Origin of the sequence: Cupriavidus pauculus (genome assembly GCF_003854935.1) — a bacterium.
Taxonomy (GTDB): Bacteria; Pseudomonadota; Gammaproteobacteria; order Burkholderiales; family Burkholderiaceae; genus Cupriavidus; species Cupriavidus pauculus_C.
In genome coordinates this window covers 1,753,682-2,676,427 of record NZ_CP033969.1, presented here as the reverse complement: position 1 = coordinate 2,676,427, position 922,746 = coordinate 1,753,682, and the positions used below count along the sequence as shown (strand labels likewise).

772 protein-coding genes, 19 tRNA genes, 1 other RNA gene and 11 pseudogenes (1 of these 803 running past the window's edge) are annotated in these 922,746 nt (G+C 67.2%); 319 read left to right on the top strand and 484 right to left on the bottom strand.

What is annotated here, in order from left to right:
• Nucleotides 1–473, bottom strand: partial view of a LysR family transcriptional regulator BsrA gene (gene bsrA / locus EHF44_RS13810; RefSeq protein ID WP_043355370.1) — the 5' portion only. It extends 442 nt beyond the left edge of the window; the window shows 473 of its 915 coding nt (coding positions 1–473); its start codon is at nt 471–473; its stop codon lies off the left edge, out of view.
• 165 nt (nt 474–638) lie between these two features.
• Here bsrA and EHF44_RS13805 point away from each other — a divergent pair, with 165 nt between their 5' ends.
• The 3 genes and pseudogenes from EHF44_RS13805 (at nt 639) to EHF44_RS13795 (ending at nt 3,498) form a co-directional block, all read left to right on the top strand.
• Nucleotides 639–1,784 (top strand): sterol desaturase/SRPBCC family protein, encoded by a 1,146-nt coding sequence (locus tag EHF44_RS13805; RefSeq protein WP_043355372.1) that lies wholly within the window; start codon nt 639–641, stop codon nt 1,782–1,784.
• Between the two features lie 42 nt (nt 1,785–1,826).
• A pseudogene (locus EHF44_RS13800) lies at nt 1,827–1,949 on the top strand (hypothetical protein); the annotation flags it as partial.
• A gap of 322 nt (nt 1,950–2,271) precedes the next feature.
• Nucleotides 2,272–3,498 carry a hypothetical protein gene (locus EHF44_RS13795; protein WP_043355374.1) on the top strand — a complete coding sequence of 409 codons (1,227 nt, stop codon included), beginning with the start codon at nt 2,272–2,274 and terminating at the stop codon, nt 3,496–3,498.
• A gap of 15 nt (nt 3,499–3,513) precedes the next feature.
• Here the strand turns inward: EHF44_RS13795 and EHF44_RS13790 are convergent.
• Nucleotides 3,514–3,732: pseudogene (locus EHF44_RS13790) on the bottom strand (transposase domain-containing protein); the annotation flags it as partial.
• Between the two features lie 127 nt (nt 3,733–3,859).
• Here EHF44_RS13790 and EHF44_RS13785 point away from each other — a divergent pair.
• A complete protein-coding gene (locus tag EHF44_RS13785) occupies nt 3,860–5,413 on the top strand; it encodes an SAVED domain-containing protein (RefSeq protein ID WP_253699843.1) in 1,554 nt (517 codons plus the stop codon).
• 2,238 nt (nt 5,414–7,651) lie between these two features.
• Here the strand turns inward: EHF44_RS13785 and EHF44_RS13775 are convergent.
• Nucleotides 7,652–8,659, bottom strand: a complete 1,008-nt coding sequence (locus EHF44_RS13775) for an ATP-binding protein (protein ID WP_124684262.1) — start codon at nt 8,657–8,659, stop codon at nt 7,652–7,654.
• Nucleotides 8,660–8,683: 24 nt separating this feature from the next.
• A complete protein-coding gene (locus EHF44_RS13770; protein ID WP_124684261.1) occupies nt 8,684–10,705 on the bottom strand; it encodes a hypothetical protein in 2,022 nt (673 codons plus the stop codon).
• A 1,335-nt stretch (nt 10,706–12,040) separates the two neighbouring features.
• Here EHF44_RS13770 and EHF44_RS13765 point away from each other — a divergent pair.
• Nucleotides 12,041–13,363, top strand: coding sequence for an MFS transporter (locus tag EHF44_RS13765; protein ID WP_124684260.1), 1,323 nt, complete (start codon nt 12,041–12,043; stop codon nt 13,361–13,363).
• A gap of 57 nt (nt 13,364–13,420) precedes the next feature.
• Here EHF44_RS13765 and phaZ read toward each other — a convergent pair whose 3' ends face one another.
• From phaZ to EHF44_RS13740, 5 genes are all read right to left on the bottom strand, one after another.
• Nucleotides 13,421–14,254: a poly(3-hydroxyalkanoate) depolymerase gene (phaZ, locus tag EHF44_RS13760; protein ID WP_124684259.1), complete on the bottom strand. Its 834-nt coding sequence runs from the start codon at nt 14,252–14,254 to the stop codon at nt 13,421–13,423.
• 72 nt (nt 14,255–14,326) lie between these two features.
• Nucleotides 14,327–14,752: a phasin family protein gene (locus tag EHF44_RS13755; RefSeq protein WP_124684258.1), complete on the bottom strand. Its 426-nt coding sequence runs from the start codon at nt 14,750–14,752 to the stop codon at nt 14,327–14,329.
• A 64-nt stretch (nt 14,753–14,816) separates the two neighbouring features.
• The gene (locus EHF44_RS13750; protein ID WP_124685107.1) at nt 14,817–16,448 is read right to left on the bottom strand and encodes an alpha/beta fold hydrolase; all 1,632 of its coding nucleotides are present in this window, start codon (nt 16,446–16,448) and stop codon (nt 14,817–14,819) included.
• A gap of 40 nt (nt 16,449–16,488) precedes the next feature.
• Complete coding sequence (locus EHF44_RS13745; RefSeq protein ID WP_124684257.1) at nt 16,489–18,282, bottom strand: acyl-CoA dehydrogenase; 1,794 nt, start codon at nt 18,280–18,282, stop codon at nt 16,489–16,491.
• Between the two features lie 232 nt (nt 18,283–18,514).
• Complete coding sequence (locus EHF44_RS13740; RefSeq protein WP_253699841.1) at nt 18,515–19,513, bottom strand: AraC family transcriptional regulator; 999 nt, start codon at nt 19,511–19,513, stop codon at nt 18,515–18,517.
• Nucleotides 19,514–19,781: 268 nt separating this feature from the next.
• Here EHF44_RS13740 and EHF44_RS13735 point away from each other — a divergent pair, with 268 nt between their 5' ends.
• The 9 genes from EHF44_RS13735 (at nt 19,782) to EHF44_RS13695 (ending at nt 30,058) form a co-directional block, all read left to right on the top strand.
• On the top strand, nt 19,782–21,521 hold the full coding sequence (locus tag EHF44_RS13735) for an IlvD/Edd family dehydratase (RefSeq protein WP_124684256.1): 1,740 nt from the start codon (nt 19,782–19,784) through the stop codon (nt 21,519–21,521).
• Between the two features lie 67 nt (nt 21,522–21,588).
• Nucleotides 21,589–22,704, top strand: coding sequence for an ABC transporter ATP-binding protein (locus tag EHF44_RS13730; protein ID WP_124684255.1), 1,116 nt, complete (start codon nt 21,589–21,591; stop codon nt 22,702–22,704).
• Nucleotides 22,705–22,723: 19 nt separating this feature from the next.
• Nucleotides 22,724–24,043 (top strand): ABC transporter substrate-binding protein, encoded by a 1,320-nt coding sequence (locus EHF44_RS13725; RefSeq protein ID WP_124684254.1) that lies wholly within the window; start codon nt 22,724–22,726, stop codon nt 24,041–24,043.
• Between the two features lie 118 nt (nt 24,044–24,161).
• Entirely contained in the window at nt 24,162–25,013 is an 852-nt protein-coding gene (locus EHF44_RS13720; protein ID WP_409559000.1) for a carbohydrate ABC transporter permease, read from the top strand.
• Nucleotides 25,010–25,882, top strand: a complete 873-nt coding sequence (locus EHF44_RS13715) for a carbohydrate ABC transporter permease (RefSeq protein WP_124684253.1) — start codon at nt 25,010–25,012, stop codon at nt 25,880–25,882. The genes EHF44_RS13720 and EHF44_RS13715 overlap by 4 nt, the downstream gene beginning before the upstream one ends.
• Before the next feature lie 101 nt (nt 25,883–25,983).
• On the top strand, nt 25,984–26,919 hold the full coding sequence (locus EHF44_RS13710) for a LysR family transcriptional regulator (RefSeq protein WP_253699839.1): 936 nt from the start codon (nt 25,984–25,986) through the stop codon (nt 26,917–26,919).
• A 67-nt stretch (nt 26,920–26,986) separates the two neighbouring features.
• A complete protein-coding gene (locus EHF44_RS13705; protein WP_124684252.1) occupies nt 26,987–27,967 on the top strand; it encodes a Bug family tripartite tricarboxylate transporter substrate binding protein in 981 nt (326 codons plus the stop codon).
• A gap of 37 nt (nt 27,968–28,004) precedes the next feature.
• On the top strand, nt 28,005–29,261 hold the full coding sequence (locus tag EHF44_RS13700) for a CaiB/BaiF CoA transferase family protein (protein WP_124684251.1): 1,257 nt from the start codon (nt 28,005–28,007) through the stop codon (nt 29,259–29,261).
• Entirely contained in the window at nt 29,258–30,058 is an 801-nt protein-coding gene (locus EHF44_RS13695) for an enoyl-CoA hydratase/isomerase family protein (protein ID WP_124684250.1), read from the top strand. The genes EHF44_RS13700 and EHF44_RS13695 overlap by 4 nt, the downstream gene beginning before the upstream one ends.
• An 890-nt stretch (nt 30,059–30,948) precedes the next feature.
• Here the strand turns inward: EHF44_RS13695 and EHF44_RS13690 are convergent.
• Both EHF44_RS13690 and EHF44_RS13685 read right to left on the bottom strand, forming a co-directional pair.
• Complete coding sequence (locus EHF44_RS13690; protein WP_124684249.1) at nt 30,949–31,407, bottom strand: (2Fe-2S)-binding protein; 459 nt, start codon at nt 31,405–31,407, stop codon at nt 30,949–30,951.
• Nucleotides 31,389–33,809 (bottom strand): xanthine dehydrogenase family protein molybdopterin-binding subunit, encoded by a 2,421-nt coding sequence (locus tag EHF44_RS13685; protein WP_124684248.1) that lies wholly within the window; start codon nt 33,807–33,809, stop codon nt 31,389–31,391. Before EHF44_RS13685 ends, EHF44_RS13690 begins: the two co-directional genes overlap by 19 nt.
• Nucleotides 33,810–33,897: 88 nt before the next feature.
• Here EHF44_RS13685 and EHF44_RS13680 point away from each other — a divergent pair, with 88 nt between their 5' ends.
• Both EHF44_RS13680 and EHF44_RS13675 read left to right on the top strand, forming a co-directional pair.
• Entirely contained in the window at nt 33,898–35,868 is a 1,971-nt protein-coding gene (locus tag EHF44_RS13680) for a preprotein translocase subunit YajC (protein ID WP_124684247.1), read from the top strand.
• Nucleotides 35,865–37,463 (top strand): GMC oxidoreductase, encoded by a 1,599-nt coding sequence (locus tag EHF44_RS13675; protein ID WP_124684246.1) that lies wholly within the window; start codon nt 35,865–35,867, stop codon nt 37,461–37,463. Before EHF44_RS13680 ends, EHF44_RS13675 begins: the two co-directional genes overlap by 4 nt.
• Nucleotides 37,464–37,472: 9 nt before the next feature.
• Here EHF44_RS13675 and EHF44_RS13670 read toward each other — a convergent pair whose 3' ends face one another.
• From EHF44_RS13670 to EHF44_RS13655, 4 genes are all read right to left on the bottom strand, one after another.
• The gene (locus tag EHF44_RS13670) at nt 37,473–38,435 is read right to left on the bottom strand and encodes a Bug family tripartite tricarboxylate transporter substrate binding protein (protein ID WP_437340333.1); all 963 of its coding nucleotides are present in this window, start codon (nt 38,433–38,435) and stop codon (nt 37,473–37,475) included.
• Between the two features lie 78 nt (nt 38,436–38,513).
• Nucleotides 38,514–40,961 (bottom strand): CaiB/BaiF CoA-transferase family protein, encoded by a 2,448-nt coding sequence (locus EHF44_RS13665; protein ID WP_124684244.1) that lies wholly within the window; start codon nt 40,959–40,961, stop codon nt 38,514–38,516.
• Nucleotides 40,962–40,971: 10 nt separating this feature from the next.
• The gene (locus EHF44_RS13660; protein WP_124684243.1) at nt 40,972–44,280 is read right to left on the bottom strand and encodes an acetyl-CoA carboxylase family protein; all 3,309 of its coding nucleotides are present in this window, start codon (nt 44,278–44,280) and stop codon (nt 40,972–40,974) included.
• A 39-nt stretch (nt 44,281–44,319) separates the two neighbouring features.
• On the bottom strand, nt 44,320–45,870 hold the full coding sequence (locus tag EHF44_RS13655) for an acyl-CoA carboxylase subunit beta (RefSeq protein ID WP_124684242.1): 1,551 nt from the start codon (nt 45,868–45,870) through the stop codon (nt 44,320–44,322).
• A 174-nt stretch (nt 45,871–46,044) separates the two neighbouring features.
• On the opposite strand from EHF44_RS13655, the gene EHF44_RS13650 reads away from it, so the two are divergent.
• Nucleotides 46,045–47,754 (top strand): sigma-54 interaction domain-containing protein, encoded by a 1,710-nt coding sequence (locus EHF44_RS13650; protein ID WP_437340281.1) that lies wholly within the window; start codon nt 46,045–46,047, stop codon nt 47,752–47,754.
• A 4-nt stretch (nt 47,755–47,758) separates the two neighbouring features.
• Here EHF44_RS13650 and EHF44_RS13645 read toward each other — a convergent pair whose 3' ends face one another.
• Nucleotides 47,759–48,991 (bottom strand): MFS transporter, encoded by a 1,233-nt coding sequence (locus EHF44_RS13645; RefSeq protein WP_124684240.1) that lies wholly within the window; start codon nt 48,989–48,991, stop codon nt 47,759–47,761.
• A gap of 693 nt (nt 48,992–49,684) precedes the next feature.
• On the opposite strand from EHF44_RS13645, the gene EHF44_RS13640 reads away from it, so the two are divergent.
• The 9 genes from EHF44_RS13640 (at nt 49,685) to EHF44_RS13605 (ending at nt 62,912) form a co-directional block, all read left to right on the top strand.
• Entirely contained in the window at nt 49,685–51,025 is a 1,341-nt protein-coding gene (locus EHF44_RS13640) for an HlyD family secretion protein (RefSeq protein WP_124684239.1), read from the top strand.
• 126 nt (nt 51,026–51,151) lie between these two features.
• Nucleotides 51,152–52,381 carry a hypothetical protein gene (locus EHF44_RS13635; RefSeq protein WP_437340332.1) on the top strand — a complete coding sequence of 410 codons (1,230 nt, stop codon included), beginning with the start codon at nt 51,152–51,154 and terminating at the stop codon, nt 52,379–52,381.
• Nucleotides 52,382–52,383: 2 nt separating this feature from the next.
• Nucleotides 52,384–54,372 carry a glycosyltransferase gene (locus tag EHF44_RS13630; protein WP_124684238.1) on the top strand — a complete coding sequence of 663 codons (1,989 nt, stop codon included), beginning with the start codon at nt 52,384–52,386 and terminating at the stop codon, nt 54,370–54,372.
• Between the two features lie 23 nt (nt 54,373–54,395).
• Complete coding sequence (locus EHF44_RS13625) at nt 54,396–55,889, top strand: efflux transporter outer membrane subunit (protein ID WP_124684237.1); 1,494 nt, start codon at nt 54,396–54,398, stop codon at nt 55,887–55,889.
• Nucleotides 55,890–56,175: 286 nt separating this feature from the next.
• Nucleotides 56,176–58,545 (top strand): DNA polymerase II, encoded by a 2,370-nt coding sequence (locus EHF44_RS13620; RefSeq protein WP_124684236.1) that lies wholly within the window; start codon nt 56,176–56,178, stop codon nt 58,543–58,545.
• Between the two features lie 122 nt (nt 58,546–58,667).
• The gene (locus tag EHF44_RS13615; protein WP_172966058.1) at nt 58,668–60,353 is read left to right on the top strand and encodes an MBL fold metallo-hydrolase; all 1,686 of its coding nucleotides are present in this window, start codon (nt 58,668–58,670) and stop codon (nt 60,351–60,353) included.
• A 169-nt stretch (nt 60,354–60,522) separates the two neighbouring features.
• Nucleotides 60,523–60,969 (top strand): hypothetical protein, encoded by a 447-nt coding sequence (locus tag EHF44_RS13610; RefSeq protein ID WP_124684235.1) that lies wholly within the window; start codon nt 60,523–60,525, stop codon nt 60,967–60,969.
• A 194-nt stretch (nt 60,970–61,163) separates the two neighbouring features.
• Nucleotides 61,164–61,313 carry a hypothetical protein gene (locus EHF44_RS28345; protein WP_172966057.1) on the top strand — a complete coding sequence of 50 codons (150 nt, stop codon included), beginning with the start codon at nt 61,164–61,166 and terminating at the stop codon, nt 61,311–61,313.
• Between the two features lie 252 nt (nt 61,314–61,565).
• A complete protein-coding gene (locus EHF44_RS13605; RefSeq protein WP_253699835.1) occupies nt 61,566–62,912 on the top strand; it encodes an AI-2E family transporter in 1,347 nt (448 codons plus the stop codon).
• Nucleotides 62,913–62,931: 19 nt separating this feature from the next.
• Here the strand turns inward: EHF44_RS13605 and EHF44_RS13600 are convergent, their stop codons facing one another.
• Entirely contained in the window at nt 62,932–63,462 is a 531-nt protein-coding gene (locus EHF44_RS13600; protein WP_124684234.1) for a riboflavin biosynthesis protein RibA, read from the bottom strand.
• 303 nt (nt 63,463–63,765) lie between these two features.
• Here EHF44_RS13600 and EHF44_RS13595 point away from each other — a divergent pair, with 303 nt between their 5' ends.
• The 6 genes from EHF44_RS13595 (at nt 63,766) to EHF44_RS13570 (ending at nt 70,707) form a co-directional block, all read left to right on the top strand.
• Nucleotides 63,766–64,539 carry an IclR family transcriptional regulator gene (locus EHF44_RS13595; RefSeq protein ID WP_124684233.1) on the top strand — a complete coding sequence of 258 codons (774 nt, stop codon included), beginning with the start codon at nt 63,766–63,768 and terminating at the stop codon, nt 64,537–64,539.
• Between the two features lie 3 nt (nt 64,540–64,542).
• Nucleotides 64,543–65,601 (top strand): cyclase family protein, encoded by a 1,059-nt coding sequence (locus EHF44_RS13590; RefSeq protein ID WP_124684232.1) that lies wholly within the window; start codon nt 64,543–64,545, stop codon nt 65,599–65,601.
• A gap of 218 nt (nt 65,602–65,819) precedes the next feature.
• Nucleotides 65,820–67,040, top strand: coding sequence for an ABC transporter substrate-binding protein (locus tag EHF44_RS13585; protein ID WP_124684231.1), 1,221 nt, complete (start codon nt 65,820–65,822; stop codon nt 67,038–67,040).
• Nucleotides 67,037–68,182 carry a thiolase family protein gene (locus EHF44_RS13580; RefSeq protein WP_124684230.1) on the top strand — a complete coding sequence of 382 codons (1,146 nt, stop codon included), beginning with the start codon at nt 67,037–67,039 and terminating at the stop codon, nt 68,180–68,182. The genes EHF44_RS13585 and EHF44_RS13580 overlap by 4 nt, the downstream gene beginning before the upstream one ends.
• Nucleotides 68,179–68,532: a Zn-ribbon domain-containing OB-fold protein gene (locus EHF44_RS13575; RefSeq protein WP_124684229.1), complete on the top strand. Its 354-nt coding sequence runs from the start codon at nt 68,179–68,181 to the stop codon at nt 68,530–68,532. Before EHF44_RS13580 ends, EHF44_RS13575 begins: the two co-directional genes overlap by 4 nt.
• Nucleotides 68,533–68,571: 39 nt before the next feature.
• Nucleotides 68,572–70,707 carry an acetate--CoA ligase family protein gene (locus EHF44_RS13570; RefSeq protein WP_124684228.1) on the top strand — a complete coding sequence of 712 codons (2,136 nt, stop codon included), beginning with the start codon at nt 68,572–68,574 and terminating at the stop codon, nt 70,705–70,707.
• Nucleotides 70,708–71,460: 753 nt separating this feature from the next.
• Here the strand turns inward: EHF44_RS13570 and hglS are convergent.
• Entirely contained in the window at nt 71,461–72,813 is a 1,353-nt protein-coding gene (gene hglS / locus EHF44_RS13565; RefSeq protein WP_124684227.1) for a 2-oxoadipate dioxygenase/decarboxylase HglS, read from the bottom strand.
• Between the two features lie 103 nt (nt 72,814–72,916).
• On the bottom strand, nt 72,917–73,810 hold the full coding sequence (locus tag EHF44_RS13560; RefSeq protein WP_124684226.1) for a LysR substrate-binding domain-containing protein: 894 nt from the start codon (nt 73,808–73,810) through the stop codon (nt 72,917–72,919).
• A gap of 145 nt (nt 73,811–73,955) precedes the next feature.
• Here EHF44_RS13560 and EHF44_RS13555 point away from each other — a divergent pair, with 145 nt between their 5' ends.
• Nucleotides 73,956–74,273 carry a hypothetical protein gene (locus EHF44_RS13555; RefSeq protein ID WP_124684225.1) on the top strand — a complete coding sequence of 106 codons (318 nt, stop codon included), beginning with the start codon at nt 73,956–73,958 and terminating at the stop codon, nt 74,271–74,273.
• Nucleotides 74,274–74,715: 442 nt separating this feature from the next.
• On the opposite strand, the gene EHF44_RS13550 is transcribed toward EHF44_RS13555, so the two are convergent.
• Nucleotides 74,716–76,392 (bottom strand): thiamine pyrophosphate-binding protein, encoded by a 1,677-nt coding sequence (locus EHF44_RS13550; RefSeq protein ID WP_124684224.1) that lies wholly within the window; start codon nt 76,390–76,392, stop codon nt 74,716–74,718.
• Between the two features lie 275 nt (nt 76,393–76,667).
• On the opposite strand from EHF44_RS13550, the gene EHF44_RS13545 reads away from it, so the two are divergent.
• Genes EHF44_RS13545 through EHF44_RS13525 form a run of 5 tightly spaced genes read left to right on the top strand, consistent with a single transcriptional unit; the run spans nt 76,668 to nt 81,445 of the window.
• Nucleotides 76,668–77,663 (top strand): Bug family tripartite tricarboxylate transporter substrate binding protein, encoded by a 996-nt coding sequence (locus tag EHF44_RS13545; protein WP_124684223.1) that lies wholly within the window; start codon nt 76,668–76,670, stop codon nt 77,661–77,663.
• 2 nt (nt 77,664–77,665) lie between these two features.
• The gene (locus tag EHF44_RS13540) at nt 77,666–78,760 is read left to right on the top strand and encodes a malate/lactate/ureidoglycolate dehydrogenase (RefSeq protein WP_124684222.1); all 1,095 of its coding nucleotides are present in this window, start codon (nt 77,666–77,668) and stop codon (nt 78,758–78,760) included.
• A gap of 15 nt (nt 78,761–78,775) precedes the next feature.
• Nucleotides 78,776–79,567 carry a 2-dehydro-3-deoxyglucarate aldolase gene (gene garL / locus EHF44_RS13535; RefSeq protein ID WP_124684221.1) on the top strand — a complete coding sequence of 264 codons (792 nt, stop codon included), beginning with the start codon at nt 78,776–78,778 and terminating at the stop codon, nt 79,565–79,567.
• A 26-nt stretch (nt 79,568–79,593) separates the two neighbouring features.
• A complete protein-coding gene (locus tag EHF44_RS13530) occupies nt 79,594–80,487 on the top strand; it encodes a 2-hydroxy-3-oxopropionate reductase (protein ID WP_124684220.1) in 894 nt (297 codons plus the stop codon).
• Nucleotides 80,488–80,506: 19 nt separating this feature from the next.
• Nucleotides 80,507–81,445: a LysR family transcriptional regulator gene (locus EHF44_RS13525; RefSeq protein ID WP_124685100.1), complete on the top strand. Its 939-nt coding sequence runs from the start codon at nt 80,507–80,509 to the stop codon at nt 81,443–81,445.
• Nucleotides 81,446–81,622: 177 nt separating this feature from the next.
• On the opposite strand, the gene EHF44_RS13520 is transcribed toward EHF44_RS13525, so the two are convergent.
• Nucleotides 81,623–81,961 (bottom strand): hypothetical protein, encoded by a 339-nt coding sequence (locus EHF44_RS13520; protein WP_124684219.1) that lies wholly within the window; start codon nt 81,959–81,961, stop codon nt 81,623–81,625.
• Nucleotides 81,962–82,207: 246 nt separating this feature from the next.
• Here EHF44_RS13520 and EHF44_RS13515 point away from each other — a divergent pair, with 246 nt between their 5' ends.
• Together EHF44_RS13515 and EHF44_RS13510 are read left to right on the top strand one after the other, a co-directional pair.
• Entirely contained in the window at nt 82,208–82,720 is a 513-nt protein-coding gene (locus EHF44_RS13515; RefSeq protein WP_124684218.1) for a GFA family protein, read from the top strand.
• Between the two features lie 102 nt (nt 82,721–82,822).
• The gene (locus tag EHF44_RS13510; protein WP_124684217.1) at nt 82,823–84,151 is read left to right on the top strand and encodes a PQQ-dependent sugar dehydrogenase; all 1,329 of its coding nucleotides are present in this window, start codon (nt 82,823–82,825) and stop codon (nt 84,149–84,151) included.
• A gap of 265 nt (nt 84,152–84,416) precedes the next feature.
• Here the strand turns inward: EHF44_RS13510 and EHF44_RS13505 are convergent, their stop codons facing one another.
• Entirely contained in the window at nt 84,417–84,851 is a 435-nt protein-coding gene (locus EHF44_RS13505; protein WP_124684216.1) for a MarR family winged helix-turn-helix transcriptional regulator, read from the bottom strand.
• Nucleotides 84,852–84,996: 145 nt separating this feature from the next.
• Here EHF44_RS13505 and EHF44_RS13500 point away from each other — a divergent pair, with 145 nt between their 5' ends.
• On the top strand, nt 84,997–85,242 hold the full coding sequence (locus EHF44_RS13500) for an FmdB family zinc ribbon protein (RefSeq protein WP_124684215.1): 246 nt from the start codon (nt 84,997–84,999) through the stop codon (nt 85,240–85,242).
• Between the two features lie 155 nt (nt 85,243–85,397).
• Nucleotides 85,398–86,693, top strand: coding sequence for an Nramp family divalent metal transporter (locus tag EHF44_RS13495; RefSeq protein ID WP_124684214.1), 1,296 nt, complete (start codon nt 85,398–85,400; stop codon nt 86,691–86,693).
• A gap of 21 nt (nt 86,694–86,714) precedes the next feature.
• Here the strand turns inward: EHF44_RS13495 and EHF44_RS13490 are convergent, their stop codons facing one another.
• The 6 genes from EHF44_RS13490 to EHF44_RS13465 form a co-directional block, all read right to left on the bottom strand.
• Entirely contained in the window at nt 86,715–88,328 is a 1,614-nt protein-coding gene (locus EHF44_RS13490) for an EAL domain-containing protein (protein WP_124684213.1), read from the bottom strand.
• Between the two features lie 125 nt (nt 88,329–88,453).
• Nucleotides 88,454–89,290 carry a tetratricopeptide repeat protein gene (locus EHF44_RS13485; RefSeq protein ID WP_124684212.1) on the bottom strand — a complete coding sequence of 279 codons (837 nt, stop codon included), beginning with the start codon at nt 89,288–89,290 and terminating at the stop codon, nt 88,454–88,456.
• Between the two features lie 3 nt (nt 89,291–89,293).
• The gene (locus tag EHF44_RS13480; protein WP_124684211.1) at nt 89,294–90,220 is read right to left on the bottom strand and encodes a Ku protein; all 927 of its coding nucleotides are present in this window, start codon (nt 90,218–90,220) and stop codon (nt 89,294–89,296) included.
• A gap of 104 nt (nt 90,221–90,324) precedes the next feature.
• The gene (locus EHF44_RS13475) at nt 90,325–91,284 is read right to left on the bottom strand and encodes an AraC family transcriptional regulator (RefSeq protein ID WP_124684210.1); all 960 of its coding nucleotides are present in this window, start codon (nt 91,282–91,284) and stop codon (nt 90,325–90,327) included.
• A gap of 129 nt (nt 91,285–91,413) precedes the next feature.
• Nucleotides 91,414–92,592 carry a BamA/TamA family outer membrane protein gene (locus tag EHF44_RS13470; protein ID WP_124684209.1) on the bottom strand — a complete coding sequence of 393 codons (1,179 nt, stop codon included), beginning with the start codon at nt 92,590–92,592 and terminating at the stop codon, nt 91,414–91,416.
• Complete coding sequence (locus EHF44_RS13465) at nt 92,589–93,386, bottom strand: hypothetical protein (RefSeq protein WP_124684208.1); 798 nt, start codon at nt 93,384–93,386, stop codon at nt 92,589–92,591. The genes EHF44_RS13470 and EHF44_RS13465 overlap by 4 nt, the downstream gene beginning before the upstream one ends.
• A 434-nt stretch (nt 93,387–93,820) precedes the next feature.
• On the opposite strand from EHF44_RS13465, the gene EHF44_RS13460 reads away from it, so the two are divergent.
• A complete protein-coding gene (locus EHF44_RS13460) occupies nt 93,821–94,261 on the top strand; it encodes a MarR family winged helix-turn-helix transcriptional regulator (RefSeq protein WP_124685099.1) in 441 nt (146 codons plus the stop codon).
• An 80-nt stretch (nt 94,262–94,341) separates the two neighbouring features.
• Here the strand turns inward: EHF44_RS13460 and EHF44_RS13455 are convergent, their stop codons facing one another.
• From EHF44_RS13455 to EHF44_RS13420, 8 genes are all read right to left on the bottom strand, one after another.
• Entirely contained in the window at nt 94,342–96,180 is a 1,839-nt protein-coding gene (locus tag EHF44_RS13455; RefSeq protein WP_124684207.1) for an NAD(P)/FAD-dependent oxidoreductase, read from the bottom strand.
• 4 nt (nt 96,181–96,184) lie between these two features.
• Entirely contained in the window at nt 96,185–97,489 is a 1,305-nt protein-coding gene (locus tag EHF44_RS13450; protein ID WP_124684206.1) for a c-type cytochrome, read from the bottom strand.
• A complete protein-coding gene (locus tag EHF44_RS13445) occupies nt 97,489–98,976 on the bottom strand; it encodes a glycine betaine ABC transporter substrate-binding protein (RefSeq protein ID WP_172966114.1) in 1,488 nt (495 codons plus the stop codon). Before EHF44_RS13445 ends, EHF44_RS13450 begins: the two co-directional genes overlap by 1 nt.
• Nucleotides 98,977–99,425: 449 nt before the next feature.
• Nucleotides 99,426–99,782: a cupin domain-containing protein gene (locus tag EHF44_RS13440; RefSeq protein ID WP_124684204.1), complete on the bottom strand. Its 357-nt coding sequence runs from the start codon at nt 99,780–99,782 to the stop codon at nt 99,426–99,428.
• 22 nt (nt 99,783–99,804) lie between these two features.
• Nucleotides 99,805–102,867: a DNA translocase FtsK gene (locus tag EHF44_RS13435; RefSeq protein WP_124684203.1), complete on the bottom strand. Its 3,063-nt coding sequence runs from the start codon at nt 102,865–102,867 to the stop codon at nt 99,805–99,807.
• Between the two features lie 99 nt (nt 102,868–102,966).
• Entirely contained in the window at nt 102,967–103,584 is a 618-nt protein-coding gene (locus EHF44_RS13430) for a DUF4136 domain-containing protein (RefSeq protein ID WP_124684202.1), read from the bottom strand.
• A gap of 10 nt (nt 103,585–103,594) precedes the next feature.
• The gene (locus tag EHF44_RS13425) at nt 103,595–104,008 is read right to left on the bottom strand and encodes a DoxX family protein (protein WP_124684201.1); all 414 of its coding nucleotides are present in this window, start codon (nt 104,006–104,008) and stop codon (nt 103,595–103,597) included.
• Between the two features lie 112 nt (nt 104,009–104,120).
• Complete coding sequence (locus EHF44_RS13420) at nt 104,121–105,119, bottom strand: LysR substrate-binding domain-containing protein (RefSeq protein WP_124684200.1); 999 nt, start codon at nt 105,117–105,119, stop codon at nt 104,121–104,123.
• A gap of 114 nt (nt 105,120–105,233) precedes the next feature.
• Between EHF44_RS13420 and EHF44_RS13415 the strand changes: the two genes are divergently transcribed.
• A complete protein-coding gene (locus tag EHF44_RS13415; protein WP_124684199.1) occupies nt 105,234–105,854 on the top strand; it encodes an FMN-dependent NADH-azoreductase in 621 nt (206 codons plus the stop codon).
• A gap of 179 nt (nt 105,855–106,033) precedes the next feature.
• Complete coding sequence (egtB, locus tag EHF44_RS13410) at nt 106,034–107,329, top strand: ergothioneine biosynthesis protein EgtB (protein ID WP_124684198.1); 1,296 nt, start codon at nt 106,034–106,036, stop codon at nt 107,327–107,329.
• 245 nt (nt 107,330–107,574) lie between these two features.
• On the opposite strand, the gene prpR is transcribed toward egtB, so the two are convergent.
• On the bottom strand, nt 107,575–109,470 hold the full coding sequence (gene prpR, locus EHF44_RS13405; RefSeq protein WP_253700090.1) for a propionate catabolism operon regulatory protein PrpR: 1,896 nt from the start codon (nt 109,468–109,470) through the stop codon (nt 107,575–107,577).
• Between the two features lie 370 nt (nt 109,471–109,840).
• Here prpR and prpB point away from each other — a divergent pair, with 370 nt between their 5' ends.
• From prpB to EHF44_RS13375, 6 genes are all read left to right on the top strand, one after another.
• Entirely contained in the window at nt 109,841–110,749 is a 909-nt protein-coding gene (gene prpB / locus EHF44_RS13400) for a methylisocitrate lyase (RefSeq protein ID WP_124684196.1), read from the top strand.
• Between the two features lie 97 nt (nt 110,750–110,846).
• The gene (gene prpC / locus EHF44_RS13395) at nt 110,847–112,004 is read left to right on the top strand and encodes a bifunctional 2-methylcitrate synthase/citrate synthase (protein WP_124684195.1); all 1,158 of its coding nucleotides are present in this window, start codon (nt 110,847–110,849) and stop codon (nt 112,002–112,004) included.
• 87 nt (nt 112,005–112,091) lie between these two features.
• Nucleotides 112,092–114,689: a Fe/S-dependent 2-methylisocitrate dehydratase AcnD gene (gene acnD, locus EHF44_RS13390; protein WP_124684194.1), complete on the top strand. Its 2,598-nt coding sequence runs from the start codon at nt 112,092–112,094 to the stop codon at nt 114,687–114,689.
• Nucleotides 114,690–114,722: 33 nt separating this feature from the next.
• Nucleotides 114,723–115,916 carry a 2-methylaconitate cis-trans isomerase PrpF gene (gene prpF, locus EHF44_RS13385; RefSeq protein WP_124684193.1) on the top strand — a complete coding sequence of 398 codons (1,194 nt, stop codon included), beginning with the start codon at nt 114,723–114,725 and terminating at the stop codon, nt 115,914–115,916.
• 272 nt (nt 115,917–116,188) lie between these two features.
• Entirely contained in the window at nt 116,189–117,316 is a 1,128-nt protein-coding gene (locus tag EHF44_RS13380; RefSeq protein ID WP_124684192.1) for an asparaginase, read from the top strand.
• 120 nt (nt 117,317–117,436) lie between these two features.
• Nucleotides 117,437–117,673, top strand: a complete 237-nt coding sequence (locus EHF44_RS13375; RefSeq protein ID WP_124684191.1) for a DUF1289 domain-containing protein — start codon at nt 117,437–117,439, stop codon at nt 117,671–117,673.
• Between the two features lie 33 nt (nt 117,674–117,706).
• Here EHF44_RS13375 and EHF44_RS13370 read toward each other — a convergent pair whose 3' ends face one another.
• From EHF44_RS13370 to EHF44_RS13355, 4 genes are all read right to left on the bottom strand, one after another.
• On the bottom strand, nt 117,707–118,417 hold the full coding sequence (locus EHF44_RS13370; protein WP_124684190.1) for an MOSC domain-containing protein: 711 nt from the start codon (nt 118,415–118,417) through the stop codon (nt 117,707–117,709).
• Nucleotides 118,414–119,133: a glutamine amidotransferase gene (locus tag EHF44_RS13365; RefSeq protein WP_124684189.1), complete on the bottom strand. Its 720-nt coding sequence runs from the start codon at nt 119,131–119,133 to the stop codon at nt 118,414–118,416. The genes EHF44_RS13370 and EHF44_RS13365 overlap by 4 nt, the downstream gene beginning before the upstream one ends.
• Nucleotides 119,134–119,203: 70 nt before the next feature.
• Nucleotides 119,204–121,669, bottom strand: coding sequence for a penicillin acylase family protein (locus EHF44_RS13360; RefSeq protein ID WP_124684188.1), 2,466 nt, complete (start codon nt 121,667–121,669; stop codon nt 119,204–119,206).
• Nucleotides 121,670–121,781: 112 nt separating this feature from the next.
• A complete protein-coding gene (locus EHF44_RS13355; protein ID WP_124684187.1) occupies nt 121,782–123,212 on the bottom strand; it encodes an aldehyde dehydrogenase family protein in 1,431 nt (476 codons plus the stop codon).
• 199 nt (nt 123,213–123,411) lie between these two features.
• On the opposite strand from EHF44_RS13355, the gene EHF44_RS13350 reads away from it, so the two are divergent.
• Nucleotides 123,412–124,071, top strand: coding sequence for a hypothetical protein (locus EHF44_RS13350; RefSeq protein ID WP_124684186.1), 660 nt, complete (start codon nt 123,412–123,414; stop codon nt 124,069–124,071).
• Between the two features lie 147 nt (nt 124,072–124,218).
• On the opposite strand, the gene creD is transcribed toward EHF44_RS13350, so the two are convergent.
• From creD to EHF44_RS13300, 10 genes are all read right to left on the bottom strand, one after another.
• Nucleotides 124,219–125,643, bottom strand: a complete 1,425-nt coding sequence (gene creD, locus EHF44_RS13345) for a cell envelope integrity protein CreD (RefSeq protein ID WP_124684185.1) — start codon at nt 125,641–125,643, stop codon at nt 124,219–124,221.
• A gap of 88 nt (nt 125,644–125,731) precedes the next feature.
• On the bottom strand, nt 125,732–127,174 hold the full coding sequence (creC, locus tag EHF44_RS13340) for a two-component system sensor histidine kinase CreC (RefSeq protein WP_124684184.1): 1,443 nt from the start codon (nt 127,172–127,174) through the stop codon (nt 125,732–125,734).
• A 6-nt stretch (nt 127,175–127,180) separates the two neighbouring features.
• Nucleotides 127,181–127,882: a two-component system response regulator CreB gene (gene creB / locus EHF44_RS13335; protein WP_124684183.1), complete on the bottom strand. Its 702-nt coding sequence runs from the start codon at nt 127,880–127,882 to the stop codon at nt 127,181–127,183.
• 413 nt (nt 127,883–128,295) lie between these two features.
• Entirely contained in the window at nt 128,296–129,918 is a 1,623-nt protein-coding gene (locus EHF44_RS13330; protein WP_124684182.1) for an ABC-F family ATPase, read from the bottom strand.
• Nucleotides 129,919–130,079: 161 nt separating this feature from the next.
• Nucleotides 130,080–131,003: a muramoyltetrapeptide carboxypeptidase gene (ldcA, locus tag EHF44_RS13325; RefSeq protein WP_124684181.1), complete on the bottom strand. Its 924-nt coding sequence runs from the start codon at nt 131,001–131,003 to the stop codon at nt 130,080–130,082.
• A 57-nt stretch (nt 131,004–131,060) separates the two neighbouring features.
• Complete coding sequence (gene tadA / locus EHF44_RS13320; RefSeq protein ID WP_124684180.1) at nt 131,061–131,612, bottom strand: tRNA adenosine(34) deaminase TadA; 552 nt, start codon at nt 131,610–131,612, stop codon at nt 131,061–131,063.
• 6 nt (nt 131,613–131,618) lie between these two features.
• Entirely contained in the window at nt 131,619–132,095 is a 477-nt protein-coding gene (locus EHF44_RS13315; RefSeq protein WP_124684179.1) for a 6-pyruvoyl trahydropterin synthase family protein, read from the bottom strand.
• A 3-nt stretch (nt 132,096–132,098) separates the two neighbouring features.
• Nucleotides 132,099–132,734: a 7-carboxy-7-deazaguanine synthase gene (gene queE / locus EHF44_RS13310; RefSeq protein WP_124684178.1), complete on the bottom strand. Its 636-nt coding sequence runs from the start codon at nt 132,732–132,734 to the stop codon at nt 132,099–132,101.
• A 147-nt stretch (nt 132,735–132,881) separates the two neighbouring features.
• A complete protein-coding gene (locus tag EHF44_RS13305) occupies nt 132,882–133,391 on the bottom strand; it encodes a DUF1993 domain-containing protein (protein ID WP_124684177.1) in 510 nt (169 codons plus the stop codon).
• 114 nt (nt 133,392–133,505) lie between these two features.
• Nucleotides 133,506–134,549, bottom strand: coding sequence for an endonuclease/exonuclease/phosphatase family protein (locus EHF44_RS13300; RefSeq protein ID WP_124684176.1), 1,044 nt, complete (start codon nt 134,547–134,549; stop codon nt 133,506–133,508).
• A 209-nt stretch (nt 134,550–134,758) separates the two neighbouring features.
• On the opposite strand from EHF44_RS13300, the gene EHF44_RS13295 reads away from it, so the two are divergent.
• A complete protein-coding gene (locus EHF44_RS13295) occupies nt 134,759–136,282 on the top strand; it encodes an MFS transporter (protein ID WP_124684175.1) in 1,524 nt (507 codons plus the stop codon).
• Between the two features lie 165 nt (nt 136,283–136,447).
• On the top strand, nt 136,448–137,623 hold the full coding sequence (locus EHF44_RS13290; RefSeq protein WP_124684174.1) for a GGDEF domain-containing protein: 1,176 nt from the start codon (nt 136,448–136,450) through the stop codon (nt 137,621–137,623).
• An 85-nt stretch (nt 137,624–137,708) separates the two neighbouring features.
• Here the strand turns inward: EHF44_RS13290 and guaA are convergent, their stop codons facing one another.
• From guaA to guaB, 3 genes are all read right to left on the bottom strand, one after another.
• Nucleotides 137,709–139,328, bottom strand: a complete 1,620-nt coding sequence (gene guaA / locus EHF44_RS13285; protein ID WP_124684173.1) for a glutamine-hydrolyzing GMP synthase — start codon at nt 139,326–139,328, stop codon at nt 137,709–137,711.
• On the bottom strand, nt 139,303–139,980 hold the full coding sequence (locus EHF44_RS13280) for a hypothetical protein (RefSeq protein ID WP_124684172.1): 678 nt from the start codon (nt 139,978–139,980) through the stop codon (nt 139,303–139,305). The genes guaA and EHF44_RS13280 overlap by 26 nt, the downstream gene beginning before the upstream one ends.
• 81 nt (nt 139,981–140,061) lie before the next feature.
• Nucleotides 140,062–141,525 (bottom strand): IMP dehydrogenase, encoded by a 1,464-nt coding sequence (guaB, locus tag EHF44_RS13275; protein ID WP_124684171.1) that lies wholly within the window; start codon nt 141,523–141,525, stop codon nt 140,062–140,064.
• A gap of 113 nt (nt 141,526–141,638) precedes the next feature.
• Between guaB and EHF44_RS13270 the strand changes: the two genes are divergently transcribed.
• Nucleotides 141,639–142,601: a DMT family transporter gene (locus tag EHF44_RS13270; RefSeq protein ID WP_124684170.1), complete on the top strand. Its 963-nt coding sequence runs from the start codon at nt 141,639–141,641 to the stop codon at nt 142,599–142,601.
• Between the two features lie 106 nt (nt 142,602–142,707).
• Entirely contained in the window at nt 142,708–143,256 is a 549-nt protein-coding gene (locus tag EHF44_RS13265) for a DUF4124 domain-containing protein (RefSeq protein WP_124684169.1), read from the top strand.
• A 45-nt stretch (nt 143,257–143,301) separates the two neighbouring features.
• Here the strand turns inward: EHF44_RS13265 and EHF44_RS13260 are convergent, their stop codons facing one another.
• Both EHF44_RS13260 and EHF44_RS13255 read right to left on the bottom strand, forming a co-directional pair.
• Complete coding sequence (locus tag EHF44_RS13260) at nt 143,302–143,661, bottom strand: RnfH family protein (RefSeq protein WP_124684168.1); 360 nt, start codon at nt 143,659–143,661, stop codon at nt 143,302–143,304.
• The gene (locus EHF44_RS13255) at nt 143,645–144,085 is read right to left on the bottom strand and encodes a type II toxin-antitoxin system RatA family toxin (RefSeq protein WP_124684167.1); all 441 of its coding nucleotides are present in this window, start codon (nt 144,083–144,085) and stop codon (nt 143,645–143,647) included. Before EHF44_RS13255 ends, EHF44_RS13260 begins: the two co-directional genes overlap by 17 nt.
• Nucleotides 144,086–144,269: 184 nt before the next feature.
• On the opposite strand from EHF44_RS13255, the gene smpB reads away from it, so the two are divergent.
• Nucleotides 144,270–144,722 carry an SsrA-binding protein SmpB gene (gene smpB / locus EHF44_RS13250; protein ID WP_124684166.1) on the top strand — a complete coding sequence of 151 codons (453 nt, stop codon included), beginning with the start codon at nt 144,270–144,272 and terminating at the stop codon, nt 144,720–144,722.
• 53 nt (nt 144,723–144,775) lie between these two features.
• On the opposite strand, the gene EHF44_RS13245 is transcribed toward smpB, so the two are convergent.
• The 3 genes from EHF44_RS13245 to ppsA form a co-directional block, all read right to left on the bottom strand.
• Nucleotides 144,776–145,714, bottom strand: a complete 939-nt coding sequence (locus tag EHF44_RS13245; RefSeq protein ID WP_124684165.1) for an SPFH domain-containing protein — start codon at nt 145,712–145,714, stop codon at nt 144,776–144,778.
• 52 nt (nt 145,715–145,766) lie between these two features.
• The gene (locus tag EHF44_RS13240; RefSeq protein ID WP_124684164.1) at nt 145,767–146,192 is read right to left on the bottom strand and encodes an NfeD family protein; all 426 of its coding nucleotides are present in this window, start codon (nt 146,190–146,192) and stop codon (nt 145,767–145,769) included.
• Nucleotides 146,193–146,344: 152 nt separating this feature from the next.
• Nucleotides 146,345–148,729: a phosphoenolpyruvate synthase gene (gene ppsA / locus EHF44_RS13235; RefSeq protein WP_124684163.1), complete on the bottom strand. Its 2,385-nt coding sequence runs from the start codon at nt 148,727–148,729 to the stop codon at nt 146,345–146,347.
• Between the two features lie 258 nt (nt 148,730–148,987).
• On the opposite strand from ppsA, the gene ppsR reads away from it, so the two are divergent.
• Nucleotides 148,988–149,905, top strand: a complete 918-nt coding sequence (gene ppsR / locus EHF44_RS13230) for a posphoenolpyruvate synthetase regulatory kinase/phosphorylase PpsR (protein WP_124684162.1) — start codon at nt 148,988–148,990, stop codon at nt 149,903–149,905.
• Here ppsR and EHF44_RS13225 read toward each other — a convergent pair.
• From EHF44_RS13225 to rpsB, 16 genes are all read right to left on the bottom strand, one after another.
• The gene (locus EHF44_RS13225; protein ID WP_124684161.1) at nt 149,899–150,684 is read right to left on the bottom strand and encodes a TrmH family RNA methyltransferase; all 786 of its coding nucleotides are present in this window, start codon (nt 150,682–150,684) and stop codon (nt 149,899–149,901) included. The two genes, ppsR and EHF44_RS13225, sit on opposite strands and share 7 nt — an antisense overlap.
• Before the next feature lie 44 nt (nt 150,685–150,728).
• On the bottom strand, nt 150,729–151,412 hold the full coding sequence (rnhB, locus tag EHF44_RS13220; RefSeq protein WP_124684160.1) for a ribonuclease HII: 684 nt from the start codon (nt 151,410–151,412) through the stop codon (nt 150,729–150,731).
• The gene (gene lpxB / locus EHF44_RS13215; RefSeq protein ID WP_124684159.1) at nt 151,412–152,620 is read right to left on the bottom strand and encodes a lipid-A-disaccharide synthase; all 1,209 of its coding nucleotides are present in this window, start codon (nt 152,618–152,620) and stop codon (nt 151,412–151,414) included. Before lpxB ends, rnhB begins: the two co-directional genes overlap by 1 nt.
• 12 nt (nt 152,621–152,632) lie before the next feature.
• The gene (gene lpxA, locus EHF44_RS13210; protein WP_124684158.1) at nt 152,633–153,436 is read right to left on the bottom strand and encodes an acyl-ACP--UDP-N-acetylglucosamine O-acyltransferase; all 804 of its coding nucleotides are present in this window, start codon (nt 153,434–153,436) and stop codon (nt 152,633–152,635) included.
• 42 nt (nt 153,437–153,478) lie between these two features.
• Nucleotides 153,479–153,931, bottom strand: coding sequence for a 3-hydroxyacyl-ACP dehydratase FabZ (gene fabZ, locus EHF44_RS13205; protein ID WP_019447440.1), 453 nt, complete (start codon nt 153,929–153,931; stop codon nt 153,479–153,481).
• Entirely contained in the window at nt 153,928–155,037 is a 1,110-nt protein-coding gene (gene lpxD, locus EHF44_RS13200) for a UDP-3-O-(3-hydroxymyristoyl)glucosamine N-acyltransferase (protein ID WP_124684157.1), read from the bottom strand. Before lpxD ends, fabZ begins: the two co-directional genes overlap by 4 nt.
• Nucleotides 155,038–155,086: 49 nt before the next feature.
• The gene (locus EHF44_RS13195; protein ID WP_124684156.1) at nt 155,087–155,617 is read right to left on the bottom strand and encodes an OmpH family outer membrane protein; all 531 of its coding nucleotides are present in this window, start codon (nt 155,615–155,617) and stop codon (nt 155,087–155,089) included.
• A 22-nt stretch (nt 155,618–155,639) separates the two neighbouring features.
• Entirely contained in the window at nt 155,640–157,949 is a 2,310-nt protein-coding gene (gene bamA, locus EHF44_RS13190; RefSeq protein WP_124684155.1) for an outer membrane protein assembly factor BamA, read from the bottom strand.
• Between the two features lie 160 nt (nt 157,950–158,109).
• Nucleotides 158,110–159,507: an RIP metalloprotease RseP gene (gene rseP / locus EHF44_RS13185; protein ID WP_124684154.1), complete on the bottom strand. Its 1,398-nt coding sequence runs from the start codon at nt 159,505–159,507 to the stop codon at nt 158,110–158,112.
• Between the two features lie 43 nt (nt 159,508–159,550).
• Nucleotides 159,551–160,729 carry a 1-deoxy-D-xylulose-5-phosphate reductoisomerase gene (gene ispC / locus EHF44_RS13180; RefSeq protein ID WP_124684153.1) on the bottom strand — a complete coding sequence of 393 codons (1,179 nt, stop codon included), beginning with the start codon at nt 160,727–160,729 and terminating at the stop codon, nt 159,551–159,553.
• A gap of 21 nt (nt 160,730–160,750) precedes the next feature.
• Entirely contained in the window at nt 160,751–161,572 is an 822-nt protein-coding gene (locus tag EHF44_RS13175; RefSeq protein ID WP_124684152.1) for a phosphatidate cytidylyltransferase, read from the bottom strand.
• Between the two features lie 36 nt (nt 161,573–161,608).
• Nucleotides 161,609–162,379, bottom strand: coding sequence for an isoprenyl transferase (locus EHF44_RS13170; RefSeq protein ID WP_124684151.1), 771 nt, complete (start codon nt 162,377–162,379; stop codon nt 161,609–161,611).
• Nucleotides 162,380–162,430: 51 nt separating this feature from the next.
• Nucleotides 162,431–162,991, bottom strand: coding sequence for a ribosome recycling factor (frr, locus tag EHF44_RS13165; protein ID WP_124684150.1), 561 nt, complete (start codon nt 162,989–162,991; stop codon nt 162,431–162,433).
• A gap of 108 nt (nt 162,992–163,099) precedes the next feature.
• Nucleotides 163,100–163,810 (bottom strand): UMP kinase, encoded by a 711-nt coding sequence (gene pyrH, locus EHF44_RS13160; protein ID WP_124684149.1) that lies wholly within the window; start codon nt 163,808–163,810, stop codon nt 163,100–163,102.
• Between the two features lie 306 nt (nt 163,811–164,116).
• Nucleotides 164,117–164,995, bottom strand: a complete 879-nt coding sequence (tsf, locus tag EHF44_RS13155; protein WP_124684148.1) for a translation elongation factor Ts — start codon at nt 164,993–164,995, stop codon at nt 164,117–164,119.
• Between the two features lie 167 nt (nt 164,996–165,162).
• The gene (rpsB, locus tag EHF44_RS13150; RefSeq protein ID WP_124684147.1) at nt 165,163–165,906 is read right to left on the bottom strand and encodes a 30S ribosomal protein S2; all 744 of its coding nucleotides are present in this window, start codon (nt 165,904–165,906) and stop codon (nt 165,163–165,165) included.
• Nucleotides 165,907–166,243: 337 nt separating this feature from the next.
• Between rpsB and map the strand changes: the two genes are divergently transcribed.
• The 3 genes from map to EHF44_RS29010 all read left to right on the top strand — a co-directional run bounded on the left by map (nt 166,244) and on the right by EHF44_RS29010 (nt 171,536).
• On the top strand, nt 166,244–167,062 hold the full coding sequence (map, locus tag EHF44_RS13145; RefSeq protein WP_124684146.1) for a type I methionyl aminopeptidase: 819 nt from the start codon (nt 166,244–166,246) through the stop codon (nt 167,060–167,062).
• Between the two features lie 79 nt (nt 167,063–167,141).
• Complete coding sequence (locus EHF44_RS13140; RefSeq protein ID WP_124684145.1) at nt 167,142–169,715, top strand: [protein-PII] uridylyltransferase; 2,574 nt, start codon at nt 167,142–167,144, stop codon at nt 169,713–169,715.
• A gap of 36 nt (nt 169,716–169,751) precedes the next feature.
• On the top strand, nt 169,752–171,536 hold the full coding sequence (locus EHF44_RS29010; protein ID WP_124684144.1) for a pseudouridine synthase: 1,785 nt from the start codon (nt 169,752–169,754) through the stop codon (nt 171,534–171,536).
• 208 nt (nt 171,537–171,744) lie between these two features.
• Here EHF44_RS29010 and def read toward each other — a convergent pair whose 3' ends face one another.
• The 4 genes from def to smc are packed head-to-tail and all read right to left on the bottom strand — an operon-like array spanning nt 171,745 to nt 179,320.
• The gene (gene def / locus EHF44_RS13130; protein WP_124684143.1) at nt 171,745–172,278 is read right to left on the bottom strand and encodes a peptide deformylase; all 534 of its coding nucleotides are present in this window, start codon (nt 172,276–172,278) and stop codon (nt 171,745–171,747) included.
• Complete coding sequence (gene ligA, locus EHF44_RS13125; protein ID WP_124684142.1) at nt 172,275–174,416, bottom strand: NAD-dependent DNA ligase LigA; 2,142 nt, start codon at nt 174,414–174,416, stop codon at nt 172,275–172,277. The genes def and ligA overlap by 4 nt, the downstream gene beginning before the upstream one ends.
• Nucleotides 174,417–174,429: 13 nt before the next feature.
• Nucleotides 174,430–175,803, bottom strand: a complete 1,374-nt coding sequence (locus tag EHF44_RS13120; protein ID WP_124684141.1) for a cell division protein ZipA C-terminal FtsZ-binding domain-containing protein — start codon at nt 175,801–175,803, stop codon at nt 174,430–174,432.
• Nucleotide 175,804: 1 nt separating this feature from the next.
• Nucleotides 175,805–179,320, bottom strand: coding sequence for a chromosome segregation protein SMC (smc, locus tag EHF44_RS13115; protein WP_124684140.1), 3,516 nt, complete (start codon nt 179,318–179,320; stop codon nt 175,805–175,807).
• Between the two features lie 395 nt (nt 179,321–179,715).
• On the opposite strand from smc, the gene EHF44_RS13110 reads away from it, so the two are divergent.
• The 7 genes from EHF44_RS13110 to prmB all read left to right on the top strand — a co-directional run bounded on the left by EHF44_RS13110 (nt 179,716) and on the right by prmB (nt 185,716).
• Nucleotides 179,716–180,555 carry a ferritin-like domain-containing protein gene (locus tag EHF44_RS13110; RefSeq protein ID WP_124684139.1) on the top strand — a complete coding sequence of 280 codons (840 nt, stop codon included), beginning with the start codon at nt 179,716–179,718 and terminating at the stop codon, nt 180,553–180,555.
• Between the two features lie 111 nt (nt 180,556–180,666).
• On the top strand, nt 180,667–181,866 hold the full coding sequence (gene dapC, locus EHF44_RS13105; protein WP_124684138.1) for a succinyldiaminopimelate transaminase: 1,200 nt from the start codon (nt 180,667–180,669) through the stop codon (nt 181,864–181,866).
• Between the two features lie 106 nt (nt 181,867–181,972).
• Nucleotides 181,973–182,797 (top strand): 2,3,4,5-tetrahydropyridine-2,6-dicarboxylate N-succinyltransferase, encoded by an 825-nt coding sequence (dapD, locus tag EHF44_RS13100; RefSeq protein ID WP_124684137.1) that lies wholly within the window; start codon nt 181,973–181,975, stop codon nt 182,795–182,797.
• A gap of 73 nt (nt 182,798–182,870) precedes the next feature.
• Nucleotides 182,871–183,230 (top strand): hypothetical protein, encoded by a 360-nt coding sequence (locus tag EHF44_RS13095; protein WP_253699832.1) that lies wholly within the window; start codon nt 182,871–182,873, stop codon nt 183,228–183,230.
• A gap of 54 nt (nt 183,231–183,284) precedes the next feature.
• Nucleotides 183,285–183,632, top strand: a complete 348-nt coding sequence (locus EHF44_RS13090; RefSeq protein WP_124684135.1) for an arsenate reductase — start codon at nt 183,285–183,287, stop codon at nt 183,630–183,632.
• A gap of 22 nt (nt 183,633–183,654) precedes the next feature.
• A complete protein-coding gene (gene dapE / locus EHF44_RS13085) occupies nt 183,655–184,806 on the top strand; it encodes a succinyl-diaminopimelate desuccinylase (RefSeq protein WP_124684134.1) in 1,152 nt (383 codons plus the stop codon).
• A gap of 16 nt (nt 184,807–184,822) precedes the next feature.
• A complete protein-coding gene (prmB, locus tag EHF44_RS13080; protein ID WP_124684133.1) occupies nt 184,823–185,716 on the top strand; it encodes a 50S ribosomal protein L3 N(5)-glutamine methyltransferase in 894 nt (297 codons plus the stop codon).
• A gap of 57 nt (nt 185,717–185,773) precedes the next feature.
• Here prmB and EHF44_RS28675 read toward each other — a convergent pair whose 3' ends face one another.
• Complete coding sequence (locus EHF44_RS28675) at nt 185,774–186,355, bottom strand: RcnB family protein (RefSeq protein WP_253699830.1); 582 nt, start codon at nt 186,353–186,355, stop codon at nt 185,774–185,776.
• Nucleotides 186,356–186,707: 352 nt separating this feature from the next.
• On the opposite strand from EHF44_RS28675, the gene EHF44_RS13070 reads away from it, so the two are divergent.
• From EHF44_RS13070 to EHF44_RS13015, 12 genes are all read left to right on the top strand, one after another.
• The gene (locus EHF44_RS13070) at nt 186,708–187,433 is read left to right on the top strand and encodes a FadR/GntR family transcriptional regulator (protein WP_124684132.1); all 726 of its coding nucleotides are present in this window, start codon (nt 186,708–186,710) and stop codon (nt 187,431–187,433) included.
• Nucleotides 187,433–188,458, top strand: a complete 1,026-nt coding sequence (locus EHF44_RS13065; protein WP_124684131.1) for an L-idonate 5-dehydrogenase — start codon at nt 187,433–187,435, stop codon at nt 188,456–188,458. The genes EHF44_RS13070 and EHF44_RS13065 overlap by 1 nt, the downstream gene beginning before the upstream one ends.
• 74 nt (nt 188,459–188,532) lie before the next feature.
• Complete coding sequence (locus tag EHF44_RS13060) at nt 188,533–189,528, top strand: sialic acid TRAP transporter substrate-binding protein SiaP (RefSeq protein WP_124685097.1); 996 nt, start codon at nt 188,533–188,535, stop codon at nt 189,526–189,528.
• A 207-nt stretch (nt 189,529–189,735) separates the two neighbouring features.
• Nucleotides 189,736–190,359 (top strand): TRAP transporter small permease, encoded by a 624-nt coding sequence (locus EHF44_RS13055; protein ID WP_124684130.1) that lies wholly within the window; start codon nt 189,736–189,738, stop codon nt 190,357–190,359.
• Between the two features lie 10 nt (nt 190,360–190,369).
• Entirely contained in the window at nt 190,370–191,773 is a 1,404-nt protein-coding gene (locus EHF44_RS13050) for a TRAP transporter large permease (RefSeq protein WP_124684129.1), read from the top strand.
• 64 nt (nt 191,774–191,837) lie between these two features.
• The gene (locus tag EHF44_RS13045; RefSeq protein WP_124684128.1) at nt 191,838–192,593 is read left to right on the top strand and encodes an SDR family oxidoreductase; all 756 of its coding nucleotides are present in this window, start codon (nt 191,838–191,840) and stop codon (nt 192,591–192,593) included.
• Between the two features lie 17 nt (nt 192,594–192,610).
• Complete coding sequence (locus EHF44_RS13040) at nt 192,611–194,149, top strand: UxaA family hydrolase (protein WP_124684127.1); 1,539 nt, start codon at nt 192,611–192,613, stop codon at nt 194,147–194,149.
• A gap of 28 nt (nt 194,150–194,177) precedes the next feature.
• A complete protein-coding gene (manD, locus tag EHF44_RS13035) occupies nt 194,178–195,389 on the top strand; it encodes a D-mannonate dehydratase ManD (RefSeq protein ID WP_124684126.1) in 1,212 nt (403 codons plus the stop codon).
• A gap of 65 nt (nt 195,390–195,454) precedes the next feature.
• Nucleotides 195,455–196,990, top strand: coding sequence for a mannitol dehydrogenase family protein (locus EHF44_RS13030; RefSeq protein WP_124684125.1), 1,536 nt, complete (start codon nt 195,455–195,457; stop codon nt 196,988–196,990).
• A gap of 151 nt (nt 196,991–197,141) precedes the next feature.
• Complete coding sequence (locus tag EHF44_RS13025) at nt 197,142–198,446, top strand: MFS transporter (RefSeq protein WP_124684124.1); 1,305 nt, start codon at nt 197,142–197,144, stop codon at nt 198,444–198,446.
• 13 nt (nt 198,447–198,459) lie between these two features.
• A complete protein-coding gene (locus EHF44_RS13020; RefSeq protein WP_124684123.1) occupies nt 198,460–199,689 on the top strand; it encodes a metal-dependent hydrolase family protein in 1,230 nt (409 codons plus the stop codon).
• Nucleotides 199,690–199,948: 259 nt separating this feature from the next.
• Complete coding sequence (locus tag EHF44_RS13015) at nt 199,949–200,845, top strand: LysR substrate-binding domain-containing protein (RefSeq protein ID WP_124684122.1); 897 nt, start codon at nt 199,949–199,951, stop codon at nt 200,843–200,845.
• A gap of 21 nt (nt 200,846–200,866) precedes the next feature.
• On the opposite strand, the gene EHF44_RS13010 is transcribed toward EHF44_RS13015, so the two are convergent.
• From EHF44_RS13010 to EHF44_RS12970, 9 genes are all read right to left on the bottom strand, one after another.
• Nucleotides 200,867–201,613, bottom strand: coding sequence for a hypothetical protein (locus tag EHF44_RS13010; protein WP_124684121.1), 747 nt, complete (start codon nt 201,611–201,613; stop codon nt 200,867–200,869).
• A gap of 226 nt (nt 201,614–201,839) precedes the next feature.
• Nucleotides 201,840–202,667, bottom strand: a complete 828-nt coding sequence (locus EHF44_RS13005; RefSeq protein WP_124684120.1) for a M55 family metallopeptidase — start codon at nt 202,665–202,667, stop codon at nt 201,840–201,842.
• Nucleotides 202,664–203,695 carry a DmpA family aminopeptidase gene (locus EHF44_RS13000; protein ID WP_124684119.1) on the bottom strand — a complete coding sequence of 344 codons (1,032 nt, stop codon included), beginning with the start codon at nt 203,693–203,695 and terminating at the stop codon, nt 202,664–202,666. The genes EHF44_RS13005 and EHF44_RS13000 overlap by 4 nt, the downstream gene beginning before the upstream one ends.
• Nucleotides 203,696–203,699: 4 nt before the next feature.
• Nucleotides 203,700–204,602: a glutathione ABC transporter permease GsiD gene (gene gsiD / locus EHF44_RS12995; protein ID WP_124684118.1), complete on the bottom strand. Its 903-nt coding sequence runs from the start codon at nt 204,600–204,602 to the stop codon at nt 203,700–203,702.
• 10 nt (nt 204,603–204,612) lie between these two features.
• Nucleotides 204,613–205,533: a glutathione ABC transporter permease GsiC gene (gsiC, locus tag EHF44_RS12990; protein WP_124684117.1), complete on the bottom strand. Its 921-nt coding sequence runs from the start codon at nt 205,531–205,533 to the stop codon at nt 204,613–204,615.
• Nucleotides 205,534–205,828: 295 nt separating this feature from the next.
• Complete coding sequence (gene gsiB, locus EHF44_RS12985; RefSeq protein WP_124684116.1) at nt 205,829–207,379, bottom strand: glutathione ABC transporter substrate-binding protein GsiB; 1,551 nt, start codon at nt 207,377–207,379, stop codon at nt 205,829–205,831.
• Nucleotides 207,380–207,460: 81 nt separating this feature from the next.
• The gene (locus EHF44_RS12980) at nt 207,461–209,353 is read right to left on the bottom strand and encodes a dipeptide ABC transporter ATP-binding protein (RefSeq protein ID WP_124684115.1); all 1,893 of its coding nucleotides are present in this window, start codon (nt 209,351–209,353) and stop codon (nt 207,461–207,463) included.
• 1 nt (nt 209,354) lies between these two features.
• Nucleotides 209,355–210,323, bottom strand: coding sequence for an isoaspartyl peptidase/L-asparaginase family protein (locus EHF44_RS12975; RefSeq protein WP_124684114.1), 969 nt, complete (start codon nt 210,321–210,323; stop codon nt 209,355–209,357).
• 26 nt (nt 210,324–210,349) lie between these two features.
• Nucleotides 210,350–211,252 carry a MurR/RpiR family transcriptional regulator gene (locus EHF44_RS12970; protein WP_124684113.1) on the bottom strand — a complete coding sequence of 301 codons (903 nt, stop codon included), beginning with the start codon at nt 211,250–211,252 and terminating at the stop codon, nt 210,350–210,352.
• Nucleotides 211,253–211,540: 288 nt separating this feature from the next.
• Between EHF44_RS12970 and EHF44_RS12965 the strand changes: the two genes are divergently transcribed.
• Nucleotides 211,541–213,466 (top strand): ATP-binding cassette domain-containing protein, encoded by a 1,926-nt coding sequence (locus EHF44_RS12965; RefSeq protein ID WP_124684112.1) that lies wholly within the window; start codon nt 211,541–211,543, stop codon nt 213,464–213,466.
• Between the two features lie 142 nt (nt 213,467–213,608).
• Here the strand turns inward: EHF44_RS12965 and EHF44_RS12960 are convergent, their stop codons facing one another.
• The 3 genes from EHF44_RS12960 to alr all read right to left on the bottom strand — a co-directional run bounded on the left by EHF44_RS12960 (nt 213,609) and on the right by alr (nt 216,747).
• The gene (locus EHF44_RS12960) at nt 213,609–214,094 is read right to left on the bottom strand and encodes a disulfide bond formation protein B (RefSeq protein WP_124684111.1); all 486 of its coding nucleotides are present in this window, start codon (nt 214,092–214,094) and stop codon (nt 213,609–213,611) included.
• Between the two features lie 123 nt (nt 214,095–214,217).
• Nucleotides 214,218–215,585: a DNA repair protein RadA gene (radA, locus tag EHF44_RS12955; protein ID WP_124684110.1), complete on the bottom strand. Its 1,368-nt coding sequence runs from the start codon at nt 215,583–215,585 to the stop codon at nt 214,218–214,220.
• Between the two features lie 40 nt (nt 215,586–215,625).
• The gene (alr, locus tag EHF44_RS12950; protein WP_124684109.1) at nt 215,626–216,747 is read right to left on the bottom strand and encodes an alanine racemase; all 1,122 of its coding nucleotides are present in this window, start codon (nt 216,745–216,747) and stop codon (nt 215,626–215,628) included.
• A 471-nt stretch (nt 216,748–217,218) separates the two neighbouring features.
• On the opposite strand from alr, the gene lplT reads away from it, so the two are divergent.
• Nucleotides 217,219–218,538, top strand: coding sequence for a lysophospholipid transporter LplT (lplT, locus tag EHF44_RS12945; protein WP_124684108.1), 1,320 nt, complete (start codon nt 217,219–217,221; stop codon nt 218,536–218,538).
• 17 nt (nt 218,539–218,555) lie between these two features.
• Here lplT and EHF44_RS12940 read toward each other — a convergent pair whose 3' ends face one another.
• The 4 genes from EHF44_RS12940 to tsaB are packed head-to-tail and all read right to left on the bottom strand — an operon-like array spanning nt 218,556 to nt 221,833.
• A complete protein-coding gene (locus EHF44_RS12940; RefSeq protein WP_124684107.1) occupies nt 218,556–219,647 on the bottom strand; it encodes a DUF1853 family protein in 1,092 nt (363 codons plus the stop codon).
• The gene (locus tag EHF44_RS12935; protein WP_124684106.1) at nt 219,622–220,536 is read right to left on the bottom strand and encodes a uracil-DNA glycosylase; all 915 of its coding nucleotides are present in this window, start codon (nt 220,534–220,536) and stop codon (nt 219,622–219,624) included. Before EHF44_RS12935 ends, EHF44_RS12940 begins: the two co-directional genes overlap by 26 nt.
• Nucleotides 220,533–221,078: a ribosomal protein S18-alanine N-acetyltransferase gene (gene rimI / locus EHF44_RS12930; RefSeq protein WP_124684105.1), complete on the bottom strand. Its 546-nt coding sequence runs from the start codon at nt 221,076–221,078 to the stop codon at nt 220,533–220,535. The genes EHF44_RS12935 and rimI overlap by 4 nt, the downstream gene beginning before the upstream one ends.
• On the bottom strand, nt 221,075–221,833 hold the full coding sequence (gene tsaB, locus EHF44_RS12925; protein WP_124684104.1) for a tRNA (adenosine(37)-N6)-threonylcarbamoyltransferase complex dimerization subunit type 1 TsaB: 759 nt from the start codon (nt 221,831–221,833) through the stop codon (nt 221,075–221,077). The genes rimI and tsaB overlap by 4 nt, the downstream gene beginning before the upstream one ends.
• A 167-nt stretch (nt 221,834–222,000) precedes the next feature.
• Here tsaB and EHF44_RS12920 point away from each other — a divergent pair, with 167 nt between their 5' ends.
• Nucleotides 222,001–222,270, top strand: coding sequence for an acyl-CoA-binding protein (locus tag EHF44_RS12920; RefSeq protein ID WP_124684103.1), 270 nt, complete (start codon nt 222,001–222,003; stop codon nt 222,268–222,270).
• A gap of 135 nt (nt 222,271–222,405) precedes the next feature.
• Entirely contained in the window at nt 222,406–222,798 is a 393-nt protein-coding gene (locus EHF44_RS12915; RefSeq protein ID WP_124684102.1) for a hypothetical protein, read from the top strand.
• A 16-nt stretch (nt 222,799–222,814) separates the two neighbouring features.
• Here the strand turns inward: EHF44_RS12915 and EHF44_RS12910 are convergent, their stop codons facing one another.
• The 4 genes from EHF44_RS12910 to EHF44_RS12895 all read right to left on the bottom strand — a co-directional run bounded on the left by EHF44_RS12910 (nt 222,815) and on the right by EHF44_RS12895 (nt 227,298).
• Nucleotides 222,815–224,338, bottom strand: a complete 1,524-nt coding sequence (locus tag EHF44_RS12910) for a DHA2 family efflux MFS transporter permease subunit (protein WP_124684101.1) — start codon at nt 224,336–224,338, stop codon at nt 222,815–222,817.
• On the bottom strand, nt 224,335–224,805 hold the full coding sequence (locus EHF44_RS12905; protein WP_124684100.1) for an SRPBCC family protein: 471 nt from the start codon (nt 224,803–224,805) through the stop codon (nt 224,335–224,337). The genes EHF44_RS12910 and EHF44_RS12905 overlap by 4 nt, the downstream gene beginning before the upstream one ends.
• Nucleotides 224,806–224,967: 162 nt before the next feature.
• Nucleotides 224,968–226,551, bottom strand: coding sequence for a malate synthase A (gene aceB, locus EHF44_RS12900; RefSeq protein ID WP_124684099.1), 1,584 nt, complete (start codon nt 226,549–226,551; stop codon nt 224,968–224,970).
• Nucleotides 226,552–226,596: 45 nt separating this feature from the next.
• Nucleotides 226,597–227,298, bottom strand: coding sequence for a haloacid dehalogenase type II (locus EHF44_RS12895; protein ID WP_124684098.1), 702 nt, complete (start codon nt 227,296–227,298; stop codon nt 226,597–226,599).
• A 95-nt stretch (nt 227,299–227,393) separates the two neighbouring features.
• On the opposite strand from EHF44_RS12895, the gene EHF44_RS12890 reads away from it, so the two are divergent.
• Together EHF44_RS12890 and EHF44_RS12885 are read left to right on the top strand one after the other, a co-directional pair.
• The gene (locus EHF44_RS12890; protein WP_437340280.1) at nt 227,394–228,422 is read left to right on the top strand and encodes a LysR substrate-binding domain-containing protein; all 1,029 of its coding nucleotides are present in this window, start codon (nt 227,394–227,396) and stop codon (nt 228,420–228,422) included.
• 141 nt (nt 228,423–228,563) lie between these two features.
• On the top strand, nt 228,564–228,998 hold the full coding sequence (locus EHF44_RS12885) for a universal stress protein (RefSeq protein ID WP_124684096.1): 435 nt from the start codon (nt 228,564–228,566) through the stop codon (nt 228,996–228,998).
• A 138-nt stretch (nt 228,999–229,136) separates the two neighbouring features.
• Here the strand turns inward: EHF44_RS12885 and aceA are convergent, their stop codons facing one another.
• The 25 genes and pseudogenes from aceA to ltrA all read right to left on the bottom strand — a co-directional run bounded on the left by aceA (nt 229,137) and on the right by ltrA (nt 258,017).
• A complete protein-coding gene (gene aceA, locus EHF44_RS12880; RefSeq protein ID WP_124684095.1) occupies nt 229,137–230,432 on the bottom strand; it encodes an isocitrate lyase in 1,296 nt (431 codons plus the stop codon).
• A gap of 257 nt (nt 230,433–230,689) precedes the next feature.
• Nucleotides 230,690–231,529 (bottom strand): LytR/AlgR family response regulator transcription factor, encoded by an 840-nt coding sequence (locus EHF44_RS12875; RefSeq protein ID WP_124684094.1) that lies wholly within the window; start codon nt 231,527–231,529, stop codon nt 230,690–230,692.
• A gap of 7 nt (nt 231,530–231,536) precedes the next feature.
• On the bottom strand, nt 231,537–232,694 hold the full coding sequence (locus EHF44_RS12870; protein WP_124684093.1) for a sensor histidine kinase: 1,158 nt from the start codon (nt 232,692–232,694) through the stop codon (nt 231,537–231,539).
• A 235-nt stretch (nt 232,695–232,929) separates the two neighbouring features.
• Nucleotides 232,930–233,877, bottom strand: coding sequence for a CysB family HTH-type transcriptional regulator (locus EHF44_RS12865; RefSeq protein WP_124684092.1), 948 nt, complete (start codon nt 233,875–233,877; stop codon nt 232,930–232,932).
• Nucleotides 233,874–234,971: a sulfate/molybdate ABC transporter ATP-binding protein gene (locus EHF44_RS12860; protein ID WP_124684091.1), complete on the bottom strand. Its 1,098-nt coding sequence runs from the start codon at nt 234,969–234,971 to the stop codon at nt 233,874–233,876. Before EHF44_RS12860 ends, EHF44_RS12865 begins: the two co-directional genes overlap by 4 nt.
• A complete protein-coding gene (gene cysW / locus EHF44_RS12855; RefSeq protein ID WP_124684090.1) occupies nt 234,968–235,855 on the bottom strand; it encodes a sulfate ABC transporter permease subunit CysW in 888 nt (295 codons plus the stop codon). Before cysW ends, EHF44_RS12860 begins: the two co-directional genes overlap by 4 nt.
• Before the next feature lies 1 nt (nt 235,856).
• Nucleotides 235,857–236,792 (bottom strand): sulfate ABC transporter permease subunit CysT, encoded by a 936-nt coding sequence (gene cysT / locus EHF44_RS12850; protein WP_124684089.1) that lies wholly within the window; start codon nt 236,790–236,792, stop codon nt 235,857–235,859.
• 107 nt (nt 236,793–236,899) lie between these two features.
• Nucleotides 236,900–237,565, bottom strand: coding sequence for an RBBP9/YdeN family alpha/beta hydrolase (locus tag EHF44_RS12845; protein ID WP_124684088.1), 666 nt, complete (start codon nt 237,563–237,565; stop codon nt 236,900–236,902).
• A gap of 49 nt (nt 237,566–237,614) precedes the next feature.
• Nucleotides 237,615–238,430, bottom strand: coding sequence for an EAL domain-containing protein (locus EHF44_RS12840; RefSeq protein ID WP_124684087.1), 816 nt, complete (start codon nt 238,428–238,430; stop codon nt 237,615–237,617).
• A 39-nt stretch (nt 238,431–238,469) separates the two neighbouring features.
• Entirely contained in the window at nt 238,470–239,372 is a 903-nt protein-coding gene (locus EHF44_RS12835; protein ID WP_124684086.1) for an ATP-binding cassette domain-containing protein, read from the bottom strand.
• A gap of 9 nt (nt 239,373–239,381) precedes the next feature.
• A complete protein-coding gene (gene ssuC, locus EHF44_RS12830; RefSeq protein WP_124684085.1) occupies nt 239,382–240,173 on the bottom strand; it encodes an aliphatic sulfonate ABC transporter permease SsuC in 792 nt (263 codons plus the stop codon).
• A 13-nt stretch (nt 240,174–240,186) separates the two neighbouring features.
• A complete protein-coding gene (ssuD, locus tag EHF44_RS12825; RefSeq protein WP_124684084.1) occupies nt 240,187–241,350 on the bottom strand; it encodes an FMNH2-dependent alkanesulfonate monooxygenase in 1,164 nt (387 codons plus the stop codon).
• Between the two features lie 29 nt (nt 241,351–241,379).
• Nucleotides 241,380–242,420, bottom strand: coding sequence for a sulfonate ABC transporter substrate-binding protein (locus EHF44_RS12820; protein ID WP_124684083.1), 1,041 nt, complete (start codon nt 242,418–242,420; stop codon nt 241,380–241,382).
• A gap of 235 nt (nt 242,421–242,655) precedes the next feature.
• A complete protein-coding gene (locus EHF44_RS12815) occupies nt 242,656–243,663 on the bottom strand; it encodes a sulfate ABC transporter substrate-binding protein (protein WP_124684082.1) in 1,008 nt (335 codons plus the stop codon).
• 354 nt (nt 243,664–244,017) lie between these two features.
• A pseudogene (locus EHF44_RS28670) lies at nt 244,018–244,146 on the bottom strand (OsmC family protein); the annotation flags it as partial.
• Nucleotides 244,147–244,231: 85 nt separating this feature from the next.
• Nucleotides 244,232–246,820: an ATP-dependent chaperone ClpB gene (gene clpB / locus EHF44_RS12805; RefSeq protein ID WP_124684081.1), complete on the bottom strand. Its 2,589-nt coding sequence runs from the start codon at nt 246,818–246,820 to the stop codon at nt 244,232–244,234.
• A 195-nt stretch (nt 246,821–247,015) separates the two neighbouring features.
• Entirely contained in the window at nt 247,016–249,100 is a 2,085-nt protein-coding gene (locus tag EHF44_RS12800; RefSeq protein ID WP_301337482.1) for a D-(-)-3-hydroxybutyrate oligomer hydrolase, read from the bottom strand.
• A 382-nt stretch (nt 249,101–249,482) separates the two neighbouring features.
• Nucleotides 249,483–249,863 carry a fluoride efflux transporter CrcB gene (crcB, locus tag EHF44_RS12795; RefSeq protein WP_124684079.1) on the bottom strand — a complete coding sequence of 127 codons (381 nt, stop codon included), beginning with the start codon at nt 249,861–249,863 and terminating at the stop codon, nt 249,483–249,485.
• Nucleotides 249,863–250,387 (bottom strand): molybdopterin synthase catalytic subunit MoaE, encoded by a 525-nt coding sequence (moaE, locus tag EHF44_RS12790; protein ID WP_124684078.1) that lies wholly within the window; start codon nt 250,385–250,387, stop codon nt 249,863–249,865. Before moaE ends, crcB begins: the two co-directional genes overlap by 1 nt.
• Nucleotide 250,388: 1 nt before the next feature.
• Complete coding sequence (moaD, locus tag EHF44_RS12785) at nt 250,389–250,646, bottom strand: molybdopterin converting factor subunit 1 (protein ID WP_124684077.1); 258 nt, start codon at nt 250,644–250,646, stop codon at nt 250,389–250,391.
• Nucleotides 250,647–250,656: 10 nt separating this feature from the next.
• Nucleotides 250,657–251,892, bottom strand: a complete 1,236-nt coding sequence (locus EHF44_RS12780) for a molybdopterin molybdotransferase MoeA (protein ID WP_124684076.1) — start codon at nt 251,890–251,892, stop codon at nt 250,657–250,659.
• 149 nt (nt 251,893–252,041) lie between these two features.
• Nucleotides 252,042–253,487, bottom strand: a complete 1,446-nt coding sequence (gene thrC, locus EHF44_RS12775; protein ID WP_124684075.1) for a threonine synthase — start codon at nt 253,485–253,487, stop codon at nt 252,042–252,044.
• Nucleotides 253,488–253,497: 10 nt separating this feature from the next.
• A complete protein-coding gene (locus EHF44_RS12770) occupies nt 253,498–254,808 on the bottom strand; it encodes a homoserine dehydrogenase (RefSeq protein WP_124684074.1) in 1,311 nt (436 codons plus the stop codon).
• A 52-nt stretch (nt 254,809–254,860) separates the two neighbouring features.
• Nucleotides 254,861–256,090 carry a pyridoxal phosphate-dependent aminotransferase gene (locus EHF44_RS12765; protein WP_124684073.1) on the bottom strand — a complete coding sequence of 410 codons (1,230 nt, stop codon included), beginning with the start codon at nt 256,088–256,090 and terminating at the stop codon, nt 254,861–254,863.
• 202 nt (nt 256,091–256,292) lie between these two features.
• Complete coding sequence (ltrA, locus tag EHF44_RS12760; RefSeq protein WP_124684072.1) at nt 256,293–258,017, bottom strand: group II intron reverse transcriptase/maturase; 1,725 nt, start codon at nt 258,015–258,017, stop codon at nt 256,293–256,295.
• Between the two features lie 1,359 nt (nt 258,018–259,376).
• On the opposite strand from ltrA, the gene EHF44_RS12755 reads away from it, so the two are divergent.
• The 5 genes from EHF44_RS12755 (at nt 259,377) to EHF44_RS12735 (ending at nt 263,890) form a co-directional block, all read left to right on the top strand.
• Entirely contained in the window at nt 259,377–259,763 is a 387-nt protein-coding gene (locus EHF44_RS12755) for an Mth938-like domain-containing protein (RefSeq protein ID WP_124684071.1), read from the top strand.
• Between the two features lie 158 nt (nt 259,764–259,921).
• Complete coding sequence (locus EHF44_RS12750; protein WP_124684070.1) at nt 259,922–260,383, top strand: peroxiredoxin; 462 nt, start codon at nt 259,922–259,924, stop codon at nt 260,381–260,383.
• Nucleotides 260,384–260,751: 368 nt separating this feature from the next.
• The gene (locus tag EHF44_RS12745) at nt 260,752–262,446 is read left to right on the top strand and encodes a PhoH family protein (RefSeq protein ID WP_124684069.1); all 1,695 of its coding nucleotides are present in this window, start codon (nt 260,752–260,754) and stop codon (nt 262,444–262,446) included.
• Nucleotides 262,447–262,629: 183 nt separating this feature from the next.
• Complete coding sequence (locus EHF44_RS12740) at nt 262,630–263,112, top strand: hypothetical protein (protein WP_253699828.1); 483 nt, start codon at nt 262,630–262,632, stop codon at nt 263,110–263,112.
• Between the two features lie 112 nt (nt 263,113–263,224).
• Nucleotides 263,225–263,890, top strand: a complete 666-nt coding sequence (locus EHF44_RS12735) for a C40 family peptidase (protein WP_124684068.1) — start codon at nt 263,225–263,227, stop codon at nt 263,888–263,890.
• Nucleotides 263,891–263,908: 18 nt separating this feature from the next.
• Here the strand turns inward: EHF44_RS12735 and EHF44_RS12730 are convergent, their stop codons facing one another.
• The 9 genes from EHF44_RS12730 to EHF44_RS12690 form a co-directional block, all read right to left on the bottom strand.
• Nucleotides 263,909–265,723 carry an Ig-like domain-containing protein gene (locus EHF44_RS12730; RefSeq protein WP_172966055.1) on the bottom strand — a complete coding sequence of 605 codons (1,815 nt, stop codon included), beginning with the start codon at nt 265,721–265,723 and terminating at the stop codon, nt 263,909–263,911.
• Between the two features lie 300 nt (nt 265,724–266,023).
• The gene (locus EHF44_RS12725; RefSeq protein WP_124684066.1) at nt 266,024–267,034 is read right to left on the bottom strand and encodes an inorganic phosphate transporter; all 1,011 of its coding nucleotides are present in this window, start codon (nt 267,032–267,034) and stop codon (nt 266,024–266,026) included.
• 13 nt (nt 267,035–267,047) lie between these two features.
• Nucleotides 267,048–267,674, bottom strand: a complete 627-nt coding sequence (locus EHF44_RS12720; protein ID WP_029051063.1) for a DUF47 domain-containing protein — start codon at nt 267,672–267,674, stop codon at nt 267,048–267,050.
• Nucleotides 267,675–267,826: 152 nt separating this feature from the next.
• Nucleotides 267,827–269,218 (bottom strand): replicative DNA helicase, encoded by a 1,392-nt coding sequence (locus EHF44_RS12715; RefSeq protein WP_124684065.1) that lies wholly within the window; start codon nt 269,216–269,218, stop codon nt 267,827–267,829.
• 130 nt (nt 269,219–269,348) lie between these two features.
• Nucleotides 269,349–269,801 carry a 50S ribosomal protein L9 gene (gene rplI, locus EHF44_RS12710; RefSeq protein WP_124684064.1) on the bottom strand — a complete coding sequence of 151 codons (453 nt, stop codon included), beginning with the start codon at nt 269,799–269,801 and terminating at the stop codon, nt 269,349–269,351.
• Between the two features lie 30 nt (nt 269,802–269,831).
• The gene (rpsR, locus tag EHF44_RS12705) at nt 269,832–270,110 is read right to left on the bottom strand and encodes a 30S ribosomal protein S18 (RefSeq protein ID WP_006575387.1); all 279 of its coding nucleotides are present in this window, start codon (nt 270,108–270,110) and stop codon (nt 269,832–269,834) included.
• A 3-nt stretch (nt 270,111–270,113) separates the two neighbouring features.
• Entirely contained in the window at nt 270,114–270,413 is a 300-nt protein-coding gene (gene priB / locus EHF44_RS12700; protein WP_124684063.1) for a primosomal replication protein N, read from the bottom strand.
• 20 nt (nt 270,414–270,433) lie between these two features.
• Nucleotides 270,434–270,808, bottom strand: coding sequence for a 30S ribosomal protein S6 (gene rpsF / locus EHF44_RS12695; protein ID WP_124684062.1), 375 nt, complete (start codon nt 270,806–270,808; stop codon nt 270,434–270,436).
• A 114-nt stretch (nt 270,809–270,922) separates the two neighbouring features.
• Entirely contained in the window at nt 270,923–271,936 is a 1,014-nt protein-coding gene (locus EHF44_RS12690; protein WP_124684061.1) for an asparaginase, read from the bottom strand.
• A gap of 221 nt (nt 271,937–272,157) precedes the next feature.
• Here EHF44_RS12690 and lexA point away from each other — a divergent pair, with 221 nt between their 5' ends.
• Both lexA and EHF44_RS28340 read left to right on the top strand, forming a co-directional pair.
• A complete protein-coding gene (gene lexA / locus EHF44_RS12685; RefSeq protein ID WP_124684060.1) occupies nt 272,158–272,814 on the top strand; it encodes a transcriptional repressor LexA in 657 nt (218 codons plus the stop codon).
• Between the two features lie 157 nt (nt 272,815–272,971).
• Complete coding sequence (locus EHF44_RS28340) at nt 272,972–273,145, top strand: hypothetical protein (protein ID WP_172966054.1); 174 nt, start codon at nt 272,972–272,974, stop codon at nt 273,143–273,145.
• Between the two features lie 109 nt (nt 273,146–273,254).
• On the opposite strand, the gene EHF44_RS12680 is transcribed toward EHF44_RS28340, so the two are convergent.
• From EHF44_RS12680 to EHF44_RS12645, 8 genes are all read right to left on the bottom strand, one after another.
• Nucleotides 273,255–273,680 carry a cupin domain-containing protein gene (locus tag EHF44_RS12680; protein ID WP_124684059.1) on the bottom strand — a complete coding sequence of 142 codons (426 nt, stop codon included), beginning with the start codon at nt 273,678–273,680 and terminating at the stop codon, nt 273,255–273,257.
• Between the two features lie 79 nt (nt 273,681–273,759).
• A complete protein-coding gene (locus EHF44_RS12675) occupies nt 273,760–274,533 on the bottom strand; it encodes an AraC family transcriptional regulator (protein ID WP_172966053.1) in 774 nt (257 codons plus the stop codon).
• Between the two features lie 179 nt (nt 274,534–274,712).
• Nucleotides 274,713–274,788: transfer RNA gene (locus EHF44_RS12670), tRNA-His, on the bottom strand.
• Nucleotides 274,789–274,909: 121 nt separating this feature from the next.
• On the bottom strand, nt 274,910–275,170 hold the full coding sequence (locus EHF44_RS12665; RefSeq protein ID WP_124684057.1) for a hypothetical protein: 261 nt from the start codon (nt 275,168–275,170) through the stop codon (nt 274,910–274,912).
• Nucleotides 275,171–275,915: 745 nt separating this feature from the next.
• Nucleotides 275,916–276,920 carry a tRNA dihydrouridine(20/20a) synthase DusA gene (gene dusA / locus EHF44_RS12660; RefSeq protein WP_124684056.1) on the bottom strand — a complete coding sequence of 335 codons (1,005 nt, stop codon included), beginning with the start codon at nt 276,918–276,920 and terminating at the stop codon, nt 275,916–275,918.
• 429 nt (nt 276,921–277,349) lie between these two features.
• Nucleotides 277,350–277,910: an NADPH-dependent FMN reductase gene (locus tag EHF44_RS12655; RefSeq protein WP_124684055.1), complete on the bottom strand. Its 561-nt coding sequence runs from the start codon at nt 277,908–277,910 to the stop codon at nt 277,350–277,352.
• Nucleotides 277,911–278,044: 134 nt separating this feature from the next.
• Entirely contained in the window at nt 278,045–279,127 is a 1,083-nt protein-coding gene (locus EHF44_RS12650) for an enoyl-CoA hydratase/isomerase family protein (protein WP_124684054.1), read from the bottom strand.
• Nucleotides 279,128–279,251: 124 nt separating this feature from the next.
• Nucleotides 279,252–280,820 carry a methyl-accepting chemotaxis protein gene (locus tag EHF44_RS12645; RefSeq protein ID WP_124684053.1) on the bottom strand — a complete coding sequence of 523 codons (1,569 nt, stop codon included), beginning with the start codon at nt 280,818–280,820 and terminating at the stop codon, nt 279,252–279,254.
• Between the two features lie 211 nt (nt 280,821–281,031).
• Between EHF44_RS12645 and EHF44_RS12640 the strand changes: the two genes are divergently transcribed.
• Nucleotides 281,032–281,940, top strand: a complete 909-nt coding sequence (locus EHF44_RS12640; protein WP_124684052.1) for a sterol desaturase family protein — start codon at nt 281,032–281,034, stop codon at nt 281,938–281,940.
• 52 nt (nt 281,941–281,992) lie between these two features.
• Here the strand turns inward: EHF44_RS12640 and typA are convergent, their stop codons facing one another.
• Complete coding sequence (gene typA, locus EHF44_RS12635; protein WP_124684051.1) at nt 281,993–283,813, bottom strand: translational GTPase TypA; 1,821 nt, start codon at nt 283,811–283,813, stop codon at nt 281,993–281,995.
• Nucleotides 283,814–284,007: 194 nt separating this feature from the next.
• Between typA and EHF44_RS12630 the strand changes: the two genes are divergently transcribed.
• The 4 genes from EHF44_RS12630 to EHF44_RS12615 all read left to right on the top strand — a co-directional run bounded on the left by EHF44_RS12630 (nt 284,008) and on the right by EHF44_RS12615 (nt 289,081).
• Entirely contained in the window at nt 284,008–284,523 is a 516-nt protein-coding gene (locus EHF44_RS12630) for a MarR family winged helix-turn-helix transcriptional regulator (protein ID WP_124684050.1), read from the top strand.
• A 90-nt stretch (nt 284,524–284,613) separates the two neighbouring features.
• Nucleotides 284,614–286,143, top strand: a complete 1,530-nt coding sequence (locus tag EHF44_RS12625) for an efflux transporter outer membrane subunit (protein ID WP_124684049.1) — start codon at nt 284,614–284,616, stop codon at nt 286,141–286,143.
• 62 nt (nt 286,144–286,205) lie between these two features.
• Nucleotides 286,206–287,447: an HlyD family secretion protein gene (locus EHF44_RS12620; protein ID WP_124684048.1), complete on the top strand. Its 1,242-nt coding sequence runs from the start codon at nt 286,206–286,208 to the stop codon at nt 287,445–287,447.
• Between the two features lie 26 nt (nt 287,448–287,473).
• Nucleotides 287,474–289,081 carry a DHA2 family efflux MFS transporter permease subunit gene (locus tag EHF44_RS12615; RefSeq protein WP_124684047.1) on the top strand — a complete coding sequence of 536 codons (1,608 nt, stop codon included), beginning with the start codon at nt 287,474–287,476 and terminating at the stop codon, nt 289,079–289,081.
• Nucleotides 289,082–289,274: 193 nt separating this feature from the next.
• On the opposite strand, the gene truB is transcribed toward EHF44_RS12615, so the two are convergent.
• The 8 genes from truB to EHF44_RS12575 form a co-directional block, all read right to left on the bottom strand.
• The gene (gene truB, locus EHF44_RS12610; protein ID WP_124684046.1) at nt 289,275–290,213 is read right to left on the bottom strand and encodes a tRNA pseudouridine(55) synthase TruB; all 939 of its coding nucleotides are present in this window, start codon (nt 290,211–290,213) and stop codon (nt 289,275–289,277) included.
• Between the two features lie 61 nt (nt 290,214–290,274).
• Nucleotides 290,275–290,646, bottom strand: a complete 372-nt coding sequence (gene rbfA / locus EHF44_RS12605; RefSeq protein ID WP_124684045.1) for a 30S ribosome-binding factor RbfA — start codon at nt 290,644–290,646, stop codon at nt 290,275–290,277.
• A gap of 63 nt (nt 290,647–290,709) precedes the next feature.
• Nucleotides 290,710–293,652: a translation initiation factor IF-2 gene (gene infB / locus EHF44_RS12600; RefSeq protein WP_124684044.1), complete on the bottom strand. Its 2,943-nt coding sequence runs from the start codon at nt 293,650–293,652 to the stop codon at nt 290,710–290,712.
• 86 nt (nt 293,653–293,738) lie between these two features.
• Nucleotides 293,739–295,214 (bottom strand): transcription termination factor NusA, encoded by a 1,476-nt coding sequence (gene nusA / locus EHF44_RS12595; protein WP_124684043.1) that lies wholly within the window; start codon nt 295,212–295,214, stop codon nt 293,739–293,741.
• Complete coding sequence (gene rimP, locus EHF44_RS12590) at nt 295,211–295,699, bottom strand: ribosome maturation factor RimP (RefSeq protein ID WP_124684042.1); 489 nt, start codon at nt 295,697–295,699, stop codon at nt 295,211–295,213. Before rimP ends, nusA begins: the two co-directional genes overlap by 4 nt.
• Nucleotides 295,700–296,027: 328 nt before the next feature.
• On the bottom strand, nt 296,028–297,923 hold the full coding sequence (gene rluB, locus EHF44_RS12585) for a 23S rRNA pseudouridine(2605) synthase RluB (RefSeq protein WP_124684041.1): 1,896 nt from the start codon (nt 297,921–297,923) through the stop codon (nt 296,028–296,030).
• A 28-nt stretch (nt 297,924–297,951) separates the two neighbouring features.
• Nucleotides 297,952–298,845, bottom strand: coding sequence for an SMC-Scp complex subunit ScpB (gene scpB, locus EHF44_RS12580; protein ID WP_124684040.1), 894 nt, complete (start codon nt 298,843–298,845; stop codon nt 297,952–297,954).
• A gap of 546 nt (nt 298,846–299,391) precedes the next feature.
• Nucleotides 299,392–300,159, bottom strand: a complete 768-nt coding sequence (locus tag EHF44_RS12575) for a sulfite exporter TauE/SafE family protein (protein ID WP_437340279.1) — start codon at nt 300,157–300,159, stop codon at nt 299,392–299,394.
• An 83-nt stretch (nt 300,160–300,242) separates the two neighbouring features.
• Between EHF44_RS12575 and fnr the strand changes: the two genes are divergently transcribed.
• Nucleotides 300,243–300,968, top strand: a complete 726-nt coding sequence (gene fnr / locus EHF44_RS12570; RefSeq protein WP_124684038.1) for a fumarate/nitrate reduction transcriptional regulator Fnr — start codon at nt 300,243–300,245, stop codon at nt 300,966–300,968.
• Nucleotides 300,969–301,052: 84 nt separating this feature from the next.
• On the opposite strand, the gene EHF44_RS12565 is transcribed toward fnr, so the two are convergent.
• The 18 genes from EHF44_RS12565 to ugpB form a co-directional block, all read right to left on the bottom strand.
• Nucleotides 301,053–301,298 (bottom strand): hypothetical protein, encoded by a 246-nt coding sequence (locus tag EHF44_RS12565; protein WP_124684037.1) that lies wholly within the window; start codon nt 301,296–301,298, stop codon nt 301,053–301,055.
• A complete protein-coding gene (locus EHF44_RS12560; protein ID WP_124684036.1) occupies nt 301,295–301,504 on the bottom strand; it encodes a hypothetical protein in 210 nt (69 codons plus the stop codon). The genes EHF44_RS12565 and EHF44_RS12560 overlap by 4 nt, the downstream gene beginning before the upstream one ends.
• A 45-nt stretch (nt 301,505–301,549) precedes the next feature.
• Nucleotides 301,550–303,040 (bottom strand): cytochrome c oxidase accessory protein CcoG, encoded by a 1,491-nt coding sequence (ccoG, locus tag EHF44_RS12555; RefSeq protein WP_124684035.1) that lies wholly within the window; start codon nt 303,038–303,040, stop codon nt 301,550–301,552.
• A gap of 59 nt (nt 303,041–303,099) precedes the next feature.
• Nucleotides 303,100–304,017: a cytochrome-c oxidase, cbb3-type subunit III gene (gene ccoP / locus EHF44_RS12550; RefSeq protein ID WP_124684034.1), complete on the bottom strand. Its 918-nt coding sequence runs from the start codon at nt 304,015–304,017 to the stop codon at nt 303,100–303,102.
• A gap of 5 nt (nt 304,018–304,022) precedes the next feature.
• The gene (locus EHF44_RS12545) at nt 304,023–304,181 is read right to left on the bottom strand and encodes a cbb3-type cytochrome oxidase subunit 3 (protein ID WP_124684033.1); all 159 of its coding nucleotides are present in this window, start codon (nt 304,179–304,181) and stop codon (nt 304,023–304,025) included.
• 4 nt (nt 304,182–304,185) lie between these two features.
• The gene (gene ccoO / locus EHF44_RS12540) at nt 304,186–304,881 is read right to left on the bottom strand and encodes a cytochrome-c oxidase, cbb3-type subunit II (protein ID WP_124684032.1); all 696 of its coding nucleotides are present in this window, start codon (nt 304,879–304,881) and stop codon (nt 304,186–304,188) included.
• Between the two features lie 19 nt (nt 304,882–304,900).
• Complete coding sequence (gene ccoN / locus EHF44_RS12535; RefSeq protein ID WP_124684031.1) at nt 304,901–306,349, bottom strand: cytochrome-c oxidase, cbb3-type subunit I; 1,449 nt, start codon at nt 306,347–306,349, stop codon at nt 304,901–304,903.
• A gap of 160 nt (nt 306,350–306,509) precedes the next feature.
• Nucleotides 306,510–306,677: a cbb3-type cytochrome oxidase assembly protein CcoS gene (gene ccoS / locus EHF44_RS12530; RefSeq protein ID WP_124684030.1), complete on the bottom strand. Its 168-nt coding sequence runs from the start codon at nt 306,675–306,677 to the stop codon at nt 306,510–306,512.
• Nucleotides 306,678–309,236, bottom strand: a complete 2,559-nt coding sequence (locus tag EHF44_RS12525; protein WP_124684029.1) for a heavy metal translocating P-type ATPase — start codon at nt 309,234–309,236, stop codon at nt 306,678–306,680.
• A 150-nt stretch (nt 309,237–309,386) separates the two neighbouring features.
• The gene (zapE, locus tag EHF44_RS12520; RefSeq protein ID WP_124684028.1) at nt 309,387–310,484 is read right to left on the bottom strand and encodes a cell division protein ZapE; all 1,098 of its coding nucleotides are present in this window, start codon (nt 310,482–310,484) and stop codon (nt 309,387–309,389) included.
• Between the two features lie 96 nt (nt 310,485–310,580).
• Nucleotides 310,581–312,005, bottom strand: a complete 1,425-nt coding sequence (gene lpdA, locus EHF44_RS12515; RefSeq protein ID WP_124684027.1) for a dihydrolipoyl dehydrogenase — start codon at nt 312,003–312,005, stop codon at nt 310,581–310,583.
• 147 nt (nt 312,006–312,152) lie between these two features.
• Nucleotides 312,153–313,433 carry a 2-oxoglutarate dehydrogenase complex dihydrolipoyllysine-residue succinyltransferase gene (odhB, locus tag EHF44_RS12510; RefSeq protein WP_124684026.1) on the bottom strand — a complete coding sequence of 427 codons (1,281 nt, stop codon included), beginning with the start codon at nt 313,431–313,433 and terminating at the stop codon, nt 312,153–312,155.
• Nucleotides 313,434–313,529: 96 nt separating this feature from the next.
• Nucleotides 313,530–316,382 (bottom strand): 2-oxoglutarate dehydrogenase E1 component, encoded by a 2,853-nt coding sequence (locus EHF44_RS12505; protein WP_124684025.1) that lies wholly within the window; start codon nt 316,380–316,382, stop codon nt 313,530–313,532.
• 296 nt (nt 316,383–316,678) lie between these two features.
• On the bottom strand, nt 316,679–317,428 hold the full coding sequence (ugpQ, locus tag EHF44_RS12500; RefSeq protein WP_124684024.1) for a glycerophosphodiester phosphodiesterase: 750 nt from the start codon (nt 317,426–317,428) through the stop codon (nt 316,679–316,681).
• Nucleotides 317,425–318,531, bottom strand: a complete 1,107-nt coding sequence (locus tag EHF44_RS12495) for a sn-glycerol-3-phosphate import ATP-binding protein UgpC (protein ID WP_124684023.1) — start codon at nt 318,529–318,531, stop codon at nt 317,425–317,427. The genes ugpQ and EHF44_RS12495 overlap by 4 nt, the downstream gene beginning before the upstream one ends.
• Before the next feature lie 9 nt (nt 318,532–318,540).
• On the bottom strand, nt 318,541–319,389 hold the full coding sequence (gene ugpE, locus EHF44_RS12490) for a sn-glycerol-3-phosphate ABC transporter permease UgpE (RefSeq protein ID WP_124684022.1): 849 nt from the start codon (nt 319,387–319,389) through the stop codon (nt 318,541–318,543).
• Between the two features lie 14 nt (nt 319,390–319,403).
• Nucleotides 319,404–320,285: a sn-glycerol-3-phosphate ABC transporter permease UgpA gene (ugpA, locus tag EHF44_RS12485; RefSeq protein ID WP_124684021.1), complete on the bottom strand. Its 882-nt coding sequence runs from the start codon at nt 320,283–320,285 to the stop codon at nt 319,404–319,406.
• A gap of 102 nt (nt 320,286–320,387) precedes the next feature.
• Nucleotides 320,388–321,698, bottom strand: a complete 1,311-nt coding sequence (ugpB, locus tag EHF44_RS12480) for a sn-glycerol-3-phosphate ABC transporter substrate-binding protein UgpB (RefSeq protein ID WP_124684020.1) — start codon at nt 321,696–321,698, stop codon at nt 320,388–320,390.
• A gap of 205 nt (nt 321,699–321,903) precedes the next feature.
• Between ugpB and EHF44_RS12475 the strand changes: the two genes are divergently transcribed.
• A complete protein-coding gene (locus EHF44_RS12475; RefSeq protein ID WP_124684019.1) occupies nt 321,904–322,719 on the top strand; it encodes an HAD-IIB family hydrolase in 816 nt (271 codons plus the stop codon).
• Between the two features lie 68 nt (nt 322,720–322,787).
• On the opposite strand, the gene ntrC is transcribed toward EHF44_RS12475, so the two are convergent.
• From ntrC to EHF44_RS12455, 4 genes are all read right to left on the bottom strand, one after another.
• Nucleotides 322,788–324,356: a nitrogen regulation protein NR(I) gene (ntrC, locus tag EHF44_RS12470; RefSeq protein ID WP_124685095.1), complete on the bottom strand. Its 1,569-nt coding sequence runs from the start codon at nt 324,354–324,356 to the stop codon at nt 322,788–322,790.
• An 88-nt stretch (nt 324,357–324,444) separates the two neighbouring features.
• On the bottom strand, nt 324,445–325,599 hold the full coding sequence (glnL, locus tag EHF44_RS12465; protein ID WP_124684018.1) for a nitrogen regulation protein NR(II): 1,155 nt from the start codon (nt 325,597–325,599) through the stop codon (nt 324,445–324,447).
• A gap of 5 nt (nt 325,600–325,604) precedes the next feature.
• Nucleotides 325,605–326,177, bottom strand: coding sequence for a DUF4124 domain-containing protein (locus EHF44_RS12460; RefSeq protein ID WP_124684017.1), 573 nt, complete (start codon nt 326,175–326,177; stop codon nt 325,605–325,607).
• Between the two features lie 136 nt (nt 326,178–326,313).
• Nucleotides 326,314–327,729: a 3-hydroxylaminophenol mutase gene (locus EHF44_RS12455; protein WP_124684016.1), complete on the bottom strand. Its 1,416-nt coding sequence runs from the start codon at nt 327,727–327,729 to the stop codon at nt 326,314–326,316.
• A 508-nt stretch (nt 327,730–328,237) separates the two neighbouring features.
• Here EHF44_RS12455 and EHF44_RS12450 point away from each other — a divergent pair.
• Complete coding sequence (locus EHF44_RS12450; protein WP_124684015.1) at nt 328,238–328,702, top strand: rhodanese-like domain-containing protein; 465 nt, start codon at nt 328,238–328,240, stop codon at nt 328,700–328,702.
• Nucleotides 328,703–328,739: 37 nt separating this feature from the next.
• On the opposite strand, the gene EHF44_RS12445 is transcribed toward EHF44_RS12450, so the two are convergent.
• The 6 genes from EHF44_RS12445 to hrpA all read right to left on the bottom strand — a co-directional run bounded on the left by EHF44_RS12445 (nt 328,740) and on the right by hrpA (nt 337,692).
• Nucleotides 328,740–329,540 (bottom strand): competence/damage-inducible protein A, encoded by an 801-nt coding sequence (locus tag EHF44_RS12445; RefSeq protein WP_124684014.1) that lies wholly within the window; start codon nt 329,538–329,540, stop codon nt 328,740–328,742.
• Between the two features lie 26 nt (nt 329,541–329,566).
• The gene (locus tag EHF44_RS12440) at nt 329,567–330,442 is read right to left on the bottom strand and encodes an EI24 domain-containing protein (RefSeq protein ID WP_124684013.1); all 876 of its coding nucleotides are present in this window, start codon (nt 330,440–330,442) and stop codon (nt 329,567–329,569) included.
• A gap of 63 nt (nt 330,443–330,505) precedes the next feature.
• Entirely contained in the window at nt 330,506–331,501 is a 996-nt protein-coding gene (locus EHF44_RS12435; RefSeq protein WP_124685094.1) for a sterol desaturase family protein, read from the bottom strand.
• Nucleotides 331,501–332,313 (bottom strand): polysaccharide deacetylase family protein, encoded by an 813-nt coding sequence (locus tag EHF44_RS12430; protein WP_124684012.1) that lies wholly within the window; start codon nt 332,311–332,313, stop codon nt 331,501–331,503. Before EHF44_RS12430 ends, EHF44_RS12435 begins: the two co-directional genes overlap by 1 nt.
• 7 nt (nt 332,314–332,320) lie before the next feature.
• The gene (locus EHF44_RS12425) at nt 332,321–333,301 is read right to left on the bottom strand and encodes a beta-propeller fold lactonase family protein (protein WP_124684011.1); all 981 of its coding nucleotides are present in this window, start codon (nt 333,299–333,301) and stop codon (nt 332,321–332,323) included.
• Nucleotides 333,302–333,597: 296 nt separating this feature from the next.
• On the bottom strand, nt 333,598–337,692 hold the full coding sequence (gene hrpA, locus EHF44_RS12420; protein ID WP_124684010.1) for an ATP-dependent RNA helicase HrpA: 4,095 nt from the start codon (nt 337,690–337,692) through the stop codon (nt 333,598–333,600).
• A 23-nt stretch (nt 337,693–337,715) separates the two neighbouring features.
• On the opposite strand from hrpA, the gene argA reads away from it, so the two are divergent.
• The 4 genes from argA (at nt 337,716) to EHF44_RS12400 (ending at nt 343,345) form a co-directional block, all read left to right on the top strand.
• Nucleotides 337,716–339,188: an amino-acid N-acetyltransferase gene (argA, locus tag EHF44_RS12415; protein ID WP_124684009.1), complete on the top strand. Its 1,473-nt coding sequence runs from the start codon at nt 337,716–337,718 to the stop codon at nt 339,186–339,188.
• 102 nt (nt 339,189–339,290) lie between these two features.
• Nucleotides 339,291–339,566: an oxidative damage protection protein gene (locus EHF44_RS12410; protein WP_124684008.1), complete on the top strand. Its 276-nt coding sequence runs from the start codon at nt 339,291–339,293 to the stop codon at nt 339,564–339,566.
• 178 nt (nt 339,567–339,744) lie between these two features.
• A complete protein-coding gene (locus tag EHF44_RS12405; protein ID WP_124684007.1) occupies nt 339,745–342,315 on the top strand; it encodes a hypothetical protein in 2,571 nt (856 codons plus the stop codon).
• 187 nt (nt 342,316–342,502) lie between these two features.
• Nucleotides 342,503–343,345, top strand: coding sequence for a class I SAM-dependent methyltransferase (locus tag EHF44_RS12400; RefSeq protein ID WP_253699823.1), 843 nt, complete (start codon nt 342,503–342,505; stop codon nt 343,343–343,345).
• A gap of 39 nt (nt 343,346–343,384) precedes the next feature.
• Here EHF44_RS12400 and EHF44_RS12395 read toward each other — a convergent pair whose 3' ends face one another.
• The gene (locus EHF44_RS12395) at nt 343,385–344,323 is read right to left on the bottom strand and encodes a helix-turn-helix transcriptional regulator (protein WP_172966052.1); all 939 of its coding nucleotides are present in this window, start codon (nt 344,321–344,323) and stop codon (nt 343,385–343,387) included.
• A 255-nt stretch (nt 344,324–344,578) separates the two neighbouring features.
• Between EHF44_RS12395 and EHF44_RS12390 the strand changes: the two genes are divergently transcribed.
• From EHF44_RS12390 to EHF44_RS12355, 9 genes are read left to right on the top strand one after another with little or no spacing between them, the layout of a single operon-like run.
• Entirely contained in the window at nt 344,579–346,576 is a 1,998-nt protein-coding gene (locus EHF44_RS12390; RefSeq protein ID WP_124684005.1) for a TonB-dependent receptor, read from the top strand.
• Nucleotides 346,573–348,330, top strand: coding sequence for an ABC transporter ATP-binding protein (locus EHF44_RS12385; RefSeq protein WP_253699821.1), 1,758 nt, complete (start codon nt 346,573–346,575; stop codon nt 348,328–348,330). The genes EHF44_RS12390 and EHF44_RS12385 overlap by 4 nt, the downstream gene beginning before the upstream one ends.
• Nucleotides 348,327–350,117 (top strand): ABC transporter ATP-binding protein, encoded by a 1,791-nt coding sequence (locus EHF44_RS12380; protein ID WP_124684004.1) that lies wholly within the window; start codon nt 348,327–348,329, stop codon nt 350,115–350,117. Before EHF44_RS12385 ends, EHF44_RS12380 begins: the two co-directional genes overlap by 4 nt.
• 23 nt (nt 350,118–350,140) lie before the next feature.
• The gene (locus EHF44_RS12375) at nt 350,141–356,428 is read left to right on the top strand and encodes a non-ribosomal peptide synthetase (protein WP_172966051.1); all 6,288 of its coding nucleotides are present in this window, start codon (nt 350,141–350,143) and stop codon (nt 356,426–356,428) included.
• Nucleotides 356,425–357,705, top strand: coding sequence for an MFS transporter (locus EHF44_RS28335; protein WP_172966050.1), 1,281 nt, complete (start codon nt 356,425–356,427; stop codon nt 357,703–357,705). Before EHF44_RS12375 ends, EHF44_RS28335 begins: the two co-directional genes overlap by 4 nt.
• Nucleotides 357,702–367,079, top strand: a complete 9,378-nt coding sequence (locus EHF44_RS12370; protein ID WP_172966049.1) for a type I polyketide synthase — start codon at nt 357,702–357,704, stop codon at nt 367,077–367,079. Before EHF44_RS28335 ends, EHF44_RS12370 begins: the two co-directional genes overlap by 4 nt.
• Nucleotides 367,076–368,200, top strand: a complete 1,125-nt coding sequence (locus tag EHF44_RS12365) for a Gfo/Idh/MocA family oxidoreductase (RefSeq protein ID WP_124684002.1) — start codon at nt 367,076–367,078, stop codon at nt 368,198–368,200. The genes EHF44_RS12370 and EHF44_RS12365 overlap by 4 nt, the downstream gene beginning before the upstream one ends.
• Nucleotides 368,197–368,967, top strand: a complete 771-nt coding sequence (locus EHF44_RS12360; RefSeq protein ID WP_124684001.1) for a thioesterase II family protein — start codon at nt 368,197–368,199, stop codon at nt 368,965–368,967. Before EHF44_RS12365 ends, EHF44_RS12360 begins: the two co-directional genes overlap by 4 nt.
• Before the next feature lie 7 nt (nt 368,968–368,974).
• Nucleotides 368,975–371,944, top strand: a complete 2,970-nt coding sequence (locus EHF44_RS12355) for a salicylate synthase (RefSeq protein WP_124684000.1) — start codon at nt 368,975–368,977, stop codon at nt 371,942–371,944.
• On the opposite strand, the gene EHF44_RS12350 is transcribed toward EHF44_RS12355, so the two are convergent.
• On the bottom strand, nt 371,920–372,666 hold the full coding sequence (locus tag EHF44_RS12350; protein ID WP_124683999.1) for a 4'-phosphopantetheinyl transferase family protein: 747 nt from the start codon (nt 372,664–372,666) through the stop codon (nt 371,920–371,922). The two genes, EHF44_RS12355 and EHF44_RS12350, sit on opposite strands and share 25 nt — an antisense overlap.
• Before the next feature lie 270 nt (nt 372,667–372,936).
• On the opposite strand from EHF44_RS12350, the gene EHF44_RS12345 reads away from it, so the two are divergent.
• Genes EHF44_RS12345 through EHF44_RS12310 form a run of 8 tightly spaced genes read left to right on the top strand, consistent with a single transcriptional unit; the run spans nt 372,937 to nt 384,399 of the window.
• Entirely contained in the window at nt 372,937–374,244 is a 1,308-nt protein-coding gene (locus EHF44_RS12345) for an MFS transporter (RefSeq protein WP_124683998.1), read from the top strand.
• A 39-nt stretch (nt 374,245–374,283) separates the two neighbouring features.
• On the top strand, nt 374,284–375,669 hold the full coding sequence (locus EHF44_RS12340; RefSeq protein WP_124683997.1) for a NarK family nitrate/nitrite MFS transporter: 1,386 nt from the start codon (nt 374,284–374,286) through the stop codon (nt 375,667–375,669).
• A 43-nt stretch (nt 375,670–375,712) separates the two neighbouring features.
• Nucleotides 375,713–379,474: a nitrate reductase subunit alpha gene (locus tag EHF44_RS12335; RefSeq protein WP_124683996.1), complete on the top strand. Its 3,762-nt coding sequence runs from the start codon at nt 375,713–375,715 to the stop codon at nt 379,472–379,474.
• On the top strand, nt 379,471–381,024 hold the full coding sequence (gene narH, locus EHF44_RS12330; RefSeq protein ID WP_124683995.1) for a nitrate reductase subunit beta: 1,554 nt from the start codon (nt 379,471–379,473) through the stop codon (nt 381,022–381,024). The genes EHF44_RS12335 and narH overlap by 4 nt, the downstream gene beginning before the upstream one ends.
• Before the next feature lie 19 nt (nt 381,025–381,043).
• Nucleotides 381,044–381,712: a nitrate reductase molybdenum cofactor assembly chaperone gene (gene narJ, locus EHF44_RS12325; RefSeq protein ID WP_124683994.1), complete on the top strand. Its 669-nt coding sequence runs from the start codon at nt 381,044–381,046 to the stop codon at nt 381,710–381,712.
• An 18-nt stretch (nt 381,713–381,730) separates the two neighbouring features.
• The gene (narI, locus tag EHF44_RS12320; RefSeq protein WP_124683993.1) at nt 381,731–382,414 is read left to right on the top strand and encodes a respiratory nitrate reductase subunit gamma; all 684 of its coding nucleotides are present in this window, start codon (nt 381,731–381,733) and stop codon (nt 382,412–382,414) included.
• A 9-nt stretch (nt 382,415–382,423) separates the two neighbouring features.
• Nucleotides 382,424–383,221, top strand: a complete 798-nt coding sequence (locus EHF44_RS12315) for a carbonic anhydrase (RefSeq protein WP_124683992.1) — start codon at nt 382,424–382,426, stop codon at nt 383,219–383,221.
• Nucleotides 383,218–384,399, top strand: coding sequence for an NAD(P)H-dependent flavin oxidoreductase (locus tag EHF44_RS12310; protein ID WP_124683991.1), 1,182 nt, complete (start codon nt 383,218–383,220; stop codon nt 384,397–384,399). The genes EHF44_RS12315 and EHF44_RS12310 overlap by 4 nt, the downstream gene beginning before the upstream one ends.
• Nucleotides 384,400–384,994: 595 nt before the next feature.
• On the opposite strand, the gene EHF44_RS12305 is transcribed toward EHF44_RS12310, so the two are convergent.
• Nucleotides 384,995–386,278: a hypothetical protein gene (locus EHF44_RS12305; RefSeq protein ID WP_124683990.1), complete on the bottom strand. Its 1,284-nt coding sequence runs from the start codon at nt 386,276–386,278 to the stop codon at nt 384,995–384,997.
• Between the two features lie 306 nt (nt 386,279–386,584).
• Here EHF44_RS12305 and EHF44_RS12300 point away from each other — a divergent pair, with 306 nt between their 5' ends.
• Together EHF44_RS12300 and EHF44_RS12295 are read left to right on the top strand one after the other, a co-directional pair.
• Nucleotides 386,585–388,588, top strand: a complete 2,004-nt coding sequence (locus tag EHF44_RS12300; protein WP_253699819.1) for a type IV pili methyl-accepting chemotaxis transducer N-terminal domain-containing protein — start codon at nt 386,585–386,587, stop codon at nt 388,586–388,588.
• The gene (locus EHF44_RS12295) at nt 388,585–389,238 is read left to right on the top strand and encodes a response regulator (protein ID WP_124683988.1); all 654 of its coding nucleotides are present in this window, start codon (nt 388,585–388,587) and stop codon (nt 389,236–389,238) included. Before EHF44_RS12300 ends, EHF44_RS12295 begins: the two co-directional genes overlap by 4 nt.
• Before the next feature lie 18 nt (nt 389,239–389,256).
• On the opposite strand, the gene rpiA is transcribed toward EHF44_RS12295, so the two are convergent.
• On the bottom strand, nt 389,257–389,943 hold the full coding sequence (gene rpiA, locus EHF44_RS12290) for a ribose-5-phosphate isomerase RpiA (RefSeq protein ID WP_124683987.1): 687 nt from the start codon (nt 389,941–389,943) through the stop codon (nt 389,257–389,259).
• A gap of 180 nt (nt 389,944–390,123) precedes the next feature.
• On the opposite strand from rpiA, the gene tal reads away from it, so the two are divergent.
• On the top strand, nt 390,124–391,080 hold the full coding sequence (gene tal, locus EHF44_RS12285; protein WP_124683986.1) for a transaldolase: 957 nt from the start codon (nt 390,124–390,126) through the stop codon (nt 391,078–391,080).
• A 54-nt stretch (nt 391,081–391,134) separates the two neighbouring features.
• Here the strand turns inward: tal and EHF44_RS12280 are convergent, their stop codons facing one another.
• Genes EHF44_RS12280 through rnr form a run of 3 tightly spaced genes read right to left on the bottom strand, consistent with a single transcriptional unit; the run spans nt 391,135 to nt 395,283 of the window.
• Entirely contained in the window at nt 391,135–391,875 is a 741-nt protein-coding gene (locus EHF44_RS12280; protein ID WP_124683985.1) for an SIR2 family NAD-dependent protein deacylase, read from the bottom strand.
• Nucleotides 391,876–391,878: 3 nt separating this feature from the next.
• Nucleotides 391,879–392,616, bottom strand: a complete 738-nt coding sequence (rlmB, locus tag EHF44_RS12275) for a 23S rRNA (guanosine(2251)-2'-O)-methyltransferase RlmB (protein ID WP_124683984.1) — start codon at nt 392,614–392,616, stop codon at nt 391,879–391,881.
• Nucleotides 392,617–392,661: 45 nt separating this feature from the next.
• Nucleotides 392,662–395,283, bottom strand: coding sequence for a ribonuclease R (rnr, locus tag EHF44_RS12270; RefSeq protein ID WP_124683983.1), 2,622 nt, complete (start codon nt 395,281–395,283; stop codon nt 392,662–392,664).
• 69 nt (nt 395,284–395,352) lie between these two features.
• On the opposite strand from rnr, the gene EHF44_RS12265 reads away from it, so the two are divergent.
• The 3 genes from EHF44_RS12265 to EHF44_RS12255 all read left to right on the top strand — a co-directional run bounded on the left by EHF44_RS12265 (nt 395,353) and on the right by EHF44_RS12255 (nt 396,972).
• Nucleotides 395,353–395,439 (top strand) — tRNA-Leu (locus EHF44_RS12265).
• Between the two features lie 422 nt (nt 395,440–395,861).
• On the top strand, nt 395,862–396,296 hold the full coding sequence (locus EHF44_RS12260; RefSeq protein WP_124683982.1) for an Rrf2 family transcriptional regulator: 435 nt from the start codon (nt 395,862–395,864) through the stop codon (nt 396,294–396,296).
• Between the two features lie 64 nt (nt 396,297–396,360).
• Nucleotides 396,361–396,972, top strand: a complete 612-nt coding sequence (locus EHF44_RS12255) for an NAD(P)-dependent oxidoreductase (RefSeq protein ID WP_124683981.1) — start codon at nt 396,361–396,363, stop codon at nt 396,970–396,972.
• Nucleotides 396,973–397,026: 54 nt separating this feature from the next.
• Here the strand turns inward: EHF44_RS12255 and EHF44_RS12250 are convergent, their stop codons facing one another.
• The 16 genes from EHF44_RS12250 to ndk all read right to left on the bottom strand — a co-directional run bounded on the left by EHF44_RS12250 (nt 397,027) and on the right by ndk (nt 414,668).
• The gene (locus EHF44_RS12250; RefSeq protein ID WP_124683980.1) at nt 397,027–397,596 is read right to left on the bottom strand and encodes a phosphoribosyltransferase; all 570 of its coding nucleotides are present in this window, start codon (nt 397,594–397,596) and stop codon (nt 397,027–397,029) included.
• 133 nt (nt 397,597–397,729) lie between these two features.
• A complete protein-coding gene (locus tag EHF44_RS12245) occupies nt 397,730–399,073 on the bottom strand; it encodes an adenylosuccinate synthase (protein WP_124683979.1) in 1,344 nt (447 codons plus the stop codon).
• A gap of 187 nt (nt 399,074–399,260) precedes the next feature.
• Nucleotides 399,261–400,412, bottom strand: coding sequence for an ATP phosphoribosyltransferase regulatory subunit (locus EHF44_RS12240; RefSeq protein ID WP_124683978.1), 1,152 nt, complete (start codon nt 400,410–400,412; stop codon nt 399,261–399,263).
• Between the two features lie 140 nt (nt 400,413–400,552).
• Nucleotides 400,553–401,455, bottom strand: a complete 903-nt coding sequence (gene hflC, locus EHF44_RS12235) for a protease modulator HflC (RefSeq protein WP_124683977.1) — start codon at nt 401,453–401,455, stop codon at nt 400,553–400,555.
• A 10-nt stretch (nt 401,456–401,465) separates the two neighbouring features.
• The gene (hflK, locus tag EHF44_RS12230) at nt 401,466–402,803 is read right to left on the bottom strand and encodes an FtsH protease activity modulator HflK (protein WP_124683976.1); all 1,338 of its coding nucleotides are present in this window, start codon (nt 402,801–402,803) and stop codon (nt 401,466–401,468) included.
• Between the two features lie 107 nt (nt 402,804–402,910).
• Entirely contained in the window at nt 402,911–404,179 is a 1,269-nt protein-coding gene (gene hflX / locus EHF44_RS12225; protein WP_124683975.1) for a GTPase HflX, read from the bottom strand.
• Between the two features lie 271 nt (nt 404,180–404,450).
• Entirely contained in the window at nt 404,451–404,690 is a 240-nt protein-coding gene (gene hfq / locus EHF44_RS12220; protein WP_066733804.1) for an RNA chaperone Hfq, read from the bottom strand.
• Nucleotides 404,691–404,899: 209 nt separating this feature from the next.
• Complete coding sequence (der, locus tag EHF44_RS12215) at nt 404,900–406,243, bottom strand: ribosome biogenesis GTPase Der (protein WP_124683974.1); 1,344 nt, start codon at nt 406,241–406,243, stop codon at nt 404,900–404,902.
• 270 nt (nt 406,244–406,513) lie between these two features.
• Nucleotides 406,514–407,665, bottom strand: a complete 1,152-nt coding sequence (gene bamB, locus EHF44_RS12210; RefSeq protein WP_124683973.1) for an outer membrane protein assembly factor BamB — start codon at nt 407,663–407,665, stop codon at nt 406,514–406,516.
• 41 nt (nt 407,666–407,706) lie between these two features.
• On the bottom strand, nt 407,707–408,336 hold the full coding sequence (locus tag EHF44_RS12205) for a YfgM family protein (protein WP_124683972.1): 630 nt from the start codon (nt 408,334–408,336) through the stop codon (nt 407,707–407,709).
• A 103-nt stretch (nt 408,337–408,439) separates the two neighbouring features.
• Nucleotides 408,440–409,795 (bottom strand): histidine--tRNA ligase, encoded by a 1,356-nt coding sequence (gene hisS / locus EHF44_RS12200; protein ID WP_124683971.1) that lies wholly within the window; start codon nt 409,793–409,795, stop codon nt 408,440–408,442.
• Between the two features lie 41 nt (nt 409,796–409,836).
• Nucleotides 409,837–411,132 carry a flavodoxin-dependent (E)-4-hydroxy-3-methylbut-2-enyl-diphosphate synthase gene (ispG, locus tag EHF44_RS12195; protein WP_124683970.1) on the bottom strand — a complete coding sequence of 432 codons (1,296 nt, stop codon included), beginning with the start codon at nt 411,130–411,132 and terminating at the stop codon, nt 409,837–409,839.
• A 48-nt stretch (nt 411,133–411,180) separates the two neighbouring features.
• On the bottom strand, nt 411,181–412,272 hold the full coding sequence (locus tag EHF44_RS12190) for a RodZ domain-containing protein (RefSeq protein WP_124683969.1): 1,092 nt from the start codon (nt 412,270–412,272) through the stop codon (nt 411,181–411,183).
• Nucleotides 412,265–413,044 carry a type IV pilus biogenesis/stability protein PilW gene (pilW, locus tag EHF44_RS12185; RefSeq protein WP_124683968.1) on the bottom strand — a complete coding sequence of 260 codons (780 nt, stop codon included), beginning with the start codon at nt 413,042–413,044 and terminating at the stop codon, nt 412,265–412,267. The genes EHF44_RS12190 and pilW overlap by 8 nt, the downstream gene beginning before the upstream one ends.
• Complete coding sequence (gene rlmN, locus EHF44_RS12180) at nt 413,041–414,192, bottom strand: 23S rRNA (adenine(2503)-C(2))-methyltransferase RlmN (RefSeq protein ID WP_124683967.1); 1,152 nt, start codon at nt 414,190–414,192, stop codon at nt 413,041–413,043. Before rlmN ends, pilW begins: the two co-directional genes overlap by 4 nt.
• Nucleotides 414,193–414,242: 50 nt before the next feature.
• On the bottom strand, nt 414,243–414,668 hold the full coding sequence (ndk, locus tag EHF44_RS12175; RefSeq protein WP_124683966.1) for a nucleoside-diphosphate kinase: 426 nt from the start codon (nt 414,666–414,668) through the stop codon (nt 414,243–414,245).
• A 339-nt stretch (nt 414,669–415,007) separates the two neighbouring features.
• Between ndk and EHF44_RS12170 the strand changes: the two genes are divergently transcribed.
• Nucleotides 415,008–415,712 (top strand): Bax inhibitor-1/YccA family protein, encoded by a 705-nt coding sequence (locus EHF44_RS12170; RefSeq protein ID WP_124685090.1) that lies wholly within the window; start codon nt 415,008–415,010, stop codon nt 415,710–415,712.
• Between the two features lie 71 nt (nt 415,713–415,783).
• Here the strand turns inward: EHF44_RS12170 and rlmD are convergent, their stop codons facing one another.
• Nucleotides 415,784–417,088, bottom strand: coding sequence for a 23S rRNA (uracil(1939)-C(5))-methyltransferase RlmD (gene rlmD / locus EHF44_RS12165; RefSeq protein ID WP_437340331.1), 1,305 nt, complete (start codon nt 417,086–417,088; stop codon nt 415,784–415,786).
• 207 nt (nt 417,089–417,295) lie between these two features.
• On the opposite strand from rlmD, the gene EHF44_RS12160 reads away from it, so the two are divergent.
• Nucleotides 417,296–418,150 carry an endonuclease/exonuclease/phosphatase family protein gene (locus EHF44_RS12160; protein ID WP_124683965.1) on the top strand — a complete coding sequence of 285 codons (855 nt, stop codon included), beginning with the start codon at nt 417,296–417,298 and terminating at the stop codon, nt 418,148–418,150.
• Nucleotides 418,151–418,185: 35 nt separating this feature from the next.
• Here the strand turns inward: EHF44_RS12160 and EHF44_RS12155 are convergent, their stop codons facing one another.
• From EHF44_RS12155 to surE, 5 genes are all read right to left on the bottom strand, one after another.
• Nucleotides 418,186–419,022 carry a 3'-5' exonuclease gene (locus tag EHF44_RS12155; protein WP_124683964.1) on the bottom strand — a complete coding sequence of 279 codons (837 nt, stop codon included), beginning with the start codon at nt 419,020–419,022 and terminating at the stop codon, nt 418,186–418,188.
• Nucleotides 419,019–420,179 (bottom strand): RNA polymerase sigma factor RpoS, encoded by a 1,161-nt coding sequence (rpoS, locus tag EHF44_RS12150; RefSeq protein ID WP_124683963.1) that lies wholly within the window; start codon nt 420,177–420,179, stop codon nt 419,019–419,021. The genes EHF44_RS12155 and rpoS overlap by 4 nt, the downstream gene beginning before the upstream one ends.
• A 6-nt stretch (nt 420,180–420,185) precedes the next feature.
• Nucleotides 420,186–421,070: a peptidoglycan DD-metalloendopeptidase family protein gene (locus tag EHF44_RS12145; protein ID WP_124683962.1), complete on the bottom strand. Its 885-nt coding sequence runs from the start codon at nt 421,068–421,070 to the stop codon at nt 420,186–420,188.
• An 8-nt stretch (nt 421,071–421,078) separates the two neighbouring features.
• Complete coding sequence (locus EHF44_RS12140; protein WP_124683961.1) at nt 421,079–421,984, bottom strand: protein-L-isoaspartate(D-aspartate) O-methyltransferase; 906 nt, start codon at nt 421,982–421,984, stop codon at nt 421,079–421,081.
• A 106-nt stretch (nt 421,985–422,090) separates the two neighbouring features.
• A complete protein-coding gene (gene surE, locus EHF44_RS12135; protein WP_124683960.1) occupies nt 422,091–422,843 on the bottom strand; it encodes a 5'/3'-nucleotidase SurE in 753 nt (250 codons plus the stop codon).
• Nucleotides 422,844–423,084: 241 nt separating this feature from the next.
• Here surE and EHF44_RS12130 point away from each other — a divergent pair, with 241 nt between their 5' ends.
• On the top strand, nt 423,085–424,059 hold the full coding sequence (locus EHF44_RS12130; RefSeq protein ID WP_124683959.1) for an NADPH:quinone oxidoreductase family protein: 975 nt from the start codon (nt 423,085–423,087) through the stop codon (nt 424,057–424,059).
• A gap of 92 nt (nt 424,060–424,151) precedes the next feature.
• Here the strand turns inward: EHF44_RS12130 and EHF44_RS12125 are convergent, their stop codons facing one another.
• The 6 genes from EHF44_RS12125 to EHF44_RS12100 form a co-directional block, all read right to left on the bottom strand.
• Nucleotides 424,152–424,943, bottom strand: a complete 792-nt coding sequence (locus EHF44_RS12125; RefSeq protein WP_124683958.1) for an ABC transporter permease — start codon at nt 424,941–424,943, stop codon at nt 424,152–424,154.
• Nucleotides 424,944–424,970: 27 nt separating this feature from the next.
• On the bottom strand, nt 424,971–425,783 hold the full coding sequence (locus EHF44_RS12120; RefSeq protein WP_124683957.1) for an ABC transporter ATP-binding protein: 813 nt from the start codon (nt 425,781–425,783) through the stop codon (nt 424,971–424,973).
• 83 nt (nt 425,784–425,866) lie between these two features.
• Nucleotides 425,867–426,910 carry an ABC transporter substrate-binding protein gene (locus tag EHF44_RS12115; protein ID WP_124683956.1) on the bottom strand — a complete coding sequence of 348 codons (1,044 nt, stop codon included), beginning with the start codon at nt 426,908–426,910 and terminating at the stop codon, nt 425,867–425,869.
• A 193-nt stretch (nt 426,911–427,103) separates the two neighbouring features.
• Nucleotides 427,104–428,078: a Bug family tripartite tricarboxylate transporter substrate binding protein gene (locus EHF44_RS12110; protein ID WP_124683955.1), complete on the bottom strand. Its 975-nt coding sequence runs from the start codon at nt 428,076–428,078 to the stop codon at nt 427,104–427,106.
• A 57-nt stretch (nt 428,079–428,135) separates the two neighbouring features.
• The gene (locus EHF44_RS12105; protein WP_124683954.1) at nt 428,136–429,116 is read right to left on the bottom strand and encodes a hydroxymethylglutaryl-CoA lyase; all 981 of its coding nucleotides are present in this window, start codon (nt 429,114–429,116) and stop codon (nt 428,136–428,138) included.
• On the bottom strand, nt 429,113–430,309 hold the full coding sequence (locus tag EHF44_RS12100; protein WP_124683953.1) for a CaiB/BaiF CoA transferase family protein: 1,197 nt from the start codon (nt 430,307–430,309) through the stop codon (nt 429,113–429,115). Before EHF44_RS12100 ends, EHF44_RS12105 begins: the two co-directional genes overlap by 4 nt.
• Nucleotides 430,310–430,548: 239 nt before the next feature.
• On the opposite strand from EHF44_RS12100, the gene EHF44_RS12095 reads away from it, so the two are divergent.
• The 3 genes from EHF44_RS12095 (at nt 430,549) to EHF44_RS12085 (ending at nt 434,043) form a co-directional block, all read left to right on the top strand.
• Nucleotides 430,549–431,307: a substrate-binding periplasmic protein gene (locus EHF44_RS12095; protein WP_172966047.1), complete on the top strand. Its 759-nt coding sequence runs from the start codon at nt 430,549–430,551 to the stop codon at nt 431,305–431,307.
• A 34-nt stretch (nt 431,308–431,341) separates the two neighbouring features.
• Nucleotides 431,342–432,676 (top strand): GGDEF domain-containing protein, encoded by a 1,335-nt coding sequence (locus tag EHF44_RS12090; protein ID WP_124683951.1) that lies wholly within the window; start codon nt 431,342–431,344, stop codon nt 432,674–432,676.
• Nucleotides 432,677–432,912: 236 nt separating this feature from the next.
• Entirely contained in the window at nt 432,913–434,043 is a 1,131-nt protein-coding gene (locus EHF44_RS12085) for an IS481 family transposase (RefSeq protein WP_124683950.1), read from the top strand.
• A gap of 367 nt (nt 434,044–434,410) precedes the next feature.
• Here the strand turns inward: EHF44_RS12085 and EHF44_RS12080 are convergent, their stop codons facing one another.
• From EHF44_RS12080 to EHF44_RS12050, 6 genes are all read right to left on the bottom strand, one after another.
• Nucleotides 434,411–435,316 (bottom strand): LysR family transcriptional regulator, encoded by a 906-nt coding sequence (locus EHF44_RS12080; protein ID WP_124683949.1) that lies wholly within the window; start codon nt 435,314–435,316, stop codon nt 434,411–434,413.
• A gap of 2 nt (nt 435,317–435,318) precedes the next feature.
• On the bottom strand, nt 435,319–435,933 hold the full coding sequence (recR, locus tag EHF44_RS12075) for a recombination mediator RecR (RefSeq protein ID WP_124683948.1): 615 nt from the start codon (nt 435,931–435,933) through the stop codon (nt 435,319–435,321).
• A 49-nt stretch (nt 435,934–435,982) separates the two neighbouring features.
• A complete protein-coding gene (locus EHF44_RS12070) occupies nt 435,983–436,309 on the bottom strand; it encodes a YbaB/EbfC family nucleoid-associated protein (RefSeq protein ID WP_124683947.1) in 327 nt (108 codons plus the stop codon).
• Between the two features lie 81 nt (nt 436,310–436,390).
• Nucleotides 436,391–438,856, bottom strand: a complete 2,466-nt coding sequence (locus tag EHF44_RS12065) for a DNA polymerase III subunit gamma/tau (RefSeq protein WP_124683946.1) — start codon at nt 438,854–438,856, stop codon at nt 436,391–436,393.
• Nucleotides 438,857–438,989: 133 nt separating this feature from the next.
• Complete coding sequence (locus EHF44_RS12060) at nt 438,990–440,666, bottom strand: L-lactate permease (RefSeq protein ID WP_124683945.1); 1,677 nt, start codon at nt 440,664–440,666, stop codon at nt 438,990–438,992.
• A 990-nt stretch (nt 440,667–441,656) separates the two neighbouring features.
• The gene (locus EHF44_RS12050) at nt 441,657–444,149 is read right to left on the bottom strand and encodes an adenosylcobalamin-dependent ribonucleoside-diphosphate reductase (protein WP_124683944.1); all 2,493 of its coding nucleotides are present in this window, start codon (nt 444,147–444,149) and stop codon (nt 441,657–441,659) included.
• A gap of 179 nt (nt 444,150–444,328) precedes the next feature.
• Here EHF44_RS12050 and ffs point away from each other — a divergent pair.
• Nucleotides 444,329–444,427, top strand: an RNA gene (gene ffs, locus EHF44_RS12045) — signal recognition particle sRNA small type.
• 108 nt (nt 444,428–444,535) lie between these two features.
• Here the strand turns inward: ffs and EHF44_RS12040 are convergent.
• The 3 genes from EHF44_RS12040 to EHF44_RS12030 all read right to left on the bottom strand — a co-directional run bounded on the left by EHF44_RS12040 (nt 444,536) and on the right by EHF44_RS12030 (nt 451,391).
• Nucleotides 444,536–448,156: a UvrD-helicase domain-containing protein gene (locus tag EHF44_RS12040; protein ID WP_124683943.1), complete on the bottom strand. Its 3,621-nt coding sequence runs from the start codon at nt 448,154–448,156 to the stop codon at nt 444,536–444,538.
• Nucleotides 448,153–451,062 (bottom strand): PD-(D/E)XK nuclease family protein, encoded by a 2,910-nt coding sequence (locus EHF44_RS12035; RefSeq protein WP_124683942.1) that lies wholly within the window; start codon nt 451,060–451,062, stop codon nt 448,153–448,155. The genes EHF44_RS12040 and EHF44_RS12035 overlap by 4 nt, the downstream gene beginning before the upstream one ends.
• Before the next feature lie 65 nt (nt 451,063–451,127).
• Nucleotides 451,128–451,391: a hypothetical protein gene (locus EHF44_RS12030; RefSeq protein WP_124683941.1), complete on the bottom strand. Its 264-nt coding sequence runs from the start codon at nt 451,389–451,391 to the stop codon at nt 451,128–451,130.
• A gap of 465 nt (nt 451,392–451,856) precedes the next feature.
• On the opposite strand from EHF44_RS12030, the gene trxA reads away from it, so the two are divergent.
• From trxA to EHF44_RS12000, 6 genes are all read left to right on the top strand, one after another.
• Entirely contained in the window at nt 451,857–452,183 is a 327-nt protein-coding gene (trxA, locus tag EHF44_RS12025) for a thioredoxin TrxA (protein WP_124683940.1), read from the top strand.
• Nucleotides 452,184–452,364: 181 nt separating this feature from the next.
• Complete coding sequence (rho, locus tag EHF44_RS12020; RefSeq protein ID WP_061959700.1) at nt 452,365–453,627, top strand: transcription termination factor Rho; 1,263 nt, start codon at nt 452,365–452,367, stop codon at nt 453,625–453,627.
• A 75-nt stretch (nt 453,628–453,702) separates the two neighbouring features.
• Nucleotides 453,703–454,545, top strand: coding sequence for a M90 family metallopeptidase (locus tag EHF44_RS12015; protein ID WP_124683939.1), 843 nt, complete (start codon nt 453,703–453,705; stop codon nt 454,543–454,545).
• 175 nt (nt 454,546–454,720) lie between these two features.
• Nucleotides 454,721–454,978, top strand: a complete 258-nt coding sequence (locus EHF44_RS12010; protein WP_061959698.1) for a type B 50S ribosomal protein L31 — start codon at nt 454,721–454,723, stop codon at nt 454,976–454,978.
• A gap of 155 nt (nt 454,979–455,133) precedes the next feature.
• The gene (locus EHF44_RS12005; RefSeq protein ID WP_124683938.1) at nt 455,134–456,918 is read left to right on the top strand and encodes an ArnT family glycosyltransferase; all 1,785 of its coding nucleotides are present in this window, start codon (nt 455,134–455,136) and stop codon (nt 456,916–456,918) included.
• 89 nt (nt 456,919–457,007) lie between these two features.
• Nucleotides 457,008–458,360 (top strand): MATE family efflux transporter, encoded by a 1,353-nt coding sequence (locus tag EHF44_RS12000; RefSeq protein WP_124683937.1) that lies wholly within the window; start codon nt 457,008–457,010, stop codon nt 458,358–458,360.
• Between the two features lie 227 nt (nt 458,361–458,587).
• On the opposite strand, the gene EHF44_RS11995 is transcribed toward EHF44_RS12000, so the two are convergent.
• From EHF44_RS11995 to gltX, 7 genes are all read right to left on the bottom strand, one after another.
• Nucleotides 458,588–458,664, bottom strand: a tRNA-Asp gene (locus EHF44_RS11995).
• Between the two features lie 63 nt (nt 458,665–458,727).
• A tRNA-Glu gene (locus tag EHF44_RS11990) sits at nt 458,728–458,803 on the bottom strand.
• A gap of 108 nt (nt 458,804–458,911) precedes the next feature.
• Nucleotides 458,912–458,987: transfer RNA gene (locus EHF44_RS11985), tRNA-Ala, on the bottom strand.
• 169 nt (nt 458,988–459,156) lie between these two features.
• A tRNA-Asp gene (locus tag EHF44_RS11980) sits at nt 459,157–459,233 on the bottom strand.
• Nucleotides 459,234–459,299: 66 nt separating this feature from the next.
• Nucleotides 459,300–459,375: transfer RNA gene (locus EHF44_RS11975), tRNA-Glu, on the bottom strand.
• An 8-nt stretch (nt 459,376–459,383) separates the two neighbouring features.
• Nucleotides 459,384–459,459 (bottom strand) — tRNA-Ala (locus EHF44_RS11970).
• Nucleotides 459,460–459,665: 206 nt separating this feature from the next.
• Nucleotides 459,666–461,063, bottom strand: coding sequence for a glutamate--tRNA ligase (gene gltX, locus EHF44_RS11965; RefSeq protein WP_124683936.1), 1,398 nt, complete (start codon nt 461,061–461,063; stop codon nt 459,666–459,668).
• A 208-nt stretch (nt 461,064–461,271) separates the two neighbouring features.
• Between gltX and EHF44_RS11960 the strand changes: the two genes are divergently transcribed.
• On the top strand, nt 461,272–462,198 hold the full coding sequence (locus EHF44_RS11960) for a patatin-like phospholipase family protein (protein ID WP_124683935.1): 927 nt from the start codon (nt 461,272–461,274) through the stop codon (nt 462,196–462,198).
• Between the two features lie 157 nt (nt 462,199–462,355).
• Here EHF44_RS11960 and EHF44_RS11955 read toward each other — a convergent pair whose 3' ends face one another.
• The 5 genes from EHF44_RS11955 to EHF44_RS11935 all read right to left on the bottom strand — a co-directional run bounded on the left by EHF44_RS11955 (nt 462,356) and on the right by EHF44_RS11935 (nt 469,145).
• The gene (locus EHF44_RS11955; protein WP_124683934.1) at nt 462,356–463,033 is read right to left on the bottom strand and encodes a C40 family peptidase; all 678 of its coding nucleotides are present in this window, start codon (nt 463,031–463,033) and stop codon (nt 462,356–462,358) included.
• A gap of 347 nt (nt 463,034–463,380) precedes the next feature.
• The gene (locus EHF44_RS11950; RefSeq protein ID WP_437340329.1) at nt 463,381–464,970 is read right to left on the bottom strand and encodes an ABC transporter ATP-binding protein; all 1,590 of its coding nucleotides are present in this window, start codon (nt 464,968–464,970) and stop codon (nt 463,381–463,383) included.
• A gap of 77 nt (nt 464,971–465,047) precedes the next feature.
• The gene (locus EHF44_RS11945; protein WP_124683932.1) at nt 465,048–466,181 is read right to left on the bottom strand and encodes an ABC transporter permease; all 1,134 of its coding nucleotides are present in this window, start codon (nt 466,179–466,181) and stop codon (nt 465,048–465,050) included.
• Nucleotides 466,178–467,227 carry a microcin C ABC transporter permease YejB gene (locus EHF44_RS11940; protein ID WP_124683931.1) on the bottom strand — a complete coding sequence of 350 codons (1,050 nt, stop codon included), beginning with the start codon at nt 467,225–467,227 and terminating at the stop codon, nt 466,178–466,180. Before EHF44_RS11940 ends, EHF44_RS11945 begins: the two co-directional genes overlap by 4 nt.
• Nucleotides 467,228–467,258: 31 nt before the next feature.
• Complete coding sequence (locus EHF44_RS11935) at nt 467,259–469,145, bottom strand: extracellular solute-binding protein (RefSeq protein ID WP_124683930.1); 1,887 nt, start codon at nt 469,143–469,145, stop codon at nt 467,259–467,261.
• 214 nt (nt 469,146–469,359) lie between these two features.
• Here EHF44_RS11935 and fabI point away from each other — a divergent pair, with 214 nt between their 5' ends.
• Entirely contained in the window at nt 469,360–470,142 is a 783-nt protein-coding gene (gene fabI, locus EHF44_RS11930) for an enoyl-ACP reductase FabI (protein ID WP_124683929.1), read from the top strand.
• Nucleotides 470,143–470,190: 48 nt separating this feature from the next.
• Here the strand turns inward: fabI and EHF44_RS11925 are convergent, their stop codons facing one another.
• Entirely contained in the window at nt 470,191–471,087 is an 897-nt protein-coding gene (locus EHF44_RS11925) for a LysR family transcriptional regulator (protein ID WP_124683928.1), read from the bottom strand.
• Between the two features lie 101 nt (nt 471,088–471,188).
• Here EHF44_RS11925 and EHF44_RS11920 point away from each other — a divergent pair, with 101 nt between their 5' ends.
• Together EHF44_RS11920 and EHF44_RS11915 are read left to right on the top strand one after the other, a co-directional pair.
• Nucleotides 471,189–473,162, top strand: a complete 1,974-nt coding sequence (locus EHF44_RS11920; protein ID WP_124683927.1) for an alkyl/aryl-sulfatase — start codon at nt 471,189–471,191, stop codon at nt 473,160–473,162.
• Between the two features lie 27 nt (nt 473,163–473,189).
• The gene (locus EHF44_RS11915) at nt 473,190–474,836 is read left to right on the top strand and encodes a GMC family oxidoreductase (protein ID WP_124683926.1); all 1,647 of its coding nucleotides are present in this window, start codon (nt 473,190–473,192) and stop codon (nt 474,834–474,836) included.
• Between the two features lie 70 nt (nt 474,837–474,906).
• On the opposite strand, the gene EHF44_RS11910 is transcribed toward EHF44_RS11915, so the two are convergent.
• From EHF44_RS11910 to EHF44_RS11900, 3 genes are all read right to left on the bottom strand, one after another.
• A tRNA-Arg gene (locus tag EHF44_RS11910) sits at nt 474,907–474,983 on the bottom strand.
• Nucleotides 474,984–475,076: 93 nt separating this feature from the next.
• Complete coding sequence (locus EHF44_RS11905) at nt 475,077–475,730, bottom strand: class I SAM-dependent methyltransferase (RefSeq protein WP_124683925.1); 654 nt, start codon at nt 475,728–475,730, stop codon at nt 475,077–475,079.
• 123 nt (nt 475,731–475,853) lie between these two features.
• The gene (locus EHF44_RS11900) at nt 475,854–477,128 is read right to left on the bottom strand and encodes a GGDEF domain-containing protein (protein WP_124683924.1); all 1,275 of its coding nucleotides are present in this window, start codon (nt 477,126–477,128) and stop codon (nt 475,854–475,856) included.
• Between the two features lie 422 nt (nt 477,129–477,550).
• Between EHF44_RS11900 and EHF44_RS11895 the strand changes: the two genes are divergently transcribed.
• From EHF44_RS11895 to EHF44_RS11880, 4 genes are all read left to right on the top strand, one after another.
• Nucleotides 477,551–477,627, top strand: a tRNA-Pro gene (locus tag EHF44_RS11895).
• A gap of 539 nt (nt 477,628–478,166) precedes the next feature.
• Nucleotides 478,167–478,388, top strand: coding sequence for a translation initiation factor IF-1 (gene infA / locus EHF44_RS11890; protein WP_008641674.1), 222 nt, complete (start codon nt 478,167–478,169; stop codon nt 478,386–478,388).
• A 186-nt stretch (nt 478,389–478,574) separates the two neighbouring features.
• On the top strand, nt 478,575–479,051 hold the full coding sequence (locus EHF44_RS11885; RefSeq protein WP_124683923.1) for a SixA phosphatase family protein: 477 nt from the start codon (nt 478,575–478,577) through the stop codon (nt 479,049–479,051).
• Between the two features lie 228 nt (nt 479,052–479,279).
• Nucleotides 479,280–480,131, top strand: a complete 852-nt coding sequence (locus tag EHF44_RS11880; RefSeq protein ID WP_124683922.1) for a GNAT family N-acetyltransferase — start codon at nt 479,280–479,282, stop codon at nt 480,129–480,131.
• Nucleotides 480,132–480,242: 111 nt separating this feature from the next.
• On the opposite strand, the gene ppx is transcribed toward EHF44_RS11880, so the two are convergent.
• On the bottom strand, nt 480,243–481,775 hold the full coding sequence (ppx, locus tag EHF44_RS11875) for an exopolyphosphatase (protein ID WP_124683921.1): 1,533 nt from the start codon (nt 481,773–481,775) through the stop codon (nt 480,243–480,245).
• A 110-nt stretch (nt 481,776–481,885) separates the two neighbouring features.
• Here ppx and ppk1 point away from each other — a divergent pair, with 110 nt between their 5' ends.
• Nucleotides 481,886–484,006 (top strand): polyphosphate kinase 1, encoded by a 2,121-nt coding sequence (gene ppk1, locus EHF44_RS11870; protein WP_124683920.1) that lies wholly within the window; start codon nt 481,886–481,888, stop codon nt 484,004–484,006.
• Nucleotides 484,007–484,092: 86 nt separating this feature from the next.
• Here ppk1 and phoR read toward each other — a convergent pair whose 3' ends face one another.
• The 11 genes from phoR to EHF44_RS11815 all read right to left on the bottom strand — a co-directional run bounded on the left by phoR (nt 484,093) and on the right by EHF44_RS11815 (nt 496,387).
• The gene (phoR, locus tag EHF44_RS11865) at nt 484,093–485,415 is read right to left on the bottom strand and encodes a phosphate regulon sensor histidine kinase PhoR (protein WP_124683919.1); all 1,323 of its coding nucleotides are present in this window, start codon (nt 485,413–485,415) and stop codon (nt 484,093–484,095) included.
• Between the two features lie 140 nt (nt 485,416–485,555).
• Nucleotides 485,556–486,263, bottom strand: a complete 708-nt coding sequence (gene phoB, locus EHF44_RS11860; protein WP_124683918.1) for a phosphate regulon transcriptional regulator PhoB — start codon at nt 486,261–486,263, stop codon at nt 485,556–485,558.
• A 35-nt stretch (nt 486,264–486,298) separates the two neighbouring features.
• On the bottom strand, nt 486,299–487,003 hold the full coding sequence (gene phoU / locus EHF44_RS11855; RefSeq protein WP_124683917.1) for a phosphate signaling complex protein PhoU: 705 nt from the start codon (nt 487,001–487,003) through the stop codon (nt 486,299–486,301).
• 57 nt (nt 487,004–487,060) lie between these two features.
• Nucleotides 487,061–487,849: a phosphate ABC transporter ATP-binding protein PstB gene (gene pstB, locus EHF44_RS11850; RefSeq protein WP_061959259.1), complete on the bottom strand. Its 789-nt coding sequence runs from the start codon at nt 487,847–487,849 to the stop codon at nt 487,061–487,063.
• Between the two features lie 43 nt (nt 487,850–487,892).
• Nucleotides 487,893–488,795, bottom strand: coding sequence for a phosphate ABC transporter permease PstA (pstA, locus tag EHF44_RS11845; RefSeq protein WP_124683916.1), 903 nt, complete (start codon nt 488,793–488,795; stop codon nt 487,893–487,895).
• On the bottom strand, nt 488,792–489,757 hold the full coding sequence (gene pstC / locus EHF44_RS11840) for a phosphate ABC transporter permease PstC (protein WP_124683915.1): 966 nt from the start codon (nt 489,755–489,757) through the stop codon (nt 488,792–488,794). Before pstC ends, pstA begins: the two co-directional genes overlap by 4 nt.
• A gap of 130 nt (nt 489,758–489,887) precedes the next feature.
• Nucleotides 489,888–490,919 carry a phosphate ABC transporter substrate-binding protein PstS gene (gene pstS / locus EHF44_RS11835; RefSeq protein ID WP_124683914.1) on the bottom strand — a complete coding sequence of 344 codons (1,032 nt, stop codon included), beginning with the start codon at nt 490,917–490,919 and terminating at the stop codon, nt 489,888–489,890.
• 349 nt (nt 490,920–491,268) lie between these two features.
• Nucleotides 491,269–492,615, bottom strand: a complete 1,347-nt coding sequence (gene glmM / locus EHF44_RS11830) for a phosphoglucosamine mutase (protein ID WP_124683913.1) — start codon at nt 492,613–492,615, stop codon at nt 491,269–491,271.
• 4 nt (nt 492,616–492,619) lie between these two features.
• A complete protein-coding gene (gene folP, locus EHF44_RS11825; RefSeq protein WP_124683912.1) occupies nt 492,620–493,489 on the bottom strand; it encodes a dihydropteroate synthase in 870 nt (289 codons plus the stop codon).
• A gap of 126 nt (nt 493,490–493,615) precedes the next feature.
• On the bottom strand, nt 493,616–495,517 hold the full coding sequence (gene ftsH / locus EHF44_RS11820) for an ATP-dependent zinc metalloprotease FtsH (protein ID WP_124683911.1): 1,902 nt from the start codon (nt 495,515–495,517) through the stop codon (nt 493,616–493,618).
• Between the two features lie 198 nt (nt 495,518–495,715).
• A complete protein-coding gene (locus EHF44_RS11815) occupies nt 495,716–496,387 on the bottom strand; it encodes an RlmE family RNA methyltransferase (RefSeq protein ID WP_124683910.1) in 672 nt (223 codons plus the stop codon).
• A 125-nt stretch (nt 496,388–496,512) separates the two neighbouring features.
• Here EHF44_RS11815 and EHF44_RS11810 point away from each other — a divergent pair, with 125 nt between their 5' ends.
• Nucleotides 496,513–497,016, top strand: coding sequence for a YhbY family RNA-binding protein (locus EHF44_RS11810; protein ID WP_124683909.1), 504 nt, complete (start codon nt 496,513–496,515; stop codon nt 497,014–497,016).
• 92 nt (nt 497,017–497,108) lie between these two features.
• On the opposite strand, the gene EHF44_RS11805 is transcribed toward EHF44_RS11810, so the two are convergent.
• The 15 genes from EHF44_RS11805 to gloB form a co-directional block, all read right to left on the bottom strand.
• The gene (locus tag EHF44_RS11805; protein WP_124683908.1) at nt 497,109–497,612 is read right to left on the bottom strand and encodes a DUF4149 domain-containing protein; all 504 of its coding nucleotides are present in this window, start codon (nt 497,610–497,612) and stop codon (nt 497,109–497,111) included.
• A 15-nt stretch (nt 497,613–497,627) separates the two neighbouring features.
• Nucleotides 497,628–498,104 carry a transcription elongation factor GreA gene (greA, locus tag EHF44_RS11800; protein WP_092594162.1) on the bottom strand — a complete coding sequence of 159 codons (477 nt, stop codon included), beginning with the start codon at nt 498,102–498,104 and terminating at the stop codon, nt 497,628–497,630.
• A gap of 240 nt (nt 498,105–498,344) precedes the next feature.
• Nucleotides 498,345–501,593 (bottom strand): carbamoyl-phosphate synthase large subunit, encoded by a 3,249-nt coding sequence (gene carB / locus EHF44_RS11795; protein ID WP_124683907.1) that lies wholly within the window; start codon nt 501,591–501,593, stop codon nt 498,345–498,347.
• Nucleotides 501,594–501,661: 68 nt separating this feature from the next.
• A complete protein-coding gene (gene leuE, locus EHF44_RS11790; protein ID WP_124683906.1) occupies nt 501,662–502,336 on the bottom strand; it encodes a leucine efflux protein LeuE in 675 nt (224 codons plus the stop codon).
• A 43-nt stretch (nt 502,337–502,379) separates the two neighbouring features.
• Nucleotides 502,380–503,528, bottom strand: a complete 1,149-nt coding sequence (carA, locus tag EHF44_RS11785; RefSeq protein WP_124683905.1) for a glutamine-hydrolyzing carbamoyl-phosphate synthase small subunit — start codon at nt 503,526–503,528, stop codon at nt 502,380–502,382.
• A 305-nt stretch (nt 503,529–503,833) separates the two neighbouring features.
• Entirely contained in the window at nt 503,834–504,247 is a 414-nt protein-coding gene (locus EHF44_RS11780; RefSeq protein WP_124683904.1) for a RidA family protein, read from the bottom strand.
• A gap of 12 nt (nt 504,248–504,259) precedes the next feature.
• A complete protein-coding gene (locus tag EHF44_RS11775) occupies nt 504,260–504,721 on the bottom strand; it encodes an acyl-CoA thioesterase (RefSeq protein WP_124683903.1) in 462 nt (153 codons plus the stop codon).
• Nucleotides 504,718–506,409, bottom strand: coding sequence for an AMP-binding protein (locus EHF44_RS11770; protein WP_124683902.1), 1,692 nt, complete (start codon nt 506,407–506,409; stop codon nt 504,718–504,720). The genes EHF44_RS11775 and EHF44_RS11770 overlap by 4 nt, the downstream gene beginning before the upstream one ends.
• Before the next feature lie 20 nt (nt 506,410–506,429).
• Nucleotides 506,430–507,605 (bottom strand): acyl-CoA dehydrogenase family protein, encoded by a 1,176-nt coding sequence (locus tag EHF44_RS11765; protein WP_124683901.1) that lies wholly within the window; start codon nt 507,603–507,605, stop codon nt 506,430–506,432.
• Nucleotides 507,606–507,615: 10 nt separating this feature from the next.
• Nucleotides 507,616–508,467: an enoyl-CoA hydratase family protein gene (locus tag EHF44_RS11760; protein ID WP_124683900.1), complete on the bottom strand. Its 852-nt coding sequence runs from the start codon at nt 508,465–508,467 to the stop codon at nt 507,616–507,618.
• A 54-nt stretch (nt 508,468–508,521) separates the two neighbouring features.
• Nucleotides 508,522–509,316 carry an SDR family NAD(P)-dependent oxidoreductase gene (locus EHF44_RS11755; protein WP_124683899.1) on the bottom strand — a complete coding sequence of 265 codons (795 nt, stop codon included), beginning with the start codon at nt 509,314–509,316 and terminating at the stop codon, nt 508,522–508,524.
• A 2-nt stretch (nt 509,317–509,318) separates the two neighbouring features.
• Nucleotides 509,319–511,694, bottom strand: coding sequence for a bifunctional salicylyl-CoA 5-hydroxylase/oxidoreductase (locus tag EHF44_RS11750; protein ID WP_124683898.1), 2,376 nt, complete (start codon nt 511,692–511,694; stop codon nt 509,319–509,321).
• Between the two features lie 200 nt (nt 511,695–511,894).
• Complete coding sequence (locus EHF44_RS11745; protein ID WP_124683897.1) at nt 511,895–513,784, bottom strand: propionate--CoA ligase; 1,890 nt, start codon at nt 513,782–513,784, stop codon at nt 511,895–511,897.
• A gap of 187 nt (nt 513,785–513,971) precedes the next feature.
• Nucleotides 513,972–515,675: a transglycosylase SLT domain-containing protein gene (locus EHF44_RS11740; protein ID WP_124683896.1), complete on the bottom strand. Its 1,704-nt coding sequence runs from the start codon at nt 515,673–515,675 to the stop codon at nt 513,972–513,974.
• A 177-nt stretch (nt 515,676–515,852) separates the two neighbouring features.
• Complete coding sequence (gene gloB, locus EHF44_RS11735; protein ID WP_124683895.1) at nt 515,853–516,653, bottom strand: hydroxyacylglutathione hydrolase; 801 nt, start codon at nt 516,651–516,653, stop codon at nt 515,853–515,855.
• A gap of 10 nt (nt 516,654–516,663) precedes the next feature.
• Between gloB and EHF44_RS11730 the strand changes: the two genes are divergently transcribed.
• The 4 genes from EHF44_RS11730 (at nt 516,664) to EHF44_RS11715 (ending at nt 518,922) form a co-directional block, all read left to right on the top strand.
• Nucleotides 516,664–517,464, top strand: coding sequence for a class I SAM-dependent methyltransferase (locus tag EHF44_RS11730; RefSeq protein WP_124683894.1), 801 nt, complete (start codon nt 516,664–516,666; stop codon nt 517,462–517,464).
• Nucleotides 517,465–517,489: 25 nt separating this feature from the next.
• Nucleotides 517,490–517,927, top strand: a complete 438-nt coding sequence (gene rnhA / locus EHF44_RS11725; protein WP_124683893.1) for a ribonuclease HI — start codon at nt 517,490–517,492, stop codon at nt 517,925–517,927.
• A gap of 55 nt (nt 517,928–517,982) precedes the next feature.
• Nucleotides 517,983–518,720: a DNA polymerase III subunit epsilon gene (dnaQ, locus tag EHF44_RS11720; protein WP_124683892.1), complete on the top strand. Its 738-nt coding sequence runs from the start codon at nt 517,983–517,985 to the stop codon at nt 518,718–518,720.
• Between the two features lie 127 nt (nt 518,721–518,847).
• A tRNA-Val gene (locus EHF44_RS11715) sits at nt 518,848–518,922 on the top strand.
• A 68-nt stretch (nt 518,923–518,990) separates the two neighbouring features.
• Here EHF44_RS11715 and EHF44_RS11710 read toward each other — a convergent pair.
• Nucleotides 518,991–519,785 carry an aminoglycoside adenylyltransferase family protein gene (locus EHF44_RS11710; protein ID WP_216643978.1) on the bottom strand — a complete coding sequence of 265 codons (795 nt, stop codon included), beginning with the start codon at nt 519,783–519,785 and terminating at the stop codon, nt 518,991–518,993.
• Between the two features lie 260 nt (nt 519,786–520,045).
• On the opposite strand from EHF44_RS11710, the gene EHF44_RS11705 reads away from it, so the two are divergent.
• The 6 genes from EHF44_RS11705 (at nt 520,046) to EHF44_RS11675 (ending at nt 525,139) form a co-directional block, all read left to right on the top strand.
• A complete protein-coding gene (locus tag EHF44_RS11705) occupies nt 520,046–522,421 on the top strand; it encodes an ATP-binding protein (protein ID WP_124683891.1) in 2,376 nt (791 codons plus the stop codon).
• A gap of 54 nt (nt 522,422–522,475) precedes the next feature.
• Nucleotides 522,476–523,192 carry a methyl-accepting chemotaxis protein gene (locus EHF44_RS11700; RefSeq protein WP_124683890.1) on the top strand — a complete coding sequence of 239 codons (717 nt, stop codon included), beginning with the start codon at nt 522,476–522,478 and terminating at the stop codon, nt 523,190–523,192.
• Entirely contained in the window at nt 523,189–523,728 is a 540-nt protein-coding gene (locus EHF44_RS11695) for a hypothetical protein (RefSeq protein ID WP_253699814.1), read from the top strand. The genes EHF44_RS11700 and EHF44_RS11695 overlap by 4 nt, the downstream gene beginning before the upstream one ends.
• A 20-nt stretch (nt 523,729–523,748) precedes the next feature.
• Nucleotides 523,749–524,114, top strand: a complete 366-nt coding sequence (locus tag EHF44_RS11690) for a response regulator (protein WP_124683889.1) — start codon at nt 523,749–523,751, stop codon at nt 524,112–524,114.
• Between the two features lie 333 nt (nt 524,115–524,447).
• Nucleotides 524,448–524,669 (top strand): hypothetical protein, encoded by a 222-nt coding sequence (locus EHF44_RS11680; RefSeq protein ID WP_124683888.1) that lies wholly within the window; start codon nt 524,448–524,450, stop codon nt 524,667–524,669.
• A 5-nt stretch (nt 524,670–524,674) separates the two neighbouring features.
• Entirely contained in the window at nt 524,675–525,139 is a 465-nt protein-coding gene (locus EHF44_RS11675) for an MEKHLA domain-containing protein (protein WP_437340277.1), read from the top strand.
• 25 nt (nt 525,140–525,164) lie between these two features.
• Here the strand turns inward: EHF44_RS11675 and EHF44_RS11670 are convergent, their stop codons facing one another.
• The 3 genes from EHF44_RS11670 to EHF44_RS11660 all read right to left on the bottom strand — a co-directional run bounded on the left by EHF44_RS11670 (nt 525,165) and on the right by EHF44_RS11660 (nt 528,681).
• Complete coding sequence (locus EHF44_RS11670; RefSeq protein ID WP_124683887.1) at nt 525,165–526,766, bottom strand: rhodanese-related sulfurtransferase; 1,602 nt, start codon at nt 526,764–526,766, stop codon at nt 525,165–525,167.
• A gap of 5 nt (nt 526,767–526,771) precedes the next feature.
• Nucleotides 526,772–527,383, bottom strand: a complete 612-nt coding sequence (locus tag EHF44_RS11665; protein WP_124683886.1) for a cysteine dioxygenase — start codon at nt 527,381–527,383, stop codon at nt 526,772–526,774.
• Between the two features lie 89 nt (nt 527,384–527,472).
• Complete coding sequence (locus EHF44_RS11660) at nt 527,473–528,681, bottom strand: acyl-CoA dehydrogenase family protein (RefSeq protein WP_124683885.1); 1,209 nt, start codon at nt 528,679–528,681, stop codon at nt 527,473–527,475.
• 194 nt (nt 528,682–528,875) lie between these two features.
• Between EHF44_RS11660 and EHF44_RS11655 the strand changes: the two are divergent.
• The 6 genes and pseudogenes from EHF44_RS11655 to EHF44_RS11630 form a co-directional block, all read left to right on the top strand.
• Nucleotides 528,876–529,745 (top strand): annotated as a pseudogene (locus tag EHF44_RS11655) (LLM class flavin-dependent oxidoreductase); the annotation flags it as partial.
• 67 nt (nt 529,746–529,812) lie between these two features.
• Nucleotides 529,813–530,583 (top strand): annotated as a pseudogene (locus EHF44_RS11650) (ABC transporter substrate-binding protein); the annotation flags it as partial.
• A 15-nt stretch (nt 530,584–530,598) separates the two neighbouring features.
• Complete coding sequence (locus EHF44_RS11645; protein WP_124683884.1) at nt 530,599–531,627, top strand: ABC transporter permease; 1,029 nt, start codon at nt 530,599–530,601, stop codon at nt 531,625–531,627.
• Complete coding sequence (locus tag EHF44_RS11640) at nt 531,621–532,418, top strand: ABC transporter ATP-binding protein (protein WP_124683883.1); 798 nt, start codon at nt 531,621–531,623, stop codon at nt 532,416–532,418. The genes EHF44_RS11645 and EHF44_RS11640 overlap by 7 nt, the downstream gene beginning before the upstream one ends.
• Before the next feature lie 3 nt (nt 532,419–532,421).
• A complete protein-coding gene (locus tag EHF44_RS11635; protein WP_124683882.1) occupies nt 532,422–533,618 on the top strand; it encodes a c-type cytochrome in 1,197 nt (398 codons plus the stop codon).
• A gap of 152 nt (nt 533,619–533,770) precedes the next feature.
• Nucleotides 533,771–534,448 (top strand): hypothetical protein, encoded by a 678-nt coding sequence (locus tag EHF44_RS11630; protein ID WP_124683881.1) that lies wholly within the window; start codon nt 533,771–533,773, stop codon nt 534,446–534,448.
• Here EHF44_RS11630 and waaC read toward each other — a convergent pair.
• Nucleotides 534,421–535,437 (bottom strand): lipopolysaccharide heptosyltransferase I, encoded by a 1,017-nt coding sequence (gene waaC, locus EHF44_RS11625; RefSeq protein ID WP_124683880.1) that lies wholly within the window; start codon nt 535,435–535,437, stop codon nt 534,421–534,423. The two genes, EHF44_RS11630 and waaC, sit on opposite strands and share 28 nt — an antisense overlap.
• Before the next feature lie 148 nt (nt 535,438–535,585).
• Nucleotides 535,586–536,197 (bottom strand): cysteine hydrolase family protein, encoded by a 612-nt coding sequence (locus EHF44_RS11620; protein WP_124683879.1) that lies wholly within the window; start codon nt 536,195–536,197, stop codon nt 535,586–535,588.
• Nucleotides 536,198–536,301: 104 nt separating this feature from the next.
• Here EHF44_RS11620 and EHF44_RS11615 point away from each other — a divergent pair, with 104 nt between their 5' ends.
• A complete protein-coding gene (locus tag EHF44_RS11615; RefSeq protein ID WP_124683878.1) occupies nt 536,302–537,162 on the top strand; it encodes a LysR family transcriptional regulator in 861 nt (286 codons plus the stop codon).
• Nucleotides 537,163–537,399: 237 nt separating this feature from the next.
• Nucleotides 537,400–539,388: a diguanylate cyclase domain-containing protein gene (locus tag EHF44_RS11610; protein WP_253699812.1), complete on the top strand. Its 1,989-nt coding sequence runs from the start codon at nt 537,400–537,402 to the stop codon at nt 539,386–539,388.
• Between the two features lie 102 nt (nt 539,389–539,490).
• On the opposite strand, the gene EHF44_RS11605 is transcribed toward EHF44_RS11610, so the two are convergent.
• The 6 genes from EHF44_RS11605 to EHF44_RS11580 form a co-directional block, all read right to left on the bottom strand.
• Nucleotides 539,491–541,221, bottom strand: coding sequence for an ABC transporter substrate-binding protein (locus tag EHF44_RS11605; protein ID WP_124685084.1), 1,731 nt, complete (start codon nt 541,219–541,221; stop codon nt 539,491–539,493).
• A 122-nt stretch (nt 541,222–541,343) separates the two neighbouring features.
• Nucleotides 541,344–541,652 carry a DUF2160 domain-containing protein gene (locus tag EHF44_RS11600; RefSeq protein ID WP_124683877.1) on the bottom strand — a complete coding sequence of 103 codons (309 nt, stop codon included), beginning with the start codon at nt 541,650–541,652 and terminating at the stop codon, nt 541,344–541,346.
• Nucleotides 541,653–541,662: 10 nt separating this feature from the next.
• On the bottom strand, nt 541,663–542,493 hold the full coding sequence (locus tag EHF44_RS11595; RefSeq protein WP_124683876.1) for a carbohydrate ABC transporter permease: 831 nt from the start codon (nt 542,491–542,493) through the stop codon (nt 541,663–541,665).
• Nucleotides 542,486–543,370, bottom strand: coding sequence for a carbohydrate ABC transporter permease (locus tag EHF44_RS11590; protein ID WP_124683875.1), 885 nt, complete (start codon nt 543,368–543,370; stop codon nt 542,486–542,488). The genes EHF44_RS11595 and EHF44_RS11590 overlap by 8 nt, the downstream gene beginning before the upstream one ends.
• Entirely contained in the window at nt 543,367–544,467 is a 1,101-nt protein-coding gene (locus tag EHF44_RS11585) for an ABC transporter ATP-binding protein (protein ID WP_124683874.1), read from the bottom strand. The genes EHF44_RS11590 and EHF44_RS11585 overlap by 4 nt, the downstream gene beginning before the upstream one ends.
• 1 nt (nt 544,468) lies before the next feature.
• The gene (locus EHF44_RS11580) at nt 544,469–545,587 is read right to left on the bottom strand and encodes an ABC transporter ATP-binding protein (RefSeq protein WP_124683873.1); all 1,119 of its coding nucleotides are present in this window, start codon (nt 545,585–545,587) and stop codon (nt 544,469–544,471) included.
• A 158-nt stretch (nt 545,588–545,745) separates the two neighbouring features.
• Between EHF44_RS11580 and EHF44_RS11575 the strand changes: the two genes are divergently transcribed.
• Nucleotides 545,746–546,516 (top strand): DeoR/GlpR family DNA-binding transcription regulator, encoded by a 771-nt coding sequence (locus tag EHF44_RS11575; protein ID WP_172966046.1) that lies wholly within the window; start codon nt 545,746–545,748, stop codon nt 546,514–546,516.
• Nucleotides 546,517–546,574: 58 nt separating this feature from the next.
• Here the strand turns inward: EHF44_RS11575 and purU are convergent, their stop codons facing one another.
• Entirely contained in the window at nt 546,575–547,441 is an 867-nt protein-coding gene (gene purU / locus EHF44_RS11570) for a formyltetrahydrofolate deformylase (RefSeq protein WP_124683871.1), read from the bottom strand.
• Nucleotides 547,442–547,488: 47 nt separating this feature from the next.
• Nucleotides 547,489–548,307, bottom strand: coding sequence for an NUDIX hydrolase (locus tag EHF44_RS11565; protein ID WP_124683870.1), 819 nt, complete (start codon nt 548,305–548,307; stop codon nt 547,489–547,491).
• 33 nt (nt 548,308–548,340) lie between these two features.
• On the opposite strand from EHF44_RS11565, the gene glpK reads away from it, so the two are divergent.
• From glpK to EHF44_RS11550, 3 genes are all read left to right on the top strand, one after another.
• Entirely contained in the window at nt 548,341–549,876 is a 1,536-nt protein-coding gene (glpK, locus tag EHF44_RS11560; protein WP_253699810.1) for a glycerol kinase GlpK, read from the top strand.
• 21 nt (nt 549,877–549,897) lie between these two features.
• The gene (locus EHF44_RS11555; protein ID WP_124683868.1) at nt 549,898–551,502 is read left to right on the top strand and encodes a glycerol-3-phosphate dehydrogenase/oxidase; all 1,605 of its coding nucleotides are present in this window, start codon (nt 549,898–549,900) and stop codon (nt 551,500–551,502) included.
• A gap of 73 nt (nt 551,503–551,575) precedes the next feature.
• A complete protein-coding gene (locus EHF44_RS11550) occupies nt 551,576–551,959 on the top strand; it encodes a hypothetical protein (protein ID WP_124683867.1) in 384 nt (127 codons plus the stop codon).
• A gap of 80 nt (nt 551,960–552,039) precedes the next feature.
• Here the strand turns inward: EHF44_RS11550 and EHF44_RS11545 are convergent, their stop codons facing one another.
• The gene (locus tag EHF44_RS11545; protein WP_124683866.1) at nt 552,040–552,261 is read right to left on the bottom strand and encodes a hypothetical protein; all 222 of its coding nucleotides are present in this window, start codon (nt 552,259–552,261) and stop codon (nt 552,040–552,042) included.
• A gap of 110 nt (nt 552,262–552,371) precedes the next feature.
• Nucleotides 552,372–552,806 carry a YXWGXW repeat-containing protein gene (locus tag EHF44_RS11540; protein ID WP_124683865.1) on the bottom strand — a complete coding sequence of 145 codons (435 nt, stop codon included), beginning with the start codon at nt 552,804–552,806 and terminating at the stop codon, nt 552,372–552,374.
• A 232-nt stretch (nt 552,807–553,038) separates the two neighbouring features.
• On the opposite strand from EHF44_RS11540, the gene EHF44_RS11535 reads away from it, so the two are divergent.
• The 3 genes from EHF44_RS11535 to EHF44_RS11525 all read left to right on the top strand — a co-directional run bounded on the left by EHF44_RS11535 (nt 553,039) and on the right by EHF44_RS11525 (nt 557,130).
• A complete protein-coding gene (locus tag EHF44_RS11535) occupies nt 553,039–553,644 on the top strand; it encodes a YfiR family protein (RefSeq protein WP_409558975.1) in 606 nt (201 codons plus the stop codon).
• Complete coding sequence (locus EHF44_RS11530) at nt 553,641–554,912, top strand: diguanylate cyclase (protein ID WP_124683864.1); 1,272 nt, start codon at nt 553,641–553,643, stop codon at nt 554,910–554,912. Before EHF44_RS11535 ends, EHF44_RS11530 begins: the two co-directional genes overlap by 4 nt.
• Before the next feature lie 286 nt (nt 554,913–555,198).
• Nucleotides 555,199–557,130 (top strand): putative bifunctional diguanylate cyclase/phosphodiesterase, encoded by a 1,932-nt coding sequence (locus EHF44_RS11525; RefSeq protein WP_124683863.1) that lies wholly within the window; start codon nt 555,199–555,201, stop codon nt 557,128–557,130.
• A 25-nt stretch (nt 557,131–557,155) separates the two neighbouring features.
• Here the strand turns inward: EHF44_RS11525 and EHF44_RS11520 are convergent, their stop codons facing one another.
• The gene (locus EHF44_RS11520; protein ID WP_124683862.1) at nt 557,156–557,431 is read right to left on the bottom strand and encodes a hypothetical protein; all 276 of its coding nucleotides are present in this window, start codon (nt 557,429–557,431) and stop codon (nt 557,156–557,158) included.
• A gap of 68 nt (nt 557,432–557,499) precedes the next feature.
• A complete protein-coding gene (locus tag EHF44_RS11515) occupies nt 557,500–558,348 on the bottom strand; it encodes a D-amino acid aminotransferase (protein ID WP_124683861.1) in 849 nt (282 codons plus the stop codon).
• A gap of 324 nt (nt 558,349–558,672) precedes the next feature.
• Here EHF44_RS11515 and bcsB point away from each other — a divergent pair, with 324 nt between their 5' ends.
• The 13 genes from bcsB to EHF44_RS11450 all read left to right on the top strand — a co-directional run bounded on the left by bcsB (nt 558,673) and on the right by EHF44_RS11450 (nt 576,183).
• The gene (bcsB, locus tag EHF44_RS11510; RefSeq protein WP_253699808.1) at nt 558,673–560,934 is read left to right on the top strand and encodes a cellulose biosynthesis cyclic di-GMP-binding regulatory protein BcsB; all 2,262 of its coding nucleotides are present in this window, start codon (nt 558,673–558,675) and stop codon (nt 560,932–560,934) included.
• 1 nt (nt 560,935) lies between these two features.
• On the top strand, nt 560,936–562,123 hold the full coding sequence (gene bcsZ / locus EHF44_RS11505) for a cellulose synthase complex periplasmic endoglucanase BcsZ (protein WP_124683860.1): 1,188 nt from the start codon (nt 560,936–560,938) through the stop codon (nt 562,121–562,123).
• Nucleotides 562,105–565,899: a cellulose synthase subunit BcsC-related outer membrane protein gene (locus tag EHF44_RS11500; protein WP_124683859.1), complete on the top strand. Its 3,795-nt coding sequence runs from the start codon at nt 562,105–562,107 to the stop codon at nt 565,897–565,899. The genes bcsZ and EHF44_RS11500 overlap by 19 nt, the downstream gene beginning before the upstream one ends.
• Before the next feature lie 21 nt (nt 565,900–565,920).
• Complete coding sequence (gene bcsE / locus EHF44_RS11495; protein ID WP_124683858.1) at nt 565,921–567,714, top strand: cellulose biosynthesis protein BcsE; 1,794 nt, start codon at nt 565,921–565,923, stop codon at nt 567,712–567,714.
• Between the two features lie 2 nt (nt 567,715–567,716).
• Entirely contained in the window at nt 567,717–567,917 is a 201-nt protein-coding gene (locus EHF44_RS11490; protein WP_124683857.1) for a hypothetical protein, read from the top strand.
• Complete coding sequence (gene bcsQ / locus EHF44_RS11485; RefSeq protein WP_124683856.1) at nt 567,914–568,690, top strand: cellulose biosynthesis protein BcsQ; 777 nt, start codon at nt 567,914–567,916, stop codon at nt 568,688–568,690. The genes EHF44_RS11490 and bcsQ overlap by 4 nt, the downstream gene beginning before the upstream one ends.
• Nucleotides 568,687–571,272, top strand: coding sequence for a UDP-forming cellulose synthase catalytic subunit (bcsA, locus tag EHF44_RS11480; RefSeq protein ID WP_124683855.1), 2,586 nt, complete (start codon nt 568,687–568,689; stop codon nt 571,270–571,272). Before bcsQ ends, bcsA begins: the two co-directional genes overlap by 4 nt.
• 21 nt (nt 571,273–571,293) lie before the next feature.
• Complete coding sequence (gene bcsG, locus EHF44_RS11475; RefSeq protein WP_124683854.1) at nt 571,294–572,850, top strand: cellulose biosynthesis protein BcsG; 1,557 nt, start codon at nt 571,294–571,296, stop codon at nt 572,848–572,850.
• Nucleotides 572,851–572,860: 10 nt separating this feature from the next.
• Nucleotides 572,861–573,061: a BcsR/BcsP family cellulose biosynthesis protein gene (gene bcsR, locus EHF44_RS11470; RefSeq protein WP_124683853.1), complete on the top strand. Its 201-nt coding sequence runs from the start codon at nt 572,861–572,863 to the stop codon at nt 573,059–573,061.
• Between the two features lie 95 nt (nt 573,062–573,156).
• Nucleotides 573,157–574,416, top strand: coding sequence for a SpoIIE family protein phosphatase (locus EHF44_RS11465; RefSeq protein WP_124683852.1), 1,260 nt, complete (start codon nt 573,157–573,159; stop codon nt 574,414–574,416).
• A 30-nt stretch (nt 574,417–574,446) separates the two neighbouring features.
• The gene (locus EHF44_RS11460; RefSeq protein ID WP_124683851.1) at nt 574,447–575,019 is read left to right on the top strand and encodes a SiaB family protein kinase; all 573 of its coding nucleotides are present in this window, start codon (nt 574,447–574,449) and stop codon (nt 575,017–575,019) included.
• 25 nt (nt 575,020–575,044) lie between these two features.
• Nucleotides 575,045–575,434 (top strand): DUF1987 domain-containing protein, encoded by a 390-nt coding sequence (locus tag EHF44_RS11455; RefSeq protein WP_124683850.1) that lies wholly within the window; start codon nt 575,045–575,047, stop codon nt 575,432–575,434.
• 32 nt (nt 575,435–575,466) lie between these two features.
• Nucleotides 575,467–576,183 carry a GGDEF domain-containing protein gene (locus EHF44_RS11450; protein WP_124685081.1) on the top strand — a complete coding sequence of 239 codons (717 nt, stop codon included), beginning with the start codon at nt 575,467–575,469 and terminating at the stop codon, nt 576,181–576,183.
• Nucleotides 576,184–576,218: 35 nt separating this feature from the next.
• Here the strand turns inward: EHF44_RS11450 and EHF44_RS28860 are convergent, their stop codons facing one another.
• Nucleotides 576,219–576,353 (bottom strand): hypothetical protein, encoded by a 135-nt coding sequence (locus tag EHF44_RS28860; protein WP_301337465.1) that lies wholly within the window; start codon nt 576,351–576,353, stop codon nt 576,219–576,221.
• A gap of 208 nt (nt 576,354–576,561) precedes the next feature.
• On the opposite strand from EHF44_RS28860, the gene EHF44_RS11445 reads away from it, so the two are divergent.
• The 6 genes and pseudogenes from EHF44_RS11445 to EHF44_RS28330 all read left to right on the top strand — a co-directional run bounded on the left by EHF44_RS11445 (nt 576,562) and on the right by EHF44_RS28330 (nt 580,436).
• Entirely contained in the window at nt 576,562–577,029 is a 468-nt protein-coding gene (locus EHF44_RS11445; RefSeq protein ID WP_124683849.1) for a hypothetical protein, read from the top strand.
• 426 nt (nt 577,030–577,455) lie between these two features.
• Nucleotides 577,456–578,220, top strand: coding sequence for a hypothetical protein (locus tag EHF44_RS11440; protein ID WP_124683848.1), 765 nt, complete (start codon nt 577,456–577,458; stop codon nt 578,218–578,220).
• A 256-nt stretch (nt 578,221–578,476) separates the two neighbouring features.
• Nucleotides 578,477–578,567: transfer RNA gene (locus EHF44_RS11435), tRNA-Ser, on the top strand.
• A 203-nt stretch (nt 578,568–578,770) separates the two neighbouring features.
• Nucleotides 578,771–578,929, top strand: a pseudogene (locus EHF44_RS11430) (MFS transporter); the annotation flags it as partial.
• Between the two features lie 121 nt (nt 578,930–579,050).
• Nucleotides 579,051–580,244: a DUF4382 domain-containing protein gene (locus tag EHF44_RS11425; RefSeq protein ID WP_124683847.1), complete on the top strand. Its 1,194-nt coding sequence runs from the start codon at nt 579,051–579,053 to the stop codon at nt 580,242–580,244.
• Between the two features lie 36 nt (nt 580,245–580,280).
• Nucleotides 580,281–580,436: a hypothetical protein gene (locus tag EHF44_RS28330; RefSeq protein WP_172966044.1), complete on the top strand. Its 156-nt coding sequence runs from the start codon at nt 580,281–580,283 to the stop codon at nt 580,434–580,436.
• A 143-nt stretch (nt 580,437–580,579) separates the two neighbouring features.
• Here EHF44_RS28330 and EHF44_RS11420 read toward each other — a convergent pair whose 3' ends face one another.
• Both EHF44_RS11420 and acs read right to left on the bottom strand, forming a co-directional pair.
• Nucleotides 580,580–582,631, bottom strand: a complete 2,052-nt coding sequence (locus tag EHF44_RS11420; protein WP_124683846.1) for a sodium:solute symporter family protein — start codon at nt 582,629–582,631, stop codon at nt 580,580–580,582.
• Between the two features lie 108 nt (nt 582,632–582,739).
• Entirely contained in the window at nt 582,740–584,722 is a 1,983-nt protein-coding gene (gene acs, locus EHF44_RS11415; RefSeq protein WP_124683845.1) for an acetate--CoA ligase, read from the bottom strand.
• A gap of 305 nt (nt 584,723–585,027) precedes the next feature.
• On the opposite strand from acs, the gene EHF44_RS11410 reads away from it, so the two are divergent.
• From EHF44_RS11410 to murI, 3 genes are all read left to right on the top strand, one after another.
• Nucleotides 585,028–585,591: a TIGR00645 family protein gene (locus EHF44_RS11410; RefSeq protein WP_124683844.1), complete on the top strand. Its 564-nt coding sequence runs from the start codon at nt 585,028–585,030 to the stop codon at nt 585,589–585,591.
• Nucleotides 585,592–585,745: 154 nt separating this feature from the next.
• Nucleotides 585,746–587,269, top strand: coding sequence for a fumarate hydratase (locus EHF44_RS11405; protein ID WP_124683843.1), 1,524 nt, complete (start codon nt 585,746–585,748; stop codon nt 587,267–587,269).
• Between the two features lie 73 nt (nt 587,270–587,342).
• Entirely contained in the window at nt 587,343–588,158 is an 816-nt protein-coding gene (murI, locus tag EHF44_RS11400; RefSeq protein WP_124683842.1) for a glutamate racemase, read from the top strand.
• A 35-nt stretch (nt 588,159–588,193) separates the two neighbouring features.
• On the opposite strand, the gene EHF44_RS11395 is transcribed toward murI, so the two are convergent.
• Nucleotides 588,194–590,509: an AAA family ATPase gene (locus EHF44_RS11395; RefSeq protein ID WP_124683841.1), complete on the bottom strand. Its 2,316-nt coding sequence runs from the start codon at nt 590,507–590,509 to the stop codon at nt 588,194–588,196.
• A gap of 458 nt (nt 590,510–590,967) precedes the next feature.
• Here EHF44_RS11395 and EHF44_RS11390 point away from each other — a divergent pair, with 458 nt between their 5' ends.
• The 4 genes from EHF44_RS11390 (at nt 590,968) to EHF44_RS11375 (ending at nt 593,444) form a co-directional block, all read left to right on the top strand.
• Nucleotides 590,968–591,624 carry an energy transducer TonB gene (locus EHF44_RS11390; RefSeq protein WP_124683840.1) on the top strand — a complete coding sequence of 219 codons (657 nt, stop codon included), beginning with the start codon at nt 590,968–590,970 and terminating at the stop codon, nt 591,622–591,624.
• Between the two features lie 50 nt (nt 591,625–591,674).
• Entirely contained in the window at nt 591,675–592,406 is a 732-nt protein-coding gene (locus tag EHF44_RS11385) for a MotA/TolQ/ExbB proton channel family protein (protein ID WP_124683839.1), read from the top strand.
• Between the two features lie 32 nt (nt 592,407–592,438).
• Entirely contained in the window at nt 592,439–592,852 is a 414-nt protein-coding gene (locus EHF44_RS11380; protein ID WP_124683838.1) for an ExbD/TolR family protein, read from the top strand.
• Nucleotides 592,853–593,096: 244 nt separating this feature from the next.
• Nucleotides 593,097–593,444 (top strand): hemin uptake protein HemP, encoded by a 348-nt coding sequence (locus tag EHF44_RS11375; protein WP_124683837.1) that lies wholly within the window; start codon nt 593,097–593,099, stop codon nt 593,442–593,444.
• A gap of 227 nt (nt 593,445–593,671) precedes the next feature.
• On the opposite strand, the gene EHF44_RS11370 is transcribed toward EHF44_RS11375, so the two are convergent.
• The 3 genes from EHF44_RS11370 to EHF44_RS11360 all read right to left on the bottom strand — a co-directional run bounded on the left by EHF44_RS11370 (nt 593,672) and on the right by EHF44_RS11360 (nt 595,143).
• Nucleotides 593,672–594,079 carry a heme-binding protein gene (locus tag EHF44_RS11370; RefSeq protein WP_124683836.1) on the bottom strand — a complete coding sequence of 136 codons (408 nt, stop codon included), beginning with the start codon at nt 594,077–594,079 and terminating at the stop codon, nt 593,672–593,674.
• A 182-nt stretch (nt 594,080–594,261) separates the two neighbouring features.
• Nucleotides 594,262–594,492: a hypothetical protein gene (locus EHF44_RS11365; protein WP_124683835.1), complete on the bottom strand. Its 231-nt coding sequence runs from the start codon at nt 594,490–594,492 to the stop codon at nt 594,262–594,264.
• Between the two features lie 285 nt (nt 594,493–594,777).
• The gene (locus EHF44_RS11360; protein WP_124683834.1) at nt 594,778–595,143 is read right to left on the bottom strand and encodes a hypothetical protein; all 366 of its coding nucleotides are present in this window, start codon (nt 595,141–595,143) and stop codon (nt 594,778–594,780) included.
• A gap of 180 nt (nt 595,144–595,323) precedes the next feature.
• Here EHF44_RS11360 and EHF44_RS11355 point away from each other — a divergent pair.
• Nucleotides 595,324–595,410 (top strand) — tRNA-Leu (locus tag EHF44_RS11355).
• Nucleotides 595,411–595,443: 33 nt separating this feature from the next.
• Here EHF44_RS11355 and EHF44_RS11350 read toward each other — a convergent pair.
• Nucleotides 595,444–596,535, bottom strand: a complete 1,092-nt coding sequence (locus EHF44_RS11350) for a YeiH family protein (protein WP_124683833.1) — start codon at nt 596,533–596,535, stop codon at nt 595,444–595,446.
• A 103-nt stretch (nt 596,536–596,638) separates the two neighbouring features.
• Between EHF44_RS11350 and EHF44_RS11345 the strand changes: the two genes are divergently transcribed.
• Complete coding sequence (locus EHF44_RS11345) at nt 596,639–597,556, top strand: LysR family transcriptional regulator (protein ID WP_124683832.1); 918 nt, start codon at nt 596,639–596,641, stop codon at nt 597,554–597,556.
• On the opposite strand, the gene ybaL is transcribed toward EHF44_RS11345, so the two are convergent.
• The 6 genes from ybaL to uvrC form a co-directional block, all read right to left on the bottom strand.
• Nucleotides 597,544–598,779 carry a YbaL family putative K(+) efflux transporter gene (ybaL, locus tag EHF44_RS11340; RefSeq protein WP_124683831.1) on the bottom strand — a complete coding sequence of 412 codons (1,236 nt, stop codon included), beginning with the start codon at nt 598,777–598,779 and terminating at the stop codon, nt 597,544–597,546. The genes EHF44_RS11345 and ybaL overlap by 13 nt on opposite strands.
• Before the next feature lie 392 nt (nt 598,780–599,171).
• Nucleotides 599,172–599,245: transfer RNA gene (locus tag EHF44_RS11335), tRNA-Cys, on the bottom strand.
• Between the two features lie 133 nt (nt 599,246–599,378).
• A tRNA-Gly gene (locus tag EHF44_RS11330) sits at nt 599,379–599,454 on the bottom strand.
• An 83-nt stretch (nt 599,455–599,537) separates the two neighbouring features.
• Nucleotides 599,538–599,613: transfer RNA gene (locus EHF44_RS11325), tRNA-Gly, on the bottom strand.
• A 180-nt stretch (nt 599,614–599,793) separates the two neighbouring features.
• Entirely contained in the window at nt 599,794–600,393 is a 600-nt protein-coding gene (gene pgsA / locus EHF44_RS11320; RefSeq protein ID WP_124683830.1) for a CDP-diacylglycerol--glycerol-3-phosphate 3-phosphatidyltransferase, read from the bottom strand.
• A gap of 145 nt (nt 600,394–600,538) precedes the next feature.
• Nucleotides 600,539–602,659: an excinuclease ABC subunit UvrC gene (uvrC, locus tag EHF44_RS11315; RefSeq protein WP_124683829.1), complete on the bottom strand. Its 2,121-nt coding sequence runs from the start codon at nt 602,657–602,659 to the stop codon at nt 600,539–600,541.
• Nucleotides 602,660–602,792: 133 nt separating this feature from the next.
• On the opposite strand from uvrC, the gene earP reads away from it, so the two are divergent.
• Entirely contained in the window at nt 602,793–603,944 is a 1,152-nt protein-coding gene (gene earP, locus EHF44_RS11310; RefSeq protein ID WP_124683828.1) for an elongation factor P maturation arginine rhamnosyltransferase EarP, read from the top strand.
• A gap of 131 nt (nt 603,945–604,075) precedes the next feature.
• The gene (efp, locus tag EHF44_RS11305; RefSeq protein ID WP_124683827.1) at nt 604,076–604,636 is read left to right on the top strand and encodes an elongation factor P; all 561 of its coding nucleotides are present in this window, start codon (nt 604,076–604,078) and stop codon (nt 604,634–604,636) included.
• A gap of 95 nt (nt 604,637–604,731) precedes the next feature.
• Here efp and nagZ read toward each other — a convergent pair whose 3' ends face one another.
• The 21 genes from nagZ to EHF44_RS11200 all read right to left on the bottom strand — a co-directional run bounded on the left by nagZ (nt 604,732) and on the right by EHF44_RS11200 (nt 624,300).
• Nucleotides 604,732–605,781, bottom strand: coding sequence for a beta-N-acetylhexosaminidase (gene nagZ, locus EHF44_RS11300; RefSeq protein ID WP_124683826.1), 1,050 nt, complete (start codon nt 605,779–605,781; stop codon nt 604,732–604,734).
• A gap of 6 nt (nt 605,782–605,787) precedes the next feature.
• Nucleotides 605,788–606,216 (bottom strand): holo-ACP synthase, encoded by a 429-nt coding sequence (gene acpS / locus EHF44_RS11295; protein ID WP_124683825.1) that lies wholly within the window; start codon nt 606,214–606,216, stop codon nt 605,788–605,790.
• Entirely contained in the window at nt 606,213–606,995 is a 783-nt protein-coding gene (pdxJ, locus tag EHF44_RS11290) for a pyridoxine 5'-phosphate synthase (RefSeq protein WP_124683824.1), read from the bottom strand. Before pdxJ ends, acpS begins: the two co-directional genes overlap by 4 nt.
• A 25-nt stretch (nt 606,996–607,020) precedes the next feature.
• The gene (recO, locus tag EHF44_RS11285) at nt 607,021–607,905 is read right to left on the bottom strand and encodes a DNA repair protein RecO (protein ID WP_124683823.1); all 885 of its coding nucleotides are present in this window, start codon (nt 607,903–607,905) and stop codon (nt 607,021–607,023) included.
• Nucleotides 607,906–607,910: 5 nt separating this feature from the next.
• Nucleotides 607,911–608,849: a GTPase Era gene (gene era / locus EHF44_RS11280; protein WP_124683822.1), complete on the bottom strand. Its 939-nt coding sequence runs from the start codon at nt 608,847–608,849 to the stop codon at nt 607,911–607,913.
• Entirely contained in the window at nt 608,846–609,616 is a 771-nt protein-coding gene (gene rnc, locus EHF44_RS11275) for a ribonuclease III (protein ID WP_124683821.1), read from the bottom strand. The genes era and rnc overlap by 4 nt, the downstream gene beginning before the upstream one ends.
• Before the next feature lie 4 nt (nt 609,617–609,620).
• Nucleotides 609,621–609,932, bottom strand: coding sequence for a DUF4845 domain-containing protein (locus EHF44_RS11270; RefSeq protein ID WP_253699806.1), 312 nt, complete (start codon nt 609,930–609,932; stop codon nt 609,621–609,623).
• 132 nt (nt 609,933–610,064) lie between these two features.
• On the bottom strand, nt 610,065–610,964 hold the full coding sequence (gene lepB / locus EHF44_RS11265) for a signal peptidase I (RefSeq protein ID WP_124683819.1): 900 nt from the start codon (nt 610,962–610,964) through the stop codon (nt 610,065–610,067).
• 63 nt (nt 610,965–611,027) lie between these two features.
• A complete protein-coding gene (gene lepA / locus EHF44_RS11260; RefSeq protein WP_124683818.1) occupies nt 611,028–612,821 on the bottom strand; it encodes a translation elongation factor 4 in 1,794 nt (597 codons plus the stop codon).
• 271 nt (nt 612,822–613,092) lie between these two features.
• Nucleotides 613,093–614,583 (bottom strand): DegQ family serine endoprotease, encoded by a 1,491-nt coding sequence (locus EHF44_RS11255; RefSeq protein ID WP_124683817.1) that lies wholly within the window; start codon nt 614,581–614,583, stop codon nt 613,093–613,095.
• 130 nt (nt 614,584–614,713) lie between these two features.
• Nucleotides 614,714–615,793 (bottom strand): MucB/RseB C-terminal domain-containing protein, encoded by a 1,080-nt coding sequence (locus EHF44_RS11250; RefSeq protein WP_124683816.1) that lies wholly within the window; start codon nt 615,791–615,793, stop codon nt 614,714–614,716.
• An 8-nt stretch (nt 615,794–615,801) separates the two neighbouring features.
• The gene (locus EHF44_RS11245; protein WP_124685080.1) at nt 615,802–616,458 is read right to left on the bottom strand and encodes a sigma-E factor negative regulatory protein; all 657 of its coding nucleotides are present in this window, start codon (nt 616,456–616,458) and stop codon (nt 615,802–615,804) included.
• A gap of 106 nt (nt 616,459–616,564) precedes the next feature.
• A complete protein-coding gene (gene rpoE / locus EHF44_RS11240; RefSeq protein WP_092594264.1) occupies nt 616,565–617,164 on the bottom strand; it encodes an RNA polymerase sigma factor RpoE in 600 nt (199 codons plus the stop codon).
• 253 nt (nt 617,165–617,417) lie between these two features.
• Nucleotides 617,418–618,650 (bottom strand): beta-ketoacyl-ACP synthase II, encoded by a 1,233-nt coding sequence (gene fabF / locus EHF44_RS11235; RefSeq protein WP_124683815.1) that lies wholly within the window; start codon nt 618,648–618,650, stop codon nt 617,418–617,420.
• 203 nt (nt 618,651–618,853) lie between these two features.
• The gene (acpP, locus tag EHF44_RS11230; protein WP_008644813.1) at nt 618,854–619,093 is read right to left on the bottom strand and encodes an acyl carrier protein; all 240 of its coding nucleotides are present in this window, start codon (nt 619,091–619,093) and stop codon (nt 618,854–618,856) included.
• A 169-nt stretch (nt 619,094–619,262) separates the two neighbouring features.
• Entirely contained in the window at nt 619,263–620,012 is a 750-nt protein-coding gene (gene fabG, locus EHF44_RS11225; RefSeq protein WP_124683814.1) for a 3-oxoacyl-ACP reductase FabG, read from the bottom strand.
• Between the two features lie 20 nt (nt 620,013–620,032).
• Entirely contained in the window at nt 620,033–620,968 is a 936-nt protein-coding gene (fabD, locus tag EHF44_RS11220) for an ACP S-malonyltransferase (protein ID WP_124683813.1), read from the bottom strand.
• Nucleotides 620,969–621,040: 72 nt separating this feature from the next.
• Complete coding sequence (locus EHF44_RS11215; RefSeq protein ID WP_124683812.1) at nt 621,041–622,021, bottom strand: beta-ketoacyl-ACP synthase III; 981 nt, start codon at nt 622,019–622,021, stop codon at nt 621,041–621,043.
• 87 nt (nt 622,022–622,108) lie between these two features.
• Entirely contained in the window at nt 622,109–623,188 is a 1,080-nt protein-coding gene (plsX, locus tag EHF44_RS11210) for a phosphate acyltransferase PlsX (protein WP_124683811.1), read from the bottom strand.
• Between the two features lie 192 nt (nt 623,189–623,380).
• Complete coding sequence (gene rpmF / locus EHF44_RS11205; RefSeq protein WP_008644820.1) at nt 623,381–623,560, bottom strand: 50S ribosomal protein L32; 180 nt, start codon at nt 623,558–623,560, stop codon at nt 623,381–623,383.
• 122 nt (nt 623,561–623,682) lie between these two features.
• Nucleotides 623,683–624,300, bottom strand: coding sequence for a YceD family protein (locus tag EHF44_RS11200; protein ID WP_124683810.1), 618 nt, complete (start codon nt 624,298–624,300; stop codon nt 623,683–623,685).
• Between the two features lie 177 nt (nt 624,301–624,477).
• On the opposite strand from EHF44_RS11200, the gene EHF44_RS11195 reads away from it, so the two are divergent.
• Nucleotides 624,478–625,077 (top strand): Maf-like protein, encoded by a 600-nt coding sequence (locus EHF44_RS11195; RefSeq protein ID WP_124683809.1) that lies wholly within the window; start codon nt 624,478–624,480, stop codon nt 625,075–625,077.
• Between the two features lie 2 nt (nt 625,078–625,079).
• Nucleotides 625,080–625,811, top strand: a complete 732-nt coding sequence (locus tag EHF44_RS11190; protein WP_124683808.1) for an SAM-dependent methyltransferase — start codon at nt 625,080–625,082, stop codon at nt 625,809–625,811.
• Nucleotides 625,812–625,858: 47 nt separating this feature from the next.
• Here EHF44_RS11190 and EHF44_RS11185 read toward each other — a convergent pair whose 3' ends face one another.
• The 4 genes from EHF44_RS11185 to EHF44_RS11170 all read right to left on the bottom strand — a co-directional run bounded on the left by EHF44_RS11185 (nt 625,859) and on the right by EHF44_RS11170 (nt 629,175).
• Entirely contained in the window at nt 625,859–627,016 is a 1,158-nt protein-coding gene (locus EHF44_RS11185; RefSeq protein ID WP_124683807.1) for a S49 family peptidase, read from the bottom strand.
• A gap of 39 nt (nt 627,017–627,055) precedes the next feature.
• Nucleotides 627,056–627,460, bottom strand: a complete 405-nt coding sequence (locus tag EHF44_RS11180) for a Rieske (2Fe-2S) protein (protein ID WP_124683806.1) — start codon at nt 627,458–627,460, stop codon at nt 627,056–627,058.
• A complete protein-coding gene (locus EHF44_RS11175) occupies nt 627,453–628,112 on the bottom strand; it encodes an HAD-IA family hydrolase (protein WP_124683805.1) in 660 nt (219 codons plus the stop codon). Before EHF44_RS11175 ends, EHF44_RS11180 begins: the two co-directional genes overlap by 8 nt.
• A gap of 61 nt (nt 628,113–628,173) precedes the next feature.
• Entirely contained in the window at nt 628,174–629,175 is a 1,002-nt protein-coding gene (locus EHF44_RS11170; protein ID WP_124683804.1) for an RluA family pseudouridine synthase, read from the bottom strand.
• A gap of 1,000 nt (nt 629,176–630,175) precedes the next feature.
• On the opposite strand from EHF44_RS11170, the gene EHF44_RS11165 reads away from it, so the two are divergent.
• The 5 genes from EHF44_RS11165 (at nt 630,176) to EHF44_RS11145 (ending at nt 637,133) form a co-directional block, all read left to right on the top strand.
• The gene (locus EHF44_RS11165) at nt 630,176–633,322 is read left to right on the top strand and encodes an Rne/Rng family ribonuclease (protein WP_124683803.1); all 3,147 of its coding nucleotides are present in this window, start codon (nt 630,176–630,178) and stop codon (nt 633,320–633,322) included.
• Nucleotides 633,323–633,552: 230 nt separating this feature from the next.
• Complete coding sequence (gene moaA / locus EHF44_RS11160) at nt 633,553–634,677, top strand: GTP 3',8-cyclase MoaA (protein ID WP_124683802.1); 1,125 nt, start codon at nt 633,553–633,555, stop codon at nt 634,675–634,677.
• The gene (gene mobA / locus EHF44_RS11155) at nt 634,677–635,276 is read left to right on the top strand and encodes a molybdenum cofactor guanylyltransferase MobA (protein ID WP_124683801.1); all 600 of its coding nucleotides are present in this window, start codon (nt 634,677–634,679) and stop codon (nt 635,274–635,276) included. Before moaA ends, mobA begins: the two co-directional genes overlap by 1 nt.
• Nucleotides 635,277–635,300: 24 nt before the next feature.
• Nucleotides 635,301–636,587, top strand: a complete 1,287-nt coding sequence (gene moeA, locus EHF44_RS11150; protein WP_124683800.1) for a molybdopterin molybdotransferase MoeA — start codon at nt 635,301–635,303, stop codon at nt 636,585–636,587.
• Nucleotides 636,588–636,851: 264 nt separating this feature from the next.
• Complete coding sequence (locus EHF44_RS11145) at nt 636,852–637,133, top strand: hypothetical protein (RefSeq protein ID WP_124685079.1); 282 nt, start codon at nt 636,852–636,854, stop codon at nt 637,131–637,133.
• An 84-nt stretch (nt 637,134–637,217) separates the two neighbouring features.
• Here EHF44_RS11145 and rmuC read toward each other — a convergent pair whose 3' ends face one another.
• From rmuC to EHF44_RS11115, 6 genes are all read right to left on the bottom strand, one after another.
• Nucleotides 637,218–638,579, bottom strand: a complete 1,362-nt coding sequence (rmuC, locus tag EHF44_RS11140; protein WP_124683799.1) for a DNA recombination protein RmuC — start codon at nt 638,577–638,579, stop codon at nt 637,218–637,220.
• Between the two features lie 23 nt (nt 638,580–638,602).
• Nucleotides 638,603–639,598, bottom strand: coding sequence for a 2-hydroxyacid dehydrogenase (locus EHF44_RS11135; protein ID WP_124683798.1), 996 nt, complete (start codon nt 639,596–639,598; stop codon nt 638,603–638,605).
• Between the two features lie 5 nt (nt 639,599–639,603).
• Nucleotides 639,604–641,034: a sodium:proton antiporter gene (locus EHF44_RS11130; protein WP_124683797.1), complete on the bottom strand. Its 1,431-nt coding sequence runs from the start codon at nt 641,032–641,034 to the stop codon at nt 639,604–639,606.
• A gap of 200 nt (nt 641,035–641,234) precedes the next feature.
• Nucleotides 641,235–641,921, bottom strand: coding sequence for a LutC/YkgG family protein (locus tag EHF44_RS11125; RefSeq protein ID WP_124683796.1), 687 nt, complete (start codon nt 641,919–641,921; stop codon nt 641,235–641,237).
• Between the two features lie 51 nt (nt 641,922–641,972).
• Nucleotides 641,973–643,148: a nicotinate phosphoribosyltransferase gene (pncB, locus tag EHF44_RS11120; protein WP_124683795.1), complete on the bottom strand. Its 1,176-nt coding sequence runs from the start codon at nt 643,146–643,148 to the stop codon at nt 641,973–641,975.
• Between the two features lie 102 nt (nt 643,149–643,250).
• Nucleotides 643,251–643,799 (bottom strand): hypothetical protein, encoded by a 549-nt coding sequence (locus EHF44_RS11115; protein WP_124683794.1) that lies wholly within the window; start codon nt 643,797–643,799, stop codon nt 643,251–643,253.
• A 426-nt stretch (nt 643,800–644,225) separates the two neighbouring features.
• Here EHF44_RS11115 and fdxA point away from each other — a divergent pair, with 426 nt between their 5' ends.
• The 8 genes from fdxA to EHF44_RS11075 all read left to right on the top strand — a co-directional run bounded on the left by fdxA (nt 644,226) and on the right by EHF44_RS11075 (nt 650,247).
• The gene (fdxA, locus tag EHF44_RS11110) at nt 644,226–644,549 is read left to right on the top strand and encodes a ferredoxin FdxA (RefSeq protein ID WP_061957871.1); all 324 of its coding nucleotides are present in this window, start codon (nt 644,226–644,228) and stop codon (nt 644,547–644,549) included.
• Between the two features lie 141 nt (nt 644,550–644,690).
• Nucleotides 644,691–645,794 carry an NAD(P)/FAD-dependent oxidoreductase gene (locus EHF44_RS11105; RefSeq protein WP_124683793.1) on the top strand — a complete coding sequence of 368 codons (1,104 nt, stop codon included), beginning with the start codon at nt 644,691–644,693 and terminating at the stop codon, nt 645,792–645,794.
• 241 nt (nt 645,795–646,035) lie between these two features.
• Nucleotides 646,036–646,111 (top strand) — tRNA-Asn (locus EHF44_RS11100).
• A 144-nt stretch (nt 646,112–646,255) separates the two neighbouring features.
• Nucleotides 646,256–647,095: an AraC family transcriptional regulator gene (locus EHF44_RS11095; RefSeq protein ID WP_124683792.1), complete on the top strand. Its 840-nt coding sequence runs from the start codon at nt 646,256–646,258 to the stop codon at nt 647,093–647,095.
• Nucleotides 647,096–647,119: 24 nt separating this feature from the next.
• On the top strand, nt 647,120–647,740 hold the full coding sequence (locus EHF44_RS11090; protein WP_124683791.1) for a LysE family translocator: 621 nt from the start codon (nt 647,120–647,122) through the stop codon (nt 647,738–647,740).
• Nucleotides 647,741–648,090: 350 nt separating this feature from the next.
• Nucleotides 648,091–648,303 (top strand): 30S ribosomal protein S21, encoded by a 213-nt coding sequence (gene rpsU / locus EHF44_RS11085; RefSeq protein WP_008648415.1) that lies wholly within the window; start codon nt 648,091–648,093, stop codon nt 648,301–648,303.
• Nucleotides 648,304–648,489: 186 nt separating this feature from the next.
• A complete protein-coding gene (gene nodI, locus EHF44_RS11080; RefSeq protein ID WP_423193511.1) occupies nt 648,490–649,383 on the top strand; it encodes a nodulation factor ABC transporter ATP-binding protein NodI in 894 nt (297 codons plus the stop codon).
• A gap of 9 nt (nt 649,384–649,392) precedes the next feature.
• Nucleotides 649,393–650,247, top strand: a complete 855-nt coding sequence (locus tag EHF44_RS11075) for an ABC transporter permease (protein ID WP_124683789.1) — start codon at nt 649,393–649,395, stop codon at nt 650,245–650,247.
• A 220-nt stretch (nt 650,248–650,467) separates the two neighbouring features.
• Here EHF44_RS11075 and EHF44_RS11070 read toward each other — a convergent pair whose 3' ends face one another.
• The 29 genes from EHF44_RS11070 to EHF44_RS10930 all read right to left on the bottom strand — a co-directional run bounded on the left by EHF44_RS11070 (nt 650,468) and on the right by EHF44_RS10930 (nt 682,111).
• A complete protein-coding gene (locus EHF44_RS11070; protein WP_124683788.1) occupies nt 650,468–651,676 on the bottom strand; it encodes an O-succinylhomoserine sulfhydrylase in 1,209 nt (402 codons plus the stop codon).
• A 29-nt stretch (nt 651,677–651,705) separates the two neighbouring features.
• Nucleotides 651,706–653,232, bottom strand: coding sequence for an amidophosphoribosyltransferase (gene purF / locus EHF44_RS11065; protein ID WP_124683787.1), 1,527 nt, complete (start codon nt 653,230–653,232; stop codon nt 651,706–651,708).
• 138 nt (nt 653,233–653,370) lie between these two features.
• Nucleotides 653,371–653,868: a CvpA family protein gene (locus EHF44_RS11060; protein ID WP_124683786.1), complete on the bottom strand. Its 498-nt coding sequence runs from the start codon at nt 653,866–653,868 to the stop codon at nt 653,371–653,373.
• Nucleotides 653,869–653,972: 104 nt separating this feature from the next.
• Complete coding sequence (locus EHF44_RS11055; RefSeq protein ID WP_124683785.1) at nt 653,973–654,701, bottom strand: SPOR domain-containing protein; 729 nt, start codon at nt 654,699–654,701, stop codon at nt 653,973–653,975.
• A 60-nt stretch (nt 654,702–654,761) separates the two neighbouring features.
• Entirely contained in the window at nt 654,762–656,072 is a 1,311-nt protein-coding gene (gene folC / locus EHF44_RS11050) for a bifunctional tetrahydrofolate synthase/dihydrofolate synthase (RefSeq protein WP_124683784.1), read from the bottom strand.
• A gap of 89 nt (nt 656,073–656,161) precedes the next feature.
• Nucleotides 656,162–657,034, bottom strand: a complete 873-nt coding sequence (gene accD, locus EHF44_RS11045; RefSeq protein ID WP_124683783.1) for an acetyl-CoA carboxylase, carboxyltransferase subunit beta — start codon at nt 657,032–657,034, stop codon at nt 656,162–656,164.
• Nucleotides 657,035–657,227: 193 nt separating this feature from the next.
• The gene (gene trpA / locus EHF44_RS11040) at nt 657,228–658,025 is read right to left on the bottom strand and encodes a tryptophan synthase subunit alpha (RefSeq protein WP_124683782.1); all 798 of its coding nucleotides are present in this window, start codon (nt 658,023–658,025) and stop codon (nt 657,228–657,230) included.
• Nucleotides 658,026–658,045: 20 nt separating this feature from the next.
• Nucleotides 658,046–658,972: a DNA-methyltransferase gene (locus tag EHF44_RS11035; RefSeq protein WP_124683781.1), complete on the bottom strand. Its 927-nt coding sequence runs from the start codon at nt 658,970–658,972 to the stop codon at nt 658,046–658,048.
• Complete coding sequence (gene trpB / locus EHF44_RS11030) at nt 658,972–660,165, bottom strand: tryptophan synthase subunit beta (protein WP_124683780.1); 1,194 nt, start codon at nt 660,163–660,165, stop codon at nt 658,972–658,974. The genes EHF44_RS11035 and trpB overlap by 1 nt, the downstream gene beginning before the upstream one ends.
• A 98-nt stretch (nt 660,166–660,263) precedes the next feature.
• On the bottom strand, nt 660,264–660,977 hold the full coding sequence (locus tag EHF44_RS11025) for a phosphoribosylanthranilate isomerase (protein ID WP_409558960.1): 714 nt from the start codon (nt 660,975–660,977) through the stop codon (nt 660,264–660,266).
• A complete protein-coding gene (gene truA / locus EHF44_RS11020; protein ID WP_124683779.1) occupies nt 660,964–661,785 on the bottom strand; it encodes a tRNA pseudouridine(38-40) synthase TruA in 822 nt (273 codons plus the stop codon). Before truA ends, EHF44_RS11025 begins: the two co-directional genes overlap by 14 nt.
• Before the next feature lie 144 nt (nt 661,786–661,929).
• On the bottom strand, nt 661,930–664,764 hold the full coding sequence (locus tag EHF44_RS11015; protein WP_124683778.1) for a FimV/HubP family polar landmark protein: 2,835 nt from the start codon (nt 664,762–664,764) through the stop codon (nt 661,930–661,932).
• Between the two features lie 303 nt (nt 664,765–665,067).
• Complete coding sequence (gene asd, locus EHF44_RS11010) at nt 665,068–666,204, bottom strand: aspartate-semialdehyde dehydrogenase (RefSeq protein ID WP_124683777.1); 1,137 nt, start codon at nt 666,202–666,204, stop codon at nt 665,068–665,070.
• A gap of 417 nt (nt 666,205–666,621) precedes the next feature.
• On the bottom strand, nt 666,622–667,689 hold the full coding sequence (gene leuB, locus EHF44_RS11005; protein ID WP_124683776.1) for a 3-isopropylmalate dehydrogenase: 1,068 nt from the start codon (nt 667,687–667,689) through the stop codon (nt 666,622–666,624).
• Between the two features lie 25 nt (nt 667,690–667,714).
• Nucleotides 667,715–668,365, bottom strand: a complete 651-nt coding sequence (leuD, locus tag EHF44_RS11000) for a 3-isopropylmalate dehydratase small subunit (protein WP_124683775.1) — start codon at nt 668,363–668,365, stop codon at nt 667,715–667,717.
• 10 nt (nt 668,366–668,375) lie between these two features.
• Nucleotides 668,376–668,507 carry an entericidin A/B family lipoprotein gene (locus EHF44_RS10995; protein ID WP_066733342.1) on the bottom strand — a complete coding sequence of 44 codons (132 nt, stop codon included), beginning with the start codon at nt 668,505–668,507 and terminating at the stop codon, nt 668,376–668,378.
• 49 nt (nt 668,508–668,556) lie between these two features.
• Nucleotides 668,557–669,966: a 3-isopropylmalate dehydratase large subunit gene (gene leuC / locus EHF44_RS10990; RefSeq protein WP_124683774.1), complete on the bottom strand. Its 1,410-nt coding sequence runs from the start codon at nt 669,964–669,966 to the stop codon at nt 668,557–668,559.
• Between the two features lie 349 nt (nt 669,967–670,315).
• Entirely contained in the window at nt 670,316–671,017 is a 702-nt protein-coding gene (locus tag EHF44_RS10985) for an ABC transporter ATP-binding protein (RefSeq protein WP_124683773.1), read from the bottom strand.
• On the bottom strand, nt 671,017–671,784 hold the full coding sequence (gene livG, locus EHF44_RS10980) for a high-affinity branched-chain amino acid ABC transporter ATP-binding protein LivG (RefSeq protein WP_124683772.1): 768 nt from the start codon (nt 671,782–671,784) through the stop codon (nt 671,017–671,019). The genes EHF44_RS10985 and livG overlap by 1 nt, the downstream gene beginning before the upstream one ends.
• The gene (locus EHF44_RS10975; RefSeq protein ID WP_124683771.1) at nt 671,781–673,055 is read right to left on the bottom strand and encodes a high-affinity branched-chain amino acid ABC transporter permease LivM; all 1,275 of its coding nucleotides are present in this window, start codon (nt 673,053–673,055) and stop codon (nt 671,781–671,783) included. The genes livG and EHF44_RS10975 overlap by 4 nt, the downstream gene beginning before the upstream one ends.
• A gap of 14 nt (nt 673,056–673,069) precedes the next feature.
• On the bottom strand, nt 673,070–673,996 hold the full coding sequence (gene livH / locus EHF44_RS10970; RefSeq protein WP_124683770.1) for a high-affinity branched-chain amino acid ABC transporter permease LivH: 927 nt from the start codon (nt 673,994–673,996) through the stop codon (nt 673,070–673,072).
• Nucleotides 673,997–674,134: 138 nt separating this feature from the next.
• Entirely contained in the window at nt 674,135–675,262 is a 1,128-nt protein-coding gene (locus EHF44_RS10965) for a branched-chain amino acid ABC transporter substrate-binding protein (RefSeq protein WP_124683769.1), read from the bottom strand.
• 576 nt (nt 675,263–675,838) lie between these two features.
• The gene (gltA, locus tag EHF44_RS10960; RefSeq protein ID WP_124683768.1) at nt 675,839–677,140 is read right to left on the bottom strand and encodes a citrate synthase; all 1,302 of its coding nucleotides are present in this window, start codon (nt 677,138–677,140) and stop codon (nt 675,839–675,841) included.
• A 42-nt stretch (nt 677,141–677,182) separates the two neighbouring features.
• Nucleotides 677,183–677,464 carry a succinate dehydrogenase assembly factor 2 gene (locus EHF44_RS10955; RefSeq protein ID WP_124683767.1) on the bottom strand — a complete coding sequence of 94 codons (282 nt, stop codon included), beginning with the start codon at nt 677,462–677,464 and terminating at the stop codon, nt 677,183–677,185.
• Between the two features lie 131 nt (nt 677,465–677,595).
• A complete protein-coding gene (locus EHF44_RS10950; protein WP_019449065.1) occupies nt 677,596–678,297 on the bottom strand; it encodes a succinate dehydrogenase iron-sulfur subunit in 702 nt (233 codons plus the stop codon).
• A 30-nt stretch (nt 678,298–678,327) separates the two neighbouring features.
• Complete coding sequence (sdhA, locus tag EHF44_RS10945) at nt 678,328–680,106, bottom strand: succinate dehydrogenase flavoprotein subunit (protein WP_124683766.1); 1,779 nt, start codon at nt 680,104–680,106, stop codon at nt 678,328–678,330.
• Nucleotides 680,107–680,109: 3 nt separating this feature from the next.
• Nucleotides 680,110–680,475, bottom strand: coding sequence for a succinate dehydrogenase, hydrophobic membrane anchor protein (sdhD, locus tag EHF44_RS10940; protein ID WP_124683765.1), 366 nt, complete (start codon nt 680,473–680,475; stop codon nt 680,110–680,112).
• A 12-nt stretch (nt 680,476–680,487) separates the two neighbouring features.
• A complete protein-coding gene (gene sdhC / locus EHF44_RS10935; RefSeq protein WP_124683764.1) occupies nt 680,488–680,898 on the bottom strand; it encodes a succinate dehydrogenase, cytochrome b556 subunit in 411 nt (136 codons plus the stop codon).
• A 373-nt stretch (nt 680,899–681,271) separates the two neighbouring features.
• Nucleotides 681,272–682,111 (bottom strand): GntR family transcriptional regulator, encoded by an 840-nt coding sequence (locus tag EHF44_RS10930; protein WP_124683763.1) that lies wholly within the window; start codon nt 682,109–682,111, stop codon nt 681,272–681,274.
• 414 nt (nt 682,112–682,525) lie between these two features.
• On the opposite strand from EHF44_RS10930, the gene EHF44_RS10925 reads away from it, so the two are divergent.
• From EHF44_RS10925 to EHF44_RS10905, 6 genes are all read left to right on the top strand, one after another.
• A complete protein-coding gene (locus tag EHF44_RS10925; RefSeq protein ID WP_124683762.1) occupies nt 682,526–683,509 on the top strand; it encodes a malate dehydrogenase in 984 nt (327 codons plus the stop codon).
• A 126-nt stretch (nt 683,510–683,635) separates the two neighbouring features.
• On the top strand, nt 683,636–684,616 hold the full coding sequence (locus tag EHF44_RS10920; RefSeq protein ID WP_124683761.1) for an HpcH/HpaI aldolase/citrate lyase family protein: 981 nt from the start codon (nt 683,636–683,638) through the stop codon (nt 684,614–684,616).
• 267 nt (nt 684,617–684,883) lie between these two features.
• A complete protein-coding gene (locus EHF44_RS10915; protein WP_124683760.1) occupies nt 684,884–685,438 on the top strand; it encodes a hypothetical protein in 555 nt (184 codons plus the stop codon).
• Nucleotides 685,439–685,644: 206 nt separating this feature from the next.
• On the top strand, nt 685,645–688,350 hold the full coding sequence (acnA, locus tag EHF44_RS10910; RefSeq protein WP_124683759.1) for an aconitate hydratase AcnA: 2,706 nt from the start codon (nt 685,645–685,647) through the stop codon (nt 688,348–688,350).
• Between the two features lie 181 nt (nt 688,351–688,531).
• Entirely contained in the window at nt 688,532–688,666 is a 135-nt protein-coding gene (locus EHF44_RS28855) for a hypothetical protein (protein WP_301337463.1), read from the top strand.
• Between the two features lie 102 nt (nt 688,667–688,768).
• The gene (locus EHF44_RS10905) at nt 688,769–689,971 is read left to right on the top strand and encodes a DUF2863 family protein (protein ID WP_124683758.1); all 1,203 of its coding nucleotides are present in this window, start codon (nt 688,769–688,771) and stop codon (nt 689,969–689,971) included.
• 49 nt (nt 689,972–690,020) lie between these two features.
• On the opposite strand, the gene trmB is transcribed toward EHF44_RS10905, so the two are convergent.
• Nucleotides 690,021–690,692: a tRNA (guanine(46)-N(7))-methyltransferase TrmB gene (trmB, locus tag EHF44_RS10900; protein ID WP_172966043.1), complete on the bottom strand. Its 672-nt coding sequence runs from the start codon at nt 690,690–690,692 to the stop codon at nt 690,021–690,023.
• Between the two features lie 109 nt (nt 690,693–690,801).
• Here trmB and EHF44_RS10895 point away from each other — a divergent pair, with 109 nt between their 5' ends.
• Nucleotides 690,802–692,388, top strand: a complete 1,587-nt coding sequence (locus EHF44_RS10895; RefSeq protein WP_124683757.1) for an ABC transporter substrate-binding protein — start codon at nt 690,802–690,804, stop codon at nt 692,386–692,388.
• 195 nt (nt 692,389–692,583) lie between these two features.
• Here EHF44_RS10895 and EHF44_RS10890 read toward each other — a convergent pair whose 3' ends face one another.
• The gene (locus EHF44_RS10890; protein ID WP_172966042.1) at nt 692,584–693,465 is read right to left on the bottom strand and encodes a spermidine synthase; all 882 of its coding nucleotides are present in this window, start codon (nt 693,463–693,465) and stop codon (nt 692,584–692,586) included.
• A 29-nt stretch (nt 693,466–693,494) separates the two neighbouring features.
• Entirely contained in the window at nt 693,495–694,262 is a 768-nt protein-coding gene (locus tag EHF44_RS10885; protein ID WP_124683755.1) for a tetratricopeptide repeat protein, read from the bottom strand.
• Nucleotides 694,263–694,420: 158 nt separating this feature from the next.
• Here EHF44_RS10885 and EHF44_RS10880 point away from each other — a divergent pair, with 158 nt between their 5' ends.
• Nucleotides 694,421–694,924 (top strand): hypothetical protein, encoded by a 504-nt coding sequence (locus EHF44_RS10880; protein ID WP_124683754.1) that lies wholly within the window; start codon nt 694,421–694,423, stop codon nt 694,922–694,924.
• A 54-nt stretch (nt 694,925–694,978) separates the two neighbouring features.
• Here EHF44_RS10880 and EHF44_RS10875 read toward each other — a convergent pair whose 3' ends face one another.
• The 3 genes from EHF44_RS10875 to EHF44_RS10865 all read right to left on the bottom strand — a co-directional run bounded on the left by EHF44_RS10875 (nt 694,979) and on the right by EHF44_RS10865 (nt 699,164).
• Nucleotides 694,979–695,473, bottom strand: coding sequence for a DNA-deoxyinosine glycosylase (locus EHF44_RS10875; protein WP_124683753.1), 495 nt, complete (start codon nt 695,471–695,473; stop codon nt 694,979–694,981).
• A 137-nt stretch (nt 695,474–695,610) separates the two neighbouring features.
• Entirely contained in the window at nt 695,611–697,512 is a 1,902-nt protein-coding gene (gene htpG / locus EHF44_RS10870) for a molecular chaperone HtpG (protein ID WP_124683752.1), read from the bottom strand.
• A gap of 128 nt (nt 697,513–697,640) precedes the next feature.
• The gene (locus EHF44_RS10865) at nt 697,641–699,164 is read right to left on the bottom strand and encodes a PLP-dependent aminotransferase family protein (RefSeq protein WP_124683751.1); all 1,524 of its coding nucleotides are present in this window, start codon (nt 699,162–699,164) and stop codon (nt 697,641–697,643) included.
• Between the two features lie 84 nt (nt 699,165–699,248).
• Between EHF44_RS10865 and EHF44_RS10860 the strand changes: the two genes are divergently transcribed.
• The 7 genes from EHF44_RS10860 to EHF44_RS10830 all read left to right on the top strand — a co-directional run bounded on the left by EHF44_RS10860 (nt 699,249) and on the right by EHF44_RS10830 (nt 704,706).
• Nucleotides 699,249–699,926 (top strand): VOC family protein, encoded by a 678-nt coding sequence (locus tag EHF44_RS10860; RefSeq protein ID WP_124683750.1) that lies wholly within the window; start codon nt 699,249–699,251, stop codon nt 699,924–699,926.
• A gap of 28 nt (nt 699,927–699,954) precedes the next feature.
• Entirely contained in the window at nt 699,955–700,671 is a 717-nt protein-coding gene (locus tag EHF44_RS10855) for an alanyl-tRNA editing protein (protein ID WP_124683749.1), read from the top strand.
• 5 nt (nt 700,672–700,676) lie between these two features.
• Nucleotides 700,677–701,309 (top strand): LysE family translocator, encoded by a 633-nt coding sequence (locus EHF44_RS10850; protein ID WP_124683748.1) that lies wholly within the window; start codon nt 700,677–700,679, stop codon nt 701,307–701,309.
• A 15-nt stretch (nt 701,310–701,324) separates the two neighbouring features.
• Nucleotides 701,325–702,293, top strand: a complete 969-nt coding sequence (locus EHF44_RS10845) for a DMT family transporter (RefSeq protein ID WP_124683747.1) — start codon at nt 701,325–701,327, stop codon at nt 702,291–702,293.
• Between the two features lie 13 nt (nt 702,294–702,306).
• On the top strand, nt 702,307–702,759 hold the full coding sequence (locus EHF44_RS10840) for a RidA family protein (protein WP_124683746.1): 453 nt from the start codon (nt 702,307–702,309) through the stop codon (nt 702,757–702,759).
• 76 nt (nt 702,760–702,835) lie between these two features.
• A complete protein-coding gene (locus tag EHF44_RS10835; RefSeq protein WP_124683745.1) occupies nt 702,836–704,023 on the top strand; it encodes a PLP-dependent aminotransferase family protein in 1,188 nt (395 codons plus the stop codon).
• 38 nt (nt 704,024–704,061) lie between these two features.
• The gene (locus tag EHF44_RS10830; RefSeq protein WP_124685076.1) at nt 704,062–704,706 is read left to right on the top strand and encodes a glutathione S-transferase family protein; all 645 of its coding nucleotides are present in this window, start codon (nt 704,062–704,064) and stop codon (nt 704,704–704,706) included.
• Between the two features lie 166 nt (nt 704,707–704,872).
• On the opposite strand, the gene EHF44_RS10825 is transcribed toward EHF44_RS10830, so the two are convergent.
• The 5 genes from EHF44_RS10825 to EHF44_RS10805 form a co-directional block, all read right to left on the bottom strand.
• The gene (locus EHF44_RS10825; protein WP_124685074.1) at nt 704,873–705,403 is read right to left on the bottom strand and encodes a chromate transporter; all 531 of its coding nucleotides are present in this window, start codon (nt 705,401–705,403) and stop codon (nt 704,873–704,875) included.
• The gene (locus tag EHF44_RS10820; RefSeq protein WP_124685075.1) at nt 705,403–705,981 is read right to left on the bottom strand and encodes a chromate transporter; all 579 of its coding nucleotides are present in this window, start codon (nt 705,979–705,981) and stop codon (nt 705,403–705,405) included. Before EHF44_RS10820 ends, EHF44_RS10825 begins: the two co-directional genes overlap by 1 nt.
• Nucleotides 705,982–706,186: 205 nt before the next feature.
• Nucleotides 706,187–708,517: a DNA topoisomerase IV subunit A gene (parC, locus tag EHF44_RS10815; RefSeq protein WP_124683744.1), complete on the bottom strand. Its 2,331-nt coding sequence runs from the start codon at nt 708,515–708,517 to the stop codon at nt 706,187–706,189.
• A gap of 131 nt (nt 708,518–708,648) precedes the next feature.
• Nucleotides 708,649–709,458 carry a lytic transglycosylase domain-containing protein gene (locus EHF44_RS10810; RefSeq protein ID WP_124683743.1) on the bottom strand — a complete coding sequence of 270 codons (810 nt, stop codon included), beginning with the start codon at nt 709,456–709,458 and terminating at the stop codon, nt 708,649–708,651.
• A gap of 25 nt (nt 709,459–709,483) precedes the next feature.
• A complete protein-coding gene (locus EHF44_RS10805; RefSeq protein ID WP_124683742.1) occupies nt 709,484–711,478 on the bottom strand; it encodes a DNA topoisomerase IV subunit B in 1,995 nt (664 codons plus the stop codon).
• 236 nt (nt 711,479–711,714) lie between these two features.
• Here EHF44_RS10805 and EHF44_RS10800 point away from each other — a divergent pair, with 236 nt between their 5' ends.
• Nucleotides 711,715–712,926, top strand: coding sequence for an MFS transporter (locus tag EHF44_RS10800; protein WP_124683741.1), 1,212 nt, complete (start codon nt 711,715–711,717; stop codon nt 712,924–712,926).
• Between the two features lies 1 nt (nt 712,927).
• Nucleotides 712,928–713,053, top strand: coding sequence for a hypothetical protein (locus tag EHF44_RS28850; protein ID WP_258096258.1), 126 nt, complete (start codon nt 712,928–712,930; stop codon nt 713,051–713,053).
• Nucleotides 713,054–713,074: 21 nt separating this feature from the next.
• On the opposite strand, the gene abc-f is transcribed toward EHF44_RS28850, so the two are convergent.
• A complete protein-coding gene (abc-f, locus tag EHF44_RS10795; protein ID WP_124683740.1) occupies nt 713,075–714,991 on the bottom strand; it encodes a ribosomal protection-like ABC-F family protein in 1,917 nt (638 codons plus the stop codon).
• A gap of 477 nt (nt 714,992–715,468) precedes the next feature.
• Between abc-f and EHF44_RS10790 the strand changes: the two genes are divergently transcribed.
• Entirely contained in the window at nt 715,469–716,404 is a 936-nt protein-coding gene (locus tag EHF44_RS10790) for an amino acid ABC transporter substrate-binding protein (RefSeq protein ID WP_124683739.1), read from the top strand.
• Between the two features lie 163 nt (nt 716,405–716,567).
• Nucleotides 716,568–716,897, top strand: a complete 330-nt coding sequence (locus EHF44_RS10785; protein ID WP_124683738.1) for a DMT family transporter — start codon at nt 716,568–716,570, stop codon at nt 716,895–716,897.
• A gap of 11 nt (nt 716,898–716,908) precedes the next feature.
• Here EHF44_RS10785 and EHF44_RS10780 read toward each other — a convergent pair whose 3' ends face one another.
• Nucleotides 716,909–717,190 (bottom strand): hypothetical protein, encoded by a 282-nt coding sequence (locus EHF44_RS10780; RefSeq protein WP_253699803.1) that lies wholly within the window; start codon nt 717,188–717,190, stop codon nt 716,909–716,911.
• 205 nt (nt 717,191–717,395) lie between these two features.
• Between EHF44_RS10780 and EHF44_RS10775 the strand changes: the two genes are divergently transcribed.
• On the top strand, nt 717,396–718,193 hold the full coding sequence (locus EHF44_RS10775; RefSeq protein ID WP_124683737.1) for a hypothetical protein: 798 nt from the start codon (nt 717,396–717,398) through the stop codon (nt 718,191–718,193).
• Here the strand turns inward: EHF44_RS10775 and EHF44_RS10770 are convergent.
• The 3 genes from EHF44_RS10770 to EHF44_RS10760 all read right to left on the bottom strand — a co-directional run bounded on the left by EHF44_RS10770 (nt 718,173) and on the right by EHF44_RS10760 (nt 722,173).
• On the bottom strand, nt 718,173–719,471 hold the full coding sequence (locus tag EHF44_RS10770) for an EpsG family protein (protein ID WP_124683736.1): 1,299 nt from the start codon (nt 719,469–719,471) through the stop codon (nt 718,173–718,175). The two genes, EHF44_RS10775 and EHF44_RS10770, sit on opposite strands and share 21 nt — an antisense overlap.
• Nucleotides 719,472–719,628: 157 nt before the next feature.
• Nucleotides 719,629–720,684 carry a hypothetical protein gene (locus EHF44_RS10765; RefSeq protein WP_124683735.1) on the bottom strand — a complete coding sequence of 352 codons (1,056 nt, stop codon included), beginning with the start codon at nt 720,682–720,684 and terminating at the stop codon, nt 719,629–719,631.
• A gap of 1 nt (nt 720,685) precedes the next feature.
• On the bottom strand, nt 720,686–722,173 hold the full coding sequence (locus tag EHF44_RS10760; protein ID WP_124683734.1) for an MBOAT family O-acyltransferase: 1,488 nt from the start codon (nt 722,171–722,173) through the stop codon (nt 720,686–720,688).
• A gap of 594 nt (nt 722,174–722,767) precedes the next feature.
• Between EHF44_RS10760 and EHF44_RS10750 the strand changes: the two genes are divergently transcribed.
• On the top strand, nt 722,768–723,286 hold the full coding sequence (locus EHF44_RS10750; RefSeq protein WP_124683733.1) for a hypothetical protein: 519 nt from the start codon (nt 722,768–722,770) through the stop codon (nt 723,284–723,286).
• 60 nt (nt 723,287–723,346) lie between these two features.
• On the opposite strand, the gene EHF44_RS10745 is transcribed toward EHF44_RS10750, so the two are convergent.
• The 13 genes from EHF44_RS10745 to EHF44_RS10675 all read right to left on the bottom strand — a co-directional run bounded on the left by EHF44_RS10745 (nt 723,347) and on the right by EHF44_RS10675 (nt 739,023).
• Nucleotides 723,347–723,661 carry a PAAR domain-containing protein gene (locus tag EHF44_RS10745; RefSeq protein ID WP_253699801.1) on the bottom strand — a complete coding sequence of 105 codons (315 nt, stop codon included), beginning with the start codon at nt 723,659–723,661 and terminating at the stop codon, nt 723,347–723,349.
• 48 nt (nt 723,662–723,709) lie between these two features.
• Complete coding sequence (locus EHF44_RS10740; protein WP_253699799.1) at nt 723,710–724,381, bottom strand: T6SS immunity protein Tli4 family protein; 672 nt, start codon at nt 724,379–724,381, stop codon at nt 723,710–723,712.
• A 339-nt stretch (nt 724,382–724,720) separates the two neighbouring features.
• Nucleotides 724,721–725,767, bottom strand: a complete 1,047-nt coding sequence (locus tag EHF44_RS10735) for a T6SS immunity protein Tli4 family protein (RefSeq protein WP_253699797.1) — start codon at nt 725,765–725,767, stop codon at nt 724,721–724,723.
• Complete coding sequence (locus EHF44_RS10730) at nt 725,733–726,641, bottom strand: T6SS immunity protein Tli4 family protein (protein ID WP_124683732.1); 909 nt, start codon at nt 726,639–726,641, stop codon at nt 725,733–725,735. The genes EHF44_RS10735 and EHF44_RS10730 overlap by 35 nt, the downstream gene beginning before the upstream one ends.
• A gap of 104 nt (nt 726,642–726,745) precedes the next feature.
• Nucleotides 726,746–727,603 carry a T6SS immunity protein Tli4 family protein gene (locus tag EHF44_RS28325; RefSeq protein ID WP_253699795.1) on the bottom strand — a complete coding sequence of 286 codons (858 nt, stop codon included), beginning with the start codon at nt 727,601–727,603 and terminating at the stop codon, nt 726,746–726,748.
• A 122-nt stretch (nt 727,604–727,725) separates the two neighbouring features.
• Nucleotides 727,726–728,772: a T6SS immunity protein Tli4 family protein gene (locus EHF44_RS10720; RefSeq protein ID WP_253699793.1), complete on the bottom strand. Its 1,047-nt coding sequence runs from the start codon at nt 728,770–728,772 to the stop codon at nt 727,726–727,728.
• Nucleotides 728,738–729,604, bottom strand: a complete 867-nt coding sequence (locus EHF44_RS28320) for a T6SS immunity protein Tli4 family protein (RefSeq protein WP_253700077.1) — start codon at nt 729,602–729,604, stop codon at nt 728,738–728,740. The genes EHF44_RS10720 and EHF44_RS28320 overlap by 35 nt, the downstream gene beginning before the upstream one ends.
• Nucleotides 729,605–731,444: 1,840 nt before the next feature.
• Nucleotides 731,445–733,925: a type VI secretion system Vgr family protein gene (locus EHF44_RS10705; protein ID WP_124683731.1), complete on the bottom strand. Its 2,481-nt coding sequence runs from the start codon at nt 733,923–733,925 to the stop codon at nt 731,445–731,447.
• 466 nt (nt 733,926–734,391) lie between these two features.
• Complete coding sequence (locus tag EHF44_RS10700; RefSeq protein WP_124683730.1) at nt 734,392–735,333, bottom strand: hypothetical protein; 942 nt, start codon at nt 735,331–735,333, stop codon at nt 734,392–734,394.
• A 919-nt stretch (nt 735,334–736,252) separates the two neighbouring features.
• Nucleotides 736,253–737,113: a ParB/Srx family N-terminal domain-containing protein gene (locus EHF44_RS10695; RefSeq protein ID WP_124683729.1), complete on the bottom strand. Its 861-nt coding sequence runs from the start codon at nt 737,111–737,113 to the stop codon at nt 736,253–736,255.
• Nucleotides 737,097–737,444: a hypothetical protein gene (locus EHF44_RS10690; RefSeq protein ID WP_124683728.1), complete on the bottom strand. Its 348-nt coding sequence runs from the start codon at nt 737,442–737,444 to the stop codon at nt 737,097–737,099. Before EHF44_RS10690 ends, EHF44_RS10695 begins: the two co-directional genes overlap by 17 nt.
• A gap of 384 nt (nt 737,445–737,828) precedes the next feature.
• Nucleotides 737,829–738,092, bottom strand: coding sequence for a hypothetical protein (locus EHF44_RS10680; protein ID WP_124683726.1), 264 nt, complete (start codon nt 738,090–738,092; stop codon nt 737,829–737,831).
• Nucleotides 738,093–738,438: 346 nt separating this feature from the next.
• Entirely contained in the window at nt 738,439–739,023 is a 585-nt protein-coding gene (locus tag EHF44_RS10675) for a recombinase family protein (protein WP_124683725.1), read from the bottom strand.
• A gap of 528 nt (nt 739,024–739,551) precedes the next feature.
• Between EHF44_RS10675 and EHF44_RS10670 the strand changes: the two genes are divergently transcribed.
• Nucleotides 739,552–740,151 carry a hypothetical protein gene (locus tag EHF44_RS10670; RefSeq protein WP_124683724.1) on the top strand — a complete coding sequence of 200 codons (600 nt, stop codon included), beginning with the start codon at nt 739,552–739,554 and terminating at the stop codon, nt 740,149–740,151.
• A gap of 136 nt (nt 740,152–740,287) precedes the next feature.
• On the opposite strand, the gene EHF44_RS10665 is transcribed toward EHF44_RS10670, so the two are convergent.
• Nucleotides 740,288–741,646 (bottom strand): phage integrase, encoded by a 1,359-nt coding sequence (locus tag EHF44_RS10665; RefSeq protein ID WP_124683723.1) that lies wholly within the window; start codon nt 741,644–741,646, stop codon nt 740,288–740,290.
• A gap of 796 nt (nt 741,647–742,442) precedes the next feature.
• Between EHF44_RS10665 and EHF44_RS10660 the strand changes: the two genes are divergently transcribed.
• The 3 genes from EHF44_RS10660 to EHF44_RS10650 all read left to right on the top strand — a co-directional run bounded on the left by EHF44_RS10660 (nt 742,443) and on the right by EHF44_RS10650 (nt 743,760).
• Complete coding sequence (locus EHF44_RS10660) at nt 742,443–742,661, top strand: DUF2188 domain-containing protein (RefSeq protein WP_124683722.1); 219 nt, start codon at nt 742,443–742,445, stop codon at nt 742,659–742,661.
• Between the two features lie 50 nt (nt 742,662–742,711).
• Nucleotides 742,712–743,296: an ATP-dependent DNA ligase gene (locus EHF44_RS10655; RefSeq protein WP_253699790.1), complete on the top strand. Its 585-nt coding sequence runs from the start codon at nt 742,712–742,714 to the stop codon at nt 743,294–743,296.
• Nucleotides 743,297–743,421: 125 nt separating this feature from the next.
• A complete protein-coding gene (locus EHF44_RS10650) occupies nt 743,422–743,760 on the top strand; it encodes a helix-turn-helix domain-containing protein (RefSeq protein WP_124683720.1) in 339 nt (112 codons plus the stop codon).
• Between the two features lie 771 nt (nt 743,761–744,531).
• Here EHF44_RS10650 and EHF44_RS10645 read toward each other — a convergent pair.
• From EHF44_RS10645 to EHF44_RS10595, 11 genes are all read right to left on the bottom strand, one after another.
• Entirely contained in the window at nt 744,532–744,933 is a 402-nt protein-coding gene (locus tag EHF44_RS10645; RefSeq protein WP_124683719.1) for a hypothetical protein, read from the bottom strand.
• A complete protein-coding gene (locus EHF44_RS10640) occupies nt 744,930–745,118 on the bottom strand; it encodes a hypothetical protein (RefSeq protein WP_124683718.1) in 189 nt (62 codons plus the stop codon). The genes EHF44_RS10645 and EHF44_RS10640 overlap by 4 nt, the downstream gene beginning before the upstream one ends.
• Nucleotides 745,115–745,546 carry a hypothetical protein gene (locus EHF44_RS10635; RefSeq protein ID WP_124683717.1) on the bottom strand — a complete coding sequence of 144 codons (432 nt, stop codon included), beginning with the start codon at nt 745,544–745,546 and terminating at the stop codon, nt 745,115–745,117. Before EHF44_RS10635 ends, EHF44_RS10640 begins: the two co-directional genes overlap by 4 nt.
• Nucleotides 745,530–745,901, bottom strand: a complete 372-nt coding sequence (locus EHF44_RS10630; protein ID WP_148094321.1) for a hypothetical protein — start codon at nt 745,899–745,901, stop codon at nt 745,530–745,532. The genes EHF44_RS10635 and EHF44_RS10630 overlap by 17 nt, the downstream gene beginning before the upstream one ends.
• Nucleotides 745,898–746,431, bottom strand: coding sequence for a glycoside hydrolase family 19 protein (locus EHF44_RS10625; RefSeq protein ID WP_124683715.1), 534 nt, complete (start codon nt 746,429–746,431; stop codon nt 745,898–745,900). The genes EHF44_RS10630 and EHF44_RS10625 overlap by 4 nt, the downstream gene beginning before the upstream one ends.
• Before the next feature lie 62 nt (nt 746,432–746,493).
• Nucleotides 746,494–747,558: an acyltransferase family protein gene (locus EHF44_RS10620; protein ID WP_172966040.1), complete on the bottom strand. Its 1,065-nt coding sequence runs from the start codon at nt 747,556–747,558 to the stop codon at nt 746,494–746,496.
• Nucleotides 747,559–747,936: 378 nt separating this feature from the next.
• Nucleotides 747,937–748,929 (bottom strand): hypothetical protein, encoded by a 993-nt coding sequence (locus EHF44_RS10615; protein ID WP_124683713.1) that lies wholly within the window; start codon nt 748,927–748,929, stop codon nt 747,937–747,939.
• Between the two features lie 8 nt (nt 748,930–748,937).
• The gene (locus EHF44_RS10610; RefSeq protein WP_124683712.1) at nt 748,938–749,600 is read right to left on the bottom strand and encodes a DUF2612 domain-containing protein; all 663 of its coding nucleotides are present in this window, start codon (nt 749,598–749,600) and stop codon (nt 748,938–748,940) included.
• 1 nt (nt 749,601) lies between these two features.
• A complete protein-coding gene (locus EHF44_RS10605; protein ID WP_124683711.1) occupies nt 749,602–750,783 on the bottom strand; it encodes a baseplate J/gp47 family protein in 1,182 nt (393 codons plus the stop codon).
• Nucleotides 750,783–751,136, bottom strand: coding sequence for a hypothetical protein (locus EHF44_RS10600; RefSeq protein WP_124683710.1), 354 nt, complete (start codon nt 751,134–751,136; stop codon nt 750,783–750,785). The genes EHF44_RS10605 and EHF44_RS10600 overlap by 1 nt, the downstream gene beginning before the upstream one ends.
• Nucleotides 751,137–751,144: 8 nt before the next feature.
• Entirely contained in the window at nt 751,145–751,900 is a 756-nt protein-coding gene (locus tag EHF44_RS10595) for a Gp138 family membrane-puncturing spike protein (protein ID WP_124683709.1), read from the bottom strand.
• Nucleotides 751,901–751,910: 10 nt separating this feature from the next.
• Between EHF44_RS10595 and EHF44_RS10590 the strand changes: the two genes are divergently transcribed.
• Nucleotides 751,911–752,276 carry a hypothetical protein gene (locus EHF44_RS10590; RefSeq protein WP_124683708.1) on the top strand — a complete coding sequence of 122 codons (366 nt, stop codon included), beginning with the start codon at nt 751,911–751,913 and terminating at the stop codon, nt 752,274–752,276.
• Here the strand turns inward: EHF44_RS10590 and EHF44_RS10585 are convergent.
• From EHF44_RS10585 to EHF44_RS10490, 21 genes are all read right to left on the bottom strand, one after another.
• On the bottom strand, nt 752,273–753,241 hold the full coding sequence (locus EHF44_RS10585; protein WP_124683707.1) for a phage protein: 969 nt from the start codon (nt 753,239–753,241) through the stop codon (nt 752,273–752,275). The genes EHF44_RS10590 and EHF44_RS10585 overlap by 4 nt on opposite strands.
• Nucleotides 753,241–753,555 carry a phage baseplate plug family protein gene (locus EHF44_RS10580; protein WP_124683706.1) on the bottom strand — a complete coding sequence of 105 codons (315 nt, stop codon included), beginning with the start codon at nt 753,553–753,555 and terminating at the stop codon, nt 753,241–753,243. The genes EHF44_RS10585 and EHF44_RS10580 overlap by 1 nt, the downstream gene beginning before the upstream one ends.
• Nucleotides 753,555–754,133, bottom strand: coding sequence for a phage baseplate protein (locus tag EHF44_RS10575; RefSeq protein WP_124683705.1), 579 nt, complete (start codon nt 754,131–754,133; stop codon nt 753,555–753,557). Before EHF44_RS10575 ends, EHF44_RS10580 begins: the two co-directional genes overlap by 1 nt.
• Nucleotides 754,130–755,839 carry a phage tail tip lysozyme gene (locus tag EHF44_RS28315; RefSeq protein WP_172966039.1) on the bottom strand — a complete coding sequence of 570 codons (1,710 nt, stop codon included), beginning with the start codon at nt 755,837–755,839 and terminating at the stop codon, nt 754,130–754,132. Before EHF44_RS28315 ends, EHF44_RS10575 begins: the two co-directional genes overlap by 4 nt.
• Nucleotides 755,814–755,987, bottom strand: a complete 174-nt coding sequence (locus tag EHF44_RS28310; RefSeq protein WP_172966038.1) for a DUF6889 family protein — start codon at nt 755,985–755,987, stop codon at nt 755,814–755,816. Before EHF44_RS28310 ends, EHF44_RS28315 begins: the two co-directional genes overlap by 26 nt.
• 29 nt (nt 755,988–756,016) lie before the next feature.
• Nucleotides 756,017–756,490, bottom strand: a complete 474-nt coding sequence (locus tag EHF44_RS10565; protein ID WP_124683704.1) for a phage tail assembly chaperone — start codon at nt 756,488–756,490, stop codon at nt 756,017–756,019.
• A 2-nt stretch (nt 756,491–756,492) separates the two neighbouring features.
• Nucleotides 756,493–756,939, bottom strand: a complete 447-nt coding sequence (locus tag EHF44_RS10560; protein ID WP_124683703.1) for a phage protein — start codon at nt 756,937–756,939, stop codon at nt 756,493–756,495.
• Nucleotides 756,940–756,954: 15 nt separating this feature from the next.
• Nucleotides 756,955–758,430: a DUF3383 domain-containing protein gene (locus tag EHF44_RS10555; protein WP_124683702.1), complete on the bottom strand. Its 1,476-nt coding sequence runs from the start codon at nt 758,428–758,430 to the stop codon at nt 756,955–756,957.
• A gap of 10 nt (nt 758,431–758,440) precedes the next feature.
• On the bottom strand, nt 758,441–759,031 hold the full coding sequence (locus EHF44_RS10550) for a phage neck terminator protein (protein WP_124683701.1): 591 nt from the start codon (nt 759,029–759,031) through the stop codon (nt 758,441–758,443).
• 3 nt (nt 759,032–759,034) lie between these two features.
• Nucleotides 759,035–759,406, bottom strand: a complete 372-nt coding sequence (locus EHF44_RS10545) for a hypothetical protein (RefSeq protein WP_124683700.1) — start codon at nt 759,404–759,406, stop codon at nt 759,035–759,037.
• Between the two features lie 3 nt (nt 759,407–759,409).
• A complete protein-coding gene (locus tag EHF44_RS10540) occupies nt 759,410–759,946 on the bottom strand; it encodes a hypothetical protein (protein WP_124683699.1) in 537 nt (178 codons plus the stop codon).
• Between the two features lie 28 nt (nt 759,947–759,974).
• The gene (locus EHF44_RS10535) at nt 759,975–760,358 is read right to left on the bottom strand and encodes a DUF4054 domain-containing protein (RefSeq protein WP_124683698.1); all 384 of its coding nucleotides are present in this window, start codon (nt 760,356–760,358) and stop codon (nt 759,975–759,977) included.
• A 40-nt stretch (nt 760,359–760,398) separates the two neighbouring features.
• Nucleotides 760,399–760,827: a hypothetical protein gene (locus EHF44_RS10530; RefSeq protein ID WP_124683697.1), complete on the bottom strand. Its 429-nt coding sequence runs from the start codon at nt 760,825–760,827 to the stop codon at nt 760,399–760,401.
• Between the two features lie 12 nt (nt 760,828–760,839).
• The gene (locus tag EHF44_RS10525) at nt 760,840–761,877 is read right to left on the bottom strand and encodes a DUF2184 domain-containing protein (protein ID WP_216643953.1); all 1,038 of its coding nucleotides are present in this window, start codon (nt 761,875–761,877) and stop codon (nt 760,840–760,842) included.
• A gap of 13 nt (nt 761,878–761,890) precedes the next feature.
• A complete protein-coding gene (locus tag EHF44_RS10520) occupies nt 761,891–762,385 on the bottom strand; it encodes a structural cement protein Gp24 (RefSeq protein WP_124683696.1) in 495 nt (164 codons plus the stop codon).
• Nucleotides 762,386–762,398: 13 nt separating this feature from the next.
• Nucleotides 762,399–763,712, bottom strand: coding sequence for a DUF2213 domain-containing protein (locus EHF44_RS10515; RefSeq protein WP_124683695.1), 1,314 nt, complete (start codon nt 763,710–763,712; stop codon nt 762,399–762,401).
• 110 nt (nt 763,713–763,822) lie between these two features.
• Entirely contained in the window at nt 763,823–764,455 is a 633-nt protein-coding gene (locus EHF44_RS10510) for a phage head morphogenesis protein (protein ID WP_253700075.1), read from the bottom strand.
• Nucleotides 764,406–765,974: a DUF1073 domain-containing protein gene (locus EHF44_RS10505; protein ID WP_124683693.1), complete on the bottom strand. Its 1,569-nt coding sequence runs from the start codon at nt 765,972–765,974 to the stop codon at nt 764,406–764,408. The genes EHF44_RS10510 and EHF44_RS10505 overlap by 50 nt, the downstream gene beginning before the upstream one ends.
• Nucleotides 765,971–767,521 carry a phage terminase large subunit gene (gene terL / locus EHF44_RS10500; RefSeq protein WP_124683692.1) on the bottom strand — a complete coding sequence of 517 codons (1,551 nt, stop codon included), beginning with the start codon at nt 767,519–767,521 and terminating at the stop codon, nt 765,971–765,973. The genes EHF44_RS10505 and terL overlap by 4 nt, the downstream gene beginning before the upstream one ends.
• Nucleotides 767,472–767,882: a hypothetical protein gene (locus EHF44_RS10495; RefSeq protein ID WP_124683691.1), complete on the bottom strand. Its 411-nt coding sequence runs from the start codon at nt 767,880–767,882 to the stop codon at nt 767,472–767,474. Before EHF44_RS10495 ends, terL begins: the two co-directional genes overlap by 50 nt.
• Before the next feature lie 5 nt (nt 767,883–767,887).
• Nucleotides 767,888–769,270: a DNA methyltransferase gene (locus tag EHF44_RS10490; protein ID WP_124683690.1), complete on the bottom strand. Its 1,383-nt coding sequence runs from the start codon at nt 769,268–769,270 to the stop codon at nt 767,888–767,890.
• 198 nt (nt 769,271–769,468) lie between these two features.
• Here EHF44_RS10490 and EHF44_RS10485 point away from each other — a divergent pair, with 198 nt between their 5' ends.
• Nucleotides 769,469–769,639, top strand: coding sequence for a type II toxin-antitoxin system HicA family toxin (locus tag EHF44_RS10485; RefSeq protein WP_124683689.1), 171 nt, complete (start codon nt 769,469–769,471; stop codon nt 769,637–769,639).
• Between the two features lie 61 nt (nt 769,640–769,700).
• Nucleotides 769,701–770,117 (top strand): type II toxin-antitoxin system HicB family antitoxin, encoded by a 417-nt coding sequence (locus EHF44_RS10480; protein WP_124683688.1) that lies wholly within the window; start codon nt 769,701–769,703, stop codon nt 770,115–770,117.
• A gap of 116 nt (nt 770,118–770,233) precedes the next feature.
• On the opposite strand, the gene EHF44_RS10475 is transcribed toward EHF44_RS10480, so the two are convergent.
• The 3 genes from EHF44_RS10475 to EHF44_RS10465 are packed head-to-tail and all read right to left on the bottom strand — an operon-like array spanning nt 770,234 to nt 771,682.
• A complete protein-coding gene (locus EHF44_RS10475) occupies nt 770,234–770,857 on the bottom strand; it encodes a DNA-binding protein (protein WP_437340274.1) in 624 nt (207 codons plus the stop codon).
• Between the two features lie 10 nt (nt 770,858–770,867).
• A complete protein-coding gene (locus tag EHF44_RS10470) occupies nt 770,868–771,338 on the bottom strand; it encodes a RusA family crossover junction endodeoxyribonuclease (protein WP_124683687.1) in 471 nt (156 codons plus the stop codon).
• A complete protein-coding gene (locus EHF44_RS10465; RefSeq protein WP_124683686.1) occupies nt 771,335–771,682 on the bottom strand; it encodes a hypothetical protein in 348 nt (115 codons plus the stop codon). The genes EHF44_RS10470 and EHF44_RS10465 overlap by 4 nt, the downstream gene beginning before the upstream one ends.
• Before the next feature lie 26 nt (nt 771,683–771,708).
• Between EHF44_RS10465 and EHF44_RS28305 the strand changes: the two genes are divergently transcribed.
• The 8 genes and pseudogenes from EHF44_RS28305 (at nt 771,709) to EHF44_RS10435 (ending at nt 777,432) form a co-directional block, all read left to right on the top strand.
• On the top strand, nt 771,709–771,870 hold the full coding sequence (locus EHF44_RS28305; RefSeq protein ID WP_172966037.1) for a hypothetical protein: 162 nt from the start codon (nt 771,709–771,711) through the stop codon (nt 771,868–771,870).
• A 237-nt stretch (nt 771,871–772,107) separates the two neighbouring features.
• Nucleotides 772,108–772,242, top strand: coding sequence for a hypothetical protein (locus EHF44_RS28845; RefSeq protein ID WP_301337462.1), 135 nt, complete (start codon nt 772,108–772,110; stop codon nt 772,240–772,242).
• A complete protein-coding gene (locus tag EHF44_RS10460) occupies nt 772,239–773,033 on the top strand; it encodes a PD-(D/E)XK nuclease family protein (protein WP_124683685.1) in 795 nt (264 codons plus the stop codon). The genes EHF44_RS28845 and EHF44_RS10460 overlap by 4 nt, the downstream gene beginning before the upstream one ends.
• A gap of 30 nt (nt 773,034–773,063) precedes the next feature.
• Nucleotides 773,064–774,236, top strand: coding sequence for a hypothetical protein (locus EHF44_RS10455; protein WP_124683684.1), 1,173 nt, complete (start codon nt 773,064–773,066; stop codon nt 774,234–774,236).
• 107 nt (nt 774,237–774,343) lie between these two features.
• A complete protein-coding gene (locus EHF44_RS10450) occupies nt 774,344–775,024 on the top strand; it encodes a DNA translocase FtsK (RefSeq protein ID WP_172966036.1) in 681 nt (226 codons plus the stop codon).
• Nucleotides 775,021–775,158: pseudogene (locus EHF44_RS28660) on the top strand (AAA family ATPase); the annotation flags it as partial. The gene EHF44_RS10450 and the pseudogene EHF44_RS28660, both read left to right, overlap by 4 nt.
• Nucleotides 775,159–775,786: 628 nt before the next feature.
• Nucleotides 775,787–776,575: pseudogene (locus EHF44_RS10440) on the top strand (DNA cytosine methyltransferase); the annotation flags it as partial.
• Nucleotides 776,572–777,432 (top strand): DNA adenine methylase, encoded by an 861-nt coding sequence (locus EHF44_RS10435; protein WP_124683681.1) that lies wholly within the window; start codon nt 776,572–776,574, stop codon nt 777,430–777,432. The pseudogene EHF44_RS10440 and the gene EHF44_RS10435, both read left to right, overlap by 4 nt.
• Nucleotides 777,433–777,437: 5 nt before the next feature.
• Here the strand turns inward: EHF44_RS10435 and EHF44_RS10430 are convergent, their stop codons facing one another.
• A complete protein-coding gene (locus tag EHF44_RS10430; protein WP_124683680.1) occupies nt 777,438–777,692 on the bottom strand; it encodes a hypothetical protein in 255 nt (84 codons plus the stop codon).
• Between the two features lie 44 nt (nt 777,693–777,736).
• On the opposite strand from EHF44_RS10430, the gene EHF44_RS10425 reads away from it, so the two are divergent.
• On the top strand, nt 777,737–778,168 hold the full coding sequence (locus EHF44_RS10425) for an ASCH domain-containing protein (RefSeq protein WP_124683679.1): 432 nt from the start codon (nt 777,737–777,739) through the stop codon (nt 778,166–778,168).
• Nucleotides 778,169–778,205: 37 nt separating this feature from the next.
• Here EHF44_RS10425 and EHF44_RS10420 read toward each other — a convergent pair whose 3' ends face one another.
• The 4 genes from EHF44_RS10420 to EHF44_RS10405 all read right to left on the bottom strand — a co-directional run bounded on the left by EHF44_RS10420 (nt 778,206) and on the right by EHF44_RS10405 (nt 781,425).
• The gene (locus EHF44_RS10420; protein ID WP_124683678.1) at nt 778,206–779,243 is read right to left on the bottom strand and encodes a hypothetical protein; all 1,038 of its coding nucleotides are present in this window, start codon (nt 779,241–779,243) and stop codon (nt 778,206–778,208) included.
• 17 nt (nt 779,244–779,260) lie between these two features.
• Nucleotides 779,261–780,472: a tyrosine-type recombinase/integrase gene (locus tag EHF44_RS10415; protein ID WP_124683677.1), complete on the bottom strand. Its 1,212-nt coding sequence runs from the start codon at nt 780,470–780,472 to the stop codon at nt 779,261–779,263.
• A gap of 167 nt (nt 780,473–780,639) precedes the next feature.
• Nucleotides 780,640–780,714: transfer RNA gene (locus tag EHF44_RS10410), tRNA-Arg, on the bottom strand.
• Between the two features lie 243 nt (nt 780,715–780,957).
• Nucleotides 780,958–781,425: a lecithin retinol acyltransferase family protein gene (locus EHF44_RS10405; protein WP_124683676.1), complete on the bottom strand. Its 468-nt coding sequence runs from the start codon at nt 781,423–781,425 to the stop codon at nt 780,958–780,960.
• Between the two features lie 414 nt (nt 781,426–781,839).
• Here EHF44_RS10405 and EHF44_RS10400 point away from each other — a divergent pair, with 414 nt between their 5' ends.
• A complete protein-coding gene (locus EHF44_RS10400; RefSeq protein WP_124683675.1) occupies nt 781,840–782,130 on the top strand; it encodes a hypothetical protein in 291 nt (96 codons plus the stop codon).
• A 104-nt stretch (nt 782,131–782,234) separates the two neighbouring features.
• Nucleotides 782,235–783,011, top strand: a complete 777-nt coding sequence (locus EHF44_RS10395) for a PP2C family protein-serine/threonine phosphatase (protein ID WP_124683674.1) — start codon at nt 782,235–782,237, stop codon at nt 783,009–783,011.
• A gap of 64 nt (nt 783,012–783,075) precedes the next feature.
• Here EHF44_RS10395 and EHF44_RS10390 read toward each other — a convergent pair whose 3' ends face one another.
• The 9 genes from EHF44_RS10390 to EHF44_RS10350 all read right to left on the bottom strand — a co-directional run bounded on the left by EHF44_RS10390 (nt 783,076) and on the right by EHF44_RS10350 (nt 795,872).
• Complete coding sequence (locus EHF44_RS10390) at nt 783,076–784,398, bottom strand: sigma-54 interaction domain-containing protein (protein WP_124683673.1); 1,323 nt, start codon at nt 784,396–784,398, stop codon at nt 783,076–783,078.
• On the bottom strand, nt 784,395–787,496 hold the full coding sequence (locus tag EHF44_RS10385) for a peptidase domain-containing ABC transporter (protein WP_253699787.1): 3,102 nt from the start codon (nt 787,494–787,496) through the stop codon (nt 784,395–784,397). Before EHF44_RS10385 ends, EHF44_RS10390 begins: the two co-directional genes overlap by 4 nt.
• Nucleotides 787,477–788,229 carry a peptidylprolyl isomerase gene (locus EHF44_RS10380; RefSeq protein ID WP_124683672.1) on the bottom strand — a complete coding sequence of 251 codons (753 nt, stop codon included), beginning with the start codon at nt 788,227–788,229 and terminating at the stop codon, nt 787,477–787,479. The genes EHF44_RS10385 and EHF44_RS10380 overlap by 20 nt, the downstream gene beginning before the upstream one ends.
• 23 nt (nt 788,230–788,252) lie before the next feature.
• Nucleotides 788,253–789,635, bottom strand: a complete 1,383-nt coding sequence (locus EHF44_RS10375; RefSeq protein WP_124683671.1) for an HlyD family efflux transporter periplasmic adaptor subunit — start codon at nt 789,633–789,635, stop codon at nt 788,253–788,255.
• Nucleotides 789,632–792,229: an FHA domain-containing protein gene (locus tag EHF44_RS10370; RefSeq protein ID WP_124683670.1), complete on the bottom strand. Its 2,598-nt coding sequence runs from the start codon at nt 792,227–792,229 to the stop codon at nt 789,632–789,634. Before EHF44_RS10370 ends, EHF44_RS10375 begins: the two co-directional genes overlap by 4 nt.
• Nucleotides 792,230–792,439: 210 nt before the next feature.
• On the bottom strand, nt 792,440–793,945 hold the full coding sequence (locus EHF44_RS10365; protein WP_253699785.1) for an efflux transporter outer membrane subunit: 1,506 nt from the start codon (nt 793,943–793,945) through the stop codon (nt 792,440–792,442).
• Between the two features lie 235 nt (nt 793,946–794,180).
• Entirely contained in the window at nt 794,181–794,444 is a 264-nt protein-coding gene (locus EHF44_RS10360) for a hypothetical protein (protein WP_124683668.1), read from the bottom strand.
• 465 nt (nt 794,445–794,909) lie between these two features.
• Nucleotides 794,910–795,416, bottom strand: coding sequence for a DUF4399 domain-containing protein (locus tag EHF44_RS10355; protein ID WP_253699783.1), 507 nt, complete (start codon nt 795,414–795,416; stop codon nt 794,910–794,912).
• 27 nt (nt 795,417–795,443) lie between these two features.
• Nucleotides 795,444–795,872 (bottom strand): DUF4399 domain-containing protein, encoded by a 429-nt coding sequence (locus tag EHF44_RS10350; protein ID WP_124683667.1) that lies wholly within the window; start codon nt 795,870–795,872, stop codon nt 795,444–795,446.
• Nucleotides 795,873–796,095: 223 nt separating this feature from the next.
• Between EHF44_RS10350 and EHF44_RS10345 the strand changes: the two genes are divergently transcribed.
• Nucleotides 796,096–797,346 carry a formylglycine-generating enzyme family protein gene (locus tag EHF44_RS10345; RefSeq protein ID WP_124683666.1) on the top strand — a complete coding sequence of 417 codons (1,251 nt, stop codon included), beginning with the start codon at nt 796,096–796,098 and terminating at the stop codon, nt 797,344–797,346.
• 12 nt (nt 797,347–797,358) lie between these two features.
• Here the strand turns inward: EHF44_RS10345 and EHF44_RS10340 are convergent, their stop codons facing one another.
• The gene (locus EHF44_RS10340; RefSeq protein WP_124683665.1) at nt 797,359–799,488 is read right to left on the bottom strand and encodes a serine/threonine protein kinase; all 2,130 of its coding nucleotides are present in this window, start codon (nt 799,486–799,488) and stop codon (nt 797,359–797,361) included.
• 405 nt (nt 799,489–799,893) lie between these two features.
• On the opposite strand from EHF44_RS10340, the gene EHF44_RS10335 reads away from it, so the two are divergent.
• The 5 genes from EHF44_RS10335 to EHF44_RS10310 all read left to right on the top strand — a co-directional run bounded on the left by EHF44_RS10335 (nt 799,894) and on the right by EHF44_RS10310 (nt 803,967).
• Complete coding sequence (locus EHF44_RS10335) at nt 799,894–800,169, top strand: hypothetical protein (protein ID WP_124683664.1); 276 nt, start codon at nt 799,894–799,896, stop codon at nt 800,167–800,169.
• Nucleotides 800,170–800,238: 69 nt separating this feature from the next.
• Nucleotides 800,239–800,505, top strand: a complete 267-nt coding sequence (locus EHF44_RS10330) for a hypothetical protein (RefSeq protein WP_124683663.1) — start codon at nt 800,239–800,241, stop codon at nt 800,503–800,505.
• 82 nt (nt 800,506–800,587) lie between these two features.
• Nucleotides 800,588–800,854 (top strand): hypothetical protein, encoded by a 267-nt coding sequence (locus EHF44_RS10325; RefSeq protein WP_124683662.1) that lies wholly within the window; start codon nt 800,588–800,590, stop codon nt 800,852–800,854.
• Nucleotides 800,855–801,002: 148 nt separating this feature from the next.
• The gene (locus tag EHF44_RS10320) at nt 801,003–801,218 is read left to right on the top strand and encodes a hypothetical protein (protein WP_124683661.1); all 216 of its coding nucleotides are present in this window, start codon (nt 801,003–801,005) and stop codon (nt 801,216–801,218) included.
• An 850-nt stretch (nt 801,219–802,068) separates the two neighbouring features.
• Nucleotides 802,069–803,967: a DEAD/DEAH box helicase gene (locus EHF44_RS10310; protein WP_124683660.1), complete on the top strand. Its 1,899-nt coding sequence runs from the start codon at nt 802,069–802,071 to the stop codon at nt 803,965–803,967.
• Nucleotides 803,968–804,031: 64 nt separating this feature from the next.
• Here the strand turns inward: EHF44_RS10310 and EHF44_RS10305 are convergent, their stop codons facing one another.
• Nucleotides 804,032–805,288 (bottom strand): SUMF1/EgtB/PvdO family nonheme iron enzyme, encoded by a 1,257-nt coding sequence (locus EHF44_RS10305; protein WP_124683659.1) that lies wholly within the window; start codon nt 805,286–805,288, stop codon nt 804,032–804,034.
• 141 nt (nt 805,289–805,429) lie between these two features.
• Nucleotides 805,430–806,533: an L-histidine N(alpha)-methyltransferase gene (gene egtD / locus EHF44_RS10300; RefSeq protein ID WP_124683658.1), complete on the bottom strand. Its 1,104-nt coding sequence runs from the start codon at nt 806,531–806,533 to the stop codon at nt 805,430–805,432.
• A 582-nt stretch (nt 806,534–807,115) separates the two neighbouring features.
• On the opposite strand from egtD, the gene EHF44_RS10295 reads away from it, so the two are divergent.
• The 6 genes and pseudogenes from EHF44_RS10295 to EHF44_RS10270 all read left to right on the top strand — a co-directional run bounded on the left by EHF44_RS10295 (nt 807,116) and on the right by EHF44_RS10270 (nt 814,730).
• Nucleotides 807,116–807,832: a TerC family protein gene (locus EHF44_RS10295; protein WP_124683657.1), complete on the top strand. Its 717-nt coding sequence runs from the start codon at nt 807,116–807,118 to the stop codon at nt 807,830–807,832.
• A 110-nt stretch (nt 807,833–807,942) separates the two neighbouring features.
• Nucleotides 807,943–808,221: pseudogene (gene thyA / locus EHF44_RS10290) on the top strand (thymidylate synthase); the annotation flags it as partial.
• A 107-nt stretch (nt 808,222–808,328) separates the two neighbouring features.
• Nucleotides 808,329–809,471, top strand: coding sequence for a tyrosine-type recombinase/integrase (locus tag EHF44_RS10285; protein WP_124683656.1), 1,143 nt, complete (start codon nt 808,329–808,331; stop codon nt 809,469–809,471).
• A complete protein-coding gene (locus EHF44_RS10280; protein WP_124683655.1) occupies nt 809,461–811,323 on the top strand; it encodes a hypothetical protein in 1,863 nt (620 codons plus the stop codon). Before EHF44_RS10285 ends, EHF44_RS10280 begins: the two co-directional genes overlap by 11 nt.
• A complete protein-coding gene (locus tag EHF44_RS10275; protein WP_124683654.1) occupies nt 811,320–813,194 on the top strand; it encodes a hypothetical protein in 1,875 nt (624 codons plus the stop codon). The genes EHF44_RS10280 and EHF44_RS10275 overlap by 4 nt, the downstream gene beginning before the upstream one ends.
• Nucleotides 813,195–813,749: 555 nt before the next feature.
• Nucleotides 813,750–814,730, top strand: a complete 981-nt coding sequence (locus tag EHF44_RS10270; RefSeq protein ID WP_124683653.1) for a thymidylate synthase — start codon at nt 813,750–813,752, stop codon at nt 814,728–814,730.
• A 122-nt stretch (nt 814,731–814,852) separates the two neighbouring features.
• On the opposite strand, the gene EHF44_RS10265 is transcribed toward EHF44_RS10270, so the two are convergent.
• On the bottom strand, nt 814,853–815,491 hold the full coding sequence (locus EHF44_RS10265) for an HAD domain-containing protein (protein ID WP_124683652.1): 639 nt from the start codon (nt 815,489–815,491) through the stop codon (nt 814,853–814,855).
• Nucleotides 815,492–816,122: 631 nt separating this feature from the next.
• Between EHF44_RS10265 and EHF44_RS10255 the strand changes: the two genes are divergently transcribed.
• From EHF44_RS10255 to EHF44_RS10225, 4 genes are all read left to right on the top strand, one after another.
• Nucleotides 816,123–816,347 carry a hypothetical protein gene (locus EHF44_RS10255; protein ID WP_124683650.1) on the top strand — a complete coding sequence of 75 codons (225 nt, stop codon included), beginning with the start codon at nt 816,123–816,125 and terminating at the stop codon, nt 816,345–816,347.
• 1,990 nt (nt 816,348–818,337) lie between these two features.
• Complete coding sequence (locus EHF44_RS10240; RefSeq protein WP_124683648.1) at nt 818,338–820,179, top strand: type I restriction-modification system subunit M; 1,842 nt, start codon at nt 818,338–818,340, stop codon at nt 820,177–820,179.
• On the top strand, nt 820,176–821,516 hold the full coding sequence (locus tag EHF44_RS10235) for a restriction endonuclease subunit S (RefSeq protein WP_216643951.1): 1,341 nt from the start codon (nt 820,176–820,178) through the stop codon (nt 821,514–821,516). The genes EHF44_RS10240 and EHF44_RS10235 overlap by 4 nt, the downstream gene beginning before the upstream one ends.
• A 180-nt stretch (nt 821,517–821,696) precedes the next feature.
• The gene (locus EHF44_RS10225; RefSeq protein ID WP_124683647.1) at nt 821,697–824,813 is read left to right on the top strand and encodes a type I restriction endonuclease subunit R; all 3,117 of its coding nucleotides are present in this window, start codon (nt 821,697–821,699) and stop codon (nt 824,811–824,813) included.
• A gap of 276 nt (nt 824,814–825,089) precedes the next feature.
• On the opposite strand, the gene EHF44_RS10220 is transcribed toward EHF44_RS10225, so the two are convergent.
• The 4 genes from EHF44_RS10220 to EHF44_RS10205 form a co-directional block, all read right to left on the bottom strand.
• On the bottom strand, nt 825,090–825,515 hold the full coding sequence (locus tag EHF44_RS10220; RefSeq protein WP_124683646.1) for an NUDIX domain-containing protein: 426 nt from the start codon (nt 825,513–825,515) through the stop codon (nt 825,090–825,092).
• 58 nt (nt 825,516–825,573) lie between these two features.
• A complete protein-coding gene (locus EHF44_RS10215; protein ID WP_124683645.1) occupies nt 825,574–825,885 on the bottom strand; it encodes a hypothetical protein in 312 nt (103 codons plus the stop codon).
• The gene (locus tag EHF44_RS10210) at nt 825,882–826,157 is read right to left on the bottom strand and encodes a hypothetical protein (protein ID WP_124683644.1); all 276 of its coding nucleotides are present in this window, start codon (nt 826,155–826,157) and stop codon (nt 825,882–825,884) included. Before EHF44_RS10210 ends, EHF44_RS10215 begins: the two co-directional genes overlap by 4 nt.
• Before the next feature lie 69 nt (nt 826,158–826,226).
• Nucleotides 826,227–826,541 carry an H-NS histone family protein gene (locus EHF44_RS10205; protein WP_124683643.1) on the bottom strand — a complete coding sequence of 105 codons (315 nt, stop codon included), beginning with the start codon at nt 826,539–826,541 and terminating at the stop codon, nt 826,227–826,229.
• 254 nt (nt 826,542–826,795) lie between these two features.
• Here EHF44_RS10205 and EHF44_RS10200 point away from each other — a divergent pair, with 254 nt between their 5' ends.
• Nucleotides 826,796–827,998 carry a HEPN-associated N-terminal domain-containing protein gene (locus EHF44_RS10200; RefSeq protein WP_124683642.1) on the top strand — a complete coding sequence of 401 codons (1,203 nt, stop codon included), beginning with the start codon at nt 826,796–826,798 and terminating at the stop codon, nt 827,996–827,998.
• A 74-nt stretch (nt 827,999–828,072) separates the two neighbouring features.
• Here the strand turns inward: EHF44_RS10200 and EHF44_RS10195 are convergent, their stop codons facing one another.
• The 3 genes from EHF44_RS10195 to EHF44_RS10185 form a co-directional block, all read right to left on the bottom strand.
• A complete protein-coding gene (locus EHF44_RS10195) occupies nt 828,073–829,656 on the bottom strand; it encodes a hypothetical protein (protein ID WP_124683641.1) in 1,584 nt (527 codons plus the stop codon).
• A 109-nt stretch (nt 829,657–829,765) separates the two neighbouring features.
• Complete coding sequence (locus tag EHF44_RS10190; RefSeq protein ID WP_124683640.1) at nt 829,766–832,333, bottom strand: DEAD/DEAH box helicase; 2,568 nt, start codon at nt 832,331–832,333, stop codon at nt 829,766–829,768.
• A complete protein-coding gene (locus tag EHF44_RS10185; RefSeq protein WP_124683639.1) occupies nt 832,326–833,300 on the bottom strand; it encodes a HamA C-terminal domain-containing protein in 975 nt (324 codons plus the stop codon). Before EHF44_RS10185 ends, EHF44_RS10190 begins: the two co-directional genes overlap by 8 nt.
• 404 nt (nt 833,301–833,704) lie before the next feature.
• Between EHF44_RS10185 and EHF44_RS10180 the strand changes: the two genes are divergently transcribed.
• The 3 genes from EHF44_RS10180 to EHF44_RS10170 all read left to right on the top strand — a co-directional run bounded on the left by EHF44_RS10180 (nt 833,705) and on the right by EHF44_RS10170 (nt 837,176).
• Nucleotides 833,705–834,799, top strand: coding sequence for a hypothetical protein (locus EHF44_RS10180; protein ID WP_124683638.1), 1,095 nt, complete (start codon nt 833,705–833,707; stop codon nt 834,797–834,799).
• The gene (locus tag EHF44_RS10175; protein ID WP_124683637.1) at nt 834,780–835,535 is read left to right on the top strand and encodes a hypothetical protein; all 756 of its coding nucleotides are present in this window, start codon (nt 834,780–834,782) and stop codon (nt 835,533–835,535) included. The genes EHF44_RS10180 and EHF44_RS10175 overlap by 20 nt, the downstream gene beginning before the upstream one ends.
• 513 nt (nt 835,536–836,048) lie before the next feature.
• Nucleotides 836,049–837,176, top strand: a complete 1,128-nt coding sequence (locus EHF44_RS10170; RefSeq protein WP_124683636.1) for a hypothetical protein — start codon at nt 836,049–836,051, stop codon at nt 837,174–837,176.
• 108 nt (nt 837,177–837,284) lie between these two features.
• On the opposite strand, the gene EHF44_RS10165 is transcribed toward EHF44_RS10170, so the two are convergent.
• From EHF44_RS10165 to EHF44_RS10150, 4 genes are read right to left on the bottom strand one after another with little or no spacing between them, the layout of a single operon-like run.
• Complete coding sequence (locus EHF44_RS10165) at nt 837,285–837,620, bottom strand: helix-turn-helix domain-containing protein (RefSeq protein WP_124685062.1); 336 nt, start codon at nt 837,618–837,620, stop codon at nt 837,285–837,287.
• A 23-nt stretch (nt 837,621–837,643) separates the two neighbouring features.
• A complete protein-coding gene (locus EHF44_RS10160) occupies nt 837,644–838,150 on the bottom strand; it encodes a dual specificity protein phosphatase family protein (RefSeq protein WP_124683635.1) in 507 nt (168 codons plus the stop codon).
• A gap of 16 nt (nt 838,151–838,166) precedes the next feature.
• Entirely contained in the window at nt 838,167–838,772 is a 606-nt protein-coding gene (locus tag EHF44_RS10155) for a transposase (protein WP_124683634.1), read from the bottom strand.
• 11 nt (nt 838,773–838,783) lie between these two features.
• On the bottom strand, nt 838,784–839,122 hold the full coding sequence (locus EHF44_RS10150; RefSeq protein WP_124683633.1) for a hypothetical protein: 339 nt from the start codon (nt 839,120–839,122) through the stop codon (nt 838,784–838,786).
• Nucleotides 839,123–839,493: 371 nt separating this feature from the next.
• Here EHF44_RS10150 and EHF44_RS28300 point away from each other — a divergent pair, with 371 nt between their 5' ends.
• The 3 genes and pseudogenes from EHF44_RS28300 (at nt 839,494) to EHF44_RS10135 (ending at nt 841,101) form a co-directional block, all read left to right on the top strand.
• Entirely contained in the window at nt 839,494–839,814 is a 321-nt protein-coding gene (locus EHF44_RS28300; protein WP_172966035.1) for a helix-turn-helix domain-containing protein, read from the top strand.
• Nucleotides 839,815–840,073: 259 nt separating this feature from the next.
• A pseudogene (locus EHF44_RS10140) lies at nt 840,074–840,604 on the top strand (thymidylate synthase); the annotation flags it as partial.
• Nucleotides 840,601–841,101 (top strand): dihydrofolate reductase, encoded by a 501-nt coding sequence (locus tag EHF44_RS10135; RefSeq protein ID WP_124683631.1) that lies wholly within the window; start codon nt 840,601–840,603, stop codon nt 841,099–841,101. The pseudogene EHF44_RS10140 and the gene EHF44_RS10135, both read left to right, overlap by 4 nt.
• 60 nt (nt 841,102–841,161) lie before the next feature.
• Here EHF44_RS10135 and pmbA read toward each other — a convergent pair whose 3' ends face one another.
• Nucleotides 841,162–842,529, bottom strand: coding sequence for a metalloprotease PmbA (gene pmbA / locus EHF44_RS10130; protein WP_124683630.1), 1,368 nt, complete (start codon nt 842,527–842,529; stop codon nt 841,162–841,164).
• A 48-nt stretch (nt 842,530–842,577) separates the two neighbouring features.
• On the opposite strand from pmbA, the gene yjgA reads away from it, so the two are divergent.
• A complete protein-coding gene (yjgA, locus tag EHF44_RS10125; RefSeq protein ID WP_124683629.1) occupies nt 842,578–843,204 on the top strand; it encodes a ribosome biogenesis factor YjgA in 627 nt (208 codons plus the stop codon).
• Complete coding sequence (gene mog / locus EHF44_RS10120; RefSeq protein WP_124683628.1) at nt 843,201–843,848, top strand: molybdopterin adenylyltransferase; 648 nt, start codon at nt 843,201–843,203, stop codon at nt 843,846–843,848. Before yjgA ends, mog begins: the two co-directional genes overlap by 4 nt.
• A 31-nt stretch (nt 843,849–843,879) precedes the next feature.
• Here the strand turns inward: mog and EHF44_RS10115 are convergent, their stop codons facing one another.
• Together EHF44_RS10115 and orn are read right to left on the bottom strand one after the other, a co-directional pair.
• Entirely contained in the window at nt 843,880–844,761 is an 882-nt protein-coding gene (locus EHF44_RS10115; RefSeq protein WP_124683627.1) for an AEC family transporter, read from the bottom strand.
• A 78-nt stretch (nt 844,762–844,839) separates the two neighbouring features.
• Entirely contained in the window at nt 844,840–845,466 is a 627-nt protein-coding gene (gene orn / locus EHF44_RS10110) for an oligoribonuclease (RefSeq protein WP_124683626.1), read from the bottom strand.
• A 162-nt stretch (nt 845,467–845,628) separates the two neighbouring features.
• Between orn and EHF44_RS10105 the strand changes: the two genes are divergently transcribed.
• Genes EHF44_RS10105 through EHF44_RS10095 form a run of 3 tightly spaced genes read left to right on the top strand, consistent with a single transcriptional unit; the run spans nt 845,629 to nt 848,192 of the window.
• On the top strand, nt 845,629–846,879 hold the full coding sequence (locus EHF44_RS10105) for a M48 family metallopeptidase (protein ID WP_124683625.1): 1,251 nt from the start codon (nt 845,629–845,631) through the stop codon (nt 846,877–846,879).
• On the top strand, nt 846,876–847,853 hold the full coding sequence (gene rsgA, locus EHF44_RS10100; protein ID WP_124683624.1) for a ribosome small subunit-dependent GTPase A: 978 nt from the start codon (nt 846,876–846,878) through the stop codon (nt 847,851–847,853). The genes EHF44_RS10105 and rsgA overlap by 4 nt, the downstream gene beginning before the upstream one ends.
• 33 nt (nt 847,854–847,886) lie before the next feature.
• A complete protein-coding gene (locus EHF44_RS10095) occupies nt 847,887–848,192 on the top strand; it encodes a putative signal transducing protein (RefSeq protein ID WP_124683623.1) in 306 nt (101 codons plus the stop codon).
• Nucleotides 848,193–848,233: 41 nt separating this feature from the next.
• Here the strand turns inward: EHF44_RS10095 and EHF44_RS10090 are convergent, their stop codons facing one another.
• Complete coding sequence (locus EHF44_RS10090) at nt 848,234–849,211, bottom strand: CobD/CbiB family protein (RefSeq protein WP_124683622.1); 978 nt, start codon at nt 849,209–849,211, stop codon at nt 848,234–848,236.
• A gap of 186 nt (nt 849,212–849,397) precedes the next feature.
• Nucleotides 849,398–850,099 carry a pirin family protein gene (locus tag EHF44_RS10085; protein ID WP_124683621.1) on the bottom strand — a complete coding sequence of 234 codons (702 nt, stop codon included), beginning with the start codon at nt 850,097–850,099 and terminating at the stop codon, nt 849,398–849,400.
• A 145-nt stretch (nt 850,100–850,244) separates the two neighbouring features.
• On the opposite strand from EHF44_RS10085, the gene EHF44_RS10080 reads away from it, so the two are divergent.
• Together EHF44_RS10080 and gluQRS are read left to right on the top strand one after the other, a co-directional pair.
• Entirely contained in the window at nt 850,245–851,177 is a 933-nt protein-coding gene (locus EHF44_RS10080) for a LysR family transcriptional regulator (RefSeq protein WP_124683620.1), read from the top strand.
• A gap of 12 nt (nt 851,178–851,189) precedes the next feature.
• Nucleotides 851,190–852,071, top strand: coding sequence for a tRNA glutamyl-Q(34) synthetase GluQRS (gene gluQRS / locus EHF44_RS10075; protein WP_124683619.1), 882 nt, complete (start codon nt 851,190–851,192; stop codon nt 852,069–852,071).
• A 36-nt stretch (nt 852,072–852,107) separates the two neighbouring features.
• On the opposite strand, the gene EHF44_RS10070 is transcribed toward gluQRS, so the two are convergent.
• Nucleotides 852,108–853,625 (bottom strand): DEAD/DEAH box helicase, encoded by a 1,518-nt coding sequence (locus EHF44_RS10070; RefSeq protein WP_124683618.1) that lies wholly within the window; start codon nt 853,623–853,625, stop codon nt 852,108–852,110.
• A gap of 280 nt (nt 853,626–853,905) precedes the next feature.
• Here EHF44_RS10070 and EHF44_RS10065 point away from each other — a divergent pair, with 280 nt between their 5' ends.
• Entirely contained in the window at nt 853,906–855,501 is a 1,596-nt protein-coding gene (locus EHF44_RS10065; RefSeq protein WP_124683617.1) for an alkaline phosphatase D family protein, read from the top strand.
• Between the two features lie 46 nt (nt 855,502–855,547).
• Here EHF44_RS10065 and EHF44_RS10060 read toward each other — a convergent pair whose 3' ends face one another.
• Together EHF44_RS10060 and EHF44_RS10055 are read right to left on the bottom strand one after the other, a co-directional pair.
• Nucleotides 855,548–856,546: a tripartite tricarboxylate transporter substrate binding protein gene (locus tag EHF44_RS10060; RefSeq protein ID WP_423192244.1), complete on the bottom strand. Its 999-nt coding sequence runs from the start codon at nt 856,544–856,546 to the stop codon at nt 855,548–855,550.
• A 64-nt stretch (nt 856,547–856,610) separates the two neighbouring features.
• Entirely contained in the window at nt 856,611–858,254 is a 1,644-nt protein-coding gene (locus tag EHF44_RS10055; protein WP_124683615.1) for an acyl CoA:acetate/3-ketoacid CoA transferase, read from the bottom strand.
• A gap of 141 nt (nt 858,255–858,395) precedes the next feature.
• Between EHF44_RS10055 and EHF44_RS10050 the strand changes: the two genes are divergently transcribed.
• Complete coding sequence (locus EHF44_RS10050; RefSeq protein ID WP_124683614.1) at nt 858,396–859,214, top strand: IclR family transcriptional regulator domain-containing protein; 819 nt, start codon at nt 858,396–858,398, stop codon at nt 859,212–859,214.
• A 395-nt stretch (nt 859,215–859,609) separates the two neighbouring features.
• Here the strand turns inward: EHF44_RS10050 and EHF44_RS10045 are convergent, their stop codons facing one another.
• The gene (locus tag EHF44_RS10045; RefSeq protein ID WP_124683613.1) at nt 859,610–860,218 is read right to left on the bottom strand and encodes a glutathione S-transferase family protein; all 609 of its coding nucleotides are present in this window, start codon (nt 860,216–860,218) and stop codon (nt 859,610–859,612) included.
• Nucleotides 860,219–860,439: 221 nt separating this feature from the next.
• On the opposite strand from EHF44_RS10045, the gene EHF44_RS10040 reads away from it, so the two are divergent.
• From EHF44_RS10040 to EHF44_RS10025, 4 genes are all read left to right on the top strand, one after another.
• The gene (locus EHF44_RS10040) at nt 860,440–861,423 is read left to right on the top strand and encodes a 2-keto-3-deoxygluconate permease (RefSeq protein WP_124683612.1); all 984 of its coding nucleotides are present in this window, start codon (nt 860,440–860,442) and stop codon (nt 861,421–861,423) included.
• Nucleotides 861,420–862,643 (top strand): four-carbon acid sugar kinase family protein, encoded by a 1,224-nt coding sequence (locus tag EHF44_RS10035; protein ID WP_124683611.1) that lies wholly within the window; start codon nt 861,420–861,422, stop codon nt 862,641–862,643. The genes EHF44_RS10040 and EHF44_RS10035 overlap by 4 nt, the downstream gene beginning before the upstream one ends.
• Nucleotides 862,644–862,670: 27 nt before the next feature.
• A complete protein-coding gene (gene pdxA, locus EHF44_RS10030) occupies nt 862,671–863,672 on the top strand; it encodes a 4-hydroxythreonine-4-phosphate dehydrogenase PdxA (RefSeq protein ID WP_124683610.1) in 1,002 nt (333 codons plus the stop codon).
• Nucleotides 863,673–863,763: 91 nt separating this feature from the next.
• Nucleotides 863,764–864,540, top strand: a complete 777-nt coding sequence (locus EHF44_RS10025) for a DeoR/GlpR family DNA-binding transcription regulator (RefSeq protein ID WP_124683609.1) — start codon at nt 863,764–863,766, stop codon at nt 864,538–864,540.
• Here the strand turns inward: EHF44_RS10025 and EHF44_RS10020 are convergent.
• Nucleotides 864,537–865,580: an FAD:protein FMN transferase gene (locus EHF44_RS10020; RefSeq protein WP_124683608.1), complete on the bottom strand. Its 1,044-nt coding sequence runs from the start codon at nt 865,578–865,580 to the stop codon at nt 864,537–864,539. The genes EHF44_RS10025 and EHF44_RS10020 overlap by 4 nt on opposite strands.
• Before the next feature lie 190 nt (nt 865,581–865,770).
• On the opposite strand from EHF44_RS10020, the gene nosZ reads away from it, so the two are divergent.
• The 6 genes and pseudogenes from nosZ to EHF44_RS09990 all read left to right on the top strand — a co-directional run bounded on the left by nosZ (nt 865,771) and on the right by EHF44_RS09990 (nt 873,374).
• Nucleotides 865,771–867,693, top strand: coding sequence for a TAT-dependent nitrous-oxide reductase (gene nosZ, locus EHF44_RS10015; RefSeq protein ID WP_124683607.1), 1,923 nt, complete (start codon nt 865,771–865,773; stop codon nt 867,691–867,693).
• A pseudogene (locus EHF44_RS10010) lies at nt 867,693–869,840 on the top strand (4Fe-4S binding protein); the annotation flags it as partial. The gene nosZ and the pseudogene EHF44_RS10010, both read left to right, overlap by 1 nt.
• A 50-nt stretch (nt 869,841–869,890) precedes the next feature.
• Nucleotides 869,891–871,120, top strand: a complete 1,230-nt coding sequence (locus tag EHF44_RS10005; RefSeq protein ID WP_409558977.1) for a nitrous oxide reductase family maturation protein NosD — start codon at nt 869,891–869,893, stop codon at nt 871,118–871,120.
• Nucleotides 871,107–872,030, top strand: a complete 924-nt coding sequence (locus tag EHF44_RS10000; protein WP_253700019.1) for an ABC transporter ATP-binding protein — start codon at nt 871,107–871,109, stop codon at nt 872,028–872,030. The genes EHF44_RS10005 and EHF44_RS10000 overlap by 14 nt, the downstream gene beginning before the upstream one ends.
• The gene (locus tag EHF44_RS09995; protein ID WP_172966034.1) at nt 872,017–872,841 is read left to right on the top strand and encodes an ABC transporter permease; all 825 of its coding nucleotides are present in this window, start codon (nt 872,017–872,019) and stop codon (nt 872,839–872,841) included. The genes EHF44_RS10000 and EHF44_RS09995 overlap by 14 nt, the downstream gene beginning before the upstream one ends.
• Nucleotides 872,838–873,374 carry a nitrous oxide reductase accessory protein NosL gene (locus tag EHF44_RS09990; RefSeq protein ID WP_124683604.1) on the top strand — a complete coding sequence of 179 codons (537 nt, stop codon included), beginning with the start codon at nt 872,838–872,840 and terminating at the stop codon, nt 873,372–873,374. Before EHF44_RS09995 ends, EHF44_RS09990 begins: the two co-directional genes overlap by 4 nt.
• Before the next feature lie 101 nt (nt 873,375–873,475).
• Here the strand turns inward: EHF44_RS09990 and EHF44_RS09985 are convergent.
• Both EHF44_RS09985 and rpoD read right to left on the bottom strand, forming a co-directional pair.
• Nucleotides 873,476–873,554 (bottom strand) — tRNA-Ile (locus EHF44_RS09985).
• Nucleotides 873,555–873,570: 16 nt separating this feature from the next.
• The gene (rpoD, locus tag EHF44_RS09980; RefSeq protein ID WP_172966033.1) at nt 873,571–875,853 is read right to left on the bottom strand and encodes an RNA polymerase sigma factor RpoD; all 2,283 of its coding nucleotides are present in this window, start codon (nt 875,851–875,853) and stop codon (nt 873,571–873,573) included.
• Here rpoD and EHF44_RS29005 point away from each other — a divergent pair.
• Nucleotides 875,843–876,202, top strand: a complete 360-nt coding sequence (locus tag EHF44_RS29005) for a hypothetical protein (RefSeq protein ID WP_409558964.1) — start codon at nt 875,843–875,845, stop codon at nt 876,200–876,202. The two genes, rpoD and EHF44_RS29005, sit on opposite strands and share 11 nt — an antisense overlap.
• Before the next feature lie 161 nt (nt 876,203–876,363).
• Here the strand turns inward: EHF44_RS29005 and dnaG are convergent, their stop codons facing one another.
• The 3 genes from dnaG to EHF44_RS09965 all read right to left on the bottom strand — a co-directional run bounded on the left by dnaG (nt 876,364) and on the right by EHF44_RS09965 (nt 880,332).
• A complete protein-coding gene (gene dnaG, locus EHF44_RS09975) occupies nt 876,364–878,208 on the bottom strand; it encodes a DNA primase (RefSeq protein ID WP_124683602.1) in 1,845 nt (614 codons plus the stop codon).
• 218 nt (nt 878,209–878,426) lie between these two features.
• Complete coding sequence (locus tag EHF44_RS09970) at nt 878,427–878,876, bottom strand: GatB/YqeY domain-containing protein (RefSeq protein ID WP_124683601.1); 450 nt, start codon at nt 878,874–878,876, stop codon at nt 878,427–878,429.
• A 220-nt stretch (nt 878,877–879,096) separates the two neighbouring features.
• Nucleotides 879,097–880,332 (bottom strand): NAD(P)/FAD-dependent oxidoreductase, encoded by a 1,236-nt coding sequence (locus EHF44_RS09965; protein ID WP_124683600.1) that lies wholly within the window; start codon nt 880,330–880,332, stop codon nt 879,097–879,099.
• A gap of 146 nt (nt 880,333–880,478) precedes the next feature.
• Here EHF44_RS09965 and tsaD point away from each other — a divergent pair, with 146 nt between their 5' ends.
• Complete coding sequence (tsaD, locus tag EHF44_RS09960; protein ID WP_124683599.1) at nt 880,479–881,528, top strand: tRNA (adenosine(37)-N6)-threonylcarbamoyltransferase complex transferase subunit TsaD; 1,050 nt, start codon at nt 880,479–880,481, stop codon at nt 881,526–881,528.
• 97 nt (nt 881,529–881,625) lie between these two features.
• Nucleotides 881,626–883,656 (top strand): alkaline phosphatase D family protein, encoded by a 2,031-nt coding sequence (locus tag EHF44_RS09955; protein WP_124683598.1) that lies wholly within the window; start codon nt 881,626–881,628, stop codon nt 883,654–883,656.
• A gap of 75 nt (nt 883,657–883,731) precedes the next feature.
• Here the strand turns inward: EHF44_RS09955 and folE2 are convergent, their stop codons facing one another.
• The 4 genes from folE2 to EHF44_RS09935 form a co-directional block, all read right to left on the bottom strand.
• Entirely contained in the window at nt 883,732–884,535 is an 804-nt protein-coding gene (gene folE2, locus EHF44_RS09950) for a GTP cyclohydrolase FolE2 (RefSeq protein WP_124683597.1), read from the bottom strand.
• Nucleotides 884,536–884,864: 329 nt separating this feature from the next.
• The gene (dxs, locus tag EHF44_RS09945) at nt 884,865–886,781 is read right to left on the bottom strand and encodes a 1-deoxy-D-xylulose-5-phosphate synthase (RefSeq protein WP_124683596.1); all 1,917 of its coding nucleotides are present in this window, start codon (nt 886,779–886,781) and stop codon (nt 884,865–884,867) included.
• A 44-nt stretch (nt 886,782–886,825) separates the two neighbouring features.
• The gene (locus EHF44_RS09940; protein WP_124683595.1) at nt 886,826–887,710 is read right to left on the bottom strand and encodes a polyprenyl synthetase family protein; all 885 of its coding nucleotides are present in this window, start codon (nt 887,708–887,710) and stop codon (nt 886,826–886,828) included.
• On the bottom strand, nt 887,707–888,006 hold the full coding sequence (locus EHF44_RS09935; protein WP_124683594.1) for an exodeoxyribonuclease VII small subunit: 300 nt from the start codon (nt 888,004–888,006) through the stop codon (nt 887,707–887,709). The genes EHF44_RS09940 and EHF44_RS09935 overlap by 4 nt, the downstream gene beginning before the upstream one ends.
• 422 nt (nt 888,007–888,428) lie before the next feature.
• Between EHF44_RS09935 and EHF44_RS09930 the strand changes: the two genes are divergently transcribed.
• The 3 genes from EHF44_RS09930 (at nt 888,429) to EHF44_RS09920 (ending at nt 891,596) form a co-directional block, all read left to right on the top strand.
• A complete protein-coding gene (locus EHF44_RS09930) occupies nt 888,429–889,535 on the top strand; it encodes an aromatic ring-hydroxylating oxygenase subunit alpha (protein WP_124683593.1) in 1,107 nt (368 codons plus the stop codon).
• A 195-nt stretch (nt 889,536–889,730) separates the two neighbouring features.
• Nucleotides 889,731–890,651: a DMT family transporter gene (locus EHF44_RS09925; RefSeq protein ID WP_124683592.1), complete on the top strand. Its 921-nt coding sequence runs from the start codon at nt 889,731–889,733 to the stop codon at nt 890,649–890,651.
• An 84-nt stretch (nt 890,652–890,735) separates the two neighbouring features.
• A complete protein-coding gene (locus EHF44_RS09920) occupies nt 890,736–891,596 on the top strand; it encodes a sulfurtransferase (RefSeq protein ID WP_124683591.1) in 861 nt (286 codons plus the stop codon).
• Nucleotides 891,597–891,623: 27 nt separating this feature from the next.
• Here EHF44_RS09920 and EHF44_RS09915 read toward each other — a convergent pair whose 3' ends face one another.
• The 4 genes from EHF44_RS09915 to polA form a co-directional block, all read right to left on the bottom strand.
• Nucleotides 891,624–892,484: a ZIP family metal transporter gene (locus tag EHF44_RS09915; RefSeq protein WP_124683590.1), complete on the bottom strand. Its 861-nt coding sequence runs from the start codon at nt 892,482–892,484 to the stop codon at nt 891,624–891,626.
• Between the two features lie 138 nt (nt 892,485–892,622).
• Nucleotides 892,623–893,498 carry a dienelactone hydrolase family protein gene (locus EHF44_RS09910; protein WP_124683589.1) on the bottom strand — a complete coding sequence of 292 codons (876 nt, stop codon included), beginning with the start codon at nt 893,496–893,498 and terminating at the stop codon, nt 892,623–892,625.
• A gap of 105 nt (nt 893,499–893,603) precedes the next feature.
• Nucleotides 893,604–895,010, bottom strand: a complete 1,407-nt coding sequence (locus tag EHF44_RS09905; RefSeq protein ID WP_124683588.1) for an NAD(P)/FAD-dependent oxidoreductase — start codon at nt 895,008–895,010, stop codon at nt 893,604–893,606.
• Between the two features lie 281 nt (nt 895,011–895,291).
• Complete coding sequence (gene polA / locus EHF44_RS09900) at nt 895,292–898,102, bottom strand: DNA polymerase I (RefSeq protein ID WP_124683587.1); 2,811 nt, start codon at nt 898,100–898,102, stop codon at nt 895,292–895,294.
• A 4-nt stretch (nt 898,103–898,106) separates the two neighbouring features.
• On the opposite strand from polA, the gene EHF44_RS09895 reads away from it, so the two are divergent.
• The 4 genes from EHF44_RS09895 (at nt 898,107) to EHF44_RS09880 (ending at nt 901,621) form a co-directional block, all read left to right on the top strand.
• Nucleotides 898,107–899,054 carry a TIGR00730 family Rossman fold protein gene (locus EHF44_RS09895; RefSeq protein WP_172966032.1) on the top strand — a complete coding sequence of 316 codons (948 nt, stop codon included), beginning with the start codon at nt 898,107–898,109 and terminating at the stop codon, nt 899,052–899,054.
• A 184-nt stretch (nt 899,055–899,238) separates the two neighbouring features.
• Nucleotides 899,239–899,652 (top strand): DUF2782 domain-containing protein, encoded by a 414-nt coding sequence (locus EHF44_RS09890; protein ID WP_124683586.1) that lies wholly within the window; start codon nt 899,239–899,241, stop codon nt 899,650–899,652.
• 172 nt (nt 899,653–899,824) lie between these two features.
• Complete coding sequence (locus tag EHF44_RS09885) at nt 899,825–900,808, top strand: homoserine kinase (protein WP_124683585.1); 984 nt, start codon at nt 899,825–899,827, stop codon at nt 900,806–900,808.
• Nucleotides 900,809–900,814: 6 nt separating this feature from the next.
• Complete coding sequence (locus EHF44_RS09880) at nt 900,815–901,621, top strand: BPSS1780 family membrane protein (protein WP_124683584.1); 807 nt, start codon at nt 900,815–900,817, stop codon at nt 901,619–901,621.
• Nucleotides 901,622–901,671: 50 nt separating this feature from the next.
• Here the strand turns inward: EHF44_RS09880 and EHF44_RS09875 are convergent, their stop codons facing one another.
• On the bottom strand, nt 901,672–904,026 hold the full coding sequence (locus tag EHF44_RS09875) for a UvrD-helicase domain-containing protein (protein ID WP_124683583.1): 2,355 nt from the start codon (nt 904,024–904,026) through the stop codon (nt 901,672–901,674).
• Nucleotides 904,027–904,236: 210 nt separating this feature from the next.
• Here EHF44_RS09875 and EHF44_RS09870 point away from each other — a divergent pair, with 210 nt between their 5' ends.
• Both EHF44_RS09870 and galU read left to right on the top strand, forming a co-directional pair.
• Nucleotides 904,237–907,104 carry a valine--tRNA ligase gene (locus EHF44_RS09870; RefSeq protein WP_124683582.1) on the top strand — a complete coding sequence of 956 codons (2,868 nt, stop codon included), beginning with the start codon at nt 904,237–904,239 and terminating at the stop codon, nt 907,102–907,104.
• A 106-nt stretch (nt 907,105–907,210) separates the two neighbouring features.
• Complete coding sequence (gene galU / locus EHF44_RS09865; RefSeq protein WP_124683581.1) at nt 907,211–908,086, top strand: UTP--glucose-1-phosphate uridylyltransferase GalU; 876 nt, start codon at nt 907,211–907,213, stop codon at nt 908,084–908,086.
• Between the two features lie 81 nt (nt 908,087–908,167).
• Here galU and EHF44_RS09860 read toward each other — a convergent pair whose 3' ends face one another.
• The 6 genes from EHF44_RS09860 to EHF44_RS09835 all read right to left on the bottom strand — a co-directional run bounded on the left by EHF44_RS09860 (nt 908,168) and on the right by EHF44_RS09835 (nt 912,447).
• On the bottom strand, nt 908,168–908,395 hold the full coding sequence (locus tag EHF44_RS09860) for a sulfurtransferase TusA family protein (protein ID WP_092134760.1): 228 nt from the start codon (nt 908,393–908,395) through the stop codon (nt 908,168–908,170).
• A 12-nt stretch (nt 908,396–908,407) separates the two neighbouring features.
• Entirely contained in the window at nt 908,408–909,004 is a 597-nt protein-coding gene (locus EHF44_RS09855) for an NUDIX domain-containing protein (protein ID WP_124683580.1), read from the bottom strand.
• A 22-nt stretch (nt 909,005–909,026) separates the two neighbouring features.
• Entirely contained in the window at nt 909,027–910,055 is a 1,029-nt protein-coding gene (locus EHF44_RS09850; RefSeq protein WP_124685059.1) for a threonine aldolase family protein, read from the bottom strand.
• A gap of 55 nt (nt 910,056–910,110) precedes the next feature.
• Nucleotides 910,111–910,299 carry a 4-oxalocrotonate tautomerase gene (locus tag EHF44_RS09845; RefSeq protein ID WP_124683579.1) on the bottom strand — a complete coding sequence of 63 codons (189 nt, stop codon included), beginning with the start codon at nt 910,297–910,299 and terminating at the stop codon, nt 910,111–910,113.
• Nucleotides 910,300–910,356: 57 nt separating this feature from the next.
• Nucleotides 910,357–911,130 carry a class II aldolase/adducin family protein gene (locus tag EHF44_RS09840; protein ID WP_124683578.1) on the bottom strand — a complete coding sequence of 258 codons (774 nt, stop codon included), beginning with the start codon at nt 911,128–911,130 and terminating at the stop codon, nt 910,357–910,359.
• Between the two features lie 87 nt (nt 911,131–911,217).
• Complete coding sequence (locus EHF44_RS09835; RefSeq protein ID WP_124683577.1) at nt 911,218–912,447, bottom strand: YbfB/YjiJ family MFS transporter; 1,230 nt, start codon at nt 912,445–912,447, stop codon at nt 911,218–911,220.
• Nucleotides 912,448–912,660: 213 nt separating this feature from the next.
• Between EHF44_RS09835 and EHF44_RS09830 the strand changes: the two genes are divergently transcribed.
• Nucleotides 912,661–914,088, top strand: a complete 1,428-nt coding sequence (locus EHF44_RS09830; RefSeq protein ID WP_124683576.1) for an NfeD family protein — start codon at nt 912,661–912,663, stop codon at nt 914,086–914,088.
• 18 nt (nt 914,089–914,106) lie between these two features.
• Nucleotides 914,107–914,859: a slipin family protein gene (locus EHF44_RS09825; RefSeq protein ID WP_124683575.1), complete on the top strand. Its 753-nt coding sequence runs from the start codon at nt 914,107–914,109 to the stop codon at nt 914,857–914,859.
• 72 nt (nt 914,860–914,931) lie between these two features.
• Here the strand turns inward: EHF44_RS09825 and alaS are convergent, their stop codons facing one another.
• Entirely contained in the window at nt 914,932–917,556 is a 2,625-nt protein-coding gene (gene alaS / locus EHF44_RS09820; protein ID WP_124683574.1) for an alanine--tRNA ligase, read from the bottom strand.
• A 239-nt stretch (nt 917,557–917,795) separates the two neighbouring features.
• Here alaS and EHF44_RS09815 point away from each other — a divergent pair, with 239 nt between their 5' ends.
• From EHF44_RS09815 to EHF44_RS09805, 3 genes are all read left to right on the top strand, one after another.
• The gene (locus EHF44_RS09815; RefSeq protein ID WP_124683573.1) at nt 917,796–919,016 is read left to right on the top strand and encodes a CaiB/BaiF CoA transferase family protein; all 1,221 of its coding nucleotides are present in this window, start codon (nt 917,796–917,798) and stop codon (nt 919,014–919,016) included.
• Nucleotides 919,017–919,117: 101 nt separating this feature from the next.
• On the top strand, nt 919,118–919,573 hold the full coding sequence (locus EHF44_RS09810) for a DUF2214 family protein (protein WP_124683572.1): 456 nt from the start codon (nt 919,118–919,120) through the stop codon (nt 919,571–919,573).
• Between the two features lie 82 nt (nt 919,574–919,655).
• Complete coding sequence (locus EHF44_RS09805; protein WP_124683571.1) at nt 919,656–920,660, top strand: Bug family tripartite tricarboxylate transporter substrate binding protein; 1,005 nt, start codon at nt 919,656–919,658, stop codon at nt 920,658–920,660.
• Here the strand turns inward: EHF44_RS09805 and EHF44_RS09800 are convergent.
• A complete protein-coding gene (locus EHF44_RS09800; RefSeq protein ID WP_124683570.1) occupies nt 920,632–922,437 on the bottom strand; it encodes a potassium/proton antiporter in 1,806 nt (601 codons plus the stop codon). The genes EHF44_RS09805 and EHF44_RS09800 overlap by 29 nt on opposite strands.
• Between the last annotated feature and the right edge of the window lie 309 nt (nt 922,438–922,746).

Sequence of the window (922,746 nt, the reverse complement as noted above, 5' to 3'; positions counted from 1 at the left end):
TCGAAGTACAGGTAATCAATCGCCAAGTCCAGATCTCCGCTGGCCAGTCGCTGCGGGATCAGGGCACCTTCGTCCGACAGTACCTGCAGCTTCACCTGCGGCGCCAGCGCCATCAGCCGGGTCATCAGGCTCGGTAACAGCCGTAGCTGCCCATAGTCATTCATCGACAGTCGGAAGGTTCGCTCCGTGTCCGGCTGAAAACTCTCTTGAACGGCAAGCCCTGCCTGCAGCAAGCGCAGGGCTTGCCGTACCGGCACGTGCAGCGTCATCGCCCCGGCAGTGGGCTCGAGTCCCTTAGCGGTACGGCGGAAAAGAGGTTGCCCCAGTTGCTCGCGCAGACGACTGAGCGCATTGCTCACCGCCGGCTGGCTCTTGTGCAGTCGCTCGGCCGCGCGTGACAGGTTGCGCTCCTGCATCAGCATGTCGAACACGAAGAGGAGATTGAGATCAATCTGCTGCAAATTCTGATTCATCAATAATTCTCATCATCAATATCCATTGGAATGAAAATGATCGCACCAATAGACTACAACACCAAGCGACCTACTGGCGCCAGACGTCAGAAAGGTCCGCGGGGGCTTGGCGGAACTGGCCACGTATCGCGAGCCCGACAGCGCAACAGTCTTTGAGAGCCGATCATGTCTTTTGATACCCAAACCTTCCGGAAGAAATACCGGGCGAACATTTCGCCTTACTACAACCCCTGGCTGCATGCTGGCTTCGTTCTTGTTTTCGGCGTGACCTTGATCCTCTTCTTGCTGAACAAGTTGGACCACGTCAGCGCGGTGGAGTGGCTAACTGTGCCGGCCACCTTAATTTTCTACAGCAGTGGCGAGTACCGCACCCATAAGGGTCTCGGGCACAACAAGAAGCGATTCGCGAAGGCGTTCTACCAGCGCCACACGGGCGACCATCATAGTTTTTTCGCAGATGACCAGATGCGCTACGAGTTCGCCAAGGACTGGCGGGTGATTCTGTTCCCGGCATGGCTGATCGTTGTCTACAGCATTGGCGCGCTGCTCGCTTGGTCGATCATCGGCCTGGTCAATGCGAACGTCGCTGCGCTGTTTGCCGCCACGCTACTGGGCGGCTATCTCAGCTACGAGATCTTTCATGCCTGCGAGCACCTCCCGCCGCAGAATCCGATCTGTCGCCTGCCGTGGATTCGCCACATGCGGCGGTTGCATGAGTTGCATCACCGCCGTGACCTGATGCAGACCAAGAACTTCGCCGTAGTGTTTCCACTGTGGGACTGGATCTATGGAACCCTTCATTGGGAGCCCGAAGAAGCAAGCGAGAGCCTGGTCCCCACCGTCAAGATGCAGCATTCCATTGATATCGCCCGGACGCCAAGCCAGGTACTGGCCTACGTGAGTACTCCGCTTCGTTGGCACGAGTGGCATCCTTACCACGTAGCGATCACCGGGCAGGGAGGGTCGCTGCCGGTTGGGAGCCACTTTGCGTACGTCGGCGGCCGTGCAGGCAAGTTGCAGTGGGAAGTCGTGGAAAGTCTTCCGGATCGGCTCTGGCGAACCCGGGCCCGTGGCAACCGGGGTCTTGAGATGTTCGTCACGTATGAGTGCATCGGCACAGCCACTGGCACGCGCTTCGTGCGGACGCTGGAGTATCGGTTTTCCAGTGTGGTGGCCCGCATGGCTGATCGGCTGGTTTTGCGTAAGCGAATTGAGCGCGACTCTGTTGCCTTGCTTCACAAGCTGCGCAGCGTCTCCGAGAGTGTTCTTCCCGCGGCAGAAACGGATTGTGCTTCCAAACAGGCGACATGAAGGGCATGGGGGCATGCAGGCTCCACCGCGCGTGTCAGGCTGCAATGGAGCAATGGCCAGACGGAGGGTCATGTCAACAGGCTCAAGCTCCTCAAGCGCCAAATGTATGGCCGCGCCAATATCGAGCTTCTGCGGCTGCGGGTTGTTACGTCCCGCGCAATCTGAGGTTTGGGGAGGGCCGTTTATCCCGCGAACGGCTGGGGCGATTTTCTGAACATCTCCGCAATCAGCGCGAGACGCAACGGACATAAGGAAGGCCAGTACTGCTCTGATATCGTGCGATGTTTTCCAGGCGCCACACGACAACCAGAACAGACTGGCCTATGCATCGCATTGTATTTGCGTTTCTCACGCTCGAACAACATCTTCTCGCTATCCGTTGGAGAGCGTGCAAAGGTTGGGGAGGACACCAAGAAAGTGCCGCTTAGGCACCGCGCCGGTTGTATGTGAACTAGGCTGATCGGTATCGCAACGGTGGGAGCAAGCCATGCGGTTGATCATCGAAGCCAGGTTGGCGGACGAGGGCAGCGATATTGGCCATGCCGGTGAGGGCGTTTTGGCAGTGATCGAGCGCCGTGACGGTAGTCTTGCGGATCTGGGCCTGACCCTCGCGGAGGGCCGCTCGCTGTTGGCCAAGGTTCAGACCGAGCTGGTTTCGAAACAAGTCGCGGGATGGCTTTCGGGCCAGACTCATTGCAGGAGTTGCGGGGCGGCTTTGAGCCACAAGGACCAGCGCTCGACGGTGGTGCGCACGGTGTATGGCAAGGTGATGGTGAACAGTCCGAGGCTGTGGTCGTGTGCTTGCCAACGGACTGTGCCGACGCCACGATCCGTGATCCATCCCTTGTCTAAAGCGCTGACTAATCGCGCCACGCCAGAGCTGGAATACCTCCAGGCGAAGTGGGCAAGCCATCTGCCATATCGGCAGGCCACGGCGATGCTGAAGGAAATACTGCCTCTGGACAAGGGCATTTCGTTCAGCGGCACTCGAAATCGGATTCGTGCTATCGGAAAGCAACTCGACGCTGACATCGAGCGTGATATTGCGAAGCTGCCCCCTTTCGACGGAGGCGTCCAGGTTCGCGAATCCAGCCATGTCGCGACCGTGAGCGTTGACTCGGCGTGGTTGCGGCATTGCGACTCGGTGAGGGGCCTTGGCCGACATGTCAACCTCATCGCTGGACGAGCGACGTTCACCGACAGGCCGCCAAAGTTCTATGCCTATGTGCACCGGGAAGTTACCTCGGCAGTAGCGCGGCTGGATCAATTTCTCACTCGAAACGGTGTGGCGACCGACGAGCGCGTTACCGTGATCAGCGACGACGCCGGTGAATTTGAGAAGACCATCCGGGGCAGTCAGCTCGCACGCGGCAGGATTCTCGATTGGTTCCACATCGCTATGAAGTTCAAAGCGGCGCAGCGTTCCGTGTTCGGCAGTAAGGTTATCGATTCACTGGAACGAGAGTCGATAGAGACCGAAATCACGCACGCCAAGTGGCTCGCGTGGCATGGCAAGGGCCGCAAAGCGTTGGAGCGCATCAAGGCATTGGACGCGCAGCTCCTGACCAGAGCGGGGTATGAATTCAGTACGCTGTGGTGGAATCTAGATAAGGTCTGCGGGTACCTGCGGAGCAACGCGTCTACGTTGGTCAACTATGGCGCCCGGCATCGAAAGGGCTTGCCCATCGTAAGCGCCAGTTTCGGCACACCTTGAGTGCGACGAGCGTATTCAGGCAGGATGCGGCGGGGCGGCTTTCGGCGGGGCGAAGCTGAACGGCAACAGGTCGCTGATGTCGGCGTCTGGCGTTCGCTGTGGCAACTCTGTGAGCACGTGGAGCAGATAGGCATATGGCTCGACGTCACAGGCCCGGCACGTCAGCATCAGGCTATAGATCATGGCGCTTGCCTTGGCGCCGGCCACGGTGTCTGCGAAGAGCCATGCCTTTCGATTATGGAAGCCCTTCCATAATCGAAATTATCGTAAGTTCGCAATTATGGAAGCTTCGCGGGAGCTATATCGAACGAACACGCGTCGATCCATGCCGCGGCCCTGCATTTGCTGGGCTACGGCATCGATGCGGATGCATGTCCCGCCGCGCGTCAGCTATCGACTGCCGATAACTAAAGCGCCTGTGCGTCGGGACGGCGACAACTTCCAGGCCCGGATTTTCTGGCGCAAGGCCGTTTGCCTGCTTGACCCTAACAGCCCCGTCATTCGCGTGGGTTTCGAATCCGGTCCCAAAGGCTTCGACGACGTATGGGTGGAATATGACCCCAGCCGTGCACCAAATGACCCAGAAGGAAAACCAATCCTGCGGGAGTACACGCAATGCAAGTGGCACGTTTCGGTAAGCGACTTCGGACATAGCGACCTCATAGATCCCGAGTGGATCAACGCCAATCGTTTTTCCTTTCTTCAGCGGGCCCGAAATGCTCAGCACGCCCACGCGAAAGACGGGATCGGGGTCCGATTCAAATTGCTAACCAACTGGCGGATCGCGCAGACCGACCCGCTCCGACCCCTTATCCATCAGCGTCACAAAGCCATTCGCCTGGAGCAGTTGTTTGGCACGAAGACCGATGCGTCGGCGACAGGCCGGATCCGGAAACTGTGGCGGGAACATCTGGGCATCGACGATGCCGAATTGCGTCTACTGGCCCGCACGCTTTCGCTCGACACCGACTCCACATCGCTGGATGACCTCCGCGAACTGTTGGACATGCACTTCGAGAACCGGGGACTGCTTCGCATACCGCTGAACGAGAGTAGCTTCCGGTATGACGACATCGTCTTCCAATGGCTCGCCCAGGGTCGCCTCGAGTTCACGCGGGACACCTTTCGGGACGCCTGCCAGCGCGAGAATCTGTTTGCGAAAAGGAACTCTCCAAGGACACTAGTGGGTGTCAAGTCGTTCGAGCACGCGTTCGACCGACTAGAGGAACGATGCAGCACCGTCCTGGACTTGATACCGTATTTCAACGATCGGGCCATTCGCGACCAGCAAGATTGGACCGGCAACCTGTACCCCGCGCTCAAGCGCTTTCTCATTGACGCGGCGCGCGAACCGCAACCGTTACTCCTGGCGCTAGACGCCCACTTGACGCTGGCGTTTGCCGCTGGGTCCGTCGTCAACATCAAGTCTGGACGGCACGTGGAAATCGAGCAGCGTACGATCGACCGGCAAAGCTGGAGCGCGACGGACACTTTCACCAATCCAGACTGGCCGACGTGGAACTTTGAAGTGGAAGACTTGACGTCAGAGTCAGGAGAGATGGCCGTGGCTGTTGCGCTCACCCACGATATTCCCGACGCGGTGCGCGGCTATATTGCCACCGCCTTGCCTGGCGTCAGCAAGCTATTAGTCGCGAAACCGTCGTGCGGATCGGGAGCGCAGTCGGTCGCAAGCGGCAGGCACGCTTTCGAACTCGCCGAAGCCTTGGTTCAGCGCATCAATATGGAGCGGAAGGACGTGAAACCTCCAATGCATATTTTTATTGCGGCGCCCAACGCCTTTACGTTCTTCCTGGGCCAGCGTCAGCCGGGTATGGGACGAACAACCTTGTATGAGTATGACTTCGAGGGCGCGTTTGGCGGCGGCTATCAAGCCTCCCTGACGCTCCCGACCTAGCACGCGCGTCAGGCATTGCCGAATGACTGGGCCGATGTGGCTTTGGTGTGGGACATATCTGGCGAAAGTGATGGCAAAAAGCTACCGAACGGTGAGCCACGTCGATGGCTGGACTGGCCTCCCGCAATACGAGATTCGCGACAACAAGGTCTACCGGGCGGTGTCCCATGTTAGCGGTTGAACTGGCCTGCCTCAGTATGAGATCCGTGGCGATAAGGTGTACCGTACCGTGTCGCATGCAGACAGCTGGAGCGCAGTTCCTCAATATGAAATCCGAGGCAACAAGTTGTATCGCACGTGCTCCCATGCACAGGGTTGGACCGGCTCTGCACAATACGAATTACGCTAGCGCAACCAGCGCGTACGCGGAGTGGCTCACGTCGCATGTACCGTCAGCTTTCTTAGAATCACTCGTATTGGAGCGTGCGGCGGCGTTCCAGCCATTGAAAGCGCCGATCAATGTCCAACGTTGGGTCAGTTGCCGAGAGTTGATCGGGCACTCGGCCTACTGGTCGGTATGCCCTGGAGAAGCTGGCCCGCACAGAATCCATAACAGTTCGAGGCAAGACATCGCTGCCGATCGGGTGACATTCGCTACCTCCGGAACTAGTTTTCGTTCCAGCCTGCCTCCAACGAAAACAAAGTGATGGCGGATACCCGCCAAGGAAGCTCGAAACGCTGCAGCGGCACTGACGCAAAGCCCGGCGAGTTCATGAGAAACGGCCGGACGTCTAAACTGTGCTTCCTTCGGCCACACAGCCTCAAATATCGGCCCGTTGAAGGTCCGACCACGCCCTCTCGGGATCATAAGGGGCGTGCTGGCTTTCCCGCTTTCAAGGTGCTTTCGCTGCTGGCGAGTTGGCGCATGACTCCGACCACCACCGTGCGATGCCCGATTTCAGATTTCTTACGCAGAAATGCGGGGAAGATTCGGCAAAGGCCGAAACGGAGCCAAAGGCATTCCCACGGGCATCCGGAATACTACGACTCCCCGCTCGACAGTCTCCGAGTATTGATGGGCCATGACGACACCTTGTACCAGTTCGATCAGACGATCCCATTTCACAAATCCGGAGGTCGCTGCTTCTCGAATCGCACGATGCATTGTCGCATACGCCAATAGAATTCCTGCTCGGGTCGATGCTCTCGAGTTCTCGTCCCTGGAGAGAAACCATCCCAAATCTCTACTTGGCGACACCTGTTCTACTGCTGAATCAAGCGCGATAACACTATTGGCAGGTTGTTCCACAAAATAGCGTAGCAGCAGGTAGGCCTGTACTCGTGCATCCCCTGTGCTGACTTGTATTCCGTCGCCCTTCCTGAAGACGACAAATTGCTTCAGCGGAACCCTCCCGGAGCTCGCAATACCCGCAGCATAAGAACGCAGAAGCCGCAAAGTGCAGCAATAGACAACGCGTATAAGCTCGTCTTCGCGCCGTCTAATAGTAAACAAAGGCACGAATGACATATTTCCCGCCAAATGTCGTTGCCAGAACAGGGCTACGCCGTTGCATGATGGCCGTTCCAATATCTCCGGAGGCTTTGCCAGCGCACATGCAATCGCAAAGGCACATTCCGCATCCGCGGCCCATATTTCGACGTTGGAGTAGGCGATCCAACTGTCACCGCGAGCGGAGACATCCTCTACCCACTCATTCAACGTAGAGAATGCTTGTCGATATATTTTTACGTGGGTTCGATGTTCGTGGAGGTAGCTTTCGACAAAAACTCCTGGACTAAGGGGCGCCCCCGATAATGCACAGTGACATACCGGACAATGAAGCGCCTCTCTGAAGTTTTCCAAAATACCTATATCGGAGAGAAGGCTACTACACTTCATGCAACGATCATGTATATCAACATTGTGAATCGGGCATCGCGCTAACTTGCTACACTGAAACCAGATCGAGTGATATCCGGACTCCAAACAAACGGGACAAAATCTAAGGCGACTAGTAAAAATGGCGCCCAACAAATTTGAAACCTCCCCAGCCACCAGCGAACGCTCCTCTGGAAACCTAGTACTATTGAAGTTAACTCGCTCTATGACATGGCGGATTCGTTTCAGCTTGCCGAAAAAAGTCTGCGTGCGCGTGGGAAAATTCGGAGCATCGAGTAACCTCATTGCGGCTTGCATGCCAACTGCATTCAGCCAACACAACCGATGAAAATACCCGAATGAAGACTCATTTGGTATCGAATCTAATCCACCACCGCACCAGTGAGCGTCTTTCATGCCTAAGCTTGAGAGCAGTCTGGTCTATCCGTGGCATCCGGTTTTTCATCCCAGGCCGATTTAGCTGCAAACTTAGCGGCACTCTGCCAATCTTCCTTTGGAAACTCGAAGTTTGGGCAATCTTTATCCATACCCTTAAACGCTAAAAACCCAAGAGCATCGAAAATACGCCTCGAAAGCAATTTTCCATTTTGACTTGGTTCTGATATTTTATCGTCTCTTATAAGATGTACCTCCTTCATTGCCTGCCAAAATAAACTGGCTTGATTAGCTAGGCGAAAGCCAGAGGCATATCCGAGTGGAAAACAAAATTCTGTCCATGTTGGTCCAAAATCCGTCGGCCATCTTTTCACGTCGATCACCTCAAGCAGATCTTGCAGCTCTTCCAATCCATATCCGCTGAGTCTCAGCCGATGCCTAAAATACCGATCCAGGCAGCCTATTTGCTGCTCACTGGATAAGGTTCTGAATAATTCACGAATTTTTGGAGACTCGCCACAACAAATCACGACGAAATCAATCCTCACCTCTTCTAATTCATTATGCAGATCTTTGATAAAACCGAAATCTATAGGACGAAGGGCCTGCGCTTCGTCAACCAGCATCACAATTAGCTTCCAATTAGTCTCCAGTGCAGAAGCCACAATGTCATTAATCAATCTCCGACTTAATTCGTATGAATTTCCATCAAGAGCAGCATGATTAACCGTATAAAGCAAATCCCTCACAAATCCACCATGAGAAAATATTTCCCTATTTAAGCCTCTATAAGAGAGTACGTGAATTTCGCTGAGATCTCTTGGTAACCGCTCACGAAGGACATTCATCATGATGGTTTTTCCCTCGCCAGCGATCTCTTCTATGAAAAAACTTTGCCTGAGAAACAATAAAGTTCTGGCGTTGTCATAAAAATTCGATATCGGGAGTGTCCATAATGGTGATTCCGCTCTGCTCTTCTTGGATATAATCGGGTGCTGCAGCATTAATGCTCGAAGATGACCCTCATCCATTTCTTTCTCCACGATCGCACGCAATCATTTCTTATTCCCCGAATCCAGCTTGAATATTCCGCGCGGATTTATATTTGGAAGCAGATCGTTATCACTCCCAACATTATTATTGTGGTTATCTTCTTCGGCCGGCTTTAGGGATGCTGATTTCGAACCAGTAAAGCTATCCCGAGCTACTTTCGCTATCGCAAGCGCAGTTTTTTTTCCGATATTTTCGCCGCTATTTTCGCTCGTTACAAACTCATAATCTACTTTTCCGGATCTAGCATAAATATCGGGGCTCCGGCCTCGGGGCCGTCCCTTTGCTTTTGCGCCTACCAGTTCTCTGACCCGCAATGCACATCGCCAGTTTTCCCATTTTTCCTCACCGTATAGCTTGCCCAAATTCTCGCCAGTTTCCGCGTCACTTGCCCATGCCTCTCTCGCATCGAGACGATTGATGTAGACAAACACTTTTCTTCCTATCATAGAAAAATCAGAAGCGATACGAGGATTTGTATATCGGCAGTATGCCGTATTAATGTACGGCCTACGCGTATGGACGCCCCATTCTCCCCTAACCTCCACCTTTCGTCGGTGCATAAGGAGTCGATCATTTGAATTGATAGATCTTGGTAGAGGCTGTGGAACCCATAGAAGCTCATGCTTATCTACGAATCTTTGCAGAACATTAATTACAGTTGCACCATTAAGTCGATCACCGGTTGAGATAGTATTATGTTCACGGACAACGGCATTCAACATATCGACCACAAAATCAAGGTCGATTCCGTCATTTAAACCGAGCTGTTCGACATCGGGGGGCCGGCGAACATCGTCGGGGCCCGACGCGTATGTGGCCTTCAGGCGATGCTCTCCGCGTTCTTTTGAAACCCCAATGATCCTTTCGACTAACGACCTTCCCCACCAGGCACGTGGGGGGCCGAACTCAATGGCACAACCAAATACATCAATAACGTTATTTACAAAATCATTTGCAATATTGCACCAACCGTTATCCACCCTAAGCAAACTGAATGCTTGCCCTGCCAACTGCGGTATCAACGAGCATATCAAGGTGGGGCCGCGTGCAACAAAATCCATATTGGTGCTACGTACCTCAATGCGAACGTCACCAGAATTCCGTGCGTCTAACACGACAGGCACACTGCTCAACATCGTCTGCAACGCACAATCGGCGCTCGGGTTAACTTCCAGAGAGATATGTGCGCCCAAAATTGCGCTTGTTTTTACCTCGACCAGCAACCCTAGATACCAACGAGATATAGGTATCAAATGCCCTGTACCGTTGGGATCAATCACCCTAACATGAGTGGGAATATCAATAACTGTGTAATCAAGCTCTACGACTGCAAACGGGAGAAGTGGCGATATGAGAGCATTAGGACCCATACCATGTCCTAGATTGTTAGTCGCCTCAGCACCCATTCTGGCTTTTACCGCACGCTCTGATCTTTCATTCTTCAAAGAATGAAGGAAGCGCAAAAGGGATCGTCTACCCTTGTCTTCCGTCAGGAAGGGCCATTCATTCTCTCCAACCCCTTTTGTCCGTAATTCAGAAAGAAACTCGCCATGTATTTCAATATAAGGCTGCGGCCCTAACTGCGGCGAACGGCTATTTTTTGACTTCTTTTGTTTATCCGGCTGCAGAAAGAATTTTTGTATTAAATCTTTCTTGACATCAGGAAACTTTTCGAATAACTGCGCCAGCGCGCCAGCGTAACCACTAGAGCGTTGATCGGCCAATGGATGCTTCGCAATAATGGGTTTCGTTCTGAAGTAAGGCTTAATGCGAAAACTCGGAAGCAACGCATAAAATCCTACAATACACCCCTCCCCTGCTGATGCCACGCATCGTCGGAGCAAGCGCCTCACTTCGTTTGGCGAGAATTTTGTCTGTTCTTGAATCTCACCGTAGGGAATATCGGCAGCATATAACTCAACGGCAAGCTTTCGATTCAGAAACGTTCGACGAGTCGCATCGTCAAGAACGGTGATATCGGGATGGGGCCAGTCGACAAGCTCACCGTGATATTGTTGAATCAACGATCTCCGCGCGCCCCCGCCCATTATTCAACCCGTTCTAGAAGGGAACGTCGGTGAAATGCGCTAGTACGAAGTTCGGTTTTAAGTTTCCCGTTTGCCAAGTAGCGCGCCACACTAGCAAGTAAGTGTGCGGGATCACAATCTTCTAGTGCGAGAACCTCCTGGAGCGTGAAGCTACTTCTGGCGCTAATTAATCCTGGGAGGGCCCTGGGATTCGGGTCTATAGCTCCTCTAACGCGTGTTCGATAGGAACATAGCAACATCCAATTATGGGGCAGCCATTGCGCCATTCGGATTTCGCCTTCGGTCTTGGTTATCCTATTCTTGTGTCGCGTGGGTTCCCCGTTCCTAGAGTGATTGAAGTGCCAACACTCCGTCTTGCCAGACTGATATAAAACATCAACTGTTTGTTTGTATTTTTTTTCAGATTTTTCTTTTGGTGGCCTGGATGGAAGATACGACAGTATTTCAGGATTTCCTTCGGCTAGCAATAAATGCGAAAATGCAACCACGCCGAAAATGCCAAAGCGACGATCATTTTTTGGGGAATCAAAAAAATAGACCGACGCGTGGCCGCGATTTGGATTTCTAACAAATTCAGCCGGGCTCAATCTGTGCTGGTCTGCGGCGTGATACATGATGAGTCACAACGGCGAGTCTTGGAGAATATATGGTAGAAAATTTTGTGAGTAGATAACGGTATCAGTAACCCTATGAAACTGGTTGCATAGTGCGCATAATTTTAATATTTTTTATTATCAGAAAATCGCAAAATTCGCATTTAAACCCAAGGACTTTCCCCAAAAAAATACTTTCGGTTGCGGGGACAATGTGTGGAGTGGAGCGGAATGAACTCCATGAACTGCAGGCGATTACTAGGAGCTCTGAGACAAGAGCGCAGAACCAAGGCTTTCGCCGTTTGCCTGCAAGCTCAAGGGAGGTAGGGGCGGGTAGGCGGCGCTCACACGCCAGCGGAGACATAGGCAGCATGACAACGGCTGCGGTCGCTCCCGAAAAAGACACACAATTACATCTTCGGCGTAGAACCGATAGAATATTTCATCCCCAAAAAAGACGAAAATATGTGTTGAATGCAGCGACAAAGTCTACGTAAGTAGATAATTCTTATCAGATTTTACCCCATCACTTTTCTCGTCGTCTGACTTTCCCGCACTGTCCCCGAAAGAACAATGCATGTCCCGCTGGATCAAACGGCCGAGCGTGGATTCCCGATACTTGTGTGCCGTCGCGGCCGGCGTTGGCGCGCGCCGGGAAACGAACCTTTTCGCCCTGGCGTGCCAGCCGGGCGCGCAAAGTGTTCCCTCTGAGGTGTGCATGCTCGAACCACGCTCCGCTTTGTCTCCCTTGGCCGCCGTGCCGCCGCAACCCGCCCGCATTCCGTATTACTCCTGGGTCGTCTTTGCGCTGGGCTTTGGCCTGCTGCTTTCCGACTACATGTCGCGGCAGGTGCTCAACGCCGTTTTTCCGCTGCTGAAGCAGGAATGGGCGCTGACCGATACCGAACTCGGCGCGCTGGGCGGCATCGTCGCCCTGATGGTCGGCCTGCTGACCGTGCCGCTGTCCCTGCTGGCCGATCGCTGGGGCCGCGTCAAGAGTCTTACGCTGATGGCCGGCCTGTGGAGCCTGGCGACGCTGGGATGCGCCGTCGCCAACAATTTTGGCGAAATGTTTATCGCCCGCCTGTGCGTGGGCGTGGGCGAAGCGGCTTACGGCAGCGTGGGCATTGCGATGGCGCTGTCGGTGTTTCCGCGCCGCCTGCGGTCCAGCCTCAGCGCGGCGTTCATTGCCGGCGGCCCGTTCGGGTCGGTGCTGGGCATGGCGCTGGGCGGTACGCTGTCGGCCCATTTCGGCTGGCGCTGGGCCTTTGCCGCCATGGCGATCTTCGGCCTGGCGCTGGTGCTGGTGTTCCGCGTCGTCGTCACGGAGCCGCGCCTTGCCGTGCAGCGGCGCCATATCGGCGAAGACAAGGGCGACGCCGCCGCGCCCCGGCGCCTGGCGTTGCGGCCGCTGGTCGCCGCCCTCTTCTCGGCGCCTTCCATCCTCTGTACCTATGTCGGCAGCGCGCTGCAGTTGCTGGTGACGGGCGCCCTGCTCTCCTGGATGCCGAGTTTCCTGTCGCGCGGCTACGGCATGGCGACGGACCGCGCCGGGCTGGCCGCGGCCGGCTTTGTGCTGGCCGCCGGCGCCGGCATGGTGGCGTGCGGCGCGCTGACCGACTGGGTGGCCCGTCACGCGCCGTCGCGCAAGTGGTGGATGGCCATCGCCTACAGCAGCGTCAGTTGCGTGCTGCTGGTCATCGCCTTTCATCTGCCGATGGGCACCGCCCAGCTCGCGCTGATTTTCGCCGGGATGTTGCTGGTCGGTGGCACCGCCGGCCCGGCCAGCGCGGTGGTGGCCAACCTGACCCATCCGTCGATCCATGCCACGGCCTTTGCCACGCTGACGCTGGCCAACAATCTGCTGGGGCTGGCGCCGGGGCCGTTCGTGACCGGGCTGATTGCCGATCGCATCGGCCTGGCGGGGGCGCTGCAGATCGTGCCGCTGGCGGGGCTGGGCGCGACGCTGTGCTTTGTAATCGGGCGCCGGTTCTACGCGGCCGACCTGCTACGCATGGAACGCCAGCGGAACGCCGGCTGAGACCGGAAAAAGGAAGAGAAAACGCTGGCCTCTCCCGCACGCAGGAAAGGCCAGCGGTCAGGCGCGCAGGAAGCGCAGCACCATCGGTGCCGCTTCGGCAGCGCGCGTCAGCAGGAACAGGTGTCCATCCTCGAAGACATGCAGCGCCGCATCGCGAATGCGGGACGCCAGGATTCTGGCGTTGACCACGGGCACGATGGGGTCGTCGCTACCGTGCAGCACCAGCGTGGGCTGCACCAGCGATCCCAGCCACAGCAGGCTGCTCCATCCCCAGGTCGCCAGTAGCTGATAGACGTAGCCACGGCCGCGCGGCGGCTGCATGTGGTGGCCGTGTTCATCCAGCAACGATGGATCCGTGCGGAAGGCGCCGCCGTAGATGTCGGCGCCCACACGCCGCAGATAGTCGGGATCGGTGTAGCGGCGCGCGCCGATCATCTTCGAAAGTACCGACAGCCGGCCCGGCACCATCAGCACCCCCGGCGACGTCGCCGCCAGCACCAGCCGGCGGCAGCGCGCGGGATACAGGTGCGCGAACTCCTGCGCCAGCGCCCCGCCCCACGACACGCCCAGCACGTCCACCTGGCCGGCATAGCCCAGGCGGGCCAGCAGCTTGTCGGCCATCACGCACAGGTTGGACAGCCGGTACGGCAGCAGCGGCGCGGGCGAGCCGCCGGCGCCGGGCACATCGAAAATGATCACTTCCACGCCGTCCAGCGCGTCGACAAACGGCGCCAGCAGCTCAAGGTTGGCGCCGATGCCATTGAAGATCAACAGCGGCGGCCCGGCATCGTGGCCGGGCCGAACGCCTGCGCGCAGCATCTGTCCATCGAGGTCTACCGTCTGGATTTGCATCCTGTGGCCAGCATCGACGCTGGCACCTGAAACTGTCATCAAGTCCTCCTGGAAATACTGCCTGGGCCAACGGGCGATGCGGCACGGCCGCCCAGGGCCGTGCCGGCGCGCTTACTGCCGCGGACGCAGCACGCTCTTCACTTCCTCGACGTTCTCGGCCAGCCGCTTGCCGACCACGGCGAAGCTGTCGGCCTGCGCCTTGTACACGGTGTCGCTCATGCCGCGCAGCCCGGCCACGGCCTTGTTCAGGCTCAGCGGCAGCAGTTCGGTCACGCGCACGGGCGCCGCCTTGGCGTCGTCGCCCTGCCTTGCCGACCCCAGCGATTGCAGGTCGGCCGCCGTGCCGCACAGGTACTCGGCCTGCAGCCGGACCAGCGATTGCAGGCCCGACAGCAGCGTCAGGTTCACGCTGGCCAGCGCCTCCACGTCCTTGCGGCGCGATTCCAGGATGGCGGCCGGGTTCAGCCGGTTGTGCTTGACGAAGTCGAACAGCCGCTTGTGCGGCGCGGACGTGCTGGCGGTGTTGCTGGTTTCCATCGTGGAATCTCCTCTGAGGTGGATGGCGTTGAAGAAACGAAGAAAGCGGGTGTCCCGGCGGCCGTCAGGCTTCCAGCACGTAGCGGCCCGGCGCGTCGCCACAGGGCGCGTGGCGGGCGCTGCCGGCCGACGTGGGAGCCTTGCGCTTGCGCCCGGAGCGTTGCCGGAGCCAGGCGCTCCAGTGGCCCCACCAGGAGCCGTCGTGCGCGTCGGCGCCGGCCAGCCAGGTTTCCGGATCGGCCGACGCCGCGCCGTTCACGAAGAATTTCACCCTGGCATTGCCGGGCGGGTTGACCAGGCTCTGGATATGGCCGCTGGAACAGAGCACGAACTCGGTGTCGCCACCCAGCGCCTGCGCGGAGCGGAACACGCCCTGCCACGGCGTGATGTGATCGGTCGCGCCGGCCAGCACGTACGTGTCGCACGTGACGCGGGACAGGTCGATGGGCTGCCCCAGCACGGTCAGGCCGCCCGGCGTGGCGAGCAGGTTGTCGGACAGCATGTCGAGCATCTGGCAATGCAGGCCGGCCGGCAGCCGCGTCGTGTCGTTGTTCCAGTACAGCACGTCGAACGCGGGCGGCGCCTTGCCGAGCAGGTAGTTGTTGACCCAGTAGTTCCACACCAGGTCATTGGGCCGCATCCACGCGAACATGCGGCCCAGTTCCTCGCCATCGAGCACGCCCCGGGCCTGGCTCTGCCGCCGCGCCGTGCTCACGGCCTCCGGCGTGGCGAACAGGCCCAGCTGCGATTGCTCGTCCAGGCCGAACACCGCCACCATCAGCGTGGCGGCGTGCACGAGGTCCTGCCCGCTGCTGGCGCAATAGCCCATCAGCGCGGCCATCGTCATGGCACCGGCGCACGCGCCGTGCAGGTTCACGTCCTTGCAGCCGGTGATGTCGCGGATGGCGTGGATCGCCTCGACCAGCGCGCCCACATAGGTGTCCAGGTTCCAGTCCCGCTCGGCCGCCGTCGGGTTGCGCCAGCTCACGGCAAACACCTGCAACTCCTGCGCCAGCAGGTATTCCACGATGCTCTTGCCCGGCGCCAGGTCGAAGACGTAGAACTTGTTCACCTGGGGCGGCACGATCAGGTGCGGCCGGGCGTGTACCCTGGCCGTCACCGGCGTGTACTGGATCAGCTCCAGCACCGGGTTGCGGAACACCACGGTGCCCGGCGTGCGGGCCAGGTCCTGGCCCACGCGGAAGGCGGTCTTGTCGACCTGGGACGGCATGCCCTGGTTGGTCAGCGCGTCCGTCACCAGATTGGCCATGCCGGCCAGCAGGCTCAGCCCGCACGAATCGAACGTCTCGCGCAGCGCGGCGGGATTGCCCAGCAGCACGTTGCTGGGCGCCAGTGCGTCGAACAGCAGCGACGTGAAGTACTGCGCGCGCTCCTTGCCGCGTGCGTCCATCACGGACCGGCTGACCAGGCCCGCGGCGGCGTTGCGCCAGGCCAGGTAGCCCTGCAGCGGCATGCGGAACAGCGGGTTGTCGTGCCACTCGGGGTCGGCAAAGCGGCGGTCGCGCGCCGGCGGGGCGTCGGCCGTGCCGTCCAGCACGCGCCACAGGTCATGGGCCAGTTGGGTCTGCTGGTCGAGCAGCAGCGCCGGGTCCTGCGCGCACTGGGCGCCAATCTGCTGCGCCGTGCCGACCAGATCCTCCGGACGCAGTCCCACAAAGGCGTCGAGCGTCGCCATGCTGTAACCGTCGATTGCCACGGCTGTCTCCTATGGATGTTCAGAACTGCGCGTCGCTGATGGCGAGGTAGCCGTCGGTGCCGGCGGCGCAGGTGATGGCCGCCTCCAGCCCCGGTGCGCGCACCAGGATGTGGTTGGCGAAGAACGCAGCCGTGGCCACCTTGGCGCCGTAGAAATCGGGGTCTTCGTCGCGGCGGTCCGTGGCCACGACCAGCGCGCGCGCCATCTGCCAGCCCGTCAGCACGATGCCGGCCAGCTTCAGGTAGGCGACGCTGACGCCGAACACCGCATTGGGGTCGGTACGCGCGGTGGCGACGATGAAATCGACGGCGTTGCCCAGCGCCGTGTGGGCCGCGCTCAGCCGGCCATACATCGCGCGGCAGGCCGGGTCGGCGCCCCGCTCGGCCAGCGCGGCCAGCGTATCGTCGATCTGGGCCAGCAGCGCGCGGGCGGCCGCGCCGCCATCGCGCACGGTCTTTCGGCCGACGAGGTCATTGGCCTGGATGGCCGTGGTGCCTTCGTAAATCGGCAGAATCCGGGCATCGCGGTAATGCTGCGCGGCGCCGGTTTCCTCGATGAAACCCATGCCGCCGTGCACCTGCACGCCCAGGCTGGTCACTTCGACCGACATCTCGGTGCTCCAGCCCTTGATGATCGGCACCAGGTACTCGTAGGCCGCCGCATATGACGCCCGCGTCTGCGCATCGGCGGCGCCGTGCGCGATATCGGCGTACCCCGCCGCCACCAGCGCCAGCGCCCGGGCGCCTTCGGTCAACGCGCGCATCTCGGTCAGCATGCGGCGCACGTCGGGATGGCGGATGATCGGCACCGCCTCTTGGGCCGATCCGTCCACCGGCCGGCTCTGCACGCGGTCCTTTGCATAGGCCACCGCCTGCTGGTACGCCCGGTCGGAAATGGCGATGCCCTGCACGCCCACACCAAACCGCGCGGCGTTCATCATCACGAACATGTACTCCAGCCCACGGTGCAGCTCGCCGATCAGGTAGCCCGTGGCGCCGCCGTTGTCGCCAAACTGCAGCACGGCCGTGGGGCTGGCCTTGATGCCCAGCTTGTGCTCGATCGACACGCATTCCACGTCGTTGCGCGCGCCCAGCGAGCCGTCGTCGTTGACCAGGAACTTCGGCACCAGGAACAGTGAGATACCCTTCACGCCCTCGGGCGCGTCGGGCGTGCGGGCCAGCACCAGATGGACGATGTTCTCGGCCATGTCGTGCTCGCCGTAGGTGATGAAGATCTTGGTGCCCGACACCTTGTAGCTGCCATCGGCCTGCGGCACGGCGCGCGATCGCACCAGCGACAGGTCCGAGCCGGCCTGCGGCTCGGTCAGGTTCATCGTGCCGGTCCACTCGCCGGCAATCAGGCGCGGCAGGTAGCGCTGCTTCAGGGTGTCGGAGCCGGCCGTCAGCAGCGCCTCGATGGCGCCATCGGTCAGCAGCGGGCACAGCCCGAACGACATGTTCGCCGCGTTCATCATTTCGATGCACGGCGTGGCCACCAGCTTCGGCAGGCCCTGCCCCCCGAACTCGGTCGGATGGACGATGCCTTGCCAGCCGCCTTCGCCAAACTGCCGGAAGGCGTCGCGAAAGCCGGCCGTCGTGCGCACCTGGCCGTCTTCCCAGCGACTGGGCGCCCGGTCGCCGGCCGCGTTCAGCGGCGCCAGCACCTGGCCGTGGAACCGCGCGGCCTCTTCGAGCACGGCTTCCACCGTCTCCGGCGTGGCGTCCCCGAAACCGGGCAGCGTGGCGATATCTGTCAGTCCGGCCAGTTCCTGGATGACAAACATCATGTCCTTGGTGGGTGCGGTATAGCTCATCTCGTGCCTCGTTTCCTGAGATGCAGCGCCCGCCGGCCCACTGGCCCGCTGCGCTGCGACATTGACGAAAGCATCGTAAGGTCGCGCCGCGCGGATTCGATTACCCGAATCGGCCCATTCACTGACAAATCGTGCCGCATTGCGCCATGCGCGCCAGCAGCCGGCCGTCAGGCGGCTGGCGTGGCAGGATCGGCAAGTCGATGGCCAGGAATGGCAGTGCGGGCGGCGCCGCTCAGAGCGGCCGGCGGTAGGCGTTGGGCGTGCTGCCCGTCCAGTGGCGGAATGCGCGGTGGAAGGCGGTGGGATTGTCGAAGCCGACGTCGTAGGCGATCTCGGCGATGGAGTCCTCGGACCGCGTCAGCCTCTGGATGGCGATGTCGCGCCGCACTTCGTCCTTGATGGCCTGGAACGTCGTGCCTTCGGCCGCCAGGCGACGGCACAGCGTGCGCACCGAGTGGTGCAGCGCCTGCGCCACGGCGTCGATCGTCGGCGACGCGGGCAGGCAGTCGGCCAGGTGCTGGCGCACGCGGTGGCAGGTCAGTTGCTCGGCAAAGGCAACGAAGATCCAGTCCTCGGGCGCCCGCGCCAGGAAGGTTTCCAGGTCCGGCTTGCGCTGGCGGATGGGCAGGTCCAGGTACGCGGCATCGAAGCTGATCCGCGTGCGGGGGCGGTCGAAATGAACCGGGCCGGGAAACAGGTACAGGTGGTCGCTGCTCTGCGGCGGCAGCGGAAACGAGAACTCGGCGCCATGCAGCAGGATGCGTTGCCGGATCAGCCACGACGCCATGCCGTGCACCAGCTTCAGCATCAGCTCGCAGCCCAGCACGCTTACGCCGGGGCCGTCGGGATTGGCGACGAGTTCCACGTGCCCGGCGCCCGCCTCGCGCCGCAGCGTCAGGCGGAACTCGTCCAGGATCAGGTGGAAGAACTGGCCGAACCGGTGCAGCGCCACTTCCAGCCGGGGCGCGTCGAGCAGGCTCAGGCCCAGGAACTTGAGCACCCCGTTGCGCAGCGGCCGGCTGAAGATGCCCGGCATCTCGTCATCGAGCTCCATCGCCAGCAGCCGGTAGAGCGTGGCGAACTGCTCCTGCGTCACCCGGGCGCCCGGCTCGCGCAGCAGCGCGTGGGCGATGCCCGAGCGCTCGGCCAGCCGCGCAATCGCAGCCGGGTCCGCGCCGGACAGGAAGCCGTTGACGACGGAGATGGGAACGGTAGCGGAGAGGCCAGTCAAGCGGGAAAGCCGGCGCGCGCCGGTCAGGAACGGTGACGACGCATTCTTGCACAGCGCCGGCATGGCGGGTTGTGGCGGCCGCACATGGTCAGCCACGCGCGGCCCCGCTACCCTCGGGAAAGCCCCATACCGCATATTGGTAATACCACTTTACCTGTCCGATACCCTGTCCTAGACTCCGTTGAACTCGACGTGCGCGCGGCCTGGCAGACGGTGGCGCGCATCCGGATCTGCACCCCCTACAAGAAGCAGAACGCAGGAGACCCGAGTGAAGGACGACGACAATCCGTCCGGTGCGCCCAAGCGGCGCAGCCAGGCATGGTTCGGCCGCCTTGACCGCGATGGCTTCATCTATCGGTCGTGGCTCAAGAACCGCGGCATTCCGCACGACCAGTTCGATGGCCGGCCGGTCATCGGCATCTGCAACACCTATTCCGAGCTCACCCCCTGTAATTCGCACTTCCGGACGCTGGCCGACCAGGTCAAGACCGGCGTGTGGGAAGCCGGCGGCTTTCCGCTCGAATTCCCGGTGATGTCGCTGGGCGAGACCATGCTGCGCCCCACGGCCATGCTGTTCCGCAATCTGGCCAGCATGGACGTCGAGGAATCGATTCGCGGCAACCCCATCGACGGCGTGGTGCTGCTGATGGGCTGCGACAAGACCACGCCGGCGCTGATGATGGGCGCGGCGTCGGTGGACCTGCCCACCATCGGCATCTCGGGCGGCCCGATGCTCAGCGGCAAGTTTCGCGGCCAGGAGCTGGGCTCCGGCACCGACGTCTGGAAGATGTCCGAGGAAGTGCGCGCCGGGCATATGTCGCAGGAGGATTTCTTCGAGGCCGAAGGCTGCATGCACCGGTCTCACGGCCACTGCATGACGATGGGCACGGCGTCCACCATGGCGTGCATGGTCGAATCGCTGGGCATGGCGCTGCCCGGCAACGCCGCCATCCCGGCCGTGGACGGGCGCCGCAACATCCTGGCCCGCGCGTCGGGCCGGCGCATCGTCCAGATGGTCAAGGACAACCTGGTCATGTCGAAGATCCTGACGCGCCAGGCGTTCGAGAACGCGATCAAGGTCAACGCCGCGATTGGCGGGTCCACCAACGCGGTGATCCACCTGCTGGCCATCGCCGGGCGCATCGGCGTGGAACTGAACCTGGACGACTGGGACGCGCTGGGCCATGCCCTGCCCTGTCTGGTCGATCTCCAGCCATCGGGCCGGCATCTGATGGAGGATTTCTATTACGCGGGCGGCCTGCCCGCCGTGATCCGCGAGCTGGGCCCTGTGCTGCACCGCGACGCGCCCACCGTCAACGGCCGGACGCTCTGGGACAACTGCAAGGACGCCCCGAACTGGAACCGCGAGGTCATCCACGCGTTCGACGACCCGTTCAAGCCCCACGCCGGCATTGCCGTGCTGCGCGGCAACCTGTGTCCCGATGGCGCCGTGATCAAGCCGTCGGCCGCCACGCCGGCGCTGCTGCGCCACACGGGCCGCGCGGTGGTATTCGAGGACAGCGAGCACATGCACGCCCGCATCGAGGACGAATCGCTCGACGTGGACGAAACCTGCGTGCTGGTGCTGAAGAACTGCGGCCCGCGCGGCTATCCGGGCATGGCCGAGGCCGGCAACATGCCGCTGCCGCCCAAGATCCTGCGCAAGGGCATCACCGACATGGTCCGCATCTCCGACGCCCGCATGAGCGGCACGGCCTACGGCACCGTGGTGCTGCACGTGGCGCCCGAGGCCGCCGCCGGCGGCCCGCTGGCGCTGGTGCGCGATGGCGACATGGTCGAGCTGGACGTGGAGGCGCGCCGGCTGCACCTGCACGTCGACGATGCCGAACTGGCCCGCCGCCGCGCCGCCTGGCAGCCGCCCGAGCCGCCGATGGAACGCGGCTGGACGCGGCTTTACTTCGATCACGTCCAGCAGGCCAACCGTGGCGCCGACCTGGACTTCCTGGTCGGCAAGAGCGGCCCCTTCGTGCCGAAGGACAATCACTGAACGACGCAGCACCCCAGGGCTCCACCGCCATGCAGCGCGGTGCCGCACCACACAGGAGACGTGACGCATGGCATCGGTACAGATCCGCGATGTGCAGAAATCCTTCGGCGGCACGCAGGTGATACGCGGCGTCAGCATCGACATTGCCGACGGCGAGTTCACGGTGCTGGTGGGGCCGTCCGGCTGCGGCAAATCCACGCTGCTGCGGATGCTGGCCGGGCTGGAGGAGATCAGCGGCGGCGAGATCGCCATTGGCGACCGCGTGGTGAACCGGCTGCCGCCCAAGGAGCGCGACATCGCGATGGTGTTCCAGAACTACGCGCTCTACCCGCATATGTCGGTCTACGACAACATGGCGTTCTCGCTCAAGCTGGCCGGCGTGCCCAGGGAGACGATCCGGGCCAAGGTCGACAAGGCGTCCGGCATCCTGGGCCTGGGCCAGCTGCTGGACCGCTATCCGCGCCAGCTCTCGGGCGGCCAGCGCCAGCGCGTGGCCATGGGCCGGGCCATCGTGCGCGACCCGCAGGTGTTCCTGTTCGACGAGCCGCTGTCCAACCTGGACGCCAAGCTGCGCGTGCAGATGCGCGCCGAGATCAAGGAGCTGCACCAGCGGCTGCGCACCACGTCGGTCTACGTCACGCACGACCAGATCGAGGCGATGACGATGGCCGACCAGATCGTGGTGATGCGCGATGGCCGCGTGGAGCAGCGCGGCCGCCCGCTGGACCTCTACGACCACCCCGACAACCTGTTCGTGGCCGGCTTCATCGGTTCGCCGGCGATGAATTTCGTGCCCGGCGTACTGCGGCGCCAGAACGGCGCGGCCCGGGTGCAGTTTCCCGATGGCACGCTGCTGCCCGCACCGGCCGGCCTGGGCGACGGCGCCGGGGCCGACGGCCAGCGCGTGATCTATGGCGTGCGGCCCGAGCATCTGGCCTGTGGCGCGCCGGGCCAGGGGTTTCCGACCACGGTGACGGTGGTGGAGCCCACCGGCGCCAATACCGAGGTGTATTCGCGCTTTGGCGAGACCGATTTCATCTCGGTATTCCGCGAGCGCCATGATTTCGCGGCCGGCCAGCCGCTGCACCTGGTGCCCGATCCGCATCACACCCACCTGTTCGACGCCGAATCGGGACAGGCCCTGCCCCGCCAGCCCGCGCGGCAACCACAACCTGTGGCATGACCACGGAGGAGACCCAGCCATGAGCCATTCCGGAAACTTCACCCGACGCGATTTCCTGGTATCGACGGCAGCCGTGGCCGCCACCACCGCGCTCGGCACGCCGGCCCACGCCGCCACCCAGCTCCAGTACAAGCCCGAGGCCGGCGCCAAGCTGCGCGTGCTGCGCTGGAAGCGCTTTGTGCAGGGCGACGAGGACCTCTGGACCGCCAACGCCAAGAAATTCCAGGACCTGACCGGCGTGGAGGTGCGCATCGACAACGAAGGCTGGGAAGACGTGCGGCCCAAGGCGGCCGTGGCGGCCAGCGTGGGCACCGGGCCGGACATCGTGCTGGGCTGGTTCGACGACCCGCAGCAGTACCCCGACAAGCTCGTCGACGTGACCGACGTGGCCACCTACCTGGGCAACAAGCACGGCGGCTGGTACGACGTCTGCAAGAAATACGGCATGCACGGCGGCAAGTGGATCGCGCTGCCGCTGGGCGTGGTGGGCAACGCGCTGGTCTACCGCGAAAGCCACGTCAAGGCGGCCGGCTTCGACGCCATCCCCAAGGACACGGCCGGCTTTCTGAAGCTGTGCCAGGCGCTCAAGGCCAAAGGCACGCCGCCGGGCTTCGCGCTGGGCAAGGCCGTGGGCGACGGCAACAACTGGGCGCACTGGCTGCTGTGGTCGCACGGCGGCATGCTGGTCGACACCAAGGGCAAGGTGGTGGTCAATTCGCCGGAAACCTGGGCCGCGCTGGAATACGCCAAGCAGCTCTACGCCACCTTCGTGCCGGGCACGCTGTCGTGGCAGGACCCGTCCAACAACAAGGCGTTCCTGGACGGGCAGGTCAGCCTGACCGCCAACGGCATCTCGGTCTACTACGCGGCCAAGAACTCGAAGGAGCCGAAGCTGCAGGAGATGGCCAAGGACATCCAGCACGCCCACTTTCCCATCGGCAAGAGCGGCAAGCCCACCGAGCTGATGCAGATTACCCAGATGATGATCTTCAAGTACTGCAAGTACCCGAACGCGGCCAAGGCGTTCCTGCAGTTCATGATGGAGCCCGAGCAGTACAACCCTTGGATGGAGGCCGCCATCGGCTACGTCAGCCAGCCGCTCAAGGCGTACGAGTCGAACCCGATCTGGACGGCCGACCCCAAGCACACCGTCTACCGCGACGCCGCGTCGCTGATGCTCGACAACGGCCACGCCGGCCCGCTGGGCACCGCGTCGGCCGCCGCCATGGCCGACTACATCGTGCTCGACATGGTGGCCGAGGCCGCCAGCGGCGCCAAGACGCCGAAGGAAGCCGCCGCCCGCGCCGCCCAGCGCGCCGAACGCTACTACAAGGGCTGACGCGATGCCGGACACCGCTGCGACGCCGCCCGCCTCGCGGCGGCCCCCTGCCGAGCCGGCCCGGCGCCCGCTGCTGGGCCGGCTGTCCGACAACCGCCACGCGCTGGGGCTGCTGTTCATGCTGCCCACCGCGCTGCTGCTGGTGGTCTTCCTGACCTACCCGCTCGGGCTGGGCGTCTGGCTGGGCTTCACCGATGCCAAGATCGGCCGGCCCGGCGCCTGGATCGGGCTCGATAACTTCACCTACCTGGCGGGCGATTCGGTCACCCAGCTCGCGCTCTTCAACACCATCTTCTACACGCTGGTGGCCAGCGTGCTGAAGTTCGCGCTCGGGCTCTGGCTGGCGCTGCTGCTGAACCGCAACCTGCCGTTCAAGTCGTTCTTCCGCGCCGTGGTGCTGCTGCCGTGGATCGTGCCGACGGCCCTGTCCGCGCTGGCGTTCTGGTGGATCTACGACGCGCAGTTCTCGGTCATCAGCTGGACGCTGGTCAAGCTGGGCCTGATCGACCGCTACATCGACTTCCTGGGCGACCCATGGCTGGCGCGCCTGTCGACGATTGCCGCCAACGTCTGGCGCGGCATCCCGTTCGTGGCCATCTCGCTGCTGGCCGGGCTGCAGACCATCCCGCCGTCGCTGTACGAGGCGGCGTCCATCGACGGCGTCACGCCGTGGCAGCAGTTCCGCTACGTCACGCTGCCGCTGCTGACGCCGATCATCGCCGTGGTGATGACGTTCTCGGTGCTGTTCACGTTCACGGACTTCCAGCTCATCTACGTGCTCACGCGCGGCGGCCCGCTCAACGCCACGCACCTGATGGCCACGCTGTCGTTCCAGCGCGCCATCCCCGGCGGCTCGCTGGGCGAAGGCGCGGCGCTGGCGACGATGATGGTGCCGTTCCTGCTGGCGGCCATCCTGTTCTCGTACTTCGGGCTCCAGCGGCGTGCCTGGCAACAGGGAGGCGACAAATGAAGGCGGCCGAGAACGAATCGCAAGGCATGGAGTACCTGCAGTCGGTGCCCCGGCGCTGGGTGACGCTCTACATCCCCATCGGCATCTTCCTGTTCGTGCTGCTGTTTCCGTTCTACTGGATGGGCATCACGGCGTTCAAGCCCGACGGCGAACTGCTGATGCAGACCGCCAACCCGTTCGTGGTGATGGCGCCGACGCTGGCGCATTTCAAGAAACTGCTATTCAACACGCCCTATCCGGCGTGGCTGCTGAACACGGTCATCGTGTCGACGGTATCGACGTTCGCGTCGCTGGCGGCCAGCGTGCTGGCGGCCTACGCCATCGAGCGGCTGCGCTTTCAGGGCGCGCGGCAGACCGGGCTGGCCATCTTCCTGGCCTACCTGATCCCGCCGTCGATCCTGTTCATCCCGCTGGCGTCCATCGTGTTCCAGCTTGGCCTGTTCGACACGCGCTGGGCGCTGATCCTGACCTACCCCACCTTCCTGATCCCGTTCTGCACATGGCTGCTGATGGGCTATTTCCGCTCCATCCCGTACGAACTGGAGGAATGCGCGCTGATCGACGGCGCCACGCGCTGGGAGATCCTGGTCAAGATCATCCTGCCGCTGGCGGTGCCGGGGCTGATCTCGGCCGGCATCTTCGCGTTCACGCTGTCGTGGAACGAGTTCATCTACGCGCTGACCTTCATCTCGTCGTCCGAGGTCAAGACCGTGCCGGTGGGCATCGTCACCGAACTGGTGGAAGGCGATGTCTACCACTGGGGCGCGCTGATGGCCGGCGCGCTGCTGGGATCGCTGCCGGTGGCGGTGGTCTACTCGTTCTTCGTCGAGTACTACGTGTCGGGCATGACCGGGGCGGTCAAGGAATAGAAGTGGCGCATTAGGCTCCTGGCGGCCGGGAGAAGCCCAATAGACACCGGCCGCCGCCGGCAGGCACAATCGCCGGGCCCTCCGCTCCGCTTCCGCCCCTCGTGACCCTGCCGCCGCTGCGCCCTGCCCGCCTGCATTTCGACCTGACCACCGTCCAGCTTTTCATCGCCGTGGCCGAACTCGGCAGCATCACGCGGGGCGCCGAGCGGCTGCACCTGGCCGCGGCGGCGGCGTCGCGGCGCGTGCTGGAGCTGGAAGCCCAGCTTGGCGTGGCCCTGTTCGAGCGGCTGCCGCACGGCATGGCGCTGACCGAGGCCGGCCGCGCGCTGCTGGCCCACGCGCGTGGCATCACGCACACCGTGCAGCGCATGCAGGACGACGCCGCGTCGTTCGTCGGCGGCGACCTGGGCGTGGTGCGCGTGGCGGCGCCCAAGTCCGCCGTCATCCAGTTCCTGCCGTTCGATATCCAGCGCTGCGCCACGGTCTGCCCCGGCGTGCGCGTGGACCTGCAGGAAATGAACAGCCAGGAAGTCCAGCAGGCGCTGCGGCGCGGCACCGTCGACATCGGCATCTACGAAGGCAGCCTGGGCATGGTGGACCTGCCCACGGCGCCCTACCGCAGCGACCGGCTCGAACTGGTCGTCGCGCGCGGCCACCCGCTGGCGCGGCGGCGCAAGGTGACGCTGGCCGATATCCTGGACTGCGACCTGATCACGCTGGGCGAAAGCTCGGCCATTTCGATCACGCTCGACCGGCTGGCCGAGGAAGCCGGCCGCGTGCCGCGCATGCGCATGCGCGTGGGCGGCTTCGACAGCATCGCCGCGCTGGTGGCCCAGAGCCTGGGCGTGGGCGTGATGCCGCAGGCCATCGCGGCGGAAATCGCCGCCGGCAGCCGCTTCGTGCGGCTGGCCATCGCCGAGCCCTGGGCCGGGCGCCAGTTCGTGATCTGCCACCGGCCGGCCGATGCGCTGTCGTCGGCCGCCATCGGCGTGCTGGCGGTGCTTGCGCAAAATGCGAAACCTGAAATCCCCAAATAGCGATAGCCCGCGCTGGCCGCTTTCCGCATCATCGGCACCATAACGATGCCTATGACGGAGACACTTCATGCAGCGCAGACAGTTCCTTCTCGGGGCGGCGGCCGGCCTGGCCGTGCCCAGCCTGGCGCTACCCACCCTGGCCCGCGCCGCCGACATGCCCGGCCCGGTGCGCATTGTCGTGGGTTTTGCCCCCGGTGGCGGCACCGACGTGCTGGCGCGCGTAATCGGCCAGAAGCTCGGCATGATGTGGAACACCAGCGTGGTGGTGGAGAACAAGCCCGGCGCCACCGGCGCGATTGCCGCGGCCTACGTGGCCAAGCAGCCCGCCGACGGCACCACGCTGCTGATGGCGCACGTCAACAGCCACGCCATCGGTCCCGCGCTGCTTGACGTCAAGTACGACCCGGTAGCCGATTTCTCGCCGATCTCGATGGTCGGCGTGACGCCCAACATGCTGACCTGCCGCCCCGAGCAGAAGGTGCGCAGCGTAGCCGACATCGTCGCGCTGTGCCGCAAGAAGCCGGGCCAGATCTCGTTCGGCTCGTCGGGCATCGGCTCCGCGCAGCATCTGGCGCTGGAACTCTTTCGCCTGCAGGCCAAGCTCGATGTCGTGCACGTGCCGTACAAGGGCTCCGGCCCGCTGATCGCCGACCTTCTAGGCGGCCAGATCGACTACGCATTCGACACGATGACCGCTGCCACGCCGTTCATCGCCCAGGGCAAGGTCATCGCCATCGCCCAGACGCGCCTGAAGCGCGCCGCCAGCCATCCCAACGTGCCGACGCTGGCCGAATCGGGCTTTCCCGGCCTGGACGCCGCCTCGTGGTACGGGCTGGTCGGCCCCAAGGGCATGCCGCCCGCGCTGGTCCAGCGCATGAACCAGGACGTCAACAAGGCGCTGGCCATGCCGGACGTGGCCGAGAAACTGCGCAGCTTCGGCGCCGAAGACTCGGGCGGCTCCAGCCAGCAGTTCGGCGCCTTCATCGCGGCCGAAGCCAGCAAGTGGGGCAAGGTCGTGAAACAGGCCGGCGTCAAGGCCGAAGCCTGACGCACGCCGCCCAACCTTCTTTCCCGGACGCTTCCCGATGACGCCTTTCGATACTTCCTCCGCTACCGCATCCGCCAACGCCAGCCAGGACGGCGACCGCCCGCTGCCGCTGGCCGGCGTGCGCGTGCTCGACGTCTGCCAGGTGATGGCCGGCCCGTACGCCTGCATGCTGCTGGCCGACCTGGGCGCCGACGTGATCAAGGTGGAGCCGCCCGACGGCGGCGACCAGACGCGCGGCGCCATGGGCTTCAAGATGAAGGGCCCGGACAGCATGGGGTTCCTGAACATGAACCGCAACAAGCGCAGCGTGACGCTGGACCTCAAGAGCGAGGCCGGCCGCCAGGTGCTCTACCGGCTGGCCGAATCGGCCGACATCCTGGTCGAAAACTACCGGCCCGGCGTGATGAAGCGGCTGGGCATCGACTACGACACGCTCGCCAGCATCAACCCGCGGCTGGTCTACGTCAGCATCTCCGGCTTCGGCCAGACCGGCCCGTGGGCCAAGCGCCCCGGCTTCGACCTGATGGCGCAGGCCATGTCCGGCGTGATGAGCGTGACCGGCTACCCGGGCGACGCCCCGGTCAAGTGCGGCGTGCCCGTGGCCGATATCGGCTGCGCGCTGTTCGCCACCTACGGCATGCTGGCCGCCTACATCGGCGCGAAGGAAACCGGCAAGGGCCAGTACGTCGATGCGTCGCTGTTCGACTCGGCGCTGGCGTTCTCGGTCTGGGACAGCGCCGAATACTGGGGCACGGGCCGCGAGCCCGAGCCGCTGGGCACGGCCAACCGCATGAGCGCGCCCTACCAGGCCATGCAGGCGTCGGACGGCCATTTCGTGATGGGGGCGACCAACCAGAAGCTGTGGCAGCTGCTGTGCAACACGCTGGACCGGCAGGACCTGCTGGCCGACGAACGCTTTGCCACGGTGGCGCTGCGGCTGGCCAACCGCCCGGCGCTGATCGCCGAACTGGAGCAGACGTTCGGCCAGAAGCCGAGCGACTACTGGATCGAGACGCTGCTGGAAGTCGGCATCCCGGCCGGCCCGATCCTGACCTACCCGCAGGCGTTCGACAGCGAGCACGGCCGGCACCGCCAGATGCGCATCGAGATCGACCATCCGATCGAGGGCAAGGTGCCGAACATCGGCTTCGCCGTGAAGATGGGCGGCACGCCGCAGCAGGTGCGCCGGCATCCGCCGCTGCTGGGCCAGCATACCGACGAGGTGCTGGCCGAGCTGGGCATCGGCCACGACGAGAAGGAGGCGCTGGCGGCAGCCGGCGCGTTCGGGGCATGAGCGCGACCCCGCCGCCGGACAGCGGCCAGGTCACGCTGGCCGTCCAGGGACAGGTCGCCACGCTGACGTTCGACCGCCCGGCCGCCCGCAACGCCATGACGTGGGCGATGTACGAACAGCTAGGCAAGCACTGCCGCGATCTGGCAGGCCCGGGCGGCGCCGGCATCCGCGTGGTGGTGATGCGCGGCGCCGGCGGCGAGGCGTTCGTGGCGGGCACCGACATCGCCCAGTTCCGCGCGTTCACCACCGGCGACGACGGCATCCACTACGAGGAACAGATCGACGCCGGCATCGGCCTGGTCGAAGCGCTGCCGATGCCCACCGTGGCCGTGGTCGACGGCTGGTGCGTGGGCGGCGGCCTGGCCATCGCCACCGCATGCGACTTCCGGCTGGCCACGCCCAACGCGCGCTTCGGCGTGCCCATCGCGCGCACGCTAGGCAACACGCTGTCGGCGCTGAACCTGGCCAAACTGCGCGCCGCATGGGGCCTGCAGCCCGTGCGCCGCATGCTGCTGCTGGCCCAGATCCTGGACGCCGACGCCGCGCTGGCCTGCGGCTTCCTGGAAGCGGTCCACCCAGCGGCCGCAATCGACGCAGAAACCGCCGCGCTGTGCGAGCGCCTGGCCAAACTGGCACCGGTCACGCAACAGGTGGTCAAGGAAGCCCTGCGCCGCCAGACCGTGACCGCCATCGCCGACACCGACGACCTGGTCCGCCGCTGCTACGGCAGCGAAGACTTCAGGGAGGGGGTGACGGCGTTTGTGGAAAAGCGGGCGCCGGTGTGGGGTGGGAAGTAGCGACTGTACTGGTCAACCGGGATTGCCCTCGCGGTTTTGCTCCCCTCTTCCGCCCTGCCGGAGAGGGGCCGGGGGTGAGGGTATGGCGATGCAAATTGCCACCATCGCAACTTGACGCGCCGGCCCTCTCCCCTAACCCCTCTCCCGCAAGCGGGAGAGGGGAATCAGTACGCGAGGGCTGATGGTTTTGCGCCACTCTCCCGCACGCGGAGAGGGAAACCAGTACGCAACGGCTAACGGTTTTCTCCCCTCTCCCGCCCTGCGGGAGAGGGGCCGGGGGAGAGGGCATGGCGGTGCAAATTGCCACCATCGCAAATGGACACGCCGGACCTCACCCCTAACCCCTCTCCCGCAAGCGGGAGAGGGGAATCAAAAACCAGTATGCAAGGCCCGACGGTTTTCTCCCCTCTCCCGCCCTGCGGGAGAGGGGCCGGGGGTGAGGGCATGGCGGTGCAAATTGCCACTATCGCAACTTGACGCGCCGGCCCTCTCCCCTAACCCCTCTCCCGCAAGCGGGAGAGGGGAATCAATACGCGAGGGCTGATGGTTTTGCGCCACTCTCCCGCGCGCGGAGAGGGAAACCAGTACGCAAGGCCCGACGGTTTGCTCCCCTCTCCCGCTCTGCGGGAGAGGGGCCGGGGGTGAGGGCATGGCGGTGAAAATTGCCACTATCGCAACTTGACGCGCCGGCCCTCACCCCTAACCCCTCTCCCGCAAGCGGGAGAGGGGAATCAAAAACCAGTATGCAAGGCCCGACGGTTTTCTCCCCTCTCCCGCCCTGCGGGAGAGGGGCCGGGGGTGAGGGCATGGCGGTGCAAATTGCCACCATCGCAACTTGACACGCCGGCCCTAACGCCTCTCCCGCAATCGGAAAAGGGAAACCAGAATACCTACCCCCGCAAAGCCCCCGCCGCCTGCTTGATCGCCTTGCGGATTCGTGGATACGTGCCGCAGCGGCACACGATGTCCTTCATTGCCGCGTCGATTTCCTTGTCCGTTGGCGCGCGGCGGCGGGCCAGCAGCGCTGCGGCCGCGATCAGCTGGGCGCTCTGGCAGTAGCCGCACTGCACGACGTCGCAGTCGGTCCACGCCTGCCGCAGCGCGTCGGCCACGGGGCCGCGCAGGCCCTCGATGGTCGTCACGGACGCGCCCTGTAGCTGCCTGACCGGCTCGCGGCACGACGGCCTTGCCTCCTTGCCGACGAACACCGTGCACGCGCCGCAGACGCCGATGCCGCAGCCGAACTTCGTGCCGGTCAGGCCCAGTTCGCAGCGCAGCACCCACAGCAGCGGCGTTTCCGGGGCGGACCGCACGTCGACGGTCGTGCCGTTCACAGTGACTTGCACCACTTGCACCATCGGTCGCCCTCCCACAGTTCCTCGCCGGCCGGCAGCGCCGGTGGCGGCCGCAGCGGCAGCGTGTAGACGCGCTGGCCGGTCAGCGCCGCCACGGCGTTGGCCACGGCGGGCGCAATCGGCGGCGTGCCGGCCTCGCCCACGCCGTACGGCACCTTGGCCGGGCTGGCCATCACGTGCGTGACGATGTCCGGGCAGGTCTCCATGTCGATCAGCGGCACCTCGCTGAAGTAGTGCTGCTGCACCTGCCCGTCGCGGATCGTGACCGCCTGCTGCATGGCCGCCGACAGCCCGAACACGATGCCGCTTTCCATCTGCTGCACCACCAGGTCCGGATTGACGGCCACGCCACAGTCCACCACGCAGAACACGCGCGTCACGCGCCAGCCGTGCACCGGGTCGCTGCGCACCTCGGCCACCTGCCCCACGATGCTGCCGAACGATTCATGCAGCGCCATGCCGCGCGCCAGGCGCTGGCCGCCCTGCTTCCACACCACGGGCCGCTTCCAGCCCGACAGCTCGGCCAGCCGCCGCAGCACCGCCACATGGCGATGGTGGGCCGGCGACTTGAGCAGGCTGATGCGGAACTGGATCGGGTCCTTGCCGGCGGCTGCCGCCATCTCGTCCAGGAACGATTCGACGAAGAACGCCTGGTGCGAATGGCCGACCGAGCGCCAGTAGCCCACCGGAATCGGCAGCGCCACGCGCCGGTGGCTGACCTCGACGTTGGCGCATTCGTAGGGCTGGTCGAATGCGCCCTCGGCCATCGTGGCGTCGGGCAGCACGCGGGCGATGGCGTGCGGCAGGCCGTACGTGCGCGCCAGCGCCTGCCCGGACACCGACTGGCTGGCCGACGCCGCGCGCCAGGCCACCAGGTTGCCCTTGTCGTCCAGCACGCCGCTGAAGCGCGACACGCAGGCCGGGCGGTAGAAGTCGTGCGCCATGTCCTGCGGGCGCGACCAGATCGTCTGCACGGCCTTGCCCGGCGCGCGCGCCGCGATCACGGCGGCCTGCGCCGCGTAGTCCACCTCCAGCCGCCGCCCGAATCCGCCGCCCAGGAACCGCTCGTGGATCACGACGTCGTCGGCGTCCAGGTCCAGCGCGCCGGCCACGGCGGCCCGCGCGGCCTGCGGCACCTGCGTGGATACCCAGACCGTGGCGCGCCCGTCGCGCACGAGTGCGGTGCAGTTGATCGGCTCCAGCGCGCCGTGCGCCAGGTAGGGCACCTCGTACTGCATGTGCAGCACCTTGCCGCCCTTCTCCGCGGTCTGGCGGATCACGGCGTCGGCGTCGCCGGCGCGGTAGTACTTGCGCGCGCCGCCTTCGTCCAGCGCCGCCACCAGCGTCTCGCGCACCCGGGCGCTGTTCCACTGCGCGGCCGGGCCGTGGTCCCACTGGTCGGGCGCCACGCGCAGGTCGCACAGCGCGCGCATGGCGATGAACGGGTTGTCGGCAATCACGGCCACGCCGCCGGTGCCGCCGTTGTAGCCATCCACGGGAAAGCAGTCGTGCACGCCGGCCGGCCGCGCAAACTTCACCTCGCGGCCCTTGTACTTGCCGCCCAGCGTCGGGCACATCAGCACGCTCGCGTAGCGCAGGTCGAGCGGCCCGGTTGCGCCGACGTCGCGCGCCAGTTCGGCGGGCACCACGTCGATGCCGAAGCGCAGGCTGCCGTCGAGCTTTGGCGCGGTCTCGATGCGCCGGATGCGCTGGCCGATCAGCGTGAACGACGCGGCGTCCTTGAGCCGGGGATGTTCGAGATGGGCAAGATCGCGGGCCGCCGTGACCAGCGCGCCAAAGGTTGCCGAGCGCTCGGAGGCCATGTGCCGCACGGTGCCGGCCTGCGCCACGCACTCGCGGGCCGGCACGGACCACTGGCGCGCGGCGGCGGTGCAGAGCATCTCGCGCGCCGACGCACCGGCCTCGCGCATCGGCAGCCACAGGTCGCGGATGCTGGTGGAACCGCCCGTGACCATCGACCCGAAATACCGCGACACCCGGCGCGACAGGTCGCGCGCCAGTTCCGCATGCAGCCGCTTGTCGTCGTGCCGGTACGGCAGGCCGGCGCCCAGGTTCTCGCGGTTGACGTAGAGCGTGTCCAGCGGCGACTGCACCACGCGCACCTGGCGCCAGTCGGCGCCCAGTTCGTCGGCCAGCAGCATCGCGGCGGCGGTGTGGATGCCCTGCCCCATCTCGGCCTTGCACATGACGATGGTCACGGCGTTGTCGGTGCCGATGGCAACCCAGCCGTTCAGCGGCACGGCCGGCTCCGGCACGCGCGGCGGCCGGCGTGCATCAAGCCGGTCGTCGGGGCGCAGCACCAGCCAGCCCACCACGAGCGCGCCAGCGCCCACCGCGCCGGCGCCGCCCACAAGGAACGCTCTGCGACTCAGCATGATGATCTGCAAATCGATCTTGCGATCACCTATATTAGGTGATGCGATCGATAACTGCGAGGCGCCTGCCACCCGGGGGAGGTCGACGATGCTTGCGAACGAGGAAGCGGGCCCCGCGGCGCCATCGGCCGCCCCCGCCACCGCCGCGCCGCCAGCCACCACGCGCCGCGTGGAGCTGTACACGCATGAGCCGATGGTCAACTGGCTCAGCCCCCTGCAACTGCTCAGGACGGCCGTGCGCGTCACCGTGGCGCGCACCATCGGCGCGTTTGCCGATGCCCGCGCGGTCCAGGCCGCGCTGAACCCCGTCGCCACCAACCCGCCGATTCCCGTCACCGCCAACGCGCCGGACGGCGCCGTGTGGGTCGACTACCTGGCCGATACCGGCGACGGCTGGCACTCCACCTATTCGATGGCGCTCTGCGCGAGCCACCCGGCGCGGCTGGCGGCCGATGGCGTCACGCTGCCGCGCGCGCAAGTGCTGCTGCTGGGCGGCGACCAGGTCTACCCCACGCCCGCGCACGGCGGCTATCGCACACGCTTTCTGGACCCATTCCGCGCCGCCTGCCCTGCCCCGCTGCCGCCCGACGCCGCCGGCAACAGCGAGGCCGCGATTGCCGTCCCCGGCGCGCCGCTGATGGTTGCCACGCCCGGCAACCACGACTGGTACGACGGCCTGCGCGGCTTTGCGCAACTGTTCTGCACGGGCGCGCCGGTGGGCGGCTGGCAGACCCGCCAGCGCACCAGCTACTACGTCCTGCAACTGCCGCATGGCTGGTGGATCTGGGGGCTGGACCTGCAGCTCGAATCCGAGATCGACCGCCAGCAGTTCGACTACTTCAAGGCCATGCACGACCGGCTGGCACCGGGCGACCGCGTGGTGCTGTGCACGCCCGAGCCGAGCTGGATCGACGAGATGGAGCGGCTGTCGCGCACCCGGCGCCGCGCGTTTCCGTCGACCGAGACACGCACGCCGCGCTTTCGCAGCCTGAGCCGCATCGAGCGGCTGCTGGGCGACCATCTGGTCGCGGTACTGGCCGGCGACAAGCACCACTACGCACGCTACACGCCGGAGGCCGGCACCACGGGGCCGGAGCGCGTCACGTGCGGGGGCGGGGGCGCGTTCCTGCACGGCACGCACCAGTTGCCGGCGTCGCCGGAGCCGGTGGCGATCGGCCGCACACGGCAGCGCTACGTGCTGGCCGGCGCCGCCTATCCGGACCGCGACACGTCGCGGACCCTGCGCAACCGCGCGTGGCAGCTACCCGTGCGCAACGTCGGCCTGTGCACGCTGTTCGCGGCCATCTGCTTCCTGTTCAACTGGATTGTCCAGAGCGCCAGCCGCGCCACCGCGCCGCCGGGCCAGAGCCTGATGCAGACGCTGGCGGCGCTGCCCATCGCCCCGGCCAGCCTGGGCGATGCGTGGCGCGCGCTGTGGATGACGCTGGCGAACAGCCCGGCGTCGGTGGCATTCGCCGTGGCCGTGATGGCGTTCTTCGCGGCGCTGTCGACGCGCGGCACGCGCAGCGCGGTGTCGCTGGCCGGGCTGGTGGGCGCGCTGCACGGCCTGCTGCACGTGGCGCTGGCGGCCGGGCTGTTCTGGGCGCTGGCCCGGCTCAACCTGCACGTGTGGGGCCTGCATGCCGACGACGGCTGGATGCTGCCGCTGCTGCTGGCGCAGACGCTCTTCGCCGGTGGCGTGCTCGGCGGCCTGCTGTTCGGCGTCTGGATGGTCATCGCCAACCAGCTCTGGGGCCTGCACGCCGAGGAAGTGTTCTCGTCGCAGTCGATTGCCGACTACAAGAGCTTACTGCGCATGCGCTTCGACGCCGACACGCTGACCATCCATCCGCTCAAGCTGGAAAAGGTGTGCCGCCACTGGAAGCTCGGGCCGGGCCTGGAGCGGCTGAACCGCATGGGCCGCACGTGGCGCGTGGCCGCGACGCCAGCCGCCAGCGGGCCGCGCTTCGTGCCCGATGCGGGCGAGCCGTGGCCGCCGGACGCGCTGGCGCGCACCGAGCCGCCCATCGTGATCCGCCGCACCGGAGCCGCGCCATGAGCGGGCCGCATCCGTACGACACGGTGATCGTCGGCAGCGGCTTTGGCGGCGCCGTGGCGGCCTGCCGGCTGGCGCAGGCGGGCCAGCGCGTGCTGGTGCTGGAACGCGGGCGGCGCTGGACGCCGGAGACCTTTCCGCGCGGCGACAACGACCCGTGGCTCTGGAACCAGAAGCAGCCGCAGCGCTTCAGCGGCTGGGCCGACGTGCGGACGTTTTCCGATATCTGGGTGATTGCCGGCGCGGGCGTGGGCGGTGGCTCGCTGATCTATGCCAACGTGTCGGTCGAGGCGCCGCCGCGCACGTTTGCCTGGGGCTGGCCCGACGATATCGGCCACGCCACGCTGCAGCCCTGGTACGACATGGTCGGCGAGATGCTGGCCGTCGCGCCCGTGCCCGACGCGCAACTGAGCCCGCGCGCGCGGCTGGTGGAAGAAGCCGCGCACGCCTGCGGCTGGGGCGACCGCTTTCGCAAGCTGCCGCTGGCCGTGAGCTTCCGCGACGACTGGCACCCCGACCTGCCCGGCGCGCGGGAAGACCACCAGTCGCGCCCGTTCCAGAACGCGCACGGCCGCTGGCAAGGCACCTGCGTCCACTGCGGCAACTGCGACGTCGGCTGCCAGGTGCTGGCCAAGAACACGCTCGACCTCAACTACCTGGCCGTGGCCGAGGACCATGGCGCGGAAATCCGCCCGCTGCATCTGGTGCAGCGGCTGGAACCGCTGGCCGATGGCTGGCGCGTGCGCTTCGACCAGATCGACCCGGTGGCGCAATCCCGCACCCCCGGCGAGGTCACGGCCGCGCGCGTGATCGTGGCCGCCGGCTCCATCGGCAGCACCGAGCTGCTGCTGCGCTGCCGCGACACGCATCGCACGCTGCCCCGGCTGTCGGCGCGGCTCGGTTACGGCTGGGCCCACAACGGCGATTTCGTGACCCCGGCGTTCTATCCGGGCCGCATGGTGTCGCCGTCGCATGGCGTGACAATCTCGGCCGTGATCGACCTGCTCGACGGCAGCGCGCCGAACGGGCAGGCGCTCTTTGTTGAAGACGGCGGCATCCCGAACATCGCGCGCAACTACATCCGGCGCCAGATGCGCCGCACGCGGCGCGGCCGGCTGCGCGCGCTGTGGCGCGAGATTGGCGGGCTGGTCGACGACGGCGACCCGCTGGAGACGATGATGCCGTGGTTCGGCCAGGGCGTGGACCCCGGCGACGGCCAGCTACGGCTCTGCCGCAAGTGGTACGCGCCGTGGCGGCAGACGCTGGAGATGAGCTGGCGGCACGAGCCGTCGGAGGCCGTGATCGAGTCGATGATCGCGGCGCACCGGCTGCTGTCGGCCGCCACGGGCGGCAATCCGTGGGTGCCGCCCACGTGGCGCCTGCTCCGCAACCTCGTCACGCCGCACCCGCTGGGCGGCTGCAACATGGGGCGCAGCGCCGAAGACGGCGTGGTCGATTCCCACGGGCGCGTCTTCGGCTACACCGGGCTCTACGTGATGGACGGCGCCATCGTGCCGCGCGCGCTGGGGCTCAACCCGTCGCGCACGATTGCCGCGCTGGCCGAGCGCAACGTGGCGCTGCTGCTGCGCGAGGCGTAGGGCGGCGCGTCAGTCCAGCGTGATGGCCTCGCGCTGGATCACGGCGGCCCATTCCGCCTCTTCCTTCTCGATGCGCCTGGCGTACTCGTCGGGCCCGATCATGACCACGTCGCCCTGCTGGCTCAGCGCCGAGCGGGCCTTGTCGTCGTCCAGCAGGCCGCGCATCACCGCGTTGAGCTTTTGCACCACCGGCTGCGGCGTGCCGGCCGGGGCCAGCAGCCCAATCCAGAACGTGGCGTTGAACGGCTTCAGGCCCGCTTCCTCGACGGTCGGCACGTCCGGCAACTGGGTCATGCGCTTGGTGGCGCTCACCGCAATCGGCTTGAGCTTGCCGGCCTTGATCTGCGGCAGCGCGGTCCAGGTGTCGAACGTGGTGTCCAGCTCGCCGCTGATGACGGCAAGCTGGGCCGCCGCCGACGACTTGTACGGCACGTGCGTGGTCGACACCCTGGCGCGGTTGTTCAGCATCGCAAAGCTCAGGTGCGCGATATTGCCGGGCCCGGCCGAGCCGTAGCTGATCTTGCCTGGGTGCTGGCCGGCGTAGCGCACGAGGTCCGGCACCGACGCCACCGCGTGCTTCTGCGACCATTCCGGGTTGGTCACGAGGATGAACGGCGCCTCCAGGATCAGCGTCACCGGGGCAAAGTCCCGGGTCTTGTAGGTGCTCTTCTTGTACAGGTTCGGGTTGATCGTGATGCTGCTGGAATTGGTCACCATCAGCGTGTAGCCGTCCGGCGCGGCGCGCGCCACCTCGCCCACGCCGATCAGCCCGTTGGCGCCGGCCTTGTTCTCGACCACCACGGGCTGCCCCAGCGCCTTGGTCAGGCGGTCCGACACCACGCGGGCCGCCGTGTCCGTAAACGATCCCGCCGGGAACGGCACGATCAGCCGGATCGGCTTGGTCGGCCAGTTCGTGCCCTGCGCGGCCACCGGGCCGGTCATTGCGCCGGTCATCGCGCCGGCCAGCAGCATCGCGGCGCCGGCTTGCAGTACTTGTCGCTTGTTCATGTTGTCTCCTGTCTGTTTGTCGTGGTGTCTGGCGGTGCGTCGCTACGCGGGAATCTTCGCGCCCTTGGGCCGGGCGTCCTGGCCGGTGATGCCGCGCCGCGCCAGGTCCGCCAGCCGTTCAGGCGGCAGCCCCAGCACGCGCGCCAGTACCGCGTCGGTGTGCTGGCCCAGCGTCGGCGAGACGCTGCGGGTGGGCACCGGCCCGGGCCCGGTGCGGAACCACGCCGTGCTGGCGATGTAGCGGCCCACGTGCGCGCGCTCCACCTGCTGCCAGAAGCCGCGCGCCCGCAGGTGCGGGTCGTCCAGCACCTGCCACATCGGCCGCACCACGCCCGCCGCGATGCCGGCCCGCTGGAGCTGCTGCATGGCCGCGTCGGCATCGCGCGTGCGGGACCACTGGCCGATGGCGTCGTCAATGCGGTCGTGCGCGGCGCGGCGGCCGGCGCCGTCGGCCAGCGTCGGGTCCATCGCCAGATCGTTGCGGCCGATGGCCTGGCACAGCGCCGGCCACTGGCCGTCGGTGGCGGTCAGCGCGATCCACGCGTCGTCGCCCGCGCAGCGGTAGATGCCGTGCGGCACGTTGAGCGGATGGCGGTTGCCCTGCCGGGGCGATACGGAGCCGGCCACCGACTGTTCGATCAGGTACGGCGCCGTCATCGGCAGCATCGCCTCCACCTGCGACAGGTTCACGTGCCGCCCCCGCCCCGTGGCCCGCTGCGCGAACAGCGCCAGCAGGATGGCCGCGCCGCCGTTGAGCCCGCCAACCGGGTCGCCATAGGCGTACGACGTCATGGCCGGGCCGCCGTCCGGGTGGCCCGTGTACAGCGGCAGCCCGCTGGCCTGTTCCAGCGTGCCGCCGTACGCGCGGGTGTTGCTCCAGGCGTTGCCAAGCCCGAACGCCGGCATCGACAGCATCACCAGCCGGGGATTGCGCGCGCGCAGCGCCGCGTAGTCGAGCCCGAGCTTGGGCAGCACCTCGGCCGAGTAGTTTTCGATCACGGCATCGGCCTGTGCCACCAGGTCCAGCAGCAGCGCCTTGCCGTCGGGCTGCGTCAGGTCCAGCGTGATGCCGAGCTTGTTGCGGTTCATCAGGTTGAAATTGGTGTTCTTCTCGTAGACGCGGTCGCGGTAGAACGCCTCGTTGAAGATGGCGCCGCGCCACCAGTCCGGGTAGCCGGTGCTTTCCACCTTGATGATTTCCGCGCCGAAGTCGGCCAGCGTGCGGGCAGCCAGCGGGCCGGCCCACCCCATCGTCAGGTCGACGATGCGCAGGCCCCGCAGCGGCATCGCGTCGTCAACGGCGGGTGGCGGCCGATGGCGCGGCACGTGGTCCAGCCCGGCGCGGCGGTACAGTCCGTCGTGGGCGCCCAGCGCGGGCGCCGGGCCACCGGGCAGCGGGCCGGCGTCGCCCAGCGGAAACGGCACCACCGGGCCCTCGAAGGTGACGCCGTCCAGCGTCACCGGCACGAACGCGCCGCGCTCGCGGTGCACGGCTTGATCCAGCAGCGTGCGCATGTCGGGCACCACCACGGCCGGATGCTTGAGGTCGGCCAGCCGCTGGAACCACTGGGCCGCCGTGCGCGTGCGGAACGCGGGCACCAGGATCGCGTCGATCGCATCGGCCCGCGCCATGCGCTCGGGCCCGCTGGCATAGGCCGGGTCGTCGGCCAGGTCCTCGCGGCCGATGGCCGTGCACAGCGCCTGCCATTGCGGCAGCGTGTGCGTGAAGATGCCGATCCACCCGTCGGCGGTCTCGTAGATGCCGCCCGGATGGGTGCCGCAGAACCGGTTCACACCCAGCCGGCGCAGCGGATGGCGCTTGTCCTGCACCATTCCCGCTTCCATCTCCACCACGCTGAACACGCACTCGTGCACGCTCAGCACGTAGCGGCGCCCCGCCGTGCCGATCAGCCCGGCCACAGCCGCCGAGAACGCGCTCAGCCCCACGGCGATGGCCGTCTGCAGGTCGTGCGGCATATGCGGCGGGCCTTCCACCGGCCCGCTGCCGTGCACCGCGCCGGCCAGCGCGCGGCAGATGGCCTCGGACCCGGCAAAGCCGCTGTATGGGCCGTCCTCGCCGAACCACGTCAGCACCACCTGCACCGGCATGTGCCCGGCCGATGGTTCGAGGATGGCGGGCACGTCCGGGCCGGCGTCCAGCGCGCGGGCGTCGAGCACGACGTCGCAGGTGCCTGCCAGCGCGGCCAGCCACGCATCGTCGCCGGCGTGCCCCGGGCGGGCCATCACGCTGCGCTTGTTCGTATTGAGCCAGGCGAACAGTGCGCTCTCTGGCTGCGAATGGCCGGGCACGTCCACCAGCGGCGGCATCTGGCGCCAGGCATCGCCAGCGGGTGGCTCGGCCTTGACCACCTCGGCACCAAAATCGGCGAACAGCTTGCCCGCGTAGGCCACGGCCGGGCCGCTGCCGATTTCCAGCACGCGCAGGCCGGCCAGCGCCAGTTGCGACGGATCGGGTTGGGGTCGGGTCATGATGGCCCCCTTACCAGGCGTCGACAAAGCCACGGCGGGCACGGCTGCCCCGCAGTTCGGCCGAGGCGATGCCCTGGGCGATCCAGCGCCGTGTCTCGGCCGGGTCGATCACGGCGTCGATCTCGACAGCCGCCGCGGTGTTGATCGCATGGCCGCGCTCGTACGATTGCGCCACCAGCCGGTCGAACAGCGCCTTGCGCTCGGGGCCGTCCGGCACCGCCTCCAGCTCCTTCTTGAAGCCCAGGCGCACGGCGCCTTCCAGCCCCATCGGCCCGAACTCGCCGGTGGGCCACGAGATCGTGAAGCTGGCCGAGCGGAAGCCGCCGCCGGCCATGGCCATCGCGCCCAGCCCGTAGCCCTTGCGCAGCGTCACCGCCAGCAGCGCCACGCGCAGCTTGGCGGCCGTCAGGAACATGCGCGACACGTGCCGCACCTGCGCCCGCGCCTCCACCTCGGGGCCGACCATGAACCCCGGCGTGTCGATCAGCGAGACGATCGGCAGGCCGTGCGCGTCGCAAAGCTGCATGAAGCGCGACGCCTTGTCGGCCGCGTCGGCGTCGATGGCCCCGCCCAGGTGGTACGGGTTGTTGGCCATGATGCCCACCGGCCGCCCCTCCACGCGCGCCAGCGCCGTGTGGATGCCCGAGCCAAAGCCGCCGCGCAGCATCAGCACCGTGCCCACGTCGGCAATGCCTTCGATGGCCTTGCGCGTGTCATAGACGCGCAGCCGGTTCTCGGGCACCACGTGGCGCAGGTCCAGCGGGCTCGGCGCGCTCCAGTCCGCCACACGGCCCTGGAACATCGACAGGTAGTGCCGTGCGGCGCGCGTGGCCTCGGCCTCGTTGTCGACCAGGATGTCGATCACGCCGTTGGCAAACTGCACCGGCGCCGGGCCCACGTCCTCGGGCCGGTACACGCCCAGCCCGCCGCCTTCGATCATCGCCGGGCCGGCCATGCCGATATTGGCGGACCTGTCGGCGATGATCACATCGCAGCAGCCCACGAACGCCGCGTTGCCCGCGAAGCAGCGGCCGGAGACCACGCCCACCACCGGCACCTGCCCGCTCAGTTCCGCGAACGCGGCAAACGACGGCTGGTAGAGGCCGGACACCGACGGGATATCGACGTCGCCCGGCCGCCCGCCGCCGCCTTCGCCAAACAGCACCAGCGGCAGTTCGTCGCGCAGCGCCACCTCCACGATGCGGTCGGTCTTGACGTGGTTGCGCTTGCCCTGCGTGCCGGCCATGACCGTGGCGTCGTACGCCATCACGGCGCTGCGGGCGCGGTCCGCGCCGACCAGCGCGCCGTTGATGTTGCCGATGCCGGTAATCAGCCCGTCGGCCGGGGCGTTGGCGATCAGGTCGTCCTTGCTGCGGCGCGACGCCTGCGCGGCCAGCGCCAGCCCGCCGTACTCGACAAAGGTGTCCGCGTCGCACAGGTCGGCGATGTTCTCGCGCGCCGTGCGCTGGCCGCGCGACCGGCGCCGCGCCACCGCGTCGGGCCGCGCCGCGTCGTAGAGAAACGCGTGGCGGTCCAGCACGCGCTGCAGGTCGGGGCGGATCGCGTGCGGGTCGTGGGCCTGGGCGGCGTCATCGGCGCCGCCGGCTGCCTCGCCCGGCTCCAGCACGATCAGCACCTGGTTCTCGGCGGCCAGCGCGTTCTTGTCCAGCCGCAGGTCCACCACGCGGCCGCCGCATTCGGCGACGATCGTGTGCTCCATCTTCATCGCGTCGAGCACGGCCACGGTCTGGCCGGGCCGTACCGTGTCGTTGAGCCGGACCGACAGCTCGACCACGCGGCCCGTCAGCGGCGCGCGCACGGCCACCAGCCCTTCGCCGATCTGTTCCTCGGGCTCGCTGGCGCGCGGCGTGGCCGGGCGGTGGGTGCCGCCCAGCAGCGCGTCCTGCGCCCGGCCGGCCTCAGCGATGCCGTCAGCGGCCTGCGTCAGTTCGGGCAGGATGGCCTCGAAATGGCGGGTGTGGATGTCCTGCCGCAGGAAGTCGTCGCGCTGGACCAGCGCGCGCAGCAGGTGCAGGTTGGTCGGCACGCCGACGATGCGGAATTCGGCCAGGCTGCGCTGCAGGCGCCGCACCACGGCCTCGAACGTGGGCGCCGCGCTGCTGACGATCAGCTTGGCCAGGAGCGTGTCGAAGTTTGGCGACGGCTCGTAGCCGGTGTAGGCGTGGGTATCGACGCGGACATCGGGCCCGGACGGCGCGTCAAAGCGCTCCAGCCGGCCATGCGCGGGGCGCGCCATGCCCTGCGCGTCGGTCATCTCGGCGTTCACGCGCACCTGCACCGCGTAGCCGCGCGGCTGCGGCGGCGCGGCGGGGTCCAGCCCCAGGTCGGCCAGCGTGCGGCCGGCGGCCACGCCAAGCTGCACGGCCACCAGATCCACGCCGGTCACCTGCTCGGTGATCGTGTGCTCCACCTGCAGGCGCGGATTGGCTTCGATGAACACGACATCGCGCTGCTCGCCCGCGTCGGTTTCCTCCACCAGGAACTCGAACGTCCCCAGGCTGCGGTAGTTCACGCGCCGCGCCAGCCGCAGCGCCGACTTGACGATCTGCTCGCGCAGCGCGGGCTTGAGCACCGGGCTCGGCGCGATTTCCACCAGCTTCTGGAAGCGGCGCTGCAGCGTGCAGTCGCGCTCGCCCAGCGCCACGACCGCGCTGCCGTCGCCGACGATCTGCACTTCGATATGGCGCGCCCGCGCCACCAGCCGCTCGGCGTACAGCGCGTCGATGCCGAACGCGGACGCCGCCTCGGAGCGGCAGCGCGCGTAGGCTTCGGCCAGGTCCTCGCGGCGGCGCACCACGCGCATGCCGCGCCCGCCCCCGCCGCCCACGGCCTTGATGACCACGCCGGCGCCGTCCTGCGCGTCGAAGAAGCGGCCGATGTCTTCCAGCGACGCGCCGCCGGGCGTCGACGGCATGACCGGCACGTCGCACTGCACGGCCAGTTCCAGCGCGCGGCCCTTGTCGCCGAACAGCGCCAGATGGGCCACGTCGGGCCCGACAAAGCGGATGCCGGCGTCCTGGCACGCCTGCGCAAAGTCCGCCCGCTCGCTCAGGAAGCCGTAGCCGGGGTGCACGGCGTCGCAGCCCGTGGCGCGCGCCGCGGCGACGATGCCGGCGATGTCGATGTAGGCGGCCGGCCCGCTGCCGTCGAGCGCCACGGCCTCGTCGGCCAGCACGCGGTGCAGCGCGCTGGCGTCGTCCTGCGCGTACACGGCCACGGTGGCGATATCGAGGTCGCGCGCGGCGCGCAGCACGCGCAGCGCGATTTCGCCCCGGTTGGCGATCAGCAGCTTCTTCAAGGTGGTCTCCTGTGGTTCTTGTTGATACGGCGCCCCGGCTCAGGGCCGGATGCCAAAACGGCTGACGCCCGGCTCGCGCAGCGGCGCGGCCAGGTTGGCAAATTCGCAGAGCAGCGCGCGGGTATCGCGCGGGTCGATGATGTCCTCGATGACGAACGCCTCGGCGCTGCGGAACGGCGAGGTCAGGCTGCGCACGCGCTGTTCGATCTCGGCACGCTTCTGCACGGGGTCGTCGGCGCCCTCGATCTCGGCCTTGTAGGCCACCTCCAGCCCGCCCTCGATCGGCAGCGCGCCCCAGTTGGCCGACGGCCACGCATAACGGAAGTTGAAGCGGCCCATGTGCTGGTGGCCGGCTGCCGACACGCCATAGGCGCGCCGCAGGATCACCGAGCACCACGGCACCGTGGCCTGGTAGACCGCCGCCAGCGCGCGCACGCCGTGGCGCATGATGCCGGCCTGCTCGGCCTCGCGGCCGACCTGCAGGCCCATCGTGTCGACCAGATGCACGACCGGCAGGTGGAAGGTCTGCGCCAGGTCGACAAAGCGCGTGAATTTCTCGGCGGCGTCGCGGTCCCAGCTGCCGCCGTCGACGGCCGGGTCGCTCGCGATCACGGCCACGGGCCAGCCGTCGAGCCGCGCCAGCCCGGTGACGACGGCGCGGCCCCACTGCGCGCCGGTCTCGAAGAACGAATCGGCATCGACCACGGTTTCGACGATGGGCCGGATGGCATAGTCGCCGCCCGGCTGGCGCGGGATGGCGCCGAGCAGCCAGTCGTCGCGGCGCGCGGTGTCGGCGGCCGGCTCGGCACGCGGCGGCAGCGCGTGGACCGACGCCGGCAGGTACGACAGAAAGCGCCGGGCCCGCGCGAAGGCCTCGTGCTCGGTGGGCACCTCGTCGTCGACCACGCCGTTGCGCGTGTGGATCTGGCTGCCGCCCAGCTCGTTCTTGCTCAGCGTCTGGCCGACGCGGGCCTCTACCGACGGCGGCCCTTCGTTGAACAGTTGCGAGGTCTCGCGCACCATCACCGAGTAATGGCTCGACGCCACGCGCGCGGCGCCCATGCCGGCCACCGACCCCAGCGCCAGCGACACCACGGGCACCGTCGCCATGTTCTCCACCACGTGCTGCCAGACCTTCATGGTCGGAATCAGCGTGTGGCCCTTGATCTCGATATTGCGCACGGACCCGCCGCCGCCCGTGCCGTCGACCAGCCGGATCATCGGCAGGCGCAGGTCGTGGGCCATTTTCTCGGCATGGACGAGCTTGTCGCCCACCGCGCCGTCGTTGGCGCCGCCGCGCACCGTGAAGTCGTCGCCGACCAGCACCACGGGCCGGCCGTCGACCCGCGCGCGGCCCATCACGAGGTTGGACGGCACCAGGTCGACCAGCCGGCCGTTGCCGTCGTACCGGCCGCTGCCGCTCAGGCCGCCCACCTCGCGGAACGAGCCGGCGTCGGCCAGCGCGTCCACGCGTTCGCGCACCGTGAGCTTGCCGGCCTGCCGGTGCCGCGCCACCTTGTCCTCGCCGCCCATGCGCGCCGCCAGGCGGCGCCGATAGGCCAGTTCATCGACTTCGGGTTGCCAACTCACGCTGTCTCCGCTCGGATGTTTCCGAAGACAGTCGCACGACCCATGCCAGCCATCGGGCGCATTTGGCGGCCCGCCCGGGCCGTTGATTTCATTGTGTATTTCCGGACGCGCCGCTACGATGTCCCCCACGACGACATAACAGTGTCCGCACGACGGACACGACTGGAGACACCGGTGTCCTTGGAGACGACACAGCCACTTGGCGCGCTGATCTGCACGATCGACGGCGCGCGGGTGGCCGCCATCGGCCTGTGCGCCGATCCGGCCCTGGCCGATGCCGCGCAGGCGGCGCTGGCCACGGCCACCGACGCGGGCGATGGCCGCCGGCTGTTCCCGCTGGCCGCGGGTGACGCCCGGTACGTGGGCGTGGCGCTGGAAGACGCGCGGCACCGCTTGATCCTGATCCACGCGGCCGACACGCACGCCACGCTGTTCGACTTCCTCGGCACCGTGCCCTTTGCGGGCGCCATCCTCGACTACTTCCTCAACGATCCGTACCAGGCCATCACCGTGGTCGACCGCGCCGGGCGGGTGCGCTTTATCAGCCCCGTCCACGAGAAATTTCTTGGCATCGAGCGCGGCGCCGGGACGGGCCGGCCGGCGGCCGACGTGATACCGAATTCGCGGCTGCCGCAGGTGGCGGCGACCGGCAAGGCCGAGATCGGCCAGCTCCAGCAACTGAACGGCGCCACGCGCGTGGTCAACCGGATACCGATCCGCGCGCGCGGCGAGGTGGTGGGCGCCATCGGGCAGGTGATGTTCAAGGGGCCCGAGGAACTGGTGCGGCTGCACAAGGAATTGTCCGAGCTGCGCTCGGAGGTGGCGCGCTACCAGCGCGAGTTCGAAGGGCTGCGCGAGCGGCAGTCCACGCTGGGGCTGATTGGCGAAAGCGCGCCGATGCAGCGGCTGCGACGCGAAATCCAGACCGTGGCCCCGCTGGACGTGCCGGTGCTGATCCTGGGCGAAAGCGGCACAGGCAAGGAACTGGTGGCGCGGGCCATCCACAACGCCGGGCAGGAAACGGCCGGCGCCCGGCCGCTGGTGAGCCTGAACCTGGCCGCGCTGCCCGCGACGTTGATCGAATCGGAACTGTTCGGCCATGCGCCGGGCGCGTTTACGGGCAGCAAGCGGCAGGGTCAGGCTGGCAAGCTCGAACTGGCGGCCGGCGGCACCGTGTTCCTGGACGAGGTGGCCGATATCCCGATGGAGATGCAGGTCAAGCTGCTGCGCGTGCTGGAGGACCACATGGTCGAGCGGCTGGGCAGCGGGCGGCCCCGGCGCGTGGATTTCCGGCTGGTGTCGGCGACCAACCGCGACATCCCGGCGCTGATCGACGCGGGCCGCTTTCGGCTGGACCTCTACTACCGGCTTAGTGGCGTGGTGCTGCGCATTCCGGCGCTGCGGCAGCGGCGCGAGGACATTCCGGCCCTGCTCCAGCACTTCGTGGAGGCGTTCTGCGCGCGCAATGGCATGCCGGCGCCGCGCATCGACCACGACGTGCCGCGCTATCTGGCCGGCCAGCCGTGGCCCGGCAATGTCCGCCAGCTACGCCAGCGGGTGGAAGAGGCGCTGGTGTTCTGCGACGGCCGGCTGCTGCGCGTGGCCGATTTCGCACGCGGCGACGCGGCGCGCGGGCTGTCGATCGTGCCGTTGTCGCCCGAGCCCGATGCCGGCGCCACCGAGGCGCTGCCCGACGCTCCCCTGCCCGTCTCGCCCATCGCCCATGACCCGGCCGGCGCGCTGCGCGACGTGGCGCACGCGGCCGTGCTCGACGCGATTGCCCGCCACGGCGGCAACAAGAAACGGGCCGCCGCGCAGCTCGGCATCTCGCGTTCGCACCTGTACAAGATTCTGGAGCGCGGCGGCGGGGATTCGTCGCGCTAGGCGGCTACTCGGCGGCCGGCACCCAGCGCGGCGTCTGGGTCCGGCCGATGTAGGCAAACGCGATCTGGATCAGCCCCATGGTCAGCCCCAGCGCGGCGCCGACCTTCCAGGCCAGCGTGTAGTTGTGCATCAGGTCGTAGAGCCAGCCGCCGCCGAACGCGCCGATGAAGCTGCCGATCTGGTGGCTGAAGAACGCCACGCCGGCAATCATCGCCTGCCAGCGCAGGCCGAACGTCTGGGCGATCCAGCCCTGCACCAGCGGCGAGACGCCGAGCCACAGGAAGCCCATCACCGCGGAAAAGACCATCGTGCTTTCGGGCGTCGGCAGCGTGTGGAAGAACCAGACGAAGCCGATCGACCGGCAGATGTAGATGCCGCCGAGCAGCAGCAGCTTGTTGACGCGCCCGCCGGCCCAGCCGAAGAACAGGCTGCCCAGCACGTTGAAGCCGCCGATCAGGCCGAGCGCCTTGGCTGACAGCATCGGGTCCATGCCGCAGACGTCCAGGTAGGCCGGCAGGTGCGTGGTCAGGAAGACCAGCTGCATGCCGCAGATGGTGTACGCCAGCGCCATGACCACGAACGGCGGGTGCCGCAGCGCCGCCATCAGCGCCTGGCGCCCGCTCTGGCCGGCCTGCGCGGGCCCGGGCGCCACGCGCACCGTGTCGACCCGGCCGCCATGCCACGCGGCCGGCACCATGATCAGCGCCAGCACCACGAACGACACCAGCCCGATGCGCCAGCCCCAGCTACCGGTGATGGCCTGCCCCAGCGGCGCCGCGATCATCGCGCCGAGCGAGCCCGACGCCGACACGCAACCCAGCACGAGGCTGCGCACCTGGGCGTTGACCGCGCTGGACGCGGCGGCCATCGCCATCGCCGTGCCGGTGCTGGCCATCGCCATGCCGATCAGCACGCCGCCGCCCAGGATGACGGCCCACAGCCCCTGCGACGTGGCCAGCAGCACCAGCCCGACCAGGTACAGCAGCGATCCGCCGACCATCAGCGGCCGGAAGCCGGTGCGCACGGCCAGCGCGCCGGCAAAGGGCTGCAGCAGCCCCCAGGTCAGGTTCTGCACCGCCACGGCAATCGTGAAGTCGCCCACCGAGATGCCGATGTCGCGCGTCAGCGGCGGCACGAAGATCCCCAGGCTCTGCCGCAATCCCATGGCCAGCGACAGCATGACGGATGCGCCGATCAGGATCGGCAGTACGGGACGCAGCGCGGCGAGACGAGACATACGGGGGCTCTGGTGACGCGGCCCGGGGGCGGCCGCCAATCGCCATTTTCGTTGAATCGTCAAGGAATTCAAATGCTCGGGAATACCGATGACGGCCTGCCCTGCGGAAAGGGACGACTGGGGCGCCCGGCCTTCTGCCCGCCGATGTCAGGGCCGGTTCGCGTCGGTTCACGTCAGAAACCGCGTTCGTTGCGATAAGTTTTCTTATCGCAACGACGCCAATGCCGCACCAAAGCCGATGCCATCGAATCGGCCCACCCCCGTAACCGCATGCCCCACCCCTGTCAACGGTTCATGCGCGTTAAGTGGAGCGATATACAGTCCTTACATCTTTTTACAGCACGCGAATAGCAAACTGACTAACTTTGAATCGCTCCAGCGCTGCATTGCATCAATCCTGTGATGATGTGCTGAGAGTGTCCATGGCGCGTCGCGCCTCGCAATACCTGCACGCCCATGCCGTCCGGCATGCGGGCAGTTCAACGGACCGGCGACACGGTCCTCACGCCTGTTCCGGCGGCGTTGCCACGGCCCGGAGCAAACGGCGCATAACAATTGGTTGGGGGACGAGAACGCAAGACCCGATCCTCACGAACGTAACGTTCGCGCGGCGGGGAGCGTTCGTCTGCGAAATTTTTCACCGCGACCGACGTTGGCGTGTCGCGGGTGGCCACCTTTTACCCGGGAGCTCGCATGGACAACAATTCCGACCACAAGCCGACCGTGCCAACGCGGCGGCCGCCGCCACCGCCGGGCCGGCCCGCATCGCCGCCGCCGCGCGACGCCGTGGCCCAGCCCAGCCGCGCGCTGGGCCTGCGGCCGGTCTGGCAGGCCATTCCGCGCCTGGCCAGCTACGGCATGGTGGGCTTCATCATCTGGATCATCCTGTCCGTGATGTTCCCGTACGTGTTCGTGCGGTCGTCCGAGCGGGCCGTCGTCAACAGCCCCGTGAGCCTGATCACCACGCCCGTGGAAGGCATCGTCACCAAGCAGCTGGTGCCGGTGGGCACCACCTTCAAGCCCGGCGAATCGCTGATGACACTGCAGAACCCGAACATGGATCGGGCGCTGCTGCTGGAGCTGACCGGCAAGAAGCTCGACAACGAAAAGCGCCTGGAAGCCGCCAGGACCAAGCTGGAAGTGAACGAGGCGCGGCTGGCAGCCACCAGCGGCGACGTGCGGCGCTACACCTCGGCGGCCCAGCAGCAGAACGATTCGCGCGTGCGCGGCATCGAGGCGCGGCTCAATGTGGCGCAGCAGCAGATCGACGCCCAGCAAAATGTAGTCAATCGTAACGTGCAGATGCAGCAGGCCGGCGCCGTCAGCCAGGCGTTTACCGATGCATCGCGCAACCAGCTTGCCGTGCTGGCCGGTCAGCGCGACGCCGTCGAGGCCGAGCTGAACAGCGCCCGCAACAGCAGCGCGGCCACGCGCAACAAGGTGTTCGCGTCCAGCAACGACAGCGCCGTGGGCGCGCTGGCGCAGCGCTCGGACGAACTGAAGGCCGAGATCACCGGGCTGCAGGCCGAGATCAAGCAACTGGAAGCCTACGGCGCCGAGGTCGACAAGCTCGTCGACACCGAGCAGCAGCGGCTGGACCGCGTGTCGAACCTGGACATCAAGGCCTATGCCGGCGGCATCGTCGAGGACGTGCTGGCCCCGCCCGGCACGCGCGTGGCGGCCGGCGCCACGCTGATGCGCGCCACCAACTGCGCGCAGCCGGCCGTGGTGGCGGTCTTTCCGCGCAGCCTGAGCAAGGATCTGCTGCCCGGCGCGCCGGTCACGGTGCTGGTCGATGGCGTGGGCACCCCGCAGCCGGGCAAGGTGGCGGAAATCCTGCCGCGCGCGCCCGATGGCGACCAGGCACGGTATTTCGTGCCCTTCCCGCCCATCGAGAAGAACGAGCTTTACCTGATTGCCAAGCTCAACAAGCCGCTGCCCGACCTGCCCGGCGCCGGCAAGACCGACCGCTGCGCGCTCGGCCACTGGGCCAAGGTCAGCCTTGACCGCCCGTGGTTCCGCCGGCTGATCTGATCGACACCGATCGCCAGCCATGTCCCCCACGCCCGCAGGAGGAACCCTACCGTGCAGCGTTATCTCGCAGGATCGCGACACCCGGCCGCGCGCAAGCGGCTGCTCGAAAGCATCGTGACGATCGCGCTGGCCGCGCCGCTGGGCGTGGCCGCCGCGCCCCAGACCCCCGACGCGCCGCGCGACGCGTTGCGCGACGCCGGCTGCCAGACGCTGGCCGCCCGCGTGGCCGCTATCCCCGGCAGCGGCCCCGTGATGCTGGCCAGCTATGAACCGGCACCGGGCGGCGAACCGCTGCCGGGCCCGCTCAAGGAGTCGGCCTTCGTCTATGACAACGCGCTGGCCGGCATCGCGCTGCTGGCCTGTGGCCGGCCGGACGCCGCGCGGCGCATTGCCGATGCCGTGGTGGCCGGCGTCACGCGCGACCGCCACTACCACGATGGCCGGCTGCGCAACGCCTATCGCGCCGGCGCCATGCCGGACGGCCCCGTGCCGATGCCGGGCTGGTGGGACGCCAAGGCCAACCGCTGGTTCGAGGATCGCTACCAGGTTGGCACGGCCACCGGCAACGTGGCCTGGGCCGCGCTGCTGCTGCTGGCCACCTACGAGGCCACGCGGGCGCCGCGCTACCTGGACACGGCCCGCACGATGATGGGCTGGGTCGACAAGGTGACCTACGACAGCGCCGCGCCGGCCGCCTTCGTCGGCGGATTCTTCGGCCACGAGCCGTCGCCGCAGCGCCAGGGCTGGAAATCGACCGAGCACAACGTCGACACCTACGCGGTGTTCCGCTGGCTGTCGCGGCTCGACAGCGACCCGCGCTGGCGCACCGGCGCCGACCGCTCGCGCCAGTTCGTTGAGGCGATGTGGCAGCCCGGCGAGGGCCGCTTCGCCATCGGCACGCGCGACGACGGCCGCACGCTGAATGCAGGCCCGTCGGCGCTCGACGCCTCGCTGTGGCCGCTGATCGCGATACCCGACGCGGCGCCCGGCTGGCAGCGCGCGCTGACCTGGGCCCGCACGCGCCACGGCGTCAAGGGCGGCTACGGCTTCAACGCCAACCCGGACGGCATCTGGACCGAAGGCACCGGCCAGGCCGCGCTGGTGCTGCGCGCCAGCGGCCGCGACGCCGAGGCCGCCCCGCTCTGGCCGCTGCTGGCCGCCCAGCGGGCGCCGTCGGGCATGTTGTTCGCCACCCCCGACACGCGCGTGCGCACCGGGCTGCAGATCGGCCCCGACTCGAAGACCGACGACTTCTACTACTTCCACCTGCCCCACCTGGGCGCCACGGCCTGGGCCGTGCTGGCGGCGGCCGGATGGAACCCCTTTCAGCCCGGCGGAAGCCCGCCCAAGGAGTGACGATGCTGGCCGCGAGCTTTGCGAGTTTTCTGGATGGCAGCATGCTGGTCCAGGTCAATGCCGGCGCGCTGCTGATCGCCGTGCTATGCCTGCGCGGCGACCGCCGCCGCGCCGCCGACCGCTGGCTGTTCGGCCTGGCGGCCGGCATCCTGCTTGGCGTCTACTACATCTGGCGCATCACCGAGACACTGCCCGAATGGCGGCTGGAATTCCCCAGCCTGTGGGCCCACGCGTTCCTGGGCTTCGAGACGCTGACCATCCTCTACACGCTGATCTCCATCGTCACGCTCACGCGCACGACCGACCACCGCGCCCAGGCCGATGCCGGCGAGGCCCGGCTGCGCGGCGACCGCGACGCGCCGGCCGTCGACATCTTCATCGCCACCTACAACGAGGGGCTGGACGTGCTGGAGAAGACGATCGTCGCGGCCAAGGCCATCGACTATCCCAACTTCCGCGTCTGGGTGCTCGACGACACCCGGCGCGACTGGCTCAAGGCGTTCTGCCAGCAGGCCGGCGTGCACTACGTGACGCGGCCCGACAACACCCACGCCAAGGCCGGCAACCTGAACAACGGCCTGCAGCACAGTGCCGGGATCGACGGCGGCGCGCCGTTCATCATGGTGCTGGACGCCGACTTTGCGCCGCACCGCAACATCCTGCTGCGCATCGTCGGCCTGTTCGACGACCCGCGCGTGGGCGTGGTGCAGACGCCGCAGTTCTACTACAACGCCGACCCCATCCAGTACAACCTGCGCTCCACCGACTGCTGGGTGGACGAGCAGCGCGCGTTCTTCGACGTGATGCAGCCGGCCAAGGACGCCTGGGACACCGCGTTCTGCATCGGCACGTCGTTCGTGGTGCGGCGCGAGGCGCTGGGCCATATCGGCGGGTTTCCCACCGGCACGGTGACCGAGGACATCCACCTGACCTACAAGTTGATGCCGTACGGCTACGTCACGCGCTGGCTCAACGAGCGGCTCAGCGTGGGCCTGTCGGCCGAGGGGCTGCCCGAGTACATCAGCCAGCGCAGCCGCTGGGGCCTGGGCACGATCCAGGTGGCGCTGACCGCCGACGGCCCGCTGCGCGGCCGGGGCTACACGTTCCGCCAGCGGCTGCACTACGTGCACGGGCTGCTGCACTGGCTCAGCCGCCCGTTCACGCTGATGCTGCTGACCGGGCCGCTGCTCTACTGGTTCTTCAACGTCCCCACGCTCTATGGCGATCCGCTGCAATTCCTGGCCTATGGCGTGCCGGCGCTGCTGCTGTACTGGGCGTACAGCATCTGGATCACGGGCTCGCGCGCGATGCCGATCTTCACCGAGGTCACGCAGATCGTGGCGGCGATGGCCGTGACGGCCACGCTGGCCAGCGCCATGTTCAAGCCGTTCGGGCGGCCGTTCAAGGTCACCAACAAGGGGCTGGACCGCTCGAAGCTGACCGTCCACGGCAAGTTCGCGGCGTTCTACGGGGCGCTGTTCGTGCTGTCGGCGGTGGGCCTGGGGCGCGCCATCGCCGCCGACGGCAACGCGCCGGGCACCGTGTTCAACATCGCCTGGACCGTGGTGTCGATGGTGCTGTACCTGGCGTCGCTGCTGGTCTGCTTCGAGCTGCCGCGCCCGCGCAAGGAAGAGCGCTTTCCGTTCCGCGCGGCGGCACGGCTGCAGTTCTACGGCGACGACGGCATCTCGCGCGAGGTCGATGGCGTGACGCGCGACCTGTCCTGCAACGGCGTCGCGCTGGAATCGCACAGCGGCACGCGCGTGGCGCCGGGCGCCATGGGCGCGTTCTGGCTGGCGCCGCTGGGCTGGGTGCCGTGCCGCGTGGCGCGCACCGACGGCCAGTTGATCGGCATCGCGCTGCTGCCCGACATGAGCGCGCGGCACCGGCTGATCCGGCTGCTGTTCAGCGAGCCGCCGCACAACATCGCGCGCCGGGGCCTGCCGGGCACGGCCATCGTGCAGCTTCTGCGGCGCGCCTTTACCGGTTGATCCACGCTATGACGATGACAACAATGCGCCTCTCCTCCAAGACTCCGCCAGTACCGCGATGGCTCGCGGTGCTGCTGCCGCTGGCGCTCACCGCCTGCACGCTGGAACCCTCCTACCAGCGGCCCGACTCGCCGGTGGCCAACGCCTGGCCCACGGGCGCCGCCTACCAGACCACGCCGGGCACCGCGCAGGCGCCCGTACCGGCCGTCAGCCTGGGCTGGCAGGACTTCTTTACCGACGCGCGGCTGCGGCGGCTGATCGAGCTGGGCCTGGCCAACAACCGCGACCTGCGCGTGGCCACGCTGTCCATCGACGAGGCCCGTGCGTACTACCGCATCCGGCGCGCGGCACAGTTCCCGGCCGTCGACGGCAACCTGGGCTTCAGCAGCACGCGCGTCACCGGCGACCTGCGCGCGCCGGGCCAGGACGCCGTGATCAACGCCTGGGGCGCCGGCGTGGGCTTTTCCGCGTTCGAGCTCGACGTGTTTGGCCGCATCCGCAGCCTCAAGCACGAGGCGCTGGAGCAGTACCTGGCCATCGAGGAAGTGCGGCGCAGCACGCAGATCAGCCTGGTGGGCGAGATTGCCACGGCCTACCTGACGTGGCAGGCCGACCAGCAACTGCTGAAGCTGTCGCAGGACACGCTCAAGATCCAGGAAGACGCCGCCGAGATGGTGCGCAAGAGCAAGCAGGCCGGCGGCATGGCCGAGATCGACCAGCATCGCACGCAGACGCAGGTGGAAACGGCCCGCGTGGACGTGGAGCAGTTCACGCGCCAGGTGGCGCAGGACGAGAACGCGCTGTCGCTGCTGATCGGCGGCCCGATCCCTGCCGACCTGCCGGCGCCGCAGCCATTCGACGACAGGTCGTTCGTGGCCGAGCTGCCGTCCGGGCTGCCGTCCGACCTGCTGGCGCAGCGCCCGGACATCATGGCCGCCGAGCACCGGCTCAAGGCCGCCAACGCCAACATCGGCGCGGCGCGCGCGGCGTTTTTCCCGCGCATCTCGCTGACCGCCGGCGTCGGGCTGGCCAGCACCACGCTGGCCGGACTCTTCACCGGCGGCGCGGCCTGGGCCTTTGCGCCGCAGGTGACGCTGCCGATCTTTAACGCCGGGGCGAACCAGGCCAACCTGGATGCGTCGAAGGTCCGCAAGGACATCAACGTCGCGCTGTACGAGCGCACGATCCAGGGCGCCTTCCGCGAAGTCTCCGACGGGCTGGCCGCCCGCGGCACATACGACCGCCAGACCGCCGCCCAGCAGTCGCTGCAGAAATCGGTCGCCGAGACCCGCCGGCTGGCCGAGATGCGCTTCAAGAACGGCGTGGATGACTACTTCCCGGTCTTCGACGCCCAGCGCCAGCAGTACGAGGCTGAAAAGAAGCTGGTGACGATCCAGCTCGCCCGCCTGAACAGCCGCGCGCAGCTATACAAGGCGCTGGGCGGCGGATGGTCGCAGCAGTCGGCGCCGGCGCAGCCGGTGGCCGGCAAGCCGGCGGGGATGGTGGCGCGGCAGTAGCGCGGCGGCGGCAGCCTGCGCTGCCATGTTGGCGTGTCTTCTGCCTGTTTTTTTTGCTCCCCTCTCCCGCCTGCGGGAGAGGGGCTGGGGGTGAGGGCCAGCCGCTCAAGATGCGACGGTAGCAGCTTGCACCGCCATGCCCTCTCCCCCGACCCCTCTCCCGCGCGCGGGAGAGGGGAGAAAACCATTGGGGGGAATACCGCCCGCGACCCCACACCACCACCACCCCACCGCCGCCCCCCGCCTCCGCTAAAATCCCCGCCACAAACACCCCAAGGCTTGCAGCGTGGCACTTCAGCAGGGTTTCATCCTGACCCGACATTGGCGCGATACCCCGGCTGGTACCGAAGTCGAGTTCTGGCTGGCGACCGACGACGGGCCGCGCCGGCTGCGCCTGCCGCCGCAGCCGTCCACGGCGTTCATCCCCGAGGCCCAGCGGGCCGCGGCCGAGGCGCTGTTGCAGGGCCAGCGCGATGTGACGCTGCGGCCGCTGCAGTTGCAGGATTTCCAGCGCCGGCCCGTGCTGGGCCTCTACTGCCCGCAGCACCGCCAGCTCATCCAGATCGACAAGGCGCTGCGCGACGCGGGCGTGGACGTCTACGAGGCCGATGTCCGGCCGCCCGAGCGCTACCTGATGGAGCGCTTCATCACCGCGCCGGTCTGGTTCGATGGCGACCCTGGCGCCGACGGCATCCTGCGCAACGCCCAGCTCAAGCCCGCCGCCGACTACCGCCCCGCGCTGCGCCTGGTGTCGCTGGACATCGAGACCAACGCGTTCGGCGACCTCTACTCGATTGCGCTCGAAGGCTGCGGCCAGCGGCAGGTCTACATGCTCGGCCCCGCGCCGCAGCAGGCGCCGGCCGACCTCGACTTCGCGCTGGAGTACCGCCCCACGCGGCAGGCGCTGCTCGAAGCGCTGAACGACTGGCTGGCGCGCCACGACCCGGATGCCATCATCGGCTGGAACCTCGTCCAGTTCGACCTGCGCGTGCTGCGCGAGCACGCCCGGCAGTTCCAGATGCCGCTGCGGCTGGGCCGGGGCGGCGCCGAGATGGAATGGCGCGAGCACAACCGCCAGCAGCACTATTTCGCCGGGGCGGCCGGGCGGCTCGTGATCGACGGCATCGAGGCGCTGCGCTCGGCCACGTGGAGCTTTCCGTCGTTCAGCCTCGAATCGGTGGCGCAGGCGCTGCTGGGCGAAGGCAAGGCGATCGACAACCCGTACGACCGCATGGACGAGATCGACCGGATGTTCGCCCAGGACAAGCCCGCGCTGGCCCGCTACAACCTGCGCGACTGCGAACTGGTCACGCGCATCTTCGAGAAGACCGAGCTGCTGCGATTCCTGCTGGAACGCGCCACCGTCACCGGGCTGCCGGCGGACCGCAGCGGCGGCTCGGTGGCCGCGTTCACGCACCTGTACATGCCGCTGATGCACCGCCAGGGCTACGTGGCGCCGAACCTTGGCGACAAGGCGCCCGAGGCCAGCCCGGGCGGCTTCGTGATGGATTCGCGGCCCGGGCTCTACGAATCGGTGCTGGTGCTGGACTACAAGAGCCTGTACCCGTCGATCATCCGCACGTTCCTGATCGACCCGATCGGGCTCGTGGAGGGCCTGGCGCACCCCGACGATGCCGACTCGGTGCCCGGCTTCCGGGGCGCCCGGTTCTCGCGCACGCGGCACTGCCTGCCGGCCATCGTGTCGCGCGTCTGGCAGGGCCGCGAGGCCGCCAAGCGCGACGGCAACAAGCCGCTGTCGCAGGCGCTCAAGATCATCATGAACGCGTTCTACGGCGTGCTCGGGTCCAGCGGCTGCCGGTTCTTCGACCCGCGGCTGGCGTCGTCGATCACCATGCGCGGGCACGAGATCATGCGCCAGACGCGCCAGCTGATCGAGGCACGCGGCTACGAGGTGATCTATGGCGATACCGATTCCACGTTCGTCTGGCTGCGCCGCGCGCGGACCGAGGACGACGCGGGCCAGATCGGCCGCAGCCTCGTGGCCTACGTCAACGACTGGTGGCGCGACCACCTGTGGCAGACCTACGGCCTGGAAAGCGCGCTGGAACTCCAGTTCGAGACCCACTTCCGCCGCTTCCTGATGCCGACCATCCGCGGCACCGACCTGGGCAGCAAGAAGCGCTACGCCGGCCAGGTGATGCGCCCCGACGGCCGCCTGGAGATGGTCTACAAGGGGCTGGAAACAGTACGCACGGACTGGTCGCCGCTGGCGCAGCAGTTCCAGCAGACGCTCTACGCCCGGATCTTCAACCGCGAGCCGTACCAGGAATACGTGCGCGACACGGTGCGCCGCACGCTGGCCGGCGAGCTGGACGACCTGCTGGTCTACCGCAAGCGGCTGCGCCGCCAGCTCGACGACTACCAGCGCAACGTGCCGCCGCACGTGCGCGCCGCCCGCATCGCCGATGCCTACAACGAGCGCCACGGCCGCCCGCGCCAGTACCAGAACGGCGGCTGGATCAGCTACCTGATGACGATGGCCGGCCCGGAGCCGCTGGAAACGCGCTCGGCGCCCATCGACTATGACCACTACGTCACGCGCCAGCTCCAGCCCATCGCCGACGCGATCCTGCCGTTCCTGGACGACGATTTCCAGACGCTGCTGACCGGCCAGATGGCGCTGTTTCCGTCCTGAACCGCCGGCGGGCGGGCGGCACGCAGGGTTTTCGCTGCGGTGCGACAACGGCGCAACCCGCTAGAATGGCCTGCCGGCGTCGCCTGACGCCGCCGCAAGAGCATCCGAAGAGACTCCCGTTCATGTCCGCCGTCGCCCCGAATCCTGCTGTTCCCTCCCCGTCCAAGGCCATGCGCTACGCCGCCAGCATGCTTGTGCTGCGCGACGGCCCGCAGGGCATGGAAATCCTGATGATGCGCCGCCCCCAGCGCGACGACGACCGCAGCGCGGGCGCGTTCGTGTTCCCGGGCGGCGTGCTCGACCCGCAGGACGCCGCGCTGCATCGGCTCTGCGCCGGGCTGGACGACACAGGCGCCAGTGCCCGGCTGGGCGTGGCGGCCAACGGGCTCGACTACTTCCTGTGCGCGGTGCGCGAGGCGTTCGAGGAAGCCGGCCTGCTCTACGCCTACGACGCCACCGGCCAGATCGTGCGGCTCGACGACCTGGACGCCGGCGTGCGCCAGCAGTTGCGCGAGGCGGCCGCCTATGGCGGCAAGGGTCTGGCACACGTCTGCGAGATGCTGGGCCTGCGGCTGGCCGTCGACCAGCTGGCCTACTGCGCCTACTGGCTGACGCCGCCGGGGCTGCCCAAGCGCTTCGACACGCGCTTCTTCATGGCCGTGGTGCCGCCGGGCCAGACCGCGATCCACGATGGCGTGGAGGCCGTGGAGCACCGCTGGATGCGCCCGGCCGACGTGATCGATCCCGTCAACAACCTCACGCTCGTCAACGCCACGCGGCGCATCCTGCAATCGATCGCCCATTTCGAGACGGCGCAGGCGTGCGTCGATTTCGCCAGGCAGCAGCGCAGCATCGCGCTGGTGATGCCGCGGCTGGCGCATGGGCCCAAGGGCCAGCGGCCGGTGATGCCCGACGAGCCGTGCTATGCCGAGATTGCCCGCATCGACCCGGACGGCGCCGCCCATGGCCGCTACGTGCTGGAGCCGGGGCTGCCGGTGCGGCTGTCCGAGCGCGTCTGGCGCGTGACGGCCAACAACGGCAACGTGATGACCGGGCCCGGCACCAACACCTACTTCGTGGCCGGCGCCGACAACTGCTGGGCCGTGATTGATCCGGGCCCGGAAGACGCGGCCCACTTCGACGCGGTCATGGCCGCCGCGCCGGGCCCCGTGAAATGGATCCTGGTCACGCATACCCATCTGGACCACTCGCCGGGCACGGTGCGGCTGCGCGCGGCCACGTCGGCGCCAGTCTGGGGCCGCACCACCGACGTCAAGGACCGCCAGGACCAGACCTTCCGGCCAGACCACATGCCCGTGCACGGCGACCGCATCGCGCTGGGCCCCGACACCACGCTGCGCGTGATCCACACGCCCGGCCATGCGTCGAACCACCTGTGCTTCCTGCTGGAAGAGGAAAAGACGCTGTTCACGGGCGACCACGTGATGCAGGGCTCGACCGTGGTCATCAACCCGCCCGACGGCGACATGGGCGCCTATCTGGCGTCGCTGCGCATGCTGCTGGACGAGGACCTCGAATGGATCGCCCCGGGGCACGGCTTTCTGATGCCGCGCCCGCACGACGCCATCCGCCTGCTGATCCGCCACCGCCTGCAACGCGAGGCCAAGGTGCTGAACGCTCTGCGCACGCTGTCACCGGCCGACGCCCCCACGCTGGTCACCAGCGTCTACGATGACGTGCCGGCCAGCAAGCACCCCATCGCGCTGCGGTCGATGCTGGCGCACCTGCGCAAGCTGGAAGCCGAGGGCGTGGCCAGCGAGGTGGATGGGGTGTGGGGGTTGCGGTAGGCGGGAGGGTTGTCAGGCGCCTGCCCTTTCCTCCGGTTGGGTACACGCCCGAAAGCTGACAGGCGGCCGTCCGCCGGGCCGTGAAATATCTGGATACCTTGACGCACTGGCGGCACTTGGGCCGGCTGCCTACAGTGACTTGCATCGCTGACTGCCCGAGAGCCTTGCCATGCCCAGACTCCTTGCTCCCCTGCTGCTGACACTGGCCACGTCGATGGCCGCCGGCGCCGCCCAGGCCGTCACCAAGTGCGAAGGCGCCGGTGACACGCTCTATACGTCCGGGGCCTGCCCGGCCGGCTACCGCAATGTCACGCCGTCGATGCGCGGCAACGTGACCACGGTGGCCAAGTCCGCCAAGGTCCGCAGCGACGAGCAGGCATACCTGAAGAACCGCGCCCAGATGGCCACGCAGATCGAGAACTGGGACGCCCGCGAGCAGGATCAGGACTGGCGCGCGCAGACCGCGTTCTGGAACCAGTGCCGGGCGCTGGAGTTCCAGGTGCGCGCGGCGGAGCGGGCCATGCATCAGACCGAGTACTGGAGCCACGCCGACCGCTATCGCGACGCCGTGCACGCGCTGCGCGCGGAGCAGTACGGCATGGGCTGCTATTTCTGACAGCGTGCGCGTCGGGGCATCGTAGTTCCTGCCGATATTAGCCACGCTTAGATCGCCATACAGAAAATTTCAGGCGAAATCGGGTCGGAATCACGTCTGCAGTCACATACAATCCGTTCCCATCCGGCCCGCCACGTCGCTTCGTCCAGGACCTTCGTGGCAACTGCGGTCGCAACCCACTCCTGTGAAGAAACATGCTGACTCTCACTGCGATCGTTGCGTATATGCTGGCCTGCATCGTTGCACTGGCTTTCGGTGTTCGCTGGATGATCAAGAACGATCCGCTGCTCAAACAGCCCCAGTTTCTGGATACGTCCTCAGGCCCTGACGACACGTCACGCTGACGCACCAGCGGCCATCGGCACGCCAACCGGCCGATCGCCCTGCCCCCTACGGAACGCCGGTCCACCCGACCGGCGTTTTGCTTTTTGTGGATGACCTTTTTTCGGCTCGCCGGCCCCCGCCCCCGCCCCCCCGCCCGGTAACGCGGCCGTCACGTGCATCCGTCCTACAGCCCGACCCGTTGCACGCCGACATTCCATCCCGCTGGCCGCCACTATGCTCTGAGCAGGCACCCATAACAGAGCCAGCGAGCCATGTCGACCGTCCCGCCCACCCCCGCCCTGCGGTCCCCGTCCGCGCCGGACCCGGCTGCGCGCGCGGCCGACCCAGCCCCGCCCACCCAGACGGGTGACGCGGCGGCGCGCGCCGGCATGTCGGACACGTCCGATACTGCCCAGGCCGCCAGCGAGCCGTCCGACCCGATTGCCGATCCGATTGAGGATGACCGCGCCGACGCCGGCAGCCCAGCCCTGGCCGCCGCTGCCGCCGCCCCGGTCACGATTCCCGATTTCACCCCGCCACCCTGGACGCGCTCCGTGCGCAGCGGCAGCCTGGCGCTGATTGTGCTGGCCACGCTGGCATCGCTCTACGCGCTGCACGTCGCCCGCGCGTTCGTGGTGCCCGTGGTGCTGGCCATCGTCATGGCCTACCTGCTCGACCCGATGGTGGCCTTGCTGCAGCGCCAGCGCGTGCCACGCGCCGTGGGCGCCACCGTCGTGCTGCTGGGGCTGCTGGGCATGGTGCTGTGCGGCGCCTACTTGCTGGAGGGCCAGGTGTCGTCGATCGTCGACCGGCTGCCCGAGATCGCCAGCAAGCTGTCGCGGTCGGTCGGGGCGCTGATGAGCGGCGACGATTCAGTGCTGCAGAAGGTGCGCCGGGCCGCCACCATCCTGGGCGGCACCGGGCAGCCACCGGCGCCGCGCGGCGCGCCCATCGTCGTGGAACGCGGCGGCGACGGCATCAACAACATGATCTGGGCCGGCTGGATGGGCGCCTTCGCGCTGATCGCGCAGGTCGTGGTGGTGCTGTTCCTGACGTGGTTCCTGCTGCTGGCCGGCGACATGTTCAAGCGCAAGTTCATCAAGATGGCCGGCAAGACCATCAGCCAGAAGAAAATCAGCGTGCATATGCTGGACGAGATCAACCGGCAGATCCAGCGCTACATGCTGATGCTGCTGGTCACCAATGCGTCGCTGGGCATCTGCACGTACATCCTGCTGCGCTACCTGTCGATCGACAACGCCGGCACCTGGGCGCTGGTGGCCAGCGTGCTGCACCTGGTGCCCTACTTCGGCTCGCTGGTGGTGGCCGTGTGCCTGGGCGTGGCCGGCTTCATGCAGTTCGGCACGCTGGCGGTGGCGGGCGCGGCGGCCGGCGGGTCGCTGGTCATCGCCACGCTGATCGGCAACGGCATGACCACGTGGATGACCGGCCGCATGGCCCGCATGAACGCCGTGGCCGTGTTCGTGTCGCTGCTGCTGTTCACGTGGCTGTGGGGCACCTGGGGCATGCTGCTGGCGATTCCGCTGGCGGTCATCGCCAAGGTCGTTGCGGACCACGTCGACGGCCTGGAGGTGCTGGCCGAGTTCCTTGGCGAATAAGCAGCCCGTCTCAGACGGCTCAGACCGTCCGCATCACCTCGGCATGGGTGCCGCGTAGCGTGCGCATGGCGTCGTCGCACTGCTGCGGCGACTCGGGATTGACCAGCACGGCCCAGCGGCCCCCGCGCACCGCCTCGCGCACGGGCGTGATCACCGCCTGGTGATCGGGCCGCGCCGTTACCAGCCCGCCGCCCATCATCCCCAGCATCGCGCCGATGAACGCGCCGACCAGACCGGCCGGCACCGGGTTCTGCGTCACCCACGCCACGTCCTGCAGGTACAGCACGGCCATCACCAGCAGCCCCAGGATCATCCCGCACGCCCCGAGCGTCAGGTGCGAGCGGACGGCCGTGCGCGCGATGCCGGCCTCGTCGGGCTCCAGCTTGCGGCCGAAGTGGGCCTCGTGCGGGTGGATCAACTTGACCTGCCCGGCGCTGAGCCGGGCACTGGTGCAGACCAGGTCGACGGCCTGCGCGGCATCCGCCTCGGTGTCGTAAAGCGCGGCGATGCGCGTGTTGGCGGCCTCGCCGGAAATCATGTTGCCTGTCATGTCTGGGCTCCTTGTCGTGTCGCCCTCCCGGTACGGGCATCCTTGCGCCGTTCTGATGCGATCTTCGGCGATCTGCGCGGATGCCTCCGATCCCATGCTAGCCATCGGCCGGGCCGCACCGCGTCGGCATCCGGCCGCGCGGCGCTGTAGGAAGACGCCGCATCGGCCAGCCGGCGCGGTTTCATCGGGCAAAACTTTGATGCGCCGCAGAATGACGGCGGGCCGTCCGTCTCCTATAAACCAACGGTTGCCGCATGCACCACGATTTCATTACACAAAACCCCGCCCGGAGGAGACGCATACGTGACCGTGCCCAGCACCTCGCTGCAGAAGGCGTGCCGCCTGCTGCGTGCGCTGTCCGACACCCGCAATGCCCGGCTGACCGACCTGGCCGCCGCCGCCAACGTGGACAAGGCGTCGGCGCTGCGGCTGCTGGAAACACTGGTGGCCGAGGGCATGGTCGAGCGCGATCCCGCTACCAAGGCGTTCTCGCCGGGGCGCGAGTGGCTGACGCTGCAGGCTGCGGCGCAGCAGCGGCTGGACATGCGCCCGCTGGTGCGCCCGGCGTTGATCCGGCTGGCGAACACGTTCGAGGACACCGCGATCCTGTCCGTGCCCAGCGGCTGGGAATCGGTCTGCCTGGAACTGCGGCTCGGCACCTTTCCGATCCGCGCCAACTATCTCGACGTCGGCAGCCGCCGCCCGCTGGGCGTGGGCGCCGGCAGCCTGGCGCTGCTGGCCGCGCTGCCTGACGACGAGGTCGACACGGTGCTCGACTGCATCGCCCCGTCGCTGAAACGCTATCCCCAGATCGACGCCGATGTGCTGCGCCGCCACGTGGCCACCACGCGCGCGCGCGGCTACGCGGTGCTGCTGGACGTGGTGGTGGAGCGCATGGGCGGCATCGGCATCGCCCTGCCCGGCCCGGACGGCTACCCGCTGGGCGCCATCAGCATCGCCGCGCTCAACGAGCGCATCGCCGACCGCGAGGCGGCGCTGGCCCGCGCGCTGCGGCGCGAGGCCGACACCATCGCCGCGCTGTGGCGGCACCCCATCCCACGACAACAGGAGGCATGAAGCATGCGCTGGAAGCAACGGCCGGAAGGCTCGAACTGGGGCGACTTTGGTCCCGACGATCAACTGGGCCGCGTCAACCTGATCGGCCCCGAACAGGTGGTCAGGGGCGCGCGCGAGATCCAGGCCGGGCTCAGCTTCTGCCTGTCGATGCCGCTGGACTACCCCGGCGGCAACAAACTCAACCCGCGCCGGCATCCGCCCCAGTTGCGGCCAACGTTCCGCGACGACATCCCGTACCTGAACTTCCCGCTGGCCAAGGTCAACCCGGCCGCCACCGACGTCATCAGCGACGACCAGGTGCTGTTGTGCCTGCAGTACTCCACGCAGTGGGATTCGCTGGCCCACGTGGGCGCGCTGTTCGATGCCGATGGCGACGGCCGGCCCGAGCGCGTCTACTACAACGGCTTCCGGGCCAACGACGACATCGTCGGGCCAGTGGACTACGCCGAGGACGACGACTTCGCGGCCCACGACTGCGGCCACGGCCACGCCAGCCACGCCGACGCGCTCGGCATCGAGAACTTCGCCGTCAAGGGCATGCAGGGCCGCGGCGTGCTGGTGGACCTGGCCGACGCTTTCGGCACCGATTTCCGCAACGTCGGCTACGACGACCTGATGCACGCCATGGAAGCCCGCCGCGTGGAGGTGGAGCGCGGCGACATGCTGCTGCTGCGCACCGGCTTTGCCGAGGTGGTGCTGTCGATGCAGCGCGACCCCGACGAGACCGTGCTGCACCATAGCTGCTGCGCACTGAACGGCCGCGACGACCGGCTGCTGAACTGGATCACCGATTCCGGCATCGCCGCACTGATCGCCGACAACTACGCGGTCGAGCGCTACCCGGCCCTGCCGCCTCCCGACGACGCCCGGACGCACCCGCTGCTGCCGCTGCACCACCACTGCCTGTTCAAGCTCGGCCTGCCGCTGGGCGAACTCTGGTACCTGCGCGACCTGGCCGACTGGCTGCGCGCCCACGGCCGCACCCGCTTCATGCTGACCGCGCCACCGCTGAGACTGCCGGGCGCCGTGGGATCACCGACCACGCCGGTGGCAACGGTGTAGACGTTTCAGACCGCCACGGTTTCAGCTCCCCTCTCCCGCGCGGCGGGAGATGGGTTGGGGAGAGGGCAAGGCGGCCCAAACCGCGACATCGGCATCCTGAAATGCCGAGCCGCTCCCCCGGCCCCTCTCCCGCCGTTCGGCAGAGGGAAGCAAACCGAAAGGCAATCCAGGCGCATCACAACACCGCACCACCCAAACCAAAACCCCCGGAGGAGACCATGCACCTCAATCGCCTGCTTACCGCCGCCGCGCTGGCCCTGGCCGCCGTGGCTGCGCACGCCCAGCCCAAGCCGGGCATTTCCGACGATGTGGTCAAGATCGGCCTGCTGCTCGACATGAGCGGGCTGTACGCGGACGTGACCGGCCGGGGCAGTGCCGCCGCCGCGCAGATGGCGATCGACGACTTTGGCGGCAAGGTGCTTGGCAAGAAGGTGGAGCTTGTGGTGGTCGACCACCAGAACAAGGCCGACATCGCCGCCAACAAGGCGCGCGAATGGTTCGATACCGACAAGGTCGACGCCATCCTGGACGTGGCCGCGTCCGCGCCGGCGCTGGCCGTGCTCGACGTCGCCAAGCAGAAGAACAAGGTGGTGGTGTTCTCCGGACCCGGCAGCGAGCGGATCACGAACGACCTCTGCACGCCGGTCTCCGTCCACTACGCCTACGACACCTACGCGCTGGCCAATACCACGGCCCGGGCGATGGTCCAGCGCGGCGGCAAGACGTGGTTCTTCCTGACCGCCGACTACGCGTTCGGCCACACGCTCCAGCAATCGGCCACCACGGTGGTCACCGAGGCCGGCGGGCAGGCGCTGGGCGCGGCCCGGCATCCGATCAATACCAGCGACTTCGCCTCGTACCTGCTCCAGGCACAGGCCAGCAAGGCCCAGGTGGTGGGGCTGGCCAACGCGGGCGGCGACACGGTCAATGCCATCAAGGCCGCCTCCGAGTTCGGCCTGACGCGCAACGGTACCCAGAAGATGGCCGGGCTGTTGCTCTACATCAACGACATCCACGCCATCGGCCTGAAGACGGCGCAGGGGCTGGTGCTGACCGAGGCGTTCTACTGGGACATGAACGACGCCACGCGGACGTGGTCGCGCAAGTACTTCGACAAGGTCAAGAAGATGCCGAACATGAGCCAGGCCGGCGTCTATTCGTCGGTCACGCACTACCTGAAATCCGTGCAGGCGGCCGGCACCGACGAGACGGCGCCCGTGATGAAGCAGATGAAGTCGCTGCCGATCAACGACTTCTTTGCCAAGAACGCGCGGATCCGCGAGGACGGCCGGATGATCCACGACATGTACCTGTTCGAGGTCAAGAAGCCCGAGGAATCCAAGTACCCGTGGGACTACTACAAGCTGCTGGCCACCGTGCCCGGCGACCAGGCGTTCATGCCGCCGGCCAAGTCCCAGTGCCCGCTTTTGAAGAAATGACGATGGCCGAGACGTATGTGCGCGGCGTCGGCAACACGCGCTTCGGCCGGCTGCCCGGCAGTACGCCGCTGACGCTGATGGCGCAGGCTGCCGATGCCGCGCTGGCGCACGCCGGCTTGCCGCGCGACCAGATCGACGGCGTGCTCTGCGGCTACGCCACCACGCTGCCGCACCTGATGCTGGCCGACCGCTTCTGCGAGTTCGCGTCGCTGCGGCCGGCCTACGCGCATGGCATGGCCGGCGGCGGCGCCACGGGCGGGCTGATGGCGATGCTGGCGCATGACCTGGTACGCAGCGGGCGATGCCGCAACGTGCTGGTCGTCGCCGGTGAGAATCGTCTTAGCGGCCAGAGCCGCGACCAGTCGGTGCAGACGCTGGCGCAGGTCGGCGAGCCCGAGATCGAGGTGCCGAACGGCGCCTCGGTGCCGGCCTACTACGCGCTGCTGGCATCGCGCTACCTGTTCGAGACCGGCCTGGACGCCGACGCGCTGTCCGACTTTGCCGTGCTGATGCGCGAGCACGCGGCCGGGCATCCCGACGCCCACCTGCGCGAGCCGCTGACGCTGGACGCCGCGCGTCAGGCGCGGCCCATCGCGTCGCCGCTGCGGCTGTCCGACTGCTGCCCGATCTCGGACGGCGCGGTGGCCATCGTCGTGTCGCCCGAACCGGGCCCCGGCCGCCCGGTGCGGATTGCCGGCGCCGGGCAGGCGCATCGCCACCAGCACCTGTGCGCCATCGACGACGTGATGACCACCGGCGCCGCCGACGCCGCCGGGCGGGCGTTGGCCGAGGCCGGCTGCACCGTAGCCGATATCGACACGCTCGCCATCTACGACTCGTTCACGATCACGCTGGTCATGCTGCTGGAAGAGATCGGCATCGCGCCACGCGGACAGGCGGTCGCGCGGCTGCGCGCGGGCGATTTCCGCGCCGATGGGCCGCTGCCGCTGAACACCCACGGCGGGCTGCTGGCGTTCGGCCATTCCGGCGTGGCCGGCGGGCTGATGCACCTGGCCGAGGCCGCGCGGCAACTGGCCGGCACGGCCGGCGCGCGGCAGGTGCCGCCGCACCGGCGCGCCCTGTTCCATGCCGACGGCGGCGTGCTGTCGTCCCATGTCAGCCTGATCCTGGAGGCCTCATGACATCGCCATTTTCCGAAGGCGTGGCCGCCGGCGTGGTCCGCTACCAGCACTGCAACGCCTGCGGCGCCTGGCAGCCCCTGCAACGCCATGCCTGCCGCCAGTGCGGCAGCCGCGCGCTGGTCTGGCGCGACAGCGGCGGGCTGGCGACGGTGCACGCCGTTACCGAGGTATTCCGCGGGCCGACCGAAGCCTTCCAGGCACTGGCGCCGTACACGCTGGTCATCGCCACGCTCGACGAAGGCCCGCGCGTGATGGGCCACGCCGCGCCGGGCACCGCCATCGGCGACCGTGTGCGCGCCAGCCGCTTCGACGTCGACGGCCAGCCGCTGCTGCGCTTCGTCCCCGCCTGACCGGCCCGCCTCACCCAGAACAACACCGAGACCACACCGATGTCCGACACCCTCTCCGCCCTGCTCGCCCCGCGTTCCGTTGCCATCGTCGGCGCGTCCGACAACATCCACAAGATCGGCGGCCGGCCTATCCACTATATGAAAGCGATGGGCTACGCCGGCACGATCTACCCGGTCAACCCGCAGCGCGAGACGCTGCAGGGGCTACGCGCCTATCCGTCGCTCGACGCGCTGCCCCAGGCGCCCGAGCTGGCCGTGATCGTGGTGGGCGGCGATGCGGCGGTGCAGGCCGTGGCCGACTGCGCGCGGCTGGGCGTGGGTGCGGCCATCGTCATTGCCTCCGGGTTCGGCGAGGCCGGCGAGAACGGCCGGCGCCAGCAGGACGACATGGTGCGCATCGCGCGCGGCGCCGGGCTACGCATCGTCGGGCCGAACAGCCAGGGGCTGGCGAACTTCGGCAATGGCGCCATCGCCAGTTTCTCGACCATGTTCATCGAAATTCCGCCAAAGGACGGGCCGGTCGCGGTGGTCAGCCAGAGCGGCGGCACGGCGGCGCTGGTGTACGGGCTGCTGCGGCACCAGGGCATCGGCGTGCGCCATGTGCACGCCACGGGCAACCAGGCCGACGTGACCGTCAGCGAACTGGCGCTGGCCGTGGCGCATGACCCCGACATCCGGCTGCTGCTGCTTTATCTGGAAACGCTGACCGACCCGGCCGTGCTGGCCGAGGCCGCCGCCGTGGCGCGGGCGCGCGGCGTGCCGGTGGTGGCGGTGAAATCGGGCCGCTCGCAGGCCGGCGCGCGCGCCGCGGCGTCGCACACGGGCGCCATGGCCAACGAGGACCGCGCGGTCGACGCCTTCCTGGCCCGCCACGGCATCTGGCGCGTCGACGACGCCCACGCGCTGGCCCGCTGCGCGCCGCTCTACCTGCGCGGCTGGCAGCCCGAGGGCCGCCGGCTCGTCGTCGTGAGCAACTCGGGCGCGAGCTGCGTGATGGCCACCGACAGCGCCGACGCGCTCGGCATCGGCATGGCGCCGCTGGCCCCGCCCACCCAATCCGCGCTGGCCGGCAAGCTGCCCGGCTTCGCCGCGACGGCCAACCCGGTCGACGTCACGGCCGCGCTGCTGACCAACAGCGGCCTGTTCGGCGACGTGCTGCCCATCGTCGGCGCCGATCCGGCTGCCGATTTCGTGCTGCTCGATATCCCGGTGGCCGGCATGGGCTACGACGTGCCGCGCTTTGCCCGCGACGCCGCGCAGTTTGCCGACACGGCGGGCAAGCCGATCGCCGTCGCCGCCTGGCAGGAATCGGTGGCCGGCGTGTTCCGCGCGGCCGGCGTGCCAACGTTCTTCCACGCCGCCGACGCGCTGGCCGCCTTCCACCAGCTCACCGCCCACCAGCAGTTGCTGCGCGATATCGCTGGCGAAACGGCCATGCCGACATCGGCACCGGCAGCCACGGTGCCGGCCCGGACGCTCAGCGAGGCCGCCAGCCTGGCCCGGCTGGCCAAGGCCGGCGTGCCCGTGGTCGAACACTACCTGTGCCAGACCGCCGAAGAGGCCGTGGCCGCCTGGCAACGGATCGGCGCCCCGGTCGCGGTCAAGGCCAGCTCGCCAGCCGTGCCACACAAGAGCGAACACGGGCTGGTCGCGCTGAACTGCAACAGCCGCGACGCCATCGTCGCCGCCTTTACCCAGCAGACCCAGACGCTCGACACGCTGCACGCGCCCTGCGAAGGCGTGATCGTCGCCCGCATGACGCGCGGCCAGCGCGAGTGCATGGTCGGCGCGCACTGGGACCCCACCTTCGGCGCCGTCCTGCTGATCGGCGACGGCGGCAAGTACGTCGAAACCCTGCGCGACACGGCCGTGCTGCTGGCCCCCGCCAGCCCCGCCACCATCGAACGCGCCGTCCGCCGCCTGCGCATCGCCCCCATCCTCGACGGCGTGCGCGGCGATCCCCCGCTGGACATCGCCGCCCTCTGCACCCTGGCCACGCAGGTCGGCCAACTAGTGTACGCGGCACAAGGCGGCATCCGGTCGGTCGACCTGAATCCGGTCATGCTGGGGGTGTCGGGGGCGGTGGTGGTGGATGGGTTGATGGAGGTGGCGGAGACCGACTTTCTCGGCGAATGCCACGGCGTTGGTTTGCGCCCCTCTCCCACAACGTGGTGAGAGGGGAGCAAAAAAACGCAGCCGGCGAATGTCATGCCGCCGGTTTTCTCCCCTCTCCCACAACGTGGGAGAGGGGCTGGGGGAGAGGGTGTTGAGGTGCTGCTTGCCGACAGGTCGCAATTTGAACCGCCGGCCCTCTCCCCCAACCCCTCTCCCGCGTGCGGGAGAGGGGAGCAAAAAAACGCCGCCGGCGAATGTCATGCCACTGGTTTTCTCCCCTCTCCCACAACGTGGGAGAGCGGCTGGGGGAGAGGGCGTTGAGGTGCTGCTTGCCGACAGGTCGCGATTTTGACCGCTGGCCCTCACCCCCGGCCCCTCTCCCGCGTGCGGGAGAGGGGAGCAAAAAACGCCGCCGGCGAATGTCATGCCACTGTTTTTCTCCCCTCTCCCACAACGTGGGAGAGGGGCTGGGGGAGAGGGTGTTGAGGTGCTGCTTGCCGACAGGTCGCAGTTTGAACCGCCGGCCCTCTCCCCCGGCCCCTCTCCCGCGTGCGGGAGAGGGGAGCAAAAAAACGCCGCCGGCGAATGTCATGCCGCCGGTTTTCTCCCCTCTCCCACAACGTGGGAGAGGGGAGCAAAAAACGCCGCCGGCGAATGTCATGCTACTGGTTTTCTCCCCTCTCCCACAACGTGGGAGAGGGGCTGGGGGAGAGGGTGTTGAGGTGCTGCTTGCCGATCTGTCGCGATTTTGACCGCTGGCCCTCTCCCCCAACCCCTCTCCCGCGTGCGGGAGAGGGGAGCAAGAACCAGGGCTCAACCTACCCCCAGCGCCTTCAGTGCGGCTTTCAGCGATGCGTCTTGCTCGGCCGCGTACAGGGCCAGTTCGTCGCTGACGGCGGCGCCCAGGGCGGCTTCGAAGGCGACGCGGTTGGGCGAGGCTTCCAGCGCGTCGCGGTTTTCGTCGCCGAGGTTCGACTGGAAGATGCCGGCGGCGCTGACGGGCAGGAAATCCTCGTACGTGATGGGTTCGGCCACGAGCGCGCCGGCCGCGATCAGGGCTTCGACGTCGGCGCCGTCGGCCGCGGTGTTGCCCACCTTGTAGCGGTAGTACGCCAGCCCTTCGCGCCGCATCTGGTCATGGTCGTCCGGGAACGCGCGGAACACCGACTCCAGCGTCTGGCGGTAGGCCGCCGCGTTGGACCCGTCGCCGGCCGGCGTGATGATCTGGCGCACCTCGTTCAGCAGCGCGTCGTAGCGCTGGCGGCCCTTGGGCGTCAGCGCCACGCCGCGTTGCTCGATCTCGCCAAAGCGCGCGGTATGGGTGCCGGCCTCGCCGCCATCGCGGAAGGTCACCGGCTCGCTCAGCGCCAGGAAGCTGGTCTGGCGCAGCAGGATCGGGCACTGGCGCGTGGGCGGGCCTTCCACCACGGCCTTGGGCTGGATGCCGCGCTCGGGCATCAGTGCCTGTACCACGTCGATGTCGAGCGTGCGCGGTGTCAGGTGGTTGATGTGCGGCCCCGGAAAGCACACGATGTCCGCGATCAGCGGATGGGTCTTGCGCAGCTTCCAGTACAGCTCGGCGTCCACGGTGGCGCGGCCGTGCCAGCGGAACGTCTCCAGCGCCTCGGCGACGAACTGCGCCGCGTCGGCGTCATCGAGCCCGCCCTGCTGCTCGGCGCGCTCGATCAGCGCCAGGCAGCCCGGCGTGAAGATCGACCGCGTGGCCAGCACGCCGGCCGCGGCGTCGCGCAGCGCGGCGTCCTGGATCAGGTCCAGCCGCAGCAGCGACGTGAACACGCGGAACGGGTTCTCGGCCAGGCCGGCCACGTCCTTGGGCCGGAACGCGGTGGAATGGACCGGCACGCCGGCCACGGACAGGTCGTAGTAGCCCACCGGGAACATGCCCATCACGGCGAACAGGCGGCGGATGGTGGCCAGTTCGGCGGGCGTGCCCACGCGGATGGCGCCGTGCCGCTCCACCTCGATCCGGGCCTCCTGCCCAGCGGCGCCGGCGGCGGCCGCGCCAATGCCGGCCAGCACGTCGGCGTTGACATCGGACACCAGCGTCATCAGCGTGCCGTATTGCGGCACCTCGGCGCGGTACATATCGGACATGGCGCGCGAGAACTGGGCGCGGATCTGGCTCGGGGACGTGAAAGCGGACATCGTCAGGCTATGGCTGTGGGGCGGATCGGAAAGCCGCCAAGTCTGGGCGGCGCCGCATGCCGCGACAAGCGATATTTGTGACGGACTTATTGCACTTTGCGCATCAAGTTGATGCCGCGCACTGGCGGCGCAGCCAGTCGGCAAAGCGCTCGGCCCTGTCGTTGCCCGCCCGCCATGTCACGAAGTACGCGCCCGACGGCCGCGCCGGGGCCTCGTCGGCAAAGGGCAGCGCCACGAGCTGGCCGGCGTCGATTTCCGCGCGCACCATCATCTCGGGCAGCACGGCCACGCCCAGGCCGCTGGCCGCCGCGCGGGTAATCATCGAGAACAGGTCGTAGCGCGGGCCCAGCCGGGCCTGGCGCCGGATGGCCTCGTCGGCGCCGCCAAACCAGTCGGGCCACGCTTCGGGCCGGCTTTGCAGATGCAGGCGCGGCAGCTTGAGCAGGTCTTCGCGGCGGCGCACCGGCTGCCCGGCCAGCAGCTGCGGGCTGCACACCGCGATCGAGCGCCCCTCGTCGAGCAGCCGGGCCGAGGCGTGGCCCTCCCATGGCCGTTCGCCGAAGTAGATGGCGGCATCGAACACGGAATCGGCAAAGTGGAACGGCTCGGGCCGGGCGTGGACGTTGACGACGATGCGCGGGTGGTCGTCGCGGAAACCGGCCAGGCGCGGGATCAGCCATTGCGTGGCGAAGGTGGGCACCACGGCCAGTTCCAGCACTTCCATGCCGCCGGCGCGCGAGGCCAGGTCGCGCGTGGCGCGTTCGATGGCCTTCAGTTCGGCGCGGATCTCGCGCACGTAGCGGTCGCCGTCGGCGGTCAGCACCACGCGCTGCTTGACCCGTTCGAAAAACCGCACGCCCAGGCGCGCTTCCAGCGCCTGAACTTGGCGCGAGATCGCGCTCTCGGTCACGTTCAGTTCGGCGGCGGCGCGCGTGAAGCTGCCGAGGCGGGCAGCGCTTTCGAGCATCTGGAGCGCGATCAGGCTGGGCAGGCGCATGGTCAGGCGGTATTCGGGCGGGGACGCGGGGGGTTGCCATTGTGGCACCGACGTCCCACCCACGGCCTTGAAATTTCCGATTCACTGTATATATTTACAGGTACTGTATGCATGAACAGTATCGGAACCTTCGGAGCCCTGGGAAATGGAAAACTTGATCCGTGTACAGAACGAATATGACCGTCAGGTGTTGATCTGGCTGCGCAGCCGCATTGGCGACGCCGCCCTGCTGACGGCCGCCCGCCGCGCCACCACGGATGGGAAAAAGCCTTACCTGTCAACGCTTTGCCGCATGCTGAACATCCGGCCGCCGTCGCGGCGCAGCTTTGCGGAAGAGGCGCGGAAGACGCATCGGGCGGTGGGCGAGCGGTATCTGGCGCAGATCCGGCAGATCCTGGCTGTGCCTGCGCGGCAGCGGGATGCCGGCCATGGAGAGGAGCGGCCGCAGGGGTCGCTGTTCTAGGCCGGTGTGCTAGGCAGTTTCCGGCGTTTAGTGGGAATTATTGGTTTTGAATAATTTGGGGTAAAAGTCGGTGGGGTGCTGGATGAGGCGCTTCGTGGCTTGGGGTATGGCGGGGTAAATGGGGATTTGTCTCGATTTGAACCGCTGGCCCTCACCCCCAACCCCTCTCCCGCAGGCGGGAGAGGGGAGACCACCATCGCTGAAATTCGGCTGCGAGCTCGACATCCCGATGTCTTGCTCCCCTCTCCCGCAATGCGGGAGAGGGGCTGGGGGTGAGGGCGTTGAGGCTCTGCTTGCCGACCAACATCGCGATTTGAGCCGCTGGCCCTCACCCCCAACCCCTCTCCCGCGGGCGGGAGAGGGGAGCAACCCCGGCGGTGAATTTCACGCTTCGGGCGATGGGCGATGGGCGATGGGCGATGTACTACCCCGCCCTCCTCCCTTACTTCGGCAGTTCCGTTACCCGCATGGCCGGTGTGATTTGCAGCGGGTCGGTCACCAGTTCCAGCACGGCCGGCTTGCCGGCCTGGGTGGCGCGGGCGAAGGCGGCGGCGAAGTCTTCGGTGCGTTCGACGCGTTCGGCCCAGGCGCCGCAGGCGCGGGCCATTTCCACGAAATCGGGGTTGACGATGGCCGTGCCGCTCTGGCGGCCGGGGTAGCGGCGTTCCTGGTGCATCCGGATCGTGCCGTACATGCGGTTGTTCACCACGATCGTGATCAGGTTGGCGCCGTGGGCGGCGGCGGTGGCGATTTCCTGCGGGTACATCAGGAAGCAGCCGTCGCCGGCAAAGCAGACCACGGTCTTTTCCGGAAACCGCAGCTTGGCGGCGATGGCGGCCGGCAGGCCGTAGCCCATCGCGCCGCAGGTGGGCGCCAGTTCCGTGCGCGGGCGCTTGTACGCGTAGAACCGGTGCAGCCAGACCGTGTAGTTGCCGGCGCCGTTCGACAGCATCGCGTCATCCGGCAGCACATCGTTCAGATGGGCCATGGCGGCGGCCATGTCGACGCCGGTCAGTTCCGCGTGCGGCTTGGGCGGCGTGACGAATGCCTGGTGGTCGGCGCGGGCGCCGGCGGTCCAGTCCTTCCAGGGGACGGTGGGCGGCGCGGGCAGCGACGCCAGCATTGCGGCGCCGGGCGCCACGCCGGCGTGGATCGGCAGCGCCGCCTGGTAGACCCGGCCCAGTTCGGTGCTGTCGGCGTGGATATGCACCAGCTTCTGCGCCGGCAGCGGCGGCGTGAGCAGCGTATAGGCGTCGGTGGCGATATCGCCCAGCCGGGTGCCGAATGCCACGATCAGGTCGGCCGTCCGCACGCGCTCGGCCAGCTTCGGGCTGACGCCCAGGCTCAGGTGGCCGACATAGTGCGGATCGCGGTTGTCGATCACGTCCTGGCGGCGGAACGCGCAGGCCACCGGCAAGTCCCACGCCGTCACGAACGCGGCGAAATCGCGTACGGCCTGGTCGGTCCAGTTGGCGCCGCCGGCAATCACGAGCGGGCGCCGGGCCGTCTGCAGCGCCTCCGCCAGCGCCCGGGCATCCTCGGCGCGCGGCGCGGCGGCCACGCTGCGGTATGGCGCGGCGTCGACCACCTCGACCATGCCGTCCAGCACGTCCTCGGGCAACGCCAGCACCACCGGGCCGGGGCGGCCCGACGTGGCCACCTGGAACGCGCGCGCCACCATCTCCGGAATCCGCGCCGGGTCGTCGATCTCGGCGGCCCACTTGGCCATCGATCCGAACACGGCGGCGTAGTCCACCTCCTGGAACGCCTCGCGGCCCTTGTGCTCGCGGGCAATCTGGCCGACGAACAGGATCATCGGCGTGGAGTCCTGCTGGGCGATATGGACGCCGATGCTGCCGTGCGTGGCGCCCGGGCCGCGCGTGACGAAGCAGATGCCGGGCCGGCCGGTCAGCTTGCCGTCGGCCTCGGCCATGTTGGCCGCGGCGCCCTCGTGCTTGCAGACCACGAGGTCGATGGCGGGCTGGTCGTGCAGCGCGTCCAGCACGTCCAGAAAGCTTTCGCCGGGCACGCAGAAGATGCGCTCGGTGCCGTGCAGGCGGAGCTGGTCGACGAGTACGCGGCCGCCGGTGCGGGCCGCTTGGGCAGGGGTGGAAGTCATGGCGAAGTCGGGGTCGGCGGGTGGGCAGTCGGCACGCTGGCAACTGAATGTCTGCGATTGTTCCGTTTGACGCGCGGCGCCGCGGGGCCTATCGTGCATTTCTGTTATGCAGATTCTGCAAGTCGGCCCGGCGGCCGACCGTGTAGATTTGCTGGCGGGCGCACGACAAGACGCCCCGGGCCGTCCGGCACGGTTTCTCCCCGGAAACCGCCTGGCAGCACCGCAAGCACACTGGAATGCCGTACCCCGACGTTCGCGCAAACAGGAGACACAGCATGCGTTTTTCCACCCGATTCATGCGGCCCGTGCTGGCCGTGCTTTGTACCGGCTGCATGGCCGCCGCCCAGCAGGCCGGCGCGCAGGCCGCCGATCCCTACCCCAGCAAGCCGATTACGTACGTCGTGCCGTTCGCCGCCGGCGGCACCACCGACCTGCTGGGCCGGCTGATCGGCCAGAAGCTGTCGGCGGCGCTGGGCCAGTCGGTGGTCGTGGAAAACCGCGCCGGCGCCGGCGGCAACATCGGCTCGGACTACGTGGCCAAGGCCGCGCCGGACGGCTACACGCTGCTGGGCGGCACCATCAGCTCGCACGCGATCAACGTGAGCCTGTATCCGAAGATGCCGTACGACCCCATCCGCAACTTCCAGCCCATCACGCTGATCGGCACGCTGCCGAACGTGCTGGTGGTCAACAGCAGCAGCCCGTGGAAGAGCGTGCAGGACGTGATTGCCGCCGCCAAGGCCAAGCCGGGCGCGGTCAATTTCGGCTCGTCGGGCAACGGCACGTCGCAGCATCTGGCGGCGGAACTGTTCGCCAACATGGCCGGGCTGCGCATGACCCACGTGCCGTACAAGGGCAGCAGCCAGGCGGTGCAGGCGCTGCTGGGCAACCAGGTGGACCTGGTGTTCGAGAACAGCCTGGCGGCCATCCCGATGATCCAGTCCGGCAAGTTCCGCGCGCTGGCCACCACCGGCCCCAAGCGCGCCGGCGAGCTGCCCGACGTGCCGACCATGGACGAAGCCGGGCTCAAGGGCTACGAGATCGTGTCGTGGCAGGCGATCTTCGCGCCGGCTGGCACGCCCAGGCCTGTTGTCGACAAGCTGTCGACCGAGATCGGCAAGATCATCCGCCAGCCGGACGTGCGGGCCAAGCTGGCGTCGATGGGCGTGGAGCCGTCCGGCGCCGGCCCCGCCGAACTCGGCAGTTTCCAGAAAAGCGAAGTCGCCAAATGGGCCAACCTGATCAAGGTGGCCAACATCCACCTGGAGTAAGCATGAGCGATCACCGCATTCCCACCGCCGGACTGCACCAGTGGGTTGTCGACCTGTGGCTGGCCGCCGGGTCCGACGCCCGCGAGGCCGCGCTGACCGCCGATCACCTGGTCGGCGCCAACCTGGCCGGCCACGATTCGCACGGCGTGGGCATGATCCCGAAGTACGTGATGTCGTGGCAGGCCGACCAGCTTCAGCTCAACCAGCAGGTCAGCGTGGTGCACGAATCGGGCGGCATCCTGAGCCTGGACGGCAACCGCGGCATGGGCCAGGCCGTGACCGAGCAGGCGATGCGGCTGGGCATCGCCCGCGCGCAGGAACACGGCGTGTGCGTGCTGGGGCTGCGCCGCTCGCACCATCTGGGGCGCGTGGGCCACTGGGCCGAGCAGGCCACGGCCGCCGGCATGATCTCGATCCACTTCGTCAACGTGCTGTCCAAGCCCATCGTGGCGCCGCACGGCGGCTACGACGCGCGCTTTGGCACCAACCCGTTCACGATCGGCGTGCCGGTGGCCGGGCAGCCGCCGCTGGTGCTGGACTTTGCCACCAGCGCCATCGCGCTGGGCAAGGTGCGCGTGGCCAACAACAAGAGCGTGCCCGTGCCGCCCGGCTGCCTGATGGACCCGCACGGCCATCCCACCGACGACCCGGCCGTGATGTTCCCGCACCCGGGCACGCCGCAGGGCGCGCTGCGCACGTTCGGCGAGCACAAGGGCTACGTGCTGGCCGTGATGTGCGAGCTGCTGGGCGCGGCCGTGACCGGCGGGCACACGATCCGCCCGGCGACGCTCACGCACGAGCACGCGGTCTGGAACAACATGCTGGCGATCATCTTCGACCCCGCGCGGCTGGGCAGCAGCACGACGTTCGGCCACGAGGTGGAAGCGTTCGTCGAATGGATGAAGGCGTCACGGCTGCAGCCCGGCAACGACGCCATCCGCCTGCCCGGCGACCCCGAGCGCGCGTGGCGCCGTGCCCGCGCCGAAGCCATTCCCGTGGACAGCAGCACGCTGGCCCAGCTTGACGATGCGGCCGCGCGCGTGCTGCAGGCGCGTGGCAAGTCGCCCGGCCCGCTGTCCGCGCTGGCCGCAGACTGAACAGGAGACCCCCGCATGACCACCACCCCTCACCTGCCGCAGATCCACCCGCTGCCCAACCGCTTCCGGGCCGACGTGCTGGCGCGCAAGCGGCTGATCGGCCTGTGGAGTTCGCTGGGCCAGCCCGTGACCAGCGAGATCGTCGGGCTGGCCGGCTTCGACTGGCTGCTGCTCGATGGCGAGCATTCGCCCAACGACGTGCTGACGTTCGCGCCGCAGCTGATGGCGCTCAAGGACAGCACCAGCGCGCCGGTCGTGCGCCCGCCGTGGAACGACCCGGTCATGATCAAGCGGCTGCTCGACATCGGCTTCTACAACTTCCTGATCCCGTTCGTGGAATCGGCCGACGAGGCGCGCCGCGCGGTGCGGGCCACGCGCTATCCGCCCGATGGCATCCGCGGCGTGTCGGGCGTGCAGCGGCAGAACCGCTTCGGCACCCTGCCCGACTTCTTCCAGACCATCAACGACAACATCTGCGTGCTGGTGCAGGTGGAAAGCCGAAAGGGCGTGGACAATATCGACGAGATCTGCGCGGAGCCGGGCGTCGACGGCATCTTCATCGGCCCGAACGACCTGGCGGCGGCCTACGGCCACCTGGGCAACCCGAACCACCCGGACGTGCAGGCGGCCGTGCAGCAGATCTACGACGCGGCCAACCGCGCCGGCAAGGCCATCGGCACGCTGGCCCCGGCGGAGGCCGACGCGCGGCGCTACCTGGACATGGGCGCGCATTTCGTTGCCGTGGGCCTGGACCACGTGCTGCTGCGCGATGCGGCACGCGCGCTGCGCGAACGCTTTGCGTCCTGAAACTTCATTTCGATACGGATAGGAACATGAGCAAGCTCGGATTCATCGGACTGGGCGTCATGGGCAAGCCCATGGCGGAACATTTGCAGGCCGGCGGCCACACCGTGCACGCGCACACGCGCAGCGGCGTGCCGCAGGACCTGCTGGACAAGGGCGTGCAGGCGTGCGCCAGCGCCACCGAGGTGGCCCGGCAGGCCGACGTGATCTTCCTGATGCTGCCCGATACGCCCGACGTGGCGCGCGTGCTGTTCGGCGAGGGCGGCGTGGCCGAGGGGCTGAGCGCCGGCAAGATCGTGGTGGACATGAGCTCGATCTCGCCCATCGAGACGCGCGCGTTTGCGAAGAAGATCGAGGCGCTGGGCTGCGATTACGTCGACGCGCCGGTCTCGGGCGGCGAGGTGGGCGCCAAGGCCGCCACGCTGTCTATCATGGCCGGCGGCAAGCAGGACGTCTTCGACAAGGTGCTGCCGCTGCTGCAACGGATGGGCAAGAACATCACGCTGGTGGGCAACGTCGGGGACGGCCAGGTGGCCAAGGTGGCCAACCAGGTGATTGTGGCGCTGACCATCGAGGCCGTCAGCGAGGCGCTGGTGCTGGCCGCCAAGGCTGGTGCCGACCCGGCGCGCGTGCGGCAGGCGCTGATGGGCGGCTTTGCCAGCTCCAAGATTCTGGAGGTCCATGGCGAGCGGATGATCCAGCGCACGTTCAACCCGGGCTTCCGCATCGAACTGCACCAGAAGGACCTGAACCTGGCGCTGTCGACGGCCAAGGAACTGGGGCTGGGGCTGCCGAACACGGCCTCGACGCAGCAACTGTTCAACGTCTGCGTGGCGCAGGGCGGCGCGGGCTGGGACCATTCCGGGCTGGTCAAGGCCATCGAGCATTTGTCGTCGTTCGCCATCGGCGACAAGGCGGGCTGAGAGCGGCATGACATCGCCCATGGGCCCGGCGCTCAATTCCGACGACCTGGCGTGCTTTGTCTGCGTGGCCAACACGCAGAGCATCTCGCGCGCGGCGCTGGAACTGGGCGCGGACCAGTCGACCGTGAGCCGCCAGATCGCGCGGCTGGAGACGGCGCTGGACACGCGCCTGTTTCATCGCAGCGGACGCGGCGTGGTGCTGACCGAAGCCGGCTCCACGCTGCTGGGCTACGCGCGGCAGGTGGCCGCCACGCTGACCGAGGCACGCGCGGCCGTGCGGGCGTCGACCGCGCAGGGCCCGTCGCAACTGGTCATCGCCGCGCAGCCGACCATCGCCAACACGGCGTTCGCGGCCATCGGCACCGCGCTCAAGCAGCGGTTTCCGGCAACCAGGCTGCGGTTCGTGGAGGGGCTGGCCAATCCGGTGCTTGCGTGGCTGGCGGCCGGCGAGATCGACGTCGCCCTGCTCTACCTGCCCGAGCAGCAGGGCGCGCTGAAGGTGGATGTGCTGCTGGAAGAAGACCTGACGCTGGTCGCGCCGACGTCATGGAGCCATCTGGGCCCAACGTTCCCGGCGCGGCGCCTGGGCGAGGTGCCGCTGATCCTGCCCAGCACGGCCAACGGCCTGCGCGTGCTGGCCGAATCGCTGGCCACGCGCGTCGGCACCACGCTGAACATGGCGATGGAGTGCGATGCGTCCAACACGGTGGCGATGCGGCTCGTGGAAGACGGTTGCGGCGCCACGCTGCTGCCGTTTGCCGCCGTGGCCGACCGCGTGGCACAGGGCCGCCTGCACTCCGCGCGGATCATCGATCCGGTGGTGACGCGGCAGGTCGCCATGACCACGGCCCGCAATCGCCCGGTGGTGCCCGAGCTGTGGGACATCATGCAGACGGTGCGGCAGTCCGTGCGGAATATCGTGATGTCGGGGGCGTGGCCGGGAGCGCGGCTGGTGTAGGGGAAAGGCTGTGGGGGGGGGAGGAGACGCTGCTGGGTTGCTCCCCTCTCCCGCCTGCGGGAGAGGGGCTGGGGGTGAGGGCCGGCGGTTCAAGCCGAGACAAGTCGCTGATTGCACCGCAACGCCCTCACCCCCGACCCCTCTCCCGCGATGCGGGAGAGGGGAGCCAACCGCGCCTTACTGCTTCGTCGTCCCGCTCTGCAGTTCGGCCTTGGCGGCCTCGTCGGCGGCCTTCTTGGCGTCCTTGCGTTCGGCCTTGGCGGCGCCGACTTCCTGCTTGTATTCGCCCTTGGCGGCCGACTTCTCGGCCTTGTACTGGTCATTGGCGGCCTTGCGGGCCTCGCGGCGCTCCACCAGCGGGTCCTTCGGCGGCTGGAGCTGGACGGTGCCCGGGGGCACCGCGGTGGTGGTGCCGGCCGGAGCGGTCGTGGTCTGGGCAAAGGCCGAGGCGGAGATCATGCCGGCTGCCAGGGCGCCAATCAGCGAAGCGGTGCGGATGGTTCGTTGCTTAGACATGTGAGACCTCTCAGGTGGTTGTTATCGAAAAAACGCGGCCCGTGTTGCCTGCCGCGTGCCCAGTTTAGAAGCGGTGCCGTGGTCCGCGTGCCGCATTCACACAACTCCTTACAAAAACTCGCCTGCGCTGACAGACATCGACTGACAACACCACAGTTTTTGTCGAATTTTGCGAATTTCGTGCCTTGCTCCCTGCTGGCATGTCGCCCAAACTGAACCGCATCGACCACGCCGTCAGGAGTCGCCATGCATCTCGAAGGTTCATGCCAGTGCGGTGCCGTGCAGTTCAGCCTGGAGTCCGATTCGCCCTACCCCTACATGCGTTGCCACTGCTCGATCTGCCGCAAGACCGGCGGCAGCGGCGGCTTTGGCATCAACCTGGGCGGCGATGCCCACTCGCTGCGCGTGAGCGGCCAGGAACATGTGGCGCACTTTCACGCCGTGATCCGCGAGCCGGGCAAGCGGCCGAAGCGATCGAAGGGATACCGGCACTTCTGCAGGCAGTGCGGCAGCCCGCTCTGGATGTGGGACCCGCGCTGGCCCGATCTGGTCCACCCCTACGCCGGCGCCATCGACACGCCGCTGCCCCGGCCGCCCGATGTGGTCGAGGCCGGGCTGGACTACGTGGCGCCGTGGGTTGAGGTGCCGCGCGGCAAGGGCCATCGCCATGTGGGCACGTGGCCGGAGGAATCGCTGCGCGAATGGCATGCGCGGCACGGGCTGCTGTCGTCCGTGGGCGCTGCAGAATCCGACGGCTAATCGGACGGTTTCCGACAGGCCCTGGCCGCCGCGCTGACATACTTCGCGCCCGCGCGATCCTATGCTCCAGGCAGCAACGACGCCGCAACCCAGGAGCCTGCGATGCGCGAATATTTGATCTACCCGATGGCCTCGCTATTCGCGATCGCGGCGGTGACGCTGCTGGTCGGATGTGGCGAATCGGCCAAGCTGCCCGACGCCGCCGGCTACGGCCCGGCCCCCAAGCTGCCGGCGCCGCACAAGACCATGGTGCCCACCGTCCACGTGGCCCCGGCCAAGGGCTGGGACAACGGCAAGGCGCCCACGGCCGCGCAGGGCATGCGCGTGGCCGCGTTTGCCGACCAGCTCGAACATCCGCGCTGGCTCTACGTGCTGCCCAACGGCGACGTGCTGGTGGCCGAGACCGACGCCCCGCCCAAGCCCGACGACGGCAAGGGCATCAAGGGCTGGGTCATGAAGATGCTGATGAAGCGGGCCGGCTCGAACACGCCCAGCGCCAACCGCATCACGCTGCTGCGCGACACCGACGGCGATGGCGTGGCCGACCAGCGGTCGGTCTTCCTGCAGAACCTGAACTCGCCGTTCGGCATGGCGCTGGTCGGCGAGGATTTCTATGTCGCCAACACCGACGCCGTGGTGCGCTTCCGCTATACGGCCGGGCAGACCAGCATCACCGAGCCGGGCCAGAAGGTGGTGGACCTGCCGGCCGGCCCGCTGAACCACCACTGGACCAAGAACATCATCGCCAGCCCCGACGGCAGCAAGCTGTACGTGACGGTAGGGTCCAACAGCAACGTCGCCGAGAACGGCATCGACAAGGAAGCGGGCCGCGCGGCCATCTGGGAAGTCGACCGGCAGAGCGGCCAGCATCGTATTTTCGCCAGCGGGCTGCGCAATCCGAACGGCATGGCCTGGGAGCCGACCACCAAGGCGCTCTGGACGTCGGTCAACGAGCGCGACGAGATTGGCAGCGACCTCGTGCCCGACTACATCACGTCGGTCCGTGACGGCGGGTTCTACGGCTGGCCGTACAGCTACTACGGCCAGCACGTCGACGAACGCGTCAAGCCGCCCGCGCCGGACATGGTGGCCAAGGCCATCATCCCGGACTACGCCGTCGGTGCCCACACGGCCGCGCTGGGCCTGACCGGGGCCACCGGCAACAGCCTGCCTGCACAGTTCCAGAACGGCATGTTCGTCAGCCAGCATGGCTCATGGAACCGCAAACCGCGCGCCGGCTACAAGGTGATCTTCGTCCAGTTCGACCAGGGCAAGCCGGTCGGCGCCCCGCTGGACGTGCTCGGCGGCTTCCTCGACAACGAAGGCAACGCCCAGGGCCGCCCCGTCGGCGTAGCCATCGACAAGCGCGGCGGGCTGCTGGTGGCGGATGACGTGGGGAACCGGGTGTGGCGGGTGAGCGGGGGGAGTTGAGCACCGTCTTTGCTCACATCTTCGCGATATCGAGCCTGAATCTTGCGCTTGTTGTCTCCCCTCTCCCACAGCGTGGGAGAGGGGCCGGGGGAGAGGGTGTTGAGGCGCTGCTTGCCGACAGGTTGCAACTTGAACCGCCGGCCCTCTCCCCCAACCCCTCTCCCGCGCGCGGGAGAGGGGAGCAAAACCACAGGCGTGGAAGCGCAAACCGTGGAAGCGCAAACCGCTCGCGGGAGAGGGGAGCAAGCCAACGGCAATTTCGCCCCTACCCCTTCAGCAAATTCCCCCGCGCGCGCTGCAGGAACTCCAGGAACTGCTCGATCTCCGTCTCGGAGAATCCGCCCAGCGCCTGCGCCGTGACCACGTCGCCCACGTCCCTTGCGGCGTCCAGGGCCAGGTCGGCTTTCTCCGTCAGGCGGACCATGCGTTCGCGGCGGTCGTCGGGGTTCGGGCGGCGGGCGATCCAGCCGCCCTCTTCCATGCGGTCCAGCAGGCGGCCGGCGGAAATCGGCGCCACTTCCATCAGGTCCGCCAGCGCGGCCTGGTTCATCTCGCCGTGGAACGACAGGTAGGCCATGGCGCGATACTGGGCCCGCGTCAGGTCCAGCGACGCGCGCGACAGGTCGTCGAAGCGCTTGCCCGACAGCCGGCCCACGTCCGCTACCAGAAAGCCGAAGCGCTTTTCAAGGTTCTTTTCCATGCGCGCGATTATAGGGAGTTGCGCGATTCGGTTTGCTGACGAAAACCCTGATCCTTTCGACATTGCCCGGCGCGCGTGGCGCGTGCGCACGCGCCATGGGATTGCGCTAAGCTGGGCGCCAACCTGGCCCTGTTCCGGAGCGGCGATGCCGACCTACGACTACCGATGCGGTACCTGCGGAGATTTCTCCGAATTGCGGCCGATGGCCCGCCGCGACGAGCCGGCCGTCTGCCCCGGCTGCGGCGGCGTGGCGGCGCGGGCGCTGGTAGCGGCGCCGGGGCTGGCCGGTGGCTCGGCCGACGCCGGCGCGGCCAGCCACGGCGCGGCGTGCGCGTGCTGCGGGCCGGTCAAGCTCGCAGGACGCGCGGGCGGCGGCGGATGGAGCCGCTAGTCTTACCGATCCACCGGCGCCAGCCGGCGCATCCCCGGCTTTGGCAATCTCCTTGTTAGCCAAAGCCAATTGGGAATAATTCTCAACAACCCCCTAGAATGCAGTATCGGGGTCGTGCGATCCCTCGCCCTCCTCTGGATCACCTGGACGCCACCATGCCCCCGCCCACCGATTCCGCCGCCCTGCCCGCCGCGCCACCCGCGCGGCGGTCGCGTGTTGCCTTCCTGGGGGCGGGCGCGCTGGTGGCCGTCGGCTACATGGACCCCGGCAACTGGGCCACGGCCATCGCCGGGGGCGCCAAGTACGGGTACAGCCTGCTGACCGTCGTCGCGCTGTCCAGTCTCGTGGCGATGCTGCTGCAATGGATTGCCGCGCGCGTCGGCGTGGTTACCGGGCGCGACCTGGCGCAACTGTGCCGCGAACGGTTTCCGCGCCGCGTGACGCTGGGGCTCTGGGTGGCCAGCGAGATCGCGATCATCGCCTGCGACGTGGCCGAGGTGGTCGGCAGCGCCGTGGCGCTCCAGCTGCTGTTCCACGTCAAGCTCTGGGTCGGCGTGCTGATTGCCGCCGTCGTCACCATCGTCATGCTGGCGGTGCAGCGCTACGGCCAGCGCACCATGGAGGCCATGGTGGCCGGGCTGATCCTGATGGTGGCCCTGTGCTTCGTCGCCCAACTGGCCATGGCGCAGCCCGAATGGGCCGCCGTGCTGGGCGGCATGGCGCCGTCGGCCGATCTGGTGCGCGACGCCGGCATGCTCTGGCTGGCCGCCGGCATCGTCGGCGCCACAGTCATGCCGCACAACCTCTATCTGCATTCGTCGCTGGTGCGCCGCTTCACGCCGCCGCCCGGCACCCGCACCGCGCGCCGCCGCACGTTCGTCGAAGTGCTCGGCGGCATGAACCTCGACACCTTCGGATCGCTCGGTTTCGCGTTCCTGATCAACGCCGCGCTGCTGATCCTGGCCGCTTCGGTGTTCCACGCCAACGGCCTGACCGACGTGGAAGACCTGGCCGACGCGCACCGCCTGCTGGCTCCGCTGCTGCATTCGGACCTGGCCAGCCTGCTGTTCGCCGTGGCGCTGCTGGCCTGCGGGCTCAATTCCACGCTGACTGGCACGCTGGCCGGGCAGGCCGTGATGGAAGGCTTCCTGGACCTGAAGATGTCGCGCATGCGCCGCGCGCTGCTGACGCGGGCCGTGGCCATCGTGCCGGCGCTGGCGGCGGTGTGGGTGTTCGGCGAGCACGGCTCGGCCAGCCTGCTCGTGGCCAGCCAGGTGGTGCTGAGCCTGACGCTGCCGCTGGCCGTGGTGCCGCTGATCCTGTTCGGCGCCGACCGCCGCCTGATGGGCGCCTGGCGCGTGCGCGGCGTACCGCTGGTGCTGGCCGCCGCGTCGGCGCTGCTGATCATCCTGCTCAATGGCGCGCTGCTGTGGCAGACGGCCATGGCCTGAGCCCGGCGCCGTACCTTCCGCCTACACCGCCGCGGGCGCCTCGGCCGCTTCGGCACCGGACTGTTCGTTGACCCAGATGCCACGCCGCGCCAGGATGCTGGCCGGCGGCGCCGGGCGCTGGTACAGGTAGCCCTGCGCCCAGTCCACGCCGGCCTCGGCAATCAGTGCGTGCTGGGCCTCGGTCTCAATCCCCTCCGCAATCACCACCAGATGGAAATGGTGCGCCATGCTGACGATGCTGCGCAGCAACGCGCGGGCGTTGGCGTCCACGTCCTGCGTGAATTGGCGGTCGATCTTCAGATAGTCGAACGGCAGGCTGCGGATCAGGTCGAGGTTGCTGTTGCGCGTGCCGAAGTCGTCCACGGCCAGCCGGATGCCCGATTCGTGCAGCCGGTCGAATGCCTCGCGCGTGGCGCCGCTGTCGCCCAGCAGGTGGCGCTCGGTAATCTCCAGCACCAGCCCGGAGCCGTCCGGCATGGCGCGCTGCAGCGCGTCCAGGTCGTGCAGGAAGGTGCGGCGGCGCAGGTTCAGCGGCGCGGCGTTGACGGCCATGTGCAGCGGCGCCAGCGGGCCGTAGCGGTTCATGTCTTCCACCACGCGGCGCAGCACGAAATGCGTGATGTCGTCGATCAGTGGCGTGGACTCGATGGTCTCGATGTACGACCCCGGCGGAATGCTGCCCCAGCGCGGATGCTGCCAGCGCAGCAGCGCCTCGGCGCCGATCCAGCGCCGGGAACCCACCTCGACGATGGGCTGGTACGCCACATGGAAATCCCCGCGCCGCAGCGACTGGCGCACCGCCTGCATCAGCAGCCGGCGCGGCGCGGCCACCAGCAGGAACAGCGCCACCGCCAGCAGCCCGCCCAGCAGGCCAATGGCGCCGTACAGCAGATCGTACTTGCGGCGCACCGTGGTCACGTAGTCGGCCGACGCGGCCACGTGCACCTGCATCGGCCACGCCGTGGAGCGCGACGTCACGCCGCCGCCGGCCACCTTGACCGGCGCCGCCAGAAATGTCCCATCGTGATAGATCGACGCCTGCCCCACGCTGAGCACGACTTCCGACGCCCCGAAGGCCAGGCCGTGCGACAGCGTATCGGTCACGTAGCGCCCGTCGATCAGCAGGAAGGTGCCGCTGCCGGGCTGCCCCGGCTGCTGCAGGAACATTGCCAGCGCCGGCGCGTACGTGCGGAACGGGGTGCCCTGCACCAGCATCAGCCGCTGGGGCGTGCCGGTATCGAGGTCGCGGAAGTAGTAGTCCAGCGGCACGCTGACCGCGCCGCGCGTGGACGAGCAATAGATCACCCCGCGTTCGGCGATGCCGACCGCGCGGATGTACGGGATGAAGCTCTGCGCGGTGCCCAGCGGCTGCTCGATCTGGCCGCACGGCTGGCCCGCCAGCTTGGCGGCGTGCTGGCGGCCCTGCGTGCCGGCGGTCTCGACCATGCGGTCCAGCGCCGCCACGATCTCGGTGCCGATGCCCACCTCGCGCTGCGTGACAATGCGGTCCACCTGCCGCCTGCCCAGCGCCACGGCCACCGCGACGAAGCACAGGCACGTGAAGATCCACACCAGCAGCGTCATCGGCGACACATGCCAGCCGCCAAAACGCTCGCTCCAGAAATTCGAAGCCAAAAGTCCCCTCGTCGTTGTCGATGCCCGTTTCCGCAGATTGTGGGGCGGATGGACGTATGAATACTGTCGGTGGCACGCCTACACGGAAGTGGAGACCGCGGCAAAGTGTCGGTGACGGCACCGGCCTACAACACGGGTTCGAGCTTGCGATACTGGTTGTAGTGCCGGATGGCACGATGCGGGTCGCCGAGCGCTTCGTGCAGCCGCGCGGCGTTGTAGTGGGCATCGGCAAAGTCGGGCGCCAGCGCGATGCAGGCGTGGTAGCTCTGCAACGCCTCGCGCATCGAACCGGCATCCTCCAGTGCCACGCCCAGGTTGAAATGAATTAACGGCTGGCGAGGCAGATAACTAAGGGCTTGGCGGTACTGCGCGATGGCCTCGGCCAGCCGCCCCTGGTCGCACAGCAGGCAGCCGAGATTGAGCCACGCATCGAGGAAATCGGGCGCCTGGGCCACGGCCGTGCGGTACGCGGCTTCGGCTTCACCCAGCGACACGGGCTCCAGCGCGACGCCGCGATCGAACCACGCGACCGGATCGTCGGGGTGGCTGGCAGCGATGGGGTCGGGCGCGGGCCGGCGGCGCAGGTCCACCACCTCGGCGGCGTCGTGGCCGGGCGCGTCATCGAAATCGAGCACGAACTGGCCCGAATCGACATGCCAGCGCCCGCGCCGGTCCTGCACGGCCACGTCGCCGCCCACGGCCGTCACGCGCAGGCCGGTGGGCGGGCGGCCCTCGCCCAGGCCCTGCAGGCGGCGCAGGGACCGCGTGACGTGGCGCGTGGGGATGCCTGCCTCGCGCAGCGACTGCGCGGTGCGCAGCAGCACCACGTCCTGGAAGCTGAAACGGTACTCGCGCCGCGCGCCGCGCCGGGGCGCGATCACGCCGGCGGCGATCAGCGCGGTGATGACGGTGCGCGAGATGCCCAGCAACGCCTGGACATCCCGCATCGAATACGCTTGCATGGGCTACTTGCGCGCCGCCCGCTTGGGGGTCTCGGCGGGGGCTGCGGCCGCGCGGCGGGCGGTCTTGCGGGCCGGGGCCTCGGCCGGCGCCGCAGCCTTGGCGGCGGCCTTGCCGGTGGATTTGGCCGGCGCCTGCGCGGCCGGCTGGCGCTTGTTGGCGCCGATGCTCTTGCGCAGCGCTTCCATCAGGTCGATCACCTCGCCGCCGGACGGCGCGGGCGTCTCGGCCGCCACGGTGATTTTCTTGCCGGCGATCTTCTTGTCGATCTGCTCCAGGATGCGCGCCTTTTCCTCGTCCACATAGGCGCTGGCATCGTAGCCATCCACGGCGTTCTGCTCGATCAACTGCTGCGCAAGCTTGAGTTCGGCCGGCGCCACTTCGGTCCGCTCGACGTGCAGGTCGGCCATGTCGCGGACCTCGTCGGCGTACAGCAGTTGCTGCAGGATCAACCCGTCATTGCCCACGCGGATCTGCACCATGTACTGCTTGCCCTTCCACGCCCACTTGGCCAGCGCGCAGGTGCCGGTCTCGCGCATGGCCTCGGCCAGCAGGTTGTAGGGCTTGGCGCCGCGCTTGTCGGGGCCCAGGTAGTACGCCTTGTCGTAGTAGATCGGGTCGATGGCGCCCACGGGCATGAACGACACGATGTCGATGGTCTGCTCGGCGGCATCTTCCAGCGCCTTGAGTTCATCGGGCGTGAAGGTCACATAGCGGTCTTTCTCGAATTCGTAGCCCTTGACCATGTCGGCGCGCTCGACCACCACGTCTTCCTTGAGGCAGATGTACTGCTGGCGCAGCCGCGAGCCGCAGCCCTTGTGCAGCAGGTTGAAGCCGACGGCGGCCTTGCTCTCGGTGGCCGAATAGACCTTCACCGGGATGGAAACCAGCCCGAAGCTGATGGATAGCGAGGCAATGGAACGTGCGGCCATGGCGACATCTCCCGGGCAAAGGAACGGGGCAAACGTCCACCCAGTGTAGTCCGCGCGACGCGCGGCGCCAGTCGGCCCGGCCGATGTCTCGCGTCAGAGACGTCCTACGCGGCCTGGGCCGGGGCGTCGCCGTCGGCCGCCGCGCTGCGCAGCGCGCGCTGCTGGCGGCGGTAGGCACCGGGGCCGACGCCGAAATGCTGCGCAAACACGCGCCCGAACGCGGCCTGCGAGGCGTAGCCGCACTGCTCGGCCACGGCCGCCGCCGACAGGCCGTCCTTGCGCAGCAGCCGGGCGGCGCGCTCCATGCGCAGCGTGGTCACCAGTTCGAGCGGCGTAATGCCGACTTGCGCGAAGCGGCGGGCCAGCGTGGCGCGCGACACGTTGCAGACCTCCGCCAGGCTGTCCACCGTCCACGGCTGCTCGGGATGCCGCACCACGGCGTCCACGGCCCGGGCCAGCCGCGCGTCGGCCATCAGCGCCAGCACGCCGCGCGAGACCGCGCCGCGGGCGATCAGCGTGCGCAGCAGCACCGTGAACAACGCGGTGGACAGGTCCGCGATGATCGCCGCGCTGCCCGGCCCCGGCGCGTCCGCTTCCACATGCATCATGCCGATCAGCCCTCGCAGCCAGCCCAGGCCAGCCTCGCCGCCGCGCGCGGTCTGCACGCACAGCATCTCCGGCAGCGTGCGCAGCAGCACGTCGGCCGCGCTGCCGAGCACAAAGGTGCCGCAGAGGATGTCCAGCGGCGCGGCGGCGCCGGGCACGGTCACCTCGGTCACCACGCCGTTGAAATGGCGCGATTCGGCCGGGCGCGACTTGCCGCCATGCAGGCCCGACAGCGTATGGGCCGCGCCGTGCGGGAACAGCAGCACGTCGCCGGCGGCCACGCGCAGCGTCTCGGCGCCCATCGCCACGTCGGCCTGGCCGTCCAGGATGGCGTGGTACGGCACATGCCCCGGCGCGGCCTGCGCATTGTGGGCCGACCACGCGCCGGCCACGCGGCAATGCAGGTCCACCGTGCCGGACGGCGCCAGCAGGCGCACCAGTTCGCTAAGGCTATCCATGGGGTTTCGGGAACGTGAGACGAATCGGCAAGAAGTTGCGCGGATTCTAATCCAGACGGATCGGTGCCGTATGTACTGCGACACCACGCTGGACTTCCCGGCCGTGGCCTGACGCCGGGCCGGCGGCACCTATTTCCAGGCGCTGCCGACCTGGATGTAGAACGCGTTCTGGTCGCGGCTGTGGGCCACGTCGACGCCCATCGACAGGCCCAGCTTGCGCGCGATCATGTACCGGAAGCCGCCGCCGACGCTGACGACCGTGCTGGCATCGGCAAAGTCGTGCCAGCGGCCGTACGCCTTGCCGGTGCCGGTGAACGCCAGCACCGACCAGCGCGGCGTGACGTCCCAGCGCAGCTCCACCTCGGCGGCCAGCGCGTTGCGGTCCTGGTAGCGGCCCTTTTGCACGCCGCGCAGGTCGACGTACGGCTGGGCGTAGAACGGCACCTCGCCGGTTGAGAACTTCGTGTCCGCGCGCAGCCCCAGGATCCACGCGCGCGCCAGCGGCAGCCACGTGAAGCCGCGCGCGTTGTACATGTTGAAGCTTTGCGTGCTGCCCAGCCCGCCGCGCGCGAACTGCGCCTCGATCTCGGCGTAGCTGCCCTTGTTCGGAAAGAAGATGTTGTCGCGCGAGTCGTAGTCGATGACCAGCCCGCCCTTGCCGATGCGCTGGTCCTTTTCCAGCGGCCCCAGCTCGCCGGTGCTGGCGCCGAACTTGAACGTCGCCGACGTATCGGCATAGACGTAGCGCGGGCCGACGTACCAGTGCGAATCGCCCAGGCGGAACAGCAGTTGCTGGACCAGCGCAAAGCCGTCCAGCGCGTAGGCGCGCGGCTGGTTCTGCAGCCCAAAGTATTCGAGGTTGGCGTTGACCTTGCCGACCGCGCCCAGGTAGCGGATCCGGTCGCCGCCCCAGGTGTGGAAGTGCGCGGCGCCGGCGGCCCAGGTGCCGTTTTCGGTATAGGCGCCGCCGATGGCCGTGATGTTGGGCGGCGCCGGCCCCTTGCCCGATTCGCGGGCATGCTGGGCGGCCTCGGCCATCGATTCCGAGAAGAATGCCAGCCCCAGGCCCAGGCCATAGCCGACCGCCGGCTCGGTGATGATGGCCGGCACCGGCAAGGCGCCCTTGTGATGGAGCAGGAAATCGCTCAGGTCGAGCATGCCGTCTTCCGGATCGAAGAACGACAGCTTGGGGGCCGACGCCGGCACCGGGGCGGTCGATTCGGCCGTCTCCGGCACGGCCAGGGCCGGCCCTGCCGACAGCGCCAGCGTCGTGGCCAGTGCGAGCGGAACGGCCCGGCGCGGTTTCATTTTCCGAACGTCATGTTGAGGCCGGCGAAGACCGTCCACTGCGGCAGGCCCGACCCCTCGTGCAGCACGGTGTACTGCGGTTCGACGAACAGGTTGAACACGGTGTTGCCCTCCTTCCAAGCCTTGCCCGCGCCCAGGCCGACCGGCACGTAGTAGGTGCCGCGCTGGAGGTCGAAGGTCCAGATGCCCGTCGACCGCAGGTACCAGCCGTTGGGCAGGTTGAAGATCGCAAACGGCTGCGCGGTCAGCGATTGCACGTCGGGCCGGCTGCTCTGCCCCGCGAACGAATGCTGCCACTGCACCAGCATGCCCAGCAGCCGCGCGGGCGTGGGATCGACCACCACGGCGGCCAGCCCGGCCTGCCATTTGCCGGTACCCAGGCTGGGGTCGGTGGCGGTGGGAATCGTCAGCAGCGGGCCGACGCCGATCTGCGTGCCCTGGCTGCGCAGCAGGAAGATGTCGAACAGGTTGATGTCGCCCAGCCCGGTCTCGTACGAGCCGTCGGCCTGGGGCCGCGTGCTGATGGGCACGGTGCCGCGCAGGATCTGCGGCACGCCCACCAGGCGGCCCGGCGCGATGGGCACGGTCGGCCGCAGCAGGAAGTCGTTGGTGTGGGCGCCGCTGTCGTACAGGCGCGGCGTGTAGTAGTTGTGCAGGTTGAAGGCGGGCGCCAGGTTGAGCGGGTTGTTGCTCTTGTTGGCCAGCTCGGCGCTGGACTGGCCCTGGGCGGCGGGACAGTAGGCGGCCAGCGCCAGGCATCCCCCGGCGATCTTCAGTGCAAATCGCGCACGCATTGTTCGGACTCCAAGACAAAGGCGGATGCCGCCGGGTGGCAATGCAAATCTTCGGGCCAATGTACCGGACGCTCCGCGCGGTGGCGCGCCGCGTCGTCATGAACTTTCTCGTGGTGCGCGTTAAGAAGTTTTGCCGGCGGACCGGCCTCGCGGGCGCCGTATCACACATTGACATAATGTCGAGTCATTCGATAACCCGTACGGGGGATTATTCGAAAATCCACCCATTTGAGTCAATGGTAATGAAGCGATACAGTTTTCGCGTATTCCACTTCATCTAAATCAAAAGACAATAAAATTGAATTCCCCTTCGGCAATGGATTTGCCAGACTATCGTCCGACGAATGTTTTGGAGAGTCTGCATTCGATCAGGGTGTGGGCCGGATAACCCGCCGGCCCACTTTTTGACAGGCGTCATGCAAAAGGAAACCACGGTGAAGCACTACACACCAGACAATTTCCAGCTCACCCAGAGCATCGGCTTTCATCTGAACAAGGCACGCAACAGCCTGCTCGTGGAAATGGATTCGGCGCTGCGTCCGCTCGACATCAACGGCCAACAGATGGGAATTCTCCTATCACTGACGCGCGGCATGGCCAGTACGCCATTCGAAATCAGCAAACTGCTCGGCATCGACAGCGGGCTGATGACACGGATGCTGGACAAGCTTGAGGAAAAGGGTCTGCTGGAACGCAGCCGCAGTATCGACGACCGGCGCGTCGTGAATCTCACGCTCACCCCGAAAGGTCGGACCATCGCGTCGGAAATCCCCACTATTGCACCGGAGGTGCTCAATCACCGGCTACAGGGATTTACCGTTGAGGAATTCGAGGAGTTCCACCGGCTGCTGCAGAAGTTCGTGACTGGCAATTGAGGCATTTATCGCGCACACGCATCAGAAGTGACAAAACAGACGACGACGGCAAAATCGCACGACGGGATTCTGACCGGGTTTCAGCTTCCCTCCGGCAAGGCCAGCACCGCGCGCTGGGCCTGCTCGATCGCGGCGGTTACCGACGGGCTGCCGGCCACGTCGGCACCCGCGATACGGACGTTGCCCACGCCCTGCCCGGCCTGCGCCAGCGCCGCCTGAAGCCCGGCATCGTCGGGCGCCAGCGTCGACGGCATGTAGCTGTAGCCGTGCGCCCAGCGATTGACGGTCAGGCCGCGGATATCGCGGGCGGACTGGAAGCCGCCGGGGCCCAGCATGCGGTCCAGTTGCTGCCGGATATCCCGCTCCAGCACATCGAAAGGCGTGCCCAGCAGCAGGGCGCGGCCCGCGCGGAAGCGGTCGCGCGCGGGCATCCCGCTGTCCGGCACCGTCGGCACATAGGCCATGTGCAGCACCACGGGGTCGTCGCGCTGACCTGACGGGGATTCCAGCCAGATGTCCGAATACGCCATGGTCGGCGCGTGGATGCGCCACGCCTTCAGCGCGTCGAACGCCCGCCAGTTGTCGAGTGCCACCTTGGTGTAGATCAAAGGTGCCTTGACCGCCGCGCGCAAAGCCGTGCGGGCCGCCACCGGCAGGGTGGGCAGGATGAACGGCACCATCATGCCGTAGCCGGCCACGACCACGTGCTGGGCCTCCACGCGCTGCAGGTTGCCCTGCCAGCCATAGGTGACGCGCGTGATGCGCACGTCGGGCTCGATGGCGATGGCCGTGCTATTGAGCCGGATTCGCACCGGCTTGCCTTCCACATCGAGCTTGCCGTAGTCGAACCGGGCGTCCTGCAGCGGCGCGCCGGCGCCACCCGGCATGGCCCCCGGCACAAGCCGGGCCACCAGCGCGCGGGCCAGCGTGGCGTTGCCATCGGCAAACCACAGCCGCGACGCGGCCGACTGGCCTAGACGGGCGTCGAGCACCGGGGCTGGCATGCCCGCGCCCGCCGGCAGTCCGATGGCGATGGCCTGGGCGACGCTGATGCCGTCGGCATCGAGCGCGTAGGCGTCCTGGCTGCGGGCGCGCAGGAAGCGCAACCCGGCCAGCCCCAGCCCGGCCTTGTCGCGCAGGAACGCGGCGTAGCGCGTGGTCGACAGATAGCCGCGGCGCGCTTCGGCCGGCATCCCCGCCAGATAGTCGACCTGCCCCTGCGCCAGCCGCAGCAGCGCCTGCCGGTCCGCGGCCGGCAACGGCGCCCGCGCCAGGAAATCTCCCAATCCGTCCAGCGATGGCGGCCCGCCCCGCAGCCGGGCGTCGATCAGCGTGCCGAACGGGTCGGCCGCCAGCCACTGGTCGCGCCCGAAGTGCTCGGCATCGAAAAACACCGCCCGCCCCAGCCCGCGCCGCGCGTAGTCGTCGCCCGGTACCGCCCGGGCCAGTGCGCCGGGTGCGATGCCCAGCCCGGCCAGCAGCGCCTGCACGGCCGCGTTGTCGCTGGCTGACGGCGGCATCCCCGCGCTGCCGCCGTACGTGACGAGCCGCCGGCCACGGACCGTGAACTCGTTGCGCTTGGCATGGCCGCCGAAATCGTCGTGATTGTCGAGGATCAGGATGCGCCGGCCGGCCCCGAAACGCCGCTGGTAGAACCATGCCGCCGCCAGCCCGCTGATCCCGCCGCCCACCACCACCAGGTCATACGCCTCTTTCGCCAGCACGCCCGGATAGGACGCCCCCTCGCGCGCCAGGCTGTGGGCCAGCGTGAAGGTGCCGGCATGGTTGCCGCGCAGCCCGGTCAGCGCCGGCGGATACGGCCCGGCAGGCGCGTTCGCGGCCAGCAGCCGGGCCGGCGCCATGCCGGCCGCAATCGTCAGGGCCGTGCCGTTGAGGAAGTCTCTGCGGGTGATGGTCATGGGATCACGGGGTCTCGGGCGCGCGCAGGCCCAGCGCGCGGCGCCGGGCGGCCACCGCTTCCTCGGTGACCGGCGCGGCCTGGTTGCCCCAGCTACGCCGAATAAACGTCAGCAGGTTGGCCAGCTCCTGGTCTTCCATCGTCCAGCCGTAACCGGGCATGTGGTAGTCGGTGGGCGCGGTCTGCACGCGGGCCGTCACGGCGCCTTCGAGCAGCAGGTTGACCAGCGAGGCGGGATTGGGGTCGACCACGGTCGGATTGCCGGCCAGCGGCGGAAACACCCGCGCAAAGCCCTTGCCGCTGGCCTGGTGGCACGGCATGCAGTAGGTGGCGTACTGGCGGGCGCCGGGTGTGTCGAAGCGGCCCTGTTCGAGCCGCGCGGCCGCGGCGGGGTCGTAGCGATACGGCTGCGTCTCGCCGCGCGCGGGCGGGATCGACTTCAGATACGTCGCGACGGCATCCAGATCCGCCGCGTTCATGAACTGTGTGGACGTGGCGATCACCGTCGACATCGGCCCGAACGAGGTGGCGTGCGCGTTGCGGCCCGTGTGCAGGTATTCGACGACATCGGCCTTCGACCACGCGCCCAGGCCGGTCAGCATGTCGCCGGTCAGGTTGGTGGCCGACCAGCCCTCGACCATGGCGCCCGACAGGAACTGCCGACTGCCCGCGTCGCGGCCCTTCTCGCCATACAGCGCACCGCGCGGCGTGTGGCACGCGCCGCAATGGGCCACGGCCTGCACCAGGTAGGCGCCGCGCCGCCAGGTCTCGCCCTGCCCCGCGTCGGCCCGGACCGGATCGTCACGCAGATGCAGCCAGTTCCACGGCACCAGCAGCCAGCGCATGTTGTAGGGCCAGCGCAGCGACGTATCGCGGTTGGCCTGGCGTACCGGCTGCACCTCGCTGCGCAGCCACGTGTAGAGCGCCGCCACGTCATCGCGCGTCATGCGGGCGTAGGACGGGTACGGCATCGCCGGATAGAGCCGCTTGCCGTCGCGCGCCTGGCCGTGGCGGACGGCGCGGTCGAAGTCGTCGAGCGTGTAGCGGCCCAGGCCGGTCTCCGGGTCGGGCGTGATGTTGGTCGAGTAGATCGTGCCGGCGTCGGTCTGCAGCGCCAATCCGCCAGCCATCGGCGCGCCGCCGGGCGCCGTGTGGCAGGCCACGCAGTTGGCGATGCGGGCCAGATAGCGGCCTTGCGCGACCTGGGCGACCTGGGCGGCGGGGTCGGCCGGCGCGGCGTGCGCGGCCAGCGGCATGGCCAGCATCGCCAGCAGCCCGCGCATCATCGTCAGTATCGTGTCCCGCCTCATCAGACTGCACGCCTCCGGCGCGTCCACCATTCCACGCCGCCGAACGCACCCTGCAACAGCATGGCCAGCAGCGCGGCCGGGATGGCGCCCGCCAGCAGCAGCGTCGAATCGTTGAGCGCCAGCCCGGTGACGATGCGCTCGCCATAGCCGCCCGCGCCAACAAACGCGGCAATCGTCGCCGTGCCCACGCTGATCGTCGCCGCCGTCTTGACCCCGGCCAGCACCACCGGCATTGCCAGCGGCACCTCGACGTAGCGCAGCACCTGCAACGGCCGGAAACCGAGCGCGCGCGCCGCGTCGCGCATGCCGGGCGGTATCTCCTGCAGGCCGGTGCAGGCATTGCGGACGATCGGCAGCAGCGCGTAGAGGAACAGCGCGATCAGCGCCGGCCAGACGCCGATGCGCCCCAGCAGCGGGATCAGCATCGCCAGCAGCGCCAGCGACGGCACGGTCTGCAACACCCCCACCAGCACCAGCAGCGCCTGCCCCAGCCGCCGCCGGCGCGCCGCGACGATGCCAAGCGGCACTCCGACCAGCGTGGCCGCCCCCACCGCGCCGCCTACCAGCGCCAGATGCCGCACGGTCAGGCGCCAGGTATCGGCACCGGTCAGCACCGCCAGCAGACCCTGCGGGCGCGCGGCCGCAGCCGGGCCGGCGTGGCCTGCCAGAAAGCGCCGCGCCACGGCCGCGAACGATTCGCCATCGATCTCGGCCGCCGCGTTCATGTCGATCATGTCCGCCACCGAGATGCGGCCGTGGAGCTGCCGCACGGCCTGCCACGCGGTCGGGAAGCGTCGGGCAACGTCGAGCCGGTAGACGATCACGGCGTCGTAGCGCGGAAAGACGTGCAGGTTGTCGGCCAGCACGCGCAGGTGGAACTTGCGGATCTTGGCGTCGGTGGCGTAGATGTCGGTTGCATCGATCTGACCGTTGGCGACGGCCTCGTAGGCAATGCCGTGGTCGATGCCGACGGGCTTCTGCGGCAGCCCGTAGCGCTGCACGAGCGCCGGCCAGCCATCGGCACGGCCCAGGAATTCGTGCGACAGGCCCACGCGCAGCCCCGGCTGGCTGGCCAGATCCGCCAGCGTGCGCAGCGCGCCCGCCCGGGCGTCGGCCACGGCAATGGCATAGGTGTTGTCGAACCCCAGCGGAATCGCCGCGCCCAGCCCCATCGGCGCCAGCGCGGCGTTGATCTGCTCAAGCGTGGCCGCGGCGCCCGGCAGCTTCAGGATCTCGCTGGCGAGCGTGCCGGTGTAATCGGGATAGGCATCGATCGACCCGGCCTTGAGCGCCTCGAACACGATGGCCGTGTTGCCCAGCCCCGGCACATGGCGCACGTCCGCATGCGGCGCCGCCGTCTGCGCGAGGATTTCGCCCAGGATGTATGACTCCGTAAAGCGCTTGGACCCGATGCGCAACGTATCCGCACGGGCCACGCCGGCGAGCAGGCCCGCCAGGGCAATCCAGACAACGAGCAGCCGGGGGATGTGGGGCAAGCCGGAGTCTCCGGGTGAGTTCTGCCGACATCATAAAGCCATACGAGGGCCATACAAGGGTCGGAGCAGCCAGGATCGCCCGTGGGCCGATGGTTTGGTCGGGGGAGAGGGCTCAGCGGTTCAAACAGCGACCCGTCGGCAAGCAGAGCCTCAACGCCCTCTCCCCTGCCCCTCTCCCAAAGGGAGAGGGGAAAAGCAAATGCGGGGCTACGTTCGTGACCGCCCGACGGTTTGCTCCCCTCTCCCAAAGGGAGAGGGGAAAAGCAAATGCGGGACTACGTTTGTGACCGCCCGATGGTTTGCTCCCCTCTCCCGCAACGCGGGAGAGGGGCCGGGGGAGAGGGCCTGGCGGTTCAAACAGCGACCCGTCGGCAAGCAGAGCCTCAACGCCCTCTTCCCGGCCACTCTCCCAAAGGGAGAGGGGAAAAGCAAATGCGGGGCTACGTTGACCGCCCGATTGCCGGCGCCACGTGCACGGCCAGCCAGATTGTCGGCTGGGCGGCGTCGGTCCAGGCTACGCGGTGGCGGCAGTGGGCGGGCAGATGGAGCCAGTCGCCGGCGCCCAGGGTGTGGGTGGGGCCGTCTTCGATCTCGACGGCGGCGGTGCCGCTGATGAGCAGCACCCATTCGTCGTCGGCGTCGTCGTACCAGAAGCCGGGCGGGCTGGCCTGGCCGTTCGAGACGATCCGCTCGATGCGGACCTGGCCTGTGCCGGCCCAGCGCAGCAGTTCGGTGAAGACCTCGCCGTCGGCGTGGACCGGGACGTCGCCTAGCAGGTTGCCCTGGGTTGCGTGCATGGCGGGTGGTCTCCCGGGTGCGTCAGTCGGCGGGCCCGCCGGGCGCGATGACCTCGCGCGTCCCGTTGCGGCCCATGGGCGAGACCAGCCCCGCCACTTCCATCTGCTCGATCAGCCGCGCCGCGCGGTTGTAGCCGATGCGCAGTTGCCGCTGGACGGCGGATATCGACGCCCGGCGCGACGTCAGCACGAACTGGGCGGCCTCGTCGTACAGCGGATCGGCCTCGCCATCGCTGCCGCCTTCGCCGAACAGGTCGGCCGCGCCCTCGGGTGCGTCGCCGGCCAGGATGGCTTCCTCGTAGTCGGGCTCGCCAAACTGCTTCCAGTGCTCCACCACGCGGTGCACTTCCTCGTCGGCCACGAACGCGCCGTGCACGCGTTGCGGGTAGCCGGTGCCCGGCGGCAGGAACAGCATGTCGCCCTGCCCCAGCAGACTCTCGGCGCCCATCTGGTCCAGGATGGTCCGCGAATCGATCTTCGATGACACCTGGAACGCCACGCGCGTCGGGATATTGGCCTTGATCAGGCCCGTGATGACGTCCACCGACGGCCGCTGCGTGGCCAGGATCAGGTGGATGCCGGCCGCCCGCGCCTTCTGCGCCAGCCGCGCGATCAGTTCCTCGATCTTCTTGCCGGCCACCATCATCAGGTCGGCCAGTTCGTCGATGACCACCACGATCAGCGGCAGCGTCGACAGCGGCTCGGGCGCGTCGGGCGTCAGCGAGAACGGGTTCGGCACCTTCTGCTCCGCCGCCTCGGCCGCGCGGATCTTCTGGTTGTAGCCGGCCAGGTTGCGCACGCCCAGCGCCGACATCAGCCGGTAGCGCTTTTCCATCTCGCCGACGCACCAGTTCAGCGCGTGGGCGGCCTGCTTCATGTCGGTGACTACCGGCGCCAGCAGGTGCGGAATGCCCTCGTAGACCGACAGCTCCAGCATCTTCGGGTCGATCATGATCAGGCGCACGTCCTCGGGCGTGGCCTTGTACAGCATCGACAGGATCATCGCGTTGACCGCGACGGACTTGCCCGAGCCCGTGGTGCCGGCCACCAGCAGGTGCGGCGCGCGGGCCAGATCGGTGACCACCGGGTTGCCGGTGATGTCCTTGCCCATCGCCAGCACCAGCTTGGACGCATGGTGATCGAACGCGCTGCCGCTGACGATCTCGGACAGCCGGATCATCTGCCGCCTGGCGTTCGGCAGTTCCAGGCCCATGCAGGTCTTGCCGGGAATCGTCTCAACCACGCGGATCGACGTCACGCCCAGCGCGCGCGCCAGGTCCTTCACCAGTCCCACCACCTGCGCGCCGCGCACGCCGACGGCCGGATCGACCTCGAAGCGCGTGATCACCGGCCCGGCGCTGGCGCCCACCACGGACACCGGCACCTTGAACTCGGCCAGCCGCTGGGCGATCAGGTCGCCGGTCTGTTGCAGCCGTTCCTCGGAAATCTGATCGGCGTTGCCGCCGACATCCTCGGGCGCCGGTTCGAGCAGGTCGGTGCCCGGCAGGCGGTAGTCGACCGGCGGGCGCGGCGCTGGCGGCGGCGGCACGACGGCCGGGGCCACGGCTGCCGGCGGCGTGGCCGGGGTCAGCGGGACGGTGCGGCCGACCACGGCCGGCAGCACGATGCGCGGCTTGGGCGTGGGCTGGACGAAGGCGTTGGCGTCCTCGACCGGGGACGAGTCCTCGGCGACGGGCGGCGGGGCGTCGACGGCCTGGGCGACGTCCGGCTCGGGCGCGCTGGCTTCGACCGTCTCGGCGTCGGAAATCGACGCAGCCACGGCGGCGTCGATGGCTGCCGACGTCGATGGGGATGGCGGGGAGGCGGTGAGGACTTCGGCCGGCGATTCCGATTCGATAGCCGCCTCGACCGCCTCTTCGGCACCCAGTTCGATGGCAGCAGGCTCGACCACCGATGGTGCCAATGCGGCTTCGGTCAAAGCCGGTGTTTCCACCGGCTGCCCGGCCAACTGGCGCAGTTCGGCCAGCAGCGCGAGCGCTTCTTCGCGGATCGATTCCAGCGTGACGGGGGCGTCGTCCGCTGCCGTGACCGGCGCGACATTGGCGACCGGCGCCGGCTGTTCGGCCTGCACCACTACCGGCGGCGATACGGGCGGGGCGTCGACCACGGCGACATCGGCATCGACTTGCACCGCTGCCACGGCCGGCTTGGCCATCGCCTCGGGCAGCGTCGTGACGGCCGAGCGCAGGCCGAGCTGGGGATTGCGGAACGGGCTGCTGACCACGGTGGCCTGCGGCGGCGACGCGGGACGGGCTGCCGCGGGCGCAGCCGGACGGGGCGACGGCTTCTGCGGCGCGGGGACAGGACGCGATTCGGGGCGCGATTCATGACGCGACGCCGGCCGCGCCGGCGCAACACCCGCCGGCTCGCGGTTCACGGCGCCCGGGGCCTCGGCGTGATGGAGCCAGATCTCGCCCGGCTGGGGCGGCGACTGGCGCGTGCGCGGCGGCGGCTGCCATGCGGGCTGGCGGCGCGCGGACACGGCCTCGATGCCCTTGTGGCGCGGCGACTGCCATGCGGGCGTCGATTGGGACGGCAGCGATGTCGTCTCCCAGCGCTGGCCCGCGTCGCGGGCGGCTGGCTGCGACGGCGCGCCATCGTGGCGGAAATCGGGACGGCTGTCGGCACGGGCATCCGCGCGCAGATCGGCACGCAGGTCAGCACGGGAATCGGCACGCGACTCGTGCCGGGTGGCGGCGGGCGCCTCGTCGGCGTCGGTGCGGGGCCGGCGCAGCAGGAACAGGCTGCGCCACGTCTCGCCGAACACCATCGGCGCGGCCAGGCCCAGCACGGCCAGCATCATCAGCAGCGCGCCGGTCCATCCGAGCATGCCGCTCGCGGTGCCGGCCAGCGCATGGCCCACGGCACCGCCGGCCGTGTCACCTTCGCCGCCGGTCAGGGCTTCCAGCGTGGCACTGGCACCCAGCACCAGCACCGTACCCATCCAAACACGCAGCGAACCGCGGCCGAACAGCCGGCGATCACCGGCGAGCACGCGGCCCACCGTTCGCCAGACCAGCGGCAACAGCCAGAAGGTGGACAATCCGAACCAGCCCAGACCCATTTTAGATATGACACATTCAAAACCACGGGCAGCGATTGTAGCGGGTCTGGCTGCGCGCCACGGACGCGTGGCGTAAAAACTTACGCTTTTGCCGCGGGTTTATTGACTCGGCGTGCCAATGCCCGCGCGGAACGGGTACCTGGCGAAGATCTGGCCGACAACCTGCTCGATCACGAGCTGGCTGGTCTGGCGCTCCGGCTGGCTCGCGTCGCCCTGCGCCACGCCTTCCCAGACCAGCTGGTTGCGCCGGGCGTCGACCAGGTCGATGTTCAGCGTGCCCTCGGTGTAGGTATAGGTGTCGCTGTAGAAGCCGTAGCCGGGCCACGGCGCGTAGAGCCCGCCCCGGTAGGCGTAGTAGCCCATGTAGCCGGGCGGCGGCATCGGCGCCGGGCTGGTGGCGATCTTCTGCTGGAACTGCATGTTGAAGTTGACCAGCAGGTCAGGCTGGCGCGGCACGTACTGGTAGCCGCGCGCGGTCATCTCGCGCTCCACGGCGTCTTTCAGATACTGGGTGGTCAGGCTTTCGTAGCCCTGCCGGTCCGTGCCGGGACGCGGCACGAACGCAAAGGTGCGGTACTGCGAGAAATCGGTGGCGCGGTTGTAGTCGGTGCGGATGTCGGGGCCGGTCGCGCAGCCGGCGAGCATCGCGGCCGCCAGCGCGGCCAGCATCGCCGCACCGGACGGCGCCGCGGTGCGGTGACGGATCAGGCTTGCCATGGCAGGCTCCCTAGTTCCACTTGCCGTCGATGCCGCCAACGCTCAGGCGCCCCGCGCCCAGGAAGGCCACGGCCAGCGCGGCGCCCAGGTACATCCCCTGCAGCTCCAGCGCCCAGCCACCCGTGGGGGCCATGTCGCCGAACTGCTTGGCGTGCACCAGCACCAGCGCGAACACCATGTTGATGGCGACGATCAGCGCGGCGGGCCGCGTCCACAGGCCGATGATCAGCAGGATCGGCGCCAGCACCTCGCCGATGTAGACGCCGTAGGCCACGAATGACGGCAGGCCGGCCTGCGTCACGGTCTGGATGACAAAGCCGGGGCCCGCCATCAGCTTGGCAATGCCATGCAGCAGGATCAGCACGCCCAGCACGATACGAAGAATGGCCTTGCCCAGGTCCTGCGTTCCTTGCGTGCGACTCATCGCGTTGGCTCCTTGCGGTTGGTTGCAGGCGCTATGTGACCTGCACAACTACCTTAGATCGTGCCGGCGTGAAGGTAAAGGCGCAGCGTGGCGCGCGCGCCGCGCCGGGCGGTCAGTCGGCGTCCGGCGTGGGGGCGGCATGCCCGTCGGCCGGCACTTCGGTGGGCGGCGCGACATGCATCGGCACCCCCGTCATCGACATCATCCCAACCTTGCGGCCGTGCTCGGGCAGCACTTCAGCCAGGAAATCCAGCAAGCGGCGCAGCGCCGGCGTGACGCCCTGGCGGGACGGGAACACCGCGTGCAGCACGCCCATCGGCAGGTCCCACTGCGGCAGCACCACTTCCAGCGCGCCGCTTTCGATCTCGTCGCGGCAATACATGCGCGGCAGCATGGCCAGGCCAACGCCGGCGATGGCCGCCTCGCGCAGGATGGCGAATTCGTCCGAGACCAGCCGGGGGTCGTAGCCGATGTGGACCGGATCGCCGGCCTTGTCGAACAGCGTCCAGACGTGGCGGCCCTCGTGCGGCTTCTGGCCCACGCCGGGCATGCCTTCCAGCGCCTGCGGCGTGCGCGGGCGGCCGATGCTGTCCAGCAGCGCCGGGCTGGCCACCAGCTTCAGGTCGCTCTTGCCAAACGTGCGCACGGCCAGGCTGGAATCGTCGAGCACGTTGCGCACGCGTAGGGCCAGGTCGTAGCCCTCGGCGATGACGTCCACGCGCCGGTTGGTCGCTTCCACTTCCAGCTGGATGCCGGGGTTGGCCCGCATGAAATGGCCGATGTTGGGCGCCAGCAGGATCTGGACGATGGCCACCGGGCAACTGATGCGCAGCAGCCCGCCCGGCTGCTCGCGCGACTGTTCGATCACTTCGCGGGCGGCCTCGGCGGCCTGGAGCATTTCGCGGCAGCGCGCGTAGTACGCCTCGCCCAGTGGCGTGACGCGCACCTGGCGCGTAGTCCGGCGCAGCAGCAGCACGCCCAGGTCGCGCTCCAGTTGGGCGATCCGGCGCGACAGGCGCGACTTTGGCACCCCGGTGGCCCGGCTGGCGGCCGAGAAGCTGCCGTGCTGCACCACCTGGGCAAACAGCGACAAATCGTTAAGGTCCTGCATGGTCGGGGCTCCGTTGCATCGGTAGAACAATCATTTGCATTCTGCATCACTACCGGCATCAATGGCGAGTCTATATCTTTCAGCCATCCCAACCGAACTTAGTGGAGCCAGACAATGAACATCCTGCAGATCGATTCGAGCGTGCTGGGCGACAACTCCGTCTCGCGCAACCTCACCGCCAGCATCGTGGCCGACCTCGTGGCCCAGAACCCGGCCGCCAAGGTCACCGTGCGCGACCTGGACCGTGAAGCGCCGGCCCACCTGGGCAACCAGCTACTGCCCGTGCTGGGTGGCCCGAAGGACGGCCTGACCGCCGCACAGCAGACCGAACTGGACGTGACCGAAGCCTATCTGGCCGAATTCCTGGCCGCCGACGTGCTCGTGATCGGCGTGCCGCAATACAACTTCGGCATCCCGAGCCAGCTCAAGGCGTGGATCGATCGCATCGCCCAGGCCGGCCGCACGTTCCGCTACACCGAGAACGGTCCGGAAGGGCTGGCCAAGGGCAAGAAGGCCGTCATCGTGTCGTCGCGGGGTGGTGTGCGCCAGGACGGCGCCGCGCTGGACCTGCATGAAGTGACGGTTGACGTGGTGCTGCGCTTCCTGGGCATCACCGACATCTCGTTCGTCCGCGCCCACGGCCTGGCGATGGGCCCGGAAGCCCGCGAGGCCGGCCTGACGACGGCCAAGACCGAGATCGCGGCCCTGAACGACGCCCTGCGCGCCGCCGCCTGATCGGTCTTCCTCCCGCTGCCTCAGACAGGCACCCCATCCCTGGGGTGCCTGTTTTTCTTGCAGGGCCGGATTGTAGGCATTGACCTACGTCGATCGCGGAAACCTGCCCGCTCGCTCCCCGGCGCAGATGGGTCTATGATGGTTCGACCGTCCGCCAGCCAACCCCACCGGGAGCCTGCATGACCGCCGTTTCAGCCCTGCTGCCTGCCACCGCCAGTCATCCGCCGCACGAACCCGCCCTGCTCAGCCAGTATCGCCATGTCCGTGCCGCGTCCGAGGCGCTGGTGGCGGACCTGTCGGACGCCGACGCAACCGTGCAGTCGATGGACGACGCCAGCCCGGCCAAATGGCACCTGGCCCATACCACGTGGTTCTTCGAGGAATTCGTGCTGGCCCCCCGCGTGCCGGACTACGAGCCGGTGGATCCCCAGTACCGCTACCTGTTCAACTCCTATTACGAAGCGGTTGGCGCGCGGCATCCGCGGCCCAGGCGCGGCCTGCTGACCCGCCCGACGCTGGACGAAGTGCTGGCCTACCGCGAGGCCGTGGACGACGCGATGCTGTCGCTGCTGATGAGCGCCCAGACCGACGACGAAGCCGCGCTGATCACGCTGGGCCTGCATCACGAACAGCAGCACCAGGAACTGCTGCTGACCGACATCCTGCACCTGTTTGCCCAGAATCCGCTGCGCCCGGCGTTTGCCCCGGCGCTGACGGTGCCCGTGGTGGCCGACCCGCGCCCGGCGCCGGACTGGATCACGCTGCCCGGCGGCATCGTCACGATTGGCCATGACGGCGACGGCTTTGCGTTCGACTGCGAAGGGCCGCGCCACCAGGTCCTGCTGCAACCGTACACGCTGTGCTCGCACCCTGTGAGCAACCGCCAGTGGTTCGAGTTCATCGAGGACGGCGGCTACCAGACCGCGGGCCTGTGGCTGTCCGACGGCTGGCGCTGGGTGTGCGACCACCGCATCGAGGCGCCGCTCTATTGGGAGGACCGCGACGGCACGTGGTGGCACATGACGCTGCGCGGCATGCAGCCGGTGGACCCGGAAAGCCCAGTCACGCATGTGAGCTTCTTCGAGGCCGACGCCTTCGCGCGCTGGGCCGAACGCCGGCTGCCGACCGAGGCCGAGTGGGAACACGCGGCGCGCAACCTGCCGGCCACCGGCAATTTCGTCGAAGGCCGCTCGCTGCGGCCGCTGCCGGATCGCCAGAACACGTCCGGCGTGCTGCGCCAGATGTTCGGCGACGTCTGGGAATGGACAGCCAGCGCCTACCTGCCCTATCCCGGTTTCCGCCCCAGCGCGGGCGCCGTCGGCGAGTACAACGGCAAGTTCATGAGCAGCCAGATGGTGCTGCGCGGCGGGTCGTGCGTCACGCCGGAATCGCATATCCGGGCCACGTATCGGAACTTCTTCTATCCGCACCAGCGGTGGCAGTTCACCGGGGTGCGGCTGGCGGATGATGTGTAAAGGGTTGAGCCAAGGCAGGGGCCGCCCTGCCAGCCAGATTTGGGATGGCCGCTTCCGGTGACGGGAGTGGCCATTTTCGATGGCGGGGGTTGAATATGGCGGTTAATTGCTGAATTGAGGTCGAGGCTTCGTTGGGTAGTTGATGGGATTTGGGGCGGCTGGCCCTCTCCCATGGCCCCTCCCACGCAGGCGGGATAGGGGAACTCACAAGCGCCATTCCGGGGCAAACCTGATGCAAACCCGCCCTACCCCTCCCGCAGGCGGCGCCACAGGGTCGTGGCGCTGATGCCCAGCTTGGCGCAGGCGGCGGCGCGGTTGCCGCCGCATTCGTCCAGTACCCGACGGATGTGTTCGGTCTGGCTGGTGCGGGCGACGTTGGCCAGCGACGGCGCGTCGGCCGGCACGGCGTGTTCCAGGGCCGGCATCGCCGAGAACAGCTCGGGCACGGCCGCCTGGAGTTCGCGTTGCAGCGCGGCGGGGGCCAGTTCGGCGCCGGCGACCAGCACGGCGATGCGTTCGGTCACGTTTTCGAGTTCGCGGATATTGCCCGGCCAGGTGTAGCGCGACAGCCTGTCGCGCACGGCGTCGGGCAGCGGCTGCGGCGTGTCGATGCCCAGCCGTTCCTGCGCGCGGCGGTACAGCAGCGCGGCCAGCGCGGGCAGGTCGCCGGCGCGGTCGCGCAGCGGCGGCATTTCGATGCGCAGGATATTGAGCCGGTAGTACAGGTCTTGCCGGAAGGTGCCCTCGCGCACCAGCGCGGCCAGGTCGCGGTGCGTGGCGGCGATGACCCTCACATTGACCGGCACCGCCTCCAGCCCGCCAATCGGCAGCACCTGCTTTTCCTGCAGCACGCGCAGCAGCCGGGTCTGCAGCGCCGGCGGCATGTCGCCCACCTCGTCCAGGAACAGCGTGCCGTTGTGCGCCGATTCGAACAGGCCGGCCTTGCCGCCGCGCCGGGCGCCCGTGAACGCGCCTTCCTCGTAGCCGAACAGTTCCGATTCCAGCAGCGTCTCGGGAAAGGCCGCGCAGTTGACCGCGACAAACGGAAACGCGCGGCGCGGGCTGGCGTCGTGCATGCCTTGCGCCAGTACCTCCTTGCCGGTGCCGCTCTCGCCGCTGACCAGCACCGTCGAATCGACCACCGCGTAGCGTCGCGCCAGCGCGCGCAGGTCGCTCATCGCCGGGGAATCGCCGGCCAGGTCTTCCAGGCTGTAGCGCACGCCGGCCGCACGGGCCCGGGTGCGCGAGCGCAGGTTGCGGTCGGCGCGATGGATGGCGTTGGCGTCCTGGATCGTCAGCACGGCGCCCGACGTGCCGGCCTCGCCGACGATCGGGATACGGTTGACCACCACCATGCGGTCGCCCAGCCGGTGGATGGCCTCCAGCTCGCGCGCGCCGCTCTGCATCACGCCATCGAGCGACAGCCCCGGCGCCAGCGTGGCCAGCTTGCGTCCCACCGCCACGCCGGCCGGCGTACCCAGGAAGCGCTCCATCGCCGGGTTGAACGCCTGCACCCGCCCTTCCGCGTCCACGGCGGCCACGCCTTCGTTCAGGTGGGCCAGGATCGCGTTGACGTAGTCGCGCCGGGTAGCCTCGATGCGACGCAGCCGGGCGGCCTCGATGGCATCCTCCAGCGCCAGCCGCACCGCATTGCCCGAGTACAGGAACACGCCGACCAGCCCGTACTTGTCGGCCAGGTCGGTGACCATGCCCGGCCCCACCACCACGCGGATGCCCTCTTCCTTCAGCGCCCGCACGCGCGCCGTGGCGTCGTCCTCGGTCAGGTAGGTGTAGCGCGGGATGTCCAGCCCGAAGGCGCCGACGAACTCGTCCACTTCGGCATAGGTCGACGCATGGGTCACCAGCGCCACCTTCGGCGAGATGCGCCGCGCCGTGGCCAGCGCGCTCATGACATCGAAACCGGTCACCTTGACCAGCACCACCGGGATATCCACATGCTGGCGCAGGTACGCCCCGTTCGAGCCGCCGGCCACGACCACGTCGACGCGCCCGTCGCGGGCCTCGCGGTTGATGGCGCTGGCCGCCGCCTCGAAGGCGCGGCCGACGATGCGGAATTCCGCGCGGGCGGCGTAGGCCGGAATCAGGTCGGCAAACGCGCGCGACAGGCGGCTGATGCCCATCGCCCAGATGCGCGGCCGGGCGCCGGCGGCGGCTGGCTGGGAGGCGTGATGCGGGATGGGTGCGGGGAGCGAGGACATGGCGGCAACGGCGGAGGGCGACGGAATGCCTGCATTGTGCGCGGACGTCCGATGCATTTCAACTTTGAAATCCATGAAATGCAACGATGGGGACACCGGGCGAAGCATCCGCCGCTTATCTCCCGGCAGTACCCGCCGAAAACATCACCTAAGCCCCTGACCCGTAAGGGTTTTCGCGTACCGGCATGACGCCGCCGCCATCGCGGGCACGGTGCCCGCCCTGCTGGCACACCCCTTGCGCCTATAGCCGGCCCTGCCCCGAGCAGGAACGATCCAGACAAGAGACCACGCCATGACTTTTTCCGCCAACGAACTCGCCCGCTCCGCGGGTGCCCGCTTCCGCCAGGCCCTGGCCGACGAAAGCCCGCTGCAGATTCCGGGCACGATCCACGCCAACCACGCGCTGCTGGCCAAGCGGGCCGGCTATCGCGCGATCTACCTGTCCGGCGGCGGCGTGGCCGCGGGCTCGCTGGGGCTGCCCGACCTGGGCATCTCCAACCTTGACGACGTGCTGACCGACATCCGCCGCATCACCGATGTCTGCGACACGCCACTACTGGTCGACGTCGACACCGGCTTTGGCGCCTCGGCGTTCAACGTCGCCCGCACCACGCGCTCGCTGATCAAGTTCGGCGCCGCCGCCATGCACATCGAGGACCAGGTGGGCGCCAAGCGCTGCGGCCACCGCCCGAACAAGGAAATCGTCGGCAAGCAGGAGATGGTCGACCGCATCAAGGCCGCCGTCGACGCCCGCACCGACCAGAACTTCGTCATCATGGCCCGCACCGACGCGCTGGCCGTGGAGGGCCTGGACGCCGCCATCGAGCGCGCCATGGCCTGCGCCGAAGCCGGCGCCGACGCCATCTTCCCCGAGGCCATGACCGATCTCGACATGTACGCCAGGTTCGTCGATGCCGTGAAGGTGCCCGTGCTGGCCAACCTGACCGAATTCGGCGCCACGCCGTACTTCACGCTGGACGACCTGCGCGGCGTGGGCGTGGCAATGGCGCTGTACCCGCTGTCGGCGTTCCGGGCCGCCAACAAGGCCGCCGAGAACGTGTTTGCCGCCATCCGCCGCGACGGCACCCAGAAGAACGTGGTGGATACGATGCAGACCCGTGCCGAACTGTACGAGCGGATCGACTACCATGCCTACGAGCAGAAGCTCGACGCGCTGTTCGCCCAGGGCAAGGGCAAGTAACGCCGCCCGGCCGCCCATCGAGAACCGATCCAGAACAAGCTGATAGCGAGACGCCACTCCCATGGCCCAACGCGAAACACCCCCCAAGGAGACCCAGATGTCCGAAGCCCAACCGCTGGCCACGCCGAAACCCAAGAAATCCGTTGCCCTGTCGGGCGTTGCCGCCGGCAACACCGCGCTGTGCACCGTCGGCCGTAGCGGCAACGATCTCCACTATCGCGGCTACGACATCCTCGACATCGCCGACACCTGCGAGTTCGAGGAAATCGCCCACCTGCTCGTGCACGGCAAGCTGCCGAACAAGGCCGAACTGGCCGCCTACAAGACCAAGCTCAAGGCGCTGCGCGGCCTGCCCGCCAACGTCAAGGCCGCGCTGGAATGGGTGCCGGCCAGCGCGCACCCGATGGACGTGATGCGCACGGGCGTGTCGGTGCTGGGCACCGTGCTCCCGGAAAAGGACGACCACAACACCCCGGGCGCGCGCGACATCGCCGACCGCCTGATGGCCAGCCTGGGCTCGATGCTGCTGTACTGGTACCACTACAGCCACAACGGCCGCCGCATCGAGGTGGAAACCGACGACGACTCGATTGCCGCCCACTTCCTGCACCTGCTGCACGGCGAGGCGCCGTCCAAGCTCTGGGAACGCGCGATGCAGACGTCGCTGATCCTGTACGCGGAGCACGAGTTCAATGCGTCGACGTTTGCCTGCCGCGTCGTGGCCGGCACCGGGTCCGACATGTACTCGGCCATCTGCGGCGGCATCGGCGCGCTGCGCGGCCCGAAGCACGGCGGCGCCAACGAGGTGGCGTTCGAGATCCAGAAGCGCTATGACACCCCGGACGAGGCCGAGGCCGACATCCGCCGCCGCGTGGAGAACAAGGAAGTCGTGATCGGCTTCGGCCACCCGGTCTACACCATCAGCGACCCGCGCAACGTGGTGATCAAGGAAGTGGCGCGCAAGCTGTCGAAGGACGCCGGCTCGATGAAGATGTTCGACATCGCCGAGCGCCTGGAAACGGTCATGGCCGACGCCAAGAAGATGTTCCCGAACCTCGACTGGTTCAGCGCCGTGAGCTACCACATGATGGGCGTGCCGACGGCCATGTTCACGCCGCTGTTCGTCATCGCCCGCACGTCGGGCTGGGCCGCGCACGTGATCGAGCAGCGGATCGACAACAAGATCATCCGCCCGACGGCCAACTACACCGGCCCGGAGAACCTGAAGTTCGTGCCGCTCGACAAGCGCGCCTGAACGTCCGCCACACCATTAGAGATGTGCCGCTGCGCCGCCCGTGCCTCCGGGCGGGCGGCCAGCCGGCCCGCCAGTCCTCACGCCGCCATGAATACCGCCTACCGCAAGCCGCTGCCCGGCACCCGGCTCGACTACTTCGATGCCCGCGCAGCCGTCAATGACATTTCCCCGGGCGCCTGGGACAAGCTGCCGTACACCTCGCGCGTGCTCGCCGAGAACCTTGTGCGCCGCTGCGACCCGGCCACGCTGACCGATTCGCTCAAGCAGCTCGTCGAGCGCCGCCGCGACCTGGACTTCCCGTGGTTCCCGGCCCGCGTGGTCTGCCACGACATCCTGGGCCAGACCGCGCTGGTGGACCTGGCCGGCCTGCGCGACGCCATTGCCGACCAGGGCGGCGACCCCGCCAAGGTCAACCCGGTGGTGCCGGTGCAGCTGATCGTCGACCACTCGCTGGCCGTGGAATGCGGCGGCTTCGACCCCGACGCGTTCGCCAAGAACCGCGCCATCGAGGACCGCCGCAACGAGGACCGCTTCGACTTCATCAACTGGACCAAGAAGGCGTTCCGCAACGTCGACGTGATCCCGCCGGGCAACGGCATCATGCACCAGATCAACCTGGAGAAGATGTCGCCGGTGATCCATGCCGCGGACGGCGTGGCCTACCCGGACACCTGCGTCGGCACCGACAGCCACACGCCCCACGTGGACGCGCTGGGCGTGATCGCCATCGGCGTGGGCGGCCTGGAGGCCGAGAACGTGATGCTGGGCCGCGCGTCGTGGATGCGGCTGCCCGACATCGTCGGCGTGGAACTGACCGGGCGCCGCCAGCCCGGCATCACCGCCACCGACATCGTGCTGGCGCTGACCGAATTCCTGCGCAAGGAAAAGGTCGTCGGCGCCTACCTGGAATTCCGCGGCGAAGGGGCGGCCAGCCTGACGCTGGGCGACCGCGCCACCATCTCGAACATGGCGCCCGAGTACGGCGCCACGGCCGCGATGTTCTTCATCGACGGCCAGACCACCGAATACCTGCGCCTGACCGGCCGCGACGAGGCCCAGGTGCAGCTTGTGGAAACCTACGCCCGCACCGCCGGGCTGTGGGCCGACGCGCTGGCCGACGCCGAGTACGAGCGCGTGCTGCACTTCGACCTGTCCACCGTGGTCCGCAACATGGCCGGCCCGTCGAATCCGCACAAGCGGCTGCCGACGTCCGACCTGGCCGCGCGCGGCATTGCCGGCCAGTGGGAAGACACGCCGGGCCAGATGCCCGACGGCGCCGTGATCATCGCCGCCATCACGAGCTGCACGAACACCAGCAACCCGCGCAACGTGATTGCCGCCGCGCTGCTGGCCCGCAACGCCAACCAGCGCGGGCTCGCGCGCAAGCCGTGGGTCAAGTCGTCGCTGGCGCCGGGGTCCAAGGCCGTGGAGCTGTACCTGCAGGAAGCCAACCTGCTGCCCGACCTGGAAAAGCTAGGCTTCGGCATCGTCGCGTTTGCCTGCACCACCTGCAACGGCATGTCCGGCGCGCTGGACCCGAAGATCCAGCAGGAAATCATCGACCGGGACCTGTACGCCACGGCCGTGCTGTCCGGCAACCGCAACTTCGACGGCCGCATCCACCCGTATGCCAAGCAGGCGTTCCTGGCGTCGCCGCCGCTGGTGGTGGCCTACGCCATCGCCGGGACGATCCGCTTCGACATCGAGCAGGACGCGCTGGGCACCGACGCCAGCGGCCAGCCGGTCTACCTGCGCGACATCTGGCCCAGCGACGACGAGATCGACGCCATCGTGCGCCAGAGCGTCAAGCCCGAGCACTTCCGCAAGGTCTACGAGCCGATGTTCGCCGTGCGTGCCGAGAACGACACCGCGATCGATCCGCTCTACGACTGGCGCCCGCAGAGCACCTACATCCGCCGCCCGCCGTACTGGGAAGGCGCGCTGGCCGGCGAGCGCACGCTGCGCGGCATGCGCGCGCTGGCCGTGCTGGGCGACAACATCACGACCGACCACCTGTCGCCGTCGAACGCCATCCTGCCGAACAGCGCGGCTGGCGAGTACCTGGCGAAGATGGGCCTGCCCGAGGAAGACTTCAACTCGTACGCCACGCACCGCGGCGACCACCTGACCGCCCAGCGCGCCACGTTCGCCAACCCGACGCTGGTCAACGAGATGGCCGTGGTGGACGGCGCCGTGAAGAAGGGTTCGCTGGCGCGCATCGAGCCCGAGGGCAAGGTCGTGCGGATGTGGGAAGCCATCGAGACGTACATGGACCGCAAGCAGCCGCTGATCGTGATTGCCGGGGCCGACTACGGCCAGGGCTCGTCGCGCGACTGGGCCGCCAAGGGCGTGCGGCTGGCCGGCGTGGAAGCCATCGTGGCCGAGGGCTTCGAGCGCATCCACCGCACCAACCTGATCGGCATGGGCGTGCTGCCCGTGGAATTCTTCCCGGGCACCAACCGGCTGACGCTGGGCATCGACGGCACCGAGACGTTCGACGTGGTGGGCGACCGCCAGCCGCGCGCCGAGCTGACGCTGCTGATCCACCGCCGCAACGGCGAGACCGTGCGGGTGCCGGTGCGCTGCCGGCTGGACAGCGACGAGGAAGTGTCGATCTACGAGGCCGGCGGCGTGCTGCAACGGTTTGCGCAGGACTTCCTGGAATCGTCGCGGGCAGCCGCCTGACGATCCCCGGCGCAGACTTTCAAGGAAACCACGATGGCTCACGTTCCCCAAATCAAGATCCCGGCGACGTACCTGCGCGGCGGCACGAGCAAGGGCGTCTTCTTCCGGCTGCAGGACCTGCCCGAGGCCGCCCAGCAGCCGGGCCCGGCGCGCGACCGCCTGCTGCTGCGCGTGATTGGCAGCCCGGACCCGTACGGCAAGCAGATCGACGGCATGGGCGCTGCCACGTCGAGCACCAGCAAGACGGTGATCATCGCCCGCAGCACGCGGCCGGACCATGACGTGGACTACCTGTTCGGCCAGGTGTCGATCGACCAGCCGTTCGTCGACTGGAGCGGCAACTGCGGCAACCTGTCGGCGGCGGTGGGCCCGTTCGCGGTCAGCAACGGCTTTATCGAGGCCGCCCGGATTCCGCAGAACGGCACCGTCACGGTCCGCATCTGGCAGGCCAACATCGGCAAGACGATCGTCGCCCACGTGCCGGTCACCAACGGCGCGGTGCAGGAAACCGGCGACTTCGAGCTGGATGGCGTGACCTTTCCGGCCGCCGAGGTGCAACTGGAGTTCATGGACCCGGCCGCCGAGGAAGGCGACGACGGCGGCGGCGCGATGTTCCCGACCGGCAACCTCGTCGACGACCTGGAAGTGCCCGGCGTGGGCACGCTCAAGGCGACGATGATCAACGCCGGCATCCCGACGATCTTCGTCGAGGCGGCGGCCATCGGCTACACCGGCACCGAGCTGCAGGACGCCATCAACGGCGACCCGAAGGCGCTGGCGATGTTCGAGACGATCCGCGCGCACGGCGCAAAGCGCATGGGCCTGATCCAGGACCTGGACGAAGCCCGCACGCGCCAGCACACGCCGAAGGTGGCGTTCGTCGCCGGCCCGGCCACGTACACGGCATCGAGCGGCAAGACCGTGCGCGCCGAGGACGTGGACCTGCTGGTGCGCGCGCTGTCGATGGGCAAGCTGCACCACGCGATGATGGGCACGGCGGCGGTGGCCATCGGCACGGCGGCAGCCATCCCCGGCACGCTGGTCAACCTGGCCGCCGGCGGCGGCGCACGCGAGGCCGTGCGCTTCGGCCATCCGTCGGGCACGCTGCGCGTGGGCGCCCAGGCCGAACAGGCCAACGGCCAGTGGACCGTGCGCAAGGCCATCATGAGCCGCAGCGCGCGCGTGCTGATGGAAGGCTGGGTCCGCGTGCCAGGCGACAGTTTCTGACCCGTCGCACAACGCGGCCGTTGTCGTCACCGGGCGGCATTCTCCCAGCGTGGAGAATGCCGCTTTGTCTTATCTGGCATACGTTTGCGGGCGATGGCCGGGCGCTGTGCAGATTCTGTTGTGGTTGTCGACGCAACGGGGATGGGTGGTTATAGTGCTCGGTCCGTGGTGCCTGACACGCCTACCTGGCACCACGGTCTCATGAACCAACCATACGCGGCGGCCCCGCGCTTTCCACGAGAAACCAGCAGCCCGCCGCCAAGAGGAGAATCATGCAACGTACTGCCACCCTGAAACCCATCGCCGCGCTGCTGCTGTCCGCCACCCTGCTGACCGGCACGGCCTGTGCGCAACTGGCCCCGGCGCCCGGCACCCCCGGCGCGGCCCCGGCCGGTACGACCGCCGAGGCCCGCAAGGCCAACATCGTCATCATCGGCACGGGCGGCACCATTGCCGGGGCCGGTGCCTCGGCCACCAACACGGCGGCCTACCAGTCGGCCGTGGTGCCGGTCGACAAGATCATTGCCTCGGTGCCGGAAGTCTCGAAGGTCGCCAACGTCAAGGGCGAGCAGATCTTCCAGATCGGGTCCGAGAGCTTCAACAACGAGCGGCTGCTGAAGCTGGGCAAGCGCGTGTCCGAACTGCTCAAGCAGCCCGACGTGGACGGCATCGTGATCACGCACGGCACCGACACGATCGAGGAAACCGCCTACTTCCTGAACCTGACGCTCAAGAGCGACAAGCCCGTGGTGGTGGTGGGTTCCATGCGTCCGGGTACGGCGCTGGGCGCCGACGGCGCGCTGAATCTCTATGACGCGGTGCTGGTGGCGTCCAGCCCGGCGTCCAGGGGCAAGGGCACGCTGGTCGTGCTCAACGACGAGGTCCACACGGGCCGCGACGTGACCAAGAGCAACACGTTCAAGACCGAGACGTTCCGCTCGCCGTTCGGCCCGCTGGGCTACGTGGTGGAGGGCCGCACGCTGTACTACCGCACGCTGGCGCGGCCGCACACGGTGCAGACCGAGTTCGACATCGACAAGATCGACCGCCTGCCCGAAGTGGCCGTGCTCTACGCCTACGGCAACGTGAACCCGGCCATGGTCGACGCGGCCGTCAAGAGCGGCGCCAAGGCCATCGTCTATGCGGCCACCGGCAACGGCAGCGTGGGCGACTACATGGTGGAGCCGCTGAAGGCGGCGCAGGCCAAGGGCGTGCAGGTCGTGCGCGCGTCGCGCACGGGCAGCGGCATCGTCGTGCGCAACGCCGAGCAGCCTGACGACAAGTACAACTGGATCGTCACCGACGACCAGTTGCCGCAGAAGGCGCGCATCCTGATGGCGCTGGCGCTGACCAAGACCAACGATCCGAAGCAGCTTCAGCAGATCTTCTGGAAGTACTGATGCACCCGAGGCGCCGGGCCCGCTCCGGCGCCTTGCCGCTGGATGTCATCGGCAGGCGGGTGGCGGGGCGCCCCCGCAGCGGGCGTTTATAATGCGCGCTCAGTTTCCCGCCCGCCTTCCATGTCCGACCGCCCCGCCGACCCCACCGCTTCCACGCCCGACGACACCCGCCTGAGCGACCGCCCAGACAGCCCGTGCATCGGCATCTGTTCGACGCTGTTCGACGAGGTTTGCCAGGGTTGCGGCCGGACGGCCGCCGAGGTCAGCAACTGGGTGTTCTACAGCGAGGCAGAAAAGCAGGCGATCTGGGAGCGCATCACGCGCGAAGGCACGGCGTGGCGGTTTCGCCAGGACTAAGCAGCGCCTTCGCCGCCCCCTTCCCCGGCCCATTCAACCGCCCGCCAGCCGCTTCTCCATGTCCTCGACCGCGTGGCTGGCCACGCGCTGCCGGGCCAGCTTGCGCCAGCTTTCGGCCAGGCATGGCAGTTCGGCCATTTCGGCGAGCGCCGATAGATTGAGCCGGTCGACATAGAGCACGTGCAGCAGCCGCTGCAGGCTCCATTGCGGATACGGGCGCGCCACCAGCACCAGCCGGTCGCCGGCGGCCACCTCGCCTTCCTCGATCACGCGGTAATACCAGCCGGTGCGTCCGCTGCCCTGCACCGCGCGCGACATGCCGGCAAACCCGAAACGGTGATTCAGTTTCCAGCACGGCTGGCGTGCCTGGGACACCTCCACCAGCGCCGTGCCCAGATGGTAGCGGTCGCCCACGCAGACATCGGCCTCGGTCAGCCCCGTGGTACTCAGGTTTTCGCCAAACGCGCCCGCGTGGTCGAGCACGGCCGTGTTGCCGCCCTGCCCGGCCAGTTCGCCGCGCCAGCCCGCGTAGTGGTCGCGCGGATAGTGGTGCAGCGCCTTCTCGGGGCCGCCGTGGTGCTTCGGATCGCCCTGCTCGTCGATGGCCAGCCCGACCGGCGTGATGCGCACCGGCCCGTCCACAGGCGTCTTGCCGATGCCGCTCGGCACGCCTTTCGGGCCAAACGGCTGCACGCGGCCCGCCAGCAGCACGTCGATCCTGACGTCCACAGCCGCGCCGCTCACAGCCCCGCCTCCTCCATCCAGCGCGCGAACATCAGTTCGCCGGCGCTGGCCACGGTGGCGCCGATCTCGGCCGTGCGGCGGCGGATCGTGCGCGGGTCCACGCCGGCCTTGGCCAGCTCGACCGTATGGCCGATCAGCCAGGTCTCGATATCGCCCGGCTTGACCTCGGGGTGGAATTGCAGCGCCAGCACGTGCTTGCCGATGGCATACGCCTGGTTTGGCGTCGCGGCGGTCGATGCCAGCCGCTCGGCGCCCTCGGGCAGGTCGAACGTGTCGCCGTGCCAGTGCAGCACCTCCCAGTCGGCGTTGGCCAGCAGCGCCAGCGGCGAGCGGCGGCCGGCCTCGGTCGGCGAAATCGGCGCCCAGCCAATCTCGCGCGTGCCCGGATAGACGCGCGCGCCGCACGCCGCGGCAATCAACTGCGCGCCCAGGCAGGCGCCGATGATCGGCAGTTCGTCCTGCAGCCGCTGGCGGATCACGCTGATCTCCGCTTCGAGCCACGGGTACGCTTCGGTCTCGTAGACGCCGATGGGGCCGCCCAGCACGACCAGCAGGTCGGCCGGATCGGTCTGCACCAGCGTCAGGTCGTCCACGCCGGCCTGGAACAGGCGAATGTCATGGCCGCGGTCGCGCGCCACGTCGGCAATCACGCCTGCATGTTCGAATGCAACGTGCTGGATGACATCGGTCCTCAACTGGCGCCTGGTTTCGCTCATTGCGTAACGCTCCTGCTAGAAATGGTGGGCATCGGATAGGGGACGCAGGGCGATACGATACCGCACCGCATCAATGCCTGTCGCGTGCCGGTTGCAGCACCAGCGTCTCGAAGCTGTCGCCGCCGGGGTTGCGCCGCTGCGCGCCGATCTGGATGAACTGGACGGCGGCCCACTTGTCGGTCCAGTCTCGGTAGTGCGGCGACAGCGCGTTGCCGGACTGCCCGGTCGACGACATGAAGCGCGACGCGGACAGGTCGGCCAGGTCGTAGATCGCGCGCAGGCTGGCCGCGTGGGTGTTCTCGAACGGCGCCTTCTCGTCGCGCAGGCTGTGGCGGCCCACGTCGACCGTATAGGTATCGCCGCCGGTCGGCACGCGGACGTTGAACAGCCCGGCCAGATACGGCACCTTGCCGAACGGCTTGTGCTCCGAGCGCGCCGTGTGGGCCTTGCCCCAGCGCCATTTGTCCGGGTCCGAACCGTAGCGGGTATCGAGGTCGGCCAGCGCGCGCTGCCAGGCCAGACCGATCGTGTCGGCGCAGGTCTCGCGGGCGGTGGTGCGCGAGTTGTCGCACCAGAAGGCGCCCTGCCCGGCCGGGTCGCGCATGGCGTTGAGCATCGGCAACTGGACGTTGCGCTGGTCCCAGAGCCGGACGAACTGCGCGTCGCCCACCTTGTCCGCGAACAGCAGCCGCGACAGCTCGCGCAGCCACGCCGTCACCACCAGCGGCTCGGCGCGGTCGGCCGCCATGGTGCCGTCCCACTGGCGCAGCCCGTCGAACAGCGCGCGCTCGCGGGCCGGGCGCGATGCATCGCTGGCCACTGGGGCGGCCAGCAGCAGCGGCAAGGCGTCGCGCACGGCCAGCGACACCACGTCTTTCTGGATCGCGGCGAAGGTGTCCGGCGTATGGCGCGGCGTGGCGTCCAGCAGCGCCTGGATGCGCTGCGCCCGGTACGGCACGCTCCATTCGCTGGTCAGGAAAAACGGGTACTGGTCGTCGACGATCTTCTGGTTGGCGGTCACGATCATGCCCGACGGCGGGTTGAACCGCTGCGGCAACTGCTCGAACGGGATAAAGCCCTGCCAGTCGTAGCGCGCGTCCCAGCCCGGCGCCGGCGCCAGGCCCATCAGGTCGTTGTCGGCCCGGCGCACCGGCACGCGGCCCGGCGCGATGAAGCCGATGTTGCCATCGACATCGGCGTAGACCATGTTCTGCTGCGGGGCGTGGAAGTCGCGCAGCGCGGCCACGAAGCTCTTCCAGTCCTTTGCCAGCCCCATGTTCAGGCTGGCCTGGAACGTCTTGTCGTCGGGCCGCAGCGCCGTCCACTGGAACGCCACCACGTACTGGGCGCCCAGCGGCTTGGCCGCCGCGCCAATCGGCTCGGCCACGTCGGACATCACCGGCCCGTGGCGCGTGGCACGCACGCGCAGCGTCACGTCGGGCTCGCCTTTCACGTGGATGGTCTCGGTATAGGTCTCGAACGGCGCCCAGCCGTCGGGGGTCTGGTAGCGGGCCGGATTCGACGGGTCGATCCGCTCGATGAACAAATCCTGCACGTCGGGTGCCGTATTGGTGAAGCCCCAGGCAATGCGCTGGTTGTGGCCCAGCACCACCAGCGGCGCGCCGGGCAGCGTGGCGCCGGTCAGGTCCAGCCCCGGCGCCTGCAGGTGCGCGAAATACCACAGCGCGGGCGCCTGCAGCCCCAGGTGGGGGTCGTTGGCCAGCAGCGGCTTGCCGCTGCGGGTGTGCGCGCCCGACACCACCCAGTTGTTCGAGCCCATCCCTTCGATATGGCTGGACGGCGCGCGGTCGGCCACCTGGGCCATGGCCGTGGCCACCGGGGCGAGCTGGCGGTAGAAGCTGGCGTAATCCATCGTGCGCAGCGGCTTGTCGCCGGGGTACGGCGCCAGGATCTCGGCGATGCGCGAGGTCGGGAGCTGCTGGGCCAGGCCCATCCGCAGCACTTCCTGCGTCCAGTTGCCGCCCAGGTCCCAGGCCATCATCGTCTGCCAGCCGACGGTATCGGCCGGCTCCCAGCGTTCCGGGCGGATGCCGAGCATCAGGAATTCGGGCGGCAGCGCCGACTTGCGGGTGTCGATAAAGGCGTTGACGCCGTCGGCATAGGCCTGCAGCACCGCGCGGACCTCCGGCGACGTGCGGGCGACGATGGCCTCGGCGTTGCGGCGCACCCCCAGCGTACGCAGGAAGCGGTCGTTGTCGACAGCCTTGGGGCCCAGGATCTCGGCCAGCCGCCCGGCCACGATGCGCTTGTTCATCTGCATCTGCCAGAGCCGGTCCTGCGCGTGGACGTAGCCCAGCGCGTAGTAGGCGTCCAGCGGATGGCTGGCCTGGATGTGCGGCACGGCGTTGCGGTCACGCACCACCACCACCCGCTCGCGCAGCCCGGATAGCTGCTGCGTGCCGGCCGTATCGGGCTGCGACGCCTGGCGGTACCAGACATAGGCGCCAATCGCCGCCGTCAGCGTCAGCACCATCGCACCCAGGATGACCCAGCCCAGCCGTTTGAACCAGCGCATCGACACGCTCCCCCCAAGGAAAGACGCAAGCATGGCAGATTTCCGCGCAGACAAGAATGCCCGGACGGGCCGGGCATCGGTACTACGGGGTGCGGGCAGCGGCCGGAGCCGCTCAGGCCGGCTTCTTGAGCTGCAGCGACTTGTATTCGAGGAATTCCTCCAGCCCGAACTTGCCGCCCTCGCGGCCGTTGCCGGACTGCTTGAATCCCCCGAACGGGGCATTCATGTTGAACGGGCCGCCGTTGATGTCCACCTGGCCCGTGCGGATGCGCCGCGCCACGCGGATCGCGCGCGCCTCGTCGCCAGACCAGACGCCGCCGCCCAGCCCGTAGATGCTGTCATTGGCGATGCGGATCGCGTCTTCCTCGGTGTCGTAGCAGATTACCGACAGCACTGGGCCGAAGATTTCCTCCTGCGCCACGGTGGCCCGGGGATCGACGTTGCCCAGCACGGTGGGCTTGACGAAAAAGCCGCGCTCGAAGCCTTCCGGGGTCTCCGGGCCACCAGCGACCAGTTCGGCGCCCTCTTCCAGCCCGCGCCGGATGTAGCCGGTCACGCGCTGCTTCTGGACGTCCGAGATCAGCGGGCCCAGGCGCGTGGTGTCCGACATCGGATCGCCCACGGTAAAGCCTTCCACGATCTTGGCGGCAATCGCCTTGACCTCGTCGTAGCGGCTGCGCGGCACCAGCATGCGGGTGTGCGCCGAGCAGGTCTGGCCGGAATTGAGAAAGCAGGCGCTCAGCGTGCCCTTGACGGCCGCCGGCAGGTCCGCGTCGTCCAGGATCACGGAAGCCGACTTGCCGCCCAGTTCCAGCGCCACGCGCTTGACCGACTGCGCGGCCAGCTCCGACACGCGCTTGCCGGCCCGCGTGGAGCCCGTGAACGACACCATGTCGACCTCCGGATGGCTGGCCAGCACCTCGCCCACCACCGGGCCGTAGCCGGTCACCAGGTTGAACACGCCCGGCGGCAGGCCGGCGGCCTCGATCACCTCGGCCAGCACAAAGGCATTGAGCGGCGCCACTTCCGACGGCTTGAGCACCACGGTGCAACCGGCGGCCAGCGCCGGTGCCACCTTCAGCGTGATCTGGTTCAGCGGGTAGTTCCACGGCGTGATGGCCGCCACCACGCCCACCGGCTCGCGCACGACCAGCGAGTTGCCCACCTGTTCCTCGAACGTGAAGCTGTCGAGCAGCGCGGCGGCCTGGCCCCAGTTGTAGACCGGCCCGCCCACCTGGATGGCGCGCGCCAGCTTGATCGGCATGCCCACCTCGCCGGCGATCAGTTGCGCCAGTTCCTCGGTGCGGTCCTTGAGTCCCTCGGCGATCTTGCGGATGTACTGCACGCGGTCGGCGGGCGGCGTCGCGGCCCAGCCGTCGAACGCCGCGCGGGCGGCGGAAATGGCGTCCTCGGCGTCACGGGCATGTCCCTCGGGGATCTTGCCCATGACGGCCTCGGTGGCCGAGTGGATGACGTCGATACTGCCCGTACCGTGGGGCGCCACCCATTTGCCGTTGATGAAAAGTTTGTCTCGTTGTTGCATGGCCACAGCCCTCAAGAGGTGAATCGGCGGAGTGCAAATTTTGTTACTTTTATGGTGCACCACATTGTAGGCCGGTTTGCGGATTCGCTTTTCGTCCATCCGCCGCCGGCCCGGATAACAAGATGGCGATAATCGGCCGCGCAACAGCTCACCCGAGGGCCTCGCCGCGGGCGGCCGATCGATAACAAAGGAGCGAGACATGGTCGACCCGGTCTATCACAAGACGGAAGCAGGTCAGGAGGAAATCCGCACCCGCGCGCGCAAGCTGGACCACAAGCTGCGCGCGCTGCTGCTGATCGTGAACGGAGAACGCGCCAGATCGGCGCTGTTGGCGCAAGTCGCCGGCATGGGCGTGGCCGAGGAGGCGTTCGATACGCTGCTGGCGCTGGGCCTGATCGCGCCGGCCGCCGAGCCAGTGCGGGCAGCACCAGCGGCCGCCCGGTCCGGCCGCCCCGCCGCGCCGGCCCGCCCGGCCGACACCAACCTGTTCGCGGCCTATTCGGGCTACAACTCGGCCGGCGGCAAGGGCATCGACGACCGCGTCGACGATCGCGACGTGCTGGCCGACACCACCATCGCCCCGGCACTGACCCCGGCGCGCGCCCCGGCCACCGTCGGCGCCGACGGCTACCAGCGGCTCTACCACTTCTACACCGACGTGATCGGCAACCACCTGGGGCTGCGCGGCTACGTACTGCAGGTCAAGGTGGAAAAAGCCGCCACCGTCGTCGAACTGGCCGCCCTGCGCGACACGCTGGGCGCCGCCTTGCAGAAAGCCAAGGGCGACATCACCGCCCACGCCATCATCGACCAGCTCGACGATTTGCTGGCCGAAATGGGCGTGGCACCAGCGCGGTAGGGGCGCGGGTGCAGCTCCCCTCTCCCGCCTGCGGGAGAGGGGTTGGGGGAGAGGGCCAGCGGTTCAAATCGCGACCAGTCGGCAAGCAGAACCTCAACGCCCTCTCCCCCGGCCCCTCTCCCGCGATGCGGGAGAGGGGAGCAAACACTAGTCCGCCGCGGTCTGCTTGCTGACCTCGTCGGCAGGCTGCATCCCCGCTGCCACAGCGCCCTGCCCGCCCCCCACCGCATACCAGTCCACCTTCCGCGTGACCGCCATGATGATGGCCAGCGTCACGAACAGCAGCGCGGTGCCCAGGACCAGCGCATTGTCCTCGGACACGAGCAGCCCGTAGAGCGCGCCATACAGCGCCGTCAGCAGCGCGGCAAAGCCCAGGCCGCGTTGCCAGCTTCGCAGCACGAACGACAGGTAGAAGCCCAGCAGGCCGATGCAGGCTGCGCTGGCCGTCAGGTAGGCCAGCACGAATGCCACGTGCTCGGACAGGCTGACCAGCAGCAGGAAGAAGATCGCCAGCGCCAGGCCGGCCAGCAGGTACTGGATCGGGTGGATGCGCAGCGACTTGACCAGTTCGAACAGGTAGAGCCCGGCAAACGTCAGCACCACGAACAGCAGGCCGTACTTGACCGCCCGCTCGGCCTGCACGTAGATGTTGACCGGCTCCATCAGCGTGACGGACGCGGCCTGCAGGTCGTGCACGCCCTGCTGGGTGGCCAGTTGCTCGCGCACGCGGGTGTTGAACGACGTGATCGACCATTCGGCGCGGAAGCCGTCGGCCGTGACCGTGCGCTGGCGCGGCAGGAAGTCGCCGTCGAAGCTCGGGTGTGGCCACGGGGACTGCATGCTGAACTGGTTCAGGCCGGCCACCGGCGTGACGGCCATCGCGCGGGCGCCCAGCACCGCCAGCTTCATCGAGAACGGCACCACGCGCGCCTCGGCAGGCTTGCCGGCCGCGCCGGACACGTCGACGCGCCCGTGCAGCCCCTGCGGCAGGCTCGGCAGCCGCGTGCCCTGCGAAAGCTGCACCGCCGTGCCGTCCAGCGCGATGACCGGCTCCGAGACCAGCCCGCGCATGTCGGCCACGCCCACCACCACGTACGGCTGGCCAATCTCGAAGCGGACGTGGTGGGTCGATTCCGGCAGCTCGGGCCGCGCCTTGGGATCGGGCAGCTCGATCGTGCCGGACAGCTCGCTGGCCGTTTCGTAGACGATGGTCTTGTGGATGCCCCGGTAGCGCTCGCTCGGCGTGATGGCGGTCTGCACCCGCAGCGACTTCGGGAACACCAGCAACTGGCGCATTTCCTCGCGGTACGGGGCCAGCGGCGCCGGCACCGCGTTCTGCGTCAGCGGGCGGTCCGCCGGCGGCGGCACGGCGATGATTTCCTTGTAGGGCACGACGATGACCGGCCCGGTCAGCGTCTGCGGGCCGGCGTAGCTCTGCCAGATGCTGCGCTCGGCCTGGTCGCGGTATACGCCGCGTTCGTGGACGATGCCGAGCACCATCTGGAGCGCGATCCAGAGCAGTACGACGACCGCGCCAATCGTGACGATGCGAAAAATCAGAGGCTTGTTCATGGTGTCCTGTGACAGTCGGGTTGACGTGCCGCAAGACTAGCGAGCCGCTGTGGGCGCGATGTGGGGGCGATGTGGGCCCGGTGTGAAGTCAGGCCGCCAGCGGCACGGTCAGCCGTGCCCGGGTGCCGCCGCCGTCGCGATTGGCCACCTCGATGGTGCCGCGATGGAGCTGGGCCACCTCGCGCACCAGGCAGAGCCCGAGCCCGGTGCTGCGGTTGCGCCCGCCGGGCCGGGGCAGCGAATAGAACCGCTCGAACAGCCGCCCCTGGGCGAAGTCCGGGATGCCGGGGCCGCGGTCGTCGATTGTCACGGCCACCGCGTCCTGCGCGGGCAGCGGGCCCAGCGCGATGTCGATGGTGGTACCCGCCGGCGCAAAGTCGAGCGCGTTCTCCAGCAGGTTGACGATGGCCTGGCGCAGCAGGAACGGGTCGCCGGTCGTGGCCGGGCCCGGGCCGGCCGGCGCCTGCCAGTGCAGCCGGACATCGCGCTGGCGTGCGCGTGGTTCCAGCGCGGCCACGATCTGGCCGATCTCGGGCGCCAGCGGCACGCGCGCCGCGTGCTCCAGCCGCTGGCGCTGCTCCACTTCGGCCAGCGTCAGCAGCTTGCGGATCAGCTCGTCCAGCCGCTGCGCCTGGCTGCGGATATTGCCGACAAAGCGCGCGCGGTCGGCCGGCGGCATGTCTTCCTGCAACAACTCCGCCGCACCGCCGATGGCCGCCAGCGGGCTTTTCATCTCGTGGGTCAGCGTGTGGATGTAGTGCTCGACGTACTGCTTGTCTTCCAGCCGCAGCCGCATGGTTTCCACGGCGCGGCCCAGCTCGGCCAGTTCGCTGGCGCCGCGCAGCGGCATTTCGGCGCGTTCGCCGGCCGCCACGGACCGCGCGTAGCGCTGCAGCTTGCGCAGGCCGATGACCAGCCACAGCGTGCAGACCACGCCGATCACCGCCGCGCCGCCAATCAGCAGCAGCCCGTAGGTCAGGATCTTGCCCTGGCTGCGCGCGATGAACGGCGCCACCGACCGGTTCGGCTTGGCCACGGTCAGCACGCCGATGATGCGCGCGCCGTCGCGGATTGGCGCGGCCACGTACATGACCGTGCTGGCCTCGTCGTCGGGATCGGTGCGGGTGCTGCGGGCGCCGTATTTGCCCTGCAGCGTCAGGTAGACGTCGTTCCAGCGCGAATAGTCGGCGCCCAGCGCCTGGCCCGTGGAATCGAAGCGGACGATGCCGCGGTCGTCGGTGATGTAGATGCGGTAGCCAATGGCGTCCTTGTGCATGCCCCAGACGCTGGCGTCGACCGGGCTTTCCTGCAGCCGCGCCAGCTTGCGGGCGAAATTGCCATCGGCGAGCTGGCCATTGCGCAGGTCGTCGGCGGCCAGCACGGCCAGCACGTTGGCGGTGTCGACCAGCGTGTCTTCCATCGCCTGGCGCACGCCGGGCTTTACCTCCTGCACGAACACGCGCAGCGTCAGGAACGCGGCCAGCCCGACCACGAGGAAAAAGCCGAAGAAGATGCGCAGGCCGATGTGCATGGCCGCCTAGGCGTCGAGCGAGTAGCCCATGCCGCGATGGGTGCGGATCGGGTCGGCCGACGGGTCCACCTCGCGCAGCTTGGCGCGCAGCGTCTTGACATGGGTATCGACGGTGCGGTCGACCGTGTCGAGCGCGTCGTGCCAGACCAGGTCCATCAGCTGGGCGCGCGCATAGATACGGCCCGGATGGGCCACCAGCAGCGCGAGCAGCCGGTATTCGTAGCGCGTCAGGTCCAGCCAGCGGCCGCGCCAGGCCAGCCGGGCACCGGCTTCGTCATGGTGGAAACCTTCGGACGGCAACGGCTGGGACGGGGCGGCGGGCTGGGCCGGCGCCGGCCGGGCGCGCCGCAGGATCACGCGCACCCGGGCGGCCAGTTCGCGCGGCGAGAACGGCTTGACCACGTAGTCGTCGGCGCCGATCTCCAGCCCGACGATGCGGTCGATTTCCTCGTGCCGGGCGGTCAGGAAGATCACCGGCACGTCGGAAAACGTGCGCAGCGTGCGGCAGACCTCGAAACCGCTGATGTCGGGCAGCCCGACGTCCAGGATCACCAGGTCCGGCGCGTCGGTGCCGGCACGCAGCCGCGCCAGCGCGTCGCTGCCCAGCAGGCAATGGGTGGCCTGCATGCCGTCGGTGCGCAGGGCATAGACGATCGTGTCGGCAATCGCGGATTCGTCTTCGACGACGAGGATGGCTGGCGGTTTCATCGCCGCGTATTATCCGCCATCGCGCGCCGGTTCGGGCACGCGCAGCAACTGGCGCACGCGCCGCAGGAAAGCTTCGATATCGGGAATGCGGCGGCGTCTCATGGCTGGGCTCCGATGGGTGGGAGGCCAGTCTGGGCGCTGTGTGTGAAGGGAGGGTGTGGCGGGGGTGAAGGCTGGGGTGCCGGCCTGCACTGCCGGCTGTTTGGCTCCCCTCTCCCGCAGCGCGGGATAGGGTTGGGGGAGAGGGCGTTGCGGCGCTACTTGCCGACATGTGGCAATTTGAACCGCCGGCCCTCTCCCCCTGCCCCTCTCCCGCAGCGCGGGAGAGGGGAGACAACCAGCGGGATATCGAGCTTGAATCTTGCGCTTGTCGTCTCCCCTCTCCCGCTCGCGGAGACAACCCGAAGCGGGAATTACGCCTCGATGCCTTGCGAGGCCAGGTACTCGTCGTACGTGCCCAGGTAGTCGGTGATCGTGCCGTCGGTGCGCACTTCGATCACGCGCGTGGCCAGGCCGTTGATCAGTTCGCGGTCGTGGGAGACGAAGATCAGCGTGCCCGGGAACTTGTCCAGCGCGATCTGGAGCGACTCGATGGACTCCATGTCCATGTGGTTGGTCGGCTCGTCCATGGCCAGCACGTTGTGGCGGCCCAGCATCAGCTTGCCCCAGATCATGCGGCCCTTTTCGCCGCCGGACAGCACCTTGACGTTCTTCTTGATGTCGTCGGCCGAGAACAGCAGGCGGCCCAGCGTGCCGCGCAGCGACTGGTCGTCGTCGCCGGCCTGGGTCCACTGGCTCATCCAGTCCATCACGGTGGCGTCGTTCGGGAATTCCTCGTACGTGTCCTGCGGCATGTAGCCCACGTTCGCGTTCTCGGCCCACTTGACCGTGCCGCGGTCCACTTCCACGCCGCGCTGCACGCCGGTCTGCACGATGTTGCTCAGCAGGCTGCGCAGCAGCGTGGTCTTGCCGGCGCCGTTCTCGCCGACGATTGCCACGCGCTCGCCCGCCTGCACGGCCATCGACAGGTTGTCGATGATCTTGCGCTCGTAGGTCTTGGTGATGCCCTCGACTTCCACGGCCAGGTTGTGCAGCTTCTTCTCGAACTCGAAGCGGATGAAGGGGTTCTGGCGCGACGACGGCTTGATGTCCTCGACCTTGATCTTCTCGATCTGCTTGGCGCGCGACGTGGCCTGGCGGGCCTTGGACTTGTTGGCCGAGAAGCGGCGCACGAAGTCCTGCAGCTCGGTGATGCGCTCCTTGGCGCGCGCGTTGGCGGCCATCTGGCGCTCGCGGGCCTGCATCGACGCCTGCATGTAGTCGTCGTAGTTGCCCGGGTAGACCTTCAGCGTGCCGTAGTCCATGTCGGCCATGTGCGTGCACACGGAGTTCAGGAAGTGGCGGTCGTGGGAAATGATGATCATGGTGGAGTTGCGCTCGTTGAGCACGTCTTCCAGCCAGCGGATCGTGTTGATGTCCAGGTTGTTGGTCGGTTCGTCCAGCAGCAGGACGTCCGGGTTCGAGAACAGCGCCTGCGCCAGCAGCACGCGCAGCTTCCAGCCCGGCGCGATGTCGCTCATCGGGCCCTGGTGCTGGTCGGTCGGGATGCCCACGCCCAGCAGCAGCTCGCCGGCGCGCGCCTCGGCCGTGTAGCCGTCGTACTCGGCGTAGCGGGCCTCCAGCTCGGCGGCCTTCATGTAGTCCTCGTCGGTGGCTTCGGGGTTCGCGTAGATGGCGTCGCGCTCGCTGGCGGCGGCCCACATCTCCACGTGACCCATCATCACCACGTCGAGCACGCGGTTGTCTTCATAGGCGAACTGGTCCTGGCGCAGCTTGCCCAGGCGGATGCCCGGCTCCAGCATCACGGTGCCGGCCGACGGCTCCAGGTCGCCGCCCAGGATCTTCATGAACGTGGACTTGCCGCAGCCGTTCGCGCCGATCAGGCCGTAGCGGTTGCCCTCGCCGAACTTGACCGAGATGTTCTCGAACAACGGCTTGGGGCCGAACTGCATGGTGATGTTTGCGGTAGAAAGCACGTCTGGACCTTGTCTGGAATGTGGGGGTGCCCCGATGGGCCCCGCCCCGCTGGCGGCCGGATTGTGGACGGCACGCACCCGATTGGCGTGCCCGGCGCAGCGAAATGAGGAAATAACCCGCGATTTTACCACTCGCGGCAGGCGCCGTCAGCCGTGCCGGCCTACAGCGTGGGATAGCCCGACAGCGCCAGGGTGAAGCCTTCGGCACTGGCTTCGAGCCGGGCCTGCCCGCCCACCGGCAGCGTCAGCTTGCGCGGGCAGTGGCCGAACGGCAGGCCGGTCAGCACCGGCACGCGCAGCCGGGCGCGCAGGTAGTCGAACACGGCGTCCATGTCGTAGCCGTTGTCGTAGTCGGTGGTGCGGTAGTTCGAGAAATCGCCCAGCACGATGGCCTGCTGGCGGTCCAGCACGCCGGCCTGCAGCAGTTGCAGCAGCATCCGCTCCACGCGGTACGGCGGCTCGTTGATGTCTTCCAGGAACAGGATGCCGCCGTCCACCGTGGGCAGGTACGGCGTGCCCAGCAGGCTGCAGAGCATGGCCAGGTTGCCGCCCCAGAGCGTGCCTTCGATGGTCCCGGTGCCGGGCGCGGCCTGGGGCGCGGGCACCTCGATCCGGTACGCGGGCTGGCGCAGGATGGCGTCGAAGTGCTGCCACATGTACGGGTCTACCAGTTCCGGGCCGAAATCGGCCAGCAGCATCGGCCCCGCGAACGTCACGCCGCCCGTGGCGGCCAGGTAGGCAAGCTGGAACGCCGTGAAATCGCTATGGCCGACGATGGGCGTGCCGCTGGCGCGCGCCTGGTCGGCAATCCGCGCAAAGTCGATCTGGCCCAGCAGCCGCGCCAGCCCGTAGCCGCCGCGCACCGCCAGCGTCAGTTCCGGCGCGGCGCCGGTGCCGATGGCGTGCAGGTCGGCCAGCCGCTCGGCGTCGGTGCCGCCAAAGCGCAGGTGGCGCCGGGCGAGGATGTCCGGATTGGCGACGCGGTAGCCGTGCCCGGCCAGCCAGGCGCAGCCGCGCTCGGCCACGGTCATGTCGTGCGGGTAGCCGGAAGCGGCAATCAGGCGGACGTCGATGGGGTGGGTCATGCTGGGCAGGGGTCGATGCGGCGATCGGTGCACGGGATCGGAAGCACCGATTCTCGCCTAATCGGCCGCCGGTGGCGAGGGCGGCACGCCCTGCCCGTCCCGTGCGGCCTGTTGTGCGGCTTTCTGCGCGCGGCGGCGGGCGCCGAAGAAATCGCGCAGCAACTGGCCGCATTCGTCGGCCATCACGCCACGCGCGAGCGTGGTCTGGTGGTTCAGCGTAGCCTGCGCGAACAGGTCGACAACGCTGCCGGCGGCGCCGGTCTTGGGATCGGTCGCGCCGAACACGACGTGCTTCAACCGGGCGTGCAGGATGGCGCCGCTGCACATCGCGCATGGCTCAAGCGTCACATACAACTCGCATTCGGGCATGCGATAGTTGCCCAGCACCTTGGCGGCGGCGCGCAGGGCCTGCATTTCGGCGTGCGCGGACGGGTCGACGGAGCGGATCGGCAGATTGTGGCCGCGCGCGATGATGGCGTCGTTCCAGACCACCACGGCGCCCACCGGCACTTCGCCGGCGGCCTCGGCCAGGCGCGCCTCTTCCAGCGCGGCCGCCATGTAGAAGCGGTCGCGCGCGGCGGCGTCTTCGAACTGCGGCGCGCCGGACATGGCCGGTCAGTCCTGCGCCGGCAGCGACAGCGGCGCGCTCACCTCGGCCCAGCAGTTCGGCGTTTCGAACAGCACCAGCCGGGTGAGCTGCAGGTGATGGCCGAAGCAGTCCTTGAACACCGGCGCCAGGATGTCGAACGCGGCCTGGGCCAGGTTTTCGACGGTCGGGATGCTGTCGATGACCACGGTCTTGTGGTTGTCCATCGACTGGAGGAAGTTCAGCAGCGCGGTATCGCCGCGGTAGATCAGGAACGCATGGTCCCACTTCGACACCAGGTGCTCGTTGGCCAGCGCCTTGATGTCGCCGAAGTCCAGGATCATGCCGTCGTCGGACGCGCCTTCCTGGCGCAGCACCTCGCCGGCCAGCGTCAGGTCCAGCCGGTAGCGGTGGCCGTGGATGTTGCGGCACTGGCCGCCGTGGCTCGGGATACGGTGGCCGGCGTCGAATTCAAGGCGGCGCGTGATCGAAACTTGTTTGCTCATGTGTCAGCGAATGCCCAGCAGCTTGTGGGTCTGGAGCGACAGGCGCCAGCGCGGATGGCGCTGGCAGAAATCCACCGCCGCAGCCGTATTCTGACGGGCCAGTGGGCCGTCCATGGCCTGCACCAGGAAATAGCGGAAATCCAGTTGCTCGTATGCGGCGAAGTCCTGGCCGGCCTGCGGCATCACCACCTTCAGTTCGTCGCCCTTGGTGACCACCAGTTCCGAGCCCATCTTCGGGCTGACGCAGACCCAGTCGATACCCTCGGGCACCGGAATCGTGCCATTGGTCTCGATGGCGATCTCGAAGCCGTGCGCGTGCAGCGCGTCGATCAGCGGCGCATCGAGCTGCAGCAGCGGCTCGCCGCCCGTGCAGACCACCAGCGGCTGGCCGCCCGCGCCCTGCGGCCATTCCGACGCCACCACGGCCGCCAGTTCCTCGGCGGTGCGGTACTTGCCGCCGCGCGTGCCGTCGGTGCCGACGAAGTCGGTGTCGCAGAACTGGCACACCGCGCGGGCGCGATCTTCCTCGCGGCCGGTCCAGAGGTTGCACCCCGAGAACCGGCAGAACACCGCCGCACGGCCGGCGTTGGCGCCTTCGCCTTGCAGCGTATAGAAGATTTCCTTGACGGTGTAAGTCATGCGATGGGAACGGTAATGGGGCGCGGGGGCCTTTCTGCTTAAAAACTAGGCAATCGCCGGCAGGCGAGCAACCGGCGATTGTATCAAGAACCTAGGGTTTTTGCTAAGTGGCCGATGCCGCCACACCGCTCCCGTCGCCCTGCCGGATCAGCGCGGGGCGCCCAGGTAGTCCATCTTGCCGATCTGCACGCCCTTGTGGCGCAGGATGTCGTAGGCCGTGGTCACGTGGAAGTAGAAGTTCGGCAGCGCAAACCCGAGCAGGTAGCTCTTGCCGTCGAACGTCACCGGGCCGTTGCGCAGCTTCAGCTCCACCACGCGCGTCTCGCTGCCTTCCAGCTGTTCGGGGCGGATGGTCTTCAGGAAGCCGATGGTCTTGGCAATCCGCGCCTGCAGGTCCGGGAACGTGGTCTCATCGTCGGGGTACGACGGGATCTCGATGCCGGCCAGCCGCGCCGCGCAGCCCTTGGCCGAATCGCTGGCCCGCTGGATCTGGGCCGGCAGCGCGTCCATGTCCGCCACCAGGCGGGTCTGGATCAGCTCGGCGGCGTCCATGCCCTGCGCCTTGGCGTGGGCGGCGCCCTTGTCCAGGATCGCGGACAGGTTCGTCAGGGCCCGGATGAACACCGGGATCGAAACGTCGTACATCGAGAGGGCCATGGGGGCTCCTTGGTCGTGGGATGGGGACGATGCCTGCGCGGTGTCCGACGGTGGTTGGCCCCGCCTGCCGGCGCCGCAGGCGCAAGCATAGACCGGAACCGCGCCCCGTGCTGGCTAGCGCGCCAGGCCCTCCAGCCAGGCGTCGGCGTCGTCGATGCCGAACTCGATCCACATCGGCAGGTGGTCGCTCATGCGGTAGGTCCGCCAGTCCTTGAAGCTGCGGCCCGGGCGCGACTGGCGCTCGGCGGCGTAGGCGTCGGCATCGGCCAGCCGGTACACGTGCTCGAACACGTCGAACACGCCCGCGCGGCCGGTGGGCGCCATGCTCGACAGCTGCCGGAAATAGGCGATCTGGTCGTAGTGGCGGTCCTTGCCCACGTTCGATCCTGGCACCGATTGCAGCTCCGGCGGCACGATGAAGCCCGCCTTGGTGATGGCCTGCATCGTCACGTCGCGGCGATTGAAGATGTTGAAGTCGCCGAGCAGGATCAGGTTGCCCGGATCGGGCTTGGCGCCGGGCGCCGGCTGCGGCGCGGCGGACAGCTTGCCGGCTGCCTGGGCGACGGTCTGGCTGAACGCCGTGATCTCGGCCAGCCGGCGCGCGTCGTCGGGCCGGCTGGTGCCGTAATAGATGTGGACGGTGGCCAGCGTGAGGTAGGCCCATCCCGCCTGGAACCCGGCCAGGTACGGCGAGCGCGCCAGCTGCACCGGGGCCGGCGCGGACCGGCCCGGCGGGGGCAGCACCAGTTCGGCCGCCAGCCCCGTGAAGCGCACCTTGCGGCGGTCGTAGAGATAGGCCATGCGCTCGGCGTTGCCGGAGGCGCCCAGCGTGACGTCCGTCACCAGATGGCCCCACCACGGGCCGAGCATCCGCTGCAGGCGCTGCAGCGGGTACAGGCCGTCGCGCACCTCCTGGACCGCGATCAGGTCGAAGCGGCTCAGCACTTCGGCGATGTACAGGTACGCCTCGTCAGACCGGTAGCCGTACTTGCCTGAATCGAACTCGCGGATGTTCCACGTCGCCAGCAGCAGCGTGTCGGTAGCGGTGCGGGCGGGAATTTCCTGCGCCAGCGCCTGCCGCAGGCGGGTCAGACCGCCGATGGCGCGCGCGCGCACGGCGGTGTCTGTGATCTGTTCGAGGCAATCGTAATGGGTCATGGGAGAGCGTGTCCGCTTGTAAAAAAGCGCCCATCGTGGCCACGCCCGCGCCGGTCTGCCATGGCCTGCGTCAAGACTCCGCGCCGCCGGCCCCCTTTTCCAGCAGACGACGATGCCGCACCGCACCCCGTGATCCGCGTCAAGACTGTCACTTATCCCCGGAAATACGATGGACCGAGCATCGCACCCATCACAACCAGAGGACAGTCATGAACCACGTCACGGGTAATACCGCGGGCGGTCGCGGCATCGACACACCGCCCAGGCCAGCGCAAGCGCAACCGCCACACTTCGCCGGCAACGACCGGGTGCTGTTTGGCATCGTCCTGGGGGTGCTGACGTTCTGGCTGTTCGCCCAGACCACGCTCAACATCGCGCCCGACATGGGCGAGGAGCTGGGCCTGGCGCCCACGACGATGAACATCGCCGTGGCCATCACGGCACTGTTCTCGGGCATCTTCATCGTGTTCATGGGCGGCATTGCCGACCGCATCGGCCGCTACCGGATCCTGCAACTCGGCTTCTGCCTGAGCATCGCGGGATCGCTGCTGGTGGCGCTGGCCCCGGCCGGCACGCTGGCCGCACCCGCGCTGCTGGCCGGCCGCGCGCTGCAGGGGCTGTCGGCGGCGTGCATCATGCCGTCGAGCCTGGCGCTGATCAAGACGTACTGGCAAGGCGCGGCACGCCAGCGCGCGATCAGCATCTGGTCGATCGGCTCCTGGGGCGGATCGGGGCTGTGCTCGATCTTCGGCGGAGTGGTTTCGGCCCAGTTCGGCTGGCGCGCCATCTTCTTCATCTCGGTGGCGGCGGCCGTGGCCGGGCTGATGATGATCCGCGGCACGCCCGAGACGCGCGCCGAGAGCCGGCGCGACGCCGGGATCGACCGGCTGGGCATCCTGACCTTCATGGTGGCGATGATCGCGCTGCAGGTGGTGGTCACGCAGGGCGCCCGGTTTGGCTGGTCCAGCCTCAACACGCTGCTGCTGGCGGCGCTGGCGGTGGTGTTCGGCGCGGTCTTCCTGCGCCACGAGCGCCGCACGGCCGACCCGTTCATCGACTTCCGTCTGTTCCGCAGCCGCATCTACACCGGCGCCACGATCTCCAACTTCATGCTCAACGGCGTGGCCGGCACGCTGATCGTGGTCATGCAGCTCGTGCAACTGGGCGGCAGCCTGACCGCCCGGCAGGCCGGCATGCTGACGATCGGGTTCGCGGTGACCATCATCGCGTTCATCCGCGTGGGCGAGAAGCTGCTGCAGCGGTTTGGCGCGCGCAAGCCGATGCTGTGGGGCTGCGTGCTGACCGGGGCGTCGGTGATCTGCCTGGGGATGACGCACCTGACGCTTGAGGACTACAAGATCGCCGCGATGATCGGTTTTGCGCTGCAGGGCATCGGGCTGGCGTTCTACGCGACGCCGTCGACCGATGCGGCGCTGTCCGCCCTGCCCGAGCAGCAGGCGGGCGCCGGGGCCGGCATCTACAAGATGGCGTCGTCGCTGGGCGGCGCGTTTGGCGTGGCGATCTCGGCTGCCATCTTCACGGCGGTGCGCGTTCACCCCGAGGGGGCGTCGGTGCTGAGCGGCCTGATCGACTTCCAGGGCTCGCAGGAACAGGTGGCCGTACGGGCCGCCGCGATCCTGGCGCTGCTGTTCAACCTGTCGATGGTCGTGGTGGCTGCCATCTCGATCATGCTGACGATTCCGCGCGCCCCGGCGCGCCTGCCCCGCCCGTGACCGTGTAATGCCGGCGGCACGTCGGCCCGCAAGGGCCGGCCGCGCGGCGTTTTCCCGCAACAGGCAAGCCACGGAGAACTTCGGAACCATCCACGGACAGCCGTAATTCCAACGTAGAATTCCGGGTGCCGGCGCAACGCGCTGGCGCAATGTCTTTACATCTGGATGTACGTCGATCTCCTCACCCTTTATCTTCTGGCGATAGGCACCCTGCTGGCCAGCGCGGGCATGATGTTCTGGGAGCATCGCGCCAATCCCCGCCACAGCCGGGCGCTGCGCGTGCTCGCCGCCGGGTTTGCGACGATCGCCATCGGCTGCGCCGGCGTGCTGTTCCGCCGCACCCTGCCCGGTGCGCTCGGTTCGGCACTTTGCAATCTCGTCATCCTGTCCGGTTACCTGCTGGTCCTCAACGGCATTGCCGCCTTGAGCGGGCGGCGCTATCGCGTCAGCGCGGTGGTGGTGCTCGTCGGCATGGCGGGCATATGGGTCGTATCCGGCGCCCGGTGGATGGATCTGGTCTGGAACCACATCAGCGCCTTCCCCATCGCCGCCGTCAGCGCGATGACCGCGCGCGAGATGCTGCGCTGCGACGCCATGAAGCCGTTCTTCGCGCGGCATATCGTCGTGGCCGTGACCGGCATCCACGCCGTGCTGTACCTGGGTCGCGCCTTCCTGCTGCCGTGGCTGGTGTCGGCCTACGGGCCGGCACTGCAGGCCGCCGCCAGCAAGGTGACGATGTACGAAGGCGTGCTGTATTCGGTGATCCTGCCGATGACCATCCTGAAAATGATCCGCGAGGAAAATCACGGCCAGCTGCTGCAGGAATCGCTGACCGACTACCTGACGCGCCTGGGCAACCGCCGCTGGTTCTTCGAGCAGGGCCACCGCATTCTCGGCGGCGCCGGCGCCCGGGGGCCCGTGGCCGTGCTGGCCTTCGACCTCGACCAGTTCAAGGCGATCAACGACCGCTACGGCCATCACGCGGGCGACGAGGTGCTGAAGTCGTTCGCGGCCATCGCGCGCGAGGTGGTGGGCGCGGACACGCTGCTGGCGCGCATCGGCGGGGAGGAATTCGCCGCCCTGCTGTCGGGCGACGACGCGCGCCGCGCGCAGGCGCTGGGCGAGGCCGTGGCGAAACGGTTCGCCGAGAACGTCTCGGCCCCGACCGGCAATGTCGGCATCCCGGCCACGGTCAGCATCGGGCTGGCGCAGTTCGATGGCCCGGCGCCAACCCTGGGCGACGCGCTGGCGCAGGCGGACCGGGCGCTCTACCGCGCCAAGGCGCTGGGTGGCAACCGGCTGGAAGTGGCGCCGCGCGAGGCACATCCGGCGGCTGTCTGAGGGAAGACGGACGGGGCGACGCGGACGCGGCGCCACCGCCCGGTTCAGGCGCGGATGGCCGCGCCCGGAGGGGTCATCGGGGAGATCACTCCCATTCGATCGTCGCCGGCGGCTTGCCCGAGACGTCGTAGACCACGCGGTTCAGGCCGCGCACTTCATTGATGATGCGGTTCGAGCAGCGGCCCAGCAGCGCGTACGGCAGGTGCGCCCAGTGAGCGGTCATGAAGTCCGTGGTCTGCACCGCGCGCAGCGCCACCACGTAGTCGTACGTGCGGCCATCGCCCATCACGCCGACCGACTTGACCGGCAGGAATACCGCGAACGCCTGGCTGGTCAGGTCGTACCAGCTCTTGCCGACGTGGTGCGGCTCGCACAGGCCCGCGGCGGCGTCCTGCTCGGTGGCCACGGTCTTGCGCAGTTCCTCGATGAAGATGGCGTCCGCACGACGCAGCAGGTCGGCGTAGTCGCGCTTGACCTCGCCCAGGATCCGCACGCCCAGGCCCGGGCCCGGGAACGGGTGGCGATAGACCATCTCGGGCGGCAGGCCCAGTGCCACGCCCAGTTCGCGCACTTCGTCCTTGAACAGGTCGCGCAGCGGCTCCAGCAGCTTCAGGCCCAGCGTCTCCGGCAGGCCGCCCACGTTGTGGTGGCTCTTGATCGTGGTCGCCTTCTTGGTCTTGGTGCCGCCCGATTCCACCACGTCCGGGTAGATCGTGCCCTGCGCCAGCCACTTGGCATTGCTGAGCTTTCGGGCCTCGGCCTGGAACACTTCGACGAACTCGCGGCCGATGATCTTGCGCTTCTGCTCGGGGTCGGTCACGCCGGCCAGGTGGCCCAGGAACTGCTCGGACGCGTCGATGTGGACGACCTTCGCGTGCAGGCGGCCCGCGAACATCTCCATCACCATCTTGCCTTCGTCCTGGCGCAGCAGGCCGTGGTCGACAAACACGCAGGTGAGCTGGTCGCCGATGGCGCGGTGGATCAGCGCGGCCGCCACCGACGAATCGACGCCGCCGGACAGGCCCAGAATCACCTCCTCGTCGCCCACCTGCTCGCGGATCTTCTGCACTGCTTCGGCGATGTGGTCGCGCATCACCCAGTCCGCGCGCGTGCCGCAGATCTGCAGGACAAAGCGCTCCAGCATCTCGCGGCCCTTGGCCGTGTGCGTGACTTCGGGGTGGAACTGCACGCCGTAGTAGCCGCGCGCCTCGTCGGCCATGCCAGCGATCGGGCAGCTCGGCGTGGACGCCATCAGCTTGAAGCCGTCCGGCAGCGCGGTGACCTTGTCGCCGTGGCTCATCCAGACCTTGAGCATGCCGTGGCCTTCCGGCGTGGCGAAGTCCTCGATGTCCTTGAGCAGGTTCGTGTGGCCGTGGGCGCGCACCTCGGCGTAGCCGAATTCGCGCGAATCGCTCCACTCCACCTTGCCGCCCAGTTGCACGGCCATGGTCTGCATGCCGTAGCAGATGCCCAGCACGGGCACGCCCAGGTCCCACACGGCCTGCGGCGCGCGCAACTGGTGGTCCTCGTAGGTGCTGGCGTGGCTGCCGGACAGGATGATGCCCTTCGGCGCGAAGTCGCGGACGAACTCGTCGGTGACGTCGTTCGGATGGATCTCGCAGTAGACGTGCGCTTCGCGCACGCGGCGGGCGATGAGCTGCGTGACTTGCGAACCGAAATCAAGAATGAGGATTTTGTCGTGCATGATGGGCATTGGGCAGTGCGTCCGGATCGGGTTCGGGCATCACCTCGGTGCCCGGGCCATAGCCCGGGGGCGGCGTGATGACCGGCTCGCGCCGGTATTCGGGGGATGCGGGGGACTTCGTGGCCGGGTGTACCGGGCGGCCGACGCCGCTGTCGGCAACGTCGGTCACGTCGCTTACGTCAGTTACGGGATTCGGATAGTAGACACCGGTCTCGCGCCCGGCGCGGTCAGCCTTTGCCTGGTCAGCTAGCGCGCGTTCGCGCAGCCGCACCTTCTTGGCCGACGGCAACTGGACAATCGCGAAGAACATCAGCATGGCCGCCAGCGTCAGCAGCCAGACCTTGCCGGCCGGCTGCACGGGCATGTCCAGGAACAGCGTCCAGGCGGCGACCAGCAAGGCGCTGGCCAGGTTGACGAGGCCGGCGACGCGCGCCACGGGCACCGTCATCTGCCCATTGAACGTGGCGGAGAACAGCAGCCAGGACATGCCGAGCGTGACCACGCCCAGCAACTGGCCGAACAGGGCCGGCTCGGGCACCGGCAGCTGCAGCGCGGCGTACAGCGTGGTGAACGGCGACATCACGAGCAGCAGGCCAAGCAGCAGATCGAGCAAGGCATCGAAGAACAGCACGGCTCGCAGCAAAACCTTCATGGGCGCTCCTTGTTACGACGCGGCCGCGCCGCCCCGTCACGAAACGGAACCGGCGCGGCCGTGGTACCGACCATGTCGCAATCAGTCGATATGGTAGTTCGGGGCTTCCTTGGTGATCTGCACGTCGTGGACATGCGATTCGCGCATGCCCGCAGCGGTGATCTGGACGAACTCGGCGGTCTCGTGCCATTGCGGGATCGAGCTCGCGCCGCAGTAGCCCATCGACGCGCGGATGCCACCGGTCAACTGGTGGATGATCGCCTGCACCGGGCCCTTGTAAGCCACGCGGCCCTCGATGCCTTCCGGCACGAGCTTGTCGACGTTGGCGGTGTTGTCTTCCTGGAAGTAGCGGTCGGCCGCGCCATCTTTCATCGCTCCGACCGAACCCATGCCGCGGTAGCTCTTGAACGAGCGGCCCTGGAACAGGAACACCTCGCCGGGCGCTTCCTCGGTGCCCGAGAACATGCCGCCCATCATCACGGTGTGCGCGCCGGCCGCCAGGGCCTTGGCCACGTCGCCCGAGTAGCGGATGCCGCCATCGGCGATCAGCGGCACGCCGGTGCCGTTCAGCGCCTCGGCCACGTTCGACACGGCGGTGATCTGCGGCACGCCCACGCCGGCCACGATCCGCGTGGTGCAGATCGAACCGGGGCCGATGCCCACCTTGACGCCGTCGGCGCCGTGCTCGACCAGCGCCAGCGCGGCCGCGCCGGTGGCGATGTTGCCGCCGATCACGTCCACCTGCGGGAAGTTCTGCTTGACCCAGCGCACGCGGTCCAGCACGCCCTGGCTGTGGCCGTGCGCCGTGTCGACGACGATCACGTCCACGCCGGCCTTGACCAGCAGTTCCACGCGCTCGTCATTATCCGGACCCACACCGACCGCGGCGCCTACGCGCAGTTGGCCGTGGGCGTCCTTGCTGGCCAGCGGGTTGTCCACGGCCTTCTGGATGTCCTTGACGGTGATCAGGCCGCGCAGCTCGAACGCGCTGTTGACCACCAGCACACGCTCCAGGCGATGGCGGTTCATCAGGCGCTTGGCTTCGTCCAGCGGCGCGCCTTCGGCCACGGTCACCAGCTTGTCGCGCGGAGTCATCTTGGCGCGCACCGGTGCGTCGAGTTCTTCCTCGAAACGCAGGTCGCGGTTGGTGATGATGCCGACTACGGTCTTGCCTTCCAGCACCGGAAAACCCGAAATGCCATGCTGCTGCGACAGCGCGATCACATCGCGGACCTTCATGTCCGGCGAAATGGTGATCGGATCACGCAGCACGCCCGACTCGTAGCGCTTCACGCGCGCCACTTCGCGGGCCTGGTCGGCAGGCTTCAGGTTCTTGTGGACGATACCGATACCGCCGGCCTGTGCCATGGCGATGGCTAGGCGGGCTTCCGTCACCGTGTCCATGGCGGCGGACAGCAGCGGGATATTCAGGTCGATCGAACGGGTCAGCTTGGTGCGGAGGGAAACATCCCGGGGCAGGACGGCCGAATAGGCCGGGACGAGCAGCACGTCATCGAATGTGAGTGCTTTCTGGACAAGACGCATAGCGAATCCTCTAGGCGCAAAAGCAGATTATACAGGAATGCAGGATTTGCTGATGCCTTCTCGCATCCGGTTTGCTATTCTCGGCCTCCTTTTCGGGCAAGGCTCTGGAGACCATGGGAATCGGCGTGTTGTGCGGCCTGCTGGCGGGCGCGTTCTGGGGCATGGTCTTCATCGCACCCAAGCTGCTGCCGGCGTTTTCGCCGTGGGAACTGGCGCTCGGGCGCTACCTGGCGTACGGGCTGGTGGCGCTGGTCGCGTCGGTGCCGCTGATGCGGCGGATCGCGCGCAAGCTCACGCGCGGCGATTGCGTGGCGCTGCTGCGCCAGGCGTTCACGGGCAACCTGCTCTACTACGTGTTCCTGGCGTTCGGCGTGCAACTGGCCGGCGTGGGGCCGACGTCGCTGATCATCGGCATCCTGCCGATCTCGGTCACGCTGATGGGGCGCCGCGACCACGGCGCCGTGCCGCTGGCCCGGCTGGCGCTGCCACTGCTGGTGGTGGCGGCCGGCATCGCGTGCATCAACGTCGACCTGTTCGGCGGCGGCGGTGCCGCGCATGGCGCCGCCGCGGCGGACGGCGCGGTGCGCACGGTCTGGCAGAAGATCGTCGGCGTGCTCTGCGCGGCCGGCGCGCTGGTGAGCTGGACGCTCTACGCGGTGGACAACGCGCGCTACCTGCAGCGCCATCCGCACTTCAGCGGCAACGAGTGGTCGGCTCTGTACGGGCTGTCGACCGGACTGGTATCGCTGGTGCTGGCGGGGGCCGGCTGGCTGGCGGTCGGCGACGCGCTGTCGGCGCCCGGCAGCGGCCGCGACTGGCAATGGTTCTGGACGGTCAACGCGGCCGTGGCGCTCGGCGCGTCGCTTATTGGCAACAACCTCTGGAACATTTCCAGCCGCCGGCTGCCGCTGACGCTGTCGGGCCAGATGATCGTTTTCGAGACGCTGTTCGCGCTGGCATATGGCTTTGTGTTCGACCACCGCTGGCCCCGGCCGCTCGAAATCGCCGCAATTGTGTTGCTGATGGCCGGCGTGGCATGGTCCGTCCGCTTGCACGCGGCGGACAAGTCTCAGTAGACTAGCGGGCAATGCCGCAGGGGTCACTCCGAAAGTCAACCCCACTGGCGTCTGATGCTGGATGTCCCTGCGCTCCGACCTGCCCGACTCTGCCCACGCCATCGCCATGAAACGATCGTCCGCGCCGTACCTGCTGCTGGCCGCCAGCCTGGCCCTTCCCGGCACCGCCTTCTCGCAATGGCAATGGAAGGACGCCAACGGGCGCACGGTCTACAGCGATGTCGCCCCGCCGCCTTCTGTGCCGGAGCGCGCCATCCTGGCCGCGCCGGGGCGCGCGGTGGGCACCTATCGGCCGGTGGAAGCCGAGCCGGCCCGGGTTGCCGATGCCAAGGGCGAGGCCAAGGCCGGCGGGCCGCGCATGCAGACGGTGAGCGCCAAGGCCAAGACCGACAAGCCCACCGACGCCGACGAGGCGTTCCGCGAGCGGCGCGATGCACGGCTGAAGGCCGATGTGGAGGCCGCCACGAAGGAGCGGGAGCAACTGGCCCGCGACGAGCGGTGCCAGCAGATGCGCAACTACGCCACGGGCCTGAGCGCCGGCGTGCGCGTGTCGCGGTCGGGCGCCGATGGCGCGCCGGTGCGGCTCAATGACGACGAACGCGCCGCCGAACTGGCCCGGACCAACGATTCGATCAACCAGCACTGCACGAGCTGATCCGCTGAGCGGCTGAGCCGCTCATCCGATGGCCGGGCGGGGCCGTCAGGCGCCCTGCCCGCCGCCGCCGCGCAGCCATTTCTGGCCCTCGCGCTCGCCGGAGGCCCGGGTCTTCTGCACGCGCTTGCGGCGCGCCGTCTTCGGGTCGGCAGTCAGGGCGCGGTACACCTCCACCCGGTCGCCCTCCCGCACCACCGTATCGAGCGTCTTGAGCTTGCCGTAGATACCCACGCGCAGCGTGGTCGGATCGACCTCGCGGTGCGCCTCGGTCAGTCCGCTGGCCTGGATGGCGCCCAGCAGCGTGGTGCCGGCCGGTACGTCCAGCGACTTCAGGAACACGGCGTCGGGCCGCGCGTAGCAGACGGCCACATGCACCGTGCCGGGCGCGTCAGGGCTTGCTGGCATAGACCACCTCGGCCCGTTTCACGAAGGCATCGACGAACGTGTTGGCAATCACGCTGAACGCCGGGCCGATGATCTTTTCCAGCAGCACGCTGGAAAACTCATAGTGCAGGTGGAATTCGATCTTGCAGGCATCGGCGCGCAGCGGGGTGAACCGCCAGGACCCGTTGAAGGTCTTGAACGGTCCGTCCGCGAACGTCATATCGATGCGTGTGGGGCGTTCCTGGGTGTTGCGGGTGCGGAAATACTGCTTGATGCCGCTGAAATGGATATGGATCTTGGCATCGAGCAGGGTTTCGGTCTGCTCGAAGACCTCCACGCCGCCGCACCATGGCAGGAACTTGGGATAGTCCTCCACGCGCGTGACCAGGTCGTACATCTGTTCGGCCGAAAAACCGAGCAGTACGGATTTATGGACGTCTGCCATGTAGTCGGGTTGCGGTGGCCCCGGGGCTGGGCCGGGCCGGAGCGGTTTGCTAAAATCGTGATTTTAGCCGACAGCCGCCAACCCGGCACGCTGCCGCACCCCGGCGCCGCCACTTGCCGCGCCGCAGCGCAACCGCCGCCCTGCCCGGCGGCGCCTAACCTTACGCTAGGAAACCACCTCCCGCATGACGATCGCTGACAACAAGAAGGCCTTTTTCGACTACTTCATCGAAGAGCGCTACGAGGCCGGGATCGTGCTGGAAGGCTGGGAGGTCAAGGCCATCCGGGCCAACCGCGTGCAGATCAAGGAAGGCTACGTGGTGGTGCGCGACGCCGAGATGTTCCTGATCGGCGCCCATATCAGCCCGCTGCAGAGCGCGTCCACCCACGTCAAGCCAGACCCCGTGCGCACGCGCAAGCTGCTGCTCAAGGCCGACGAGATCAAGAAGCTGATTGGCAAGGTCGAACAGCGCGGCTACACGCTGGTGCCGCTGAACCTGCATTACACGCGCGGCCGCGTCAAATGCGAGATCGGCCTGGCCAAGGGCAAGAAGCAGTTCGACAAGCGCGAGACCGAGAAGAATCGCGACTGGCAGCGCGAAAAAGCCCGCCTGATGAAAAGCGACGGCAAGGAATGACAAAACGGAGGCTTCGGCCTCCGTTTTTCTTGGGCACTCCCGCAAGGCCGCGCTCAGAGCACGCGGTCCACCTTCTGACCCTTCACGATCTGCAGCGCGGTGGCGATCATCGAACTCATGTCGCCCAGGTTGCCCGGCACGATCAGCGTGTTGCCCTGCTTGGCCAGGTTGGCAAACGCCGCCACGTATTCCTCGGCCACCTTGAGGTTGACCGCTTCCGCCCCGCCCTCGCCGCGAATCGCATGGCCGATCTTCTCGATTGCCTGCGCGTTCGCGTCGGCCACGGCCAGGATGGCGGCCGCCTCGCCCTGGGCGGTGTTGATGGCCGCCTGCTTCTCGCCCTCGGACTTCTGGATGGCGGCCTCCCGGGCGCCCGACGCCAGGTTGATCTGCTCCTGCCGCTTGCCTTCGGACGCCGCGATCAGCGCCCGCTTCTCGCGCTCGGCCGTGATCTGCGCCTGCATCGCGTGCAGGATTTCCTTCGGCGGCGTCAGGTCCTTGATCTCGTAGCGCAGCACCTTGACGCCCCAGTTGGCCGCGGCCTCGTCCAGCGCGTTGACCACGCTATGGTTGATGTACTCGCGCTCCTCGAACGTCTTGTCCAGCTCCAGCTTGCCGATCACCGACCGCAGCGTGGTCTGCGACAACTGCGTGATGGCCACCACGAAATTGCTCGACCCGTACGACGCCTTCATCGGATCGGTCACCTGGAAGTACAGCACGCCGTCCACCTGAAGCTGCGTGTTGTCCTTGGTGATACAGACCTGGCTCGGCACGTCGAGCGGGATTTCCTTGAGCACGTGCTTGTAGGCCACGCGGTCGATGAACGGCACGACGATCGACAGGCCGGGCGTCAGCGTGGCGTGGTAGCGGCCCAGCCGTTCGAGCACCCAGGCGTGCTGCTGCGGCACGATCTTGATGGCCTTCGCGATCAGAACGATCGCGGCGATGAGCAGGATCAGCGGAAACAAACCGAGCTGATAGGCGAGCATGTACGACTCCCGTCAAAGGTCATGGAAAAGCAAAGGGAAAACGTGGGCCGGGCTAACGCGGCGACACGATCAGCGTGGCGCCCCGGACCTCGACGATTCGGTAGCGGCCGGGCGCGGGTTCGTTGCCCGGCGCCAGCTCGACCGTCCAGTCCGCGCCCCGGTACGGCACGCGGGCGCGCCGCGAGGCATCCCAGGCAGGCACTTCCAGCTCCTGCCCGATATCGAGGATCACGTCGGGGTCGGTCGCGGCGTCCTTGCGGCGCAGCCTGCCGTAGCGCGTGCGCCGGAGCGCTGCGATGGCGACGATCGCCACCAGCGCGGCCGTCACGGTCTGCATGGGCACTTCCGCGCCAAACAGGGCGGCCAGGCCGCCGGCCACCACGCCACAGGCCACCATCAGCAGGTAGAACGTGCCGGTGGCCATCTCGGCAATCACCAGCACCACGGCCGCGGCAAACCAAAAAAAGTACGACGTCATCCCGATCCCCAAAAACAAAACCCCCGCCAAACGCCTGAGGCGCCTGCGGGGGCAGTTGGAACACCTGGCCGCAGGGCCGGTGTCACACGGCGCGCCAGCCATTGAGGCCGGGCACCGCTTGTATGGACGTCGCTATTGTGACGCGAAATGCCTTAGGAAGCCAGTTGTTGCCAGGTTTCCACGACAGAATCAGGATTCAGCGAGATCGACTTGATGCCTTCCTTCGCCAGCCATGCCGCGAAATCCGGATGATCCGAAGGACCCTGGCCGCAGATGCCGACGTACTTGTCCAGGCGCAGCGCCGTGGAGATGGCACGCTGCAGCATGAAGCGCACGGCCGGGTCGCGCTCGTCGAAGTCCTTGGCCAGCAGTTCCATGCCCGAGTCGCGGTCCAGGCCCAGCGTGAGCTGCGTCAGGTCGTTCGAGCCGATCGAGAAACCGTCGAAGAACTGCAGGAATTCCTCGGCCAGGATGGCGTTGGAAGGCACTTCGCACATCATGATGATGCGCAGGCCGTTCTCGCCGCGCTTCAGGCCGTGCTTGGCCAGCAGTTCGATCACACGCTCGGCCTGGCCCAGCGTGCGCACGAACGGCACCATGATCTCGACGTTGGTCAGGCCCATTTCGTCGCGCACGCGCTTCATGGCCTTGCATTCCATCTCGAACGCCTCGGCAAAGTCGTCGGCGATGTAGCGCGACGCGCCGCGGAAGCCCAGCATCGGGTTTTCCTCGTCCGGCTCGTAGCGCGAACCGCCGATCAGCTTCTTGTACTCGTTCGACTTGAAGTCCGACAGGCGCACGATCACGGGCTTCGGGTAGAACGCCGCGCCGATCGTGGCGATGCCCTCGGCCAGCTTGTCGACGTAGAACGCGCGCGGGCTGGCGTGGCCACGGGCCACCGATTCCACGGCCTTCTTCAGGTCGGAGTCGACCTGCGGGTAGTCCAGGATCGCCTTCGGGTGGACGCCGATGTTGTTGTTGATGATGAATTCCAGGCGGGCCAGGCCGACGCCGTGGTTCGGGATCTGCGCGAAGTCGAACGCGAGCTGCGGGTTGCCCACGTTCATCATGATCTTGGTCTCGATCTCGGGCATCTCGCCGCGCGTGACCTCGGTGACTTCCGTCTCCAGCAGGCCGTCGTAGATGCGGCCTTCGTCGCCCTCGGCGCACGACACCGTCACCAGCGTGCCGTCCTTCAGCACGTCGGTGGCGTCGCCGCAGCCGACCACGGCCGGCACGCCCAGTTCACGCGCGATGATCGCCGCGTGGCAGGTACGGCCGCCACGGTTGGTGACGATGGCCGCGGCGCGCTTCATCACCGGTTCCCAGTTCGGGTCGGTCATGTCGGCCACCAGCACGTCGCCCGGCTGCACGCGTTCCATTTCCGACGGATCGTTGATCACGCGGACCGGGCCCGTGCCGATCTTCTGGCCAATGGCGCGGCCGCTGGTCAGCACGGCCGAGGTGCCCTTGAGCTTGAAGCGCTGCTCGGCCTTGCCGGCCGACTGGCTCTTCACGGTCTCCGGGCGAGCCTGGAGGATGTAGATCTTGCCGTCCTTGCCGTCCTTGCCCCACTCGATGTCCATCGGGCGGCCATAGTGCTTCTCGATGATCATCGCGTAGCGCGCCAGCTCGCTGACATCCTCGTCGGTGATCGAGTAGCGGTTGCGCAGCTCGGGCGGAACGTCCACGGTCTTGACGCGGCCGGCTTCGCCCGGCTTCGTGAATTCCATCTTGATCAGCTTCGAGCCGATCGAACGGCGGATGACCGGGTACTTGCCGGCTTCCAGCGTCGGCTTGAAGACGTAGAACTCGTCCGGGTTCACGGCGCCCTGCACCACCGTCTCGCCCAGGCCGTAGCTCGACGTGATGAAGACCACGTCCGGGAAGCCCGATTCCGTATCAATCGTGAACATCACGCCCGACGCGGCCAGGTCCGAACGGACCATGCGCTGCACGCCGGCCGACAGCGCCACCACGTCGTGCGCAAAGCCCTTGTGCACGCGGTACGAGATCGCGCGGTCGTTGTAGAGCGACGCGAAGACGTGCTTGATCTTGTCGAGGATATCGTCGATGCCGCTGACGTTGAGGTACGACTCCTGCTGGCCGGCGAACGAGGCGTCGGGCAGGTCTTCGGCCGTGGCCGACGAGCGCACCGCGAACGATGCCTCGGCGCCTTCGCGGGCGGAGACACGGGCGTAGTGGTCGCGGATTTCGGCTTCCAGGCGGGGCTGGAACGGGGCGGTGGCCACCCAGTTGCGGATCTCGGCGCCGGCTTCGGCCAGGGCCTTGACGTCGTCGACGTTGAGCGTCTTCAGGCGCTCGGAGATCCGGGCGGTCAGGTTGTTGTGTTCGAGGAAGTCGCGGAACGCGAGGGCCGTGGTGGCAAAGCCGCCCGGCACGCGCACGCCGGCGCCGGCCAGTTGCGAGATCATCTCGCCAAGCGACGAATTCTTGCCGCCGACGGTCTCCACGTCCTGCATGCGCAGTTCTTCGAACGGCAGCACGTAGGCGCCGTTATCTACCTGGTTGGTCATAAAAGCCTCAAAACAAAGTAAGAAATCTTTTGCACCGACCGGCATCTTCTTGGTGTTCTGGCCCCGGCGGATCGCTTGGCTGAGCAATTCCGACTGCGATTCGGCATTTGCCGATGCTGCACCGCACATTGTCGACAATCCGACCCCGAATCGTTGTCTGGCCGGCGTTGGCGGAATTGCTTAGCCAAAAGATCGCCGCTATTCTACCGTGCCGCACCGCACTTTCGCTCAGCGGCTGCTCCATTTTATCGTTCAGATATGTCCCTGCCCGACGCGCCAGACGCCTCGCAACCGGCGCCGGCCACGCCTTCCCAGCCTGCTCCGTCACCCGCCGCCAACCCGGTGGCCGCGGATCGCCCCGCCGTCCGCACGGTCTTTATCGTCTCGGACGGCACCGGCATCACGGCCGAGACGTTCAGCCATTCGATTCTGGCCCAGTTCGAGATGCGCTTCCGCAAGGTGCGGATGCCGTTCGTCGATACGCCGGACAAGGCGCACGTGGCCGTCAGCAAGATCAACGAAGCGTTCTACAACGAGGGCGTGCCGCCCATCGTGTTCACCACGCTGGTCAATCCGGAGTCGAACAAGGCGATTCGCCGCGCCAAGGCGATGATTCTGGATATGTTTCAGACTTTCATCGAGCCGCTGGAGAAAGAACTTGGCCTGAAATCGACGCATGCGATTGGCCGCTTCCACCAGAACGCCGACACCGAAGCGTACAAGAACCGGATCGAGGCGATCAATTTCTCGCTGGCCCATGATGACGGTCAGTCACATAAGAACCTGGAAGAAGCCGATGTGATCCTGGTGGGCGTGTCGCGCAGCGGCAAGACTCCGACCAGCCTCTATCTGGCCATGCAGTACGGGCTCAAGGCGGCCAACTATCCGCTGATTCCGGACGATTTCGAGCGGGGCCGGCTGCCCACGGCGCTCTATGCGTTCAAGCAGAAGATTTTCGGGTTGTCGATCGACCCGCAGCGGCTGACCGAGATCCGCAACGAGCGGCGGCCGGGCAGCAAGTATGCCGCCATCGAGAACTGCCGCTACGAGGTCAACGAAGCCGAGGCGATGATGCGCCGCGAGGGCATCAAGTGGCTGTCGTCGACCCACAAGTCGATCGAGGAGATCGCGACGACGATCCTTCAGGAAATCAAGGTCGACCGGGACAACTACTGACCCGACCGCCGCTGCCGCACCGCCTCGAACATGCAGACGGCGGTGGCGGCGGCCACGTTCAGCGACTCCAGGCCGCCCGGCTGCGGGATGCCGACCGTGCGCGCCACGCGCGCCATCCATTCGGGCCCGACGCCCGCCCCTTCGTTCCCCACCACCCAGCCCACCGGCTGCCGCAGATCGGTATCGAACACGGCCGCATCGGCGTGCGAGGACGTGGCCAGCAGCGGCACCGCCAGGCGCGGCGCCAGCATGTCCATCGTGCAGTGTTCGACGATGTTCAGGTGGAAGTTCGCGCCCATGCCCGCCCGCAGCGTCTTGACCGACCACGCGAACGCGCAGCCCGTGGTCAGGAACGCATGCGGAATGCCGGCCGCTGCCGCGCTGCGCAGGATCGAGCCGACGTTGCCGGCGTCCTGCACGCCGTCCAGGATCACGCAGTCGGTGTCGATCGTGGCCGGCAGGTGGCCGCAAGGGGTGTCGATGACGAACAGCAGGTCCACGCCATTGGCCACGTTGCTGATCTGGCTGAACAGCGCGTCCGCCAGCACGACCACGCGCTCGGACTCCACCTGGTCGCGCAGCGCCAGGACTTCGGGATGGTCGTAATGGCGCTCGCCCACCACGCACGACGCGGGCTGGCCCAGCGCGGCAAGATAGGCTTGCGCCAGGTGCACGCCATCGAGCACGGACTGGCCCGCCTTGCGGCGCTGATGGGTCGAGCCCGTCAGGGCCTTCAAATGCTTGAACAGCGCGTTGTCGCGCGAAGTGACGTGCTTCAAGGCGTGGTCATCGTAGGAGACGTCTTAGGAACGTCGAAAAAAGCTTAGAAAGGCGGCGCTTCCGGCGCCAGGCCGCTCAGCCGCTCCAGCGCCACGCGCACGGGCGCGAACGACCGGCGGTGATGCGGCGTCGGGCCGTGGCGCTCCAGCGCGGCGAAATGCTGCGGCGTGGGATAGCCGAAATGCGAATCGAAGCCGTACTCCGGGTATTCCGCGTGCAGTTCCACGAGGTTGCGGTCGCGCGCGACCTTGGCCAGGATCGACGCCGCCGAGATGGCGCGCACCTTGGCATCGCCCTTGACGATGGCTTCCACCGGATACGACACCTGCGGACAACGGTTGCCGTCGACCTGCACGAGGTCCGGTATCACGCCACTGGCCGCCAGCCCCTGCACGGCACGCTGCATCGCCAGCATCGAGGCGTGGAGGATGTTGATCTGGTCGATTTCCTCGACCGTGGCAAAGGCGATGTGCCAGCCCAGCGCCCGCTCGCAGATGCGGTCGAACAGCACCTCGCGCTTGTCCGCCGACAGGATCTTCGAATCGGCCAGGCCGCGAATCTGCCGTTCCGGGTTCAGCACGACGGCCGCCGCGTACACGGGGCCGGCCAGCGGACCGCGTCCGGCCTCGTCCACGCCGCAGAGGTAGCGGACGACGGCGACGGTCTGGGTCAGTTCGAGCCCGAGCTGGCCGGCGTCGGCGGCCTGGGCGGCCTTGGCGCGCGGCATCAGGCAACTCCCCGGCTGTGCATCAGGTCCGCCACCACGCCCGACGCCAGCCGGGCCGTGTCGCGCTTCAACGTCTCGTGCATGGTCGTGAAGTGTTCGCGCAGGAAGGCGATATTGCCTTCGTCGTTCAGTTGCAGCAGCGTTTCGCGCGCCAGCGCCTCGGGCGTGGCATCGTCCTGCAGCAACTCGGGCACGACAAAGCGCCCTGACAGAATATTAGGCAGCCCCACGTACGGCAGGTAGCCCTGCCGCTTCATGATCTGCGCGGTCAGCCAGGGCACCTTGTACGAAATCACCATCGGCTTCTTGTACAGCGCCGCCTCCAGCGTGGCCGTGCCGCTGGCCAGCAGCACGACGTCGGCCGACTCCATCGCCAGATGCGATTGACCGTCCACAATCGTCAGGTCGATCTCGGGATGCTGGGCGTGCAACGCCTCGACGATGGCATGCAGCGCCGCGTTGGCGGCCGGCAGCACGAAGGCCAGGTTGCCGTCCATGCGCTGCATGCGCGCCATGGCCTCGAAGAACGTGGCGCCGAGATTGCGCACCTCGGACTGCCGGCTCCCCGGCAGCACCGCGACGATCCGCTTGCCGTCGGGCAGCCCCAGCGCCCGGCGGGCGCCAGCCACGTCGGGCACCATCGGAATCACGTCGGCCAGCGGGTGGCCAACGTACGTGGCGGGAATGCCCGCCTTGGCGTAGATCTCGGGCTCGAACGGAAACAGGCAGAGGATGTGGTCGACGGCGCGGGCAATCGTGCGGATCCGGCCGCCGCGCCACGCCCAGATCGACGGGCTGACAAAGTGCACGACCGGAATCCCGGCGCGCCGCAGCGGCACCTCCAGCCCGAAATTGAAATCGGGCGCATCCACGCCGATGAAACAGAGCGGCGGATGCGCCAGCAGTCGGTCGCGGATGGCGCGGCGCGTCGCCAGGATTTCCCGCAGCGAGCCGAGCACCTCGACATAGCCGTTGACCGACAGCGTCTCCATCGGCCAGTGCGAGACGAATCCCTGGGCCATCATGCGACGGCCGCCGATGCCGGCGTAGTCCACCAAATCGCCCAGCCGCGCGTGCAGGCCCTCCAGCAACAAAGACGCCAGCAAATCGCCCGATGCCTCGCCGGCAACCATGGCGATCGTGCCGCGCTTGTTCACGTGGGCCGGCGCTTCGGCGGGAAGCGCGGCCTGCATGGCTGCCTCGACCATCTGCGGCCGGCTTTAGCGCACGATGCCGCGCTGAGTGGCGGCAAGAAAATCGACGAACGACTGCAGCGGCGCCGCGGTCGTGGCGTCCGACTGGCCCAGCAGCGCGGCAATCTCGCGCTGGGCGTCATCGAAGCTCAGGTCCGACTTGTACAGCAGCTTGTACGCCTGGCGCAGCGCGGCGATCTGGCCCGCGTCAAAGCCACGGCGGCGCAGCCCTTCCACGTTGATGCCGTGCGGCGTGGCCTTGTTGCCGCTCTTGTCGCTGGCCGCGATCACGAACGGCGGCACGTCCTGCACCAGCGCCGACGCGCCGCCCAGCATGGCATGCGCGCCGATGCGCACGAACTGGTGCACGCCGCTCATGCCGCCCAGGATCGCCCAGTCACCGACCTCGACGTGGCCGGCGATCTGCGCGTTGCTGGAGAACACCGTGTGGTTGCCCACCTGGCAGTCGTGCGCGATGTGCACGTACGCCATGATCCAGTTGTCGTTGCCCAGGCTCGTCACGCCGCGGTCCTGCACCGTGCCGGTGTGGATCGTCGTGAATTCGCGAATCGTGTTGCGGTCGCCAATCTCCAGCCGGGTGGGCTCGTTGGCGTACTTCATGTCCTGCGGCACGCCACCCACGGAGGCATAGGGGCCGATACGGTTACCCGCGCCGATCGTGGTGTAACCCTCAACGGTCGTGTGCGAGCCGATCCGCGTGCCGCTGCCGATCCGGACGTTCGGGCCGACGATCGAGAACGGGCCGACTTCCACGTCGGCGGCAAGCTCGGCCTTCGGATCGACCAGTGCGGTGGGATGGATTTGCGTCATTCGTCCTGTCCTGTGCGTTCAGTTCTGCTCAGTATCGGAAGCTCAGCCTTCGGCCTGCTTGACCGTGCACATCAGCTCGGCCTCGCAAGCCACCTCGCCGTCCACGGTGGCGCTGGCCTTGAACTTCCAGATACCGCGGATGTAGCGTTCCACGGTCACATTCAGGTGCAACTGGTCACCGGGGTACACCACGCGCTTGAAGCGGGCGCCGTCGATGCCGACGAAGTAGTACAGCGCGCCTTCCTTGCGCTCCATGTCGGCGCCAAAGGTCAGCAGGCCGGCCGACTGCGCCAGCGCCTCCAGGATCATGACACCCGGCATCACCGGTTGTTCCGGGAAATGGCCCATGAAGTACGGCTCGTTGATCGTCACGTTCTTCAGGGTCTTGATCCGCTTCTGCGGCTCGAACTCCAGCACGCGGTCGACCAGCAGGATCGGGTACCGATGCGGCAGCAGCTTCAGGATCTTGCGGATGTCGATATCGGAGGCTGTCATGATGATTTCTCTTCGTCTTGTTTGTTGCCATGGGACCCGCTGGCGTCGCCGCGCAGCCGGCGCTCGAGCTGCACGACGCGCTCGCGCAGCTTCGACAGCCCGCGCACGATTGCCGCATTGCGCTCCCACTCGCCATGCGACGTGAACGGGAACACGCTGGTGAAATGGCCACCGGGTTTTGTAATCGATTTGGTAATCGACGTGCCGCCGGACACCGTGGTCCGGTCGGCAATCGTCAGATGCCCTGAAAAGTTCGCCGCGCCGCCGATCACGCAGAACCGTCCGATCCTGGTGCTGCCCGACACGGCCGCCGTGCCGGCGATCACGGTATGAGCGCCCACGTGCACGTTGTGGGCGATCTGTACCTGGTTGTCGATCTTGCAGCCTTCCTCGATCACGGTATCGGCCATCGCCCCGCGATCCACGCACGTATTGGCGCCGATTTCCACGTCGTCGCCCAGCACCGCGCGTCCCACCTGCGGGATCTTGACGTACGCCACGCCGGCCGGCCCGATGTCGGGCGCAAAGCCAAAGCCGTCGGCGCCAATCACCGCCCCGCTGTGCAGGATGTTGCGCGCACCCACCACGCAACGATGATAGACAGAAACGTTCGCGTAAATGAGCGTATCTTCGCCAATCTCCGCGCCTGCGCCGATAAAGGCATTTGCCAGCACGCGCACCCGCTCGCCCAGCCGCGCACCGGCCTCGATCACGACGTTCGGGCCGATGTAGCACGAAGCCGGGACCGTGGCATCGGGCGACACCGTCGCACGTGCGTCGATGCCGACACGCGGATCGGCATTGGCGGCGCGGTCGAAGCGCTGCGCCACGCGGGCAAAGCAGACGTAAGGATTGCGCGCGACCAGCCAGTTGCGGCCATCGGCCTGCCCGTCGGCGCGGATGCGCTCCAGGTCGGCCTGCGACACGATTATCGCGCCGGCCTTCGACGCCACGGCCTGGGCCAGGTAGAGCGGATTGGAGAGAAACGACAGGTCGCCGGGGCCAGCCTGATCTAGCGGCGCCAGGCCGCCCACGGGCAGGTCGGGATCACCCACAACCTGCGCGCCGTTCTCGGTGGCGAGCTGACCCAGTGTGGGTGTCTGCATGGCGGTACTTCCTTGAAAAAAGCGTAGACGGTCGTCAGACGGCCGCCGCTTACTTGCCCGAACCGGCGTTCAGCGCCTTCATCACGTCGTCGGTGATGTCGATACGCGGATTGACGTAGACCGCTTCCTGCACGATCAGGTCGTACTTGCGCTGCTCGGCCAGCTGGCGGATCACGCGGTTGGCGCGCTCCAGCACCTGGGCCAGTTCCTCGTTGCGGCGCTGGTTCAGGTCTTCGCGGAACTCACGCTGCTTGCGCTGGAATTCGCGGTCCAGGTCGGCCACCTCGCGCTGGCGGCGCTGGCGGTCGGCGTCGGCCAGCACGGCCGTGTCCTTGTCGAGCTTGTCGGCCATGCCCTTGATCTTCTGGGCCATGTCCTGCAGTTCGCGGTCGCGCTTGGAGAACTCCTGCTCGAGCTTGACCTGGGCGGCCTTGGCGGGCTGCGAGTCGCGCAGGATACGTTCCGAATTCACCGCGGCGATGCGCGCCTCCTGAGCCATCGCCGGGGCTGCCGCGCAAAGGGCCGCCGCGGCCAGCGCGGCCGCGCTCAGGGATTTGATCAGTGGGGTGTGGCGTTTCATAAAACAGAATCCTTCGTGGGGATCAGAATGCAGTACCGATCTGGAACTGGAATCGCTGCACGCGATCGGTATCGTCCTTCTTCAGCGGGAAGCCCATGCTGACCTTCAGCGGGCCGATCGGCGACAGCCACGACATACCGAAACCGGTCGAATACTTGAGGTCGCTGAACGTGATCGGCGCGCCTTCCTGGTACACGTTACCGAAGTCGAAGAACGTGAACAGGCGCAGCGTGCGGTCGACGCCCGAGCCCGGCAGCGGGAACACGAATTCCACGTTACCGATCAGCTTCGAGGCACCACCCACCGGGTTGCCGTTCTGGTCCTTCGGCCCGAGCGTGCTGGTCTGGTAGCCACGGACCGAGCCGATACCACCGGCGTAGAAGTACTTGAACACCGGGAACGGCGTGTCGCCGTAGCCGTGACCGTACGCCACCTCGCCGTTGAAGGCCAGCGTAAACGCCTTGGACAGCGGGTAGAAGTACTGCTGCTGGAAGCTGGCGCGGTAGTACTGGGTGTCGCCGCCCGGCACGCCCACTTCCAGGTTGGCCTGGGTGTACGGGCCCTTGGTCGGGATCAGCGCGCTGTCGCGGCGGTCCCGCGCCCAGCCGATCGTGAACGGGAAGTTGTTGATCGGGTCGCCGCTGTTCTTGCCGATCTTCTGCAGCCAGGCCGTGTACTGGCTGGGCGTGTTGACCGACGTGTGAACCTGCGTGCGCTCGTAGCCGATGCCGAAGAAGACGGTATCGTTTTCCGAGAACGGCACGCCGAACTTGAAGCCACCGCCGGCCGAGACGATCTTGTAGTCCTGGTCACCGGTGTAGTACAGCGGGCGCGACGTGCGGTAGTAGATGTCGGTCGAGCGGCTGATGCCGTCCACCGTGAAGTATGGGTCGTACTGCGTCAGCGCGATCGTCCGGAACGACTTGGCCGTGTTCACGTCGAGGCCCAGGCTGGTACCGGAGCCGAACACGTTGTCCTGGCGCAGGCCGGCCTGCAGCACGAGCTTGTCGGTCGACGAGAAACCCAGGCCCAGGCTGATCTGGCCGGTCGGCTTCTCGGTCACGTTGACGTTCACGTCCACCTGGTCGGGCGCGCCGGCCACGTCCTCGGTCGTGATGTTGGTGTCGGTGAAGTAGCCGGTACGGTTGATACGGGCCTGCGACTGCTGGAGCTTCTCGCTGTCGAACCACGAGCTTTCCATCTGGCGCATTTCGCGGCGCACCACTTCGTCGCGCGTCTTGCTGTTGCCCACCACGTTCACGCGGCGCACATAGACGCGGCGGCCCGGGTCGACCATCAGGGTCAGAGCTACTTCGCGCTTTTCCTTGTCGATCTGCGGCTGCGGGTTGATCGTCGTGAATGCGTAGCCGTAGGTACCGAGCAGGTCGGTGATGGCCTTGGTGCTGGCCGTCAGCTTCTCGGACGAGAAGATGTCGCCCTTCTTGAGCTGCAGCAGCTTCTGCATCTCGTCCTGCTTGCCCAGCAGCTCGCCGGCCAGGCGCACGTCGGACACCTTGAACTGCTCGCCCTCGTTGATGTTGAGGGTCAGGTAGATATCCTTCTTGTCCGGCGTGATCGACACCTGCGTCGACTCGATCTGGAACTCCAGGTAACCGCGATTCAGGTAATACGAGCGCAGCGCTTCCAGGTCCGCCGTCAGCTTCTGCTTCGAGTACAGGTCGTTCTTGGTGTACCAGGACAGCCAGTTCGGCGTGGAAAGCTGCATTTCGTCGCGCAGCGTGCTTTCCTTGAACGCCTTGTTGCCGACGATATTGATCTGGCGGATCTTGGCGACCGGGCCTTCTTCCACGTTGAACACCACGGACACGCGGTTGCGGTCCACCGGCGTCACGGTGGTCTGGACCTCGGCGGCATAGTAGCCGCGCGCCACGTACTGGCGCTTGAGTTCCTGCTCGGCCTTGTCGATCAGCGCCTTGTCGTAGTAGCGCGCCTCGGCCACGCCCACGGCCCGCAGGGAGCGGCGCAGCGTGTCCTTGTCGAATTCCTTGATGCCGACGAACTCGAGCTGCGAGATGGCCGGACGTTCCTCGACCTGCACGACCAGCACGCCGTCCTCGGCGCGGATCTGCACGTCCTTGAAAAAGCCGGTATTGTAGAGCGCACGGATGGCATCGGCGCCCTTGTCGTCGGTGAAGGTTTCGCCGACGCGCACGGGGAGGTAGCCGAAGACCGTGCCCGGCTCCACGCGCTGCAGGCCCTCCACGCGGATATCCCTGACCACAAACGGATCGGCGGCCCAGCCCACCGGGCTCCAGGCCGCAATAATGGCACTCGTCAGCAAGCTCAGCGAGATGCGCTTATTTCTGATCAAAGTCGATCCCCTCTTCCTCATCGATTTCATGCAGGGTGTTGGCTCCAACGCCGATTGCAGCTACGCCTGACAATACCGGCACGACCGTTCCCGCCCGACGGGGGAAATCCCCTCAGGATGCGACCGCCCCCGGCGGACAGACGTTTCCGGCTGCGCGAAACTAGCCGCGCGCAAGAAACAGTCGGCTGACGTCATTGAACAAAGCGAGTGAGGTCAGGAGCAAGATGCACGCGATGCCGACCTTCTGCAGCATCGCTTGCCAGTGGTCTGGTACAGGCCTGCCAGTCAAAAATTCCACGCAATAATACAGCAAATGCCCCCCATCCAGCACCGGAATGGGTAACAAATTCAGTACACCGAGGCTCACGCTGACCAGCGCCAGGAAGCTCACGAACGGCTGCCAGCCCATGTTGGCGGCGCGTCCGGCGTAGTCCGCCACGGTCAGCGGACCGCTCAGGTTCTGCAGCGACGCCTGCCCCACCAGCATTTTCCCAAGCAGCTTCAGCGACAGCGTGCTGGTGTCCCAGACCTGGTCCGCCGCCCGGGCCAGCGCCTGGGCGAACGGGTAGCGCACGACCTCGGTCTGGACCGCCTGGTTCAGCGCGGCGCCCAGCTTGCCGACCGTGGCCGCCGGCGTGCCGTCCGCGTCGGACTTGCCGCCGGCCGCGGCGTCCAGCTTCACGGCCACGTCCAGCCGCTGTCCGCCGCGTTCGATGCCGAGCGTAACGTCTTGCCCCGGCCGTGCACGCACGCCCCGGATCAGCTCCCCGGCCTGCGTCAGCGGCTGGCCCTGCCAGGCCAGTACCTTGTCACCGGCGCGTAGCCCAGCCCGCTGGGCGGCCGAATCGGCGACGATCTCGGTGATGGTGACGGGGCCGCCCTTGAGCGCCAGCCCCAGCGTGGCCAGCGGATCCTGTTCCGGATTGCCGCCCGTATCGGGCAGCCGGCCCAGCGTGACGTCGCGTTCGGCGCCGTCGGCGCCCCGCACCCGCAGCACCGCGCGGGCATCGCCAAAACCCTGGGCGAACACGGCCATGCGCAGGTCGTTCCAGGAACGGACCGGCTCGGTCTGGCCGTTCGCCGCAAGCGACAGCACGCGGTCGCCGTCCCGCACCCCGGCCTCGGCCGCCACCGTGCCGGCCGCGGGCGTCGTCAGCACCGGCACCGGCTCGCGCATGCCGCCGGCAAACAGCACCAGATACAGCGCGATGGCCAGCGCAAAGTTGGCCAGCGGACCGGCCGCGACGATCACGAACCGCTTGCCGACCGGCTGCCGGTTGAACGCGCGCGGCAGTTCGGCGGCATCGATGGGCGGATCGGTCTCCGGATCACGCTCCCGCTCGTCCAGCATCTTGACGTAGCCGCCGAGCGGAATGGCCGCGAGCGTCCATTCGGTCCGGTCCCGGCCCTTGCTGACCCAGCGCGCCAGCGGGCGGCCAAAGCCGATGGAGAACCGCAGCACCTTGACCCCGCAGGCGCGGGCGGCCAGGTAGTGGCCCATCTCGTGCACGAAGATCAGGACGCAGAGGGCGACGATAAACGCGATCACGGTTTGCATGGCAAATCCCCCTTTCCAGATCCGGGCCGGGCCGCGACGGTGGTCAACGGCTGGCCAATGATTTCAGCAGCGCCTGGGCGGCGTCCCGTGCGGCGGCGTCGGCCGCCAGCACGCCTTCCAGCGATCCGGCGTCGCCGTCGGCGGGCTGCTCCAGCACCCCGGCCACCAGCCGGGCGATGTCCGTGAACCGGATACTACCGGCCAGGAACGCCTCCACGGCGACCTCGTTGGCCGCGTTCAGCACGGCCGGCGCCACGCCGCCCGCACGCAATGCATCGAAGGCTAGCCCGAGGCACGGGAAGCGCTCAAGGTCCGGAGTCTCAAAATGCAGTCCGCCGGCCACGGTCAGGTCCAGCGGCGTGACGCCCGAGTCGATCCGCTCCGGATAGGCCATGCCGTAGGCGATCGGCGTGCGCATGTCCGGATTGCCGAGCTGGGCCAGCACCGATCCGTCGGCATAGGCCACCATCGAATGGACGATGCTCTGCGGGTGAATCAGCACCTCGATCTTGTCCGCCGGCGCGCCAAAGAGCCAGTGAGCCTCGATGACTTCGAGCCCCTTGTTCATCATGGTGGCTGAATCCACCGAGATCTTGCGGCCCATGACCCACTTGGGGTGGGCGCATGCCTGGTCGGGCGTGATGTCGTGCAGCGTGGACGGATCGCGCGTACGGAACGGCCCGCCCGAGGCCGTCAGCAGCACCTTCGATACCCCGGCGCCATAGCGCGGGTCGCTGGTCGGCAGGCACTGGAAGATCGCGTTGTGTTCGCTGTCGATCGGCAGCAGCGTGGCGCCGTGATGCTGCACCGCATCCATGAAGATGCCGCCGGACATGACCAGCGATTCCTTGTTGGCCAGCAGCACGCGCTTGCCCGCCCGGGCGGCGGCCAGCGACGAACGCAGGCCGGCCGCGCCGACGATGGCGGCCATCACGGCATCGGTGCCTGCGTCCGAGGCGATCGACTCCAGCGCTTCCGGGCCGTGGCTGACCTCGGTAGGCACGCCGGCCGCGCGCAGCCTGGCTTCCAGCTCGCCCGCGGCCTCGGCGGACCCCACCACCGCCCGCGCGGGCCGGAATTCGGCACAGGCGGCGGCCAGCTTGTCCACTTGCCGATGAGCGCTGAGCGCGTGCACGGTATAGCGGTCCGGATGGCGGCGCACCACGTCGAGTGTGCTTTCGCCGATGGAACCCGTGGCGCCCAGAATCGTAATGCGTTGCATATGACGGAGGAATTCAGTTGATCAGACCCAGGCCAGCAGCAGCGCCGCCAGCGGCAGCACCGGGATCAGCGCGTCGATGCGGTCGAGCACGCCGCCGTGGCCGGGCAGCAGCCGGCTGCTGTCCTTGATGCCGACCTGCCGCTTGAGCAGGGATTCGAAGAGGTCGCCCACCACGCTGGCCGCCACGAGCAGCGTCGTCAGCACGGCCAGCAGGCCGAGGCCGCCCTTGTCCGCCACCAGCGAATACCAGGTCGGGGCAAACGCATGGGTGGCCGCCAGGCCCAGCGCGACGATCATCGCCAGCAGCCAGCCGCCGATGGCGCCTTCCCAGGACTTGCCGGGGCTGATGGTCGGCGCCAGCTTGCGCCGGCCGATGGCCTTGCCGACAAAATAGGCGCCCACGTCGGCCGCCCAGACCAGCACGGCGGCGCTCAGCAGCACGCCCACGCCGGCGGCACGCAGCACCATCACCGCGTGGCCGAAGGCCGGCAGCATGATCAGCCCCAGCACGGCGCCCAGCGCCGTGAAACCCGGCGTGGCCTTGCGCACGCCCCGGGCCAGCAGCACCACTGCCACGCCCCACGCCACTAGCGACGCTTCAAGCAGCCAGTCGATCGCGTAGCCCGACGGCGCCAGGTGCCACGCCAGCAACGCCAGCAGGCAGGCCGCGGCGTAGACATAGGTCCAAGGCCGGCGCAGGCCGATCAGGCGGGCAAATTCCCATCCGCCCAGCAGGACGATGACCGCCACCAGCACCGCCAGCGCCGTGGGCGGCGCCAGGAACAGGATCGGCAGGATCAACAGCAACAGGCATACGGCGGTGATAACGCGGGTCAGAAGCATGCGGCTGCGGTTCCCGTGGAGGTTGGATGGCCGCGCTCAGGCCGTTCCCGACAGGCCCGGCGCCACCACTTGGGCGCTGGTCCGGCCAAAGCGGCGCTCGCGCTGGCGGTAGGAAGCAAAGGCCTTGTCGAGTTCGGCGGCGTCGAAATCGGGCCAGAACGTATCGGTGAAATACAGCTCGGTGTAGGCAAGCTGCCAGAGCAGGAAATTGCTGATGCGCTGCTCGCCGCCGGTGCGGATGAACAGGTCCGGCTCGGGCGCATAGGCCATGGCCAGGTGCGGCGCCAGCATCGATTCGTCGACCGATTCGCTGTCCAGCATCGGCGAACGGGCCAGCATCTTGCGCATGGCCTGCAGCAGGTCCCAGCGCCCGCCGTAGTTGGCAGCGATGGTCACGGTCAGGCCGGTGTTGGCGGCCGTGCGGGCCTCCGCGTCCTTGATCATCTGCTGGATGCGGGGGCTGAAGCGCACCAGGTCGCCCACCACGCGTAGCCGGATGTTGTTGGCGTGCATCCGCACCACCTCGCGGCGCAGCGCGGTCATGAACAGGCGCATCAGGAACGACACTTCGTCGGCCGGGCGCCGCCAGTTCTCGGAACTGAACGCGAACAGCGTCAGGTACTGCACGCCGCGCGCGGCGCACGCCTGGACGATGTCGCGCACCGTATCCAGGCCCCGGGTGTGGCCTGCCACGCGCGGCAGATGACGCTGCGTCGCCCAGCGGCCGTTGCCATCCATGATGATGGCAACGTGTCGTGGCACATAGGTGGTATCGGGAACGCCGAGCGTCGAACTGATATGCTGCATGGATTGGCCGACAGTGGGAGCTACCCCGGCGGACGTGCCGCCGGGACGGCCTTACACCGTCATGATCTCCTTCTCTTTCTCGGCGACCAGCTTGTCGATTTCGCCGACGTACTTGTCGGTCAGCTTCTGGACGTCGTCGGCGCCGCGGCGCTCGTCGTCTTCCGAGATGGTCTTGTCCTTGACGAGCTTCTTGAACTGCTCGTTGGCGTCGCGGCGCAGGTTGCGCACGGCCACCTTGGCACCCTCGGCCTCGCTCTTGACCACCTTGATCAGCTCCTTGCGGCGCTCTTCGGTCAGCGGGGGCATCGGCACGCGGATGACATCACCCATCGTGGCCGGATTCAGGCCCAGGTCGGCGTCGCGGATCGCCTTTTCCACGGCCTGCACCATCTTCTTTTCCCACGGCTGCACGGTAATCGTGCGGGCGTCGCCCAGGCCGACGTTGGCCACCTGGCTGATCGGCACCAGCGAGCCGTAGTAATCCACCTGGACGTGATCGAGCAGGCCGGTATGCGCACGGCCGGTACGGATTTTCGCCAGATCGGCCCTGAAGGCTTCGATCGACTTCTGCATTTTCTGCTCGGCGCTCTTCTTGGTGTCGGCGACGGTCATGTTTACCTCCGGGAAACTGCCAGACAGGACCCCGCACGGCGGGATCGAAAATGAAACATTCTACTCTCAGGCCGGACCGAATCCGCATTCTGATGCGGTCCGCGCCGATTAAACGTGCACTAGCGTACCTTCGTCCTCACCCAGGATCACGCGCTTCAGGGCACCCGGCTTCACGATCGAGAACACCTTGATCGGCAGCTTCTGGTCGCGGCACAGCGCAAAGGCGGTGGCGTCCATGACCTGGAGGTTGCGGGAAATGGCTTCGTCGAACGAAATGGTGGCGTAGCGGGTGGCGCTCGGGTCCTTCTTGGGGTCGGCCGTGTAGACGCCGTCCACCTTGGTGGCCTTCAGCACGATCTCGGCGCCGATTTCCGACCCGCGCAGCGCGGCGGCCGTGTCGGTCGTGAAGAACGGGTTGCCGGTGCCGGCGGCAAAGATCACCACCTTGCCCTCTTCAAGCTGGCGGATGGCGCGGGGGCGGATGTAGGGCTCGACCACCTGGTCCATGCGCAGGGCCGACTGCACGCGGCCCTCGATGTTGGCGTGGCGCATGGCGTCCTGCAGGGCCAATGCGTTCATCATGGTGGCCAGCATGCCCATGTAGTCGGCCGTGGCACGGTCCATGCCGGCCGCGCCGCCGGCCACGCCGCGGAAGATGTTGCCGCCGCCGATGACCACGGCCACCTGGACGCCCAGCTTCACGATTTCGGCAATGTCGTTGACCATGCCTTCGATGGTCGCCCGGTTGATGCCGAAGGCATCGTCGCCCATCAGGGCCTCACCGGACAGTTTCAGAAGGACGCGCTTGTAGGCTGGCATGTTCACCCTCGGGCAGGTTCTAGATCGCTCGTTTGAACGGATGGATGGACGCGGGCGGCACAACGCAACTGCGCACCGGCCGCGCATGAATATGGACTGCTAGACAGCTCGAAAGCCGGTTTTCGCCGTCATCTGCGTGCAACGCGCCGCTAAAAAACGCGTAGATCGCCGGTGACTGCGAAAACTGACTGGTACCGGCGCCGTGGCGCCCGCACTTGTGCAGAGGGGCACCTTTCGGCGCCCCTCGGCATTATACGGTGGCAGGCCGGGCATCCCGCGAGGGAAACCCGCCCCGCCACCCGGACATCAGGCCTTCTGGGCGGCGGCCACCTGGGCAGCCACTTCAGCGGCAAAGTCGTCCTGCTTCTTCTCGATGCCTTCGCCCACCACGAACAGCGTAAAGCCCTTCACGGTCGTGTTGGCGGCCTTCAGCATCTGCTCGACGGTCTGCTTGTCGTTCTTCACGAACGGCTGGTTCAGCAGCGACACTTCCTTCAGGTACTTCTGGACCGAACCTTCCACCATCTTGGCGGCGATCTCGGCCGGCTTACCCGACTCGGCAGCCTTCTGCTCGGCGATGCTGCGCTCCTTGGCGATCAGCTCGGCGGGCACCTGTTCCGACGACAGCGACACCGGCTTCATGGCGGCCACGTGCATGGCCACGTCCTTGGCGGCCACTTCGTCGCCGTCGAACTCGACCATCACGCCGATGCGGGTGCCGTGCAGGTACGAAGCCAGCTTGCCGCCGTTGGCGTAGCGCACGAAGCGGCGGATCGTCATGTTCTCGCCGATCTTGCCGATCAGGGCGGCGCGCACGGCGTCGACCGTCGAGCCGTCCAGTTCCAGGGCCGACAGGGCTGCCACGTCGGCCGGGGCCTGCTTGGCCACCAGCTCGGCAACCTTGGCGCCGAAGCCCAGGAAGTCGTCGTTCTTCGACACGAAGTCGGTTTCGCAGTTCAGTTCGACCAGCGCGCCGGTCGTGCCGTCGATAAACGTCGACACGATGCCCTCGGCGGTCACGCGCGACGCGGCCTTGCTGGCCTTGTTGCCCAGCTTCACGCGCAGCAGCTCTTCAGCCTTGTCCAGATCGCCGTCGGCCTCCGTCAGGGCCTTCTTGCATTCCATCATCGGCGCGTCGGTCTTTGCGCGCAGTTCTGCAACCATGCTTGCGGTAATTGCCGCCATTTGTCACTCCTTGATTTGGTTGGCTTCATCCGGGGCAGATGCTATCCGCGGCGGATGACAACTGAATCTGTTTGCAAAAAGGGGGCGCCAGAAGTGCCCCCTTTCTTGGTTGCCGCAGGGCGGGCGCCGGCGGCCGGTGTGTCCCGGCCTCAGGCGCCAGCGGGCAATCAGCCTTCCTGGACTTCGACGAATTCGTCGTCGCCGCGAGCGGCTTCCACCACTTCCTGGACCGCATTGGCGCGGCCTTCCAGGATGGCGTCGGCCACGCCGCGCACGTACAGGGCCACGGCCTTGCTCGAGTCGTCGTTACCCGGGATCACGTAGTCGATGCCTTCCGGCGTGTGGTTCGTGTCGACCACGCCGATCACGGGGATGCCCAGCTTGTTGGCTTCGGTCACGGCGATCTTGTGGTAGCCGACGTCCACCACGAAGATGGCGTCAGGCACGCCGCCCATGTCCTTGATGCCGCCGATGGACTTTTCCAGCTTTTCCATCTCGCGCTCGAACATCAGCGCTTCCTTCTTGCTCATGGTTTCCAGCGCGCCGGCTTCCTTGGCGGCTTCCATGTCCTTCAGGCGCTTGATCGAGATCTTGACGGTCTTGAAGTTGGTCAGCATGCCGCCGAGCCAGCGGGCATCGACGTAGGGCATGCCGGCGCGGCCGGCTTCCTCGGCCAGGATCTCGCGCGACTGACGCTTGGTACCCACGAAAAGCACGGTGCCGCGGTTTGCTGCCAGTTGACGCACGTACTTCAGCGCGTCCTGGAACATCGGCAGGGTCTTTTCGAGGTTGATGATGTGGATCTTGTTGCGATGACCGAAGATGAAGGGGGCCATCTTCGGGTTCCAGAAGCGGGTCTGGTGGCCAAAGTGGCAACCGGCTTCCAGCATTTCGCGCATGGTCACGGACATGTGAGGGACTCCAAAAGGGTTTAGTCTGAAGTCCGCCCCGACATTCCTGAAAAGGAACACCCCGGATGGGCGGACCAGCGATTTACAAACAGTTCGATTTACCGACCCCCGCAGCCCGGTTCCGGACCAACGGCAAGTCAGCCCGCGATTGTAACAACAAAGCGGCCGGTCGCTCAAGCCCTTATTGCGATGCACAAGGACGGCCCCGCCGCGGATCGGCGGCCCAGGGCCGCCCCGCAAATCCCTGCTTTCTCGTCACGAAGGTGAGATAATCCCGCTTTGCGAACAGTTTCAGGCGCAGTCAGTGGCTGGGCCATCACATTTCAGGCGAAGCAGCATGAGCATCCATATCAATACCGCCGAAGACATCGCCCACATGCGCGTGGCTTGCCGCCTTGCCTCCGAAGTCCTCGACTACATCACCCCGTTCGTCAAGGCCGGCGTGACGACCGGCGAACTCGACCGCCTTTGCCACACCTACATGCGTGACGTGCAAGGCACCGTGCCGGCCCCGCTGAACTACGCGCCGCCGGGCTACCCGCCCTTCCCCGGCGCCATCTGCACGTCGGTCAACGACGTGATCTGCCACGGCATTCCCGGCGACCGCGTGCTCAAGAGCGGCGACGTGGTCAACCTCGACATCACGGTCATCACCAAGGACGGCTACTACGGCGATACCAGCCGCATGTTCGTGGTGGGCGAGGCATCGATCCTGGCCAAGCGCCTGGCGCAGGTGACCTATGAATGCATGTGGAAGGGTATCCAGCAGGTGCGCAACGGCGCCCGGCTTGGCGATATCGGCCACGCCATCCAGCAGCACGCGGAAGGCGCCGGCTACAGCGTGGTGCGCGAGTACTGCGGCCACGGCATCGGCAAGGTATTCCACTCGGACCCGCAGATCCTCCATTACGGCCGCCCGAACACCGGCATGGAGATCAAGACCGGCATGATCTTCACCGTGGAGCCGATGATCAACGCCGGCAAGCGCGACATCCGCACGATGCCCGACCAGTGGACGGTCAAGACGCGCGACCGCAGCCTGTCGGCCCAGTGGGAGCACACGGTGCTGGTGACGGAGACCGGCTACGAGGTGCTGACGCTGTCCGAAGGCTCGCCCGTGCCGCCGGCCTTCATCACCGACACCGTAGCGGCCTGATCCCGCACCGATAGCCAGGGCGCCCACCAAGGCGCCCTTTCTTCTTCCAGCCGTGCCCGCGCCCACCTTCGAACCGCCCATGGACACCACGCCGGAACTGCTGCTCTGCCAGCGCATACGCGACGCGCTCAAGGCCGCCAAGCAGGCCCTGTTTGCCGAATTCGACGCCAGCAACCAGGTGATGCCGCTGGTCACCCGGCTGCGCCGCGCCGTCGATGCCGCGCTGATCGACGCCTGGACGGGGCTGGAACTGCCCGATTCGGCCGCGCTGGTGGCCGTCGGCGGCTACGGCCGCGGCGAGCTGTTCCCGCATTCCGATGTCGACGTGCTGCTGTTGCTGCGCGACGAGCCCGATGCCGACACGGCCAGCCGCCTGGAGCGCTTCATCGGCCTGTGCTGGGACCTGGGCCTTGAGATCGGCTCGTCGGTGCGCACCGTGGACGATTGCATCCGCGAATCCGCCGCCGACATCACCATCCGTACGTCGCTGCTGGAAGCCCGGCTGCTGACCGGCAGCAGGCCGCTGTTCGGCGAGCTGCAGCAGCGCTACCAGGCCGACATGGACGCGGCCGACTTCTTCCAGGCCAAGCTGCTGGAACTGCGCCAGCGCCACGCCAAGTACCAGGACACGCCGTACGCGCTGGAGCCAAACTGCAAGGAAAGCCCCGGCGGCCTGCGCGACCTGCAGGTGATCCTGTGGATGACCAAGGCGGCCGGCCTGGGCGATAGCTGGAAGCAACTGTTCGAGCGCGGCCTGCTGACCGAGCGCGAGTCGCAGGAACTGGCCCGCAACGAACGGCTGCTGCGCACCATCCGCGCCCGGCTGCATTTGCTGGCCGGCCGCCGCCAGGACGTGCTGGTCTTCGACATGCAGACCGCGCTGGCCGAATCGTTCGGCTACCGCCAGACCACGCACAAGCGCGCCAGCGAGCAGCTCATGCGCCGCTATTACTGGGCGGCCAAGGCGGTCACGCAGCTCAACAGCGTGCTGCTGCTGAACATCGAGGCCATGCTCTTTCCGAGCGAGTCGATGGTCACGCGCGAGATCAACGAACGGTTCGTCGAGCGCCAGGGCATGCTGGAGATCACCAGCGACGACCTCTACGAGCGCGAGCCGCACGCCATCCTGGAAACGTTCCTGCTCTACGAGCGCACCCCGGGCGTGAAGGGCCTGTCGCCCCGCACGCTGCGCGGCCTGTACAACGCGCGTACGGTGATGGACGCAAGCTGGCGCAACGATCCGGTCAACCGCAAGCTGTTCCTGGCCATCGTGCAGGAGCCGCAGGGCATCACCCACGCGCTGCGGCTGATGAACCAGACCAGCGTGCTGGGCCGCTACCTGATCAATTTCCGGCGCATCGTCGGCCAGATGCAGCACGACCTGTTCCACGTCTACACCGTGGACCAGCACATCCTGATGGTCGTGCGCAACATGCGCCGCTTCGCCATCGTCGAGCACACCCACGAATTCCCGTTCTGCAGCCAGCTGATGGCCGGGTTCGACCGTCCGTGGGTGCTCTGGGTGGCGGCGCTGTTCCACGACATCGCCAAGGGCCGCGGCGGCGACCATTCGAAGCTCGGCACCGTCGATGCGCGGCGCTTCTGCAGGCAGCACGGCATCTCCCGCGAGGACACCGACCTGATCGCCTGGCTTGTCGAGCACCACCTGACGATGAGCCACGTTGCCCAGAAGCAGGACCTGACGGACCCGGACGTGGTGAAGGCGTTTGCCGACGTGGTCGGCAACGAGCGCTACCTGACCGCGCTCTACCTGCTGACCGTGGCCGACATCCGCGGCACCAGCCCGAAGGTGTGGAACGCCTGGAAGGGCAAGCTGCTGGAAGACCTGTACCGCATCACGCTGCGCGTGCTGGGCGGCGCCCGGCTGGACCAGCACTCGCTGTGGGCCCAGAAGCGCGACGACACCATCGCCCAGCTGCGCCTGAAGGCGTTCGACCCCGAGCTGGCCAAGCCGTTGTGGGACAAGCTCGACATGTCGTTCTTCATGCGGCACGATGCGCGCGACATCGCGTGGGTCACGCGGCACCTGTTCAACCAGGTCAACAGCGCCAACCCGGTGGTCAAGGCCCGCGTGTCGCCCGCCGGCGAGGGGCTGCAGGTGGTGGTCTACATCAAGGACCAGCCGGACCTGTTCGCGCGCATCTGCGGCTATTTCGAGCGCAAGGCGTTCTCGATCCAGGATGCCAAGATCGAGACCACGCGCGACGGCTACGCGCTGGACACGTTCCAGATCACCGACCCCGGCCTGGCCGGCGACTACCGCGACATCCTGGCGCTGGTCGAGCATGAACTGGCCGAGCGCGTGCGCCTGGAGTGCCCGCTGCCCGAGCCGACGCAGGGCCGGCTGTCGCGCCAGTCGCGCAGCTTCCCGATCAAGCCGCGCGTGGACCTGCGCCCCGACGAGCGCGGCCAGTACTACCTGCTGTCGGTGTCGGCCAACGACCGCACCGGCCTGCTGTACGCCATTGCCCGCGTGCTGGCCAAATACCGCGTGTCCGTCCATTCGGCGCGCATCAACACCCTCGGCGAACGCGTGGAAGACGTGTTCCTGGTCGATGGCTCGCGCCTGACCGCCGACAACCGATTGCAGATTCAAGTGGAACAGGATTTGCTCGACGCGCTGGCCATCTGATCCCCCGATGGCCGGCGCGCGAGCGCTTGGAAAGATATGACAGACAGCAATACCTCCGGCCGCAAGACACTGGGCGTCAAGGCCTCCACCTCGGGCGCGCCCCGCAAGGCCACCCGCCCGGTGCGCGTGTCGGACCTGAACCGCAAGCGCGTGCAGGACGTGGTCTCCGGCATCAAGCAGGCCAAGGAACGCGCGGCCGACAAGGACAAGCGCAAGCCCGCGCCGGCCGACACGGCACCGCGCCAGGATCGCCAGGCCCGCCCGGCGCGTCCCCGCCCGGCCGACGGCGAGCGGGCCCCGCGCCGCTTCGAAGGCGAGCGCGACGAGCGCCCGCGTCGATTTGAAGGCGAGCGGACCGAGCGCCCCCGTCGTTTCGAAGGCGAGCGCACCGAGCGTCCACGACGCTTCGAAGGCGAGCGCACCGAGCGCCCCCGCCGTTTTGAAGGCGAGCGCACCGAGCGTCCGCGCCGCTTCGAAGGCGAGCGCACCGAGCAGCCCCGCCGCTTCGAAGGCGAACGCACCGAGCGCCCCCGCCGCTTTGAGGGCGAGCGCACCGAGCGCCCCCGCCGCTTTGAGGGCGAGCGCACCGAGCGTCCCCGTCGTTTCGAAGGCGAGCGCACCGAGCGTCCGCGCCGCTTCGAAGGCGAGCGTACCGATCAACCCCGCCGCTTCGAAGGCGAGCGCACCGAGCGCCCCCGCCGTTTCGAAGGCGAGCGTACCGATCAACCCCGCCGCTTCGAAGGCGAGCGCACCGAGCGTCCACGCCGCTTTGAAGGCGAACGCACCGAGCAGCCCCGCCGCTTCGAAGGCGAGCGCACCGACCGTCCCCGCCGCTTCGAAGGCGAGCGCGACGAGCGCCCGCGTCGCTTTGGCGATGACGCGCGGGCCGAGCGGCCGCGACGGGATGATGCCGCGCCGCGCCGTGGCACTGCGCCGGCGCGTCGTTTCAGCGATTCCGCCGACCGCGCCCGTCCGGCGCGCCCCGAGCGCGGCGAGCGGACCGACCGGGCCGAGCGCCCCGCCCCGCAGCCGGCTGCCGAGCCGCGCGAGGACGGGCTGGTGCGGCTGTCCAAGCGCATGTCCGAACTGGGCCTGTGCTCGCGCCGCGAGGCCGACGAGTGGATCCCGCTCGGCTGGGTGCTGGTGGACGGCGAGCCGATCACCGAACTGGGCACCCGCGTGCGCCCCGACGCCGAGATCGAGATCCGGCAGGAAGCCCGCTCCGAGCAGGGCGAGCGCGTGACCGTGCTGCTGAACAAGCCGGTCGGCTACGTGTCCGGCCAGGCCGAGGACGGCTACGAGCCCGCCGCGGTGCTGTTCGCGCCCGAGAACCAGTGGGAAGAGGACCCCACGCGCAAGCGCTTTGCGCCCTGGCAGCGCAAGAACCTGGCCCCGGCCGGCCGGCTCGACATCGATTCCACGGGCCTGCTGGTGCTGACGCAGGACGGCCGCGTGGCGCGCGCGCTGATCGGCGACGACTCCACCGTCGAGAAGGAATACCTGGTGCGCGTGGTCTGGGAATCGCCGCAGGGGCCGGTGGAACGCAATATCAGCGCGGTCTTCCCGGAAGACCTGCTGGAGCGGCTGCGCTTCGGCCTGTCGCTCGACGGCGTGGCGCTGAAGCCGGCCAAGGTGAGCTGGCAGAACGAGGAGCAGCTACGCTTCGTGCTGCGCGAAGGCCGCAAGCGCCAGATCCGCCGCATGTGCGAACAGGTGGGGCTCAAGGTGGTGGGCCTGAAGCGCGTCCGCATGGGCCGCATCGCCCTGGGCGACCTGCCGCCGGGCAAGTGGCGCTTCCTGGGGCAGTTCGAGAAGTTCTGAGTTGGGGGCTTGCGGGGACGAGTCGGCAAGCAGAAGCTCGGCGCCCTCTCCCCCGGCCCCTCTCCCGCGCGCGGGAGAGGGGAGCAAACCAAGGGCCAGTTCAAGCTCGATCTCCCGTCTGTGGTCTCCCCTCTCCCGCCTGCGGGAGAGGGGCCGGGGGAGAGGGCCAGCGCCGCAAGCCGCGACGATCCAGCCATCCCCCCCAACCTCAATCGTCGTAATTCGCCGGCAGTTCCGGAAACAGGATCTCCGTGAACCCGAACCGCGTGAAATCCTTGATGCGCATCGGGTACAGCACGCCGATCAGGTGGTCGCATTCGTGCTGGACCACACGGGCGTGGAAGCCTTCGGCCACGCGCTCGATCGGGTTGCCGAGCATGTCGAAGCCCGAGTACCTGAGCCGCAGGTGGCGTGGCACCACGCCGCGCAGCCCCGGCACCGACAGGCAGCCTTCCCAGCCCTCCTCCATCTCGTCGGACAGCGGCTCCAGCACCGGGTTGATCAGCACGGTCTTGGGCACGGTGGGCGCGTCCGGGTAGCGCGGATTCCGGTCGAAGCCGAAGATCACCACCTGCAGGTCGACGCCGATCTGCGGCGCGGCCAGGCCGGCGCCGTTGGCGTGTTCCATCGTGTCGAACATGTCGTCGATCAGCAGCCGCAGCTCTGGCGTGTTGAACTGCGTCACGGGCCGCGCCTGCTGCAGCAGCCGGGGATCGCCCATCTTCAGGATTTCGCGGATCATTGTGGCTCTCCTTCGCCGGCGTCGGCCAGCAGCTTCAGCATCCCGTCCTCGTCCAGCACGGGCACGCCCAGGGCCTGGGCCTTCTCCAGCTTGCTGCCCGCCTCGGCGCCGGCCACCACGTAGTCGGTCTTCTTCGACACGGAGCCCGCCACCTTGGCGCCGGCGGCCTCCAGCTTTTCCTTGGCGTCCTCGCGCGACAGCGTCGGCAGCGTGCCGGTCAGCACGATGGTCTTGCCGGCCAGCGGCAGCGGCGCGCGGGCCGTGGGCTCCGATTCCGGCCAGTGTACGCCCGCCGCGCGAAGCTGTTCGATCACCTCGACGTTGTGCGATTCGGCCAGAAAGCCCGCGATCGACTGGGCCACGACCGGCCCCACGTCGTTGACTTCCAGCAGCGCGGCCTCGTCGGCCGCCAGCAGGTTGTCGAGCTTGCCGAAGTGCTTGGCCAGGTCCTTGGCCGTGGCCTCGCCGACATGGCGGATGCCCAGCGCGAAGATGAACCGGTTCAGCGTGGTGGACCGCGACTTGTCGATGGCAGCCACGAGGTTCGTCGCCGACTTGTCGGCCATGCGGTCCAGCGCAGCCAGCTTGGCCACGCCGAGCTTGTAGAGGTCGGCCGGCGTGCGGACGACGCCCATGTCCACCAGCTGCTCGACGATCTTGTCGCCCAGCCCGTCGATGTCCATTGCGCGCCGCTGCGCGAAGTGGATCAGCGCCTGCTTGCGCTGCGCCGCGCAGATCAGCCCGCCCGTGCAGCGCGCCACGGCCTCGCCTTCCAGCTTCTCGACGTGCGACCCGCACACCGGGCACGCGGTAGGCATCACGAACGCGCGGGCGTCGGCCGGGCGGCGTTCCAGCACCACGGCCACCACCTCGGGGATGACGTCGCCGGCACGCCGCACGATCACCGTATCGCCCACGTGCACGTCCTTGCGGCGGATCTCGTCCTCGTTGTGCAGCGTGGCGTTGGTCACCGTCACGCCGCCCACGAACACGGGCGCCAGCCGCGCCACCGGGGTGATCGCGCCGGTGCGGCCGACCTGCACCTCGATGTCCTCGACCGTCGTGGTCATCTCCTGGGCCGGGAACTTGTGCGCCAGCGCAAAGCGCGGCGCGCGGGAGACAAAGCCCAGTTGCTCCTGCTCGGGAATCGCATTGACCTTGTACACCACGCCGTCGATGTCGTACGGCAACTGGTCGCGCCGGGCGCCGATGTCACGATGGAACGACAGCAGCCCCTGGGCGCCCTTCACCACCCGGCGCTCGTCGCAGACGGGCAGGCCCAGCGCGGCAAACCCGTCCAGCATCACCGCGTGCGTGGGCGGGCGCTCGGCGCCCTCCAGCTCGCCCAGCCCGTAGGCAAAGAACGACAGCGGCCGCCTGGCCGTGATGCGCGGGTCCAGCTGGCGCAGGCTGCCGGCGGCGGCGTTGCGCGGGTTGACGAAGGTCTTCTCGCCGGCCTCGGCCTGGCGCGCGTTGAGCTTGTCGAAATCGGCGCGGTACATGAACACCTCGCCGCGCACTTCCAGCACGGCCGGTGCCTTGCCGCGCAGCTTCAGCGGGATGGCCTTGATCGTCCGCACGTTGGCGGTCACGTCCTCGCCGGTCTCGCCGTCGCCGCGCGTGGCGGCCTGCACGAGCCGGCCGTCCTCGTAACGCAGCGACATCGCCAGGCCGTCGAACTTCAGTTCGCAGCTATATTCCACGCCGTTGTCGTCCGCCTCGGCGGCGCTGAACAGGTCGTCGGCCGGCGCGGCCACGGCGGTCCGGCCCAGCCCCTGCGCGCAGCGGCGGTCGAAGTTGACCACGTCCTCGTCCTCGAACCCGTTGTTCAGCGACAGCATCGGCACGCGGTGGCGCACCGTGTCGAACGCGGCCAGCGGCGCCCCGCCCACGCGCTGGGTGGGCGAGTCGTCGGTCAGCAGGTCGGGATGCTCGGTTTCCAGCGCCTGCAGCTCGCTGAACAGCGCGTCGTAGTCGGCGTCGGGGATGGTCGGCGCATCGAGCACGTAGTACTGGTAGCTATGCCGATCGAGTTCGGCGCGCAGCCATTGCACGCGCTCGGCGGGAGAGGCGTCGGCCGGCAATGCGCCGGCGGGCGCGGGGGCCGGAGCCCGCGCGCCTTCGTTCTTGGCGGTCATAGGGGGCTTGTCGTCAGACGCTGAACAGCCGCTGGGCCACCGGCGATCCGGCCGGCATGCCGCGCGCTTCCAGCTTTTCGTAGAGTTTTTCGAGCTGGGTGAAGATGGCCACGAACGACGCCTCGCTGAGCGGGCGCATGTTGTCGTCCACCAGTTGCGCGCCCATCCGCTGGGCCAGGCTGTAGCCGTACTCGCAGACCGTCTTGAACGGCTTGATGGCCTGCGCGGCCTGCGGCACGTCCAGCAGCAGCGTGATCTGGCGGCCCGCGTTCAGCGTCAGGTCGTCGCGCAGGAAGTTCGTGTCGCCGAACTGCAGCGTGAACAGCGGCTTCTGCACGCCGTCGGCGCCAGGTTCATAGCGGATGAAGCGCGTGCCGTCGCGGGACAGCACCAGGCCGTCCTGCGTGGCCACGGTCTGCACGTAGGCGGCCGACCACGGCGCGCCATCGGAAATCACGTTCACGCCAAGCTGCACGTCCGCGCTGGCGGCAAACCCGTCCAGTTCGCGCGCGTTGGCCACGGTTTCTGTCATGTCGGGCAGTTCGGCCGACGCGTCCAGCGCCTCCGCCAGCGCCTCCACGGCGTTGACGAATTCCGAGAACTCCAGCGCGTTGAGCGGGCCGCTGCGGTTGGCAAGCTGCACCGCCACCTGCAGGTCTTCGTACTGGTGGCCGGCGGTCACCGGCTCCCAGGCGTTCGATTCCACGCGCAGGCCCTCGATGTGGACCTGCTTGGTGCCGGCGCGGCGCAGCCGGCCGGTCAGCGGCAGGATGCGGTCGCCCGACGCCTTGCGCTCCAGGTGCATCGGCACGATGCAGTCGATCAGCGGGTCGATCGTCGCCGGCGCGGGCTGGCCGTCCAGCGGGGCGGGTTCGACGGCCGGGCGAGGCTTCGCCTCGGCGGCTTTCACGGGTTCGGCGGATTGGGGCGGAGGGGCCCGATGGGCCGGCGCCAGTGCTTCGGCCTCCGCCTGGGCGTCGGCCGGCGCCGCGTGGGCGCCAGCGTGGGCAGCCGGGGCTGCGGCGACGGCCACTTCGTCGGTCACGATCTCGTCGGCATCGGCCGTGCTTGCCGCGGCATGCGCGGCGGCCGAGGCCGTCGCCACGGCTGCGGCGTCGGCGTCCGTGTCATGGCGCAGGCCCTTGCCGGCCTCGCCCAGCGTCGGCTCGCGGCGCGAGACGTGCTCGGGCGGCGGGGCCTCGCGCAGTTTGGCTTCCGTTTCCGGCTGGATGGTCTTGCCCACCACCGGCTCGCGCATCGGCGGCAGGTCGTCCTCGGGCATCAGCGGCCGCACGCGGCGCGCCTTGTGGATCTGCCAGCGGTTATAGGCCACCAGCAACAGGAGCAATACAACACCCGCGATGATCAGTGCGTTCTGCAGTTCCATCTTAAGCGGCCTCCGCCATCGATACGGCTGCATCCATGTCCACCGCCACGATCCGCGAGACCCCCTGCTCCTGCATCGTCACGCCAATCAACTGGTGGGCCATCTCCATCGCAATCTTGTTGTGGGAAATAAAAACGAACTGTGTCTTGTCCGACATACGCGCCACCATGTTGGCGTAGCGCTCCGTGTTGGCGTCGTCCAGCGGGGCGTCCACCTCGTCCAGCAGGCAGAACGGCGCCGGGTTGAGCTGGAACATCGCAAACACCAGCGCGATGGCCGTCAGCGCCTTCTCGCCACCCGAGAGCAGGTGGATCGTCGAGTTCTTCTTGCCGGGCGGCTGGGCCATCACCTGCACGCCGGCGTCGAGGATTTCCTCGCCGGTCATGATCAGCCGCGCCTGGCCGCCGCCGAACAGCGACGGGAACAGCTCGCCGAAGTGGTGGTTGACCTGGTCGAACGTGCCTTGCAGCAGCGCGCGGGTTTCCTGGTCGATCTTGGCGATGGCGTCTTCCAGCGTGTTGATCGCGTCGGTCAGGTCGGCCGACTGGGCATCGAGGAACGTCTTGCGCTCGCGCGCGGCGGCCAGTTCGTCCAGCGCCGCCATGTTGACGGGGCCCAGCGCGTTGATCGCGTTGTTCAGGCGCGTCACCTCGCCCTGCAGGTACGACGGCTTCAGGTCGCCGGTCAGCTTCTGGGCCAGCGCGGCCTCGTCCACCTCGGCCGTGGCCAGTTGCTCGGTGAACTGCTCCTGGTTCAGGCGCGCGGCCTGCTCCTTGAGCTGGTATTCGGTGATGCGCTCGCGCAGCGGCTGCAGGCTGCGCTCGGCGGCCAGCCGCTGTTCGTCGAACTGGCGTAGCTGGGCCGACAGCGCGTCCAACTCGATGCGCGCGGCGGCCAGCTTCTGTTCCTTCTCGGCGCGCACTTCCAGCGCTTCCTGCAGGCCGGTGTTGGCGGTCTGCTCGTTGATCGTTTCCAGCTCGGCGCGGGCGTTTTCCAGCGATTCGGCCACGCGCTCGCTCTGGTCGGCGGCCATCTGGATGTTGCGGCGCAGCTCGTCGATGCGGCCGGACAGGTTGCGCTCGGCGAACACGGCCTCCTGGGCGGCGCGTTCGAGGTCGCGCAACTGCTGGCGCGCGTTCGTGAGCCGGGTATCCAGCGCGTCGAAGGCCATCTGCTGGTCCTCGTGCGACGCCTGCAGCTCGGCTAGCTGCGTATCGTGCTGTTCGAAGCTCGCCTCGGATTCGGCGCGGATCGCGCGCTGTTCGTCGATCTGGGCGTCGATCTCGGCCAGTTCCTCGCGGATCTGGTTGCTGCGGGCCGAGAAGCGCTCCATGGCCTGCGACAGCTTGAGCACGTCCATCTGCAGCGCGTGCACGCGGCGCGTGGCCTGCTCGGCGCGGGCGCGGGCCTCGATCAGCGTGGTGCTGGCGTGCGTGTAGGCCGTCTCGGCGCGCACGGCCTGCGACTTGGCCTCGTCGGCCAGCAGCAGTTGCGCGCGCGACTGCTTCTGCAGGTTCTCGATTTCCTGCTCGCGGGCCAGCATGCCGGCCTGCTCGGAATCGGCGGCGTAGATCTGGATGCCGTTGCGGCCCACCTGATGGCCGTCGGCCACCACGAACTGGGCGCCTTCGGGCAGCGTGTGGCGGGCGGCCAGCGCCTGCGGCAGGTCGGTGGCCGTGTAGACATCGGCCAGCCATTCCTGCATCACGGCGCGGATGCCCGGCTCGGTGATCTGCACCAGCGACATCAGCGGCCGCAGCCCGGCCGGGGCCTCGACGGGCCGCGCGGCGGCCGGCGGCGTGTAGAACGCCAGCTTGGCGGGCGGGGCATCGGACAGGAAGCCCTTGATCCCGTCCAGGTCGGACACTTCCAGCGCCGCGAGCTTCTCGCGCAGCACCGATTCCAGCGCGTTTTCCCAGCCCGGCTCGATATGGACCTTCTTCCACAAGCGCGGCAGCTCGGCCAGCCCGTGGCGCTCCAGCCACGGCTGGACCTTGCCGTCGGCCTGCACGCTTTCCTGCAACTGGCGCAGGGCCGCCAGGCGGGCGTCGAGCGAGGCGATGGCCGCGGCCTCGCTGGTCACGCGCTCCTGCGCGGCGCGGCGCTCGGCATCCAGGCGCGGCAGCGCTTCCTCGGCCTCGGTCAGCGCGGCCTGCGCTTCCTCCTGCATGGCTTCCTGCTCGGCCAGGTCCATCCGGAGTTCTTCCAGACGCACCTCGTCGGGCCGGTCCAGCCCCTGTTCCTCGCCCTTCAGGCGTTCCTTGCGCTGCTCAAGCTGCTGCAGCATCTGGTTGGCGTTGCGCTGGTGCGCCGCTTCGAGCTTCAGCGCCTGCTCGGCCTGCATGATGCCGCTGCGTTGGTCGTTGAGCTTCTGCTGGGCATCACGCCATTGCGCTTCCAGCGTCGGCAGTTCCTCGCTCTTCTGGGCCACGGTGTCCTGGGCTTCGAGCGTGCGGGCCTCGGCCAGCGCCAGGTCTTCCTCGGCCTGCGCGATGTCGTCGTTGGCCTGGTCGGCCTTGCCCTGCCACTGCTCGCGCTGGGCGGTCAGGGCGGCGATCTGCGCCTGCAGCCGGTTGCGCGATTCCACCACGTAGCGGATCTCGGCTTCGAGCTTGCTGACTTCGGCATTGGCTTCGTAGAGCGCGCCCTGGGCGGCGTGCATGCCGTCCGACGCCGCGTAGTGGGCCGCGCGCATCGTCTCCAGCTCGGCCTCGACGTGGCGCAACTGGGCGGTCTGGGCTTCCAGGTCGATCTGCGCCTGCTCGATGGCCCGGGCGTGCCGCTCCTGCTCGGCCTGCGCCTCGCGCTTGCGCAGCAGCCACAGCAGGTGCTGCTTTTCCTCGCCTTCGGACTGCAACTGGCGGAAGCGCTGCGCCACCTCGGCCTGGCCTTCCAGCTTTTCCAGGTTGTTGCCCAGTTCGCGCAGGATGTCTTCCACGCGGGTCAGGTTCTCGCGGGTGTCCGACAGCCGGTTCTCGGTCTCGCGGCGGCGTTCCTTGTACTTCGACACGCCGGCCGCTTCTTCCAGAAAGATCCGCATGTCGTCGGGCTTGGCCTCGATGATCCGCGAGATCATGCCCTGCCCGATGATCGCGTAGGCGCGCGGGCCCAGGCCGGTGCCCAGGAAGATGTCCTGGATGTCCTTGCGGCGCACCGGCTGGTTGTTGATGTAGTAGGACGAGGTGCCATCGCGCGTCAGCACGCGCTTGACCGCCACTTCGGCGTACTGGCTCCATTGCCCGGCGGCGCGGCCCTCGGCGTTGTCGAAGACCAGTTCCACGCTGGCCCGGCCGGCCTGCTTGCGCGCCGTGGAGCCGTTGAAGATCACGTCCTGCATGGATTCGCCGCGCAGCTCCGACGCACGTGACTCACCCAGCACCCAGCGCACCGCGTCGATGATGTTGGACTTGCCGCAGCCGTTGGGACCTACGATGCCGACCAGTTGGCCCGGCACTTGAAAATTGGTGGGATCGACGAAGGACTTGAAGCCCGCCAGCTTGATCGAGGACAGTCGCACGGTTGTCGTGTGGTTTGGGCGATACGAATTGGGAAATGCCGGGCCCATGCCGGAGAACACGGCATGGCGTGACGCCCGCGCCGCAAACTGCCCCCGAGGCCCGATAGATTGGCGCTAATCATACCATCGCCAATCCATGGGTCGGCCGCTTTATCGCCCGTGGCAGCCGGCGCGCGGCGACGTTCCGCCCGCGCCGAAAAGCCATAACTTTCCAAGGGTTGCGCGCGATTCTGCAAGCGTTTTCCACACCGGCTCGTTGTTTCATGAAAACGTCACACCGCCGGGCCGGACTGAAACTAATCAGGGTTAGTGCTAGTCTTTGCAATGGTTGGCGTGACGCCGGAGACCCCTCTGGCAAGCGCTGTCCCCGCCGCACCGCCGCAGGAGGATCGAGCATGACTGCAACACCGCCGGCCGAGGCGCCGGCCGACCTGCCCTGGTCGATTGCCGACATCGACTACGCTGCCATCGACGTCGCACGCGTCCGCGACAACCGCACCCTGTTCTACCTGCTCGTCGGGGCCTCGTTCGTCGAGAGCGGGTCCGACACCTACGCCGGCAACCTGGCCAGCTACTACGCCGCCGTGCCCGAGGCCGCCGAATGGCTGTCGCGCCACTGGGAGGCCGAGGAACTGCAGCACGGCCTGGCCCTGCGCCGCTACGTCGAGCACGTCTGGCCCGAGTTCGACTGGGAACTGGGCTACCGCCGGTTCTTCGAGGAGTACAGCGCCACCTGTTCGATCGACAACTTCGAGCCGACCCTGGCGCTGGAAATGGCGGCCCGCTGCGTGGTGGAGACCGGCACGGCGTCCTACTACCGGGCGCTGGAGCAGGCCAGCGACGAGCCGGTGCTGCGCGACCTCTCCCGGCGCATCGCCAGCGACGAGGTGCGTCACTACAAGCATTTCTTCCGCTATTTCAACGAGTTGAGCGACCGCGAGCGGCTTGGGCGCGGCAAGGTGCTGTCGGCGCTGGCGCGCCGGCTGCTCGAAATCAAGAACGAGGATACCGAGATCGCGCTGCGCAACGTGCTGCGTGTGGAACAGGGCCGCGAGGACGTGCCCGAGCGCGAAGTCCGGGCGCTGAACTCGCGCTGCAGCGCCGTGGTGCGGCGCCATCTGCCGATCGAGATGACGGTCAAGATGCTGTTGCGGCCGCTGCACCTGCACGCGCGGCTGGAGAGCCTGGTCAGGCGGCCGATCGTCGCCATGGTGTCGCGCGTGATGCTGTACTGAGGCCGCGCCACAGGCCCGCGGCGCCGGCGCCGCACGGCCGGCACGGCGCCTGTGGCGGCGCGCGGCATTCCTTTATAATGCTGCGTTTCAACCGCCGCCCCGCCTGCCACCGTGAATCCGCGCCTCGACCTGCTCCAGACCTATCCTTTCGAGAAACTGCGCGGGCTGGTGGCCGATGTGAAACCGGCCGACAAGCCGGCCATCAGCTTCGGCATCGGCGAACCCAAGCATCCCACGCCGCAGTTCATCAAGGACGCGATGACCGCGTCGCTGTCCGGGCTGGCCGTCTACCCGGCCACCGCCGGCACCAGCGAACTGCGCGAGACCATCGCCGGCTGGCTGGAACGCCGCTACGGGCTGCCGAAGGTTGATGCCGCCACCGAGGTGCTGCCGGTCAGCGGATCCCGCGAGGCGCTGTTCGCGTTCGCGCAGACCGTCATCGACGCCAGCCAGCCCGACCCGCTGGTGCTGTGCCCGAACCCGTTCTACCAGATCTACGAAGGCGCCGCCCTGCTGGCCGGCGCCCGGCCGGTCTTCGCCAACAGCGATCCGGCCCGCAACTTCGCGCCCGCGTTCGACCAGATCGGCGCCGACGTCTGGCCCCGCGTGCAGCTGCTCTACGTCTGCTCGCCGGGCAACCCCACGGGCGCCGTGCTGTCGCTGGACGACTGGAAGCAGTTGTTCGATCTGTCCGACCGCTACGGCTTCGTGATCGCGTCGGACGAGTGCTATTCCGAGATCTATTTCGACGAGGCCACGCCGCCGCTGGGCGCGCTGGAAGCCGCCCACAGGCTGGGCCGGGGCTTCGAGCGGCTGGTGATGTTCTCCAGCCTGTCCAAGCGGTCCAACGTGCCGGGCCTGCGCTCGGGCTTCGTGGCCGGCGACGCGGCCATCCTGCGCAAGTTCCTGCTGTACCGCACCTACCACGGCGCGGCGCTGAACCCGGCCGTGCAGGCCGCCAGCGTGGCCGCGTGGCGTGACGAGTCGCACGTGCGCGACAACCGCGCCGCCTACGTGCGCAAGTTCGCCGAGGTCACGCCGCTGCTGGCCGAGGTGCTGGACGTGGCCCTGCCCGACGCGGCGTTCTACCTCTGGGCCGATGTCTCGCGCACGGGCCTGACCGATACCGAATTCGCGGTGCGCCTGCTGGCCGAACAGAACGTGGCCGTGTTGCCCGGCAGCTACCTGGCGCGCGATGCCCACGGCGTGAACCCCGGCCGCAACCGCGTGCGCATGGCCCTGGTGGCCACGCCCGACGAATGCCTGGAGGGCGCGCGCCGGATCGTCGAATTCTGCAAGTCGCTGGGCTGACGCGCCGCGCACGCTTTTTCCTGCTTCACCGATCGAATGCCCTGGCGCCGGGGCGCAAAGCTTCCGGCGCCTTCCCCTGAACACAATCACTACCGAGAACACCATCATGACGCAAGCTCTGCAAGCCCTGATCGACCAGGCCTGGGAAGACCGCACCAGCCTGAGCCCGAAGTCCGCGCCGAACGATATCCGCGAAGCCGTGGCCAACGTGATTTCGCAGCTCGACAACGGCTCGCTGCGCGTGGCCGAGAAGCAAGGCAAGGAATGGATCGTCAACCAGTGGGTCAAGAAGGCCGTGCTGCTGTCGTTCCGCCTGGAAGACAACGCGCCGATGAGCGCCGGCGGCTTTGCCCAGTTCTACGACAAGGTGCCCACCAAGTTCGCCAACTGGAGCCAGGAAGACTTTGCCCGCGCCGGCTTCCGCGTGGTGCCGCCGGCCGTGGCCCGCCGTGGCTCGTACATTGCCAAGAACGCCGTGCTGATGCCGTCGTACACGAACATCGGCGCCTACGTGGACGAAGGCACGATGGTCGACACCTGGGCCACCGTGGGCTCGTGCGCGCAGATCGGCAAGAACGTTCACCTGTCGGGCGGCGTGGGCATCGGCGGCGTGCTGGAGCCGCTGCAGGCCAACCCGGTCATCATCGAGGACAACTGCTTCATCGGTGCCCGTTCGGAAGTGGTGGAAGGCGTGATCGTGGAAGAGAACTCGGTCATCTCGATGGGCGTGTACCTGGGCCAGTCGACCAAGATCTACGACCGCGAGACCGGCGAGATCCACTACGGCCGCGTGCCGGCCGGGTCGGTCGTGGTGGCCGGCAACCTGCCGTCGAAGGACGGCAAGTACAGCCTGTACTGCGCCGTGATCGTCAAGAAGGTGGACGCGCAGACCCGCGCCAAGACCAGCCTGAACGACCTGCTGCGCGACTGATCCGTCGCGCCTGCCGCCGGGCCCGCCCCGGCGGCCGGACACCCCGCCGATGCCATCCCTCCGCAAGCGACTCATGGCCCTCGACCCCGCTACCGTCAGTACCGTGCTCTCCCTGCTGCCCACCATCCTCGAACAGGCCAACAAGACCATCGAGAAGCTCAAGAAAGGCAAGCGCAAGGACGATGCCGCGCCCGCCGACAGCGCCGAGCCGCGCGACCCGGCCGCGCGCATCGCGGAACTGGAGGCCGCGGCCGTGCAGCAGGCCGAGGCGGTCAAGATGCTGGCCGAGCAGCACGCCATCACGATCGAGGCGCTGCGCAAGGAGGCTGGCCGGCTGGACCGCCGGCTGCGCCTGATGACCGCCGTGGCCATGGCCGGCGTGGCATTCGGCCTGGGCGGGCTGGTCATCGCGATCAACCTGCTGTTCCGCTGACCGCGCCAGCCCATCCCGCGGCTTTTCCCGCTACCCCACTCCGCACCCGGCACCATGACCGTCCTGCTCTACGGCATTCCCAACTGCGACACCGTCAAGAAAGCCCGCACGTGGCTGGACACGAACGGCGTCGCCTACACGTTCCACGATTTCAAGAAACAGGGCGTCGACGCCGCCATGCTCAACGCCTGGCTCAAGCACGTGCCGCTGGCCGTGCTGCTGAACAAGAAAGGCACCACCTACCGCGCGCTGTCCGATGCGGACAAGGCCCGCGCGGAGAGCGAAGCTGGCGCCGTGGCCCTGATGCAGGCCAGCCCGTCGCTGATCAAGCGCCCGGTCCTCGACCGCGATGGCCAGGTCAGCGTCGGTTTTTCCGCCGACACCTACGCCTCGCTGTTCTGACGTTTTCCGCTCCACCTGCCCCATGAATCCGACCCTTGCCCTGACCGAAGACCTGATGCGCCGCCGCTCGGTCACCCCTGCCGACGAAGGCTGCCAGGCCGTGCTCGAAGCACGCCTGCGCGCGCTTGGCTTTACCTGCGAGAACATCGTCAGCGGCCCTGACACCTTCCGCGTGACCAACCTCTGGGCGGTGCGGCGCGGCACGCAGGGCACGGCGGGCAAGCTGCTGGCCTTTGCCGGCCATACCGACGTGGTGCCCACCGGCCCACTGGAGCAGTGGTCGTCGGACCCGTTCGAGCCCACCCACCGCGACGGCAAGCTCTACGGGCGCGGCGCGGCCGACATGAAGACGTCGATCGCCGGCTTCGTGGTGGCCTGCGAGGAATTCGTCGCCGCCCATCCGGACCACGCCGGCTCCATCGCGTTCCTGATCACGAGCGACGAGGAAGGCCCGGCGCACGACGGCACGGTCAAGGTCGTGGAGGCCCTGGCCGCGCGCGGCGAGCGGCTGGACTACTGCGTGGTCGGCGAGCCGACCTCGGTCGACACGCTGGGCGACATGGTCAAGAACGGCCGCCGCGGGTCGCTGTCGGGCAAGCTGACGGTCAAGGGCGTGCAGGGCCATATCGCCTACCCGCACCTGGCGCGCAACCCGATCCACCTGGCCGCGCCGGCGCTGACCGCGCTGGTGGCCCAGACGTGGGACGCCGGCAACGAGTACTTCCCGCCGACAACCTGGCAGATGTCGAACATCCACGCCGGCACCGGCGCCACGAACGTGATTCCGGGCCATGTGACGATCGATTTCAACTTCCGCTTCTCGACGGCCAGCACGCCGGACGGCCTGAAGCAGCGCGTCCACGCGATCCTGGACCAGCACGGGCTCAACTACACGCTGGACTGGACGCTCGGCGGCGAGCCGTTCCTGACGCCGCGCGGCGAGCTGTCGGAGGCGCTGTCGGCCGCCATCGCCGCCGAGACGGGCGTGACCACCGAGCTGTCGACCACCGGCGGCACGTCCGACGGCCGCTTCATCGCCCGGATCTGCCCGCAGGTCATCGAATTCGGCCCACCGAACGCCAGCATCCACAAGATCGACGAACACGTGGAAGTGCGCTTCATCGAACCGCTCAAGAATGTCTACCGTGGCGTGCTCGAACGCCTGATCGCCTGATTTCCGGGGTCCGCACATGGCCAATACCTCCCCTCTCCAGACCGTCCGCGACCTGCTGCGCCTGGCCGTCTCCCGCTTCACGGCCGCCCGGCTGTCGTTCGGGCACGGCAGCGCCAACGCCTACGACGAAGCCGCCTACCTGGTGCTGCACACGTTGAACCTGCCGCTGGACACGCTGGAGCCGTTCCTGGACGCCCGCCTGCTGCCCGAGGAAGTGGACGCGGTGCTCAAGGTCATCGACCGCCGCGTGACCGAGCGCGTGCCCGCCGCGTACATCACGCACGAGGCGTTCATGCACGGCCTGCGCTTCTACGTGGATTCGCGCGTGATCGTGCCGCGCAGCTTCATCGGCGAACTGCTGCAGGACGGCCTGGAGCCGTGGCTGGGCGATACGGCGCAGATCGGCCCGGTGCTGGAGCTCTGCACCGGCTCGGGCTGCCTGCCGATCATCGCGGCCCACGTCTGGCCCGCCGCCCGCATCGACGCGGTGGACATCTCGCCCGACGCGCTGGCCGTGGCCCGCCGCAACGTGGCCGACTACAAGATGGAAGACCGCATCGCGCTGTACGAGGGCGACCTCTACGCGCCGCTGCCGTCGGGGGCCACCTACGACGTGATCCTGACCAACCCGCCCTACGTCAACGAACAGTCGATGCGCGAACTGCCGGCCGAGTACCTGGCCGAGCCGCGCCTGGCGCTGGCCGGCGGCGACGATGGCATGGACATCGTGCGCCGGATCGTCGCGGGCGCCCGCAAGCGCCTGAACCAGGGCGGCGTGCTGGTCGTCGAAATCGGCAACGAACGCGCCAACGTGGAAGCGGCGTTCCCGGACCTGGACATCGTCTGGCTGTCGGTCAGCGCCGGCGACGACCAGGTGTTCCTGGTGACTTATGATGCACTGCCGGACTGACCAGTAAAAAACGCGCCGGATCTCCGGCGCGTTTTGTCTTGCCCATCCACCGGGGGATCAGCTTCCTCCCGGCCCCACCGAGTAGATCGTCCCGTTGGACGATACCTGGTAGTAGTCGGCGCCGACGCCGACCCAGTGGTGGCCCTTGCGCGGGGCCGGCAGGTTGTAGTCCTTGTACTTATCGATCACGTACTGGCGGTCACGGAATTCGGCGGGCAGCTTGTCCCCCTTGCTCCACTTCTTGGGCGCGTACGGCGACTGGGCGCCCATCGGCTGCGAGCCCATGGAAGGGCTGGACGACATTGCGCCCGACGGGCGGCTGCCTGGCTGGGACATGCCCTGGCCCTGCCCCTGCATGCCCTGACCCTGCCCCTGCATGCCCTGGCCTTGGGACATGCCCTGTCCCTGTGACATACCTTGCCCCTGCGACATCCCGCTCGGCTGGCGGCCGCCCGTGGCGGGTGGCATCGGCGTGGCGGTAGGCGGCATGGCGCCAGCCTGGCCGGGAGAGGGCATCGGCCGGGGACCGGCGGGTTGCGTCTGACCGGGCACCTGTTGCTGTTGCTGGGCCTGTGCGAACGGCACGGCGAGCATGCCGGCGGCGACCAGGACGGCGGGTATTAACGTCTTCGTTTTCATCGTGATCTCCTCACAGATGGAACACGTCAGACTGCCCGCGAACCGGACAGTCCCAACCAAGCTTAGTAGCAAATGCGGGGCCCGCATAAGCACGGCAGCCGCCGCACGCGCGTTTCATCGAAAATTCCTCAACGTTTTCAACGACATAGCGACCGCCGCCCGGTAGCGGCCGGCATGGACAATCCTGCCGCCGAATGGCCCGGCCGGTAGTTTTGGGCGGCACGGCCTGCGTAAATTGAAGTGACGGCCATGCTGCGGCGCGCCACAACTTTTCCTTGAAGGGGGGCCCGAAGTCTCCTAGAAATTGGTCTGACCGCTTGACCATTTGTCCGCTGCTCTGCCGGGAATCCCCATGCCGCTTCAGCAGATCGAACCGCGTCGCCTTTACCGCCAGATTGCCGACCAGTTGCGCCGGCTGATCGAGTCGGGCGAGTTTCCCGTCGGTTCGCGGCTGCCGCCCGAGCGCGATCTGGCGGTGCAGCTTGGCGTGTCGCGCCCGTCGGTGCGCGAGGCGCTGATTGCGCTGGAAGTGGAAGGACTGGTCGAGGTGCGGATGGGATCGGGCATCTATGCCTGCGCCGCCGACGCGGGCCGGCCGGCCGGCGTGGTGGCCGCCCCGCCGCTGGACGTGATTCGCGCCCGGCAGATCATCGAGGGCGAACTGGCGGCCGGCGCCGCGCGCCACTGCACCCCGCCGCTGCTGGACGCGCTGGCCGAATCGGTCGCGCTGATGGAGGAAGAAGCCGGCGGCGGCAACATTCCCGTGCGCGGCGACCGGATGTTCCACCTGCGCATTGCCGAGGTGGCCGAGAACGCCGTGCTGCTGCGGCTGGTGGCCGAGCTGTTCGACGAGCGCCACAACCCGCTGTTCGCGCAGTTCGGCAACCACTTCGAGAACGCGGAGAGCTGGGCCGCCGCCATTGCCGAGCACCGCGCCGTGATCGACGCCATCGCGCTGGGCGCCCCCGACCAGGCCCGCAGCGCGATGTGCGAGCACCTGGAGCGGTCGCACAGCCGCTTCTACGCGGCGTGGCCGGGCCACGCCAAGGACGCGAGACTGTCGACGGAGGAGTCGTGATGTCCCTGACCTGCCATATCCACGCCAGCGAGGACCTGCGCTTCTCCGACGTCGAACCGGCCGCGCCGGGCCCGCACGAGGTGCTGGTGCGGCTGGGCGCCGCCGGCATCTGCGGGTCGGACCTGCACTACTACTTCCACGGCAAGGTCGGCGCGTTCGTGATCCGCGAGCCGCTGACGCCGGGCCACGAGGCGTCCGGCATCGTCGAGGCCGTGGGCAGCGCCGTCACGCGCCTGGCGCCGGGCATGAAGGTGGCGATCAACCCGTCGCACGCGTGCGGCCAGTGCGACTACTGCCGCGCCGGCCGCGACAACCTCTGCCGCCAGATGCGATTCCTGGGCAGCGCCAGCGTGTATCCGCACGTGCAGGGCATGTTCCGGCAGCACTTTCTGATGCACGAGGCACAACTGACGCCGGTGACCGCCGATATCTCGCTGGGCGAGCTCGCGTTTGCCGAGCCGCTGTCGGTGGCGCTGCACGGCGTGCACCGCGCGGGCGACCTGCTGGGCAAGACCGTGCTGGTCACGGGCGGCGGCACCATCGGCAGCCTGGCCGTGATGGCGGCCCGGCTGGCCGGCGCGGCAAAGATCGTCGTCTGCGACATCGCGCGGCGGCCGCTGGACGTGGCGCTGTCCGTGGGTGCCGACGAGGCGATCCTGACCACCGAGGCGCCAGCCAGCGCGTGGCAGGACATTGCCGATGTCAGCCTGGAAGCGGCCGGCAGCCCGGCGGCGCTGGACACCTGCCTGGCCGCCACGCGGCGCGGCGGGCGCATCGTCCAGGTCGGCACGCTGCCGGCCGAGGGGCTGCACTTCCCCGCCAACAACATCATGGCGCGCGAACTCGACTACGTGGGCGCGTTCCGCTTCGGCCGCGAGTTCGACTGGGCCGTGCAATACCTGACCAGCCGGCGGCTCGACGTGCGCCCGCTGCTGTCCGCGCAGCTACCGCTGGCGCAGGCGGCAGAGGCGTTCCGGCTGGCCGCGGACAAGTCGCGCAGTACCAAGGTTCAGTTGACCGGGTGACGTTCCGCCCCCTCGCCGCCGACCGGCCATCCGATAAAGGCCGGCGGCATCTTCACGGATAGGAGACATTCATGATGCATCGCCGCCGTCTGTTGTCGTCCATGCTCGGTGCCGGCCTGCTGCTGGCCGCCGCCCTGACCACCCCCGCCCAGGCCCAGCAGGCCGCGCCGACCAAGCTCAAGTGGGCCCACGTCTACGAGACGTCCGAGCCATTCCACAAGTGGTCCGTGTGGGCAGCCGAAGAGATCAGGAAGCGCAGCAACGGCAAGTACCAGATCGACGTCTTCCCGGCGTCGCAGCTTGGCAAGGAGAACGACATCAACCAGGGCCTGGCGATGGGCACCGTGGACATGATCATCTCGGGCTCCAGCTTCGCGGCCAAGTCGTTCCCGCGCATCGGCGTGACCTACTACCCGTACATCTTCCGCAATCCCGACCACCTGCTGGCCTACACCCGGAGCGACATCTACAAGGAACTGACGGCCGGCTACGAGCAGAAGACGGGCAACCACATCGTGGCCACCACGTACTACGGCACGCGGCAGTCCACGTCGAACAAGCCGTTCTCGCACTGCGCCGAGATGAAGGGCCTGAAGATGCGCGTGCCCGACGTGCCGGCCTACCTGGCCATGCCGCGCGCGTGCGGCGTGAACACGTCGCCCATCGCGTTCGCCGAGGTCTACCTGGCGCTGCAGAACGGCACCGTCGAGGCGCAGGAAAACCCGCTGACGACGATCGAGGCGAAGAAGTTCTACGAGGTGCAGAAGTACATCGTGCTGACGGGCCATATCGTCGACCACCTGAACACGATCATCTCCGGCGCGCTCTGGAAGAAGCTGTCCGAGCCCGAGCGCAAGATGTTTGCCGAGGTGGCGCAGGAAGCCGCCGCCAAGGCCACGGCCGACGTGGTGGCGCGCGAGAAGGAGCTGGTGGCCGTGTTCAAGCAGAAAGGCATCACGGTGACCGAGGTCAGCATTCCGGAATACCGCGACGCGGTGCTCAAGAACGTCAGCGTGGAATCCCAGGGCTACCGCAAAGCCGACTGGGAGAAGATCCAGGCGGTGAAGTAGCGCGCTATCCGGCTCCCGCCCTGGCGGGAGAGGGTTGTGAGGGTCGGTGGTTCCACGTCGGACCCGTCGCAACTTGCACCTCGACGCCCTCTCCCCCGGCCCCTCTCCCGCGCGCGGGAGAGGGGAGAAAGACAAGGCGCCCCCGCTCCCACAGCCGGGAAACGGAGCCCCAGCACCGCACCCCCACCAACGGAACGGAGACATCCAATGGAAATGCGTTCCCAGGCCCTGCCGCCGGACCGGGATGCCCCGAGTCCGCCCGCGGGCGCCCCGCACATGACCTCGGTCGAGGAAATCGTCCAGAGCTTCGAGGAGGCCGACGCGCAGCCGGTGGACCTGTCCGGCTACGCCACCGAGGACTGGTTCACGGTGGGCCTGTTCTGGGTCATGACGATCCTGGTCTTCCTGCAGTTCTTCACGCGCTACGTCATGAACGACTCGCTGGCGTGGACGGAGGAGCTTGCCACCTACTGCCTGATCGGCGTGGTCTTCATCGGCGCGTCGATGTGCGTGCGCAAGAGCCGCCACATCCAGGTGGACCTGATCTACCGCTACCTGCCGCACGGCCCGGCGCGCGTGCTGTCGACGCTGGTCGACGTGCTGCGCACCGCGTTCCTGGGCTACGCGTGCTGGCTGGTCTGGAAGTTCATCGGCATCGTCGGCGACGAGCCCATGACCACCATCGAATGGAACAAGGGCCACGTGTACTGGATTGCGCTGGCGGGTTTCGTGCTGATGTTCGGGCGGTCGCTGCAGGTGACCGTGCAGAACTGGCGGCGCGGCTATTCGATCCTGGAGCGCCCGGCGGCGTTCGAGGCGCCGGACAACTGAGGAGCGCAGCATGTGGATCCTGATTGCATCGTTCCTGCTGCTGATGCTGGTGGGCATGCCCGTGGCCGTGTCGATGGCGCTGGCGTCGCTGTTCTACATCTGGGCCAGCGGCACCGTGCCCGACGTGATCCTGGCGCAGCGGATGATCGCCGGCGTCGAGAGCTTTCCGCTGCTGGCCGTGCCGTTCTTCATCCTGGCCGGCAACCTGATGAACGTGGCCGGCATCACCGGCCGCATCTACAACTTCGCCGTGGCGCTGGTGGGCTGGATGCGCGGCGGGCTGGGCCACGTCAACATCATCGGCTCGGTGATCTTCTCGGGCATGAGCGGCACGGCCATTGCCGACGCGGCCGGGCTGGGCACCATCGAGATCAAGGCGATGAAGGACCACGGCTACGAGACCGAGTTCGCCGTGGGCGTGACCGCCGCGTCGGCCACGCTGGGGCCCATCATCCCGCCCTCGCTGCCGTTCGTGATCTACGGGATGATGGCCAACGTGTCGATCGGCTCGCTGTTCCTGGCCGGCATCGTGCCGGGGCTGGTGCTGACGCTGTTCATGATGGCCACCGTGGCGTGGATCGCGCACCGGCGCGGCTGGGGCGGCGACACCGCGTTCTCGTGGAAGCTGCTGGGCGCGGCCACCGTGGAGATCGTGGTGGTGCTGGCGTTCCCGATGGCGATCTGGCTGGCCGTGTCGGCCGGCATGTCGACCAACATGGCCGCGATGATCGCGCTGGTGGTGCTGCTGGCGCTGGACTGGTACTTCGACTTCTCGGCCGTGATGGCGCTGATGGCGCCCGTGATCCTGATCGGCGGCATGACGCTGGGCTGGTTCACGCCCACCGAGGCCGCCGTGGCCGCCGTGATCTGGGCGCTGTTCCTGGGCCTGGTGCGCTACCGGTCGATGACGCTGCGGGCGCTGGCCAAGGCCACGCTCGACACGATCGAGACCACCGCGTCGGTGCTGTTCATCGTCACGGCGGCGTCGATCTTCGCCTGGCTGCTGACCACCAGCCAGGCCGCCCAGGCGCTGGCCGACGCCATCCTGTCCTTCACCCAGAACAAGTGGGTGTTCCTGCTGCTGGCCAACGTGCTGATCCTGATCGTCGGCTGCTTCATCGACACCACGGCCGCCATCACGATCCTGGTGCCGATCCTGCTGCCCATCGTGCTCAAGCTTGGCATCGACCCCATCCACTTCGGCCTGATCATGACGCTGAACCTGATGATCGGCCTGCTGCACCCGCCGCTGGGCATGGTGCTGTTCGTGCTGGCGCGCGTGGCCAGGCTGTCGGTGGAGCGCACCACGGTGGCCATCCTGCCGTGGCTGGCGCCGCTGTTCCTGACGCTGATCGCCATCACGTACGTGCCGCAGATCGTGATGTGGCTGCCCAACCTCGTCGGCGGCAAGTGACGGCACGCGCCGCCCCCGCCTTTGTTCGTTTGTCCGATAACGACCCGCACCCAAGGAGCCATCCATGTCGCAACGACTCGCCGGCAAGATCGCGCTGGTCACCGCCGCCGGCCAGGGCATTGGCCGCGCCACGGCCGAGGCGTTCCTGCGCGAAGGCGCGCAGGTGCACGCCGCCGACATCAACCCCGAGACGCTGGCGGCGCTGGCCGCGCTGCCGGGCTGCCAGGCCCGCCGGCTGGACGTGACCGATGGCGCCGCCGTCGAGGCCGCCGCGCGCGAGATCGGCCGCATCGACGTGCTGTTCAACGGCGCCGGCTTTGTCCATCACGGCTCGATCCTGGACTGCGACGACGCCGCCTTCGACTTCTCGATGAACCTGAACGTGCGCGCGATGTACCGGATGATGCGGGCGTTCCTGCCGGCGATGCTCGACGCGGGCGGCGGGTCGATCATCAACATGGCGTCGGTGGCCAGCAGCATCAAGGGCGCGCCGAACCGGTTCGTCTACGGTGCCTCCAAGGCGGCCGTGATCGGCATGACCAAGGCCGTGGCGGCCGATTTCATCACGCGCGGCATCCGCTGCAACGCCATCTGCCCCGGCACCGTGGAATCGCCGTCGCTGCGCCAGCGCATCAGCCAGCAGGCCGCCGCCGGCGGCAAGACGCTGGCCCAGGTGGAGGCCGACTTCATCGCGCGCCAGCCGATGGGCCGCATCGGCACCGCCGCCGAGGTCGCGGCGCTGGCCGTCTACCTGGCGTCCGACGAATCGGCGTTCACCACCGGCACCGCGCAGGTCATCGACGGCGGCTGGTCCAACTGACCCCGACGGAGCGCCGCATGTCCGCACCGGCAGTCATCCGCATCCATCCCGCCGACGACATCGTCATCGCCTGCCGCCAACTGCTGCCCGGCACGGTGCTGCGCGACGAAGGCGTGACCGTGGCGAGCCTCGTCCCCCCGGGCCACAAGGTGGCCGTGCGCGCCATTGCCGAGGGCGCGCCCGTGCGGCGCTACAACCAGGTGATCGGCTTTGCTCGGCAGGCCATCGCGCCGGGCCAGCACGTGCACACCCACAACCTGGCGATGGGCGATGTCTCGCGCGACCCGGCGTCCGGCAGCGACGTGCGCGACACCCCGCTGGCCACCGAGGCGCTGACCTTCGACGGCATCGTGCGGGCCGACGGCCGCGTGGCCACGCGCAACTACATCGGCATCCTGACGTCGGTGAACTGCTCGGCCACCGTGGCGCGGGCCATCGCCGACCATTTCCGGCGCGACATCCACCCCGAGGCGCTGGCACCCTACCCCAACGTCGATGGCGTGGTGGCGCTGACCCATGGCGCCGGCTGCGCCACCGACAGCGAGGGCGAGAACCTGCGCGTGCTGCGCCGCACGCTGGCCGGCTACGCGCGCCATCCGAACTTTGCGGCGGTGCTGGTGGTGGGCCTGGGCTGCGAGACGAATCAGATCGACGGGCTGCTGGCCGAGCCCGGCCTGGCGGCGCTGGCCGACGGCGCGCGGCTGCACAGCTTCAACATCCAGGACACGGGCGGCACCGCCCGCACCGTGGCGCGTGGCGTGGACGTGGTGCGCGGGCTGCTGGCCGATGCCAACCGCGTGGCGCGCCAGCCGGTGCCGGCCAGCCACATCGTCGTGGGGCTGCAGTGCGGCGGGTCGGATGGCTACTCGGGCATCACGGCCAACCCGGCGCTGGGCGCCGCCGTCGATCTGCTGGTGGCGCAGGGCGGCACCGCCATCCTGTCCGAGACGCCCGAGATCTACGGCGCCGAGCACCTGCTGACGCGGCGCGCCGTGTCGCCGGCCGTGGCCGAGCGCCTGCTGGCCCGCATCCGCTGGTGGGAAGCCTATACGGCCCGCCACGCGGGCAACATGGACAACAACCCGTCGGCCGGCAACAAGGCCGGCGGGCTGACCACGATCCTGGAAAAGTCGCTCGGCGCCGTGGCCAAGAGCGGCACCACCAACCTCGTGGAGGTCTACGAATTCGCGCAGCCCGTGCAGGCGCGCGGGCTGGTCTTCATGGACACGCCCGGCTACGACCCGGTCTCGGCCACGGGCCAGGTGGCCGGCGGCGCCAACCTGATCTGCTTCACGACCGGGCGCGGGTCGGCCTACGGCTGCGCGCCGGCGCCGTCGCTGAAGCTGTCGACCAATACCGCGCTGTGGCAGCGGCAGGCCGAGGACATCGACATCAACTGCGGCGACATCCTGGACGGCGACGCGACGATTGCCGACAAGGGCGCCGCCATCTTCCGGCTGATGCTGGACACCGCGTCGGGCCGCCAGACGCGCAGCGAGCAGCACGGCTACGGCCAGAACGAGTTCGTGCCGTGGGCGCTGGGCGCCGTGATGTGACAACCCGCTGGACTTCCGGAGACCCTGCATGAAGATCACCAACGCGCGCGTCATCGTCTGCTGCCCGGGGCGCAACTTCGTCACGCTCAAGATCGAGACCGACGAAGGGCTGACCGGCATCGGCGACGCCACGCTCAACGGCCGCGAACTGGCCGTCGTCAGCTACCTGGAGGACCACGTCATCCCGTGCCTGATCGGCCGCGACCCGCACCAGACCGAGGACATCTGGCAGTACCTGTACCGCGGCGCCTACTGGCGGCGCGGCCCGGTGACCATGAGCGCCATCGCCGCCGTGGACACCGCGCTCTGGGACATCAAGGCCAAGGCCGCCAACCTGCCGCTGTACCAGTTGCTGGGCGGCAAGAGCCGCACCGGCGTGATGGTCTACGGCCATGCCAACGGCAGCGACATCGGCCACACGGTGGAAGAAGTGCTGCGCTACAAGGAGATGGGCTACAAGGCCATCCGCGCGCAGTCGGGCGTGCCGGGGCTCAACAAGGTCTATGGCGTGTCCGGCGACCGGCTGTTCTACGAGCCGGCCGACGCGAGCCTGCCGTCCGAGCACGACTGGAGCACCGAGCGCTACCTCGATCACACGCCGAAGCTGTTCGACAAGGTGCGCGACGCCGTGGGCCCGGACATCCACCTGCTGCACGACGTGCACCACCGGCTGACGCCGATCGAGGCGGGCCGGCTGGGCAAGTCGCTGGAGCCGTTCCGGCTGTTCTGGATCGAGGACGCCACGCCGGCCGAAGACCAGCGCGCGTTCCGGCTGATCCGCCAGCACACGGTCACGCCGCTGGCAGTGGGCGAGGTCTTCAACAGCATCTGGGACTGCCGCACGCTGATCGAGGAACAGTTGATCGACTATATTCGTGCGACGGTGGTGCACGCCGGCGGCATCACGCATTTGCGCCGGATTGCCGACTTTGCGGCGATGTACCAGGTGCGCACCGGCTGCCACGGCGCCACGGACCTGTCGCCGGCCTGCATGGGCGCGGCGCTGCACTTCGACATCTGGGTGCCCAACTTCGGCATCCAGGAGTACATGCGCCACACCGAGGAGACCGACGCCGTGTTCCCGCACGCGTACACGTTTGCGGACGGCATGATGTACCCCGGCGATGCGCCGGGCCATGGCGTCGACATCGACGAGGCGCTGGCGGCCCGCTACCCGTACCAGCGCGCGTATCTGCCCGTGAACCGGCTGGCCCACGACGGCACGCTGTGGCACTGGTAGCGCGGGGCACCGGCGCAGGCGGGCAGGCGGACAAACGGGCAGGCCGACAAACAACGGAGACCGTGATGAGCGATATCGAACAGTTGCCGCGCCTGCACCCGGGCCGGCTCGCGGCCCTGCCGGCCGCCGTGCGCCGCCCCGGCTATCCGCGTGACCGGCTGCGCGCCGGCATCGTCCACCTGGGCATCGGCGCATTCCATCGCGGCCACCAGGCCGAGATCACCGAGGCAGCCATCGAGGCGGCCGGCGAGGACGGTCTGCGCTGGGGTATCGTGGGCGTGTCGCTGCGCCGGCCCGACACGCGCGACGCGCTCAAGCCGCAGGACGGCCTGTATACGCTGGCGCTGCGCAGCGCCACGGCGCAGACGCTGCAGGTGGTGGGCGCCGTGCTGGACGTGCTGGTGGCCGAGGAAGACCCCGAGGTCGTGCTGGACCGTATCGCTCACCGCGACACCCACATCGTCAGCCTGACCGTCACCGAGAAAGGCTACTGCCACGACCCGGCCACCGGCGAGCTGAACCGCCAGGACCGCGGCATCGTCGAGGACCTGTCCGGCGCCACCCATCCGGTCACTGCCATCGGCTACCTGGCGCGCGGGCTGGCGCGGCGGATGGAACGCGGGCTGGGGCCCGTGACGCTGCTGTCGTGCGACAACCTGGCCGCCAACGGCGACACGCTGCGCCGCGTGCTGCTGGCCTTCTGCGCGCAGGTGGACCCGGCGCTGCACGACTGGGTGGCCGCGCGCTGCACGTTCCCGAACACGATGGTGGATCGCATCGTGCCGCGCACCACCCCCGACGACGTCGCGCAGGTGTCCGGCGCGCTGGGCCTGTACGACGCCTGGCCCGTGGTCGGCGAGCCGTTCTTCCAGTGGGTGATCGAGGACCGCTTTGCGGCCGGCCGTCCGCAGTGGGAAGCAGGCGGCGCGCAGTTCGTGGCCGAGGCGCGGCCGTTCGAGGTGCTCAAGCACCGGCTGGTCAACGGCAGCCAGTCGATGATGGCCTACATGGGCGTGCTGGCCGGCTGGCCCACCACCGACCGCGTGATCGCCCAGCCGGCCGTGCACACGTTCATCGCCGACACCATGGCGCGCGAGACCCAGCCCACGCTGCCGCCGCTGCCCGGGCTCGACGTGGACGCCTACCGCGCCAGCCTGCTGCCACGCTTTACCAACCCGGCGCTGGGTCATCGCACGCGCCAGATCGCCATGGATGGCTCGCAGAAGATTCCGCAGCGGCTGCTGGCGCCGATCCGCGACCGCCTGGCCGCCGGCCAGCCGTTTCCGCGCCTGGCGCTGGGCGTGGCCGCGTGGCTGCACTTCCTGCGCGGCTACGACGAAGCCGGTAACGCCTTCCCGATCGAAGACCCGCTGGCCCCGGCGCTGGCCGACGCGATGGCCCGCGCCGCGCGCGAGACCGAAAAACTGTTCGATCCCCGCACACGCGAACAGGCGCGCGTGCGGATCATCGCCGGTTTTGCGCCGGTGTTTGGCGACCTTGCGCAGTCGCCGGTCTTCGTCGACACCGTGGCCGCGCAGCTGGAAATGCTGTGCGCGTACGGCGTGACGGGCGCGCTGGGGCGCATCAACGGCGCGGCCTAGTTCCAGCGGCGGCGCGGGCCAGCCATGCGCTGGCGTCATGCGACCATGCGCAGATATCGTTTCTCGCGCCCGGCACGGCACCCCTACCATCGGCCAGAGCCTGAAACAAGAACAGGCTTCCCAGCGTTCTGCCAAACAGGGAGAGAGAGACATGCAAGCCAGCGCCCCCGCCTATGCGGAGACGGTGCCCCCCATCGGGGCCAGTCAACGCCGCCGCGCCATCATCGCCACGGTGATCGGCAACGGCCTCGAATGGTTCGACTTCACGGTGTACAGCTTCTTTGCCGTGATCATCGCCAAACTTTTCTTCCCCACCGGGAACGACCTGTCATCGCTGCTGCTGGCCGTGGCCACGTTCGGCGTGGGCTTCTTCATGCGCCCCGTGGGCGGCATCATCCTGGGCGTCTACGCCGACCGCGTGGGCCGCAAGGCCGCGCTGTCGCTGACCATCCTGCTGATGGCGGCCGGCACCACGCTGATCGGCATCGCGCCCACGTATGACCAGATCGGCCTGTTCGCGCCGCTGCTGATCGTGGTGGCCCGGCTGATGCAGGGCTTCTCCGCCGGCGGCGAGATGGGCGGCGCCACCGCCTTCCTGACCGAATACGCCCCGGAGACGCAGCGCGCCTACTATTCGAGCTGGATCCAGGCCAGCATCGGCGTGGCCGTGCTGCTGGGTGCCGCCGTGGGCACGTTCGTCACCTCGACGCTGAGCCCCGAGGCGCTCAATAGCTGGGGCTGGCGCCTGCCGTTCCTGATCGGCATGATCATCGGCCCGGTGGGGTTCTACATCCGCAACAACCTCGACGAGACGCCGACGTTCCAGGCCACCACCGACAAGACCGATTCGCCGCTGACCGAGGTGCTGCGCGACTACCCGCGCCAGACCGCCGCCAGCTTCTCGATGGTGATCCTGTGGACGGTCTGCACCTACGTGCTGCTGTTCTACATGCCGACCTACGCCGTGAAGGTGCTCAAGGTGCCGCAGTCCACCGGCTTCGTGGCCGGCATGGCCGGCGGCCTGGCGATCATGGTGTTCGCACCCATCGTGGGCATGATGGCCGACCGCATCGGCCGCCGCGGGCTGCTGTCGGGCGCCGCCGCGCTGATCTTCGTGCTGGCATGGCCGATGTTCGCGTACATCAACCACGCGCCGGGCCTGGCGTCGCTGCTGGTGTTCCAGATCGTGTTCGGCGTGCTGATTGCGGCCTACACGGGCCCCATCCTGGCCGCGTTTGCCGAGCTGTTCCCGGCCAAGGTGCTGTCCACCGGCCTGTCCGTGGCCTACAACCTGGCCGTGACGATCTTTGGCGGCTTTGCCTCGTTCTTCATCACGTGGCTGATCGCCAGCACCGGCAGCACCATGGCGCCGGCCATCTACGTGATGATCGCGGCCGCCATCAGCTTCTGCGGCACGCGCCTGGTGCGCGAGCCGGCCTACCTGCAATCGAAGTAACCGCGAAGTCCAGATGACCCAGATCCTGCTCCAGGGCGGCAACGTCCTAGACCCCGTGCGCGGCGCGCTGCTGCCGCGCCATGACGTGCTGATCGACGGCGACCGCATCGTCGACGTCAGCGCCACGCCGATCCACGCGCCGCAGGCCCGCACCATCGACGCGACCGGCAAGACCGTGATGCCGGGCCTGATCGACCTGCACGTGCACGTGCTGGCGTCGCTGGCCAACCTTGGCCTGAACGCGGTGCAGCCGAACGTGCTGGTGGCCTTCCGCGCCATGCCGATCATGCGCGGCATGCTGGAGCGCGGCTTCACCACCGTGCGTGACGCCGGCGGCGCCGACTGGGGCCTGTCCCAGGCCGTGGCCACGGGGCTGATTCCCGGGCCGCGCATCTTCCCGTCGGGCAAGGCGCTGTCCCAGACCGGCGGCCACGGCGACTTCCGGCCCCGTTCAGACACGCTGGAGCCGTGCTCGTGCGCGTTCCGCGCCGGCGCCATCGCCCGCGTGGTGGACGGCGTGGACGCCGTGCGGCTGGCCGTGCGCGAGGAGATCCAGAAAGGCGCCACGCAGATCAAGATCATGGCGTCTGGCGGCGTGGCGTCGCCGACCGACCCGATCGGCCACACCCAGTACAGCGAGGACGAGATCCGCGCCATCGTGGCCGAGGCCGAGGCCGCGCAGACCTACGTGATGGCCCACGCCTACACGGGCCGCGCCATCGCCCGCGCCGTGCGCTGCGGCGTGCGGACCATCGAGCACGGCAACCTCGTCGATGCAGAAGCCGCACGCGTGATGCGCGAGCACGGCGCCTACGTGGTGCCCACGCTGATCACCTACGACGCGCTGGCCCGCGACGGCGCCCGCCTGGGCCTGCCGGCCGACTCGGTAGCCAAGATCGAGACCGTGCGCCAGGCCGGCCGCGACTCGCTGGCCATCTACGCCGAGGCCGGCGTGCCGATGGGCTTCGGCTCCGACCTGCTGGGCGAGATGCACCAGTACCAGTCCGAGGAATTCCTGATCCGCGCCGAACTGCTGGGCAACGCCGAAGCGCTGCGCTCCGCCACCTCGATCGCCGCCGAGATCCTGCAGCGCGAAGGCGAACTGGGCGTGATCCAGGCCGGCGCCATGGCCGACGTGCTGCTCGTCGACGGCAACCCGCTGACCGACATCGGCGTACTGGCCGGCCCCGACGCCCGCATCACGATGGTGATGCAGGCGGGGAAGGTTTACGGGGAGCGGTAAGCCGGTAGCGGCTTCTTCCCGCAACACCGCCGGTTTTGCTCCCCTCTCCCGCGAAGTGGGAGAGGGGCTGGGGGAGAGGGCAATGCGGTTCCGATGCGGCTTGTCCCGGTTTGGACCGCTGGCCCTCTCCCCCGACCCCTCTCCCGCGAGCGGGAGAGGGGAGCAAACCACGCCAGGCCGCGGCCCGCACCATCACCCCCCCTCTGGCACACCCCTTGCGTCTATCATGGCACTACCGCTGCCACTGCCTGACGCCCCCATGCGCATCACCCCCCTGCCCCCGTTGCCCTGTCTTGTCGCGTTCGAATCGGCGATGCGGCACGGCAGTTTCACCAAGGCCGCGGCCGAGCTGCATCTGACGCAGAGCGCCATCAGCCGGCAGGTGGCGCAGCTCGAACGATTCCTCGGCAAGAAGCTGTTTATCCGCGAGCCGCGCGCGTTGCGGCTGACCGTGAGCGGGCAGCAGTACGCCGAGCAGGTGCAGCGGCTGCTGGTGCGCTGCGCCGAAGCCACCGAGGACGTGATGAAGCGCAAGGGCCAGGTCGAGCTGACCGTGGCCTGTTCGTCGGGCGTGGCCGTGCTGTGGCTGACGCCGCGCCTGGCCGCGTTCCGCGCGCGGCATCCGGACTTCCACGTGCGGCTGCTGGTCAACGACAGCCTGGCGTCGCTGTCGGGTACCGATTTCGACGTCGGCATCTACTACCTGCGCGAGGGCGCGCCCAGCGGCATCGCCGCGCAGCGGCTCTATGACGAGGAAGTGTTCCCGGTCTGCGCGCCGTCGTACCTCAATGGCCGCACGCTGTCGGTGGCCGACCTGCCGCGCGAGTCGCTGCTGGTGCTGGAAGACGCCCAGCGCATCTGGATGTCGTGGCCGGCCTGGTTCGCGCGCAACGGCCTGCGCGAGACCCGTTTCGAGCGCGAGCTGGTGGCCAATACCTATCCGGTGCTGGTGCAGATGGCCATCGAGGGCCAGGGCATCGTGCTGGGATGGCGCTACATGATCGACCGCTGCCTGGCGGCCGGCCTGCTGGTGCGCGCGTGCGACGCCAGCGCGTCGCTGGGCGGCGGCTACTACGTGGCGTGGCCGCGCGACCGCGCCGAGCCGGCGGCCGCGCGGGCGTTCCGGCAGTGGCTGATCGAGGAAAGCGGCACGTAGGACGGCGCGAGCGCCGGCGCCTCAGAACAGTTCGCCGGCGCCATCGGCCGGCCAGGCCGAGCGGAACGCGTGGGGATGCATGACGATGCCGGCCGCCTCGATCTGCGCGGCGGACAGCACCAGGTGCCGCGCCAGCCAGTCGTGCAGGCTGCGCAGGAAGCGGATACGGTCCTCGCGGCTGGCGGCGGCAATCAGCCATTCCAGCTTCACGTGGGCCGTGTAGACATCGAGCAGGTTCAGCGCCTTGAGCTTGGGCGGCGTGGCCGGGCTGCGCTCGATTGCCAGCACGCGCTGCACCTGCGCCGGCGCCAGCGGCCGGCCGGCCACGATCTGCTGGTACAGGTCTTCCAGCGCCGGAAACCGCACCGTCGGCTGCACGCGCGGCACGCCCGCCACCTTCTCCATGCGCAGCACGACGTAGCGCGTGGCGGCGTTGCGGCGCTCCAGCGCCAGTTCGGCGGGCGTCGGCTTGCGGCGCGGCTGGCTGGCGAACGCGGCGTCGATGGCGGCATCGACCCGCTTGACCGCGTCGCGCTCGGTGTAGTCGGGCACCGTGTCCAGCTCGCCCGGCACGGCCAGCACGGCCCGGGCACATGCGTCGCCGAACGGATACTCGTGGCCGTCAGGCCCGCGCAGGATCCACGCCTGCCCTTCCGGAAAGCCGTGATGACGCCCGCCGCGGGCACTGCGCGCATGGCAGCGCGTAGCCGTCGGATCGACAAAATCCTTGCGAACAGGCATCCAGCGCCCGGGCGGCGGTACGGTCATGAGCGATACCAGTGGGAAAACGGACGCCATTGTCCCACTGATCGGCTGGCGGCCTGCAAGTTGCCGCTGTCGGGACTCCCCTCTCCCGCGCGCGGGAGAGGGGTTGGGGGTGAGGGTGTCGAGGCTCTGCTTGCCGACGTGTGGCAGTTTGCACCGCCTGCCCTCTACCCCGGCCCCTCTCCCGCCGGGCGGGAGAGGGGAGCAAACCACCAGAACGCTGGGCGGGCTACTTCAGCATGAACGACATCGCCGAGCAGCAGTTCAGCATGCGGACGGCGGCCTGGACGGTGGGTGCGGTGAAGGTGAGCGTGACGCCGTCGACGCGCTCGAACGTTGGCCACTGGCAGAACAGGTCGGCGTGGGCCGTGGTCTGCGTCTGGAGGCGGCAGGTGACCGGGCCGGACAACTCGAAGCAGCGCGCCTCGGGCCGCGAGATGGCCTGCCGGGTGACCGCTTCGGCCGCGTGGGCGATGGCGTCGCGGGCGGCCTGGGGCGACAGCGACGTGCCGCTGCCCTGCCCGCCGGCCGTCTTGGTCTGCACGTAGCGCACCCACGGCATCAGCGGGCGGGTTTCGGCGACGAAGACGTCGTCGCCGCTGGCCATCAGCACGGGCACGTCGAACTCGCCGGCCAGCGCGGCGTAGATGCCGGCCTCGCCCAGTTCCAGCCCGTTGAACCAGACCCGCGCAAACGCGCCGCTGTTGATCGTATGCGCCAGTACGCCACGGCTCTGGGCCCGGCCGTGGTAGCCGATCATGAACAGGCCGTCGCAGTCCTGCTCCACGCCGGCCACCATGCTCAGGTAGCGCGGCTTGCCCAGCACCAGCTGGGCGCGCGGGTCGATCTGGTCCGGCAGCAGGTTGCGGAAGCCGCCGTGCGAGTCGTTGACCAGCACCTCGGTGGCGCCGCCGGCAAAGGCGCCCTGCACGGCCGCGTTGGCCTCGCCGGTCATCCACGCGCGGGCGCGTTCGTATTCGCCGTTGCCGGCGCGCGTCTGCTCGACGTGGAACACACCGGCCACGCCTTCGATATCGACGGAAATCAGGATCTTCATGCGGTAAAGCCTTGCAGCAGGTCTGGCAGCAGCTCGCGCAGCGCGCGGCGGGTATGGCCGTCACGGCCGTGGACGGTCTCGGCGTGCCACAGCGCGTGCACGATGGCCTGTTCGACGCTGTCGGCGGCCGCCCGGAACAACGGGTCGAGCGCCGATTCGTGGACCATCGGCACGGCCGGCATTGGCGCGCTGGCCAGGTGCGGGACGGTGTAGGCCGTGGAGAATGCCAGCGCGATGTCGCCCGAGCCGTGCCCGTAGACCGACCCGGTACGCGCCAGCCCGGTGCCCGCGCGCATCGACAGCCGGCGCAACTGGCGCGCGTCCAGCGGCGCGTCGGTGGCGACGATCAGGATGATCGAGCCCTTCTCGGGCTCGGGCGGCTGTTTCAGCCGGGCGTCGAGCGCGGCGCCAAGCGCACGGCCGGCCAGGATCAGCGAATCGGGCGTGCCGAAGTTCGACAGCACCAGCGCGCCGACCGTATACCCGCCAGCCACGCGCGACGCCGTGCCGATGCCGCCCTTGGCACCGAACGACGACATGCCGCGCCCGGCCCCCACCGCGCCCTGCGGCACGTCCGGGCCGGCCGCCGCCAGCGCCGCGTCGTAGTGGGCGCCCTGCACCGCCATCGCCTGGATGTCGTTCAGGTAGCCGTCGTTGCACTCGAACACCAGCGGATTGACGGTCGGCCAGCCGCGGCCGATCTCGGGGTTGTCGGCAATCGCGGCGCGGATCTGGGCCTGCGCCAGCGCGCCCACCGCGAACGTGTTGCCCAGCGCGATGGGCGTCTCGATCACGCCGAGTTCGTCCACCTGCACCAGCCCGATGCTCTTGCCGAAGCCGTTGAACACGGTGGCGGCGGCCGGCACCTTGTCCACGTAGACGTTGCCCGGATGCGGCCGGACCACGGTCACGCCGGTCTGGCAGGCGCCGTCGGCCAGCGTGCAGTGGCCGACGGTCACGCCGGCCACGTCGGTGATGGCGTTGCGCGGGCCCGCCGGCAGCCTGCCGACGATGGGAGCGTTGGCCATGCGATCAGCGGCGGTCGATCTTCGGGTCCAGCGCGTCGCGCAGGCCGTCGCCGAGCAGGTTGAACGCCAGCACGGTCAGGAAGATCGCCAGGCTCGGGAAGATTGCCACGTGCGGCGCGGTGACCATGTCGGCGCGCGCCTGGCTCAGCATCGCGCCCCACTCGGGCGTGGGCGGCTGGGCGCCCAGGCCGATGAACGACAGGCCGGCGGCGGTGATGATCGACGTGCCGATCCGCATCGAGAAATAGACCACGATCGACGATACCGTGCCCGGAAGGATGTGCCGCATCAGGATGGTCCAGTCCGACGCGCCAATGCTGCGCGCGGCCTCCACGTAGGTCAGGCGCTTGAGCATCAGCGTGTTGCCGCGCACCAGCCGGGCAAACGCGGGCACGCTGAACACGGCCACGGCGCAGACCACGTTGAACATGCCGTTGCCCAGGATTGCCACGATGGCGATGGCCAGCAGGATGCCCGGAAACGCGAACAGCACGTCGCAGATGCGCGTGACGATGCGGTCCCACCAGCCCTCGTAGTAGCCGGCCAGCAGGCCCAGCAGCGTGCCGATGATGGCGCCGATGATCACGGAGAACACGCCGGCGGCCAGCGAGATGCGCGTGCCGGCCAGGATGCGGCTGAAGATGTCGCGGCCCAGCGAATCGACCCCCATCCAGTGGGCGGCCGACGGACCCGCGTTCAGCGCGTCGTAGTCGAAAAAGTTCTCGGGGTCGTACGGCACGATGTGCGGCGACAGGATGGCGATCACCACCAGCAGCAGCACGAACACGCCGGCGGCCAGCGCCAGGTGCTGCTTGCGGAACTTGCGCCAGAACTCGGTCCAGGGCGTGCGGACGGCCTCGGGCGCGGCGGCCTGGGCGGCGGGGGCGGACGTGGAAAGCTCGGTCATGTCGGCCTCCTTACTTGTAGCGGATGGTGGGGTTGATCACGGTGTACAGCAAGTCCACCACCAGGTTGATCAGGATGAATTCGAGCGAGAACAGCAGCACCTCGGCCTGGATGACCGGGTAGTCGCGCATCTCCACGGCGTCCACCAGCAGCCGGCCCAGGCCGGGCCAGTTGAAGACCATCTCCACCAGGATCGACCCGCCCAGCAGGAAGCCGAACTGCAGGCCCATCATGGTGACCACGGGAATCATCGCGTTGCGCAGCGTGTGCTTGATGACCACCACGGTCTCGCGCACGCCCTTGGCACGGGCGGTACGCACGAAATCCTCCTGCAGCACCTCGATGAACGACGCCCGCGTGAAGCGCGCCATCACGGCGGCCACGGCGGCGCCCAGCGTCAGCGAGGGCAGGATGTAGTGTTTCCAGCTATCGGCGCCAATCGACGGCAGCCAGCCGAGCTGCACCGAGAAGATCTCCATCAGCAGCATGCCGAGCGCGAAGGCCGGGAACGAGATGCCCGAGACGGCCAGCGTCATGCCCAGGCGGTCCGGCCAGCGGTTGCGCCAGACGGCCGAGCTGATGCCGATGGCCATGCCGAAGACCACGGCCCAGACCATGGACGTCAGCGTCAGGTACAGCGTGGGCAGGAAGCGCTCGCCGATCTCGTCGGCCACCGGACGCTTGGTGCGCAGCGACGTGCCGAACTCCCCGCGCAGCGCGTTCGTGAAAAAGCGCACGAACTGCTCGTGCATCGGCTTGTCGAGCCCCAGGTCCTTGCGCACCAGCTCGACGGTCGCCTGATCGGCTTCCGGGCCCGCGGCCAGCCGCGCCGGATCGCCGGGCAGCAGGTGGACGAACAGAAACACCAACACTGCCACGATCAGCATTGTCGGTATGACGCCCAGAAATCGTTTGAGGAAGTAATTCAGCATCCTGACACCAGAAAACCAGAAATTGAGACCGAAGGCCGCCCGCCCTTTCACCCCGCCTACACGGGCAGGCGGCTTACGGCTTACCGCTTTATGAACAGCTTGTTATGCGTACTGCGTACCGCGACTGCTACCACTTCGTTTCAAGGCCACTGCCTTTGCTGCGCCCCTCCCCCGCCAGCGGGGGAAGGGTTGGGGGTGAGGGCCGGCGGCGCCAGCCGCGACAAGTCGCAAGCCGCACCGCCCGCCCGTCCCCCGGCCCCGCTTCCGCCAAGCGGCAGAGGGGAAAACCAACTGCTTACTGCTTGATGTCGATCTCGTCGAAGTTGAACGAGCCGTCGGGCATCACGTAGGCGCCGGTCAGGCGCTTGGCGCGGGCGTACAGGACCTTTTCGGTCACCAGGAAGGCCCACGGGGCGTCCTTCCAGATGCGTTCCTGGGCGTCCTTGTACAGGCGGGCCTTCTCGGCGCGGTCGGTGGTGCGCAGGGCGCCGGCGATGTCGGCGTCGACCTGGTCGTTCTTGTAGTACGCCGTGTTCAGAAGCTTCGGCGGCATCGATTCCGATGCCAGCAGCGGACGCAGCGCCCAGTCCGACTCACCGGTCGACGACGACCAGCCCACGTAGTACATGCGCACGCCGGCTTCCTCGGGCTTCTGCACCGATTCCACGCGCTCCACGCGCTGGCCGGCTTCCAGGGCCTGCACCTGGGCCTTGATGCCCACCTGCTGCAGTTGCTGCTGCACGAACTGGATGAGCTTCTGGGCCGTCGTGTGGTTGTAGGCCGACCACAGCGTGGTCTCGAAGCCGTTCGGGTAGCCGGCTTCCTTCAGCAGCTCGCGCGCCTTGGCCGGGTTGTACGGCCACGGGCCCAGCTTCTCGGCGTAGTCCACGCCGGGCGGCACCACGCCCTCGGCCGGCACGGCATGGCCGGCAAACGCCACCTTGACCAGCGCTTCCTTGTTGATCGCGTAGTTGATGGCCTGGCGCACCTTCGGGTCGTTGAACGGCTTGACCATCGTGTTCAGCGACAGGTAGCGCTGGATGATCGACGGCGCGTCCACCAGGTCCACCTTCGGGCTGGCCTTCAGCACGGCGGCCTGCTCGAACGGGATGCTGAACGCGAAGTCAGCCTCGCCGGTCTGCATCACGGCCGAGCGGGTGTTGTTGTCCACCACCGGCTTCCAGGTGATCGTGTCGATCTTCGGGTAGCCGGTCTTCCAGTAGCCGGCAAACTTCTTGCCCTTCAGGTAATCGGTCTGCTTCCACTCGACGAATTCGAAGGGGCCCGTGCCCACCGGGTGGAAGGCGATTTCCTTGCCGTACTTCTTGAGCGCCGTGGGGCTGATCATCACGGCCGACGGGTGGGCCAGCACGTTGATGAACGGCGAGAACTGTTCCTTGAGCGTGACGCGGGCGGTGTACGGGTCCACCACCTCGGTCTTGGCCACGCGGTTGAACAGCGTGTAGCGCTTGAGCTTGTTGGCCGGATCGGTCACGCGGTCCAGGTTGGCCTTGACGGCGGTGGCATCGAACGTGGTGCCGTCGTGGAACTTGATGTTCTTCTTGAGCTTGAACGTGTAGACCAGGCCGTCCTTGCTGACGTCGTAGCTCTCGGCCAGCACGTTCACCAGCTTCATGTCCTTGTCGAAGCCGAACAGGCCCTGGTAGAACGACTTGGTGGCGGCCTGCGACAGCGTGTCGTTGGCGTCATACGGGTCCAGCGTGGTGAACGTGGAATACACGGCCATCACCGCATCCTTGGCGGCAAACGCCGGCGCGGCGGCCAGCAGGCCCATGGCGCCAACCGTGGCGGCACCGGCCATCAGCCGGAACGTGTTCTTGGACATCTCTTCTCCTCTTTCGGGATAGCGAAAACGCAAAAGCAACTACGGGACTACAGGACTTTGGGACTACGGGTTCCGGGCCGGTCAGTACGCGCCGCCCACCGCGTGGCGGGCCACGAAGTGGCCTTGCGCGCCGCTGCCGGCAACAGCCACCAGCGGCTGCACCACCGGCTCGTCGCCGACCGCGCGGATCGGGCTCGGAATTTCGTCGTTCAGCGGCTCGCGCTTCAGATGGCGGCGGGCCGGGTCGGCAATCGGCACCGCCGACATCAGCTTCTTCGTGTACGGGTGCTGCGGGTTCTCGAAAATGGCGCGGCGCGGGCCGATCTCGACGATCTGGCCCAGGTACATCACCGCCACGCGGTGGCTCACGCGCTCCACCACGGCCATATCGTGCGAGATGAACAGGAAGGCCACGCCCAGCTCGCGCTGCAGGTCCAGCATCAGGTTGACGATCTGGGCCTGGATCGACACGTCCAGCGCGGACACCGACTCGTCGGCCACCACCACCTTCGGGTTCAGCGCCAGCGCCCGCGCAATGCAGATGCGCTGCCGCTGGCCGCCCGAGAACTCGTGCGGGTAGCGCGACGCATGCGCGGCCGTCAAACCCACCTTCTCCAGCAGCCACGCCACGCGGGCCTCGGCTTCCTTGCCGCTGGCCACCTTGTGCACCAGCAGCGGCTCCATGATCGAATAGCCCACCGGCACGCGCGGGTCCAGCGACGCAAACGGGTCCTGGAAGATGAACTGGATATTCCGGCGCAGCGCCTGCAGCGCCGGGCCCTGCATCTTGCTGATGTTCTGGCCGGCGAACTCGATGGTGCCGCTCTGCGCGTCCACCAGCCGCAGCAGCGAGCGGCCCGTGGTGGACTTGCCGCAGCCCGATTCGCCCACCAGCGCCAGCGTCTCGCCCGGGTACAGGTCGAAGCTGACCTGCTCCACGGCGTGCACGCGGCGCGTGACCTTGCCGAACAGCCCGCCCGGCACATCGAAGCGCGTCACCAGGTCGCGCACGCGCAGGATCGGCGCGGCGCCGGCCGGCACGGTGTCCTGAGGCAGTTCCGCCACGGCGGCCGCGCCGTCGGTCATCTGCACCAGCGGGAAGCGCGCGGGCAGGTCCGTGCCCGCCATGGCGCCCAGCTTGGGCACCGCCGACAGCAGCGCGCGCGTATACGGGTGCGCCGGGGCGTGGAACACGTCGTCCGACGTGCCCTCTTCCACCTTCTCGCCGCGGTACATCACCAGCACGCGGTCGGCCACCTCGGCCACCACGCCCATGTCGTGCGTGATGAAGACCACGCCCATGTCCATCTCGGCCTGCAGATTGCGGATGAGCTGCAGGATTTCGGCCTGGATCGTCACGTCCAGCGCCGTGGTCGGCTCGTCGGCAATCAGCAGCGCCGGCTTGCACGACAGCGCCATGGCGATCATCACGCGCTGGCGCATGCCGCCCGAGAGCTGGTGCGGATAGCGGTCCAGCACGCGGCGCGCCTCGGGAATGCGAACCAGTTCCAGCATGCGCAGCGCCTCGGCGCGCGCGGCCGCGTTGCTCTTGCCCTGGTGCAGGCGGATCGACTCGGCAATCTGCTCGCCTACCGGGAACACCGGGTTCAGCGACGTCATCGGCTCCTGGAAGATCATCGCCACGTCGGCGCCGCGCACGGTACGCAACGTGGACTCGGGCGCCCGGGCCAGGTCCAGCACCTCGCCGGCCCGCCGGCGCAGCAGCATGCTGCCCTGGGCGATCTTGCCGCCGCCGTGCTCGACCAGCCGCATCAGCGCCAGCGACGTCACGGACTTGCCCGATCCCGATTCACCCACCACGGCCAGCGTCTCGCCCCGGTCGACGTGGAACGACAGATTGCGCACGGCCTCCACGGTCCGCTCGGACGTGGCAAAGCGCACGGTCAGGTTGTCGACGGCCACCACGCGCTCGGGCGGCAGCACAATGCCTTGCTTGGAAACAGTATTCGCCATATCAGCCGTAGATCCAGACGTTGACCGGCTCGCCCACGCGGGCCACGCCGCGGTACATGCCTTCGGTGTTGAACGGCAGCGTCACGTTGCCGGCGCGGTCCACCGCGATCAGGCCGCCGCGCCCGTGGATGGCCGGCAGCTTTTCCATGACCACGCGCCGCGCCGATTCCTCCAGCGACAGCCCGGCGTAGCGCATCTGCGCCGAGACGTCGAACGCCGCGGCGGTGCGGATGAACATCTCGCCGGTGCCCGTGGCGGACACGGCCGCCATGTCGTCGGCGTAGCAGCCGGCGCCCAGCAGCGGCGTATCGCCCACCCGGCCCACCTGCTTGTTCGTGACGCCGCCCGTGGACGTGGCCGCGGCCAGGTTGCCCTGCGCATCGCAGGCCACCGCGCCCACCGTGCCGAACTTCTTGTCGGCGTCCAGCGGATCAGCCTGGGCCGCCCTGGCCGCCAGCGCGGCGGCGTCGTGGTCCAGCAGCGCCATGCCGGCCGTGCCGCGCGCGCGCTGCCACTGGTCGTAGCGGGCCTGTGTGAAGAAGTATTCCGGTGCCACCAGTTCCAGGCCTTGCGCTTCGGCAAATGCCTCGGCACCTTCGCCCGCGAACAACACGTGTTCGCTCCGCTCCAGCACGGCGCGCGCGGCCAGCACCGGGTTGCGCAGCCGCTTGACGCAGGCCACGGCGCCGGCGGCCAGCGTGCGGCCGTCCATGACCGAGGCGTCCAGTTCGTAGGTGCCGGCGTGCGTCAGCACGGCGCCACGGCCGGCGTTGAACAGCGGGCACTCTTCGAGCAGGCGCACCGCTTCGGTGACGGCATCGAGGGCGCTGCCGCCGTCGGCCAGCACGCGCTGGCCGCCCAGCAGCACCTGTTCCAGCGCGGCGGTGTAGTCGCGTTCGCGCTGGGCGTCCATGGCCGCACGGGTAATCGTGCCGGCGCCGCCGTGGATGGCGATAACAGCTTGAGGCATAGGTCCTTCTACTTCCCTTCTTTGCTTCAGTCGGAGGATTTCGGTGCGGCGCGGTCGTCGCGCGCACCGGGCGCGCCATACAGCCACGGCAGCAGGAATTCGGTCATTTCGGCGGCGGCCTTGACGGCCCGCACCGAGCGGTACGACACGGCCCCGCACAGCGCCTCGATCAGCGCCAGCACGGTGGCCTCGGAATTGGCCGACAGCCGGTTGCCAGCGTTGGCGTAGAGCGCGATGTCGGCCAGCGGCGCCAGCGGCGACGTGGGGCCGTCGGTCAGCGCCAGCAGCCGGCCGCCGTGCATCTTCACGCGCTGGGCCAGCTTGATCGAGTCGGTGACGTAGCGCGGAAACGCGATGCAGACCACCAGGTCGCGCGGCGTGAGCTTGAACAGTTGCCGCGCCGCGTGCGACGCGCCGCCCACCGTCGATACCGACGTCACCATGCGGCAGTGCATCTCCAGCCCGTGCTGCATCAGCCCGGCCAGGTAGCCGCTGGCGCCAAAGCCCATCACGTAGACGCGCTCGGCCTGCAGGATCGCGTCGACGGCGCGCTCGATGGACTCGGGGTCCAGGTTGCGCCGCGTCGATTCGAGGTTGCGGGCGCCGTCTTCCAGCGAGGCTGCGAACACGTCGGCCACGGTTGACGGCCGCGCCAGTTCGTCGCGCAGGCGCTCCACCGGCGCCAGCGTAGCCTCGAAGCCGCGCACCAGCTCGGCCCGGAACTGCGGATAGCCGTCGAAGCCCAGCGCCTTGGCAAAGCGGTTGGCGGTGGCCACGGACACCTCCACGGCCGCCGCGAACTCGTCGATCCGCATCGTGGCCGCGCGAAACAGGTTGTCCAGCACATAGTTCGCCATGCGCTGGTGCGCGGGCGTCAGTGTGGGCAGCGCGCGGGCGATGCGTTCGGAAATCGTCTGGCCGTTGGACATGGCAGGAGCGTGGCGGTGGGAAATGGGCAGGCGGCGCACCATTTCGGCGCCGATTGCGGGTCACGCGGGCAATCGGCAATGAAAAGGCACTTTCGCAGTGCAGCAACCAATGTAAATAAATTTACACGCAAATGCTGTGCCCGCGCGACCGAAAGTGACGGTCTAGGGGAAATCCCTCAATACATGGGGGCGGACATGCAAGCTCGCTGAAAGCCGCCGCGCGCGGCACGGGCCGGGCGGCCCGCCACGGCGCTACAATGCCGGCCTGCCGAAACCACGGTGAGTCTTGTGATACGAATCGACCAGCTTGTCCTCCAGCGCGGCACCAAGGTGCTGTTCGACCACACCAGCGTGACGCTCAACCCGGGCGAGCGCGTGGGCCTTGTCGGCGCCAACGGGAGCGGCAAGTCCACGCTGTTTTCCATGCTGCGCGGCGAACTGCATGCCGATGGCGGCGATGTGATCGTTCCTGCCCAGTGGCGCATCGCGCACGTGGCGCAGGAAACCCCGGCCGTGGACCGCACGGCCGTGGACTATGTCGTCGACGGCGACACGCGGCTGCGCGCCATCGAATCGCGCATTGCCGGCGCGCAGGCCAGCGGCGACGGATCGGCCGAGGCCGAGGCGCACGCCGCCTACGCCGATGCCGACGGCTACACGGCCGCCGCCCGCGCCGAGGCGCTGCTGCTGGGGCTGGGCTTCACGCTGCCGCAGGTGTCGCAGCCGGTGGCGTCGTTCTCGGGCGGCTGGCGCATGCGGCTGAACCTGGCCCAGGCGCTGATGTGCCCGTCCGACCTGCTGCTGCTCGACGAACCGACCAACCACCTGGACCTCGACGCCATCGTCTGGCTGGAAGACTGGCTGGCGCGCTACCCGGGCACGCTGGTCATGATCTCGCACGACCGCGAGTTCCTGGACGCGATCTGCACGGTCACGGTCCACATCGAGAATCAGCAGCTCAAGCGCTACGGCGGCAACTACACCCAGTTCGAGACCATGCGGCTGCAGCAGATGGCCCAGCAGCAGGCCGCCTACACGCGCCAGCAGAAGGAAATCGCGCATCTGGAATCGTTCATCACGCGCTTCAAGGCCAAGGCCACCAAGGCGCGGCAGGCGCAAAGCCGGGTCAAGGCGCTGGAAAAGATGGAGCGGCTGGCGCCCGTGCACGTGGCGGCCGGCTTCGCGTTCGAATTCCGCGAGCCCGATTCGGCGCCCAATCCGATGATGGTGCTGGACAACGTGGACTGCGGCTACGCCGAGGCCGACCCGCCCGTCACCATCCTGCACCGGCTCATGCTGTCGATCCAGAACGGCCAGCGCATCGGCCTGCTGGGCGCCAACGGCCAGGGCAAGTCGACGCTGGTCAAGACGCTGGCCGGCACGCAGCCGCCGCTGAACGGCACGCTGCGGCTGGGCAAGGGGCTGGTCATCGGCTACTTTGCGCAGCACCAGCTCGAAACGCTGCGCGACCACGATTCGCCGCTGCAGCACCTGGCGCGGCTGGCCCCGGACGTGCGCGAGCAGGAACTGCGCGACTTCCTGGGCAGCTTCAACTTCCGGGGCGACATGGCCACGTCGCCCATCGAACCGTTCTCGGGCGGCGAAAAGGCCCGGCTGGCGCTGTCGCTGATCGTCTGGCAGAAGCCGAACCTGCTGCTGCTGGACGAGCCGACCAACCACCTGGACCTGGACACCCGCGAGGCGCTGACCATGGCGCTGGCCCAGTTCGAAGGCACGCTGATCCTGGTCTCGCACGACCGCCACCTGCTGCGCGCCACGTCGGACCAGTTCATGCTGGTGGCCGACGGCACGATCCAGCCGTTCGACGGCGACCTGGACGACTACCGCGACTGGCTGCTGCAGCAGGCCGCCGCCAAGCGCAACGCCGCCGTGGCCAGCCACGCGGCCGACGCCGGCGCGCCCGCCGTCAACCGCCGCGACCAGCGCCGCGCCGAAGCCGACGAACGCCAGCGGCTGTCCGCGCTGCGCAAGCCGCTGACCAAGGAACTGGAAAAGGTGGAAAAGCGCATGTCGACGCTGCAGGCCGACAAGACCGCCATCGACGCCTTCATGGCCGAATCCTCAAGCTACGAGGACGCCAACAAGGCCAGGCTGATGGAAATGCTCAAGCGCCAGGCCGACGTCACCGGCGAACTGGACCAACTGGAGGAACGCTGGCTGGCACTGCAGGAACAGATCGACCAGATTGCTTGATGGGTGCTTGAGATTGCTTGAGGGCGGCGGGGGGGTGTTGCTCCCCTCTCCCGCCGTGCGGGAGAGGGGTTGGGGGAGAGGGCGTTGAGGTTCAAATTGCGACTTGTCGCCGGTGGAACCGCCTGCCCTCACCCCCAGCTCCCTACCGAAAATTCTTTTCCCGCCGGATCAGGCCCACTGCCAGCGTCAGCGTCAGGATGACCAGCCAGATCAGCGACCAGGCCGGGATCGACAGGCCGAACAGCGGCGGCAGCGGCGCGGTGCAGAGGCCGTCGGAATAGAACAACTGCGGCAGCAGCTTGGCCGTGGGCAGCGCGTTGACCCAGTTCTCCAGCGGGTCGATGCCGCACGACGACTTCGGGTTCAGCAGCAGCGACACGTGGTAGCCGGCCACCGCAATCCCGGCCACGCCCGACAGCATGCCCAGCCCCTGCCACAGCGTGCGCGTGTTCTGCGCGATGGCCGCCAGCAGCGAGAACACGCCGATGCCGACGAACGCGAACCGCTGCATGATGCAGAGCGGACACGGCTGGTAGCCTTCCACGAACTGCATGTACAGCGCGGCGCCCAGCAGGGCGAACGAGACGATGGCGATCAGCAGGAAATAGGGTCGGGAATTGGCTTGCATGGGAACGGATGCGTCGAATGCCAGGAACGGCGTCGACGCGAATTATTACCGATTTTGATGACCCACAGCCGGCCCGCCGCGTAATTGGGCGGCCGGGCCGCTGTGGTCGATTGACGCACCCGGTCAGTCCAGTTGCCGCACGCGGTCGATGGCTTGCTCCAGGCGGTCCACGGCAATCACTTCCAGCCCGTCGATGGCCTGCTTGGGTGCGTTGGCCTTCGGAATCACGGCCGTCGTGAAACCGAGCTTGGCCGCCTCGCGCAGCCGCTCCTGCCCGCGCGGGCTGGGCCGGATCTCGCCGGCCAGCCCCACCTCGCCGAACACCACCAGCCCGCGCGGCAGCGGCTTGTTGCGCATCGACGAATGGATCGACAGCAGCACGGCCAGGTCGGCCGCCGGTTCGCTGATCTTGACCCCGCCCACCGCGTTCAGAAACACGTCCTGGTCGAAGCACGCGATGCCCGCGTGCCGGTGCAGCACCGCCAGCAGCATCGCCAGCCGGTTCTGCTCCAGCCCCACGGCCAGCCGGCGCGGGTTCGGCACGTTGGCCGTATCCACCAGCGCCTGCACCTCCACCAGCAGCGGCCGCGTGCCCTCCTGCGTCACCAGCACGCACGAGCCGGCCACCTGCTCGGCATGCTGCGACAGAAACAACGCCGACGGATTGCTGATGCCGCGCAGCCCGCGCTCGGTCATCGCAAAAACGCCAAGCTCGTTGACCGCGCCAAAGCGGTTCTTGAACGCACGGATCAGCCGGTGCGACGAATGGGTGTCGCCCTCGAAGTACAGCACCGTATCGACGATATGTTCGAGCACGCGCGGCCCGGCCAGGCTGCCTTCCTTGGTCACGTGGCCGACGAGGATGATGGTCGTGCCGCTGCTCTTGGCAATGCGCGTCAGTTGCGCCGCGCATTCGCGCACCTGGGCCACCGAGCCCGGCGCCGACGTCAGCGCGTCCGAGTACAGCGTCTGGATCGAGTCGATCACGGCCACCTCGGGCTTGTCGGCCTCCAGCGCGGCCTGGATCTTCTCCAGCTGGATCTCGGCCAGCAGGCCCAGCGAGGCCGCCTCCACGCCCAGCCGGTGGGCGCGCAACGCGATCTGGGCGCCCGATTCCTCGCCGCTCACGTACAGCACGCGCCGGCTGGCCGACAGGTTGGCCAGCGTCTGCAACAGCAGCGTGGACTTGCCGATGCCGGGGTCGCCGCCAATCAGCACCACCCCGCCGGACACCAGCCCGCCGCCCAGCACGCGATCGAACTCGTCGATGCCGGTGGTGAAGCGCGGCACGTCGGCCGCTTCGATATCGCTCAGCTTGCGGACCACGGCCGACGCCGCCAGCGGCTGGAAGCGCCGCGCGGCCGACGAGCCCGAGTCGGCCACGGTTTCGACAAGTGTGTTCCAGGCGTTGCATTGCGGGCACTGGCCCGCCCAGCGCGGCGCGGTGCCGCCGCATTCGGTACAGGTGTAGACGGTCTTGGTCTTGGCCATCGGCGAGAAAGTGGAGGTCGGGGTCGGACGGCGGCCGGGCTCAGGCGCCGTGGACGGCGGCGCTGTCGGCGGTGGTCAGCGTGGCAACGGTCGTCGGCACGCGCGGCGCCAGCGCGCACATCAGCTCGTAGCCCACCGTGCCGCTGGCCGCGGCCACGTCGTCGATCGGCAACCCATGGCCCCAGAGCGTGACCGGCGTGCCGACGCGGGCCTTCGGGCACGGGGTCAGGTCCACGCAGAGCATGTCCATCGACACGCGGCCCACCAGTTCGGTACGCACGCCGTCCACCAGCACCGGCGCGCGCCGCTCGCCCCAGCCCGCCGCGTGGCGCGGGTAGCCGTCGGCATAGCCGCAGGCCACCACGCCAATCCGCATCGGGCGGTCAGCCGTGTACATCGACCCGTAGCCGACCGTATCGCCGGGCTGCAGGTCCTGCACGCCGATCAGTTCGCTATGCAGCGACATGGCCGGCTGGAGGCCGGTCTCGGCGATGTCGGCCGACAGCCCGGTGGGCGAGCCGCCGTACAGGATCACGCCCGGCCGCACCCAGTTGCGGTGCGCGGACGGGTGCCAGAGCACGGCCGCCGAGTTCGACAGGCTGGCCTCGCCCGGCAGGTTGGCCGTGGCGGTCTCGAATGCCTGGATCTGGTGCGCGATGCCGCGCGGGCTGTCGGCATCGGAAAAATGCGTCATGTGGACGATGCTCCCCACGCACGACAGCGTGCGCGCCCGCTCCCAGGCCGCCCGGTACTGCGCCGGGCGGAAGCCCAGCCGGTTCATCCCGGTATTGAGCTTGAGCTGGATCGGCAGCGGACCCTTGGGCCGGGCCAGCTCCAGCATGCGGAGTTGTTCCTCGCAATGAATGGCCGTGGTGAGGCGATATTGTTCGATCAGGGGAACATCCTGCGGCTGGAAGAATCCCTCCAGGAGCAGTATCGGCCCCTGCCAGCCCAGTTCGCGCAGCAGCACGGCCTCGTCAAGGTCCAGCAGCCCGAAGCCGTCGGTGGCTTTCAGGCCGGCAAACGCCCGGCGGATGCCGTGGCCGTAGGCGTTGGCCTTGACCACGGCCCAGACGCGGGCGTCCGGCGCGTGGCGGCGGACCACCTCAAGGTTGTTGGCCAGCGCGGGCTGGTGGATGACGGCGTGAATGGGTCTTGGCATGGGAATGACAACTTGGGTGGACTGCCGCACGCTGGTGCGCGGTCCGGGTTCGGGTAGACCCGGTCGGCAGCCCGCTGGATTCGGGCGTTGAGGTGGCACACACTGTGCATCGGAAGGCATCTGGCATGGCTGGCCGGTGCGGACGCTGGGGCCCACCTCGCGCAGGCGGTATTTGACCACATTCACGAGCCGGGTCCGGGAATCCATCCGGGCATGTACTGTCCAATGCGCGTCCGCCGGTGTGCTGAAATGTCGCGGATTCGTGATATAAAGCCGGACGCTCCGGCCATGTTTTAAAAGAGAAGCAATATGTCAATGACGGTAAGGCAAGCCGCAAGGCGCGCGAAGGTAGCGTCGCCGCCCCACTTTGACAAGGCAGGCGCGACAGGTTCCCTGCAAGCCACCGCGCTGCCCGCCGGTGCACTTTTGCCCGTCCAAACGGATGCCCGCGATGGAGACAAAGTCCAAGGTATGAAGAAGGGTTTCTACACGATCATGGCCGCGCAGTTTTTCTCGTCGCTGGCCGACAATGCCCTGCTCATCGCGGCCATTGCCCTTCTGACCGAGTTGCATTCCCCGCAGTGGATGACGCCGCTGCTCAAGCTGTTCTTCGTGCTGTCCTACGTGGTGCTGGCCGCCTTCGTGGGCGCCTTTGCCGACTCGATGCCCAAGGGCAAGGTGATGCTGATCACCAACGCGATCAAGATCGTCGGCTGCGCCATCATGATGTTCGGGCTGCACCCGCTGCTGGCCTACGGCGTGGTCGGGTTCGGCGCGGCGGCCTATTCGCCGGCCAAGTACGGCATCCTGACCGAGCTGCTGCCACCCGAAAAGCTGGTCATGGCCAACGGCTGGATCGAGGGCCTGACGGTCGGGTCGATCATCCTGGGCACCGTGGTGGGCGGCGCGCTGATATCGGTGCACCTGTCGACCATCCTGCTGCGGCTGGACCTGCCCTACGTCGACACCGGCATCAACACCCCGGCCGAGGCGGCCATGGTGGTGATCATGCTGTTCTACTTCGTCGCCGCCGTCTTCAACCTGTTCATCCCGGACACGGGCGCGCGCTATCCCCAGCAGGAAAAGAACCCGGTCAAGCTGATTGCCGAATTCGGCGACTGCTTCATCGCGCTGTGGCGCGACAAGCTCGGCCAGATCTCGCTGGCCGTGACCACGCTGTTCTGGGGCGTGGGCGCCACGCTGCAGTTCATCGTGCTCAAGTGGGCCGAGAAGTCGCTGGGGCTGAACCTGTCGCAGGGCGCGCTGCTCCAGGCCGTGGTGGCCGTGGGCGTGGCCGTGGGCGCCATCATGGCCGCCGCGCGCATCCCGCTGCGCCGCTCGCTGTCGGTGCTGCCGTTCGGCGTGGCCATGGGCGCCACCGTGGTGCTGATGGCGTTCTACACCAAGGACACCATGCCGGACGTGACGCTGGACGTGTTCGGCATGGCCATGCCGCTGTACATGGCCATCGCGTACGTGTTCCTGATGATCGTGGGCGCCATGTCGGGCTACTTCGTGGTGCCGATGAACGCGCTGCTGCAGCACCGGGGCCACGTGCTGCTGTCGGCCGGCCACTCCATCGCGGTGCAGAATTTCAACGAGAACGTGTCGGTGCTGCTGATGCTGTGCCTGTACGCGCTGCTGATCAAGCTGAACGTGCCGATCGGCTTCGTGATCGTCGCGCTGGGCCTGTTCATCGTGGCGACGATGGCGCTGGTCATGCGGCTGCACAAGCACAATGTCCGGGTGTACAACTCGCTGGCGATGATCGGCGAGGACAAGCACCACTAGGCCCGCCAGCCCTCCTCTTACGGCGCGGCGGCCCGCTGCGCCGCCCTGGCCTCCCACCCGTCCGGCACCACGAACCCGCGCGACCGCTCGCGCCAGGTGCCGGGCGCGCCCTCCGCTTCCACCAGTTCGCAGACCATGACCGGCGCCTCGCGGCGCCAGGCGTGGACGGCATCCGAGAACCGCTCGGCCAGCCCGTCGCGCAGCGCCTCGGCCGATTCGGTGCCGGCGGCCGGCACGCGGGCGCCCGACAGCCAGTCGGTGCGCGACAGCCGGCACCACCGCACGTCCTGCCGCGCCGGCTCGGTTGCCCAGCCATGCCAGCTATCGAGCGTGCGCCACCACCCGTTCAGGTGATCGGGCGCGATGCCCAGCGCGTCCAGCCCGGCCGGCATGGCCCCATCGCGATAGAACAGCCAGCCCAGCAGGTAGACCTCGCTGCGGTCCACGGGCCGCCCGACCACGGCCTGCGCCTCGGCGGTGCGGCCCAGCGGCAACTGGCGCCGGACGATATGGTCGAGCTTGTCGCCCAGCCGGTCCACGAGGTTCGGGCCGACGAACGCACGGTCGCTGGCGTGGCCGCCGACGTGCAGGTAGAACTTGGCGGCCATCTCCCAGTGCACGGTCGCCTCGGCGGCCGGATCGCGCCAGAGCACGTCCAGTTCGCCCAGCGTCTGCACGCCGTGGCCGTTGGCGCGGCGGATCGGCACGTTGGCGGCCAGCAGGTCGACGCCCGGCGCGTGTTGCAGCGCGAAGTGGAGCAGCCGCTCGGCATGGCGGCCCAGGCGCAGGCTGCGGCTGCCGGTGGGGTCGGGATGCTGGCTCAGTTCGGCGATGGTCTCGGGTAGGCCCGCGGCATCGGCCTGCGCCAGCCACGTGCGCCAGGCGGCGCGGGCGCCGGCCGGCCACTGCGCCAGCCGGGCCGGCGCATCGCCATAGACGGCGGGAAGATGGGAAAGCAGCGCGGGCGACAGCGAGCACCACGCCAGGTCGCGCGTGCGCTGCGACGGCGCGCCGCACCAGAGTGGCAGCGGCGCGTCCACCCCGGACGGCGCGCAGCCGCCCGGCAGGTTCAGTTGCGCGAGATCAGGCTTCAGCTCCCGCACGGTCATGTACCTCGCGGGCCAGGCACAGGTCCTCCCAGGCGCGCGCCTTGTCGGTCAGCGTGCGCAACAGGTAGGCCGGATGGTAGGTCACCACGACGGGAATGCCTTCGTACTGGTGCACCGTGCCGCGCAGCTTGCCGATCGGCGTGGTCGCGCGCAGCAGCGACTGCGCGGCGAACCGGCCCAGCACGACAATTACCTTTGGCTGGATCAGCGCGATCTGGCGCCGCAGGTACGGCTCGCAGGCCGCCACCTCGTCCGGCTCCGGGTTGCGGTTGCCGGGCGGCCGGCACTTGAGCACGTTGGCGATGTAGACGTTCTGCCCGCGCGCCAGGCCCAGCGCGCCGAGCATGTTGTCGAGCAGCTTGCCGGCCTGGCCGACGAACGGCTCGCCCTGCAGGTCCTCGTTCTCGCCGGGCGCCTCGCCCACGAGCATCCAGTCGGCCTGTGTGTCGCCCACGCCGAACACGGTCTGCGTGCGCGATTCGCACAGCCCGCAGGCGGTGCAGCCGGCCACGCCGTCGGCCAGGTCCGGCCACGCCATGGCGGCGATGGCCGCCGCGCGGCCCGAAGGGTCCGGCAGGCGCGACACGGGCGCGGCGGCGCGCGGCGCAGGCGGCGGGGACGGCGGCGGGACGTCGAACGCCTCGACGGTCTCGGCCAGTTCCAGCGCGGCGTCGGCCGGGTCGATGACGGGGGCGGCGCGCGGGATGGCCGGCGCTTCGGTCAGAGCTTCGGCACGAACTTCCGCCGGCGCTTCCGCCACGACCGACTCCGCCGGCTCCACGGCCAGCGGCACGCCAGCCTCTTCGCCCACCTCATCGCCCGCCGGCTGGCGCGGCACCCACTCGGCGGGAATGCCCAGCACTTCCAGGAAGATCGCGCGGCGGTTCATGTGGCGGCTCCCGCGTCATCGGCCGTCCACACGCGGCGCAGCACCAGCGCGTCCTCACGCCCTAGCGCCGTGGCCGGGTAGTAGCCCTTGCGGCGGCCGATTTCGACAAACCCGGCCTCCAGGTACAGCGCCAGCGCGCCCAGGTTCGACGGCCGCACTTCCAGCAGCATGGTCCGCAACTGGTGCGCGTGCGACGTGGCCAGCGCAATGGCCAGCAGCAGCCGGCCGTAGCCCTGCCGCTGGTAGGTCGGGTCGATCGTGATATTGAGCAGGTGCATCTCGTCGACCACCGGCATCAGCATCGCGTAGCCGATCAGCGCCCGCGACGGGTCGCGCATCGTCAGGCCGAAATGGCCGGCCTTCAGAGAATTCTCAAAGTTGCCGCGCGTCCACGGATGGCTGTAGGCGCGCTGCTCGATCGCCGCGACTTCGGCCAGGTCCCGCGCGCTCATGTGGTCGAGCGCCCAGCCCGGCGCCAGCGCCGGCATCACCGGCACCAGCGGCCAGTCAGGCCGTTCGGCGGGCAGCAGCGCGGCGCTCATGCGGCACCTCCGGCCAGCGCGGCGGCCTTGGCCGCGGCAACGGCTTCGCGCTCGGCGATGGTCTGGGCAACCTTGTCGCGCACGTAGATCGGCATGGCGTCGGCGGCGTCGATGGTCTCGCCGCGCGCCAGCGCACGCAGGCCGATGGCGACCATCGCGCGGGCATCGGGCATGGCGTCCGGCACGGTGCGGGCCGCGCCGGCGGCCACGGCCAGCCGCTCGCCGAAGACCGTGGCGGCGTTGCCGGCCAGCCAGTAATCGCCGTCCGGGGCGGCCACCGCCTCGGGCGCGCCCACGTGCATGGCGCCGGCCATCGACCATTCCCCGGCGGCGGCGTCCCAGCGGAACGCAGCGGCGTAGGCTTCGTCCATGCGGGCGTCCAGCGCCACCAGCACGGCGGCGCCGGCGGGCAGCGGCGGCGTGCCGGTGCGTACACTTTCGGCACAAGCCATCAGGACGTTGACGGGGATGACGGGCAGGTCGGCGCCAAAGGCCAGGCCCTGGGCCACGCCGCAGGCGGTGCGCAGGCCCGTGAACGATCCGGGGCCGGCGCCGAAGGCGATGGCGGCGCAGTCAGCCAGGCGGATGCCGGCTTCGGCCAGCACCTCGCCCACGGCGGGCAGCACGCGCGACGACGACCGCGCGCCGGTGTGCTCATGACGGGAGAAACACTCGATGGCGCCGTCGGGGGCGGCGCGCCCGAGTGCGACGGAACACCACTCTGTGGAGGTTTCGACAGCAAGAATCCAGGACATGGCAGCGATTGTATCCGCTGCCGGGGCAAAGCAGTATTGGCGCCGGCACGCGGCGCGCACCGGGCCGCGCGGCCCGACCGAAGGCTTCCTCGATTTTTTTGCCGCCGAACGGACGGCGCGGGCGCTTATCATCGGCCCTTGTCATTGCCATCCCACCCGGAGACCCCATGAGCGACCTGCAGGCCCAATTCGACCAGGCCCAAATCGACGTCAAGACGCTGGCCGAGCGCCCCAACAACATGACGCTGCTGCGCCTGTACGCGCTCTACAAGCAGGGTGCCGAGGGCGACGCGCACGGCGACAAGCCCGGCATGACCGATTTCGTCGGCCGCTACAAGTTCGAGGCCTGGGAGGCGCTCAAGGGCACCAGCCAGGACGACGCCAAGCAGAAGTACGTGGAACTGGTGGCCGACCTGCTGGCCGGCCGCGCCAGCTGATCCGGCTCCCCTGCTCTCTGCTGCCGGCGCCCACTCCGGGCCCGGCGCGGCGGGCGCCGCCCACGCGGCGCTCAGCCCGCGGTCTTTCCTGCCGATAACCAGACTATCCGCAATGGTGTCGTACCCCAGGCAGACATGAAGACATTCCGAGTGCTGTTCACCGCCGGCGCGCTGGCGCTGCCCGCGGCGCTGACGGCCGCACCGCACGCCGCCCACCCCGCGCAGCCATCGGCCAGGACAGCCGCACCGGCGGCGCCGGCCTATGATCCGGTGCGCTACCGGTCGTGCACGGTCTACGCGGCCACGGCGCTGTCGGCGGCCGTGGACATGCGCACCCATGGCTATAGCGCCAAGCGGGCACTGTTCGAAGGCGGCAACCCGCCCTCCGCGCCGATGGTGGCGCTGACCGAATTCGCCGCGTCGGCCATCCAGGCCCGCCCGGCCGGCGGCCGCGACGCCGCCTCCACGCTCAGCGGCTTCCTGGCTGGCGTCTGCTACCAGCGCAACGAACTGCCGACGCTGCAGTAACGCCGCCCCAGGCGCCCTAGCCCGGCGGCGCCGGACGCGGCCGGATGCGCCACGCGGCCAGCATCGCCGTGGCGATCACCACCCCCACGGCCAGGAACGTCTCGTCGAACGCCCGGATCTGGGCCGCCTGCACCGCCTGCGCGGCCATCTGGCCGCTGGCGCCCAGCATCACGCCGTGCTCGGCCAGCCGCCATTCCAGCCCCACGCCGGCCAGGCTCACCCCAATCGCCCCGCCCAGCTGGCGCAGGAAGTTGATGCAACTCGATCCTTGCGCGATCAGCGAGAAATCGACGCCGCGCATCGATCCGAGCGTCAGCGACGGCAGGATGCAGCCAAGCCCGATCCGCCCGATCACGGCATACAGCACGATCAGCAGGTACGGCGTGGCCATCGAGCCGGTGGCCATCAGCAGGAACGACCCCGCCAGCAGCGCCAGCCCGAACGACACCTGCTTGTGCGGCAGGATGCGGCTGGTCAGCCGGCCAGCCACGGCGATGGTCACGGCCAGCGCGATGCCGGCCGGCATCAGCACCAGCCCGGCCGCCGACGGCGTATAGGCCAGCGCCGTCTGCATGTAGACCGGCAGCAGGTACGTGGAGCCGAACAGCCCGGCGCCGTAGATGAACGCGACGATGGCGCCGGCCGCGAACTGGCGGTAGCTGTAGAGCCGCATGTTCATGAGCGGATCGGGCGCGCGCAGTTGCCAGGCCACGAACACGGCCAGCATGACCACGCCGAACAGCGCCAGGCCGATGCCCTCGCCGGCGTTGGCACGCATCGCCACCAGCCCGTTGAGCAGGCTGACGGTAGCCACGCCCACCAGCGCCAGCCCGCGCCAGTCCAGCGGCTTGCGCTCGCCGATCATCGCCGAATCCACGGCCATGTAGCGGCGCGCCATCCACCAGCCGGCCAGCGTCAGCGGCACCACGACAAAGAAGATCGAACGCCAGCCGAACAGTTCGACCAGGAAGCCGCCCAGGCTGGGGCCGATGGCCGGCGCCAGCACCACGCCAAAGCCGAACAGCGACATCGCGCGGCCCTGCTCGCGCTCGTCGAACGCGCGCAGGATGAAGATGTTGGGCAGCGGCTGCATGATGCCGGCGGCGATGCCCTCGGCCACGCGCATGGCCAGCATCACGCCGAACGTGGGCGCGAACCCGCCGACCAGCCCGCCGGTGCCCAGCAGCAGCAGCGTGCCGATGAACGTGCGCCGCAGCCCGTAGCGGTTGAGCAGCCACGGCGTCAGCAGCATCGACATCGTCATGGCGATCATGAAGCTGGCCGCCACCCACTGGGCGCGCTCCTGGCCCAGCACGAAATGGCGGCTCAGGTCGGGAATGGCCACGTTGACGATGGTCGACGAGACGATCGACGACATCGCGCCCAGCATCAGCGTGAGCAGGATCAGCCAGCGCAGGCGGTCGCCGTAGCGGTCGCGCAGCGCGGCGCGCGTGGGGCCGCCGGCCCTGGGCTCGGGCTTGTCTCCTCCCGGATCGTCCCCGCTGCCGGTACTTGCCGGCGCAGTGGATTCGCGGCTCACCCGAGCCGCCCGGTCGACGCGATCTCGCGGATCTTGCGCACGGTATCGAGGTCCGCCTCGTGATAGGCGGACTTGACGATCTCCGCGTAGCGGTCGTCGCCGCTGGCGTCCACGTTGGGCATCGTGGTCTCGTAGACAAAACGCACCAGCAGCGCCCCGGCCGCCGGCGTCTCGATGGTCATCGTCAGCGTGCCCCCGGCATGCTCGGCCGTGGCGGCCGTTTCATAGCGCACGGCGCGGCGCGGCACGTAGACCACGCGGTCGCTGATATGGGCCTGGCCGAAATGGAGCACCCGTTCGAGCCAGCCATCGCCCCGCGCGACGATCTCGGCGCGGTCCAGCCCCAGCACGAACAGCTCGGGCGACTCCGCCCGCAACACCAGGCCCTGCCAGAGCTGGTCGGCCGTCAACGGCTCCAGCGTCGGGTTGCCTGGGTCATTGATTTCCACCAGGTGTTCGAAACGCAACTTTTTTCTCCCGTTCGTGATGGTCCGTATTATGGGGGTTCTGGAGAAACGGTGGTGTGTTGGGGGTGTTGAGCAAACCGTCGGCCGACCACGCCGCCACCCCCAAAAACAAAAAACCCCGCGACAACGCGCGGGGTTCTCGGCCAGGCAACTACCTCGGTCTCACACTTCCTCGTACAGCGGCAGCGTCAGGAATTCGGCGAAGTCTTCCGACGTCGACATCTGCTCGAAGATCTGCGCGGCGCGGTCGTAGGTGGCGCCGCCGCCGGCCACTTCCTTGACCTTGGCCAGTTCCTCGGGGATCAGCGCGCGGACCAGTTCGGCGGTGACCTTGCGGCCGTCCTCAAGCTTGCCCTTGGGCGAACGGATCCATTGCCAGACCTGCGAACGCGAGATCTCGGCCGTGGCGGCGTCTTCCATCAGGTTGTGGATCGGCACGCAGCCGTTGCCGGCCAGCCAGGCGCCCAGGTAGTGGATGCCGACGTTGATGTTCATGCGCAGGCCGTGCTCGGTGATCGGCGTTTCCGGCTGGAAGTTCAGCAGGTCGGCGCCCTTCACGTCCACGTCCGGACGCTGCTTGTCGAACTGGTTCGGCTTGTCGCCCAGCACCGCGACGAATTCCTTCATCGCCGGCTCGACCAGGCCCGGGTGGGCCACCCAGCCGCCGTCGTAGCCGTCGGTGGCATCGCGGCGCTTGTCGCTGATGATGCCTTCCATGGCCACGGCGTTCTTCTCCGGATCGTTCTTGATCGGGATCAGGGCGCTCATGCCGCCGATGGCCGGCGCGCCGCGCTTGTGGCACGTCTTCAGCAGCAGCAGCGCGTACGAGCGCATGAACGGCGCGGTCATCGTCACCTTGGCGCGGTCGGCCAGGCAGAAGTTCTTGTCGACCTTGAACTTCTTGATGCACGAGAAGATGTAGTCCCAGCGGCCGGCGTTCAGGCCCGCGCTGTGGTCGCGCAGTTCGTACAGGATTTCTTCCATCTCGAAGGCGGCCAGGATCGTCTCGATCAGCACCGTGGCCTTGATGGTGCCCTGCGGCAGGCCCACTTCGTTCTGGGCCATCACGAAGATGTCGTTCCAGAGGCGGGCTTCCAGATGGCTTTCCATCTTCGGCAGGTAGAAGAACGGGCCGTCGCCGCGCGCGATCTGTTCCTTGGCGTTGTGGAACAGGAACAGCGCGAAGTCGAAGATGCCGCCCGAGACGCGCTTGCCGTCGATGGTGACGTGCTTCTCGTCCAGGTGCCAGCCGCGCGGACGCACCTGCAGCGTGGCGATCTTGTCGTTGAGCTTGTAGTGCTTGCCGTTGCTGTCCAGCGTCAGCGTGCGGCGCACGGCGGCCTTCAGGTTGACCTGGCCCTGCATCTGGTTGTGCCAGTTCGGGGTGTTCGAGTCCTCGAAGTCCGTCATGTAGCTGTCAGCGCCCGAGTTGAAGGCGTTGATCACCATCTTGGCCTCGACCGGGCCCGTGATTTCCACGCGGCGGCATTCCAGCGCCTTGGGCACCGGGGCTACCTTCCAGTCGCCCTCGCGGATGCTGCGCGTTTCCGGCAGGAAGTCGGGGATCTCGCCGGCGTCCAGCCGCCTGGCGCGTTCCACGCGGGCGGCCAGCAGTTCCTGGCGGCGCGGCTCGAACGCGCGGTGCAGCTTGTCGACCAGGGCCAGGGCTTCCGGCGTGAGGATGTCTTCGTAGGCCGGCAGGATCTCGCCGGTAATCTTCATGCCCGCGGGCAGCGTGATAGCCATCAGTCTTCTCCTGTATGCGATGGTGTATTAAGGGGGGCCCGCCTGTCAGAGCGTCGCGCCAGAGGCGGCGACGAAGGCAAGCAGGTCGTTCATGTCGTGCCCGGTGCCGGTGGGCGCCACGTCCAGGCGCTCCGCCGGATGGCCGGCACGGTTGATCCAGTAGGTGGTGTAGCCAAACCACGTGGCGCCGCAGGCGTCCCAGCCGTTCGACGACACGAACAGCATCTCGGCCGCCGGCACGCCGAACGCCTTGGGCCCCAGCGCGTAGGCGGCCGGCGCGGTCTTGTACTGCCGCACCGCATCGACCGACAGCACATGGTCGAACAGCCCCTGCATGCCGGCGCTCTTGACCGCGATGTCGAGCATCTCGGGGTTGCCGTTGGACAGGATGCCCAGCGGCAGGTTGGCGCGGCGCAGCCGCTTGAGCGCCGCCAGGTTTTCCGGGAACGCCGACAGGCACGCGTATTCCTTGAGCAACTGGGCCTGCGCGGCGTCGTCGAGCCGCAGCGCCAGGCGCTCCGCCGCGTAGCGCAGCGCGTCGATCGTGATGTCCCAGAACGGCTTGTAGCGGGCGCCGTCCGGGGCGGCCAGCGAGCGCAGCCGGGTGTAGTCGATCTGGCGCTCGCGCCACAGCAGCGCCAGCGCCTCGCCCTTGCCCGGGAACAATTGCTCCGCCCGCGCCGTGACCGAATACACGTCGAACAGCGTGCCGTAGGCATCGAAAACGACCGCGCGGATTTTGTTCATCTGTCAAAACGCCAGGGACTGAATGGACCTGTACACGATTGAATGCATGGAATTCTAGTGACGCGCTGCAGTGCGGCAAAGAGGCACGCTGTCACTTGATCTTTTACTTTTGCACTACTAATCTTGGCCATCCTCCTCCGGACTTGTGTACAGTCGAGCGATCTTTCGTGGACCACTTCAAGCAACTTGAGACTTTTGTGTCGGTGGCGTCACGCGGCAGCCTGTCTGCCGCCGCAGCCGCCGAAGGCGTGGCGCCGGCGATCATCGGCCGCCGCATCGACGCCCTGGAAGAACGCCTGGGCGTGAAACTGCTGGTGCGCACCACGCGCAAGATCACGCTGACGTTCGAAGGCTCGGCCTTCCTGGAAGACTGCCAGCGCATCCTGAACGACCTCCACAACGCCGAGGCCAGCGTGTCGGCCGGCGGCGTCAAGGCCAGCGGCCACCTGCGCGTGACCGCCCCGGCCGGCTTTGGCCGCAAGCACGTGGCGCCGCTGGTGCCGCTGTTCATCGAATCCCATCCCGACGTCACGCTCACGCTCGATCTTTCGGACCGCGTGGTCGACCTCGTCAACGAGGGCTTCGACTGCGCGATCCGGCTGGGCGACCTGCCCGATTCGAGCCTGGTGTCGATCCGCCTGGCCGAGAACCGCCGCGTCGTGGTGGCCTCGCCCGAATACCTGGCCCGCGCCGGCACGCCGCAGTTGCCCGAGGACCTGTCGCGCCATAACTGCCTGGCCTTCGGCGCCAGCGCCAACGTGCAGCGCGGCTGGGTGTTCCAGCAGGACGGCCGCGCCGTCACGGTCAAGGTGGGCGGCACCATGGAATGCACCGACGGCGCCGTGCTGCACGCCTGGTGCCTGCAGGGCCATGGCCTGGCGTGGCGGTCCTGGTGGGAAGTCGGCCAGGAGATCGTCAGCGGCCGGCTCGTGACCGTGCTGGACGAGTTCCAGGCGCCGCCCATCGGCATCCACGCGGTCTTTCCCCAGCGCAAGCACCTGCCGCTGCGCGTGCGGCTGTTCATCGACCATCTCAAGAACACCTACGGCAACCCGGTCTACTGGCGCCGCGCCGAACAGGCGCCCAGCAGCGCGGTGGCCGAGGTCCATGCGGTCGTGGCCTAGCACGGCAGGCATCCTTTCCGATTGGTTGTCCATCGCACAATCTTGATATTTCGCAATGGCGCAGACTCCACACTGACTACAATCAAAAAGACAGGCGCCATGCTGGCCTGCCCCCGTCCCACTCGTGAAAGGAGGTCCGGTATGTTCAAGCACATCCTGTTGCCCACCGACGGTTCGGAGTTGTCCAAGAAGGCCATCGATGGCGGCCTGGAACTGGCCAAGGTCATCGGCGCGCGGGTCACCGCCTACGTCTGTCTGGAGGAATATCCGTACACGCCTTTCAGCGAGATCGTGGTCGAGGCGCCCCAGGCGTTCAAGGAACGCATCGAAAACCAGGCCCGGCTCTATCTGCAGGAAATCGAAACCGCGGCCGTCGCGCAGGGCCTGCCGTTCGATGCCGACATGACCACCTTTGCCGTGCCCTACCTCGGCATCATCGATGCGGCGGAGCGCCACGGCTGCGACGTCATCTTCATGGCGTCGCACGGCCGGCGCGGCCTGTCGGGCCTGCTGCTCGGCAGCGAGACGCAGAAGGTGCTGACCCATACCGATATCCCGGTCATCGTCTACCGCTGATCCCACCCTTCTTTCCGCAGGCGCCGGTCCGGCCGGCGCCTCTGGAAAAAACCGCGCCGCAGGTTGTGCGGCGCGGGGCCAAACTGACGGCGCGATGGTCGCGCGCCGTCCCCGAATCGTTGTGCCGTCGCCGGCGCGCTACGCCACCTTCTTGTCGAAGAACTGTTCGTCCTCGGTCGATCCCTTGAGCGCGGTCGTCGACGACTGGCCGCCCTCGATGGCCTGCGTCACGGCGTCGAAGTAGCCGGTGCCCACCTCGCGCTGGTGCTTGACCGCGGTGAAGCCCTTTTCGGCCGCGGCGAATTCCGCTTCCTGCAGCTCCACGAACGCCGACATCTGGTTGCGGGCGTAGCCGTACGCCAGGTTGAACATCGAATAGTTCAGCGAGTGGAAGCCGGCCAGCGTGATGAACTGGAACTTGTAGCCCATGGCGCCCAGCTCGCGCTGGAACCGGGCGATGGTGGCGTCGTCCAGGTTCTTCTTCCAGTTGAACGACGGCGAGCAGTTGTACGCCAGCAGCTTGCCGGGGAACCTGGCGTGCACGGCCTCGGCAAACTTCTTCGCGAATTCCAGGTCCGGCTTGCCGGTTTCGCACCAGACCAGGTCAGCCACTTCGGCATAGGCCAGCGCGCGGGCGATGGATTGCGCGATGCCGGGGCGGGTCCGGAAGAAGCCCTCCACGGTGCGTTCGCCGGTCAGGAAGGGCTGGTCGCGCTCGTCGACGTCGGACGTCAGCAGGTCGGCCGCCTCGGCGTCGGTCCGGGCGATTACCAGCGTCGGGGTGCCCGACACATCGGCAGCCAGCCGCGCGGCGGTCAGCTTGGCCACCGCTTCGCGGGTGGGCACCAGCACCTTGCCGCCCATGTGGCCGCACTTCTTGACCGACGCCAGCTGGTCCTCGAAGTGCACGCCGGCCGCGCCGGCCTCGATCATCGACTTCATCAGCTCGAACGCGTTCAGCACGCCGCCAAAGCCGGCCTCGGCATCGGCCACGATCGGCGCGAAGAAGTCGGTATCGCCCTTGCCTTCGCTCCACTGGATCTGGTCGGCGCGCTGGAACGTGTTGTTGATGCGCTTGACGACCATCGGCACCGAATTGGCCGGGTACAGCGACTGGTCGGGATACATCTCGCCGGCCAGGTTGGCGTCGCCCGCCACCTGCCAGCCCGACAGGTAGATGGCCTTCAGCCCGGCCTTGACCTGCTGCAGCGCCTGGTTGCCGGTCAGCGCGCCCAGCGTGTTGACGAACGGCTCGGTGTTCAGCAGATGCCAGAGCTTCTCGGCGCCGCGGCGGGCCAGCGTGTGCTCGATCTGGACGGAACCGCGCAGGCGTACCACGTCCTCGGCACTGAAGTGGCGCTGCACGCCCTTCCAGCGCGGGTTGGTCTCCCAGTCCTGCTTCAGGGCATCGATCTGTTGTTGGCGGGTCGTCATGTTCACTCTCCTGCGTCTCAAGACATGTGTCTTATATAAGAGTGTAGAGAGCCTTCCCGCGATGCAACAAGCGATGTGCGGCGTGCACAACCAACTATTTATTCATCGTAAATCAACGAGTTACCGTCGACTTTTCACGATGCGGCACGGAATTTTTCACAGTGAGAAATGGGACCCCCACCCCGCGCGGGCGGATTTTTGCGCATCAAAACATCGTTCCGCATGATGAAATCTGTGCGGCTTTGACGTTTGCGCGCTCACATCTGCTTGAACAGGTGCGCGTACTGCCTTGCCACGGGCAGCGATTCGGGCCGGTCGCGCAGTTTCAGCGATAGCCGGCCCAGCGACTGGTTCACCGCGCTGGCCACGCAGTCGATGTTCACGACGGTGCCACGGTGGATCTGCCAGAAACGGTCGGGGTCGAGCTGCTGGGTCAGTTCGCGCAGGCTGGTACGGATCAGCGCCTCGCCGCCGGTGGACACCACGTTCACGTACTTGTCGGTGGCTTCCAGGTAAACCACCTCGTCCACGGGGATGATGCGCACCTCCTGCCCCACCAGCGCCTTGATGAAGCGCAGGTACTGGCCGCGCGCGGCGGCCTGGGGCTTGTCCAGCGACTCCAGCCGCGCCAGCAACTGCGCCAGCCGGTCCGTGTCGACCATGGTGCCGATATCGGTCGCCGCGGCGTAGTCCTGCGCGTCGTCGTCGATGTCCTCGGCCGCCTTGGCGCTCAGGCGCGCGCGCAGCCGCTCCACGGTGGCTTCCAGCCGCTCGTGCTGCACGGGCTTGAGCACGTAGTCGACGGCGGCGCGCTCGAACGCCTCCAGCGCGAACTGGTCGTAGGCGGTGACAAAGACCACCAGCGGCGGCCGGTCGAATTCGATCAGCTCGCGCGCCACGTCCATGCCGCTCATGCCGGGCATGCGGATATCTAGGAACGCCACGTCGGGCTGGTGTTCGCGCGCCGCGTCCAGCGCGGCCATGCCGTCGTGCACGACGGCGGCGATCGTGGCCTCGGGCCACAGCGTCTTCAGTTCGGATTCCAGCACGCGCGCAAGCAGCGCCTCGTCGTCGGCGATCAACAGGGTGGGAGACATGGGGGCGTCAGGTGCGGGAAACCGCCGGGGTCACGGGGGCATGGGGCGCGGGCCGCGCTTCGGGCGCGGGGCGCATCGGGGCGATGGTAGGCTCGGTGCTGCGCGTGAGCGGCAGCGTCAGCCGCACCACCACGCCGCGCGGCGCGTTTTCCTCCATCTGCATCGTGGCGGCGGCGCCAAAGATTCGCGCCAGCCGCTCGCGCACGTGGGTCAGGCCCAGGCCGGACCCGCTCTTGCCGCTCTGGCAGAAGCCCACGCCGGTGTCCGCGATGAGCACCTGCAGGCTGCCGCCCTCGCCTTCGCGGGCCGACAGCACGATCTTGCCGCCGCGCATGCAGGGCTCGATGCCATGCGTCACGGCGTTCTCGACCAGCGGCTGGATCAGCATCGGCGGGATCTCGGCATCGGCCAGCGCTGGCGGCAGGTCGATCTCGTAGTCCAGCCGCGCGCCAAAGCGCATGCCCTGGATTTCCAGGTAGCTGCGCAGCAGTTCGAATTCCTGCGCCAGCGTGCAGTGCTCGGCGCGGGTGTGCGACAGCGACATCCGCAGGAAGCCGATCAGCCGCTGCAGCAACTGGCGCGCGGCGCGCGGGTCGGTGGCGATCAGGCCGTCCAGGTTGGCCAGCGAGTTGAACAGGAAGTGGGGCTCGATCTGCGCCTGCAGCGCCATCAATTGGGCGCGCACAAGCTGCTTTTCAGCTTCCTCGCGCTGCAGCGCGTCCAGCGCGGCCTGGCGCTCCAGGTAGGCCAGCTTCTCGCGCGACCAGTAGAAATAGATCATGCTGGCCGACGCCAACATGCCGACGATCAGGCACATGCGCAGCATGTCGCCCGTGGCGGCGGGCGATTTCTCGGGCAGGTCCAGCAGTTCGCGCGTGCACCAGCTACCCAGCACCACGCCCAGCGGCACGGCCACCACGGCCAGGCACATGAACGGCCAGCGGCGCGGGCGGTCGTTCCACCAGATCAGCACGCGCGGAATGTCGATCAGCGTCCAGATGGACAGGCCGATCAACTGGCTGTAGACGAAGTTCTGGACCAGCGTGCCGCCGGTCTGGAAGCCATAGTTGAGGCTGACCGCGATCACCGTGTTCATGCAGAGCACGAACAGCAGGTCACGCGCCAGAATGTTGAGCCGTGACGGCACCGCGCACGACATGCGCATATCTCTCTCCCTCCTTTCGCGTCTCACCGCCGCGTGCAGTTCTGTTGATGCACTGCGGCAAAGCGGGCACCCGGGGCTTCGGTGACGACCGGGTACCGCGATGATCGGCACTTTACGCCGGAGCGGGACGAGAGAAAAGCGCCGTGCGACGAACAGGTGCCGGACGGCGCGAGCGGTGTGGTGCCGCGACCGGCGCGCGTGGAACGCGCGTTTCAGCCGCGCCGGGGCAGCGGCCTCAGGCCGCCACGGCCAGCCGGCTGGATGCCTCGGCCAGCGCCGTGGACACCGTGTCGCGCGACAGGTGCGGCGCGAACATGTTGATGAACGCGTGGGCGTAGCCGCGCAGGTACGCCCCGCGCCGCACGGCCACGCTGGTCGTGTTGGGCGAGAACAGGTGGTCGGCCGAAATGCGCACCAGCCCGGCGTCCTTGCGGTCGTCGTAGGCCATCGACGCGATGATGCCCACGCCCAGGTCCAGCTCGGCGTAGGTCTTGATCACGTCGGCGTCCATGGCCGTCAGCACGATCTCGGGCTGCAGCCCGGCATCGGCAAAGGCCCCGTCGATCTTGCGGCGGCCCGTGAAGCCGGCGTCGTAGGTGATGATCGGGAAATTCGACAGGTCTTCCAGCGTCGGCTCGGGCAGCCGCGTCAGCGGGTGGTCCGGCGAGACCACGATCACGTGCTGCCAGCTATACGCCTCGAACGACGTCAGCCCGGCCTCGCTGGCCACGGCCTCGGTGGCGATGCCGATATCGGCCTGCCCCGTCAGCAGCAGTTCGACGATATGCGACGGCGACGCCTCCTGCAGCGCCAGCGTGACGTGCGGGTATTCGCGGCGGAAGCTCTGCACCACCTTGGGCAGCGCGTAGCGGGCCTGGGTGTGCGTGGTGGCCACGGTCAGCCGGCCGGTATGGCGGCCCGCGAACTCGTCGCCGGCCTGGCGCAGGTTCTCGGCTTCGAGCAGCAGGCGCTCGACGATCCGCACGATCTCGCGGCCCGGCTCGGTCAGCCCGGTCAGCCGCTTGCCGTAGCGCTCGAAGATCTCGACGCCCAGCTCCTCTTCCAGCTCGCGGATCTGGCGCGACACGCCCGGCTGCGACGTGTACAGCGCGTTGGCCACCTCGGTCAGGTTGAACTGGCGGCGCACCGCCTCGCGGATCGACCGCAGTTGCTGGAAGTTCATCGTGCCACCCCTTCTGTCGTCGTTGCGCGGTTGAACACGCGGAGCTGGCGCGGCCGCACGGCCAGCAGCTCGCCTTCGCGGAAGCCCTGATGGCGGAAGCGTTCAAGCGGAAGTGCCACCTCGATCACATCCTGGTTGTCCTCGCGTTCGAGTTCGAGCTGGGCCACCGGGCCCAGCGTCAGCGCGCGGCGCAGCGTCACGGCGATGCCGTCGGTGCCCGGCGCGTAGCGTTCCAGTTCCAGGTCGTGCGGGCGGACGTAGGCCACCGCGTCGCCGGCCGTCTCGAAGCCGCTGCCCACCACGGGCAGCACGGCTTCGCCGGTGTGCAGCAGGCCGCCGGTATCGCCCACTTCCAGCCGGCCGTGGAACAGGTTCACGTTGCCCAGGAAGCCGAACACGAACGGCGTGGCCGGATGGTTGTAGACCGCCTCGGGCGTGCCGTACTGCTCCACGCGGCCCCGGTTCATCAGCACCACCTGGTCGGCCACTTCCAGCGCCTCTTCCTGGTCATGCGTGACGAACACGCTGGTCACGTGCAGTTCGTCGTGCAGCCGGCGCAGCCAGCGGCGCAGTTCCTTGCGTACCTTGGCGTCCAGCGCGCCGAACGGCTCGTCCAGCAGCAGCACGCGCGGCTCCACGGCCAGCGCGCGGGCCAGCGCGATGCGCTGGCGCTGCCCGCCCGACAACTGCGACGGATAGCGGTCGCCCAGCCAGTCGAGCTGCACCAGTTCCAGCAGCGACTGCACCTTCTCGCGGATCTTCGCCTCCGACGGCCGCTCGGCGCGCGGCTTCACGCGCAGGCCGAAGGCGACGTTCTCGAACACGGTCATGTGCTTGAACAGCGCGTAGTGCTGGAACACGAAGCCGACGTTGCGCTGGCGCACGTGCTGCGTGGACGCATCCTGCCCGGCCAGCACCACCTGGCCCGCATCGGCGCGTTCCAGCCCGGCGATGATCCGCAGCAGCGTGGTCTTGCCGCAGCCCGAAGGCCCCAGCAGCGCCGTCAGTTCCCCTTCGGCAAAGTCCAGCGTGACGTCGTCCAGCGCGACAAAGTCGCCAAAGCGCTTCTGTACGTTCCTGACCTGAATGCTCATGATGGCTGCCCTTCCGGTTGCAGTTCGCGGCTGGCACGGATTTCCACCAGCGTCTTGATGCCCAGCGTGACCAGCGCCAGCAGCGTCAGCAGCGACGCCACCGCAAACGCGGCCGCAAAGTTGTATTCGTTGTAGAGAATTTCCACGTGCAGCGGCATGGTGTTGGTCAGGCCGCGGATATGGCCCGATACCACCGACACGGCGCCGAATTCGCCCATCGCCCGCGCGTTGCAGAGGATCACGCCGTACAGCAGGCCCCAGCGGATGTTCGGCAGCGTCACGTGCCAGAACGTCTGCCAGCCAGACGCGCCCAGCACGATGGCCGCCTCTTCTTCCTCGCTGCCCTGCGACTGCATCAGCGGGATCAGCTCGCGCGCCACGAACGGGAACGTCACGAAGATGGTGGCCAGCACGATGCCGGGCACCGCGAACATGATCTTGATGTCGTGCGCCGCCAGCCACGGGCCGAACCAGCCCTGCGCGCCGAACATCAGCACGTAGATCAGGCCCGAGATCACCGGCGAGACCGAGAACGGCAGGTCGATCAGCGTGATCAGCAGGTTCTTGCCGCGGAAATCGAACTTGGCGATGGCCCACGCCGCCGCCACGCCGAACACCACGTTCAGCGGCACCGCGATGGCCGCCACGGTCAGCGTCAGCTTGATGGCCTCCACGGCGTCGGGCTCGGTCAGCGCGGACAGGTAGGTATCGGCGCCCTTGCGCAGCGCCTCGTAGAACACCGACGCCAGCGGCACGAACAGGAACAGCGCCAGGAACAGCACGGCCACCGTGATCAGCGTGTAGCGCACCCACGGCGATTCGCCGGTGGCCTCGTGCGGCGGGTGGGCCCCCGAGGCGCCCAGGCGGGAAACGGCTCCGGCCATGTCAGTTCACCTCCGGGTTGCCGTCGGGCAGCGCCGCGGCGCGGGCGCCGGTCTGGTGGCGGCGCGTCCAGGCCTGCAGCAGGTTGATCAGCAGCAGCAGCACGAACGAGATCAGCAGCATCACCACGGCCACCGCCGTGGCGCCCGCGTAGTCGTACTGTTCGAGCTTGGAATAGATCATCAGCGGGGCGATTTCCGAGACCATCGGCATGTTGCCCGAGATGAAGACCACCGACCCGTACTCGCCGGTGGCACGCGCGAAGGACAGCGCGAAGCCGGTAAGCAGCGCCGGCAGGATGGCGGGCAGGATCACGCGGCGGAACGTCTGCAGCCGCGACGCGCCCAGGCTGGCCGCCGCTTCCTCCAGTTCGCGCTCCACGTCTTCCAGCACCGGCTGCACCGTGCGCACCACGAACGGCAGCCCGATGAACGTCAGCGCCACCACCACGCCCAGCGGCGTGAAAGCCACCTTGATGCCATGCGGCTCCAGCCAGCGGCCGATCCAGCCATTTCCGGCGAACAGCGCGGTCAGCGCGATACCGGCCACGGCCGTCGGCAGCGCGAACGGCAGGTCCACCAGCGCGTCGATGAACCGCTTGCCAAAGAAGCGGTAGCGCACCAGCACCCACGCCACGATCAGCCCGAACACCGTGTTGACGATGGCGGCCACCAGCGACGCGCCAAAGCTCAGTTCCAGCGACGCCACCACGCGCGGGTTGCTGATCGTGGCCCAGAAGCCGTCCCACGTCATCGTGAACGTCTTCAGGAAGACCGACGACAGCGGAATCAGGACGATCAGGGTCAGGTAGAAGATCGTGAAGCCCAGCGACAGCCCGAAGCCCGGCAACACGGTAAAGCGCTGGCTGGCGGGAGCCGGCAGCCGCGCGGCGGGCGCCGTGGGGGGCGGCGCTTCCGCCAGCGAAATCGAGGGTGGCATGTGGTCTCGTCTTATGAAGCCGGCGCATAACGCGCCGGTGTACGAGACAAATTTTGCAGATGCGTCCTTATAAACAGAACGAATCTTTCCGAATTTTCTTAGACGGTTTAGATATAAGGCGTGGGCTGGGCGACTTCTGCGGACGCCTCCCAGGTGTCCGATCCGTCACCCATATGGAGAATCCGCCCCTCGGAATCAATGCGCTGCAGCAATGTGGCCAGCAGCGCCTGCCCGGCCGGCCAGCTATCTAGCTGGGAATCGGCGTTGATATGGCCCAGCGCGCCGGCGTCGACCAGTTCGCTGCCCCACAGCGTGCCCCAGCTGAACGCGGTGCGCTGCGACATCCACGGATCGTTGGTGCTGGCGACCAGCACGGTCGGGAACGGCAGCCGCCAGGTGGGCAGCAGCGCACTGACGCCGAACTTGTCCGGATCGGCCGGCGCCACCAGCAGCGCGCCGGCGATGCCGACCGGGTCGAGCGACGCCTGGCGCAGCGTGGCCAGGCAGCCAAAGCTGTGCGCGACCAGCACCGCGCCGCGCGGCGCCACCCGCAGCGCGCGGGACACGCCTTCCGACACCCGCTCCGCCCAGAGCGGCAGGCTCGGCCGGCCCCAGTCGTGCTGCTCGATGCGCTGCCAGTCCGGGTACAGCCCTTCCCAGCGGCTCTGCCAGTGCGCCGGCCCGCTGCCGTGCAGGCCCGGAACCGTCAGGATCTGCAGCCCGCGCGGCACTTCCACCCGCGCCACACCGCCCGATAGAGTCGATGCTGCCATACGCTCTCCTTCTCTTCGCCCGGCGCGTCCCGCGCCTTGTTGTTCCACCTTATGGGGTACTGTCCGCCGCCAGCGGGTCTCGCAAGTGCCGTGCCGGCACCGGCGCGCCCGCCACGGCCTGGCCCTGCCCGAGCGCGATGCCGGCGTTCTGCAGCCGCGCCACCGCCTCGTCGTCCTGCAGCCGCCGCCCGATCAGCGTGACGCCCGCGCCGTCGGCGCTGGCGCGCAGGCCGGCCAGCTGGCGGTCGGTCCACAGCCGGCGCATGTCGAGCTTGAGCCAGTCGGGCAGCGCGTGGGCCATCAGCGCGCCGGCCTCGGCCGGGTCCGATGCCTGCAGGCTCACCGCAAACCCGTTGCGGCGGTAGTTGCCCACCACGTGCAGCAGCAGCGGCAGGTCGTCGTTGGCGCTGGCGGGCACCTGGATCACGAAACGGTCGATCGGCAGGCCCAGCGATTCCAGCGCCCGCCGGAACGCCGCGCCGTGGTCGTCGGCCACGGCCGCCAGCAGCCGGTTGTGCACGTTGAGCACGAGCTTGTGCTCGCCATGCGCCGCAAAGTAGTTCATCGCGTGCACCAGCCGGGACAGGCGGTCCAGCGACACCAGCGAGGCGTCGTCGGCGGCCATCGCGAACAGCTTCCACGCGGCCAGGCCCATGCCGTCGTCGGCGTAGGTGCGGATGGTGCCCTCGTGGGCCACCACGTCGCGCCCGGCCAGCGTCACGAGCGGTTCGAACGCGCTGGTCAGCGAGCAGTTGAAATACTGGCCCTGCACCTGCCCGCGCGCGTCGCGCCACAGTTCGCGGCCCGGCTCGGGCTGGCGCGGCAGCGTTTCAAGGTAGCGTTCGAGTGCGGAAGCGGTGGTCATGGTGACGTCCAGAGGGGGACGCGCGGTTCGCCTGATTGCTCATGATAGAAGCTCCTCGGCGGGCCGGGCGTGAAGATTCGTTGATGGTTCGGAGACTGACGGGGCAGCCGGCGGCTGGCGCATCACGCGGCGCAGCACGGCGTCTTCGAGTTGCGCGAACGCCGCCGATCCGCGCTGGCGCGGGCGGGCCAGCGGCACGCGCTGGTCCAGCGCGATGTGGCCGTCCTCGATCAGCACCACGCGGTCGGCCAGCGCCACGGCCTCGGACACATCGTGTGTGACGAGTAGCGCCGTGAAACCGAGCCGGCGCCAGAGCGATTCGATCAGCGCCTGCATGTCGATGCGCGTCAGCGCGTCCAGCGCGCCAAGCGGTTCGTCCAGCAGCAGCAGCCGCGGATGGTGGACCAGCGCACGCGCCAGGGCCACGCGCTGGCGCTGCCCGCCGGACAGCCGCGCGGGCCACTCGCCGGCCCGGTCGGCCAGGCCCACCTGCGCCAGCACCGCTTCGGCATCGGCCCGGCGCGCGCGCGGCAGCCCCAGCGCCACGTTGTCCAGCACGCGCTTCCAGGGCAGCAGCCGGGCGTCCTGGAACATCACGCGGATGCTGTCCTGCACGTCGGCAGGCGCGTCCGCGGCACCGGCTCCGTCCAGGCGCACCGCGCCCGCATCGGCCGCTTCCAGCCCGGCCACCAGCCGCAGCAGCGTGCTCTTGCCGCAGCCGCTGCGTCCGACGATGGCGACGAACTCGCCCGGCGTGACGTCGAGGTCGATGCCGTGCAGCACCGCCCGGCCGTCGTACCGCTTGACCACCTGCTGCACGCGCAGCGCGATGCCGCCCGCCACCGGCGCCTGGCGTTCCTCGGCGCGCGCGGCCGCACGGCGGGCCAGGTCGCGTTCGGCCCACGCGAGCGCGGCCTGTTCCACGGGAAATAGCGTTTGCATGGAATCCTCCTAGTTGGCCTGGTAGCCGGGGTGCCAGCGCAGCCAGAACCGTTCAAGCCCGCGCGACAGCACGTCGGCCAGCTTGCCCAGCAGCGCGTAGAGCAGGATGCCGACCAGCACGACGTCGGTCTGCAGGAATTCGCGCGCGTTCATCGTCATGTAGCCGATGCCCGACTGCGCCGAGATGGTTTCCGCCACGATCAGGATCACCCACATCAGGCCCAGCGAGAACCGCACGCCCACGAGGATGTTCGGCAGCGCGCCGGGCAGGATCACCTCGCGGTACAGCCGGAAGCCGGACAGGCCGTAGCTGCGCGCCATCTCGACCAGCGCCGGGTCCACCGCGCGGATGCCGTGGTAGGTATTCAGGTACACCGGGAAGAACACGCCCAGCGCCACCAGGAACAGCTTGGCCGTCTCGTCGATGCCGAACCACAGGATCACCAGCGGGATCAGCGCCAGCGTGGGGATGTTGCGCACCATCTGCAGCGTGCTGTCGAGCAGCGTGGCCGCCGTGCGGAACGTGCCGGTCAGCAGCCCGAGCACCAGCCCCAGCCCGCCGCCCACGGCCAGCCCGATCAGCGCGCGCCACGTGCTGACCCAGACATGGCGCCAGAGCTCGCCGGACTTCGCCAGCGACCAGCCGGCCTCCACCACGGCCAGCGGCGCGGGCAGCACGCGGCTCGACAGCCAGCCCAGTTGCGACGCGGCCTGCCACGCCACGATCAGCAGCACGGGCACCACCCACGGCGCCACGGCCTGGCCCAGTCCGGGCCGCTTGTTCGGTCGGGAATCGGTCATGATCGGTCCCCTTTCAGCTTTGCGAGGCGCGCGGGACGAGGCCCGTCGCCATGACTTCGCCAAACGGGCCGGACAGCACCTGGCCGGGCAGCTTGTCGCGCACCGTGCGCGGCAGCAGCGGGAACACCAGTTCGGCAAACCGGTACGCCTCTTCCAGGTGCGGATAGCCAGACAGGATGAACGTGTCGATGCCCAGCGCGGCATATTCCTCCATGCGGGCCGCCACGGTACGCGGATCGCCCACCAGCGCCGTGCCGGCGCCGCCGCGCACCAGTCCCACCCCGGCCCACAGGTTCGGGCTGACTTCCAGCGCGGCGCGCGTGCGGCTGGCCCCGCCGCCGTGCAACGCCGCCATGCGGCGCTGGCCCTCGGAATCCATCTTGGCGAAGACGGCCTGGGCGCGCGCCACGGTGTCGTCGTCGAGCCGGCTGATCAGGTCCTCGGCGGCGGCCCAGGCGGCGGCCTCGGTCTCGCGCACGATCACGTGCAGCCGGATGCCAAAGCGCACGGTACGGCCATGGCGGGCCGCGCGGGCGCGTACATCGGCGATCTTCCTGGCCACTTCGGCCGGCGGTTCGCCCCAGGTCAGGTAGGCATCGACCTGCTCGGCCGCCAGGTCGTGCGCAGCGGCCGACGAGCCGCCGAAGTACACGGGCGGATGCGGCCGCTGCACGGGCGGATACAGCACGCGGGCGCCCTTGACGGTCAGGTGGCGGCCTGCGGCCGACACCTCGCCGGCGTCGTGGCTGGCGGCCAGCACGTCGCGCCAGATGCGGATGAATTCGGACGACGCCTCGTAGCGCGCCGCGTGGTCGAGGAACAGGCCGTCGCCTTCCAGCTCGGCCGTGTCGCCGCCGGTCACCAGGTTCACGAGCAGCCGGCCGCCCGAGATGCGGTCGAACGTGGCGGCCATGCGCGCGGCCAGCGTCGGCGTCATCAGGCCGGGCCGCACGGCCACCAGGAACTTGAGCCGGCGCGTGACGGCGGCCAGCGCCGACGCGGCCACCCACGGGTCCTCGCAGGACCGGCCGGTGGGAATCAGCACCCCTTCGTAGCCGAGCGTGTCGGCGGCGACGGCAATCTGCTTCAGGTAGTCGAAGCTGACCTCGCGCGCGCCTTCGGACGTGCCCAGGTAGCGGCTGTCGCCATGGGTCGGGATGAACCAGAAAACTTGCATGTCGGGCCTCTCGTCGATGGGGGGATGGATCAGCGCTGCGCAGTGGCGGCGGCTGCGGGCGGCTGCCAGGCGGCATCGGCCACCTTGATCGGCTTGGGAATCAGCTTCAGCGTCACGAAGGCGTCGGCAATGCGCTGCTGCTCGGCCAGCACCTCGGCCGTCACGGGCCGCGCGCCATAGGCAAAGCGCGAGACGGCCAGCGCCAGCACGCCGGCATCCAGCCCGGTTTCGCGGGCCAGGAACTGGGTGGCGTCCTTCGGATGCTTCTCGGCCCATTGGCCAAGCTGCGCGAGCTCGTCGAGGATCGCGTTCACGACGTCGGGCCGCACGTTCGCGTACGGCCGCGACGCCAGGTAGAACTGGTGATTGCTGACGACGTTGCGGCCTGCCGCGTCGCGGCCATCGGCCAGCACGCGGGCGCCGAGCTGCTTTTCGGCGGCGGCCAGGAACGGGTCCCAGATCACCCAGGCGTCCGCCGCGCCACGCTCGAACGCCGCGCGGGCGTCGGCCGGCGGCAGGTAGACCGGCTGGATCTCGTTCCAGGGAATGCCGGCGCGTTCAAGCTGCCGCACCAGCAGGTAATGGACGTTCGAGCCCTTGTTCAGCGCCACGCGCTTGCCGCGCAGGTCGGCCACGGACTTCAGCGCCGACGCCTTCGGCACGACGATGGCTTCCGAGGTGGGCGCCGGCGGCTCGTTGCCGATGTAGGCAAGCTGCGCGCCGGCGGCCTGCGCGAAGATCGGCGGCGCCTCGCCAACTGTGCCGAAGTCGATCGCGCCGACGTTGAGCCCTTCCAGCAACTGCGGGCCGGCCGGGAACTCGGTCCATTTGACCGTGATGCCCTGCGGCGCCAGCCGCTTTTCCAGCGTGCCGCGCGCCTTGAGCAGCGTCAGCGTGCCGTACTTCTGATAGCCGATGCGGAGTTCGCGGCCATTGACCGTGGACGACTGGGCCTGGGCCGGCGACGCCAGCAGCCCGTAGGCCACGCCGGTGGCGATCACGAGCGCGCCGAGCAGCAGGCGTCGGCGCAGGGAATGGGGATGAAAGGCGGCAGGAGCGGACGATGTCATGGGTTTCCTCGGAGTCGGACGATGTGGCAGGGACGGTGACGCGGCCGCACGACGCCCTGCCGGCGCGGTGCGCGGCATGCGGGTACGTCATGCGTGGGAAAGACTTCAGGTCAGGCGGGACATCGCGCCAGGGCGATGCGGGGGGATATGGCTGGGCGGACAGCGGACATCTGGGGCTCCTTCGTCGGGCGCGGCGCGGCGGGCCGTGACTGGCCGCGCCGCCGCGCCATCGTGATTACCGCTTGCCGGGCTGGTACACCTGGTCAAACGAGCCGCCATCGGCAAAGTGGGTCTTCTGGGCCTTGGCCCAGCCGCCGAACACCTCGTCGATCGTGAACAGCTTCACCTTCGGGAAGTTGGCCGCGTACTTGGCCGCCACCTTCTCCGAGATCGGCCGGTAGTAGTTCTTGGCCGCGATCTCCTGGCCCTCGTCGGTGTACAGGAACTGCAGGTACGCCTCGGCGGCCTTGCGGGTGCCCTTCTTGTCGACCACCTTGTCGACCACGGCCACCGGCGGCTCGGCCAGGATCGACACGGACGGCGCGACGATGTCGAACTTGTCCGGACCCAGCTCCTTGATGGCCAGGATGGCCTCGTTCTCCCAGGCGATCAGCACGTCGCCCAGGCCGCGCTCGACGAAGGTCGTCGTGGCGCCGCGCGCGCCAGAATCCAGCACCGGCACGTTCTTGAGCAGCTGGCCGACGAACTCGCGCGCCTTGGCATCGTTGCCGCCCGGCTGGCGCAGCGCATAGCCCCACGCGGCCAGGTAGTTCCAGCGCGCGCCGCCCGAGGTCTTGGGATTCGGCGTGATGACCTGCACGCCCGGCTTCACCAGGTCGTTCCAGTCCTTGATCTGCTTGGGATTGCCCTTGCGCACCAGGAACACGATCGTCGACGTGTACGGCGACGCGTTGTGCGGCAGGCGCTTCTGCCAGTCCGGCTTGATCAGCCCCTTCTCGGCAATCGCGTCGATGTCGTAGCCCAGCGCCAGCGTGACCACATCGGCATCGAGCCCGTCGATCACCGACCGCGCCTGCTTGCCCGAGCCGCCATGCGACTGGCGAATCTGCACCGTATCGCCGCCCTGCGCCTTGTACGCCTTGGCAAACGCCGCGTTCACGTCGACATAGAGCTCGCGCGTGGGGTCGTAGGACACGTTCAGCAGGTTGGTATTGGCCAGGGCCGCGGGGGCGGCGCCCACGGCGGATAGTACGGCGAGGCCCAGGGCCAGCTTGCGGATCATCTTCGGTTGCTCCCGTCAGAGTTGTCGTGAAATGTCCCCGCCTTGGTGCGGCGGGGCTTCTGTCAGGGAGACAGGCTACCGGCGGGGCTATCTGAACGGAACGAATGGTTTCGCCGATCCAAGCACGTTTTCTGCATAAGATCGGGCGGGAATATGGGCATGCCGAACATCGCCGGCGCCCCAAAAAGAAAAACCCGCAGCGCCGGAGTTGCGCTGCGGGTCAAGTTTCCATTCCGGAAACGGGTAGACAAGTCATGAAGAGCGCCCCCGCATCTCCATGACGGAGTCGATAGTAGCGACCCGTTCCCGTTCTCGGATTGATGCAGGTCAAGCTGCTGGCAATGACGCCAAAAGTCAGGCGGCGGCAGCGTCGATGACGGCCTCGCAGCGGATCGGGAAGTTGACCGAGTTGGCGATGTAGCACTTTTCGTGGGCCACGTGGTGGAGCTGGGCGGCCCGTTCGGCGTCGTCGCCGGCGCGGATGGCTCCTGATCGATGACATTCACCTGTCGCGCAAAAAAAAGGACCTCCGAAGAGGTCCTTGCGATGCTGCGGCCTGCCGCGCCGGTCAGTGGACCAGCCGGCCGAACGTGAACGCGCCGTCCACGTAGTCCACCGGCACCACGTCCTTGGCGGCGAACCGGCCTTCGAGGATGGCGCGGGCCACCGGGTTCTCGATCTGCTGCTGGATCGCGCGCTTGAGCGGCCGGGCGCCGAACACCGGGTCGTAGCCCGCGCTGGCGATCTTCTCCAGCGCCTGTTCGCTCACGTCCAGCGTCATGTCCATGCGGGCCAGGCGGGCCTGCAGGCGCTGGAGCTGGATGCGCGCGATGGACTCGATGTTCTTCTGGTCCAGCGCGTGGAACACCACCACCTCGTCGATCCGGTTCAGGAACTCGGGCCGGAAATGCGTGCGCACCTCCTGCCAGACCGCGCCCTTGACCGCCTCCTGCGGCTCGCCGGACATCGACTGGATGATGTGCGACCCCAGGTTCGACGTCATCACGATCACCGTGTTCTTGAAGTCCACGGTACGGCCCTGGCCGTCGGTCAGCCGGCCATCGTCCAGCACCTGCAGCAGCACGTTGAACACGTCCGGGTGGGCCTTCTCGACTTCGTCGAGCAGGATCACCGCGTACGGCTTGCGGCGCACCGCCTCGGTCAGGTAGCCGCCCTCGTCATAGCCGACGTAGCCCGGCGGCGCGCCGATCAGGCGGCTGACGCTGTGCTTTTCCATGAACTCGCTCATGTCGATGCGAATCAGGTGCTCTTCCGAATCGAACATGAACTCGGCCAGCGCCTTGCACAGCTCCGTCTTGCCCACGCCGGTCGGGCCCAGGAACAGGAACGATCCGTACGGCCGGTTCTCGTCCGACAGCCCGGCGCGCGAGCGGCGGATCGCGTCGGACACCAGCCGCACGGCCTCGTCCTGCCCCACCACGCGCTGGTGCAGCCGGTCTTCCATCTTCAGCAGCTTCTCGCGCTCGCCCTGCATCATCTTGGCCACGGGGATGCCCGTCGCCCGGCTGACCACCTCGGCGATTTCCTCGGCGCCCACCTGCGTGCGCAGCAGCTTGTTGGGCTGCTTCTGCTCGTCGGCCTCGGCCTTGTTGGCGGCCTGGAGCTTGCCCTCCAGCGCCGGCAGCTTGCCGTACTGCAGCTCGGCCACCTTGTCCAGCTTGCCTTCGCGCTGCAGGCGCGAGATGTCGAGCTTGATCTTCTCGATCTCCTCCTTCAGCGCGGCCGCGCCCTGGGCGGCGCCCTTCTCGGCGCGCCAGATCTCGTCCAGGTCCGCGTACTCCTTCTCCAGCCGCGTGATTTCCTGCTCGATCAGCTCCAGCCGCTTGCGCGACGCCTCGTCGGTTTCCTTCTTCACCGCCTCGCGCTCGATCTTGAGCTGGATCGTGCGGCGTTCCAGCTTGTCCATCGCCTCGGGCTTCGAGTCGATTTCCATCTTGATGCGCGCGGCGGCCTCGTCGATCAGGTCGATGGCCTTGTCCGGCAGGAAGCGGTCCGTGATGTAGCGGTGCGACAGCTCGGCCGCCGCCACGATGGCCGGGTCGGTGATCTCCACGCCGTGGTGCAGCTCGTACTTTTCCTGCAGGCCGCGCAGGATGGCGATGGTCGACTCCACGCTCGGCTCGTCGACCAGCACCTTCTGGAAGCGGCGCTCCAGCGCGGCATCCTTCTCGATGTACTTGCGGTACTCGTTCAGCGTGGTGGCGCCGATGCAGTGCAGCTCGCCGCGCGCCAGCGCCGGCTTGAGCATATTGCCCGCGTCGATGGCGCCCTCGGCCTTGCCGGCGCCCACCATCGTGTGGATCTCGTCGATGAAGACGATGGTCTGGCCCTCGTCCTTGGCCACGTCGCTCAGCACGGCCTTGAGCCGCTCCTCGAACTCGCCGCGGTACTTGGCGCCGGCCAGCAGGCCGGCCATGTCCAGCACCAGCACGCGCTTGTTCTTGAGCGTCTCCGGCACCTCGCCGTTGACGATGCGCTGTGCCAGCCCTTCCACGATGGCCGTCTTGCCCACGCCCGGCTCGCCGATCAGCACCGGGTTGTTCTTGGTGCGGCGCTGCAGGATCTGGATCGCGCGGCGGATCTCGTCGTCGCGGCCGATCACCGGGTCAAGCTTGCCGGCCCGCGCCCGCTCGGTCAGGTCGATCGTGTACTTCTTGAGCGCCTCGCGCTGCGATTCGGCGTCGGCGCTGTTCACGCTGTCGCCGCCGCGCACGGCCGTGATGGCCGCTTCCAGCGCCTTGCGCGACAGGCCGTTCTCGCGTGCGATGCGGCCCGTGTCGCCCTTGTCGTCGGACACGGCCAGCAGGAACAGCTCGCTGGCGATGAACTGGTCGCCGCGCTTGATGGCCTCTTTCTCGGTGGCGTTGAGCAGGTTGTTCAGGTCGCGGCCGACCTGGATCTCGTTGGTGCCCTGCACCTGCGGCAGGCGCTTGATCGCCGCGTCCAGCGCCGTCTGCAGGCCGGCCACGTTGACGCCGGCGCGCGACAGCAGCGTGCGCGCCGAGCCGTCGTCCTGGCTCAGCAGCGCGCGCAGCAGGTGCTGGGGTTCGATGTACTGGTTGTCGTTGCCCAGCGCCAGGCTCTGCGCTTCGGCCAGCGCCTCCTGGAACCGGGTGGTGAGTTTGTCGATACGCATCAGGTGCCCTCTCTCTCGATGAAAGTGTGTCCTGCTGCGAGGGCGCGGCCGGGCAGCGCGACGGCTGCCGTTGCGCGGCAGACCCTGCCGGACACGGTACTTCCGAAAGATAGGGCTTCAGGGTGACATTTCAAGCCGCCCGCCATGCAGTTTTGGCACATTCCTGCATGGCGGGCGGCCCCCGGCGCCGACTGGCTAGTTGGGGATGTCGACGGTCGACCCGCTGACCGCGATCACGTCGGCGGCGGCCGGCGTGGCGGCAAAGCCGGGCACGTTGGAGGGCAGGATCTGCGGGCCGACCACCGGGTTGCCCGTGCCGCCGCGCGGCGTCGTGCGCACCACCTGCGACGGCGGCAGCGCGGTGCCGTTGCGCAGGTTGGCGTAGACCGCGTCCAGCGCCCGGTTCAGGTACAGGTGCAGCGGCACGTAGCGCGACGCGTAACCGGGCAGCACGTCGATGAAGCCGTCGAAGTGCTGCGCATTCGTCACCTCGATGTACGACAGCTTGCTGGCGCTGCCTTCGACGGTACGGTTCAGCCCCAGGTACGGCCGCGACGTGTGGTTGGTCGGCAGCAGCGCGTCGGACCGGCCATGGACGATCACGGCCGGCTTGCCCTGCAGGTTGCCGTTGCGGTACGTCTGCGCCACGCCGGCCTGCAGCGCCGCGCTGGACGTCCACGCGTTGCGCAGGCACAGCGCGCCGTCAAGGTTGGCGTCCTGGCGGCCCGTGCTGGGCGACAGCGACACGAAGTCCTTGATCGGGCCGGTCGGCGCCGGGTTGGCGTCGTTGACGAGCGTGACCACGCCGCTGGGCGGCACGCCGTTGCCGGTCGAGAAGAACGCCGCCAGCGACGCGGCCGGGATGGTGATCGGCTTGAAGTCAGCGCCCGTGGCCGCGAAGCTGTAGTTGCAGAAACGGTCGGTCACGCTCGACCGCGTGTAGGCGTTGGCGTACGTGACCGAGATCGAGCTGGCCACCTCCAGCGCCGACAGCGACGCGTGCAGTTCGTCCGATTCCGGTTCCCAGCCGGCGTTGCGCAGCGCGGTCAGCGCGGCGGCGGACTGGGCGTCGGTCGTCCCGCCGCTCACCAGCCCCTTGTCGGCCAGCGACTGGCAGCGGTTGGTGGCCTGCAGCAGCGCGCCGGCCGACGGGGCGTTGACCAGCCCGACGTCCTGCCGCGCGCAGAGCTGGAACAGGTTCGCGGTGGTCGTGTAGTCGTACAGGTGCCGGCCCGACGCCAGAACCGGGGCACCGGCGCGGCGGACCGTGATGACCGGCGTGGGCGGGATTTCGAGCATCGGCTCGCCCACCGCCACCCCATCGATCAGCCCGGCCGTGTCCTGCTCCGCCGCCGCGACGGCCGCACCGCCGCCATTGGACACCGCCGAGGCGATCACGAGCGTGTTCGACGGCTTGAAAGTGGCCTGCCGCACGCCGTCGGACCCCATCGTGCCGAACTTGTCGTTGATCGCGAACAGCGTGAATTCGATGGCCTGCAGCGTGTTCTTGCCCCAGTTGGCCTCGGGATTCTGCTGCGAGTGGGCGTGCTTGAATGCCAGCCGGTGCGGGTTGGCGGCCGTGAAGTCGGCCAGCGTCTGGCTGCCGGGCTGGGCCGCGAACTGGGCCAGCTTGCCGGCGCCGGCGCGCGCCTGCCGGGTGCCGTCGATCAGCGGCACGGTATCGGTGTCCAGGTCGTGCGGCGCGGCGCCGGTGCCCTTGTCGGTGTAGGCCACGGCACAGCCGCGCTTGAGCCCCCATTCGCCCACCGCGATGCCGCCGTAGATGCCGCGCGAGCCCGACGACGTGGCCGTGATGATGCACGGGTTGTTGCGGTCGAAGCTGTCCGGGATCTGGGCCATCAGCGTCACGTTCTGCCGGCCGCTGCCGTCGTCGGCATAGGCGATGTATTCAGTCCCGGGCACCTTGCCCTGCCCGGCCGTCGCGTTGCCCTGCGGGTCGACGTTGGGCCCGTACAGCGTGCCGTAGCCGCCAGCCGGGTTGATGTCGACGATGGCGCGGTAGTTCGTGAAGATCGCGTTGCGGCGCAGTTCGGCGGCCGTGGGATTGTTCGCATCGGCAAACGGCGGCGCGGCGGCGGCGCCGATGCCGTCCTTGCCAAGGCCGCCCGTGGCCAGGTCGTCGGAGGTGCCGTCGTAGCTCTTGACGCTGATCGTGCCGACCACGAAGGTCGGGCGGTTGTTCGGGTTCTGGGTCTGGCTGGGCGGGGTGCCGCCGTTGCTGGGCGGATCGTCGTCGCCGCCGCAGGCCGCCAGGGTCATGGCGGACAGCGCGACCACCGCGCCAGAAATGGCTGTCAGGCGCAGGCGGGACGGCGCCTTGCGGCGGGAAACGCGGGCATGGCTGGGCTGCATGGGGAGGTCTCCTCGTTTTCTGGATCGAACGTGTGGCACAAACGTCACAACGCGCCGGCAATGGGCGCGGATCAGGCGAGACAGCAGGTATGGCGACCGGATTCTGGAACTGCCACGGCGGGCCGGCTAGCGCGCGTGGCTTGGGCAGGGACGGATGTGGCTCATGCGCCGCAAGCTGCCGGCAAAGTGCATCCGTGACAATGAATATAGGCGCTGAACAGCACCCGGAGGGGCGCCGGTGCATCAGGAGTGTTACCTATGTCTCCGAACGCCGGCGAAAGGTAAGGCGTCAGGCCAGCGCGCGGTACGACCAGATGCCGGCCGCGGTCAGCAGCACCGAGCCGCCAAGGTGCAGCACCAGGTGGGCCAGCGCCCAGCGGTAGTCGCCCGACACCAGGTTGGCGATGACTTCGCTCGAAAACGTCGAGAACGTGGTTAGCCCGCCCAGGAAGCCGGTGACCGCCAGCAGCCGCCATTCGGGCGGCAGGCCGGGATGGGTCTGGAAGAACGCCACCGCGATCCCGATCAGGTAGCCGCCGATCAGGTTGGCCGCCAGCGTGCCATATGGAAGTGCCGGATTCGCCGCATTCCAGAGCACCGAGAAGCCCCAGCGCAGCCACGCGCCAACGGCGGCGCCCACGCCGACCGCCACAAAACCGAGCGGACCCATCAGCGTGCCTTGTCGGAAGAATCGGACGCGGGATCGGCAGCCGGGTCGGCAGCGGGGTCTGCATTGAGCGACGGAATGCCCCAGCGCTGCAGCGCGGCATCGTCGGACACGCGGGCGTCCACCCAGCGTGCGCCGTCGGGCGTGGCTTCCTTCTTCCAGAACGGCGCCTCGGACTTCAGGTAGTCCATGAGGAATTCGCATGCCTGGAACGCCGCACCGCGATGGGCCGACGCCACGGCGACCAGCACGATCTGGTCCAGCGGCTGCAACAGTCCCACCCGATGCACGATCGTCACGCCCAGCAGCGGCCAGCGCTCGCGCGCCGCCGCCTCGATGCGGGCCAGCGCCTTCTCGGTCATGCCCGGGTAGTGCTCCAGCTCCATCGTGCTGACGCGGGCGCCGTCGCTGACGTCGCGCACGGTGCCGATGAAGCTCGCCACCGCGCCCACGCCGCGGTTGCCGGCCCGCAGCGCGGCCACCTCGGCGCCCAGGTCGAAATCGTCGTGCTGCACGCGCACCGTCATCTCAGCCTCCGGTCACGGGCGGGAAGAACGCCACCTCGCAGCCGTCGGCCAGCGGGGTGTCGGCACGGGCCACGTTGTGGTCGACGGCCATCCGCAGCGCGCGGCCTTCGGCCAGTGCCTCGGCCCACGCGCCGCCCCGGCCGCGCAGCCAGCCGCGCAGGTCGCCGACGGTGCGGACATCCGCCGGCACCTCGGCGCGCTCGGCGCCCTGCCCCACCTGTTCGCGCACGCTGGCGAAGTATCGAAGTTCGAGTTGCATGGCGATAAACCTAGGCCAGCAGGCTGGCAAATGGAATGAATGACACCGTGTCGCCGCGGGCGATCGGCTGGTTGGGCGGGTTGTCGATCAGGCCGTCGCCCCAGACCGTGGACGTCAGCACGCCCGAGCTCTGGTTCGGGAACAGGTCGAGCCCGCCGGCATCGTTAAGCCGCGCGCGCAGGAATTCATTGCGGCGGTCGCCCTTCGGCAGGTCGAAATCGGCGCGCAGCGGCAGGCGGCGCGGCGTGACGTCGGCCACGCCCTGCAGGCGTAGCAGGAACGGCCGCACGAACAGCAGGAACGTGACAAAGCTCGACACCGGGTTGCCGGGCAGGCCCAGAAAGAACGTCGGCGCCGCCGTGCCGTTGTCGACCTGCCCAAACGCCAGCGGCTTGCCGGGCTTGATCGCGATCTGCCACAGGTCCAGCCGCCCCTCGGCGGTCACGGCCGGACGGATGTGGTCTTCCTCGCCCACCGAGACGCCGCCCGACGTGATGATCAGGTCGTGGCCCGCGGCGGCGCGGCGCAACGTGTCGCGCGTGGCGGCCAGCGTGTCGGGGACGATGCCGAAATCGGACACTTCGCAGCCCAGGTTTTCCAGCAGCCCGCGCAGCGTGAAGCGGTTGGAGTTATAGATCGCGCCCGGCTTCAGCGGCTCGCCCGGCATCGCCAGTTCGTCGCCGGTGAAGAACACGGCCACGCGCACGCGGCGGATCACGTCGAGCCGGGCCTGCCCGACCGACGCGGCCAGCCCCAGCGCCTGCGGCGACAGCCGCGCGCCGGCCGGCAGGATCTGGCTGCCGGCCTCGATGTCCTCGCCGGCGCGGCGAATCCATTCGCCGCTGGCCGGCACGTGGTTGACGATGACCGCATCGCCATCGGCCTGGCATTGCTCCTGCATCACCACGGCATCGGCGCCGGGCGGGATCAGCCCGCCGGTGAAGATCCGCGCGGCCGTGCCGGGCGCCAGTTCGGTGCCGACGTGGCCAGCCGGAATCCGTTGCGAGACGGGCAGCCGGGTGCCCGGCGCCGGCACGTCGGCGGCGCGCATGGCGTAGCCGTCCATCGACGTGTTATCGGCCGGCGGCACGCGCAGCGCGCTGGTGACCGGCGTGGCCAGCACGCGGCCGTTGGCCTGCAGCGTATCGACGGTTTCGGTCTCGGTGATGGGGCGGGCGCCGGCCAGCAGGGCTTCCAGGGCCTGGGCCATCGTCAGCATCGGCGGGCGCGCTGCGGATTGGGTCATGGGGATATCGGAGTCAGGGTTGGCCCCCAAAGCAAACAGCCCCCGGCGTCGGACGCCTGGGGGCCGTGGCAGCGGGACCCGGCAAACCCGATTGTAGCGAGTTGGCGCCGGGGCCGTCCGGGGGCGGCGTGAATGGCCGCTATAACGGCCTACAGGCCCGTGTGCCGTGCGATGTACGCCTTGACCTGATCGGCGTCGGCCGGCATGACCTCGAAGCGCTGCGGCAACTGCTCGATGCCGTCGAAGGCCGCCGGACGCTCGGGCTCGCGGCCCAGCGCCTCGCGGATCGTGTCGGCGAACTTGGCCGGCAGCGCCGTTTCCAGCACCACCATCGGCACGCCGGCGGCCAGGTGCTCGCGCGCCACCTTCACGCCGTCGGCGGTATGCGTGTCGATCGTCACGCCATAGCGCTGGTGCACGTCGCGGATCGTCGCCAGGCGGTCGTCGTGCGTGCTGCGGCCCGAGACAAAGCCGAACTGGCGGATGCGGTCGAACTCGGGCTTGCCCGCGAAGCTGAAGCCGCCCTTGGTGTCCACGTCGCGGAACAGCTCGGCCAGCTTGCCGGCGTCCTGGCCCAGCAGGTCGAAGACGAAGCGCTCGAAGTTCGACGCCTTCGAGATGTCCATGCTCGGGCTCGACGTGTGGTACGTCTGCGCCGCCGTGCGCACGCGGTACGTGCCGGTGCGGAAGAACTCGTCGAGCACGTCGTTCTCGTTCGTGGCCACCACGAGCTTGTCGATCGGCAGGCCCATCATGCGGGCGATGTGGCCGGCGCAGACGTTGCCGAAGTTGCCCGACGGCACGCAGAACGACACCTTCTGGCCCGGGCCGTCGGTGGCCAGCAGCCAGCCCTTGAAGTAGTAGACCACCTGCGCCACCACGCGGGCCCAGTTGATCGAGTTCACGGTGCCGATGCGCTGGCGCGCCTTGAACGCGTGGTCGTTCGAGACGGCCTTGACGATGTCCTGAGCATCGTCGAACACGCCCTCGATGGCGATGTTGAAGATGTTCGGGTCCTGCAGGCTGAACATCTGCGCGGTCTGGAACGCGCTCATCTTGCGGTGCGGGCTCAGCATGAAGACGCGGATGCCTTCCTTGCCGCGCATCGCGTACTCGGCCGCGCTGCCGGTGTCGCCCGACGTGGCGCCCAGGATGTTCAGCTTCAGCCCGGCCCGCTTCAGCGCGTACTCGAACAGGTTGCCGAGCAACTGCATCGCCATGTCCTTGAACGCGAGCGTCGGCCCGTTCGACAGGCCCAGCAACTGCAGCCGGGTGCCGCCTTCCTCGCCCAGCGTGCGCAGCGGCGTGATGTCCGCCGTGTTGTCGCCGGGGCGGGCGTTGCAGTACACCTCGGGCGTGTAGGTCTTGCGCGTCAGCGCGCGCAGGTCGTCGGCCGGGATGTCGTCACAGAAGCGCGACAGCACCTCGAACGCCAGGTCGGCGTACGGCAGCTTGCGCCAGGCTTCGAGCTCGTCGGCGGTGACTTGCGGATACTGCTTCGGCAGGTACAGGCCGCCATCCGGGGCCAGGCCGCCGAGCAGGATTTCCGAGAACGATTGCGGCATGTCGTGGCCGCGCGTCGACTGGTATTTCATAGCAGATTCTTTAATTCAGTTCTTCCATGCGCAGGCGGGTGACCGGCGACAACACGGTCTGCAGCGCCTCGATGCTGCGGATGGCCACGTTGATCTGCTTCTCGCGGGTCAGGTGCGTCAGGATGATGATGTCGGTCTGCGGCTCGCCTTCGCGCGATTCCTTCTGCAGCATCGCGTCGATGCTGATGCCGCCTTCGGCCAGGATGCGGGTGATCTCGGCCAGCACGCCGGTCTGGTCCGCCACGCGCATGCGCAGGTAGTACGACGTCGTGACCTCGTCGATCGGCAGCACGGGCACGCTCGACAGCTCGTCGGGCTGGAACGCCAAATGCGGCACGCGGTGGTTCGGGTCGGCCGTGTGCAGGCGGGTCACGTCCACCAGGTCGGCGATCACGGCCGATGCGGTCGGCTCGGCACCGGCGCCCTTGCCGTAGTACAGCGTGGCGCCCACGGCGTCGGCCTGCACCAGCACGGCGTTCATGGCGCCCTCGACGTTGGCGATCAGGCGCGATGCCGGCACCAGCGTCGGGTGCACGCGCAGCTCCACACCCTCCTCGCGGCGGCGCGTGATGCCCAGCAGCTTGATGCGGTAGCCCAGTTCCTCGGCGTACTTGATGTCGATGGCCGACAGGCGCGTGATGCCTTCCACGTGCGCGCGGTCGAACTGCACCGGCATGCCGAACGCGATGGCGCTCATCAGCGTGACCTTGTGCGCGGCGTCGATGCCCTCGATGTCGAACGTCGGGTCGGCCTCGGCGTAGCCAAGCTGCTGCGCTTCCTTCAGTACCGTGTCAAAGTCCAGGCCCTTGTCGCGCATCTCGGACAGGATGAAGTTCGTCGTGCCGTTGATGATGCCGGCGATCCACTGGATGCGGTTCGCGGTCAGGCCCTCGCGCAGCGCCTTGATGATGGGGATGCCGCCGGCCACGGCCGCCTCGAACGCCACGATCACGCCCTTGCGGCGCGCGGCCTCGAAGATCTCGTTGCCGTGCACGGCCAGCAGCGCCTTGTTGGCGGTGACCACGTGCTTGCCGTTCTCGATGGCCTTGAGCACCAGCTCGCGTGCCACGCCGTAACCGCCAATCAGCTCCACCACGATGTCGATGTCCGGGCGCGTCACCACGTCGTTGGCGTCGGCCACCACGTCCACGGCGCCACCGGTCAGCTCGCGGGCGCGCTCGGTGTTGAGGTCGGCCACCACGGCAATCTCGATGCCGCGGCCCGCGCGGCGGCGGATTTCCTCCTGATTGCGCTGGAGCACGTTGAACGTGCCGCTACCGACGGTACCGATGCCGAGAAGGCCGACTTTGATGGGATTCATGGACGTCTGACTCTGGGTTGCTTGATACGGAAATGGGGGCGCCCCGGCTTGCTCAGGCAGTGCCGTGACGTTTGCGATAGTTCTCAAGGAAGCGCGCCACCCGGGTGATGGCCTCGCGCAGGTCTTCCTCGTGCGGCAGGAACACGATCCGGAAATGGTCCGGCGCGTCCCAGTTGAAGCCGGTGCCCTGCACCAGCAGCACCTTCGACTCCTGCAGCAGTTCGTAGATGAACTCCTGGTCGTCCTGGATCGGGTACATCGACAGGTCGAGCTTTGGGAACAGGTACAGCGCCGCCTTGGGCTTCACGCAGGTGATGCCGGGGATCTGGGTGATCAGCTCGTGCGCCAGGTCGCGCTGGCGGCGCAGCCGGCCGCCCTCGGCCACGAGGTCGTTGATGCTCTGATAGCCGCCCAGCGCGGTCTGGATGGCCCATTGGCCGGGCACGTTGGCGCACAGCCGCATCGACGAGAGCATGTTCAGGCCCTCGATGTAGTCGTGCGCCGGGCGCTTGTCGCCGGAGACGACCATCCAGCCGGCGCGGTAGCCGCACGAGCGATAGTTCTTGGACAGGCCGTTGAAGGTCACCGTCAGCACGTCGGTCGACAGCGAGCCGATCGACGTGTGAGTGTGGCCGTCGTAGAGCACCTTGTCGTAAATCTCGTCGGCAAAGATGATCAGGCCGTGCTCGCGGGCGATGCCGACGATGGCCTGCAGCAGTTCGTCGGAATACAGTGCGCCGGTCGGGTTGTTCGGGTTGATGACGACGATCGCGCGCGTGTTCGGCGTGATCTTGCGGCGGATGTCGTCCAGGTCCGGCATCCACTCGTTGGCCTCGTCGCAGATGTAGTGGACGGGCGTGCCGCCGGACAGGCTCACCGCGGCCGTCCAGAGCGGGTAGTCGGGCGCCGGCACCAGCACTTCGTCGCCGCTGTTGAGCAGCGCGTTCATCGACATCACGATCAGTTCGGAGGCGCCGTTGCCCACGTAGATGTCGTCCAGCCCCACGCCCTGGATCTGCTTTTCCTGGGTGTAGTGCATGATCGCCTTGCGCGCGGCGAAGATGCCCTTGGAATCGGAGTAACCGGCCGAATTGGGCAGGTTGCGCATCATGTCCTGCTGGATTTCCTCCGGCGCATCGAAGCCGAACACGGCCAGGTTGCCGATGTTGAGCTTGATGATCTTGTGCCCTTCCTCTTCCATCTGCTTGGCCTTTTCCAGCACCGGGCCGCGGATGTCATAGCAAACGTTCTGGAGCTTGTTGGATTTCTGGATGGGTTTCACGGCGGTGTTGGCGAGGTCAGGGCAAGCTGCGTGTCTCGATGGCAGCGGTCTTGGGAATCTTCTGGATTGTCCTGGACGTCTGGCGGCGCGCGTCGCTGGGCAGCAGTCGAGCGTGGCAGACCGGGAGGGTAGGGTAGGAGAAAGGTCATTACTGACCCCCTCCCCCCTAAGAACCGTACGTGCGAGTTTCCCCGCATACGGCTCAAGCCTCTACAAAGTATATGGACGAATCATACACCGGCTTCACCGCAACTTGGCCGTGGAAATGGACTTGAACATGGCAATCGGGGTGCACCAGAACGCGGTTTCCTAGAGCATCGGAACCCCCGGATACCCGAGGTTCGATGTGATGGTCATCCCATCCTGTCTCTTTGGTAATCTTGCTCTGGCATACCGCACACAAGCCCCGCTGGGACATGAACAGCTTTGCCCACTGCCTTCGGTACGACATGCTTTCTGCCATACGTTCCTGCCGCAGCGTTTCGCCATACATTTCCTGCGCTGGGTCGAAGGGATGGTAGTCCCCGCGAACTTTCTTGTGCCTCCGGATAGGCGTACTCGGCATCGAATACAGTTCCATCCAGTAGCGCTCACCCGCCCTATTCCACATCGTGGAACCGAACACCCAGTTCCGGTTTCCAACTGAGGCGAAGTATGTCCTTCGCACCCACTCGGTACCCTTCCTTCGGTGTCGCCGCTTTGCCCACCTCCATAGAGACCTAAAGATCAGATGCTCCATGCGGGCGAACATCGCTTTCGCAACCACTGGGCTGTGATACTGCGCCCAGCCCCTCAGCATCGGGTTCAACTTCTGGATTAGATCTGCCGTCCGTTTCCCCCTATGTGCCCCGATGACCTCCTTTACCTTGCGATAGAACGCTTGCGCGTTTTTCTTGCTCGGTTTGATGAGCAGCGTTCCCGAGTATTTCCGGAAATTCCACCCTAGAAAGTCAAAGCCGTCAGCGATATTGACGATTCGTGTTTTCTCCGTGGAGAGCGTCAGTCCTCGTGTTGCTAGGAACTGTTCTACCCACGGCTTCACTTCGTGCTCCAGCACTTCCGGCGTGTTGCCGGTGATCACAAAGTCATCCGCGTACCGTACGACGTTCACTTTCAGCTTCTTCGTGTTGGCAACGCCCAGTCTGGCCCGCAAGGACTCGATCAGTTGTTGTTCCAACCCGTTCAGTGCCACATTTGCCAAGGTCGGGGAAATGATGCCCCCCTGTGGTGTTCCAGCATCGGTCGCCTGAAACTGGCCTTGAAATACGACGCCAGCTTTCAACCACTTCCGTAGGATTGCTTTATCCATTGGGACATTGCGCTCCAGCCAGTCGTGACTGATATGGTCAAAGCACCCTTTGATGTCTGCTTCCAGCACCCATTGAGCCGAGGCTTTCTTGGATAGGGAAACAAACAGCTGGGACATGGCATCCGCGGTAGAGCGATTGATCCGAAACCCGTAAGAGTTCGGGTCGCTCGTTCCTTCGGACACCGGTTCCAGCGCCAGCAGATACAGCGCCTGCATGGCCCGGTCGTGCATGGTCGGAATGCCCAGAGGGCGTTCTTTCCCATTTGCCTTGGGTATATACACCCGCCTTAATGGCAGCGGGCGATACCCCCGGCGCTTCAACCTCCCAATGGCTGCCCATCGGGCTTCAGGTGAGTCCCACTCTACGCGGTCGACTCCCGCCGTCCGCGCTCCTTGGTTCATCGCCACTCGTCGTACCGCCGATGCTTTAGCGGAAAACGAGCGGGTCAGGGATCGTTGCAGGGCTTTCACCCGGCGCCAATCCCCATCCTGTGTTGCCTTCGCAATTCGAATCTGCATTGCCCGAACATTCCGGTCGACGCGGCGCCAATTGATGTCGCCCCATCGCTGCGGGATGCCGGAGGGCGCAGATTCATCCTCGCGGATCAATGCTTCCATGCTGCTCTCCTATCTTGAGGACTTCCCCAAGCAACAGAGACAACATGCCCCTTGAGGGGCATGTCACCCCCCAAGGGAAGAAAATTAAACAAGCGAGTTCAGTCAGCCGTCTTGCGACGAAAGACCAGTTGGAAGTCTGCCCGCTTTCGCGTGAGGTAATGTTTCAACCCCTATCCGGATCATTACAACCCGGCGTTCGCTTTCTCCAACCTCCCATACCCGCACAGCCAACAGCGTCCCTTGCGGTTCGCCTGCCGGAGCCATATGGCGCTCCGGCAGCCATACGGGCTTACCACGTTCCCTGCGCATTACACGACTGGGTTAGGGCCTGCCTCTTCGCCGGTGATCTATCTAGCGACGTACTCCGACTTTCGAGCGGAGCATCCGATCACGTACCGTTTGGTTAGTGCCTATCAGCAGCTTTGGCACCGCCTTATTTACGACGTTTATCAGCAGTTCACTTACATTACCCATACCAGTCAGCCTGGCTCCTTGACCCCATTGCTGCTCGGAGTCTCTGCGCCCCTATCTCACGACAGGGACGCACCCTTACAGGGGCTACGTTGTCAGGAGAGCTTCACACCCCACCGTTACCGGTGACGCATGTCTCCCTAGGCTACTGCTAGTCGCATAGCAGGTTCTCTATCGAGGCACCCTCGCGGGTGTATTCGACCGAACCATAACGCGCAGAGCTATCGCTCCGGGAACCTCACTTCATTACTTCAGTGCCTCCATGTTGGCAGGCGCTTGACGACAGACGGGCTCTTGCGAGCGCATGGTCTGCGTCCCAAAGAACGTAGCGCCGACCCTATTGGGCCGGTTTAAATGCTATGTAGCGAACACGCAGCGAAACTGCTGCGGCATATCCACCCGCACCCTCCGGGGGAGAGCGCGTACTGCAAAGACACCTGCCCAAAGGCAAGCGTCCCCGCCTTTGGGCAATGGCTGGAAATCCATCCAGCAAATAGCAAGCTGCGAGTTAGCCGATACGCTGGCCTTCCCACAACACATGGACTCGCTCCAACCTTGCGGCTGGGCCTGTCAAAGCAAGAAATGGCTGAGATTGGACGGTTCAGGCCGAGGCCTTCCCCTTGTCTCCGCAAAGGTCGATGCTCTATTGAGCGTGCTCTTAACGATGAGCTACCGGACACGAAAAGTGCGTGTCGCACCAAAAGCTATAAGATATCGGATTATGACAGACTTCGGCATGGATTCCTGCATCGCGGCACGCCTTCCGGGCGCCTGCGCGCACGATCCTGCCACCAACCCGCCGCCCGCCCCCACCGCCGAGGCGTCCCGCCGCGCCCCGCGCCGCCGGGCCGGCGCCCAGGCAGCCCCGGGCGGCACGAGGCACCCCACTTGAAACTCCACGCCGACAAGCCCCAGAACCTCAATACCGTGACCGGCTACGGGCCCGGATACATCGAGATCAACGCGGTCCGCCACGACCAGTCCGTGCTGGTCATGCCCGAGGGCGAGGTCGTGCCCTGGCCGGCCGGCCGCTTCGAGGACCTGGAACCGGCGCACTTCGAGGCGCTGCTGGACCGCAAGCCCGAGGTGGTGCTGCTGGGCACCGGCAACCGGCTGCGCTTTCCGCACCCGCGGCTGACCGCGGCGCTGGCGCGCCGGCATATCGGCGTGGACGCGATGGACTTGCAGGCCGCATGCCGCACCTACAATATCCTCATGGCCGAAGGCCGCAAGGTGGCGGCCGTGCTGCTGGTGGAGCCCGCCGCCGAGGGCTAGCGCGCCCGGCGCCTTTTTGCCGGGTTGAGCCGGCGCCACGCTTGAAGTCCGTCCAACTGCCCCAATCTGCACCCGCCATGGCGCAGGTCCGGGCTGTCAGACACGAATGGGCCGCCGCCATCACCGATGATGCTTCGCCAGCCAGGAGAGCCACCAGCATGACCGTCAGTCTCAACAAGGCCGTTCCCGACTTCCGGGCCCCCGCGACCGGCGCGGACTTCCGCCTCGCCGACCAGCGCGGCAAGACCCTGGTGCTGTACTTCTACCCGAAGGACAACACGCCGGGTTGCACCACCGAGGCCATGAATTTCCGCGACCAGTACGACGCATTCGAGCGCGCCGGGGCGGCGGTGTACGGCATCTCGCGCGACAGCCTGAAGTCGCACGAGAACTTCAAGGCCAAGCTGGAGCTTCCGTTCGAGCTGATCTCGGACGCCGACGAAGCCATCTGCAGCCTGTTCGACGTCATCAAGATGAAAAAGATGTATGGCAAGGAAGTGCGCGGCATCGAGCGCAGCACCTTCGTCGTCGACGGCAAGGGCGTGCTGCGCCACGAGATGCGCGGCATCAAGGTGCCGAACCACGTGGACGAGGTACTCGAAATCATCAAGGCGATGTGAACGGGAGCATCCTCCCGGCCCATCGCAGTTGCGCCGCCGCGACGAGAATTTGACCGATTGCAAAAGCCAAAACCTTCGGGTAGATTGGCCCTCAATGCGTTCAGATCCCAGTTGCCACGCTGCAGTAACGTCCCGGCCCACCAGGCACAGTCCAAGGGCTGGTAGCGGACCTGCCGTGCCGCCGGACCGCAACAAAGCCGCCACACCTGTACCCCAGGACTGGCGGCTTTTTTGTTTTGCGCATCGGCGTTCGATTCTCCAACCCGCAACCCCGCGTCTCCGCGCCCTTCGGTTTTCCCGCTTTCTGCCGTTCCCTGGTTGTACGCCAGTCTTTTCGCCCCCTTTAGCCCCTGAAAGGAAAGCCAAGCATGCCGCTGCCTACCATGCCCGCCAAGCCTGCCCAACTGCTGGATCCGAGCGAATTCGCGCCGGTCGCAAGCTCCAAGGCCAAAGCCGCGCAGGGTAAGAAACCTGTGCCGGTCCTGGAGCGGGTGGCACTGCTCGAGACCGGCGACACCCAGGCGCCCGCCACCCGCGCACGCGCCGGCAGCACGACCCGGGCCAAGACCGCCGACGCCCCGCCGGCCACCACCACGCCGGCCGCGCCGGCCGTCAGCCTGGTCAAGCCCGCCGCCGGCCCCACGCGCCGCACGCGCAAGTCGGCCGGGCCGAGCAAGCTGTTCGTGCTGGACACGAACGTGCTGATGCACGACCCGAGCTCGCTGTTCCGCTTCGAGGAGCACGACATCTATCTGCCGATGATGACGCTGGAGGAGCTGGACAACCACAAGAAGGGCATGAGCGAGGTGGCGCGCAACGCGCGCATGGTCAGCCGCACGCTGGACCAGCTTGTGGGTGGCACCGACGGCGTGCTCGACGAGGGCCTGCCGCTGGCCAAGCTGGGCAACCGCGACGCCGCCGGCAAGCTGTTCTTCCAGACCCGCCTGAACGACATCAAGCTGCCCGAGGGCCTGCCGCAGGGCAAGGCCGACAACCAGATCCTGGGCGTGGTCAGCGCGCTGCAGCAGCAGTACCCGGAGCGCCAGGTCGTGCTGGTGTCGAAAGACATCAACATGCGGATCAAGGCGCGGGCGCTGGGCCTGCCGGCCGAGGACTACTTCAACGACCAGGTCCTGGAAGACAAGGACCTGCTCTACTCGGGCGTGATGCAGTTGCCCAACGACTTCTGGGCCAAGCACGGCAAGGGCGTGGAAAGCTGGCAGGACCCCAAGTCGGGCGCCATGTTCTACCGCCTGACCGGCCCGCTGGTGCCGTCGTTCCTGGTCAACCAGTTCGTCTACCTGGAGCCGATGGACGGTAGCCTGCCGCTGTACGCGCAGGTCAAGGAGATCAACGGCAAGACCGCCCTGCTGCAGACGCTGAAGGACTACACCCACAACAAGAACAATGTCTGGAGCGTGGTGGCGCGCAACCGCGAGCAGAACTTCGCGCTGAACCTGCTGATGAGCCCGGACGTGGACTTCGTCACGCTGCTGGGCCAGGCCGGTACCGGCAAGACGCTGCTGGCGCTGGCGTCGGGCCTGGAGCAGGTGCTGGACCAGAAGCTCTACAACGAGATCATCGTCACCCGGGCCACGGTGCCGGTGGGCGAGGACATCGGCTTCCTGCCCGGCACCGAGGAAGAGAAGATGCAGCCCTGGATGGGCGCATTCGACGACAACCTGGAAGTGCTGCAGAAGAGCGACGACAGCGCCGGCGAATGGGGTCGCGCGGCCACGCAGGAGCTGATCCGTTCGCGGATCAAGGTCAAGAGCATGAACTTCATGCGCGGCCGCACCTTCGTGAACAAGTTCGTCATCATCGACGAGGCGCAGAACCTGACGCCCAAGCAGATGAAGACGCTGGTCACGCGGGCCGGCCCGGGCACCAAGATCGTCTGCCTGGGCAACATCGCCCAGATCGACACGCCGTACCTGACCGAGGGGTCGTCTGGCCTGACCTACGTGGTGGATCGCTTCAAGGGCTGGAGCCACAGCGGCCACGTGACGCTGGCCCGCGGCGAGCGCTCGCGGCTGGCCGACCACGCAGCGGACGTGCTGTAGCACGGCGGCCGCCCGGCGTCGGGCGGCCGTCTTACTGGTATCCCCCCGGCCTGTTCCATGGCCGGGCGGTTCCGCATCGCTTAGTGTGGCGCAACACCCCCCGCGCGTCGGCGTTTGGCCGACAGCCAGGGCCGCACGACCCGGCTATGATTGCCGGGTGTTCATGTCGATACGGAGGCGTCGATGAACCGGCAGCAGTCATTCAGCAGATATCTGTCGACCAGCAGGACCCTGTTTTCCCATAACGCGCGTGTGGCCCGGCGCAAACGCATTGCCGTGGCCGCGCTGATCGGCGCGACGGTGATCGTCGCCGCCGCGCTGCAACCCGCCAAGGCGGCGGCCGACGAGATGGTGATCCGCACCATGGGGCCGGTCAGCTACGTCTGCGGCGGCGTGGCCGAGGACGAGCGTGCCCGGCTGGCGGCCCAGGAGAAGGATTTCAACATGGGCATCCTGTTCACGCGGGGCGCCGAGGGCGAGTACCTGGCCGACGTTGACGTGAAATTGACACGCGACGGCCAGAAGGTGGCCGATTTCCGCGCTGGCGGCCCGCGCTGCCTGATACGTGCGCCCGAAGGCAGCTACAATATCGAGGCCAGTTACAAGGGTCAGCCCAAGTCCATCAAGATCAGCACCGGCACGCGCAACGCACAGTTGCGCTGGTAAGTTTGCGCGGTCGCTGGTTTCTCCTGGCAAGCCGCCGGGATACCAGCGCGAGGTGGACGCCTGACCCGGCAATCGACCCGGCCACCAGGTTCCAGCCACGATCCCAGCAAGGATGCCGCAGCGCCCGCCCGTACCGTTCCAGTCGTCCCGCCCTGCCCTTGCGGCAGTCTGCGCCAGCGTCATGCTGCTGGCCGCTTGCGCCGGCGGACCGCCTGCCCGCCACAGCGGCGCGCCGCCCCGCCAGCCCAGCAAGCCCATGATCGACCCAAGCGCCGGCCTGGAGGAAATCTCGATCCAGGCGATGTCGCTGGTCGGCACGCCCTACCGCTACGGCGGCAACACGCCCGATTCCGGATTCGATTGCAGCGGCCTGGTCCGCTATGTCGTCTCGCGCGCCGCCAACGTGAACCTGCCGCGCACCACCGAGCAGATGGGCCAGCGCGGCACGTCGCTGGACCGCAGCGAGGTGGCGTCGGGCGACCTGGTGTTCTTCAACACGACGGGCCGGGCCAATTCGCATGTCGGCATCTACGTGGGCCAGAACCGCTTTGTCCACGCGCCGGCCACGGGCGGCACGGTGCGGCTGGAGGACATGGGCAAGTCGTACTGGGCATCGCGCTACAACGGCGCCCGGCGCGTGGTGGCGGCCAGCAACCTGCCGATGACGCCGGCACCGGTGCAACCGGCGCCGACGCCTGCTCCGACCCCGACCCCGGCTCCGGAGGTTGCACCGCCGCCGGTCGACGACGATCCCATCGCTGCCTTCGCGAACAAATGACCGCCGCCGGGCCGGGCGTCAGTTCACGATCTCCCTGGCGACCGCGATATTGACCCGGATCGTCAATTGCTGGATTGGCGTGACCGTGTCCGTCTGCCGATAACCGGCGACGCGAAACTCCGCTGTATAGATGCCGTCCGGTAGCGACGGGTTGTCGGCCGGATCGTACCAAATACGCAATTTGGTGTTTTTCGATCCCTGGCAGGCAACGGTTCCGTGCATCGGGCGGGTACTGCATCCATTCGCTCGGCTGCCGCGTAGCGCAATCGTTGCGGGCTGCCCGGTCAGATCGGAGGCGGTCACCTGGATCGCGGCATAGGTACCCCCTGGTTGCGTCGCCAGTGTGCTTGGCCCGACAGCATTCTCCTGCACCGGCACGATCCACCCGATGCTGCTGTCGTAGCCGATGACGTTATCGAAGTTCGTACCGTGATCGGCCGTCACCGTCGCCTTGTCGTCTGTCTGGTATGGCGCCACCACACGGGTCGTCACCGCATTCGACTGCTGTCGCCCCAAGCCATAGATGGCCTTGATCGTGAACCCATAACCCGTCAGCCTCGTGGTGGGCCCCAGTTCGAAGACATTGTCTTCCCCGCCGCCCAGCATCAACGGGGGCAATGGCTCCAGAATGGTGTCCAACTGATAGTTCAGCATCGCACTGCCGCTTTGAATATCCATCTGCACGCTGTCCTGGATGGGCACGCCGTCGGCGTCCAGCAAAGCAACGGTCCACGGCACGCCGGGCCCGCCCGCCTCAAGGCTATCGCCGCGCGTCAGGGTCAGCGTGGTTCCGGCAACGTTGATCGGGATATCTGCCGTCGTTGTCCCGCCCTGGACGGTGACAGTCAGCCGCCGGTCGCTCCTGTCCGCGCCATAGCCCACCTCGAACTGCAGGTTGCCATTGGCGTCGGTAACGCCCTGCGTGATGCTGGAAACCCCGCCGTTGTCGACGGAGACATTGACCGCCTGAGCCGGCACGATCGCGCCGTTCGCCTTGCGCGAGGTCACGGTGAACAATGCGGTGTTATCCCGCGCGCCCGACAGAATCTCGCTGCGGGACGCCGTGATGGAATAGACGACGAGAGCCGGATCCAGCTCGGTTATGGTCAACGGCAGGCTTGACGACGCGCCGGCAATACTGGCGGTCAGGGTATCGGTCCCGGCCACCATCGCGGTGTAACCAAAGCCCGCGGTGCCGTCATCGAGACTGTTGGACGTGGCCGGGAATATCTGGGCCGCCAGCGCGGAAGTCAGCGTCACCGGGACGTCCGTGACCGGAAAGCCGTCCGCATCCGTCACGGTCGCGATCAGTTCCTCGGTATCGAACATTTCCACTGTCTCGTTGGGGGCGATCAGCGTGACCGTTGTGCCCGTAGTTTCCACCGTGATTGGTGTGGCCGAGACCGCCTTATCGTCACCCGGATAGGCAATGGCCGAAACATTAATCGTCCGGTTGCTTTTATCGTTACCGGCCCACAGCGCTGCCGAGGCCATGCCCCGCCGATCCGTGGTCACGGTCGGCGAACTCATAAATTCGCCGGAATCGGCAGAGATTTCCACCACCACATCTTCCAGCGGCACATTATTCGTATCGCGTACCGACACGGTAATGGTGGCCGCATTATTGCTGGACCCCGTTTTAATTGTCGTCAAATCGCTGCTCAGCGTGAAAATCACGGCGGCTGGCGCGGGCTGACCGCCATTGCTCGCACTATTGCTGTCGCCGCCGCCGCATCCCGCCAAGCCGACCACCAAGACCGTCACCAATCCGAGAAACAAGTATCGAATGCCGATCAACGACGGCACGCGGACAAACAGAGTCTCCAAAATCATGGGTTCACCTTTTTGTTTTCGCAGAAATGTCGCCAACAGAGGAAGGACCAATTTCAACCGGACTAATAAGCACGACATGAATAGAGACGGTTATAGCGCTTAAATTCTTGGATTACATGCGATAACTCCGATACTGCTGGCGCGTATTATCAATTGTTTGATTCGGGTTCAGTCCGTCATACGGATTGCCAAAACCGTCGCGCACGGATTCTGCGGATGCCGGCCACATAAAAAAACACCCGCTTGCGCGGGTGTCTTGCTTGCTCGACTGGCTGCCGGGATCTGGCCGATCCCGTGATTTCAGAGGATCTGCTTGCCGATCCACCAGGCGATGGCCGCCATGAACGCCGAAGCCGGAATCGTCAGCACCCAGGCCCAGACGATGTTGCCCGCCACGCCCCAGCGCACGGCCGACATCTTCTGCGCCGAGCCGACCCCGACGATGGCGCCGGTAATCGTGTGCGTGGTCGACACGGGCACGCCCATCGCCGACGCAATGAACAGCGTCATCGCCCCGCCGGTCTCTGCGCAGAAGCCGCCCACGGGCTTCAGCTTGGTGATCTTCTGGCCCATGGTCCGCACGATCCGCCAGCCGCCGAACAGCGTGCCAAGGCCGATGGCCACATAGCAGCTCACGATCACCCACATCGGCGGCTCGGCGCTACCAGCGGCCAAGTGGCCGCTGGCGATCAGCAGCATCCAGATGATGCCGATGGTCTTCTGCGCGTCATTACCCCCGTGACCCAGGCTGTACAACGACGCCGACACGAGCTGCATGCGGCGGAACCAGCGGTCCACGCGCGACGGCGGCGTGCGGAAGAACGTCCAGCCCACGATCACCATCATGATCGAGCCAAGCACGAAACCAAGCAGCGGCGAGATCAGGATAAACGCCACGGTCTTCAGCAGGCCGTGGCCGACCAGCGCGCCCGTGCCCGCCTTGGCCACCGCGGCGCCCACCAGGCCACCGATCAGCGCGTGCGACGACGACGACGGGATGCCGTAGAACCACGTGATCACGTTCCAGACGATAGCGCCTACAAGCGCCCCAAAGATCACATAATGATCGACGATATTGACGTCAACCGTGCCCGTGCCCACCGTGGCCGCCACCTTCAGGTGGAAGATGAAGATCGCCACCACGTTGCACATGGCCGCCATGGCCACCGCATGGTGCGGCTTCAGCACGCCCGTGGACACCACGGTGGCGATCGAGTTGGCGGCGTCGTGAAAGCCGTTCATGAAATCGAACAGCAAGGCCAGCACGACCAGCAGGCCGATGACCCACAAACTCATTTGTATTGTCTGCATGCCAGTGCGGGCCTCAGGCGTTTTCCAGGACGATGCCTTCGATGATGTTTGCCACGTCCTCGCACTTGTCGGTGATGGACTCCAGTTGCTCGTAGATGGCCTTCAGCTTGATCAGGCGCTTGACGTCGGTCTCGTCGCGGAACAGCTTCGACATGGCCGAGCGCATGACGCGGTCCGCCTCGGACTCCAGCTGGTCGATCTGCTGCGCCGTCTTCAGGATCGTGCTGGCGTTGCCCATGTCCTCCAGCAGGCCCACGGCAATCTTGACCGCCTCGCAGCACTGCACGCAGATCGTCGCCAGGCGGCGCGCCTCGTCGGTCAGGTGCGTGACGTCGTACAGCGAGATGGTCTCGGCCACGTCCTCCATCAGGTCCAGGATGTCATCCATGGTCGTGATGAGCTTGTGAATCTCGTCGCGGTCCAGCGGCGTGATGAACGTCTTGTGCAGCAGGTCGATCGTGTCGTGGGTGATACGGTCTGCCTTCTTTTCCGTGGCCTGCACGCGGCGGGCATGGCCTTCGGCGTTGGGCAGGTCATTGACCAACGCTTCCAGCTCGTGCGCGGCGGTGACCGCGCAGTCGGCGTGCTGGTTGAAATACTCGAAGAACTTGCCCTCGGTGGGCATGAAACGGCCGAACATGAACTGTCCTTGTGGCGCGCCTCACGGCAGCGCTCGGTTGTGTTGCAAAGGGGGAGACGGTCAAATGGCATGACAGCCGCCTCGTGGGCAGCTGTCATCAAAACGCAATATTTTACAGGGTTGCACCGTCCTGCGGGGTACCGGACGAACGATCAGGTATCGTTGTCGAAGAACGCCGGGCCGCCGCTGAAGTTGTCGAACTTCGTGAATTGACCCAGGAACGTGAGCCGAACGGTACCGATCGGGCCGTTACGCTGCTTGCCGATGATGATTTCGGCGGTGCCCTTGTCCTGGGAGTCGGGGTTGTACACTTCGTCGCGATAAATGAACAGGATGACGTCGGCATCCTGTTCGATGGCGCCCGATTCGCGCAGATCGGACATCACGGGCCGCTTGTTGGGGCGCTGCTCCAGGCTCCGGTTCAACTGCGACAGCGCGATCACCGGGCAATTCAGCTCCTTGGCCAGCCCTTTCAGCGACCGCGAGATTTCCGAAATCTCGGTGGCCCGGTTCTCGCCGCTGCCCGAACCGGACATCAGTTGCAGGTAATCGATGATGATCAGGCCAAGCTGCCCGCACTGCCGGGCCAGCCGGCGCGAGCGCGCGCGCAGTTCCATCGGGTTCAGCGCCGGTGTCTCGTCGATGAACAACTGGGCGTCGTTCATGCGCTGGATCGAATGGGTCAGGCGCGGCCAGTCCTCGTCCAGCAGGCGGCCGGTACGCAGCCGGTGCTGGTCGAGCCGGCCGACCGAGCCCAGCATCCGCATGGCAAGCTGCACGCCCGCCATTTCCATCGAGAACACGGCCACGGGCAGGCCCTGCTCCACGGCCACGTGCTCGCCGATGTTCAGCGAGAACGCGGTCTTGCCCATCGAGGGGCGCCCCGCCACGATGATCAGGTCGCCCGGCTGCATGCCGCTGGTCATCCGGTCCAGGTCGATGAAGCCGGTAGGGACGCCGGTCACGTCCGTGGTGGTATCCCGGTGATACAGCTCGTCGATCCGCTCCACCACCTGCGTCAGCAGCGGCTGGATTTCCTGGAAGCCCTTCTGGCCACGCGAGCCTTCCTCGGCAATCGCAAAAACCTTGGATTCTGCTTCGTCCAGCAGTTCGCGCACCTCGCGGCCCTTCGGCGCGAACGCGGCCGAGGCGATGTCGTCGGCCACGGTCACGAGCTTGCGCAGCACCGACCGTTCCCGGACGATCTCGGCGTAGCGGCGGATATTGGCCGCGCTCGGGGTGTTCTGCGCCAGCGAGTTCAGGTACGCGAGCCCGCCCACTTCCTCGGCCTTGCCGGCCACCTGCAGCATCTCGAACACGGTGATCACGTCCGCCGGCTTGGTGGCGGAGATCAGCCGGGCGATGCTCTGGAAGATCATCCGGTGGTCGAAGCGGTAGAAATCGGCTTCGGACAGGAAATCGGCAATGCGGTCCCAGGCGGCGTTGTCCAGCAGCAGCCCGCCAAGCACCGATTGTTCGGCCTCGATCGAGTGCGGAGGTACCTTGAGACTGTCTAGTTGGGGATCTGCGGCGGGCGCGTTCATGGGGGGCAATTATAGCGGCGCGGACCGAAGCGGGACGGCGTGCCAACAAAAAAGGCAGGAGCGTGGCTCCTGCCTTTCGGGGTGCGTCGGAGACACCGGCCAGGGCCGGCGCCTCGTCGCGGGTACGGCTTCAGGCGTGGTCGCCCAGCACCGACACGGTGATGTCGACCAGCACGTCCGTGTGCAGCGACACGCCGACGGCGTAGTCGCCAACAACCTTCAGCGGGCCGTTCGGCAGACGCACTTGCGACTTTTCCACCTTGAAACCTTGGCCTTCCAGGGCTTCGGCGATGTCGGCGTTGGTCACCGAACCGAACAGGCGGCCGTCCACACCCGACTTCTGGGTGATCTGGACGGTCAGGCCGTTCAGCTTCTCGCCTTCGGCTTGCGCGGCGGCCAGCTTCTCGGCAGCGGCCTTTTCCAGCTCGGCGCGCTTCACCTCGAACTCGGCGATGGCGGTTTGCGTCGCACGGCGGGCGCGCTTGGTCGGGATCAGGAAGTTACGTGCGTAACCGTCCTTCACGCGAACGATGTCACCCAGGTTGCCCAGGTTGATGACTTTTTCCAGCAGAATGACTTGCATCGTGTATTTCTCCTTGCGGTCCTGGGCCTATCAGTTCTTGTGCAGGTCGGTGTACGGCAGCAGCGCCAGGAAGCGGGCGCGCTTGATGGCCGTATCGAGCTGACGCTGATAGTGAGCCTTGGTACCGGTCAGGCGGGCCGGCGTGATCTTGCCGTTGTCGCCGATGAAGTCCTTCAGCGTGTCCAGATCCTTGTAGTCGATCTGTTCGACGCCAGCCACGGTGAAGCGGCAGAAGCGCTTGCGCTTGAACAGCGGGTTCTGTTGCTGGAAGCGCTTCTTGTTCTTGTTGTCACGTTTGACGAATGCCATGATTCAATCCTTTTCGAATGCTTTACATCGAGTGATGTGAAAGACCAGCGTCTTGCTGTTGCGGTGCTTGCGGGCCAGGAAACCCTCGCAATCGATCAGCGTGCCGAGCGGCATGCGCTCGAGCCGCTGGCCAATGGGGCCAATGCCCATGGCCACGATCGCGAATTCCACCTGCCGGGGCGTTTCCGCCTCCATCACCTCGCCGGCATGCTGCAGGATGCAGTTGACGACGGGGATGCCGGCCGGCGTGTAGCGCAACGTATCGCGCTCGGCCAGCGTGGCGGTCAGCCGGAGCTGGTTCACCGCGGCACCGCAGTCCGCGCTCAGGCGGGCTGGCCTTCCGTGGTCGTTTGCGCGGCCTTGCGGGCTTCTTCGCGCTGCACTTCCTTCATCATCGGCGACGGCGCCGTCTCGGCCTTCTTGGTCTGGACGATCAGGTGACGCAGCACGGCGTCGTTGAACTTGAACGCGTGCTCGAGTTCAGCCAGCGTGTCCTTGCCGCATTCGATGTTCAGGCAAACGTAGTGAGCCTTGGCCAGCTTCTGGATCATGTAGGCCATCTGACGGCGGCCCCAGTCTTCCACGCGGTGAACCTGGCCGTTCTGCGACGTGACGAGCTGCTTGTAACGCTCGATCATCGCCGGCACTTGTTCGCTCTGGTCCGGATGGACGATAAATACGATTTCGTAATGACGCATTGACGCTCCTTTTGGGATGAGCCACCCGGGCGTCACGTCCGGTGCGGCAAGGTTGAATAGCCCGCGAGTATAGCCCGGAACCCCGCTGCTTCGCAAGGTTGCCGGGCCGGGGGCTCAATACGCCGCAAACAGTGCCTGCAGGCGTGCGGCGTCGCGAGCCAGGCCGGGGTCGGCGGCCAGGGCCAGCAGCAACAGCACCCTGGCCTTGTAGGCATTGAGGTCGCCGGCCGAGACAAAGATGCCTGCGTCGGGCGCCGGCCGTGCCGGGATCGCCACATGCCCCGCGCCGGTCCGCGAGCTGCGCACGACGGCCACGCCGGCAGCCGCGGCATCGGCCAGCGCCGCTGCCAGCGTCTCGTGGACCGACCCGTTGCCGGCCGCCGCCACGACCAGCCCTTCCACGCCCGCCGCCACCAGCGCATCTACCGCCACCCGGCCGGGCTGGGCATAGCTGGCAACGACCTCGACCATCGGCCACGCCGTCGGCACCGGCAAGCGCGCCGCGTCCGGCCGGGCCGGCTGTCGCGTGAAGCGGACATAGGCGTCTTGGACAAAGCCGACCGGTCCGGCCATCGGCGAGACAAACGCGTCCACGGCCGACGTATGCGCCTTGGTCACGTCCCGCGCGGCATGGATCTGCTGGTTCAGCACTACCAGCACGCCCTGCCCCAATGCGTCGGCGCTGGCTGCCACGCGCACAGCGTCGAGCAGGTTCAGCGGGCCATCGGCGGACAGCGAGGTCGACGGCCGCATTGCCGCCGTGACCACCACCGATACGGGGCACGCCTGTGTGAGCTGCAGAAACATCGCCGTTTCTTCAAGCGTATCGGTGCCATGCGTGATGACGATGCCCGCGACGTCAGGCTGCGCCGACCAGTGCGCCACGCGCTCGGCCAGTTGCTGCCAGAGGCCGAACATCATGTCCTTGCTATCGACCTGCGCCACCTGCTCCGCTTCCACACGCGCCACGTCGGCCAGCGGCGGCACCGCCTGCACCAGTTGGGACACCGGCACGGTGGCGGCCTGGTAATGGGCGCTGCTGGCGGGACTGCCGGACGAACCGGCAATAGTGCCGCCGGTGGCGAGCACGACGATACGCGGAAGACGTGGGTGCGAGGAATCTGGCATGGGCGACGCTTGATCATTGGCGGCCGCCAGGCAAGCGGCCGTGGGCGCCGATTGTAACTGCCCTGCCCGCCGCCGCGCGCCCGTGAAAAACCCGTGCGTGGCAACGGGTGTCGCGCGTGTCTGCCCGGGATCGCAAATTGTGCTTGCACTTCACACGATACTGTATAAAATCACAGCATACTGTTTAAACATACAGTGCTTCGGCACGAGACCGGCGAACCATGGCGACCCTGACACCCCGGCAGCAGCAGATATTCGACCTGATCCGCGACACGATCCGGAACACCGGCTTCCCGCCGACCCGCGCGGAAATCGCGGCCGAGTTCGGATTTTCCTCGCCCAATTCGGCAGAGGAACACTTGCGGGCCCTGGCGCGCAAGGGCGTGATCGAGCTGACGCCGGGCGCGTCGCGTGGCATCCGGCTCAAGGTGGCGCGCAGCGATTCGGAACGCTCGGACCAGTTCTCGCTGCCGATGGCGGGGGTGCTGCAACTGACGCTGCCGCTGGTGGGCCGCGTCGCGGCGGGTAGCCCGATCCTGGCCGCCGAGCACATCGACCGCCAGTACCAGGTGGATGCCTCGGTCTTCGACGAACGGCCCGACTACCTGCTGCGCGTACGCGGCCTGAGCATGCGCGACGCCGGCATCTTCGATGGCGACCTGCTGGCCGTGAAGAAGGCCAGCGAGGCGGCCAACGGCAAGATCGTCGTGGCCCGCATCGGCGAGGACGTCACGGTCAAGCGACTCAAGAAACGCGGCGACACCGTCGAACTGATCGCCGAGAACCCCGATTTCGAAAACATCGTGCTCCATTCGGGGCGCGACGAATTCTCACTGGAAGGTATTGCTGTCGGCCTGATTCGATCGTCAGGTTTCTAGCAACAAGCGGAGACGCCAGAACGGCGCCTCCGTGTCTCCGAGACTTCGGCAGCACGGCCGTCTGCCCGGGTCACCCGCTTTGCCTTGCCCATGCCGCCCCGTCCTTGCTGGACGACGGGTGCGGACCACTGCTGACCGCAAATTACGAGGTGCTGCCATGCTGCAATCGAATCCCATCGCTTCCCGCCGCCCGGTCAAACCGGTACCGTTCCGCCAGATCAAGGGCGTGCGCGTCTACCAGGGCGCCCAGCGCCGCACGATGGTCGGCAATATGGCCGCCATCTGCCGCATGCTGGAATTGGCCGAGCCAAGCGCCAAATCGTTCGAGTGAACCGGTTCGACTGAACCCTACACGTCCCCGTACTCCTGTCGCATTGGCGTGATGCGCACCCCCGGCCTTGTCGAACCCCGTCGGCGGCCGGTTTTTTCTTTGGAGCGTTTCAGATCCACTGGTCATTCTGGACCGTACGCTCGCTCGTCGCGCCGTCGCCGGTGTTCACCACGCCACGCGGCTCGATCAGCAGCATCCGCACTTCCTCCGCCGCGCAAGGCTTGTGCTCGACGCCCTTCGGCACCACACCCATCTGTCCGGCGCGCAGGACGATAACCTGCTCGCCTCCGGGAGCCGACCGCAGCTCGATGCGTAGCTCGCCGTCGAGCACGATGAAGGTTTCGTCCGTATCGGCATGCCGATGCCAGTCGAAGTCGCCTTTGACCTTCACCACCTTGAACTGGTAGTCGTTCATTTCCGCAACGACGCGCGGCTGCCAGTGCCCGTCGATCAGGGCAATCTTGTCGAGAAGGTCAATCGTCTGGCACTGACCGCGGCCGGCAGGCGCGACATGGGGCGTCGAGGGCGTGGACATCGTTTTCTCCGTTCAAAGGTTGACGTGCCCCAGCTTACGCGGGGCACTGGCCACCGTCTTGAACGATCGTGGGTGCTTGTCAGCGCCGGGCGCCGGCGCCGGCGACCTGCAGCCAGCGCGCCGGCGTCAGGCCGAACGTCTTCGAGAAATGGCGCGTCATATGGCTCTGGTCGGCAAAACCGGCCCCGGCCGCCGCATCGGCCAGCGAGGTGCCTGCCAGCAGCAGCCGGCGCACCGTGTCGAGCCGGCGCATGGTCAGGTAGCGGTAGGGGCTGGTGCCGTAGAAGGTGCGGAAATCGTGCGACAGGCTCCAGCGGTCGCGGCCCGTCGCGGTTTCGAGTTCGTCCAGCGTCACCACGCGCGTCTGATTTGCCTGCAGATAGTCGCGCGCCAGGCTTGCCGCGTGGAAGTTGCCCCCTGACCGACGCGCGGGCGTGCCGGCAACGGCCGCCAAGGCATGCGCCAGTTCTGCGAGCGCGTCGCATTGTTCCAGCGGTTCGAGCGGGCAGCCGACATGCTGGAGCAACGTGGCGGTCGCGGCCGCCAGCCGCGGGTCGGTCGTTACCCCGCCCTCCAGGAACGGCAGCGCCTGGCCGCCGAGCACCTCTTGAAAAAGCGCGGGCTCGACGTAGATCATCCGGTATCGGAAACCTTCCTCCGTGCCGGCTTGGCCATCGTGAATCTCGTCCGGATGCAGCACGATGGTATTGCCGGGCAGGCTGTCCCGCCGCGCGCGCCGGTAGCTGAAACTCTGCACGCCAGCAAGCGTGCGCCCGATGGCATAGGTGTCATGGCGATGCATCGCATACGCCTTGCCCCGAAACCACGCCTCGATGCGCTCCACGCCTTCCATCGGCACGGCGCGTTGCACCCAGTCAGTCGTCAAGGGTCGTGCTTGTCGGATCATCTGCCGGGCTCCACCACGAACAGCAGCCAGTGAACCACAGGTCGCGGGAGTCCGTCGATGGCTTCGCCCGACGCAGAAAACAAAAAAGCCGCTTTTGTAAGCGGCTGATTTGCAAAGATATTCTTTGGGGTGGCTGACGGGACTCGAACCCGCGACAACAGGAATCACAATCCTGGACTCTACCAACTGAGCTACAGCCACCGTAGAGATTGCTTGCTGAGCGATGTGTCGATCAGCGAAGACCAAGACTATACAAGGATTCTCGGCAGATGGCTAGTATTCCGCACAAATAATTTCGTACTGCCCGGTGCGTGGGATCGCTTCAACGGGGGCCGACCCACTTCGCTTCCAGCAGGACCGCTTCCTTGATGGCGGCGATCGTGTCGGCCTCGGTCGGAAACAGTCCGAGCAGGCGTTTCGATTTTCCGTTCAGGACGTCCCGCTGCAATGCCTTGCCGGCCTCGATGGTCGTGCCGGGATGCCAGCAATACCGGGCTGTCCACTTGCCGTCCTGCAACTGCTCCGCTACCCAGATGACCCGATAGTCTTCGAAGACTTCACCGAACGGTTCTTCCGCTTCCATTTTGTTTCCTTCGGGCTTGTTTCGGTCTTGGCCCCGACTCAGGCCTCGGCATCGACAAACCCTCCTGCTTAACCCCTGCTTGGCGCCGTCCCTTTCGGCACGGCCTGCCTATGCGTATGCCGACTGTCGCGGCATTTTCGAGCGCATCCTAACATGACCCCGGCGTCGCTCGACTTAAAATCATGGCACCTCGGCACAGTTGCTGGCGCGATCTGAATGTTGGTCAAAAGCGCAGAGGCCGCCCCACCAACGCGGGGTTTTGTCGCGGAGACGACTATCGGATACTCGTTCGCGAGGGACATTGACCCCCTCGAACATTCCCGACAGGCGATCTCCCGACGAGTTCGCCTGCTTTTTTTTGGGGACGCACATAAAAAAAGAGCCCGCCGAGGCGGACTCTTAAATTAGCGATCTCAATGCCCTGAAGGCCCATTCAATGTAATGCCCGAATCGGCCGATCACCATCCGGGCAAACCCACGGGTGTGTGTGTCACCGCTGCGACAGCCGAAAAAAAGCCCGCGCACGGCGGGCTCAAAAATCAGTTGAAGAAAGCCCTGTATTCGAGGGCAGGCACAGTGTAAGAACATGGCCCGCTTTGGGCGAATTAGGGGAATCCCTTTGCTGGTGCGGGTTTCCGGCCACATGCCTACCCGCAAACGCTGCTGGGGCATACATTTGCGGCTTCGGCACAGCACGATCGTTCGAATTTAGAGCTTTTCCTCCAGCGCGGGAATCGTCGCTCGCTTACGCCGCGTCCTGCATCTCGGGACGCAAGTGCGAGCGGGCTTCGACGAAAAGCGCCTCGACCGCCGCGCGCGCGCGGGCGCCATGCATGCGGCGCGCATCCGACAAGACCCGGCGCCATCCGCGGCCGCCGTAGACGCCGCGATGCAGGCCCAGCATATGGCGCGTCGCGGCGCCCATATAACCGCCCTGCTCCACCAGATTGCCAATGTAGGCTTGCATGGCCAGCTCGGCGTCTTCCCGTGTCGGCACAGGCGCCGTCGAGCCATAAAATCGCTGGTCCATTTCGGACAGGATATAGGGATCGTGATATGCCTGACGGCCGATCATCACACCATCCACATGACGCAAATGCGTTTCCATTTCGTCGTACGACACGATTCCGCCATTAATCAGGATTTCCAGATCCGGGAATTCCTGTTTCAGGCGATATGCCACTTCATAACGCAGCGGCGGGATTTCCCGATTTTCCTTCGGGCTTAATCCTTTCAGAATCGCGTTGCGCGCATGCACGATAAACGTGCCGCAACCTGCCCCAGCCACCGTCCCGACAAAATCGCGGACAAAATCGTAATGCTCGACCGTGTCGATGCCGATCCGGTGCTTGACCGTCACCGGCACCGCCACGGCGTCGCGCATCGCCTTGACGCAGTCGGCCACCAGTTGCGGCTCCGCCATCAGGCACGCGCCGAACGCGCCGCGCTGGACGCGCTCCGACGGACACCCACAGTTGAGATTGATCTCCTGATAGCCCCACTGCTCCCCAAGCTTGGCGGCACGGGCGAGGTCTTCGGGCTCGCTGCCGCCCAGTTGCAGGGCGACCGGCTGCTCCGCAGCGTCGAAATCGAGGTGCCGCGCGACATCGCCATGCAGCAGCGCGCCCGTCGTCACCATCTCGGTATAGAGCCAGGTATGCTGGCTCAGCGAGCGGTGGAACGTGCGGCAATGCCGGTCAGTCCAGTCCATCATGGGGGCAACCGAAATGCGGCGCGGATTCACAGTCATGGGTACGGTGACGAGGGCGCCCCGCCAGGGCGGCAAAAGCCGCCAGACAACCGGGACGCCGCGAAACTAGGGCAACCCGCAAGTATACGCGAGTTACCCATTTTCAGCGTTGGGCCCGGCGCCACCGATGCGCCACCCCCGCTACGGTTCGCGGCATAAAGAAAGGCGCCCGAAGGCGCCTTTCCGTGGCGTTGGCCACACGCACATCAGTGCATGAACAGCCAGATCAGGATCAGTACAAAGGCCGGTACGCCAAGCAGCCAGGCTAGGATGTAGGGCATGATGTTTCCTCCTTTCTATATGTCGCGTTCATGCGTTCAATATAGAAATGAGCGCCCCGCAGCGGTGTCAGGTCCGCCCCGCTTCGCTTTGTAGGACGGGGCTGACCACTGATGAATCAGGAGCGCCGGGCCTGGCCATTTCTTGCCGCTACTTGGCGGCGTTGCGCTCGATCCAGGTGGCGAACGTGGCCATGTACTTGCTTAAAAAGCCGCGTGTCGAGTCGTTGGCGATGCCGCCCTTCTCGTCGAACAGCTTGTCGACGCCGCTGATATAGGCTTCCGGCTGCTGCAGCACCGGGATGTTCAGGAACACCAGCGACTGGCGCAGGTGATGGTTGGCGCCAAAGCCGCCGATGTTGCCCGGCGATGCGCTGATCACGCCACCCGGCTTGCCGTCCCACGCGCTCTGGCCGTACGGGCGCGAGCCGATGTCGATGGCGTTCTTCAGCACCCCAGGCACCGAGCGGTTGTACTCGGGCGTGACGAACAGCACGGCATCGGCGCGGCGGATGCGGTCGCGGAACGCCACCCACTCGGCGGGCGGGTTGGCGTCGTCGTCCTGGTTGTAGTGCGACAACTGGCCGATCCCAACCACTTCGAGCTTCAACTGCGACGGGGCCAGCTCGGCCAGGGCCTTGGCCAGTTTCAGGTTCAGGGAATCCTTGCGCAGGCTTCCCACCAGTACGGCGACATCACGAGGATTGCTCATTACGGTTCCTTTCGCTGTTCACACGGTTCACACGGTTCAGACGGCTTCACACGTTCGCAGGGCAGCGCAGGCCGGCCAGGCGGCCCGCCAGCCCAGCCGCCACTCTACTCGACTTGGATGACCGCCGCAGACGGCTAGCCTTGCAGCCCGGCCAGCGGGTGTTCCTCCTTGCGCCACTTGCTGTCGAAGAAGGCCCGCACCCGGGCCGGCGTCACCGCGTCCAGCCGGGCCGGGTTCCATCTGGGCTGGTGGTCCTTGTCGATCGCGAGCGCGCGGATGCCCTCGATGCCGTCGCCATGGCGGAACACGTCGTACATCATGTCCAGCTCCATCCGCAGTTCGTCTTCGAGCGACATCGTGCGCGCCCGGCGAATCTGCTCCAGCGTGACGCAGAGCATCAGCGGCGATCGGCTGCGCAGCGTGGCGGCGGTCTGGGCGGCCCAGTCGCCCTCCGCGTCGCTGACCGCCTGCACGATCTGCTCGACGGTCGGCGCGGCGAACAGCCGGTCGATCTGGTCCGCATGGCGCGCCAGCGCACTCTCCGCCGGCGCACAGCCCTGCGCGTGCCCGTCCGTGAACGTGGCGATGTGGGCCAGCACCGCGTCGCCGCTCTCGAATGACCGGGTCTGCAGCGACGCCACCAGTTCCGCCAGCGCGTTCGCCGGCAGGTAGGCGTCGGCCAGCTTCGCGTGGAGCGCGTCGGCCGCGTGGATGACCACGCCCGTCAGGCCCAGATACTCGCCAAGCCGCCCCGGCGTGCGCGCCAGGAACCAGCCGCCACCCACGTCGGGGAACAGGCCGATGTTGGTCTCCGGCATGGCCATCTTGGTCCGGTCCGTGACAATGCGCAGCCGCGCGCCCTGCGAAATGCCCATGCCGCCGCCCATGACCACGCCGTCCATCAGCGCGATGTAAGGCTTGGTGTAGCGATGGATCCGGTGGTTGAGCGCGTATTCCTCGACGAAGAACTGGTCGAGCAGCGGATCGCCGGCATGATGGGCCTGGTGGAACCAGCGGATGTCGCCGCCGGCACAGAACGCCTTGCCGCCCGCGCCGGCCACCACCACCGCGTGCACGGCCGGGTCGCTTTCCCAGTCGCGCAGCGCGTCGGTCATCGCGCGAATCATGTCGAGCGACAGTGCATTGAGCGCCTGCGGCCGGTTCAGCGTCAGATAGGCCACCCCGCCCTGCACTGCCGTCGATACAAACTCCGTCATGTCCGTCTCCGTTCCATCTTCGTTCAGGTAGGCGGCAATTTTACGCCAGCCAACTTGCCAGGATTCGATGACGGCCGCTTTTCAGAATCGTCTCAACCGGCTGCGGGCCGGGGCTGGCGCCCGCTTACGCAAGCCGGAATGCCGCCATCAGCCCGGTCAGACGTTGCGCCTGGTCCTCCAGCGATCCGGCCGCGGCGGCGGCCTGCTCCACCAGCGCCGCGTTCTGCTGCGTCATGCCGTCCATGTGCGACACGGCCACGTTGACCTGCTCGATGCCGCGCGACTGCTCGTCGGACGCCGCGCTGATGCCGCCAACGATGTCGCTGACCCGCCGCACCGCGTCCACGATGTCCTGCATGGCCCGCTCCGCGTTGTCCACCAGCGCCGTGCCCTCGCGCACGTTCGACACCGAGGCGCCGATCAGCGCGCGGATTTCCTTCGACGCCGCCGCGCAGCGCTGCGACAGGTCGCGCACATCGCCCGCCACCACCGCGAACCCGCGGCCATGCTCGCCGGCGCGGGCCGCCTCCACGGCGGCGTTCAGCGCCAGGATGTTGGTCTGGAACGCGATCTTCTCGATGACCTCGATGATGTCGACCACCTTGTTGGCGCCGGTGTCGATCTGCTGCATCGTGCTCTGCACACGCGCCACGGCGTCGCTGCCGGTCTCGGCCAGCTTGCGCGCGTCGACGGCCAGCGTGCTGGCCTCGCGGGCGCTGTCGGCGTTGTGGCGGACGGTGCTCGTCAGTTGCTCCATGCTCGACGCGGTCTCTTCCAGCGACGCGGCCTGCTGCTCCGTGCGCTGGGACAAGTCCGTGTTGCCGCTGGCGATCTGCTGGCTCGCGGCGGCGATCGAATCGGCGCCGCTGCGCACCTCGCCCACCATGCCGGCCAGCCGCGCCTGCATGCGGTCCAGCATGCCGAGCATGCGGCTGGTCTCGTTGCGGGCGTGTTCGTCGGCCACGGCATCGGCGTCGCGGGCCGACGACGTGCCCAGATCGCCATCGGCCATGCGCGCAAACCGGGCGATGGCAACGTCGAGCGGGCGGACGATCGACAGCCGCAGGCGCCACGCCACCACCGTGCTGAACACCAGCCCCAGCGCCAGCACGGCCACCGACACCGCCAGCAGCCGGTCATAGCGCTGCTGCGACGCCTGGTACACCGACCTGGCGCTGGCCACCTGCAGGCGGCCCAGTTCGGTGTTCACGGCCGTGAAGGCGATGTCGAGCCTGGGAATCGTCTCCATCACGGCCCGCATCATCGCGTCGCGGTTGCCGGCGTGCAGCGCGGCGATCATCGGCTTCACGCCCTGCTCGAACAGCGCCTGGCGCTTGTCGGACACGTCCTCGGTGGCGCGCGCCTGCTCCGGGCTGCGCGGGATGGCCAGGTACGCCTGCCACGCGGCATTCGACTGGCGCATGAAGTCCTCGGCCGTGGCCGCGCGCGCCTTCGCGTCGGCCGCATCGGTGGCAAAGGCCGCCTGGTCCAGCAGCACGCGCACCAGCAACTGGTTCGAGCGCGCCTCGGCCAGATGCGTGGCCGCCGACAGCTGCTGCTCGTAGATCTGGTGCGTGGCATCGTTGCTGCGCGACATGCCGAACCAGCCAACGCCGCCGACAATCAGCAGCAACAAGTTTGTGACAATCGTCAGGAGCCACAACCGGGCTCCAATCGTAGTGTTGCGAAACATGGGGGCAGTCTCTCCGTGACGTGAAAAACGGCCACTCCTCCATGGCCGTCGCCCCAAAGAACGGCATCGCCGCCGCGGACTTGATGCACTTGCCGTGATGGTCTGTCGTGCGTTTTCGTGATGGTTTGGCGCGGCGTTACGCCGGCGCCACATGGCGCCGTATGGAGGAAATCCTCAGTGCGAATCGGCTGGAAATGTGCACACTGGCGCCATGACGCCCGCCGCGCCCCCGCCCGCCCCCGCCACCGATGCCGCCGGATTCGACCCCGGCCTGATCCTGCTGGCTTTCGCGCCCGTGTTCCTGCTGACCATCGGCTGGGAGGCCTGGTACTGGCGCCGGCGCGACCCGTCCGTCTATAGCTGGCGCGACACACTGTCCAACGCCACGCTCGCGCTGATGCACCAGGCGTCGGACGCGTTCTTCCTCTGGCTGATGATCCGCACGGTCTACACGTGGTGCTACGCCCACGGGCTGCGCGCCGTGCCGGAGACGTGGTGGTCGTTCGCGCTGCTGTTGCTGCTGCAGGACTTTCTGTACTACTGGTTCCACCGCGCCAGCCATCGCGTGCGATGGATGTGGGCGTCGCACGTGGCGCATCACTCGTCGGAAGGGATGAATTTCTCGACCGCGTTCCGGCAGAGCCTGACCTATCCGCTGTCAGGCATGTGGCTGTTCTGGATTCCGCTGGCTTGGATCGGATTTTCGCCAGATTGGGTGATCCTGGCCGTCGGGCTGAACCTCGCGTTCCAGTTCTTCGTCCACACGCGGCTCGGGCAGCGCTGGCCGCGCGTCGAGCGGCTGGTCAACACGCCTAGCGTCCACCGGGTACACCATGCGAAGAATCCGCAGTACATCGACCGCAACTACGCCGGCGTGCTGACGGTCTGGGACCGGCTGTTCGGCACCTTCGTGCCCGAGCAGGCGGCGCCCGAGTACGGCATCACGGGCCAGATCCGCACGCACAACCCGCTGACGCTGACCTTCCAAGAGTGGCGCGAGATGCTTGCCGATGTGTGGCGCGACCGCGATCTCCGCTATCTCTGGAAACCGCCCGAGTGGCGCAGCCCGCGGTGCCGGACAGCCGGCAGCGCCGCGCCACGCGAAGTGGCGGCGGAATAAAAAAACCGCGCCACCCAGGGCGCGGTTCTTTGGCGATTCGGCGATGCGGCGATTACACCGATTCGCGCGACGCACGCTTGCGCTCGTGCTCCTTCAGGTGGCGCTTGCGCAGGCGGATGCTCTTCGGCGTGATTTCCACCAGTTCGTCATCGGCGATGAATTCCACCGCGTATTCGAGCGACATCTGGATCGGCGGCACCAGGCGCACGGCTTCGTCGGTACCCGACGCGCGCACGTTGGTAAGCTGCTTGCCCTTGATCGGGTTCACGACGAGGTCGTTGTCGCGGCTGTGGATGCCGATGATCATGCCCTCGTACAGCGCGTCGCCCGGCTTCACGAACATGCGGCCGCGGTCCTGCAGCTTCCACAGCGCGTAGGCCACGGCATCGCCGTCGTCCTGCGAGATCAGCACGCCGTTGTGGCGCTCGCCCAGGCCGCCTTCGCGCACCGGCGCGTAGTCGTCGAAGATGTGGCTGATCAGGCCCGTGCCGCGCGTCAGCGTCAGGAATTCGCCCTGGAAGCCGATCAGGCCACGCGCCGGAATGCGGTACTCCAGGCGGGTGCGACCCTTGCCGTCCGATGCCATGTCCAGCAGTTCGCCCTTGCGGCGGCCCAGCTCTTCCATCACCGAACCCTGGTGGCCGTCTTCCACGTCCACGGTCAGCAGCTCGTACGGCTCGTGCTTGACGCCGTCGATTTCCTTGAACACCACGCGCGGACGCGACACGGCCAGCTCGTAGCCCTCGCGGCGCATGTTTTCCAGCAGGATGGTCAGGTGCAGTTCGCCACGGCCCGAGACTTCGAAGATGGTGTCGTCGCCGGTATCGGCCACGCGCAGCGCCACGTTCGACTTCAGCTCGCGGTCCAGGCGCTCGCGAAGCTGGCGGCTCGTCACGAACTTGCCTTCGCGGCCGGCCAGCGGCGACGTGTTGACGCAGAAGTTCATCGTCAGCGTCGGCTCGTCCACCTTCAGCATCGGCAGCGCGTCCGGGGCTTCCGGCGCGCACACGGTGCAGCCGATGCCCAGTTCCTCAATGCCGTTGATCAGCACGATGTCGCCGGCTTCCGCCTGCGGCACGATCTCGCGCTCCAGGCCGCTGAACTTCAGCACCTGGTTGATACGGCCCTTGATCGGGTTGCCTTCCGGACCGAACTTGACCACCACGTCCTGCAGCGGCTTGGCACGGCCACGCGAGATGCGGCCCACGCCGATCTTGCCGACGTAGCTGGAGTAGTCCAGCGAGATGATCTGCATCTGCAGCGGGCCGTCCGGATCGTCGTTACGGACCGGCACCTTGGCCAGCACGGTCTCGAACAGCGGCTTCATGTCGCCGTCGCGCACGTCCTCGGTCAGGCCGGCGTAGCCGTTCAGGCCCGATGCGTAGATGACCGGGAAGTCCAGCTGCTCGTCATTGGCGCCCAGCTTGTCGAACAGGTCGAAGGTCTGGTTGATCACCCAGTCCGGACGCGCGCCCGGGCGGTCGATCTTGTTGATCACGACGATCGGCTTCAGGCCCAGCGCCAGTGCCTTGCGCGTCACAAAACGCGTCTGCGGCATCGGACCTTCCACGGCGTCCACCAGCAGCAGCACGCCGTCGACCATCGACAGCACGCGCTCCACCTCGCCGCCAAAGTCGGCGTGGCCCGGGGTATCGACGATGTTGATGTGGGTACCGTTGTATTCGACGGCACAGTTCTTCGCGAGGATCGTGATCCCGCGTTCCTTTTCCAGGTCGTTCGAGTCCATCACGCGTTCAGCAATCTGCTGGTTGTCGCGGAAGGTGCCTGCCTGGCGCAGGAGTTGGTCGACCAGGGTGGTCTTGCCATGATCGACGTGGGCGATGATGGCGATATTACGGATGGCGCGGGTCATTCGGCGTCCCCTGAAGGCGGAGCTATCGGAAAAAATTAACCCGACATTCTAGCATGTTGCAGCGCAGAACACTCTGTCGCTGTTCAGCATAGTCGAGGAATCTCATTGCGGTTTACGCAATAACCAGTTTCGGACCTTGTGCATCACTTCTTGCCTGCTTATATTTGCCCAAGCAAAGATTGCAGTGACAAGAGATGACGTCCACAGCACCCCAACCTTCCGAAGACCTGTTCGATCCGGCCGACTACGAAATCGGCAAGAGCATCGGCTACCTGCTCGGGCGCGCCAAGAACATGCTGTCGCTTGGCGTGGAGCAGGAAGTCAGCGGCCTGGACATGACGCACGCCCAGGCCATCTGCCTGATGATGCTGGCCAAGGGCGAGGCCACCACGGTCACCGACCTGGCGCGCAATCTCTATACCGATGCGGGCTCGGTCACGCGCCTGCTGAGCCGGATGGAAAAGCGCGGCCTGATCGCCCGCACGCGCCGCGACGACGACCGCCGCGTGGTGGACCTGTCGATCACGGCCGAGGGCCACGCGATGGTCGAGCAGCTACCGGCCGCGTTCTGCAACGTGATGCGGCGCCATTTCGACGGCTTCACGCACACCGAGATCGCGGTGCTGCGCGACATGCTGGTGCGCGTCATCGCCAACAGTGGCTGCCCCGGCGCCGACCCCGGCTGCCTGCTCGACCGCAATTCCGGATAGGCGCCGGCACCTCCCCGACACCGAACAAGTATTCCAATCGTCGGCAGCGCCATTCCGGAAACCGCCCGACCGCGCCACAGTTCACACCCTATGACAACCGCTCTCCTTGACACCCCCCGCGCCGCGCCCGGCCCGCTGCATCGCGCAGGCGGCCTGGCCCTGACGCTGCTGGCCGCCGCCGTGCTGGCCGGCTGCGCCGCGCTGGGCGATTCCCACAGCACCCAGACCGTGACGGACCCGGCCACGCTGGCGTCGCCGCAGACGTTTACCAACGACCACGGCCAGTGGCCATCGCAGGACTGGGTCGACCAGTTCCATGATCCGCAGTTGCGCGCGCTGGTCGACGAGGCCATCCAGGGCAATCCGAATCTCCAGGTTGCCTTTGCGCGGCTGGCCGCGTCGCGGGCGATGGCCGACGCCGCGCGCGCCGCGCTGTACCCGGCCGTGGACTTCGAAGGCAGCATCGTGCGCCAGCGCTTCTCGCAGAACGACCTGTTCGAAGGCACGCCGCTGGCTGGCTCGTGGCAGAACCAGTCGCGGCTGCAGCTTGGCCTGTCGTGGGACCTCGACTTCTGGGGCAAGAACCGCGACGCGCTGGAAGCGGCGCTGTCCGAAGACCGCGCGCTGGAAGCCGAAAGCCAGGCCGCGCGGCTGATGCTGACCACATCGGTGGCGCGCGGCTACAACCGGCTGGCCGCGCTCTACGCCCAGCGCGACGTGGCCGAGCGCGCCATCGCCCAGCGCCGCGACCTGACCGACCTGTCGCGCCAGCGGCTGGCGGCCGGCCTGGACACCCAGGTGGAAACCACGCAGGCGCGCGGCACCGTGGCCGCCGCCCAGACCGACCTGCAGCGCGTGGACGAGGAAATCGCGCTGGCCCGCAACCAGATCGCCGCGCTGCTGGGCAAGGGCCCGGACCGCGGGCGCCAGATCGCCCGGCCGACCCTGCTGGCCAACGCCACGCCGCAGTTGCCCGACGACCTGACCATCGGCCTGCTCGGCCGGCGCCCGGACCTCGTGGCCGCCCGCTGGCGCGTGGAGGCGGCGTCGCAGGACGTCACCGTGGCGAAGAAGGAATTCCTGCCCGACCTGACGCTGACCGCGTTTGCCGGCCTGGCGTCGCTGGATACGGCCGACCTGCTGACCGGCGCCAGCCGCACGTTCGGCTTTGGCCCCTCGCTGCGGCTGCCGATCTTCGCGGGCGGCCGCCTGCGCGCCAACCTGCGCGGCAAGTACGCGCAGTACGACATCGCCGCAGCCAGCTACAACCAGGCACTGGTCGATGCGCTGCGCGAGACGGCCGACACGATCACCAGCATCCGCAGCGTCGACCAGCAGATCCAGACCCAGCGCGAGGCGCTGGACCTGGCCGAGCACGCCTACGCGCTGGCCACCACGCGCTACAAGGCCGGCCTGGGCACCCAGCTCACCGTGCTGAACGCCGAGAGCAACGTGCTGCAGCAGCGCCGGCAGGCCACCGACCTGCAGGCGCGCCGGCTGGACCTGCAGATGGGCCTGATGAAGGCCCTGGGCGGCGGCTACGAGGCCCCGGCAGAGCGCCACGGCGGCACCCCCGGCAAGCCGGACGCACCGGCCGCGCCCGCCAGCGCGCAGGGCTGATCCGCCAGTACCTGACCAGACAACAAGACGACATACCGCACGAGATCCAGAGAGATTCCATCATGAGCACCAACCCGCAAGCCGCCGCACCCGCGGCTGACAACAACGGCAAGCGCCGCCGCCTGCTTGTTTCGCTGACCGCCGCCGTGGTGGTGGCCGGCATCGGCTATGGCCTGTACTGGGGCCTGTACGCCCGCCATTTCGAGAACACCGACGACGCCTACGTGGCCGGCAACGTGGTGCAGGTGACGCCGCTGGTTGGCGGCACCGTGGTGTCCATTGCCGCCGACGACACGCAACTGGTGACGGCCGGCCAGCCGCTGATCCAGCTCGACCGCGCCGATACCCAGGTGGCGATGGAGCAGGCCGAGGCCCAGCTGGCGCAGGCCGTGCGCGAGGTGCGCACGCTGTACGTCAACAATGGCTCGCTGTCCGCCCAGGTGGCGCTGCGCGATGCCGACGTGGCCAAGGCGCGCGACGACCTGCGCCGCCGCCAGGCCATCGCCGGCTCGGGCGCCGTGTCGAGCGAGGAAATCGCCCACGCCCAGACCGCGCTGAAGGCCGCCGAATCGGCGCTGGTGGCCGCCCGGGAGCAACTGGCCTCGAACCAGGTGCTGACCGACCAGACCACGGTCGAGAAGCATCCGAACGTGCAGCGCGCCGCCGCCAACCTGCGCTCGGCCTACCTGGCCTTCGCGCGGTCGACCATGCCGGCCCCGGTGACCGGCTACGTCGCCAAGCGCTCGGTGCAGGTGGGCCAGCGCGTGGCCGCCGGCACGCCACTGATGGCCGTGGTGCCGCTGGACCAGGTCTGGGTGGACGCCAACTTCAAGGAAGTGCAGATCACGCACATGCGGATCGGCCAGCCGGTGGAACTGGAAGCCGATGTCTACGGCTCCAAGGTCAAGTACACGGGCCATGTGGTCGGTTTCTCGGCCGGCACCGGCGCGGCGTTCTCGCTGCTGCCGGCGCAGAACGCCACCGGCAACTGGATCAAGGTGGTGCAGCGCCTGCCGGTGCGGATCGCGCTGGATCCGCAGCAACTGAAGGACCATCCGCTGCGCGTGGGGCTGTCGATGAACGTCACGGTCGACGTCCGCAAGGAGGAAGGCGCCTCGCTGGTGTCGGCCAACGCCGCCAAGCCGCTGCAGACCGACGTCTACGACAAGGTGGCGCAGGACGCCGACGCGCTGATCGCCCGCATCATCGCGGTGAACAACGGCGGCCGCCCGCAGGCCCCGGGCGGCATGGCGGGCCCGGCCAGCGCGGCGCGCGCCCCGGCGGCCAAGCCGGCCCATACCTGATCCCCCGCACGACTGGCTGACTGCCCATGGCGAACTCCACCACCGCAACGCCGGGCGACGGCGCGGCTCCGGCCCCGTCGCCGGCCCCCGCGCGCCCCGCCGCGCATCCGCCGCTCACGGGCGGCAAGCTGATACTGGGCACCATCGCGCTGTCGCTGGCCACGTTCATGAACGTGCTCGACTCGTCGATCGCCAACGTATCGATCCCGGCCATCTCCGGCGACCTCGGCGTTTCACCAAACCAGGGCACCTGGGTCATCACGTCGTTCGCGGTGGCCAACGCCATCTCGGTGCCGCTCACGGGCTGGCTGACCACGCGCTTTGGCGCGGTGCGGCTGTTCGTGCTGTCGATCCTGCTGTTCGTGGTGTCGTCCTGGCTCTGCGGCGTGGCGCCCAACCTGGAGACGCTGCTGGCGGCCCGCGTGCTGCAGGGCGCCGTGGCCGGGCCGATGATCCCGCTGTCGCAGGCGTTGCTGCTGGCCAGCTATCCGCCGGCCAAAAGTTCGATGGCGCTGGCGCTATGGGGCATGACCACCCTTGTGGCGCCGATCATGGGGCCGCTGCTCGGCGGCTGGATCTCGGACAACATGACGTGGCCGTGGATCTTCTATATCAATGTGCCGATCGGCATCCTGACGGCCTATGTCACCTGGGCCATCTACCGCGACCGCGAGACGCCCACCCGCACGCTGCCCATCGACCGCATCGGCCTGGCGCTGCTGGTGATCTGGGTCGGGTCGATGCAGCTGATGCTCGACAAGGGCAAGGAACTGGACTGGTTCCACTCGGGCCTGATCGTGGCGCTGACCGTGATCGCCGTGGTGGGATTCCTGTTCTTCCTGGCCTGGGAACTCTACGAAAAGCACCCGATCGTCGACATCCACCTGTTCAAGGGCCGCAACTTCGCGGCGGGCGTGGTGGCCATTTCGGTGGCGTACGGGCTGTTCTTCGGCAACCTCGTGATCCTGCCGCTGTGGCTGCAGACCATCATCGGCTACACGGCGACCGACGCCGGGCTGGTCACGGCGCCGGTGGGCATCTTCGCCATCATCCTGTCGCCGATCATCGGCCGGATCCTGCCGAAGGTGGACGCGCGCTGGGTGGCGACCATGGCGTTCATCACGTTCGGCGCGGTCAGCTTCATGCGCGCCGGCTTCACGACCGGCGTGGACACGCGCGCGCTGGTGATCCCGACCCTGATCCAGGGCGCGGCCATGGCGATGTTCTTCATCCCGCTGACGTCGATCATCCTGTCCGGGCAGCCGCCCGAGAAGATTCCGGCGGCTTCCGGGCTGTCGAACTTCGTGCGGATCACGTTCGGCGCGATTGGCGCGTCTATCTCGACCACGGTCTGGGAAAACCGCTCGGCGCTGCATCACGCCCAGCTGGTGGAGCAGATCAACCCGTACAACCCGGCCTACCAGGCGCAGCTCGACCACCTGATGCAGATGGGCATGTCGAAGATGCAGGCCATCGGCGTCATCGAGCGCAACCTGTCGCAACAGGCGTCGATGCTGGGCGCCAACGACATCTTCTGGATCTCGGGCGTGCTGTTCTTCGTGCTGATCGTGTTCGTCTGGCTGACCAAGCGGGCGCAAGGCGGCGGCGGTGCCGATGCGGCGGGGGCGCATTGAAGGCCGGAGACGGGGGATTTAGCTGCGAGGGATTTGGACGGCGGGGGGGTGTAGCTCCCCTCTCCCGCCGTGCGGGAGAGGGGTTGGGGGTGAGGGCCAGCGGTGGCATTGCCGACACGCCGCAAATTGAACGGCCCGCCCTCTCCCCTGCCCCTCTCCCGCAAGCGGGAGAGGGGAAACCCAGAGAGAACACTCAGATCTTCACCAGTCGTTCGGGCCGCAGGGCTCCCTCGCGCATGCGCGCCACGCCCAGCAGCTTGCCTTCCGCATAGACGCGCGCCAGCGTGCCGTCTTCGGGCACTTCAGCCTCCGGCAGGTCGCGGCGCGCGATGCGCTGGCCTTGCAGGAAGCGCGCCGTCGCGGCGGCGTCCAGGTGCACGGGCGGGCAGCGTTGCAGCAGCGCGTCCACGGGCGCCAGCAGCGCGGGCCGGGCCTCGTCGGGCTGGACGTCGATCTGCTCCAGCGTCACGGCGCCGTCGAGCGTCAGGTCGCCCACGCCGGTCCGGCGCAGCGCCGTCAAGTGCGCGCCGCAGCCCAGCGCCTCGCCGATGTCCTCGGCCAGCGTCCGGATATACGTGCCCTTGCTGCATGTCACGCGCATCGTGAATCGTAAATTCGCCAGATCGACGTCGAGCAGCGTGATCGCATGGATCGTCACCCGCCGCGCGGCGCGTTCGACGGTCTGGCCGGCGCGCGCGTACTCGTAGAGCGGCCGGCCGTCCTTCTTCAGCGCCGAGTACATCGGCGGCACCTGTTCGATCTCGCCGGTAAAGCGCGCCACGGCGGCGTCCAGGGCCGCGCGGTCGCAGGTCACCGGACGCTCGGCCACGATCTCGCCCTCGGCGTCGCCGGTGGTCGTGGTGGCGCCCAGGCGCACCTGGGCTTCGTAGGTCTTGTCGGCGTCGAGCAGGTCCTGCGAGAACTTCGTCGCCTCGCCAAAGCAGAGCGGCAGCAGGCCCGTGGCCAGCGGATCGAGCGTGCCGGTGTGCCCCGCCTTGTTGGCGCGCAGCAGGCGCTTGGCGCGCACCAGCGCGTCGTTGGACGACAGGCGCAGCGGCTTGTCCAGCAGCAGCACCCCATGCACGTCCCGGCGCGGCAGCCGGGGCGGACGGTTGGCTTGGGAATCGGTCATTGCGGAGGGAAAAGAGGGTTGCGGCGCCGGCACCGGGCCGGCTCGCAGGGGAACGCCGGACTTACTCGTCGTCCTTGGCGCGCGTCGAATTCGCTTCGTTGATCAGCTTCGACATCTCGATGGCATGCTCCACCGACGTGTCGTGGTGGAAATGCAGCGTCGGCACGGTATGGATGTGCAGCCGCTTGAACAGCAGCGAGTGCAGGTAGCCGGCCTTTTCCTTGAGGATGGCGGCCGCCACCTCGGGCTCGGCGCCCAGCACCGTGAAGTAGACCTTGGCGTGCGCGTAGTCGGGCGTCAGCGCCACCGACTGCAGCGTCACCAGCCCCAGCCGCGGATCGCGGATCTCGCGCTGGATCATGCCGGCCAGTTCCTTCTGGATCTGGTCAGACAGGCGCAGGTTACGGGAAGAGATATTGCCTTTCTTGGCCATGCAAACTTTTGCTTTGCCGATGTGAAAACGGCAGGCCGGAGCCTGCCGTCTTTGCGTATCGCCTTACAGCGTACGCGCCACCTCGGTGATTTCGTACACCTCGAGCTGGTCGCCTTCCTGAACGTCGTTGAAGTTCTTGATCGACAGACCGCACTCGAAGCCCTGCTTGACTTCCTTGACGTCGTCCTTGAACCGCTTGAGCGAGTCCAGTTCGCCGTCGTGGATCACCACGTTGTTGCGCAGCACGCGGACCAGCGACGTCCGCTTGACCAGGCCGTCGGTGACCATACAGCCGGCCACGGCGCCAACCTTCGGCACGCGGAAGACCTGGCGGACTTCCACCTGGCCGATCGTCGTCTCGCGCTTCTCGGGCGCCAGCATGCCCGACATCGCCGCCTTCACCTCATCCACGGCGTCGTAGATGATGTTGTAGTAGCGGATGTCGATGCCGTTGTGCTCGGCCAGCTTGCGCGCGCCGGCGTCGGCACGCACGTTGAAGCCGATGATGACAGCCTTCGAAGCGGTCGCCAGGTTGACGTCCGATTCCGAGATGCCACCCACGCCGCCGTGCACGATCTGCACGCGCACTTCGGCGGTCGACAGCTTCTGCAGCGACTGCACCAGCGCTTCCTGCGAACCCTGCACGTCGGCCTTGACGATCAGCGGCAGCGACTGCACTTCGCCTTCGGCCATCTGCTCCAGCATCGTTTCCAGCTTGGCCGCCTGCTGCTTGGCCAGCTTCACGTCGCGGAACTTGCCCTGGCGGAACAGCGCGATTTCGCGCGCCTTGCGCTCGTCCGGCAGCACCAGCACTTCCTCGCCGGCGGCGGGCACTTCCGACAGACCCTGGATTTCCACCGGGATCGACGGGCCGGCTTCCTTCGCCGGCTTGCCGTTCTCGTCCAGCATGGCGCGCACGCGGCCGTAGGCACTGCCTGCCAGCACGACGTCGCCACGCTTGAGCGTGCCGCTGCTGACCAGGATCGTCGCGATCGGGCCCTTGCCCTTGTCGAGCTGGGCTTCCACGACGAGACCCTTGGCCGGCGCATCGACCGGCGCCTTCAGTTCCAGCACTTCGGCCTGCAGCGACACCTGCTCCAGCAGGTCATCGATGCCGGCACCGGTCTTGGCGGACACCGGCACGAACGGCGAATCGCCGCCGTATTCTTCCGGCACCACCTGCTCGGCCACCAGTTCCTGCTTGACGCGGTCCGGGTTGGCTTCGGGCTTGTCGACCTTGGTGATGGCCACGACGATCGGCACACCGGCAGCCTTGGCGTGCGCGATGGCTTCCTTGGTCTGCGGCATCACGCCGTCGTCGGCCGCCACCACCAGGATGACGATGTCGGTGGCCTTGGCGCCGCGGGCACGCATGGCCGTGAAGGCCTCGTGACCCGGGGTGTCCAGGAACGTGATCACGCCACGGTCCGTTTCCACGTGATACGCGCCAATGTGCTGCGTAATGCCACCGGCTTCGCCCGCTGCAACCTTGGTGCGGCGGATGTAATCCAGCAGCGACGTCTTGCCGTGGTCGACGTGACCCATCACGGTCACCACCGGCGGACGCGGCAGCAGTTCGGCGTCGGCATGGTCCTCGCCGTCCACCACCAGCAGCGCTTCCGGATCGTCCAGCTTGGCGGCGAACGCCTTGTGGCCCATTTCCTCCACCACGATCATGGCGGTTTCCTGGTCCAGCACTTGGTTGATCGTCACCATCTGGCCGAGCTTCATCATCTGCTTGATGACCTCGGACGCCTTGACGGCCATCTTGTGCGCCAGGTCGGCCACGGAGACGGTTTCCGGCACGTGCACTTCACGCACCACCGGCTCGGTCGGCGCCTGGAAGTTGCTGCGGCCGTCGTCGGCGTGCTGCTTGCCGCCGCGGCCACGCGGGCCACTGCGCCAGCCGCCGGTGCCGCCCGACGAATCGCCGCGCGTCTTCAGACCGCCGCCCTTCTTGCCGCCGCGGTTGTCGTCCTGCCAGCCGCCCTTCGCACCCTTGCCGCCCTTCTTGTCGGCCGTGGTGGTAGTGGTGGTCGCGGCAGGCGCCGTGGTCGTCTTCTTCTCGTCCTTCTTGGCTTCCGTGGTCGCGCCGGCCGGCTTCACCGGCTTGTGCAGCGTGCCGGTCTGCTCGGCCTTCTTTTCCTCGGCCTTGCGCTCCGACGGCGCCTTCAGCACGCGGGCCGGGGCGTTCAGCATCTGCTGGATCGCACGGGCTTCGGCTTCGGCAGCCTCGCGGCGGCGGCGGGCGGCAGCGTCCTGTTCGGCGCGCGCCTTGTCGGCGGCGGCCTTGGCGCTGTCCTGCTCGGCGCGGGCCTTGTCGGCGGCAGCCTTGGCGTCGTCGGCGTTCTTCTGCGCCTGCTGGCGCTCGGCGGCCAGACGGGCCTTGTCTTCCTCGGCCTTCTGGCGCGCGGTTTCCTCGGCGGCCTCGGTGGCTGCGCGCTCGGCGGCGGCTTCCTCGGCGGCCTTCTCGGCCAGCAGTTCGGCCTGGCGGCGCTGTTCGGCCTCCAGGGCTTCCTGCCTGGCGCGGCGCTCGGCTTCCTCGCGCTCGGCGGCCTCGCGGGCGGCCTGGGCCTCGGCTTCCTGGCGGGCCAGGGCCTCGGCCTGCTGGCGGCGCTGTTCGTCGTCGCGGCGCGCCTGTTCGGCGGCCTCGGCGTCGGCAGCGGCGTGGGCGTCGGCGCCGTCATCGTGCGATTCGACTTCGTCGCGCTTGATCAGCACGCGCTTCTTGCGCACCTCGACCTGCACCGTGCGGGTCTTGCCCGTGGAATCCGACTGGCGGATCTCGGACGTTTCTCGCTTGGTCAACGTGATCTTCTTGCGTGCGCTGTCATCGGATTGACCGTGCGACCGCTTGAGATGCTCCAGCAGCCGGGTCTTGTCCGATTCGGTAATGATGTCTTCAGGCTTTGCCTTGCCCACCCCAGCTGCCTGCAATTGTTCCAGCAGTGCAGCAGGGCTGCGGCTCAGTTCTGCGGCCAGTTGGGCAACTGTTGTGCTTGCCATTCAAACCCTTTCAATGCTCGGTTTCTACGTCGGGACAATTCGTATGCGGAAAGCGCGTCCGGGCCGCGTGGGCCCGGACGTGTCCCTCAGTTAAACCAATGTTCCCGTGCCTTCATGATCAGCGTGCGGGCGTCATCCTCGCTCACACCGGCCATCTCGACCAGTTCGTCCACGGCCAGTTCGGCCAGGTCGTCGCGCGTGTGGATATTGCCTTCGGCCAGCTTGCCGATCAGCTCCGGGTTCAGGCCGTCCAGGGATCGCAGGTCCTGCGACACCTCTTCCACCTTTTCTTCCCGGGCCAGTTCCATCGTCAGCAGCGCATCGCGGGCGCGGTTGCGCAGCTCGTTGACGGTGTCCTCGTCGAACGCCTCGATTTCCATCATTTCACTGATGGGCACGTAGGCCACTTCTTCCAGCGTGGAGAAGCCTTCCTCGATCAGGATGTCCGCCACTTCCTCGTCCACGTCCAGCTTGGCCATGAACAGCTTGCGTACCTGCTCGCTTTCCTCGGCCTGCTTCTGCGCGGACTCTTCCTGCGTCATGATGTTGATCTGCCAGCCGGTCAGCTCCGACGCCAGGCGTACGTTCTGACCGCTGCGACCGATGGCGACGGCGAGGTTTTCCTCGTCGACCACCACATCCATGCTGTGCTTCTCTTCGTCGACCACGATCGACTGGACCTGCGCCGGGGCCAGCGCGCCAATCACGAACTGCGCCGGGTCTTCCGACCACAGCACGATGTCCACGGCCTCGCCGCCAATCTCGTTGCGCACGGCGGTGACGCGCGTGCCACGCACGCCCACGCAGGTGCCAATCGGGTCGATACGCTTGTCATGCGCCACCACGGCGATCTTGGCCCGCACGCCCGGGTCGCGGGCGGCCGCCTTGATCTCCAGCAGGCCCTGTTCCATCTCCGGCACTTCGTTCTCGAAGAGCTTGATCAGGAAGTCCGGCGCGGTGCGCGACAGTTCGATCTGCGGGCCGCGCGCGGCGCGGTCCACGTTCAGGATATACGCCCGCACGCGGTCGCCCGTGCGCAGGTTCTCCTTCGGGATGATCTGGTCACGGGCCAGCAGCGCCTCGACCCGGCCCGATTCGACGATCAGACCCTTCTTGTCGGCGCGCTTGACCGTGCCGGTCATGATCTTCTCGCCGCGGTCCAGGTAGTCGTTCAGGATCTGCTCGCGCTCGGCGTCGCGGATGCGCTGCAAAATCACCTGCTTGGCGGCCTGGGCGCCGATCCGGCCGAATTCGACCGATTCGATCTGCTCTTCGATAAAGTCGTCGAGCTGGATGTCGGCACTCTGCTCGCGGGCTTCGAACAGCAGGATCTGCTTGTCCGGCTCCTGCAGGCCCTGTTCGTCGGGGACCACAAGCCAGCGGCGGAACGTTTCGTGCTCACCGGATTCACGGTCGATATGGACGCGGATATCCACGTCCTCCTCGAAGCGCTTCTTGGTGGCCGAGGCCAGAGCTGCCTCCAGCGCACCGAACACCACATCCTTGTCGACGTTCTTCTCGCGCGCTAGCGCATCGACGAGCAACAGAACTTCGCGGCTCATTGCTTGTTCCCTTTTCTTTGATTTCCCTTGAAGTCGATTACCGGCACGAGGCGTGCCTTGTCGACATCGGATATGGCGAATTCCAGCAGTGCCGGGCCATCCTTGCCCTCGAATTCCAGGCCGATCTTCTCGGCCCCGGCCTCGCCCGCGGGTTCGCGCAGGATGCCGACGAAATTCTTCTGGCCATTGACCGGCAGACGCAGCGTGACGCGGGCTTCCTCGCCTGCGAAACGCGCAAAGTCGGCCAGCTTCTTGAGCGGACGGTCCAGGCCGGGCGACGAAACCTCGAGGCGCTCGTAGTCGACGTTCTCGACCATCAGCACGTGCGTGAGCTGTCGGCTGACTTTTTCGCAATCCTCGATGACGATGCCGGTTTCAGGCTGATCGATGTAGACACGCAGAAGTCCGGCGGGGGCTCGCTCAAGATCAACCAGCTCGTAGCCCATGCCGGTAAGGGTGGTTTCGATCAAATCTGCCAGATGCACTGTAATCCCGAATAGTGGCTTTCAATACTTGGCAGACTTCGGACAACACAACGTTCTGAAATCGAGGTTCCGAAACGACCTGTAAGCCCTGCCTGCCCCATCATCCGCGGCCCGGACGCGCCACACCGGGTGACGTTGTCCAGTCGCAAGCACAAACGGGCGAACCAAAAAAAAATGGGCGCAATGCCCATCATTCGCCCATCCTCGCCGAGGATGATACTTTTGAATAGACTTTGATTATACGCGGATGCCGGCTAAAAGGCAAAAGCGAATGGCATTCGCGCCAGATTCGGGCCGGGACGGGGTATCCGAACCGGCCCGCGATCTGTCAGCGGTGACCGCCGCGGCCACCACCACCGCCGCCGCGCGGCCGGCGATTGCCGCCACCAGCCTTGGCGGCCTTGGGCATCACATTGCCGTTGACCTCGCCACCGCTCCGGCGCGGACGGTTGCCGCCGGCGCCAGGATTGCCCAGATTGCCGTTGCGACCGCCGCGGCCGCCACCGGCACCGCCGGCCTTGCCGCCGCCAGCGCCACGCATGCCGCCACCGCCGCCCATGCCGCCGCCGAACTTGGTCGTATGCGACGTCAGCGGCGCCGGCCCCGACGGAATGTAGCCCATCGACGTCTGCATCGGGTCGGGCTGGCCGCGTCCGGCGCTATTGCCGCCACGGTTGCCGCCGGCCTTCTCGAAGCGCGGCAGGCCGTCCATGCCCGTGTGCATCGGCATGCCGGCGATGGCCGCTTCCGTGCGCTGCTTGCGCCCGCCCACCTTGGTGGCGCCCTTGCCACCGGACTGCTCGGCCTTGGCAGGCGCCTTGAGGCCGATATTGGCCATCAGCGTGCGCACTTCCGTGCCTTCCAGCTCCTGCCAGCGGCCACGCTTCAGGCCGCGCGGCAGCAGAAACTGGCCGTAGCGCGTGCGGATCAGGCGCGACACGGTCAGACCGACCGCCTCGAACATCCGACGCACTTCGCGGTTCCGGCCCTCGGTCAGGGCGACGTGGTACCACTGGTTCACGCCCTCCCCGCCGCCGTCGGCGATCCGCAGGAAGTTGGCCTCGCCGTCGTCGAGCTGGATGCCGTGCAGCAGGCGCTGGCGGTCGGCCTCGGCCAGTTCGCCCAGCGTCCGCACCGCATATTCGCGCTCGACGCCGTAGCGCGGATGCATGAAGCGGTTGGCGATATCGCCCGACGTCGTGAAAATCAGCAGCCCTTCGGTGTTGAAGTCCAGCCTGCCCACGGCCACCCACTTGCCGTTCTTGATGCGCGGCAGGTTGTCGAACACCGTCGGACGGCCTTCCGGGTCCGACTGGCTGACGATTTCGCCGGACGGCTTGTGGTACAGCAGCACGCGCGGCGGCTTGGTCGACACCTTGCGGTGGATCAGCTTGCCATTCACGCGGACCTGGTCGGTCGGCAGGATGCGCTGGCCGATGTGGGCCGGCAGCCCGTTCACCGACACGCGGCCCTGCAGGATCAGCTCTTCCATCTCCCGGCGCGATCCCAGGCCGCCTTCGGCCAGCACCTTGTGCAGCTTGGGCGCGTCGTCGTCGGACGTCAGCTCGCGCACCGGCTTGGCCTTGGTGCGCGGCACGATCGTCTCTTCCTCGTCGTACTGCTCGGAAATCACGAAGCGGAACACGTCCTCGCCGCCCGCCGCGGGCTTGGCCGAGGCGCCCTTGCCGGCCGGCCTGGCAGGCTTGTCGCCCTGGCGCGGTTCGCCCCGCGCGCCACCGCCTGCCGCACCCTGGCGGCCTGCGCCAGCCTGGCTCTTGCGCTGGCCGTTGCGATTGCGCTTGCCGGGCTGCTCGGCGGCCGGCTTGCTGTCGCCATCGACCAGGGCGGCCTTGCGTTGCGGCTGCTGGCGGCGCTTGCGCTGGCCCTGACCCGCCGGCTGGGCCGGCTGGCTCTCGCCAGCATCGCCCTGGGCGGCGTCCGGCGCACCGGCTTCGGCCGTCGCCGCGGGCTTGCGGCGACCACGGCCGCGCGGCGCGGCGGGCTGGGCGGCGTTGGCATCGGCCGGCGCAGCGGCGTCAGCCTCCGAACGGCCTGCGTCCCGGTCCTGCCCGGCCTGGCGGCGCGAGGCCACCAGGTTGCGCAGACCGCGACGCAGCCCCTTGCGGCGCGGCGCGCCGTCGGCGTCGTTGCCCGTATCGGGGGCTGCGCCGGTATCGCCCGGCACGTCCGGGCGGCGGACGTCTTGCTCAGCGGAATCAGACAAAGTATTCACTATCGATGTTGCATGTTGTTCAGTTGGACACGCGCTCGTCGTCTTCGGCCGGGAATGGCGAGTCCTCGCCAGCCGGTTCCGAACGCTTGGGGGTCTGCGCTACGGCGGCCCCGGTGTCCACGTGGTAGCCGTTGGCATGTGCCACCGGCGCATCGTCCTGCCCATCCTCCTGGGGCTGCAGGGCGACGCTGGTATCGCTATCCGCCTCGTCGGCGGCGTCTGCCACCGGTCCGGCCTCGGCTTCGGCTTCGGTCACGGGCTCCGGCCCGGCCGCTGCGGCAGCCGCCGGATCGGCGACGGGCGCGGCGAATGCTTCTTCATCGCTGGCCGGCGGGTTGGCCGTGGCGATTTCCTCGAAATCGATCGCCTGCTGGTCCAGCAGGTTGGCCTGGGCCTGAGCCTGGGCGTCCTCCAGCGGCGGCAACTCGTCCAGCGAGCGCAGCCCCAGGTCGTCCAGGAACGCCTTGGTCGTCGCATAGAGCGCCGGGCGGCCCGGCACGTCGCGATGGCCGATGACCTCGATCCAGCCGCGGTCCTCAAGCTTCTTGACCACGTCGGTGCTGACCGTGACGCCGCGGATTTCCTCGATGTCGCCCCGCGTTACCGGCTGGCGGTACGCGATGATGGCCAGGGTTTCCATCACCGCGCGGGAGTACTTGGGCGGTTTTTCCGGGTTCAGCCGGTCCAGGAATTCGCGCATCTCCGGACGGCTCTGGAACCGCCATCCACTGGCCAGCGCAACGAGCTCGACCCCGCGCTGCTGCCAATCCTGCCGGAGCTGTTCCAGCAACACCCGGATGGTGTCGGCGCCGACGTCGTCGGCAAACAGCCGCCGCAGATCGCCAACGCGCAGCGGTTCCTGCGCGCAGATCAGCGCGGTCTCGAGGACGATCTTCGCCTCTTGGGTATTCATGTGATTGCGTGCAGCCTGTCTTTGCACCTGCCCCCGGACGAGTCCCGGGGCACTGGAGATTGCAGATACAGCGAGGCCAGAGCCATCGCCATCTCATCGCGCAGCCAGCTCGCCCGCCTAATGCAGCGCAGCCGTGCACATCATTCCTTGCATCGAATTGCCGGGTCGGTCCGGCAGGAGATCGTCCGGGGCTGGCCAGCTTCTCCAGTCGACGGACCTCTTGCGTCGCGCCTTCTCCCTTCGGGGCGGACATTCGCCTGGGCCACCGGATGGCCAAGACGGCAAGAAAATACCGATATCGGCTCGGGCAACATCGCCCTGGCCGGCGCCACCTTCCCAACCGTCGCCGGCCTTTTAACCAGATCTTTTGAACCGGATGGACTGTAGAGACGTTGCCGGTGCACCGGAGTGGCCGGAAACCTGGACACGCGCCCCAGATCGGGACAGCGGTCCGGCGACGCCAGAAACATGGTGCGGCGCGATACCGTGGTTCTGGCGATTGTATGGCATTCCCGGTCCCGCCCGCAACCCGGCCTTGTGGCCGATTCAGAACACCACGCAAAAACCATGTTGCGCCAGCGTCTCAGGCAGCCATACCGCCCGGGCCACGCCCAGCACCCCGAAACCGATGACCAGCGCGGCAGAGGCGACCCTCACCCCCCGTTTGCGCGACCACTGCCGCAGGTATCCGGACATACCCGACATGACCAGCAGATTCGGCAGCGTGCCTAGCCCGAAGGCCCCCATCACCAACGCGCCGGATGCAGCGTTGCCGGCCAGCAGCGCCAGCGCGAGTGCGCCATAGACCATGCCGCATGGGACCAATCCCCAGGCGAGACCCATGCCGTAGCGGCGCAGCATCGGCATGGCCCGCTGCGATGGACGCAAGCCGGCGGGCAGCCCGGCCGACAACCGGCCCGCGATCCGCCCTACCGGCGCCGCTGCCTTCGCAGCCATTCGCTCGATCCATTCCATCCCCATCACGCGACCGCGCAGCAGCCAGACGCCCGTCAGCACCAGCATCAGGCTGCCCAGCGCATAGAGCCATCGCTGCAAAGGCAGATAGTCCTGCCGCCAGACCGTCGCACCGAAGGCGCCCAACGCCGCGCCCAGCAGCATGTAGGTCGTGATGCGCCCGGCGTGCATGACGCAGAGTTCGGCCCACCATTGATTTCGTGAACGGTGTACGAAAATCGTTGCACTGCTCGGCCGTTTTTGCTCCGCAGCAATAGCAATTCCTCCACACATTGCGGCGCAATGCATGCCACCGAGCAAGGCCATCAGAAAAACGCTTAAAAGCACACCAAATGGCAACTGTTCCTCGCTTCTGCGTCACTCGACGCTGTAAAATGCCTGCATCGCGCCCTCGCTGCAAGCGCATTCATACGAGCACTCAATTGTTGACTTCCATCCCCGTCACCGAGATGTCGCCCCGTTGTTCCACGTGTGCAATGGGTCAACTTTGCCTGCCGGTGGGCATGTCGCAACAGGACCTCGTGAAGATGGACACGCTCGTGCAGGAACGTGTGCGAGTTCACAAGGGCGAAACGTTGTACCGCATGGGCGAACCACTCAGCGCCGTGTATGCCATCCGCTTCGGCACGCTGAAGACGCACGTCACGATGGAAGACGGCCGCACGCAGATCACCGGCTTTCATCTGCCTGGCGAAGTCATCGGCCTCGACGGTCTCGGCGAGATGCAGCACGCTTCCGATGCGACGGCGCTCGAGGACACCGAAGTCTGCGTCGTCCGGTATGACGAACTGCAAGCGCTGTCGGGCCACCTGCCCTCGCTGCAAGGCCAGTTCCTGCGGCTGATGAGCAAGGAAATCTCGCAGGACCAGGTCATGCTGATCACGCTCGGCTCGATGCGTGCCGAAGAGCGGCTGGCCGCGTTCCTCGTCAATATGTCCGAGCGACTCTCCGCGCGCGGCTACTCCTCCACCGAGTTCGTGCTGCGCATGAGCCGCGAGGAAATCGGCAGCTACCTTGGCCTGAAACTGGAAACGGTCAGCCGGCTGTTCTCGCGATTTGCCGAGGCCGGCCTGATCCAGATCCGCCAACGGCACGTCAAGCTGATCGACATGGCCGCCATCAAGCAGGTGTACAGCCGATCCTGCTGAGGCCCGCGGCACCTGCCGCCCGCCCCGTATCACGACAAAGGCCGCGTCGGAGCAAATCCGGAGCGGCCTTTTTGTTCGACTGCGCTATTCGAGTTCATCGGTATCGCTCAGCTTTACCGGCATCGTGTACAGCGTAAGTCCGCTGGAGAGCGCGCAGAACAGCCACGCCACCAGGAATCCCACTGTGTAAACCGCTTGCCGCGACGCCTCCACCGGGTGGCCGAAGAAGCTCAGGTCACCAGGATCCACAACCGAGAACACGACTGCCGTGGCCGCGCCGCCCATCAGAAACGCCGGCCACAGCACCCACATCAGCCAGCGGAGTCTCATGGGCGCCTCGCCGGCGGTTCGGTTGGCGCGGACCCGACTTTCTCGACCACCAGTCCGTGACGGGCGGCGTCGGCGACGGGAATGTCGGCATGGCCATTGGCCAGCCAGATCGTGACGCCGCAACCGATCATTGCCAGCAGCGGGCCACTCATCAGAATCCATGGCCAGGGTTCCCTGTACCAGGGTTTTGCGGGGTTCGGGTTCATTTCGCTCTCCAGTTTGGCCATTCGCCCAGCGCTTCCGCCACAGCGTCACAGATTGCGCGGGACGATGAAACTCGTACTTTGCCGAATTCGTACGTCGCGATCGGTGTCGGTCTCGGCCGTGACGGTCACCTCGATCTTGTGCGTGCCCTCCTTCGCATCTTCGATCGGCACGCGGATCCGGATCGGCAGCAGGCGGTTCGACGTCGGCGCCAGCCCTTCCGCGCCCTGGTCGTACTCGACAGTCAGGTCCTGCATTTCCGCGCTGTTGGCCTGCACGCGGATCTTCATCGGCGCTTCGGTCGCATTGATGAGCTGCAGCCGGTACACATTCTCGATCCAGCGGCCTTCGACTTCGCGCCCCAGCGCGCCGCGGTCGCGGATGATGTCGACCTTCAGCGGCGTCCGCATCGCCAGCGAGGCGACGAAACCGGCGCTCAGCGCCAGCCAGATCAGCGTATAGACGATGGTGCGCGGACGCAGCAGCCGTTTGCGCGCCGCCGTCGGCGACAGCTTCTGGCGCATGGCGTTCTCGGACGTGTACCGGATCAGCCCGCGCGGGTAATCCATCTTGTCCATGACCTGATCGCACGCGTCGATGCAGGCCCCGCAGCCGATGCACTCGTACTGCAGGCCATCGCGGATGTCGATGCCGGTTGGGCACACCTGCACGCAGATGCTGCAGTTGACGCAGTCGCCAAGTCCCGCCGCATGGTGGTCGGCCTTGCGCGAACGGCTGCCGCGCGGCTCGCCGCGCCCGACGTCGTAGGTGACCACGTAGGTATCGCGGTCGACCATCACGCTCTGGAACCGAGCGTACGGACACATGTACTTGCAGACCTGCTCGCGCATGAAGCCCGCGTTGCCCCACGTGGCAAAGGCATAGAACAGCATCCAGAACGCCTGCCAGGGCCCGAGCGTCCAGTGCAGGACTTCTCCGCCCAACTCGCGGATCGGCGCGAAATAGCCGATGAACGTGAAGCCGGTCCACAGCGCGATGACGATCCACAACGCGTGCTTGGTGGCCTTGATCCGCAGCTTGCGGAGGCTCCATGGATCGCCGTCCAGCCGGATGCGCGCGATCCGGTCGCCTTCCACCCGGCGCTCGATCCACATGAAGATTTCGGTGTAGACCGTTTGCGGGCAGGCGTAACCGCAGAACAATCGCCCCGCTATCGCCGTGAACAGGAACAGCGACAGTGCCGAGATCACCAGCAGCACGGCCAGGTAGATCACGTCCTGTGGCCATAGCACGAGGCCGAAGATGTAGAACTTGCGGGCGCCGAGGTCGAACAACACGGCCTGGCGGTCGTTCCATTGCAGCCAAGGCGTGCCGTAATAGACCAGTTGGGTCAGGATGACCAGCCAGACACGCCAGCTTGAGAAGGCACCCGTGATCGAGCGCGGGTAGATCTTGCGCCGGACTTCGTAGAGCGCTTCCTCGGTGGCATCGGCCGCCGTCCTGGATGGCGGCGCGGGTCGCCAGGTGGCCGTCTCGCCAGCCTCGCGTGTGGGGGGAGATTCCAGGGGCGCGTTCATTGTTCAGCCCTCTTGCCCCCGGGGCCTGCCTCGCCGGCGGGCCTCCGGGGAGCGGTTTGTCATTGTCCTGCCGGTGCTGCCGAATTCGACAGACCCCAGACATAGGCCGTCAGCATGCGGATGCGTTCGGGCGTCAGGATTTCCTCGTGGGCCGGCATATGGCCGTTGTGGCCCTTGAGAATGGCATCGACGATCGCGCCTTCCGAACTGCCGTACAGCCACACCTTGTCCGACAGGTTGGGCGCGCCCAGGGCCTGGTTGCCCTTGCCGCTCCCGCCATGGCAGGCCACGCAGGTCGACTTGAACGTGCTCTCGCCGCGCGAGGCCCGGATCGGGTCGTACGTCAGCCCCGACAGCGACCGCACGTACTGCGCGGTATCGCCGGCCTGCTTGCCGTCGATGGCGCCGGCAAACGGCGGCATCACGCCATTGCGGCCCTTGGCGATCGTCTGCTGGATCGTCTCGGGCTCGCCGCCATAGAGCCAGTCGTCATCGGTCAGGTTCGGAAAGCCCCGGCTGCCGCGCGCGTCCGAGCCATGGCACTGCGCGCAATAGTTCAGGAACAGCCGCTGGCCGATTTCCCGCGCATCGGGGTCCGCCGCCACCTGCTTGACGTCCATCTTCAGGTACTTGGCGTAGATCTCGTTCTGCATCTTCTCGGCGGCCTGCCGGTGCGCGGCAAGCTCGTCCTGCGACGAGAACTTGAGTACGCCCGCGTACGAGCCGAGGCCCGGATACAGGATCAGGTAGCCCAGGCTGAAGATGCAGGCCAGCAGGAACATCCACATCCACCAGCGCGGCAGCGGGTTGTTCAGCTCGCGCAGGTCGTTGTCCCAGACGTGGCCGGTATCGTCGGTCGTGCTGACGCCCTTGGGCATCTTGCGCTGCGAGAACAGCAGCCACACGCACCAGGCGATACCGATCAGCGCAATGGCCGCGATGTAGTAACTCCAGAAATCGGAAATGAAATCGCTCATGGTGACTAGGTCCGGCTTGTAGGGTTGTTCTCATCGGGCAAGGCGAACGGCAGCATCGCCGATTCGTCGTTGGCCGCCCGGCGGCCAGCCGACCACGCCCACCAGCAGATGCCCAGGAACGTCAGCATCGACAGCACGGTGGCAATTGCGGTAACGATCACCATGGCATTACTCCTTGGCTGGCGCGGCGGCTTCGACCGCCGGCTCAGCCGTGGCGGGCGCGGGCGCCGTGTCCAGCCGGACATTGCGGCGATTCAGGCCGAGGCCCTGCAGGTACGCGACCATGGCGTCCTCCTCGGTCTTGCCGGCAAGCTCCTCCGGAGCGCCGGCAATCTCGGCATCGGTATAGGGCACGCCCAGGCGCTGCAGCGCCTTCATGCGCGCCTGGATCGAATCGGTCGCCAGCGGCGTCTTTTCCAGCCACGGGTAGGACGGCATGACCGATTCCGGCACCACGTCACGCGGGCTGCGCAGGTGGATGCGCTGCCAGTCGTCCGAATAGCGCCCGCCCACCCGTGCCAGGTCGGGGCCGGTCCGCTTGGAGCCCCACAGGAACGGATGGTCGTACACCGATTCGCCGGCCGTCGAGAAGTGGCCGTACCGCTCCGTTTCGGCCTGCAGCGTGCGCACCTGCTGCGAGTGGCAGCCCACGCAGCCTTCGCGGATATAGATGTCGCGCCCCATCAGCCGCAGCGGCGAGTATGGCGTGATGCCCTGGTCGGGCTGGGTCGTGGAGTGCTGGAAGAACAGCGGCACAATCTGCACCAGGCCGGCAATGCTGACCACGATGATCGTGGCGACGATCAGCCAGCCGACGTTCTTCTCCAGCGTCTCGTGCCTGAAGAAACCTTGATTCTGAGACATTGTTTGCGTCCTCGGCGTGTCAGTGGGCGGAAGCCGGCAGGCTGGCCGGGATCGGCGCATCCACGGCCGGCTTGCCGGCGATGGTGCGGAACACGTTGTAGGCCATGATGAACATGCCACCCAGGAAGCACAGGCCGCCCAGCAGTCGGATCAGGTAGAACGGATACTTGGCCTTCACGGCTTCCACGAACGCATAGGTCAGCGTGCCGTCCGGCTGCGTGGCGCGCCACATCAGCCCTTCCATCACGCCGGCAATCCACATCGACGCGATGTAGAGCACCACGCCGATCGTCGCCACCCAGAAGTGCAGCTCGATCAGGCGCGTGCTGTACATCTGCTTTTCGCCGAACAGGCGCGGGATCAGGTAGTACAGCGAGCCGATCGAGATCATCGCGACCCAGCCCAGCGCGCCCGAGTGGACGTGGCCGATCGTCCAGTCCGTGTAGTGCGACAGCGCATTCACGGTCTTGATCGACATCATCGAGCCTTCGAATGTCGCCATGCCGTAGAACGACAGCGCCACCACCAGGAACTTGAGGATCGGATCGGTGCGCAGCTTGTGCCAGGCGCCGGACATCGTCATGATCCCGTTGATCATCCCGCCCCACGACGGTGCGAGCAGGATCAGCGAGAACACCATGCCGAGCGACTGTGCCCAGTCGGGCAGCGCTGTGTACTGCAGGTGGTGCGGGCCCGCCCACATGTAGGTGAAGTTCAGCGCCCAGAAGTGGACGATCGACAGGCGGTAGGAGTAGATCGGGCGCTCGGCCTGCTTCGGGATGAAGTAGTACATCATCCCCAGGAAGCTCGTGGTCAGGAAGAAGCCCACCGCGTTATGGCCATACCACCACTGGATCATCGCGTCCTGCACGCCCGCGTAGGCCGAGTAGGACTTCCACAGCGACGCCGGCATCTCGATGTTGTTGACGATATGCAGGATGGCGATGGTGAGGATGTACGCGCCGAAGAACCAGTTGGCCACGTAGATGTGGCGGGTCTTGCGCTTGACAATTGTCCCGAAAAAGACAATGGCGTAGGCCACCCAGACCAGCGTGATCAGGATGTCGATCGGCCATTCCAGCTCCGCATACTCCTTGGAGGTGGTGATGCCGAGCGGCAGCGTGATCGCGGCGGCCACGATGACGATCTGCCAGCCCCAGAACGTGAAGGCGGCCAGTGGCCCGCAGAACAGGCGCGCCTGGCAGGTGCGCTGCACCACGTAGTACGACGTGGCAAACAGCGCGCTGCCGCCAAAGGCGAAGATCACCGCGTTGGTATGCAGCGGTCGCAGGCGGCCGAACGACAGCCACGGCGTATTGAAATTCAGTTCCGGCCAGATCAGTTGCGCCGCAAGCAGAACGCCTACGGCCATGCCGACGATACCCCAGACAACGGTCATGACGGCAAACTGCCGCACGACGCCGTAATTGAAGGTGTCGGCGCGTGGAGACGCGGTGGTGACAGCCATTCAGACCCCCAAGCTAAGTAAGAATAAACCTATTGACTGTGTGACTTTAGAAAAACGCGACCGCTGCCGCGTTGATCTCAATCAAGTCACCTGTACCGGATGCGAACTGTTTGCGTGACGTCATGTCAGTCGTGCCACGACTGCAACAGGGCCGCATCCGTCAATGCCTGCGCTCCGGCTCCTGCGGCTTGTCGTTGTCGAGCAGAATGGCTTCGCCGGGCCGGTCCAGGTCGTCGTACTGGCCGGCATGCAGCGCCCACCAGAGCGCCCCGGCGATCAGCACGACGAGAATCAGGCTCATCGGCACCAGCAGATAAAGGGTTTCCATTCAGCGCCCCTCCCCGGCCGGCACGCCCTTGACGCGCAGCAGCCGCCATGCATTGGCCACCACGAGCAGCGAGGACACCGACATGCCGATGCCGGCCATCCACGCCGTGACGTGGCCCGTGGCCGCCAGCGGGATGGCGATGACGTTGTAGGCGAACGCCCAGCCCAGGTTCTGCCGTACCACCCGGCGGGTCCGGCGTGCCGCGACGATGGCGGTGGCGACTTCCGCCACGCCGCCATGGGTCAGCACCGCATCGGCGCCGGCCTGCGCCAGGGGCGCCCCGCTGCCGATGGCAATCGATACCTGGGCCTGGGCCAGCACGGGGGCGTCATTGATGCCGTCGCCGACGGCCAGCACGACCGCCCCGCCCTGCTGCAGCGCAGCCACGTATTCCCTCTTGCCTTCGGGCGTCACCGCGCCCGCCGCGGTCGCCATGCCGAGCCGGTCGGCCCACCAGCGCACGGCCACAACGCCGTCGCCGGAAACCAGATGGGTACGCACGCCAAGATGCGACAGGCGCTGCAGCAAAGCGCGCGTCTGTGTCCGTTCGACATCGGCCAGCTGGAAGACCGCGAGGAAGGCGTCGGCATCGCCGAGCCAGACTTCCGTGGCGCCGGGATGACCGTCATGAACGGTGGCGTCGGGCGGCGTCTGCGTGGCCAGCGCCGCGACGAATTCACGGCGGCCAAGGCGTACGTGGCGCCCGTCGACCCGTGCCTCCAGGCCCTGGCCGGGCACGTTGCGGAGGTCGGCTATGTGCGGTAGTACCTCCGTCTCGCCCGCCGCTTCGACGAACGCCCTGGCGATGGGATGCTCGCCGCCCCGCTCCATGGCCGCGGCAATGCGGCGGCAGGTATTGGCCTCCGCCGTGCCCAGGATTTGCGTGTCGACCAGCGCAAAGCGCCCCTCGGTCAGCGTGCCGGTCTTGTCGAGCACCACGTCCGTGACGCGCGACAGCGTTTCCAGCGCATGCGCGCGCGTCAGCAGCACGCCCCGGCGCGACAGCGCGGCGCCGGCCGCGGCCAGCGCCGCCGGCGTCGCCAGCGACAACGCGCACGGACAGCTCACCACCAGCACCGCCACCGTCACGAGCAGCGCGCGCGACGGGTCGATCCAGAGCGCCCACACCACCCCGGTCACCACGGCCATCACGAGCAGCGTGCCGACAAACCACCCGGCCACGCGATCGGCCAATTGGGCCAGCCGGGGCTTCTCGGCCAGCGCGCGGTCGAGCACGGCCACGATTTCCGCCAGCCGCGTCTGCGCGCCGACGCGGTCCACCCGTACTTCCAGCGGGCTGGCCGTATTGAAGCAGCCGGCCAGCACGATATCGCCCATGGCGCGCTTCACCGGCAGCGCCTCGCCGGTCAGCATCGATTCGTCGAGTTCGCTCGCGCCGGCCAGCACCACCCCGTCGGCGGGTACGATGTCGCCGGCCTTGACGCGGATCCGGTCGCCCGGCTGGAGCCGCGCCACCGGGATGCGCTCGCCCGCGGCGCCCGCTCGGGCCAGCCGCTCGCAGGTGGCCGGCAGCTGCCGCGCCAGCATTTCGGCGCCGCTGCGCGACGCCTGGCGGACGCGCAGTTCGAGGTAGCGCGCCAGCAGCAGGAATGCGACGAACATCGTCACCGAATCGAAATAGACCTCGCCAATGCCGCGCACCGTCGCCACGGCGCTGGCCACGAAGCCCGCCGCGACGCCGATGGCCACCGGCACGTCCATGCCCATGTGGCGCTGGCGGATGGACCGCCACGCGCCGGCGAAGATCGGCCACGCCGAATAGAGCACCACGGGGACGGTCAGCGCCAGGCTGGCCCAGCGCATGAGCTGGAGCTGCCCGGGATCGATCGTGGCCTCATGGGTGTAGAGCGGCCACGCGTACATCATCACCTGCATCATGCCGAGCATGGCCACCGCCATGCGCATGAGCAGGCTGCGCCGTTCGCGGCGGTCCTGCCGGTCGGTCCGCGACACCTCGAACGGCCAGGCCGCGTAGCCGATGTCGGCCAGGCTCGCCAGCAGGTCCGCCACGCCCTGCGCGGCGGCGCGCCAGCGCACCACCACCCGCCGCGTCGCCACGTTCGCCACGACCGACTCCACGCCGTCCAGCTGTGCCAGATTCTGCTCGATCAGCCATGCGCAGGCTGCGCAGCGGATGTTTTCGGGCGCCAGCGTCACCTCGGCCCGGCCGTCGGCCAGGTCGCGCACGAACTGGCGGCGCAGCTCGGGGGTGTCGTAGGCGGCCCAGACCGGCTCGGCTTCGCGCCGCGCCTCGGCGTCGATCGGGCGCGCAAACCGCGTGACATCGCCGTACAGGTGGCCAAAGCCGGCCGCGTGCAGCGTCCGGGCCAGCGTCTGGCAGCCACCGCAGCAGAACTGGCGCGACTGGCCGTCAATTTCGGCGACGAGCGGCTGCGCGCGGTCCAGCGGCTGGCCGCAATGGAAGCAATCGGTGGTGGATTCGGATGGAGACGACGATGCCTGCCCAGGGATGCGGGCGGCGGGGGGTACGGCGGAAGCCAGGGGTGGCGCGAGGGGGGCGGCAGGTAGGGACGACATGGCGCGCTTTTATTACCCAGTGGATACTAGGTATCTCGCGCACCCTCCGCCTTGATGCAAATCAAACCCCGGGAAACGAAGTCAGATACGTCCCGCGCAGGTCTTCCGGAAACAACAGTCGACCGGGCCTGCCCCCGGCCCGCCCGCCGTTCAGGTCAGCGACGTGTCCATCACGCGCCGCTCGGACTCCAGGTACTCGCGCGACTGCATCTCGATGATCCGCGACACGGTCCGGTGGAATTCGTTGGCCATCTGGCCTTCGGTGTACAGCTCGTCGGCCGGCACCTCGGCCGATATCAGCAGCTTGACCTTGTGGTCGTAGAACACGTCGATCAGCCACGTGAAGCGCCGCGCTTCCGACGACATGCGCGGGGTCATCCTGGGCACATCCGACAGGATCACCGTGTGGAACTGCGAGGCGATCTCCAGATAGTCATTCTGCGAGCGCGGACCGCCGCACAGCGTGGCGAAGTCGAACCAGACCACGCCGTTGGCCTTGCGTAGCGCCTTGATCTCGCGGTGTTCGATATGGAGGATCGGCGATTCGTCCGCGGTGCCGGCAATCGACGTAAACGCGTCGCGCAGTGCCGCGCTGGCCTCGCGGCCCAGCGGCGTGTGGTACGCCTGCACCTGCTCCAGCGCGCGCTTGCGGTAGTCGATGCCCGCGTCCACGTTCAGCACGTCGAGCTTGGTCTGCAGCAGCGCGATGGCCGGCAGCACGCGGTCGCGGTGCAGGCCGTCCGGGTACAGCAGGTCGGGACGATAGTTGGACGTCATCACGAACTGCACGCCGTTGTCGAACAACTGCTGCAGCAGGCGGTGCAGGATCATCGCGTCGGCCACGTCGCTGACGTGGAATTCGTCGAAGCAGATCAGCCGGAACCGCCGCGCGATGCGCCTGGCCAGCTCGTCGAGCGGGTCGGGACGGCCGCGCAGCTCTTCGAGCTCGCGGTGCACCTCGCGCATGAATTCGTGGAAATGGAGCCGCGTCTTGCGCACCACGGGCACGCACGAGTAGAAGCTGTCCATCAGGAACGACTTGCCGCGCCCTACCCCGCCCCACATGTACACACCCTTGGGCACGTCGGGATGCACCAGCAGCTTCTTCAGCGCGTTGCTGCGGCGGCTCTTGTACGCCACCCACTCGTCATAGCATTGCTGCAGCCGCGCCACGGCGCGCAGTTGCGCCTCGTCGGACTGATAGCCGCGCTGCTTGAGTTCGTGCTCGTAAAACTCGTTGACGTTCATCTTGGGGGCCTGGCGGAAATACGGTGCTGCAAGCGAAAACGGCGCGCCGCGGATATTCGCGGCGCGCCGGTGCTCACCCGAGGGTGAACAGGGGCATTACATGTTCAACTGGCGCTTGTCGACGGCCAGCGCCGCTTCGCGCATGACTTCCGACATCGACGGGTGCGGGTGGCAGACCCGGCCGATATCCTCGCTGGCGGCCTTGAACTCCATCGCCACCACGGCTTCGGCGATCAGGTCCGACGCGTTGGCGGCCACGATGTGCACGCCCAGGATCTCGTCGGTCTTGGCGTCGGCCAGCATCTTCACGAAGCCGTCGGCGGCGCCCATGCCCAGCGCACGGCCGTTGGCCATGAACGGGAACTGGCCCGACTTGTACGCGCGGCCTTCGGCCTTGAGTTGCTGCTCGGTCTTGCCGACCCAGGCGATTTCCGGGAACGTGTAGATGACCCACGGCACCGTGTTGAAGTCGATGTGCGGCTTCTGGCCGACGATGCGCTCGGCCACGGCCACGCCTTCGTCCTCGGCCTTGTGCGCCAGCATCGGGCCACGCACCACGTCGCCGATGGCCCAGATGCCCGGCACCTTGGTCTGGCAGTGGTCGTCCACCTCGATGAAACCGCGCTGGTCCACGCCCAGGCCCACGGCTTCCAGGTTCAGGTTGTCGGTGTTCGGCACGCGGCCCACCGACACGATCAGGCGATCGACTTCCAGCGTCTGGTCCTTGCCGTCCTTGTCCGTGTAGGCCACGGTGACGTTGTCCTTGCCGGTCTTGACTTCGTTGACCTTGACGCCCAGGTTGAACTTCAGGCCCTGCTTGGTCAGCAGCTTCTGGGCTTCCTTGGCCACGCCCTCGTCGGCGGCGCCCAGGAAAGCGGGCAGCGCTTCCAGCACGGTCACGTCGGCACCCAGGCGGCGCCACACCGAACCCAGCTCCAGGCCGATCACGCCGGCACCGATCACGCCCAGCTTCTTGGGCACGGTGTCGTACTTCAGCGCGCCTTCGTTGTCGCTGATCAGCTTGTTGTCGACCGGGATGCCCGGCAGGTGGCGGGCCTTCGAGCCGGTGGCGATGATGACTTGCTTGGCGGTCAGCGTCTCGCCGTTGACTTCCACCTGGAAGCCCTCGGCCGCCTTGCCGGCGAACTTGCCGTAGCCCTTGAACAGCGTGATCTTGTTCTTGCGGAACAGGAACTCGATGCCCTTGGTCATCTTGCCGACGATGTCGTCCTTGCGCTTCAGCATCTTGGCCACGTCGACCTTGACGTCGCCCACGGTGATGCCGTGGTCGGCCAGATGGTGCGTGGCGTTCTCGAACTCTTCCGAGGAAGCCAGCAGTGCCTTGGACGGGATGCAGCCCACGTTCAGGCAGGTGCCGCCCAGGCGGGCCTCGCCCTTCGGGTCGTCATAGGCGTTGCCTTCCAGGCAGGCCACGTTCAGGCCAAGCTGGGCTGCACGGATGGCGGCGATGTAGCCGCCGGGGCCGGCGCCGATCACCAGCACGTCGAATTGTTTGCTCATGGGAAATTTCTCTTTGGCACGTCATGCCCGCCTCGTGGCGGGGCATCCGGCGGCATCGGCAGGCGATGCGCTCGCCGGGTCCCCGCGCCGGGGCGCGGGGACGACGACAAACGGAAGACGGAGTGTCTGTCTGGGAACGCGGACCGATTACAGGTCCAGCAGCAGGCGGGCCGGATCTTCCAGCGCTTCCTTCATCGCCACCAGGCCCAGCACGGCTTCGCGGCCGTCGATGATCCGGTGGTCGTAGGACATGGCCAGGTAGTTCATCGGACGGATCACGATCTGGCCGTCTTCCACCACGGCGCGGTCCTTCGTGGCGTGCACGCCCAGGATGGCCGACTGCGGCGGGTTGATGATCGGCGTCGACAGCATCGAACCGAACGTACCGCCGTTCGAGATCGAGAACGTGCCGCCGGTCAGGTCGTCCAGCGACAGCTTGCCGTCACGGGCCTTGGCACCGAACTCGGCAATCTTCTTCTCGATGTCGGCCAGGCTCATCTGGTCGGCGTTGCGCAGGATCGGCACCACCAGGCCACGCGGCGAGCCCACCGCGATACCGATGTCGAAGTAGCCGTGGTAGACGATGTCGTTGCCGTCGACCGAAGCGTTGATGATCGGGTACTTCTTCAGCGCGTGCACGGCCGCCTTGACGAAGAACGACATGAAGCCCAGCTTCACGCCGTGTTCCTTCTCGAAGCGGTCCTTGTACTTGTTGCGCAGATCCATCACCGGCTTCATGTTCACTTCGTTGAACGTGGTCAGGATGGCGTTGGTCGACTGCGACTGCACCAGGCGCTCGGCGATACGGGCGCGCAGGCGGCTCATCGGCACGCGCTCTTCCGGGCGGTCGCCCAGCGCGGCGAAGTCCACCTGGGCCGACACCTGCGGCAGCGCGGCCTTGGCGGCGGCCGGAGCCGGGGCAGCCTTGGCAGCCGGGGCCGGCGCCGAACCGGCGGCCAGCACGTCACCCTTGGTGATGCGGCCGTCCTTGCCGGTGCCGGTCACTTGCGATGCCGACAGGCCGCCTTCGGCCATCAGCTTGGCAGCCGACGGCATGGCAACGGCGCCCGCAGCAGGTGCGGCGGCCGGAGCCGGTGCAGCGGCGGCCGGAGCGGGCGCGGCGGCAGCGGGTGCCGGGGCGGCAGCGGCCGGGGCGGCAGCGGCCGGGGCGGCGGCGCCAGCGGTGGCTTCCGTGTCGATCTTGGCGATGACTTCATCGGCCACGACGGTGTCGCCGTCGTTCTTGATGATTTGCGACAGCACGCCAGCCGACGGAGCCGGCACTTCCAGCACAACCTTGTCCGTTTCGATCTCGATCAGGATTTCGTCCTGAGCGACGGCTTCGCCCGGCTTCTTCTTCCAGTTCAGCATGGTCGCTTCGGCGACCGACTCAGACAGTTGCGGAACCTTGACGTCAACAATAGCCATGGTTTGTAAGATCCTCGATGTATGCGTATGTGTTTCGTTACAGGCGGGCCATCCCACGGCGCGCATCCCTGTGCGCTGCCGTGGGGGGCCAACGAATTACTTGGTCAGAACAAAGCCCTTGAGCTTGGAGAACGCGGCTTCCAGCAGCGCCTTCTGTTGCTCGTTGTGCTTTGCGTAGTAGCCCACCGCCGGCGAAGCCGAGGCGGGACGACCGGCATAACCGAGCTTCTGGCCTTCCGTCATGTTTTCCATGATGTAGTGCTGGACGAAGAACCAGGCGCCCTGGTTCTGCGGCTCGTCCTGGCACCATACGATTTCGGTCGCGGCGGGGTACTTCTTGAGTTCGGCGGCCACGGCCTTGTGCGGGAACGGGTAGAGCTGTTCCAGGCGGATGATCGCGGTGTCGTTCGCCTCGCGTTCCTTGCGGGTGTTGACCAGGTCGTAGTAGACCTTGCCCGAGCACATGATCACGCGCTTGACCTTGCTGGCGTTCAGTTCCTCGTGGTCGGGGATCACGGTCTCGAAATGGCCCTTGGCCAGGTCGGACAGCGGCGACACGGCGTCCTTGTTACGCAGCAGCGACTTCGGCGTCATGATGACCAGCGGCTTGCGGAACAGGCGGATCATCTGGCGGCGCAGCAGGTGGAAGATCTGGGCCGGCGTGGTCGGCTGCACCACTTGCATGTTGTGGTCGGCGCAGAGCTGCAGGAACCGCTCGATACGGGCCGAGCTGTGTTCCGGACCCTGGCCTTCGTAGCCGTGCGGCAGCATCATCGTCAGGCCCGAGGCGCGGCCCCACTTCACTTCACCCGACGAGATGAACTGGTCGATCACCACCTGGGCGCCGTTGACGAAGTCGCCGAACTGGGCTTCCCAGATCACCAGCGCGTTCGGTTCGGCGGTCGAGTAGCCGTATTCGAAGCCGAGCACGGCTTCTTCGGACAGCACCGAGTCGATCACCGTGAACGGGGCCTGGTTGTCCGACACGTTCTGCAGCGGCACATACGAGCCGGCATCCCAGCGCTCGCGGGCCTGGTCGTGCAGCACGGCGTGGCGGTGCGTGAACGTGCCGCGGCCGGCGTCCTGGCCGGTGATGCGCACCGGGTAGCCCGAGGCCACCAGCGACGCGAAGGCCAGGTGCTCGCCCATGCCCCAGTCGAGCATCTGCTCGCCACGGCCCATGTTGGCGCGGTCCTTGATGACCTTCTCGACCAGCGGGTGCAGCTTGACGTGTTCCGGGATCGTCGTGATCCGCTCGGCCAGGCGCTTCAGCTCCGTGACGGGCACGGCGGTGTCGGCGGCATCGGTCCACTTGCGGTTCAGGAACGGCATCCAGTCCACCGCGAACTTGTTCTTGAAGTTCGACAGGACGGGGTCCACGGTGTGCTTGCCGGCGTCCATGGCGGCACGATAGCCCTTGACCAGCTCGTCGCCGAACTCGGCGGGGGTCAGGCTCTGCGCCACCAGCTTGTCCGCGTACAGCTTGCGGGTGCCCGGATGCTGGCCGATCTTCTTGTACATCAGCGGCTGCGTCACGGCAGGCGTGTCCTGCTCGTTGTGGCCCAGCTTGCGGAAGCAGATGATGTCGACCACGACGTCCTTGTTGAATTCCATGCGGAAGTCAACGGCCAGCTGCATGGCGTACACCACGGCTTCGGGGTCGTCGCCGTTCACGTGCAGCACCGGGGCCTCGATCATCTTGACCACGTCCGTGCAGTACAGCGTCGAGCGGGCGTCGCGCGGGTCCGACGTGGTGAAGCCGATCTGGTTGTTGATGACGATGTGCATCGTGCCGCCCGTGCCGTAGCCACGGGTCTGCGCGAGGTTCAGCGTTTCCATCACCACGCCCTGGCCGGCAAAGGCGGCGTCGCCGTGCACCTGCACCGGCAGCACTTCCTTGTGGCCGGCGTCGCCACGGCGTTCCTGGCGCGCCTTCGACGAGCCTTCCACCACCGGGTTGACGATTTCCAGGTGCGACGGGTTGAACGCGAGCGACAGGTGGACCGGGCCGCCCTCGGTCGAGACATCGCTCGAGAAGCCCTTGTGGTACTTCACGTCACCGGCCGGCAGGTCGTCGACGTGCTTGCCTTCGAACTCGGCGAACAGGTCCGCCGGCATCTTGCCCAGCGTGTTGACCAGCACGTTCAGGCGGCCGCGGTGGGCCATGCCGATCACGATTTCCTGCACGCCCTTGCTGCCGGCGTGCTGGATCAGTTCGTCCATGGCGGCGATGAAGCTTTCGCCGCCTTCCAGCGAGAAGCGCTTCTGGCCGACATACTTGGTGTGGAGGAAGCGCTCCAGGCCCTCGGCCGCGGTCAGGCGGTCCAGGATGTGCTTCTTCTTCTCCAGCGTGAACACGGGCTTGGAGCGCGTGGTTTCCAGGCGCTCCTGCCACCAGCGCTTCTGCGCCTGGTCGCTCACGTACATGAACTCGGCGCCGATGGTGCCGCAGTACGTCTCGCGGAGGTTGTTGAGCAGCTCGCGCAGGCTCATCGACTCCTTGCCGAAGTACGTGTTGCTGGCATTGAAGACGATGTCGAGGTCGGCCTCGGAGAAACCGTAGAACGCCGGATCCAGGTCAGGCAGGGGCGGACGCTCCTGGCGCTTGAGCGGATCGAGGTCGGCCCAGTGCGAACCGATGTTGCGGTAGGCGGCGATCAGCTGCGTGGCAGCGACGCGCTTGCGGCCCATGTCGGAATCGGCCGAGGCAACAATGGTCTTGATGGGGCCCTGCTTGGCGCGCTCGGCGAACGAGGCAACGATCGGTGCGTGGGGGATGTCGCGGGCGTTGGAACCATCCACAGCGGGGACATTCTGCATCGCGTCGAAGTACGCGCGCCAGTTGTCGGGAACCGAGCTGGGATTCTGGAGATAGGCCTCGTACAGCTCTTCCACATAGGGGGCGTTGCCGCCGAAGAGGTACGAATTGCTTTGGTACTGCTGCATCATGGGGCGCTCACTATTCTCCGGGTCTGCCGGAGTTAAGCGGGTTCATCAACCTTCCGCGACACGGCCTGACCGGTTAGCGGATTGCAAACAACTCTTGGGGGTCCTGCGGTTACCACCTTGAACGAACGGCACCCGGGGGTGCCGTCTGTCTTCGGTCTCGCCGCCAGACCCGAAAGGGCAAGTTGTGCGGGAAGGACCTAAGTCTTCACTCGCGGAGCATAGCACGTAATCCACTGGACAGTGGGGACTTTTCGTGATGCAAAATCGAGACACCGTGGACAGACTGTCCAGGAACGTTACGCGTCTGGTGCAATCCCGTCGACGGCATCGGTAATCAGGCCGTCTAGGCCCCACGCCAGCAGGTCCTGCGCGCGGGCCGGGTCGTTGACGGTGTAGCTGAGTACCTTGAAGCCGGCCGCGTGGGCGTCGGCGATGACGCGGGCATTGAGTTCGCGATGGTTCGCGTCCAGCGCCACGCAGTCCAGGCGGCGCAGCCGGTCCAGCCAGTCGGCCGGCAGCTTGTCGAGCAGCAAGGCGCGCGGCAGGCCAGGCGCGGCCAGCCGCGCCGCTTCCAATGCAGCTTCGGAAAAGGACGACAGCAGCGGCGGCACCGTGGCGCCCTGCCACAGCGAAAGTGCGTCCAGCGCCACGGCCGCACCGGTACGGGTCTCGGCGCCGGGCACGGGCTTGATCTCGATATTGACCAGGAAGCCGTTGGCCTGCGTGTAGCGGGCGACGGCCGCCAGCGTCGGGATCGGCTCGCCCGCAAACGCGGCCCCGTGCCAGCTGCCGGCATCGAGCTGCGCCAGTTCGCCGAGCGTCAGCGCATCGACCCGCCCGCGGCCAGAACTGGTGCGGTCCAGCGTTGCGTCGTGCATCAGCACCGCCTTGCCGTCGCCAGACAGCTTCACGTCGAACTCGAACATCCGGTAGCCGAACGACGCGCCGTGCCGGAACGCCGCCAGCGTGTTCTCGGGCGCCAGCTTGCCCGCGCCGCGATGGGCGATGTGGCGCGGATACGGCCAGTGCGTGCCGATATCGCTCATGCCAGCGCCTCGATCCGCCTGCCGTGCTGCATGTCGAAGAAATGCAGGTGATCGGCCGACGCGGTGATAGGCAGCCGGTCGCCGGCGCGCACCGGCATGTGGCTGTCCAGCCGAACGACCACGGGCTGGCCGCCCAGCGAGCCATAGGCGAACGAATCGGCGCCCAGCGCCTCCACCACGCGCACGTCCACTTCGGCAATGGCCTCGTGCGTGGCGCACGGCTCGATGTGTTCCGGCCGCAGGCCCATCAGCGCCTGCTCCGGCAGGTGCAGGCCCATCGGCAGGTGGCCCAGCGTGGCCGTCTCGGCCTGGCCTTCCCGGGGCACCACGCGCATCTGCGCCCCGCCCTGCCCCGCGCCATTGCGCACCACCGGCACCAGGTTCATCGGGGGCGAGCCGATGAAACTGGCCACGAACGTGCTGGCCGGGCGCGCATAGACTTCCAGCGGCGTGCCGATCTGTTCCACGCGGCCGCCGTTGAGCACCATCATCCGGTCGGCCAGCGTCATGGCCTCCACCTGGTCGTGCGTGACATAGAGGCTGGTCGTCTTCAGGCGCCGATGCAGGTCCTTCAACTCCAGCCGCATCTGCACGCGCAGCTTGGCGTCCAGGTTCGACAGCGGCTCGTCGAACAGGAACACCGCCGGCTCGCGGACGATCGCCCGGCCCATGGCCACACGCTGGCGCTGGCCGCCGGACAGCTCGCGCGGCTTGCGCTCCAGCAGCGGGGCCAGTTCCAGGATGCCGGCCGCGTGCTTCACGCGCTGCTCGATCTCGGCCTTGTCCATGCCGCGGATCTTGAGCCCGTAGGCCATGTTGTCGTACACGCTCATGTGCGGATAGAGCGCGTAGTTCTGGAACACCATCGCGATGTCGCGCGCGGCCGGCTCCAGGTCGTTGACGACGTTGTCGCCAATCCACACCTCGCCGCCCGTGATCGTTTCCAGCCCGGCCACCATGCGCAGCAGCGTGGACTTGCCGCAGCCCGACGGGCCCACGATCACGATGAACTCGCCGTCGGCGATCTCCATGTCGATGCCGTGGACGACCTGCGTGCCGCCGGGGTAGGTTTTCTGTACGTTGCGTAGAGACAGCTTAGCCATGCCTTGCCCTTATTTTTCCGTTTCCACGAGGCCCTTGACGAACCAGCGTTGCATCAGCACCACGACCACGGCCGGCGGAATCATCGCCAGCATCACCGTGGCCATCACGAGGTTCCAGTCGGTGGCGGCGTCGCCGGAACGGGAGATCATCTGCGTCACGCCCACCACCACGGGCGTCATCGACTTCTGCGTGGTGATCAGCAGCGGCCACAGGTACTGGTTCCAGCCATAGATGAACTGGATCACGAACAGCGCCGCGATGCTGGTGCGTGACAGCGGCAGCACCACGTCCCAGAAAAAGCGCAACGGGCCGGCGCCGTCAATGCGCGCCGCCTCGGCCAGTTCGTCCGGGATGGTCAGGAAGAACTGCCGGAACAGGAACGTGGCCGTGGCCGACGCGATGATCGGGATCGTCAGGCCGAAGTAGCTGTCCAGCAGGCCCAGGTCGGACACCACCTTGTACGTCGGCAGGATCCGCACCTCCACCGGCAGCATCAGCGTGATGAAGATCATCCAGAAGAACGTTTTCCGCAGCGGAAATCGGAAATAGACGATGGCGAAAGCCGAGATGATCGAAATGGCGATCTTCCCCAGCGCGATGCCCAGCGCCATGATCAGGCTGTTCTTCATCATCGTCGACACCGGCGACGCGGCCTCGCCCACGCCCTGGAACAGCACGGTGCGATAGTTCTCGATCAGATGGCTGCCCGGCAGCAGCGTCATCGGCGCATCCAGCACCTGCTCGGCGGTCAGCGTGGACGCCACGAAGGTCAGGTACACCGGGAAAGCCACCACGATGATGCCCAGTATCAGCACCACGTGGGTGATGAAGTCCAGTACAGGACGACGTTCTACCATTCTCGTTTCTCCTGTCAGTACTGGACCTTGCGTTCCACGTAGCGGAACTGCACCACGGTCAGCGCGATCACGATCACCATCAGCACCACCGACTGCGCCGCCGACCCGCCGATGTCCATGCCGCGGAAGCCGTCGTGGAACACCTTGTAGACGAGCGTGTTGGTCGAGTTGAACGGGCCGCCGTGCGTCACGGCGTCGATGATCGCGAAGGTGTCGAAGAACGCATAGACCACGTTGATCACGAGCAGGAAGAACGTGGTCGGCGAAAGTAAAGGAAATACGATGGACCAAAACCGCTTCCAGGGCCCGGCGCCGTCGATGGCGGCCGCCTCGATCAGCGATTTCGGAATGCTCTGCAGCCCGGCCAGGAAGAACAGGAAGTTGTAGCTGATCTGCTTCCACGCCGCCGCCAGCACCACCAGCAGCAGCGCCTGGTTGCCATTGAGCAGGAAGTTCCAGTCCACGCCCATCTGGCGCAGCGCGTACGACACCACGCCCAGCGTCGGGTTGAACATGAACATCCAGAGCACGCCCGCCACGGCCGGCGCCACGGCGTACGGCCAGATCAGCAGCGTCTTGTAGCCCGTGGCGGCGCGCACCACGCGGTCGGCAAAGTAGGCCAGCAGCAGCGCCACCGACAGGCCCACCACGGTCACGCCGATCGCGAACACGGCCGTTACCTGGAATGCCTCGACGTACTGGGGGTCCTTCCAGAGCGCGACGAAGTTGTCGAGCCCGACGAAATCAAGGTTGATGCCGAAGGCATCCTGCTGCAGCATCGACTGCCACAGCGCCTGCCCGGCGGGCAGGAAAAAGAAGATCAGCGTGATGACGATCTGCGGCAACACCAGCAGGTACGGCAGCCACGGCGACCGGAAGACGACGCGTTTTTCCATCGTTTGGATTCCGATTCGACACCGAGAAACACAATGCAAACGGGCGACGGTGGTGGCCGCCGCCCGCTGGAGACCTGGCGCCGCCGGGTGCGGCGCGGGGCGTTACTCGCGCGCGGTCTTCTGGAAGCGCTCGAGCTGTTCGTTGCCGCGGGCCACGGCGGCGTCCAGCGCCGCCTTGGGCTCCTTCTTGCCGGCCCACACCGCTTCCAGTTCCTCGTCGACGATGGTACGGATCTGAACCAGGTTGCCCAGGCGCACGCCGCGCGACTTCTCGGTGGTCTTCACGACCATCTGCTGGACCGACACGTCAGCGCCGGGGTTCTTGTCGTAGTAGCCGGACTTCTTGGTCAGCTCGTAGGCGGCCGTGGTCACCGGCAGGTAGCCGGTGGCCTGGTGCCAGTCAGACTGGATTTCCGGCTGCGACAGGAACGTGAAGAACTTGGCCACGCCCTTGTATTCCTCAGCCTTCTTGCCGCCCATCACCCACAGCGACGCGCCGCCGATGATCGTGTTCTGCGGGGCGCCCTGCACGTCCGGGTAGTACGGAAGCTGCGACACGCCGAACTGGAATTTGGCGTTCTTGCGAATATTCGCCAGCGACGCCGACGAGCCCGTGAACATCGCGCACTCGCCGTTGTAGAACTTGGCCTGCGACTCGGCCTTGCGGCCGCCATAGCTGAAGTAGCCCTTCTTGACCATGTCCTGCAGGTTCGTCACGTGCTTCACGTGCAGCGGGCTGTTGAAGACCAGGCGCGCGTCGGTGCCGCCAAAGCCGTTGTTCTTGCTCGCGAACAGCGTGTTGTGCCAGGCCGAGAAGCTTTCCAGGTGCACCCAGCTCTGCCAGTCGGTGGTGTACGCGCAGTTCACGCCGGCCGCCTTGAGCTTGGCCGAGTACTGCATAACCTCGGGCCAGGTCTTCGGGGCGTCGTTCAGGCCGGCCTTCTTGAAGGCGTCCTTGTTGTAATAGAACACTGTCGTCGAGCTGTTGAACGGGAACGACAGCATCTCGCCCTTGGACGACGTGTAGTAGCCAGCCACGGCCGGGATGTACGCCTTCTGGTCGAACTTCTCGCCGGCGTCCTTCATGACCGCGGACACGGGCTTGATGGCGCCCTTGGCGCTCATCATCGTGGCCGTGCCAACCTCGAACACCTGCAGGATGGCCGGGGCGCCGCCGGCACGGAACGCCGCAATGCCGGCCGCCATCGTCTCGTCGTAGTTGCCCTTGTTGACCGGCACGATCTTGTACTCGGACTGGCTGGCGTTGAACTTGTTGGCGATCTCGTTGACCTTGTCGTTCAGCGCGCCCTGCATGGCGTGCCACCACTGGATCTCGACGGCTGCATGGGCCGTGCCGGCCAGGGCCAGGCTGGCCACGGCGGCGAACTTCATCGCAAAACGCGGAAAGGACATGTGTTTCTCCTGAGGCTGGATCGGTCGACCAATTTTTTTGAAAAAGCGACCGACTGTATGCATTTTTTGTGACAGGCATGTTACGCCGCTCCGCTGTCATCGAACAGCGGGCAAACCCGCCCTTGCCAAGCGGTTGTTGCAGCATATTGACGACCGGCAATTTGCGGCGGTCCGGCGCCGGCCCGCGGGGCTACAATGCCCGGCCATGACCGTACCGACTCCCCCGACGCCCTTCTCCGCGCTGCCCGACGCCGCGCTGCGCCGCGTGCGCGGCATCCTGACCGACATCGATGGCACGCTGACCACCGACGGCCGGCTGCCCGCGTCCACCTACGTGGCGATGGACCGGCTCAAGCGCGCCGGCCTGCATGTGATTCCGGTGACGGGCCGCTGCATCGCCTGGGCCGAGATTCTGACTCGGCTGTGGCCAGTGGACGCCATCATCGGCGAAAACGGCGCGTTCTACTCGCATCTGGTCGATAACAAGCTGGTCACCCGCTTCCTGGACGATGCCGCCACGCGCGAGTCCAACCTGTTCCGCATCCACGCGCTGGGCCAGCAGATCCTGCGCGAGGTGCCCGGCTGCGCGCTGGCATCGGACCAGGCATGGCACGCCGCCGACCTGGCCATCGACCATGCCGAGGACGTCGCGCCGCTGCCCCAGCCGGCCGTGGACCGCATCGTCGCCATCATGCGCAACGCCGGCATGACGGCCACGGTCAGCTCGATCCACGTCAACGGCTGGTTTGGCCGGCACGACAAGCTGTCGATGAGCCGGCTCTGCGTGGCCGAATTGCTAGGCGACGACCTGGACGCCGCGCGCGACGAATGGCTGTTCATTGGCGATTCGGCCAACGACGTGGCGATGTTCGGCCATTTCCCGCTGTCGGTCGGCGTTGCCAACGTGCGCGACATCCTGAACAAACTGCCAGTCAAGCCGGCGTTCATCACCGAAGCGGCCGGCGGCGAGGGGTTCACCGAGATGGCCGACCGCGTGCTGCAACTGCGCCAGGGCGCCTGACGCCGCAATGGAAAAGGGAGGCCGCAGCCTCCCTTCCCTTTCTCCTTTCTGCTCGGCGTCGCCGGACTTCAGTCGAATCCCAGTTCCTGCAGCTTCCGGGTAATCGTATTCCGGCCAATTCCCAGCCGCGTGGCGGCCTCCACGCGACGGCCACGGGTGACGCCGAGCGCGGCCTCCAGCACGGCCTTTTCGAAACGGCGCGTCAGCAGGTCCATCACTTCGGGCTGGCCGGCCTCAAGCATTGTCTTGGCTTCGCCAGCCAGCAGGCTCTCCCAGCTCTGCGTGACGGCGGCGGCGGCATAGGCCGGGGCCAGCGCCTGCGGGGCGCCCAGCACCGGCGGCCGGGTGGCGACCATCGTGTCGCCGTCGGCGCCGGGCATGCCCATGCTGTAGTCGGACGTTTCCACCGCGTCGTATTCGCCGGACGGGCGCGGATCGGCCGCCAGCGGGCGCGATGCGGCCAGGCCGTCGTGCTCGCCATGGCCGGCGTCGATCATCTCGCGCGGCAAGTCCTTGACCTCGATGGTCTGCGCGGGCGCCATCACGGTCAGCCAGTTGCACAGGTTTTCCAGCTGCCGCACGTTGCCCGGGAACGGCAGCGTACTGACGTAGGCCAGCGCGTCGTCGGACATCCGCTTGGGCTCGACGCCCAGTTCCTTGGCGCTCTTCTGCAGGAAATGGCGCGCCAGCAGCGTGATGTCCTCGGGCCGCTCGCGCAGCGGCGGCAGGCGCAGCCGGATCACGTTCAGGCGGTGGAACAAGTCCTCGCGGAACAGCCCTTCCTTGACCCGCGTCTCCAGGTTCTGGTGGGTGGCCGCGATGACGCGCACGTTGGCGCGCAGCGGGTTGTGGCCGCCCACGCGATAGAAGTTGCCGTCCGACAGCACGCGCAGCAGCCGCGTCTGCAGGTCGAATGGCATGTCGCCGATTTCGTCCAGGAACAGCGTGCCGCCCTCGGCCTGCTCGAAGCGGCCCCGCCGCATGGTCTGCGCGCCCGTGAACGCGCCGCGCTCATGGCCGAACAGTTCCGATTCCAGCAGGTCCTTGGGGATGGCCGCCGTGTTCAGCGCGATGAACGGCCCGTTGGCGCGCGGGCTGTGCTTGTGCAGCGCCCGGGCCACCAGTTCCTTGCCGGTGCCGGACTCGCCGGTGATCATCACGGTCACGTTCGACTGCGACAGCCGGCCGATGGCGCGGAATACGTCCTGCATGGCCGGCGCCTGGCCCAGTATCTCGGGCGCATCGACGAGCCGGTCGTCCATTTCCTCCTCGCGCAGGCTTTCTTCCAGCGCGCGGCGGATCAGCTCGACGGCCTTGTCGACATCGAACGGCTTGGCCAGGTATTCGAAGGCGCCGCCCTGGAACGCCGCCACGGCGCTGTCCAGGTCCGAGTAGGCCGTCATCACGATGACCGGCAGCCCCGGGTGGCGGGCCTTGATGGCCTGGAGCAGGTCCAGCCCCGAGCCACCGGGCATGCGGATATCGGAAATCAGGACCTGCGGCTCGTCTTCCTCCAGCGCCGCGAGCACGTCGCGGACGTTGGTAAAACTGCGGGAGAGCAGGCTTTCACGGGCAAGGGCCTTTTCGAGGACCCAGCGGATTGATTGATCGTCGTCGACTATCCAGATCGGCTTCATGTGCGTCGCTTGTCTGCTCGGTGTCATGTGGTCTCCCGTGTGGCCCACTGGGTCGCCCCGCCCGAAGCGTCGATACGCCGATCGACGGTCAGTGCAGCGGCAGCAGGATACGGAAGTCGGTACAGCCCGGCCGGCTCTCGCATTCGATCAAGCCCTCGTGCTGCTGCACGAAGGTTTGAGCGAGTGTGAGACCGAGACCGCTACCGCCATCCCTCCCCGACACCAGCGGATAGAAGATGCGTTCGCGAATGTCCTCGGGGATGCCCGGGCCGTTGTCTATCACATGCAAGTCCAATGCCAGCTTGTACAAACGCTTGGCAATCGTGACCTGGCGCGCCACCCGCGTGCGCAGCACGATCTGGGCATCGCCCTGCGCAATGCGCTCGTGCAGCGCCTGGGCCGCGTTGTGGACGATGTTCAGCACGGCCTGGATCAGTTGCTCCATGTCGCCGCGCAGTTCGGGCAGGCTGGCGTCGTAGTCGCGCACGATGTCGAGCCCGTTCGGGAATTCGGCCAGCACGACCGATCGCACGCGTTCCAGCACCTCGTGGATGTTCAGCTCGGACACGATGTGCGGATGCCGGTGCGGCTCCAGCAGGCGGTCAACCAGCGTCTGCAGCCGGTCAGACTCCTTGATGATGACCTGCGTGTACTCGCGCAGCGCCCGCTCGGGCAGTTCGAACTCCAGCAGCTGCGCCGCGCCGCGGATGCCGCCCAGCGGGTTCTTGATCTCGTGGGCCAGGTTGCGGATCAGTTCCTTGTTGGCCGACGTCAGGTCCAGGATGCGCTCCTCGCGGTCGCTGCGCACCTTCTGCTCGTTCAGCAGGATCTCCACCAGCACCGTGCTGGCATGGCTCTCGATGCCGCCGACCACCACGTGCGCGTGCATCGGCTCCTGCAGCGGCGGACGCAGCACCAGGTCCTGCCGGCGCACGTCGACCTGGCGGGCGATCACGGTCTCGATCATCGTGTCCAGCTCTTCCGAGGCGCCGAACAGGTCGGGCAGCGTCAGCTCGACCATGGCCTTGCGCGACATCGCAAAGCTGGCCTCGGCGGCCGGGTTGGCATAGACCACGTGCAGCCCGGGCTGGCGCACCAGCAGCACCGGGTTGGCCACCACGTCCAGGCCGGGATGGAACGCCACGTCGCCCAACGGCAGGATGTCGGCGTCCAGGTCCGGCGCCTCCGGCTTGCGGTCGGCTCCGGTGACCTTGCGGGAGACTCCGCGAATCAGGCGACGCATGGGCTTCAGTCCTTCAGGTTCGACAGTTCGCGCCGCAGCGACGCCACGTTGGCCTCGCTGCGCGCCACGTCATCGCGCAGCCGTGCCGTGCGATCGAGATATTTCTGATAGTTGCGCTCGTTACCCTGGCGCTCGGGCTCGCCGTTGTTGTACTCGGCGCGCAGCCCGGCCAGGCGCGATTCCTCGGCCTGCAGCTCCTGCTCCAGCACCGACCGGCGCTCGCTGTCGCGGTTCTTCTGCGTGGCGCTGTCCACGCGCGGGAACGCGGCCGGCGACGTGGCGGCAGCCTTCGTCCCCGACGTCACCGCGCCGCTGGTGCGGCCGCCCGGCACGGTCACCACGTCCGGCAGGTTCAGCTTCTTGCAGTCCTTGCTGTTGCCGGGATTGCCGTTGCGGTACTCGGGCACGCCGCTGGCGCCCTTGCACAGGTACACGTCCGACGACTGCGCGGCCGCCGGCGCCATCCAGGCGCCCAGCGCGATGGCAGCCATCGTCACCAGAATGGGGAAACGCACCCGCATCTGGTGCGGCAGCACGCTGCCGGCCATGCGGAAACCCTTGTTCGAAATCGCTTTCATGAACGTCGCCATGACGGTTAGGGAAGGAGCCCCATTCTAGCGATCAACGTCGCCGATAAAACAAAAAGGGACAGCCGAAGCCGCCCCTTCCTGGTGCAACTGTTGCCCGGTCACAACCTGGCAACCCGTTCTCGCTTTACAGCGAGTAGTATATGTCGAACTCGATCGGGTGCGTCGTCATGCGGAAACGCGTGACTTCTTCCATCTTGAGTTCGATGTAGGCGTCGATCATCGAGTTCGAGAACACGCCGCCACGGGTCAGGAACTCGCGGTCGTTGTCCAGGTACTCCAGCGACTGGTCCAGGCTCGAGCAGACGGTCGGGATCTTCGCGTCTTCTTCGGGCGGCAGGTCGTACAGGTTCTTGTCGGCGGCTTCGCCCGGGTGGATCTTGTTCATCACGCCGTCCAGGCCGGCCATCAGCAGCGCCGAGAAGCCCAGGTACGGGTTCATCAGCGGATCCGGGAAGCGCGTCTCGATGCGGCGGCCCTTCGGGTTGGCCACATACGGGATGCGGATCGAGGCCGAGCGGTTGCGGGCCGAGTAGGCCAGCTTCACCGGGGCTTCGAAGCCCGGCACCAGGCGCTTGTACGAGTTCGTGCCCGGGTTGGTGATGGCGTTCAGCGCGCGGGCGTGCTTGATGATGCCGCCGATGTAGTACAGCGCGAATTCCGACAGGCCGGCGTAGCCGTTGCCCGCGAACAGGTTCTGGCCGTCCTTCCACACCGACTGGTGGACGTGCATGCCCGAACCGTTGTCGCCCACCACCGGCTTCGGCATGAACGTGGCGGTCTTGCCGTAGGTGTGCGCGACGTTCTGGATCACGTACTTCTGCAGTTGCGTCCAGTCGGCGCGCTGCACCAGCGTGCTGAACTTCGTGCCGATTTCGTTCTGGCCCTGGCCAGCCACTTCGTGGTGGTGCACTTCAACCGGAATGCCCAGCGATTCCAGGATCAGGCACATTTCCGAACGCATGTCCTGGAACGTGTCGATCGGGGCGACCGGGAAGTAGCCGCCCTTCTTGCCCGGACGGTGGCCGCTGTTGCCGTGCTCGAATTCCTTGGCCGACGACCACGGTGCTTCTTCCGACTGGATCTTCACCGAGCAGCCCTGCATGTCGATGTTCCAGGTCACGCCGTCGAAGATGAAGAACTCGGGTTCCGGACCGAAGAAGGCGGTGTCGCCCAGGCCGGTGCTCTTCAGGTAGGCCTCGGCGCGCTTGGCGATCGAGCGCGGGTCGCGGTCGTAGCCCTTGCCGTCCGACGGTTCGATCACGTCGCAGGTCAGGACCAGGGTCGGTTCTTCATAGAACGGGTCGATGTAGGCGGTACCCGAATCCGGCATCAGCAGCATGTCCGACGCTTCGATACCCTTCCAGCCGGCGATGGACGAACCGTCAAAGGCGTGGCCGCTTTCGAACTTGTCTTCGTCGAAGTGCGACGTCGGAACCGAGACGTGCTGTTCCTTGCCCTTGGTATCCGTGAAGCGGAAGTCGACGAACTTGACGTCGTTTTCCTTCACGAGCTTCATCACATCTGCAACGCTCTGCGCCATGCCTATCTCCTGGAAATTCGAGGCTGTGTCTGAGAAAGCCATTGTTGGTGCGACCTCCGGACCTGCCGATCTGGCCGCCCCAAAAGGGACGAGGGATGTTAGCAGAAAGCATGCCAACGCCCGTCCCGACGGGGCCGCCAATCGCACAGACTTCCCGAAAAACGTGCATCTGCGGCCAAGTCGGCACCGTGGAGGCGATTCCGGATTGCATGCAATCCTGTCCGCCGCACGATCCGGCCACGCGCTGGCGCGGCCAGAGGGCCTGTCCGCCATCCATGAAACACCAATATGGTGCATGATTCAAGCTACCGCACCGTATCGGTGCCTTCGCCGCCTACCCGCACCAGAACGAGGCATTTCACGCAGGTCATTTTTCGGGCCGCTCGCAACGGCCGGGCGCTAGAATAGCGCCGATTCCGGCCGGTTCCCAGCGAAGATTTGGGCTTTGTTGCCATGACATCGGGCCGACGCCGGACTTGCCCGCTTTCTATTGACTCCGCCGCACACAATGACTACCCGAGACACGCTCCTCCAGGCCGCCCACGACCGCCAGCAACAGGGCCAGCTTGCCTACTACGGCGCCCTCACCCCGCAGGAAGCCTACGCCCTGCTGCAGGCCGACCCGCGCGCCGTCCTGGTCGACGTGCGCACGCAGGCGGAGCTGGACTGGGTGGGCGGCGTGGCCGTGCCGGACGAGCAGTTTGCCCATGTGGAGTGGTCGACGTACCCCGGCGGCACCCAGAACCCGAATTTCGTGGCCGAGCTGAAGGCCCGCGTGCCGCAGGACGCCCCGGTGCTGTTCCTGTGCCGCAGCGCCGCCCGCTCCAAGCATGCGGCGCGCGTGGCCACCGAGGCCGGCTACACGCTGGCGATGGATGTACTGGAAGGGTTCGAAGGCGCCCGCGACGACGCCCACCATCGCAAGACCGTGGAAGGCTGGTGCTTCCGCGGCCTGCCGTGGCACGGGGCCTGATGGGTTCCTGAAGGTTCTTGCCTGGGCGCTGTGCGCCCTACTGCTCGACGATCTCGAAGCCCATGCCGCGCACGCCGTCCAGCAGCATTGCGTACGCCGGCAGAACCAGGTCCGCCGGCCCTTTCACGCCCAGGTCGATATGGCGCCGCGCAAAGCGGTCGCCGCGGCTGACATCGCCCACCGACGGCAGGCTGAACACGCGGATGCCCGGGAACGTGGCTTCCACCTGCTCCATCAACGGCGTCAGCGTCGACTCCGGCGCCTCGAACACGTAGAACGCCCGCGACTGCTCGGCGTCCAGGTGGAACAGGTCGGTGTAGTAGTGGTCGAGCACCCATTCCATCATCGGCCACGCCATCACCGGGAAGCCCGGCATGAAATGGTGGTCGGCCACCGAGAAGCCCGGAATGCGGTTGTAGCTGTTCGGGATGATCCGCGAGCCCACCGGGAATTCGCCCATCTTGAAGCGGTGCTGGTTCTCGGGCGTGTTCAGGTCGGCCTTGACCGGATCGCCGTTGGCCGATTCCGCGATGCGCAGCGCAATCTGCTCGCGCGCCTCGGGGTGCAGCGCCAGTTCCACGCCCAGCGCGGCGGCCGCGCACTGGCGCGTATGGTCGTCCGGCGTGGCGCCGATGCCACCCGTGCAGAACACCACGTCCGGGCCGGCAAACGTGCGCCGCAGCGTGGCGGTAATGCGCCCGCGCTCGTCGCCCACGTACTCGGCCCAGTCCAGCGCCAGCCCGCGCGCGCCCAGCAGTTCGATGGTACGGCGCATGTGCTTGTCCTCGCGGCGTCCCGACAGGATCTCGTCGCCGATGACAATCAATCCGAAACCCATGATGCCCCTTCCGCTTGTCTTGATGTTCAGGGTTGTCCGATGCGGCGCACGTCCGACGGCGCCAGGTCGATCACGTCGCCCGCGGGCGGCGGTGGCGGCGCCGCGGCCGCGCGTTCGGCGCGCAGGTCCGCCAGCGCCCGCAGGCAGAAATGGCCGAACCAGAGCGCCGAGAAGATGAAGATCAGCACGTAGAGCCACAGCGTGCCGGCCAGCACCACCGGAAACAGGAAGATGATGACCGCCGACCAGACCCACAGCAAGGTCGGCGCCGATCCCAGCAGCCCCACGGCCACGCCGATCATCAGCAGCGGCATGCGGTGGCGCTTCATCAGCGTCTTGCGCTCCTCGGCCGTGGCGTGCTCCGACAGCGCGTCGTACGTCATCACGCGATAGGTCAGCCAGCCCCACAGCACCGGCGGGATCAGCGCGAAGAATGGCGGAATCAGCCACAGCGGCATGGTCACCACGATCAGCAGCAGGAACACCACCGTATTGCCCAGCGCCTGGAACACGCTGCCGGCGATGCTGCCGCCGTGCGCCTTGTGCAGGTCCGGATAGCTGCGCTCCAGGTGCCGCACCACCGCCGGCACCGAGAACAAACTGATGAAGACCAGCATCGACGCGATCACCAGCGGAATCGCCAGCGTCAGCACGAACAGCGGCGCCACCACGGTGCGCAGCGACTGCAGGCCCAGCCAGTCGAGCATCGAATAGATCCAGCTCGTGAAGACCGAGCCTTCCAGCAGCGTGCGGGCGCCGCCCATGATGGGGTCCCAGCCCCACCAGATCAGGCCGCCCCAGAGCACGGTGGCCAGGACAAAGGGGATGACCGTCAGCATCAGCATGCGCGGATGAAACTGGCCGGCCACGGCACGCCCAAACGAGCGGAGGATATCGTTCATGCAGCTTGCGCGAAGGAGTTCAGGAAAGCCACGAGAGCCTAGCACAGCCTCGCGGCGCCCCGCTCAGCCCAGCCTCAGCAGGCGCTTGATACCCAGCCACTGCTGGGCCAGGAAGCCGGCGCCGTAGTCGCGGCCGCGGCCCGTGGGCGGCGGCAGCTGGTCGCGGATGCCGGTGGGGTAATAGGCGTCGGTGAACACAGCCGTGCGGAACAGCATGTCCCACCACGGAAAGATCACGCCGTAGTTGCAGCCGCCCAGCCGCACGGGCCGGCCGTCGGCCGCCGCCTGCTCGTGGCCCAGGCCCACGGCATGGTGCGTACGATGAAAGCGCGGCGACACCAGCAGCCGCTCGCCCACCCAGCCAAAGTGCAGCTTCAGGTTGGCGTGCTGCAGGCTTTGCAGCAGTTGGGACAGCGCCACCAGCAGCACATACTGCGACGGCTCCACGCCCACGCCCAGCGCCACCGTGGCGAATACGGCATCGCGCAGGATATCGTCCAGCAGGTGGTTGCGGTTGTCGCTCCAGAGCGTCATCTGGCGCTGGCTGTGGTGCAGCGCGTGCAGGCTCCACCACCAGCGGTAGGTGTGGGACAGCCGGTGGTACCAGTAGTCGAGCAGGTCGAACAGCAGCAGGTAGACGAAGAAGCTGACCAGCGGCACCGACGTCACGCCCGGCCACCAGTCCTCGACGTTGATCCGCTGCCAGCCCAGCAGCCGCAGGTGGCCCTCGATGCCGTCCATCAGCGGCGCCAGCACGAAGAACATCGCCAGCCGGAACAGCCCCAGCCGGTGGATCACCGTATAGAGCATGTCGGTGCGGATGGCCCTGCGGTCGGTCACCGGCTCCACGGGGCGCAGCTTTTCCAGCGGCCCGAGGATCAGCACCATCACCGCGATCTGGACCAGGCCCACCAGCAGCCATTCCGTGCCCGTGAAGGCGTCCTCGGCGTAGCCGCCGAAGCCGAGGTTGTAGACCACGGGCAGGATGGCGTCCTGGAACACCGTGGCCTCGATCTGGCCGACCCAGAGGTTGAGCCAGTTGGTGAAGGCGTCCCACATCACCGCGCCGCCCCCTGCTGCGCGATCCACGCCTTGTACTGCGGATGGTCGCGCAGCGTGGCAAAGCAGAAGCCCTTCTGCGCCAGCCCGGTAATCAGCGGCTCCAGCACGGCCGGCGCCCAGGCGTCCTTGCGCGACCAGATGCCAAGGTGCGCCATCGTGATATCGCCATCGCGCAGGTCGCGCAGCGCGCGGTCCAGCAGCGCCTGGTTAGGAAATTTCTCGGAAGACAGCTCGTCGCCCAGAAAGCCCGCCGGCGCCCAGCCCACGTGCCGGAAGCCGCATTGCTCGGCCCATGCCAGCGTCTGCGGCGCGGTGCGGCCGCCGGGCGCGCGCCACAGCGGCACCATCGGCTGGCCGGTCATCGACTGGAACGCCGTGGCGCTGCGGCGCAGCTCGGCGCAGAACGACGCCTGGTCCATGACCGTGTCCCGGCCGGCGTGCGCGCCGAACTGCGGGCGCATGGTCACCTTGCCGTCGCGGACGCCGCGCAGGTAGACGTGGTCGAAGGTATGGGTGCCAAACGCGTGGCCGTCGGCCGCCAGCGCCTTCCAGTACGGCGCCCAGGCCGGGTCCAGCGAGCTGTCCTTGTTGACGGTGGGCTCGTTGGCCAGGAAGAACGTGGCGCGAATGTGATGCCGGCGCAGCGTCCGGGCGATCAGTTCCGCCTGGCTCATGCTGCCGGTGTCGAAGGTCAGGTACAGCGTGCCCGCGCGGCAGGCGCCCGCGGGCTGCCCGGCACCGGCCGCCCCGGCCATCCCGGTGGACAGGGCCAGCGCCAGCGCCGCAACGCGCGAAATCAGCCTGCGCATGGTGTCCTCAGTAGAGCGGAGCCCGGGTCTTGAAATAGATGCCGTGCGGCGACTTGCCCACGCGGATCGTCTTCACCAGCTTGCGGCTCGCCACGTCGATCAGCCCCACCGAGCGCGCCCAGCGGAACGTCACCCAGAGCGTCTTGCCGTCGGCGGTCAGTTCCATGTCGTCGGGGCCGGGCAGCAGGCCCGTGATGTCGCCCACCTTCGACAGCGTCTGCTGGTCGATGATGCTGATCGACCCGGACACGCGGTTGGTCAGGAACAGGTGGCGCCTGTCGCCCACGGCCCGGAAGTTGTGGGCGCCCTTGCCGGTCTGGATCTGCTTGACCACGGTGCGCGTGCGCCAGTCGATCACGGCCACGTAGTCCGCGCCGGTCATGCCGACGAGCAGATATTTCTGGTCCGGCGTGACCCAGATGCCGGCCGGCGCCGAGCCCGCTTCCATGATCCACATCACGTTCATCGTGACGAGGTCGATGGCGGCGATCTGGTTGGAATCCTGCAGCGTGATGAAGGCGATCTTGCTGTCGGCCGTGAACGCGATGTGGCTGGGCGTCTTGGGCAGCGAGAACTGCTTGGCCATCTTGAGCTGATGACCGTCCCAGCGGTACACGTCCACGCGGTCCAGCCGGTTGCCGGTGGCCACGAACCACTTGTTGTCTGGCGAAAATCCGATCTGGTAGGGGTCGTCGACGTTCGGCACGCGCTGCTGCACCTTGCCGGTCACCGGGTCCAGGAACACGAGGTCGTTGCCAACCGCGTTGGCCACGATCAGCGACTTCTCGTCCGGCGTGGCAATCAGGTGGTGCGGCTCTTTGCCCACCGGGAAGGTTTCGAGCACCTTCTGCGTATCCTTGTCGATCAGCGTGACGCTTGCGTCACCCGAATTGAGGATCGTGACCACTTCCGCGTGAGCCGGCGCGGACACCAAGGCCAGCGCCAACACGCCAACCGCAACTGTTACGACACGACGCAACGCGAGCATAAGACCGAAAAATCCGTGGGAAACAAGGCGAATCGCGCATTCTAACGTTTCGGCCATGCGTTTCGATGACGATATGGAGGGAATCTTAAGGGTTACTTACATTTGGATACATGTGGGCGGTGGGTTACCAACGGTTGGCTCCCCTCTCCCGCGCTCGCGGGAGAGGGGCCGGGGGTGAGGGTGTTGAGGTGCAAATTGCGACTTGTCGTAATGAGAACCGCTGGCCCTCACCCCCAACCCCTCTTCCGCAGGCGGGAGAGGGGAGCACCCCCAGGGACGCGACTTGACCCTGCCCCCTACCGCTGCATCGACTCCCACACCTTCTGCAGCCGCTTCACCGACATCGGCTGCGGCGTCCTGAGTTCCTGGGCGAACAGCGCGATGCGTAGTTCTTCCAGCATCCATCGGAATTCGTCCATGCGTTCGTCCACGGCGCCGCGGCCCTGGGTGCGGAGTTGTTTCTCGGCGCGTTGCCATTGCTGCACCAGCGGCGCCATTTCCTGGATGCGCTGGGCGTCGCGGGCCGGGTCGCCCTTGAGCTTGTCCACGCGCATCGCCATGCCCTTCAGGTAGCGCGGAAAGTGCACAAGCTGGGTGTATGGCGTGTCGATCACGAATGACTTGGTCATCAGCCGGCTCAACTGGCCTTCCAGGTCCTGGTAGGCCGAGCCGAACGGCTTGGCCTGCAGCAGCTTGCGCGGTAGCGACGCGAACTCGGCCAGGATCGACCCGACCAGCCGGGCGATTTCCTGCGCCAGCAGCGACAGCCGCGCCCGCCCCTCTTCCTTGCGCGCGTTGAACTCGGCCTCGTTGCGCGGCAGCGGCGGCTGCAGGCACGCGCGCTCCAGCGCCATCAGCACGATCTGGTTGCGCAATTCCTCCTGCGTGCCCAGCGTCATGTACTGCATCGCCATCTGCTGCAGGTTCGGGATGTTCTTCTCGATGAACTTCACCTGTTCGCGCAACTGCAGCGCGAACAGCCGCCGCAGCCCGGCGTGGTGCACGCGCGCCGCCTCCTGCGGGTCGTCAAAGACTTCCACGTCGCAGTGGTCGCCGCGGTCCACCAGCGCCGGGTAGCCGAACAGCGTCTGGCTGCCCTTGCGGATTTCCAGCAGTTCCGGCAGTTCGCCGAACGACCACGACGTCAGGTTCTCGTACTGCCCGGCCTCGGCGGCCGGCACGTCGCGCGCGGCGATGGTCTGGAACGACTGCTGGGCCTGCCCGCCCAGTTCGGCGCGCAACTGGGCCAGGTTGCGGCCCATGTCCAGCTGGCGACCGTGCTCGTCGATCACCTTGAAGTTCATGGCGTGGTGCACCGGCAGCGTTTCCAGCTTGAAATCGGCGCGGCGGATCATCGTGCCGGTCTGCTCGCGGACATCGGCGATCAGCACGTCGATCAGGTCGCCCTCGCCAAACGGCTGCCGGTCGACAAACCCGGCCGCGTAGTCCGGCAGCGGCACGCAGTGGCGGCGCAGCTTCTGCGGCAGGGACTTCAGCAGCAGGTGCACCTTTTCCTTGATCATGCCCGGCACCAGCCACTCGGTGCGCTCGGGCCGCACCTGGTTCAGCGCGTACAGCGGCACGGTCAGCGTCACGCCGTCGCGGTGGCTGCCCGGCTCGAAGTGGTACGTCAGTCCCATGTCGATGCCGGCAATCGGCAGTACCTTGGGGAACAGGTCGGTCGTGATGCCGGCCGCCTCGTGCCGCATCAGTTCGTCGCGGTTCAGGTACAGCAGCTTGCGGTCCCGGGCGGATTCGGCCTGGTACCACTGCTCGAACGCCACCTGGTTGTGGATGTCGGCCGGGATGGCGCGGTCGTAGAACGCGTAGATCAGCGCGTCGTCCACCAGCACGTCCTGCCGGCGCGACTTGTGCTCCAGGTTCTCGATCTCGCGCACCAGCCGCTGGTTGTGGGCAAAGAACGGCAGCCGCGTGTCGAATTCGCCCTCCACCAGCGCGCTGCGCAGGAAGATCTCGCGCGCCTCCTGCGGGTTCATCGGCCCGAAGTCCACGCGCCGGTTCTGGTAGACCGGCAGGCCGTACAGCGTGCCGCGCTCCAGCGCCAGCACCTGTCCGGCCTTCTTCTCCCAGTGCGGCTCGCTCCAGCTCACCTTGAGCAGGTGGCGGCCCACCTGCTCCACCCACTCGGGCTCCACGCGCGCCAGCGTGCGGGCGTAGAGGCGGCTGGTTTCCACCAGTTCGGCGGCGATGATCCAGCGGCCCACCTTGCGGGCGATCAGCGAGCCCGGCCACAGGTGGAACTTGATGCCGCGCGCGCCCAGGTACTCGCGGCCCTTGCCGTCGGCCTCGTCCAGCTTGAGCCCGACGTTGCCCAGCAGCCCGGTCAGCAGCGCCTTGTGCACCTGCTCGAATGTCGGCTCGGTCTCGTTAAGCCGCCAGCCCTGCTCGCTGACCGTGGTCAGCAGTTGCGAATGGACGTCACGCCATTCGCGCAGCCGCACGTGGGACAGGAAGTGCGCGCGGCACTGGTCCTGCAACTGGCGGTTGGTCTTCTTGTGCGCCACCGCCTCCTCGAACCACTTCCAGAGCCTGACCCAGCCCAGGAACTCGGACTTTTCGTCCATGAACTTGCGATGGGCCTGGTCGGCCGCCTCCTGCGCCTCCTGCGGGCGCTCGCGCGGGTCCTGCACCGACAGCGCGCTGGCGATGACCAGCACCTCGCGCAGGCAATGCTGGTCGCGCGCGGCCAGGATCATGCGGGCCACGCGCGGGTCCAGCGGCAGCTTGGCGAGCTGGCGGCCGATGGCGGTCAGCCGGTTGTCGTCGTCGAGCGCGCCCAGTTCCTGCAGCAGCTGGTAGCCATCGGCCACGGCCCGGCCCAGCGGCGGCTCGATGAACGGGAATGCCTCGATGTCGGTCAGCCGCAGCGCCTTCATGCGCAGGATCACCGCCGCCAGCGACGAGCGCAGGATCTCGGGGTCGGTGAAGCGCGGGCGGCCCAGGAAATCGCTTTCCTCGTACAGGCGGATGCAGACGCCGTCGGCCACCCGGCCGCAGCGGCCGGCGCGCTGGTTGGCGGCCGCCTGCGAGATCGACTCCACCTGAAGCTGTTCCACCTTGTTGCGGTACGAGTAGCGCTTGACGCGCGCCAGCCCGGTATCGACGACATAGCGGATGCCGGGCACCGTCAGCGACGTCTCGGCCACGTTGGTGGCCAGCACGATGCGGCGCGCGTTCGACGGCCGGAACACGCGCTCCTGCTCCTGCACGGACAGCCGCGCGAACAGCGGCAGGATCTCGGTGTGGGGCGGATGATGCTTGCGCAGCGCCTCGGCCGCCTCGCGGATCTCGCGCTCGCCGGGCAGGAACACGAGCACGTCGCCCGGCCCCAGCCGGCACAGTTCGTCCACGGCGTCGACGATGCCGTCGTACAGGTCGCGCTCGCGGGCGCGCTCGGTGCGCGGCGCGGCGCCCTGGCCTGCGGGCGGCTGGTCTTCCTGGATCGGCCGGTAACGGATTTCCACCGGATACAGCCGGCCGCTGACCTCGATCACCGGCGCGGGCTTGCCGTCGCGCGCGAAATGCTCGGCAAAGCGCTTCGCATCGATCGTCGCCGACGTGATGATGACCTTCAGGTCGGGCCGCCGGGGCAGGATCTGCCGCAGGTAGCCAATCAGAAAGTCGATGTTCAGACTGCGCTCGTGCGCCTCGTCGATGATCAGCGTGTCGTACGCGCGCAGCAGCGGGTCGTTCTGCGTCTCGGCCAGCAGGATGCCGTCGGTCATCAGCTTGACCGACGCCCCGGCCGACATCGTGTCGTTGAACCGCACCTGGTAGCCCACGTGCTCGCCCATCGGGGTGCCCAGTTCCTGCGCGATGCGCTTGGCCGTCGACGTGGCGGCGATGCGGCGCGGCTGGGTGTGGCCGATCAGGCCGCCGCCGGGCTTGTCGGCACGCGCCGGGCCACGGCCGATCGACAGCGCGATCTTGGGTAGCTGCGTGGTCTTGCCAGAGCCGGTCTCGCCCGAGACGATCACCACCTGGTTGGCCAGCAGCGCCTGCGCGATCTCGTCGCGCCGCGCCGACACCGGCAGTGCTTCGGGAAACGTGATCTCGGGCAGCGGATTGGCCAGCCGCACCGGCTGCGGCGCGCGCGGCGGCCGGGGTGGCCGGCCCGGCCGGTCGGACCCGGCGGCGCCGGCACCGCTACCCTCGCCTTCCGGCCGGGCCGGGCGCGGGGTGCCCTCGGGCCGGGGCGGACGGGGGGTGCGCGGCGGCCGGGGCGGACGGGGTGGCTGGCCCGCCGCGGGTGGCTGCTGCGGCCGCGCGCCAGCGCCCGCCTCGCGGGGGGCGGGATGCTGACTGGGCTTCGGAGAGGCAGCCTCGGCGGGCTGGGCCGGAACGGACTTTGCGGGGCGTTGTGCTGACATTGGCCGGGATTATAATCCGCCGCATGAACGCCAGAACCGACTCCCCGCCGCAGGACCCCGATCCTGCCGCCACGCCCCCTTCCGTCGATCCGACGGCCGATCAGAACGCCGTCCCGATGCCCTCCGCCGCCCCCGCCACGCCGATCCCGTCGTCCGTTGCCGGCACCGAATCCGTCGAGAACGGCGGCCCGGACCAGCAGCAGTTCGTCGACTGGCTGCGCGCGGTGGCGCCGTACATCCACACGTTCCGCGGCAAGACCTTCGTGATCGCCTTCAGCGGCGAACTGGTCAAGGCCGGCGTGCTCAACGCGCTGGTCAACGACGTGGCGCTGCTGCACGCCATGGGCATGCACGTGGTGCTGGTGTTCGGCTCGCGCCCGCAGGTGGAAGAACAGCTCGCGCTGCGCAACGTGCAGTCGCAGTTTGCCGATGGCGTGCGCATTACCGACAACGCCGCGCTGGAATGCGCCAAGGAGGCCGCCGGCGAGCTGCGGCTGGACATCGAGGCCGCGTTCAGCCAGGGCCTGCCCAATACGCCGATGGCCGGCGCGCAGCTGTCGGTCATCTCGGGCAACTTCATCACGGCGCGCCCGGTGGGCATCGTCAATGGCGTGGACTACCAGCACACGGGCCTGGTGCGCAAGGTGGACGGCGATTCCATGCGCATGTCGCTGTCGCACGGCAAGGTGGTGCTGCTTTCGCCACTCGGCTTCTCGCCGACCGGGCAGGCGTTCAACCTGTCGATGGAAGACGTGGCCAGCGCCGCCGCCAGCGCGCTCAAGGCCGACAAGCTGATCTTCATCACCGAGGTACCCGGCGTGCCGGACGCCGTGGGCAAGCTGATGAAGGAAATGTCGCTGCGCACGGCCGTGGAGCGGCTGCAGAACAACCACCTGCCGCCCGACGTGGCCTATTACCTGGAACACCTGGTCAAGGCGCTCAAGGGCGGCGTGCCGCGCGCCCACCTGATCCCGTTCGACATGGACGGATCGGTGCTGCTGGAACTGTTCCTGCACGACGGCGTGGGCACCATGGTGTCCGATACCGACCTGGAAAGCCTGCGCGAGGCCACGCTGGACGACGTGGGCGGCATCCTGCAGCTGATCGCCCCGCTGGAGGCCGACGGCACGCTGGTGCCGCGGGGACGCCACCTGATCGAGCGCGACATCGACAAGTTCTCGGTGATCGAGCACGACAACGTGCTGTTCGGCTGCGCCGCGCTTTACGAATTCCCGCGCGAGAACATGGGCGAGATGGCCTGCCTGACCGTGTCCGCCGAGGCCCAGGGCACCGGCGACGGCGAGCGGCTGCTCAAGCGCATCGAGCGCCGCGCCCGCGCGCTGGGGCTGGAGCGGCTGTTCGTGCTCACCACGCGCACGGAGCACTGGTTCCTGAAGCGCGGCTTTGTCCATGCCACCGTCGACGACCTGCCCGAGGACAAGCGCAAGCTCTACAACTGGCAGCGCAAGTCGATGGTGCTGATGAAGAAGCTGTAAGCCCGCCGATAACACCATGCACCGCAGGGGCATGGGCGGCGGCCGCTGCCCCGCCCCGCGAGCTTGGCTACAATAGCGCCCACACGAAAGAAGGAGTCCCTCATGGCCCGCATGGTCCATTGCGTCAAGCTGAACAAGGAAGCCGAAGGTCTCGACTTCCCCCCGCTGCCGGGCGACCTCGGCAAGAAGATCTGGCAGAACGTGTCGAAGGAGGCCTGGGCCGGCTGGCTCAAGCACCAGACGATGCTGATCAACGAGAACCGCCTGAACATGGCCGACGTCCGCGCGCGCCAGTACCTGCTCAAGCAGACCGAGAAATATTTCTTCGGCGAAGGCGCCGACCAGGCCGCCGGCTACGTGCCGCCGCCCAGCGCCTGATCCCCGCGCCAGCTTCCTGATGCGCCAGCCTCTCCCGCGTTCGGGGGAGGCCATCGGCACCCCCTCCCGCCCCTGCCGGCCACCCGGCCAATCCATTCCCACCGCCCGACTCGCCCCCTAACCTGCGCTGACGCCGGCGCGGTGCGCGCCGCGTTCACATCATGCGGAGGGAGGGATCATGGCAATTATTTTCGATATCGGCATCGAGAGCGGCGCGTCGCAGTGGTACGGCGTGATCGCCATCACCAACATCCGCCACACCAGTGGCGCCCCGGTCAGCATCGACCGTTTCCTGGGACTGAAATTCCACGCGCCGGTGGCCGTGCAGCCTACTGACTTCAACGTCCAGCTGCAGAGCTGGATGGCCACCGAGGCCGAGACCGCGAACAGCCGGATCGACGCCCAGACGTGGGACGTGGAGGCCAAGGTCAACTTTGCGTCGGCGCACACGTTTGCGCCGCAGGACACGATCAAGATCGGCATCAACGGCGACATGACCGGCCAGGCCGGGCAGGCGTACCTGGCGTCGTTCGCGCTGGCCGCCGACGCGCTGCCCGACACCAGCGGCACGGTGCGCGTGCAGGCCGCCACAGCGCCGGACACCGCGCTCTATTCGGCCGCGCAGACGCTGACGTTCACGCAGGGCTCGCAGGTCCACGTGGAAACGGTCTCGCCAGGCACCGTCACGCCGCTGGCGCTGCCGGCCGGCACCTACACCGTGACCGCCGACCCGCTGCACAACGACATCTCCACCGTCATCGCCCAGGCCACCGTCCATCCCCAGACCGTGACGGTCTCGCCGGGCGGCACCACGGCCGTGGTGGTGACCTATGCCGACGCCCAGTACTACTCGCGCCTGAACATCGCCATCGACGAGATTCCGGTGCTGGCCGACGAGCAGGCAAACGTGTCGATCGTGGCGCGCCACACGGGCGAGACCATCCTGGCCTTCCCGATGCCGGTGCCGGGCATCATGCCGCTGGGCGGCCTGCCGCAGGCGGGGCCCGTCGACATCGGCATCGCGCCAATCGCGCTGAACAACGTCCGCTACACGTTCCCGACCAAGGTCCGCAACCTCGGCGATTCGATCGAGAACGTGCTGTTCTCGGCGTCCGAGATGCAGTCGGCGGCCGTGGACACCACCGGCTACGTCACGCTGCCGATCCTGGTCACGTCGGACGTCACCGTGGGCACCCCGCTCGACGTGCGGCTCGTGGCCGACGGCATGACCTACCACCAGTCGTTCCCGATCATGGCCGGCAGCCACGACCACCAGTTCGCCGTGCCGGTGGGCCCGGGCCGCTATGACGTGCAGATTCCCGACTTCATCATGGACGGCGTGGTCTACAACGTGCGGGCCGAAGACTCCGTGCACGTGGCCGCCAACGGCACCACGCGGCTGGCCGTGTCGGTGTCGCGCGGCGCCAACCTCAAGGTGCGCGGCTTCCCGGACTTCCTGAGCTTCGGCGGCTGCGCCGACCTGACGCCGGGCAACGCGGCCGACTTCGTGGCGGCGCGGGCGTCGTCGGTCTTCAAGTACGCGGGCTTTGACGGCGCGGGCGACGCCAACGTCTACCTGGAATCGGACAACCAGACCACGGCGACGATCCTGCTGGCGCGCGACGTCGAGCAGCAGATCGGCGGCAACCATCGCGTGCTGCCGGTGATCGTGTCGTACACGTGCAACCTGTCGCTGGGCGACACGCCCACGCAGCTCGCCAACAAGCAGGGGCTGGCGCACAGCTTTGCCAACCTGATCCTGTCGCTGAACCTGTCCAACCAGCACATCGACGCCGACCACCCGGTGCCGGCCGGCTACGTGGTCAACCCCGACTTCCTGGGCGCCTGCCAGCAGGGCGGCTTCGGGCCCGAGTACGCAATGCCGGTGCGCGAGCCGCTGCGCATGGCGCTGGACCACTGGAACGTGCAGGCCGCGATTCCGGCGTCGATCACCGAAAACGTGCGCGGCTACGTGGCGGCCGTGAACTGGCTGATCCGCACGGTGGCGCCGGCCGTCAGCTTTGGCTGGCAGGTCAACCTGTGGGGCGTGGGCGCATCGGAATGGATCTACGCCTCGGGCGACGAGCCGGTGCAGAACGCGCGCGCCACGGCCGCGTTCATCGACGCCATGGGCGTGCACGACGGCCCGTACGCGCCGGACTTCCTGGCCGTGGACCGCTACGAGGCCGACGACTTCACGATCCGCAGCTACGCCAACGGCTACTGTTACTGGACGCACGAGTGGAGCCGCTTCTTCGACTTCTGCGCCGAACTGAGCCGCGCGCTCCGCTTCCCGATCATGCCGTGGCAGATTCCGGCCAGCCACGCGCCGTCGGTCTCGGACCCGGTCAACGACAACTTCGACACGCAGAACTGGGGCACGGGCGGCACCTACATCCTTGGCGACCCGGTCATCGGCTCGGACTACCACAACGTCAACCCGAAGATCGTCGCGCTGCGCTTCCCCGAGGCGTTCCACTGGGCCATGGGCCGCACCGCCGAGGACATGTTCCGGCGCTCGGAACCGTTCGACGTGAGCCTGCCCGCGTACGGCGACTTCCCGTACCGCGGCATCTTCACGCTGCTGCTGGGCGGCGGCGCCACCACGGGCATCATCTCGTCGGTAGGCGACGACACCTCGTTCGTGCGCGACAAGCTGCGCGACTACATGCGCAGCCCGATCCCGTTCGCGCCTGACGCCGCAACCGTCGGCCAGTGCAAGGTACTGCGCCGGCCGCGCCGCCGCTAAGACCGGTCGGAAACATCCGAAGCATGCGACGGGGCGCCCTGCGAGGGGCGCCCCGTTGGCTTGCGTACCGGAGCCAGTTTGCACTGGATCAGAGGCCCGGCGCGCAGGGCCGCGCATCGATGACGATTCCCGCTACCATGCCCGCTGCGATGGGCAGCCGCGCGGCTGCCCGCCCACCGGAGCTGGCATGACCTCATCGAATCCAGAAATGCTTGCAGGCGCGGCGCTCTCGGCGGTGCCGTCCACATTGCGTATTCCGCTGGCCGCCCGTGCGTGGGGCGACCGCCTGTTTCCGAAGGTGGCAGTCGACGACCGTCACGCGGCCCGCATGATGGCGGCGCTGGGCGACGACGGCTCGCGCTGGCTTCACGACCGGCACTCGGTCTATGGCGTGCTGGCGCGCACGCGGCAGTTCCGCGCGCTGGCACAGGACTACCTGGCCAGGCACCCCGACGGCCACGTCGTCAACCTGGGCGCCGGCCTGAGCCACTACTTCCAATGGCTCGACAACGGCCGGGTGCGCATGACCGACGCCGATCTCCCCGAAGTCCTGCCCCTGCGCCGCGCGCTGCTTCCCGCTGCCGGCGCCCGCCACGCCACGCTGCCGCTGGACCTGGGCGACGCGCGCTGGTGGGACACGCTGTCGCTGCCGGCCACCCGTGACGCGCCACCGGTATTCCTGTTCAGCGAGGGGGTCTTCATGTATCTGCATCCCGATACGGTGCGGCAGATCCTGGCAACCTTCGGCGAGCGGGCGCCGGCAGGGTCGGTGCTGGCCTTCGACGTGATGTGCTGGCTGGCCGCGGGCCGGGCGCGCCACCATCCGTCCGTGGGCCAGACCGGTGCGCAGTTCCAGTGGGGGCCACGCCGCCCTGCCGAACTGGTGGCGCCGCACGCGCGGCTGCGCCCGCATGGCATCTATCGCGTGATGGACGGCTACGGCTTGCCGTATTCGGTGCTCGGTCCGCTGTCGCAGGCCCTGCTCCGCGTGCCGTTCTACGCGCTCTACGCGCTGCGCACGGCCGACTGAGCGCCGCGCCAACGGCTTGCCCGCGACAGCCGGGCCAAGCTAGCGCGACCGGTAGTCGCCCGGCGACATCCCGTAGCGACGCCTGAAGTGCCGCGAAAGGTGGCTCGCATGCGAGAAGCCGCTGCGCCACGCCACCTCGGCCACCGACAGCCCGTTCTCCCGCAGCAGCCGCGCGGCCTCCGCCAGGCGGCGTTCCAGCACGTAGTCGTAGACGGTGCAGCCGAACAGCGCCCGAAAGCCATTGCGCAAGGCGGCTTCGCCGAGCCCCACCGCGCGGGCCACGCCGCCAACCGTCAGCGGTTCCAGGCAATTGGCGTGGATATGATGGCGCGCGGCACACAGCTGCCGCCGCTGCCGGCCCGTGAGCGGGCGGTCGCTGCTTCCCCGGCGGTCGTCTCCTTCGCAAACCTGTCCGGGCACGCAGTCCGCGCCGCACGCTTCGCTTTCCACGCCCGGCTGGAGCAGCGCGGGGGCGTCAGCATCGGCGCCGCCTTCGGCCCATTCGGCCAGTGTCGCCAGCGCGCCCAAGGCCCTGCTCTTGGTCCGCAGGCGATCCAGCGGATGCCGCGGCGCGCCGTTGGCCAGCAGGTCGTGCGCGAGGTTGCGCAGCGCGGGCGGCATCGGCATGCGCAGCACCCACGCCTGGCGCCAGGGATGGCTATGCACCAGCCCGCCCGGTGGCGCCGCCGGACCAGTGCGGTCGAACAGGCTGAGCCAGTCCGTGCGGTATTGCAGCAGCACCACGCGGCGGGGGCTGTGGCCGGTGAACAGGTCCACACCGCGCCCGCCCTCCCATGCGCAGCTCAGGTAGCAGCAGCCGTCCCGGTACGGGCAGGTCTGCGCATGGCCTTCCATCTGGAAATGTCCCGCACCTTCCACCATCAACGCCAGCGCTACATGGCTGCCGAACGCCGATTCGCGGCGCTCGTGCCCCGCCAGCGTGCCGTCCACCACGGCCACCCGCAGGTCAGCGCCCAAGGCGGACCACGCGACCTCGCTGGGGCCGTCGCCGGCGCGAGAGGCCGGTGGGAACGGGAGGGGATTGGCGCGCATGATGGATGAGAGTGCTTCTCATTAACCAATTCGTGCTGCATCTTGCCAGATGGTGCTCTGTCCGCACAAGACCCAGCCGTATGGTGAAGGCTCGTCATAGCAAGCCAGAAAGCAATGAAAGCACAAAAACCAGAAACATCGCCTGTCAGAAGGCTGGGGCGTATTGGGTCCGCCCTGTTGATGCATCACGTGGCAGCCGGCGCCGTCTTTGCGGCCGGCACACCGCACACCGCGTTGCCGCCCGTGGTCGTGAGCGCGGCCAAGCAGCCGACGTCGCTCGACGCGCTGAACGGGGGCGCCGCGATCGTGAGCGCCACCGAACTTGATTCGCATCAAGTCCGCGATACAGCCGACCTCGACCGGGTCCTGCCCGGCCTCTACACGTCGCAGGGCGGCAGCCTGCTCTACCCCATCGTCACGCTGCGCGGCGTGACGTCGGCGCAGGATCTCTACAACCCCGCGGTCACCGTGTACGTGGATGGCGTCCCGCAGATGCCTGTGTTCACGTACCAGGCGCTCACCGACATCGAGCAGGCCGAGTTGCTCAAGGGCCCGCAGGGAACCGTCTACGGCCGTAGCGCGCAGGGGGGCGTGCTGGGCATCACCAGCCATCGGCCGGGGCCGGTGGCCACCGCCTACGCGAGCGGTGGCATTTCCAGCTACGGCGGATACAACGGCAAGGTATCGGCCAGCGGCGCCATCGCCAGCGGCCTGTACGGCAGCCTGACCGCGCTGACGCAGAACCAGCCCGGCCAGCTACGCAGCCCGTCCACCGGCAGCGACAACCTTGGCGGCAGCCGCAGCGACGCCGGCGCCGCACGCCTGCGCCTGGCGCCCGAAGGTTCGCCGTGGGAAGTCAATCTCGCCCTGTCGGGCGAATGCACGAGCGGCTGGCAGGACGTCTACGTGCCGTTCGACGCCACGGGTGCACGCACCATCGTGGCCGCGCCGGGCACGCCTGATCCCAAGCTGCGGCGCTGCGGCAACAGCGAGTCGATCGGCGCCACGTACCGGGGTGCTGGCTGGGCGTTGTCGGCCATCGCGGCCTGGCAGAACGTCCATTTCTCGCGGATGTTCGCCTACGGGCCGATGATCGTGAACCAGCCCGAACGCTGGCGCCAGGACGTGCAGGAGATCCGCCTGACCACCCAGGGCAGCAAGCGTGCCTGGGACGGCGTTGCGGGCCTGTACCGCCACAACATGCGCCAGTCGCGCACGAGCGCGATCGACGTGATGCCGGCCGCCACGGTCTCCGACAACCGCCAGGAGGCGCTGGCCGCCTATGCCAACGGCACCTGGCACGTCACGCCCACGATCGATCTGGGCGCCGGCCTGCGACTGTCGCACGACAGCGCGCGCACGCAGGTCGGGCAGTCGCCGTCCGCCACCGCCGCGCGCGGCAACCGGACCAGCCAGACCAGCGCGCTCGGCGAGTTGTCGGCCGGGTACCAGTTGGCCCCTGCCTGGCGCGTCTACGCCCGCATCGCGCAGGGCTACAAGCCCGGCGGCTTCAACCTGGCACCGGCCGGCACCGCCGACACGCAGCCCTTCGAGGCCGAGCGATCGGTCAGCTACGAGCTGGGCACGCGCTACCACGCGGGACGACTGGCCGCCAGTGGCGCGCTGTTCGACACCGTCACGCGCGACATGCAGCTCTATGCCGGCCCGGTCGGCATGCAGACCATCCGCAACGCCGGGCGCAGCAACGCCTACGGCGCGGAGTTCGATGTCCGCGCGCAGGTCAGCCCGCAATGGAAAGTCGGCCTGGCCGGCTACCTGAACCGCGCCACGTTCACCGCCTACGGCAACCCGCAGGCGGGCACCGACCTGAGCGGCAACCTCGTCCCCTACGTGCCGCGCTACGGCCTGACCCTGGACGTGGCCGGCGACATCGCCACGCGCATTGGCCGCGTGCTGCCCGGCATCGCCGTGCGGCTGAACGGACCGCAATACTTCGACGCCGCCAACACGCTGCGCCAGCCCACCTACGCGCTGGTGGACCTGCGTCTGGCATGGCGGCCCCACAAGCGCCTGGAGCTGGGCGCCTATGCGCTGAACCTCTTCGACCGCGTGTACCGTACGCAGGCATTCCAGGCGGGGCCGTCGATGGGGGGCGCGCTGGCGTCCGTGGGCCCGGGCCGCATCGTCGGGCTGGACATGCGCTGGGACATGCTGTGAGCGCCGCGTCCCCGCCGGTCGGCTTTGCCGATATCGCGCGCATGGCGCCATGGCCGCTCGCGGGCGCCATGGCGGCCGCGGCAGTCTCGGCCACGCTATGCCTGGTGCCGCTCTGGTGCCTGTCCGTCATCGCGGCGCACCTGCTGGACGAGCCCTACGGCGACGCCGCCCTGCGGCCGCTGCTGGCATCGGCCCTGGCTGCCGTGATGCTGCGCTGGGCGCTGATGGCGTTCAGCCACGCGGCGGCGCACACGGGCGCGCTGCGGGCGTCGCACACGTTGCGGCTGCGGCTGACACGCCATCTCGCGCAGGTGCCGCTGACGGTGGTGGACCGCCGCCCCCCGGGCCGGCTGCGCCGGGTGATTGCCGACGACGTCGCCGCGCTGGAAAGCTTCGTGGCCCACCTGCTGCCCGATGCGACGGCGGCCGTCGTGCTGCCCGTCACCGCCTTCGTCTGGCTATGCCTGGCGGACTGGCCACTGGCGCTGGCCGCGCTGGCGCCGCTACCGTTCGCCCTGCTGGCGCAGGCCGCGTTGCTGCGCGGATCGGACGAGCGGCTGCGGCAATGGTCGGGCATGCAGCAGCGCATCGCGGCGCAGACGGCGCAGTTCATCCGCGGCATCCATGTCGTACGCAGCTTCGGCCTGTCCGCCCGGACGTTCGGCACGCTGCGCGCCACGGTGGAAACGGCCGCCGCGTGGGTGGGCGCCATCGCGCGGCGCAGCGGCTGGGCGTGGGCGGCGTTCGGCGCGACGCTGTCCGCGGGACTGCCGGCCGTGGCCGTGGCCGGTGCATGGCGCTACCGGCAGGGGTCGCTCGATGCCGCCACGTACGTGCTGTGCCTGCTCGTGGCACCGGCGGTGCTGCTGCCGCTGCTGCGGCTGACCCATATCGTCGGCGAACAGCGGCAGCGCCGCGACGCACTGGCGCGCATCAACGCCGTGCTGGCCGAGCCGGTGCTGCCGGAACCGTCACCGGAGACAGCCGGCGGCGCCCTGCCCACCGCGCCGCTGGACATCGCGTTCCGGCACGTCAGCCATGCGTTCGGCACGCGGCAGGCGGTACGGGATATCGATGTCGTGCTGCCAGCCGGGAAACTCACGGCGATCGTGGGTGCCAGCGGCGCGGGCAAGACGACGCTGGTCCGGCTTGCCGCGCGCGAGTTCGATCCCGATGCCGGCCGGGTGCTGCTGGGCGGGCGCGACGTCCGCGACTGGCCGCTGGATGCGCTGCTGCAACGGTTTGCCATCGTCGGCCAGGAGGTGCAGTTGCTGCACGGCACCGTCCTGGACAACCTGCTGCTGGCACGGCCGGGGGCCACGATCAGCGAGGTGCAGGCCGCCACGCGCGCCGCACAGGCGCACGACTTCATCATGGCGCTGCCGCAGCGCTACCAGACGCCGGTGGGCGAACGCGGCGCGCGCCTGTCCGGCGGCGAACGCCAGCGGCTCTCGCTGGCGCGGGCACTGCTCAAGGACGCCCCGGTCCTGATCCTCGATGAAGCCACCTCCCACGCCGATCCCTGCAGCGAGGCGCTGATCGGTCGCGCGCTGGCGCATGCGTGCCGCGGCCGCACCGTCCTGGCCGTGGCGCACCGTCTGCACACAATCGTCCACGCCGACCTGATCCTCGTGCTCGATGCCGGACGGCTGGTCGACCGCGGCCGCCATGCCGAACTGCTGGGCCGCTGCGCGCACTACCGCACGCTCTGGAACCACTACACGGCCGCGCACGCCCCGGCCCCCGCGCCATGATCGGCCCGCTGCTGCGCGCCGGCCAATGGCTGGCCCCCGTGCGCGATCCCCGTCTGGCCAGCGGCCTGCGCCTTGCCGCGCTCGAAGGCATGCTGGCCGCCGCACCTTGCCTGCTTGCCGGCCTGTTGCTGCAATCGGCCGTTGCCGGCCGCGCAGACGGCCCGATGATGCTGGCCACGGGCGCCGCGCTGGCCATGCTGCTCGTCCTGCGCATGGCCGTGGGCGCCCTGGCCACACAGCGGCTGTTTGCCGGTACCTACGCCACGATGGCCGCCGCCCGGCTGCTGCTGGCCGACCATCTGCTCCGGCTGCCGCTGGGGTGGTTCCGCACCGCGCGCGATGGCGACCTTGCGGCGCGGCTGACCGGCGACCTCGAACTGATCGAGCACTTGTGGGCCCATTGCCTTGGCCTGTTCGCAAGCACGCTGGCAACGCTGCTGTGCCTGCTGGCCGGTCTGGCCTGGGTGGACGGCACACTGGCCCTTGCCGTCGCCGCCACGCTGCCGCTTGCCGGCCTGGCGCTTGCGCAGGGCCAGCGCGCCGCCGTGCGGGCCGGCAGCCGCGCGCTGCACAGCGCCAGCGCAATGCAGGCGGAACTGCACGGCTACCTGTCGACATTGCGCGTGCATCGCTACCACGGCCGGCTGGGCAGCGGCTGGCGGCGCCTGGAGGGGACCATGGCGGTCCACCTGCGCCACATGCTCGCACTAGAACGACGCCCCGCGGCCTGGGTGGCCGCGCTTGGCGCCGCCGCCGAGGGCAGCTTCGTGCTGGTGGCCGTACTGGCCGCCTGGCGCGTGACCCAGGGGGCGCTGCCAGCGGCCACATGGGTGCTGTTCGTGGTCATCGCCCTGCCGTTGTACCGGCTGCTCCAGGATCTGGGCGTGGCCGCCGTGATGCTGCGCTTCGGCCAGCGGGCGCTCGCGCGCGTCGAGACGCTGCGCGATACGCCCCCCCTGCCCGAACCGGCCGCGCCAACCCTGCCCACGCGTTTCGATATCGCGCTGGACGGCGTCGCGTTCGCCCACGACGACGCTTGCGCGCAGCAACCCGGTCATGCGCGCGCTGACAGGGGCAAGCCCGTAGCCGGACTGCATGGCCTGTCGTGCGCGATTCCCGCCCAGGGGCTGACGGCCATCGTCGGGGCCAGCGGCGCCGGCAAGAGCACGCTGCTGCATCTGCTTTGCCGCCTCTGGGACGTGGACGCAGGCGCCATCCGCATCGGTGGCGTCGACCTGCGCGCCATGGGCAGCGACGCGCTGCACCGGCACATGGCGCTTGTCTCGCAGGACGTCGTGCTGCTGCCCGGCACGGTGCTGGACAACCTGCGGCTCGGCAACCCCCATGCCACGCGCGATGCCGTGAAGCGGGCGGCCCGGCTGGCGCAGGCACACGACTTCATCGAACGCCTGCCGGACGGCTACGACACCGACCTCGACGCCACGGGCATCGACCTGTCCGGCGGCGAACGCCAGCGCCTGTCGCTGGCCCGTGCGCTGGTGCGCGACGTACCCATCCTGCTGCTGGACGAGGCCACCGCCAGCGTGGACGCCGCCACGGATGCTGCCATCGCCAGCGGCCTGGCCACCCAACGCCACCGGGCCGTCGTGATGGTGACGCACCGGCTGCAGCACCTGCGCCATGCCGACCGCATCCTGGTGCTCGATGCCGGCCGACTCGTGGAAGCCGGCACACACGACGCCCTGCTCGCTGCCGATGGCCGCTACGCGCGCTTCTGGCAAGGCCAAACCGTACCGGCCGCGCCACTCGCCGCCAGCACGCCTTAACCGTTCCCCTTCCATCGCCAGCCATGACCCAGCCCGCACTCCCGCCCACGCCGCCCACGGGCCCCACTTCCCCGACCGATCCGTCCGCGCCCGGCGGCCCGGACTGGCTGCCTGAGGCGCTTGCCGCGGACCTGCGCCTGCCCGTGACAGCGATCGGCGCGCACGACAGCCTGCTGGAACTCGGCATGGATTCCATGCGGATGATGGCCTGGCTGAACCGCCTGCGCGCCCGGGGCCACAGCGTGCGCCTGCGCGACCTCTACGGCCGGCCGACGCTGGCCGGCTGGCGGGCGCTGCTGAGCGACCCGCCAGCCCGGGCGGACCCCCGCCTGCCTGAAACCCCTTCCCTGCCCACGATGCACGATCTGGCGCCCTTCGCGCTCACGCCGGTGCAGCACGCCTACCTGGTCGGACGGGACCCATCGCAGCCGCTGGGCGGCGTCGGTTGCCACCTGTACCAGGAGTTCGATGGCGACGGCCTGGCGCCGGCGGTACTGGAGGCGGCCATCCGCACGCTGCTGGCCCGGCATCCGATGCTCGGCGTGCGCTTTCTGCGCGAAGGGCTGCAATGCCGGCTGCCGCAGCCGGCGTGGCGCGACCTGACCGTGCACGACCTGCGCGACGCCGATGCCACCACCATCACCCAGCGGCTTTGCGCGCTGCGCGACGCGCTGGGGCACCGTGTGCTGGCGGTAGAGCGCGGCCAGACCCTCGACTTCCAGCTCACGTTGTTGCCGGGGGGCCGCCATCGGCTCCACGTCAACCTGGATCTGCTGGTGGCGGACGCGGCCAGTTTCACGCAGCTGTTCACGGAACTGGCCACGCTGGTTGCCGGCCAGACGCTGCCGCCGCTGGCGGATGGTTACGACTTCCGCAGCTATCTGCATCACGCCGACGTGGTGCATGCGGAAAGCCGGGCGCGCGCACGCGAATGGTGGCTGGCGCGGCTGCCCGCGCTGCCGCCGGCGCCTGCCCTGCCGCTGGCGGCCGACGGCGCCGCGCTGCGCCCCGGCGCGCCAGCGCGGATGACGCGGCGGCACGTGGCGCTCGATGCCGCTGACTGGCAACGTTTTCGCACGCACGCGGCGGCGCGCGGGGTCACGCCGACCATGGCCCTGGCAACGCTGTTCGCCGCGGTGCTGGCACGCTGGAGCAGCGCGACGCGCGCGCTGGTCAATCTCACGCTGTTCGACCGCGAGCCGTTGCATCCGGCCGTCGATGCCATGGTGGCGGACTTCACCAACATCCTGTTGCTCGACCTGGACGGCGGCACCGCGCCGTTCGACCAGATGGCCCGCGCCAACCAGGCCGCCTTTGCCGAGGCCTGGGAGCATCGGCACTGGTCGGGCGTGGAGGTGCAGCGCGAACTGCGCAAGGCCGGCCGGCATCCGCACGGCGCGCCCATCGTCTTCACGAGCAACCTTGGCCGCCCGCTGTTCGGGCACGATCCGGACCGCCTGCTCGGCGAGCCGGCGTGGGGCATTTCGCAAACCCCGCAGGTCTGGATCGATCACCTGGCATACGAGTACGGCGGCCAGACACGGCTGCAGTGGGACGCCAACGACGCGCTGTTTCCGCCGGGGCTGGTCGACACGCTGTTCGACGCCTACGTCGGGCTGGTGCGCCAACTGGCCGGCGATGACGCCGGTGCGTGGCAGCGACCGCTGCCCGACCCCATGCCCGCGCATCAATTCGAGGTACGCCGCACGGTGAACGACACGGCGGCGCCGATGCCCACGGGCTGCCTGCATGACGCGGTCTTTGCCCGCGCTGACCAGGAGCCGGATGCCATCGCCCTGATCCACGGCGCCGATGTCCTGCGCTACGGCGATCTGGCGCTGCTGGCCAGGCGGCTGGCCGGCACGCTGCACGCGCGCGGCGTGCGCGCGGGCGACCCCGTCGCCATCTGCATGGAAAAGGGCGTGGGCCAGGTGGTGGCCGCGCTCGGCATCCTGCAAGCGGGCGCCGTCTACGTGCCCGTGGCCGCCGACCAGCCGCGCGCCCGGCGCGACGCAATCTGCCGCCAGGCCCGGGCCAGGCTCGTGCTCACGTGCGCGACGGCAACCGCTGCCGGCACAGAAGGCACAGAAGGCATGGACGGCGCCGCCAGCGATGCCGGACGCGCGCCGGAGATGCTGACATGGCAGGCGGTCGTGCGCGGCGTGCCGTACACGCCCGCCGAACCGCGCAATCCGGCCGATCCGGCCTACATCGTCTTCACCAGCGGGTCCACCGGTACACCCAAGGGCGTCGTGATCTCCCATGCGGGCGCCGCCAATACCTGCGCGGACCTGAACCGCCGCTACGGCGTCGGCCCGGCGGACCGCGTGCTGGGGCTTTCCGCGCTCCACTTCGACCTGTCCGTGTACGACATCTTCGGCGTGCTCGGCGCGGGTGGCACGCTGGTGCTGGTGGACGAGCGCCACCGGCGCGACCCGGCCGCCTGGTGCGATGCCATCGCGCAGCATCGCATCACGCTGTGGAATTCGGTGCCGGCGCTGTTCGACATGCTGCTGACCTACGCCGAGGGCACCGGCAGCCGCGCACCGGCCGCGCTGCGCCTGGCGATGCTGTCCGGCGACTGGATCGGGCTGGACCTGCCCGGCCGGTTCCAGCGCCTGCGCCCCGGCGCGCTGCTGGTAGCCATGGGCGGCGCCACCGAGGCGTCGATCTGGTCCAACGTCCACGAGGTGGCCGGTCCGCTGCCGGCCCAATGGCGCTCCATCCCGTACGGCCGGCCGCTGGCCAACCAGATGTACCGCGTGGTCGGTGCCGACGGACGCGACTGCCCGGACTGGGTGCCGGGGGAACTGTGGATCGGCGGCGCGGGCGTGGCGCTCGGTTACCTGAACGACCCCGCGCGTACCGCGGAAAAATTCGTCGAGGCCGACGGCACCCGCTGGTACCGGACCGGCGACCTGGGCTGCCATTGGCCCGACGGCACGCTGGAGTTCCTGGGCCGGCGCGACCGGCAGGTCAAGCTGGGCGGCCATCGCGTGGAGCTGGGCGAGATCGACGCGGCGCTGCTGGCGATCCCGGGCGTGCGGCAGGCCGTCACCCTGGCCACCGGCACGCGCGACCACCGTCTTGTCGCGTGCGTGGTGGCCGATGTCGCCACGCTCGGCCAGGCCGTGGCGCCCGATCCGGCCATGCCCGACGACATCGCCGCACTGTTCGACACGGGCGCGGCGCCGGCCACGGCACTCGCCCGCCCTGCCGACGACGGCGCGGTGGCCGCGTTCCTGCTCGCCCACCTGGCGCGGCACGGCATCGACTTCGCGACGCCCGGAGCCAACGCCGCCGTGGGCATCGACGTCGACGCCTGCATCGCGGCATGCGGCGCGCAGCCCGCATTCGGCCCCGTGGTGGCACGCTGGCTGGACTGGCTGTGCGAAGCGGGCCAATTGCAGCGCGATGCCGGCGGCCGATATCTGCCGGCCCCGGACCGGCCCGCGTTGCCGACCCACGATCCTGGCGCTGCGCCAGCCCTGCCGGCCGACCACCATCCATGGCTCGACGCCATCCTGGCGGGCCGGCAGTCGCCGCTGGCGCTGCTCGATCACCCGACGCTGGCCCCCGATGCCATGCAACTGGCGCACGCCGGGGCCGGGCCGGCGCTCGACGCACTCGCCAGCGTCATCGCGCGGCTGGCACAACAGCTGGGCCGGCCACTGCGCGTAGCGGAGCCCTACGCCCGCAGCGGCCGGTTTGCCGAAGCCCTGCTGGCCCGGCTGACACCCGGGCAGGTGACGTACCGGCTGTCCGATCCGTCGCCCGCCATGGTGGCGCGCCAGCGCGAGCGGCTGGCGGGCGCCGCGCATGCCATGCCCTTGGCGTTCGCCACCCTCACGCAGGCGCCCGAGCATTGGCATCATGCCGATGTGGTGCTGCTGAACAACGTCCTGCACCGCCTGCCCGACGATGCGTGGTCCGGCACGCTGCGGCTGGCGTCGCGGCTTGGCGCGCCGGGCGGCTGGCTACAGGTACTGGAGCTGGAGGCCATGCCAGCCGTCGGACTGGTGACCGCGGCGTTGTTCCGCGAGGGCGCTGTCCGGCCAGCTTCGGCATGGCGGGAGACCTTTGCCGCGATGTCCATGCCGTGCGCGCACGCCGACAGCTTCGGTGGACTGTCAAGCTTCGCGTTGCCCCTGCCCGGCGTGGCGCACCGTCCCCATGTCGACGGACTGCGCGAGCGGCTGATCGACGTGCTGCCCGCCTACATGGTGCCGCACCGTGTGCTCTGGCTCGATGCGCTGCCGCTGACGGCCAACGGCAAGGTCGATCACGCCGCGCTGGCCGCGCTTGCGGCACCGGAGCCAGCCGCCGCCGACGGACCGGTGGCGGGCGAGCCGCCCAGCGGCGACGCCGAGTGCGTGCTCGCCGCGTTGTGGCAGCAGTCGCTGCGTCTTGCCACCCCGCGCCGCGACAGTCATTTCTTCGAAGCCGGCGGCGACAGCCTGCTGGCCACCCGGCTGATCGGCGAACTGGCACGGCGCGGCTACCATGCCGAGCTTGGCGACCTGTTCGCCGCGCCGACGCTGGCCGGATTCGCCGCCACCCTGACGCGCGACACACGCCACGCCGGTGACGGGGCAGGCGACGCTCTTTCCTGCGCACCCGCCGCCACCGGACCGCTGCCGCTGACCGACGTCCAGCAGGCTTATCTGGCGGGCCGCCAGCCGGGCTTCGCGCTCGGCGGCGTCGGCGCGCATTTCTTTGTCGAGTTCGAGATCGATGCGCCCGACATCGCGCGGCTGCAGACGGCCTGGAACACGCTGGTCGTCCGGCACGACATGCTGCGCGCCGTGGTGCGCGACGGCCAACTGCACGTGTTGCCGGTGGTGCCCCGTTTCGACATCCCCACGCACCGCCTGTCCAGCTTCGACGATGGCGACGGCCTGGCCCTGCGCACGCGCCTGTCGCAGCAGGTACTGGACCCGAGCAGGTGGCCGGTCTTCGACCTCCAGCTCGGCAGGATCGACGGCCACGGCCCCGCTCGCCTGTACCTGCTCCTGGACAACCTGATGCTGGACGGACTCAGCATGCAGATCCTGCTGGCCGAGCTGGAGGACCTGTATGCGGACCCCGGCCTCACGCTGCCCGCCATCGACACCCACTACGGCGCCTGCCGCCGCGCCATGCGCGCCGCGCCCGGTGAGGCGGCCGTCCGATACTGGCGAGATCGCATCGCCACGCTGCCCGCGCCGCCTGCGCTGAAGCTCGCGGCCGATCCGGCGCAAATTGGCCGGCCCCGCTTCATGCGCCGGTCAGGGCGGCTGGCGGCACCGGACTGGCAACGGCTGCGCGCGCGTGCCGCACCGCTGCGCGTGACGCCGTCCGCGCTGCTGCTGACCGCGTTCGGCACGGTGCTGTCGGCCTGGAGCACGCGCGCGGCGCTGACGCTGAACCTGACGCTGTTCGACCGACCGCCGGTCCACCCGCACGTCGAGCGGGTACTGGGCGATTTCACGTCGCTGCTGCTGCTGGCGTGGACGCCGCACGACACCTTGCGCGACACCGCACAGCACCTGCAGCAACGGCTGTGGCAGGACCTCACGCACCGCGACTATCCGGCCATCCGCGTGATGCGCGACATGGCGCGCCGCGACGGCGCCGCCAGCACGGCGATGCCGGTGGTGTTCACGAGCGCGCTGGGGTTCGACAACGGGCGCTTCCTGCATCGCGACACGTGGCTACGGCCAGTCTGGGGTCTCTCGCAGACGCCACAGGTCTGGCTCGATCACCAGGTCTACGAATCGGACGGCGACCTCTGCTTCAACTGGGACGCCGTGCAGGCACTGTTTGCGCCGGACGACCTCGATGCGATGTTCGACCAGTACTGCGCGCTGCTGCGCCGCCTTGCCGATCCGGACGACCATGGCGCAGCCTGGTTGCTGCCGCTGGACGCGCTGGCGCCGCGCGCCGTGCCACTTGCGCCGGCCGCGCCGCCGGCGTCCGGGCCGCCGCCTGTCGCGGCAGCGCCCGCCGACGATGCCCAGGCGCCGGTCCTGCTGAGACGGGTGCAGTCGGTCTTCCAGGATGTGGTGGGCCAGCCCGTGGACCCCGACGAGAATTTCTTCGATGCCGGCGCCAGTTCGCTGCAACTGGTGCAGATACACGCGCGGCTGGTACAGGCCGGCCACGCGCTGGCCGTGACCGACCTGTTCGCGTATCCCACGCCGCGCGCACTGGGCACCCATCTGGCCGGGGGCGCGGCCAGCGCCACGCCATCGCCCGATGCGGACGCCCGGCGCCGGCTGCGGCACGCGCAGCGCGTGCGCCGGGCGGGCAGCGACGGAGACACGCCATGACGGGCCGCGCGCATACGGCGCCCGCGCCGCGTCACTGCCTGCCGTTCTGGTGTTTCTACATCCACCAGGGCATGGTCACGGCCCTGATCGCGCGCGGGGTGGGCGCATGGTTCCGCGAGCAGGGCTGGAGCCTGGCCGCGCTGAGCTACCTGTCGCTTGCCATGCTGCCGTGGGTGTTCAAGGCCATGTGGGCCCCGTGGGCGGAGCGCCATGCGCTGGCCGCGCGCGGCAATCGCTACCTGGGCAGCCTGGCGGTGACCCAGCTGGCGATGGCGCTGGTGCTGCTGGCCACGGGCTGGCTGCTGCCGACCGATGCGCCATGGCTGATCGTGGCGGCACTGCTGTGGCTGGCGCTGCTGTCGGCCACGCACGACATCTTCGCCGACGGCATCGTCATCGGCACGACCGACGCCAGCACGCGCCCCGCGGCCAACATGGCACAGGTGGGCGGCAGTTATGTCGGACTGGCTTGCTGTCCGCCGCTGTTCCTGGCCGTGGCGCAGGCCGGCGGCTGGGCATGGGCGATGTCGGCGCTGGCCGTGGTGTCGCTGCTGCTGCTCTGGTTGCCGTGGCGCTTCAGCCGGCCACTGCCCGCCACGCCCGCGCGCGACGCCGCGCGGCCGGCCGCCGCCGGCCCCTCGGGAACGCTCTGGCCGGGGCTGTGCCTGGCTGCCGTGGCCTACCCCGCCATGCGCGGAATGATGGCGCTGGAGGCGCCGCTGCTGATGGACGCGGGCCTGTCGCTGGCCGAAGCCGGCGCGGCGCTGGCCGTGTACGGCACCGGCGGCAGCGCGCTCGGCGTGGTGGCGGGCGGCTGGATCGCGCGGCACGTGCGGCCTGTGCCGGCGCTGCTGGCCATCCTGTCCAGCCATGCCGTGCTACTGGCGCTGGCCTGCCTGCTGCAGCCCGTGCTGGACGCTGGCGGCTGGCAGCGCCTGATCGGCGCCACGAGCGTTGCCGCCGCTGCCGCGTTCGTGCAGGTCTACCGGATGCTGATGGATTACGTCCGCCCCGCGCGTCCGGCCGCCGACTACGCGCTGTTCCAGTCCATCGACGCAGCCGTGGCCATCGGCGTGTCGCTGGGCACGCTGCAACTGGCCGGCGTCACCGGCTACCGCACCACGCTGGCCCTGCTGGCGGCACTGGCCACGGCCAGCCTGCTGATGGTGCTGCGGCTCGGCGGGCGCCTGCAGGCGCCCGCCCTGGCCCTGGCCGCTGGGCCGATCCCCGCGCGCCCGTCCCGCGCCGCACCCGCCGATCTGGAGACCCGATCATGAGCCTTGCTCACCCCGCCCCATCCGCCCCACCCGCCCCCGACGACGCCATCGCCATCATCGGCCTGTCCTGCCGGTTCCCGGCCGCCCGCGACGCCGACGCGTTCTGGCGCAACCTGTGCGACGGCATCGACTGCAGCCGCAGGTTCGACCGCGCAACGCTGCGCGCCGCCGGCGTGCCGGACGCCGTGGCGGGCGATCCGCTGTACGTGCCCGTGGCGGCGCCGATTGACGATCCGGACCAGTTCGACGCCGCGCTGTTCGGCTATGCACGGGCCGATGCCGAGGCGCTGGACCCGCAGCAGCGCCTGTTCCTGCAGGCCGGCTGGCATGCGCTGGAGCATGCGGGGCATGCGCCGCGCCACGCCGTGCCGCGCACCGGCGTGTTCGCGGCCTGCCGCCTCAGCACGTATCCGGGACTCGATGCGTTCCGCGCACACGGTCCCTCGCAAGTGCGCGGCATGCAGGCGCTGCTGGGCAACGACAAGGACTACCTTGCCACGCGGGTCGCCTACAAGCTGGGGCTGACCGGGCCGGCGCTGACGATCCAGACCGCCTGCTCCAGTTCACTGGTGGCGGTACACGTGGCCTGCGAGAGCCTGCGGGTCGGCGAATGCGACATGGCGCTGGCCGGCGGCGTGGCGGTGTCATTCCCCCAACAGCAGGGCTACCTCTACCAGCCGGGCATGATCTTCTCGCCGGACGGCCGCTGCCGCCCGTTCGACACCCGCGCGCAAGGCACCTTCGCCGGCCACGGCGTGGGCGTGGTGGTGCTGCGGCGGCTGGCCGACGCGATGGCCGACGGCGACCGGGTACTGGCCATCGTCCGGGGCAGCGCGGTCAACAACGACGGGCACCGCAAGGCGGGATTCACGGCGCCGTCGGTGGCCGGGCAACAGGACGTCGTGCGCGACGCCATGGCGATGGCCGCCATCGGCCCCGACGATCTGGACCTGATCGAGGCCCACGGCACCGGCACCCCGCTCGGCGACCCCATCGAGATCGAAGGGCTGCGCGCGGCGCTGGCCGGCCGCAGCCCCGGCGCACCGCGCTGCCTGGTAGGCGCCGTCAAGGGCAACATCGGGCACCTGGATACCGCCGCCGGCATTGCCGGCCTGATCAAGACCGTGCTCGCCGTGCATCACGGCACCATCCCCCCGACGCTGCACTGCGAGCAGCCGATTCCTGCGCTGGACGCGGACGATTCGCCGCTGGCCGCAGCCACCGCCGCCATGCCGTGGCCCCGCGCGGTACGCACCGCCGGCGTGTCGGCGTTCGGCCTGGGGGGGACCAACTGCCATGTCATCGTGCAATCGGCCCCGGATTCGGATTCAAATTCGGCCCCGGCCAGCGCCGACGCGGTGGATGACGCCGCCGCGCCGGTGCTGCTGCTCAGCGCCGCCAGCGCGGCGGCGTTGCGCGGGCTGGCTGGCGCCTACGCGCAGGCGTGGCGATCGGGTGCGCCCGCCAGCGGGCTGGCGGCCACGGCCCTGCACGGCCGCGCGCTCGACCTTGACCACCGGCTGGCGCTGGCGATGGACGCCGAGGCGCTGCCCGCCCTGGAGGTCTTTGCCAGCGGCGGCACCGACGTGGCAGTACACACGGGCCACGGCCGCGGGCGCCAGCTCTGGCTGTTCGGCGGCCAGGGCACCCAGTGGCCGGGCATGAGCGTAGCGATGGCGCGGCACAGCGCGGCATTCGCGCAGATGCTTGACCGCTGCTGCGCCGCCTGCGATGCCCAGCTTGCGCTGCCGCTGCGCGCGGTGATGGACGGCGAGCATCCCGAGGCGCTGCGCGACATGGCCTACGTCCAGCCCGCGATCGTCGCGTTCGAGCTGGCCATGGCGGCGCATTGGCAGTCGCTGGGGCTGCGGCCCGATGCCGTGCTCGGGCACTCTGTCGGCGAGTATGCGGCGGCCATCGTGGCCGGCCACTACGAGCCTGAGGACCTGCTGCCGCTGGTGGTGACGCGCGGCCGCCTGATGCAGCATCACGCGCGGGATGGCGCGATGCTGGCCGCCTTTGCCGCCGACGCCGACGTGTTGCCACTGGCCGATGCCTGCGGCGTCGAGGTGGCGGCCTGGAACGGCCCGCGTCATGTGGTACTGAGCGGCCACGCCGACGACATCGACCGCGTGGCGCTGGTGTTGCGGCGGGCCGCTGTTGCCCATGCGCGCCTGGCCGTGCCGGGCGCGGCCCATTCCAAGCGGCTCGATCCGATGCTCGACCGCTTTGCCCAGGCCGCGGCGGGCGTCCACGCGGGACCGGGCAACGGCATCGTCCTGTGGTCCACGCTGCTGGCGCGTCCCATCGATGCCGCCACGCTGAACCAGCCCGACTACTGGCGCCGCCATGTGCGCGAGCCGGTGCACTACCGCCAGGCACTGGCCGGGGCGCTGGACGACGATGTGGCCATCTGCCTGGAACTGAGTCCCGATGCGCCGCTGACCGGCATGGGCCAGGCGGCCATGACGGCCGATGGCGACGCGTCGCGTGGCGCCGGCCCGCGCAACGCGCGACACTGGATTGCCAGTGCGCGGCGGAACCAGCCCGGCACGGCCACGCTGCGCGAGGCGCTGTGCCGGCTCTACGCGGCTGGCGCGGCGTTGCCCTGGCAGCGCTGCCTGCCGTGTGACGCGCCCCGGGTGGCCGCCCCGCTCTACCCGTTCGATACCGCGCGCTACTGGCCGGAGGGCGCTGCCTCGGCCATGAGCGCCGGGCCGGCCACCGCCGCGCCTTCCGCCGCCGGTGATGCCGGTAACGCCGCCACCCATGCCGCCACCGACGCCGCGCTGGCCGCCGGGTCGCGCGCGGCGGTGTCGGGCGCCGCGGCACTGGACCTCGACCGGCTGTCCCGGCTGAACCAGTGCGCGGCGGCGCTGCATGGCATCTGCGTCGACACGATGGTGCGGCAGTGCGTCGGCGACGCCATCGATGCGGGCGTCACCATGCTTGAGGTACTGCAACGCGGCGGGCTGCTGCCCCGCCACCGGCAACTGCTGGCACGCCTGCTGCGCGGCTGCGTGGAAGACGGCGTCTACCAGTGCGATGCCGACGGCCGCTATCGCACGGCCGCCGGCGCGCGCCATGGCGAACTGCCGGCGCTGCTGGCGACGCTGCGCGGCTGTTGCGAAGGTCTGGACGTCATCGCCGACACCATCGCCCGGGGCGGCAGCCAGCTCTGCGCGATGATGCGGGGTGATGTCGACCCGGTGGCGGTCATCTTCCCCGAGGGCGCGGAGGACGGCGTGGAAGTCCTGTACCGGGATTTCAGCTTTGGCCGCTATTTCAACGAGATCGCCGCCGCCACGCTCGATGGCCTGGCGCGGGCCCGGCCACCGGGCCAGCCGCTGCGCGTGCTGGAGGTGGGGGCCGGCACCGGCGGCACCACGACCCTGCTGCTCCAGGCGCTGGCCGGCCACACCGGCGTGCGCTACACCTTCACCGATATCTCGGCCGTCTTTACGCGGCGCGCCCAGGCGCGGTTCGCGCAGCATGATTTCGTCGACTACCGGGAGTTCGACCTCCAGCGGGATGCCGCCGCCCAGGGATTCGCGGCTGGCCAGTTCGACGTGATCGTCGCCGCGAACGTCATCCACGCCACGCAGCACGTGGGCCAGACGCTGGCGATGCTGCACGGCCTGCTGGCGCCGGGCGGCCACCTGCTGATGCGCGAGATCACGCAGCCGATGCGGCTGTTCGACTTCGTGTTCGGCCCTCTCGTGGCGCCGCTGCACGACGAGGCGGCGCGTGGCGGCGAACTGTTCCTGGACACGGCGCGCTGGGCGGCGCACTGCCAGACCGCCGGCTTTGCGCAGACATGCTGGCTGCCGTCGGACGACATGCCCAATGCGGCGATGAGCGAGCACGTCCTGCTGGCGCGATCCGGCGCGGTCGCTGCCGCCACGGCGGCCATGCCGGCCCCCGACACGGTGTTCGCGCGCACATGGCATGCGATCGTTCCGGCAGCCCCGGCGCCGGAAGGCGGGGCCGACGCGCGCGGGTCCACCGGCTGGCCGGCGGACTGGCGGGTGCTGCATATTGCGCCAGCCGACGTGCCGGCCAGCGAACTGCCCGCGCTGGCCGCGCCGCTGCTGGCCGCGCTGGCCGATCCGGCGCAAGGGCCGCTGGCCGTCGTCACGCACAACGCCTGGGCCATCGACGATGCCGGCGGCCCCGTGCCGCCGTGGCCCGCGCATCAGGCCATCTGGGCACTGCTGCGCGTCGCGGCAGCGGAACAGCCGGCCCGCATGCTGGCGGCGATCGACCTGCATGGCGACACACCATCCGCGCAGCCCGATGCCGATGACGTGGCCGTTGCCGCCGCCGCCATCGCGGCCGGCGAGCGCTGGATTGCCGTGCGCGGTGCCGCCGCGTATCGCCCGGCGCTGGCACCGGCCACGCAATTTGCCGCGCCGCCGGCACCGGGCTGGCTGCAGGCCACGGGCTGGCACGTCGTCACCGGCGGATTCGGCGGGCTGGGCCGCGTCGCCTGTGCATGGCTGGCCGCGCATGGCGCCCGCCGCATTGCCGTCCTGGCGCCACGCGAACCCGACGATGGCGCCACATGGCGCGCATCGATGGCCACCGACCATCGCTGCCACGTGCGCTGGGTGCCGTGCGACATGGCCGACGCGGCGCAGGTGGCGCGCCAGATCGCCTTGCTGGCGGCGGACGGCGGCGTGGCCGGGGCGATCCATGCGGCCGGCAAGCTCGACGACACCCCGCTGGCCAACCTGACGGCCGAACGCCTTGCCGATGTCGTCGACGTCAAGGCGGGCGGTGCCGAAGCGCTGCTGGCCGCACTGGCCGATGCCAGGGCGCGCTACGTGCTGCTCTACTCGTCGGCCGCGGCCACGCTGGGTTCGCCCGGCCAGGGCGCGCACGCGCTGGCCAGCGGCTATCTGGACGGGCTGGCCCTGCGCGCGAGGACGGGCGGCATGGCCGTCGTGTCGATCGCCTGGGGCGCGTGGGCCGGCGCGGGACGCGCGGCGGACCCGGCCATGCTGGCGCGACTGGAAGCGGCGGGCATGGGCAGCCTGTCCACTGCCGAGGGGCTCTGGCATCTCGACCAGGCGGTCACGCGCGGCGCGCCGCTGCACCTTGCCATGCGGCTGGCCGGCGGCGTTGCACAGGCAGTTGCCGATGACGGCGGCAGGCCGACGGCGGCGTCCGCACCGGCCGACGCACCATTGCGGCTTGGCGGCGTGCCGGCGGACGACCAGGCGGCCATCGAGGACTGGCTGCGGCACCGCATCGCCATGCAGCTGCGCATGGACGATCCCACCCGCATGGACGCCAGGCAGGACCTGCTTCAGCTCGGGCTGGATTCGCTGCAGTTTCTTGAACTGAACAGTGCCGTCCAGCGTGCCACCGGGGCGCGCCTCGACGCCGCGCAGGCTTACCGCGACATGACGCTGCGCGGACTGGCCGGCTTGCTCGCGCAGGCGCTGGCGCCCGGCCGGGCGGACGGCGCGCAGCCCCCGGCGGCGCACACGGCGGCGGACACCGCGCCGGCCCAGATCGTCAGCGACCGTGCCGGCCGGCACGACCCGTTCCCCCTCACGCCGATCCAGCATGCCTACTGGCTGGGCCGCACGCACCTGATCGCGCACGGCGGCGTGGCCTGTCACGTGCTGTTCGAATGGGATCTGGCCACCACCGACGCGGACGCGGGCGGCTTCGACCTGACGCGCTTCGAGGACGCCTGGAACGCGCTGGTCGCGCAGCACGACATGCTGCGCATGGTGATCGGCGACGACGGCATGCAGCGCGTGCTGCCCGACGTGCCGCGCTACCGCATCGCGGTGGCGTCGCTGCGGGGCCTGCCTCCCGACGATGTGGCGCGACGCCTGCTGGAAACGCGCGCGCGGCTGGCCGCCGCCGTCCCGCCCGCGCACAGGTGGCCGCTGTTCGAAGTCTGCGCGTCGCGCCTGGATGGGGGACGGCTGCGCCTGCACATGAACCTCGACCTGCTGCAGTTCGACGTGCAGAGCCTGAAGGTCATGATGGACGATCTGGCGGCCGCCTACGCCGGCGCGGCGCGGCCCGCGCCCGCCATCACGTTCCGCGACTACGTGATGGCCGAACAGGCCCAGCGCGGCACCGCCGAATGGCGCACCGCATGGCGGTACTGGCGCGGCGTCGTCCAGCACCTGCCGCCGGCGCCGCCCTTGCCGCTTGCCGCCACCGCACCGGCTGCGGCGCCCCATGTGACCACGCGCCAGATGACGCTCGACGCCACACGCTGGGCCCGCCTGCGCACGCTCTGGCGTACGTGGGGCATCACGCCTTCTGCCGGCATCCTGGCCGTGTTCGCCCAGGTGCTGGCCCGCGCGTGCCGCCAGCCGGCATTCACGCTGAACCTGACGTTCTTCAACCGGCAGCCGTTGCATCCGGACGTCAACCGCCTGATCGGGGACTTCACCTCCGTCATGCTGGTCGACTTCGACATCGAGGCCGACACGCCGCTGCGCGAGGTGCTGCACGCAGTCCAGGCAACGCTCTGGGACCGCCTGGCGCACGCGCGCGTCAACGGCGTCGAGGTGCTGCGCCTCTACACGCGCGAGCACGGCGCCGACGACGGCGCGCACCGCGGCCCCGCCATGCCGGTGGTGTTCACGAGCATGCTGGGCATGACGCTGGACGGCCAGCCGATCGAACGGGCGCTGACACGGCTGCTTGGCGAGCCCGTTCATGTGTTCACGCAAACTCCGCAGGTATGGATCGACCATCAGGTCATGGAAGTGAACGGGGAACTGGTCTGCCACTGGTACTGCATGGACGATGTGCTGGCGCCCGGCGTGGCGGCCGAGCTGTTCGGCGCGTTCCGCGATACGCTGGAAGCCATCGCCGACAGGCCGGCCCGCATGCGCGCCGCGCCCGACCTGCCGGCGCCACGGCTGGACCCGCATCCGGCCGTGGCGGCGCCGCCGCACTGGCCCGCCGACGTCGATGCCGGGACGCTGGAAGCCTGGCTGCGGCGGCATCCCGCCGTTCGCCACGCGGCCTTGCGGCCGGCGCCCGACGGCCAGGGCATGGAAGCATGGATCGTCACGCACGAGCCGGCATGCGGCGTTGCAGCCAGCACCGCGCCGACGCTGCTGGCCTCGGCCGGCCTGCCGCAACTGGACGACACCACGCTGGCCGCTTTCGACAATGCCTGGCAGTGGCTGGAGCGGCGCGCGCGCGACGGCATCGTCGCCACGCTGCGGCGGCACGGCCTGTTTGCGCGAACCGGCGACTGCCACAGCGCCACGGAGGTGGCGCACGCGCTGGCGGCCACGCCGCGCACCAGCCAACTGCTGTGCCAATGGCTGGCGCGGCTGCATGCGGATGGCTGCCTGGACCGGGATGGCGTGCACTACCGCGCGACGGCCCTGCCGGCGCCCGGGGCCGACCCGCTGCCCGGCGCCCCGGCACCGTGGCTGGGCACGCTCGCCCGCTACGTCGAAGGCTGCGTGGCGCAGCACGACGCGCTGATCCAGGGCCGCCAGTCGGCGCTGGCGCTGATGTTCGGCCATGACGACGGCCTGGACGTGGCGCGCGCGTTCTATCGCGACAATCCCGTGGCGGCCGCGCTCAACGCCTCGGCCGGTGCCGTCATCGCGCAGTTGGCCCAGGCGTCGCACACGGGCCTGCGCGTGCTGGAGGCGGGTGCCGGCACCGGCGCCACCACCGAGGCCGTGCTGACCGCGCTGCAAGGGCTGCCCCGGGGCCCTGCGCTCTATCGGTTCACGGACGTCTCGCCGTGGTTCCTCGATGCGGCGCGAGACCGCTTCGGCCATGGCGCGCCCATGGAGTACGGCCTGTTCGACCTGAACCGGCCGGTCGACTTCGACGCGCACCCGGCCGACGGATACGACGTGATCGTCGTCGCGCAAGCCCTGCACGATGCCTGCGACATCCCGCGCAGCCTGGCGCGCCTGCGCCGGTTGCTGCGGGCGGGCGGCCACCTGGTGTTGATCGAAGCCACCGCGCGCGACAGCTACCTGCAACTGGCCAGCGTCGGCTTCATGGAAGCGCTGGCCGGCTTCGACGACGCGCGGGCCGACGATGGCCAGCCGATGCTGGCGCTGCCCACATGGCGCAGCGTGCTTGACGCCGCCGGCTTCAGCACGGTGCTGACATGGCCGCCTGGCGACGACTGGCGCCAGCACCTGATCGTCGCCCAGGCCGGCGAAACGGGCCGGCTCGACGCCGCCGCGCTGGACCGGTACCTGAAGGCCCGCTGGCCCGATGCCCCCCCGCTGTGCTGGCGCCAGTGCGAACGCCTGCCGCAAGTGGCCGGCGCCGAAGCCACGGTCACGGCCCCGGACCCCGGGGGGCTGGCGCAGCCCGCGTGCGATCCGCAGCGGCGCGCGGCGGTTGGCGCGGTATGGCAGAACCTGCTGGGCCGGCCAGTCGAAGCGGATACCGACTTCTTCCGGGCCGGCGGCGACAGCCTGATCGCCACGCGGATGATCGCGCAACTGCACCAGCTCGGCATGGGCGAGGCCAGCTTGCAGGCGATCTTCGCGCATCCGCAACTGGCCGCCTTCTGCGCGGCGCTTGAGGCGGCGGTCATCGACGGAGACCGGCCCTGCCAGGACCCCGCATGCGCCGGTACCGTCCCGCTGGCGCGGGGCACCCGCCCGGCCGAGGTGTTTGCGATCCATGCGTCCGACGGCGGTGTCGCGGCGTACCTGCCGCTGGCACGCGCGATGGACTGCGCCGTCCATGGCCTGCCGGCCGACGGCGCGCTGGCCGTCGCCACACTCGGCGCACTGGCCCGGCGGCACGCCGACACGCTGCGCCGGGTGCGGCCACACGGCCCCTACTGCTTGCTCGGCTGGTCCTACGGGTGTTTCCTGGCCGCCGAGGCGGCGCGTTGCCTGTTCGAGTCGGGCGAGCCGGTGCGACTGGTCCTGCTGGACCCGGTCTGCCGCGCCGATTTCGCCTGCGCCGACCGTGGCGCACTGATCCGCCTGCTGTGCGAAGGCGGCCCGGCAACGCTGGCGCCGCCCGACGGATTCGACGGCTGGGACCCATCGGCCCAGACCGGCTGGTTTCTGGCACGGCAGCCGGCGACGGGCGGCATGGACGCCGCGCAACTGGAGCAGGTAGCCCACCTGCTCGACCTGCTGGCGCGCGCGCCGCTGCCCGCGCCGCTGCCCATTCCCTGCCTGCGCATCGACGCGGCGCAGCGGCCGCCACACTGGCGGCCCGCGGACGATGACTGGCGGGCGTGGAGCGCCGGGGCGCATCCGCAGGTGGAACAGGCCACGCTGAATGCCGGGCACTGGGCATTGCTGGCCGGCGATGCGGCCGGCGCCGTGGCCGACCGGTGGTGGGCGTGGCACGCCGCATCCCACGGCGACGCGGGAGGCCGGCCATGACGCAGGCGATACGGGTTCTCGTGGCCGGCGCGCGCTTCGGCGAGGTGTACCTGAACGCTTTCCTGGAAGGAATCGTCGCGGCGCGCCCGCTGGTGCTGGCGGGACTGCTCGCGCATGGCAGCCAGCGCGCGCGGCACCTGGCACACGCCCACGGCGTGCCGCTGTACACGGACGTGGCCCAGTTGCCGCGCGACCTGGATCTGGCGTGCGTGGTCGTGCGCGGCGGCGCCATGGGCGGCGACGGCACCGTGCTGGCCCAGACGCTGCTCGAACGCGGTCTCCATGTCATCCAGGAGCATCCGCTCCATCCGGGCGAAGTGCAGCGCCTGCAGGACGCCGCCGCGCGGGCGGGACGGCTCTACTGGGTCAACACGCTTTACCCGCACACGGCGGCCGGGCGCGCGTGGATCAACCTGGCCCGCCGCGTGCGCCATGCCGTGGGCGGCGTGCCGCCCTGCGTAGCCCAGGCCACGATGAGCCGGCAGTTGCTCTACTCGGGACTGGACTTGCTGACACAGGCGGCGGATGTCATGCCGGATGCGGTTGCCGTGACGCTGGCCGCCGATGGCGGCGAGCGCACGGACGCCGCGTTTCGGGCCCTGTGGCTGCGGACGCCGGACACCGACGTGCTGCTGCAGTTGCAGCACTACCTGGACCCGGCCGATCCCGACATGCACAGCGTGGCGATGCACAGGCTGTGCCTGGGCTGGCCATCGGGCTACCTGTCGCTGGAATCGACGCACGGCCCCGTCTCCTGGACGCCAGCGCTGGCACTGGCGGGCCATCGCCAGGCAGAGGGCGGCTGGTTTGGCCATGGCGATGCCGATCCGGGGCTGTCGTTGCCGGTGTCGGCCACGCTGCACCGGCCGCCCCCCACATGGCTGTCCGCCATGGCCCACGAGGCGCCGCAGGGCGTGGCACGGCTGCTGCGCCTGGCTGCCGCGGCCATTGATGGCGCCGAGGTGCCCGACAGTCTGCACCCGGCGCGCCAGCTGGCGTTGGCGCGGCTCTGGCAACAGGTCCAGCGGGCGGCCGGCCCGGTACGGGAGGTGTCGCTGCCCGCGCCGCCGCGCGTCGACCCCTGCGTCCTGCGGACGCCCGCCGAGCGGGATGCGCCATGAGCGCGATGCTGACGCCGTGGTTGCGCCCCAGCGGCGCGGCGCCATCGCCGTGGCTGGTGATGTGCCCGTTTGCCGGCGCCAGCGCCGGCGCGTTCCGCCCGTGGCAGTCGCTCGACGACGCCGGCATCACGATCTCGCTGGCGGTCTATCCGGGCCACGACCATCGCATGCGCGAGCCGCCAGCCACCTGCGTCGAGGCGCTGGCCGACGCGCTGGCGCGCGAGATTGTCCGCGCAAGCGACAGGTGCGGCGCGCCGCTGCTGCTGGCCGGCCACAGCATGGGCGCGCAGGTGGCGTTCGAAACCTGCCGGCGGCTGGAGGCGGACGGCGTGCCGCCCGCCGGTCTGGTGCTGTCGGGCTGCCACGCCCCGCACCTGCACGGCCGGCGCCGGCTGGCCCATCTGGACGACGCCGCGTTCGTCGATGCCCTGATCGACATCGGCGGCTGCGACGCGGCCCTGCGCCATGACACGGCGCTGCTGGGCGCCTTTCTGCCAATGCTGCGCGCCGACTTTGCCGCCACCGAGCGGTATCACTTGGCGCGGGAACGCGCCCCCTGCCATACCGTCCGCACGGCCACGCTGCTGATCCACGGCACCGACGATCCCGAAGCCAGCCGTGCCGAGGTAGAGGCATGGCACCACTGGCTGGCCGTGGCACCCGCGTACGCCGCACTGGCGGGCGGCCATTTCTACATCCCGCAACGCCCCCGTGCGCTGCTGGCGCTGCTGCGCCAGACGTTTGCCGCAACGGCGTTCTGCCCTTGAACGAGCCATGACAAAACCTTCGGATGTTCCCTTCGCCCCGCCGGGCGATTCGCACCTTGCCGGACGCATGGACGTGCTGCCGGACGCCTGGGCCACTCGCCATGGCGCGCGCACGGCACTGGTGGCCGGCGCCACGCGCCTGACCTACATCGACCTGCAACAGCGCGTGCAGGCCCTTGCCGCCGGGTTCCATCGCCTGGGATGGCGGCGCGGCGACCACGTGATCGTGCAGCTACCCAACACGGCCGGGTTCGTGACCGGGCTGCTGGCGCTGATCCGTATTGGCGCATTGCCGGTGATGACGCTCCCCGGGCAGCGCAGCGGCGACCTCGATGCGGTCTTCCGCGCCGCCTGCCCGGTGGGATGGCTGGCACACGGGCCGGCAGGCGTCATCCAGGCACAGGCCATCGCGTCCCGCCACCCTGGGCCGTGCCGCATCGTGGCCGACGGGATCGGGCCGGCCACCGACGCGGCCGGGGTGCCGACGCTCGATGCGCTGGCGCTGCCACCGGCCGATGCCGACACGCTGCCCCCGCCAGCGGCACAGCCCGGCGATATCGCGTTGCTGCTGCTGTCTGGCGGCACCACGGGCGCGCCGAAGCTGATTCCGCGCACGCATGGCGATTACGTCTACAACTTCGACGCCTCGGCGCGGCTGTGCGGATTCGACGAGAGCACGGTGTACCTGGCCGTGCTGCCCGCCGCCCACAACTTCGTGCTCGGTTGTCCCGGCGTGCTCGGCACGTTCGCCGTGGGCGGCACCGTGGTCATGACCCAGCAGGCCGGCTGCGACGAGGCCATGCCGCTGATCGCCCGCGAGCGGGTGACGGACCTGGCACTGGTGCCGCCGCTGGCGCGGCTCTGGGCCGAGGCGCGGGACTGGGAGGACAGCGACCTGTCGTCGCTGCGGCGGCTGCAGGTGGGCGGCGCCCGGCTCGATCCCGCGCTGGCGCGCACGCTGCCGGACCGGCTGGGCTGTCCGCTGCAGCAGGTGTACGGGATGGCCGAGGGCCTGCTGTGCTACACGCGCCCCGACGACCCCGACGAGATCGTGTTCGCCTGCCAGGGCCGGCCGCTATCGTCCGATGACGAACTGCGCGTCGTCGATGCCGAGGGTCAGCCCGTGCCCGACGGTGCGCCGGGCGAACTGCTGGTGCGCGGCCCCTATACGATTCGCGCGTACTACCGCGCCTCGGCCGACAGCGCGCGGGCCTTCACGCCGGACGGCTTCTTCCGCACCGGCGACCTGGTCCGCAGGCGCCCCGACGGCAACGTGGTCGTGACGGGCCGCGTCAAGGAGCAGATCCAGCGCGCTGGCAAGAAGGTTTCGGCGGCCGTGGTGGAAGCCGCGCTATGCGCCTGCCCCGGCGTGCGCGACGCGGCCGTGGCGGCCGTGCCGGACGCGCTGCTGGGCGAGCGCATCACGGCCTGGCTGCAGGGCGAACCGGGCGCCCCCGGCAGCGCCTGCCCGGACGCCAAGGCGCTACGCGCCACGCTGCTGGCGGCGGGTCTGCCAGCCCATCAACTGCCCGACCAGGTGCTCTGGACCGACCATTGGCCGCTCACGGCGGCGGGCAAGATCGACAAGCGCCGGCTGGTGCAGTCGGTGCTGGACGCCGACTGCACCGATGGCATCGATGGCGACGATGGCGAACCGCTGCGCTATCACACCTGCGAGTTGCCCCTGCACGCCGCCCCCCTGCACCTGGCCGCGCGCATGGCGCGCGACGCCCCGGACGACACGCTGGCCATCTACGAGCGCAACGGCGAATGGAGCATCGGGATGGGCGCGGCGATGACGGTGACGGTTGCCGGCGATGGCGCGGTGACGGGCCACGATGGGCGTTCCGTACCGGGCCCGGACACCTGCGCGGGCATCGCCGCCGCGCTGGGGGCCCTGCCGCTGGCGGACTGGCGGGCGTACGGCCGGGTGGATTTCGCGCTCGCCCGCGTGCTGCAAGGCATGCCGCAGGCCGCCCGCCGGCCGCTGGCGTGGCTGTTCGTGCCCGCGCGCGAAATCCGCCTGCTGCAGGGACGTGCGCAGGTGCGCTGCCTCGATCCGGCCGACCTGCCACGGCTGCAGGCGTGGCTGCGGGACCTGGACCGAATCGCGGCTGCCGGCCCGATGGCGGAGGGCGCGCCGTTGCTGGTGCCCGCCGACGCCGGCGACGGCAACACCTACCGTGCCGCCGTGGCCAGCGTACTGGCGGAAATCCGCGCCGGGCGGTATGAGAAGGTCATCCTGTCACGGCGGGTGCCCGTGCCGGCCGCCACCGACTTTCCGCTCAGCTACCTGGCGGGCCGGCTGGCCAACACGCCCGCACGGTCCTTCCTGTGGCGCGACCCGGCGTGCGAGGCCTATGGATTCAGTCCGGAAACGGTGGTGGAGGTTGATCCCGACGGCCGCGTCAGCACGCAGCCGCTGGCCGGCACGCGCGCGCTGACCGGCGAGCCGGTGACCGATGCGCGGCTGCGCCAGGCGTTGCTGACCGATCCAAAGGAGATTGCCGAGCATGCGGTGTCGGTGGCGCTGGCACTGGACGAACTGCGCACGGCATGCGACGAGACCGCGCTGCGCATCGACGAATTCATGGTCGTGCGCGCGCGCGGCAGCGTGCAGCATCTGGCGTCGCGGCTGCACGGACAGCTTGCCGCCGGCAAGTCGCCGTGGGCCGCGTTCGCGGCGCTGTTTCCGGCGGTCACGGCTTCGGGGATTCCCAAGCGCGCCGCCGTGGCCAGCATCATGCGCCATGAACCGGCGCCCCGTGGGCTGTACAGCGGCTGCGTGCTGACCGCCGATGCCGATGGCCGGCTGGACGCCGCACTGGTGCTGCGCTCGGTGTTCCGGCAGGACGACGCCTGCTGGATGCAGGCCGGCGCCGGCATCGTGCGCGATTCCACGCCGAACCGGGAATGGGAGGAAACCTGCGAGAAGCTTGCCTGCGTGGCCCGTTACCTGCGGTCGGCCGCGCCGTAAGCCAGCGCGCCATGCGGGGGCAACGGCGCGCGCTGCCAGACCGCAGTGACCACGCCGTCCGCCTGACCGGCCCAGCCGACGGCGGTGCAAGCACCGGCCGGCCACGCCGGGTGCCAGTCGCGCGCCAGGCGCAGCGTCAGCGTGCCGGGGGCGGCCGAGGCCAGGCACGCGCCATCGAAGTCGACAAACTGGCGCACGGTGGGGTACAGCGCCTTGTAGAGCGATTCCTTGGCCGAGAACAGCAGCGTGACCGCCTGCGCGGCGTCCAGGCCGGTGGCCGCGCGCAGCGTCGCCACGTCGGCGGGTGACGCCACCATCGGCCCCACCTCGGCGGCGGTGGCATCGGTCAGCCAGCGTTCGATGTCGACGCCAAGCATGGTGACGTCGCGCGTGCGGGCCGCCAGCGCCAGCGCCATCCCTTCCGCATGGCTGATGCTCAGGCGCCAGCCGGGCGGCACGACGGGCAGACCGTCGTCGCCCCGCCCCACCGGCTGATCGGCGGCGCCGGCCTGCCGCAAGGCGCGGCGCGCGCAGTGGCGGCCGGCCAGGTACTGGCTGCGCCGGCGGGCCGACGCGGCTGCCAGCGCGGCCGGCAGCGGCCCGGCCGATTCCATGGCAACGCCCGGCAGGTCGTCGCCGGTCCAGCGCATGCCATCGAGCGCCACCGTCGGCGGCAGGCCCAGCGCGGCGGCCAGTCGCGGCCAGGACGCATCGTCGTTCATTGAAATTTCATGGGAAGCGGCGGGCGGCTCAGGCCCGGACCCCGCGATTCTGGCACGGTTGCCCGCCGCCCGGCAGCCCTTGCCACGCCGGGCGCGCCGCCCCGCCAGCCTGCCCGGCCATCGGCCCGGCTACCCCCCGGACTACGCCGATCGAACTATGCCGATCCACCTAGGCGGGGCAGCCGCCGCCCGTCGGCCGGCGAATGGTCAGTACGCCACAGCGCGCCTACCCTTGGTCCCATCGTTTTCCCTACGACATCGAAGGCGGTCATGACTACTTCCCAGCTGTCCCGCTCCGCGCCCGCGCCGGTGCCTGCCGGCGCGTGGACCACGCTCTGGTCCAGCACATTCGCGTTCACCATCTGCTTTGCGGTCTGGATGATGTTCGCCGTGCTCGGCATCCCGCTCAAGAACGAACTGGGCCTGAACGACACCGAGTTCGGCCTGCTGGCCGCCACGCCGGTGCTGAGCGGGTCACTGATCCGCGTGCCGCTGGGCATCTGGACCGACCGCTACGGCGGCCGCGTGGTGTTCTTCGTGCTGATGCTGCTCACGGTCATCCCGATCTGGCTGATTTCCTATGTCCACACGTTCTGGCAACTGCTGGTGCTAGGCCTGTTCGTGGGGCTGGCCGGCGGATCGTTCTCGGTGGGCACGCCGTACGTGGCGCGCTGGTTCCCGCGCAGCCGCCAGGGCCTGGCGATGGGCATCTTCGGCGCCGGCAACTCGGGCGCGGCGCTGACCAAGTTCGTGGCGCCGGTGCTGATCCTGGCCGCCGGCACCTGGGAGATCGTGCCCAAGGTGTACTCGGTGGCGATGCTGGTCACGGCCGTCCTGTTCTGGCTGTTCTCGCGCAGCGACCCGTCGCACCGCGTCACGTCGGCCACCAGCTTCCGCGCCCAGCTGGCCGTGATGCGCGACCCGCGCGTCTGGCGCTACTCGCAGTACTACTCAGTGGTGTTCGGCGGCTACGTGGCGCTGGCGCTGTGGATGACCAAGTACTACATCGGCGAGTACGGCTTCGACATCAAGACGGCGGCGTTCCTGGCGGCGTGCTTCTCGCTGCCCGGCGGCGTGCTGCGGGCCATCGGCGGCTGGATCTCGGACCGCTACGGCGCCCATCGCACCACGTGGTGGGTGATGTGGATCAGCTGGGTGGCGTTCTTCCTGCTGAGCTACCCCAAGACCGACTTCGTAATCCACACCGTGACCGGGCCGCAGAGCTTTCACATCGCGCTGACGCCGACGCTGTTCACCGTGCTGATGTTCGTGGTGGGCATCGCGTTCGCCATCGGCAAGGCGTCGGTCTTCAAGTTCATCTCCAACGATTTCACGCACAACATCGGCGCCGTCTCCGGCGTGGTGGGCCTGGCCGGCGGCCTGGGCGGCTTTGTCCTGCCGATCATGTTCGGCGCGCTGGCCGACCTGACCGGCATCCGCAGCAGCTGCTTCATGCTGATGTACGGCACGGTCTGCGTGAGCCTGGTCTGGATGCACTACAGCCACCGCGCCGAGCAACAGCGCGGGCAATCCCGGCCCGAATCCGCCCCGCTGCCCGACGCGGCGCGGACGGCCTGACCCGGCCTGGCCGGCAACCCCCTCACCCCCCGACACATCATGACCAGTACCGTACTGACCCGCTGGGAGCCCGAGAACGCGGCGTTCTGGCGCGCGCAAGGCGAGCGCATTGCCTACCGCAACCTCTGGATCTCGATACCCGCGCTGATGCTGGCGTTCGTGATCTGGATGCTCTGGAGCGTGGTGGCCGTGAACCTGGACCGCGCCGGCTTCCAGTTCACCAAGAACCAGCTGTTCTGGCTGACCGCACTGCCCGCGCTGTCCGGCGCCACGCTGCGCATCTTCTACTCGTTTCTGGTGCCGGTGTTCGGCGGCCGGCGCTTCACGGCCATCTCCACGGCGCTGCTGCTGATCCCGGCGCTGGGCATGGGCGTGGCGCTGCGCGACCCGTCCACCAGCTACCCGACGCTGCTGGTGCTGGCGCTGCTGTGCGGGCTGGGCGGCGCCAACTTCAGCTCGTCGATGGCCAACATCAGCTTCTTCTTCCCGAAGGCCAAGAAAGGGCTGGCGACGGGCCTGAATGCCGGCATCGGCAACCTGGGCGTGTCGGTGGTGCAGTTCGTCACGCCGCTGGTGGTGTCGGTGGCCGTGTTCGGCGCGCTGGGCGGCGAGCCGCAGACCTACCAGGCCAACGGCGCGGCGCAGAACCTGTGGCTGCAGAACGCGGGCTTCATCTGGGTGCCGTTCATCGTGGTGTCGGCGCTGGCGGCGTGGTTCGGCATGAATGACATCGCCGATGCCCGCGCGTCGTTCGCCGAGCAGGCCGTGATCTTCCAGCGCAAGCACAACTGGCTGATGTGCTGGCTCTATATCGGCACGTTCGGTTCGTTCATCGGCTTCTCGGCCGGGCTGGCGCTGCTGACCAAGTCGCAGTTCCCGGGCATCAACCCCACGGCCTACGCGTTCCTGGGGCCGCTGGTGGGCGCGCTGACGCGGCCGGTGGGCGGCTGGATCTCGGACAAGCTGGGCGGCGCCCGCGTCACGCTGTGGACGTTCATCGGCATGATCGGCGCGGTCTGCGCCGTGCTGGCGGCCCTGCCCCAGGACGGCCAGGGCGGCAGCTTCCAGGCGTTCCTGGCGGCGTTCATCGTCCTGTTCGCGCTGACGGGCATCGGCAATGGCTCGACGTTCCGGATGATCCCCGTGATCTTCCTGACCGAGCGCCAGCGCGCCGCCGCCGGCAAGGGCGACGCCGCGCAGAAGCAGGCGCTGCAGGACGCCGGCAAGGAATCGGCGGCCGTGCTCGGCTTCTCGGGCGCGATCGGTGCCTACGGCGGCTTCTTCATCCCCAAGAGCTTCGGTACCTCGCTGGAGATGACCGGCTCGGCCGACGCGGCGCTCTACTGCTTCATCGCCTTCTACCTGAGCTGCGTGCTGGTGACCTGGTGGTACTACGCACGCCGCAACGCCCCCATGCCCTGCTGACACTGGCGGCCCCTCACAAAAGCCCAAGCGGAGAACATAAGAAATGTCTCATTTTCTGGATCGATTGAAGTTCCTGTCGCGCGTGAAGTCCACGTACGCGGACGGGCATGGTGCGGTGGTCAGCGAGGACCGCACCTGGGAAAACGGCTACCGCAGCCGCTGGCAGCACGACAAGGTCGTGCGCTCCACGCACGGCGTGAACTGCACCGGATCGTGCTCGTGGAAGGTCTACGTCAAGAACGGGCTGATTACCTGGGAGACGCAGCAGACCGACTACCCGCGCACCCGGCCCGACCTGCCCAACCATGAGCCGCGTGGCTGCCCGCGCGGGGCGTCGTACAGCTGGTACGTCTATTCGGCCCAGCGCGTGAAGTACCCGCTGATCCGCGGCCGCCTGATGGAGATGTGGCGCGAGGCCCGCAAGACCATGGACCCGATCGCCGCCTGGGAATCGATCAGCCAGGACCCCGAGAAGGCCCGCTACTACAAGAGCGTGCGCGGCCAGGGCGGCTTTGTGCGCGCCGACTGGAACACCGCCACCGAGATGATCGCGGCGGCCAACGCGTTCACGGTCAAGCGCTTCGGGCCGGACCGCGTGATCGGATTTTCGCCAATTCCGGCCATGTCGATGGTGTCGTACGCCGCCGGCGCGCGCTATCTGAGCCTGATCGGCGGCGCGTGCCTGTCGTTCTACGACTGGTACTGCGACCTGCCGCCGGCCAGCCCGCAGATCTGGGGCGAGCAGACCGACGTGCCGGAATCGGCCGACTGGTACAACAGCACCTACCTGATGGTCTGGGGCTCCAACGTGCCGCAGACGCGCACCCCGGACGCCCACTTCTATACCGAGGTGCGCTACAAGGGCACCAAGACCGTGGCGGTGTCGTCGGATTTCGGCGAAATGGTCAAGTTCGGCGACATCTGGCTGGCGCCGAAGCAAGGCACCGACGCCGCGCTGGCCATGGCGATGGGCCACGTGGTGCTGAAGGAATTCCACGCGACCGGCAAGTCGTCGTACTTCCGCCAATACATCAAACAGTACACCGACATGCCGATGCTGGTGCTGCTGCGCGAGCAGGACGGCACGCTGGTGCCCGACCACTTCCTGCGCGCGTCGCACCTGGACGGCAGCCTGGACCAGTCCAACCATCCCGAATGGAAGACGCTGCTGATCGACGAGGCCAGCGGCGAGATCGTGGCCCCGAACGGCTCGATCGGCTTCCGCTGGGGCGAGGCCGCGCACGACGACGGCGCCCGGGTGGGCCGCTGGAACCTGGAGATGAAGGACGGCGGCAGCGGGCGGGCAATCGATCCGCGGCTGTCGCTGATCGGCCATGAGGACGAGGTGGCCGAGGTGGGCTTCCCGTACTTCGGCGGCGAGCACGACACCCTGCTGGCCCGCCGCGTGCCGGTGCGCCGCGTGACGCTGGCCGACGGCTCGGTGGCCCGCGTGGCCACGGTCTACGACCTGCAGATGGTCAACTACGGCGTGGACCAGGGGCTGGGCGGCCCCAACGTGGCCGCATCGTTCGACGACGACGTGCCGTACACCCCGGCCTGGCAGGAAAAGCACACGTCCGTGCCGCGCAAGCTGGTGATCCAGGTGGCGCGCGAGTTTGCCGACAACGCCGACCGCACCGAAGGCAAGAGCATGGTGATCGTGGGCGCGGCGCTGAACCACTGGTACCACAACGACATGATCTACCGCGGCATCATCAACCTGCTGATGATGTGCGGCTGCGTGGGCAAGAGCGGCGGCGGCTGGGCGCACTACGTCGGCCAGGAAAAGCTGCGGCCGCAGTTCGGCTGGGCGCCGCTGGCGTTTGGCACCGACTGGTCGCGCCCGCCGCGCCAGATGAACGGCACGTCGTTCTTCTACAACCATACGAGCCAGTGGCGCCATGAAAAGCTGGGCGTCGACGAGATCCTGGCGCCCACGGCCGACCGCCGGCGCTACGACAACCTGTCGCTGCTGGACCTGAACGCCAAGTCCGAGCGGATGGGCTGGCTGCCGTCGGCCCCGCAGCTCGGCCGCAACCCGCTGGATGTGGTGGCCGACGCCCGCGCCGCCGGCAAGGACCCGGTGGCGCACACCGTCGAGCAGCTCAAGTCCGGCGCGCTGCAGTTTGCCTGCGACGACCCCGACAACCCGGCCAACTTCCCGCGCAACATGTTTGTGTGGCGCTCGAACATCCTCGGCAGCTCGGGCAAGGGGCACGAATACTTCCTGAAGTACCTGCTCGGCACGCAGAACGCCGTGTTCGGCGACGAGAACGACGCGATCAAGCCCAGCGAGGTGACCGTCCGCCCGGCCGCCGAAGGCAAGCTGGACCTGCTGACCGTGCTGGACTTCCGCATGAGCACCACGTGCCTGTACGGCGACATCGTGCTGCCGACGGCCACCTGGTACGAGAAGGACGACCTGAACACGTCGGACATGCACCCGTTCATCCACCCGCTGTCCGAGGCCGTGCAGCCGCTGTGGGAAAGCAAGACCGACTGGGAAATCTACAAGGCCATCGCCAGCAAGTTCACCGAACTGGCGGGCCCGTACCTGGGCACCCGCGAGGACCTGGTCTGCACCCCGCTGCTGCACGACACGCCGGGCGAACTGGGCCAGCCGTTCGAGCCGAAGGACTGGAAGCACGGCGAGTGCGACCTGATCCCGGGCAAGACGGCGCCGTCGATGACCGTGGTGGAGCGCAACTACGCCGACATCTATCGCAAGTTCACGTCGATCGGCCCGCTGCTGGACAAGCTGGGCAACGGCGGCAAGGGCATCAACTGGGACACCAAACACGAGGTGCACGAGATTGGCCAGTTGAGCAAGACCGTGACCGAGCCCGGCGTGAGCCAGGGCCGGCCGCGGCTGGAGACGGCCATCGACGCCGCCGAGATGATCCTGACCTTCGCGCCCGAGACCAACGGCCACGTGGCCGTCAAGGCGTGGGACGCGCTGTCCAGGATCACCGGCCGCGACCACACCCACCTGGCCACGGGCCGCGAGCACGACAAGATCCGCTTCCGCGACGTGCAGGCGCAGCCGCGCAAGATCATCTCGGCGCCGACGTGGTCGGGGCTGGAATCCGAGGAAGTCAGCTACAACGCCGGCTACACCAACGTCCACGAGCTGATTCCCTGGCGCACGCTGACCGGCCGCCAGCAGTTCTACCAGGACCACCGCTGGATGCTCGACTTTGGCGAGGGCGCGTGCGTCTACAAGCCGGCCATCGACACCAAGACGGTAAGCCCGATGCTGGGCCGCAAGCCCAACGGCAACCCGGAGCTGGTGCTGAACTGGATCACGCCGCACCAGAAATGGGGCATCCACTCCACGTACTCGGACAACCTGCGCATGCTGACGCTGTCGCGCGGCGGCCCGCACGTCTGGATCTCGGAAGTCGAGGCCAAGGCCAACGGCATCCGCGACAACGACTGGGTGGAAGTCTTCAACGTGAACGGCACGCTGACCGCCCGCGTGGTGGTGTCGCAGCGCGTGCCCCAGGGCATGTGCCTGATGTATCACGCGCAGGAAAAGATCGTGAACGTGCCCGGTGCCGAGACCAGCGGCATGCGCGGCGGCATCCACAACTCGGTCACGCGGGCCGTAACCAAGCCCACGCACATGATCGGCGGCTACGCCCAGCTGGCCTACGGCTTCAACTACTACGGCACGGTTGGCAGCAATCGTGACGAATTTGTGATTCTCCGCAAGATGAACAAGGTGGACTGGCTCGAAGGGCCGCGCCCGGCGGAACCCGCCCCCCAAACCCAGGCAGACAAGACTGAAGGAGCATGGCAATGAAGACCCGCGCGCAAGTGGCCATGGTGCTGAACCTCGACAAGTGCATTGGCTGCCATACCTGCTCCGTGACCTGCAAGAACGTCTGGACCAGCCGCGAGGGCGTGGAGTACGCCTGGTTCAACAACGTCGAGACCAAGCCGGGTGTGGGCTTTCCGAAGGAATGGGAGAACCAGGACAAGTGGAACGGCGGCTGGAAGCGCCAGGCCGACGGCAGCCTGACCCCGCGCCAGGGTGGCAAGGGCAAGATCCTGTCCAACATGTTCGCCAACCCGAACCTGCCCCAGATCGACGAGTACTACGAGCCGTTCACCTACGACTACGAGCACCTGCAGAAGGCCCCGCTGGTGCAAACGCCGCCCACCGCGCGGCCGGTGTCGGCCATCACGGGCAAGAAGATGGACAAGATCCACTGGGGCCCGAACTGGGAAGACGACCTGGGCGGCGAGTTTGACGCGCGCAGCCGCGACAAGCTGTTCGACAACATCCAGAAGGACATGTACTCGACGTTCGAGAACACCTTCATGATGTACCTGCCCCGGCTGTGCGAGCACTGCCTGAACCCGACCTGCGTGGCGTCGTGCCCGTCCGGGTCGGTCTACAAGCGCGAGGAAGACGGCATCGTGCTGGTGGATCAGGACAAGTGCCGCGGCTGGCGCATGTGCATCTCCGGCTGCCCGTACAAGAAGATCTACTTCAACTGGCAGAGCGGCAAGGCCGAGAAATGCGTGTTCTGCTATCCGCGCATCGAGGCCGGCCAGCCCACCGTCTGCTCGGAAACCTGCGTCGGCCGCATCCGCTACCTGGGCGTGATGCTGTACGACGCCGACCGCATCGAGCAGGCCGCGGCCGTGGCCGACGAGCGCGACCTCTACCAGTCGCAGCTCGACGTGTTCCTGGACCCGCACGACCCGGCCATCCAGGCCGAGGCGCTGCGCCAGGGCATCCCCCAGAACTGGCTGGACGCCGCGCGCAAGTCGCCCGTCTACCGGATGGCCGTGGAATGGAAGGTTGCCTTCCCGCTGCACCCCGAGTACCGGACGCTGCCGATGGTCTGGTACATCCCGCCGCTGTCGCCGATCCAGTCGGCCGCCGAGGCCGGCTTCATGGGCATGAACGGGGTGATCCCGGACGTGGCCAGCCTGCGCATCCCGGTGAAGTACCTGGCCAACCTGCTGACCGCCGGCGACGTGATGCCGGTGCTGGGCGCGCTGGAGAAGATGCTGGCGATGCGGGCGTTCAAGCGCAGCCAGTCGGTCGACGGGGTACAGGACCTGGCCGTGCTCGAACAGGTGGGCCTGACGCCCGCGCAGGTCGAGGACATGTACCAGACCATGGCCATCGCCAACTACGAGGACCGCTTCGTGGTGCCGGCATCGCACAAGGAACTGACCGAGGACAGCTTCGACGAGAAAGGCAGTTGCGGCTTCAGCTTCGGCAACGGCTGCTCGGGCGGCACGTCGGACGGCACGCTGTTCGGCAAGAAGAAGCCGCAGCCCGCCGTGGCCTACGCCGACCTGCCCCGCTCGCGCCGCAAGGCGCTGGCCACCTGAGGCCCACCGGAGAACGACCATGACGATTCATCGCGTATTGAGCGCCGTGCTGAGCTACCCCGAGCAGCCACTGCTGGACGGCCTGGGGGACATCGACTGGGCCCTGGCCGAGTGGCCGCAGGCCCGCGGCATGCTGGCGCCGCTGCTGGACGTGCTGCGCCACGAGCCGCTGATCCGCCTGCAGGAAAACTACGTGGCCACCTTCGACCGCAACCCGGCGCATTCGCTGCACCTGTTCGAGCACGTGCACGGCGAGAGCCGCGACCGCGGCCAGGCGATGGTGGACCTGCTGGAGGAATACCGGCGCGACGGCTTCGACATGACATCGGCCGAGCTGCCCGACTACGTGCCGCTGTTCCTGGAATACCTGGGCGCGCTGGTCATGGACGGCAAGGACGAACGCGCCGAGCAACTGCTGGGCGACGCGATCCACGTGCTGGCCGCCATCGGCGACCGCCTGGCGCGCAACGAAAGCCCGTACGCGGCGGTGTTCCACGTGCTGCGCACGCTGACCGACACCCAGCCGCAGCCCCAGGAAGACCCACCGGTGCGCGACATGGACGAGGCGCTGGAAACCTTCGGCCCCGGCGCCGACGGCGTGGAACCGCTGCTGGCGCGCAAGCCGGAGGTGGAGCCCGTGCGCTTCTACCCGCGCGACCGCGCCACGCCGACCCCGATCAACCCCTGACATCCGAGGACCCTCACCATGAACCTGGTCCACCAGTTCCTGTTCGGCATCTACCCGTACATCGCGGCGGCCATCTTCCTGTTCGGCAGCCTGGCGCGCTTCGAGCGCGAGCAGTACACCTGGAAGTCCGACAGCTCGCAGGTGCTCTATCGCGGCAACCTGCGCATGGGCAACATCCTGTTCCACGTGGGCATCCTGGGCCTGTTCTTCGGCCACATGGTCGGGCTGCTGACGCCGGTGGCGGTGTGGGACGCGCTGGGCGTCTCCCACGGCTTCAAGCAGGGCGTGGCGATGGTGGCCGGCGGCGTGATGGGCACGATGTGCCTGGCCGGGCTGCTGATCCTGCTGCATCGCCGGCTGACCAACGCGCGGGTTTCCGCCGTGACCCGCACCGGCGACAAGGTGCTGCTGCTGTGGCTGCTGGTGACGCTGCTGCTGGGGCTGTCGACCATCTTCGCGTCGGCCAGCCACATGGACGGCCACATGATGCTGCAGCTGATGACCTGGGCCCAGCACATCGTCACACTGCGCGCCGATGCCGCCAGCTACGTCGCCGATGCCCCGCTGATCTTCAAGGCGCACCTGTTCATGGGCATCTCGCTGTTCGCGATCTTCCCGTTCACGCGGCTCGTGCACGTGTGGAGCGGCTTTGCCTCGGTGACGTACCTGGGGCGGGCCTGGCAGCTTGTGCGCAGCCGCTGAGGGGCCCGGATGCACGCGATCGAGCGCCTGCTGAAAGGGTTCGAGCGCTTCCAGCAGCACTATTTCGAGGAGGCGCCGGCCCTGTACGACGCGCTGCGGGCCGGCCAGCATCCCCAGACCCTGCTGATCGGCTGCAGCGATTCCCGCGTCGACCCGGGGCTGCTGCTGGGCAGCGACCCGGGCGACCTGTTCACGGTGCGCAACGTGGCCAACCTGGTGCCGCCGTGCCACGAAACCGAGAGCGGGCGGCTGCACGGCGTGTCCGCCGCCATCCAGTTCGCGGTGGAGCAGCTGCGCGTGGCCCGGATCATTGTCATGGGTCATAGCGGCTGCGGCGGAATTCGCGCATTGTTGGCCCGGCCCGCGGCGGACGGCGACACGCCGGCGCCGCGGCAGGACTTTATCGGCCCGTGGGTGCGGATTGCCGCACCGGCCCGGCACCTCGTGGACCAGACCATGCCCGACGCCAGCGCCGACCAGCGCCAGCACGCGTGCGAGCAGGCATCGATCCTGGTATCGCTACGCAACCTCGAATCGTTCCCGTTCGTGCGCGATGCCCGCGAGCGCGGTGCGCTGACGCTGCACGGCTGGTACTTCGACATCGCCGCCGGGGCGCTGCTGGCCTACTCGGACCGCGCCGACAGCTTCCTGCCGCTGGTCTGCCCGCTGCCCGCCGCCCATCCGGGCGGCATCAGGAACCGGCTGCGCCCCACCCGGCGCCGCGACGGCGCCCGCACGGACGGCGAGGCGGACGGCAAGGCGGCACGGTCCAACGTCGACCCAACACTTTCCGGAATGGACACATGAAAGATCTCTGGCTGAAACTTGCCGGCCGACGCCTGCTGCCGCTCGTCCAGGGCGGCATGGGCATCGGCATCTCCGCCCATCGGCTGGCGGGCACCGTGGCCGCCCACAACGGCGTCGGCACGATCGCCAGCATCGACCTGCGCCACCATCATCCCGACCTGATGGCCCGGACACGTGGCACGCGGGACAAGGAGAAGATCGAGGCCGCCAACCGCGTGGCGCTGGACCGCGAGATCCAGGCGGCGCGCGCGCTGTCGGCCGGCCGCGGCCTGATCGCGGTCAACGTGATGAAGGCTGTCGGCTCCCACGCGCAAATGGTGCGGCAAGCCTGCGAGAGCGGCGCCGACGCGATCGTCATGGGCGCCGGGCTGCCGCTGGACCTGCCCGAACTGGCCGCCGGCCATCCCAAGGTGGCGCTGATTCCGATCCTGTCCGAGACGCGCGGCATCGGACTGGTACTGCGCCGGTGGATGAAGAAGGGCCGGCTGCCCGACGCCATCGTCATCGAGCACCCGGCACACGCCGGCGGCCACCTTGGCGCGGCGACGATCGAGGACCTCGGCCACGAACGCTTCTCGTTCGGACGCGTGCTGAACGAGTGCCGCGAACTGTTCCATTCGCTCGGCCTGGCATGGGACAGCATCCCGCTGATCCTGGCCGGCGGCATCAACACACACGAAAAGGTGCGCCACTGGCTGGGCGAAGGCGCCGCCGCCGTGCAGCTGGGCACCGCGTTCGCCGTGACCGAGGAATCGGACGCCCATCCCGCATTCAAGCAGGTCCTGGCGACGGCATCTCCCGACGACATCCGCGAGTTCACCAGCGTCGCCGGCCTGCCCGCCCGGGCCGTGCTGACACCGTGGCTGTCCCGCTACCTGGCCAGCGAAACCCGCCTGCAGCGCCGTGCCAAGCCGCGCGACTGCCTGGAAGGATTCGACTGCCTGCAAGCATGCGGCCTGCGCGACGGCGTGGCAAAGATCGGCCAGTTCTGCATCGACCTGAAACTCGCCCAGGCCGTCCGCGGCGACGTCGAGCGCGGGCTGTTCTTCCGCGGCAAAGGCAAGCTACCGTTCGGCGAAGCCATCCGCCCGGTGGCCGAGCTGATGCACTACCTGCTGACGGGCGAGAAGCCAGCGGCGGTGGCAGGGGGTAATGGGGTGGCGGTGGTGGGTGTTTGAGGGGTGAACATGATCGGTTCACCTGAGGACCCAGGGCTGTGCACTGAGTAATGCGAAGACTACGCATCGCCGCAGCTTTCGTATGCGTCTCGTGGTCAGGAGCAAGTTCAGCTGATAGCGGCCTGTGCTCGTCAAGCGAGACCGTCATCTTCCATTGCGAACTGGCGAATAGAACCGCCGCGATATGCCAGACGAAGGACAGCCGATCGTTTATATATCGCCACGCCAGGAAATCAGGGATTGATCTCGAAGTATCTGATGCCGGCGCGGAGCCGAAGACACGATTCTATTTCAGCAACACCCCTTATGCTGGCGGCGGCGAGGCGCACATCAGATTTTCAAGAGGCAAATACGATTACTACTTGTATGACCGGGTCGTCAGACACGATGACGGGCCGCGAACAAGCGCGGGGATGGTGATATACAAGGCGCGTAAAAGAGTGTCTTCCTTACATTGCACCAATGATGCCTCAATACATCAGAATGCATACTCCAACATGGAAACGGAAGCATACGAAGATATTGACAATTAGCCGCGCGTTCACCGGCAATGTGGGGCGCGAAGATTCTTTCGTTGGGCTCAGCAAAAAAACTGCTACCCACCCCCCCACACCCCACACTGCCGACGCACAACCCACATGCGCCGCAGCGCGCCTAGCAACTGGACACCCAGCATCGCGTTAGCAGCCGCGAACAAGCATCCCCCCACCTTCGCCAGCGCTTCCGGTGCCATGGGCAGCGCGAGCAGTGCTGCGAAGGCTGCCAGCAACACCATCGCTTGCTGGCGTTGGCGGTGGGGCTGGATGATGGCCTGCATGACGGGGATCTTTGCGCGCGGCGGTAGCATGCGGCGCAGATGGAGCCACACCAGGAACGGGACGATCTTGCCGAGCATGGCCGTGACCGGCAGCGCGCCGCAGCCGATCAGGGCCAGGACGCCGATTACCCATGGCAATGCCGGCGCGGGATGGAACTGGGCGACGGCGGCCAGCGTCGCGGCGGTGGACATGCTGGCCGATGCGGTGAGCCAGAGTAGCCAATGCGGGTCGTGCCGGCGGCGGGCGCGCAGCAGTGTGATCAGCATCGCCATGCCGAGGATGACGATGAAAGCGAGGTACGGCAGCAGCGCGTAGCGGGCGATGGCGCCCTCGCCTGCCGTCACGACGGCGAGGCTGAAAGCCAGCAGCAACAGCCAATGCGCCATCGGCAGGCAGCGCTGCAGCGAGGCCGGCAGGCGTCGCGCCTGCCAGAACATCGGCAGGACGGTCGTTGCCACGCCGGTCACCAGGGCGCCCAGCCAGCCGCCGAGCCCCCACGCCACGTGCAGGGGCAGCACTGTCGATACCGGCAACTGCCACCAGCCGCCGAGCGTGCCCGCCAATGCGATGCCTGCGGCGACTGTCGCCAGCAACGGCGCGCCGATCCATGCCAGCGTGCGCGTCGTGGCATCGACGCGCATCACGCGCCGCCCCGCCGTCAGCAGGACCATCGCCACCGCGAGTGGAAACAGCGCCATCGCGGCGGCCCAGCGGAAGGCCGCACCGCCAGCGCCGAGGAAGCCGGCCGACAAGGCAGTCGCCATGCCAACTCCGGCCAGGGCGACGAACGGTGCGATCCATCGCACGCGCGGCACCGGCACACGGGCGATCACCGGCATCATCTGGAATAGTGCGCCAAGCATCACCGGCAGCAGCATCGCCAACGCGACCATATGGACCGACGCCAGCGCCAGCGGCGCAAAGCGGTGCGGCAAGCCGTCGGCGGGCCCGAGCGCCAGCAACAGCCCGGCGGCCGCGCCCAGCCACGGGGCGGGCATCAGGCAACCGAACACCACGGCAGGCCGCGGGGTGCGCGCGTAATCGAGATTGACGGCCTTCATGGGGATCGCCCGCGCCAGTCGGCGTCGAAAAACGCCGATTGTCCGCCGCCGTGGCGGGCCGCTTCAATAGCGGCGGGTCATCTACGCCACAGTCGGCCGTCGATCGCCGACTTATTGATCTGGCGCAGAAACGGCAGGCCCCGACGGGCCGAAAATCAGCGCGAGGTTGTGCCCGCCCCCTTGCGCCAGCCTGCATCCATGTCAGCTTTCGCCTCCCACCCCTCGACCGAATCCCCGCCCCAGGCATCCCAGACACCCGACGGCCCATCCGATCCTCCCTCGGCAGCCTTCCCGGACACGGCTCACGTGTCCGAAACCGTGCAGCTCACGCCGCTGCGCTACCGGTTGTCGACGCGGATCATCCTGCTGTCGCTCGTGTCGCTGCTTGCCGTGCTGGCGATGATCGCCGGCACGCTCTACCTGTCGTGGAAGCTCGAAGGTGCCGGCGCCGCCATCAACGATGCCGGCAGCCTGCGGATGCGCGCCAATCGCGTCGCCATCGAACTGTCGCTGTCGGCAGCCGGCAAACCCCATACCCTGACCAGCCAAATTGCCGCGCTGGACCGCACCCTGGCGCAACTGCGCAAGGGCAATCCGGCGCGGCCGCTGTTCGTGCCCGACGATCCGGCGATCCATGCGCAACTGGAAGCCGTGCTGGCCGACTGGTCCGAGCGGCTCAAGCCGATGGCGCTGGCGGGGCAGGCCGCCGCCTACGTGCAGGCGCTGCCCGGCTTCGTCGACCAGGCGGACCGGCTGGTCGGCCAGATCGAGCAGAACAGCGCGCGCAAGACCGACATGCTGCGGCTGTCCCAGGTGGGCCTGGCGGCGATGGCGTGCGTGGGCACGGTGGCCGTGATCTACCTGCTCTATCTCTGGATCATCCTGCCCGTGCTGCGGCTGCAGGATGGCCTGCGCCGCATGGCCAGCCGCGAGTTCTCGCTGCGGCTGCCGGTGGAAACGCGCGACGAGTTCGGCACGCTGAACGCCGGCTTCAACCGGATGGCCGCCGAGCTGCAGGACCTCTACCACGACCTCGCCGCGCGCGTGACCAGCAAGACCGCCGAACTGGCGCGCCAGAACCGCGACCTCGAATCGCTGTACGACATGGCCGCGTTCCTGAACCAGGCCGGCGACGCGGAAACGCTGGCGCGCGGCTTTCTGGAACGCGTGCTGCAGCAGTTTGGCGCCGATGGCGGCACGGTCCGGGTCTACGACGCGCGGCAGGGGCGGCTCCATCGGCTGGCGGCCGTCGGGCTGTCGGCCACGCTGGCCGACAACGACCACTGCGCGGACATCGACGCCTGCCATTGCGGCCGCGCCACGCACACCGGCATCGTCACCGTGGCGGATCTGCGGCGGGCCGTGCTGCCCGATATGTTTGCCGAAGCGATGCCCGTCCCTGCCCCGTCGAACGGCGCGCTCTCGCCGTGCCGCAGCGAAGGGTTCCTGTCGATGGCCGCCTTCCGGCTGGACACGCTGCACGGCCCGGCCGGCACGCTGACGCTGCACTTCCGCGTGGCGCGCGAACTGCCGCCGTCGGACCGCCAGTTGCTGGAAACGATGGCCCAGCACCTGGCAACCGCGCTCGAACACGTTCGACTGTCGGCCAGCGCGCGGCAACTGGCCGTCGTGGAAGAGCGCAATCTCGTGGCGCAGGGGCTGCACGACAGCATCGCGCAGGGCCTGAATTTTCTGAATCTGCAAGTGCAGTTGCTGGAAGACGCCGTGGAGCGTGGCGCCGATGCCGAGGTGCACGACATCATCCCGCTGCTGCGGCATGGCGTGGAGGAAAGCTACCAGGATGTGCGCGAACTGCTGCACAACTTCCGCTCGCGGCTGACCACGGGCGACCTGCGGCCGGCCGTGGAGGAAACGGTGGCGCGCTTCCGGCGCCAGTGCCGCACCGAGGCCACGCTCACGATGGATGACAAGGGGCTGCCGCTGCAGCCGGAGCACCAGTTGCAGGTGCTGTTCATCCTGCAGGAGGCGTTGTCGAACGTCCGCAAGCACGCCATGGCCGAGCACGTGACGATCACGATCCGCCACGGCCGCGTGTTCCAGCTCGTGGTGCAGGACGATGGCGACGGCTTCGACGCGAGCCGGCTGGCGCAGCGCGACGCCAGCCATATCGGCCTGCACATCATGCGCGAACGCGCGGCACGGCTGGGCGCCCGGCTGGCCATCGACGCCCGGCCGGGGCTGGGCGTCCGCATCGAACTGACCCTGCCGCGCGACGACATGCCCCCGTCGCGCGGCGCCCCGCCCGCCGGGCAACGGCGCCAGGCGCCACAGGAGGAACCCGCATCATGACCATCCGTATCCTGCTGATCGACGACCACACGCTGTTCCGGTCGGGCATCCGGGCGCTGCTGCAGCGGCAGACGGACTTCGAGATCGTCGACGAGGCGGCCGACGGCGTGGAGGGCATCAAGCGCGCCAAGCAGCACCGGCCCGACGTGATCCTGCTGGACCTGAACATGCCGGGGCTGTCGGGGCTGGAAGCGCTGCAACTGCTCGTGGAGGACCTGCCGGACAGCGCCGTGATTGTGCTGACCGTATCGGAGGAAGCCGAGGAACTGGCCACGGCGCTACGCAGCGGCGCGCGCGGCTACCTGCTCAAGAACATCGAGACCGAGGCGCTGACCAGCGCCATCCGCCGCGCGGCGGCCGGAGAACCGGTGATTTCCGAGGCCATGACCGCCAAGCTGGTGCAGCAGTTCCGGGCACCGCCAGTGCCGGTCCCGCCCGGGCGCGGCCAGGACAGCGCGCCGCTGACCGCACGCGAGCGCGACATCGTCAACGGGCTGGTGCGGGGCGAAAGCAACAAGGAGATTGCGCGGGAACTGGGCGTGGCCGAGAGCACGGTGAAGATCCACGTGCAGAACATCCTGAAGAAGCTCAACCTCGCCAGCCGCGTGCAGGTGGCGGTCTACGCGGTCGAGCACGGGCTGGCCGGCTGACCGCGCGGGGGCATCCGCTCAGTAGTCGGTGCGCTGCACGCCCTGCTCGGTGCCCAGCAGCAGCACGTTGGCGCCACGCAGCGCGAACAGGCCCACCGTCACCACGCCGGGCAGCTGGTTGATGCGCGATTCGAGACCCTTCGGATCGTCGATCTTCAGCCCGGCGACATCGAGGATCACATTGCCGTTGTCGGTCTTGTAGATGCCGCCTTCCTTGGTCATACGCAGGCGCGGCTGGCCGCCCAGCGCGGCCAGTTGGCGCGCCACGGCCGCGCGTGCCATCGGGATCACCTCCACCGGCAGCGGGAACGTGCCCATGACGGGCACCAGCTTGCTGCCATCGGCGATGCAGACAAAGCGGTCGGCCACGGCCGCGACGATCTTCTCGCGCGTCAGCGCGCCGCCGCCGCCCTTGATCATGGCGCCCGAGGCGTCGATCTCGTCGGCGCCATCGACGTAGACGGGGATGCTGTCCACCTCGTTGAGGTCCAGCACCTTGAAGCCGTGCTGCTGCAGGCGGCGGGTGGACGCCTCGGAGCTGGACACGGCGCCGCTGAAGCGCTCCTTGAACGCCGCCACGGCGTCGATGAAGAGATTGGCGGTCGAGCCCGTGCCCACGCCGAGCACGGCCCCTTCGGGCACTTCCTGCTTCACATAGTCCGCGGCAGCTTGCGCGACCAGCGCCTTGAGTTCATCCTGAGTCATGACAACAGCCAGAAAAGCGTTGGGAAAGCGCGTAGTGTAGCGGATCGCGGCCGGCGGCCCCGCCCTGGCCGGGAATACCGCGCCGGCGTTGCCGAACCGGTTGCCGCCTGGCGCGACGCCGTTACAATGGCCCATTCCCGGCGCCCTTCCAGCCGACTTCTTCCAGACGGAACCCAGACCATGAACGCGCTCGAACAACTGAAGCAGTTCACCACGGTGGTCGCCGACACCGGCGACTTCCAGCTCATGAAGCAGTACACCCCGCAGGACGCGACCACCAATCCGTCGCTGATCCTCAAGGCCGTCCAGAAGCCCGAGTACCGGCCCCTGCTGGAACAGGCCACGCGCGACCATCACGGTGCCGCCGGCGTGGAAGCGGTGATGGATCAGCTACTGATCGCCTTCGGCTGCGAGATCCTGGCGATCGTGCCCGGCCGCGTGTCGACCGAGGTGGATGCGCGGCTGTCCTTCGACACGCAGGCAACCGTCGCCAAGGCGCGCCACCTGATCGGCCTGTACGAGCAGCGCGGCGTGGCGCGCGAGCGCGTGCTGATCAAGATTGCGTCGACCTGGGAAGGCATCAAGGCCGCCGAGATCCTGCAGCGTGACGGCATCCGCTGCAACATGACACTGCTGTTCTCGCTGGCCCAGGCCGTGGCGTGCGCGGAAGCCGGCGCGCAACTGATCTCGCCGTTCGTCGGCCGGATTCTGGACTGGTACAAGAAACAGGCCGGCGACAAGTGGGACGCCGACGCCAATGCCGGCGACAACGACCCCGGCGTCCGCTCGGTGCGCCAGATCTACGACTACTACAAGAAGTTCGGCTACGCGACCGAGGTCATGGGCGCCAGCTTCCGCAGCACGGGTCAGATCCTGTCGCTGGCCGGATCGGACCTGCTGACGATCAGCCCCGAGCTGCTGGAGCAACTGGCGGCCAGCGACGCCCAGGTCGACCGCAAGCTGTCGGTCGAGCAGGCGCAGGCAGCCAACATCGCGCGCATCGCCGCCGACGAGGCGGCTTTCCGCTGGCAACTGAACGAGGATGCGATGGCGACCGAGAAGCTGTCGGAAGGCATCCGCCTGTTTGCGGCGGACGCGGTCAAGCTGGAAAAGCTCGTCGCCGAACTGGCGGGCTGAAGGAACTGAGGAGCCTGAGGGGCCTGAGGGGGCGGGAGGCCGAAGGGCCGAGGGTCAGGTGGCTGGCGGCCAGAGCTTTGGCAGCGCGTCACCGGCCGCGGCCGACACCACCAGGTCGGCCGTCTGGTCCAGCGCCGACGGCTGCGGGTTCACGACGATGACCCGGGCGCCGTGCTCTTTCGCCAGGCCCGGCAGTGCCGCGGCCGGATAGACCAGTCCCGAAGTCCCCACCACCAGACAGAGATCGCACGTCTGCGCCGCGTGATCGGCCCGGAAGCGGGCCACGCGCGGCAGGTCCTCGCCAAACCAGACCACACCGGGGCGCATCATCGCGCCGCATAGCGCACAGTGCGGCGGATCGCCGGCCACGGGCGGCACGGTGTCGCACCGGCCGCAGCTATCGAGCCACTTGTTGGCGAACAGGTTGCCGTGCAGCTCCACCACGTGCTCGCTGCCGGCCTGCTGGTGCAGCCCGTCGATATTCTGCGTAATCAGCGTTACCGATTTCTGCCTGGCCAGCGCCGCCAGCGCGTAGTGCGCGGGATTCGGCCGGGCCGCCGCCACCAGCTCGCGCCGGTGCTGGTACCACTGCCACACCAGCGCCGGCTGGCGCCGGTAGGCGACCTCCGTGGCCAGTTCCTCGGGATCGAAGCGGGCCCAGAGGCCGGTCAGCGCGTCGCGGAACGTCGGTACGCCCGACTCGGCGGAAATCCCCGCGCCGGTCAGCACGAAGATGTTTTGCGCCGTGGCGATCCACGTGCGGGCCTGCTCCAGCGTGGCGGCATCCCCGGCCATGCGTCAGCCCCGGCGCTGGCGGACCGCCTCGTACAGGCACACGCCGCTGGCCACCGACACGTTCAGGCTTTCCACGCCGCCCGCCATCGGGATGGCGACCAGGTCGTCGCACGTCTCGCGCGTCAGGCGGCGCATGCCCTCGCCTTCCGCACCCATGACGATTGCCGTCGGGCCCTTCAGGTCCACGTCGTAGAGCGCCTTCTCGGTGCCGTCGGCCGTGCCGACGACCCAGACGCCGCGCTCCTGCAGCTCGCGCAGCGTGCGGGCCAGGTTGGTCACGGTGATATAGGGAACGGTTTCGGCCGCGCCGCTGGCAACCTTCGCCACGGTGGCGTTCAGGCCGACGCTGCGGTCTTTCGGCGCGATCACGGCATGGGCGCCGGCGCCATCGGCCACGCGCAGGCACGCGCCGAGGTTATGCGGATCGGTGACGCCATCGAGCACCAGCAGCAGCGGCGTGCCTTCGATGCCGTCCAGCAGTTCGTCCAGGTTCAGCGCCAGCGAGATATCGTCCGCGCGTGCCACCACGCCCTGGTGGCGGTCGGTGCCGGCCATGCCGCGCAGGCGGTCGGCGTCGACGGGATGCAGCGTCACGCCAAGACTCTCCGCCAGGCGGATGAAGTCCTGCATGCGGCGGTCCTTGCGGTTCGCTTCGATGTAGATGTCGGAGACGCTCTGCGCGTTCTGGCGCAGGCGGGCGTTGACGGCGTGAAAGCCGATCAGAAGTTTGTGTTTGGCCATGGCGCGCATTGTACCCGCCATGGCCTTTCCACAACGCCGATTTGCTTACCGCTTGCGGGCCGGGCGTCCCGTCTTGCCAGCCGGCTTGGCCGGCCGCTTGGCCGCCGCCTTGCGCGGCGTCTTCAGGTGCGCGGGCTTGGGCTTGGCCGCACGCTTTTCCGGCTTGCCGGCCGGCGCCTTGCGGCCCGGATGTGCGGCATGTCCGACATTGGCTTCACGCGGCTTGACCGGCGTGATCACCGCTTCGAACACGGGTTGCTCTTCGATCACGCGGTCGAGCGTTTCGTCGAACGATTCCTCCGGCTTCGACGTTCCGCCCAGCAGCGCCGCCAGCTGGCGGCCCTTCTTGCGCGCCGGCACCGCGTGGGCGGCCGGTACGCGCGGCTGTTCGGGCACGCCGGCGCGGGCGCGCAGCGTCTTGGCCGACGGCTCCTGCACCAGGCGGAAGTCGATCTTGCGCGCGTCCAGGTCCACGCGGGACACCTGCACGCGCACGCGATCGGTCAGCCGGTAGCGGATGCCGGTGCGCTCGCCGCGCAGTTCGTTGCGCGCCTCGTCGTACTGGAAGTAGTCGCTGCCCAGTTCGGTCACGTGCACCAGCCCCTCCACGTACAGCTCGTCGAGCTGCACGAAGATGCCGAACGAGGTAACCGCGCTGATCGTGCCGGCGAAGTCGCTGCCGAGCTTGTCGCGCATGAAGTAGCACTTCAGCCAGGCTTCGACGTCGCGCGAGGCTTCGTCCGCGCGGCGTTCGTTGGCCGAGCAGTGCAGCCCCAGTTCGTCCCAGATGCCCTCGTCGCGGCGGGCGCGGGCGGCGGCGTTCTCGGCGCGCTTCTCGGCGTCGGCCGCCTGCATGCGGCGTGCCTTCGGCGAAATCTGCGTGTTCAGCTCGGTGCCCGTCACAAAGGCCGGGCGGTACTTCGTATGCGCCAGGATCGCCTTGATCGAGCGGTGCACCAGCAAGTCCGGATAGCGGCGGATCGGACTGGTGAAGTGGGCGTAGGCCTCGTACGCCAGGCCAAAGTGGCCGATGTTGTCCGGGCTGTAGACGGCCTGCTGCATCGAGCGCAGCAGCATCGTTTGCAGCATCGGCGCGTCGGGGCGGGACTTGATCTTGTCCATCACCTCGGCGTAATCCGATGCCTGCGGCTTGTCGCCACCGCCCAGCGACAGCCCGGCCGTGCGCAGGAATTCGCGCAGGTTCTTGAGCTTTTCCTCGCTCGGCCCCGCGTGGATGCGGAACAGCGCCGGATGCTTGAAGCGCTCAAGGAAGTCGGCCGCGCAGACGTTGGCCGTCAGCATGCATTCCTCGATCAGCCGGTGGGCGTCGTTGCGGGTGCGCGGCAGGATCTGCTCGATCTTGCCCTGCGCGTTGCAGACGATGTAGGTCTCGGTGGTGTCGAAGTCGATCGCGCCGCGCTCGCGCCGGGCCTTGAGCAGGACCTGGAACAGTTCGTACAGGTTCTGCAGGTGCGGCACCAGCTCGGCGCGCTTGTGCGCCTCCGGGCCCTTGGTGTTCGACAGAACGGCCCAGACCTCGTTGTAGGTCAGCCGCGCGGCCGAGTGCATGACGGCCGGGTAGAACTGGTACCCCTTCAGCTCGCCCTTGGCCGTGATCACGGCGTCGCAGACCATGCAGAGGCGGTCGACGTTCGGGTTCAGCGAGCAGAGGCCGTTCGACAACTTCTCGGGCAGCATCGGGATCACGCGCCGCGGGAAGTAAACCGACGTGGCACGGTCCAGCGCGTCGGCGTCCAGCGGCGTGCCGGGCCGCACGTAGTGCGACACGTCGGCAATTGCCACGATCAAGCGCCAGCCCTTGGTGCGGCCGATCTTGACCGGCTCGCAGTAGACCGCGTCGTCGAAATCGCGCGCATCCTCGCCGTCGATCGTCACCAGCGGCACGTCGCGCAGGTCGATCCGGTGATCCAGATCGGCGTCGCGCACCTCGTCGGGCAGTGCCTGGGCTTCCTTGGCGGCGGCGGCCGAGAACTCGTGCGGCACGCCGTACTTGCGCACCGCGATCTCGATTTCCATGCCGGGGTCGTCGATCTCGCCCAGCACCTCCACCACGCGGCCCACGGGCTGCACGTAGCGGTCCGGCCATTCGACCAGCTCGACGCTGACCACCTGGCCGACGCGGGCCTTGCCCTGCGCCTTGGGCGGGATCAGGATGTCCTGCCCGATGCGCTTGTCCTCGGGCGCCACCACCAGCACGCCGTTTTCGGACAGCAGGCGGCCGATCACGAAGCGGTTGGCGCGCTCGACGATCTCGACGATCTGCCCCTCGGGACGGCCGCGACGGTCGTACCCCACCACGCGCACCTGCGCGCGGTCGTTGTGCATGGCCTTCTGCAGTTCGCGCTCGGGCAGGAAGATGTCGTCCTCGCCGTCGTCGCGGATCAGGAAGCCAAAGCCATCGCGATGGCCCTGCACGCGCCCGACCACGAAGTTCGGTTGATGGGCCAGCTCGTAGCGGCCCTTGCGATTCAGTTCGATCTGGCCGTCGCGCTCCATGGCGGCGAGCCGTTTCTGAAAGCCGTCATGCTCCTTGCGCGTGACGGCCAGGGCCTTGGCGATATCGCCGGCCGACAGGGGCGACCCCGAAGTTCTCAGTACGCCGAGGATTTCTTCCCGGCTGGGGATCGGATAGTTGTTCTGATTCAATTTTTCTCGAAACTATTTGACAAACGTTTGACGGTCGCTATAATGGCCGCTTCGGTTGTTTCGACACCTGCCCAGGTGGCGGAATTGGTAGACGCACTAGGTTCAGGTCCTAGCGGTGGCAACACTGTGGAGGTTCGAGTCCTCTCCTGGGCACCATCTTCGAGACCCTGCTCCACGAGCAGGGTCTTTTCATTTGTACGCCCAGGAAGGGACATCCTTGAGGACGTCCCGCGGGGACTCGAATGGGTTGCGCCTGCCAGCGCAACCCCGGGGTCGCGCCCCGGTGACCGAGTCCTCTCCTGGGCACCAGAGATTCAGCGAGAAACCCGCAACGCACGTTGCGGGTTTTTTGTTTTTGCGTCGCCGAATCGTTCAAACCCTCTCCTCTCGTTGCCTTGTCCATCGCTCGTTTCTTACAGCGAGCCGTGGATGAGTGTATCAGTTTCAGTGTCGATTCCGGCATTATCTCGCCATCTTCCCCCATTCCATCGCCAAAAATACATCGGCCTGTGCCGCCAAATCACCGGTTGACGGCCAGGGCATCTGTAACTATTATGGTTTCACATTGAGATTTCCGCATGAGCACCAGTAGCCGGTTCGCCGTCGCCGTTCATATCCTTACCCTGCTGGCACAGGCCGAAGGCCCGGTGCCGTCGTCGATGATCGCCGGCAGCGTCGGTACCAACCCGGCGCTGATCCGGCGCATGATCAGCGCGCTGACCGGGGCGGGGTTCGTGACGACGACGATGGGCAGCACCGGCGGCGCGATGCTGGCGCGGCCGGCGTCCGCCATCACGCTGCTCGACGTGTTCCGCGCCACCGAGACCACCGCGCTGATCACGCTGCACCAGAGCGCGCCTAATCCGGCGTGCATGGTCGGCCGCGAGATCACGGGCGCGCTGCAGACGGTGGCCGATCGCGCCCAGGCGGCCATGGATGCCTCGCTGCAGGCCATCACGATTGCCAGCATGCTCGACGAGGTCGAACATGCGGCCCGGCGCCGCAAGCGCTGATTTTTTTACCCCAATGTGTAACCGATATGGTTTCACATCAATCCTGATCCAAAAGGAGTCGAACATGAAGATCGCCATCATCGGTGCCACCGGCAACGTCGGCAGCCGCCTGACCGAGGAGGCTGTGCGGCGCGGCCATGCAGTGACCGCCCTCGCCCGCAAGGCGTCGGCACTACCCGCCCGCGACGGCGTCACGACCCGCGACGTCGACATCGCCGACGCCCCGGCCCTGACGCAGGCCCTGGCTGGCCACGACGTCGTCATCAGCACCGAGCGGTTCCTGCAGACCAGCGCGGCCCAGATCACCGCGGCGGTCAAGGCGGCGGGCGTGCGGCGTCTGCTCGTGGTGGGCGGCGCGGGCAGCCTGTACGTGGCGCCGGGCGTGCAACTGGTCGATACGCCGAGCTTTCCCGATGCCTACAAGGCCGAGGCGTCGGCAGGTCGCGATTTTCTGAATGCGTTGCGGGGCGAGACGTCGCTGGACTGGACGTTCCTGTCGCCGTCCGCCCTGTTCACGCCGGGCGAACGGACGGGCCGGTTCCGCCTGGGGAAGGACGATCTGCTCACCGCCGCAGACGGCAAGAGCTGGATCTCCATGGAAGACTATGCCATCGCCATGCTCGACGAAATCGAGCAGCCCAGGCATGTGCGGGAGCATTTTACGGTGGGGTACTGATGCCCCGGACCCACCCTCCCCGTGCGGGAGCGTGGGCCGGCGCGGCGCCGCGCGTCAGGCGGCGCTGTCGTCTTCCAGCAGGCTGGCGCGCTTGCCGCGCTTGAGCCAGGCAGCCAGATTGTGCGGGCGCAGCGTGTCGTATTCCTCGAACGGCTGGTGGATCCAGGGGTTCGACGGCAGGAACGTCACGTGGTAGTCCGGCTCGACCTTCGAGCACGCCTTGTACCAGAGCACGGCCGAACGCACGTCGGTCACGGCCGGATAGCGCTCCTTCAGGTGACGGCCCACGCGTTCCAGCGTCACGCCGGAATCGACCAGGTCATCGACCAGCAGGATCTTGCCGGACAGTTCGCCACGGGTCATCGTGATGTACTGCGCGATGTCCAGGTCGCCCTGCTGGGTGCCGGCTGCCTCGCGGTACGAGCTGGTGGCCAGGATGGCCAGCGGCACGTCGAAGATCCGCGACATCTGGTCGCCCACGCGCAGGCCGCCACGGGCCAGGCACAGGATCTTGTCGAACTTCCAGCCCGACTCGTGCACGTTCAGCGCCAGACGCGCGATCAGGCGGTGGTATTCATCCCAGGAGACCCACAGGTTCTCTTCGTCATTGGTTGGCAGGTTCATGGCGTCTTTTCTGCTATGGGCCGCGTCGGGCCCGTTTGATAAAGCATCGGCCCGCTGGTCGCGGGCCGAATGGCTTTTGTGAGGCCGCGACGCTCATGGCGCCACGGTCATGCTCACGGAGACTTCCGTCGCGTCAGGCGACCTGGTACGGATGGCGCAGCAGGATCGTCTCGTCGCGGTCCGGGCCGGTCGAGATCATGTCGATCGGAATGCCGACCACTTCCTCGATCCGCTTCAGGTACACGCGGGCCGCTTCCGGCAGCGCGTCCCAGGTCTTCACGCCGAACGTCGACTCGTTCCAGCCCGGGAATTCCTCGTAGATCGGCTTGCAGTTCGCCACGGCGTCCGAGCCGCGCGGCAGGATGTCCACCTGCTTGCCGTCCAGTTCATAGCCGACGCAGAGGTTGATCGCCTCCAGGCCGTCCAGCACGTCCAGCTTGGTCATGCACAGGCCCGACACGCCGTTGATCTGCACCGAGCGCTTGAGCGCGGCGGCATCGAGCCAGCCCGTGCGGCGCGGACGGCCGGTAACCGAGCCGAATTCCTTGCCGACGTTGGCCAGGCGCACGCCCACGGCGTCCTGGCGGGCCGGGTTGTCGTTGTCGTACAGCTCGCTCGGGAACGGACCGGCGCCAACGCGCGTGCAGTAGGCCTTGGTGATGCCGAGGATGTAGTTCAGGCGGCCCGGGCCGACCCCGGCACCTGCGGCGGCCGCACCGGCCACGCAGTTGCTCGACGTGACGAACGGGTACGTGCCATGGTCCACGTCCAGCAGCGTGCCCTGGGCGCCTTCGAACATCAGGTTGCCGCCGGCCGCGTTCACGGCGTACAGCTCGGCCGACACATCGGCCACCATCGGCTTCAGGCGCGGCGCGTAGGCCAGCATTTCGTCCAGGATCTGCTGGTAGTCCACCGCTTCGGCGCCCAGGTACTGGGTCAGCATGAAGTTGTGGAAGTCCACGTTCTCGCGCAGGCGCTCGGCAAAATGCTGCGGATCGAACAGGTCCTGCACGCGCAGCGCGCGGCGGGCAACCTTGTCCTCGTAGGCCGGGCCGATGCCGCGGCCCGTGGTACCGATCTTGGCGGCGCCACGGCGGGCTTCGCGCGCCTTGTCGATGGCCACGTGGTACGGCAGGATCAGCGTGGTGGCTTCGGAAATGCGCAGGCGGTTCTGCACCTGCAGGCCGGCGCCCTCCAGTTCCTCGATCTCACGGAACAGCGCCTCGGGCGACAGCACGACGCCGTTGCCGATGTAGCAGACGGTGCTCTCGCGCATGATTCCCGACGGGATCAGTCGCAGGATGGTCTTCTTGCCGCCGATGATGAGCGTGTGGCCAGCGTTGTGGCCGCCCTGGAACCGCACCACGCCTTTTGCATGATCGGTAAGCCAATCGACGATTTTTCCCTTGCCTTCGTCACCCCACTGGGTTCCGATCACGACGACATTGCGTCCCTGGCCTACTGCGGATGCGGACATGTTGAATTGGTCAGAAGGTTAAAAACGTATTCTACTCTCGTTGTTCTACGGTTCCGGCTTTTCACACGTCCGTGTCACAGACGTTTGGGATCCATTCCGGGCGATCATGGGACGCCACGGGCAGCAAACGTCATGCGAGAGCAACTGGAGACGCCGGCACGATATGGCCGGCTCGGAAACAAACAGGTCAGCGCGGCACGACCACCCAGGTGTCGCCCTGGCGCTGCAACTGGCGGTCGCAGTTGAACTCGTCGAGTTCATGCGTATGGCCGGGCAGCGACTGGATCACGATCTCGCCTGCGGCGCGCAGCGCGGCAATTGTCGTGCGCAGCGCCGGATCGGCATCCCACGGCGCGTACACCGCCTGGGCGCGCACTTCCACGGGCGACAGCGCCGCCACCTCGCGCAGGTCGAGCGAAAACCCGGTGGCCGGCCGCGCACGGCCGAACGCCTCGCCCACCTTGTCGTAGCGGCCGCCTCGGGCCACGTAGTTCGGAAGGCCCGCCACATAGGCCGTGAACATCACGCCGCTGTGATAGTGGTAACCGCGCAAATCGGACAGGTCGATATTCACGCTCGCGCCGCGCACCTGGGCGGTCAGTGCGGCCAGTTCATCGAGCGCTCGGCCAATCGCCGGGCTGGCCGGCAGCGTCTGGCGGGCCTTTTCGATCACTTCCACACCACCGTACAACGTCGGCAGCGCCAGCAGCGCATTGCGCTCGGTCTCCGGCATGCCCTGCGTCAGTTCGCGCAGCGCCGGCACGTCCTTGGTTTCCAGCGCGGCGAACAGCGCGTCCTCGATCTGGCGCACCGACGGCAGCGCCGCCAGCAGCGCTTCCAGGATGCCAGCGTGGCACAAGTCCAGGCGAACGTCGCGCAGCCCCGCCACCTGCAGTGCAGCCAGCATCAGCTCCTGGATCTCGACGTCTGCTTCCAGGCCGGCATGGCCATAGATTTCCGCGCCGATCTGGATCGGCTCGCGCGTGGCGTGGAACCCGGCCGGGCGCGCGTGCAGCACGTTGCCGGCATAGCACAGGCGCGTCACGCCGGGACGGTTCAGCAGGTGCGCGTCGATCCGCGCCACCTGCGGCGTGATATCGGCACGCAGGCCCATCGTACGGCCCGAAAGCTGGTCCACCAGCTTCAGCGTGCGCAGGTCCAGGTCATGCCCGGTACCGGTCAGCAGCGACTCCAGGTACTCCAGCATCGGGGGCATGACCAGCTCGTAGCCATAGGTGCGGAACAGGTCCAGCATGCGGCGGCGCAGTTCTTCGATCTTGCGCGCTTCCGACGGCAGGACGTCGGCAATGTTTTCAGGCAGGAGCCAGCGGTTGGACATGGGGGTCTCTTCTATCAAAAACCTGGCCGGCGGGATGCACCCCTCCAGCCGGACAAAACCCCGGCGGACCGGGGTTCTGTCGAATGTTGCGTTTCGGGGCACCTGTCGTCAGACGCGATGCCCGGTGCGCGCCGTGCGCGCTACTTCTTGCCGCCTGACGCGGCCGGCGCCGTGTTGCCGCCCGACGACCGCATGTAGCGGAAGAAGTCGGAGTTCGGCTCCAGCACCATCACGTTGCCCTTGTCGCGGAACGTGCTGCGGTAGGCTTCCATGCTGCGCCAGAATTGCGCGAAGTTCGGATCCCGGCCGAAGGCATCGGCATAGATCTGCGACGCCTTGGCATCGCCCTCGCCCTTGACCATCTGGGCATCACGGTACGCCTCGGCCAGCACCACTTCACGCTGGCGATCGGCGTCGGCACGAATTTTCTCACCTTCCGCGGCGCCGGTCGAACGCAGTTCGTTGGCCACGCGCTTGCGCTCGGCCTCCATGCGGCGATAGACCGACTCGCTGATCGCGGGCAGCAGGTCCACACGCTTGAGACGCACATCCAGGATCTCGACGCCCACGGACTGCGCGTACTCGGCCATGCCGACGCGGATGTTCTGCATGACCTTTTCACGCTCGCCGGCCACCACGTCGGTCACCGTGCGCTTGCCGAATTCCTCGCGCGCCACGGCGTCGATCCGCTGCGTCATGCGGTCCTGGGCGCCGCGCACGTTGCCGCCAAAGGCGACGAAGAACTTGCGCGGATCGGTGATGCGCCATTTGACGAACCAGTCCACGACCATCGACTTCTTCTCGGCGGTCAGGAAGCGCTCGTTGGCGGCTACGTCGATCGTCTGCAGGCGGCGGTCCATGAAGACCACGTTCTGCAGCGGCGGCGGCAGCTTGAAATGCAGGCCCGGCTCGCGCACGACCTGCTTGATCTCGCCGAAGGCGAACACCACGGCGTACTGGCGCTGGTCGACCACGAACAGCATCGACGACACGACGGCCAGCAGGATGAACAGGCCAATGGCAAAGGAAATCAGTCGATTCATGACGGTCTCCTTAGCGTACGTCGCGATCGCGGTTGCGCATCGATTCGCGCGAGCGGATGTCCGGCGACGGTGCATCCGTCGTCGGCGGCGCAGTCGTGCCCGGCGCGGCGGCCGGCGGCGTGGCGCCCTGCACCTGCGACATCAGCTTGTCGAGCGGCAGGTACAGCAGGTTGTTGCCGGCCTTGGCATCGACGAGGATCTTGTTCGAGTTGCTGTAGATCTGCTGCATGGTCTCCAGGTAGATGCGGTCGCGGGTGACCTGCGGCGCCTTCGCGTACTCGGTCTGCACCGAGCGGAAGCGCGATGCGTCACCTTCGGCCTGCGCCACCACGCGGGCCCGGTAGGCCTCGGATTCTTCCTTCAGGCGCGCCGCCGTGCCGCGTGCGCGCGGCAGGATGTCGTTGGCGTACGCCTGGCCTTCGCTGATCGCGCGCTCGCGATCCTGGCTGGCCTTGTTCACGTCGTCAAACGCGGCCTGCACCTGCTCGGGCGGCTGCACGCTCTGGACGTTGACCGAGATCACGCGGATGCCGGTCTTGTATGCCGACAGGATCGACTGGATCGACTTGGCCAGGCCCTGCGCAATCTGCTCGCGGTTCTCGTACAGCACCGCGTCCATCTTGTTGCGGCCGACGATCTCGCGCACCGAGGTCTCGGCGGCCTGCGTCACCAGTTCCTCGTCGCCACCGCGGTCGGTCTTGTTGAAGAACAGGAATTCGCTGGCGTCCTGGATGTCGTACTGCACCGTGAAGCGGACGTCGATGATGTTCTCGTCCTGCGTCAGCATCGACGAGTCCTTGAGGTTGCTGTCCTTGATCGACGTCGCGCGGCCCACTTCCACCGAGCGCACGGCCGACAGGTTGACCACCTCGGCCGACTGGATCGGCCACGGCGCGCGCCAGTTGATACCGGGGCCCGTGGTGTACTTGAACTTGCCGAACTGCAGGATCACGGCGGTCTGCCCTTCCTGCACCATGAAGAAGCCGCTGGCCAGCCAGATGCCGATCACGGCCGCCACGATCACGCCGGCGCCGATGTTCGAGCCCCTGCCCGACGGGCGCGAGCCGAAGCCGTTGCCCTGCCCGCCGCCGCCGTTGTCCTTGCGGCCCAGCAGGCCGTTCAGGCGGCGGTTGAAATCGCGCCAGAGCTCGTCCAGGTCGGGCGGGCCATCCTGCGGCCGCTGGTTCTGCTGGCGGCTCTTGTCCTTGTCTTCATCGTCCTGACCGTTACGGCCCCAGCGGGGGTCGTTCAAGGAGAAGATGGCGCGCAGGCGCGGCCAGCGAGCAAGCCGCGCGGCGCGGCTGCCTGGCACGAAGTGCGAGTCAGGATTCCGAGGGAACAGGGGCATGAAGGGCACGGGTCCGGGAAAGTTTGGAACAGGGGGATTCTAGCAGCCATCTTGATCACTTTTGCTCAAAATCCCCCAATCGGGCCGCCATTGGCGGCAATGCTTGCTCAGTTGGGGTAGTTGTCGCCGGCAACCGGGCGATTCCCGGGTCCGTTTTCCGCCTCGTCATCGGGCTCGGGCAGGCCCTGGCCGTCGCTTCCCGCCGCCAGCCCGCCACCGTCCAGCCGGGGATCGTACGGCGCCGGCTCGCCCGGCCGGGTGGCCAGCCACTGGGCCACTTCGACGATGGCCTCGCGCAGCGCGTCCAGGCCCAGGCCGTCGCGCGCCGACAGGAATACCCGCGTCGGCACGCCGTCCTCGTTCCGCTCCACGCGCGGGCCCAGTTCCAGCAGTTCGGGCGCCGCGTCGATCTTGTTCATGACCACGATCTGCGGGATGTCCAGCGCGTCGATTTCCGCCAGCACCCGGTTCACCTGCTCGATCTGCTCGTGGCGCACGGCGCTGGACGCGTCCACCACGTGCAGCAGCAGGTCGGCGTGCACGGTTTCGTCCAGCGTGGCGCGGAACGCCGCCACAAGCTGGGTCGGCAGGTCGCGGATGAAGCCGACCGTATCCGACAGCACGACGTTGCCCAGCCCGTCCAGGAACAGGCGCCGGGACGTCGTATCGAGCGTCGCAAAAAGCTGGTCCGCGGCGTATGCCCGGGCCTTCGTCAGCGCGTTGAACAGCGTCGACTTGCCGGCGTTGGTATAACCGACCAGCGAAATGCTGAGCGTATCGTTGCGGGCGCGGGCGCGGCGCTGGGTATGGTGTTGGCGCTGCAGCCGCGCCAGATCAGTCTTGAGCCGCTTGGCGCGGTCGTCCAGCATCCGGCGGTCCAGTTCGAGCTGCCGCTCGCCGGGGCCGCCGCGCATGCCGATCCCGCCCTTCTGCCGCTCCAGGTGGCTCCACGCCCGCACCAGGCGCGACGCCTGGTATTGCACCTGCGCCAGTTCCACCTGCACCTTGCCGACGTGGCTCTGCGCGCGCTGGCCGAAGATATCGAGGATCAGGCCGGTCCGGTCGATCACGTGGCGGCGCAGGAACCGTTCGAGGTTCCGCTGCTGGGCCGGGCTCAGCGCGTGGTTGAACACCACCACGTCGGCATCCAGCGCGTCCGCCGCCTCCTTGAGCTCCTCGGCCTTGCCGGAGCCGATGAACAGCGCCGGGTCGGGGCGCGAACGCTTGCCGGTCAGCGTGTGCACCGGCACCGAGCCGGCCGTGGTGGTCAGCAGCGCCAGTTCGGAAAGGCTTTCCTGGAAATCATGCTTGCCGAAATCCACGCCGACGAGGATTGCGCGCGAGGGATCGGTCTGGGAAGTAGCTCTGGGTTGCAAGCGGGTGGACGCGGGGCGCCGGATAAATGTTGGAAACGGTGGGAAATCCGATTGTCAAGACAATGGTCGCGACCACGGGCCGCGGCGCGGCAACCTGTCGCATCGGGCGGCCGTCAGGCAGCGGGACAGGTGCGGAATCGATCGGAAACCGGAATTTGAAGAGGCGGCCCGTTCGGGGCAACGCTGGCGGCTCGCGCCGGAGGACGGCGGGACAGGAACGTGCAGCGTGGACGGCCGCATGGCAATGCGGCCACCCACAAATGAGGGAAAATCAGCCCTCGGAGGAATCATCCACACGGAAATTGACCGCGCGCGCCGGCACGACGGTGGAAATCGCATGCTTGTACACCATTTGGGTCACGGTGTTGCGCAGCAGGACGACATACTGGTCGAACGACTCGATATTGCCTTGCAGCTTGATGCCATTGACGAGGTAGATGGAAACCGGCACGTGCTCTTTGCGCAGCGCGTTAAGGAACGGGTCTTGTAGCAATTGCCCTTTGTTGCTCATGGCACACTCCAAAATTATAGATTTAGTGATGGATCATGGGGACGAAAGTCCCCGGTTCAAGTCAGTTGGCGCAAAAACGCGCCAGAAAAAAGATCAAAACGGTACCAAGCTGGCATCAACGCGCAGGGCTCCCCCTGCTACCGTGAATTTAGCCGCAGTTCCAAACGAACGCAAACGAAACTTCGGACGAGGATGGGCACCTTTCTGGCTCAATCCTTCGAGTCCGCGTACGGGTTTTTGTTCGTACGGAATTCGATGCGCAATGGCGTGCCCTTGAGCTTGAACGCCTCGCGGAAGCGGTTCTCCAGGTAGCGCTTGTAGGCATCGGTCACGTTCTGCAGGCCGTTGCCGTGGATGACCACGATGGGCGGGTTGGAACCACCCTGGTGCGCGTAGCGCAGCTTGGGCCGCGACACGCCGGCGCGCTTGGGCTGCTGGAATTCCACTGCCTCGTGCAGCACGCGCGTGAGCTGCGGCGTGGGCAGCTTCACCATCGCGGCAGCGTACGCATCGTCGACCGAACGCAGCAGCGCGCCGATTCCGGTGCGCTCCTTCGCCGAGACGAAGTGGAAGTTCGCAAAGCCCAGGAACTGCAGCTTGCGCTCCAGGTCGTGCTTCACGCGGTCGCGCTGGTGGCCGTCCAGGCCGTCCCACTTGTTCACGCCCACGACGAGCGCGCGGCCCGATTCGACGATGAAGCCGGCGATATGGGCGTCCTGCTCGGAGATGTCCTGCTGGGCGTCCAGCAGCAGCACCACCACGTTGGCATCGGCAATCGACTGCAGCGTCTTGACCACCGAGAACTTCTCGATGGCCTCGAACACCTTGCCGCGCTTGCGCAGGCCGGCCGTGTCGATCAGCGTGTACGGCTTGCCGCCGCGCTCGAACTCCACGTAGATGGCGTCGCGCGTGGTGCCCGGCATGTCGAACGCGATCACGCGCTCCTCGCCGATCAGCGTGTTGACCAGCGTGGACTTGCCCACGTTGGGCCGCCCGACGATGGCGATCTTGGTGCCACGCTGGTTGGCCTCGGCTTCCTCGGCCAGCTCGGGCCGCTCCTGCACGGCCAGTTCCAGCGCCTCGTCCACCAGTTCGCGCACGCCGTCGCCGTGCGTGGACGAGATCGCGTACGGATCGCCCATGCCCAGCTCGTAGAAGTCCGCGGCCACCGAGGTGTACTTCATGCCTTCGGCCTTGTTGACCGCCAGCATGATGCGGCGGCCGGTCTTGCGCAGGTAGTCCGCGATCACGCGGTCCTGTGGCGCCAGGCCCAGGCGGCCGTCCACCAGGAAGATGACGACGTCGGCCTCCACCACGGCCTGGCGGGTCTGCTTGGCCATTTCGGCGACGATGCCGTCCTTGGCCACGGGCTCGAAGCCGCCCGTGTCGATCACGATGAACGGACGATCGCCGATGCGGCCCTCGCCATAGTGGCGGTCCCGCGTCAGGCCCGGCAGGTCGGCGACGAGTGCGTCGCGCGAGCGGGTCATCCGGTTGAATAGCGTCGACTTGCCCACATTAGGGCGGCCGACGAGTGCGATAACTGGTTTCATGCAATAAATGGGAACAGGGGGCGGCCTGCGCCGTCCCCCAGCAACTCCGGAGTCATGTTGAGCCGACAACCGCCGTGGGCATCACGGCTGGCCACGTTTGTCGGGCGTCCTGTCGGGGGGCAAGTCGGAGCCAGACGCTCCGTCCCGCCGTGTTGCACGACCAGGGATCATGCTACCGGATTGGCGCCGGCCGTGCGACAGGGGCACGGCCGGGCCGCGTGCGCCAGCACGCGGTACGATGGCGGCCCCGGCACGGGCCGCCGCTGGCAATCAGTTCGGCACGAAGCCGTACACGTCGCCGTCGCGGGTCTGGACCACCAGGGTCTGCCCGGCGATGACCGGCGCCGCGCTGATGGCGCTGCCGTCGGTCTTCATGCGCGCGACGATCGTGCCGTCTTCCCGCGACAGGAAGTGCACGAAACCTTCATAGTCGCCCACCACCACCGAGCGGCCGATCGTGGCCGGCGCACCAAGCTGGCGATAGCGCAGGTCCGTATTCTTCCAGCGCTCGTTGCCGTTCTGACGATCGAATGCGAACACCGCCGACGTCTCGTCGCTGGAGAACAGCGAATTCTCATCCTGGGCCAGGCCCATCGGCGACGAGAAATCCTTGCCCCACTGCGGCTGGCCGTTGGCCAATTCCAGGCAGGCAATCCGGCCCTGGAACGTCGTGGCGCAGACCTGGCGGCCCAGCACGGCCGGCACGCCGGTCACGTCGTTCAGGCGCTCGATTTCCGACACGCCCTTCGGATAGGACACGGTGCTTTCCCACCGCAGCACGCCGTTGCCCGGGGCCAGCACGCCCAGCTTGCCACCCGGAAAGCCGGTCACGATGCCGTCGCCGGCATAGACCATCCCCATCGCGGCGCGCAGGTTCAGCGCGGCCTGCGAGCGCTGGTAGATCCAGCGGCGGTCGCCGGTGCCGGCGTCCAGCCCGATGACGCGCGTATCGGTCGTACGCACCACCACCAGGCCGTTGCCGACCAGCGGCGCCGACAGGACTTCGCCATTGACCTGCTTCTTCCAGATCTGCTTGCCGGACTTGTCGAACGCGTAGATCGCGCCCTTCTCGCCCGCGACGGCGGTGGTCTCGCCGTCCGAACCGGGGCCCGACGTCAGGTCGCGGTCGGTCTTGGCCTTCCACAGCGTCTGGCCGCTGGCCGCGCTGATTGCCATCACCGTCCCGCTCTTGCCGGACACGTACACCGCATCGCCAGCCGCCACGGGCGCCATCACATACGGGCCACTCTTGCCCACGTCGGCCTTCCAGGCCTGCTTGACCGACAGCGTGGCCGACACCGGCTTCAGCTCGGTGGGCGGATGCTTGTTTTCCTTGCTGAACAGCGAGCAGCCCGCCAGCAGGCCCAGGCAGGTGCCGGCCACGAGCGTGCGGGTTGCGGCTGTGCGAAGTAATGACGTCATAGGATGCGTTCCGATATTTTTTGAGAGGGTCCGCGGTCCGCTCACGCGGTGCCCAGCGCGTCGAGCTTGAACTGGATGATCTGGCGCATGCCGGCTTCGCCGGTGCCCAGCTTTTCCAGCGCACGGCGGTAGGCGGTGCGGGCCTCGTCACGCTTGTCCTGGGCGGCCAGCAGGTCGCCGCGGCGGTCCGCGAACAGCGCTTCGTACTGCGCCGGCGCGTCCTTGAGCAGCGCCAGGCCCTGGTCGTACGCCTTCTCGTCGAGCAGGATGCCGGCCAGGCGCACGCGCGCCACCGGGGCGTAGTCTTCGCCACCGTGGTCGATGGCCCACTGGAGCTGGGTCTTGGCGCCTGCCAGGTCGCCGGCCTCGTACAGCACCTTGGCGGCGGTCAGCGCGCTCATCGGGCCGTAGGCGGTGCGGCCGAACTTGTCTTCGAGGTCCGTGGCGGCGCGCTTGACGCGGTCGGCGTCGCGCGCTTCGGCGGCCTTCGTCACCTGCTCGTAGAGCTGCGCGGCATCACCGGCCTGCGAGCGCTGCCAGTACTTCCAGCCGGACCAGCCCGCAAAGGCCAGCAAGAGCACAATGACCGCCCACGTGACGGCGTTGCCGTACTGTGCCCACCAGGCCTTGAGGCTCTCAAGCTGTTCCTGTTCTTCTAGATCGTAAGCCATGTCGAGGCAGTTACCTGCGTTGGTTGAAATTGACACGGCCGCTTCCTTCCAGGACAGCGGCCGTGCGGCACTTGTCTGACGACGCGCCTGTTGCCCGACGTCCTTATTGCTCGTCGTCCTCGTCGTCGTCCGCTTCCAGCGCGTCCACCATCCGTTCGATGATGAACTCCACCACGGTCTCGGCCGGGATGCTGGTCTGCGGACCGCCCTCGGCGGCGTTGCCGCTGCGCAGTTGCTTGACCGCCACCGTGCCGCCGGCGATTTCGTCGTCGCCAATGATAACGGCAAAGGAGGCGCCGCTCGCGTCGGCGCGCTTCATCTGCGACTTGAAGCTGCCGCTCTTGCCGTCGGGCGTGGCGTGGAAGAGCACGTCCAGGCCGGCGTCACGCAGCCGTTCGGCCGCGATCATCGCCTGCTCGCTGGCGGCCTGGCCCTGGTGGACCATGTACACGTCGCAGCCCTGGGCCTCAGGGGTCAGCTTTTCCTCGCGCAGCAGTTCGATGATGCGCTCGATGCCCATGGCCCAGCCGCACGCCGGCGCGGGCTTGCCGCCCATCTGCTGGATCAGCGGATCGTACCGGCCACCGCCCGCGATCGTGCCCTGGGCGCCCAGCTTGTCGGTGATCCATTCGAACACCGTCAGGTTGTAGTAGTCCAGGCCGCGCACCAGGCGCGGGTTGATCTTGAACGGGATATTGTTGGCCTTCAGGATGCGCTGGACGCCCTCGAAGTGCGCCAGCGACTCGGCACCCAGGAAGTCGATCAGCTTGGGCGCGTTGGCGGCCATCTCCTGCAGCGCCGGATTCTTGGTGTCCAGCACGCGCAGCGGATTGGTGTACAGGCGGCGCTTGCCATCCTCATCGAGGATGTCCTTGAAGCCTTCCAGGTACTTGACCAGTTCCTCGCGGTGCGCGGCGCGCTCGTGCGCCTGGCCCAGCGAATTCAGCTCCAGCCGCACGCCGGTCAGGCCCAGGTCGTCCCACAGGCGCTGGCACATCAGGATGATCTCGGCATCCACGTCCGGGCCGGCAAAGCCCAGCGCCTCGGCGCCAAGCTGGTGGAACTGGCGATAGCGGCCGCGCTGCGGCCTTTCGTGGCGGAACATCGGGCCCGTGTACCAGAGGCGCTTGGGGCCGTCGTACAGCAGGTTGTGCTCGATGGTCGCGCGCACGGCCGCGGCGGTGCCTTCCGGGCGCAGCGTCAGGTTCTCGCCATTGAGCGCGTCGGTGAAGGAATACATCTCTTTCTCGACGATGTCGGTCACCTCGCCAATGCCCCGCACGAAGAGCTGCGTATGCTCGACGATCGGCGTGCGGATCTGCTGGTAGCCATAGGCGCGCAGCATGCTGCGCGCGGCGTTGTCGAACAGTTCCCACAGCGGGGCATCGGCGGGCAGCATGTCGTTCATGCCCTTCACGCCCTGCAGTGCCTTGTCGGCCTTCGTCTTGTCTTCGCTCATGTTCTCTTCGTGATACCGGTGGTGTCCTGGCGCCCCTGCGCTCAGGCCACCGCTTCCTGTTGCTTGGCCTGCTTCGCGTCGGGACCGTAGTGCGTGCGGACGTATTCGTCCACGATCGCCTGGAAGTCCTGGGCAATATTGTCACCGCGCAGCGTCTTGACCTTGACGCCGTCGACGAACACCGGCGCGGCCGGCGATTCGCCCGACCCCGGCAGCGAGATGCCGATGTTGGCGTGCTTGCTTTCGCCCGGGCCGTTGACGATGCAGCCCATCACGGCCACATCCATTTCCTCCACGCCGGGGTACTGGTCCTTCCAGACCGGCATCTGCTCGCGCAGGTACGACTGGATGCTGGCGGCCAGCTCCTGGAACGTCGTGCTCGTGGTGCGGCCGCAGCCCGGGCAGGCAATCACCATCGGCGTGAAATTGCGCAGGCCCATGGTCTGCAGGATTTCCTGGCCGACGTAGACCTCCTTCTCGCGCGGCGCGCCCGGTTCCGGCGTCAGCGAGATGCGGATCGTGTCGCCGATGCCTTCCTGCAGCAGCACCGACAGCGCGGCCGTCGAGGCCACGATGCCCTTGCTGCCCATGCCGGCCTCGGTCAGCCCCAGGTGCAGCGCGTATTCGCAGCGGCGCGACAGCTCGCGGTAGACCGCCACCAGTTCCTGCACCTGCGACACCTTGCACGACAGGATGATCTGGTTGCCCGGCAGGCCGATTTCCTCGGCCTTCTGCGCCGATTCGATCGCCGACGTGATCAGCGCCTCGACCATCACGCTCTGCGCGGGCCACGGCTCGGCGCGCTGGGCGTTCTCGTCCATGATGCGCGCGAGCAGGTCCTGGTCCAGGCTGCCCCAGTTCACGCCGATACGCACCGGCTTGTTGTAGCGGCACGCCATCTCGATCATCTCGGCGAACTGCTTGTCGCGCTTGGCACCCTTGCCCACGTTGCCGGGGTTGATGCGGTACTTCGACAGCGCCTGCGCGCACTCGGGATAGTCGTGCAGCAGCGTGTGGCCGTTGTAGTGGAAGTCGCCCACCAGCGGCACGTTCACGCCCATCCGGTCCAGCTGTTCGCGGATGGCCGGCACGGCGGCGGCGGCCTCGGGCGTGTTCACGGTGATCCGGACGATCTCCGACCCGGCGCGCGCCAGTTCCTTGATCTGGATGGCCGTGCCGATGGCGTCGACCGTGTCCGTGTTCGTCATCGACTGCACGCGCACCGGTGCGCCGCCGCCGATCGTCACGATGTTGTCGCCCCACGCGACGCTGGCCTGGCGCGACACGCGGCGTGGCAGCGGACCCGGGATCACCGGTTGGGAAGCTTTCTGGTGCATTGCGTTACCACCTTCAAATGGCATGGCTGATTGCGCGGCCCGGCCGCATTACTGCAGGGTCAGGCGCGCCACGTTGTTCCGGTCGGCGGCCTTGAAGTTGACCGGCGCGCCATTGTGCGCCATCGACTCCACGCCCTTCACGTTGCCGAGCACGACCTTGTAGGGACCACCCGCGCCGCTGCCGGCCACGGCGTCGCCGGCCTTGCCGGTGCCGCCCATGATGACCTTGCCGGTGCGGTCGCGCACTTCGTACCAGGTATCGGCGGCAAAGCGGATCTGGACCGCGCCGTCACCGGTGGCGGCCGGTGCGGCCGGCGCACCAGGCGTGGCGGCCGTGGCCGTCGCGGGCACCTGCACCGGCTGGGCCGCAGGCTTGTCCTGCGGCAGGCCCACCGCGCCGCCAGTGGCCAGCGGCATGCCGGTGGCGGTGGTCGGCGTGGTCGTCGTCGTTGTCGTCGTCGTAGCCGATGCGGGCGACGCCTCGGACGGCGCGGGCGAATCGTTGCCGGCCATCACCGGCGGCAGCGCGGCCGATACCGTGCCGTCACCGTTGCTTTGCGTCCCGCCCTCTTCCGCCGGCTTGTCGGCCGCGCGGTCGCCGGCCGGCGCATCGGCGGCGGCCTGATTGTGCGATTCCAGCCAGGCCTTGGCATGGTCGTAGCCGAAGTACACGCCGGCGCCAGCCAGCGCCAGCACGCAGACCAGCCACAGCCAGCGGCCACCGGCGCCGCCCGTGCCCTTGGCCTTGCCGCCAAAGCGCTTGCGGTCGTCGAACGCCTGGTTCAGCGCGCCTTCATGCCGACGGGTGATGCCGGTTACCGGCATGGCCTGCGCCTGGGCATGGTATTGGCCCAGCAGGCCATCGATATTGATCTGCAGCGTGCGCGCATAGGCCCGCATCACGCCCTTGGCGAACGTCACGTCCGCCAGGCTCGACACATTGCCCGCCTCGATCGCCACCAGCTTGCTCGGCGCCACCTTCAGCCGTGCGCCGACATCCTCCAGCGACAGGCGTTGCGCCTCGCGACCCTCTTTCAGTTGCGCCCCGATCTCGCGGGCCACTGCCTCGCGGTCGGAGTCTGTCGCGCCGCCTGCAACTTGCGTTGCGGCCTGGCTGCCGGCGCGCTCTTCTTCATTCATCCCAAGCTCCTCTCTCGTATGCGGTCAGCTCGCGCGAATCGGGGAAACGGTTACGCAGTTCCGCGATCATCGCGCCCTGCGTCTGGGTATCGCCCTGCCGATGGGCAATGCGCGCACCCAGCCAGAGGGATTGCGCGGTGGCAAAACGGCTGCCGTTGATGCGGCCAGCGAACTGCCGGGCTTGTCCCATGTCCCCGCGCTGGAAATACAGTTGCGCGAGATTCATGAGCACTGACGGATCATTCCGGTCATATCCGTAGGCCGTCTGCAGATATTTTTCTGCCCCGGCAAAGTTGCCGTGGCGCAATTCGCAGACGCCCAGGTTGGTCAGCGGCTTGATCGGCCCATTGGCCGACGGGGCCTGCACGGCGCGTTCCAGCGTCGCCTTGCCCTCGGCGTAGCGGTTGGTCTGGCACTGGAACCAGCCGTAGTTGTTCAGGATGTCCGGGTCGCCCGCGCGCATGCCCAGCGCGGTACGGAAGCTGTCCTCGGCCAGCGCGTTCTCGTTCATGCCCATGTAGATCAGGGCGCGTACGTGATAGGCGTCGACGTTGGCCGGATCGATCGCGATGGCCTGCTTGACCTCGTCAAGCGCCACCGGGTACTGGCGCGCCTCCAGGTACTGCGTCGCCAGGCGCAGCCGGAGCGCGGCGCGCTTGTTCGCGGCGGTCTGGTCGGAAGCGGTCTTGATGTCCTGCGTGGGCCCGGCGGGCAGCGTGCAGGCGGACAGCATCAACAGCCCTGACAGGGCAGCGACAAGCAGACGGATCATGCAGGACGGGCCTCCCGAGCGCTGCCGGCAACCACCGGCACCAGTGGCGTGATCTTGCCGAACTTGCCGCGCTCGGCCAGGCGGGTGCGATCCATGACCTCGCCGGCCAGCTGGCCGCACGCGGCGTCGATGTCGTCGCCACGGGTCTTGCGGATCGTCGTGACGATCCCCGCGTCCATCAGCACCTGGGCGAAGCGGCGGATCTGCTCGTTGTTCGAGCGCTTCAGCCCCGACTCGGGGAACGGATTGAACGGGATCAGGTTGAACTTGCATGGCACGTCGGCCACGAGCTTCAGCAGTTCCCGGGCGTGCTCGACCGTGTCGTTGACGTTGTCGAGCATGCAGTATTCGAAGGTGATGAAATCGCGCGGCGCGAACTCAAGGTAGCGGCGGCATGCCGCCATCAGTTCGGCCAGCGGATACTTGCGGTTCAGCGGCACCAGCACGTCGCGCAGCGCATCGTTCGAGGCGTGCAGCGACACGGCCAGCGCCACGGGCAGGTCCTTTGCCAGGCGGTCCATCATCGGCACCACGCCGGACGTGGACAGCGTCACGCGGCGGCGCGACAGCCCGTAGGCGTTGTCGTCGAGCATCAGCCGCATGGCCGGCACGACGGCATCGTAGTTCAGCAGCGGCTCGCCCATGCCCATCATCACCACGTTGGAGATGACACGGTCGTCCTTGGGGCCGCGGCCCAGTTGCTCGCGCATGGCGAACTCGGCCATCCAGAGCTGGCCGATGATCTCGCCCGTGCTGAGGTTGCGCGAGAAGCCCTGCTTGCCGGTGGAACAGAACCGGCAGTTGACGGCGCATCCGGCCTGGGACGACACGCACAGCGTGCCGCGCGTGTCCTCGGGGATGTACACCGTCTCCACCGCGTTGCCGGCGCCCACGTCGAGCAGCCACTTGCGCGTGCCGTCGGCGGACAGGTTGTCCGTGATGATGGCAGGCGCCCGGATCTCGGCCCGCGTCGCGAGCTTTTCGCGCAGCGACTTGGCGAGATCCGACATGGCGTCGAAGCGGCTGGCGCCGAACTGGTGGATCCAGCGTTGCAGCTGCCGTGCACGGAACGGCTTCTCGCCGAGCTCGCCGCAATAGGCGGTGAGCGCGTCCGCGTCGAGATCGAGCAGGTTGACGAGAGAGTTCATGACGGCAGTTTCCAGCGTTGCTACAGGTTCAGTCGTGATGTCAGAGACAATCAGCGGCTGTAAACGTTCATGCCCGGGAAGAAGAACGACACTTCCACGGCAGCCGTCTCGGCGGCGTCCGAGCCGTGCACGGCGTTCGCGTCGATGCTGTCGGCGAAGTCGGCGCGGATGGTGCCCTTCTCGGCCTTCTTCGGGTCGGTGGCGCCCATCAGCTCACGGTTCTTGGCAATGGCGTTCTCGCCTTCCAGCGCCTGGATCATGACCGGGCCCGAGACCATGAAGTCCACCAGGTCCTTGAAGAACGGACGCTCCTTGTGCACTGCGTAGAACTGCTCGGCTTCGCCGCGCGACAGGTGCACCATCTTGGCAGCAACGACTTTCAGGCCGGCGGCCTCGAAACGGGCGTAGATCTGGCCGATAACGTTCTTGGCCACGGCATCCGGCTTGATAATCGACAGGGTGCGTTCGATCGCCATGAAAAACTCCGAAAAATGAAGGGGTTACAAATGGATTAAACGTGCAATTCTAGCACGACCGCATGGCGGATTCGAGCGCGTGCCGGCATGACTTGAAAGACGCCCGGACGCACCGGCACCGTGCCGCCGATTATGCGCCGGAAAGCACATTACATTGTTGAAATGCGGGAACAGATACCCGGCACTTGCGTCAAAATGTCTGCGTTTTCGGAAAACAACTACTGACAAGGGTAATTGTCAAGACAAGGGCCCTTGCAAATCCGCGGGCGCGATGCCACATTGGCGCTGTGCGGCCGGGTTGCCCCGGCGCCTCACGTATCTCAGATGACAGGAGTCATGATGAACAACAAGCTGAATACCTATGGATTCGGCAACAGCGCGGGCGTGACCGATGTGGCCGTCCGCAACCGGGTCCTACGCAATACCTACTGGCTGCTGGCCATCTCGATGATCCCGACCGTGCTCGGCGCGTGGATCGGCGTGGCCGCCGGCTTTGCGGGCCTGGTCGCCGGCAGCCCGGGGCTGTCCGCCATCCTGTTCCTGGCCGTCGCGTTCGGCTTCATGTTCGCCATCGAGAAGACCAAGAACAGCAGCATGGGCGTGGTCCTGCTGCTGGCCTTCACGTTCTTCATGGGCCTGATGCTGGCGCGGATCCTGAGCCTGACGCTGTCGTACTCGAACGGCCCGGCGCTGATCATGTACGCGTTCGGCGGCACCGCGGCCGTGTTCGGCGTGATGGCGACGATCGCCACGGTCAGCAAGCGCGATTTCTCGGGCCTGGCCAAGTTCCTGTTCGTCGGCGTGATCCTGCTGATCCTGGCCAGCATCGCCAACATCTGGCTGCAGCTGCCGGCGCTGATGATCACGCTGTCGGTCATCGCCATCGCGATCTTCTCGATCTTCATCCTGATCGACGTGCAACGCGTGGTGAACGGCGGCGAGACCAACTACATCACCGCCACGCTGGCGATCTACCTGGACGTCTACAACGTCTTCGTGAACCTGCTGGCCCTGCTGGGCATCTTCGGCGGCAACCGCGACTGAGCGGCGCCGCACCCAATGAAACAGCCGCCCTCGGGCGGCTGTTTTTTTGTCCGGTCCCGTCGCGCCAGGGCTCAGTCGCGGTCGAACACGGCGATCGATTCGACGTGGGACGTGTGCGGGAACATGTTGACCACGCCCGCACCGCTGAGCCGGTATCCGGCCTCGTGCACCAGCAGGCCGGCGTCGCGCGCCAGCGTGGCCGGGCTGCACGACACGTAGACGATCCGCTTCGGCAGCAGGTCGCTGCCGGCCTGGTTCAATTCGCCAAGCGCCTTGCAGACGGCCAGCGCGCCCTCGCGCGGCGGATCGACCAGCCAGCGGTCGAACCGGCCCAGCGCCGCGATGTCCTCGGCGGTCACCTCGAACAGATTCCGGCACGCGAACGACGTCTTGCCGGCCAGCCCGTTGTACTCGGCATTGGCCAGCGCGCGCGTGGTCAGCGCCTCGCTGCCCTCGATGCCCATCACCGATGCGCCCTGCGTGGCCAGCGGCAGCGTGAAGTTGCCGATGCCGCAGAACAGGTCCAGCAGGCGGTCAGACGGCTGGGCGTCCAGCAGGCGCAGCGCCCGGCCGATCAGCACGCGGTTGATCTGATGGTTGACCTGGGTGAAATCGGTCGGCTTGAACGGCATGCGGATGCCGAACTCGGGCAGCGTGTAGGCCAGTTCCTGCTCGGCCGGGTAGAACGGGTAGACCGTGTCGGGGCCCTTGGGCTGGAGCCAGAACTGCACGCCGTGCTGGTCGGCGAAGGCGCGCAGCAGGTCCTTGTCGGCATCGGTCAGCGGTTCCAGAATCCGCAGGACCAGCGCGGTCACCTCGTTGCCGACGGCCAGTTCGATCTGCGGCATGCGGTCGCGGATCGACAAACCCGTCACCAGTTCCCGCAGCGGCACCAGCATCGCCGACACGTGCGGCGGCAGGATCTCGCAGCGCGTCATGTCGGCCACGTAGCTGCTCTTGCGCTCGTGGAATCCCACCAGCACCCCGCCCTTCTTGGCCACGTAGCGGACCGTCAGCCGCGCCCGGTAGCGATAGCCCCAGTCCGGGCCGGCGATGGGACGAAACACCACATCGGGCTTGACCTTGGACAGGTGCCAGAGGTCGTCTTCCAGCACGCGCTGCTTGATGGCTAGCTGCGCGCGCGCGTCCAGATGCTGCATCGAGCAGCCGCCACAGACGCCAAAGTGCTGGCAACCGGGCGTCACGCGCATCACCGACGACTGCCTGATCTCGACCAGATGGGCCTGCTCGTAGCTCGGCTTGCGCCGGTAGCTCCGGTAGGCCACGGTCTCGCCGGGCAGCGCGCCTTCGACGAAGATCACCTTGCCGGGCGTGCCGTCCTCGTTTTCCAGGCGGCCGACGCCACGCGCCTCCATGTCGAGGCTGTGGATCGAGACCACGGGATCGGCGGGCACGGGCGTGGCGGATGCGGCGGGTGCGGCACCCGGCTGGCCCGCTTGCTCGGGCTGGGGAGTAACGACGGCTTGAGACACCAGAGGGACCTGACGTATTGTTTTGCGAAAGCGCGATTGTAGTCCAGTCATCGCGCCGTCACGAAGCAGCACGTCACAGGAGAGACGGCGATGGAACTCGTTTCCTGGAATATCCAGTGGGGACGCGGCGCGGACGGCAAGGTCGACCTTGCGCGCACCGTTCGCACGATCCGCGGCATGGCGGACGCCGATGTCATCTGCCTGCAGGAAGTGACGCGCGGCTTTTCCGACATCGACGGGAATCCGCAGCGTGACCAGGTGGCGGAGCTGACCGCGCTGCTGCCGGGCTATCGCGTGATCTTTGCGCCCGGCGTTGACCGGACGCACGGCGACGGCACGCCGCGCCAGTTCGGCAACGTCATCGCCACGCGGCTGCCCGTGCGCGAGATCTTTCGCCATGCCCTGCCCTGGCCGGCCGATCCCGATGTCGCGTCGATGCCGCGCGTGGCGCTGGAAGTCACCGTGCTGGCAGGCACCAGCCCGCTGCGCGTCATCTGCACGCATCTGGAGTACTACTCGAAGCCCCAGCGCGAGGCCCAGGCCGACGCGCTACGCCAGTGGCACACCGAGGCGTGCGACCACGCGCGCCGGCCGGGCAAGTCCGAGAAGAAGCCGGGCCCGTTCACGCCCGAGCCGCGCCCCACCGCCGCGGTGCTGTGCGGCGACTTCAACAGCAAGCCCGATGACGTGGCCTACCGGCGCGTGCTGGAGCCGTACAGCGACGGCACGGTGAACTGGCAGGATGCCTGGTGCCAGATGCACCCGGACCAGGACCATGCGCCAACCTGCGGGCTGTACGACAAGGAACAGTGGCCCGAGCCGGCGTTCGCATGTGATTTCGTCTTCGTGACCGAAGACCTGCTGGGCGATGTCAGGCGCTGCGAGGTCGATGCCGGCACCGATGCATCGGACCATCAGCCAATCCACCTGAGCCTGGCGCGCTAAAGGCCGGGAAGGCCGGAATTGCGAGGCTGGGCGCCTCAGTCCTCGTCCTCGGCCTCGGGGGCCATCGGCTGGAGCCGGAACGCGCGCAGGTACTGCATCCACTGCTCGCCCGGCAGCTCGGCCAGCGTCTCCTGCACCAGCGACACTTCCATGTCGAACTCGCGCGGCGACAGCCCGCCGCGCATCAACTGGAAGCGGCAGTACATCAGGTACGTGTTGACGACGTCGGTCTCGCAGTAGTCGCGGATCTCGGCAAGCCGGCCCTGCTGGAACGCCTGCCAGACCATGCTGCCGTCCATGCCCATCTTGCCGGGAAAGCCGCATAGCTTTGCCAGGTCATCGAGCGGCGCGCTGGCCCGCGGCTGGTACATCGCCAGCAGGTCCATCAGGTCCAGGTGCCGCATGTGGTAGCGGCTGATGTAGTTGTTCCACTTGAAGTCGCGGCTGTCGTCGTCGCGGCCTTCGCCCATTTCCCAGTAGCGCGGCGCGGCCACGCCGTGCACGAGACCACGGTAGTGCAGCACGGGCAGGTCGAAGCCGCCGCCGTTCCATGACACCAGTTGCGGGCTGTAGCGGGCAATCAGCTCGTAGAACTTCTGGATCAGCGTGGCTTCCCCGTCCTCGGGCGTCCCCAGCGATCCGACGTGGAACACCGCGGAGCCGTCGCGTTGCGTGCGGCGCAGCACGCACGAAATGGCGGCCACGCGCTGCAGGTAATGGGGCAGGAAATCGGAACCGGTTTTCTCGCGGCGCGCAGCAAACGCATGCTCGGCCACTTCGGCGTCGCTCATTGCTGCGGGATGGTCGTGCAAACGGCGCAGGCCGTCGACATCGGGAATCGTCTCGATGTCGAATACCAGCACAGGGGTCATAAAACGGCGTCCTTCCTTACACCTTGCGAAGCGAAATGCCGCTTGAGCTTGACCAGCGCTTCCTGCTGGATCTGGCGCACGCGTTCGCGCGTCAGGCCCATTTCCTCGGCCAGCTCTTCCAGCGTGGCCGGCTCGATGTGGTTCAGGCCGAAGCGGCGCTCCACCACATAGCGATGCTTCTCCGACAGGCGCGCCAGCCAGAGCTTCATCAGGTTTTCGAGTTCGCGGTGGGCCACCTCCTGGTCGGGGGCGGCATTGTGCTCGTCGGACAGGAAATCAAGCAGGCTCGATCCCGGGTCGAGATCGAACGGCGTATCGAGCGAGGTGGTGTGTTCGTTGAGCGCCAGGACGTCCTGCACCTCGTCCGGCGTCTTGCCGAGGAGATGAGCGATGTCTTCCAGGCTGGCGTCGCGGCCGTCGGTGCCGCCCTTCTCCAGATGACGCTTGGCGCGCAGGACCTGGTTCAGTTCGCGGATGACGTGCACCGGCAACCGCACGGTGCGCGCCTGGTTCATGATGGCCCGCTCGATGCTCTGGCGGATCCACCACGTGGCGTAGGTCGAGAAACGGAAGCCGCGCGTCGGGTCGAACTTCTCGATCGCGTGCATCAGGCCCAGGTTGCCTTCCTCGATCAGGTCGAGCAGCGGCACGCCGCGGTTCAGGTAGCCCTTGGCGATGCTGACCACGAGGCGCAGGTTGCGCTCGATCATGACCTGCCGGGCCGAGAAGTCGCCGCCCTTGGCCAGCGTGGAGAAATGCAGTTCCTCCGGGGCCGACAGCAGCGGCTTGATGCTGATGCGATTCAGATAGTGCTGGACCGTATCGGCGGCCAGTTCGGTATGCAGGACGGTGCGGAAGTCGTCGGGCTCGGCGGCAGCCTCGGTCGTGCTTTCCTCCTCCTCGTCCTCGGACTCCTCTTCCTCGTCCTGGTCCGATTCTTCGGCGCTTATTTCGGCATTGCGCCGGCTGGCGCGCGACACGGGAGCGATGGGTTCGTCAGCCACCGGCACCATGTCCGATGCCGGGTCGGCTTCCGCCTCGTACACTCCGACGACCTCGTCATCGGATTGCGTTGCCACGCCAGCCTTGCCTTCCGGCTGCTTGGGACGACGGGTCCTGCTGACAACTCCGGATGAGACAGTTTTCTGGCGTGGCATGAAACCTCACTGTGGCGGTAGATACCGCATCGGATCGACCGGTTTTCCGTTCTTGCGAACCTCGAAATGCAGCTTGACCCTGTCAGTATCACTGTTACCCATTTCGGCAATCTTCTGGCCCTTGCGGACCGTTGACTGCTCTGCCACCAGCACCTTGTCGTTGTAACCGTAGGCGGTGAGATACGTGTCGTTGTGTTTGATGATGACAAGATTCCCGTAGCCGCGCAAGGGGCCTACGTGAATCACCCTACCCTCGTCGGCGGCCAGCACCGCATCGCCTTTCTTACCTGCGATATCGATGCCCTTGTTGCCCTTGTCGTCAAATTTACCAACCAGTTGGCCGCTGGCCGGCCAGACCAGCCGGATGTCGCCCGCCGGGGCCGACGCGGCACCGGATGCGGCGGCCACGGCGGCCGGCGCCGGGGCGCCCGGCACGGCAGATGCCGCGGGTGCGGACGACGCGCTCATCGGCGTGCCAACCGGGCGGGTCGCGTCGATCGGCTGCGCCTGCACGGTGCCCGGTGCCACGGGCACGGTGGCCACGCCCGGCGCGGCATTCACGTCGGCGCTCGGCGGCACCACGCGCAGCAGTTGTCCCACTTCGATCTGGTTGGCGTTGGCCATGTTGTTCCAGGCCGCCACGTCGCGGTAGGACTGGCCGTTCTCCAGCGCGATACGGTAAAGCGTATCGCCGCGCTTGACCCGATAGTATCCGGGCGGCGCCGGCTCGTTGGACACCGCCGCCGGCTGGGTGGCCACGCCCGAGGTGCGGTCCACCACCGGCGCGGGCATCGGGGAATTGGCGCAGGCGGCCAGCACGGCTGCCGCGGCCAGGACGCCCAGGTGTTGTCCGACTCGTGTGAAATTCTTCTGATTCACGATGTTGTGCATAGTTCGACTCAGATGGTGCCCGATTTTAAAGGCACAAAGAAGACAGCTTCAAGCGCGGTCCGGTGAAAACGATGCCGATTGAGGCGCTCGATCAGTAGCAGTTGCTGGGTCACCGTCTGGCCCGCGGCGCCGGTGCCGGGGGTCACGACGGGCGCGATCAGCCGGCCGCCGATGGCAAGCTGCTCCAGCAGGGCCTGCGGCACTTCCATGCCGGCCGCGGCGAGGATGATCGACGAGAACGGCGCGGCCTGCGGCAGGCCCAGCATGCCGTCGCCGTAGTGCAGGCGGATGTTCGGCACCCGCAGCGGGCGCAGGTTCGCCTTGGCTTGTTCGTGTAGCGGACGGATCCGCTCGATGGAGAACACTTCCTGCGCGCACAGGCTCAGCACGGCCGCCTGGTAGCCGCAGCCGGTGCCGATCTCCAGCACGCGCGCCAGCGGCTGGTCGGGCGTCAGCCCTTCGCGCAGCAGCTCGATCATCCGCGACACCACCGACGGCTTGGAGATGGTCTGCTGATGGCCGATGGGCAGCGCGGCGTCCTCGTACGCCTGCGACGCCAGCCCCGGCTCCATGAACAGGTGGCGCGGCACCGTGGCGATGGCGCCAAGCACGCGCTCGTCGCGGATGCCGCCGGCCCGCAGCCGTGCCGCCAGCGCCGCGCGGGCGCGATCCGACGCCATGCCCCCGCCGCCGGCCGTGGCGGCCGACGCGCGCGCCTCCACCGCGCTGCCCGGCGCGGGCGGCGGCGCCGGCGGGGCGGCCGGCTTGCGCGGCTTCACCGTGGCGGGCGCCGGCGCGGCAACCGTGCGCTTGCCCACCGCGGGCAACCCGGCGGTGCGCGCGGGCGCGGGCTTGCGCTCGACCACCGCATCGAGCGGCAGCGGAAAGCGGGATCGGCGCGGCGTGGAACTCATTTCAGGGGCAAGGCAGGCAAGGATGGGATGACGACGATGGCGGCGGCCGCGCCACGGGCACGGCCATCGCCAAGAAACGGCCGGGCGGCGCGCGGCGCTGACACGCTCACCCCAGCCACTGTCCGATCTGTTCGAGCTGGCCGCGGTGCGTCAGGTCGAGCTGCAACGGCGTGAGCGAGACGTAGCCGTTGGCGGTGGCATGGAAATCCGTGCCTTCGCTCGCATCGCGCGCATCGCCGGCGGGGCCGATCCAGTAGATGGGATCGCCGCGCGGATTGGCCTGCTGGATCACGGGCTGCGACGGGTGCCGCTTGCCCAGCCGCGTGGCGCGCTGGCCGCGGATGTGTTCGTACGGCAGGTTCGGGATGTTCACGTTCAGCAGGAACGGCTCGCTCGGCGGCCGGGCAATCACCCGCTCGACGATCTCGCGCGCCACGCGCGCGGCGGCATCCACGTGCTCCCAGCCATGGTGCACCTGCGAGAACGCAATCGACGGGATGCCGAACAGGTAGCCCTCGATGGCGGCGGCCACGGTGCCCGAGTACAGCACGTCCTCGCCCATGTTCTGGCCCTGGTTGATGCCGGACACCACCAGGTCGGGCCGGTCTTGCAGCAGGCCGGTGAGCGCCACGTGCACGCAATCGGTCGGCGTGCCATTGATGTAGCGGAAGCCCTTCTGCACGCCCTCGCGCGCTTCGTAGACCGACAGCGGGCGCTGCAGCGTCAGCGAATTCGAGGCGCCGCTGTGGTTCTGTTCCGGGGCGATCACGGTCACGCGCGCCAGGGGCGCGAGCGCTGCGTGCAGGACGGCAAGGCCCGGCGCAAGGTAACCGTCATCGTTGGCAAGAAGGATATGCATGGCCGCGATTGTACCTGAGCAAGGGGCCGTCGGCGCCACCGCGGATGCACCGGAAACGGGACAATCCGGCCCCGGCCATGCGTCGCCCGAATGGGCGCCATGCAACGATTTGCTCGTGCAGAACGATCGTGCTTTTCTTGCGCTACACTTGCCCGACACCGTCCGGGGCCGCCCTCGCCCGCCCCGCGCGGACGCCGGCCCGGCCGGCCCGATCCGCACGACATCACACATGGGAGACAAGATGAAAGCCGTACTGTGCAAAGCCTGGGGTCCGCCCGATTCCCTGTCGCTGGAAACGCTGCCGGACCTCGTGCCGGGCGATGGCGAAGTCGTCATAGACGTCAAGGCCGCCGGCGTGAATTTCCCGGACGTGCTCATCATCCAGAACAAATACCAGGCCAAGCCGGAACTGCCGTTCTCGCCGGGTTCTGAACTGGCGGGCGTGGTCAACGCCGTTGGCGCCGGTGTTACACATGTGAAACCGGGTGACAAGGTCATCGCCTACCTGGGCAACGGCGCGTTTGCCACGCAGGCCAAGGCGCCGGCCAAGGCCGTGGTGCCGATGCCGCCCGGCATCGACTTCGACGTGGCCGCCGCGTTCACGCTGACCTACGGCACGTCGCACCACGCGGTGGTGGACCGTGGCGAACTGAAGGCCGGCGAGACCATGCTGGTGCTGGGCGCCGCCGGCGGCGTGGGGCTGGCGGCTATCGAGATCGGCAAGGCGATTGGCGCGCGCGTGATCGCGGCGGCGTCCACCGACGAGAAGCTGGCGGTCTGCAAGGCGCACGGCGCCGACGCGGTGATCAACTACAGCACCGAGGACCTGCGCGAGCGCATCAAGGCGCTGACCGACGGCAAGGGCCCCGACGTGATCTACGATCCGGTGGGCGGCATCTACGCCGAGCCGGCGTTCCGGTCCATCGCCTGGCGCGGCCGCTACCTCGTGGTGGGCTTTGCCAACGGCGAGATTCCGAAGATCCCGCTGAACCTGGCGCTGCTCAAGGGCGCGTCGCTGGTGGGCGTGTTCTGGGGCGACTTTGCGCGCCGCGAGCCCAAGGCCAACCAGGCCAACATGGCGCAGATGCTGGGCTGGATGCAGGAAGGCAAGATCCGGCCGCATATCTCGGCCCGGTATCCGCTGGACCAGGCGCCCCAGGCGCTCAAGGACATGGAGGCACGCAAGGTGACGGGCAAGATCGTCATCCAGCCGTAGCCACCGCGGCGGTCCGCTCCCCTCCCCGCCCGGCGGGCGAGGGGACCGCAGGTCCCGCCCAACGCTCAGCGCTCAGGCTCAGCGCCCACCGCTCAAAGCTTCTCCGTCTCCCCGCTCTTCGGCTGCCACTTCATCAGCCGCTTTTCCCCGGCCGTCACCATCCAGTCCAGCACCAGCGCAAACGCGGTCAGCACCACGATGCCCGCGAACACGGTGTTGATGTCGAACGTGCCTTCCGCCTGCAGGATCAGGTAGCCCACGCCGCGCGCCGAGCCCAGGTATTCCCCGACCACCGCGCCCACGAACGCCAGGCCCACCGAGGTGTGCAGCGACGAGAACACCCAGCTCGTGGCGCTGGGCAGGTACACGTGGCGCAGCAACTGCTGCCGGTTGGCGCCCAGCATGCGCGCGTTGGCCAGCACCACGGGGCTCACTTCCTTCACGCCCTGGTAGACGTTGAAGAAGACGATGAAGAACACCAGCGTCACGGCCAGCGCCACCTTCGACCAGATGCCCAGGCCAAACCAGACCGCGAAGATCGGCGCCAGGATCACGCGCGGCATCGAGTTGGCCGCCTTGACGTAGGGGTCGAGCACGGCCGACGTGAACGGGCTCAGCGCCAGCCACAGCCCCACGCCCAGCCCGGCCACGGTGCCAATGCCGAACGCCAGCACCGTTTCCAGCAGCGTCACGCCCAGGTGGATGTAGATGTCGCGCTCGACGATGAACCAGTTCCAGATGCGCTGCGCCACCATCAGCGGCTCGCCGAAGAAGAACGCCACCTGCTCGGAGCGCGTGGCCAGGTGCCACACGACCAGGATGACGACGAGAAGCAGCAGCTGCCAGACGCGCAGCATGCCTTGGGAATCAGCACGAAAAGCCATGATCTTGTTGTTGTCCGGTCGGGAGATTCAGGCCACCTTGCGCTGCTGCGCGTAGCCCTTGAGCACTTCCTCGCGCAGCACGTCCCAGATGGCGGCGTGCAGCTCCACGAAGCGCGGATGGTTGCGGATCTCGGCCACGTCGCGCGGGCGCGGCAGGTCGATCGTGAACTCGCCGATCGGATGCGTGCCCGGGCCGGCCGACAGCACCACCACGCGGTCGCTCATGGCGATGGCCTCGTCCAGGTCGTGCGTGATGAACAGCACGGCCTTGCGCTTGGCGGCCCAGAGCTCCAGCACCTCGTTCTCCATGAGCTGGCGCGTCTGGATGTCCAGCGCCGAGAACGGCTCGTCCATCAGGATGATGTCCGGGTCCATCACCAGCGTCTGCGCCAGGCTCACGCGCTTGCGCATGCCGCCCGACAGCTGGTGCGGATACCGGTCGCCAAAGCCGCCAAGGCCCACGCGGCGCAGCCATTCCTCGCCCTGCGCCACGGCGTCGGCGCGCGGCACGCCGCGGAACTCCAGGCCGGCGATGACGTTGTCCAGCGCGCTGCGCCAGGGCATCAGCGCCTCGGTCTGGAACATGTAGCCGGCGCGCCGGTTGATGCCGCGCAGCGGCTCGCCAAAGATGCGCACCTCGCCCGACGACGGCTCCAGCAGGCCGGCCGATACGTTGAGCAGCGTGCTCTTGCCGCAGCCGGTGGGACCCACCACCGACAGGAATTCGCCGGGCTGGATGGACATCGTGACATCGCGCACGGCGGTGTAGCGCTGCGCGCGGTCCTCGCGCGAGACAAACGTGCAGGTCACGTTTTCAAGGGAAAGTGCAGGCGTGCTCATGACGGCATGACTCTGAGAAACGTTTCGCCCGCCGGGCGGCTGGCGCGCGGCGGGCGACGGGGCGTCCCGGGGGGACGGGAGGCTTACTTGTACTTGGCGTTGGCCTTCTGCACGAACGTGTTCGTGAAGGTGTTGTCCAGCTGGATCGACTTGCCCTTGAGGTCCGGGTCGAACTGCTGCAGCGTGGTCAGCGCGGTCTTGGGGCCGTCGGCCGGCATCACGCCGTCCGGCGAGATCGCCTCCTTGACCTTGTCCCAGGCGGCCAGGTACAGCGCACGGTCGCCCAGCAGGTAGCTTTCCGGCACGGTCTTGACGATGTCGGACGGGCCGGCCTTCTGCAGCCACTTCAGCGCGCGCACCATCGCGTTGGTCAGCGCCTGCGTGGTGTTCGGGTTCTGCTCGATGAACTTGGTTGACGCGTACAGGCAGCCCGACGGCATGTTGCCGCCGAACACCGACTGCGTTTCCTTGAGCGTGCGCGTGTCCGAGGCAATCTTGACCTCGTTCTTCTGCGTCAGCATCGAGATCACCGGGTCCAGGTTGGCCATCGCGTCGATCTGGCCCGAACGCATGGCGGCCACGGCGCCGGCGCTGGCGCCCACGCCGATGAACGACACGTCGGATGGCTTCAGCCCGGCCTTGGCCAGCACGAAGTTGGCCATCATGTTGGTCGACGACCCCGGCGCGGTCACGCCGATCTTCTTGCCCTTCAGGTCGGCGATCGACTTGAAGTCCGGCATGGTCTTGTTCGACACCACCAGCACGATCTGCGGCGCGCGGCCCTGCAGCACGAATTCCTGGTAGCGCTGGCCCTTGGCCTGCAGGTTGATCGTGTGCTCGTAGGCGCCCGACACCACGTCGGCGCTGCCGCCCACCACGGCCTGCAGCGCCTTGGCGCCGCCGGCAAAGTCCACGATCTCCACGTCCAGGCCCTCTTCCTTGAAGTAGCCCAGGCGCTCGGCAATCGTCAGCGGCAGGTAGTAGAACAGGTTCTTGCCGCCCACGGCGATCGTCACCTTCTGCTTCTCGGGCTTGCCCTGCGCAAACGCGCTGCCGAACGTGAACCAGCCTGCCAGGAACAGCGCCAGCGCAATCAGCAACTGCTTCCAGAACCGTTTGTTGTACATATCGATCTCCTGCCTTTTCTGCTTCTGTTTTGAATGGGGGCGCGACGCGCAAAAGCCGGGCCGCCGCACAGCGGCTCCCGGCGATGCTACCCGACCCCGGTGGCTCCCGCATCGGGAGTTGACCGGAGGCCGGGCAGAAAACGCGGCGGCGCTCATGCTACGCCGCGGCCCTTTCAATCGGCTGGTCCCGGCCTCATTCGGCCTGGATGTTGGCGGACTTGATCACCTTGCCCCAGCGCTGGAGCTCGGCCTTCTGGTACTGGTCAAGCTGCTGCGGGTTCATGTACTTCGCCTCGGCGCCCAGTTCCTCGGCCTTCTTGCGGAAGGCGTCGGTCTTCATGATCTTCTCGATCTCGGTGGTCAGCTTGTCCACCACGGCCTTGGGCGTGCCGGCCGGCGCGTACATGGCGAACCACGACGACACGTCCAGGTCGGGGTAGCCGGCCTCGGGCGCCGACGGCACGTCCTTCAGGCTGTCCAGCCGGGCCTTGCTGGTCACCACCAGCGGGCGCAGCTTGCCGGCGGCGATATGGCCCATCAGCGGCGGCGGCGTGGTCATCGTCATGTCGACGTTGCCGCCCAGCAGGTCGGTCATGGCCGGGCCGGTGCCCTTGTACGGCACGTGGGTGATCTTGATGCCGGCCATCTGGTTGAGCAGCTCCGTCGACACGTGCTGCAGCGACCCATTGCCCGACGACGCATAGTTGAGCTTGTTCGGGTTGGCCTTGGCGTACGCCACCAGCTCCTTGAGCGACTTGACCGGCAGGCTGGGCCGCACCACCAGCACCTGCGGCGCCGACAGCAGGTTGGCCACCGGCATGAAGTCCTTGACCGGGTCCCACGACGTCTTGGTCAGCAGCGGCGTGATCACGTGGTAGCCCGAGTACTGCACCAGCAGCGTGTAGCCGTCCGGCTTGGCGCGCTGCACGTTCTGCGCGGCGATGGTGCCGTTGCCGCCCGGCTTGTTGTCGACCACCACCGACTGGCCCAGCGCCTTGGCCAGCGGCTCGGCGATCAGGCGCGCCGCGAGGTCGGTCGTGCCGCCGGCGGCGGCCGACACCACGAGCATGACCGGGCGGTTCGGGTAGGCACCGTCCTGGGCCTGGGCGCCCGACGCCATCAGGCCGGCGGCCAGCAGCGCCGCGGCGCCGTAGGAATTGCGTTTCATGATTGTCTCCGTATGTTTTATGGGGGACTTTGGAAATCCGTGGGTAATCAACCCGTCTCAAGCCTGCCGAGCCTGTCCGGCGAAGAACTCCGCCATCCAGGCCGGCGGCTGGTGCGTGCGCAGGCGCGGGCCGGCGCGCAGCAACTGGCTGGGCACGTCGCGCTGGACCAGCTCGGACACGCCGCCGACCACCGCCAGCAGCGCCGCCAGGTCCACGCCGGTATCCACGCCCATCGACGCGAACATGTGCACCAGTTCCTCGGTGCTGACGTTGCCGCTGGCGCCGGGCGCGTACGGGCAGCCGCCCAGCCCGCCGGCGGCCGCGTCAAAGCGCGTCACGCCGGTCTGCCAGGCCGCGATGGCATTGGCCAGGCCCATGCCGCGCGTGTTGTGCAGGTGGATCGTCAGGCCGACGCCCGGCAGCGTGCGCTGGAACGCCTGGCACAGCGCGGCCACCTGGCTCGGATAGGCCATGCCCGTGGTGTCGCACAGCGTGATGCCGGCCGCGCCGGCGTCCGCGAACGTCCGGGCCAGCGCCATCACGTCGGCTTCGGCCACATCGCCCTCGAACGGGCAGCCGAACACGGTCGACAGCGAGATATTGACCGGCACGCCGGCCGCGTTGGCCGCCTCGGTCATCGCCAGCAACTGGGCCTTCGACTGCTCGCGCGTCATGCGCAGGTTGGCGCGGTTGTGCGTCTCGCTGGCCGACATCACCAGGTTGACCTCGTCCGGACGGCACGACAGCGCGCGCTCCAGCCCGCGCAGGTTGGGCACCAGCACCGTGTAGCGCACGCCCGGCACGCGCTCGACCTGGTGCATCACGGCCTCGGCGTCGGCCAGCGCGGGGATGGCCCGGGCCGACGTGAATGACGTGGCCTCGATGCGCGCAAACCCGCAGTGGGCCAGCGCGTTGACAAAGGCGACCTTGCCCTCGGTGGGCACCACGAACGGTTCGATCTGCAGGCCGTCGCGCGGCGCCACCTCGTTGATCTCGATCCTGGCCGGCCCGGCCAGCGGATAGGTCTGGGCACTCATGCAATCACCCCCTTGGCACGCAGGTCGGCAATGGCCGCCGCGTCAAAGCCGGCCTGCGCCAGCACGTTGTCGGTATGCTCGCCCAGCGTGGGCGCGCGGTCATGGATGGCGCCCGGGTTGCCGGACAGCTTCGGGATGATCCCCGGCACCTCGACGGCCAGCCCCTTGGCGGACGTCACGGTCTCGATGACCTCGCGGGCCCGGTAGTGCGGGTCCTCGGCGATGTCCTTGACCGTGTAGATGCGCCCGGACGGCACGTCGGCGGCGCGCAGCACCTCCAGCGCGGACGCCACGGTCTGGGTGCGGGTCCAGGCGGCAATCGCGGCGTCGATCTCGTCCACGCGCTTCACGCGGCCGTCGTTGCGGGCCAAGCCCGGGTCCTCGCCCAGGTCTTCCCGGCCCATGGCCGTCATCAGCCGCTTGAAGATGGCGTCGCCGTTGGCGGCGATCAGCACGTAGTCGCCGCAGCCGCACGGGTAGGCGTTGGACGGTGCGATGCCCGGCAACGCGCCGCCGGCCGGCTGGCGCACCGCGCCAAACGCCGAGTACTCGGGCAGCAGGCTTTCGCTGAGGTTGAACAGCGATTCGTAGAGCGCCACGTCGATGACCTGCCCCACGCCGCCGCGCGCGTCGCGCTCGTACAGCGCCAGCAGCACGCCCAGCGCGCCGTGCAGGCCGGCGATGGTGTCACCCAGCGACAGCCCCGCGCGCACCGGCGGCCGGCCCGGCTCGCCCGTCAGGTGACGCAAACCGCTCATGGCCTCGGCCACGGCCGCAAAGCCCGGTTCATCGCGCTTGGGGCCGGTCTGCCCGTAGCCCGACACGCGCAGCATGATCAGCTTCGGGTTGGCCTGGTGCAGCACGTCCCAGCCCATGCCCCACTTTTCCATGGTGCCGGGGCGGAAGTTTTCGATCAGCACGTCGGCTTCGGCGGCCAGCTTGCGCACCAGCGCCTGGCCGTCCGGCTGGCGCAGGTCGATGGCGATCGACTGCTTGTTGCGGGACTGTGCCTCCCACCAGACCGACGTGTCGTCGTGCAGCATGCGCCATTTGCGCAACGGGTCGCCCTGGCCGGGCGGCTCCACCTTGACCACATGGGCGCCGAAATCGGCCAGGGTCTTGGCGGCAAAGGGGCCGGCGATCAACTGGCCCAGTTCCAGGACCTTGATGCCGTTGAGAATCTGTTGCGCCATGTTGGAAATGTCTCCGTGAAACTGACCCGTATGGGGGGATTGGCTTTGTTTCGACGGAGTGTGCTACAGCGCGGGGTGACGCGGAATCGGCATTCCGGAAAGCGGGTTTTCTCGGAATGCGAAGGATTGGGGCTAACCCTGACGGCGGGTTGGGTCAACTTCGCCCCGCGACCTGCCGTTATCCGGGGCACACGCCCGGGCACACCCTGCCCCGCACCTACCTCAGCGGCCCCGATGCCATGCGACTGACCCGCCTTTGCCGCATCCTCTGCGCCGCCTGCGCCTGCTGGACATCGACGCTCGCGCTGGCGCAGACCACCCCCATCGTGCTGTACTCCGAGGCCGGCCAGCGGCCGCAGTCATACGAGGAAAACGGCGTGCCCAAGGGCGCCTACATCGACCACCTGCAGCGCGTGCTCAAGCGGATGCCGCCCGAGTTCAAGGTCGAGATCCGCTTCGCCTCGTGGGCCCGCGTGGTCGAGGAAGCCCGCAACGGCAACAGCGCCGGCATCCTGGGCGTCTACTACCGGCCGAAGGAACGGCCGTTCCTGAACCACTCCCGACCGTTCTATATCGAGGAGGTGGCCGTCCACTGCAACCGCGACGCCATTGCCGGCCGCACGTTCCACACCTATCCGGACGACTTTGCCGGCCTGCGGTTCGGCAACCAGCGCGCGTACCTGGCGCCGGGGCCGCGCTTTTTCGAGATGGCGCGCGAGGGCCGGATCGAGATCGTCGAGGGCCACGAGTTCCACGACCTGGTCAAGAAGATGCTGGTTGGCGAGATCGATTGCGTGGTCAACCCCAGCGCCGTCATCAACGAGGCGCTGGTCGCGCTGGAGGCGCGCGGGCTGCCCGAACGGATGCGCTACAAGTCCCGGCGCGTGCTGAATATCCGCGCCGAATCGGTCCATGTGGGCTTCAGCCGCAAATACGAGGCATCGCACCCGGAACTGGCGCGTTTCCGCCAGCTATTCAACAAGGCGGTGGATCAATAGAATCCGTCCCTGATGCCTTCAGGTCGAGCCCTTCATGCCACAGCTTCCCCCGGTCCATTCGATCCGGAACAGGATGATCGTGCTGTTCATCGTTGTCACCACGACAACGCTGGGGGCATTCGCCGCGCACCGGCAGTGGCAGTTGCGCCAGGAACTGACGCAGCGCTTCGAGCGGGCGCGCGCGGAGATCGTCGATAGCCTGGGGCAGAGCCTGGCCGAGCCGGCCTGGGCGCTCAACGTCGGCATCCTGCGCAGCCGGCTGGAAGCCATGCTGGTGCATCCGGAAGTCTACGAGGCGTGCGTGTTCTCGCCCGACGGCCGCGAAACCTATGCCACGGCCGGCCATCCGGCCGCGCCGGGCCGCCCGCCCTGCTCCGCCACCGGCCCGCACGACGCGCTGAGCGAGGTGCAGATCTACCCGCCCGCCAGCATCGACCCCGCCCGGCGCGAGCAGCCGATCGGCACCGCCGTCATCCGCTTTTCGCACGAGCCGATGGAGCGGGCGCTGCGCAACGCGATGATGCACGGCGTGACCGAGGTGGCGGCCATCGACGTGGTGCTGGTGCTGCTGCTGACGTTCGGGCTGCGCATGGTCTTTCGCCCGCTGGAACGCCTGCAGCGGGCGCTGTTCCAGCTGGCATCGGGCCATGGCGACGAGCTGGACGAGCTGTCGCGCATCGGCCGCACCGAGTTCGACAGCGTGATCGACGGCTTCAACCAGGTGCTGCGCAAGCTCAAGCGGATCATCGCCGAGCGCACGGAGGCGGAGCTGACCGTGCGCGCCGCCATCCAGCGCAGCCATGAGGCGTTCGCGCAGATCCAGGCCACCCAGACCGAACTGGTCGAAAAAAACCTGCAGCTTGAGGCGCTGTCGAAGACCGACCAGCTGACCGGCGTCTTCAACCGCCGCCACCTGGACGCGGTGCTGATCAGCGAACTGGAGCGCCACCGCCGCGACGGCCACCCGTTCTCGATCATCCTGATCGACGTCGACCGCTTCAAGGCCATCAACGATAACCACGGCCACCAGGTGGGCGACCGCGTGCTGGTGGAACTGGCCGGCCGCATCCTGGACGCGATGCGCGACGTGGACACCGTGGGGCGCTGGGGCGGCGAGGAATTCCTGATCATCTGCCCCGACACCGACGCGCCGGCCGCCGTGGCCCAGGCCGAAGGGCTGCGCCGCACCGTGTCCGAGCGCCATTTCCCGCTAACCGGCCCGATGACGGCCAGCCTGGGCGTGGCCAGCGTCCAGCCCGGCGACACCATCCACGGCATGATCTCGCGCGCCGACCAGGCGCTCTACCGCAGCAAGCACAAGGGCCGCGACCGCGTGGAATTCGCCGACGAGGCGGTGGTGGCGCGGTAGGGGTATGGGGGATGGCTCAGGCGTCCCCGCTTGTTTCTCCCCTCTCCCGCACGGCGGGAGAGGGGCCGGGGGAGAGGGCCAGCGGTGCAAACCGCGACCTGTCGGCAAGCAGAGCCTCAACGCCCTCACCCCCAGCCCCTCTCCCACGTGTATAGACCGGAGACATAGGTAACACTCGTCCGGGGACATGGGTAACACATCTAGACTGGCTAGCAGTGTCTTATAGGAGACCTGCCATGCCATGGAAGGACGTGTTAGTCATGGATCAACGCAGGGAAGTGGTGCTCCTGGCCGGGCAGCCGGGAGCCAACAAACGGGAACTGGCCCGGCGCTGGGGGATTGCTCCCAAGACGCTGTACAAATGGCTGGACCGGTATGAGGAGTTTGGCGAGGCAGGTCTGGCGGACCGCAGCCGCCGGCCACGCTCCAGTCCGGAGCGCACGCCCGTCGAGTTGGAACGACGCGTGCTGACCTTGCATGAGGAGAATCCCTATTGGGGCGCGCGCAAGCTACGTGAACTCATGAAGGGCGAGGTGCCGGAGCTTCCAGCCCGCAGCACGGTGCACGAGATCCTGCGTCGCAATGACTGCCTGATTGGCGGCAAGGCAGCGGCCGAGCAAGGGCCATTCAGACGCTTCGAACACCCGCATCCCAACGATCTTTGGCAGATGGACTTCAAGGGCTACGTGCGTAACGAGCGCGGGCTGTGCCATCCGCTGACCGTACTGGACGACCACTCGCGTTTCAGCCTGTGCCTGGCTGCCTGCAATGACGAGCAGTACCCGACGGTCCAGAAGCAGCTCATCGCCACGTTTGAGCGCTATGGGTTGCCGCGCCGCATGACGATGGACAACGGTCCGCCATGGGGCGGTGGCAACGACGGGTTGGGGTACACGATGCTAACCGTCTGGCTGCTGCAACTGGGCATTCGGGTGAGTCATTCCAGGCCTCGTCACCCTCAGACACAAGGCAAGGATGAACGGTTTCACCGCACGCTCAAGGTTGAACTGCTGCAGCATCGCCGTTTCATCGACAACGATGACGCACAGAGTCATTTTGATGGCTTCCGAGACCGCTACAACACCAAGCGCCCCCATGAGGCGCTGGGCATGGCGGTGCCAATCAGCCGCTACCAGGCCAGCCAAATGCCGTACCCGAAAGTCTTGCCAGTCGTCGAAAATCTATCGACGGACAAGGTCTACAAAGTCAACAGCTCAGCCTGCATTACGGTGAAAGGATGCAGAGTGAAGATTGGCAAGGCATTCATCGGCCAGAGAATCGCACTGCGCCCTACCAAGCAAGACGGCCTGTTCGGTATCTGGTTCAGCCGCTTTGACATTGGGGAACTGGATCTACGCCTATCATGATAGGCGTAGATCACGTGTTACCTATGTCCTCGGACACCCGTTACCCATGTCTCCGGTACGTACACCACGTTGTGGGAGAGGGGAGCCAGAACCGTGCGGTAACTCAGGCGTCCCCGCTTGTTTTCTCCCCTCTCCCGCACGGCGGGAGAGGGGCCGGGGGAGAGGGCCAGCGGCTCAAACTGAGACAGGTCGGCAAGCAGAGCCTCAACGCCCTCACCCCCAGCCCCTCTCCCGCACGGCGGGAGAGGGGAGCCAGAACCGTGCGGTAGCTCAAACGTCCCCGCTTGTTTTCTCCCCTCTCCCGCACGGCGGGAGAGGGGCCGGGGGTGAGGGCCAGCCGTTCAACTGGCGACACGCCAGGCAAGCCCTAGAACGGCGCCCGATCCCCGCACAGATGCGTGATCAGCAGCCGCGCCGATACCGTGAGCCCGGCCGGGTCGCGCATGCCGATCAGCAGCGAGCGGCGGGCCCAGGGGTCGCGCAGGCCGACCAGTGCCAGGCCCATCGACTTGACGTGCGGCTCGGCGGCGATGCGCGGCAGCACGCCGACGCCCAGCCCGGCCATCACCATGCGGCACATCGCGTCGAAGCTGCGTACCTGGATGCGCAGCCGGAACTGGCGTTCCAGCCGGCTGCTTTCCTCCAGCAGCCGCGCGGCCAGCGACGTCACCTGCGGCAGGCTGACAAAGTCGTATTCGAGCGCATCAGCGTAGTGAACCGGCCCGTCCTGCGCCAGCGGATGGCCCGGGGGCGTGATGATGACCAGCTCGTCCTGCCGGTACTCCACCGTGACCAGCCCGGTGCACGGCGTGCGGTCGGCAAAGATGCCGACGTCGGCGCGGTTTTCCATCAGCGCGGCCACGATGTCGCTGCTGTTGTGTTCTTCCAGCTCGATGCGGATGGTCGGATGCTGGCGCATGAACTGCGCCAGGTCGTCGGGCAGGAACTGGGTGATGGCCGACGTGTTCGCGCAGACGCGCACCTGCCCGCGCACGCCCGACGCGTAGTCGGACATCACACCCGCCATCCGCTCCACGTCCTGCAGGATGGTCAGCGCATGGTGGAAGCACGCCTGCCCCGCCTCGGTGAGCTGCACGCCGGCCGCGTGGCGGAAGAACAGTGGCGCGCCCACGGACGCCTCCAGGTCGGAAATCCGCTTGCTGGCGGCCGCCACGGCCAGGTGCGACTGCCGCGCCCCGGCCGAGATGCTGCCCTGGCGGGCCACGGCGACGAACAGGCCGAGCGTGACGAGGTCGAAGCGCGCGAGGTTCATGGTCAGAGCGTGCGGCGGTCCATCACGGCACGGGCGATGGTGCCCGCGTCGACGTATTCGAGTTCCCCGCCCACCGGCACGCCGCGCGCCAGCCGCGACACCTTCAGCCCGCGCGCCTTCAGCATCTCGCCGATGTAGTGCGCGGTGGCCTCGCCCTCGCTCGTGAAATTGGTGGCCACGATCACCTCGGTGGCCGGGCCGCCGTACTCGGGGTCCGTGGCACGCGCCAGCAGGCGCTCCAGGTGAATCTCCTTCGGGCCGATGCCGTCGAGCGGCGACAGCCGCCCCATCAGCACGAAGTACTGGCCGCGGTAGGTCAGCGTCTGCTCGATCATGACCTGGTCCGCGGGCGTTTCCACCACGCAGAGCAGCGCCGGGTCCCGGTCGGGGTCGCGGCAGGTCTCGCAGATGTCCTGCTCGGTGAAGGTGTTGCAGCGCTGGCAATGGCGGATGCCGTCGGCGGCGCCGCGCAGCGCGTCGCCGAGCTTGCGCGCGCCGTCGCGGTCATGCTGCAGCAGGTGGTAGGCCATGCGCTGGGCCGATTTCGGCCCCACGCCGGGCAGGACCTTCAGCGCGTCGATCAGCGCCTGCAGCGAGGTGGGCGGTGCCGCTTTCATGGCACCGCCTGGAACGATACGCGCATGGGAATGGCGATAAGGGTGGCGCTCAGAACGGCAGCTTGAAGCCCGGCGGCAGCGGCAGGCCCGACGTCATCGAGCCCATCTTCTCCTGCGTGGTGGCCTCGGCCTTGCGCACGGCGTCGTTGAACGCGGCGGCCACCAGGTCTTCCAGCAGGTCCTTGTCGTCGGCCAGCAGGCTCGGATCGATGGTCACGCGCTTCACGTCGTTCTTGCAGGTCATGACCACCTTCACCAGGCCGGCGCCGGACTGGCCCTCGACCTCGATCTGGGCAAGCTGGTCCTGCATCTTCTTCATGTTTTCCTGCATCTGCTGGGCCTGCTTCATCAGCCCGGCCAGTTGACCTTTCATCATGGCGTTACTCCTTGGATGTGTGTATGGAAACGGGCGGCGCTGCGTGGCTGGCACGCCAATGGCCGCCTCTCGAATTCAGGTTCAGGCCGCGCGCGGCTGCACGGACCCGGGCACGATCTGCCCGCCAAACTCGCGCAGCAGCCCCTGCACGAAGGGGTCCCGGTCGATCTCGGCCTCGGCCTCGCGCTGGCGCTCGGCGCGCGCCGCGGCATCCACGGCGGCCGCCGTATGCGTGACCGCGCCAATCTCGCACTGCACGCGCACGTCGACCTGGAACTGTTCGCATAGCGCCGCCTGCAGGCGCTCGGCCACGTTGGCTTCGGCGATGGCCGCCACCGGCACGCGCAGGTGCAGCGTGCGGCCGACCACGCGGTGCAGCTCGCTCTGGTGTGCCAGTTGCTGCGCCAGCCCCTTGAGCGGCAGCGTGGCGGCCAGCGCCGGCCAGTCGCCAGTGAACACGGGCGGCGTGCCATCGTCGGCGGCGCTGGGCGCCATCGGCGGTACGGCCGGTGCCAGCGGCACCGCTGGTTCGGGCGGTGGCTCGGGCTTGCGGGCCTGCACCGGTGCCGGGGCCGCGCGGCCGGCGCCACGGGACGGGCGCACGGGGGTATCGGATTCGAAACCGTTGTGGGGAGCGCTGTCGAAACCGCCAAAGCTGGCATCGAAACCGGGATCGCTGTCGTACGGGCCGATCACTGGCATGTCGGGCGGCATGGCTTCCCACGGCGGTACGTCGCTGCCGCCGGCGGCCTCCCAGGGCGGCACCTCGGCCGGCGCGGCAGGCTTGGCAGCCGGTGCGGCCTTGGCTGCGGGCGCGGGCTGCGGGCGGACCGGCTCGCCGGGCGCGGGCGTATCGGGAGCAGTCTCGGCGGCAGCGGCTGGCACCGGGGCTGCCGGGGCGGGCGTGGCGGCCGTTGCCGGACGTGCGGCCGCGGGCGGGCGCAGAGGCTGGGCCGGCGGACGCTGGCTGCTGGCTGCCGCGGCGGCGGCACCGGCCATCGGCGGCGCGCTGGCCCCTGCCGGGCGGCTGGCGCCCTTGCCGGCCGAAGCCTGGCGGGCGGCCTCCAGCGCGGCCCGCGCGGGCGACATCGCCGTACGGCCGGCGGCCGGCGCGGGGGCCGGAGCGGTCGGGGCCGGGGTCACGGCGGGGGTAGCAGGTACGATGGGGGCGGCAGGAGCGGCAGCGGCGACGCGGGCGGCCGGTTCGAAAGGTTCGGCCGGGGCGGCCGGGGCAACCGGGGCGACGGCAGCCACGGGCGCAGCCGGCGGCTCGGCCACCGGCGGCGCCACGCGCTGGGCGGGTTCGACGCGCGGTTCGGCTTTCGCCGGCGCCGCCACCGCTGCCGGCGCCATCGCGCGCGGCGTGGCCGGGGCTGCGGGACTGGCCGGGCGCGGGCGCGCCACCGGCTGTCCGCCGCCCTGCCCGCCGGCCGGGGCCAACGGCGTGGACGACGGACGGAACGCCAGCATGCGCAGCAGCGTCATCGTGAAGCCGGCGTACTCGTCCGGCGCCAGCGCCAGTTCGCTGCGGCCCAGGTTGGCAATCTGGTAGAAAAGCTGGATCTCCTGCGCGTCGAACAGCCCGGCCAGGCGGCGGACGTCCTCGGCCTCGGGCCACTCGTCCTGCACCGACGCCGGCACGGCCTGCGCCAGCGCCACCTTGTGCAGCAGCGACCCCAGGTCCTGCAGCGCGCCGGCGAACGACAGGCTGCGGTCGGCCATCGCATCGGCAATCCCGAGCATCGCGGCGCCGTCCTCGGCAGCCAGCGCGTCCAGCAGCTGCACCAGGTAGCTCTGGTCGATCGCGCCCAGCATGCCGCGCACCGCTTCCTCGGACACCTGGCCCGCGCTGTAGGCGATGGCCTGGTCGGTCAGCGACAGCGCGTCGCGCATCGACCCATGGGCCGCCTGCGCCAGCAGCCGCAGCGCGCTGCCGTCGTGACCGATGCCTTCCTGGGCCAGGATATGGTCCAGGTGCGAGACGATATGGCCCGGCGGCATCTGCTTCAGGTTGAACTGCAGGCAGCGCGACAGCACGGTCACGGGGATTTTCTGCGGATCTGTCGTGGCCAGGATGAACTTGACGTGCCCGGGCGGCTCCTCCAGCGTCTTCAGCATGGCGTTGAAGGCGTGGTTGGTCAGCATGTGCACTTCATCGATCATGTAGACCTTGAAGCGGCCGGTGCCGGGGGCGTAGACGGCCTTGTCCAGCAGTTGCGCCATCTCGTCGACGCCGCGGTTGGACGCCGCGTCCATCTCGATGTAGTCGACAAACCGCCCGCTGTCGATTTCCTGGCACGCCTTGCACTGGCCGCACGGCTGGGCGGTGATGCCGCCGTTGCCGTCGGGGCCGGTGCAGTTCAGGGCCTTGGCCAGGATCCGGGACAGCGTGGTCTTGCCAACGCCCCGCGTGCCGGTGAACAGGTAGGCGTGATGCAGCCGCTGCTGTTCCAGCGCATGCGTGAGCGCGCGCACCACGTGCTCCTGGCCGACCAGCGTGGTGAAATCCCGTGGGCGCCATTTGCGCGCTAGAACTTGATAACTCATGGCGGCGATTGTAGCAAAAGGCAGACCTGGGAATCGGCAAACCGGACGGCGATTCGGGCGCGGCCGGCGCCCATGAAAAAGCCCCGCCAGGGGCGGGGCTGTCGGGGACGGCTGCCGGTCTGGCGGCGGCCCGTCAGTGGATCACCATCAGCGTGAACGGGTGCACGTACGCCTGCAGCGTCACGAACAGGCCCACCAGCACGGCCAGCACGACCGAGTGGAAGAACACGTAGCGCAGGATCTCGCCCTCGTGGCCGTACCACTTGGTCGCCGTGGACGCCACCACGATCGACTGCGCGTCGATCATCTTGCCCATCACGCCGCCCGAGCTGTTGGCCGCCGCCATCAGCGTCGGCGACAGGCCAAGCTGCTCGGCCGTGGTCTTCTGCAGGCCGCCGAACAGCACGTTCGACGCCGTGTCCGAGCCCGTCAGCGCCACGCCCAGCCAGCCCAGCATCGTGCCGAACAGCGGGTAGAGCACGCCGGTCTGGGCAAACGCCAGGCCCAGCGTGGCATCCAGGCCCGAGTAGCGGGTCAGGTAGCCGATGCCGAACATCGCGCAGATCGTCAGCAGCGAATAGCGCACGAGCTTGATGGTTTCCCAGTACTCCTTGAGCAGGCGCGGCACCGAGTAGCCCATCAGCAGGCCGCCCACGACGGCCGACACCAGGATGCCGGTGCCCGCCATCGACAGCACGTTGAAGTTGAACACCGCGCCTTCGGCGATTTCCTTCGGCACCACGGGCGGGCCCTTGATGATCGCCTTGTCCAGGCCCGGGATCGGGTATTTCCAGGCCCACACGCCGTCCATCAGCTTCTTGAACTCGGGAATGCCCCAGACGAACACGAAGATGGTCAGGATCACCCACGGCATCCACGCCTTGACAACCGAGATGCCGGCCGAGGCGGCCGTGGCGCGGGCGTCGGCCTCCAGGGCCTCGGGATGGTCGACCTTGGAGTCGTCGTGGCGGCCCAGGATGCGCGTGGACGTCCAGATCTCCTTCGGATGCCAGACCTTCAGGAACAGCGTCAGGCAGCCCATCGAGATCAGCGCCGAGATCACGTCCACCAGCCACGGGCCGTGGAAGTTCGACACCAGGAACTGCGGCACCGCGAAGCTGACGCCCGCCACCAGGATGGCCGGCCAGATCGCCAGCATGCCGCGGAAGCCCGCGAACGCCCAGATCAGCCAGAACGGCACCAGCACCGAGAAGAACGGCAACTGGCGGCCGATCATCGCCGAGAGCTGCACCTGGTCGATGCCGGTCACCGACGACAGCCCGATGATCGGCGCACCCAGCGCGCCGAACGCCACCGGCGCCGTATTGGCGATCAGCGCCAGGCCCGACGCGGCCAGCGGCGAGAAGCCCAGCCCGATCAGGATGGCGCCCGTCACGGCCACCGGCGTGCCAAAGCCGGCCGCGCCCTCGAAGAACGCGCCAAAGCTGAACGCCACCAGCAGCAGTTGCAGGCGGCGATCCTCGGTCACGCCCGAGATCGAGTTCTGCAACACCTTGAATGACCCGTTCAACGTGGTCAGCCGGTGCAGGAAGATGATGTTGAGGACGATCCAGCCAATCGGGAACAGGCCCGAGACAATGCCCAGCCCGGCCGCCTTGCCCGCCATCGCGGCCGGCATGCCGAACACGAACGACGCCACCACGACGCCAACCACCAGCGCCAGCCCGGCCGCCAGGTGCGCCTGCATGTGAAAGAACGCCAGCGCCGCAAGCAGCACGGCCACCGGGACACCCGCGGCAATGGTCGAAAGCGCCATGCTGCCTAGCGGGTCATAGACTTGACTCCACACGATCACATCCTCCTCTGGTTGATACGGCCCCTGCCTCTGACGGGCAAGCTGTCGACCGGCTGCGCACCGCCCACGCGGCGCAAACGCCGCCCGAACGGCGCAGAAAGGGGATTGTAAGGACGCACCCCCGCCCGCCGACCCAAAAATCCGTCAACGCGGCGATGAACCGGATTCAGGGATCAGGGTTTATGCGGGGGCAGGCTGGCGCACCTGACAATCGGGGCAGCCTACTCCTAAAACGGGCGTTTGGGAGGCTGGGGTGGGGTGTGCGGGGTGTGCGGGGTGTTCGGGGTGTTCGGGGTGTTCGGGGTGTTCGGGGTGTTCGGGGTGTTCGGGGTGTTCGGGGTGTGCGGGGTGTGCGGGGTGTGCGGGGTGTGCGGGGTGTGCGGGGTGTGCGGGGTGTGCGGGGTGTGCGGGGTGTGCGGGGTGTGCGGGGTGTGCGGGGTGTGCGGGGTGTGCGGGGTGTCGGGGTGTCGGGGTGTCGGGGTGTCGGGGTGTCAGGGTGTCGGGGTGTCGGGGTGTCGGGATGTCGGGGTGTCGGGGTGTCGGGGTGTCGGGGTGTCGGGGTGTGCGGTCGTGCGGGTCGTGGCCGGGCTGGATGACCGGCGGTGCAGCTCCCCTCTCCCGCCTGCGGGAGAGGGGTTGGGGGTGAGGGCCGGCGGTTCTCAGCGCGACAAGTCGCAATTTGGACCTCAACGCCCTCACCCCCGGCCCCTCTCCCGCGTGCGGGAGAGGGGAGCAAACCCTCCGCGGCGACGATGATGCGTCAGCCGCTCGGCCGCTCGGCCGGTCAGCTGTCCAGCTCCAGCCGTCCAGCCGCTCAGCCATTGAACCGTTCAGCCGCTCGGCCATTCAGCCGCACGAACCGCCCCGCCGCTCAACCGCTCAACCGCTCAACCGCTCAACCGCTCAACCGCTCAACCGCTCAGCCGCTCAGCCGCTCAGCCGCTCAGCCGTTCGACCCGTCAACCGCTCAAACACTCACCCCCCTCACCCGCACTCCCCCACATACCCGCAATTCGCGCATTTCGCGCAGCCATCTACCTTGTGCAGTGCGTGGGCGCCGCATTCCGGGCATGGTTTGCCGGTGCCGATGCCGGTCACCGAGGTAGCGCTGGCTGCCGACGCATGGGCCGGGTGGGCCAGGGTCACGGCCGGAGCGCCGCCGTCGCGCTGGGCCAGCCGGGCGGACAGCGCCTGGGCCGGCACCTGGCCGCCCTCGTCGTCCAGGAATCCGCGCTTGATCAGGATCCGCTGCAACGCGTAGCTCAGCGCGGCCACCTCCGAATCATGGAAGCGCGGCACCTCGGTGCCGTCCTGCCGCACGAGTGATCCATAGCGCACCGTGCCCTTGTCCCACACCACGTTGCGCATGTCGGCCAGCGCCTTGGCGATGGGGCCGCCCGAGCGGGCCACCATCGACAGCAGCCGCATGGTCGACGTGATCCACTGTTGGCCCTCGGAGCGCTGCCCGGCCGGCATGAAGAACTCGATGGGCCGTTCGATGGTCACCGGCTTGCCGTCCACGGTGCCCGACACGCGCATGAAGTTCACGGTCAGGTAGACGGTCTTGTGGCCCTCGTAGGTCAGGTATTCCACCTTCGACGTCACGCCCTCCAGGTCGCCCAGCGGCCGGCTGCCGAACGGGCGCGTCAGCGGGTCGTCGTCGTTCTGCGCCGCCGGTGCGGCCGGGGTTTCGGCCGGCGTCACCGACAGCACCGCGCCCAGCACCTGGTTCGGCCGGTACGTTGCCAGCCCCTTGAGCCCGGCTTTCCACGCTTCCAGGTACAGGTTGCGGAACGCCTCGTACGGATAGTCCTCCGGCACGTTGACCGTCTTGCTGATGCTGGTGTCGATATAGGGCTGCACGGCCTCCAGCATCCGCATGTGATCCAGTGCCGACATCTGCAGCGCCGTCACGAAGCTGTCCGGCAGCCGCTCCATGTCGCCGCCCATATGGCGATACAGCCGCCACGCGTGGTCGGCCACCTCGAACATGCGGTAGCTGTCGTCGGGCATACGCTTGCGGCGGTTGTACGTCCACGAGAACGCCGGCTCGATGCCATTCGACGCATTGTCGGCAAACGCCAGCGTGATCGTGCCCGTCGGCGCGATCGACAGCAGGTGCGAATTGCGCAGGCCGTGGCTGCGGATGGCGTCGCGCACGGTCTCGGGCAGGCGGCTGACAAAGCCGCCGCGCAGGTAGGCGTCGGCATCGAACAGCGGGAAGGCGCCCTTCTCGTCGGCCAGTTCCACGGACGCCAGGTAGGCATGGTCGCGCATCGCCTCGGAAATCCGCCCCGCCAGCTCGCGCGCCGCGTCGCTGTCGTAGCGCAGGCCCAGCATCACCAGCGCGCTGCCCAGCCCCAGGAAGCCCAGCCCGATGCGGCGCTTGGCCTGGGCTTCGGCCTGCTGCTCGGGCAGCGGCCAGAACGTGACGTCCAGCACGTTGTCCAGCATCCGCGTCGACACCCGCACCACCTCCGCGAACGCGGCGAAATCGAAGCTGGCCTCGTCCGAGAACGGCTGGCGCACGAAGCGCGTGAGGTTGATCGACCCCAGGCAGCAGCAGCCATACGATGGCAGCGGCTGCTCCGCGCACGGGTTGGTCGCCTCGATGGTCTCGCAGTAATAGAGGTTGTTGTCCGCGTTGATCCGCGACAGGAACAGGATGCCGGGCTCGGCGTGGTCGTAGGTGGCCTGCATGACCTGGTCCCACAGGCGCCGTGCCGGCACGCGCCGGTACACCCACAGGCCGTCGTCGCGCCGGTAGGCGCCGGTCTCGATGACGTCCATGCCCGGCTCGGCCTCGTGCACCAGCTCCACTTCCTCGTCGGCCTCCACCGCGCGCATGAACGCATCGGTCACGCCGATCGAGATATTGAAGTTGGTCAGGTCGCCCCGGTCCTTGGCGTGGATGAAGCTTTCGATGTCCGGGTGGTCGCAGCGCAGCACGCCCATCTGGGCGCCGCGCCGCGCGCCGGCCGATTCCACCGTGGCGCACGACGCGTCGAACACCTTCATGAACGATACCGGGCCCGACGCCCGCGAATGCGTGGCGCGCACCAGCGCCCCGCCGGGCCGGATCGACGAGAAGTCGTAGCCCACGCCGCCGCCCCGGCGCATGGTCTCGGCGGCCTGCGCCACGGCGGTATAGATGCTCGGCTTGCCGTCGCGCGATTCGGACACCGAATCTCCCACGGGCTGCACGAAGCAGTTGATCAGCGTGGCCTGGATACCGGTGCCCGCCGCCGAATTGATGCGCCCGGCCGGCACGAAGCCGTTTTCAAGCGCCCACAGAAAGCGCGCCGCCCAGCTTTCGCGCTGCGCCGCGGGCTCTACCTCGGCCAGCGCGCGCGCCACGCGGCGGCGCACGTCGTCGATGCTGCGCTCTTCGCCCTTGGCGTACTTTTCCTGCAGGACTTCGATGGAAATGTCTTGCGGCACGAGTGCGCCGCGGAGGATCTGGTCGTTTGCGTTCATGCCCAACCTGTCGTCTAGGTAAGAACCGGACTGGCTGAAAATCCGGCTGAAAAATGCCGTCCGCCATGCTGCCAGCATGGCCGCGCGGCACCCCGGTGTCAGATCAATGTCCGGTCGAACAACCCTCGTAAAAATACGATTTCGCGACCATGGCGCCAGTTAGGTTACAATGCCGGTCGGACGGGCCTCCTCGCATGGTGGCGCGGTCAACCTGGTCAGGTCGGGAACGAAGCAGCCACAGCCGTTTTCCACCAGTGCCGAGGGTCAGGCTCGTCCCCCTTCCCTTCTTTTCCCCCTATCTGTTCCCTTCCCGCTTTCCGGTCTTGTTTTCGCGACGTTGCGTGCGAAAAGAAGGGCCAGCGGCTATTCTGCGCCCATTTCCGGCATCAGAACAACGACCCTTGCTGCGTCGTGGCAATTGGCGTCGGCGGCCGGGGCGCGGCCTGCAGCGCCTGCACGTCGATCCATTCGCCGGCCGCCGTGGCCACGCCTGCCTCCACGCGCTTGCCCGGGAACATCGGCTGCACGGCTGCCACGTAGCGGCGCAACTGGGCGCCGTAGGCCGCGTGCTCCTGCGGCAGCAGCCGCTGCTTGTAGTCGATGATGACCACGCGGTCGTCGAATTCCACCAGCCGGTCGATCCGCAGCAGCCGGCCCCGGTCGTCATAAAGCTCGACCTCGTTGCGCGCCGCCACGGCGTCCTGCGCGAACAGCAGCGGGCGCAGCGCGGGCGCCGCCAGCATCGCGTGCAGGTCCGCCACGGCCGCTTCCGCCTGCCGCTGCCACTGTTCGCGGGCCTGCGGGGCGCCGGCGCCCGTCAGCGGGAACCAGCGCATCACCGTGGCGGCGTCTGGCACGCCGGCGTATGCGTCCGGATAGCGCGTCAGCCGTTCCAGCAGCGCGTGCACCAGTTCGCCGTGGGCGGCGGCCTGGGCGTCGAATACCGTTGATTCGGGGTCGTCCTCGAACGCCTCCGTGCCATCGGCCACCTGCAGTTCGGCCGCATCGCGGTAGCGCAGCCGGAAGTCGGTGTAGCGCACGCGCTCGCTGTCCGCCGCATGGGCACTGGCGCCGGCCTGCACGTCCTCGGGATACGGCGTGACCGCGTCGCCCACGCCGGCCGCGGCCAGCCGCACATACCAGCTTCCAGCGATCTCGGCGCCGGGCGACTCCTCGCGCTTGCTGGCGCGCCCCATCACCCCACTGACCAGCAGCCCCTGCTGCGCGCGCGTCATGGCGACGTAGAGCAGGTTCCAGTTCTCGCGTTCGGCCAGCGCCGCCTCGGCCTCGAACATCGGCGCGCGCGCCAGCCCGCGCTCGCTGCGCTTGCCGTAGGCGGAAAAATGCCGGGGCGCGGGCGAAGCGGGCGGCCAGTCGACCAGGATGCCGCCTCGGTCCGCCGCCGGGTCGCTGTGGTTGGCGTCCAGCAGCACGACGAACGGCGCCTCCAGCCCCTTGGCCGCGTGCACGGTCAGGATATGGACGGCATCGAGCTGGCTGTCGACCTCGTCGTCCGGGCCAGCCTCGGCCTCTTCCATTCCCTCGCCCATGCCGCCCTCGTCGGGGCTTTCGTCCTCGTCACCGCGCCGGATCTCCTGCAACTCGTCGATGAACTTCGGCAGGCTCGGATAGCGCCCGCCATCAAGGTCGAGCGACAGCTTCAGAAACGCGTCGAGGTTGGCCAGCACCTGCTCGCGGATGGCCGACGGCGCGGCCTCCGCGTAGCGGCGGCGCACCTCGCCATGGTGGTAGATATGGTCGATCAGGTCGTGCACGGGCCTGTGCGGCGCCAGCGCCAGCCACGCCGCCAGCCGCGCGATGCCGCCGCGCAGCGCGTCGGACGTGTCCGGCGGCAAGCCCTGCTCGCCGATGCGCGCCCACCAGCCGCCCTCGCCTTCCATCGACGCCAGCCGCAGCAGGTCGTCATCGGTGGCGCCGACGATCGGGCTCTTGAGCACGTGGGCCAGGTCCAGGTCTGACTCGGGCGTCATCAGGAACGCCAGCAGGGCCGACAGGTCCAGCGCCTCCAGCGTGGTCAGCAGCCCGCCCCGGCGCGGGCTCAGGCACGGGATGCCGGCCTCGCGCAGCGCGCGCTCGTAGTCGGGCAGATGGGTCTTGCGCCGCACCAGCAGCTGCATGTCGCGCCACGTGGCGCGGCGCGATACCTGCTTCGGGCCCTCGCCCTCGCGCACCGGCACGTGGTCGCGCAGGTAGTGCAGCCACGCGGCCACGCGCCGGCCTTCCTCGAAGCGCAGCGAATCGCCCTGCTGAACGCGCGGCTGCGTCAGCGTGTCGCGATGGCCGTCGCCAGTGTCGTCCGCCCCGCCATCGTCATCCTTGCCCCCGGTGGCCTCGGCGGCCTCCTCAGCCTCATCGGCCTGCACCAGCGGCAGCAGCCAGACCGGGCCGCCCGGGTCGTGCAGCGCCGTGGTCTGCGTCTCGTACAGCGGATAGCGGCCCTCGGCGCGCGCGTGGTCGAACACGGCGTTGACCCAGTGCAGCACCTCGGGCCGGTTGCGGCGCGTGCGGTTGGTCCGCAGCACGGTGGCGCGGAAATCGGCCTGCAGCATCTCGCGCGCGGCGTCGAACAGGCGGGCGTCGGCGCGGCGGAAGCGGTAGATCGACTGCTTGGGATCGCCCACCAGGAACACGGTCGGCTTGTCGCCCAGCCCCTGGTAGCCGGCCAGCCAGCCCTGCAGGATGCGCCATTGCAGCGGGTTGGTGTCCTGGAATTCGTCGAGCAGCAGGTGGCGGTAGCGCGCGTCGAGCCGCACCTGCAGGTAGGTGGCGGTTTCCTCGTCGGCCATCAGCCGCGCGGCCAGCCATTCGAGATCGGCGAAGTCCATCGCGCGCTGCTCGCCCTTGTGGCGCTGGTAGCGGTCCAGCAGCGCGTCGCCCAGCCGGTACAGCGCCAGGTTGATGGCCAGCACCGCGGCCTCGCAGCGGCGCGTGGCGATCTCGTCGAGCCGGGCGCAATGCGCGGCCATGCAGGCGAGCAGGTCTTCGGCCGCGCCTTCGCCGCCGCAGACCTTGACCAGTGCCGACGTGGCCTTCATCGCGCGCGGCTTGCCGGCGTCGGTGAAGAACGCGGCGCGCAGCGCGTGGAACGCCTGCGTGGCGGCATCGCCGGGCGCCGCTCCCGCGTCGCGCCAGGCGCGGATGGCGCGCAGGCCGTCCATCAGCCGCGTGGCGTGCGTCTGCTCGGTCTTGCCGGCGCGACCCAGCGTCACCGCGTGCTGTGCGCAGGCTTCGAGCCAGTCGTCGTCGGCCAGCGCGTCGACCAGCACGTCGGTGGTGGCGTCGTCGCCCAGGTCGGCGGCCAGCCGGCTGGCCGGGTCGCCGGCCTCGCGGAACGCCCACCACTCGTTGCGCGCGTGGAACATGCGGTCCAGCAGGCTGCGCGTCTGGAAATCGCCAATCGCATCGACCAGTTGCTCGTAGGCCTGGCGCAGCTCGGCATGCCTGGGCTGCGCCAGCGCGCGCCAGAACGGCGCCCACGCCTCGCGCTTCATGCGCAGCGCGTCCTCGCGCAGCGACGCACCGGGGACGATGCCCGACGCCAGCGGCGCACCGCGCAGCAGCGTGCCGAACCAGCCGTGGAACGTGTCGATGGCCATCCGGCCGGGCGACGCCAGCACCTGCGCGTGCAGCACGCGCGCCCGCGGCAGCGCGGCGCGCGCGGCCTGCGGGTCTAGCCCGCGCATCTCAAGCTGGGCCAGCACGGCGTCGTCGGGGCCGCTGGCCAGTTGCGCCAGCACCTCCAGCAGGCGCTCGCGCATTTCCTCGGCGGCCTTGCGCGTGAACGTGATGGCCAGGATTTCGTGCGGCGCGGCGCCTGCCAGCAGCAGTCGCACCAGCCGGGCCACCAGCAGCCAGGTCTTGCCGCTGCCCGCGCAGGCTTCCACCACCACCGAGCGGGCCGGATCGCAGGCCGCGCGCGTGAAATCGGCCTCGCCGACGGGCTGACCGTCGCGCAGGTAGGCGTGGATGTCGTGGCTCTGGCTCATGTCTTCAGGTCGGGCAAGGTGGTGGATTCCCAGAAGCCCTTGCGGCACAGGCCGCGCGCTTCGCAATAGGTGCAGGCCGCGGCGTCACCGAACGCGGGCAGCTTCGCACCCTGGCGCAGGCGGCCCACATCGTGCCGAAGCTGGCGCTCCAGCCACGTCACGGCGGCCTGGAACTCCGGCAGGTCGACTTCGCGCTGCGCGCCCGGGGCGCTGTCGCGCCCGCCCTGCTTCACGCCTTCCAGCGCCACCCAGCTACCGGCCACCGCATCGGCCCGCAGCAGGCCGTAGAACGCGAGCTGGCAGTCTTCCTCGGCATCGCCGGCCTTGCGGCGCAGGCGGCTGGCGGGCTGGGTCTTGTAGTCGAGCACAGCGTGAGCGCCGTCCGGGCCCTTGTCGAGCCGGTCGATGCGGCCGGCCAGCCGCAGCGGCACGCCGTCGGGCATGGCCACGTCGACGCCGGCGTCGAGCTCGCCGCCGCGCCAGTGCCAGCCCATTTCCTCGCGCGCGGCCTGCCAGGCGACGTACGACGGCAGCACCTCGCACCAGCGGCGGTAGTAGCTGATGGCGTTGCCGTCGTCGGCCATCTGCTTGCCGAAGACCGTGTCCGTGATCTCGCGCAGGCGCGCAAGCCGCCGCGCGTCGTCGCGCTCGCCGGCATCGTGGATTTCCTGGTGGTATTGCAGCAGCACGCGGTGCAGCAGGTTGCCGATGTCGCGCTTTTCCAGGTCGTCGTTCAGCACTTCGAGTCCGGCCAGGCCGAGCATGCGGCCGGCAAAGAACTGGTACGGGCAGCGCCGCAGCATGTTGTAGGCCGCCGCGCTCCAGCGCGTGGGCACGTGCGCGGGCGCCGACGGCGCGGGCATGAACGACGGCCGCGCGACGGTTTCCAGCGGCGGCTGGGGCGCGTTGGCCTCGATCGGCGCGCCGGCGCGCGCGCAGCAGGCCGACAGCCGCTCGATCCAGCCCGAGACGTGGTGCGGCTCGCCCCGGCTGCCGTAGCGCTGCCACGTCAGCACGACATCGTCATTGTTGAGCAGCACTTCGGCCAGGTCGCGCGCCTGCTGGGCGAAGCGCGCCTCGCGGTCTTCCAGCCCCAGCTCGCGGCGCATCTGGTTCGAGAAGAACATCAGCTCGGCCGCGCTGGACGGCAACTGGGCATCGTCGCAGCCCACCACCACCACGCCGTCGAAGCGGCGCATCCGCGCGCCATTGAGCGGCAGGATCGTGATGCGCGACGGGCCCGGCGCGGACGGCTCCTTGTAGGCGACGGTCTCCAGCAGCGCGGCCAGCATCGCGCGGAATTCCTGCTGATTCAGCGAGGCGTGGCTGCCGGTCTCGTCGTCGGGCAGCTCGGCCAAGCGCGCCAGGGCGTCCAGCAACTGGCGGCCCGCGTCGTCGTCGGCCAGCGCGGCGCGCATGCCGAGCGTATCGAGCGTGGCGTCGAGCCGGGCCAGCCAGACCGATAGCGGCTGCTGCGCGTGGCCGCGTGGCCATTGCGCGGCTTCGTCGGCCAGCGTGGCGATCAGCGCGCGCGCGGCGGCGCGCACGTGCAGCGCCGTGTCGCTGGCCGCCATCGCCTCGGCGTCCACGACCGTGGTCCCGGCGCGCTCGGGGAACAGATGGCGCAGGCGCGACCAGCCGCCCGTGAGCGCGTCACGACGGATCTGGCGCTCCAGCAGCGCGATGGCCGCGCCGCGACGGTCGGCGGCGGGCAGGCAGAACGGGGACTTCAGCAGGTCGAGCAGCGCGGCGGTGTCGCCGTCGCCGACCAGCACGTCGAACCAGCGCATCAGCGCGGCGGCGGCGCGCGTGGTCGACAGCTTCCAGCCCGTTTCATCGCGGACCGGGGCCCCGGCGCGCGTCAGCAGCGCGCGCGTGCGGCGCGCCACCACGCGGTCGTGGGCCACCAGCGCCACGTGCTTGCGGCCTTCGTTGAGCCATTGCACGAGCTGGCTGGCGGCGGCGGCCGCCTCGTCCTCGAACCGGGCGCTGCCGATCACGCGCACGCTGGGGCGGCTGGCCGGCAGCGTCCGGGGCAGCGCGGGCATGGGCGCGGCATCGACGCCTTCGCCGCGGCGCGCCTCGGGCCACAGGGCCAGCAGCGTGCGGTACCAGTCGGCGGGGGTGTCGGCGGGGGTATCGAAGGCGGGAAGATCGGCGCCGCCGGTCCAGTCGTAGCCGACTTCCATCGTCGGCACCATCTCGCCGGCCTGGCGCAGAAAGCTGGCCTCGATGGGCTCCGGCGGCGTCGGCCCGATCCAGACCACCGGGCCCGCCACCTGCTGCGCCAGCCGTTGCAGCGCGCGGCGCCGCGTGGGCAGCGGATCGTCGGGGCCGGACAGCATCTGCCAGAACGCCAGCACGATCTGGGCCTCCTGGCCCAGGAAGCGCTCGGACAGGTGCGCGTAGGTGCGCTGCAGCGCGCCCTGCAGCAGCGCGGCGCGGTCGTCGCCGTCGATGTCGTCATCGTCGCGGACCGCCGCGTCTTCCAGCCAGCGGGCGCTCAGTTCGTCGCTGATCGACAGCAGCGTCTGCGCAAGGCCCCACGCCGCGCCCTCGGTCTGCGCGCCAAAGGCCCCACGGAGCCAATCCTGCGCGCGGATGGCCTGCTGCACGGCCAACAGCCGCGCGGCGTGGCTGCGCGCGGGCCGGGGTTCGGCATCGAGGTCGGGCGGCAAATCCAGCAGCCAGTGGCCCAGCGTCAGCACGCGCGGCAGCAGGCGCGGCTGGCCGGCCGCGCGCGCGGCGGCATCGAGCGCCTGGCGCACGCCGGGGATCTGCGCGGCCGTCGGCACGACCACGTGGGCCGCCGACGCGGCCGGGCCGCAGTGATCAAGGAAATACCACGTCGCCGTGGCGGCCTGGTCGAGGAACGACGGGCCGGGAGGGAACGAAAGCCGGGTCATGGATGCGTGGGACCGATGCGGATGCGGGGGCTGCCCGGGGCGCCCCCGATGCGTGCCGGGGGGTGTCAGCGGTCGCCGCCACCCTCCAGGCGGGCGCGCAGTTCGCGCGCGGTTTCCAGCAGGCCCTCGTAGCCCGAACGCGCATGTTCAGGCAGGTCGGGGTCGCCGATCAGCGTGCCGAGCGTTTCCATCACGCTGTAGACGAGGCCCTTGGCCGCGCCGGTGGCGATGCTGTCGGACTCGACGGCGCTGCTCAGGTGCGCCAGGGCGTCGCTGAGCTGGTCGGGGTCGGGCGTGTCGGAATCAGGCTTGCGGGGATCGGACGTCATGATCGGTGGCCTCTGTCGGAAGATGCAGGGTTGGCGCATCCGGCCTGCCATTCTACGCGCATCACGGATGCGATCCGTTCAAGTGGATTCTAGATCATGCCCGGCGCCCGCCGCTACGGGAAAACCCCACGCCGGCCCCCGCCGCGCCGCCAAAATACCACCTTTGAGGGATGCCGATTGAGCCAGCCTTTCGCGCCGATTGAAACTATCATCGGCAACAGCGGCCGGGGCGCGGCACAATGCCCCCCAAGGCGCCGCGCCCGCCCCGGTGGCGCGCGGCGCGCGACGGGCGGGCCCGGGGCTTGAATTCCGGCAAGCTGGTAACATATCGGCGTCAATGGCGGCGCGTGTCGCCACGCACTGCCGGCCGGCGGCCCCGCACGATTGTCGTGTAAGGTTGCGGTTCAGCCCCACGGCATCGGCCCGCCTTCAACATAAACTGAGCGAAACCTGAGGTTCCCCGCCATGAGCGACCAAATCAAGTATGTGAGCGACGCATCGTTCGACACCGACGTGCTCAAGTCCGACAAGCCCGTGCTGCTGGACTTCTGGGCCGAATGGTGCGGCCCTTGCAAGATGATTGCCCCGATCCTGGACGAGGTGGCCAAGGACTACGGCGACCGCGTGCAGATCGCCAAGATCAACGTGGACGAGAACCAGCAGGTGCCGGCCAAGTTCGGCATCCGCGGCATCCCGACGCTGATCCTGTTCAAGAACGGCGAAGTCGTGGCCCAGAAGGTTGGCGCGCTGTCCAAGTCGCAGCTCACCTCGTTCCTGGACGGCCAGGTCTAAGCCAGCACCCGTTTGCCGGAGCCCGACGCTCCGGCCCGGCACGATCCGGCCCTGCGCGCGCCAGCCCTGGCGCGCCGGCCGGATTGTGCTAAGATGCGACCCAACAACTTCCCCGAGCGTTCGCTCATTCTTTCCCCCTCCTAGGTCTCGCCCGTCCGGGCCCCTTCTGTACCCCTTGTCTATGCACCTGACAGAACTCAAATCGCTTCACGTGTCTGCGCTTCTCGAAATGGCGGCAACGCTCGAGATCGACAACGCACAACGGATGCGCAAACAGGAACTCATGTTTGCGATCCTGAAGAAGCGCGCCAAGATGGGCGAAACCATCTACGGAGACGGCACGCTGGAAGTTCTGCCCGATGGCTTCGGTTTCCTGCGCTCGCCGGAAACGTCGTACCTGGCGAGCACTGACGACATCTACATCAGCCCGTCGCAGATCCGCCGCTTCAACCTGCATACCGGTGATTCGATCGAAGGCGAGGTCCGCACGCCCAAGGACGGCGAGCGCTACTTTGCGCTGGTGAAGGTGGACAAGGTCAACGGGCAGCCGCCCGAGGCGGTGAAGAACCGCATCATGTTCGAGAACCTGACGCCGCTGCATCCGAACCGGCCGCTCACGCTCGAACGCGATATCCGCGCCGAGGAAAACATCACCGGCCGCATCGTCGACATGATCGCCCCGATCGGCCGCGGCCAGCGCGCGCTGCTGGTGGCATCGCCGAAGTCCGGCAAGACCGTGATGCTGCAGCACATCGCCCACGCGATTGCCAACAACCATCCGGAAGCCGACCTGTTCGTGCTGCTGATTGACGAACGGCCGGAAGAAGTGACCGAAATGCAGCGCTCGGTGCGCGGCGAGGTGGTGGCGTCGACGTTCGACGAACCGGCCATCCGTCACGTGCAGGTGGCCGAAATGGTTATCGAGAAGGCCAAGCGCCTGGTGGAACTGAAGCGCGACGTGGTGATCCTGCTGGACTCGATCACCCGCCTGGCGCGCGCCTACAACACCGTGGTGCCGGCATCGGGCAAGGTGCTGACCGGCGGTGTGGACGCCAACGCGCTGCAGCGCCCGAAGCGCTTCTTCGGCGCCGCGCGCAATCTGGAAGAAGGCGGCTCGCTGACCATCATCGCCACGGCGCTGATCGAAACGGGCAGCCGCATGGACGACGTGATCTACGAAGAGTTCAAGGGCACCGGCAACATGGAAGTGCACCTGGAACGCCGCCTGGCGGAAAAGCGTGTCTACCCGGCCATCAACCTGAACAAGTCGGGCACGCGCCGCGAGGAACTGCTGATCAAGCCGGAAATCCTCCAGAAGATCTGGATTCTGCGCAAGTTCATCTCGGACATGGACGAGGTCCAGGCCATGGAATTCATCCTCGACAAGATGAAGCCGACCAAGAACAACGCGGAGTTCTTCGACATGATGCGACGCGGCGGCTGACCGCCGGCAGTTGCCAGTCGTACAAAAAGGCGTACCCTTCGGGTGCGCCTTTTTTACTTTCCGACGCTCCTGACCATGTTCGGCAAACTGTCCAGCTACCTGCGCGCCCGCTCGCGCGAACGCCAGCTCGCGCACTACGCCATCCCCGACGACCTGTGGCAACGCACCGTCGCCACCCTGCCCTTCGTGCAGCGGTACGGCGCCGACGACCTGGCGGCGCTGCGCGAACTGGCCACGCTATTCATCGCGGGCAAGGAATACTCCACCGCGCACGAACTGGAGCTGACCGACGAGATGGTGGTCGGCGTGGCCGTGCAGGCGTGCGTGCCGATCCTGAAGCTTGGCATCGAGTGGTATCGCGGCTGGCACGGCATCGTGCTGTATCCGGGCGAGTTCCTGATCCGCAAGACCGTCGAGGACGAGATCGGCCTGGTGCACGGCGTGGAGGAGGAAGCCAGCGGCGAGGCGTGGGAGCATGGCCCGGTGATCCTGTCATGGCAGGACGTGAACCTGTCCGGGTCGGGGCTCGACAATGTCTCGGATTCGTACAACGTGGTCATCCACGAGTTCGCGCACAAGCTGGACATGCTCGATGGCGAGCCCGACGGCGTGCCGCCGTTCTCGCGCGTGCTGCATCCGGGCCTCGATGCCGAGCAGTGGGCCGAAACGCTGCTGACCGAGTACGACGCCTTTGCCGATGCCTGCGACGCGCTGCCCGACTCGGCCTGGGATACGCCCGACCGGCTGCCGCCGCGCCTGCGGGTGATCGACCCGTACGGCTGCGAGGCCCCGAGCGAGTTCTTCGCGGTGGCGTCGGAGTCATTTTTCGTCGATCCGGGCGGGCTTCGGACCCATTGGCCCACGCTCTACGCGACGCTCGCCACGTTCTATCGGCAAGACCCGGCCACAGGTGCCTGATCCGGCATATCCGGAAGGTGTGGCAGGCAGGCCCGAGGCGGCCACGAATCTTGCCCAGCCTCTTGTTTTTCTGCCATAATCCCGGTTTGCCCGTTACCGGCAAGTGGTTCGCTCGCCGCAAGCAAGCTGCGGCGCCATGAGAGCGGACTGGCTACCCAACCTGAAAGGAAGCACCATGAAAGAAGGCATTCACCCGAATTATCGCGAAGTCCTGTTCCACGACGTGTCGAACGACTTCAAGTTCGTGACCCGCTCGACGATCCAGACCAAGGACACGATCGAACACGAAGGCAAGACCTACCCGCTGGCCAAGATCGAAGTGTCGTCGGAATCGCACCCGTTCTACACCGGCCAACAGAAGATCATGGATACGGCTGGCCGCGTCGAGAAGTTCCGCCAGAAGTTCGGCAGCAAGCTGGCAGCCAAGAAGTAATCGCCCAGCACTACCGGGCAACCGCGGCGCGCGGCAGGACGGATGCTCCCGCGGCGCGCGACCTGACAAAGAGGCAGCATCGGCTGCCTTTTTGCATTTGTGGCCGACAATAGCGGCTTGCCCCCGCCCTGCCGGCCCGCCTGGATTCACTGCCGATGTCCCAAGCCACCAAGACCTCTCCTGTCCACCTGACCGCCGCGGCCACGGGCGCCCTGCCCCGCTACCTGCTGCTGGCGATCTGCATCATCTACGGACTGACCGGCCTGTTCGGCCGCGATCCGTGGAAGAACGAGGATGCCGCGGGCTTCGGCGTGATGTGGCAGCTCGGCATCGGCGGCGTGCAGGACTGGCTGATGCCCAACATCGTCGGGCGGCCGTTCAGCCAGGAAGGGCCGCTGGTGTACTGGGTGGGCGGGCTGATGATCCGGCTGTTCGGCGGCTGGCTGGGCGCGCCGGATGCGTCGCGGCTGGCCACGGCGCTGTTCTACTTCGGCACCTGCGCCTTCATCTGGTATTCCACCTATCTGCTGGGCCGCCGCGACGAGGTGCAGCCGTTTGCGTTCGCCTTCGGCGGGCAGCCCGACGCGCGGTCGTACGGCCGCGCGCTGGCCGATGGCGCGCTGCTGATCTTCCTGGCCTGCGTGGGCCTGGCGATGCGCGGCCACGAGACCACGGCGCAGGTCGGGCAGGTCTGCTTCATCGCGTTCATGCTCTACGGCATGGTGCGCAGCCTGGACAAGCCCGTGCAGGGCAGCCTCTGGTTCGGCGTGGGACTGGCGGCGCTGTGCCTGGCCAGCGGGCCGATCCTGGCGGCGGCGCTGCTGGGGGCGGCGCTGATCGCGGGCGCCGTCTCGCAGCCTGTGCCGCTCAAGCGGCTGCTGCAGATTGGCGTGCCCGTGGCGCTGGCCATCGTCGCCATCTGGATGGCCGCCGTCTACCTGGGCGCGGCCGTGACCGACGACGGCGTGACCTACATCCGCGAATGGGCGCGCTACGACCGCCGCACCTACGGCCCGCCGTCGCTGCCGACGGCCGGCTTCATCGCCCGCAACTTCCTGCTGTTCGCCTGGCCCGTGTGGCCGATTGCGGCCTTCGCGTGGCTGTCGTGGCGCGGCATGCGGCGCGCGCCCCATGTGGCGCTGCCGCTAGCCATCCTGGCGATGCTGTTCCTGCTGCTGGTGCTGCAGCGTAGCCCGGGCGACGTGCAGTTCATCCTGCTGCTGCCGCCGATGGCCATCCTGGCCGCGTTCGCGCTGCCCACGCTGCCGCGCGCGGCCATCAACGCGGTGGACTGGTTCGCGCTGCTGTTCTTCACGATCTTCGGCGGCACGGTCTGGTTCATGTGGATCGCCAAGACCACGGGCTGGCCGCCCAGGATCGCCAACAACGTGTTCCGCCAGATTCCCGGCTTCGAGCACACGTTCACGATCAGCGCGGTGGTCATCGCGCTGGCCGCGACCGTGGCATGGGTGCTGGTGGTGCGCTGGCGCCTGTCGCGGGCGCCCAAGCAGATCTGGCGGCCGGTGGTGATCTCGGCGGCCGGCACGACGCTGATGTGGGTCATGGCCATGACGCTGTGGCTGCCGTCGATCAACTACGGCAAGACCTATCGCGACGTGGCGCGCGCCGCCGCCATGGCGCTGCCTTCGACGTACCAGTGCGTGCAGCCGATCCGCATGGGCGATGCGCAACTGGCGTCGTTCGCGTACTTCGGCCATATCCGTTTTGGCGGGCCCGCCGATGGCTGCGATGTGCTGCTGCGACACGACGCCGTGGACTATGGCGCGCCGGGCAATATCTCGCATTTCGAATGGCGCCTGATCTGGGAAGGCCGCCGCCCCGCCGACCGTGACGAGCGCTTCCGCATGTATCGGCTGGTCGATATGTCCCAGATCAAGCCCGCGCCGGCCCCGACCCGTCGCCGGCTGCCGCGCCAGTAAGGCCCATTCCCGATGACGGCGGGCCCTGGGCTCGCCGATCTCTCCCCGGCCGTGGCGCCGGGGCGCCCCCAAAACTCCCCTACCCAACGATGAGCAGCGCGCTGCAGGATATCCGTCGCATCGTCCACCTGGCCGCCCCGGTGCTGGTCGGCCAGTTGGCCGTGATTGCCTTCGGCGTGATCGACACGATCATGGCCGGCCGCGCGTCGGCCGCCGACCTGGCCGCGGTTGGCCTGGGCGGATCGATCTACGTGACGGTCTACATCAGCCTGATGGGCGTGCTGCAGGCACTGGCGCCCATCGCCGGGCAGCTATACGGCGCCGGCCGCAGCGCGGAAATCGGCGCGGAGGTGCGGCAGGCCGCGTGGCTGGGGCTGGCGCTGGCCGTGCCGGGCATGTTGCTGCTGCTGTTTCCAGGGCCGGTGCTGGCGTTCGCCAAGGCGCCGCCGGAGCTGGTCGACAAGGCATCGCGCTATCTCCATATCGTCGCGCTCGGCCTGCCGGCGGCGCTTGCGTTCCGGATCTACATGGCGCTGAACAACGCGCTGTCACGGCCGATCATGGTCACGGTGCTGCAGATCGCCGGGTTGGCGCTCAAGGTGCCGCTCAACGCCTGGTTCATCCACGGCGGCCTGGGTGTGGCGGCGATGGGCGGCCCCGGTTGCGCGCTGGCGTCGACGCTGATCACGTGGGTCTGGTGCCTGTCCGGCCTGGCGATCCTGCGATTCGGCGGCGCCTATCGGCCGCTGAGCATTTTCACGCACTGGGAATGGCCGCGCTGGGACCGCATCGAGCCGCTGCTGCGGCTGGGCGTGCCGATGGGGCTGACGTACCTGATTGAAATCACATCGTTCACGCTGATGTCGATCTTCATCACGCGGATGGGCACCGAGACGCTGGCCGGGCACCAGATCATCGCCAACCTGAGCGCCGTGGCGTACATGATGCCGTTGTCGCTGTCGATCGCGACGTCGACGCTCGTCGCCCAGTCCATCGGCGCGCGCGACATGGCGGCGGCGCGGCGCATCGGCTGGCGCGGCATCCGCTTTGGCGCCGGCCTGGCGCTGCTGATCGGCACCCTGCTCTGGTGCCTGCGCGAGCCGCTGCTGCAGGCGTACGCCAAGGACTCGGCCGTGGTGGCCAAGGCGTTGCCCCTGATGCTGTTCGTGGCCTTCTACCAGGCGTTCGACGCCATCCAGGTGATGAGCGCGTTCATCCTGCGCGCATACAAGATCGCGCTGATCCCGACGCTGATCTATGCGGTGTCGCTATGGGGCGTGGGGCTGGGCGGCGGCTATGTGCTCGGCTTCGGCCTGATCGACACGTTGCCCGCTTTCACGCGCGGCGCTTCGGGCTTCTGGCTGGCCAACAGCGTGAGCCTGGCGATCGCCGGGACGCTGCTCGTGCGGTATTTCAGGAAGGTGAGTCGGGAGGGGGTCTGAGGAGGGCGCTGCGCAGGCAGCGCCCTCCGCTCCGTATGGGTGAAAAAAAAGCCTGCTTGCGCAGGCTTTTCTAAGTTTGGCGGAGCGGACGGGGCTCGCCCACATCCTGCAGGCCGCGGATTCGCTTGCAAGCGAATCCCTTCTCGCCCCGCCGGGCGCTGCGCAGGCAGCGCCCTCCGCTCCGTACAGACGAAAAAAAAGCCTGCTTGCGCAGGCTTTTTTAAATTTGGCGGAGCGGACGGGGCTCGAACCCGCGACCCCCGGCGTGACAGGCCGGTATTCTAACCAACTGAACTACCGCTCCGTTTTCGGCTGTTACCCGGATATTCCGGCTAACCGCTGGGCGTCTGATTACGCCCGGCTGTTTTGGCGTCCCCTAGGGGATTCGAACCCCTGTACTCACCGTGAAAGGGTGATGTCCTAGGCCTCTAGACGAAGGGGACAGAAACTGTTGCAAGCAACGCTTTCCGTCGTTTGCCGCGAAGTCCGGCATTCTACCAGAACTTTCGCGATCCGAAGCAACTTTTTACTGCGTCGCTGCTTCCTGAATCTGGTGGAGCTAAGCGGGATCGAACCGCTGACCTCTTGCATGCCATGCAAGCGCTCTCCCAGCTGAGCTATAGCCCCATAATACTTCCAATACTGCCTGATAATCGCAGCGATTGCTGGGGCCGCGATTATCTTCGATTTTTCGAAGCTGACAACATTTGCTTCGGGGTAATCGAACGGTGATTATCGAAACATCACCTCTCACCCAAATAAAAACCCGCCTGGTGTTACCCAAGCGGGTTCAGTCTGGCGGAGCGGACGGGGCTCGAACCCGCGACCCCCGGCGTGACAGGCCGGTATTCTAACCAACTGAACTACCGCTCCGTTGTTGGTTGCTACCCGAAGCTTCGCTTCGGACAGCCAACTGGACGTCTGGTTACGTCCAATGTCTGGCGTCCCCTAGGGGATTCGAACCCCTGTACTCACCGTGAAAGGGTGATGTCCTAGGCCTCTAGACGAAGGGGACAGAAACTTTGGTGGAGCTAAGCGGGATCGAACCGCTGACCTCTTGCATGCCATGCAAGCGCTCTCCCAGCTGAGCTATAGCCCCATAGTAACTGCCATTTACTACGCTTGCCGCCAGATTTACTGCTTTCCGGCGAAGCGGCGATTATAAATCAATCGCTGCGTTTTGCAAGTCCCTTTTTTCAGCTTTTCAACCGATCCGCTTGACTTGCGTCGTGCAGCAGGGAGAACGAGATTATGCTGAAGTCCCGGCCGGAGCGCAAGCCCCCGCCGAGACATTTCTGCACATTTTTACGCGGCGGCCAGGCGGCGCAGCACCGTGTCGCGGCCGAACAGTTCCAGCACCGCGTCGATGCTCGGCGTCTGCAGCTGCCCCGCCACCAGCAGGCGCACCGGCATGGCCAGTTTCGGCATCTTCAGCCCGAACTCGGCCAGCACGGCCTTGAACGTGGCGTTGATGGCCTCGCGCTTCCATTCCGGCAAGGCGGCCAGTTGCGTAGCCAGCGCCTGCAGCGCCGGACGGATCTCGTCGGTCAGGTGCTCGGCGCGCAGCGCGGCATCGGCCTGCGGCTCGCCGCGGTAGAACAGCAGCGCGGTTTGCGCCACGTCCTTCAACGTGTTCGCGCGGTCTTTGACCAGCGCCACCACGTCGGCCAGGCTGGCGCCCTCCACCTTGCCGCCCAGCGCCTCGATGAACGGGCGCGTCAGCTCGGCCAGGCGCGCGTTGTCGCCGGTCTTGATGTAGTGGTTGTTCAGCCAGGCGAGCTTCTCGGGGTTGTACTGCGCCGGCGACTTGCCCAGGTGGTCGAGGTCGAACCAGGCCACGAACTGCTCGCGCGTGAAGATTTCGGCGTCGCCGTGCGACCAGCCCAGCCGCGCCAGGTAGTTCAGCACGGCCTCCGGCAGGTAGCCCTCGTCGCGGTAACCGGTCACGGCCATCGCGCCGTGGCGCTTGCTCATCTTCTCGCCCTGCTCGTTCAGCACCGTGGGCAGGTGGGCGTAGACCGGCACGTCGCCGCCCAGCGCGCGGATGATGTTGATCTGGCGCGGCGTGTTGTTGACGTGGTCGTCGCCCCGGATCACGTGCGTGATCTTCATGTCGAGGTCGTCGATCACGACGCAGAAGTTGTACGTCGGCGTGCCGTCCGGGCGCGCGATCACCAGGTCGTCCAGCTCGTCGTTCGAGATCTCTATGCGGCCCTTGACCGCGTCATCCCACACCACGCTGCCGCCGATGGGGTTGCGGAACCGCACCACGGGCTGCACGCCTGCCGGCGGCTCGGGCAGCACCTTGCCCGGCTCCGGACGCCAGAAGCCGTTGTAGCGGGGCTTTTCGCCGGCAGCGCGCTGGGCCTCGCGCAGCGCGTCCAGTTCCTCGGTGCTCATGTAGCACGGGTAGGCCAGGCCGCTGTCGAGCATCTGGCGCACGATCTCGCGGTAGCGATCCATGCGCTGCATCTGGTAGAACGGACCCTCGTCGATGTCGAGTTCCAGCCAGGCCATGCTTTCCAGGATCACGTCGACCGCCTCCTGGGACGAGCGCTCGACGTCGGTATCCTCGATCCGCAGGATGAAATCGCCCTGCATGCGGCGGGCAAAGGCCCACGGATAGAGCGCGGAGCGGATGTTGCCAAGGTGGATGAAGCCGGTCGGGCTCGGCGCGAAGCGGGTGCGGACGCGTTGTGTCATGGTCGGAAGAAACAAAAAAGCCCGCGCACGGATGCGCGCAGGCCGGATTTCGTTGAACGCTGCATTATACGCGCTGCCTCTCTCGCCATTGGCGCGCGGAATCATTTATGCTGCCACCGGTCTGACACCGGGCGCATGCCTTCCGTCACCCGCCGCGACCGTCGCGATGCCCCGCGCATCACTTTCCGGCCTGTTTTCTTCCATCTCGATGCAACGACGACATTTCCTGGGCGCCTCCGCCGCGATGCTGCTGGCCGCCTGCTCGTTCGGCCCGAAGCCGGCCCCTACCCTGCCGCCCGTGGCCACCGCGCCGCCGCCGCGCCCGCTGCGCATCGGGCTGGCGCTGGGCGGCGGGGCCGCGCGCGGCTTTGCCCATATCGGCGTGATCAAGGCGCTGGAGGCCCAGGGCATCCACGCCGACATCGTCACGGGCACCAGCGCCGGCTCGGTGGTGGCCGCTCTCTACGCCACGGGCATGGACGGCTTCCAGCTCAACAAGCTGGCGCTGACGATGGACGAAGCAGCCATCGCCGACTGGGCGCTGCCGTTCGGCACCAGGTTCGGGGGCTGGCTCAAGGGCGAGGCGTTGCAGAACTACGTGAACCGGCTGGTCAAGAACCGGCCGATCGAGGCGATGAAGCTGCCGCTGGGCATCGTCGCCACGGACCTGAAGACCGGCGAGCGGATCGTGTTCAGGCGTGGCAATACCGGGCAGGCCGTGCGGGCGTCCAGCAGCGTGCCGGGCGTGTTCCAGCCGGTCTCGATCGCCGGGCACGACTACGTGGACGGCGGGCTGGTGGAGCCCGTGCCCGTGGATGCCGCGCGCGAGATGGGCGCCGATTTCGTGATCGCCGTGAACATCTCGGCCGACCCGTCCAGCCAGAAGAACAACGGGCAGAGCGGCGTGCTGCTGCAGACCACGGCCATCATGGGCCAGTCGATCAACCGGATGGCACTGGCGCGTGCCGACGTGGTGATCCGCCCCGACCTGCCCGACATGGGCGGCAGCGACTTTGCGTCGCGCAACCGGGCAATCCTGGCGGGCGAGCAGGCCACGTCGGCCGTGCTGGGCACCCTGCGCGACAAACTGGCGGCGGCTCGCCAGCGCCCTGCCGCCGCTGTCGCCACCCAGTAGCCGTCCGGCCGGCCCTGCGCGCCAGCCGTTGTCATCGCCGATGACAGAAAACGTCAGCGGCATGACAGACGGTGTCACCGGTGGCGGGGCGGCGCGGGCAACAAAAAAGGACTGCCGGGGCAGTCCTTTTCTTTTTGGCGCAGCGGTGCGGTGGGCGTCAGCCGCCCAGCATCGTGCGGCCCTGGGCGTTCGGATCGAAGCGCTTGAGCGTCTCGATCATGCTGCCCGTGTTCTCGACCGAACCCTTGGCCGAGTCGTCGATCCGGCGGGCGCCGTTGTAGCGCGTGACCCAGTACGACGCGCGCATGTCGTCGACGCGAATCTTGCTGCCGGTGGACGGCGCGTGCACGAACTTGTTGTCGCCAATGTAGATGCCGACGTGCGAGAACGTGTGGCGCATCGTGTTGAAGAACACGAGGTCCCCCGGGCGCAGTTCGTTGACCGCCACGGTGGTGCCCACCTGGCTCATTTCGACGGACCGGCGCGGCAACATGAAGCCGAAGGTGTCGTTGAACACGTAGCGGACAAAGCCGCTGCAGTCCAGGCCCGATTCGGGGCTGTTACCGCCAAAGCGGTAACGCACGCCAATCAGGCCCAGCGCGTTCATGACCAGGTCGCCAGCCTTGCTGGCAACGTTGCTGGTGGAGTTCATCACCGACGACAGCAAGCCACGCTTGCCTTCCGGATGCGCGTCCGTGCCATCGACACGGGCTTCGATCCGGGCGTCGGGGTCCTTGAACACCGTATCCGCCAGCACTCCATTCGACACAGTCGCACCGCAGGCAATGGCAATTCCGATAGCGGCGCGCGCCAGGGAATGAAGTACCGTTTGCATTGGCTCTCCTGATGATCGGACAAGGCTGACCGGCAAATCAGACAAAGCCGGACAGCGCGAAAACATCAGGGCGGATCGTACGCAAGAAGTACGCCAGCAGGACTGCACCAGCCGCGTGCAACAACGGCCTTCCCCAAGGCCAGCATGCGGCGGACGAACCACCCCCGTGAAAACTTATCGCGGGATAGTAAAGTACCGAACCTTGACGTGTCAAAGTTGGTTACAACTTTCCCGCATTTCGCTAGTAAATCAACGAACTACGACCCAAAACGTATTCTGTTTCTCGGAATCCTTATAAGGATTCCGTGTTACCGCCGCGTGACAAAGCGTGTTGCGGCGCACATCATTCAGGCCGCGCCCAACTGGGCCGCCGCCATCAACTTGCGCGTATACGGATGCTGCGGTGCCCCGAGCACGGTTTCGGTCTCGCCGGATTCCACCACTTCACCGTTTTTCATCACGATCACGCGGTGCGCCATCGCACGGATCACGGCCAGATCGTGGCTGATGAACAGGTAGCTGAGGTTGTACTTGTGCTGGAGTTGCGACAGGAGCGCCAGCACCTGCTGCTGAATCGACACGTCAAGTGCCGAAGTCGGCTCATCGAGCACCAGCACCTGCGGCTTCAGAATCAGCACCCGGGCGATGGCGATGCGCTGCCGCTGCCCGCCCGAGAACTCGTGCGGATACCGCCCCAGCGCGGTGCGGTCCAGCCCCACCTCCCGGAGCGCCTCGATCACGCGCTCGCGCATGGCCTCGCGCGTCAGCCCCGGCTGATGCAGCGCCAGCCCCTCGCCAACGATCTGCTCGATTGTCATGCGCGGCGACAGCGAGCCGAACGGGTCCTGGAACACCACCTGCATGCGCTTGCGCAGCGCGCTGCGCTCCTTCTGCGAGCAGGTGTCGAAGCTGCGACCCAGGAACTGGATCGCCCCGGCGCTCTTGCGCTGGAGCGCCAGCACCGTGTGGGCCAGCGTGGTCTTGCCCGACCCCGACTCGCCAACGATGCCCAGCGTCTCGCCCTCGCGCAGTTGCAGCGTGACGTCCTTGACCGCGGCGAACGCATCCTTGCCGAACCAGCCGGCGATGCCCGGCCGCTTCTTCTGGTAGTTGACCGACAGCCCATCGGTTTCCAGCAGCACCGGCGCCAGCGGCACCAGCGGCAGCACCTCGCGCCGCGGCCGGCTGTCGATCAGCTTGCGCGTGTACGGGTGGCGCGGATTGGCAAAAACCTCGGCCGTCTCGCCGGTCTCGACCAGCACGCCCTTTTCCATCACGCCCACCCGCTGCGCAAAGGCGCGCACCATGTTCAGGTCGTGCGTGATCAGCATCACGGCCATGCCGAACTCGGCCTGCAGGCTGCGCAGCAGGTCCAGGATCTGGGCGCGGATGGTGACGTCCAGCGCCGTGGTCGGCTCGTCGGCCAGCAGCAGCTTGGGCCGGCAGGCCAGCGCCATGGCGATCATCGCCCGCTGCCGCTGCCCGCCCGACAACTGGTGCGGAAAGCTGTTGAACCGGTTGGCCGCGTCACTGATGCCGGTGCGCTCCAGCAGCGCGATGGCCCGGTCGCGCGCGGCGCGGCGGTCCAGGTCCTCGTGCAGCGCCAGCGTCTCCACGATCTGGTTGCCGATCGTGTAGAGCGGGTTCAGCGCCGTCATCGGCTCCTGGAAGATCATGGCGATTTCCGACCCGCGGATGCGACGCATCTCGCGGTCGGACACCTCCAGCAGGTCCTTGCCCTCGAAGCGGATCGCGCCGTGGTAGTGCGCGTCCTCGACCAGCCGCAGCATGGCCAGCGCCGTCACGGTCTTGCCGGAGCCGGATTCGCCCACCAGCGCGTAGCGCTCGCCGGCGCGCAGGTCGAAGCTGACGTCGCGCACGGCGCGCGTGGCGTGCTCGCCCTCGCCGAACGTGACCGACAGGTGATCCACGCACATGAGCTGGGTGCCGGGCGCGGGAGCCTCCACCGGGTCCGGGAAGACGGGCGTGGGCGGCGTCATCGGGGTGGCCGTGCTCATGGCGTGGCCTCCGCGGCGGTACCGCCGGCCGGTACCTTCGGCTCCACGCGGCCGCGCAACTGGGCCAACCCCAGGCGCGTGTCGAAGGCGTCGCGCAGCGCGTCACCCATGAAGGTCAGCAGCAGCAGCGTCACCACCAGCACCGCGAACGTCGACAGCGAGATCCACCACGCGTCCAGGTTGCCCTTGCCCTGGGCCAGCAGCTCGCCCAGGCTCGGGGTCGTCGGCGGCACGCCCAGCCCCAGGAAATCGAGGCTGGTCAGCGCCAGGATGGCCGCGCTCATGCGGAACGGCAGGAACGTGATGACCGGCGTCAGGCTGTTGGGCAGGATGTGGCGCCACATGATCTGGACGTTCGACAAACCCAGCGCCCGCGCCGCCTTGACGTAGTCCAGAGACCGGTTGCGGTAGAACTCGGCCCGCACGTAGTCCGACAGCCCCATCCAGCCGAACAGCGACAGCAGGATGATCAGCAGCGCCAGGCTCGGCTCGAAGATCGACGCGAAGATGATCAGCAGGTACAGCTCGGGCATCGAGCTCCAGATCTCAATGGCCCGCTGCGACACCAGGTCGAAGCGCCCGCCAAAGAAGCCCATCAGCGCGCCGGTCAGCGTGCCGATCAGCACCCCGATCACGGTCAGCGCCAGCCCGAACAGCACCGACACCCGAAAGCCGTACAGCAGGCGCGCCAGCACGTCGCGTCCCCGGTCGTCGGTGCCGAGCCAGTTGTCGGCCGACGGCGGCGCCGGGTTCGGCTCCTTGGCGAAGTAGTTGATGGAATCGTACGAGTACCGGTTGGGCGGGAAAATGGCGAAATTGCCATTCGACGTGATGCGGTCACGGATGAACGGGTCCAGATAGTCCGTGCGCGTGGGAAAGTCGCCGTCGAACGTCGTCTCCGGGTAGACCTTGACGATCGGGAAGTAGTACTCGCCCTTGTAGCGCACCACCAGCGGGCGGTCGCTGGACAGCAGCTCGGCGCCCATGCTGAGCACGAACAGGATCACGAACAGCACCAGGCTCCAGTAGCCCAGCCGGTTGCGCCGGAAGCGCTGCCACGCGCGCTGGCGCGGCGACAGGGAATGCGGCAGGCCGTTGCCCGCCACGGCGTGCTTGGGGCCGAAGCTCATCGGTGCATCCCCTCGAAATGAATGCGCGGATCGACCATCACGTAGCAAACGTCCGAGATCAGGCGCGTGACCAGCCCGATCAGCGTAAACAGGTACAGCGTGCCCAGCACCACCGGGTAGTCGCGGCGCAGCACGGCTTCATAGGACAGCAGGCCCAGGCCGTCGAGCGAAAACAGCGTCTCGATCAGCAGCGACCCGGTGAAGAACGCGCCGATGAACGCGGCCGGAAAGCCGGTGACCAGCGGGATCAGCGCGTTGCGGAACACGTGCTTCCAGAGCACCCGCCGCTCGGACAGCCCCTTGGCGCGGGCGGTCAGCACGTACTGCTTGCGGATTTCCTCCAGGAACGCGTTCTTGGTCAGCATCGTCACCACCGCGAAGCTGCCGACGACCGACGCGGTGATCGGCAGCACCAGGTGCCACAGGTAATCCATCACCTTGCCCATCAGCGAAAGCTGCTCCCAGTCGTCGGACGTCAGCCCGCGCAGCGGGAACCATTGGACGAACGTGCCCCCGCCGAACAGCACCAGCAGCAGCACGCCCAGCACGAAGCCGGGAATGGCGTAGCCCACCAGCACGATCATGCTGCTGATGACGTCGAACCGGCTGCCTGCCCGGATCGCCTTGGAAATGCCCAGCGGCACCGATATCAGGTAGGTCAGGAAGAACGTCCAGAGCCCCAGGCTGACCGATACCGGCAGCTTCGACTTGACCAGCTCCCAGACGCTGCGGTGCTGGAAGTAGCTCTGGCCCAGGTCGAACTGGGCAAACCGCTTGAGCATCATCAGGTAGCGCTCCAGCGGCGGCTTGTCGAAGCCGTAGAGCGCCTGGATCTCCTTGATCTTCTCGGGGTCCACGCCGCGCCGGCCGCGGTATTCCGCCCCGCCGCCGCTGGCCTCGCCGGCGCCGCCGCGGCCTTTCATTTCGAGCATCATCTGCTCGACCGGGCCACCGGGCACGAACTGGATCACGACGAAGGTCAGCGTCACCACCCCGACCAGCGTCGGGATCATCAGCAGGATGCGCTTGAGCAGATAGGCGAGCATTGGCCGTCCGTAAGGGGTGCGGGTGACTGGATTACTGGGTCTTCGGCGCCAGGTCGCGGCGCCACCAGCTCGACAGGATCCAGCCCTCGGCGGTGTAGTAGTACGGCAGGCGCGTCGGATAGCCGAGCTCCTTGCGGTACGACACACGGTGGAAGGCACTGTACCAGTTCGGCACGATGTAGTAGCCATGCATCAGCACGCGGTCCAGCGCGCGGCCGGCGGTCACCAGTTCCTCGCGGCTTTCGGCGTGCAGCACGGCGTCCACGAGCTTGTCGATGGCCGGCGACTTCACGCCGAACAGGTTGTCGGACCCCGGCGTGGTGGCCGCCTCGGACGAGAACCGGTCGCGCAGTTCGTTGCCCGGGCTCTGCGAGTCCGGGAAGCGGATCGACACCATGTCGAAATCGAAGTCTTCCAGCCGCTTCTGGTACAGCGCGAAGTCGGTGGTGCGCTGGTGCACCTGGATGCCGAGCTTTTCCAGGTTGCGCACGTAGGCCGTGATCACGCGGCTCATGGCGCCGCCGTCGTCCAGGAACTCGAACACCATCGCCTCGCCCTTGGCGTTGCGCAGCGCGCCGTCGTCGTAGGTCCAGCCGGCCTGGGCCAGCAGGCGGCGGGCCTCGCGCAGGTTGTCGCGCAGCGAGCGCGGCGGATTGGTGCTGGGCTGCACCACCTCGGCGCCGAATACCTCGGGCGGCAGCTGGCTGCGCAGCGGGTCCAGCAGCTTCAGCTCGCCGGCGCCCGGCTTGCCGTCGAACGTGGCGCTGGCGGCCAGGTCGCTGTTCGAGAACCAGCTATCGAGCCGCTTGTAGGCGCCGTAGAACAACTGGCGATTCAGCCATTCGAAGTCGAGCGCCAGGATCAGCGCCCGGCGCACGCGCACGTCCTGGAACATCGGCTTGCGCATGTTCATCACGAAGCCCTGCATGCCGGCGCCATTGCGGTGCGGGAATTCGGTCTTGATCAGCGCCCCGTCGCGGAAGCGCGTGCCGACGTAGCTCTTGGCCCAGTTCTTCGACCGGTACTCGACGATGGCGTCGAACTCGCCCGCCTTGTACGCCTCCAGCTTGGCCGTCTCGTCCTTGTAGAGCCGGTAGACCACCCGCCCGAAGTTGAACGTGCCGCGCCGGACGTTGAGGTTCTTGCCCCAGTAGTTGGGGTCGCGCTGGAACACGATGCCGCGGCCGGCGTCGTAGCGTTCGATCTTGTACGGGCCGCTGGTGATCGGCGCCTCGAAGGTCAGCTTCTCGAACGGCACCTTGGCGGTCCATTTTTTCGAGAACACGGGCAGTTGGCCGACGATCAGCGGCAATTCGGCGTTGCGTTGCTTGAAGTCAAACCGGATCGAGCGTTCGCCGGTCACCACCACGCCCTTCACGTCGGTACACATGCTGCGGTAGCCGGGGCTGGCGGCCTTGCTCATCAGCATGTCGTACGAATACTTGACGTCGGACGCCAGCACCGGGTCGCCATTGACGAAGCGCGCCTCGGGGCGGATGTGGAAGGTGACCGACAGCCTGTCCGGCGCCACGGTCACGTCGTTAGCCAGCAGGCCGTAGGCGCTGGCCGACTCGTCGGCGCTGCTGATCAGCAGCGTCTCGAACATCAGCGCGGTCAGGCCCGGCGCGGACGTGCCCTTGAGCGTGAACGGGTTGAACTTGTCGAAGCTGGTGCGGCGGTCGGGGTTGGCCAGCGTCAGCGTGCCGCCCATCGGGGCGTTCGGGTTGACGTAGTCGAAATTGGCAAAGTCGGCCGGATACTTCAGGTCGCCGTGCAGCGCAAAGCCGTGCGCGGCATGCCCCGCTGCGGGAAAACCCCAAGCCAGCACGAATGACAGTGCCAGCGCCCATTGCACTACCGCGCGTCGACGGAAGCACTGCCCTGCCGCCAGACGCGGCCAACGTGCGTGAATCAGCATCCGGTTGCAGACCTCCACAATGCCCGAGACAGCCCGGCGGCTTGTGGCCGGGCGAAGTTGTGCGACAATTTTACATGCGTTCGGGTGGCGCCCAGCCATCCGGACATTCCCTTTACGCGGCGCAACAAACTGCGGGCCAATGTGCCCGCCGTGCACCGGACACGGGCCTGTGCACGAAGCATGCCCGTCCTCACAAAACGATCTTGGAGAAACTATGGGATTTCTGGCAGGTAAGCGGATCCTGATCACGGGCTTGCTTTCGAACCGTTCCATCGCCTACGGCATCGCCTCGGCCTGCAAGCGCGAAGGCGCCGAGCTGGCCTTTACCTACGTCGGCGAGCGATTCAAGGACCGCATCACGGACTTCGCCAAGGAATTCGGCTCCGACATGATCTACGAATGCGACGTCGGCAGCGACGAGCAGATCGCCGCCACGTTCGCCGCATTGGGGCAGCGCTGGGAAAAATTCGACGGTCTGGTGCATTCGATCGGCTTTGCCCCGCGTGAAGCCATTGCCGGCGACTTCCTGGAAGGGCTGTCGCGCGAGGGCTTCCGCATCGCCCACGACATCTCCGCCTACAGCTTCCCCGCGCTGGCCAAGGCCGCCCTGCCGTTGCTCAACGACAAGGCATCGCTGCTGACGCTGACCTACCTGGGCGCCGAGCGCGTGGTGCCGAACTACAACACGATGGGCCTGGCCAAGGCGTCGCTGGAAGCCAGCGTGCGGTACCTGGCGTCGGCGGTGGGCCCGCGCGGCATCCGCGCCAACGGCATCTCGGCCGGCCCGATCAAGACGCTGGCCGCCTCGGGCATCAAGGACTTCGGCCGCCTGCTCAAGCATTTCGAGGACGTGGCCCCGATGCGCCGCAACGTGACGATCGAGGAAGTGGGCAACGTGGCCGCCTTCCTGCTGTCGGACCTGTCCAGCGGCGTGACCGGCGAGATCACCTACGTCGACGGCGGCTACAACATCGTCGGCACGGCGGTCGACGAGTAAGCCTTACCGGCCTGGTTTGCCAAGGCGTCCCCAGCGGGACGCCTTTTTTCATGCCTGCGCCACGGCCTGCAGCACCGCCACGGCACGCGCCGCGGCCGGTGACAGCGTGCGCTGGGCCAGCCGGACGATGGCGAACTGCATCGTCACGGCCGGCAGTTCGGGAATATCCAGCGCCACCAGCCGCCCCGCCTCCACCTCGTCGCGCACGGCCCGGGCGGGCGCCAGCAGCAGTGCGTCGGCGTGCCGCACCAGGTGGGTCAGCGCGCGGAAATCGTTGCTTTCGACCTGAAACGGCATGTCCTCGCCAGGCTTGCAGCGCAGCAGCTTGCGCAGCCGTTCGTGCGTTTCTGGCGGAAATACGACCGAAACCAGCGCCGACGCGCGCAGCGTGGCCAGGTCCACCGGCCCGGCCGCCAGCGGATGCCCGGTGCGGACGAACACCCCGCCCGGCCCGGGCGGCAGCCGTTCCACCTCCAGCTCGGCGGCCGTCGGCACCGTGCCGTGCTCGATCACGACGAAATCGACCTGCTCAGCGTGCAGCGCGTCCAGCAACGCCACCGGATGGCTGACCTCGGTGGCGATCCGCAGCTTGGGCCACTGGCGGTGCAACTGGCACAGCAGCTCAGGCAGCAGGATGGCCGCCGGAAACGCGCCGAGCCCGATCTGCACGCTGCCGATCTCGTGCTGCCGCACCAGCGCCAGATCGCGCGCCAGGCATTTCGACTCGAACAGGATGCGGCGCGCCCGCTCGGCCACCATCCGGCCCACGGCCGTCAGCGTCACGCCGCGCGCGCCACGGTCGAACAGTACCGCGCCGGCTTCTTCCTCCAGCGCCTGGATGCTGCGCGTCAGCGCGGGCTGGCTCAGGTGCACGCGCCGCGCGGCGGCCGCCAGCGAGCCCTCTTCCACCACCGCCACCAGATGCTCCAGCCGCCTCAGATTCATATATGCACCTTACGCATGTCTGCGATAGATAATTTGCAATTGAATTATAGGTGCGGCGCGCATCCAATAGACGCTTCCCTTCTTCGATGAGCCAATTCGCCATGCGCCTTGTCCGCACTGCCATGCTGGTTGCCACCACCCTGACGATGTCCGCCGCGCTGGCCGCGCCCGGGCCGGCCACGCCGCTCACGGCCCAGTCGAATGCCGAATGGCTACAGCGCCTGCCGTTCTCGGACCGCGCCGACTACGCCGATGCCCAGCGCGGGCTGGTGGCGCGCTTTCCGCAGCGGTCCATCCTGGCCGCCGACGGCACCCCGGCCTGGGACTTCGACGCCTACGCGTTCGAGTCGGGCGACGCCCCGCCCACGGTCAACCCCAGCCTGTGGCGGCTGGCGCAACTCAACAACGAGGCCGGCCTGTTCAAGGTGACGGACCGCGTGTACCAGATCCGCGGCGCCGACCTGGCGAACATGAACATCATCGAAGGCGACACCGGGCTGATCGTCATCGACACCCTGCTCACCGCCGAGACCGCCCGCGCGTCGCTGGACCTCTACTACGCGCACCGCCCGCGCAAGCCGATCGTGGCCGTGATCTACACCCACAGCCACATCGACCATTTCGGCGGCGTGCGCGGCATCGTCGACGAGGCCGACGTCAAGTCCGGCAAGGTGGACATCATCGCGCCCCACGGCTTCATGGAGGAGGCGGTCAGCGAGAACGTGCTGGCCGGCAGCGCCATGAGCCGGCGGGCGCAGTACATGTACGGCACGCAGCTGCCGCGCAGCGCCACGGGCCAGGTGGATACCGGCCTGGGCAAGGGCACCGCGCGCGGCACGATGACGCTGCTGGCGCCCACCTCGCTGGTCACCCGGCCGGTGGAGGTGCGCCGCATCGATGGCGTCGACGTCGAGTTCCAGCTCACGCCCGGCACCGAGGCCCCGGCGGAGATGAACGTCTACCTGCCGCAGTTCCGCACGCTCTGCATCGCCGAGAACGCGGTGCGCACCCAGCACAACGTGCTGACGCTGCGCGGCGCGCAGGTGCGCGATGCCAAGGGATGGTCGTACTTCCTGGCGCAGGCGCTGCTGCGCTACGGCGAGCGCACCGACGTGCTGATCGGCCAGCACCACTGGCCCACCTGGGGCCGCACCCGCATCGTCGAGCTGCTGTCCGACCAGCGCGACATGTACGCCTACCTGAACGACCAGACGCTGCGCCTGATGAACCAGGGCTACACGCCGCTGGAGATTGCCGACCAGCTCAGGACGCTGCCCCAGCCGCTGGCCAGCAAATGGTATGCGCGCGACTACTACGGCTCGGTCAGCCACAACGTGCGCGCCGTCTACCAGCGCTACCTGGGCTTCTACGACGGCAACCCGGCCCACCTGAATCCGCTGCCGCCGGTGCAGGCCGCGCGCAAGACGATCGAATGGATGGGCGGCCCCGACGCCGTGCTGGCCCGGCTGCGCGACGCCTACGCGCGCGGCGAATACCGCTGGGTCAGCCAGATCGGCAACGAGCTGGTCTTCGCGGACCCGTCGAACGCGGCCGCGCGGGCGCTGCAGGCCGACGCGCTGGAGCAGCTTGGCTACCAGAGCGAGAACGCCACCTGGCGCAACATCTACCTGACCGGCGCCCAGGAACTGCGCGACGGCGTGGCCCGGCCCAGCAAGGGCGCCACCAGTTCGTCGGACATGGTGCGGGCGCTGACCGTACCGAACTTTTTCGATTTCCTGGCAGTGCGCCTGAACGCCGACAAGGCCGCCGGCAAGACGCTGACGCTGAACTGGCAGTTCACCGACCTGAAGCAGCGCTACGCGATGACGCTGCGCAACAGCGCGCTGACCTACGTGGCCGAGGCCCAGCACGCCCAGCCCACCGCCACGGTCACGCTGACCAAGGCGACGCTGGACCAGATCAGCCTCAAGCAGCTCACGCTGCCGCAGGCGATGCAGTCGGGAGCCATCCGGATAGACGGCAATCCGCAGGCCGTGTCAGGCTTGTTCGGCATGCTGGACACGTTTGACAGCAACTTCGCCATCGTGACGCCGCGCAGCGTCCCACAACAATAAGACCCCTCGCGGACGGAGACAGACACCATGGGCCCCACCCACTTCGACTACATCATCGTTGGCGCCGGCTCGGCCGGCTGCGCGCTGGCCGGACGGCTGGCGGACCGGCCGGACCTCTCGGTGGCCCTGCTCGAAACCGGGCCCGACGACCACCACCCGAGCGTCTGGACGCCGCTTGCCATCGCCCGGACCGTGCCCCACCCCGGCCCGCGCAACTACGGCTTGCGCACGGTGCCGCAGGCCGGCCTCAACGGCCGCGAGTCGTACCAGCCGCGCGGCCGGGGGCTGGGCGGCAGTTCGTCGATCAACGCGATGCTCTACGTGCGCGGCCATCGCTCCGACTACGACCGCTGGGCCGCGCTTGGCTGCGAGGGCTGGGGCTACGACGACGTGCTGCCCTACTTCCGCCGCAGCGAATGCAACCAGCGCAACGCCGGCCGCGACGACGCCTGGCACGGCGGCAGCGGCCCGCTGCACGTGAGCGACCTGCGCACGCCCAACCCGTTCTCGCGGCGTTTTGTGCAGGCCGCCGCCCAGGCCGGGCTGCCGGTCAACGACGACTTCAACGGGCCGGAGCAGGAAGGCGTGGGCCTCTATCAGGCCACGCAGTTCAACGGCGAACGCTGGAACGCGGCGCGCGCCTACCTGCATCGCGGCAACCGGGGCGACGCAGGCCACAACGGCGGCCGCCAGAACCTCTGCGTGATGACCGGCACCCAGGCGCTGCGCATCGTCTTCGAGGGCAAGCGGGCGGTGGGCGTGGCGGTATCGCAAGGCGGCCAGACGCGGACGCTCTACGCGCGGCGGGAGGTCATCGTCAGCAGCGGCGCGTTCCATTCGCCGCAGTTGCTGATGGCCTCGGGCATCGGCCCGGCCGATCACCTGCGCAGCGTTGGGGTGGACGTGGTGCACGACCTGCCGGGTGTCGGCCAGAACCTGCAGGACCACCTGGACATCATCATCGGCAAGCCGGTGGCGTCGTGGCACCTCTATGGCTACTCGCTGCGCGGCGTGGCGCGGATGGCGGGCGAGGTCATGCGCTATCGCTGGCGCCGCACGGGCATGCTGGCCTCGCCGGTGGCCGAGGCCGGCGCGTTCGTCAAGACCCGGCCCGGGCTGGACGCGCCCGACCTGCAGCTCCACTTCGCGCCCGCGCTGCTGGGCAACTCCAACGTGTTGCGCAACGGCCGGCCCGGGCATGGCTATTCGTGCCACGCGTGCGTGCTGCGTCCCGAGAGCCGGGGCACGGTACAACTGCGGTCGGCGGACATGCGCGAGGCGCCGCTGATCGACCCGCGCTTTTTGTCGGCATCGGCGGACCTGGACGGCATGGTGGCCGGCGTGCGGCTGATGCGCCGAATCTTCGCGCAGGCGGCGCTGGCCGACGCCGGCGGCACCGATCCGCTGCGGGACCTGCTGGGCGACGGCGATGGCGATGACGCAGCCATCCGCGACTTCATCCGCAACCACGCCGACACCATCTACCACCCCGTGGGCACCTGCAAGATGGGCGTCGACGCGATGGCGGTGGTCGATCCGCAACTGCGCGTGCGGGGCGTGCAAGCGTTGCGCGTGGTCGATGCGTCGGTCATGCCCACGCTGATCGGCGGCAACACCAACGCGCCGACGATCATGATCGCCGAGCGCGCGGCAGACCTGCTGGCGGCGGCCTGACAAGGGCGGCACCAAGGGCGACGGGCAAGCGGGGAAAGAGGGGGAAAAAAGGAAAGGAAGGAAAGAAAGCTGGCCCGCCCTAGAGGATTCGAACCTCTGACCGCTCGCTTAGAAGGCGAGTGCTCTATCCAACTGAGCTAAGGGCGGATAACCATGCCCACGGGCGGGGCCTGCCTTGCCATGGCGGCAAGGCAGGCATTCTACCGCAGCGCCTGCGCCAGGGGAACGCCGGCGGCGCCGCTATGCCGGGTGTTTCTGCAGGATGAACTCGATGGCACACTCGGCCGACGGCGTGCGCGTCTGGTCGAAGCTGCCGTCCAGCAGGCTCGGCCGCACGCCGATGTCGACGCGGAAGATCGACAGCGGCGTGACCGCGTCGGAGATCGCGCGGACGAAGTCGAGCACGTTGATCGACACCGGCGACCACGACCGCATCTTGAACATCGTGAACGTGTGCTTGTGGTCGGAGTTGAAGCGCGACGGCCAGTGGCCCTGCTCGTACAGGTCCTCGTCGGGCACCTGGATCACCAGGTAGCCGCCCGGCTTGACCACGCGGATCCAGTGGCGGATGGCCACGGACGGGTCCACCACATGCTCCAGGCAGTGCGACGAGTAGACGAAATCGAACGAGGCGTCGGGCACCCGTTCCAGGTACTGGGCGTCGCCGTGCTGCCTGTCGAAGACGAAGACATGGCGCATGGCGGGAAACATTTCGGCAAAGAGCGCGATGGAGTCGATGCCGCCGCCCACGTCGAGCCCGTCGCCGACGAAATAGCGCGTGGCGTAGCGCGAATCATGCACGCGCCGCAGGATCGAGATCGAGGTCGCCCCAGGAATGTTCTGCTGAATCCGCCGCGGCTGGTCGGCGGCGTGTTCCGGTCGGATGATGTCCATGGATGTTCGCGCGTGGCGCGTGTAGTTGACCCGCGCCATCTTTAGCACCGCCGGACGCGGGCTTGAATCGGAAATCCACGAAATTGGCATCAGCCGCCCCAGGGTGCGCCCCTGGGGCCGGGGTCAGGACGGCTCGCGCTCGCGCACGCGCGGCCGGCGCGGCATGCCGACGGCCTCGGCGGCGTCGTGCGACGACACGCAGTTGCGGCCCATCTGCTTGGCGTCGTAGAGCGCGCGGTCGGCGCGGCGCATCATCGCGTCGGCGTTCTCGCCGGGCTGGCGCTCGGCCATGCCGATGCTGACCGTGTACGCGATGGCGTCCGGCTCCGACGGGCACGGCGTGGACCGGACCATCGCGCTCAGCCGCACGCTGATGGCGCGGCCGGTTTCCAGCGTCGTGTCGGGCATGGCGATCGCGAATTCCTCGCCGCCCAGCCGGCCGATCACGGCCCGCGCCGGCGCCGCCTTGCGCAGCAGGCCGGCAAAGTGGCGCAGCACGCTATCGCCGGCCAGGTGCCCGTACAGGTCGTTGATGGCCTTGAAGTGGTCCAGGTCGATGAACGCCACGGTGAACGGCGCGCGCTGGCGCTCGGCCTGCTTGCAGGCGTCCTCCAGTTCTTCCCAGAAGGCGCCGCGCGACAGCACGTCGGTCAGGTCGTCGTGCCGGGCCCGGCGTTCGATGATGCGGCGCAGCCGGTCGTGCGCCATCAGCGCAAAGCTGACCGACAGGCCCACCACGCCGAACACGAAGCAGAGCGTGATGCTGTCCCGCTCGTCCGGCGCCAGCAGCGGGTGGCCGTCGACCAGCGTCGAAAGCGGCGCCCAAGCCTGCGCGGCGGCGATGACCGTGCAGGCCAGCGCCACCAGCGTCAGCGACAGCACGGCCAGCCGCCCGGTGCCCCGCTTGAGCGGCAGGCGAGGCAGCGTGACGCGGATCATTTCCAGCAACAGCAGCATCTGGATGACCGACGCGGCCAGCATCAGCCCCGCCACGGCGGCGGGCGACGCCACGTCGGCCAGGATGGGCGGCAGCGCCTGCGGCGCGACGCCAGCCATGCCCAGGCCGGCATGCAGCCCCAGCCCGACCAGGCCCGGCAGGTTCAGCACCATGAGCACCGCGGCCCGCCCGGGCTTGCCGACGAAATGGCGCGTACCGTGGACCATCATCGACAGGCCGAGCGTCAGCGCCAGCTCCGGCGCGGCGGCCAGCGGCCAGCCGGGCCGGTAGGCATGGACGGCCAGCAGCCCCGCGGCCACGGTCACGACCAGATCGCCGAGCGCCCACGACGTGAGCCCGCTGCGCTCCATACCGGCCGAGCGCCGCAACACGGCACAGACGATCGCCATCTGCAGCGCGAACAACGCTGCGATCAGCACCACCACCTGCGACTGAAACATCTTTATTCCCGTTCACAAAGGCACTTCCGGTGCTCCGCACGCACCTGCCAGCCTTTCTATTGCGGCCTGCGAACAGCCGTCCTTATGGTTTCCGCGGGTCCGGCAGCCCATCGGCCCCCGACGCGCAGGCATCGATGGCGAGGGGATGGCTCAGGCAATGTCCGGCCGCCCGCGTCGCAAGCGGGGGGTGGCACGCCATAGTTGTGATAGTGGGACCTGGTCCGGGTGGGCACAGCAATGCCAGGCGCGAATCGCCGGGTCGGACCGTTGCGGTGTGCGGATTATGTCAGCGCGCCGTCTCAAGTCAAGCCAAATGCGATCCCGCCTGAAGCGGGGTACCGGGCGGCGCCGCGCACGCCACTTGCGGCGCCGGCAGGCTCCATTTGACCGGGGGTGGCGTGTCGGGATAGAATCGCCGGTTCCGGAGCGTAGCGCAGCCTGGTAGCGCATCTGATTTGGGATCAGAGGGTCGTAGGTTCGAATCCTATCGCTCCGACCATATTTGCAAGCTGTTTTAGGTAGAGGGATCAAGGGCTTACGCCGCAAGGCGTGAGCCCTTTTTTCCTGGCGCCGCCGCCGCGGGCCGGCGGCCACGGCGATGCCGCGCCTGCGAAAACGCGGGAACGTGCTACAATCGCGCGTCAGTTCGGGGTATCTGTGCATGCCCTGTAACCGGGATCGCGCCGCCTGGCGCACTGGAAAACCCATCGCCCCGCCCCCACCTTCTGCTGTATGTGGATGGCCGGATGCGTCACCTGGCCCGGAAACACCTTGCCCGCTGTCCCCGTGATGTACACGGCTGCGCCCATTGCGCGCGCGGCCGGCATGGCAAGGTAATCGTCAGGGTCATCCGCGCTCCCTTCTCGATTCTCCGGCCCGCCTGGCCTGCAAGCCCGGCCCGCCGGATTGCTTCCCGGAACGTTACGCGCGGCTGCCGCCCTCGGGTGGCGATGCGTGGCCGCGCACAGACCACCGGGCGTCCACAGAATACTCACCAACTCAACGCAGCCGTTGCGGGCTGCCACAAAGGAAAACAGATTGGCTAAGGAAGAACTCATTGAATTTGGCGGCGTGGTGTCGGAAGCCCTGCCCGACAACCGTTATCGCGTGACGCTGGAAAACGGCGTGGAAATCTGGGCATACGCTTCGGGCAAGATGCAGAAGCACCGCATCCGCATCCTGGCCGGCGACCGCGTGACCTTGGAAATGTCGCCCTACGACCTGACCAAGGGCCGCATCAATTTCCGCCACAAGTCCTGAGTTCGCTGCATCCGGCCGGTGCCCCGCTGTCATGCGGGTGACACCGGCGCTGCCGACACTGACGGGCTATCCGTGGGCCTTGCCCACCGGATGGCCCGTTTTGTTTTTGGGCGGCCGCGGCGCGACGACCTTGCCGGGGCCGCCGCGACTCACCATACTCAAGGCTCGACGAAGCCCCTGCCGAACATGAATCTGATTCTGTGGCGCCACGCCGAAGCCGAGGACCTGCCCGACGCGCTGAGCATCTCGCGCAGCGCCGACCTGCAGCGTCCGCTGACGCGCCGTGGCCGCAAGCAGGCCGAGGCCTCCGCCGACTGGCTGCGCGCCCATCTGCCGGCCGACTACCGCGTGGTCTGCAGCCCCGCCCTGCGCACACGCGAGACCGCTGCGGCGCTGTCTGGCAAGGCCGAGATCCTCGACGACCTGGCGCCGGGCGCCGACGTGGGCGCCGTGCTCGCCGCCATCGACTGGCCGCAGGGCCATGACCACACCGTCGTGGTTGGCCACCAGCCGTGGATCGGCCAACTCGCCAGCCTGTTGCTGGCGGGCCACGAGATGCCCTGGAGCGTCAAGAAGAGCGGCATCTGGTGGCTGGCGGGACGCACGCGTGAGCACGAAGCCCAGGTGGTCCTGCGAGCGGTCGTCCAACCAGATTTTCTCTAAATGCACGGCGGCGTTCGAAGTTAAGCGCCCCGGAAGTCACATATTTGTCATCAGCCTGTCGCATTTCGGCGAACAACGATGTGCGCAATCGTAAGCCTGTTCTATGGTTAAGGCTTGCGTCGCGACAACGATGTGTCAGTCACGGAACGGTCACGATCGATTCACGGCGCTGTCACCCGGCCTCTCTACATTGTTTCGAAGCCGTTTCGTCACCGAAAGGACACACTGATGCGAGACCTCCCGACGCCTACCCAGCCGCTTTTCGACTCCTTGCCCACTGGCCTGTCCGGCCAGTCGGCGCGGAGGCGTCTTCCTCGTCAGCCAGCACAGCACCAAACCCAGATTCAAGCTCCGGCGCCTGCTTTCAGCGTGGCGTGGGCACGTCACCAGGACGAAGTAGCCGAGGCCCAGCGCCTGCGCTACAAGGTCTTTGCCGAGGAAATGGGCGCGCGCCTGCAGTCCTCGGCCACCGAAACCGACGTCGACATGTTCGACGCCTACTGCGACCACCTGATCGTGCGCGACCAGGAGACGCTGAAGGTGGTGGGCACCTACCGCGTGCTGCCGCCGCACCAGGCCAAGCGCATCGGCTGCCTGTACGCGGAATCGGAATTCGATCTCGTGCGGCTCGCGCACCTGCGCCCGAAGATGCTGGAACTGGGCCGCTCGTGCGTGCACCGCGACTACCGCTCGGGCAGCGTCATCATGGCGCTCTGGGGCGGCCTGGGCGAATATCTGCAGCGCTACAACCTCGAATCGATGCTGGGCTGCGCCAGCGTGCCGATGAGCGACGGCGGCCACTACGCGGCCAGCCTCTATCGCCAGTTCGCCGAGAAGTCGCTGGCGCCGATCGAGTACCACGCCTTCCCGCGCGTGCCGCTGCCCGTGGACGACCTGAACCAGGCGCTGGATGTGGAACCGCCGGCGCTGATCAAGGGCTATCTGCGCCTGGGCGCCAAGATCTGCGGCCTGCCCGCCTGGGACCCCGATTTCAACGTTGCCGATTTCCTGACGCTGCTGCGCGTGCGCGACATGAACCCGCGCTACGCCCGGCACTTCCTGGGCATCCAATCGGCCTGACCGCTCCGGCGACCACGGCCCCTGCCACCGGACGAAACGGCTGATCGTACGGAAGGCAAAAGAAAAACGGCGACTCAATGCGAGTCGCCGTTTTTCATTGGCTTGCCAGTATCAGACGTAGACAACCTTGTAGCGCTTGCCCACGCGTTCCCACTCGTCGGCTTCCTGCGCCAGGCTGTATTCGACCAGCGGATTGGCGTCGATCCACGTCTTCGGCAGGCGCACTTCGAACCCTTCGTCCAGTTCGTCGGCACGCTGCCTGACCTGGATGTCCGGCAGCTTCATGTCGCCACGGCGCCGGCATAGTACAAACGCCAGACGCAGGCTGAACAGCATCCGCCAGTCGACAAACTTGCCGCTGCCCGACAGCTTGCCGAGCTTGCCCGCATGGCCCAGCAGCAGCGTGGCCAGCCGCGCCTGGTCGGTCTTCGAGAAGCCCGGCATGTCGGCGTGCGTGGCGATGTAGGCCGAGTGCTTGTGATAGCCGCTGTGCGAGATCGTCATGCCGATCTCGTGCAGGCTGGCGGCCCAGCCCAGCAGCGCCAGGTTGTCGTCGCGGCGCTCGTTGCGCGGCTCGGGAAACTGCGCCAGCAGGTCGCGCGCGGCCTGGCCGACGCGGGTGGCCTGGGCGCGGTCCACGGCGTAGCGGCGCATGAACTGATCCACGGTCACGGTCCGCATGTCCTCGTGATGGCTGCGGCCGAGCAGGTCGTACAGCACGCCCAGGCGCAGCGCGCCGTCGGTCACGTCCATGCGGTCGACATCGAGTTCGGCAAACACGCCGAGCATGATCGACAGGCCGCCCGGCAGCACCGGAATCCGGTCCGCCTTCAGGCCGGTCAGCTTGACCCGGTTCGTATTCTCGGCCTTGATCAGCGCGCGCTTCAGGCGCTCCAGCCCTTCGCGCGTGATGCCGTGCTCGGACGCGCTGTCGTTCATGCCATTGAGCTCGATCAGTTCGGCCAGCGCGCGCGCCGTGCCCGACGAGCCCACGGCCTGCTGCCATCCCGCCGCCTTGTACTGGCGCACCAGCACCTGGATCTCGCGGCGCGCGGCCAGCTCGGCCTGCTTGAACGCGTATTCGTCCACGTTGCCGCTGGGAAAGAACTGGCGGCTGTGCGAGACGCAGCCGATGTACAGGCTTTCCATCAGCTTGGACTGATAGCCGCTGCCAATGATGAATTCGGTAGAGCCGCCGCCGATGTCGACGACCAGGCGGTTGCCCTGGCAGGCCGGCGCATCGTGCGACGCGCCCAGGTAGATCAGGCGCGCCTCTTCGCGGCCGGCGATGACTTCGATCGGGAAGCCGAGCGCGGCTTCCGCCTCGATCAGGAAGTCCGATGCATTCTTGGCCACGCGCAGGGTATTGGTGGCCACGGCCCGCACCTGCTCGGGGGCGAAGTCGCGCAGGCGGTCGCCAAAGCGGCGCAGCGCGTCCACGCCGCGGCGGCGCGCGGGCTGGTCCAGGTACTTGTCCGGCGTCAGGCCGGCCGCCAGCCGCACGGGCTCGCGCAGCGCATCGACCTGGAAGATCTGGCTGGCCGGGCCCGAGGCGGTGGGCGTCTCATCCACCCGCCCGATCATCAGGCGGAAGCTGTTGGAGCCCATGTCGACGGCGGCCAGCAAGCGGGGATTCTGTGTCATTGCGTCAGTATTACGCGGGATAGGCCGACGATGGCCAAGCCCGTAAGATTATGTCTGTGTCATGTCCGCAGCATGACAAAATCAAAGTGTCATCAAATTGACACGATTCTATGAAAAAGTCGCCACATCGCCAAAACAAGGTCTTAGACATGTCGACGACGCCGCCCGGCACGCTGCTGAACCGCGAGCTGGGCATTCTGGAATTCAACGCGCGAGTGCTCGCGCAAGCCGCCGACCCCAATGTTCCGCTCCTGGAACGGCTGAAATTCATCTGCATCGTCTCCAGCAATCTGGACGAGTTCTTCGAGATCCGCATGGCCGGGCTGAAGGAACAGATGCGGGACAACGCATCGGGCCTGACGCCCGACGGCCTTTCCTTCCAGCAGGCCTACCAGCTTGTCACCGAGCGCACGCAGCGGCTCGTGGCCTCGCAGTATGACATGCTGCAGAACGTGATTTTCCCCGCGCTTGAAAAAGAGGGGGTGTTTTTTCACCTGACCAGCACCTGGACCGACGCCCAGCGCGAATGGGCGCGCGACTTCTTCGTCCGCGAACTGGGCCCGGTGCTGACGCCGATTGCGCTCGACCCGGCGCACCCGTTCCCGCGCGTGCTCAACAAGAGCCTGAACTTCGTGATCGAGCTGTCCGGCAAGGACGCCTTTGGCCGCGACGCCGACCTGGCCATCGTGCAGGCCCCGCGCGCGCTGCCGCGCGTGGTGCGGATGCCGGAGGCGCTGTCGGGCTACCCGTTCGGGTTCGTGATGCTGTCGTCGTTCATGCAGGCGTTCGTGCACGAGCTGTTCCCGGCCATCGAGGTCGAGGGCTGCTACCAGTTTCGCGTCACCCGCAACTCCGACCTGTTCGTGTCCGAGGACGACATCACGGACCTGCGCGAGGCGCTGCAGGGCGAGTTGCCTACCCGTCACTTTGGCGACATGGTCCGGCTGGAAGTCTCGTCCGACACCCCGCCCGCGCTGGCGCGCCGGCTGCTGCTGGAATCGGGGCTGACTGAGCAGGACCTGTACCGCGTCAGCGGGCCGGTGAACCTGGTCCGGCTGATGCAGATCCCGGACCTGGTGGACCGCCCTGCCCTGAAGTACCCGCCGCACGTGCCGGCGCCGGTCAAGGCGTTCCCGCCGGGCGCGAACATGTTTGACGTGATCCGCCAGCGCGACGTGCTGCTCCATCATCCGTACGAAAGCTTTGCCTCGGTGCTGGACCTGCTCCAGGCCGCCGCCAACGACCCGAACGTCGTGGCGATCAAGCAGACCGTCTATCGCACCGGCAACGAGTCGGCCGTCATGGAGGCGCTGATGACGGCGGCCCGCAACGGCAAGGAAGTGACCGTGGTGGTGGAGCTGCTGGCACGCTTCGACGAGGAAACCAATATCAACTGGGCCGAGCGGCTGGAATCGGCCGGCGCCCACGTGGTGTATGGCGTGGTGGGCCACAAGTGCCACGCCAAGATGCTGCTGGTGGTGCGGCGCGAGCCGGCCAGCGCCAAGGTCAAGCACGCGGTGCTGCGGCGCTACGTCCACCTGGGTACCGGCAACTACCACCCGCGCACGGCACGGCTGTATACCGATTTCGGGCTGCTGACCGCCAACGAGCAGGTCTGCGAGGACGCCCACCACGTGTTCCAGCTGCTGACCGGCACGGCCGGCACCATCCGGCTCAATCACCTGTGGCAGTCGCCGTTCACGATGCACAGCAACCTCGTCGAGCACATCCGCGCCGAGGCCCGCAATGCGCGCGCCGGCAAGCGTGCGCGGATCATCGCCAAGATGAACGCGCTGCTGGAGCCGACGATCATCGACGAGCTGTACAAGGCGTCGCGCGCGGGCGTGAAGATCGACCTGATCGTGCGGGGTGTCTGCGCGCTGCGGCCCGGCGTGGCGGGGCTGTCCGAGAGCATCTCGGTGCGCTCCATCGTCGGCCGGTTCCTGGAGCACCATCGCGTCTACTACTTCCACGCGGCCGGCGAGGACGTGCTGTACCTGTCCAGCGCCGACTGGATGGACCGCAACCTGTTCCGCCGTGTCGAGGTGGCGTTCCCGATCCTGGACCGCTCGCTCAAGGCGCGCGTGATCAAGGAAGGGTTGCAGGTCCACCTTCACGACAATGCGTCGGCCTGGATCATGGAGCCCGATGGCGAGTACGTGCGTAAGGCGTCGCGCGCCAAGCTGCAGCGCGTGAGCCAGCAGGAACTGCTGCTGAGGTTCGGCACCTGACCCTGGCCGGCCGGGCGCGGCGGGCGACAAAAAAGGCGGACCACGGTCCGCCTTTCTGTTTGCCGGCCCTGCCCGCTTCCGCCGGGCTACGCCGCGTGGCGCGACGTGTCGGCGTCGTAGCCGCTCCGATCTACGGGAAATACGATGCGGAACGTGCTGCCCCGGCCCACCTCGCTGGTCACGCGCAGGTCGGCATGGTGGCGCGACAGCACGTGCTTGACGATGGCCAGCCCCAGGCCAGTGCCGCCGGTATCGCGCGACCGGCTGCGGTCGACCCGGTAGAAACGCTCGGTCAGCCGCGGGATGTGCTCGGGCGCGATGCCCAGCCCGGTGTCGCTGACCGAGAACACCGAGTGGCCATCGGTAAAGGTCATGCGGATGGCGATGCGGCCGCCGTCGGGCGTGTAGCGCACCGCGTTGGACACCAGGTTGCCCAGCGCCGACAGCAGCTCGCCCTCGGCGCCGCGCAGCACCACGGCCGGGTCGATCTCGGTCTCGATCTCGTGCCGGCCCTGCGACAGCGCCTCGGCATCGTGCACCAGATGGGCGGCCAGCGCGGCAACGTTGACGCGGTCGTGCCCGGGCGGCTGGGCGTCGGACTCCAGCTTGGCCAGCGCCAGCAGGTCCTCGACGATATGCTGCATCCGCATGGACTGCACCAGCATCATGTCGACGTAGCGGTTGCGGTCTTCCTCGGACACCGGCAGGTCGCGCACGGTCTCCAGGAAGCCGGTGAGCACCGTCAGCGGCGTCTTCAGCTCGTGCGAGACGTTGGCCACGAAGTCGCGCCGCATGGCCTCGGTGTTCTCGACCTTGGTGATGTCCTGCGTCAGCACCAGCTTGCGGTTTTCGCCATAGGGCAGGATCTGCACCGACGTGATGCTGCGCTTGTGCTCGCCCATGTCGCGCATGACCAGCGGCTCGTCGTAGCGCTCGCGGGTCAGGTAATGGACGAATTCCGGCCGGCGGATCAGGTGCGTGATGCGCTGGCGCACGTCGCGCCGCGCGTTGAGCCCGAAATGCTGCTCGGCCACGTCGTTGCACCATTCGATCTGGTCCGCGTCATCGAGCATCAGCACGCCGTACGGCGACGCCTGGATGGCCTGGATGAAGCGCGTGTGCTGCTGTTCCACCTGCAGCACCTGCGTGCGCCAGCGCTTGACCAGCCGGTGGAGCCGGTAGTAGACCTCGCCCCACAGGCCCAGCGCGCTGGGGATTTCGCCATATGCCGGGGCGTCGAGCACCCGCCACAGGCGGTTGATCTGGAACAGGTAGTAGGCCAGCAGGCCGAGCAGGGAAAGGCAAAGGAACAGCAGGCCGGGCACGGCGCCGGCCACGGCGTACAGACCGCCGGCCACGGCTGCCAGGCCGACGAGGATGGCCACGGAGCGGGCCCAGATGACATTCATGCGAGGAGTAGATGAGGTTCAGACTGCGTTCGCATTGCGGCACAGTCTGCCACAACAAGCGCCGCGGCGTTGCGTCCGCCCGGCATTATCCGCTATCGGCCGGCGCGGCCCCCGCTGCACCGCCGCCGGCCCGGCCGGCGTCAGTGATTTGGCGATCGCGCCAGGCGGTAGCCGCTGCCCCGCACGGTCTCGATCATGTTGCTGTAGCCGCCCGGCGTCAGCGCCGCACGGAGGCGCTTGATGTGGACGTCGACGGTCCGCTCCTCGACGAACACATGGTCGCCCCAGACCTGGTCCAGCAACTGGGACCGGCTGTGCACACGCTCCGGATGGGTCATCAGGAAGTGCAGCAGGCGGAACTCGGTGGGGCCCAGGTCCAGCTTGATCGGGCCGGTCTCGTCCTGGCCGGTCACGCGGTGCGTGGCCGGGTCCAGCCGCAGGCCGTTGATGGCCACCACGTCGTCGGTCAGCTGCGGCGCGCGGCGGCGCAGCACCGCCTTGATGCGCGCCAGCAGTTCCTTGGGCGAGAACGGCTTGGTGACGTAGTCGTCCGCACCGGCTTCCAGGCCCATGACCTTGTCCTGCTCCTCGCTGCGGGCGGTGAGCATGATGATCGGGATCTGCTTGGTGCGGTCGTTGGTCCGCAGCTCCTTGGCGAAGGTGGCCCCGGACTTGCCCGGGAGCATCCAGTCCAGCAACACCAGGTCGGGCAGCACGTCGCTCATCAGCGACAGGGCCTGCTCGGCGTTGTAGGCGCGAATGGGATAGTGTCCCGCGTGCTGGAGATTGACGGCAATCAGCTCGGCGATGGCCGGTTCGTCCTCGACAACGAGAATACTGCTTGGCATGTAATTTTTCTCCGCTTATCAGTCCTGGCGCGTCGTCAGCTTAATGCTTCGCGCTCCATGTCTTCGCGCGAGGCATGGCGCACGTCCGTGCCCTTCACGATATAGATGATGAATTCCGCGATGTTCTTCGCGTGGTCGCCAATGCGCTCGACGGCCTTGGCGATGAACAGGAAGTCCAGCGCCACCGAGATCGTGCGCGGGTCTTCCATCATGTAGGTGATCAGCTTGCGTACGAAGGCGCGGAATTCCTCGTCGATGGCCTTGTCGTCCTTGACGATCCGCGCGGCAGCCACGGTGTCGAGCCGGGCAAAGGCGTCCAGCGCCTGGCGCAGCAGGTTGATGGCCATCTCGCCGGACAGCTTCACCTCGGCATAGTTGATGTTGTGCGCAGCCGCATCTTCCATGATGTGCTTGGTGCGCTTGGCGATCTTCTCGGCCTCGTCGCCGGCGCGCTCCAGGTTCGTGATCGTCTTGGAAATCGCCATCACCAGGCGCAGGTCGCGCGCGGTGGGCTGGCGGCGGGCGATGATGTTGCCGCAGTCCGCGTCGATCTCGACTTCGAGCGAGTTGAGCTGCTGTTCGCGCACCATGACCTGGTCGGCCAGGTCGGCGTCGAAGTCGGCCAGCGCGCGCATGGCCATTTCGATCTGCGACTCCACCAGCCCGCCCATCTGCAGCAGCTTGGTGTTGATCGCGTTGAGGTCGGCGTCGAACTGGGTCGACAGGTGTTTGTCAGTCATGGTGTGCTCCTGGCCGCTTGCCGAATGCTGGATGGGTCCTGCGCTGCCCGCCCCGGATCAACCGAAGCGGCCGGTAATGTAGTCCTCGGTTTCCTTGCGGTGCGGCTTGATGAAGATTTTCTCGGTCTCGCCGAACTCGATTAGCTCGCCCAGGTACATGTACGCCGTGTAGTCCGAGCAGCGCGCGGCCTGCTGCATATTGTGCGTCACGATCACGACCGTGTACTCGTCCTTCAGCTCGGCGATCAGTTCCTCGATGCGGCCCGTGGAGATCGGGTCCAGCGCCGAGCACGGCTCGTCCAGCAGCAGCACCTCGGGGCGGATGGCGATGCCGCGGGCGATGCACAGCCGCTGCTGCTGGCCGCCCGACAGGCCGTAGCCCGACTGGTGCAGCTTGTCCTTGGCCTCGTTCCACAGCGCGGCCTTGGAGAGCGCCCATTCCACGCGGTCGTCCATTTCCGAGCGCGACAGCTTCTCGAACAGGCGCACGCCGAACGCGATGTTGTCGTAGATCGACATCGGGAACGGGGTGGGCTTCTGGAAGACCATGCCCACCTTGGCGCGCAGCAGCGAGATGTCCTGCTTGCTGGTCAGCAGGTTCTCGCCGTCCATGTTGATCTCGCCCTCGGCGCGCTGCTCCGGGTAGAGCGCGAACATCTTGTTGAACGTGCGCAGCAGTGTGGACTTGCCGCAGCCCGACGGGCCGATGAACGCCGTGACCTTGCGGTCCGGGATCGACATGTTGATGTTCTTCAGCGCGTGGAACTGGTTGTAGTAGAAGTTCAGGTTCCGGACGTCGATCTTGGCGCGCACGGTATCGGGAATATCGATGACGGTAGAGGTCATGCTGATGTCTCGCTTGAATTCGGTAGTTGGCTGGAGGCGCCGGTTATTTCTTGAACAGCATGCGCGCGACAATGTTCAACGCAAGCACGCCGACAGTAATCAGGAACACGCCGGCCCAGGCCAGTTGCTGCCATTCCGTGAACGGGCTCATGGCAAAGCGGAAGATCGTCACCGGCAGGTTGGCCATCGGCTTGTTCAGGTCCGCGCTCCAGAACTGGTTGGACAGCGCGGTGAACAGCAGCGGCGCGGTTTCGCCGGCGATCCGGGCCACGGCCAGCAGCACGCCGGTCACGATGCCCGCGTACGACGACTTGACCGTGATCGACATCACCATCTTCCACTTCGGCGTGCCCAGGGCCACCGCGGCCTCGCGCAGCGCGTTCGGCACCAGGTTCAGCATGTTCTCGGTAGTGCGGACCACGATGGGAATCTGCAGCAGCGCCAGCGCGCACACGCCGGCCCAGCCCGAGAAGTGGCCCATGCGCGTCACCACCAGCGCGTAGACGAACAGGCCGATCACGATGGACGGCGCCGACAGCAGGATGTCGTTGATGAAGCGGATCAGGCTGGCCAGCGGCGACTTCTGGCCATACTCGGCCAGGTAGATGCCGGCCAGGATGCCCAGCGGCGTGCCGACCAGCGTGGCCACGCCCACCAGCACGAAGCTGCCGAAGATGGCGTTGGCCAGGCCGCCGCCGGCGGTGTTCGGGGCCGGCGTCATCTGCGTGAACAGGTCGATCGACAGGCCGCCCACGCCCAGCGAGATCGTGGTCCAGAGGATCCACGCCAGCCAGAACAGCCCGAAGGCCATGGCCGCGAGCGACGCGGTCAGCGCAAAGGCGTTGGTGCGGCGGCGCGAGCCCTGGAGCCGGCCGCGGATGGCGTCGGAATCCGGACGAACAGCGGGAATGGACGAGGTCGATACGGCTTGACTGGCTTGGTTCATTTGCCACCCTCATTCTTGGCAAGGCGCAACAGCAGGATCTTGGACAGGGCCAGCACGACGAACGTGATGAAGAACAGGATCAGGCCCAGTTCCATCAGCGCTGCGGTATGCAGGCCGGCACCGGCTTCGGCGAACTCGTTCGCCAGTGCCGAGGTGATGCTGTTGCCGGGCGAGAACAGCGAGACGTTGTCGAGCAGGTTGGTGTTGCCGATCACGAACGTGACGGCCATCGTTTCACCCAGCGCGCGGCCCAGGCCCAGCATGATGCCGCCGATGACGCCGGCGCGCGTGTAGGGCAGCACGACCTTCCACATCACTTCCCACGTGGTGCAGCCGATGCCGTAGGCCGATTCCTTGAGCAGGACCGGCGTCACCTCGAACACGTCGCGCATCACCGAGGCGATGTACGGGATGATCATGATCGCCAGGATCACGCCCGCGCACAGCAGGCCGATGCCCAGCGGCGCGCCCTGGAACAGCTTGCCGATCACCGGCACCTGCCCCACCGTGTTGGCGAGCGGCTTCTGGAAATATTCGCCGAAGATCGGCGCGAACACGAGCAGGCCCCACATGCCGTAGACGATCGACGGCACGGCGGCGAGCAGCTCGATGGCGGTGCCCAGCGGCCGGCGCAGCCAGACGGGCGACAGCTCGGTCAGGAACAGGGCGATGCCGAAGCTGACCGGCACGGCGATGATGAGCGCGATCAGGGAGGTCACCAGGGTGCCGTAGATCGGCACGAGCGCGCCGTAGACGTCGGCGGGCGGGTCCCATTCGGCCGACCACAGGAACGGCAGGCCGAACTGCTTGATCGACGGCCAGGCGCTGATGGCGAGCGACACGATGATGCCGCCCAGCAGCAGCAGCGTGACGATGGCGGCGCCGCGGGTCAGGCCGCCGAACAGGATGTCGCCAAGGCGGCTGGGAGGCCGGACGGCGGGGAGATCGGACGTAGTCGCCATGATGGAAATCGGTAGGTGGAACATGCGCCACGGCAGCCGTCCGGCCACCGTGGCACCGTCACGCGGCCCGGGGCCGGCCAAGGGCCGGCGGGGCGCTGCGCGACGGGTCGGGCTTCAGTACAGCACCAGCTTAGTACAGGGCCTTGCCCGAACCGTCCTTGACGCTCTGCTTCCACGTCGTGCGGATCTGGTTCACCACGGCTTCCGGCAGCGGCACGTAGTCCAGCTCCGTGGCCATGGCGGCGCCGCTCTTGTAGGCCCAGTCGAAGAACTTCAGCACTTCCTGGCCCTGGGCCGGCTTTTCCTGGTTCTTGTGCACCAGGATGAACGTGGCGCCGGCGATCGGCCAGGCGCCCTTGCCCGGCTGGTTCGTCAGGATCTGGTAGAACGTCTTGTTCCAGTCGGCACCGGCGGCGGCGGCCTTGAAGGCGTCGTCGCTGGGCTGCACCACTTCGCCCGCCGAGTTCTTCATCGTCAGGTACGTCATCTTGTTCTGCTTGGCGTAGGCGTACTCGACGTAGCCGATGGCGCCGTTCAGGCGCTGCACGAAGGCGGCCACGCCCTCGTTGCCCTTGCCGCCCGTGCCGCCACCCGGCCAGTTCACGGTCGTGCCCTCGCCCACCGAGCTCTTCCAGTCATTGCTGACCTTCGACAGGTAGTTCGTGAAGATGAACGTCGTGCCCGAGCCGTCGGCGCGGCGCACCGGCAGGATGTCCTGGCTCGGCAGCTTGGCCTTAGGGTTCAGGGCCTTGATCGCGGGGTCGTCCCACTTCTTGATCTTGCCCAGGTAGATGTTGGCCAGCACGTCGCCCGTGATGGTCAGCTCGCCCGGCTTCACGCCTTGCAGGTTGATCACCGGCACCACGCCGCCGATCACGGTCGGGAATTGCACGAGGTTGCCCTTGGCCAGTTCCTCGTCCTTCAGCGGGGCGTCCGACGCGCCGAAATCGACCGTCTTGGCGTTGATCTGCTTGATCCCGCCCGACGAACCGATGGATTGATAGTTGACCTTGTTACCCGTTGCTTTTTGATAGGCGTCCGCCCATTTGGAATACACGGGCGCCGGGAAGGAAGCGCCAGCACCGGTAATTTCCGCCGCGAACGCAGTACCCGCCACCACAATCGACACGATGCCTGCTACGGCAGTCTTGACCAGCTTCATATGTCCTCCAGAGAACATTGGTTGGGAATGACAAATTTTTGACAAGGCGAACTGTATGCCGCTTGTATGACAGTTCCGTGACATCCCGAAATCTTCTTCAAGCTCCCCCCCAAATGGCCGATATTGCCGGCCGCGTCACGAAAACGTCGCACTTTCGTGCGTTACTCATCACTCCCTCTGCGTCAACGCCTCAGCCCCGCCTTGCCTGCCACGCCTGGACGGTGTCGGGAAAGCTATGGCGGTTAATTGCCAAACAGGAAGAAAAAAGCCACGGCAGGTTGCCGTGGCTTTCGGGGATCGTCCCGACGCGCCGCATGCAGGCGGCCGGCGTCCGGGCAGCAAGGTGGCGTCAGGCGGTACGCAAGGCGTCGGCCAGGCGCTGCGCGGCGCGCTCAGCGGTTTCGACCTGTTCGGCCTCCACCATCACACGCACCACGGGCTCGGTGCCCGAGGCGCGGATCAGCACGCGGCCACGCCCTTCCAGTTCCGGCTCCACCTGCTCGCGGGCGGCCTTCAGGCCGGCATGGCTCTGCCAGTCGAAGCCTTTTTCCACGCGGACGTTGATGAGCGTCTGCGGGAACAGGTTCACGCCTTCCAGCAGTTGCGCCAGCGTCTTGCCGCTGCGGCGCAGCGCCGCCAGCACCTGCAGCGCGGACACGATGCCATCGCCGGTAGTGTGACGATCCAGGCACAAAAGGTGGCCCGAGCCTTCGCCGCCCAGCTGCCAGCCGCGCTTGTTCAGTTCTTCGAGCACGTAGCGGTCGCCAACCTTGGCGCGGACAAATTCCACGCCCTGCCGCTGCAGCGCCAGTTCCACAGCCATGTTCGTCATCAGCGTGCCGACCGCGCCTTCCACCTTGTGCCCGGCCGCCTGGCGGTCGCGCACGATCAGGTACAGCAGTTCGTCGCCGTTGAACAGCCGGCCGTTGGCATCCACCACCTGCAGCCGGTCCGCGTCGCCGTCGAACGCCAGGCCCAGGTCGGCGCGATGGGCGCGCACCGCTTCCACGAGCTTTTCCGGGGCCGTCGCGCCGTAGCCGGCGTTGATGTTGCGGCCGTCGGGCTGGTTGCCGATCGGAATCACCTCGGCACCCAGTTCATGGAACACGTGCGGCGCGATGTGGTACGCCGCGCCATGCGCGCAGTCCACCACGATCCGCAGTCCATGCAGGTCCTGCTCGTACGGGAACGTGCTCTTGCAGAACTCGATGTAGCGGCCGGCGGCATCGTCGATGCGCTTGGCGCGGCCCAGGTCTTCGGAGCGCACGCAGGTCATCGGCTGCTCGACCAGTGCCTCGATCTGGGATTCCACCTCGTCGGGCAGCTTGTCGCCGGCGGCCGAGAAGAACTTGATGCCGTTGTCGTAGTACGGGTTGTGGCTCGCGGAAATCACCACGCCAGCCGCCAGGCGCAGCGCGCGGGTCAGATAGGCGATGGCCGGCGTCGGCAGCGGGCCGGTCAGGCGGACGTTGACGCCCGCGGCCGTGAAGCCGGCTTCCAGCGCGGCTTCGAGCATGTAGCCCGAAATCCGCGTGTCCTTGCCAATCAGCACGGTGGGCCGCCCTTGCGACGTCTTCTGCCCCAGCGCCAGCACCTTGCCGGCCGCGTAGCCAAGCCGCATCACAAAGTCCGGCGTGATCGGCGACTCGCCCACCCTGCCGCGCACACCGTCCGTCCCGAAATACTTGCGTGTCATCTGTTCATTCTCCTTGCTGCCCTTGCGGGGCAACTGATTCATGGCGGATCGCCCACCAGACCTTGAGGGCGTCCACGGTTTGTTCTACGTCGTGCACGCGCACGATGAAAGCACCCTGCTCGGCGGCGCAGACCGCCGCGGCGATGCTGGCCGCCACCCGGGCCTGCGGCGGCTTGCCGCCGACGATGGTGCCGAGCGTCGACTTGCGCGACAGGCCCGCCAGCACCGGCAGCCCGTCGACAGCCAGGCGTGGCAGTTTTCCGAGCAGGCGCAGATTATGATCCGGCGTCTTGCCAAAGCCAAAGCCCGGATCGAGCGAAATGCGTGCATCGTCGACACCCGCCGCGCGCAGGGTTGACACCCGTTCGCGCAGGAAGTCGGCCACTTCGGCCACCACGTCGGTGTATTGGGGCGCTTCCTGCATCGTCTGGGGGTCGCGCTGCATGTGCATGACGCACAGGCCCGCCTGGCCGGCCGCCGCGGCCTCCACGGCGCCCGGCATGCGGAAACCCCAGATATCGTTGATCAAATCGGCTCCGCCCGCCAGTGCTGCACGCATCACCTCGGGCTTGTAGGTGTCGATCGACAACGGTTTGCCGCATCCAGCCAGCGCCTCGACGATCGGCATCACGCGGTCGAGCTCCTGGTCCAGCGGCAGCGCGGCCGACCCCGGCCGGCTCGACTCCCCGCCGATATCAATGATGTCCACACCCTCGGCAATCATTTGCCCGGCATGGCGCAGCGCCGCGTCGCGGCTGGCATGCTGGCCGCCGTCCGAGAAGGAATCGGGTGTCACGTTGAGGATGCCCATCACCAGCGGGCGGCGGTTGCGGGCAAAGCGGTAACGCCCGCACTGGAAGAACTCGGTCGACAAGTTGTACGTCCTGAAAACAAAAAGCCGGCGCACCAGGCACCGGCTTTGCAGGCTATCAGAATCCGCCACATTTGAAACCGTCGCAAACGGTCTGTTACGCGGCGGTCTCAGCCAGGGAAAACGCGCTTACGCCATGTCGTCGACGCGCGCCGTCGCCGGCGCGTTGCTCGGCGCCACCGGCGAGCCGCCCGGAGGCGTGCTGCCGCCACCGCTCGGGCCCTGCAGGTTGCGCGGCGGGCGCGGCGGCTTGCCGGCCATGATGTCGTTCACCTGGTCGGCGTCGATCGTTTCCCACTCCATCAGCGCGTTGGTCATGGCTTCGACCTTGTCGCGGTTCTCTTCCAGCAGGCGCTTGGCCAGCGCGTACTGGGTGTCGATGATGGTGCGGATCTCGGCGTCCACCTTCTGCTGCGTGGCTTCCGACACAGTCTTCGACGACAGCTTGCCGAACATGCCGTCCTGCTCGGTGTCGACGTAGACCATCGCGCCCAGCGAATCGCTCATGCCGAAGCGGGTGACCATGTCGCGGGCAATCTTCGTGGCCCGCTCGAAGTCGTTCGAAGCGCCGGTGCTCATGGCGTTGAGGAAGACCTCTTCCGCGGCCCGGCCGCCGAACAGGATCGCAATTTCCTCAAGCATGTTGTCCTTGTACTTCGAGTACTTGTCATGCTCGGGCAGTTGCCACGTCACGCCCAGCGCCCAGCCACGCGGCATGATCGTGACCTTGTGCACCGGGTCCGCCTTCGGCAGCAGCTTGGCCACCACGGCGTGGCCGGACTCGTGGTAAGCCGTCGCCTTGCGCTCTTCCTCGCGCATGACGGTCGACTTGCGCTCCGGACCCATGTAGATCTTGTCCTTCGCGTCCTCGAAGTCCTGCATGTCCACCACGCGCTTGTTGCGGCGGGCGGCGAACAGCGCGGCCTCGTTGACCAGGTTGGCCAGGTCGGCACCCGAGAAGCCCGGCGTACCGCGTGCGATGACCGAGGCGTCGACATCGTTGCCGATCGGCACCTTGCGCATGTGGACCTTCAGGATCTGCTCGCGGCCGCGGATGTCCGGCAGGCCGACGTAGACCTGGCGGTCGAAGCGGCCCGGACGCAGGAGCGCCTTGTCCAGCACATCGGCACGGTTGGTCGCGGCGATCACGATGACGCCCGAGTTGGCCTCGAAGCCGTCCATCTCCACCAGCATCTGGTTCAGGGTCTGCTCGCGCTCGTCGTTGCCGCCACCCATGCCGGCGCCACGATGGCGGCCGACCGCGTCGATTTCGTCGATGAACACGATGCAGGGCGCCTGCTTCTTGGCGTTCTCGAACATGTCGCGCACGCGGGCCGCGCCCACGCCGACGAACATTTCAACGAAGTCCGAGCCCGAGATGCTGAAGAACGGCACCTTGGCTTCGCCGGCGATGGCACGCGCGAGCAGCGTCTTGCCGGTACCCGGGGGGCCCACCAGCAGTACGCCGCGCGGGATGCGCCCGCCCAGCTTCTGGAATTTCTGAGGATCCTTGAGGAAGTCGACCAGCTCGACCACTTCCTCCTTCGATTCGTCGCAACCGGCCACGTCGGCAAAGGTCACGGCGTTCTGGTTCTCGTCGATCAGGCGTGCGCGGGACTTGCCGAACGAGAAGGCACCGCCTTTCCCGCCGCCCTGCATCTGCCGCATCATGTAGAACCAGAAGACGATGATCAGCAGCGTCGGTCCGAGGTAGTACAACGCCTGGACCAGCACGTTGGGCTCGTCGTCCGCCTTGCCGGTCACCTGGACGCCGTACTTCATCAGGTCGCCGACCATCCAGATGTCGCCCGGCGAGATGATGGTGTACTTCGCCCCTTCCTTGGGCGACACCACGAGGTTGCGGCCTTGCACGTCCACGCGCGACACCTTGCCGTTCTTGGCGTCATCCATGAACTGCGAATAGGTAACGCCGTCCTGCGCGCGCGGTTTGTCGAACTGCTTGAAGACGGTGAACAATACCAGCGCGATCACGAGCCAGATTGCCGCCTTTTGAAACAGGTTGTTATTCAAGGCCGAACTCCTTTGCAATTGCCTTGCCAACGGGTAGCTGCATTGCATTGTAATGCAGCGTCCGTCCCCACAGGGAAATCTGATTCTATGGGCCTGATAGTGCCCGAGCGGACTGCGCCGGGCAAGCCGGTGCGCCCCCGGCACAAACCCGGAGCCCCCTGCTTCCGTGGGGTCTGCCCTGCACTGCCAGTCGTCATGTCAGTCCACCGATTTCAGGTAACGCCCAAGAATGAAGGTTTCTGAAGACTTGTCGCGCGACGCCTTGGGCTTGCGCTTGGCGACGACCTTGAACTGGCGTTTGAACTTCTCCACGATCTGGCTGTAGCCGGAACCGTGGAAACACTTGACCAGCAACGACCCTTCCGGCTTCAGGTGGGCCTGGGCGAACTCCAGCGCCAGATCGCACAGGTACTCGATCCGCGCCGCATCCGCGGACGCCACACCGGACAAATTGGGGGCCATGTCCGAGATAACAAGGTCGATTCTGGACCCGCCGGACGCCTCCAGCACCACCTTTTCCAGCGCCCGGAACACGTCTTCCTCCCGGAAGTCGCCCTGGATGAACGTCACGTCGGCCACGGGCTCCATCGGCAGGATGTCGATGGCGATCACGGCGCCGTCCGGCTTGCCGTCCCGGGCGTGCGGGGACGCCGCCAGCTTGTTGCGCGCGTACTGGCTCCAGCTCCCCGGCGCGGCGCCCAGGTCGACAATGACCTGCCCCGGCTGGATCAGCTTGTCCTGGTCGTCGATTTCCTTGAGCTTGTAGGCCGCGCGGGCACGATAGCCCTCGCGCTGGGCCATCTTCACGTAGGGGTCGTTGATGTGGTCGTGCAGCCACGACTGGTTGAACTTGTTCTTGCCCTTGGCCATTCCTGAGACTTGCCTGATTGCGGGGAGCGCTTTTTTCCCCGATTTGATGATATTTACCGTCCAGCGGCGACATTCTGGCGTATTTTTGGCGGATAATACGCGCCAATCCGAAATTTGCTGCCCTGATGCCCGCCCTACACCTGATCCCCGCCCAACGTTCCGACCTGCGCTCGCGCGCCCACGGCCTCAACCCCGTGGTCATGATCGGGGCCGAAGGGCTGACGCGCGCCGTGCTGGCCGAAATCGACCGCAGCCTGGCGGCCCACGACCTGATCAAGATCCGGGTGTTCGGCGACGAGCGCGACACCCGCATCGCCATCTACGAGGCGATCTGCGACGAACTGGACGCCGCCCCGATCCAGCACATCGGCAAGCTGCTGGTGATCTGGCGCCCGGGCCCCGCCCGCCTGCAAGAAAACCAGCCCGACGACCTGGGCGCCGCCCGCCGCCGGCTGGGCACCGGTGCCGCCCCGCGCACGGTGATGGTCCGCAAGGCCGCCGGCTCGGGCCAGCGCCGTGCGCCGCGCACGGCGGTCAAGGTGCTTGGCAACGAGCGCGTCACCCAGGCCGGCAACGTCAAGCGCGCCCGGGCCCGGCCGTCCAGCCAGAAGAAGAAGGCGCTGGGCTGACCGGCAGGTTCAGATCGGCCACGCGCCGGTCGGTTCCCTGACCCTGAAAGAAAGGCGGCCTCGGCCGCCTTTTTTCATGCCCTGGCTCCGGCTTACTCGCCGGCGGCGCGCGGCGCGCTGGCGCGCCACACCAGCACCAGGGCCAGCAGGCTCTGCAGCAGGTAGAACACGCTCGACACGCCGTGCAGCATGCCGAACTGGCCGCGATAGGGTGATTCGGACACGCCCAGGTTCATCGCCTGCGCCTTGACCTTGAGCCCTTCCATGAACGGCTGCACCCCGAAGTACCCGGCCAGCACGCATACCAGCATCGCCAGCACGATCCAGCGCAGGGCCCGGTAGCGGGCCGCACCACGGCGGATCAGCACGTTGCACAGCACCAGTTGCAGCACGCCGACCGTCACGCCCAGGATGGCCTGGTAGCGGAACAGGTGGCCGGCCACCATGCCCGCCGTCTCGCGGCTGGGCAGCACGGCGAACAGCGTCGGCGCCACCATGTAGCCCGTGGTCCACAGGCTGCCGGCCCAGACCACGGTCAGCAGCAGGAAGATCCGGTGCGGCAGCGGCGGCAGGTTCGAATACGACGACGAGAACACGCTGTCCCGCCCGCGTCAGATGTAACGGACGGTGATGACTTCGTATTCGCGCTCGCCGCCCGGGGCCAGCACGGTGGCTACGTCGCCCTCGAACTTGCCGATCAGCGCACGGGCGATCGGCGAGCTGACGGAGATCTTGCCGCTATCCAGGTCGGCCTCGTCGTCGCCGACGATCTGGTAGCTCACGGCCTTGCCGGACTCCAGGTCTTCCAGGTCCACGGTGGCCCCGAAGACGATGCGGCCGTCCGTGTCCAGCTGGGTCGGGTCGATGACCTGCGCGGCAGACAGCTTGGCCTCCACTTCCTGGATCCGGCCCTCGATGAATGCCTGCTTTTCCTTGGCCGCGTCGTATTCGGCGTTTTCCGACAGGTCGCCCTGGGCACGCGCCTCGGAGATGGCATTGATCACCGCGGGACGCTCGACGGCCTTCAGGCGCTGCAGCTCTTCCTTGAGCAGTTCGGCGCCACGCTTTGTAATCGGAATGGTGCTCATGTCTTGTTCAACAAAAAAATGAGCCGCAGCGGAGCTGGAACCATGTCCCGGCAACAGCTTCCTGGGACACTTCCGCTCGACCGCGGCTTTCAGATGGAATCGACCCGGCACGGTGCCGGGTCGATCGACGAATTCGACGTAGTGTAGGCCAGAACCGCCGCCGGTTTCAACCCGGCGGCCGGACCGCGCCGCGCCGGGCGTCTCCCGCGGCGCAGCATCGGGCCATGACCCGGCGGACCGTCAGGCCAGCTGCTTGTGCAGGCCCTGCAGGTCGTAGACCTCCAGGCTCTGCATGTGCTTCAGGCCCTCCACCGCGGCGTTGGCGCCGGCGATGGTCGTGTAGTACGGCACGCGGTTGGCCAGCGCGGCGATACGGATCGAGCGCGAATCGGCAATCGCCGTGCGCGTCTCGTCCACCGTCGTGAAGACCAGTGCCAGTTCGCCGTTCTTGATCATGTCCACGATATGCGGACGGCCGTCCTTGACCTTGTTCACCACGCGCACCGGAATGCCCGCCGCCTCGATGGCCGACGCCGTGCCGCGCGTGGCGACGATCGGGTAGCCCAGGTCGTGCAGCATGCGGGCCACGGTCACGGCGCGCGGCTTGTCGCTGTCCTTGACCGTGATCAGAACCGTGCCCTTCTCGGGCAGGCGCGAACCGGCGGCCAGCTGGCTCTTGAACAGCGCCTCGCCGAACACCTTGCCCACGCCCATCACCTCGCCCGTCGAGCGCATTTCGGGTCCGAGCACCGGATCCACGCCCGGGAACTTGTTGAACGGGAACACCGCTTCCTTGACGCTGAAGTACGGCGGCACGACTTCCTCGCCGATCCCCTGCGAATCGAGCGACTGGCCGGCCATGCAGCGCGCGGCGATCTTGGCCAGCGACAGGCCGGTGGCCTTCGACACGTACGGCACGGTCCGCGACGCGCGCGGGTTCACTTCCAGCACGTAGACCACGTCCTCGCCGCCCTTCTGCTGGATGGCGAACTGCACGTTCATCAGGCCCACCACGTTCAGCGCGCGGGCCATGGCAGCGGTCTGGCGCTTCAGTTCGTCGACGGTGGCCTGCGACAGCGAGTACGGCGGCAGCGAGCACGCCGAATCGCCCGAGTGCACGCCCGCCTGCTCGATGTGCTCCATCACGCCGCCGATGAACACGCGCTGGCCGTCGCACAGGGCGTCCACGTCACATTCGATCGCGTCGTTCAGGAAGCGGTCCAGCAGCACCGGCGAATCGTTCGACACCTTCACGGCCTCGCGCATGTAGCGCTCCAGGTCGCGCGGCTCGTGCACGATTTCCATCGCGCGGCCGCCCAGCACGTACGACGGGCGCACCACCAGCGGGTAGCCGATTTCCTCGGCCAGGCGCAGCGCTTCGTCTTCGGCGCGGGCCGTGCGGTTCGGCGGCTGGCGCAGGCCCAGCTCCTGCAGCAGCTTCTGGAAGCGCTCGCGGTCTTCCGCGGCGTCGATCATGTCCGGGCTCGTGCCGATGATGGGCACGCCATTTGCTTCCAGGTCCAGCGCCAGCTTCAGCGGGGTCTGGCCGCCGTACTGGACGATCACGCCCACCGGCTTTTCCTTGTCGACGATTTCCAGAACGTCTTCCAGCGTCAGCGGCTCGAAGTACAGGCGGTCCGACGTGTCGTAGTCGGTCGACACCGTTTCCGGGTTGCAGTTGACCATGATGGTCTCGTACCCGTCCTCGCGCAGCGCCAGCGCGGCGTGCACGCAGCAGTAGTCGAACTCGATGCCCTGGCCGATCCGGTTCGGGCCACCGCCCAGCACCATGATCTTCTTGTTGGCCGTGGGGTCGGCCTCGCACTCGCCATGCTCGGCCTCGTACGTGCCGTACATGTACGCCGTGTTGGTGGCGAACTCGGCCGCGCAGGTGTCCACGCGCTTGTACACCGGGCGCACGTTCTGCGCCAGGCGCGCCTGGCGCACGGCCTTGGCGTCGGTCTTCAGCAGCTTGCCCAGGCGGCGGTCAGAGAAGCCCTTCTGCTTCAGGAAGCGCAGCTCGGCGGCCGACAGGCTTTCCAGCGTCCGGCCGCGCACCACGCCCTCGGTCTTGACGATGTCCTCGATCTGGGCCAGGAACCACGGGTCGATGGCCGTCTCGGCGTACACCTCTTCCAGCGACATGCCCAGGCGGAACGCGTCGCCCACGTACCAGATGCGGTCCGGGCCCGGTTCGCCGATTTCCTCGACCACCTCGTCGCGGTCGGTCGACTTCTCGTCCAGGCCGTCCACGCCCACTTCCAGGCCGCGCAGCGCCTTCTGGAACGATTCCTGGAACGTGCGGCCCATGGCCATCACCTCGCCCACGGACTTCATCTGCGTGGTCAGGTGGCTGTCGGCCGCCGGGAATTTCTCGAACGCGAAACGCGGTACCTTGGTGACCACGTAGTCGATCGACGGCTCGAACGACGCCGGGGTCTGGCCGCCGGTGATCTCGTTCTTCAACTCGTCCAGCGTGTAACCCACGGCCAGCTTGGCCGCCACCTTGGCGATCGGGAAGCCGGTGGCCTTCGAGGCCAGCGCCGACGACCGCGACACGCGCGGGTTCATCTCGATCACGATCATCCGGCCGTCCACCGGGTTGATCGAGAACTGCACGTTCGAGCCGCCGGTGTCCACGCCAATCTCGCGCAGCACGGCCAGCGAGGCGTTGCGCAGGATCTGGTATTCCTTGTCGGTCAGCGTCTGGGCCGGCGCCACGGTGATCGAGTCGCCGGTGTGGATGCCCATCGGGTCCAGGTTCTCGATCGAGCAGATGATGATGCAGTTGTCCGCCTTGTCGCGGACCACTTCCATCTCGTATTCCTTCCAGCCGAGCAGCGATTCCTCGATCAGCAGCTCGCGCGTGGGCGACAGGTCCAGCCCGCGCTTGCAGATTTCCTCGAATTCCTCGCGGTTGTACGCAATGCCGCCGCCGGTGCCGCCCAGCGTGAACGACGGGCGGATCACGATCGGGTAGCCGGCCGAGCCGGTTTCCTGGGCGATGCGCGACTGCACGGCCACGGCCTCGTCCATCGAGTGGGCGATGCCGGACTTGGCCGAGCCCAGGCCGATCTTGGTCATCGCGTCCTTGAACTTCTGGCGGTCCTCGGCCTTGTCGATGGCCTCGGGCGACGCGCCGATCAGCTCCACCTTGTACTTGTCCAGCACGCCGTGGCGGTGCAGGTCCAGCGCGCAGTTCAGCGCGGTCTGGCCGCCCATGGTCGGCAGGATGGCGTCCGGGCGCTCTTTCTCAATGATGCGCTCGACCACTTCCCAGGTGATGGGCTCGATGTAGGTGACGTCCGCCGTGTTCGGGTCCGTCATGATGGTCGCCGGGTTCGAGTTGACCAGGATGACCTTGAAGCCTTCCTCGCGCAGCGCCTTGCAGGCCTGTGCGCCGGAATAGTCGAATTCGCACGCCTGGCCGATGATGATCGGGCCGGCGCCGATGATTAGGATGCTCTTGATGTCTGTGCGCTTTGGCATTGCACGCTCTCTTTGTTGGCCGGCCGCGCGGTGCCGCGCTGGCCGTGCCGGATATCAGGTTTGAACTGTCAGCCCAGGGTGGCGGTCGCCAGCTTGGCGCCGAAGCCGATGAACATGGCCCCGACCCCGCTCGACATGCCCGCGGACAGGCGTCGGCGGCGGCGGAACGCATCGGCCAGCTTCGCGCCCACGAAGATGATCGTGGTCAGGTAGGCGAAGCTGCAGATCTGGCAGACCAGGCCCAGCGCCACGAACGACAGCGCCGGATACGCGAACTGCGGGTCGACGAACTGGATGAAGAACGAGATGAAGAACAGGATGGCCTTCGGGTTCAGCAGGCTGATGACCAGCGCCTTGGTGAACGGGTTGGCCGCGCGGTCCACGGCCACGGCGGCGCCCTGCCCGTCCGCCCCGGCCGGCTTCGACCAGTTGCGCAGCGCGCCGCGCAGCATCTGGAAGCCGATCCAGGCCAGGTAGGCCGCACCCACGTACTTGACCACGTGGAACAGCGCCGGGCTCGCCTTGAGCAGCGAGGCCACGCCCGCCGCCGACAGCACCATCAGGATCGCGTCGCCCAGGAACACCCCGCACGCGCCCTTGTACCCGGCGCGCACGCCGCGCTGGGCCGCCACCGACAGCACGTACATCGAATTCGGCCCCGGCAGCAGCACGATGAAGATCGTACCGAGCACGTAGGTCCAGAAATCCGTGATGCCGAAGCTGGCGTGCATGAATTCCGTCATGGTCGCATCCCGTTCAGGTTCTCGTTGTCGTCCGGACCGCCGCTTACGCCGCCTTCCTGGCGCGGGCGTCCTGCATCAGCTTCGTGAAGCGGTCGAACAGGTACGCGATGTCGTGCGGACCGGGCGACGCTTCCGGGTGGCCCTGGAAGCAGAACGCCGGCTTGTCGGTCAGCGCAAAGCCCTGCAGCGTGCCGTCGAACAGCGACGTGTGCGTGACGCGCGCGTTGGCCGGCAGCGTCGACGCGTCCACCGCGAAGCCGTGGTTCTGCGACGTGATCACCACGCGGCCATCGTCATGGTCCTTGACCGGATGGTTGGCGCCATGGTGGCCCGTGCTCATCTTCAGCGTCTTGGCACCCACGGCCAGCGCCATGATCTGGTGACCCAGGCAGATGCCGAACGTGGGGATGCCGCGCGCGATGAACTCGCGCGTGGCGGCGATGGCGTAGTCGCACGGCTCGGGGTCGCCGGGGCCGTTGGACAGGAACACGCCGTCCGGATTCAGCGCCAGCGCGTCGGCGGCGCTGGCCTGGGCCGGCAGCACCGTGACCTTGCAGCCGCGCTCGGCCAGCATGCGCAGGATGTTGAACTTGACGCCGTAGTCATAGGCCACCACGTGGAACTGCGGCTTGTCCTGCTTGCCGTAGCCCTCGCCGAGCTTCCACTCGGTCTGGGTCCACTCGTACGGTTCCTTGACCGACACCACCTTGGCCAGGTCCATGCCGGCCAGGCCCGGGAACGAGCGCGCCAGGTCGATGGCCTTCTGGACGTTGTCCTCGCCGGCCAGGATGCAGCCGTTCTGGGCGCCCTTCTCGCGCAGGATGCGGGTCAGCTTGCGGGTGTCGATACCGGCGATCGCCACCACCTTTTCCTGCTTCAGGTAGTGGGCGAGCGTGTGTTCCTTGCGGAAATTGGAGGCCAGAAGCGGCAGATCCTTGATGATCAGGCCGGCGGCATGGACTTTCGTGGCTTCGACATCCTCAGGATTGACGCCGTAATTGCCGATATGCGGATACGTCAGCGTGACGATCTGCCGGGAATAGCTCGGGTCGGTGAGGATTTCCTGATAACCGGTGATGGCAGTGTTGAACACCACTTCGCCGATCGTATGGCCGGAAGCGCCGATGGAATAGCCACGAAAGACCGTGCCGTCTGCAAGCGCGAGGATGGCGGACGGAAAAGACGGTAACACGGGTAGGCTCCTGCTGGACTCACCCCGTGACCGACCTGCTCAACGCCTCGTGCCCCGCGCAGCCCATGGCGGGCTGGCTTTTGCGGCATGACGCTTTCATCACATTTGTGCAGTGCATGAAAGGCCCGCGCAGACAGGGCGGCGGAAGGTGGAATACGGTAGGCGCTAGGGTGAAGGGTTCTGAAAGCGAAACTTTCGAATTATATCCCGCCGCACCCAATTTCTCAAGTATTCAAGAACTTACGATGGACAGGCGGCGCGCCGCCCGCCGCGCCCCTGCGCCGCCTTTACCTTTCCGCAACGATTCACGCAGCCGGCGGCACCACGGCCGTGACCTCGATCTCCACCTTGGCGCGCGGCTCCACGAGGTCGGCCACCTCCACCGCCGTCATCGCCGGAAAATGCCGGCCGATGATGTCGCGGTAATGCTGGCCGATGGCCTTGTAGGCGCCCACATACTCGGCCTTGTCCTTGACGTACCACGTCATCCGCGCAATGTGCTCCGGGCGCGCCCCGCCCTGCTCCAGCACCGCCACGATATTGCGCAGCGCCTGCGCCACCTGCAGCGCGAAGTCGTCGGTCTCGAACTCGCACTGGCCGTTCCAGCCAATCTGCCCGCCGACGAAGATCAGGCGGCTGCCCACCTGCATCTCGGCCTGGATGCCGTTGGCGTAGCCTTTCGGAGGCGCCCAGCCGGGCGGTTGCAACGTTTTCAGCATGATGGTCGTCTCTCAGTATTCGTTGGGTGCAGCGGTATGGGGGGACGGGGACGCGGATGGGGCCAAGTAGCGCTCCATCGCGGTGCGTACGGCTTCGGGCAGCGGCTGCGGGATCATCGCGCGCGTGTCGACGCAGACCAGCCGCTGGGCGACGGTCAGGCGCGTGCCGCCATCGGGCCCGGCAAAGCGGATGTCCACGGCAAAGCTGGTGCGGCCGACGTGCGTCACGCGCAGCTCGCGCGTGAGCTGCTCGCCCAGCCGGCTCGGCGCGGCAAAGCGGCAGTCCAGCGTGGCGGTCGGCACGCCCGCGTGGCCGGCGCCGTGCATCGCATCGAACGGCCAGTCCAGCGCGTCGGCGAACCAGTCTTCGATGAAGTCGTTCAGCATCTCGAAGTAGCGCGGGTAGAACACGATGCCGGCCGCGTCGCAGTGCTTGAAGCGCACGCGCACGTGATTGCGGAACACCTCGCTCATGGCTGCAACCCTTCGTTCGCCAGCTGGCGCAGCCGAAAGCGCTGCAGCTTGCCGGTCTCCGTGCGCGGCAGCGCGGCCACGAACTCGATGCGCCGCGGGTACTTGTACGGCGCGATCTCGCGCTTGCAGTACTCCTGCAGCGCCGTGCGCGTGGCATCGTCCGGCGCCACGCCGGGCCGCAGCACCACGTAGGCCGTCACCACCTGCCCGCGCTCGGCATCGGCCGCGCCGACCACGCCGCATTCGGCCACGGACGCGTGCTTCAGCAGCGTGCCTTCCACCTCGGGCCCGGCGATGTTGTAGCCGGCCGAGATGATCATGTCGTCGGACCGCGCCTGGTAGAAGTAGTAGCCGTCCGCGTCGGCCATGAAGGTGTCGCCGGGCAGGTTCCAGCCGTCGCGCACGTACGCCGCCTGGCGCGGATCGTCGAGATAGCGGCAGCCCGTGGGCCCGCGCACCGCCAGCTTGCCCACGGTGCCCGGCGGCACCGGCTGCATGGCGTCGTCGACGATGCGCGCCTCGTAGCCGGGCACCACGCGGCCCACGGCGCCCGGCCGCACGTCGGCGCCGGCGCTGGAAATGAAGATGTGCATCATCTCGGTGCCGCCCAGCCCGTCGGTCATCTCGATGCCGGTGGCGGCCTTCCACGCCTGGCGCGTGGCATCGGGCAGCGCCTCGCCGGCCGACACGCTCTTCCTGAGGCTGCCGATGTCGTACTGGCCCGCCAGCGTCGCCATCTGCCGGTAGAACGTGGGCGCGGTGAACACCACGGTGGCGCGATGGTCCTGGATCAGCCCGAGCAGCGTCTCGGGCGTCAGCTTCTCGGCCAGCGCCGTGCTGGCGCCGATCCGCAGCGGAAAGCACAGCATGCCGCCCAGCCCGAACGTGAACGCCAGCGGCGGCGTGCCGCAGAAGATGTCGTCCGGCGTCGGCTTGAGCACGTGGCGCGGAAACAGGTCGCACATCGCCAGCACGTCGCGGTGAAAGTGCATCGTGCCCTTGGGCTGGCCCGTGGTGCCGCTGGTGAATGCGATCAGGCAGATGTCGTCGGCAGCCGTGTCGCAGGCGTCGAACGTATCCGGCTTGCCCGCCATGGCCGTTTCCAGCGCATCGGCGCCCGATCCATTGAAATAGCGCACCGTGGTCAGCGTCGGGCAGTGGTGCTCGCCGCCGGCGCGCTGGTTGGCCTCCAGCTCGTCGCGCAGCCGCGCGTCGCACAGCGCGGCCGACACCTGCGCCTTGTCGATGATCTGGCGCAGCTCCTTGGCGCGCAGCAGCGGCATGGTCGGCACCGCGATCAGCCCGGCCTTGACCGTCGCCAGCCAGCTTGCCGCCATCATCAGGTTGTTCGGCCCGCGCAGCAGCACGCGGTTGCCGGGCACGAGCCCCATGTCCGCCACCAGCACGTGCGCGATCCGGTTCACCAGCGCCGCCAGTTGCGCGTAGGTCACGGTCTCGATGCGGCCGTCGGGGGCGTGGCGCACGGCCACGCGCTCGCCGTGGCCGACCGCCACATGCCGGTCCACCAGTTCCACGGCCGCGTTGAAGCGCGCCGGATACTGCGTGTCGGCGTTGAACTGGAACACCGGACAGCTTTCGGGCGGCGGCAGGCGGTCCCGCGCGAACGTGTCGACGTGGGCGGTGGGCGTGGCGGGGGCTGCGCTTGCGGCGGTTGCGGGGGCGGCCATGCTTGTCTCCTGTTACCGGTTCAGCGAGCCTGGCGCGCGGCCAGCGTCTCGCGGGCGATGATCAGCTTCTGCACTTCGGTGGCGCCTTCGTAGATGCGCAGCGACCGGATTTCGCGGTACAGGCTCTCCACGCGCGTGCCCACCTTGACGCCCAGGCCGCCAAAGATCTGCACCGCGCGGTCGATCACCTGCTGCGCGTTCTCGGTGGCCACCATCTTGGCCATGGCCGCCTCGCGCGTGGTGCGCTGCTGCCGCACGTCGCGCAGCCACGCGGCGCGGTAGGTCAGCAGCGCGGCGGCGTCGATGGCCGTCGCCATGTCGCCGATGGCGGCCTGCGTGAGCTGCAGGTCGGCCAGCACGCCGCCGAACATCGGCCGCGACGTGGCGCGCGCCAGCGCATCGTCCAGCGCGGCGCGGCCAAAGCCCAGCGCGGCCGCCGCCACCGACGCGCGGAAGATGTCCAGCGTCATCATCGCCACCTTGAAGCCCTGCCCGGGCTCGCCCAGCCGGTTGCCCACGGGCACCCGGCACTGGTCGAAGCGCAGCGTGGCCAGCGGGTGCGGCGCGATCACGTCGATGCGCTCGGCGATCGACAGGCCCGGCGTATCGGCATCGACGACGAAGGCGGTGATGCCGCGCGCGCCCGGCGCCTCGCCCGTGCGCGCGAACACGCAGTAGAAGTCGGCGATGCCGCCGTTCGAGATCCACGTCTTGGCGCCGTCCAGCACGTAGTGGCTGCCGTCGTCCGACAGCCGCGCGCTGCACTGCATCGCCGCCACGTCCGATCCGGCCTCGGGCTCGGACAGCGCGAACGCGGCGATGGCCTGGCCCTGCGCCACACGCGGCAGGTAGCGCGCGCGCACGGCGTCGCTGCCGGCCAGCGTGATCGCGCCAGACCCCAGGCCCTGCATCGCGAACGCAAAGTCGGCCAGGCCGTCATGCCGGGCCAGCGTCTCGCGCAGCAGGCACAGCGCCCGCGAATCGAGCCCCGGCAGCGCCCCGCCGTGCGCCGCCGGCACGCAGTAGCGCAGCCAGCCGGCCTCGCCTAGCTGGCGCACCAGCGCGCGGCAGGCCGCGTCGGCGTCGTGATGGTCGATGTCGCGCAGGTGGCTGCCGCACCAGGCGTCCAGTTCGGCTTCTAGCTGGCGGTGCGCCGGGTCGAAGAACGGCAGGTCGAGATAGCTCTTGTCGCTCATGCGGCGCTCCTCAGTCGCCTTCGAAGACGGGTTTCTGCCGGGCGACGAACGCGTCATAGGCGCGCCGGAAGTCGCGCGTCTGCATGCAGATGGCCTGCGCCTCGGCCTCGGCCTCGATGGCCTCGTCCACGCCCATGTTCCATTCCTGGTGCAGCAGCTTCTTGGTCACGCCGTGCGCGAACGTCGGCCCGGCCGCGATCTGCGCGGCCAGCGCCTGGGCCTGCGCCAGCACCGCGTCGCTCGGGTGCAGCGCGTTGAAGAAGCCCCACTGCAGCCCTTCCTCGCCGCTCATCGCCCGGCCCGTGTACAGCAATTCGCTGGCGCGGCCCTGCCCGATCATGCGCGGCAGCAGCGTGCAGGCGCCCATGTCGGCCCCGGCCAGCCCCACGCGCACGAACAGGAACGCGGTCTTTGCCTGCGCGGTACCGAGCCGCAGGTCGGACGCCAGCGCCATCATCGCGCCCGCCCCGGCGCAGATGCCGTCGACGGCGCTGACAATCGGCTGCGGGCACGCCCGCATCGCCTTGACCAGATCGCCGGTCATGCGCGTGAAATCCAGCAGCTCGGGCATCGTCATCTGCGTGAGCGGGCCGATGATCTCGTGCACGTCGCCGCCCGAGCAGTAGTTGCCGCCCGCGCCGGTGATGACCACGGCCTTGATGTCGGTGGCATAGGCCAGCCCGCGGAACAGGTCGCGCAGCTCGGCGTACGAATCGAACGTCAGCGGGTTCTTGCGCTCGGGCCGGTTCAGCGTGAGGGTCGCCACCTTGCCGTCGGCCGACACCGACCACAGGAAATGCCTGGGCTGGTAGTCGGCAAAGGCCCGCTTGTGGTGACGCATGTCGAGTGCGATGTCAGTCATGGAAGGTCTCGGGTTGGGAATCCAGTCATTGCGAAGGGCGGGTGCGCGCGCGCATCACCCCGCCATCACCTCCCCGCCCGCCACCGGGATGGCCTGCCCGTTGATGGCGGATGCGGCGGGCTGGCACAGCCAGGCCACGGCGTCAGCCACTTCCTCGGGTTGCACCAGACGCTTCTGGGGGTTGCGGGCGGCCAGTTCGGCGCGGGCCTGGGCTTCGGTGCGGCCGGTCTTGCCGACGATGTTGGCCACGGCGTCGCGCACGATGTCCGTTTCGGTGTAGCCGGGGCAGACGGCGTTGACCGTGATGCCCTTGGCAGCCAGTTCCAGCGCCAGCGCCCGGGTCAGGCCGATCACGCCGTGCTTGGCCGCGCAGTACGCGCTGACGTAGCCGTAGCCGATCAGCCCGGCCGTGCTGGCCACGTTGACGATCCGGCCCCAGCCCTGCGCCAGCATCATCGGCAGCGCGGCCTGCGTGCACAGGAACGTGCCGGTCAGGTTCACGTCGAGCATGCGCTGCCAGAGCGCCAGGTCGGTCTTGCCGAACGGCGCGCTGTGCGCCTGGCCGGCGTTGTTGACCAGCAGCGTGACCGGGCCGCGTTCCGCGCTGGCCCGGGTGAACGCCGCCGACACGGCGTCGGCGTCGGTGATGTCAGCCGGCGCGGCACCCAGCGCGGCGCCTTCGGCCACCGACGCGGCCAGCGCCTGCATCGTCGCGTCCAGCGCGGTCATGTCGCGGCCCACCAGCGTCACGCTGGCGCCGTCTTCGAGCAAGCGGCGCGCAATCGCGGCGCCAATGCCGCGCGCGCCGCCGGTGACCAGCGCGTGCCGCCCCTGCAAGGCCCGTGTCATCGTCACTTCCCCGGCTGCTGCGCGTACGCCGCCGCACGCGCCAGATTGGTTTCGAGCTGTTTCTTGCCGGCCACGTACTGCCTGGGCCAGGCCACGTCGCGGTAGCCCAGCCGCGCGGCCTCGTGCAGCGTCCACGCCGGGTCGGCCAGATGCGGGCGGGCAATCGCGCACAGGTCGGCACGGCCGGCGGCCACGATGCTGTCGACGTGGTCGGCCTCGAAAATGGCACCCACCGCAATGGTCGGGATGCCGGCCTCGTTGCGGATGCGGTCCGCGAACGGCGTCTGGTACATCCGGCCGTAGACCGGCGTCTGGTCCGGGCTGACCTGGCCCGACGAGCAGTCGATCATGTCCGCGCCGGCCGCCTTGAACGCGCGGGCGATGGCCACCGCGTCGTCGGCCGTGATGCCGCCGTCGACCCAGTCGTGCGCCGAGATGCGCACCGACATCGGCTTGTCCTGCGGCCAGACGGCCCGCACCGCGGCAAAGACCTCCAGCGGAAAGCGCAGCCGGTTGGCCAGCGACCCGCCGTAGTCGTCGGGCCGCACGTTGGTCAGCGGCGAGATAAAGCTGGACAGCAGGTAGCCGTGCGCGCAGTGCAGCTCCAGCCAGTCGAAGCCGGCCTGCGCCGCGCGGCGCGCGTTGGCCACGAAGTCGTCGCGCACGCGGTCCATGTCGGCGCGCGTCATCTCGCGCGGCACCTGCGAGATGCCCGGCAGGTAAGGCAAGGCCGACGCCGATTCGAGCGGCCAGTTGCCGTCGGGCAGCGGATGGTCCATCCGCTCCCAGCCCACCTGCGTGGAGCCCTTGCGCCCGGCATGGCCAAGCTGGATGGCGATCCTGGCGTCGCTGTTGGCGTGGACGAAATCGACGATGCGCCGCCAGGCGTCGCGCTGGGCGTCGTTCCACAGGCCGGGGCAGCCCGGCGTGATGCGCGCGTCCGGCGACACGCAGGTCATCTCGGCCACCACCATCGCCGCCCCGCCCATCGCGCGGGCGCCCAGGTGGACCAGGTGGAAGTCGCCGGGCACACCGTCGACGGCCGAGTACATCGCCATCGGGCTCACCACCACGCGGTTTTTCAGCGTCACGCCGCGCACCGTGAACGGCGTGAACATCGGCGGCAGCCCGGCCTCGCCGGCGGCGGCGCGCAGGTTCAGCGTCTCCGGGGGCACACCGGCCTGGGCGGCCAGCCATTGCTCGAAGCCGTCGACGTAGCCGGCGTCGCGCACGCGCAGGTTTTCGTGGGAAATGCGCTGCGAGCGCGTCAGCAGCGAATAGGCGAACTGCTCGGGCGCCAGCCCGGCGTAGCGCTCGACGTTCTCGAACCATTCGGTCGAATTGCGCGCGGCGTTCTGGATCTTCAGCACCTCCACGCTGCGCGTGGCCTCGTAGCGCGCCAGGGCGTCGGGCAGCGCGTCCAGCCCGGCCGCGCGGTGCGCGCCGATCTCGCTTGCCAGGTCGATGGCATCCTCCAGCGCCAGCTTGGTCCCCGATCCGATCGAGAAATGCGCCGTATGCGCCGCATCGCCCATCAGCACCACGGGCACGCGCCGGCCGTCTGCCAGCGTGTTCCAGTGCACCCAGCGGTGACAGATCACGCGCGGAAAGCGGATCCAGTTGGCCGAGCCGCGCAGGTGCGTGGCGTTGCTGATCAGCCGGTGGCCGTCCAGGTAGCGCGCGAACAGCTTCTCGCAGTAGGCCACGCCGTCTTCCTGGCTCATCTGCTCGATGCCGGCGGCATGCCAGACGGCCTCGGGCGCCTCGACGATGAACGTCGACGTGTTGTCGTCGAACCGGTAGGCGTGAGCCTGGAACCAGCCGTGCTCGGTCTTCTCGAACGCAAACGTGAAGGCGTCGAACAGCTTGTGGGTGCCCAGCCAGACAAAGCGGCACTGCCGCGTGTCGATATCGGGCTGGAAGGTCTCGGCGTAGCGGGTGCGGATGCGGCTGTTGATGCCGTCGGACGCGATGACCAGGTCGGCCTGGTACTGCGCGGCCAGCGCCTGGTCGTCGGACACATCGGTCTCGAACACAAGCCTGACGCCAAGTGCCTCGCAGCGCGCCTGCAGGATGTTCAGCAGCCGCTTGCGGCCGATGCCGATGAAGCCATGGCCGCCCGAGCGGATGGTCCGGCCGCCGATGTGGATGTCGATGTCATCCCAGTGGTTGAACGCGGCATTGATCTCGGCCGCGCTGACGGGGTCGGCCGACTTCAGGTTTTCGAGCGTGGCATCGGAAAACACCACGCCCCAGCCGAACGTGTCGTAGGGCCGGTTGCGCTCCACCACCATCACGTCGTTGGCCGGGTCCTGCAGCTTCATCAGCAGCCCGAAATACAGGCCCGCCGGGCCGCCACCAATACAAAGCACACGCATCCGTCGATCTCCCGCACGCCCCGCCCGTCACACCGGGACGCCGTTCTACATCAGGGTTAAATATTTTATGCTTAAAATATTAGGCGGCAATGGGGCGGGATGGCAAGGGGAATTTTGGCTGTCCCGATCCGCCGGGTTCGCTCCCCTCTCCCGCCTGCGGGAGAGGGGAGAAAACCACCATCGCTAAACAGACTACCGCCCTACCCCAGCGCCGTCTTCACCTGCTCCAGCGCGGTCGGGTCCTCGATCGTCGTCAGGTCGCCCGGGTCGCGGCCTTCGGCCACGGCCTGGATGGCGCGGCGCAGCAGCTTGCCGGAGCGGGTCTTGGGCAGCGCATTGACAAAGAACACGCGCGCCGGGCGCGCCACGGCGCCCAGTTGCTGCTCGACGGTCTTCATCAGTTCGCCTTCGAAGGCCAGGCGGTCCGCCTCGGAGCCGGTGCGGCTGGCGTCGCGGGCGATGCAGAAGCCCAGCGCCACCTGCCCTTTCAGCGCGTCCTGCACGCCCACCACGGCCACCTCGGCCACGCCCGGATGCGACGACAGGCTTTCCTCGATCTCGCGCGTGCCCAGCCGGTGCCCGGCCACGTTGATCACGTCGTCGGTGCGGCCCAGGATGAAGACGTAGCCGTCGTCGTCGCGCACGCCCCAGTCGAACGTCGAGTAGCACTGGCGGTTTGGCACGGCCGACCAGTACGTGCGGATGAACCGGTCGTCGTCGCCCCAGACCGTGGTCATGCAGCCCGGTGGCAGCGGGTAGTCGATGGCCACCACGCCCTTCTGGTTCGGCGGGCATTCTTGGCCGGTCACCTCGTCGACGATGCGCAGGTCATAGCCATAGGCCGGCACGCCCGGCGAGCCCAGCTTGGCCGGCAGCGGCTCCACGCCGCGCTGGATGGCGATGATTGGCCAGCCCGATTCGGTCTGCCAGTAGTTGTCGACCACGGGCTTGCCGATGCCGTCCTGGATCCAGCGCGCCGTGGGCTCGTCCAGCGGCTCGCCGGCCAGGAACAGCAGCCGCAGGCTGGACAGGTCGTGGCGGGTCAGCAGCGCCGGGTCCTGCTTCTTGAGCACGCGGATGGCCGTCGGCGCGCTGAACAGGATGTTGACGCGATGTGTCTCCACGATGCGCCACAGAATGCCGCCGTCGGGCCGGATCGGCGTGCCTTCGTACATCACCGAGGTCATGCCGGCCAGCAGCGGCGCGTAGACGATATAGCTGTGGCCGACCACCCAGCCCACGTCGGATGCCGTGAACATCGTGTCGCCCGGCTTGCCGCAGAAGATGTACGCCATGGACGTGGCCAGCGCCACCGCGTAGCCGCCGGTGTCGCGCTGCACGCCCTTGGGCTTGCCCGTGGTGCCCGACGTGTAGAGCACGTACGACGGCTCGCTGGACTCCAGCCACACGCACGGCACCACCTGCCCGGCCACCTTGTCGCGCCACGCGGCGTAGTCCTCGTCGCGGCCTTCGGTACGTGGCATTTCCGCCAGATTGCGGTCGACGAGCAGCACCTTGTCCGGATGATGGCCGGCCAGGCGGATCGCCTCGTCCAGCAGCGGCTTGTACGGCACGACCTTGCCCGCGCGCGACCCGGCGTCGGCGCTGACGATCACCTTCGGCCGGGCATCGTCGATGCGCGCGGCCAGGCTGACCGACGCAAACCCGCCGAACACCACCGAGTGCACGGCCCCGATCCGCGCGCAGGCCAGCATCGCGAACATCGCCTCGGGGATCATCGGCATGTAGACCAGCACGCGGTCGCCGCGCTGCACGCCCAGCGCCTGCAGCGTGGCGGCCATGCGGTTCACTTCGTCGTGCAGTTGCAGGTAGGTGTAGACGCGCTCGGTGTCGGTCTCGGTCGACACGTAGACCAGCGCGCGCTGGTCGCCGCGCGCGGCCAGGTGGCGGTCCACGGCGTTGTGGCACAGGTTGGTGCGCCCGCCGACGAACCAGCGCGCGAACGGCGGGCGGCTGTCGTCGAGCACGCGTTCGAACGGGGTTTCCCAGTCGATCCGCGCGGCCTGTTCGGCCCAGAATCCGGCCTTGTCGGCCAGGGATCGCGCGTGCAGGGCACGGCTTGCCGTCATGGTGTCTCCTCCGCTTGTCATGGTCGGAATGCGGTGCCGATGGCGTTCGGCCCGGCCTTGTTTTCTGGAGAATCTACCATGACCGCATCGCGGCCAAGCGGTTTGTCGGCGCCGCCGTGCGCCCCAAAACAAAACGCCCCGGCGCGGGGCCGGGGCGTCTGGAGCCAGGGGTCAGGGTTGCCGCGAACTAGCGCGCGTGGCCCTTGGTGGACTTGGCCGACGTGGCCGATGACGTCGACTTGGCCGGCGCCGGCTTGGCGGCGGACTTGGCAGCAGCCGCCTTGCGCGGCGTGGCCTCCACCACCACGCGCTTGCGCGGCTCGGCCTTTTCCGCCTTGTCGGCTTTCGACGACCGGGCCGCAACCGCCTTGCCCGCCGGCTTGCCGGTCGATTTGCCCCGCGCGGCACTGCGCGCGGGCGCATCGTCGCCATCGTCGCCGCGCTCGGCCCGCGCCGCCGCAGCCGAATTGGGCCGCAGCATCAGTACCAGGCTCTGCCCGGCCACGAGCTTGCTGCCCGACAGCTTGTTCCACGACTGCACCTGCCGGGGCGACACGCCGTAGCGGCGCGCCACGGACACCACGGTATCGCGCCGGCCCGCCTTGACGACCACGCGCTTGGCGTCGGGCACGTCGGGCTCCACGGCCAGCATCGCGGTATCCACCAGCGACGCGCTGATGTCCTGGTCATGGCGCTCGGTGCGGGGGATCATCACCGTCGACCCGGCCTTCAGGCGCATGCCCTTGGGAATGCGGTTGATCTCGCGCAGGGTATCGGCATCGACATTGAGCCGCGCCGCCAGTGCCTCCACCCGCTCGCGGCTATCCACCGAGATCGCCGTCCACGTCGACAGGCCGCCCCGGTAGGTGTTGAGGTTGTACTGGAAGCGCTCGGCGTTGTCGAACGGCAGCAGGATCTGCGGATTGGCCGCGCCCAGGATCACGGGCCGGTTGAACGACGGGTTCAGCGCCTTGAACTCGTCCAGCGGCATGTTGGCCAGCTTGGCCGCCAGCGCCACGTCGATGTCGCGCGACGTGGTGACCGTGACGAAGTACGGATGGTCGGGAATGTCGGGCAGCTTCACGCCGTACGCGGCCGGGTTGGCGATGATGTTCTTGACCGCCTGGAGCTTCGGCACGTAGTAGCGCGTCTCGTTCGGCATGGTCAGGCTGGCGTAGTCGGTGGGCAGCCCGCGCGCCTGGTTGCGTGCGATGGCGCGCGACACGGCGCCCTCGCCCCAGTTATAGGCCGCCAGCGCCAGGTGCCAGTCGCCGAACATATCGTGCAGCCGCGACAGGTAGTCCAGCGCGGCGTCGGTGGACGCCAGCACGTCGCGCCGCTCGTCGCGGAACATGTTCTGCTTGAGGTTGTAGGACTTGCCCGTGCTCGGGATGAACTGCCACATGCCGGCCGCCTTGGCCGTCGATTCCGCCTGGGGGTTGAACGCGCTCTCCACGAACGGCAGCAGCGCCAGCTCGGTGGGCATGTTGCGGCGCTCCAGCTCTTCCACGATGTGGTACAGGTAGCGGCTCGACCGGCCGACCATCCGTTCCATGTAGTCGGGGCGCGCGGCATACCACTGCGTGCGGTCGTCGACCAGCGTGCCTTCCAGGTCCGGCATCGTGAAGCCCTTGCGGATGCGGGCCCAGATATCGGCGGACGGGCCGCGCAGCCAGTCCACGCTGGCCTGGTCGACGTTGACCACCGGCGCGCCGGCCAGCGAGCCGGCGCGGCCAGTGCTGTTCAGGGTGTTGAGCGGGTCCTTGGGCGGACCGGATTCCAGGGCGGTCGGCGTGCCGGCCATCTCGCCGGCGGGCGGAGTGGGTGTGCCGGCGCAGGCTGCAAGCAGCGCGGCACACGCAACTACCGCCAGAAATCGACCAAATCGCATTAAGTTCTCTGAAAGTGACGCCAAAAATTTGGCCTGATCCTATGGAAAAGGCCGGGGCACGTCAATGAGATTTTCCCGAAGATGCAAATTGGACATCTTCCGATACCTGGACGGCCGGCCAAGCCCGTCCGGACGGATGAGAAACGTCTGAAATGTATCGACTGCCGGCCGCCCGGCTCAGCGGAAATTGTCCTTCCAGCCGCGCAGCGCGCCGAACGCCGCGGCGTCGCTGCTGACGTCGCCGCCCTGCGCCTGGACGGCCGCGCGCACGGCCGGCTCGCGTGAGCGCAGGAACGGGTTGACCGCCCGCTCGTGGGCCAGCGTGGTCGGCACGGTGGGGGTATCGGCTTGGCGCAGCGCGTCTACCTGGTCTGACCAGGCGCCCAGCGCGGCGTTGTCCGGCTCCACGGCCCGCGCAAAGCGGACGTTGCTGCGCGTGTACTCGTGGGCGCAATAGACGCGGGTGTCGCCGGGCAGCGCGGCCAGCTTGTCCAGCGACGCCAGCATCTGCGCCGGCGTGCCCTCGAACAGCCGCCCGCAGCCGCTGGCGAACAGGGTATCGCCGCAGAACACCACCGGGCCCACGCCGGGCAGGTCCCCCGCATAGGCCACGTGGCCGGCCGTGTGGCCCGGCACGTCGATGACCCGGAACGTGGCGGCCGGGTGGGCCAGCGACACGGTGTCGCCCTCGCGCACGGCCTGGGTGCGGTGGCCGATCCGCTCGCCGGCCGGGCCGATGACCGGCACCGGGGCGCCGTCGGGGCCGTCGGGATGGCTCGCCAGCAGGTCCGAAACGCCGCCCTGGTGATCGCCGTGGTGATGGGTGATTACAATAGCGCCCAATGCCAGCCCGCGTTGCGCCAGAAAGCGCTCCACGGGCCCGGCCTCGCCTGGGTCCACCACGGCGGCGCATTGGCCGTCGTGGATCGCCCAGATATAGTTGTCCTGGAAGGCGGGGATCGGCTCCACTTTCAACATGTGTGCTCCTATGTCCAACCGACCGATTATAGATTGGGAAGAATGGCTCGCCTCGCCGCCCGGGCAGTACATGCTCGAGTGGGAATCGCGCCAGTACGACCGGACGGTGACGGACATCTTCGGCTATCACGCGGTGCAGCTGGGCCTGCCCCACGTCGACACGCTGCGCGAGAACCGCATGCCGTTCTCGGCGCTGGCGCTGGACGGCCGCGCCGGCCCGCACGGCCCGCGCGAGACGCACCCCGACGCCCGCCAGCTGCTGTGCCGCTTCGACGAACTGCCGTTCGAGACGCAGAGTATCGACCTGGTCACCCTGCCCCATATCCTGGAATTTTCCGAGGACCCGCACGAAGTGCTGCGCGAGGTGTCGCGCGTGCTGATGCCGGAAGGCCGCGTGGTCGTGACCTGCTTCAACCCCATGAGCCTGTGGGGCGCCCGGCAGGGCCTGAACCGCCTGGGCGCCACGCCGTTCCTGCCCAGCGACGCCCAGACCATCGGCTTCGTGCGGATCAAGGACTGGCTCAAGCTGCTGGGCTTCGAGATCATCCGCGGCCGGTTTGGCTGCTACTGCCCGCCCTACCGCACCGAGCGCTGGCTGCAGCGCGCCGCGTTCATGGAGAAGGCGGGCGACCGCTGGTGGCCCATCTTCGGCTCGGTCTACATGATCTCGGCCGTCAAGCGCGTCAAGAACATCCGCCTGGTCGGCCCGGCCTGGAAGACGGCCAAGCCGGCCCTGGCGCCCGTGGCGGCCCCGGTGGCCACGCCCACGGGCACCCACGGCAAGCACCACAAGACCCCGCCCGGCCAGTAGCGCCGGGCCATCTCACTTTTTTCCGATGCAAGAAGTCACGATTTATTCCGACGGCGCCTGCAAGGGCAATCCCGGCCCTGGCGGCTGGGGCGCCGTGCTGGTCGCCGGCGACCACGAGAAAGAACTGTTCGGCGGCGAGAACCCGACCACCAACAACCGCATGGAGCTGATGGCCGTGATCGAGGCGCTGCGCGCGCTCAAGCGGCCCTGCGTGATTAACATCTACACCGACTCGCAGTACGTGCAAAAAGGCATCAGCGAGTGGATCTCGGGCTGGAAGAAGCGCGGCTGGCTGACGGCCGACAAGAAGCCGGTCAAGAACGCCGACCTCTGGCAGATGCTGGACGAAGCGCGCCAGCCGCACGTGATCGAATGGCACTGGGTGCGCGGCCACGCCGGCCACCCCGGCAACGAACGCGCGGACCGGCTGGCCAACCGCGGCGTGGAATCGCTCAACGCCTGACGTCCGCTCAGATCCTCACCCGGCGCCCCGGCGCCAGCGATTACAATCCTGCCCCATGCGACAGATCGTTCTCGATACCGAAACCACCGGCCTGAACCACGCCACCGGCGATCGCCTGATCGAAATTGGCTGCGTGGAACTGGTCAACCGGCGCCTGACCGGGCGCAACCTGCACTTCTACATCAACCCCGAGCGCGACGTGCCCGAGGACGCCGTGGCCATCCACGGCCTGACCGCCGAATTCCTGGCCGACAAGCCGAAGTTTGCCGAGGTCATGCACGAGATCCAGGCGTTCGTGCGCGACGCCGAGCTGATCATCCACAACGCCGCGTTCGACATGGGCTTCCTGGAGATGGAGTTCAAGCTCCACAACCTGCCCCCGTTCCGCGACCACGTGGCAAGCGTGATCGACACCCTGCGCGAGGCGCGCCAGATGTTTCCGGGCAAGCGCAACTCGCTCGACGCGCTGTGCGACCGCCTGGGCATCAGCAACGCCCACCGGACGCTGCACGGCGCACTGCTGGACGCCGAGCTGCTGGCCGAGGTCTACCTGGCGATGACGCGCGGCCAGAACTCGCTGGTCATCGACATGCTCGACGGCACCAGCGCCGGCGGCGAAGACCGCCGCGCGGCCGACCTGTCCGCGCTGACCCTGCCCGTGCTGCTGGCCACCGAGACGGAGCTGTCGGCCCACATGGGCGTGCTCAAGGAACTGGACAAGGCCAGCGGCGGCAAGACGGTCTGGAAGATCGAGGTCCCGTCCGAAGTGCCGGTCGGCACCACGGTCCAGTAGCCCGCCAGCCGCGCCCGCAACTTTTTCGCGGAAAGTTGAAAAAAGGGCTTTACAAGGTACTGCCCCATCGGCATAATCTCGTTTCTCCGCTGCACGACACCAGCAACAACGGTGACGAAGCAGACAGGGGTGGTTAGCTCAGCGGTAGAGCACTGCCTTCACACGGCAGGGGTCACAGGTTCAATCCCTGTACCACCCACCAGTTTCATCAAAAAGCTCAGCAGCGATGCTGGGCTTTTTGTTTTGCCGCGCCCCACGGGCGCGCGCGCCTCACCCCTCCCCCAGCAATTTCTCGATCGCCGGCCGCGCATGGCCGACGAAAGCCGCAACCGCGGCTGGGTCCAGCGGCAGGCCGGACGATGCGCCCAGGTAGCCCGCGCGGGCTTCGGCCAGGACGGGGCGATGGTCCGCCGGCAGCCGTTCGAGCAGCCATGCGGCGGCCGTGTCCTTGGCGGCGATATCGCCGGTCTCCGCGCTGTACCAGATCCGCGCCAGCGCCAGCACCACGTTTCGTTCGTCGCCCTGCCAGTCGGCCGGGCCGTTCCACTGGGCCAGCGTGTCGCGCAGCGCCGCGGCGAAGTCGGCGGCCGGTACGGGGTCGAAGCAGTCCCTGGCCGGACGCCCCACCACGGCCACGCTGTGCCGTCGCGCCTGGGTCAGCAGGAGGGTCAGGTCGGGATCGGTCATGGGCGGCTCGAAGCGGTCGGCCAGCAGGTCGGCGCGCAGCCATTCGCCGAACTGCAACTCGCGCCGCGCGGGATGCCGCCACGGCGCCACGGCGTCTTGCGTGACCACGGTGACCTCCAGCGGCCGCCACGCGCCGTCCACGCCGGGGCGCGCGGAGACCGTCAGCAGTTCTTGCAGCAGCCCCTGGCGTGCCGCGTCGGCTGGCGGGGTGGACACGCTGACCAGCAGGTCGATATCGCTGCCCGGCTTCAGCCCGCCTTCCACCGCCGATCCGAACAGGTGGATGCTCCGCAGCGTATCGCCAAGGTGCCGGGCGATCACGGCGCAAGCCAGCAGTACCTGCCCGGCAATTTCGGGGGGAATCGACTCGTGCGCCATCCCGATCATTCGCATTGACTCCTCAAGCTGTTGTCACTTGCCAAGCGGCAAACCCTGAGCATCATCCATAGCCCAGAGTGGCCGTTATATCCAGCCCCTACCCTCCCTCCGGGGGGCCCGGCCGGCCCCGTCCGGTCATGCCGGGGTCATACAGCGCTCCCCATAATCACGCCCATTATTCGTTGGATGGCCTTGCACAGAACGAGGCCGGATCCCTTCGCCGAAGGGCTTGACATTCGTAATGCCGGGGAGCTTTTGCCATGACCATTCGTCAGCGCATCGTGCTGCTGATCGTCCTGATGTGCCTGGCGTTGGCCGCGATTGGCGGCTACGCGGTGCTACAGACCCGTTCCAGCGCTTCTGAAGTCAAACAGGTGACCGAAGGCGTGGTGCCCAGCGCGCTGGCATCCGCCGACGTCGTGTCGCTGGTCAAGGACATCCAGCTGGCCACCATGACCCTGGTCTACGCGCCCGACGCCCAGTTGCTGGCGCAGGCGCAGGACGACCTCAAGGCCCGCCAGGCAGCCCTGCGCGACGCGCTGGCCAGGCAGGCCGGCAACGCCGCCACGCACGCGCAGAAGGGCCTGCTGGCCCAGGCCGACGAAAGCCTGACCAACTACTTCGATGCAATCCGCGAGACGGCCGAGATGAAGGCCGCCGGCCGCGACGAGATCGCCCAGGCGTTCCTGTTCGCCAACGTGGCGCGCTACCGCGACGAGATGGAGAAGATCGTCGACACCCTGCGCGTGGAAAAGAACCGCGAGAAGGACGACGCCATCGCCACGCTGAACGGCAAGCTGGCCAGCGCGGCCGGCACCATCGGGCTGGTCAGCGGCGCGGCGGTGGTGCTGCTGACGCTGATTGGCTGGCTGCTGCACCGCCAGATCGCCCGCCCGCTCACGCGCATGCAGGCCACCATGAGCGAGATTGCCACCAGCCAGGACTTCACGCGCCGCATCGAGGTGGGCCGCATGGACGAGATCGGCCACTCGATCGCCGCGTTCAACCAGATGATCGAGCGGATCCAGGAAAACGCCTCGCTGCTGCGCCAGAAGACCACCGACATCCAGGCCATCCTGCAGAACATGCAGCAGGGCATCCTGACCGTGGTCGAAGGCGGCGTGGTGCACCCCGAGTACTCGGCCTACCTGGAGCAGATCTTCGGCACGGGCGACATCGCGGGCCGCCGCTTCATGGACCTGGTGTTCACCGATACCCCGCTGGGCGCCGACGCCCTGGCGCAGGTGGACGCCGCCATCGACGCCTGCCTGGGCCAGGACGGCATCAACTTCGTCTTCAACGAGCACCTGCTGCCCACCGAGATCGAAAAACGCCTGCCCGACGGCACGGCCAAGGTGCTGGACCTGAGTTGGTCGGCAATCACCGACGATGCCGACACGATCATCCGGCTGATGCTCTGCGTGCGCGACGTCACGCAGCTCCGCGAACTGGCCGCCGAGGCCAGCGAGCAGCGCCGCAGCCTGGAGATCATCGGCGAGATCCTGGCCGTCAGCGAAGAGAAATTCCACCAGTTCATGGACACGGCCCACGGCTTCGTGCACGAGAACGAGCACATCATCCGGCAGGCCACCGAGGCCGACAACGCCGCCATTGCCGCGCTGTTCCGCAACATGCACACGATCAAGGGCAACGCGCGCACCTACAAGCTCCAGCACCTGACCGACGTGGTGCACGAGGCCGAACAGCGGCTGGAACTGCTGCGCAACCTGGAGCGCGAGGCCGGCGAGTGGAACCCCGACGCGCTGCTGAGCGACGTGGCGCGCGTGCGCGACACACTGAGCCGCTACGCCACCATCAGCGAGGACAAGCTCGGCCGCAAGGGCCGCAGCCGCGCAACGCCGGCACAGGAGGCCGCACGGCTGGCCGACGCCGAGCTGCAGCGCATCCGCCAGAGCCTGCACCTGCTGGAAACCACGCCCACGGACAGCCTGGCCGAGCTGCTGTCGATGCGGGCGGCCGTGCACCGCATCCTGCGCGTGCTGGACGCCACGAGCCTGGCCGAAGTGGTGGCGCCCGTGGTCGACGCCCTGCCCTCGCTGGCGGCCGAACTGGGCAAGGCCGCGCCCGAGGTCAGCATCCAGGACAACGGCTACCGGCTGCGCGCCGAGGTCACCGGCATGCTGGAAAACGTGCTGACGCACCTGCTGCGCAACGCCATCGACCATGGCATCGAACCGGCCCCGGCGCGGCTGGCGGCCGGCAAGCCGGCGGCGGGCCGCATCGTCATCGAGGCCGGCGTGGACCAGCAGGCGCTGCAGATCACCGTGGCCGACGATGGCCGCGGGCTGGCACTCGACAAGATCCGCGCCACGGCCGTGGCGCGCGGCTGGATTGCCCCGGACGCCACGCCCGGCGACGACGCGCTCGCGCAGCTCATCTTCCGCCCGGGCTTCTCGACAGCGGATACGGTCACGACGATCTCGGGCCGCGGCGTCGGCATGGACGCCGTGCGCGAGTTCCTGGCCCGCTCGGGCGGCAGCATCGCGCTGCGCTTCACGGACGCCCACGCCGGCGCGCCGTTCCGGCAGTTCCAGACCGTGGTCAGCCTGCCGGAACGCTTTGCCGTCGACAGCGTCGCCGTGCTGGCCGAGACGCCGGCGCCCATGCCGCTGTAGCCCGGCCGCGCTGGCCGGCATCAGCATTCAGGATCAGGACGAGGAACACGCAGCATGGGTGAGTATTTGATAGGGGCGCTGCTGGGCGCGGCAATCGTGGCGGTGCCGGCGTGGCTGGTGTGGCGGCGCGGTGCGCGGACGGCGGCGCTGGCGCAGGCCGGGCGCGAGGCGGCGCTGGCACGGCTGCAACAGGATCACGCGGACCTGGGCGCCCGCCTGGACGCCGCCGAGCAGGCGCGGCAGGCCCTGCAGGACGAGATCGATCGCCTGCAGGCCCAGGCCGCCGGCCACGCGGCAACGCTGGCGCAACGCGACGCCGACCTGGCCACCAGCCGCCAGCGCCAGGCCGACGCGCAGCGGCAGGCGCGCCGCATCGCCGAGGAAACCACGCGGCTGCGCGGGCTGGCGACGACGTTCGAACGCTGGCACGCGCACATGATCGCGCTGATGGCCAGCAACCGGGCCATGCACGCGCAGAACCTGGAGCTGTCGGCCATCGTCCGGCACGTGGTCATCGTGTCGCTGAACGCGTCGATCGAGGCGGCCCGCGCGGGCGCGGCCGGGCGCGGCTTTGGCGTGGTGGCCAGCGAGGTCCGCGCGCTGGCGGCGCGCTCCGAGGCGCTGTCGAAGAGCTATGGCGACAGCCTGCACCAGAGCGACCTGACCACCACGGCCACGTTCCAGGACATCCAGGCCGGCGGCAAGATGGTGACCGCCGCGCTGGCCAGCGTGGCACTGCTGGCCGATCAGTTCGAGGCGGCCTGCCCGTGAGCGCGGACCTGATCAGCGCCCAGGCGCGGCACAGCCTGGCGCACGTGCTGCACCGCGCGGTACGGTCCCGGCTGGTGCTCGACGCCGGCGACCCGTGCACGATCACCGACGCGCCCCCGGCAACCGGCGACGCGGCCGGCAGCGTGGTGGTGCTCACGATCGCGTCGATGGGCTTCCGCTACATGCTGTTCCTGCGCTTTGGCGACGACCCGGCCACCGCCGGCTACTACGCGGCCACCGGCGACCTGCGCGACGCGCTGCTGGAACGCGGCAACCTCTGCTGCGGCGCGATCAACCAGGACCTCGGCCGGCATTTCCCGGACCTGGGCATGTCCACGCCCTACGTGCTGGACGCCGCCTGCCTGCGGCACGTGGACAGCCTGCACCCCGACCACCGCGCCGACTTCGACGTCGTGATCGGCCCGGCCGTCCACGTGGCCGTGACGATGTGCCTGTTCACGCGCGTGCCGGTCGACTTCCACGTGGCGCCCGACGCCGAGGAAGCGACCACCGACGGCGAACTGGAACTGTTCTGACCCCCTTTGGAGAAACGATCTTGGCAAGGATTCTGGTAGTGGACGATTCAAGCGCCGTGCGCGACGAGGTAGCCGGCTTCCTGCGCGGCAACGGGCTGGACGTGCAGACCGCCGTCGACGGCAAGGACGGCCTGTCCCGGCTCAAGGCCGACCCCGGCATCCGGCTCGTCATCAGCGACGTCAACATGCCCAACATGGACGGCCTGACCATGGTCGAGAAAATCCGCAGCGAACTGGCCAACCCGACGGTGAACGTGGTGATGCTGACCACCGAGAGCAGCCAGGCCATGAAGGACCGCGGCAAGGCCGCCGGCGTCAAGGGCTGGATCGTCAAGCCGTTCAAGGGCACGGCCGTGCTGGAGGGGTTGCGGAAGCTGGCGGGATGATGGGTTGGATGGTGTCGAGGGATGGTTGGCAGGTTGAAGCGCTTGCCCTCTCCCCCGGCCCCTCTCCCGCAGGCGGGAGAGGGGAGCAACCCCCCGGCATTACCCGCGCCGTAGCCCATGGTTTTCTCCCCTCTCCCGCGCGCGGGAGAGGGGCCGGGGGAGAGGGCCAGCCGCACAAAACCCACCGCCCCAGCAACCACCCCCATAAACCAACAGCTAATTGCCCACCCCCGCATTGCCCACTACCATAGCCACTCGTCAAACGGCTATCCGCCCCATCCATCGCCCAAAAAAGCGCCGAAAACATCACCCCTCTCACCCAGGACCCAAACAATGACAAAGGCAGACAAGAAGAAGTACCTCAAGGCATTGAACCGCCAGCTTGCGCGGGAAGCGGGCAAGGATTTCGGGGCGAGCTTCGTGTTCTACCCGGTCGGCGCCAAGCCGAAGGACGCCACCGGCGTGACCGCCAGCCCGGCTGCCGATGCGCGGGCGCTGGGTGTGATGGAAGCCGTGCAGGCGCGCGTGTTTGCAGACTTCGGCGGCGCCGCCTGATCCCGATGGCGATGCTGCCCCGCCACAGCGATCCTGACTTCTACGCGCTGCTGGCCGACAGCCACGCGCGCATCCTCGGCAAGCCGCTGGTGCCCCAGCAGATGTCACCGGCCGACGCGATGCGCTGGCTCTACGAAGACGCCCCGTTTGCCGTGCTGGCCCACAACACCGCCGCCGATCCGGTCTTCGTCTACGGCAACAAGGCCGCTCAGCGGCGCTTTGGCTATGACTGGGACGAGATTACCCGCCTGCCGTCGCGGCTGTCGGCCGAGGCGCCGAACCGCGAGGAGCGCCAGCGCTTTCTGGAGCGTGTGCAGCGGCAGGGCTACGAGTCCGGCTACAAGGGCGTGCGGATCACCAAGGCTGGCCGGCGTTTCATGATCGAGGAAGCCACGCTGTGGCAGATGATCGACGCCGACGGCGTGCTGCACGGCCAGGCGGTGGTCATCCCCCGCACGCGCGACCTCTGACCGGCCCGCGCGTGGGGCCCGGCGCTCAGGCCACGTCGAAGAAGTGGGTGCCGTCGCGCTCCAGCTGCGCGATGAGGCCGAATTCCCAGTCCAGGTACGCCTGCATGGCGGCCGCCGCATTGTCGGTGCCCTCGTACGGCCGGCGATAGCGGTCCGTGCGCGGCACGGCCAGCCGCGTCTCGCCGGCTTCCACCGGCAACCCGGCCGCGGCCCACGCCGCGGTGCCGCCTTCCAGCACGAAGACCTCGGCATCGGTCAGCCCGCGCAGGTCCGCCGCCGCAAAACGCGCCAGCAGGCTCGATCCGCAGGTCAGCACCAGCCGGCGGGCCGGCGGGATGACCGCCAGCGCCTGCTTCAGCTGGGCGCGGATGGCAAACCACGCGCCCGGGATGTGCCGCTTGACGTAGTTGGCGCTGGTCGTCACGTCGATCACGGCCGCATCGCCGGCGTCGAGCCAGCCGGCCAGCGTGGCCGGTGCCACGGTGGCCACCTCGGGCGGCGCCGGATGCTGCGGCGCCGGCGTGCCGCGTTCGGCGCGGTCGGCCGCCGTCGCGCCGTCCACCACGTAGACCTCCCACCCCATCTGCGCGAGCCACGATCCGGTCATGTTGGCCCGCACGCCATCGTCGTCGGCCAGCACGATCCGCGCGCCGCGCACCGGCGCCTGGTGATCGGTTTCCTGCACCAGCTGGCCGCCCGGCGCGCTGGCAAAGCCGGGCAGATGGCCGTCGGCGTATTCCTCGGGCGTGCGCACGTCGAAGCGGTAGACCGTTCGGGCCGGCGCCGTCAGCGACGCCAGCCCATCCAGCGCGATGCGCCGCACGCCGGCGCGCTCGGCAATCGCCCGCGCGCCCTCGCGCGCCTGCGCCAGATTGGCCGCCTCCACCTGGGCCGGCGCGCGGCGGCTGGCGCCGTGGGCGAGCTTCTGGCCGGCCAGCGTCCAGCCGATCGTGCCGTTGCGCAGCGCGGCCACCGGGTTCGGAATGCCGGCGTTGACCAGCGACTGCGTGCCGATGATGCTGCGCGTGCGCCCCGCGCAGTTGACGATGACCTGCGTGCGCGGGTCCGGCGCGAGCTCGCGGATGCGCAGCACCAGTTCCGCGCCCGGCAGGCTGGTCGACGTCGGGATGTTCATGGTCTGGTATTCGTCGAAGCGGCGCGCATCGACGATCACCACGTCGGCCTGGCTGTCGATCAGCGCCTGCACCTCGGGCGCGCTCAGCGACGGCGTGTGCCGCCGCGCCTCCACCAGTTCGCCGAACGACTTGCTCGGCACGTTGACGTCGCGGAACACCTCGCCGCCGGCCGCGATCCAGGCATCGAGCCCGCCATCGAGCAGCGACACGTCGGTGTAGCCCAGCGCACGCAGCCGCGCCGCCGCGCGCGGGGCCAGGTCCTCGCCATCGTGGGTGCCGTAGACGACGATGCGCGTGTCGCGGCGCGGGATGCGCGTCCAGGCATCGAGCTCGATCCGCGACAGCGGAAAGTTGGCCGCCCAGAGCGGGTGCTGCTGCGCGAACGGGTCTTCCTCGCGCACGTCGATCAGCGCGATCTCGGCGCGGTCGAGCAGCGCCTGGCGCACGGCCAGGCTGGGGGTGACGGGGAATGGCGGGTGGTGATCGGTCATGAGGGTCAGGCGTCCTTGGAGCGGTCCCAGGGATTGGGCAGGGTGGCGTTGGAATAGCCGGAAATGAAGGTCTTGGTGCCGCCGGCATCGGGGTAGACGTGGCGCCGCACCGCGCCGATGTTGGCGCCGTAGACGTGAATGCTGATCGACACGCGGTCGTCGAACGCGTTGTGCACGCGGTGGATGTCGCCCACCGTCGGCGACACCGCCTCCACCTGCCCCGGCGCCAGCCGCACCGCCTCGCCGTGCGGGCGCGGCACGCCGTCGGCGTCCACCGCATACGGCTGCGCGTACTCGGCGCCGCGCAGCATGCCGATCAGGCCCCACACCGTGTGGTCGTGGATCGGCGTGCGCTGGCCCGGCCCCCAGACAAAGCTGACGATCGAGAACCGCTCGGCCGAATCGCAGTGCAGCAGCATCTGCTGGTAGAACTCGGGATGGGGCTGCGCGTAGGCGTCGGGCAGCCAGTCGTCGCGCGCCACCAGCTTCGCCAGCAGCTTGCCGCCGGCGTCGAGGATGCGCGGCTCGTCCGGGTGCGTGTCGAGCAGCGCGGAAAATGCCGTGATGAAGTCGCGTAGCGGCGCCAGCCGTTGCGCGGCAGGAAGCGTCTCAGCCATGGGCGTGTCTCCGGAAAAGGACGTTCACCGTCTGCGGTTGCGGCGAATCGACCCCAACCATAGCACGATGGCGGACGCGCGGCGCGGGCTCAGCGGCCCAGCGCGGCGCGGCCGGCGGCGGTCAGGATGGCGTCGTTCTGCGGCGTGTGGATGCGGCTGCAAAGCACGTCGCGATAGTGGCGTTCCAGCGGGTTGTGCCGGCTCAGGCCGTGGTTGCCCGATAGCTGCAGCGCCAGTTCCACCGCGCGGATCGCGTTGGACGTGACCGTGTACTTGACCAGCCCGCTGTCGGCCGGCGACGGCGGCGTGCCCGCGTCGGCCTGCGCCGCCAGGTCGTCCAGCAACACGCGGTTGGTGCGCAGCAGCGCGGCCATCTCGCCCACCGCTTCCTGCACGCGCGCCAGCGTGGCCAGCGGCTGGCCCAGCCCGCTCGGAACACGCTCGCTGACGAACTGGCGCACCCAGTCCACGCCGGCGCGCGCCACGGCGTCGTACAGGCTGCCCAGCAGCGTCACCATCCACGCCTGCTGGTCCGCGCTGGCATCGAAATCGGCCTGGCTGCCCGACGTGGGCGCCCAGGCCGCGGGCGGCCGGATATCGACCGCGTTTTCCAGCGGGATCCAGACGTCCTCGAACACCACCTCGTGGCTGCCCGACGCGCGCAGCCCCATGTGGTGCCAGCTTTCGATCACGCGGATGCCGGGCGTGTCGGCAGCCGGCTTCGGCACGAGGAATAAGCCGACGCGCGGCTCCGGCTCGTGCGTGCGGGCCCAGACGGCCAGCCATTGCAGCGCCGGGATGCCGGTGGTGTAGAGCTTGTGGCCGCTGAGCCGCCAGCGGTCGCCCACGCGCATCGCCACCGTGGCCGGCAGCCCGCCGCGCGACGGCGAGCCCAGTTCCGGCTCCACGCGCAGCGAATTGATCAGCGCGCCCGACGCCACCGCGCTGCGGAACACCTGCTCGCGCACGGCGTCTGGCCAGCGCGAATCAGCCCGGCCGATGGCGCGATGCTGCAGGTAGGTCATCGTCAGCACCAGCGCCGTGGCGGCATCGCCGCCGGCCACCGCCGCAATCACGCGCCGCGCCTCGGCCAGCCCGGCCCCGCCGCCACCGTGCGCGGCCGGCACCACGTGCGACACCAGTCCGCTGGCGTGCAACTGGGCGAAGTGCTCGTGCGGAAAGGCGCCGGTCTCGTCGTGATGGGCGGCGCGGGCGGCAAAGCGCGCGGACAGGTCGGCCAGCACGTCGTCCAGGCGGGCGGCGGGAGTGGGCAGGCGATGCAGCGATGACGCGGACATGAAGGGTCTTCCTGATGGGGGATGGCAACGTGGCCGACAAGCGTACCCCCGGCGCCCGGCCCCGCGTAACGACCCATATCGCATATCGACCCGCGTCCGGCGCGCATATGGAGCGGCGTTTTTATTCGTTTGGCGCGCACCGGGCCGGGCGTACGGTTCTCGTCCGTACCCCACGCCAACCAGGAGCGTCGCGCATGAGCGTCAATTTCATCGGCATGATCCAGAGCCAGAAGCAGTCCGAGATCCATCCGCCCGCCGGCCCCGTGGTCGACCGCGACTACGTGCGCGCCTTTGCCCAGGCCCACGAGCAGGCCGGCTTCGACCGCATCCTGGTGCCGCACCATTCCACCGGGCCGTCGGCCACGCTGACCATCGCCTACGCGGCGGCCGTGACCGAGCGCATCCACTTCATGCTGGCGCACCGGCCCGGCTTCACGTCGCCGACGCTGGCCGCGCGGCAGATCGCCACGCTCGACCAGTTCAGCGGCGGGCGGCTGGGCGTGCACTTCATCTCGGGTGGCTCCGACGACGAGCAGAAGCGCGACGGCGACTACCTGGACCACGACCAGCGCTACGCGCGCACCGACGAGTACCTGGACATCCTGCGCCGCATCTGGACGGCCCCGCAGCCGTTCGACCACGCCGGCACGTTCTACCGTTTCGAGCGCGGTTTCTCGGAGGTCAAGCCGGCCCAGCAGCCGCACGTGCCGATCTACTTCGGCGGCGCCTCTGACGCGGCCATCGCGGTGGCCGGCAAGCATGCCGACGTCTACGCGCTGTGGGGCGAATCGCTGGACCAGGTGCGCGAGCTCACCACGCGCGTGCGCGCCGAAGCGGCCCGGCACGGGCGCACGGTCAACTTCTCGGTGTCGTTCCGGCCCGTGCTGGCCGATACCGAGGCCAGGGCATGGCAGCGCGCCGACGACATCCTGGCCCGCACCCGCGCGCTGCGCGTGCAGGCCGGCTACAGCCGGGGCGGCCCGCAGCAGAGCGAAGGCGCGCGCCGGCTGCTGGCGGCGGCCGAGCAAGGCGACCGCGTCGACCAGCGGCTGTGGACGGACCTGCAGGCCGTTCTTCTCGAAGAAGCCCCGTTCCTGCGCCACGACCACCGGCGTCAGGCAGAACGAGTTCGACCAGTTGCTGGAATCGATTGCCACGGGCAAGGCCGACGCCGCCGTGGGCATGATCCACCGCTGGCTCAAGCCGCTGGAAGCAGGCTTCGACGTCAAGATCATCGGCAGCTCCCACGGCGGCTGCGTGCGGCTGGTGGGCTCGAAGGCGGCCGGCGTGACGACGCTGCAGTCGCTCAAGGGCAAGACCGTCGGCGTAAGCGACCTGGCCGCGCCGGGCAAGCACTTCTTCACGATCCTGCTGGCCAAGCACGGCATCGACCCCGACCGCGACATCACGTGGCGCCAGTACCCGGCCGACCTGCTGGGCGTGGCCGTGGACAAGGGCGAGATCCAGGCCATCGCCGACGGCGACCCCAACCTCTACCTGCTGGAAAAACGCACCAACGGCGCCTACGTGGAACTGGCGACCAACCTGACCGGCGAGTACGCGCGCAAGGTCTGCTGCGTGGTGGGCGCGCGCGGCGAACTGGTGCGCAACGACCGCCCGGCCGCCGCCGCGCTGGCGCGGTCGATCGTCCAGGCCACCGACTACGTCAACGAGAACCCGAACGAGGCGGCCAAGGTCTTCGCCAAGTATTCGCCGAAGATCAGCCCGGACGACCTGCGCAAGCTCTACGCCACGCTGACCTACACGCACCACCCGACCGGCGTGGACCTGCAGGAGGAAATCGCGTTCTACGCGGGCGATTTCCAGCGCATCGGCGTGCTCAAGAAATCCACCGACACGAAGAAGCTGGCGCAGCACGTCTACGCCAACGTGCTGGGCTGACACCGGAGACCGAACATGGCAACGTCGTCGCAAACGCTCGACGCCCCGCTGCTGCACGGCGGGGCCACGCGCCCGGCCGCCAGGGTCTGGCCGGCCGGCATCGTCGCCGCGCTGGCCTGGGGCGCCTTTGGCCTGGTCACGCTGCGCTGGCCCAACAAGGTGGCCGGCTTCAGCGACTGGGCCTATACCGAGGAACTGGGCATCGCGGTGCTGGTGGCCGCCGCCGGGCTGCTGGCCGTGGCGCTGGCCGGCGGCTACCTGCGCCCGCTGCGGCGCGCAGACCCGGCGCTGCGCCAGGCCGGCCCGTGGCTGGTGGCGCTGCCGCTGGGGCTGGCCGCCTGGGAAATCCTGACCGCCAAGACCGCAACGCTGCCCACCCCGTTCTTTGCGCCGCCGCAGGCGCTGATCGAGGTCTACGTCGACGACTGGCGGCGGCTGGGCGACAGCGTGCTGAACACGGTGAAGCTGCTGGGCTTTGGCGTGGCCTACGGCGGCGTGGCCGGCTTTCTGATCGGGGTGTCGATCGGCTGGTCGCGGCGCATCGGCTACTGGGTGCATCCGGTGCTGCGGGTGCTGGGGCCGCTGCCGTCGACGGCGCTGCTGCCGCTGACGTTCTACTTCTTCCCGTCCAGCTACGCGGCGGCGGTGTTCCTGATCGCGCTGGCCACGGCCTTTCCGGTGGCCGTGCTGACGTGGTCCGGCGTGGCCGGCGTCAATAAGAGCTACTACGACGTGGCGCGCACGATGGGCGCCTCCGAATGGTTCCTGGTGCTGCGCGTGGCCATTCCGGCCGCGCTGCCGCAGGTGTTCGTCGGCCTGTTCATGGGGCTGGGCGCATCGTTCTCGGTGCTGGTCACGGCCGAGATGATGGGCGTGAAATCCGGGCTCGGCTGGTACCTGACCTGGGCCCAGGGCTGGGCGTCGTACGTCAACATGTATGCGGCGCTGATCGTGATGGCGCTGCTGTTCTCGGGCGTCATCACGCTGCTGTTCGCGGTGCGCGACCGCGCGCTGTCCTGGCAGAAAGGAACCGTCAAATGGTAGCCGGCACTGTGCAACCCACCGCCGACCGCGCCGCGCGCGGCGCCCGCATCGACATCCGCGCCGTCAGCCACGCGTTTGGCGACGGCGACCAGGCGCTGCCCGTGCTCGACGGCGTGAACCTGGCCGTGGCGCCGGGCGAATTCGTCGCGCTGCTGGGGCCCAGCGGCTGCGGCAAGTCCACGCTGCTGCGGCTGGTGGCCGGGCTCGATCAGCCGTCGCAGGGCCAGATCCTGCAGGACGACGCGCCGATCGACCGGCCCGACCCGTCGCGCATCGTCGTGTTCCAGGACCCGACGCTGTACCCGTGGCGCCGCGTGCGCGACAACGTGGCGCTGGGCCTGCAGGCGCGCGGCCTGCTGCGCCGCGAGGGCCATCGCGTGGATGCGGCGTTGAAGCGCGTGGGGCTGGAGGCGTTTGCGCGGGCGTTTCCGCACCAGTTGTCGGGCGGCATGGCCCAGCGCGTGGCCCTGGCGCGCGCGCTGGTCAACGATCCGCGCCTGCTGGTGCTGGACGAACCGCTGGGCAAGCTCGATTCGCTGACCCGGCTGGCGATGCAGGGCGACCTCGTGGAACTCTGGCAGCGCGCCGGCTTCTCGGCGCTGCTGGTCACGCACGATGTGGAGGAGGCGCTGTTCCTGGCCCAGCGCGTGATCGTCTTCAGCCAGCGGCCCGCGCGCATCACCGCCGAGATCCGCGTCGACCTGCCCTACCCGCGCCATCGCGGCGACACGCGGCTGGCCGAACTGCGCCACGAGGCGCTGCGCCACCTGGGTCTCGATGCAAGCTGGTAAGCCATGACCGCCCCGCCCCCGCAGGCGTGGCTCAACGCGCTGCTGGAGGCGGTGCAGGCGGCCCAGCTTGGCCTGCTGCGCCTGTGGCACGCGCTGGGCTGGACCGGCGACCGGCACGGCCAGCCCGCGTGGCCGTGGACGCACCGCATCGCCGGCGAGACGCTGCTGATCGACCTGGGCCTGGCGCGGCAACTGGCGCTGACGCTGGTGGCCGTGGCCGTGGCGCTGGCCTGCCTGGCCGTGGCGCTGGGCTGGCGGCGGCGCCGCGCCGTCTGGCTTGGGCTGGGCGCGCTGGCGCTGGTGGCCGCGCCCTGGCCATCGCCGGCGCTGCTGCTCACGCCGGCCGCGCCGACGAGCTTCCATCGCCATCCCGCACCGTTCACCGTCGACGCCATCGCCGAGGGCGGGCGCGTCTACGCCCGCCACTGCGCGGCCTGCCACGGCGCCGATGGCCGGGGCGAAGGTCCGCTGGCCGCCACGCTGACGCGCTGGCCGCCCACGTTCGCCAGCCCGCTGCTGGGCCGGCGCGCCGAGGGCGAACTGTTCTGGCATATCGCCGCAGGGATGCGCGACGGCGCCGGGCGCGCGACGATGCCCGGGTTCGGGCGGCAAATCGACGACGCGCAGACCTGGGCCGTGATCGACTACATGAAGGCGCTGGCCGCCGGCACCGGTGCCGCCGCGCAGGGTAGCTGGCCGATCCCGCTGCGGCTGCCCGAGGTGGCGGTGCGGTGTCCGCAGGCGCCCGTGCGGACGCTGGCCGACTGGCGCGGCCGCCAGCGCGTGCGCGTGGTGGCATTCGACGGCCAGCCGGGCGCCTGGCCGGTCGACGATCCGCGCTTCCTGACGCTGCTGGTCACGCGCGACGGCCAGCCGCTGCCGAACCCGCCGGCGTTCCGCGCCGGTTGCGTGGCGGCCTCGGCCGATGCGTGGCCCGTGTTCGCGCGGCTGGCCGGCATCGATCCGGCACGGCTGGCGGGCACGGTCTGGCTGGCCGACCGCGATGGCTGGCTGCGCGCGCAGGCCGGGCCGGGCGGCAATGGCTGGAGCGAGGCAAGCCTGCTCTGCACGTCGGGGCAGGCGGCACGGGCGACACAGGTGGCAAGGACGGGCGCCGCGCCGGCCGACGGGCTGACCGCGCTGCTGCTGCGGATGGACGCGGAACCGGTGCGCTTTGTGCAGGGCGGTTTTGTCCACTGATTCCCGCCCCCGGCGGCCGCGTCTCGTTTGTCCGGCATCAAACCGGCCGCCAGAAGAGAAATTTCAGCACCGATTTGCAGAATCGTCCTAACGACGTGGGCCGGTGCGGCGCGTAGCGTGTGTGGGTTGCCCACTGCCACGCACCCGCACCGATGTCGCTGGAACTGTCTACCACCCGCCCGACCACCGGAAATCCGTCCGACGCCAGCAGCCTGCGGACCTGGACCGGCCGCTACGCCGCCTCGCCGGGCCTGTTCGAGATCCGGCCCCGCTATCTGCCGCGCGACGCGCGCCCGGTGTTCGACGAGGACATGGACTGCATCATCGGCTACGCGCGCCGCTTCGGGCTGCGCAGCCACCTGTACGACCTCAATGGCGAGATGTTCTACGTCCGGGAGGACCTGTCGCCGCTGCCGCCGCCGCAGAAGCGCGACCCGCTGGTGGTGGTGGGCGGCCTGTGGAGCGACAACGTGCGCGGCGTCACGCCGCTGGGGCTGACCGGCACCGGCGCCACGCTGCCGCCGCCGGTGCTGGCGCAGCTCCGCAACCGCTTTGCGGGGCTGGCCCAGTCGTCACTGCTGTATGCGGAAGCGGCGCTGGCGCGCATGAACGCGCCGCAGCTGTTCGTGCCGGTGCACATCCTGCGGCTGGCGATGCGCCATGGCGAACCGACCGGCGCGCCGCCGGGCGTGCGGCGCGGGGCGCGCTACCTGGCGCGCATGCTGATCCGGCGCCAGGCGTTCATGCTCGACCTCGTCACCGCCAACGGCAATTCGACGGTGGTCGACTTCGAGTACTGGCGTTACGCCGACGGGGTGCCGGCCGCCTGAAGCGGCTGGGTCTCGGGAACGGCAAACCGGTGCGTGACATGATCGATCGCCTGCAGCACCTCGGCCACGGTCGGCTGCACGCCGTCGTCGCCGACCGACACCGACTGGCCGGGCTTGTCCACGCCAAAGTGATGGCGGCGCGTGGCCGTGAACAGCATGACGGTGGGCTTGCCGAGCGCGTCGGCCAGATGGACGAAGCCGGTATCCATGCCGACGACCAGCGACGCGGCGTCCACGCGCTGCGCGACCTCGGTGATCGACATGCGCGGCAGCACTTCCGCGTTGGGCATGGCCGCGGCCAGCGCCTGGGCCTCGTCGTGTTCCTTCTGCGAGCCCCACGGCAGTTGCACACGATAGCCCTGCCGCGCGAGCTGGTGCCCGACCTCGATCCAGTTGGCCTGCGGCCATTTCTTGATATCGAGCGAGGTGGCGTGGAACAGCAGCGCACGCGGCACGCCGTCGGCGTTCAGCGGCGTGGCCGGGGGCGGCACGCGCAGTTCGGCCGATTCATGGGGTTCGATCTCGTAGCCAAGCGCATTGGCCACGACCAGCCGCATCTTCTGGCGGCAGTTGGCGTCGCCATGGGGGCCAAAGATCTCGGTGTAGGCAAAGACCGCCTTTTCCTCGCCCAGGAACTCGGCGGCATAGCCGAGCCGGCGGTTCGTGCGCGCCAGCCGGGCCGCGATGGCGCTCTTGAACACACCGTGGACGTCGATGGCCACGTCGTAGCGCTCGCGCCGCAGGTCGCGCAGCGCGCCGAGGATGCCGCGCAGGTCGCGCCACTTGCGGCCGTTCTTCTTGAACTGACGCAGCGGCGGCGCGATGACGCGGTCGACGCCGACGGCCCAGCGCGGGATGTCGGCGCAGGAGGCGTCCGCGATCCAGTCAATCCTGGCACCGGGATAGGCGCGACGCAGGTCGTACAGCAGGGGCAGCGTGTGGACCATGTCGCCCAGCGACGTGATCTTGATAAGGAGGATGCGCTTCATGCGGGGGCGGCGAGAAAACGGGCGCGCGGCCGGGAACGGCGGCGCAGCGAAGGCGCTAGTATGCCCTAGCCCGGCCGGCGGTCTGGCGGCTTTTATGTAAGGGAGTCCACTGCCGCGCCGCCCGGCGGTGGCTCAGCGGCTTAGCGGATCACGCCGCCCATGCCGACGTGTCGGCCACCACGGTGGCAAAGCGGTCGTTCAGCGCCGCCAGCGTCACGCGGTGCAGTTCGGCGGCGGGCAGCGGCTGGCCGCCCAGCGGGTCCGGCAGGTCGCGCGTGGCGCAGGCGGCGGCCACCAGCGTGACGCGGTAGCCGTGGTCCAATGCCGAGCGCACGGTGGCGCTGATGCACATATGGGTCTGGAAGCCGGCCACGATCAGCTCCTTGCGGCCGGTGGCGGCCAGCCGGGCCGCGAGATCGGTGCCGGCGAAGCTGTTCGGCAGGTGCTTGGCCACCGTCTGCTCGCCGGCGGCCGGCGTCAGGCCCTCGATGATCGCGGCATGGGGGCTGGCGGGGTCGAACGCGCCACCGGCCTTGCCTTCGTGGATCACGTGGATGACCGGCGTGCCGTGGCGGCGCGCCTGGGCCAGCAGCGCCGCGCACTCGGCCACGGCGGCCGGCATGCCGGTCAGCGGCAGCTTGCCGTCGATGTATTCGCGCTGATGGTCCACCAGCACGAGCACGGCGTCGGTCCACGCGGAAGGCAGGCGGCTGGCGCCGGCGGCGTCGAGCAGGGTGAAGGGCTTGGCAGGGGCGGTCATGGCGTCTCCCGGGGGCGGCGGGGGTGTCTGGGTTGGCGTGTGGTGTGCACGCATCGTAGAGCGCGGTAAGCTGTACGCCAATTCGCCACCAAATCACACAAGCTGTGCAAAAAAGCACAATCGCCTGGGATGACCTGCTCACGCTGTCCACGCTGATGCGCGCGGGCAGCTATTCGGCCTGCGCGCGCGAGCTCGATATCACGCACGCCACGGCCATCCGCCGCATTCGCCGGCTCGAAGCCGCGCTGGGCAAGCCGGTTGCCACGCGCACGGATGGCAGCTTCGTGCTGACGGCGGCCGGCCGCAACGCGCTGACCGCCGCCCGCCAGATGGAACAGTCGGCAGACCGGCTGCTGCGCGAGATCGAGGGGGCCGGCACCGGCGTCTCGGGCGTGGTGCGCGTGGCGGCCACGGCGTCGCTGGGCAGCCATTTCCTGACGCCCCGGCTGCCGGCGTTCTACGCGCGCCATCCCGACGTCGAACTGCGGCTGGAGGTGGACAACCGCGTCACCAGCCTGGCGCGGCGCCGCGCCCATATCGCGGTGCGGCTGGCGCGTCCGCAGGAGGATTCGCTGGTCGCGCAGCGCGTGGGCACGATCCATTTCGGGCTCTACGCGCCGGCCGCGATGTCGGCCGCCGAGGCCAACGCGCGCGAGACGCCGCTGTGCGGGCTGCTGGACGAAGGCTTCACGCTGCCCGAGGTGCAATGGCCGCAGGCGCAGGCGCGGCATTTCTCGTTCCAGTCCAACAGCTTCCTGGCCGTGCGCGAAGGCGTGCGCGCCGTGCTGGGCGTGGCGCTGCTGCCGCACTACCTGGGTGCCGGCGAGGCCGGGCTGGCGCTGGTGCGCAACGTGCCCGAGGTGGTGCGCGAGGTCTGGCTGGCCTATCCGGCCGAATTCCGCGGCGCGTCGCGCTTCCGGCCGGTGATCGACTGGCTGGCCGCCACGCTGGCCGACTGCCCCTGACCGGGCGGCGACCGCGTCATGTCGCGCCGCCGCCACGGCGCGTGCGCCAGCGGCCCGCCATGTGGGCTGTCACACGTGCCGGCCGGCCCCCGGCGCCGAAAATCAATGGCGTTTCTGCTACGCTTTGAACCGTCTGCCGAGGAGGCATCGCAGCGGTGCATCCCGAAGATGGGCAGGGTCGTGGCGGTCAAGCCCAGGCAGGCGGAACGGGTCAGCATAAAAAACAAGAAGAGATTCATGCGGCACTCACTGAAGTACCGGATGGCCATCGCGGCGGCGACGGTTGTCACGCTGGTGTTCGCGGTGCGGGTCGGGTTTTCCCAGCTCTACGCGTACACGCGCCTGCAGCAAGTCATCCAGGCCCAGCAGGACACCCTGGTCAAGCTGGTGGCGGACCAGTTGGACGACAAGCTCGAATCGCGCGCGGTGGTGCTGCGCCGCCTGGCGCGCACGCTGGCGCCCGTGCTGGATCGCCCCAGCGCGCAACTGCGCCAGCTGGCCACCGACACGGTGGACATGCCCGAGCACTTCAACGCCACGTTCCTGGCCTGGCCCGATGGCACCCTCGCCTTCAGCACCGCCGTGCCCGACGGGGTCAAGATGACCGTCGGCGATCGCGAATACTTCAAATCCATCGTCAACGGGGCCGACTTTGCCGTCTCCGACCTGCTGCAGGGCAAGCACAGCAGCGCACCCGGCGTGATCCTGGCCGTGCCGCTGCGCGATGCGCAGGGGCGGCTGCGTGGCGTGGTCGGCGGCGTGCTGAACCTGTCGGCCGACAACTTCCTGCGCGAACTGGCGCACCACCGCGTGGGCGTGACCGGCTACTACTGCCTGGTGTCGGCCGGGCCGAATCCGCGCTACGCGATGCACCCCGACGCCAGCAGGGTGCTGGCGGCGGCGCGGCCCGTGGGCGAGGCGTGCGGCGCCGAGGTGCCGGCATCGCGCTGGGAGGCGCTGGCGCCGGAGCAGCCGGTGGTGGCCCGCCACCTGCTGGAATCGAATGGCTGGGAGGTGGTCTCCGTGCTGCCCGCCGCCGAGGCGTACGCGCCGCTGGTGGAGGTGCGCCACCGGGCCATCGTGCTGGGCCTGCTGACGCTGCTGGCCGCGGCCGGGCTGATGTGGATGGCCATCCGCCACCTGCTGGCGCCGCTGGAACACCTGCACCGCTCGGTGCGCAAGCTCTGCGAGCAGCCCAACGCCGTGGCCGAGCTGCCGGTGCGCCGCGACGACGAGATCGGCGAGCTGGCCGGCGCGTTTGCCGACGTGATGACCCAGCTTACCGAGCGCGAGGCGGCACTCAAGGCCGCCACGGACAGCGCCGCCGCCAGCGAGAAGCGGCTGGCGGCCATCGCCAACCACGTGCCGGACCTGGTGGCCTTTGTCGATGCCGACGAGCGCTTTGTCTTCGTCAACCGCGCCTATGCGCGCCATTTCGGGCTGCCGACGGCGCAGATCGCCGGGCTGACGCTGCGCGAGCTGTGGGGCACGCCCGACTACATGGCCAACAAGCCGTACCTGGAACGGGCCTGGCTGGGCGAATCGGTGACCTGCACGCGCGAGACGGCCGAGGGCGTGGCCTGGGAGATGACGTTCCAGCCCGCGTGGAACGACGCGATGGACGCGCTGACGGGCCTGCACATGTTCGCGCGCGACATCACCGGCGAGCGCCAGAAGCTGCGCAGCCTGGAGGCGCAGACGCTGTCCGACCACCTGACCGGCCTGCTCAACCGCAAGGGCTTCGACCGCCGGCTGCAGGAAACCATTGCCCGCGCCGACGCCGACGGCCATCGCACCGCGCTGCTGCTGGTGGACCTGGACGATTTCAAGGCCGTGAACGACACCCACGGCCACCCGGTGGGCGACCAGTTGCTGGTCGCGTTTGCCGAACGGCTGCGCGGCTGCGTGCGCGGCGGCGACGCCGTGGCGCGGATTGGCGGCGACGAGTTCGCCATCGTGCTGGAGGACGTGGGCAACCCCAACACGGTCGAGCGCATCGCCCACACAGTGGTCCACGCGGCCATGCGGCCGTTCGAGATCGACGGGCACCGGCTGGTGGCCACCGCCAGCGTGGGCAGCGCGCTGCACCGGCCCGACCAGGGCACGTCGGTCAGCGAGCTGTTCATGCGCGCCGACATGGCGCTCTACGACGCCAAGCGGCACGGCAAGGCGTGCCATGCGTCGACGCCGGCCACCCGCCCGCTCGACAGCCCGGCCCGGGCCTGAACCCCGCGCGCCGGCGCCAGACGTAAAAAAAGCGGCGGCGCATGACGCGCCACCGCTTCCCACTGCAGGCCGAACACCCCGTCCGGCGAAGGACTGGCGGGGTCAGCGCACCCGCCCTTCCTTCCACGCCTGCAGCAGTTTGTCGTAGGCGATGGTCTCGCCCTTCGGCTTCTCGTTGTCGAGCTTCTTCCACGGCGCATGGTCCGCCGACAGCCACTTCGACGGGTCGCTCTTCGGGTTGAGCTTCGGCGCGCACTGCGCCATGCCGGCGCGCTGCAGGCGGGCCATGACCTGGTCCATTTCCTCGGCCAGGTTGTCCATGGCGGCCTGCGGCGTCTTCTCGCCGGTCACGGCCGTGGCCACGTTCTTCCACCAGAGCTGGGCCAGCTTGGGGTAGTCGGGCACGTTGTTGCCGGTGGGCGTCCAGGCCACGCGGGCCGGGCTGCGGTAGAACTCCACCAGCCCGCCGTACTTGGCCGCGTTCTTGGTCAGGTAGTCGTGGTTGATGTCGCTGTCGCGGATGAACGTCAGGCCGGTCAGCGACTTCTTCAGCGACACCGTCTTGGACGTGACGAACTGCGCGTACAGCCAGGCGCCGGCCAGGCGGTTCGGGTCGGTGTTCTTGAAGAACGTCCACGAGCCCACGTCCTGGTAGCCGTTCTGCATGCCCTGCTTCCAGTACGGGCCGTACGGCGACGGGGCCATGCGCCACTTGGGCGAGCCGTCGGCGTTGACCACCGGCAGGCCCTTCTTGGTCATGTCGGCCGTGAATGCCGTGTACCAGAAGATCTGCTGCGCCACCTGGCCCTGCGCAGGCACCGGGCCGGCTTCGGAGAACGTCATGCCCATGGCCTGCGGCGGGGCGTACTTCTTCATCCAGTCGATGTACTTGGTCAGCGCATAGACGGCCGCCGGGCTGTTGGTGGCGCCGCCGCGCGACACCGACGCGCCCACCGGCGTGCACTTGTCGTCGGCCACGCGGATGCCCCACTCGTCCACCGGCATGCCGTTGGGCAGGCCCTTGTCGGCCGATCCGGCCATCGACAGCCAGGCGTCGGTGAAGCGCCAGCCCAGCGACGGGTCCTTCTTGCCGTAGTCCATGTGGCCGTAGACCTTCTTGCCGTCCAGTTCCTTCACGTCGTTGGTGAAGAAGTTGGCGATGTCCTCGTAGGCCGACCAGTTGGTCGGCACGCCCAGGTCATAGCCGTACTTGGCCTTGAACTTGTCCTGCAGGTCCTTGCGCGCGAACCAGTCGGCGCGGAACCAGTACAGGTTGGCGAACTGCTGGTCGGGCAACTGGTACAGCTTGCCGTCCGGCGCGGTCGTGAACTTGGTGCCGATGAAGTCCTTGACGTCGATGCCGGGGTTGGTGAATTCCTTGCCGGCGCCGTTCATGTAGTCGGTCAGCGGCAGGATGGCGCCGTAGCGGTAGTGCGTGCCGATCAGGTCCGAGTCCGAGATCCAGCCGTCGTAGATCGACTTGCCCGACTGCATCGACGTCTGGAGTTTTTCCACGACGTCGCCTTCCTGGATCAGGTCGTGGTTGACCTTGATGCCGGTGATTTCCTCGAACGCCTTGGCCAGCGTCTTGGATTCGTACTCGTGCGTGGTAATCGTCTCCGACACCACGTTGATCTGCGTCACGCCCTTGGCCTTGAGCTTGGCGGCGGCGTCGATGAACCACTTCAGCTCGGCCTGCTGCTTGTCCTTGGACAACGACGACGGCTGGAATTCGTTGTCGATCCACTTCTTCGCCGCGGCCTCGTCGGCCCACGCGGCATGCCCGCATGTCAGCGCGGCCGCAAAGGCCAGGGCCGACATCCCCAACTTCACGTGCTCTTTCATTCGTGTCTCCTCAGCTACCCTTCCCCGGCTCTGTACCTGGGTTGCGGCCCCGGGGAAGGGACAAAGATCTCGCAGCCCATGAACGCCAAACCCCAAAGACGCGCCCCGGCTCAGCCGTGGCGCATGATCACCAGCAGCACCACGGCGGACACCGCCGCGCTGATCCACACCGACGGCTCGGCCTGCAACTGGAACCAACCCTGCATCTTCTCGCCCAGGCCCACCCAGGCCAGGTTGATCCAGGCCGCGCACATCAGGCCGATAAACAGGCGGTCGCCGCGCGTGGTGGCGATCGGCAGGAAGCCCTTGCGCTCCACCGTGGGCGCGCGTACCTCCCAGATCGTCATGCCCACCAGCATCAGCACCACCAGCGAGAAGAAGACGGCCACCGGGGTGGTCCATACCATCCAGCTCAGCATCGTAGTTTCCTTAAACGCGGCCCATCGCAAAGCCCTTCGCGATGTAGTGCCGCACGAACCAGATCACGATGGCGCCCGGCACGATGGTCAGCACGCCGGCCGCGGCCAGCACGCCCCAGTCCATGCCCGAGGCCGACACGGTGCGCGTCATCGTCGCCACGATCGGCTTGGCGTTGACCGATGTCAGCGTGCGCGCCAGCAGCAGTTCCACCCAACTGAACATGAAGCAGAAGAACGCCGCCACGCCCACGCCGGCCTTGATCAGCGGCAGGAAGATCGTCAGGAAGAAGCGCGGGAACGAGTAGCCGTCCACATAGGCGGTCTCGTCGATCTCGCGCGGCACGCCGGACATGAAACCTTCCAGGATCCAGACCGCCAGCGGCACGTTGAACACCAGGTGCGCCAGCGCCACGCCGAGGTGGGTGTCCATGAGCCCCATCGTCGTATAAAGCTGAAAAAACGGCAGCAGGAACACGGCCGGCGGCGTCATCCGGTTGGTCAGCAGCCAGAAGAACACGTGCTTGTCGCCAATGAACTGGTAGCGCGAGAACGCGTAGGCGGCCGGCAGCGCCACCCCGATCGAGATGACCGTGTTCAGCAGCACGTAGATCAGCGAGTTGATGTAGCCCGCGTACCACGACGCATCGGTGAAGATCGTCACGTAGTGCTCCAGCGTGAACGACGCCGGCCAGAGCGACAGCGACGAGACGATCTCCTCGTTGGTCTTGAACGACATGTTCACCATCCAGTAGATCGGCACGATGGCGAACAGCAGGTACAGGGTCAGGAACACCGGCCGCCACCAGCCGGGGCGCTGGCCGGGAAGGGTGCGCTCAGCCATGGGGCATCTCCTCGGTGCCGGACGTGCCGGCGCGCTGCATCCAGTTATAGAGCACGAAGCAGGTCAGCAGGATGATCAGGAAGTACACGATCGAGAACGAGGCGGCCGGCCCCAGGTCGAACTGGCCCACTGCCTTCTGCGTCAGATACTGCGACAGGAACGTGGTGGCGTTGCCCGGCCCGCCGCCGGTCAGCACGAATGGCTCGGTGTAGATCATGAAGCTGTCCATGAAGCGCAGCAGCACGGCAATCATCAGCACGCCGCGCAGCTTGGGGAGCTGGATGAAGCGGAACACGGCGAAGCGCGACGCCCCGTCGATCTGGGCGGCCTGGTAGTAGGCGTCCGGAATCGCGCGCAGCCCGGCGTAGCAGAGCAGCGCCACCAGCGGCGTCCAGTGCCAGACGTCCATCACCAGCACCGTGACCCAGGCATCCACCGCGCTGCCGGTGTAGTTGTAGTCGAAGCCCATGCCGTCCAGCGCGGCGCCCAGCAGGCCGATGTCGGTGCGGCCGAAGATCTGCCAGATCGTGCCCACCACGTTCCACGGAATCAGCAGCGACAGCGCGATGATGACCAGCGCGGCCGACGCCTGCCAGCCCCGCGCCGGCATGGCCAGCGCCAGCAGGATGCCCAGCGGTATCTCCACGCACAGCACCGCCAGCGAGAAGCCGAGCTGGCGCAGCAGCGCGTCGTGCAGCTCGCCGTCGCGCAGCACCGTGGCAAACCACTCGGTGCCCACGAAGACGCGGCGTTCCGGCGAGATGATGTCCTGCACCGAATAGTTGACGATCGTCATCAGCGGCAGGATCGCCGAAAACGCCACGCAGATCACCACCGGCAGGACCAGCAGCCAGGCTTTCTGGTTGACGGGCTTCATGAGACCAGTTCCTCGTTGATATAGAAGCAGGTGTGGCGGTTGAACACGGTCAGCCACGCGGTATCGCCGGGCCGCAGCGCGGCGGCCTCGGTACCCAGCCGGGCGCGCAGCGTGGCGTCCTGGCCATGGTCCACCGTTGCGGTCATCAGCCAGTACGTGCCGATGTCCTGCGCGCGGGCCACGCGCACCGGCATGGCCTGCGGGTCGTCGGCCGGGGCCAGTTGCAGGTATTCGGGCCGCACGCCGATGCGGAAGCTGCCGGCCGCCTGCAGCGCGGCCTGCGTGGCGGGCGGCAGGTCTGGCATGTAGCGCCGCCCCGCCACCTCGATGGCGCCGTCGCGCCACTGGCCGGGCAGGAAGTTCATGCCCGGCGACCCGATGAAATGGCCGACGAACGTGTGCGCCGGCCGCTCGAACAGCGCATCGGCGGCGCCCACCTGCACGGCCTTGCCGCGCGACATCACCACCACCTGGTCGGCAAACGTCAGCGCCTCGGTCTGGTCGTGCGTCACGTAGATCAGCGTGAGCCGGAATTCGTGGTGGATTTCCTTGAGCTTGCGCCGCAACTGCCATTTCAGGTGCGGATCGATCACGGTCAGCGGCTCGTCGAACAGGATGGCCGACACGTCCTGGCGCACCAGCCCCCGCCCCAGCGAGATCTTCTGCTTGGCGTCGGCAGCCAGCCCGCTGGCGCGGCGGTCCAGCCAGCCCGACAGGTCGAGCATCTCGGCCACCCGGCCTACCCGCTCCCTGACCTGCGCGGCTGGCACGCCCCGGTTGCGCAGCGGGAACGCCAGGTTCTCGCCAACGGTCATCGTGTCGTAGATCACCGGAAACTGGAACACCTGGGCGATGTTGCGCGCCTGCGGCGAGGCGTCGGTGACGTCCTGCCCGTCGAAGCGGATGGTGCCCTGCGACGGCCGCAGCAGCCCCGAGATGCAGTTCAGCAGTGTGGTCTTGCCGCAGCCGGACGGCCCCAGCAGGGCATAGGCGCCGCCGTCCTCGAACGTGAAGTTCAGCGGCAGCAGCGCGTAGTCGTCGTCCTTCTGGGGATGGGGCACGTAGGAATGGGCGAGATCGAGGTCGATGCGTGCCATGTCAGGCTCCCGTCTCGTTGAGCGGCGTGCTGGCCGCGTCGGCCAGGGCGCCGGGCCGGCGCGGCGCGTGGATGCGCTGGCCGGCGGCGTCGAACAGGTAGATCTGGCCCGGCTCCACGTGGATGGCCAGCGGCGCGCCGAGCCGCAGGTCGAGCACCCCGGCAAACTGGGCCACGAGGTTGCCGGCGGCCGTGTCGATATGGACGAACGTGTCGGAGCCGGACAGCTCGGCCAGCGCCACCTTGCCCGGCACGGCCACGGCGCCCGGCACCGGCTGCAGCCGCAGCGCCCCGGCGCGGATACCCACCGTGACCGGCCCGCCGGGCGCGGCCACGTCGGGCATCGGGATGCGGATCTGCCCCGGCAGCGTCACGTGGCCGCCATCGAGCACCCCTTCCACCAGGTTCATCGGCGGATCGCTGAACGCGCGCGCCACGCGCAGCGAGGCGGGATAGTGGAAGACTTCGGGTGTCGGGCCGTATTGCAGCAGTTCGCCGGCGTCGAGCACGGCGGTGTGGCCGCCCAGCAGCAGCGCCTCGGCCGGCTCGGTGGTCGCGTAGACCACCGTGGCATCGCCCTGCGCGAACAGGTGGGTCAGTTCCTCGCGCAATTCCTCGCGCAGCTTGTAGTCCAGATTGACCAGCGGCTCGTCCAGCAGCATCAGCGGCGCGTTCTTGGCCAGCGCCCGGGCCAGCGCCACGCGCTGCTGCTGGCCGCCGGACAGCTCGGCCGGGTAGCGCGCCAGCAGGTGCTCGATATGCAGGCGCCCGGCCAGGCTGCGCACGCGCGCGGCAATGTCGTCGCGGCTGTCGCGCCGCAGCCGCAGCGGCGAGGCGATGTTGTCGAAGACGGTCAGCGACGGGTAGTTAATGAACTGCTGGTACACCATCGACACGTTGCGCTCGCGCACCGGCACGCCGGTCACGTCCACGCCATCCACCCGCACACGGCCGGCGGTGGGCTTGTCGAGCCCGGCCATCACGCGCATCAGCGACGTCTTGCCGGCCTGGGTGGCCCCCAGCAGGATGGTGACGGCGCCCGGCACCGGGGCCAGCGACATCGGGTAAAGATAGGCTTGCGATCCCACTTGCTGCGCAATGCCTTCCAGGCTGAGCTGCATCCAGTCTCCAATGTTCCTGTGCTTGCTCAGCCACTTCGAAAACCGCGGCCGAGGCGCACTTTTCCAGTCGTCGGGTGCGTTTTAGCGCAAAAACGAACATAAAACAATACTGCGGCGCGTCATTTGTTTTCGTTTCTGTTTGATCTAGAATGCCCGGCATGACGCTTAATCCCCGCCAGACCGCCCTGCTAGAGGAAGTGCGCACCCAGGGCTTCGCCTCGATCGACGAACTCGCGCGCAAGTTCGGCGTGACGCTGCAGACCGTGCGGCGCGACGTGAACCTGCTGGCCGAGAACGGCATGCTGGCCCGGTTTCATGGCGGGGTGCGGATGGAGGGATCGACCACCGAGAACATTGCCTACCGGCAGCGGCAGGTGCTCAACGCCGAAGGCAAGCAGCGCATTGCGCGCGCGGTGGCGGCGGCGGTGCCCGAGGGCTGTTCGCTGATCCTGAACATCGGCACCACGGTGGAAGAGGTGGCGCGCGCGCTGGTGCATCACCGGGGGCTGCGGGTCATCACCAACAACCTGCATGTGGCCAATATCCTCGCTGACAACCCGGACTGCGAGGTGATCGTGGCGGGCGGCGTGCTGCGCTCGCGCGACCGGGGCATCATTGGCGAGGCCACGGTGGAGTTCATCCGCCAGTTCAAGGTCGACATCGGGCTCATCGGCATCTCGGGCATCGAGACCGACGGCACGCTGCGCGACTACGACTTCCGGGAGGTCAAGGTGGCCCGCACGATCATGGAACACTCGCGCGAGATCTGGCTGGCGGCCGACGCCAGCAAGTTCAACCGCCGCGCCATGGTGGAACTGGCGCCCCTGTCGAGCATCGACAGGCTGTTCACGGACGAGCCGCTGCACGCGCCCTATGACGCGATGCTGGCCGACAGCGGAGTGAAATGTGTGGTGGCGGATGCGGCATGACTGCCGCCCATCGCCGGGGGGACACCCCTCTCCGCTGGCGGGAGAGGGGCTGCGGCCTTTACTTGAAGACCACGGTCTTGTGACCGTTCAGCAGGATGCGGTGCTCGGCGTGCCACTTGACCGCACGGGCCAGCGCCACGCATTCCACGTCGCGGCCCACGGCGGTCAGCTGCTCGGGGTCCATGCTGTGGTCCACGCGCTCGATCTCCTGCTCGATGATCGGGCCCTCGTCCAGGTCGGCCGTCACGTAGTGGGCCGTGGCGCCAATCAGCTTCACGCCGCGGTCGTGGGCCTGGTAGTACGGCTTGGCGCCCTTGAAGCTGGGCAGGAACGAGTGGTGGATGTTGATGGCCCGGCCTTCGAGCTTGCGGCACAGGTCGTCGGACAGCACCTGCATGTAGCGGGCCAGCACCACGAGGTCGATGTTCTGGTCGCGCACCACCTCGAACACGCGGGCTTCCTGCGCGGCCTTCTGCTCGGCCGACGCGTTCATCAGCGGCAGGTGGAAGAACGGCACGTCGTACGACGCGGCGAGCTGGTAGAAATCACGATGGTTCGAGACGATCGCGGCAATCTCCACCGGCAGCCCGCCCACCTTGGCGCGGAACAGCAGGTCGTTCAGGCAGTGGCCGATCTTGGACACCATGATCATCACGCGCGGCTTGACCGTCGCGTCGAACACGTTCCACTGCATGCCGAACTGGTCGCCCACGGGCGCGAACGCCTGGCGCAACTCGGCCAGGCCGGGGCCGCCCGGCGCGGCGCTGAAATGCACGCGCATGAAGAAGCGGCCGGTAAAGGCGTCGCCGTACTGGTCAGAATCTACGATGTTGCAGCCATGCTGGAACAGCAGGCCGGACACGGCGTGCACGATGCCCGGCTGGTCCGGGCAGGAAAGCGTCAGGATAAAACCAGTGGTGCTCATTTGGGGCAAATCGGGGTTGGGCAAGGCCGGGCCGCGATGCGGGACATTCAGGGCTGGACGGACGCCCAGCCGCGCCTGCGGAGGGCATCCAGCGTCACCAGCGTGGCATCGACGGTCATGGCGCGGCCCGCCATGATAGCAAGCAATGCCTCCGGGTCGATATGCCGATGCTCGGCCACCTCGCCGTCGCGGTTGTGCGGCACGAAGTCCGGCGGCAGCAGCAGGTCATATATATACACGCGCTCCCACTGCACGCCTTCGGGGATTTCGCGCAGCACGTCCAGCGCGCCGTGGGCCTGGGCCTGCCCGGCCAGCGCCGGCGGGATGCCCGATTCCTCGTCGCATTCGCGCACCAGCGTCTCCAGCGGATCGCTGCCGGCCGGCACGCCGCCGGCCACGAGGTTGTCCCACATGCCCGGGTCCACCGCCTTGGACGGGCTGCGCCGCGAGATCCAGAACGCCCGCTGGCCGGCCACGATGCCGTTCATGTGGGACGCAAACGTCAGCAGCCCCAGGAACCGCGCCGCCGCCCGCTCGATGACCGCGAACGGCACCGCGTCCGGCGCCGGCGTCACCGCGAACAGTTCGTTGCGCCAGCCGCGCACGTGGCCCGCGTCGGCCAGGTCACGCGCCAGCGCGGCCAGCGCCGTGTCGCGCCCGGCCCGGTCATCGCGGCCGGGCAGCAGCGCCACCGCCCCGCCCTGCTCCGGCCCCAGCGTGCCGGACCAGGCGCGCAGCACGTCGGCATGGGTGCGCGGCAGCCAGCCCACGTGCCGGCCGTCGGCCAGCAGCCGCAGGTGGGCGGACGGATCAAAGGGGCTGCGCGCGGCCACGCCGGCAGCCACCACGCTGACAATATCGGACATAGAAAAGCCATTTCACCGTTACGGATGGACCGCATGACATCCACGCCTTCCACGCAATCGCCGCAGTACGTGCTGGCCCTGGACCAGGGCACCAGCAGCTCGCGCGCCATCCTGTTCGACCACGCCGGCAATGTGGTACGGATCGCCCAGCGCGAATTCCGGCAATATTATCCGCACCCCGGCCACGTCGAGCACGACCCGTACGAAATCTGGCAGTCGCAGCTTGCCGTGGCCCACGAGGTGCTGGGCGACGCCAACGTCAGCGGCTCGCAGCTTCGCGCCATCGGCATCACCAACCAGCGCGAGACCACGGTGCTGTGGGACCGCAAGACCGGCGAGCCGGTGGGCCGCGCGCTGGTCTGGCAGGACCGCCGCACCGCGCCGATGTGCGAGGACCTGCAGGCCGCCGGCCACGGCGACACGTTCCAGCGCAAGACCGGGCTGATCATCGACGCCTACTTCTCGGGCACCAAGCTGCGCTGGATGCTGGACCACTACGACGGCGCCCGGGCGCGGGCCGAGCGCGGCGAGCTGGCCTTCGGCACCGTCGACAGCTGGCTGATCTGGCAGCTCACCGACGGCGCGCGCCACGTGACCGACGTCTCCAACGCCTCGCGCACGCTGCTGTTCAACATCCACGACTTCCGCTGGGACGACGAGCTGCTTGGCATCCTGGACATCCCGCGCAGCCTGCTGCCCGAGGTGGTGCCGTCCAGCGGCCACGTGGCGCGCACGTCGGCGCGGCTGTTCGGCGTGGAGGTGCCCATCGCCGGCATCGCCGGAGACCAGCAGGCCGCCACGTTCGGCCAGGCGTGCCTGAAGCCGGGCATGGCCAAGAACACCTACGGCACCGGCTGCTTCATCCTGATGAACACGGGCAACCAGCCGGTGACATCGCGCAACCGGCTGATCACGACGATTGGCTGGCAGATCGGCCAGGACACCCAGTACTGCCTGGAAGGCGGCGTGTTCATGGGCGGCGCCACGATCCAGTGGCTGCGCGACGGCCTGAAGCTGATCCACAGCGCGCCCGAGGTAGACCCGCTGGCGCGCCAGTGCGACGACACCGGCGGCGTGGTGCTGGTACCCGCCTTTGCCGGGCTGGGCGCGCCGCACTGGGACCCGTTCGCGCGCGGCACGCTGGTCGGCATCACGCGCGGCACCGGCGGGCCCCATATCGCCCGGGCCGCGCTGGAATCGATCGCGCTGCAGAGCGTGGACGTGCTGGACGCGATGCAGAAGGACGCCGGCATCTCGCTGGCCGAGCTGCGCGTGGACGGCGGCGCGTCGCGCAGCGACCTGCTGATGCAGATGCAGGCCGACCTGCTGGGCACGCCCGTGGTGCGGCCGCGCGTGACCGAGACCACGGCGCTGGGCGCGGCCTACCTGGCCGGCCTGGCCACCGGCTACTGGACCGACCCCGGCGAGATCGCGCGCCAGTGGCAGGTGGAGCAGCGGTTCGAGCCGAAGCTGTCGGCCGACGCCCGCGCGCACCGCATCGCCCGCTGGCACCGCGCCGTCGACCGCGCCCGCGACTGGGCCCGGGACGGCAACGACAGCGCAACCTGAACATCGAACGCCCGAACCACCATGTCTACCTACGTACCTCCGGTCCAGCCTCCCTCGCGGGCCCAGTTGCTCGATACGCTGGCGCGCACGCCGCGCTGGGACGTGATCGTCATCGGCGGCGGCGCCACCGGCCTGGGCACGGCGCTCGACGCCGCGGCGCGCGGCTATCGCACCCTGCTGCTCGAAGCGGCCGACTTTGCCAAGGGCACGTCCAGCAAGGCCACCAAGCTCGTGCACGGCGGCGTGCGCTACCTGGCCCAGGGCAACATCAGCCTCGTGCGCGAGGCGCTGCACGAACGCGGCCTGCTGGCCCGCAACGCGCCGCACGTGGTGTGGCCGCTGGGCTTCGTGGTGCCGGCCTACCAGATGTTCGACCAGCCGTTCTACGGCATCGGGCTCAAGGTCTACGACATGCTGGCCGGCGGGCAGAACCTGTCCGGCAGCCGCTGGCTCAACCACCGCGAGACGCTGGAAGCGGTGCCCACGCTGGCCGAGCACGTCGGCGGCCGGCCGCTGCGCGGCGGCAACCTCTATTTCGACGGCCAGTTCGACGACGCGCGGCTGGCCATGGCGCTGATGCGCACGCTGTTCGACGTGGGCGGCACGGCCGTCAACTACCTGCGCGTGACCGGCCTGGCCCAGCGCAACGGCGTGGTCACCGGCGTCACGGCCCAGGACGCGCTGGGCGATGCCACGTTCGAACTGCGCGCCGACTGCGTGATCAACGCCACCGGCGTGTGGGTCGACGCGGTGCGGCAGATGGAGGACGGCCAGGCGCGCACGATGGTGGCGCCCAGCCAGGGCGTGCACCTGACCATCCCGCGCAGCTTCCTGCCCGGCGACCGCGCGATCCTGATCCCGAAGACCGACGACGGCCGCGTGCTGTTCCTGGTGCCCTGGAACGGCCACGTCATCGTCGGCACCACCGATACGCCGCGCAAGGACCTGCCGCTGGAGCCGCGCGCCACGGGCGACGACATCGACTTCATCCTGGAAACGGCCGCGCGGTACCTGGCGCGCGACCCGTCCCGCGCCGACGTGACCAGTGTCTGGGCCGGGCTGCGGCCGCTGGTCAAGGCCACGGGCGAGTCGTCCACCGCGTCGCTGTCGCGCGAGCACACGATCCTCGTGTCGCGCGCGGGCCTGATCACCGTCACCGGCGGCAAGTGGACCACCTATCGCAAGATGGCCGAGGACGTGATCGAGACCGCGATCCAGCGCCAGATGCTGCCCGCCGCGCCGTGCCGCACGGCCAGCCTGCCGCTGCACGGCGCCACCGGCATGCCCGACGACCTGCCGCCGGCCAACTCGGGCTCGCCCGACCGCTACTACGGCGCCGACCTGCCGCTGGTGCGCGCGCTGCCCGGCACCGACGCGACGATCGTGCCGGCCTCCGGCCTGACCGAGGCCCACGTCCGCTTTGCGGCCCGCCACGAACTGGCGCGCCGGGTGGAGGACGTGCTCGGCCGGCGCAACCGCGCGCTGTTTTTGGACGCCCGGGCCGCGCTGGCCGGCGCGCCGCGCGTGGCGGAGATCCTGGCCGAGGAACTGGGCCACGACGCCGCCTGGCAGGCGCGCGAGCTGGAGGACTTTGGCGCGCTGGCGCGCGGCTACCTGCTGGAATGACGCGGCGCGGCGGGTGCTGCCCGTGGCGCGGGACTTCGGCGATAATGCCGGCTGACGCATCAGGGAGAACACCATGGACGAGATTGACGATCTGTCCGATCTGCCGATGCCCCGGTTCATCTGGGGCTTCGCCATCACCGCCGGGAAGGGCGGCGAGGTCACGCACGACGAGTTCGAGTACCTCACCCACACGCGCAGCCCGCGCTTCACGTGCCGCGTGGTGGAACTGGAAGACATGCCCGCCGACAGCGAGGAAGCAGGCATCGACGGCCGCATCGTCCACTACGACGAGCCCGAACGCCTGTTCTACATCACCGACGCCGGCATGGCGCTGGTCAACTTCCAGATGTTCGACAAGCTGCCCGACAAGGGCAAGCTCAAGAAGGTCTGCGACGAAGCCATCGCCAACTGGATGCTCCGGCGCGAATTCCTCGACGACGAGGAAGACGAAGGCTGAGCCCCAACGAAAAACGCACCCTCGGGTGCGTTTTTTGATGCCTGGGACCGGCCACGTCACGGCTGTCACGGCCATACGGCCTAGTCGCGCACCTCGATCAGCCCGGCGGCCACGCGCTCGATCTCGCAGTAGACCGCCAGCGCGTCCAGCGGGCCGGTGCAGCCCACGCCCGACGCCTGCTCGGCACTGGCGCCCGGCGGCAGGAACACGAACGCCATGCCTGGCTGGAAGCCGGGATGGCGGCGCAGGCTGTCATTGAGGATGTCGAGATACTGCGAGCGGGAGAACACCTGCTTGGGCATGTCGGGGCTCCGGGTAGTCGGCTGTGCCCGGGCATCCTAGCATGGCCCCGCCGCGCGCCGTCACCGCATGGCGATGGCGGCGGCGCGGGCCCGGCGCCGCGACATGGGCCTCAGCACTCGCCCTTCTTGGCGTGGCCCGGCGGGCAGTGGTAGCCCTTGGGGCCGGGCCCGCCGCGATGGTCGTCATGGCGCGGGCCGTGGTAGCGGTCGTAGTCCGGACCGCGGTTCCAGCGTTCGGGCTGCATCACCCAGCCGTTGCTGGCCTGCACCCAGCGCGGCGCCTCGTAGACGTAGCCGGGGCGCTCGGCCACCCAGTGGCCCTTCTTCCACGCATGCTTGCGGTAGTGGTCGTCCCAGGACCAGTAGCCGGGCGCCCAGACGTAGCCGGCGCGCGGCGCGGGAACGACTTCGTAGATCGGGGCCGGCGGCGGGGTGCCGATGCCGATGTTGATATTGACCTGCGCCATCGCGGTGGGTGCGAAGACGGCGGCGGACCAGATCAGCGCGGCGCCGGCGGCGGCACGCAGCAAGGTTTGGCGTTGCATGATGGACCCTTTCTTGTGTTGTTCGGCGGGCGCCGTGCCCCGGCACCCTCGGACCGACAGGCAGCAGTGTACCCACGGGCCGGACCCTGTGATGTAAGAAACGGTTTCGGGGCGTTACCGCCGATTCCGGGCGCCGCGGCGGCCCGTCCCTACAGTTTTGCCGGTTCGCGCCGACACTCTGGAGAGCGTCCACGATCCATCCGACCCCCTCTCCACGCCCGCCGCCTTGTCGATCGCCGCACACCTGCCCCGCCCCGCCTCCCGCCCTGGCCCCCAGCGCCGCCCGCTCCGGCTGGCGCTGGCGGCGTGGCTGCTGCTGGCCGGGCTGGCCGGGGCCACGGCACCGCCCGCCACGCCGCTGCCGGCTTCCGGCGCGTCGGCCCCGCCATCGCGCCCCGAAGCCGTGGCCCGCGTGGTGCTGAGCCTGCTCAGCTACGCCCGGTGGCCCACCGAGCGCGAGACGCTGCGGCTGTGCGTCGATGGCGGCGCCCGCTACGCCGGCAAGCTGATGGAAGGCGGCACGCTGTCCACGGGCCGGCTGGTCGACGCGCGCCGGGTGGACACCGTGTCCGACGCGCTCGTGCCGCAGTGCGACGCGCTGTACCTGGGCGCCGTCACCGAGGCGCGCCGCCGCCCGCTGGCCGCCGCGTTCGTCGGCAAGCCGGTGCTGGTGGTGGCCGAGGAAGATTTCGAGTGCGAAGGCAGCAGCATGTTCTGCCTGAACATCCGCGACCAGCAGGTGTCGTTCCGCATCCACCTGGAAGCCATCGCACGGAGCGGCATCCACGTGCATCCGGGCGTGCTGCAACTGGGACGCCGCAAGGCGCCCGCGCCATGACCGCGCCCGCCCGGCCCCGCCCGCGCCCCCCGCTGCGGCCCACGCTCTACAGCGCGCTGCGCCGCATCCACCTGGGCGTGGCGCTGATCGCCGTGCTCACGGCCGGCATCTCGCTGACGTTCCTGGGCCTGACCGCGCTGCGCGCCTATGCCGACCACAACCTGAAGCTCGTGGCGCGGTCCATCGCCTACACGGTGGAGGCGCCGGTCGTGTTCCGCGACGATGCCGCCACCGCCGACACGCTGGCCGCCATCGCCGGCGCCGAGGATGTGGCCGCCGTCACCGTGTTCGACCGCGACCACCAGCCGCTGGCGGCGTGGCGGCGGCCGGAGCAGGACCACCTGCCGGCGCTGCGCGCGCTGGCCGGCGAGTTGCTGACGTCCGGCCCGGTCGAGCTGCCGGTCATCCACGAATCCCAGCAGGTGGGCAGCGTGCGCGTGGCCGGCGACCCCATCGCGCTGCTCCATTTCCTGCTCCAGGGCGCGCTGGGGCTGGTGGCGTGCCTGCTGCTGACGGCCATCGGCGCGCACTACATGTCGCGCCGGATGCTGGCGCATATCGTCGATCCGCTGCGCAGCCTGATGCGGGTGGCCCACGCGGTGCGGTCCGAACGGGCGTTCGGCCAGCGCATGCCGCCGGCCAGGATCGCGGAACTGAACGCGCTGTCCGAGGACTTCAACGTGCTGCTGGACGAGCTGGAAGCGTGGCAGAAGCAGTTGCAGCACGAAAACCGCTCGCTGGCCCACCGCGCCACGCACGACAGCCTGACCGGCCTGCTGAACCGCGCCGCCTTCACCGAGGCGCTGGATGTGGCCGTGCGCGCGGCGGCGGCCACCCACTGCCACGCGGCCGTGCTCTACCTGGACAGCGACGACTTCAAGGGCATCAACGACCGCCACGGCCACGCGGCCGGCGACGCGGTGCTGGTCGGCATCGGCCAGCGCATCCGTGCGCGGCTGCGCGAGTCCGACAGCGTGGCGCGGCTGGGCGGCGACGAGTTCGCGGTGCTGATCGGCGCGCTGCGCCATCCCGAGGACGCCGTGCACATCGCCGAGGACATCCTCGACGCCATGGCCGCCCCGCTGCTGCTGCCCGACGGCACCGCCATCACGGCGCCGCTCAGCATCGGGCTGGCCATCTACCCGATCCACGCGCGCAACGCCAGCGCGCTGCTGCGCGCGGCCGACGCCGCGATGTACGGCGCCAAGCGCCAGTCCGGCGCCACGTGGCGCAGTGCCGAGGCGGCCGCGCCGCCGTCACACGCCTAGGGCGCCTGGCCGCCCGAATCCGAAGAAACCCTCTAACCGCCCGCTGACGTCCTCTTGACGTCCGTCATGCCCGTGTCACGTCCCGCGCGGCACAAGCGCCGGCGGGCCGCCGGTCCCCCAACGAGGGGTTGACGGCGCGGCAGCGCATGTTGCGAAACCGGGCAAACCCTGTCCGTCGGCGGTAAGGAACCGGCTTACACTCGCGGGGGCGTGCGGCTGGACGGCCATCGAGGGAGATGGCCGGGCGCACGCACCGAATTCCACAATAACGAGAAAGTCACAAAGCATGCGTACCCAGGCGCTGGAGCAGGCGATCGATGCCGTGGTCGCGGTCAAGGCGCACCCCCAGGTTCCCCGGTTCGACGGCGCCGCCGAGGCGTTGTGGGACGTCCAGCGGTCTGCCGTGGAAGCGCTCGCGCGCGACCTGCCGACCGCCGGGATCATGGCCGACCTGTGCCGCCGCGTGGAGCGGCTGGCGCCGGGCGCGATGGCGGCCGTCATGCGCGTGGCCGACGGCCGGCTGCGGCTGGTGGCGATGCCGTCGGCCGACCCGGCCGCCGTGGCCGGCTTCGACAACCTGCCGATCGGCCTGCAATCGGGCTCGTGCGGCGCCGCCGCGTTCCTCGGCCAGCCCGTGGCCGTGGGCGACATCTCGCAAGACCCCCGCTGGGAAACGCTGCGCGACGCCGCGCAGGCTGCCGGCCTGGCCGCGAGCTGGTCGACGCCCGTGCGCGCCGCCGATGGCCGCGTGCTTGGCACCTTCGGCCTGTGCTTCACCACACCGCGCCTGCCCGAACCGTTCCACGAGCACCTGGTGGCCGTGGCCGCCGACCTTTGCGCGCTGGCGCTGACGCGCGACCAGACCCAGGAGCATATCCACCGGCTGTCCAGCTACGACGCGCTGACCGGCCTGCCCAACCGCCAGTTGCTGCTGGCGCGCGCCGATGCCGCCGTGGCCCGCGCCCGCGCCGACGGCACGCCGCTGGCGGCGCTGTTCCTGGACCTCAACGACTTCAAGCGCGTGAACGACGTGCAGGGCCACGTGGCCGGCGACCGCTTCCTGACCGAGGTGGCGGCGCGGCTCCAGCACGTCGCGCACGCGCGCCACCCCGAGGCCGTGGTCGGCCGCCTGTCGGGCGACGAATTCGCGGTGCTGCTGCCCGGGCACGACCGCGACGCCGCGCTGGCCGCCGCGCAGACGCTGCTGCAGGCGCTGGCCGCGCCGATCGACATCGGGCACGGACGGCGGCTGTCCACGTCGGCCAGCATCGGCATCAGCCTGTCGACCGAACCGGCGCCCGACCGCGCCACGCTGCTGCACCACGCCGACCTGGCGGTCTACCAGGCCAAGCTGGCCAAGCGCCAGCACGGCGGCGAGCCCGGCAACCAGGTCTGCGTCTACGACGCCGCGCTGGCCCGCCGGCTGGGCGACCGCCGCGCGCTGGAAGCCGACCTGCGCGAAGCCATCGCCAGCGGCGGCCTGCGCATGCACTACCAGCCGCAGGTGCACCTTGCCACGGGCGAGCTCTGGGCCGTGGAGGCGCTGGCGCGCTGGCCGCATCCACGCCGTGGCGACGTGTCGCCGTCGGTCTTCGTGCCGCTGGCCGAGGAATCGGGCCTGATCGTGGCGCTCGGCTACTGGGCCGTGCGCGAAGCCTGCGCGCAGCAGGGCCTGTGGCGCCAGGCCGGCGCGGCGGTGCCGGGGGTATCGGTCAACCTGTCGCCGCTGTGCATCCGCGATCCGGGGCTGCCCGGCGTGGTGGCGCAGGCGCTGGAGGCCAACCAGTTGCCGGCGGGCTCACTGACCATCGAGATTACCGAGGGAGTCTTCCTGGAGCAGACGGCCGAGGCCGAGGCCACCATCGGCGCGTTGCGCGCGCTCGGGGTGCGGCTGTCGATCGACGATTTCGGCACGGGGTTTTCGAGCCTGAGCCAGCTCACGCGGCTGCCGGTGGAGGAAATCAAGCTGGACCGCAGCTTCCTGCTGGACCTGGAGACCAGCGAAGCCACGCGCACGCTGGTGGAGGCCGTGATCCGCATCGGCCGGGCACGCCAGCTGAATGTGGTGGCCGAGGGCGTGACCAGCGCCTACCAGCGCCAGTTCCTGCAGGAACAGGGCTGCCACGTGGGCCAGGGATTCCTGTTCGCCCAGCCGCTGCCGGCGCGCGCCATCGCGGGATGGCGGCCGCAGCCGGCGTGGCCGGGGCTGGCTTGCTGAACGCCTGCCGCGGGCGGGCGGCCGGTCAGTCGCCGAACGGGTTCGGCACGTGGCTGGCCGGGTCGTCGACGAGGTCGAACTCGTCGCGCACCTCGTCCACCACGGCCCGGATCGCGGCCTCGTAGCCGCGGGCGTTGCCAAAGCGGGCCATGTCCCAGTTGCGGCCGCGCGCGTCGCGCGCATGGGGCGTGGGGTCCGGCACGCGAACCCGCATCCCCTCGTCCGCAATCTCGTCGATGCCTTGAATGCGCCGGCTCACCTCTTCCTTGATGACGCGCCCGCTGCGCTCGCGCTTGGCCATGAGACAGCCTCCTATCGATGGATTACCGCAGCGGCCATCCTAGCACCGGCGCGCCGGCGCCGGTGTGACTACAGCGCCGCCTTGGCCGCCTGGTAGGCCGCGTAGAGCCGCTGGAACACGGGCCCCGGCGTGCCGCCGCCCACGGCCTGGCCGTCGATCTTCACCACGGGCAGCAGTTCCTTGCTGGCCGACGAGATCATGACCTCGTCGGCGCCGAACACCTCGTCGCGCGTCAGGCGGCGGGCCTCGAACGGAATCTCCATCGCCGCGCACAGCTCTTCCATCAGGCCGTAGCGGATGCCTTCCAGGATCAGGTTGTCCTTGGGCGGGGCCGACACGCGGCCCTGGCTGACCACCCACACGTTCGACGCCGACGCCTCGGTCAGGTAGCTGTCGCGGAACTGGATGGCCTCGGTCACGCCGGCCTCGGCCGCGGCCTGCGCCGCCAGCACGTTGCCCAGCAGCGACGTCGACTTGATCTGGCAGTTCAGCCAGCGGCGGTCTTCCATCGTCACGCAGGCCACGCCCTGCTCCACGGCGGCGGCTGGCGGCAGCGCCATCGGGTTGGTCATGATCAGTACTGTGGGCGTGACTTCCTTCGGAAAGGCATGGGCGCGCCTGGCCACGCCGCGCGTGACCTGCATGTAGACCATCTGGTCGGCCATGCCGTTGGCCTGCACCACGCGGTCGATCTGGGCCAGCCATTCCGATTCGGTATGGGGATTCGGGATGCCGATGGCCGCCAGGCTGCGCGCCAGCCGCGCCAGGTGCTGGGCGCCGCGGAACGGCTTGCCGTTGTAGAGCGGGATCACCTCGTAGATGCCGTCGCCGAAGATGAACCCCCGGTCCAGGACAGGGATGCGGGCTTCGGACAACGGGAGCAGTTCCCCGTTCAGCAGGACGACGGCTTCGGACATGGCGGGTGGTTTCCTCTTGGAAGGTGAAAGACGATGGCTGGCATTCTTTCACACGGCCGCCCGCCAGCTCATGCAAATTCGGCATGTCCTACACGCGGGGAACAGCCTCTCCGGCCGATGCAACTGAAAATTTTTGGGACCTTCGCGCGTATGAATTGAATCTTTCTTAATTCACCGTTGCCTACCCGCAAACCGTTGCTGCTGGCCGAAAGTGGCGTGCTATATTCGCCACGCAGTAACCTTCCGAAGCGCGGTTCGCGCCGCGCGACACTCACAGGGCGCCCCGATATGACGGAACTCGTGTCAGGCCTGCTACGTGGCTGCATGCCGATGGCTGTCGCGATGACGATGGCATGGTGCGCGGGGCTGGCCCCCGGGCCGGCCGCAGCCCAGTCCCCGGCCAGCGCGCCGGCCGCCACGGCCCCGGCTTCCGACGCCGCGGCGCTGCCGCCGGGGCGCACCCAGTCCCTGACCTTCGCCCAGATGGGCGCCAACTACACGATCCCGCTGCGCGGCGTGGACCCTGACCGCACGGTCAACGTGGGCGTGCGGCTGGACGAGGTGGTCACGGCGGCCCGGCTCAAGCTCGTCTTCACGTATTCGCCGTCGCTGGTCTACCCGCTGTCGCACCTGAAGATCCGCCTCAACGACGAGGTGGTGGCCACGCTGCCGCTGGACAAGGAGCACGCCGGCCAGCAGGTGTCGCGCGAGGTCGACCTGGACCCGCGCTTCTTCACCGACTTCAACCGCATCAACGTGCAGATGATCGCGCACTACACGCTCGATCACTGCGAGGACCCGTACCACTCCAGCCTCTGGACCGACATCAGCCCCACCAGCACGCTGACGCTGACCAAGTCCACCGTCACGCTGCCCGACAACCTGGCGCTGCTGCCAGCGCCGTTCTTCGACCGCCGCGACAACCGCCGCGTGACCGTGCCGTTCGTGCTGCCCGCCAATGCCGATCCGGTCACGCTGCGCGCCGCCGGCGTGGTGGCGTCTTGGCTGGGCGCGCTGGCCAGCTACCGCGAGCTGCGCTTTCCGGTCACGCGCACGGCACCGGGCGACGCCCACGCCATCGCGCTGGTGCTGCCGAACGCGCAGCCCGACGGCATCCGGCTGGACAAGATCGACGGGCCGACCGTCAGCGTGATGCCGAACCCGGCCAACCCCGCGCGCAAGCTGCTGGTGCTGGCCGGGCGCACGCCGCAGGAGCTGGAAGTGGCCGCCAACGCGGTGGTGCTGGGCAAGGCCGGCATGGCCGGCGCCAGCACGCTGGTCAAGTCGGTGGACCTGGGCCAGCCGCGCCGCCCCTACGACGCGCCCGCCTGGGCGCCGGTGGACCGCCCGGTGATGTTCAAGGAACTGGTCACCGATCCGCAGCAGTTGCAGGTCTCGGGCGCCAGCCCCGACGCCATCCGCGTGAACCTGAAGGTGCCGGCCGACCTGTTCGGCTGGAACGACCGCGCGGTGCCGATGAACATGAAGTACCGCTACACGGCGCCGTCCACGTACAACGACTCGGTGCTCAGCATCGACGTGAACGACCAGCTCGTGCGCTCGTACCGGCTCAAGCCGCTGACGGTGCAGAACGACGAGAACCTGGTCAGCGTGCCGCTGCTGTCGGGCGGCAGCGCCAGCGTCAGCAACGAGATCCTGATCCCGGCGTTCCGCGTGGGCAGCAACAACCAGATGCAGTTCCGCTTCCACATCGATTCGCAGAAGACCGGGCTCTGCGCGTCGACGGCGGCCAACGTGGCGCGCGCCGCCGTGGACCCCGACTCGTCGATCGACTTCAGCGGCTTCCTGCACTACGCGGCGCTGCCCAACCTGGCGTTCTTTGCCAACAGCGGCTACCCGTTCACGCGCATGGCCGACCTGGCCGACACGGCGATCGTGATCCCCGACGCGCCGACCACGATCGACCAGGAGGCGCTGCTGACCGTGCTGGGCCACATGGGCAAGTGGACGGGGCTGCCGTCGCTGCGCGTGACCGTGGCGCCGTCCCGCGCCATCGAATCGGTCAAGCACCGCGACCTCGTCATCATCGGCACCGGCAGCGCCGCGCAGGTGCTGCAGCGGTGGGGCAAGTCGCTGCCGCTGCTGGTGGAGCGCGGCAAGACCGAGATCGCGCTGCGCGACCAGCGCGCGCATGCGTGGTCGAACTGGATTGGCGGCACCGACAGCGAGAACATCTCGCCGGCCGGCCGCGCGATCCTGTCCGCCGACGGCCCGCTGGCCGCGCTGATCGGCTTCGAATCCCCGTTTGCCGAGCGGCGCAGCGTGGTGGCGCTGACCGCGTCCAGCGACGACCGCGTGCGCGACGTGCTGGACGTGCTGGAAGACCCCGGCAAGGTGGCGCAGATCCGCGGCGACCTGACCGTGATCCGCCAGCGCGACCTGGAGGGCCTGCGGCTGGGCGAGACCTACTACGTCGGCAACCTGCCCTGGTATGCGCGGCTGTGGATGACGATGTCGGCGCACCCGGCGCTGCTGGCGCTGGGCGGCATCCTGGCCGGGCTGCTGGTGGCGCTGACGCTGTTCTGGGCGCTGGGCCGGCTGGCCGCGCGGCGCAACGGAGGGTGACATGCGGCGGGCACGGGCCTGGCTGAAGCGCGTGTCGATCCGCTGCGCCGTGGCGTGCATGCTGGCCGGCGCCACCCTGCCCGCGCTGGCCGCCCCCGCCGCGTCTTGCCCCTGGCCCGACTGGGACGCCTTCCGCCGCGCCACGATCAGCCGGGACGGCCGCGTCATCGACGACAGCAGCGACCAGCAGGTGACGGTATCCGAAGGCCAGTCGTACGGGCTGTTCTTCGCGCTGGCCGCCAACGACCGCGCCACGTTCGAGCGGCTGCTGGCGTGGACCGAGAACAACCTGGCCCGGGGCGACCTGACCGCCCACCTGCCCGCGTGGATCTGGGGCAAGCGCACCGAGGGCGAGCAGGCCGGCACCTGGGGCGTGATCGACAGCAACCCGGCGTCCGACGCCGACCTGTGGATCGCCTACGCGCTGCTGGAAGCGGGCCGGCTCTGGCAGGTGCGGCGCTACACGGCGCTGGGCACCGTGCTGGCGCGCCGCGCGCTGCGCGAGGAATCGGCCGTGCTGCCTGGGCTGGGCCGCACGCTGCTGCCGGGGCCGGCCGGCTTCCATCCCACGCCGGACACGTGGCGCCTGAACCCGAGCTACGTCCCGCTGCCCGTGATGCGGCGGCTGGCCGCCGTGCTGGGCGCCGAGGATGCCGGCTGGAAGACGCTCGTCGACACTTCGGCGCGGCTGATCGTCGATACGGCGCCCAAAGGCTTTTCGCCCGACTGGGCGGTGTACCAGAAGGGCCGCGGCTTCCAGCCCGACGCGCAGACGCAGGCCGGCGGGTCGTACAACGCCATCCGCGTCTACCTGTGGGCCGGCATGACCGCCCCGCGCGACCCGCTGCGCACCACGGTGCTGCAGCGGTTCCGCCCAATGGCCGACTACGTGGTGGCGCACGGCCATCCGCCCGAGCGCGTGGACACGCAGGCCGGCACGTTCGGTGCGAACGCCGGCAACGCGGGGTTCTCGGCCGCCGTGGCCCCGTATCTGGCGGCGCTGGGGCTGGCCGATGCGGCGCGCGGGCAGGCCCAGCGCACCCGCACGATGGCCGCGCAGGCGCCGCTGGGCTACTACAGCCAGGTGCTGGCGCTGTTCGGGCTGGGCCATCTGGACGGACACTTCCGCTTCGAGGCGGACGGCACGCTGGTGCCGGCCTGGACATCCACATGCCCCGCAGCGCGCTAGCCCCCACGCTGGCCGTGTTGCTGGCCACTTCCGCCATGCCTGCCCTTGCCGCAGATCCCGCCCCCGCCTCGCGCGCCGCGCCGTCGCCCCAGATGGCGCAGTTGCTGGCCGCCGCGCGGATGTGGGAGGCGCGCAACCGCGCCGACATGGCACGCGGCATCCTGGACAAGGCGCTGCTGATCAACCCGAACGAGCCCGAGGCGCTGAAGCTGCTCGGGCTGATCGAGATCCGCTCGAACCGCCCGGCCGAGGCCGACAAGCTGCTCAGGAAGCTGCAGGCCGTGGCGCCCGGCAGCGCCGCCACGCGGGAGCTGGACGATGCCTACCGCATCGCCACGCGCGACAAGCGCGAGATGGCCAACATCCGCCTGCTGTCGCGCAGCGGCCAGGACGAAGAAGCGGTGCAGCGGCTGCAGAAGCTGTTTCCGCGCGGCGCGCCGGCCGGCAGCCTGACGCGCGACTACTACCGCATTCTCTCGGGCACGCCGGACGGCCGCACGCGGGCCATCGCCGAACTGCGCCAGCGGATTCGCGCGAACCCGTCGGACATGCAGCTCAAGCTGACGCTGGGCGACCTGCTGACCGACCGCGCCGGCACCCGGCAGGAAGGCTTTGCGCTGCTCTACGAAGTCACGCAGCAGCCCGAGGGCGACCGGGCCACCGCGCTCGACATCTGGCGGCGCACGCTGTACCGCGTCAACGACGACCCGGCCTACTACGTCTGGTTCGAGCGCTACGTGAAGGCCGTGCCCGACGACAAGGGCGCGCAGGACACGCTGGCCGAACTGGGCAAGCGCGTGGCCGCGCAGAAGCAGCGCGAGGCCGATCCGGCCTGGCAGGCGCGGCAGCGCGGGCTGGCGCAACTGGAGCGCGGGCAGCTCAAGGACGCCGACATCGCGCTGCAGCAGGCGTACCGCAAGCGGCGCGACGATGCCGAGGTGGTGGGCGGGCTGGGGCTCGTGCGGCTGCGCGAGGGCCGCCACGACGAGGCGCGCGAGCTGTTCACGCGCTCCAATCAACTTGACCCGAGCGACAAGTGGCGCAGCCTGATCGGCACGGCCACGTTCTGGGGCACCGTGGCCAAGGCGCGCGAGGCCAATCGCCAGGGCAAGCCGGCCGAGGCCGAGCGGCTGGCCCGGCAGGCGCTGGCGCAGCAGCCGGCCAACGCCGACGCGCAGGGCATCCTGGCCGACGCACTGGTGGCGCAGGACAAGAACCGCGAGGCCGAAACGCTACTGCGCCAGATGCTGGCCCGCCCCAGGCCCGACGTCGGCACGCTGCGCACGCTGGTCGGCATCCTGCAGAAGGAAGGCCGCGAGGCCGAGGTGGAGCCGCTGATCGCCAGCCAGGCCGCACGCATGCAGGGGTCCGCCGCCGAGTTGCGCGCGATGCGGGCCGACCTGCTGTCGGTACGCGCCGACCAGTCGCTGGCCCGGCAACAGCGCAGCCCGGCTATCCGCGATCTGGAAGACGCCATCCGCCTGCGGCCCGACGACCCGTGGACGCGCTTCACGCTGGCCCGCATCTATCGTGACCTGAGCCTGCCCGCGCTGGGCCGCAGCGTGATGGACGACGGCATGCGCGCGGCGCCGGGCAACGACATGCGCTACGCCAGCGCGCTGTACCTGAACAGCGTGGACGACATCGACGGCGCCGCCGCGATGCTGGCCGGCGTGCCGCAGGCCGAGCGCTCGGACAGCATGCGCGGGCTGGCCCGCAACCTGGCCGCGCAGCAGCAACTGCGCGAGGCACGCCAGCGCGTGGCCGAGGGCCGCGACGCGGACGCCCGCCGCCTGCTCGACCAGGCCGCCGCGGAGGCCGCCGACGATCCGCACATGCTGGCGTCGATCGGCCGCGAATGGATTGCGCTGGGCGAGACCGACAAGGGCCTGCGGCTGGTCAGCGACTGGCTGGCCGCGCACCCCGACGCGCCGCACGTCGACATCCGGCTGCGCTACGGCGAACTGCTGGCCGCCGCCGACCGCGACGATGCGCTGCGCCAGTGGATCGCCGATACCGGCGCGCTGCCCGGCGCCACCGCCGAGGAACAGGCCGACCTGGCCGACCAGTCGCTGCGGCTGGCGCTGCGCGAGACCGACCGCCAGATCGCCGCCGGCGACCTGCGGCGCGCGCAGCAGGTGCTGGACGCGGTGCCGGCCGCGCAGCAGGCCGACCGGCGCTGGCTGCTGGAACTGGCCGACCTGCGCGAGGCAGGCGGTGACTACCGCGGCGCGGCCGACGCGGCCCGCCGGGTGCTGGCCACGCAGCCGCACGACGCCGGCGCGCAACTGACGCTGGCGCGCCAGTACGAGCGGATGGGCCAGACCGCGCAGGCGCTGGACATCGTCCGCACGGTGCTGGCCGAGGCGCCCGAGGACGATATCGACACGCGGCTGTCGGTGGCGCGCCGCTTCACCGCGCTGCGGCGCGAGGACGAGGCCGCCGAGGTGGTGGACGCGCTGGACGCACGCTTTCCGGGCCGCGCCGACATCACGGTGCAGCGCGGCCGCATCGCGCAGTCGCGCGGCGATTTCGACGAGGCCGCCGGCCTGTACCGCGCGGCGCTGCCGCTGGAACAGCGCGAAAGCGTGCTGCCGGGCGCCGACGGCACGCCGGCCCAGCGCGCGCTGGCCGGGCTGGATGCGCGGCGGCAGGGCGAGGTGGCGACGGCGGTCATGCAGTCGAACAAGTCCGGCGACGACGGCATCTCGCGGCTGCACGCCACCGAGATCCCGCTGTACGTGCGCGTGCCGCACGGCTACACGGGGCACATGTTCTTCCATGCCGACACGGTGCTGCTCGATGCCGGCACGCTGCGCGGCACCGCGCCGCTGCGCAACCTGGAGTTCGGCAAGATCCCGGCGCTGGGCAATGCCGGGCTGGGCAACATCGGCCAGACCGACAAGGGCGTGGCGCTGGCGGCCGGCTACGAGTACGACGGGGCCTACAACAGCTGGCGCGCCGATATCGGCACCACGCCGCTGGGCTTCCTGGAAACCACGGTGGTGGGCGGGCTGCGCTACCGGGCGGACCTGGGCGTGCAGTCGGTGACCGTGGACGTGTCGCGCCGGGCGCAAACCAGTTCGCTGATCTCGTACGCCGGCGCGCGCGACCCGGTGACCGGCGAGCACTGGGGCGGCATCGTCCGCAACGGCGTGCACCTGCGCTACGCGCGGGACGTGGGCCGGCTGGGCCTGTTTGCCGACGTGGGCGCCGGGGTCTACACGGGCGACAACGTCAAGACCAACCGCGAGGTCACGCTGCGCACCGGCTTCGACGTGCCCGTCTACGCCCAGCGCGATCACCGCGTGACCAGCGGGCTGGTGTTCAACTGGTGGCACTACTCGGAAAACCAGCGCTTCTACACCTTCGGGCACGGCGGCTACTACAGCCCGCAGCGCTACCTGTCGGTCGGCATTCCGCTGGACTGGACCGGCCGCCATGCCAGGTGGTCGTGGCGGCTGCTGGGATCGGCCGGCTGGTCGTGGACCTACGAGGACGCCGCGCCGTTCTTTCCCACGCGGCCGGACCTGCAGGCGGCCAGCGGCAACGCCACCTATGGCGGCGGGTCGGGCGGCGGCTTCAGCTATACGCTGGGCGCGACCGTCGAATACACGCTGGCGCCGCACTGGGTGGTGGGCGCCGGGTTCTCGATCGACCGCTCGCGCGACTACGCGCCGAATCGCGCCATGGCCTGGCTGCGCTACCTGTTCGACAAGCGCGAGTTGCCGGTGCCGTTCCCGCCGACGCCCGTGCGGCCATACTCGGCCTATTGAGCGGCCCCCACAGGACCTTCGATGAACGACGCCGCCCACGCCTCCGCCCCCCGCCCCGCCCCGCTGCTGGCCCGGCTGCAGGCCCGCGCCACGCTGGCGATCGAGGGCCTGGCCCCGGCGCTGGCCACGCTGGCGCCGGGCCGCGCGCACGTGGTCTACGCGCCGCCGTCGCCGGCCCGGGACGCGCTGTTCTGGCAGACCGCCGCCAGCGCGCTGCGCGGCCCGGCCTGCGTGCTGTCGACGCGCGAGGCCGAAGGCATTGCCGCCGCGCTGCGCGAGCACGGGCTCGACATCGAGGTCAATCGCGCGCTCCACGCGCGCGCCAACCTGTGCGCGCTGCGGCCGCAGCCGGGGCGCGCCGGCATCGACACATTGATGGAAGCGCTCGACGCGCTGGTCGACCAGTGCGGCGCGCGCGGCACCACGTTCCTGCTGGAAGGCGCGGAAGCATTCTTCAGCTGGCACGACGCCGCGGCGCTGGCGGCCGAGGGCGTGCGGCTCGGCGATTGGTGCGCCGACGAGCGCTGCGCGCTGCTGCTGGCGATGGCGCCGCCCGAGGCAGCCGACGGCCAGCCGGGGCCGGACCTGCACGGCTTTCACGGCCGCTTTGCGGGCGCCGTGCAGCTATCGCAGCAACAGGGCCAGTACACGTGGGAGGTGGCGTTCTGGCGCGACAACCAGGCCGTGGTGGCCGGCGAGATCGTGCGGCTGCGCTTTGCGCCGGGCGAGCACCGGCTGATGGTGGCGGCCGACACGTACAGCGACACGATCGAGCAGGCCGGCATGCTGGCGCCCGACGAGCAGCGCGTGATTGCCAGCCGCGACGCGGTGCTGCGCGAGCGCTTCATCCCCGAAGCGTGGCGCGTGGTGGACAGCAACGAGGCCGCCGTGGCCACGGCCAGCAAGGCGGTGGCGGCCACCGTGATCCTGCACTACGCCGGCACGCGCGACCTGGAGATGCTGGCTGGGCAGGTGCACCGGCTGCGCCGCAGCGCGGGCCGCGCGCTGAAGATCGTGATCCGCGAGGACCGCGAGGCCATGCGCCAGCACTATGAGCTGCTGATGCTGAACCTGGGCGCCAACGCCGTGATCGCGCAGCGCACGCCATTCGCGCGGATGCAGGCGATGATCGACGGGCTGCAGGGCCAGGTGTTCTCGCGGCCGATCCTGGCCGACTACCACAACGCGCTGTCGGCGGTGCTGACCACCACGGCCAGCGGCTACGTGGCGGCGCCCACGTTCGTGGCGCTGGTGCGCGACGCGGTGGAGCGCAGCCGCATGATCCGCCTGCCGCACGTGCTGCTGCAACTGCCGCTGCTGCCCGAGGTGGCCCACGTCGACGCGCTGCGCGCCTGCCGCATGAGCCGCGCGGGGGACCTGTGCACCGCCGGCAGCGACAGCCTCTATGCGTTCTTCTTCGCCTGCCGGCTGGACGACGTGGATGCGGTCTGCCAGCGCGTGTTCCAGCGGCCCATGGCCGACCTGTTCCAGGGCGACCTGCGCAGCGGCGACAACGAATCGATCACGGCCGAACTGGCGCGGCTGGAAGCGGAGATCGCCGCGTATCCGCCGCCCGACTACGGCAACTGGCTGCCGGCGCACCCGGCGGGTCCAACCTCTCCGGCCACCGCCGACGCCGCTGCCGCCGACCTGCCGCCCATGCCGCCCATGCCTGAAGTGGCGCCCGAATCCGAACCCGAACCCGAGCCGGCCGCCGTGTCGCTGCCGCTGGTGCCGCCCCGCCGCCCCGGCCCCGGCGCCGCGCCGCGCACCCTGCCGGCGCCGCATCCGGTGCCCCTCAAACGTCAGGACTGACCATGGCGATCTTTCTCGGCTATTTCATCTGGGGCCTGATCCTGGCCGCGCCGCTGGCCTGGCTGGCGTGGCGCTTCGACCTGCTGCGCTGGCTGCCGCGCTGGAGCGCGCCGCGCCCGCGCCGGGCCGTGCGGCTGCCGCCGCAGCTTGACGCGCTGGTGATACGCGGCAAGCGCCAGGGCGGCACGGGGGGCCGGCGATGAGCACGGGCACGCCAGCCGCCACCATCGCCCTGGTATCGACCACGGGCGGCGCGGGCCGCAGCACGCTGACCGCCGAACTGGCGTCGCTGCTGGCCTGGCGCAAGCACGACGTGCTGGCCGTGGAATGCGATCCGCGCAACGTGCTCGGCTTTCACTTCGGCCTGCGCGACATTCCGGCCGACGGGCTGGGCGGGTCGCTGCACGATGGCTCGGCCACGGCCTGGGCCGGCGCGGGCCTGCGCAGCGACGACGGCGTACTGTTCGTGCCATGGGGTGACAGCGCGGAATCGGGCGCCATCGAGCGGCTGCCGGCGAACTGGCTGGCGCGGCGGATCGGCCAGGTGGACCTGCCGGCCACCGGCGCGGTGCTGATCGACACGGCGCCGTGGCCGTCCGGTTACGCCAGCCAGGCCATCGACGCGGCCGACCTGGTGCTGGTGCTGGTGCCGGCGCAGCCCGAGACGTGCCTGACGCTGAAGCGGCTGGCCGACGATCTGGCCACGCGCGGCAAGACCGTGCGCTACGTGGCCACGCGGCTGCATCCGGCGCGGCCGCTGCACGTCGACATCGTGGCGATGCTCCAGGCGATGCTGGGGACGGCCATGCTGCCGTATCACGTGCACGAGGACAGCAGCGTGCCCGAGGCACTGGCGCGCAGCGAGTGCTTCAGCCGCAGCACGCCGCACTCGCAGGCCGCGCACGACCTGAACGGGCTGGCGTCGTGGCTGTCGGCATGGATCGAGACGCGCGCCCAGGGCGGAGGCACACCATGAACCACGGCACCGGACGGCTGCGGCTGTGGATGGCGTGGGCCAGCGACCGCGTGGCGCGCGAGCTGGGCGTGGGCGCCAGCGGCGGCGCCGTGCCGCGTGCGTGGGACTGGCTGCTGCGGCTGTTCTTCCGCCCGCCCCGGCCCGGCAAGCCCGACATCCCGGCCGAATGGGCCGCGCTGATCTACCGCCGTGCGGTGGCACGGCTGGGCCTGGGCAAGCGGCGGACGCCGGCCGCATGGCTGTGGCGGCTGATCATCCGCCCGCCCCGTCCGCGCGTGCGGCTGGCCGCCGACCCACGCAAGCAGCGCGGCGGCGCGGAACCCGCGCGCAAGCGCTGGCTGCGCCGCTGGCTCGACCGCGTGCTGGAGCCGGTCTGGCACGCGTCTTCCCGGCTGCGCCACAAGGTCCTGCAACGGCTGCCCCGGCCGGACTGGAACCGCGTGGCCTACGTCACCGAGGCCGTGTCCGCGCGCGTGGGCCGCATTCCGTTCGTGCTGCCGGTGTCGCTGGTGCTGGCCGCCATCGCCGCGCTGGCCGTCAGCACCACGCCGCTGCCGCTGGCGGGCCAGTTGCTGCTGTTCGCCGTGGTGTGGATCGTGCTGAGCGTGGTGCGCCGCGTGCCGGGCCGGCTGGCGACGATCACGATGATCGCCATCTCGACGCTGATGGCCGGCCGCTACATCTGGTGGCGGTCAACGCAGACGCTGCAGTTCGCCAGCGCCATCGAGGCGGCCGTGGGCTACGTGCTCTACGCGGCCGAGGTCTACACGTGGCTGGTGCTGGCGCTGGGCTACCTGCAGACCGCGTGGCCGCTGCACCGGCGGCCCAAGCCGCTGCCGGCCGACCCCGAGCGCTGGCCAACCGTCGACGTCTTCATCCCGACGTACAACGAGTCGCTGAACGTGATCCAGCCCACCGTGTTCGCCGCGCGCAGCATGGACTGGCCGGCCGACAAGCTGCGCGTCTACATCCTGGACGATGGCCGCCGGCCGCACATCCAGGCGTTTGCCGAGTCCGCCGGCGTGGGCTACCTGACCCGCACCGACAACCGCCACGCCAAGGCCGGCAACATCAACGCCGCGCTGCCCAAGACCGACGGCGAGTTCATCGCCATCTTCGACTGCGACCACATCCCCACGCGCTCGTTCCTGCAGATGACGATGGGCGAGTTCCTGGCCGATCCGGACTGCGCGCTGGTGCAGACGCCGCACCACTTCTTCTCGCCCGACCCGTTCGAGCGCAACTTCGACACGTTCCGCCGCGTGCCCAATGAGGGCAGCCTGTTCTACGGGCTGATCCAGGACGGCAACGACTTCTGGAACGCCACGTTCTTCTGCGGGTCGTGCGCGGTAATCAAGCGCGGCCCGCTGCTGGAGATTGGCGGCATCGCCGTGGAGACCGTCACAGAGGACGCCCACACCGCGCTGAAACTGCACCGCCGGGGCTACAACAGCGCCTACCTGCGCACGGTGCAGGCGGCCGGGCTGGCCACCGAGAGCCTGTCTGGCCATATCGGCCAGCGCATCCGCTGGGCGCGCGGCATGGCGCAGATCTTCCGGCTGGACAACCCGATGCTGGGCCGGGGGCTCAAATTCTTCCAGCGGCTGTGCTACAGCAACGCGATGCTGCATTTCTTCTACGGCATCCCGCGGCTGATCTTCCTGACGATGCCGATCGCGTACCTGTACTTCGGGCTGCACGTGATCAACACGTCGGCGCTGCTGATTACCGCGTACGTGGTGCCGTACCTGCTGATCGCCAACATCACCAACTCGCGGCTGCAGGGGCGGTTCCGCCATTCGTTCTGGGCCGAGGTCTACGAGTCCGTGCTGGCGTGGTACATCGTGCTGCCGACCACGGTGGCGTTCATCAACCCGCGCGCGGGCAAGTTCAACGTGACGGCCAAGGGCGGGCAGATTGCCGAGGACTACCTGGACTGGACCATCTCCAAGCCGTACCTGGTGCTGCTGGGGCTGAACGTGATCGGGCTCGGGGCCGGCATTGCCCGGCTGCTGTTCTGGGGCACCGAGGAGCCGGCCACCGTGCTGATGAACATGGCGTGGGCGCTGTTCAACCTGATGATGCTGGGCGCGGCGGTGGGCGTGGCGCGCGAGGCGCGGCAGGTGCGCGTGTCGCACCGCATTCCGATGCGCGTGCCGGCCACGCTGCTGCTGCCGGACGGCCGCACGGTGGCCTGCAAGACCGAGAACTACTCGATGGGCGGGCTCGGCGTGGTGCTGCCCATCGACGTGCCGCTGCAGGAAGGCGCGCGGGTGGGCGTGTGCCTGTCGCGCGGGCCGCGTACCTACCACTTCCCGGCCGTGGTCACGCGCAACGTGAACCGGCACCTGGGGGTGCGCATGGAAGACCTGACGATGGAACGCGAGACGCAGTTGATCCAGTGCACGTTCGGGCGCGCCGACGCGTGGATCGACTGGCTCGACGACGAGCGCGTGGACGCGCCGCTGCGCAGCCTCAAGGAAGTCATGGAGATGGGCTACCAGGGGCTGCTGCGGCTCTACGACGCCCTGGTGGACGCGGTGGACGTGGTGCTCGCGCGGCGCCGCTCGCGCGCGCCCTGACCGCCAGCCGGACGAGACGACATGGGACTCTGGAACCTCTATTTCCTGGCCAAGCTCTACCTGTTCCACACCGGGCAGATGAAGCCGATCTGGCTGCTGAACCTGGTGTTCGCGCTGCTGCTGGTGGTGCCGATGGAGTCGCGCCCGCTGCGGGTGATCCGGCAGGTGCTGGCAATTGGCGTGGGCGCGGCGCTGGCCTGGCGGGAATCGACGCTGCCGCCGTTCGAGCGCGTGATCTCGCAGTTCTCGAACATCCGCGCGTTCACGCCGGCTTACCTGCTGGAGCTGCTGCAGCGGCTGGTGTCGATCCAGCTCGTGGTGGCGGTGCTGCTGGTGCTGGTGGTGTTCCTGCTGGTCAACCGCTGGGTGCGGACCACCACGTTCGTGCTGGTGGCGCTGATCGCGATGCCGTTCTGGTACGGCCCGGGCGTGGCGCTGCCGGGCCGGACCACGGCCGTGGCGCGCGCCGCCGACAGCCCGCGCGCCGACATCAACGCAACCGGCAACTACGACGCCATCCTGACCGCGTTCCGCCAGCAGGAGGCGCAGCGCAGTGCCACCGTGGCGCCGCTGACGGCAACCCCCGACGCCCAGTTCGACGTGATCTTCCTGCACATCTGCTCGCTGTCGTGGGACGACCTGGACGCCGCCAAGAGCCTGAACCACCCGCTGCTGTCGCGCTTCGACTACCTGTTCAAGAACTTCAGTTCGGCGGCCAGCTACAGCGGCCCGGCCGCGATCCGCGTGCTGCGCGGCGCCTGCGGGCAGGAGCCGCACAAGAACCTGTACGACCCGGCGCCGGCCGAATGCCACGTCTTCGCGGACCTGGCCCAGGCCGGCTTCACGCCGCAGGTGCTGATGAACCACGACGGCCGCTTCGACAACTTCCGCGGCTTCGTGGACAAGGAAATCGGCGTGCCCGGCATCCAGCCGGCTTCCACCGACGGCGTGCCGGTGGCCATGCGCGCATTCGACGATTCCCCGGTGCTGGGCGACTTCGCCACGTTCGACAACTGGTACCGCAAGCGGCTGGCGCAGGACGCCCGGCCCGTGGCGCTGTACTACAACACGGTGACGCTGCACGACGGCAACCGGCTGCCGGGCAAGCGGCTGACGAGCCTGGAGTCGTACCCGCTGCGGCTCAAGGCGCTGCTGGACGACGTGGACCGGATCGTGGACACCATCGCCAAGTCCGGCCGCAAGGCCGTGGTGGTGTTCGTGCCCGAGCACGGCGCGGCGCTGCGTGGCGACAAGAACCAGATCTCGGGCCTGCGCGAGATTCCGACGCCGAACATCATCCACGTGCCGGTGGGGGTCAAGCTGGTGGGCCTGCCCGCCGCCGAGGCGCCCCAGCCGGTGGTCATCGACGCGCCGATGAGCTTCCTGGGCCTGTCGCAGCTGGTGTTCAACCTGATCGCCGACAGCCCGTTCCGCCAGGGCGCGCCGGCGCTGGTGCACTATGCCGAAGACCTGCCGCAGACGCAGATGGTGGGCGAGAACGAGGGGACGATCACGATGAAGCGCACCGACGGCTACGTGGTCCATACGCCCGACGGCGTGTGGGTCGAACAGAAATAGGCGGCCGGCCATGAGCAAGCCGGTCACGTCACGCAAGGCGGCCATCGCCTACAACGACATCGACGCGCTGAGCCAGAAGGTGGACGGCTTTGACGGCCGCCACTACTTCGACCAGCAGGGCGAGGTGGAAACAGCCGAGGCGGCCCGGCGCTGGCCGCTGCTGGCCCGCGCGATGGGGCTCGACCCTAATGCCGCCACCCCACGCGAGTAGGGCCTTAAGCCTTGATTTACAAGGACTTTGGTCACGGATTCGACATATAGACAGCCTAGACTCGGGGCCATTTTCCAATTCGTGCTCCTTTCGTCATGTCCGGCATTCTGGTGGATTCTCCCGCTGCCCGTCCGCGGTTCCGGCAGCCCTGCGCAGAGGATCTGGCCGTGGCGACGCCATCGGTCACGACCGACCACACCAACCAGGACGTGCTGGAAGTGTTTGCGCTGCACCGGGACCTGGCCTGCCTGCCCGTGACCGAGCAGGGCCGGCCCATCGGCCTGATCAACCGGTCGATCTTCCTGTCGCAGATGAGCAAGCCGTACCACCGCGAGCTGTACAACCGCAAGAGCTGCATCGCGTTCATGGACAAGGAGCCGCTGGTGGTGGACGCCGAGATGGGCATCGACGCACTGACGTTCCGGACCGTGGAATATGGCGAGAAGGCGCTGGCCGACGGCTTCATCGTGGCGCGCGGCGGGCAGTACATCGGCCTGGGCCAGGGGCTGCAGCTGATGCGCGTGGTGGCCGACATGCAGGCCGAGCGCAACCGCCAGATCATGCAGAGCATCGACTACGCCAGCACGATCCAGCGGGCGATGCTGCGCACGTCGCGCGACACGCTGGCCGCCACGCTGCCCGACGCCGCGCTGGTCTGGGAGCCGCGCGACGTGGTGGGCGGCGACTTCTACCACTTTGCCGCGTTCGCCGACGGCTGGTTCGCCGCGCTGGCCGACTGCACGGGCCACGGCGTGCCGGGCGCGTTCATGACGCTGATTGCATCGTCGCTGCTGACCCAGGCGCTGGAGCAGCAGGGCCCGCGCGACGCCGGCGCGCTGCTGATGGCCGTGAACCGCGGCATCAAGCAGATGCTGGGCCAGACCGACCGCGAGGCCGACCAGGAGGCGCGCCGGCTGCCCGGCGCCACCGCGTCCGACGACGGGCTTGACGCCGCGTTCTTCTGGTTCGACAACGCCACGCGCGCGCTGACCTTCGCGGGCGCCAAGTCGTCGCTGTTCGTGCTGCAGCCCGGCGACGCCGACGGCGCGATGGTCAACGGCGCACGCATGGGCGTGGGCTACGTCGACACCGGCATGGACTACACGTGGCAGAACGCCACGGTGCCCACGCAGCCCGGCACGCTGGTGTTCGTGACCACCGACGGGCTGATCGACCAGATCGGCGGGCCGAAGGAAATCGCGTTCGGCAAGCGCCGCATGCGCGAGGCGATCTGCGCGCGGCGCGACGGCTCGGCCGCCGAGATCGGCGACGCGGTACTGGCGGCCCATCGCGCCTGGCAAGGCGCGCAGCGCCGCCGCGACGACCTGACCTTCTTCTGTTTCCGTGCGCAATGACCCTGCCATTGCACACCTATCCGCTTGACCATGACCGCCGCACAATCGATTGACAAGGAATATGAGCCGTTCTTCGAAATGGCTCGGGAACGCAACGTGATTTTCTACTACGTCGGCTATTTTTCGCAGAACATCATCGCCGCCATGTCCGATGCGGTGCGGCTGCAGCTTACCGTCAGCGGCGTGGACGGCACCACGCGGCGCAAGCTGTTCTCGTCGTTCGTGGAGATGGCGCAGAACATCGTGCACTATTCCTCCGACTCGCTCACGTCGCCGTCGCAGCCCGACGGCCAGCTGCGGCACGGGTCGGTCTGCATCAGCATGGTGGACGAGCACTACCGGCTGATGTGCTCGAACCCGGTGTCGTCGGCCCGCGTGGAACAGCTGCGCGGCACGCTGGAGAAGGTGCGGACGATGACGCTGGAAGAGATCAAGCGCGCGTACAAGGAGACGCTGCGCTCGGACGCCCCGGAAGGCAGCAAGGGGGCCGGACTTGGCTTCCTGACGATGGCGCGCGATGCCAGCGCGCCCCTGGAGTACAACTTTCAGCCGATCGACACGGACCCGGTCTCGACGATGTTCCAGCTCGTCGCCACCATCTGACCCTGCCCGATCGCACCGAACCGCCATGGAAAACCTGTTCATCGCCGCCACGCCAAGCTCGCCCGAAGTGAGCTTCGATTTCGCGCGGCACACGCTCTCGCTCAAGGGCGAGTCCTACCCCGAGAACGCCGCCGTGTTCTACGGCGAGGCCCTGGCCCGCCTGCGCGCGTACCTGGCCGACTGCGACGACATGGACATCACCGTCAACGTCGCACTGACCTACTTCAACAGCTCCAGCACCAAGATGCTGTTCAGCATGTTCGACGCGCTCAACGAGGCGGCCGAACGCGGCAACCACGTGACGCTGCACTGGTTCCACGACGAGGACGACGACACGATCCTGGAATTCGGCCAGGAACTGCACGACGACTTTCCCGCCATCGACTTCATCGACCAGGTCACGACCAGCAGTTGAACGCACCCCGCGACATGCCCCCCGCCGCAGCCATGTCGGAGCCTGACCTGTTCGATTCCGAGAACAGCGCCCTGGCGCATGCCAAGGCCGTGTTCTGCGACGTCGACGCGGGCGAGGAAGCCTATCGGCATACGCTCGGCCAGCTGATCAGCTACTACGAGCGGCTCATGCGCGAGACGCGCCGGCTGATCCGCCGCAGCGACCGCGAAGAGCTGGAGATGAACCGGCTGAACCACCGGCTGCAGGAACTGGCCCAGGAACTGGAGTACCGCGCCACGCACGACACGCTGACCGGCGCGCTGAACCGCGGCGCCGTGATCGACCGCGCCACGGCGGCGCTGGCGCGCGGCAGCCTGGCGCTGATCGTGCTGGACATCGACTATTTCAAGCGGCTCAACGACGATTTCGGCCATCCGGCCGGAGACGCCGTGATCTGCGGCGTCACGGCCTGCCTGAAGGACACGATCCAGGCCGAAGGGGCCATCGGCCGCGTGGGAGGGGAAGAGTTTGCCGCGCTGCTGCCGGGCTTTTCGATCGACGCGGCGATGGACCTGGCCGAGCGCATGCGCCAAGCCATCGAGGACTACCGCTTCCCGCCGCCCGTGAACCGCTCGGTGACGGCGAGCTTTGGCGTGAGCTGGTCGGCCCAGGGCCGCACGTTCGAACACGCCTACGGCCGCGCCGACGAGGCGCTGTACGAAGCCAAGCGCACCGGCCGCAACCGCGTAACCCGCGCCTTGTCGGCATAGGGCCCGGGCCACGGCCGGCGCGCCGGCGCCCGCCGCTACTGGCCGATCTGCCGGACCTTGTCCGGATGCGTGACGTAGTAGGCCAGCACCAGCGACGCCGTGAACGCCATGCCTGCCACGGCAAACGCGATCAACGTGGACGCCGTGAATCCTCCATTTTCCTTCGACATGCGGATCTCCGTAGTGAGTTGGGGGTGGGTGGATGGTACGGGTTGCCCTTGCATGGTAGCCCTCGACGCCGCATTTTGCGAACCGTCTCATAGCCTTGCCCGCCAATCACCCTGACACTGGAAGCCATCCATCGCTCATCCAGAAGGCCTCTCCATGCGCAGACAGCCATCCCCCCGGTCAGGTTCAAGACGATTGCGCCGGTCCGCCGTGACGCAGGGAGAATTCGACGCCAACCTGCACCGCTTCGACGAACGGATGCAACGCCTGTTCGCCCGCAGCGACGAACGGCACCAGGAAAACGTCAGGTCCAACGAACGGCTGCTGGCGGAAATGGACAAGCGACACGCGGCGCTGCTGGAGAGCTTCCGCGTCATGTTCGACCGGCGGCTGGGGGACTTGAACCAGCGGATGGACGATTTCAAGGCACAGACCAGCGCGGACGTCGACCGCATCCGAGAAGAAATGGGCGAGATGCGCAAGGAGTCGCGGCTGCTGCGATGGAACATCTGGGTGGCGGCCTGCGCCACGGTCATCGGCATCGCCAGCTTCAACTCGGCAACCACCTCGGCAGTGCTCGACGCCTTCGAGTCCGGCCGCAACACCGCCGCCGCCATCGCCGAAGCCCGCCACGCCGCCGAACACCACGACGCGCGGGAACGTGAGCGCCCACCGTAGCGCGACCAATCCGGGATCAGGTCAATCAGGGGTCGCCATGCACCATCCAAGCCCCTCCACCGTAGGGAAGACAGGGAAGATACATTAGCAGACAATCAACCCCAGTCATGATTGACCCCATGACATTTATCCCGGCCCGCTCGCACCCCGCGCAGCGGGCATTTTTTTGTCCTCTGTTTGTCCTTCGAGCCGGCAGGCTGCCCCGTTCTGCCGCGTCCCCTTCGCCGATCGCCGCCTGCTGGAATCAACCAGCCGTGTGTGTCATTGGCAATCTAGTGGAGATTTGACGCAGGTCGCTTCGTCAATGATTCGGCGTTCTCATCGCTTCAGAAACGGCGTAACGTCCGGCGCGCAACTTCTGGCTCGTCCGACGAATTGGATCCTTGCCGATCGACCAGACAGCACACTTCTCCCCGAAATGTATAGATGACTAGACTCTGGACGTGCCTGATCTTCTTGCTTGCGTTTGGCGGCAGTTGGGCCGCTTCGGCAAAGGAGTGCGAGAGCATTCCGCACCCGCAGGCCTTTCGATCGTTGATTACCGATCGGGGGACGGTTTGCTTTGCTATAGAGCCTGTAGAGCCTGACTCGTCGGACGGAATGAGCCGGATCACTTTGTACTACTTGCCCCACGGAGCGCACGCTTTCACGAAATCTCAAGGCTCGGGAATGATGTACGACAGTAGTCCTGGGAGAATCGTCGACGCTTTTGTCGCGGCCGTGGACTCGCACAAGCGAATATTTGTCATTCATGCCCTCGAAGTCAGAAGCTCCCTTGCGGAGCCGAATTCGTCGGGCAATTTTTATTCTGTGGACGTTTTCGAGCCGACCGACGCAGCGCTATTGCGCGATGAGCGGGCTTCGAACTGGTTCGGTGCAGGGTATAGCTACATTAGCAAGCCTGGGGAAGGACGCTACAAATTTCCGTACCTTTCACGAAACGATGTGTTGCGCGCGTTGGATTCCCCCTTTGCGCCTCTCATGATCCATAAAGTCAACATTCCCGCCAGGCTAAAACGGAAGAGCTTTCTATTCCACTACCCCATGTCCGGCAAGCAAACACAGAAATACCTGACGAAAGGGGACCGGGCCACTGTCACTGAAGTTAGAGAAAGCTGGTGCCGTTTAAGCCATCCTTCGCATAGCACTGCCGATAGTATGTGGATTCTCTGCCGACACTTAGGTCAATAACACTCGAACAGCGCATGCGACGTCGGAATATGGGTTTCGATGCGCGGCGATCCAGGCTTCCCCTCCAGCGCCTCCACAGTGATGAAGGCGTCCGGGCGCAAGCCCCCGGTGACGGACGGAATGCTCAGCGCCCTCTCGGACGGCGCACCACCGCGCCTCGTCGTCCAGCCCAGCACCTCATGTTGCGCCTGCAGCGCCGTGCTGCAGATCCCCCGCTGGACAGGCGCCGCTGCTCTGCTATAATCGCGGACTTCCCGGAGAGATGGATGAGTGGTTTAAGTCGCACGCCTGGAAAGCGTGTATAGGTTAACAGCCTATCGGGGGTTCGAATCCCCCTCTCTCCGCCAGAATTCAATGCCCGCGCCCGCGGGCATTGTCGTTTCCGGAGAGAAGCAAGCCAACAGTTTGGCTTGCGGGGGGGATGCGAAGGGATTCGCTTGCAAGCGAATCCGCGGCCTGCGCTTGTGTAGGCGAATCCCCCTCTCTCCGCCAGAATTCAATGCCCGCGCCAGCGGGCATTGTCGTTTCCGGAGAGAAGCAAGCCAACAGTTTGCCGTGGACGGCCCTGCATCCCGCCGGCGCCGCCGCCGCGCTGATCGTCTGGGGGCTGTGCGGATGGGGGCTGATCGTCCCGCAGCAGCATCGGTTCGTGCAACTGTCGCCGCAGGGCGCGCCGCTGGTGCTGGCACTGAACAACTCCGCTACCTACAGCCTGACCCCGGCAGTTCTGTTTCATTCCTGTTACTAATGGTTGCAATGGCACCGATGAGAAGTGAAACAGCCGGGCCTATCCTTCGGGCAGCCTCACACACCCGAAGGAGAGAGAAGCCATGAAAACAAGAACCGCACTTAATCTGAGGAAAATATTCGTCGCGTTGCCGGTGCCGTTGCTGGTTGTTGCATGCGGCGGCGGAGACGGCGGTGGCGACCCCGCGCCGGCCAGCGGCACGCTGCATGTGGCGATGACGGACGCGCCGTCCTGCGGCTTCGACCACGTCTATGTCACGGTCAACAAGGTGCGCGTGAACGCCAGCAGCACGGCCGGGGAGAACGATGCGGGCTGGACCGACATCACGCTGCCGTCGCCGCAGAAGGTGGACCTGCTGTCGCTGACCAACGGCGTGCTGTTCGACATCGGCCGCGCCCCGCTGCCGGCCGGCCAGTACCAGCAGGTGCGGCTCGTGCTGAATGCCAACCAGGGCAATACGCTGGCGAACTCGGTGGTGGTGTCCGGCACCACCACCGAACTGCCGCTCGATACCCCGAGCGCCGCGCAAAGCGGGTACAAGATCATCCAGCCGTTCACGGTGCCGGCCAACACGCTGGTCGACCTGATCCTCGACTTCAACGCCTGCAAGTCCATCGTCCAGCGCGGCAATGGCACCTACGGCCTGAAGCCGGTGATCACGGCCACGCCGCTGACGGTCAGCGGCACGATCTCGGGCTACGTGCCCCCGGCCCAGGCCGGCGCGACGGTCTATGCCGAGCAGAACGGCCAGATCATCCGCGGCACGGTGGCCGATGCCAACGGGCAGTTCGTGCTGACGCCGCTGGTGCAGACCAGCACCAATGGCACCTATGACGTCGTCGTGGTCGACAACAGGCTGCCGACCGGCCGCGCCACCGGTATCATCCGCGCCGTGCCGGTCACGGCCAGCGCGACCACCACGGTGTCGACGGCCGCCGCGCCGATCACGCTGCCGACGTCGACCACCAACACGGTGTCGGGCACGGCCACGGCATCGGCGCAGGCGACGGTCCGGGCGCTGCAGTCGATCAGCTCGGTGTCGTACGAGATCGCCTCGACCAACGCCAACCTCGACACGGGCGCTTATTCGCTGGCGCTGCCGGCCGCGGCGCCGCTGGTCGGCACGTACACCCCGACGCTGCCGATCGCGCTGAGCGCGGTGGGTTCGGCCGCCGGCCTGTACTCGGTCCAGGCCACCAGCGCGGCGGGCGCCACGCAGACCACGAGCGTGAACGTGTTCGGCGGCAGCCAGACCGGCGTCAATTTCGGCTTCTAAACCACCAGGAGAAGGGGCTGCGGCCCCTGTCGCACCATGAAATCGCTGATTGCCATCCTCACCCTCGGCGCCACGCTGCTTGGCGGCTGCGCCTACTATCCCGACTACGGTCCCGGCCCGGGCGCCCGCCCGCAAGGCGGCCCGGGCAACAACTACTGCCCGCCGGGACAGGCGAAGAAGGGCAACTGCTGATTGCCGTCGCAAGGGTGCAAGGCCGGTCTCGATGACCGGCCTTTTTTCATGGCCGCGTCAGTGCAAATGAGAAACGGCCACTTCATTGCAACCAGTCGTAACCGTCACCTGCGCCAAACGTCCGTATGGATGCGCGCGGCGCCCTACCCCTTGCGCAGGTAGTTGACCAGCCGGTCGATGACCGGCGCGTTGCGCGGCGTGACCAGGCTGACCAGGATGGCCGCCGCAAACCCGGCCGGCACGCCGAAGGCGCCCGATGCAATCGGGTCCACGCCGAACCATCGGTCGCCGAAGATGCCGGTCATGCGGGTGAAGAACGGGTAGTTAACAAAGATGTAATAGACCGCCACCGCCAGCCCTGTTGCCATGCCCGCGACGGCGCCCGCCGCCGTGGTGCGGCGCCAGAAGATGGCCAGCACCAGCACCGGGAAGAAGCTGGACGCGGCCAGCGAGAACGCCGCGCCCACCAGGAACAGGATGTTGCCCGGCCGCAGCGACGTGACGTACGACGCAAACAGCGCCACGCCCAGCAGCACCACCTTGGCCGTCGTCACGCGCCGCTGGTGCGACGCCTGCCGGTCGATCATGTGGTAGTAGACGTCGTGCGACAGCGCGTTGGCAATCGTCAGCAGCAGCCCGTCCGCCGTGGACAGCGCGGCGGCCAGCGCGCCGGCGGCCACCAGCCCCGATATCACGTACGGCAACCCGGCAATCTCGGGCGCGGCGAGCACGATCATGTCGGGCTGGATCAGGATCTCGGCCCACTGGACGATGCCGTCGCCGTTGACGTCGCGGATGCCGAACACCGGCGGATCGACCTTGCGCCACTGCACCACCCACTGCGGCAGTTCCGCGTACGGCGTGCCCACCAGGTGCTGGAAGAACTCGACCTTGACCAGCGCCGCCAGCGTGGGCGCCGACACGTAGAGCAGCGCGATGCAGAACACGGCCCACGCCACCGAGTTGCGGGTCTCCTTGACCGACGGCGTCGTGTACAGCCGCGTCAGGATGTGCGGCAGGCTCGCCGTGCCGACCATCAGGCAGAACACCAGCAGCACGAAATTGAGCCGGCGGGTCTTGCGTTCCTGCTCGGACGCGGCCGGGTACGGTTCGGTCGACGGCGTGGCCGGCTGGCTGCGCGCCAGGGCCTCGACCCGTTGCTGGCTCCACTGCTGCAGCGCGTCGGCGGCGTCCGCCGGAAAGGCCTGCCGCTCGCGCTCCACGGCCTTAATCTCGCGCAGCGGCGCGTTGCGGGCGCGCAGTTCGATCAGCCGGGCATCCAGCACCTGCCGTTCCTCGTTGAACGACGCCGGCAGCCGCGCGATGCGGTCCTGCAGGTCGATGGCCTGCTGCCGGAACAGCGCCCGCACCTGCTGCTCGGCCGGGTCGCGGTCCAGCCGCTTCTCCTCGGCGTCGATCCGCTGCAGCAGGCCGCCATAACCCACCTGCGGCACCACCTGCTGATGATGCTTCCAGGCAATCAGCGACACCGCCAGCAGGAAGGCGACGATCAGCATGATGTACTGCGCCACCTGGGTCCACGTGACCGCGCGCATGCCGCCCAGGAACGAGCAGACCAGGATGCCGGCCAGCCCGAAGAACACGCCGACCGCAAACTCCACGCCGATGAAGCGCGTGACGATCAGCCCCACGCCCTGGATCTGCGCCACCAGGTAGACGAACGAACACAGCGACGCGGCCAGCACGGCGATGGCCCGCACGGGCAGGTTGCCGCCCGGCTTGCCGTTGCCGTAGCGGGCGGCCAGGAAATCTGGAATCGTGTAGCCGCCGTACTTGCGCAGGTACGGCGCCAGCAGGAAGGCCACCAGGCAGTAGCCGCCGGTCCATCCCATCACGTAGGCCAGCCCCTCGTAGCCCGAGGCAAAGATGATGCCGGCCAGGCCGATGAACGACGCCGCGCTCATCCAGTCCGCCGCGATGGCCATGCCGTTGAACATGGCCGGCACGCGGCGGCCGGCCACGTAGTATTCGTTGAGGTCCGACGTGCGGCAGATCAGCCCGATGCAGGCGTAGATCGCGATCGTGACGAACAGGAAGACGTAGCCAAGCCACAGCGCGTCGGCGTTGGAATGTTCGAGCAGCCCCATCATGCCGACGAAGCCGAACAGGCCGAGCGTGAACAGGCCGTAGTACAGCATCAGCCTGCGGCGGAAGCGCGACTGGGTGTCTGGCATCAGGGACAGGGGCAGAGGGGGTCGATCAATGCATTGTGCCCGCGCCGGCGGGCGCCGGGGCGGGCACAACGGGGGTCACGCCAGCCGGTAGCGGGCATGAAATGGCGATTACAGGCCCTGCTTCAACTGGTCCAGGATGGCCGGGTTCTCCAGCGTCGAGGTGTCCTGCGTGATTTCCTCGCCCTTGGCCAGCGACCGCAGCAGGCGGCGCATGATCTTGCCCGAGCGCGTCTTGGGCAGGTTGTCGCCAAAGCGGATGTCCTTGGGCTTGGCGATCGGGCCGATCTCCTTGCCCACCCAGTTGCGCAGCTCGGTGGCAATCCTGGCGGCCTCGTCGCCGGTCGGGCGCGAGCGCTTGAGCACCACGAACGCGCAGATCGCCTCGCCGGTGGTGTCGTCGGGGCGGCCCACCACGGCGGCCTCGGCCACGATCGGGTTCGACACCAGCGCCGACTCGATCTCCATCGTGCCCATGCGATGGCCCGACACGTTCAGCACGTCGTCGATGCGGCCCATGATCGTGAAGTAGCCCGTGTCCTTGTCGCGGATCGAGCCGTCGCCGGCCAGGTACAGCCGGCCGCCCAGTTCGTCGGGGAAGTAGCTCTTCTTGAAGCGCTCCGGGTCGCCCCAGATGGTGCGGATCATCGACGGCCACGGGCGCTTGATGACCAGGATGCCGCCGCTGCCATTGGGCACGTCCTGGCCGGTTTCATCGACGATGGCCGCCATGATGCCCGGCAGCGGCAGCGTGCACGACCCCGGCACCAGCGGCGTGGCGCCCGGCAGCGGCGTGATCACGTGGCCGCCGGTTTCGGTCTGCCAGAACGTGTCGACGATCGGGCAGCGCTCGTTGCCGATGTTCCGGTAGTACCACATCCACGCCTCGGGGTTGATCGGCTCGCCCACGGTGCCCAGCAGGCGCAGGCTCGACAGGTCGTACTGCTTCGGGTGGATCTTCTCGTCGGCCTCGGCGGCCTTGATCAGCGAGCGGATGGCGGTGGGCGCCGTGTAGAAGATGCTGACCTTGTGGCGCTGGATCATCTCCCAGAAGCGGCCCGCGTTCGGGTAGGTGGGCACGCCCTCGAACACCACCTGCGTGGCGCCGGCGGCCAGCGGGCCGTAGGCGATGTAGGTGTGGCCGGTGACCCAGCCGATGTCGGCCGTGCACCAGAACATGTCCTCGGGCTTCAGGTCGAAGGTCCAGCGCATGGTCATCAGCGCCCACAGCAGGTAGCCGCCGGTGCTGTGCTGCACGCCCTTGGGCTTGCCCGTGGAGCCGGACGTGTAGAGCACGAACAGCGGATGCTCGGCGTCCACCGGTTCGGCGTCGCACTGGTCGGGCTGGCCGGCCGAGACGTCCTCCATGTAGCGGTCGCGGCCTTCGGTCCAGCCGACCTTGCCGCCGGTGCGGCGATAGACCACCACGTGCTTGACGGCCTCGCAGCCGCCCAGCGCCAGCGCCTCGTCGGCAATGGCCTTGAGCGGCAGCGCCTTGCCGCCGCGCATCTGTTCGTCGGCCGTGATCAGCGCCACGGCGCCCACGTCCACCAGCCGCTCCTGCAGCGACTTGGCCGAGAACCCGCCGAACACCACCGAGTGGGTGGCGCCGATCCGGGCGCAGGCCTGCATCGCCACCACGCCCTCGACCGACATCGGCATGTAGATGACCACGCGGTCGCCCTTCCTGATCCCCAGCGCCTTCAGTCCGTTGGCAAAGCGGCTGACCCTGGCCAGCAGGTCCTTGTAGCTCACGCGCGAGACCGTGCCGTCGTCGGCTTCGAAGACGATGGCGGTCTTGTCGCCAATCCCCTTCTCGATGTTGCGTTCGAGACAGTTGTACGAGGCATTGAGCTGGCCGTCCTCGAACCACTTGTAGAACGGCGCGTTGCTCTCGTCGAGCACCTTCGTGAACGGCTTGTGCCAGTGCAGCAGCTCGCGGGCGTGGCGCGCCCAGAACCCCTCGTAGTCTTTCTCGGCCTCGGCGCACAGGGCGTTGTAAGCCTCCATGCTCGGGATCGCGGCGTTCTTCGCGAACGCCTCGGGGGGATTGAAAACGCGATGCTCCTGCATCACCGACTCGATGGCGGACATGGGTTGTCTCCTGTTTGGCTTTGACTGCTTTGCGTGCAAGGTACGCCCGGCGCCTTACGAGGACCTGACGGTCGGACGGGGCCGCGCAGCCGGGGGTCCGGCGTCACGGCCGCGTATCGACGGCGCGCATGCTGCAATGCAACGGCTTCGGTGGGGGCGCGGGAGACTGGGGGCACAAGTGCAGTCGGCTCTACTAAGTTAGCACAGCCACATGCGGCGGACGCAAATACCTGAACGTACGCACGGTACAATCGAGCCCCGTTTCAATTGTCTGGCGACATTTACATCCGTTTCTGGCACCGCCCATGGCCCAATACACTCCGCTACGTCCGATCCCCCGCATCATCTTTGCCTCGCGCTGGCTGCAGTTGCCGCTGTACCTCGGCCTGATCGTCGCGCAGGGCGTCTACGTCTACCACTTCCTGGTCGAGGTCTGGCACCTGCTGTCGCACGTCACCACCTACGACGAGACCAAGATCATGCTGGTGGTGCTGGGGCTGATCGACGTGGTGATGATCTCGAACCTGCTCATCATGGTGATCGTCGGCGGCTACGAGACCTTTGTCTCGCGGCTGGGCATCGACAACCACCCAGACGAGCCCGAGTGGCTGGACCACGTCAATGCCGGCGTGCTCAAGGTCAAGCTGTCGATGGCGCTGATCGGCATCTCGTCGATCCACCTGCTCAAGACCTTCATCGACGCCGAGCAGCGCAGCTCGCACACGATCATGTGGCAGGTCATCATCCACGTGGCATTCCTGGCATCGGCGCTGGCCATGGCCTGGGTGGACCGGATGGTGACCCATCCCCATCCGGCCCCCGGACATGGCGCGCCCGGCACCGATGGTGCGACGCAGCAGGCACACTGACCTTGCCGCCTGCGCCGGGTGATGCTCACGCCACACCCGGCACCCCTTCCGAATACCCGACCAAAGCTGTCGACGGCTGTATGCACCGCGTACGGCCGCCCCCGCCACGGTGTATCATCCCGGGCTGTGTTTCACCGCTGCCCTCCCCCACAAAATGACAGTCATCAAGCAAGAAGACCTCATCCAGAGCGTCGCCGACTCGCTGCAGTACATCAGCTATTACCACCCGATGGACTACATCACCAGCCTGGGCCGTGCCTATGAGCTGGAGCAGAGTCCGGCCGCCAAGGATGCGATTGCCCAGATCCTGACGAACAGCCGCATGTGCGCCGAAGGCAAGCGCCCGCTGTGCCAGGACACCGGCATCGTCACGATCTTCGTCAAGGTGGGCATGGACGTGCGCTGGGACGGCGCCACGATGGGCCTGTCGGACATGATCAACGAGGGCGTGCGCCGCGGCTACACGCATCCGGACAACGTGCTGCGCGCGTCGATCGTCAACCCGCCCGAAGGCGCCCGCAAGAACACCAAGGACAACACGCCGGCCGTGATCCACTACGAGGTGGTGCCGGGCAACACCGTGGACATCCAGGTGGCGGCCAAGGGCGGCGGCTCCGAGAACAAGTCGAAGTTCGTGATGCTGAACCCGTCGGACTCGATCGTCGACTGGGTGCTCAAGACCGTGCCGACGATGGGCGCTGGCTGGTGCCCGCCGGGCATGCTCGGCATCGGCATTGGCGGCACCGCCGAGAAGGCGATGGTGATGGCCAAGGAATCGCTGATGGAACACATCGACATCCAGGACATCATCGCGCGCGGCCCGCGCGACTGGATCGAGGAAATGCGCGTCGAGCTGTTCGAGAAGGTCAACGCGCTCGGCATCGGCGCCCAGGGCCTGGGCGGCCTGGCCACCGTGCTGGACGTCAAGATCATGGCCGCGCCGACGCACGCCGCGTCCAAGCCCGTGGCGATGATCCCGAACTGCGCCGCCACGCGCCACGTCCACTTCACGCTGGACGGCAGCGGCCCGGCCAGGCTGGAAGCGCCGGATCTGAACGCCTGGCCGAAGGTGGAATGGGCGCCGAACACCGAGACGTCGAAGCGCGTGGACCTGAACACGCTGACGCCCGAGGAAGTGGCTTCGTGGAAGCCGGGCCAGACGCTGCTGCTGAACGGCAAGATGCTGACCGGCCGCGACGCCGCGCACAAGCGCATCGCCGACATGCTGGCCAAGGGCGAGCAGCTGCCGATCGACTTCACGAACCGCGTGATCTACTACGTCGGCCCGGTCGATCCGGTGCGCGACGAGGTGGTCGGCCCGGCCGGCCCCACCACGGCGACCCGCATGGACAAGTTCACCGAGACCATGCTGTCGCAGACCGGCCTGATCGCGATGATCGGCAAGGCCGAGCGCGGCCCGGTGGCGATCGAATCGATCCAGAAGCACAAGTCGGCCTACCTGATGGCCGTGGGCGGCGCCGCCTACCTGGTCTCCAAGGCCATCCGTGGCGCCAAGGTGCTGGCCTTCGAAGACCTGGGCATGGAAGCGATCTACGAGTTCGACGTCAAGGACATGCCTGTGACGGTGGCCGTGGACAGCTCGGGTACCTCGGTCCACAAAACCGGCCCGGCGGAATGGCAGGCCAAGATCGGCAAGATTCCGGTCGCCGCCGCCTGAGCCTGACGTAGTTTGCAGTACTGGCCCCTTCCGCCCGGCGGGAGGGGCTTCCTTCCTCTTGGCACGCCTGCCTGTGAATCCCTCCCCCATCGGCGTCTTCGACTCCGGCCTTGGCGGCCTGTCCGTGCTGCGCGAAGTGCGCGCCATGCTGCCACACGAGCCGCTGGTCTATCTGGCCGATTCCCGCTACGCGCCGTACGGCGACAAACCCGAAGCGTTTGTCGAGGCCCGCACGCTCCAGGTCTGCGAATGGCTGGTGGCGCAGGGCTGCAAGGCGCTGGTGATCGCCTGCAACACGGCCACGATGCATGCGGTGCAGACGCTGCGCGAGCGGCTGCCGGTGCCGATCATCGGCGTGGAACCGGGCCTCAAGCCGGCGGCGGCGTCGAGCCGCAGCAAGGTGGTGGGCGTCCTGGCCACGGCCAACACGCTCAAGAGCGCCAAGTTCAACCGGCTGCTGGCCACGCTGGCGCCCGAAAGCCGCTACCTCTGCACGGCCGGCCATGGCCTGGTGGCGCTGATCGAACAGGGCGACGTCTCGGGCCCGGCCATCCGCGAGAAGCTCGACGCCTACCTGACACCGATGCTCGACGCGGGCGCCGACACGCTCGTGCTGGGCTGCACCCACTACCCGTTTCTGTCCGGGACGATCCGCGACATGGTCGGCGACCGCCTGGCGCTGATCGACACCGGGCTGGCCATTGCCCGCCAGCTGTCGCGCAAGCTCGACGAGTTCGGCCTGGCGGCCAGCCCCGACGGGGCGCCCGAGATCCGCTATCTGTCGACCAAGGACGCGCGGCACCTGCACGACATGGCCGCCGCGCTGCTGCAGGTGGATGCGCGCGCGGAAACCGTCGCGATCGAACCGGCGCCAGCCATCGGCGCCTGACCGGCGTCACCCCCCCCGCAAATCTAAGGAAACGGCTACTGCGTGAAGCCGACCGTGCGGTGCTGCCGCACCTCTGGCTTCACCGCATGCTCCTGGCGGAGCTGAGCCAGGAATTCGTCTGGCGTCAGCGCCTCGCCCAGCACGACGGACTGGCGCTTGACTGTCGCAAAATCGCCAGGCGTGAGGCAGTCCATGGCGTCCAGGTCGCGGCGGATCGCGTCGGTCATCCGCCCGGCGTCGCCACCGAGCGCCTCGTCGACAAACATCGCCACGCGCTGCGACGGCTTGAGCGCCAGGAAGCGGATCTTGAAGGAAAAACGACGTAGTGCGGCTTCGTCGAGCCGGTCGAACAGGTTCGTCGTGCAGATGAAGATGCCGTTGAAGCGCTCCATGCCCTGCAGCATCTCGTTGACTTCCGATACCTCGTAGTTGCGCACGGCCTGCTGGCGGCTCTGCATGAAGCTGTCGGCCTCGTCGAGCAGCAGCACGGCGCCGTCTTCCTCCGCGCGCGCGAACATCGTCGCAATCTGCTGCTCGGTCTCGCCGACGTACTTGCTCATCAGGTCCGACGCGCGGCGGATCATCAGCGGCAGGTCCAGCGCGGCGGCGATATGCTCGGCCAGCGCCGTCTTGCCCGTGCCGGGCGGCCCGTAGAAACACAGCGTGCCGCGCTGCCGGGCGCCCAGCGCCTGCACGATCTTTTCCACCGCGTAGCGCGTCTCCAGGTGCAGGTTGTCCAGCCGGTAGCGCGTGACCACCGGCCGCGCCTCGGCCTCGGGCCGCAGCCCCATCGCCCGGTCGGCATGCTCCAGCTGGCGCACGATCAGCGCCTCCACGGGCTCGTCGACGTCGGGCCGCGCCAGTTCCACAAAGCGCGCCGCCGACTGGACCTGCGCCGGCGTCAGCGTCTTGCGCGCCGCCAGCGTGGCGATGAATGCATCGCTGACCGCCAGGCTGCCAAGGTGCTTGCGGATGATGTTCTCGCGCACCTGCGGCGGCGGGATCTTCAGTTCCAGGTGGAACTGGAAGCGCCGCAGGTAGGCCGGGTCGATCTGCCGGATCGAGTTCGAGATCCAGATCACCGGCACCGGGTTCTGCTCCAGCGTCTGGTTGACCCACGCCTTGCCATTGACCGACGCGCGCGTGTCTTCCTGGCCGAACAGGCTCATCAGCTCGCGCGCGCTGCCCGGAAAGACGTCCTCCACCTCGTCGAACAGCAGCGCCGTGCGCGGACGCCCACGCAGGAATGCCTGCGACACCTGCAACGAACGGTATCGGTCCTTGCCGGACAGGCTGTTGCCATCGCGGTCGAAGCAGTCCACCTCGTACAGCTCGCAGCCGGCCTCGCGCGCCACCAGCCGCGCGAATTCGGTCTTGCCGGTGCCCGGCGGGCCGTAGATCAGCACGTTCACGCCCGACGCGTTCTGCCGCGTGGCGTTGCCAAGCAGCGCGGTCAGGTAGCGCGCGTCGGTTTCCACATGGGGATAGTCGCTGGTGCCCAGCGTGGGCGGCGCGGCCGGCCGGGTGAAGACGGCCATCATCTCGGCTTCGCTCGCGTAGTTGCCCAGCAGCACGTGCAGCAGGCGGTCGGACAGGCGCATCAGGTCGCCCAGGTCTGTGACGCTGTTCTCGGGCAGCGGCTGCTCGATCAGGTTCAGCGTTTCCAGCCGCGAGCCTGGCCGCAGCGACGCGGCAATGTCGGCCGGCGATGCCCCGGTCAGCCCGGACAGGATCTGGAACGCCTCCTGGCTGTGCGCAACCTTGCAGTCGACCATCACCGCGCGCAGGTCGCGCTTGTACTTGGCCAGCGCCGCATAGAGCAGCAGCTTGCGCTCGTGCTCGGGCAGGTTCAGCACGTGGCTCAGCATGTCGATGTTGCGCACCAGCAGCACGCGCTCGCCATCGAGCCGCGCCGCGATGGCGGCCGACGACGCGGCGAACACCGCGAACATGTCCTTCGCGTGGTGCTTCACGTACTCGTCGAGGTAGTAAAACAGCGCGCTTTCGTCGAAGGCACTGTTCCATTGGCCGTGGCGCTCCAGGAAATCCTCGGGCGACAGGCGGGACGCGCCCTTCCACGCCGGCATGTCGGCGCACCGTGCGGACAGGAAGCGCTGCACGCGCAGCACCACGCCGTACGGCCACACCATCTCCTGCGCGCTGACGGTGAGCACATCGTTGATGTTGCTGCGCAGGTTGAAGCGCGGCCCGAGCGCGCACACCACGCGCAGCGCGAACTGCGCGCACATCCAGTCGAGCGCCGAGGTGCCCACCGCCCCGGGCGACGCACGCAGCAGCGTGCTGCGGTCGTCCATCGTGCGGTCGTCTTCAGCAAAACGGGTGAAATCCATGGCTGGTTCCCTTCGCACAGGGCCATGGGGCGCGTCCGGACCGCGGGGAAGCGCCTGGCCTGTGCCGTGTCTGCCGCTAACTGGGGATTCCTGTTAATCGTAGCGCGGTTTTCCGGAAGTGGGGCATCGGCGGCACGCCGCGGCGCGGCATCGGACACGTAGCGCGGGCCCGACATCGGCCCCCGAATTGCTGCGCGACGCGCAATGAAGCGGGCGCAGAATACCGTCACGCATTGCACAATGTGCAACAAATAAGAATCATTATCGTTTATACTATCGCGCTGATACGCTGCCCAAGAGTGGCGCTCCCCCTGTAACCGGTTACCCAACGGCTGTGTTTCTCTGGAGCGTTATCATCATGGAATTGCTATTGAGCCTGCTGGTCGGATGTGGCATCTCGCTGATCCTCTTCTACCGCAAGTGATTGCGCCGCAAGGCGAGCACCTGTTGTTCCTCTCATGTTCGATCAACGATTTTTCAAGATCACCATCGCCGTCCTGCTGTTCCATGCCGGACTGCTGTACCTGATCCAGAGCGGGCTGGCCCGCAAGCTGACAGAGGCCGTCATCGCTCCCGAGATCATGGCCCGCATCATTCCCATGGAGCAGCCCAAGCCCGAGCCGCCTGCTCCGGAACCACCCAAGCCGCAGCCCACGCCGCCCAAGCAGGTCAAGGTCGTGACGCCGCGCCCGACGCCGCCGAAGCCGCAGCCCACGCCGGCCCCGGTGGCCACGCTGCCGCCGACCCCGACGGCCATCGAGGCGCCGCCCGCACCGCCTGCCCCGCCGGCTCCGGAACCGCCCGCCCCGCCGCCCGTGGCGATGAACTCGGCACCGCGCGCCGTGGGCATCGGCGAGATGGCCTGCTCGCAGCCGGCGCCCGTCTATCCCCGGCAGTCGCAGCGCATGGGCGAGACCGGCACCGCGATCATCCGCCTGAATTTCGACGACAAGGGCCAGGTCATCAAGGCCGTCGTGTCGAAGTCCAGCGGCTCGGACCGCCTTGACGACGCCGCGCTGACCGCCGCCAAGGCCATCCGCTGCAAGCCGTACGTCGAGAACGGCCGCGCCGTGGCCGCCACCGCGCAGCAGCCGATCAAATTCGAGTTGAACTGATTCCCCGGATTTTTCCGATACCCTAAACACTGACCCTTTCAGGAACCACCATGCAGGACCTCGGACTCTCCCACCTCTGGTCGCAAGGCGATTTCGTCATGCGCGCGACCGCCATCATTCTGCTGATCATGTCGCTGCTGTCGTGGATCGTGATTCTCACCAAGGCGTGGGATCTGGTCCGCCTCAAGAAGATGGCGCACGGCGCCGAGAAGCGCTTCTGGCACTCGGACGACTTCGATCACGCGCTGGACACACTGGGCGCCAGCGAAGCCAACCCGTTCCGCACGCTGGCCGTGACCGGCAAGGAAGCCGCCCAGCACCACCGCGCCAGCCAGCCGCAGCTGCATGACGCGCTGGACATCTCTGACTGGCTGACCCGCTCGCTCAAGAGCTCGATCGACGAGGCCGTGGCGCGCATGCAGTCGGGCCTGGCGATCCTGGCGTCGGTGGGTTCCACCGCGCCGTTCGTGGGCCTGTTCGGCACCGTGTGGGGCATCTACCACGCGCTGATCGGCATTGGCGCCTCGGGCGTGCCGACGATCGACAAGGTGGCCGGCCCGGTGGGCGAGGCGCTGATCATGACCGCCTTCGGCCTGGCCGTCGCCATCCCCGCCGTGCTGGGCTACAACGCCCTGAGCCGCGGCAACAAGGGCGTGATCAGCAAGCTGAACCGCTTTGCGCACGACCTGCACGCCTACTTCGTCACCGGCGCCCGCGTGCGTCCGACCTCCGCGGCCCGCGCCACCGACGATGCGTCGATGCGCCTGGCCGTCAAGAACTGAGCGCGGATTCGTAGCGCCCAAAGGAAAGCATCATGGCATTCGGCACCCTGGACGGAGACGATGACGAGGTGATGAGCGAAATCAACATGACGCCGCTGGTCGACGTCATGCTGGTGCTGCTGATCATCTTCATCATCACGATTCCCGTCATCAACCACGCGGTCAAGATCGACCTGCCGCGTGCAACGAACCAGCCCAACGACACCAAGCCGCAGAACATCAACGTTTCCGTCGATGCGCAGGGCAAGGTGTTCTGGAACCAGGAAGAAGTGGATCCGGCCCAGCTGGAGCAGCGCATCGCGGCGGCGGCACAGCAGCAGCCGCAGCCCGAGCTGCACCTGCGCGCCGATCGTGACGTCCGCTACGAGCGCGTGGCCGAAGTCATGGCCGCGGCGCAGCATGGCGGCCTGGGCAAGATCGGCTTCATTACCGAGCCCAAGCGCTGAGCTGGCAGGCTCCACAATCGGAAAAGGCACCCTCGGGTGCCTTTTTTGTTGGATTCGCGGGTAGCGCAGTTGTCCGATTCACGCGCGTCATGCCACAGCCGCGTCACAGATGTAACTTCGCGCGAAGTCGCTTGTAATGATAACGGTTCTCATTTAAGATTCTTTCACTGCTGGTTCGCCACGGCGAACCCCGACCCGCTATCCCGTGTCCCGTCCTGACGGCACACTTCGAACGGAGAAGACCATGAGCACCCTGAGCCTGCCGATGTCGCAACCGCGTGAAGTCACGCGCCGCCGCCTGTCCCTGCGCCGCGTGGAGGTTGCCCCGCAGGCGCGCCGCGAGTCGGCGGCCGCGATGCCGACAGCATCGTCCACGGCGTCGTCGGCGCTGGAATCGGTCAAGTCGGCGGTCGCCGCCCTGCCCGCGCGCCTGGAAGCGCTGATGCGCCAGACGCCGAACAATCCGGTCGATCCGCAAGCCGTGCCGCTGGAAGCCATCATGCAAGGCGCCACGACGCTGCCGATCCTGCATAACGGCGAGGTCTACACGCTGCGCGTGACGCGCTACGGCAAGCTGATCCTGACCAAGTAATCGCCGTCCGGGCCACGCGCCGGACCTGTACAGACTTTTGTGGGGACCACCCGTCGACAACGGGTGTTGGGCAGTAGCCAGACGATCGGATACCCCAGTCAGGCAAGCATTCCAGACCCCTTGCCTGACTGGCCGATGCCAGCCATGCCATCTTTTTATACCGCCCCGCAGGCGTTGCGCCTGCGGGGCTTTTTACTGCCCGCTCGCGGCACGGGGCCGCGGCGTCATCAGATACCCAGGGCGGCGATACCGGCGCGGGCAATCTGCGCGTCTTCGGTCGACTTGACGCCCGAAACGCCCACGGCACCCACCACCTGGTTGTTCACGACGATGGGCACGCCACCTTCGAGCATGCCTTGCAGCAGCGGGGCCGTCATGAACGAGTAGCGGCCGTTGTTGATCATGTCCTCGTAGATCTTGGACTCGCGGCGGCCCAGCGACGCGGTACGCGCCTTCTCCGTGGCGATATAGGCCGAGATCGTGGCCACGCCATCCAGGCGCAGCATGCCGAGCGGATGACCACCGTCGTCGACGACGACAATCGTGACAGCCCAGTTGTTGGCCTTGGCCTCTGCCTCGGCGGCGACCAGCACCTTCTTCACGTCGTCAGCCGTCAGTACGGTCTTTTGCTGCATACCTCTCTCCATCGTTCAGGGTTGAGGCTGCAGTATATCGCCCGATGCCGGCCCGCCGGAGTTGAAACTGCTTCACCTTGCGATGGCTTGACGCTCAGGGCGCGGCCTGCACCGGCGCCACGAACGACAAGGCCCGCATGCGCGCGGGCCTTGGTATGCCGATGGCGGCGACGCGCGTGGGATCAGGCGCCGTCCGAGAAGGCGTCGCGGCGGTCGGTCACGCGCGCGCCATCCGAATACACGTCGCGCGATCCGGTGACGCGGGCACCGTCCGTGTAGACGTCGCGGCTGTCGACGGCGCGCTGGCCGCCGCTGTAGATGTCATATTTGACCGGCGCGGCAAAGGCGGAGGTCGAGAGTGCGGCAAGCGCGCCAATGGCGGCGGCAATTGCCAGACGTTGTTGGATGGCCATGAAAATCCCCTTGTTCGATTGGACGACGGGCGCCGCGCCATCAGCCGTCGTTGCATGCGGTGGCTGTGGGAGCGACGTCACATCAGGGAGTTTAGGGGGAAACCCCTAGGGGAAAATCCAGATGGCTTGAGCGGACGCATCAAAAACTTTGAGCCTCCGTGCTAAGCGGGAACCTAATCGCACATACGCTGCCCACGGCGAGTCAGATGGGCGCCCGACTGCCCTAACGCCTGCCAAAGAAAAAGCCCCGTTGCCGGGGCTTTTCGATGATCTGCGAGAGCAGGCTCAGTGGCGATGACCGTGGCCGTGGCCATAACCATGACCGTGTCCCGGAGGACCGTAGTAGCCACCGCGGCCGCGCCAGCCCGGACCGTAGTAGTAGCGGGGGCCACCACCGTAGTAGCGGGGCGCGCCGTAATAGACCGGAGCCGGGCGAACCACCACCGGCGGCGGGCCGTAGTAGACCGGGGCCGGCGCCACGACCACCGGCGGGGGCGGTGCGTAGTAAGCGGGTGCCGGCGGATAGTAGGCGGGCCCCCCCACCACGACGCCCGGAACACCGATCGCCACGTCGACGTTCACACGCGCCATGGCGGCGCCAGACGCCAGCGCGGCGGCCACACCGAATGCTGCGAACAACCAACGTTTCATGATCGTGCCTCTTTGAGTTAGGAGGATTCCTGTTACTCGTAATTGTACGAGGTCATGAATTCCGAGGTGAAACGGAGGGCGCGACATTGTTACCGCCGGTAACAGCGGGATCACATACCCTGGGCGATGTATCCGGCTTGCTTCCTGCCGCCTAAGCCACCACAATACCGGGCTTGCCGTGCGGCCGTGGAGAAATTGGTAGACTCAGCAGACTTAAAATCTGCCGCTCTTACGGGCTTACGGGTTCGAGTCCCGTCGGCCGCACCAACGCTCTCCCCTAGCAACAACGCGGGCAACGCGTCAGACGAGCACCGCGCACAGCGCCGCCCCCACTCCCATCAGGAACACGAACAGCAGCCCGGCCAGCGCCAGCGGCTTGCGGCCGGCGCGCAGCAGGTCGCCGATGCGGGTGTGCAGGCCGATGGCGAGCATCGCGCAGGCCAGCAGCCAGTTGTCGAAGGCGATCAGCGTCGGCTTCCAGCTCCCCGGCACCAGCGCCGCCGAATTGAGCGCCATCACCGCGACAAAGCCCACCGCGAACCACGGTACCGAGCGCAGCAGCGCCTTGAGGTTGCGCGTGCCACCCGACTCTTGCGACCAGCTCGTGCGCGGCCACAGCGCCATCACCAGCAGCAGCGGCCCGAGCGCCAGCACGCGCACCATCTTGGCCACCACGGCGGCATCGGCCGCGCCATCGCCAACCATCTTGCCGGACGCGATGACCTGGGCCACCTCGTGCAGCGTGGCGCCGGTGAAGATGCCGAACGCGCGCTGGCTGATCTGCAGGTGCCAGTGCTGCGTCGCCAGTTCGTAGATCCACGGGTACAGCAGCATGCCGACGGTGCCGAACAGCACGACCGTCGCCACCGCCACGGCCGTCTGGCGATCATCGGTCCGCACGACCGACGACACGGCGATGGCCGCCGCCGCGCCGCACACCGCGCTGCCCGCGCTGACGAGGATCGCTTCGCGCCGGCTCAGGCCGAAGAACGACGACCCGACCCACATGCCGAACAGCAGCGTGGCCACCAGCATCAGCAGCGGCACCACGACACCCCCTACGCCCAGCGCGGCAATCGCGCCGAACGTCAGGCGCAGCCCGTACAACGCCACGCCAAGCCGCAGTAGATGATGGCGCGCCACCTGCATGCCGGGCGCCAGCGGCGTCAGCCAGTGCCGGGGCATCGTGTTGGCGGCAACCATGCCCGCCCCCATCGCCAGCGTCAGCGCCGACAGGCCGTACTGCGAGATGGCCGGATGATCGGCCAGCGCCTGCGCCAGCCAGGCAATCGCGCCCAGGGGCAGCAGGGTCAGGAGCCGCTTACGCCACAACACAAGCGTGGAAGGGGCGATGACGACGGGAATCGAGTGCGGGGCAGGAGCCGTGGACATGGCAGGACAGCGTTATTGTTCGATGCCTTGCAGCGTACGCATCCGGACATGACCCGTAAAACGGGTAATATCGTTATGCCTTATCTGTTTTAGCGATAGACCCATGGAACAACGCCCGCTCCGCCTGACCCTGCGTCAGCTACAGGTATTCGTCGCCGTTGCCCAGCACGGCAGCACCACGGCCGCCGCGGAAGCGCTGGCGATGTCCCAGTCCGCGGTCAGCGCGTCGCTGGCCGAACTGGAACGTGCCCTGAACGGTGCCCTGTTCGACCGCGTCGCCCGCCGCCTCGCCATCAACGAGGCCGGCCGCCAGTTCTTCCCGCGCGCGCTGTCGCTGCTGGACCAGGCGCATGAACTGGAGCGGTTTGCGTCGGAAGGTGGCGTGCAACTGCGGATCGCGGCCAGCAATACGATCGGCAGCTACATCCTGCCGGCGCTGCTGGCGGGCTTCCGCAACGCCCAGAGCGGCCCGTGCACGCTGGACCTGCGCATCGGCAATACGCAGGACGTGCTGCACAGCCTGATGAAATTCGAGGTCGATATCGGGCTGATCGAGGGCACCAGCCATGAGCGCGACCTGCGAAGCGTCCACTGGTGCGACGACGAGATGGTGGTCATCGTCGGCCCGTCCCATCCGCTGGCTGCCGTGGCCGATCAGGCGGACGCGCTGCACACCATGCTGCGCGATGCCGACTGGATCGTCCGGGAGCCGGGTTCGGGCACGCGCGAGATCATCGAGGCCCGGCTGGTGCCGGCGCTCGGCGCCCTGCGCTTCGCGCTGGAGCTGGGCAATGCCGAGGCGATCAAGCGCGCCGTGATGAGCGGCTTCGGGGTGAGTTGCCTGTCGCTACACGTGGTGCGCGACGAGATCGAGCGGGGCCTGCTGGTGGCGCTGCGCACCGGCCTGCCGCGCGTGATCCGCCCGCTGCAACTCGTCGTCCATCAGGACAAGTTTCCCACCCAGGGCCTGCTCGCATTCACCGAATACCTGCGCGGCGCCGCCCCGGTTCAGGCCGGCTGAGCGTCGCGCTGCGCCTTGCCATCGTGCCGCGCGCAGTAGCGGTCAAGCAGGTGAAACAGCACGGGGTTGAGCAGGATCGACAGCAGCGCGCCGGCCAGGATCAGCGCCTGCCCGCGCTCGGGCAGGATGTTCAGGTACACGCCGAGGCTGGCCAGGATGAACGAGAACTCGCCGATCTGCGCCAGGCTCGCGGCAATCGTCAGTCCCACGCGGGGGCTGTGGCCGAACATGCGGACGATGCCGAGCGCCGCCACCGATTTGCCGACCACGATGATCAGCAGCGTCGCCAGCACGCCCCACGGGTCGTTGACCAGCACCATCGGATCGAACAGCATCCCGACCGAGACGAAGAACAGCACCGCGAACGCGTCGCGCAGCGGCAGCGATTCCTCGGCGGCGCGATGGCTGAATTCCGATTCCGCCAGCACCATGCCCGCGAAGAACGCACCGAGCGCGAACGAGACCCCGAACAGCGAATACGCGCCAAACGCCACGCCCAGCGCCGTGGCCAGCACGCCCAGCCGGAACAGCTCGCGGCTGCCGGTCCAGACGATGCGTTCGAGCATCCACGGGATGAACCGCCGGCCGATCACCATCATCACGGCGACGAACGCCACGACCTTGCCCAGCGTGGCGACGATCTCGATCAGCACCTCGCTGGTGGTCGGCGCCGATGCGCCCTGGCCGTCGGCGCCGCCCAGCAGGCCGGCCATCGCCGGCAGCAGCACGAGCGTCAGCACCATCGCCAGGTCTTCCACGATCAGCCAACCCACGGCGATGCGGCCCTGCGGCGACTCCAGCAGGTCGCGTTCCTGCAGCGCGCGCAGCAGCACCACGGTACTGGCTACCGACAGGGCCAGGCCGTAGACCAGCCCCTGCCCCCAGTGCCAGTCGAAGCCCCACGCCACCAGCATGCCGAGCACCGTGGCGATGCCGATCTGGACGATGGCGCCCGGAATGGCGATCTTCTTCACGGCCATCAGGTCCTTGACCGAGAAATGCAAGCCCACGCCGAACATCAGCAGGATCACCCCCAGTTCGGCCAGTTCCGGCGCCAGCGTCTGGTCGGCCGTATAGCCGGGCGTATGCGGCCCCACGGCGATGCCCGCGCACAGGTAGCCGATCAGCGGCGGCAGCCGAAACCGGTTGGCGATGGCTCCCAGGATGAACGCCAGCACAATGCCGCCGACGATGGTGCTGATGAGCGGGGTGGCGTGCTGCATGCGTCTGGGGTTCCTTTCTGGCGAATGGGTGAACGATGGCATCACCGTCGCTCCACAGCGCTGCACGCCGCCGGCGGCCGGCAACGGCCTGGCAGGCGCAGGTCGCGCGTGGGTTCGGGTGATTCGGGAAGCGGCGCCGCAGTCCATCGGCGCACGACGGTCGGTCATGCGCCACGGCAAGGGAATGCACCGGAATCCGACTGCGCGAGGTGGCCGATGGCCACGCCAGGCGCCGTCCCGGATGCGTACGGCATGGCGTTAATGTAACACGCGACCCACACGGGCCCGGATGAGAACAGTCCGAAAAGCAGGCGTCAAATTCGTAGAACGACGAGAGGAAACGGCGTGCGGGAAAACAAAACGGCGCCCATCGGGCGCCGTTTGCTTGCAACTGGAGGCGGAGGTCGGAATCGAACCGGCGTACACGGCTTTGCAGGCCGCTGCATAACCACTCTGCCACCCCGCCAGGTGACGATGCTGGATTGTATCCGGATTCGCCGCATGCGTCGTCGGGGTTGCCGACACCGCAGCAGGCATCCAATCCGGATTTTCCTGCCAATCTGCTAATGAAAAAGGGAAGCGACGCTTCCCTTTGGGATTGGAGCGGGAGACGAGTCTCGAACTCGCGACCTCAACCTTGGCAAGGTTGCGCTCTACCAACTGAGCTACTCCCGCGTACAACTTTTACTGCTGCGGCAGCTTGCGCTGCCTATCCGCCGACCCGACCTACATCGCCGTGTCACCGGATGCCATTAACCTGGAGCGGGAGACGAGTCTCGAACTCGCGACCTCAACCTTGGCAAGGTTGCGCTCTACCAACTGAGCTACTCCCGCAGGGCCCTGCATCATACCGAAAAGCAGACTATCGCGCAACTTCTTTTAACTACGCAGCTTCGTGCTGGCAATTCGCGCTAAGTACCGCTTATCTTGCTGCTTTCGATTGCGTCGTCAGCAGCGAGAACGAGATTATTGCAAAGGACGAACCGGCTCGTCAACAACTTTTTGCAGCGATTTTCACTTTTGCGTGCGGGCTCCGCTCAGCGCGTCGCTGCGTTCGCGGATCTGCGGCCAGGCGAGCTTCATGTAATAGAACATCGACCACAGCGTGAGCACGGCCGCCACGTAGATCATCACGGTGCCCAGCACCGACGCATCCAGCCCGAACAGCGCATCGTTGAACAGCAGCAGCGGGATTGCGATCATCTGCACCGTGGTCTTGAGCTTGCCCAGGAAGTTGACCGCCACGCTCCGGGACGCGCCGATCTGCGCCATCCATTCGCGCAGCGCCGAGATCGTGATCTCCCGGCCGATGATGACCAGCGCGATCAGGTCCGCCACGCGCCCCAGGGCCAGCAGCGACAGCAGCGCGGCCGTCACCATGAGCTTGTCGGCCACCGGGTCCAGGAACGCGCCGAAGGCGGAGGTCTGGTTCCAGCGCCGCGCCAGAAAGCCATCGAGCCAGTCCGTCACCGCGGCGATGATGAAGAACGACGCCGCGGTGACGTTCTTGGTATGCGTCGGCAACCACGCCTCGGGCAGGTAGTAGACCCCGACGACAAGCGGGATCATGGCCACGCGAAGCCAGGTCAGCAGGATGGGAATATTCAGTGGCATGGGCGGAGCGGTCTTGCGCCGGACGGCGGCGTCTTCGTTGTGGTTGCCTGGGCAGATTGCGCGATTGTCGCCGATTTCGGCCTGAAGCCGAAGATTTCGGGTGGGAAGGCGTCCGGCGGCGGGTCGGCCGCCAGCGCCGCCCGTCTCAGTGGAGCTGGCGGTAGATTTCCTCGGCCAGTGTGCGCGAGATGCCCTCGACGCTGGCCAGTTCGTCGATGCTCGCCGCCATCACACCGCGCAGGCCGCCAAAGCGTGTCAGCAGCTTCTGCCGGCGGCGCGCGCCCACGCCCTCGATTTCCTCCAGCCGCGACGTCGTGCGCGCCTTGGCCCGCTTGGCGCGCATGCCCGTGATCGCAAAGCGGTGCGCCTCGTCGCGGATCTGCGCCACCAGCATCAGCGCCGCGCTGCCCTGCCCCAGCTCCAGCGACGGCCGGCCATCGGCAAAGATCAGCGTCTCCAGGCCCACCTTGCGGCCCTCGCCCTTGGCTACGCCAACCAGCAGGCCGATGTCGAGCCCCAGTTCCTCGAACACCTGCCGCGCCACCTCCACCTGCCCCTTGCCGCCGTCGATCAGCACCACGCGCGGCATGCGCGGCACGCCGTCGGCGCCCTCGGCGTTCGGGTCGCCGCCGTCCTCCTGGATCTGCTCCACCAGCTTCTGGTAGCGGCGCGTCAGCACCTGGCGCATGGCCGCGTAGTCGTCGCCGGGCGTGATGTCGGTGATATTGAAACGGCGGTACTCGCTGTTCTGCATCGCGTGATGGTGGAACACCACGCACGACGCCTGGGTCGCCTCGCCCGCCGTATGGCTGATGTCGAAGCACTCGACGCGCAGCATCGCCAGGTCTTCCATGTCCAGGCCGATGGTCTCGGCCAGCGCGCGGGTGCGCGCCTCCTGGCTGCCCTGCTCGGACAACCGCCGCGCCAGGGCCAGGCCGGCGCCCTGCGTGGCCATTTCCAGCCACACGCGGCGCTGGCCCTGCGGCTGGCGCACCAGCGACACCTTGCGGCCGGCCTGCATCGACAGCGCCTCCACCACGGCGCCATCGGCGGGCAGGTGGCTGACGACGATGATCGGCGGCGGCGCCTGGTCCAGGTAGTGCTGGATCATGAAGGCCGACAGCACGCGCATGGCGATCCGGTCGACGGACAGCGGGCCGGTTTCGGCCAGGGCTGCGTCGGACGAAGGATTGGCAACCGGATCCGCAGCCGGCTCGGCCATCGATCCGGCAAGCGGCTCCCCGGCGGCGTCGACCACGGGCTCGGCGGCGGCCTCCGCCGTATCGTCGCTTTCCTCGACGATCATCGCCGTCTCGTCGGCATGGGCCGGGAAGTACGCCTTGTCGCCCAGATGCCGGCCGCCGCGCACCATCGCCAGGTTCACGCACGCGCGGCCGCCCTGCACCGCCACGGCCAGCACGTCGATGTCGCGCGCCTGGCCCACTTCTTCCACGGCCTGCCGCTTGAGCACCGTGGACAGCGCCGAGATCTGGTCGCGCACGGCGGCCGCCTGCTCGAACTGTAACTGCACCGCGTGGGCTTCCATCTTCTGCTGCAGCCCTTCCAGTACCTCGGTCTCGCGTCCCTGCAAAAAGCGGGCGGCGTTGCCGACGTCGCGCGCGTAGTCGTCCGCCGAAATCGCGTCCACGCATGGCGCCGTGCAGCGGTGGATCTGATGCAGCAGGCACGGCCGCGTGCGGTTGTTGAACACGGTGTCCTCGCAGGTCCGCAGTTGGAACACCTTCTGCAGGATCTGCATGCTTTCGCGCACCGCGTGGGCGCTCGGAAACGGGCCGAAATACTGGTGCTTGCGATCGGTCGCACCCCGGTAGTAGGCCATGCGCGGGAACTTGTGGCCGGTCAGCTTCAGGAACGGGTACGACTTGTCGTCGCGGAACAGGATGTTGTAGCGCGGCGCCAGCGCCTTGATCAGATTGTTCTCAAGCAGCAGGGCCTCGGCTTCGGTCCGTACGACCGTGGTCTCGATCCGCGCGATCTTGCCCACCATCATCGCGATGCGCGGCGACAGCTGCGTCTTGGTGAAATAGCTCGACACCCGCTTCTTCAGGTCCCGCGCCTTGCCCACGTAGAGCACGTTGCCGTCGGCATCGAAATAGCGGTAGACGCCGGGCAGCCCCGGCATGCGGGCCAGGATCGGGCGCGGATCGAAGTCGGGCACGTCCGGCGGCTCGGGGGCCGGCGCGGGCGGCGCTTCGGGTGCGGGCAACGCGGGATCGACGGGGGAGACGGGTTCCTGCTCGGGCATCGGGGGGACGATTGGACGGATATCGGTGCGCCGGCACGGGGCGCTGGCCTAGAATCGCAAGTTTAGAGCAATTCGTCCGCGAGACTTTTCTGGCGCGGGCGGCCGCCATCCGAGCCGTAGGCCAATTTTCGCCATGCCAATTCGTTCCTGGGACATCTTCTGCACCGTCATCGACAACTTCGGCGACATCGGCGTCTGCTGGCGGCTCGCGCGCCAGCTGGCGCAGGAGCACGGCCACGCGGTGCGGCTCTGGGTCGACGATCTTGGCAGTTTCGCCAAGCTGGCGCCCGAGATCGACCCAACGGCCGTGCAGCAGCGCCTGGCCGGCGTCGACGTGCATCGCTGGGACGCCCGGCCCGACGCCCCGTTCGCGGCACCCGCGCCGCACGATGCCGTGATCGAAGCCTTTGCGTGCCACCTGCCCGAGCCGTTCCTGGCTGCCATGGCGGCCGCGCCGCGCAAACCCGTCTGGCTCAACCTGGAATACCTGAGCGCCGAGGACTGGGTCAGCGAGCACCATGCGATGGCGTCGCCGCACCCCCGGCTGCCGCTGACCAAGTACTTCTTCTTCCCGGGCTTTGCGCGTGGCACGGGCGGCCTGCTGCGCGAATCGATGATCGGCGCGTCGCGCGATGCGTTCCGCACCAGCCCGGCCGCGCAGGCCACGCTCTGGCACCGCCTGGGCGTCCGGCCCACGCCGGGCACGCTCAAGATCAGCTTCTTCGCCTATGCCAACCCGGCCGCGCCGGCGCTGCTGGACCAATGGCGCGACGGCCCGACCCCGATCGAATGCTTCGTCCCGCAGGGGCTGGCCGCCACGCAGGTGGCCGAATGGCTGGGCGCCCCGCTGACGCCGTGCACCACGCACCACCGCGGCAGCCTGACCATCCACGGCATCCCGTTCGTGCGGCAGGAGCATTACGACGAACTGCTCTGGGCCTGCGACGTCAATTTCGTGCGCGGCGAGGACTCATGCGTGCGCGCCCACTGGGCCGGCCGGCCGATGGTCTGGCACATCTACCCGCAGGACGACCACGCGCACCACGTCAAGCTCGACGCCTGGCTGACGCGCTTTGCCCGCGCCGGGGTGGCGCCGGAGGCATCCGCGACGCTCACCGCGCTTTCGCACGCATGGAACGGGTATGGCACGCGCCCCGACTGGCCCGGCTTCGAGGCGCAGTTGCCGGCCCTGGCGGCCGGCGTGGAGCGCTGGCAGCGGCAATTGCAGCACTTGGGCGACCTGGCGGCGAATCTCGTGGACTTCAGTGAAAATCGGGTAAAATAGCCGGTTGATTTCAGAGCTAATGGCGGGCCAGGTTTTCAGGCCAGACAAGCTGCCGGCTGCGCGCCATCGCCATACCGGTTGCCGGGGCATCCATCGATCCCCGGACCATTTTTTTCAGGAAGACAGTTCAGATGAAAATCGCACAGGAACTCCGCGTCGGCAACGTGTTCATGATCGGTTCCGACCCGATGGTGGTGCAGAAGGCCGAATACAACAAGTCGGGCCGCAACGCCGCCGTGGTGAAGATGAAGTACAAGAACCTGCTGACGGATGCCCCGGGCGAGTCCGTCTTCAAGGCCGACGACAAGTTCGAAGTGGTGGTGCTGGATCGCCGCGAATGCACCTACTCGTACTTCGCCGACCCGATGTACGTGTTCATGGACACCGAATACAACCAGTACGAAGTCGAGAAGGACAGCATGGGTGACGCGCTGAACTACCTCGAAGACGGCATGGCCGTGGAAGTGGTGTTCTACAACGACAAGGCGATCTCGGTGGAAATGCCGACCACGCTGGTCCGCGAGATCATCTACACGGAACCGGCCGTCAAGGGCGACACGTCGTCGGGCAAGGTGCTCAAGGGCGCCAAGATCAACACCGGCTTCGAACTGCAAGTGCCGCTGTTCTGCAACATCGGCGACAAGATCGAAATCGACACGCGTACCGGCGAATACCGCAGCCGCGCCAACTAAGCAGTCTGGCGCCACGCGATGAAAAAGGGCAGCTTCGGCTGCCCTTTTTGCGTTCCGGCGCCCCGGGGGCGCCAACCGATCGGCTGGTCAGGCGATCAGGCGATCAGGTCCAGGTCCTTCAGCAAGCGCAGCGCCGCGCGGTACTCGCCTTCCTGCACGAGCTTGTTCCAGTCCAGGGGCTTGCGGCGGCCGAACAGCTTGCGGATGCGCCGCTGCGACGTCTTGGTCATCGACGCCTCCAGTTCGGTCAGCAACTGGTCGGCCTTGTCCGGGTTGTTGCAGATCAGGACCATGTCGCAGCCGGCATCCAGCGCGGCGCGGGCGCCCTGCGTGACGCTGCCGGCCACGCTGGCGCCTTCCATGCTCAGGTCGTCGCTGAAGATCACGCCCTCGAAGCCGAGCTGGGTGCGCAGCACGTCCTGCAGCCAGAACCGCGAGAAGCCGGCCGGGTTCGGATCCACCTTCGGGTAGATCACGTGCGCCGGCATGACCGATGCCAGCGCCTGGCCCATCCAGTCGTACGGCCGGGCATCGTGGGCCAGGATCTCGTCGAGCGTCCGCTCGTCGACCGGCACCGCCACGTGCGAGTCGGCCTCGACGTAGCCGTGCCCCGGAAAGTGCTTGCCGCAGTTGGCCATGCCAGCCAGCAGCAGGCCGTGCGTCAGGTGGTTGGCCAGCATCGTCACCACGCGCGGATCGGCATGGAACGCCCGGTCGCCAATCACGCCGCTGCGCCCGAAATCCAGGTCCAGCACCGGCGTGAAGCTCAGGTCGATGTCGCAGGCACGCAGTTCGGCGGCCAGCACGTAGCCGCAGGCGATGGCCGCCTTGGTGGCCAGCAGCACGTCGCGGTCCCAGAGCTGGCCCAGCCTGGCCATGGCCGGCAGGTGCGTGAAGCCGTCGGTTTTGGCGCGCTGCACGCGGCCGCCTTCGTGGTCGATGCAGATCAGCACGTCTTCGCGGACGTTGCGGATCGCGCGGGTCAGGGCCACCAGTTGGGCGCGCGATTCGAAGTTGCGCGCGAACAGGATCACCCCGCCGGTCAGCGGATGGGCGATGCGCCGTTCATCTTCCGCGTTGAGCTGCTTGCCTACCACGTCGAGCACCACCGGGCCGGGGTGCTTGCCGGTCAATTTCTTGTTCATGTTCGTTCAGTTCGAGGCTGTTTCAGGCAGCGGGCCGGGCTGGCCGGTCCGCTCGGCGATCGCGAAGGCGACCGCGTAGTCATGTTCATCGCTGACACTGACCCGGATGGTCAGGCCGCGTTCCCTCACCCAGTCGGCCAGCTCGCCCGTGCATTGCGGCGTGGGCTCGCCCGACGGCAGGTTCAGCAACTCCATGGCCCGCCACGTCATCGGCCAGCGCATGCCCAGGCCAATGGCCTTGGAGAACGCCTCCTTGGCGGCGAAGCGCGTGGCCAGGAACGCCAGGCCGCGCTTTTCCGAGCGGGCCTTGCGCGCGTGATAGACCTTCAGTTCACGCGGGCCGAGCACCTTTTCGGCAAAGCGGCCGCGCGTGCGGTCCATCACGCCCTGGACGCGGTCGATCTGGATGATGTCGGTGCCGACGCCGTAGATCACGCGGCCTGCCCCGGCACCGGATAGCGGGTGCCCAGCCGGGCGGCGACCATGATCGCCTTCATCTCGCGCACGGCGTTCTGCCAGCCGACGAAGACCGCGTGGGCCACCACCGCGTGGCCGATGTTCAGTTCCTGGATGCCGGGCAGCGCCGCAATGCGCTGCACGTTCGTGTAGTGCAGGCCGTGGCCGGCGTTGACGACAAGCCCGTGCTTCTGGCCCGCCGCGACGCCCTGCGCCACGCGCTGGAATTCGGCTTCCTGCGCCTCGGCCGTGTGGGCGTCGGCGTAGGCGCCGGTATGGATCTCGATCACGGGCGCCTTGCAGGCGGCCGCGGCGGCAATTTGGTCGGCATCGGCGTCGATGAACAGCGAGACGCGGATGCCGGCATCGGCCAGCTGGCGGCACGCGGCGCTGACCTGCTCGAAGTGACCGGCCACGTCGAGCCCGCCTTCGGTGGTCACTTCCTCGCGCTTCTCAGGCACCAGGCAAACGTCCTGCGGCTTGATCTCGCAGGCGATGTCGAGCATCTCGGCGGTGATCGCGCATTCCAGGTTCATGCGCGTGGCCAGCCGGGGCCGCAGCGCGCGCACGTCGGCGTCGCGGATGTGGCGGCGATCCTCGCGCAGGTGCAGCGTGATCAGGTCCGCGCCGGCTTCCTCGGCCTGCAACGCGGCCTGGATCGGATCGGGATAGACCGTGCCGCGCGCATTGCGCAGCGTGGCAACGTGATCGATATTGATGCCGAGGTCGATGACCCCGGGATGCGCGTGGAAAATCATGCCGGCTTGCTCGGGATAAGGGAAATCAAAGGTACTGCAGGTCGATCAGGATCTGGCGCGTCTTCAGCGGCTCGCCCTGCAGATAATAATGCAGCAGGAACCGCATCAGCGCGCGGCTTTGCGTAACCGTTTGTGCGCGGCCGTAGTCGTCCTGCGCCATGTCCAGCAGCGTCTGGCCCAATACCACCGGCCAGCTCGACGGATCGCTCGCCTGCGCGCGCCGCACGCCGCGCTCGGGCTGGTAGACGTAGTCCAGCCCCGCCTGCACGCGCTCGCCGGTCTTGGTGCACTGGTCGAACGCCACCGCAAAGCCGGTTTCCTGCAGCAGCACCCGCTCGAAGCTGCGCAGCACCAGGCTGGCCGATTCGCCATGCGCCAGCCGCGTCAACGTGATCATGTAGTGCTTGAACAACGCCGGATGCGCGTCTTCGCGCGGGCAGAAACGCAATAGCAGTTCGTTGAGATAGAAGCCCGAGAGCAGCGCATCGCCGGCCAGCGGCAGCATGCCGCCGACGTACTCGGCCTTGGTCAGCGTCTTGACCTCGCCCCGCCCCGTCCAGGACAGCGCGATCGGGTGGAAATGCTGGAGCACCGGGCGCAGCGCCGAATGCGGGCGCTTGGCGCCTTTGGCGACCATCGCCATGCGCCCGTGGTCGCGCGTGAACACGTCCAGGATCAGGCTCGTTTCGCGGTACGGGTAGGCATGCAGCACAAAGCCGGCCTCGTTGCTGACGCGCAGTTCGGAGCGCGCCGGCACGATCCGCATGGCGCGGTCCATCATCTCGCGGCCGGCGGCCACGGCCGGGTTCAGCGCGGGAATGCCGCCCGACTCCAGCACCTCGGCCGCTTCCTCGGCAATCGGATCGGCACTGCGCGCACGCGGCGCGGCGGCGCGGCGCACGTCGGGCATCTTGCTCACTCGTAGCCGTAGGCGCGCAGTCCGGCTTCGTTGTCGGCCCAGCCGCTCTTGACCTTGATCCACATCTCCAGGTAGACCTTGCCGTCGAACAGCTTTTCCATGTCCAGGCGCGCCTCGGTGGAGATCTGCTTGAGCTTGCTGCCCTTGTTGCCGATGATCATGGCCTTGTGGGCGTCGCGCTCGACCAGGATCGTGGCGAACACCCGACGCAGCCGGCCTTCGGTCTCGAACTTGTCGATGACGACGGTGCTCGTGTACGGCAGTTCGTCACCGGTCCAGCGGAACACCTTCTCGCGGATGATTTCCGACGCCAGAAAGCGCTCGCTGCGGTCCGTCATGGCGTCGACGTCGTACATCGGCTCGCCTTCGGGCAGGAACGGGCGGATGATGGCCAGCAGCCGCTGGATGTGGTCGCGTGTCTTGGCCGACATCGGCACCACTTCCGTGAACGGAAAGCGCTGCCCCATCTGCTCCAGGAACGGCATCATCACTTCATAGCGGCCTTCGCCGATGCGGTCGAGCTTGTTGCAGACCAGCAGCACGGGCACGTTCTTCGGCAGCAGCGTCAGCACCTTTTCGTCATCGGGGCCGAAATAGCCGGCTTCCACGACGAACAGCACCACATCCACCGAAGACAGCGTCGACGTGACGGCGCGGTTCAGCGACCGGTTCAGCGCGCTGGCGTGCCGCGTCTGGAAGCCCGGCGTGTCCGCGAACACGTACTGGGCGTCGTCCGTGGTCTGGATCCCGACGATGCGGTGGCGCGTGGTCTGCGCCTTGCGTGACGTGATGCTGACCTTCTGGCCGACCAGCGCGTTCATCAGCGTGGATTTGCCGACATTGGGGCGGCCAACGATGGCCACGGTGCCGCAGCGGAAAGCCGGGGCACCGGACGGGTCCGCAGCATCCTGCTGCGGAGGGAGAGAATCGGTCATTCCTTCAACCTGAGAGACAACTGGGGATCCGGCGGCACCGGCTGCTTGCGCGTCTTGCCCGTGCGTTCGGCACGGCTGCGCTTGAGCAACTGCGGCACCAGCTTCTGGACTTCGTCCAGCGCCAGCTTGGCCGCCGCCTGCTCGGCCGCCCGGCGCGACGCGCCGGTGCCGAACACGCGCACCTCCAGTTTAGGCACGATGCACTCGACTTCAAATTGCTGGCTGTGCGCCGCGCCGTGCGTGGCTATGACGTTGTACTGCGGCAGGGCAATCTTGTGGCCCTGCAGGTACTCCTGGAGCAGCGTCTTGGCATCCTTGCCCAGCGTGCGCGGATCGACCTGCTCCAGAATGGGGATATACAGCTTGCGGATCAGCGCCCGGGCGGCGTCGAATCCGCTATCGAGAAAGACCGCGCCGACGATGGCCTCCAGCGCATCGGCAAGGATCGAGGGGCGGCGGAAACCGCCGCTCTTCAGTTCGCCCTCGCCCAGGCGCAGCGCGTCGGACAGTTGCAGCATCTGCGCAATCTCGTACAGCGCCTGCTGCTTGACCAGGTTGGCGCGCACGCGCGACAGGTCGCCCTCGTCCAGCTTGCCGAACATGCCGTAGAGCATGTCCGCCACCGCGCAGTTGAGCACCGAATCGCCCAGGAATTCCAGCCGTTCGTTGTGCTGCGCATTATGACTGCGATGCGTGAGCGCCTGCTGCAGCAATTCGGGCTTGCTGAATCGGTAGCCGAGACGTTGCTGCAAGGCGTCGAGGGTCATGTCTTTACTGCGTTCCCGAATAGGTAATCAAAAAGCTCAACGGTCCGTAGACCTTCACTTCGGTCCGGTATTCGAAGCCGATGGACCGGATTCGGCCGGTTTCGTCCTCGTTCACGTCCAGATCCTCACCCCGGATCGAGGTGATGTTGTCGATCTGGGCCTGCCTGTCGAAATTGGCGGCCACGTCCTTGCGGTTCATGGCCCGGTCACGGGCGTAATTGATCGCGCGCTTGACCGAGAAATATTCCATGGCACTGGGTAACGATTTCAGTGCCGGCAATGCGACCGCCGCAATCAGAATGACGACGACCAGCATCGACCCCAACGAAAATCCACGTGATCTATCGATCACCAAAGCACGGACTTTCCCCCGATTAACCCCAAACTGCTGACCCATCGCGCTGCCCTCTTTAGTGAGTGTTTTGCGCCGCCTGGAGCCGCCAACTGCTTATTTGAACGACCCCACGCGCCCGAAATTGCCCAGATTCATCCAGATCATGAAGGCCTTGCCGACGATATTCTTGTCCGGCACGAACCCCCAGTAACGGGAATCGAGGCTGTTGTCACGGTTATCTCCCATGACGAAATAGTGACCTTCCGGCACCTTGCACGTCAGGCCCTGCTGATTGTAAGTGCAGTTATCGCGGAACGGAAAATCCGGATCGGCGCCCGCCACGAATGCCGGCCGGTCCGCGTCGTTCAGGATGCCATGTTCGGGGCCGCCCGGCAGCTTTTCGGTGAAATGCTTCGAGTAGGCCAGCCGTTCCTCGTCCAGGTATTCCGGCAACTGGCTGTATTCGGCCGGCTTGCCATTGATCGTCAGCTTCTTGTTCTCGTAGCGCACCACGTCGCCCGGCACGCCAATCACGCGCTTGATGTAGTCGAGCGATTCGTCCTTCGGGTAACGGAACACCATCACGTCGCCACGCTGCGGCTCGCCGATATCGACGACCTTCTTGTTCACCACCGGCAGCCGGATGCCGTATTCATACTTGTTCACCAGGATGAAATCGCCGATCAGCAGCGTCGGGATCATCGACCCGGAAGGAATCTTGAACGGCTCGACCACGAACGAGCGCAGCACGAATACGGCCAGGATGACCGGGAAGAAGCTCGCCGAATATTCCAGCCACCACGGCTGGCGCATTTTTTCCTCGGCCAGCCTGGCGCGCGAGCGATCCAGATCGGCGGTGCCCTGCCCAGCCTGCATGTACTGGCGCTGCGAGTCGAACTCGGCCAGCGCCAGTTGTGTCACGCTGCGGCGCTGGCGTTCGAAGACCAGCTTGTCAGCAACCCAGGCAATGCCCGTAATGACGACCAGCACGAAAAGGATCAGTGCAAAATTCATGACGGCTTGGAGTGATGTCTATTTTGTTGGTATCGCTCGGAGGTTCCGGCCGGTTGGCGACGCTTATTTGTCGTCCACCTGCAGGATGGCCAGGAAGGCTTCCTGCGGGATTTCCACCGTGCCCACCTGCTTCATCCGCTTCTTGCCGGCTTTCTGCTTTTCCAGCAGTTTCTTTTTCCGCGAAATATCGCCGCCATAGCATTTGGCCAGCACGTTCTTGCGCAGCGCCTTGACGTTCTCGCGCGCGATGATGTTCGACCCGATGGCGGCCTGGATGGCCACGTCGTACATCTGGCGCGGAATGATTTCCCGCATCTTGGCCGCCACCTCGCGCCCGCGGTATTGCGAGTTCGAGCGGTGCACGATGACGGACAGCGCGTCGACCTTGTCGCTGTTGATCAGGATGTCGACCTTGACCACGTCGGACGGACGATATTCCTTGAATTCGTAATCCATCGACGCATAACCGCGCGACACCGATTTCAGCCGGTCGAAGAAATCCATGACGATTTCCGCCATGGGAATTTCGTACGTCAGTTGCACCTGCTTGCCGTGGTAGCTCATGTTGATCTGCGAGCCGCGTTTCTGCGTGCACAGCGTGATCACCGAGCCGACATAATCCTGCGGCATATACAGGTTGACGGTCACGATCGGTTCCAGAATCGCCTCGATCCGGCTCGGATCGGGCATTTTGGCCGGGTTTTCCACCGTCACCATCGTGCCGTCGCGCAACTGGACCTGGTAGACCACGGTCGGCGCGGTCGTGATCAGGTCCATGTCGAATTCGCGCTCCAGCCGTTCCTGCACGATTTCCATGTGCAGCAGGCCCAGGAAGCCGCAGCGGAAGCCGAAGCCCAGCGCCTGCGAGACTTCCGGCTCGAACTGCAGCGACGCGTCGTTCAGGCGCAGCTTTTCCAGCGATTCGCGGAGCGCTTCGTACTGGTTGGCTTCCACCGGATACAGGCCGGCAAACACCTGCGGCTTGACTTCCTTGAAGCCGGGCAGCGGTGCTTCCGCGCGGCGCTGGATCGTGGTGATCGTGTCGCCGACCTTGGCCGCCTTCAGTTCCTTGATGCCGGCGATGACGAAGCCCACCTGCCCGGCCGTCAGCGCGTCGCGCTGGATCGATTTTGGCGAAAATACGCCCACTTGCTCGGTCAGGTGCTGCGCCCCGGTGGCCATCAGCAGGATCTTGTCCTTGGGACGCAGCGTGCCGTTGACCACGCGCACCAGCATCACCACGCCGACGTAGTTGTCGAACCACGAGTCGATGATCAGCGCCTGCAGCGGCGCGTCCGCGTTGCCCTTGGGCGGCGGCACCTTGGCGATCAGCGCCTCGATCACGTCTTCCACGCCCTGGCCGGTCTTGGCCGAGCACGGCGTGGCGTCGCTCGCGTCGATGCCGATGACGTCCTCGATTTCCTGCTTGGCGTTGTCCGGATCGGCCTGCGGCAGGTCGATCTTGTTCAGCACCGGCACCACTTCCACGCCCAGCTCGATGGCGGTGTAGCAGTTGGCCACGGTCTGCGCTTCCACGCCCTGCGACGCATCGACGACCAGCAGCGCGCCTTCGCACGCCGACAGCGAGCGGCTGACTTCATAGCTGAAGTCGACGTGGCCCGGCGTGTCGATGAGGTTGAGGTTGTAGACCTGGCCGTCGCGCGCCTTGTAGCTCAACGCGGCGGTCTGGGCCTTGATCGTGATGCCGCGCTCTTTCTCGATGTCCATCGAGTCGAGCACCTGCGCTTCCATTTCCCGATCCGACAGCCCGCCACAGCGCTGAATGATCCGATCGGCCAGGGTCGATTTACCGTGGTCGATGTGGGCAATGATCGAAAAATTACGAATATGGTCCATCTAATGATCTGGAAAGCGCCAGCGCGGCCCGGCAAGTCAGATGGCGCGGGCGCGGCAAGAAAGGAGGGGCGCAGGATTTTGCGCCAATCCGCGATTTTACAGTAGTTTCAAGGACTTCCGTCGCGGGAAATGGGTGGCGCGTGGCGCGCCGGCCGCCGTCCGGCATGGCGCCTCGCGCACGCGCCAAGAAAAAACGCGCCGGAGATGCCCTCCGGCGCGATTTCCTGGCCGACGAACGGCCCGAAACGGGCCATTTCCGTGCCCCAGCGCCTTAACGGCTCTGGCTCGGACGCAGCGTCAGCACCTGGGTGGCGTCGCCGCGTCGCACGAACACGGCGGCCATCCGGTTGCGATCGAGCCCCTTGACCAACTCGTTGAACTGGCGCGCGCCCGTGATATCGGTGTCGCCGACGCGCAGGATCACGTCGCCGGGCCGGATGCCGGCGCGGGCCGCCGGGCCGTCGGCCGTCTCGACCTCCACGCCAGACTTGATCTTCAGCTCGCGCAGCTTGGTCTCGGCAATGTCGCTGACCACCAGCCCCAGCGCGTTCGGCTTGGCGGCCTGCTGCTCCTCGCCGCCGCTGTTGCCACGGCGATCCCCCTTGCGGGCGGCGGACTTGGCGCCATCCGGCTCCAGCTCGGCCACGGTGATCTGCACGTCGCGCGTCTGGCCCTTGCGCCACACCTGCAGCGGCACGCGGGTGCCCGGCTTGGTATCGCCGACCATGCGCGGCAGGTCGGACGCCTTCTCGATGTCGCGGCCGTTGAACTTCAGGATGATGTCGCCGGCCTCGATACCAGCCTTTTCCGCCGGACCGCCCGGTTCGACGCTGCCGACCAGCGCGCCCCGCGCCCGGCCCAGGCCCAGCGAGTCGGCGGCTTCCTTCGACACATCGCTGATCGCCACGGCGATCCGGCCGCGCGTCACCCGGCCGCTCGTCTTGAGCTGCTCGGTCACGCGCATCGCCTCGTCGATCGGAATCGCGAACGAAATGCCCATGTAGCCACCGCTGCGGCTGTAGATCTGCGAGTTGATCCCGATGACCTCGCCGCGCAAGTTGATCAGCGGCCCGCCCGAGTTGCCGGGGTTCACGGCCACGTCGGTCTGGATGAACGGCAGGTAGTCGCCCGTATCGCGGCCCTTGGCCGACACGATGCCGGCGGTCACGCTGTTGTCGAGTCCGAACGGCGAGCCGATGGCCAGCACCCACTCGCCCGGCCGGATCTTGTCCGAATCGCCAAGCGCCAGGCGCGGCAGGTTGCTCGCCTCGATCTTGAGCAGCGCCACGTCCGTACGCTTGTCGGAACCGATCAGCTTGGCCTTGAATTCGCGCTTGTCGGGCAGCGTGACGTAGATGGTCTCGGCGTCCGCCACGACGTGGGCGTTGGTCATCACGTAGCCATCGGCGCTGATGATGAACCCCGACCCCACGCCCCGGCTCTGCTCTTCGCCCTGGGGCGGCGTCTGCGGCTGGCCGCGGCGCGGCGGCGTGGGCGTGCCGGGCATCGGGACGCCGAAGAAGCGGCGGAAGAACTCCGCCATCTCGTCGTCCTCGGGAGAATTGCCGCGCGAGCGCACGCGCTCCGTGGTGCGGATATTGACCACGGCGGGACTCGCCTTTTCGACCAGATCGGTGAAATCGGGCAGGTTGTAATTCGAGGCCGCGGCCTGGGCGTGGCCCAGTTCGGATACGGCCGGACCAAGCACAAGCATGGCCACCATGACCATGGCCCGCGCCAGGGCTGGGGATCTGGAAATCATCGACGAACTCCCGGGAGAATCAGCGAGAAACGGTTGCTTCGCGGCAGGCTTGGCCGGGGGCGCCTGCGAAGCGCACGGCCTGGTGGTGCGGCGCGGGATTCGCTGCCCCGCCGACACACCAGGAACTGGCTCAGTGTAACGCCTTGGGCGGGCGGTACTCCACGCCGGCTGCGAACTGCTTGACGGTGGCGGCCGGCACTTCACCGACCACGGTGATCCAGTAGTCGGACACCCGTCGCACCACCACCTGGGTCGCCCCGAGCGAGGCCACGCCTTCGCGGCGGGCACGTTGTTCCGAGACCGGCTCGATGAACACCGACAGGCCGGTCAGCCCATCGCTGTACACCACCTGCAGCACCTCGAACACGCCGGCGGGCTTGCTGCCCTGCGGCGGGGTCCGCAATTCGCCCAGCGGGCGGCGGACTTCGCGAATCTTCTGGAACCCCTTGATCGGGGTGTTGATGGTCCAGCCCTCGTCGGCGATATTGGCCGACTGGTAGCTGACCTCGTAGTGGTTCCACGACGCCGCAGCCTTGATGGCGTTCAGGATGCGTTGCTTGTCCGACGGCACGCCGATGTCGACCTGCGAGAACGCCACCTGCTCCAGCACCTTGCCGCCTTCGCCGATGGTCTGGGCGCGCATCAGCAGGCCGGAGTTGCGGTCCGCCCAGAGGCGCACGGCATACCGGGCCGAATCATGCGGCTCCAGCGCGAATACCTCGCACTCGACACCGGCAACGCGCTCCGCCGGCAGCTTGCGCATGTCGTACAGATCGAGCACGTCGCTCTTGTTCGTGGCCAGCAGCGCCGGGAAGCGGTCCTTCGCCTCCTGCTTCTCCACCACGACGAGCTTCGCCTCGGGAATCAGGCTATGCACGACGTCGTTCTGGCGCAGCACCTCGCGCGGCTTGCCGTCCAGGGTCTCCAGGCGTTCGTACTCGTTGTGCGCGAGGTCGCTGTAATGCTGGATACGCGAGGCATGCATGACGCTGCCGCGCTGGTAGATCAGCGTGCCGACGTAGTTCTCGCGCTGGGCGGCGCGATGGATCTTGTTGAGCCACGCGGTGGCATCGCGTCGGTTCAGCGTGCTGTCCGACGGCTGCGCGGTGGCCGCGGCAGCAGTCAGACACAAGGCCAGAAAAAAGGACCTGCGCAGGCCCTTCCTTCCATGTACGCCCGCTACATTTACGGGCGACCGTCCTTTATGCATGTCCGGCATTATTCCTGCGAATTATCCTGGGAGAAGTTGGCACCGTTGGCCACCGTGCGCATGGTCGGCACAAAGGCGTCGGTCGCCACCGACGTGCGGTGCGCACGCAGGTATTCGTCGAGCCGCGGATCGCGGATCATCTGCGCGCTGTCGGCGGAGACGGTGACGATGCCGCCCGGCGCGGCCGCGACCGGCGCACCGGCCTTCATCGCGCTGCCAGGCTGCTGGTCGGCGCGCGCCACGATGGCGTCCGGCGCGCCCACGTCACCCGTGCCGCGCATCTGCGGCACAACCACCCAGCTCACCGCGGCCACGGCGGCGGCGATTGCCGTACCGGGCACCACGCGGCGCACCCACGACGGGCGCACCAGCAGGCGGTGGCGGCGCGCGGCGGCTACCGCCGGCACCAGCACGTGCGGTTCGGCCTCGAGCCGGGCAGAAAACCGGGAAAGAAAATCGCCGGTGGACCCCGCGTGCGACAGCTCTTCCGAGCGCAGCGTGTCACCGATCAGTTGATACATCGACCAGTCGGCCATCCCGCTATCGTCTTTCGCGATATCGAGCGCCGCGTCGACTTCGTGCGCCGTCAGCTCACCATCCATCAGGATGGAGACCTGCTCCGCTGCTTCCATTACATGAACCGACTGCTTATGAGCCTGACCCATTTCCAACCCCAAGAAATTCCATGAAACACCGATAAATCCCGTCACTACCGCTTGTCGTTTATCGATGCAGGAATAGGCTGCAACGCTGGCTGCACGACATTCTTACTTACCACCGCTTGCCCTCTGCCGTTCCCAGCAGGGGCCGCAATTTTTCCGCAATCGCCTCGCGCGCCCGGAAAATCCGCGAGCGCACCGTGCCGATCGGACACCCCATCGCCTCCGCGATTTCCTCGTAGCTGAGGCCTTCGATCTCGCGCAGCGTGATGGCGGTACGTAATTCCTCGGGCAATGCTTCCATCGCGCGGTTTACCGTATCGGCAACCTGGCGCGTGTGCAGCATGGACTCCGGCGTATTGATATCCCTTAGTTGCTCACCGTCCGCAAAAGTTTCAGCCTCTTCGGCATCGATATCGCTGGAGGCTTCGGGACGGCGCCCCTGGGTCGCCAGGTAGTTCTTGGCGGTGTTGACAGCGATCCGGTACAGCCACGTGTAGAAGGCGGATTCCCCCCGGAACTGGGGCAGGGCACGGTAGGCCTTGATAAAGGCATCCTGCGCCACATCCTCCACTTCTGCGGGGTCCCGGACAAGGCGCGAGATCAGGCGGATGATCTTCCGGTGGTACTTGACCACCAGCAGTTCAAAGGCCTTCTTGTCGCCCTGCTGGACGCGTTCAACTAGAAGCTGATCGGCTTCGCGTTCGCTCACGAATGGTTCACCTGCTGCAGTGTATCTCTTGGTTTCGTCGTCACGACAAGCGTTGTATTTTACCTACGATCGGGGCGCCGCTGGGTGTCGCAAAGCGCATTCTGTGACCGCGGAGACGCAAATTGGTTCACTTGCCGGGTTGCGCGGTTGCACCGGCGTGCAACCGCGGCAGGGAACGAACCGGGAACATGCGGAATGGAGACCGGGGCCCTCCGGTCGAAGGGCCCGGTCCCGCGCGACGGCTGCCGCGCGTTCAGATACGGCGGAAAACGAGCGTGCCGTTGGTACCGCCGAAGCCGAAGTTGTTCTTCACGGCCACGTCGATCTTCATGTCACGCGCGGTGTTGGCCACGTAGTCCAGGTCGCACTCGGGATCCTGGTTGAAGATGTTGATCGTCGGCGGCGACACCTGGTTGTGCAGCGCCAGCACCGTGAAGACCGATTCCAGGCCGCCCGCGCCACCCAGCAGGTGGCCGGTCATCGACTTGGTCGAGTTGACGGCCACCTTGTAGGCGGCGTCGCCCAGCGCCAGCTTGATCGCGTCGGACTCGTTCTTGTCGCCCAGCGGCGTCGACGTGCCATGCGCGTTCAGGTAGTTCACCTCGTCCGGATTCACCCCGGCGTCCTTCAGGGCCGCCACCATGCAACGGCGCGGGCCGTCCGTATTGGGGGCGGTCATGTGGAACGCGTCGCCGCTCATGCCGAATCCGACCAGCTCGGCGTAGATCCGGGCGCCCCGGGCCTTGGCCGATTCGTACTCTTCCAGCACCATCACGCCGGCGCCCTCGCCCAGCACGAAGCCGTCGCGGTCCTTGTCCCACGGACGCGACGCGGTAGCCGGGTCCTCGTTGCGGGTGGACAGCGCGCGCGCCGCGGCAAAGCCGCCGATACCCAGCGGCGAGACCGTCGACTCGGCGCCGCCGGCCAGCATCACGTCGGCGTCGCCGGCCTGGATCAGGCGGGCGGCCAGGCCGATGCTGTGCAGGCCGGTCGTGCAGGCCGTCACGGCCGCCAGGTTCGGACCCTTCAGGCCGTGGATGATCGACAGGTGGCCCGAGATCATGTTGATGATCGACCCCGGCACGAAGAACGGCGAGATCCGGCGCGGGCCGCGGTTGGCCAGCGTCATCTGCGTGTCCTCGATCATCGGCAGGCCGCCGATGCCCGAGCCCACCAGCACGCCCACGCGGTCGGCGTTGGCGTCGGTCACTTCCAGACCGCTGTCCTTCAGCGCCTGCGAACCAGCCGCAATGCCGAAATGGATGAAGGTATCCATATTGCGGGCTTCCTTGGCCGGGATGTATTCCTCGGCGTTGAAGCCCTTCACCTCGCCGGCAAAATGAACTGCCAGGGCGGAGTGATCGAATTTGGTGACGGTGGCGATGCCGGACTTGCCGGCAACCAGATTGGCCCAGCCTTCGGCAACCGTGTTTCCGACCGGAGACACAAGGCCGAGCCCAGTGACGACGACGCGACGACGGCTCACTATTCTTTCCTACGAGTGCGTGAAGTGGAACCGGAATGCTTCAGGACCCGGCGCGGGCTGCCGACATATGTCATAGGGCAGTTGGCCAGATACCTTTCCGATACAGCTTCTTCGAACAGACGAAAGCCACAGAAAACGGCATGACAGGACCGTGACGGCCCCGTCCATGCGCCTTCTGTGGCTCGGAATATGATGACGACGGCTTAAGCCTTGACGTGCGCGGTGGCGTAGTCGATGGCTTGTTGCACGGTCGTGATCTTCTCGGCTTCCTCATCCGGAATTTCCATGCCGAATTCATCTTCCAACGCCATCACGAGTTCAACCGTGTCCAGCGAGTCCGCACCGAGGTCATTCACGAACGACGATTCGTTCTTGATGTCTGCCTCGGCCACGCCAAGCTGTTCAGCCACGATTTTCTTGACGCGTTGTTCGATATTGTCCATGTAACCCTCCAGGGAAGTTCGACAAAAAGTGGGCGCATTTTAGCAGGTTTGGACCACAAAAAATCCGCCTGCCAATCTTTGCAAGAATCGCGCCCGATTGGTTTCAAAAACAGCCACTTCAACCGGCTTCTTGCGGCTTCTCCCTCGAAACCGAAGCCGGCCAGAATCCTCAGTTCATGTACATGCCACCATTCACGTGCAGCGTGGTGCCCGTGATGTACGCGGCCTGCGGACCAGCCAGGAAAGCCACCGCGTTGGCGATGTCCTCGGGCTGGCCCAGGCGGCCCAGCGGAATGCGCGATTTCAGGCTGGCCTGCTGCTCTTCCGACAGGACCTTGGTCATGTCCGTGTCGATGAAGCCCGGCGCCACGCAGTTCACGGTCACGTTACGGCTGCCGATCTCGGCCGCCAGCGCGCGCGTCATGCCCTCCACGCCGGCCTTGGCCGCCGAGTAGTTCATCTGGCCCGCATTGCCGACCGACCCCACCACCGACGTGATGTTGATGATGCGCCCGCCGCGGGCCTTCATCATCGGGCGCAGCACGGCGCGCGACAGCCGGAACACGGCCGTCAGGTTCGTGTCGATCACGGCCGTCCAGTCGTCGTCCTTCATGCGCATGGCCAGTTGGTCCTGCGTGATGCCGGCGTTGTTCACCAGCACGGCCAGGCCGCCATGCGTCTTCACGATCTCGTCGATCACGGCGTCGCAGCGCGCGGCGTCGTTCACGTTCAGCACCACGCCATGCCCTTTCAGCCCTTCGGCCGATAGGTATTCGCCGATGCCCGCGGCGCCGGCCTCGCTCGTGGCGGTGCCGATCACCATGGCACCCTGGCGAGCCAGTTCCAGCGCGATCGCCCGGCCGATGCCGCGCGAGGCGCCCGTCACCAGCGCGACCTGATTTTCCAGCGTCTTGCTCATGTTGCGTTCGTTCCTTGGTCTTATTTCAGCAGCGCCAGCGTTTCCTGCAGCGATGCCGGATCGAAGATTGCACCACCCACCAGGTTGCTGTCGATGCGCTTGGTCATGCCGGCCAGTACCTTGCCCGGGCCGCACTCGATGACATGGGTCACGCCCTCGGCGGCCATCTTCTGCACGCACTCGACCCAGCGCACCGGCGCGGCGGCCTGGCGGACCAGCGCGTCCTTGATCTGGTCCGGGTCGTTGACGATGGCCACGTCGACGTTGTTGACCAGCGGGATCGACGGCGCCGAGAACGCCAGGCCGGCCATGCGCTCGCGCAGGCGGTCCGATGCCGGCTTCAGCAGCGACGAGTGGAACGGGGCCGACACCGGCAGCGGCAGCGCGCGCTTGGCGCCCTTGCCCTTGGCGATCTCGCACGCCTTTTCCACGGCGGCCTTGTTGCCGGCGATTACCACCTGGGCCGGGGCATTGAAGTTGACGGCTTCCACCACGCCCACACCGGCCGCGGCCGCCTCGGCGCAGGCCGCGCGCACATCATCGTCGGACAGGCCGAGGATCGCGGCCATGCCGCCCTCGCCCACCGGCACCGCTTCCTGCATGGCCTGGGCGCGGAAGCGCACCAGCGGCACCGCGTCGGCAAACGGGATCACGCCCGCGGCCACCAGGGCCGAATACTCGCCGAGGCTGTGGCCGGCCACCAGCGCCGGCGCCGGACCGCCGGCATCCAGCCAGGCGCGGTACACGGCCACGGCCGCGGTCAGCATCACGGGCTGGGTGTTGGTCGTCAGGTTCAGTTCTTCCGCCGGGCCTTCGGCAATCAGCTTGCCGATGTCCTGGCCCAGCGCCGCCGAAGCTTCGTCGAGCGTGGCGCGCACCACCGGGTGGTCGGCGAACGCGTTGAGCATGCCAACCGATTGCGAACCCTGTCCGGGGAAAACGAATGCGAATTTCATCGGCAATCCAGTCCTAGCTATTCATCGTGTCGAGCGGTGCGGCGCCGGCTGGCGGCGCGCACCGGCCGCATATTACATGCGCAGCAGCACCGCGCCCCAGGTGAAGCCGCCGCCCACGCCTTCCATCAGCACGGTCTGGCCCGGCTGGATGCGGCCGTCGCGCACGGCCACGTCCAGCGCCAGCGGGATCGACGCGGCCGAGGTGTTGCCATGCTCGTGGACCGTCGCCACCATGCGCTCGCCGGGCAGGCCCAGCTTCTTGGCCGTACCCTGCATGATGCGGATGTTGGCCTGGTGCGGAATCAGCCAGTCGATCTGGTCAGCCTGCATCTCGGCCGCGGCGATGGCCTCGCGGGCCACCTTGTCCAGCACCGTGACGGCCAGCTTGAACACCGCCTGGCCGTCCATGTGCAGGAAGGCGTTGCCGGTGATGGCACCGCCGGACACGTTGCCCGGCACGCACAGGATATCCACGTGGTTGCCATCGGCATGCATGGCCGACGACAGGATGCCCGGCTCGTCCGAGGCCGTCAGCACCACGGCGCCGGCGCCGTCGCCGAACAGCACGCAGGTGGTGCGGTCGTTGAAGTCGAGGATGCGGGAAAACACTTCGGTGCCGATCACCAGCACGTTCTTGTGCGATCCGCTGCGGATGAACTTGTCGGCCGTCGACATCGCGTACACGAAGCCCGAGCACACCGCCTGCAGGTCGAACGCTGCGCAGTGGTTCGTGATGCCGAGCTTCTGCTGCACCAGGCAGGCGGTGCTCGGGAACACGAAATCGGGCGTGGACGTGGCCACGATGATCAGGTCGATGTCCTGCCGCTCGATCCCGGCGGCGGCAATCGCCTGCTCGGCGGCCTTGACCGCGAGGTCGCTGGCCGTGACGTCGGGTTCCGCCCAGTGGCGCGCCGAAATGCCGCTGCGCGAGACGATCCACTCGTCGCTGGTCTCGATGCCCTTCTCGGCAAGCTGCGCGGCCAGGTCGTGATTCGTGACGCGCCGCGGGGGCAGGTAGCTCCCCGTGCCGATGATTTTTGCGTACTTGGTCATGAGTGTGTCGGATCGTGGTGCTCGCCGGTCCGCCCTGGCCAGGCCGTCGGGCGAACCCTCCGGCCAGCCGCCCGGGGGCGCGCGGCCTCAGGCGGCACGGGTATCGGAATGAGGGTCCGGTGTGTCTGTCTCCGGGCCCGCCGTCGCGGCGCCAGCGGCACCGGACTTGTTGGCGAAGGCCTTGGCAATGCGTTCGATGACGCCATTTCTGGCCGCATCATACCCGCGTTTGATCGCCCACTCAAAGGAATGGGCATCGGCGGATCCGTGGCTCTTGATCACCAGCCCGCGCAGGCCCAGCAGCGAGGCACCGTTGTAGCGGGCCGGGTCCAGCCGCCGCGCCAGGCGCGACAGCACCGGCATGGCCACGGCCGCCAGCAGCTTGGTGAACCACGACCGCGTGAATTCTTCCTTGATCATGCTGCCGATCATCTTGGCCAGGCCCTCGGTGCTCTTGAGCGCCACGTTGCCGACAAAGCCGTCGCAGACGACGATGTCCGTCGTGCCCTTGAAGATGTCGTTGCCTTCCACGTTGCCGTAGAAGTTGAGCTCGGAAGCGCGCAGCAGCTCGCCGGCGGCCTTGACCACCTCGTTGCCCTTGATCACTTCCTCGCCGATGTTGAGCAGGCCCACCGTCGGGTGGTCCTTGTGGTCCACCACGGCCACCATGGCCTCGGCCATGCGCGCGAACTGCAGCAGGTGTTCCGGCTCGCAGTCGGCATTGGCGCCCAGGTCCAGCACCGTGGTGCCCCAGCCCTGCTCGTTCGGAATCGTGGTGGCGATGGCCGGCCGCTCGATGCCTTCGAGCGTCTTGAGCACGTAGCGCGACACCGCCATCAGCGCACCCGTGTTGCCGGCGGAAATACAGGCCCCGGCCTTGCCTTCCTTGACCTGCGTCACGGCCACGCGCATCGAAGAATCCTTCTTCTTGCGCAGCGCCACTTCCACCGGGTCATCCATGGTGATGACCTCGGTCGCGGCCACCACGGTCACGCGCGGATGATCGGTCGCGTGCAGCTTCTTGAGCTGCGCGGCGATGGCGTCGGGCAGGCCGACGAGGACCATCTCGGCGTCGTCGTGACGCGAAAGAAAACTGATCGCCGCCGGCACTGTCACGGAGACTCCGTGATCACCGCCCATGCAGTCGATAGCGAGCTTGATCGTCATTGTTTCCTGATACGGAAAGCGCGCCGGCACCCGCCGCCTCGGTTCGCGGGGACGCAACCAGCCGGACGCGCGAATACGCTGCCGTGCGGGCGCCGAGCGCCCAACAAAAAAGCGGCAACGAGCTTGCCGCTTTCCTGTTTTACACCTGACAACGTGCGCGAGCGAGACACAGGGTCACGCCAGACGACCTGGTCAGTCGTTCTTGGTCTTGATGACCTTGCGACCACGGTAGTAGCCGTTCGGGCTCACGTGGTGGCGCAGGTGGGTTTCGCCCGTGGTCGGCTCGACGGCCAGGGGGGCGACCGACAGATGGTCGTGCGAACGATGCATGCCGCGCTTGGACGGCGACTTCTTGTTCTGTTGAACAGCCATGATGACTCCTTCGAGAATTTTGCGATATTAACACACGCATCCTGCGCAAGGCGTAGCCGGGGCCCGGCCGGATGCTTGACCTGCTACCTGGATGACCGCCACCGGCCGCGCCTCGCGCGGCGTCAGTGCCTGGTCTTCAGGCCGGCCAGCGCCGCGAAGGGCGATGGCCGCTTTTCTTCCTCGGGTGCAGCCTCGGGCTCCACCTCGCCGTCCGCCCCGGTCACGAGCGACTCGTGTACCGTGGGGCAGACCACATGCTTGGGTGCCGTCGGCAACGCCAACAGCACTTCATCCTCTATCAGTTCCAGCGCCGAGAACTTCTTCGACCCCACGATCACGTCGAGTTCGTCGTCGTCCATCGGCGCCTCGTCGGCGGCCGCCTCGCTGGCCACCACCTCGAAGCACATCTTCGTGGCGATCGGCTCGGCGTACACGCCCAGGCATCGCTGGCAATCCAGCCAGACACGGCCGTTGACCGTCACCTCGACGAACAGCCGCTGCGACGCCGGCGCGCCGGGCTCGGCCGCCTCCTCCCGCGCAAACCCGGCGAGGGTGTAGGCAAATGCCTCGTCCCGCGCGGTCGCTGGCGCATCGGCAGCCGTCTCGGCTAAGATGCGCGGCAAATCGCGCACCGGCACCTCTCCCGCCACGCTGCCACCTTTGCGGCAGAAGACGAAGAGATCGGTTTCACGCAGGTCGAAGGCCACGGCGGACGCCGCTGGCTGGGTCGGCTGACTCATACTGAATCGCAGAAATGCCTTGTTTGCCACACATGAGCGGCAACGATGTGCCTGTGCAGCTAAACGCGCGATTATACGTTGTTTTTTCCGGATTGGTCAAAGTATACGAACCCGCGCCCGCTGGCGCCCCGTATGCCGGCCATCTTTCGCCACCGCCCTAGCGACCACCCTGTTCCTATGTCTTCCGATGCCCGCCCTGCCCTGATCCTCGGGTCGAGTTCCCCGTACCGCCGCGACCTGCTGGCGCGCCTGCGGGTGCCGTTCGAGGTGGCGACGCCCGACATCGACGAAACGCCGCTGCCCGGCGAACGCCCCGACGCCACCGCGCTGCGGCTGTCGCGCCTGAAGGCCGAAGCCATCGCCCAGCGCCACCCGGGCGCGCTGGTGATTGGCTCGGACCAGGTCTGCACGCTCGACGACCTGCAGATCGGCAAGCCCGGCACCCACGAGAAGGCGCTGGCCCAGCTCCAGCTCATGCGTGGACGCACCGTCACATTCCACTCGGCGCTGTGCCTGCTCGACAGCCGCAACGGCGTGGCCCAGCTTGCCGACGTGCAGACGCGCGTCACGTTCCGCAACCTGTCCGATGCCGAACTCGACGCCTACCTGCGCATCGAGACGCCGTACGACTGCGCCGGCAGCGCCAAGGCCGAGGGCCTGGGCATCGCCCTGCTGGCGCGCGTGGAATCGGACGATCCGACCGCGCTGATCGGCTTGCCGCTGGTGGCGCTGACCGCCATGCTGCGCCAGGCCGGCTACCCGATCCTGGGAGCCTGACCATGCCCGGCATGCTATTCCTGATTCCCAACACGCTCGGCAAGCGCGACGAACACGACCCGGTGAGCGACGTGATTCCGGCCGGCGTGCAGCAGATTGCCGCGCGGCTCGACTACCTCGTCGCCGAGAACGCCAAGACCGCCCGTGCCTTCCTGAAGAAACTGGGCGAAACGGCGCCGCTGGCCCATGCGATCCAGCAGATCGAGATCCGCGAGCTGAACGTCAATACGAAGGCCGACGCGCTGGGCGCGCTGCTGGACCCCATCGCCGCCGGGCGCGACGGCGGGCTGCTGTCCGAGGCCGGCGTACCGGCCGTGGCCGACCCCGGCGCGGACCTCGTGCGGCTGGCCCACGCGCGCGGCATCGCGGTCCGGCCGCTGGTCGGGCCCAGTTCGATCCTGCTGGCGGTGATGGGTTCGGGCCTGAACGGCCAGAGCTTTGCATTCAACGGCTACCTGCCGGTGGACGCCGAGGAACGGGCCCGCAAGCTGCGCGACCTGGAACAGCGTTCGCGCAAGGCGCAGCAAACCCAGGTGTGGATCGAGACGCCGTACCGGAATGGCGCCTTGCTGGACGCGCTGCGCCAGCATTGCGCCGGCACGACCCTGCTGTCGATCGCCGTGGACCTGACGCTGCCGACCGAAGCCATCGTCACGCTGCCCATCGCCGACTGGCGGCCGGACCGCCTGCCGCTGCACAAGCGCCCGGCGATCTTCTCGCTGCTGGCCCAGTAAGAGTAAGAGCCTGGGCCGCCGGGACCGGCCCGGCAGCCTTGGCCTGCTCAGCGCACCACCGGCGCGCCAACGCTCAGCATGACCTTCATCGCGGCCGATCCCACCGCCGCGCCAAACCGCTTGGCCACGCGCTCGGCCACGTTTTCCTTGACCGTGTAGTCGACGATGTCCTCGGCCTTGAACACGTCGCGCGCCACATAGTCGGCGCTGCCCAGGCCATCGGCCAGCCCCAGCTCCACCGCACGCTCGCCCGACCAGAACAGGCCCGAGAACAGCTCCGGATCGTTCTTGAGCCGGTCACCGCGGCCTTCCTTGACCACGTCGATGAACTGCTGGTGGATCTGCTTGAGCATCGATTCGGCAAACGCGCGCTGGCGCGGCACCTCGGGCGAGAACGGGTCGAGCATCCCCTTGTTGGCGCCCGACGTGTAGAGCCGCCGCTGCACGCCGATCTTGTCCATCAGGCCCGTGAAGCCAAACCCGTCCATCAGCACGCCGATCGAGCCGACGATACTGGCCTTGTCGACATAGATCTTGTCGGCCGCGGCCGCGACGTAATAGCCGCCCGACGCGCAGATTTCCTCCACCACCACGTAGAACGGCTTGTCCGGATAGATCTTGCGCAGCCGGTGGATCTCGTCGTTGATGATGCCGGCCTGCACCGGCGAGCCGCCCGGCGAGTTGATCTTGAGGATCACCCCGGCCGCCGACGTGTCGCCGAACGCCGCCTGCAGCGATGCGTTGATCGACTCCGCGCTGGCCGGCGTGCCGGCGGCGATCTCACCTTCCAGCGTGACCATGGCGGTATGGCGGCCGCTGGTGCTGGTCAGGCCGTCGCCCTTGAAGTCGATGACCGCGAACAGGATCAGCGCCAGGATGCCCAGCCCCACCAGCCGGAAGAAGATCTTCCAGCGCCGCGCCGCGCGCTGCTCGCGCAGGCTGGCCAGCAGCACCTTTTCCAGCACATCGCGTTCCCAGCCGCCGGCCGCCCCGCCCACCGGCTTGGCCGGCTTGCCAGCCAGGCGCGCGCGGCGTTCGTCGGCCTCGCGCTGGGCCGCGTCGTCGCCGGCCTTCAGCTCGTCCTCCAGCGGATAGTCGGCACGCGGCGCGGTCTCCAGCGTCTCGTTGCGCGGCGGCGGCTCGGTGCCCCGGTCGGGCTGGCCCGGTTGATCGGAAGGCGATGGCGGTTTTTGCTGTTCTGTCATGCAGATGGACTCAAGCGTCAAACGGGGCCCGGGCGCCGGTCAGCCGGCGTCGGGCGCAAAAAATGGCGCTTCGGGCTGCCAGAAGACAGCGCCGTCACGTTCCTCGATGCGGAGTTTGGCCAGCGCGGCGCCCCGGCAAGGGCCGCCCACGCAGAGGCCGGTGTCCGGCGCATAGGTTGCGCCATGTGTCGCACACATCAAGTATAGGCCCGCACTGTCGAAAAACTGGCCCTCCTGCCAGTCCAGCTCCATGGGCACATGGGCGCACTGGTTCAGGTAGCCGTGGACGGCGCCGTCGTAGCGGATCACGAACGCGCCAATCTCGCGCGGCGGCGCGCCGGACGCACCGGCCGACACCCGGACCGTGAACCGCACGCCGGCGCCGCCATCGACCAGTTCGTCCGCCGCGCACACCCGGCGCGGGGCCAGGCTGCCGTCACGCATGCGTCAGCAGCCACTGCTGCAGGTCGTCGATCGACGTGGCGCAGTGCAGCGGCGCCATCGCGCGCAGCGATTCGGCCGGATGGGCGCCGTAGCAGACGCCCAGCCCGTGCGCGCCGGCGTTGATCGCCATCTGCAGGTCGTGGGTGGTGTCGCCGATCATCAGCGTCCGGTCGATGTCCTGGCCCAGTTCGCGCGTCAGTTCGTGCAGCATGGCCGGGTGGGGCTTCGAAAATGTCTCGTCGGCGCAGCGCGTGGCATCGAACAGCTTGCCAAGGCCGGTGCTGGCCAACGCCCGCTCCAGGCCCACGCGGGTCTTGCCGGTGGCGACGCCCAGAAAGTAGTGCTCGGCGTGCAGCGCCTCCAGCATCTCGCGCACGCCCGGGAACAGCACCAGCTCGGCGTCGCGGGTCAGGAAGTGAAAGCGGTAGCGCTCGGCCAGGCGCGGGTAGTCGGCCGGATCGAGCGTCGGCACGGCATACGACAGCGCGTCCTTCAGGCCCAGCCCGATCACGTGGCTGGCCGCGCTGTCGTCGGGCACGGGCAAGCCGAGGTCGCGGCTGGCCATCTGTATACATTTGGTGATCGTCGGGGTGGAATCCATCAGGGTCCCATCCCAGTCGAAGACGATCAGGTCGAAGCGCTGCCTGGCCATTGCGGTCCTTGGTCGATGCAGAAGTGTTTCAGTGAGAAGTGGCGGCGCGTGGCGCCCGCTTTCAGCCAGCGGCCCCGAGCGGACTCAATTGTTGCAAAAATTCGACACATTCGCCCGGCAGCGGCGCGGAAACCGTCACCGGCACCCCGGTCTGGGGATGCGTGAACGTCAGTTTGTGCGCGTGGAGGAACATCCGCTTGATGCCCGGCCGCGCGCCGCTGCGCGAAAGTGACTTGTTCAGCGCAAAGTCGCCGTACTTGTCGTCGCCGACGATCGGGAAGCCCGTCGATTGCAGGTGGACGCGGATCTGGTGCGTGCGGCCGGTCTTCAGTTCGGCCTCCAGCAGGGTGAATTCCTCGAACGCCTTGACCCGGTTGAACACCGTATGCGACGGCAGGCCGTCGGCCTGCACCCGCACGCGGCGCTCGCCGTCCGGCGTGTTGTATTTATATAGCGGCAGCTTCACGTGCTGCCGCGCGTTTGGAAACTCGCCGGCCACGCAGGCGAAGTAGCGCTTGTCCATGCCGTTGCCGCGGATCTGCTCGTGCAGGTGGACCAGCGCCGAGCGCTTCTTCGCCAGGACCAGGATGCCCGACGTCTCGCGGTCCAGCCGGTGCACCAGTTCCAGGAACTTGGCGTCCGGACGGGCGCGCCGCAGTTGCTCGATCACCCCGAAGGCCACGCCCGATCCGCCATGCACAGCCACGCCGGCCGGCTTGTCGATGACGAGCACGTGGGTATCCTCGAACAGCACCGGAAACTCGCCGGCCGGCACGTAGGCGGCCTCGCCATCTGCCTTTTCCGCCACCCGCATCGGCGGAATCCGGACGACATCGCCCAGCTTCAGCCGGTAAGTTGCATCGATCCGGCCCTTGTTGACGCGCACCTCGCCGGAACGCAGCACGCGGTAGATGTGGCTCTTGGGCACGCCCTTGGCCACCTTGAGCAGGAAGTTGTCGATGCGCTGGCCTTCCGAACTCTCGTCGATCGTGACATACGCCACCTGGAGGCCATTCGCGCGGGAGCGCGGCTCCGTTTCAATTTGATGGCGTAACTCATTCATTTTCAATATAATTTCCCGGCCATTCCCGGCCAAGGACCGGGAGTGTGCGACCTGTGTAAGCGATGTTTGGCGCGGACCCGGCCTGGAAAGCCAGCCCATTGCGGCGGACCGGAACGGAACATGCAGGGCCACCCGGCAATTATTCTGGGTAGTCCCACCAGTACCCGCGCGAGATTCCGCATTTTACACTTCGGGTTGCCGCCAGCCCGGCCTGTCTCCCGCCTGTTGCGTACCCCGCAAGGCGCCAGATGGGCAAATGGTGGCAAACAGCAGCACGCACGCGCCGCGCCGGCGCGCAGGAAGCCGCCCATAGGCGGCTTCGGCAACCAGCCGGCCGACACGTGGAAACTGAGTGTTCAGGTAGAAAAGAATTCAATGCGGATGCCGGCATCGCAACAGGCATCCGCATCGGTGAGAGAAGACCGCCCGCACCGGGAACCGGTGCCGGCCCGGCAGGAGACACCCTGCCAACCGACCTGCAGTATCGGCCGCGATCCGTCGCCGCCCGTCGTTGTTCGACGAGCCGGCGCGAGGCGCCCCGAGCGCAGAACGCGAAGAAGCAGCGGCGCGCCCGCCCGCGGACAGGTCGGCTTGGCAACGGCATGCAACTGCTGCGTCCGGATGACTTGCTCTTTGACGCGTCCTGGCCATCCCGGCTCCGGCTGCGATCGGTAGCGCCGCCGTGCCGCTGGCACGGCCCACGTGCCGCCATCGCCCCGGACCCGCCGGCATCCGCCAGACATCGCTGCACCAGGAGCAAGGCCCATTTGCCCTCTCCCACCCAGCAGCGGACCCGCCGCAGCCTTCATCGCGGATGACCGGGACGCCGACAGCCTCTCCTTTCACCCGCGCCCAGCCGGCGCGCGCCACCCTGGCGTGCCCGGCAACTCCGGCAATTCTCCCGCCCTCGCTCAGCTTTCCTCGCGTGCTCCCTGGACCGTCGCAGGCATGATCCATTCATGACAGAAGCGTGCCTGTGACACTGGAGTGAGGTATTGCGATGAAACGCATGCTGTTCAACGCGACGCAACAGGAGGAGTTGCGCGTCGCGATCGTCGATGGTCAGAAACTGATCGACATCGACATCGAAACTGCCGGGCGCGAGCAGCGCAAGGGCAACATCTACAAGGGCGTCATCACCCGCATCGAGCCGTCGCTGGAAGCCTGCTTTGTCAACTACGGCGAAGAGCGCCACGGCTTCCTGCCGTTCAAGGAAGTGGCACGCGCGTTCTTCAAGGACGGCGTGGACGTGCGCAACGCGCGCATCCAGGACGCGCTGCACGAAGGCCAGGAACTGATCGTCCAGGTCGAGAAGGAAGAACGCGGCAACAAGGGCGCCGCCCTGACCACGTTCATCTCGCTGGCCGGCCGCTACCTGGTGCTGATGCCCAACAACCCGCGTGGTGGTGGCGTGTCGCGCCGCATCGAGGGCGAGGACCGCCAGGAACTGCGCGAGACCATGGCGCAGCTGCAGGTGCCGGAAGGCATGAGCATCATCGCGCGCACGGCCGGCATCGGCCGCGCCGCCGAGGAACTGCAGTGGGACCTGAACTACCTGCTCCAGCTCTGGAAGGCCATCGACGGCGCCGCCGGCGACAACAAGGCCCCGCTGCTGATCTACCTGGAATCGAGCCTGGTCATCCGCGCCATCCGCGACTATTTCCAGCCGGACATTGGCGAAATCCTGATCGACACGGACGAGATCTACGAGCAGGCGCGCGCCTTCATGAGCGTGGTCATGCCCGACAACATGAACCGCGTGAAGAAGTACCGCGACGACGTGCCGCTCTTCTCGCGTTTCCAGATCGAGCACCAGATCGAATCGGCATACTCGCGCATGGTAATGCTGCCGTCCGGCGGTGCCATCGTGATCGACCATACCGAAGCCCTCGTGTCGGTTGACGTGAACTCGGCCCGCGCCACCAAGGGTGCGGACATCGAGGAAACCGCGCTGCGCACGAACCTGGAAGCGGCCGACGAGATCGCCCGCCAGCTTCGCCTGCGCGACCTGGGCGGCCTGATCGTGATCGACTTCATCGACATGGAGTCCGGCAAGGCCCAGAAGGACGTGGAAACGCGCCTGAAGGACGCCCTGCGCCACGACCGCGCCCGCGTGCAGATGGGCAAGATCAGCCGCTTCGGCCTGATGGAGCTGTCGCGCCAGCGCCTGCGTCCTTCGCTGTCGGAAGGCTCGCACATCACCTGCCCGCGCTGCAATGGAACAGGCCACATCCGCGATACCGAATCGTCCGCCCTGCAGGTGCTGCGCATCATCCAGGAAGAGGCGATGAAGGAAAACACGGCCGCCATCCACTGCCAGGTGCCGGTGGAAGTGGCCGCTTTCCTGCTGAACGAGAAGCGCCAGGACATCAACCTGATCGAGCTGCGCTTCAAGGTGAACGTGCTGCTGATCCCGAACAAGCATCTGGAGACGCCGCACTACAAGCTGGAGCGCCTGCGCCACGACGATCCGCGCCTGGAGGACTCGACCGCCAGCTACCGCATGGCCGAGGCCGCCGCGAAGGAACTGGAAGCCGACACCAGCTACAGCAGCCGCAAGAAGGAAGATGCGCGTCCGCGCCAGGAAGCCGCCGTCAAGGGCATCACGCCCGACGCGCCGGCGCCCGTGTCGGTGCCGCGCCCCGAGCGCGCGCCGAAGCCGGAGGCCCCGGCTGCCCGTCCGACGCCCGCCACCCAGCCGGTGGCAAGTGGCGGTTTCGTCGCCTGGCTGAAGGGCCTGTTCGGCGCCAAACCGGCCCCCGCGCCGGTGGCCGAAGCCGCCAAGCCGGCGGCCGAGGGCCAGGCACGCGGCGAAGGCCGTCCGGGTCGTGGCGAACGTGGCCAGCGCGCCGAACGTGGTGAGCGCGGCGAGCGTGGCGAAGGCCGCCAGGGCCGTGGCGAGCGTGGTGGTGAATCCCGCGGCGAGCGCCAGGGCCGTGGCCAGCGCGGCGAGCGTGGTGAACGCGGCGAGCGTACGGAACGCACCGATCGTGCCGACGCCCAGCGCGGCGAGGCCCGTGAAACCCGCGAACCCCGCGAGCCGCGCGAAGCCCGTGAACCGCGCGAGCCGCGTGGCGACCGCCAGCCCCGCGCCCCGCGCGAAGGCCAGCAGGCGGCTGCCCCGGCAGTCGTCGCGGGCGAGCGTACCGAGGCGCGCCGCGAGCGCAACCAGGAACGCCGCGAGCGTCAACGTGACCGCCAGCGCGAGCGCAGCGAGTCCCGCGAGTCCGAGGAAGCGCTGAACGTCGAAGGCGTCGCACCGCAGTCGGCACTGGAAGCCGCCGAGGCCGCACCGGCCGTGATGGCCGCGCTGGACCTGCCGGCAGGCGCCCCGGGCGCCGAAGCCGGCGCGGAAACGGCTGAAGGCGAAGAGCGCCGCCGCCGCAACCGTCGTGGCCGCAACCGCTATCGCCGCGAGCGCGAGGAAGGCGCAGGCGTGGAAGGCAACGAAGGCAACCTGGCCGAAGTCAGCGCCGGCGTGACCGAGTCGGAAGACGAATCGGCATCGGCAGCCGCCCCGGTGGCGCAGGCCGCACCGGTTGCCGAACCTGCCGCCCCGGCCGTGCAACCGGCCGTGGCCGAGACGCCGGCCCCGCAAGTGGCCGCAGCCAGCGCGCTGGTCGCCACCGAGCCGGTCGTCCAGGCCGCCCCGGCGCAGTCCGAGGCCGCCGCTCCGGCACCGGCACCGGCCGCCGAACCCGTGTTCGCCGCCGTGGCCCAGCCGCAACCGGCTCCGGTGGTGACGCCGGCGCCGACGCACGGTGCCGACGAGGTTCACGCCGAACCGGCGCCCGTCGCCACGGCTCCGGCCCTGCCCGAGCCCGTGATCGCGACGGCCGAAGTGGCGCCCGCCCCGGTGCCCGCCGTGGAAACGCCGGCTCCGGCCGCGATCGCCCCGGCCGCGCCGGCACCGGCCGGCACCAGCGCTCCGGCGCTGGAGTCGATGCTGGCAACGGCTGGCCTGGAGTGGGTCCGCACGGACAGCGCCAAGCACGCCGCCGCGCAGGAAGCCGCCGCCCGCATCGCGCCGGCCCCGCGCGTGCCGCGCGAGCGCAAGCCGCTGCCCCCGCTGCCCCAGGGTCCGATGGTCCTGGTGGAAACCGGTGGCAACCAGCGCGAGATGGCGCAGCAACAGCAGCAGCAATAACCCACCTCCGGGCGGGTCACCAGAAGGGACGGCAGGCGCCGTCCCTTTTTTCGTTTGTGCCGCCGGCCTGACTTGGCACAGCCCGCCCAACTGTACTGCCGCGCCCCGCGACCATGTGTACATCTGTCATGACAGTGTTGCGCGCGGCGACGCGCCGCCCTCGGCTAGAATGGCAGGCAGAACGGTCCCCGGGGCGCCCAAGCGCCGGACGGCCGCGGCCCCACTCTGCCATGACCGACACTGTCATCCCGATCTTCGACCTGCGCGACCATCGATACCGTTCGATGGTGCCGAGCATTCCGTCGCGCCTGATGGCGCCGACCGGGCTCGTTGCCGACACGCGGGGCCGGCCGCTGCACGACCTGCGCATCTCCGTCACCGACCGCTGCAACTTCCGCTGCGTCTATTGCATGCCGAAGGAAGTGTTCGACAAGGACTACACGTTCCTGCCGCACTCCGAACTGCTCAGCTTCGAGGAAATCGAGCGGGTGGCCCGGCTGTTCGTGGCGCAGGGCGTGGAAAAGATCCGGCTGACCGGCGGCGAGCCGCTGCTGCGCAAGAACATCGAACGGCTCGTGGAAATGCTGGCGCGCATCGAGACCGCGTCCGGCAAGCCGCTGGACCTGACGCTGACGACCAACGCATCGCTGCTGGCCCGCAAGGCGCAGTCGCTGCGCGACGCCGGGCTGACGCGCGTGACGGTCAGCCTGGACGCGATCGACGACACCACGTTCCGCAAGATGAACGACGTGGACTTTGCCGTGCGCGACGTGCTGCACGGCATCGAGGTGGCGCAGGCCGTGGGCCTGGCGCCGATCAAGGTCAACATGGTGGTCAAGCGCGGCACCAACGACCAGGAAATCGTGCCGATGGCGCGGCATTTCCGGCACAGCGGCATCATCGTCCGGTTCATCGAGTTCATGGACGTGGGCGCCAGCAACCACTGGCAGATGGACGAGGTGCTGCCGTCCGCCGACGTGGTGCGCCGCATCGACCAGGCCTTCCCGCTGGAAGCCGTCCAGGCCAACTATTCGGGCGAGACCGCCCAGCGCTGGCGCTACCGCGACGGCGGGGGCGAGATCGGCGTGATCTCCAGCGTCACGCACGCCTTCTGCGGCGATTGCAGCCGCATCCGCCTGTCCACCGAGGGCCGGCTCTACCTGTGCCTGTTCGCCACCGAAGGCTACGACCTGCGCGCGCTGCTGCGCGGCGGCCACAGCGACCTGGCCATTGGCAACGCCATCGCGCAGGTCTGGCAGGCCCGCACCGACAACTATTCCGAGCAGCGCAGCGACCCGGCCATTCGCGCGGCGCGGGCCGAACGCAAGATCGAGATGTCGTACATCGGCGGCTGATGATTGCGCGCGACGACATCACGGGCCTGATCCTGGCCGGCGGCCGAGGCAGCCGGATGGGCGGCACCGACAAGGGCCTGCAGCCGTTCCGGGGCGTGCCGCTGGTGCGCCACGTGCTGGACCGCCTGGCGCCGCAGGCCGGCCCGCTGCTGATCAATGCCAACCGCCACCCCGACCGCTACGCCGCGTTTGGCGTGCCGGTCATCGCCGATACCATGCCCGACTTTGCCGGTCCGCTGGCCGGCATGCTGGCCGGGCTGGCCCACTGCCGCACCGGGTGGCTGGTCACGGTGCCCTGCGATACGCCGTTCCTGCCCGATGACCTGGTGCAGCGGCTAGCCCGCGCCATCGACGCCGAAGGGGCCGAGCTGGCCGTGCCGGTGACGACCGAGCCCGACGGCCAGCGCCGCCTGCAGCCCGTGTTCTGCCTGATGCCGGCCGCGGCCGCCGCCAGCCTGCGCGCCTACCTTGATGCGGGCGACCGCAAGATCGAGCACTGGGTCACCCGCCAGCGGCTGGCGCAGGTGCCGTTCGACGACGCCATGGCATTCGCCAACTTCAACACGCCCGACGAGCTGCGCCAGCACGAGGCGCCCTGACACTTCTTCCCCGGTCCTCCCGCCATGCCTTCGCTGCAATCCGTGATTTCCTGCCAGTCCGACTATGACCCCACCGCGTTGCCGGTGGATCAGGCCAACGCGATCATCGCCGGCGTGCTGGAGCCGGTGCAGGGCGTGGAGCAACTGGCCATCCGCGCCGCGCTGGACCGCGTGCTGGCCTACGACGTGATCTCGCCGATCGACGTCCCGCCGCACGACAACTCGGCCATGGACGGCTACGCGTTCGCCGGCCAGGCGCTGGCGGGCGCCGGCGGCAACATCGCGCTGGAAGTCATCGGCACGGCCTACGCGGGCACCGCCTTCAACGGCGAGGCGCAGGCCGGCCAGGCCGTGCGGATCATGACCGGCGCCACCCTGCCCCCCGGCTGCGATACCGTGATTCCGCAGGAACTGGTCGAGGTCCAGGCCGGCGGCAACCTGGTGCGCTTTGCCGCCGACGCCGTGCGGGCTGGCGACAACCGCCGCCAGCGTGGCGAGGACCTGTCGCGCGGCCAGGCCGCGTTGCGAGCCGGGCGCATCCTGACGCCAGCCGACCTGGGCATGCTCGCGTCGCTGGGCGTGGCCGAGGTCAAGGTGCGCCGCCGGCTGCGCGTGGCATTCTTCTCCACCGGCGACGAACTGCGCTCCATCGGCGAGCCGCTGGACCCTGGCTGCGTCTACGACTCGAACCGCTACACGCTGCACGGCATGCTGCGCCGGCTCAATGTGGACCTGATCGACATGGGCGTGGTGCGCGACGATCCGGCCGCCATGGAAGCCGCGTTCCGCAGCGCGTGCGAGACCGCCGACGCCATCATCACGTCGGGCGGCGTCTCGGTGGGCGATGCCGACTATACGAAGCAGATCATGGACAAGCTCGGCGAGGTCACGTTCTGGAAGATCGCCATGCGCCCGGGCCGCCCGATGGCCTTTGGCCGGATCTCGTCGAACGGCCATGACGCGGTGCTGTTCGGCCTGCCTGGCAACCCCGTGGCCGTGATGGTGACGTTCTACCACTTCGTCCGGGGCGCGCTGCACCGCCTGATGGGCGCCGATGTCGCGCCGCTGCCCCGCATCCGCGTGCGGACGACCACGCCGATCCGCAAGAAGCCGGGCCGCACCGAGTTCCAGCGCGGCATCGTCGCCGCCGGGCCCGACGGCGACCTGCAGGTGCGGCTGACCGGCGAGCAAGGCTCGGGCGTGCTGCGGTCGATGAGCGAGGCCAACTGCTTCGTCGTACTCGACCACGACCAGGGCCCGGTGGCCGCCGGCGACACGGTGCAGATCGTGCTGTTCGACGGCCTGATCTGACCGCCGCAGGTGCCGGCGCGACCGGCCCCGATCCGGCACATCGGCATGAATGAGAAGGATTCATACCGGCGCGCGATGGGCCTGCACGGGGCGCCATCGCGGCCCCGGCGCACGGTGTCGTTTTTGTGCCGCACTCTTTGCGCGAAAGCACCGCATGCAGCGGGATTTGCCTCATCCGTTTGGGGGGCGGTCTAGGCGTCGCAAGCCCCAATCGCTACACTTGCAGCACGAAAATCCGAACCCCCCAATATCTTGTCCGTCGTCATGCACCAGGAGATCGCGTACCTCCATCCCGTCAAGACTGCCCGCGCGCTCGTGCTCGTGTACCTGTGTTTCTCGGTGCCGATCGTCGCCATGGGCCTGTTCGTCGCCTTCGTGCGTTACGGCGACCTGCCCGGCATTGCCGTCTTCACGGCCCTGATCCTCAACGCGCTGATCGGCTTCGGCCTGCTGTGGCTGGGCTGCCTGGCCTACAACTGGGTGGCCGCGCGCTTTGGCGGCATCGAGGTCCACGTCCGCGAACTGAGCCCCGAAGACCGCGCCTGAGCGACCGGACCGCGCCGGACCGCCCTGCCCCGGGCCTGCCGGCCCGGTCTTGACCCGCCGGCGCCGTGCCGGCTGTGTCGCGATCTATTCCCGCCCCGTATCGTCTTCCGGCGCCGCCGCGTCGCCGGCCGGCGTACCGATCCCCAGCGTTCCCGACGCCGCCGTTCCCAATAGCTGTTCCGCCATTTCGCCTGGCAGGGCTTCCACGGTGCGCAGCTTGCGCTCCATCTGGCGTGTCCGGACTTCGGCCTGTTCGATGTTGCGCGCCGCGCGCACCAGCGTGTCGCGTGTCTTGGCCAGGACCTCGCCGAACTTGCCAAACTCGGTCTTGACCGCGCCCAGCACCTCCCACACCTCGCTCGAACGCTTTTCCAGCGCCAGCGTGCGGAACCCCATCTGCAGGCTGTTGAGCAACGCCGTCAGCGTCGTCGGCCCGGCCACGGTCACGCGGAAATCGCGCTGCAGCAGGTCGGTCAGGCCCGGCCGGCGCAGGACCTCGGCGTAGAGCCCTTCGGTCGGCAGGAACAGAATGGCAAAGTCGGTGGTGGCCGGCGGCGCCAGGTACTTCTCGGCAATCGTCTGCGCCTCGCGGCGCACGGCCACTTCGAGCTCGCGGCTGGCCAGCTGGACGCCGTCGACGTCGCCCCGCTCCTGCGCGTCGACCAGCCGCTCGTACTGGTCTTTCGGAAACTTCGCGTCGATGGGCAGCCAGACCGGGCTGCCGCCGACCTCGCGCCCCGGCAGCCGGATCGCGAACTCCACGCGCGCGCCCGAACTCTGGACGGTCTCGACGTTCTTGCTGTACTGGTCCGGCGTCAGGATCTGTTCCAGCAGCATCGCCAGTTGCACCTCGCCCCAGGTGCCGCGCGTCTTGACGTTGGTCAGCACGCGCTTGAGGTCGCCCACGCCCTGCGCCAGCACCTGCATCTCGCCCAGCCCGCGGTGCACCTGCTCCAGGCGCTCCGACACGAGCTTGAACGACTCGCCCAGCCGCTGCTCCAGCGTGGCGTGCAGCTTCTCGTCGACGGTCCGGCGCATTTCCTCCAGCTTGGCCGCGTTGTTGGCCTCGATGTCGCGCAGCTTCTGCTCCAGCGTGGCGCGCACGTCGGCCAGCCGCCGCTCGTTGGCCTCGGACATCTGCGCAAGCTGTTGCTGCTGCACCGTGGCGATGCTGGTCAGCTGCGCCGAAAGCTGTTGCTGGAAGCGCAGCATCTGCTGGCCGGCCTCGCTGCGGCTGCCGCGCGCGTTGTCGGCCAGTTCCGCGCGCAGCTCGCGCTCCAGCCGCTCCAGCCCGCGCGCGGTGTCCTCGCGCACGTCGTCGCGCAGGTCGCCCAGCATCGGCTGCAAGTCGCCCGGCGCGTGGCGCGACAGCCGCACCAGCAGCACGGCCAGCAGTATCACGGCCGCCACGGCGGCGACCAGGGTCAGCAAGGGTATCAACGTCATGAAAACTGGCGATCCGGGTGCCGTCAGCGGCGGCGCGACATGACCTCGGGGTTGATCACGGTGGGCGGATGGCCGGCCTGCGGCCCGGCATCGAGCGCGGCGATCAGGTTGTCGGCCGCCAGGTTGGCCATGGCGCGGCGCGTCTTCTCCGACGCGCTGGCAATGTGCGGGGTCAGCACGACGTTCGGCACCGTCAGCAGGTCCGGGTGGACGCTCGGCTCGCCCTCGAACACGTCGAGGCCGGCCGCGAAGATCTTGCGCTCGCGCAGCGCGGCGGCCAGCGCCGCGTCGTCGACGATGCCGCCGCGCGCCAGGTTGATCAGCGTGGCCGTCGGCTTCATCCGCGCCAGTTCGGCGGCACCGATGGCATGGTGGCTCGCGGGGCTGTACGGCAGCACCAGGATCAGGTGGTCCGACTGCGCCAGCAGTTCGTCCTTGCTGACGTAGCGCGCGTTCAGCGACTGCTCGACGTCGGCCGGCAACTGGCTGCGGTTGTGATAGAGCACCTGCATGCCGAACCCGGCCGCACGGCGCGCCAGGCCCTGCCCGATCCGCCCCATGCCCAGGATGCCGAGCGTGCTGCCGTGGACGTCCATGCCGACGAGCATGTCGTAGCTCCAGCGCTCCCACTTGCCGGCGCGCAGGTAGTGCTCCGATTCGGTGACCCGGCGGGCCGTGGCCATCAGCAGCGCCCAGCCAAAGTCCGCGGTGGTCTCGGTCAGGACGTCGGGCGTATTGGTCGCCACCACGCCGGCCGCCGTCAGCGCCGGCACGTCCAGGTTGTTGTAGCCCACCGCCATGTTGCAGACCGCCCGCAACTGCGGCAGCGCGGCCACGAGGTCGCCGTCGATCCGGTCGGCGGCATTGGCCAGCACGCCGGCCTTGCCCGCCAGCCGCGCACGCAGCGCCGCCGCGTCCAGCACCAGGTCTTCCTGGTTGGCGTCGACGTCGAAGTACTGCGCCAGCTTGGCGATCACGTCGGGGAAGATCGCGCGCGTGACAAGGATGGAGGGCTTCATGGCAGTCATACGTGGAAGAAAAGGAAGGTCATCACCAGGAACAGCGGCACCAGCACGCCGCAGGACCACGCCATGTAGCCGAAGAAGCTCGGCATGCGCACGCCGCGGCTTTCCGCAATCGCCTTGACCATCAGGTTGGGCGCGTTGCCGATGTAGGTGTTGGCGCCCATGAACACGGCGCCGGCCGAGATCGCGGCCAGCGTGGACGCGTCGCGCGTCATCAGCGTGGCGGCGTCGCCGCCGGCCGTGTTGAAGAACACCAGGTAGGTCGGCGCGTTGTCCAGGAACGACGACAGCAGGCCGGTGGCCCAGAAGTACATGCTGTCGATCGGCTGGCCGTTGCTGTCGCTGACCGCCCGGATCACGCCGGCGAACGCGCCGTCGGTGCCGGCCTTGAGCATGGCGATGACCGGGATGATCGTCAGGAAGATGCCCGCGAACAGCTTGGCCACCTCCAGCATCGGCTCCCAGTTGAACTCGTTGCCGCTGCGCGCGGTGCGCGGCGTGGCCAGCAGCGACACCAGCGTCACCCCCACCAGCAGCACGTCGCGCACCAGCGCCGGCAGCGTCACGTCGGTACCCATCACGTCGAACGAGATGCCGGGCTTCCACAGCCCGCTCATCAGCACCAGCCCCACCACGGCCAGCAGCAGCAGGAAGTTGATCTTGCCGTCGATCCGCAGGCGGGTGGAATCGGGCGTCGGGTCGTGCGCCGGCGGCAGTTCCTCCTCGCGGTTCAGGTAGTAGTGCCGGTCGATCACGTAGAAGATGATCAGCAGCGCCACGCAGATGAACAGCGTCTCCGGAAAGATGTTGCGCAGCGTCCACGAGAACTCCACGCCCTTCAGGAAGCCCAGGAACAGCGGCGGGTCGCCCAGCGGCGTCAGCGAGCCGCCGGCGTTGGCCACCAGGAAGATGAAGAAGACCACCACGTGCGCCACGTGGCGCCGGTTGTCGTTGGCGCGCAGCAGCGGGCGGATCAGCAGCATGGCCGCGCCCGTGGTGCCCATCAGGCTGGCCAGGACCGTGCCCAGCGCCAGGATGCCGGTGTTGAGCCGGGGCGTGCCGTGCAGGTTGCCGCGCACGCAGATGCCGCCGGCCACCACATAGAGCGACGTCAGCAGGACGATGAACGGCACGTACTCGCCCAGCAGCGCATGGATGACGTTGGCCGCCGCCGCGTGCAGGCCGAACTGGGCCGCGAACGGCACCAGGAACAGCAGCCCCCAGGCCGCCGCCACCTTGCCGTAGTGGTGGTGCCAGAACTTCGGCGCGAACAGCGGGAACAGCGCGATGGAGAGCAGGACGCCGGCGAACGGCACGCCCCAGATCGGCGACAGCGTGGCGCCATCGAGATCGGCCGCGTGGGCCCATGCGGGGCACAGCAGCATCGTGGCGAACAGCATTTGAGGTAGCAGCGTGACGACACGTCGCATCGGGCAGGTTTCTCCTTCATCGCAACGCGGCCCATGCTGGGCATGGGCCGCAGGACCGGCGGCAAGGCGCGCGCGTCCGGGCAGGGCCCAGGGCGTTCGGGACGTCGGCACGCGGGAAAGGGGCCAGTGTAAAGCAAAGCCCCTGGAGAAAGGTCTGAAAGTGCACCAGCCGGAGCGCGACTGGCGCAAACCCGTATGCGTCAGTCCTGGTCGACCAGGATCACGTGCACGCGGTACGGGCCGTGCGCGCCCAGCACGATGGTCTGCTCGATGTCGCCCGTGCGCGACGGCCCGCTGATGATGTTGGTGGCGCGCGGCAATTGCCCGTGCTCGGCGCGCATCCGGGCGAACGCTTCCTCCATGTTGGCGACGATGCGGCCTACCGGCACCACGGCGATATGGGTTTCAGGCAGCAGCGCGGCCGACGCGTAGGTGTCCGGCCCGGACAGCAGCATCAGCGACCCGGTCTCGGCGATGGCCACGAAGCAGCCCGTGATGCCGACAAGGTCGCCATGGTCGCGATCGGCCTCGGCGTCGCGCAGCGGCGGGCGGCACGCCACGTCCAGCCCCTGTTCGGTCCACGGCAGGCTGCCCAGCGCGGTCCACGCCACCGCGCGGCGGGCGAGCTGCAGGCCGTCGAGATAGCGCGCCACCGCGCCGGGCACATCGGCCATCGTCGCCACGCGGTCCACCGTCGACGCCATCCTGCGCGCCTGCACGGCGAACGCTTCGGCGCGGTCGTCGGGCACCGGCGGCTGCGGGCCCTGCGGGTGCCGGGCCAGGTAGTCGGCCACGGCGTCGCGCTCGCCCTGGGTCACGGCCGGCCCCCTGCCCTGGGCGGCGCGGATGCGGGCGAAGATGCGGTCACGGGCGGCGTTGGTTTCCATGGTCGGGGGCGGATGGCGGTCGGTGGATCGGATACGTTGGTCGCGGGCCGGTCAGGCCGTCTTCACTTCGAACACCTGACGCAGGTAGGCCAGGTAGCCGGGGTCGTCGCACATGGTCTTCTCGGGCGTGTCCGACAGTTTGGCCACCGGCTGCCCGTTGCAGCGGACCATCTTGATCACGATCTGCAGCGGCGTGTAGCCCAGGTCGTTGGTCAGGTTGGTGCCCACGCCGAACGCGAGCTTGCAGCGGCCCCGGAAGCGTTCGTACAGCTCGATGACCTTCGGGATGTGCAGCGCGTCGCTGAAGATCAGCGTCTTGCCGCGCGGGTCGACGCGGTTGGCGGCGTAGTGCGCGATCATGCGCTCGCCCCACTCGAACGGGTCGCCCGAATCGTGCCGCACGCCGTCGAACAGCTTGCAGAAGTACAGGTCGAAATCGCGCAGGAAGGCGTCGAAGCCATAGGTATCGGACAGCGCGATGCCCAGGTCGCCGCGGTACTCGCGCGCCCAGTTCTCCAGCGCGTAGACCTGCGAGTCGCGCAGGCGCGGCCCCAGGGCCTGGCACGCCTGCAGGTATTCGTGGGCCATGGTGCCCAGCGGCGTCATGTTGTGCAGCCGGGCAAAGTGAACGTTGCTGGTGCCGGCAAGCTGCGGGCCCAGCACGGCGCGCATCGACAGCAGCACCTCTTCCTGCCAGTCGCCGGAAAAGCGGCGGCGCGTGCCGTAGTCGGCGATCACGCAGTCGGCGTACGGCGACGCCTTGAGCAGCGCCAGCTTGGCCTCCAGCCGGCGGCGGCCCTCGGTCAGGTCCGGCTGCGGCTGCGTGCGGCGAAAGTAGACCTCGTTGACGATGGCCAGCAGCGGAATCTCGAACAGAATCGTGTGCAGCCACGGCCCGCGGATCGTGATGTCGATCTCGCCGTTGCCGCCGGCCGACGGCTGGACGACCACGTACTTCTCGTTCAGGTGGAACAGCGCGAGGAAATCGACGAAATCGCTCTTGATGAAGCGCATGCCGCGCAGGTATTCGAGTTCGTCGTCGGTAAAGCGCAGCTCGCAGAGCTGGCGCAGTTCGTCGCGGATCTCGTCGACATAGGGCGTCAGGTCCACGCCGGCGTTGCGGCACTTGAAGCGGTACTCGACCTGGGCCTGCGGGAAATGGTGCAGGACCACCTGCATCATCGTGAACTTGTACAGGTCGGTGTCGAGCAGGGAGCGGATGATCATAGCGAAGCCAGGGCGGGGGCGTGGCAGAGTCAGGCCACCATGCTAACCGAAAGTCACGTGCCGCATGCGCGGCAGCCCGGGCGCGGCAAGGGTCTTGCCCGCTCAGCCGCCGTCGAGGCTGCGCAGCGCGGACGGGGCGCCGTGTGCCGGCGATTGCGGCTGCAGGCACCAGCGCCGCTGGCCGGCATCGTCGGCACAGGTCACCAGCGTGGCCCGGGTGCGCGGCACGGCGTGCGGCAGCGGATCGGAGAACTGGGCGGAGGCGACCATGATGCGCTCCTGGTAGACCGGCTGCCCGGCGCGGTCGAAACGCAGGACCTGGACCAGCGTGTCGGGCGACGGCTGCAGGTCCTTGTCGCACGGCAGGAAGCCGTCGCGGTTGCAGTTGGCCATGGCCATGCCCGCCGGGGTGCGGACGACGCTGAAGCTGTCCCAGTCGAACGCGGTCAGCGCGGGCAGCGCCACCGGCTGGTCGGTCCGGGCGCGCCATGCCACCAGGCGCGACACGACGCTGTCGGCCATCTTGTCGGCCTTCATGTCGGCCTTCATGTCGGCGACCCTGTCGGCCTGGGCGCCGGCCGGCACCACGGCGCCCAGGAGCATGGCGCCGGCAACGAGGCCGGTCAGGGTCACGGTCAGGCGGGCTGGCATGGGGATGACTCGCGCAAGTTTGCCTCCAATCATTCGGAACGCCGGGGTTGGGTCGACCGCCAACTGGCGAAAAAGCCACGTGTGGCACAGGGACATAGTAGTCCGTGCGCCCGCCGCCTGCGCGCCCGTTCCGCCCGAATCTGGCGCCAAACCGGCCCCGCAGGCCGCGCCGGGGCCGGTTTCGCACCGAAAGTACATAAAGAAATAAGAAAACTATCTGACCCGGCTATATAGACTGGCTATCCTTGCGAGAAGGCTCAGCTACAATATCGGTCTTTGAAAGGCCTCGGCCCTCGCTCGCCCCAAGTTATCCCGATTGACACGCGCGGCCATCGACGTGTAACGGACAGCTCGCAGAGCGGCTGGCAAGAATCCGGCCCTGGACAATATCCCCATCGAAGACCGATCCGTTTTTCTGGAACCGAAATGACTCACGTTGTCACCGAATCCTGCATCCGTTGCCGTTACACCGACTGCGTTGATGTGTGTCCGGTCGATTGTTTCCGCGAAGGCCCGAACTTCCTGGCCATCGATCCCGACGAATGCATCGACTGCGCCGTGTGCGTGGCCGAATGCCCGGTGAACGCGATTTACGCCGAGGAAGACGTGCCGGGCGACCAGCAGCAGTTCATCGAACTGAACGCCGAGCTGGCCCGTAACTGGCCCTCCATCACCAAGACCAAGGCCCCGCTGGCCGAGGCCGAGGAATGGAAGGACGCCACCGACAAGCTGCAATACCTGCAGCGCTAAGAAAAGACTGACGCGACAGGCGGCCATTGCCCCCGCAGCCGCTGCCGGGACGCGCCGGCAACGCGTCACAGAAAGCCGTCCCCACGCGCGCTTTCCCGTAATACCGGGCACCGGACGTGCCCACAACGTATCAGGACGAATATGGACTTGAGCATTCCAAATCCCGTGGCCGACGCGACCCAGCAGGCGGGCGGCAACACCGGCGGCCAGCCGCTGGAAATCGACGCGCTGATCGTGGGCGCGGGGCCCGTTGGCCTGTTCCAGGTGTTCGAACTGGGTCTGCTCGAAATCAAGGCGCACGTGATCGACTCGCTCAAGGTGGTGGGCGGCCAGTGCGTGGAACTGTATCCGGACAAGCCCATCTACGACATCCCGGCCGTGCCCATCTGCACGGGCCAGGAACTGACCGACAACCTGCTCAAGCAGATCGAGCCGTTCTCGCCCACGTTCCACCTGGGCCAGGAAGTCAGCGTCGTGGAGCGCCGCGAGGACGGCCGCTTCTACGTCGAGACGTCGCTCGGCACCCGCTTCATCACCAAGACGATCTTCATCGCCGCCGGCGTGGGCTCGTTCCAGCCGCGCACGGTCAAGGTGGAAGGCATCGACAAGTTCGAGGGCAAGCAGCTCTTCTACCGCGTGAAGGAGCCGGCCCGCTTCCACGGCCGCAACCTCGTGATCGTCGGCGGTGGCGATTCGGCGCTGGACTGGGCGCTGGACCTGCACGGCAAGGCCGAGTCGATCGTGCTGATCCACCGCCGCGACGGCTTCCGCGCCGCGCCGGCGTCGGTGGCCAAGATGCGCGAGCTGTGCGACCAGATGGAAATGCAGTTCATGGTCGGCCAGATCGGCGGCTATGAAGAGAAGGACGGCGTGCTGACCGAGATCAAGGTCACCGGCGGCGACGGTGTGACGCGCCGCATGCCGCTGGACGACCTGCTGGTGTTCTTCGGCCTGTCGCCGAAGCTGGGCCCGATCGCCGAATGGGGCCTGGAACTGGAGCGCAAGCAGATCAAGGTGGATACCGAGAAGTTCGAGACGAACATCCCGGGCATCTTCGCGGTGGGCGACATCAACACCTATCCGGGCAAGAAGAAGCTGATCCTGTCGGGCTTCCACGAGGCCGCGCTGGCCGCGTTCGGCGCCGCGCCGTACATCTTCCCGGACAAGAAGATCCACATGCAATACACCACGACCTCGCCGAAGCTGCACAAGGTGCTGGGCGTGGAAACGCCGGTGTTCGACTGAGCCAACGGCCTGGTCGCAGGAAAATCGCCTCCGGGCGATTTTTTTGTTTGCACAAAAGAAAAAGCTGGCTATAATGCGGCCTCGCTGTTGAACACGGCAACGCAGCATCCGGCGGAAACGCCCACTGCAGGCCGGTTTCGAGGCGAACCAGAGTTTGGGAAACAGCTTCTGACGCAAACAAAACGTTAAAAAGTTGTTGACGAAACGAAGAGAAGCTGGTTATAATTTCTTTCTCAGCTGTTCCCCGATAGCTCAGTCGGTAGAGCGCCGGACTGTTAATCCGTAGGTCCCTGGTTCGAGCCCAGGTCGGGGAGCCAACCGATAGAAGAGGAAGGCCGATGCGAAAGCATCGGCCTTTTTTTTTCCGTCCCCGTTTCACCCTCCTCCGCACAAACGTTCCAGAACGACCGGCGCGATCCCGCTATGATGGATCGCCGCAGACCCCGGACCAGGACGCCGCAGTGAGCCCCCAAAGCTGGATCGAACTGAAACAGGATGCCGAAACCGGCATCGAGACGATTCGCGCCCATTTCGAAGGCCACGCCTACGACCCGCACTGGCACGACAGCTATCTCGTCGGCTACACCGAAGCGGGGATCCAGCAGTTCCGTTGCCGCGGGCAAGTCCAGCACAGCATGCCCGGCAAGGTGTTCACGCTGGAGCCCGGCGAGATCCACGACGGCGACGCCGTGGCGCCCGAGGGCTTCACCTATTCGATGCTCTACGTCGATGCCCAGTGGATGACGCGCGAACTGGGCGCGCTGTTCGACCACGCGCCCGCGCACGGCCAGCCCGGCTTTCCGCAGACGCTTGGCGAAGACCCGCTGCTGATCGACGCCATCCGCCACGCCTTCGCGGTGCTCCAGCAGCCCGAGCTGCGCATCGTGCGACAGTCGGCGCTCGACGCCCTGCTGGCCCGGCTGACGGCCAAGTTCCAGTGGCGCGCGCAGCGGGACATCGATCCCAGGCTGCCGCTTGTCGCCCAGCGGGCCCGCGACTACCTGCACGATCACCTCGACGAAGACATCGGACTCGACACGCTGGCAGCCACCAGTGGCGTCGACCGCTACCGCCTCACCCGCGCCTTCAAGGCCGCGTTCGGACTGGCGCCGCATGCCTACCTGGTGCAACTGCGGCTCTCCCGGGCCCGCCACATGCTGGCGCGTGGCGCGACGCCGGCCGACGTGGCCGTGGCACTGGGCTTTGCCGACCAGAGCCATCTGGGACGCTGGTTCCGCCGCGCCTATGGCCTGACCCCGGCCCACTACCGCCGGCGCTGCTCAAATCTTCCAGACGCCTAGGCGCGCGGCCGCAACAATGGCCGCATGCTCGAAACCCTGCCCCTCCTCCCCTTCCTGATGTTTGCGGTCGTCGCCTCGATCACGCCCGGGCCGACCAACGTCATCGTGCTGAGCCACAGCGCCCGGCGCGGCGTGCTGGCCACGGTGCCGATCATCCTCGGCGCCTGCGGCGGCGCGGCGCTGCTGGTGCTGGCGGTAGGCATCGGCCTGGGCGGCGCGCTGGCGGCGCATCCGCAGATCCAGCACGCGATGGCGTGGATTGGCGTCGGCTGGCTCTCGTGGCTGGCGTGGCAGATCTGGCGCGGCCCGGCGGCCGGGATCGATGCCGGTGACGCGGCCTCCACTAGCGCGCGCCGCCCGCTGGGCCTGGCCGGCGCGGCCGGGCTGCAGGTGGTCAATCCCAAGACGTGGATGATGGCGCTGGCCGTCGTCAGCGTGTTCGCGGGTGACGGGGCCGATTCGTCACACCGCGTGGCGCTGCTGTCGCTGCTGTTCTTCGTCGTCTCACTGCCGTGCATGACCACATGGGCGCTGCTGGGCGCCGGTGCCGCGCGGCTGATCCGCTCGCCCCGGCACATGAAGCGCTTCGAGCGTCTCATGGCGGTGGTGCTGGCCGCCTCTGCCTGGGCCACGCTGTTGCCTTGATGCAAACCAGTCGACAACCTGTGGCCCCGGCCGCAATCTGGTGTATGATCTTGGATTGCCCTGAATGGCTTGACTCCCGTCCGGTATACCTGTAAAAGCTTACCGGCGTATTTCTTGCGCAATATCCACGGAAACAGGTAGTCGCCAAGTTTTTACCTAGCTAGGAAAATTTGGCCAGTCACCCCTGATACTGGCAGTACGGATCTCGATCCGCAGCAGGTTCTAGGGGGCGCACCGCGGCATTGGCCGCAGCGTGCGATACCACCGTTGCCGAAGGCTCCGGAGCCCGACGTGACACGTTTCCCTCCTATGAACCCACCGCCCCTGGCGGTTATTCCTGAAGGACTGAATTGACTAAGATCGTTCTGAAACCGGGCGAGCCCGTTGAAGTTGCAATGCGTCGTTTCCGTCGCGCCATTCTGCAGACTGGCCTGATCGTGGAACTGAAGAGCCGTACCGCCTACGAAAAGCCGACGACCGAGCGCAAGCGCAAGAAGAAGGCTGCCGAGGCTCGCCTGCGCAAGCGTCTGCGCATGCAAATGCTGCCGAAGAAGCTCTACTGATTCGCGCATTGCCCGAAGAAACCGCCAGTTCGCTGGCGGTTTTTTTTCGCCCGTGCCGCGGCGCCGCACCCGTCGTCGGCGCTGCTGGAATGGAGAAACCGCGACGCACCAACAATGGGCCCGGCGATGGCCGGCATAATGGTGGCATCCGCCTTCCGGGACCCAGCCTTGACTGCCATCCTCCAGATGCGCAACGTGCGCAAGCTCTACGGCGACCAGGTGGTCGTCGACAACCTCGACCTCGAAGTCCAGCCCGGCCAGTGCTACGGACTGCTCGGCCCCAATGGCGCCGGCAAGACCACCACGCTGCGCATGCTGCTGGGGCTGACCACGCCGGCGTCGGGCACGCTGACGCTGTGCGGCGAGCCGATTCCCGAGCGGGCGCCCCAGGCGCGCATGCGCGTGGGCGTGGTGCCGCAATTCGACAACCTCGACCCCGATTTCTCGGTCATCGAGAACCTGCGGATCTTCGGCCGCTATTTCGGGCTGTCGTCGGCCGAGATCCACGCGCGCGTGCCGAAGCTGCTGGAATTTGCCCGGCTGGAAAACAAGGCCGACGCCCAGGTGCGCGAGCTGTCCGGCGGCATGCGGCGGCGCCTGACCGTGGCCCGCGCGCTGATCAACGATCCAGACCTGCTGGTCATGGACGAGCCGACCACCGGCCTGGACCCCCAGGCGCGCCATCTGATCTGGGAGCGCCTGAAGTCGCTGCTGGCCGCCGGCAAGACGATCCTGCTGACCACCCACTTCATGGAAGAAGCCGAGCGGCTCTGCAATCACCTGTGCGTGATCGACGCCGGCCGCAAGATCGCCGAGGGCAAGCCGCACGAGCTGATCGACCGCGAGATCGGCTGCGACGTCGTGGAAGTCTATGGCGACGAACTCGAACCGCTGCGCCACACGCTGACGCCGCTGGCCGAACGCACCGAAATGCGCGGCGAGACGCTGTTCTGCTACGTCCGCGACCCCGACCCGCTGCTCGCCGCGCTGCACGGCAAGGGCGGCGTCCGCTACCTGCACCGCCCGGCCAACCTTGAGGACGTGTTCCTGAAGCTGACCGGCCGCGAGATGAGAGACTGAGACATCGACATGAGCGAACAGGACCCCCGCAACCCCGACGTGGCCGCGTCCCCTGCCCTGGCGGCGGCCCCGCCGCGCCAGCACTATCCCCAGCCCCTGCTGCCGCGCAACGCGCGCAACTGGATGATGGTCTGGTACCGCAACTACATGGTCTGGAAGAAGCTGGCCATCCCCTCGATGATCGGCAACCTGGCCGACCCGATGATCTACCTGTTCGGCCTGGGCCTGGGGCTGGGCCTGCTGGTCGGGCAGGTACACGGCGTGTCGTACATCGCGTTCCTGGCGGCCGGGACCACGGCGTCGAGCGTGATGATGTCGGCGAGCTTCGAGTCGATGTACTCGGCGTTCTCGCGCATGCACGTCCAGCGCACGTGGGAGGCGATCATGCACGCGCCGCTGACACTGGGCGATGTCGTGCTGGGAGAAGTCTTATGGGCCGCCAGCAAGGCGGTGCTGTCGGGCGCCGCGATCATGATCGTGGCCGGGCTGCTCGGCTACGCGCAGTTCCCCGGCGCGCTGGCGGCGCTGCCCGTGATCGTGCTGGCCGGCATTGCCTTCGCCAGCCTGGCGATGATCGTGACGGCGCTGGCGCCGAGCTACGACTTCTTCATGTTCTACCAGACGCTGATCATGACGCCGATGCTGCTGCTGTCCGGCGTCTTCTTCCCGCTCGAACAGCTACCGGAAGGCGCGCAGAAAGCCACGCAGCTTCTGCCGCTGGCGCACGCGGTGGCGCTGATCCGTCCGCTGATGCTGGGCCGGCCCGTGGAACACGCCGCGCTGCACGTGATCGTGCTGGCAGCCTACGCAGCCGTGGCGCTGGTGGTGGCGCTGGTGCTGCTGCGGCGACGGATGCTGCGGTAAGGGGTATGCGGTAGGGGTATGCGGTAAGGGGTATGCGGTAGGGGTACGCGGTGAGGGTATGCAGGGGGGGGTGACTCCCCTCTCCCGCACGCGGGAGAGGGGTTGGGGGAGAGGGCCAGTGGTGCAAGCTGAGACCATCGCGTCTTGAGGCGCCGCCCCTTCTCCCCGGCCCCGCTCCCGCGCGCGGGAGCGGAGAGACAACCCGCAGCGGGCGTTAGGACTACTGCCCCAGCCCCCGCAGCAGATCGGCCTTGAGGTCTTCGACCGATTCCAGGCCCACTGCCAGCCGGATCAGCCCTTCGCTGATGCCGGCCGCGGCCTTGGCTTCGGGCGCAACGCGGCCGTGGGTAGTCGTGTACGGGTGGGTGATCGTGGTGCGGGTGTCGCCCAGGTTGCCGGTGATCGAGCACAGCTTCGTGCTGTCGATCACGCGCCAGGCGTTGGCGCGCATCTGCTCCGGCGTGTCGCCCTTCAGCTCGAACGAGACAATCGCCCCGCCGCCGCTCTGCTGGCGCCGGGCGATCTCGTACTGCGGATGCGACGGCAGCGCCGGATGGAACACGCGGTTCACGGCCGGGTGCGACTCCAGGAACTGGGCCAGTTGCAGCGCGCTCTGCGAGTGGCGCTCCATGCGGATCGCCAGCGTCTCCATGCCCTTGAGCATGACCCACGCGTTGAACGCCGACATCGTCGGGCCCGCCGTCCGCACCAGCGGGAACACCTTGCCCATGATGTAGTCGCGCTTGCCCACCACGGCGCCGCCCAGCACGCGGCCCTGGCCGTCGATGTGCTTGGTGGCCGAATGCACCACCACGTCGGCGCCGAACTTGATGGGCTGCTGCAGCGCGGGCGAGCAGAAGCAGTTGTCGACCACGAACAGCGCGCCCGCGTTGTGGGCGATGTCCGCCACGGCGGCAATGTCCGACACCTCGGTCAGCGGGTTCGACGGCGTTTCCAGGAAGAACAGCTTCGTGTTCGGGCGGACGGCCGCGCGCCACGCGCCCAGGTCGCCGCTGTCCACGTACGTCGTCTCCACGCCGAACTTGGCCAGGATCGTGTTGAACAGCGTCATGGTCGACCCGAAGATCGAGCGCGAGCTGACCAGGTGGTCGCCGGCCTGCAGCGACGCCAGCGCAACCGACAGGATCGCGCTCATGCCCGATGCCGTGGCCATGCACGCCTCGGCACCCTCCAGCGCCGCCAGCCGCGCCTGGAACATCGACACGGTCGGGTTCGTGAAGCGCGAGTAGGTGTAGCCCTCTTCCGAATTGGCAAAGCGCTCGGCGGCCTCGGCGGCCGAGTTGAAGCAGAAGCTCGAGGTCAGGTACATCGCCTCGGAATGCTCCATGAACTCGGCCGAGCGCAGGGTGCCGGCGCGCACGCCGAGGGTATCGATGCCGTAGGACTCGTCTTGGTTCGGATCGCTCATGCTGCAGTGCTGCCCAGTAGGTGTCGTTGTTATTCGTTGCCGCCCGAACGCTGCAGGTGCAGTTGCGAACGCTCGGTATCGCCGCTCGGGCCTTCGCGGTCGGCCTGGCTGCGCGCCGTTTCCAGGCGGTCCAGGTAGGCTTCGTCGATGTCGCCGGTCACGTACTTGCCGTCGAAGCACGACGCATCGAAGTCGCGCAGGTTCGGGTTGATGTCGCGCACGGCCTGCTTCATCGCCTCCACGTCCTGGTAGACCAGCTGGTCCGCGCCGATCATGCGCGCCACTTCCTCGTCGGTGCGGCCGTGGGCCACCAGTTCGCTGCGCGTGGGCATGTCGATGCCGTACACGTTCGGGAACTTCACCGGCGGCGCGGCCGAGGCGAAGATCACCTTCTTGGCGCCGGCGTCGCGCGCCATCTGCACGATCTCGAACGACGTGGTGCCGCGCACGATCGAGTCGTCGACGATCAGCACGTTCTTGCCCTGGAACTCCACGCCCATGGCGTTCAGCTTCTGGCGCACCGACTTCTTGCGCACGGCCTGGCCCGGCATGATGAAGGTCCGGCCCACGTAGCGGTTCTTGAAGAAGCCCTCGCGGTACGGCACGCCCAGCGCGTTGGCCACCTGCATGGCGGCCGGACGGCTGGAATCGGGAATCGGCATGACCACGTCGATCTCGCCGGCCGGCACTTCGCGGCGGATCTTCTCGGCCAGGTAGTCGCCCATGCGCAGCCGGGCGTCATAGACGGGCACGCCGTCGATGCACGAGTCCGGACGGGCCAGGTAGACGTATTCGAAGATGCACGGCGTGAGCTGCGGGTTTTCCGCGCACTGCTGGCTGTGGAGCTTGCCGTCCAGGTCGACGAAGATCGCCTCGCCCGGCGCCACGTCACGGTCCATCGTGTAGCCCATGCCTTCCAGCGCCACCGATTCCGACGCGATCAAGTATTCCTTGCCGGTCGGCGTGTCGATGCTGCCGATGCACAGCGGGCGGATGCCGAACGGGTCGCGCACGGCCAGCAGGCCGTAGCCCGAGATCTGCGCGGTGATGGCGTAGGCGCCCTTCACGCGGCGATGCATGCCGCTCACCGCCTGGAAGATCGTGGCCGGGTCCAGCGTCTTGCCGCCGCTGGCGCGCTGCAGCTCGTCGGCCAGCACGTTCAGCAGCACCTCGGAGTCCGAGTGCGTGTTGATGTGGCGGCGGTCGCGGCGGAACATTTCCTCGCGAAGCTGCTCGGAATTGGTCAGGTTGCCGTTGTGGGCCAGCATGATGCCGTACGGCGCGTTCACGTAGAACGGCTGGGCCTCTTCCTCGCTCGACGAGCCGGCGGTCGGGTAGCGCACCTGGCCGATGCCCGACGTGCCGGGCAGGCCGCGCATGTTGCGCGTGCGGAAGACATCGCGCACCAGGCCGTTGGCCTTGTGCATGTGGAAGGTGCTGCCGTTGGCCGTGGCGATGCCGGCTGCATCCTGTCCGCGGTGTTGCAACAGCAGCAGGCTGTCATAGATCAGTTGGTTGACAGGGCTGGTGGAAACCACGCCGACGATACCGCACATGCCGAACTCCCAGGAAAGGCAAATGATTCAGGGGGCGCCATTCCGTCATGTACGCGACGGAACTGCGTTGATACTGCGCCGCGGCCGTGGGTTCGTCCAGCAGCCGCGTCTTTCGATCCGGTCAGGCCCGCTACGGGGTCAGGCCTTCACATACTTCGCCAGGTCGGGCGGCAGCCACTGCCGCAGTTCGTCCATGGCCTGCATCACATACGGGCGCGACACCGCGTCGCGCCAGAACGGTTCCTCGGGCAGCTTGGTGAGCCCGGCCACCACGACCACCAGCATCACGATCAGCACGCCGCGCGCCAGCCCGAACACCAGGCCCAGCCCGCGATCGGCCGGCTTCAGACCCGTGGTTTCCAGCAACTGGCCCAGGATCGCCCCGGCCAGCGCCGACACGATCCACGTGCCGAAGAACACTGCCAGGAAGCCCAGCGCGCTGCGCGTCAGCGCGCCGCCGGGCAGCGTCTCGGGCATCCATCCGGCGGCCATGCCGCCAAAGTGATAGGCCAGCACGAACGCCACCACCCAGCCCACCAGCGCCAGCACCTCGCGCACCAGTCCGCGCAGCACGCCGATCAGCGCCGACGCCACCAGGATGAAAGCGACGGCGTAGTCAAAGAAGGTAAAAGCCATGCGTGCGGCGCCGGTTCCTGTTCAGATGGGGCCGGACTGCCGCCGCGCAATGCCTGGCGCGGCCGGTCCGGGTTGCCAATGCGTCCGATGCGTCGTTGGATGCCCTATTGCTCGACGATCTTCGAGGTCAGGCCGATCGACTTCACCTTCCGGTCCGCCGCATCGGCCGCGTCGCGGCTCGGAAACGGGCCGGCACGCAGCAGGATCCGCTCGCCGTCGGCCAGCGTCTTCTTTTCCACATACGCCGGCACCTTGCTCTCCTTGAGCTTGGCCAGCCAGTTCCTTGCGCGTTCTTCCGACGAGAACGCGCCGATCAGGATCAGGTACTTGGTATTGGCGGCCGGCTTGGCGTCGGCGGGCTTGTCGGCCGGCTTGTCCGCGGGCTTGTCCGCCACCTTCGTATCGGCGGCCTTCGGCTTGTCGGCGGCCGGCGTGCTGACGATTTCCTCGCCGGCGTCCAGCGCGGCGTCGTTGCGGGCCGTGCCGGCCGACGGCGGCAGCGCCTGCGCCCTGCGGGCCTCGACCTTCGGCTTCTGTGCGCCCTGCCCGTTGGCCACGCTGACGGCCACGTCGTCGGACACCGGGCGCGGCTTGTGCTCGAACACGATCGGCAGGACGATGACGGCCACGGCAAGCAGCACCACGGCGCCGATCAGGCGGCGGCGGGCGCGTTGTTTCTGGGGAAAGTCGGGGTCGAGGCTGTCGTCGGCGTACTCATCGACAGGCCGGCGCGATGCGCCGATGCCGGCGCCGGGTTCCGCGCGGGTACGGCGACCCCGTTCGGGTGCCGGGTCAGTGCCCTTGCGGGACGAGAACAGCGAAAGCAGGCCCATAGATGCCCAAAGAGTGGTGTTCGGTGTGATGTCGTTCCGGCCCGGGAGTTCAGCCTGGTATCAGTTGGCCTGCGTGGCGCGGTATGCCATCACGCCGGCCACCGTGTAGAACGATCCGAAGACCAGGATTCTATCATTCTCGGTTGCCCTGCCGATGGCGTCGCGATACGCCAGTTCCGGACTTGCGAAGCATGCCGCCGTATTGTCCGGGCCCTCGTGGAAACCGGTGGCGTCCAGTGCCTCGCGCACCTGGGCGGCCGTGGCGGCCCGCTCGGTCGGCAGGTCGCACAGGCACCAGTGGTCCACCTTGTCGGCCACATGCTGCAGCACGCCGGCGATGTCCTTGTCCGCCATTGCGCCAAACACGGCGTAGGTGTAGCGGAAGAACCCCATGTTCTCCAGGTTCTGACCCAGCGTGGCCGCCGCGTGCGGGTTATGCGCCACATCGAGGATCACCGCCGGGCGGCCCGGCATCACCTGGAAGCGGCCCGGCAGTTCGACGAACGCCAGCCCGTTGCGCACTTCCTGCGCGCTGACCGGCAGCCGCGGGCGCATGGCCTGCAGCGCGGCCAGCGCCGCCGACGCGTTCAGCAACTGGTTGGCGCCGCGCAGGGCCGGATAGCCAAGCCCGTTGAGCTTGCGGTCGCGGCCGGTCCAGTCCCATTGCTGGCGCTCCTGCCCCGGCGCGGCCTGGTGGCGGAAGTCGCGGCCCACGAGCCACAGGTCGGCCCCGACGGCCTCGGCATGGTCGATGACCGATTGCGGCGGCATCGGGTCGCCGCAGATCGCCGGCACATGCGGGCGGAAGATGCCGGCCTTCTCGTAGCCGATCTTCTCGCGCGTGTCGCCCAGATACTGGGTGTGGTCGATATCGACGCTGGTAATCACCGCGCAGTCCGTATCGATCACATTGACCGCGTCCAGCCGGCCGCCCAGCCCCACTTCCAGGATCATGGCGTCCAGCCCGGCCGCCGCGAACATGTGGATGATGGACAGCGTCGTGAACTCGAAGTAGGTCAGGCTGACCGGATCGGCAAAGCTGGTGCGGGCGCGCTCGACGGCCTCGAAGTGCGGCAGCAGCTGCGCGTCGGTGGCCTGCTCGCCGTTCAGGCGGGCGCGCTCGTTGAACGAGATCAGGTGCGGCGACGTGTGCAGCCCCACCTTGTAGCCGGCCTCCAGCAGGATGCGTTCGAGCATCGCGCAGGTCGACCCCTTGCCGTTGGTGCCGCCCACCGTGAACACCACGGCGTCGATGCGCAGACCCAGTGCTTCCTTGACGCGCGTGATGCGCGTCAGACCCATGTCGATGCCCACGGGATGGGCGGTTTCCAGGTGGTGAAGCCAGTCGGGGAGATTGTGGAAGATGGGCATGCTCGTTGACGACACTTTCGACACTACAAAAAGCAAAATGGCGCGGGTGGTGGCACCCGCGCCATTGTCCTGCAAATCACGCTACCGCGTCAGGCCACCGCATCGGCCGGCTGCTTCTGCAGCAGCGCCAGCACCTGGGCGATTTCCCCGCGCAGGCGGCGGCGGTCGACGATCATGTCGATGGCGCCCTTCTGCAGCAGGAACTCGGCGCGCTGGAAGCCTTCCGGCAGCTTCTCGCGCACGGTCTGCTCGATCACGCGCGGGCCGGCAAAGCCGATCAGCGCCTTGGGCTCGGCAATCACCACGTCGCCCAGGAAGGCGAACGATGCCGACACGCCGCCCATCGTCGGGTCGGTCAGCACGCTGATGAACGGCAGCCTGGCGTTGGACAACTGGTTCAGCATGGCCGTGGTCTTGGCCATCTGCATCAGCGACAGCAGGCTTTCCTGCATCCGCGCGCCGCCGGTGGCGGTCACGCAGATGAACGGCACCTTCTGCTCCAGCGCGGCCTGCGCGCCACGGGCAAAACGCTCGCCGACGACGGAGCCCATCGACCCGCCCATGAACTCGAACTCGAAGCAGGCCACGACCACGGGAATCGTGTGGATCGCGCCGCCCATCACCACCATCGCGTCGGTCTCGCCCGTGTCTTCCATGGCGGCCTTGATGCGGTCCGGGTACTTCTTGGTGTCCTTGAACTTCAGCGCGTCCACCGGCACGATTTCCTGGCCGATCTCGAAGCGGCCCTCGGCGTCCAGCAGCTTGTCCAGGCGCTCGCGCGACCGGATCCGCATGTGGTGGTCGCACTTCGGGCAGACATGCAGATTGGCTTCCACGTCGGTGCGGTACAGGGTGGACTCGCACGACGGGCACTTGACCCACAGCCCTTCCGGAATGCCCTTGCGGGTGGAAGGATCGGTCTGTTGAATCTTGGGAGGCAGGAGTTTATCCAACCAGCTCATGAAAGCTCCTTTCGGATAGCTGCCGCGCGCGTCGACGCCCCTCTCTGAGAGGTCGGACACCGGGACGGCAGGGAATCAGGCCGCGAATTTACCACGCCGGGCCGTCACGCGGCTAAGCAAAACGCGCCAATTGTGCATCGAACAGCACAATCGGCGCGTATTTTTTCAGCAGGCGTCACACGGCTGTCAAGGCTTACGCGTCCAGCGCCTGGCGGATGCCGGCGATGAAGGTACGCAGCGCCTCGACGGCCTGGTCGCGCGGCGCATCCTCCAGCAACTGCACCAGCCGGCTGCCGATGACCACGGCATCGGCCACGCTGCCGATGGCGCGCGCCGTCTCGGCGTCGCGGATGCCGAAGCCGACACCCACCGGCAGGTTGGCATGCTGCTTGATCAGCGGCAGGCGGGCGGCCACGCTGTCCAGGTCCAGCGTGGCCGATCCGGTCACGCCCTTGAGCGACACGTAATAGAGATAGCCGCTGGCCACGCGGGCCACGGCCGCGATGCGGGCATCGGTCGAGGTGGGCGCGAGCAGGAAGATCGGGTCCATGCCGTTGTCGCGCATCAGCCCGGCAAACGACTCGCATTCCTCGGGCGGATAGTCGACCACGAGCACGCCGTCCACGCCAGCCGCCGCGGCGGCCTTGGCGAAGGCCGCCTCGCCCATCCGCTCGATCGGGTTGGCGTAGCCCATCAGCACCACGGGCGTGGCGTCGTCGGTCTGGCGGAACTCGGCCACCCAGGCCAGCACCTGCGCCAGCGACACGCCTTGCGCCAGCGCCCGCTCGGAGGCGCGCTGGATCACCGGGCCGTCGGCCATCGGGTCCGAGAACGGCACGCCGAGCTCGATGACGTCGGCGCCACCGGCCACCAGCGCGTGCATCAGCGGCACGGTCAGCGCGGGCGCCGGGTCGCCGGCGGTGATGAACGGAATCAGGCCCTTCTTGTTCTGCGCGGCCAGCGCCGCGAAAGTCTTCTGGATACGGGACATGGTTGGCCTTGCCGGGAGTCTCAGATCAGGCGCTGCACGGCCGATGCGTCGTCATTGGCATCGTCGTTGGCGGCGTCGGGGGTCGTTGCGGGAGTATCGGGCTGGATCTGCGCGTACACCGGCTGGGCGGCCGTCACGCGCTCGCGCACCAGCGCGGCATACTGCGGATTCATCTCGAAGCCGACAAAGCGCCGGCCGTGGCGCACGCAGGCCACCGCCGTGGTGCCGCTGCCCGTGAATGGGTCCAGCACGATGCCGCCGGGCGGGCAGCTCGACAGCACCATGCGTTCGACAATCTCCAGCGGCTTCTGCGTCGGATGGTCGGCGCGCTCGGGGTCCTGGCGGTGGATGCGCGGCACGCTCCACAGGTCCTTGGGGTTGTAGCCCACTTCCAGCCACTTCTTGCCTTCGAAACGCGGCCGGCTGCGCGCCTTCTTGGTCTCGGCGTCATAGGGGATGCGCACCGGGTCCAGGTCGAAGTAGTAGTCGCGCTGGCGGGCAAAGAAGCCGATGTTGTCGTGCACCGACGAGAACTTGCGCGTGGTGCCGCCCATGCTGGGCACGCGGCGGTCCCAGATGATCTCGTTGATCATCGTCAGCCGCTTCTTGAGCATGACGAACAGCTCGGGCGAGTACTGCCACGTGCAGAACAGGTACAGCGTGCCCTTGGGCGCCAGCTTGGGGATGATGGCGTCCATCCAGCGCTCGGACCATTCCAGGTAGGCGTCGCCGGACAGCAGGTCGGAGTCGTTGCCGTAGTCCTTGCCCAGGCCGTAGGGCGGATCGGCGACGATCAGGTCGATCGACTGGTCCGGGATGCGCCGGATGCCTTCGAGCGCGTCTTCCTGGTACAGGCGGACCACGTCGGTGTCGAGGATGTCGAACGGCGCAGCGGCGCCGCCCTCTTCCAGTTGTGACGATGCAGTTTCAGGGGGCAGCGCGCGCATTACAGCTTCAGCCCCGCACGTTCGGCCACCGTGTGCATGTCCTTGTCGCCGCGGCCGGACAGGTTCACGAGCAGCAGCTTGTCCTTCGGCAGCGTCGGCGCCAGCTTGCAGGCGTAGGCGATGGCGTGGCTGGACTCCAGCGCCGGGATGATGCCTTCGATCCGGCAGCAGTCATGGAACGCCTTGAGCGCCTCGTCGTCGGTAATTGGCACGTACTGCGCGCGGCCGATGTCCTTGAGCCACGCGTGCTCCGGGCCCACGCCGGGGTAGTCCAGGCCGGCCGACACCGAATGGGTCTCGATGATCTGGCCGTTGTCGTCCTGCAGCAGGTAGGTGCGGTTGCCGTGCAGCACGCCGGGCGAGCCGCCGGTCAGCGACGCCGCGTGGCGGCCCGTCTCCAGGCCGTCGCCGGCCGCCTCCACGCCGATCAACTGCACGTCCTCGTGGCCGATGTACGGGTAGAAGATTCCCATCGCGTTCGAACCGCCGCCCACGCAGGCGATCACGGCGTCCGGCTGGCGGCCGGTCATCTCGGGCATCTGCACCTTCGATTCCTCGCCGATCACGCACTGGAAGTCGCGGACCATCATCGGGTACGGATGCGGGCCGGCCACCGTGCCGATGATGTAGAACGTGGTCTCGACGTTGGTCACCCAGTCGCGCATCGCCTCGTTCAGCGCGTCCTTGAGCGTCCTGGAGCCGCTTTCCACCGGCACCACCGTGGCGCCCAGCAGCTTCATGCGGTAGACGTTGGCCGCCTGGCGGCGCACGTCCTCGGAGCCCATGTAGACCACGCATTCCATGCCGAAGCGCGCGGCGATGGTGGCCGTGGCCACGCCGTGCTGGCCGGCGCCGGTCTCGGCGATCACGCGCTTCTTGCCCATGCGACGGGCCAGCAGCGCCTGGCCGATGACGTTGTTGATCTTGTGCGCGCCGGTGTGGTTCAGGTCCTCGCGCTTGAAGTAGATCTGCGCGCCGCCAAGCGTCTCGCTCCAGCGCTGGGCGTGGTAGATCGGCGACGGGCGGCCGACGAAGTGCTTCAGCTCGCGCTGGAATTCGGCGTTGAAATCGGCGTCCTGCTGGTAGTGCGCATAGGCTTCGCGCAGCTCGTCCAGCGCGTGGACCAGCGTTTCGGAAACGAAGCTACCGCCGTAGGGGCCGAAATGGCCTCGGGAATCGGGCAAGTCGTACATGTCCAGGCTCTCAGGTGGCGCTCCGCGCAGCGGGCGGCGGAGCGCATCAAATTCGGAATCGGGCAGCGGGCGGGGGGTGGCGCAGGGCCGGCCAGGGGCTACCGGCCGGCCAGGGCTGCGTCCGCCATCCGCACCGCGCGCACGAATGCGGCAATGCGGGCGTGGTCTTTCACACCCTTGCTCGCCTCCACGCCGCTGCTGACATCGACGGCGTAGGGGCGCACGCGCTCAATCGCACCAGCGACGTTTTGCGCGTTCAACCCACCACTCAAAACGATGCGAGGTGCGTCGTTTGCGGACGGGTTGGCAGGATTGGGCGGAAGCCATGGGGCAGGAATCAGGGTCCAGTCGAAGACGTGGCCGCCACCGCCGTAGCCCTCGACAAAGGCGTCGAGCAACAGGCCGGCGGCGTCACGGTATTGATCGGCGAATTCTACCAAATCAAGGCCCTGCTGGACACGGGCCGCGCGCATGAATGGCAGCCGGCAGCGCCGCGCCGTCTCGGTGCATTGCTGCGGCGATTCGTCGCCGTGGAACTGAAGTAGCGTCAACGGCACCCGCTCGGCCACGTGGGCCACTTCCTCGGCATCGGCATTGACGAACAGCCCGGTCACGGTCACGAACGGCGGCACCTGCTCGGCCAGCGCGGCGGCGTGGGCGACGTCGACGTAGCGCGGGCTCTTGTCGTAGAACACCAGGCCGATGGCGTCGGCGCCGGCGTCCACGGCCGCGCGGACGTCCTCCGGCCGCGTCAGGCCGCAGATCTTGATGCGTGTGCGCGGGGGCACGGGGCCGGAATCAGGCGCCATCATCGGCAAACACTCCGTGGAAGAGGCTGGCGGACGCATCCGCCCGGGGAAGCCGGTACGGCTCAGGATACTTTACGCCGACCAGGTACAGGCCGTCGGGCATGAACGTCGGCGCGGCCTTCTGCCGGCTGCGGCCGGCCAGCACCTCCGCCAGCCACTCGGGCGGGTAGCGCCCGCGCCCCACGGCCACCAGGCAACCCATCAGGTTGCGGACCATGTGGTGCAGGAAGGCGCTGGCGCGGAATCGCAGAAACACCCACGGCCCGTCGGCCTGGATCGTCACGTCGTAGAGTGTCTTGACCGGCGACCTGGCCTGGCATTCGGCGGCGCGGAAGGCCGAGAAGTCGTGCTCGCCGATCAGGCAGGCGGCCGCCGCGCGCATCGCGTCCACATCGAGCCGCTGGCCCGGCGGCAGCATCTGGTAGCCGGCCCGGCCGTGGATCATCGGCACCCGGTGCGGCCCGGTGTAGAGCGCGTAGTAGTACATCCGCTCGTAGGCCAGGAAGCGCGCGTGGAAGCCCGCGTCGACCGGCTCGGCCCATTGCAGCGCGATGGACGGCGGCAGGAATGCGTTGACGCCGCGCACCCACGAGAACTTGTCGCGATCGAGCACCGTATCGAGATGGATCACCTGCCCCAGCGCATGCACGCCGGTGTCGGTCCGCCCCGCCACCGTGGTCAGCAGGCGTGTCCCGGCAAAGCGCTCGATGGCGTCTTCCAGATGGTCCTGCACGGTATTGCGGTGGGGCTGCGACTGCCAGCCCGAGAAGGCCGACCCGTCGTAGTGGAGTCCGATGGCGATGCGATTCATGGAGGGGACGATGCGCAAAAACAAAATGCGCCGGAAGGGACGCTTCCGGCGCATCGCTTCGGGCCGCGGCGCGCCCGATCTCCGGCGTGCCGCAAACCCTGCATCATACCGGCCTTTGGGGCGAAACCCGCGGGCCGGCGAGGGTCAGGCCACGTCGCGCAGCAGCGTGCGGGCCTCGGTCTGCAGCGGGTCGTCGGACTGCTCGACCACTTCCTGCAGCAGTTCGCGCGCCCCTTCCTTGTCGCCGATCTCGATATAGGCGCGCGCCAGGTCCAGCTTGATCTGCATGTCGCGGCTGCCGTCCATGCCCGTGGCGGACAGCGTGCTGGCGGAAACGCCATGCGTGGCGTCGCCCAGCCCTTCGGACGTGACGCGGCTCAGGTCGATCGGCTCGACCAGCTTGCCGTTCTGGAGCATCGTCGGGGCCGGCAGCGGCACGGTCGATTCGGCCAGCGACGGCGCGTCGTACGTGGCCGTGGCCAGCGGCGCCGGCTGCAGCCCGCCCGCGTCCGGCGTGGCCGGATTCAGGTCGAGCGACAGGGCGGACATGTCGAATTCCAGCGGGCGCGAGCGCGTGGGGGTGTCCAGCGCGGGCACGTGGGCGGCGTCGTGACCCTCGTCGAGGATGTCGTCCAGGCGGGCCACCGGCTCGGCGTGCTCGTTGCCGAAGACCATCGATGCCGACGCCGGTGCCACGATGGGCTCGCCGGGGGCCGGCGCCGGGAAGGCGTCGAGCGGCAGCGCCAGGTCCGGCATGGCCGACGCCTGCGGCGCGGCCTGCAGCGACTGCGCGGGGTCCTGCGTACGCCATTGGTCGGCCACCGGGGTGGTCGTATCGGCTTCCGCCATCACCTCGGGCGCCACCGACAGGTACAGCGCGTTGCCCGGATCCAGCTTGCGACCCATTTCCGCGACCTGCTGCCAGTCCGCGCTTTGTCCGCCTACCTGGGCGAACATTTCTTCTGCAATCACCCGGAAACCTTCCACATCCTGACGAGTGTTGTAAATCTCCAGCAGCTTCAGGCGGATGGCCTGGCGCTCCGGATTCTGTTGCAACGCTTCGCGCAGGATTTCCTCTGCCTGCACGTCGCGTCCGTACGCGATGTACACCTCGGCCTCGGCAATCGGATCCACTTCCGTCGCTTCGGGCGAGTTGTTGCCGATGCGGAAGTCGGCACCGAACACGCTGTGCTGCGACGTGTCGACACTCTGGCCGCCGGCGGTACCGAACAACGAGTGTCCGCCGGCCATGACCGTGCTTTCCTGGGACAGGATGCTGTCACCGAAGCCGGTGTTCTCGCCGGCCTTCTGCTTCTGGCGGCGGCGATAGTACGCATAACCGCCAAGCAACGCAACCAGCACACCGACGCCGGGCAGCAGCATCGGATTGGCCAGCAGTTCGTCGGCGAACGACGGCTCGGCGATCGGCTGGACAACGGGCGGCGCCTTCCTGGCGGCAGCCGGTGCCGAAGCCGGCGCGGCGGCAGTGGCCGAAGCGGCGCCCTGCGGCGCGGATGCGGCGGCGGCCGGGGTGGTGGCAGCGGGGGCCGAGGCGGCTGCGGCGGTGGCTGCGGCCGCAGCGGTGGCAGCGGTCGCCGCCGACGCATCGGCCGTGGCGGCCGGGGCCGGTTCTGGCGTGGCCGTGCTCGGGGCGGCGGCCTTGGCCGGCTCGGCCGGGACCACGGTCGGCGCGGGCGCGGCGGCGTCCGCCGGCTTGGTGCCTGCCGCAGCGGTGGCCGGCGCAGCCGCGGCCTTGGCGGCCTGGTTGCCCTGGTTGAGCTTGGCGATCTCCGCGTTCTTCAGCTCCATCAGGCGCTGCATGTCGGAGATGTTCTTCTCCAGGTCCGTCACGCGCGACTCGGCTTCCTTGAGCTTGCGCTGGTTCGCCACCTCGGCTTCGGCCTTGGCCTGCGCGCCCTTGTCGGCCTTGTCGCCCTTCGACAGCTTCAGTTCGTCGCGCGGGCCGGCGTTCGGCACCGTGGTGTCCTGCACGCGGGCGGTCACGTTGCCCGACTGCTCGCGGCCCGACCCGGCTTCCACGGACTTCGCCGCGGCGGCAGCCGCCAGGCGGCTGCGGTAGCTGTCGAAGCCCTGCGTGCGGGCCACCACCTCGCGGCGGGCCTCGCGCGGGCTGACGGACTGGGCCTGCTGGGCGCTCGGCACCTTGAGCACGGCGCCAGACTTGATCCGGTTGATGTTGCCGCCGATGAAGGCGTTGGGATTGTTCCGATACAGCGCCAGCAGCATCTGCTCCAGCGACACGGCGTCCTGGCCCTGCGCGGCTTCGCCGGCAATGGCATAGAGCGTGTCGCCGCGCTGGACCGTGTAGTTGCCGTTGGCGGCCACGCCATCGCCCACGGCAGCGGGCGGCGCGGCGCGGCGCGGCTGGCGCGCGGGCGCCGGCGTGGGGGCGGCGGACGGTGCGGCGGGCGCGGCGGCCATGGGCGCCGGCGCCGGTACCGGCGCGGCGGCGGGCGACGCATCGGGGGTCGCGGCCTGCACCACGGTGGTCGGCGAGAACGCCTGGTTCGACGGCTTGGCGCCGGCCGGATCCAGCAGGAACGTATAGGCGCGGGTGATCTTGCCGCTGGACCACGTCATGTCGACGAGGATGTCGACAAACGGCTCGCTGAGCGGCTGGTTGGACCGCACGGTGGCCACGTAGCTGCCGTTCGGACGCTTCTGCACGTCCAGCCGGACGCTGGAGATGGCCGACAGATAGGTCAGCCCGGCACGGGAATAGGCGGACGCCGGGGCCAGCTTGACAGCCAGGCTGTCGGCTTCCTCGGGCGTCACGCCGGTGATATCGATTTCAGCCTGGAGCGGCTGCCCCAGGTTGGATTGGACCCTTAATTGTCCGAACCCCGCGGCATAGGCGGCTGGCTGCGCAAGCAGCAGACCGAATGCCGTGACGGCCAGCGTTGACCAGCGCTGACGGACAGTAGGCGCATCTTTCCGGCGATGTAGGCTCACACTCACCTCGTGCTCCGTTTATGGTTTTAGTAGCAAAAGTTAACCCGATCCCAACAAATGGCTGGCTGGCGGGCGCTGAACCGGCCGGGCTTGTTGCCCGTCCTGGTGCGCGCCCATGTCGCTGCCGTGCATGCCAGATGCGCGGCGGCGATGACCCCGTGGCCAAGCGCATGCCGGCTGTATTGTGACCCAAGCCTGTGAAAAAAAGGGTTCCGGATGCGACAACGCCGCGCTCCGGGCGCGGCGTCGATGAGAAAGCAGGTCATTCTGTTGCCTTGCTGCAACGAAGCGGCAAGGCCAAAGAGGGGGTCAGTCCTCGATCAGAATGCGCAGCATACGCCGCAGCGGCTCGGCCGCGCCCCACAGGAGCTGGTCGCCCACGGTGAAGGCCGACAGGTACTCGCCGCCCATCTGCATCTTGCGCAGGCGGCCCACCGGAATCGTCAGCGTGCCGGTCACGGCGGCCGGCGTCAGGTCCTTCATGCTGGCCTCGCGGGTGTTCGGCACGACCTTGGCCCACTGGTTGTTGGCGGCCAGCATGCCTTCGATCTCGTCCAGCGGCACGTCGCGGCGCAGCTTGATCGTCAGCGCCTGCGAATGGCAGCGCATGGCGCCGATCCGCACGCACAGGCCGTCCACGGCGATCGGCGCGGCGCCGGTGGCCCCGACAAAGCCCTCTCCCCGGCCCAGGATCTTGTTGGTCTCGGCGGCGCCCTTCCACTCTTCCTTGGACACGCCGTTGCCGAGGTCCTTGTCGATCCACGGAATCAGGTTGCCGGCCAGCGGCACGCCAAACTGCTTGGTCTCGTCGGCGGACAGGCCGTGCTGGGTCGACAGGATCTGGCGGTCGATCTCCAGGATGGCCGACGCCGGGTTGTCCAGCAGCGGCTTGACCGCGGCGTTCAGCGTGCCGAACTGGGTCAGCAGCTCGCGCATGTGCTGGGCACCGCCGCCCGAGGCGGCCTGGTAGGTCATCGAGGTCATCCACTCGATCAGGTCGGCCTGGAACAGGCCGCCCAGGCCCATCATCATGCAGCTGACTGTGCAGTTGCCGCCGATGAAGTTCTTGACGCCCTTGGACAGCGCGTCCTTGATCACGCCCAGATTGACCGGGTCGAGCACGATGATCGCGTCGTCCTTCATGCGCAGCGACGAGGCGGCGTCGATCCAGTAGCCGTTCCAGCCGGCGGCGCGCAGGCGCGGGAAGACGTCGTTCGTGTAGTCGCCGCCCTGGGCGGTGAGCACCACGTCGCACTGCTTCAGTGCGTCGATGTCGTTCGCGTCTTTCAGCGTGGTTTCATTCTTCGCCATGGCCGGGGCCTTGCCGCCGGCGTTGGACGTGCTGAAGAAAACGGGCTCGATATGGTCGAAATCGCCCTCTTCCTGCATGCGCTGCATCAGGACGCTGCCGACCATTCCTCGCCAACCGACGAGACCTACAATCATGACTTACCTCGGATGTGATGTGAACTTCCCCGCCATTTTGCTTCGCCCGGCGTGGCTGCGCGGGGAAGACGGGCAGGCACGACGAACGATCTAGCGGATCGTTTTGGTAATGGTTTTAATCGTCGTTGCGGTCAGGCCGGTCGAACCCATGCCAATCGCGCCGCGGGGGGCGGTGCGGGCAGCAAAAGCAGTCAGGAGGGACTGGGGGTTTCGGGCCATGACGGGAGAGTCTACACGAATTTGCGGCGATGCCGCAGGGGAAATGACGGGTGTTTTCGTGCTTGCGGGGTGGCTTTCCGGCCCCTGCGGCGCACCGGACGGGGCCGGGGGAGCCGGCGGACGGCAAAACATTGCGCAACCGGCATCGGATGCCGATCGCGCGCCGGTGCCGCCCGCCCCGCCGGCTGCGGCGGGTGCTTACAGCGCCGCCAGCACCGCCTCGCCCATTTCCCGGGTGCCAACCTGCTTGCAGCCCGGCGTCAGGATGTCGCCGGTGCGGTAGCCCTGCGCCAGCACCTTCTTGACGGCGTTCTCGATGCGGTCGGCCTGTTCGGCGCGGTTCAGCGAGTAGCGCAGCATCATCGCGGCGGACAGGATCGTGGCCAGCGGATTGGCCACGCCCTTGCCGGCGATGTCCGGCGCCGAGCCGTGCGACGGCTCGTACAGGCCCTTGTTGTTCGCGTCCAGCGACGCCGACGGCAGCATGCCGATCGAGCCGGTCAGCATGGCCGCCTCGTCCGACAGGATGTCGCCGAACATGTTGCCGGTGACGATCACGTCGAAGCTCTTGGGCGCCTTCACCAGCTGCATCGCGGCGTTGTCCACGTACATGTGCGACAGCTCGACGTCCGGGTACTCCTTGCTGACGTCGATCACGATGTCCTTCCAGAACTGGAAGGTTTCGAGCACGTTGGCCTTGTCCACGCTGCACAGCTTCTTGCCGCGCTTGGCGGCCGCCTGGAACGCCACATGGGCGATGCGGCGGATCTCGGGCTCGCTGTAGCGCATCGTGTCGAAGCCTTCGCGGGCGCCCTGGAACAGGCCGTCCGGCGCCTCGCGCACGCCGCGCGGCTGGCCGAAGTAGATGTCGCCGTTCAGTTCGCGCACGATCAGGATGTCCAGTCCGGCCACCAGCTCGGGCTTCAGGCTCGACGCGCCGGTCAGTTCCGGATAGCAGATTGCCGGGCGGAAGTTGGCAAACAGCTGCAGGTGCTTGCGCAGGCCCAGGATGGCCTGCTCGGGGCGCAGCGGGCGCTCCAGGCTGTCGTACTTCCAGTCGCCCACGGCGCCGAACAGGATGGCGTCGGCCTCCTTGGCCAGCTTCAGCGTGTTCTCGGGCAGCGGATGGCCTTCGGCCTCGTAGCCGGCGCCGCCCACCGGGGCGGTTTCCATCTCGAAATTCTCGCCCAGCGCGTTGAGCACCTTGACGGCTTCGGCAACGATCTCGGGACCGATGCCGTCGCCCGGCAGGACTGCAATCTTCATGTCGTATTTCCTTTAGTTTTCGGGATCAGCCCACCAGCCGGTTGCCCAGCCACGGCATGCGGGTCAGCCGCTCGGACTCGAACGCCTTGATCTTGTCCTTGTGGCGCAGCGTCAGGCCGATATCGTCGAAGCCGTTCAGCATGCAGTACTTGCGGAACGGGGCGATGTCGAACGGGTAGCTGGTGCCGCCCGGCGTGGTCACCACCTGTCGGTCCAGGTCGATGGTGAGCTGGTAGCCCTGGAACGCGTTGGTCTCGTTGAACAGGTGGTCCACCTGCTGCTCGGTCAGCACCACCGGCAGCAGCCCGTTCTTGTAGCAGTTGTTGAAGAAGATATCGGCAAAGCTGGGCGCGATCACGGCGCGGAAGCCGTATTGCGTGAGCGCCCACGGCGCGTGCTCGCGCGAGCTGCCGCAGCCGAAGTTGTTGCGCGCCAGCAGGATCGACGCACCCTGGTAGCGCGGCTGGTTCAGCACGAAGTCCGGGTTCAGCGGACGCTTGCTGTTGTCCTGGCCAGGCTGGCCGACGTCCTTGTAGCGCCATTCGTCGAACAGGTTCGGTCCGAAGCCCGTGCGCTGGATCGACTTCAGGAACTGCTTCGGGATGATGGCGTCGGTGTCGACGTTTTCGCGGTCGAGCGGTGCCGCGATGCCGCTGTGTACGGTGAACTTTTCCATGGTGATGTCCTTACTTCCGGGCGGCGTTCTCAAGGGCCTGCCCGGCAGCCTGCGTGTCCTTGCCAAAGCCGGCAATCGTGTTGCAGCCAGCCAGTTGCAGCATGCCCAGGCATGCCAGCAGCGTGATCACGATCTTTTTCATGTTCTCTCTGTTCGAAAGTCGTGGTTGACCCGATGACCCGTCCCGGCGGTCAGCCGAGCTTGCGGATGTCGACGAAATGCCCCTCGATGGCGGCCGCGGCGGCCATGGCCGGGCTCACCAGGTGGGTACGGCCACCGGCGCCCTGGCGGCCTTCGAAGTTGCGGTTCGACGTGGACGCGCAGCGCTCGCCCGGCTCCAGCCGGTCGGCGTTCATCGCCAGGCACATCGAGCAGCCCGGCTCGCGCCATTCGAAGCCGGCGGCCTTGAACACCTTGTCCAGCCCCTCGCGCTCGGCCTGTTCCTTGACCAGGCCCGAACCCGGCACCACCATCGCCAGCTTCACGTTGCCGGCCACCTTGCGGCCCAGCTTCTGCACGACCCACGCGGCGGCGCGCATGTCCTCGATGCGGCTGTTGGTGCAGGACCCGATGAACACCTTGTCGATGCGGATGGACTCCATCGGCGTGTTCGGCTGCAGGTTCATGTACTCCAGCGCGCGCTCCATGGCGTTGCGCTTGTTCGAATCCTTTTCCTTCTCGGGGTCCGGCACGCGGTCCTCGATGCTGACCACCATCTCGGGCGACGTGCCCCAGGTGACCTGCGGGCGGATTTCCTCGCCGCGCAGCTCCACGACCTTGTCGAAGTGGGCGCCAGCGTCGGAATGCAGCGTGCGCCAGTAGGCCACGGCCTGGTCCCATTCCACGCCCTGGGGCGCATACGGGCGGTTCTTCACGTATTCCAGCGTGATGTCGTCCACGGCCACCAGGCCGGCGCGCGCACCGGCCTCGATGGCCATGTTGCAGACCGTCATGCGGCCTTCCATCGACAGCTCGCGGATGGCCGAGCCGGCGAATTCCATCGTGTAGCCCGTGCCGCCGGCCGTGCCGATCTTGCCGATGATGGCCAGCACGATGTCCTTGGCGGTGCAGCCGCGCGGCAGCTTGCCTTCCACGCGGATCAGCATGTTCTTGGCCTTCTTGCCCAGCAGCGTCTGGGTGGCCAGCACGTGCTCCACCTCGGACGTGCCGATGCCGTGGGCCAGCGCGCCGAACGCGCCGTGCGTGCTGGTGTGCGAGTCGCCGCAGACCACGGTCATGCCGGGCAGCGTGGCGCCCTGCTCCGGCCCGATCACGTGGACGATGCCCTGGCGGTGGTCGTTCATCTTGAACTGCGTGATGCCGTAGGCGTCGCAGTTGGCGTCCAGCGTATCGACCTGGAGCTTCGAGATCGGGTCGGCGATGCCTTGCGTGCGGTCCGTGGTCGGCACGTTGTGGTCCGACACGGCCAGGTTCGCGCTGATGCGCCACACCGGACGCTCCGCCAGCTTCAGGCCCTCGAACGCCTGCGGGCTGGTCACTTCATGCAGCAGGTGGCGGTCGATGTAGAGCAGCGTGGTGCCGTCTTCCTCGACGTGGACGGTGTGGTCATCCCAGAGTTTGTCGTAGAGCGTCTTTGCCATGATGCGGGGGGCAGACCGTCCGACCGCACCCCCGGAGGGGACGACCGGCGCGAATCCGCGCGTTGGTTTGCAGGGGAGTTGTTATTCCGGATGCCATCGCGGGCAGGCAGGAGCCATTCTGCTGCGTTTCCGGCGACGCCGGGGATTGCTTGACATCGCAAGCGATTATGCCACCGCTGCCCGCCGCCAGCGGACCGCCCGGCCCGCCGGGGCGACGGTCATTGGCGAAAGGGGGATTTCGTGGATGGCGAAGGGGGCGGGAAGGGGCCGGGGCGGCCGGGGTGGCCGGTGGCCGGAGGCGGCTCCGCTCTCCCGCCGTGGGGGAGAGCGGAGCAAACCGGGGACTGAATCAACCGCCCAGGTAGGCCGCCCGGATCCGGTCGTTGGCCAGCAGGTTGGCGCCGGTATCCGCCAGCACCACCTTGCCGGTTTCCAGCACGTAGCCGCGGTCGGCCACCTGCAGGGCCTTGTTGGCGTTCTGCTCCACCAGGAAGACGGTCACGCCTTCCTCGCGGATGGTGCGGATGATGTCGAAGATCTGGGCGATGATCAGCGGCGCCAGGCCCAGCGTCGGCTCGTCCAGCAGCAGCAGGCGCGGGCGGCTCATCAGCGCGCGGCCGATGGCCAGCATCTGCTGCTCGCCGCCGCTCATCGTGCCGGCCCGCTGGCTGGCGCGCTGGTTCAGGCGCGGGAACAGCTTGAACACGTGCTCGATGCCGGCCTCGATCTCATGGCGGCTGGCAAAGAAGCCACCCATCTTGAGGTTCTCCAGCACGGTCAGGCTCGGGAACACGCGCCGGCCTTCTGGCGAAATGGCCATGCCCATGCGCATGATCTCGTGCGTGTTGCGGCCCGTGATGTCCTGGCCCTCGAACAGCACGCGGCCGCTGGACGCGCGCGGCGTGCCGCAGACGGTCATCATCAGCGTGGTCTTGCCGGCGCCGTTGCTGCCGATCAGGGTGACGATCTCGCCCTGGTTGACCTCGATCGACACGCCCGACAGCGCCTCCACGGCGCCATAGTGGGTGTGGACGTTTTCCAGCTTCAGCATCAGTCCTCTCCCAGGTAGGCCTTGATCACGCGCGTGTCGTTGCGCACCGCTTCGGGCGTGCCGATCATGATCGGCTTGCCGTGCTCCATCACGAGGATGCGGTCCGACACGCCCATCACCAGGCTCATGTCGTGCTCGATCAGCAGCACCGAGATGTTGAACTCGCGGCGCAGGCGGTCGATCAGCTGCTGCAGCTCGATCTTTTCCTGCGGGTTCAGGCCGGCGGCCGGCTCGTCCAGCATCAGCAAGCGCGGCTGGGTAATCATGCAGCGCGCGATCTCCAGGCGCCGCTGGTGGCCGTACGACAGCGTGCCCGCCTCGCGGTTGGCCACGGCGGTGAGCCCCATGCGCTCCAGCCATTCCCCGGCGCGCGACAGCGCCTCGCGCTCGGCGCGGCGGTAGGCCGGCGTGGCCAGCAGCCCGTGCAGCAGGCCGGCCTTGACCTGGCGATGCTGGGCGACCATCAGGTTTTCCACCACGGTCAACTGGCGGAACAGCCGGATGTTCTGGAACGTGCGGACCAGCCCGTGGCGGGCCACCACGTGGCTCGGCTGGCGGGCGATGGAGTGGCCGTCGAGCATCACCTCGCCGGCGGTGGGCTTGTAGAAGCCGCCCACGCAGTTGAACACGGTGGTCTTGCCGGCGCCGTTGGGGCCGATGATCGCAAAGACCTCGTCGCGGCGGACATCGAACTCGATGCCGTCCACGGCCAGCAGCCCGCCAAAGCGCATCTGCAGGCCCGATACTTTCAGCATTTCAGCGCTCATCGCGGCAACTCCACGTGGGGACGGCTCGCGGGCAGCAGGCCCTGCGGACGCCACATCATCATCAGCACCATCACCAGACCGAAGATCAGCATCCGGTACTCGGCGAAGTCGCGCGCCACCTCGGGCAGGATCGTCAGCAGGATGGCCGCCAGGATCACGCCAAGCTGCGACCCCATGCCGCCCAGCACCACCACGGCCAGGATCAGCGCCGACTCGATGAACGTGAATGATTCCGGATTGACCAGCCCCTGGCGCGCGGCAAAGAACGCCCCGGCCAGGCCGGCGAACGACGCGCCCAGCGTGAACGCGGACAGCTTGATGCGCGTGGGGTTCAGGCCCAGCGAGCGGCAGGCGATTTCATCCTCGCGCAGCGCCTCCCAGGCGCGGCCCATCGGCATGCGGATCAGCCGGCTGGTCACGAACAGCGTGAACCCCACCAGCAGCAGCGCCAGCAGGTACAGGAAGATCACCATGTGCTGGCCGGTGTACGGGATGCCGATCAGGTCATGGAACGTCTTCGCGCCCTCCACGCTCGCGCTGCGCGCCATCTCGATGCCGAACACGGTGGGCTTGGGAATGCCCGACACGCCGTCCGGGCCGCCCGTCAGGCTGGTCAGGTTGTTCAGCAGCAGGCGGATGATTTCGCCGAAGCCCAGCGTCACGATGGCCAGGTAGTCGCCGCGCAGGCGCAGTACCGGGAATCCCAGGATGAAGCCGAACAGCGCGGCCAGGCCGGCCGACAGCGGCAGGCATTCCCAGAACGTCAGCCCGAAATACTGGTTCAGCAGCGCGTAGGTGTAGCCGCCCACGGCGTAGAAGCCCACGTAGCCCAGGTCGAGCAGGCCGGCAAAGCCCACCACCATGTTCAGGCCCAGGCCCAGGATCACGTAGATCAGCGCCAGCGTGGCCACGTCCACGGCGCCGCGCGACCCGAAGAACGGGAACACGAGGCCCACGGCCAGCAGCACCCACACGGCCGCGCGCTGCTGCCTGGCGCCCATGGCGGGCGCGGCCGGCAGCTTCACGGCGCCGCGCGCGCGCAGCAGCATCGGCTTGCAGAGCTGGAACAGGAAGACCAGCGCCACGGCGATCCAGACCGGCCGCCAGTGCGGCTCCAGCACCACCTTGTAGCCGTCGAGCTTGAGCTGCAGGCCCAGCACCGGAATCGTCAGGATGGCCGTCAGCACGGCCGCCGTGACGGCGTTCTTGAGCGTGTCGGAGGCCGACGCCCGCGGCGCCGAGGCCCGCGCGATCGAAGTTGCTTGAGTCATGAAAGTCCCTCCCCTCAGACCTTTTCCACGTCGGGCTTGCCGAGCAGCCCCGTGGGGCGGAACAGCAGCACCAGCACCAGCAGGCCAAACGCCACCACGTCCTTGTATTCGGCGGGCATGTAGCCAGAGGCGAACGTCTCGGCCAGGCCCAGCAGCACGCCGCCGAGCATCGCGCCCGGGATGCTGCCGATGCCGCCCAGCACCGCGGCCGTGAAGGCCTTGATGCCGGCGATGAAGCCGATGAACGGATTGAGCTTGCCGATCGTCAGCCCGATCAGCACGCCGCCCACGGCGGCCAGCATCGCGCCCAGCACGAACGTGAACGAGATCACGCGGTTGGTGTCGATGCCGAGCAGGTTGGCCATGCGCATGTCCTCGGCGCAGGCGCGGCAGGCGCGGCCCATGCGCGAGTGGCCGATGAACAGCGTCAGCGCAATCATCAGCACCAGCGTCACGCCGACGATCAGCAGGCGCGAGTACGGCACCGTGACCGTGAAGTCGCCGCCCATCTGGAATTCGATGGCGCCCGAGATCAGCAGCGGCACCGACACGTCGCGCGCGCCCTGCCCGATCTGGACATAGTTCTGCAGGAAGATGGACATGCCGATGGCCGAGATCAGCGGCACCAGCCGAGGCCCGCCGCGCAGCGGGCGGTACGCCACGCGCTCGACGGCGTAGCCATAGACGCCGGTGACGGCCACGGCGACGATCAGCGCCGCGCCCAGCACCAGCGGCAGCGGATAGCCGGCCTGCGCGCCGATGGCGGTCAGCGTCACCAGGCCCACGTAGGCGCCGATCATGTAGATCTCGCCGTGGGCAAAGTTGATCATGCCGATGATGCCGTAGACCATCGTGTAGCCGATGGCGATCAACGCATAGATCGCACCCAGCGTCAGGCCGTTGACCAGTTGCTGGGTGAACTGCGGTAGGAATTCGTTCATGCGGGGACCTTGTGGATCGGGTGAGTCCGACGTGCGAGGCGGGCCGCCGTCATGTGGCGGATAATCGACATCGGACCGATACCAAAACGCCCCGCAGGCCGGTTGGCCGCGGGGCGTTTCGCCAGGATGGCGCCGGGTTTAGTTGGCGGCGGTCTTGGTGGCGTCCTTGTGCCACGTGTAGACGACGAACTTGAACGACTTCAGGTCGCCCTTGGCGTCGTATTCGACCTTGCCGATCGGCGTGGTGAACGCGTTCTTGTGCATGTACGCGGCCACCTTGGTCGGGTCCGTGCTCTTGGCGCCGGCAATGGCGTCGCCGATGATCTTCACGGCGGCGTAGGCGGGCATCTGGAACGGGCCGTTGGCGTCGCGCTTCTTGTCGGCGAATGCCTTGACCAGGCCGGCGTTGGCCGGATCGGCCGAGAAGTCGGCCGGCAGCGTCACGAGCATGCCTTCCGATGCCGGGCCGGCGATGGCGGTCACGTCCTTGTTGCCCACGCCTTCGGGGCCCATGAACGTGGCCTTCACGCCCTGCTCGCGCGCCTGGCGCAGCAGCAGGCCCATTTCGGGGTGGTAGCCGCCGAAGTAAACAAAGTCCACGCCCTGCGACTTCAGCTTGGTGATCACGGCCGAGTAGTCGGAATCGCCGGCGTTGATGCCTTCGAACACCGCCACGGGAATCTTGGCCGCTTCCAGATCCTTCTTGACCGAGCTGGCGATGCCCTGGCCGTACGACTGCTTGTCGTGCAGCACGGCCACCTTCTTGGGCTTGACCTTGCCGATGATGTACTGCGCGGCTGCCGGGCCCTGCTGGTCGTCGCGGCCGATCGTGCGGAAGATGAAGTTGCGCTTCTTCGTCTCGGTCAGCTGTGGCGCGGTGGCCGACGGCGTGACCATCACGACGCCTTCGTTCTCGTAGATGTCCGATGCCGGGATCGTCGAACCCGAGCACACGTGGCCGATCACGTAGTGGATGCCCTGGCTGACGACCTTGTTGGCCACGGCCACGGCCTGCTTGGGTTCGCAGGCGTCGTCCATCAGCACCGCTTCGAGCTTGTTGCCATTGGCGCCGCCGGCAGCGTTGATCTGTTCGATGGCGGTCAGGGCGCCGGCCTTGACCATGTCGCCGTACTGGGCCACCGAGCCGCTCATGGGGCCGGCGATGGCGATCTTGACGGTTTCGGCCTGGGCCGAGGTGAAGGCAGCGAGGCCGGCCGTGGCTACGGCGGCGGCAATGGCAGTGGACGTGAGACGGGACGTCATCAGGAGCTCCTCGATTATTAGGGGTCATTCCGGGCAGAGTCGGCATGACCGGCGCAATCGAACAACACCCGCGAGGAGGAAGCGTCGCCTGACGTGGCGGACGGTACGGCCCAAAGCGGAAGCCGGGCCTGCGATGAAGACGGTGAAGCGGATGCGGGGCCCGGCGCGTGCTGGCGTGCGCGTCACCGGATGGCCCGGTGCGGCGTACGCCTGAGTTCGGAAAGACAACGTTGATGCGTTCTCTATTGCGCAAGCGCTTCGCCTGCCCCGCTTCCCCAACGCGGCTGGCCGGAAGGGTGGCCCGGCTGCCGGTCGGCAAAGCAGCCCGCATTATAGGGGGAAAGTTGCACCCCGATGAAGCCAAGTTATTCGGCTTTGGCGAAAATCCGACAATTTTTGCGGCGGGTTGCAACCGTCCGGCGGCATGAACCATCGACAAAACCCGGTTTCCCAGCGCTGGTGCATGACCCGGCGGCGGGCCGGGTTGCGCTCGTCCGGCACGGGCCGCACCCGCCGCCGAGGCAAAAAAAACGCCCCGGTGAACCGGGGCGTTTCGGGGACGGCGGACCGCCAGGCGGCTTAGCGCTTGGCCATGTCCGGCACGTCGCGGGCGGCGGCGCCGTTGAAGAGCTGGCGCGGACGGCCGATCTTGTATTCCGGATCGGTGATCATCTCTTCCCACTGCGAGATCCAGCCCGGCGTACGTGCCAGGGCGAAGATGCAGGTGAACAGCGAGGTCGGGATGCCCAGCGCGCGCTGCACGATACCCGAGTAGAAGTCCACGTTCGGGTACAGCTTGCGGCTGACGAAGTATTCGTCTTCCAGGGCGATCTTTTCCAGCTCCATGGCCAGCTTGAACAGCGGGTCGTTGTGCAGGCCCAGCTCGTTCAGCACTTCATGGCACGTCTCGCGCATCAGCTTGGCGCGCGGGTCGTAGTTCTTGTACACGCGGTGGCCAAAGCCCATCAGGCGCACGCCCGAGTTCTTGTCCTTGACCTGCTTGATGAACTCGTTGATGTTGTCGACGCTGCCAATTTCCTCCAGCATCTTCAGCGCGGCCTCGTTGGCGCCGCCGTGGGCCGGACCCCACAGGCAGGCCACGCCGGCGGCGATGGCGGCAAACGGGTTCGTGCCCGACGAACCGGCCAGGCGCACGGTCGACGTCGACGCGTTCTGCTCGTGGTCGGCGTGCAGGATGAAGATGCGGTCCAGCGCACGCTCCAGCACCGGGTTCACGGTGTACGGCGCGCACGGCGTGCCGAACATCATGCGCATGAAGTTGCCCGAGTACGACAGGTCGTTCTGCGGGTAGATGTACGGCTGGCCGATGTTGTACTTGTACGCCATGGCGACCAGGGTCGGCATCTTGGCGATCAGGCGGATGGCCGAGATCTCGCGCTGGTGCGGATCGTCGATGTCCATCGCGTCGTGGTAGAACGCGCTCATCGCGCCAACCAGGCCCGTCAGCACGGCCATCGGGTGGGCGTCGCGGCGGAAACCGCGCATGAAGAACTGCAGCTGCTCGTGCACCATCGTGTGGTTCATCACCGAGCCCACGAACTCTTCCTTCTGCTTGGCGTTCGGCAGCTCGCCCTTCAGCAGCAGGTAGCAGGTCTCCAGGTGGTCGCACTTCTGCGCCAGTTGCTCGATCGGGTAGCCGCGGTACAGCAGCTCGCCCTTGTCACCGTCGATGTAGGTGATCTTGGAGTTGCACGAAGCGGTCGACATGAACCCCGGGTCATAGGTGAACTTGCCGGTTTGACCGTACAGCTTGCGAATGTCGATCACATCCGGGCCAACGGTGCCCTGGTAGATCGGCAGCTCAACGCTGGGGGAACCATCGGAAAACGATAGCGTGGCTTTCACATCGGACGGCGTCATGTCGGTTCCTTCAAATACTGTGAATAATAGTGTTGACCAAACTCAGACCGAACGCAGCAGGCTGAGTACCCGTTGCATCGGGGGCGTGTCGAGCTCACCGTCCAGCTCCTTGCGGGCAAGCAGCAGGTCCATCAACTCGTTGTCGCTGAGTTCGAACAGCTCGCTCAGCGATGCCACGTCCTCATCGGACAGGCTCTCCTCGTAACGGTTGAAGAAACGTTCGACGATGATGTCGTTCTCCAGGAGGCCGCGGCGGGCGCGCCAGCGAAGACGGGCACGCTTGTGCGGGTCGGCCTGATGGGAGAATGTGGTGGAAAGACTCATGGTCAGCCTTCTTTGACCGGCGGCCCGCCCGACTTGATACCGCATCGGGCTGACGCGCCGCTTACATCAACTGCAGACTGCCTGACTGTCCGCATGCTGCACGGACGCATCAGGCAGTTTATACCGGCCGATCAAACAGCGCGGCGAACCATCAGTTCCTTGATCTTGCCAATCGCCTTGGTCGGATTGAGGCCCTTCGGGCACACGTCGACGCAGTTCATGATGCTGTGGCAGCGGAACAGGCGGTACGGGTCGTTCAGGTTGTCCAGGCGCTCGCCGGTGGCCTGGTCGCGGCTGTCCGCGATGAAGCGGTAGGCTTGCAGCAGGCCGGCCGGGCCGACGAACTTGTCCGGGTTCCACCAGAACGACGGGCACGACGTGGAGCAGCTTGCGCAGAGAATGCACTCGTACAGGCCGTCCAGCTCGTCACGTTCCTGCGGCGACTGCAGGCGTTCCTTCTCGGGCGGCGGCTCGTCGTTGATCAGGAACGGCTTGATCGAGTGGTACTGCTTGAAGAAGTTCGTCATGTCGACGATCAGGTCGCGCACCACCGGCAGGCCGGGCAGCGGACGCAGCACGATGCGGTCCGGCAGCTCGCGCATGTTCGTCAGGCAGGCCAGGCCGTTCTTGCCGTTGATGTTCATCGCGTCCGAGCCGCACACGCCTTCGCGGCACGACCGGCGGAACGAGATCGTCTCGTCCAGCTTCTTCAGCTTGACCAGCGCGTCCAGCAGCATGCGCTCGTGACCGTCGAGCTCGACCTCGTAGGTCTGCATGCGGGGGGCTGCGTCCTTGTCCGGATCGTAGCGGTAGACTTCAAAAATACGCTTCATTTCTGTGGGTCCTGTTTTCTCTGGCGCCGCTTAGAAAGTACGGGCCTTCGGCGGCACCGATTCCACCGTCAGCGGTTGCATCTTGACCGGCTTGTAGTCCAGGCGGTTGCCTTCGCTGTAGAACAGCGTGTGCTTGAGCCAGTTGTCGTCGTCGCGGTTCGGGAAGTCGCTGTGGGCGTGGGCACCGCGCGATTCCTTGCGGGCGGCGGCCGAGATCATCGTCGCCTTGGCCACTTCCACCAGGTTGGCCACTTCCAGGGCTTCCACCAGCGCGGTGTTGAAGACCTTGGACTTGTCCTTCAGGTGGATGTTGTCGGCACGCTCGGCCACTTCCAGGATGCGCTCGACACCTTCGTCCATCAGCTTCTGCGTACGGAACACGCCGGCATGCGACTGCATGTTGCGGCGGATGTCGTTGGCCACGTCCTGGGTGTACTCGCCCGATGTCGTCGCCTGCAGCTTGGCCAGGCGGGCCATCGCGCGGTCGGCGGCGTCGGCCGGCAGCGGCTTGTGTTCCTTCTGCTTGGTCGCGTTGGCCACGATGTGGTTGCCGGCCGCGCGGCCGAATACCACCAGGTCCAGCAGCGAGTTCGTGCCCAGGCGGTTGGCGCCGTGCACCGATACGCAGGAGCATTCGCCGATCGCGTAGAAGCCGTTGACCACTTCGTTCGGGTTGCCGTTCTTCGGCACCACGACCTGGCCGTGGAAGTTCGTCGGGATACCGCCCATCTGGTAGTGGATGGTCGGCACGACGGGGATCGGTTCCTTGATCGCGTCGACGTTGGCGAACTTCATGCCGATCTCGCGGATCGACGGCAGGCGCTTCATGATGGTCTCGGCACCGACGTGGGTCAGGTCGAGCAGCACGTAGTCGCCGTTCGGGCCGCAGCCACGGCCTTCCTTGATTTCCTGGTCCATCGAGCGCGACACGAAGTCGCGCGGCGCCAGATCCTTCAGCGTCGGGGCATAGCGCTCCATGAAGCGCTCGCCATCCTTGTTACGCAGGATGCCGCCCTCGCCGCGCACGCCTTCCGTGATCAGCACGCCCGCGCCGGCCACGCCGGTCGGGTGGAACTGCCAGAATTCCATGTCTTCCAGCGGAATGCCGGCGCGCGCCGCCATGCCCAGGCCGTCACCGGTATTGATGAAGGCGTTGGTGGAAGCCGCGTAGATCCGGCCCGCGCCGCCCGTGGCGAACAGCGTGGTCTTGGCTTCGAGGATGTAGACCTCGCCGGTTTCCATTTCCAGCGCGGTCACGCCCAGCACGTCGCCTTCCTCGTCGCGGATCAGGTCCAGTGCCATCCATTCGACGAAGAAGTGGGTCTTGGCGCGCACGTTGCGCTGGTACAGCGTGTGCAGCAGCGCGTGGCCGGTACGGTCAGCCGCGGCGCAGGCACGCTGCACCGGCTTCTCGCCGTAGTTGGCGGTGTGGCCGCCAAACGGACGCTGGTAGATCGTGCCGTCGGCGTTACGGTCGAACGGCATGCCGAAGTGTTCGAGCTCGTACACGACCTTCGGGGCTTCCCGGCACATGAACTCGATGGCGTCCTGGTCGCCCAGCCAGTCGGAGCCCTTGATGGTGTCGTAGAAGTGATAGTGCCAGTTGTCCTCGCTCATGTTGCCGAGCGAGGCACCGATGCCGCCCTGCGCCGCCACCGTGTGCGAGCGGGTCGGGAATACCTTCGAGAGCACGGCCACGTTCAGGCCGGCTTCCGCGAGCTGGAGGGATGCGCGCATCCCGGCGCCGCCCGCCCCGACGATGACCACGTCAAATTTGCGACGCGGCAATCCAGTCTTGACTGCGACCATTTATTACACCCTCCAGAGAATCTGAGCAGCGTAGCCCGCGCAACCCACGAGCCACAGAATCGTAAGAACTTGCAGCACCAGGCGCACGGCCATGGGCTTCACGTAGTCCATCCAGATGTCGCGGATGCCGATCCAGGCATGGAACAGCAGCGACAGCACGGTCAGGAACGTCAGGAGCTTCATCCATTGGTTGGCGAAGAGACCCGACCAGCCTTCGTACGAAGGATTGCCGAAGGCGAGGTACACCCCGGCGAGCACCACGGTGAACACCACCATGATGACGGCGGTAACGCGCTGCGCAAGCCAGTCCTTGAGACCGTAGTGCGCACCGACGACAAGACGCTTGGGACCGATATTATTGTTTGCCACTTGACTCTCTCCTCAGAACAGGCCGAACAGCTTGAGCCCGAACACCAGGGTGAGCAGCAGGCTTACCACCAGCACGGCCTTGGCCGACGAGGCCGAGGCGGGCTTCGACACGCCGACGTGCACGTCGAGCAGCAGGAAGCGGATACCGGCGCAGAAGTGATGCAGGTAACCCCAGATCAGCGCCAGGATCACCAGCTTGACGAAGCCGTTGGACAGCAGGGCCGAGAACTTGGCAAAGCTCAGTTCGGACGTGACGCTCTGCTCGAACAGGTACAGAACGAAGGGAAGGAGGAGGAACATCAACGCACCGCTTACGCGATGCAGGATGGATACCTTGCCGGCCCAGGGCAACCGGTAGCGCGAGATTTGCGCGATACCGATGTTCCGGAACTCCGGCCTGGCTTGTTTGGCGGCTTCAGCCATGCGAGACCCCATTTGCGGTGAAAAGAAAACAGCAAAAGAACGACACTGCCATTACTCCCGATTGCATTGGCGCGGCACAGCGGGTACCGTGAATGCACCGTACTGCATCAAGTGGTGTGGGTGCACTGGATGCAAATGGATGCAGGGGAGCAAATCCACGTGATTTTAGCGCCTTTGTTGCGCGCCGCACCAATAATTTTCGCCTATCGCGCACCAGCGCGGCGTGCCCGACAATCGCACGCAACAACCCGCGCACCGTCCTGGCGCCCAGATATTCCGCCATTCCATTCACGACCTGCAATGGTCGGCACGCGTCCCATATACGCGACGCAATAGTCGGCATACGGGACAGACATTCCACCGTCATGACAGGTCAGCTCAGGTCGTTCTGGTAGTAGTGGCGCGTGGTGACATACAGGCCACGGCGGACTTCCACGGGGCGGTCGCCGTAGGTGAACGACACCCGCTCCACGGACAGCAGCGGCGATGCGGGCGCCACCGACAGCAGCTCCGCTGCCGTGTTATCGGCAGCGACGGCCCGGATCTTTTCCGTCGCGCGGATCATCCGCGTGCCGAATTCGGTTTCGAAGAGCGCGTACATCGGGCCCTTCCACTCGTTGAGCTTCTCGGCCGTCAGGCCCTTGAAGTTGGCGCCCAGCAGCCAGATCTCGTCCAGCACCGTGGCTTCGTTGGAAAACGTCAGCACCCGGCGGATCTGCACCACGCTGTCGCCGGTGCGGATGTCCAGCAGCCGGGCGATCTCGGCCGGCGCCCGCAGCCGCTTGCATTCAAGCACGCGGCTGGCGCCATAGTGGGGTTCACCCTCGTCGGGTACCAGGCGCAGGAAGCGGAACTTGACCACGTCCTCGTAATGGGTGGTCACGAAGGTGCCCTTGCCCTGCCGGCGCGCCACGAGGTTGTCGGCCGCCAGTTCGTCGATGGCCTTGCGCACCGTGCCCTGGCTTACCTTGTACCGGGCGGCGAGGTCCATCTCGCTCGGGATCATCTCGCCGGGCTTCCACTCGCCGGTCTGCAGGCTCTGCATGATCAGGGCCTTGATCTGCTGGTAGAGCGGGCTGAACGTGGGCGATGGCGCGGCGGCGGCGCCCGCGGCGGGCGCGGGCGGCTGCGTCCCGGCACCGCTCTGTGGGGCGCCAGATTCCGGCGCGCCATTGGCGGCTGCGGCGGACGGGGACGTAGGCAGGGATGACATAGGCCGGATTCAACCACAAAAGCGAGAATCGCGTCCAGCGCACTATGAAATGTCTTATGTCTTATATAAGACATATGAATTGACAGCGGTCGGGACGCACCCTACACTCGCGCAAGTCCGCGCCGCCGCCCCCGCCAGGTTCCTCCCGGGCTACCCCGCCGCGGGGTGAAACCTTCGGGATGCGACGCACCACACAGCAGTAGTAGTATTACGCCTTGTCGCCCTCGACGCCTGCCCATGGCCCGCGCGCTCCTCGTTGCCGGCCGGATGCGGGCAGCGTGGGCTGTGGCGGATGCCCGCCTGCCCCGTGGCGACACGCGAACCAGCACCCGGTGCTGTGCCGGCCCGCTCCAGACGCTGGATGGCCGGGCGCCACCGACCGGTTACCCCCTCTTTTCGTTTGGAGACTTACTCATGGCTAAAGCCCCAATGCGCGTCGCAGTGACCGGCGCCGCTGGCCAGATCGGCTATTCCCTGCTGTTCCGCATCGCCAACGGCGACATGCTCGGCAAAGACCAGCCGGTCATCCTCCAACTGCTCGACCTCCCGCAAGCCCAGGCCGCCGTCAAGGGCGTGGTGATGGAACTGGAAGACTGCGCGTTCCCGCTGCTGGCCGGCGTGGTCATCACCGACGACCCCAAGGTCGCCTTCAAGGACGCCGACGTGGCCCTGCTGGTGGGTGCCCGTCCGCGCAGCAAGGGCATGGAGCGCAAGGACCTGCTCGAAGCCAACGCCCAGATCTTCACGGTGCAGGGCAAGGCGCTGGACGAAGTGGCCAGCCGCGACGTGAAGGTGCTGGTGGTGGGCAACCCGGCCAACACCAACGCCTACATCGCCATGAAGAGCGCGCCGAACCTGAAGCGCGAGAACTTCACCGCCATGCTGCGCCTGGACCACAACCGCGCGCTGTCGCAGATCGCCGCCAAGACCGGCAAGCCGGTGTCGTCGATCGAGAAGCTGTTCGTCTGGGGCAACCACAGCCCGACGATGTACGCCGACTACCGCTACGCGACCGTCGACGGCAAGAGCGTCAAGGACATGATCAACGATCCGGTCTGGAACAACGACGTGTTCCTGCCGACCGTGGGCAAGCGCGGCGCCGCCATCATCGAGGCCCGTGGCCTGTCGTCGGCCGCCTCGGCTGCCAACGCCGCCATCGACCACGTCCGTGACTGGGTGCTGGGCTCGAACGGCAAGGTCGTGACGATGGGCATCCCGTCGAACGGCGAATACGGCATTCCGAAGGACGTGATGTTCGGCTACCCGGTCACCACGGCCAACGGCAAGTACGAGATCGTCCAGGGTCTGGAGATCGACGCCTACAGCCAGGAAAAGATCAACATCACGCTCAAGGAACTGGAAGAAGAGCGTGCCGGCGTGCAGCATCTGCTGGGCTGACCTGTAGCGCCTGGCGCTCAGTGAAACCGGGGTCCGCATCGATCTAACAGTCGGCGCGGACCCCGGTTTTTCATTGGGCGGCCGCTTTGTCTTGACAACTTCCCCCCGCTCCATACGTCAACCACCGTGCATCCATCCGAGGTCTTGTTCCAGGGCGAAGCCGTACCGGTGCAGCTCCCCGTCTGCGACCACTATGCGGGCAGCGAAAAGCTCATGCGCAAGTCGCTGGCGCTGCAGCAGGCGTCGGGCCCCGTGTTCGACATCACGTTCGACTGCGAGGACGGCGCCGCCGTCGGGCTGGAGCGCGAGCACGCCAGCCTTTGCGCGCAACTGATCAACAGCGCCGACAACGCGCACAACCGCGTGGGCGTGCGCATCCACGACCCGGCGCACCCGTCATGGCGCGAGGACGTGGACATCCTGGTGTCCGCCGCCGGCGCGCGGCTGGCCTATGTGGTCGTGCCGAAGGTCACCGACGTGGTCGAGGTGGCGCGCGTGACCGATCACGTGAACCAGGTGGCCCGGGCGGCCGGCATCGCCCGCCATATTCCGATCCATGTGCTGATCGAGACACATTCAGCGCTGGAACAGGTGTTCGACATCGCCTCGTTGGTGCAGGTGGAATGCCTGAGTTTCGGGCTGATGGACTTCGTCTCGGCCCACCACGGCGCCATCCCGGGCGAGGCCATGCGCTCGCCGGCGCAGTTCGAGCATCCGCTGGTGCGCCGCGCGATGCTGGAGATCTCTGCCGCCTGTCACCGCCACGGCAAGGTGCCTTCCCACAATGTGAGTACCGACGTACAAACGCCCGAGCGGGCTGGCGACGACGCCCGCCGGGCCCGCGCGGAGTTCGGCTACCTGCGCAAGTGGAGCATCCATCCGGGCCAGATCGAACCGATCGTGGCGGCGTTCCGCCCCACCGACGGCGAGATCGGCGCCGCCAGCCAGATCCTGCTGGCCGCCCACGAGAACAACTGGGCGCCGATCCGCCACGACGGCCAGTTGCATGACCGCGCCAGCTATCGCTATTACTGGTCGCTGCTGCAGCGCGCCCACGCCACGGGCACCCGGCTGCCCGCGCCGGTGGCCGACCTGTTCTTCGGCTGAAGCCCCGGAATGGCCTTGATCCCGCGCAACGGCCCGTCATCGCGCACATCGGCGGTTCACTTTTGCCGCCAAGTGGCCGATGACAAACCAGCCGCGCGGGATTGTGTAACCAATATCAGACGTGCTTCGCCCGCCCAGGCAAATCGTAGAGAATAGCGGCGGAAAGTTGCCGGGGCGTCCCGTGGCACCCTCGCGGAACGCCCGCCCCGGACTGTTCACTACAACGAGCCCCCTTTGACTACCCAAGCAATCCGGAAGGAAACCCACATGAAACAACTCGTGCTGGCAGCCTGCATTGGCGCCCTGACCCTGACCACCGCCGGTGCCGCCCAGGCCCAGGAACCCGCCAAGAAGCCGGCTGCCACCAAGAAGGCGCCCGCCAAGAAGTCCACCAAGAAGACCGCCGCCGCCGCGCCCGCCCCCGTCGAGCCGTCGGGCGAGAAGTGGCAGTGCGAACTGGGCCATGCCATCTGGATCAGCGGCAACATGCTGCGCGATGAAGTCATCACCGTGCACTGGGACGGCAAGAACTACCGCCTGCCGCGCCAGAGCACCGTCACCGGCGCCGACCGCTACTTCGACCAGAGCTCGGGCCTGGACCTCGTCGTGATCCCGAGCAAGGCCATGCTGTTCAACAAGAACATGGGCCAGCGCCTGGCCGACGAATGCCAGAACGCCGACATGCAGGCCGGCGGCTCGGCCCCGACGCAGGCCGGCGCGCTGCGCGCCCCGGTGTCCGCCCCGCTGCTGATGGCCCCGGCCCAGCCCGCAGCCCCGGCCGAGGCTGCCCAGCCTGCTGCACAAGCTGCGCCGAAGCAGTAAAGTTTCACCTTGCCTAAACATCCGCGCGGCATGATGGGTCGCTCGCCGCGCGGAAACTGGCTGCACCGAATCGTTGTTACGGTGCGCGCCCGGGGTCTGCCGGCCGCGCCGCCAGGCACAGGCGGCGGAACCCTTTCGCGCACCGGGGTCTGAAGAACAAGTATCCAGAAACAGAGTCCGCGTCATCCCTCGATTGGAGTCAGGCAATGCCCCACAACCTCAATAACACCCTCCAGCAATTCAAGCTCGCCACCGGCGGCAGCGGCCAGTACTACTCCCTGCCCCAGCTGGGCAAGGCGCTGGGCGTGAAGGTCGAACGCCTGCCGGTGTCGATCCGCCTGGTGCTGGAATCGGTGCTGCGCAACTGCGACGGCAAGAAGGTCACCGAGGAACACGTCCGCCAACTGGCGCACTGGCAGCCCAATGCCGACCGTGTCGACGAGATTCCGTTCGTGGTGGCGCGCGTGGTGCTGCAGGACTTCACGGGCGTGCCGCTGCTGGCCGACCTGGCCGCCATGCGCAACGTGGCCGAGAAGATGGGCAAGAACCCCAAGAAGATCGAGCCGCTGGTGCCGGTGGACCTGGTGGTCGACCACTCGGTGCAGATCGACCACTTCCGCGAGAAGAAGGCGCTGGACCTGAACATGCAGCTCGAATTCCAGCGCAACAACGAGCGCTACCAGTTCATGAAGTGGGGCATGCAGGCGTTCGACACGTTCGGCGTGGTGCAGCCCGGCTTCGGCATCGTCCACCAGGTGAACCTGGAATACCTGGCGCGCGGCGTGCACCGGAAGGACGGCGTCTACTATCCGGACACGCTCGTCGGCACCGATTCGCACACGACGATGATCAACGGCATTGGCGTGGTGGGCTGGGGCGTGGGCGGCATCGAGGCCGAGGCCGGCATGCTGGGCCAGCCCGTCTACTTCCTGACCCCCGACGTGGTCGGCGTGGAGTTGAAGGGCCGCCTGCGCGAGGGCGTGACGGCCACCGACCTGGTGCTGACGATCACCGAGATGCTGCGCCGCGAGAAGGTCGTGGGCAAGTTCGTCGAATTTTTCGGCGAAGGCACGGCCAGCCTGACCACGCCGGACCGCGCCACCATCGGCAACATGGCGCCCGAGTACGGCGCGACGATGGGCTTCTTCCCGGTCGACGAGAAGACCATCGACTATTTCCGCGGCACGGGCCGCACGGACGAGGAAATCGCCGCATTTGAGGGCTACTTCCGCGCCCAGCAGATGTTCGGCGTGCCGCAGGCCGGCGAGATCGACTACACCAAGACGCTGACGCTGGACCTGGGCACCGTGGCGCCGTCGCTGGCCGGCCCCAAGCGTCCGCAGGACCGCATCGAGATCGGCCACGTCAAGAGTACGTTCGCGTCGCTGTTCTCGAAGCCGGTGGCCGAGAACGGCTTCAACAAGGACCCGGCCGACCTGGCCAGGGAATACGTCAACGCCGACGGCGTGAAGGTACACAACGGCGACGTGCTGATCGCGGCCATCACGTCGTGCACGAACACGTCGAACCCGAGCGTGCTGCTGGCCGCCGGCCTGCTGGCCAAGAAGGCCGTGGAAGCGGGCCTGAACGTGGCGCCGCACATCAAGACGTCGCTGGCCCCGGGCAGCCGCGTGGTGACCGAGTACCTGACCGCCACCGGCCTGCTGCCCTACCTGGAAAAGCTCGGCTTCGGCGTCACGGCCTATGGCTGCACGACCTGCATCGGCAACGCCGGCGACCTGACCCAGGCGCTCAACGAGACGATCGTCGAGAACGACATCGTGGCCGCCGCCGTGCTGTCGGGCAACCGCAACTTCGAGGCCCGCATCCACCCGAACATCCGCGCCAACTTCCTGGCGTCGCCCCCGCTGGTGGTGGCCTACGCCATCGCCGGCACGGTCACGCGCGACCTGATGACCGAGCCGGTGGGCAAGGGCAAGAACGGCCGCGACATCTGGCTGGGCGATATCTGGCCGACGTCGGAAGAAATCCACGCGCTGCTCAAGTTCGCGCTGGACGCCAAGACGTTCAAGGGCAACTACGAGCAGGTCAAGAAGCCCAGCAAGCTGTGGGCCAACATCAAGGGCACGTCGGGCCAGGTGTACGACTGGCCGACGTCGACCTACATCGCCGAACCGCCCTTCTTCCAGGACTTCACGATCGAGCCGAGCGACGAGGCCGTGACGATCCGCGGCGCCCGCGCGCTGGGCATTTTTGGCGATTCGGTGACGACCGACCACATCTCGCCGGCCGGTTCGATCAAGGACACCTCGCCGGCGGGCAAGTACCTGCTGTCGCACGGCGTGCTCAAGGCCGACTTCAACAGCTACGGCTCGCGCCGCGGCAACCACGAGGTGATGATGCGCGGCACGTTTGCCAACGTCCGCATCAAGAACCTGATGATCCCGCCCAAGGGCGACGGCTCGCGCGTGGAAGGCGGCATCACGCTGCACCAGCCCACCGGCGACGAGATGTCGATCTACGACGCGGCGATGAAGTACATCGCCGAGGGCACCCCGACCGTGGTGTTCGGCGGCGAGGAGTACGGCACGGGGTCGTCGCGCGACTGGGCCGCCAAGGGCACGCAGCTGCTGGGCGTGAAGGCCGTGATCGCGCGCAGCTTCGAGCGCATCCACCGGTCCAACCTGGTGGGCATGGGCGTGCTGCCGCTGCAGTTCAAGGGTAGCGACAGCGCCCAGTCGCTGGGCATCATCGGCAACGAGACGTTCGACGTGGAAGGCATCGAGGGCGAGCTGAAGCCGCAGCAGGACGTGGTGCTGGTCATCCACCGCGCCAACGGCGACACCCAGCGCGTGCCGGTGCTGCTGCGCATCGACACGCCGATCGAGGTGGACTACTACAACCACGGCGGCATCCTGCCGTTCGTACTGCGCCAGCTTCTGGTGGCCTGACCGCGCGGCCGGCCCGGCGCCCCTCCCTGCCACGGGGAGCGCGGCGCCGGGCGGCGGCCGGCCTTGCGGGTAATCCCCACCCCAGCGCGTAAGTTCCGCGCAAGCCTGCCCTGCCAGACTGGTCTCCACACTGGCGCGGCGTCGTCCGCCGCCCGATACCTACAAGACTGGAGACAAAACGATGGTCAAGATCCTGATCGCATTCGTCGTGATTGCCGGCGCGGCGCTGTACCTGCTCACCAAGGGCGGCGGCGACGTGTCGATGGGCGGCGAGACGCACAGCACCGAATCCCACGCCCCGGCCACGCAGAAGTAACCCGGAAAACGGCCCTCATCGGCCCACAAGGGGTTTGCGAGGACTGCGCGTGTCAACGCAGCGGTTAGAATACCGTTTTACTGAAAAACGGACGCTTTATCTATGGCAGGTTTTCGCCCCAAGTCTTCTCCCCGACTCTCGCCTGACGCCGAGCGCCTGGTGGCCGATGCACTGGCCCTGGACGCCTCGGGCAGCCGCATGGAGGACGGATACTGGGAGCGTCGGCTGTCCCAGCGGCTGTACCGGCTGCTGAAGAACGGCAGCCAGACCGCCCTCGACGCGGCGCTCGAACACCTGTTCAAGCACAATGCCGATGCGTCCGACGTGCTGGCCGAACAGGCCGAAACGCTGGCCGAGTCGGCCACGATCGAGATCGACGGGGTTCGCCACGACGCCCTGCTGATCGCCGCGCCGATCCTGGCGCACACCCGCTACGCCATCCCGTCCGGTGCGCTCAAGCCCGAACTGGCCCAGACGCTGGCCGTGCACCTGCAGGCGCACGTGCTGGCCACCGGCACCCAGGTTGCCCTTTCGCCCTATCTGTACAGCATCGACCAGTTGCCGCGCAGCCACAGCGACACGTTCGCGCTGACGCACAAGCTGGCGTCGGCCGCGCTGGCCGGCACGATGCCCAAGGTGGACCTGCGCGACCTGCCCGAGACCGCGCCGATCCTGGCCGATCCGCGCTACCTGCTGGCCGTGGTGGTGGCGCCGCACGAGGGCGCGCTGTTCCGCTGGCAGGAGGACGCCAAGGAACACCACGCCGAGCGCTCGGTCTGCCTGGAGCAATGGCGCAACCAGGTGCAGCCCACCGTGGCCGTGCTGCTGCCCGGCTGCGAGTTCGAACTGCTGCTGCCGGACGCCTTCTTCCTGTCCTGCCGCGAATCGGACAAGAGCATCCGTCCGCTGACCGTGCGCGCGGCCGTGAACTACCTGTGCGGCACGCTGGACATCCCGGCCGGCCAGCTGGCCGCCGTGGTGGCCGGCTTTGGCGAGGAAGTGGTCGAGGAGTACCGCGTCGGCTTCACCATGCGCGGCGAGAAGGACGTAATCTACGGCATCGTCTGGCCGGTCTACGGCCGCGAGTCGGGCGAGGTGGACGCCGAGGAAAAGGGCAATCCGGTGGAGCAGATCTGCGAGGAACTGCGCAACGCCGGCGTCGAGGACATCTTCCGCCACGCGGCGCTGTTCGACCCGGAATACTGCGAGGATTGCGGCACGCCGCTCTATGCGGACCGTTCCGGCGAGATCGTCCACGCCGAACTGCCCGAGGACGCCCCGACGCAGCAGCCGCTGTTCCACTGACACCGGCCCCGCGTCGCCCACGAAAAACCCGCCAGTCCGGCGGGTTTTTTCATGGCTGCCGCACGGTCACGCAGCGCCAGAGCCCGTGCCCGGACGCGCCGTACTTGCGCTCGAACGGCGTCATGGGCGCCTGCGGCTGCCACGGCTCGGTGCTGGCTGACCGGCCGACGAGCGTCAGCGCGGCGGCGAATTCGTCGATATAGACCTTCCAGTTACTGCGACATTCGAGATAGTCGCCGCACGCGGCCAGCGCCGGAAACACCGCATGGCCCTGCCAGCGCCGCCCCAGGTGGCCGATCTTGGGCCACGGATTCGGATACAGCACGTAATGCCGCGCCACGGGCACCCCGCCCTGCTGGAGCAGGCGCCAGACGTCGACGAGGTCCGCCCGTGCCCAGTGGAAGTTGGCCGGCATATCGCCGTCCCACCAGTCCTTGCCGGCGGTCAGGCGCTTTTCCGACTGGTCGATGCCGATCACATAATGGTCGGGGAACGCCGTGGCCAGCCGCAGCGTGCTCTCGCCGATGCCGCATCCCGCATCGACGATCAGCGGCTGACCGCCGGCCCGCTGCCAGGCGTCGATGGCCCGGTCAAACGCCTGCTGGCTCGGCGCGCCGATCGGCTTGCGGAACGGCTCGTCCAGATGGCGCCGCACGCGCGCGGCCAGATGCTCGTGGATGTCGGTCTGCGCCGACGAAATGGTGCGGGAATTGGCAAACATGGCCGCGATTGTACCGGCCCGGCGCCGCCCGCCCGACCAGACATGGATGTACATTTGACGGCACAATAGCGCCCATGCCTATCCCACGGACCGTACCAGGAGCCCGCCCATGATCCGCCGCACGCTGCTGCAAGCCTCGCTTTCGATGACGCTCGCCACCGCCGCGCTGACCCTGCTGCCCGCCCACGCCGCCCAGGCCGAGGACCTGCGCATCGGCCTGGCCGCCGACGTGACGTCGATGGACCCGCACTGGAACAACGCCGGGCCCAACAACGCCATCGCGCTGCACGTCTTCGAGTCGCTGGTGTTCATGGACAAGAACGCGCGCTACATGCCCGGCCTGGCGCTGTCGTGGAAGCCGGTCAACGCCACCACCTGGGAGATCAAGCTGCGCCCGAACGTGAAGTGGCACGACGGCGCGCCGTTCACGAGCGAGGACGTCAAGGCGTCGCTCGAACGGCCCGAGAAGCTGACCAACGCGCCGGGATCGTTCACCAGCTACACCAAGCCCATCGCCCGCATCGACACGCCCGACGCGCTGACCGTGCGGCTGACCATGAACGTGCCGAACTACGCCAACCTGGCCAACGACCTGAACAGCGTGCCGATCATGCCGAAGAAGGTGGCCGCCGACCTGAACCAGGCCGACTTCGATTCGGGCAAGGCGATGATCGGCACGGGCCCGTACAAGTTCGTCCGGTTCGCGCGCGGCCAGGAGATCGTGATGCAGCGCAACCCCGACTACTGGGGCCCGAAGCCCGCTTTCGAGCGCGCCGTCTTCCGCATCCTGACCGACAACGGCGCGCGCACCGCCGCGCTGCTGGCCGGCGACGTGGACGTGATCGAGAGCATCCCGGCCGCCGACGTGGCCAAGATCAAGCAGGACCCGAAGTTCAAGATCGAGCAGACCACGTCGTGGCGCACGATCTTCTGGCAGATGGACCAGTCGCGCGACAACCCGCCGTTCGTCACCGACAAGGCCGGCAAGCCGCTGGGCAAGAACCCGTTCAAGGACGCCCGCGTGCGCGCCGCGATCAGCAAGGCGCTGAACCGCGACGCCATCGTCAGCCGGATCATGGAGGGGCTGGCCGTGCCGGCGTCGTCGATCGTGTCGCCGCAGATCTTCGGCCATCCCGGCACCAAGCCCGACGCCTACGACGTCGAGGGCGCGAAGAAGCTGCTGGCCCAGGCCGGCTACCCCAACGGCTTCGCGATGACGCTGCACGCCACCAACAACCGCTACCTGAACGACGCCCAGGTGGCCCAGGCCACGGCGGGCATGCTCACGCGCATCGGCATCCAGACCAAGGTCGAGACGATGCCGGTGGCCGCCTACTTCACGCGCGCCCGCCAGGGCGACTTCGCGTTCCAGATGCTGGGATGGGGATCGGCCGCCGCCGACGTGGCGCTGCGCTCCATCACCGGCACGCCAAACCCGAAGACCGGCTACGGCACGTGGAACTGGGGCAAGTACAGCAACCCCCGGCTGGACCAGTTGATCGAGACCTCGCTGACCACGGTCTCCAGCGACAAGGACCGCGAGCAGAACGCCCGCACGGCCGCCAGGTTCGCGCTGGACGACCACGCCATCATCCCGTCGCACAGCCAGCTCGCCATGTGGGCCATGCGCAAGGGCATCCGGTACGAAGCCCGGACCGACGAATGGTCGCTGGCGCAGTTCTTCAGGAAGGAGTGAGGGGGCAGCCCGGCACGCGCGTCATGGTCGCTGCATGGCGCAATGCCTCCCGCCCGCCGCCGGTTTGCTTCCCTTTCCCGCCCGCCACCGGTTTGCTCCCCTCTCCCGCAAGGCGGGAGAGGGGCTGGGCGTGAGGGCGTTGAGGCTCTGCTTGCCGACCGGCTGCAGGACTGCGGAGCCAACCAGCGCGCGACCCTAAATCACCAGCCGCCCCTCCTGCCGGGCATTCGCCGCGCGCAGCTTCCTCACCCAGTCCCTCGCCGGCAGCGTGGTCGACGTCTCGATCACGGCTGCCCTGGCCTCCAGCGTTTCCCATGACACGTCGATGGCCGGCCCGTTGAAGGCCAGCGCGATGATGTTGCCGTCGTGGACTTCGGGAAACACCAGCACGCGATTGTCGAACGCGTCGCAGATGCGCTCGATGTTCTTCGGAAAGCTGTCGTGGTCGCCGAACAGGTTGATCGTCATCACGCCGGGCGCCTTGAGCACGCGGCGGCAGGCGCGGTAGAACGCCGTCGTGTCCAGCACCGGGCCGCGCGCGGTGGCGTCGTACAGGTCCACCTGCAACGCGTCGATCGCGGCGGTCTGCGCGCCATCCATCACGTAGTCCCACGCGTCCTGCTCGCGCACGGTCAGCCGGGCATCGTCCTCGCGCAGGCCGAACATGCTGCGGCCGGCCACGATCACGGCCGGGTTCAGCTCGACGGCGGTGACCTTGGCCCGCGCGAAATGCCGATGGCAGAACTTGGTCAGCGCCGCGGCGCCGAGCCCGAGCTGCGCCACGTGGAAGCCGGCCGAAGCCGGCGACAGGAACAGCAGCCACGCCATCATCTGCTGGGCGTATTCCAGCTCGATGGCATCCGGCTTGCGCAGGCGCATGGCGCCCTGCACCCATTCGGTACCGAAGTGCAGGTAGCGCACGCCGTCCATCTCGGAGAACGTCACCGGCGCAAAGCGCGGCGTCATGCGTTTTTCGCCGGCATCGCGGCCGGCGGGGTGGCGGGAGGATTCACGGCTGCCGCGTGCGGGGCGGCGCGAGGCCACCGCCTCGATCGATTTGCGTTTCAGAAGCGTCATGGAGGAAAGGAAAGCGCCCAGGGCGCGGATCATTGGCCCAGCGCGGCTTGCGCGCGCTGCAGCCATTCGCGATTGTGCTCGCGGGCATGACGCGGCCAGTGGCGCGCGTCGTGAACGATTTCGGTGTAGAGCGACTTGGCGCGCTCGCGGTCTGCCGGGTCGGCCTGCGCGGCCAGCCAGTCGGCGTAGAGGCAGCGCGCCGCCACATCGCTGGCATGGGTCAGCGCACGCTCGAACGCGTCCCGCGTGCCGGGGGCGCCCAGCGCGGCCAGCGCCCGGGCGTAAAGCAGCGACGGGTCGGATTGCTCGCGCGCCCGTGGGTTGGCCGCGAACAGCTTTTCCAGCGTGACCTGGGCCTCGGCATGGCGGCCCGTGGCCAGTTGCGCCCGCGCCAGCCCTTCGAGCAGCGCCGGATCGGACGCGAACGGGCCGTTGGCCGCCGCCTCGTAGTGCTGCAGCGCCTCGGGCGCGTTGCCGGTATCGAGCAGCGCGGCACCCAGCCGCATCCGGTGCTCCACGGTCGGCGCCCGGTCGAACGCGTCGCGCGCCTCGCGCACGGCCCGGCCCGGATCGACGATCTGGTGGATCGCCCGCTTGGCCACCTGCGCGCCGCGCGTCTGGCGCAGCCCGGGCAGGTAGACGGCAAAGAAATACACCACGCTGCCCAGCCCCGGGAAGAGGAACAGCAGCAGCAGCCAGTACATGTTCTGGTGGGTGCGGACGGCGTGCACGGCAAAGAAGATCGCGACGATCACGTGCAGGCCGATACCGCCGATTCCGAGATTCCCGAACGACATATCAGTAAGACCCTTCCAGGTTTTGGTCCAAGCGAGGCATGGCCGCGATTGTGACAGAAGCCGGTGAGACCCCGGCGCCCCGGCTAAAGTTTTCCGATGGCGGGCCGATGTAGATGTGGGCACTCTCCTCGCCCGCAATTCGACTGGAAACAATGACCATGACATCCATCAGCAGCGTAACCCCGCAGGTATGGGTTGCCAGTGACGCCGCCGTCACCGGCACGCATCGCTATACCCAGCCGGCAGCCGAATCCGCCGACGCCCAGGCCGCCGCCACCGGCGCCAGCACGACCGAGGCGTCGTCCAGCAGTGCCAGCGCCGGCAGCGGCCGCATCGAGGGCCCGTCCGGCGCCGGCAAGATGGGCGGCGGCGCGGCCGCAGGCGGCAGCACCAGCAGCGAAGCCAGCGAATCGGACGTCATCAAGGCGCTCAAGCAGCAGATCGAATCGCTGCAGAAGCAACTGGCCGCCCAGATGGCCCAGCTTCAGGCCGCCCAGGCCGCGCCGACCGACGACCAGACCAAGGCCGCCACGGTCGGCACGCTCCAGGCCGGCGTCTCGGCCACGCAGGCCGCCCTGTCGGAAGCCATGGCCCGGCTGTCGGCCGCCTATCAGGAAGCCACCGGGACCAGCACCGGGAATATCGTCAATACGACGGCCTGACCGGCCATCGTCCGCCCCGCGCCCCCGCCCGTCTTGCGGCGGGCGCGGCGGCCTTCAATCCAGCCACGCCCGGATGGCCTGCCACGCAATCAGCTTCTGCGCGTACGCCAGCGTATAGGCCGGACTGCTCGACGGCAGTTTCAGGATGGCGTGCCGGTCGCCGTGTTCGCCCAGCGCCTTTTCCCCGATCCTTGCCGCCGTGCCGCCGTTGAAGGCGATAGCCCGCAGCGCCGGCAGGGTGCCGATCAAGCCCAACAGGTCGTTGCCCTGGTGATCGCGGATACTGCTGTCGAGGCTGCCGTCGCGGCGCGCCTCGGCCACCACGTCCCAGAGCCCGACCCGGTGCCGGCGCAGCGTAGCCAGCCGGCTGTCGTAGTCCAGCCCCGCCAGGTCCACGCCCAGCACGTCGCCCATCAGGTGCCAGAAGCGGTTCTGCTTGTGCGCGTAATACTGGGACTGGGCGAGCGAGACCTCGCCCGGCAGGCTGCCCAGCACCAGCACGCGGGTGTGGGCGTCGACGACCGGGGGGAAGCAGCGTTTGGTGGTCATCGGGATGGGGTCAGGGGTTCAGCCGCCGACCCTCTCCCCTGCCCGGCATAGCCAATGCCATCGGGTGGCGCCCCGCTCCCGCTTGCGGAAGAGGGGCCGGGGGAGAGGGTCAGCATGTCGACCGGCGCGGGCGCCAGTCAGGCCAGCAACCGGTTCACGCGCTGCACGTAGGCCGCCGGGTCTTCCAGCATGCCGCCCTCGGCCAGCAGCGCCTGGTCGAACAGCACGCGCACGCGGTCGCCAAAGGCGTCGTCCTCGGGCAGGTCGCGCAGCTTGCGGACCAGCGCGTGCTCGGGGTTCAGTTCCAGGATCGGCTGGGCGTCGGGCGCCTTCTGGCCGGCCTGCTTGAGCAGCCGCTGCAGGTAGCCGCTCATGTCGCCCTCGTCGGACACCAGGCACGAGGCCGAATCGGTCAGGCGCAGCGTCACGCGCACGTCCTTGGCCTTGCCTTCCAGCACGGCCTTGGCGCGTTCCACCACGTCCTTCCACTCGGTGGTCGCCTTCTCCTGCTCGGCCTTCTCGGCCTCGTCGGCCAGCGCGCCCAGGTCCAGGTCGCCGCGTGCCACGGACACCAGCTCCTTGCCGTCAAATTCGCGCAGGTACGACAGCATCCACTCGTCGACGCGGTCGGTCAGCAGCACCACCTCGATGCCTTTCTTGCGGAACACCTCCAGGTGCGGGCTCGACTTGGCCGCCGTCCAGGTGTCGGCCGTGACGTAGTAGATCTTGTCCTGGCCTTCCTTCATCCGGCCCACGTAGTCCGCCAGCGACACCGCCTGCTCGGCCGTGTCGCCGTGCGTCGTGGCAAAGCGCAGCAGCCGGGCGATGCGCTCGGCATTGGCGTGGTCCTCGCCCATGCCTTCCTTGAGCACCTGGCCGAACTGTTCCCAGAACGTCTTGTACTTGGCGCGCTCGGCGTCGTCCTCGCTGTCGGCCAGCGATTCCAGCATCGACAGCACGCGCTTGGTGCAGCCCTCGCGGATCGCCTTGACGTCGCGGCTTTCCTGCAGCAGCTCGCGCGACACGTTCAGCGGCAGGTCGGCCGAATCGACCACGCCCTTGACCCAGCGCAGGTACGACGGCAGCAGCTGCTCGGCCTCGTCCATGATGAACACGCGCTTGACGTACAGCTTCAGCCCGCCCTTGTGGTTGCGGTCCCACAGGTCGAACGGGGCGCGGGCCGGGATGTACAGCAACTGGGTGTACTCGCTGCGGCCTTCCACGCGGTTGTGGGTCCAGGCCAGCGGCGGCTCGTGGTCATGGGCGATGTGCTGGTAGAACGCCTGGTACTGCTCGTCGGTGATGTCCGACTTGCCGCGCGTCCAGAGCGCGCTGGCCTGGTTCACGCTTTCCCACTCGTCCGAGCGCTTCTGCGTCTGCGTCTCGGCATCCCATTCCTCCTTGGGCATGCGGATCGGCAGCGAGATGTGGTCCGAGTACTTGCGGATGATGTGTTGCAGCCGGTACGACGACAGGAAGTCGTCCTCGCCCTCGCGCAGGTGCAGCGTGATGGTGGTGCCGCGCTCGGCGCGGTCGATCGCGTCGACGCTGAACTCGCCATCGCCGGCGCTTTCCCAGCGCACCGCCTCGCTGGCCGGCAGCCCGGCGCGGCGCGTTTCCACGGTGACCTTGTCCGCGACGATAAACGCCGAATAGAAGCCCACGCCGAACTGGCCGATCAGCGCGGCGTCCTTCTGCTGGTCGCCCGACAGTTGCTGGAAGAATTCCTTGGTGCCCGACCGGGCGATGGTGCCCAGGTTGCGGATCGCCTCGTCGCGGCTCATGCCGATGCCGTTGTCGGTGATCTTCAGCGTGCGGGCGGCCGGGTCGGCCTCGATCCGGATCGCCAGGTCGGCGTCGTTTTCCAGCAGCGACGGATTGGCGATGGCCTCGAAGCGCAGCTTGTCGGTGGCGTCCGAGGCGTTCGATACCAGCTCGCGCAGGAAGATTTCCTTGTTGCTGTACAGCGAGTGGATCATCAGATGCAGAAGCTGCTTCACTTCTGCCTGGAAGCTCATCGTCTCGTGCGGTGCGGTCATGGTTCTCCTCTTGAAAACGGGTCAGCGCAACGGTGCCCCGCCCCGTGTATCCAGGACGGGATCGATGGCGCTGGAAATCGGGACGGCCCGGCCCTTTTTCAAGGGCCCCGGCCGCGGCTTTTGCGGGCTCAGGACGCCGCCGGCAGGCCGGACAACCGCTCCATCTGCCCGGCCAGGAAGCGCAGCATGCCGGGGTCGCCGCTGCTGGCCACGTTGAAGCGGGTCCACGTAGACGGCATCTGCGACGGCGAGAACAGGCTGCCCGGCGCGAACAGGTAGCCTTCCTCGTGCCCGGCCGTGGCAATCACGTTGGTATCCACGCCGGTATCGGCCCACAGGTACATGCCGGCCACCTGCCCCGGGAAGATGCGGATGCCCAGCCGCTCCAGCTGCTCGCGCGTGGCGTCGCGGGCCCGGTCCAGCCGCACCCGCACGCGCTCGGTGTGCTTGCGGTAGTGGCCCTCGGTCAGCACCTTGTAGACCACCCGCTCGTTGATTTCCGGCGTGGCCATGCCGGTGACCAGCTTGCTGTCGGTCAAATTCACGGCCAGCTCCGGGCTGGCGGCGATATACCCCACGCGCAGGTTCGCGGCCAGCGTCTTCGAGAAACTCCCCAGGTAGATCACCCGCTTGAGCTGGTCCAGGCTGGCCAGCCGGGTGGCCGCGTGGCCGGGCGGGCAGAGATCGCAGTAGATATCGTCTTCGACGATGGTGAAGCCGTACTGCTCGGCCAGTTGCAGCAGCCGGAACGCCCGGGCGGCCGACAGCGACGTGCCGGTGGGGTTGTGCAGCACCGAATTGACCACCACGAGCTTGGGCCGGTGGGCCTGGGCGATCCGCTCCAGCGCCTCCAGGTCGGGGCCGTCGGCGGTATAGGGCACGCCAATCACGTTGGCGCCCTGCGTGGCGAACCGCGCGAACATCACGAACCACGCCGGGTCGCCCACCACGACCGTGTCGCCCGGATGCAGGAACTGGCGGGCGATCAGATCGAACGCCTGGGTGATGCCCGACGTCATGACGATCTGGTCCGGCGTCACGCCGATCTCCAGCTCCTCCAGCCGGGTGCGAAGCTGCTGGCGCAGCGGCAGGAAGCCCATCGGCGTGCCGCTGGACAGGAAATGACCGCCCGGCTGGCGCCCGAGGCTGCGCATCGCGCCAGACAGCAGTTCGCCGTCCAGCCATTCGTTGGGCAGAAAGCCCCAGCCCGGCGCCTTGTGGCTTTCCGCCGAGTGGAACATGCTGCGCAGCAGCCACGTGACGTCGACATTGCGGATGGCCGGCGACGCCGGCGGCGCGGCCACCGACGCAGGCGGCACGCGGTCACGCACGTAGAAGCCCGAGCCCCGGCGCGATTCCAGATAGCCCAGCGCCACCAGCCGCTCGTAGGCTTCCACGACGGTGAAGCGCGAGATACCCTTCTCGGCCGCAAGCTGCCGGATCGACGGCATCCGCATGCCCGCCCGGAACACCCGCTCGTCGATGCGCAGCCGGGCCCACTCGGTCAACTGCTCCACCAGCGTCATCTGGGCCGACGGAATCGGGTCCGGCAGGCGTGGCTGGGCCGCCGACGGCATCACCAGCCGCAGCGGCCGCGTGCCGCCCGGCGCGCCGTCGCTACCGTCCCGAGGATTCTTCTGGCTGCCTTCCATGTGGCGCTCCCGCAACTGTACTGAAGACGACTTGCTCAACTGTATCGGTACTGTACCGACTAGCTTGACTACCATCAACCCACAATGAAACTTGCTCTGGACCATCTCGTCGTTGCCGCGCCCGACCTGGAATCGGGCGCCCAGCATGTGGCCGACCTGCTCGGCATCGCCCCGCAGCCCGGTGGCGCCCACCCCCGCATGGGCACCCACAACCGCGTGCTGGGCCTGTTCGGCGGGATGTACCTCGAAGTGATCGCCATCGACCCGGCCGCCGACGCGCCGCCGCGCCCGCGCTGGTTCGGGCTGGACAGCGACGCCGTGCAACAGCGGCTGCGCGACGGCCCGTTCCTGGCGCACTGGGCCGCCCGCGTGGAACGGCCCGCCGACCTGTCGCGCTGGCAGGCGCAGTATCCGGACCGCATCGCCCCGGCCATCCCGATGGATCGCGGCGCGCTGCACTGGCGCCTGACCGTGCCCGACGACGGCAGCCTGCCCGCGTGGCACGGCGAGGCGGCCAGCGCCGGCGAGGGCCTGTTTCCGACGCTGATCCAGTGGGACGTGCCGAACCACCCCGGCGTCGCCCTGCCCCGCCAGGACCTGGCGCTGCGCGCGCTGCGCGGCCGGCATCCGCACGCTGAACTGCTGCGGCAGGGGCTGGCCTGGATCGGCGCCGCGCACCTGATCGAGATCGAACAGGCCGACGGGCCGCCCGGCCTGACCGCCGAGATCGAAACCCCAGCGGGCATCAAGACCCTGCGCTGACCCCGAAGACATCCCCAAAGGAGCCCCGATGCCCCCGACCACGCTGAAGCGTTTCGACGACGACGCCTACCTCGACCACTGCCAGGCCACCGTGGTGGCGGTGAGCGAGGCGGGGATCGAGCTGGACCAGACCGTCTGCTACGCGCGCAGCGGCGGCCAGGCCGGCGACACCGGCACGCTGGCCACGGCCGACGGCCGCGTGGTGACGCTGGCCGAAACCATTTACGCCGACGACCGCACCCGCATCCTGCACGTGCCGGCGCCCGGCATGCCGGCGCTGCAGCCCGGCGACCGCGTGGAAGTACGGATCGACTGGGCGCGCCGGCACCGGCTGATGCGGCTGCACACCTGCCTGCACCTGCTGGGGTCGCTGATCCCGGTGCCGGTCACGGGCTGCGGCATCTCGCCCGATGCGGCGCGGATCGACTTCGACCTGCCCGAATCGACGCTGGACAAGGCCGACCTGACCGCGCGGCTCAACGCGCTGATCGACGCCCGGACGCCGGTCGGCATCGACCGCATCACGCCCGAGCAACTGGCCGCGCAGCCAGACCTCGTGCGCACCATCGGCGCCGCGCCGCCGGCCGGCACCGCCCACATCCGCATCGTCGACATCCCGGGCGTGGACCGCCAGCCCTGCGGCGGCACGCACGTGGCCAACACGGGCGAGATTGGCGCGATGGTGGTGACCAAGATCGAGAAAAAGAGCCGCACCAACCGGCGCGTGGTCGTCAACTTCGCATGAGCGGCATGGAAAGCTGGCTGACGGGCCTGTCGACGGCCCAGTTCCTGGCGCTGGTCACGCTGCTGGCGGTGGGCGCCTTCACGCCGGGGCCGAATACCACCGTGGCGGCCGTGACCGGCGCCAACTTCGGCCTGCGCGCCACGCTGCCGCACTGCATCGGCGTGTCCGTGGGCTTTGCCAGCATCATCGCGCTGTGCGCCACGGGCGTGGGCGCGCTGGTGCTGGCCAGCCCCACGCTGGGCGTGCTGATCCGCGTGGCCGGCGTGCTGTACCTGCTGTGGCTGGCGTGGCGCATCGCCCGCAGCACGGCGCTGGCCGAAAAACGCGTGCTCAAGCCGATGAATGTCTGGCAGTCCATCGCCATGCAGTTTGCCAACATCAAGGCGTGGATGATGGCGCTGGCCGTGGCCGCGTCGTACATGGAAGGCGCGCCGTCGCTGGGCCAGCGCGTGGTGCTGGTCAGCACGCTGTTTGCCACGTTCGGCTTCTTCAGCAACGGCGCCTACGGCGCGCTGGGCGCGTCGCTGCGCCACTGGCTGATGCAGGGCAACCGCGTGCGCTGGTTCAACGGCATGATGGGGCTGGCGCTGGCGCTGACCGCCGTCTGGATCGCCGTCGCGGCGCAACCCCATCACTGACCGGCCCCGATCGCCATGACACCGCACTCCTCTCCTCCGTCCGGCGGCATGCTGCTGGGATTCGTCGGCGTGGCGATCTTCAGCCAGACGCTGCCGTTCACGCGCATGGCCGTGGCCGAACTGGACCCGTCGTTCGTGGCGCTGGCGCGCGCCGTGATCGCGGCCATGCTGGCGCTGGCGCTGCTGGCCGCGCGCGGCGCGCTGGCACCGGCCCGCCGGCCGCGCGGGCGCCAGTGGCTGCGGCTGGCCGTGACCGCGCTGGGCGTGGTGGTCGGCTTTCCGATGTTCTCGTCGCTGGCCATGCGCGAGGTGCCCGCCGCGCACGGCGCCATCGTCATCGGCCTGCTGCCGCTGGCCACGGCCGTGTTCGCGGCCTGGTTCGGCAATGAGCGGCCGTCGCTGGGGTTCTGGCTGTCGGCGCTGGCCGGCAGCGCGCTGGTGGTGGGCTTTGCCCTGTGGCAGGGGGCCGGCGGGCTGCAGCACGCCGACTGGTTCCTGTTCCTGGCCGTGGTGCTGGGCGCACTTGGCTATGCCGAAGGCGGCAAGCTGTCGCGCGAGCTGGGCGGGCTGGAAACGATAAGCTGGGCGCTGGTGGTGTCGCTGCCGGTGCTGGTGCCGGTGGTGGCGTGGCTGGCGCTGGCCCACGCCGGCCAGATTGCCGCCGCGTCGCCGCGCGCCTGGATCGGCATGGCCTACGTGTCGGTCTTCTCGATGTTCGTCGGCTTCCTGTTCTGGTACGCCGGCCTCGCAAAAGGCGGCGTGGCCCGCGTAGGACAGATACAATTGCTCCAGCCGTTCCTCACGCTGGCGGGCGGCGCCGTGATCCTGGCCGAGCCACTCGATGCCGCCACCGTCGCTTTTGCGGTGGCGGTGATTGCCGTAGTGGCCCTCGGCCGGCGCGCCGCCGTGCGCAACACCGCACCTGCCCCCGCACCGGTCCCGGCCGGAGAAACGCCCCCTATCCTCCCAGGACGCATTCACTGACAGGAGTCACCGCATGTCCGTCTACGATACCCTTGCCAAACTCGGCGTGGAACTGCCCACCGCGGGCGCCCCCGCCGCGGCCTACGTGATGGCCGCCACCACCGGCAACACCGTCTTCCTGTCCGGGCACATCGCCCGCAAGGACGGCAAGCCCTGGGCCGGCAAGCTCGGCAAGGACATCGACACCGCCACCGGCCAGCAGGCAGCGCGCAGCATCGCCATCGACCTGCTGGCCACGCTGCACGGCCACATCGGCGACCTGAACAAGGTCAAGCGCATCGTCAAGGTGATGAGCCTGGTGAACTCCACGCAGGAATTCACCGAGCAGCACCTGGTGACCAACGGCTGCTCCGAATTCCTGGCCGAAGTGTTCGGCGAGAAAGGCCGGCACGCCCGCAGCGCGTTTGGCGTGGCCCAGATCCCGCTGGGCGCCTGCGTGGAAATCGAGATGATCGTCGAGATCTGAAGCCCCGCCTCACGTATTAGAGACATGGCCGGGCTTGCACCCCCGGCCGCTGAATTTCCCCACCAAGAGACCAATCATGAAATGGGCCATCTCCCGCCGGGCGCAGCAACTGACCAGCTCGGCCATCCGCGAAATCCTGAAAGTCACCGAGCGTCCGGAAGTCATTTCGTTCGCCGGCGGCCTGCCCTCGCCGGCGTCGTTCCCGGTAGCGGCCATGGAAGCGGCGGTGGCCCGGGTCTTTGCCGATAACCCGCAGGGCGCGCTGCAGTACGCCGCCACAGAGGGCTACCTGCCGCTGCGCGAGTTCGTGGCCCGCCGCTACAACGTGGGCGTGGAGCGCGTGCTGATCACCACCGGCTCGCAGCAGGCGCTGGACCTGATCGCCAAGGTGATGATCGACCCGGGCAGCCCGGTGCTGGTGGAAACGCCGAGCTACCTGGGCGCGCTGCAGGCGTTCTCGCTGTTCGAACCGGAATTCGTGTCGGTGCCGACCGACGAGCACGGCCTGGTGCCCGAGGCGCTGACGCCCGAGCTGACCGCCAACGCCCGCTTCCTGTACGCGCTGCCGAACTTCCAGAACCCCACGGGCCGCCGCCTGCCGCTGGAGCGCCGCCAGGCGCTGGTCAAGCGCGCGCAGGACCTGGGCATCCTGCTGGTGGAAGACGATCCGTACGGCGAGCTGAGCTACACCGGCAACACGCTGCCGACGCTGCTGTCGATGAACCCGGACGGCGTGATCTACATGGGCTCGTTCTCGAAGATCCTGGCGCCCGGCATGCGCCTGGGCTTCGTGATCGCCCCGCCCGAGCTGCATTTCAAGCTGTGCCAGGCCAAGCAGGCGTCGGACCTGCACACGCCGACCTTCACGCAGCGCATTGCCTACGAGACGGTCAAGGACGGCCTGCTCGACACCCACATCCCGACCATCCGCGAGCTCTACGGCAAGCAGTGCGCCTACATGCTCGACGCGCTGAAGCGCCACATGCCCGAAGGCGTGACCTGGAACGTGCCCGAAGGCGGCATGTTCATCTGGGTGGAGCTGCCCGAGGGGCTGGACAGCATGAAGATCCTGGAGGAAGCCGTGCGCCGCAACGTGGCCTACGTGCCCGGCGCGCCGTTCTACGCGGGCAACCCGCGCATGAACACGCTGCGCCTGGCCTTCGTGACCGTGCCGCAGGAGCGCATCGAGCAGGGCGTGTCGATCCTGGGCACGCTGTTCCGCGAAGCCATCGCCAAGGCCGCGCCGCAGCCGCGCGCCGCCTGAGGACGCCGGGCGCCATGGACCGCGACGAACCGCACGGCCTGCTGCGCATCTGGGGCCGCCTGTCGTCGATCAACGTGCAGAAGGTGGTCTGGTGCGCGCGCGAGCTGCACCTGGACCACGAACGCATCGACATCGGCCACCACAAGGGCGAGCTGGACACGCAGGCGTATGTGCGCCTGAATCCGAACCGGCTGATCCCGGTGATCGAGGATTTCCGGGACACCGACGTGGCAGGCGAGCCATTCGTGCTGTGGGAATCGAATGCGATCGTGCGCTACCTGTGCGCGCGCTACGGCGAGAACACGCTGTGGCCGGCCGACGTCAAGGCGCGTGCATCGGCCGACCGCTGGATGGACTGGCAGACCACCACGTTCAGCCCGGCGATGGTCCAGGCGTTCCTGCAGACGGTGCGGATGCCGGCCGAGCAGCGCGACGCCGAGATCATCGCCAGATCGTGCCAGCGCACCGAGCCGCTGGCGCAGATGCTGGACGAGGCGCTGGCCGACCGCGAGTTCATCGGCGGCGACCGCTTCACGATGGCCGACATCTCGCTGGCCTGCGCCGCCCACCGCTGGCTGGGCACGCCGGTACCCCACGCCCCCCGCCCGAACCTGGAACGCTGGCTGGAGGCCATGCGCGCCCGGCCCGCCGCGATGAGCATCCTGGTACTGCCGCTGAAGTAACGGGCGAGCGCCCGCCCAGGGTTGCTCCCCTCTCCCGCCCGCGGGAGAGGGGCCGGGGGAGAGGGCCAGGCGGTGCAGACTGCCGCCGGTCTCATCCTGAGAAGCCCGCCCTCTCCTCCACCTCTCTCCCGCGCGCGAGGGAAGCGCATGGCAGCCGATCGCCGTCCTACATCAACCCCAGCAGTCCCGCCCCGCCCCCCAGCGCCACCAGCAGCAGCGGGTGGGTCTTCGTCTTCAGCATCAGGCCGACCGTCAGCAGCGTGACCGCGGCGGCGGTCCAGCGGTGGTCGACGCTGCTGGCCAGCACCCAGCCGGTCGACATCAGCAGGCCGATCGTCAGCGCGGACAGGCCGCGCCGGATCAGCACCGGCCACAGCGCGTGGGGCGCGCGGCCCGCGAAGTATTCGAAGCCGAGCGCGATCACGCTGGACGGCCCGCAGATGCCGACCATCGACGCAAACGCGCCGGCCGCCCCGGCCACCTGCCAGCCGAACAGCGCCACGAACAGGATATTCGGCCCCGGCGACGCCTGCGAGATGGCGTAGAGCGCCGCGAACTGCTCGTCGGTCATCCACTGGCGCGATTCCACGAGGTAGCGGTGCATGTCCGGAATCACGGTGCCGCCACCGCCCACGGCCAGCAGCGAGAGCATGCCGAAATGGCCCAGCAGGTCGCGCAGGATCTCGGGCGCCGCCATCATGCGCCCCGCCGGATCGCGCGGTATTCGAGCACCAGCGCCACCGGCACCAGCACCGCCATCACCGGCAGCAGCGGCCAGCGCAGCCAGCCGATGGCGACGAACGCCGCCACCCCGACCACCACGGCCCGCACCGAGCGCGGCTGGCTCTGGGCCAGCTTGACCCCGGTGGACAGCACCAGCCCGGCGGCCACGGCCGTCATGCCGGCCAGCATCTGCCGCACCTGCGGCACGTCCTGGTAGCGCAGGTAGACGCCCATCACGCAGAGCACCACCACCATCGGCACGAACACCAGCCCGCTGAACGCGGCCACGGCGCCGCGCAGCCCGGCAAAGCGCAGGCCCAGCATCAGCGCGAGGTTGATCACATTGGGGCCCGGCAGCACCTGCCCCATGCTCAGGATTTCCACGAAATCGCGGTCACCGAGCCAGCGGTTGCGCTCGACCACGGACCGCCGCACGAACGGCAGCACGCCGCCGAAACCGGACAGCCCCATGCGGGCGAATTCGAAGAACAGGGTGCGCGCCGTGGGCGGCGGGGCAAGCTCGGGCTCGGCGGCGAGAGGCGTGGCGGACATGATCGTGATGGGGGCGCCTGCCATGCGGAATGCGCAGGGTCCCGACATGGTACGGCAGATGCCGCCCCGCCGCCGCGCACGGGCCATCACGAAACGGCAAGAGGGGATCGCGCGGGGCGATGGGGGGAAGGTGAACCGCTGGCTGGCTCCCCTCGCCGACGAGTGGCAGAGGGGAGCCAGGACCCTGACGGGCAAGCGCGGGCGATTATCCCGCCGCCTTCACCGCCTCCAGCTTCACGTCCTTCAGACGGGGCTCGATGGCCTTGCCCTTGCGGGCGCGCTTGCCGACGTACGGCAGCAGCGTCTTGCCGGCCAGCTTCTGCGGCGGCACCTTGCCGCCGCGCATGCCGGTACCGGAGATCAGCAGGCCCGGGGCGCCCACAGCCACGGCCTGTTCCAGCGTTTCCTTCGGCTCCAGTTCCATCAGGATCACGCCGCGGCCGCCGGCCGACAGGACCTTGACCTCGTCCAGCCCCACCAGCAGCAGGCGGCCGTTGGCCGAGAAGCACGCCACGTGCGTGGCGTCGTCGCCAATCGGGGACGGCTGCAGAATCCGGTCGCCGTCGTCCAGCGTGACGAACGCCTTGCCGGCCTTCTGGCGGCCGATCATGTCGCCCACCTTGGTCACGAAGCCGTTGCCGCCCGCCGTGGCGATCAGCATGCGCTGCTCGGCGCCACCCGCGAACGCGTGGGCGATCTGCGTGCCGGCGGCCAGGTCGATCAGCGTGGTCACCGGCACGCCGTCGCCGCGCCCGCCCGGCAGGCCCGACACGGCCACCGAATAGACCCGGCCGTTGCTGCCGAAGGCCAGCATCGTGTCCACGGTGCGGCATTCGAACGTCGCATAGAGGCTGTCGCCGGCCTTGAACGTGAACTGCGACGGGTCGTGGCCGTGGCCCTGGCGCGTGCGCACCCAGCCCTTGCCCGACATAATTACCGTCACCGGCTCGTCGATCACCTTCACCTCGGCCGCGGCGCGGCTGGCTTCCTGGATCAGCGTGCGGCGCGGGTCCTTGTCCTCGGGGCTGAACTGCTTGGCGTCCTGCTCGATCTCCTTGATGATCTTGCGGCGCATCATCGTCTCGGACTTCAGCAGCACGTCCAGTTCGGCCTGCTCGTCTCGCAGTTTCGCCAGTTCCTGCTCGATCTTGATCGCCTCCAGCCGGGCCAGCTGGCGCAGCCGTATTTCCAGGATGTCCTCGGCCTGGCGGTCGCTCAGGCGGAACGCCTCGATCAGCGCCGGCTTGGGCTCGTCGCTCTCGCGGATGATGCGGATCACCTCGTCGATGTTCAGCAGCACCAGCATCCGGCCTTCCAGGATGTGGATGCGGTCTTCCACCTTGTTGAGCTGGAAGCGCGAGCGCCGGGTCACCGTCTCGAAGCGGAACTGGATCCACTCGCGCAGGATTTCCTGCAGGCCCTTCTGGCGCGGCCGGCCGTCGGTGCCGATCATCACCAGGTTGATCGGCGCGCCTGATTCCAGGCTGGTATGCGCCAGCAGCGTCTGGATGAACTCCTGCTGGTCGGTGTTCTTGCTCTTGGGCTCGAACACCAGCCGCACCGGCGCGTCCTTGCCTGATTCGTCGCGCACGGCGTCCAGCACGCCCAGCAGCGTGGTCTTGAGCTGGGTCTGCTCGGGCGTCAGCGCCTTCTTGCCGGCGCGGATCTTCGGATTGGTGATTTCCTCGATTTCCTCCAGCACCTTCTGCGCCGACGTGTTCGGCGGCAGCTCGGTCACCACCATCTGCCACTGGCCGCGCGCCATCTCCTCGATGGTCCAGCGCGCGCGCACCTTCAGGCTGCCGCGACCGTTCTCGTAGATCTGGGCGATTTCCGATGCCGGCGAGATGATCTGGCCGCCGCCGGGGTAATCCGGGCCGGGCAGGATCGCCAGCAGTTCGGCCAGCGAGATGTTCGGGTTGCGGATCATGGCCACCGCGGCGCCCGCCACCTCGCGCAGGTTGTGCGGCGGAATCTCGGTGGCCATGCCCACGGCGATGCCGGACGCGCCGTTGAGCAGCACGAACGGCAGCCGGGCGGGCAGCAGCTTGGGTTCTTCCTCGGACCCGTCGTAGTTGGGCAGGAAATCCACCGTGCCCATGTCGATCTCGTCGAGCAGCAGCCGCGAGATCGGCGTCAGGCGCGCCTCGGTGTAGCGCATGGCCGCCGCGCCGTCGCCGTCGCGCGAGCCAAAGTTGCCCTGGCCGTCGATCAGCGGGTAGCGCAGCGAGAAGTCCTGCGCCAGGCGCACCAGCGCGTCATAGGCCGACTGGTCGCCGTGGGGGTGGAATTTACCCAGCACCTCGCCGACCACGCGGGCCGACTTGACGGGCTTGGCGTCGGCGCGCAGCCCCATCGCCTGCATGGCATAGAGGATGCGGCGCTGCACGGGCTTCTGGCCGTCGGCCACTTCGGGCAGCGCGCGGCCCTTGACCACGCTCACGGCGTAGTCCAGGTAGGCACGCTCGGCGTACCGCGCCAGCGTCAGCGAATCGGCCGGCTCTTCGGGCTGGAACGTAGTATCTGCTTGATCCATGGTGGGCAAGGTTTCGGCGTGCCGGGCGCGGGGCGCCAGGCTTCCGGCAGTTGCAATCAGCGTGGGATTCTAAAGGAAGTGGGTCACAAGGCCGCCGGAAAAAGCGGCCGGACCCGGTTCGGGGCGTGGCGTCAGGGCATCGGCCGGCGGCCGCCGCCGATCACCATGCGCACGCGGTCGGCCGCCACGCCGGTGCGGATCACGCCGCCCGCGCCCGGCTGGCCGCGCTGGTACAGGCGGTAGAACTCCAGCACGGTGCTCACGTACTGGCGCGTCTCCGGATACGGCGGGATCTGGTTGTTGTAGCGCTGCACGGCGCCCTCGCCGGCGTTGTAGGCCGCCAGCACCAGCTCCAGGTTGTCCGGGAACAGCGCCATCAGGAAGCGCAGGTAGCGCACGCCGGCGGCGATGTTCAGCTTCGGGTCCGCCAGCTTCTGCTCGACGGTGCGGCGCTTGTCCGCCGCCACGCCAAAGCGCGCGCCGGTGTCCGGGATGACCTGCATCAGCCCGATGGCGCCCTTGGGCGACACCGCCGACGCATTGAAGCCGCTTTCCACCGCCATCACGGCCTTGACCAGCGCCGGGTCGACGTTCTGGGCGCCGGCCACCTTCTCGATGATCGGCTCGACGGTGCGCATGTTCGGATGGTTCAGCAGGTAGCGGAACAGCTTGTCGCGCTCGGGGCTGGGCTTGTCGCCAAGCGCGATCACGCCGCGGTGCCCCAGGTCGCCCGAATCGAACTGCCCGCCGTCCTTCATGAACAGCTTGTAGCGGTCGTCGAGCCTGGCATCGGCGAAGTGCGCCACGCCGTCGGCGTCGATATAGCCCCACAGCGCGGCCTGGGCCGGCACGGCGGCGCAGAGCAGGCCGAGCACGGCCAGCACCCGGGCCAGGCGCCAGGGCCTTGCCGTGCCATGCTGTCGTGCTGTGCGTGCCTGCATCGTCGTCTCTCCCGGGTGTCGGCCGTCAGATGTCGGCTTCCACCTCGTTGCCCTTCTCTTCCAGCCAGGTCCGGCGCTGCGACGCCTCGCCCTTGCCCATCAGCATGTTCATCATGGTGACGGTCTGGGGCAGGTCGAACTCGCCCAGCGCCACCGGCAGCAGCCGGCGCGTGTCGGGGTTCATCGTGGTCTCCCAGAGCTGCTCGGCGCTCATCTCGCCCAGGCCCTTGAAGCGCGATATCTGCCACGCGCCGTCCTTGACGCCGTCCTTCAGCAGCTTGTCCTGGATGGCTTCGAGCTCGCCTTCGTCCAGCGCGTAGAGCTTCTGCGCCGGCTTCTTGCCGCGCGCCGGCGCGTCCACGCGGAACAGCGGCGGCCGCGCCACGCAGACGTGGCCCAGGTCGATCAGCTTCGGGAAATGGCGGAAGAACAGCGTCAGCAGCAGCACCTGGATATGCGCGCCGTCCACGTCCGCGTCGGACAGGATGCAGATCTTGCCGTAGCGCAGGTTCGACAGGTCGGGCTCGTCGTCGGGGCCGTGCGGGTCCACGCCGATGGCCACGGCAATGTCGTGCACCTCGTTGTTGGCGAACAGGCGGTCGCGCTCGGTTTCCCAGGTATTGAGCACCTTGCCGCGCAGCGGCAGGATGGCCTGGAACTCCTTGTCGCGGCCCATCTTGGCCGAACCGCCGGCCGAGTCGCCTTCCACCAGGAAGATCTCGTTGCGGGTGATGTCGGTCGATTCGCAGTCGGTCAGCTTGCCGGGCAGCACGGCCACGCCGGAGCCCTTCTTCTTTTCCACCTTCTGCGCGGCGCGGGTGCGGGCCTGGGCCTGGCGGATCACCAGCTCGGCCAGCTTCTTGCCGAAGTCGACGTGGTGGTTGAGCCAGAGCTCCAGCGCCGGGCGGCTGAACGTGGACACCAGGCGCACCGCGTCGCGGCTGTTCAGGCGTTCCTTGATCTGGCCCTGGAACTGCGGGTCCAGCACCTTGGCCGACAGCACGAACGAGGCGCGCGCGAAGACGTCCTCGCTCATCAGCTTCACGCCCTTGGGCTGCAGCGAGTGCATCTCGATGAAGCTCTTGACGGCCAGGAACAGGCCCTCGCGCAGGCCCGACTCATGGGTGCCGCCGGCCGGCGTGGGAATCAGGTTCACGTACGACTCGCGCACCGGGGCGCCGTCCTCGGTCCAGGCGACGACCCACGACGCGCCCTCGCCCTCGGCAAACCCTTCCTCGCCGGCGTTCCTGTCGGGATCGGCAAAGTGCTCGCCCTCGAACATCGGAATCACCAGCTCGGCGCCGCTGCCCTGGGCCAGCGCTTCCACCAGGTAGCCCTTCAGGCCCTGCTCGTACTGCCAGACGGTCTGCTCGCCGGTCTTTTCCAGCACCAGCGTGACCTTGACGCCCGGCAGCAGCACGGCCTTGGAGCGCAGCAGGCGCTGCAGCTCGGCCATGGGGATCGCGGCGGAATCGAAATACCTGGCGTCCGGCCATACCTGCACGCGCGTGCCGTTCTTCTTCTCGCCGCGCTCCAGCTTGCGCGATGCCAGCGGGCGGGTCACCTCGCCGCCGTGCTCGAAGGTCAGCGTGGACTGCGCGCCATCGCGCCAGACCGTGACGTCCAGCCGTGTGGCCAGCGCATTGGTCACCGACACGCCCACGCCATGCAGGCCGCCCGAGAACGCGTAGGCGCCGCCCTTGCCCTTGTCGAACTTGCCGCCCGCGTGCAGGCGGGTGAAGACGATTTCCACCACGGGCACGCCTTCCTCGGGGTGGATGCCCACCGGGATGCCGCGGCCGTCGTCTTCCACGCTGATGCTGCCGTCCTTGTGCAGCGTGACCAGGATCTCGGAGCCGTGGCCGCCCAGCGCCTCGTCCGAGGCATTGTCGATCACCTCCTGCACGATATGCAGCGGGTTGTCGGTCCGGGTGTACATGCCGGGCCGTTGCTTGACCGGCTCCAGGCCCTTCAGGACCCGGATGGAAGATTCGCTGTACTGACTGGTTTTGCTCGCCATGGAGTCGATACGGATAGTAGGGGGTGGCCGTGCGCGGCCACGTTGCGCTGCATTGTAATGGATGGGCGCGGCAGCCCCGTGGCGGACCGCCGGCCACCTGCATCGGCCCCAACACGAAATTTGTGCCGGGCTTAAACTAAGCGGCCATTTAATGTCATCCCCCGCCATCCGGGCACGGCGCCCCCACGCCCCCGCCGGACCGCATCGAAAACAATAGAGACAATACCGAGCCCGACATGACCGACCGCAAACTCTCCCTGACCACCGTGCTCGTGTGCGGTGGCCTGCTCGTCACCCTGTCCATGGGCATCCGGCATGGCTTTGGCCTGTTCAACCTGCCGATCACCCAGACCCACGGCTGGAACCGCGAGACGTTTGCGTTCGCGCTGGCGCTGCAGAACCTGATGTGGGGCGCCAGCCAGCCCATTGCCGGCGCGCTGGCCGACAAGTTCGGCGCGGTGCGGATCATGATCGTCGGCGTGGCGCTGTACGTGGCCGGGCTGGTCGTGATGGCGCTGGCCACCAGCGGCACCGCGTTTGCCACCGGCGCCGGGGTGCTGATCGGCATCGCCCAGTCGGGCACGACCTACAGCGTGGTCTATGGCGTGATTGGCCGCGTGGCCAGCGCCGAGAAGCGTGTCTGGGCGATGGGCATCGCGGCGGCGGCCGGCTCGTTCGGGCAGTTCCTGATGATCCCGGTCGAGCAGACGCTGATTTCCACGGCCGGCTGGCAGAACGCGCTGTTCATCCTGGCCTTCCTGGCGTGCTTCATGCTGCCGCTGGCGCTGACGCTGCGCGAGCCGAAGATGGTGGCCAGCACGACCGGCCACCAGCAGAGCATCGGCGAGGCCACGCGCGAGGCGTTTGGCAACCGCAACTTCCAGTTGCTGACGCTGGGCTACTTTGTCTGCGGGTTCCAGGTGGTGTTCATCGGCGTGCACCTGACGCCGTACCTGAAGGATCGGGGGCTGGTCGACATCAAGATCGCCACCGTGGCGCTGGCGCTGATCGGGCTGTTCAACGTGTTCGGCACCTACACGGCCGGCGCGATGGGCCAGCGGATGCCCAAGCGCTACCTGCTGTCGTCGATCTACATCGCGCGGTCCGTCGTCATCGCCGGCTACCTGCTGCTGCCGCTGAGCGCCTGGAGCACGTGGATCTTTGCCGCGCTGATGGGCTTGCTGTGGCTGTCCACGGTGCCGCTGACCAACGGCATCATCGCGCAGGTGTTCGGCGTGAAATACCTGTCGATGCTGTCCGGCGTGGTGTTCTTCTCGCACCAGATCGGCAGTTTCCTGGGCGCCTGGCTGGGCGGCTACCTGTACGACCGCACCGGCAGCTACAACATCGTCTGGATGCTGGCCATTGCCCTGGGCGTGGTGGCGGCGCTGGTCAACCTGCCGATCCGCGAGCAGGCGCTGGTGCGCCCGCAGCCGGCCGGAGCCTGACATGGCCTGGGCAAAGGGCCTCGGCTTCGTGGCGCTGGCGGCGGTGCTGACGCTGGGCTTCCTGGCCTACCTGCGCCCGGCGTTCATGGTGGACCTGACAAACATGGTGCTGGCCTGGTGTGGCTAGCCAGCCAAGGCAGCAAATCCCTCAGCCCTCGCCCTTCGTCTTCTTCTCCAGCAATTCCCAGCGCTCCAGCGCTTCCAGCAGTTCCATCTCGATCTCGTCGTGGCGCGTGGCCAGTTCGGTGGCGCGGGCGGGGTCGGTGGCGTAGAGCGTGCCGTCGGCGAGCTGGTCGGCCAGCGTCTTCTGTTCGGCTTCCAGCGCCGCGATGCGCTCGGGCAGGCCGTCCAGTTCGCGCTGTTCCTTGTATGACAGCTTGACCGTCCGGTTGGCGCCGCGGGCGTCGCGCGTGCTGGCCTTCGGCGCCTCGGCCGGCTTGGGCTCGGCCTTTGGCTGCAGTGTCTGGGCCCGCGCGGACTGCTGTTCCCAGTCCGAGTAGCCGCCCACGGACTCGCGCCACTGGCCGTCGCCTTCGGCGGCGATAGTCGACGTCACCACGTTGTCCAGGAACGCGCGGTCGTGCGAAACCAGGAACACCGTGCCGCTGTAGTCCTGCAACAGTTCCTCAAGCAGTTCGAGCGTGTCGATGTCGAGGTCGTTGGTCGGCTCGTCCAGCACCAGCACGTTGGCCGGGCGGGCGAACAGCCGCGCCAGCAGCAGCCGGTTGCGCTCGCCGCCGGACAGCGACTTGACCGGCGAGCGCGCGCGTTCCGGCGCGAACAGGAAGTCGCCCAGGTAGCTCATCACGTGCTTGCGCTGGCCGTTGACCTCCACCCAGTCGCTGCCGGGGCTGATCGTGTCGGCCAGCGACTTTTCCAGGTCCAGCGCGGTACGCATCTGGTCGAAATAGGCCACCTGCAGGTTGCTGCCATTGCGCACGGTGCCGGCGTCGGGCGCCAGGTCGCCCAGGATCAGCCGCAGCAGCGTGGTCTTGCCCGCGCCGTTCGGGCCGATCAGGCCGACCTTGTCGCCGCGCATGATCGTGGCGGTGAAATCGCGCACCACGGCCTTGTCGGCATAGGCTTTCGACACGTCGATCAGTTCGGCGACGATCTTGCCGGAGCGGTCGGCCTGCGACACTTCCAGCTTGACGTTGCCCTGCACCTCGCGGCGCTGCGCGCGCTCATCGCGCATGGCGTGCAGCCGCTGCACCCTGGCCACGCTGCGCGTGCGGCGGGCTTCCACCCCCTTGCGGATCCAGACTTCCTCCTGCGCCAGCAGCTTGTCGAACTTGGCCTGCTCCACGGCCTGGTTGGACAGCAGTTCGGCCTTGCGGGCCTGGTATGCCGCGAAATTGCCCGGGAAGGACAGCAGCTTGCCGCGATCCAGCTCGACGATGCGCGTGGCCACGCGGTCCAGGAACGCGCGGTCGTGGGTAATCAGCAGCACGCTGCCGCGAAAGCCCAGCAGCAGGTCCTCCAGCCAGCGGATGGCGGCCACGTCGAGGTGGTTGGTCGGTTCGTCGAGCAGCAGGATGTCGGGCTCGGCCACCAGCCCCTGCGCCAGCGCCACGCGCTTCTGCAGCCCGCCGGACAGCGCGTCCACGCGCACGTGCGGGTCCAGGTCCAGCCGGGCCAGCGTGGTCTCCACGCGGGTGCGCAGCGTCCAGGCGTCGGCGGCGTCCAGTTCGGCCTGCACGCGGTGCAACTCGGCCAGCGTGGCCTCGTCGTGATGGGTGTCGAGCTTGGCCAGCGCGGCGTCGTAACGCTGCAGCAGGTCGTGCGCCTGACCCATGCCCTGGCTGACGGCGTCGAACACGGTCAGCCCCGGCGCGAATTGTGGCTCCTGCGCAACATAGGCGGAGGTTACGCCGCTCTGCCGGGCGATCAGGCCGTCGTCGGGCGCGGACATGCCGGCCACGATCCGCAGCAGCGACGACTTGCCGCTGCCGTTGCGGCCGATCAGGCCAACGCGTTCGCCGGCTTCGAGCGAGAAATCGGTATGGTCGAGCAATGCCACGTGGCCAAAGGCCAGTTGGGCATCGGTAATGGAAAACAGGGCCATGGTGGTGCGAGGACGGATGAGCCGCCGGACGCCCAGAGACGGGCGCCGCGCAACGGGCAGGCCCGAATTGTAGACGAGCCGCGCGCGCGGGCCGGCGGCGGGCCGCGCAAAAGAAAAGGCCCGTTCGCCTGAACGGGCCCCAAGAGTCTCTCCTCGGTGCCCTGCTCGCAAGGCACGTCTGAAGGATAGCCAGCGGCGCTGCAAGGCAGAAGTCGGACAAATCCGTAAGGGAAAGTCCCCGTCAACCGGCGCCGCGCCCGGGCGTTGCGCGGCGGGGACGTCCGAACGCTGCCACTAGACCGCGCAGTTGTGCCGTGCCGGGCGCCCGTGGAACAATCCGCCATCAGAATTCTCCGAACGCACAACGCCTCAGCAGCACCGCAGTACCGGGCAGTCTTAGAGCCGGAACCATCCGGCCAGCGGTGGCCACCGCGCCGCCAGGGTTGTTTCCAGAACCATTTTCGACGGGTGTCACTCATGACCAATTCGGGCCTGCCGTGCCGTGCCTCGCTCCGGGGCATGGCGTCTGTCGTATTTTCCCTAGCCACCCTGCTCTGCACGCCGGCCCTGCCGGGCGCGCAGGCCGCCACGCCGAACTCGGTGGTGCTGCGCATCCAGCAGACCGGCGCCATCCGCATTGCGCACCGCGAGAGTTCGGTGCCGTTCTCGTTCGTGGTCGACGGCAAGCCGATGGGCTACGCCGTGGACCTGTGCCTGAAGGTGGCCGACGCCGTGCGCACCCAGCTGAAGCTGCCGCAGTTGCGCGTGGAATGGGTGCCGGTCACGCCGGCATCGCGCATCCCCGCCATCGTCGACGGCAAGGCCGACCTGGAGTGCGGATCGACGACCAACAACCGCGAGCGGCGCGACCTGGTGGCGTTCACCATCCCGCACTACATCGCCGGCAGCCGCATGCTGGTGAAGGCCGACTCGGGCATCCGCAAGTGGGGCGACCTGCGCGGCAAGACCGTGGTATCGACCACCAAGACCACGCCGCTGGAAATGCTGCGCAAGATGGACGAGTCCGGCGCGATGGGCTGGAAGGTGGTGGAAGCCAAGGACCACGCCGAGGCATTCTCGATGGTGGAATCGGGCAAGGCCGACGCGTTCGTGATGGACGACGTGCTGCTGTTCGGCCTGCGCGCCAATGCCCGCAACCCGGCCGGGCTGGCCGTGACCGGCGACCTGCTGACGATCGAGCCGTACGCGATCATGCTGTCGAAGCACGACGCCGAGTTCAAGAAGATCGTCGACCGCGCGCTGATTGCGTCGATCTACGACCAGGAGACGCAGAGGCTGTACCGCAAATGGTTCCAGCAGCCCATCCCGCCCAACGGCATCACGCTGGACATTCCGATGAGCTACCTGCTGCGCGACTCGTTCAAGTTCCCGAGCGACAAGGTGGCGGACTGACCGGCTGGCCTGCCGGTCGGCGGGGCGGCCGTGCGAAGGGGCCCGGGCCGGAGCGGCTTGCATAATAGGCGTTCCGGGCAGCGTATCGATCGCTTTTTGGCGATAACTGCCGCCCGCCGGCTTTGCCCCTTCCCTGTTTCGCCGCCCTTCCCTCGCCCCAGTCATGAACGGATACGTCCTCCTCGCCCTGGCCATCGTCGCCGAAGTCATCGCCACCAGCAGCCTCAAGGCCGCCGAGAATTTCACGCGGCTCTGGCCCAGCGTGCTGGTGGTGGCCGGCTACGCCGCCGCGTTCTGGCTGCTGATGCAGGTGATGAAGACCGTGCCGGTGGGCGTGGCCTATGCGATCTGGTCGGGCGCGGGCATCGTGCTGGTCACGCTGATCGCCGTGGTGCTGTACCGGCAGGTGCCCGACCTGGCGGCGGTGGTCGGCATCGCGCTGATCATCGCCGGCGTGGCCGTGATCCAGCTTTTCTCGAAGATGAGCCACTGACCCAGGGCGGGTCAGCTCTTGGGCGGCAGCGTCCGCAGCAGGCGGTTCACCTGGACCAGCGTCTCGCACTCGTCGGCCTTGCGCTTGCGGCGCTGGTCGATGATGTCCAGCAACGCCCGCACCTGGCCGTTCTTGGCCTCGCAAGCTTCCCGGGTGTCCTTGGGACAAACCACGTCGATCTCGCCGCGCAGGCTCTCCTGGACGATATCGATCAGCGCGGTGCAGCCGGAGGTATCGTTCAAGGCCGGATCGGACGCCGGCTGCGCCGCCAGCGCAAAGGCTGCGGCGAACATGGCAGGCGCTGGCAACCAGCGCGCGGGCGTCCGGAACAATCGCATGGATGGGCAGGAAAGAAGACTCGCCCGCCGCGGCTGCGGCGTGCGGGCTACATCATAGCGGGTTGTGGGATTCGGATTGGGGGAAATGGGGGGCAAAGGCGGTTGCCGACCACCCCTGTGGTAGATTCTGTTGCTCGCAAGTTCAGAACCGTATTCGCATATGACGCAGGCCGGGGCGCCCCCGCATAGGTACCGTAGCGCAGTTCGCCTGCTGGCGGCGATGGCAGCGGCTGGAGGACTGGCAGGTGCGCTGTATGGCGCCATGTCGCCGGAACGATGGCCCGCCTCGCTGGCCATCCAGTTGCCGCAGGTCGGCACGGGCATGGCGCTGATGGATCCGGACACGGTCACGCATCGCATCAATATTCCCGACTTTGCCGACGACGTCCTGCGCGCCGTCCCGGCACAAACCCACGTCGACGCCAGGCTGTTCCGCAAGACGCTGCGCGCCGAAAAGGCGCGGGGGTCTGACATCATCACGGTGAGGGTTCAGGGCCATTCGGCCCAGGACGCCCGTGTGCTGGCCGAGACAGTGGTCGGCGTCCTGCAGCGGGAGCATGCCGAAGACCTGGCCAAGGCCCGGGCGTTCCGGGAGAAGGCGCTTGCTGGCGCCGAAGCCGAGCTGGCGGCCGCACAGGCGGCGCGCCAGAAGATCATGGATTCCGCCCGCTCCACGCCGGACGTCAGGCTGGCTATTTTGCTGTCCGCCAATGGCCGCGAGGTCGAACTGCTACGCAAGCGGCGCGACGAGTTGCGCGATCAGCTTTCTCCGATGCGCACGTTCAACACGCGCGCCATTGCGCCGGTCAGCGTGGCCGCGCATCCCCTGAAGGAATCGATGCCGATCTGCGCGTTCATCGGGGCCGCCGCGGCAACGTTGCTGTGGGGCGCCCTGATGCTGTTCCGCAAGCGGGAGGCTGCGACAGAGGATGGCGACCTATCGTGCCAGGTCAGGTGAAGCGAACAGTTGCCTGGTTGACCCTTCCTCCGGCACCAGGCTGCCGCTTTCGATCCGCTCCATGCGCAGCGCCTCGTTGAAATGCAGGTAGTAGTCTTCCGCCCGCTGGCGGCCGTCGCCGGCATAGCCGGTCCAGGCTTGCTCCAGGTAGGACTGGTACGGCAGATAGGGCTCCATCCCCGGCCAGAGGATCAGCTTGGCGAATACCGCCAGGCTCAGGCCATACACGGCGAGGTACTCCACCCGCATGCGGACCTGCGGCAGCGTGTGCCAGCGCCGTGCCAGCATGACGATCTGCGCCACGATCACGAAATAGTGCAAGCGGTTCCACAGCAGCGGCCATTCCGGGATCAGTGCCTGGGCGATCACCATCATCATCATGGAACCGATCAGGACCGTCTCGATGCGCGATGAGGGGTCGTAGGTCCGGCTCAGGAACAGGAAGATCGCCGTGTGCATCACGAAGTACGCCGCGGCCGTCACGCTGAATCCGGGCGACGGGGCCAGCGCGGCATAGCCGGCGAGTTTGCCGGCGATGAACGCATTGGGAATCAGGCCCGCGATGGCCTGCAGCATCCAGAACATGCTGATGCCCGACAGCAGCACCAGTGTCAGCCCGCCGACGATCCAGTAACGCCACGCCAGCAGCCGGCGCCAGATCGCCGTGAAGAAGATCGGCAGGAACAGCAGCAGCGAGTACTGGATGAACGTGCCCATGGCCAGCCAGAGCGCGGCTCTTGCCAGCCGGCGCCGGTCGAAGGCCATGATGGCCAGCATCAGGAAGGAGACGGCCAGCGACTGCCGGATCACGGCCATCTGGACTACCAGATAGGCCCAGCTGAAGTAAATGGCGAGACCGACCGCAATATTGGTGCGGGTGTACTGGAAGAACCGGATCAGTACCGCGCCATTGAACAGCGCCACCACGAAAAACAGCGTCTGGATGTCGGCGTCGAACGATTTCAGCGTCGAAAGCAGAAGCAGGAACAGCGGCTCCATCAGCCGGACGGTGTCCTGCAAGACCGCGCCGTTGAAGAGGTCGACAAGCGTGGGCGCCTCGCTGAGCGCAAGTTCATATACGGGCCAGTCGAAACCCGTTTCGTAACGGGTGCCGGCCAGTAATACGAAGGCGACGAAGACGACGCAAAGCAGCAGAAAATCGGTGCGTTTCCGGAACAACGCGATGGTTGCACCGCCCCAGAACAGGGTCAGCGCGGCAATGTACGGCAGCATGGTTATCTCTTTCGTGCCGCGATCACAAAGTCGACTAACGCGCACAGGCTGACCGCGGCCAGCGCTACGGCGCCAGCCGAGCAGGCAACAATGACGGACAAAACGTATCTCCGGATGTGTATGCCTGAATTGTACCGGTTCGCTTACATTGCAGTAGTTTTACGATACCAGTCTGAGCGGTTAGGGATCGTCGGCCTGGTATTTAGCCGTCGTTCTGCGCCCCGGCAAGTGCACCAAGACGCTGGCGCAATGCCCGGACCATGCGGTTGGTCCGCTCGGGGGCACTGCCGCAATTGAGATGCAGGCCGGTATTGAAGAAAGCCGACTTGGGAAAGGTGTAGTCGAACGGTGCGCCGACGGTTTCCAGCCCCGCCTTCTGCAGGCCGGACCAGAGGGTATGGATGGCACGCTGGAAGACCGGGTTCCGGGTGTAATCGTCGTCCAGCATCACGGGCGGGAACACGTAGACGGCGACGCCGCGCGCGCGCATCGTCGCCACGAAATCCAGGACAAAGCGCAGGCTTGCCGGATGGATCTTGCCGTCGGCGGGAACGTCATACTGGCTCGTGATCGGCGCGACATTGCTTTCGCAGGTGTTTCTCATATCCCCATGGCCGGTCATGTTGAGGTACGAGTACGAGAACTCCTTCGTCTGCGCGGCCACCTCGTCCCACTTCTTCATCGCGGTAGCCTCGTCATCGAGCTTGCGCCAGGGATGCTCCTTCAGCAGCCTCGCGCTGTCCTCCTTTGCGACGATGTTGCGATAGAGCGCAGGCACCGACACCGCGGAGACATACTGCAGCTTGCGCAGCGGTGGTAGCGCGTCGTAGTAACGGCCATCCCATGCCACCATCTGGTCAACGAACCAGTCATTGGGCTCCCGGTAGTCGAAGGCGTAGTACCCCCACCACAGCGGCAATACGACTACGTCACCGGCCCGCGCATTGCGGACAGCCATGCTGAGGATCCAGTCGAGCGGCAGGCCGGCGTGCAGCCCCATGTTGATGACGGGACGACCCAGGCTCTTCTCGGCCAGTTCGCTATCGAAACCGAACAGCACGTTCGAGTCACCCGCCATGAGCACCCGGTGTCCCGGTGTCCGGTCCGAGATTCTGTTTTTTAGGCGGGCCCAGTTCTCCACGTCGTAGGACGCCAGAATCGGCGCCCCGAATTGATACCGGAACAGGGCGTAATAGGCGACCGCCAGCACTGCCATGGCCAGCGCGAACGACAGGACAAACAATCGCGTGCTTTTCATGTCAGAACTGGAAATAGAGGAACGGGCTGATGACATTGGTGCCGAACTGAGTCAGCAGGCTGGCGGACAGCACAACCGCCACCACGGCGGCCCCGCCGACGAACAACATGCGGACGACGCGCGCGCCCTCGGCGTCTTTCACGCTTGCGCGGGTCTCGAGCAAGTCAATGAACTCATAGGCATTCGGGAACAGCCACACGATGGCGCACGAGACAAAGAGATAGCCCGCGAAAGCGACGGGGCTGGTCTTGAACACATCGCCCCATTGCGCCTCCGCCGCCAGCCCCGCCATTGCCGCCAGCAAGGAGTTCGCCGTCTCCATGCCCGGAGCACGGAAATAGACCCACGCCACGACGACGCTCACGAAAGTGAGCGCCACGCCGGCGGCACGCGCCAGGGTCTGTGGCACCCGCCCCTCCATGCCTAGCCGACCGACCACCCACCGGAACCCGTGGTTCACGCAGAGCAGCCCGCCATGAATGGCGCCCCAGGCAATGAAAGTCCACGCCGCCCCGTGCCACAGGCCGCCGAGCACCATGGTGGCCAGCAGGTTGAAGTACCGGCGCACCTGACCGTGCTGGTTGCCGCCAAGCGGGATATAGAGGTAGTCGCGCAGGAACTGCGACAGCGTCATATGCCAGCGGCGCCAGAACTCGATGATGTTTTGGGCCTTGTAAGGCGAGTTGAAGTTGATGGGCAACCGGATGCCGAACAGCATCGACAAGCCCACCGCCATGTCCGAATAGCCCGAAAAATCGAAATAGATCTGGAACGTGTAGGCCAGCGCGCCGGCCCAGGCGCCCACCATCCCGACCGGATTGCCGTGCGCGGCAGTCGCAAAAGCCGCATCTGCGTAGTGGCTGATCGGGTCGGCAATCAGCAGCTTCTTGCTCATGCCGATCGTGAATAGCAAGACGCCGACCGCAAGATCGCGCGACCGTATCCGGTAGACAGCGGGGTCGGCGAACTGCGGCATCATCTGCCCGTGGTGCAGCACGGGACCGGCAATGAGGTGCGGGAACCAGGTGACAAACAGCAGGTAGCGGACGAAGTTGAATTCGCGCGCCTTGCCCTTCCAGGCATCCACCAGAAACGCAATCTGCGTGAAGGTGAAGAATGAAATGCCAATCGGAAGGATGATGTTGAGCGCATGGGCATGGCCGCCCAGCGGGTTGATCACCTGCAACAGGAAGAAGTTGGCGTACTTGTAATAAGCCAGCAGCCCGAGGTCCGCGACGATCCCGAAGACCAGGGCCCGCTTCGCCCACGGCGACCCCAGGCGCGTGATGGCGTAGCCGACGGCGTAGTTGAAAGCGATAGAGCCCAGAAGCAATGGAACGTGCTTCAGGCTCCAGTACCCGTAGAAGAACACGGAAGCTGCCGCCAGCCAGCCGGCGGCCAGGCCGCGGTGAATCCGGCCCAGCAGAAAGAAGCCCGCCAGGACAATTGGCAGATACGCGAAAACGAACGCGAACGAGGTGAATAGCACTCCAACCCTTGTTTTTGGATATTTTTGGCAGGGCAGGATTGTATCTGCATCCGTACTATTACAAACCTGTTACGGGCTGGATTCATTGTGCAGAGCGGCCGATTCTGCCTGACGGAATGTTTCGGCATTGATTGCGGACAGTCGGTTCGACCAGGCGTGCCAAGGCCGTTTTTGCTGAGAAGTCCGCAGTAATTTAGATCCGCCCACCGAAACAATTCACTTCCGCCCCTTCCCCACAAGCGAAAGGATACGAGTTCGGATCTGCCGACGTGGCGATCCGCCGCCTGGGGAATGTATGTCGGGATTTCTGAATTCACCGCCGCTGCGCCGGCACTTTGGACGCCTTATTCTTCTCGCCGAAGACGCCGACGGCCGGCGGGCTGATCTGGGGCGTCGGGCCGGCCATCCTGCTGCCCACGGGCACCGAGAACCGGATTCCAAGACATATCGTCCTCCGAAGGAGTGAATGAATGAAAGCCGCAAGCCGTCTCTCGAAGTTTGTCCTGGCATTCCTGCTGGCCGCCGGGGCCCTTGGGTCCGCGACCGCGCAGGACAAGCCGGTTATCGTGACCGAGAACCGCTGAGGAGCCCGCGATGACATACGCAATCGGCAAGCTATGGATGGTTGGCGTGACGGGCCTGGTACTGGCCGCGTCGGGGTGGGTGCCCAGCGCTGAAGCGCGTCCGGGGGGCGGAGGCGGCCATATGGCAGGCGGACGCGGCGGCGGCAACGTGGGCGCCCATGCCGGCGGCGGCGCGCGCCAGGTCAACAACAGCCGCGCCGACGTGCGGACCAACAACGTCCGCAGCAACAGCGTCAACAGTGTCAACGCCAGTCGCAACGTCAACATCAACTCGAACCGCAACGTGAACGTCAACGTCGACAATCACGGCGGCTGCTGCGGCTGGGACAACGACTATCACCCGGTAGCCACGGCGGCAGCCGTCACCGCCACCGTCGCCGTGACCTCGGCCGTGGTCGGATCGATGGTGCGCTCCGTGCCGCCAAACTGCATGCCGGTCAACTACGGCGGCATGGTGTACCAGCAATGCGGCGGAACGTGGTACCAGCCGCAGGGGTCGCAGTACGTGGTCGTGAATCCGCCGTATTGAGGGTGCGGATGGCCCGGGGGGGACGTGCGGAGGAAGCGGTGATGGTGTCTCCCCGGCCGGCTATATGTCCATGCCGGAGGTGTACTGCGTGGGAATCAGGAGGGGGCTGGGCTGACATTTGCAGACGCACAGATCGTCGCTCAAGGCAGCCTCGCGGCCATCGGGGCCTGTCGTGGGCAGTCTCGGGCCACTGCAGACAATGACGCCCATGGTCTTGCAGACCGGGCACCAGACGGGATCACCCTCGTAGGCTTGTTCCCGGTTTCCGACGATGTCGTCGGCCGTGCCACCTTCGACCTTGCCACCAGCAGTCGTCGGGTCGCCTCTCACAATGTCATAGCGTGTTGTCATGGCGTTTTGCTCGGAGAATTCCATGGTATTGGCCGACACCCCAAGTCGGCGGCAGACGGCGAGAGGCAAACCTCATACGGCACCTGGACGTAGACGAATCGAATCAATCACGGCATCCCACAATTCCAGCGCCTCTTCATCGGTGGCGAACGATTCCCTGTTGGTGGCGTAAGCACTTTCCCCAACCCTGAGCGAGGCGTTGAGATTGGGTTCTGCCAGGGACTCCTCTTTGCCTGGGGCCTCCCATTTGAACCCGTAGCCGCGTTTCCCGTCCTTCGTGCTTGCCAGCAGAATCTCGTCTGCCTGGATGGGCCCGACCGGTCGCGCGCGGTCGCGCAGACGTGCAAATCCCGCCACCACGCCGAGCAGGCCGGCCAAGATGCCACCGGCACGTTCGCGCAAGCCCGGTCCCACGCGATACTGCACATACGACGTGAGTTCGAAGAAAACGTCTGGTTTGCCATGCAACTGGATGACCATACGCCAGCTTTCGGGGTTGAGATCGTTATCTACGAGAATTGCGTCATCGACTACGTAGCCGATACCTTTTGGAATGTCGCCGCTGGGAATTTTAAGCCACCCACGAGACATTTCCGCACGCGTAGCCAAAGCGGTGGACTTCCGACTCTTCGAGACTTTTCCAGAGTAGCTAAGGTATCGGGCATCTGCTCGAAAATAAGTGTCAAAAACGTAAGGCTGATACCGCTCCTCCGAGCCGGATTCCGGCCAGGAAATCAACGTCACTCCACCGTTCGAATGCGATACGCGTTCGATAAATAGACTGTGGTGTATGGTCGACGTCGTTTCACGTAACGACTGCTCCCTCCCGGCAATAAGGCCTCGTATTCCTCTTGATGTCGGATCTCAAGTAACGGCCTGACCTTGACTTTGTTAAAGGAGTAAGTCTCGATCGTCTTGGCGTTCTCGGGGATGTCCACCAAGTGCCGGCCGATCGCTCGCGTTCTCCATCCTCGTTTCATGACTTCGCCTTCTCGTGCCATCTTGCGTGCTGAGTCCTTCGCACCCATGTGCACGAAACGCAAAGATTCAGCCCGAGAATTGTTGGCGGCATGGTCGACGGCGTCATACGGCACCCGGACGTAGACGAATGGAATCAATCACCGCATCCCATAATTCCAACGCTTCTTCGTCGGTGGCAAAGGATTCCCTGTTGGTGGCGTAGGCACTTTCTCCGACCCTCAACGAGGCGTTGAGATTGGGTTCTGCCAGCGAGTACTCCTTCCCGGGCGCTTCCCATTTGAAACCATAGCCGCGCTTTCCTTCCTGCGTGCTTGCCAGCAGGATCTCGTCGGCCTGGATCGGCCCAACCGGTCGTGCGCGATCGCGCAGGCGCGCAAATCCCGCCACTATGCCAAGCAGGCCGGCTACGATGCCACCAGCACGTTCCCGCAAGCCAGGCGCTACGCGACGTCGCGCATACGATGTGAGCTCGAAGAAGACATCAGGCTTGCCATGAAGCTGGATAACCATACGCCAGCTTTCCGGATTGAAATCGTTATCTACTAGAATTGCGTCATCGACTACGTAGCCGACACCCCCGGGAATTGTCCCATTTGGTATCTGCTGCCACTCGCGAGACAGTTCCTCACGTGTGGCCAAAGCTGTTGATTTTCTATCCTGCGAAACCTCTCCGGAACAACTAAGAAATCGATTATTAGCGCGAAAATACGTGTCAAACACAAAAAACTTATACTGCTCCTCAGCATCCGTTTTATCCCAAGATATCAGTGTGACAGCGTCGTTAGCATGCTGCACACGTTCAATGAATAAACTATTTAGCTCCCTCGTCTTTAAATTGCGCAGCGATACTTCCTTCTGGGCGATAAGGTTCTCGTAGTCTTCCTGACCATGGATATCCAACAACGGTTGGATCTTCACCTTGTTGAAGGCATAAGTCTCAACCGTCTTGGCGTCCCCGGGGACGTCCACCAAGTGCCGGCCAATCGCTCGCGTCCTCCATCCCCGCTTCATGGATTTGCCCTCTCGTGCCAGTTTCCCTGTTGCCCCGGCTGCAACCATGTGGGCCGCATTCTGAGAGGCGATCCCACGACTATCGGTGGTTTGGTCGGACGCTTCATACGGCACCCGGACGTAGACGAATGGAATCAATCACGGCATCCCATAATTCCAACGCTTCATCGTCGGAGGCAAAGGATTCCCTGTTGGTGGCGTAGGCACTTCCTCCGACCCTCAGCGAGGCGTTGAGATTGGGTTCTGCCAGGGATTCCTCCTTGCCGGGCGCCTCCCATTTGAAACCATAGCCGCGTTTTCCGTCCTGATTACTTGCCAGCAGGATCTCGTCGGCCTGGATTGGCCCGACCGGTCGTGAGCGGTCGCGCAGGCGCGCAAATCCCGCCACCGCGCCAAGAAGGCCGGCAACTACGCCGCCGGCGCGTTCGCGCAAGCCCGGCCCCACCCGATCTTGCGCAAACGATGTGAGCTCGAAGGACACATCTGGCTTGCCATGCAGTTGGATAGTCATACGCCAACTTTCCGCGTTGAATCGTTCTTCAGCGAGAATCGCATCATCGACTACGAAACCAATGCCTTCCGGCATTTCCCCATCCGAGAGCTGGTGCCATTTTCCAGACAGCTCTTCAATGGTAACCAAAGCCGCCGATTTGAGTTCTTGCGCTACTTCCCCTGAGTAACCAAGGAAACGGTTATCAGCGCAAAAATAGGTATCAAACACGAAAGCTTTGTACTTCTCCTCGGCGTCAGAATTATCCCAGGATATGAAAGTCACAGCCTTGTTCGAGTGATGCACGCGTTCGATAAACAAAGCACCAAATTCTTGATGCTTTGCCGCACGCAGCGACATCTCCTTCTGAGCGATAAATCTCTCGTATTCCTGCTGACTATGGATATCCAACAACGGTTGGATCTTTACCTCGTTGAATACATAAGTCTCAACCGTCTTGGCGTTTCCGGGAATATCCACCAAGTGCCGGCCAATCGCTCGCGTTCTCCACCCTCGTTTCATGATCTACCCTTCTCGTCCCCGTTTCTCGTGCTGGGACCTCTGCAACCATCTTCGCGAAATTCGGGGAGGCAATCCAACGAGTGTTGGTGGCATGGTCGACGGCGTCACACGGCACCCGGACGTAGACGAATGGAATCAATCACCGCATCCCACAATTCCAGCGCTTCTTCGTCGGTGGCAAAGGATTCCCTGTTGGTGGCGTAGGCACTTTCTCCGACCCTCAACGAGGCGTTGAGATTGGGTTCTGCCAGCGAGTATTCCTTCCCGGGAGCTTCCCATTTGAAACCATAGCCGCGCTTTCCATCCTGCGTGCTTGCCAGCAGGATCTCGTCGGCCTGGATCGGCCCAACCGGTCGCGCGCGGTCGCGCAGGCGCGCAAATCCCGCCACTGTGCCAAGCAGGCCGGCTACGATGCCACCGGCACGTTCGCGCAAGCCAGGCGCTACGCGACGTCGCGCATACGATGTGAGCTCGAAAGAAACATCTGGCTTGCCATGCAGTTGGATGACCATACGCCAGCTTTCTGAATTGAATCGTTTCTCCGCAAGAATCGCGTCATCGACAACGAAGCCGATGCCTTCCGGTATTCTCCCATTCGGAGTTTGGCGCCATTCTCGAGCCAACTCCGCGTAAGTCTGCAACGCCTCAGCCTTGAAGTTTCGCGACACTTCTCCGATGGAGCTCAGATAGCGATTCCCGGCCCGAAAGTAAGTCTCAAATTCGTAGAAGATTTCGCCGGTCGGCTTATTCCATGAAATGAGCGTAACGGAGCCGTTCGCATACTCCACTCGCTCCACAAACATGCTACCGAATTGTTCATGTTTGGCCCCTCGCAGTATCTTTTCCCGATCAGAAAGCAACTGCTTGTACTCTTCTTGTCTTCGGATTTCGGACAGCGGCTTGATCTTGTCCTGATAGAACGTATAGCTCTCGATTGTCTTAGCACTCTCGGGGATATCCACCAAATGCCGACCGATTGCTCGCGTCTTCCATCCCCGCTTCATTCCTTGATGAGACCCATGAAGCTGCCGCGTATCCCAATGCTCGACTTGCGATGGGGCTTCAGGACGATTAGAAGCGAACCTCATACGGCACCCGGACGTAGACGAATGGAATCAATCACCGCATCCCATAATTCCAACGCTTCGTCGTCGGAGGCAAAGGATTCCCTGTTGGTGGCGTAGGCACTTTCTCCGACTCTGAGCGAGGCGTTAAGATTGGGCTCTGCCAGCGAGTATTCCTTCCCCGGAGCTTCCCATTTGAAACCATAGCCGCGCTTTCCGTCCTGAGTACTTGCCAGCAGGATCTCGTCGGCCTGGATGGGCCCAACCGGTCGCGCGCGGTCGCGCAGACGCGCAAATCCCGCCACCGTGCCAAGCAGGCCGGCTACGATGCCACCGGCACGTTCGCGCAAGCCAGGCCCTACGCGACGTCGCGCATACGATGTGAGCTCGAAAGAGACATCTGGCTTGCCATGCAGTTGGATGACCATACGCCAGCTTTCCGGATTGAAATCGTTATCTACGAGGATTACGTCATCGACTACAAAACCGACACCCTCTGGAACCATTCCTGAAGGAATCTGGTTCCACTCACGAGAAAGCTCTTCGCAAAGAGCCAAAGCTGACGATCTAAGACTCTTCGATACTTTTCCCGAATAGCCAAGGAATCGGTTGCCCGCACGAAAATAGGTATCGAACACGTAAGGTTGATATCGCGCCGCCGAACCGACGTTCGGCCATGATATTAGCGTTACTCCACCGTTCGAATGCGAGACCCGCTCAATGAACAGACTGTCGTGTATGGCCGTCCGGGCTTCACGTAACAAACGCTCTTTCTGAATGATAAGATTCTCGTAATCCGCTTGGCTGCGGATATCCTTTAAGACTTTTATCTTTACATCATTAAAGGAGTAATTCTCGATCGTCTTGGCGTTCTCGTGAATATCCACCAAGTGCCGGCCGATCGCTCGCGTTCTCCATCCTCGTTTCATGGTCTCGCCTTCTCGTGCCATCTTGCGTGCTGAGTCCTCCGCACCCATGTGCACGAAACCCAAAGATTCAGCCCGAGAATTGTTGGCGGCATGGTCGACGGCGTCATACGGCACCCGGACGTAGACGAATGGAATCAATCACCGCATCCCATAATTCCAACGCTTCTTCGTCGGTGGCAAAGGATTCCCTGTTGGTGGCGTAGGCACTTTCTCCGACCCTCAACGAGGCGTTGAGATTGGGTTCTGCCAGCGAGTACTCCTTCCCGGGCGCTTCCCATTTGAAACCATAGCCGCGCTTTCCATCCTGCGTGCTTGCCAGCAAGATCTCGTCGGCCTGGATCGGCCCAACCGGTCGCGCGCGGTCGCGCAGGCGCGCAAATCCTGCCACTGTGCCAAGCAGGCCGGCTACGATGCCACCGGCACGTTCGCGCAATCCAGGCGCTACGCGACGTCGCGCATACGATGTGAGCTCGAAAAAGACATCTGGCTTGCCATGCAACTGGATGGTCATACGCCAACTTTCCGAATTGAATCGATCTTCAGCGAGGACCGCATCATCGACTACGAAACCGATGCCTTCCGGCACTTCCCCATCCAAAATCTGGCGCCATTTCCCAGACAGCTCCTCAATGGTCACCAAAGCTGCCGATTTGCGGTCTTGTGATATCTCCCCTGAGTAGCCAAGGAAACGGTTATCAGCACAAAAATAAGTATCAAATACGAAAGCTTTGTACCTCTCCTCGACATCAGTGTTATCCCAGGATATGAATGTCACAGCCTTGTTCGAATGATGCACGCTCTCAAGGAACAAGGTGCCGAACTTTCTGTTCTTTGCCTCACGCAGTGATATTTCTTTCTGAGCGAGAAATTTCTCGTACTCCTCCTGACTATGGATATCCAACAAAGGCTTAATCTTTCTCTTGTTGAACGCATAGGTTTCAACCGTCTTGGCGTTCCCGGGAATGTCCACCAAGTGCCGGCCGATTGCTCGCGTTCTCCATGCCTCTTTCCTTGGTTCCCCTTCTTATGCCAATTGGCCTGTTGAGCGATCTTGATCACTGCATACATGGTTGCAAAAAGCGATCGCCTGTGTTTGTCACCGTAACTTCCCTGATGGTCATAGCAAAAGTATTCATTGCTCTGCCCTGGACTACCCTGTCCATGCGCAAAGTTCATTGCAATCCCGGCTTTGCCAGGAGCCTCCCCCGAGTACAGTGGTACAGTGCCATCGCCGGGGCAATCAGGATCGGCTATTTTTAGGACGGTACCTTTGCTCGTTCTAAGGGTCCCTTTTCCGTCGTCCTGCAACACAGTCATTGCTACCGTATCGAGATCCAGTATCTCGTTGCTTTCCCATGACACTTCGCCCCATGTCATGCGATCAGTGGCAGCCATCAGTCCGGTGCCGAACAGCCCGCCAGCGTCCTTGCTTTTGTCACGCCCAGCCTGCGCTCCATAGTGGGCATAGGTCGGTGATTTATATTTTTTCTCAATCTCACTGTGGAATAGCTTAACGCTGGTGATCAGCGTCCTTAATCTCCGGTGAGGGGAATCATCCTCTTGCACTTCATGGTTCTGCAGCGCCGTGCTCGGCGTATTCATCAACGCCAAATTGTGCTCGGGCACAAGCCCGTACCACGCCGACGACAAATAGATCTCCGAATAGGGATCTCCGTTGGCCGGCAAAGGCGGCATCAATTCATTTCCCTTTTTATCCCGTACATAAAGCCAAGGCTTGCCGTCGTTGTAATCAGCCGTTGGCAACAGTTCGAGCCCACCGGGAGCTTGCGAGAGGATTGCCACCACGTCGGCGGCGTGGCGGCCCAGGAACAGCTTCTCAGCGCCCTCGAATCCCGCACGCATGCGCTTGTATGTAGCAGGCGCCCCCGCGGCTGGCTGCACCCCATGCGACACGCCCAAAACCTTGTCGCATTGATGTATCTCGGTCAGCGCACGACTGACCAACCCGCCCATCGAATGGGTGACGACAATGACTTTTTCCGCCATCGGCCTGTTCGGCTTTCTGCGCTGGATACTGCATTGGTCGCTTCCCTCACCGTCTGGGGTGTCCTTGACGGTCACGCGTTTGCCTTCGTTGTAGTAGGGCAGAATCGTGTTCTCGATCAGGTCTTTGATGGCAGTGCCCGAATCCTTGTTGCTCTGCAGCCAGTTATAGCCGCCTGCCCATATATCGAATTGATAGTTGGCCGCGTGCAGAATCTCTTCTCGGGTCAGCGCATCGCCTTCGTTGGCGCCCCAATCGTTTGGCGAATCCAGACCGGATTCTGCCGCCCAACCCTTGAGGTCCGCTTCGCAACGATCGAAATCGTACCGGGCCAAATCATTGAGCAGCTTCTGCAACTGCCCCATGAATGGGTGGTAGCTGGAGCGCATCAATGCGCCCCAACCGCGTGCTACGAGCACATTTTTCGGAAGGCCGCTTTCGCCCGCATCGATAGGCCCACTGGGGTCTATCTCAACCGTTTCAGTCACCAGATCATCGGCCCGCTCATCGGTGTTCTTGAAGAAATAGCTGAACAGTTGCACGATCAAGTCTGCCCCGCCACGCAGATCGACGTTTGGGGGTTTCCAGACGCTTGATTTCCCTTCCTTCTTGCGCAAGTTGGTGCCCATGATTCCCGGTATGAAGAGAATCGGAATCACATACGGCTTCGCCAGGACGATTTTCTCGCGCTGATCCTCCTCAGGCGTTAGTACCGCGGTACTGTACTGATCGCCATCTTTATCGACGGTGCTGGGGATGATGAAGGCATTAGGTTCGATCATGGTCTTCGCAACGGATAAAGAAATCAGTCAAGCGGACGAATCTGTACGGGTTCCACGAAGAGGCTCTTCTGGATTGGCGTCTTGCCGGACGCGTCCGTTTGCATCTTGAGTCTCGTGCCGTCGCCTCGGACCATTTCAATGACCGAGTCGGAGAGTGGTTCCCCTGTCGATGGATTCCGAAGGACATAGGCGTCGTTGAATGTCGCGTGCTGCCAGGTGTTCATCGATTGCGCGAGCGAACTGGGTCCCTGACGGCTGAACGCTGCCGACTTGATGGTCCGGTCGCCACGCGTCCCGTCTTCGATCCCCGTGGACGACATTCGCAAGTAGGAGCCGCCACACTTGAGCAGCAACTCGTCCTTGGCCTCGATGACGACGCGACCATTTGCGCTGCTGATCGTCACGTGCTTGTCCGCGAGAAGTCGCATTTCATCGCTCTGGGCCTGAATCTCTACCCGGCCCCGCGCAGCGAATAACTTGATGCCCAGCTTGTGGGCGAAGACAGAGACCAATTCCCCCGCGGCCAGCGTAAAGCGTCTTGCGATGCTGAAATCCGCGTGGCCGCCCGCTGTGGCAATAAGATTCTGCGCGGCTGAACACTGGATATCGGCTCTCGAAGCCAGCGCCACGCCTGCGGGCGCGCTGATCAGGATGCCCGCCTTCTTCAATTGCGCCAGGGATTCATTGAGCAGCGTCTTCTGACGGTCGTAGTCAGCGGCCACTGCCTCGGCCGCTTTGGCTGCGGCCGCCAAGGCTTCGGTCTGCTGCAGTGCTTGCTGGAGAAGCCCCTGGGCAGACTCCATGTCGAGCTGCTGGCCATTTGCGGTCGGCTGATCGTCCGCCGAAATGAAGATTCCCTTGCCACCTCGCAAGGCTCCCCACCCCGACGTCCGCAACTCAAAGCCATCACCGCGCTTCTTTCTCTCCCTGTCGACCAGGTAGCCCATATTGAGCTGCGTCTTGCCGCCGTACTCGGTGGACAGCTTGACACTTTCCTGGCCCTCCCAATCCTCGAAGCGCAGCTTGTTATTCGCTTGCGTGCGGATGACATTGCGCGACAGCCACCGATCCTGGTTCGTGATCAGGTCTTCATGCTGGCTGTGGTGATGCGCATGGGCGATGTATGGCTTGTTGGGATCACCGTCCCGGAATGCAATCCCGACTTCCGTGCCGTCGATCAACGGGAAATGCATGCCTGTCTGCCCCGCCCCGGCGAACGGTTTAGCCAGGCGCATGGGCACGCTCTCACTACCCTTGGACCATTCGTCGTAATCGAGGTCCAGGCGCACGACGTACAAGCCTTGCTGCGTCAGATAGGCATATTTGTAGTCGCCGGGCGACGTCACGCGCCCGCTCAGCGTGCCCGCGATACGGGGCCACTTGCTCTCGTCGATCGGCAGGCGGAAGCGGCGGTCCGAGTGAATCGCCTTGTAGGTGTTTCGGTAGGCCCGATCGCGCCCGCCGGTATGCGTGACTTCGGTAACCACCTGCCCGTTGGGCGCGTCCGGCAGTGCGAGATCCATGCGCAGAATGCGTGCCGGACGCAGACCGAGGATGTTGCTCTCGCCTTCGTAGACCAGTTGCCCCGCAAGCGCCGCTTCATGGCGAAGTTGCGCTTCCCATTTCGCCCCGGCCGGGTCCAGGTGATGTGTACCGTAGACGTAGGACTGCCCGTAATTGCCCTTTTCCTTGCGGGCGACATTGGCTTCCCCTTCCTTGCGCTCGTACGAATCCGCCGGGTTGTAGTCGGCCGTGCGAAACGATTCGGGCACGGTCTGCACATGCGTCTGGATGGCGGCCACGGTCTCGACACCCGACTCCAGACCCGCCGTCTCCCGGTAAGGCGCCAGCAATTCCGGCTCGTAGATATAGTGATCGATGTCGTCGGCGATCTGAAAGACATCGCCAAAGACCGTCCCATGCCGGCCGGGCAGGAAGTAGCTGTACATCCCCTCCTGTTCCATCAGCAGCCGGATGTAGTCCCAGTCGGACATCTGGTACTGGAGCCGGAACGCATGCTCCGGATACTCGCGGCGAGTCTTGAAGGAGAACTGGTGGCCTTCCAGGCCGTGCTGGCGCAGGATGGCTTCGATGATCTGCGGCGCGGTCTTCTTCTGGTAGACGCGGCTTGCCTGGGTCAGCGTCAGCAACGCCACCTTGGGCCGCACCTCCATCTCGTAGGCGCAGAAATCGCGGGTCTGCCCGGTCTTGGAAAAGCGGAAGATGCAGCCCGAAAACTGGCGAGTCGTGGCGCCGTCGCCAGCATCGATCGTGAAGGTGGCGTCCCGGCGCAAGTACTCCATCCGGTCCAGATCCATCGGATGGGTCAACCGGACCTTCACGCTGTAGGGCTCCCCAAGGCGCTCGGTGGCCGTGAATGACACCACGGAGAGGCCAGTGGCACTGCGCGCGCCAAGCACCTCCAGGTGATAGGCCTGACGTCCCGTCACGGCTGCGAGCAGCCCGCTCCCCGTTGCCTGCAGTTCATTCCCCGCACCAGCCATTGTTCTGCCTCCGTTCCCAGCGTGACCGAACCTTCCCGATAGGCCATCGCCAACAACGCGAGGCCCAACGCCTGCGGGCCGGACGTTACGCCGTTTTCTTCCGAGTGAAAACGGTCAACGCAACGCACATAGAACGGAGATCAAACAGGGGTGAAAATCGATTTTTCGCTATGGACGGGATGCGGCAGGACTGGCCGGCGATCGGGTCGAATAGAGGCAGCTGGAGAAGAAAATCGAAAACCGCGGAGCGCGGCATGGGTCAACGTGTCCCTGCGGACGGTGGGAGGGGCGGGATTATGCCAGAGGAGGAAAATCTCAAAGACCCACGACAGCCGCAATGATGGTCCCGCCGACAGGCACCGGAACCAAACTCCCTGCCCGCAAAGCCAGCACTGGCCTAGAGGGGTTTCGTGGGGTGGGTTGAATTACCCCAGCATCTTACCCCACCCCAGGCCAGCCTTCTAGATCAAATCAGACCGACCTTAGCGGCCACCTTGGTCGGCATCCACTGGCCTTGGATTTTCACAAGCTCGTCCCCATTCGGGGCGGTCTTCGTCTCGAACCCTCGGGACGCCAGCGCCTTAGCACTCGGAGCCACGTTGCTCATGTACGCCTCCACCAGCGGCTTGAAGCCTCCCATGCTGTTGCCAAACACCTGTTGCTGTACGGCAGTCTGCAAGGCCCCCTTGTTCTCAGGCTGACGGCAGAAGTCATAGAAGTTCTGGAGGTCATCGGCAGGAATGCCCAGACCGCTAGTGATGAAGTGATCGGCCTGCGCCTGATAGGCATCGACAACGAATTGAGTCCGCTGCGCTGCTTCGGATGGCTCCATGCCGGTGTCCTGAGCAACGGCTGCTGACACATCCTCAAGGGTCATATCTCCAACAGCAGCAGCAATGCCGATGGAGCCAGCCTTCTGTACGGTGGAGTCGTTCATACCATCCAGTGCGCTATTCACGGCATCAACAATCTCCGCAGGCATCGCACCGGGTTCAGCCTGGGTTTCCTCTTCGGTGTCTCCATTGGTCGCCTGAGGTGCAGCCCTGGATGCCAACTCGAAACCGTTCGGAGTTTCCACCAGGACACCGGCCTTCACGAACATTTCCACTTGGGCATTCAAGCCGTCGATTTCGACTACGCTGTCAGCCGTGATCTTGCTGGTAGGGTTGCCGTAGCTGTTCTTTGCGGTGGAGCGCCAGTCATCGTCACTGTAGGGCGTGAGGTCACTAGCTGAGACAGCACCACGAGTGGCGGTAGTCGTGGCCCCACCATCGCCTCGGAAGTTGATCGAGGTGACACCACCGACAACCTTAGTGCTCGCATTCTGGTGAGCAGGCGGCGGTGCTGTAGGGATGGTGATGGGGGTGGTGCTCTCATCAGCGGAAGAGACTTGATAGAAATCGGTCATTGTTAGTCCTTGTCAGAATTAAATGAGCCCGTTTTCTCGGGCTGCTGTGATTCGGTAGAAACCTCCGCCAATCTCAACGCGGTCTTGATCGGCGGTCTTGCCCTCCATGACTCGATAGCCACGGAGGCGGAGCCCTGTGGGGCTGTAGGGGTCAACGGGTTTGGCCGGACGTGTGGCCTGAGGGGAAACCTCAACGGGGGTGTGAGGATGCGGGCCAGTGGTCTCGTAGGAGCCATCCTCAAGCTTCCGCACCAAGCCAAGCCGGAGCAGCGTGGCAATGGTGGAGGTCACGTCCTTGACCCGGCATACGGTGTCGTCATTCATGCCGGGGGCAACACTTCTGTTAGACGGGCTCGAAGCTCCCAATCAACGAGGCCAGAAACGAGGGATTGCAGCGTCCCCTCCTTCGTGGGCTCACCTAGGAACGCATCTAGTCGCTCATGAATGTCCGCCCTCGGATCGAACTCTTTAGCCAATACCTGAACGTGGCGGCGCGCTCGTGTGCCGGTAGCTCGATTGGACGTGTTATCGCGCTGCATGCTTGCCTCCTGACAGGAAGATTTTGGCTTTGGCTCGTGCCTCACGGGAGGTCACGGACGATTTGAAAGCACGCAGGTAATGCACGGGGATGGGCTGCATGCTGGTGTACTGGATCAGCATTGCTGCCAGTGTCTCCACGACTTGGCGTGGGTTCTCTTTGATAGAAACGTTTGGGTCCATAGACGCGATAGGAGGCCCCTCCAGGGTCTCGCACGGATGCGGCCTAGAGTCGGGTGGGTTGATCTGGGAAAATGCGGTGAAAGGCCGTTTAAGCGGTCTGCAACAGGTGTGACTTGGGATGCACTGAGGGGGTGGCCCAGGTGTTCACGGTGAACACTTCCCGTTCAAAAAGCCTGTCCTGTATGTGAACGCTGGGGGCTCAGAACTCGTCCTTAGGCCCCTTCAGCCAAACCACCTGAGCCTCCTTATTGGCAACCTCACGGGTCACCTCCTCGAACACCTCAGCGACAAGCTCAGGCTGGGCCTTCAAGTCCATCCCGAGGGCTGCAAGCATTGCTTCGGCAATCCGCTTCCGTTCCATCTCCTGCATCTCCTCACTCTTGGGTTTCTCAAAGTCCTTCCAGAACGCCTTTAGCTCACGCCAGAGCGGCGCGTGTTTGCGGATGTGCTCGGTATCAAAGTGAATGCCTTGCAGAGTGGCCCTGCGTTGCATCTCAGCGAGAACCTCAGGAGCCTTCTTAGCAACGTTGCTAGCGGTGCCGATGCTGACTTGATACCGCTTCGCCCGATCCCTAACGCTTCCCGTGGCTTCACCAAGCAGGGTTGCCATCCAGAGATTCTCAAGTAGCTCCTTCGGGTGGAGACTTAGGTGGAGCCGCTTGTTGATGTCCAGGGCCAACGCTCGGGCCTCACCCTCAGTGGAGACATGCGCCTCCTGCACCCACACCAGCGCCTCAGTGTCGAGACCATCAGCAGTCAACGCCTCATAGCGATGATGACCATCAATGATCCACAACACCTCAGCGGAATCTGTCCAGACAATGAGGGGGTCTAACGTGATGTCTGCTTTAACGAGTGCCTCCAGGCCATCGCGTAGCTGCTGCCGTTCGGCATCCTTGGCGCTGGCTTGGGTGAAGCTACATGCCCGAGAGTTGCGAATCTGGAATCGCTCCTCGTCAACCTGAAGGAAGCCGAAGGGGACTTGCTGGGGGGGACTGAGGAGGGGGTGGGTGAGACCGAGGATGTTGGCGGGAGGCGTCTGCTTACTCTTCCTGGTCATATCGCTTCCGATTCGTCATCACTGCCGCGATAGCGGGGAAGTATTCACGGAGAAGCTCGGAGGTATTTTTCTGATTCGTGCCTACCTCGTCCGCAATCTCATACTGAGTCTTCAGGTTGGCCGCGCTAAGCTCACCTTCGGGGTCTCGCAAATGCTGGCCCTCCTCGATGTAGCGAAAGAAGCGTTCCTTCTTCGGTGCCTTCTGATTGGGAAACCAGGAGCGTTTGTTTATCTCCGCAGCCACCTCCGGGAATTCACGGCGGAGAGCACGACTCACATTTGAGCCGCGCGCATATCCCACCTCGCTCGCAATCTCGTCCAGGAATTTCACATTGTCGGGTGAGGGTGGCTGCTCTCTGTCCCGCAGATGATTCCCCTCGGAGATGTACCGCCTGAGTTTCGCTAAAGTGGCTCCACGAGGTGTACTGCGGGGACTGCCCGTGTTGGCGCTAACGCCGAATTCAACTTGGGTATGCATGGATCAGCCGTAGTAAAGTTGATCGAACGTAATCCGAACGACATCGTTCTGTGCTGCTGCGGTTGTAAGAACGACTCCACTAGGGACGGCAGTAAGTGGGACTGAAGCACCACCGTTGATGGTCGCCGTGGGAGTTACGGCAGGGTTATATTCGGGCAAGCCAAAGAATCGCTGACCCGCTTTAGCTTGTTCGGTATGTACGCGTGTTGTCATGGTTTGTATTGGGTTGGTGAAAGATCAGGCGAGGCGGTGAAGGGCCAAGACTTCAGCGGTGATGTCCTCACCTTCCAGGCCACGGACATGTGCCGCGTACACCTGAATAGCGCGCCGTGCGAGGATGCTCTTGGAAGGCTTGCGGCCCTGCTTAATGCGAAGCTCAGGGCGGTCCTGAAGAGTCCTGAGGGTGCTCACTAGCTCGGACTCAACGCGAAGCCGTAGCATCTCGCTCCCTGGCTTGCGGCTCAGTTGGGGTGAATAGGCAGTGGTTGGTTTGTTGGTCATGATTCAATCCGGAGGTAACAGTTGTGCAGAAACAGAGCCGACCCTTTTGGGTGGCCCTAACGATGGACTGCTGTGGGAATTGCGGTGGAGCGAGGAACTGATTGGCTCAGACGCAGACACGCCAGAAAAACGAAACCCCAGCATCCTTTCGGACCTGGGGAACGCTTGACTAACAAGGAAAGCTGCCCTGGGAAGCGCCTCTCAAGAACTTCCCTGAGCATGGACGGAGGGTGACTGACGTTGGGCTCTTGGTGCCTGTGCGGGGTCTCCTGCGGCCCTTGGTCTGTTGCCTCTCATTCCTATTGTGTGCATGCGACGTAAGTCCTTGATTTGTAAGGACCCCAATTTACGCAGCCTCAGCCCGTTCACGGACCCGCATGATGGTCTGTCGAGTCGTCTTGAAGTCCCGCGCTAGCTGCGCCACCGGGACACCCTCAGCCAACTTCTGGCGCACCTCCTGTTGCTGCTCCAGGCTCAACGCTGAGGGTCTGCCGAACGCCTTGCCGTCTGCCTTGGCCCTGCGGATACCGGCGTTGGTCCGCTCAATCAGGAGGTCTCGCTCAAACTCCGCTACTGCTGCGAGGACTTGCATTGTCATCCGTCCTGCTGCACTGGTCAGATCAACACCACCGAGGGCGAGGCAATGAACCCGGACACCCTCATCAGCGAGGGCCTCCACGGTAGCGCGGACATCCATTGCATTGCGCCCGAGACGATCCAGCTTCGTCACCACCAGGACATCCCCCTCCTCCAGCTTCTCACTGAGAGCCTTGAACTTGGGGCGCTCCATCGCAGTGACTGACCCGGAGATGTGCTCGGTCACGGTGCGGCGTGGCGTTAGTGCAAAGCCTGCGGCCTCAATCTCTCGGACTTGGTTATCTGTGGTCTGGTCGGTCGTGGAGACACGGCAGTAGGCGAAGACACGGGACATGATTAGCTCTCTGTACGAAAGGGATGTACGAATAATAGATGGTGTACGAAAGATTGCAAGCCTCAGTTTCGTACATGTGTTGTAAGGGGAGTACGTAAGTGATCCCATTCGTACAGAAGAGCGGAGGCGCTGCTATGTGTGCCGGTTCATCTGTACGTCCCACCAAGCGAACCTCAAGAGAGTCCCCGAGGTGTCACGCTGGAGGCTGAACCATGAGCCCCGCTTGCGTGGGGACACACGCTCAATGAACGCCTCCACGTTGCCGAGTCGGATGTACGGAAGGTCGATGGTGATTGCTGGCATGTCTTACCCTCTGTCGTGTTGCGTTGGCCGCGTGTGCGGCTAAGAGGGTGATGCAGCTAGCCCGATTCGCTGAGCCTCGCAAACGCTGCACCTACACAGGCAGTGAGTCCCTGTGGCCCTCCTATGGGCCGCGCAGGGGGCACCGGGGGGAAGCCACCTGAGTCAAGTCGAGGGGGAGGCTTTCAGATTTTTGTGGTGTAGGATTTCCACACCCTGGGGGACGCAATGACACCTGAAGACGAAAAAGAAATCGTAGCGCTGATGCGCGCTGCACGGGAAAAGAGCCGTGGCTACGCAGACTTCTACGGTTGGCCCACTGACAGGGACATTGAGGAGTGGGGCGTAGTGACCACCCTTTGGGAGTCCCTTCAGCGCACCGGAGAGTCCTTCTTCGATGACATCAAGCGCCGTGGTCGTGGCAACGATCCACCTGATTGCGAGGCGGTAGACGTTGAGGGAAAGCGGATTGCCATAGAGGTCACTGAGCTAGTCTGCCCAGAGGCAATCCAGGCGTACAAGGAGGGCCGTGTCTATGATTGGGCGCAGTGGCCCAAGGAGCGGTTCATCGCAGAGATAGCGCGCCGCATCGCTGACAAGGGGACACGCTACGGGAAACTCAAGGGTGGCCCTTACGAGGGCGGATATATCGTCCTGATATTCACGGATGAGCCCATGCTCCCAATCGAAACCGTGCGGGAATTCCTGAGCGGTCACGTCTTCGAGAAACCCGAGGGAGTCACGAGGGCGTTTCTCTTGGTGTCCTATCATCCTTCGGTGCAGATGCACCCGTATGCCGAACTGCCCTTAGGAAGTCGTAATCCGTAGGGCGCATCTCAGTGGACTCAAGCCATCCCCTTCCGTTGCACCTGGGGCAGTCCTCATGTTGACCTGAGGGGGCAACAGTGTGGCCGTGACCTTCGCACTGACCACAAGGAAAAATAACTGCCATGATCCCACCTCCTCAGATGGTCACTTTCCCGAGCCACTCGGACATGACGCGAAGCGTATAGCCCTTGCCGTAGGTGGCCCCGATACCGTCAATCGTCCATCCACCTATCGCAAGGCGAATCTCGGGAGGACAGCCTACCTCGCGCAGACGGTCGGCCATCGTGTGGCGTAGCTCATGCGCGGTGTGATTCATCTTCACGCCATCAACCTTCAGCGCCCGAATCCACTTCGCAATAGTGTTGGATGCGTGAGTGGCCTTGGTCTCCTCCGCTGAGGTGTACCGGGGGAATGCAAAACGCTGGCCTTTCCGTGCATTCTCTTTGACCCGTTGAGCGGCCCATAGGGCATGACCCAAGAGCGGCACTGTGCGCGCACTCACGTCATTCTTGAGGGACCGCCAAGGGTGCGGCTGAATGACTACGTGGGGAATCTCGGCATCAAGGTTGATGTCATCCAAGGCCAGCCCTGCAATCTCTGCTAGGCGGGCTCCAGTGTCTCCCAGGATGGCAGTCAACCACCGGACATCATCATCCTTGGTCTTGCACGCAGCGAAGAGTATTTTGAGTTCTGGCTCGGTGAAGGGCTCCCGCTTCTTTGCATCCTTGCCATTCTCCGGAATCGGAATCCGGGTGAATGGGTTGGTCTTGGCAATTTCCTTTTCCCGCAACCACGTGCCGATGATGGCGCGGATCGTATTCATGTAGCGATTGACAGTGCCGGTCTTCACCCCACGGGCAATCTCAGCAGCAACGTATTTGTGCGCATCCTCGCGTGAGAGGTCTTCAATCGGCTTATCCCCCACTGCATCCGTGAGCGTCTTGAAGACGAGCCTTGCGCCGTCCTCAAAGCGTTTGTCAGCGCGCTTCGGGTGCAGCTTCAGGTAAAGCTCAAGGGCATCTGTGAGGACAGGCTTGACGGTGCCCGCGATGATCTGTGCTGCTTTGATTTCAACGGGGCTCAGGTACTCGCTGCCATCGGCATCCCGATATACCTCATCATCGCCCTCTGCGTATCGCTGGCGCTTCTCGTCCAGGTGATCGCGGAAGAGGTCGATAGCGTCCTCATCGTCAGCCGTTGGGGTTGCCGTGAGGCCCCACTTGCGGAGCAACTCAACGGCCTGCCCTTGGATGGTCTTAGGTGTCGCGTCAGGATGGCCGCGCATCAGCGACCACTCCGCTTCAAGCTCGCGGTTTAGCTGCTCAATCTTCCGCTTTGCTACCAGCACATCGCCAGTCTCAAGGCTGGCCTTCACCAGCTTGGCGGAATAGCGGTCCTGTAGGTCTTTCGGGATTGCTCGCTGGTAGTAGATGACACCACCGCGAAGGAAGGCATGTTTGAGAGTCACGCGCAGAACACCGAGAGTCAGCTTCATGAGTAGTCTATCTCACAAGACTACCCCACCGAAACTACTCTGGGTTGGCGCTAAGCTGCTGCAATTCCTTGATTATCAAGGGAATTCATGGTGCCCAGGGGCGGAATCTTGGTCCCGCCGACAGGAATCCTAAACTTGGCTGAAACCCTTGCATATTGGGCCATCGCACATTATGAGTAGATTCGATGCCCCTTCCCGTGCCCCTATAACGCCTTTCTTCGGCCGGATGGCTTACAACGAATATGTTGTAACGCGGAGATACAACCGATAGGTTGTTGGCGGGGCGGTGATTGGCCAAGAAGCGAGTCGATTCTCGCAGAGGAATCGCCCGGCGTGATACTGTATATATGTACAGTACTCAGACTCTCGACGAGCAAGTCCTTCGAGTCTGAGACGTGGGAAGAGGCAGAGGACAAGCACCGCAGGGTGCTAGAGAAGATTCGGCGGACCCTGCCTGCCAAGAACGGGTCTAGCTGCATTGCAAAAAAGCGAGGCTGGCGGGGCCGCCAGCCCCGAACTACTACGGAACGGGTTCACTGGAAAAGCAAGTGAACCCGGTATTACGTCACAACACGATCTAACTTTAGAGCGTGGCGTCCCCACCGGCGTAGGGACGACAACATCACACGACGAGGGCACACTAACGGTTCGCGATTGACCCCGCGATTTTCCAAGTCACCACGCAGAACTGCGTGGTTTTTTTTGCCCGCACCCCTTAAGTGGATGTCAGACGCCTACCGATAGTGGCGATGCGTGGACCACGCGCAGACTGTCTTCATAACTCTAGGAGACAGCCATGGCAGCAGATATCCATGTGGTACCGGCCGGCAACGAATGGGCCGTTGAGACGGGCGGCGGCGGCGACCGAACAATGTTCTTCACGCAGGAAGAAGCGATTGCCGCCGGCACCGAGCGCGCCAAGCGCGACAAGGTCGAGTTGCTGATTCACGGCCTCGACGGCCAGATCCGCGCTCGGAACTCCTTCGGCCATGACCCCCGCGACGTCAAGGGCTAGGCGCCATGCCCCGAGGCGACGGCGCTCCGACACTGGACCAGCTCTGCCCCATGCTGCTTACAGAGCGCAAAACCATTCCGCGCGAGGCCGACTGGCTCTACGAGATCAAGTACGACGGCTACCGAGTCTTGGCCAGTACCGGATCCACGGCCCAGCTGAAGAGCCGCGGCGGCATTGACGCGACTGCCTGGTTCCCGGAGGTGGCCGCCGTAGTCGCGGACATGCCGAGTGGCAGCGTGCTGGATGGAGAGGTATGCGTGCTGGACGACCTGGGTCGGAGCAATTTCGACCGCCTGCACGCGCGTGCGCGGCGCAAGGGTTGGTACGAAGGCGCGGACCTGGTCGTCTATTGCGTGTTCGACGTTCTGGTCGCCATGGGGAGGGACTTCCGGCCCGTAGCGCTGGAGAAGCGCAAGGCAATGCTGGCCAAGCTGCTGCGCTCGCACGGCGGCCAGGTGCTCCATGTCACGGGCGTCGACGACGGCGACTGGCTGTATCGCTCCGCCCTAGAGCTGAAACTGGAAGGCGTGGTAGGGAAGCGGCTGGGCTCGCCCTATCAGGACGGGGTGCGCTCGACGGACTGGATCAAGGTGAAGCGCCCCGGCGCGGTGCCGCTTGAACGCTTCAAGCGATGACCTTCCACAACGGATCGTGCCCGCCCGGAGAGCCCACGTAGCGCTTCCGCATGCCTTTCCTATATTTTAGTTTTACGTTTTCTTATGTTCTCCTATACTTCTTTACCCGGACAACACGGAACACGATGGACACACCGCCAAACATTCAGATCATCCACGACGCACAAGGCAAGCCGGCCTTCGTGGTGATCCCATACGCCGACTATGTCTCCGACCGCGGCGCTGACCGTGACTGGGTTCCCAATGAGGTTGCCCACCGTCTCCTGGTGGGGGGCCTTAGCCCGGCCCGCGCCTGGCGCGAGCATCTGAACCTGACCCAGAAAGAAGTTGCCGACCGCATGGGCATTTCCCAGCCTGGCTACGCCGAGATGGAGAACGGCAACGGCAAGATGCGCAAGGCGACGCGGGTGAAGGTAGCCTCTGCGCTCGGCATCACGCCCGGCCAGCTAAACGTCATCGCCTGAATCGCCCCAACCACGTTCCCTTTGAAGCCGGCCATGCGCCGGACGATATGCCCATCTGGAAGTGCTCAAATCATCATGTTGATCACGCTCCATCGCAGCGGACATCGCGCGCTTTTTGTCCGCGTTGGTACCGATTTGGCGACGCTCCCCTCTAACGTCATCGAGTGGTTAGGGCCCATCGAAACATCGGCAGACTCTCGACTAGACGTCGACACCCCCATGCTGGGTCTGATGCCGTCCGCCGTCATGAACGATATTGAGGCCCACGGGTATTGCGCGTTAGACGCCCCTAGCGGGGCGCCAGCGTAGGACAGTTCCGGGAACTGGAACTTACATTCAGCCACGACCCATCCGGGCCGCGGTTTGGGTACCCCGCGCGATTTAAGCGGTAGTTCTCACCCTTGGGCGATGCGCCAGGCCGCTTTTCCGTGACATCCTCGGCACCGCCGGGAAAACCGGTGATTACTTCCTAAATCGTTGAAGCCATCGCTATGGCGGCCGTGGCTGCTTTTTTTGGGTCTACGAAACCTGCGGACTGCGCCGAGAACAAGGGTTCGTTGCTGAGAAAACTCACAGCGTTCACCCGGCGAGGCGGCACCCGCACGCCTCGCCGTCTTTTTCGGCTACCGAGGCCACGCCTCCACCGTTTTCCGGTGCTTGGCTGCGCATTCCCCCAGCGCCCTCAGCACGTCCCCCATCATCCATTCCTGCCAGGCGTCGTAGTCGGCGGCCGCCGGCGCGTCCGGGATCCGGCACGGCGCGGCCAGCGCACTATCGAGCGGCGGCGGCTTGCTTGGCCGCGTCGACGGCGTCGGACAGCTTGCGCACCCGGAAATCGTCAGGGCGGCAATCCACAGGCAGAGGCTTCTTAGCATTTCGAAATTCCTTGACGGCCTGATCGACCTTGGCGGCCAGCGTGGCCTGGCTGGCGTTGAACTCGTCGGCCTTAGTTCGGATGGCCGCGCTGGCCTTGCCGAGATCCTCCATCGCCTTGTGGGCGCCAGCGAGGTCGGCCTGAGCACTTACCGTCTTCATGCGCTCTATCTCGGCGTCCTTGCGCCAGCCGTTGGCCACCCAACCGGCGGAGAAGATGGCCGCGGCCAGCAGCGCGGCGCCGATGGCACGCCAAGGAACAGCCGACAGCGCGGCCCGGGCGGCAATGAGCGGGATCATGGCGTTGCCGCGCAGCGCGCGTAGAGATCCGCCGTCACGCGAATGTGTTCGAGCATGTCGGCGCGCGTGGCGCCGGGCTTCAGGGTGGGCAGGGTGTCGCAGTGACGCGGCAGATGTGCCGGCGCAGCAGGCGGCTCGGCCGCGGCGCAGCCGCCCAGGAACAGGCAGAGCAACAGGATTCTCATTTCCGGGCCTCCCTCACCTTCCGGTTCGCCGCCTCGATGTCGCGGTTCACGTCCTGTCGCTCCGCCTCGGTGAGGGGGCGCGGAGCGGTGGACGCCGGCGCTGTAGCCGGTCGCGCGACGCGCTTCACGGACTTCGCCGCCTCTACCGACGCCTCCGCCGCCTGGGCCGCCGCGCCGGCCGCCGCGGTCACCTTTGGTGTCAGCGCCTCCAGCGTCTGGGTGTAGGCGCCCTGCAGCCGCGCGATCTCGGCCTGATGGTCGTCACGCTGCTGCGCCATCTGATCGCGGAATTGCCACTGGCAGAGCGCATACCCTGCGCCCATCCCGCCACCAACCATCAGCGCCATAAGGGTTACGGCTTCAAGCATGTGGGCGGTGCGGGCGAACGTGGCGCGGTGGCGCGCCAGCCAATCACGAATCCTTGCCATCCAGCCTCTCCTTGAGCAAGCGCACCTCGGCAGTCAGCGCTGCGATGGTTCCTTTGAGCTCCCCAATCTCGCGGTACGCGTCGTTACGTTCCTTGTAAGCGGTGTCGGCGCGCTGCTCGGCAAGATCCGCGCGGGCATTTGCCTTGTCCACCTGCTCAGACAGCTTGGCGATGATGTCGATCTGAGCCTGTGTTTCTGCCCCATCCACCTTGTCGTTGCGCCAGGCTTTACGGATGAACCAGATCGCCCCGCTTACCGCCGCCACGATGAAGCCCAGCGCGCCACCGGTGCCCCCCGGCACGTTCAATTCATTCAGGTCCATCGTTTCCCCGGTCGTCGTGTGGGCGGCGTTCATTGGAGGCCCAGCGCCCGACGGGCACGGTTCCATCTCTCTTTTCGGTCGTCCAGCCCGTTCAGCCCGCCGTTGATCCTCCGAGTGAGGGCCGCGAAGTCGCCGGCGTCAGCCAGCGCATTCAGGCCCCAGCTCCGCCAGTACCAGCCGGCCGAGCGCGCCGCGAGCGCGTCGCCCTGAAGCAGCGTGGGGTTGGCCTCGAGGTCGACGCCCAGCGCGGCGCCGCACGACCGGTAGTTGGCTCGCCCCGTAATCTGGATCAGGCCGCGCCCCATAAAGCGCTTGCCATCGCCCGGCTGCGTGTTACCGAGATCGGCCCGGCCTTCGTATCGCAGCTGCGCGGGCGTCGGCCCCCATAACTCGCGGGTGTAGATGAAACCGCCCGACTCGTGCCCGATCTGGGCGAGCCACGCTGCCTGCCGCGCCGGCGAGTCGATCCCGTACTCGGCCCAGGCGGCGGTGACATGGGAATGCCAGCGATCGGCCATCGCCTGCGTCAGGCCGGCGGCCAGCTTGAAGGTCTGCCTTTCCATGATTCATTCCCCAAAAAAAAACCACCCCAGGTGGGGTGGCTCATTTGTTCGACATCTATCAGTCAGCTGGGGAGAGGTTTGACAATAACATCGGAAGACATTATCTGAGTAGCACGCATCGCACCCCTCCTCCTGAACGGAACTTCGATAAATCTATAGCTGAGCTCCGCTAAGAGCACTGTGAGCACGAGTCCAAGCACCAAGAAGCGAACGGTGAAAGTCCCGTTGAAGGCGACGCCTGGATAGATTTGCTCCATAACGCGCGCAGTAAGCCAAAAGGCAAACAGGTGTATCAGGTAGATGGCAAACGATCGCTCGCCTATCCAAACTAGACCGCTTCGCACTACGCCCGCAGGTATGAAATACCCTCTGTCGTACGAGCACAGCCAGATAATCAGTCCCGCCACCACCGCAGCCAAACCAAAATAGAACGGCACAAAAGCGTATCTCACGACTCCGACAAGGCACAACAACAAGAGCGGCGGAAGAATGAAGCGCAGCCGTGACGCAGTTAGGGAGGGATCGAAGATTTTGTAGCTGGCACGCTCCGTCCAGATCGCTAGGAGCACGCCAATCAGCAACGCCTCGGTTCGGACAGCGCCCAGGAAATGTCCTAAAGGCTTCGGATAGAACACCTGAACAATCACCAGTGCAACTAGGACAGGGACTAGTCTGCGCCCACAGAACAGGAATACAAATGGCAGCAACAAGTAAAACTGCTCTTCCAGGGATAGACTCCAGTACAGTCCGAACGAGCCGCACGTCCCTTCCTTGGCCCAGAAACAAAACCACACCCGGATGTTCTGAACATGCATCACCGAGGCGATCATGTCCGCCATGTCAGCACTGGAATAGCCGCGATGGAGCGTGAAAGCAATCATTGGGATTGCGAGCCAGATCCATGCCGAAGGGGTGATTCGGTAGATTCGTCTTACCCAGAATGCAGCCGCCGCTCGCCAAAAATCGGTACCTTGCGCCTTCAACAGCGTTGTCGCAACGCTCTTCGTAATCACGTAGCCCGAGAGACAAAGGAAAAGGTCAACGCCGACCAAGAAACCTTTTCCAACCTGCGCCCATCCTGCCTGGTCCCAAACAAAGAGACCGGCCGAGTGGGCGATCAGTACCATCCCAATCGCTATAGCTCGAACAGCCTGTAGTTCCTCGTTGTATTTGTTAGTCACAGGACGCCCCGGAGTTATCCAAGGCGAGAATGTTACCCGGAAACAGCGCAGCGCCGTCCGATCGTTGTCCCGCGGCATTGCCGCTGGCCCACTCCCGTGACATCCCACACTACGCACGGGAAACACGCCTCGCAAACTATCCTTCGGCCTCCGCCTCGTCGATGGCTTCGAACTCGCTTGCGATACCCGTCCATCGCCATTTCCCGGGCACCAGCCATTCCCCGTCTTCCAGCGGGATTGCGGACTCTCCGTCCGAAGGGTCATCCATTTCGCTGATGCGCACAATGACCCCTGTACGATTCAAGATGCATGCGATAGTCATGATTAGAAGCGGTAGCGAACCACGTTGATCGAACAGTTGCCCGTCGTATCGAGCTTGTAGAACAGCGTCTGCGGTGTAATGAAACGGACCGCCGGCAAGATTCCTCCAAGAATTTGGCCTACCACAGGGTTAAGAAAGAGTCGCAGACCAATCTCGTTTGTGGGATCTGCCGCGATGACCCGCAGCCCGTTGCTTGCAGTATTGACCGAAACGCCCACTGACAAATGCACTTCCTTCGCATTGGCGGGAACAAAACCAGCAAGAGAGAAACTGGTGTACGCGGTTGACGTTCCGTTACTGACGACGGTCAATGGGCCCGTATCCACATCACGATCAAACTGGAACCCGATCGTAAACTGACCGCTCCCATTCGTTCGGCGCACCGAGACTAGCGCCGATGCAGAGTAGCCGGCAGGCATATTGCCGCCGCCATACACCTCAGGTGCGGCTGCGGACGTTGCGTTGACGCCAAGGAGGGCGCGCGCTCCGGTCGCCGGGTTATAAATCGCGTACACCGCGACCCACCCGTTGGCGGGCGCGGCAGCGGCATCCATACCGCCCGCTCCCGTCGTGCCGAGATTGATAGCCTGGCTGAAGCTCGCCAGCAGGTAGGTCTTTCCGCCCAAAGAGGATTTGACAACCACTTCATCCGCCGCAACTGTCGCCGTGGCTGAAGGCGTCGCGACGTTCATCACCAGATTGCGTGCCCACCCGACAACAGCGAGCGACTGCGCAGAAACAGCCGCTTTATAGTTCGCGAGAATTGTTGTCAGCGTGCCGTCATCGACCGCATCCTGCCCGGTGGTATCCACTACGAACTGGCCCATCACCGCAGCCATGATGCTCGACTGACGCCAGACCTTGTTGAGCTGGGCAGATTGCGCGACTCCGGACGAGAAGCCTGCAGTGCGTGCGGCCAAGCCCGAATAGGTGACTTGCGGGATGACGTTGGCCCCTGCGCCACCGCCAAACACAAGGAAATCGTTTGTTGCCATTGTTGTCCTTACAGTGGAGTTCCCCATGCGCCCGTGTCAAAGCCGGCGACGAGTTCGTTGCTCATGTCGAAACCGAAAATCGGTGCACCATCCTGGGATGTAACGATGACGATGTTGATGCCTACGCCTTCGGGCTTGAGGGGAATGATTCCGTTCGCCAGCAGAGCCAGGAACACGGCCGACGGAATGTCCCCCGCAATGCCGATGGTCATCGACATATCCTGGTTGTCTTGGATGAAGACCGATGTGCTACCGCCGAAGATCGAGTCCAGGATGGCCTTCGACGATCCGAGTGTGCCGTCCCAGTGGTTCGCGCCAATCTTTGCGCGGATGACCAGCCGGTATGTGTCATCGTCCAGCCGCGTCAGCCCGGTGTCAGGATCGAATGGGCCCTTCCAATTGCCCTGGTCAAAGCCAAGCCCTGCGGTATCGAATGAAAAGTAGACACCGGTCAGAGGCACCGGAACGTTACGCGAGATGCCCACCCACCGGCCAACATCATCAAGCTGCGCGCCCACCGCGGCATCGAGGTCAAACTTTCCCGGCATGCTACCGAGCAGGTTCTGCAGCTCGACCATCGGCTGCGCCAACGCTTCGACCACGGCCATGAAGTCTGGCTGCTGGTTGTGCTCGCTTGTGACGCGACCGGTGTACTTGGTGATGTCCGCCATATCAGGACACCGTCAGGGTCACCGCCGCCGGCGTGCACCCGGCAACCTGGCTGAAGCCCAACGCCACGTCAGGCCCGCCCGGCCCGCCCGGCCCGGCCAATGCCAGCGCTGTCAGCTTGAAGGCGGCACCACCCCCGACGCTGTTGGCCGCCGTGATCGAATCGGCCCACTCGACACTTCCCGACTCCCCGCCACCGATGGCTACGCCATTGACGTAGTCGGAGACCGCTTGCTTGATCGCATCGCCGACCGCAGTGGTATAGGCCGTCAAAGCCTTCAGGCTTACTGCTACCGTGATAGCCGCCGTCGAGGGTCGGAAGAATCGGATGGTGATTGGACGCCCGTAGATGTCCTGCACGGCAACGGCCGTCGTTCCGTAGGTTGGCGACCCAGGCGTCTTCTTCTTGGCAATCGCGTTTGCGATATCGGTCGAATCACCGCCTTCCACCACAAGCGAAATCGAGTGCGCGGGCAGCCCGTTGGAATCAATTGACGCCGTGTCGTTCTCATACGCACGAACCCGCGTTACGCCAGGAACGTTCGCCACGGCACCAATGATGCCGTCCAGAACCGTCAGCGAAGGCAGCGCCGTCGACACTGTCTGCCGCTGTCGCAAGGCGGCATCCTTCTCGACGGGCGCGCCCTCCGCGGCGTCATCCGGATTCGTCACCGTCTGCCAACCGAGCGTCGGCGTGCCGATCTGGCTGATCGTGCCCGCAGCTGCGCTGATGGCGCCGATTGAAATGCACGTCGCGGTGACAGTGATCTGGCCAGAAGGCGGAATCGTCACGGTCGCCGGCAGCGTCCACTTGTTCTTGTTCGCGTCCGTGGCGACGCCATTGGTAATGGTCGTACCGGCCTGGCCGACGATCAGCAGATCGACTGTAGAGAACGATGCGGCCTTTCGCGCGATACCGTTGATCTTGACGTTGCTCGACAGTGCATCATCCTGTGCGGTGGCTGGGCTAAAGGAACGGTAGATCGCCACAGCAACGGCGTTGGCATCGTTGATGGAGTCGGCGAACACAGCCAGCAACTGGCCGTCCTGGCTATCTTCCTCCAGGTACGTGTCCGGCCCATAGATGCCGCGGAATTTTCCCTTCAGATAGTCGAGGACATCAGCATAGGTCGGCGCGGTGATGCCACTGGCATCGAGTGTGGGTGCGGTCGTGGTGATGGCCATTACAGAGTCGCCTCAACGGTGGTGGGGCCGTAGATGGTGTTGATCCTCGCGACCACGCTCAGGTGCCGCTTCTCGGTGTCGACGGTGCCGGAGTACTCGACAATTTCCTTCACGCCTTGCGTGCCAAGGATGCGCTGGCGGATAGCGGCGTCGTACGTACCGTTGGTGTACTTTCCCAGCACCTCGGTACTCCATGGCGTGCCAGCCGTCTTGTCGAGGAACCATTCCCCGCGCAACAAGCGCAGCCGCGTGAGCACAGCTTGGGCCACCGCTTCGGGGACGTCCTTGTAGAAATCGGCCTGCTGCCCACCGAAGACATAGTCACCAGTGCCGGATAGCTTTCGGTACCGCATGGAGATCCTTAGTTCACGTTGCCGCTGCTGCCGCTGCCGGGCTGCACGCCGTTGTGGGTGTGGGTGTCATCGACGCGCTTTCCATTCGCGGTGATTTGCCCAATGACATTCAGTACGCCATTGAAGACGGCTGCCGCCCCGCTAACCGCGCTTCCGACCAGGCCGCCCACAAACGTCAACAGCCCCGTGATCGTCACTGCTGCCGAGAAGGTCGACAGGGGTGCGACCACGTCGAATCCACCAGGCGCGACGATCTTGACCTTCTGCAGCGTTGGATTCATCTCGATGTAGGTCGTGCCGGACTCGGATCGTAGTTGCGTGGCCGTGGTACTCACATTCGGCAGCGCGCGGGGCTTCGACCGAAATCCAAGGAGCACGAACCCGTCCGAGAGGTCGTGCATGCGCACCTCAGCCTGTTCCTGCACGCCGCCGGACTGCCACCACCCATCGATGCATCGGCTGGCGAAAACAACCAGGCACTCGTCTCCTGGAGCAACCGGGAAGGTCAGACTACAATTCCCACCGGATGGGAACTGCACAGGGCAATCCACGAGCAGCGGTAGCGGCGTGCTCACAATGGTGCCGTCCTGCTGTCGCACCAGCATCTTGATCGCAGGCTGTACGGCGCAGGTCATGGGAAAATCGCCGCCGCCGGAGAACGACTGGATGATCCCGGGCAGCGCAGTCCAAAGTCCCGCGCGCATCCCGTCCAACGCCTCCCGAAACGCTGTCTCGGGATCGCCTGCTCTCTCTCGTCTGTCCATGGGTGTCGCTATGAAGAAGCTGGTACTGATCGCCGCTGTGCTTGCCCCTGTCCTGGCGTCGGCAGAAGAGGCCTATGTCTATCCGTTCGCCGGCATGCAGGTGGGACAGACGGTCAACAACCCTTTCCCCACCATCCTCTACCTGAACAAGAAGTGCGAGCTGCCATTGGTGCATGCGAAGGACATGCGCGCCTATGCCTCGTTCAGCGGGGTCTGGGACATCGGCTGTTGGGGCAAGGACATCGACGGCAAGGCGATCATCGTGGTGCCGAAGTTGCCCACCAAGTCGATGTCGCTCAGCGTCATGCCGCTGGCGGATGTCCACGCCGATCGCAACACCATGACCATCAAGGCGCTACCTACCTACGGGCGCTAGCCAAACCGCTTGATCACGTTGTCGGGCGGCACCGCGGCCTTGTCCTTGAAGTTGTCCGGTAGCACCGTCACGTCGGCGGCCAAGCAGATCACGTCTGTGTAGTACTCGTTACCGCGCGTGTCGCCGGAATGTTCCGCGATCATCACGTAGTAGAAGCCGTCGTCTTGGAGCTTCGCCTGCTGCTGGATGCGCTCATTCTGCGCCTGCTGACCGACATTCAGGCTGTACTCGTACCGCTGCACGCTGGCGTTGTCGATCTGGATCAGCCGGCCGATCTTGACGCTGGGGTTCAGCAACATCTTGACCGTGATGCCGTTCTGAGTCTGCTCGGGCAGGCCTACCATGCCTGTGTCGGCCGTGATTACCGGGATGTCGCCCGGCATGTATGACGTCTCTGGAACCAGGATGGCCTTGCCATCTTGAATGCTCCAGACCGTCTGGGTTGTCTTCGCGACCGACCGCATGAAGTCGCGCGCCATGCCAAACATGACCTTCCCGCGCGGCAGCGGGTTCGCCTGCAGGTCGGGAACGTATCCCTGAGTGACCCCATACGGGTTCATGGCGGTGCAGGCAGCGGCCACGTGCTCGGCCGGCGTGGACCCTGCGGCCAGCGTGGTATTCACCACAGCGAAGTTATAGGCCGAGTCGCCGTCCGCCGCAGTGATGTCGAGGTACGTGTCCGTTTGGCTCTCGCGCCCGCGCCGTACCTGCTTGATGTTGCCGTCGAAGATGATTCCGAAGTTTCCCTGGTAGCCGCCCTGCAGCACCACGCGGGTGAACTCGCTCTCAATCAGCTGCTTCGTGGTCTCGGATGCGTTGTAGACGCGAATCCGGGCCGAGTTCGGCGTCTGCAGGTCGCCCCGCTGAACTTTGAAGACGACGCGCAGGTCCGCCAGCTCCCGCGCGGCGCCCCCGTCACGGCCGATGATCAGCGAGACCTTGCGGCCGTATTGTGGCGTGCCCATCAATCAGTCACCCAGAAAACGTGCGACCCGAGGCCCAGGTCTTCAAACGTCGGCACGTCATCGGGATCCGCCGCGCCCTGCACCCAGAGCCGCCCGCCAAATCCCAGATGTCGATACTGGCCCAGGAGGTCCACACCGGTCACCAGCGAGATGCCGCTCACGATCGGTAGGTTGGTCGCGTCGGCCACGTCCAGCACCCAGCCGGCGCCGCCGGCGTCGCGGTATTGCACCGTCATGCGGTAGTCCACGCCGCTCAGCGTCACTGTGAACCGCTGTGGATCCGGTGTCAGGGGTATCTCGTAAAAGGTCGGCATCACATGCTCGTCGGTGGCACCGAGCCGCCAGGCGCTGGCATGGCGGGCATCGCGGCCTTGGTGCCAGTGTTCTGGGTTTCGGCAGTGGCCTGCGGGTCTGCCTGATTTTCCTTCGGCGGCAACTTCGTCGCCTGGGTCTGCACGATGCGGATCTGCTTCAGGGTGGCGGTGACGCTCAGCGCAGCTCCCGTCTTCTGGTCCTTCACCACGCGCAGTGACTTGAACAGCATGTCGCGGTACATGCGCAGCGACGTGACGACGTCGAACGGCTGCCGGGTCTCCTGCAGCGACAGCAGCTGCGAGTACACCGTGCTGATGTAGTCGGCCGACGGCAAGCTGCCGCCTTCGAAGATCGATTCGAGCGTGCCGACGAGCGCGGCCAGGTCCGAATTCGACCAGCCGCACTGGATCGTTACCTCCGGCTGCAGCTTGAACGCATGATCGTTGATCTGCGCACCCTTCTCGACCGGATGCTCGGTGATCTGCAGCTCGTCCTGGTGCGCTTCCTCGATCGTGCAGCCGACCGTCACCGGGCCGATGGTCTTCGGCACGAAGGTGATGATGTCGAGGAAACTCACGAGATTGCCCCCTGCATGTTGCGCACCAGCTCGTCATTCACCTGCCGCTGGCTGTCATTCACCGCGCGCCCAGCCGCCGCCGGATCGGGCACGCCGTACAGGTTGATTGTGGTCTGCTGCTGCAGGTCGACCGCGGCGGACCCTCGGCGGGCGGCTTCCAGATCGGCCTGTGCCGGCCGCTCGTAGTAGCGCGACACGATTTCGCCAGCCTGCTGGGCGTTCTGCGCAGCGCGCAGCAACTGGCCGGCGCGCTGCTCGGCGCCCTGCGTCAGCTCGTAGTTCACAAACTGCAGCTGTTCCATCAGGGACGAATCCCGGATGTCCTTTCCAGACCACGCTTTGAAGTTCGTCTGCCGGTCAGGGTGCCATTGCGCAACGCCATAGGCCCGGCCGCTATCGCCGACGGCCTGGTGATTCAGGCCGCTGCCGCTCTCGCGCTGCAGGTTGGCCACGATCCCCACGGCTTGGTCGTGCGACCAGCCCATGCTCTGGAAGAACGACACAGCGTCGAACGCAGCCCCGCCCGTACCTGCGGGCTGGCCGGCCGCCGCACGCCGGCGCGCCAGCTCTGCATCCTCGCCAGTGTTCAGGTCTCCGCTTCGAAACATGAGCGCCGCAGCGCCACCGATGCGGGCGGCCCACGGCAGGAAGCGAGCCAACCAGCCAGCGCCCGACCCTGCGGCAGCCCCGGCGCCGGCAGCCCCGCCAGCGCCAGCAGCGCCACCAGCCGCCGCGGCAGCAGCATTGGCTGCGCCCAGCGCGCGCACCGCCGCAACCATCTTCCAGATGCCGCTGACGATCTTGAACCCGCCCAGCGCACCGAATGCGCCGACCAGCAGCATGATCTTCGTGGACCAGCCGTCGGTGGCCTTGTCCAGCTCGATGAACTGGTCGGAGAGCCACGACAGCGGCGGCCCGAGAGCCGCCACCGCCGTCAGGATGGCGCTTGCAATGTCCGCGACGCGCTGCGCGATCTCGCCAGAATGGTCCTCGAACCACTTCTGGAACCGTGCGAGCTGCGGCCCGACCTTGCGCAGCAGCGCGCCCTCCACCTTGATGGCAAAGTTCTCGAACGTGGTGCCCAGGCCGCGCAGGGCCACCATGAACGCGTGGGCGTCTTCGGCCGCCTTGTCCAGCCCGTTGCGCCGGGACATCTCCCGATACTGCTGCATGAACCTGGCGAAATCGCCGTCACGCATGGCCAGTAGCAGGTTCTCGTCAATGCCCAGAATGTTGCCGTATTGGCTGGACAGCCAGGTCGGGCGCTTGGCCAGCTCGGCGCCAAGGTCGGACAGGATGTCCACCGTGTCGCGCAGCTCGCCGTTGGCATTGCGCGTCTGCACGCCCAACGTGGCCAGGTAGCCCTCGCCGGCCGGGTTGTTGCGCAGGAACTTGGCCAGGCTCTCGACCGCCCCAAAGGCAGTCTCGGTCGAGATGCCCATATTGCGGGCGGCGAAGTCGAACGCCTTCAGGCTGTTGGCTGCCGCACCCGTGCGCCTCGAGACGAAATACAGGTTCTCCAGCTTCGACGCCAGCGCGGACACGCCGACGCTGACGGCCAGAGCCGATGCCGAGATGGTCGTCACCAGTTGCTTGACGCCCTTGGTGGCCTGCTCGACGCCGTCGGAGAACTTCTTCAGGCCCTTTTCGTCGACCTTGAAGCCAAGGGCGACGAGGAATTCACGGATGACGGTGCTTTGGGCCATTGCTCTGCTGTTCCAAGGTGCGGCGCGCGGCCGCCTGGTTGTCGGCCCGGACGGCCAGCGCGTCGTTCATCAGCGCGATGTCTTCGAGGCCCAACGTGCCATCGGTCAGCGACTCGTACTTGCACATGCCCTCCATCACCGGGGCCATCAGCCAGTCCTCGCCGTTCGGAAGGCGCCTCAGCCAGCCTGTGCCGCCGGTTCCGGGCTGCTCGCTTGGCTTGTAAGCAGCCCTTGAATAAAAGGGCCGAGGTTGGCCACGATGACCTGCACCACCAGGGGCAGGATTACTGCCATGTCCATGTCCTGGAACATGAGCGTCTTCTGCCCAGGTGACACCACGGAAGCCCAGCCAGTCTCCTGCCGGCGCTGCACGGCGGTCAGGCAGTTGTCCATGACGTAGTCGGCGTCCGCATCGTTCATGGCGGCAAGCGCATCAGCGAACGGCTGCAGTGCCTGGCCGAAGCCGTCCAGGTCGCCGGTGAGCGCGCCGATTGCGCCGGCAGCGCCGCCGCTCGTCTTCGCCAGCTTCACGAAGACCGGGATCAACGGCGGAATGATCGGCGCGATGCGGCGCGACACGTGGAACTGCTGTTTGGCCGTCAGTCGGCCGATCGAGTAGGCGTTGCCGCCGAGCTGAATTTCACGGCCCATGGTCAGTAAGTCCCCAGCATTTCTTCGATGTGCACACAGTCAAACACCCATTCGACCGTGCCGCCCTCGGTGGCATAGGACAGGTCGGGCACTTTCTTGAACGCGCACTGGGTGGCTGCCACCAGATCACCGGCCACCGATTGGGACACCGTGATGACGTTCTTGCCCCACAAGCGGCTGTCGATCTTCTGCGCGTTGTAGAGCGCCATCAGAATGGCGTTCACCGGCGCAATCTTCAGATATCGGAGGGTGAGCTGACCCGAATTGTCGGCGCGCAGGCTGTGCTGGCCGCTGCCGTCCGAGCCAATAGTCATGGCGTTCTTGTCGTTGGCCATGGCGACGGTGATGCCTTCTTCGGCCGTGGCTTCGCCGTAGCCCAGCTGGAAGGCGCCGCCGGGCCCGACGATGGAGGCCTGTACATCGATGAACGAATAAGTTCCGCCTTTCATGGCTTCTTTCCCCTATCAGCGGTTCACGTTGACCAGGATGTCAACGCTGTGGATGGCGCCGGCTTCTTTCGCCGCTACCTGGAACGACACCGACTTGCGTGCTTCCCGGTCGGCCTGCGACTGCAGCGCAATCGGCGGCGTGTAGACGTAGTAGCCCTTAGCCAGGGTGTCGCCCTGCTTCAGCGCACCGAAGCCGGCGGAGTTCCATACGCCCGGGGCCAGGTAGCCGTTGTTCACGGCAGCCGCGCACGCGCCCTCGATGGCCGTGGCGATCAGCGCGTTCCCGCCATCGGTTTGCGGGATCTTCGTCGTGCTCTGGTACAGCAGGTTGTACACATCGGTCTGGATGCGGTTGCGGAACCAGATCGAGTTGTAGACCGAGTCGATAAAAATGCCGCTCGGCGTCACGCCGTATTGCACGATGGCCGTGTCGTTGTCGTACTCGACGAACACGTTGCCGCGTTTGTCCTGCAGCACATTGGCTTGAGTGCTCGACAGGGTCTCCGGAACGATGCCGGGTTCCTGCTTGTACATCAGGGTGATCGTCGTGTTGTTGGCGTTGAAGTTCGTCGTCAGCAGGCGGCCGAACAGCGACGCGGCAGCGTAAGGGCTGTTGCTCGAATACTGGGCGAACGAGTACTTGTAGCTCTTTGCCTTGAAGCGCGACAGCAGATCGGTGGTCGCCGTTCCGTCGAGAGCCTGCGGTTCCCGCGTCGTCGCACCGTAGATGTGGCGCTGATCGGCCTCGATCAGGTCCGCCACGGCCACGTGCTGATCATTGGTCAGCGACGTGTCGGCGAACTGGATGCCCAGGAACTTGTTGGCGAAGCGGTCCAGGAAGATGTTCACGCACGTGTCGGGCGACTCCGCGACGATGCCATCCACCGGCGCCGAAGCCAGCGCACTGGTCATCCCCAGCATGGTCGAAATGTCGGTGCCCGAGCCGGTCGGCGTGGCGTAGCTGATCTTCGAGCTGGTGCCCGTGGTTGGTGAGGTCGCAACGAACTGCGACCCGTTCCAGACGAAGCCGGCACCCGCCAGCGCGGTCTGGATAATCGTGGCCACGCCGTTCAGGTTGGTCACGCCCGAGAAATCCAAGGCGGACAAGGTTTTGACCGTTGCGTCCACCGTGATCTTGAACGAGCCGGCAGTGACCGCCTTCCACACCGTGATGTCCTTCTGGGCGGCGGACAGCGCCGCGCCGCGGAGCGAGCCGGATGTGGCCGTCTTTGCCCATCGGCCGATATAGAGTTGGGACGGCTGGGGCGTCTGCTGAAAGTACAGCAACGCGGCCAGATATTCCGGCGCAGTGTTTCCGAAATCGCTGCCCACGGCATCGATGGTGCCGTAAGCGCGCATGCGCTCGTTGGTGTCGATTACCGCCGATGCGCCCAGGATCAGCTCCGTATTCAGGTTGGCGCCCTGTGCCGCCAGCGGCGACATGTTGATGGTGACGTTGATCAGCCGCGAAACCGGCAGTCCGTTGGGCATGGTCATCCCTCTACTGGTGAATGTTGGTCGTCGCGGCCACCGGCGGCACCGAGTCGGTGGTGCTTTGCACTTCGGCGGACAACAGGTTGAGGACCGGATAGGTCCGGGTGATCTTGCGGCGCAGGGTCAGCGTCAGGTCGTATCGCCGATTCCACTGCTGGTTGATGAGCGCCGGCGCGGGCTGGATGTCGCTCGCTCTCACGAACTTCATGCCGCTGAGCGCCAGCTGCTCGCTGTTCTGGGGTATGGACATGCCGTCAGCGAGGCGCTGGGCGTATCCCTTTCCCGCTGGCCCGTAGAACGAGCACAGCAGGTCAATCTCCTGGTGCCGGATGTAATCGTCGCTGCCGTCTCCGTCCCCGTCATGCTGGATGGCCGGGCTGGCATCGTTCGCCTGCCTGTTGACGCCTATGGCACACCAGTTCTCGGACGGCTCTGGATGCTTCGGCACCGTCGTCTGCCAGCGCGGGCGCACCATGGCGCCGGGCAGGCCAGTCACGCCAGCAACCAGTTCCTGCAGCAGATCGTCGAGCGCGTCGTCTTCGAGCGGCACCGGCGCCGTCGGCACAAGGTAGCCGCCGGTGGCGCTGGTGTTTGCCATGGATTACCCCGAAAGCGGTTTCAGATCACAGACAGCGGCCACGAAGCCCCGTCCGAAATGGCTGTAGTCGTTGACGCTGACCACGGTGTAGGTCCGGCCCTGCCAGATCACCTCGTCGGCGTCCTGACCGGGGCTGCCGTCAATCAGCCGGAACGGCGTATGCAGCGTGATCGAGCCGGTGATCAGGCTACCGTCGGAACCGCGCTGCAGGATGTCGCCCTTGTCGCTGGTGACCACCGCGGCGAAGGTCGTAGCCGACGGCGTGTTCTGCGCGCGGCCGTGCCCGTCGACTGTCTGCGCCAGCCGGTTGCACACCAGGCCGGTGTCCATGAAATCCGGATCGAGCAGCACGTCGACGACGTCGAGTAGTGCCATGGGTCACTTCCTTTTGCGAAGCACGTAGGTGATCGAGTTGCGGTATTGCGCAGTGTCTACCAGCGGCTTGGCCAGCTCGGTGCTGGGCTGCTGCCCGGCTTCGCGGGACGCCAACTCTTCCTTCGCGCCCTTCCTGCCGCGCCGGGCTCGGTTGCGCAGCGTGGCGTCGCTCAGCGCCGGGCCGATGCCGCTGTTGATCAGCGCGCGAACCGAGGACTGGGCAGCCAGGCCAGCCATGCTCATGCGCCGCTTGGCACCGTCAAGATCGCCGTCCAGTGCCGCCTCGACACCCTTCTGCAACTGCGGCAAGGTCTTCGGCTGAGCGGCGGCGACGCCTGGCACGAGGTGGGGACGCGCCGGCAGGTTGATCTCCGGCGCCCCGTTCTCCTGGATGTACCCGATTTCCGCGTTGCTGAGCGGCGCGCCTTCGTCTTTTCGGCCCGCGGTGCTGTCTGGAATCCCCACCAGCACCTGTTTGTCGACCAGTCCGCTGATCGACTGCAGGACGTCCTTGAGACGGTCCGTCTTGATGAAGCCCATAGGGGATGCTCCCGATGGGGCGGCGCGACTACAGCTGCATGCCGCCTGCGCCCATCATTCTGGCGAGAGTGAGGAACCGAACACCGTATGTCGTCAGGTTCCACATACCAGCGTCGTCAATGGTCGCCGCGCCCGTGTCGTAGCTGGCGCTGACCTTATCGACTGCTTTGGAAGATTGTGGGCCAGTGACCTGGCCCGGGATGCCGCCGACTTCGGCAGTTGCCTCGTCCCGTCGCGCGAGAACGAGGAAGTGCGCCGCGCAAAGCTCAATGCCCTGATCGGTCAGCACGCCCCATCGGCAGGGGTTCACCAGTGACGTCGCGATGGTCAGCTGAAACGCGATCGACGCGTCCGAGTACTTCGTCGTGTCGGCGAATTCCGGAAAATCGGTTCTGAACTGTTCTGGCGTCATAGGTGGTCGGCTGATGCCCCTCGCGAGGCATCATACCCCGTTACTTCTTGCCGGACTGCTTGGCTGCCGCGTCGGCGGTCTTCTCGCGCTCGGCGATGGCCACCTCGCGGCCGTCCAGCGCCTCGGCACGGGCGTTCAGGTCGGCTTCGCGCTGGTCGGTAGCCTTCTCGCGCTCGGCGAGCGCCCGAGCCTTGGCATCCTGCTCTTCCCGGATAGTCTGCAGAATGCCCTGGCTATCCTTCAGCGCCTGTTCGCGCTCGGCCAGCTCCTTGGCCTTCGCTTCCAGCTCGACCAGCAGCTCGTCGGCCGCCGCGCCAGCATCGGCCGCCACCGGCTGGTCGCTGGTATGCGCCTGCGCGTACCAGTGGTCGTGGAACTTGGCCGGCAGCACCTCGCCGACGGCAAAGTCGTGCTTCTCGCCGTCGTGCTGGAGGGTGAACGCCTTCTTGACGTATTTGGTGGTGGGCATGTCGCTCTCCGATTAGATGCCGTCGCGGTATGCGATCAGCTCGGGGTAGACCACCTCGACCACGCCCAGGCGACCGAAGTAGGTCGTCAGCTGGCGGATGTCGCGGTACTCGAGCGGCGTGCGCTGCAGCGGCACCATGGGGAACCGGACCTTGTCCTGTTCTTTGGTGTACACCATCATGCGGTCGGCATTGGCCGCGCCGCGCTGGTACAGCCACTTCAACGGCTGGATGTTCAGCGGACGGCCGTTGATCGAGTTCGAGATGGTGTTCTGCTTCAGGTACTCCAGCACGCTGATGTTGCCAGCGTCGCTGACCTTCTTGCTGACGATCAGACCGAACTTTGCGGGCGGCAGGCGCAGCTCGGACGGGCACACGGCATAGCCGGACGCCGCCCAGGCGCTGGTCAGCTCTTCGTTGACGTCGGCCAGGATCTGGTCCGGCGTCGCCGTGGCCCAGCTGCCGGTGGCGGCGTTCGAAACGTTGGTCACGGCGGCGTTGTTCACCAGGCCGGTAACACCGAGCACGCTGTCGCCGATGTAGACCTGCTCGTCGACGTCCATGTTGTGCTTGAGTTGCATGCCGGTGAACTTCTGCTGGTCCACCGGGCGGCCGAGCTTCTGGGCCGATTCCAGCTCGGGAATGGTCCAGCCGATCTGCATGCCCCACAGGGTCAGCGGATTGCCAGTCTTGCCGATGTCCAGCGCGATGCCGGCGATGGCGGATGCGTCCTTGCCGATCCACGACTTTCCAGTGGGCGACGGGCCGCCGGCTGCAGCGAAGCTGGAGTTCGTGAACGACGACGTTTCATCGGCGATGGACACGTCCTCGCGGAGATCGATGTCGCGCGACCAGGTGACCGACGCCAGCGGGCCGTGCAGCGTTTGATCCAGGCGTTCCAGCTCACCGATCAGGAACGCGCCGGTGCTGTCGATCGTCCGGTTGTCGAACGTCAGCATGCTGTCGCGCGTGCGGGCGCGGATGACGGCCGGGGCATTGACCGTGGCGATCGCAGCCGCCGCGGCCATGCGCGGGAGGATGATTTTGCTCATTCTGGGTGACCCCTTAGATGTTGTACGCAATCTCGACGTTGCCATTGGCATCGCCGGCGTTGGTGAAGATGGCGCCGGTAATGGCGATCGTGTTGGTGCTGTCCGCTGCCGCCTCGATGCCGCCGATGGGCTTGCCGGCAGCAGCAGCGGCCACGCGGACATAGACCTGGCCATTCAGCGCAGGCGTGCCGGCATTGTTCTTCACCGTCATGTAGCCGCGGCGCATAACGTCGCCGATGCCGCTTGCAGGCGGCGTAGCGGTGCCCAGCGGGTCCGACGCGGCACCACCGGTGGTCGGGAACGGACGCACCAGCAGGCCGTACGCTGCCGTCGCCGTGTCGCCAGCGCCGACCGGCACAAACTTGCCGTTGACGATCTTGCCGAACAAACCGTAGCCGGCGAACGGCGATGCCGAGTTCAGCGCGATCGATTCGACCGTCGCCTGCGACTGGCGCGAGATGTCCCCCGGGATGCCCGAGGCCATGCGATACAGGATTGCGTTGCCCATTTGCGGGACTCCCTTAGTTGGCGGAACCTTGGCGGTCCCAAAATTTGCGGTTGGCCGCGTTGATGTCGGCGACGGTGCGGGCCTTGCCAAAGTCCTTGGTGGTGACCGCCTGGCTGTGCGACTTACTGTTGTTCTGGGCCTTCACCAGCTCGCTGGCGCCCATGAACGCGGCATGCACAAGCGCAGCGGGCAGCCTTTCGAAATCCGCCGTCATGCCGCCCACGAACGGTGCGATGGCGGCCTTGCCTGCGTCGGTCTGGAACGCCAGGTCGAGCGCCTTGCGCTGGCACTTGCACAGCGCGGCGGCCCGGTCGGCCGTGGCCATCTTGCTGTCCAGCGTGGGAAGCTTGATGCCCGGGGACAGGATCTCGGCGCGCGAGGGGATGCTGGCCGCCGCGTCGCCGGTGTACAGGTCGACTTCGGCCTGGTTCAGCTTGCCGGCCGTCTCGACATTCGTCAGGTCGCCGTCGTCGCCGGTCTTCCCTTCCTTTTCCTTGGCTTCACGCGCCTTGCGCTCTTCCTCGGATTCCTCGTCGCGGGCCTCGATCTTGGCCAGGCGGGAATCCAGAGCCTTGACGGTCTTCAGGATCTGGCCCAGGGCATCGCCCGTCTTGGCTTCCTTTTCCTTCGCCTCGCGGGCTTCGCGTTCGGCCTCGGATTCTTCGTCCATGGCCTCGGCCTCGTTGGCCAGCTCTTCAGCGGCCTCGGCATCCTTGGCCATGAAGGCCGCGCGGATACGGTCGGCGAAGCTGCGCTTGCCCTTGGGCTTGCTGTCGAAAGTTTTCATATCTTCGGGTTCCTTATCGCCGATCGCGCAGCGCGGGCCACACCGGCCGCGCTCGACGAGGGCTACGTGGTTGACAACGATGTTCCGCTGTACCCCGCGGCCGGGTGATACCTGTTCGTAGTCCGCCTCATAGCCGAGGCTGACTTCTTCGATCTCGTCTTCCTGCACCGCCTTGATCGACGCGGGATGCTTGATCAGCAGGTCTGCCACCAACAGGTCATCGGCCAGACCTGTGCCGCGGCGCGGGTTCAGCATCACGCCCTGGGTAAGCATGGCGAAATTGGACGGCTGCACGAAGTCGTCGGGATGATCGAGCGTAACGTCCTTGCCCATGCAGCTCGCCTGGGTCGCATCGCGGAACACTTCTTCTGCCGTCCGGCTGATGCGGATCAGGCCATCGGGGCCAGGCTCGACAGGCACCTCGCCGGGCCCGTACAGCATCTCGCCAGTCCGCGCGACGGGCACTTCCTCGCACAGCAGGAAGCCTTCGGGCGTCAGCGACCGCTTCGGGCCGAGCTTTTGGACGGTGAAGAAACGCATGTCAGCGGTCCAGCAGGATCTCGCAGACGGCCATCACAAGGCCGGCCGCGACGGTCGGGAAAATGATCAGCGCGCAGACGATCAGCGCCGTGGAGACGGTTGCGGCCATGTCAGTCCTCCGGAATCACCGGCTCGGGGTAGCAGCGGCAGTTCGGGAACTGGCCGGCGTGGCCCTTCATCCCGTCGAGCGTCGGCGGGTCATTCCACGCCACGAACTTGCCTTCCATTTCGCGGTGCGACTCTCGCACGTCGCCATCGCCAGAGGTCCGCCAGAAGTAGCCGGGCGACCCGACATGCAGCGCGCGTGCCTCGGTCAGCGTCGATGCCGTGCGCGCCACCTCAGTCCGGGCGATAAGGTCTGCGCGGCTCTTCGCCACCTCGCCCGACGCCCGGATGGCCTTCGCGATCTCCGACGCCCTGGTGCTGTCCTCGATCCCTTCGATGGTCAGCTTGTGCACTCGCTGTGCGGCGTCGAGCGGGATCGATTTGATCAGCGTCACCTGCTCGGCCATCAGGGCCTGCATGGTGGCGCCGGTGGGCGCCGTCCGAATCTCTTGGCGCAGCGCGCGGGACAGGTCTGCCGCGTTCTGCATCCAGGCGGACTCATCCCGCCGGTTCACCTCGGTCAGCATCTCGGCCGCCGTGCGCTCGGCCCACGGCGTCAGCGCCTCGGCATACCGCTGCAGCAGCTGCTCAATCGTCGGCAGAACGCCGGGATCGCCAGGCGGAAAGCCATTTACCAACACGCCCACCTGCTGCGCGACCTGTCGGAGCTGCGTCCGATACACCCTTTCCGGTCCGCTGGTCCTTACGGGATTGCGGCGGCGCTTCCGGTCCGTTGTTCGGGTCATCAACATCAGGCAGTTCCATGTCCGGCGCCGGGGGCGGCTCGTTTTCCGCTTCCTCGATCGCCTCGTCCGTGATGCTGGTGTACACCCCGGTGCTGTGGCTCGATTGGCGCAGTTCCTTCATCGCCGTGGGCTTGTCGATGAGGTCAGTGTCGTAGGCCTGCGTGACCGCCTCGGTCACCGTCTTGGCGTTCTGCGCCTTCTCGGTGTCGGAGAGCTGCCACAGCGAGCGGAAGCTGTAGGCGAAGCCCTGGGGCAGCGCCCGGCCGAGCACGGATCGGCCCAGCACGTCGATCAGGCGGGTCATGGGCCGGCGCAGGCGCCTTTCCTGCTGCTGGTTGACGTTGTCGTAGTACGTGCGCAGATCCGACTCGCCCGACGAATTCAACCCGGCCGGCGACTGCCCGAACAGGCGCACCAGTGGAATTTGCAGCGCGCCCGATAGCTGCTGGCCGAACTGCATCAGCACGCTGTCGAGTCCTGAGAACTGGTACGTGTCGGTCTGCATGTCGTCGGCCGCATCGACGAGCGTCATCCCCTCGTTCGACTGGAACCGCCGGATCATGTCGACGTTCTTGATCAGCGCTTCGAGTGCCGGGCCGCCCATGGCGATGATCTCGCGCAGCTTGTCGACCTTCAGCGTGCGCAGATGCGCCTTGTACACCAGCTGCGCAGCACCGATGGTCGTGCTATCGAACGCAACCAGGCGGTCAATCAACCGCTCGATGACCGACTGCCCCCACAGGTTCTCGGCGATCTTCTGCCAGTACGGCAGGTCCACGCCATCGATGCGCAGCACGCGGCTGTAGTGGATGCGCTGGTTCTTCAGCGCCATGCTGTCGGCCACGACGTCGTAGTACTTCGGCATGCCCAAGTCCGGTCCCAGCTCGGTGACCAGGTTCTCCAGCGTCGGCTGGACCATCCACCGGTCCAGCACCAACAGGCCCTTGAACTGATCCTTGCTGATCGATTCCGGATTGAGCGGCGTCGATGGGTTCTGCCCGTCGATCAGCATCACCGCCAGCGCACCGCCGTACAGCCGCCCCCACTTGATCGTGTCGCAGATGCGGTCCCACAGCGCCATGTCCTCGATCGAGGCGTTCAGCTGGTCCTTGTCGTCGGGCGGCAGGTCCGAGCCGATCTCGATACCGGCGCGGGTCATGTCCTCGGCCACCACGTCGACGGCCTGGCCAACCACCCAGCTGGACCGGTACATCGCCTCCAGCTGCACGCGGTTGCGGCTGATGAAGTCGAACCCGTAGCTGTACTGGCTGGCCTGGTTGTTTGTGCCCAGGCCGACGCGCGCCTCAAAGTTCTGGAAGCTGTCGCCGCTCATCCAGCGCTTGGCGTTCGCGGACGCGGCCACGTTGGCCTTATGCGCCCGTTGCTGCGCTTTGCGTTGATTACGGTTCATTGCTGTCCGAGTTTGGTCCAGATGTCCAGCGACCGGCCGCCGGCCAGCATGTCGTTGATCGCGTCCACCATCGGGTCGATCTGGTCATCGTGTGCGTGCGTGTCGTCGGGGGTGAAGGCGTCGCATTCCTGCGTGAAGTCACTCACCCACTCTGCTGTCTCGGGGATCATCACCAGCCCGGCGTCGATGTAGCTGACCACGTCCATCACGCGCACCAGCTTGTCGCGGTGCCGCTCGATCCCCTCGACCGGAATGGTTCCGGACGCCTGGATGTCCTGAATCAGGCCGGTACCGCTGGCCTTGTCCTCGACACGCATCTTCACGAGCGGCGCGCCGAAGTGAAATTCGTACGGCAGGTGCTTGTTCCAGAAGTCGATGGCCTTCTTGCGCAGCTCGGGCGCCGGCCACTTCCCCCGGATCTGGTCCAGCAGGTAGATCCGGCCGTTCTTCCCGTGCCCCCAGCACTGCAGCACGCTGTAGTCGTTCCGCTCGGCGGTCTTCTGCGCCGTGTCGGCATAGATGATCCGCTTGTGCAGCTCGGGCGCCACCGTGTATCGACCGAAGTTGGCACTGCGGATGATGCCGCCGCCCAGAGGGCTGGGGCGCTGCATGTACTGCCCGCTGAAGACGTACCGGTCGGCCTTCTCGCTGGCCAGCAGATCGTCGAGCGGTTCCTTGTAGGGCCAGTAGCTGAACCGGCCGTCCTCGTCCTTCTCGCCAAGCTCCACCATCGCGCGGACGCGCTCGGGCAGGGCCTCGACGTATGCGTCGGTGATCAGCGCCGGGATCTCGATGAATTCCCAGTCGCCCGGCACCTTGCCGGCCTTGATGAAGCCCGTCGGGTCTTCCTCGGCCAGCCGCTGCATGATCACGATGATCGGCGTGTCCGGGTTGGCCTTCCGGCTCTTCACCGTGGACAGCAGCTTGCGGTTCGCCTTGTCGCGGTTCGGCTTGCTGTACGCGTCCTCGACCTTCAGCGGGTCGTCGATGATGATGGCGCCCTGCCATCCATCGGTCATGTGGCCCGCGCGGAAGCCGGTGATCTGGCCACCCAGCGATACCGCGTACACACCGCCGGCTTTCTTGCCGTCGGCGATGACGTTCCAGCGTTTCTTCGACTTCGCATCCGGCGCGATGGACAGCGGCCACAGCGCCTGAAACTCGTCCGACTGGACGATCTCGCGCGCCGTCTCGCTGTTCAGCAGCGCCAGGTCATCGGAATACGAGATGTGCAGGAACCGCGCGCGCGGGTTCACCGCGAGGCCCCGGGCGATCAGGTTGATCGCCACGAGCTCGGTTTTCGACGAGCCGGGCGGGACGTTGATGACGACGTTCTTCAGCTCGCCATCGATGACACGCTGCACCGTGTCCGCGATCAGCACGTGGTGCCAGTTGACGCGGAACTTGATGCCCTGCCGATGCTTGAAGAAGTACCGGCTGAAAAACAGGTGATCGCGCTCGCACTTCGCCTTCAGGACGGCGCGCTCGAGCGACGGATCAATACTCGTCTTCGAGCTTTCTGAGGGCGGCAGCGACCTTTTTTTCATCGACGACGGTGGTGTGTTGCTCGACCGGCCCGCCGTCTTTGCCAGTCAATTCGACGCCCTGGGGCGGCTCCTTCCATCCGAGCCGAACCTTTGCGAGGAAGATCGCCGCAGCAGCTGCGCCAGGACCCTTGCCAGTGGCATGTCGGAAAACGGTTTGCGCCACCAAGGCCTTCGAGGCCGCGCTACCGGCATCCAGTTCGGCACGGTAATGCAGACGCAGGGTCTTCTCAGAAAGCGGCTTGTTGGTTTGCGGATTGACAACGTGCGTGGCAATTGCCTCGTGCGGCACGCCATAGCTCGCCATCGCCTTCACCAGCTTGCGATAGTCGTCCGTCGGCTCATATGCTTTGCGTCCCGCCATGGGTATCACTCGTCAGGTTCGGGGAACAGATCGTCACCCAGCACCACATCGCCGCACGCCGCCACGGCGCGCTTCCAGTCGCCCTTCACGAACACCAGCACGTTCTGGTGCACCTTGCCCAGCTTCCGGCTGGCCGCGAACTGTTTGCCCGCACGGATCGGGGCGCTGCCCAGCGCGGTCAGCAGGATGGCTTCGTTGTACAGCCGCATGCCTGCGTCGATGAAGGCATCGATCGTGTCCGACACGAAATTGCGATACGGGCCCGTGCCGCGCTTCTCGCGCACGTCGCCGACCACGAAACAGGCGAACCGGTCGCGCTGCAGCAAGCTGACGGCGCCGACGATCACCTCGCGGTAGGCCTCCATGAAGGCCGGATAGTCCATCGTGGACAGGTCCGCCGGATCGTCCGAGTACCGTTCCAGGTCCGCATAGGGCGGGCACGAGAACAGGAAATCGGCCTCGACGTCGAGCAGGCGCCGTGCGATCTGCCGGCTGTCGCCGACGTGCCAGGCCGGCGCCGGGTCTTCGGTCTGCACCAGGTGCAGCTGGTCACGGTTCGCCTCGACCTGCTCGGCGCGCAGCTCCATGCCCACATACGGGCGTCCAAGGCGCGCCGCGACAACACCACGCACGCTTCCGCCGGCGAACGGGTCCAACACGAGGCCGCCGGGCGGGCAGAACCAGCGGTAGGCCAGCTCGCACAACACCGGGTCGAAGATGCTGGTGCGGTGCTGCGGCGCGGCGCCCTGCTCGGCCTTCTGGTGGGCAGATGCCGACGCATAGGCGGGCGCGTCGCGTCCCAGTTCGGACTGGATACCCAGCGCCAGCCATGCGGCCTTGCGTTCCTGCCACGCCGCATCGCGCGCATTGAGCGTGCTGAACGGCGGCACCATGAACTGCTCGGCCAGCGACCGGCGCGCTGCGGTGCCCGGGGCAGCCCCGGGCGGATCTAGCAGCTCGCCCAGCTCGTCCGGCGTGAAGCCGATCACAGTCAGGTCGAAGTCGGCATCGCGCAGGTCCAACAGCTCGGCGGACAGCAGCTCAACGTCCCAGCCGGCGTTCTCGGCCAACTTGTTGTCCGCGAGGATGTACGCGCGCCGCTCGTCCGCCGACAGGTGCGACAGGTCGACCGTGGGCACCTGGCCCGGCACCGGGCAGTTGGCGATGGTCTCGCCGGCCGCCCACATCTGCGTGGCCGCTTCCAGCCGGCCGTGGCCGGCCAGCACGTCATCGCCGGCCGTCAGCGCTGGGTTGGTCCAGCCGAACTGGCGCAGCGACGCCTTGATCTGCTCGATCTGGCCGGCGCTGTGCGACCGTGCATTGCGCTCGTAGCGGACCAGCTCGTCAGCCGCGCGGTAGCGGATTGAGAGCTGATCGGGCTTTTTCATACGCGGTAAAAATGCACGGGGTGGGAATGAAAAGCGCCCGGAACGGGTAGCCGGGCAAAGCCACCTGGGAGGGTGGAAGGAGACAACCGGTGCGCCGAAGCTGGAATGCAACGGTAATCAAAAACGATTACTAAAGTCCTTGCTAAGGTAATCGTTTTTGTTTACTATTCATTCATCGCAACAACGAATGGAGGTGCGGTGAAGCGAATCGAGTTTGTCCAATGGCTGGCTGAACGGGGTGCGACCTTCAAAGAAGGCTCCAAACACACCAAGGTCTACCTGAACGGCAAGCAGACTACGATCCCCCGGCATACCGAGATCAAGATCGGTACGGTCAACGGAATCAAGAAACAACTAGGACTCAAGTGAGGGCGGCCCCGAAAGGGGTTGTCCTTGCGACGCTCCACCGCACCGCAAACAAAGGACGACCATGCAATATCCAGCAACCCTGACCCCCGACGAGGGTGGTGGCTTTGTCGTGACGTTCCGGGATATTCCCGAAGCGATCACGCAAGGCAATACCGAAGCCGAAGCACTCGAGATGGCCGCCGACGCGCTGTTGACGTCGATGGACTTCTACTTCGAAGACAAGCGCCCTGTTCCCCCGCCGTCAAAGGCGAAGAAGGGCGAGCAGCTTGTCGCCTTGCCGGCCAGCGCGGCGGCGAAGGTGCTGTTGCTCAACGAGATGCTGGCCCAGCAGGTACGACCGACCGATCTGGCGGCGCGCATGGACACGACCAAGCAGGAAGTGAACCGCCTGCTGGACCTGGGCCATACAACGAAAATCGACCGTGTCGAAGAGGCGCTGGCCGCCTTGGGCAAACGCCTGGAACTGAGCCTGGCATGAGCCCCAGAAACGCAAAAGCCCGCTTGCGCGGGCTCTGGACGTAATTCGTAGGTGTATCGAATGAGGGGCATTTTTGTGCACGAAATGCACAATGTCAAGAAAAACTCGAAAACGGGCTACGCCTCGGCCCGCTCTTCGAGTGCGACCATGCCGGCCGCCATGAGCCTGCCGTCGATCGCCAGCCAAGCCACGGACTCAACGCCGGGCGCCGCCAGCAGGCCCTTCTTCCGCTCCCCTTCGATCCACACCTTCAGCTTCGCGTTCTGGGCGCTGACCGTGTTTCGGTGCGCGCCGCAGTCCTCGGCGACCTGCTGCAGGTCCACGCGCACGCCGAAGATTTTCTCCAGGATGGACCGCCGCACGCGGTAGTGCGAGAACGAGCCGGACAGCTGCTGCATGGCGCGCTCGGTCAGCCAGACGATGGCCGCGTTCCATTCCGGGTTGGGCTTGCGCGCGGCGCAGCACGGCCGGCCGCAGTCGCACGGGATGTCGCGCGGCGCGGTGCGCGCGGTCAGCACCGCCTGGTGCAACTCGGGCAGCATGCTCAGTTCGTTGCGGATCATGCCGGCCTGCGCGGCGCCGTCTACGCCGACCAGCCCCTTCCCCGAGCCGATGGCAGGCGTCATGGCCTTATTCATGGCCGATGCCTGGTACTGCTGGCCCGAGTAGTTGAACGCGAACACCAGCGCCGCGTGCGAGCTGTCGAAAAGGCGTTCTTCCATCATCGTTTCCCCGGTCACATTCATTTCCTTACGCCGCCTGTAGCGGCAACTGTTCCACGCTGACCTGCACGCATGGGGACGTGCTGTAGCGTTTGCTGATGCGGTATTCCACTGCCTGTGCGTCGTCGAGCCAGACGATGCCGTTCATGCCGTCCTTCACGGCCTTCAGCACGTTGTCGGCGTCCGGCTTCTTGGTGGCGGCCACGAGGCCCGCCGCCGCGTCGCGCTGGCGTTTCTTGGACCAGCTGGTCGGGATCTGCAGGTTGATGTCCAGCCACAGCTCGACTGGGCCTTCGATGGGCGGCAGCCCGGCCATGGCCTGCGTGGCGGCCAGCTTCACCAGGTTCTCGTAGGTGGCGGTCTTCTCGGGCGTGTATGTCCGCACGAATGCGCCCTGCCGCGCGAACTTGGGGCGGCCCTTGCCCACGGGCTGGCCTGGGATGGCGAACGCCACGCGGCGCAGCGGCCGCGATTCGTCGAAGAGGGATTGGACCGTCACGCCACCACCTCGCCCGGCGATACGCCGTACATGATCCGGTACACCCGCTGGTGCTCGCCCGGGTTCATGCGCTCGGCCTTGCTGACCTCGCGTTCCATCAGCCGCTGGTCGCCGGACGCGGCGATGACGCGCAGCCGGAACACGATCGCGTGCTCGTCGGGGTCACGCTCGACGCCCAGCTGCTCGGCCTTGGCCTGGACACCTTCCGGCGTGGAATCCCAGTCGGTCCCCGGGGGCGCCCCGCCCTGCCGTTCGGCCAAGGCGTCGTCGACGAACATGCTGAGGAAGCCCGGGTTCACCACCGACACAGGCCGCCATCCGGCAAGCCGATGCAGAAAGCTCACGCGCCGCGGTCCTGCGCGAGTTGCAGTTGGCACACGAAATCATCCGGAATGCTCTTGCGCTGATGACAGCGGCGCAAAGGACCGACTGGGCGCTCTTGAATGCCGCCAGCGGCAACGACAGCGAGGGCACCACCCGCTTTCACGAGCGGGCAGCCGTCATCGCCCGCGCAACAGGGGTCCAATCGTGAACCGCGACTTCTTCCTGATCGCCCTGGCCATCTGCACCGCGCCGCCGCTGGTGGTGCTGGCCGCCAGCCTCATCAGCCGGGTGTGGCAATGAAGCGCCGCCCGTCCCCCCGCCGCGCTGTCGCCGAGCTGCTGGCCCTTTGGGTCGGCACCACCCTGGCCATGGCTGCCGTGTTCTTCGCCTACCACCTGGCCAGCGCCGAGCCGAGCCAGCCGCCCACCGCATCCCGGAGTTCCACATGAGCGCCGCACCGATCGTGCCGGGCAAGTCGTACCACGTCCACGGCGCGGGCCTGTCCCTGACCGTGATCGCCGCAAATCCCGTCGACGCCATCTGCGTGGCGCTGGACATCATCCTGGAGTCCTTGAAATGAACATGGTCGCCGTACGCGCCAGCTCGCTGGCTGAACTTTTCGACTGCCCGGCGCGCTGGGAAGCCAAGAACCTGCTGGGGATGCGCTTGCCGTCGAGCGGCGCTGCCCACCTGGGCACCGCCGTGCACGCCAGCACGGGCGCATTCGACCAGGCCGCGCTGGACGGCGCGCCGATCACCGCCGACCACGCCGCCGGCGCGCTGGTGGACACGATTTACGACAAAAACGTCGAGGTCGACTGGGAAGACAGCGACCCGGCCGCTGCCGAACGCATCGGCCTGGCGTTGCATGCGCGCTACTGCGCCGAGATCGCGCCGCATCAGCACTACATCGGCGTTGAAATCGCCTGCGACCGCCTGGAGATTCCCGAGCTGGGCCTCGCGCTGACGGGCACCACCGACCGCGTGCGCACGACCACCGACGGCGCCGGCATCAGCGACCTGAAGACCGGTGGCCGCGCCGTCGGCACCGATGGCGTCGCTGTCACCGCCGGCCACGGTCCCCAGCTGGGCGTGTACGAGCTGCTGGCCGAGCACGCCATGGGCATCCCCATCAGCGCGCCGGCCCAGATTGTCGGCCTGAATACCGGCAAGACCGCCGCCGCACAGCGCGTGGGCGTAGGCGAGATCGCATCGCCGCGCACGGCGCTGCTGGGCACCGAAGAACAGCCCGGACTGCTGCAGCACGCGTCGCGCCTGATCCATTCCGGCGCCTTCTACGGCAACGGCAAGTCGGTCCTGTGCTCGCCGAAGTACTGCCCGCGCCACGCTACCTGCCCCTACAAGTCCTGACCCAATCACCACCTGACCGAGATCACCGCTATGTCCGCAACCGTCACCCTCGACCAAATGCGCGCGCCCGCCGTGCGTGAAGCCGCCCCCGCACCCGTCGTCACGATGGGCTTTGGCAGCCTGCAGTCGTTCGAACTGATGCAGCGCGCCGCCAACCTCCTGGCCTCGTCCACCCTCGTGCCTGCGGCGTACCGCAAGGTGATCGAGAAGCTGGACAAGTTCGGCAACGTGAAGGAATCGCGCGAGAACCCCAACGCGCTGGCCAATGCCGTTGTCGCGCTGAACATGGCGCAGCGCATGGGCGCCGACCCGCTGATGGTGATGCAGAACCTCTACATCGTCGAAGGCCGGCCGTCCTGGTCGTCGCAGTGGATCATCGCGGCGATCAACGGAAGCGGCCGATTCTCGCCGCTGCGCTTCGACATCAAGGAAACGGGCAAGAAGACCGTCGAGCGCACCGAGACGGTATGGGAGAACGGAAACCGCAGCACCGTCACGAAGAAGGTCGACATCCTCGACAAGGTCTGCATCGCGTGGGCCATCGAGAAGGAAACCGGTGAGCGCCTGGAATCGCCCAAGGTGTCGATCGAAATGGCTGTGAAGGAAGGCTGGTACACGAAGACCGGCAGCAAGTGGCAGACCATGGACGAGGTCATGCTGCGGTACCGCACGGCCAGCTTCTTCGGGAAGCTGTACGCCCCCGAGCTGCTGATGGGGCTGCAAACCGTCGAGGAAGCGCAGGACATCATCGATCTGAACCCGGACGGCTCGTACTCGGTGGCCAGCGCCTCGGTCAACGACCTGCGCGGTGCGGCGCGCGCCACGACCACCCAGCCCGCTGAGATCGTCGAGCATCCCGAGGAAACGACGGGCCCACAGGCAACCGTCGACACGCAACCATCCGATGTCGCGGACGACAGCGGCCAAGCCGATCTGATCCCGGAGGACGAGGGCAGCCAGCAGCAAGGCGACAACTCTGTGCTGACGTTCAATGACGTGAACCGCGAACTGCTGCAGGCCCAGACCGCCGAAGACCTGGACTTCGCCCGCAGCCTGATCAAGCAAGTGACCGACGAGAAGGAAAAGGCCACGCTCAACCAGGTCGCGTCGCGCCGCATGCGTGAACTGTCCGCACCCGCCGAAGACGCAGCGCCGGCCCAGCCGGCCGCCCGCCGCCAGCGGGCCCCCATCAACGCCGACTGAAATACCTGTGAGAGAGGACTGCCCGCGCAGACGGCTGTAGCGCGGGAGGAAGAACAGCGCCGCACCGCCGAATGCTGAGGGGCGGCCCGCAAGCAAAGGACACCGAGATGGACAAATTCCACTTCATGGGCAAGGCCACCATCCTGCATCTGAACACGCGCAAAGAGGGGCCCGAGGACAACCAGGAGCTCGCGCTCGACCTGAAATTCAAGGCTGTCGCCGACCGGCACGTCATGCGCTTCTTCGACGAGCAGTTAGCCGACTTCGTTTTCTTCTCGAACGGCGCCGTGCGCAACAAGATCATGGGGCCGATCACTTACGGGCACGAGCTCGAAAGCTATCGGCTCGACATGGTGGGCAGCACCTTCACCGGTGTGCGCGTGAAAAAGTTCTCCCTTGAGCCCAAGGACGGCTTCAAGGTCTGGCTCACCTTTTCGGTGTCGTTCAAGCCCAGCGGCGATGAAGTGGCGCGCGTGGCCGAGTTCCTGCAGGACGAGATCGACCTGTGCCTGATGTCTGGCGACAGCGAACTGGATTTCGGCAGCAACCACGTCGACACCAGCCAGTACCACCACGAGCCCGGCGACGAGGATCCACTCTTCGACCAAGCCCGCGAGCTCGTCATCACCCACCGCCGCGCATCCATTTCGTTCATCCAGCGCCATCTGCGCATCGGCTACAACCACGCCGCGCGCCTGCTGGAAGCGCTTGAAGAACACTTTGTCGTGACGCCGGCCGACGCCGAAGGCAATAGGCAAGTCAACGTATCCGAAGGAGCCGCAGCATGAAGATCACCGCCATCCACGCCCGCAACTTCCTCGGCCTTCGGGCGGCCGACATCATCCCCGCCACACCGGTGTCGCTGATCTGCGGCCCGAACGGCGCCGGCAAGTCCAGCCTGCAGGAGGCCATCCGCCTGGCGCTGACCGGCGAGAGCGTGCGCGTCAGCCTGAAGAAGGAATACGGCCAGCTGCTGCACGACGGCGCAGAAATGGGTACGGTCGTCGTATCCGCTGGGCCGCAGGCCAATAGCGTCGCCCTGCCCTCGGGCAAGCTGACCGCCGGCCTGCAGACTGACCCGCGCCTGCCGTACGTGCTCGACGCCCAGCGCTTCGCCAGCCTCGACGCCAAGGAACGTCGCTCGTTCCTGTTCGACCTGATGGGCCTGAAGCTCGGTACCGACCTGGTGCGCGAGCGCCTAGTGGCACGCGGCTGCCATCCCAAGAGGATCGAAGCGGTGCTGCCGCTGGTGCGCGCCGGCTTCGACGCTGCGGCGAAGGAAGCCCAGATCAAGGCCACGGCCGCCAAGGGCGCATGGCGCGCGATCACCGGCGAGACCTACGGCTCGGTGAAGGCCGGCGACTGGAAAGCCCCGGTGCCCGCCGGCGCGCCTGCCGCCGAGGACGTCAATGCGACGATTTCCGAGCTGCAGGCCGACATCGCCGACGCGTCGGCCGAGGCCGGCGACATGCAGCGCCAGCTCGGCGAGATGGACGCCGCCGCGCGCCAGCGCGCGGGCCGCACGCGGCCCGACCGAAGCCGCCCAGTACCAGCAGTACGGCGTGCTTCGCTGGGGCGAGCCGTCCGGTGCCATCATCGGTGTGAAGTCGCCCGGCCAAGGCACCTTCAGCGTGGCGGACCCGCGGCACGCCGGCCCGGCCAAGCACAACAACGAATACCGGATCGTGCCATGGTCCGACGCGGCCGGCGCCGTCACCAGCGCCCACGGCACCGGCCAATGCGTTGCCGACCCGCGCCGCGACGGCCCAACGTTCGGCAAGTACGCGGTGACGCCCTGGAACGAGGCGACCGGCACGGTGATCGCCGGCAGCACCACGGGTCAGGGGGCCTTCGCTGTGGCTGATCCGCGCCCGGGCATGCGGCGCGAGCGCGGCGACAACTACCTGACGGGCGGCCACTACGGCGTGGTCGGCTGGGATCAGCCCAGCGGCGCCGTGTCCGCAGCTGCCGGCCACGACAACGGCCGGTGGTCGGTGGCCGACCCGCGCCTGCCGGCCGCCAGCGAGAAGGTGGTGGCGATCATCCGCGCGCTGGACGGAACGTGGCACCGTCCGTTCACAACGCTGGAGCTGGCCGCGCTGCAGTCGCTGATCGAACCGGAAGAATACCTGGAACTGGACGGCCTGAGCGATCAGGCTTGGCGCGAGCGCATTGGCAATGCCGTGCCGCCGGATGCGGCCGTGGCCATTGCCGAGGTGATGGGCACCACGCTGATGCTGGCCGAGACCGGAGAGACGTTCATGCTGTCGGCCACGCCGGTGTGGGTGCGGCCGGTGGCCGTCGCGCTGACGGTCGCCCAGCAAGGGGAGGCAGCGTGACCGTCACCCGACCAGTGCTCCGCTACCACGGCAGCAAGTTCCGCCTGGCGCCATGGGTGATGGGATTCTTTCCCGCCCACTCGTGCTACGTAGAACCTTTCGGCGGCGGCGCCGGGATCCTGCTGCAGAAGGACCGCGTGCCAGCCGAGTGCTACAACGACCTCGACGGCCAGGTGGTGAACGTTTTCCGAGTATTGCGCGATCAGGACAAAGCACTCGAGCTACAACGACGCGTGGCCCTCACCCCGTTCTCGCGTGACGAATTTGACTGGTCGTACGAGGCGGCCGTCGACGACATCGACAGCGCGCACAAGATGATCGTGCGCTCGTTCTTCGGCCACGGCAGCGACAGCGCCACGCGCGGCTGCCGCACCGGCTTCCGCTCGAAGCTGACGGATGGCCGTGGGTTGCCGTCGGCAGAATGGTCGCGCTGGGCCGATGCAATCCCTTCGTTCACCCGCCGGCTGCAGGGAGTACTGCTGGAGAATCGCGACGCACTCGAGGTGATCGCGAGGATGGACAACCCGAACGCGTTGATCTACGCGGATCCACCCTACGCCCACAGCACCAGGTCCGCGATCATGGGCCGGTCCGCGAAGACCCACGGCTATCGGCACGAGATGACCGACGACGACCACCGGGCGCTGGCCGCAGTACTCCACGCGAGCACCGCGATGGTGGTGCTGTCCGGCTACCCCAGCGCACTGTACGACGACGAGCTATTCGCCGATTGGGAACGCCACGAACGCCGGCATATGGCTGACGGCGGCCGCGCGCGCACAGAGGTGGTTTGGCTCAACCCGTCATGCTCTTCCGCGCTCGAGCGACAGCGTGCCCAGATGGAGTTGATCGCGTGACGGAATTACCCCTCAGAGCCCGGCTCGTCCTCGAAGATCTCCGGATAGTCCTCGCGGCGGGCCTCACCCCTCGCAACCATCTGGCGAACATACTCAATGGCTTCGTCCATCTCTTCTTCGAGAGTGGGCTTGCCCTGAGCTTTTCGGATCGCGTCGTACGAATCCATTTGCCCGCGCAGCTCGGAAGCCAGCGCAGCAATTTGAAGCGCTGCACCGGTACCAAGTTGCTCTTCGAGGTCTTTGTCGAAAAATTTGGTCATAGCCGCCCTATCGGCATCGCGCCCCATAACCTTGAGGTGAAATCGTGACACTCACCCGCTCGTTACCGACCAAGGCCCTGTCCATCCGCCAGCCATGGGCATGGCTGATCGTCAACGGCCACAAGGACATCGAGAATCGGACGTGGGCCACGCGGTTCCGTGGGCCGGTGCTGATCCACGCCGCCAAGGGCATGACGCGGCTGGAGTACAGCGCGGCGGCATTGGTCTTCCAGCAGGCCGGCATCCAGCACCGCTTTCCACTAGCCGAGGAACTGCAGCGCGGCGGCATCGTCGGCATGGCAGAGGTCACTGCCTGCGTGCCACCCGAGCGCCGGACCTCGTACTGGCATATGGCTGGCTGCCAAGGCTTCGCCCTACGCGGCGCCCAGCCGCTTCCCTTCACGCCGCTGGCCGGCCGCCTGGGCTTCTTCGCGGTGCCGGCCGACGTTTTATCTCAAATTATTCAGAACCAATAATTTCCTTTGTACAGGCCCCTGGCACAGCCTGCCAGCGTCATTCGCTTTCTTGCTTCCCGTCAAGTTGGGAGGAAAACAGGGGCGGCGGCGACAAGCTAGCCTTCAACTGACTGAGATAAGCCGATCTTTCGCGCCACAGCCTACGGGTCGGCGTGTCTTCCGAAAGGTTGTCGACAACTTCGGAGTTCTCTCGCAGCCGTTTCAGTTCTTTCTCGGCCTTAGCGAGGGAGTTGCGCAGCGTACCGCTTAGCTCTCGCTCTTGTTGAGCTTCACTTAATGCCTGGCGAACGTCTTCCATGGCGGCGTCCCTTTCAAGGCGTGCCAGCTTCAAACGTTCTTCGCCGGTTTCCATAGAGGCAGTCAATTTTCGCACGAAGCTCCCCATTTCATCCGCCGCCCCGGAAATTCTATTAAATATACCGAGAAAGTACTCGATCATGGGATCGTTCAGGAAATTAGGATATCGCACCTCATGATCAATCTCACTCCACCCTTCTTCAAAGATCGTTCTAACTTGAATTTCTACAGGTATATCCCTTATTCCTGGTCGAGTTGACGCAACGTAGTGCACCGATCGATAACCCGCATCGTGTTCCTTAATTTTGAATCCGTGATTTCGAAGTTGTTCCCTGAATTCGACTGGATCTCCTTGGCGGACATAGGCCACAGGTTTTTCTTTCAGTCGCCACCCTGCGCGAATTTCCTTATCTATTGAAAAGCAATCCGCTTTGAAAAGATGCAACGCACGAATCCCGACCAAGTCGGTCACCACCTCCTGATAATCATCAACGGATATAGTCTGGTACTTTTTCTGTGGCCTTTTATCCGCCCGCTTTCGGACAATTTTTTCTAGCAAATGTTCAACATTCTTAACCCGAAAACGAACAGAATGGACGGGTTTTATCCTTTGCATCATGCTCGCAAACATCTCCGCCGACGTGGTCAGATCTTTTTGACCGGCCAAGTAATGATCCGCAATTGCTTTTAGTTCGTTCCAAGTGCAACCGCTCTTAATCCACTTCTCCTCGGAAATTCGGTTACGAGCTAAGAACTCGTCCTTTGAAAGCGTGAACATAGCGACTTCTCCGTAGCTTATTGGTTGCCAGCTTCTCGAAGGCCTGAGACCATATCCCCCCAGGACTGCATCATCTGCCGGCGCTCGGGCAGGTACTGCGCGTGGTTGTACGCGGCGCGCACCTTGTTGCGCTCGACGTGCGCGAGCTGGCGCTCGATGACGTCGGGCCGAAATCCCAGTTCGTTCAGCGCGGTGGACGCCAGGCCCCGGAACCCGTGGCCGGTCATGCGCGAGTGATACCCCAGGCGGTACAACGCATAAAGCATCGTGTTGTTGCTGATGTGACCAGTCTTGCCGCGCGGGCTGTAGAACAGATACCGGCGGTGGCCAGTGATCTCGCGCAGTTCCTTCAGCACGGCAAGCGCCTGCGTGGATAGCGGCACCACATGCGGGTCGCGCATCTTCATCCGCTCTGCCGGCACCAGCCACTCAGCCTTCTTCTCGTCAATCTCGTCCCACTGCGCCTGGATCATCTCCGTGGTGCGCACAAACGTCAGCGTCATGAACTGCAACGCCAGGCGCGTCACCTTGTCACCCTCGTAGCCATCGATGTCGCGCAGCAGCTGCGGCAGTTCGGCCAGCGGCACCCTGGCCTGGTGCTGCACGGGCGTCTGCTTCAGCACGACCTCGCTGTCGATGTCAGTGGCCGGGTTCCGATCGCACAGGCCATAGACGATCCCGTACTGGAACACCGCACGCATACGCTGGAGAATGCGCTTCGTGGTGTCGCGGACGCCGCGGGACTCGATCGTCTTGAGCAGCGCCAGGATCGCCGGCGCGCGGATGTCGGCAATGGGGGTGCTGCCCAGGACGGGGAAGACGTCGTTCACGAGCGAGGCCAGAACCTTGCCGGCATAGACCTCGTTCCAGCTTTCCTTTTTGGTGGCGTGCCAGTCACGGGCGACCGCCTCGAAAGAATTTCCGGCGGCGATCTTGGCGGCGCGGCGCTGGTCCTGTTTAACCGCGCCCGGATCCTTGCCGTCGGTGACGTGCGACCTGGCTGTCTCGCGCTGGGCCCGCGCCTGGGCCAACGTCACGGCAGGGTAGGTGCCAAAGCCGAGCCGATTCTCGGCACCGGACGGCCGGACGTATTTGAACCGCCAGAGCTTTCGCCCATCGGTCATGACCTCCAAATAGAGGCCACCACCGTCGAACAGCTTATAGGCGCGCTCGCGCGGCTTGGCGTTGCGGATTTTGGTGTCGGTGAGAGGTTCGACCGTGCGGGGCATCGCGTAGGGGCACCGATAATCGGGGCATCAGAGAATGCCCCAAAGGATGCCCCAAAAAGTGACGGATGCCAACGGTTCACCGCGAACTTTGGTGAACGTCGAAAGGCTAGGAAGCCTTGATTTACGGCGGGAGGGAGAACTTTGGTGAACTGCTGCGGACTTGATTATGGTCCCGCCGACAGGAATCGAACCTGTATCTAGCGCTTAGGAGGCGCTCGTTCTATCCATTGAACTACGGCGAGCGGACCGTCTGCACCGGCCTGGCGCCGCGGTGGCGCGGGCGGGTCGGAAGACAGGGCGGAGTATAGCAAACTCCGCCGGCGCCCTGCCATGGCGGTCGGCGCGGCGTGGGCGGGGGGCGGGCCGGGCGCTGGCGCGGTCCGGGGTGCAGCGGCGGTGGCAGGCGCGGCCGGTGCGGGTGTCGCAGCTTTCCCAGTCGATCAATCCGGACATGGCGGGCTCCTTTGGTGGCAATGGTTGGGGGATCAGGCGGCCGTCAGGCTGGCGGGGTGGATGCCCGACAGCATGGCCAGTGCCAGGTGCAGCACGGTAACCACTGCCGCTGCCGGGTTGCGCAGGCAGGTTTCCACCTGTTCGCTGCGGGCCTGGCCGAGCAGGCACCACGTGCAGAAGTGTTCGCAGTTGTTGGTCAGCAGGTGATAGCGGTTCTCGCCCAGGCGGCTGCGGGCACGGGCGACGGCTTCCTGCCCGAGGTAGCGCGCGCAGGGCTGGTTGCGCACGGTCACGCCATGGCCCTGGGCGAATAGTTCGAGCGAGGTTTCCTCGACTGGGCCCGCATGCAGCGCCTGGCAGAAGCCGGCGTAGTGGATCACGCGGCCCTGGCCGACGTAGATGCCGTGATGGGCGTAGCCATTGCGTTCCGTCACCAGATGGGCGCCGGGCTGGTAGGCATCGTCCGGGCGGCTGGCTTGTTGTTGGTCTTGGGTGTTCATGGCGGTCTCGATTCTGGTGTCGGTGGCGGGCAGGCAGTGCGGCGTTGGTGCCTACCCAACCGCATCAAGCGTGCCAGTGGGGCCGAACCACGGTCCGACAAGGGCTGGCGGGGAATCGGAGGTTTCCGGGGACCCGGTTTCGTCGGGCATCGACCAACAGCTACGAACCGATTGTGTTGGTCCGCCACCGGCAACCGCTGTCGGCCGCTCGCTCTTCGCCGATATGGCTCCTGTCGGCCCGCCCCTGACGGCCCTGCCCCACCACTCCAGCACGGGTGTTGGCGCCCAACCAACGCCGAACGAGCATCCGGCATCACATTTGATCCTAAGAACCCCGCCGACGTCACGCCCCCACCGTGGCACACCGCTTGCTGAACAGAGGCATCCCCCGCAAGCCTGCCCAAGGAGACCATCATGGCGACCCTGACCATCCGCGACCTGAACACCCATCGCGAGCTCGATTTCCGCGCCATGTCGGCCGTCCGGGGCGGTGGCGCGCCGTGGGTGTTCGGCTGGATCCAGCCCTACGTGGCTGCCCGGCCCGGCGCGTTGCCTGTCGTGAACTTTTACGAGATCAACTACAGCTTCTATGCTGATCAGATGAACAATCAGTTCCAGAACGTGAACGTCCAGAACACGGCGCCGAATTCCACCATCACGGTCGACACCGGCATGGACGCCCGCAACAAGGGACGACTGGTCTGAGCCCTGCCCGCCTGTCGGCAGGACTTTCGCGGTGACTTCCAGACATCCGGCGCCCCGGGGGCGCCTTACGCGCGGGACGGTGTCGCCCCGCGCCGGAGCATGCCGTGACCTGCGTATCGCAATTCCGCTGGAGCTCGGCCGCGTGCACAGACGTGGGCCGGGTGCGTGAGCGCAACGAGGATGCCTGCCTGGCGATGCCCGAGCACGGCATCTGGGTCGTGGCCGACGGCATGGGCGGCCACGCGGTGGGCGATTTCGCCAGCCGCGCCATCGTCCAGGCCCTGGCCGCGCTGCCCCGGGCCGATAGCCTGGACGCCGCCGTCGACCACGCGCGCATCGCCATGCAGACCGTCAACCAGCTGCTGATCGACGAAGCCGCGCGGCTCAAGGTGCGCGTGATTGGCAGCACGGTGGTCATCCTGCTGGCGTGCGAGCGCCAGTGCAGTTGCCTCTGGGCCGGCGACAGCCGGCTCTACCTGTTCCGCGACGGCCACCTGAAGCAGCTGTCGCGCGACCACAGCCAGGTAGAGCGCCTGAAGGCGCGGGGGCTGATCACGGCCGAGGAAGCGCGCCACCATCCCGCCCACAACACGATCACGCGGGCGGTGGGCGCGTCCACCACGCTGGACCTGGAGCGGCTGACGCTGGAAATCGGCGATGGCGACCTGTTCCTGCTCTGCAGCGACGGCCTCAGCAACGAGGTGGAGGACGACCAGATCGCCGCCGTGCTGGCCGCCGACCCCCACCCCGCCCGCGCCGCCGACGCGCTGCTGAAGCAGGCGCTGGACAACGGCGGCCGCGACAACGTGTCGGTGGTGGTGATCCGCGCCGAGGACATCGGCGGCGGGTCTGACATGACGCTGCTGAATCCGGAGGTTTGAGCGGGGTCGGCCCTCTCCCGCGGGCGGGAGAGGAGCACACACACGGTGTCGAGAAACAGCCCCCTTATTTCCCCTCCGCTTGCCGGTTGCTGTTCCGGAAGTCCTTCGAGTGGATGCCGTGCTTCTTCAGCAGCATCTGAATGTGCGACCGGTTCATGTCGAAGCGACGCGCCAGTTCGGCCACGGTGCCGCCCACTTCCTGCAGCCCGCGTTCCAGGAATGCCCGCTCGGCCTCGTCGCTGGCCGCGCGCTTGGCTTCGCTGAGCGATGTGGCCGTGCTCAGATCGGTGATCGTCGCCTTGCCGCCCGGGGCCGCCGCCACGGCCTGCAGGCCGGCCGGTCTCGGGCGGATGTCCTGCGGCAGGTGGGCAAAGTCCGCCGTATCGCCGGCCAGGCACGACAGCCGGTACATCAGGTTGCGCAGTTCGCGGATGTTGCCCGGATAGCCGTAGTGCAGCAGGAAGTCGCGCAGCCGCGGCGTCAGCTTGATGGGCCGCCGCTTGAGCTGCCCGGCCGCCTCGTCGCCGAAGTACGCCACCAGCAGCGGAATCTCGTCGCGCCGCTCGCGCAGCGCGGGCAGCGTCACGTGGATCACGCTGAGCCGGTAGAACAGGTCCTCGCGGAACGTGCCTTCCTGGCTCATCCGGCGCAGGTCCTTGTTCGTGGCCGCCACGATGCGCGTGTCGACGGCAATCACCTCGTCCGACCCCACGCGCTGGATCTCGTGCGCCTCCAGCACCCGCAGCAGCTTGACCTGTCCGGTCAGCGGCAGCTCGCCAATCTCGTCCAGGAAGATCGTGCCGGTGTGGGCGCTCTCGAACTTGCCCCGGCGATCGTTGGCCGCGCCGGTGAAGGCGCCCTTCTTGTGGCCGAACAGTTCCGATTCCAGCAGGCTGTCCGGAATGGCGCCGCAGTTGACCGAGATGAACGGCTTGTCGTTGCGCACCCCGTTGGCGTGGATCACCTTGGCCATCAGCTCCTTGCCGGTGCCGCTCTCGCCGTCGATCAGCACCGGCAGGTCCGTGGGCGCCGCCTTCTCGGCAATCTCCAGCGCCTCCAGCAGCTTGGGGTTGTCGCCGAACGTGCCCTCGAAGATGAAGCTGCGCTCCATCAGCGCCTGGCGCCGCTCCCGCGCCGACATCTCCACGGGCTCCACCTCGGCCGCCTGCGGCTCGCCGGCGGCCGTGGCGGCCGCCACAAAGCGCTCCTTGTGCGACAGGCCCATCACCTCGTCGCGCAGCGTGGTGGCCTGCTTGAGCAGCTTCTCGATGTCGGGCCGCTCCAGCCGCGACGACCAGCGCAGCGTCGAGCGCAGGATCTCGATCCGTTCGATCAGGCCCGCAAACGACACCGCGGACGTGGCAGGGGTGGGGTTGTATAACTTCATGCCGCGCTCAACTGCTTCTGGACCAGCTGGTAGTACATGCCGCGGCGCTCCAGCAGTTCCTCGTGCCGCCCCTGCTCGACGATGCCGCCCTCGTACAGCACCAGGATCTTGTCGGCCTGCATGATCGTGCTGAGCCGGTGCGCGATGATCACGGCCGTGCGTCCCCGCAGGATCTCCTGCATGTTCGCCAGGATGTTGCTCTCGGACTGGGTATCCAGCGCCGACGTCGCCTCGTCGAACACTAGCAGCCGCGGGTCGTGGTACAGCGCCCGGGCGATGCACAGCCGCTGGATCTGCCCGCCCGACAGCCCGATGCCGCGCTCGCCCACCACCTGCTCGTAGCCGAGCGGCAGCTTCGAGATGAACGCGTGGGCATCGGCCATCTTGGCCACTTCCTCGATGCGGCGGCGGTCCGGGCTGTCGTCGCCGCAGGCGATGTTCTCCGCCACCGTGCCCGAAAACAGCAGGTTGGTCTGCATCACATACCCCACCTGGGCCCGGAAGAACTCGGTGTCGATCACGTTCATGTCGTAGCCGTCCACCTTCATCGTGCCGTCGGTGGGCTTGTAGAAGCCCACCAGCAGCTTGGCCAGAGTGGTCTTGCCCGATCCGCTGCGCCCGACAATCGCCACCATCTCGCCCGGCCGCATGTGGAAGCTGATGTTCTCCAGCACGTACGGCGTGTCGTCGCCGCCATAGCGGAAGTACACCCCGTCGAACTGGATCTCGCCCTGCAGGTCCGGTAGCGACACGCGCGACATCACGTCCTGCGGCTTCTGCTCGGGCTCCAGGTCCAGCACGTCGCCCAGCCGCTCCATCGCCACGCCGGCGTCGTTGAGCTGGCCCCAAAGCGCCACCAGCCCCATCAGCGGCGCCAGCACGCTGCCCATGAACGCGTTGAACGCGATCAACTGGCCAATCGTCAGCTCCCGCTCCAGCACCAGCGTGGCGCCCACCCAGAGGATCGTGATGGTCGTGGCCGCGTTCAGCACCTGGCTCACCAGCCCCACGAGGATGTGGAACGACTGCGCCTGGTACTGCTTGTCCAGCGCCTTGGCGTACTTGCGCTCCCAGCGCAGCCGAACGGGCCGCTCGATGCCCATGCCCTTGACCGTCTCGGCGCCGCCCAGCGTCTCCATCAGGTACGCCTTGGCGTCGGTCGATGCCGCGAACACCTCGCGCGCGTAGGTCTTCACCTTCGGCGTCACCACCACGGTCAGCGCGGCAATCGGTATCACGAACGCAATCAGCAGCAGCGTCAGCTTGACGTTGTAGAGGAACATGATGCTGAAGTAGATGAACACCATCAGCAGGTTCAGCGCCGTGGTCACCGTGGACTCGGTCAGGAACGCCCGGATCGTCTGGTTCTCCTGGAACCGCGCGAAGATGTCGCCGGTCTTGCGCTTGGCGAAGAACGACAGCGGCAGCGACAGGGTGTGCTTGAAGAAGTGCGACATCATCGCGAAGTCCATGTTGCGCACCATGAAGTTCGCCAGGTACGCGCGGATGGTCACCATCAGCTGCGTGAACACGTTCGAGATCACCAGCCCCAGGATCAGCAGGTGCAGCAGCCCGATGTTCTGGTGCACCACCACCCCGTCCAGGATGTTCTGGATGATCAGCGGCGGCACCACGCCCAGCAACTGGATCACGAACGTCGCCAGGAACAGGTGCGCCAGGATCCTGCGGTACGGCGACAGGTAGCCAATGAAGCGCAGCCACGGCGAGCGTGACACGGCCAGCTCGTTCATCTGCGTGCCGGGCGAGAACAGCAGGCAGGTGCCGCTCCAGCCGCGCTCGAACTCCTCGGTGCCCATCTTGCGGAAACCAATGGCCGGGTCGGCCACCCAGACGTGGCGCGCCGACACGCCATAGACCACCACGTAGTGGTAGCCCTCCCAGTGGATGATGAACGGCAGCTCGAAGCCCATCAGCGCGTCGCGCGTGCACTGCACCCCGCGCGTGGTGAAGCCCAGCGACTCCCCCGCCCGCGCCAGGCTGTCCAGCGTGGCGCCCGACGTGGTCACGTTGGCCAGCTCGCGCAGCTTGCCCAGCGTCATCGGAATGCCGTGGTGCCGGCACACCATCGCCAGGCAGGCCGCGCCGCAGTCCATCTCCTCGGCCTGCTCCACCAGCGCGAAACGGCGGATCAGCCGTTCGCCCATCTCGGGCTTCGAATGCAGGTCCAGCAGCACGGGCCGCTTGCGGCGCTCGGCCAGCTTCTGCTGCCGGTGCAGCTCGCGGTCCACCGCACGGATCCGCTCCTCCAGCACCTCGCGCAGCCGCGCATTGCGTTCCAGGATCAACTGCACGGTCTTCTCGGGAATCACCAGCAGCCGCACGTCGGTCTCGGCGATGGCCGACGCCACCTGCTCCTGCCGCATCACGCAGGCGCGCTCGCCAAAGATCTCGCCCTGGCCCAGCGTGGCCAGCGGGAACGTATCGCCGTCTTCCTCGCGCACGATGCGCACCGTCCCCTGCCGCACCACGTACAGCCGGCGGTCGTCACGCCCGTCCTGCTGCAGGATGGTCTTGCCGGCCGCCACGCGCTTCACGCCCACGCTGCGCACGGCGTCTTCCAGCTCCAGCTTGTCCAGCTTGCCGCGCAGGTCGAACAGCCGCGCCACGAAGCCGCCGGCCGAACTGATCGCCACGTGGCTCGTGATGAATGCCAGCGCGGCCGGGTTGCCGCCCACCACCGGCTCGGACACCGCGCGCGGAATCATCAGCAGCTCGGTCTTGCCCGACGCCCGCACCGACGACTCGTGCCGGTATTCGCGCAGCAGCGCGATGTCGGCAAACACCTCGCCGGCCTTGCGCACGCCCATGCTGATTTCCTTGCCGTGTTCCTCGTTGAACACGCGCACCGACCCGTTGCGCACGATGAAGATGCCCTCGGCGGGCTCGCCGGCGTTGCAGACCGTGTCGCCAAAGCCAAACGCCAGCGGCCGCGCGCTGGCGGCCAGCCGCTCGATCTCGTCGCGCGTCAGCGGCGACAGGATCTCCACGGTCGCCAGAAAGTCGGCCAGCGACTGGCCGGCGCCCGGCGGCTGGGCCGCGGCGCCGGCGGCGGGCTCGCTAGCGGGCTTCGATGACATGTTCCTGCGCCCTTGCCATCAGCCAGTCCTCGCGCAGCCGCCGGCGGATCTCGACAGTAACGTCCGGGTCCAGCCGGGCCGGATGCTTGGCCCGCACCAGGAAGACCTCGAAGAACGACTTGTCCGGCGCCGGAAACGGCCCCAGCAGGTCGCCGGGCTGCGCGTTGAACACCTTGGCCTCGATGTCGCCCTTCAGCGATCCGCGCAGCACCTTGCCGATGTCCCCGCCCTGCTCGCGCGTGTCCGCGATCGAATGCTCGCGCGCCATCTCGGCAAAACTGTCCGGGTCGTCCTGCAGGTACGACACCAGCTCGCGCGCCTTGCCCTCGGTATCCACCACGATGTGGCTGACCTCGATGCTGTCGAACTTCGGCGAATTGAGCTGGAAGTACGCCTCCACGGCCTCGTCGGTGCCCACCTGCGCCAGCATCTTCTCCTGGTACAGGCTGTCGGTGATGAAGGTCTCGAACTCGTCCAGCGTGATGTGCAGCGCGTCCAGGTAGTGGTTCATGTCCGCCGCGCGATGCAGGCCATGCACGCGCCGGAACTGGTCGGCGCGCGCCTGCACCTCGTCCTGGCTCAGCGTCACGCCATGGCGCCGCGCGGCGTGGGCGGTCAGCTTGTCCCGCACAAGCTGCTCGACCAGCCCCTCGAACTGGCCGGTCAGCTTCAGCACCCTCACGAATTCGTCGACGCCGATCACTTCGTCGTCGATGCGCACGATGGCTGTCATCGCCCTCTCCCTTGGTTGTCCGTTCAGCCCGCCACCTGCCGGAAGGGGTCGAGCCCCAGGTCGATCAGGCGCCGCTCCCGCACCACGATCTCGGCCGTGGCGGTCATGCCGTAGCGCAGCGGGTACTTGTTGCTCGCCACGCTGTAGTAGTCCTGCGCCAGCCGCACGCGGCCCTCGTACACGGGCTGCTTGTCCGGCCCGGACGGCTTGGTGGCTGGCGAGATGTATTCGAGCGTGCCCGCGATCAGCCCGTAGCGCTGGTACGGAAACGCGCTGAACTTGAGCTTCACAGGCAGCCCCTCGCGCAGGAACGCGCGGTCGCGCTCGGCAATCTCGATGCGCAGCATCGGCCGCGCGTCCTTGGGCGCGATGCCGCCCAGCGGCGTGTTGGCCTGCACCTTGTCGCCGCGCTGCGTCGACGTGACGTCGGTCACCACCCCGGCCACCGGCGCCAGGATCAGCAGGAAGTTGTCCTTGTCGATGTTCTCGAAGCGGATGCGCGCGGCGGCATCGGCCACCAGCCGGGCCGTCTGCACCTGCAGCCGCAGCTTGTCCTCGGTACTGGCGATCTCGCGCACCGCCGCGTCGTACTGCACGCGCAGGCTCGCCAGCTCCTGCCCGCTGCCTTCCAGCAGCGCGCTGGCCTGCGTGTATTGCTGCGCCAGCCGGGCGTCGAGCTCCGTCAGCCGCGACTGCGCCACGCGCAGCGTGTTCTCGGCGTCCAGCGTGGCGGCGCGCTTGGCCTCGACCTGCGATTGCGACACGCCGCCGCCAGCCGGCAGCGCGAACAGCCGGGCATAGCGGTCCTGCTCCTGCCGCGCGAAATCACGCGCGCGGCGGGCGTTCTCCAGGTTGCTGCGCGCCTCGGCCAGTTGCGCGCGCTGCTGCTCGGCCAGCCGCGTCGTGCCTTCGGCCAGCCGGTTCTCGTGCTGGCGCGTGCCCAGCTCGATCTGCTGCTTCAGCGCCAGCGCCCGCCGTTCCAGCAACGCCTTGCGCTCCGGAAACTGCTTCCATTCGCGCTCGGCGTCCTCCAGCTTGAGCTGGGCCTGCAGCGCGTTGGCGGCGGCCTCGATCGCGCCGCGCGCGTTGAGCCGCGCCACCACGTCGTCCTTCGACACGGGCTGGCCCTCGGCCACGTACAGGTCCACCAGCTCGCCATCGACCGGCGCGTAGAAGCGCCGCACCTCTGACTCGGGCGCCAGCGTGCCCTGCGCGGTGACGATCACGTCCGCATGCCCGAAGAACGACCACAGCAGCGCGCACAGCACCAGCACGCCGGTGACGACCACGGTCAGCAGCGTCAGCCGGCGGGGCTCGGCGCTGAGCAGCGCGATGCCCTCGGCGCTGTGGTCTTCCAGCGCCTCGTTCAGCGGCCGCAGCCGGTTGTCGCGGTTGTCGTCCTTCATGGCGTGCTCCCCGGCGCGGCCTGGGCGCCCGGCTTGGCCGCGGTGGTGGTGCCGTCGCCGGGCCGGTCGTCGGGACGGGTGTCCGGGCGCGCCTCGGGCGGGCTGCCCTCGCCCACCAGCGCGAGCTTGGTCTTCAGCACGGCCGGGTCCAGCACCATGCGCAGGTCGTTGAGCGCGCGGCGCTGGGCGTCGATCTCGGCCTGGATGTCGTCGCGCACCTTGCTCCACTGCGCGGTGTCGTCGATCCGCAGCTGCGCGTAGATCCGCAGCCCCTGCCGCGCGTCTTCCTGCGCGTCGGCCAGCAGCTTCGCCTGCGCGCGGAACCTGGCCGATACCCCCGCTTCCAGCCGCTGCTCGCCAGCGATCAGGCCGTTGTTGCGGTACTGGCGCCAGCCGGTGGCCGCGCGGTTCAGCAACTGGTTGGCGCGCCGCAGCGCGGCGTCGCGGATGCCGTTGACGTCGGCGTCGATGGCCTTGGCGAAGAATGCATCGCTCCGGGGGTCCAGCGACGCATAGAACGCCAGGAGCTGGCTGTCGTAGCCCGGCGTCCCGCGCGCGGCCCGCACGGCGGCGTACTGGGCCAGCACCTGTTCCTTGTGCGCGGCATCGCGCGCCACGTCGGCCGCCCAGGGGCCGGCGGACACCGCCTTGAGCGCCGCGATGGCGGCCTCGCCGTTGCCCTGCTCCCACGCCTTGCTGGCCGTGACGTACTGCTTCTGCACGTCGTCGCCGGGCAACTGCGTCGCCTTGAGCTTCTGGTAGGCGGCCTCGAACGGCGGCGTCTGGAAGCGCGCCTGCTGCATCTGCGCCACCAGCGGGCCGGGCGCGCGGTCGCGCAGCGCCACGATCATCGCGGTGTACTGGCCCAGGTCGCGCTCCACGCGATCCAGCCCGGCCAGCCGCGGATACTTCTCCTTGTACTCGGCCAGCATCGGCTGCAGCGCCTCGGGCCGCTCGCGCGACAGCTCGCGGGCGATGGCCGCGTTGAGCCGGTCGATGGCGGCCAGGAACACCGATTCGTCGTTCTGCAGCCGCCGCAGGTCGCTCATCGCCCGCGCATAGGTGTCGCGGAACGGCGGCACGTCATTGGCGATGCGGTTCAGCAGCCGCTGGTGCGACGCGGTGTCGGCCTCCCAGCGCCGCAGCAGGTCGCGGATACGGCCCTCGTCGCCGAACATGCGGATCGGCCCCTCGATGCCGCCGCGCCGCGCCACGTACTGCTCCACGTCGCCCACCCACGCCAGTTCGCCCACCAGCGCGCGGCCGTCGGCGTTGTGGCGGCTGCGCGCGCGCATCTCGTCCAGCACGGCCGCCGCACCGTCGAAGTCGGCGGCCTGGAGCCGGGCCACCCACTGCGGCACGTAGGCGCGCATCAGCGCCTGGGCGCCCAACGTCTGGTAGTGGGTGTCGTCGCCATGGCGGGACAGCACCTGGTCGGCCACCTCGGCCGCGCGCACGTACTTGCCCGCGTCGACCAGCGCCTGCAGCGAGCGGTCCGGCGCGCCGCGCCACCAGAGGTAGCCCCCGCCGATGGCCAGCGCCGCAATCAGCAGGATGGCCACGCGCGCCGCACGCTCCAGCTGGGCGCGGTCGCGGATGCCAAAGCTGCGCATCGCCTCAACCAGCATCATCGTCACGCGGCCGCGCCTGGGCGGGGCATGGGGCACGTCGCCGCTGTCGGGCAGCGCCTCCGGGTTGACCTCGTCCTCCTGCGCGGCCGGATAGTCCATGCAGAAGATGTCGAGGAAGGAATCGGCCGCGCCGACGAACGTGGTCTTGTCGGGATCGGCATCGATGGGCAGCGCCGCGTCGGCGGGGGCCGTGGACGGCGGCGGCACGATCGACGTCCGCGTGGCCGTGGCATCGGCGTCGGCCTCGCGCTCGATGCCCACGCGATAGACGAAATGGCTGCCGCCGAACGCCAGCACGTCGTCCGGCTCCAGCCGGATCGACTGGTCGCGCAGCCGCACCCCGTTGACGAACGTGCCGTTGGTGCTGCCCAGGTCCTCGATCCACGGCACGCCATGCTTCAGGTACACGTGCGCGTGGCGGCGCGACAGGTAGTTGACCTGGTGCGGATAGGCGTCGCGGTAGCGGGCAAACGTCTCGTCGGCCTTGCTGACCAGGAACGGAAAGCCGGCGATGACCACGGGCTGCAGGCCCAGTTCGTCGCGCATCGGCGTGAGCGTGACGGCCACGCGCGGCGGCTCGGCATCGGCCTGGCGCGCATAGAGCCGCACGCGGTACGCCAGGCCCGCGCCGAAGCTGAGTTCGTCGCCATCGCGCAGCCGGGCCGGCTGCTGGGCCACGGCGTCGCCGTTGACGCGCGTGCCGTTCTTGCTCCCCAGGTCGGCCACGTAGACCGCGCCGTCCTCCGAGAAGATGCGCGCGTGGCGCCGCGACAGCACCGAGACGGCTTCCGTCGGATACGCGGCGAACGGCGCCTCGCCGCGGCCGATGGCGAACAGGTCCTCGTCGATACGGATCTCGCCCAGCTCGGGGCGGGACACCGGCATCAGCAGGACGTCGAACACCTGGCCCGCCTGTGGCGCCATGACCGGCACATCCATGAAGGGAGCTTCGTCGCGCGTCATGTTTCAACTGAGCCAACAGTGGGGCCTGTGGCGCGCAACCGCGAGCCGGCGCAGCGACGGGCGCCGCATGCGTCGGCAAAGGGGCGACAGGTCACGGGTAAGAACATAGTAGGCCACGCTCGGGGGGAGTCAATGCGCTGCGCCGCAGCGTTGCGCGCACGCACGCGCGGTGCGGGTTTCAGGGTTGAAACGCTTTGGACGCCGCTGCGGCTAACGCGCCGCCTTGGGTGCCGCCACGCCCGCCGGCGCGGGCGCGCTGGGGGCGCCATCGGCCCCGGCATCGGCCGCCGCGTTGCGCACCGCTACGTCGGGCCAGCCGCCGCCGAGTGCCTTGTACAGCGTGACGGTGTCGGCCAGGATTTGTTGGTGGGCGGCCAACAACGACTGCTCGGCGGCCAGCAGCGAGCGCTCGGACTCGAACACGTCGAGCTGGGACGCGATGCCCTCGCGCGCCTGGGCCTCGATCTGCCTGCCCACCACGCGCAGCTGGTTCACCTGCTGCTGCAGCTCGATGCGCTGCTGCTTGTGGGCGTCGACGTTGACCAGCGCGCTCTCCACTTCCTCGAACGCGGTCATCACGGTGCGGCCGTACTCGTTCTCGACCACGCCGACGTTGGCCTCGGTCGTCTTCACGCGGGCGCGCACGTTGGGGTCCAGCATCGGAAGGTTGATGCTAGGCATGAAGCCGAACGTGAACGACTTCATCAGGTCTGACAGCGCAAAGCTGGCCGTGCCGCCGCGCGCGGTCAGGCTGATGCTGGGTAGCTGCGCCAGCCGCGCCTGGCCCACGAGGTTGTAGGCGGCCAGCACGCGGTATTCGGCGGCGACGATGTCGGGCCGGCGCGCCAGCAACTGCGACGGCAGCCCGGCCGGCACCGCGGGCAGGTTCACGCGCTCCTGCAGCTTGCCCGGCGGCACTCGCAGCTCACCGGCCGGCACGCCGACCAGCGTGGCCAGCGCGTTCTCGGCCACGTCACGCGAGCGGCGCAACTCCAGCAAGTCCTTGGTCAGCCGGTTGATCTCCGCCTGCTGCTGCATCACGCGGATCTGCGGCAGCAGGCCGTTGGCCAGCATTGCCTTGTAGGTCGCCAGGATGTCGTTGTTGCGCGCGAGCGTCTGGCGCTGCTGCGCAAGCTGTTCGTCGAGCAGGAGGATCGTGAAGTACGTGATCGACACGTCAGAGACCAGCGACAGGTAGCCGGCCCGCCAGTCGGCCTCGGTGGCGCGGAATTCGGCGGTCTGTGCCTGCACGCCTTTCTCGACCTTGCCCCAGACGTCGATGTCCCAGTTCACGGTGCCGCCCAGGTTGTAGGTCTTCGACACGGCCTGCCCGGTCGTCTTCGTCACATCGACGCCGGCGCCGATGTCAAACACCGGCAGCGCGCCGGCCCGCGCCTCGGCGATCTGGGCGCCTGCCACGCGGATGCGCGCCGCCAGCACCTTGATGTCGTAGTTGCCGGACAGCGCGCGGGCCACAAGCTGGTCCAGGTAGGGGTCGCCAAACGCCTGCCACCAGTTCGGCACGATGGTTTCCGTCGGCGACACGGTGACCGCTGCATTGCCGGCGCGGTCGCCTGTCCACGCGGCCTTGGCCGGCGTCTCGGGCCGCTGGTACGTGAGGGGCCGGAAATCGGCGCAGCCGGCCAGCGTGGCGATCACGATGGCGATGCCGGAGACCCGGAGAAGGCTGCGCGGCGCAAAGGCTAGGGCATTCACGATGGCTTCCTGCTGGGAGCGCCAGCGGACCGTGGCAGGACGTCCTGGCGTTCGATCTGTATTGTGGGTCGGCATGCGGCAGACGCCAACCTCGGCTTGCGTGCCCGGCGCGCGGAACACGCGGGCAAAAAAAGCGCCGGGGCGGAGGTGTCCCCAGCGCAAGCTCCCCGGGCGGCCGGCGTCGAAGCCGATGAACTGGCCTGCGACGCCGCTGCCGCCTGAACCGGTACGAATATCAGGCGTTGTTCTGGGCGTACTGGTTCGTCGTCACGCTGTTGCGCATATGGTCCTGGAAGGCCGAGCCGTTGCCGAAGTAGTTGCCTACCTCCTGCATCTGCTGGTTCTGCTGCGTGACCGTCTTGTGCGATTCGAACGACAGGCTCACGGGCGTGAAGATCGACGTACGCGGCGCAAACACGGTGCCGCCACGCACGGCGTGCAGCGCCTTGGCGTCGAGGGTTGCGGTCGAGGACAGGTCACGGATGATCAGCTTGGTCATGATGGTCTCCTGGAAAGGAAGGTCACTGCGTTTCAGGTGGTGAGCATCGGGTTGGTGTCGCGCTCGGACTGGATATCGCAGCAAGCGTGCCAAGGGGTGGGCGTGGAGGGATGAAAGGCTGGGAAGGCTTGTGGGGCAAGGGATTGGGGGTGGCGGGGCGGTTTGCGGGCGCTGTTCGTGGGCCGTCGAGTGTTGGATCCGGTCCAACTAGTCTCTCCCGCACTGTCGGTTCGCTCCCCTCTCCCGCAACGCGGGAGAGGGGCCGGGGGAGAGGGCGTGGCGTGTCTGCTTGCCGATCAACGTCGTAACTTGAGCCGCTGACCCTCTCCCCCAACCCCTCTCCCGCAGGCGGGAGAGGGGAGCAAACCACCGGCAAGCTCGTTAAAAAAAAACGGCGCACATCGCTGTGCGCCGCGTGGCGCCGGGCCGGACCGCCCCGTCCTGGCGCGCCTAGCTCTGGGCCGGTCATCTCACATAGATCGTGATCTTCTTCGAGTAGACCGGCGGGTTGGTCGGGATGTGCTTCTCGTCGCCCATCAGCAGTTGCAGCGTGTGCTTGCCCGGCGGCAGCTCGATGGTGGTCTCTGTCTCGCCGGCGCCGAAGTGCAGGTGATTGCGGTCGTTGGGAATCTCCTTGTCCAGCGGCGGCAGGTCCACGTCGATCAGCAGGTGGTGGTGGCCCGTGTTCGGGAACTTGACGTCCTTGGGCGCCACGCCCATGTTGCGCAGGCCAAACCAGACCTTGATCGGCTTGCCGGCCGGCATGGTCTGGTTGTTGTTCGGGTAGCCGATGTAGAGGTAGGCGTTCCGGGGCGCCGGCGTGGGTCCCGTGCCCTTGGCGGCCGCGGGGGCCGAGGCGTGGTCGGCGTGCGCCGCTGGCGCCGAGGCGTCGGCGGCCTGCACGCGCGATGACGGCACGGCGACGGCCAGCGCCGCCAGTCCCGCGATGAACATCGGTCTGAGATGGGTCATGGCTCTCCCCGTTCGCACCTGTGTGCGCTAGCGCACGGTGATCGTGATCTTCCTGGAGTAAATCGGCGGATCGAACGGAACGTGCTTGCTGTCGCCAAGCAGAAGCTGCAGCGTGTGCTTGCCCGGTGGCAGTTCGATGCGCGCGTCCGTCTCGCCGGCGCCGAAGTGCAGGTGATTGCGGTCGTTCGGGATTTCCTTGTCCAGCGGCGGCAGTTCGGCGTCGATGAGCAGGTGGTGGTGGCCGCAGTTGGGCCGCTCAATGCCCTTGGGGCAGATGCCCATGCCCTTGAGGCCCATGCGGACCCAGAGCCGGCCGCCGTCGATGACCGCGCCGTCGCCCGGCCAGATAATGTAGGTCTCGGCGCCTTTCGGGGCCGCCGTCAGCGGTATGGCGAGCGTGGTCCAGCTGGCCAGGAACGCAGCGGCGAGCGCGCGCTGCAGGGATCGTCTGGACATGGCGGCTCCTCCCGGAGATCTGTCCGCTGCACACGGTCCCCCGCGCGGGAGCGGATTCTTGGTGGATGTTCTTGATGCGCTCGGCGATGTGTCCTACAGCGTAGGTCGGAAGGCCCCAAAAAGCGAACTTTCACGCCACAAGCGCTGTGCTATCTTGAAACGGCCGGTACCGCGTCACGGCAACTCCACACCGCACGCCGCGGCGATCCTGAAGGGGGTGAATATGTGGCGGAAAGCATTTGTCGTGGCGCTGCTGGCGTTGGGCGCGGGGGTGGATGGCGACGGCCGGCACTGGGCCGCCGTGGCCACGGATGCGCTGGTACCCCCGGCCCGCGCGGGCATCCTGCCCAAGAACAGCGACGAGCAGTACGAGCTGTCGTTCTGGGATTCGATCAAGAACAGCACCTACGCCGCCGACTACGAGGCGTACCTGAAGCAGTACCCGAACGGCCGCTTCGCGGCGCTGGCCAAGACGCGGCTCGAACGGATCCGCGCGGCCACGCCGGCACAGCCCGCACCGGCACCTGCGCCAGCGCCGGCCGCCAAGGCGGAACCGAAACCCGAGGCCAGGGCGGAAACCAGGGCGGAAGCCACCAAGCCGCCGCCAGCCGCCAAACCCGCCCCCACCCCGCCTCCGTCCGCCAGCGGCCAGCCGCGCACACGCGCGGGCGGCGCGATCTCGCAGGGCACCATCACCTATCCCGCCGAGGGCAAGGAAGCGCCCGCCGCCGGCGCGGCGCGTCCGGCCGAGGCCAAGGGCGGCGAGTCGCGCGACTGTCCGCAGTGTCCCGTGATGGTCAGCCTGAACCCGGGCGCGTTCACGATGGGCAGCAGCACCAGCGACCCCGCCGAGCGCCCGCCGCACCAGGTGAACGTGGGCCGCCCGTTCGCCATCGGCAAGTACGAGGTCACCGTCGAGCAATGGAATGCCTGCGCCGACGCCAACGCCTGCCCGCGCATTGCCACCAACCCCGCCGACGCGCGCAACGCGCCGGTGCGTGACATCAGCTGGGACGACGCGCAGCAGTACGTCGCGTGGCTGTCGAAGACCACCGGCAAGCCCTACCGGTTGCCCACCGAGGCCGAATGGGAATACGCGGCGCGCGGCGGTACCAGTACCGCGTTCTGGTGGGGCGACAAGATGAGCAAGGGCAACGCCAACTGCAAGGACTGCGGCGACCCGTGGAGCGATGCCGCGCCGGCCAACGTGGGATCGTTCGCGGCCAACCCGTACGGCCTGCACGACATGAACGGCAGCGTCTGGGAATGGGTGGCCGACTGCTGGCACAGCTCGTACAAGAACGCGCCCACCGACGGCCGCGCCTGGGACGAACCGGCCTGCACGGCGCGCGTGATCCGCGGCGGGTCGTGGCGCGAGGGCGCCAGCTACATGGTGTCGTCCACGCGGTTCAAGTACAGCACCAGCGTGCGGCAGTCCCAGAACGGATTCCGCGTGGTGCGCGACGCCCGGTAGCCGGCCCGGCCCCTATTTGGCGCGCGTCGAGATCTGCACGATGTCGGCGCTGATCTTCTCGCGCCCGTGCTTGCTGGCCATCTGCGCCAGCGGCTTTTCCAGCGCGCGCAGGTAGTCTTGCCGCGTCTCCACCTCGGGCCGGCGCGCCGGGAACAGCGGCGCCGGCGTGGTCAGCAGCACCACCAGTTCCGTGCCGAATGGCTTCGAGATGACCCAGTCGCCGCTGTCGCCCACCGTGGCGCTGTAGCTGGCCGGCGCCTGGTTGCCCTGGACGCGTCCGCTGGGCACCAGGTGCGCCACCTTGCCGTCGGCCGCGAAATAGTCGACGTAGACATACGATTCGTGCGGCGGCGTGTTGACATCGAGCACCAGCGGCGTGCCCTCGGTCAGCTGCGTGCCGCCACGCGTGCGCAGCAGCGCGCCGGACTTGTCGGCGGCCTTGTCCCCCACTCCCGCCCGCTGGCCGCCCGACCAGTACGGCGCGACCAGCCGCACCACATCGCACTTGTCGGCGGTCAGCGGCGCGGCGTCCAGCTTCAGCGTCTTCACGCCGGGCAGCTTGCCGAGCTTGTCGCGCAGGCCCGCCAGCGCCGAATCGGCCACGTAGCCGTCCACCGCCAGCGTGTTGCCTTCGATGTTCGCGTGCAGCAGCGCGCACGGCGTGGCGGCGATGACCTGAGCCACGGCCTCGGGCTTGAGCGGCACGGCCTCGGGCACGGCCGGTTCGCGCACAGCGGGCGCCGCAGCCTGGGGCGGCGGGCGCGCGGCATCGGGCGACGGCTGGTGGCTGCGCCAGAAGTAGACCAGCACGCCCGTGGCCAGCGCCACGCCGGCAATGACGCTGCCGGCGATCACGGGCAGCCCCGTGCCCACGCTCTGCGGCTCGGCGCCCAGCCCGGCCAGGAACTGCTTGACCGTCGGCGTGCGCGTGGCGCGATCGAGCGAAAGCGCCTGGCGCAACACCTTCCACTGCCCGCGCGACAGCGTGCGCGGCTGCACGGGCTTCAGGTTTTTCGCGCGGGCCTCGGTGGCCGACACGCGGTTGTACGGATGCCTGCCGGTCAGCAGTTCGTAGCTGACGCAGGCCAGCGCGTAGATGTCGTCACGCGGATCGGGCTCGCGGTGCTCGAACATCTCGGGGCTGGCGTAGGCCGGCGTCATGCCGCCGAGCGAGCCGGGATCGAACACGGTCTGGTCGGCGTCGTCGGCTGGCTGCTGGAAGCCGCGCGCGATGCCGAAGTCGATCACCTTGACCTCGCCGCGGTCGGTCAGGAACACGTTGGCGGGCTTGAAATCGCAATGGACGAAGCCGCGCTCGTGCGCGTAGGCCAGCGCGCTGCCCATGCCGACGATGATCGGCATCGCCTTGATGTACGGCAGGCCCTGGAATTCCGGCGAGCGCAGCACGCGGTTCAGCGACTTGCCCTGCAGGTATTCCATGGTCAGGAAGACCGTCGGGCCATCGCGGTCGAAGTCGTAGACGGTGACGATGTTGCGGTGGGCGAGCTGCTGGGCCTTGCGCGCCTCGCGCTGGAGCGCGATCAGCGATTTCGGATGGCCGCTGAACTGCATGTTCAGCACCTTGATGGCGATGTACGGCTTGCGGTCCGACGCCTCCAGCTTGCGCAGGTCCAGCGCCTTGTAGACCGTGCCCATGCCGCCCACGCCCAGGCATTCCTCCAGCACGAAGCGGCCGTTCAGCGTGTCGCCCACGCCCTTGGTGGGCCCGGACGGCACATGGCCGCCCGTGAACAGCGCGCCGTGGCTGCCGCCCGTGCCACCGGTGGTGCCCGTGGTGCCGCCGGTGCCCGTGCTGCCCGTGGCCACGCCGCCCGGCGCCGCCGCGCCGTAGCCGGCCAGGTCGGGCTCGATGCGGGTTTCCTCGCCGGGGCCGGGCGGCGCGTGCCGCACGTCGCCCATCGGGTCGAACTGCGTGGACAGGTGCGAGTCGATGCGATGCAGCACCTCGGCATAGACGGCCGGGGGCAATGGAAAGCGCGTGTGTTCCTCGGCGAGCACGCGCGCGAACTGGGTCGAGTCGGTCTGATCGTCCTTGAGGGCCAGATCCACCGATGCAAGGAATTCGTCGCGGCTCATGCTGCCGCGCTGGAAATCCCGTATGAGTTCGGTCAGGCTGGACATCCGGTGCATCCCGACGAGTGGTGGCCGAGGGTGGCCAACTGGCCGCGCCCTCATGGGCGCAACCGTTGCATCACGGCACGTTGCCTTCGATGGATACTAGTGCGCACTCCGGCCATCCGCAATGCCGCCCTGCCCGGCCGCGCACGCCCCGGCGTTGCCCCCGCGCCGACACCCGACACCATTCTGTTGGCGCGGCCCCACCACCGGCCCGGCCCGCGCGTAGCCCGCACCCCATCGCACGACCCGCCCCGCAGCCCGCAAACCGTTGCGGCACAAGGCTCGCCGGCTTTTCACGCCGCGCCGGGCCCGCGCTGGCACGCTTGCTGCGATATCTGGTCCGAGCGCGACACCAACCCGATGCTCATCACCTGACCCGAAGCACCCCTTCCTCTCAAGGAGACCATCATGACCACGCTGACCATCAAGGACCTGTCCTCCACCGAAACCCTCGACGCCCGCGCCTGCCGTGCCGTGCGCGGCGGCATCGCCATCCTGCCCGTCACCACGGTCTACAGCCCGTTCAAGCTGTCGATCGACAAGGTGTTCACGGTCAACCAGTCGAACCAGCAGATGCAGCAGGTGGGCAACTACTTCGGCAACGGCTCCGCCTTCCAGGAAAACATGCACAACACGGTGACGACGAACCAGTACGCGCAGAACAACGTGTACCACCCGGCCTGAGCCCCTGGCCACGCCACCGCACAGCTTTTACCCAGACCCACGCACCACACCACCCGCTAGGAGACTGCCATGAGCACCCTGACCATCCTCGACCTGTCCAGCACCGCCACCCTCGAAGCCACCCGCATGAAGTCCGTGCGCGGCGGCCTGGGCCTGATCGCCCCGTGGACCAGCGTCTACGCCCCCGTGAAGCTGTCGTTCGACTCGCACGTGAAGATCGACCAGCAGAACCAGCAGATGCAGGAGGTAGGCAACTACTTCGGCAACGGCTCGGCGTTCCAGGACCACCTGTCGAACACCGTGCGCACGAACCAGTACGCGCAGAACAACGCCTGAGTCAGCCGCCGGCCGGACGGGCGCCGCCCGCAGGCGCCCGCCCGGCGGCCCGCACCCACCGCACTTGCATCAGGAGTCCACCATGTCATCGATCATCGTCCGCGACCTTGCCGTCAGCAAGGACCTCGACCAGCAGTCGCTGTGCGCCATCCGTGGCGGCGCCGACTGGTTCGGCAAGATTGCCGCAGCCGGCCCGCTGGTGAACATCAACATCAACCAGAGCGTGCAGCAGTTGCAGCAGGTGAACGTTGCCGCCTTCAACAACAACAAGATCGTCGGCGTCGACCTGGGCAACCTTGCGCTCAACGTCAAGCCGACGCAATGGGGCGGCAACCTGGCCGTGGCCTGAACGCCGCGCCAGGCAGGGGCCTGCCACGTGCCCGGCGCATGCGGCAGCACCCCTCGCCTATACTGAATCGGGCCCGCGCCTGCCCCGGCGCCGCCCGACCGGCGCCGTTGCGGCCGGCCGTGGCAAGGCCCGCTCGCTGGAGAACGCCATGGCAGTCATCGTCATCAAGGATTTGTCGGAGAACATGGACCTCGACCGCGAGGCCATGACCGCCATCATCGGCGGCGCGCGGCTGGCCGGCAGCTATCGCTGGCAGGCACACCGGCGCCAGCCGCTGGCGCGGTTGATCCAGTATCCGGAAGGTTTTCCCGGCATATCGCAGGTTGCAGGGCAGGAACGGGAGACCGGGCGCACGCGCAAGTAGGGCCGCAATCCGGGCCCCATCGGCTGCGCGCGACGCCAGGTCGCTAAAAAGAAGAAGCCCGCCAAGCAATTGGCGGGCTTTGGCTGCGGACGGGCCCGGACCTCCTGGGTCTGCGTCGCCGGCGGCTTCCGGTCATTCCGGTGCCACGCAGGTTGCCCCATGGTTCCGCCCATGACGCGGACGCCCATCCGGACCACCCGGACAGTCGAAGGAAACCTGGCCATGGCATGCATGACCGCAATGCCGGCGCCGAGTGGCAAGCGAACCTTGCCAAAGGCAGGATCAGCGGGACTGTGGAACGTCCGCCCCGTGCGGGCAGGCAAGCCCGCGCTCTGGAGTATAGGCAGCGGTCCCCCACATGCAAGCGGCTTCGGCCGGCCCGGGCGGCGGGCCGCCATTTACGTTTGATTACGTTTTCAACGGCCGCGCGCTTGCGCACCGCAACAAAAAACTCGGGGTTCTGCTATACTCCGCGCCGTGAGTTTCGCACTGTGAGTTCCGCACCGCGCCCCCGGCACCCTGCCGTGGCGTATCCGCTACCTCCCAAGATCTGCTCCCTGCCTCTGTCATCACACGATGTTCCGACAGGTGCCTGGCCAGAACGCACCGCTCACCTGACGTCGCCTCGTCTCCGATCCTGATAACAGCCTGTCATTGTTGAGCTGTTTGCCTGCCAGGGATTTTCGGCCGGTTAGCATTTTCCAGCCGCCCCCTGCCTGCCGCCGTATTGCCAGCTGAGTCTGTCGAACGGCCTACCGATTGGCGCCGAAGCCTTTTTAAGACTTTGCACTTGCGCCCACCCCTTTGCGCACACTGCCCGGGGGTGCCATGCATTTTTATTACGTACGACATGACCCAGCACGAAGATTTCCGTGCGGAGCAGCCTTTTGCTTCCGCCGCCGACGCCACTGCCACGCCCGCCGCTGCCGTGAGCCCGCTCGACAAGCTCGACGCCCTGCTCAACGCCGATGCAGCACCGGCCGCGCCGGCGTCGCCGGCTCCGGAAAGCGGTTTCGCAAATCTCGGCCTTGACGCCGCCATCCTGCGCGCCCTGGCCGAAGCCAACTACAACAACCCCACCCCGGTACAGGCCCAGGCGATTCCCGCCTTCCTGGCCGGCCGCGACCTGCTGGTGTCCAGCCAGACCGGTTCGGGCAAGACCGCCGCGTTCATGCTGCCGGCGATCCAGCGCATCAGCGAAAAGCCGGCGCCGAATCGTCCCAGCGAGCCCGCCAAGCGCATGAAGGGCAAGCGCCCCCGCCCGGCCGCGGCCCAGCCGTCGCTGCTGGTGCTGACGCCGACGCGCGAACTGGCCCTGCAGGTGACCGAGGCCGCCGCCAAGTACGGCCGCCACCTGCGCCGTATTGTCTGCGCCAGCATCCTGGGCGGCATGCCCTACCCGAAGCAGCTCGCCATGCTGTCGCGCATGCCGGACATCCTCGTGGCCACGCCGGGCCGCCTGCTCGACCATATCGAAGCCGGCCGCATCGACCTGTCCGCACTGGACATGCTGGTGTTCGACGAAGCCGACCGCATGCTGGACATGGGCTTTGCCGATGACATCGACGCCATCGTGGCCGCCACGCCGGCGTCGCGCCAGACGCTGATGTTCTCGGCCACGCTGGACGCCCGCATCGCCCAGCTTGCGTCGCGCCAGCTGAAGGACCCGCAGCGCATCGAGATCGCCGCCGCGCGCGCCGACCACAGCAACATCGAACAGCGCCTGCACTTCACCGACGACATGTCGCACAAGGAACGCCTGCTCGACCACCTGCTGCGCGACTCGTCGCTCAAGCAGGCCATCGTCTTCACGGCCACCAAGCGCGATGCCGACTCGCTGGCCGAGCGCCTGTCCGACACCGGCTTTGCCGCCGGCGCCCTGCACGGCGACATGACCCAGGGCGCGCGCAACCGCACGCTGACGGCCCTGCGCCGCGGCAACCTGCGCGTGCTCGTGGCCACCGACGTGGCCGCGCGCGGCATCGACGTGCCCGACATCACCCACGTGGTGAACTTCGACCTGCCCAAGCAGGCCGAGGACTACGTGCACCGCATCGGTCGTACCGGCCGTGCCGGCCGCTCGGGCATCGCCATCAACCTGGTGAACCACGGCGACATGTTCCAGTGGCGCCGCATCGAGCGCTTCACCAACCATCGCATCGACGCGTCGGTGATCGAAGGTCTGGAACCGCGCCGCACGCCCAAGCCGCGTTCGAACTTCGGCGGCAAGCCGGGCGGCGGCCGTGACGGCTTCCGTGGCAACGGCGGCGGTGGCTACCGTGGCGGCAACAGCGGTGGCGGCTATCGTGGCAACCGTGAAGGCGGCGAGCGCAGCTTTGGCGACCGCAGCTTCGGCGGCGGCGAGCGCAAGTTCGGCGGCGAAAACCGCGGCTTCGGCGATCGTGGCGAGCAACGCGGCTTTGGCGGCGAGAACCGTGGCTTCGGCGATCGCGGCGAGCAACGCGGCTTCGGCGACCGTGGCACCGGCGGCTATCGCGGCCAGGGCCAAGGTCAGGGTCAAGGCCAGCAGCAACGCAGCTTTGGCGGCGAGCGCAGCTTTGGTGGCGAACGCAGCTTTGGCCAGCGCGACGGCAACCGTGGTGGCTTCGGCAACCGCGAAGGCGGCCAGCGCGACGGCAATCGCGGCAGCTTCGGCGGCGAGCGCAGCTTTGGCGACCGCAAGTTCGGCGACCGCGGCGGCTTTGGCGGCCAGCGCAACGGCAACAGCCGCTCGCGCTACGAGCGCTGATCGATCAGGCTGGAAATGAAAAAGGCACCTTCGGGTGCCTTTTTTTGTGGCTGCGCTTGCATCCTCACACCGCGCAAGTCCTGAATCCAACGAACGACACGTCGTCCTCGGGCAGCAGTGCCGTACGGGCGCGGACGTGGCGCAGGCGGGCGGGGCTGGCGAACGAGACGCCGCGCACGGCCTGGTGGGTGCCGAAGCGGCCGATGATCTCGCCGTCGGTGGGTTCGGCGGCAAAGCCCAGGTAGGGCTCGTACGGGGTGGCGGTCCATTCGCGCAGCGCGCCCCATTGCAGGCCGCGGTTCTGCGTGGCGGCCAGTTCCCACTCCACCTCCTGCGGCAGGCGGCGGCCGGCCCAGACGCACCACGCCTGCGCCTCGAACAGCGTCACGTGGCGCACCGGTTCATCGGGATTGAGCGTGCGTTCGGTACCAAAGCGCGTGTTGACCCAGCTACGGCTGACCGCGTGGCGCAGCCAGTAGCGCGGCGCCGAGCGCTCCTGTGTCATCAGCCACTGGCGGCCGGCGGCCGACCAGTACGACGGATGCTCGTAGCCGCGGTCTTCCACGAATTCCAGGAACTGGGCGTTGGTCACCAGCGCCGCGTCGATCTCGAACGCCGGCACGTAGACCTTCTGCGCGGGACGCTCGTCGGGCCAGGCAAAGCCGTCGGCATCGGGCCAGCCCTGCGTGAAGTTGCCGCCCGGGAAATGCAGCGTGCCGGCCGACGACACCGACACCCCCGGCACGATTGCCGCCGGTTCCACGGGCGCCATTTCCAGCGCCTGCAGCAGCGTGGCGACGGTTTCGCCCTGCACGTCCTCGTAATGCAGCGCGCGGCGGAACGCGTACAGCGTGTCGTCGTTGTCGTCGGGCAGCAGCGCGATGCGGCGCAGCAGGCCGTCCAGCACGCGCGTGGCGTACTGCTTGACCACGGCCACGTCGGGCAGCGCGATTTCCCAGCGCTCGTCCGGGCCAATGCGCTCGGGGTCGAACCATTCGTCGGCGCCATCCAGCAGCGATGGCTCGCTGGCCACCGGCAGGCGGATGCCGCCCTGCTCCAGGTGCCGCACGCCGCGCAGACACCACCATTCGGCGTGCCAGGCGATATTGCCGAGCGTCCACAACGGCGGGTTGCCATCGTACTGGCGCGGCACGGCCCAGCCCTTGCGGGTCTGGCCGAAGGCACCCAGCCACGCCAGCGTGCGGTTGCGCGATTCCACCAGCGCCTGCGCCAATCCCTCGCGCGGCAGCCGGCGCGCGTCGGGCCACGCCGCAGTGCCGCCGTTGAAATGGAGATCGGGAAGCATGGAGAAGCCGCTCATCGGGACGTCCGTGTCAGAGGGGTGAACGAAATCGCCGGCGCCAGGCCGGCTGCGCGCATTATGACACCGCGCGCCGGACCGTTCCGGCGCGCGCCGTTTCACCCTGCCGGCGGCGCGGCTACCCCGCCGGCCGCGCCACCGTCAGCCGCGTGCGTGGAACACGGCGAACCAGCCGCGCGGATCGGTCCAGCTCACGGGGTCGGTAAAGCCGGCGGCCTCCAGCAGGATCGCAAAATCCTCGGGCCGGTACTTGTGCGAATCCTCGGTGTGGATGCGCTCGCCGGCTGCAAAGCGCCGCTCGCCGCCGGGCCAGCGCACGGTCACGTCGCGCAGGGCCTCCAGGTGCATCTGGATGCGCGACGCCTGCGTGTCGAACGTGGCCGCGTGCCGCCAGTCGTCGATCGCAAAGTCGCTGCCGACGATGCGGTTCACGTTGCGCAGCACGTTGCGGTTGAACGCGGCGGTCACGCCCAGCGCATCGTCATAGGCGGCCACCAGCGTGTCGGCCGGCTTGAACAGGTCCACGCCGATCAGCACGCCGTCGCCGGCGCTGGTGGCGGCGCGCAGCCGCTGCAGCAGCGCCAGCGCCTCGATCGGCGTGAAATTGCCGATGCTGGAACCGGGATAGAAGAACAGGCGCCGGCCGCGCCGGACGCTCGGCGGCAGGTCCAGCGGCGCGCACAGGTCGGCGCCCAGGCCCAGCATCGGGATATGCGGGTGCTGCTGCTGCAGCCCGTTCAGCGTGCCGCGCAGGAAATCGACGGAAATGTCGACGGCCACGTACTGGGCCGGCTGCAGGCTCGGGAACAGCCGCGCGGCCTTCTGGCAGTTGCCGGCGCCCAGATCGATCAGCACGCAGCCGCTGCCGGCGCGGGCCGCGATGGCCGGGGCGGCCGTGGCGAAGATCGACGCCTCGGTGCGCGTGGGATAGTACTCGGGCAGGTCCGTGATGGCTTCGAACAGCCGGGAGCCCAGCACGTCGTAGAAGAACTTGGGGCTGATGCGGGCGGGGCTGCCGCTCAGGTCCTCGGCAATCTCGGTGCGCAGCGCGCCGCTGTCCTCGCGGTACTGCTGCACGAATTCGGGCTGCAGGCCGGCACGGGCATGGCCGTTGCCAACGACGATGCGCGGCTCGGGCGCGATCTCGGGCGTGGCGTGGCCGTTCTGGCGGTGGGGGGCGTTGTTGCGGGAGGTGGGGCGGGAGGTCTGGGTGTCGGGCGTCTGGAGCGTAGTGGAGGCCGGCATGACGTTTCCTTGTTGTCTGGGCACTACGGTGAATCCCTCTCTGCAAACCCGCACGGACGCGTCAGGTCGGTGCGGCTGGGCCGGGATGCGCGCCTGTCCGGTCTGGCGCACATCTTCCGGGCCAATCTTCATAGCATAGGTGCATATGCTTATACCTGCGTGACACGTTGCATCACTTTACAAACTGCCGCACGGCGCTCATGTCTGATCCTGAATACATACAAACCCCACCCCGGCAGCGCAACATTTTTCATCGGAGTTCCCTTATAATCGCGTCCAACGTGCTGGCCGGAAGCATCCGGTCATCACGCATCCCTTCCAGAAAGGGAAGTTAAAGGGGAGTAGCTTGGGGGCATCGAATGCCCTTAGCACAATCGTCATTCCGAGACGTCCGCACGTCTCCGGTTGTGCTGACCCTGGCGCGCATTCCGCGCCAGCCAGTCGAGCAAGACCTTTGCACACCTGGTTTCTACGGTTTGCAAAGGCGGCCCCATCCCGCTTCGGCGCGCTTCCGCAGATCCCAGGTGCAACAAGAAACCTTGCCGGCCATTGGCCAGCATTTTTGGCACCTTAGGAGCGTACATGGAGTGGTTTACCGATCTGTTCACGATGCAGTTCCTGACAGCGTTGCTGTCGATCGTCGTCATCGACCTGGTCCTGGCGGGCGACAACGCCATCGTGATCGCGCTGGCGGCGCGTAACCTGCCGCCCCACCTGCAGAAGAAAGCCATCGTCTGGGGCACCGTCGGTGCCGTGGTGGTGCGTTCGGCGATGACCATCGGCGTGGTCTGGCTGCTGAAGATCCCCGGCCTGCTGCTCGTGGGCGGCCTGGCGCTGGTCTGGATCGCCTACAAGCTGCTGGCCGCCGAGGAAGACGGCGACGAGCACGGCTCCGGTGCCAATACGCTGGTCGGTGCCATGAAGACGATCATCATCGCCGACGCCGTGATGGGCGTGGACAACGTGCTGGCCGTGGCCGGCGCCGCGCACGGCAGCTTCCTGCTCGTGGTGCTGGGCCTGCTGATCAGCATCCCCATCGTGGTCTGGGGTTCCAGCCTGGTGCTCAAGCTGATGGCCCGCTTCCCGGCCGTGATCTTCATCGGCGCTGGCGTGCTGGCCTTCACCGCAGTCAAGATGGTGCTGCACGAGCCGCTGACCAAGGCCTGGTTCGAAAGCCAGCCCGTGGTCTACTGGGGCCTGTACGTGGTGATCATCGGCGGCGTGCTGGGTGCCGGCTACCTGACGCAGAAGCGTCGCGGCGAGCGCGAGGCCGCGCAGAAGCCGGTGGAAAGCCACTGACCGGCCTGTTCGCCTGACCGGAAAGCCGCCTTCGGGCGGCTTTCTGCTTTCAGGCTAGAATTCCCGCTTTGCGCCCCGGTGGCGCACGTCACATTCCCTTCCCCGCGCCGATGAAACAGTACCTCGACTTCATGCGCCATGTTTTCGAACACGGCACCGAAAAGTCCGACCGCACCGGCACCGGCACGCGCTCGGTGTTTGGCTACCAGATGCGCTTCGACCTGAACGAGGGCTTCCCGGTCGTCACCACCAAGAAACTGCACCTGAAGTCGATCATCCACGAACTGCTCTGGTTCCTGCAGGGTTCGACCAACATCCAGTACCTGAAGGAACACGGCGTCACGATCTGGGACGAGTGGGCCGACGCCAACGGCGAACTTTTTCCCGTCCGCTAAACCCTTTGTTCAGTACAAGCAGCTTCGGCTGCTTTTTTTGTCCTTGAAGTGTTTTATTTCCCTCCATAGACTGATGTTCAGTACGTCAGTACGAGGGTTTCATGGACATCTCTTGGACCACCTACGACAGTCACCTAGCGTTCCTCTTTGTTGACGAGCAGGAACGGATTATCGAGTTTCCGACTGAGTGGATGCGGTCCCAGGCCAAATCTGCAAAGAAACTGGCCGATGGGACCCAACATCGCTATGCAGAAAAGGTTCGCGACCTATGCAGGTTCCTTGGTCGACACCCAATCTATGGGCAGTGGCGTGTAGACGACGCCCTCCGGCGCATGAACAGAGTGATGCTCAACGAGTTCTATCGCTCACTTGAATCGCTCGGCCAAGGACCCGCCGCAGTTCGGCTTGCGGAAGTTGCCATCAAGGAATTCACGAACTGGTTAAACAGCGACGAAGCTAACTATGCCCACACGCGGCCACTTTATCCAGAGCACGCTCCCTTAATCACGCCCCCTCCCATAAAGAGAATCCCACGGTACTTGACAGAGCAACAGGTCATACAACTACTGTCAGGACTCCATTACGAAGCTCAGCGTCTAGTAGTTCACTTCGTCTATGACACGGGGCTGCGCATTTCCGAAGTGCCTAGAGTTCTTAAGTCGGACTTGCCGGACTGGAGACACTATCCCGACGGCATGATGTACTTCCCTCTATTAGTTAGAGGCTCGAAGGGTCGAGCCCGACAGTTGAAAGAACGTTACACGATAATCTCTCGTCCCTTACTTTCGCGCATTGCCAAGCATCACAATACCAAGAGCTATCTATTCAACTACGACTTCGACAACCACCGTAAGCCGGCATTACTGAATGTCTTTGGAGATGTTTGGACAGAGGACGCCATAGAATCGCTTTTGGTTCGCGCGAAAGTGCGCGCTAAACTAGACGACGCGAGTTGCCATCGATTGCGTCATGGAACAGCCTACTCCGTGTTGCGCAGCGACCATGGCAAAACCATGCTGGACAATCTGGTCATTACCCAAAAGATGCTCGGGCACGCCGATATTGGGACAACCGAGATTTACACCGCTATCCCAGCGCCGGTCCTTGCCAAGATTCGTAATGCATACGGCATCTCCGAAGCAAAGCCCCGATTCGAGGAAGCGCAGCAAATTTTTGACAAGACATATCTGCCAGAGAAGAAGGAACCACCTAAGAAGCGAATTGGGGTCGTTAATGGTGAATAAAACCGTCCCACTCCATCCGAACACGCACAATCACGTCCCCAAGCCTACAGCAGAAAACCCGTTTGTTCAGCTCGAATGGATTTTCGCGCTGCGACAGTCTCGAGTTCCGAGCGAAAGTGGTCAAGGCAACTACAGATACGCGCTCAAGTTCTACCTTAGATTTGCCCGAGAAAAATATGGCGAATCGCCTTTTATTTTGAAAGAGCGCTGGGGTCTACTCGCGATGGTGGTGTTCAAGACTTGGCTTCTCTCGCAAGAGAATGCGGACTCACCGCAACTTTCTAATCACACTGCTGTTGGAATCATGAGTGCCGTTCGGCAAGTCATGGCGGACGCTGTAACGTTGGACCTTACAGCGGAACGAGACATAATAAATGCCCCGATGGGGAGTGCTCAAAGCGCCACGGACAAAAATGCCCCATTCTCGGCAGACGAACTCGCATCCATTTTAGAAGCCGTCAAGACGGACTTCCATTATACGAATGCTGTCTTGAAAGGTTACGTCAAAACGGGACTAGGACGAGACCCCGAACAGCGCCCGCCTTCAGGCACGATAAACCCCAGAGACTACGCAAGACACGGCTACGGTTGGAACTGCGAGAACAATCTCCGCTGGTACTTCGAGAATAGAATGGCTTGTCGTGCCATTTCTTCTGCAGATATTTCCGCGACAGCTCATCGGGGATTCTTTAGGGGGTGCATTCGATACTTCGGCGGAATTTTCGAGATTTATAAACGTTGGGGGGTAACCCCCTTGAATGACCGCGACATCTTGTGCCCACTCTTCATTCAGCTCAGTTACCTTACGGGCCTAAACCCTTACTCGCTTTGCGGACTGCGGGTTGATTGCCTTAGCGAGCATCCACTTACGGGAACGCCCGTTCTTCGCTATCTCAAACTTAGGTCTGATGGCGAGAAGGAGCTGTTGCTCGACTTACTTAACAATCCACAGGCAAAGTTACCATCTGACGTTGAAAGCGTGGAAATGCCTTTAAAGCGTGAGCATGCTATTCTGGTAGAGCGCACCGTCAAAAAAATCCTGCAGCTTACGGCCCCAATTAGACAACAGCTCGATTTTCCCTCCGAACTTAGTTCGATGCTGTTTGTGTACCAATCCTCCGGTAATAACTGCCGCGGAGAATATCAGAGCGTCCCCCCCTGGAAAGCCAATCAGTGGTGCCGAAACATGGGCGAAAGGCACGCCTTGAAGAATCAAGACGGCGAGCGGTTGGTTTTCACCTTGGTTCGATTCCGCCCGACGCGCTTGACCGAGATGGCTGCTCAGGGTAAGGACTTTTTCGAGATTCAACACGCCGCCGGACACAAATCAATTCGACAAACTCTCGCCTATATTCAAAAACGAACAATGGATGTCATTGCTGAGCGAGAGGTAACAAATGCGTTAGAAACTATTTGGAACAATAGAGAAGAATACGCAAAACAAACGAAGAAAACTCCAGAATACGCGGGCATTATCTTTCACGGACTTATGTCGAGGTGTAAAAATGTATTTGACCCACCTCGAGCTGTACAACTTGCTGCGGACTATGTACCCGGACAGGCATGCACGCGATTCAACATGTGCCTGCTTTGCAAAAACATAGTCGTTTTAACTCCTCACCTCCCTATACTCGCACACTATCGTACTCAACTTCGACGCTGCCTCGACAACTCCGCCTTGGATGTACCAATCGTCTCCCTCTACGAAAAATCGCTGGCGGTTCTAGACCAAATTTTCGACCCTGACACGAGTGAATTTGACGTAGAAGAAATTGAATGGGCCATAGCAGCATCTGAGAACTTGGATTTTGTAATCGACCCATTGACTTATCCTGGCGGGGAGACGGCATGAAATCCGAACCATTTCAATCCTGCGCAGAGCTTAGCGAGCTTTTCCCAGAGGGAATTACTAGAGAAACATCAGTTTCAAAAAAATCCAAATTTGGTCACGATGAATGGGATTTCACTGATAATGGGAATCCACGCCTACTCCATTACACGCACTCTAACTTGATCATCGCCTGGCACACGAAAACATCCCAAGCGTTTCCATACACACCCTTACCTGACGCCATTATTCTCGTACTTAAATTGCTGGCACTTCTTTTGTTGCGCGCGCCCCATACCGTTAATGGCCGTAGCAAGGCAAAATCCAACAACCATCCGACCACAGTCTGCGGATACATGAGGCCTTTAATCGCCTTCTTTGGGCATCTCAACGAAAAATCCCTGCTAGAAGAGGGGACATTAGCGCCGATTTCCACACTGAGCGATGTCACACTGAAGCATTTACGAGAATCTCTTTCGGATTGGAATGTCGGGCGTGGCTCAGACTTGCGAAGGCTGTTAAAAATGATATGCAGCCCAATTATTAAAAATACATGCAAGGGATTTTCCCCCCACTGGTCCGGTGGTGACATCCGACTTCTCAGCTTCCGTCCTAACGGTCACCGGGAAAATTATGAGCCAGTCATTCCAAATGCACTTTTCCAGCATATATCAAAGTGCGCCACGAATGACGTGGTAGGATTTTTGCGTTTCATGCGCGAGCATCCTGCCTCAGACGTCCCAGGCGAAATCCCTATAGAACTATCAGATATTAGTCGCCGCAGTTATGGCCGGGAAGCTCACGAGGCCTACATACAGCATATACAGTCAAAAACGAAACAGGCTCTCGAAGAAATCAAAAAATTCGGCGTTTCATTAGGGGTTCTACGGGACTATCACATTAGAGTTCATCATGCCGCATGCTCCCTTATTTGCCTTTACACCGGTGGACGATATACCGACCTTAGAGGCTTTAAGAAAGGATGTCTAAAAAAGATTGGTGGGATGTGGTTTATTTCAGGCACGCATATAAAACACCAGGACATAAACAAGCCCGCCGACATGGATTTCTGGCCGGCCATCCCTATTTTGCGGGATGCACTAAAATGCCTAGAGCATTTCTCAGAACTCACGTTCAATCAATACCTTGTTGCCGGTCTACAGCTAAGAGATGAGCCTGGCCCATACTCGCCTAACGGCCTGGCAGGCGCGCTCCAAAACTACGTGAAACGGATTGATGCAAATGGAGCATGGGAGCATACCTCGGTTTCGAGCCAGCGATGTCGCCACACGCTGGCATATCAACTTGCTAGGGCGGACCTCGGCTTGGTGTTCATCTCGCATCAGCTTAAGCACCTGCACAGCGCGCTCAGGGCAGCCCCCCCGCAGGTCACATTGAATTACGGCCGCATATCCGAACTGAAATTTGAACAAGCATTGTTCTCGCCCGGCCTGCACTATGAACTCGCAGAGAGCCTTTACGACCCTGATAGTCCACTCGCAGGGGGTGGTGCCAGCGAATTCTCCCAGCGGAGGAAGCAATACTTCGAGGGCCTGTTGGCTAGCGGAATGACAAAAGAAGAAATTCTCGAGCGCCTCGCTGGCCAGCCGATACCACTTTCCAGCGTCGGCATGGGTTTCTGCCTAGGAAAACGCGAAATCAAGAACAAGGACGGCAGCATACAAAAGCCGCCCTGTATCGGGTCACTGATGTGCGCTCCCGACACCTGCAGCAACGCCGTTATCACAACGCATCACGTTCATATGTGGAAGAAAGTCGTGACTCAAAACGAGGAGCTCGCGGCTTGCCCGACGATGCAGCATGCAAAAACTGAGCTAGTTAGCACCGCCAATCGCGCACGAGAAATACTTGCTGGCCTTGGAGTGTCGGAATGAACGAAGGTCTACAGCTTCCTTACGATGAGCGCAACGAGCAGGACTTCCTTGCCATGACCAAGCGCATACAGGCGGCGTTGGACACGATGAGGACTGACAGAAGGGTCAAGAGAACCGAGACAAACCTTGCTAAACTTGCCGACTGCGCTCGCGGTACACTACACAATAGAAAGTGGCCCATAAGTTGCTTAAAGCAACTGAAAGAGGAAGCTCGTCAAGCGCGAGAGCAGGTTCAATCACCGGCCCCAAGGGTGACAGAGACCGCTCGGGTAGACAAATACCGAGAACAACTCGCTCTGAGTCGGGACGAGTTACTCGCATGGAAGTACAAGCATGACGACCTGCGCGCGCGACTTCAGACCCTAGAGGCTCAAGCCGCAGATTGGAAACGCAGGGCGCTGGAAGCAGAGGCCCAACTACGCTCCGCTAGAACAGTAGTTTCGGCAAGCAAGACCAACGTTACGGTGCTGCCGTTAGCGCCGACGAGTAAGAATGAAAGTGAGCAGTAACGCCGACGCTATACCAAGCATCGATTCGGTGCTGCAAGGATAAGGAATGAATCAGTATCTCAACCTCGTACAGGATATCTTTGACAACGGCTCCTGGCAGGACAACCGGACAGGCATACGCACTCTAAGCATTCCAGGGGCGATGATGAAGTTCGACCTCCAGGAAGGATTCCCTGCCATCACGACGAAGAAGTTAGCCTTCAAATCAGCCATCGGAGAACTCGTTGGCTTCCTGCGAGGCTACCGCAATGCCGAGGATTTCCGAGGTCTTGGGTGTAAGGTTTGGGACCAGAATGCGAACGAGAACGCGCAATGGCTTGCGAACCCCTACAGGCTTCGGGAAAGCGATTTGGGCCCAGTCTATGGCGTTCAATGGCGCCAATGGCCGGCCTACAAGCTTATTGACTTAGCGCATCCGAAGAGCCACGCTCAAATCGCAGACGCCACCTCACGAGGCTACAGAACAATCGGCACTTTCGATAATGATGGAGAGCCGGCGACCCTACTTTATAAGGCTGTCGACCAGTTGAGACAATGTCTTGACACTATCATCAAGGACCCTGGTAGCCGACGCATTCTTTTCCATGGTTGGAACTGGGCCCAGCTGGAAGAGATGGCTCTTCCACCTTGCCATCTGCTCTATCAGTTCCTCGTGAACCCTTCGAAGAGAGAAATCAACCTGTGCCTTTACATCAGGTCAAACGACGTTGGACTTGGTACGCCCTTCAATCTCACTGAAGGTGCTGCGCTCCTGCATCTTGTGGGTCGGCTAACTGGCTATACGCCACGCTGGTTCACGTACTTCATCGGTGATGCGCATATCTACGAAAATCATGTGGAAATGCTTAGAGAGCAGTTGAGCCGTAAGCCATTCCCTGCGCCCCAATTGGTCCTCTCTGACCGAATCCCTGACTTTGCTGCCACTGGCAAGTATGAGCCGGAATGGTTGGAGCGTGTCGAGCCAACAGATTTCATGCTAGAGGGCTATAGGCACCATGCTTCTTTAACCGCTCCGATGGCTGTGTGAGCAGGAGACGTTGATGGAGCAGACGCCTCCATCAACGTTCGAACTCAGCTGGAGAAGCTCAAGTTGGCTTGGTCAATTTTGTATCTCAACAGCAGAGCACCGTCGCCAACCGAAATAGCTCCCTACAACCCTCCAAACTCGCGCAGCAGCTTCGCCTCCAAGTCTTCTAGCATCTCGCTGGCGGCGATGCCACGTTCAGGGTCGGCGCGCACGACCTTGTCTCGCACCCAAGTGGGCCACTCTTCCGGGCAGTCGTCTACCGCCACCCACCGCGCGGGCTGTCGTCTTTGTACATCTCGTATGACTTGGTCAGGCCGTGGGATGCTCTCAAACCAGGTCTTTCGCATTTCGCGTCGGTGAAACGTTCCGCCAATGCATCGCTTCTGCAGGCACCCAGACAGCCTCGATTTGGCGTGTTCGTAGTTACCCTTAATAAGCAGCCAAGATGTCGATAGGACAATACTGACATTGGGATACGGCTCTAGTGCGGCCTCCATGAGCGGCACGTTTTCGAACAACGTATGCCCTGGCCGGTGCAGGAGTTCGATTCCGTTGCGCGTGCGGTAAACCGAGTCAGGATGCAAGACGCCATCGTAGTCGACATAGAGCACGTGCAGCGGTGCTCCGGGTGGGTCCGCCGCCACCGATGAATCCTCTATGCTCATCTCATTCATCCGCTGACGCGTTGCTTGCAATTCGCCCGGCCCATCGATGTTTCCTCGTAGTGCTGATTGCGCAATTATCTTCACCGCGACCAGCATCTGCAAATCTCGAACCACGATTTCGGAGCGACTCGACAACGACCGGCAAGATTCCGCCGATTGCGTTGATACACTACATTTTTTGCACACTGGCAGCCGAGCCACACTCCCGTGTGGCGCTAAAATCGCCATACACATTGCGTCCCGCTCTCGCGAAATCAATCATGCTAAAAGTCACCGTGGAAGTCGTCGGGCCAGGACGCAATGGCCCGGGAAGGCAGATAGCGACGGCGTACATTGGCAGGCTCGAGCGTAGCGCTGTGGCTGACTACGCCGTGCAACTTAACGAGCCCCCGTTTGGCGATGGCGAGAAGCGGGCGCTGCATGGCTACCCTCGCTATGCATCGTCCGTCTTCGACTTGGTAGCTCGTGCGCTAGCAGTAGGATTGACCGGAACAGAAGAGCTGCCACCACGACCTCTGGCCCTGCGTGTTCCCATTCATCTGTCGGGAGACACCAGCTACGTTCGTCTCGGGGAAATCCTCGAGCCGGCAGTGACCTACTTCCGCAAGCACATCGAGTATTCGACGTGTCCAGTTATCGAGGAGGATTCCGAGCCGATGCAGTGCGCATATGCATCGGATTGGCTCTCCTTCTTGGCCCGCCGCCGATAGAAGGTTTGGACCGAGCAATGAGCATTGCACGAATTCACGAGGGCGATAGGAGCAAAGCTATCTGCCCGGATTGCGGAAAGGTCGTCGGCACGACCTTCGTTCGCAGGGATGTCTCCGTCGGTGACAGCAGAAAACGTGTTGCCGAGAACATCCTCGTAGCGGTGTGCGACGCCTGCGGCGAAGTCGTCGCAATCCCTTCTGAGTCCACGGCCGCTATATGTGAGGCGAACCGCGACGTCTAGTCGCAGTTCGCGCCCTTGGTGTTAAGCCTGCTCGGAAAGCGTATTCGCTGCGACAGCTGCGCCGCCGGATACGCCCGCACCAGCGACTGCGCCAGCTGCCGTCACAACCGCAGTACCGCCGGCCATCCCCATGCCGCCCGCTGCGAGACTGCCGCCGCCCAGGGCTGCGAGACCGGCCGAACTAACGGCTGCACCGGAGAGCGTTCCGCCTGCTACGCAGAGGCCTGCAGCGCTAGCTGCGGCACCGATAGCCGGAGTGAAGGCCAGGGCCGCACCTCCCGTGGCCACGGCGCCCAACACGACAGCGGCAGTGGTGCCGGGATTCTCGGATACGACGTCAGCAACCGCGCCGACGCCATCGGCCACCAAGTCAGTCCCAAAAACAGCTCTACCTGAAGCCGAGGTAGCCATCCGCATGCAGCGCAGCGCGAGCCGTGTCCACATAGGGTGAAAGGGCCGGCAGGCACTGTGGTGCACGCCAGCAGGTTCGTGGGAGGTCCATTACTAGCGCTCCTCCGGTGCCTTCCACGAGCGAAAGCGCTCTAGTGCATCGACGCTGCCAACTAGCTCCCGAGCTCGTCTTAGGCGTTCACGCATCTTGTTTTGTTCATCGGTGCCCAAGTCTTTCAATCCACGTTCGGCATCGGAGAAGAAGTCGGCCAATCGCCTCGACTGAGCCCAGCCGTCAGTGATTTGAAGGAGCTCCTCCGTACTGTCCTTCAATGCCTTCGCCGCTCGCTTCTCCGCTTCCTCTCGGCGCCATTGCTCGCGCTGGGCTTCCCAGCGCTGATGTTCAAGTTCAGCTTGCCGCTCGCCCTCCGCAGCTAACCTAGCGACTTCGGGAGCCTACTGTCTCAGTTCCTTCACAATGACTGGAATGAGACCCGTGATGTCACGGCCCGGTTTCTCCCGCCACTGCCGATTCCACTCCGCACGCCAGTATGGAGAGTAAGCCTGCAAGCAAAGGCGGCCGGTTGGAAAATCTTGTTTGCTGGTCCATCCTTGGTCAGAAACGTAACGTCGCCGCTTCGGAGGAACGTACTCACTGAGTCGCACGTATTCACCGTTGACGTACCTCACTTCCGCCTCTTCTGACATCTCAAAAATCGTTAGTCCGATGGCAACCGTACCGATGTAGACAACCGTGCAGCGACCAGGTGACCATCTGTCACGGTAGCTATTACCCTTCCGAGGTACTTCGCGCTCATCGAAATCACTTCGCGTGAGATGCTCTCCATGAGGTGCGATGACAACGCGATAGCCACCTTCTTCCAAGGTGAGGAACAACTCATTTGCGAACGAGAGAGCCTTATCAAGGCCTGTCTTGGTGGCGAGTATGTCAACAAGCAACCTCTTTCTTGGCTTGAGGTACCCAACGCCGTAAGCTACCCGGCCTTCTTCGAATAGTGCCTTGGCCCCGGGCACTAGGGCGTGCTCGGTGTTTGTCCGTTTGATGCGCTTGGCCCGCCGGCTGGGTCCGTCTGAGGGTGGCTCTGGGAGTAGGCGCCTAGTTCCCCACTGAGCGTCACCCCGAGCCCACACAAGCTCATCCCCAGGACGAGCGTCGGGAAGACTAGGCTTCGGGCGCGACTTTCCAACGGCCAACTTCGCCCAATATCCACGCTCGGGACGGGGAACATTGAGCAATGTACATACCCTGGCCATATAGCTGGACGAGACCTCGAACCGGGCGGCCACTTTTAGCATCGGTTCAGACCAGACAAGTTCGTATAGCGATTCGCGACTGACAACGCCTGAGGGCGACTCGAGGCTTCCGCCCTGGGACTGATTGCCACCGAAGGTGTCTCCTTTGTGCATACGTCAATTCCGTAATGAGCTTCCCACCCGGGCCTTCGGCCCTCTCCAACCGATTGCGCCGCCCGCAAGGTAAAATCCTTAGCGTATCCGCGCCCCACAAATCGGCCGCGACACCTTGGTCGCAGGGCTATAGAACGCCGCTGACCAATTGGCCGACAACGTCCCCGAGTAAATGAACCACCAAGCCCTATCCTCATTCATCTGGTCCGTTGCTGACCTGCTGCGTGGCGACTACAAACAATCCGAGTATGGTCGCGTCATCCTGCCGTTCACAGTCCTTCGCAGGCTGGACTGTGTACTGGAGCCCACGAAGGCGGCGGTGCTTGCGGAATTCGCATCCAAGTCCAAGGCTGGCCTCAACCCGGAGCCTTTTCTGCTGCGTTTGGCCGGCGACACCAAGTTTTACAATACCTCGCCACTTGACTTGGGCAAGCTGCTCGGCGACCAAGACCACATCCGTCAGAACCTCTACGCATACGTCCAAGGGTTCTCGCCAGCGGCTCGCGACATCTTCGAGCGCTTCGACTTCTACACCCAGGTCGAACGGCTCGCCAAGGCCAACCTCCTCTACCTGGTCACCGAGAAATTCGCAAACATCGACCTACACCCGGCGACCGTGGACAACGCCCAGATGGGGCTGGTCTTCGAGGAACTGATTCGGAAGTTTGCCGAAATCTCGAACGAGACTGCCGGGGAGCACTTTACCCCACGCGAGGTCATCCGGTTGATGGTCAACCTGCTGTTCATCGAGGACGACGATGTGCTGACGCCCGGCAATGCCGTGGTGCGCACCATCTATGACCCCACGGCGGGCACGGGCGGCATGCTGTCGGTGGCAGGCGAATACCTGCTGGAGCACAACCCGGCCGCCCGCTTGACCATGTTTGGCCAGGAGCTCAACGACGAGTCCTACGCTATCTGCAAAGCGGACATGCTCATCAAGGGCCAGGACGTCGCGAACATTGTCTCGGGCAACACGCTGTCCGATGACGGCCATGGCGGACGCAAGTTCGACTACATGCTCTCCAATCCTCCGTTTGGCGTCGAGTGGAAGAAGGTAGAGAAGTCCGTACGCCAGGAGCATGAACAGAAAGGCTTCGACGGGCGCTTCGGGCCCGGGCTGCCACGCGTGTCAGACGGCTCGATGCTGTTCCTGATGCACCTGTTGTCGAAGATGCGCCCCGCCCGGGAGGGAGGTAGCCGCTTCGGCATCGTGCTGAATGGCTCCCCGCTGTTCACTGGCGGAGCCGGCAGCGGCGAGAGCGAAGTTCGCCGTTACGTGCTGGAGAACGACCTAGTGGAGGCCATCGTCGGTTTGCCGACCGACATGTTCTACAACACGGGGATTTCCACGTACGTGTGGATTCTGTCGAACAAGAAGCCGGATGACCGCAAGGGCTACGTCCAGCTCATCGACGCTTCAAGTTTCTGGCAAAAGATGCGCAAGAGCCTCGGCAGCAAACGCAAGGAACTCAGCGACGACCATATCGATATGGTGACTCAGCTGTTCGGCAATTTCCTTGAGGCGGAGCTGGCGACAGTGCTGGACTCCGAGGGCAAGGAAGTCGGCCGCTACGTAGTGGCCGCCACCGCAAGCGTGCCTGATGCGCCTGCCGGTGGCAAAGTAAAGCTGACGCCTATCTCTCGCATCTTCAAGAACGAGGAGTTCGGCTACGCGACGATTACCGTGGAGCGCCCGTTGCGCGACGAGCAGGGCCAGGTGGTACTCGGCGCCAAAGGCAAGCAGAAGGGCAAACCGCAGGCTGACAGCGCGCTGCGTGACACCGAGAATGTACCGCTCTCGGAGGACATCGAAGCCTACTTCAAACGTGAGGTGCTTCCGCATGCGCCGGATGCATGGATTGATGAGGATAAGAGCAAGGTCGGCTATGAAATCCCATTCAACCGGCATTTTTATGTGTTCGAACCGCCGCGCGGCCTGCACGAGATTGATGAGGAGCTTAAAGCGGTGTCGGCCAACATCATGAAGATGCTCGAGGAGTTAGCCGAATGAGTTTGCCGAGATATCCGAAGTACAAGGACAGCAGGGTCGAGTGGTTAGGGGAGGTGCCGGCGCATTGGGTGTGCGCCCGTCTTGCCACGATTTTCCGTGAGGTGAACGAGCCTGGGAATGATGACCTGCCTGTCCTGAGCGTTTCCATTCACGAAGGAGTCTCAGATAGAGAGCTCGACGAAAAAGAGATGGAAAGGAAGGTTACGAGGAGTGATGACCGCTCAAAATACAAAGCTGTAGCCCCGGGAGACCTTACCTACAACATGATGAGGGCATGGCAGGGCGGATTCGGCACGGTCACCGTACACGGCATGGTGAGTCCGGCCTATGTCGTCGCTCGTCCAATGTGCGACTCCCTGACGTCCCACATCGAAATGCTCCTGCGAACACCGACAGCTATTGCGGAAATAAAGAGGTATTCGCGAGGAATTACAGACTTTCGTCTTCGCCTGTACTGGGAGGACTTTAAGGGTCTCCAAATTGCCTTGCCCCCTATGGCAGAGCAATTAGCTATCGCCGCCTTCCTCGACCACGAGACTGGCAAGATTGATGCGCTGGTTGCTGAGCAGGAAAAGCTCCTGACTCTGCTGGCAGAAAAGCGCCAGGCCACCATCTCGCACGCCGTCACCCGTGGCCTCAAACCAGACGCGCCGATGAAGGACTCTGGCGTGGCCTGGCTGGGTGAGGTGCCGGCGCATTGGGACGTGAAGCCGCTTCGCTACTGCATCAGCTTTCAGGAAGGCCCAGGAATCCTGGCAGTCGATTTCCATGATGAGGGCGTCCCGCTACTGAGAGTTTCCGGCGTTCAACAATATTGGGCAAGTCTCGAGGGATGTAATTATCTAGACCCTGAGAGGGTCGCTGAAAAGTGGGAGCACTTTCGCCTCGAGAAGGACGACCTCTTAATCAGTGCGAGTGCAAGCATGGGTACAGTATGCGAAGTGGGCAATGAGACAGTTGGTGCAATTCCTTACACTGGTCTTATTAGGCTTCGAGGCATTCCGGGGGAAATGAGGAAAGGATTTATTCGGCATTTGGCAATTTCCAACCAATTCTCTATTCAGATTGAGCTTCTTAAGGCTGGCGCAACAATTCAGCACTTTGGACCAACGCACCTTAGCCAGATGGTTGTGGCTAAGCCGCCGATTGAGGAACAAGAGCAAATATCAGAATTCGTCGATTCCGAACTCTTGAAATTCGACGCCCTCAAGGCCGAAGCCAACCGCGCCATCGACCTACTCAAAGAACGCCGCAGTGCTCTGATTGCTGCTGCGGTTACCGGCAAAATCGACGTGCGTGGCGCAGTGGCACAGCAGCAAGAGGAGCTGGCCGCATGAGCGACAGTCCGTGATGTCAGCCAAATCAGTCACTGGGGCACGGGTGACCTCGAAGTGAGTCTGCATACTCTGGCGGACTTGGAGCGCGCCAAGCCACTGATGGAGCGCAGTTACTCGGAAGGCTAGAGGACGCTCCGCCCGCCCCATCCAAGAACAATATCGAACGCATACGGGTCATCCATGAGCAACCTGCACCAGGAACACCACTTCGAAGCAGAAATCTGCCAATCTCTGGCCGCCAATGGTTGGCTTTATGCCGAAGGCGATGCGGCGCACTACGATCGCGCCAATGCGCTCTTCTTGCCCGACCTATTAGCGTGGATTGAGGGGACCCAGTCTGACACCTGGCAGCGCCTGACCAAGACTCACGGCTTCGCCCTCAAGGAGCGCCTGGCCGAGCGAGTGCGCAAGAGCCTCAATGAGCGCGGCACGCTGGACGTTCTGCGCCGTGGAGTGGAAATGCTAGGGCTGAAGGAGCCGCTTTCGCTGGTGCAGTTCAAGCCGGCGCTGGCCATCAATCCGGTCATCCTGCAGCACTTCGCCGCCAACCGCCTGCGCGTGGTGCGCCAGGTGCGGCATTCACCGAACCACCCGCAGGACGCACTGGACCTGGTACTGTTCGTCAACGGCATCCCGGTCGCCACCGCCGAGCTGAAGTCGGACTTCACGCAATGTGTGCAGGATGCGGTGGACCAGTATCGCTTTGACCGTCATCCGCAGCCCAAGGGTGGGCAGTTGGAACCGTTGCTGGGCTTTCCTGGCGGAGCACTCGTGCACTTCGCGGTAAGCCAAGCTGAAGTGATGATGACAACGCGGCTGGCTGGGCCGGCCACGCATTTCCTGCCGTTCAACCGAGGCAACGCAGGCGCGGCTGGCAACGCACCGAACCCCGATGGCTTCGCCACCGCCTACCTGTGGGAGGAGGTGTGGGCGCGCGAGAGCTGGCTCGACATCCTGCACCGCTACCTGATTGGCAAGCGCGACGATAAGAAGCAGCTGAAAGGCGTCATCTTCCCCCGCTATCACCAACTCGATGCCACACGCAAGCTGGTGGCCGATGTCTTGGGGAAAGGTCCTGGTCAGCGATACCTCATTCAGCATTCGGCAGGCTCGGGCAAGACGAATTCGATTGCCTGGACCGCACACTTCCTCGCGGACCTGCACGACGCTGAGCACCGCAAGTTGTTCGACAGCGTGCTGGTGGTATCGGACCGCACTGTGCTCGACGCTCAGCTGCAGGAAGCTATCTTCGACTTCGAGCGCACGACCGGTGTGGTAGCCACTATCACTAATGAGCACGGGAGCAAGAGCGCGCAACTGGGCCAGGCGCTTAAGGACGGTAAGAAAATCATCGTCTGTACCATCCAGACTTTCCCGTTCGCCTTGCAAGCGGTTCAGGAACTGGCGGCGACCGAAGGCAAGCGCTTCGCCGTCATCGCAGACGAAGCCCACAGCTCGCAGACTGGCGAGTCGGCGGCCAAGCTCAAGCAGCTGCTGTCAGCCGAAGAATGGGCCGAGTTGCAGGATGGCGGTGAAATTGACACCGAAGTGGTATTGGCAGCCCAAATGGAGGCGCGCACCGGCACCAAGGGGCTGACCTACGTGGCCTTCACCGCTACCCCCAAGCAGAAGACACTGGAGCTCTTTGGCCGACCCAGTCTGGACGGGATGCCGCAGCCCTTCCACGTGTACTCGATGCGCCAGGCCATCGAGGAGGGCTTCATTCTCGATGTCCTGAAAAACTACACGACCTACAAGCTCGCGTTCAAGCTGGCCCATGATGGACAGGAATACGACGAGAAGGAGGTCGAGCGCAGTGCCGCGATGAAGGGAATCATGCAGTGGGTCCGGCTGCACCCGTACAACATCACGCAGAAGGTGCAAATCGTCGTCGAGCACTACCGAGAGAACGTTCAGCCTCTGCTGGAGGGCAAGGCCAAAGCAATGGTCGTGGTAGGCAGCCGTAAGGAAGCCGTACGTTGGCAGAAGGCGATTCGCGCCTATATCCAGAAACAGAACTATCCACTGGGCGTCTTGGTAGCGTTCTCCGGCGAAATTGACGACCCTGAGAGCTACCCAGCGCCGGTCACCGAGTCCAGCAAAGACCTGAATCCTGGCCTCAAGGGGCGCGACATCCGTGACGCATTCGCCGAGCCCGAGTATCACCTGCTCCTCGTTGCGAACAAGTTCCAGACCGGCTTTGACCAGCCTTTGCTGTGCGGTATGTACGTCGACAAGATGCTCGGGGGCATCCAGGCAGTGCAGACTTTGTCTCGGCTAAACCGCGCACTTCCTGGCAAGGACACTACCTACATCCTCGACTTCGTTAACGACGCCGGCGACATCCTGAAGGCGTTCAAGACTTACTATGAGACCGCCGAATTGGAGGCCACCACCGACCCGCATCATGTCTACGACCTGCGCGCCAAGCTTGATGCCGCTGGTTACTACGATGACTTTGAGGTCGACCGTGTGGCGAAGGTTGAATTGGACCCGAAAGGCACGCAGGCGCAGTTGAGCACTGCCATAGCGCCAGTGGCCGACCGTCTGCTCAAGCGTTACAGGGCAGCGCAGGAGGACAAGGCAGCCGCCGAAGCCAAGCAGGAGGACAAGGCCGCGCAGGCCGCTAAGAACACACTCGATGCGCTGGTCCTGTTCAAGAACGATATGGGCGCGTTTGTGCGCTTGTATGCCTTCCTATCGCAGATTTTCGATTACGGAAACACGGATATTGAGAAGCGCTTCCTGGTTTACAAGCGACTCATCCCGCTGCTGGAGTTCGGCCGAGAACGCGATATTGTCGACCTGTCCAAGGTCGTGTTAACCCACCATAGCCTAAGGAATACAGGCCGCCAGTCGTTGAGCCTGAATCAAGGCGAAGCTCCCAAGCTACCCCCGATGGACGCCGTCGGCAGTGGAGCGGTTCAGGACAAGCAGCGGGCCTTGCTCGACGAAATCATTCAGAAGGTCAACGGGCTGTTCGAAGGTGACCTCACCAATGACGACCAACTTGTGTATGTCAACGGCGTACTCAAGGGCAAGCTGCTTGAAAACGAGACGCTTGTTCAGCAGGCCATGAGTAATAGCAAAGAGCAGTTCGCCAACTCACCGGACCTCAAGGACGCGCTATTGCACGCCATCATGGATGCGCTCGACGCTCACAATACGATGAGCACACAGGCTCTCGGCTCGGAGAGGGTGCGGGAAGGGCTCAAAGAGATTCTGCTTGGGCCCGCGCAGCTATATGAGGCACTAAGAGCAACCTCGGCAAACCACCACGGGGCAGCACGAATATAGGATGCTCGGCGGCGTACGCGCTGTCGGCAGTCGTGCACCCGGGGAGTCAAGGGAGCGGTTACCTCCCTAATATGGCGCCCCGGAGACCGGCAAGACCAGGTCAGGACGCAGCCGCATCTGGGGTGCCTCGGCGAACGACCTCACCGCCTCTGCATTGCAGAAGAAGAGTAAGGAGCCGAGCTCTCGTCTTACCTGACCAGAATGCAATATCTCCAGCGTTCTGAACGCCAGGTTCCACGGACATCTGGCTTCTGGGATGACAGTGCCGCGGCCAAGTCAAACGCTCGCGGTACCAACGATATCCTGCGCCCAACGCAGCGTCGGCCAGAACCGTGGTGGCAACAGCTCTTGGGCTCTATCAAGCGGTACCCATCGAAACTCGTGATGTTCGGGGCGACCCAGTTCGGCACTGACCGGAAGGCTCACATCACCGTGGCTCGACAGCGCAAGATATAGGCGCGCGACCTTTCCCTTCGAATACGGCTCGGTCTCGCGATAGTCCCCGCCCCAAGGCAAATCCAGCTCAGACAACCCCGTTTCCTCTCTGGCCTCGCGCAGTGCCGCTTGCAACGGTTCTTCGCCGGGGTTAGGCTGCCCTTTCGGGAAGTCCCAGTTCCGATACGCGCGCAGGACTAGGCAATGCCACTGGCCATCGAATTGCCGCATCACTACCAGGCCTGCTGAACGCTTTACTACGGTCATTTTCCAATAGGTTTGCAGCGATGGTCAGCCAGGGTTCGCTCGGCGAAACGGGTGTCCCTCAGACCCCGCTCAGTCGTCGGCCAGGATAAAGGTGCTCCCCATATTTCGTCACAATATTCAAGAAATGGACTGATAGCTGCTCCGCCTCTTCAACCTGAGCAACAAATTCGTCCAGGGTCAGCTCAATTGATTTGTCCTCGCGATTTGGCGACATATCCCAGTCGAGCGGCACGAAGACAAGCAGCGGTGTTGCGTCGCAGAGGCGGCCAGACTCGGCATGTAAGTGCTTTCCCGGCACGCCCCACCGCCCGTGAGCGTACTCGTTCCGGAATCCTCGAGCCTTGTGAGCGCGCTCAAACCAGCCGCTCATTGCTCTTGCCCCTCATCATTAGCATCTGACCATGCGGCGGCCACCAATTGCTCCAGGACTCTCAGCCGTTCGTCAAGCTTTGGGGTTCTAGGTTTTAGCAGTGCACGAATCCTTGAGTCGTCCTCATGGCCCCAATAGCGCAACTGCAGCCCTATATTGAAGTCCAACCTGGCGATGGCATGGACGAGCCAGCCGAGCAGTAGATGAAACGCACTCTCGAAGTCGGTCTCCGCAATCTGACGCCAGGCATCTACACGCTTGGATGAAACCATAGATAGTTCTCTGTCGAGCCTAACGTGTGCGATGTTGCTTTAGACATGGCGTCTCGCGCGATTGACGGCTCACTCTTCAGCGATGAGGAACCGATTCGGATTCTTCCCAAGCCATGCCGGTGTCCTGCCACGCCCCGACCAGGTCTTGCCAGTCTTCGGGTCGCGATACTTTGGTGGTAGGGGTTCCTTCGCAACCTTCGTTGCTCCGCTACCAGCAGGCCGGCCACGACGACGCTTTCCCGCGATGTCGTCCACGGACAGGCCATACTCATCCATCAAGGCGCGGATTCTCTCAATCACGCCTGCGACTTCTGAGGCATGCATTTCTACAAGCTGAGCCTCGAGAGCTTCTTTTTGTGCCAGCAGCTGCTTGTACGTTGCCATGAATTCTCCTGTTTGGGCGGCGTTCTAATAATAGCGCGGACATGTATCTCAAACGCGTCGGATACAGATACACTTTATCGGCTACGTTCCTATTGACAACACAGTCGCGAATTCAAGTCGCTAGACATTGGCTCGGTATGGCACGAGATGCCACGCGTTCGCCGAAAAGCATACGTTGATTGCGTGCGAATTGGAAAGTAGACGTTCTCGAAGTTATTCGACGTAACTATATATTCAGTTCTAGGGAGAGGTACATGGGCCGTGCCAAGGCAGCCTGGGAGGAGGCTCAGGAGCGTGGGTGGACTACTTGCGATAACTTTGTTTGCGCAGACTGCGTTGAAGACGAGTACCTGAGGGAAACCATCTCTGCCAATGTCACAGTGTGTACTTGCGATTACTGCAACGAGACAGCGGAGGAGCCAATCGCAGCACCAGTCTCCTGCATTCAGGAGGAAATTGCTCGGACAGTCGGCTACTTCTATTGCGAACCAACGGCAGCAGGGGTCCCCTATGAATCCGCAGAAGGTGGCTGGCAGACCGGCTTGTCACATACAAGCGATGTCTTGTTTTCGTTGGGCCTCTCCTGTAACGACGCATTGTTCAGTGACATCCAGACGAGCTTTACCACGGATTTTTGGGCACCCTCTGCTCAAGGTCACTGGGCTTCGTCACACCCGCATGAGATGTTGAGCGGCTCTTGGGACTCATTTGTCGAGCTTGTGAAGCACAGGACGCGCTACTTCTTTTCCCAACCAGGGCATGCACAGGACGCTTGGAATCGGGAACTGGGACCTGCTGAGCTTTTAGCCCAGATTGGTAACTTTGCACTCGAACTCGATTTATGCAAGCAGATTGACGCAGACTCCCTGTTGTATCGCGCACGTATCTGGACAGACCAAGACCTGACTCCCGAAGCTGAGACCATGGGCGCTCCACCGCCCGATAAGGCCGCTGCGGGACGTATGAATCCTGCTGGAATCTCATACTTGTATCTCGCGAGGGAACAACAGACGGCGCTCGCCGAAACTCTGTCTCGACCTCCTTGCGTTGGAGCCCTAGCGCAGTTCAGAGTCAGCAGGCCTCTTCGTGTTTTGGACCTGGCCGTGCTGCCTTCGATGCCATCCCTATTTGACAATGAGCGTCGTGGCGAGTGGACCGCGTTGACGTTCCTCGAGGGATTTGTTGAAGCAATCACCACCCCAGTAGCGAAGGACGGCAGAGAACATATCAACTATGTCCCCTCCCAAGTTGTCTCAGAGTACTTCGCAAAGATGTTTCAGGATGAGCGTGGCGAGCAGCTGGACGGCATCGTCTATCAGAGTACCGTGCGACCATCCGGCCAAAATGTCGTTCTGTTTCCAAACGATAGCGGTACGTTTGAGGACAAGGTTGTCTTCGAGTCCGGCTGCACCGCCAGCATCGCAGATTGGCCAACCCTTCTGGCTGAATTGAAATGACGGCCTGTCATTTAATCGCCCCCTTTGCGTGCCCGAAGGACAATGCTTCATGGAAGAGAACATCGAATCAGGATTCACTCCGCTAGGGCGTTTTGGATGGCTTCTTCGAAGTCCTCAGTCTCCATTCGTAAAATGTAGTCCACCTCAGCGTACGTAGCATCGAGAGCTAGCAGATAGGTACGCTTACCGCGCATGCTAAAGGGCCGAACCATTGCCATCTTGATTGCCGCAAGGAGCGCCACGAGGTTTGGCGCTTGCTTTACGCGGCTGTAAGTTCGCACCACCATAGTCAACAACTCTTCCTTGAGTCGGTGAGATACCTTCTCGGAGGAGAGGATTGCTTCCATAACCCCACCAAGAGCTTTAGCTGCTTCGAACGCAATATAGACGTGGTCGCCTTCGAGCTGGTCCTGCATCACCACTCCACGGTCTCGCGTCAGCTTAATCGCCTCTTCGACCCAGTCAGAGGCGGCGTCGACTATCTCATAGAGCAGATAGCTGAATGGCGTCGCAAATTCCTCCCACTCATCCTCCTCGACTGCTTCACGAGCGTTCTCAAGTATGCGGTTCGTGAAGTGCGGTAGGTAATGCAGCCAGAGATGGTCCGGTAAGCGCTGGTGAAGGCCTTCGAGAACCATGATGCGGAAGAACCGAATTCCGCTGTCGATAGGGCAGTGGAATCGGCCCACATCGGAGTATGTGAGCAGCGGCCCATTCAGGTGGTCAACGAGCGCACGGTCATAGCTGATGCGCGAAAGCATGGCCTCGCCCAGCGACCGGTACACAGCTAGGTCCTTGGCGAGCCCTACATCGGCGAGATAGAACGAGATGAGTTGGTTCTCATCAGGAATATGAAGGCGATGGTCTGCACCAGCCAAGTTCTGGTTATTCTTCAACTCGGCAAAGAACACGCTGCCGTCGTCGGCGAGAAGGGCCTCGAAAAAGTTATCTTGAAACTCCTCCGCAAGGCGTTCTGTTTCTACCACCTTCATCACATCAAGACACAGATAAGGATACGCACGCGCAAGGTAAGCTACCAGGCCTCTGGAAGCGAGCAACATCTTAACGACGTTTGTCGCGTCTCGGCGAACAGTCTCCGAGGGCTGAATTTCCTGCGACAAGCGAGAACGCACTTTGCGAAATGAGCGAAGGAAGAAATTCGGCAGCGGCGGTGCCGCCACGTTCGTAAACTCCCATTCCCAGGGACGTGGCGGGGATTCTGGACGAATCCAAACCGAGAGGCGTTCTCTCAAGTCGGGGACGCTGGCAATATCCACGACCGTCTTGAGATGTAGTTCCAATAGCTGTCCGAGCTCTTCGAATTTCCGGGCATGAAGCAGCGACGTCGCAAGTTTCTCGAACAGTGGCAAGCTCCGCCGGCTCAGCCTAGTTTTCCTGGAGCGAAGATAAATGTAGATGGCGAGCGACAAGAACAACAGGTACATCGCCCCATTCTTGTCGAGCCCCCACCTCCACGGTCCGAAATCTGGATACGCATGCACAGTCCGCAGAACATGCTCGAAGACAAGAACGTGGATTGCCAACGCGCCTGCCCAGATAACGAGCCAGTCGAAACGAGAGAAGCTGAGGCGAAATGTCAGCGTGGAGGTCGCCGGCACGACCGCCCAAACAGCAGCAATGATGCCAAGCATGGTCATCAAGGAGCTTGTATCTATCAAGTTGAGTCCCTTCGAACGATGATTGCTTTAACGAGCGCAACGCAGCAACGACTCCGCGGGCGAACGATACCGCACCGGCGCATATCACTTAAGAACCAGCCCCGTCCAACAATCCAAGTCGTTCAAGTTCCCGAACAACAAACGGCGACACCTCACCGCGCCAGAACCATTTTGCCCTCAACTCTTGTCGTATGGATTCTGCATCCATCTCCTTCGGCAGGAATTTCGACACTTCGATGGCAGCGATTCGCGACATGCCGAGCTGCATTGCAGAGACCAGTGTTCTCTCCGATGCGCCAAGCTCCAAGAACAATGGGATGGGCGGCATATCTGCTTCCTCATCACGCCCAATTTCAATGAGCTTGTGCGTGAGGATATCCATGTAGCACCGCAGGTACTTGACGTAGTGGTAGCGCAACTTCGTCTCTACTTGCTCCATCACCTGTCTTGCGAATGACCCAATTTTCTCGGGCTCAAACTCATCGAGTTTCGCCTCCTTGAGTTCCCAAGCCACCCGATTATCAATCAACGAACGAAGTGAGTCACCACGCATCCAAGCAAGCGCGAACCAGCCGAAGTAAGTCTCCGCGTTGGTCAGCTTGCCTTCAAGATGAGTATGAATCGCCCGGAAGGCCGTCTCCATTCGCGTCTTCGCGTCTGGGTGCTTGCTCCGAGGATGAACAAGTATCATGGCGCTCAGTACTTTGTCGGACGCACGGTCGGTGAAGTGGTTGTACAGTTCTTGCTGGCGCAGTGGCGAAATCAGGCTATTGCGTCTGAGCAGCGACGTGGGCAAGGACACACGCTCCTGCGCGGCCATCACGGCGTCCTTCAAAGCCGAGGCACTTACGGTTGGATACCGTGCCAGAGCACGCTCAATGGTCTGGTCGATTGAGCCGTCCCGGGCATCCAGGAACAACCGCGTGAATACGCTTTCAGCGAGCGCCTCGTCTTTGACGCCAGATTTATGGTGAAGGTCTTGCGCATACGTCAAGACAAGCTCTTGCTTGGTGCCAAGGGCGTCGCAAATCGATGGCTCTACGTCCGTCGTCTGCTGGTCGGAGACTGGTTGGGACTCCCACTCCTCGTAGTCGACCAGAAACACGTTTCCGTGCGTATCTCGCTTCAACCTTCCCGCACGCCCCGCAAGGTTCCAGAACTCATTGGCCTCCAACGGCCCTTGTGTCCCCTTCTTAGGATTCTTCAGAAAGATGTTCCGCGCCGGAAGGTTCACGCCTTGGAGCAGCGTGGAAGTACAGACCAAGTATTTGATATGACCGTCGTCGAAGTACTCCTCGACCGCCTTCGAAATGGTCGTCGGTAAGCGCCCATAGTGCACGCCGACACCCTTCCTGAGTACCTTCGCAAGTTTGAATTCTGGATGGATGTGCTCGGCAACGAAACTGGACAGCTTCTCAAGCGGAGAATCAATGAAGTTATCAAGCTCGGGCAAGCCATTAGCGAGTTTCGAAGCAGTGCTGTCAGCAGACGCCGGTGCCCACGCATACACGATGCTCTGTCCGTCCTTCCCGAGCTCCAGCGCAGCTGTCACAAGCCTTTCGTTCTCTGCGATACTTCGCTCCGTCCGCACGCTACCGACGGTCAGCTTCTCTTGGTCTTGCCGATGCAGTTGAACTGAAATCATCCGCTTGGGCTTACGACCGCTGCACGTTACGAACAACAAGTTTTGCCGTACAGGTCGGACCGCACTGCGAACCGTCTGCACTTCTGTCACTCCAAGCAACGGTGCAATGGTTCGGGCGTCTTTGGAACTGGGAGTAATGAACAGCATCTTGCTTCCACGACGTCGGGCAAGAGCTTCCTCCAAGCATCCGAGGAGCATAATTCCTCTGTCCGCGTCACCGATTTGCTGTGCTTCATCCACGATTACGACATCGAACTTAATCGTGGACTCGTTCAGAATGGTCTGAAGACGCTCTTGCGTAAGCACGAAGACCAAACTTTTCCCTGCGTGCAAGTCATCATGAACTTGGGGAACGCTGCTAACTACCACCCTGTCAGCCAACGGCTTTAGAGCGTGAGTTAGCCCGGCCTGCACCTCGAAAATGAGCGAACGAGAAGGTACTAGGTAGACGATGTTTCTGGTGGTCTGGGTGTTAGCCAGCTCATCCAGCAAGTACGTCTGGACGAGAAAGGACTTTCCCGCGGAAGTGGGCGCGGACACATTGACGAATTGGTGTCCATGCAGTTGCGACCAAACATCTGCCTGGAAATCCGTGAAGACAATCTCTTGACCGAGAACACTGACGGTGTTCTGGTCCCGACGTGCCGCTTCGCGGACCTTTAGCGTCCACGGCAGTTGTTGTTCAACGAGAGGACGGTCGGAGACATAATCACCGGCAGGGAAGTTTCCCGTTTCTGCCAATATGTGGCGCCACACGCCGCGGAGCCTGGAGTCTGGATGACAGGCGACCAATGAGTACGCAATGTCCTGAGCGAGGCCATGGTGCCTGGCCTCGCTCGAGCGCGCCAAAGCAACAGCCGCCTCACTCAACCTTGCTGTCCGAACCGTCTCCAGCCTGGATTGCCCGCCGACCAGTGGTATCAGGCTTTGCTGCAGCAGTTCCGCAAGCGCCTCCTGGAAAAGCGGGCTGGATTCAATGCGTTCTGCGAGCCTGAAAGCGAACTCAGCCATTCATCGCCTCCTGAAAACAGTCTCGAAACAGCTCCACCGACGGCACTGGGAAGATGAACAAATCCACATTCTCGAGCTCAATCGCGTTGCTCTTGAGATGGGTTCGAGCCGTACCGATTTTCTGATTCATCGCCCCTTTGTAGTGGCGGAGGAACGTCTCTTCGACCTCCGCTAGAGGCACGTTGGCAACCTTCGCGTAAGCGTGATAATCGAAGCCTACAAGTATTGCGAAGCGGTCAATTCGCCGATTGCCTTCCTCCGTTTCGAAGGGATTGAGAAAGCGAAGCAGATATTCGATACCTTCCTCGGGGAAGTTCCCCAAGTCGTGGAAGTTCGACACCAGCTCGAGCTCGCGCTCCAGGCGCCCATCCTTATTCGTCACAAGGGCCGCCACGGACTCCGCGGCATCTTGCATGGCACTTGCGAAGGTTTGGTGCATCTTTGATTCTCCAAAATAGAGAATCAGTGAATCTGTCTTCTCGCACCATCCTGCATGAAGCCCGTCTGCACCGTGGACTGGCATATTGGCGCTGGTCTTCAACCGCATCTTCGACACAATCAAGGGGGCACGGAGATAGTGCTCGATAAGCGCATACAGGAGGAGCTCCCCTGCTTCGCCAGACCGGGCATCCGCGTCTGGCGCCATGAACAGACTCCGCGCCTTCGCAACAAGGTCTTCAACCGCCCCTGTCTCGAGGTCTCCTGCTTCGTGGTCCAAGCGCCTGGCTTTACGACGGTCCGCGCGCGTAGCGCAGAACTTCGTAATCTCCTTAACCAACATCTTCGCCAGCGCTTCCATTGTCGGTTGGCGGCCTTTGAAGACTGGATATAGGAAATGCGCGTTTACGCAGGGCACAGCCGTAGACGTGAAGTCAACGCGGCGGATGCGCACATCGACAGCATGAGAATCGACGATGCTACTTATTCTGTCCGCTCGGGAATCCGACGGAAAAGGCTCATCTTGCATTCGGTAACACCACCTCTTAACCGGCGCCAGACGACCCTATGCCCCTGGCACAACGTAACTTAGACCAGATGTAATTGATACTAATATCTTGATTGCCGCCCGAACGCAGTTTACATCGGCATATTGCGCTGCGGAGCCTACCCCCTAGGAGGGGGACTCGTTAAGCCAGTGCCCCGTGTACGCGTGCCCGCCATACTTCTTTGTCAGCATCCAATGCTGCTGAGATAGTAGTTCCGCTTCTTTAACCTGCAGCGCGAAGTCTTCGTGAGTCATTGTGATGGACCGGTCCTCGCCACCTTGCGACATGTCCCAGTTGAGTGGGGCAAACACCAGCAAAGGCGAGGTAGCAGCGGCTGACAGCCGCTTGGTGCTACGCTTCACTAAATAATCAGAACCTTTCGCCAATGCTTACCCAAATCCTAGACGCTAATCAGCTACAAGGCGCGACCAATAAGCTGCGTGAGAAACTGCGCACCCACGCCTATCGCGAACAGCAAGTTGTATGGGGCTTCCCGAACGGAGGCCGCGAGCAACTAGATACGTTTGTGCTCCGTGCTCATTCTCACGACATATACGTAGGCGTCGACGATAACAAAATGCGTACCGACTCGTACGCTCACCTCTTCCGTTTGGTCGACCATCACGCTGAACCGACGCCAGCCTTCTCTCCGAATGCCGAAGTCAACGTCTCGATGACGGGTGGTCGCGCCGTTGGAGGTCTGTTTGCCATCGAAGACGAGCGCGTAGTCCTCGGAAGACGGGCGATGTTCAACGCGTACCGGGGAAGAATCAAAGAAGCGGACACCCTAGAATTCTTCGGGGACCACACCGTATCCGTTCAGACAGGCAACCAAGAGGAACGTAAAGTCATTCCCGTCGTCGCGCTGGACTCCCCAACTTTCGTGGGAGACATTGAGGATTTTGTTCTTCGTGTTATTGCATTCAAAGACTATTTTAAGGCGAAGCCAAGCGGCGTGGATGCGGAAAATAATGCAATTTCGATTCCTGCGCAGACTGAGCACCCAGAACACTCATGGCCGTGGCACGATAACGCTGAGTTCGAGGGCACGAAATCACTTAAGGCTCGCGCGCCGGTCTCTTACGAATTTCAGCATGGCCCACTGTGCAATCGTCTGTCGAGTGCCCTGGATGCGTGGGCGAAGGGACGTTTCGTCGTGCGCAGCACGAAGAATATCGATTCGGCTATCGTTGGAAGCAACGGTATTGCTCGCGCCATCTTCGAGGTCAAAACCGCGGGCTCCCTTAGCGACCAACTGTACAAAGCGCTCGGGCAACTGCTGCACTATCGTTGGAAGCGAGGTGACGATGACACCCTATTGAGTGTCGTTCTGCCAGGAGAGGTCAAAGACGATGCTGTTCACGCGAACACATTCTTGCGCTCCCAGGGAATCCACGTTTTATACGAGACTGCACCAAGCCGCTACGCTCTTGCCGATGGGACCACGCTCGAGGCTTTTCTTGAAAGCCAGCTTTCGTAGCACACCGGCCGTTAGCCAGGACCACATTCACGCCCAGCGTTTTGAATCAATTACAACTATGCCCCTCGACGCCACTGACTTCGTCAAGATTGTCGCCTCCTCCGCTGTTATAGGTGCTGCCGTCAGCTCGGGTATCAGTTGGCTCCAAACCAGCGTACGAGAGAACAAGAATCGCCAGCACGAGCGACATCATGTGCTTCTAGAGGTAGCGGTCCTGCTCGAGCGGTTCGTAAAGGCATGCGGTGACACGATTTCCACCGAACGAGCTGCGCCGCCTGTCGCGTGGGACGACCAGTCGTGGGACGCCTACTATGCAGTTCAATTTCCGGAATTCGTGCCCCCGGATTCATTCAACTGGAGAGCACTCACGAAACAAGAAGCGGCACGACTAAAGGACTTTGTTGAGGCTGTACGAGGAGTGAAATCCTACATTTCGGAGCACGCCGAACATGCTGACGACCCCTCAGATGTCGCCAGCAAGCAGGCAGTCAAGTCTGCTGAGTATGGGCAAAAGGCGTGGGAACTTGCACTCTCTCTGCGAGCCTCTGCTGGGGTCAATCCTGCCAGCCTTGAATCTCATCACTACGGATGGGTCCACGATGCGTTCAAGGAAAGGCTGGAAAGGCATGCCAATTATCTGGAGCAGCAACGCATCGCACACCAAGAGCTGTTCAAAGATTTCGTCCAACCAAGTCCTCGTGCCGGTTCGACTTCAAACGGATTGCTGACGCTTTGAATCAACCCGTCAGAAATCGGCTGACTGCCGACTTTGTGGCCTCAGCGTGGAACGTTGCTAAAGAGCCCGCCTGAGCCAATACACTAAAGCATGACAGACATCCGACCTGCTAGGCGCACAACCACTCGCCACAATTTTGCTGCGAAGCAAAAGCAGACTCTTGCGAGACGTGTCAATTACCACTGCTCCATCTGTGACACGCAGACGTCCGGACCTGAGACTCAATCCGACGGAGCAGTTGGCATCGGAGTTGCTGCTCATATTAGAGCCGCGGCGCCGGGTGGGCCAAGGTTTGACCCGAATCAATCAAAGGAGGACCGCAGCTCAGTAGCGAACGGCATTTGGCTATGCTCTAACTGCTCCACTATTATCGACGCAGATGCCAGTGCGTACCCTGTAGAGCGACTCATCGAGCTGAAGTCGCGGGCAGAGTCTGTCGCGAGAGGCAGACTAGGAAAACCCCCGACAATTGCCTTACCAGTGCCCTCGTCACATGCCGATATCTCGCGTGCAGTGGAGATTTTCTGCAAGAATGAAGCGGCCCGCCAAGAAGCGATAGACCCTCGTTTCGCGGTTTCTGTAGCACATCTGAATGGCGCGACGCTCTATGAGCTCCGGGCGAGGCGGAACGTCGACGCACAGATTGTTGTCGGTGCTGAAGATAGAGAACGCTTCGCTCAGGGACTCCAAGAACTTCAAAACTATGGCGGTGCAATCCAGTTCGAGAATATTGTCGCCGACATTGAAGGCTCCCCGTTGTTCGCCAACTCCTCCGGAACCATGCGAAAACTTGAGCTTTCAACAAGCCGCAGTGAGGCCTTGCTGACGCTACGGCTGACATCAGCAATCGTAGGGACCACGCTTATTGAGTTTCATGGCCATGCCAGCCGGGGAACTAGGGGGATGCGGTTCACTGGGCGCACTTTGGGGGAACTCGCGACAGTTTCGCTCAGTAGCGATGTTGGCTCTCGTCATGCGCCCCTGAAACTCGACATCAATCCAAACGCGTGGATAGGCAAGCCTGTACTGAAGCTGCCCTATTTTGATAGATTGCGCGAGCTCGTTCGATTGATTGCGGATGAAGCTACTGCAAGCATCTCGATTGAAGTTGACGGAGAGGAAATATTCTCCGGAGGCGGCACGCTACCTGGCGGGCCACTGATTCAACTTCATCGCAGATTCTTGGGGCAGATAGACATACTTCGAAGGCTCGATAGGTTCTTCGTCCTCCATCTAGTTATACCGCCATCTCCCAAAGACGTCTTCGAAGACATAGACTCTCTTGAGGAGTTGCTGCAGCTCGTTTGCATTGCCGAGGCAGAAGACCCGCAGATGACCTTCACATTGGTAGCAGACAAGTCAGCTGTGTTTGAAGAGCTGATGGAAAAGATTCAGGTTCGTCGGCCTGTGGACCTGCGGCTCACCCACGAAATGCACCTGCATTTGCTTGGACTAGACTGTGGCATGTACACCGTCGAGGTCGGGTGCCTTGAAACAATGGTCGAAGTGGTGGGCCCAGCCATATTGAAGTATGGTTCTCCCGTGCAGCTATCCTGCAGACCCGCTGACAGCAATCGCTGGTTCGCGCGAATTGCCGGGAAAGGCCCCATCAGAGAGTCGAGTAGCCTCACTGACGACTGACGCAGAGCGCAAGACCCCTTAGGTCGGTAGTTGACCTACGAGGGCAGTCAAGCCGACACACCCTACCAACGAGGGGGTTTGTCACACATCCCGCTCGCAAATCTTGCATTACCTGCTGCCGAAGTCCTTATCGATGCCTACGTCTGGCATCTTGCCCAACATATCTTTCAAGCGCTTCCTCGGTTTGCTTGCCCTCTGTCGAGGTTTTGCTTGCCTGGTCAGCATCAGCGGATTGATGGTGGGATACGGCGCAATCGTGTCTAGCCAGGCTTCGCGGCCCAGCGCTTTTAAGACTCGACACAGAGTATGTGTCGATGAACCGCCCCCGGACTCCAGATTCCGTAATGCGCGCACACTGATGCCAGCACGCTCAGCCAGCGTTTCCTGGTCGATGTTTCGATGGATTCGGTGAGTCCGCAGGTGCTCCCCGAGAACGGCCTCCATCTCTTTTGGGGTGTAATACCTCGTCATTTGGAACGGCGATTCTTACGTTTCTTCGAACTCTGAGATTGCTCCATCATTAGGCGAAGCACCGAAGGGTTGGCCTGGGTAAGCCGTTCGATATCCGCCTCGTAGCCGTAGAGGCGATGAAGCGCCAACGCGATTGCGCAGGACCGCGAAAATCCGCCCTCGCAATGGACCACAACCGCGTTCACGTCGTCCGTGAGCGATTCAACAAAATCCCGCACTTCGTTTGCCTGTTCCGTCGTAAAGGCGTACGGAAGTTTTGCCTGCGCGCGAAGCGACAGGTCTGCGCTGTGGAAATCAACGTCGGCGAAGCTCAATCGCAAAACATGGGCTGGAGAATTCAGATTAGCTGGCGGGCGCTCCGGCGCAGTAATCGAGATAATCGCGAACGTCGGCAGCGATGGAAGCCGCCCGGCCTCCTCTCGCGAAAGCGCAAATACTCGTCGCAGGCCAGCACGCGGCGCGCGATATAGGGCGGTGACAACCTCAGACAGATACTGTTTCATTTGGGGGCAACCAGGCTCATTCGCCGTACAGCCTTTCGTCGTCAATCTCGTTGGCCCAATCAGACAGGTACTGACTCACCTTCTTCGGGTCGGAAAAATCCAGCAGGAAGAACGGGCCTCCGCCTCTCGATGCGTAGACCCTGAGAAGCTCATTGCGGACGCGAGTCAGGATTTCCGGCGTCGCGACTTCATCCATGTCTGCGCCGGCGGCCTTCCATATGTCACCACTGTAAAGAAGGTGTTCAAGGTCAGGCTCGTCAACGACGCCGCGAGCGACATACCCGTAAGTGACTTCGCCATCCTGGTCTTCGGGAATCTGTTCCAACGCGCAGTTGTTTTCGAGCCATTTGAACCCGATGGCTGCGGCCTCCTGCAGGTCGTTCGAAAACGTCCAGCAGTCTCTGTTTTCGAAGTCTTCGACGCCGTACCGAGGAAAGCCGTAGCGACCCCAGTGGTAAATCAGTTCAACTGGGTGGCGCGCCTTAACTCGACCTACTGCATGAACCACAGGCGGAATATCGCTGACGACGCTTCCCAAATGAAGCGCCGGTATCGGGACGTACCGTATGAGCTCGCCTGTGTATCCCGGACGCTCGACGGTGCTTTTATCTCGTTCGCTCATGCCGGGTCCTGTCACCACTCGAGAATTACTCGGATTCTGTTCATGAGCCAATCCAGTTCCGCCTCGGAGACCCATCCCTTTTGGGAAACGGAGACGCGCAAACGCGCAAGCGTCTGCTCAATGGAATGCTCGGGATGTTTAGCTCCGTCCTTTTGTGCGACAGGCGCCAACTGGCGAGCCAGGTCTTCGCAAATGTCCCAACGCTCGTATCGGCTTTCCGGTGTTTCACCTGCGAAGTACCTCCCTTCGGACAGCACAACACCAATCTTCGATTGAACGCCCGAAACGACAGCAGGGATGGAGCGCCGAGGAAAGTCCTCCGGCACCTCGGTGATGTTTATGGTCTTCATGGGGAGGAAACGAACAGCCCGACTGAGTGGGTCGGGAGAATGGGCATGGACGGGATGGAAACTACGGGCGTTGGCGCTGTGCCAGGAAATCGACTCGCAACAAAGGGCACTTTGTTGCCGGTAAGCAGATGAGGAGGTCGGATACAGGACGTTGTGCTGCCGGTTACAACCGAGGAGAGTCAGTTCGGACCGCTTCGCAAACATTGAGGATTCGTAGCCCGCTGCGCGGGAAAGTGCATGAAACTTGCGATTTCGGCGATTTAAGAATACACAATTTTTGTGTATTTTGCGAATGGCTGCAAGCTGGCGGGTTCATCACATGCTTCCCGCTGGCAATGAGAAACCCCGTATATGAAGAAACGTACGCGCTTATGCGTGCCCTGCTCAAGGAAGCAAGGCAGAGTGCTGGCTTCTCGCAAATCGACTTCGCCGAGTTTCTCGGTCAACACCAACAGTACGTAAGCAGAGTCGAGAAAGGCCAAAGGCGCCTGGACCCCGTTGAACTGTGCAACTGGTGTAGGGCGCTGGACATCAATGCCAGCGAACTCATCGAGCAAATTGATGCGAGCGCCGCAAAAATGGCTCGCCTGGATGAAGCATTACGGGTAGAGAAAGGTCGCGAGCGTACGCTTGATGAGACACTCGAAAACCTCAAAGGGCCGAAACCGAAGCGCTCTCGGGCAGGAAAGTAGAGCGTCAGAGGACGCCTGACGATAGTTCAGAAGCAAAGGGGGAGGACGCCGCCCCAGGTAATTCACAGGAAATCAACAGCTTATCCACAGCTTATCCACAGCCCTTCGTTGGCAACACTAGATACTGCGCCGCAAGGCTCGAACGCTGTAAAATCCCTTACGACAACATGTACTGAACAATAATACTTAATTGTTCAAGGATTAATTGATGCGAAGGGCGAAAACACAACGTAATAGACAGTCCGGTGGCCGGCAAAGTGACCTCGGGCCGATCTACGGCTACCAGTGGCGCGCGTGGCCGACCCCGGACGGCCGGCACATCGACCAGATCAGCGAGGTGGTGCAGCAGATCCGCAGCAACCCGGACTCGCGCCGGCTGATCGTCTCGGCCTGGAACGTGGGCGAGATCCCGCAGATGAAGCTGCCGCCCTGCCACGCGTTCTTCCAGTTCTACGTGGCCGACGGCAAGCTGAGCTGCCAGCTCTACCAGCGCAGCGCCGACATCTTCCTGGGCGTGCCGTTCAACATCGCCAGCTACGCGCTGCTGACGCACATGATCGCGCAGCAATGCGACCTGGGCGTGGGCGACTTCGTCTGGACCGGCGGCGACTGCCATATCTATAGCAACCACTTCGAGCAGGTGCGGACGCAACTGGCGCGCGCGCCGATGAAGTTGCCGACGCTGCACATTCGCCGCAAGCCTGACAGCATCTTCGATTACCGGTACGAGGATTTCGAGCTGGTCGGCTACGAATCGCACCCGGCCATCAAGGCCCCGGTGGCCGTATGACGCTGCTGACGCTGATCGTCGCCCGCGCCCGCAACGGCGTGATCGGCCGCGACAACGCGCTGCCCTGGCGCCTGCCGGAAGACCTGCAGCATTTCAAGCGCACCACGCTGGGCGCGCCGATCATCATGGGACGCAAGACCTGGGATTCGATTGGCCGCCCGCTGCCCGGCCGCCGCAACATCGTGGTGAGCCGCAACCGGGATCTGAAGCTGGAAGGTGCCGAAGTGGCGGCGTCGCTGGAAGACGCGCAACGGCTGTGCGTGGGCGTGGAGCAGGTCTTCCTGATCGGCGGCGCCCAGCTCTACGCCGAGGCGCTGCCGAGCGCGGACCGCCTTATCGTCACCGAGATCGATGCCGACATCGAAGGCGACGCCTTCTTCCCGGCCGTCGACCGGTCCCGATGGAACGAGGTCGCGCGGGAGACGCACCATTCGGCCGCCAACGGCTTCGACTACGCGTTCGTGACGTACGAACGGCCGGCGTCGGGGGAAGAGTAGCGTTTCTTGCCCTCCCCCTGCCGGGAGAGGGCCGCAGGCCAGGACGGCCGCCCTGGGCCCTCAGTTCCCCGCGATCGTCATCTGCTCGATCAGGATCGAGCCGGTTTCCTTGGTGCCGCGCACGAGTGCATCGGCGCCGATGCCGACGATCTGGCGGAACATCTCGACCATGTTGCCGGCGATGGTGATTTCCTCCACCGGGTACTGGATCTGGCCGTTCTCGACCCAGTAGCCCGACGCGCCGCGCGAGTAGTCGCCGGTCACGTAGTTCACGCCCTGCCCCATCAGTTCCGTCACCAGCAGGCCGGTGCCCAGCTTGCGCAGCATGCCGGCAAAATCATCCTCGGGCTGCGTCAGGGTGGACGTCAGCGTCAGGTTGTGCGACCCGCCCGCGTTGCCGGTGGTCTGCATGCCCAGCTTGCGCGCCGAGTAGGTCGACAGGAAATAGCCCTGCACCACGCCGTCGCGCACCACGTCGCGGGCCTGGGTGCGCACGCCTTCCTCGTCGAACGGGGCACTGCCCATGGCGCCCGGCACGTGCGGCTGCTCGTTGATCTGAATGTGCGGCGCAAAGACGGCCTTGCCCAGCGTGTCGTACAGGAACGTCGACTTGCGGTACAGCGCGCCGCCCGACACCGCCTGGACGAAGGCGCCGAGCAGGCCGGCCGCCAGCGGCGCCTCGAACAGTACCGGGCACTTGCGCGTGGACAGCTTGCGGGCATTCAGCCGGGCCAGCGCGCGCTCTGCGGCGTAGCGGCCGATGGCCTCCGGCTCGGCCAGCGCCAGCGGCGAGCGCTTGGACGAGTACCAGTCGTCGCGCTGCATGCCGCTGCCCGAACCGGCGATCGGCGCGGCCGAGATGAAGTGGCGCGAGTACGGATAGCCGCCCACGAAGCCGCGCGACGTGGCCAGCACGAACTGCGAATGCTGGGCCGACACGCTGGCGCCGTCGCTGTTCCGGATCTTTGGCGACACCGCGAACGACGCGGCCTCGGCGCGGCGCGCGATGTCGATGGCGCCCTCGGCGTCGATGGTCCACGGGTGGAACAGGTCCAGGTCCTGCGGATCACGTTCGAGCAGCGCTTCCTCGGCCAGCCCGGCGCAGTCGTCCTCGGCCGTGAAGCGGGCGATGTTGTACGCCGCCTCGGCCGTGGCGCGCAGCGCGGCCGGCGAGAAATCCGACGTGCTGGCGTTGCCGCGGCGCTGGCCAATCATCACCGTCACGCCCACCACCTTGTCGCGGTTCTGCTCGATGGTCTCCACCTCGCCCTTGCGCACGGTCACCGACAGGCCGCTGCCTTCGGAGATCTCGGTGGCGGCGTCCGTCGCGCCCAGCTCGCGTGCCACGCGCAGCACATCGGCCGCCATGGCCTTGAGCTGGTCCTGGGTATAGGTGAAATGCGCGGTCTTCTCGGCGGTCTGGCTCATATGGGCGGGCGTGATCAAAAGTCCAAACGGGAATCATAGCAAGATAAAATGCCGGCCATGACGCGAAATACCCGTAACAACTCCCAAGGCCCCCACGGCCGCTTCCCCGGCGCCTTTGCGCCGGAAGAGGACGACGACCAGCCCAAGAGCAAGTCGCAGCGCAAGCGCGACATGACCGCGCTGCAGGACCTGGGCGCCGAGCTGGAGGCGCTGCCCAAGGACCGCCTGGCGCGCGTGCCGATGCCCGAGGCGCTGGCCGACGCCGTCCTGGCCGCCCGCAAGATCACCAGCCACGAAGGCAAGCGCCGCCAGATGCAGTTCGTCGGCAAGGTCATGCGCGGGCTGGACGACGACGAGGTGGCCGCCATCCGCGCCGCGCTGGAAGGCTTCAAGGGCACCAGCAAGGCCGAGACGGCCCGGCTGCACCTGATCGAGCGCTGGCGCGACCTGCTGCTGGCCGACGACGCCCAGCTCACGAAATTCCTGGGCGAGCACCCCGAGGTGGACGTCCAGTCCGTGCGCAACATCATCCGCGGCGCCCGCAGGGAAAAGGAACTCGGCAAGCCGCCGAAGTACTACCGCGAGCTGTTCCAGGTCATCAAGGCCGCGCTGGAAGGCGGCGATGACGGCGACGAAGACGGCGCGCCCGCCAACCCCGAGGAGCCCCAGGCATGACCCCGACGCTGACCGCCCCCGTGCCCCGCAATCACCCCGACGAGCTGGTGGTCGGCTTCGTTTCCATTTCGGATCGCGCCTCGTCCGGCACCTACCAGGACGAGGGCATCCCGGCGCTGCGCGACTGGTTCGGCAAGGTGCTGACGTCGCCCTGGCAGGCCGTGGAGCGGCTGATCCCGGACGAAGCGCCGCTGATCTCGCGCACGCTGATCGAACTGGTCGACGTGGCCGGCTGCGATCTCGTGCTGACCACGGGCGGTACCGGCCCGGCGCGCCGGGACGTCACGCCCGAAGCCACGCTGGCGGTGGGTACCAAGGAAATGCCGGGATTTGGCGAGCAGATGCGGCAGGTCAGCCTGCAGTTCGTGCCGACGGCGATCCTGTCGCGCCAGGTGGCGGTGATCCGCGAGACACCCAGCCGCGCCGCGCTGATCGTCAACCTGCCCGGCCAGCCGAAGGCGATCCGCGAGACGCTGGAGGGCCTGCGCGACGTGGAAGGCCGCGTGGCCGTCCAGGGCGTGTTCGCCGCCGTGCCGTACTGCATCGACCTGATCGGCGGCCCGTACATCGAGACCGACGCGACCATCGTGAAGGCGTTCCGGCCCAAGAGCGCGGTCCGGAAGACCCCCGGGCCGACGGTCTGACGCGGGCGGGTCCGGGCGCAGCCGCCCGGCCCTACTTCAGGCCCAGATACAGCCCGACCGGCACGAACACCACCGCCGCGATATTGCCGAGCAGCACGATCGAGGCCACCTGGTCCGGTTCCTGCCGGTAGTGGTCGGCCACCAGGAAGTTCAGCACGGCCGGCGGCAGCGCCGCGAAGACGAACAGCAGGCCGCGCTGCAGCTCGGTCATCGGCACCCACCAGACGATCAGCAGCGCCACGGCGATGCCCGCCAGCGGGCAGACCACGGCACCCAGCACGCCCATGCCCCAGTTGCGCAGGCTGACGTCCTTCATCCGCACGCCCAGCGCAAACAGCATCAGCGGCACGGTGGCATCGCCCAGCAGCTTGATCGACTCGTAGACCGGCTGCGGCAGCGCGAACACGGGCCGGGCCAGCGACAGCGCCACGCCGGCCACCGTCGCCAGCACCATCGGATTCCGGGCGATCTGGGCCATCGACGCCTGCCGGTTCACGATCTTCAGCCCGATGGTGAAATGCATCAGGTTGGACGCCGCGAACAGCGCCACGGCCGGCGCCAGCCCCACTTGCCCGAACGCGAAGACCGACAGCGGCAGGCCCATGTTGCCGCTGTTGTTGAACATCATCGGCGGCACGAAGGTACGCGGGTTGGCGCCACTCATCCGCGCCACGATCCAGGCCAGGATGCCCGAGCCGATCACCACCGCCACGGCGCTGGCCAGCAGCACCAGGTGGTCGGCCAGCACGAAGTCCTTGCTGATGAAGGCCGACACCACAAGTAGCGGCGCAATCACTTCCAGCATGGCCCGGTTGATGCCGGTCATGTCCGGATGGGCGCGCCGCCCGTAGATCCACCCGATCAGGATGATCAGGATGACCGGCGTGATGATCGAGACGATGCGCGTGAACATGGCGGGGGGCGGCTGGACGGGCGGATCGGCGTGGCCGTCCCGTCCTGGAACCGCCCGCCGGCTTGGCAGGATCGGGCGTTATGCCGCGGGGGCGGCAGGGGCGGCCGGTGCCGGCGGGACCGACGCGGCGGCCTCGGCCGGCGTCTTGATGAAATGCTGGCGGTAGTAGCGCAGCTCTTCCACCGATTCCAGGATGTCGGCCAGCGCCGTGTGAAGCTGGCGCTTGTGGAACCCCTTGTGGATGGCCGGCTCCCAGCGCTTGCACAGTTCCTTGAGCGTGGACACGTCGAGGTTGCGATAGTGGAAGAACGCCTCCAGCTTCGGCATGTAGCGGGCCATGAAGCGGCGGTCCTGGCAGATCGAGTTGCCGCACATCGGCGACTTGCCGGCCGGCACCCAGCGCTTCAGGAAGGCAATCAGCTCGGCCTCGGCCTGGGCCTCGGTCAGCGTGGACGCCTTGACCTTGTCGATCAGGCCCGAGCGGCCGTGCGTGCCCTTGTTCCAGTTGTCCATCGCGTCCAGCACGGCGTCGGGCTGGTGGATCACCAGCACCGGGCCCTCGGCCAGGATGTTCAACTCGGAATCCGTGACCACCACCGCCACTTCGATGATCCGGTCGCTGTCCGGCTGCAGGCCGGTCATTTCCATGTCCAGCCAGACAAGGTTGTTTTCACTTTTGACGGAGGCGGCGGCGGGACTTGTCATCTGGCGGTACGGCTTGATATGGGATTCGGAAGGAAAACGCCCCAGCAACGCGGGTGGCCGGGGACGAACAATTTATAATTCTCGCATATCTGCCCCAGATGGCCCGCCCCGCACTTCCGGTTTTTCCGATGGTGCACCGCGCCATCGCCACCAAGGCCACCGATGTTCACGCTGATCTTTCTTGCCGCCCTGGTCATCATGGTTGTGACCAAACTCTGGCTCGCCTCGCGCCAGATCCGCCATGTGGCGCGCCATCGCAACGCCGTGCCGGCGCGCTTTGCCGACACCATCGCGCTGTCCGCACACCAGAAGGCGGCCGACTACACCATCGCCCGCACCCGCCTGTCGATGATCGAGGTGCTGACCGGCGCGGCCGTGCTGATCGGCTTCACGATGCTCGGCGGCCTGCACGCGCTGAACCAGTTCTGGCTGCACGTGTTCGACGGCGGCGGCTACTTCTACGGCGTGGCGCTGATCGCCAGCGTGGCCGTGATCGGCGGGCTGTTCGACCTGCCGTTCTCGCTCTACGGCCAGTTTGTGATCGAGCAGCGCTTTGGCTTCAACAAGATGACGTTCGGGCTCTGGCTGGCCGACCTGGCCAAGATGGCGCTGGTGGCCTGCGTGCTGGGCCTGCCGCTGCTGCTGGCCGTGCTGTGGCTGATGGACCGGGCCGGCACCTACTGGTGGCTCTACACGTGGCTGCTCTGGGTGGCGTTCAGCCTGCTGCTGCAGGTGATCGTGCCCACGTTCATCGCGCCGCTGTTCAACAAGTTCGAGCCGCTGGCCGACGACAGCCTGCGCGAGCGCATCGAGGCGCTGCTGCGCAAGTGCGGCTTTGCCAGCAAGGGCCTGTTCGTGATGGATGGCAGCCGCCGCAGCGCGCACGGCAACGCCTATTTCACCGGCTTTGGCGCGGCCAAGCGGATCGTCTTCTTCGATACGCTGCTGGCCCGGCTGGACGGCGAGGAGGTGGAAGCGGTGCTGGCCCACGAACTGGGCCACTTCAAGCGCCGCCACGTGGCCAAGATGATCGCGGTGACGTTTGCGCTGTCGCTGGTGTTCCTGGCCCTGCTGGGCTGGCTGGCCACGCGCGAGTGGTTCTACACGGGGCTGGGCGTGCTGCCCAATTTCGGCGCCAGCAACCACGCGCTGGCCCTGGTGCTGTTCTTCCTGGCGTTGCCGGTGTTCACGTTCATCCTGGGGCCGCTGGCGAGCCAGTCGTCGCGCCGCCACGAGTTCGAGGCCGACGAGTTCGCCGCGCACCAGACCAACGCCGGGCACCTGGTGTCCGCGCTGGTCAAGCTGTACAAGGACAATGCGTCCACGCTGACGCCCGACCCGCTCTACAGCGCGTTCTACTACTCGCATCCGCCCGCCGCCCAGCGGATCGACCGCCTGCTGGCGCACGCATGACCCGCAGCGCGCGCCACCACAACGCCGGCAAGGGTGCCGGCAAGGGCCCCGGGGCCGATGCCGAATCCGCACTGATCGTCGCCGCGCACGGCCGCCACTACGTGGTGGAGCGCGCCGACGGCTCGCACCTGCATGCGTTCCCGCGCGGCAAGAAGAGCGACGCCGCCGTGGGCGACCACGTCCGCATCGAGTTGGCCGCCGTGGACCAGGGCGTGATCACCGCCATCGACCCGCGCAAGAACCTGCTGTACCGGTCCGATCAGTTCAAGTCCAAGCTGCTGGCGGCCAATATCGACCAGGTCATCATCGTGCTGGCCACCGAGCCGAGCTTCTCGGAAGACCTGCTCGGCCGGGCGCTGGTGTCGGCCGAGGCGCTGGAGATCCGCCCGCTGGTGATCCTGAACAAGACCGACCTGACCGACCGCCTGGACGACGCGCGCCGCCGGCTACGGCTGTACCAGGACCTTGGCTACGACACGCTGGAGCTGTCCGTGCACGGCCGCCCCGACGAGGCGCTGGCGGCGCTGCAGCCGCGCACGGCCGGGGTGTCGAGCATCCTGATCGGCCAGTCGGGCATGGGCAAGTCGTCGCTGCTGAACCTGCTGATCCCCGGCGTGGAGGCGCAGACGCGCGAGATTTCGGCCAAGCTGGATTCGGGCAAGCACACCACCACGTTCACGCGGCTCTACCACCTGCCCGACACCTGGGCGGTGGTCGACGGCCGGCCTGGCTACCTGATCGATTCGCCGGGCTTCCAGGAATTCGGCCTGCACCACCTGAGCGAAGGCATGCTGGAGCGCGCGTTTCCGGAGTTCCGGCAGCGCCTGACCGAATGCCGTTTCTATAACTGCCACCATATCAACGAGCCCGGCTGCGGCGTGCTGACGGCCATCGACGGCGGCACGATCTCGCCGCGCCGCCATCAGCTCTACACCCAGTTGCTGCACGAGTCGCGGCAGCAGAAGCCGTGGTAACTTGGGCGCACCTGCTGGCTTGCCGCGCCGAACATGAAACTGCTGCTGAGGACGCCTTCGCTGGTCCACGCCGCGCATTGCGAGAATGTGCTGCGCGCGGCCGGCATCCGCGCCGAGGTGCGCAACACCTGGCTGGCGGGCGCGGCGGGCGACATCCCGCTGCTGGAAAGCGCGCCGCAGGTGTGGATCGTCGACGATGGGGATGAGCCGGCGGCGTGGGCCGCGCTGAACGCGGCGGCCAATCCGTCGCCGGGGCCGCGCTGGCAGTGCCGCCGCTGCGGAGAATGGCACGAGGCCCAGTTCGCGGCCTGCTGGCAATGCGGCGCCAGCGCCGAATGAAAAGGGCCGGCACGCGCCGGCCCTGATGCGGGGGCGGGCCTTCAGCCTACCCAGAGCGCCAGCGAGATCATCGCCAGCAACAGCATCCAGAGAATCACCGCGCGCCAGACCAGCCCGACGGCCGACTGCAGCGTGCGGATGCCCGGGTCCGCGCCGAATTCGGGCGGCACCGGCTCGGCCTCGCCCATGCCCGGCGCGTAGTCCACGCCGGCCAGGCTCGTGCGCAGCATCACGCTCGAATCCTCCTCGGCCAGCGGCTGGCCCAGCCGCACGCCCAGCGCCCCGCCGCCACTGGCGAGCAGGATGCCGTTGACGGCGTCGTCCCACTTGCGCGCGTGGTTGCGCCAGGCGTAGACCGCATCCTCGAAGTTGCCGACGATGGCAAACCCGATGGCGGTCAGGCGCGACGGAATCCAGTCCAGCACGTAGAACGCCCGGGCGGCAAACCGGCCCAGCGCCGGGCTGCGCTCGTTGGACGGCAGGTTCCACTGGCGATTCAGGAATTCGGCGGTCCGGTAGAGCACCACGCCGCCGGGGCCGATCGGCACCAGGAACCAGAAGAACACGCCGAAAACGTGCCGGTGCACGGCCACGATGGCGGCTTCCAGCGTATGGCGGACGATCTCGCTGACCGGCATCTCCACCGTGTCCAGCCCGGTCCACTCGTGCAGCAGCGTGCGCGCGGTGTGCAGGTCGTCGCGGTTCAGCGCCTCGTGGATGTCGGTGAAATAGTGGCTGAACTGGCGGAAGCCCAGCGTCAGGTAGAGCAGCAGGACGTTCCAGACCAGCGTCAGCGCGACGCTGATCGACGCCAGCAGGTAGTGGACGACCACGGCGGCCAGCGTGAGCGGCAGCACCACGGTCAGCCAGGCCAGCGCGGCATCGCGCGGCCGGCCGGTGTCGAAGGCATGCTCGGCCCGGTCACCCAGCACACGCACGATGTCGTAGATGGGATTGTTCCGGCCGAGCGCACGGAACTGCTCGGCAATCAGCGCCAGAAGAATGGATACGAAGGTCATCGCGTGACGTGAATCGGCGGGCGGCGATGTGCCGCGGCGGTCGCATGGCGGATAGCCAGACGATAGCATAGCGGCAACACTTTCCAGTACCTGTAAGCACTGGTTACCGACACCTCGATGCGACAACGCCCACCCTTGCGGGCGGGCGTCGTGCCGGGCGGGGCGGTCAATGCCTCGCGGCGACGGTCAGGCCGGCAGGTCGAACACCAGCACCTCGGCGTCGGCACCCCGGTCCAGCGCGATCGCATCCACGCCGGACAGCTTGGCCGCGTCGCCGGTCTCCAGCGGCTGGCCGTTGACCGAGATCCGGCCCCGGGCCACGTGGACGTAGGCCTGGCGGCCCGGCTGCAGGGCCAGCGTGGCGGCCTCGTCGCCATCGAACAGGCCGGCGTAGAGCCGCACGTCCTGATGGATCACCACCGAGCCCTCGGCGCCGTCGGCGCTGCCCACCAGGCGCAGCCGGCCGCGCTTGTCCTCGGCATCGAAGCGCTTTTCCTCGTAGCCGGGCTCCAAGTTCTGGCGATCCGGCACGATCCAGATCTGCAGGAAGTGCGTCGTATCGTTGGCGGCGTGGTTGTATTCCGAGTGCCGCACGCCGGTGCCGGCGCTCATGCGCTGGACGTCGCCGGGACGGATCACGCTGCCGTTGCCGATGCTGTCCTTGTGCGCCAGTTCGCCGTCCAGCACGTAGCTGATGATCTCCATGTCACGGTGGCCGTGCGTGCCGAAGCCCATGCCGGGCGCCACACGGTCCTCATTGATCACACGCAGCGGGCCAAACTGGATGTGGCGCGGGTCGTAGTAATCGGCGAACGAGAAGCTGTGGTACGACTTGAGCCAGCCATGGTCCGCATAACCGCGCTCTTCAGACTTACGGATTTCAATCATTTTGATGGCCCTCCTTGTGGCCTGGCATTCGAACCTGCCAGCGTCTGGCTGCAGGCCCTGCGGCGTTTCGATGCTAGGCAGTTTAGGGGAGCGGGAGTATATTGGCGGGCACCGCGTTAGAAGCAGTTGTTCAGAAATTCTGAATATGCCCCTGTCACTTGAATCCCTTGAAGTCCTGGACGCCATCGAGCGTAAAGGCAGTTTCGCCGCCGCCGCCCACGAGATGGGCAAGGTGCCCTCGGCCCTGACCTACGTCGTCCGCAAGCTGGAAGAAGATCTGGACGTGCTGCTGTTCGACCGCCGGCGCCACCGGGCCGAGCTGACGCCGGCCGGGCGCGCCCTGCTGGACGAGGGCCGCCACCTGCTGCACGCGGCCGACGACCTGGCGCGGCGCGTAAAGCGGCTGGCCACGGGCTGGGAGGCCAGCCTGAACATCGCCGTCGACGACCTGATCAACTTTCGCGCGCTGCTGCCGGTGATCCAGGACTTCTACGCCGAGAACACGGCCACCCGGCTGCGTTTTTCGAAGGAAGTGCTCGGCGGCACCTGGGACGCGCTGGTCAGCAACCGCGCCGACATGATCATCGGCGGCGCCTACGAACTGCCCAGCACCCAGGGCTTCCAGGTCCGGCCGCTTGGCACCATCCCGTTCGTGTTCGCGGTGGCCGCCCACCATCCGCTGGCCACCGAGGAAGGCCCGCTCACGACGATCCAGATCGCCAAGCACCGCATCGTGGCCGTGGGCGATACCTCGCGCAACCTGCCCGCGCGCACCCATGGCGTGCTGGCCGGCCAGGACGTGCTGGTGGTGCCGACCATGCGCGACAAGCTCGAAGCCCAGATCCGCGGCCTGGGCTGCGGCTGGCTGCCGGCCCCGATGGCGCAGCCCCATATCGAAAGCGGCGTGCTGCAGGTGCGCGAGACCGTGGAAGTGCGCGCGCCGGGCACGTTCAAGGCCGCCTGGCGCACCAACACGCGCGGCAAGGCGCTGCAGTGGTGGGCCAGCAAGCTTGAAGACCCGCGCCTGGCGCAGGCGTTGCTGCAGCAGGCGCCGCAGCAGATGGAGTCGTTCGAGTAACGGCGCCGTCCCATGCCGCAACGCTACCGGGGGCGCTTTGCCCCCTCCCCCACCGGCCCGCTGCACCTGGGGTCGCTGGTCACCGCCCTGGCGAGCTGGCTCGACGCCCGCGCCCATGGCGGCGACTGGCTGGTGCGCATCGAGGACATCGACTATCCGCGCTGCGTGAAGGACGCCGACACCGGCATCCTGCGCACGCTGCACGCGCTGGCGCTACATCCCGACGAGCCGCCGGTCTGGCAGAGCCGCCGCGAATCGCTCTATGCCGATGCGCTGCGCCGGCTCGACGCCGCCGGCCAGCTCTACCCGTGCGGCTGCTCGCGCAAGGAAATCGCCGATTCGCTGGTGCACGTGCGCCAGCGCCACCAGACGCTGGGCTATCCCGGCACCTGCCGCAACGGGCTGCACGGCAAGCTGCCGCGCGCTTGGCGCGTGCGCGTGCCGGACGGCCCGGCGGCCATCCTCTGCTTCGACGACCGCTGGCAGGGCCGCCAGTGCCAGGACCTGGAAACGGAACTCGGGGATTTCGTGCTGCGCCGGGCCGACGGGCTGTGGGCCTACCAGCTTGCCGTGGTGGTCGACGATGCCGCCCAGGGCATCACGCACATCGTGCGCGGCGCCGACCTGCTCGATTCCACGCCGCGCCAGATCCACCTGCAGCACCTGCTGGGCATGCCGACGCCGTCGTACCTGCATGTGCCGGTGGTGGTCAACGCCGATGGCGAAAAGCTGAGCAAGCAGAGCGGCGCGCAGGCGCTGGACGCCACCGCGCCGCTGGACGCGCTGCGGCAGGCGGGCGCCCATCTGGACATCGTGAACGGGGAAGCGACGGTCGCCGCCTGGCTGGCAGCGGCCACGGCGCAATGGGCGCGCCGTTGGCGGATCGGCAACTGAGTCGCGCGCATCCGCCGGCGGGAGAGATTCAGGAAATTACGACTTGCGCGGCGCGCCGCCCAGCAGCGCGGCCACGGGGCGCTTGGGCGACTGGCGGCCCCGCGTGAGCGCGGCGGCGATCTGGTCTTCGGGCTTCGGTGCCGGCGTGTAGTTGCCCGACGGCTCGTACGGACGCGAGAAGAACGGATCGTCCGACGGGCGGAAGGCCGGGCGGCCGTTCGGCTCGGTGCGACGACGGCGCGGCGCGGCGGCATCGGCCTCGCCTTCGCTGCTGCTGCCTCCGCCATCGCGGGTCCGGCGCACGTCCGTGCGCTGGCGGCGGCGGTCCGATTCGTCCTGGCGCGCGCGCTCGCCGGTCGGGTCGAAGCCTTCGAGCGTGCCGCGCGGCACGCTGCGCTTGATCAGCTTCTCGATATCGGCCAGCAGGCGGTCATCGTTGCCCGGCACGTAGATCGACAGCGCATCGCCGCTGGCGCCGGCACGGCCGGTCCGGCCAATCCGGTGCACGTAGTCTTCGGCGCTGAACGGCAGGTCGAAGTTGATCACGCAGGGCATGGCCGGGATGTCCAGCCCGCGCGCGGCCACGTCGGTGGCCACCAGCGCGTCGATCGAGCCATTCTTGAAGCCGTCCAGCGTCTGCATGCGCTCGGTCTGGGTCTTGTCGCCATGGATCGCGGCGGCGTTGATGCCTTCGCGCTCCAGGTGGCGCGCCAGGCGCGAGCAGCCGATCTTGCTGTTGACGAACACGATGCACTGCTTGGACTGCTGCTGCGACGCGCGCTGCTTGAGCAGGTGCACCACGGCGGCCTGCTTGTGGCCGTCCGGCACCTGGAAGACCACCTGGCGCACGTTCTCGTTGGTCGAGTTGCTGCGCGCCACTTCGATCGTCACCGGCTGCTTCAGGTAGCTGGACGCCAGCTTCTTGATCTCGGGCGAGAACGTGGCCGAGAACAGCAGCGTCTGGCGCTGCGCCGGCAGCAGGTTGATGATGCGCTGCAGGTCTGGCAGGAAGCCCATGTCGAGCATGCGGTCGGCCTCGTCCAGCACCAGCATCTGCACCTGCGACAGGTTCACCGATTTCTGCTGCACGTGGTCCAGCAGCCGGCCCGGCGTGGCCACCAGGATTTCCACGCCACGGCGCAGCGCGTCGGTCTGCGGGTTCATGTCGACGCCGCCGAACACCACGGTGCTGCGCAGGTCGGTGTGCTGCGCGTAGCGGGCCACGTTGTCGTAGACCTGGTCGGCCAGTTCGCGCGTGGGCGTCAGCATCAGCGCGCGCACCGGGTGGCGCGCGGGCGAGGCGCTGGCGTTGGACATCGGCAGCAGGCGCTGGATGATCGGCAGCGCAAAGCCGGCGGTCTTGCCGGTGCCGGTCTGTGCGGCGCCCATGACGTCCTTGCCCAGCAGCACCACGGGGATGGCCTGCGCCTGGATCGGCGTGGGCTTGGTGTAGCCCTGGTCGGACAATGCGCGCAGGATGCGTGCGTCCAGCCCGAAGCTTTCGAACGTCTGCTCTGCGGCCGGGGTCTGGTCTGGGGTGTTCGTCATCGTCATCAATAGGTGTCTTTGCAACGGCGTGGCGCCGGGGCAATCGGACACGCGTCTGGAACGGTTCTACGGGCCAGTCGCGGCAGGTAAAGTCGCGAAAAGATGAATTGCCCGGAAAATCAAAGACTTGGATTCTACCACCAGAGTCGGGCAGCGGACACGGGCACACTGGGGCAGTATCGGCGCCGGGGATGTCAATGACGTGTCAACAACACGTCACAATCGCTGGCGAGCATAGCGGCCCGGCCCCGTGCCTCCGCATCCACCCCAACCCGTCGACGCGCCAATGACCGACCGCCTGCCCACCGAACCGACCGACGCCGCCCGCCGCGGCTTCCTGCGCACTTCCAGCCGCTTCCTGGGGCTGGCCGCAGGCGTTGCCACCGGCCTGGCGGCGCCGGCCGTGGTCGCCGCGGGCCGGCCCGGCGCGCCCGACGGCATCCAGCTTGGCGATCCGTCCGACGACGGCCTCGTGGTCTGGGCCCGCGCCGACGCCCCCGCGCGGATGGTCGTCGAATACGCCACCCGCCCCGACTTTCGGGACGCCACGCGCATCTCCGGCCCGCTGGCCACCAGCGAGACCGATTTCACGGCCCGCACCCAGCTGACCGGCCTGGTGCCCGGCCAGTCGTACCACGTGCGCGTGGCCTTCGAGCAGCCGGGCCAGCGTCGCGGCCAGGGCGCGTGGATGGCGGGCAGCTTCCGCACCCGCGCGATGACGGCCGACCGTCCGGTGCGCTTCGTCTGGTCCGGCGACACGGCCGGCCAGGGCTGGGGCATCAACCGGGACCTGGGCGGCATGCGCATCTACGAGGCCATGCGCCAGCGCGACCCCGACTTCTTCATCCACAGCGGCGACACGATCTACGCCGACAGCCCGATCGCGGCCGAGCAGAAGGCCGAGGACGGCCGCATCTGGCGCAACGTGGTCACCGAGGAAGTGAGCAAGGTGGCCGAGACGCTCAAGGAATTCCGCGGCCGCCACCGCTACAACATGCTCGACGCCAACGTGCGCCGCTTTGCCAGCCAGGTGCCGCAGATCTGGCAGTGGGACGACCACGAGGTGACCAACAACTGGTCCGATGCCAAGGACCTGTCGGCCGACGCGCGCTATACCGAAAAGGACGTGCGCCTGCTGGTGGCGCGCGGCAGCCGCGCCTTCCTGGAAAACGCGCCGATGCGCTGGCACCGCCAGGGGCTGGCCGAGCGCGTGCATCGCAAGATCGCCTACGGCCCGCTGCTCGACGTGTTCGTGCTGGACATGCGCAGCTATCGCGGCCCCAACGGCTACAACCGCGAGACGGCCGAAGGCCCGGGCACCGCGTTCCTGGGCAACGCGCAACTGGACTGGCTGATGGCGGAGCTGACGGCCTCGCAGGCCACGTGGAAGGTGATTGCCGCCGACATGCCGATCGGCCTCAACGTGCCCGACGGCAAGGACGCGCAGGGCCGCGCGAAGTGGGAAGCCATCGCCAACGGCGACGGCCCGGCGCTGGGCCGCGAGCTGGAAACCGCGCGGCTGCTGTCGCGCATCCGCCGGGCCGGGCTGCGCAACGTGGTCTGGATCACCGCCGACGTGCACTACTGCGCGGCGCACCACTACGCGCCCGAGCGCGCCCAGTACCAGGATTTCGACCCGTTCTGGGAATTCGTGGCCGGGCCGCTCAACGCGGGCAGCTTCGGCCCGAATCCGCTGGACAACACGTTCGGGCCGCGCGTGGTCTTCCAGAAGGCGCCCACCGTCCAGAACATGTCGCCATTCGCCGGATTCCAGTTCTTTGGCGAGGTCAACATCGATCCCGCGTCGCGCGCGCTGACCGTGGACCTTCGTGACTTGAACGGCGTGTCGCAGTTCCAGCAGGTGTTGCAGGCGCAAGCCTGATCCGCGCACCCCGCAGCGGGATCCGGCGCGCCGTGCCCGGCCGGGATCAGTCGCTCTTGATCCCGTTGTCCTTGATGACCTTGCCCCACCGGGCGTAGTCGTTCTGCATCCGGGCGGCAAGCTGCTCGGGCGTCTGGTACGACGCCACGGTGCCGGCGCCCAGCATCTTCTGCTGGACGGTCGGATCGGCCAGCGCGCCCTTGAGCGCGTCGGACAGCCTGGCCACCACGTCCTTCGGCGTGCCGGCCGGCACCAGCAGGCCGCCCCACGACGACGCGTCGAAGCCCGGAAAGCCCTGCTCGGCCACGGTCTTCACGTCCGGCGCGAACGACACGCGCCTGGCCGACCCCACCGCGATCGGGCGCAGCTTGCCGGCCTTGATATGCGGCAGCGCGGCGATCATGTCCGAGAACATCATCGGCACCTGTCCGGCCAGCAGGTCGGAAATGGCTGGCGCGCTGCCCTTGTACGGCACATGCTGGACGTCGAAATGGCCCAGGTTCTTCAGCAGCTCGGTCGACAGGTGGCCAAAGCTGCCGTTGCCGGCGCTGGTGTAGTTCATCTTGCCCGGCGCGGCCTTGGCCTTGGCGATGTACGACGGCAGGTCGGTCACGTCCGGCAGCGCGGTCGGGTTCACCACCATCACGATCGGCAGCTCGTAGGCGTTACCGACCGGCGTGAAGTCCTTGAAGATGTCGTAGCTCTTGCGCGGCAGCAGGTGCGGCGCCAGCAGCGTGGGGGTGGCCAGCATCACCAGCGTGTAGCCGTCCGGCGCGGACTTGGCCACGGTCTCGGTGCCGATGGTGCCCGACGCGCCCGGGCGGTTGTCGACGACCACGGTCTGCTTGAGCGTTTCGCCAATCTTCTGGCCGATGATGCGCGCGGCGGTGTCGGTCGGGCCGCCGGCCGGGAACGGCACCACGAGGCGGATCGGCTTGTCCGGGTAGTTCTGCTGGGCCTGCGCCGGCGCGAACGGCAGCGCGGCGGCCAGTGCCAGCGCGGAAATGGCCAGACGACGATGTCTGCGGTGTTGACGGTCTTGCACGTTGCTTCCTCCAATATGGGCCGGCTCGGGCCGGCCACTTTTCTGATCGTTGCCGCGCGGCGCCTCAGAGCCGCATCGGGCCGGGGCGGAACAGCCGCGCATCCATCGTGCGCAGGTCGTCGGCCACGGCCACCGGTGTGGCGCACTGGTCCAGCACGTCGCGCTGCAGGTCCACGCCCGGCGCAATCTCCACCAGCGTCAGGCGCGGCTGCCCGTCGGCCCCGGCCCGCATCTCGAACACGGCGCGCTCGGTCACGTACAGCACCGGGATGCCCAGCGACGCCACGTACGGGCCGTTGAAGCTCAGGTGCGACACCTCCGGCACGATCTTGCGGACCCGACCTTCCTTGACGATGGTCAAGCGGCCGTCGTCGGCCCGCACCTCCAGCCCGCCGGCGGTCAGCGTGCCCATGAAGACCACGGCGCGCGCGCTCTGGGTGATGTTGATGAAGCCGCCCACGCCGGCAATCAGCGCGCCTTCGCCCTCGCCGAACTTACTGACGTTGACGTTGCCGTGCCCGTCCAGCTCGGCCAGGCCCAGGATGGCGAGGTCGATGCCGCCGCCTTCGTAGAAATCGAACTGCGCGGGCTGGTCCACCACGGCCTCGGGGTAGGCCGACGCGCCGAAGCTCAGCCCGTCCGCCGGGGTGCCGCCGATGGGGCCCGCCTCGACGGTCAGCGTGAAGCCGCCAAGCCCGGCCTGGTGGGCCAGCGCGCCAACGGCCGCCGGCATGCCCACGCCCAGGTTCACCACGCGCGGCTTGCGCGGGGCCAGTTCCATCACGGCGCGGCGCTGGACGATGGTGCGCGCGTCGAGCGGCGCCGAGGCCGGCGGCAGCGCCTGGGCCTCCCGGGCGCGCTCGTCCGCGTCGGCACGCTCGCCGCGCCAGGGGCGCACGTAGGCGTCGTTGTACGCCTCGGCAAACGTCATCTGGTGATGCGCGGGCTGCTCGCTGACCACCACGTAGTCGACGAGGATGCCGGGCACGTGAACGGCCTGCAGCACCTCATGGGCGTCGACGATCGACTCGACCTGGGCAATCACGATGCCGCCCGAGTTGTGCGCGGCCTGGGCCATCGCCAGCAGTTCGTGGTGGAACGCCTCGCGGTGCGTGCTCAGGTTGCCGCGCGTGTCGGCCGCCGTGCAGCGGATCAGCGCGCAATCGATGCGGAAGCTTGGGTAGAACAGGTATTCGTCGCCCCGGAACTCGACGGCCTCGACCCAGTTGGCCGTGCCCGCCGCGATGGCGTCGCGCGCACGCTGGTTCACGGCGCCGCCGTGGTAGCGCGGGTCCTGCGCGGTGCGCGGATCCACGAACGTGTGCAGGCCGATCTTCGTCAGCACGCCGGGCTTGCCGCCGGCGATGGCGCGGTACAGGTGGGTCAGCACGCCCTGCGGCAGGTTGAAGCCCTCGCACGCCTCCTGCATCGCCAGCGTGGCCAGCCGCGTGGCCGAGCGCCAGTGCCCGCCGACGATGGCCCGCGTCATGCCCGCATTGCCGAAATGGTTCACGCCGCGCGCGCCGCGGTCGCCCTGCCCGGCCGAATAGACCAGCGTCAGGTCGCGCGGCAGGCCATCGTGCAGAAAGCGCTGCTCCAGCGCCTCGGTCACGCCTTCGGCATGGCCGGCGCCGACAAACCCGGCGCTGGCCACGGTCCAGCCGCTCTGCACGAGCGCAGCCGCCTGCGCGGTGGTGATCACCTTCATTGCCGTCTCCTGGAACCCTGGTCGTGGTTTCTACCGAGCCACGTTTTGCGAACAAATGTTCGGGAAACACCTATCATACGGATCGGCCCGCCGGACGCCAAGTCGGGGCTGACCCGCAGATACCCTGTTGCCAACGCCACCATGCCGCCTCGCGCCGAAGCCCCGTCCGCCGCCAACTCCGAAGACGCGCCCGACATCCCGAAGAAGGACGAACTGCTCGATTCCCTGACCAAGGGGCTGGCGCTGCTGCGCCTGTACGCAAGCGGCGTGGAGCACCTGACGATGCAGGAAGTGGCCGAACAGCTAGACGTGACGCGCGCGGCGGCGCGGCGCCTGCTGCTGACGCTCGCGCACAACGGCTACCTTGCCCAGCAAGGCCGCCAGTTCACGCTGACGCCCAAGGTGATGGACCTGGGCTACGCCTACTTTGCGTCGATGAACCTGCCGCAGCTCGCCCGCCCGTTCCTGCAGGCGCTGTGCGCCGAGGTGGGCGAAAGCTGCTCGATCGGCATGCTCGACGGCGACTCGGTGGTGCTGGTGGCCCGCGAGGAACCGCGCCAGTTGCTGCGCGTGGACATGGCCATCGGCCGCCGCATGCCCGCCTATGCCCACTCGCTGGGCCGGGTGCTGCTGGCCGGGCTCGACGACGCCGCGCTGGCCGCCTACCTGGCCAGCGCCGACCTGCGCAAGCTGACGCCGTTCACGATCACGTCCCGCCCGGCCCTGGCCCGCAAGCTGGCGCAAGTGCGCGCCGACGGCTGGTGCACGCTGGTCAGCGAACTGGCCGACGGCTTTGCGGGCGTGTCAGTGCCGCTGCACGACCAGACCGGCAAGGTCGTGGCCGGCCTGGGCCTGAGCATGGTGCTGGGCAGCCGCGACCAGGGCCATCTGGAAACGCACTACCTGCCGCCACTGCGCACGGCGGCGGAAAAGATCGAGGGGATTTTGCGGGCGCGGTGAGGTTGCTGGAGAGCCGCTGGAGCCGGCAAGCCAACAATTCGCGCTGGTGTGCTCCCCTCTCCCGCGCGCGGGAGAGGGGCTGGGGGTGAGGGCCAGCGGTTCAAATTGAGTCAAGTCGCCCGTTGAACGGCCTGCCCTCACCCCCGACCCCTCTCCCGCAAGCGGGAGAGGGGAGCAACCACCACTACCGAAGCCAAAAAGGAAAAAGCCCCGCTGGCCGGGGAGGTCGCGGGGCGGAAGTGGTAGCGGGGCAAGGATCCTGTTGCCCCGTCGCGTATCGTGGTGCAAGCCGGGCGCGGCCACATCACCCGATTGTGGGGGTCTTGGTGGGGTATCGCACATGTTGTGCGATCAACCGGGCACGTGGCGCGCCGGCGCGGCGGCCCGTACCAACGTTATGCGTGCGGCAGGGCCTGGAAGGCCGGGAACATCTCGACGGCCCGGGTGTAGGCATCCAGCGCCGGATGCGCGGCGGGGTCGACCTGCCCCGGCAGCATCGCCTGCGTGAACGTCCAGACCACGGCGGCGGTCAGGCCCGCCTGATCGATCTCCTGCTCGGCCACAGGCACCGGCACCCGCCGCATCTCGGCCTCCAGCATCGCAAACGCGCTGGCCCGCTGGCCGTCCACGCGCGCCACCCACGGCGCGTGCACCTTCTCCGACGGCCGCAGGTTGTGCTCGTAGACGTTCTGCACCGCCTTCTCGCAACCCGCCAGCGCCAGCCCGATGATCCGCAGCGCGCACTGGCGTGCCGGCAGGTCGTCCGGCATCAGGCTGCGGCCGGCCAGCGTCTCGGCGTAGTCGATGATCAGCGTCGAATCCATCAGCACGATCTCGTTGTCGCAAACCAGCGTCGGCGCCTTGACCACGGGGTTGATCGCGCGAAACTGCTCGAACGTGCGAAACACCGACACCTGCTCCAGCGCATAGGGCAGACCCAGCAGGCGCAGCGTCAGCGCCGCGCGACGCACATACGGGGAATCGAGCATGCCGATCAGTCTCATTGAAGTCTCCGTCAAGGTAGGCAGGTAGATTGGGAGCCATACGATAGCGCACGTCGTGCCGCTGCGCCCGTCGAGTGACCATATGACCATTTCAATCATTTTTTTGATCGAACTAGTCAAATCCGCACGATTGACCTACACTTCGCCCCACGTTTGATCGATTCGATCAGGCGACTGCGCAAAACACACAGTTGCCGCACCCCACGCGGCAGGAGACGACGATGCAGATTCATATCAAGCGCGCCATCGAGCGCGTGCCGGGCGGCATGATGATCGTGCCGCTGCTGATCGGTTCGCTGGTCGCGACGTTTGCCCCGGACGGGCCCAAGTTTTTCGGGTCGTTCACCAACGCGTTGTTCACGGGCGCCCTGCCCATCCTGGCCGTGTTCTACGTCTGCATGGGTGCGAGCATCAGCGTCAAGGCCACCCCCTACATCGTCAAGAAAGGCGGCGTGCTGTTTGCCACCAAGGTCGGCACGGCGATCCTGCTGGGCGTGGTGCTGGGCCACTTCCTGGGCGAGGCGCCGATCAGCGCCGGCATGTTTGCCGGGCTGTCCACGCTGGCCGTGGTGGCCGCGATGAACGACACCAACGGTGGCCTGTACATGGCGCTGATGGGCCAGTACGGCAAGCCCGAGGACGTGGGCGCGTACACCATCATGTCGCTGGAATCGGGCCCGTTCCTGACCATGGTGACGCTGGGCGTGGCCGGCCTGTCGGCCTTTCCGTGGCCGACGCTGGTCGGCAGCATCCTGCCGCTGATGCTGGGCATGATCCTGGGCAACCTGGACCGTGAGATGCGCGAATTCCTGAGCAAGGCCGTACCCGTGATGATCCCGTTCTTCGCGCTGGCGCTGGGCGCCGGGCTGGACCTGCACAAGGTGTGGCAGGCCGGCATGCTGGGCCTGGGGCTCGGCGTGGCCGTGGTGGTCGTCACCGGCTTCACGCTGTACATCGCCGACCGCCTGAGCGGCGGCACCGGCGTGGCGGGCGTGGCGGCCGCCAGCACGGCCGGCAACGCCGCGGCGGTGCCCACGCTGGTCGCGGCGGCCAACCCGGTCTATACCGAAGCCGCCAAGCACGCCACCATCCTGGTGGCCGCCTGCGTGGTGGTGACCGCCGTGCTCACCCCGCTGCTGACCGCCTTCGTGGCGCGCCGCGTGGCCATGAAGTCCGGCGCCGCGATGGCCAGGACCCCCGCATGAGCTGGCTGATCATCGCCGACGACCTGTCCGGCGCGGCCGATTGTGCGATCGGCTTCGCCGCGCTCGGGGCGCGCACGGTGGTCACGCTGGACGCGGCCGCCGCCACGGACGTGACCGGTGCCGACGTGGTGGCCGCCGATGCCGACAGCCGTCGCCTGCCGCCGGCCGATGCCGCCGCGCGCAACGTGGACGCCTGGCGCTGCGGCCACGCCGAGGGCCGCCGGCTCTACAAGAAGATCGATTCGACGCTGCGCGGCAACTGGGCCGCCGAGACGGCCGCGCTGCAGCCGCTGGCCGGCCTGGCCATCGTGGCCCCGGCCTTCCCCGCGACGGGCCGCACCACGCGCGACGGCCGCATGTTGGTCAACGGCCAGCCGCTCGAAGATACCGACATCTGGCGCCTGGAAGGGATCGACGGCGCGGCCGACATGGCCGCGTTGCTGACCGCCCAGGGCCTGCGCACCGCGCGCATTTCGCTGTACACGCTGCAGGCCGGCGCCACCGCCGTGCGATCGCAACTGGACGCCTGGCAGGCCGAGGGCTACCACGCCGTGGTCTGCGACGCCGAGGTGGCGCAAGACCTGATCACGCTGGCCGAGGCGTCCATCGACCTCGACTACCCGGCCTTCTGGGTCGGCTCCGGCGGGCTGGCCCGCGCGCTGGCGGCGGTCTCGCCGCTGCCGCGCCGCCGCCCGGCCGGCGCCCCGTCCGCCGCCCATGACGGCCCGGTGCTGACGATGGTCGGCAGCATGTCGGGCGTCTCGGGCCAGCAGGCCCGCTACCTCTGCGAGCGCGCCGGCATCGATTCGCTCGTCGTGCCGCCCCAGGCGCTGCGCGACGGCCCGGGCCATGCCGACTGGACCGACGCCCAGGCCGCCGTGGCCGAATGCCTGACGGCCGGCCGCGACCTGCTGGTCTGCATCGGCCGCGACGACGCGTTCGACCCGGCCGAAGGCCCCAAGCTGGCCAGCGCACTGGCGCAGCTGGTGCTGCCCGCGTTCGGCCACGTCGGCGGCCTGGTCGCCACGGGGGGCGAGACGGCGCGGGCGATGCTGGCCGCGGCCGGCATTGGCGCGCTGCGCCTGCAACGCGAGGTGGAACCGGGCGTACCGCTTTCAGAAACCATGACCGCCCCGGCGCGCCGCATCGTCACCAAGGCGGGCGCGTTCGGCACCGAATCCGCGCTATGGCTTGCCTGGCAGGCCATGCGCCCGACATGAATGCCCACTGAACGGGACCTACAGACAATGAGCGACTACATTCCGGTTATCGGCATCACGATGGGTGATGCCACGGGCATCGGCCCCGAAGTCATCGTCAAGAGCCTGGCGCACGACAGCGTCTACGCCCAATGCCGTCCGCTGGTGATTGGCGACGCGCGCCGGCTGGAACAGGCCGGCAAGCTCGTCGGCTCCACGCTGAAGGTGCGGGCCATTGCCACGCCCGAGGAAGCGCAGTTCGCACCGGGCACGATCGACTGCATCGACCTGGGCCTGATCCCGGAAGACCTGCCGTTCGGCAAGCTGTCGGCCGTGGCCGGCGACGCCGCGTTCCGCTACATCGAGCGCGCCGTGCAGCTCACCCAGCAGGAAAAGATCGACGCGATCTGCACCGCCCCGCTCAACAAGGAAGCGCTGCACGCCGGGGGCCACAAGTTCCCGGGCCATACCGAGATGCTGGCGCACCTGACCGGCACGCCGGAAGTCTCGATGATGCTGGTGGCGCCCAAGCTGCGCGTGATCCACGTGACCACGCACATCGGCCTGATGGACGCCATCCGCAAGATCGAGCCGGGCCTGGTGCAGCGCACGATCGAGCGCGGCAACACCACGCTGCAGCGCGCCGGCATCGCCCGGCCGCGTATCGGCGTCTGCGGCATCAACCCGCACGCGGGCGAGAACGGCCTGTTCGGCCAGGGCGAGGAAGAGCAGAAGATCATCCCGGCCGTGGAAGCGCTGCGCGCGCAGGGTCTGGACGTGGAAGGCCCGCTGCCGGCCGATACGCTGTTCTACCGCGCCGGCCGCGGCGACTTCGACCTGGTGGTGGCGATGTACCACGACCAGGGCCACGGCCCGGTCAAGGTGCTGGGGCTGGAGGCGGGCGTGAACATCACGGTGGGCCTGCCGGTGATCCGTACCTCGGTGGACCACGGCACGGCGTTCGACATCGCCGGCAAGGGCATCGCCGACGAGCGCAGCCTGCTGGAAGCACTGCGCCAGGGCGCCGAGCTGGCCACGCGCCGCGCCTGACCGTCCACCCGGCGGGCCTGCGCCCAGGTCCGCTGCTGTAAGATCGGGGATCGTTTTTTCGATCCCCTTTTTTTCGTTGCCAAGCCGCCCCATGAAAGCCGCCGACCGCCGCCGCGCCATCCTCGAACTCGTCCTTGCGGGCGAGGAGGCCAACGTCGAACGCCTGACCGCAAGCCTGGGCGTGTCGGAAGCCACCGTGCGGCGCGACCTGACCGCGCTGGCGCGCGAGGGCCGCATCGTGCGGACCTACGGCGGCGCCGCCGCGCTGATGCAGGTGGGCGGACACGAACCCGAGGCACCGCTGGAAGAACGCAAGGCGCTGCAGCGCGAACAGAAGGACGCCATCGCCCGGCTGGCCGCGAGCTTTGTGCAGGACGGCGACGCCGTGCTGCTGGACAGCGGCACCACGGCCGCCGCGCTGGCCCGCCTGCTGGCCGCGCGCGAGGACCTGCACGTGTACACCACGAACCTGCTGGCCGTGACGGCGCTGGCCGGCCTGCCGAAGATCCGCGTGACGCTGATCGGCGGCGATGTGCGCCCGTCGAGCATGGGCACCTTCGGCCCGCTAGCCCAGGTGGCGCTGTCGCGCATCAGCGTCGACAAGGCATTCCTGGGCGCCGACGGCGTGGTGGCCGGCGTGGGCCTGTGCGAGGCCACCGCCGAGCAGGCTTACCTGAAGGAATGCATCATCCGCCAGGCCGCCGACATCTTCGTACTCGTCGATGCCACCAAGCTCGGCCGCGCCCGCCAGCAGCACTGGACCCCACTGGAACGCGCCTGGACATTGGTGACCGATGCCGGCGCCAGCGCGGCGCAGCTCGAACCGTTCCATGCGCTCAAGCAGGTGACGGTGGCCGTGGCGGACTAGCCGGCGGCAAGCCTGGCCCGCATGCCGGGCGACATCCAGCGCGCGCCGTCCGCATCGACCAGCAGCGCGTCGACACCGGGCATATCGCCCAGCCAGCGGCGCGCCGCCGCCGGCCCCGCCACCATCATGGCCGCGCCCAGCCCGTTGACCGCTGCGGCGTCACGCGCCACCAGCACGACCCCGCGCATCCGCGTACCGGGCATGCCGGTGCGGGGATCGAGGATATGGTGGTAGCGCCTGCCGTTCAGCGTGAAGGCGCGCTCATAGTCGCCGGAAGCCGCCACCACGGCATCGCCGTGCAGCCTTAGCACCCCCAGCAGATCGGCCGGCGCCAGCGGGTCGCGCACGGCCACCCGCCAGCCCGCCCCACGCGGCCGCCCGCGGACCAGTACGTCGCCCCCGCCGTTGATCAGCGCCGACGCCGCGCCGTGCTGCGCGAGGGCCGCCATGCCGGCTTCGAGCACGGGCAGCTTGGCGATGCCGCCGAGATCGAGCCGCATGCCGCGCCGACGCAGGAAAGCGGTCTGGCGCACGGGATCGACGATCAGGTCACGGTAGTCGACCAGGGGCAGCTCGCGTGCGATCTCGCCGGCGGCAGGCACCACGGCCTCGGCACGGTCGAAGCGCCAGCCGGTCAGCCCACCCACGGTCATGTCGAAGGCGCCGTCGCTGCGCGCGGCCAGCGCCTGCCCCGCCGTCAGCACGCGCAGCATTGCGGGCGGCACCGGCACAGCCTGCAGGCCCGCCAGCAGGTGCAGCGCGTGGACCAGATTGCCAGGCCGGTAGCGGCTCATCATGTTCGCCAGCCGCGTCATGTCCGCCCAGGCGGCCGCCATGGCGGCCTCGGCGCGGGGCGCAGCCAGGCCGTCCACCGCGATATCGACCCGCGTTCCCATCAGCGTCCGTGTGGAACGGCTGACTTCGGCCCCGGCCACAGCCATGGCCGGCGTCAGCCATGGCGCCAGCGCCAGCAGCGGCGCCGTCTGCATCCACCTCCGCCGTGACACACCGTGCGTGGAACCCTCTGCTGCCGTGCCCATGATCCGCTCCTGTCGACGTCGCCTGCGCAAACGGTCGATTCTAGGAAGTTCGCAAGCGGCGCACGATGGAGCAAATCAAACTGTGGTCAGGAATCGTAGTTCCCTTGCACCGTTGACCGCCATCAATCCCCTCTTCGAAAAGTGCCCGGAGTATTCCACCCATTCCAGTGCGACACCCCGGGAGCAAGCGATGAGCAAGCAGGACAAGAACCACGCCGCCAACGGCGGCTTCGGCCGCCGCCAGTTCCTTGGCACGGCCGCCGCGGCCGGCCTGGCCGGCATCGCGGCATGCTCGGACAAAGGCGATGCCGGGCCGGGCACCACCGGCGCGGGGGCATCGGCAGCAGGGGCGCCGCACGACGGCAGCGTCGGCAACGTCCACCTGAAGCCGGGGGAGCTCGATACCTACTACGGCCTCTGGAGCGGCGGGCACACCGGCGACATGCGCGTGCTGGGATTGCCCTCGGGGCGCGAGCTGCTGCGCATCCCCTGCTTCGTGCCCGACGCGCTCGTGGGCTGGGGCATCACCGACGAATCGAAGCGGGTCATGGGCACCCGGCCTGACGGTACGCTGCGCTACACGGTTGGCGACACGCACCATACGCACGCCTCGTACCGCGATGGCAACTACGACGGCCGCTACGCCTGGATCAACGACAAGATCAACGCGCGCCTGGCCCGTATCCGGCTCGACTACTTCGTCTGCGACAAGATTACCGAGCTGCCCAACGTGCAGGGCTTCCACGGCATCTTCCCGGACAAGCGCGACCCCGTGGACCCGGCCATCAACTACACCACGCGCGTGTTCTGCGGCGCCGAGTTCGCCATTCCGCTGCCGAACACGCCCACCGATGACGGCACGAAGTACCGCAGCCTGTTCTCGTGCGTGGACGCCGAAACCATGGCCGTGCGCTGGCAGGTGATGATCGACGGCAACTGCGACCTCGTGGCCACGTCCTACGACGGCAAGCTGGCCGCCACCAACCAGTACAACAGCGAGAACGGCGTGCATTTCGAGGAGATGATGTCGGCCGAGCGCGATGCCTGCCTGTTCTTCCACGTCGCGCGCATCGAGGCCGCCGTGAAAGCCGGGAAGTTCAAGACCTACGGCGACTCGAAGGTGCCGGTGGTGGACGGCACCCATGCCGCCAACCAGGACCCGCTGACCGCGCTGACCGCCTATGTCTCGGTGCCGAAGAACCCGCACGGCGTCAACGCCAGCCCCGACCAGAAGTACTTCATCTGCGCCGGCAAGCTGTCGCCGACCTGCACGGTAATCGAACTGGCGAAGGTGCTCGACTGGTTCGACGGCAAGCTGGCGAAGATCGACGACGCCATCGTGGCCGAGGTCGAACTGGGCCTCGGGCCGCTGCATACGGCCTTCGACGGCCGGGGCAACGCCTACACCACGCTGTTCCTGGACAGCCAGCTGGTGAAATGGAACGTCGACGCCGCCATCCGCTTCCATGCGGGCGACCGCAACGCCAAGTACGTGCTGGACCGCCTCGACGTGCACTACCAGCCCGGCCACGTCAACGCGTCGCAGTCCGAGACCATCGCCGCCGATGGCAAGTACCTCGCCGTGGGCTGCAAGTTCTCGAAGGACCGCTTCCTGCCCGTGGGCCCGCTGCACGCCGAGAACGAGCAACTGGTGGACATCTCGGGAGACCGCATGGTGCTGCTGGCCGACCCCCCGGTGCGCGGCGAGCCCCACGATTTCATCATCTTCCGGCGCGACCTCCTGCAACCGAAGCAGGTCTACGCCATGGAGGACTTTCCGCTGGCGGTGGCGCCCGACCAGGCAGGCGTGACCCGCGCCGGCCGCAAGGTCACGGTGCGCATGACGTCGCAGGCGCCGGTCTTTACCCCGCGCGAGTTCAGGCTGCGCCAGGGCGACGAGGTCACGCTGATCCTGACCAACCTCGACAAGGTCGAGGACCTGACGCACGGCTTTGCCATCCCGAAGTACAACATCAACTTCATCGTCAACCCGCAGGAAACCGCCTCTGTGACCTTCGTCGCCGACCAGCCCGGCGTGTTCTGGTGCTACTGCACCCACTTCTGCCACGCGCTCCACCTCGAAATGCGTACCCGCATGATCGTGGAAGCGTAATGCGCCGGCTGCTGCTCGCCGCGTTCTGGCTTTTTTGCCATGCGTGGCAGCCTGCGCTGGCCGACACGGCCTATGAAGCGCACTTGCCTGACGATCTCGCCACGGCGCCCGACCTCTGTGCCCGGGTACCGTGCGCCGAGGTATTCCCGGGCGCGGAGTCGTTTTCCGCGCGCATGGGACAGCCGCCGTATGTCGAGGCCTACGGTCCTGCCACGGCCGATGGCGGTCGTCCACGGCTGGGCTACGTGATGCTGTCGACCGACATCACCGACATTCCCGCCTATTCGGGCAAGCCTGTGGTGACGCTGATCGGCATGGACAACGCCGGCCGCTTCGTCGGCATCAAGGTGCTGAAGCACTCCGAGCCGATCCTGCTGCTCGGCATCCCGGAAACGGCCCTGCCGCGCTTCAACGCCCAGTACCTCGGCAAGTCGGTAACCGACAAGTTCGAGATCGGCAGCGCGCGGCCCGACGAGGGCGTGCTTGGCGTGGATGCGATCTCGGGCGCCACCGTGACGGTGATCGCCCAGAACCAGGTCGTGACACGTTCGGGTGCAGCGGTCGCGCGGCAGGTGGGTATCCTGCCGCCCATCCAGCGCACGCCGGCACGCTTTGCGCCGGGCCATCCGCAACTTGCATGGCAGGCGCTGGTCGAGCAGAAACTCGTGAAACGGCTACGTGTCGAGACCACGCAGGTTGGGCTGGCGCCTTCGACGATGCCTTACATCGAACTATGGTTTGGCGACCTGAACCATCCCGATGTGGGGCGCAGCGTGCTCGGCGAGCGGGGTTGGCAGAACCTGCGGCAGGGCCTGGGGACTGGCGACCATGCGATTTTCGTGATCCGGACCGCTGGCAGCGCGTCGTTCAAGGGCTCGGGCTTTGTCCGGGGCGGCCTGTACGACCGCGTGCAACTGCGCCAGGGCGACGACACATTGACGTTCCGCGATCTCGACTACCTGAACCTGTATGGACTGGCGCCCGCCGACGCCCCGGCCTATACGGAATCGGCCATCTTCATCGTGCGCTCGGGCGCGTTCTCGCCGGCGTGGCCGTGGAAGCTGGTGTTCCTCGGCAACCGTGTGGACCGTGCCACTGGCGCCCGGACGTTCGCCAGCTTCGACGCTGACTACTGGCTGCCCGCCAGCCTACTGGAAGGGGGCCGGCCGAAGATCGACACGCCGGCGCCGCCATGGCTGCGCGCCTGGAGCACGCGGCCCGTCGGCATCGGCCTGTTCGCGGCCTTTCTGGTGGCCGTAGGGGTCGTCCACGCCTGCCGCGGCCGCCTGGCACGCCGGGCCACGCGTCGCAACAAGTGGCCGGTAGACGTGTTCAAGTACGCCGCCTGGACCATCAGCATCGTGTTCGTGGGGTTCGGGGTGATGGCCCAGCCATCGGTCACGCAGGTGCTGACGTGGGTACACGCGCTGCTGTTCCAGTGGCGCTGGTCGCTGTTCCTGTCGGACCCGTTCCTCTTCCTGTTCTGGATCTTCATTGCCATCACCGTGCTGCTGTGGGGGCGCGGATTGTTCTGCGGCTGGCTCTGCCCGTTCGGATCGCTGTCCGAGGCGCTATTCCGCGTGGGCAGGCGGGTGGGCCTGCGGCGCTTCCAGTTTCAGCTTCCGCGCCGCCTGCATGACCGCCTGAAATGGCTGAAGTACGGTGTCTTTGCCGGCCTGCTGGCGATTTCGCTACTGTCGATGGGACTGGCGGAAACGCTCGCCGAGATCGAGCCGTTCAAGACCACGTTCCTGGTCGGCATCCAGCATCGCGCCTGGCCGTTCGGCCTGTTCGTCTGCGCCATCCTCGCGCTCTCGCTGTTCACGGAACGGCCCTACTGCAAATACCTGTGTCCGCTGGGCGCGGCGCTGGCGGTGCCCAGCGCGCGGCCGGTCTTTCGGCTGCGCCGCAAACCCGATTGCACGACCTGCCGCGCGTGCGCGGTGGGATGCGGCGCGCAGGCCATCGACGCCCGGGGCCGCATCGATCCGCGCGAGTGCCTGCTTTGCCTCGATTGCCTGGTGCTCTATACCGACGACCACGGCTGCCCGCCGCTCGCCCGCGAACGCAAGCGCCGCGAGCGTGAGGGCCTGCCGCTGACCCGCATCGGCCGGGACGGCTACTTCACGCCGATCACGCGGGACCCCGGAGGCGACTCATGATGCCCACCGTCCGGCTGTTCCTGCTGGCCTGCGCGATGGGTGGAAGCGGCGTCCATGCCGCCGTGATCGACGTGGCGCCCGGCGCGTCGATCCAGCAAGCCATCGACGCCGCGCGGGACGGCGACGAGATCCGCATCGCGCGGGGCCGCTATGCCGGCAACCTGCGCATCGACAGGCCGCTGACGCTGCGCGGCGTGGGGCGACCCACCATCAGCGGCGGCCTGCAGGGCAACACGATCACGGTGACCGCGCCCGACGTGACGCTCGACGGCCTGATCGTGCGCGATTCCGGCGCCAGCCTGAAGGGGCAGGACGCGGGCATCTACCTGCGCCCGGGCGCGCACCGGGCCACCGTCACCGGCTGCACGCTCGCCTACAACCTGTTCGGCCTGTGGATCGAGAAGGCCAACGACGTGCGCGTGACGCACAACGTCATCACCGGCAAGCGCGATTTCCAATCGTCGCAGCGCGGCAACGGCATCCAGCTCTACAACACCCGAGGCGCGCAGATCGTGGGCAACCAGATCAGTTTCGTGCGCGACGCGCTCTACATCGACGTCTCGCACCATGCCGTGTTCCGCGGCAACCGGCTCCACCACAGCCGCTACGGCAGCCACTACATGAACTCCTACTACAACCTCTGGGAAGACAACGACAGCTACCGCAACCGCGGCGGGCTGGCGCTGATGGAGGTGCGCGACCAGACCGTGCGCAACAACCGCACCTGGGGTAACACCGACCACGGCATCATGTTGCGCACCGTGCAGGACGCCCTGGTCGAGGGCAACGTGGTGGCCGGCAATGCGCGGGGCTTCTTCGTCTACGACGCCGAGTACGTGACGCTGCGTGGCAACCTCGTGACCGGGAACGCGGTGGGCGTGCACCTTTCGGCCGGCTCCACGCGCAACGTGGTGCAGCGCAACGACTTCATCGGCAACCGCGAATCGGTGCGCTACGTGGGGGCGCGCGACGAGCCGTGGGGCGCCCCCGCCGGCCAGCCCGGCGGCAACTACTGGAGCAACTACCTTGGCTGGGACCGCAATGGCGACGGCATCGGCGACATCCCGCATGCCGCCAACGACGTGGTCGATCGCCTGACATGGCGGCACCCTTCCGTGAAACTGCTGTTCGCCAGCCCGGCCGTGCAGGCGCTGCGCGTGGTGGCGCGGCAGTTTCCCGTCATGCGCGCGCCCAGTGTGGTGGATGCCGCGCCGCGCATGGCTCCCGCGCATCCTGACTGGAGACGATGGCGTGAAGGCACCTGACGTGACCGTCGTGCTGCAGGACGTGGCCCGGTACTACGGCCCGATCCGCGCCGTGGACGGCATCAGCCTGCAACTGCATGCGGGCGAGATGTTCGGCCTGATCGGCCACAACGGCGCCGGCAAGAGCACGCTGTTCAAGATGATGCTCGGGCTGGTGCCACCCTCGCGCGGGACGATCGAGGTCGGCGGCGCCGCCGTCGGCACCTCGGCTTTTCGCGCCGCGCGCCGCCGCATCGGTTACCTGCCGGAGAACCTGGCGCTCTACGACAACCTCAGCGGACTGGAAACCCTGCGCTTCTTCGCCCGCCTGAAAGGCTCCAGCCAGGACGACGGCTTCGCCCTGCTCGACCGCCTCGGCCTCGCCCACGCGGCGCGGCGTCCGGTGCGCGAGTACTCGAAGGGCATGCGCCAGCGGCTCGGCCTGGCCCAGGCGCTGCTTGGCAACCCGCGCGTGCTGTTTCTCGACGAGCCGGGCAACGGCCTTGACCCGGTGGCGCTGCACGATATGCACGCGCTGTTGCGCGAGCGGCAGCAGGCCGGCGTGACCATCGTCATCACCTCGCACATCCTCAGCGAGCTTCAGGAACGCGTGGACCGGCTGGCGCTGCTCCGCCATGGCAAGGTGCAGGCGCTCGGCACGGTGGCGGCGCTGCGCGGGCGGCACCAACTGCCGCTGCGGCTGCGCGTGCGCATCGTGCCGGGCACGCTGCGCCTGATCCAGCGGCGGCTCGAAGCACTTCCCGAGGTAGCGATGTACGGCGCCGGCCCGATGCTTTGCCTGGTCTGCCCGCCCGACACCTGCATGACGCTGGTGGGGCTGCTGGCCGACTGCCTTGATGACCTGCGCATCGATGAGCCCACGCTCGAAGATGTCTTCTTCGGCATGGAGGCCACCCATGGCATGGATTGAATGGCGCCAGATCGGCACGGTGGCGCACAAGGAGCTGCGCGACCGCCTGCGCAACCGCTGGGTGCTGGTCATCGCGGTGGGCTTCGCGGCGTTCTCGCTGGCCATTGGCTACTTCGGCGGGGCGCAGCAGGGCGAGGTCGGTCTGCGCTCGGCCGCGTTCGTGATCGCCAGCCTGGTCAGCCTGGCGATCTACCTGATTCCGATGATTGCCCTGCTGCTCGGTTTCGACGCCATCGTCGGCGAGCGCGAGCGCGGCTCGCTGGGGCTTCTGCTGTCGTACCCCCTGACGCGCGTGGAACTGCTGCTCGGCAAGTACCTGGGCCTGGCGGCCGCGCTGGGGCTGGCGACATTGGCGGGCTTCGCCACGGTCGGCGTGCCGCTGTTCCTGAAGTTCGGCGCCGCGATGCTCGGGCCATTCCTGCGCTTCTGTGGCAGCGCCGTGCTGCTGGGGATGACCTTCCTGAGCATCGCCGTGCTGCTCTCCGTACTCGCCCGCGACCGCGCGCAGGCGTCGGGACTTGCCATCGCCGTCTGGCTGTTCTTCGTGCTGGTCTACGACCTGCTGCTGGTGGGCGCGCTCGTGGCAACCGGGGGACAGGTCGGCGACACCGCGATCGCCACCGCGCTGCTGCTGAATCCCGCCGGCCTGTTCCGCATCCTCAACGTGTTCTCGCTGGCCGCCGTGCGCGAACTGTACGGCCTGGCCAGCATCGTCCCCACCGCACTCGCCAGCCCCGCCGCACTGGCCGCCGCCCTGCTGGCGTGGATCGCCGCGCCCTTGCTTCTCGCCATCTGGAGATTCCGGACATGACCCACCCGCACCCCACCCGCCGCATCCTGCTGGCCGCCATCAGCGCCCTGCCGCTGCAGAGCCTGCTCGCGGCATGCTCCCGCCCGGCCCCGGCCGCCCCGACCCCGGCCGATTTCGACCCCGCCACCGCCTGCGACCTCGACGGCATGCTGCTGGCCGACCATCCCGGCCCCAAGGCGCAAATCTACTTCGCCGGCCAGGCGGCTCCAGTCTGGTACTGCGACACCGTGGAACTGTTCAGCACCCTGCTGCGCCCGGAGCAGGTTCGCCCGGTCGCCGCCGTCTTCACGCAGGACATGGAACTGGCCGACTGGAATACCCCGCGCGGCCACTGGTTCGACGCCCGCACCGGCTTCTACGTCATCGGCAGCCGCCGCCACGGCGCCATGGGCCCGACCATCCCGGGCTTCCGCAACGAGTCAGCCGCCCAGGCGTTTGCCCACCAGCACGGCGGCAAGGTGCTGCCGTACGCCGGCATCACGGCCGATATGGTGGATCTGAGCGGGGGAGCGGGAGGTGACGGGCGGATGTAGGGCGAGCACACGGCCGCAGACATGAAGGCCGAGAAAATCGCATCGCAACGAAAAAAGGGGCTACGGCGAAAACCGTAGCCCCTTCTTCTTACTGCATGAGTTGGTGGGCCTCCCGTGAGTCGAACACGGCACCAACGGATTATGAGTCCGCTGCTCTAACCAGGCATGAGCTAGAGGCCCTTAGAAGGCGTGATGCTTAGCTGCCTTCCAGGAAGCTCTTCAGCTTGTCGGAGCGGCTCGGGTGGCGCAGCTTGCGCAGCGCCTTGGCCTCGATCTGACGGATACGCTCGCGCGTGACGTCGAACTGCTTGCCCACTTCCTCCAGCGTGTGGTCGGTGCTCATCTCGATGCCGAAACGCATGCGCAGCACCTTGGCTTCGCGCGGCGTCAGGCTGTCGAGCACGTCCTTGACCACGTCGCGCATGGAACCATGCAGCGCCGCCTCGGCCGGGGCCAGCGTGTTCGTGTCCTCGATGAAGTCGCCCAGATGCGAGTCGTCGTCGTCCCCGATCGGCGTTTCCATGGAGATCGGCTCCTTGGCGATCTTCATGATCTTGCGGATCTTGTCCTCCGGCATCTCCATCTTCTCGGCCAGCGTTGCCGGATCCGGCTCGTTGCCGGTTTCCTGCAGGATCTGGCGCGAGATCCGGTTCATCTTGTTGATCGTCTCGATCATGTGCACCGGAATACGGATGGTGCGGGCCTGATCGGCGATCGAGCGCGTGATGGCCTGGCGGATCCACCACGTGGCGTACGTCGAGAACTTGTAGCCGCGGCGGTATTCGAACTTGTCCACCGCCTTCATCAGGCCGATGTTGCCTTCCTGGATCAGGTCCAGGAACTGCAGGCCACGGTTCGTGTACTTCTTCGCGATCGAGATCACCAGGCGCAGGTTGGCCTCGGTCATTTCACGCTTGGCTTCGCGGGCGCGCTTCTCGCCTTCGGACATCTTGCGGTTGACGTCCTTCAGCTCCTTGAGCGGCAGCACCACGCGGGCCTGCAGGTCGATCAGCTTCTGCTGCAGCTCGTGCACGGCCGGCACGTTGCGCTCGACGATCGTGCTGTACGGTTTGTGGTCAGCCACGATGGTCTGGATCCAGTCCAGGTTCGTCTCGTTGCCCGGGAAGCGGGCCACGAAGTCGGCGCGCGGCATGCCGCACTTGTCGACCACGATGTTCAGGATGGCGCGCTCCAGCTTGCGGACTTCGTCCACCTGGCCACGCAGCGTGTCGCACAGGCGCTCGACGTTGCGGGCGGTGAAGCGGATGCCCATCAGTTCGGCCTGGATGGCTTCCTGCGCCTTCACATACGGCTTGGACTTGTAGCCTTCCTTCTCGAACGCGCGGCGCATCTTGTCGAACTGCTCGGCGATGATGCGGAATTTCTCCAGCGCGGCCACCTTCAGCTCTTCGAGCTGACGGGCCGACGCGCCGGCGCCGCCGCCGCTCTCGTCGTCCTCGTCCTCGTCGCCTTCCTCGTCGCCGTCCTCGTCCGATTCCTCGTCTTCCTCATCGGAAGCCGCGGCCTGGGCCGGCGAGTTGTCCTGCACTTCCTCGGCGTTCGGGTCGATCAGGCCGTCGACGAACTCGTCGATCTTGATCTCCTCGTTGGCCACGCGCTCGGCGCTGGCCAGGATCTCCGAGATCGTGACCGGGCAGGCCGAGATGGCCATGACCATGTCCTTCAGGCCGGCTTCGATCCGCTTGGCGATCTCGATCTCGCCCTCGCGCGTCAGCAGTTCCACCGTACCCATCTCGCGCATGTACATGCGCACGGGGTCCGTGGTGCGGCCGAACTCGGAATCCACGGTCGACAGCGCGGCCTCGGCTTCCTCCTCGGCCTCTTCCTCGCTGGTGGCGGACGGGGCGTTGTCGTTGAGCAGCAGCGTCTCGGCGTCCGGCGCCTGTTCGTAGACGGCGATGCCGATGTCGTTCAGCGTGGCGACCAGCGTGTCGATCGTTTCCGAATCGACCATGTCGTCCGGCAGGTGATCGTTGATTTCCGCGTAGGTCAGGTAGCCGCGCGACTTGCCCAGCTTGATCAGCGCCTTGAGCTTCTGGCGGCGGAGTTCGAGTTCTTCCTCGCTGCCGGCCTGGTTGGACGAGGCGAATTCCTTGAGCAGCGCCTTCTCCTTGGCCTTGCGGTCCTTGGCCTTCTGCTTCTCGGTCTTCGGGGCCGCCGCCGGGGTCGCGGGCGCGTCGTTTTCGTAAAACTCTTCGGTCACGTCTTCGATGGTGCTGTCTTCTTGCTGCATCTCGGCCTTGGGCTTGCGACCGCGCTTCTTCGGCTCAGGCTTGACGGCCGGAGCGGCGGTTCGCTCGGATGCAACGGATGCGGGAGTCGCGGCACGGGCCTTCGGCGCGGCGGCAGTAGCGCCTGCGCGGGCGCTGCTGCTGCGGGTGCCGGCCGTCGTTGCCGCACGCTTGCTCTCGACTTCGGTATTCTGCTGTTTCGCCACGGTGATACTCTTGCCTTTCACTGGTGCAGCGGCATTGCTGCCGCTTGTATTGGCGCTGCTGCCGCTCTCGCGTGCCGAAGTCGAGGGCCTGGTATTTTCGGATGTGCGATTCCTGGCGGAAGTGGTTCCGGCGGGCGCGGGAGCGCTTCGCACGGACTTTGCTGGCGCAGACCGGGCTGATGTCGTCCTGACTGACGCGGTCGAAGTCTTCGCCGCCGTTGTTTTCACGGACGCCTTGCCGCTCCCTGATTGGGGAGCTTTGGAGGGCGCCTTCTCGGCTGCCCTTTCGGTTGCTTTGGCCTTTGCCATTGGCACGCTCACTTTCGCCAGTACTGGAGAGAGATTTCGCAATCCAAACCGGGCATTGTAGCACGTCACCAATCCCCGGCTTCCTGTCAGGTGAGGTTTTCACCTGAAAAATCAAGGCTTAAGCGATAGACCCCGGATTCGTCCGTCAGTTGGGATCACTTGTGCAACGGCTCAAGCCGAAAACGTATCTGTTGTGCTTCTTGTGTGCTGATCCTGTGGCGCCTACGTCGGATCGTCCGACGTCACAGGGCGCCAGCCCATCTGCCGCCGACGCTGCACCTCCGGCATCAGCCAGCGGTATCGCGCCTTGTCGTCCTCGCTGGCGGTGCCAGCCGATATCGCCGCCAGCAGCGTTTCCAGCTCGCGCTGCAGCGGGTCTGCCAGCAGCTTGTGGATGGCCCCGTCGAATTCAAGTGTCGCCGACGCCTCTTCCATGTCTTCCCGCAGCACGGCGGCCCGGGCGTTGGCATAGACGTCGGCAAACGGCGTCTGCGCCAGTTGTTCGTTGAAGGCCGCGAAGTTCATCGTGCCCTGGATGCCGTCGCAGGCCGCCACCAGGTGCGCCAGCACCTCGGTTTCGGGCCGCTGGGGGTCCAGCAGCAGCGCGCGGGCATCGTCGTCCAGCCGGGCGGCCAGCGCCGGGTAGCTCATCAGTAGCTGGATCACCTGCTGCTCCAGCCCGGTCGGCGCCTGGCGCCGGGCGCGCGGGCGCGGCTGCGAGAACCGGCCGACGCGCGACGAATCGCTGCCCAGCCCGCATACCGCCTCAATTTCCGCCGGCGTCGTACCGGTAGCATCGGCAAGTTCGCGCACGATCTGTAGCCGCAGCCCGCCGGCCGGCATGGCCTGGAGCAGCGGCTTGGCCTCGAACTGGGCGCGGGCGCGGCCTTCCGGCTGGCGCAGGTCCTGTTCTTCGGTGACGATCTGGAGCAGGAAGCGCGACAGCGGCATCGCGTTCTGCACCTGGCGCGCGAAGGCATCGGTCCCTTCCTCGCGCACGTAGCTGTCCGGGTCGTGCTCGGCCGGCAGGAACAGGAAGCGGATGGTCTTGTTGTCGGCCACGTGGGGCAGGCAGGCTTCCAGCGCCCGCCGGGCGGCGCGCCGGCCCGCGGCGTCGCCGTCGAACGAGAACACCACGGCGTCGGTCTGGCGCAGCAGCTTCTGGACGTGCACCGCCGTGCAGGCCGTGCCCAGCGTGGCCACGGCGTTGGCAAAGCCAAGCTGGGCCAGCGCCACCACGTCCATATAGCCTTCCACCACCAGCACGTAGCCGTTCTCGCGGATGGCGTGGCGGGCCTCGAACAGCCCGTACAGCTCCGTGCCCTTGCTGAACAGCGGGGTTTCGGGGGAATTCAGGTACTTCGGCTCGCCCTGGCCCATGACCCGGCCGCCAAAGCCGATCACATTGCCCTTGGTGTTGCGGATCGGGAACATGATCCGGTCGCGGAACCGGTCGTAGCGGCGCGGCTTGCCGTCGGCGTCGCGCTTGTCCTGCGATTCAATCAGCAGCCCGTTCTCGATCAGCGGCCCGGCCACCGCGTCGTCGCGGTAGCTGCCGAACACGGCCTCCAGGCCCTGCCAGTCGTCCGGCGCGTAGCCGAGCCCGAAATGCGCGGCGATCTCGCCGGTCAGGCCGCGGCCCTTCAGGTACTGGATGGCCTGGGGCGCCCCGCGGAGCTGCTTCTTGTAGAAATCGGACGCCCGCGACATGGCGTCGCTCAGCGCCACGGACCGCGCCTGCTGCTCCGCGCGCTGGGCCGGCGGCAGGCTGTTGCGTTCCTCGGGCACGGACAGGCCCACCGACTGCGCCAGCTCGCGCACCGCATCGGGGTAGGACTGGCCGGAATACTCCATCAGGAAGCCGATGGCCGAGCCATGCGCGCCGCAGCCGAAGCAGTGGTAGAACTGCTTGGTCGGCGACACCGTGAACGACGGCGATTTCTCGTTATGGAACGGGCACAGGCCCATGAAATTGGCCCCGCCCTTCTTCAACTGCACGTACTTGCCCACCACGTCGACAATGTCCACGCGGTTGAGCAGGTCCTGAATGAAGGATTGCGGAATCACCCGACTGACCGTCCTGATGCCATGGCCTGCCGGACACGCCGGCGGCCGCTTTTCTGGAATGCGTGACCGGAACGTCGCCCGGCAGCTATCGAACCATTGTAGTGCAGCCGCAACGCCCTGCCGGCCTTTGCCGACATCGACCGCCAAGCCCCGTCAACCTGGCGGCAACTTCGTCTATCGCGACTGCTAATCGTGCTTATCTCTGATGCCGCCGTCAATTACTTCGGCGCCAGCGCGGCCTTTACCAGGCCGGACACGGCGGTCATGTCGGCGCGGCCCGCCAGGCGGGCCTTGACCAGGCCCATGACCTTGCCCATGTCCTGCGGACCGGTGGCGCCGGCCTCTTCGACGGCCTTCTGCACCTCGGCGGCCACCTCGGCCTCGGACAGCTGCGCCGGCATGTAGGCGGCCAGCACGTCCAGCTCAGCCTTCTCCTTGGCCACCAGGTCGTCACGGCCGGCCTGTTCGAACTGGGAGATCGAGTCCTTGCGCTGCTTGATCATCTTGTCGATGACGGCCGTGACGGCGGCATCGTCCAGTTCCACGCGCTCGTCCACCTCGCGCTGCTTGATGGCAGCCAGCAGCAGGCGGATCGTGCCGAGGCGCTCGGCTTCGCGGGCGCGCATGGCGGCCTTCATGTCGTCGTTGATGCGGGCTTTGAGGGACATGGCAATCTTCCAAAAATTGAGGCTACTGGGACCATAACGCAAAAACCCGCCGGAGCCATGGCCCGCAGCGGGTACGTGCAGAGGCGAAGCCGCGCTCTGGCCGAAAACGAGGAAAAGCGAACGTGCCGGCGCGCCGCCAGCCTTTTGCGAGAGCGCCGATTGTAGCGCATGGGCCATCGCACTGCATATGGATGGCACGCCACGCCGGCGGCTGTTCCGCCTAGGCCGCAGCGCCGCGTGCGGCCTCCGAGACGGCCTCGCCGGCCGCGACGGCCGACGCCCAGGCCCACTGGAAGTTGTACCCGCCCAGCCAGCCGGTCACGTCGACCACCTCGCCGATGAAATAGAGCCCGGGCACGTCGCGCGCCATCATCGTCGCCGACGACAGGCCGCGCGTATCCACCCCGCCCAGCGTGACCTCGGCCTTCTTGTAGCCCTCGGTCCCGGACGGCACCAGCCGCCACCGGTTCAGCGCCTCCCCAAGCTGCCGCAGTGCCTTGTCCGGCATGTCGGCCACTGGCTGGCCGCCGGACAGGCCGGCCGCCGCGCACCAGGCATCAGCCAGCCGCGACGGCAGGCGCTCGCCCAGCAGGTTGTTCAGGTGCTTGCGCGTACCCTTCTTGTGACCGATCAGCCACGCGGCGGCATCCTCGCCGTCGAACAGGTCGATCTCGATCGGCGTGCCGGGATGCCAGTAGCTCGAAATCTGCAGCACGGCCGGGCCCGACAGGCCGCGGTGCGTCCAGAGCAGGTCTTCCTTGAAGGCGCCGGCCGTCTTGCCGCTGCCCGTGGCGATATCGACCTCCATCGACACCCCCGCCAGCGGCACGAACGGCTGCCACGCCTGGCCGTCGAACGTCAGCGGCACCAGCGCCGGGCGCGTTTCCACGACCTTGAGTCCGAACTGGCGCGCGATGCGGTAGCCGAAATCGGTGGCGCCGATCTTCGGGATCGACAGGCCGCCCGTTGCCACCACCACCGCCCCGGCGCGCACCGTGCCCTGCGTGGTCAACAGCAGGTAGTCGTCGCCTTCCTTGCGGATCTCGTCGATAGTGCAACCGGTGCGCCAGTGCACGCCTCCGGCGTCACACTCGGCCCGCAGCAGCGCGATGATGTCCTCGGCGCTGTCGTTGCAGAAGAGCTGGCCGCGATGTTTCTCATGCCAGCCCACGTCGTAGCGGCGCAGCAGGCCCAGGAAGTCTTGCGGCGTATAGCGCGCCAGCGCCGAGCGGCAGTAGTGCGGGTTCGACGACAGGTAGTTGGCCGGCCCGGCCTGCAGGTTCGTGAAATTGCAGCGGCCGCCGCCCGAGATGCGGATCTTCTCGGCCAGCCGCGTGGCATGGTCGATCAGCGCCACGCGCGCGCCGCGCTGACCCGCCACGGCGGCGCACATCATGCCTGCCGCGCCCGCGCCCAGCACCGCCACGTCGAACCGGTCGTTCCTGCCTTGTGTCATGTCGCCCCTTCAAGAAGCCGCGATTGTAGCGAAAGGCGGGCGCCCGAGCGCGCGCTGCGCGGGTGTGCTACCCTGCTGGCCTTCCGTTTTTGCCGGCACGATCGCTGCAGTTGCAGCCCGAACCCAGCCGGCCGCACCACACAGCCATGCTTGTCCTCGGTATCGAATCCTCCTGCGACGAAACCGGGCTGGCCCTCTATGACACCGGGGCCGGCCTGCTAGCGCATGCGCTGCATTCGCAGATCGCCATGCACCGCGAATATGGCGGCGTGGTGCCGGAACTGGCGTCGCGTGACCATATCCGCCGCGTGCTGCCGCTGCTGCGGCAGGTGCTGGCCGACGCCGGGCGCCAGCGCCAGGACATCGACGCCATCGCCTATACGCAGGGCCCAGGGCTGGCCGGCGCGCTGCTGGTGGGGGCGTCGGTCGCCAACGCGCTGGGCTTTGCGCTGGACGTGCCGATGGTCGGCGTGCACCACCTGGAAGGCCACCTGCTGTCCCCGCTGCTGACCCCCGCCCCGCCGCCCTTCCCGTTCGTGGCGCTGCTGGTGTCGGGCGGCCACACGCAGCTCATGGAGGTCAAGGGCGTGGGCGACTACACGCTGCTTGGCGAAACGCTCGATGACGCAGCCGGCGAGGCATTCGACAAGACCGCCAAGCTGCTCGGGCTCGGCTATCCGGGCGGGCCCGAAGTGTCGCGGCTGGCCGAATTCGGCAACCCGGGCGCGTTCGAACTGCCCCGGCCGATGCTCCATTCGGGCAATCTCGATTTCTCGTTCGCAGGGCTCAAGACGGCCGTGCTGACGCAAACCCGCAAGCTCGGCAACGCCTGCGAGCAGGACCGGGCCAACCTGGCGCGGTCGTTCGTCGATGCCATCGTCGACGTGCTGGCCGCCAAGTCGTTCAACGCGCTCAAGCAGACCGGCCACAAGCGGCTGGTGGTAGCCGGCGGGGTGGGCGCCAACCGCCAGTTGCGCGAGCGGCTCAACGAGATGGGCCGGCGCCGCAAGGTGGAAGTCTTCTATCCCGACCTGGCCTTCTGCACCGACAACGGCGCCATGATCGCCTTTGCCGGCGCCATGCGGCTGCAGGCCGCGCCGCAACTGGCGCGCCACGGCTACGACTATGGCGTGACGCCGCGCTGGGACCTGTCCGATATCCGCCTGCCCGACGGCGCGGGCGTCCAGGCGTCGTAGGAAACCTCTAATCGGGGCGGCATCCCGACACAAGGCGGTCACAAGGCCGCCGAACAATTTGCGTTCTCCACATCACATAACGATAGAGGGACGCCAGATGGATCGCCGCCAGTTTCTGAAATGGGGAAGTTTCGTCACCGTGACGGTGGCCACCACGGGCCTGGCCGGCTGCGGTGGCGATGACCCCACCACGCCGCCCACCACCCCGGCCACCCCGCCCGCCACCGACCCCGGCAACACCTTCACGTTCCAGCAGGGCGTAGCGTCCGGCGACCCCCGGCCCGACAGCGTCATGCTCTGGACGCGCGTCACGGGCGGCAACGGCAGCCAGCCCGTCAACGTGCAGCTGCAGGTCTCCACGCAGGCCGACTTCGGCACGATGGTCGTCAACAGCACGCTGTCGGCGCTGCCGGACTGGGACTATACGATCCGCAACAAGGTGACCGGCCTTGCCGCCGGCACCACCTACTACTACCGCTTCGTCGCGGGCAGCCAGACCAGCCCGGCTGGCCGCACCCGCACCGCGCCGGCGGCCGGCACGCCGTTGTCGCAGCTCAGGTTCGCGTTCATCACATGCCAGGACTGGAGCGTGAACCACTGGGCCGGCATGGAGGAACTGCTCGGCCAGGAGCTCGACTTCGTGGTCCACATGGGCGACTACATCTACGAGACAGTCGGCGCGGCGTTCCAGACCGGCAAGGTCGAGGGCCGCCACGCCAGGCTGACGCTGCCGAACGGCACGGCGTCGGCCGACGGCACCTACGCGACGACCATCGACGACTACCGCTACCTGTACAAGGCATACCGCAGCGACCCACGGCTGCAGGCGCTGCACGCGCGCTTTCCGGTCATCGGTATCTGGGACGACCACGAGTTTTCCGACGACTGCTGGCAGGACCACCAGACCTACACGGCCAGCGACGACCTGGACCCGCGCACCGCGCGCCGCCGCGCCGCCAGCCAGGCGTGGTTCGAATTCATGCCGGCCGACGTGAGCTTCGACCGGGCCGACCCATCGTTCCGCAACATCCAGATCTACCGCGCGTTCACGTTCGGCAACCTGGCCACGCTGGTGATGACCGACGAGCGGCTGTACCGCGCGGACCACGTGATCCCCGAGCAGGCCGCCGGCAGCAGCATCGGCAGCCGCTACTTCGTGCCCAAGGCCACGCTGGCCGGGCTGGAGGCCAGCAAGGTGACGGCGGCGGGCGGCGCCCTGACGCCGGTGTCGATCCTTGGCGACACGCAGCGCGCCTGGTGGCAGCAGCAGATGGCCGGCGCGGCCACGACGTGGAAACTGTGGGGCAACGAAGTGTCGCTGCTGCGCATGCAGATCGATGGCACGCAGGCCATCGCCGCGCTGCTGGCCGCCGGCCTGGTCAAGGCGAACGGCGCGCTGGCGCCGCTGCAGCCGGCCATGACGGCGGCGCTGGTGACCGACCTGACCACGGCCAAGGGCGACGGCACCTACCCGACGCCGGCCTATGCCGCGCTCAAGGCGCTGCTGCAGGCCAACGCCGGCATTCCGGGCGCCACCTTCGACGCGGCCATCCAGCCGGTGCTCAACGCGGCGCTGCCTTCCGTGGCGCTGCTGGACAAGTACATTCTCAATGCCGACCAGTGGGACGGCTACAACGCCGAACGCAAGGCGCTGATGGCATTCCTGAAGAGCCAGAACATTGCCAACGTGGTGGCGCTGACCGGCGACATCCACGCGTTCTTCGCCGGCCCGGTCATGGACGACTACGACGCGGCCACGCCCGTGCCGGTGATGGTGGACCTGGTCACGGCCGGCCTGTCGAGCAATTCGTTCCAGAGCTATTTCAGGAGCGTGGTGGACAGCGACCCGGCCTTCCAGGCCGCCGCGCCGCTGATCTACACGACCGACGGCGCCGGCACGGTCACCAACACGTTCAACACCACGCTGACGACGTTCAACCCGTGGCTCAAGTACGTGAACACGGACGCCCAGGGCTACGCGGTGGTCACGCTGACCGCCACCAAGCTGAGCTGCAGCTTCCACAAGCTCAAGCCGCTGGTCGACGGCGCCGCCCCCGCGCAGCCGGCGACGGAAAGCGTGAAGGTGGTGGAAGTGGCTGCCGGGGTGCCGGCGGTGACGGTGGTCTGAGGAAGCTGTCGGACTGTGGATGGGCGCCCCTCTCCCGCACCGCGAGACAGGGGCGCCGACTGGCGGTGGTGACGATCACCCCACCCGCTTGTCCCGTTCGATCACGGCGTACGCGCTGTGGTTGTGGATCGACTCGAAGTTCTCGGCTTCGAGCGTGTAGGCCACGATCCGGTCGTCGGCGTTCAGCCGCATGGCGATGTCGCGCACCAGGTCCTCGACGAACTTCGGGTTCTCGTAGGCGCGCTCGGTGACGAACTTCTCGTCGGGGCGCTTGAGCAGGCCCCACAGTTCGCACGACGCTTCTTCCTCGGCCATGCGGACCAGCGTTTCCACGTCCAGGTCGCCGCCCAGTTCCACCTGCATCGTGATGTGCGAGCGCTGGTTGTGCGCGCCGTACTGCGAGATCTTCTTCGAACACGGGCACAGGCTCGTCACCGGCACCAGCGCGGTCAGGAACAGCCGCGTCTGGCCGTCGCGGCGCTCGCCGGCCAGCGTCACCTCGTAGTCCAGCAGCGACTGCACGCCCGATACCGGCGCGATCTTGCTGATGAAGTACGGGAAGGTGACCTCGATGCGGCCGGCATCTGCCTCAAGCCGCACCAGCATGTCGTCGAGCAGCGCGCGGAAGCCGGCCAGGTCCAGCGGCGCGCGGTTGTCCTCCAGCAGCGCCACGAAGCGCGACATATGGGTGCCCTTCTGGTCGGCCGGCAGCCGCACGTCCAGGTTGAACGTGCCGACGGTGCCGACCTGGCCGGCGGGCGTCTTCAGTGTCAGCGGATATCGCACGCCCTTCACCCCCACGCGCTGGATCACGATCTGGCGGGTATCGACGCTCGACTGCACGTCGGGCATGACAAAGGCGGGATGGATGTCATTCATCTACGGTTTCCTCCAGGACGCCGCCAGGGGGTGGCGGCCATCCTTACGGTCGCGGCGTTTTCGCAGGATTTCTCCACGCCGCGCAACGAGTGTGAAACGGCGGGTCCAGGCGTCATGCTGTCGGCGCCTGCCCGCAGTTGCGAACACGAAAATGGGAATCGCGATTTTACGCAAGATTGGAAGCCACTGCCGATGCGCCGCCCCCTTCCGCGTATTTCGTGCAGCGAATGGGCGGGCGATGCAGCGTCCTGCCATGTGCCGGTGCCCAAAAGCAAAGCGGCGCGGAAGATCCGCGCCGCCGGGGCCGTGCCAGTGCCGGGTGCCGGGCGTCAGGCGACGCGCGTGGCCACCTTCACCGGCTGGTCGGCCAGGCCAAAGCGCTCGCGCACCGCGCGCTCGATGCCCGCCGCGTCCAGCCCGCACTGCGACAGCAGGAACGCCGGATCGCCATGGTCGATGAACCGGTCGGGCAGGCCCAGCACCAGCGTCGGCACCTCGATGCCGGCCTCGGCCAGTGCTTCCAGCACGGCGCTGCCGGCGCCGCCCATCGTCGCGCCCTCTTCCACGGTCACCAGGTAGTCGTGGTCGGCGGCAAGCTGGCGCACCAGGTCCACGTCCAGCGGCTTGACGAAGCGCATGTTGGCCACGGTGGCGTCCAGCGCGTCGGCCGCGGCCAGCGACGGGTGCAGCATCGACCCGAACGCAAGGATCGCCACGCGCTGGCCGGCACGCGCCTGGCCGGTGCGGCGGATCTCGCCCTTGCCCACCGGCAGCGCGGTCAGCGCGGCCTCGGTGGCCACGCCCACGCCGGCGCCGCGCGGGTAGCGCACGGCGGTCGGGCAATCCTGCTGGAACGCGGTGGTCAGCAGCTGGCGGCACTCGTTCTCGTCAGACGGCGTCATGACCATCATGTTCGGGATGCAGCGCAGGTACGGGATGTCGTAGGCGCCGGCGTGCGTGGCGCCGTCGGCGCCGACCAGGCCGGCACGGTCCAGCGCGAAGACCACGGGCAGGTTCTGCAGCGCCACGTCGTGGATGAGCTGGTCATAGCCGCGCTGCAGGAACGTCGAGTAGATCGCCACCACGGGCTTCAGGCCCTCGCAGGCCAGGCCGCCGGCAAACGTCACTGCGTGCTGCTCGGCGATGCCGACGTCGTAGTAGCGGTCCGGAAAGCGCTTCTCGAACTCGACCATGCCCGAGCCCTCGCGCATGGCCGGCGTGACGCCGATCAGGCGCGGGTCGGCGGCGGCCATGTCGCACAGCCAGTCGCCGAACACCTGCGTGTACGTCTTGCGCGACGGCTTGGCCGCCGGGCGGATGCCCTCGGCCGGGTTGAACTTGCCCGGGCCGTGGTAGAGGATCGGGTCGGCCTCGGCCAGCTTGTAGCCCTGGCCCTTCTTGGTCACCACGTGCAGGAACTGCGGGCCGTGGCCTTCCAGCGCGCGCTGGCGGATGTTCTGCAGCGTCGGGACCAGCGATTGCAGGTCGTGGCCGTCGATCGGGCCGATGTAGTCGAAGCCGAATTCCTCGAACAGCGTGGCCGGCACGACCATGCCCTTGGCATGTTCTTCCAGGCGCTTGGCGAACTCCAGCACCGGCGGCGCCACGGACAGCACCTTCTCGATGCCCTTCTTGGTCGCCGCGTAGAACTGGCCCGACAGCAGGCGCGCCAGGTGCTTGTTCAGCATGCCCACCGGCGGCGAGATCGACATGTCGTTGTCGTTGAGCACCACCAGCAGCGGCAGGTCCTTGTAGACGCCGGCGTTGTTCATGGCCTCGAACGCCATGCCGGCCGTCATCGCGCCGTCGCCGATCACGGCGATGCCCACGCGCTTCTGGCCCATCGTGCGCGCGCCCAGCGCCATGCCCAGCGCGGCCGAGATCGACGTGGACGAGTGCGCAGTGCCGAACGTGTCGTACTCGCTTTCCGAGCGGCGCGGGAAGCCCGAGATGCCGCCGTACTGGCGCAGCGTCGACATGCGGTCGCGGCGGCCGGTCAGGATCTTGTGGGGGTAGCTCTGGTGGCCCACGTCCCAGACGATGCGGTCGCTGGGGGTGTCGAACACGTAGTGCAGCGCGATGGTCAGCTCCACCGTGCCGAGGTTGGACGACAGGTGGCCGCCGGTCTGCGAGACCGATTCGAGCACGTAGGCGCGAAGTTCGTCGGCAAGCGTGCCGAGCTGGCGGCGGTCCAGCTTGCGCAGGTCCGCGGGGTCGTCGATGTTGTTGAGCAGCGTGTAGGTCATGGTGTCCGTTCGGCCGCCGGATTCTCGGTGTCCGGCTTGTCAGTTCAGTTCGAGCGCAGCACGATCAGGTCGGCCAGTTCGGCCAGCCGGCCGGCGCGTGCGCCAAATCCCGCCAGCGCCTCGTGGGCGTCGGTGCGAAGCTGGGCGGCCAGCTCGCGTGCAGCATCCAGACCAAGCAGCGACACGTAGGTCGGCTTGTCGTTGGCGGCATCCTTCCCGGCGGTCTTGCCGAGCGTCGCCGTGTCGGCGGTCACGTCGAGAATATCGTCCACGACCTGGAACGCCAATCCCACGGCCGCCGCATACCGGTCCAGCGCGGCCAGCCCGGCCGCGTCGATGCTGCCGCACAGGGCGCCCATGCGCACGCTGGCGCGCAGCAGCGCACCGGTCTTCATGCGGTGCATGCCTTCCAGCGCGTCGCGGGTCATGGACTGGCCCACGTTCTGCAGGTCGATCGCCTGCCCGCCGCACATGCCCACCGATCCGGACGCCGTGGCCAGCTCGGCCACCAGCTTCAGCCGCGCCTCGGCGCCCAGCGCGGGCGTCTGCGCCAGCACGATGAACGCCTGCGTCTGCAGCGCATCGCCCACCAGCAGTGCCGTGGCTTCGTCGTAGGCCTTGTGGACCGTCGGCCGGCCGCGGCGCAGGTCGTCGTCGTCCATGCACGGCATGTCGTCGTGGACCAGCGAGTAGGCGTGGATCATCTCGACGGCGCAGGCGGCCGCGTCGCAAGCCTCGGATGGCGCATCCGCCACCTCGCCCGCAGCGTGGACCAGCAGCGGGCGCACCCGCTTGCCACCGCCGAGGACAGCATAGCGCATGGCTTCATGCAAGGTGTGGGGAATTGTGTCCGTGGACGGGAGGGCCGCGTCCAGGGCAGCCTCGGTCCGGGCGCCCTGCGCCCGCATCCAGGTAGCGAAATCACTCATTCGAAGTCTGCGCCGTTATTGTTGTCGGGACGGGATTCGCCGGCCAGCGGCTTCAGGGCGTCGCCTTCCAGTACCTTGACCTGCTGGGCCACGCGCTCCAGGCTCTGCTGGCAGAAGCGGACGAGTTCGGCGCCCCGGCGGTAAGCGGCCAGCGACGCCTCCAGCGGCAGCTCGCCGCTTTCCATGCTCGCCACCAGCGTTTCCAGCTCGGCCATCGCGGCCTCGTAGGAAGCCGGCGGCACGCTGGCGGACGGCGTATCGTCGGGCTGGACCGGGGCGGTCGTCGTTCTTGGCATGTCGGGCCTTGTTCAGGGGAATTCGGGATTTTACGCCAAACCAGGGCCGGGCCGCAGAACAGTGTTATCCACAGGGCGGATGGCCGGCGTGCGGATACGCCACATAACCGGTGCCCGTGACAGGGAAGTGACGTGTGCGCCCGGGTCGTCTTTCCGAATGCGCCCGAAGGGGCACCTCCGTGACGACCCGGGTCGACTTTTTCGCTAAAAAGTCAAAAAAATCAGTCCCTTAATTTTTGGGCTCGGGTACAATCCCCGGCTCGTCGGCGAGTTCAGATCCGTTGCGTCCAGGACGCATTTTTCTCTGCCTCAGGGCGGGGAACCGGCTCCGGTTTCGCTCGTCTGACACGGTTTCCCAAATCGATTCCTATTTCGATGGTTGGGTTGTTCACTGCTTTCGCCTGTCATAGGGAGTGGGGATAATGTCCAATCTCAGCACCGCGCTCAAGCTCGCGCCGGCTGATTCGCAGTTGCCCGTCGACGTCTATTTCGATGAGGCGCTGCATCAACAAGAACTCGAACTGCTGTTCCGCAAGGGCCCGGGCTACGTCGGCCACGCGCTGATGGTGCCGGAGACCGGCGACTTCCAGACGCTGGCCGCCGAGGACGAGGGCCGCATGCTGGTGCGCAACCCGGACGGCATCGAACTGCTCTCCAACGTCTGCCGCCACCGCCAGGCCATCATGATGAACGGCCGCGGCAACGCCAAGAACATCGTCTGCCCGCTGCACCGCTGGACCTACGACCTGCAGGGCGAACTGCTGGGCGCGCCGCATTTTGCCGAGCAGCCCTGCGTGCGCCTGAACCGGTCGCCGCTGCAGAACTGGAACGGCATGCTGTTCGAGGGCCAGCGCGACGTCCGCGCCGACCTGGCGCGCATGGGCGTGGCCGAGGACCTGAATTTCGACGGGTACATGCTCGACCACGTGGAAGTCCACGAGTGCAACTACAACTGGAAGACCTTCATCGAGGTCTATCTGGAGGACTACCACGTCGTGCCGTTCCACCCGGGGCTGGGCAGCTTCGTGTCGTGCGACGACCTGAAGTGGGAGTTCGGCGAGCAGTACAGCGTGCAGACCGTGGGCCTGCACAAGGGCCTGCAGCGCCCGGGCAGCCAGACGTACCAGAAGTGGCACGACGAAGTGTTGCGCTTCAACAACGGCAAGCTGCCCAAGCACGGCGCGATCTGGCTGACTTACTACCCCAACATCATGGTGGAGTGGTACCCGAACGTGCTCTGCATCTCCACGCTGCACCCGCTGGGCCCGCGCAAGACGCGCAACGTCGTGGAGTTCTACTACCCCGAGGAAATCGTGCTGTTCGAGCGCGAGTTCGTCGAGGCCGAGCGCGCCGCCTATATGGAGACGTGCATCGAGGACGACGAGATCGCCGAGCGCATGGACGCCGGCCGCCTGGCGCTGATGAAGCGCGGCATCAGCGAGACCGGCCCGTACCAGTCGCCGATGGAAGACGGCATGCAGCACTTCCACGAGTGGTACCGGCGCGCGATGGACTACAACAAGCGCTGAGCCGCCGCAATGACGGGCACCAGCCGCCCGCCGCCGCTGTGGACGACGAGAAACGGACCGTGAAAACGGTCCGTTTTGCATTGGAGCGGCCGGCAAAGCACTGATAGAATCGCCACTTAATCGTTGCCGATACAACGATTTTCGGTTTTGCCCCTCCCTTCGCCCCCTTACACCTTTCTCGCCCCGGTTTCCGCCATGCAATCGCTCTGGATGTTGTTCGCCGCCTTCGCCTTTTCGTTGATGGGGGTGGGGGTCAAGCTGGCGTCCGAGCAATACACCACTGGCGAGATCGTGTTCTACCGCAGCCTGATTGGCGTGACGATCATGTGGGTGCTGCTGCGCTCGCAGGGTGTGTCGGTGCGCACGCCGCACATGGTCACGCACATCAAGCGCAGCCTCTTCGGGGTGACCGCCCTGCTGCTCTGGTTCACGTCGATCACGCTGCTGCCGCTGGCCACGGCGATGACGCTGAACTACATGTCGCCGGTCTGGATCGCGCTGATCCTGGGCGCCGGCGCCGCGCTGGCCGGTACCGCCGGGGCGGCCGACAAGAAGCTGATCGGCGCCATCCTGCTGTCGTTTGCCGGGGTCATCTGCCTGCTGCAGCCGTCGGTGGGCAAGGACCAACTGGCCGGCGGCATGATCGGGCTGGTCTCGGGCGTGTTCACGGCGCTGGCCTATGTCGAAGTCCGGCAACTGGGGCAGCTTGGCGAGCCCGAAGGCCGCATCGTGTTCTATTTCTCGGGGGTCGGGCTGGTCTGCGGGCTGGTCTGGATGCTGTTCACGGGCCTGAGCACCCATACCTGGCACGGCGTGGGCCTGCTGCTGGCCATCGGCATCCTGGCCACGCTGGGCCAGACGTCGATGACGCGCGCCTACAAGCGCGGCAATACGCTGCTGACCGCCAACCTGCAGTACGCGGGCATCGTGTTCTCCAGCCTGTGGGGCATCCTGGTCTGGAACGACCAGTTGAACTGGGTGTCCTGGCTTGGCATGGCGCTGATCGTGGCCAGCGGCATCGCCACCACGCTCACGCGCGCCCGCGACACCGACAAGCATCCCACCCCGGCCACGCCGGTCAAGTCGCCCGAGGCGGAAGTGCATCCCGAGGTGTGACCGGCTGCGCGGGCCGTCCGGGCTGTCCAGGCCGTTGCGGTGTAGCATTGTCGGCGCACTTTTCCTTACCGACACGGGTTCTCCATGCCATCTCCGCTGATCTCCGCCACCGAACTCCATGACCTGCGGCAACAGGGCCGGCCGGTTGTCGTCGTCGACTGCTCGTTCGACCTGACCAACCCGGCCGCCGGCCGCGAGATGTACCAGCAGGAACATCTTCCGGGCGCCTTCTACCTGCACCTGGACAACGAACTGTCGGGCCCCAGGACGGGCTTCAACGGTCGGCACCCGCTGCCCGATGCCGAGATGTTCGTGGCGCGGATGCGCGCGCTGGGCGTCGATGACGATGCGCTGGTCGTGGCCTACGACGCGCAGGGCAGCATGTACGCGGCCCGGCTCTGGTGGTTGATGCGCTGGGTGGGCCACGGCGCCGTGGCCGTGCTCGATGGCGGCAAGGCTGCCTGGCTGGCCGCCGGACTGCCCCTGGAACCAGGCACGACGCCCGATCCGGACGCCGGCGGCAGCCTGACGCGCCGGACGTCGCTGGTGCGTACCGTCGATGCCGCCACGCTGGTCGACAACCTCGCGCAGCCGTCGCTGCTGGTCGTCGATGCCCGCGCGGCCGACCGCTTCCGCGGCGAGAACGAGACGCTCGACCCGGTCGGCGGCCATATCCCCGGCGCCGCCAACCGCTTCTTCAAGGACAACCTGGGCCCGGACGGCCGCTTCAAGCCCGCCGACCAGCTCCGCGCCGAGTTCGGCCAGGTCTTCGGCGGCAAGGCGCCGGCGCAAACGGTCATGCAGTGCGGCTCGGGCGTCACGGCCTGCCACAACCTCCTGGCGATGGAAGTGGCCGGCCTGACCGATGCGGCGCTGTACCCGGGGTCGTGGAGCGAATGGTGCGCCGACCCGCAGCGGCCGGTGGCCACCGGTACCGGCACCTGAGCCGGCACCTGAGCCGGCACGGCGGCGTCAGTTCGACGCCGCTTCGGTGCCGGTCTGCGAGTGGCGATGGGCGTGCTGCTCGTGCACGCCATTGGTGATGAAGACGATGGCCGCGATGCCCGCCGCCACCAGCACCACCTGCACGGCCGATTCCTTCAGGCGCGGCCGGCGCTGCATCTGCGGCATCAGGTCGCTGACGGCGATGTAGACGAAGCTGCTGGACGCAATCACCAGCACGTACGGAATCCAGGCCGTCAGCTGGTCCAGCAGGAAATAGCCGACGATGCCGCCCAGGATGGCCGCCAGGCTCGACAGCAGGTTGAACGCGAACGCCCGCGCCTTCGAGAAGCCGGCGTTCAGCAGCACGATGAAGTCGCCCACCTCCTGCGGAATCTCGTGCGCGGCAATGGCCAGCGCGGTCACGATGCCGATATGCGGATCGGCCAGGAACGCCGCCGCGATCACGATGCCATCGGCAAAGTTGTGGAAGGTGTCGCCCACCAGGATGGTCAGGCCGCTGCGGCCGGCTTCCTCGCGGTCGTGGCCGTGGTGGTGATGGTGCCCGTCGCCCTCGTGGTGGTGCGAGTGGCGCAGCAGCGAGATCTTTTCCAGCAGAAAGAACCCCAGCAGCCCGGCCAGCAGCGTGCCGAACAGCGCGCGCGGGTCGGCGCCGGACTCGAACGCCTCGGGCAGCGAATGCAGCAGCGCCGTTGCCAGCAGCACGCCCACCGAGAAGCTCACCATGCGCTCCACCACGCGCGAGGCCACGGTCAGCGACAGCAGCGCGGCCCCGAGGATGCTGCCGACGCCCGAAATCGTCGCCGCCAGCAGGATGTACAAAAGCGTGGAATGGATGATGAACTCCCGGACCGGCCCCTGCCCGACCACCGGGCAGTCGTCGCCGACTGACTACGCCAGCGCTTTAACGCAACATGGTTGCAAAAACGCGAGAGTCGGCATTGTACGTACCTCTCCACCCTCTTTGCAATCACCCGCGCGCCGGCAGGGCCAATGCGGCCCGCCCCGTCAGGCCACGTGATGCTGGCGGAACCACGCCAGGCAGCGTTGCCAGCCATCCTTGGCGGCCGCCTCGACGTAGCTGGGCCGGTAGTCGGCATGGAATGCGTGGCCGGCGTCGGGATAGACCACGAACGTCGACGCCTTCGCGTTCGGGTTCGACGATTCGGCCAGCGCCGCCTTCATCTGGGCCACGTGTTCCTGCGTGATGCCGGTGTCCTTGCCGCCGTAGAGGCCCAGCACCGGCGCGTGCAGGTCGCCGACGATGTCCACCGGGTTCTTCGGCTTGAGCGCGTTGGGCTGGCCGACAAGCTGGCCGTACCACGCCACGCCGGCCTTCACGCGCCGGCTGTGGGCCGAGTACAGCCACGTGATGCGCCCGCCCCAGCAGAACCCGGTGATGCCCAGCCGGTTCACGTCGCCGCCGTTGGCCGCCGCCCAGGTCACGCAGGCGTCCAGGTCGCCCATGACCTGGGCGTCCGGCACCTTCTGGATGATGTTGGCCTGCAGTTCCTGGATCGTCCCGTAGCTGGTCGGATCGCCCTGCCGCGCGAACAGCTCCGGCGCGATGGCCAGGTAGCCGAGCTTGGCAAAGCGGCGGCAGACATCGGCAATATGTTCGTGGACGCCAAAGATCTCGCTGATGACCAGCACCACGGGCAGGTTTTTCTTGCCCTCGGGCTGGGCGCGGTACACGGGCATGCTGAAGCCGCCCGACGGCACGGTGACCTCGCCGGCGGTCAGCCCCTGGAAGTCGGTCTTGATGGTCTGGGCGGTCACCGGCAGCGCGGCGGCCGCGAAGGCCGAGCCCAGCGCGGTCTTGACGAAACTGCGGCGGTCGAACGTCTGACCGGGAACGAGGCTTTCGACTTCGGGCTTCAGCATGAGGGTCTCCTGGGCATCGGGGGCGCCGCGCCCAAGTGACGTCCGCGCGGCGGCGTCGATTCTAAGCAAACATGGTCGGCAACGCACGCGCCGCCGGCCAGCGGCTCAGTGCAGCTTCACGCGCGGGCTGGTCTTGCTGCGCAGCCAGTGCGTCATGGTGTCCAGCCCCATGCCGATCGCGCCATGCAGCGCCAGCACGTGCATCCGGTACAGCGACGTGTACATGAAGCGCGCCATCAGCCCCTCGATGAACATCGACCCGCCGATCAGGCCACCCATCAGGCTGCCCACGGCGCTGAAATGGCCCAGCGACACCAGCGAGCCGAAATCCTTGAAGCCGAACTTCGGCAGCGGCTTGCCGTCCAGCCGGGCCCGCAGCGCGTCGTACAGGAACGTGGCCTGCTGGTGCGCGGCCTGGGCGCGCGGCGGCACCGTGGTCTGCTTCTCGGGCCACGGCGCGGCGGCGCAGTCGCCGAACGCGAAGATGTCGGGATCGGTCTCGGTCTGCAGCGTCGGGCCCACCACGAGCTGGCCCATCTTGCTGACGGGCAGGCCCAGCGTGCGCAGCACGCCGGGGGCCGTGATGCCGGCCGCCCAGACCGTCAGGTCGGCGTCGATATGCTTGCCGCTGGCCGTCAGCACCGCGTCGTGCGTCACCTCGGTCACGCGCTCGGACGTGAAGACGTCCACATCCAGCTTGCGCAGCAGCTTGGTCGTCTCGGCCGACACGCGCTCGGACAGCGCGGGCAGGATGCGCGGCCCGGCCTCGATCACATGGATACGCACGTCGCGGCGTGGGTCAAGCTGGTGCAGCCCGTAGGCGTTCAGCACGTGCGCGGTGTTGCGCAACTCGGCCGACAGTTCCACGCCCGTCGCACCCGCGCCGATGATCGCCACGTCCACGCGCGGCCGGCCGTCCTGGCCCACGCGGCCCTTGCCGTTCTGGGCCCGCACGCAGGCCGCGATCAGCCGGCGGCGGAAGCGCTCGGCCTGGTCGACCGTATCCAGCGCGATCGCATGCTCGGCCGCGCCCGGCACGTTGAAGAAATGGGTGATGCAGCCGATGGCCAGCACCAGCGTGTCGTACGGCAGGTCGCGCGCGGGCAGCAGTTCGGTGCCGTCCTGGTCCAGGCAGGCGGCCACGTGGATGCGCTTGCCGGCGCGGTCGATGCCGGTCAGCTCGCCCTGCTGGAAGTCGAAATGGTGCCAGCGCGCCTGCGCCGCGTATTCGAGCTGGTGGGTGTTGGGGTCCATGCTGCCGGCGGCCACCTCGTGCAGCAGCGGCTTCCAGATGTGCGTCGGCATGCGGTCGACCAGCGTCACCTGCGCGCGGCGCGACTTGCCCAGCTTGTCGCCAAGCCGCGTGACAAGTTCGAGTCCGCCGGCGCCGCCGCCCACCACGATGATCCGGTGCGCTTGCCCCGCAGGACGCGGCGCCGCGATCTGCGGGCCGCCGGAAGGTTTGTCGATGGGAGTGGGGGCGCTTTCCTCTCTGCCTGTTGCGTTGCTCATGGTCTACCCGATGTTTTCAATTTGAAAACCGGTGCAGGCCCCTGCGGCGTCTTTCTGTTGTGGTCTCGCACCGCGAGGCCGATGTTCTGCGTGCGGCTGGCGGCTGCGGCCAATCCGACGGGATGGCTACCAGTGTGCTGCAGAGCAGCACCGGCTGGCAAGCGGTCAGCCGTCGATTCAGACAGTACTTCTTTGCATACATCGGCATCGCACGGGAGACAGCGGAATAACGGGGCGCGGCGGCCCCTGCCGCCACGTCCAACCGTGCGCCGTGTGGCGGACTAGTGCGCCTCTTCCCAGTTCGCGCCGCTGCCCACCTCGGCCACCAGCGGCACGTTGAGTTGCGCCACGCCGCACATCAGCTCGGGCAGCCGCACCTTGACCAGCTCGAACTCGGCCTGCGGCACTTCCAGCACCAGTTCATCGTGCACCTGCATGATCTGGCGCGCGCCCAGGCCGTCCGCTTCCAGCCAGTCCTGCACGGCGATCATCGACAGCTTGATCAGGTCGGCGGCCGTGCCCTGCATCGGCGCATTGATGGCGGCGCGCTCGGCGGCCTGGCGGCGCGGGCCGTTGCCGCCGCGGATGTCCGGCAGCCACAGGCGGCGGCCGAACACGGTCTCGACGTAGCCCTGCTCGCGCGCCTTCTGACGCGTCTCTTCCATATAGTTGGCCACGCCCGGGTAGCGCATGAAGTAGCGGTCGATATAGTGCTTGGCCGCGTCGCGCTCGATGCCGAGGTTGCTGGCCAGCCCGAACGCGCTCATGCCATAGATCAGCCCGAAGTTGATCACCTTGGCGTAGCGGCGCTGCTCGCTGGTGACGGCCTCGCGCTCGACGGCAAAGATCTCGCTGGCCGTGGCGCGGTGGATGTCCTCGCCATTGGCGAAGGCGCGCAGCAGGTTGTCGTCGCCCGAGATGTGGGCCATGATCCGCAGCTCGATCTGCGAGTAGTCGGCCGACACGATCACGTTGCCCGGCCCGGCGATGAACGCCTCGCGGATGCGGCGGCCTTCCTCGGTGCGCACCGGGATGTTCTGCAGGTTCGGATCGGTCGACGCCAGCCGCCCCGTCACCGCCGTGGCCTGGCCGTAGCTGGTGTGCACGCGGCCCGTGCGCGGGTTGACCATCTTCGGCAGCTTGTCCGTGTAGGTCGACTTGAGCTTGGACAGGCCGCGGTAGTCCAGCAGCAGCTTGGGCAGCGGATAGTCCTCGGCCAGCTTCTGCAGCACTTCCTCGTCGGTGGACGGTGCCCCGCTGGCGGTCTTCTTCACCACCGGGAGCTGCATCTGGTTGAACAGGATCTCGCCGATCTGCTTCGGCGAGCCCAGGTTGAACGGCTGGCCGGCGGCCTCGTGCGCGGCGCGCTCGGCCTCCATCATGCGCTGGCCCAGGTCGGCGCTCTGCGCGGCCAGCTTGTCGGCATCGATCAGCACGCCGTTGCGCTCGATCTTCTGCAGCACCACCGAGACCGGAATCTCGATCTGCTCGTAGACGTACCGCAGCCCGTCGGCCCGCTCAAGCTGTGGCAGCATCTTGCGGTGCAGGCGCAGCGTCACGTCGGCGTCCTCGGCCGCGTAGTCGGTGGCGCGCTGCAGGTCGATCTGGTCGAAGCCGATCTGGCTGGCGCCCTTGCCGCACACTTCCTCGTAGGTCAGCGTCTTCACGCTCAGCAGCCGCTCGGCCAGGCTGTCCATGCCGTGGTTGCGGTACGACGCCAGCACGTAGCTTTCCAGCATCGTGTCATGGGCGATGCCGCGCAGCGTGATGCCGTAGTTCATGAACACGTGCGCGTCGTACTTCAGATGCTGGCCGAGCTTGGGCCGCGACGGGTCTTCCAGCCAGGCGCGCAGCTTGTCGAGCACGAAGTCGCGCGGGAGCTGGCCGTGGTTGTCCAGGCCGGCCACGTCGGGGCCGCGATGGGCCACGGGAATGTAGGCCGCCTCGCCCGGCTCCACCGATACCGACACGCCCACCAGTTCCGCCATCATCGGGTCCAGCGACGTGGTCTCGGTGTCGATGGCGACGATCGGCGCGTCCACCAGCTTCTGCAGCCAGGCATCGAGCGCGGCCTCGGTGGTCACGGTCTCGTAGCGAATCTCGGCCGGCGCAAGGTCCTCGGCCGGCTGGCCGTCGTCGTCGGACGCCGGCGCGGCGTCGAACAGCCCGCCCTGGGCCGCCCCGGCCGTGCCTCGGGCCGCGGCGGCGCGCGCGTTCGGCAGCGATTCGCCGGTGGCCTCGCGCAGCCAGGTCTTGAAGCCGTACTTGCGAAAGAAGTCGACGAGCTTGTCCTTGTCCTCGCCCAGGTCGTGCAGCGCGTGGAAGTCGGCCACGGCGCCGCTCAGGTCGCAGTCGGTCTTGACCGTCACCAGTTCGCGGGCGCGCGGCAGCCAGTCCAGCGTGTTGCGCAGGTTGTCGCCCACCACGCCCTTGATGCCGTCGGCGCCGGCCATGATCGCGTCGAGCGTGCCGTATTCGGTCAGCCACTTGACGGCCGTCTTGGGGCCCACCTTCGGCACGCCAGGCACGTTGTCCACGGCGTCGCCGATCAGGGACAGGTAGTCGACGATGCGCTCGGGCGGCACGCCGAACTTGTTGACCACGCCCGGCGGGTCCAGCACCTCGCCGCTCATCGTGTTGACCAGCGTGACGCTGTCGTTCACAAGCTGCGCAAGGTCCTTGTCGCCGGTGGATACCACGGTCTTCACGCCCTGCTGCGTGGCCTGGCAGGCCAGCGTGCCGATCACGTCGTCGGCCTCCACGCCCTCGACCACCACGATGGGCCAGCCCAGCGCGCGCACGGCCTCGTGGATCGGCTCGATCTGGCGCGCCAGATCCTCGGGCATCGACGGCCGGTGTTCCTTGTATGCGGGGTACATCGCATCCCGGAACGTCTTGCCCTTGGCGTCGAATACGCAGGCGATATACTGTGCCGGGTAATCGTTGCGCAGCTTGCGCAACATGTTGATCATGCCGTAGATTGCCCCTGTGGGCAGACCTTCGCCATTCCTCAGGTCCGGCAGCGCGTGGTATGCGCGGTACAGATAGCTCGATCCATCGACGAGCAAGAGTGTTTTTGGACTATCCGACATTCCCATGGACTCAAAATTGACTGGTGCCCCCATTGGCGGTGCAGATGCCGCTCCCCTCGCCGATACGGACGTTTCCGACATTTCCGGTAATTCGGTGAATCCCCCTCCCGAAAAGGCGTCGGCGCATGCCGCCGCCATCGCCGCAAAAGCCGATGCCGCGGCTGCCGGCAAGAGCGTTGAAGAGCAGGATGCCGCCGCACGGGCTGCAGCGGCGCGCGCGAATCCGCGCAAGATGATTCCGAGCCTGCGTGCGCTGGCCGATGAGGACCGGGCCACGGCCAAGAAGGCGCGCGCCTCGTGGCAAATGTTCACGATTATGGCAGAGTTCATCGAGGCGACCGAGTACCTGTCGGAGATCCGCCCGGCCGTCTCGATCTACGGCAGCGCACGGCTGCGCGAGGACTCGCCGTACTACCAGAAGACCATCGAAATCGCGCGGCTGTTCTCGGACGCGGGCTTCGCCGTGATCTCCGGCGGCGGCCCCGGCATCATGGAAGCGGCCAACAAGGGCGCGCACGCCGGCAAGTCGGCCAGCGTGGGCCTGAACATCGAGCTGCCGCACGAACAGCAGGGCAATCCGTACCAGGACATCGCCATGCGCTTCCGCCATTTCTTCACGCGCAAGGTCACGTTCGTGAAGAACTCGGACGCCTTCATCGTCATGCCGGGCGGTTTTGGCACGCTGGACGAGCTGGCCGAGGTGCTGACGCTGGTGCAGACCGGCAAGTCCCGGTCGGTGCCGGTGGTGATGTACGGCAGCCGGTTCTGGAAGGGCCTGCTGGACTGGTTCCGCTTCACGCTGCTGCCGATGGGCCTGATCGCCGAGCACGACCTGGACCTGATGAAGATCGTCGACGAGCCGCAGGAAGTGCTGGAGGCCGTCTACGAGTACTACGAGAAGCGCGGCGGCGACCATCCGATCCCGCCGAAGGAAGAAATGTTCTATCTGTAAGGCAAGCGTCGCGCACGCCACCCGGGGCTTGAGGCGCCGGGTGGACGGAAGGCCACGACGGCGGCCCGAAAACGACAGGAATTGCTAGAATGGAAGCCTGTCCGCCTGCCACACCCGGCGCCGCCGGCTGCACAGGCAAAATCCGCGTCGCGGGGCCCCCTGCCCGCGCGCACAGGAGCCTCAGATGACTTCCCCTTCGCAACCGGGTGCCAGGTTGGCCGGTCGGTCCGCCAGGATCGGCCGCCCCGGCTATCTGCTCGCGCTCGTCGCCGCCGTGGCGGCACTGTCCGGTGCCAACGTGGCGCTGGCCGAGGAAACCACCAACGCGCTGACCCAGCAGGAACTCAACAAGATCAACAACCAGCCGATCGCCCCGGCGGCCAAGAGCCAGTTGAACCAGCCCCGCGAGCCGAGCTTCCAGCTTCGTGAACGCGACGGCACCCAGGTGACCGAATACCGCGACAAGGGCCGCGCCACCGAGATCCAGGTGCAGTCGGGCTTTGGCACGAAGTACGAGATGAGCAAGCCCGAGGACAGCTCGCCCCGGATTCGGGACCATGACGTGAACCGCGTACCGTCGGTCAACCTCAAGTTCTGACCGGCGCCGTCGCCCGACCTGTTAGTCTTACGCCTTTCTGACCCACGATCCGCGCCTGGCCGATGACCGGGCACGGATCGCGCCGGCCTTCCGGCAGCAATGCCACGGCGACGGAGCCGGGCAACCCCGTGTTGCCGCCCCGCCGTCCCCCGATTCGCACCAATTTGAGAGTATGGCCGTCTTTACCACGGTCTCGCAGGACGAGATCGCCCGCTGGCTGCTTGATTACGACCTAGGCGAAGTGCGCGCGCTGCGCGGCATTGCCTCGGGCATCGAGAACAGCAACTTCTTTCTGACCATGGAGCAGGACGGCGTCACGCGCGAGTTCGTGCTGACGATCTTCGAGCGGCTACGCTTCGACCAGTTGCCGTACTACCTGCACCTGATGGATCACCTGGCGCGCCACGGCATCAGCGTGCCGGCGCCCATGCCCGCCCGCGACGGCGAGATCCTGCGCGAACTGAAGGGCAAGCCGGCGACGATCGTCACGCGGCTGCCCGGCGCCTCGCAGCTTGCGCCGGCCGCCGACCACTGCGCCGAAGTGGGCGCCATGCTGGCACGCATGCACCTGGCCGGCCAGGACTATCCGCGCCAGCAGCCCAACCTGCGCAGCCTGGCCTGGTGGCAGCAGACCGCGCCCGAGATCACGCCGTTCCTGGACGCCGCCCAGCGCCAGTTGCTGGCCGACGAGATCGCGCACCAGACCGCGTTCTTCGGCAGTGCCGACTATGCGGCGCTACAGGCCGGCCCGTGCCATTGCGACCTGTTCCGCGACAACGTGCTGTTCGACACCGTCGACGGCCAGCACAAGCTGGGCGGTTTCTTCGATTTCTATTTCGCCGGCCACGACAAGTGGCTGTTCGACCTGGCCGTGACGGTCAACGACTGGTGCATCGACCTGCCGACCGGCGCGCTCGACCCCGTGCGCGCCCAGGCGCTGCTGGCGGCCTACCACGCGGTGCGGCCGCTGACGAAGACCGAGGCAGCCCACTGGCAGGACATGCTGCGGGCCGGCGCGCTGCGGTTCTGGGTGTCGCGCCTGTGGGACTTCTATCTCCCGCGCGAGGCCGACATGCTCCAGCCGCACGATCCGACCCATTTCGAACGCATCCTGCGCCGCCGCCTGGACGACGGGCCGGCGCTCCCCTGGATCTGATTCGCCATGCAACTACTGGAAGTTTCCGCCAAGGAAGGCTACGTCTGGCTGCGCCAGGGCATCTGGCTGTTCCGCAAGAACCCGCTTGCGTTCCTGATGCTGCTGTTCATCTACCTGATTGCCGCGCAACTGGCGATCTTCGTGCCGCTGTTCGGCATCATCGCGCTGCTGGTGTTCACGCCGGGGCTGTACGTGGGGGTGATGACCGCCTGCCGCGAGGTGATCCAGAACAAGCGCGTCCTGCCCACGATCCTGCTGGCGGGGTTCCGCACCAACGGCAAGCAGGCCACCCGGCATCTGCTGATCCTGGGCGGCATCTATGCGGTGCTGGTGTTCGCGCTGAGCCTGGCCGCCACGGCCGTGGTCGACATTGGCGCCGTGGCCCCGATCGTGCTGCGCGGCGAGGAGCCGACGGCCGACGCGATCCGGCAGCTCTACTTCGCGCTGCTGATCGGCGCGGTGCTGTACACGCCGGTGGCGATGATGTTCTGGTTCGCGCCGCTGCTGGCCGCCTGGCACCAGGTGCCGCCGATCAAGGCGCTGTTCTTCAGCTGGACGGCCTGCTGGCGCAACCGCGGCGCGTTCTTCACCTATGCGCTGCTGTTCGCCGTGCTGCTGGTGGCCGTGCCCCTGTTCCTGGAAACGGTCTTCGCGGCGCTGGGCGCGCAGGCGGTGCTGTCGTTTCTGGTGACGCCGTACTCGCTGCTGATGCTCGCGGTGCTGTACTGCTCGTTCTACGCCACGTACCGGGGCTGCTTCAACGTCGTCCCGCCGGGCGAGACGGGGAATGGGGCGGCGGCGGACAACCCCTGAGCTTGTCCACGCCCCTCTCCCGCGCTTGGGAGAGGGGCAAACACAATCGATCAATCGATCGGATCCAGCTTTGCCACCGCCAGGGCCAGCCACTTGGCGCCGTGGCGCTTGAAATCGATCTGGGCACGCGCGTCGGCGCCTTCGCCCTCCAGCGCCTTGATCTTCCCTTCGCCGAACTTCGTGTGGAACACGTTCTGGCCCACGCGGAAACCGGTGGCGGCGGCGCGCTTTTCCTCGGCGTAGTTCTTGCCGGTGTCCATGCCGCCGGTGGCCTTGGTGCCCGTGTACGGCACGTCCTCGGCGCGCTTGAACCAGTCGCGGCCCCAGGCGTTGTCGCGTTCCTGGCGGCTGATGCCGTAGTTGCCGTACGACGACTGGCCCTGCGGGGTGATCCACTTCAGCGCTGGCTCGGGTAGCTCCTCGAAGAAGCGCGAGCGCACGTGGTAGCGCATCTGGCCGTGCAGCACGCGGCTTTGCGCGAACGACAGGTAGAGCCGCTGGCGCGCGCGCGTGATCGCCACGTACATCAGCCGGCGCTCTTCCTCCAGCCCGTCGGCCTCCATGGCGCTGTTCTCGTGCGGGAACAGCCCTTCCTCCAGGCCGGTGATGAACACGGCGTTGAATTCGAGCCCCTTGGCGGCGTGTACGGTCATCATCTGCACGGCGTCCTGGCCGGCCTGCGCCTGGTTGTCGCCGGCTTCCAGCGACGCGTGCGTCAGGAACGCCACCAGCGGCGTCATGACCACCGGCAGCTGCTCGGGGTCCAGCACCTGCTGGTCCTGGTCGCCCTGCGCCAGCGCCGGCGGCACGTCGCGGCCGACCGGCAGCACCCGTGCCAGCGCGTCCAGGCCGTAGCCCTCCTCCACCACGAACGCCTGGGCGGCCGTCACCAGTTCCTGCAGGTTCTCGATGCGGTCCTGGCCTTCCTTCTCGGTCTGGTAGTGCGTGATCAGCCCGCTGGCGTTGGTCACGTGCTCCACGGTCTGGGCCAGCGTCAGGCGGCTGGTTTCGGCGCGCATCTGCTCGATCAGCCGCAGGAACGCCGCCAGCGACGTGCCGCCCTTGCCCGGCACGTAGGCCACCGCCTCGGCCAGCGAGCAGTTGTACTGGCGCGCGGCGTCCTGCAGGTTCTCCAGCGTCTTGGCGCCAATGCCGCGCGTCGGAAAGTTGACCACACGGCCAAACGCGGCGTCGTTGCGCGGGTTCTCGATCAGTTGCAGGTAGGCCAGCGCATGCTTGACCTCGGCCCGCTCGAAGAAGCGCAGGCCGCCGTACACCCGATAGGGGATGCCCGACGAGAACAGCGCATGCTCGATCACGCGCGACTGGGCGTTGCTGCGGTACAGGATGGCGATTTCCGAGCGCGACATGCCCTGGGCGATCTGGTCGCGGATCTCCTCGACGATCCACGACGCCTCCTGCCCGTCCGAGCCCGCCTGGAACACCCGCACCGGCTCGCCGTGCCCGGCGTCGGTCCGCAGGTTCTTGCCCAGCCGGCGCGCGTTGTGCGAGATCAGATGGTTGGCGCTGTCCAGGATATGCCCGTGCGAGCGGTAGTTCTGCTCCAGCTTGATCAGGTGCCGCACGCGGAATTCCTGCTCGAAATCGCGCATGTTGCCGACGTTGGCGCCGCGGAACGCGTAGATGCTCTGGTCGTCGTCGCCCACCGCGAACACGGCCGCGGCCTGGCCCGTGCCATAACCGGCCAGCAGCTTCAGCCACTGGTACTGCAGCACGTTGGTGTCCTGGAACTCGTCCACCAGCACGTGGCGGAAGCGGTGCTGGTAGTGCTGGCGGATGGCGTCGTTGTAGCGCAGCAGTTCGTAGCAGCGCAGCAGCAGCTCGGCGAAATCGACCACGCCCTCGCGCTGGCACTGCGCGTCGTAGGCGGCGTAGAGGTCGACGAAGCGGCGGTTGAAGTCGTCGTTGGCCTCCACGTCGGCCGGGCGCAGGCCCTGTTCCTTGGCGTTGTTGATGAAGTACTGAAGGTTCTTGGCCGGATACTTCTCGTCGTCGACGTTCAGCTGCTTGAGCAGCCGCTTGAGCGCGGACAACTGGTCCTGGGTGTCCAGGATGGCGAACGTCTGGGGCAGCCCGGCGTCGCGGAAGTGGGCCCGCAGCATGCGGTTGCACAGCCCGTGGAACGTGCCGATCCACATGCCGCGCGTATTGATCGGCAGCAGCGACGACAGCCGCGTCTGCATCTCCTTGGCGGCCTTGTTCGTGAATGTCACGGCCAGGATGCCGGCCGGCGACACGCGCCCGTTCTGGATCAGCCAGGCAATGCGCGTGGTCAGCACGCGGGTCTTGCCGCTGCCGGCGCCGGCCAGGATCAGGGCCGGTTCGTCCGGCAAAGTGACGGCGGCGAGTTGTTCGGCGTTGAGGTTGGCGAGCAGGCTGGACATCGGATCGGGGCCGGTAAAGTAGGCGGCAATTATACCGGCGGGCCCCTGCCCCGATTGTCGGCAGGCCGCGCGCCCGGCCCGGAAATGGGCATCGGCGCGCCGGCTCCCCTATAATTTGACGTTTTCTCCCGGCCGAATGCCGTGGCACGCCATGCCGCCTGCCGGGCCCGAGCCCCGTCCCGCATTCCAAGCATCCCAAGACATCCGAGCATGACCGCAGAAGACCAGTCCCTTGCCAAGAGCTTCGAACCCGCCGCCATCGAGGCGAAATGGGGCCCAGAATGGGAGCGCCGCGGCATTGCCCAGCCCACTTTCGACGATAACCGTCCCGATTTCGCCATCCAGTTGCCGCCGCCCAATGTGACCGGCACGCTGCACATGGGCCATGCGTTCAACCAGACGATCATGGACGGCCTGGCCCGCCACGCCCGCATGCGCGGCGCCAACACGCTGTGGGTGCCGGGCACCGACCACGCCGGCATCGCCACGCAGATCGTGGTGGAGCGCCAGCTGGAGGCGCAGGGGGTGTCGCGCCACGACCTGGGCCGCGAGGCATTCACCGAGAAGGTCTGGGCCTGGAAGGAAGAGTCGGGATCGACCATCACGCGCCAGGTGCGCCGCATGGGCGCGTCGATCGACTGGACGCGTGAATACTTCACGATGTCGCCCGAGATGTCGAAGGCCGTGACCGAGGTCTTCGTGCGGCTGTACGAGCAGGGCCTGATCTACCGCGGCAAGCGGCTGGTGAACTGGGATCCGGTGCTGGGCACGGCCGTGTCCGACCTGGAGGTGGACAGCGTCGAGGAAAACGGCTCGCTCTGGGAGATCCACTACCCGCTGGTCGAGCCGGACACCGTGCGCGGCCTGACGCACCTGACCGTCGCCACCACGCGCCCCGAGACCATGCTCGGCGACACGGCCGTGATGGTGCACCCCGAGGACGAGCGCTACGCGCACCTGATCGGCAAGTCCGTGCACCTGCCGCTGACCGGCCGCCAGATCCCGGTGATTGCCGACGAATATGTCGACCGCGAGTTCGGCACCGGCGTGGTCAAGGTGACCCCGGGCCACGACTTCAACGACTATGCCGTGGGCCAGCGCCACAACTTGCCGCAACTGTCGATCCTGACGCTCGACGCCAAGGTCGTGGCCGACGCGCCGGCGGCCTACGCCGGCCTGGACCGCTTCGCGGCCCGCGAGAAGATCGTCGCCGACCTCAAGGACCAGGGCCTGCTGGGCGAGATCAAGCCGCACAAGCTGATGGTGCCGCGCAGCGAGCGCACCGGTTCCGTGATCGAGCCGATGCTGACCGACCAGTGGTTCGTCGCCATGAGCAAACCGGCACCCGAGGGCACGTACTATCCGGGCCGCTCGATCGCCGAGGTGGCGCTGGACGCCGTGCAGAGCGGCGAGATCAAGCTGGTGCCCGAGAACTGGAACAGCACCTACAACCAGTGGCTGGCCAACATCCAGGACTGGTGCATCAGCCGCCAGCTCTGGTGGGGTCACCAGATCCCGGCCTGGTACGACGAATCGGGCAAGGTCTTCGTGGCCCGCACCGAGGAAGACGCCCGCGCCCAGGCCCAGGCGGCCGGCAGCACGGGCCCGCTGCGCCGCGAGGAAGACGTGCTGGACACGTGGTTCTCGTCCGCGCTGGTGCCGTTCTCGTCGCTGGGCTGGCCCGAGCAGACGCCGGAGCTGAAGCACTTCCTGCCGTCGTCGGTGCTGGTCACCGGCTACGACATCATCTTCTTCTGGGTGGCGCGCATGGTCATGATGACCAAGCACTTCACCGGCCAGGTGCCGTTCCACACCGTGTACGTGCACGGCCTGGTGCGCGACTCCGAAGGCAAGAAGATGAGCAAGTCCGAGGGCAACACGCTGGACCCGGTGGACCTGATCGACGGCATCGACCTGGCGCCGCTGCTCAAGAAGCGCACCACGGGCCTGCGCCGCCCCAAGGACGCGCCCAAGATCGAGGCCAAGACGAAGAAGGAATTCCCGGACGGCATTCCGGCCTTCGGCGCCGATGCGCTGCGCTTCACGTTCGCGTCGCTGGCCACGCTGGGCCGCAACATCAACTTCGACACGGGCCGCTGCGAGGGCTACCGCAACTTCTGCAACAAGCTCTGGAACGCCACGCGCTTCGTGCTGATGAACACCGAGGGCCATGACTGCGGCATGGGCCCGTGCAACAACGACTGCGGCCCGGACGGCTACCTGCACTTCTCGCAGGCCGACCGCTGGATCGTGTCGCTGCTGCAGCGCGTGGAGACCGAGGTCCAGAAGGGCTTCGACGAGTACCGCTTCGACAACATCGCCAGCGCCATCTACAAATTCGTTTGGGACGAATACTGCGACTGGTACCTGGAACTGGCCAAGGTGCAGATCCAGACCGGCTCGGCAGCCCGGCAGCGCGCCACGCGCCGCACGCTGCTGCGCGTGCTGGAGACGGTGCTGCGCCTGGCGCACCCGATCATCCCGTTCATCACCGAGGAACTGTGGCAGAAGGTGGCCCCGCTGGCCGGCCGCGCCAAGGGCGATGGCAGCGAATCGATCGCCATCCAGCCCTACCCGCTGCCCGCCGTGGCCAAGATCGACGAGGCCGCCGAAGCCTGGGTGGCGCAGCTCAAGGCGCTGGTGGACGCCTGCCGCAACCTGCGCGGCGAAATGAACATCTCGCCGGCCCAGCGCATCCCGCTGTATGCGCATGGCGACAGCGCCTTCCTGCGCGAAGCGGCCGCTCACGTGCAGGCGCTGGCGAAACTTTCCGAGGTCAAGGTGTTCGAAGACGAGACCGCGCTCCAGCAGGAGGGGGCCGGGGCGCCCGTGGCCATCGTCGGCGCCAACCACCTGCTGCTGAAGATCGAGATCGATGTGGTGGCGGAACGTGCGCGCCTGTCGAAAGAAATTGAGCGAATCGCGGGCGAGATCGGCAAGTGCCGTGGCAAGCTTTCGAACGAAAGTTTTGTCGCGAAGGCGCCGCCGGCCGTGGTGGCGCAGGAAAACCAGCGTTTGTCGGATTTCGAACAGACGCTGGCCAAGCTTCGGGATCAACTACAGCGTCTGCCGTCATGAAGTGACGGTTTCGGTCCGTTCGGCGCCTGCGCGTCGGACGGCGACCGACAGACGGCACCCCTCCTCCTGCGGCACGGTATTACACCGGATTGAAAAGGAAGCTGAAATGGAAAACCGCGTCACCAAGGCCGTCTTTCCCGTTGCCGGGCTAGGCACCCGATTCTTGCCCGCCACCAAGGCGAGCCCCAAGGAAATGCTGCCCGTGGTGGACAAGCCGCTGATCCAGTACGCCGTGGAAGAAGCCATTGCCGCGGGCATCAACGAGATGATCTTCGTCACCGGCCGCTCCAAGCGCGCCATCGAGGACCATTTCGACAAGGCGTACGAGCTGGAAATGGAGCTTGAAGCCAAGAACAAGCAGGCCCTGCTGGACGTCGTGCGGTCGATCAAGCCCAAGAATGTGGAATGCTTCTACGTGCGCCAGCCCGAGGCCCTGGGCCTGGGCCACGCCGTGCTGTGCGCGGCGCGCCTGGTGGGCGACGCCCCGTTCGCGGTGATGCTGGCCGACGACCTGCTGGACGGTGGCAACGACGAGCCGGTCATGAAGCAGATGGTCGACGTCTACAACCACTTCAACTGCTCCGTGCTGGGTGTGGAAGAGATTTCGCCCGAGCAGAGCCGGTCCTACGGCGTGGTGGATGGCCGCGAGTGGGACGAGCGCGTGATCAAGATGTCGGGCATCGTCGAGAAGCCGGCGCCCGAGAATGCACCGTCGAACCTTGGCGTGGTGGGCCGCTACATTCTGACCCCGCGCATTTTTGACCACATCCGCCAGCTCAAGCCCGGCGCCGGCGGCGAATTCCAGCTGACCGACGCCATCCAGGCGATGCTGGACCAGGAACAGGTGCTGGCCTACCGCTACAAGGGCGTGCGCTTCGACTGCGGCAGCAAGCTCGGCTACCTGAAGGCCACCGTGGAATTCGCGCTCAAGCACCCGGAGGTGCGCGACGAATTCAGCAGCTACCTGGCCCAGCGCGGCTGATACGGCTGACGCCCCAATGAAAAACCGCCTCCTTGCGAGGCGGTTTTCCTTTTGGCGCGGCGGCTCCGGCCATGGGCCCGCTCAGCGGCGCTTCATGTAGAACACGAACACCTTGTCCACTTCGGCGTGCGACAGCAGTTCGTTGCCGGTCTGCTTGGCGAATGCCTGGAAATCGCGCGTGGCGCCGGGGTCGGTGGCCAGCACCTTGAGCACGTCGCCGCTGGCCATGTCGGCCAGCGCCTTCTTGGTCCGCAGGATCGGCAGCGGGCAGTTCAGGCCGCGCGCGTCCACTTCTTTCTGGAAATCCATTCCTCTCCCCTACTATTTCTGATCGATGCCGTATTGTAGCGAAGCGGCGACGAGGCTGAAGTCCGTCGGCCGGCGCGGATCGGGGATGTCCAGGCCCGTGGCGCGGTCGAAAAATCGCACCGGCAGGCCGCGCCGCTCCAGGAAATCGGCCACGGCGAATCCGGTGCCGGCGTTCCAGATCCGCATGTTCTCGGGCGCCACCAGCCGGTATTCGGCCAGTTCCTCGGACAGCCGGATCTCGCCCTCGGCCCGCACGTGATAGGCGATGATCAGCTCGTTCTTGCGCATAAACTCGTAGACGCCGATCAGCGACGCGGACACCGTGTCGAGATTCGTCTCCTCCTTCAGCTCGCGCGCCACGCCCAGCTCCGGCGACTCGTCGCGCTCCATGAAGCCGGTGACCAGCGCGAACATCTTTTCCGGCCACGCGGCATTGCGCGCCAGCAGCAGCTTGCCCTCGTACTCGACGACGGCCGCCAGCACCGGCAGCGGGTTGTCCCAATGCACGAAGCCGCAGCCGTCCTGCACGCAGGCATGGCGAAGACGGCCCGACATGGGCAGGTGTTCCAGCGCCGCGCCGCATCGGGGGCAGAAGCGGTAGGGTTCCATCGACATCTCCAGGGGGCTTTGGTCAGGCGCAGGCGGCGCGGATATCGGCGGCGAACGCCTCCACCGTCTCGGGCTGCAGGTCCCACGCGCACATCAGCCGGCATCCGCCGGCGCCGATGAACGTGTAGAACAGCCAGCCCCGGCCGCGCAGCTTCTCGATGGCCGGCAGCGGCAGTTCGGCGAACACCGCGTTGGCCTGGGTCGGGAACATGATCCGCACGCCCGGCACGTCGGCGATGCGCTGCGCCAGCAGCGTCGCCATGGCATTGGCGTGGCGGCCGTTCTTGAGCCACACGTCGTGTTCGAGCATGCCGAGCCACGGCGCCGAAATGAACCGCATCTTCGACGCCAGATGCCCGGCCTGCTTGACGCGATAGGCAAAATCCTCGGCCAGCCGGCGGTCGAAGAACACCACGGCCTCGCCCACGGGCAGGCCGTTCTTGGTGCCGCCGAAGCAGAGCACGTCCACGCCGGCACGCCAGGTGATCTCGGACGGATGCACGCCCAGCGACGCCACCGCGTTGGCGAACCGCGCCCCGTCCATGTGCACGCGTAGCTGCCGGCGCTTGGCGATGGCCGCGATGGCGCGCACTTCGTCCACGGTATAGACCGTGCCGACCTCCGTGGCCTGCGTCAGCGACACCACGCGGGGCTTGGGATAGTGGATGTCCGACCGCTGCGTGACCAGCGCCTCCACCGCGTCGGGCGTCAGCTTGCCGTGCTCGCCGGCGGCCGTCAGCAGCTTCGACCCGTTCGAGAAAAACTGCGGCGCGCCGCATTCGTCGGTCTCGATATGGGCCAGTTCGTGGCAGATCACCGAGTGGTACGACTGGCACAGCGACGACAGCGCCAGCGAATTGGCTGCCGTGCCGTTGAACACGAAGAAGACCTCGCAATCGGTCTGGAACAGGTCGCGGATGCGGTCGCAGACCTTCTGGGTCCAGCTGTCGTCGCCGTACGCCTTCTCGTGGCCCGTGGCATTGGCTTCCAGGAAGTATTTCAGCGATTCCGGGCAGAAGCCGGCGTAGTTGTCGGAGGCAAACTGCTGCATGGCGGGGACTGCGGAGGTCATCGGGTCGAACCTTGCCTGGCTTGTCGGTGGGGGCTTATTGCTTGTCGAGCCAGAGCTCGCCGCCCGTGGCCCAGTTCTCGCGCTTGATGTCGGTGATGATGATGTCGACGGCGCCGGCCGAGCAGCCCAGCGTCTCGCAGGTGACGCGCGTGATTTCCTCGACGAACTTGCGCTTCTGCTCGACGGTACGGCCTTCAAACATCTCTACGTGAAACGTGGGCATGGCTGGCTCCTTTGGTGTCCTGTTGGGTTGGTGGGTGTGGGTTCCGGTTTCGGCGCGTCAGTCCCGGTAGCCCGGATCAATGCGGTCGAGCCGGCGCAGCAGCGCCGGCCATTCCAGCTCGCCCTCGACGGCGCCGCCGTCGTACAACTGCAGCGAGGTGCGGTCGGCGATGGCCGGCGGCGGCTGCACCGTCGCGCTGCCAAGCTGGGCACCCAGCTGGATCTCGCACGCCTTGATCAGCGTGGCCATCAGCACGTAGGCCTCGGCCACGGTGCGGCCCACGGTCAGCGTGCCGTGGTTGCGCAGCAGCATGGCCGGATGGTCGCCCAGCGACGCGGTCAGCCGCGCGCCCTCTTCCGGCGTGAAGGCCAGGCCCTCGTAGTCGTGACAGGCCAGCCGGCCGTGGAATCGCATGGCGTGCTGCGACAGCGGCAGCAGCCCCTCGGCCTGGGCCGAGACCGCGATGCCGGCCGTGTTGTGCAGGTGCATCACGCAATGGGCGTCCGGGCGGGCGGCGTGCACGGCCGCGTGCAGCGCAAAGCCGGTGACGTTGACCGGGCGCACGGTCTCGCCCACCACCTCGCCCCGGCCGTTGATCTTGACCAGGTCCGACGCGCGGATCTCGTCGAATGCAAAGCCGAACGGGTTGATCAGGAAGTGGCCGGGCTCTCCGGGCACGGTGGCGGAGATATGGGTGTAGATCAGGTCGTCCCAGCGCTCGCGGGCGGCCAGCCGGTAGGCGGCGGCCAGGTCCACGCGGACACGCGCTTCTTCGGGGCCGGTCGGCCCGGCCGGGCCGGCGGCGCGCCCGGGCTGCAAGGCAAAGGACATGGGGATGGGCTCTCGCGCCGCCCTGCAGCGCCGGCGCGGGGGCGGCCAGGTCGAGTGAGCGGCGAAGCCGATACTGTAGCGCAGACGCTACCGGGACGTGTGGCCGCCCGCCGGCCACCGGCGCTCCATCCACACATAGAGCGCCGCGCCGGCCAGCAGCGCCAGCGCCGCCACGCCCAGCGACGCGCCAAAGCCGCCCGTGCGCGCCACCAGCGCCGTGGCCAGCGGCGGCCCGGCGATCTGGCCGATGGCGTAGGCGGCGGTCATCAGCCCGATCAGCTTCGACGCCCGCGCGCCCCACAGCCGCCGCGCCTCGCGCATCGCGAACGACACCAGCGCGGTGAACGGCAGCCCCACCAGCAGGCTGCTCAACGCAAACCCGGCCACGGTGGGCCACAGCGCCGCCACGCCCACGCCGGCCGCCTGCAGCGTGTACAGCCACGTCATCATGCGGCGGTTGTCGTGATGCATGCCCACCCGCGTCACCAGCCACGCCCCCACCGCCACGCCGGCGCCCAGGATCGGCCAGAACAGGTCGGCCCAGACGGTGCCGGGCATCGCGTGACGGGCGATCACCGGCAGGAACGTGGCCGTGATGATGTAGCCGAAGCCGGCCAGCCCGTAGGCCAGCGTCAGCGCCCAGGTCTCGGCGTCGAGCCGGGGATGCGCCGGCGCCACGTCGCCCGCCAGCCCGGCGGACGGGCCCGGCGCCGGGGCCGGCGAGCCGAACACGCGCCAAACCGGCAGCAGCATCGCCAGCCCCAGCCCGGCGAACGCGATCCAGCCCCAGCTGGCGTGCCATTGGGCCGCCACCATGCCGAATGCCGACAGCCCGGTCACGACGATGCCCAGGCCCGGCCCGCAGAACATCAGCCCGCCCAGCGTGGGGTGCCCCAACTCGGCCAGCCGCTGCATGCACCACGCGGTGCCGTAGACCATGACCAGCGCGCTGGCGATGCCGGCCAGCGTGCGCCACGCCAGCCACGCCGGCATGCCGCCCGGCAGCGCCATCGCCAGCGTCAGCACCACGGTCAGCGCCAGCGCGCCGCGCACCATCCGCACCGGGTCCGGGCGAATGAACAGGCACAGCACGGCGCCGGCCAGGTAGCCGATGTAGTTCATCGTCGCCAGCGCCCCGCCCTGCGCCAGCGTCACGGCGCCGTCGTGCAGCATCATCGGCAGCAGCGGTGTGAAGGCAAAGCGGCCGATTCCCATGGCCAGCGCCAGCGAGACCAGCCCGGCCAGGGCCACGGCGATGGGCCGGGCGGTACGCGGGCCGGCCTGGGCGGCGGAAACGTCGGCGTTGGCAAGAGGCATGGGGGTTGTCTTCTGAGCCGTGGGGCGATGGGAGGGGGACCAGGCAGATTCAAGCACGGTTGGCGAAATGGCGTACGAAACCCGTACGAAACCCGATGTGCCGCCGGGGGCATTGGCCGACCGCCGGGCCCGCTTTCGACCCGGCACGATGTGGCCGGTCGCCTACACTGAAAGTGGCGCGGCCACGGCATCCCTGGCGGGCCGCGCCCCGCCATGACACACGCATTCGCGCCCCATCGGCATCATCGCGCGCCACCCTGGGTGCACTGGCTGGCGCTGGCCTGCCTGGCCCTGGCGCTGGCGTGCCTGCCCCGTGCGCTGGCCCAGGCAGCGCCGTCCCCGGCCGCGCCAGCGCCGGTCTTCGTGATCCCGCTGCAGGGCGCCATCGGCCCGGCCAGCGCCAGTTTTGCCGTGCGGGGCATGGACCGCGCCCGCCAGGACGGCGCCCAGTTGATCGTGCTGCGGATGGACACGCCGGGCGGGCTCGACAAGTCGATGCGCGACATCATCCAGGCCATCCTGGCGTCGCCGGTGCCGGTGGCCACCTACGTGGCGCCCGGTGGCGCCCGCGCCGCCAGCGCCGGCACCTACATCCTCTACGCCAGCCATATCGCGGCCATGGCGCCCGGCACCAACCTGGGCGCGGCCAGCCCGGTGGCCATCGGTATCGGCGGGCCGCGGCCGGAAGCGCAGCCCGGCCCGGCCTCGGCGCCCGCCAGCGCACCGGCCGGCGAAGACACCATGACGCGCAAGCAGATGCACGACGCCAGCGCCTATATCCGCGGGCTGGCGCAGCTTCGGCACCGCAACGCCGAATGGGGCGAGCGGGCCGTGCGCGAGGCCGTGAGCCTGTCCGCCGACGAGGCCGTGACCCAGAAGGTGGCCGATTTCGTCGCGCCCGACCTGCCGGCCCTGCTGGCCAGGGTCGACGGCAAGCGCTACGAGGTCGCCGGCGCCACCCGCACGCTGCGCACGGCCGGCGCGCCGGTGGTCACCCTGGAACCCGACTGGCGCAGCCGCCTGCTGGCCGTCATCACGGACCCCAGCGTGGCGCTGATCCTGATGATGATCGGCATCTACGGGCTGATCTTCGAATTCTCCACGCCCGGCATGGTGGTGCCCGGCATTGCTGGCGCCATCTGCCTGCTGCTGGGCCTGTTCGCGCTGCAGATGCTGCCCATCAACTACGCCGGGCTGGCGCTGATCGCGTTCGGCGTGGCCTGCATGGTGGCCGAGCTGTTCCTGCCGACGTTCGGCGCCGTGGGCATCGGCGGCATCATTGCGTTCGGATTCGGCGCGCTGATGCTGATCGATACCGACGTGCCCGGCCTTGGCGTGCCGCTGGCGCTGATCGCCGGCCTGTGCGGCGTGTCGGCCATCTTCGTGTTCGGCATGTCGGCGCTGCTGCTGCGCGCGCGGCGGCGGCCCGTAGTCAGCGGCGCGGACACGCTGGTCGGCAGCGTCGGCGTGATGGTCGACGATGCCGGACAGGTGCCCGGCGCACCGGCCGACGGCTGGGCCATGGTGCGCGGCGAATCCTGGCGCATCCACGCACCCGGCCCGCTGGCGCGCGGCCAGGCGGTGCGCGTGACCGGCCGCCACGGGCTGGTGCTGGACGTGGCGCCCATTCACGACGCCTGACTCGACAAGGAGCCCGACATGGCATTCGGATTCAGCTTCGGTGGTGTGGTCTTCCTGCTCGTCCTGCTGGTGGTGGCCGCGTTCCGCGTGCTGCGCGAGTACGAGCGCGGCGTGGTGTTCATGCTGGGCCGGTTCTGGCGCGTCAAGGGGCCGGGGCTGGTGCTGATCATCCCGGCGGTGCAGCAGATGGTGCGCGTGGACCTGCGCACGGTGGTGCTCGACGTGCCGCCGCAGGACGTGATCTCCCACGACAACGTGTCGGTCAAGGTCAACGCCGTGATCTATTTCCGCGTGGTGGACCCCGAACGGGCCATCATCCAGGTCGCCAACTTCCTGGAGGCCACCAGCCAGCTCGCCCAGACCACGCTGCGCTCGGTGCTGGGCAAGCACGAACTCGACGAAATGCTGGCCGAGCGCGAAAAGCTCAACCTCGACATCCAGAAGGTGCTGGACGCCCAGACCGACGCCTGGGGCATCAAGGTGTCCAACGTCGAGATCAAGCACGTGGACCTGAACGAGTCGATGGTGCGCGCCATTGCCCGCCAGGCCGAGGCCGAGCGCGAACGGCGGGCCAAGGTGATCCACGCCGAGGGCGAGCTGCAGGCGTCCGAGAAGCTGCTGGAGGCCGCCCAGATGCTCGCCCGCCAGCCCCAGGCCATGCAGCTGCGCTATCTGCAGACGCTGACCCAGATCGCCGGCGACAAGAGCTCGACCATCGTCTTCCCGCTGCCCATCGACATCGTGTCGACGATGACGGGCGGGGGGAAGTAGCGGGCGGCGGGCGCAAAAAAAGCGCCTGCATCGCAGGCGCTTTCCAAGACTTCCTGGCAGGAATCAGCCGCGTCAGACCTTGGCCGAGACCCACTCCGTGACGCCGGCCAGGGCCTTGGGCAGGCCGGCCGGGTCGGTGCCGCCGGCCTGGGCCATGTCGGGGCGGCCGCCGCCCTTGCCGCCAACCTGCTGGGCGACGAAGTTGACGAGTTCGCCGGCCTTGACCTTCGACGTGGCGTCGGCGGTCACGCCCGCGATCAGGCTGACCTTGCCGTCGGCCACGGCGGCCAGCACGATGGCGGCGCTCTGGAGCTTGTCCTTGAGCTTGTCCATCGTCTCGCGCAGCGTCTTCACGTCGGCGCCTTCAAGCTGGGCGGCCAGCACCTTCAGGCCCTTGACGTCGACGGCCTGCGACACGAGTTCATCGCCCTGCGACGACGCCAGCTTGCTCTTGAGCTTTTCCAGCTCCTTTTCCAGCGCGCGCACCTGCTCCTGCACCTGGCCGATACGCGGCACCAGTTCGGACGGCTGGGCGCGCAGCGCGGCGGCGGCCTCGTTCAGGCGGGCGTCGAGCGACTGCAGGTAGTGCAGCGCGTTGTCGCCGGTGATGGCCTCCACGCGGCGGATGCCGGCCGCGACGCCGGCTTCCACGACGATCTTGAACAGGCCGATGTCGCCGGTGCGCGTCACGTGGGTGCCGCCGCACAGTTCCTTGGAGGTGCCGATCGACAGCACGCGCACGTCGTCGCCGTACTTTTCGCCGAACAGCGCCATCGCGCCGCTCTTGACCGCGTCGTCGAACGGCATGACGGCGGCCACGGTGGGCGCGTTGGCCAGGATCTCGGCGTTGACGATCTCCTCGATCTGGCGGATCTGCGCGTCGGTCAGCGGGGCGTTGTGCGAGAAGTCGAAGCGCGTCTTGTCCGGGTCGACCAGCGAGCCCTTCTGCTGCACGTGGCTGCCCAGCACCTCGCGCAGCGCCTTGTGCATCAGGTGCGTGGCCGAGTGGTTGCGTACGGTGCGCGCGCGGCGGACGGCGTCGACCTGGGCCGCCACCGTGTCGCCCACCTTGAGCGGGCCATTGGCCAGCGTGCCCTGGTGGCCGTACACGTCGGCCTGGATCTTGGTGGTGTCCGCCACGGTGAAGACGGCGGGGCCGGACACGAGCGTGCCCTGGTCGCCCACCTGGCCGCCCGATTCGGCGTAGAACGGCGTGTTGTCCAGCACGACCACGCCGGTCTGGCCCGGCTGCATCGTGTCGACCGAGGCGCCGTCCACGTACAGCGCGGTCACGCGCACGCCTTCCTTGCTCAGCGCGTCGTAGCCGTGGAACACGGTCTTGTCGCCCGTGTACTCCAGGCCGGCGGCCATCTTGAACTTGCCGGCCGCGCGCGCCTGCTCGCGCTGGCGCGTCATGGCGGCGTCGAAGGCGGCCTCGTCGACGGTGATCTCCTGCTCGCGCGCCACGTCCTGCGTCAGGTCCAGCGGGAAGCCGAACGTGTCGTGCAGCTTGAACGCCAGTTCGCCGTCCAGCACGTTGCCGCCCTTGGCCTTCAGGTCGGCCACGGCGGTGTCCAGGATCGACATGCCGTTCTCGATGGTCTCGAAGAAGCGCTCTTCCTCGGCCTTGAGCACCTCGACCACGCGCGACTCGGCGTCGGCCAGTTCCGGGTACGCCTCGCCCATCTGCGCCACCAGGTCCGCCACGAGCTTGTGGAAGAACGGGGTCTTCTGGCCCAGCTTGTAGCCATGGCGGATGGCGCGGCGCACGATGCGGCGCAGCACGTAGCCACGGCCTTCGTTGCCGGGGATCACGCCGTCGACGATCAGGAACGAGCAGGCGCGGATATGGTCGGCAATGACCTTGAGCGAGTTGTGGCCCAGGTCGGCGGTGCGGGTCTCGCGGCCGGCGGCTCGGATCAGCGCCTGGAACAGGTCGATCTCGTAGTTGCTGTGCACGTGCTGGAGCACGGCGGCAATGCGCTCCAGGCCCATGCCGGTGTCCACGCACGGCTTGGGCAGGCGCGTCATGTTGCCCTGCTCGTCGCGGTTGAACTGCATGAACACCAGGTTCCAGATCTCGATGTAGCGGTCGCCGTCTTCCTCGGGCGATCCCGGCGGGCCGCCCCAGACCTCGGGGCCGTGGTCGTAGAAGATTTCCGAGCACGGGCCGCACGGGCCGGTATCGGCCATCTGCCAGAAGTTGTCCGACGCGTAGCGCGCGCCCTTGTTGTCGCCGATGCGCACGATGCGCTCGACCGGCACGCCCACTTCCTTGGCCCAGATGTCGTAGGCTTCGTCGTCCTCGGCGTAGACCGTGACCCAGAGCTTGTCCGCCGGCAGCTGGTAGACCTTGGTCAGCAGCTCCCAGGCGTACTGGATGGCGTCACGCTTGAAGTAGTCGCCGAACGAGAAATTGCCCAGCATCTCGAAGAACGTGTGGTGACGTGCCGTATAGCCGACATTTTCGAGATCGTTGTGCTTGCCGCCCGCCCGCACCGAACGCTGGGACGACGTGGCGCGCGAGTAGGGACGCTTGTCGGTGCCCAGGAACACGTCCTTGAACTGCACCATGCCCGAATTGGTGAACAGCAGCGTCGGGTCGTTCGCCGGCACCAGGCTGGACGAGCGGACCACGGTATGGTCCTTCGACTCGTAGAACTGCAGGAACTTGCTGCGGATGTCGGAGACTTTCATGTTGTATCGGGCGCCTCCCGCGTCGTGGCAGGGCGCAGTCAGTCAGGGTGGATTTGCAAACCGTTGATTATACGGGCAAGCCCTGCCCGCAGGCACTGGCCGGGCGGCGCGTGGCCGGCCCGCCGCCCGGCTGTCCGGTTATCGCCCACGGAACCGCCGGCGGCGCCCCGGCCGGGCGCGTGGGCGCCGGGGCCGGTGATAGAGTGCTGGCTCCTCAAGACCTGCCCGCCCGTACCGCCATGGGAGCCTTAAGCCATCTCCGCGTCCTGGACCTGACCCGCGTGCTCGCGGGCCCCTGGTGCGCCCAGAACCTTGCCGACTTTGGCGCCGACGTGATCAAGATCGAGCGCCCCGGCGCCGGCGACGACACCCGCATCTGGGGCCCGCCCTGGCTCAAGACCCCCGACGGCCAGGACACCGCCGAGGCCGCCTACTACCTGGCCGCCAACCGCAACAAGCGCTCGGTGACCTGCGACATCAGCACGCCCGAGGGCCAGCAGATCGTGCGCGACCTGGCTGCCCGCAGCGACGTGGTGCTGGAAAACTACAAGGTCGGGCAACTTGAGAAGTATGGGCTGGACTACGAATCGCTGAAGGCGGTCAAGCCGGACATCATCTACTGCTCGGTCACCGGCTTCGGCCAGACCGGCCCGTACGCGCAGCGCCCCGGCTACGACTTCATCATCCAGGGCATGGGCGGCTTCATGAGCCTGACCGGCGAGCGCGACGACCTGCCCGGCGGCGGGCCGCAGAAGGCCGGCGTGGCGATTTCCGACCTGATGACCGGCCAGTACGCGACGATCGCCGTGCTGGCCGCGCTGGCGCACCGCGACCGCACCGGCTGCGGCCAGTACATCGACATGGCGCTGCTCGACGTGCAGGTGTCGATGCTGGCCAACATGAACACCAACTACCTGGCCAGCGGCGTGGCGCCCCGGCGCTGGGGCAACGCCCACCCGAACATCGTGCCCTACCAGACCTTCCACGCCGCCGACGGCTGGATCATCGTCGCGGTGGGCAACGACGGGCAGTTCCGCAAGTTCGTGACCGCCGGCGGCCGGCCGGAACTGGCCGACGACCCGCGCTTTGCCACCAATCCGCAGCGCGTGGCGCACCGCGACGTGCTGGTGCCCATCCTGGCCGAGATGGTGCTGCCGCGCACGCGCGAGCAGTGGATCCTGGACCTGGAACGCGCCGGCGTGCCGTGCGGCCCGATCAACACGCTGGACGAAGTCTTCGAGAACGAGCAGGTGCTGGCGCGCGGCCTGCGCGTGGACCTGCCCCACCCCACCGGCGGCACGGTCAAGCTGGTCGGCAGCCCGATGAAGATGAGCGCCACCCCGCCCGAGGCGCTGCGCCACCCGCCGTTGCTGGGCGAGCACACCGATATGGTGCTGGACGAGACACTCGGCTACAGTGCCGAACACATCGCCGCCCTGCGCGCCAAGGGTGTGGTCTGAGCCCGGCGCGCCCGGCCAGACCGGCCCGGACTTGACCGCGCCCGCCCCTGGCGGGCGGCCGGGCCGGTGATCATGACGTTTTTCCATCCCTAGGAGAATGCATGCTGACCGACGCCCTGCTCGCGTTCCTGCACTACACGGCCATCTTCGTGCTGATCACGCTGATGGCCGCCGAAGCCGTGGTGCTGCGCCCGGACATGACGCCCGCGGCCGTCCGCCGCCTGTCGATCTACGACCTGGTCTATTTCCTGTCGGCGCTGGCCACGCTGGCCACCGGCCTGCTGCGGCTGTTCTACGGCGCCAAGGGCGCGGATTTCTACGTCCACAACCCCTGGTTCCACGCCAAGATGACGGTATTCGTGGTGATCGCGCTGTGCTCGCTGCCGCCCACGTTCATGTTCGCCCGGTGGCGCAAGCAGGCGCGGCACCTGCCCGACTTCGTGCCGACGCCGGCCGAGATCCGCAAGGCCCGCCGGTGGGTCATGATCGAGGCCCACCTGGTGATCCTGCTGCCGCTGTGCGCCGTGATGATGGCGCGCGGCATCGGCATCCGCTGACCCGGCCGACTTTGCTCCCGTGAGGCTGGCGCGCAACGTACGCGCCGGCCCTTCCAAGATTCCCGATCCGTACCACGCTGACATGCTGAAGACCCTGCTCACGGCCGCCGCGCTGTCCCTGACCGCCTTGTCCCTGACCGCCCCGGCCCATGCCGCCGCCGGCAACTGGCCTACCAAACCGCTGCGCTTTGTCGTGCCCTACCCGGCCGGCGGCCCGCTGGACACCGTGGCGCGCGCCATCGGCGAGAAGCTGCGCGACAGCCTGGGCCAGCCGGTGGTGGTGGAAAACAAGCCCGGCGCGGGCGGCAACCTGGGCGCCGACTACGTCGCCAAGCAACCGGCCGACGGCTACACGATCCTGATGGGCGCGGTGGCCACGCACGCGATCAACCCCACGCTGTTCACGAAGATGCCGTACGACCCGGTCAAGGACTTCGCGCCGATCACGCTGGTGGCCGACGTGCCGAACGTGCTGGTGATGCACCCGGGCAAGGCCGCCGAGCTGCAGATCAACAACGTGCGCGACCTGGTGGAATACGCGCGCAAGCATCCGGGCAAGCTCGACTATGCGTCGGGCGGCAACGGCAGCGCGGGCCACCTGTCCGGCGAGCTGTTCAAGAGCATGGCGCGCATCAGCATGGTCCATATCCCGTACAACGGCGCCTCGCCGGCCCAGCTGTCGGTGCTGTCGGGCCAGACCGACCTGATCTTCGACAACCTGGCGTCGGCATCGGCCAACATCAAGGCCGGCAAGCTCAAGGCGTTCGCCGTGACCACGGCCGGCCGCGCCGCCATGTTCCCCGAACTGCCGACGATTGCCGAGGCCGGCAAGGGCCTGGGGCTGGAAGGCTTCGATATCTCCACCTGGTTCGGGGTGCTGGCGCCGGCCGGCACGCCGCGCGAGATCGTCGACCGCCTGAACCACGACATCGTCACCATCCTGAAAACCGACGACATGAAGGCCCGCCTGGCCCGCATCGGCGCCCAGCCGGCGCCGACCACGCCCGAGCAGTTCGGCGCGCTGATCCAGCGCGAGCTGAAGAAGTACGGTCAGGTGGTCAAGGTTTCCGGCGCGAAGGTGGACTGAGCGGCCGGGCCCGGTCCCGCAGGCGCCACAGCCGCGCCTTGTCGTCCCGGGCCTCCTCGGCCGCGTTGCGCGGCAGCAGCAGCCCCACCTGGACGATCCGGGGCCCTTCCATCCGCGTGACCGACAGCCGCAGGCCGGCAATCTCCACGGTGTCGCCCTCCACGGGCGGCGACGGAAAGGCGGCCAGCATCGCCTCGGCCAGCGTGCTGTCCTGCTGGCCGGGCGGCAGCGGGCCGGCGCCGTAGAGCGCGGCGACGTCCGCGAGCCGCGCCTCGGCATCGAGCAGGAAGTCGTGGGCCACCTGGTCCCAGGCGGGCGGCGTGGTCTCGGTCAGGAACATCCGCGACAGCCGCGGCAGCGCCGGCGTGGGCGCCAGCACGGACACGATGTCGCCGGCGCGCAGCACCACCTGGTCCAGCGGCACCAGCTCGCCGTCGCGCGCCACCGACACCAGCGCGCTGCGCGGCGGCAGTTCCACTTGGTCCGCGCGCAGGTCCTGCATCGACGCATTGGGCGCCACCATGAACTGCATCAACTCCAGCCCGGGCGGATGCACGCCGCGCAGGCGCTCGCGCGAGATCGGCTCGTCGTAGCGCGGGCGCAGCACCCGCGCCAGCCGGGCGGCCAGCGCCACGGTCGTGCCCTGGCACAGCAGGCTGGCCAGCACCACGGCAAACGCCAGCCGGAACAGCAGCCCGGAATCCTCCATGCCCTGCAGCAGCGGGAACAGCGACAGCACGATCGGCACCGCGCCGCGCAGCCCCATCCAGGCCACGAAGCCTTTCTCGCGCACGTTGAAGCGGAACGGCAGCAGCGCCAGGAACACGGCCACGGGCCGCGCCACGCACATCAGGAACAGCGCCAGGGCCACGGCCGGCAGCGCGATGTCCCAGATCCGGTGCGGCGTGACCAGCAGGCCCAGCAGCAGGAACATCGCCGACTGCGCCAGCCACGCCATGCCGTCCATCGCCCGCAGCACGGCCTCGCCCACGGCGTGGTCGCGGTTGCCGACGATCACGCCCACCAGGTAGACCGCCAGGAACCCGCTGCCGCCGAACGACTGGACGATCGCCCAGATCATGCAGCCGGCCGAGCAGATCAGGATGGCCTGCAGCCCTTCGGCGACATTGACGCGCTCCATCACGTTGGCCATGCAATAGCCCAGACCGATGCCCAGCACGCCGCCCACGCCGAACTGGACCACCAGCCGCCAGGCCAGCGCCCCGGGCGACAGCCCCTGCGGCGCCGTGATCCATTCGATCAGCGTCAGGGTCAGGAAGATCGCCATCGGGTCGTTCAGCCCCGATTCGATCTCCAGCACGCTGGCCACGCGCTCCTTGAGCCGGATGCCGCTGCTGTTGAGCAGCGAGAAGACCGCCGCGGCGTCGGTGGAACCGACGATGGCGCCCAGCAGCAGGCCCAGCTTCCAGTCGATGCCGAGCATCCATGTGGCAAACACGCCGACCATCACGGCCGTCACGAACACCCCGACCGTGGCCAGCGACAGCGACGGCCGCAGCGCCACCCGGAACGTGGCCAGCCGCGTGCGCAGCCCGCCGTCCAGCAGGATCACGGCCAGCGCCACATTGCCCACCAGGAAGCTGAGCCAGGTATTGGAAAAGCGGATGCCGCCCGGGCCATCGACGCCGGCGGCCATGCCCACCCCCAGGAACACGAGCAGGAACGGCACCCCGAAGCGCGCCGAGAACACGCCGAGCAGGATGCCCACCGTCATCACCAGCGCGCCGATCAGGATGGCATGGTCGATCGCTTCCAAGCAGGCTCCTGTGAGGGGTCTTGTCGGGTAGCCGGCCCGGCCACGCGGGGGGCCCGGCCCGCCGCTGTCTGTCGTGGGTTGGCGGATTCGATCCTTACGATCATAGGCGGCGGCAGGCGCCCGGTCTGTCCGGCTCCGTCCTGCCCGGGGGACGTCCGCCTGCGCGTATTCCCTGGATTTTTTCTTGTATCGTCAACGACTTACCGTTGCCTTTCAGACGTCTGCGTAGGGACATACCCTGAGGTTGCCACTTAATGCAGACATATGAAAGGTGGCTGAAAGGATGCGCTTTTACCTTCCACCCTGCCG

Coding starts and splice junctions, on each gene's coding strand:
- EHF44_RS13805 (WP_043355372.1), top strand. CDS start 639: ATGTCTTTTGATACCCAAACCTTCCGGAAGAAATACCGGGCGAACATT.
- EHF44_RS13795 (WP_043355374.1), top strand. CDS start 2,272: ATGCGGTTGATCATCGAAGCCAGGTTGGCGGACGAGGGCAGCGATATT.
- EHF44_RS13785 (WP_253699843.1), top strand. CDS start 3,860: ATGCGGATGCATGTCCCGCCGCGCGTCAGCTATCGACTGCCGATAACT.
- EHF44_RS13775 (WP_124684262.1), bottom strand. CDS start 8,659: ATGGATGAGGGTCATCTTCGAGCATTAATGCTGCAGCACCCGATTATA.
- EHF44_RS13765 (WP_124684260.1), top strand. CDS start 12,041: ATGCTCGAACCACGCTCCGCTTTGTCTCCCTTGGCCGCCGTGCCGCCG.
- phaZ (WP_124684259.1), bottom strand. CDS start 14,254: ATGACAGTTTCAGGTGCCAGCGTCGATGCTGGCCACAGGATGCAAATC.
- EHF44_RS13755 (WP_124684258.1), bottom strand. CDS start 14,752: ATGGAAACCAGCAACACCGCCAGCACGTCCGCGCCGCACAAGCGGCTG.
- EHF44_RS13750 (WP_124685107.1), bottom strand. CDS start 16,448: ATGGCGACGCTCGACGCCTTTGTGGGACTGCGTCCGGAGGATCTGGTC.
- EHF44_RS13745 (WP_124684257.1), bottom strand. CDS start 18,282: ATGAGCTATACCGCACCCACCAAGGACATGATGTTTGTCATCCAGGAA.
- EHF44_RS13730 (WP_124684255.1), top strand. CDS start 21,589: ATGGCATCGGTACAGATCCGCGATGTGCAGAAATCCTTCGGCGGCACG.
- EHF44_RS13725 (WP_124684254.1), top strand. CDS start 22,724: ATGAGCCATTCCGGAAACTTCACCCGACGCGATTTCCTGGTATCGACG.
- EHF44_RS13720 (WP_409559000.1), top strand. CDS start 24,162: ATGCTGCCCACCGCGCTGCTGCTGGTGGTCTTCCTGACCTACCCGCTC.
- EHF44_RS13715 (WP_124684253.1), top strand. CDS start 25,010: ATGAAGGCGGCCGAGAACGAATCGCAAGGCATGGAGTACCTGCAGTCG.
- EHF44_RS13705 (WP_124684252.1), top strand. CDS start 26,987: ATGCAGCGCAGACAGTTCCTTCTCGGGGCGGCGGCCGGCCTGGCCGTG.
- EHF44_RS13700 (WP_124684251.1), top strand. CDS start 28,005: ATGACGCCTTTCGATACTTCCTCCGCTACCGCATCCGCCAACGCCAGC.
- EHF44_RS13695 (WP_124684250.1), top strand. CDS start 29,258: ATGAGCGCGACCCCGCCGCCGGACAGCGGCCAGGTCACGCTGGCCGTC.
- EHF44_RS13685 (WP_124684248.1), bottom strand. CDS start 33,809: ATGCTGAGTCGCAGAGCGTTCCTTGTGGGCGGCGCCGGCGCGGTGGGC.
- EHF44_RS13680 (WP_124684247.1), top strand. CDS start 33,898: ATGCTTGCGAACGAGGAAGCGGGCCCCGCGGCGCCATCGGCCGCCCCC.
- EHF44_RS13675 (WP_124684246.1), top strand. CDS start 35,865: ATGAGCGGGCCGCATCCGTACGACACGGTGATCGTCGGCAGCGGCTTT.
- EHF44_RS13670 (WP_437340333.1), bottom strand. CDS start 38,435: ATGCTGCTGGCCGGCGCGATGACCGGCGCAATGACCGGCCCGGTGGCC.
- EHF44_RS13665 (WP_124684244.1), bottom strand. CDS start 40,961: ATGACCCGACCCCAACCCGATCCGTCGCAACTGGCGCTGGCCGGCCTG.
- EHF44_RS13645 (WP_124684240.1), bottom strand. CDS start 48,991: ATGTCTCGTCTCGCCGCGCTGCGTCCCGTACTGCCGATCCTGATCGGC.
- EHF44_RS13640 (WP_124684239.1), top strand. CDS start 49,685: ATGGACAACAATTCCGACCACAAGCCGACCGTGCCAACGCGGCGGCCG.
- EHF44_RS13630 (WP_124684238.1), top strand. CDS start 52,384: ATGCTGGCCGCGAGCTTTGCGAGTTTTCTGGATGGCAGCATGCTGGTC.
- EHF44_RS13625 (WP_124684237.1), top strand. CDS start 54,396: ATGCGCCTCTCCTCCAAGACTCCGCCAGTACCGCGATGGCTCGCGGTG.
- EHF44_RS13615 (WP_172966058.1), top strand. CDS start 58,668: ATGTCCGCCGTCGCCCCGAATCCTGCTGTTCCCTCCCCGTCCAAGGCC.
- EHF44_RS13610 (WP_124684235.1), top strand. CDS start 60,523: ATGCCCAGACTCCTTGCTCCCCTGCTGCTGACACTGGCCACGTCGATG.
- EHF44_RS28345 (WP_172966057.1), top strand. CDS start 61,164: ATGCTGACTCTCACTGCGATCGTTGCGTATATGCTGGCCTGCATCGTT.
- EHF44_RS13605 (WP_253699835.1), top strand. CDS start 61,566: ATGTCGACCGTCCCGCCCACCCCCGCCCTGCGGTCCCCGTCCGCGCCG.
- EHF44_RS13600 (WP_124684234.1), bottom strand. CDS start 63,462: ATGACAGGCAACATGATTTCCGGCGAGGCCGCCAACACGCGCATCGCC.
- EHF44_RS13590 (WP_124684232.1), top strand. CDS start 64,543: ATGCGCTGGAAGCAACGGCCGGAAGGCTCGAACTGGGGCGACTTTGGT.
- EHF44_RS13585 (WP_124684231.1), top strand. CDS start 65,820: ATGCACCTCAATCGCCTGCTTACCGCCGCCGCGCTGGCCCTGGCCGCC.
- EHF44_RS13580 (WP_124684230.1), top strand. CDS start 67,037: ATGACGATGGCCGAGACGTATGTGCGCGGCGTCGGCAACACGCGCTTC.
- EHF44_RS13575 (WP_124684229.1), top strand. CDS start 68,179: ATGACATCGCCATTTTCCGAAGGCGTGGCCGCCGGCGTGGTCCGCTAC.
- EHF44_RS13570 (WP_124684228.1), top strand. CDS start 68,572: ATGTCCGACACCCTCTCCGCCCTGCTCGCCCCGCGTTCCGTTGCCATC.
- hglS (WP_124684227.1), bottom strand. CDS start 72,813: ATGTCCGCTTTCACGTCCCCGAGCCAGATCCGCGCCCAGTTCTCGCGC.
- EHF44_RS13560 (WP_124684226.1), bottom strand. CDS start 73,810: ATGCGCCTGCCCAGCCTGATCGCGCTCCAGATGCTCGAAAGCGCTGCC.
- EHF44_RS13555 (WP_124684225.1), top strand. CDS start 73,956: ATGGAAAACTTGATCCGTGTACAGAACGAATATGACCGTCAGGTGTTG.
- EHF44_RS13550 (WP_124684224.1), bottom strand. CDS start 76,392: ATGACTTCCACCCCTGCCCAAGCGGCCCGCACCGGCGGCCGCGTACTC.
- EHF44_RS13545 (WP_124684223.1), top strand. CDS start 76,668: ATGCGTTTTTCCACCCGATTCATGCGGCCCGTGCTGGCCGTGCTTTGT.
- EHF44_RS13540 (WP_124684222.1), top strand. CDS start 77,666: ATGAGCGATCACCGCATTCCCACCGCCGGACTGCACCAGTGGGTTGTC.
- garL (WP_124684221.1), top strand. CDS start 78,776: ATGACCACCACCCCTCACCTGCCGCAGATCCACCCGCTGCCCAACCGC.
- EHF44_RS13530 (WP_124684220.1), top strand. CDS start 79,594: ATGAGCAAGCTCGGATTCATCGGACTGGGCGTCATGGGCAAGCCCATG.
- EHF44_RS13525 (WP_124685100.1), top strand. CDS start 80,507: ATGGGCCCGGCGCTCAATTCCGACGACCTGGCGTGCTTTGTCTGCGTG.
- EHF44_RS13520 (WP_124684219.1), bottom strand. CDS start 81,961: ATGTCTAAGCAACGAACCATCCGCACCGCTTCGCTGATTGGCGCCCTG.
- EHF44_RS13515 (WP_124684218.1), top strand. CDS start 82,208: ATGCATCTCGAAGGTTCATGCCAGTGCGGTGCCGTGCAGTTCAGCCTG.
- EHF44_RS13510 (WP_124684217.1), top strand. CDS start 82,823: ATGCGCGAATATTTGATCTACCCGATGGCCTCGCTATTCGCGATCGCG.
- EHF44_RS13505 (WP_124684216.1), bottom strand. CDS start 84,851: ATGGAAAAGAACCTTGAAAAGCGCTTCGGCTTTCTGGTAGCGGACGTG.
- EHF44_RS13500 (WP_124684215.1), top strand. CDS start 84,997: ATGCCGACCTACGACTACCGATGCGGTACCTGCGGAGATTTCTCCGAA.
- EHF44_RS13495 (WP_124684214.1), top strand. CDS start 85,398: ATGCCCCCGCCCACCGATTCCGCCGCCCTGCCCGCCGCGCCACCCGCG.
- EHF44_RS13485 (WP_124684212.1), bottom strand. CDS start 89,290: ATGCAAGCGTATTCGATGCGGGATGTCCAGGCGTTGCTGGGCATCTCG.
- EHF44_RS13480 (WP_124684211.1), bottom strand. CDS start 90,220: ATGGCCGCACGTTCCATTGCCTCGCTATCCATCAGCTTCGGGCTGGTT.
- EHF44_RS13475 (WP_124684210.1), bottom strand. CDS start 91,284: ATGGATAGCCTTAGCGAACTGGTGCGCCTGCTGGCGCCGTCCGGCACG.
- EHF44_RS13470 (WP_124684209.1), bottom strand. CDS start 92,592: ATGAAACCGCGCCGGGCCGTTCCGCTCGCACTGGCCACGACGCTGGCG.
- EHF44_RS13465 (WP_124684208.1), bottom strand. CDS start 93,386: ATGCGTGCGCGATTTGCACTGAAGATCGCCGGGGGATGCCTGGCGCTG.
- EHF44_RS13455 (WP_124684207.1), bottom strand. CDS start 96,180: ATGACCATCACCCGCAGAGACTTCCTCAACGGCACGGCCCTGACGATT.
- EHF44_RS13450 (WP_124684206.1), bottom strand. CDS start 97,489: ATGAGGCGGGACACGATACTGACGATGATGCGCGGGCTGCTGGCGATG.
- EHF44_RS13440 (WP_124684204.1), bottom strand. CDS start 99,782: ATGCACGCAACCCAGGGCAACCTGCTAGGCGACGTCCCGGTCCACGCC.
- EHF44_RS13435 (WP_124684203.1), bottom strand. CDS start 102,867: ATGGGTCTGGGCTGGTTCGGATTGTCCACCTTCTGGCTGTTGCCGCTG.
- EHF44_RS13430 (WP_124684202.1), bottom strand. CDS start 103,584: ATGGCAAGCCTGATCCGTCACCGCACCGCGGCGCCGTCCGGTGCGGCG.
- EHF44_RS13425 (WP_124684201.1), bottom strand. CDS start 104,008: ATGAGTCGCACGCAAGGAACGCAGGACCTGGGCAAGGCCATTCTTCGT.
- EHF44_RS13420 (WP_124684200.1), bottom strand. CDS start 105,119: ATGCAGGACCTTAACGATTTGTCGCTGTTTGCCCAGGTGGTGCAGCAC.
- EHF44_RS13415 (WP_124684199.1), top strand. CDS start 105,234: ATGAACATCCTGCAGATCGATTCGAGCGTGCTGGGCGACAACTCCGTC.
- egtB (WP_124684198.1), top strand. CDS start 106,034: ATGACCGCCGTTTCAGCCCTGCTGCCTGCCACCGCCAGTCATCCGCCG.
- prpR (WP_253700090.1), bottom strand. CDS start 109,470: ATGGGCATCAGCCGCCTGTCGCGCGCGTTTGCCGACCTGATTCCGGCC.
- prpB (WP_124684196.1), top strand. CDS start 109,841: ATGACTTTTTCCGCCAACGAACTCGCCCGCTCCGCGGGTGCCCGCTTC.
- prpC (WP_124684195.1), top strand. CDS start 110,847: ATGTCCGAAGCCCAACCGCTGGCCACGCCGAAACCCAAGAAATCCGTT.
- acnD (WP_124684194.1), top strand. CDS start 112,092: ATGAATACCGCCTACCGCAAGCCGCTGCCCGGCACCCGGCTCGACTAC.
- prpF (WP_124684193.1), top strand. CDS start 114,723: ATGGCTCACGTTCCCCAAATCAAGATCCCGGCGACGTACCTGCGCGGC.
- EHF44_RS13380 (WP_124684192.1), top strand. CDS start 116,189: ATGCAACGTACTGCCACCCTGAAACCCATCGCCGCGCTGCTGCTGTCC.
- EHF44_RS13375 (WP_124684191.1), top strand. CDS start 117,437: ATGTCCGACCGCCCCGCCGACCCCACCGCTTCCACGCCCGACGACACC.
- EHF44_RS13365 (WP_124684189.1), bottom strand. CDS start 119,133: ATGAGCGAAACCAGGCGCCAGTTGAGGACCGATGTCATCCAGCACGTT.
- EHF44_RS13360 (WP_124684188.1), bottom strand. CDS start 121,669: ATGCGCTGGTTCAAACGGCTGGGCTGGGTCATCCTGGGTGCGATGGTG.
- EHF44_RS13355 (WP_124684187.1), bottom strand. CDS start 123,212: ATGCAACAACGAGACAAACTTTTCATCAACGGCAAATGGGTGGCGCCC.
- EHF44_RS13350 (WP_124684186.1), top strand. CDS start 123,412: ATGGTCGACCCGGTCTATCACAAGACGGAAGCAGGTCAGGAGGAAATC.
- creD (WP_124684185.1), bottom strand. CDS start 125,643: ATGAACAAGCCTCTGATTTTTCGCATCGTCACGATTGGCGCGGTCGTC.
- creC (WP_124684184.1), bottom strand. CDS start 127,174: ATGCACATCGGCCTGCGCATCTTCTTCGGCTTTTTCCTCGTGGTCGGG.
- creB (WP_124684183.1), bottom strand. CDS start 127,882: ATGAAACCGCCAGCCATCCTCGTCGTCGAAGACGAATCCGCGATTGCC.
- ldcA (WP_124684181.1), bottom strand. CDS start 131,003: ATGACCCACCCCATCGACGTCCGCCTGATTGCCGCTTCCGGCTACCCG.
- tadA (WP_124684180.1), bottom strand. CDS start 131,612: ATGTCCGGCGCGCCGCAGTTCGAAGACGCCGCCGCGCGCGACCGCTTC.
- EHF44_RS13315 (WP_124684179.1), bottom strand. CDS start 132,095: ATGAGCAAACAAGTTTCGATCACGCGCCGCCTTGAATTCGACGCCGGC.
- queE (WP_124684178.1), bottom strand. CDS start 132,734: ATGACTTACACCGTCAAGGAAATCTTCTATACGCTGCAAGGCGAAGGC.
- EHF44_RS13305 (WP_124684177.1), bottom strand. CDS start 133,391: ATGGCCCTCTCGATGTACGACGTTTCGATCCCGGTGTTCATCCGGGCC.
- EHF44_RS13300 (WP_124684176.1), bottom strand. CDS start 134,549: ATGACCCATTACGATTGCCTCGAACAGATCACAGACACCGCCGTGCGC.
- EHF44_RS13295 (WP_124684175.1), top strand. CDS start 134,759: ATGAACCACGTCACGGGTAATACCGCGGGCGGTCGCGGCATCGACACA.
- EHF44_RS13290 (WP_124684174.1), top strand. CDS start 136,448: ATGTACGTCGATCTCCTCACCCTTTATCTTCTGGCGATAGGCACCCTG.
- guaA (WP_124684173.1), bottom strand. CDS start 139,328: ATGCACGACAAAATCCTCATTCTTGATTTCGGTTCGCAAGTCACGCAG.
- EHF44_RS13280 (WP_124684172.1), bottom strand. CDS start 139,980: ATGAAGGTTTTGCTGCGAGCCGTGCTGTTCTTCGATGCCTTGCTCGAT.
- guaB (WP_124684171.1), bottom strand. CDS start 141,525: ATGCGTCTTGTCCAGAAAGCACTCACATTCGATGACGTGCTGCTCGTC.
- EHF44_RS13270 (WP_124684170.1), top strand. CDS start 141,639: ATGGGAATCGGCGTGTTGTGCGGCCTGCTGGCGGGCGCGTTCTGGGGC.
- EHF44_RS13265 (WP_124684169.1), top strand. CDS start 142,708: ATGAAACGATCGTCCGCGCCGTACCTGCTGCTGGCCGCCAGCCTGGCC.
- EHF44_RS13260 (WP_124684168.1), bottom strand. CDS start 143,661: ATGCCAGCAAGCCCTGACGCGCCCGGCACGGTGCATGTGGCCGTCTGC.
- EHF44_RS13255 (WP_124684167.1), bottom strand. CDS start 144,085: ATGGCAGACGTCCATAAATCCGTACTGCTCGGTTTTTCGGCCGAACAG.
- smpB (WP_124684166.1), top strand. CDS start 144,270: ATGACGATCGCTGACAACAAGAAGGCCTTTTTCGACTACTTCATCGAA.
- EHF44_RS13245 (WP_124684165.1), bottom strand. CDS start 145,714: ATGCTCGCCTATCAGCTCGGTTTGTTTCCGCTGATCCTGCTCATCGCC.
- EHF44_RS13240 (WP_124684164.1), bottom strand. CDS start 146,192: ATGACGTCGTACTTTTTTTGGTTTGCCGCGGCCGTGGTGCTGGTGATT.
- ppsA (WP_124684163.1), bottom strand. CDS start 148,729: ATGACCAACCAGGTAGATAACGGCGCCTACGTGCTGCCGTTCGAAGAA.
- ppsR (WP_124684162.1), top strand. CDS start 148,988: ATGTCCCTGCCCGACGCGCCAGACGCCTCGCAACCGGCGCCGGCCACG.
- rnhB (WP_124684160.1), bottom strand. CDS start 151,412: ATGCCGCGCGCCAAGGCCGCCCAGGCCGCCGACGCCGGCCAGCTCGGG.
- lpxB (WP_124684159.1), bottom strand. CDS start 152,620: ATGGTCGAGGCAGCCATGCAGGCCGCGCTTCCCGCCGAAGCGCCGGCC.
- lpxA (WP_124684158.1), bottom strand. CDS start 153,436: ATGACGCAAATCCATCCCACCGCACTGGTCGATCCGAAGGCCGAGCTT.
- fabZ (WP_019447440.1), bottom strand. CDS start 153,931: ATGACAGCCTCCGATATCGACATCCGCAAGATCCTGAAGCTGCTGCCG.
- lpxD (WP_124684157.1), bottom strand. CDS start 155,037: ATGCAGACACCCACACTGGGTCAGCTCGCCACCGAGAACGGCGCGCAG.
- EHF44_RS13195 (WP_124684156.1), bottom strand. CDS start 155,617: ATGAAACGCCACACCCCACTGATCAAATCCCTGAGCGCGGCCGCGCTG.
- rseP (WP_124684154.1), bottom strand. CDS start 159,507: ATGCAAACCGTGATCGCGTTTATCGTCGCCCTCTGCGTCCTGATCTTC.
- ispC (WP_124684153.1), bottom strand. CDS start 160,729: ATGCAACGCATTACGATTCTGGGCGCCACGGGTTCCATCGGCGAAAGC.
- EHF44_RS13175 (WP_124684152.1), bottom strand. CDS start 161,572: ATGCTTCTGACCCGCGTTATCACCGCCGTATGCCTGTTGCTGTTGATC.
- EHF44_RS13170 (WP_124684151.1), bottom strand. CDS start 162,379: ATGCAGCATATCAGTTCGACGCTCGGCGTTCCCGATACCACCTATGTG.
- frr (WP_124684150.1), bottom strand. CDS start 162,991: ATGACCGTCGCCGACACCAAGAAGAGCGCCGAGCAGAAAATGCAGAAG.
- pyrH (WP_124684149.1), bottom strand. CDS start 163,810: ATGCCAGCCTACAAGCGCGTCCTTCTGAAACTGTCCGGTGAGGCCCTG.
- tsf (WP_124684148.1), bottom strand. CDS start 164,995: ATGGCGGCAATTACCGCAAGCATGGTTGCAGAACTGCGCGCAAAGACC.
- rpsB (WP_124684147.1), bottom strand. CDS start 165,906: ATGTCCGTGACCATGCGCGAAATGCTGGAAGCCGGTTGCCACTTTGGC.
- map (WP_124684146.1), top strand. CDS start 166,244: ATGAGCATCCATATCAATACCGCCGAAGACATCGCCCACATGCGCGTG.
- EHF44_RS13140 (WP_124684145.1), top strand. CDS start 167,142: ATGGACACCACGCCGGAACTGCTGCTCTGCCAGCGCATACGCGACGCG.
- EHF44_RS29010 (WP_124684144.1), top strand. CDS start 169,752: ATGACAGACAGCAATACCTCCGGCCGCAAGACACTGGGCGTCAAGGCC.
- def (WP_124684143.1), bottom strand. CDS start 172,278: ATGATCCGCGAAATCCTGAAGATGGGCGATCCCCGGCTGCTGCAGCAG.
- ligA (WP_124684142.1), bottom strand. CDS start 174,416: ATGACCGCCAAGAACGAAGGCGCGCGGGCTCCGGCCCCCGCGCCCGCC.
- EHF44_RS13120 (WP_124684141.1), bottom strand. CDS start 175,803: ATGGAACTGCAGAACGCACTGATCATCGCGGGTGTTGTATTGCTCCTG.
- EHF44_RS13110 (WP_124684139.1), top strand. CDS start 179,716: ATGACTGCAACACCGCCGGCCGAGGCGCCGGCCGACCTGCCCTGGTCG.
- dapD (WP_124684137.1), top strand. CDS start 181,973: ATGACGCAAGCTCTGCAAGCCCTGATCGACCAGGCCTGGGAAGACCGC.
- EHF44_RS13095 (WP_253699832.1), top strand. CDS start 182,871: ATGGCCCTCGACCCCGCTACCGTCAGTACCGTGCTCTCCCTGCTGCCC.
- EHF44_RS13090 (WP_124684135.1), top strand. CDS start 183,285: ATGACCGTCCTGCTCTACGGCATTCCCAACTGCGACACCGTCAAGAAA.
- dapE (WP_124684134.1), top strand. CDS start 183,655: ATGAATCCGACCCTTGCCCTGACCGAAGACCTGATGCGCCGCCGCTCG.
- prmB (WP_124684133.1), top strand. CDS start 184,823: ATGGCCAATACCTCCCCTCTCCAGACCGTCCGCGACCTGCTGCGCCTG.
- EHF44_RS28675 (WP_253699830.1), bottom strand. CDS start 186,355: ATGAAAACGAAGACGTTAATACCCGCCGTCCTGGTCGCCGCCGGCATG.
- EHF44_RS13070 (WP_124684132.1), top strand. CDS start 186,708: ATGCCGCTTCAGCAGATCGAACCGCGTCGCCTTTACCGCCAGATTGCC.
- EHF44_RS13065 (WP_124684131.1), top strand. CDS start 187,433: ATGTCCCTGACCTGCCATATCCACGCCAGCGAGGACCTGCGCTTCTCC.
- EHF44_RS13060 (WP_124685097.1), top strand. CDS start 188,533: ATGCATCGCCGCCGTCTGTTGTCGTCCATGCTCGGTGCCGGCCTGCTG.
- EHF44_RS13055 (WP_124684130.1), top strand. CDS start 189,736: ATGGAAATGCGTTCCCAGGCCCTGCCGCCGGACCGGGATGCCCCGAGT.
- EHF44_RS13050 (WP_124684129.1), top strand. CDS start 190,370: ATGTGGATCCTGATTGCATCGTTCCTGCTGCTGATGCTGGTGGGCATG.
- EHF44_RS13045 (WP_124684128.1), top strand. CDS start 191,838: ATGTCGCAACGACTCGCCGGCAAGATCGCGCTGGTCACCGCCGCCGGC.
- EHF44_RS13040 (WP_124684127.1), top strand. CDS start 192,611: ATGTCCGCACCGGCAGTCATCCGCATCCATCCCGCCGACGACATCGTC.
- manD (WP_124684126.1), top strand. CDS start 194,178: ATGAAGATCACCAACGCGCGCGTCATCGTCTGCTGCCCGGGGCGCAAC.
- EHF44_RS13030 (WP_124684125.1), top strand. CDS start 195,455: ATGAGCGATATCGAACAGTTGCCGCGCCTGCACCCGGGCCGGCTCGCG.
- EHF44_RS13025 (WP_124684124.1), top strand. CDS start 197,142: ATGCAAGCCAGCGCCCCCGCCTATGCGGAGACGGTGCCCCCCATCGGG.
- EHF44_RS13020 (WP_124684123.1), top strand. CDS start 198,460: ATGACCCAGATCCTGCTCCAGGGCGGCAACGTCCTAGACCCCGTGCGC.
- EHF44_RS13015 (WP_124684122.1), top strand. CDS start 199,949: ATGCGCATCACCCCCCTGCCCCCGTTGCCCTGTCTTGTCGCGTTCGAA.
- EHF44_RS13010 (WP_124684121.1), bottom strand. CDS start 201,613: ATGACCGTACCGCCGCCCGGGCGCTGGATGCCTGTTCGCAAGGATTTT.
- EHF44_RS13005 (WP_124684120.1), bottom strand. CDS start 202,667: ATGAAGATCCTGATTTCCGTCGATATCGAAGGCGTGGCCGGTGTGTTC.
- EHF44_RS13000 (WP_124684119.1), bottom strand. CDS start 203,695: ATGGCCAACGCTCCCATCGTCGGCAGGCTGCCGGCGGGCCCGCGCAAC.
- gsiD (WP_124684118.1), bottom strand. CDS start 204,602: ATGACCGAGCTTTCCACGTCCGCCCCCGCCGCCCAGGCCGCCGCGCCC.
- gsiC (WP_124684117.1), bottom strand. CDS start 205,533: ATGCTGAATTACTTCCTCAAACGATTTCTGGGCGTCATACCGACAATG.
- gsiB (WP_124684116.1), bottom strand. CDS start 207,379: ATGTCCAAGAACACGTTCCGGCTGATGGCCGGTGCCGCCACGGTTGGC.
- EHF44_RS12980 (WP_124684115.1), bottom strand. CDS start 209,353: ATGGCGAATACTGTTTCCAAGCAAGGCATTGTGCTGCCGCCCGAGCGC.
- EHF44_RS12975 (WP_124684114.1), bottom strand. CDS start 210,323: ATGCCTCAAGCTGTTATCGCCATCCACGGCGGCGCCGGCACGATTACC.
- EHF44_RS12970 (WP_124684113.1), bottom strand. CDS start 211,252: ATGTCCAACGGCCAGACGATTTCCGAACGCATCGCCCGCGCGCTGCCC.
- EHF44_RS12960 (WP_124684111.1), bottom strand. CDS start 214,094: ATGCAAGCCAATTCCCGACCCTATTTCCTGCTGATCGCCATCGTCTCG.
- radA (WP_124684110.1), bottom strand. CDS start 215,585: ATGGCCAAGACCAAGACCGTCTACACCTGTACCGAATGCGGCGGCACC.
- alr (WP_124684109.1), bottom strand. CDS start 216,747: ATGCCAAGACCCATTCACGCCGTCATCCACCAGCCCGCGCTGGCCAAC.
- lplT (WP_124684108.1), top strand. CDS start 217,219: ATGAAGAAGGGTTTCTACACGATCATGGCCGCGCAGTTTTTCTCGTCG.
- EHF44_RS12940 (WP_124684107.1), bottom strand. CDS start 219,647: ATGACCGTGCGGGAGCTGAAGCCTGATCTCGCGCAACTGAACCTGCCG.
- EHF44_RS12935 (WP_124684106.1), bottom strand. CDS start 220,536: ATGAACCGCCGCGCGATCTTCCTGGAAGTGCTGGGCATTCCCGCCGAG.
- rimI (WP_124684105.1), bottom strand. CDS start 221,078: ATGAGCGCCGCGCTGCTGCCCGCCGAACGGCCTGACTGGCCGCTGGTG.
- tsaB (WP_124684104.1), bottom strand. CDS start 221,833: ATGTCCTGGATTCTTGCTGTCGAAACCTCCACAGAGTGGTGTTCCGTC.
- EHF44_RS12920 (WP_124684103.1), top strand. CDS start 222,001: ATGAGCGACCTGCAGGCCCAATTCGACCAGGCCCAAATCGACGTCAAG.
- EHF44_RS12915 (WP_124684102.1), top strand. CDS start 222,406: ATGAAGACATTCCGAGTGCTGTTCACCGCCGGCGCGCTGGCGCTGCCC.
- aceB (WP_124684099.1), bottom strand. CDS start 226,551: ATGGCTATCACGCTGCCCGCGGGCATGAAGATTACCGGCGAGATCCTG.
- EHF44_RS12895 (WP_124684098.1), bottom strand. CDS start 227,298: ATGAACAAAATCCGCGCGGTCGTTTTCGATGCCTACGGCACGCTGTTC.
- EHF44_RS12885 (WP_124684096.1), top strand. CDS start 228,564: ATGTTCAAGCACATCCTGTTGCCCACCGACGGTTCGGAGTTGTCCAAG.
- aceA (WP_124684095.1), bottom strand. CDS start 230,432: ATGACGACCCGCCAACAACAGATCGATGCCCTGAAGCAGGACTGGGAG.
- EHF44_RS12875 (WP_124684094.1), bottom strand. CDS start 231,529: ATGTCTCCCACCCTGTTGATCGCCGACGACGAGGCGCTGCTTGCGCGC.
- EHF44_RS12870 (WP_124684093.1), bottom strand. CDS start 232,694: ATGCGCATGTCGTGCGCGGTGCCGTCACGGCTCAACATTCTGGCGCGT.
- EHF44_RS12865 (WP_124684092.1), bottom strand. CDS start 233,877: ATGAACTTCCAGCAACTGCGGTCGATCCGCGAGGCGGTGCGCCGCCAG.
- EHF44_RS12860 (WP_124684091.1), bottom strand. CDS start 234,971: ATGAGCATTCAGGTCAGGAACGTACAGAAGCGCTTTGGCGACTTTGTC.
- cysW (WP_124684090.1), bottom strand. CDS start 235,855: ATGGCCGGAGCCGTTTCCCGCCTGGGCGCCTCGGGGGCCCACCCGCCG.
- cysT (WP_124684089.1), bottom strand. CDS start 236,792: ATGCCACCCTCGATTTCGCTGGCGGAAGCGCCGCCCCCCACGGCGCCC.
- EHF44_RS12845 (WP_124684088.1), bottom strand. CDS start 237,565: ATGGCAGCATCGACTCTATCGGGCGGTGTGGCGCGGGTGGAAGTGCCG.
- EHF44_RS12840 (WP_124684087.1), bottom strand. CDS start 238,430: ATGACCACCGCTTCCGCACTCGAACGCTACCTTGAAACGCTGCCGCGC.
- EHF44_RS12835 (WP_124684086.1), bottom strand. CDS start 239,372: ATGCAAACGCTATTTCCCGTGGAACAGGCCGCGCTCGCGTGGGCCGAA.
- ssuC (WP_124684085.1), bottom strand. CDS start 240,173: ATGACCGATTCCCGACCGAACAAGCGGCCCGGACTGGGCCAGGCCGTG.
- ssuD (WP_124684084.1), bottom strand. CDS start 241,350: ATGCAAGTTTTCTGGTTCATCCCGACCCATGGCGACAGCCGCTACCTG.
- EHF44_RS12820 (WP_124684083.1), bottom strand. CDS start 242,420: ATGACATCGTCCGCTCCTGCCGCCTTTCATCCCCATTCCCTGCGCCGA.
- EHF44_RS12815 (WP_124684082.1), bottom strand. CDS start 243,663: ATGATCCGCAAGCTGGCCCTGGGCCTCGCCGTACTATCCGCCGTGGGC.
- clpB (WP_124684081.1), bottom strand. CDS start 246,820: ATGCGTATCGACAAACTCACCACCCGGTTCCAGGAGGCGCTGGCCGAA.
- EHF44_RS12800 (WP_301337482.1), bottom strand. CDS start 249,100: ATGACCCTGGCGGCCTGCGGCGGCGACGACGATCCGCCCAGCAACGGC.
- crcB (WP_124684079.1), bottom strand. CDS start 249,863: ATGGGTCCGCTCGGTTTTGTGGCGGTCGGCGTGGGCGCCGCCGTTGGC.
- moaE (WP_124684078.1), bottom strand. CDS start 250,387: ATGACGGTGCGCGTGCAGCACGACGATTTCGACCTGGGCGCCGAGGTG.
- moaD (WP_124684077.1), bottom strand. CDS start 250,646: ATGCAACTCGAACTTCGATACTTCGCCAGCGTGCGCGAACAGGTGGGG.
- EHF44_RS12780 (WP_124684076.1), bottom strand. CDS start 251,892: ATGACCCAATCCGCAGCGCGCCCGCCGATGCTGACGATGGCCCAGGCC.
- thrC (WP_124684075.1), bottom strand. CDS start 253,487: ATGAAATACCAGTCGACGCGCGGCCACGACATGCCGCAATCGTTCTCG.
- EHF44_RS12770 (WP_124684074.1), bottom strand. CDS start 254,808: ATGAATCCCATCAAAGTCGGCCTTCTCGGCATCGGTACCGTCGGTAGC.
- ltrA (WP_124684072.1), bottom strand. CDS start 258,017: ATGGAAGCATTGATCCGCGAGGATGAATCTGCGCCCTCCGGCATCCCG.
- EHF44_RS12750 (WP_124684070.1), top strand. CDS start 259,922: ATGACCGTCAGTCTCAACAAGGCCGTTCCCGACTTCCGGGCCCCCGCG.
- EHF44_RS12745 (WP_124684069.1), top strand. CDS start 260,752: ATGCCGCTGCCTACCATGCCCGCCAAGCCTGCCCAACTGCTGGATCCG.
- EHF44_RS12740 (WP_253699828.1), top strand. CDS start 262,630: ATGAACCGGCAGCAGTCATTCAGCAGATATCTGTCGACCAGCAGGACC.
- EHF44_RS12735 (WP_124684068.1), top strand. CDS start 263,225: ATGCCGCAGCGCCCGCCCGTACCGTTCCAGTCGTCCCGCCCTGCCCTT.
- EHF44_RS12730 (WP_172966055.1), bottom strand. CDS start 265,723: ATGATTTTGGAGACTCTGTTTGTCCGCGTGCCGTCGTTGATCGGCATT.
- EHF44_RS12725 (WP_124684066.1), bottom strand. CDS start 267,034: ATGCAGACAATACAAATGAGTTTGTGGGTCATCGGCCTGCTGGTCGTG.
- EHF44_RS12720 (WP_029051063.1), bottom strand. CDS start 267,674: ATGTTCGGCCGTTTCATGCCCACCGAGGGCAAGTTCTTCGAGTATTTC.
- EHF44_RS12715 (WP_124684065.1), bottom strand. CDS start 269,218: ATGAACGCGCCCGCCGCAGATCCCCAACTAGACAGTCTCAAGGTACCT.
- rplI (WP_124684064.1), bottom strand. CDS start 269,801: ATGCAAGTCATTCTGCTGGAAAAAGTCATCAACCTGGGCAACCTGGGT.
- rpsR (WP_006575387.1), bottom strand. CDS start 270,110: ATGGCATTCGTCAAACGTGACAACAAGAACAAGAAGCGCTTCCAGCAA.
- rpsF (WP_124684062.1), bottom strand. CDS start 270,808: ATGCGTCATTACGAAATCGTATTTATCGTCCATCCGGACCAGAGCGAA.
- EHF44_RS12690 (WP_124684061.1), bottom strand. CDS start 271,936: ATGCCAGATTCCTCGCACCCACGTCTTCCGCGTATCGTCGTGCTCGCC.
- lexA (WP_124684060.1), top strand. CDS start 272,158: ATGGCGACCCTGACACCCCGGCAGCAGCAGATATTCGACCTGATCCGC.
- EHF44_RS28340 (WP_172966054.1), top strand. CDS start 272,972: ATGCTGCAATCGAATCCCATCGCTTCCCGCCGCCCGGTCAAACCGGTA.
- EHF44_RS12680 (WP_124684059.1), bottom strand. CDS start 273,680: ATGTCCACGCCCTCGACGCCCCATGTCGCGCCTGCCGGCCGCGGTCAG.
- EHF44_RS12675 (WP_172966053.1), bottom strand. CDS start 274,533: ATGGAAGGCGTGGAGCGCATCGAGGCGTGGTTTCGGGGCAAGGCGTAT.
- EHF44_RS12665 (WP_124684057.1), bottom strand. CDS start 275,170: ATGGAAGCGGAAGAACCGTTCGGTGAAGTCTTCGAAGACTATCGGGTC.
- dusA (WP_124684056.1), bottom strand. CDS start 276,920: ATGACTGTGAATCCGCGCCGCATTTCGGTTGCCCCCATGATGGACTGG.
- EHF44_RS12655 (WP_124684055.1), bottom strand. CDS start 277,910: ATGAGCAATCCTCGTGATGTCGCCGTACTGGTGGGAAGCCTGCGCAAG.
- EHF44_RS12650 (WP_124684054.1), bottom strand. CDS start 279,127: ATGACGGAGTTTGTATCGACGGCAGTGCAGGGCGGGGTGGCCTATCTG.
- EHF44_RS12645 (WP_124684053.1), bottom strand. CDS start 280,820: ATGTTTCGCAACACTACGATTGGAGCCCGGTTGTGGCTCCTGACGATT.
- EHF44_RS12640 (WP_124684052.1), top strand. CDS start 281,032: ATGACGCCCGCCGCGCCCCCGCCCGCCCCCGCCACCGATGCCGCCGGA.
- typA (WP_124684051.1), bottom strand. CDS start 283,813: ATGACCCGCGCCATCCGTAATATCGCCATCATCGCCCACGTCGATCAT.
- EHF44_RS12630 (WP_124684050.1), top strand. CDS start 284,008: ATGACGTCCACAGCACCCCAACCTTCCGAAGACCTGTTCGATCCGGCC.
- EHF44_RS12625 (WP_124684049.1), top strand. CDS start 284,614: ATGACAACCGCTCTCCTTGACACCCCCCGCGCCGCGCCCGGCCCGCTG.
- EHF44_RS12620 (WP_124684048.1), top strand. CDS start 286,206: ATGAGCACCAACCCGCAAGCCGCCGCACCCGCGGCTGACAACAACGGC.
- EHF44_RS12615 (WP_124684047.1), top strand. CDS start 287,474: ATGGCGAACTCCACCACCGCAACGCCGGGCGACGGCGCGGCTCCGGCC.
- truB (WP_124684046.1), bottom strand. CDS start 290,213: ATGACCGATTCCCAAGCCAACCGTCCGCCCCGGCTGCCGCGCCGGGAC.
- rbfA (WP_124684045.1), bottom strand. CDS start 290,646: ATGGCCAAGAAAGGCAATATCTCTTCCCGTAACCTGCGCCTGTCTGAC.
- infB (WP_124684044.1), bottom strand. CDS start 293,652: ATGGCAAGCACAACAGTTGCCCAACTGGCCGCAGAACTGAGCCGCAGC.
- nusA (WP_124684043.1), bottom strand. CDS start 295,214: ATGAGCCGCGAAGTTCTGTTGCTCGTCGATGCGCTAGCGCGCGAGAAG.
- scpB (WP_124684040.1), bottom strand. CDS start 298,845: ATGAATACCCAAGAGGCGAAGATCGTCCTCGAGACCGCGCTGATCTGC.
- EHF44_RS12565 (WP_124684037.1), bottom strand. CDS start 301,298: ATGAGACTCCGCTGGCTGATGTGGGTGCTGTGGCCGGCGTTTCTGATG.
- EHF44_RS12560 (WP_124684036.1), bottom strand. CDS start 301,504: ATGAACCCGAACCCCGCAAAACCCTGGTACAGGGAACCCTGGCCATGG.
- ccoG (WP_124684035.1), bottom strand. CDS start 303,040: ATGAACGCGCCCCTGGAATCTCCCCCCACACGCGAGGCTGGCGAGACG.
- ccoP (WP_124684034.1), bottom strand. CDS start 304,017: ATGAGCGATTTCATTTCCGATTTCTGGAGTTACTACATCGCGGCCATT.
- EHF44_RS12545 (WP_124684033.1), bottom strand. CDS start 304,181: ATGGTGATCGTTACCGCAATTGCCACCGTGCTGTCGATGCTGACGTTC.
- ccoO (WP_124684032.1), bottom strand. CDS start 304,881: ATGTCTCAGAATCAAGGTTTCTTCAGGCACGAGACGCTGGAGAAGAAC.
- ccoN (WP_124684031.1), bottom strand. CDS start 306,349: ATGGCTGTCACCACCGCGTCTCCACGCGCCGACACCTTCAATTACGGC.
- ccoS (WP_124684030.1), bottom strand. CDS start 306,677: ATGGAAACCCTTTATCTGCTGGTGCCGATGAGCCTGATTCTCGTCGTG.
- EHF44_RS12525 (WP_124684029.1), bottom strand. CDS start 309,236: ATGTCGTCCCTACCTGCCGCCCCCCTCGCGCCACCCCTGGCTTCCGCC.
- zapE (WP_124684028.1), bottom strand. CDS start 310,484: ATGAACGTCAACGAGTTTTACGAGCACGAACTCAAGCAGCGCGGCTAT.
- lpdA (WP_124684027.1), bottom strand. CDS start 312,005: ATGAGCAAACAATTCGACGTGCTGGTGATCGGCGCCGGCCCCGGCGGC.
- odhB (WP_124684026.1), bottom strand. CDS start 313,433: ATGGCTATTGTTGACGTCAAGGTTCCGCAACTGTCTGAGTCGGTCGCC.
- EHF44_RS12505 (WP_124684025.1), bottom strand. CDS start 316,382: ATGATGCAGCAGTACCAAAGCAATTCGTACCTCTTCGGCGGCAACGCC.
- ugpQ (WP_124684024.1), bottom strand. CDS start 317,428: ATGAGCGATATCGGCACGCACTGGCCGTATCCGCGCCACATCGCCCAT.
- EHF44_RS12495 (WP_124684023.1), bottom strand. CDS start 318,531: ATGGCTAAGCTGTCTCTACGCAACGTACAGAAAACCTACCCCGGCGGC.
- ugpE (WP_124684022.1), bottom strand. CDS start 319,389: ATGGTAGAACGTCGTCCTGTACTGGACTTCATCACCCACGTGGTGCTG.
- ugpA (WP_124684021.1), bottom strand. CDS start 320,285: ATGGAAAAACGCGTCGTCTTCCGGTCGCCGTGGCTGCCGTACCTGCTG.
- ugpB (WP_124684020.1), bottom strand. CDS start 321,698: ATGTCCTTTCCGCGTTTTGCGATGAAGTTCGCCGCCGTGGCCAGCCTG.
- EHF44_RS12475 (WP_124684019.1), top strand. CDS start 321,904: ATGACCGTACCGACTCCCCCGACGCCCTTCTCCGCGCTGCCCGACGCC.
- ntrC (WP_124685095.1), bottom strand. CDS start 324,356: ATGAAGCCGATCTGGATAGTCGACGACGATCAATCAATCCGCTGGGTC.
- glnL (WP_124684018.1), bottom strand. CDS start 325,599: ATGCGTCGCCTGATTCGCGGAGTCTCCCGCAAGGTCACCGGAGCCGAC.
- EHF44_RS12460 (WP_124684017.1), bottom strand. CDS start 326,177: ATGAAAGCGATTTCGAACAAGGGTTTCCGCATGGCCGGCAGCGTGCTG.
- EHF44_RS12455 (WP_124684016.1), bottom strand. CDS start 327,729: ATGGCGCAGAGCGTTGCAGATGTGATGAAGCTCGTGAAGGAAAACGAC.
- EHF44_RS12450 (WP_124684015.1), top strand. CDS start 328,238: ATGACTACCCGAGACACGCTCCTCCAGGCCGCCCACGACCGCCAGCAA.
- EHF44_RS12445 (WP_124684014.1), bottom strand. CDS start 329,540: ATGGGTTTCGGATTGATTGTCATCGGCGACGAGATCCTGTCGGGACGC.
- EHF44_RS12440 (WP_124684013.1), bottom strand. CDS start 330,442: ATGAACGATATCCTCCGCTCGTTTGGGCGTGCCGTGGCCGGCCAGTTT.
- EHF44_RS12435 (WP_124685094.1), bottom strand. CDS start 331,501: ATGTGGGACGCCTTCACCAACTGGCTCAACCTCTGGGTCGGCCAGATC.
- EHF44_RS12430 (WP_124684012.1), bottom strand. CDS start 332,313: ATGCGCAGGCTGATTTCGCGCGTTGCGGCGCTGGCGCTGGCCCTGTCC.
- EHF44_RS12425 (WP_124684011.1), bottom strand. CDS start 333,301: ATGCTCGCGTTGCGTCGTGTCGTAACAGTTGCGGTTGGCGTGTTGGCG.
- hrpA (WP_124684010.1), bottom strand. CDS start 337,692: ATGTCAGCACAACGCCCCGCAAAGTCCGTTCCGGCCCAGCCCGCCGAG.
- argA (WP_124684009.1), top strand. CDS start 337,716: ATGAACGCCAGAACCGACTCCCCGCCGCAGGACCCCGATCCTGCCGCC.
- EHF44_RS12410 (WP_124684008.1), top strand. CDS start 339,291: ATGGCCCGCATGGTCCATTGCGTCAAGCTGAACAAGGAAGCCGAAGGT.
- EHF44_RS12405 (WP_124684007.1), top strand. CDS start 339,745: ATGGCAATTATTTTCGATATCGGCATCGAGAGCGGCGCGTCGCAGTGG.
- EHF44_RS12400 (WP_253699823.1), top strand. CDS start 342,503: ATGACCTCATCGAATCCAGAAATGCTTGCAGGCGCGGCGCTCTCGGCG.
- EHF44_RS12390 (WP_124684005.1), top strand. CDS start 344,579: ATGCATCACGTGGCAGCCGGCGCCGTCTTTGCGGCCGGCACACCGCAC.
- EHF44_RS12380 (WP_124684004.1), top strand. CDS start 348,327: ATGATCGGCCCGCTGCTGCGCGCCGGCCAATGGCTGGCCCCCGTGCGC.
- EHF44_RS12375 (WP_172966051.1), top strand. CDS start 350,141: ATGACCCAGCCCGCACTCCCGCCCACGCCGCCCACGGGCCCCACTTCC.
- EHF44_RS28335 (WP_172966050.1), top strand. CDS start 356,425: ATGACGGGCCGCGCGCATACGGCGCCCGCGCCGCGTCACTGCCTGCCG.
- EHF44_RS12370 (WP_172966049.1), top strand. CDS start 357,702: ATGAGCCTTGCTCACCCCGCCCCATCCGCCCCACCCGCCCCCGACGAC.
- EHF44_RS12365 (WP_124684002.1), top strand. CDS start 367,076: ATGACGCAGGCGATACGGGTTCTCGTGGCCGGCGCGCGCTTCGGCGAG.
- EHF44_RS12360 (WP_124684001.1), top strand. CDS start 368,197: ATGAGCGCGATGCTGACGCCGTGGTTGCGCCCCAGCGGCGCGGCGCCA.
- EHF44_RS12355 (WP_124684000.1), top strand. CDS start 368,975: ATGACAAAACCTTCGGATGTTCCCTTCGCCCCGCCGGGCGATTCGCAC.
- EHF44_RS12350 (WP_124683999.1), bottom strand. CDS start 372,666: ATGAACGACGATGCGTCCTGGCCGCGACTGGCCGCCGCGCTGGGCCTG.
- EHF44_RS12345 (WP_124683998.1), top strand. CDS start 372,937: ATGACTACTTCCCAGCTGTCCCGCTCCGCGCCCGCGCCGGTGCCTGCC.
- EHF44_RS12340 (WP_124683997.1), top strand. CDS start 374,284: ATGACCAGTACCGTACTGACCCGCTGGGAGCCCGAGAACGCGGCGTTC.
- EHF44_RS12335 (WP_124683996.1), top strand. CDS start 375,713: ATGTCTCATTTTCTGGATCGATTGAAGTTCCTGTCGCGCGTGAAGTCC.
- narH (WP_124683995.1), top strand. CDS start 379,471: ATGAAGACCCGCGCGCAAGTGGCCATGGTGCTGAACCTCGACAAGTGC.
- narJ (WP_124683994.1), top strand. CDS start 381,044: ATGACGATTCATCGCGTATTGAGCGCCGTGCTGAGCTACCCCGAGCAG.
- narI (WP_124683993.1), top strand. CDS start 381,731: ATGAACCTGGTCCACCAGTTCCTGTTCGGCATCTACCCGTACATCGCG.
- EHF44_RS12315 (WP_124683992.1), top strand. CDS start 382,424: ATGCACGCGATCGAGCGCCTGCTGAAAGGGTTCGAGCGCTTCCAGCAG.
- EHF44_RS12310 (WP_124683991.1), top strand. CDS start 383,218: ATGAAAGATCTCTGGCTGAAACTTGCCGGCCGACGCCTGCTGCCGCTC.
- EHF44_RS12305 (WP_124683990.1), bottom strand. CDS start 386,278: ATGAAGGCCGTCAATCTCGATTACGCGCGCACCCCGCGGCCTGCCGTG.
- EHF44_RS12295 (WP_124683988.1), top strand. CDS start 388,585: ATGACCATCCGTATCCTGCTGATCGACGACCACACGCTGTTCCGGTCG.
- rpiA (WP_124683987.1), bottom strand. CDS start 389,943: ATGACTCAGGATGAACTCAAGGCGCTGGTCGCGCAAGCTGCCGCGGAC.
- tal (WP_124683986.1), top strand. CDS start 390,124: ATGAACGCGCTCGAACAACTGAAGCAGTTCACCACGGTGGTCGCCGAC.
- EHF44_RS12280 (WP_124683985.1), bottom strand. CDS start 391,875: ATGGCCGGGGATGCCGCCACGCTGGAGCAGGCCCGCACGTGGATCGCC.
- rlmB (WP_124683984.1), bottom strand. CDS start 392,616: ATGGCCAAACACAAACTTCTGATCGGCTTTCACGCCGTCAACGCCCGC.
- EHF44_RS12260 (WP_124683982.1), top strand. CDS start 395,862: ATGAGCACCAGTAGCCGGTTCGCCGTCGCCGTTCATATCCTTACCCTG.
- EHF44_RS12255 (WP_124683981.1), top strand. CDS start 396,361: ATGAAGATCGCCATCATCGGTGCCACCGGCAACGTCGGCAGCCGCCTG.
- EHF44_RS12250 (WP_124683980.1), bottom strand. CDS start 397,596: ATGAACCTGCCAACCAATGACGAAGAGAACCTGTGGGTCTCCTGGGAT.
- EHF44_RS12245 (WP_124683979.1), bottom strand. CDS start 399,073: ATGTCCGCATCCGCAGTAGGCCAGGGACGCAATGTCGTCGTGATCGGA.
- EHF44_RS12240 (WP_124683978.1), bottom strand. CDS start 400,412: ATGTCCAACCGCTGGCTCCTGCCTGAAAACATTGCCGACGTCCTGCCG.
- hflC (WP_124683977.1), bottom strand. CDS start 401,455: ATGAATCGACTGATTTCCTTTGCCATTGGCCTGTTCATCCTGCTGGCC.
- hflK (WP_124683976.1), bottom strand. CDS start 402,803: ATGCCCCTGTTCCCTCGGAATCCTGACTCGCACTTCGTGCCAGGCAGC.
- hfq (WP_066733804.1), bottom strand. CDS start 404,690: ATGAGCAACAAAGGGCAATTGCTACAAGACCCGTTCCTTAACGCGCTG.
- der (WP_124683974.1), bottom strand. CDS start 406,243: ATGAAACCAGTTATCGCACTCGTCGGCCGCCCTAATGTGGGCAAGTCG.
- bamB (WP_124683973.1), bottom strand. CDS start 407,665: ATGACGTCATTACTTCGCACAGCCGCAACCCGCACGCTCGTGGCCGGC.
- EHF44_RS12205 (WP_124683972.1), bottom strand. CDS start 408,336: ATGGCTTACGATCTAGAAGAACAGGAACAGCTTGAGAGCCTCAAGGCC.
- hisS (WP_124683971.1), bottom strand. CDS start 409,795: ATGAGCGAAGACAAGACGAAGGCCGACAAGGCACTGCAGGGCGTGAAG.
- ispG (WP_124683970.1), bottom strand. CDS start 411,132: ATGCACCAGAAAGCTTCCCAACCGGTGATCCCGGGTCCGCTGCCACGC.
- EHF44_RS12190 (WP_124683969.1), bottom strand. CDS start 412,272: ATGAATGAAGAAGAGCGCGCCGGCAGCCAGGCCGCAACGCAAGTTGCA.
- pilW (WP_124683968.1), bottom strand. CDS start 413,044: ATGATCCGTCTGCTTGTCGCTGCCCTGTCAGGGCTGTTGATGCTGTCC.
- rlmN (WP_124683967.1), bottom strand. CDS start 414,192: ATGAACTCTCTCGTCAACCTGCTCGATCTCGACGCGGACGCGCTCACC.
- ndk (WP_124683966.1), bottom strand. CDS start 414,668: ATGGCGATCGAACGCACCCTGTCGATTATCAAGCCGGATGCCGTGGCC.
- EHF44_RS12170 (WP_124685090.1), top strand. CDS start 415,008: ATGAACAACAAGCTGAATACCTATGGATTCGGCAACAGCGCGGGCGTG.
- rlmD (WP_437340331.1), bottom strand. CDS start 417,088: ATGGAGGCGCGTGGCGTCGGCCGCCTGGAAAACGAGGACGGCACGCCC.
- EHF44_RS12160 (WP_124683965.1), top strand. CDS start 417,296: ATGGAACTCGTTTCCTGGAATATCCAGTGGGGACGCGGCGCGGACGGC.
- EHF44_RS12155 (WP_124683964.1), bottom strand. CDS start 419,022: ATGACCCCTGTGCTGGTATTCGACATCGAGACGATTCCCGATGTCGAC.
- rpoS (WP_124683963.1), bottom strand. CDS start 420,179: ATGCCACGCCAGAAAACTGTCTCATCCGGAGTTGTCAGCAGGACCCGT.
- EHF44_RS12145 (WP_124683962.1), bottom strand. CDS start 421,070: ATGCACAACATCGTGAATCAGAAGAATTTCACACGAGTCGGACAACAC.
- EHF44_RS12140 (WP_124683961.1), bottom strand. CDS start 421,984: ATGAGTTCCACGCCGCGCCGATCCCGCTTTCCGCTGCCGCTCGATGCG.
- surE (WP_124683960.1), bottom strand. CDS start 422,843: ATGCATATCCTTCTTGCCAACGATGACGGTTACCTTGCGCCGGGCCTT.
- EHF44_RS12130 (WP_124683959.1), top strand. CDS start 423,085: ATGAAAGCCGTACTGTGCAAAGCCTGGGGTCCGCCCGATTCCCTGTCG.
- EHF44_RS12125 (WP_124683958.1), bottom strand. CDS start 424,943: ATGGCTTTTCGTGCTGATTCCCAAGGCATGCTGCGCGTCTGGCAGCTG.
- EHF44_RS12120 (WP_124683957.1), bottom strand. CDS start 425,783: ATGAGCACGCCTGCACTTTCCCTTGAAAACGTGACCTGCACGTTTGTC.
- EHF44_RS12115 (WP_124683956.1), bottom strand. CDS start 426,910: ATGTACAACAAACGGTTCTGGAAGCAGTTGCTGATTGCGCTGGCGCTG.
- EHF44_RS12110 (WP_124683955.1), bottom strand. CDS start 428,078: ATGAAACGCAATTCCTACGGCGCCGCGGCGCTGCTGGCCGCCGGCCTG.
- EHF44_RS12105 (WP_124683954.1), bottom strand. CDS start 429,116: ATGAGTGCCCAGACCTATCCGCTGGCCGGGCCGGCCAGGATCGAGATC.
- EHF44_RS12100 (WP_124683953.1), bottom strand. CDS start 430,309: ATGGCGCAACAGATTCTCAACGGCATCAAGGTCCTGGAACTGGGCCAG.
- EHF44_RS12095 (WP_172966047.1), top strand. CDS start 430,549: ATGCGACTGACCCGCCTTTGCCGCATCCTCTGCGCCGCCTGCGCCTGC.
- EHF44_RS12090 (WP_124683951.1), top strand. CDS start 431,342: ATGCCACAGCTTCCCCCGGTCCATTCGATCCGGAACAGGATGATCGTG.
- EHF44_RS12085 (WP_124683950.1), top strand. CDS start 432,913: ATGCCATGGAAGGACGTGTTAGTCATGGATCAACGCAGGGAAGTGGTG.
- EHF44_RS12080 (WP_124683949.1), bottom strand. CDS start 435,316: ATGAACCTCGCGCGCTTCGACCTCGTCACGCTCGGCCTGTTCGTCGCC.
- recR (WP_124683948.1), bottom strand. CDS start 435,933: ATGAAAGCGGCACCGCCCACCTCGCTGCAGGCGCTGATCGACGCGCTG.
- EHF44_RS12070 (WP_124683947.1), bottom strand. CDS start 436,309: ATGATGAAAGGTCAACTGGCCGGGCTGATGAAGCAGGCCCAGCAGATG.
- EHF44_RS12065 (WP_124683946.1), bottom strand. CDS start 438,856: ATGAGTTATCAAGTTCTAGCGCGCAAATGGCGCCCACGGGATTTCACC.
- EHF44_RS12050 (WP_124683944.1), bottom strand. CDS start 444,149: ATGAACGCAAACGACCAGATCCTCCGCGGCGCACTCGTGCCGCAAGAC.
- EHF44_RS12040 (WP_124683943.1), bottom strand. CDS start 448,156: ATGAGCCAGAGCCACGACATCCACGCCTACCTGCGCGACGGTCAGCCC.
- EHF44_RS12035 (WP_124683942.1), bottom strand. CDS start 451,062: ATGACCCGGCTTTCGTTCCCTCCCGGCCCGTCGTTCCTCGACCAGGCC.
- EHF44_RS12030 (WP_124683941.1), bottom strand. CDS start 451,391: ATGACGTCCGATCCCCGCAAGCCTGATTCCGACACGCCCGACCCCGAC.
- trxA (WP_124683940.1), top strand. CDS start 451,857: ATGAGCGACCAAATCAAGTATGTGAGCGACGCATCGTTCGACACCGAC.
- rho (WP_061959700.1), top strand. CDS start 452,365: ATGCACCTGACAGAACTCAAATCGCTTCACGTGTCTGCGCTTCTCGAA.
- EHF44_RS12015 (WP_124683939.1), top strand. CDS start 453,703: ATGTTCGGCAAACTGTCCAGCTACCTGCGCGCCCGCTCGCGCGAACGC.
- EHF44_RS12010 (WP_061959698.1), top strand. CDS start 454,721: ATGAAAGAAGGCATTCACCCGAATTATCGCGAAGTCCTGTTCCACGAC.
- EHF44_RS12005 (WP_124683938.1), top strand. CDS start 455,134: ATGTCCCAAGCCACCAAGACCTCTCCTGTCCACCTGACCGCCGCGGCC.
- EHF44_RS12000 (WP_124683937.1), top strand. CDS start 457,008: ATGAGCAGCGCGCTGCAGGATATCCGTCGCATCGTCCACCTGGCCGCC.
- gltX (WP_124683936.1), bottom strand. CDS start 461,063: ATGACACAACGCGTCCGCACCCGCTTCGCGCCGAGCCCGACCGGCTTC.
- EHF44_RS11960 (WP_124683935.1), top strand. CDS start 461,272: ATGCAACGACGACATTTCCTGGGCGCCTCCGCCGCGATGCTGCTGGCC.
- EHF44_RS11955 (WP_124683934.1), bottom strand. CDS start 463,033: ATGCAAACGGTACTTCATTCCCTGGCGCGCGCCGCTATCGGAATTGCC.
- EHF44_RS11950 (WP_437340329.1), bottom strand. CDS start 464,970: ATGTGCGTGGATCACCTGTCGGTCACGTTCGGCGAGGGCGAGCACGCC.
- EHF44_RS11945 (WP_124683932.1), bottom strand. CDS start 466,181: ATGAGCTTCGGCCCCAAGCACGCCGTGGCGGGCAACGGCCTGCCGCAT.
- EHF44_RS11940 (WP_124683931.1), bottom strand. CDS start 467,227: ATGCTCGCCTATCTGCTCAAGCGCATCCTGCTGATGATCCCGACGCTG.
- EHF44_RS11935 (WP_124683930.1), bottom strand. CDS start 469,145: ATGCTGATTCACGCACGTTGGCCGCGTCTGGCGGCAGGGCAGTGCTTC.
- fabI (WP_124683929.1), top strand. CDS start 469,360: ATGGGATTTCTGGCAGGTAAGCGGATCCTGATCACGGGCTTGCTTTCG.
- EHF44_RS11925 (WP_124683928.1), bottom strand. CDS start 471,087: ATGAATCTGAGGCGGCTGGAGCATCTGGTGGCGGTGGTGGAAGAGGGC.
- EHF44_RS11920 (WP_124683927.1), top strand. CDS start 471,189: ATGCGCCTTGTCCGCACTGCCATGCTGGTTGCCACCACCCTGACGATG.
- EHF44_RS11915 (WP_124683926.1), top strand. CDS start 473,190: ATGGGCCCCACCCACTTCGACTACATCATCGTTGGCGCCGGCTCGGCC.
- EHF44_RS11905 (WP_124683925.1), bottom strand. CDS start 475,730: ATGGACATCATCCGACCGGAACACGCCGCCGACCAGCCGCGGCGGATT.
- EHF44_RS11900 (WP_124683924.1), bottom strand. CDS start 477,128: ATGTTTCAGTCGCAGGTGGTGGTGCTGATCGCAGCGTTGTTCGCGCTG.
- EHF44_RS11885 (WP_124683923.1), top strand. CDS start 478,575: ATGAATCTGATTCTGTGGCGCCACGCCGAAGCCGAGGACCTGCCCGAC.
- EHF44_RS11880 (WP_124683922.1), top strand. CDS start 479,280: ATGCGAGACCTCCCGACGCCTACCCAGCCGCTTTTCGACTCCTTGCCC.
- ppx (WP_124683921.1), bottom strand. CDS start 481,775: ATGACACAGAATCCCCGCTTGCTGGCCGCCGTCGACATGGGCTCCAAC.
- ppk1 (WP_124683920.1), top strand. CDS start 481,886: ATGAAAAAGTCGCCACATCGCCAAAACAAGGTCTTAGACATGTCGACG.
- phoR (WP_124683919.1), bottom strand. CDS start 485,415: ATGAATGTCATCTGGGCCCGCTCCGTGGCCATCCTCGTCGGCCTGGCA.
- phoB (WP_124683918.1), bottom strand. CDS start 486,263: ATGCCAAGCAGTATTCTCGTTGTCGAGGACGAACCGGCCATCGCCGAG.
- phoU (WP_124683917.1), bottom strand. CDS start 487,003: ATGACTGACAAACACCTGTCGACCCAGTTCGACGCCGACCTCAACGCG.
- pstB (WP_061959259.1), bottom strand. CDS start 487,849: ATGACCTCTACCGTCATCGATATTCCCGATACCGTGCGCGCCAAGATC.
- pstA (WP_124683916.1), bottom strand. CDS start 488,795: ATGAACCAAGCCAGTCAAGCCGTATCGACCTCGTCCATTCCCGCTGTT.
- pstC (WP_124683915.1), bottom strand. CDS start 489,757: ATGGCGACTACGTCCGATCTCCCCGCCGTCCGGCCTCCCAGCCGCCTT.
- pstS (WP_124683914.1), bottom strand. CDS start 490,919: ATGAAGCTGGTCAAGACTGCCGTAGCAGGCATCGTGTCGATTGTGGTG.
- glmM (WP_124683913.1), bottom strand. CDS start 492,615: ATGACACGCAAGTATTTCGGGACGGACGGTGTGCGCGGCAGGGTGGGC.
- EHF44_RS11815 (WP_124683910.1), bottom strand. CDS start 496,387: ATGGCCAAGGGCAAGAACAAGTTCAACCAGTCGTGGCTGCACGACCAC.
- EHF44_RS11810 (WP_124683909.1), top strand. CDS start 496,513: ATGCCCGCCCTACACCTGATCCCCGCCCAACGTTCCGACCTGCGCTCG.
- greA (WP_092594162.1), bottom strand. CDS start 498,104: ATGAGCACCATTCCGATTACAAAGCGTGGCGCCGAACTGCTCAAGGAA.
- carB (WP_124683907.1), bottom strand. CDS start 501,593: ATGCCAAAGCGCACAGACATCAAGAGCATCCTAATCATCGGCGCCGGC.
- leuE (WP_124683906.1), bottom strand. CDS start 502,336: ATGACGGAATTCATGCACGCCAGCTTCGGCATCACGGATTTCTGGACC.
- EHF44_RS11780 (WP_124683904.1), bottom strand. CDS start 504,247: ATGCTGAAAACGTTGCAACCGCCCGGCTGGGCGCCTCCGAAAGGCTAC.
- EHF44_RS11775 (WP_124683903.1), bottom strand. CDS start 504,721: ATGAGCGAGGTGTTCCGCAATCACGTGCGCGTGCGCTTCAAGCACTGC.
- EHF44_RS11770 (WP_124683902.1), bottom strand. CDS start 506,409: ATGGCCGCCCCCGCAACCGCCGCAAGCGCAGCCCCCGCCACGCCCACC.
- EHF44_RS11765 (WP_124683901.1), bottom strand. CDS start 507,605: ATGAGCGACAAGAGCTATCTCGACCTGCCGTTCTTCGACCCGGCGCAC.
- EHF44_RS11760 (WP_124683900.1), bottom strand. CDS start 508,467: ATGACTGACATCGCACTCGACATGCGTCACCACAAGCGGGCCTTTGCC.
- EHF44_RS11755 (WP_124683899.1), bottom strand. CDS start 509,316: ATGACACGGGCCTTGCAGGGGCGGCACGCGCTGGTCACCGGCGGCGCG.
- EHF44_RS11750 (WP_124683898.1), bottom strand. CDS start 511,694: ATGCGTGTGCTTTGTATTGGTGGCGGCCCGGCGGGCCTGTATTTCGGG.
- EHF44_RS11745 (WP_124683897.1), bottom strand. CDS start 513,784: ATGACGGCAAGCCGTGCCCTGCACGCGCGATCCCTGGCCGACAAGGCC.
- EHF44_RS11740 (WP_124683896.1), bottom strand. CDS start 515,675: ATGCGATTTGGTCGATTTCTGGCGGTAGTTGCGTGTGCCGCGCTGCTT.
- gloB (WP_124683895.1), bottom strand. CDS start 516,653: ATGTTGAAAGTGGAGCCGATCCCCGCCTTCCAGGACAACTATATCTGG.
- EHF44_RS11730 (WP_124683894.1), top strand. CDS start 516,664: ATGTCCAACCGACCGATTATAGATTGGGAAGAATGGCTCGCCTCGCCG.
- rnhA (WP_124683893.1), top strand. CDS start 517,490: ATGCAAGAAGTCACGATTTATTCCGACGGCGCCTGCAAGGGCAATCCC.
- dnaQ (WP_124683892.1), top strand. CDS start 517,983: ATGCGACAGATCGTTCTCGATACCGAAACCACCGGCCTGAACCACGCC.
- EHF44_RS11710 (WP_216643978.1), bottom strand. CDS start 519,785: ATGGCGCACGAGTCGATTCCCCCCGAAATTGCCGGGCAGGTACTGCTG.
- EHF44_RS11705 (WP_124683891.1), top strand. CDS start 520,046: ATGACCATTCGTCAGCGCATCGTGCTGCTGATCGTCCTGATGTGCCTG.
- EHF44_RS11700 (WP_124683890.1), top strand. CDS start 522,476: ATGGGTGAGTATTTGATAGGGGCGCTGCTGGGCGCGGCAATCGTGGCG.
- EHF44_RS11680 (WP_124683888.1), top strand. CDS start 524,448: ATGACAAAGGCAGACAAGAAGAAGTACCTCAAGGCATTGAACCGCCAG.
- EHF44_RS11675 (WP_437340277.1), top strand. CDS start 524,675: ATGGCGATGCTGCCCCGCCACAGCGATCCTGACTTCTACGCGCTGCTG.
- EHF44_RS11670 (WP_124683887.1), bottom strand. CDS start 526,766: ATGACCGATCACCACCCGCCATTCCCCGTCACCCCCAGCCTGGCCGTG.
- EHF44_RS11665 (WP_124683886.1), bottom strand. CDS start 527,383: ATGGCTGAGACGCTTCCTGCCGCGCAACGGCTGGCGCCGCTACGCGAC.
- EHF44_RS11660 (WP_124683885.1), bottom strand. CDS start 528,681: ATGTCCGCGTCATCGCTGCATCGCCTGCCCACTCCCGCCGCCCGCCTG.
- EHF44_RS11645 (WP_124683884.1), top strand. CDS start 530,599: ATGGCAACGTCGTCGCAAACGCTCGACGCCCCGCTGCTGCACGGCGGG.
- EHF44_RS11640 (WP_124683883.1), top strand. CDS start 531,621: ATGGTAGCCGGCACTGTGCAACCCACCGCCGACCGCGCCGCGCGCGGC.
- EHF44_RS11635 (WP_124683882.1), top strand. CDS start 532,422: ATGACCGCCCCGCCCCCGCAGGCGTGGCTCAACGCGCTGCTGGAGGCG.
- EHF44_RS11630 (WP_124683881.1), top strand. CDS start 533,771: ATGTCGCTGGAACTGTCTACCACCCGCCCGACCACCGGAAATCCGTCC.
- waaC (WP_124683880.1), bottom strand. CDS start 535,437: ATGAAGCGCATCCTCCTTATCAAGATCACGTCGCTGGGCGACATGGTC.
- EHF44_RS11620 (WP_124683879.1), bottom strand. CDS start 536,197: ATGACCGCCCCTGCCAAGCCCTTCACCCTGCTCGACGCCGCCGGCGCC.
- EHF44_RS11610 (WP_253699812.1), top strand. CDS start 537,400: ATGCGGCACTCACTGAAGTACCGGATGGCCATCGCGGCGGCGACGGTT.
- EHF44_RS11600 (WP_124683877.1), bottom strand. CDS start 541,652: ATGCTGAGCTGGATGGTATGGACCACCCCGGTGGCCGTCTTCTTCTCG.
- EHF44_RS11595 (WP_124683876.1), bottom strand. CDS start 542,493: ATGGCTGAGCGCACCCTTCCCGGCCAGCGCCCCGGCTGGTGGCGGCCG.
- EHF44_RS11590 (WP_124683875.1), bottom strand. CDS start 543,370: ATGAAGCCCGTCAACCAGAAAGCCTGGCTGCTGGTCCTGCCGGTGGTG.
- EHF44_RS11585 (WP_124683874.1), bottom strand. CDS start 544,467: ATGGCACGCATCGACCTCGATCTCGCCCATTCCTACGTGCCCCATCCC.
- EHF44_RS11580 (WP_124683873.1), bottom strand. CDS start 545,587: ATGCAGCTCAGCCTGGAAGGCATTGCGCAGCAAGTGGGATCGCAAGCC.
- EHF44_RS11575 (WP_172966046.1), top strand. CDS start 545,746: ATGACGCTTAATCCCCGCCAGACCGCCCTGCTAGAGGAAGTGCGCACC.
- purU (WP_124683871.1), bottom strand. CDS start 547,441: ATGAGCACCACTGGTTTTATCCTGACGCTTTCCTGCCCGGACCAGCCG.
- EHF44_RS11565 (WP_124683870.1), bottom strand. CDS start 548,307: ATGTCCGATATTGTCAGCGTGGTGGCTGCCGGCGTGGCCGCGCGCAGC.
- glpK (WP_253699810.1), top strand. CDS start 548,341: ATGACATCCACGCCTTCCACGCAATCGCCGCAGTACGTGCTGGCCCTG.
- EHF44_RS11555 (WP_124683868.1), top strand. CDS start 549,898: ATGTCTACCTACGTACCTCCGGTCCAGCCTCCCTCGCGGGCCCAGTTG.
- EHF44_RS11550 (WP_124683867.1), top strand. CDS start 551,576: ATGGACGAGATTGACGATCTGTCCGATCTGCCGATGCCCCGGTTCATC.
- EHF44_RS11545 (WP_124683866.1), bottom strand. CDS start 552,261: ATGCCCAAGCAGGTGTTCTCCCGCTCGCAGTATCTCGACATCCTCAAT.
- EHF44_RS11540 (WP_124683865.1), bottom strand. CDS start 552,806: ATGCAACGCCAAACCTTGCTGCGTGCCGCCGCCGGCGCCGCGCTGATC.
- EHF44_RS11530 (WP_124683864.1), top strand. CDS start 553,641: ATGACCGCGCCCGCCCGGCCCCGCCCGCGCCCCCCGCTGCGGCCCACG.
- EHF44_RS11525 (WP_124683863.1), top strand. CDS start 555,199: ATGCGTACCCAGGCGCTGGAGCAGGCGATCGATGCCGTGGTCGCGGTC.
- EHF44_RS11520 (WP_124683862.1), bottom strand. CDS start 557,431: ATGGCCAAGCGCGAGCGCAGCGGGCGCGTCATCAAGGAAGAGGTGAGC.
- EHF44_RS11515 (WP_124683861.1), bottom strand. CDS start 558,348: ATGTCCGAAGCCGTCGTCCTGCTGAACGGGGAACTGCTCCCGTTGTCC.
- bcsB (WP_253699808.1), top strand. CDS start 558,673: ATGCCGATGGCTGTCGCGATGACGATGGCATGGTGCGCGGGGCTGGCC.
- bcsZ (WP_124683860.1), top strand. CDS start 560,936: ATGCGGCGGGCACGGGCCTGGCTGAAGCGCGTGTCGATCCGCTGCGCC.
- EHF44_RS11500 (WP_124683859.1), top strand. CDS start 562,105: ATGCCCCGCAGCGCGCTAGCCCCCACGCTGGCCGTGTTGCTGGCCACT.
- bcsE (WP_124683858.1), top strand. CDS start 565,921: ATGAACGACGCCGCCCACGCCTCCGCCCCCCGCCCCGCCCCGCTGCTG.
- EHF44_RS11490 (WP_124683857.1), top strand. CDS start 567,717: ATGGCGATCTTTCTCGGCTATTTCATCTGGGGCCTGATCCTGGCCGCG.
- bcsQ (WP_124683856.1), top strand. CDS start 567,914: ATGAGCACGGGCACGCCAGCCGCCACCATCGCCCTGGTATCGACCACG.
- bcsA (WP_124683855.1), top strand. CDS start 568,687: ATGAACCACGGCACCGGACGGCTGCGGCTGTGGATGGCGTGGGCCAGC.
- bcsG (WP_124683854.1), top strand. CDS start 571,294: ATGGGACTCTGGAACCTCTATTTCCTGGCCAAGCTCTACCTGTTCCAC.
- bcsR (WP_124683853.1), top strand. CDS start 572,861: ATGAGCAAGCCGGTCACGTCACGCAAGGCGGCCATCGCCTACAACGAC.
- EHF44_RS11465 (WP_124683852.1), top strand. CDS start 573,157: ATGTCCGGCATTCTGGTGGATTCTCCCGCTGCCCGTCCGCGGTTCCGG.
- EHF44_RS11460 (WP_124683851.1), top strand. CDS start 574,447: ATGACCGCCGCACAATCGATTGACAAGGAATATGAGCCGTTCTTCGAA.
- EHF44_RS11455 (WP_124683850.1), top strand. CDS start 575,045: ATGGAAAACCTGTTCATCGCCGCCACGCCAAGCTCGCCCGAAGTGAGC.
- EHF44_RS11450 (WP_124685081.1), top strand. CDS start 575,467: ATGTCGGAGCCTGACCTGTTCGATTCCGAGAACAGCGCCCTGGCGCAT.
- EHF44_RS28860 (WP_301337465.1), bottom strand. CDS start 576,353: ATGTCGAAGGAAAATGGAGGATTCACGGCGTCCACGTTGATCGCGTTT.
- EHF44_RS11440 (WP_124683848.1), top strand. CDS start 577,456: ATGACTAGACTCTGGACGTGCCTGATCTTCTTGCTTGCGTTTGGCGGC.
- EHF44_RS11425 (WP_124683847.1), top strand. CDS start 579,051: ATGAAAACAAGAACCGCACTTAATCTGAGGAAAATATTCGTCGCGTTG.
- EHF44_RS28330 (WP_172966044.1), top strand. CDS start 580,281: ATGAAATCGCTGATTGCCATCCTCACCCTCGGCGCCACGCTGCTTGGC.
- EHF44_RS11420 (WP_124683846.1), bottom strand. CDS start 582,631: ATGCCAGACACCCAGTCGCGCTTCCGCCGCAGGCTGATGCTGTACTAC.
- acs (WP_124683845.1), bottom strand. CDS start 584,722: ATGTCCGCCATCGAGTCGGTGATGCAGGAGCATCGCGTTTTCAATCCC.
- EHF44_RS11410 (WP_124683844.1), top strand. CDS start 585,028: ATGGCCCAATACACTCCGCTACGTCCGATCCCCCGCATCATCTTTGCC.
- EHF44_RS11405 (WP_124683843.1), top strand. CDS start 585,746: ATGACAGTCATCAAGCAAGAAGACCTCATCCAGAGCGTCGCCGACTCG.
- EHF44_RS11395 (WP_124683841.1), bottom strand. CDS start 590,509: ATGGATTTCACCCGTTTTGCTGAAGACGACCGCACGATGGACGACCGC.
- EHF44_RS11390 (WP_124683840.1), top strand. CDS start 590,968: ATGTTCGATCAACGATTTTTCAAGATCACCATCGCCGTCCTGCTGTTC.
- EHF44_RS11385 (WP_124683839.1), top strand. CDS start 591,675: ATGCAGGACCTCGGACTCTCCCACCTCTGGTCGCAAGGCGATTTCGTC.
- EHF44_RS11380 (WP_124683838.1), top strand. CDS start 592,439: ATGGCATTCGGCACCCTGGACGGAGACGATGACGAGGTGATGAGCGAA.
- EHF44_RS11375 (WP_124683837.1), top strand. CDS start 593,097: ATGAGCACCCTGAGCCTGCCGATGTCGCAACCGCGTGAAGTCACGCGC.
- EHF44_RS11370 (WP_124683836.1), bottom strand. CDS start 594,079: ATGCAGCAAAAGACCGTACTGACGGCTGACGACGTGAAGAAGGTGCTG.
- EHF44_RS11365 (WP_124683835.1), bottom strand. CDS start 594,492: ATGGCCATCCAACAACGTCTGGCAATTGCCGCCGCCATTGGCGCGCTT.
- EHF44_RS11360 (WP_124683834.1), bottom strand. CDS start 595,143: ATGAAACGTTGGTTGTTCGCAGCATTCGGTGTGGCCGCCGCGCTGGCG.
- EHF44_RS11350 (WP_124683833.1), bottom strand. CDS start 596,535: ATGTCCACGGCTCCTGCCCCGCACTCGATTCCCGTCGTCATCGCCCCT.
- EHF44_RS11345 (WP_124683832.1), top strand. CDS start 596,639: ATGGAACAACGCCCGCTCCGCCTGACCCTGCGTCAGCTACAGGTATTC.
- ybaL (WP_124683831.1), bottom strand. CDS start 598,779: ATGCAGCACGCCACCCCGCTCATCAGCACCATCGTCGGCGGCATTGTG.
- pgsA (WP_124683830.1), bottom strand. CDS start 600,393: ATGCCACTGAATATTCCCATCCTGCTGACCTGGCTTCGCGTGGCCATG.
- uvrC (WP_124683829.1), bottom strand. CDS start 602,659: ATGCCCGAGCAGGAACCCGTCTCCCCCGTCGATCCCGCGTTGCCCGCA.
- earP (WP_124683828.1), top strand. CDS start 602,793: ATGCCAATTCGTTCCTGGGACATCTTCTGCACCGTCATCGACAACTTC.
- efp (WP_124683827.1), top strand. CDS start 604,076: ATGAAAATCGCACAGGAACTCCGCGTCGGCAACGTGTTCATGATCGGT.
- nagZ (WP_124683826.1), bottom strand. CDS start 605,781: ATGAACAAGAAATTGACCGGCAAGCACCCCGGCCCGGTGGTGCTCGAC.
- pdxJ (WP_124683824.1), bottom strand. CDS start 606,995: ATGATTTTCCACGCGCATCCCGGGGTCATCGACCTCGGCATCAATATC.
- recO (WP_124683823.1), bottom strand. CDS start 607,905: ATGCCCGACGTGCGCCGCGCCGCCGCGCCGCGTGCGCGCAGTGCCGAT.
- era (WP_124683822.1), bottom strand. CDS start 608,849: ATGACCGATTCTCTCCCTCCGCAGCAGGATGCTGCGGACCCGTCCGGT.
- rnc (WP_124683821.1), bottom strand. CDS start 609,616: ATGACCCTCGACGCCTTGCAGCAACGTCTCGGCTACCGATTCAGCAAG.
- EHF44_RS11270 (WP_253699806.1), bottom strand. CDS start 609,932: ATGCTGGTCGTCGTCATTCTGATTGCGGCGGTCGCATTGCCGGCACTG.
- lepB (WP_124683819.1), bottom strand. CDS start 610,964: ATGAATTTTGCACTGATCCTTTTCGTGCTGGTCGTCATTACGGGCATT.
- lepA (WP_124683818.1), bottom strand. CDS start 612,821: ATGGACCATATTCGTAATTTTTCGATCATTGCCCACATCGACCACGGT.
- EHF44_RS11255 (WP_124683817.1), bottom strand. CDS start 614,583: ATGATTTCCAGATCCCCAGCCCTGGCGCGGGCCATGGTCATGGTGGCC.
- EHF44_RS11250 (WP_124683816.1), bottom strand. CDS start 615,793: ATGCATAAAGGACGGTCGCCCGTAAATGTAGCGGGCGTACATGGAAGG.
- EHF44_RS11245 (WP_124685080.1), bottom strand. CDS start 616,458: ATGGGTCAGGCTCATAAGCAGTCGGTTCATGTAATGGAAGCAGCGGAG.
- acpP (WP_008644813.1), bottom strand. CDS start 619,093: ATGGACAATATCGAACAACGCGTCAAGAAAATCGTGGCTGAACAGCTT.
- fabG (WP_124683814.1), bottom strand. CDS start 620,012: ATGAGCAAGACGCTGGAAAATCAGGTCGCGCTGGTGACGGGCGCCTCG.
- fabD (WP_124683813.1), bottom strand. CDS start 620,968: ATGAAATTCGCATTCGTTTTCCCCGGACAGGGTTCGCAATCGGTTGGC.
- EHF44_RS11215 (WP_124683812.1), bottom strand. CDS start 622,021: ATGACCAAGTACGCAAAAATCATCGGCACGGGGAGCTACCTGCCCCCG.
- plsX (WP_124683811.1), bottom strand. CDS start 623,188: ATGACGATCAAGCTCGCTATCGACTGCATGGGCGGTGATCACGGAGTC.
- rpmF (WP_008644820.1), bottom strand. CDS start 623,560: ATGGCTGTTCAACAGAACAAGAAGTCGCCGTCCAAGCGCGGCATGCAT.
- EHF44_RS11200 (WP_124683810.1), bottom strand. CDS start 624,300: ATGAGTCAGCCGACCCAGCCAGCGGCGTCCGCCGTGGCCTTCGACCTG.
- EHF44_RS11195 (WP_124683809.1), top strand. CDS start 624,478: ATGTCTTCCGATGCCCGCCCTGCCCTGATCCTCGGGTCGAGTTCCCCG.
- EHF44_RS11190 (WP_124683808.1), top strand. CDS start 625,080: ATGCCCGGCATGCTATTCCTGATTCCCAACACGCTCGGCAAGCGCGAC.
- EHF44_RS11185 (WP_124683807.1), bottom strand. CDS start 627,016: ATGACAGAACAGCAAAAACCGCCATCGCCTTCCGATCAACCGGGCCAG.
- EHF44_RS11180 (WP_124683806.1), bottom strand. CDS start 627,460: ATGCGTGACGGCAGCCTGGCCCCGCGCCGGGTGTGCGCGGCGGACGAA.
- EHF44_RS11175 (WP_124683805.1), bottom strand. CDS start 628,112: ATGGCCAGGCAGCGCTTCGACCTGATCGTCTTCGACTGGGATGGGACC.
- EHF44_RS11170 (WP_124683804.1), bottom strand. CDS start 629,175: ATGAATGAGTTACGCCATCAAATTGAAACGGAGCCGCGCTCCCGCGCG.
- EHF44_RS11165 (WP_124683803.1), top strand. CDS start 630,176: ATGAAACGCATGCTGTTCAACGCGACGCAACAGGAGGAGTTGCGCGTC.
- moaA (WP_124683802.1), top strand. CDS start 633,553: ATGACCGACACTGTCATCCCGATCTTCGACCTGCGCGACCATCGATAC.
- mobA (WP_124683801.1), top strand. CDS start 634,677: ATGATTGCGCGCGACGACATCACGGGCCTGATCCTGGCCGGCGGCCGA.
- moeA (WP_124683800.1), top strand. CDS start 635,301: ATGCCTTCGCTGCAATCCGTGATTTCCTGCCAGTCCGACTATGACCCC.
- EHF44_RS11145 (WP_124685079.1), top strand. CDS start 636,852: ATGCACCAGGAGATCGCGTACCTCCATCCCGTCAAGACTGCCCGCGCG.
- rmuC (WP_124683799.1), bottom strand. CDS start 638,579: ATGACGTTGATACCCTTGCTGACCCTGGTCGCCGCCGTGGCGGCCGTG.
- EHF44_RS11135 (WP_124683798.1), bottom strand. CDS start 639,598: ATGAAGCCCTCCATCCTTGTCACGCGCGCGATCTTCCCCGACGTGATC.
- EHF44_RS11130 (WP_124683797.1), bottom strand. CDS start 641,034: ATGCGACGTGTCGTCACGCTGCTACCTCAAATGCTGTTCGCCACGATG.
- EHF44_RS11125 (WP_124683796.1), bottom strand. CDS start 641,921: ATGGAAACCAACGCCGCCCGTGACCGCATCTTCGCCCGCATCCGCGCC.
- pncB (WP_124683795.1), bottom strand. CDS start 643,148: ATGATCATCCGCTCCCTGCTCGACACCGACCTGTACAAGTTCACGATG.
- EHF44_RS11115 (WP_124683794.1), bottom strand. CDS start 643,799: ATGCCAGCCCGCCTGACCGTGACCCTGACCGGCCTCGTTGCCGGCGCC.
- fdxA (WP_061957871.1), top strand. CDS start 644,226: ATGACTCACGTTGTCACCGAATCCTGCATCCGTTGCCGTTACACCGAC.
- EHF44_RS11105 (WP_124683793.1), top strand. CDS start 644,691: ATGGACTTGAGCATTCCAAATCCCGTGGCCGACGCGACCCAGCAGGCG.
- EHF44_RS11090 (WP_124683791.1), top strand. CDS start 647,120: ATGCTCGAAACCCTGCCCCTCCTCCCCTTCCTGATGTTTGCGGTCGTC.
- nodI (WP_423193511.1), top strand. CDS start 648,490: ATGCGCAACGTGCGCAAGCTCTACGGCGACCAGGTGGTCGTCGACAAC.
- EHF44_RS11075 (WP_124683789.1), top strand. CDS start 649,393: ATGAGCGAACAGGACCCCCGCAACCCCGACGTGGCCGCGTCCCCTGCC.
- EHF44_RS11070 (WP_124683788.1), bottom strand. CDS start 651,676: ATGAGCGATCCGAACCAAGACGAGTCCTACGGCATCGATACCCTCGGC.
- purF (WP_124683787.1), bottom strand. CDS start 653,232: ATGTGCGGTATCGTCGGCGTGGTTTCCACCAGCCCTGTCAACCAACTG.
- EHF44_RS11060 (WP_124683786.1), bottom strand. CDS start 653,868: ATGGCTTTTACCTTCTTTGACTACGCCGTCGCTTTCATCCTGGTGGCG.
- EHF44_RS11055 (WP_124683785.1), bottom strand. CDS start 654,701: ATGGGCCTGCTTTCGCTGTTCTCGTCCCGCAAGGGCACTGACCCGGCA.
- folC (WP_124683784.1), bottom strand. CDS start 656,072: ATGCCCATCTTCCACAATCTCCCCGACTGGCTTCACCACCTGGAAACC.
- accD (WP_124683783.1), bottom strand. CDS start 657,034: ATGAGCTGGTTGGATAAACTCCTGCCTCCCAAGATTCAACAGACCGAT.
- trpA (WP_124683782.1), bottom strand. CDS start 658,025: ATGTCCCGTATCCAGAAGACTTTCGCGGCGCTGGCCGCGCAGAACAAG.
- EHF44_RS11035 (WP_124683781.1), bottom strand. CDS start 658,972: ATGCGCGCGCTGCCCCCTGAAACTGCATCGTCACAACTGGAAGAGGGC.
- trpB (WP_124683780.1), bottom strand. CDS start 660,165: ATGTACGACTTGCCCGATTCCCGAGGCCATTTCGGCCCCTACGGCGGT.
- EHF44_RS11025 (WP_409558960.1), bottom strand. CDS start 660,977: ATGATGGCGCCTGATTCCGGCCCCGTGCCCCCGCGCACACGCATCAAG.
- truA (WP_124683779.1), bottom strand. CDS start 661,785: ATGAATCGCATCGCCATCGGACTCCACTACGACGGGTCGGCCTTCTCG.
- asd (WP_124683777.1), bottom strand. CDS start 666,204: ATGATTGTAGGTCTCGTCGGTTGGCGAGGAATGGTCGGCAGCGTCCTG.
- leuB (WP_124683776.1), bottom strand. CDS start 667,689: ATGAAGATTGCAGTCCTGCCGGGCGACGGCATCGGTCCCGAGATCGTT.
- leuD (WP_124683775.1), bottom strand. CDS start 668,365: ATGGAAAAGTTCACCGTACACAGCGGCATCGCGGCACCGCTCGACCGC.
- EHF44_RS10995 (WP_066733342.1), bottom strand. CDS start 668,507: ATGAAAAAGATCGTGATCACGCTGCTGGCATGCCTGGGCATGCTGCAA.
- leuC (WP_124683774.1), bottom strand. CDS start 669,966: ATGGCAAAGACGCTCTACGACAAACTCTGGGATGACCACACCGTCCAC.
- EHF44_RS10985 (WP_124683773.1), bottom strand. CDS start 671,017: ATGCTGAAGCTGGAAAACGTCCACACCCACTATGGCGCCGTGGAGGCG.
- livG (WP_124683772.1), bottom strand. CDS start 671,784: ATGAGCGCTGAAATGCTGAAAGTATCGGGCCTGCAGATGCGCTTTGGC.
- EHF44_RS10975 (WP_124683771.1), bottom strand. CDS start 673,055: ATGACTCAAGCAACTTCGATCGCGCGGGCCTCGGCGCCGCGGGCGTCG.
- livH (WP_124683770.1), bottom strand. CDS start 673,996: ATGAACGAATTCCTACCGCAGTTCACCCAGCAACTGGTCAACGGCCTG.
- gltA (WP_124683768.1), bottom strand. CDS start 677,140: ATGACGCCGTCCGATGTGAAAGCCACGCTATCGTTTTCCGATGGTTCC.
- EHF44_RS10955 (WP_124683767.1), bottom strand. CDS start 677,464: ATGAGTCTTTCCACCACATTCTCCCATCAGGCCGACCCGCACAAGCGT.
- EHF44_RS10950 (WP_019449065.1), bottom strand. CDS start 678,297: ATGAAGCGTATTTTTGAAGTCTACCGCTACGATCCGGACAAGGACGCA.
- sdhA (WP_124683766.1), bottom strand. CDS start 680,106: ATGGTCGCAGTCAAGACTGGATTGCCGCGTCGCAAATTTGACGTGGTC.
- sdhC (WP_124683764.1), bottom strand. CDS start 680,898: ATGGCTGAAGCCGCCAAACAAGCCAGGCCGGAGTTCCGGAACATCGGT.
- EHF44_RS10930 (WP_124683763.1), bottom strand. CDS start 682,111: ATGTCATCCCTGCCTACGTCCCCGTCCGCCGCAGCCGCCAATGGCGCG.
- EHF44_RS10925 (WP_124683762.1), top strand. CDS start 682,526: ATGGCTAAAGCCCCAATGCGCGTCGCAGTGACCGGCGCCGCTGGCCAG.
- EHF44_RS10915 (WP_124683760.1), top strand. CDS start 684,884: ATGAAACAACTCGTGCTGGCAGCCTGCATTGGCGCCCTGACCCTGACC.
- acnA (WP_124683759.1), top strand. CDS start 685,645: ATGCCCCACAACCTCAATAACACCCTCCAGCAATTCAAGCTCGCCACC.
- EHF44_RS28855 (WP_301337463.1), top strand. CDS start 688,532: ATGGTCAAGATCCTGATCGCATTCGTCGTGATTGCCGGCGCGGCGCTG.
- EHF44_RS10905 (WP_124683758.1), top strand. CDS start 688,769: ATGGCAGGTTTTCGCCCCAAGTCTTCTCCCCGACTCTCGCCTGACGCC.
- trmB (WP_172966043.1), bottom strand. CDS start 690,692: ATGTTTGCCAATTCCCGCACCATTTCGTCGGCGCAGACCGACATCCAC.
- EHF44_RS10895 (WP_124683757.1), top strand. CDS start 690,802: ATGATCCGCCGCACGCTGCTGCAAGCCTCGCTTTCGATGACGCTCGCC.
- EHF44_RS10890 (WP_172966042.1), bottom strand. CDS start 693,465: ATGACGCTTCTGAAACGCAAATCGATCGAGGCGGTGGCCTCGCGCCGC.
- EHF44_RS10885 (WP_124683755.1), bottom strand. CDS start 694,262: ATGTCGTTCGGGAATCTCGGAATCGGCGGTATCGGCCTGCACGTGATC.
- EHF44_RS10880 (WP_124683754.1), top strand. CDS start 694,421: ATGACATCCATCAGCAGCGTAACCCCGCAGGTATGGGTTGCCAGTGAC.
- EHF44_RS10875 (WP_124683753.1), bottom strand. CDS start 695,473: ATGACCACCAAACGCTGCTTCCCCCCGGTCGTCGACGCCCACACCCGC.
- htpG (WP_124683752.1), bottom strand. CDS start 697,512: ATGACCGCACCGCACGAGACGATGAGCTTCCAGGCAGAAGTGAAGCAG.
- EHF44_RS10865 (WP_124683751.1), bottom strand. CDS start 699,164: ATGGAAGGCAGCCAGAAGAATCCTCGGGACGGTAGCGACGGCGCGCCG.
- EHF44_RS10860 (WP_124683750.1), top strand. CDS start 699,249: ATGAAACTTGCTCTGGACCATCTCGTCGTTGCCGCGCCCGACCTGGAA.
- EHF44_RS10855 (WP_124683749.1), top strand. CDS start 699,955: ATGCCCCCGACCACGCTGAAGCGTTTCGACGACGACGCCTACCTCGAC.
- EHF44_RS10850 (WP_124683748.1), top strand. CDS start 700,677: ATGGAAAGCTGGCTGACGGGCCTGTCGACGGCCCAGTTCCTGGCGCTG.
- EHF44_RS10845 (WP_124683747.1), top strand. CDS start 701,325: ATGACACCGCACTCCTCTCCTCCGTCCGGCGGCATGCTGCTGGGATTC.
- EHF44_RS10840 (WP_124683746.1), top strand. CDS start 702,307: ATGTCCGTCTACGATACCCTTGCCAAACTCGGCGTGGAACTGCCCACC.
- EHF44_RS10835 (WP_124683745.1), top strand. CDS start 702,836: ATGAAATGGGCCATCTCCCGCCGGGCGCAGCAACTGACCAGCTCGGCC.
- EHF44_RS10825 (WP_124685074.1), bottom strand. CDS start 705,403: ATGGCGGCGCCCGAGATCCTGCGCGACCTGCTGGGCCATTTCGGCATG.
- EHF44_RS10820 (WP_124685075.1), bottom strand. CDS start 705,981: ATGTCCGCCACGCCTCTCGCCGCCGAGCCCGAGCTTGCCCCGCCGCCC.
- parC (WP_124683744.1), bottom strand. CDS start 708,517: ATGGATCAAGCAGATACTACGTTCCAGCCCGAAGAGCCGGCCGATTCG.
- EHF44_RS10810 (WP_124683743.1), bottom strand. CDS start 709,458: ATGCAGGCACGCACAGCACGACAGCATGGCACGGCAAGGCCCTGGCGC.
- EHF44_RS10805 (WP_124683742.1), bottom strand. CDS start 711,478: ATGGCGAGCAAAACCAGTCAGTACAGCGAATCTTCCATCCGGGTCCTG.
- EHF44_RS10800 (WP_124683741.1), top strand. CDS start 711,715: ATGACCGACCGCAAACTCTCCCTGACCACCGTGCTCGTGTGCGGTGGC.
- EHF44_RS28850 (WP_258096258.1), top strand. CDS start 712,928: ATGGCCTGGGCAAAGGGCCTCGGCTTCGTGGCGCTGGCGGCGGTGCTG.
- abc-f (WP_124683740.1), bottom strand. CDS start 714,991: ATGGCCCTGTTTTCCATTACCGATGCCCAACTGGCCTTTGGCCACGTG.
- EHF44_RS10790 (WP_124683739.1), top strand. CDS start 715,469: ATGACCAATTCGGGCCTGCCGTGCCGTGCCTCGCTCCGGGGCATGGCG.
- EHF44_RS10785 (WP_124683738.1), top strand. CDS start 716,568: ATGAACGGATACGTCCTCCTCGCCCTGGCCATCGTCGCCGAAGTCATC.
- EHF44_RS10780 (WP_253699803.1), bottom strand. CDS start 717,190: ATGTTCGCCGCAGCCTTTGCGCTGGCGGCGCAGCCGGCGTCCGATCCG.
- EHF44_RS10775 (WP_124683737.1), top strand. CDS start 717,396: ATGACGCAGGCCGGGGCGCCCCCGCATAGGTACCGTAGCGCAGTTCGC.
- EHF44_RS10765 (WP_124683735.1), bottom strand. CDS start 720,684: ATGAAAAGCACGCGATTGTTTGTCCTGTCGTTCGCGCTGGCCATGGCA.
- EHF44_RS10750 (WP_124683733.1), top strand. CDS start 722,768: ATGACATACGCAATCGGCAAGCTATGGATGGTTGGCGTGACGGGCCTG.
- EHF44_RS10745 (WP_253699801.1), bottom strand. CDS start 723,661: ATGGAATTCTCCGAGCAAAACGCCATGACAACACGCTATGACATTGTG.
- EHF44_RS10730 (WP_124683732.1), bottom strand. CDS start 726,641: ATGAAACGAGGGTGGAGAACGCGAGCGATTGGCCGGCACTTGGTGGAT.
- EHF44_RS10705 (WP_124683731.1), bottom strand. CDS start 733,925: ATGGCTGGTGCGGGGAATGAACTGCAGGCAACGGGGAGCGGGCTGCTC.
- EHF44_RS10700 (WP_124683730.1), bottom strand. CDS start 735,333: ATGACCGATTTCTATCAAGTCTCTTCCGCTGATGAGAGCACCACCCCC.
- EHF44_RS10695 (WP_124683729.1), bottom strand. CDS start 737,113: ATGACCAGGAAGAGTAAGCAGACGCCTCCCGCCAACATCCTCGGTCTC.
- EHF44_RS10680 (WP_124683726.1), bottom strand. CDS start 738,092: ATGACCAACAAACCAACCACTGCCTATTCACCCCAACTGAGCCGCAAG.
- EHF44_RS10675 (WP_124683725.1), bottom strand. CDS start 739,023: ATGTCCCGTGTCTTCGCCTACTGCCGTGTCTCCACGACCGACCAGACC.
- EHF44_RS10670 (WP_124683724.1), top strand. CDS start 739,552: ATGACACCTGAAGACGAAAAAGAAATCGTAGCGCTGATGCGCGCTGCA.
- EHF44_RS10665 (WP_124683723.1), bottom strand. CDS start 741,646: ATGAAGCTGACTCTCGGTGTTCTGCGCGTGACTCTCAAACATGCCTTC.
- EHF44_RS10660 (WP_124683722.1), top strand. CDS start 742,443: ATGGCAGCAGATATCCATGTGGTACCGGCCGGCAACGAATGGGCCGTT.
- EHF44_RS10655 (WP_253699790.1), top strand. CDS start 742,712: ATGCTGCTTACAGAGCGCAAAACCATTCCGCGCGAGGCCGACTGGCTC.
- EHF44_RS10650 (WP_124683720.1), top strand. CDS start 743,422: ATGGACACACCGCCAAACATTCAGATCATCCACGACGCACAAGGCAAG.
- EHF44_RS10645 (WP_124683719.1), bottom strand. CDS start 744,933: ATGATCCCGCTCATTGCCGCCCGGGCCGCGCTGTCGGCTGTTCCTTGG.
- EHF44_RS10640 (WP_124683718.1), bottom strand. CDS start 745,118: ATGAGAATCCTGTTGCTCTGCCTGTTCCTGGGCGGCTGCGCCGCGGCC.
- EHF44_RS10635 (WP_124683717.1), bottom strand. CDS start 745,546: ATGGCAAGGATTCGTGATTGGCTGGCGCGCCACCGCGCCACGTTCGCC.
- EHF44_RS10630 (WP_148094321.1), bottom strand. CDS start 745,901: ATGAACGCCGCCCACACGACGACCGGGGAAACGATGGACCTGAATGAA.
- EHF44_RS10625 (WP_124683715.1), bottom strand. CDS start 746,431: ATGGAAAGGCAGACCTTCAAGCTGGCCGCCGGCCTGACGCAGGCGATG.
- EHF44_RS10620 (WP_172966040.1), bottom strand. CDS start 747,558: ATGGTACTGATCGCCCACTCGGCCGGTCTCTTTGTTTGGGACCAGGCA.
- EHF44_RS10615 (WP_124683713.1), bottom strand. CDS start 748,929: ATGGCAACAAACGATTTCCTTGTGTTTGGCGGTGGCGCAGGGGCCAAC.
- EHF44_RS10610 (WP_124683712.1), bottom strand. CDS start 749,600: ATGGCGGACATCACCAAGTACACCGGTCGCGTCACAAGCGAGCACAAC.
- EHF44_RS10605 (WP_124683711.1), bottom strand. CDS start 750,783: ATGGCCATCACCACGACCGCACCCACACTCGATGCCAGTGGCATCACC.
- EHF44_RS10600 (WP_124683710.1), bottom strand. CDS start 751,136: ATGCGGTACCGAAAGCTATCCGGCACTGGTGACTATGTCTTCGGTGGG.
- EHF44_RS10595 (WP_124683709.1), bottom strand. CDS start 751,900: ATGGACAGACGAGAGAGAGCAGGCGATCCCGAGACAGCGTTTCGGGAG.
- EHF44_RS10590 (WP_124683708.1), top strand. CDS start 751,911: ATGAAGAAGCTGGTACTGATCGCCGCTGTGCTTGCCCCTGTCCTGGCG.
- EHF44_RS10585 (WP_124683707.1), bottom strand. CDS start 753,241: ATGGGCACGCCACAATACGGCCGCAAGGTCTCGCTGATCATCGGCCGT.
- EHF44_RS10580 (WP_124683706.1), bottom strand. CDS start 753,555: ATGCCGACCTTTTACGAGATACCCCTGACACCGGATCCACAGCGGTTC.
- EHF44_RS28315 (WP_172966039.1), bottom strand. CDS start 755,839: ATGGCCCAAAGCACCGTCATCCGTGAATTCCTCGTCGCCCTTGGCTTC.
- EHF44_RS28310 (WP_172966038.1), bottom strand. CDS start 755,987: ATGGCCCCGGTGATGGAGGGCATGTGCAAGTACGAGTCGCTGACCGAT.
- EHF44_RS10565 (WP_124683704.1), bottom strand. CDS start 756,490: ATGGGCCGTGAAATTCAGCTCGGCGGCAACGCCTACTCGATCGGCCGA.
- EHF44_RS10560 (WP_124683703.1), bottom strand. CDS start 756,939: ATGAAAGGCGGAACTTATTCGTTCATCGATGTACAGGCCTCCATCGTC.
- EHF44_RS10555 (WP_124683702.1), bottom strand. CDS start 758,430: ATGCCCAACGGACTGCCGGTTTCGCGGCTGATCAACGTCACCATCAAC.
- EHF44_RS10550 (WP_124683701.1), bottom strand. CDS start 759,031: ATGGCAAACACCAGCGCCACCGGCGGCTACCTTGTGCCGACGGCGCCG.
- EHF44_RS10545 (WP_124683700.1), bottom strand. CDS start 759,406: ATGGCACTACTCGACGTCGTCGACGTGCTGCTCGATCCGGATTTCATG.
- EHF44_RS10540 (WP_124683699.1), bottom strand. CDS start 759,946: ATGGGCTTCATCAAGACGGACCGTCTCAAGGACGTCCTGCAGTCGATC.
- EHF44_RS10535 (WP_124683698.1), bottom strand. CDS start 760,358: ATGACGCCAGAACAGTTCAGAACCGATTTTCCGGAATTCGCCGACACG.
- EHF44_RS10530 (WP_124683697.1), bottom strand. CDS start 760,827: ATGCCCACCACCAAATACGTCAAGAAGGCGTTCACCCTCCAGCACGAC.
- EHF44_RS10525 (WP_216643953.1), bottom strand. CDS start 761,877: ATGAGCAAAATCATCCTCCCGCGCATGGCCGCGGCGGCTGCGATCGCC.
- EHF44_RS10520 (WP_124683696.1), bottom strand. CDS start 762,385: ATGGGCAACGCAATCCTGTATCGCATGGCCTCGGGCATCCCGGGGGAC.
- EHF44_RS10515 (WP_124683695.1), bottom strand. CDS start 763,712: ATGCGTTTCTTCACCGTCCAAAAGCTCGGCCCGAAGCGGTCGCTGACG.
- EHF44_RS10505 (WP_124683693.1), bottom strand. CDS start 765,974: ATGAACCGTAATCAACGCAAAGCGCAGCAACGGGCGCATAAGGCCAAC.
- terL (WP_124683692.1), bottom strand. CDS start 767,521: ATGAAAAAAAGGTCGCTGCCGCCCTCAGAAAGCTCGAAGACGAGTATT.
- EHF44_RS10495 (WP_124683691.1), bottom strand. CDS start 767,882: ATGGCGGGACGCAAAGCATATGAGCCGACGGACGACTATCGCAAGCTG.
- EHF44_RS10490 (WP_124683690.1), bottom strand. CDS start 769,270: ATGAAAAAGCCCGATCAGCTCTCAATCCGCTACCGCGCGGCTGACGAG.
- EHF44_RS10480 (WP_124683688.1), top strand. CDS start 769,701: ATGCAATATCCAGCAACCCTGACCCCCGACGAGGGTGGTGGCTTTGTC.
- EHF44_RS28845 (WP_301337462.1), top strand. CDS start 772,108: ATGAGCGCCGCACCGATCGTGCCGGGCAAGTCGTACCACGTCCACGGC.
- EHF44_RS10460 (WP_124683685.1), top strand. CDS start 772,239: ATGAACATGGTCGCCGTACGCGCCAGCTCGCTGGCTGAACTTTTCGAC.
- EHF44_RS10455 (WP_124683684.1), top strand. CDS start 773,064: ATGTCCGCAACCGTCACCCTCGACCAAATGCGCGCGCCCGCCGTGCGT.
- EHF44_RS10450 (WP_172966036.1), top strand. CDS start 774,344: ATGGACAAATTCCACTTCATGGGCAAGGCCACCATCCTGCATCTGAAC.
- EHF44_RS10430 (WP_124683680.1), bottom strand. CDS start 777,692: ATGACCAAATTTTTCGACAAAGACCTCGAAGAGCAACTTGGTACCGGT.
- EHF44_RS10420 (WP_124683678.1), bottom strand. CDS start 779,243: ATGTTCACGCTTTCAAAGGACGAGTTCTTAGCTCGTAACCGAATTTCC.
- EHF44_RS10415 (WP_124683677.1), bottom strand. CDS start 780,472: ATGCCCCGCACGGTCGAACCTCTCACCGACACCAAAATCCGCAACGCC.
- EHF44_RS10405 (WP_124683676.1), bottom strand. CDS start 781,425: ATGAACACCCAAGACCAACAACAAGCCAGCCGCCCGGACGATGCCTAC.
- EHF44_RS10400 (WP_124683675.1), top strand. CDS start 781,840: ATGGCGACCCTGACCATCCGCGACCTGAACACCCATCGCGAGCTCGAT.
- EHF44_RS10390 (WP_124683673.1), bottom strand. CDS start 784,398: ATGAAGTTATACAACCCCACCCCTGCCACGTCCGCGGTGTCGTTTGCG.
- EHF44_RS10385 (WP_253699787.1), bottom strand. CDS start 787,496: ATGTCATCGAAGCCCGCTAGCGAGCCCGCCGCCGGCGCCGCGGCCCAG.
- EHF44_RS10380 (WP_124683672.1), bottom strand. CDS start 788,229: ATGACAGCCATCGTGCGCATCGACGACGAAGTGATCGGCGTCGACGAA.
- EHF44_RS10375 (WP_124683671.1), bottom strand. CDS start 789,635: ATGAAGGACGACAACCGCGACAACCGGCTGCGGCCGCTGAACGAGGCG.
- EHF44_RS10370 (WP_124683670.1), bottom strand. CDS start 792,229: ATGACGCGCGACGAAGCTCCCTTCATGGATGTGCCGGTCATGGCGCCA.
- EHF44_RS10360 (WP_124683668.1), bottom strand. CDS start 794,444: ATGACCAAGCTGATCATCCGTGACCTGTCCTCGACCGCAACCCTCGAC.
- EHF44_RS10355 (WP_253699783.1), bottom strand. CDS start 795,416: ATGACCCATCTCAGACCGATGTTCATCGCGGGACTGGCGGCGCTGGCC.
- EHF44_RS10350 (WP_124683667.1), bottom strand. CDS start 795,872: ATGTCCAGACGATCCCTGCAGCGCGCGCTCGCCGCTGCGTTCCTGGCC.
- EHF44_RS10345 (WP_124683666.1), top strand. CDS start 796,096: ATGTGGCGGAAAGCATTTGTCGTGGCGCTGCTGGCGTTGGGCGCGGGG.
- EHF44_RS10340 (WP_124683665.1), bottom strand. CDS start 799,488: ATGTCCAGCCTGACCGAACTCATACGGGATTTCCAGCGCGGCAGCATG.
- EHF44_RS10335 (WP_124683664.1), top strand. CDS start 799,894: ATGACCACGCTGACCATCAAGGACCTGTCCTCCACCGAAACCCTCGAC.
- EHF44_RS10330 (WP_124683663.1), top strand. CDS start 800,239: ATGAGCACCCTGACCATCCTCGACCTGTCCAGCACCGCCACCCTCGAA.
- EHF44_RS10325 (WP_124683662.1), top strand. CDS start 800,588: ATGTCATCGATCATCGTCCGCGACCTTGCCGTCAGCAAGGACCTCGAC.
- EHF44_RS10320 (WP_124683661.1), top strand. CDS start 801,003: ATGGCAGTCATCGTCATCAAGGATTTGTCGGAGAACATGGACCTCGAC.
- EHF44_RS10310 (WP_124683660.1), top strand. CDS start 802,069: ATGACCCAGCACGAAGATTTCCGTGCGGAGCAGCCTTTTGCTTCCGCC.
- EHF44_RS10305 (WP_124683659.1), bottom strand. CDS start 805,288: ATGAGCGGCTTCTCCATGCTTCCCGATCTCCATTTCAACGGCGGCACT.
- egtD (WP_124683658.1), bottom strand. CDS start 806,533: ATGCCGGCCTCCACTACGCTCCAGACGCCCGACACCCAGACCTCCCGC.
- EHF44_RS10295 (WP_124683657.1), top strand. CDS start 807,116: ATGGAGTGGTTTACCGATCTGTTCACGATGCAGTTCCTGACAGCGTTG.
- EHF44_RS10285 (WP_124683656.1), top strand. CDS start 808,329: ATGGACATCTCTTGGACCACCTACGACAGTCACCTAGCGTTCCTCTTT.
- EHF44_RS10280 (WP_124683655.1), top strand. CDS start 809,461: ATGGTGAATAAAACCGTCCCACTCCATCCGAACACGCACAATCACGTC.
- EHF44_RS10275 (WP_124683654.1), top strand. CDS start 811,320: ATGAAATCCGAACCATTTCAATCCTGCGCAGAGCTTAGCGAGCTTTTC.
- EHF44_RS10270 (WP_124683653.1), top strand. CDS start 813,750: ATGAATCAGTATCTCAACCTCGTACAGGATATCTTTGACAACGGCTCC.
- EHF44_RS10265 (WP_124683652.1), bottom strand. CDS start 815,491: ATGCTGGTCGCGGTGAAGATAATTGCGCAATCAGCACTACGAGGAAAC.
- EHF44_RS10255 (WP_124683650.1), top strand. CDS start 816,123: ATGAGCATTGCACGAATTCACGAGGGCGATAGGAGCAAAGCTATCTGC.
- EHF44_RS10240 (WP_124683648.1), top strand. CDS start 818,338: ATGAACCACCAAGCCCTATCCTCATTCATCTGGTCCGTTGCTGACCTG.
- EHF44_RS10235 (WP_216643951.1), top strand. CDS start 820,176: ATGAGTTTGCCGAGATATCCGAAGTACAAGGACAGCAGGGTCGAGTGG.
- EHF44_RS10225 (WP_124683647.1), top strand. CDS start 821,697: ATGAGCAACCTGCACCAGGAACACCACTTCGAAGCAGAAATCTGCCAA.
- EHF44_RS10220 (WP_124683646.1), bottom strand. CDS start 825,515: ATGACCGTAGTAAAGCGTTCAGCAGGCCTGGTAGTGATGCGGCAATTC.
- EHF44_RS10215 (WP_124683645.1), bottom strand. CDS start 825,885: ATGAGCGGCTGGTTTGAGCGCGCTCACAAGGCTCGAGGATTCCGGAAC.
- EHF44_RS10210 (WP_124683644.1), bottom strand. CDS start 826,157: ATGGTTTCATCCAAGCGTGTAGATGCCTGGCGTCAGATTGCGGAGACC.
- EHF44_RS10205 (WP_124683643.1), bottom strand. CDS start 826,541: ATGGCAACGTACAAGCAGCTGCTGGCACAAAAAGAAGCTCTCGAGGCT.
- EHF44_RS10200 (WP_124683642.1), top strand. CDS start 826,796: ATGGGCCGTGCCAAGGCAGCCTGGGAGGAGGCTCAGGAGCGTGGGTGG.
- EHF44_RS10195 (WP_124683641.1), bottom strand. CDS start 829,656: ATGACCATGCTTGGCATCATTGCTGCTGTTTGGGCGGTCGTGCCGGCG.
- EHF44_RS10190 (WP_124683640.1), bottom strand. CDS start 832,333: ATGGCTGAGTTCGCTTTCAGGCTCGCAGAACGCATTGAATCCAGCCCG.
- EHF44_RS10185 (WP_124683639.1), bottom strand. CDS start 833,300: ATGCAAGATGAGCCTTTTCCGTCGGATTCCCGAGCGGACAGAATAAGT.
- EHF44_RS10180 (WP_124683638.1), top strand. CDS start 833,705: ATGCTTACCCAAATCCTAGACGCTAATCAGCTACAAGGCGCGACCAAT.
- EHF44_RS10165 (WP_124685062.1), bottom strand. CDS start 837,620: ATGGAGGCCGTTCTCGGGGAGCACCTGCGGACTCACCGAATCCATCGA.
- EHF44_RS10160 (WP_124683635.1), bottom strand. CDS start 838,150: ATGAAACAGTATCTGTCTGAGGTTGTCACCGCCCTATATCGCGCGCCG.
- EHF44_RS10155 (WP_124683634.1), bottom strand. CDS start 838,772: ATGAGCGAACGAGATAAAAGCACCGTCGAGCGTCCGGGATACACAGGC.
- EHF44_RS10150 (WP_124683633.1), bottom strand. CDS start 839,122: ATGAAGACCATAAACATCACCGAGGTGCCGGAGGACTTTCCTCGGCGC.
- EHF44_RS28300 (WP_172966035.1), top strand. CDS start 839,494: ATGCGTGCCCTGCTCAAGGAAGCAAGGCAGAGTGCTGGCTTCTCGCAA.
- EHF44_RS10135 (WP_124683631.1), top strand. CDS start 840,601: ATGACGCTGCTGACGCTGATCGTCGCCCGCGCCCGCAACGGCGTGATC.
- pmbA (WP_124683630.1), bottom strand. CDS start 842,529: ATGAGCCAGACCGCCGAGAAGACCGCGCATTTCACCTATACCCAGGAC.
- yjgA (WP_124683629.1), top strand. CDS start 842,578: ATGCCGGCCATGACGCGAAATACCCGTAACAACTCCCAAGGCCCCCAC.
- mog (WP_124683628.1), top strand. CDS start 843,201: ATGACCCCGACGCTGACCGCCCCCGTGCCCCGCAATCACCCCGACGAG.
- EHF44_RS10115 (WP_124683627.1), bottom strand. CDS start 844,761: ATGTTCACGCGCATCGTCTCGATCATCACGCCGGTCATCCTGATCATC.
- orn (WP_124683626.1), bottom strand. CDS start 845,466: ATGACAAGTCCCGCCGCCGCCTCCGTCAAAAGTGAAAACAACCTTGTC.
- EHF44_RS10105 (WP_124683625.1), top strand. CDS start 845,629: ATGTTCACGCTGATCTTTCTTGCCGCCCTGGTCATCATGGTTGTGACC.
- rsgA (WP_124683624.1), top strand. CDS start 846,876: ATGACCCGCAGCGCGCGCCACCACAACGCCGGCAAGGGTGCCGGCAAG.
- EHF44_RS10095 (WP_124683623.1), top strand. CDS start 847,887: ATGAAACTGCTGCTGAGGACGCCTTCGCTGGTCCACGCCGCGCATTGC.
- EHF44_RS10090 (WP_124683622.1), bottom strand. CDS start 849,211: ATGACCTTCGTATCCATTCTTCTGGCGCTGATTGCCGAGCAGTTCCGT.
- EHF44_RS10085 (WP_124683621.1), bottom strand. CDS start 850,099: ATGATTGAAATCCGTAAGTCTGAAGAGCGCGGTTATGCGGACCATGGC.
- EHF44_RS10080 (WP_124683620.1), top strand. CDS start 850,245: ATGCCCCTGTCACTTGAATCCCTTGAAGTCCTGGACGCCATCGAGCGT.
- gluQRS (WP_124683619.1), top strand. CDS start 851,190: ATGCCGCAACGCTACCGGGGGCGCTTTGCCCCCTCCCCCACCGGCCCG.
- EHF44_RS10070 (WP_124683618.1), bottom strand. CDS start 853,625: ATGACGATGACGAACACCCCAGACCAGACCCCGGCCGCAGAGCAGACG.
- EHF44_RS10065 (WP_124683617.1), top strand. CDS start 853,906: ATGACCGACCGCCTGCCCACCGAACCGACCGACGCCGCCCGCCGCGGC.
- EHF44_RS10055 (WP_124683615.1), bottom strand. CDS start 858,254: ATGAAGGTGATCACCACCGCGCAGGCGGCTGCGCTCGTGCAGAGCGGC.
- EHF44_RS10050 (WP_124683614.1), top strand. CDS start 858,396: ATGCCGCCTCGCGCCGAAGCCCCGTCCGCCGCCAACTCCGAAGACGCG.
- EHF44_RS10045 (WP_124683613.1), bottom strand. CDS start 860,218: ATGAGACTGATCGGCATGCTCGATTCCCCGTATGTGCGTCGCGCGGCG.
- EHF44_RS10040 (WP_124683612.1), top strand. CDS start 860,440: ATGCAGATTCATATCAAGCGCGCCATCGAGCGCGTGCCGGGCGGCATG.
- EHF44_RS10035 (WP_124683611.1), top strand. CDS start 861,420: ATGAGCTGGCTGATCATCGCCGACGACCTGTCCGGCGCGGCCGATTGT.
- pdxA (WP_124683610.1), top strand. CDS start 862,671: ATGAGCGACTACATTCCGGTTATCGGCATCACGATGGGTGATGCCACG.
- EHF44_RS10025 (WP_124683609.1), top strand. CDS start 863,764: ATGAAAGCCGCCGACCGCCGCCGCGCCATCCTCGAACTCGTCCTTGCG.
- EHF44_RS10020 (WP_124683608.1), bottom strand. CDS start 865,580: ATGGGCACGGCAGCAGAGGGTTCCACGCACGGTGTGTCACGGCGGAGG.
- nosZ (WP_124683607.1), top strand. CDS start 865,771: ATGAGCAAGCAGGACAAGAACCACGCCGCCAACGGCGGCTTCGGCCGC.
- EHF44_RS10005 (WP_409558977.1), top strand. CDS start 869,891: ATGGGTGGAAGCGGCGTCCATGCCGCCGTGATCGACGTGGCGCCCGGC.
- EHF44_RS09995 (WP_172966034.1), top strand. CDS start 872,017: ATGGCATGGATTGAATGGCGCCAGATCGGCACGGTGGCGCACAAGGAG.
- EHF44_RS09990 (WP_124683604.1), top strand. CDS start 872,838: ATGACCCACCCGCACCCCACCCGCCGCATCCTGCTGGCCGCCATCAGC.
- EHF44_RS09970 (WP_124683601.1), bottom strand. CDS start 878,876: ATGTCCCTCAAAGCCCGCATCAACGACGACATGAAGGCCGCCATGCGC.
- EHF44_RS09965 (WP_124683600.1), bottom strand. CDS start 880,332: ATGACACAAGGCAGGAACGACCGGTTCGACGTGGCGGTGCTGGGCGCG.
- tsaD (WP_124683599.1), top strand. CDS start 880,479: ATGCTTGTCCTCGGTATCGAATCCTCCTGCGACGAAACCGGGCTGGCC.
- EHF44_RS09955 (WP_124683598.1), top strand. CDS start 881,626: ATGGATCGCCGCCAGTTTCTGAAATGGGGAAGTTTCGTCACCGTGACG.
- folE2 (WP_124683597.1), bottom strand. CDS start 884,535: ATGAATGACATCCATCCCGCCTTTGTCATGCCCGACGTGCAGTCGAGC.
- dxs (WP_124683596.1), bottom strand. CDS start 886,781: ATGACCTACACGCTGCTCAACAACATCGACGACCCCGCGGACCTGCGC.
- EHF44_RS09940 (WP_124683595.1), bottom strand. CDS start 887,710: ATGAGTGATTTCGCTACCTGGATGCGGGCGCAGGGCGCCCGGACCGAG.
- EHF44_RS09935 (WP_124683594.1), bottom strand. CDS start 888,006: ATGCCAAGAACGACGACCGCCCCGGTCCAGCCCGACGATACGCCGTCC.
- EHF44_RS09930 (WP_124683593.1), top strand. CDS start 888,429: ATGTCCAATCTCAGCACCGCGCTCAAGCTCGCGCCGGCTGATTCGCAG.
- EHF44_RS09925 (WP_124683592.1), top strand. CDS start 889,731: ATGCAATCGCTCTGGATGTTGTTCGCCGCCTTCGCCTTTTCGTTGATG.
- EHF44_RS09920 (WP_124683591.1), top strand. CDS start 890,736: ATGCCATCTCCGCTGATCTCCGCCACCGAACTCCATGACCTGCGGCAA.
- EHF44_RS09910 (WP_124683589.1), bottom strand. CDS start 893,498: ATGCTGAAGCCCGAAGTCGAAAGCCTCGTTCCCGGTCAGACGTTCGAC.
- EHF44_RS09905 (WP_124683588.1), bottom strand. CDS start 895,010: ATGAGCAACGCAACAGGCAGAGAGGAAAGCGCCCCCACTCCCATCGAC.
- polA (WP_124683587.1), bottom strand. CDS start 898,102: ATGTCGGATAGTCCAAAAACACTCTTGCTCGTCGATGGATCGAGCTAT.
- EHF44_RS09895 (WP_172966032.1), top strand. CDS start 898,107: ATGGACTCAAAATTGACTGGTGCCCCCATTGGCGGTGCAGATGCCGCT.
- EHF44_RS09890 (WP_124683586.1), top strand. CDS start 899,239: ATGACTTCCCCTTCGCAACCGGGTGCCAGGTTGGCCGGTCGGTCCGCC.
- EHF44_RS09885 (WP_124683585.1), top strand. CDS start 899,825: ATGGCCGTCTTTACCACGGTCTCGCAGGACGAGATCGCCCGCTGGCTG.
- EHF44_RS09880 (WP_124683584.1), top strand. CDS start 900,815: ATGCAACTACTGGAAGTTTCCGCCAAGGAAGGCTACGTCTGGCTGCGC.
- EHF44_RS09875 (WP_124683583.1), bottom strand. CDS start 904,026: ATGTCCAGCCTGCTCGCCAACCTCAACGCCGAACAACTCGCCGCCGTC.
- EHF44_RS09870 (WP_124683582.1), top strand. CDS start 904,237: ATGACCGCAGAAGACCAGTCCCTTGCCAAGAGCTTCGAACCCGCCGCC.
- galU (WP_124683581.1), top strand. CDS start 907,211: ATGGAAAACCGCGTCACCAAGGCCGTCTTTCCCGTTGCCGGGCTAGGC.
- EHF44_RS09860 (WP_092134760.1), bottom strand. CDS start 908,395: ATGGATTTCCAGAAAGAAGTGGACGCGCGCGGCCTGAACTGCCCGCTG.
- EHF44_RS09855 (WP_124683580.1), bottom strand. CDS start 909,004: ATGGAACCCTACCGCTTCTGCCCCCGATGCGGCGCGGCGCTGGAACAC.
- EHF44_RS09850 (WP_124685059.1), bottom strand. CDS start 910,055: ATGCAGCAGTTTGCCTCCGACAACTACGCCGGCTTCTGCCCGGAATCG.
- EHF44_RS09845 (WP_124683579.1), bottom strand. CDS start 910,299: ATGCCCACGTTTCACGTAGAGATGTTTGAAGGCCGTACCGTCGAGCAG.
- EHF44_RS09840 (WP_124683578.1), bottom strand. CDS start 911,130: ATGTCCTTTGCCTTGCAGCCCGGGCGCGCCGCCGGCCCGGCCGGGCCG.
- EHF44_RS09835 (WP_124683577.1), bottom strand. CDS start 912,447: ATGCCTCTTGCCAACGCCGACGTTTCCGCCGCCCAGGCCGGCCCGCGT.
- EHF44_RS09830 (WP_124683576.1), top strand. CDS start 912,661: ATGACACACGCATTCGCGCCCCATCGGCATCATCGCGCGCCACCCTGG.
- EHF44_RS09825 (WP_124683575.1), top strand. CDS start 914,107: ATGGCATTCGGATTCAGCTTCGGTGGTGTGGTCTTCCTGCTCGTCCTG.
- alaS (WP_124683574.1), bottom strand. CDS start 917,556: ATGAAAGTCTCCGACATCCGCAGCAAGTTCCTGCAGTTCTACGAGTCG.
- EHF44_RS09815 (WP_124683573.1), top strand. CDS start 917,796: ATGGGAGCCTTAAGCCATCTCCGCGTCCTGGACCTGACCCGCGTGCTC.
- EHF44_RS09810 (WP_124683572.1), top strand. CDS start 919,118: ATGCTGACCGACGCCCTGCTCGCGTTCCTGCACTACACGGCCATCTTC.
- EHF44_RS09805 (WP_124683571.1), top strand. CDS start 919,656: ATGCTGAAGACCCTGCTCACGGCCGCCGCGCTGTCCCTGACCGCCTTG.